Source organism: Alteromonas sp. ABV4_150 (genome assembly GCF_056311745.1).
The window spans coordinates 403,700-1,326,445 of the sequence record NZ_CM149971.1 but is presented as its reverse complement, the minus strand read 5'-3'; the positions used below and the strand labels follow the sequence as shown (position 1 = coordinate 1,326,445).

Annotated in this window: 772 protein-coding genes, 7 tRNA genes, 3 rRNA genes, 1 other RNA gene, 16 pseudogenes and 1 riboswitch (2 of these 800 only partly in view); of the genes and pseudogenes, 437 read left to right on the top strand and 362 right to left on the bottom strand. The window is 44.6% G+C overall.

What is annotated here, in order from left to right:
* Positions 1-45: the start of an AraC family transcriptional regulator gene (locus ACYX4M_RS05745; RefSeq protein WP_476082238.1), read on the bottom strand. The gene continues 810 nt to the left of window position 1, outside the view; 45 of the gene's 855 nt are visible here — the first part of the coding sequence; the start codon lies at positions 43-45; its stop codon lies off the left edge, out of view.
* A gap of 104 nt (positions 46-149) precedes the next feature.
* On the opposite strand from ACYX4M_RS05745, the gene ACYX4M_RS05740 reads away from it, so the two are divergent.
* Positions 150-3,260 carry a beta-galactosidase gene (locus ACYX4M_RS05740; RefSeq protein WP_476082237.1) on the top strand — a complete coding sequence of 1,037 codons (3,111 nt, stop codon included), beginning with the start codon at positions 150-152 and terminating at the stop codon, positions 3,258-3,260.
* 74 nt (positions 3,261-3,334) lie between these two features.
* Here the strand turns inward: ACYX4M_RS05740 and arcA are convergent, their stop codons facing one another.
* The 6 genes from arcA to ACYX4M_RS05710 form a co-directional block, all read right to left on the bottom strand.
* The gene (arcA, locus tag ACYX4M_RS05735) at positions 3,335-4,042 is read right to left on the bottom strand and encodes a two-component system response regulator ArcA (protein WP_131093847.1); all 708 of its coding nucleotides are present in this window, start codon (positions 4,040-4,042) and stop codon (positions 3,335-3,337) included.
* 154 nt (positions 4,043-4,196) lie between these two features.
* A complete protein-coding gene (locus tag ACYX4M_RS05730) occupies positions 4,197-5,843 on the bottom strand; it encodes a sensor histidine kinase (RefSeq protein WP_476082236.1) in 1,647 nt (548 codons plus the stop codon).
* Positions 5,844-6,063: 220 nt separating this feature from the next.
* Positions 6,064-7,488, bottom strand: a complete 1,425-nt coding sequence (glgA, locus tag ACYX4M_RS05725; RefSeq protein ID WP_476082235.1) for a glycogen synthase GlgA — start codon at positions 7,486-7,488, stop codon at positions 6,064-6,066.
* A 146-nt stretch (positions 7,489-7,634) separates the two neighbouring features.
* A complete protein-coding gene (locus tag ACYX4M_RS05720) occupies positions 7,635-8,717 on the bottom strand; it encodes a methyltransferase (protein ID WP_476082234.1) in 1,083 nt (360 codons plus the stop codon).
* Entirely contained in the window at positions 8,717-9,436 is a 720-nt protein-coding gene (trmB, locus tag ACYX4M_RS05715) for a tRNA (guanosine(46)-N7)-methyltransferase TrmB (RefSeq protein ID WP_476082233.1), read from the bottom strand. Before trmB ends, ACYX4M_RS05720 begins: the two co-directional genes overlap by 1 nt.
* Positions 9,437-9,527: 91 nt before the next feature.
* The gene (locus ACYX4M_RS05710; RefSeq protein ID WP_476082232.1) at positions 9,528-10,232 is read right to left on the bottom strand and encodes an alpha/beta fold hydrolase; all 705 of its coding nucleotides are present in this window, start codon (positions 10,230-10,232) and stop codon (positions 9,528-9,530) included.
* Positions 10,233-10,364: 132 nt separating this feature from the next.
* Here ACYX4M_RS05710 and mutY point away from each other — a divergent pair, with 132 nt between their 5' ends.
* The 4 genes from mutY (at position 10,365) to ACYX4M_RS05690 (ending at position 14,775) form a co-directional block, all read left to right on the top strand.
* Complete coding sequence (gene mutY / locus ACYX4M_RS05705) at positions 10,365-11,432, top strand: A/G-specific adenine glycosylase (protein WP_476082231.1); 1,068 nt, start codon at positions 10,365-10,367, stop codon at positions 11,430-11,432.
* A gap of 59 nt (positions 11,433-11,491) precedes the next feature.
* Entirely contained in the window at positions 11,492-11,764 is a 273-nt protein-coding gene (locus ACYX4M_RS05700) for an oxidative damage protection protein (protein WP_025256893.1), read from the top strand.
* A 151-nt stretch (positions 11,765-11,915) separates the two neighbouring features.
* Positions 11,916-11,991 (top strand) — tRNA-Phe (locus ACYX4M_RS05695).
* Positions 11,992-12,453: 462 nt separating this feature from the next.
* Entirely contained in the window at positions 12,454-14,775 is a 2,322-nt protein-coding gene (locus tag ACYX4M_RS05690) for a winged helix-turn-helix domain-containing tetratricopeptide repeat protein (protein WP_476082230.1), read from the top strand.
* 100 nt (positions 14,776-14,875) lie between these two features.
* Here ACYX4M_RS05690 and ACYX4M_RS05685 read toward each other — a convergent pair whose 3' ends face one another.
* Both ACYX4M_RS05685 and ACYX4M_RS05680 read right to left on the bottom strand, forming a co-directional pair.
* Positions 14,876-17,371 (bottom strand): acylase, encoded by a 2,496-nt coding sequence (locus tag ACYX4M_RS05685; protein ID WP_476082229.1) that lies wholly within the window; start codon positions 17,369-17,371, stop codon positions 14,876-14,878.
* Between the two features lie 586 nt (positions 17,372-17,957).
* Positions 17,958-19,820: a serine hydrolase domain-containing protein gene (locus ACYX4M_RS05680; protein WP_476082228.1), complete on the bottom strand. Its 1,863-nt coding sequence runs from the start codon at positions 19,818-19,820 to the stop codon at positions 17,958-17,960.
* Positions 19,821-21,149: 1,329 nt separating this feature from the next.
* Here ACYX4M_RS05680 and ACYX4M_RS05675 point away from each other — a divergent pair.
* From ACYX4M_RS05675 to ACYX4M_RS05590, 18 genes are all read left to right on the top strand, one after another.
* Entirely contained in the window at positions 21,150-21,884 is a 735-nt protein-coding gene (locus ACYX4M_RS05675) for a methyl-accepting chemotaxis protein (protein WP_476082853.1), read from the top strand.
* Between the two features lie 57 nt (positions 21,885-21,941).
* Positions 21,942-22,307, top strand: coding sequence for a response regulator (locus ACYX4M_RS05670; protein ID WP_071816745.1), 366 nt, complete (start codon positions 21,942-21,944; stop codon positions 22,305-22,307).
* A gap of 38 nt (positions 22,308-22,345) precedes the next feature.
* Entirely contained in the window at positions 22,346-24,436 is a 2,091-nt protein-coding gene (locus ACYX4M_RS05665; RefSeq protein ID WP_476082227.1) for a chemotaxis protein CheW, read from the top strand.
* On the top strand, positions 24,433-24,936 hold the full coding sequence (locus ACYX4M_RS05660; protein ID WP_014947935.1) for a chemotaxis protein CheW: 504 nt from the start codon (positions 24,433-24,435) through the stop codon (positions 24,934-24,936). The genes ACYX4M_RS05665 and ACYX4M_RS05660 overlap by 4 nt, the downstream gene beginning before the upstream one ends.
* A 51-nt stretch (positions 24,937-24,987) precedes the next feature.
* Positions 24,988-27,891 (top strand): methyl-accepting chemotaxis protein, encoded by a 2,904-nt coding sequence (locus ACYX4M_RS05655; RefSeq protein ID WP_476082226.1) that lies wholly within the window; start codon positions 24,988-24,990, stop codon positions 27,889-27,891.
* 3 nt (positions 27,892-27,894) lie between these two features.
* On the top strand, positions 27,895-28,725 hold the full coding sequence (locus tag ACYX4M_RS05650; RefSeq protein WP_476082225.1) for a CheR family methyltransferase: 831 nt from the start codon (positions 27,895-27,897) through the stop codon (positions 28,723-28,725).
* Positions 28,726-28,740: 15 nt separating this feature from the next.
* Entirely contained in the window at positions 28,741-29,370 is a 630-nt protein-coding gene (gene cheD, locus ACYX4M_RS05645) for a chemoreceptor glutamine deamidase CheD (RefSeq protein ID WP_474874040.1), read from the top strand.
* Positions 29,345-30,391, top strand: a complete 1,047-nt coding sequence (locus tag ACYX4M_RS05640) for a protein-glutamate methylesterase/protein-glutamine glutaminase (protein ID WP_476082224.1) — start codon at positions 29,345-29,347, stop codon at positions 30,389-30,391. Before cheD (ACYX4M_RS05645) ends, ACYX4M_RS05640 begins: the two co-directional genes overlap by 26 nt.
* A 223-nt stretch (positions 30,392-30,614) precedes the next feature.
* A complete protein-coding gene (locus ACYX4M_RS05635) occupies positions 30,615-31,826 on the top strand; it encodes a methyl-accepting chemotaxis protein (protein ID WP_476082223.1) in 1,212 nt (403 codons plus the stop codon).
* Between the two features lie 66 nt (positions 31,827-31,892).
* Complete coding sequence (locus tag ACYX4M_RS05630; protein ID WP_039217225.1) at positions 31,893-32,258, top strand: response regulator; 366 nt, start codon at positions 31,893-31,895, stop codon at positions 32,256-32,258.
* Between the two features lie 38 nt (positions 32,259-32,296).
* Positions 32,297-34,243 carry a chemotaxis protein CheA gene (locus ACYX4M_RS05625; protein WP_476082222.1) on the top strand — a complete coding sequence of 649 codons (1,947 nt, stop codon included), beginning with the start codon at positions 32,297-32,299 and terminating at the stop codon, positions 34,241-34,243.
* The gene (locus ACYX4M_RS05620) at positions 34,240-34,743 is read left to right on the top strand and encodes a chemotaxis protein CheW (RefSeq protein ID WP_179982088.1); all 504 of its coding nucleotides are present in this window, start codon (positions 34,240-34,242) and stop codon (positions 34,741-34,743) included. Before ACYX4M_RS05625 ends, ACYX4M_RS05620 begins: the two co-directional genes overlap by 4 nt.
* Positions 34,744-34,747: 4 nt before the next feature.
* A complete protein-coding gene (locus tag ACYX4M_RS05615) occupies positions 34,748-37,054 on the top strand; it encodes a methyl-accepting chemotaxis protein (protein WP_476082221.1) in 2,307 nt (768 codons plus the stop codon).
* 102 nt (positions 37,055-37,156) lie between these two features.
* Positions 37,157-40,072 (top strand): methyl-accepting chemotaxis protein, encoded by a 2,916-nt coding sequence (locus tag ACYX4M_RS05610; RefSeq protein ID WP_476082220.1) that lies wholly within the window; start codon positions 37,157-37,159, stop codon positions 40,070-40,072.
* On the top strand, positions 40,072-40,902 hold the full coding sequence (locus ACYX4M_RS05605) for a CheR family methyltransferase (RefSeq protein WP_476082219.1): 831 nt from the start codon (positions 40,072-40,074) through the stop codon (positions 40,900-40,902). The genes ACYX4M_RS05610 and ACYX4M_RS05605 overlap by 1 nt, the downstream gene beginning before the upstream one ends.
* 8 nt (positions 40,903-40,910) lie before the next feature.
* The gene (gene cheD / locus ACYX4M_RS05600; RefSeq protein WP_476082218.1) at positions 40,911-41,528 is read left to right on the top strand and encodes a chemoreceptor glutamine deamidase CheD; all 618 of its coding nucleotides are present in this window, start codon (positions 40,911-40,913) and stop codon (positions 41,526-41,528) included.
* Positions 41,529-41,530: 2 nt separating this feature from the next.
* Entirely contained in the window at positions 41,531-42,577 is a 1,047-nt protein-coding gene (locus ACYX4M_RS05595) for a protein-glutamate methylesterase/protein-glutamine glutaminase (protein WP_476082217.1), read from the top strand.
* Positions 42,578-43,010: 433 nt separating this feature from the next.
* A complete protein-coding gene (locus ACYX4M_RS05590) occupies positions 43,011-43,271 on the top strand; it encodes a hypothetical protein (RefSeq protein WP_476082216.1) in 261 nt (86 codons plus the stop codon).
* 71 nt (positions 43,272-43,342) lie between these two features.
* Here ACYX4M_RS05590 and ACYX4M_RS05585 read toward each other — a convergent pair whose 3' ends face one another.
* From ACYX4M_RS05585 to ACYX4M_RS05575, 3 genes are all read right to left on the bottom strand, one after another.
* Complete coding sequence (locus ACYX4M_RS05585; protein WP_476082215.1) at positions 43,343-44,014, bottom strand: haloacid dehalogenase type II; 672 nt, start codon at positions 44,012-44,014, stop codon at positions 43,343-43,345.
* 194 nt (positions 44,015-44,208) lie between these two features.
* A complete protein-coding gene (locus ACYX4M_RS05580) occupies positions 44,209-46,005 on the bottom strand; it encodes a GGDEF domain-containing protein (RefSeq protein ID WP_476082214.1) in 1,797 nt (598 codons plus the stop codon).
* A gap of 150 nt (positions 46,006-46,155) precedes the next feature.
* On the bottom strand, positions 46,156-47,049 hold the full coding sequence (locus ACYX4M_RS05575) for a DMT family transporter (RefSeq protein ID WP_476082213.1): 894 nt from the start codon (positions 47,047-47,049) through the stop codon (positions 46,156-46,158).
* A gap of 280 nt (positions 47,050-47,329) precedes the next feature.
* Between ACYX4M_RS05575 and ACYX4M_RS05570 the strand changes: the two genes are divergently transcribed.
* The gene (locus ACYX4M_RS05570; protein WP_476082212.1) at positions 47,330-47,848 is read left to right on the top strand and encodes an HAD family hydrolase; all 519 of its coding nucleotides are present in this window, start codon (positions 47,330-47,332) and stop codon (positions 47,846-47,848) included.
* On the opposite strand, the gene ACYX4M_RS05565 is transcribed toward ACYX4M_RS05570, so the two are convergent.
* Entirely contained in the window at positions 47,845-48,003 is a 159-nt protein-coding gene (locus ACYX4M_RS05565; RefSeq protein WP_476082211.1) for a hypothetical protein, read from the bottom strand. The two genes, ACYX4M_RS05570 and ACYX4M_RS05565, sit on opposite strands and share 4 nt — an antisense overlap.
* Positions 48,004-48,071: 68 nt before the next feature.
* Between ACYX4M_RS05565 and ACYX4M_RS05560 the strand changes: the two genes are divergently transcribed.
* Entirely contained in the window at positions 48,072-51,956 is a 3,885-nt protein-coding gene (locus ACYX4M_RS05560) for a hybrid sensor histidine kinase/response regulator transcription factor (protein WP_476082210.1), read from the top strand.
* Positions 51,957-51,981: 25 nt separating this feature from the next.
* Here the strand turns inward: ACYX4M_RS05560 and ACYX4M_RS05555 are convergent, their stop codons facing one another.
* The 3 genes from ACYX4M_RS05555 to ACYX4M_RS05545 all read right to left on the bottom strand — a co-directional run bounded on the left by ACYX4M_RS05555 (position 51,982) and on the right by ACYX4M_RS05545 (position 54,383).
* Entirely contained in the window at positions 51,982-52,305 is a 324-nt protein-coding gene (locus tag ACYX4M_RS05555) for a DUF3392 domain-containing protein (protein WP_476082209.1), read from the bottom strand.
* Positions 52,306-52,369: 64 nt separating this feature from the next.
* Positions 52,370-53,323, bottom strand: a complete 954-nt coding sequence (locus tag ACYX4M_RS05550) for a sugar phosphate isomerase/epimerase family protein (protein ID WP_476082208.1) — start codon at positions 53,321-53,323, stop codon at positions 52,370-52,372.
* Positions 53,324-53,378: 55 nt separating this feature from the next.
* Positions 53,379-54,383 carry a LacI family DNA-binding transcriptional regulator gene (locus ACYX4M_RS05545; RefSeq protein ID WP_476082207.1) on the bottom strand — a complete coding sequence of 335 codons (1,005 nt, stop codon included), beginning with the start codon at positions 54,381-54,383 and terminating at the stop codon, positions 53,379-53,381.
* Between the two features lie 376 nt (positions 54,384-54,759).
* Here ACYX4M_RS05545 and ACYX4M_RS05540 point away from each other — a divergent pair, with 376 nt between their 5' ends.
* From ACYX4M_RS05540 to ACYX4M_RS05510, 7 genes are all read left to right on the top strand, one after another.
* On the top strand, positions 54,760-55,914 hold the full coding sequence (locus tag ACYX4M_RS05540) for a Gfo/Idh/MocA family protein (protein WP_476082206.1): 1,155 nt from the start codon (positions 54,760-54,762) through the stop codon (positions 55,912-55,914).
* A 36-nt stretch (positions 55,915-55,950) separates the two neighbouring features.
* A complete protein-coding gene (locus ACYX4M_RS05535) occupies positions 55,951-57,018 on the top strand; it encodes a sugar phosphate isomerase/epimerase family protein (protein ID WP_476082205.1) in 1,068 nt (355 codons plus the stop codon).
* Between the two features lie 26 nt (positions 57,019-57,044).
* Entirely contained in the window at positions 57,045-58,262 is a 1,218-nt protein-coding gene (locus ACYX4M_RS05530; protein WP_476082204.1) for a nucleoside permease, read from the top strand.
* Positions 58,255-59,172 carry a hydroxypyruvate isomerase family protein gene (locus ACYX4M_RS05525; RefSeq protein WP_476082203.1) on the top strand — a complete coding sequence of 306 codons (918 nt, stop codon included), beginning with the start codon at positions 58,255-58,257 and terminating at the stop codon, positions 59,170-59,172. The genes ACYX4M_RS05530 and ACYX4M_RS05525 overlap by 8 nt, the downstream gene beginning before the upstream one ends.
* A gap of 44 nt (positions 59,173-59,216) precedes the next feature.
* Positions 59,217-60,902 carry a GMC oxidoreductase gene (locus ACYX4M_RS05520; protein ID WP_476082202.1) on the top strand — a complete coding sequence of 562 codons (1,686 nt, stop codon included), beginning with the start codon at positions 59,217-59,219 and terminating at the stop codon, positions 60,900-60,902.
* Positions 60,902-61,519: a gluconate 2-dehydrogenase subunit 3 family protein gene (locus ACYX4M_RS05515; protein ID WP_476082201.1), complete on the top strand. Its 618-nt coding sequence runs from the start codon at positions 60,902-60,904 to the stop codon at positions 61,517-61,519. Before ACYX4M_RS05520 ends, ACYX4M_RS05515 begins: the two co-directional genes overlap by 1 nt.
* Before the next feature lie 149 nt (positions 61,520-61,668).
* Positions 61,669-62,436 carry a 3-keto-disaccharide hydrolase gene (locus ACYX4M_RS05510; RefSeq protein ID WP_476082200.1) on the top strand — a complete coding sequence of 256 codons (768 nt, stop codon included), beginning with the start codon at positions 61,669-61,671 and terminating at the stop codon, positions 62,434-62,436.
* On the opposite strand, the gene ACYX4M_RS05505 is transcribed toward ACYX4M_RS05510, so the two are convergent.
* Positions 62,433-63,581 (bottom strand): iron-containing alcohol dehydrogenase, encoded by a 1,149-nt coding sequence (locus ACYX4M_RS05505; RefSeq protein ID WP_476082199.1) that lies wholly within the window; start codon positions 63,579-63,581, stop codon positions 62,433-62,435. The two genes, ACYX4M_RS05510 and ACYX4M_RS05505, sit on opposite strands and share 4 nt — an antisense overlap.
* A 519-nt stretch (positions 63,582-64,100) precedes the next feature.
* Here ACYX4M_RS05505 and ACYX4M_RS05500 point away from each other — a divergent pair.
* The 6 genes from ACYX4M_RS05500 (at position 64,101) to ACYX4M_RS05475 (ending at position 70,703) form a co-directional block, all read left to right on the top strand.
* A 16S ribosomal RNA gene (locus tag ACYX4M_RS05500) occupies positions 64,101-65,633 on the top strand.
* A gap of 78 nt (positions 65,634-65,711) precedes the next feature.
* A tRNA-Ala gene (locus ACYX4M_RS05495) sits at positions 65,712-65,787 on the top strand.
* A gap of 37 nt (positions 65,788-65,824) precedes the next feature.
* Positions 65,825-65,901, top strand: a tRNA-Ile gene (locus ACYX4M_RS05490).
* A 349-nt stretch (positions 65,902-66,250) separates the two neighbouring features.
* A 23S ribosomal RNA gene (locus ACYX4M_RS05485) occupies positions 66,251-69,127 on the top strand.
* Positions 69,128-69,260: 133 nt separating this feature from the next.
* Positions 69,261-69,376 (top strand): 5S ribosomal RNA (gene rrf, locus ACYX4M_RS05480).
* The 16S, 23S and 5S rRNA genes sit together here with 2 tRNA genes alongside, the layout of an rRNA operon.
* Positions 69,377-69,701: 325 nt before the next feature.
* The gene (locus ACYX4M_RS05475) at positions 69,702-70,703 is read left to right on the top strand and encodes a branched-chain amino acid aminotransferase (RefSeq protein ID WP_476082198.1); all 1,002 of its coding nucleotides are present in this window, start codon (positions 69,702-69,704) and stop codon (positions 70,701-70,703) included.
* A 124-nt stretch (positions 70,704-70,827) separates the two neighbouring features.
* Here ACYX4M_RS05475 and gpmA read toward each other — a convergent pair whose 3' ends face one another.
* Both gpmA and ACYX4M_RS05465 read right to left on the bottom strand, forming a co-directional pair.
* Entirely contained in the window at positions 70,828-71,574 is a 747-nt protein-coding gene (gene gpmA / locus ACYX4M_RS05470) for a 2,3-diphosphoglycerate-dependent phosphoglycerate mutase (RefSeq protein ID WP_012516952.1), read from the bottom strand.
* Between the two features lie 176 nt (positions 71,575-71,750).
* Positions 71,751-72,212 (bottom strand): cupin domain-containing protein, encoded by a 462-nt coding sequence (locus tag ACYX4M_RS05465; RefSeq protein WP_476082197.1) that lies wholly within the window; start codon positions 72,210-72,212, stop codon positions 71,751-71,753.
* 475 nt (positions 72,213-72,687) lie between these two features.
* On the opposite strand from ACYX4M_RS05465, the gene acnA reads away from it, so the two are divergent.
* Positions 72,688-75,405, top strand: coding sequence for an aconitate hydratase AcnA (gene acnA, locus ACYX4M_RS05460; protein WP_476082196.1), 2,718 nt, complete (start codon positions 72,688-72,690; stop codon positions 75,403-75,405).
* Positions 75,406-75,468: 63 nt separating this feature from the next.
* On the opposite strand, the gene ACYX4M_RS05455 is transcribed toward acnA, so the two are convergent.
* Complete coding sequence (locus ACYX4M_RS05455; RefSeq protein ID WP_476082195.1) at positions 75,469-77,685, bottom strand: GspE/PulE family protein; 2,217 nt, start codon at positions 77,683-77,685, stop codon at positions 75,469-75,471.
* Positions 77,686-78,115: 430 nt separating this feature from the next.
* Between ACYX4M_RS05455 and rpsJ the strand changes: the two genes are divergently transcribed.
* From rpsJ to rpsQ, 11 genes are read left to right on the top strand one after another with little or no spacing between them, the layout of a single operon-like run.
* The gene (rpsJ, locus tag ACYX4M_RS05450) at positions 78,116-78,427 is read left to right on the top strand and encodes a 30S ribosomal protein S10 (RefSeq protein ID WP_010179497.1); all 312 of its coding nucleotides are present in this window, start codon (positions 78,116-78,118) and stop codon (positions 78,425-78,427) included.
* Positions 78,428-78,445: 18 nt separating this feature from the next.
* Complete coding sequence (gene rplC / locus ACYX4M_RS05445; protein WP_014947975.1) at positions 78,446-79,084, top strand: 50S ribosomal protein L3; 639 nt, start codon at positions 78,446-78,448, stop codon at positions 79,082-79,084.
* An 18-nt stretch (positions 79,085-79,102) separates the two neighbouring features.
* Positions 79,103-79,708, top strand: coding sequence for a 50S ribosomal protein L4 (rplD, locus tag ACYX4M_RS05440; RefSeq protein ID WP_118490523.1), 606 nt, complete (start codon positions 79,103-79,105; stop codon positions 79,706-79,708).
* A complete protein-coding gene (gene rplW, locus ACYX4M_RS05435) occupies positions 79,705-80,004 on the top strand; it encodes a 50S ribosomal protein L23 (protein WP_012516959.1) in 300 nt (99 codons plus the stop codon). The genes rplD and rplW overlap by 4 nt, the downstream gene beginning before the upstream one ends.
* Before the next feature lie 14 nt (positions 80,005-80,018).
* Positions 80,019-80,843 carry a 50S ribosomal protein L2 gene (rplB, locus tag ACYX4M_RS05430; RefSeq protein ID WP_012516960.1) on the top strand — a complete coding sequence of 275 codons (825 nt, stop codon included), beginning with the start codon at positions 80,019-80,021 and terminating at the stop codon, positions 80,841-80,843.
* A 15-nt stretch (positions 80,844-80,858) separates the two neighbouring features.
* On the top strand, positions 80,859-81,134 hold the full coding sequence (gene rpsS, locus ACYX4M_RS05425) for a 30S ribosomal protein S19 (protein WP_012516961.1): 276 nt from the start codon (positions 80,859-80,861) through the stop codon (positions 81,132-81,134).
* Between the two features lie 11 nt (positions 81,135-81,145).
* Positions 81,146-81,478, top strand: a complete 333-nt coding sequence (gene rplV, locus ACYX4M_RS05420; protein ID WP_012516962.1) for a 50S ribosomal protein L22 — start codon at positions 81,146-81,148, stop codon at positions 81,476-81,478.
* 9 nt (positions 81,479-81,487) lie between these two features.
* A complete protein-coding gene (rpsC, locus tag ACYX4M_RS05415) occupies positions 81,488-82,192 on the top strand; it encodes a 30S ribosomal protein S3 (protein ID WP_014947978.1) in 705 nt (234 codons plus the stop codon).
* 2 nt (positions 82,193-82,194) lie between these two features.
* Positions 82,195-82,605 carry a 50S ribosomal protein L16 gene (gene rplP / locus ACYX4M_RS05410; protein WP_012516964.1) on the top strand — a complete coding sequence of 137 codons (411 nt, stop codon included), beginning with the start codon at positions 82,195-82,197 and terminating at the stop codon, positions 82,603-82,605.
* Positions 82,605-82,796: a 50S ribosomal protein L29 gene (gene rpmC, locus ACYX4M_RS05405; protein ID WP_012516965.1), complete on the top strand. Its 192-nt coding sequence runs from the start codon at positions 82,605-82,607 to the stop codon at positions 82,794-82,796. The genes rplP and rpmC overlap by 1 nt, the downstream gene beginning before the upstream one ends.
* Positions 82,796-83,053, top strand: a complete 258-nt coding sequence (gene rpsQ / locus ACYX4M_RS05400; RefSeq protein WP_012516966.1) for a 30S ribosomal protein S17 — start codon at positions 82,796-82,798, stop codon at positions 83,051-83,053. Before rpmC ends, rpsQ begins: the two co-directional genes overlap by 1 nt.
* 94 nt (positions 83,054-83,147) lie before the next feature.
* Here the strand turns inward: rpsQ and ACYX4M_RS05395 are convergent, their stop codons facing one another.
* A complete protein-coding gene (locus tag ACYX4M_RS05395; protein ID WP_476082194.1) occupies positions 83,148-84,254 on the bottom strand; it encodes a glycosyltransferase family 4 protein in 1,107 nt (368 codons plus the stop codon).
* 1 nt (position 84,255) lies between these two features.
* Entirely contained in the window at positions 84,256-85,329 is a 1,074-nt protein-coding gene (locus ACYX4M_RS05390) for a glycosyltransferase family 9 protein (protein WP_476082193.1), read from the bottom strand.
* Positions 85,330-85,458: 129 nt separating this feature from the next.
* Here ACYX4M_RS05390 and ACYX4M_RS05385 point away from each other — a divergent pair, with 129 nt between their 5' ends.
* The gene (locus ACYX4M_RS05385; RefSeq protein WP_476082192.1) at positions 85,459-86,769 is read left to right on the top strand and encodes a 3-deoxy-D-manno-octulosonic acid transferase; all 1,311 of its coding nucleotides are present in this window, start codon (positions 85,459-85,461) and stop codon (positions 86,767-86,769) included.
* Between the two features lie 272 nt (positions 86,770-87,041).
* Here the strand turns inward: ACYX4M_RS05385 and ACYX4M_RS05380 are convergent, their stop codons facing one another.
* Positions 87,042-88,850: a cation:proton antiporter gene (locus ACYX4M_RS05380; protein ID WP_476082191.1), complete on the bottom strand. Its 1,809-nt coding sequence runs from the start codon at positions 88,848-88,850 to the stop codon at positions 87,042-87,044.
* Between the two features lie 224 nt (positions 88,851-89,074).
* Between ACYX4M_RS05380 and ACYX4M_RS05375 the strand changes: the two genes are divergently transcribed.
* Together ACYX4M_RS05375 and ACYX4M_RS05370 are read left to right on the top strand one after the other, a co-directional pair.
* Positions 89,075-89,914, top strand: a complete 840-nt coding sequence (locus tag ACYX4M_RS05375; protein WP_476082190.1) for a hypothetical protein — start codon at positions 89,075-89,077, stop codon at positions 89,912-89,914.
* Between the two features lie 194 nt (positions 89,915-90,108).
* On the top strand, positions 90,109-90,696 hold the full coding sequence (locus ACYX4M_RS05370) for a hypothetical protein (protein ID WP_476082189.1): 588 nt from the start codon (positions 90,109-90,111) through the stop codon (positions 90,694-90,696).
* A 59-nt stretch (positions 90,697-90,755) separates the two neighbouring features.
* Here the strand turns inward: ACYX4M_RS05370 and ACYX4M_RS05365 are convergent, their stop codons facing one another.
* Both ACYX4M_RS05365 and ACYX4M_RS05360 read right to left on the bottom strand, forming a co-directional pair.
* Positions 90,756-92,666 (bottom strand): methyl-accepting chemotaxis protein, encoded by a 1,911-nt coding sequence (locus tag ACYX4M_RS05365; RefSeq protein ID WP_476082188.1) that lies wholly within the window; start codon positions 92,664-92,666, stop codon positions 90,756-90,758.
* Positions 92,667-93,048: 382 nt separating this feature from the next.
* Positions 93,049-95,239: pseudogene (locus ACYX4M_RS05360) on the bottom strand (M3 family metallopeptidase).
* Positions 95,240-95,492: 253 nt separating this feature from the next.
* Between ACYX4M_RS05360 and ACYX4M_RS05355 the strand changes: the two are divergent.
* Positions 95,493-96,011 carry a YgjV family protein gene (locus tag ACYX4M_RS05355; RefSeq protein ID WP_476082187.1) on the top strand — a complete coding sequence of 173 codons (519 nt, stop codon included), beginning with the start codon at positions 95,493-95,495 and terminating at the stop codon, positions 96,009-96,011.
* Positions 96,012-96,075: 64 nt separating this feature from the next.
* Complete coding sequence (locus ACYX4M_RS05350; protein ID WP_476082186.1) at positions 96,076-96,516, top strand: hypothetical protein; 441 nt, start codon at positions 96,076-96,078, stop codon at positions 96,514-96,516.
* A gap of 81 nt (positions 96,517-96,597) precedes the next feature.
* Here the strand turns inward: ACYX4M_RS05350 and purU are convergent, their stop codons facing one another.
* Positions 96,598-97,452 (bottom strand): formyltetrahydrofolate deformylase, encoded by an 855-nt coding sequence (gene purU / locus ACYX4M_RS05345; protein WP_476082185.1) that lies wholly within the window; start codon positions 97,450-97,452, stop codon positions 96,598-96,600.
* 225 nt (positions 97,453-97,677) lie between these two features.
* On the bottom strand, positions 97,678-98,331 hold the full coding sequence (thpR, locus tag ACYX4M_RS05340; RefSeq protein ID WP_476082184.1) for an RNA 2',3'-cyclic phosphodiesterase: 654 nt from the start codon (positions 98,329-98,331) through the stop codon (positions 97,678-97,680).
* 185 nt (positions 98,332-98,516) lie between these two features.
* Between thpR and ACYX4M_RS05335 the strand changes: the two genes are divergently transcribed.
* Complete coding sequence (locus ACYX4M_RS05335) at positions 98,517-101,240, top strand: ATP-dependent RNA helicase (protein ID WP_476082183.1); 2,724 nt, start codon at positions 98,517-98,519, stop codon at positions 101,238-101,240.
* A gap of 178 nt (positions 101,241-101,418) precedes the next feature.
* Positions 101,419-102,231 (top strand): DUF4198 domain-containing protein, encoded by an 813-nt coding sequence (locus ACYX4M_RS05330; RefSeq protein ID WP_476082182.1) that lies wholly within the window; start codon positions 101,419-101,421, stop codon positions 102,229-102,231.
* An 88-nt stretch (positions 102,232-102,319) separates the two neighbouring features.
* Here ACYX4M_RS05330 and ACYX4M_RS05325 read toward each other — a convergent pair whose 3' ends face one another.
* The gene (locus ACYX4M_RS05325) at positions 102,320-103,606 is read right to left on the bottom strand and encodes a lytic murein transglycosylase (RefSeq protein ID WP_476082181.1); all 1,287 of its coding nucleotides are present in this window, start codon (positions 103,604-103,606) and stop codon (positions 102,320-102,322) included.
* Between the two features lie 267 nt (positions 103,607-103,873).
* Between ACYX4M_RS05325 and mrcB the strand changes: the two genes are divergently transcribed.
* A complete protein-coding gene (mrcB, locus tag ACYX4M_RS05320) occupies positions 103,874-106,225 on the top strand; it encodes a penicillin-binding protein 1B (protein ID WP_476082180.1) in 2,352 nt (783 codons plus the stop codon).
* Between the two features lie 283 nt (positions 106,226-106,508).
* Here the strand turns inward: mrcB and ACYX4M_RS05315 are convergent, their stop codons facing one another.
* On the bottom strand, positions 106,509-106,793 hold the full coding sequence (locus tag ACYX4M_RS05315) for a hypothetical protein (RefSeq protein ID WP_476082179.1): 285 nt from the start codon (positions 106,791-106,793) through the stop codon (positions 106,509-106,511).
* A 436-nt stretch (positions 106,794-107,229) separates the two neighbouring features.
* Positions 107,230-108,153 (bottom strand): DUF808 domain-containing protein, encoded by a 924-nt coding sequence (locus tag ACYX4M_RS05310; protein ID WP_476082178.1) that lies wholly within the window; start codon positions 108,151-108,153, stop codon positions 107,230-107,232.
* Positions 108,154-108,320: 167 nt separating this feature from the next.
* Between ACYX4M_RS05310 and ACYX4M_RS05305 the strand changes: the two genes are divergently transcribed.
* On the top strand, positions 108,321-109,061 hold the full coding sequence (locus tag ACYX4M_RS05305; RefSeq protein WP_476082177.1) for a helix-turn-helix domain-containing protein: 741 nt from the start codon (positions 108,321-108,323) through the stop codon (positions 109,059-109,061).
* 5 nt (positions 109,062-109,066) lie between these two features.
* Here the strand turns inward: ACYX4M_RS05305 and ACYX4M_RS05300 are convergent, their stop codons facing one another.
* Complete coding sequence (locus tag ACYX4M_RS05300) at positions 109,067-109,909, bottom strand: hypothetical protein (protein ID WP_476082176.1); 843 nt, start codon at positions 109,907-109,909, stop codon at positions 109,067-109,069.
* 242 nt (positions 109,910-110,151) lie between these two features.
* Between ACYX4M_RS05300 and glnK the strand changes: the two genes are divergently transcribed.
* From glnK to ACYX4M_RS05280, 4 genes and pseudogenes are all read left to right on the top strand, one after another.
* On the top strand, positions 110,152-110,490 hold the full coding sequence (gene glnK, locus ACYX4M_RS05295; protein ID WP_012516988.1) for a P-II family nitrogen regulator: 339 nt from the start codon (positions 110,152-110,154) through the stop codon (positions 110,488-110,490).
* A 32-nt stretch (positions 110,491-110,522) separates the two neighbouring features.
* Positions 110,523-111,770: an ammonium transporter gene (locus ACYX4M_RS05290; RefSeq protein WP_476082175.1), complete on the top strand. Its 1,248-nt coding sequence runs from the start codon at positions 110,523-110,525 to the stop codon at positions 111,768-111,770.
* Positions 111,771-111,989: 219 nt separating this feature from the next.
* Positions 111,990-113,682 (top strand): annotated as a pseudogene (gene ggt / locus ACYX4M_RS05285) (gamma-glutamyltransferase).
* A 178-nt stretch (positions 113,683-113,860) separates the two neighbouring features.
* Entirely contained in the window at positions 113,861-114,787 is a 927-nt protein-coding gene (locus ACYX4M_RS05280; RefSeq protein WP_476082174.1) for a Dyp-type peroxidase, read from the top strand.
* An 87-nt stretch (positions 114,788-114,874) separates the two neighbouring features.
* Here ACYX4M_RS05280 and ACYX4M_RS05275 read toward each other — a convergent pair whose 3' ends face one another.
* The 4 genes from ACYX4M_RS05275 to ACYX4M_RS05260 form a co-directional block, all read right to left on the bottom strand.
* Positions 114,875-115,951, bottom strand: coding sequence for an adenylate/guanylate cyclase domain-containing protein (locus ACYX4M_RS05275; protein ID WP_476082173.1), 1,077 nt, complete (start codon positions 115,949-115,951; stop codon positions 114,875-114,877).
* Positions 115,952-116,117: 166 nt separating this feature from the next.
* On the bottom strand, positions 116,118-117,398 hold the full coding sequence (gene hemL / locus ACYX4M_RS05270) for a glutamate-1-semialdehyde 2,1-aminomutase (RefSeq protein WP_476082172.1): 1,281 nt from the start codon (positions 117,396-117,398) through the stop codon (positions 116,118-116,120).
* A gap of 4 nt (positions 117,399-117,402) precedes the next feature.
* The gene (locus ACYX4M_RS05265) at positions 117,403-118,416 is read right to left on the bottom strand and encodes an aspartate carbamoyltransferase (protein WP_334060205.1); all 1,014 of its coding nucleotides are present in this window, start codon (positions 118,414-118,416) and stop codon (positions 117,403-117,405) included.
* 145 nt (positions 118,417-118,561) lie between these two features.
* A complete protein-coding gene (locus ACYX4M_RS05260; protein ID WP_476082171.1) occupies positions 118,562-119,221 on the bottom strand; it encodes a TetR/AcrR family transcriptional regulator in 660 nt (219 codons plus the stop codon).
* A gap of 129 nt (positions 119,222-119,350) precedes the next feature.
* On the opposite strand from ACYX4M_RS05260, the gene ACYX4M_RS05255 reads away from it, so the two are divergent.
* The 3 genes from ACYX4M_RS05255 to ACYX4M_RS05245 all read left to right on the top strand — a co-directional run bounded on the left by ACYX4M_RS05255 (position 119,351) and on the right by ACYX4M_RS05245 (position 124,496).
* Entirely contained in the window at positions 119,351-120,490 is a 1,140-nt protein-coding gene (locus tag ACYX4M_RS05255) for an efflux RND transporter periplasmic adaptor subunit (RefSeq protein WP_476082170.1), read from the top strand.
* Complete coding sequence (locus ACYX4M_RS05250) at positions 120,490-123,636, top strand: efflux RND transporter permease subunit (RefSeq protein WP_476082169.1); 3,147 nt, start codon at positions 120,490-120,492, stop codon at positions 123,634-123,636. Before ACYX4M_RS05255 ends, ACYX4M_RS05250 begins: the two co-directional genes overlap by 1 nt.
* A 164-nt stretch (positions 123,637-123,800) precedes the next feature.
* A complete protein-coding gene (locus tag ACYX4M_RS05245) occupies positions 123,801-124,496 on the top strand; it encodes a DUF2982 domain-containing protein (protein ID WP_476082168.1) in 696 nt (231 codons plus the stop codon).
* Between the two features lie 39 nt (positions 124,497-124,535).
* On the opposite strand, the gene ACYX4M_RS05240 is transcribed toward ACYX4M_RS05245, so the two are convergent.
* Positions 124,536-127,655, bottom strand: a complete 3,120-nt coding sequence (locus ACYX4M_RS05240; RefSeq protein ID WP_476082167.1) for a hybrid sensor histidine kinase/response regulator — start codon at positions 127,653-127,655, stop codon at positions 124,536-124,538.
* A gap of 358 nt (positions 127,656-128,013) precedes the next feature.
* On the opposite strand from ACYX4M_RS05240, the gene parC reads away from it, so the two are divergent.
* The 3 genes from parC (at position 128,014) to ACYX4M_RS05225 (ending at position 133,081) form a co-directional block, all read left to right on the top strand.
* Positions 128,014-130,299: a DNA topoisomerase IV subunit A gene (parC, locus tag ACYX4M_RS05235; RefSeq protein ID WP_476082166.1), complete on the top strand. Its 2,286-nt coding sequence runs from the start codon at positions 128,014-128,016 to the stop codon at positions 130,297-130,299.
* Positions 130,300-130,362: 63 nt separating this feature from the next.
* The gene (locus tag ACYX4M_RS05230; RefSeq protein ID WP_476082165.1) at positions 130,363-130,902 is read left to right on the top strand and encodes a heme NO-binding domain-containing protein; all 540 of its coding nucleotides are present in this window, start codon (positions 130,363-130,365) and stop codon (positions 130,900-130,902) included.
* Between the two features lie 10 nt (positions 130,903-130,912).
* Complete coding sequence (locus tag ACYX4M_RS05225; protein WP_476082164.1) at positions 130,913-133,081, top strand: putative bifunctional diguanylate cyclase/phosphodiesterase; 2,169 nt, start codon at positions 130,913-130,915, stop codon at positions 133,079-133,081.
* Between the two features lie 64 nt (positions 133,082-133,145).
* Here ACYX4M_RS05225 and ACYX4M_RS05220 read toward each other — a convergent pair whose 3' ends face one another.
* From ACYX4M_RS05220 to rpe, 8 genes are all read right to left on the bottom strand, one after another.
* Positions 133,146-133,952, bottom strand: coding sequence for a 2-oxoadipate dioxygenase/decarboxylase family protein (locus ACYX4M_RS05220; RefSeq protein WP_476082163.1), 807 nt, complete (start codon positions 133,950-133,952; stop codon positions 133,146-133,148).
* Between the two features lie 117 nt (positions 133,953-134,069).
* Complete coding sequence (gene astD, locus ACYX4M_RS05215) at positions 134,070-135,539, bottom strand: succinylglutamate-semialdehyde dehydrogenase (RefSeq protein WP_476082162.1); 1,470 nt, start codon at positions 135,537-135,539, stop codon at positions 134,070-134,072.
* 13 nt (positions 135,540-135,552) lie between these two features.
* Entirely contained in the window at positions 135,553-136,590 is a 1,038-nt protein-coding gene (gene astA, locus ACYX4M_RS05210) for an arginine N-succinyltransferase (protein WP_476082161.1), read from the bottom strand.
* A 20-nt stretch (positions 136,591-136,610) separates the two neighbouring features.
* Positions 136,611-137,819: an aspartate aminotransferase family protein gene (locus ACYX4M_RS05205; RefSeq protein ID WP_014978113.1), complete on the bottom strand. Its 1,209-nt coding sequence runs from the start codon at positions 137,817-137,819 to the stop codon at positions 136,611-136,613.
* Between the two features lie 533 nt (positions 137,820-138,352).
* Entirely contained in the window at positions 138,353-139,516 is a 1,164-nt protein-coding gene (locus ACYX4M_RS05200; RefSeq protein WP_476082852.1) for an HDOD domain-containing protein, read from the bottom strand.
* Between the two features lie 293 nt (positions 139,517-139,809).
* Positions 139,810-140,394: an anthranilate synthase component II gene (locus ACYX4M_RS05195; protein WP_334060218.1), complete on the bottom strand. Its 585-nt coding sequence runs from the start codon at positions 140,392-140,394 to the stop codon at positions 139,810-139,812.
* Positions 140,395-140,486: 92 nt separating this feature from the next.
* Positions 140,487-141,494, bottom strand: coding sequence for a tryptophan--tRNA ligase (trpS, locus tag ACYX4M_RS05190; protein ID WP_476082160.1), 1,008 nt, complete (start codon positions 141,492-141,494; stop codon positions 140,487-140,489).
* 37 nt (positions 141,495-141,531) lie between these two features.
* Entirely contained in the window at positions 141,532-142,209 is a 678-nt protein-coding gene (rpe, locus tag ACYX4M_RS05185; protein ID WP_476082159.1) for a ribulose-phosphate 3-epimerase, read from the bottom strand.
* A gap of 397 nt (positions 142,210-142,606) precedes the next feature.
* On the opposite strand from rpe, the gene ACYX4M_RS05180 reads away from it, so the two are divergent.
* The 3 genes from ACYX4M_RS05180 (at position 142,607) to ACYX4M_RS05170 (ending at position 144,021) form a co-directional block, all read left to right on the top strand.
* Positions 142,607-143,332, top strand: a complete 726-nt coding sequence (locus tag ACYX4M_RS05180) for a TorF family putative porin (RefSeq protein ID WP_334060221.1) — start codon at positions 142,607-142,609, stop codon at positions 143,330-143,332.
* A gap of 173 nt (positions 143,333-143,505) precedes the next feature.
* Positions 143,506-143,814, top strand: a complete 309-nt coding sequence (locus tag ACYX4M_RS05175; RefSeq protein ID WP_334060222.1) for a hypothetical protein — start codon at positions 143,506-143,508, stop codon at positions 143,812-143,814.
* Positions 143,815-143,823: 9 nt separating this feature from the next.
* A complete protein-coding gene (locus tag ACYX4M_RS05170) occupies positions 143,824-144,021 on the top strand; it encodes a DUF2970 domain-containing protein (protein ID WP_118490482.1) in 198 nt (65 codons plus the stop codon).
* A gap of 81 nt (positions 144,022-144,102) precedes the next feature.
* Here ACYX4M_RS05170 and ACYX4M_RS05165 read toward each other — a convergent pair whose 3' ends face one another.
* The 10 genes from ACYX4M_RS05165 to pilM all read right to left on the bottom strand — a co-directional run bounded on the left by ACYX4M_RS05165 (position 144,103) and on the right by pilM (position 153,279).
* Positions 144,103-144,987, bottom strand: coding sequence for a Dam family site-specific DNA-(adenine-N6)-methyltransferase (locus ACYX4M_RS05165; protein ID WP_476082158.1), 885 nt, complete (start codon positions 144,985-144,987; stop codon positions 144,103-144,105).
* 227 nt (positions 144,988-145,214) lie between these two features.
* Positions 145,215-146,465 (bottom strand): SPOR domain-containing protein, encoded by a 1,251-nt coding sequence (locus tag ACYX4M_RS05160; protein ID WP_476082157.1) that lies wholly within the window; start codon positions 146,463-146,465, stop codon positions 145,215-145,217.
* 13 nt (positions 146,466-146,478) lie between these two features.
* Positions 146,479-146,727 carry a hypothetical protein gene (locus ACYX4M_RS05155; protein ID WP_476082156.1) on the bottom strand — a complete coding sequence of 83 codons (249 nt, stop codon included), beginning with the start codon at positions 146,725-146,727 and terminating at the stop codon, positions 146,479-146,481.
* Positions 146,728-146,846: 119 nt separating this feature from the next.
* Positions 146,847-147,914, bottom strand: coding sequence for a 3-dehydroquinate synthase (aroB, locus tag ACYX4M_RS05150; RefSeq protein WP_476082155.1), 1,068 nt, complete (start codon positions 147,912-147,914; stop codon positions 146,847-146,849).
* Between the two features lie 30 nt (positions 147,915-147,944).
* The gene (gene aroK / locus ACYX4M_RS05145; RefSeq protein ID WP_334060227.1) at positions 147,945-148,460 is read right to left on the bottom strand and encodes a shikimate kinase AroK; all 516 of its coding nucleotides are present in this window, start codon (positions 148,458-148,460) and stop codon (positions 147,945-147,947) included.
* A gap of 269 nt (positions 148,461-148,729) precedes the next feature.
* Complete coding sequence (locus tag ACYX4M_RS05140; protein ID WP_476082154.1) at positions 148,730-150,505, bottom strand: type IV pilus secretin PilQ; 1,776 nt, start codon at positions 150,503-150,505, stop codon at positions 148,730-148,732.
* Between the two features lie 2 nt (positions 150,506-150,507).
* Positions 150,508-151,035, bottom strand: a complete 528-nt coding sequence (locus ACYX4M_RS05135; RefSeq protein ID WP_476082153.1) for a pilus assembly protein PilP — start codon at positions 151,033-151,035, stop codon at positions 150,508-150,510.
* Positions 151,032-151,643 (bottom strand): type IV pilus inner membrane component PilO, encoded by a 612-nt coding sequence (locus ACYX4M_RS05130; protein ID WP_476082152.1) that lies wholly within the window; start codon positions 151,641-151,643, stop codon positions 151,032-151,034. Before ACYX4M_RS05130 ends, ACYX4M_RS05135 begins: the two co-directional genes overlap by 4 nt.
* Positions 151,644-151,645: 2 nt before the next feature.
* Positions 151,646-152,224 (bottom strand): PilN domain-containing protein, encoded by a 579-nt coding sequence (locus ACYX4M_RS05125; RefSeq protein ID WP_476082151.1) that lies wholly within the window; start codon positions 152,222-152,224, stop codon positions 151,646-151,648.
* Positions 152,212-153,279, bottom strand: a complete 1,068-nt coding sequence (gene pilM, locus ACYX4M_RS05120; protein WP_334060232.1) for a type IV pilus assembly protein PilM — start codon at positions 153,277-153,279, stop codon at positions 152,212-152,214. Before pilM ends, ACYX4M_RS05125 begins: the two co-directional genes overlap by 13 nt.
* Positions 153,280-153,415: 136 nt before the next feature.
* Here pilM and ACYX4M_RS05115 point away from each other — a divergent pair, with 136 nt between their 5' ends.
* The 4 genes from ACYX4M_RS05115 to yghU all read left to right on the top strand — a co-directional run bounded on the left by ACYX4M_RS05115 (position 153,416) and on the right by yghU (position 159,558).
* Positions 153,416-156,082, top strand: a complete 2,667-nt coding sequence (locus ACYX4M_RS05115) for a penicillin-binding protein 1A (RefSeq protein ID WP_476082150.1) — start codon at positions 153,416-153,418, stop codon at positions 156,080-156,082.
* A 78-nt stretch (positions 156,083-156,160) separates the two neighbouring features.
* On the top strand, positions 156,161-157,852 hold the full coding sequence (locus ACYX4M_RS05110; RefSeq protein ID WP_476082149.1) for an NAD-dependent malic enzyme: 1,692 nt from the start codon (positions 156,161-156,163) through the stop codon (positions 157,850-157,852).
* Between the two features lie 310 nt (positions 157,853-158,162).
* On the top strand, positions 158,163-158,420 hold the full coding sequence (locus tag ACYX4M_RS05105; protein WP_476082148.1) for a hypothetical protein: 258 nt from the start codon (positions 158,163-158,165) through the stop codon (positions 158,418-158,420).
* 280 nt (positions 158,421-158,700) lie between these two features.
* Positions 158,701-159,558 (top strand): glutathione-dependent disulfide-bond oxidoreductase, encoded by an 858-nt coding sequence (gene yghU, locus ACYX4M_RS05100; protein ID WP_476082147.1) that lies wholly within the window; start codon positions 158,701-158,703, stop codon positions 159,556-159,558.
* A 135-nt stretch (positions 159,559-159,693) separates the two neighbouring features.
* Here the strand turns inward: yghU and ACYX4M_RS05095 are convergent, their stop codons facing one another.
* Complete coding sequence (locus ACYX4M_RS05095) at positions 159,694-160,221, bottom strand: hypothetical protein (protein ID WP_476082146.1); 528 nt, start codon at positions 160,219-160,221, stop codon at positions 159,694-159,696.
* 510 nt (positions 160,222-160,731) lie between these two features.
* On the opposite strand from ACYX4M_RS05095, the gene ACYX4M_RS05090 reads away from it, so the two are divergent.
* Complete coding sequence (locus tag ACYX4M_RS05090) at positions 160,732-162,207, top strand: catalase (RefSeq protein WP_476082145.1); 1,476 nt, start codon at positions 160,732-160,734, stop codon at positions 162,205-162,207.
* A 51-nt stretch (positions 162,208-162,258) separates the two neighbouring features.
* On the opposite strand, the gene ACYX4M_RS05085 is transcribed toward ACYX4M_RS05090, so the two are convergent.
* On the bottom strand, positions 162,259-162,837 hold the full coding sequence (locus ACYX4M_RS05085; protein ID WP_476055142.1) for a TetR/AcrR family transcriptional regulator: 579 nt from the start codon (positions 162,835-162,837) through the stop codon (positions 162,259-162,261).
* 124 nt (positions 162,838-162,961) lie between these two features.
* Here ACYX4M_RS05085 and ACYX4M_RS05080 point away from each other — a divergent pair, with 124 nt between their 5' ends.
* Both ACYX4M_RS05080 and ACYX4M_RS05075 read left to right on the top strand, forming a co-directional pair.
* Positions 162,962-164,377, top strand: a complete 1,416-nt coding sequence (locus tag ACYX4M_RS05080; RefSeq protein WP_476082144.1) for an NAD(P)-binding protein — start codon at positions 162,962-162,964, stop codon at positions 164,375-164,377.
* A 16-nt stretch (positions 164,378-164,393) separates the two neighbouring features.
* Complete coding sequence (locus ACYX4M_RS05075) at positions 164,394-165,506, top strand: DUF2855 family protein (protein ID WP_476082143.1); 1,113 nt, start codon at positions 164,394-164,396, stop codon at positions 165,504-165,506.
* A gap of 65 nt (positions 165,507-165,571) precedes the next feature.
* Here the strand turns inward: ACYX4M_RS05075 and ACYX4M_RS05070 are convergent, their stop codons facing one another.
* The 8 genes from ACYX4M_RS05070 to ACYX4M_RS05035 form a co-directional block, all read right to left on the bottom strand.
* Positions 165,572-166,468: an alpha/beta hydrolase family protein gene (locus ACYX4M_RS05070; protein ID WP_476055138.1), complete on the bottom strand. Its 897-nt coding sequence runs from the start codon at positions 166,466-166,468 to the stop codon at positions 165,572-165,574.
* A 173-nt stretch (positions 166,469-166,641) separates the two neighbouring features.
* Positions 166,642-167,952 (bottom strand): amino-acid N-acetyltransferase, encoded by a 1,311-nt coding sequence (gene argA / locus ACYX4M_RS05065; protein WP_476055137.1) that lies wholly within the window; start codon positions 167,950-167,952, stop codon positions 166,642-166,644.
* A gap of 18 nt (positions 167,953-167,970) precedes the next feature.
* Positions 167,971-169,353, bottom strand: a complete 1,383-nt coding sequence (argH, locus tag ACYX4M_RS05060) for an argininosuccinate lyase (protein ID WP_476055136.1) — start codon at positions 169,351-169,353, stop codon at positions 167,971-167,973.
* Between the two features lie 74 nt (positions 169,354-169,427).
* A complete protein-coding gene (locus tag ACYX4M_RS05055) occupies positions 169,428-170,633 on the bottom strand; it encodes an argininosuccinate synthase (RefSeq protein ID WP_334050339.1) in 1,206 nt (401 codons plus the stop codon).
* Positions 170,634-170,670: 37 nt separating this feature from the next.
* Entirely contained in the window at positions 170,671-171,582 is a 912-nt protein-coding gene (locus ACYX4M_RS05050) for an ornithine carbamoyltransferase (RefSeq protein ID WP_476082142.1), read from the bottom strand.
* The gene (argB, locus tag ACYX4M_RS05045; protein ID WP_476082141.1) at positions 171,579-172,424 is read right to left on the bottom strand and encodes an acetylglutamate kinase; all 846 of its coding nucleotides are present in this window, start codon (positions 172,422-172,424) and stop codon (positions 171,579-171,581) included. Before argB ends, ACYX4M_RS05050 begins: the two co-directional genes overlap by 4 nt.
* Positions 172,421-173,434 (bottom strand): N-acetyl-gamma-glutamyl-phosphate reductase, encoded by a 1,014-nt coding sequence (gene argC / locus ACYX4M_RS05040; RefSeq protein WP_476082140.1) that lies wholly within the window; start codon positions 173,432-173,434, stop codon positions 172,421-172,423. Before argC ends, argB begins: the two co-directional genes overlap by 4 nt.
* Before the next feature lie 108 nt (positions 173,435-173,542).
* Positions 173,543-173,668 (bottom strand): hypothetical protein, encoded by a 126-nt coding sequence (locus ACYX4M_RS05035; protein ID WP_259462663.1) that lies wholly within the window; start codon positions 173,666-173,668, stop codon positions 173,543-173,545.
* Positions 173,669-174,088: 420 nt separating this feature from the next.
* On the opposite strand from ACYX4M_RS05035, the gene ACYX4M_RS05030 reads away from it, so the two are divergent.
* Entirely contained in the window at positions 174,089-174,499 is a 411-nt protein-coding gene (locus tag ACYX4M_RS05030) for a methylglyoxal synthase (RefSeq protein ID WP_461853264.1), read from the top strand.
* An 86-nt stretch (positions 174,500-174,585) separates the two neighbouring features.
* On the opposite strand, the gene ACYX4M_RS05025 is transcribed toward ACYX4M_RS05030, so the two are convergent.
* Positions 174,586-175,416, bottom strand: coding sequence for a Spy/CpxP family protein refolding chaperone (locus tag ACYX4M_RS05025; protein WP_476082139.1), 831 nt, complete (start codon positions 175,414-175,416; stop codon positions 174,586-174,588).
* Positions 175,417-175,628: 212 nt separating this feature from the next.
* Between ACYX4M_RS05025 and ACYX4M_RS05020 the strand changes: the two genes are divergently transcribed.
* The 5 genes from ACYX4M_RS05020 to ACYX4M_RS05000 all read left to right on the top strand — a co-directional run bounded on the left by ACYX4M_RS05020 (position 175,629) and on the right by ACYX4M_RS05000 (position 179,857).
* Positions 175,629-176,372, top strand: coding sequence for a response regulator (locus tag ACYX4M_RS05020; RefSeq protein ID WP_476082138.1), 744 nt, complete (start codon positions 175,629-175,631; stop codon positions 176,370-176,372).
* Positions 176,372-177,730 carry an ATP-binding protein gene (locus ACYX4M_RS05015; RefSeq protein ID WP_476082137.1) on the top strand — a complete coding sequence of 453 codons (1,359 nt, stop codon included), beginning with the start codon at positions 176,372-176,374 and terminating at the stop codon, positions 177,728-177,730. Before ACYX4M_RS05020 ends, ACYX4M_RS05015 begins: the two co-directional genes overlap by 1 nt.
* A gap of 66 nt (positions 177,731-177,796) precedes the next feature.
* On the top strand, positions 177,797-178,765 hold the full coding sequence (locus ACYX4M_RS05010) for an alpha/beta fold hydrolase (RefSeq protein WP_476082136.1): 969 nt from the start codon (positions 177,797-177,799) through the stop codon (positions 178,763-178,765).
* A gap of 66 nt (positions 178,766-178,831) precedes the next feature.
* A complete protein-coding gene (gene trmL, locus ACYX4M_RS05005; RefSeq protein WP_039219267.1) occupies positions 178,832-179,296 on the top strand; it encodes a tRNA (uridine(34)/cytosine(34)/5-carboxymethylaminomethyluridine(34)-2'-O)-methyltransferase TrmL in 465 nt (154 codons plus the stop codon).
* 168 nt (positions 179,297-179,464) lie between these two features.
* On the top strand, positions 179,465-179,857 hold the full coding sequence (locus tag ACYX4M_RS05000) for a hypothetical protein (RefSeq protein ID WP_014948066.1): 393 nt from the start codon (positions 179,465-179,467) through the stop codon (positions 179,855-179,857).
* Positions 179,858-179,947: 90 nt separating this feature from the next.
* On the opposite strand, the gene gpsA is transcribed toward ACYX4M_RS05000, so the two are convergent.
* From gpsA to ACYX4M_RS04980, 4 genes are all read right to left on the bottom strand, one after another.
* Complete coding sequence (gene gpsA / locus ACYX4M_RS04995) at positions 179,948-180,979, bottom strand: NAD(P)H-dependent glycerol-3-phosphate dehydrogenase (RefSeq protein WP_476082135.1); 1,032 nt, start codon at positions 180,977-180,979, stop codon at positions 179,948-179,950.
* A 10-nt stretch (positions 180,980-180,989) separates the two neighbouring features.
* Entirely contained in the window at positions 180,990-181,499 is a 510-nt protein-coding gene (secB, locus tag ACYX4M_RS04990; RefSeq protein ID WP_014948068.1) for a protein-export chaperone SecB, read from the bottom strand.
* A gap of 62 nt (positions 181,500-181,561) precedes the next feature.
* Positions 181,562-181,822 carry a glutaredoxin 3 gene (gene grxC / locus ACYX4M_RS04985; protein WP_014948069.1) on the bottom strand — a complete coding sequence of 87 codons (261 nt, stop codon included), beginning with the start codon at positions 181,820-181,822 and terminating at the stop codon, positions 181,562-181,564.
* A gap of 12 nt (positions 181,823-181,834) precedes the next feature.
* Entirely contained in the window at positions 181,835-182,260 is a 426-nt protein-coding gene (locus ACYX4M_RS04980; protein WP_474828164.1) for a rhodanese-like domain-containing protein, read from the bottom strand.
* 265 nt (positions 182,261-182,525) lie between these two features.
* Between ACYX4M_RS04980 and ACYX4M_RS04975 the strand changes: the two genes are divergently transcribed.
* Entirely contained in the window at positions 182,526-183,689 is a 1,164-nt protein-coding gene (locus ACYX4M_RS04975) for a murein hydrolase activator EnvC family protein (protein WP_476082134.1), read from the top strand.
* A gap of 22 nt (positions 183,690-183,711) precedes the next feature.
* Here ACYX4M_RS04975 and ACYX4M_RS04970 read toward each other — a convergent pair whose 3' ends face one another.
* On the bottom strand, positions 183,712-184,047 hold the full coding sequence (locus ACYX4M_RS04970; RefSeq protein ID WP_476082133.1) for a hypothetical protein: 336 nt from the start codon (positions 184,045-184,047) through the stop codon (positions 183,712-183,714).
* A 243-nt stretch (positions 184,048-184,290) separates the two neighbouring features.
* Here ACYX4M_RS04970 and ACYX4M_RS04965 point away from each other — a divergent pair, with 243 nt between their 5' ends.
* Both ACYX4M_RS04965 and ACYX4M_RS04960 read left to right on the top strand, forming a co-directional pair.
* Positions 184,291-185,199: a divergent polysaccharide deacetylase family protein gene (locus ACYX4M_RS04965; protein ID WP_476082132.1), complete on the top strand. Its 909-nt coding sequence runs from the start codon at positions 184,291-184,293 to the stop codon at positions 185,197-185,199.
* Between the two features lie 158 nt (positions 185,200-185,357).
* Positions 185,358-185,786, top strand: a complete 429-nt coding sequence (locus tag ACYX4M_RS04960) for a MerC domain-containing protein (protein WP_476082131.1) — start codon at positions 185,358-185,360, stop codon at positions 185,784-185,786.
* A 120-nt stretch (positions 185,787-185,906) separates the two neighbouring features.
* Here ACYX4M_RS04960 and ACYX4M_RS04955 read toward each other — a convergent pair whose 3' ends face one another.
* From ACYX4M_RS04955 to rsgA, 4 genes are all read right to left on the bottom strand, one after another.
* Positions 185,907-186,599, bottom strand: coding sequence for a glycerophosphodiester phosphodiesterase (locus tag ACYX4M_RS04955; RefSeq protein ID WP_476082130.1), 693 nt, complete (start codon positions 186,597-186,599; stop codon positions 185,907-185,909).
* Positions 186,600-186,631: 32 nt separating this feature from the next.
* Complete coding sequence (locus ACYX4M_RS04950) at positions 186,632-187,507, bottom strand: DMT family transporter (RefSeq protein WP_476082129.1); 876 nt, start codon at positions 187,505-187,507, stop codon at positions 186,632-186,634.
* A 3-nt stretch (positions 187,508-187,510) separates the two neighbouring features.
* The gene (gene asd / locus ACYX4M_RS04945; RefSeq protein ID WP_476082128.1) at positions 187,511-188,488 is read right to left on the bottom strand and encodes an archaetidylserine decarboxylase; all 978 of its coding nucleotides are present in this window, start codon (positions 188,486-188,488) and stop codon (positions 187,511-187,513) included.
* A gap of 264 nt (positions 188,489-188,752) precedes the next feature.
* Positions 188,753-189,796: a small ribosomal subunit biogenesis GTPase RsgA gene (rsgA, locus tag ACYX4M_RS04940; RefSeq protein ID WP_476082127.1), complete on the bottom strand. Its 1,044-nt coding sequence runs from the start codon at positions 189,794-189,796 to the stop codon at positions 188,753-188,755.
* 86 nt (positions 189,797-189,882) lie between these two features.
* Here rsgA and orn point away from each other — a divergent pair, with 86 nt between their 5' ends.
* The 9 genes from orn to ilvN all read left to right on the top strand — a co-directional run bounded on the left by orn (position 189,883) and on the right by ilvN (position 199,318).
* Positions 189,883-190,428, top strand: coding sequence for an oligoribonuclease (gene orn / locus ACYX4M_RS04935; protein WP_476082126.1), 546 nt, complete (start codon positions 189,883-189,885; stop codon positions 190,426-190,428).
* A gap of 101 nt (positions 190,429-190,529) precedes the next feature.
* Positions 190,530-190,605 (top strand) — tRNA-Gly (locus ACYX4M_RS04930).
* A 51-nt stretch (positions 190,606-190,656) separates the two neighbouring features.
* Positions 190,657-190,732, top strand: a tRNA-Gly gene (locus tag ACYX4M_RS04925).
* Positions 190,733-190,957: 225 nt separating this feature from the next.
* Entirely contained in the window at positions 190,958-191,752 is a 795-nt protein-coding gene (locus tag ACYX4M_RS04920) for a hypothetical protein (RefSeq protein ID WP_476082125.1), read from the top strand.
* Positions 191,753-192,205: 453 nt separating this feature from the next.
* Positions 192,206-195,574: a TonB-dependent receptor domain-containing protein gene (locus ACYX4M_RS04915; RefSeq protein WP_476082124.1), complete on the top strand. Its 3,369-nt coding sequence runs from the start codon at positions 192,206-192,208 to the stop codon at positions 195,572-195,574.
* A 191-nt stretch (positions 195,575-195,765) separates the two neighbouring features.
* Complete coding sequence (locus tag ACYX4M_RS04910; protein WP_476082123.1) at positions 195,766-196,227, top strand: hotdog fold domain-containing protein; 462 nt, start codon at positions 195,766-195,768, stop codon at positions 196,225-196,227.
* Between the two features lie 218 nt (positions 196,228-196,445).
* On the top strand, positions 196,446-196,835 hold the full coding sequence (locus tag ACYX4M_RS04905; protein ID WP_476082122.1) for a MaoP family protein: 390 nt from the start codon (positions 196,446-196,448) through the stop codon (positions 196,833-196,835).
* Between the two features lie 267 nt (positions 196,836-197,102).
* Complete coding sequence (locus tag ACYX4M_RS04900; protein ID WP_476082121.1) at positions 197,103-198,821, top strand: acetolactate synthase 3 large subunit; 1,719 nt, start codon at positions 197,103-197,105, stop codon at positions 198,819-198,821.
* Positions 198,821-199,318, top strand: a complete 498-nt coding sequence (ilvN, locus tag ACYX4M_RS04895) for an acetolactate synthase small subunit (RefSeq protein WP_014975513.1) — start codon at positions 198,821-198,823, stop codon at positions 199,316-199,318. The genes ACYX4M_RS04900 and ilvN overlap by 1 nt, the downstream gene beginning before the upstream one ends.
* 68 nt (positions 199,319-199,386) lie before the next feature.
* Here ilvN and ACYX4M_RS04890 read toward each other — a convergent pair whose 3' ends face one another.
* Positions 199,387-200,448, bottom strand: a complete 1,062-nt coding sequence (locus ACYX4M_RS04890) for a hypothetical protein (protein ID WP_476082120.1) — start codon at positions 200,446-200,448, stop codon at positions 199,387-199,389.
* Between the two features lie 177 nt (positions 200,449-200,625).
* Here ACYX4M_RS04890 and tatA point away from each other — a divergent pair, with 177 nt between their 5' ends.
* Genes tatA through hemB form a run of 7 tightly spaced genes read left to right on the top strand, consistent with a single transcriptional unit; the run spans position 200,626 to position 206,186 of the window.
* The gene (tatA, locus tag ACYX4M_RS04885) at positions 200,626-200,871 is read left to right on the top strand and encodes a Sec-independent protein translocase subunit TatA (RefSeq protein WP_232298316.1); all 246 of its coding nucleotides are present in this window, start codon (positions 200,626-200,628) and stop codon (positions 200,869-200,871) included.
* Positions 200,871-201,170: a Sec-independent protein translocase protein TatB gene (tatB, locus tag ACYX4M_RS04880; RefSeq protein WP_012517066.1), complete on the top strand. Its 300-nt coding sequence runs from the start codon at positions 200,871-200,873 to the stop codon at positions 201,168-201,170. Before tatA ends, tatB begins: the two co-directional genes overlap by 1 nt.
* The gene (tatC, locus tag ACYX4M_RS04875; RefSeq protein ID WP_476082119.1) at positions 201,171-201,926 is read left to right on the top strand and encodes a twin-arginine translocase subunit TatC; all 756 of its coding nucleotides are present in this window, start codon (positions 201,171-201,173) and stop codon (positions 201,924-201,926) included.
* 25 nt (positions 201,927-201,951) lie between these two features.
* Positions 201,952-202,491 (top strand): hypothetical protein, encoded by a 540-nt coding sequence (locus ACYX4M_RS04870; protein WP_476082118.1) that lies wholly within the window; start codon positions 201,952-201,954, stop codon positions 202,489-202,491.
* Positions 202,492-203,268 carry a TatD family hydrolase gene (locus ACYX4M_RS04865; protein WP_476082117.1) on the top strand — a complete coding sequence of 259 codons (777 nt, stop codon included), beginning with the start codon at positions 202,492-202,494 and terminating at the stop codon, positions 203,266-203,268.
* Between the two features lie 12 nt (positions 203,269-203,280).
* Positions 203,281-205,179, top strand: a complete 1,899-nt coding sequence (locus tag ACYX4M_RS04860; protein ID WP_476082116.1) for a sensor domain-containing diguanylate cyclase — start codon at positions 203,281-203,283, stop codon at positions 205,177-205,179.
* Positions 205,176-206,186, top strand: a complete 1,011-nt coding sequence (gene hemB / locus ACYX4M_RS04855; protein ID WP_476082115.1) for a porphobilinogen synthase — start codon at positions 205,176-205,178, stop codon at positions 206,184-206,186. The genes ACYX4M_RS04860 and hemB overlap by 4 nt, the downstream gene beginning before the upstream one ends.
* Before the next feature lie 91 nt (positions 206,187-206,277).
* On the opposite strand, the gene ACYX4M_RS04850 is transcribed toward hemB, so the two are convergent.
* Together ACYX4M_RS04850 and rhlB are read right to left on the bottom strand one after the other, a co-directional pair.
* Positions 206,278-207,789, bottom strand: coding sequence for a Ppx/GppA phosphatase family protein (locus ACYX4M_RS04850; RefSeq protein ID WP_476082114.1), 1,512 nt, complete (start codon positions 207,787-207,789; stop codon positions 206,278-206,280).
* Positions 207,790-207,824: 35 nt separating this feature from the next.
* Complete coding sequence (gene rhlB, locus ACYX4M_RS04845) at positions 207,825-209,114, bottom strand: ATP-dependent RNA helicase RhlB (protein WP_476082113.1); 1,290 nt, start codon at positions 209,112-209,114, stop codon at positions 207,825-207,827.
* A gap of 100 nt (positions 209,115-209,214) precedes the next feature.
* Between rhlB and trxA (ACYX4M_RS04840) the strand changes: the two genes are divergently transcribed.
* Positions 209,215-209,541 (top strand): thioredoxin TrxA, encoded by a 327-nt coding sequence (gene trxA / locus ACYX4M_RS04840; protein ID WP_012517074.1) that lies wholly within the window; start codon positions 209,215-209,217, stop codon positions 209,539-209,541.
* Here trxA (ACYX4M_RS04840) and ACYX4M_RS04835 read toward each other — a convergent pair.
* On the bottom strand, positions 209,524-209,796 hold the full coding sequence (locus ACYX4M_RS04835; protein WP_476082112.1) for a hypothetical protein: 273 nt from the start codon (positions 209,794-209,796) through the stop codon (positions 209,524-209,526). The two genes, trxA (ACYX4M_RS04840) and ACYX4M_RS04835, sit on opposite strands and share 18 nt — an antisense overlap.
* Positions 209,797-209,810: 14 nt before the next feature.
* Between ACYX4M_RS04835 and rho the strand changes: the two genes are divergently transcribed.
* From rho to ACYX4M_RS04820, 3 genes are all read left to right on the top strand, one after another.
* Complete coding sequence (rho, locus tag ACYX4M_RS04830; protein ID WP_014948094.1) at positions 209,811-211,076, top strand: transcription termination factor Rho; 1,266 nt, start codon at positions 209,811-209,813, stop codon at positions 211,074-211,076.
* 225 nt (positions 211,077-211,301) lie between these two features.
* On the top strand, positions 211,302-212,600 hold the full coding sequence (locus ACYX4M_RS04825; RefSeq protein WP_476082111.1) for an amidohydrolase: 1,299 nt from the start codon (positions 211,302-211,304) through the stop codon (positions 212,598-212,600).
* A gap of 22 nt (positions 212,601-212,622) precedes the next feature.
* On the top strand, positions 212,623-215,439 hold the full coding sequence (locus ACYX4M_RS04820) for an ATP-binding protein (RefSeq protein ID WP_476082110.1): 2,817 nt from the start codon (positions 212,623-212,625) through the stop codon (positions 215,437-215,439).
* On the opposite strand, the gene nhaA is transcribed toward ACYX4M_RS04820, so the two are convergent.
* Complete coding sequence (gene nhaA, locus ACYX4M_RS04815; protein WP_476082109.1) at positions 215,401-216,675, bottom strand: Na+/H+ antiporter NhaA; 1,275 nt, start codon at positions 216,673-216,675, stop codon at positions 215,401-215,403. The genes ACYX4M_RS04820 and nhaA overlap by 39 nt on opposite strands.
* A gap of 275 nt (positions 216,676-216,950) precedes the next feature.
* Between nhaA and purE the strand changes: the two genes are divergently transcribed.
* The 6 genes from purE to ACYX4M_RS04785 all read left to right on the top strand — a co-directional run bounded on the left by purE (position 216,951) and on the right by ACYX4M_RS04785 (position 221,361).
* A complete protein-coding gene (purE, locus tag ACYX4M_RS04810) occupies positions 216,951-217,445 on the top strand; it encodes a 5-(carboxyamino)imidazole ribonucleotide mutase (protein ID WP_334060673.1) in 495 nt (164 codons plus the stop codon).
* Entirely contained in the window at positions 217,442-218,578 is a 1,137-nt protein-coding gene (locus ACYX4M_RS04805; RefSeq protein WP_476082108.1) for a 5-(carboxyamino)imidazole ribonucleotide synthase, read from the top strand. The genes purE and ACYX4M_RS04805 overlap by 4 nt, the downstream gene beginning before the upstream one ends.
* A gap of 60 nt (positions 218,579-218,638) precedes the next feature.
* A tRNA-Thr gene (locus tag ACYX4M_RS04800) sits at positions 218,639-218,714 on the top strand.
* 66 nt (positions 218,715-218,780) lie between these two features.
* On the top strand, positions 218,781-219,329 hold the full coding sequence (locus tag ACYX4M_RS04795) for a copper chaperone PCu(A)C (RefSeq protein ID WP_476082107.1): 549 nt from the start codon (positions 218,781-218,783) through the stop codon (positions 219,327-219,329).
* A gap of 183 nt (positions 219,330-219,512) precedes the next feature.
* Positions 219,513-219,986, top strand: a complete 474-nt coding sequence (locus ACYX4M_RS04790) for a Dps family protein (protein WP_014948101.1) — start codon at positions 219,513-219,515, stop codon at positions 219,984-219,986.
* A gap of 193 nt (positions 219,987-220,179) precedes the next feature.
* A complete protein-coding gene (locus ACYX4M_RS04785; protein WP_476082106.1) occupies positions 220,180-221,361 on the top strand; it encodes a PQQ-dependent sugar dehydrogenase in 1,182 nt (393 codons plus the stop codon).
* Between the two features lie 93 nt (positions 221,362-221,454).
* Here ACYX4M_RS04785 and ACYX4M_RS04780 read toward each other — a convergent pair whose 3' ends face one another.
* The gene (locus tag ACYX4M_RS04780; RefSeq protein ID WP_476082105.1) at positions 221,455-223,563 is read right to left on the bottom strand and encodes a S9 family peptidase; all 2,109 of its coding nucleotides are present in this window, start codon (positions 223,561-223,563) and stop codon (positions 221,455-221,457) included.
* A gap of 293 nt (positions 223,564-223,856) precedes the next feature.
* Positions 223,857-224,189, bottom strand: a complete 333-nt coding sequence (locus ACYX4M_RS04775) for an Mpo1-like protein (protein WP_179982221.1) — start codon at positions 224,187-224,189, stop codon at positions 223,857-223,859.
* Positions 224,190-224,439: 250 nt separating this feature from the next.
* Between ACYX4M_RS04775 and trxA (ACYX4M_RS04770) the strand changes: the two genes are divergently transcribed.
* Positions 224,440-225,309, top strand: coding sequence for a thioredoxin (gene trxA / locus ACYX4M_RS04770; protein ID WP_334060685.1), 870 nt, complete (start codon positions 224,440-224,442; stop codon positions 225,307-225,309).
* Between the two features lie 152 nt (positions 225,310-225,461).
* On the opposite strand, the gene ACYX4M_RS04765 is transcribed toward trxA (ACYX4M_RS04770), so the two are convergent.
* Complete coding sequence (locus tag ACYX4M_RS04765) at positions 225,462-225,881, bottom strand: hypothetical protein (RefSeq protein ID WP_476082104.1); 420 nt, start codon at positions 225,879-225,881, stop codon at positions 225,462-225,464.
* Positions 225,882-226,143: 262 nt separating this feature from the next.
* Between ACYX4M_RS04765 and ACYX4M_RS04760 the strand changes: the two genes are divergently transcribed.
* The 5 genes from ACYX4M_RS04760 (at position 226,144) to ACYX4M_RS04740 (ending at position 231,529) form a co-directional block, all read left to right on the top strand.
* Positions 226,144-227,322: an aminotransferase class V-fold PLP-dependent enzyme gene (locus ACYX4M_RS04760; RefSeq protein WP_476082103.1), complete on the top strand. Its 1,179-nt coding sequence runs from the start codon at positions 226,144-226,146 to the stop codon at positions 227,320-227,322.
* Positions 227,323-227,403: 81 nt separating this feature from the next.
* Entirely contained in the window at positions 227,404-227,586 is a 183-nt protein-coding gene (locus ACYX4M_RS04755) for a DUF2065 domain-containing protein (RefSeq protein ID WP_071816877.1), read from the top strand.
* Positions 227,587-228,079: 493 nt separating this feature from the next.
* The gene (locus tag ACYX4M_RS04750) at positions 228,080-229,378 is read left to right on the top strand and encodes an adenylosuccinate synthase (RefSeq protein WP_025256721.1); all 1,299 of its coding nucleotides are present in this window, start codon (positions 228,080-228,082) and stop codon (positions 229,376-229,378) included.
* Positions 229,379-229,694: 316 nt separating this feature from the next.
* Positions 229,695-231,101: an aldehyde dehydrogenase family protein gene (locus ACYX4M_RS04745; protein ID WP_476082102.1), complete on the top strand. Its 1,407-nt coding sequence runs from the start codon at positions 229,695-229,697 to the stop codon at positions 231,099-231,101.
* Positions 231,102-231,112: 11 nt separating this feature from the next.
* A complete protein-coding gene (locus ACYX4M_RS04740; RefSeq protein ID WP_476082101.1) occupies positions 231,113-231,529 on the top strand; it encodes a VOC family protein in 417 nt (138 codons plus the stop codon).
* Between the two features lie 126 nt (positions 231,530-231,655).
* On the opposite strand, the gene ACYX4M_RS04735 is transcribed toward ACYX4M_RS04740, so the two are convergent.
* Positions 231,656-232,363 carry a PepSY domain-containing protein gene (locus ACYX4M_RS04735; protein ID WP_476082100.1) on the bottom strand — a complete coding sequence of 236 codons (708 nt, stop codon included), beginning with the start codon at positions 232,361-232,363 and terminating at the stop codon, positions 231,656-231,658.
* Between the two features lie 89 nt (positions 232,364-232,452).
* Between ACYX4M_RS04735 and ACYX4M_RS04730 the strand changes: the two genes are divergently transcribed.
* Positions 232,453-232,923 (top strand): LabA-like NYN domain-containing protein, encoded by a 471-nt coding sequence (locus tag ACYX4M_RS04730; RefSeq protein ID WP_476082099.1) that lies wholly within the window; start codon positions 232,453-232,455, stop codon positions 232,921-232,923.
* A 128-nt stretch (positions 232,924-233,051) separates the two neighbouring features.
* Here ACYX4M_RS04730 and ggt (ACYX4M_RS04725) read toward each other — a convergent pair whose 3' ends face one another.
* Both ggt (ACYX4M_RS04725) and ACYX4M_RS04720 read right to left on the bottom strand, forming a co-directional pair.
* Positions 233,052-234,770, bottom strand: coding sequence for a gamma-glutamyltransferase (ggt, locus tag ACYX4M_RS04725; protein ID WP_476082098.1), 1,719 nt, complete (start codon positions 234,768-234,770; stop codon positions 233,052-233,054).
* A gap of 76 nt (positions 234,771-234,846) precedes the next feature.
* Positions 234,847-236,223 carry a Na+/H+ antiporter NhaC family protein gene (locus ACYX4M_RS04720; protein WP_476082097.1) on the bottom strand — a complete coding sequence of 459 codons (1,377 nt, stop codon included), beginning with the start codon at positions 236,221-236,223 and terminating at the stop codon, positions 234,847-234,849.
* Positions 236,224-236,443: 220 nt separating this feature from the next.
* Here ACYX4M_RS04720 and ACYX4M_RS04715 point away from each other — a divergent pair, with 220 nt between their 5' ends.
* Entirely contained in the window at positions 236,444-238,417 is a 1,974-nt protein-coding gene (locus tag ACYX4M_RS04715; protein WP_476082096.1) for a glycoside hydrolase family 3 N-terminal domain-containing protein, read from the top strand.
* A gap of 118 nt (positions 238,418-238,535) precedes the next feature.
* On the top strand, positions 238,536-239,606 hold the full coding sequence (locus ACYX4M_RS04710) for a mechanosensitive ion channel family protein (RefSeq protein ID WP_476082095.1): 1,071 nt from the start codon (positions 238,536-238,538) through the stop codon (positions 239,604-239,606).
* A gap of 159 nt (positions 239,607-239,765) precedes the next feature.
* Here ACYX4M_RS04710 and ACYX4M_RS04705 read toward each other — a convergent pair whose 3' ends face one another.
* Together ACYX4M_RS04705 and murQ are read right to left on the bottom strand one after the other, a co-directional pair.
* Positions 239,766-241,313: an exo-beta-N-acetylmuramidase NamZ family protein gene (locus tag ACYX4M_RS04705; RefSeq protein WP_476082094.1), complete on the bottom strand. Its 1,548-nt coding sequence runs from the start codon at positions 241,311-241,313 to the stop codon at positions 239,766-239,768.
* A gap of 18 nt (positions 241,314-241,331) precedes the next feature.
* Entirely contained in the window at positions 241,332-242,345 is a 1,014-nt protein-coding gene (gene murQ, locus ACYX4M_RS04700; protein WP_476082093.1) for an N-acetylmuramic acid 6-phosphate etherase, read from the bottom strand.
* A gap of 190 nt (positions 242,346-242,535) precedes the next feature.
* Between murQ and alr the strand changes: the two genes are divergently transcribed.
* A complete protein-coding gene (gene alr / locus ACYX4M_RS04695) occupies positions 242,536-243,612 on the top strand; it encodes an alanine racemase (protein WP_476082092.1) in 1,077 nt (358 codons plus the stop codon).
* Between the two features lie 349 nt (positions 243,613-243,961).
* On the opposite strand, the gene ACYX4M_RS04690 is transcribed toward alr, so the two are convergent.
* From ACYX4M_RS04690 to ACYX4M_RS04675, 4 genes are all read right to left on the bottom strand, one after another.
* Positions 243,962-244,654 carry a YitT family protein gene (locus ACYX4M_RS04690; protein ID WP_476082091.1) on the bottom strand — a complete coding sequence of 231 codons (693 nt, stop codon included), beginning with the start codon at positions 244,652-244,654 and terminating at the stop codon, positions 243,962-243,964.
* Between the two features lie 234 nt (positions 244,655-244,888).
* On the bottom strand, positions 244,889-245,200 hold the full coding sequence (locus ACYX4M_RS04685; RefSeq protein WP_476082090.1) for a hypothetical protein: 312 nt from the start codon (positions 245,198-245,200) through the stop codon (positions 244,889-244,891).
* Between the two features lie 100 nt (positions 245,201-245,300).
* Entirely contained in the window at positions 245,301-245,687 is a 387-nt protein-coding gene (locus ACYX4M_RS04680; protein WP_476082089.1) for a VOC family protein, read from the bottom strand.
* A gap of 45 nt (positions 245,688-245,732) precedes the next feature.
* Positions 245,733-245,987 carry a Rho-binding antiterminator gene (locus tag ACYX4M_RS04675; protein ID WP_476082088.1) on the bottom strand — a complete coding sequence of 85 codons (255 nt, stop codon included), beginning with the start codon at positions 245,985-245,987 and terminating at the stop codon, positions 245,733-245,735.
* A gap of 353 nt (positions 245,988-246,340) precedes the next feature.
* Between ACYX4M_RS04675 and ACYX4M_RS04670 the strand changes: the two genes are divergently transcribed.
* The 3 genes from ACYX4M_RS04670 (at position 246,341) to ACYX4M_RS04660 (ending at position 249,725) form a co-directional block, all read left to right on the top strand.
* On the top strand, positions 246,341-247,456 hold the full coding sequence (locus ACYX4M_RS04670; RefSeq protein WP_476082087.1) for a hypothetical protein: 1,116 nt from the start codon (positions 246,341-246,343) through the stop codon (positions 247,454-247,456).
* Positions 247,457-247,475: 19 nt separating this feature from the next.
* Positions 247,476-248,273 carry a substrate-binding periplasmic protein gene (locus ACYX4M_RS04665; protein ID WP_476082086.1) on the top strand — a complete coding sequence of 266 codons (798 nt, stop codon included), beginning with the start codon at positions 247,476-247,478 and terminating at the stop codon, positions 248,271-248,273.
* A gap of 180 nt (positions 248,274-248,453) precedes the next feature.
* Positions 248,454-249,725 carry an NRAMP family divalent metal transporter gene (locus ACYX4M_RS04660; protein WP_476082085.1) on the top strand — a complete coding sequence of 424 codons (1,272 nt, stop codon included), beginning with the start codon at positions 248,454-248,456 and terminating at the stop codon, positions 249,723-249,725.
* Positions 249,726-249,891: 166 nt separating this feature from the next.
* Here ACYX4M_RS04660 and glyA read toward each other — a convergent pair whose 3' ends face one another.
* A complete protein-coding gene (glyA, locus tag ACYX4M_RS04655; RefSeq protein ID WP_476082084.1) occupies positions 249,892-251,148 on the bottom strand; it encodes a serine hydroxymethyltransferase in 1,257 nt (418 codons plus the stop codon).
* Positions 251,149-251,384: 236 nt separating this feature from the next.
* Here glyA and ACYX4M_RS04650 point away from each other — a divergent pair, with 236 nt between their 5' ends.
* Positions 251,385-252,242: a LysR family transcriptional regulator gene (locus tag ACYX4M_RS04650; protein ID WP_179982242.1), complete on the top strand. Its 858-nt coding sequence runs from the start codon at positions 251,385-251,387 to the stop codon at positions 252,240-252,242.
* A 17-nt stretch (positions 252,243-252,259) separates the two neighbouring features.
* On the opposite strand, the gene ACYX4M_RS04645 is transcribed toward ACYX4M_RS04650, so the two are convergent.
* The 30 genes from ACYX4M_RS04645 to ACYX4M_RS04500 form a co-directional block, all read right to left on the bottom strand.
* Positions 252,260-252,589, bottom strand: a complete 330-nt coding sequence (locus tag ACYX4M_RS04645; RefSeq protein ID WP_118490383.1) for a zinc ribbon domain-containing protein YjdM — start codon at positions 252,587-252,589, stop codon at positions 252,260-252,262.
* 24 nt (positions 252,590-252,613) lie between these two features.
* Positions 252,614-253,069 carry a GNAT family N-acetyltransferase gene (locus ACYX4M_RS04640; protein ID WP_476082083.1) on the bottom strand — a complete coding sequence of 152 codons (456 nt, stop codon included), beginning with the start codon at positions 253,067-253,069 and terminating at the stop codon, positions 252,614-252,616.
* A 52-nt stretch (positions 253,070-253,121) separates the two neighbouring features.
* Positions 253,122-253,550 (bottom strand): GNAT family N-acetyltransferase, encoded by a 429-nt coding sequence (locus ACYX4M_RS04635; protein ID WP_476082082.1) that lies wholly within the window; start codon positions 253,548-253,550, stop codon positions 253,122-253,124.
* A 206-nt stretch (positions 253,551-253,756) separates the two neighbouring features.
* Positions 253,757-254,206 (bottom strand): hypothetical protein, encoded by a 450-nt coding sequence (locus ACYX4M_RS04630; RefSeq protein ID WP_476082081.1) that lies wholly within the window; start codon positions 254,204-254,206, stop codon positions 253,757-253,759.
* Positions 254,207-254,394: 188 nt separating this feature from the next.
* Entirely contained in the window at positions 254,395-254,745 is a 351-nt protein-coding gene (locus tag ACYX4M_RS04625) for a hypothetical protein (protein WP_476082080.1), read from the bottom strand.
* 106 nt (positions 254,746-254,851) lie between these two features.
* On the bottom strand, positions 254,852-255,289 hold the full coding sequence (locus ACYX4M_RS04620; protein ID WP_476082079.1) for a GNAT family N-acetyltransferase: 438 nt from the start codon (positions 255,287-255,289) through the stop codon (positions 254,852-254,854).
* 110 nt (positions 255,290-255,399) lie between these two features.
* Positions 255,400-255,870, bottom strand: a complete 471-nt coding sequence (locus tag ACYX4M_RS04615) for a hypothetical protein (RefSeq protein ID WP_476082078.1) — start codon at positions 255,868-255,870, stop codon at positions 255,400-255,402.
* 68 nt (positions 255,871-255,938) lie between these two features.
* Entirely contained in the window at positions 255,939-256,292 is a 354-nt protein-coding gene (locus tag ACYX4M_RS04610) for a hypothetical protein (RefSeq protein WP_476082077.1), read from the bottom strand.
* Between the two features lie 136 nt (positions 256,293-256,428).
* Complete coding sequence (locus ACYX4M_RS04605) at positions 256,429-256,719, bottom strand: hypothetical protein (RefSeq protein WP_476082076.1); 291 nt, start codon at positions 256,717-256,719, stop codon at positions 256,429-256,431.
* Positions 256,720-257,267: 548 nt separating this feature from the next.
* Positions 257,268-257,705 carry a hypothetical protein gene (locus tag ACYX4M_RS04600; RefSeq protein WP_476082075.1) on the bottom strand — a complete coding sequence of 146 codons (438 nt, stop codon included), beginning with the start codon at positions 257,703-257,705 and terminating at the stop codon, positions 257,268-257,270.
* A 119-nt stretch (positions 257,706-257,824) separates the two neighbouring features.
* Entirely contained in the window at positions 257,825-258,151 is a 327-nt protein-coding gene (locus tag ACYX4M_RS04595; RefSeq protein WP_476082074.1) for an antibiotic biosynthesis monooxygenase family protein, read from the bottom strand.
* Positions 258,152-258,670: 519 nt separating this feature from the next.
* Positions 258,671-259,309 carry a LysE family translocator gene (locus tag ACYX4M_RS04590; RefSeq protein WP_476082073.1) on the bottom strand — a complete coding sequence of 213 codons (639 nt, stop codon included), beginning with the start codon at positions 259,307-259,309 and terminating at the stop codon, positions 258,671-258,673.
* 143 nt (positions 259,310-259,452) lie between these two features.
* Entirely contained in the window at positions 259,453-259,752 is a 300-nt protein-coding gene (locus ACYX4M_RS04585; protein WP_476082072.1) for a hypothetical protein, read from the bottom strand.
* Between the two features lie 133 nt (positions 259,753-259,885).
* Entirely contained in the window at positions 259,886-260,149 is a 264-nt protein-coding gene (locus ACYX4M_RS04580) for a hypothetical protein (RefSeq protein ID WP_476082071.1), read from the bottom strand.
* 206 nt (positions 260,150-260,355) lie between these two features.
* Positions 260,356-260,787, bottom strand: coding sequence for a hypothetical protein (locus ACYX4M_RS04575; RefSeq protein WP_476082070.1), 432 nt, complete (start codon positions 260,785-260,787; stop codon positions 260,356-260,358).
* Between the two features lie 127 nt (positions 260,788-260,914).
* The gene (locus tag ACYX4M_RS04570) at positions 260,915-261,211 is read right to left on the bottom strand and encodes a hypothetical protein (RefSeq protein WP_476082069.1); all 297 of its coding nucleotides are present in this window, start codon (positions 261,209-261,211) and stop codon (positions 260,915-260,917) included.
* Positions 261,212-261,335: 124 nt separating this feature from the next.
* Entirely contained in the window at positions 261,336-261,632 is a 297-nt protein-coding gene (locus ACYX4M_RS04565; protein WP_476082068.1) for a hypothetical protein, read from the bottom strand.
* 107 nt (positions 261,633-261,739) lie between these two features.
* Positions 261,740-261,949 (bottom strand): hypothetical protein, encoded by a 210-nt coding sequence (locus ACYX4M_RS04560; RefSeq protein WP_476082059.1) that lies wholly within the window; start codon positions 261,947-261,949, stop codon positions 261,740-261,742.
* Between the two features lie 177 nt (positions 261,950-262,126).
* The gene (locus ACYX4M_RS04555) at positions 262,127-262,372 is read right to left on the bottom strand and encodes a hypothetical protein (protein WP_476082067.1); all 246 of its coding nucleotides are present in this window, start codon (positions 262,370-262,372) and stop codon (positions 262,127-262,129) included.
* Positions 262,373-262,512: 140 nt separating this feature from the next.
* Entirely contained in the window at positions 262,513-262,827 is a 315-nt protein-coding gene (locus ACYX4M_RS04550) for a hypothetical protein (RefSeq protein WP_476082066.1), read from the bottom strand.
* 1,057 nt (positions 262,828-263,884) lie between these two features.
* On the bottom strand, positions 263,885-264,250 hold the full coding sequence (locus ACYX4M_RS04545; RefSeq protein ID WP_475371027.1) for a DUF7674 family protein: 366 nt from the start codon (positions 264,248-264,250) through the stop codon (positions 263,885-263,887).
* Between the two features lie 130 nt (positions 264,251-264,380).
* Positions 264,381-264,740: a DUF2147 domain-containing protein gene (locus ACYX4M_RS04540; RefSeq protein WP_474820716.1), complete on the bottom strand. Its 360-nt coding sequence runs from the start codon at positions 264,738-264,740 to the stop codon at positions 264,381-264,383.
* A 147-nt stretch (positions 264,741-264,887) separates the two neighbouring features.
* The gene (locus tag ACYX4M_RS04535; RefSeq protein ID WP_476082065.1) at positions 264,888-265,649 is read right to left on the bottom strand and encodes a hypothetical protein; all 762 of its coding nucleotides are present in this window, start codon (positions 265,647-265,649) and stop codon (positions 264,888-264,890) included.
* A gap of 132 nt (positions 265,650-265,781) precedes the next feature.
* On the bottom strand, positions 265,782-266,204 hold the full coding sequence (locus tag ACYX4M_RS04530) for a hypothetical protein (RefSeq protein WP_476082064.1): 423 nt from the start codon (positions 266,202-266,204) through the stop codon (positions 265,782-265,784).
* Positions 266,205-266,316: 112 nt separating this feature from the next.
* Positions 266,317-266,625, bottom strand: a complete 309-nt coding sequence (locus tag ACYX4M_RS04525) for a hypothetical protein (RefSeq protein ID WP_476082063.1) — start codon at positions 266,623-266,625, stop codon at positions 266,317-266,319.
* Positions 266,626-267,377: 752 nt separating this feature from the next.
* Positions 267,378-267,815: a hypothetical protein gene (locus tag ACYX4M_RS04520; protein WP_476082062.1), complete on the bottom strand. Its 438-nt coding sequence runs from the start codon at positions 267,813-267,815 to the stop codon at positions 267,378-267,380.
* Positions 267,816-267,954: 139 nt separating this feature from the next.
* The gene (locus tag ACYX4M_RS04515; RefSeq protein ID WP_476082061.1) at positions 267,955-268,230 is read right to left on the bottom strand and encodes a hypothetical protein; all 276 of its coding nucleotides are present in this window, start codon (positions 268,228-268,230) and stop codon (positions 267,955-267,957) included.
* Positions 268,231-268,719: 489 nt separating this feature from the next.
* Positions 268,720-269,073 (bottom strand): hypothetical protein, encoded by a 354-nt coding sequence (locus ACYX4M_RS04510; RefSeq protein ID WP_476082060.1) that lies wholly within the window; start codon positions 269,071-269,073, stop codon positions 268,720-268,722.
* Between the two features lie 115 nt (positions 269,074-269,188).
* Entirely contained in the window at positions 269,189-269,398 is a 210-nt protein-coding gene (locus ACYX4M_RS04505; protein ID WP_476082059.1) for a hypothetical protein, read from the bottom strand.
* A 133-nt stretch (positions 269,399-269,531) separates the two neighbouring features.
* On the bottom strand, positions 269,532-269,840 hold the full coding sequence (locus ACYX4M_RS04500; RefSeq protein WP_249922617.1) for a hypothetical protein: 309 nt from the start codon (positions 269,838-269,840) through the stop codon (positions 269,532-269,534).
* Positions 269,841-270,224: 384 nt separating this feature from the next.
* Here ACYX4M_RS04500 and ACYX4M_RS04495 point away from each other — a divergent pair, with 384 nt between their 5' ends.
* On the top strand, positions 270,225-271,193 hold the full coding sequence (locus tag ACYX4M_RS04495) for an integron integrase (protein ID WP_476082058.1): 969 nt from the start codon (positions 270,225-270,227) through the stop codon (positions 271,191-271,193).
* A 76-nt stretch (positions 271,194-271,269) separates the two neighbouring features.
* On the opposite strand, the gene fadA is transcribed toward ACYX4M_RS04495, so the two are convergent.
* Positions 271,270-272,433 (bottom strand): acetyl-CoA C-acyltransferase FadA, encoded by a 1,164-nt coding sequence (fadA, locus tag ACYX4M_RS04490; protein WP_024015658.1) that lies wholly within the window; start codon positions 272,431-272,433, stop codon positions 271,270-271,272.
* 18 nt (positions 272,434-272,451) lie between these two features.
* Positions 272,452-274,602 carry a fatty acid oxidation complex subunit alpha FadB gene (fadB, locus tag ACYX4M_RS04485; RefSeq protein WP_476082057.1) on the bottom strand — a complete coding sequence of 717 codons (2,151 nt, stop codon included), beginning with the start codon at positions 274,600-274,602 and terminating at the stop codon, positions 272,452-272,454.
* 495 nt (positions 274,603-275,097) lie between these two features.
* On the opposite strand from fadB, the gene ACYX4M_RS04480 reads away from it, so the two are divergent.
* From ACYX4M_RS04480 to ACYX4M_RS04470, 3 genes are all read left to right on the top strand, one after another.
* Positions 275,098-277,161, top strand: a complete 2,064-nt coding sequence (locus ACYX4M_RS04480; protein WP_476082056.1) for a transglycosylase SLT domain-containing protein — start codon at positions 275,098-275,100, stop codon at positions 277,159-277,161.
* A 167-nt stretch (positions 277,162-277,328) separates the two neighbouring features.
* Complete coding sequence (gene pepQ, locus ACYX4M_RS04475) at positions 277,329-278,660, top strand: Xaa-Pro dipeptidase (protein ID WP_476082055.1); 1,332 nt, start codon at positions 277,329-277,331, stop codon at positions 278,658-278,660.
* 289 nt (positions 278,661-278,949) lie between these two features.
* The gene (locus ACYX4M_RS04470; RefSeq protein WP_136780385.1) at positions 278,950-279,666 is read left to right on the top strand and encodes a ZIP family metal transporter; all 717 of its coding nucleotides are present in this window, start codon (positions 278,950-278,952) and stop codon (positions 279,664-279,666) included.
* Positions 279,667-279,888: 222 nt separating this feature from the next.
* On the opposite strand, the gene ispB is transcribed toward ACYX4M_RS04470, so the two are convergent.
* Positions 279,889-280,863: an octaprenyl diphosphate synthase gene (gene ispB / locus ACYX4M_RS04465; RefSeq protein WP_476055053.1), complete on the bottom strand. Its 975-nt coding sequence runs from the start codon at positions 280,861-280,863 to the stop codon at positions 279,889-279,891.
* Between the two features lie 933 nt (positions 280,864-281,796).
* On the opposite strand from ispB, the gene rplU reads away from it, so the two are divergent.
* From rplU to folA, 5 genes are all read left to right on the top strand, one after another.
* Positions 281,797-282,108 (top strand): 50S ribosomal protein L21, encoded by a 312-nt coding sequence (rplU, locus tag ACYX4M_RS04460; RefSeq protein WP_012517169.1) that lies wholly within the window; start codon positions 281,797-281,799, stop codon positions 282,106-282,108.
* A 15-nt stretch (positions 282,109-282,123) separates the two neighbouring features.
* A complete protein-coding gene (gene rpmA / locus ACYX4M_RS04455; RefSeq protein ID WP_012517170.1) occupies positions 282,124-282,381 on the top strand; it encodes a 50S ribosomal protein L27 in 258 nt (85 codons plus the stop codon).
* Positions 282,382-282,638: 257 nt separating this feature from the next.
* Positions 282,639-283,817, top strand: coding sequence for an Obg family GTPase CgtA (cgtA, locus tag ACYX4M_RS04450; RefSeq protein ID WP_476055052.1), 1,179 nt, complete (start codon positions 282,639-282,641; stop codon positions 283,815-283,817).
* 230 nt (positions 283,818-284,047) lie between these two features.
* Positions 284,048-286,024 (top strand): alpha/beta hydrolase family protein, encoded by a 1,977-nt coding sequence (locus ACYX4M_RS04445; protein ID WP_476082054.1) that lies wholly within the window; start codon positions 284,048-284,050, stop codon positions 286,022-286,024.
* A 270-nt stretch (positions 286,025-286,294) separates the two neighbouring features.
* Positions 286,295-286,792: a type 3 dihydrofolate reductase gene (folA, locus tag ACYX4M_RS04440; protein ID WP_476082851.1), complete on the top strand. Its 498-nt coding sequence runs from the start codon at positions 286,295-286,297 to the stop codon at positions 286,790-286,792.
* A 128-nt stretch (positions 286,793-286,920) separates the two neighbouring features.
* Here folA and rpoS read toward each other — a convergent pair whose 3' ends face one another.
* The 10 genes and pseudogenes from rpoS to ACYX4M_RS04390 all read right to left on the bottom strand — a co-directional run bounded on the left by rpoS (position 286,921) and on the right by ACYX4M_RS04390 (position 296,527).
* Positions 286,921-287,913: an RNA polymerase sigma factor RpoS gene (rpoS, locus tag ACYX4M_RS04435; protein WP_476082053.1), complete on the bottom strand. Its 993-nt coding sequence runs from the start codon at positions 287,911-287,913 to the stop codon at positions 286,921-286,923.
* 72 nt (positions 287,914-287,985) lie between these two features.
* Positions 287,986-288,855 carry a peptidoglycan DD-metalloendopeptidase family protein gene (locus tag ACYX4M_RS04430; RefSeq protein WP_476082052.1) on the bottom strand — a complete coding sequence of 290 codons (870 nt, stop codon included), beginning with the start codon at positions 288,853-288,855 and terminating at the stop codon, positions 287,986-287,988.
* 1 nt (position 288,856) lies between these two features.
* Entirely contained in the window at positions 288,857-289,435 is a 579-nt protein-coding gene (locus ACYX4M_RS04425) for a YqaA family protein (RefSeq protein WP_476082051.1), read from the bottom strand.
* Positions 289,432-290,068 (bottom strand): annotated as a pseudogene (locus ACYX4M_RS04420) (protein-L-isoaspartate(D-aspartate) O-methyltransferase). The gene ACYX4M_RS04425 and the pseudogene ACYX4M_RS04420 overlap by 4 nt, the downstream one beginning before the upstream one ends.
* 81 nt (positions 290,069-290,149) lie before the next feature.
* The gene (gene truD / locus ACYX4M_RS04415; RefSeq protein ID WP_476082050.1) at positions 290,150-291,235 is read right to left on the bottom strand and encodes a tRNA pseudouridine(13) synthase TruD; all 1,086 of its coding nucleotides are present in this window, start codon (positions 291,233-291,235) and stop codon (positions 290,150-290,152) included.
* On the bottom strand, positions 291,232-291,705 hold the full coding sequence (gene ispF, locus ACYX4M_RS04410) for a 2-C-methyl-D-erythritol 2,4-cyclodiphosphate synthase (RefSeq protein ID WP_476082049.1): 474 nt from the start codon (positions 291,703-291,705) through the stop codon (positions 291,232-291,234). Before ispF ends, truD begins: the two co-directional genes overlap by 4 nt.
* A complete protein-coding gene (gene ispD, locus ACYX4M_RS04405; RefSeq protein WP_476082048.1) occupies positions 291,705-292,463 on the bottom strand; it encodes a 2-C-methyl-D-erythritol 4-phosphate cytidylyltransferase in 759 nt (252 codons plus the stop codon). The genes ispF and ispD overlap by 1 nt, the downstream gene beginning before the upstream one ends.
* A 5-nt stretch (positions 292,464-292,468) precedes the next feature.
* Positions 292,469-292,759, bottom strand: a complete 291-nt coding sequence (gene ftsB / locus ACYX4M_RS04400; protein ID WP_476082047.1) for a cell division protein FtsB — start codon at positions 292,757-292,759, stop codon at positions 292,469-292,471.
* A 98-nt stretch (positions 292,760-292,857) separates the two neighbouring features.
* Positions 292,858-294,573 carry a TIGR03545 family protein gene (locus tag ACYX4M_RS04395; protein ID WP_476082046.1) on the bottom strand — a complete coding sequence of 572 codons (1,716 nt, stop codon included), beginning with the start codon at positions 294,571-294,573 and terminating at the stop codon, positions 292,858-292,860.
* 331 nt (positions 294,574-294,904) lie between these two features.
* On the bottom strand, positions 294,905-296,527 hold the full coding sequence (locus ACYX4M_RS04390) for a methyl-accepting chemotaxis protein (protein ID WP_476082045.1): 1,623 nt from the start codon (positions 296,525-296,527) through the stop codon (positions 294,905-294,907).
* A 445-nt stretch (positions 296,528-296,972) separates the two neighbouring features.
* Between ACYX4M_RS04390 and ACYX4M_RS04385 the strand changes: the two genes are divergently transcribed.
* From ACYX4M_RS04385 to ACYX4M_RS04355, 7 genes are all read left to right on the top strand, one after another.
* Positions 296,973-297,980: a proline dehydrogenase family protein gene (locus tag ACYX4M_RS04385; protein WP_476082044.1), complete on the top strand. Its 1,008-nt coding sequence runs from the start codon at positions 296,973-296,975 to the stop codon at positions 297,978-297,980.
* Positions 297,937-300,771 (top strand): bifunctional proline dehydrogenase/L-glutamate gamma-semialdehyde dehydrogenase PutA, encoded by a 2,835-nt coding sequence (gene putA, locus ACYX4M_RS04380; RefSeq protein WP_476082043.1) that lies wholly within the window; start codon positions 297,937-297,939, stop codon positions 300,769-300,771. The genes ACYX4M_RS04385 and putA overlap by 44 nt, the downstream gene beginning before the upstream one ends.
* 252 nt (positions 300,772-301,023) lie before the next feature.
* Complete coding sequence (locus tag ACYX4M_RS04375; protein ID WP_476082042.1) at positions 301,024-302,478, top strand: TolC family protein; 1,455 nt, start codon at positions 301,024-301,026, stop codon at positions 302,476-302,478.
* A complete protein-coding gene (locus tag ACYX4M_RS04370) occupies positions 302,475-303,977 on the top strand; it encodes an efflux RND transporter periplasmic adaptor subunit (RefSeq protein ID WP_476082041.1) in 1,503 nt (500 codons plus the stop codon). The genes ACYX4M_RS04375 and ACYX4M_RS04370 overlap by 4 nt, the downstream gene beginning before the upstream one ends.
* Positions 303,967-307,194: an efflux RND transporter permease subunit gene (locus ACYX4M_RS04365; protein ID WP_476082040.1), complete on the top strand. Its 3,228-nt coding sequence runs from the start codon at positions 303,967-303,969 to the stop codon at positions 307,192-307,194. Before ACYX4M_RS04370 ends, ACYX4M_RS04365 begins: the two co-directional genes overlap by 11 nt.
* Positions 307,166-307,906 (top strand): response regulator transcription factor, encoded by a 741-nt coding sequence (locus tag ACYX4M_RS04360; protein ID WP_476082039.1) that lies wholly within the window; start codon positions 307,166-307,168, stop codon positions 307,904-307,906. The genes ACYX4M_RS04365 and ACYX4M_RS04360 overlap by 29 nt, the downstream gene beginning before the upstream one ends.
* Positions 307,900-309,234 (top strand): sensor histidine kinase, encoded by a 1,335-nt coding sequence (locus tag ACYX4M_RS04355; protein WP_476082038.1) that lies wholly within the window; start codon positions 307,900-307,902, stop codon positions 309,232-309,234. Before ACYX4M_RS04360 ends, ACYX4M_RS04355 begins: the two co-directional genes overlap by 7 nt.
* Positions 309,235-309,388: 154 nt before the next feature.
* On the opposite strand, the gene ACYX4M_RS04350 is transcribed toward ACYX4M_RS04355, so the two are convergent.
* Positions 309,389-309,991 (bottom strand): TIGR04211 family SH3 domain-containing protein, encoded by a 603-nt coding sequence (locus ACYX4M_RS04350; RefSeq protein WP_474872959.1) that lies wholly within the window; start codon positions 309,989-309,991, stop codon positions 309,389-309,391.
* A 172-nt stretch (positions 309,992-310,163) separates the two neighbouring features.
* On the opposite strand from ACYX4M_RS04350, the gene ACYX4M_RS04345 reads away from it, so the two are divergent.
* Positions 310,164-311,669, top strand: coding sequence for a CYTH domain-containing protein (locus tag ACYX4M_RS04345; RefSeq protein ID WP_476082037.1), 1,506 nt, complete (start codon positions 310,164-310,166; stop codon positions 311,667-311,669).
* A gap of 59 nt (positions 311,670-311,728) precedes the next feature.
* Positions 311,729-312,808 carry a helix-turn-helix domain-containing protein gene (locus tag ACYX4M_RS04340; RefSeq protein ID WP_476082036.1) on the top strand — a complete coding sequence of 360 codons (1,080 nt, stop codon included), beginning with the start codon at positions 311,729-311,731 and terminating at the stop codon, positions 312,806-312,808.
* A gap of 28 nt (positions 312,809-312,836) precedes the next feature.
* On the opposite strand, the gene mutH is transcribed toward ACYX4M_RS04340, so the two are convergent.
* The gene (gene mutH / locus ACYX4M_RS04335; RefSeq protein ID WP_476082035.1) at positions 312,837-313,514 is read right to left on the bottom strand and encodes a DNA mismatch repair endonuclease MutH; all 678 of its coding nucleotides are present in this window, start codon (positions 313,512-313,514) and stop codon (positions 312,837-312,839) included.
* A 110-nt stretch (positions 313,515-313,624) separates the two neighbouring features.
* Here mutH and rppH point away from each other — a divergent pair, with 110 nt between their 5' ends.
* The 7 genes from rppH (at position 313,625) to ACYX4M_RS04300 (ending at position 321,123) form a co-directional block, all read left to right on the top strand.
* A complete protein-coding gene (gene rppH / locus ACYX4M_RS04330; RefSeq protein WP_334059166.1) occupies positions 313,625-314,167 on the top strand; it encodes an RNA pyrophosphohydrolase in 543 nt (180 codons plus the stop codon).
* A gap of 144 nt (positions 314,168-314,311) precedes the next feature.
* A complete protein-coding gene (gene ptsP / locus ACYX4M_RS04325) occupies positions 314,312-316,603 on the top strand; it encodes a phosphoenolpyruvate--protein phosphotransferase (protein WP_476082850.1) in 2,292 nt (763 codons plus the stop codon).
* 3 nt (positions 316,604-316,606) lie between these two features.
* Positions 316,607-317,413 carry a sulfite exporter TauE/SafE family protein gene (locus tag ACYX4M_RS04320; protein WP_334059165.1) on the top strand — a complete coding sequence of 269 codons (807 nt, stop codon included), beginning with the start codon at positions 316,607-316,609 and terminating at the stop codon, positions 317,411-317,413.
* A gap of 4 nt (positions 317,414-317,417) precedes the next feature.
* On the top strand, positions 317,418-318,230 hold the full coding sequence (lgt, locus tag ACYX4M_RS04315; protein ID WP_334059164.1) for a prolipoprotein diacylglyceryl transferase: 813 nt from the start codon (positions 317,418-317,420) through the stop codon (positions 318,228-318,230).
* A gap of 8 nt (positions 318,231-318,238) precedes the next feature.
* Positions 318,239-319,072: a thymidylate synthase gene (locus ACYX4M_RS04310; RefSeq protein WP_334059163.1), complete on the top strand. Its 834-nt coding sequence runs from the start codon at positions 318,239-318,241 to the stop codon at positions 319,070-319,072.
* A 9-nt stretch (positions 319,073-319,081) separates the two neighbouring features.
* The gene (locus ACYX4M_RS04305; protein ID WP_476082034.1) at positions 319,082-320,152 is read left to right on the top strand and encodes a response regulator; all 1,071 of its coding nucleotides are present in this window, start codon (positions 319,082-319,084) and stop codon (positions 320,150-320,152) included.
* Positions 320,149-321,123 (top strand): GGDEF domain-containing protein, encoded by a 975-nt coding sequence (locus ACYX4M_RS04300; protein ID WP_476082033.1) that lies wholly within the window; start codon positions 320,149-320,151, stop codon positions 321,121-321,123. Before ACYX4M_RS04305 ends, ACYX4M_RS04300 begins: the two co-directional genes overlap by 4 nt.
* A 10-nt stretch (positions 321,124-321,133) precedes the next feature.
* Here ACYX4M_RS04300 and ACYX4M_RS04295 read toward each other — a convergent pair whose 3' ends face one another.
* The 6 genes and pseudogenes from ACYX4M_RS04295 to rapA all read right to left on the bottom strand — a co-directional run bounded on the left by ACYX4M_RS04295 (position 321,134) and on the right by rapA (position 329,998).
* Positions 321,134-323,203: a response regulator gene (locus tag ACYX4M_RS04295; protein ID WP_476082032.1), complete on the bottom strand. Its 2,070-nt coding sequence runs from the start codon at positions 323,201-323,203 to the stop codon at positions 321,134-321,136.
* 212 nt (positions 323,204-323,415) lie between these two features.
* The gene (locus tag ACYX4M_RS04290; RefSeq protein WP_334059159.1) at positions 323,416-324,762 is read right to left on the bottom strand and encodes an AmpG family muropeptide MFS transporter; all 1,347 of its coding nucleotides are present in this window, start codon (positions 324,760-324,762) and stop codon (positions 323,416-323,418) included.
* Positions 324,763-324,863: 101 nt separating this feature from the next.
* A pseudogene (locus tag ACYX4M_RS04285) lies at positions 324,864-325,188 on the bottom strand (hypothetical protein).
* A gap of 142 nt (positions 325,189-325,330) precedes the next feature.
* Complete coding sequence (locus tag ACYX4M_RS04280) at positions 325,331-326,218, bottom strand: DUF3530 family protein (protein WP_476082031.1); 888 nt, start codon at positions 326,216-326,218, stop codon at positions 325,331-325,333.
* Between the two features lie 152 nt (positions 326,219-326,370).
* Positions 326,371-327,087, bottom strand: coding sequence for a bifunctional tRNA pseudouridine(32) synthase/23S rRNA pseudouridine(746) synthase RluA (gene rluA, locus ACYX4M_RS04275; protein WP_476082030.1), 717 nt, complete (start codon positions 327,085-327,087; stop codon positions 326,371-326,373).
* Positions 327,088-327,136: 49 nt separating this feature from the next.
* Positions 327,137-329,998: an RNA polymerase-associated protein RapA gene (rapA, locus tag ACYX4M_RS04270; RefSeq protein ID WP_476082029.1), complete on the bottom strand. Its 2,862-nt coding sequence runs from the start codon at positions 329,996-329,998 to the stop codon at positions 327,137-327,139.
* Positions 329,999-330,330: 332 nt separating this feature from the next.
* Here rapA and ACYX4M_RS04265 point away from each other — a divergent pair, with 332 nt between their 5' ends.
* Positions 330,331-331,122 carry a DUF4019 domain-containing protein gene (locus tag ACYX4M_RS04265; RefSeq protein ID WP_476082028.1) on the top strand — a complete coding sequence of 264 codons (792 nt, stop codon included), beginning with the start codon at positions 330,331-330,333 and terminating at the stop codon, positions 331,120-331,122.
* 1 nt (position 331,123) lies between these two features.
* On the opposite strand, the gene ACYX4M_RS04260 is transcribed toward ACYX4M_RS04265, so the two are convergent.
* On the bottom strand, positions 331,124-332,521 hold the full coding sequence (locus ACYX4M_RS04260; protein WP_476082027.1) for a gluzincin family metallopeptidase: 1,398 nt from the start codon (positions 332,519-332,521) through the stop codon (positions 331,124-331,126).
* A 523-nt stretch (positions 332,522-333,044) separates the two neighbouring features.
* Between ACYX4M_RS04260 and ACYX4M_RS04255 the strand changes: the two genes are divergently transcribed.
* Positions 333,045-334,442: a PhoH family protein gene (locus ACYX4M_RS04255; RefSeq protein WP_476082026.1), complete on the top strand. Its 1,398-nt coding sequence runs from the start codon at positions 333,045-333,047 to the stop codon at positions 334,440-334,442.
* A 111-nt stretch (positions 334,443-334,553) separates the two neighbouring features.
* Here the strand turns inward: ACYX4M_RS04255 and ACYX4M_RS04250 are convergent, their stop codons facing one another.
* From ACYX4M_RS04250 to ACYX4M_RS04240, 3 genes are all read right to left on the bottom strand, one after another.
* On the bottom strand, positions 334,554-335,489 hold the full coding sequence (locus ACYX4M_RS04250) for a hypothetical protein (protein WP_476082025.1): 936 nt from the start codon (positions 335,487-335,489) through the stop codon (positions 334,554-334,556).
* 248 nt (positions 335,490-335,737) lie between these two features.
* Positions 335,738-337,123 (bottom strand): siroheme synthase CysG, encoded by a 1,386-nt coding sequence (gene cysG / locus ACYX4M_RS04245; RefSeq protein ID WP_476082024.1) that lies wholly within the window; start codon positions 337,121-337,123, stop codon positions 335,738-335,740.
* A gap of 129 nt (positions 337,124-337,252) precedes the next feature.
* Positions 337,253-339,043 (bottom strand): DEAD/DEAH box helicase, encoded by a 1,791-nt coding sequence (locus ACYX4M_RS04240; protein WP_474853553.1) that lies wholly within the window; start codon positions 339,041-339,043, stop codon positions 337,253-337,255.
* 305 nt (positions 339,044-339,348) lie between these two features.
* Between ACYX4M_RS04240 and prsT the strand changes: the two genes are divergently transcribed.
* Positions 339,349-342,123, top strand: coding sequence for an XrtA/PEP-CTERM system TPR-repeat protein PrsT (gene prsT / locus ACYX4M_RS04235; protein WP_476082023.1), 2,775 nt, complete (start codon positions 339,349-339,351; stop codon positions 342,121-342,123).
* 180 nt (positions 342,124-342,303) lie between these two features.
* Here the strand turns inward: prsT and ACYX4M_RS04230 are convergent.
* Positions 342,304-343,141: pseudogene (locus ACYX4M_RS04230) on the bottom strand (ion transporter).
* Between the two features lie 187 nt (positions 343,142-343,328).
* On the opposite strand from ACYX4M_RS04230, the gene ACYX4M_RS04225 reads away from it, so the two are divergent.
* A complete protein-coding gene (locus tag ACYX4M_RS04225) occupies positions 343,329-343,481 on the top strand; it encodes a hypothetical protein (protein WP_476082022.1) in 153 nt (50 codons plus the stop codon).
* A gap of 117 nt (positions 343,482-343,598) precedes the next feature.
* On the opposite strand, the gene tolC is transcribed toward ACYX4M_RS04225, so the two are convergent.
* The gene (tolC, locus tag ACYX4M_RS04220; protein ID WP_476082021.1) at positions 343,599-344,996 is read right to left on the bottom strand and encodes an outer membrane channel protein TolC; all 1,398 of its coding nucleotides are present in this window, start codon (positions 344,994-344,996) and stop codon (positions 343,599-343,601) included.
* 296 nt (positions 344,997-345,292) lie between these two features.
* Between tolC and nudF the strand changes: the two genes are divergently transcribed.
* From nudF to parE, 5 genes and pseudogenes are all read left to right on the top strand, one after another.
* Positions 345,293-345,919: an ADP-ribose diphosphatase gene (gene nudF / locus ACYX4M_RS04215; protein ID WP_476082020.1), complete on the top strand. Its 627-nt coding sequence runs from the start codon at positions 345,293-345,295 to the stop codon at positions 345,917-345,919.
* Positions 345,916-346,356, top strand: coding sequence for a DUF1249 domain-containing protein (locus tag ACYX4M_RS04210; protein WP_476082019.1), 441 nt, complete (start codon positions 345,916-345,918; stop codon positions 346,354-346,356). Before nudF ends, ACYX4M_RS04210 begins: the two co-directional genes overlap by 4 nt.
* Complete coding sequence (locus ACYX4M_RS04205; RefSeq protein ID WP_476082018.1) at positions 346,353-347,174, top strand: metallophosphoesterase; 822 nt, start codon at positions 346,353-346,355, stop codon at positions 347,172-347,174. Before ACYX4M_RS04210 ends, ACYX4M_RS04205 begins: the two co-directional genes overlap by 4 nt.
* A 51-nt stretch (positions 347,175-347,225) precedes the next feature.
* Positions 347,226-347,807 carry a YqiA/YcfP family alpha/beta fold hydrolase gene (locus ACYX4M_RS04200; protein WP_476082017.1) on the top strand — a complete coding sequence of 194 codons (582 nt, stop codon included), beginning with the start codon at positions 347,226-347,228 and terminating at the stop codon, positions 347,805-347,807.
* 119 nt (positions 347,808-347,926) lie between these two features.
* Positions 347,927-349,823: pseudogene (parE, locus tag ACYX4M_RS04195) on the top strand (DNA topoisomerase IV subunit B).
* Positions 349,824-349,933: 110 nt separating this feature from the next.
* Here the strand turns inward: parE and ACYX4M_RS04190 are convergent.
* Positions 349,934-350,608, bottom strand: coding sequence for a hypothetical protein (locus tag ACYX4M_RS04190; protein WP_476082016.1), 675 nt, complete (start codon positions 350,606-350,608; stop codon positions 349,934-349,936).
* Between the two features lie 235 nt (positions 350,609-350,843).
* On the opposite strand from ACYX4M_RS04190, the gene ACYX4M_RS04185 reads away from it, so the two are divergent.
* Together ACYX4M_RS04185 and ACYX4M_RS04180 are read left to right on the top strand one after the other, a co-directional pair.
* Positions 350,844-351,548 (top strand): HAD family hydrolase, encoded by a 705-nt coding sequence (locus ACYX4M_RS04185; RefSeq protein WP_476082015.1) that lies wholly within the window; start codon positions 350,844-350,846, stop codon positions 351,546-351,548.
* 171 nt (positions 351,549-351,719) lie between these two features.
* Entirely contained in the window at positions 351,720-353,015 is a 1,296-nt protein-coding gene (locus ACYX4M_RS04180; RefSeq protein WP_476082014.1) for a hypothetical protein, read from the top strand.
* Positions 353,016-353,113: 98 nt separating this feature from the next.
* On the opposite strand, the gene ACYX4M_RS04175 is transcribed toward ACYX4M_RS04180, so the two are convergent.
* The gene (locus tag ACYX4M_RS04175; protein ID WP_476082013.1) at positions 353,114-353,446 is read right to left on the bottom strand and encodes a hypothetical protein; all 333 of its coding nucleotides are present in this window, start codon (positions 353,444-353,446) and stop codon (positions 353,114-353,116) included.
* A 277-nt stretch (positions 353,447-353,723) separates the two neighbouring features.
* Between ACYX4M_RS04175 and ACYX4M_RS04170 the strand changes: the two genes are divergently transcribed.
* Complete coding sequence (locus ACYX4M_RS04170; protein WP_179982331.1) at positions 353,724-353,915, top strand: hypothetical protein; 192 nt, start codon at positions 353,724-353,726, stop codon at positions 353,913-353,915.
* Between the two features lies 1 nt (position 353,916).
* Here the strand turns inward: ACYX4M_RS04170 and epmB are convergent, their stop codons facing one another.
* A complete protein-coding gene (gene epmB / locus ACYX4M_RS04165; RefSeq protein ID WP_476082012.1) occupies positions 353,917-354,942 on the bottom strand; it encodes an EF-P beta-lysylation protein EpmB in 1,026 nt (341 codons plus the stop codon).
* A 36-nt stretch (positions 354,943-354,978) separates the two neighbouring features.
* Between epmB and efp the strand changes: the two genes are divergently transcribed.
* From efp to ACYX4M_RS04140, 5 genes are all read left to right on the top strand, one after another.
* The gene (gene efp / locus ACYX4M_RS04160) at positions 354,979-355,548 is read left to right on the top strand and encodes an elongation factor P (RefSeq protein WP_179982333.1); all 570 of its coding nucleotides are present in this window, start codon (positions 354,979-354,981) and stop codon (positions 355,546-355,548) included.
* A gap of 102 nt (positions 355,549-355,650) precedes the next feature.
* Positions 355,651-356,619, top strand: coding sequence for an elongation factor P--(R)-beta-lysine ligase (epmA, locus tag ACYX4M_RS04155; protein WP_476082011.1), 969 nt, complete (start codon positions 355,651-355,653; stop codon positions 356,617-356,619).
* 173 nt (positions 356,620-356,792) lie between these two features.
* Positions 356,793-359,273 carry a TonB-dependent receptor gene (locus tag ACYX4M_RS04150; RefSeq protein ID WP_476082010.1) on the top strand — a complete coding sequence of 827 codons (2,481 nt, stop codon included), beginning with the start codon at positions 356,793-356,795 and terminating at the stop codon, positions 359,271-359,273.
* Between the two features lie 167 nt (positions 359,274-359,440).
* Positions 359,441-360,064, top strand: a complete 624-nt coding sequence (locus ACYX4M_RS04145; RefSeq protein WP_476082009.1) for a gamma-glutamylcyclotransferase — start codon at positions 359,441-359,443, stop codon at positions 360,062-360,064.
* 39 nt (positions 360,065-360,103) lie between these two features.
* On the top strand, positions 360,104-360,622 hold the full coding sequence (locus tag ACYX4M_RS04140; RefSeq protein WP_476082008.1) for a GNAT family N-acetyltransferase: 519 nt from the start codon (positions 360,104-360,106) through the stop codon (positions 360,620-360,622).
* A gap of 57 nt (positions 360,623-360,679) precedes the next feature.
* On the opposite strand, the gene ACYX4M_RS04135 is transcribed toward ACYX4M_RS04140, so the two are convergent.
* Together ACYX4M_RS04135 and ACYX4M_RS04130 are read right to left on the bottom strand one after the other, a co-directional pair.
* Entirely contained in the window at positions 360,680-361,288 is a 609-nt protein-coding gene (locus tag ACYX4M_RS04135; RefSeq protein ID WP_476082007.1) for a peptidylprolyl isomerase, read from the bottom strand.
* 75 nt (positions 361,289-361,363) lie between these two features.
* Entirely contained in the window at positions 361,364-362,596 is a 1,233-nt protein-coding gene (locus tag ACYX4M_RS04130; protein ID WP_476082006.1) for a methyltransferase, read from the bottom strand.
* 306 nt (positions 362,597-362,902) lie between these two features.
* Here ACYX4M_RS04130 and ACYX4M_RS04125 point away from each other — a divergent pair, with 306 nt between their 5' ends.
* From ACYX4M_RS04125 to ACYX4M_RS04100, 6 genes are all read left to right on the top strand, one after another.
* Positions 362,903-363,556, top strand: coding sequence for an alpha-ketoglutarate-dependent dioxygenase AlkB family protein (locus ACYX4M_RS04125; RefSeq protein WP_476082005.1), 654 nt, complete (start codon positions 362,903-362,905; stop codon positions 363,554-363,556).
* Positions 363,557-363,561: 5 nt separating this feature from the next.
* On the top strand, positions 363,562-363,882 hold the full coding sequence (locus ACYX4M_RS04120; protein WP_025256584.1) for a BolA family protein: 321 nt from the start codon (positions 363,562-363,564) through the stop codon (positions 363,880-363,882).
* A 32-nt stretch (positions 363,883-363,914) separates the two neighbouring features.
* Positions 363,915-364,607, top strand: coding sequence for a phosphatase PAP2 family protein (locus ACYX4M_RS04115; protein ID WP_476082004.1), 693 nt, complete (start codon positions 363,915-363,917; stop codon positions 364,605-364,607).
* Positions 364,608-364,609: 2 nt separating this feature from the next.
* Positions 364,610-365,251: a nucleotidyltransferase family protein gene (locus tag ACYX4M_RS04110; protein ID WP_476082003.1), complete on the top strand. Its 642-nt coding sequence runs from the start codon at positions 364,610-364,612 to the stop codon at positions 365,249-365,251.
* Positions 365,252-365,629: 378 nt separating this feature from the next.
* Positions 365,630-366,112 (top strand): hypothetical protein, encoded by a 483-nt coding sequence (locus ACYX4M_RS04105; protein WP_476082002.1) that lies wholly within the window; start codon positions 365,630-365,632, stop codon positions 366,110-366,112.
* A complete protein-coding gene (locus ACYX4M_RS04100) occupies positions 366,105-366,308 on the top strand; it encodes a helix-turn-helix transcriptional regulator (protein WP_014948230.1) in 204 nt (67 codons plus the stop codon). Before ACYX4M_RS04105 ends, ACYX4M_RS04100 begins: the two co-directional genes overlap by 8 nt.
* 130 nt (positions 366,309-366,438) lie before the next feature.
* On the opposite strand, the gene ACYX4M_RS04095 is transcribed toward ACYX4M_RS04100, so the two are convergent.
* Positions 366,439-367,779 carry a nitrate- and nitrite sensing domain-containing protein gene (locus ACYX4M_RS04095; protein WP_476082001.1) on the bottom strand — a complete coding sequence of 447 codons (1,341 nt, stop codon included), beginning with the start codon at positions 367,777-367,779 and terminating at the stop codon, positions 366,439-366,441.
* A gap of 306 nt (positions 367,780-368,085) precedes the next feature.
* Positions 368,086-368,373 carry a hypothetical protein gene (locus ACYX4M_RS04090; protein WP_476082000.1) on the bottom strand — a complete coding sequence of 96 codons (288 nt, stop codon included), beginning with the start codon at positions 368,371-368,373 and terminating at the stop codon, positions 368,086-368,088.
* A 421-nt stretch (positions 368,374-368,794) separates the two neighbouring features.
* Between ACYX4M_RS04090 and ACYX4M_RS04085 the strand changes: the two genes are divergently transcribed.
* The 14 genes and pseudogenes from ACYX4M_RS04085 to ACYX4M_RS04020 all read left to right on the top strand — a co-directional run bounded on the left by ACYX4M_RS04085 (position 368,795) and on the right by ACYX4M_RS04020 (position 388,804).
* Complete coding sequence (locus ACYX4M_RS04085) at positions 368,795-370,360, top strand: SulP family inorganic anion transporter (RefSeq protein WP_476081999.1); 1,566 nt, start codon at positions 368,795-368,797, stop codon at positions 370,358-370,360.
* Between the two features lie 329 nt (positions 370,361-370,689).
* A complete protein-coding gene (gene nirB / locus ACYX4M_RS04080) occupies positions 370,690-373,239 on the top strand; it encodes a nitrite reductase large subunit NirB (protein WP_476081998.1) in 2,550 nt (849 codons plus the stop codon).
* 57 nt (positions 373,240-373,296) lie between these two features.
* Positions 373,297-373,665, top strand: coding sequence for a nitrite reductase small subunit NirD (gene nirD / locus ACYX4M_RS04075; RefSeq protein ID WP_476081997.1), 369 nt, complete (start codon positions 373,297-373,299; stop codon positions 373,663-373,665).
* A gap of 88 nt (positions 373,666-373,753) precedes the next feature.
* The gene (locus tag ACYX4M_RS04070) at positions 373,754-376,663 is read left to right on the top strand and encodes a nitrate reductase (RefSeq protein WP_476081996.1); all 2,910 of its coding nucleotides are present in this window, start codon (positions 373,754-373,756) and stop codon (positions 376,661-376,663) included.
* Positions 376,664-376,675: 12 nt separating this feature from the next.
* A complete protein-coding gene (gene cobA, locus ACYX4M_RS04065; RefSeq protein WP_476081995.1) occupies positions 376,676-377,653 on the top strand; it encodes a uroporphyrinogen-III C-methyltransferase in 978 nt (325 codons plus the stop codon).
* Positions 377,637-378,623: a glycosyl transferase family protein gene (locus ACYX4M_RS04060; protein ID WP_476081994.1), complete on the top strand. Its 987-nt coding sequence runs from the start codon at positions 377,637-377,639 to the stop codon at positions 378,621-378,623. The genes cobA and ACYX4M_RS04060 overlap by 17 nt, the downstream gene beginning before the upstream one ends.
* Positions 378,624-378,788: 165 nt before the next feature.
* A complete protein-coding gene (locus tag ACYX4M_RS04055) occupies positions 378,789-380,309 on the top strand; it encodes a bifunctional metallophosphatase/5'-nucleotidase (protein ID WP_476081993.1) in 1,521 nt (506 codons plus the stop codon).
* A gap of 1 nt (position 380,310) precedes the next feature.
* A complete protein-coding gene (locus ACYX4M_RS04050) occupies positions 380,311-381,906 on the top strand; it encodes a diguanylate cyclase (RefSeq protein WP_476081992.1) in 1,596 nt (531 codons plus the stop codon).
* A gap of 262 nt (positions 381,907-382,168) precedes the next feature.
* Positions 382,169-382,765, top strand: a complete 597-nt coding sequence (locus tag ACYX4M_RS04045) for a PAS domain-containing protein (RefSeq protein WP_476081991.1) — start codon at positions 382,169-382,171, stop codon at positions 382,763-382,765.
* A 181-nt stretch (positions 382,766-382,946) separates the two neighbouring features.
* A pseudogene (locus ACYX4M_RS04040) lies at positions 382,947-383,280 on the top strand (methyl-accepting chemotaxis protein); the annotation flags it as partial.
* Between the two features lie 781 nt (positions 383,281-384,061).
* Positions 384,062-385,472: pseudogene (locus tag ACYX4M_RS04035) on the top strand (CmpA/NrtA family ABC transporter substrate-binding protein).
* Between the two features lie 87 nt (positions 385,473-385,559).
* On the top strand, positions 385,560-386,555 hold the full coding sequence (locus tag ACYX4M_RS04030; protein WP_476081990.1) for an ABC transporter permease: 996 nt from the start codon (positions 385,560-385,562) through the stop codon (positions 386,553-386,555).
* Between the two features lie 16 nt (positions 386,556-386,571).
* Positions 386,572-387,447: an ABC transporter ATP-binding protein gene (locus ACYX4M_RS04025; protein ID WP_476081989.1), complete on the top strand. Its 876-nt coding sequence runs from the start codon at positions 386,572-386,574 to the stop codon at positions 387,445-387,447.
* Between the two features lie 136 nt (positions 387,448-387,583).
* Positions 387,584-388,804: an alginate export family protein gene (locus tag ACYX4M_RS04020; protein ID WP_476081988.1), complete on the top strand. Its 1,221-nt coding sequence runs from the start codon at positions 387,584-387,586 to the stop codon at positions 388,802-388,804.
* A 70-nt stretch (positions 388,805-388,874) separates the two neighbouring features.
* Here the strand turns inward: ACYX4M_RS04020 and ACYX4M_RS04015 are convergent, their stop codons facing one another.
* The 5 genes from ACYX4M_RS04015 to ccoG all read right to left on the bottom strand — a co-directional run bounded on the left by ACYX4M_RS04015 (position 388,875) and on the right by ccoG (position 395,344).
* Positions 388,875-389,465, bottom strand: coding sequence for an HD domain-containing protein (locus ACYX4M_RS04015; protein WP_476081987.1), 591 nt, complete (start codon positions 389,463-389,465; stop codon positions 388,875-388,877).
* Positions 389,466-389,556: 91 nt separating this feature from the next.
* Entirely contained in the window at positions 389,557-390,189 is a 633-nt protein-coding gene (locus ACYX4M_RS04010; protein WP_476081986.1) for a thiol:disulfide interchange protein DsbA/DsbL, read from the bottom strand.
* Between the two features lie 362 nt (positions 390,190-390,551).
* Entirely contained in the window at positions 390,552-392,474 is a 1,923-nt protein-coding gene (locus ACYX4M_RS04005; protein WP_476081985.1) for a TonB-dependent receptor plug domain-containing protein, read from the bottom strand.
* A 91-nt stretch (positions 392,475-392,565) separates the two neighbouring features.
* Positions 392,566-392,829: riboswitch (cobalamin riboswitch) on the bottom strand.
* 104 nt (positions 392,830-392,933) lie between these two features.
* Positions 392,934-393,917 (bottom strand): serine/threonine protein kinase, encoded by a 984-nt coding sequence (locus ACYX4M_RS04000; RefSeq protein WP_476081984.1) that lies wholly within the window; start codon positions 393,915-393,917, stop codon positions 392,934-392,936.
* Complete coding sequence (gene ccoG / locus ACYX4M_RS03995; RefSeq protein ID WP_476081983.1) at positions 393,914-395,344, bottom strand: cytochrome c oxidase accessory protein CcoG; 1,431 nt, start codon at positions 395,342-395,344, stop codon at positions 393,914-393,916. Before ccoG ends, ACYX4M_RS04000 begins: the two co-directional genes overlap by 4 nt.
* Before the next feature lie 453 nt (positions 395,345-395,797).
* On the opposite strand from ccoG, the gene ACYX4M_RS03990 reads away from it, so the two are divergent.
* Together ACYX4M_RS03990 and ACYX4M_RS03985 are read left to right on the top strand one after the other, a co-directional pair.
* The gene (locus ACYX4M_RS03990) at positions 395,798-396,169 is read left to right on the top strand and encodes a hypothetical protein (RefSeq protein ID WP_476081982.1); all 372 of its coding nucleotides are present in this window, start codon (positions 395,798-395,800) and stop codon (positions 396,167-396,169) included.
* Between the two features lie 111 nt (positions 396,170-396,280).
* Entirely contained in the window at positions 396,281-396,826 is a 546-nt protein-coding gene (locus tag ACYX4M_RS03985) for a DUF3016 domain-containing protein (RefSeq protein ID WP_476081981.1), read from the top strand.
* Between the two features lie 95 nt (positions 396,827-396,921).
* Here the strand turns inward: ACYX4M_RS03985 and ACYX4M_RS03980 are convergent, their stop codons facing one another.
* Positions 396,922-398,682, bottom strand: a complete 1,761-nt coding sequence (locus tag ACYX4M_RS03980; protein WP_476081980.1) for an acyl-CoA dehydrogenase family protein — start codon at positions 398,680-398,682, stop codon at positions 396,922-396,924.
* Positions 398,683-398,927: 245 nt separating this feature from the next.
* Here ACYX4M_RS03980 and ACYX4M_RS03975 point away from each other — a divergent pair, with 245 nt between their 5' ends.
* Together ACYX4M_RS03975 and ACYX4M_RS03970 are read left to right on the top strand one after the other, a co-directional pair.
* Complete coding sequence (locus ACYX4M_RS03975; RefSeq protein WP_476081979.1) at positions 398,928-399,719, top strand: SDR family NAD(P)-dependent oxidoreductase; 792 nt, start codon at positions 398,928-398,930, stop codon at positions 399,717-399,719.
* A 112-nt stretch (positions 399,720-399,831) separates the two neighbouring features.
* Positions 399,832-400,707 (top strand): amidohydrolase family protein, encoded by an 876-nt coding sequence (locus tag ACYX4M_RS03970; RefSeq protein WP_476081978.1) that lies wholly within the window; start codon positions 399,832-399,834, stop codon positions 400,705-400,707.
* Between the two features lie 81 nt (positions 400,708-400,788).
* Here the strand turns inward: ACYX4M_RS03970 and ACYX4M_RS03965 are convergent, their stop codons facing one another.
* From ACYX4M_RS03965 to ACYX4M_RS03955, 3 genes are all read right to left on the bottom strand, one after another.
* A complete protein-coding gene (locus ACYX4M_RS03965) occupies positions 400,789-401,973 on the bottom strand; it encodes a mandelate racemase/muconate lactonizing enzyme family protein (RefSeq protein ID WP_476081977.1) in 1,185 nt (394 codons plus the stop codon).
* 45 nt (positions 401,974-402,018) lie between these two features.
* The gene (locus tag ACYX4M_RS03960) at positions 402,019-402,786 is read right to left on the bottom strand and encodes a class II aldolase/adducin family protein (RefSeq protein WP_476081976.1); all 768 of its coding nucleotides are present in this window, start codon (positions 402,784-402,786) and stop codon (positions 402,019-402,021) included.
* A gap of 65 nt (positions 402,787-402,851) precedes the next feature.
* Positions 402,852-403,316, bottom strand: coding sequence for an NUDIX hydrolase (locus tag ACYX4M_RS03955; RefSeq protein WP_476081975.1), 465 nt, complete (start codon positions 403,314-403,316; stop codon positions 402,852-402,854).
* Positions 403,317-403,900: 584 nt separating this feature from the next.
* Between ACYX4M_RS03955 and ACYX4M_RS03950 the strand changes: the two genes are divergently transcribed.
* The 5 genes from ACYX4M_RS03950 (at position 403,901) to ACYX4M_RS03930 (ending at position 411,982) form a co-directional block, all read left to right on the top strand.
* On the top strand, positions 403,901-404,950 hold the full coding sequence (locus ACYX4M_RS03950; RefSeq protein WP_476081974.1) for an efflux RND transporter periplasmic adaptor subunit: 1,050 nt from the start codon (positions 403,901-403,903) through the stop codon (positions 404,948-404,950).
* Positions 404,951-404,963: 13 nt separating this feature from the next.
* Positions 404,964-408,071 (top strand): efflux RND transporter permease subunit, encoded by a 3,108-nt coding sequence (locus ACYX4M_RS03945; protein WP_476081973.1) that lies wholly within the window; start codon positions 404,964-404,966, stop codon positions 408,069-408,071.
* Positions 408,072-408,569: 498 nt separating this feature from the next.
* Positions 408,570-408,974 carry a type 2 periplasmic-binding domain-containing protein gene (locus ACYX4M_RS03940; protein ID WP_476082849.1) on the top strand — a complete coding sequence of 135 codons (405 nt, stop codon included), beginning with the start codon at positions 408,570-408,572 and terminating at the stop codon, positions 408,972-408,974.
* Between the two features lie 35 nt (positions 408,975-409,009).
* Complete coding sequence (locus ACYX4M_RS03935; RefSeq protein ID WP_476081972.1) at positions 409,010-410,209, top strand: topoisomerase IV; 1,200 nt, start codon at positions 409,010-409,012, stop codon at positions 410,207-410,209.
* Between the two features lie 153 nt (positions 410,210-410,362).
* The gene (locus ACYX4M_RS03930; RefSeq protein WP_476081971.1) at positions 410,363-411,982 is read left to right on the top strand and encodes a methyl-accepting chemotaxis protein; all 1,620 of its coding nucleotides are present in this window, start codon (positions 410,363-410,365) and stop codon (positions 411,980-411,982) included.
* A 165-nt stretch (positions 411,983-412,147) separates the two neighbouring features.
* Here the strand turns inward: ACYX4M_RS03930 and rpoD are convergent, their stop codons facing one another.
* The 4 genes from rpoD to rpsU form a co-directional block, all read right to left on the bottom strand.
* Positions 412,148-413,983: an RNA polymerase sigma factor RpoD gene (rpoD, locus tag ACYX4M_RS03925; protein ID WP_474808715.1), complete on the bottom strand. Its 1,836-nt coding sequence runs from the start codon at positions 413,981-413,983 to the stop codon at positions 412,148-412,150.
* A 443-nt stretch (positions 413,984-414,426) separates the two neighbouring features.
* Positions 414,427-416,205: a DNA primase gene (dnaG, locus tag ACYX4M_RS03920; protein ID WP_476081970.1), complete on the bottom strand. Its 1,779-nt coding sequence runs from the start codon at positions 416,203-416,205 to the stop codon at positions 414,427-414,429.
* Positions 416,206-416,425: 220 nt separating this feature from the next.
* Positions 416,426-416,872, bottom strand: coding sequence for a GatB/YqeY domain-containing protein (locus tag ACYX4M_RS03915; RefSeq protein ID WP_476081969.1), 447 nt, complete (start codon positions 416,870-416,872; stop codon positions 416,426-416,428).
* A gap of 236 nt (positions 416,873-417,108) precedes the next feature.
* Positions 417,109-417,324, bottom strand: a complete 216-nt coding sequence (gene rpsU, locus ACYX4M_RS03910) for a 30S ribosomal protein S21 (RefSeq protein WP_012517258.1) — start codon at positions 417,322-417,324, stop codon at positions 417,109-417,111.
* Between the two features lie 524 nt (positions 417,325-417,848).
* Here rpsU and tsaD point away from each other — a divergent pair.
* From tsaD to ACYX4M_RS03895, 3 genes are all read left to right on the top strand, one after another.
* On the top strand, positions 417,849-418,874 hold the full coding sequence (gene tsaD, locus ACYX4M_RS03905) for a tRNA (adenosine(37)-N6)-threonylcarbamoyltransferase complex transferase subunit TsaD (RefSeq protein ID WP_474827815.1): 1,026 nt from the start codon (positions 417,849-417,851) through the stop codon (positions 418,872-418,874).
* 192 nt (positions 418,875-419,066) lie between these two features.
* Positions 419,067-419,420 (top strand): alkaline phosphatase family protein, encoded by a 354-nt coding sequence (locus ACYX4M_RS03900; protein WP_476081968.1) that lies wholly within the window; start codon positions 419,067-419,069, stop codon positions 419,418-419,420.
* 13 nt (positions 419,421-419,433) lie between these two features.
* The gene (locus ACYX4M_RS03895) at positions 419,434-420,393 is read left to right on the top strand and encodes an alkaline phosphatase family protein (protein ID WP_476081967.1); all 960 of its coding nucleotides are present in this window, start codon (positions 419,434-419,436) and stop codon (positions 420,391-420,393) included.
* On the opposite strand, the gene plsY is transcribed toward ACYX4M_RS03895, so the two are convergent.
* Entirely contained in the window at positions 420,383-420,985 is a 603-nt protein-coding gene (gene plsY, locus ACYX4M_RS03890; RefSeq protein WP_476081966.1) for a glycerol-3-phosphate 1-O-acyltransferase PlsY, read from the bottom strand. The genes ACYX4M_RS03895 and plsY overlap by 11 nt on opposite strands.
* A 291-nt stretch (positions 420,986-421,276) precedes the next feature.
* Between plsY and folB the strand changes: the two genes are divergently transcribed.
* The 4 genes from folB to ACYX4M_RS03870 all read left to right on the top strand — a co-directional run bounded on the left by folB (position 421,277) and on the right by ACYX4M_RS03870 (position 423,425).
* Positions 421,277-421,630, top strand: a complete 354-nt coding sequence (folB, locus tag ACYX4M_RS03885) for a dihydroneopterin aldolase (RefSeq protein WP_476081965.1) — start codon at positions 421,277-421,279, stop codon at positions 421,628-421,630.
* On the top strand, positions 421,630-422,124 hold the full coding sequence (gene folK, locus ACYX4M_RS03880; protein ID WP_476081964.1) for a 2-amino-4-hydroxy-6-hydroxymethyldihydropteridine diphosphokinase: 495 nt from the start codon (positions 421,630-421,632) through the stop codon (positions 422,122-422,124). Before folB ends, folK begins: the two co-directional genes overlap by 1 nt.
* A gap of 8 nt (positions 422,125-422,132) precedes the next feature.
* Positions 422,133-422,933: an undecaprenyl-diphosphate phosphatase gene (locus ACYX4M_RS03875; RefSeq protein ID WP_118490266.1), complete on the top strand. Its 801-nt coding sequence runs from the start codon at positions 422,133-422,135 to the stop codon at positions 422,931-422,933.
* 120 nt (positions 422,934-423,053) lie between these two features.
* The gene (locus ACYX4M_RS03870; RefSeq protein WP_476081963.1) at positions 423,054-423,425 is read left to right on the top strand and encodes a histidine triad nucleotide-binding protein; all 372 of its coding nucleotides are present in this window, start codon (positions 423,054-423,056) and stop codon (positions 423,423-423,425) included.
* Between the two features lie 101 nt (positions 423,426-423,526).
* Here ACYX4M_RS03870 and ACYX4M_RS03865 read toward each other — a convergent pair whose 3' ends face one another.
* Positions 423,527-425,221, bottom strand: coding sequence for a dipeptidyl-peptidase 3 family protein (locus ACYX4M_RS03865; protein WP_476082848.1), 1,695 nt, complete (start codon positions 425,219-425,221; stop codon positions 423,527-423,529).
* 445 nt (positions 425,222-425,666) lie between these two features.
* Here ACYX4M_RS03865 and ACYX4M_RS03860 point away from each other — a divergent pair, with 445 nt between their 5' ends.
* The gene (locus ACYX4M_RS03860; protein ID WP_334059078.1) at positions 425,667-426,503 is read left to right on the top strand and encodes an HDOD domain-containing protein; all 837 of its coding nucleotides are present in this window, start codon (positions 425,667-425,669) and stop codon (positions 426,501-426,503) included.
* A 121-nt stretch (positions 426,504-426,624) separates the two neighbouring features.
* Here the strand turns inward: ACYX4M_RS03860 and ACYX4M_RS03855 are convergent, their stop codons facing one another.
* Positions 426,625-427,839: a benzoate/H(+) symporter BenE family transporter gene (locus tag ACYX4M_RS03855; protein WP_476081962.1), complete on the bottom strand. Its 1,215-nt coding sequence runs from the start codon at positions 427,837-427,839 to the stop codon at positions 426,625-426,627.
* A 202-nt stretch (positions 427,840-428,041) separates the two neighbouring features.
* On the opposite strand from ACYX4M_RS03855, the gene ACYX4M_RS03850 reads away from it, so the two are divergent.
* The gene (locus tag ACYX4M_RS03850) at positions 428,042-428,605 is read left to right on the top strand and encodes a helix-turn-helix domain-containing protein (protein WP_334059075.1); all 564 of its coding nucleotides are present in this window, start codon (positions 428,042-428,044) and stop codon (positions 428,603-428,605) included.
* Between the two features lie 86 nt (positions 428,606-428,691).
* Here the strand turns inward: ACYX4M_RS03850 and rdgC are convergent, their stop codons facing one another.
* Together rdgC and ACYX4M_RS03840 are read right to left on the bottom strand one after the other, a co-directional pair.
* Positions 428,692-429,603, bottom strand: a complete 912-nt coding sequence (rdgC, locus tag ACYX4M_RS03845; protein ID WP_334059074.1) for a recombination-associated protein RdgC — start codon at positions 429,601-429,603, stop codon at positions 428,692-428,694.
* A 129-nt stretch (positions 429,604-429,732) separates the two neighbouring features.
* Positions 429,733-431,463, bottom strand: a complete 1,731-nt coding sequence (locus tag ACYX4M_RS03840) for a sensor histidine kinase (RefSeq protein WP_476081961.1) — start codon at positions 431,461-431,463, stop codon at positions 429,733-429,735.
* Positions 431,464-431,729: 266 nt separating this feature from the next.
* On the opposite strand from ACYX4M_RS03840, the gene phoB reads away from it, so the two are divergent.
* The 11 genes and pseudogenes from phoB to ACYX4M_RS03785 all read left to right on the top strand — a co-directional run bounded on the left by phoB (position 431,730) and on the right by ACYX4M_RS03785 (position 446,060).
* On the top strand, positions 431,730-432,419 hold the full coding sequence (gene phoB / locus ACYX4M_RS03835; protein WP_118490259.1) for a phosphate regulon transcriptional regulator PhoB: 690 nt from the start codon (positions 431,730-431,732) through the stop codon (positions 432,417-432,419).
* A gap of 101 nt (positions 432,420-432,520) precedes the next feature.
* Complete coding sequence (phoR, locus tag ACYX4M_RS03830) at positions 432,521-433,822, top strand: phosphate regulon sensor histidine kinase PhoR (protein WP_476081960.1); 1,302 nt, start codon at positions 432,521-432,523, stop codon at positions 433,820-433,822.
* A 55-nt stretch (positions 433,823-433,877) separates the two neighbouring features.
* On the top strand, positions 433,878-434,858 hold the full coding sequence (locus tag ACYX4M_RS03825; RefSeq protein ID WP_476081959.1) for a PstS family phosphate ABC transporter substrate-binding protein: 981 nt from the start codon (positions 433,878-433,880) through the stop codon (positions 434,856-434,858).
* Between the two features lie 423 nt (positions 434,859-435,281).
* Complete coding sequence (locus tag ACYX4M_RS03820) at positions 435,282-438,074, top strand: hypothetical protein (protein WP_476081958.1); 2,793 nt, start codon at positions 435,282-435,284, stop codon at positions 438,072-438,074.
* Between the two features lie 120 nt (positions 438,075-438,194).
* Positions 438,195-440,843 (top strand): TonB-dependent receptor domain-containing protein, encoded by a 2,649-nt coding sequence (locus ACYX4M_RS03815; protein WP_476081957.1) that lies wholly within the window; start codon positions 438,195-438,197, stop codon positions 440,841-440,843.
* Between the two features lie 176 nt (positions 440,844-441,019).
* Positions 441,020-441,778, top strand: a complete 759-nt coding sequence (locus ACYX4M_RS03810; RefSeq protein ID WP_474806290.1) for a DUF3450 domain-containing protein — start codon at positions 441,020-441,022, stop codon at positions 441,776-441,778.
* Between the two features lie 13 nt (positions 441,779-441,791).
* Positions 441,792-443,156 (top strand): MotA/TolQ/ExbB proton channel family protein, encoded by a 1,365-nt coding sequence (locus ACYX4M_RS03805; protein WP_474808686.1) that lies wholly within the window; start codon positions 441,792-441,794, stop codon positions 443,154-443,156.
* Positions 443,157-443,158: 2 nt separating this feature from the next.
* Positions 443,159-443,676: pseudogene (locus ACYX4M_RS03800) on the top strand (MotA/TolQ/ExbB proton channel family protein).
* Positions 443,677-443,708: 32 nt separating this feature from the next.
* Positions 443,709-444,116 (top strand): ExbD/TolR family protein, encoded by a 408-nt coding sequence (locus ACYX4M_RS03795; RefSeq protein ID WP_071817097.1) that lies wholly within the window; start codon positions 443,709-443,711, stop codon positions 444,114-444,116.
* Between the two features lie 3 nt (positions 444,117-444,119).
* Entirely contained in the window at positions 444,120-444,728 is a 609-nt protein-coding gene (locus ACYX4M_RS03790; protein ID WP_012517281.1) for an energy transducer TonB, read from the top strand.
* A 6-nt stretch (positions 444,729-444,734) separates the two neighbouring features.
* Positions 444,735-446,060, top strand: coding sequence for a tetratricopeptide repeat protein (locus ACYX4M_RS03785; protein ID WP_476081956.1), 1,326 nt, complete (start codon positions 444,735-444,737; stop codon positions 446,058-446,060).
* A gap of 146 nt (positions 446,061-446,206) precedes the next feature.
* On the opposite strand, the gene ACYX4M_RS03780 is transcribed toward ACYX4M_RS03785, so the two are convergent.
* The 5 genes from ACYX4M_RS03780 to ACYX4M_RS03760 all read right to left on the bottom strand — a co-directional run bounded on the left by ACYX4M_RS03780 (position 446,207) and on the right by ACYX4M_RS03760 (position 454,043).
* Complete coding sequence (locus ACYX4M_RS03780) at positions 446,207-447,304, bottom strand: HD domain-containing phosphohydrolase (protein ID WP_476081955.1); 1,098 nt, start codon at positions 447,302-447,304, stop codon at positions 446,207-446,209.
* A complete protein-coding gene (locus ACYX4M_RS03775) occupies positions 447,297-450,596 on the bottom strand; it encodes an ATP-binding protein (RefSeq protein WP_476081954.1) in 3,300 nt (1,099 codons plus the stop codon). Before ACYX4M_RS03775 ends, ACYX4M_RS03780 begins: the two co-directional genes overlap by 8 nt.
* On the bottom strand, positions 450,593-451,699 hold the full coding sequence (locus ACYX4M_RS03770; RefSeq protein WP_476081953.1) for an FIST signal transduction protein: 1,107 nt from the start codon (positions 451,697-451,699) through the stop codon (positions 450,593-450,595). Before ACYX4M_RS03770 ends, ACYX4M_RS03775 begins: the two co-directional genes overlap by 4 nt.
* 188 nt (positions 451,700-451,887) lie before the next feature.
* Entirely contained in the window at positions 451,888-453,456 is a 1,569-nt protein-coding gene (locus ACYX4M_RS03765) for an AMP-binding protein (protein WP_476081952.1), read from the bottom strand.
* A 110-nt stretch (positions 453,457-453,566) separates the two neighbouring features.
* Positions 453,567-454,043 (bottom strand): hypothetical protein, encoded by a 477-nt coding sequence (locus ACYX4M_RS03760; RefSeq protein WP_476081951.1) that lies wholly within the window; start codon positions 454,041-454,043, stop codon positions 453,567-453,569.
* A 169-nt stretch (positions 454,044-454,212) separates the two neighbouring features.
* Between ACYX4M_RS03760 and ACYX4M_RS03755 the strand changes: the two genes are divergently transcribed.
* The 3 genes from ACYX4M_RS03755 to ACYX4M_RS03745 all read left to right on the top strand — a co-directional run bounded on the left by ACYX4M_RS03755 (position 454,213) and on the right by ACYX4M_RS03745 (position 459,135).
* Positions 454,213-455,430 carry a PQQ-dependent sugar dehydrogenase gene (locus ACYX4M_RS03755; protein ID WP_476081950.1) on the top strand — a complete coding sequence of 406 codons (1,218 nt, stop codon included), beginning with the start codon at positions 454,213-454,215 and terminating at the stop codon, positions 455,428-455,430.
* Between the two features lie 392 nt (positions 455,431-455,822).
* A complete protein-coding gene (locus ACYX4M_RS03750) occupies positions 455,823-458,633 on the top strand; it encodes a bifunctional aconitate hydratase 2/2-methylisocitrate dehydratase (protein WP_474827769.1) in 2,811 nt (936 codons plus the stop codon).
* Between the two features lie 235 nt (positions 458,634-458,868).
* Positions 458,869-459,135 (top strand): DNA ligase, encoded by a 267-nt coding sequence (locus ACYX4M_RS03745; RefSeq protein WP_474827767.1) that lies wholly within the window; start codon positions 458,869-458,871, stop codon positions 459,133-459,135.
* Between the two features lie 60 nt (positions 459,136-459,195).
* Here ACYX4M_RS03745 and ACYX4M_RS03740 read toward each other — a convergent pair whose 3' ends face one another.
* Positions 459,196-460,200, bottom strand: a complete 1,005-nt coding sequence (locus ACYX4M_RS03740) for a 5'-methylthioadenosine/S-adenosylhomocysteine nucleosidase family protein (RefSeq protein WP_476081949.1) — start codon at positions 460,198-460,200, stop codon at positions 459,196-459,198.
* Positions 460,201-460,436: 236 nt separating this feature from the next.
* Between ACYX4M_RS03740 and ACYX4M_RS03735 the strand changes: the two genes are divergently transcribed.
* From ACYX4M_RS03735 to lysC, 7 genes are all read left to right on the top strand, one after another.
* Entirely contained in the window at positions 460,437-462,149 is a 1,713-nt protein-coding gene (locus ACYX4M_RS03735; protein ID WP_476081948.1) for an ATP-binding protein, read from the top strand.
* A 128-nt stretch (positions 462,150-462,277) separates the two neighbouring features.
* Positions 462,278-463,459 (top strand): alpha/beta hydrolase-fold protein, encoded by a 1,182-nt coding sequence (locus tag ACYX4M_RS03730; RefSeq protein ID WP_476081947.1) that lies wholly within the window; start codon positions 462,278-462,280, stop codon positions 463,457-463,459.
* Between the two features lie 6 nt (positions 463,460-463,465).
* On the top strand, positions 463,466-463,747 hold the full coding sequence (locus ACYX4M_RS03725; RefSeq protein ID WP_476081946.1) for a DNA ligase: 282 nt from the start codon (positions 463,466-463,468) through the stop codon (positions 463,745-463,747).
* A 139-nt stretch (positions 463,748-463,886) separates the two neighbouring features.
* Positions 463,887-464,837 carry a DNA ligase gene (locus ACYX4M_RS03720; RefSeq protein WP_476081945.1) on the top strand — a complete coding sequence of 317 codons (951 nt, stop codon included), beginning with the start codon at positions 463,887-463,889 and terminating at the stop codon, positions 464,835-464,837.
* A 376-nt stretch (positions 464,838-465,213) separates the two neighbouring features.
* Positions 465,214-467,826 carry a bifunctional aconitate hydratase 2/2-methylisocitrate dehydratase gene (gene acnB / locus ACYX4M_RS03715; RefSeq protein ID WP_476081944.1) on the top strand — a complete coding sequence of 871 codons (2,613 nt, stop codon included), beginning with the start codon at positions 465,214-465,216 and terminating at the stop codon, positions 467,824-467,826.
* 72 nt (positions 467,827-467,898) lie between these two features.
* Positions 467,899-468,348, top strand: coding sequence for a DUF192 domain-containing protein (locus tag ACYX4M_RS03710; protein ID WP_476081943.1), 450 nt, complete (start codon positions 467,899-467,901; stop codon positions 468,346-468,348).
* A gap of 60 nt (positions 468,349-468,408) precedes the next feature.
* Positions 468,409-469,758, top strand: a complete 1,350-nt coding sequence (gene lysC / locus ACYX4M_RS03705; protein WP_476081942.1) for a lysine-sensitive aspartokinase 3 — start codon at positions 468,409-468,411, stop codon at positions 469,756-469,758.
* 80 nt (positions 469,759-469,838) lie between these two features.
* On the opposite strand, the gene ACYX4M_RS03700 is transcribed toward lysC, so the two are convergent.
* The 8 genes from ACYX4M_RS03700 to ACYX4M_RS03665 all read right to left on the bottom strand — a co-directional run bounded on the left by ACYX4M_RS03700 (position 469,839) and on the right by ACYX4M_RS03665 (position 479,574).
* Positions 469,839-470,402 carry an SOUL family heme-binding protein gene (locus tag ACYX4M_RS03700; protein WP_476081941.1) on the bottom strand — a complete coding sequence of 188 codons (564 nt, stop codon included), beginning with the start codon at positions 470,400-470,402 and terminating at the stop codon, positions 469,839-469,841.
* Between the two features lie 223 nt (positions 470,403-470,625).
* A complete protein-coding gene (locus ACYX4M_RS03695; protein WP_476081940.1) occupies positions 470,626-472,650 on the bottom strand; it encodes a HAMP domain-containing methyl-accepting chemotaxis protein in 2,025 nt (674 codons plus the stop codon).
* Positions 472,651-472,930: 280 nt separating this feature from the next.
* Entirely contained in the window at positions 472,931-473,758 is an 828-nt protein-coding gene (locus ACYX4M_RS03690; protein WP_476081939.1) for a symmetrical bis(5'-nucleosyl)-tetraphosphatase, read from the bottom strand.
* A 7-nt stretch (positions 473,759-473,765) separates the two neighbouring features.
* Positions 473,766-474,140: a Co2+/Mg2+ efflux protein ApaG gene (gene apaG / locus ACYX4M_RS03685; protein ID WP_039219726.1), complete on the bottom strand. Its 375-nt coding sequence runs from the start codon at positions 474,138-474,140 to the stop codon at positions 473,766-473,768.
* Positions 474,141-474,148: 8 nt separating this feature from the next.
* Positions 474,149-474,976 (bottom strand): 16S rRNA (adenine(1518)-N(6)/adenine(1519)-N(6))-dimethyltransferase RsmA, encoded by an 828-nt coding sequence (gene rsmA, locus ACYX4M_RS03680; RefSeq protein WP_476081938.1) that lies wholly within the window; start codon positions 474,974-474,976, stop codon positions 474,149-474,151.
* On the bottom strand, positions 474,973-475,959 hold the full coding sequence (pdxA, locus tag ACYX4M_RS03675; RefSeq protein ID WP_334059023.1) for a 4-hydroxythreonine-4-phosphate dehydrogenase PdxA: 987 nt from the start codon (positions 475,957-475,959) through the stop codon (positions 474,973-474,975). Before pdxA ends, rsmA begins: the two co-directional genes overlap by 4 nt.
* 13 nt (positions 475,960-475,972) lie before the next feature.
* Positions 475,973-477,262 (bottom strand): peptidylprolyl isomerase SurA, encoded by a 1,290-nt coding sequence (surA, locus tag ACYX4M_RS03670; RefSeq protein WP_476081937.1) that lies wholly within the window; start codon positions 477,260-477,262, stop codon positions 475,973-475,975.
* Between the two features lie 53 nt (positions 477,263-477,315).
* Positions 477,316-479,574: an LPS-assembly protein LptD gene (locus ACYX4M_RS03665; RefSeq protein ID WP_476081936.1), complete on the bottom strand. Its 2,259-nt coding sequence runs from the start codon at positions 479,572-479,574 to the stop codon at positions 477,316-477,318.
* A gap of 451 nt (positions 479,575-480,025) precedes the next feature.
* On the opposite strand from ACYX4M_RS03665, the gene djlA reads away from it, so the two are divergent.
* From djlA to mazG, 11 genes are all read left to right on the top strand, one after another.
* Entirely contained in the window at positions 480,026-480,895 is an 870-nt protein-coding gene (djlA, locus tag ACYX4M_RS03660) for a co-chaperone DjlA (protein WP_474827736.1), read from the top strand.
* Complete coding sequence (gene xerD, locus ACYX4M_RS03655) at positions 480,896-481,822, top strand: site-specific tyrosine recombinase XerD (protein WP_476081935.1); 927 nt, start codon at positions 480,896-480,898, stop codon at positions 481,820-481,822.
* A gap of 360 nt (positions 481,823-482,182) precedes the next feature.
* The gene (gene dsbC / locus ACYX4M_RS03650; protein ID WP_476081934.1) at positions 482,183-482,905 is read left to right on the top strand and encodes a bifunctional protein-disulfide isomerase/oxidoreductase DsbC; all 723 of its coding nucleotides are present in this window, start codon (positions 482,183-482,185) and stop codon (positions 482,903-482,905) included.
* A gap of 249 nt (positions 482,906-483,154) precedes the next feature.
* The gene (recJ, locus tag ACYX4M_RS03645; RefSeq protein ID WP_476081933.1) at positions 483,155-484,876 is read left to right on the top strand and encodes a single-stranded-DNA-specific exonuclease RecJ; all 1,722 of its coding nucleotides are present in this window, start codon (positions 483,155-483,157) and stop codon (positions 484,874-484,876) included.
* Positions 484,877-484,971: 95 nt separating this feature from the next.
* Positions 484,972-485,253: a hypothetical protein gene (locus tag ACYX4M_RS03640; RefSeq protein ID WP_474808637.1), complete on the top strand. Its 282-nt coding sequence runs from the start codon at positions 484,972-484,974 to the stop codon at positions 485,251-485,253.
* Between the two features lie 102 nt (positions 485,254-485,355).
* Complete coding sequence (gene recO, locus ACYX4M_RS03635; protein WP_476081932.1) at positions 485,356-486,069, top strand: DNA repair protein RecO; 714 nt, start codon at positions 485,356-485,358, stop codon at positions 486,067-486,069.
* 264 nt (positions 486,070-486,333) lie between these two features.
* On the top strand, positions 486,334-487,071 hold the full coding sequence (gene pdxJ, locus ACYX4M_RS03630) for a pyridoxine 5'-phosphate synthase (RefSeq protein ID WP_476081931.1): 738 nt from the start codon (positions 486,334-486,336) through the stop codon (positions 487,069-487,071).
* A 20-nt stretch (positions 487,072-487,091) separates the two neighbouring features.
* Positions 487,092-487,469 carry a holo-ACP synthase gene (acpS, locus tag ACYX4M_RS03625; RefSeq protein ID WP_476081930.1) on the top strand — a complete coding sequence of 126 codons (378 nt, stop codon included), beginning with the start codon at positions 487,092-487,094 and terminating at the stop codon, positions 487,467-487,469.
* 129 nt (positions 487,470-487,598) lie between these two features.
* Complete coding sequence (gene rlmD / locus ACYX4M_RS03620) at positions 487,599-489,059, top strand: 23S rRNA (uracil(1939)-C(5))-methyltransferase RlmD (RefSeq protein ID WP_476081929.1); 1,461 nt, start codon at positions 487,599-487,601, stop codon at positions 489,057-489,059.
* A 12-nt stretch (positions 489,060-489,071) separates the two neighbouring features.
* Complete coding sequence (gene relA, locus ACYX4M_RS03615) at positions 489,072-491,255, top strand: GTP diphosphokinase (RefSeq protein ID WP_476081928.1); 2,184 nt, start codon at positions 489,072-489,074, stop codon at positions 491,253-491,255.
* Entirely contained in the window at positions 491,233-492,183 is a 951-nt protein-coding gene (mazG, locus tag ACYX4M_RS03610) for a nucleoside triphosphate pyrophosphohydrolase (protein ID WP_476081927.1), read from the top strand. Before relA ends, mazG begins: the two co-directional genes overlap by 23 nt.
* Before the next feature lie 92 nt (positions 492,184-492,275).
* Here the strand turns inward: mazG and ACYX4M_RS03605 are convergent, their stop codons facing one another.
* Together ACYX4M_RS03605 and ACYX4M_RS03600 are read right to left on the bottom strand one after the other, a co-directional pair.
* Entirely contained in the window at positions 492,276-493,484 is a 1,209-nt protein-coding gene (locus ACYX4M_RS03605; RefSeq protein WP_476081926.1) for a PepSY-associated TM helix domain-containing protein, read from the bottom strand.
* A gap of 185 nt (positions 493,485-493,669) precedes the next feature.
* Positions 493,670-495,826 carry a TonB-dependent siderophore receptor gene (locus ACYX4M_RS03600; protein ID WP_476081925.1) on the bottom strand — a complete coding sequence of 719 codons (2,157 nt, stop codon included), beginning with the start codon at positions 495,824-495,826 and terminating at the stop codon, positions 493,670-493,672.
* A 385-nt stretch (positions 495,827-496,211) separates the two neighbouring features.
* Here ACYX4M_RS03600 and ACYX4M_RS03595 point away from each other — a divergent pair, with 385 nt between their 5' ends.
* Complete coding sequence (locus tag ACYX4M_RS03595) at positions 496,212-496,580, top strand: YbaN family protein (RefSeq protein ID WP_476081924.1); 369 nt, start codon at positions 496,212-496,214, stop codon at positions 496,578-496,580.
* Between the two features lie 21 nt (positions 496,581-496,601).
* Here ACYX4M_RS03595 and ACYX4M_RS03590 read toward each other — a convergent pair whose 3' ends face one another.
* From ACYX4M_RS03590 to ACYX4M_RS03580, 3 genes are all read right to left on the bottom strand, one after another.
* Positions 496,602-497,768 carry a hydroxymethylglutaryl-CoA reductase gene (locus tag ACYX4M_RS03590; protein WP_476081923.1) on the bottom strand — a complete coding sequence of 389 codons (1,167 nt, stop codon included), beginning with the start codon at positions 497,766-497,768 and terminating at the stop codon, positions 496,602-496,604.
* 232 nt (positions 497,769-498,000) lie between these two features.
* Positions 498,001-498,651, bottom strand: a complete 651-nt coding sequence (locus ACYX4M_RS03585; protein WP_476081922.1) for a tetratricopeptide repeat protein — start codon at positions 498,649-498,651, stop codon at positions 498,001-498,003.
* Positions 498,652-498,735: 84 nt separating this feature from the next.
* Positions 498,736-499,629 carry a hypothetical protein gene (locus ACYX4M_RS03580; RefSeq protein WP_476081921.1) on the bottom strand — a complete coding sequence of 298 codons (894 nt, stop codon included), beginning with the start codon at positions 499,627-499,629 and terminating at the stop codon, positions 498,736-498,738.
* Positions 499,630-499,900: 271 nt separating this feature from the next.
* Here ACYX4M_RS03580 and rplM point away from each other — a divergent pair, with 271 nt between their 5' ends.
* The 7 genes from rplM to ACYX4M_RS03545 all read left to right on the top strand — a co-directional run bounded on the left by rplM (position 499,901) and on the right by ACYX4M_RS03545 (position 505,072).
* On the top strand, positions 499,901-500,329 hold the full coding sequence (gene rplM, locus ACYX4M_RS03575; RefSeq protein WP_012517329.1) for a 50S ribosomal protein L13: 429 nt from the start codon (positions 499,901-499,903) through the stop codon (positions 500,327-500,329).
* 12 nt (positions 500,330-500,341) lie between these two features.
* Positions 500,342-500,734 (top strand): 30S ribosomal protein S9, encoded by a 393-nt coding sequence (gene rpsI / locus ACYX4M_RS03570; RefSeq protein ID WP_334058970.1) that lies wholly within the window; start codon positions 500,342-500,344, stop codon positions 500,732-500,734.
* Positions 500,735-501,170: 436 nt separating this feature from the next.
* Positions 501,171-501,800, top strand: coding sequence for a ubiquinol-cytochrome c reductase iron-sulfur subunit (gene petA / locus ACYX4M_RS03565; RefSeq protein ID WP_118490220.1), 630 nt, complete (start codon positions 501,171-501,173; stop codon positions 501,798-501,800).
* A 5-nt stretch (positions 501,801-501,805) separates the two neighbouring features.
* Positions 501,806-503,071 (top strand): cytochrome b, encoded by a 1,266-nt coding sequence (locus tag ACYX4M_RS03560; RefSeq protein WP_110288466.1) that lies wholly within the window; start codon positions 501,806-501,808, stop codon positions 503,069-503,071.
* Positions 503,068-503,802: a cytochrome c1 gene (locus ACYX4M_RS03555; RefSeq protein WP_014948333.1), complete on the top strand. Its 735-nt coding sequence runs from the start codon at positions 503,068-503,070 to the stop codon at positions 503,800-503,802. Before ACYX4M_RS03560 ends, ACYX4M_RS03555 begins: the two co-directional genes overlap by 4 nt.
* A gap of 167 nt (positions 503,803-503,969) precedes the next feature.
* Positions 503,970-504,602: a stringent starvation protein SspA gene (gene sspA, locus ACYX4M_RS03550; RefSeq protein WP_334058963.1), complete on the top strand. Its 633-nt coding sequence runs from the start codon at positions 503,970-503,972 to the stop codon at positions 504,600-504,602.
* The gene (locus ACYX4M_RS03545; RefSeq protein WP_476081920.1) at positions 504,599-505,072 is read left to right on the top strand and encodes a ClpXP protease specificity-enhancing factor; all 474 of its coding nucleotides are present in this window, start codon (positions 504,599-504,601) and stop codon (positions 505,070-505,072) included. The genes sspA and ACYX4M_RS03545 overlap by 4 nt, the downstream gene beginning before the upstream one ends.
* 275 nt (positions 505,073-505,347) lie before the next feature.
* On the opposite strand, the gene ACYX4M_RS03540 is transcribed toward ACYX4M_RS03545, so the two are convergent.
* Both ACYX4M_RS03540 and ACYX4M_RS03535 read right to left on the bottom strand, forming a co-directional pair.
* A complete protein-coding gene (locus ACYX4M_RS03540; protein WP_476081919.1) occupies positions 505,348-506,205 on the bottom strand; it encodes a spondin domain-containing protein in 858 nt (285 codons plus the stop codon).
* Between the two features lie 12 nt (positions 506,206-506,217).
* A complete protein-coding gene (locus ACYX4M_RS03535) occupies positions 506,218-507,033 on the bottom strand; it encodes a spondin domain-containing protein (protein ID WP_476081918.1) in 816 nt (271 codons plus the stop codon).
* Positions 507,034-507,255: 222 nt separating this feature from the next.
* On the opposite strand from ACYX4M_RS03535, the gene ACYX4M_RS03530 reads away from it, so the two are divergent.
* Entirely contained in the window at positions 507,256-508,008 is a 753-nt protein-coding gene (locus tag ACYX4M_RS03530) for a response regulator transcription factor (protein ID WP_476081917.1), read from the top strand.
* A gap of 55 nt (positions 508,009-508,063) precedes the next feature.
* Here ACYX4M_RS03530 and mgtE read toward each other — a convergent pair whose 3' ends face one another.
* From mgtE to ACYX4M_RS03470, 12 genes are all read right to left on the bottom strand, one after another.
* Complete coding sequence (gene mgtE / locus ACYX4M_RS03525) at positions 508,064-509,422, bottom strand: magnesium transporter (protein WP_179982437.1); 1,359 nt, start codon at positions 509,420-509,422, stop codon at positions 508,064-508,066.
* Between the two features lie 173 nt (positions 509,423-509,595).
* The gene (locus ACYX4M_RS03520; protein ID WP_474827697.1) at positions 509,596-509,868 is read right to left on the bottom strand and encodes an HPr family phosphocarrier protein; all 273 of its coding nucleotides are present in this window, start codon (positions 509,866-509,868) and stop codon (positions 509,596-509,598) included.
* Positions 509,868-510,713, bottom strand: a complete 846-nt coding sequence (gene rapZ, locus ACYX4M_RS03515) for an RNase adapter RapZ (RefSeq protein WP_476081916.1) — start codon at positions 510,711-510,713, stop codon at positions 509,868-509,870. Before rapZ ends, ACYX4M_RS03520 begins: the two co-directional genes overlap by 1 nt.
* A gap of 83 nt (positions 510,714-510,796) precedes the next feature.
* On the bottom strand, positions 510,797-511,240 hold the full coding sequence (gene ptsN, locus ACYX4M_RS03510; protein WP_476081915.1) for a PTS IIA-like nitrogen regulatory protein PtsN: 444 nt from the start codon (positions 511,238-511,240) through the stop codon (positions 510,797-510,799).
* Between the two features lie 13 nt (positions 511,241-511,253).
* Positions 511,254-511,541 (bottom strand): ribosome hibernation promoting factor, encoded by a 288-nt coding sequence (hpf, locus tag ACYX4M_RS03505; RefSeq protein WP_012517338.1) that lies wholly within the window; start codon positions 511,539-511,541, stop codon positions 511,254-511,256.
* A gap of 30 nt (positions 511,542-511,571) precedes the next feature.
* A complete protein-coding gene (locus tag ACYX4M_RS03500) occupies positions 511,572-513,053 on the bottom strand; it encodes an RNA polymerase factor sigma-54 (RefSeq protein ID WP_476081914.1) in 1,482 nt (493 codons plus the stop codon).
* Positions 513,054-513,126: 73 nt separating this feature from the next.
* On the bottom strand, positions 513,127-513,852 hold the full coding sequence (gene lptB, locus ACYX4M_RS03495) for an LPS export ABC transporter ATP-binding protein (protein ID WP_334058944.1): 726 nt from the start codon (positions 513,850-513,852) through the stop codon (positions 513,127-513,129).
* Positions 513,853-513,854: 2 nt separating this feature from the next.
* Positions 513,855-514,400, bottom strand: coding sequence for a lipopolysaccharide transport periplasmic protein LptA (lptA, locus tag ACYX4M_RS03490; RefSeq protein WP_334058942.1), 546 nt, complete (start codon positions 514,398-514,400; stop codon positions 513,855-513,857).
* Positions 514,369-514,947, bottom strand: a complete 579-nt coding sequence (gene lptC / locus ACYX4M_RS03485; RefSeq protein ID WP_476081913.1) for an LPS export ABC transporter periplasmic protein LptC — start codon at positions 514,945-514,947, stop codon at positions 514,369-514,371. Before lptC ends, lptA begins: the two co-directional genes overlap by 32 nt.
* Positions 514,944-515,492: a 3-deoxy-manno-octulosonate-8-phosphatase KdsC gene (kdsC, locus tag ACYX4M_RS03480; RefSeq protein ID WP_476081912.1), complete on the bottom strand. Its 549-nt coding sequence runs from the start codon at positions 515,490-515,492 to the stop codon at positions 514,944-514,946. Before kdsC ends, lptC begins: the two co-directional genes overlap by 4 nt.
* Positions 515,493-516,473 (bottom strand): KpsF/GutQ family sugar-phosphate isomerase, encoded by a 981-nt coding sequence (locus ACYX4M_RS03475; protein WP_476081911.1) that lies wholly within the window; start codon positions 516,471-516,473, stop codon positions 515,493-515,495.
* Between the two features lie 2 nt (positions 516,474-516,475).
* The gene (locus tag ACYX4M_RS03470) at positions 516,476-517,432 is read right to left on the bottom strand and encodes a calcium/sodium antiporter (protein WP_474873097.1); all 957 of its coding nucleotides are present in this window, start codon (positions 517,430-517,432) and stop codon (positions 516,476-516,478) included.
* 599 nt (positions 517,433-518,031) lie between these two features.
* Between ACYX4M_RS03470 and mlaF the strand changes: the two genes are divergently transcribed.
* The 7 genes from mlaF to murA all read left to right on the top strand — a co-directional run bounded on the left by mlaF (position 518,032) and on the right by murA (position 522,739).
* Entirely contained in the window at positions 518,032-518,832 is an 801-nt protein-coding gene (gene mlaF, locus ACYX4M_RS03465) for a phospholipid ABC transporter ATP-binding protein MlaF (protein ID WP_476081910.1), read from the top strand.
* Positions 518,829-519,605 (top strand): lipid asymmetry maintenance ABC transporter permease subunit MlaE, encoded by a 777-nt coding sequence (mlaE, locus tag ACYX4M_RS03460; protein ID WP_476081909.1) that lies wholly within the window; start codon positions 518,829-518,831, stop codon positions 519,603-519,605. Before mlaF ends, mlaE begins: the two co-directional genes overlap by 4 nt.
* A 9-nt stretch (positions 519,606-519,614) precedes the next feature.
* Positions 519,615-520,088 (top strand): outer membrane lipid asymmetry maintenance protein MlaD, encoded by a 474-nt coding sequence (gene mlaD, locus ACYX4M_RS03455; RefSeq protein WP_012517348.1) that lies wholly within the window; start codon positions 519,615-519,617, stop codon positions 520,086-520,088.
* Between the two features lie 118 nt (positions 520,089-520,206).
* Positions 520,207-520,872 (top strand): MlaC/ttg2D family ABC transporter substrate-binding protein, encoded by a 666-nt coding sequence (locus ACYX4M_RS03450; RefSeq protein ID WP_476081908.1) that lies wholly within the window; start codon positions 520,207-520,209, stop codon positions 520,870-520,872.
* Positions 520,869-521,177 (top strand): STAS domain-containing protein, encoded by a 309-nt coding sequence (locus ACYX4M_RS03445; protein ID WP_476081907.1) that lies wholly within the window; start codon positions 520,869-520,871, stop codon positions 521,175-521,177. The genes ACYX4M_RS03450 and ACYX4M_RS03445 overlap by 4 nt, the downstream gene beginning before the upstream one ends.
* 29 nt (positions 521,178-521,206) lie before the next feature.
* On the top strand, positions 521,207-521,464 hold the full coding sequence (locus ACYX4M_RS03440; protein WP_012517351.1) for a BolA family protein: 258 nt from the start codon (positions 521,207-521,209) through the stop codon (positions 521,462-521,464).
* A gap of 12 nt (positions 521,465-521,476) precedes the next feature.
* Positions 521,477-522,739, top strand: coding sequence for a UDP-N-acetylglucosamine 1-carboxyvinyltransferase (murA, locus tag ACYX4M_RS03435; RefSeq protein ID WP_476081906.1), 1,263 nt, complete (start codon positions 521,477-521,479; stop codon positions 522,737-522,739).
* 148 nt (positions 522,740-522,887) lie between these two features.
* Here murA and ACYX4M_RS03430 read toward each other — a convergent pair whose 3' ends face one another.
* The 3 genes and pseudogenes from ACYX4M_RS03430 to ACYX4M_RS03420 form a co-directional block, all read right to left on the bottom strand.
* Entirely contained in the window at positions 522,888-523,958 is a 1,071-nt protein-coding gene (locus ACYX4M_RS03430; RefSeq protein ID WP_476081905.1) for a trypsin-like peptidase domain-containing protein, read from the bottom strand.
* A gap of 298 nt (positions 523,959-524,256) precedes the next feature.
* Positions 524,257-525,619, bottom strand: a pseudogene (locus ACYX4M_RS03425) (DegQ family serine endoprotease).
* Between the two features lie 87 nt (positions 525,620-525,706).
* Positions 525,707-526,141, bottom strand: a complete 435-nt coding sequence (locus tag ACYX4M_RS03420) for a ZapG family protein (protein ID WP_334058922.1) — start codon at positions 526,139-526,141, stop codon at positions 525,707-525,709.
* A 255-nt stretch (positions 526,142-526,396) separates the two neighbouring features.
* Here ACYX4M_RS03420 and zapE point away from each other — a divergent pair, with 255 nt between their 5' ends.
* The 4 genes from zapE (at position 526,397) to ACYX4M_RS03400 (ending at position 530,714) form a co-directional block, all read left to right on the top strand.
* Positions 526,397-527,494 carry a cell division protein ZapE gene (zapE, locus tag ACYX4M_RS03415; protein ID WP_476081904.1) on the top strand — a complete coding sequence of 366 codons (1,098 nt, stop codon included), beginning with the start codon at positions 526,397-526,399 and terminating at the stop codon, positions 527,492-527,494.
* 307 nt (positions 527,495-527,801) lie between these two features.
* Positions 527,802-528,527, top strand: coding sequence for a YebC/PmpR family DNA-binding transcriptional regulator (locus ACYX4M_RS03410; protein WP_476081903.1), 726 nt, complete (start codon positions 527,802-527,804; stop codon positions 528,525-528,527).
* Positions 528,528-528,530: 3 nt separating this feature from the next.
* Entirely contained in the window at positions 528,531-529,439 is a 909-nt protein-coding gene (locus ACYX4M_RS03405; RefSeq protein WP_476081902.1) for a LysR family transcriptional regulator, read from the top strand.
* A 315-nt stretch (positions 529,440-529,754) separates the two neighbouring features.
* Positions 529,755-530,714, top strand: coding sequence for a prolyl oligopeptidase family serine peptidase (locus ACYX4M_RS03400; RefSeq protein ID WP_476081901.1), 960 nt, complete (start codon positions 529,755-529,757; stop codon positions 530,712-530,714).
* Between the two features lie 356 nt (positions 530,715-531,070).
* On the opposite strand, the gene ACYX4M_RS03395 is transcribed toward ACYX4M_RS03400, so the two are convergent.
* Both ACYX4M_RS03395 and ACYX4M_RS03390 read right to left on the bottom strand, forming a co-directional pair.
* Complete coding sequence (locus tag ACYX4M_RS03395; protein ID WP_476081900.1) at positions 531,071-531,589, bottom strand: DUF3237 domain-containing protein; 519 nt, start codon at positions 531,587-531,589, stop codon at positions 531,071-531,073.
* Between the two features lie 92 nt (positions 531,590-531,681).
* The gene (locus ACYX4M_RS03390) at positions 531,682-534,495 is read right to left on the bottom strand and encodes a TonB-dependent receptor plug domain-containing protein (protein WP_476081899.1); all 2,814 of its coding nucleotides are present in this window, start codon (positions 534,493-534,495) and stop codon (positions 531,682-531,684) included.
* 437 nt (positions 534,496-534,932) lie between these two features.
* Between ACYX4M_RS03390 and ACYX4M_RS03385 the strand changes: the two genes are divergently transcribed.
* The 9 genes from ACYX4M_RS03385 (at position 534,933) to ACYX4M_RS03345 (ending at position 545,481) form a co-directional block, all read left to right on the top strand.
* Positions 534,933-536,246, top strand: coding sequence for an MFS transporter (locus tag ACYX4M_RS03385; protein ID WP_476081898.1), 1,314 nt, complete (start codon positions 534,933-534,935; stop codon positions 536,244-536,246).
* A 13-nt stretch (positions 536,247-536,259) separates the two neighbouring features.
* Positions 536,260-537,327 carry a tartrate dehydrogenase gene (locus ACYX4M_RS03380; protein WP_476081897.1) on the top strand — a complete coding sequence of 356 codons (1,068 nt, stop codon included), beginning with the start codon at positions 536,260-536,262 and terminating at the stop codon, positions 537,325-537,327.
* Between the two features lie 2 nt (positions 537,328-537,329).
* Positions 537,330-538,595: a glycerate kinase type-2 family protein gene (locus ACYX4M_RS03375; RefSeq protein WP_476081896.1), complete on the top strand. Its 1,266-nt coding sequence runs from the start codon at positions 537,330-537,332 to the stop codon at positions 538,593-538,595.
* A gap of 56 nt (positions 538,596-538,651) precedes the next feature.
* Positions 538,652-539,728, top strand: coding sequence for an AraC family transcriptional regulator (locus tag ACYX4M_RS03370; protein ID WP_476081895.1), 1,077 nt, complete (start codon positions 538,652-538,654; stop codon positions 539,726-539,728).
* Positions 539,729-539,924: 196 nt separating this feature from the next.
* On the top strand, positions 539,925-541,232 hold the full coding sequence (locus ACYX4M_RS03365; RefSeq protein ID WP_476081894.1) for an MFS transporter: 1,308 nt from the start codon (positions 539,925-539,927) through the stop codon (positions 541,230-541,232).
* Positions 541,233-541,274: 42 nt separating this feature from the next.
* Positions 541,275-542,672: an aldehyde dehydrogenase gene (locus ACYX4M_RS03360; protein ID WP_476081893.1), complete on the top strand. Its 1,398-nt coding sequence runs from the start codon at positions 541,275-541,277 to the stop codon at positions 542,670-542,672.
* A gap of 35 nt (positions 542,673-542,707) precedes the next feature.
* Positions 542,708-543,547 (top strand): p-hydroxycinnamoyl CoA hydratase/lyase, encoded by an 840-nt coding sequence (locus tag ACYX4M_RS03355; RefSeq protein ID WP_476081892.1) that lies wholly within the window; start codon positions 542,708-542,710, stop codon positions 543,545-543,547.
* Between the two features lie 10 nt (positions 543,548-543,557).
* Positions 543,558-545,024, top strand: a complete 1,467-nt coding sequence (locus ACYX4M_RS03350) for an AMP-binding protein (protein WP_476081891.1) — start codon at positions 543,558-543,560, stop codon at positions 545,022-545,024.
* Between the two features lie 52 nt (positions 545,025-545,076).
* A complete protein-coding gene (locus ACYX4M_RS03345; RefSeq protein WP_476081890.1) occupies positions 545,077-545,481 on the top strand; it encodes a PaaI family thioesterase in 405 nt (134 codons plus the stop codon).
* Positions 545,482-545,515: 34 nt separating this feature from the next.
* Here the strand turns inward: ACYX4M_RS03345 and ACYX4M_RS03340 are convergent, their stop codons facing one another.
* Positions 545,516-545,725, bottom strand: a complete 210-nt coding sequence (locus ACYX4M_RS03340) for a hypothetical protein (protein ID WP_476082847.1) — start codon at positions 545,723-545,725, stop codon at positions 545,516-545,518.
* Between the two features lie 125 nt (positions 545,726-545,850).
* On the opposite strand from ACYX4M_RS03340, the gene ACYX4M_RS03335 reads away from it, so the two are divergent.
* The 3 genes and pseudogenes from ACYX4M_RS03335 to ACYX4M_RS03325 all read left to right on the top strand — a co-directional run bounded on the left by ACYX4M_RS03335 (position 545,851) and on the right by ACYX4M_RS03325 (position 549,423).
* Entirely contained in the window at positions 545,851-546,723 is an 873-nt protein-coding gene (locus tag ACYX4M_RS03335; RefSeq protein ID WP_476081889.1) for a helix-turn-helix domain-containing protein, read from the top strand.
* Positions 546,724-546,938: 215 nt separating this feature from the next.
* Positions 546,939-547,073, top strand: a pseudogene (locus ACYX4M_RS03330) (YebC/PmpR family DNA-binding transcriptional regulator); the annotation flags it as partial.
* A gap of 337 nt (positions 547,074-547,410) precedes the next feature.
* Complete coding sequence (locus ACYX4M_RS03325; RefSeq protein ID WP_476081888.1) at positions 547,411-549,423, top strand: hypothetical protein; 2,013 nt, start codon at positions 547,411-547,413, stop codon at positions 549,421-549,423.
* Positions 549,424-549,905: 482 nt separating this feature from the next.
* On the opposite strand, the pseudogene ACYX4M_RS03320 reads toward ACYX4M_RS03325, so the two are convergent.
* Positions 549,906-550,209: pseudogene (locus ACYX4M_RS03320) on the bottom strand (helix-turn-helix domain-containing protein); the annotation flags it as partial.
* Positions 550,210-550,551: 342 nt separating this feature from the next.
* A complete protein-coding gene (locus ACYX4M_RS03315; protein ID WP_476081887.1) occupies positions 550,552-552,441 on the bottom strand; it encodes a putative bifunctional diguanylate cyclase/phosphodiesterase in 1,890 nt (629 codons plus the stop codon).
* A 428-nt stretch (positions 552,442-552,869) separates the two neighbouring features.
* Here ACYX4M_RS03315 and ACYX4M_RS03310 point away from each other — a divergent pair, with 428 nt between their 5' ends.
* The 5 genes from ACYX4M_RS03310 to rnpB all read left to right on the top strand — a co-directional run bounded on the left by ACYX4M_RS03310 (position 552,870) and on the right by rnpB (position 558,729).
* Complete coding sequence (locus ACYX4M_RS03310) at positions 552,870-553,526, top strand: NAD(P)H-dependent oxidoreductase (protein ID WP_476081886.1); 657 nt, start codon at positions 552,870-552,872, stop codon at positions 553,524-553,526.
* 229 nt (positions 553,527-553,755) lie between these two features.
* Positions 553,756-554,070, top strand: a complete 315-nt coding sequence (locus tag ACYX4M_RS03305; RefSeq protein ID WP_476081885.1) for a hypothetical protein — start codon at positions 553,756-553,758, stop codon at positions 554,068-554,070.
* Between the two features lie 85 nt (positions 554,071-554,155).
* Entirely contained in the window at positions 554,156-556,723 is a 2,568-nt protein-coding gene (gene secD, locus ACYX4M_RS03300; protein WP_476081884.1) for a protein translocase subunit SecD, read from the top strand.
* Between the two features lie 154 nt (positions 556,724-556,877).
* On the top strand, positions 556,878-558,341 hold the full coding sequence (locus tag ACYX4M_RS03295; RefSeq protein WP_476081883.1) for a potassium/proton antiporter: 1,464 nt from the start codon (positions 556,878-556,880) through the stop codon (positions 558,339-558,341).
* 37 nt (positions 558,342-558,378) lie between these two features.
* Positions 558,379-558,729: RNase P RNA component class A (gene rnpB, locus ACYX4M_RS03290), an RNA gene on the top strand.
* Between the two features lie 164 nt (positions 558,730-558,893).
* Here the strand turns inward: rnpB and ACYX4M_RS03285 are convergent.
* Positions 558,894-561,290: a TonB-dependent receptor gene (locus tag ACYX4M_RS03285; RefSeq protein ID WP_476081882.1), complete on the bottom strand. Its 2,397-nt coding sequence runs from the start codon at positions 561,288-561,290 to the stop codon at positions 558,894-558,896.
* Positions 561,291-561,658: 368 nt separating this feature from the next.
* On the opposite strand from ACYX4M_RS03285, the gene ACYX4M_RS03280 reads away from it, so the two are divergent.
* Positions 561,659-562,603, top strand: coding sequence for a DMT family transporter (locus ACYX4M_RS03280; RefSeq protein WP_476081881.1), 945 nt, complete (start codon positions 561,659-561,661; stop codon positions 562,601-562,603).
* An 8-nt stretch (positions 562,604-562,611) separates the two neighbouring features.
* Here the strand turns inward: ACYX4M_RS03280 and ACYX4M_RS03275 are convergent, their stop codons facing one another.
* Positions 562,612-565,482 (bottom strand): ATP-binding protein, encoded by a 2,871-nt coding sequence (locus tag ACYX4M_RS03275; RefSeq protein WP_476081880.1) that lies wholly within the window; start codon positions 565,480-565,482, stop codon positions 562,612-562,614.
* Positions 565,482-566,660 (bottom strand): ABC transporter substrate-binding protein, encoded by a 1,179-nt coding sequence (locus ACYX4M_RS03270; RefSeq protein WP_476081879.1) that lies wholly within the window; start codon positions 566,658-566,660, stop codon positions 565,482-565,484. Before ACYX4M_RS03270 ends, ACYX4M_RS03275 begins: the two co-directional genes overlap by 1 nt.
* A 319-nt stretch (positions 566,661-566,979) precedes the next feature.
* On the opposite strand from ACYX4M_RS03270, the gene ACYX4M_RS03265 reads away from it, so the two are divergent.
* The gene (locus ACYX4M_RS03265; protein WP_476081878.1) at positions 566,980-567,483 is read left to right on the top strand and encodes a 3'-5' exonuclease; all 504 of its coding nucleotides are present in this window, start codon (positions 566,980-566,982) and stop codon (positions 567,481-567,483) included.
* A 74-nt stretch (positions 567,484-567,557) separates the two neighbouring features.
* Here ACYX4M_RS03265 and ACYX4M_RS03260 read toward each other — a convergent pair whose 3' ends face one another.
* The gene (locus ACYX4M_RS03260) at positions 567,558-568,028 is read right to left on the bottom strand and encodes a hypothetical protein (RefSeq protein WP_476081877.1); all 471 of its coding nucleotides are present in this window, start codon (positions 568,026-568,028) and stop codon (positions 567,558-567,560) included.
* A gap of 245 nt (positions 568,029-568,273) precedes the next feature.
* On the bottom strand, positions 568,274-569,419 hold the full coding sequence (gene metK, locus ACYX4M_RS03255) for a methionine adenosyltransferase (protein WP_476081876.1): 1,146 nt from the start codon (positions 569,417-569,419) through the stop codon (positions 568,274-568,276).
* A 405-nt stretch (positions 569,420-569,824) separates the two neighbouring features.
* On the opposite strand from metK, the gene tkt reads away from it, so the two are divergent.
* The 5 genes from tkt (at position 569,825) to ACYX4M_RS03230 (ending at position 577,840) form a co-directional block, all read left to right on the top strand.
* Positions 569,825-571,816: a transketolase gene (tkt, locus tag ACYX4M_RS03250; protein WP_476081875.1), complete on the top strand. Its 1,992-nt coding sequence runs from the start codon at positions 569,825-569,827 to the stop codon at positions 571,814-571,816.
* Between the two features lie 18 nt (positions 571,817-571,834).
* Positions 571,835-572,845: an erythrose-4-phosphate dehydrogenase gene (gene epd / locus ACYX4M_RS03245; protein WP_014948384.1), complete on the top strand. Its 1,011-nt coding sequence runs from the start codon at positions 571,835-571,837 to the stop codon at positions 572,843-572,845.
* A gap of 115 nt (positions 572,846-572,960) precedes the next feature.
* Positions 572,961-574,136, top strand: coding sequence for a phosphoglycerate kinase (locus ACYX4M_RS03240; RefSeq protein WP_476081874.1), 1,176 nt, complete (start codon positions 572,961-572,963; stop codon positions 574,134-574,136).
* 321 nt (positions 574,137-574,457) lie between these two features.
* Positions 574,458-575,357, top strand: a complete 900-nt coding sequence (locus ACYX4M_RS03235) for a fructose bisphosphate aldolase (protein WP_476081873.1) — start codon at positions 574,458-574,460, stop codon at positions 575,355-575,357.
* Between the two features lie 347 nt (positions 575,358-575,704).
* Entirely contained in the window at positions 575,705-577,840 is a 2,136-nt protein-coding gene (locus ACYX4M_RS03230) for a prolyl oligopeptidase family serine peptidase (RefSeq protein ID WP_476081872.1), read from the top strand.
* Between the two features lie 40 nt (positions 577,841-577,880).
* On the opposite strand, the gene ACYX4M_RS03225 is transcribed toward ACYX4M_RS03230, so the two are convergent.
* From ACYX4M_RS03225 to ACYX4M_RS03210, 4 genes are all read right to left on the bottom strand, one after another.
* Positions 577,881-578,648: a substrate-binding periplasmic protein gene (locus ACYX4M_RS03225; RefSeq protein ID WP_476081871.1), complete on the bottom strand. Its 768-nt coding sequence runs from the start codon at positions 578,646-578,648 to the stop codon at positions 577,881-577,883.
* Positions 578,649-578,792: 144 nt separating this feature from the next.
* On the bottom strand, positions 578,793-580,355 hold the full coding sequence (gene ppx / locus ACYX4M_RS03220; RefSeq protein ID WP_476081870.1) for an exopolyphosphatase: 1,563 nt from the start codon (positions 580,353-580,355) through the stop codon (positions 578,793-578,795).
* A 16-nt stretch (positions 580,356-580,371) separates the two neighbouring features.
* Positions 580,372-582,444 carry a polyphosphate kinase 1 gene (ppk1, locus tag ACYX4M_RS03215; RefSeq protein ID WP_476081869.1) on the bottom strand — a complete coding sequence of 691 codons (2,073 nt, stop codon included), beginning with the start codon at positions 582,442-582,444 and terminating at the stop codon, positions 580,372-580,374.
* Between the two features lie 176 nt (positions 582,445-582,620).
* Positions 582,621-583,127, bottom strand: coding sequence for a glycine cleavage system transcriptional repressor (locus ACYX4M_RS03210; RefSeq protein ID WP_476081868.1), 507 nt, complete (start codon positions 583,125-583,127; stop codon positions 582,621-582,623).
* A gap of 209 nt (positions 583,128-583,336) precedes the next feature.
* Between ACYX4M_RS03210 and ACYX4M_RS03205 the strand changes: the two genes are divergently transcribed.
* From ACYX4M_RS03205 to ACYX4M_RS03185, 5 genes are all read left to right on the top strand, one after another.
* Entirely contained in the window at positions 583,337-585,514 is a 2,178-nt protein-coding gene (locus ACYX4M_RS03205; RefSeq protein WP_476081867.1) for an ABC transporter permease subunit, read from the top strand.
* The gene (pstA, locus tag ACYX4M_RS03200; protein WP_476081866.1) at positions 585,507-587,066 is read left to right on the top strand and encodes a phosphate ABC transporter permease PstA; all 1,560 of its coding nucleotides are present in this window, start codon (positions 585,507-585,509) and stop codon (positions 587,064-587,066) included. The genes ACYX4M_RS03205 and pstA overlap by 8 nt, the downstream gene beginning before the upstream one ends.
* Before the next feature lie 15 nt (positions 587,067-587,081).
* On the top strand, positions 587,082-587,888 hold the full coding sequence (gene pstB / locus ACYX4M_RS03195) for a phosphate ABC transporter ATP-binding protein PstB (RefSeq protein ID WP_476081865.1): 807 nt from the start codon (positions 587,082-587,084) through the stop codon (positions 587,886-587,888).
* 150 nt (positions 587,889-588,038) lie between these two features.
* The gene (phoU, locus tag ACYX4M_RS03190; RefSeq protein WP_014948403.1) at positions 588,039-588,755 is read left to right on the top strand and encodes a phosphate signaling complex protein PhoU; all 717 of its coding nucleotides are present in this window, start codon (positions 588,039-588,041) and stop codon (positions 588,753-588,755) included.
* Positions 588,756-589,095: 340 nt separating this feature from the next.
* Positions 589,096-590,367, top strand: a complete 1,272-nt coding sequence (locus ACYX4M_RS03185; protein WP_179982484.1) for an inorganic phosphate transporter — start codon at positions 589,096-589,098, stop codon at positions 590,365-590,367.
* 92 nt (positions 590,368-590,459) lie between these two features.
* On the opposite strand, the gene ACYX4M_RS03180 is transcribed toward ACYX4M_RS03185, so the two are convergent.
* Entirely contained in the window at positions 590,460-591,437 is a 978-nt protein-coding gene (locus ACYX4M_RS03180; protein WP_334057183.1) for a universal stress protein, read from the bottom strand.
* 311 nt (positions 591,438-591,748) lie between these two features.
* Between ACYX4M_RS03180 and ACYX4M_RS03175 the strand changes: the two genes are divergently transcribed.
* On the top strand, positions 591,749-592,657 hold the full coding sequence (locus ACYX4M_RS03175; protein ID WP_334057185.1) for a hydrogen peroxide-inducible genes activator: 909 nt from the start codon (positions 591,749-591,751) through the stop codon (positions 592,655-592,657).
* 57 nt (positions 592,658-592,714) lie between these two features.
* Here the strand turns inward: ACYX4M_RS03175 and ACYX4M_RS03170 are convergent, their stop codons facing one another.
* The 3 genes from ACYX4M_RS03170 to ACYX4M_RS03160 all read right to left on the bottom strand — a co-directional run bounded on the left by ACYX4M_RS03170 (position 592,715) and on the right by ACYX4M_RS03160 (position 594,506).
* Positions 592,715-593,230, bottom strand: coding sequence for a protein-tyrosine phosphatase family protein (locus ACYX4M_RS03170; RefSeq protein ID WP_476081864.1), 516 nt, complete (start codon positions 593,228-593,230; stop codon positions 592,715-592,717).
* Positions 593,231-593,254: 24 nt separating this feature from the next.
* Positions 593,255-593,911, bottom strand: coding sequence for a PAQR family membrane homeostasis protein TrhA (gene trhA, locus ACYX4M_RS03165; protein WP_025256398.1), 657 nt, complete (start codon positions 593,909-593,911; stop codon positions 593,255-593,257).
* 154 nt (positions 593,912-594,065) lie between these two features.
* Entirely contained in the window at positions 594,066-594,506 is a 441-nt protein-coding gene (locus tag ACYX4M_RS03160; protein ID WP_476081863.1) for a MarR family winged helix-turn-helix transcriptional regulator, read from the bottom strand.
* A 138-nt stretch (positions 594,507-594,644) separates the two neighbouring features.
* On the opposite strand from ACYX4M_RS03160, the gene ACYX4M_RS03155 reads away from it, so the two are divergent.
* From ACYX4M_RS03155 to ACYX4M_RS03145, 3 genes are all read left to right on the top strand, one after another.
* Positions 594,645-595,073: an organic hydroperoxide resistance protein gene (locus ACYX4M_RS03155; RefSeq protein WP_476081862.1), complete on the top strand. Its 429-nt coding sequence runs from the start codon at positions 594,645-594,647 to the stop codon at positions 595,071-595,073.
* Between the two features lie 145 nt (positions 595,074-595,218).
* Complete coding sequence (locus ACYX4M_RS03150) at positions 595,219-597,180, top strand: M1 family metallopeptidase (protein ID WP_476081861.1); 1,962 nt, start codon at positions 595,219-595,221, stop codon at positions 597,178-597,180.
* A 230-nt stretch (positions 597,181-597,410) separates the two neighbouring features.
* Complete coding sequence (locus ACYX4M_RS03145; protein ID WP_476081860.1) at positions 597,411-597,947, top strand: peroxiredoxin family protein; 537 nt, start codon at positions 597,411-597,413, stop codon at positions 597,945-597,947.
* Positions 597,948-598,066: 119 nt separating this feature from the next.
* Here ACYX4M_RS03145 and ACYX4M_RS03140 read toward each other — a convergent pair whose 3' ends face one another.
* Entirely contained in the window at positions 598,067-598,669 is a 603-nt protein-coding gene (locus tag ACYX4M_RS03140) for a YigZ family protein (RefSeq protein WP_476081859.1), read from the bottom strand.
* Between the two features lie 105 nt (positions 598,670-598,774).
* A complete protein-coding gene (locus ACYX4M_RS03135) occupies positions 598,775-600,073 on the bottom strand; it encodes a methyl-accepting chemotaxis protein (protein WP_476081858.1) in 1,299 nt (432 codons plus the stop codon).
* Between the two features lie 208 nt (positions 600,074-600,281).
* Here ACYX4M_RS03135 and ACYX4M_RS03130 point away from each other — a divergent pair, with 208 nt between their 5' ends.
* The 5 genes from ACYX4M_RS03130 to sstT all read left to right on the top strand — a co-directional run bounded on the left by ACYX4M_RS03130 (position 600,282) and on the right by sstT (position 609,952).
* Positions 600,282-601,574, top strand: a complete 1,293-nt coding sequence (locus tag ACYX4M_RS03130) for a TMEM143 family protein (protein WP_476081857.1) — start codon at positions 600,282-600,284, stop codon at positions 601,572-601,574.
* A gap of 261 nt (positions 601,575-601,835) precedes the next feature.
* Positions 601,836-603,329 (top strand): exonuclease subunit SbcD, encoded by a 1,494-nt coding sequence (gene sbcD, locus ACYX4M_RS03125; RefSeq protein ID WP_476081856.1) that lies wholly within the window; start codon positions 601,836-601,838, stop codon positions 603,327-603,329.
* Between the two features lie 4 nt (positions 603,330-603,333).
* A complete protein-coding gene (locus tag ACYX4M_RS03120; protein ID WP_476081855.1) occupies positions 603,334-607,071 on the top strand; it encodes an AAA family ATPase in 3,738 nt (1,245 codons plus the stop codon).
* Between the two features lie 124 nt (positions 607,072-607,195).
* Positions 607,196-608,617, top strand: coding sequence for a S41 family peptidase (locus ACYX4M_RS03115; protein ID WP_476081854.1), 1,422 nt, complete (start codon positions 607,196-607,198; stop codon positions 608,615-608,617).
* Positions 608,618-608,731: 114 nt separating this feature from the next.
* Complete coding sequence (gene sstT / locus ACYX4M_RS03110) at positions 608,732-609,952, top strand: serine/threonine transporter SstT (RefSeq protein ID WP_476081853.1); 1,221 nt, start codon at positions 608,732-608,734, stop codon at positions 609,950-609,952.
* Between the two features lie 32 nt (positions 609,953-609,984).
* Here the strand turns inward: sstT and hutG are convergent, their stop codons facing one another.
* A complete protein-coding gene (gene hutG / locus ACYX4M_RS03105) occupies positions 609,985-610,953 on the bottom strand; it encodes a formimidoylglutamase (RefSeq protein ID WP_476081852.1) in 969 nt (322 codons plus the stop codon).
* Positions 610,946-612,211: an imidazolonepropionase gene (gene hutI, locus ACYX4M_RS03100; protein ID WP_476081851.1), complete on the bottom strand. Its 1,266-nt coding sequence runs from the start codon at positions 612,209-612,211 to the stop codon at positions 610,946-610,948. Before hutI ends, hutG begins: the two co-directional genes overlap by 8 nt.
* A gap of 166 nt (positions 612,212-612,377) precedes the next feature.
* On the opposite strand from hutI, the gene hutC reads away from it, so the two are divergent.
* The 4 genes from hutC to ACYX4M_RS03080 all read left to right on the top strand — a co-directional run bounded on the left by hutC (position 612,378) and on the right by ACYX4M_RS03080 (position 617,172).
* Positions 612,378-613,100, top strand: coding sequence for a histidine utilization repressor (gene hutC, locus ACYX4M_RS03095; RefSeq protein ID WP_476081850.1), 723 nt, complete (start codon positions 612,378-612,380; stop codon positions 613,098-613,100).
* Between the two features lie 105 nt (positions 613,101-613,205).
* Positions 613,206-614,960 carry a urocanate hydratase gene (hutU, locus tag ACYX4M_RS03090; protein WP_476081849.1) on the top strand — a complete coding sequence of 585 codons (1,755 nt, stop codon included), beginning with the start codon at positions 613,206-613,208 and terminating at the stop codon, positions 614,958-614,960.
* Positions 614,961-614,962: 2 nt separating this feature from the next.
* Positions 614,963-616,546: a histidine ammonia-lyase gene (hutH, locus tag ACYX4M_RS03085; RefSeq protein ID WP_476081848.1), complete on the top strand. Its 1,584-nt coding sequence runs from the start codon at positions 614,963-614,965 to the stop codon at positions 616,544-616,546.
* A gap of 131 nt (positions 616,547-616,677) precedes the next feature.
* Complete coding sequence (locus tag ACYX4M_RS03080; protein ID WP_476082846.1) at positions 616,678-617,172, top strand: CreA family protein; 495 nt, start codon at positions 616,678-616,680, stop codon at positions 617,170-617,172.
* 177 nt (positions 617,173-617,349) lie between these two features.
* Here ACYX4M_RS03080 and ACYX4M_RS03075 read toward each other — a convergent pair whose 3' ends face one another.
* On the bottom strand, positions 617,350-618,117 hold the full coding sequence (locus ACYX4M_RS03075; RefSeq protein WP_476081847.1) for a MipA/OmpV family protein: 768 nt from the start codon (positions 618,115-618,117) through the stop codon (positions 617,350-617,352).
* Positions 618,118-618,530: 413 nt separating this feature from the next.
* Here ACYX4M_RS03075 and ACYX4M_RS03070 point away from each other — a divergent pair, with 413 nt between their 5' ends.
* The 3 genes from ACYX4M_RS03070 to ACYX4M_RS03060 all read left to right on the top strand — a co-directional run bounded on the left by ACYX4M_RS03070 (position 618,531) and on the right by ACYX4M_RS03060 (position 620,601).
* Positions 618,531-619,427, top strand: a complete 897-nt coding sequence (locus ACYX4M_RS03070) for a hypothetical protein (RefSeq protein WP_476081846.1) — start codon at positions 618,531-618,533, stop codon at positions 619,425-619,427.
* A 395-nt stretch (positions 619,428-619,822) separates the two neighbouring features.
* Positions 619,823-620,335 (top strand): hypothetical protein, encoded by a 513-nt coding sequence (locus ACYX4M_RS03065; RefSeq protein WP_476081845.1) that lies wholly within the window; start codon positions 619,823-619,825, stop codon positions 620,333-620,335.
* 14 nt (positions 620,336-620,349) lie between these two features.
* The gene (locus ACYX4M_RS03060) at positions 620,350-620,601 is read left to right on the top strand and encodes a hypothetical protein (protein ID WP_476081844.1); all 252 of its coding nucleotides are present in this window, start codon (positions 620,350-620,352) and stop codon (positions 620,599-620,601) included.
* Between the two features lie 88 nt (positions 620,602-620,689).
* Here ACYX4M_RS03060 and ACYX4M_RS03055 read toward each other — a convergent pair whose 3' ends face one another.
* Both ACYX4M_RS03055 and ACYX4M_RS03050 read right to left on the bottom strand, forming a co-directional pair.
* A complete protein-coding gene (locus tag ACYX4M_RS03055; RefSeq protein WP_476081843.1) occupies positions 620,690-622,282 on the bottom strand; it encodes an ABC-F family ATPase in 1,593 nt (530 codons plus the stop codon).
* Between the two features lie 99 nt (positions 622,283-622,381).
* Complete coding sequence (locus ACYX4M_RS03050; protein WP_476081842.1) at positions 622,382-623,983, bottom strand: esterase/lipase family protein; 1,602 nt, start codon at positions 623,981-623,983, stop codon at positions 622,382-622,384.
* A gap of 581 nt (positions 623,984-624,564) precedes the next feature.
* Here ACYX4M_RS03050 and ACYX4M_RS03045 point away from each other — a divergent pair.
* From ACYX4M_RS03045 to ACYX4M_RS03030, 4 genes are all read left to right on the top strand, one after another.
* The gene (locus tag ACYX4M_RS03045) at positions 624,565-624,945 is read left to right on the top strand and encodes a PA2779 family protein (RefSeq protein WP_118490142.1); all 381 of its coding nucleotides are present in this window, start codon (positions 624,565-624,567) and stop codon (positions 624,943-624,945) included.
* A 4-nt stretch (positions 624,946-624,949) separates the two neighbouring features.
* Positions 624,950-625,894: a PA2778 family cysteine peptidase gene (locus tag ACYX4M_RS03040; protein ID WP_476081841.1), complete on the top strand. Its 945-nt coding sequence runs from the start codon at positions 624,950-624,952 to the stop codon at positions 625,892-625,894.
* Between the two features lie 84 nt (positions 625,895-625,978).
* On the top strand, positions 625,979-626,383 hold the full coding sequence (locus ACYX4M_RS03035) for a hypothetical protein (protein ID WP_476081840.1): 405 nt from the start codon (positions 625,979-625,981) through the stop codon (positions 626,381-626,383).
* Positions 626,384-626,477: 94 nt separating this feature from the next.
* A complete protein-coding gene (locus ACYX4M_RS03030) occupies positions 626,478-627,575 on the top strand; it encodes a mechanosensitive ion channel family protein (RefSeq protein ID WP_476081839.1) in 1,098 nt (365 codons plus the stop codon).
* A gap of 153 nt (positions 627,576-627,728) precedes the next feature.
* Here the strand turns inward: ACYX4M_RS03030 and ACYX4M_RS03025 are convergent, their stop codons facing one another.
* The 7 genes from ACYX4M_RS03025 to ACYX4M_RS02995 all read right to left on the bottom strand — a co-directional run bounded on the left by ACYX4M_RS03025 (position 627,729) and on the right by ACYX4M_RS02995 (position 635,368).
* Entirely contained in the window at positions 627,729-628,307 is a 579-nt protein-coding gene (locus ACYX4M_RS03025; protein WP_476081838.1) for a porin family protein, read from the bottom strand.
* A gap of 172 nt (positions 628,308-628,479) precedes the next feature.
* Positions 628,480-629,655: an MFS transporter gene (locus ACYX4M_RS03020; protein WP_476081837.1), complete on the bottom strand. Its 1,176-nt coding sequence runs from the start codon at positions 629,653-629,655 to the stop codon at positions 628,480-628,482.
* A 485-nt stretch (positions 629,656-630,140) separates the two neighbouring features.
* Complete coding sequence (locus tag ACYX4M_RS03015) at positions 630,141-630,332, bottom strand: antitoxin Xre/MbcA/ParS toxin-binding domain-containing protein (protein WP_476081836.1); 192 nt, start codon at positions 630,330-630,332, stop codon at positions 630,141-630,143.
* 100 nt (positions 630,333-630,432) lie between these two features.
* Positions 630,433-631,752: a DsbA family protein gene (locus ACYX4M_RS03010; protein WP_476081835.1), complete on the bottom strand. Its 1,320-nt coding sequence runs from the start codon at positions 631,750-631,752 to the stop codon at positions 630,433-630,435.
* Positions 631,753-631,773: 21 nt separating this feature from the next.
* Entirely contained in the window at positions 631,774-632,676 is a 903-nt protein-coding gene (locus ACYX4M_RS03005; RefSeq protein WP_476081834.1) for a formylglycine-generating enzyme family protein, read from the bottom strand.
* A 7-nt stretch (positions 632,677-632,683) separates the two neighbouring features.
* Positions 632,684-633,517 (bottom strand): type 1 glutamine amidotransferase domain-containing protein, encoded by an 834-nt coding sequence (locus tag ACYX4M_RS03000; RefSeq protein WP_476081833.1) that lies wholly within the window; start codon positions 633,515-633,517, stop codon positions 632,684-632,686.
* An 81-nt stretch (positions 633,518-633,598) separates the two neighbouring features.
* Positions 633,599-635,368, bottom strand: a complete 1,770-nt coding sequence (locus ACYX4M_RS02995; protein ID WP_476081832.1) for an arylsulfatase — start codon at positions 635,366-635,368, stop codon at positions 633,599-633,601.
* Between the two features lie 270 nt (positions 635,369-635,638).
* Between ACYX4M_RS02995 and ACYX4M_RS02990 the strand changes: the two genes are divergently transcribed.
* Complete coding sequence (locus ACYX4M_RS02990) at positions 635,639-636,145, top strand: AraC family transcriptional regulator ligand-binding domain-containing protein (RefSeq protein ID WP_476081831.1); 507 nt, start codon at positions 635,639-635,641, stop codon at positions 636,143-636,145.
* The gene (locus tag ACYX4M_RS02985; protein ID WP_476081830.1) at positions 636,102-636,674 is read left to right on the top strand and encodes a helix-turn-helix domain-containing protein; all 573 of its coding nucleotides are present in this window, start codon (positions 636,102-636,104) and stop codon (positions 636,672-636,674) included. The genes ACYX4M_RS02990 and ACYX4M_RS02985 overlap by 44 nt, the downstream gene beginning before the upstream one ends.
* A gap of 475 nt (positions 636,675-637,149) precedes the next feature.
* Here the strand turns inward: ACYX4M_RS02985 and ACYX4M_RS02980 are convergent, their stop codons facing one another.
* Together ACYX4M_RS02980 and ACYX4M_RS02975 are read right to left on the bottom strand one after the other, a co-directional pair.
* Positions 637,150-637,557 (bottom strand): type 2 periplasmic-binding domain-containing protein, encoded by a 408-nt coding sequence (locus ACYX4M_RS02980; protein ID WP_476081829.1) that lies wholly within the window; start codon positions 637,555-637,557, stop codon positions 637,150-637,152.
* Positions 637,558-637,566: 9 nt separating this feature from the next.
* Complete coding sequence (locus ACYX4M_RS02975) at positions 637,567-638,763, bottom strand: porin (protein WP_476081828.1); 1,197 nt, start codon at positions 638,761-638,763, stop codon at positions 637,567-637,569.
* 647 nt (positions 638,764-639,410) lie between these two features.
* On the opposite strand from ACYX4M_RS02975, the gene ACYX4M_RS02970 reads away from it, so the two are divergent.
* Positions 639,411-639,542: a hypothetical protein gene (locus ACYX4M_RS02970; protein WP_476081827.1), complete on the top strand. Its 132-nt coding sequence runs from the start codon at positions 639,411-639,413 to the stop codon at positions 639,540-639,542.
* A 7-nt stretch (positions 639,543-639,549) separates the two neighbouring features.
* On the opposite strand, the gene ACYX4M_RS02965 is transcribed toward ACYX4M_RS02970, so the two are convergent.
* The gene (locus tag ACYX4M_RS02965) at positions 639,550-639,735 is read right to left on the bottom strand and encodes a hypothetical protein (RefSeq protein WP_476081826.1); all 186 of its coding nucleotides are present in this window, start codon (positions 639,733-639,735) and stop codon (positions 639,550-639,552) included.
* 413 nt (positions 639,736-640,148) lie between these two features.
* Between ACYX4M_RS02965 and ACYX4M_RS02960 the strand changes: the two genes are divergently transcribed.
* On the top strand, positions 640,149-640,328 hold the full coding sequence (locus ACYX4M_RS02960) for a hypothetical protein (RefSeq protein ID WP_476081825.1): 180 nt from the start codon (positions 640,149-640,151) through the stop codon (positions 640,326-640,328).
* 56 nt (positions 640,329-640,384) lie between these two features.
* Here ACYX4M_RS02960 and ACYX4M_RS02955 read toward each other — a convergent pair whose 3' ends face one another.
* Both ACYX4M_RS02955 and ACYX4M_RS02950 read right to left on the bottom strand, forming a co-directional pair.
* Entirely contained in the window at positions 640,385-641,635 is a 1,251-nt protein-coding gene (locus tag ACYX4M_RS02955) for an oligosaccharide MFS transporter (RefSeq protein WP_476081824.1), read from the bottom strand.
* Positions 641,636-641,653: 18 nt separating this feature from the next.
* A complete protein-coding gene (locus tag ACYX4M_RS02950; RefSeq protein WP_476081823.1) occupies positions 641,654-642,667 on the bottom strand; it encodes a LacI family DNA-binding transcriptional regulator in 1,014 nt (337 codons plus the stop codon).
* Between the two features lie 164 nt (positions 642,668-642,831).
* Between ACYX4M_RS02950 and ACYX4M_RS02945 the strand changes: the two genes are divergently transcribed.
* The 6 genes from ACYX4M_RS02945 (at position 642,832) to ACYX4M_RS02920 (ending at position 653,454) form a co-directional block, all read left to right on the top strand.
* Positions 642,832-644,340, top strand: coding sequence for a glycoside hydrolase family 32 protein (locus tag ACYX4M_RS02945; RefSeq protein ID WP_476081822.1), 1,509 nt, complete (start codon positions 642,832-642,834; stop codon positions 644,338-644,340).
* Positions 644,340-646,553, top strand: coding sequence for a glycoside hydrolase family 32 protein (locus tag ACYX4M_RS02940; RefSeq protein WP_476081821.1), 2,214 nt, complete (start codon positions 644,340-644,342; stop codon positions 646,551-646,553). Before ACYX4M_RS02945 ends, ACYX4M_RS02940 begins: the two co-directional genes overlap by 1 nt.
* 110 nt (positions 646,554-646,663) lie before the next feature.
* Positions 646,664-649,459 (top strand): TonB-dependent receptor, encoded by a 2,796-nt coding sequence (locus ACYX4M_RS02935; RefSeq protein ID WP_476081820.1) that lies wholly within the window; start codon positions 646,664-646,666, stop codon positions 649,457-649,459.
* 15 nt (positions 649,460-649,474) lie between these two features.
* A complete protein-coding gene (locus tag ACYX4M_RS02930; RefSeq protein WP_476081819.1) occupies positions 649,475-651,634 on the top strand; it encodes a cadherin repeat domain-containing protein in 2,160 nt (719 codons plus the stop codon).
* Positions 651,635-652,312: 678 nt separating this feature from the next.
* On the top strand, positions 652,313-652,783 hold the full coding sequence (locus ACYX4M_RS02925) for an RNA polymerase sigma factor (RefSeq protein WP_476081818.1): 471 nt from the start codon (positions 652,313-652,315) through the stop codon (positions 652,781-652,783).
* 17 nt (positions 652,784-652,800) lie between these two features.
* A complete protein-coding gene (locus ACYX4M_RS02920; protein ID WP_476081817.1) occupies positions 652,801-653,454 on the top strand; it encodes a hypothetical protein in 654 nt (217 codons plus the stop codon).
* A gap of 162 nt (positions 653,455-653,616) precedes the next feature.
* On the opposite strand, the gene ACYX4M_RS02915 is transcribed toward ACYX4M_RS02920, so the two are convergent.
* The 8 genes from ACYX4M_RS02915 to ACYX4M_RS02880 all read right to left on the bottom strand — a co-directional run bounded on the left by ACYX4M_RS02915 (position 653,617) and on the right by ACYX4M_RS02880 (position 662,080).
* Positions 653,617-653,703, bottom strand: a tRNA-Leu gene (locus ACYX4M_RS02915).
* Positions 653,704-653,864: 161 nt separating this feature from the next.
* Positions 653,865-654,962 (bottom strand): HupE/UreJ family protein, encoded by a 1,098-nt coding sequence (locus tag ACYX4M_RS02910; protein WP_476081816.1) that lies wholly within the window; start codon positions 654,960-654,962, stop codon positions 653,865-653,867.
* A gap of 28 nt (positions 654,963-654,990) precedes the next feature.
* Positions 654,991-656,061 carry a tetratricopeptide repeat protein gene (locus ACYX4M_RS02905; protein ID WP_476081815.1) on the bottom strand — a complete coding sequence of 357 codons (1,071 nt, stop codon included), beginning with the start codon at positions 656,059-656,061 and terminating at the stop codon, positions 654,991-654,993.
* Positions 656,062-656,144: 83 nt separating this feature from the next.
* On the bottom strand, positions 656,145-656,723 hold the full coding sequence (locus ACYX4M_RS02900) for an Ig-like domain-containing protein (RefSeq protein ID WP_476081814.1): 579 nt from the start codon (positions 656,721-656,723) through the stop codon (positions 656,145-656,147).
* A gap of 11 nt (positions 656,724-656,734) precedes the next feature.
* Positions 656,735-658,327, bottom strand: a complete 1,593-nt coding sequence (locus ACYX4M_RS02895) for a DUF4331 domain-containing protein (protein ID WP_476081813.1) — start codon at positions 658,325-658,327, stop codon at positions 656,735-656,737.
* 262 nt (positions 658,328-658,589) lie between these two features.
* Entirely contained in the window at positions 658,590-659,324 is a 735-nt protein-coding gene (locus ACYX4M_RS02890; protein ID WP_476081812.1) for an anti-sigma factor, read from the bottom strand.
* On the bottom strand, positions 659,321-659,854 hold the full coding sequence (locus ACYX4M_RS02885; protein ID WP_474871706.1) for a sigma-70 family RNA polymerase sigma factor: 534 nt from the start codon (positions 659,852-659,854) through the stop codon (positions 659,321-659,323). Before ACYX4M_RS02885 ends, ACYX4M_RS02890 begins: the two co-directional genes overlap by 4 nt.
* A gap of 165 nt (positions 659,855-660,019) precedes the next feature.
* Entirely contained in the window at positions 660,020-662,080 is a 2,061-nt protein-coding gene (locus tag ACYX4M_RS02880; protein ID WP_476081811.1) for a TonB-dependent receptor, read from the bottom strand.
* A 195-nt stretch (positions 662,081-662,275) separates the two neighbouring features.
* Here ACYX4M_RS02880 and ACYX4M_RS02875 point away from each other — a divergent pair, with 195 nt between their 5' ends.
* Entirely contained in the window at positions 662,276-662,860 is a 585-nt protein-coding gene (locus tag ACYX4M_RS02875) for an RDD family protein (protein ID WP_476081810.1), read from the top strand.
* Positions 662,861-662,962: 102 nt separating this feature from the next.
* Here the strand turns inward: ACYX4M_RS02875 and lptG are convergent, their stop codons facing one another.
* Both lptG and lptF read right to left on the bottom strand, forming a co-directional pair.
* Positions 662,963-664,024, bottom strand: a complete 1,062-nt coding sequence (gene lptG, locus ACYX4M_RS02870) for an LPS export ABC transporter permease LptG (RefSeq protein WP_476081809.1) — start codon at positions 664,022-664,024, stop codon at positions 662,963-662,965.
* On the bottom strand, positions 664,025-665,125 hold the full coding sequence (lptF, locus tag ACYX4M_RS02865; RefSeq protein ID WP_476081808.1) for an LPS export ABC transporter permease LptF: 1,101 nt from the start codon (positions 665,123-665,125) through the stop codon (positions 664,025-664,027). It abuts the gene before it with no gap.
* A 263-nt stretch (positions 665,126-665,388) separates the two neighbouring features.
* On the opposite strand from lptF, the gene pepA reads away from it, so the two are divergent.
* From pepA to ACYX4M_RS02850, 3 genes are read left to right on the top strand one after another with little or no spacing between them, the layout of a single operon-like run.
* On the top strand, positions 665,389-666,894 hold the full coding sequence (pepA, locus tag ACYX4M_RS02860; protein ID WP_071817605.1) for a leucyl aminopeptidase: 1,506 nt from the start codon (positions 665,389-665,391) through the stop codon (positions 666,892-666,894).
* 6 nt (positions 666,895-666,900) lie between these two features.
* Positions 666,901-667,323, top strand: coding sequence for a DNA polymerase III subunit chi (locus tag ACYX4M_RS02855; protein WP_118492478.1), 423 nt, complete (start codon positions 666,901-666,903; stop codon positions 667,321-667,323).
* Between the two features lie 35 nt (positions 667,324-667,358).
* Positions 667,359-670,133, top strand: a complete 2,775-nt coding sequence (locus ACYX4M_RS02850) for a valine--tRNA ligase (RefSeq protein WP_476081807.1) — start codon at positions 667,359-667,361, stop codon at positions 670,131-670,133.
* Positions 670,134-670,210: 77 nt separating this feature from the next.
* Here the strand turns inward: ACYX4M_RS02850 and ACYX4M_RS02845 are convergent, their stop codons facing one another.
* From ACYX4M_RS02845 to ACYX4M_RS02820, 6 genes are all read right to left on the bottom strand, one after another.
* Positions 670,211-671,383: a GGDEF domain-containing protein gene (locus tag ACYX4M_RS02845; protein ID WP_474805162.1), complete on the bottom strand. Its 1,173-nt coding sequence runs from the start codon at positions 671,381-671,383 to the stop codon at positions 670,211-670,213.
* Between the two features lie 200 nt (positions 671,384-671,583).
* Positions 671,584-674,250, bottom strand: a complete 2,667-nt coding sequence (locus ACYX4M_RS02840) for a hybrid sensor histidine kinase/response regulator (RefSeq protein WP_476081806.1) — start codon at positions 674,248-674,250, stop codon at positions 671,584-671,586.
* Between the two features lie 48 nt (positions 674,251-674,298).
* Positions 674,299-675,582 (bottom strand): ABC transporter substrate-binding protein, encoded by a 1,284-nt coding sequence (locus tag ACYX4M_RS02835; RefSeq protein ID WP_476081805.1) that lies wholly within the window; start codon positions 675,580-675,582, stop codon positions 674,299-674,301.
* A 225-nt stretch (positions 675,583-675,807) separates the two neighbouring features.
* Positions 675,808-676,623 (bottom strand): choice-of-anchor H family protein, encoded by an 816-nt coding sequence (locus ACYX4M_RS02830; protein WP_476081804.1) that lies wholly within the window; start codon positions 676,621-676,623, stop codon positions 675,808-675,810.
* A gap of 112 nt (positions 676,624-676,735) precedes the next feature.
* The gene (gene rraB, locus ACYX4M_RS02825; RefSeq protein ID WP_474830200.1) at positions 676,736-677,134 is read right to left on the bottom strand and encodes a ribonuclease E inhibitor RraB; all 399 of its coding nucleotides are present in this window, start codon (positions 677,132-677,134) and stop codon (positions 676,736-676,738) included.
* A gap of 32 nt (positions 677,135-677,166) precedes the next feature.
* Positions 677,167-677,892 carry a 1-acylglycerol-3-phosphate O-acyltransferase gene (locus ACYX4M_RS02820; RefSeq protein WP_476081803.1) on the bottom strand — a complete coding sequence of 242 codons (726 nt, stop codon included), beginning with the start codon at positions 677,890-677,892 and terminating at the stop codon, positions 677,167-677,169.
* A 202-nt stretch (positions 677,893-678,094) separates the two neighbouring features.
* Here ACYX4M_RS02820 and ACYX4M_RS02815 point away from each other — a divergent pair, with 202 nt between their 5' ends.
* Positions 678,095-679,234 carry an HD-GYP domain-containing protein gene (locus tag ACYX4M_RS02815; protein ID WP_334056483.1) on the top strand — a complete coding sequence of 380 codons (1,140 nt, stop codon included), beginning with the start codon at positions 678,095-678,097 and terminating at the stop codon, positions 679,232-679,234.
* Positions 679,235-679,320: 86 nt separating this feature from the next.
* Here ACYX4M_RS02815 and ACYX4M_RS02810 read toward each other — a convergent pair whose 3' ends face one another.
* Entirely contained in the window at positions 679,321-680,640 is a 1,320-nt protein-coding gene (locus ACYX4M_RS02810; RefSeq protein WP_476081802.1) for a retroviral-like aspartic protease family protein, read from the bottom strand.
* A gap of 162 nt (positions 680,641-680,802) precedes the next feature.
* Here ACYX4M_RS02810 and ACYX4M_RS02805 point away from each other — a divergent pair, with 162 nt between their 5' ends.
* Together ACYX4M_RS02805 and ACYX4M_RS02800 are read left to right on the top strand one after the other, a co-directional pair.
* Positions 680,803-681,309 (top strand): hypothetical protein, encoded by a 507-nt coding sequence (locus tag ACYX4M_RS02805; RefSeq protein WP_476081801.1) that lies wholly within the window; start codon positions 680,803-680,805, stop codon positions 681,307-681,309.
* Entirely contained in the window at positions 681,309-681,515 is a 207-nt protein-coding gene (locus tag ACYX4M_RS02800; protein WP_071815852.1) for a helix-turn-helix domain-containing protein, read from the top strand. The genes ACYX4M_RS02805 and ACYX4M_RS02800 overlap by 1 nt, the downstream gene beginning before the upstream one ends.
* Before the next feature lie 48 nt (positions 681,516-681,563).
* Here ACYX4M_RS02800 and glnG read toward each other — a convergent pair whose 3' ends face one another.
* The 4 genes from glnG to glnA form a co-directional block, all read right to left on the bottom strand.
* Positions 681,564-682,973 carry a nitrogen regulation protein NR(I) gene (gene glnG, locus ACYX4M_RS02795; RefSeq protein WP_476081800.1) on the bottom strand — a complete coding sequence of 470 codons (1,410 nt, stop codon included), beginning with the start codon at positions 682,971-682,973 and terminating at the stop codon, positions 681,564-681,566.
* Complete coding sequence (gene glnL, locus ACYX4M_RS02790) at positions 682,963-684,048, bottom strand: nitrogen regulation protein NR(II) (RefSeq protein ID WP_476081799.1); 1,086 nt, start codon at positions 684,046-684,048, stop codon at positions 682,963-682,965. The genes glnG and glnL overlap by 11 nt, the downstream gene beginning before the upstream one ends.
* Positions 684,049-684,178: 130 nt before the next feature.
* Positions 684,179-684,754, bottom strand: a complete 576-nt coding sequence (locus ACYX4M_RS02785) for a DUF4124 domain-containing protein (protein WP_476081798.1) — start codon at positions 684,752-684,754, stop codon at positions 684,179-684,181.
* A gap of 296 nt (positions 684,755-685,050) precedes the next feature.
* Positions 685,051-686,460, bottom strand: coding sequence for a glutamate--ammonia ligase (glnA, locus tag ACYX4M_RS02780; RefSeq protein WP_020746516.1), 1,410 nt, complete (start codon positions 686,458-686,460; stop codon positions 685,051-685,053).
* A 459-nt stretch (positions 686,461-686,919) separates the two neighbouring features.
* Here glnA and typA point away from each other — a divergent pair, with 459 nt between their 5' ends.
* From typA to ACYX4M_RS02765, 3 genes are all read left to right on the top strand, one after another.
* Positions 686,920-688,752 carry a translational GTPase TypA gene (typA, locus tag ACYX4M_RS02775; RefSeq protein WP_179984410.1) on the top strand — a complete coding sequence of 611 codons (1,833 nt, stop codon included), beginning with the start codon at positions 686,920-686,922 and terminating at the stop codon, positions 688,750-688,752.
* 297 nt (positions 688,753-689,049) lie between these two features.
* Entirely contained in the window at positions 689,050-689,427 is a 378-nt protein-coding gene (locus ACYX4M_RS02770) for a response regulator (protein WP_476081797.1), read from the top strand.
* Between the two features lie 161 nt (positions 689,428-689,588).
* Positions 689,589-690,764, top strand: a complete 1,176-nt coding sequence (locus ACYX4M_RS02765; RefSeq protein WP_476081796.1) for a MalY/PatB family protein — start codon at positions 689,589-689,591, stop codon at positions 690,762-690,764.
* A 176-nt stretch (positions 690,765-690,940) separates the two neighbouring features.
* Here the strand turns inward: ACYX4M_RS02765 and ACYX4M_RS02760 are convergent, their stop codons facing one another.
* The gene (locus tag ACYX4M_RS02760) at positions 690,941-692,137 is read right to left on the bottom strand and encodes an Nramp family divalent metal transporter (protein ID WP_476081795.1); all 1,197 of its coding nucleotides are present in this window, start codon (positions 692,135-692,137) and stop codon (positions 690,941-690,943) included.
* A 252-nt stretch (positions 692,138-692,389) separates the two neighbouring features.
* Here ACYX4M_RS02760 and ACYX4M_RS02755 point away from each other — a divergent pair, with 252 nt between their 5' ends.
* On the top strand, positions 692,390-693,088 hold the full coding sequence (locus ACYX4M_RS02755; RefSeq protein ID WP_476081794.1) for a UPF0149 family protein: 699 nt from the start codon (positions 692,390-692,392) through the stop codon (positions 693,086-693,088).
* Between the two features lie 31 nt (positions 693,089-693,119).
* On the opposite strand, the gene ACYX4M_RS02750 is transcribed toward ACYX4M_RS02755, so the two are convergent.
* From ACYX4M_RS02750 to ACYX4M_RS02740, 3 genes are all read right to left on the bottom strand, one after another.
* The gene (locus tag ACYX4M_RS02750; RefSeq protein ID WP_476081793.1) at positions 693,120-693,311 is read right to left on the bottom strand and encodes a hypothetical protein; all 192 of its coding nucleotides are present in this window, start codon (positions 693,309-693,311) and stop codon (positions 693,120-693,122) included.
* Between the two features lie 182 nt (positions 693,312-693,493).
* Positions 693,494-693,922, bottom strand: coding sequence for a CopD family protein (locus tag ACYX4M_RS02745; RefSeq protein WP_476081792.1), 429 nt, complete (start codon positions 693,920-693,922; stop codon positions 693,494-693,496).
* 1 nt (position 693,923) lies between these two features.
* Complete coding sequence (locus ACYX4M_RS02740) at positions 693,924-695,600, bottom strand: chloride channel protein (RefSeq protein WP_334056503.1); 1,677 nt, start codon at positions 695,598-695,600, stop codon at positions 693,924-693,926.
* A gap of 104 nt (positions 695,601-695,704) precedes the next feature.
* Between ACYX4M_RS02740 and ACYX4M_RS02735 the strand changes: the two genes are divergently transcribed.
* Positions 695,705-696,421 (top strand): DUF6776 family protein, encoded by a 717-nt coding sequence (locus ACYX4M_RS02735; RefSeq protein WP_476081791.1) that lies wholly within the window; start codon positions 695,705-695,707, stop codon positions 696,419-696,421.
* 72 nt (positions 696,422-696,493) lie between these two features.
* Here the strand turns inward: ACYX4M_RS02735 and ACYX4M_RS02730 are convergent, their stop codons facing one another.
* A complete protein-coding gene (locus ACYX4M_RS02730) occupies positions 696,494-697,741 on the bottom strand; it encodes a putative manganese transporter (RefSeq protein WP_476081790.1) in 1,248 nt (415 codons plus the stop codon).
* Positions 697,742-697,832: 91 nt separating this feature from the next.
* Positions 697,833-698,282, bottom strand: a complete 450-nt coding sequence (azu, locus tag ACYX4M_RS02725; RefSeq protein WP_474854772.1) for an azurin — start codon at positions 698,280-698,282, stop codon at positions 697,833-697,835.
* Between the two features lie 201 nt (positions 698,283-698,483).
* Here azu and ACYX4M_RS02720 point away from each other — a divergent pair, with 201 nt between their 5' ends.
* The 5 genes from ACYX4M_RS02720 to minE all read left to right on the top strand — a co-directional run bounded on the left by ACYX4M_RS02720 (position 698,484) and on the right by minE (position 702,571).
* A complete protein-coding gene (locus tag ACYX4M_RS02720) occupies positions 698,484-698,816 on the top strand; it encodes a hypothetical protein (RefSeq protein WP_476081789.1) in 333 nt (110 codons plus the stop codon).
* 125 nt (positions 698,817-698,941) lie between these two features.
* Entirely contained in the window at positions 698,942-700,309 is a 1,368-nt protein-coding gene (locus tag ACYX4M_RS02715) for a class II fumarate hydratase (protein WP_476081788.1), read from the top strand.
* A gap of 373 nt (positions 700,310-700,682) precedes the next feature.
* Entirely contained in the window at positions 700,683-701,477 is a 795-nt protein-coding gene (minC, locus tag ACYX4M_RS02710; RefSeq protein ID WP_476082845.1) for a septum site-determining protein MinC, read from the top strand.
* 30 nt (positions 701,478-701,507) lie between these two features.
* On the top strand, positions 701,508-702,317 hold the full coding sequence (gene minD / locus ACYX4M_RS02705) for a septum site-determining protein MinD (protein WP_269916709.1): 810 nt from the start codon (positions 701,508-701,510) through the stop codon (positions 702,315-702,317).
* The gene (gene minE, locus ACYX4M_RS02700) at positions 702,317-702,571 is read left to right on the top strand and encodes a cell division topological specificity factor MinE (RefSeq protein WP_476081787.1); all 255 of its coding nucleotides are present in this window, start codon (positions 702,317-702,319) and stop codon (positions 702,569-702,571) included. The genes minD and minE overlap by 1 nt, the downstream gene beginning before the upstream one ends.
* Before the next feature lie 31 nt (positions 702,572-702,602).
* Here minE and ACYX4M_RS02695 read toward each other — a convergent pair whose 3' ends face one another.
* On the bottom strand, positions 702,603-703,436 hold the full coding sequence (locus tag ACYX4M_RS02695; protein WP_476081786.1) for a polyphosphate kinase 2 family protein: 834 nt from the start codon (positions 703,434-703,436) through the stop codon (positions 702,603-702,605).
* A 326-nt stretch (positions 703,437-703,762) separates the two neighbouring features.
* On the opposite strand from ACYX4M_RS02695, the gene erpA reads away from it, so the two are divergent.
* Both erpA and ACYX4M_RS02685 read left to right on the top strand, forming a co-directional pair.
* On the top strand, positions 703,763-704,107 hold the full coding sequence (gene erpA, locus ACYX4M_RS02690; protein WP_025256292.1) for an iron-sulfur cluster insertion protein ErpA: 345 nt from the start codon (positions 703,763-703,765) through the stop codon (positions 704,105-704,107).
* Positions 704,108-704,304: 197 nt separating this feature from the next.
* Complete coding sequence (locus tag ACYX4M_RS02685) at positions 704,305-704,877, top strand: glutathione S-transferase family protein (RefSeq protein WP_476081785.1); 573 nt, start codon at positions 704,305-704,307, stop codon at positions 704,875-704,877.
* A 46-nt stretch (positions 704,878-704,923) separates the two neighbouring features.
* Here ACYX4M_RS02685 and ACYX4M_RS02680 read toward each other — a convergent pair whose 3' ends face one another.
* Positions 704,924-705,916, bottom strand: a complete 993-nt coding sequence (locus tag ACYX4M_RS02680; protein ID WP_476081784.1) for a D-2-hydroxyacid dehydrogenase — start codon at positions 705,914-705,916, stop codon at positions 704,924-704,926.
* A gap of 155 nt (positions 705,917-706,071) precedes the next feature.
* Between ACYX4M_RS02680 and ACYX4M_RS02675 the strand changes: the two genes are divergently transcribed.
* Both ACYX4M_RS02675 and ACYX4M_RS02670 read left to right on the top strand, forming a co-directional pair.
* Positions 706,072-707,883 carry a trans-sulfuration enzyme family protein gene (locus tag ACYX4M_RS02675; RefSeq protein ID WP_476081783.1) on the top strand — a complete coding sequence of 604 codons (1,812 nt, stop codon included), beginning with the start codon at positions 706,072-706,074 and terminating at the stop codon, positions 707,881-707,883.
* A gap of 198 nt (positions 707,884-708,081) precedes the next feature.
* Positions 708,082-708,528, top strand: a complete 447-nt coding sequence (locus ACYX4M_RS02670) for an SRPBCC family protein (protein ID WP_476081782.1) — start codon at positions 708,082-708,084, stop codon at positions 708,526-708,528.
* A gap of 137 nt (positions 708,529-708,665) precedes the next feature.
* Here ACYX4M_RS02670 and ACYX4M_RS02665 read toward each other — a convergent pair whose 3' ends face one another.
* Both ACYX4M_RS02665 and ACYX4M_RS02660 read right to left on the bottom strand, forming a co-directional pair.
* Positions 708,666-709,787, bottom strand: a complete 1,122-nt coding sequence (locus ACYX4M_RS02665) for an alkene reductase (protein ID WP_476081781.1) — start codon at positions 709,785-709,787, stop codon at positions 708,666-708,668.
* Positions 709,788-709,998: 211 nt separating this feature from the next.
* Positions 709,999-711,315, bottom strand: coding sequence for a carbohydrate porin (locus ACYX4M_RS02660; RefSeq protein ID WP_476081780.1), 1,317 nt, complete (start codon positions 711,313-711,315; stop codon positions 709,999-710,001).
* Between the two features lie 502 nt (positions 711,316-711,817).
* On the opposite strand from ACYX4M_RS02660, the gene fucP reads away from it, so the two are divergent.
* Positions 711,818-713,155, top strand: coding sequence for an L-fucose:H+ symporter permease (fucP, locus tag ACYX4M_RS02655; protein ID WP_476081779.1), 1,338 nt, complete (start codon positions 711,818-711,820; stop codon positions 713,153-713,155).
* 52 nt (positions 713,156-713,207) lie between these two features.
* On the opposite strand, the gene ACYX4M_RS02650 is transcribed toward fucP, so the two are convergent.
* Both ACYX4M_RS02650 and ACYX4M_RS02645 read right to left on the bottom strand, forming a co-directional pair.
* Positions 713,208-714,410, bottom strand: coding sequence for an anhydro-N-acetylmuramic acid kinase (locus ACYX4M_RS02650; protein WP_476081778.1), 1,203 nt, complete (start codon positions 714,408-714,410; stop codon positions 713,208-713,210).
* A gap of 7 nt (positions 714,411-714,417) precedes the next feature.
* A complete protein-coding gene (locus ACYX4M_RS02645; protein WP_476081777.1) occupies positions 714,418-715,743 on the bottom strand; it encodes an OapA family protein in 1,326 nt (441 codons plus the stop codon).
* Between the two features lie 420 nt (positions 715,744-716,163).
* On the opposite strand from ACYX4M_RS02645, the pseudogene tyrS reads away from it, so the two are divergent.
* The 4 genes and pseudogenes from tyrS to ACYX4M_RS02625 all read left to right on the top strand — a co-directional run bounded on the left by tyrS (position 716,164) and on the right by ACYX4M_RS02625 (position 719,625).
* Positions 716,164-717,364, top strand: a pseudogene (gene tyrS, locus ACYX4M_RS02640) (tyrosine--tRNA ligase).
* Between the two features lie 361 nt (positions 717,365-717,725).
* Positions 717,726-718,433, top strand: coding sequence for a hypothetical protein (locus ACYX4M_RS02635; RefSeq protein WP_476081776.1), 708 nt, complete (start codon positions 717,726-717,728; stop codon positions 718,431-718,433).
* Positions 718,434-718,502: 69 nt separating this feature from the next.
* Positions 718,503-719,030, top strand: a complete 528-nt coding sequence (locus ACYX4M_RS02630) for an RNA polymerase sigma factor (RefSeq protein ID WP_476081775.1) — start codon at positions 718,503-718,505, stop codon at positions 719,028-719,030.
* Positions 719,031-719,061: 31 nt separating this feature from the next.
* Positions 719,062-719,625, top strand: a complete 564-nt coding sequence (locus ACYX4M_RS02625; protein ID WP_476081774.1) for a hypothetical protein — start codon at positions 719,062-719,064, stop codon at positions 719,623-719,625.
* Positions 719,626-719,646: 21 nt separating this feature from the next.
* Here the strand turns inward: ACYX4M_RS02625 and ACYX4M_RS02620 are convergent, their stop codons facing one another.
* The 12 genes and pseudogenes from ACYX4M_RS02620 to gltB form a co-directional block, all read right to left on the bottom strand.
* Positions 719,647-720,000, bottom strand: a complete 354-nt coding sequence (locus tag ACYX4M_RS02620; protein WP_476081773.1) for a DUF1428 domain-containing protein — start codon at positions 719,998-720,000, stop codon at positions 719,647-719,649.
* Between the two features lie 97 nt (positions 720,001-720,097).
* A complete protein-coding gene (locus ACYX4M_RS02615) occupies positions 720,098-721,456 on the bottom strand; it encodes an NAD(P)/FAD-dependent oxidoreductase (protein WP_476081772.1) in 1,359 nt (452 codons plus the stop codon).
* A 39-nt stretch (positions 721,457-721,495) separates the two neighbouring features.
* Entirely contained in the window at positions 721,496-722,092 is a 597-nt protein-coding gene (locus ACYX4M_RS02610) for a GNAT family N-acetyltransferase (protein WP_476081771.1), read from the bottom strand.
* Positions 722,089-722,489, bottom strand: a pseudogene (locus ACYX4M_RS02605) (DUF2721 domain-containing protein). Before ACYX4M_RS02605 ends, ACYX4M_RS02610 begins: the two are co-directional and overlap by 4 nt.
* A gap of 121 nt (positions 722,490-722,610) precedes the next feature.
* Positions 722,611-723,015 carry a rhodanese-like domain-containing protein gene (locus tag ACYX4M_RS02600; protein WP_476081770.1) on the bottom strand — a complete coding sequence of 135 codons (405 nt, stop codon included), beginning with the start codon at positions 723,013-723,015 and terminating at the stop codon, positions 722,611-722,613.
* A gap of 58 nt (positions 723,016-723,073) precedes the next feature.
* Positions 723,074-723,982 (bottom strand): cobalamin-binding protein, encoded by a 909-nt coding sequence (locus tag ACYX4M_RS02595; RefSeq protein ID WP_476081769.1) that lies wholly within the window; start codon positions 723,980-723,982, stop codon positions 723,074-723,076.
* The gene (locus ACYX4M_RS02590) at positions 723,979-724,926 is read right to left on the bottom strand and encodes a cobalamin biosynthesis protein CobD/CbiB (protein ID WP_476081768.1); all 948 of its coding nucleotides are present in this window, start codon (positions 724,924-724,926) and stop codon (positions 723,979-723,981) included. The genes ACYX4M_RS02595 and ACYX4M_RS02590 overlap by 4 nt, the downstream gene beginning before the upstream one ends.
* 1 nt (position 724,927) lies before the next feature.
* On the bottom strand, positions 724,928-725,629 hold the full coding sequence (locus ACYX4M_RS02585; protein ID WP_476081767.1) for a 5'-methylthioadenosine/adenosylhomocysteine nucleosidase: 702 nt from the start codon (positions 725,627-725,629) through the stop codon (positions 724,928-724,930).
* A gap of 167 nt (positions 725,630-725,796) precedes the next feature.
* Positions 725,797-726,384 carry a DUF2726 domain-containing protein gene (locus ACYX4M_RS02580; RefSeq protein ID WP_334056555.1) on the bottom strand — a complete coding sequence of 196 codons (588 nt, stop codon included), beginning with the start codon at positions 726,382-726,384 and terminating at the stop codon, positions 725,797-725,799.
* Between the two features lie 208 nt (positions 726,385-726,592).
* Positions 726,593-727,015 (bottom strand): hypothetical protein, encoded by a 423-nt coding sequence (locus tag ACYX4M_RS02575; protein WP_334056557.1) that lies wholly within the window; start codon positions 727,013-727,015, stop codon positions 726,593-726,595.
* A gap of 314 nt (positions 727,016-727,329) precedes the next feature.
* A complete protein-coding gene (locus ACYX4M_RS02570) occupies positions 727,330-728,745 on the bottom strand; it encodes an FAD-dependent oxidoreductase (RefSeq protein WP_476081766.1) in 1,416 nt (471 codons plus the stop codon).
* A gap of 13 nt (positions 728,746-728,758) precedes the next feature.
* Positions 728,759-733,225 carry a glutamate synthase large subunit gene (gene gltB / locus ACYX4M_RS02565; RefSeq protein ID WP_476081765.1) on the bottom strand — a complete coding sequence of 1,489 codons (4,467 nt, stop codon included), beginning with the start codon at positions 733,223-733,225 and terminating at the stop codon, positions 728,759-728,761.
* Between the two features lie 659 nt (positions 733,226-733,884).
* Here gltB and ACYX4M_RS02560 point away from each other — a divergent pair.
* From ACYX4M_RS02560 to ACYX4M_RS02540, 5 genes are all read left to right on the top strand, one after another.
* Positions 733,885-734,820 carry an N-acetylmuramoyl-L-alanine amidase gene (locus tag ACYX4M_RS02560; protein ID WP_476081764.1) on the top strand — a complete coding sequence of 312 codons (936 nt, stop codon included), beginning with the start codon at positions 733,885-733,887 and terminating at the stop codon, positions 734,818-734,820.
* Positions 734,821-734,918: 98 nt separating this feature from the next.
* Positions 734,919-737,273 (top strand): aerobic respiration two-component sensor histidine kinase ArcB, encoded by a 2,355-nt coding sequence (arcB, locus tag ACYX4M_RS02555; protein WP_334056563.1) that lies wholly within the window; start codon positions 734,919-734,921, stop codon positions 737,271-737,273.
* A 172-nt stretch (positions 737,274-737,445) separates the two neighbouring features.
* Positions 737,446-738,000 carry a PH domain-containing protein gene (locus ACYX4M_RS02550; protein WP_476081763.1) on the top strand — a complete coding sequence of 185 codons (555 nt, stop codon included), beginning with the start codon at positions 737,446-737,448 and terminating at the stop codon, positions 737,998-738,000.
* Entirely contained in the window at positions 738,000-739,721 is a 1,722-nt protein-coding gene (locus tag ACYX4M_RS02545; protein WP_476081762.1) for a PH domain-containing protein, read from the top strand. Before ACYX4M_RS02550 ends, ACYX4M_RS02545 begins: the two co-directional genes overlap by 1 nt.
* Before the next feature lie 117 nt (positions 739,722-739,838).
* Entirely contained in the window at positions 739,839-741,416 is a 1,578-nt protein-coding gene (locus tag ACYX4M_RS02540) for a sodium:solute symporter family transporter (protein WP_476081761.1), read from the top strand.
* Positions 741,417-741,426: 10 nt separating this feature from the next.
* Here ACYX4M_RS02540 and ACYX4M_RS02535 read toward each other — a convergent pair whose 3' ends face one another.
* The 6 genes and pseudogenes from ACYX4M_RS02535 to ACYX4M_RS02510 form a co-directional block, all read right to left on the bottom strand.
* Positions 741,427-742,683 carry a response regulator gene (locus ACYX4M_RS02535; RefSeq protein ID WP_476081760.1) on the bottom strand — a complete coding sequence of 419 codons (1,257 nt, stop codon included), beginning with the start codon at positions 742,681-742,683 and terminating at the stop codon, positions 741,427-741,429.
* A 120-nt stretch (positions 742,684-742,803) separates the two neighbouring features.
* On the bottom strand, positions 742,804-743,985 hold the full coding sequence (prpF, locus tag ACYX4M_RS02530) for a 2-methylaconitate cis-trans isomerase PrpF (protein WP_476081759.1): 1,182 nt from the start codon (positions 743,983-743,985) through the stop codon (positions 742,804-742,806).
* A gap of 10 nt (positions 743,986-743,995) precedes the next feature.
* Positions 743,996-746,587, bottom strand: a complete 2,592-nt coding sequence (gene acnD, locus ACYX4M_RS02525; protein ID WP_476081758.1) for a Fe/S-dependent 2-methylisocitrate dehydratase AcnD — start codon at positions 746,585-746,587, stop codon at positions 743,996-743,998.
* Positions 746,588-746,605: 18 nt separating this feature from the next.
* A pseudogene (prpC, locus tag ACYX4M_RS02520) lies at positions 746,606-747,729 on the bottom strand (bifunctional 2-methylcitrate synthase/citrate synthase).
* Between the two features lie 237 nt (positions 747,730-747,966).
* Positions 747,967-748,842 carry a methylisocitrate lyase gene (prpB, locus tag ACYX4M_RS02515; protein WP_476081757.1) on the bottom strand — a complete coding sequence of 292 codons (876 nt, stop codon included), beginning with the start codon at positions 748,840-748,842 and terminating at the stop codon, positions 747,967-747,969.
* 65 nt (positions 748,843-748,907) lie between these two features.
* Positions 748,908-749,570, bottom strand: a complete 663-nt coding sequence (locus tag ACYX4M_RS02510; RefSeq protein ID WP_334056576.1) for a GntR family transcriptional regulator — start codon at positions 749,568-749,570, stop codon at positions 748,908-748,910.
* A 779-nt stretch (positions 749,571-750,349) separates the two neighbouring features.
* Between ACYX4M_RS02510 and ACYX4M_RS02505 the strand changes: the two genes are divergently transcribed.
* From ACYX4M_RS02505 to ACYX4M_RS02495, 3 genes are all read left to right on the top strand, one after another.
* Positions 750,350-752,614 (top strand): TonB-dependent receptor, encoded by a 2,265-nt coding sequence (locus ACYX4M_RS02505; protein ID WP_476081756.1) that lies wholly within the window; start codon positions 750,350-750,352, stop codon positions 752,612-752,614.
* Positions 752,615-752,741: 127 nt separating this feature from the next.
* On the top strand, positions 752,742-753,017 hold the full coding sequence (locus tag ACYX4M_RS02500; protein WP_476081755.1) for a hypothetical protein: 276 nt from the start codon (positions 752,742-752,744) through the stop codon (positions 753,015-753,017).
* A gap of 48 nt (positions 753,018-753,065) precedes the next feature.
* Positions 753,066-753,398, top strand: coding sequence for a hypothetical protein (locus tag ACYX4M_RS02495; protein ID WP_476081754.1), 333 nt, complete (start codon positions 753,066-753,068; stop codon positions 753,396-753,398).
* A gap of 7 nt (positions 753,399-753,405) precedes the next feature.
* Here the strand turns inward: ACYX4M_RS02495 and ACYX4M_RS02490 are convergent, their stop codons facing one another.
* The 10 genes from ACYX4M_RS02490 to ACYX4M_RS02445 form a co-directional block, all read right to left on the bottom strand.
* Positions 753,406-754,026, bottom strand: coding sequence for a response regulator transcription factor (locus ACYX4M_RS02490; RefSeq protein ID WP_476081753.1), 621 nt, complete (start codon positions 754,024-754,026; stop codon positions 753,406-753,408).
* Positions 754,026-755,213, bottom strand: a complete 1,188-nt coding sequence (locus ACYX4M_RS02485) for a sensor histidine kinase (protein WP_476081752.1) — start codon at positions 755,211-755,213, stop codon at positions 754,026-754,028. Before ACYX4M_RS02485 ends, ACYX4M_RS02490 begins: the two co-directional genes overlap by 1 nt.
* Before the next feature lie 16 nt (positions 755,214-755,229).
* Positions 755,230-755,559 (bottom strand): DMT family transporter, encoded by a 330-nt coding sequence (locus ACYX4M_RS02480; protein WP_071815800.1) that lies wholly within the window; start codon positions 755,557-755,559, stop codon positions 755,230-755,232.
* A gap of 27 nt (positions 755,560-755,586) precedes the next feature.
* Positions 755,587-756,183, bottom strand: a complete 597-nt coding sequence (locus tag ACYX4M_RS02475; RefSeq protein WP_476081751.1) for a DUF7010 family protein — start codon at positions 756,181-756,183, stop codon at positions 755,587-755,589.
* A gap of 125 nt (positions 756,184-756,308) precedes the next feature.
* Positions 756,309-757,670 carry an MFS transporter gene (locus ACYX4M_RS02470; RefSeq protein ID WP_476081750.1) on the bottom strand — a complete coding sequence of 454 codons (1,362 nt, stop codon included), beginning with the start codon at positions 757,668-757,670 and terminating at the stop codon, positions 756,309-756,311.
* 40 nt (positions 757,671-757,710) lie between these two features.
* The gene (locus ACYX4M_RS02465; protein WP_476082844.1) at positions 757,711-758,286 is read right to left on the bottom strand and encodes a BON domain-containing protein; all 576 of its coding nucleotides are present in this window, start codon (positions 758,284-758,286) and stop codon (positions 757,711-757,713) included.
* Positions 758,287-758,309: 23 nt separating this feature from the next.
* Positions 758,310-758,906 (bottom strand): phosphoheptose isomerase, encoded by a 597-nt coding sequence (locus ACYX4M_RS02460; protein WP_118492632.1) that lies wholly within the window; start codon positions 758,904-758,906, stop codon positions 758,310-758,312.
* Between the two features lie 174 nt (positions 758,907-759,080).
* Complete coding sequence (locus ACYX4M_RS02455) at positions 759,081-760,148, bottom strand: glycosyltransferase family 4 protein (RefSeq protein ID WP_476081749.1); 1,068 nt, start codon at positions 760,146-760,148, stop codon at positions 759,081-759,083.
* Positions 760,149-760,346: 198 nt separating this feature from the next.
* Positions 760,347-760,688: a YraN family protein gene (locus ACYX4M_RS02450; protein WP_476081748.1), complete on the bottom strand. Its 342-nt coding sequence runs from the start codon at positions 760,686-760,688 to the stop codon at positions 760,347-760,349.
* Between the two features lie 4 nt (positions 760,689-760,692).
* Positions 760,693-762,708, bottom strand: a complete 2,016-nt coding sequence (locus ACYX4M_RS02445) for a penicillin-binding protein activator (RefSeq protein WP_476081747.1) — start codon at positions 762,706-762,708, stop codon at positions 760,693-760,695.
* A 141-nt stretch (positions 762,709-762,849) separates the two neighbouring features.
* Between ACYX4M_RS02445 and rsmI the strand changes: the two genes are divergently transcribed.
* A complete protein-coding gene (gene rsmI, locus ACYX4M_RS02440; protein ID WP_474805276.1) occupies positions 762,850-763,686 on the top strand; it encodes a 16S rRNA (cytidine(1402)-2'-O)-methyltransferase in 837 nt (278 codons plus the stop codon).
* A gap of 103 nt (positions 763,687-763,789) precedes the next feature.
* Positions 763,790-764,053: a hypothetical protein gene (locus ACYX4M_RS02435; RefSeq protein WP_476081746.1), complete on the top strand. Its 264-nt coding sequence runs from the start codon at positions 763,790-763,792 to the stop codon at positions 764,051-764,053.
* 77 nt (positions 764,054-764,130) lie between these two features.
* Here the strand turns inward: ACYX4M_RS02435 and ACYX4M_RS02430 are convergent, their stop codons facing one another.
* The 5 genes from ACYX4M_RS02430 to ACYX4M_RS02410 form a co-directional block, all read right to left on the bottom strand.
* On the bottom strand, positions 764,131-765,486 hold the full coding sequence (locus ACYX4M_RS02430; RefSeq protein ID WP_476081745.1) for a CsgG/HfaB family protein: 1,356 nt from the start codon (positions 765,484-765,486) through the stop codon (positions 764,131-764,133).
* A 252-nt stretch (positions 765,487-765,738) separates the two neighbouring features.
* A complete protein-coding gene (gene nspC, locus ACYX4M_RS02425) occupies positions 765,739-766,869 on the bottom strand; it encodes a carboxynorspermidine decarboxylase (protein ID WP_476081744.1) in 1,131 nt (376 codons plus the stop codon).
* A 187-nt stretch (positions 766,870-767,056) separates the two neighbouring features.
* Positions 767,057-768,259, bottom strand: coding sequence for a saccharopine dehydrogenase family protein (locus ACYX4M_RS02420; RefSeq protein ID WP_269916754.1), 1,203 nt, complete (start codon positions 768,257-768,259; stop codon positions 767,057-767,059).
* A 227-nt stretch (positions 768,260-768,486) separates the two neighbouring features.
* The gene (locus ACYX4M_RS02415) at positions 768,487-768,897 is read right to left on the bottom strand and encodes a hypothetical protein (RefSeq protein ID WP_476055961.1); all 411 of its coding nucleotides are present in this window, start codon (positions 768,895-768,897) and stop codon (positions 768,487-768,489) included.
* A gap of 184 nt (positions 768,898-769,081) precedes the next feature.
* On the bottom strand, positions 769,082-770,119 hold the full coding sequence (locus ACYX4M_RS02410) for an AraC family transcriptional regulator (RefSeq protein WP_476081743.1): 1,038 nt from the start codon (positions 770,117-770,119) through the stop codon (positions 769,082-769,084).
* A gap of 99 nt (positions 770,120-770,218) precedes the next feature.
* Here ACYX4M_RS02410 and ACYX4M_RS02405 point away from each other — a divergent pair, with 99 nt between their 5' ends.
* Together ACYX4M_RS02405 and ACYX4M_RS02400 are read left to right on the top strand one after the other, a co-directional pair.
* Positions 770,219-770,647, top strand: coding sequence for an SRPBCC family protein (locus ACYX4M_RS02405; protein WP_476081742.1), 429 nt, complete (start codon positions 770,219-770,221; stop codon positions 770,645-770,647).
* Positions 770,634-771,446 carry a sterol desaturase family protein gene (locus ACYX4M_RS02400; RefSeq protein ID WP_476081741.1) on the top strand — a complete coding sequence of 271 codons (813 nt, stop codon included), beginning with the start codon at positions 770,634-770,636 and terminating at the stop codon, positions 771,444-771,446. Before ACYX4M_RS02405 ends, ACYX4M_RS02400 begins: the two co-directional genes overlap by 14 nt.
* A 5-nt stretch (positions 771,447-771,451) precedes the next feature.
* Here the strand turns inward: ACYX4M_RS02400 and ACYX4M_RS02395 are convergent, their stop codons facing one another.
* The gene (locus ACYX4M_RS02395) at positions 771,452-772,372 is read right to left on the bottom strand and encodes a 1-aminocyclopropane-1-carboxylate deaminase/D-cysteine desulfhydrase (RefSeq protein ID WP_476082843.1); all 921 of its coding nucleotides are present in this window, start codon (positions 772,370-772,372) and stop codon (positions 771,452-771,454) included.
* 108 nt (positions 772,373-772,480) lie between these two features.
* Here ACYX4M_RS02395 and ACYX4M_RS02390 point away from each other — a divergent pair, with 108 nt between their 5' ends.
* Together ACYX4M_RS02390 and ACYX4M_RS02385 are read left to right on the top strand one after the other, a co-directional pair.
* Entirely contained in the window at positions 772,481-773,104 is a 624-nt protein-coding gene (locus tag ACYX4M_RS02390; RefSeq protein WP_476081740.1) for a chalcone isomerase family protein, read from the top strand.
* 57 nt (positions 773,105-773,161) lie between these two features.
* Positions 773,162-773,722, top strand: a complete 561-nt coding sequence (locus ACYX4M_RS02385; RefSeq protein WP_474805286.1) for a DUF3833 domain-containing protein — start codon at positions 773,162-773,164, stop codon at positions 773,720-773,722.
* Positions 773,723-773,856: 134 nt separating this feature from the next.
* Here ACYX4M_RS02385 and ACYX4M_RS02380 read toward each other — a convergent pair whose 3' ends face one another.
* From ACYX4M_RS02380 to aceK, 3 genes are all read right to left on the bottom strand, one after another.
* The gene (locus ACYX4M_RS02380; RefSeq protein WP_476081739.1) at positions 773,857-775,281 is read right to left on the bottom strand and encodes a sensor histidine kinase; all 1,425 of its coding nucleotides are present in this window, start codon (positions 775,279-775,281) and stop codon (positions 773,857-773,859) included.
* Complete coding sequence (locus ACYX4M_RS02375; RefSeq protein ID WP_474871542.1) at positions 775,278-775,958, bottom strand: response regulator transcription factor; 681 nt, start codon at positions 775,956-775,958, stop codon at positions 775,278-775,280. Before ACYX4M_RS02375 ends, ACYX4M_RS02380 begins: the two co-directional genes overlap by 4 nt.
* Positions 775,959-776,222: 264 nt before the next feature.
* Positions 776,223-777,956, bottom strand: coding sequence for a bifunctional isocitrate dehydrogenase kinase/phosphatase (gene aceK / locus ACYX4M_RS02370; protein ID WP_476081738.1), 1,734 nt, complete (start codon positions 777,954-777,956; stop codon positions 776,223-776,225).
* Between the two features lie 179 nt (positions 777,957-778,135).
* On the opposite strand from aceK, the gene ACYX4M_RS02365 reads away from it, so the two are divergent.
* Positions 778,136-778,534, top strand: a complete 399-nt coding sequence (locus ACYX4M_RS02365; RefSeq protein WP_476081737.1) for a response regulator — start codon at positions 778,136-778,138, stop codon at positions 778,532-778,534.
* A gap of 85 nt (positions 778,535-778,619) precedes the next feature.
* On the opposite strand, the gene arsB is transcribed toward ACYX4M_RS02365, so the two are convergent.
* The 6 genes from arsB to ACYX4M_RS02335 form a co-directional block, all read right to left on the bottom strand.
* Positions 778,620-779,660, bottom strand: a complete 1,041-nt coding sequence (gene arsB, locus ACYX4M_RS02360) for an ACR3 family arsenite efflux transporter (protein ID WP_476081736.1) — start codon at positions 779,658-779,660, stop codon at positions 778,620-778,622.
* Positions 779,661-779,683: 23 nt separating this feature from the next.
* Entirely contained in the window at positions 779,684-780,358 is a 675-nt protein-coding gene (arsH, locus tag ACYX4M_RS02355) for an arsenical resistance protein ArsH (RefSeq protein ID WP_476082842.1), read from the bottom strand.
* A gap of 74 nt (positions 780,359-780,432) precedes the next feature.
* A complete protein-coding gene (locus ACYX4M_RS02350; protein ID WP_476081735.1) occupies positions 780,433-780,900 on the bottom strand; it encodes an arsenate reductase ArsC in 468 nt (155 codons plus the stop codon).
* A 130-nt stretch (positions 780,901-781,030) separates the two neighbouring features.
* Positions 781,031-781,384: a metalloregulator ArsR/SmtB family transcription factor gene (locus ACYX4M_RS02345; RefSeq protein WP_476082841.1), complete on the bottom strand. Its 354-nt coding sequence runs from the start codon at positions 781,382-781,384 to the stop codon at positions 781,031-781,033.
* Between the two features lie 126 nt (positions 781,385-781,510).
* The gene (locus ACYX4M_RS02340) at positions 781,511-782,191 is read right to left on the bottom strand and encodes a protein-tyrosine phosphatase family protein (RefSeq protein ID WP_476081734.1); all 681 of its coding nucleotides are present in this window, start codon (positions 782,189-782,191) and stop codon (positions 781,511-781,513) included.
* 196 nt (positions 782,192-782,387) lie between these two features.
* Positions 782,388-783,155 carry a hypothetical protein gene (locus ACYX4M_RS02335; protein WP_476081733.1) on the bottom strand — a complete coding sequence of 256 codons (768 nt, stop codon included), beginning with the start codon at positions 783,153-783,155 and terminating at the stop codon, positions 782,388-782,390.
* 173 nt (positions 783,156-783,328) lie between these two features.
* Here ACYX4M_RS02335 and ACYX4M_RS02330 point away from each other — a divergent pair, with 173 nt between their 5' ends.
* The 3 genes from ACYX4M_RS02330 (at position 783,329) to ACYX4M_RS02320 (ending at position 785,997) form a co-directional block, all read left to right on the top strand.
* A complete protein-coding gene (locus ACYX4M_RS02330) occupies positions 783,329-784,627 on the top strand; it encodes a sensor histidine kinase (RefSeq protein ID WP_476081732.1) in 1,299 nt (432 codons plus the stop codon).
* Complete coding sequence (locus ACYX4M_RS02325; protein WP_476081731.1) at positions 784,624-785,268, top strand: response regulator; 645 nt, start codon at positions 784,624-784,626, stop codon at positions 785,266-785,268. Before ACYX4M_RS02330 ends, ACYX4M_RS02325 begins: the two co-directional genes overlap by 4 nt.
* 96 nt (positions 785,269-785,364) lie before the next feature.
* Positions 785,365-785,997 carry a carbohydrate binding domain-containing protein gene (locus ACYX4M_RS02320; protein WP_476081730.1) on the top strand — a complete coding sequence of 211 codons (633 nt, stop codon included), beginning with the start codon at positions 785,365-785,367 and terminating at the stop codon, positions 785,995-785,997.
* Between the two features lie 89 nt (positions 785,998-786,086).
* Here the strand turns inward: ACYX4M_RS02320 and ACYX4M_RS02315 are convergent, their stop codons facing one another.
* Positions 786,087-787,244 (bottom strand): S-(hydroxymethyl)glutathione dehydrogenase/class III alcohol dehydrogenase, encoded by a 1,158-nt coding sequence (locus tag ACYX4M_RS02315; RefSeq protein ID WP_476081729.1) that lies wholly within the window; start codon positions 787,242-787,244, stop codon positions 786,087-786,089.
* Positions 787,245-787,433: 189 nt separating this feature from the next.
* Between ACYX4M_RS02315 and ACYX4M_RS02310 the strand changes: the two genes are divergently transcribed.
* From ACYX4M_RS02310 to ung, 6 genes are all read left to right on the top strand, one after another.
* Complete coding sequence (locus ACYX4M_RS02310; protein ID WP_476081728.1) at positions 787,434-788,312, top strand: LysR substrate-binding domain-containing protein; 879 nt, start codon at positions 787,434-787,436, stop codon at positions 788,310-788,312.
* A gap of 81 nt (positions 788,313-788,393) precedes the next feature.
* Positions 788,394-790,934, top strand: a complete 2,541-nt coding sequence (locus ACYX4M_RS02305; RefSeq protein ID WP_476081727.1) for an excinuclease ABC subunit UvrA — start codon at positions 788,394-788,396, stop codon at positions 790,932-790,934.
* 379 nt (positions 790,935-791,313) lie between these two features.
* Positions 791,314-793,779: a bifunctional aspartate kinase/homoserine dehydrogenase I gene (gene thrA / locus ACYX4M_RS02300; RefSeq protein ID WP_476081726.1), complete on the top strand. Its 2,466-nt coding sequence runs from the start codon at positions 791,314-791,316 to the stop codon at positions 793,777-793,779.
* A 46-nt stretch (positions 793,780-793,825) separates the two neighbouring features.
* Positions 793,826-794,770 (top strand): homoserine kinase, encoded by a 945-nt coding sequence (gene thrB / locus ACYX4M_RS02295; RefSeq protein ID WP_476081725.1) that lies wholly within the window; start codon positions 793,826-793,828, stop codon positions 794,768-794,770.
* 64 nt (positions 794,771-794,834) lie between these two features.
* A complete protein-coding gene (gene thrC / locus ACYX4M_RS02290) occupies positions 794,835-796,118 on the top strand; it encodes a threonine synthase (protein WP_476081724.1) in 1,284 nt (427 codons plus the stop codon).
* Positions 796,118-796,789 carry a uracil-DNA glycosylase gene (gene ung / locus ACYX4M_RS02285; RefSeq protein ID WP_476081723.1) on the top strand — a complete coding sequence of 224 codons (672 nt, stop codon included), beginning with the start codon at positions 796,118-796,120 and terminating at the stop codon, positions 796,787-796,789. The genes thrC and ung overlap by 1 nt, the downstream gene beginning before the upstream one ends.
* Positions 796,790-796,863: 74 nt before the next feature.
* On the opposite strand, the gene ACYX4M_RS02280 is transcribed toward ung, so the two are convergent.
* From ACYX4M_RS02280 to tal, 3 genes are all read right to left on the bottom strand, one after another.
* Positions 796,864-797,040: a DUF3545 family protein gene (locus ACYX4M_RS02280; RefSeq protein ID WP_012519516.1), complete on the bottom strand. Its 177-nt coding sequence runs from the start codon at positions 797,038-797,040 to the stop codon at positions 796,864-796,866.
* A 361-nt stretch (positions 797,041-797,401) separates the two neighbouring features.
* The gene (gene pgi, locus ACYX4M_RS02275; protein ID WP_476081722.1) at positions 797,402-799,051 is read right to left on the bottom strand and encodes a glucose-6-phosphate isomerase; all 1,650 of its coding nucleotides are present in this window, start codon (positions 799,049-799,051) and stop codon (positions 797,402-797,404) included.
* A 14-nt stretch (positions 799,052-799,065) separates the two neighbouring features.
* A complete protein-coding gene (gene tal / locus ACYX4M_RS02270) occupies positions 799,066-800,025 on the bottom strand; it encodes a transaldolase (protein ID WP_476081721.1) in 960 nt (319 codons plus the stop codon).
* A gap of 383 nt (positions 800,026-800,408) precedes the next feature.
* On the opposite strand from tal, the gene yaaA reads away from it, so the two are divergent.
* The gene (gene yaaA, locus ACYX4M_RS02265) at positions 800,409-801,185 is read left to right on the top strand and encodes a peroxide stress protein YaaA (RefSeq protein WP_476081720.1); all 777 of its coding nucleotides are present in this window, start codon (positions 800,409-800,411) and stop codon (positions 801,183-801,185) included.
* Positions 801,186-801,229: 44 nt separating this feature from the next.
* On the top strand, positions 801,230-801,583 hold the full coding sequence (locus tag ACYX4M_RS02260; protein WP_476081719.1) for an RNA recognition motif domain-containing protein: 354 nt from the start codon (positions 801,230-801,232) through the stop codon (positions 801,581-801,583).
* 60 nt (positions 801,584-801,643) lie between these two features.
* Here the strand turns inward: ACYX4M_RS02260 and ACYX4M_RS02255 are convergent, their stop codons facing one another.
* On the bottom strand, positions 801,644-802,903 hold the full coding sequence (locus ACYX4M_RS02255; RefSeq protein ID WP_476081718.1) for an MFS transporter: 1,260 nt from the start codon (positions 802,901-802,903) through the stop codon (positions 801,644-801,646).
* Positions 802,904-803,480: 577 nt separating this feature from the next.
* Here ACYX4M_RS02255 and ACYX4M_RS02250 point away from each other — a divergent pair.
* From ACYX4M_RS02250 to ACYX4M_RS02240, 3 genes are read left to right on the top strand one after another with little or no spacing between them, the layout of a single operon-like run.
* Positions 803,481-803,972 (top strand): helix-turn-helix domain-containing protein, encoded by a 492-nt coding sequence (locus tag ACYX4M_RS02250; protein ID WP_476081717.1) that lies wholly within the window; start codon positions 803,481-803,483, stop codon positions 803,970-803,972.
* Positions 803,969-804,691, top strand: a complete 723-nt coding sequence (locus tag ACYX4M_RS02245) for an AzlC family ABC transporter permease (RefSeq protein ID WP_476081716.1) — start codon at positions 803,969-803,971, stop codon at positions 804,689-804,691. Before ACYX4M_RS02250 ends, ACYX4M_RS02245 begins: the two co-directional genes overlap by 4 nt.
* A complete protein-coding gene (locus tag ACYX4M_RS02240; RefSeq protein WP_131137618.1) occupies positions 804,681-805,022 on the top strand; it encodes an AzlD domain-containing protein in 342 nt (113 codons plus the stop codon). Before ACYX4M_RS02245 ends, ACYX4M_RS02240 begins: the two co-directional genes overlap by 11 nt.
* Positions 805,023-805,050: 28 nt before the next feature.
* On the opposite strand, the gene msrA is transcribed toward ACYX4M_RS02240, so the two are convergent.
* Positions 805,051-805,662 carry a peptide-methionine (S)-S-oxide reductase MsrA gene (gene msrA / locus ACYX4M_RS02235; RefSeq protein ID WP_476082840.1) on the bottom strand — a complete coding sequence of 204 codons (612 nt, stop codon included), beginning with the start codon at positions 805,660-805,662 and terminating at the stop codon, positions 805,051-805,053.
* Positions 805,663-806,084: 422 nt separating this feature from the next.
* Between msrA and ACYX4M_RS02230 the strand changes: the two genes are divergently transcribed.
* Positions 806,085-806,519 (top strand): OsmC family protein, encoded by a 435-nt coding sequence (locus ACYX4M_RS02230; protein ID WP_476081715.1) that lies wholly within the window; start codon positions 806,085-806,087, stop codon positions 806,517-806,519.
* A 103-nt stretch (positions 806,520-806,622) separates the two neighbouring features.
* On the opposite strand, the gene sodC is transcribed toward ACYX4M_RS02230, so the two are convergent.
* Positions 806,623-807,165, bottom strand: coding sequence for a superoxide dismutase [Cu-Zn] SodC (sodC, locus tag ACYX4M_RS02225; RefSeq protein WP_476081714.1), 543 nt, complete (start codon positions 807,163-807,165; stop codon positions 806,623-806,625).
* 356 nt (positions 807,166-807,521) lie between these two features.
* On the opposite strand from sodC, the gene ACYX4M_RS02220 reads away from it, so the two are divergent.
* The 4 genes from ACYX4M_RS02220 (at position 807,522) to ACYX4M_RS02205 (ending at position 811,971) form a co-directional block, all read left to right on the top strand.
* Positions 807,522-808,163: a glutathione S-transferase family protein gene (locus ACYX4M_RS02220; protein ID WP_476081713.1), complete on the top strand. Its 642-nt coding sequence runs from the start codon at positions 807,522-807,524 to the stop codon at positions 808,161-808,163.
* A gap of 169 nt (positions 808,164-808,332) precedes the next feature.
* A complete protein-coding gene (locus ACYX4M_RS02215) occupies positions 808,333-810,177 on the top strand; it encodes a DUF885 domain-containing protein (RefSeq protein WP_476081712.1) in 1,845 nt (614 codons plus the stop codon).
* A gap of 201 nt (positions 810,178-810,378) precedes the next feature.
* Positions 810,379-810,714 carry a VOC family protein gene (locus tag ACYX4M_RS02210; protein WP_476081711.1) on the top strand — a complete coding sequence of 112 codons (336 nt, stop codon included), beginning with the start codon at positions 810,379-810,381 and terminating at the stop codon, positions 810,712-810,714.
* 96 nt (positions 810,715-810,810) lie between these two features.
* Positions 810,811-811,971, top strand: a complete 1,161-nt coding sequence (locus tag ACYX4M_RS02205) for a tetratricopeptide repeat protein (RefSeq protein ID WP_476081710.1) — start codon at positions 810,811-810,813, stop codon at positions 811,969-811,971.
* 29 nt (positions 811,972-812,000) lie between these two features.
* Here the strand turns inward: ACYX4M_RS02205 and ACYX4M_RS02200 are convergent, their stop codons facing one another.
* The 3 genes from ACYX4M_RS02200 to ACYX4M_RS02190 form a co-directional block, all read right to left on the bottom strand.
* The gene (locus tag ACYX4M_RS02200) at positions 812,001-814,022 is read right to left on the bottom strand and encodes an oxidoreductase (protein ID WP_476081709.1); all 2,022 of its coding nucleotides are present in this window, start codon (positions 814,020-814,022) and stop codon (positions 812,001-812,003) included.
* 125 nt (positions 814,023-814,147) lie between these two features.
* Entirely contained in the window at positions 814,148-814,642 is a 495-nt protein-coding gene (locus ACYX4M_RS02195; protein WP_476081708.1) for a hypothetical protein, read from the bottom strand.
* A gap of 226 nt (positions 814,643-814,868) precedes the next feature.
* On the bottom strand, positions 814,869-816,644 hold the full coding sequence (locus ACYX4M_RS02190) for a DUF885 domain-containing protein (protein WP_476081707.1): 1,776 nt from the start codon (positions 816,642-816,644) through the stop codon (positions 814,869-814,871).
* 280 nt (positions 816,645-816,924) lie between these two features.
* Here ACYX4M_RS02190 and ACYX4M_RS02185 point away from each other — a divergent pair, with 280 nt between their 5' ends.
* From ACYX4M_RS02185 to ACYX4M_RS02175, 3 genes are all read left to right on the top strand, one after another.
* Positions 816,925-819,201 carry a winged helix-turn-helix domain-containing protein gene (locus ACYX4M_RS02185; RefSeq protein WP_476081706.1) on the top strand — a complete coding sequence of 759 codons (2,277 nt, stop codon included), beginning with the start codon at positions 816,925-816,927 and terminating at the stop codon, positions 819,199-819,201.
* A gap of 134 nt (positions 819,202-819,335) precedes the next feature.
* Positions 819,336-820,007 carry a hypothetical protein gene (locus ACYX4M_RS02180; protein WP_476081705.1) on the top strand — a complete coding sequence of 224 codons (672 nt, stop codon included), beginning with the start codon at positions 819,336-819,338 and terminating at the stop codon, positions 820,005-820,007.
* Positions 820,008-820,426: 419 nt separating this feature from the next.
* Complete coding sequence (locus ACYX4M_RS02175; RefSeq protein ID WP_476081704.1) at positions 820,427-820,729, top strand: hypothetical protein; 303 nt, start codon at positions 820,427-820,429, stop codon at positions 820,727-820,729.
* A 288-nt stretch (positions 820,730-821,017) separates the two neighbouring features.
* Here ACYX4M_RS02175 and ACYX4M_RS02170 read toward each other — a convergent pair whose 3' ends face one another.
* The 4 genes from ACYX4M_RS02170 to ACYX4M_RS02155 form a co-directional block, all read right to left on the bottom strand.
* Positions 821,018-821,464, bottom strand: coding sequence for a DUF4426 domain-containing protein (locus ACYX4M_RS02170; RefSeq protein WP_476082839.1), 447 nt, complete (start codon positions 821,462-821,464; stop codon positions 821,018-821,020).
* A gap of 111 nt (positions 821,465-821,575) precedes the next feature.
* Entirely contained in the window at positions 821,576-822,112 is a 537-nt protein-coding gene (locus ACYX4M_RS02165; protein ID WP_476081703.1) for a YggT family protein, read from the bottom strand.
* A 20-nt stretch (positions 822,113-822,132) separates the two neighbouring features.
* Positions 822,133-822,954 carry a pyrroline-5-carboxylate reductase gene (proC, locus tag ACYX4M_RS02160; protein WP_476081702.1) on the bottom strand — a complete coding sequence of 274 codons (822 nt, stop codon included), beginning with the start codon at positions 822,952-822,954 and terminating at the stop codon, positions 822,133-822,135.
* Positions 822,955-823,030: 76 nt separating this feature from the next.
* Positions 823,031-823,717 carry a YggS family pyridoxal phosphate-dependent enzyme gene (locus ACYX4M_RS02155; RefSeq protein WP_476081701.1) on the bottom strand — a complete coding sequence of 229 codons (687 nt, stop codon included), beginning with the start codon at positions 823,715-823,717 and terminating at the stop codon, positions 823,031-823,033.
* 27 nt (positions 823,718-823,744) lie between these two features.
* Between ACYX4M_RS02155 and ACYX4M_RS02150 the strand changes: the two genes are divergently transcribed.
* The 3 genes from ACYX4M_RS02150 to ACYX4M_RS02140 all read left to right on the top strand — a co-directional run bounded on the left by ACYX4M_RS02150 (position 823,745) and on the right by ACYX4M_RS02140 (position 826,360).
* Positions 823,745-824,788, top strand: coding sequence for a type IV pilus twitching motility protein PilT (locus ACYX4M_RS02150; protein WP_476081700.1), 1,044 nt, complete (start codon positions 823,745-823,747; stop codon positions 824,786-824,788).
* Between the two features lie 8 nt (positions 824,789-824,796).
* A complete protein-coding gene (locus tag ACYX4M_RS02145) occupies positions 824,797-825,909 on the top strand; it encodes a PilT/PilU family type 4a pilus ATPase (protein ID WP_476081699.1) in 1,113 nt (370 codons plus the stop codon).
* A 133-nt stretch (positions 825,910-826,042) separates the two neighbouring features.
* Positions 826,043-826,360, top strand: coding sequence for a putative signal transducing protein (locus ACYX4M_RS02140; protein WP_476081698.1), 318 nt, complete (start codon positions 826,043-826,045; stop codon positions 826,358-826,360).
* 46 nt (positions 826,361-826,406) lie between these two features.
* Here the strand turns inward: ACYX4M_RS02140 and ruvX are convergent, their stop codons facing one another.
* The 4 genes from ruvX to ACYX4M_RS02120 all read right to left on the bottom strand — a co-directional run bounded on the left by ruvX (position 826,407) and on the right by ACYX4M_RS02120 (position 829,352).
* Positions 826,407-826,838, bottom strand: a complete 432-nt coding sequence (ruvX, locus tag ACYX4M_RS02135) for a Holliday junction resolvase RuvX (RefSeq protein WP_476081697.1) — start codon at positions 826,836-826,838, stop codon at positions 826,407-826,409.
* Entirely contained in the window at positions 826,831-827,397 is a 567-nt protein-coding gene (locus ACYX4M_RS02130; RefSeq protein WP_476081696.1) for a YqgE/AlgH family protein, read from the bottom strand. The genes ruvX and ACYX4M_RS02130 overlap by 8 nt, the downstream gene beginning before the upstream one ends.
* Before the next feature lie 150 nt (positions 827,398-827,547).
* A complete protein-coding gene (gshB, locus tag ACYX4M_RS02125) occupies positions 827,548-828,501 on the bottom strand; it encodes a glutathione synthase (protein WP_476082838.1) in 954 nt (317 codons plus the stop codon).
* A 122-nt stretch (positions 828,502-828,623) separates the two neighbouring features.
* Entirely contained in the window at positions 828,624-829,352 is a 729-nt protein-coding gene (locus tag ACYX4M_RS02120; protein ID WP_476081695.1) for a 16S rRNA (uracil(1498)-N(3))-methyltransferase, read from the bottom strand.
* Between the two features lie 792 nt (positions 829,353-830,144).
* Between ACYX4M_RS02120 and ACYX4M_RS02115 the strand changes: the two genes are divergently transcribed.
* Positions 830,145-830,987, top strand: coding sequence for a mechanosensitive ion channel family protein (locus ACYX4M_RS02115; protein WP_476081694.1), 843 nt, complete (start codon positions 830,145-830,147; stop codon positions 830,985-830,987).
* A gap of 95 nt (positions 830,988-831,082) precedes the next feature.
* Here the strand turns inward: ACYX4M_RS02115 and ACYX4M_RS02110 are convergent, their stop codons facing one another.
* Positions 831,083-831,880 (bottom strand): M48 family metallopeptidase, encoded by a 798-nt coding sequence (locus ACYX4M_RS02110; protein ID WP_476081693.1) that lies wholly within the window; start codon positions 831,878-831,880, stop codon positions 831,083-831,085.
* 406 nt (positions 831,881-832,286) lie between these two features.
* On the opposite strand from ACYX4M_RS02110, the gene ACYX4M_RS02105 reads away from it, so the two are divergent.
* Positions 832,287-834,089, top strand: a complete 1,803-nt coding sequence (locus ACYX4M_RS02105; protein WP_476081692.1) for a choice-of-anchor I family protein — start codon at positions 832,287-832,289, stop codon at positions 834,087-834,089.
* Between the two features lie 349 nt (positions 834,090-834,438).
* Here ACYX4M_RS02105 and ACYX4M_RS02100 read toward each other — a convergent pair whose 3' ends face one another.
* The 4 genes from ACYX4M_RS02100 to ACYX4M_RS02085 all read right to left on the bottom strand — a co-directional run bounded on the left by ACYX4M_RS02100 (position 834,439) and on the right by ACYX4M_RS02085 (position 842,858).
* A complete protein-coding gene (locus ACYX4M_RS02100) occupies positions 834,439-837,465 on the bottom strand; it encodes a TonB-dependent receptor (RefSeq protein WP_476081691.1) in 3,027 nt (1,008 codons plus the stop codon).
* Positions 837,466-837,549: 84 nt separating this feature from the next.
* Positions 837,550-840,264 (bottom strand): poly(beta-D-mannuronate) lyase, encoded by a 2,715-nt coding sequence (locus tag ACYX4M_RS02095; protein WP_476081690.1) that lies wholly within the window; start codon positions 840,262-840,264, stop codon positions 837,550-837,552.
* A 350-nt stretch (positions 840,265-840,614) separates the two neighbouring features.
* Positions 840,615-841,928: an MFS transporter gene (locus tag ACYX4M_RS02090; protein ID WP_476081689.1), complete on the bottom strand. Its 1,314-nt coding sequence runs from the start codon at positions 841,926-841,928 to the stop codon at positions 840,615-840,617.
* Positions 841,929-841,979: 51 nt separating this feature from the next.
* On the bottom strand, positions 841,980-842,858 hold the full coding sequence (locus ACYX4M_RS02085; protein WP_476081688.1) for an NAD(P)-dependent oxidoreductase: 879 nt from the start codon (positions 842,856-842,858) through the stop codon (positions 841,980-841,982).
* 627 nt (positions 842,859-843,485) lie between these two features.
* Here ACYX4M_RS02085 and ACYX4M_RS02080 point away from each other — a divergent pair.
* From ACYX4M_RS02080 to prsR, 3 genes are all read left to right on the top strand, one after another.
* Positions 843,486-844,610, top strand: coding sequence for a beta-ketoacyl-ACP synthase III (locus tag ACYX4M_RS02080; RefSeq protein WP_476081687.1), 1,125 nt, complete (start codon positions 843,486-843,488; stop codon positions 844,608-844,610).
* Between the two features lie 312 nt (positions 844,611-844,922).
* Positions 844,923-846,968 (top strand): XrtA/PEP-CTERM system histidine kinase PrsK, encoded by a 2,046-nt coding sequence (gene prsK, locus ACYX4M_RS02075; RefSeq protein WP_476081686.1) that lies wholly within the window; start codon positions 844,923-844,925, stop codon positions 846,966-846,968.
* An 81-nt stretch (positions 846,969-847,049) separates the two neighbouring features.
* On the top strand, positions 847,050-848,411 hold the full coding sequence (gene prsR, locus ACYX4M_RS02070) for a PEP-CTERM-box response regulator transcription factor (RefSeq protein WP_476081685.1): 1,362 nt from the start codon (positions 847,050-847,052) through the stop codon (positions 848,409-848,411).
* A gap of 158 nt (positions 848,412-848,569) precedes the next feature.
* Here prsR and ACYX4M_RS02065 read toward each other — a convergent pair whose 3' ends face one another.
* The 4 genes from ACYX4M_RS02065 to ACYX4M_RS02050 all read right to left on the bottom strand — a co-directional run bounded on the left by ACYX4M_RS02065 (position 848,570) and on the right by ACYX4M_RS02050 (position 852,145).
* Positions 848,570-848,887: a GFA family protein gene (locus ACYX4M_RS02065; RefSeq protein WP_476081684.1), complete on the bottom strand. Its 318-nt coding sequence runs from the start codon at positions 848,885-848,887 to the stop codon at positions 848,570-848,572.
* 18 nt (positions 848,888-848,905) lie between these two features.
* Positions 848,906-851,038, bottom strand: a complete 2,133-nt coding sequence (locus ACYX4M_RS02060) for a tetratricopeptide repeat-containing diguanylate cyclase (RefSeq protein WP_476081683.1) — start codon at positions 851,036-851,038, stop codon at positions 848,906-848,908.
* A 128-nt stretch (positions 851,039-851,166) separates the two neighbouring features.
* Positions 851,167-851,490: a replication protein RepA gene (locus tag ACYX4M_RS02055; RefSeq protein WP_476081682.1), complete on the bottom strand. Its 324-nt coding sequence runs from the start codon at positions 851,488-851,490 to the stop codon at positions 851,167-851,169.
* Entirely contained in the window at positions 851,450-852,145 is a 696-nt protein-coding gene (locus ACYX4M_RS02050; protein WP_476081681.1) for an AAA family ATPase, read from the bottom strand. Before ACYX4M_RS02050 ends, ACYX4M_RS02055 begins: the two co-directional genes overlap by 41 nt.
* A 237-nt stretch (positions 852,146-852,382) precedes the next feature.
* Here ACYX4M_RS02050 and ACYX4M_RS02045 point away from each other — a divergent pair, with 237 nt between their 5' ends.
* The 6 genes from ACYX4M_RS02045 (at position 852,383) to ACYX4M_RS02020 (ending at position 861,599) form a co-directional block, all read left to right on the top strand.
* Positions 852,383-853,123: a glutathione peroxidase gene (locus ACYX4M_RS02045; protein ID WP_476081680.1), complete on the top strand. Its 741-nt coding sequence runs from the start codon at positions 852,383-852,385 to the stop codon at positions 853,121-853,123.
* An 84-nt stretch (positions 853,124-853,207) separates the two neighbouring features.
* Complete coding sequence (locus ACYX4M_RS02040) at positions 853,208-854,296, top strand: alpha/beta hydrolase (RefSeq protein WP_476082837.1); 1,089 nt, start codon at positions 853,208-853,210, stop codon at positions 854,294-854,296.
* Between the two features lie 198 nt (positions 854,297-854,494).
* On the top strand, positions 854,495-854,956 hold the full coding sequence (locus ACYX4M_RS02035; protein ID WP_476081679.1) for a hypothetical protein: 462 nt from the start codon (positions 854,495-854,497) through the stop codon (positions 854,954-854,956).
* A 187-nt stretch (positions 854,957-855,143) separates the two neighbouring features.
* Complete coding sequence (locus ACYX4M_RS02030) at positions 855,144-856,550, top strand: TolC family protein (protein ID WP_476081678.1); 1,407 nt, start codon at positions 855,144-855,146, stop codon at positions 856,548-856,550.
* A gap of 5 nt (positions 856,551-856,555) precedes the next feature.
* Positions 856,556-858,349: an efflux RND transporter periplasmic adaptor subunit gene (locus tag ACYX4M_RS02025; RefSeq protein ID WP_476081677.1), complete on the top strand. Its 1,794-nt coding sequence runs from the start codon at positions 856,556-856,558 to the stop codon at positions 858,347-858,349.
* Positions 858,342-861,599, top strand: a complete 3,258-nt coding sequence (locus ACYX4M_RS02020; RefSeq protein ID WP_476081676.1) for an efflux RND transporter permease subunit — start codon at positions 858,342-858,344, stop codon at positions 861,597-861,599. The genes ACYX4M_RS02025 and ACYX4M_RS02020 overlap by 8 nt, the downstream gene beginning before the upstream one ends.
* A gap of 99 nt (positions 861,600-861,698) precedes the next feature.
* Here the strand turns inward: ACYX4M_RS02020 and ACYX4M_RS02015 are convergent, their stop codons facing one another.
* Positions 861,699-862,925 carry a dipeptidase gene (locus tag ACYX4M_RS02015; RefSeq protein WP_476081675.1) on the bottom strand — a complete coding sequence of 409 codons (1,227 nt, stop codon included), beginning with the start codon at positions 862,923-862,925 and terminating at the stop codon, positions 861,699-861,701.
* A 393-nt stretch (positions 862,926-863,318) separates the two neighbouring features.
* On the opposite strand from ACYX4M_RS02015, the gene ACYX4M_RS02010 reads away from it, so the two are divergent.
* The 32 genes from ACYX4M_RS02010 (at position 863,319) to ACYX4M_RS01855 (ending at position 900,258) form a co-directional block, all read left to right on the top strand.
* On the top strand, positions 863,319-864,089 hold the full coding sequence (locus tag ACYX4M_RS02010) for a SapC family protein (RefSeq protein ID WP_476081674.1): 771 nt from the start codon (positions 863,319-863,321) through the stop codon (positions 864,087-864,089).
* Positions 864,090-864,261: 172 nt separating this feature from the next.
* Complete coding sequence (locus tag ACYX4M_RS02005; RefSeq protein WP_476081673.1) at positions 864,262-865,086, top strand: hypothetical protein; 825 nt, start codon at positions 864,262-864,264, stop codon at positions 865,084-865,086.
* A gap of 424 nt (positions 865,087-865,510) precedes the next feature.
* Positions 865,511-865,969 carry a division/cell wall cluster transcriptional repressor MraZ gene (mraZ, locus tag ACYX4M_RS02000; protein ID WP_024016783.1) on the top strand — a complete coding sequence of 153 codons (459 nt, stop codon included), beginning with the start codon at positions 865,511-865,513 and terminating at the stop codon, positions 865,967-865,969.
* Positions 865,966-866,907: a 16S rRNA (cytosine(1402)-N(4))-methyltransferase RsmH gene (gene rsmH / locus ACYX4M_RS01995; RefSeq protein ID WP_476081672.1), complete on the top strand. Its 942-nt coding sequence runs from the start codon at positions 865,966-865,968 to the stop codon at positions 866,905-866,907. The genes mraZ and rsmH overlap by 4 nt, the downstream gene beginning before the upstream one ends.
* Positions 866,904-867,239 (top strand): cell division protein FtsL, encoded by a 336-nt coding sequence (gene ftsL, locus ACYX4M_RS01990; RefSeq protein WP_334056719.1) that lies wholly within the window; start codon positions 866,904-866,906, stop codon positions 867,237-867,239. Before rsmH ends, ftsL begins: the two co-directional genes overlap by 4 nt.
* Positions 867,236-869,011, top strand: a complete 1,776-nt coding sequence (locus tag ACYX4M_RS01985) for a peptidoglycan D,D-transpeptidase FtsI family protein (RefSeq protein ID WP_476081671.1) — start codon at positions 867,236-867,238, stop codon at positions 869,009-869,011. Before ftsL ends, ACYX4M_RS01985 begins: the two co-directional genes overlap by 4 nt.
* Positions 869,001-870,566: a UDP-N-acetylmuramoyl-L-alanyl-D-glutamate--2,6-diaminopimelate ligase gene (locus ACYX4M_RS01980; RefSeq protein ID WP_476081670.1), complete on the top strand. Its 1,566-nt coding sequence runs from the start codon at positions 869,001-869,003 to the stop codon at positions 870,564-870,566. Before ACYX4M_RS01985 ends, ACYX4M_RS01980 begins: the two co-directional genes overlap by 11 nt.
* Complete coding sequence (locus tag ACYX4M_RS01975; protein ID WP_476081669.1) at positions 870,563-871,972, top strand: UDP-N-acetylmuramoyl-tripeptide--D-alanyl-D-alanine ligase; 1,410 nt, start codon at positions 870,563-870,565, stop codon at positions 871,970-871,972. The genes ACYX4M_RS01980 and ACYX4M_RS01975 overlap by 4 nt, the downstream gene beginning before the upstream one ends.
* Positions 871,966-873,048: a phospho-N-acetylmuramoyl-pentapeptide-transferase gene (gene mraY, locus ACYX4M_RS01970; protein WP_476081668.1), complete on the top strand. Its 1,083-nt coding sequence runs from the start codon at positions 871,966-871,968 to the stop codon at positions 873,046-873,048. The genes ACYX4M_RS01975 and mraY overlap by 7 nt, the downstream gene beginning before the upstream one ends.
* A gap of 21 nt (positions 873,049-873,069) precedes the next feature.
* Positions 873,070-874,533 (top strand): UDP-N-acetylmuramoyl-L-alanine--D-glutamate ligase, encoded by a 1,464-nt coding sequence (gene murD / locus ACYX4M_RS01965; protein ID WP_476081667.1) that lies wholly within the window; start codon positions 873,070-873,072, stop codon positions 874,531-874,533.
* Positions 874,530-875,954, top strand: coding sequence for a cell division protein FtsW (gene ftsW, locus ACYX4M_RS01960; protein WP_476081666.1), 1,425 nt, complete (start codon positions 874,530-874,532; stop codon positions 875,952-875,954). The genes murD and ftsW overlap by 4 nt, the downstream gene beginning before the upstream one ends.
* Positions 875,947-877,065, top strand: coding sequence for an undecaprenyldiphospho-muramoylpentapeptide beta-N-acetylglucosaminyltransferase (murG, locus tag ACYX4M_RS01955; protein WP_476081665.1), 1,119 nt, complete (start codon positions 875,947-875,949; stop codon positions 877,063-877,065). The genes ftsW and murG overlap by 8 nt, the downstream gene beginning before the upstream one ends.
* On the top strand, positions 877,065-878,519 hold the full coding sequence (gene murC, locus ACYX4M_RS01950; RefSeq protein ID WP_476081664.1) for a UDP-N-acetylmuramate--L-alanine ligase: 1,455 nt from the start codon (positions 877,065-877,067) through the stop codon (positions 878,517-878,519). The genes murG and murC overlap by 1 nt, the downstream gene beginning before the upstream one ends.
* Positions 878,512-879,495 (top strand): D-alanine--D-alanine ligase, encoded by a 984-nt coding sequence (locus tag ACYX4M_RS01945; RefSeq protein WP_476081663.1) that lies wholly within the window; start codon positions 878,512-878,514, stop codon positions 879,493-879,495. The genes murC and ACYX4M_RS01945 overlap by 8 nt, the downstream gene beginning before the upstream one ends.
* 2 nt (positions 879,496-879,497) lie before the next feature.
* Entirely contained in the window at positions 879,498-880,268 is a 771-nt protein-coding gene (locus tag ACYX4M_RS01940) for a cell division protein FtsQ/DivIB (protein WP_476081662.1), read from the top strand.
* Between the two features lie 7 nt (positions 880,269-880,275).
* Complete coding sequence (ftsA, locus tag ACYX4M_RS01935) at positions 880,276-881,505, top strand: cell division protein FtsA (protein WP_179984267.1); 1,230 nt, start codon at positions 880,276-880,278, stop codon at positions 881,503-881,505.
* A 109-nt stretch (positions 881,506-881,614) separates the two neighbouring features.
* Positions 881,615-882,781: a cell division protein FtsZ gene (gene ftsZ / locus ACYX4M_RS01930; RefSeq protein WP_118492812.1), complete on the top strand. Its 1,167-nt coding sequence runs from the start codon at positions 881,615-881,617 to the stop codon at positions 882,779-882,781.
* A 213-nt stretch (positions 882,782-882,994) separates the two neighbouring features.
* Positions 882,995-883,906, top strand: a complete 912-nt coding sequence (lpxC, locus tag ACYX4M_RS01925) for a UDP-3-O-acyl-N-acetylglucosamine deacetylase (RefSeq protein WP_334056746.1) — start codon at positions 882,995-882,997, stop codon at positions 883,904-883,906.
* 208 nt (positions 883,907-884,114) lie between these two features.
* Positions 884,115-884,993 (top strand): peptidoglycan DD-metalloendopeptidase family protein, encoded by an 879-nt coding sequence (locus ACYX4M_RS01920; RefSeq protein WP_476081661.1) that lies wholly within the window; start codon positions 884,115-884,117, stop codon positions 884,991-884,993.
* Between the two features lie 179 nt (positions 884,994-885,172).
* A complete protein-coding gene (gene secA / locus ACYX4M_RS01915) occupies positions 885,173-887,881 on the top strand; it encodes a preprotein translocase subunit SecA (protein ID WP_476081660.1) in 2,709 nt (902 codons plus the stop codon).
* A complete protein-coding gene (gene mutT, locus ACYX4M_RS01910) occupies positions 887,881-888,276 on the top strand; it encodes an 8-oxo-dGTP diphosphatase MutT (protein WP_476081659.1) in 396 nt (131 codons plus the stop codon). The genes secA and mutT overlap by 1 nt, the downstream gene beginning before the upstream one ends.
* A gap of 334 nt (positions 888,277-888,610) precedes the next feature.
* Complete coding sequence (locus ACYX4M_RS01905) at positions 888,611-890,518, top strand: methyl-accepting chemotaxis protein (RefSeq protein ID WP_476081658.1); 1,908 nt, start codon at positions 888,611-888,613, stop codon at positions 890,516-890,518.
* Positions 890,519-890,547: 29 nt separating this feature from the next.
* Positions 890,548-892,095 carry a chemotaxis protein CheW gene (locus tag ACYX4M_RS01900; protein WP_476081657.1) on the top strand — a complete coding sequence of 516 codons (1,548 nt, stop codon included), beginning with the start codon at positions 890,548-890,550 and terminating at the stop codon, positions 892,093-892,095.
* Between the two features lie 41 nt (positions 892,096-892,136).
* A complete protein-coding gene (gene cheB / locus ACYX4M_RS01895; protein ID WP_476081656.1) occupies positions 892,137-893,174 on the top strand; it encodes a chemotaxis-specific protein-glutamate methyltransferase CheB in 1,038 nt (345 codons plus the stop codon).
* Positions 893,175-893,188: 14 nt separating this feature from the next.
* Complete coding sequence (locus ACYX4M_RS01890; protein ID WP_476081655.1) at positions 893,189-893,824, top strand: HEAT repeat domain-containing protein; 636 nt, start codon at positions 893,189-893,191, stop codon at positions 893,822-893,824.
* A complete protein-coding gene (locus tag ACYX4M_RS01885; protein ID WP_334049715.1) occupies positions 893,824-894,678 on the top strand; it encodes a CheR family methyltransferase in 855 nt (284 codons plus the stop codon). The genes ACYX4M_RS01890 and ACYX4M_RS01885 overlap by 1 nt, the downstream gene beginning before the upstream one ends.
* Before the next feature lies 1 nt (position 894,679).
* On the top strand, positions 894,680-895,048 hold the full coding sequence (locus ACYX4M_RS01880; RefSeq protein ID WP_039218627.1) for a response regulator: 369 nt from the start codon (positions 894,680-894,682) through the stop codon (positions 895,046-895,048).
* A complete protein-coding gene (locus tag ACYX4M_RS01875; RefSeq protein ID WP_476081654.1) occupies positions 895,048-897,594 on the top strand; it encodes a chemotaxis protein CheA in 2,547 nt (848 codons plus the stop codon). The genes ACYX4M_RS01880 and ACYX4M_RS01875 overlap by 1 nt, the downstream gene beginning before the upstream one ends.
* Positions 897,585-897,842: a hypothetical protein gene (locus ACYX4M_RS01870; protein ID WP_039218621.1), complete on the top strand. Its 258-nt coding sequence runs from the start codon at positions 897,585-897,587 to the stop codon at positions 897,840-897,842. Before ACYX4M_RS01875 ends, ACYX4M_RS01870 begins: the two co-directional genes overlap by 10 nt.
* Complete coding sequence (locus tag ACYX4M_RS01865; protein WP_476081653.1) at positions 897,839-898,594, top strand: ParA family protein; 756 nt, start codon at positions 897,839-897,841, stop codon at positions 898,592-898,594. The genes ACYX4M_RS01870 and ACYX4M_RS01865 overlap by 4 nt, the downstream gene beginning before the upstream one ends.
* Positions 898,591-898,959 carry a response regulator gene (locus ACYX4M_RS01860; RefSeq protein WP_474871394.1) on the top strand — a complete coding sequence of 123 codons (369 nt, stop codon included), beginning with the start codon at positions 898,591-898,593 and terminating at the stop codon, positions 898,957-898,959. Before ACYX4M_RS01865 ends, ACYX4M_RS01860 begins: the two co-directional genes overlap by 4 nt.
* Before the next feature lie 9 nt (positions 898,960-898,968).
* Positions 898,969-900,258: a methyl-accepting chemotaxis protein gene (locus ACYX4M_RS01855; RefSeq protein ID WP_476081652.1), complete on the top strand. Its 1,290-nt coding sequence runs from the start codon at positions 898,969-898,971 to the stop codon at positions 900,256-900,258.
* Positions 900,259-900,480: 222 nt separating this feature from the next.
* Here the strand turns inward: ACYX4M_RS01855 and ACYX4M_RS01850 are convergent, their stop codons facing one another.
* Together ACYX4M_RS01850 and ACYX4M_RS01845 are read right to left on the bottom strand one after the other, a co-directional pair.
* The gene (locus ACYX4M_RS01850) at positions 900,481-901,353 is read right to left on the bottom strand and encodes an aspartoacylase (protein ID WP_476081651.1); all 873 of its coding nucleotides are present in this window, start codon (positions 901,351-901,353) and stop codon (positions 900,481-900,483) included.
* A 180-nt stretch (positions 901,354-901,533) separates the two neighbouring features.
* A complete protein-coding gene (locus ACYX4M_RS01845) occupies positions 901,534-902,775 on the bottom strand; it encodes an NADH:flavin oxidoreductase/NADH oxidase family protein (protein WP_476081650.1) in 1,242 nt (413 codons plus the stop codon).
* Between the two features lie 91 nt (positions 902,776-902,866).
* Here ACYX4M_RS01845 and ACYX4M_RS01840 point away from each other — a divergent pair, with 91 nt between their 5' ends.
* Complete coding sequence (locus ACYX4M_RS01840) at positions 902,867-903,277, top strand: MerR family transcriptional regulator (protein ID WP_476081649.1); 411 nt, start codon at positions 902,867-902,869, stop codon at positions 903,275-903,277.
* Between the two features lie 52 nt (positions 903,278-903,329).
* On the opposite strand, the gene yacG is transcribed toward ACYX4M_RS01840, so the two are convergent.
* The 8 genes from yacG to ACYX4M_RS01800 all read right to left on the bottom strand — a co-directional run bounded on the left by yacG (position 903,330) and on the right by ACYX4M_RS01800 (position 909,894).
* The gene (yacG, locus tag ACYX4M_RS01835) at positions 903,330-903,557 is read right to left on the bottom strand and encodes a DNA gyrase inhibitor YacG (protein ID WP_474871384.1); all 228 of its coding nucleotides are present in this window, start codon (positions 903,555-903,557) and stop codon (positions 903,330-903,332) included.
* Positions 903,558-903,650: 93 nt separating this feature from the next.
* The gene (zapD, locus tag ACYX4M_RS01830; protein WP_476081648.1) at positions 903,651-904,403 is read right to left on the bottom strand and encodes a cell division protein ZapD; all 753 of its coding nucleotides are present in this window, start codon (positions 904,401-904,403) and stop codon (positions 903,651-903,653) included.
* Positions 904,404-904,736: 333 nt separating this feature from the next.
* Positions 904,737-905,348 (bottom strand): dephospho-CoA kinase, encoded by a 612-nt coding sequence (gene coaE, locus ACYX4M_RS01825; RefSeq protein ID WP_476081647.1) that lies wholly within the window; start codon positions 905,346-905,348, stop codon positions 904,737-904,739.
* A gap of 18 nt (positions 905,349-905,366) precedes the next feature.
* Positions 905,367-906,260, bottom strand: a complete 894-nt coding sequence (locus ACYX4M_RS01820; RefSeq protein WP_476081646.1) for a prepilin peptidase — start codon at positions 906,258-906,260, stop codon at positions 905,367-905,369.
* Between the two features lie 124 nt (positions 906,261-906,384).
* Positions 906,385-907,593, bottom strand: coding sequence for a type II secretion system F family protein (locus ACYX4M_RS01815; RefSeq protein ID WP_476081645.1), 1,209 nt, complete (start codon positions 907,591-907,593; stop codon positions 906,385-906,387).
* A gap of 69 nt (positions 907,594-907,662) precedes the next feature.
* Positions 907,663-908,088 (bottom strand): pilin, encoded by a 426-nt coding sequence (locus ACYX4M_RS01810; protein WP_334056774.1) that lies wholly within the window; start codon positions 908,086-908,088, stop codon positions 907,663-907,665.
* A gap of 400 nt (positions 908,089-908,488) precedes the next feature.
* Positions 908,489-909,343, bottom strand: a complete 855-nt coding sequence (gene nadC, locus ACYX4M_RS01805; protein WP_476081644.1) for a carboxylating nicotinate-nucleotide diphosphorylase — start codon at positions 909,341-909,343, stop codon at positions 908,489-908,491.
* 32 nt (positions 909,344-909,375) lie between these two features.
* Positions 909,376-909,894 (bottom strand): retropepsin-like aspartic protease family protein, encoded by a 519-nt coding sequence (locus tag ACYX4M_RS01800; RefSeq protein WP_476081643.1) that lies wholly within the window; start codon positions 909,892-909,894, stop codon positions 909,376-909,378.
* A gap of 183 nt (positions 909,895-910,077) precedes the next feature.
* On the opposite strand from ACYX4M_RS01800, the gene ampD reads away from it, so the two are divergent.
* From ampD to lpdA, 6 genes and pseudogenes are all read left to right on the top strand, one after another.
* A complete protein-coding gene (gene ampD, locus ACYX4M_RS01795; RefSeq protein WP_476081642.1) occupies positions 910,078-910,617 on the top strand; it encodes a 1,6-anhydro-N-acetylmuramyl-L-alanine amidase AmpD in 540 nt (179 codons plus the stop codon).
* Positions 910,618-910,660: 43 nt separating this feature from the next.
* A complete protein-coding gene (gene ampE / locus ACYX4M_RS01790; RefSeq protein ID WP_476081641.1) occupies positions 910,661-911,566 on the top strand; it encodes a beta-lactamase regulator AmpE in 906 nt (301 codons plus the stop codon).
* 365 nt (positions 911,567-911,931) lie between these two features.
* Complete coding sequence (pdhR, locus tag ACYX4M_RS01785; protein ID WP_014950397.1) at positions 911,932-912,678, top strand: pyruvate dehydrogenase complex transcriptional repressor PdhR; 747 nt, start codon at positions 911,932-911,934, stop codon at positions 912,676-912,678.
* A gap of 211 nt (positions 912,679-912,889) precedes the next feature.
* Positions 912,890-915,565: a pyruvate dehydrogenase (acetyl-transferring), homodimeric type gene (gene aceE / locus ACYX4M_RS01780; RefSeq protein WP_476081640.1), complete on the top strand. Its 2,676-nt coding sequence runs from the start codon at positions 912,890-912,892 to the stop codon at positions 915,563-915,565.
* A gap of 21 nt (positions 915,566-915,586) precedes the next feature.
* Positions 915,587-917,630, top strand: a pseudogene (gene aceF / locus ACYX4M_RS01775) (pyruvate dehydrogenase complex dihydrolipoyllysine-residue acetyltransferase).
* A gap of 132 nt (positions 917,631-917,762) precedes the next feature.
* Positions 917,763-919,184: a dihydrolipoyl dehydrogenase gene (gene lpdA, locus ACYX4M_RS01770; protein ID WP_476081639.1), complete on the top strand. Its 1,422-nt coding sequence runs from the start codon at positions 917,763-917,765 to the stop codon at positions 919,182-919,184.
* A gap of 154 nt (positions 919,185-919,338) precedes the next feature.
* Here lpdA and ACYX4M_RS01765 read toward each other — a convergent pair whose 3' ends face one another.
* Positions 919,339-920,421 carry a LysR family transcriptional regulator gene (locus ACYX4M_RS01765; RefSeq protein ID WP_476081638.1) on the bottom strand — a complete coding sequence of 361 codons (1,083 nt, stop codon included), beginning with the start codon at positions 920,419-920,421 and terminating at the stop codon, positions 919,339-919,341.
* A 404-nt stretch (positions 920,422-920,825) separates the two neighbouring features.
* On the opposite strand from ACYX4M_RS01765, the gene ACYX4M_RS01760 reads away from it, so the two are divergent.
* A complete protein-coding gene (locus tag ACYX4M_RS01760; RefSeq protein WP_476081637.1) occupies positions 920,826-922,103 on the top strand; it encodes an efflux RND transporter periplasmic adaptor subunit in 1,278 nt (425 codons plus the stop codon).
* Positions 922,103-922,746, top strand: partial view of an efflux RND transporter permease subunit gene (locus tag ACYX4M_RS01755; RefSeq protein WP_476081636.1) — the 5' portion only. Its footprint extends 2,479 nt past the window's final position; the window shows 644 of its 3,123 coding nt (coding positions 1-644); it begins with the start codon at positions 922,103-922,105; the stop codon falls past the right edge of the window. The genes ACYX4M_RS01760 and ACYX4M_RS01755 overlap by 1 nt, the downstream gene beginning before the upstream one ends.

The following is a 922,746-nucleotide window of genomic DNA, read 5'->3' as shown; positions in this document are numbered from 1 at the left end:
GCAATTGGGGCCAATATCTACAATGTCTCTGAAGCTAGGTTGCATAAATGTAAAATGATAGTTTTGGATAAATATATGTAAGATTAGAGCATAAAGGATTTGAGGAAAGTTAGCTATATTTCGCTTAATGAAAAAGTAAAGGATATGACATGCTTAATGTTGCGCAAGTAGTGGCTCAAAACGATTGGCAAAACCCAGTTGTGTTTCAAAGAAACCGGATCAGTGCCCACAGTCCACATCATGGATATAAAACGCTAGAAGATGCATTGCATAATACCAATGCGCAAAAGCGTAGTTTAAACGGCCAGTGGGATTTCCGTTTATTTGAAGCTCCAGCAAAAGTACCTGAAAGCCTGCTTTCTAAAACATTAAGCGATGACGAGTCCGCTAATTGGCAGCCTATTGCGGTACCTTCTAACTGGCAGCTGCAAAGTCACGACAAGCCGATTTACTGTAACGTGAAATATCCCTTCGCGGTGAACCCACCTGTGGTTCCCAGCGAGAATCCAACGGGTTGCTATCGCACTACGTTCAACGTTACCAAAGATGAGTTAAAACAGCGCAACCATATTGTCTTTGAAGGAGTAAATAGCGCGTTTCACTTGTGGTGCAACTCTGAGTACGTAGGCTATTCTCAAGACAGCCGACTACCGGCCGAATTCGATTTATCCCGCCTTTTAGTCGAGGGGGAAAACCGCCTGGCCGTAATGGTGATCAGATGGTCTGACGGTAGCTATTTAGAAGACCAAGATATGTGGTGGCTTAGCGGTATTTTTCGCGACGTTAACTTGGTCACCAAGCCTCAGCATCACATTCAAGATGTGTTCGTTACACCAAAGCTTGATGCCTGCTACCGTGACGCTACGGTTTCGGTTCGTACTGCCATCAATGCGCCATCTACCTTTAAAGTGGGTATCCAGCTTTTTGATGGTGATAACGCTGTTACCGAGAAAGTTATTACCGGTACCAACAATAAGCGTATTGATGAAAAGGGCGGTTGGGATGATGTGGTTTTTCAAACACTAGATGTGAAAGAGCCCAAGCACTGGACTGCTGAAACCCCTAATATGTACCGCATTGTGGTATCGCTTATTGATGATAATGGCAACGCTGTTGATGTTGAGGCCTATAACGTTGGCTTTAGAAACGTTGAAATGAGAAACGGTCAGCTATTGGTTAATGGCAAAGCTGTCCTTATTCGCGGGGTAAACCGACATGAGCATCATCAGTTAAAAGGTCATGCGATCAACGAAGATGACATGCTTGAAGACATCAAGCTATTAAAGCAAAACAACTTTAATGCTGTGCGTACCGCTCATTATCCAAATCACCCTCGCTGGTACGAGCTTTGCGATGAATATGGGCTCTATGTGGTAGATGAAGCGAATATCGAAACCCACGGTATGTTTCCCATGGGTAGGTTGTCTCGCGACCCGCTTTGGGCAGGCGCTTACATGGCCCGCTTTACCCAAATGGTTGAACGGGACAAAAACCACCCTTGTATCATCATTTGGTCATTAGGCAACGAATGTGGACATGGGCCTACCCATGATGCCATGTATGGCTGGGCGAAGTCATTTGACCCATCTCGACCTGTGCAATATGAAGGTGGTGGTGCCGACACTACGGCTACAGACATTATCGCGCCTATGTATGCACGGGTAGATACGGATGTAAAAGACGATGCTGTACCTAAATGGGCTATCAAGAAATGGCTGTCGATGCCCGGTGAAAACCGCCCCGTTATTTTATGCGAGTACGCCCACGCTATGGGTAACAGTTTGGGAAGCTTTGATGAATATTGGAAGGCATTTAAAGACTATCCACGTCTTCAGGGCGGCTTTATCTGGGACTGGGTTGACCAAGGGTTAACTAAGTACACCGACAGTGGTGAAGCTTACTGGGCTTACGGTGGCGACTTCGGTGATACCGATAACGACCGTCAATTCTGTATCAACGGATTGCTGTTCCCAGACAGAACGCCTCACCCCCATTTGTTTGAAGCAAAATACTGTCAGCAGCACTTAAGCTTCTCGCTGGTTGAAAAAGATAAAAAGTTTGAGCTAACCGTAAGCAGCGATTATCTATTTAGACATACAGATAATGAGTTGTTGTGTTGGCAAGTACTAGAAAACGGAAAACCCATTGCTAATGCAAAGGGCGAGCTTGAAATAAATATAGGTCCGCAACAAGCACAAATGCTGACCCTAACCCCCGAAATTACGTTTAGAGCAGGGGCTGAGTATCATTTAAATATTGACGTTGTAACAGCAAATGACTGCGCGTGGGCTGGTGCAGGGCATGTTATGGACACTGCGCAGTTAGCACTAACCAATATGTGCGGTATGGTCCCGTTTTCTTTTAATGAACAGGACGACAAAAGTGAAGTAGTTGTTGAGGCCCAAGACGGGATGCTGCTGGTAAATGTTCAAAACAACATATTTAGTTTCAATAGTGAAAGCGGGCTATTAACCTCGTGGCTTAAAGGCGCGGAGGAAATGCTTAGCGCGCCGCTAGAGGACAATTTCTTCAGAGCGCCGCTAGATAACGACATTGGGGTAAGCGAAGTTGATAATCCTGACCCGAACGCGTGGGAGTCTCGCTGGCGTCGTGCAGGTATTGGTGAATGGACACGCACTTGCACGGGCGTAAACGTTGAGCAGGGCGCGCAAAGCGTGCGTATAACGTCGTTATTTCAATATAGTCATTCAGAAAAGCTGGTGGCGGCAACCAAGTGGATTTATACCGTAAATACACAAGCTGAGCTTTCAGTAGAAGTAGAGGTGTTATTGGATGATGGCTTACCGCCGATGCCGCGTATTGGTATGCAAATGGCAGTGCCTTTGACCCAAGAGCACATGCAGGTTAATTGGAAAGGGCTAGGACCGTTTGAGAATTACCCAGACAGAAAAGCAGCGGCACGCTATGGTCACTACACTTTGCCTGTAGAAGGAATGCAAACGCGCTATATATTCCCTACGGATAATGGCTTGCGCAGTAACTGTAAAGAACTGGCTATCGGCGAATTAAATGCCAGCGGGCGGTTCCATTTCAGCGTAAGTGAATATGGGCAAGCACAGTTGGATAGGGCAAAGCATACCTATGATTTAGTACCTCAAGACTGTGTGTTTGTTTACATTGACCATGCGCATATGGGCGTTGGTGGTGATGACTCATGGAGCCCGAGCACGCACAAAGCCTTCTTACTGGAAGAGAAGCATATCCGTTACGCAGTATGCTTTAAGACTACTGTTGGCTAGCCAGATACCTTCACGCACAAAAAAGCCGCTACATAGCGGCTTTTTATTAATTCAAAACTTGTTCAGGCAACGTCTTAGCCGTCAACCTGACCGCAGAAACGGTAACCTTCGCCGTGGATAGTTACAATCAATTCTTCATCTGTTGGATCTGACTCGAAGTGCTTACGAATACGACGAATAGTTACGTCGACCGTACGGTCATTCGGACGAAGCTCGCGACCCGTCATTTCCATAATTAGCTGCTCACGGGTAAGGATCTTACCTGGGTTGCTTAGGAAAAGGTGTAGCGCACGGAATTCACTACGAGGTAGACGGAATTCTTTACCGCTAGGAGAAATCAATGAGCGGCTGTCGCCGTCAAGCGTCCAACCGTTGAAGCTTACACGGCTTGGTAAATCGTCATCTTCTGAAGAGTTTGTTGTACGAGACAGTAAGTTGCGCGCGCGAATCGTTAATTCACGGGGGTTGAAAGGCTTAGTCAGATAATCGTCTGCGCCAATTTCAAGGCCTAGGATGCGATCAACGTCGTTATCGCGACCCGTTAGGAAGATAAGGCCAACGTTTTTACGGTCACGCACTTCACGAGCCAAAATCAGGCCGTTCTTGCCTGGAAGGTTGATGTCCATGATAACCAAATTGATAGCGTGATTCTCGAAGAAATCATGCATTTGATCACCATTTTCGGCTTCAAATACATTATACCCTTCCGCTTCAAATAAACTCTTAAGCGTGGTACGGGTTACCACCTCATCTTCAACAATTAACACATTTGGCGTCTGCATGGTGTTTTACACTCTTTCTAAAATACGATTTAAGCAACTAACTGGTTAAATTTTAATATCCATGTACTTGATTGCAAGCAACTTGTGAATATTCTTACTGCTAAGGTATTGGGGTTAGCCAATAAAAATCAAGAAAAGTTCAGCCTTTATACAACTATTCTGATGTTTTCGCATTAACAACGGGAAAGATAATCACAAATTCCACCCCGTTACCTTCCTCGCTGGTAATCGCTATTGAGCCATTGAGGGCTTGCGTTACTAAGTTGTACACTAAATGCATTCCCAGTCCAGAACCGCCTTGCCCACGCTTCGTGGTAACAAAAGGATCGAATATCCGTTTGCGGATCTCGGAGGGAATACCTTTTCCGTTATCGGTATAAACAAGCTTGAGCTTGTCGCTGCTAACCAACTCGGCACGAATATCAATTGTGCCTTCATCCACGGATTCAAACCCGTGAATAACCGAATTCATGATTAAATTAATCAAAATTTGATTTATAGGGCCAGCCTTTGTTTCAACGCTAAGGGTAGGGTCGCAATTTACGTTGATGTTGTGTTTTAATTTTTTTAATCGAGGCTGCAATGACAACAGTATCTCATTAACTAGCTGTACAACGCAAAAACTTCTACTAGATTCTGAGGTTTGATCTACGGCAACCTGCTTAAAACTACTGATAAGCTCAGCAGCTCTGTTCAAATTGCGGTAAATAATATTGAGGTTTTCGTTACTTTCATCCAAGAAGCGCTTCATTGCACTGGCTTTCAATGTTTTATTTTCAAAGTCTTTCTGAATAACCGCTAGCCTATCTAACATCATGGTCGATGCAGTAACGCCTAAGCCTATTGGTGTATTAACTTCATGGGCGACACCGGCAACCATGTCACCGAGGGAAGCCATTTTTTCATTTTGTACAATTTGACGCTGGAATTGATGTAGCTTCTCTAGCGTTTGAATAAGCTCTTGGTTCGCGTCTTTAAGCGCGGTTGTTCGATGGCTGACCATATCTTCAAGGCTGGCATTAAGTTTTCTGTGTTGCTCCTCTGCCTGCCTTTGTTTCTGCATATACTCTTGGATGCGAAGCAGCATAACGTTGACTGCATCAGCTAGAATGTCGAGTTCTTTAATGCTAGAGCCACTAGCGCGCGCTGAATAATCACGCTGACGCGACGTGCGCTGCAAAAAGTTGGCTATGCTTTCAACTGGACCGGTTACGACGCGCTGCATTTTAAGTGCCGAGTAAAAGCTTATTGCCAACAGCACTAGGGCTACCGCTAAATTAAGCCAAATCGATTTCCCAACCAACTGGTTGAAGTTTTCAGATGAAACCCTTAGATACACCCACCCCAGCTGGATATTGGTTTCTGGGTCGAATACTTTTGCACTGAGTTCAAGGTAATGCCCGTTATCTGTTAGCAACGGGTTCATAACCATCGAAGCTAGCTGGTTTTCCTTACCACCTAATAAAAGCTGGCCCTCTTTATTGTACGAAGCAAATATTTCTGGCTGGAGTGTATCGTTTTGCGCTTTGTAAACGTGAGCATTGAGTACTTGCTCTGCTGCCACAAGGTTATTTAGTGCAGCTTCAATACGCTCAGGAGTTTCATCATAAAGGTAGGTAGATGAGCTTCTTGCGACCAATTTGGTGAGCATGATTGCGTTAGATTCTAGTTCATGTCGATAAGTTTTTATTTGCGTATAAACGGCAAGACCTGATAGCACTGCAAGAGAAAAGGTAGCAATAGACATCACCACCCATAGAAAGAGGCTTCTTATTGAAAGCTTTACTGCTCTGTCCGTCATACCCGCCTAGCGCAATGTCCATTCACGTCGTTCATTTTTTAATAGTGGCGCAAAAATGGCCAAAAAGAAAGGTGTTCATAACCAATAATTAATGTAAAAGATTTTAGTGCTATAACATTCATCAGTTAACGTTTTGTCGCGCTTCTAGTGCTACTAAATATGATGAATAATAGGAACAAAAAAACTGTTCACGTACGAAAAAACACCACAGAATTAACGCCTAGTTAACCGCAGATAAATATAGCTGATGGTAACTTTCAGCGGCCGCTTCCCACGTAAACCTAGTTCGCATTCCTCGTTGCTGCATCGCTCTGAATTTGCCCGTATCTTCATAGAAAGCCAGTAGAGCACGTCGAATACAAGCTAACAAAGCATGAGGCGTAGGTTCATCGAACACAAACCCTGTACCTTCACTATCGTTGCTATAGTCGATGACCGTGTCTTTAAGCCCTCCTACGGAGCGCACAATTGGGATAGTGCCGTAGGCCAGGCTGTACATTTGGTTTAATCCGCATGGCTCAAATTGCGAAGGCATAAGAAAAAAGTCGGCGCCCGCTTCTACAAGGTGTGCATGCTCTGAACTAAACCCGTTAATAAATGCGAATTTTTCAGGATGTTGTTGGGCAAATTCACCCAAGTCCATACACACTTTAGGATCGCCAGTGCCTACAATAACTATTTGGATATTATGCTTAATTAGGTCGTCTAAAATGGGCAGTATATATCCAAAGCCTTTTTGTTCTGTTAGGCGGCATACCATTCCAATAAGCGGAATATTGCTACTCTCAGGCAGCCCTGACTTTTCTTGTAACACTCGCTTACAGGTAGTTTTTGGGTGAAGGTTCTCTACGTTGTAATGCTCTGGTAGAAACGTATCTGTTTCTGGGTTCCACTGCGTATAATCACACCCGTTAAGAATACCGCTTAAATCAGCCTGACGGTTTACAAGGCGTTCGTGAAGCCCGTGACTACCTAAGTCGGTAAGCAGTTCCCTTGCGTAGTTTGGGCTCACTGTCGTCACTTTCGAGGCATACTCAATACCGCTTTGCAACATGTTGATGTAGCCACCGTGTACTTGCGCCAAAATGTTAGGGTGATGCCGAAGAAACGGGATGGTTTCTAGTTTGTGTACGCCTTGGAACGCGGCATTGTGAATAGTAAATATTGTTTTTGTGCCATCGAAATACCCAGATTTGTCATGAGTAAGTAAAAACGGAAGCATAGCTGTGTGCCAATCGTGGCAGTGAATAATATCCGGCTTTTTATCAATCGCTTTTAGTGTTTGAAGAACAGCGCCGCTGAATAAACTAAAGCGCTCGCCATTATCTTCATACGCTTCAAAGGCATTGGCATATAGCCCCGCACGCATAAAATAGTCAGGCGCGTCTACAAAGTAAATTGGAATGCCGTGCCATTGCATATAGCGAATATCGAAATGGTAGACATGCCCTTCAGTAAACAGGGTTTGTTGCTCGGTTACCGTGGGTAGATTCAATTGCTCTGCCAGTACTTGGTAATACGGCATTATTATGGTGATGTTTTCGCCTAAACTATGTAGTGCGAGAGGAAGCGCTTTGCCAACGTCAGCAAGTCCGCCAGTTTTAACTAACTCTTCAACTTCTGAAATAGCAAATACAATATTCACAGTTAATCTCCCAGAGCGTACACGTAGTGCACTCGTCATGCTTCAATAGAGTATATGGAAAGCGCTGAGTGCCATTGTGAAGTATCTACAATGGCATAAGCAACAGGTAGATGGGCTAAGTTAGCACAAGCTAATGGCTTTTTTAATTACAAAGCTGCCTGATAAACGGAAAATTGCGATGTTTGTGCTGTGGTATAAACTGTTTGGAAGTGCTCAGCGAGCAAACCTGGGTAGGGCAAAAATCGGTTTGCTACCATTTGCATAGTGCCACCACGGCTTAATGTTGCCTTTGCATCTGAGATAAATCGCTTAGTGATGGTGTAGTCAGTTTTAATGCCGGTGTGAAACGGTGGGTTGGTGACAATATGCTGTACTTTTTGGGTAAAACCGTGCAAACCATCGGCAGCGTAAAGTGTTGCTGATAATCCATTTTCTGCAAGGGTAATTGCGCTACAGTAAACGGCAAGTGCACTCACATCGGTAAGGTGTAGCTTTAAATGTGGATATTTCAGCATGATGTAACTAGCAATCACACCCGCACCACATGCGAAATCCAAAATTTCACCGCTCAGGGAGGTCGAAAGTTTTTCTAGCAGTAACTCTGTTCCCGCATCCAGTTCTTTATAACTAAAAACGCCAGGCATGGAGGCAACTTGCCAAGTGGTACCTTCAACTTGGTAGGTGTTCATGTCAAGCCAAGCATCGGGTTCAAAGGCAAGATGGGGCTCTTCTACCATTACGGTAATAAGGCTGCAGTGGCGCGCCGAATCAACTTTTTGCGTAGGGCCATATTGCTGCATCAACTTAGCGGCACTTTTAATGCCACCTTTGTTTTCACCAACTACATGGATATGACCATTTTGGCCAACCATGCTTGCGGCCATTCGCAGTAACATCTGAAAATGGGTTTTTGCTTTAGGTAAGAAAATCATCACGTCAGTGTGAGATTTTTCTAAAGCCAAGAAAGGCGCAAAAATATGGGTATGATTTCCAACCTTTTGCGTCACCTCAAAGCCTGTGTGCGTAATGTCTCTGCTATCAAACGATACAGAGGGAATCACGCGCACGCATTCCGAAAAAATGTCGAAATACTGGTGAAGAACCGTTACGTTATGCGATTTAAGACCGTCTAGGAAATACGCGTCAGTAGGGTTAATAAATGCCCACTGGCCTTCATCGAAAAGCGCGATATTACGTTCTAACAGCTGGCTTTGAGGAGATAAAATCATTACTTAGTACGCTCGAAAATTAGATCCCACACACCATGGCCGAGTTTTTGGCCGCGAGTTTCAAACTTGGTGATTGGACGGTAGTCCGGACGAGGTACATAATCGCCATCGGTTGCAGTATTAGTGTAGCCCTCAGCTTGGGTCATGACCTCTAACATATGCTCAGCATACTGTTCCCAGTCGGTCGCCATATGAAAGCATCCGCCAATAGCTAATTTAGTGCGAACTAATTCAACAAATTCAGGCTGTACGATACGGCGCTTATGGTGACGCTTTTTATGCCAAGGATCTGGGAAAAACAACTGCAGGCGAGACAATGAACCATCTGGAATCATATTCTTAAGCACTTCTACCGCGTCATGCTCCATAACACGCAAATTTTCAACGCCTTGCTCATTAGCATCAGATAAGCATGCGCCAACCCCAGGGCGATGCACTTCAATGCCAATAAAATCTTTCTCAGGTGCGTTCGCTGCCATTTCAACTAAAGACTTACCCATGCCAAAGCCAATTTCCACAACCACATCTGCGTTTCGGCCAAACAACTCTGGTAACGACAAGGGGGCATCAATATAGTCAATGCCCTTGGTTGGCCAGTGATCTTCCAGCGCCTTTTCTTGTGCTTTAGTAAGTCTACCTTCGCGTTTGACGAAGCTTTTTACCTTGCTTACGTATACTCCAGCGGCTTCTGCTTCCGCCTGACTTTTGAATTGCCTCATTTGCAATGCCTTTCTTACCCAATTTTCTGGTGGCGCATTATCCACTTACCCACGGCTTATGCAACGCTATCGTGGTAAAAATGCTGTAATTTTATACGCTAATTTGTTTTGCAATAATAGACGCCACAGCGTCAGTTTGCTCAAGTACTAGCATATGCCCTGCATCACTTACGGTATGGAAGCTTGCTTTAGGCAACACGCTTTTAAGTTGCTGTATTGCTTCTGCAGGGGCAATCGCATCCTGTTGTGCAGTGATAAACGTCACTGGCACATTGATCCTTGCGAGTGCTTCAACGGTACTTTCTCGTGGCGTGGTGGCTAGCGTGTGATTAAGCAATGTTGTTTTGCCTAAATCTTGTGCCATTGATTTTACAACGCCAGCCACATCTTCATCGTTCAAACGTGAAGGGTGAATAAACCGTGAAAGGTATGCATCGTTATCGGGCTTAAAGTGTCCTTGCTTAAGCATAGTGGTTAACTGCTTACGCTTAGCAATTTCTTCTTTTGATAAGCCTTCTGGGTTGTAGCCGATTAACGTAACCGAGGCTATATTGGCGGGATTGCGCTGTGCCACTAGCGCAGCTATAAATCCGCCCATGGAGTAACCCACAAGGTGCACTTTTTCGTCATCTAAAATGCGATCTTCACTTAGTGCCAGCATTTCCTCTAGCGATGCTGCCCATTGAAGTGGCACATAGCGACGTTGCGAAATATGCAAGGTTCGCCAAAGCGGCAAAAACACGCGTTCGTCGCAAAGCGTACCGGGGAAAAATAAAACAGGGTGCTGCACAGACACGTGTGCTCCTTAACAATAAACTGGCTGGTTACATGCTACCATAGCGCGCCTTTTAATGAATGGTCTGCTATGCAGAAAGCGGCCACGCTTTAATGAAAAACGAATATTTAGCAAATACCCATACAGACAATTATGACAGAACAACAATATACCAGTGGCTTTTCTGAGCGAGTGCTTGCATGGTTTGATAAACACGGGCGAAAGCATTTGCCCTGGCAGCAAGACGTGACGCCTTATAAAGTATGGGTGTCGGAAATTATGCTGCAGCAAACCCAAGTTACCACGGTAATTCCTTACTTTGAACGTTTTATGGCATCATTTCCCACCGTACATGATTTGGCAAAGGCATCTCAAGACGACGTACTTCATCATTGGACGGGGCTAGGCTACTACGCGAGAGCCAGGAACCTCCATAAAGCTGCCAATATGTTGGTAGACAAATACAACGGAGAGTTTCCCTATTCTCTTGAAGAAGTCGTGGATTTGCCCGGTATAGGGCGCTCTACCGCTGGGGCGATACTTTCCCTATCTCGCAATATGCGCTTTGCTATTTTAGATGGCAATGTGAAGCGTGTGCTGGCGCGTTACTATGCGATAAGCGGGTGGCCGGGGCAGAAAAAAGTGGAAAACCAACTTTGGGAGGTGGCCGAGAAAAACACGCCTAGCAACCCAGCAGGTGGACGTTGCGCCAACTATACCCAAGTGATGATGGATTTGGGCGCGATGATATGTACGCGAAGCAAACCGAAGTGTGATGAGTGTCCACTTCAGCCCGACTGTATAGCCTATGCCCAAGGTGCGCAAACCGAGTACCCGGGCAAAAAGCCGAAAAAGGCGCTGCCCGAGAAGTCCACCTATATGATGGTGGCACAGTTCAATAGCCAAGTGTATTTAGAGCAGCGCCCCTCAACAGGCCTCTGGGGCGGCTTGTACGGTTTTATCGAAGTACCCTCGATAGAAGAGGGACTTGAGCAGTTTAATAAACGGGGCATCAATGTTGAGGAAACCCGAGAGCTTGAAGGGTTCCGCCATACCTTTAGCCATTTTCATTTAGATATCACCCCGGTAGTGGCCGTGGTAAACTCTGCTCCAACAAAGCGCGTAGCCGAAACGGCATATCGCTGGTTTTCGTTGAACGAGCCTATTGAAGTTGGTTTAGCGGCACCTACAACCAAGATTATTCAGCAGTTAATGCGTTAGGCTTTTCAAGCCCAATGTATTATTTATTGCTAAGTAGATAGCGAACGAAAGGAAATAACATGGCAAGAACGGTATTTTGTCGCAAACTTCAAAAAGAAGCTGACGGCTTAGATTTCCAACTTTACCCGGGCGAATTAGGTAAGCGTATTTTCGACAACATTTCTAAAGAAGCATGGGCTGAATGGCAAAAGAAACAGACCATGCTGATTAATGAACATAAGTTAAATATGATGGAGCCGAATGCTCGCTCATTTTTAGAAGAAAAAATGTCAGCATACTTGTTTGACGATGTAGAACCTACAATTGAAGGCTATGTTCCGCCTGAAAAATAAGCAAAAAAGCGTTTTTTGAGCAAACAATGTGCAAACAGTAATAAAAGCGCAAAAAAAGCGAGAAAAACGGTTGACTTGTGAAGGCGAAAACCGTTTAATACGCACCCACAGCAGGACAGGCAGTAAACGCCTAGAACGCTAACAAGTTTCAGCCTCGATAGCTCAGTTGGTAGAGCAGCGGATTGAAAATCCGCGTGTCCCTGGTTCGATCCCGGGTCGAGGCACCATTATTGAAGCCCTTGCAGAAATGCGAGGGCTTTTTTGATTCCGGCGGTTGAAAAAACCAGATACACGCAAACGTGCCCCTGCGGCTGCACGAGCATTGTTACCGAAAATATCTCCATCGTTTTGACGAAGAAACTTAGTCGCTCTGTTTGATAAATTATACTTTAGTAGTGTTTTTGTGGGTTTTTTATCCATAAAGCTGGCATTTCTTCATGTTTTTTTTAGACTAAAATCTATTTTTTAACTAACTAATCTCACTGTTTTTTATATCGGCGAGTAATGAATGAGTACGCGCCGGTTGTCTAGTAATATACTTTTTATAAAACAAACAATAAAAGTGGCAGTGGGGGTAAACGTTTTCTTGAAGCTCTGTTTCTCGTGTTTAAGAAGACAAGCAAATATGCCTGTAGATTTGCCGCAAACTATCTTTTATTGGTCTCGGCTCGATAAAAGGAATGGTGATAATGGACATTAAGGAAACATACAGTTTTGGCAGTTTAACGCTAAACACATCTCTTCATTATTTGAAGCACAATCATCAGATTCGATTATCGCCGAAATGTACACAGGTGTTCGCACTTCTTGCTGAAAACGCAGACTGCTTGGTTGAAAAAGAGCAGATATTAGACATTGTTTGGCCTGGTCGCTACGGCGCAGACGAGTCACTGACTCGTGCCGTATCCGACATTCGTAAGGCATTAAGAGAGTTCAAAAATGGCGCTGAAAAAGCCATAAAAACCGTTCCTAAACGCGGCTACATGCTAAATAGAGCTGTGTTAGATGGCGCCTTTAGTGCACCTGAAAAATTTATAAACCGAAACGATAGTGACGAAGTAAAGTATACCAGCAACCCCGCAAAGCAATCGAATACGCAAGTTCGCTGGCTAACCAAACATTCCGCCGCGCTTTCAGCGATGTTTATACTCATACTAGGCGTAATGAGCTACTGGGCTTATTACAAATTCGTGCCAGACTATATTGACAGCATTGCAGTTTTGCCATTTGAAGCAATTGGTGCAGATCCTGAGTTAGAAACTCTGGCCGAGGGGTTTGGCTACGAAATTGCTATGCAGATTAGTTTTCAAAATCAAATAAAAGTGGCATCGCCACAGGCGGTTGATAGATTGGACTCGCGTTTGTCGCTAGATGATGTTGCCGATATCTTGGATGTCTCGCACATTATTACGGGTTCAGTAAATACCGTTGAAAATGAAAAAAACATCGCTATTTCCTTAGTCCATGCTGATACGCAGAAAATACTGTGGACCGAGCGCCATCGGTTTGATGAAGATAGTCTTCTAGATATTTACAAGAGCGTACTCGCCAACTTCCGATACCTTGGTGATAATAAGGCACTTCCCATTGGCTATGCCAATCAGCAAATTATTAAGCCTAGCGCCTATGCTAATTACTTGAAAGCTATGCAGACGGTTCGCAGCCAGCTTTATATTGAATGGGGTAAAGCGTTACCTTACCTCGAAAAGGCGCTTGAAATTCAACCAGATTTTTACCCGCCCATGGTGTCGCTTGCAGCTTTTTATTCACTGTCTTCTGCATTTGGTGGAATGGAAAACGGAACGAGCGATGCGAGGCGTTTGCTCGATAGAGCTAAGGCATTACATGCTGCTGATGCGGAATATTATGGTGCAGAAGCTTTGTATCAATTCTCGTGTGTCCTTTCTGAACTCAATAATAAAAATTGCTCTATTGAGCAAGCGGAAACATATATTGATAAAGCCATCGCGCTTGCACCAGAGTACTGGGCACCGCTATATGTAAAGGGGGTGTTCTATCAAAACCAAGGCAACTATGATCAGGCACTCGAGCTTTACAAACAATCTAGTGAATTAGATCCAAATGTTATTGGGCCCTATTACAGTATGGGAACAATATTCTCAGCGCAAAATGACGATGATGCATATAAAAGAGTAAGGGAAAAACTCGCTGATGTAATGTCAAATGGTACAGGCGTATTTTTTGTGGCAGATAAGGCATTTGCTTTGTTCCACAAAAAGCAGTATTTCGATGCATATATACTTGCTTTTATGATAGAGAACAAAATTGCTGGCTCATCTATCAAAGAACTAAAAATAAGAATAGAAACGGAATTAAACAGAGAAGGCAGCACCTCACAAATATCAGAGCTCTCAGCACCCCCAAAATTAGGGCCCTTTTATCAACTGTTTCGTTTAGGACGCGTGGCGCCAAATGAAGCTGTCGATTTGATACTTCAATTAGACAACAACATTACCTATCGAACTTGGTTATCAAAGTTACACACTGAAATTATGTTTAAGTTTGCTAGCCTTGAACAAATTAACGGTAATTACGACAAACTGATACGAGCAATGCAACGGACTTGGTCTCCCAGACAGCATACCTTTATGGCTTACCTAATGCAGTTGCGCAATGAAGAAAACTGGCAACAACCATTGGAAAGCGTGTTCACTTTTGAGCTAAACGAATCGTATTTGGATGACTATGATTATCATTTAGCACACGCTGAGGCGTATACTATGTTCGGTGATTTCGATAACGCATTTAAACATCTTGAATTAATTGAACAAGGTCTTGGCAAAAGCACAGTAACTACACTATCCCCTTTTATGTACTGGGAAAGCCCAATGTTACAGCCGCTCTCCACCGACCCTCGTTTTAACGCAATGATTGCCCGAGAGACAGAACGCAGCGCTGAGATTAATGCGCGTATAGACGAATTTTTAGCACTAAGTAGCCGAGAAAAGCGAGTCTTGTTCGAACAGCTAAAAGCCAAATATTCGTTGTAGTATTTTGAAGCGTTTCTAACCCCGGTGACGACTAAATAGCCTTGCAAAAATGCAAGGCTATTTAGTGTTGGTAGTGTTTTTTCCACAAGCTGCTCAGAGTTTACTCTCGAGATGAAAGGCTCACTTGGTCAACGATATTGGCCATGATGTCTTCTTCTTTGAATAGAATTGGACGAAGCTGTGGCTGTGCTGAATATAGCCGTGTCTGATCATTAAAGTGCTCACTAGTGCTCGAGTTTGACTGAGAATAGGTAGTAAGACCTCGTGCAATAGGACCTTGCTCAGTAAAGTTGACAATCATCATCCAGCTACTGCCGTAAGTTACATGGTAACCCTCTTCAGTGAGTGTGGTTGTAGCATCTATGGTTGGGTATACATGCCTTGCTAGCTCAGTTCCATCGTTCCTAGTTACGGTGTTGAAAACATTAAACCCACCTTCAATATCGTGTGCACCGCCCCAAGGTAATTTGTTACCACTGGGTAAGCCATTGGCAAGGCTTTTTTCCACAAACTGTACATCACCTAGCTTGGAATTCATGGGAAAGTCAGCTGCTTTTATTTTAGCTACTGCTGATGCAAGTTGATTTAAGGTTGTAGCATTATCAATTAGGCCGTTTGGTGTGTTTACAGGGTCTGTTGGGTTAAAAGGTTCTTCCCATTGGGGCTCTCGTGCAAATTCAAAAGCGAATTCTCTAAACACATGAGCGCCAGTACTGTCAGCATTCATTGTTCCATCCCAAGCCGAAAGTGCATCGCATGCACCGGCCAGTTCAGTTGGCGTGCCGTTTACATCAAGAACAGAATCTCTATTGGCTTGGCAGATACTCAATAGTGCGGGCAATATTGCATTAGCTAGATAGCTTTCATTGTTAAGTAATGCGACTTCAACATCGTGTGGAGAAAACCTGTTGTCACTGCCTCTTGCGTTCCGTAAAAGCGAGTGCGCCATCCTTGAGCGTAATGATTGTTGATTATCCGTTTTACCAAATAGTGGTGAAACATTAGTAATAGGGTTTTCCAGATTACTCAGCCAATAGCTATCGTTTGAGTTTTGTACGTAGTCGTTACCATTATATTTTGGCGCATTTTCAAATGTGACTGGACCATTAAAGTCAAACTGTGCACTTGTACCAGGTAGAATGGTAAAACCAGCTGATTGTCTGGCCGCAGCTAACGTGGGGTTAGTCGAGAGTTCGTTAATCGCAACATCACTTAACCCAGGTACCGTTGAGTCGTCAATGTAGAAAACTTCGCCGGCTTTTGAAGCCACCATGGTATTGTTAAAAACCACGCCATCGTAGTCCACAAATGCTTGTTTAAACTCATCCATACTTGTTGCAACGTTCATAGCTAACCAATGATCAACAATATCGAAGTTTGGTAAGTTAGCATCTTTGATTGCATAAGCTTGTGAGCTGGTCCAATCGAAACGGCCTGGAATGACAATCATTGGTCCGTAATTGGTGTAGTAACTTGTTTTTTGTATTGAAATAGTTTGGTTTGGTGCTATGGCGACTTCTATTTCTAGCTGTTTCTCTAAGATGGCTTCCTTGTTTCCGTCAATGAAATGCGTTTTTGCCGTTTCGTCTTCATTATCAATACCTAATTGATAAACCACAAAATGTTCGGCTGTAGAAAAGGTATGTGTCCACGCTAAGTCTTTATTGAAACCAACGTTAACAACGCCAGGAAAACCCATTATTGAACTGCCTATAACATCTAAGTAGCCTGGGATTGTAGAGTGGAACTGCCAAAATCTAAGGTTGCCAGTGTACGGGAAGTGTGGATTTCCCAATACCATACCCATCCCATTCTCGGTCATTTCACTGCCCAACGCCCAGCCGTTTGAACCCATGTTTAGAGGATTTCTCTCTGGAAAGTTTACGCTTGGATGTATTTTAACTGCGGCAATATCCACAGTTTCATTAGCTCTAGGAAGTGGATCTACACCAGGTGGTGCGGCAACGAACATGGCGCTTAAAAAGTTCTCCGCTCCAGGCAGCAAGGCAACACCAAGTGAGTAGGTAAGTAAATCAACACCGTCGATGTCTTTAACCCAGGGTTGCCCTGCGCATGCAGGATCTACAGAGTTAGCCTGTTCGTTAATATACTTGTTATAGCCCTTAGCATAGCCATGAAACATGGATTGTGTTTTGTCAGTCAAGCTATCGAAGTTTTCCTCTGCTAAATCTCTTATGCCAATAGTCAGAAAACCAAAGTCATTGATTAAATGTGCAGCGTCGCCAGAACCTAATATTCTATCTGGGCCAAAATATTTTGCTCGCTCAGAGTTGTACTTAATAATTTGGTCTGCCATTACGCATACATTATCCTTTGCGAAAGCATAGCCTACTCCGAAAGAGAGGCTTTCGAGGTTATCAGCAACCACATGCGGTACACCATAAGTAGTCCAGCGAATATCTGCGTCTAAGCTTTCATCGTTATCAAATGCAGGGACTGGACTGGGTTGTTCACTTATAGGTGGTGTGGGGAGGGACTGTGATTGTACATCTGGCTCACTATCGCTGCACGCCCACAATACGCTGGCGGTGAGTAGTGAAAAGCTTATATTTTTGAATATTGACAGTAAATTCATTTTCATTTCCCTTGGCATGATGAATTCAATCCGTATCGCTTTTCGCATAACACAATCACGGAAAAGACTAATACTTGCTCTTTTTCAAATAACCTAAGTGATCTTGATCAAAACCCTTAGGTCATAAATCAGTGCATTTCATTCGTTGACACTGAACCAAGTAAGCACCTCAGCGTTTGACTAGTAGGGGCGGCTTTCTCTAAGCAATAAAACAAATCACCTGAGGCCCGAAATTGTTTTCCTGCTGGTAGATGCCCTTTGAATTCGTTTAGCAGCAAGAAAAACGCAACAAACAAGAGCACAATGAAACCGACTCTGCTGAAGTGGTAATTGATAGCGTTTGATAGTTGTACAGACATTTTCATCATGGGTACCGTTACAAGTTATTAGTGATTAAATGAGTAACCAAGCAACTAGGTGGTATACCAGTTCCTTGCTTGCAACTAAGACTAAGAAGCCTGGGTGTTTAATACCTGTACAAAAGCTGAAAATTGCCGGAAAAAAGCTGAATTTTTTATGAAGAGTCTACGCTTGTGCCTCTAATAACAAGGGCTGCCGTTAAAAGCGCAAGCAGTAGTTTGGCTGATTAGTCGATAACTAGTATGGGTGTGAGAAGGTGCAAGTGCGTTGCCCAGAAAAAACAAGACATGCATATGGCTAGGAAGAGTGAGTGAAATAATTTAGACACAATGTGCCACTTCAATTGATTCCACTTTCTAAAAAGCCCATAAGCGCCAAAGATAGCAACGAGAAAATTAATAACTAGCAAAATTTGAAAAACATGAAAAAAGACGGGGGGGCCTTCCACCATAAGAGTATCAAACTCTGGCCCTTGCACATTTGCAGTCAAAGTAATCATGGCAAGTGATAGCAGAAACGAGCAAGCCAACAAAACAAATGAAGCACTGACATATGTTGTCCCCTTTACTTTTTCTACTGAATAGACTTGCCTGTTCAATGCAACGATTAAAATGGCGATACTCATGCCCGCAACCACAAATAGTAAAGTCAAAAACGATGTTGTATTGTCCACTATTCCAATAGGTTCGAATACGGTATTGCCTCTAAGTAACCAGAATCCGCCGCCTTCTTTTGGTTTAAAAACCAGCTTTTCGCCAGTTTGTTGATCAATAAAGCGGTGATTGCCTATCGGTATCCAACGATGTGTCTCGCCATAAAACCCTACAAGTAGATATTCATTTGTCGAAGATACAGTGATAGGAAACTCAAATGCGCTTTCGAAGGTTGAGAAGTTACGGCGAAGATTTAGATAGTCTCCGGTGTATTGCTCAAGGTCGGCATAATCGAAGCGTTTGATAGCATCTGATTCTGTTGGAAATAACGTTGCTAGTACTGTGTCGACAAAACCAAAGATTAGATCAAGACTGTTGGTGGCGTTTGCGCTGATAAATATGCCAAATCTGTGCTGCGGTACAAGTACCATGTGTGACAAAGTCCCCGAGACATTCCCATTGTGAAATAGTGCTTTATAGCCGCTAGAAGAGGAAGTCCAAAAACCATGTGCATTTTGACTCAGAAAGGGGTGATTTGCGAAAACGGGGCGGTGCATCCGCTTCTTTGTTTTTGCGAACAAGATGTCATCCTTCTCTTCTTCAAGATGAGCGATCATGAATTTTGCAATATCATTTGCTGTTGTTAAAAGGCCGGCAGCAGGTGTCATTCCATTAGATACATACGCATCATCATAAGTATCGTACGACACTCCGTTCCAATGATGGCCAATAGCGCGGGTAATGCCAGAGTGTTCTACGAAGGGGCCATTTTCAAAGGTACTATTGTGCATGCCCAGTGGCGTTAGAATATTGTTTAACATATAGCGTTTAAATGGCTGGCCCGTCACTTTCTCAATAATTGCCCCCGCCAAAACAGACGCATAGTTGCTATAAACAATAAACTCATCACTTTTTCGTACTCTGTTGGGAGCATTAGACGTTATGTACTCAAGCAAAGAGGGGTTATCTGATGTAGCATTTGCCATCCAGTGTCCGACATATCCATCTTCAAATCCTGCGGTATGAGTAAACAAATGTCTTACCTTCAAAGTGCCTAACTCAAGTACATTTTTATTAAGGGCTAGTATCTCACTGACCTCATCGTCCATACTGAGCCTGCCTTCTTCAATAAGCTGCATTAGCGCAGTATAGGTAAAAGTTTTACTAATTGAGGCAACGCTAAACTGTGTGCTTTCTGAATCTACAGCTTTATCTTTTGGTTCATTGGCATAGCCATAGCCTTTAGAGAAGACGAGCTCACCTTCGTGTACAACACTTACAACTACTCCAGGAATATGTTGAGTTCTTCGTGCGTATTTGACTAATGAATCGCTTAACAGAGTAATTTGCTCTGTTAGCGATAAGCTTTGCTCAGTCTGTGCAAATGAGAAAGTGCAGTTAAGCAATATACAAAATGTCACAAATGCTCTAATCACTTCGAGAATCTCCTAATCTTTATCCGTGAAACGCAAAGCGCTAACGTAAAAAGAAAAGTAAGGAATTTCCTGAAAGATTCGTGAAAAATAGCTGAAAAGCGGTGCTTACCCTGTATTTAAAGAAGGTTTAAATACAGGGTTATGCTCAGCGTTTTATGTTTCATTGAAGAGAGTTACTAAAAGAATTGCAGTTTTACAATAGACGAATTTACGTCAGCTGCACCCAAAAAGAGGATGTCGACGCCGTAAGACGCCAGCCGATTAAACAGCACTCTTTGTTTCGTCTGGGCAAAGGATTTTGTCATAAGGGAGCAGCGCCACAGGTCACTCAAACGAATAGATGTCATAATTACTACATAGTATGTAGGGATTGAAAATACACCGGCTGTGTCGTTTACATTTCTTGGCGCGTTACAACTCTATCTGTGTACCATCATTTAAGCCCTTGCAGAAATGCGGGGCTTTTTTGGTCCCGGCGTTTGAAAAAACAGGCACACGCTGACGTGCCTCAGCGGCTGCGTCGCGCGTTACAATCCCGGGTCGAGGCACCATCATTCAAAAAACCTTTTCCAAAAACACTTCTTGGCAAGTTAGACACAAATAGCGACTAAAACGCTTTTTTTATAAAAAACTTAAGCATGTTCTTGCCTACTTTTCAAAATGGGTACTACGCTTATCTCATGTGTGCAAAGCCAGTTAAGCATAACGTTGTTACCCACCTTGGCTAACAACGTTATGTTGCCTTTGCGCTAGGCTTTATGTCTATTGGCGCTCATAGGGTGTGTCCAGCGCTTTGTAATTCGTGAACCAAGTAACGTGCTTAATTATGAAAGAGTACTGTTGAAGTTAAGTCACAGTGTTTTTTCAAGGAGAGTTTTTTTGTCATTTAATAACTTACCTTCGAGGCAGCAAGGGGCTTTGAAGAGCATATATGTACTTTGTGGAGTTGGCATAGCAGCTTCTTGGATTTTATTCTTTTTTGTATCAGCGCTCACTGCGCTTGCGGTACTTACAGGCGTAGTTGTCTTTAGTACTTTCATTTATAGCAAAAGTGCGGATGAAGTTGACGAGGTCTATCCAAATAACGACTCCCAAGCGCAAAGCGAACAAGCGGGTAGTACTGATATCAAAAAAGCGAGCGACGAGCTTGCTCTGTCTTTAAGCACATGCGATAGCAATTTATCGTCCATCAAGTCTACCCAAGATGACGCCGTTGAAACCTTATCCAATGCTTTCAGCAGCTTAAAAGCGCTCGTTGCACAGCAAATTCAGTGTATCGATGCGTTATTGAGCGTCGATAGTACGCAAACACAATCATATTCAGAACGCATGCGTATGTTTGCACAAGAAACCGATGGAACCCTGACCCAATTTATCGATTCAACCGAGCAAATGTCCTCGTCAACAAAGCATCTAATGGAACAGGTGCAAACCATTCAACAGGCGATGCCTACGGTGATAGATGCACTTAGCGGCATTGATGATATCGCAGCGCAAACCAACTTGTTGGCTCTAAATGCTGCGATAGAAGCGGCAAGGGCAGGCGAAGCTGGTCGAGGTTTTGCGGTGGTGGCAGATGAAGTGCGCGCATTATCAACGCGTTCTACGCAATTTAGCGACGTAATAAAAACTCAAGTTGAGAATATTCGTAGTTTGGTAGACAAACTCACCGACACCGCAGAATTTGTAGCCTCGCAAGATATATCTCAGGTTGTAAATGCTAAATCACATATAAGCGATCAACTAGCAGAAATCATCAGAAAAGCAGAAGCAGACCTAGTTACTACTAAACAAATTGAAGATATAGGCTCACAGCTTGATGAGTCTATAAACGCGGCCATTCGAGGTATGCAGTTTGGCGATATCAATGGCCAGCATATCCAATATACCCAAGACATGATTACGTTCATCTTAGAACAGTTGGCAACGTTAGATGCCAACAATATTGAGCGTTTCGTCAGCGAATTAAGCGAGTACCAAAAAGGACTCGCAGAAAAAGGTAAAAATGATCACAACCCGGTGTCTGCAACGTCTATGGACGCTGGAGAAGTTGAATTGTTCTAAGCTAAGAAAGGAACAGGATGCACCGTCAGTAATGACATACTTTGGAGAAGTGAGCATATGAGCAAACACATTTTAGTTGTCGACGATTCGGTGTCGATTCGTCAAATGGTTGAGATGACGCTAAAAGGCGCAGGGTATACCGTTACCACAGCCCAAGACGGGCAAGAAGCGCTAGATAAATGTAAGAGTCAGCAATTTAACTTTGTACTCACTGATCAAAATATGCCTCGCATGGATGGCCTTACCCTTATTAAAAACTTGCGTAGTTTGGGCGCGTATAGCAGAACCCCAGTTGTCATGCTTACCACAGAAGCGGGCGACGATATGAAAGCAAAAGGTAAGGCCGCTGGTGCTACTGGCTGGATGGTTAAACCCTTTGATCCAAATAAACTTCTTGATGTAACCAAGCGCGTTTTGGGTTAAGCCAATCTACTAAAACCTTAAGTCTGGAAGGATTCAGAATGAGCATCGATATTGAACAGTTCCACGGCGTATTTTTCGACGAGAGCGACGAGCATCTCGACGATATGGAACAGCTATTGATGAGTCTGGACGTCGAGTCCCCTGATCCTGAAGAACTCAATAGTATTTTTCGCGCTGCACACTCTATTAAAGGTGGTAGCGGTATTTTCGGCTTTGACGCGTTAATGAATTTAACGCACGTGATGGAAAATTTACTCGATAAAGCCCGCAATAATGAAATTAGTGTAACCGCTGATATTGTCAACGTGCTTTTAGAAACGCTCGATGTTTTAAAAGACACGCTAAATGCTTATCGCGACGAAACCCCAGTTCCAGAAGAAAGTATTGCTGAGCGCATCAGGATACTAAACGGTGTAATGAGTAGGCAAAGTGCTGAACTTACGCCGGGTGGAACACCCGAAGAGGAAAGCTCAAGTACGCAGGCCGAAAGTGCAGAGGATGACAGCTTTGGCTTCTTTGATGACGAGCCTTCTGAGGCTAGTTCAGGCACTGACGATGGTTTTGGCTTTTTCGGTGAAGAGCCTGTTCACAATCAATCTAGCGAAACTACCGAATCGTCATCACAAGCTGACGAAGGTTTTGGATTCTTTGATGATGAAGAAACCCACAGTAATCTTGTTGAGCCTCAAACGAAAAAATCAGATGCCGCTAAAGCTGAAAGTGATTATGAAGAGGATAGCCAAGGCTTTGGCTTTTTCGAAGACGTACCTTCTGCTCGCCACATAAATACTGCAGCAAACACAACTACCGGCCCCAAAAGCCAAAGCGCCAATACACTGCGGGATTCGGTAAATGATGATAAAGCATCATTAAGTGGTGTTGCGTCCTCGAAGGCACCGGCTAAAAACAAACCTAAGCCTTCTGCGAAAAAAAGCACAGCCCGTGAATCGGCTTCTATACGTGTAGATACCACTAAAATCGATGCAATGGTTAACTTAGTGGGCGAACTGGTTATCACCCAATCTATGCTGTCTATGATTGGGCAAGATGTTGAAGGGCAAGTTGGCGAGCGGCTGCAGCTCGCTATTGATGAGCTGCAGCGAAATACCCGGGAAATTCAAGAATCAGTGATGTCTATGCGCATGCTCCCGCTAACTGCAACCTTTAATCGTTTCCCGCGCTTAGTAAGAGATTTGGCTGGTAAGTTAGGTAAGCAGGTAGAGCTGGTACTTCAAGGTGGCAGCACAGAAATTGATAAAAGTTTAATTGAAAAGATTGTCGACCCGCTCACTCACTTAGTGCGCAACAGTATTGACCACGGTATAGAAATGCCCGACAAACGCTTCGCTGCTGGCAAGCCAGAGAAAGGCACGGTCATCTTAAGTGCCGAGCAAAAAGGCGGCAGCATTATTATCAGCATTATCGATGATGGTGGTGGTCTTAATCGGGACAAAATTCTTGATAAAGCACGTAGCAACGGGCTTGCGGTATCTGATGATATGCCAGACTCAGAAGTATGGCAGTTGATATTCCAGCCTGGGTTTTCAACCGCAGAAGCCATCACTGATGTATCGGGAAGAGGTGTTGGTATGGACGTGGTGCGCCGCAATATTGAGTCAATTGGCGGACGCATTGATATTGAATCGAGCGCTGGGGAAGGCTCGGCTTTTTTCATTCACCTGCCGCTTACGCTCGCCATTGTTGATGGTATGTGTGTGTCAGTGGGCAAGCAAATTTTTGTTGTTCCCCTTTTAAATATTATTGAATCTTTCCAACCTACAAAGCAGCAGCTGAAAACCTTGGGTAACGACACCGTACTTTACATTCGAGACCAATATTGGCCTTTAGTGCCGCTTTACGACTTTATGGAAGTAGAAGGTGCCGCGCTTTCTCCAACAGAAGGTATCGTGGTGTTACTTGAAAGCAGTAAGAAACGTTTTGGTATTTTAGTTGATGCGCTAGTGGGCCAGCAGCAGGTGGTAATCAAAAGTTTAGAGGAGCACTACCGTAAAGTGGCTGGAATCGCGGGAGCAACCATTATGGGCGACGGAAAAGTCGCACTTATTATCGATGCAGACTCCATTGCTACAACGTATACCTCCAGTCAAATAGAGGAGTTACTTTCATGAGTGAAACTGCCTTGCATCAAGCGGTTACCGGCGGACAAGACAAAGAGTACTTGAGTTTTGTGCTTGGCGATGAGCATTACGCTTTGGACATCACCACAGTAAAAGAAATTAGAGGTTACGAACAAGTCACTAAGATTGCGAATGCGCCAGCCTTCATAAAAGGCGTGATTAATTTGCGTGGTGACATCGTTCCTATCGTGGACTTGCGCATTAAGTTTAATGTAGGCGAGGCCACATATAACGACTTCACAATAGTGATAATGCTGAACATTCAAGAGCGCATTGTTGGCATCGTGGTAGATGGTGTATCCGATGTTATTCGCTTGTCTGAAGAACAAGTACTTCCGCCACCAGAGTTTGGCGTAGCTTTTGACAGCAGGTATCTACACGGTTTAGCTGATGTAGATGAAAACATGGTTATTCTGGTGAACATAGAAAGCTTAATAACCAGCGAAGAGCTGGGTTTAGTCGCACCTGAGAGCGTAAAAGACGACGCGTAGTTACAAGGTCCTTCACTAAACGGAAACACCTAACATTGGGAAATATTAGTTATGGGCGTATTTAATTTTCTGAACGGCGAAGAGTTAAAAATAGCGAAGCACGACGCGCTATTGAAGTCGAATATTCTAAAGGCCAGTGCCTCAAACTTGTTAGTTATCGACAAGTCGGGGGCTATTTACTATTGCACACCGGCATTCCTGCGTATGGCAAAAGCCTACCCCAAAGACTTTTCTGTCAACGAGGGCGAATCTACACTAGTTGGCAAGCACATAGATGATATCGCTATTGGTTCTAATTCGTCAGACAATCCGTCTTATTTGCTCACACATGCTAGAGGGGATGACAAGCTGCATGTTGTCCTTGCTGAACATAGTTTTTGTGTAAGTTCAGCTGCAACTACAATGGACGAGAACGGTACTCAGCTTTTCGTCACACAGTGGCAGGACAACACGGAAAACAAACGTAATAAAGGTATGGTCGATGCCATTATGCGAAGCCAGGCGGTGATATCGTTTACGACAGATGGAGAAATCTTGTCGGCCAATGATAACTTTTTAACCGCCATGGGATATAGCGAAAGCGAGGTGGTGGGAAAACACCATCGCATTTTTGTCGACAGTGATTATGCCCAAAGCGAGGAATATCAGCAGTTTTGGAAAAAACTAAAAAGCGGTGACGTTCACAGCGGCGAGTTTTGCAGAATAAACAAGCAAGGCGAAGAGGTGTGGATCCAAGCGACCTACAACCCAGTATTTGATGACAACGGTGACGTAGATTACATCATCAAGTTTGCCTCTGATATTACAGCGCAAAAACAAAAAAATGCGGACTACGAAGGGCAGATTACGGCTATTAATAAATCACAGGCCGTTATTGAGTTTGATCTTGAGGGGAACATTTTAAATGCCAATGAAAATTTCCTCACCGCAATGGGCTATAGCCTGCCTGAAATTAAAGGGCAGCATCACAGTATGTTTGTCGACCCAAGCTACAAGCTAAGTGCAGACTATGCCGCTTTTTGGCAAAGCTTAAAAGCCGGGGAGCACAGCGAAGGAGAATATAAACGGATAGCAAAAGGCGGAAAAGAAATATGGATACGCGCATCTTACAACCCCATTTTTGACAGTACAGGCAAGCCATTTAAAGTGGTCAAATTTGCCACCGACGTGACGCAAGATAAGTTAAGAAACGCATATTTCGAAGGGCAAATTAATGCTATTGGTAAATCACAGGCGGTCATTGAATTTGATGTAGATGGGAACATTATTACTGCTAATGACAACTTCTTAAATACAATGGGCTACCGCCTAGACGAAATCAAAGGTAAGCATCACCAACTATTTGTGGATGAAGAAACCAGACAGTCAGAGTCGTATCAACGTTTTTGGTCAGAACTCAAATCCGGCAAATTCTTCTCTGGCGAGTTTAAGCGAGAAAGTAAATCAGGTAAAAGCGTATGGATCCAAGCTTCTTACAACCCCATAGAAGACATGAATGGCAACCCGTTTAGGGTAGTCAAATACGCCACCAACATTACTGAAGACAAACTGAAAAACGCCTACTTTGAGGGGCAATTAAACGCCATTAGCAAGTCTCAGGCTGTCATTGAATTTGACCTTGAAGGCGTAATCTTAAACGCGAACAGCAATTTCTTAGCCGCGATGGGGTATGCCCTTGACGAAGTAAAAGGCAAGCATCACAGTATTTTTGTCGACCCCGCGTATAAAAACAGCCCTGAATACACAGCATTTTGGGAGCAGTTACGCCAAGGCGTTTATGCCAGCGGTGAATACGAGCGTTTCGATAAATCGGGAAAACCGGTTTATATTCAAGCCTCTTACAATCCTATCTTAGACCAAAACGGTAAGCCATTTAGAGTGGTGAAATACGCCACAGATGTGACGGGTAGAACCTTAGCAGTAGAAAGTATTAAATCTATTATGGCGAGTTTATCAGATGGCGACTTACTGAAAACAATAGAAGAGCCATTAGATGGAGACTTCAAAGTGCTGGGCGAATCCATCAATCACTTTATTGATGAGCTTCGCGACACCATAGTGAAAATTCACACTGCTGTGGAAACCATCGATACGGCTTCAAATGAAATAGCCACGGGTAACGCCGACCTATCTAGTCGTACCGAGCAGCAGGCGTCTAGCTTAGAAGAAACTGCCTCAGCCATGGAAGAGTTAACGGGAACAGTGAAGTTAAATGCAGAGAACGCTGATCAAGCGAAAGGATTGGCAAGCCAAGCGTCGGATGTAGCATCTGAGGGTGGCAAAGTTATTGAACAAGTGGTGCATACCATGGGTGAAATTAATGACTCTGCCCAGCGCATTTCAGACATTATCGGTGTCATCGACGGCATTGCTTTCCAAACCAATATTCTTGCGCTAAACGCAGCAGTTGAAGCCGCGCGAGCGGGCGAGCAAGGCCGCGGGTTTGCTGTCGTTGCTTCTGAAGTAAGAACGTTGGCACAGCGCTCTGCAGAGGCGGCAAAAGACATTAAGGCACTCATTTCGGCGTCGGTCGATAAGATTGGCGATGGTAATGTATTGGTGAATAAGTCTGGCGAAACTATGGCTAATATCGTTACTGCGATTAAACGTGTTAACGACATTATGTCTGAAATTGCTGCGGCATCATCTGAGCAAGCCACCGGAATACAGGAAGTGAGTAATGCGGTGGTTCAAATGGACGAAATGACTCAGCAAAATGCCGCGTTAGTTGAGCAGGCAGCGGCGGCGGCTGACAGTATGAGACAGCAGTCAGGCGAATTAGCGCAGCGGGTGTCGGTATTTAAAGTAGGAAATAATCGAAAGGCCGAACAGGCCTCTGAGGTACGCTCTTTAAACGGTAGTCATGAAGTACCCAAAGAGCGCGAAGTGCCCAAGCAGCGAATTAAAGCGCTTAATCCAGCCGCGCCTGATGCGTCGGATTGGGAGGCATTTTAGTGTATGTCGGCCATACAAAGCACGGACGCGCAAAGGGAGTTTTCATATAGCCGAAGAGATTTTGAGCGGGTAAAAAGTCTGCTTTTTAAACAAGCAGGTATCAACCTCGCCGATTCTAAAGATGCGATGGTTTATAGCCGCCTTGCGAGGCGGCTGCGCACACTCGAAATAAATAGCTTTGAAGAGTACTTAGCTTATGTTGGAAGCAATGATGATGAAATGGAGCACTTCATCAATGCGCTTACCACCAATCTCACCGCGTTTTTCAGGGAGCCGCACCACTTTGAGGCGCTAGCAAATTACCTTCGAAAGCGACCCCAAACTAAACGTATTTGGTGTGCGGCGAGCAGCACGGGTGAAGAGCCTTACAGTATTGCGATGACGGTTGCGTCGGTATTTGGCACCTTTACGCCCAATGTGCAAATACTCGCCACAGACATCGATAGCAAAGTACTGCAGAAGGCCCGCCAGGGCGTTTACGCACAAAATAGTATTAACCAGCTTTCCCACGATTATAAAACCCAATTTTTTTACAAAGGAAGAGGGCCCCAAACCGGTAGAGTAAGGGTTGTGGATGAACTGAGAAAAATGGTGCAGTTCGAGACACTAAATTTAATGTCGCCAAACTGGTGTTTAGAGGCGCCGATAGACGTAATTTTTTGCCGAAACGTCATGATTTACTTCGACCGACCTACTCAGCGCAAGATTTTAGCTCGCATGGTGAAGTTGATGCATGGCGACGGCATGTATGTGGCAGGGCACTCTGAAAATTTCACCATGTATCCTGAACTTGTCGCTCCCATGGGGAAAACCATTTACCGACCCGTTGTTTAAAAAGGAAGTTGTAGTATGAGTCAGGATGAAAACCCCATACGTTATTTTGATAATCGCCTGCAAAAAGAAGCGGTGAAAATTTTGCCTGGACAGTATTACGCGACGGCTTCAGACAAAGCATTGGTGACTATTCTTGGCTCTTGTGTAGCAGCCTGTATTTTCGATAAAGACAAGAAAATTGGCGGCATGAATCACTTCATGCTGCCCGACCTCAATTTCACAACCAATTTAGACGCCTGCTTAGCCACAAAATATGGCGTACACGCTATGAATATGCTGATAGATCAGCTTGTTCACTTAGGTGCACGTCGCGAAAAACTGGTCGCTAAGGCGTTCGGAGGGGGAAAAGTGTTACCGGGATTTGTGCAGCAAGACATTGGGCGAGTAAACGCCGAATTTGTTCTAGAATATCTAGATAAAGCCAGTATTCCCCTTATAAGCAGCGATTTAATGTCTAACTATGCACGCAAAATTTATTATTTTCCGGCCGACGGGAATGTTTATATGAAGCGAATTCGAGAATTCAATAATGCTACGCTCTACGAGCGTGAGTCTGCGCATCGTGTTTTACTCTCTGAGCAAGCTAAAACTGGTGTTATTTCATTTTCGGAACAGTCAGATGCCCATAAAAGTCCTCGTCGTTGATGATTCTGCGTTAATTCGCCAAATTCTTTCAGAGATAGTGGTGCAAGCCCCAGAGTTAACATTGGTAGGCGCTGCGCCCGATGCCTATGTAGCAAAGCGAATGGTTCAAGAGTTTAGGCCCGATGTTATAACCCTAGACATTGAAATGCCAAAGGTAGACGGGCTTCGTTTTTTAGAAGTGATGATGAAGGCAATGCCAACCCCGGTGGTGATGATTTCTACGCTTACCGAGCGAGGTGCCGATGCAACACTGCGGGCATTAGAATTAGGAGCGGTTGATTTTATCGCAAAGCCCAAGCTAGGTGTGGCGCAAGGTATGACCGAATATGCCGCAGTTATCGTTGAAAAGATAAAAGCAGCAGCCCACTCAAAGTTAGGCCATCCTACTGAAACTCGCTGTACTAAGCATGCTTCCATGCGGTACACGGGCACAGAAAAGCTGATTGGTATAGGTGCCTCAACCGGGGGAACCGAAGCGATTAAAGATGTCATCATGCATTTTCCTCGCAATGCTCCGGCAACTATCATCTCCCAGCATATGCCACCGGGCTTTACTACCACCTACGCCAGACGACTTGATAGCCTTTGCGAAATAACCGTAAGAGAGGCACAGGGAGGAGAGCGCTTGTTACCAGGCTTTGCTTATTTAGCGCCAGGTAACAAACACTTAAAAGTAGAGCGAAGTGGGGCTGACTACCGCTTAACTCTTGATGATGGCCCCAAGGTGTCAGGGCACAAGCCCTCTGTTGATGTGATGTTTGATTCACTCGCTGAGTATGCAGGTGCAAACGCAGTAGGTGTATTACTTACTGGCATGGGACGTGATGGAGCAAAAGGTTTGAAGAATATGCACACTAAAGGCTCTGTCACTTTCTGCCAAGATGAAAAAACCTGTGTTGTGTACGGTATGCCGAAAACCGCCGTAGAAATGAAAGCTGCAAGTTTCATAAAGCCTTTAGAAGAAATTTCAGACGCTATACTTGATACACTCGAGGCAATGGGGGCGGGTAGTCGGCTTTAGGGTGTTTTTACACCTGCGCTTCTACTAACGCTCTAATAATTTCTCTACCAACTTCTCTATCCAAGTCTCATATTTTCTTGTTCTGGCGAAGTGTCGCAAATGTCGCCAAAGCAACAAATTAACAAAAGTATTCAAAAGTATAATGGTCGAATGTAAGAATTAGATCATAATTTGATTGTGTTTTGTACAGTCGTTAACGCGGCAGTAACAATTGAGGTGGGTTGTGGTCGCTATAGCAGCAAATTATTTGGATAACTTTTTCTCTAATAAAAGCAACGCTTTCATAGTGGCTTTTTTAATGATGTTAGGAAGCTGGAGTTTATCCTTTACATCGACAGCGCATTTGGGCCTTGCACTTAGCTCTGCCTGTGTGATTTTTCTTTTGTTTGTATTACTGAAGGTGACAAATGGAAGCCAGACATCAGAAATTTCTGGCGCTAACCATTTTGCAGTACAACATTCCACATCCCCCGCCACTTTGTCAGACACAGATGCTATGTCTATTGTAGTATCCGAGGCTAGCGACATATTGTCGGTCTCCTCATCTAACCTTAGCGATATTTTTTCTACGCAAAGCGATGCGGTTGGAACGTTAAGCGAATCGTTCATTTCACTTCAAACATTACTGGGGCAACAGGAAACAAGTATCAATAACCTGCTTACCGATGATGAAAATAGTGATTGTGCCTACGCCGACAAAATGCGCACATTTGCCTCTGATACAGACGCTACGCTAACCCAATTTATTGCTTCGACCAGCGAGATGACAGATTCTACAAGAGCATTGGAAACTCAAGTCCAAACCATTCAGCAGGCAATGCCCACCGTGATTGAAGCGTTAAGCGGGATCGATGATATTTCCTCTCAGACAAATTTGTTGGCACTGAATGCGGCTATTGAAGCGGCGCGTGCAGGTGAGGCCGGCCGCGGGTTTGCCGTTGTTGCTGATGAGGTTCGTGCGCTTTCTACCCGCTCTACACAATTCAGCGACGTAATAAAAACCCAAATAGAAAACATTCGGTCACTTATCGACAAACTTACCGAAACAGCAGAAGTTGTTGCTTCTCAGGACATTTCTCACGTCGTTAACGCAAAAGATGCGATTAGCGAACAGCTCAAAGGCATCATAAAAAAAGCAGAAGCAGACATACAAGGTGCTAGTGAACTTGAGGCTATTCGGCAACAGTTGGCTGCTGCAACAGCAGCGGCAATAAGAGGTTTACAGTTTGGCGATATTAATGGGCAAAACCTTACGTATACCCGCGAGATCATTGAATTCATCGTTGAGCAACTTTCAGAGCTCAGCCCTGAAAGTGCAACTCGCGTGCGAGAAAACCTGGAAAACTATCAACACTCTCTGACTGAGAAAGGGCAAGCAGACCACAACCCGGTCTCTGCTACTTCTATGGATGCGGGTGATGTGGAGCTTTTTTAGCGGCAACAAAAAAGCTCTACGAAGCAACGTAAGAGCAATTTTGACAATTCAAAAGGTGATTGAATTATGAGCAAAAGCATATTGATTGTTGACGACTCAGTATCTATTCGTCAGATGGTTGAAATGACCCTTAAGTCAGCTAACTACAACGTAACTACAGCACAAGACGGTCAGGATGCGTTAGACAAATGTCAGGGGGCTCGATTTGATTTCGTTCTTACAGATCAAAACATGCCTCGCATGGATGGGCTAACGCTTATTAAGTCGTTGAGAGGGTTAGCCAACTTCCGTTCAACGCCAATTGTCATGCTTACCACAGAGGCTGGCGATGACATGAAGGCTAAAGGTAAGGCGGCGGGAGCCACCGGGTGGATGGTGAAACCTTTCGATCCAAACAAGCTGCTAGATGTGATGAAGCGAGTGTTGGGCTAATCGAGCGTCGGTTTTAATAGGGCAAGTGGGAGTCAACCATGACCATTGATGTAAACCAGTTTCACGGTGTGTTTTTTGATGAGAGTGACGAGCACCTTCAAGACATGGAGCAGTTGCTCATGACCTTGGATGTGGATGCTCCCGACCCGGAAGAATTAAACAGTATTTTTAGAGCGGCGCACTCCATAAAAGGTGGCAGCGGTATCTTCGGCTTCGACGCTTTAATGAATCTTACCCATGTTATGGAGAATCTGCTCGACAAAGCGCGTAACCAAGAGATTCAAGTTACGGCAGATATCGTCGATATTTTCCTGCAAACTCTCGACGTACTCAAAGACACCTTATCAGCATACAAAGAGCAAACAGAACTCCCTCAAGAACAGATTGACGCAAGTATAAAGGTACTCGAAAAGACGCTTGCGAGCGCTTCAGGTGAAGTCGTTAACGAGCCCAATGAGCAAACCGAAGATATTGAAGGTGCTTCGGACAACGAGATTGAAGGTTTTGGCTTTTTCGATGATGAAGAGGCTGAAACGCAAAGCACCGCTTCTGAAACTTCGCAAAATAAAAAAGAAGCAGAGGAAATTGAAGGGTTTGGATTCTTTGAAGATGATGAAGTAACAGCGGAGAAACAGGCTGAAGAGGCGCCTCAAGCGAGTAAAAACGACGAAGGCTTTGGCTTCTTCGAACCAGAAAGTCTTCCTGTTAAACCAGATGTAACACAAACGACGCAGACACAGGCCTCACCTAAACAACCTATCGTTAAGCCTGTAAAAACCAAGCCCAAAGCGGCGGCAAAAGAAGCCGCGTCAATTCGTGTCGATACCACCAAAATAGATGCGATGGTTAACCTGGTCGGCGAACTCGTGATTACTCAATCGATGCTTTCAAACGTGGGGCAGGAAGTTGAAGGGCAAGTGGGAGAGCGACTACAGCTTGCTATCGATGAGCTACAGCGCAATACCCGTGAGATACAAGAATCGGTGATGTCTATGCGTATGTTACCGGTGAACATGACATTTAATCGCTTCCCCCGTGTGGTACGTGATTTGTCTTCGAAGCTAGGCAAAAAAGTCGACTTGGTTATTCAAGGGGGCAACACTGAAATTGATAAAAGTCTTATAGAAAAGCTGGTCGACCCGCTTACTCATTTAGTTAGAAACAGTATTGACCACGGCATAGAAAGCCCTGAAGAGCGCCTTGAAGCAGGTAAATCTGAAAACGGAACCGTTATTTTAAGTGCAGAGCAAAAAGGCAGCAGCATTATCATCGGCATTATTGATGACGGTGCGGGTTTAAACAAAGCGCGTATCTTAGAAAAAGCCACGCAAAACGGGCTAGCCGTTACGCCAGACATGCCAGACAGTGAAATTTGGCAGCTTATATTCCAAGCGGGTTTTTCAACCGCAGCGGAGGTTACTGATGTGTCTGGCCGTGGCGTAGGTATGGACGTAGTGCGCCGAAATATCGAATCTATTGGAGGACGCATTGAAATCGAATCGTCGCAAGGCGAGGGCTCAGCCTTTTATATCCACTTACCCCTTACGCTCGCCATTGTGGACGGTATGTGCGTGTCAGTTGGCGATCAGATTTTTGTCATCCCGCTGCTTAACGTAATCGAGTCTTTCCAGCCCACCGCTTCCCAAGTAAAGACACTTGGTAATGACAAGGTGCTTTGGATTAGAGACCAGTACTGGCCACTGGTGTCGCTTACCCAGCTAATGCAAGTCGATGACGGCATTATCGAACCAACCAAAGGCATAGTGGTATTGCTAGAAAGCAGTAAAAAACGTTACGGCGTACTGGTGGACTCTTTGGTAGGTCAGCAACAAGTCGTCATCAAGAGCTTAGAGCAACATTACAAAAAAGTCGCAGGGATAGCAGGGGCTACCATCATGGGCGATGGCAAGGTCGCGATGATTTTGGATGCCGATTCGGTAGCAGCAAATTGTACCAATATCCCAAATGAAGAGGTTTCACTATGAGCGAAGCAGCATTACAGCAAGCCGTTAGTGCGTCAAAAGAGAATGAATTCTTAAGTTTTGTATTAGGCGAAGAACACTACGCTTTAGACATCACGACGGTAAAAGAAATTCGCGGCTATGAGCAGGTCACCAAAATTGCCAATGCGCCAAGTTTTATTAAAGGTGTAATAAATCTGCGTGGCGACATTGTGCCTATCGTGGATCTGCGCATTAAGTTCAACGTAGGCGAAGCCACTTACAACGACTTTACCATCGTTATAATGCTAAACGTTCACGAGCGTATTGTTGGCATTGTAGTCGACGGGGTGTCTGACGTAATTCGTCTTTCGGAAGAAGACATGCTTCCTCCGCCAGAGTTTGGGGTGGCGTTCGATAGTAAATATCTTCATGGGCTGGCGGATGTGGACGAACACATGGTTATTTTAGTGAATATTGAGAGCTTAATTACAAGCAACGAATTGGGCTTAGTTGAAACAAAAACACAAACGGTTGAGGGCTGAGACAATGGGAATCATGACGTGGTTAGAAGACTTCACGAAAGCAACAGATGTGAACCAAGCATTGAGAAACAAACAGGCGCTTGATGCCACAACATGTTGCATCATGATGGCTGATGCAGAAAGAAATATTATTTACGCCAATCAGTCGGTAAAAACTCTGCTTAAAGAAAATGAAAAAAAACTACAGGCTGTTCTTCCCAGTTTTTCTGCTGATAATTTGGAAGGTCAGAATATCGATCAGTTTCACCGTAACCCGTCTCACCAGCGCAATATCTTAGCTGAACTAAAATCGACAATGACTTCTACAATAAGCATAGGCGACTTGAACTTTAAGCTCACGCTAACGCCTTTTTTCGACCAAGAGAATAAAAACATAGGCACTATGGTTGAATGGGTTGATCAGTCTGAGTTACTGATAAAAAGTGCCATGTTAGATACGCTAAACAAAGCTCAGGCTGTTATCGAGTTTAATGCTGATGGTGTTATCCAAAACGCCAACGATAACTTTCTTAATGCGCTTGGCTACAGCCTAAACGAAATCGTGGGCAACCATCACAAAATGTTTTGTGGTAACCAGTACATTCGCAGTGAGGAGTACGCGCAATTTTGGCGTGACCTTAAAGAAGGTAAGCCGCAAAGTGGAGAGTTTTGTCGCTTTAACAAAATGGGCAAAGAAATTTGGATCCAAGCCACTTACAACCCTGTTCTTGATGGCGAAGGTAAGGTTATTCGCGTTGTTAAATTCGCTACAGATATTACTGCAACAAAGTTGCGCAATGCGTACTTCGAAGGACAAATAAACGCGATCAACAAAGCACAAGCGGTTATTGAATTCGACCTAGAAGGAAAAATTCTTAACGCCAACGAAAACTTCACCAATACGGTTGGTTACAGCCTCGATGAAATTGTTGGCAAACATCACAGCATGTTTGTAGACGATGAGTATAAGCGTAGCGTTGAATATAGCCAGTTTTGGGAACAGTTACGCCAAGGCGTGCAGTTCACCGACGAGTTTAAGCGCGTGGGCAAGGGCGGCAAAGAAGTTTGGATCCAAGCATCATATAATCCTATTTTGGATCAAAACGGCAGACCCCATCGCGTAGTGAAATATGCCATTGATATCACGGGTAGGAAGCAAGCTATAAGCGATATCAAAACGGCAATGAATGAGCTTGTTCAAGGGAATTTGGACTGCCGCATCGAGCATGAGTTCGACGGCGAGTTTAAAGAACTCGGAACATCAATCAACCGCTTTATTGACGATATGCGCCGTATTATCGGTTCTATCAGTGATGTAATGACCCGCTTATCTGGTGGTGACTTAACTGCTGAACTTGATGAACAATTTGAAGGTGAGTTTCAAGTATTAGGCGATGCCATAAACCAGTTTGTCGGAGAGATGTCTGGCACTATCGGGTCCATTTACGAAGCGGTAGAAACCATCAATACTGCGTCTTCAGAAATCGCTACGGGTAACTCAGACCTCTCAAGCCGTACTGAACAACAAGCATCTAGCCTTGAGGAAACCGCTTCGAGTATGGAAGAGCTGACCGGTACGGTAAAACTCAATGCCGAAAACGCGGAACAAGCCAACAGTTTAGCATCGCAAAGCTGCGACATCGCTTCGCGCGGCGGAGAGTTAATTCGTCAGGTCGTCGACACCATGTCGTCAATCAACGAGTCGGCACAAGAGATCTCAGACATCATCGGTGTTATTGACGGCATTGCATTTCAAACCAATATTCTTGCACTAAACGCCGCAGTAGAAGCAGCTAGAGCGGGTGAGCAGGGGCGCGGCTTTGCGGTAGTTGCGTCAGAAGTAAGAAGCTTAGCACAGCGCTCTGCTGAAGCGGCAAAAGAGATTAAAGAGCTTATTTCAGACTCGGTGAACAAAATTGATGGGGGCAATAAACTCGTCAATCAGTCTGGCGAGACTATGGAAGAGGTGGTGACGTCTATTAAACGAGTTAATGACATCATGTCAGAAATTGCTGCCGCGAGTTCGGAGCAAGCTTCAGGTATTGAAGAAGTGAGCAAAGCGGTGGTGCAGATGGATGAAATGACACAGCAAAATGCAGCACTTGTAGAAGAAGCAGCAGCGGCGGCTGAAAGCTTACAACAGCAGGCCGGGAATCTGACTGAACGTGTGTCGACATTTAATATTGGTGACAGAACCACTATCACTAATGCGCTTCCTCAAAAAGTGCATCAAGTAGTGAAGGGAAAAAAAGTGGCTCCAGTGGCCATGTTAAATACAAATAAAAAGCTAGCTCCTAAAGTACCGAACAATGATGAGTGGGAGTCTTTCTAGTTAACTAAAGGCGAATTCTTCAAAAGGGAATTCGCCTTTTTTATAAGTTGCGGGTTTATTCAGCGCTTCAAACAACTAGCGCTACAAAAGATAGGTGATGCTATGGGTGTTTTTAATATATTTCACAATGAAGAATTGGTGGCTGCGCAAAGTCTTTCACGGTTTCAAGAGCAGGCGTTGAGCGAGAGTACGGCGTGTTTGATGCTGGTGGACGCATCGGGAACAATAACCTTCGCTAACAAAGCGTTTAGACAACTTGCAGCAGAGTACAGGGCACAATTTTCTCGCTCACTTCCTAATATTAATCTTGAAGAATTGACCGGCACCTCAATTGCAGGCTTTTTTGCTAGTAGTAGAGAATTAAGCCAGCGGTATAGCACCTGTAATAGTAGCGACACCTTTTTACTGCCGGTAGACAACCTGTTGTTTACATTAAGGCTCACCACAATTAAAAGTGTTGAGGGCGAAAAACTTGGCACTATGGTGGAATGGATAAACGACCAAGAATTGCAGCATAAATCTGGCTTACTGGAGGGGCTCGACCGTTGCCAAGCCATAATCTCGTTTACTCCAGATGGCATTGTTGAAGATGCTAACGATAACTTTCTCAAAGTAACAGGTTATTCAAAAGAGGACATTGTCGGTAAGCATCATCGATTGTTTGTACTGCCAGATTATGGCGTTTCTGAAGAATACAGTCACTTTTGGGAAGGGCTGAGAAATGGTGAACGCAGCAGTGGAGAGTATTGTCGAGTAGCAAAAAACGGTGACAAAATTTGGATCCAAGCCTCTTACAACCCTATTTACGACAAACTGGGTAATATTGTTCGCGTAGTTAAGTTCGCAACTGACATTACGGCGCAAAAACGTAAGAACGCAGATTATGAAGGTCAGATTAACGCCATCGATAAATCGTTAGCTGTCATCGAGTTTGACTTAGATGGAGTGATTCAACACGCTAACGAAAACTTCTGTAATACAACGGGTTATGACTTAAGTGAGATAAAGGGGCAACATCACAGTATGTTTGTTGAGCCTAACTACAAAATGAGCCCTGAATATTCGGCATTTTGGCGTGACTTGAAAAAGGGTGAATTTAAGTCTGGCGAGTTTAAGCGGGTAAAAAAAGACGGTAGCGAGCTTTGGATCCAGGCGTCTTACAACCCTATTTTTGACGAATTCGGTCAGCCCCAGAAAGTGGTGAAGTACGCATCCGATGTCACTGAACAAAAACTGCAGAATGCATTTAACACAGGTCAGATAGATGCGATCAGTAAATCTCAAGCAGTAATTGAGTTTGACCCCAACGGTAACATCGTGACCGCAAACGATAATTTCTTGGCCACGGTTGGATATGCACTAGACGAGATTCAGGGAAAGCACCACAGAATTTTTGTCACTAAACAGGAACGTGAATCTGAGGAATATCGCACTTTTTGGAAGAAGTTGGCTGAAGGTCAGTTTTATTCTGGTGAATTTCATCGTGTTGCTAAAGATGGTTCAGATGTATGGATTCAAGCAACCTACAACCCCATTTTAGATATGAGTGGTAATGTAGTAAAAGTGGTGAAATACGCGAGCAACATTACCGAACAAAAAGTAAAAAACGCCTATTTTGAAGGGCAGTTAGCGGCCATAGGAAAGTCTCAAGCGGTTATTGAATTTAACATGGACGGTATTATCCAAGATGCCAATGAAAACTTTCTAAATACGGTGGGCTATACCCTAGAAGAGATCAAAGGCAAGCACCACAGCATGTTTGTCGATTCGTCATATCGTGCTAGCCCTGAGTATGCGGCATTTTGGGATGCGTTGCGCAGTGGGACCTACTCTTCTGGTGAGTACCGCAGAGTTGGCAAAAACGGCAAAGAAATTTTTATTCAAGCGACATATAACCCCATCTTAGATCACAACGGTAAGCCCTTCCGCGTAGTGAAATTCGCTACGGACATTACAGGTCGAACTCAGGCAGTTGATGAAATTAAGCACGTTATGACTAAGCTTACAGAGGGCGACTTAACCGTTAATATCGACCATGCATTAGATGGCGACTTTGCTGTCTTAGGCGAAGCAATAAATCAATTTATCAACGAAATGCGCGGCACGATCACCAATATTAACGAAGCGGTAGAGACTATTAATGTAGCTTCAGGCGAGATAGCAACGGGTAATGCCGACTTATCGAGTCGCACAGAGCAACAAGCGTCAAGCCTTGAAGAAACCGCGTCGAGTATGGAAGAGTTAACTGGCACCGTGAAGCTAAACGCCGAAAACGCCGAGCAGGCAAACTCTCTTGCTGCGCAGGCGAGCAAAATAGCGTCTCAAGGAGGGGAGGTCATCGGCGAAGTCGTGGATACCATGACGCAGATTAATGATTCTGCCCAAGAGATATCAGACATTATTGGCGTTATTGACGGGATTGCCTTCCAAACTAACATACTGGCATTAAATGCTGCGGTTGAAGCAGCGCGAGCCGGAGAGCAGGGTCGTGGGTTTGCGGTTGTAGCCTCTGAAGTGCGCAACCTAGCGCAGCGCTCTGCCGAAGCTGCGAAAGACATTAAAGAACTCATCTCTGATTCGGTCAGCAAAATTGCCAGCGGTAACGAGTTAGTAGTCAAGTCAGGCGATACCATGGCAGAAGTTGTGACCTCAATTAAACGAGTTAATGACATTATGTCTGAAATTGCAGCGGCGTCTGCAGAGCAAGCTGCGGGGATAGAGGAAGTCAGTAAAGCCGTAGTTCAGATGGATGAAATGACCCAGCAGAACGCTGCGCTAGTGGAAGAAGCTGCTGCTGCGGCCGATAGTCTTAAACAGCAATCACTACAATTGAATGAACGGGTCTCAGTATTTGAAGTAGGAAAAGGGCTAAGCAGTGACCAACAGCATGTCGCAGCCCTCACCCACGGAGATTTTCGACAGCCGCAGCGCTTATCTGCAGCACCAGCTCAGCGAGCGTCTCAAGCGAAGGCGCTAACACCGGCTATGCCTGACGAAGCTGAGTGGGAGTCATTCTAATGACAGTGGCTGTTTCAACAAAAGATAGCACCAGGGAGTTCGCCTTTGAAAAGGCGGACTTCAAAAACGTGCAGAAGATGTTGTTTAAAAAGGCAGGAATAAATCTATCTGATGCCAAGGAAGCAATGGTCTACAGTAGGCTAGCGCGTAGGATTAGGGCGAGAAATCTGCGCAGTTTTAACGAATATCTCGCTTTAGTGAACAAATCGGAGTCAGAGTTAGAGCAATTTATCAATGCACTAACCACGAACCTTACTTCTTTCTTTCGCGAGCCACACCACTTTACCGCGTTGGCCGATTATCTAAGACAGCATAATGTTACCAACATTTGGTGTGCTGCCAGCTCTACTGGTGAAGAGCCATATTCAATCGCGATGGTAGTGGCTGAAGCGTTTGGAAGTTTTAAAACACCGGTCAAGATTATTGCCTCAGACATAGACAGCAAAGTGCTAGCTAAGGCCAGAGCCGGTGTTTACCCTTTAGCATCGATAGCGAAAATACCTCACCACAGACAAAAGCAGTTCTTTCATAAGGGCAAAGGTACTAACGAAGGAAAAGTAAAAGTGGTCGATGAACTGCGTAATATGGTGCAGTTCAAAAAGCTGAATCTTACCGATGCAAAATGGGATGTTAAGGGGCCTCTAGACGTCATATTTTGCCGTAATGTGATGATCTACTTCGACAAACCAACGCAGCTCAAAGTACTACAGAAAATGGTGGGTATGTTAAAGCCATCTGGACTTTATATGGCTGGGCATTCTGAAAATTTCAATATGTATACTAACCTTGTGAGACCGGTGGGGAAAACCATTTATCGCCCCGTCGATTAGGAGATATCGTGGCGACCCCCAATTTTGAACTGCCCATAACTTACTACGACAAGCGTTTTTCTACAGAAGCGGTCAAACTGTTACCCGGCCAGTATTTTGTTACCTCAAAAGACAAAATGCTGGTTACTGTACTCGGTTCTTGCGTAGCGGCGTGTCTGTTCGACCCCATTACAGGGGCTGGTGGCATGAATCATTTCATGTTGCCCACCGTTAATAAGTCGGCCGGCGAATTTGTACAGATTCAGGGAATGGCAGCAAAATACGGGGTTCATGCCATGGAAATTTTGATTAATGAGCTTGTGAAAGTAGGGGCAAAAAAGAACCGACTGCAAGCAAAAGTTTTCGGAGGCGGGAAAGTCGTGCCGTCTTTTGTTCAAAACGATGTAGGTAAGTTTAATGCCGAGTTTGTAACTCAGTTTTTAGAAACCGAAGGTATACCTATTTTAGCCAGTGACTTGTGCGATGTTTATGCGCGAAAGGTGTATTTCTTTCCACGCAGCGGCCACGTGATGATGAAGCGTATTCACGAGCTTAACAATGCAACAATTATCGAGCGGGAAAGTCAGCACCGCTGGGAGTTATCGAAGCAAACGCCAAGTGGCAGCGTAGATTTATTTGAGGACTAGTCATGACAATAAAAGTGTTAGTGGTAGATGATTCAGCGCTTATTCGCCAAATACTTAGTGAAATCATAAAGAGTGAGCCAGACATGACGCTGGTAGGTGCAGCGCCAGATGCGTTTGTAGCGAAAAAGCTGGTGCTTGAGAAATCCCCCGATGTCATAACATTAGATATAGAAATGCCAAAAGTGGATGGTCTGCGTTTTCTCGAAGTGCTTATGAATGCCAGGCCAACACCTGTGGTTATGATTTCTACGCTGACAGAAAAGGGGGCAGAAGCCACCTTGCGATCGCTGGAGTTAGGTGCGATTGATTTTGTTGCTAAACCAAAAATCGGTGTGGCTCAAGGTATGGCAGAATACCACGAGTTAATCGTTGACAAAATTCGAACGGCCGCACGTTCAAAAGTAAAAAAAGCCTCGCCAGCTAAGGTATCTTCCGTCAATAAGGTGAGTTACTCGGGAACAGAAAAGCTTATTGCGATAGGCGCCTCGACTGGCGGCACTGAAGCCATAAAAGAAGTGCTGCGAACTTTCCCAGCAAACGCCCCTGCAACGGTTATAACTCAGCACATGCCGGCGGGCTTCACTTCTACCTATGCAAGGCGGTTAGATTCTGTATGTCAAATGCAGGTGAAAGAAGCGAAGGGAGGCGAGCGCTTGCTTCCTGGACAAGCGTACTTAGCGCCAGGCGATAAGCACATGGAAATTGAAAGAAGTGGGGCTGATTACCGCATTAGGCTTACTGATGGCCCGAGAGTATCGGGTCACAAGCCCTCTGTCGATGTGTTGTTTAATTCGCTATGCAAAAGCGCCGGTAACAACGCGATAGGCGTATTGTTAACGGGGATGGGGAGTGACGGCGCTACCGGTCTTCATGAGCTATTCAACGCTGGCTGTGAGACCTTCTGTCAGGATGAAGCGAGTTGTATAGTTTTTGGAATGCCAAAGGTAGCCATCGAAAAGGGAGCAGCAAGTCATATATTAAGCTTAGATGATATGGGTAAAGCGGTTATGCAGACTGTAGAAAAGCTCTCAGCTGGTAGTCGCTTATAGGTATAGTGAGTAAATACTTACAAAATGCAATTTCTGTCCTAAAAACTGTAAAAAGATTGTTATTGCTTTTCTTGTTACAAAAAAGCTTAGGTGTTTTAATAGCGAAACTTAACGAGTAGGTAATGCTGCTTCAGAATGCTGTTGCTGAAGCCGATACTATGGATAGGCCTACTTGGAAGTGCGTAAAAATATATAAATCGATACGTAAATGGAATAGTAATGTAACTTGTTGTCGTCATAATAATCATAAAAGGCAATAGTTTATGTGTGGTGGGGAAGGCAAAGTATTCAAGGTTTTATTACTGCGTATATTTTGTTGTACCTATTAACAAAAAAAGGCCTGCTATATTCATTACTGATTTTAGAGCAAATATATGCTCATTCTTACGGTATGACACTAACCCGGGATAATAACGAGTAGTTGGGGACTCTTATGAAACAGCAAACGCTAATTGCACTATCTGCCTTAATGTTTTCTTCTTCTGTTTTAGCAAATGGCGGTTTTGAGCCGAACAAGAAAGCATGCGTCAACGTCGGTAAAGAAATCACTCGCGTAAGCACAGAAATGGACGTAGCAACGTCTGGTATTCAAAAGTCATGGCTTAAGCGTCAGTTGAGTGCACTAGAAACTAAACGCAATTCATGCAGCACAAAAGGCTTTAAAGCCAACCGGCCAGAGTTAGCAAAGCTTTAATACTGATGCGTGTTTAGAAAAGAAAAAGTCTTACCTTGGTAAGACTTTTTTTGTTTTTAAAGTAAATAAAGTTAGTTTGTCACAATGTGTATTAATTCATTAAGCGAAGCAATACTATAATCGGGTGCTAGCCCTAATGGGTACGGCATTTTGCCCGAACGTTCTACAAATGTAGTTTGCATACCTGTCGCCTTAGCGCCGCTTACGTCCCAGCCATGGGCCGCTACCATCATGGCGTCTTCATTCTTGACATTAGCCTGTTGGCAGGCCCAGTGATAAACCGCTGCATGAGGCTTGTAAGTTCGAACGCTTTCCACACTCAATACATGAGAAAAATACGACGTTATATTGGCGTATTCCAGTTGCGCATCCAGCCCCGCTTTTGATGAATTTGAAAGTGCCACCAAGGTAACACCTGCACTTTGAAGCGCCTTTAATGTAGGAACAACATCGTCGTGCGCTGGTAATCGGGTAATATGCTGTTTGATGATATCTTTTGCGGTAGCCTCCTCAACAGTTATATCCTTACTGTGAGCTACCATGGTAAGGGCTGCGGCACCAATATCGATGAAATCGTGAAACTGTGCAGACGCAACATCTACCAAGCTGTGATGCAAAAGGTTAGCAAACCATAAGTCGACGAGTGTCTCATCACCATCTAGTACTGATGCTAAGCCTATTTTAATAGCCTGCATGTCTAAAAGTGTTTCATTAATATCGAAAAAAATAACCCTTGGCGTCACAATTCACCTTCCTATTATTGATGACAAAAAACGTAGCGTGTTGTCCTAACGCGCCTGTTGCTTATACCACTGTAAAACAGAATTGGTTTTACTAGAGCTCTATACGACCAATGTCGATGGGGTGGCGTTGAAGGAGGTTATGAGGATATTGGGAACGCGCGACACTGAAATACAGTTCGCGCATTTTTGTTAAGCTAAATGGCGTCGTTGCGACTTTCCATATCAATAGACATGGCGATATCATCGAGTATGTCGTTGAGCCCAGTAATTTTTTCGGTGCCAATAAATATGCTCATTTGAGTTTCGACCACAATATAGTCGTTTGTGGTGTCGCCCTCAAAGGTATTTGCTAGCGCGCTTTGCACTCGGTCGAAGAACTGGCGTGCACTTCGCTCTTCGATATTGTGAAGGCATAAAATGAATTGGTCTGTCCCAAAACGCCCTAAAATATCGTTGCCCCGAGTTACGGTCTGAAGATTTTGCGCAATTTTTCGCAATACAAAATCGCTTTTCGTAGAACCCACTTTACGCGTTATCTCACGTAGGTTACTGATGTCGAATATCGCAATTGCGATAGCCCTGCCTTGTTTAGGCGCTTCAAGTTTATTGATGCGAGTAATAGCTGAATCGGCATTAAGTAGAAGCGTTACTGGGTCAATGGCTTTGCGCGCTACGTGCCTCTTGCGTAGCACGTAGCCAGCAATAATAATAAGCAATAAGAACACTGCGATAGCGGTATATAAAGTGTTCCTTCTCTGTTCTTCGGCTTTTTCAATGGCTGACTCTAGGTCATATATACGTGTATATAGATTAGCTGCACCAACAATTAAAGCGGTATCTTGGGTAAGCTCCCTTCGCTTAATGACCTCTTTTGAGTAGATACTGTGGGCTTCTTTTGCGCGCCCTATATCGCCTAAAGCTAAAAATATTGAAACATTAAAACTTAAGTAGTCAAGGTTGGTATTGAAGACTTTTGGAATGGCGATTTTGTCTAATGCACCTATATCAGTTAAATACTGCTTTAAACAGGTGAGATCCTCGTTATGTAAACATAATTCGGCTTTATGCCAAGCAACTAGTTTTTGGCCGAGGGAGCTAGAGATATTGGCAGTCGCTTTCTCTAAATCGGGAAGAGTATAGGCTAGTTTATTATAATCACGCGTTTTTCTATGGTAGATAGACAGCGCATATTGATACAAAAAGTTACTAAGCGGCGTGTCTATTTCGCTATTCAGTACACCTAGTTCTAGAATGCTCTGATACGCTTTATCAGTTTGACCACTGCTCAGTAGCGAAACGATGGCACTAATTATAATGCTTACCTTGTTGCTGCCTTTATATACCAAAAGGCCCATTTTATGTGCTTTTAAATACTGCTCGGCGGCTAGCGCATGCTGCTCTAACTTACCGTAAAGAAGACCGATAGCGTTGTGGATATGCGCGAGTTCGCCAGGACTGCCGTTGTCGGAATAGCGTTTAAGCACGCCAAACATTTTACCTAGCCTGACTTCGGGCGACGTAGACTCTGAACAATAGTTGATCAGCCCTAGCGAAGAGCTGGTAAAAATATCGCTGTGACGTTCTGGTGAAGATAAATCTTGAGCTTGTTGATAGTACTCACAGCGCGCCGGGTTCTCTCTGGCGTCATAAGTGAAGCCAATTTGATAGATAGCCGATGCAAACGCATAAGAGCCCTCATCAATATTGTTTTGCATTATGGCTTTAAGCAGCATGTTCTCTGCTTCTTCATATTTGCCACGACAAATTAAAAACTGCCCTTTGGCTACGGTCAAAGCAAAACGTTGTTGGGGTGTGAGGCTTTCTAAAGTGAGCGTTTGTTCTAGCTCTGGCAGTAACGATTGACTGGGGCAATCGTACGAGGGCGAGCGAACTTTTTCGATAACGGCATCGACATCAGTATTCGCCAGCGCACAAGAGGCAAATAGCACACTGAAAAAAAATAGGGTTGTTAAATAAAGCCTTCGAACCATAGGGGAGAACGTTTACGTTTTTTCTTTATAATATCCATTTGAGTTGCGAACTACTACATGAAGCCCTCAAAACTTACGGCTTTTTTGTGTCTTTCTGCGTATTTTGTGTCTGAATTTTCATATCTCTTGAAGGTAAAAAGTAAATAGCCCTTAATGCACAGACGATCCAAAGCTTACCAAAATTGCCACGCCTACTAAGGCGACGGCAGACCATGAAATAGTGGCTTTCGTTGCTTTTTCACCAAGCACCCATGCAACCCCTAACGACATTAATGCGCTTGTAGCTATAAGGGTTTGAACCACGGCCGCTTTCGCATAAGCAAACGCAAACATTTGTAGGTAAATAGCAGCAGTAGTGCCAAGCAGAGTAGCTACTATAAAGGCAGGCCATACCCGTTTTCCGCCGTTGCTTTGGTAGTTAATAACAGGCATATAGCGGGTTTTGGTTATGGCTATAAATGGCACAACAAAGACCATACCACCAACTAAGCGAAGGAATGCAGCGCTGGCCGCGTCAATTTCACCGGTACTTAAAATGTCGCGGCTAACTACGGCACCAACTGCCTGACATAGTGCCGCGCCCACACCATACAAGTAACCACTGGTAGCAAACAAGTGTGTAGTGCTGCGTTTGCGTACCTTTATAACCATATCTACCGAAAACAGTACTACTGCAACGCCAACCCACTGCTGCCAGGTAATCCATTCGCCAATAAACGCCATAGCAAAAAGGGCAGTGAATAAAGGCGCAAGGGTTTCTGCGACCAGCACCGCTTGGCTATCGCCAATGCTTTGTAAGGCTTTAAAAAAGCAGGTGTCGCCAATGCCTATACCAATAAGCCCGCTAAGTAATAACCACAAAACAGCATGAGTACTAAGCCCCGTTGGCTGAACCACTACTAAAACCACTGCCAAAATGGCAATAGAAATAAGCCCCTTCCAAAAGTTCATAGTAAGCGGCGAAAATGCGTTACCCGTACCACGAAACAAGCGCGCAGCAATTGCCCAACAAAGCGCTGTACCTAGCGCAGCAAAAACACCCATAAATTACCTGTGAACAATATAAATAAATCAGAAAGGGCAACGTTTAGTCTGCCAAAAAGAGCGGCTATGCTAAAGCAAGGTGTGGGCGGGGTAAACTTAAATCACATCAGTAATTTTTAACTAAATATACTGAAGCCTTAAGCAAACGTAACTGAAGGCTAAAGGCTTTCGTGGCATTATGTTAGCGTTAAGATTCGTGAGTAAGTTAAGCGCTGTACTCAATTAAGTGGGCGTTAACTAAACTTTAAGAATAACAGTGAAGTAAAAGGACGAGAAAAGCGTGAGCGTAGAGCAGATGAATTTGACCGGCATTAAAGGTGTAATATTCGATTTAGACGGCACCTTGGTAGAGTCTAGCCTTAATTTCACGCAAATGCGCGCCGACATAGGCTGCCCTCAAGGCGAGGATATTCTTAACTTTGTTGAAGCCCTTAGCTGCGCCGAAACCAAAGTGAATGCACACCGCACTATTTTGCAACACGAACTAGACGATGCAGAAAACGCCAAGTGGTTACCCATTGGCAAAGCCATGGTAGAAAAGGTGCAGGCACACAAACTCCCCATGGCAATAGTTACCCGCAACTGCCGCCAAGCCACCGCAATTAAGCTAGCCAATAACGACATACCTATCGATTACGTGCTAACCCGCGAAGATGCCCCAGCCAAGCCCGACCCAACTGCATTACTGATAGTGGCGAACACATGGCAGCTTCAACCTGAAGACTGCCTATATGTGGGCGACTTTATTTACGATCAGCAAGCCGCCGAGAATGCTGGGATGAAGTGGTTGTTGGTTTAGATGTCGACTTTATGGCCCGAAGGTAGAGTTGGCAGTTCGGGCAGTATTGTCACTAAGTCTTCTTCTAATAAGTAAAAGTGTCCAGTACCAGCATATACTTTAGTATAGTCTTCGTCCGCAAGCTCTTGCATGTTCATATTTTGTTCGATACTCATAGTTAATTCCTTTCCATTTAGTTGATATTGCTTAAAAAGCATTAGAAAAGTAACAAGGCAAAAGACATATGGATTTGCAGTTAGAGACGAAAGTAGGACTTGTTAGAAAATTTGCCATCATTGGCGCAATTTTAATGTTTTGTTGTCTCACTTCTTCAAAAAACGTTAGTGCTTTTGGCGTTACATTAAATGGAAAAACTAAGTTTGCTGGTATTCCCGCAGGAATAATAAGAGATATTGAAGTTGTTGGCGACGCAGTCTATATAGCTTCTGAAAATGGTCTATTTAGGTACTTAGGCGGTCGTTCAGAAAAGTTGGAATATAATATCGATTCTAATGAGCGGGGGACTATTTCAGACTTATACTTCGATAAAGAAAATACACTCTGGATCGTCGAATTTGGGGTAGGGGTTTTCAAATATAGGACAGACACAGGTGTCACAGAAAAGTTTCGTTCTAGAGATAAGTGGCCGCGATATGCTTGGAAGATCGGAGTTCTTGAACAATACGCAGTAGTTTCACTAATTACAGGCATTATCGTTGTAGACAAAAAGTCCGGAGAGCTTCAGGAGTGGGCATCAAACGTTGCGCCAGGTAATGTAAACAATGTACTTTCTTTGGCAGTATCAGTAGATGGCTTGATCTACCTCGGATCTGAAAGTGGGTTAGTTAAAATTGATGCTAAAAAAGAAACTAGCGAATTAATATCAGTTGATAGCTCTCTAACTAACCTCTCATCGGTAGATGCCGTGTCAGTGCTCGGCGAGACTCTTTACCTTGGTGGTAGCGAGGGAGTCTATGTTTGGAACACTTCAACTCACAATAAGTCGTTTTTCCCTTTTAAGAACCCTCAATACCCCGTCGGCCCTGTTTCAGATATCTATATCTCAAATTCTCGCAGGATCTTTGTCGCTGCAGGCGGACTATATGAATTAAATAATGAAACAATCGAAAAACCTGATTTTATGGCGCCGCTCATAACTTCAGACGGAATTAGAAGTATCGTTAAACTAGCTGAACTTCCCTCGGGCGAATTACTACTGGCCTCGTCTCAGCTTGGCCTTATCTCTATTACACAGTCTCACGAAGCTATAAATCTAATCCATAAAGATGAACAAGTACTTAGGCAAAACATCAAGTCTTTTGGCTTTAGTGATGAGTTTGGGTATGGGGTGAGTACCCAAAAGCAAGATTACCTCTTAAATGTAAAAACAGGAGAATTAAAGTCCTTTAGTTTCTGGGTGGGGAACCAGTGTATCGATGAAAATCTATCAGAGTATGCTGATCTTTTTAAAAGTATCAGCCTGCATGGTGATTACTGTAGTTCCAAGTTTAGTCATGTTATTCAGCAATCAGATTCGCTTTTTTATTTCTATCATGATGAAGGGAACAAAGCCTTCTACAACATCTTAGATGATGGGGTGATAGCGGATAAAATTCCCGCACCACGACAAATGCTTTTTTCATTCTTAACAACTTCGGGTGAAATAGCCGGGTTTGATGTTGATAGTAATTTCCATATTCAAATGTCTAAGTTTAATTGGAAGTCTATTTCTCCTGATGACGGGAAGTGGGTTGGGCTCACCTGTTTGATTGAAATGGATGAGGTTTTCTTGCTCTGTACTTCAGGTCAAGGTATCAAATCGATTAACAAAGGCTCAGGAGAAATAAGTAACTCCGATTTATTAGCTGGAACTGGAGCTAGGTTTATTAGAGGAGCCCTTCATAGTGAAAGTAATCATTTGTGGTTTTTGACAAATATGGGGCTTTTTGTGGTCGATTCAGCTAATGACCTAATCTCTTTTAATGAAAGCGACGGAATATTTGATACAGATTTTGAATATCGTGGGATACACCAGTTTGGTGAAAGATTGATTATCCTTGGCGATAAGTATACTTATTTGGTAAACGAAGAAAGAGCGATAACGGCTATGAAAGCCAAGGAAAGCTTAAAAAGTAACGTCGTATTCACTAGAGCAGAGTGGACCGATAGTGAGATGCACTCTCATAAAGTTTATTCACAGCCGACGGCATTTCAAAAGCCTATAAAGTTAGAAAGTGATTTCGACAAACTTTCTCTTGATTTCAGAACGAGTAGCTTTTCTAACTATGATAATGAAAAGTTAGAGTTTAGAATTTTAGGAATGGACGAAAAGTGGAAGTTACACCCTTTATCCCAAGCATTTCTAACCGTGACAGACTTAAAGTCTGGTCATTATGAATTTCAAGCAAGAGTAAGTGGTTACGAAAACCCTATAACGTCTCTAACTTTCGAAGTAGAACGGCCAATATACTTTCACAGATATGCTTTAGGCGTCTATTTCCTTTTGGCCCTGAGTTTTCTAATTGCGTATAAGTTGAAATATTTAACAGCGTTATGGAGTTATTTCAAAACCACCAGTTTATACTCTCATCTCACGCGGTATGAAATAACAGATGGGCACTCAAAGTTCGAAAAAATGCTGCGTAGTAAAGAGCGTTTCATCAACGAAATAACCTCTGAGCTTCGAACACCTCTTCAAGTGATAAACGGTTCCTTGGAAAAAATTCCTGATGCAGATAAGGATACGCGCAAAGAGTTAGTTAGTATCCAAGACAATGTGAAAAGGGTCGAGCAATTAATTAACCAGATGAGTCAGGATGTCCCTACAGCTTTCAACCTTGAAGATTATTACAAGTCATATTCATCCGAAAATATTCGTTTAATTGTGCTATCCCTAGAACCTCTAGCGAAGCAAAAAAGGCAAAATCTTGAAGTGCGAATAAAGGTCAAAAAAGATGTGTCTCTGATCAGTGAAAGCTTAGAAAAAATCTTGTCAAACCTTGTTCAGAACGCTATCAAGTTTACACCTGAACTTGGCACGATAAAGGTGAGTGCTATACAGGATAGCAAGGCACTAAAGATTACTGTAAGTGATGATGGTGAGGGAATTGATGAAAACTTACAGAACAAAGTGTTTGAAAGGTTTGCTAGAGGTAATAATAAACTAGATGGGAATGGTGTAGGGCTAGCTACGGTTAAAACTCTAGTAGAGTTAAACCAAGGAGAGGTTGCACTTCAAAGTCAAAAAGGTGTGGGAACGAAAGTAACTGTAACGCTTCCAGTCGATGATATTGCTTTTGTAAACTCGCAAGCTGAAAAAATTTCGACGGCAAATGCCAAAACAAATAAGAAATCGCTATTAATTGTTGATGACAGCAGAGAATTCCGTTCTTACCTTTTCGACCTGTTCTCAGACAAATATCGCTGTCTTGTTGCGCGAAATGGTGTTCAAGCTTTAGATGTTATGCAGCATTATTTGGTCGACTTGGTAATAACAGATCAAATCATGCACGAAATGGACGGGCTTAGTTTAACTAAAGCTATTCGCAGCAATGCAAGTTATGCAAATATTCCGATATTAATGCTAACTGCTGAAACAGGAAGTGAACTGGAAAAAGCAGCGTTAGAGGAAAAGGTAGATTACTTCTTAGCGAAGCCAGCTTCAAATGAAGAGATAATACTGCGTGTTGAACACTTATTGTCTGTCAGAGAAGCAAAAGAAAAAGAAGAAGATGAAAGCGCGCTTCCCGTTTTCAAATTTGGGTGCTTAACAATTCCTGAGTTTGATAACGAGAAGGATATGGCATTCTATCTAAATTTCATCGCTGTTCTTGAAAAGAACTATCAAGACGAAGCATTCAATAGAGACCAAGCTGCCTCACAATTATTGATAAGTCCAAGAAGTTTAAATCGAAGGATGTCTGAATTGTTCGAGTACAATTTTAGCGAGTTTCTGTCGCGCTTCAGAATTGAAAAATCTATCCCACTGCTGCTAGAGGGAAATAGTATTTTAGATACATGTTTAGATGTTGGCTTTGGAACAGCTGCTTACTTTTCTACCTCTTTCAAAAAGGTCATGCATCTACCACCTAAAAAGTACATAGAGCAATATAGTAAAACTGTCGCTTAGTTTTTTAAACAGAGTAAAAAAGCTGCTAAACATACCTACGCCTTTCCGCCAAAAAGCCTATCAATAGAAACGATGCCACATAGCCTGCACCTTGGTACTGCCAGGGCAAGTAGGCTAGGGTGTGTTTCAAGAAGGGGGCGCCATACAAGGTTAGTGCGCCATAGCCAAAGGCACACAGCAGTACAAACATGCTAACGCGAATAATAAAGTGATAAGGTGCAAGAACGCGTTTTACATGGCCGTTAATCAGGTCGCCGTACACCACTAAAATTGTGGCCATAAGCATAATGCTCATTTCGGTGTAATAGGGGCTTAATGTGCGAGAAAGGGCACTGAAAAGTTCACTCATAAAATGACTACTATTATGACGATGTTACTGTGTGCCCATTATAACCACGTCAAGGTCAAAAGCGTTAGCTAACGCCTTTATTTAATGCGCTTACTGCTTTGAAGCCTTGTTCAATAGTGGCTATGCGGTCAGTGGTTCGGTCGCGCTCTACAAATTTATGTTCAATGCCAGCCAGCTTGCCGTGCGCAAATATCTCTTTAAAGTTAATAGTACCTGTGCCCACGTCAGCAAAGCTGCCGTCTTCCGCCAAATCTTTCACATGCCAAAGCTTAAAGCGGCCTGGGTACAGCTTAAAGTAATCAATGGGGTTTTTACCTGCTTTTACCGTCCAGTACAAATCTAGCTCCATGGCAACAAGGTCTGGGTCGGTCTGAGTTATAAGCACGTCTAATGGTGTCTTACCGTCGCGTAATTCAAATTCAAAATCGTGGTTGTGGTAGGCAAGGGTAATGCCTTCTTTCTTACAGGCTTCACCAATGATGTTTAGCTTTTCTGCAAGGGCTTGGTAAGGCGCTATACCCGTACCGCGCTGTGCTTCGCTAAGCCAAGGTACCACTAAGTACTTGTGACCAACGGTTTGTGCGTCATCTAAAATTTGAGACAGGTTAGTATCGAACGCGTCTAACTGAATATGTGCCGAGGGCGCAGTTAGGCCGTTTTCATCAAGCAGTTGCTTAATTTCTTTTGCGCTGTGGTCAAAGTAGCCTGCAAATTCCATTTCCGAATAGCCAACATCTGCAACCAGTTTAAGCGTTGCCGGCACACTCACCTTCATAATATCTCTAAGCGTATAAAGCTGCAGACCAACAGCACTCTTATGCATGCCCTTCATCATAGCTCCTTTATCACTACCATGCCCCTGAACCGAACTAGTACTTGCCAAAACAGCAGGAGCGCTCATAGTCGCCAATAAACCAGAAGAGTATTTAATGAACTGTCGTCTTGAAACGCCAGAGCCAATACTGCTGGCCGCGTCTAAAATTGCTGTCTTGCTCAAGGTTTCTTTACTCCAATTCACTGTATGCTCCTTTATATGTCTAGGTTCATAGGGGCTGGCGCTTTACTCTCACTAATTAACTCAAAGCCTTGCCTGTGCTCCCACGTACAATAAGTTCAAACGGCATAATAACCTTGGGGGCTTTGCGAATTTTGCCGTTCAGTAGGTCCACTAAAAGCGTAACTGCCGTTCTACCAAACTCTTCTGCCGGTTGTGCAATAGTCGTTAGCGGCGGGTCGACAAAGGCTGAGAACGCAATGTCGTCAAAACCTGCTACAGAAATATCGTTTGGTACATGCAAATTAGCTTGCTTGAAGGCTTGCATGGCACCAATAGCTGTTTCGTCGTTTTCGCAAAAAACAGCGGTAGGCCTGTCTTTCAAACGAGCAATGGTTTCGCCTGCGTTGTATCCGGCCTGTAATGTAAAGTCTCCCGGGAACAGCAAATTTTCATCAAAAGAAATACCAGCTTGCGTTAGTGCGTCCTTGTAGCCAGCTAGACGGTCTTGAGTCAGCGGGCTAGAGTTCGGCCCTTTAATCATGGCAATGCGGGAATGTCCTAACGATATTAAGTGTTCGGTCATTGCCTTGGCTGCAGCACGGTTGTCTAACGACACAACAGGATATTGACCATCGTCAATCACCTCACAGGCATTCACCATTGGAAGTAGGCCATTGTCGTTGATCATAGTGGCATCAAATGGGTTGTGCGCACGCAGCTGAATAAGCCCATCTGCCTGGGAAGTGCTTACCATTTTGGCGTAATGGCTTTCAATTTCGCTGTTACCAAGGGTGTTGGCAAGTAAAATGGAATAACCTAGCTCTGCGGCTGCTTCCTGCATTCCGCTAATAACACGGGCAAAAAACACGTTCGCTACCGTGGGCACCAGTACCACTAAATTGTGGGTTTTTCCCGAGCGAAACTTAACCGCCATTAAGTTAGGCTTATATCCAACTGCCTGAACCGCGGCCATCACCTTATTGCGCGTTTTAGGAGAAACACGCTCAGGTTGTTGCAAGGTTCTTGATACGGTAGCGACCGACACGCCGGCACTATCTGCTACATCTCTAATATTTGCCATTTGAGTTATTGCTGTTTGTTAATTCACTCGCGCATTGTAAACCTAACTCAGTAGAGGTGTGCTCTATACAATGGTAGCGAATTCAAAATTTACGTGAAATTACTATGTAACCGTTTTCATTTTAAGTAAAAGAATACGCAGTTTCATTAAAACGTCAAAGGTTATTTGTAGGATTTATGTAAATTTGAGTTAGTGTTATGTTTGAATTTTGTGCAGAAATAGGCTGTTTTAGGTAGCAAAGCCTCGGTATCACCTAGTCATTTGTAAACTTTAGATTAATAAAATGCTGCTTTTTGTGTTGACCATAAAAATGTAACGGGTTACATTTTGTTGCATTAGTAACACCAATAGTGCGTTTGAACACAGAGGAATTTCAATGCAACCAATTCGAATGGGAATGATCGGAGGTGGGGAAAGCGCATTCATCGGTGCCGTGCATCGTCATGCCGCAGGGTTAGATGGGAACTACCAGTTGGTGTGTGGCGCATTTAGCCGCAACGAAGAAAATAATACGCGTACTGCTTCTGCATTGAACGTATCAACATCGCGCACATACGACAGCTGGCAGTCAATGTTAGAAGAAGAAGCCAAATTACCTGAGCAGCAGCGCATGCAGGTTGTGGTTATCGTAACGCCTAATCATCTTCACGTACCTATTTCACTTGCCGCAATTAAAGCGGGCTTTCATGTTTTCTGTGAAAAACCAGCAGGCGTTAGCTTTGCAGAAGTAAAAGAGCTTCAAGATGTTATTCACGCTAGTGAATCGCTATACGGCTTGGCTCATACCTACCTTGGTTATCCTATGGTTTGGCAAGCACGTCACCTTGTTGAAAGCGGTAAGCTGGGCAAAATTCGAAAAGTGTATGTTGAGTATCCGCAAGGCTGGTTGTCGGGCGAAGAAGAAACGCACAATAAGCAAGCGCAGTGGCGTACCGATCCAGCAATTTCTGGCGCAACGGGCGCAATGGGTGACATCGGCACTCATGCCTTTGGACTTGTTGAGTTTGTATTAAACGACAGTGTTATCTCGCTTTGTGGCGAGTTAAATACGCATGTTGAAGGACGCCGATTAGATGACGACGGCGCTGCGCTTATTAAAACTAAAAAGGGCGCATCGGGTGTGCTGATTGCTTCACAGGTTTGTGCCGGTGAAGAAAACGCATTGAAGATTCGCGTCTACGGTGACAAAGGTGGCTTGGAGTGGCGTCAAATGGAGCCCAATTCTGTCATTTTTCGCCCTGTTGATGCCCCTTATCAAGTGTTTAGAGCCGGCCAAGGTCAAGTTGGGTTATGTGATGCTGCATCTGCACGTTGTCGTGTTCCAGCTGGCCACCCAGAGGGCTACTTAGAAGCAATGGCAAACTTGTATACCGATTTTGCTAAAGCGGTACGCGCGAATCGTAAAGGCAAAGCTGACGGCGTTCCAGGAATAAATTCAGGCATACGCGGAATGGTATTTATAGATGCCATGCTTGCCAGTACTGACAGCGACACCAAATGGGAGTCGGTCAGTCAGGAAGGAACGCAGTAATGCAATTAATACATACAATGAAAAAGGTGAGCGCTTATGGCTACTAATCAACAACCTATAAAAGGGCCGGCTATTTTCCTTGCTCAGTTCATGGGAAAAGAAGCGCCGTTCGATACGCTCGAAAATATGGCGAAGTGGGCAGCGTCGCTTGGTTACAAGGGAATACAGGTACCTACTGATCCTAGTCTGTTCGATTTAGAAAAAGCAGCGGAGAGCCAAGAGTACTGCGACAACATTGCTAAAATTTGTAAAGACGCAGGCGTAGAAATCACTGAGCTTTCTACGCACTTACAAGGTCAGCTAGTGGCGGTTCACCCCGCTTACGACGAGTTATTCGATAACTTTGCGCCGGCGCACTTGCACGGCAAGCCACAAGAGCGAACCGAATGGGCAATTAATCAGCTCAAATGTGCGGCTATTGCCAGTAGGCGCTTAGGATTGAAAGCTCACGCTACCTTTTCTGGTGCATTAATGTGGCACTTGGTTTACCCGTGGCCTCAGCGTCCTGCTGGCTTGGTCGAGCAAGGCTTTGCTGAATTAGCCAAGCGTTGGAAACCCATTCTCGATGCATTCGACGATGCGGGTGTTGACGTATGCTACGAAATTCATCCCGGGGAAGACTTGCACGATGGGGCTTCGTTCGAACAGTTTTTAAAAGCTGTAGATAACCACCCACGAGCAAATATTCTTTTCGATCCAAGCCACTTTGTTTTGCAGCAGCTTGACTACCTTGACTTCATTGACCGCTACCACAGCCGGATCAAAATGTTTCACGTCAAAGACGCCGAGTTCAATCCGAACGGTAGAAACGGTGTGTACGGCGGCTATCAAGACTGGCAAGACCGCGCGGGACGCTTCCGCTCCCTTGGCGACGGCCAGGTCGACTTCAAAGGTATTTTCAGCAAGCTTACCCAGTATGGCTTCACAGGTTGGGCAGTTTTAGAGTGGGAATGCTGCTTAAAAGACAGTGCGCAAGGCGCGGCAGAAGGCGCACCGTTTATCGCTTCACACATTATCGAGCCAAGCAAATATGCGTTTGACGACTTTGCTGGTGGAGACGTTAGCGAAGCGAAGAATAATCGTATTTTAGGCCTTGAGCGCTAAGCGCCATCAATAGGATAACAATAACTATGATAACCCTACGCCTTAGTTTGATGATGTTCCTTCAGTTCTTCATTTGGGGAGGCTGGTTTGTAACATTAGGTACGTATCTATCAAATACCCTGTCTGCCAATGGTGGGCAAATCGGTATGGCTTTCTCAACCCAGAGCTGGGGCGCCATCATTGCCCCCTTTATTGTGGGCCTTATTGCTGACCGGTTCTTTAATGCAGAAAAGATCCTCGGCTTACTACATATTGTTGGTGCCGTGCTTATGTACTGTATGTACCAAGCGAATGATTTTGCCAGCTTTTACCCTTATGTGTTGGCATACATGATTGCATACATGCCTACGCTTGCTTTGGTTAACTCAGTGTCATTCGGACAAATGGTCGACCCGTCAAAAGAGTTCGGAAAAGTTCGTGTGTGGGGCACTATCGGCTGGATTGTAGCAGGCCTTATGATTAGCTATGTCTTCTCATGGGATTCTGCACAGTCTATTGCCGATGGTATGCTCAAAAACACCTTCTTATTATGTAGCATTGCCTCGTTAATTTTAGGTGTGTTCAGTTTTACGCTACCAAACACGCCACCTCAATCTAGCGGTAAAGCGGTAACTATACGCGACATTCTTGGCTTAGATGCGTTGGCACTGCTCAAAGATAAGAATTTCTTTGTGTTCTTTTTCTCATCGGTACTCATTTGTATTCCGTTGGCGTTTTACTACCAGAATGCAAACCCTTTCCTTACTGAAATAGGCGTTGAAAATGCAACGGGCAAAATGACACTAGGTCAAGTTTCCGAAGTATTGTTCATGTTGGCCCTGCCGGTATTTTTGAACCGTTTCGGCATTAAAGCCACGTTAGTGATAGGCATGGCAGCGTGGGTTGTACGTTATGCACTGTTCGCATTCGGAAACGCTGACGAAGGCTTGTTCATGCTTATTGTTGGTATTGCACTGCACGGTATTTGTTACGACTTCTTCTTTGTATCAGGGCAAATCTATACCAATGCAAAGGCGGGAGAAAACGTAAAAAGTGCAGCGCAGGGGCTAATTACCTTAGCGACATATGGGGTAGGTATGCTGGTGGGCTTTGCGGTTGCTGGCTCAATTACCGATACCTACACGATGGAAACCGGTGCGCATAGTTGGCAGCAGGTTTGGTTATTCCCAGCAGGGTTCGCCGCGGTTGTGTTAGTGCTATTCACTATTTTATTTAGAAAGGAAAAGGTGAACTCAGATGCATAACAACTCACGCAGGAAATTACTTCAAAGCATGGCAATGACTGGGGTGGGGCTAGCAGGAGTAGGATTAACCGCCTCTGGTTTAGCGGCAGCCGAGTCAACCACAGCAGGTAAAGGTAGTAATGCCATGAATACACCGCTTAAAGGCAATGTGAATCACTCGGTAAGTCGATGGACTTACGGCGATTTAAGTATTGAAGAGTTGTGTAAAACCGTAAAAGGCTTGGGCTTTAGTGCGATTGACCTAGTCGGCCCTGAAGATTGGCCTGTGCTAAAGCAATACGGCATCGATTCTTCTATGTGTAACGGCGCCGAGATAAGTCTTGAAGACGGTTTCATTCACAGTGAGCTCCACGACGAATTAGAAGCGCGTTATATAAAGCACATCGATTTGATCGCTGATGCAGGTTATACAAACCTTATCTGCTTTAGCGGCAATGCACGAGGCATGTCACGAGAAGAGGGACTGGAAAATGCGGTTAAAGGGTTAAAACGTATTTTACCTCATGCTGAAAAGCGCAACGTGGTGATTTTTATGGAGCTGTTTAACAGCAAAGTCGACCACCCTGATTACATGGCCGACAATTCTGCATGGGCGATAGAACTTTGCAAACGCCTAGGCTCTAAGCACTTCTCACTACTTTACGATATCTACCACATGCAAATTAATGAGGGAGATATCATCCGAACTATTCGAGATAACTATCAGTACTTTGGTCACTATCACACGGCCGGCGTTCCCGGTCGTCACGAAATCGATGCTTCACAAGAACTCAACTATGAAGCCATTGCTAAAGCCATTGTCGAGACCGGATTTAAAGGCTATTTAGCACAAGAGTTTATACCCACACCGAAAAGCAAAGCCAGCAGAATAGCGTCGCTAGAACAAGCGATCCATATCTGTGATGTGTAACGTGCGAACAGGCACAGCGACGAATTAAGTTTTAAGGACGTGTTATGGCGAGTAACGAATACGATGCAATAGTCATTGGATCTGGTATTAGCGGCGGTTGGGCAGCTAAAGAGCTTACAGAAAAAGGTTTGAAAGTGCTTATGCTCGAGCGTGGTCAAAATATTGAACATATTAAAGACTATAAAAACGCTCATAAAGAAGATTGGGATTATCCGCATCGCGATTTACCTACTCAGGCAATGAAAGTAGATTATCCCGTGCTTAAGCGCGACTACCCGCTAAATGAAAAAACCTACGGTATGTGGGCAAATGAAAAAGAAAATCCTTATATCGAAGAGAAGCGTTTCGACTGGTACAGAGGCTACCATGTAGGCGGACGCTCATTGTTATGGGGGCGCCAAAGCTACCGCTTAAACAAAGAAGATTTCGAAGCTAACGCTAAAGAAGGTATTGCCGTCGACTGGCCTATACGTTACGACGATTTGGCACCCTGGTATGACTACGTAGAAAAATTTGCGGGTATTAGTGGTAATCGCGATGGCTTAGATGTACTGCCTGATGGTGTATACCAGCCACCAATGCCAATGAATATTGTAGAGAAAAGTGTCGCGGCGCGGGTGAAGAAGGCCTATGAAGGCGCGCGTCACATCGTGCATGGCCGCACTTCAAACATGACACAAAGCAAACCTGAAGAAGGGCGTGTTCATTGTCAGTACCGCAATAAGTGCTGGTTGGGTTGCCCTTTCGGTGGCTATTTCAGTACACAAGCATCTACGCTTCCGGCTGCGGTTAAAACAGGTAACTTAACCCTTCGTCCTTTCTCGATTGTAAAAGAGATCTTGTTCGACAAAGACAAAAAGCGCGCCACTGGCGTTGAAATTATCGATGCAGAAACCAACGAGACTTATGTATTCAAAAGTAAAATCGTTTTCGTTAATGCGTCAGCTTTGAACTCGGCATGGGTACTAATGAATTCTGCCACGGATGTGTGGGACGATGGATTGGGAAGCAGTAGTGGCGAGCTAGGCCACAACGTTATGGACCACCATTTTAGAGTAGGAGCATCGGCAGAAGTAGAGGGCTTTGACGATAAGTATACTTACGGACGCAGACCAAGCGGTTTCTATGTGCCAAGGTTTAGAAATTGGGATGGTGATAAGCGTGACTACTTGCGTGGATTCGGCTATCAAGGCAGCGCGAGTCGTTCGGGCTGGCGCAAAGATATTGCCGAACTTGGTATAGGTGCAGGGCTAAAAGATGCGATCACCGAGCCGGGTCCTTGGACCATCGGGATGACAGCTTTCGGTGAAATTCTTCCGTACCACGAAAATAAAGTGTACCTGAACAAAAAAGTCACCGATAAGTGGGGCTTGCCGGTACTTGCCATGGACGTTGAGATCAAAGAAAACGAACTCAAGATGCGTAAAGATATGCAGCAAGACGCCGTTGATATGTTCGAAGCAGCTGGGCTTAAGAATGTTCAAGGTTGGGATGCCGACTATGCTCCTGGCATGGGTATTCACGAAATGGGTACGGCGCGTATGGGCAGAGATCCAAAAACGTCTGTTTTAAATGCGCATAACCAAGTATGGGACGCACCTAACGTATTCGTGACCGATGGTGCAGCAATGACATCGGCCAGCTGTGTTAACCCTTCACTGACCTATATGGCATTAACGGCAAGAGCCGCAGACTTTGCCGTAGAAGAGTTAAAGCGAGGAAATCTATAATGGAACGCAGAGAACTACTTAAACTTATTGCGACAGCGACGGGTACGGCGTTATTTGCAGGGAATGTGTTTGCATACAAAGATATTCCTGTGGTACCGCTAAGTGACACATTGTTTAACGAGAAAGACGTGGCTCTACTCAATGAGATGGGGGAAGTAATCATTCCCCAAACAGATACGCCCGGAGCAAAAGCTGCAAACGTTGGTGCAACAATGGCTGTGCTGGTAACCGATTGCTACACCCCCTTACTTCAAAAGAGGTTTGCCGATGGCATAAAGAAAATTTCTTCATTAAGCCAAAGTCGCTTCAATAAGCCATTCATCCAGCTTACTAAGCAAGAGCGAGAAACCTTCTTTAACGATTTGGATGTGGAAGCAAAAGCGGCGAACCTTGCTAACGGTGTTTATCAAGGCGTTGAGACAGGAAAGCCAAGTCAGTGGGAGCCAGGCACCGATGAGCCAACCCCTCACTACTTTACGTTATTAAAACAGCTAACACTATATTGCTTTTTCACGTCTCAAGTTGGCGCGACTAAAGTACTTCGATATGTAGCTATTCCTGGGCGTTACGATGGAGCATTTCCTTATAAGAAGGGCGAGAAAGCGTGGGCCACATAAGCTCGATAGAGAAGGGCCAGTATCCAGGAGTTGCGTATACAGGAGCCTTATATAAAGCTCAGTGAACAAACGCAAAGTGCGAATAGGGTAAAAACAGGAAAGACAATCGCTGCATAGTGATGAAACAGTTTAGAAAAGGTGCTTACATAATGAATAAAGCTATTGTTGCCTCTACGGTGGCGCTACTTATGCCGCTTAGCGCATTTGCTACAACAGAATTAGATACCGAAAAAAGTGAATCACGTCTAACTCGTGAACAGCAGGCCGCTAAAACGGAAGTTTGGGAACCTGTTCCTGAAGTGGTTTCTTTTGATAAGGCAGGCGTGCCCTCTGATGCCATCTCGTTAATTGGTGATGACCTATCTAATTGGACTTCAGTAAAGGAAGGTGATGCTAAGTGGACGCTGGAAAACGGTGTACTAACTGTGAAGCCGGGAACAGGCGATATCAGAACGAAAGCAGAGTTTTGTGATGTTCAGTTGCACGTAGAGTGGAAAGCGCCTCAGCCAGAAGCCGGTATGGAAGGACAGCAGCGTAATAATAGCGGTATTTTCCTTCAACAAAGATACGAGATTCAGGTATTAGACTCATACCAGAACAAGACCTATCCCAATGGTCAGGCGGCAAGTGTATATAAGCAAACTATCCCGTTAGTTAATGCTATGAAGTCCCCTGGTGAGTGGCAAAGCTATGACATTATCTATAAAGCCCCTACCTTTAACGGTGAAGAGTTAGCAACAAAGGGCTATGTTACGGTAATACATAACGGCGTAGTGGTTCAGAACCATACTGAAATTCAAGGGACAACAGAGTGGATCGGTGCACCTAAATACAAAGCTCACGGATGCGCGCCGCTTCAATTGCAAGATCACGGCAACTTAGTAAGCTTTAAAAATATGTGGGTAAGACCACTTTAAAAAGCAAGCCGATAGATATCTTCAATCTCTTCAACACTTAATTGCTTGGGATTATTGCGAAGAAGGCGAGTTACTTTACTCGCCTCTTCAGCTAATTCACCTACACAAGATGCCGGAATATTGAAGTGGGTGAGTGAAGCGGGAATACCTACATCGCGACACAGTTTTTCTATTGCAACTAATAATAGTTTAATTGCTTCCTCTTTTGAGTGGTGACGCTCACATACCTTTAAAAGTTTAGCCACACAATAAAGTTTGTCTTGGCAGAACGGCGCATTAACTTTCAAAACGTGAGGCAGCATTACCGCGTTACTCATACCATGTGATAAATGAAATCTGCCCCCTAGTGGATAAGCTAAGGCATGTACTGCCCCCACGCCTGCGTTTCCAAACGCAAGACCGGCCATTAAACTGCCGGTAGCCATATCTTCACGTGCTGACAAATTCTCACCATTATTATAAGCGTGAAGTAATGAATTAAAGATAAGCTTCAGTGCTTTCTCTGCTAGTGCATCGGTAATTGGACTGGCATTTACACTTATATAAGCTTCAAGCGCGTGAACGAATGCGTCTATACCGCTCGCTGCTGTAATCGACTGTGGGCATGTTTTTGTCATCTCAGGTGCAACAATAGCAACATCGGGTAACAAGCAGTGGCTAACAATCCCTTTTTTCATTTGTGCTATCGGGTCTGACAAAATAGCAATGTTGGTAACTTCGGAGCCTGTACCTGCGGTAGTGGGTATAACAATAAGGGGGAGGTTTCTTTGTTTAAGCGTATTTTCTCCGAAGAGCTCTGCAAGAGGGCCGGTATAGTCATAAGTGGCGGCAAGTACTTTAGCGCTATCAATCGCACTGCCTCCACCCAGCGCGATTATTCCGTCTACCTTCTTCTTTCGAAGCAAGCGCAGCTTTTCTTCTATAACATCTACTTCTGGCTCAGGAGGTATATCATCAATAATAAGTACAGGTTCAGAAGAAACTAGCGTGAGTATTTGGTCGAGAAGTCCTGATGAAGATACGCCTTTATCAGTTAACACTGCACAGTTACTTATGCCTAAACGTTTCATTTCATCAGCGAGGGCTTTAATTGCACCAAGTCCAGTAATGAGTTTTCCCGCGGTCTTAAATTCCGAAACCTTCATAGAATGCTCCTGATATGGACGTAATTTTATTAGTTACGAGCTATTTAATTTATAGTACAACACAGCGGATACCACTTAACTAAGCTTATAGATGGTTAAAAGTGAGGTTGATTCGTGGTTTTAATGAACACTTTGTGTGTTGTTTGTGCAAACGATCGAAAAATAAGGTTTTTTTCGAAATAAGTGTTGACGTGAGCGCTCATTTCCCTAAAATGCGCATCCGCTTCGGGGGAAAAGCAAAACAGCAAGCCTCCTGAAGTGAGTCTCTACTACCTATATAGGCCAGTAAAGACGGGAGTTTAGAAGAAACGCTTTAGAAAATAAATTTTCAAAAAGTGTTGACAACGAAAACTTCCAGCGTATAATGCGCACCTCACTCGAACAGGGTGGGTCACTAAGAAGCGAACGGCTTCTAGTGAATTGCGACGAAGTCGCAACGTTCTTTAACAATTTAGACAAGACAATCTGTGTGGGCACTCGTTAAGAGTGTCACAACGACGATTCATATTTCGATATATTTAATTGAAGAGTTTGATCATGGCTCAGATTGAACGCTGGCGGCAGGCCTAACACATGCAAGTCGAACGGTAACATTTCTAGCTTGCTAGAAGATGACGAGTGGCGGACGGGTGAGTAATGCTTGGGAACTTGCCTTTGCGAGGGGGATAACAGTTGGAAACGACTGCTAATACCGCATAATGTCTTCGGACCAAACGGGGCTTAGGCTCCGGCGCAAAGAGAGGCCCAAGTGAGATTAGCTAGTTGGTAAGGTAAAGGCTTACCAAGGCAACGATCTCTAGCTGTTCTGAGAGGAAGATCAGCCACACTGGGACTGAGACACGGCCCAGACTCCTACGGGAGGCAGCAGTGGGGAATATTGCACAATGGGGGAAACCCTGATGCAGCCATGCCGCGTGTGTGAAGAAGGCCTTCGGGTTGTAAAGCACTTTCAGTTGTGAGGAAAAGTTAGTAGTTAATACCTGCTAGCCGTGACGTTAACAACAGAAGAAGCACCGGCTAACTCCGTGCCAGCAGCCGCGGTAATACGGAGGGTGCGAGCGTTAATCGGAATTACTGGGCGTAAAGCGCACGCAGGCGGTTTGTTAAGCTAGATGTGAAAGCCCCGGGCTCAACCTGGGATGGTCATTTAGAACTGGCAGACTAGAGTCTTGGAGAGGGGAGTGGAATTCCAGGTGTAGCGGTGAAATGCGTAGATATCTGGAGGAACATCAGTGGCGAAGGCGACTCCCTGGCCAAAGACTGACGCTCATGTGCGAAAGTGTGGGTAGCGAACAGGATTAGATACCCTGGTAGTCCACACCGTAAACGCTGTCTACTAGCTGTTTGTGACTTTAAGTCGTGAGTAGCGAAGCTAACGCGCTAAGTAGACCGCCTGGGGAGTACGGCCGCAAGGTTAAAACTCAAATGAATTGACGGGGGCCCGCACAAGCGGTGGAGCATGTGGTTTAATTCGATGCAACGCGAAGAACCTTACCTACACTTGACATGCAGAGAACTTTCCAGAGATGGATTGGTGCCTTCGGGAACTCTGACACAGGTGCTGCATGGCTGTCGTCAGCTCGTGTCGTGAGATGTTGGGTTAAGTCCCGCAACGAGCGCAACCCTTGTCCTTAGTTGCCAGCATTAAGTTGGGCACTCTAAGGAGACTGCCGGTGACAAACCGGAGGAAGGTGGGGACGACGTCAAGTCATCATGGCCCTTACGTGTAGGGCTACACACGTGCTACAATGGCATTTACAGAGGGAAGCGAGACAGTGATGTGGAGCGGACCCCTTAAAGAATGTCGTAGTCCGGATTGGAGTCTGCAACTCGACTCCATGAAGTCGGAATCGCTAGTAATCGCAGGTCAGAATACTGCGGTGAATACGTTCCCGGGCCTTGTACACACCGCCCGTCACACCATGGGAGTGGGATGCAAAAGAAGTAGTTAGTCTAACCTTCGGGAGGACGATTACCACTTTGTGTTTCATGACTGGGGTGAAGTCGTAACAAGGTAACCCTAGGGGAACCTGGGGTTGGATCACCTCCTTACCATTACGTCGAAAGACGCACTTGATGCAGTGCCTACACAGATAGTCTTGTTTAAAATGAAGAACGACACAAGTTTATGGGGCTATAGCTCAGCTGGGAGAGCGCCTGATTTGCATTCAGGAGGTCAGCAGTTCGATCCTGCTTAGCTCCACCATCTACTTGACACTGAGCTTGCATAAGCGAAGTACTGAAGGCTTGTAGCTCAGCTGGTTAGAGCGCACCCCTGATAAGGGTGAGGTCGGCAGTTCAAGTCTGCCCAAGCCTACCATTTCCTTGCTTTAAAAAAGGAAGGTAACAAAGGTAGAAACGTGTCACGTTGGACCCGAAATCCTAATGAATATTTACTGTTTCAGTAAGCATTGATTAGGGTTTTTTACTCTAAAGATGAAAGTACTGCTTCTGCAGGAAACATCAAATGTTCTTTAACAATTTGGAAAGCTGATATTAATAGTAATCAATCAAAATTGAGTAACTGAGAAATCGAAAGATGAACTTTTTACTCTACTTGACTGAATTGCTTGTTATCAATTTATTGATAGCAAGGCAATTCTTCCGATTAGCTTGTCATTCATGCGACATAACTTAGACAGAAGTCAAAAGGCTGTTTGGGGTTGTATGGTTAAGTGACGAAGCGTATACGGTGGATGCCTTGGCAGTTAGAGGCGATGAAGGACGTGTAAGTCTGCGAAAAGCTGTGGTGAGCCGACAAAATGCATTTGAGCCACAGATGTCCGAATGGGGAAACCCACCTGTTTACAGGTATCGTTACGTGAATACATAGCGTAACGAGGCGAACGAGGGGAACTGAAACATCTAAGTACCCTTAGGAAAAGAAATCAATTGAGATTCCCCTAGTAGCGGCGAGCGAACGGGGAACAGCCCTTAAGCTGTATTGAATGTAGTGGAATCCTTTGGGAAGAGGAGCGATACAAGGTGATAGCCCTGTACACGACGCAATCTTTACAGTGAAATCGAGTAGGTCGGGACACGTGTTATCTTGACTGAATATGGGGGGACCATCCTCCAAGGCTAAATACTCCTAACTGACCGATAGTGAACCAGTACCGTGAGGGAAAGGCGAAAAGAACCCCTGTGAGGGGAGTGAAATAGAACCTGAAACCGTATACGTACAAGCAGTGGGAGCCCTTCGGGGTGACTGCGTACCTTTTGTATAATGGGTCAGCGACTTATATTTAGTAGCAAGGTTAAGTGAATAACGGAGCCGTAGCGAAAGCGAGTGTTAACTGCGCGTTTAGTTGCTAGGTATAGACCCGAAACCCGGTGATCTAGCCATGAGCAGGTTGAAGGTTGAGTAACATCAACTGGAGGACCGAACCCACTGACGTTGAAAAGTCAGGGGATGACTTGTGGCTGGGGGTGAAAGGCCAATCAAACCGGGAGATAGCTGGTTCTCCCCGAAATCTATTTAGGTAGAGCCTCGGACGAATTCCATTGGGGGTAGAGCACTGTTAAGGCTAGGGGGTCATCCCGACTTACCAACCCTTTGCAAACTCCGAATACCAATGAGAACTATCCGGGAGACACACGGCGGGTGCTAACGTCCGTCGTGGAGAGGGAAACAACCCAGACCGCCAGCTAAGGTCCCAAAATATTGCTAAGTGGGAAACGATGTGGGAAGGCATAGACAGCTAGGAGGTTGGCTTAGAAGGCAGCCACCCTTTAAAGAAAGCGTAATAGCTCACTAGTCGAGTCGGCCTGCGCGGAAGATGTAACGGGGCTAAGCAATATACCGAAGCTGCGGCAGCAAGTTTACTTGCTGGGTAGGGGAGCGTTGTGTAAGTGGATGAAGGTGAGTTGTAAAGCTTGCTGGACATATCACAAGTGCGAATGCTGACATGAGTAACGATAATGGGAGTGAAAAACTCCCACGCCGGAAGACCAAGGTTTCCTGTCCCATGCTAATCAGGGCAGGGTAAGTCGGCCCCTAAGGCGAGGCAGAAATGCGTAGTCGATGGGAAACGGATTAATATTTCCGTACTTATATAATCAGTGATGGAGGGACGGAGAAGGCTAGGCAAGCTTGGCGTTGGTTGTCCAAGTGAAAGTGCGTAGGCTGAAGACTTAGGTAAATCCGGGTTTTCAAGGCCGAGACACGAGACGAGCTCCCAAGGGAGTGAAGTTGTTGATGCCCTGCTTCCAGGAAAAGCTTCTAAACTTATGATTATATGAACCGTACCCCAAACCGACACAGGTGGTCAGGTAGAGAATACTAAGGCGCTTGAGAGAACTCGGGTGAAGGAACTCGGCAAAATTGTACCGTAACTTCGGGAGAAGGTACGCCTCTGTTTGTGAACACTTCGCGTGGTAAGCAAATGGAGGCCGCAGTGACCAGGTGGCTGGGACTGTTTATTAAAAACACAGCACTCTGCAAACTCGTAAGAGGACGTATAGGGTGTGACACCTGCCCGGTGCCGGAAGGTTAATTGATGGGGTTAGTTTTCGGACGAAGCTCTTGATCGAAGCCCCGGTAAACGGCGGCCGTAACTATAACGGTCCTAAGGTAGCGAAATTCCTTGTCGGGTAAGTTCCGACCTGCACGAATGGTGTAACCATGGCCACGCTGTCTCCACCCGAGACTCAGTGAAATTGAAATCGCAGTGAAGATGCTGTGTACCCGCACCTAGACGGAAAGACCCCGTGAACCTTTACTACAGCTTGGCACTGAACATTGAACCTACATGTGTAGGATAGGTGGGAGGCTTTGAAGCACAGTCGCTAGATTGTGTGGAGCCGTCCTTGAAATACCACCCTTGTATGTTTGATGTTCTAACATTGGTCCCTTATCGGGATTGTGGACAGTGTCTGGTGGGTAGTTTGACTGGGGCGGTCTCCTCCCAAATAGTAACGGAGGAGCACGAAGGTTAGCTAATCACGGTCGGACATCGTGAGGTTAGTGCAATGGCATAAGCTAGCTTAACTGCGAGACAGACACGTCGAGCAGGTACGAAAGTAGGTCATAGTGATCCGGTGGTTCTGTATGGAAGGGCCATCGCTCAACGGATAAAAGGTACTCCGGGGATAACAGGCTGATACCGCCCAAGAGTTCATATCGACGGCGGTGTTTGGCACCTCGATGTCGGCTCATCACATCCTGGGGCTGAAGTCGGTCCCAAGGGTATGGCTGTTCGCCATTTAAAGTGGTACGCGAGCTGGGTTTAGAACGTCGTGAGACAGTTCGGTCCCTATCTGGTGTGGGCGTTGGATGATTGATGGGAGCTGCTCCTAGTACGAGAGGACCGGAGTGGACGAACCGCTGGTGTTCGGGTTGTCATGCCAATGGCATTGCCCGGTAGCTATGTTCGGAACGGATAACCGCTGAAAGCATCTAAGCGGGAAGCCGGCCCAAAGATGAGTCATCCCTGAACTTTAAGTTCTGGAAGGGTTGTTATAGACGATGACGTTGATAGGCAGGGTGTGGAAGCGTTGTAAGGCGTTAAGCTAACCTGTACTAATTGCCCGAGAGGCTTAACCATACAACGCCCAAAAAGCTTTAGGCTTTTGAGTGTTGTAGACAAGCTAAGCTCTGATAAAGAGCAGCAAGTAGAGTGAAAAGTAGTTACTCACGATTGAATTGATATCCAGTTTTCTAGATTGTTACCAGTTTTTCCTGGCAGCCATAGCGATACGGTACCACCTGACTCCATTCCGAACTCAGAAGTGAAACGTATTAGCGCCGATGGTAGTGTGGGGTTTCCCCATGTGAGAGTAGGACACTGCCAGGTCCCATTAAGAAAAACCCGCCTAACGGCGGGTTTTTTGCGTTTGGAAGAAAGAAAAATAATGGGGTCAGAGTACTTTATTACTTTAAGCATCAGGACATAATTATTCCCTTATCCCCCAGTGCAGCTAAGTCAGAGAAAAGTACTCTGACCCCTTTATTTGATAAGTAGAAATGTACTCTGACCCCATTATTTTAGTGTTGTCAGTATTTGTAGACATTCTTATTCGATAAAAGCCTTAATAGAATCGACTTACTTTTAGCAATGTGTAGGTTTTTTGGTAAACTCTTGCGAATAACATTTTAGTCGAAGTAAATAGGACGAACCAATGGCCGTATTCGGTACAGTATTTATGCCACAAATGGCACTTGCTACCTTTGTCAACGATAAGTGGACTGACACCGAATTTGTCAGTGCAGACAGCATTTCACTTCACCCTGGTGCGCATGTGCTCCACTATTCAAGCACTTGTTTTGAAGGCTTAAAGGCATTTAAACACGAAGATGGCAGCATCAATATTTTTAGAATGGACAAGAACATTGAGCGTTTTGCTCAAAGTAGTCGTCTTTTAAATTTGCCTGAAATAGATAAAACGCAAGTTGAAAAGATGATAATCGATATTGTTGCGAAATATGCTTCTGAAGTACCAGAGCCTCCAGGTTCAATGTACATTCGTCCGACACATATCGGAACAGAAGCATCTATCGGGAAAGCTGCTGCGCCTTCAGCAGATTCAATGCTATACGTATTATTGTCTCCGGTCGGTGATTACTTTGCAGGAGGAGCCAAACCCCTTCGTTTGTTGTTAGATGAAACTGGAATGCGGTGCGCTTCACATATGGGAATGGTGAAAAGCGGCGGTAATTATGCCAGTGCATTACCACCTATCCTTAAAGCCCGCGCAGAAGTGCAGGCTGATCAAATCCTGTTTTGTCCCAATGGTGACGTTCAAGAAACCGGTGCAGCAAACTTCTTACTTATTGACGGTGACGAGATCATTACTAAGGGGCTCGACTCAAGCTTCTTACACGGCGTAACCCGCGCAACCGTTCTTCAAATTGCTAAAGATCACGGCATGAAAGTAAGTGAGCGCGATATTACAGTTGAAGAGCTATTAGAACGCTCAGCAAAACCAAATACAGAAGCTGCGCTTTCTGGCACTGCGGCTGTACTAACACCAGTAGGTACGTTTATCCATAATGATAAAGAGTATCAGGTGGGAAGCGGTGAAGCTGGCCCTGTGACAATGAAGCTTAGACAAGCGTTGAATGATATTCAATGGGGTAAAGCTGAAGATACTCACAACTGGTTAGTCAAAGTGCCAAACTAGTTTAATACAAATCCGCATAGATCATTACTCACTCAGCGAGCAATTTTCTAAGCGGATTGGTATAAACAGACACACATAAAAAAGCCTGCATAAGCAGGCTTTTTAGTATCAACGCGGCTTTTGCTTACTTAGCTTGGCCTTGTTTGGCAACTGCATCCATCATCGCTTTAATAGCATCAGCGTCACCTAGGTACTCTTTTGAGATGGGCTTAAGGTTTTCATCTAGCTCATATACTAGCGGCACACCTGTAGGGATGTTAAGACCTAATACTTCTTCGTCTGACATACCATCTAAGTACTTAACAAGCGCACGAAGGCTGTTACCGTGGGCAGCAATAATTACGCGCTTACCAGCCTGGATGTCTGGGCGAATAACGTCGTGCCAATATGGTAGTACACGTTCGATAGTTAGTTTTAGGCTTTCACCACGTGGCAGAATATCAGCATCAACGTTGTTATAGCGCGGGTCGTGCCCCGGGAAATGCTCACTGTCGTCTTCAACTGCTGGAGGTGGAATATCAAAGCTACGACGCCAGATTTTTACTTGCTCTTCACCGTGCTTAGCAGCAGTTTCTGCTTTGTCTAAGCCAGTCAACGCACCATAGTGACGCTCGTTCAGGCGCCAGTGACGCTCAACTGGAAGGTAGTGTTGACCCATCTCTTCAAGGGCAATATTAAGGGTTTTGATTGCGCGAAGAAGTACAGACGTATAAGCCTGATCAAATGTAAATCCAGCATCTTTAAGTAGCTGACCTGCGGTCTTTGCTTGTGCTACACCAGTGTCGGTCAAGTCAACGTCGTGCCAGCCCGTGAAACGGTTTTCCAAGTTCCACTGACTTTCTCCATGACGAATAAGTACCAATTTATACATAGTTGGGTTACCTGCGGCGTTAGAGTGAAATAGTCTGAGATAATTCCAGAAGTTGGACGTTCAGACGTATATTTAAAAACTGCCGTTATCATCCTTGATTGGCGCTTAAAAATCCAGTTTAAGCGGTTATAAAATCGCAGGTAAGACGTGTCTTTGCAGTTAAGATAAGAGATTTATTAAATAAACCGTGTCAGGTCTGGATGGGCAACTTTTATCCATTCTTTCATTGATGGCTCTTCAATAAAGCTGAAATCTTCGAAATCGAATCCAGGCGCGACCGTACAACCTACAAGTGAGTAATCACCCATAGTCGCAGCAGCTTGAAAATTACCTGCTTCAACTACCTCAACATAATCGTTGCTACCACCGCCTATACGGCGTTCCCATAACTGCTGTTTTTGAATTTGGAATAGCTGTAGAGGGGCACCTTCGTAGTGATTCCATACCTCATCGTGTAAAACGCGATGAAAGCGACTGACTTGGCCCTTAAGTAAAAGAAAATAGATATGGGTGAGTGCTGGTCGACTGGCACTATGGACATAGGATGCAGTCTTATTTTCTGAACGAAAAACCTGACGATAAAAACCTCCCTCGGGATGAGGTTCAAGGTTGTATTTCTTAATAAGCGGATGGGTCATGATAACTTCGTTATTATTGTTATTACTTTTACTGATGCTCGCCCTTTGACGATTGTTGAGCATGTTTAAAGTTATTAGGTGCTTAGCGTAGTGCTAAGCATACCGCTTGATAGATTATAAGAAAACAGGAATGTTGCAATTTTGTAAATGGGTAATTGTCTAAAACTGTAATTAGGACAAAAGCTTTCTGTGTCAGGAAAGCTCAAAAGCTTCTATCTGCTCAGAAGTGGTATTTATTCGTACTAGCTGACTTTCGCTACTATAGCGCTCTTTTTTAGTCCAGCACGTCAAAAACATAAGTCTAAAGGAAAAAGATGGCTTACCAATAACTAATCAAAGGTGAACTTTTTTTCACGTTCAGGCCGTACAAATTGACAAATAAGGCGACGGGACAACACCCGTTGCTCGTTTCTTGCGTTGGTAAACTTGAAACGTACACAATATTCACGAACAGGCAAAGAAGGATGGTGAGCGTATGACATATAAGTCTTTTTCGCAGCTTGAAGTAAACGGCAAAAACTTCAAGGCGGTAAATTTTGACGGTATAGGCAGTAAGTATGCGCTCGACAGGCTTCCCTTTTGCATTAAAATTCTGTTGGAAAACCTGATTCGTCATGAAGATGAAGAGTTCGTTAATAGTAATGATATTGAGCAAGTAGCAAAGTGGGATACAGACAATCACGTTGACCACGAAGTGTCTTTTGTACCAGCACGCGTTATTCTTCAAGACTTTACAGGTGTGCCGGCTATTGTTGACTTAGCAGCGATGCGAGATGCAGTTAATCGTTTGGGTGGAGATGCGCAAGCAATTAACCCTTTAAACCCCGTAGAACTGGTTATCGACCACTCAGTAATGGTGGATCACTTTGCTGAAGACAATGCGCTCGAAAAGAATACTGACATTGAAATTCAGCGAAACAGAGAGCGCTATCAGTTTCTGAAATGGGGTCAGTCTAGCTTTGACAACTTCAAAGTGGTTCCACCTGGCCGCGGTATCGTTCACCAAGTTAACCTAGAGTATTTGGCTCGTTGTGCGTTCACTAAAGAACAAGCTGGTGAGACTTTAGTATATCCAGATACCCTTGTGGGTACCGATTCTCACACCACAATGATTAATGGCCTTGGCGTACTTGGCTGGGGTGTGGGTGGTATTGAAGCTGAAGCGGCGATGCTGGGTCAGCCAGTAACAATGTTATTACCAAAAGTGGTTGGCTTCAGGCTTTCAGGTAAGTTACCTGCTGGCGTAACTGCCACCGACATGGTGCTAACTATCACACAACAACTACGTGAACATGGCGTTGTTGGAAAGTTTGTAGAATTCTACGGCCCGGGCCTTAAACACTTAACCACAGCAGATCGCGCAACGATAGCAAACATGGCACCAGAATACGGTGCAACGTGCGGTATTTTCCCTATTGATGATGTTGCGCTAGATTACCTGCGACTCACCGGTCGAGACGAAGATCAAATTGCCCTTGTTGAGGAATATGCAAAGTTCAGTCACTTATGGCATGACGACCACTCTAAAGATGCCCAGTATCATGAAACCCTTGAACTAAACTTAGACGACGTTGTTCCTTCATTAGCTGGACCGAAGCGTCCTCAAGATAGAATTGCTCTTGATAAAGCGGCCGAAGCATTTAAAGAATGGCATCGTTCGCAAATTGACGTGAAAGTGCTTGATGAAGAAACCGATCTCATCGCAGAAGCGGGGTTAGGCACAACAGACGAGGTCGACGAAGACCACGACTCATTCGTGGAGTTCAGAGGAAGTAAGTTTAACCTTGAAGATGGCGCTATAGTAATTGCTGCTATCACAAGCTGTACTAACACGTCGAATCCATCAGTGCTCGTAGGCGCAGGCTTGCTTGCCAAGAAAGCAGCGGAAAAGGGTCTAACCCGTAAGCCGTGGGTAAAAACTTCATTAGCACCTGGTTCGCAGGTTGTTACTCAGTATTTAGAAGATGCTGGTCTTATGGACCCGCTTGAAGCACTAGGCTTCAATTTGGTTGGCTACGGTTGCACAACCTGTATCGGTAACTCGGGTCCATTACCCGATGCCATTACTGATGCTATCAGAAAGGCTAAACTTACGGTGACGTCGGTGCTTTCAGGTAATCGTAACTTCGAAGGCCGTATTCATCCTGATGTGGCGGCAAACTATCTTGCATCGCCGCCGCTAGTAGTTGCGTACGCATTAGCTGGGAATATGAATATAGACATCACCAAAGAGCCACTGGGTCAGGCAAGTGATGGTTCACCTGTTTATTTAAAAGACATTTGGCCTACTGAAGACGAAATTCAGCAATATATTGCTGAAAACGTTACTGGTGATTTGTTTAAAGAAAAGTATGCAGATGTGTTTAAAGGCGCCGGCGAATGGAACGAGCTAGAAGTGAGTAAAACATCTGTTTATGACTGGCCAGAGTCGACTTATATCAAGCACCCACCTTTCTTTGAAGTAATGGGTAAAGAGCCGGAAGCCTTAACAGCAATTGAAAATGCACGATGCTTAGTGAAAGTTGGTGACTCAATCACGACAGACCATATTTCACCTGCGGGGGCCATCGCAAACGATAGCCCAGCAGGAGAGTACCTTCAGGAACAAGGTGTTGAGCCTAAAGACTTCAACTCTTATGGCTCTCGTCGCGGTAACCATGAGGTTATGATGCGAGGTACGTTTGCAAACGTTCGTCTTCAAAATCAACTGGCGCCGGGTACACGAGGAAGTGCGACAACCCATTATCCAAGTGGCGACAGCATGTCTATCTTCCACGCTGCGATGCGCTATAAAGATGACGGAGTACCAGCAGTTGTTATTGGTGGTAAGGAGTACGGCACTGGCTCAAGTCGAGACTGGGCGGCTAAAGGTCCCTCTTTGATGGGTGTGAAAGCAGTATTAGCTGAAAGCTACGAGCGTATTCACCGTTCTAACCTAATAGGTATGGGTATTCTGCCACTTCAATTTAAGTCTGGTGACAGTGCGAGCTCTCTAGAGCTTAAGGGCAATGAGTCTTTTTCTATTGATGCCGTCGAACGCGGGCAGACCGAGGTTGAAGTAAAAGCTGTATCAGACGAGGGGCATACAACTACCTTTATGATGGACATCAGAATCGATACATCTAACGAGTTTACTTACTTCGAAAACGGAGGAATTCTTCATTACGTTATTCGAGAGTATTTAAAACGATAAGCGTTTATAAGATTAAGGCTGTGATTAATTCGCAGCCTTTTTATTTGTGCCCAGCACAGACATCTACTCACCGCCAATAATTTGGACTTGTGCTATATCAGTATCGCCTTTTAATACTTTGAAAATAGCATCTTGCACTAGGGTTCGCATACCATCCTTTGCCGCTTGTGATTTCATTTCTGAAACGCTGGCTTCTTTATAAACCATTGAGCGAAGTTCTGGTGTCATCCCCAATAATTCGTGCACACCTGTTCTGCCTTTATAACCTGTATTTCCACATTCTTCACAGCCTTTGGCTCTGTAGAGTTCAAGTGGGGCCTGAATGTTCAGTTCTGACAAGTGTTCTTGACCGTATTGGCGTTCGATAAACGCCATATCTTTCTCGTCAGCCACGTACTTCTCTTTACAGTTCCCGCACAAGGTTCTTATAAGTCGCTGGGCCAATATACCTACGCATGCGTCTGAAAAGTTTACCGGATCAAGACCTAGGTCAAGTAAACGGGTGATGGTTTCTGGCGCTGAGTTAGTGTGCAGCGTTGAAAGTACTAAGTGACCAGTTAGTGAGGCTTCAATGCCAGCGTGAGCGGTTTCCTTATCACGCATTTCACCAATAAGAATAATATCTGGGTCTGCACGTAAGAATGCTCGAAGTGCTGCGGCAAAGTTAAAGCCAATCTTGGGACTAACTTGAACCTGTTGCAGACCAGGTTGAGTGATTTCTACCGGGTCTTCGGCCGTCCAAATTTTCTTTTCAGGCGTATTTAAATATCCCAATATAGCGTGAAGCGTAGTGGTTTTACCGGAACCTGTAGGGCCTACAACCAGTAAAATACCGTGAGGCTTTTTAATCATCTCTTCCAACCGTGTACGGTTGGTGGGCGCTAAATTCATCTTGTCGATGGGCATCGCTCCGCCTGATGCCAAAATACGCATTACTACACCCTCACCGGCTACGGTAGGAATGGTCGCCACACGCACTTCTACGAGCTTACCGTTCATTCTAAATGCGAGCTTGCCATCCTGAGGTACGCGCTTTTCGGCGATATTAAGGTTCGACATTATCTTAATACGCGCAATCACAGCATTATGGTGCGAGTGAGGTACCTGGTTCATATCGCGGCATACGCCATCCACGCGCATGCGAACACGAGTAGGCGCATTCTTTTCAGGGTCTATATGAATATCTGAGGCGTTTAAACGTTTAGCATCGTGCAATATACGACTTACCAAGCGGACAACTGCTGGCGCATCGTCTGAAAGCTCATCAATCTGATCTTCATTTTCGTCGGTAGATGAGCCAATTTCATCAAGGATGTCGCTCATTTCACCTGGGCCGCCGCCACCGCTATTCTCCCCTAAATATTGAAGAATAAGACTAGGTAAGCTTACGGCTATTTCGTAGCTATCTATGCCCATAGCGCTTTCTATTTCCATTAAGAGCGCGGCATTGTTTGGCTCAGCCATTAGCACAATGGGTTTATCATGTGCATCGGCGATAACTGCAACATAGTTTCGCTTAAGGTAAGAAACATTTAGGCGACTTTCGTTTTCAAATCTGTGATATTTTTCCGGCAGGTAAGAAATGAACGGCACTTGATAGTGAATTGAAAGAGAGTTGCCAATTTCATCTTCCGATATACGATGTTCAGATACTAACCGCTGCACCAAAGCGCGAATGTCTGGTGTGGTCGCTTGTAAGTCGGTGAGAGTCGTTTCTTCTAGTAAGCTTTTGTGAACTAACAGGTCAAAGGGGTTATTGGTGCCGCCTAATTCAAACCTGAATTTATCACCAAGAATAAGCGCTAATGCATTCCCACGTTTGAGGTCCTCTTCGGTAAACCCGCCGCTTGCCTTATTGATGATCTGAATAACACCCATTAACACCCCAGCGTTCATTATTGGTACGCAAAGAATGTTTTGAGTTCTAAAGTCATTGTCTTTATCGAATTTATCGGCAAATCGAAGACGAGGGTGAATGCTTTGAAGTAGTGTCGGGTTGTAAGGGTCATCAATGACAACAGGCTTTTGAGAAAGCGCAACGTAGCCAGCAATCGACATGGGGCTAATCGGTACTTTTATCTCTAGGGTTTCTTTACCAGTTTTGAATCTGGCGACCAGGTCTTGGTGTTGACGACGGCGTTGAAAAATACTCATGCGTGTGGCGTCAAACAAGCCAAGTATCATAGGTTCTAATAGGCTGTAGGCATCTAACAACGTAGAGTGGTTATTTAAGATGCGCTTTATTTGTGCAAATGTTTGCTGGTTATTTACTACTTCCATATTCTCACTACTAATAATGTTGGCGCCTATTCCTTTATGCTACGGACGCTACAAGCATGTTTTACGCTAGGGTATCAAGATATACCGTTACCCTAAAAGCAACAATACTACTTATAGACAGTTACATACACAGTTATAGCGTAAAAATATGTGTATAAAAAGCAAACTGCCTCTTGCATTGCCCTCTGCTTTCTGTATAATTCGCGCCCACTGCCCAATTAGGGTATGAAGTTTTTAGCCGCAACCTCACTGCTTTTAGGGTGGTTGCCGAAGTAACGGATTTATCATTACTGATTAGCCTGTTGCTGGCGTGCTAGAAAAAAGAACAGGGTTCCGATAGGGAACCATCGGTTTACGCACATCTTTTCTTTCCGGAATTAATGGAAGAGAAAAGGTGAATTTTTTTGTTCTTTCGATTGGAGCTTAATCGATGCCAAATCAAAGAATTCGCATTCGTTTGAAAGCGTTTGATCACAAGTTGATCGATCAGTCTACGGCTGAAATCGTTGAAACTGCGAAACGCACTGGTGCTCAGGTAAGTGGTCCTATTCCTCTACCTACTCGCAAAGAACGCTATACAGTTCTGATTTCTCCGCACGTTAACAAAGACGCGCGTGATCAATATGAAATCCGTACTCACAAGCGTTTGGTAGACATCATCGAGCCAACTGATAAAACAGTTGACGCGTTGATGCGTTTGGACTTGGCTGCTGGCGTTGATGTTCAAATCAGCCTGGGCTAATAAGAGAGGGTTATAACAATGGCGATTGGTCTAGTCGGTCGTAAAGTGGGTATGACTCGCATCTTCACTGAAGATGGTACGTCTATCCCTGTGACTGTTATTGAAGCGACCCCAAACCGCGTTACTCAGCTTCGTACTGAGGAAACTGACGGTTATCGCGCTCTTCAGGTTACTGCTGGAACTAAGAAAGCTAACCGCATCAACAAAGCTGAAGCAGGTCACTTTGCTAAAGCTGGTGTTGAAGCTGGACGCACTCTAGTAGAATTCCGCCTAGAAGAAAACGAAGGTGCCGATATTGAAGTAGGCAGTGAAATCACTGTTGAAATCTTTAACGACACTAAAAAGATTGATGTAACTGGTACATCAAAAGGTAAAGGTTTCCAAGGTGCTATCAAACGCTGGAACTTCAGTTCACAGCGTATGACACACGGTAACTCTTTGTCACACCGCGCACCTGGTTCAATTGGTCAAAACCAATCACCAGGTAAAGTATTCAAAGGCAAGAAAATGGCTGGTCAGCTTGGTAACAAGCAAGTGACTACTCAGTCTTTGGAAGTTGTACGTGTTGACGTAGAGAACGGCCTTATCCTAGTTAAAGGTGCCGTACCTGGCGCAACTGGCAACGATGTAATCGTAAAGCCAGCTGTTAAAGCGTAACGTCTGGGGAGTGAACTGATGGAATTAACATTGAAAGACGCGCAAAGCGCTCTTGAAGTATCCGAAGCGACCTTTGGACGTGAATTCAACGAAGCCCTGGTACACCAGGTAGTTGTAGCTTACGGTGCAGGCGCTCGTCAGGGTACAAAAGCGCAGAAAACTCGCGCTGAAGTTCGTGGTGGCGGTAAGAAGCCATGGCGTCAAAAAGGTACTGGCCGTGCACGTGCTGGTACAATCCGTAGCCCAATTTGGGTTGGCGGTGGCCGTGCTTTCGCAGCAAAGCCTCGTGACTTCGACCAAAAAGTTAACAAGAAAATGTATCGCGGTGCACTTAAGAGCATCCTGTCTGAACTAATCCGTCAAGACCGTTTGGTTGTTGTAGAGAAGTTCGGTGTTGACGCACCTAAGACTAAAGCTCTTATTTCTGCACTTAACGAATATGAACTAAATGATGTTCTAATCGTTACTCCAGAAGTTGATGAGAACTTGTTCCTAGCGGCGCGCAACTTGTACAAAGTTGACGTACGTGACGTAGCAGGCATCGACCCAGTGAGCTTGATTGCATTTGAAAAAGTGCTAATTACTGCTGATGCGGTTAAACAACTTGAGGAGGCGTTAGCATGAAAGAAGAACGTCTACTGAAGGTGCTAGTAGCACCTCACGTTTCAGAAAAGTCTACAATGGCTGCTGAAGCGAACAACACAGTTGTATTTAAAGTAGCTAAAGACGCGAACAAAGCTGAAATCAAAGCTGCAGTTGAAAAACTGTTTGAAGTTGAAGTTGAAGGTGTTCGTACTGTGAACGTTAAGGGTAAAACCAAGCGTCACGGCATGTCTTTCGGTAAGCGCAGCGACTGGAAAAAGGCCTACGTGGTTCTTAAAGAAGGTCAGGACATCGACTTTGTCGGTGGTGCTGAGTAAGAAGGGGATTAGAAATGCCATTATTGAAAGCTAAGCCAACTTCTGCCGGTCGTCGTCACGTTGTTCAGGTCGTAAATCCTGACCTGCACAAAGGTGCACCGTACGCACCTTTGCTTGAAAAGAACAGCAAATCTGGCGGTCGTAACAACAATGGTCGTATTACCACTCGTCACATTGGTGGTGGTCATAAGCAACACTACCGTGTAATCGACTTTAAACGCAATAAAGACGGCATTCCAGCCAAAGTTGAGCGTTTAGAATACGATCCAAACCGTTCTGCAAACATTGCACTAGTATTGTACGCAGACGGTGAACGTCGTTACATTCTGGCTCCAAAGGGTATGAAAGCAGGTGATGCAATCCAGTCTGGTTCGGGCGCTCCGATCAAGTCTGGTAACACGCTACCTATGCGTAACATCCCTGTAGGTACTGTTGTACACGCAATTGAAATGAAGCCTGGCAAGGGTGCACAAATCGCACGTTCTGCTGGTGCTTACGCTCAGATCCTAGCACGTGACGGAAACTACGTTACCCTACGTCTACGCTCTGGCGAAATGCGTAAAGTTCTTTCTGATTGCCGCGCCACCATTGGTGAAGTTGGTAATGCAGAACACATGCTTCGTTCACTAGGTAAAGCTGGTGCTACACGCTGGCGTGGTATTCGTCCTACCGTTCGTGGTGTTGCCATGAACCCGGTTGATCACCCACACGGTGGTGGTGAAGGTCGTACATCAGGCGGTCGTCACCCAGTAACTCCTTGGGGTGTTCCTACCAAAGGTAAGAAAACCCGAAGCAACAAGCGTACTGATAAGCTTATCGTACGTCGTCGAAACAAGTAATAGCGAGGATTCACCATGCCACGTTCTCTCAAGAAAGGTCCTTTTATTGACCTTCACTTGCTGAAGAAGGTAGAGGCTGCAGTGGAAAAGAACGAACGTAAACCAATCAAAACTTGGTCTCGTCGTTCTATGATCATCCCAGATATGATTGGGTTGACCATTGCGGTCCATAACGGTCGCCAACATGTACCTGTCATTATTAGTGACGAAATGGTCGGCCACAAGTTGGGCGAATTTGCGCCAACGCGTACTTACCGCGGCCATGTCGCGGATAAGAAAGCTAAACGTTAAGGGGTAGGAAGATGGAAGCATTAGCTAAACACCGTTTTGCCCGCACGTCGGCTCAAAAGGCACGCTTGGTTGCGGATCAAATTCGCGGTCTACACGTAGAGAAAGCTTTAGAAGTTCTTGCGTACAGCCCGAAGAAAAGCGCAGCGCTAGTAAAGAAAGTTTTGGAATCTGCGATTGCTAACGCAGAGCACAACGAAGGCGCGGACATCGACGAGCTAGTCGTTGCCAAAGTTTTCGTTGACGAAGGTCCAACTATGAAACGCATCAAGCCACGTGCTAAAGGCCGTGCTGATCGTATCTTTAAGCGCAGCAGTCACATCACTGTGGTTGTAGCGGATAACTAGGAGTAGATAATGGGACAGAAGGTACATCCTACAGGTATACGCCTGGGTATCAGCAAACCATGGACTTCTACCTGGTACGCTAATACTGCAGACTATGCAGACAACCTGTATAACGATCATCAGGTACGTCAGTATCTGACTAAGCAACTAAAGAACGCTTCACTTTCTAAAATCGTGATCGAGCGTCCTGCTAAGAGCATCCGTGTGACTATTCACACTGCTCGTCCAGGCGTAGTAATCGGTAAGAAAGGTGAAGACGTAGAGAAGTTGCGTAACTACGTATCTAAGCTAGCCGGTGTGCCAGCTCAGATCAACATCGCTGAAGTACGTAAGCCAGAGCTAGATGGCCAGCTAGTAGCTGACAGCATCTCTAGCCAGCTAGAGCGTCGTGTTATGTTCCGTCGTGCTATGAAGCGCGCAGTTCAAAACGCAATGCGTCTAGGCGCGAAAGGTATTAAAGTTGAAGTTAGCGGCCGTTTGGGCGGTGCAGAGATTGCACGTTCTGAATGGTACCGTGAAGGTCGCGTTCCTCTGCACACTTTCCGTGCGGACATCGATTACGCAACCTCTGAAGCGTCAACTACTTACGGTATCATCGGCGTTAAAGTATGGATCTTCAAAGGTGAAGTTCTAGGTGGTCTACCTACAACTCAAGAGCAAGCACCAGCTGCTCAACCTAAGAAGAAAGGCCGCAACGCTAAGCGAGAGGGCTAATCATGTTACAACCAAAACGCATGAAGTTCCGTAAGATGCACAAAGGCCGCAACCGCGGCTTCGCAGCGGGTAGCACTGTTGCCTTTGGTACTTACGGCCTTAAAGCAGTTGGCCGTGGTCGAATGACTGCGCGCCAAATCGAAGCAGCGCGTCGTGCTATGACTCGTCACGTTAAGCGTCAAGGTAAAATTTGGATTCGAGTTTTCCCTGACAAGCCAATTACTGAGAAGCCTCTTGAAGTGCGTCAAGGTAAAGGTAAAGGTAACGTTGAGTACTGGGTATGCCAAATTCAGCCTGGTCGTGTTCTTTACGAGATGGAAGGTGTTCCTGAAAATCTTGCACGCGAAGCGTTTGAATTGGCAGCGGCTAAACTGCCATTTAAAACAACCTTTGTAACTCGGACGGTGATGTAATGAAAGCGACTGAACTGAAAGACAAAAGCGTAGAAGAGCTGAACGCAGAGTTGATTAACCTGCTACGCGAACAGTTCAACCTACGCATGCAGCACACAACAGGTCAGCTTGAAAAAACTGATCAGTTGAGAAAAGTACGTCGTAACATCGCGCGTGTTAAAACCATTCTGACTCAAAAGGCTGATGCGTAATGACTGAGCAAAAAATTCGTACAGTACAAGGTCGTGTGGTTAGCAACAAGATGGACAAAACCATCACTGTTGTAGTTGAACGTTTTGTTAAGCACCCTATCTACGGGAAGTTCATCAAGCGCTCTACTAAGCTTCACGCCCACGACGAAAACAACGTGTGCAACCAAGGTGACGTAGTAACAGTACGTGAATGTCGCCCGCTATCTAAGAACAAATCTTGGATGCTAGTTGACGTTGTTGAAAAAGCTGGCGTTTAATCGCTAACTTTTTTCAAAGTCTTAAAAAAGCCGCTTTCGAGCGGCTTTTTGTTTTCTTTGACCTGTCCAAAAAAGCACTCACGCTTCCTTTCACTTACGCGTTCACAATCTGGTGGTAAAGCGCGGCATACTCTCTTGCCATATTCTCTATGCTAAAGTGTGTTTTCACATGCCGGTGAAGTGCTTTACCTAATGCTATTTTTTCCTCGGGTTCCGCTATCAATGAGCTTACTGCTTGCACAAGCCCGCTGACATCTCCAGGGCTTACCATCAACCCTGTTTCCTTGTGTTTTATAATTTCCGGAATTCCGCCAACGGGTGTTGATATAACAGCACGTTTGCTTATCCCTGCTTGAAGAAGTATAACGCCAAGGCCTTCAGCGTAAGCGGGGTGAACCAGCGCGTCTATATTAGGCAATATGCTAGCGACGTCGTTAGTAAACCCACACAGCTTTACGCTACTGTGCAGGTTGTACTTGTCGATTAACGACTTATAGTGTTCTTCTTGAGAGCCCTTACCAAAGAGAAGGCAAGTAAGGTTATTGAATTGCGTGGTTAGTTCGCGCATAGCGAATATTAAATCGGCTTGCCCTTTGCGGGGAATATATTGTGCAAAATTAGCGATAACGAAGTGGTTCTGTGGAATAGTAAACTTATTCCTTAACCACTGCTGGTCAGAAGGCTGTCCGTATTCTTCCTGGTCGACGGCAGAGTGAATAATTCCTTGGTATTTCACTTTATCGCAATGCTTTGAGACTACATTATGGACGCCCTCCGATATGCTTATAACAGCTTCGTATCCTCGATATTTAAAGCGAGCGAATTTACTTTCAGTGTTATCTACACGTCGGGTACATACCGCCGGTATTCCGGTGAACTTTGCTGCCAGTGCGCCCCAGACATCAGCGCCGCGTCTACTATGTACGTGAATCACATCGGGCTTAATACGTTTTACAGCATCAAGTAAACGCTTAAAGCCCATTAGGTCGGTATCGCCTTTGTAGTCAATAGAGAGGGTGTTACAGCGGTTAAAGTTATAATGGCTAATTTCGCTATTCGCCGAACAAAGAAGAAGTTGGGTAAACCTACAGTCTTTATCTAGCGCATCGATAAGATAAGTTACTTGCTTCGCACCACCGTATAAATGCCTTCCCAACTCGATATGCAGAACGTTAATGTTGAATGAATGCTTGTTGTTCATACTAATGGCTTATATATGGTTTAAGCTGATTAAAGACGTGTTCAGGTGTCACTCGCTTCATGCAGTCAAAGCGTCCATAGCACGTAGGTTTTCGCTTACAGGGAGCGCACGCCATGTCTTCAAACAGTACATGGGTATCTGCATTGTTTGTGATGGTGTAGGGTCTCGTTGAACCAAAAATGGCAATTGTTGGTTTTTTATAGCTTGTAGCTAAATGGGTTAGACCAGTATCTACACCAACAAACGCATGGCAAAGCGATAGCACGCTTACAGACTCCTCTAAGCTAATTTTTCCTGCCAGCGAAACTACCCCGTTACATTCAAAGGTTAAGGCTTCAGCTTTTGCAGTATCTCCAGGGCCTCCCAAAATAGCGATAGGTAAACTAGAGTGTTTGCGTACTTTGTGAATTAAACTTTGCCAGTGTTCAGAAGGCCAATGCTTTTGAGGGCGAGTGGTAAAAGGCGCGATGGCTATAAAGGGTTGTGTTAAGCCTAAGTGACTAGTTTTCGATATCGCTGACTGCGTAGCTGCGCTACTTGATCTGATGCACATTTCATAGCCTGAGCTATCATTGTTTTCAGCGCTGCAAAGTGAAAATAGTGTTTTAGCAAGATGTCGATATTCGCTGCTAATCTGTTGTGATGTTGGTTTATCTAGCGCGAGCGTGAGTAATCTTTGGCTATTTTCCTTGCTTTTGAAACCTATGCGTTGTGAAGCACCACTGATGTAAGCCAGCAAAGCACTTTTCAACAGACCTTGCGCTTCAATTGCCACTTTGAAGTTCTTATCTCTGAGCTGTTTTCTAAATGCTTTTATAGTTTTAAAAAGCGCCCAGTATTTTTTAGCCTTTAACAGAGCGCGCCATTCGTTTTTAGGCCACGCAATAACGTGGTCGACATAGGGGTGACTGCTAACTAATTCGGCAAAGGGAGCTTCTACTAACCAGGTTAATTCAACAGGCTTACCGTGTTGGGAATAACTTTGCTTAATGCTAGACGGTAGGCCAGAAGCCATTACAATATCGCCAATGGCGCTAAGCCTGATAAAAAGAATTTGTTGTACGTCTTTAGGCATTAGAATAGGCTTTCAAAACTCATGTGAAGCTAACTAATTAGCAATATCATCACAGTTTGACGACACTTTAATGACGCACATTGTATTAACGGTTATGTATGCGTTTATGTTTACCATTAAGGACAATTTATGTTTGCTGCCGAGCGTAACGGCTACAAACCCACACTTATCGAAGATATATGCCGATGGGGATATTCGCTTGTATTAGTGTTCATTATTCCCTTCGCCTTTTTACAGTTAATGTTAAGAGGTTCCACTAGAAATAAAGACTATAACCGGAGGCGGTTTGAACGTTTTGGGTTCGTCGCACATGCGCCTAAAAAAGACGGATACTTATTTCACTGTGTTTCTGTGGGAGAGGTGGTTGCGGCTTCTTGTTTGATTAAGCGCATCATGGCGGACGAGCCCGATTGCCAGATTACGGTGACCACCACTACGCCAACAGGTTCTGCGCGGGTACGCGCAATCTTCGGTGACAGCGTACATCACTTTTACTTACCTTACGATCTGCATATGGCTATGGCAGGAATGCTAAAAAGAATTCAGCCCAAAGCTGTGCTAATTACCGAGGTAGAGTTATGGCCTAACCTTATCCACGCATGCTGGAAACGAGATATACCTGTAATGGTCGTTAACGCTCGTATGACCGATAGGTCTGCCAGACGTTATAAAAAGATTGGTAAGTTGTTTAACCCTATGCTTGGTAAGCTTTACCATATTTGTGCCCAAGGGCAGCGCGACTATACAAATTACGCATGGCTTGGTGTGCCTGATAAAAAGCTTACGCTTACTAACAACATCAAGTTCGACCAAGTAGCCTCAGCGACAGCGCCGGACCATCCTTTTTTAGGTTTGAATAAAGCGGATTACCCCATACTAGTAGCGGGGAGTACCCATGACCTTGAAGAAGAAGCGGTACTTCAAGCGGCCAAAGAGTTGTGGCAAAAAAGTCCTTCCTTGAAAGTAATTATTGTTCCGCGTCACCCCGAGCGATTCGATGTAGTAGCGAAACTTATTGAAGCTAAATCACTACCCTTTGTGCGAAGTTCTCAGGTGAAATCTGTACCAGATGATACCAATGTGGTGTTACTCGATGAGATGGGTAAATTAAACGATGCCTATGCGGTGGCTTCTTTCGCTTTCGTTGGCGGCTCAATAGCTGATAAAGGTGGGCATAATGCCTTGGAGCCGGCAAGTTTCTCAATTCCCATAATAATGGGTCCTCACACTTATAATAATCCGGTTATCTGCAGTTATTTAGAAGAGTGTGGCGCGCTAATAAAAGTAGAGAGTGGAGAAGCAATGTCGGCGATTGTGAATAGATGGCTTCTAGACCCCAATGAGCGAGAAAAAGCAGGCCAATCAGGCCGTAAAGTACTAGAAGAAAATAGTGGTGCTCTTGAAGCTACAGTTCAGTGCATACGAAAATACGTTAACTAATTGTTTTTGATTGAAAAACGAACCCCTAAATGGTGCGCCTTATGCACCTAAATAGGGTTTTCTAAGAAGTGGCAGTAAAGCTAGAGCGCGTAAATTGATCTAAGGTTATGTAAATTATGGTTTTTATTAATTTGGTCTACTCTTTGCTGTAAAGGCTACGACAGCGTAACGGCAGTAAAATCCAAATAAATATGCACCTTTAAAAAAGGGCACTGTGTTACGTGTTCTCCAGGGAGAGACCTCCTGCCGGCTGGCAGGAGGTTTTCTTACTTTTACCCATCTACTTTTTGTTCTGGCTCTGGCTCAATCAAGCTGATAACACGCCAGCCAGCCTTTGGCTGAATACTGTTTCCGTTTATAAAGGTATAGCTTTTACCTTCGGCATCAATAGCAATAAGCGGCGTAGCCCGTTCACCATACTGCTTCGTATACTGCTCAAAGGTAAACTCTTCTGAAAGCCGGGTCGTTTTAACCGCAGATTCACGGGCAATGGCTGACGCTAAATAGCCATAGGTAACACCCTCATCAAATAACGTGAGCTTTTTAGCATACTGCTCGCTAACTTGGTGACTAGGTCTCGTAGACTGTTCATTGTTGGTTAGCGCCCACACTTTGTCTTTACCCATAGTGTACTCAAAGTGATAAGCAATAAGCGGGTTCAATTGTTTGTAAGGCGACATTATCAATACAGTGCCAAAGGTGTTTAAATCGAGATGTCGCGCAGCATGATCGGACATAGGATTACCGAAATACACCGGAATATCCATCATGCGCGCTTCTCTAATGGCATCCCAGTTGGTATCTGCAATTGTCACGTCTAATTTTTGATTCAACATTTCACACGCCAAGGCGCGGTTAAATTTGCTGCCACCAAAAATGAGGTAGCCAGTTGGAGCAGGGGCACGTACTTTAAGTAACGACGCAACGGTGCGTGATGTAAGGCTCTGTACCACAACTGTCGCGATAATCACCATGAATACGATAGGCACTATAATGCCTGCGCCTTCATAGCCTATCTCTTCTAGCTTTAAAGAGAATAACGCTGAAACCGCTGCGGCAACGATACCTCGCGGGGCAATCCAACTTAGTAACGCTAATTCATTAAGCTTAAGCCCAGTACCAATGGATGATGCTAATACTGACAGAGGCCGCGCCACAAACATTATAGCGGCCAGCACAACAACTGAGCCCCAACCTACATCTACGACAGACTGCAAGTTCAATCGCGTGGCAAGTAGTATGAATAAACCTGAAATAAGTAGAACGCTCAAGGTTTCTTTAAATTCTAGGATGTCTTCTACATCAACATCTTTCATATTGGCCAACACCATGCCAGAGATGGTCACGGCTAAAAGGCCTGATTCATGCGCTACGTAGTTTGATGCTGCAAATACACCTAAAATAACGGTTAACACAGCGGTATTAAGCAGATAATGGGGGATCCATTCTTTACGAATAGATAGGCCCAGTAAATAGCCTGAGGCAAGTCCCAATACAGAGCCTATTCCAACGGTTTTGCCAAAGGCAATAAGCGTGTGTGTGATAGCTGTTTCCTGTGACGCTACGATAAACTCGAATACCAGTACCGCTAGCAAAGCGCCAATAGGGTCTATAACAATTCCTTCCCAGCGCAAGATATTGGCTAAATTCGTTTTTGGTCGCACTGTCCTGAGCATGGGAACAATAACGGTAGGGCCAGTTACGGTAACAATTGCTCCGAACAAAAAGGACAGCTGCCATGAAAGGTCAAGACTGTAATGAGCAGCTGTTGCAGCGACCAGCCAAGTGACTAACACGCCAATTGAACACAAATTCCTCACCATATTGCCATGGCCTGCAATATCGCTGAATTTTAGTGTCAGTGAGCCTTCAAATAAGATAATGGCAACAGAAAGAGATACGACGGGAAACAGTAAATCGCCAAATAAGTCGTCCGCATTAAGCACACCAAACACCGGGCCAACAACAATACCGACTATTAAAAGTGGCAAAATAGCCGGAAGCCTCACCTTATAAGCTAAGTATTGGCATGTTATTGACAGCAGTCCTACTGCAACAAGTGAAAGAAGCGGGTCTGACAAAGTGAATCCTTATCGAGTTGTTATTTATCCATCGTACATCAGCCTAAATATTTGTCATATAGCGACTTTAGACAAAGCATTAGCTTATAGCGATATACGCTTGGGTTTGAAGTTTAGACCAATAGGCCATTTTTAGCGCACTAAATACATATTTCATTTTTAAAACCTTTGGTATTATCAAAAATACTACAAGACTTCTCAGAGCGACTTTTTTGAACTCTTTTTTGAAACCCTCACTTTTATTGTTAACGCTTTTGTTAGCGTCTGCATGCGCGAATCAATATCCTGCATCAGTCGCTTCGCTAAACGTGATGAGTGTTGTGGAGTTGCCTGAAGAGCTTTCTGAAACGTCGGGTTTGTTTTGCGAAGCTGATGGTATGTTTTCGCTTAATGACTCAGGTAATGCACCAGTCATTTACCGCGTTAACTACCAAGGTGAGATAATCGAGCGCACGCGTTTACCGCTTACCAATAGAGATTGGGAAGCGATAACGGCTGACGACACGTCGTTTTACATAGCCGATGTCGGAAACAACAAAGGCAATAGAGAAAAGGTAGAGGTTCACAAAGTAAGTCGCCTTAACGCAAACGATATCACTACTTTCACGCTAAAGTACGCGGGAAACAACGCCTCAAGTAATATGCCTTATGCACACGATTTCGATTCAGAAGCCATGGTGAAGTACGGTAAGGAACTGCTTCTGTTCTCGAAAAGCTGGAGAACGGGTATTACTCATATCTACAAGATTAACGAAGGGGAAATTGAACAAACCATCAACCCCGTTGCGTCGATTGAAGGCCTACCTGGTGTGGTAACTGGTGTTGATTTCGACCTTCATCAAGGCAAGTTCGTTATCACAGGGTATAAGTCGGATCCTTTTGGGAATTTTGCTACCTTTATTGCGCAAATCTCGCAAGACTACACGCTTCATGATATATGGCCGTTAGAGCGATACAAGCAAGTTGAAGGCGTTTGTGTGGATAACAAAGGTACATATTGGTTTAGTGAAGAGGCAACGGAAGGACGCAATGCGTCATTGTCTAGTGCTCACGTAACACGATGATAAGCGCAATCTCGCCTTTATGCTTATTTAAGGCCGTGAACAAGCCCGCTGTCATTATCAGTGGTTATTCTTTTTAAGTTATCTTTTAACTCTTGTTAGTAAAATGGCTAATACCCAACTTACTACTTTCCCGTCTATACTTAAATTGTTATTGAGTGATTTGTCGCCAACCACAATTCAAGAGGCAGCGAAAAATGAGACGTTTAAATCAGTCATTTTTAGCAATATGCATTTGTCCATGTTTTTTAATGGCGGGTGTAGCTCATGCTTCTGTTGTTGAAAAAGCGCAACAATGGCTCAACAAATATTCAGGCAGCGATGATACCTTCTCTTTAACCCTCACCAAAAATAAAATTAAATTTAAAGGCTGCAAGCAGAAGCAATATCAATTAGCTTTCAGCCAAAAAATAGCGCCTATGTTTAACATTGAAGCTATTGTGCACTACAACAAAGGCCTTCTTGACTACGGTGTTTTGTCGCAGCGTGTCAGAAGTCATGAATTTGAAGTAGTTAGCTGGTGGGATAGGGGGGATTACCGTGTAGGGTTGAGTCATAAAGTGCGCCCACAACATGAGATGCGTATCCCGGTTGCCGATACAATTAGACTACCAACGAGCACAACAGCAGGCCTATACGTAGAAGTTCCGTTAAACGAAGATAAGCATCTACTTACTTTCGGCGCTATGCGAGAGTCGTGGGAAAGCGATGGTGCGTCACTTCAATTACCTTGGCGTTCAAGCCGCGACAATCAAGTTAAAGTGCAGTACGCCATCACTTTTTAAATGATGGCGTAAAAGGTTGTTTTACCTTGCCACTTTCAGCAATGGGCATATAGAAAAGCCTACAACTTAAACCTGCTCACTTCTGACGAAAGCTCTTGAGCCAGCTCATCGAGCTTGTCACTCACATTCACCAATATCTGTGTCGCATTTAATGTTTCTTCACTAGATGCGCTGATATCGTTAATGTTTCGGTTTATATCTTCAACCACAGTTGCTTGCTCTTCTGTAGCTGTCGCTACCTGCGTGTTCACATCATTAATGTGAGCAATTTCTTCAGCAATATCTTGAAGCAGTTTGTCAATTTCATTAGTTGCGGTTACCACATCGGTAGTGCGAGCACGACTTGACTCCATTTGCGAAACTGCTGATTTGGAGTCCTGCTGAAACTTATCAATTTTAACCTGTATCTCATCAGTCGCTTGAGCGGCTCGTTGGGCTAGAGTGCGAACTTCATCCGCGACGACAGAGAAGCCTCGGCCATGATCGCCAGCCCGCGCTGCTTCAATAGCCGCATTAAGCGCAAGTAGGTTGGTTTGCTCCGAAATGCCCCTTATCGTGTCAAGGATTCCGCCAATGGCTGCTGTGTGTTCATCTAGGGACTGAATAACCCGTGATACATCTTGAATTTGCTCTGACAAGCCGTTTATCGCATGCACCGCTCGCTGGGTAATTTCACGACCGTGAGCCGAGTTTGTGGTTGCTAAATTCGCATTTTGTGCCGCATGGGTCGCAGACTGGGCCACTTCATTTACCGTACTGCCCATCTCTGTTAATGCCGCCGCTGCCTGCAAAGTTTGATCTCGCTGACTCTTAGTGGAGCTCTCTGTCTGATGTGATTGCTGTGCTACATCTTCGGCAGATGCTTTTAATGCATGGCTTGTTTTAGCTACCTTAGAAATAGTGCCGTGTAGATGGTCGATAAAGTTATTAAACCCCTCTACTAAGCGGGCAATTTCTTTTTGTTCTGGCATAGGAATTCGCGAGCGCAAGTCGCCTTGCCCCTTGCCAAGCTGTTGGAAAACATCAGCGAGTGATTCAAGTGGTTTAGTAAGGGTGCCAGCCAGCCATATTCCGATAAAGGCGAAAGCACCGGCTATAATCAACGCCCAAATAATGATTTGGCGACTGCCAGCATTTAGCGATGCGTAAAGCTCGTGTTCAGGAACCTGTGCTACCACATACCAACCGGCTTTTTCCACATAGGTACTGGCAAACAGTTGAGTATCGCCTGTTGAATCGCTGGTGGCCATGGCGAACCCCTGCCGATTAAGTAGCTGCCCCGCTGTATTTGAATCGCTTATTGATGCTAGTTTGGCTTTGCCCAATAGCTCGGTGTTGGGGTGAGCGATAATAGTACCGTTACCGTCTACAAGAAAGACAAAACCGGTTTGCGCAATTTTTACGGCATTGATAATACCTAATAACTCATCTACCGACTTAGCGACACCCGACATACCTCTGCCGTTTACTTGTTGATAATTCGCAAACAGGCGGTAACCTTGACCGGGCTCGTTGTACAAGCTTAGCGAGATAGGTTCGCCACTATTTTTGTAAGCGAAAAACCACCCATCAAATTCGTCATTTTGAAGCACACGTAAAAAGCCATCTTGGTTCCAATATTTGTAGGTGGTTCTGTCTACGAACGAGGCTACGGTTAAATCGTTAAACTCAACAATATTATTTAAATAACCAAGAAGGCGGCGTTCGCCTGCCGAATCGGCGCCTGCTGATGACCATGCGAGGATGTCGGGGTTAGAGGCAATGCCGTGTGCTACGGTAAGCATCACGCTAGCCTCTCTGTCTACGCGGTTGCCAACCTGTTTCAGTAAAGAAGGAAGCTGTAGTTCTTCCATGTTCTCTTTAACGAGATCACGGGCAATCCATTGGCTAATTGAACCTACAAGAATAGCGGCGGCAAGTACTGCCACAATAAGAGAAATAATGAGTTTTTGTTTAATACTGAAAGTCATGACTTTCGACCACGTAAGTTAATGCTGAAAATTAATAGATTAAAGGTGACGTGGCATTGCAGGCACAGCAACGTCTGATACTGGATCCTAAGCTGGCCAGTACTACTTTATGATTCTTACGCTAATGCTTTTATTATTTTTAAAGCGCAGAGAAGTTATCGACCTATTCTTTGCAAAGTTTATACTTTTTGCCGATAAATAAATCATAGTGATTGTGAAGCATAATTGACCAACAGGTCAATAGAAACATTATCCATTATATATGTAGGGGATAAAAAAAAGGCTCTCGTATTTGTTATAACAAATACGAGAGCCTAAGCATTTCAGAAACGGATTTGGTTAGTCGCAGGCGTGACTTATCCCGCTGCTGTCGCCATTTCGCTTATTCTTTATTTTCCTTAGGAATAGGGAAACCGCGGTCACGCATTAGAGCGTCTACTTTGGCATCACGGCCACGGAATTTGCGGTAAGCTTCGGCTGGGTCCATAGCATTACGTACGGCGAAGAGGTATTTCACTAAGCGATCGCCTACTTCTTTATCGTAGAAACCACCCGGTGCTTCCATAAAGGCTTCTGCTGCGTCAGCGGTTAATACCTCTGCCCACATGTAGCCATAATAGGCCGCTGCATAACCTTCGCTTGAGAATACGTGGCCGAAATGAGGTGAGCGGTGACGCATAACAATTTCTTCCGGCATGTCTAAGCTTCTTAAGCTCTTCACGCTCAAAAGTGTCAGGGTCAATCTTGCTAGGATCGGTAGTGTGGTACTTCAGATCCATGATGGCTGAAGCCATGTACTCGGTAGTTTTAAAGCCTTCGTTGAAGGTTGAAGCCTTTTTAATTTTTTCTACCAGCTCAACAGGAATAGGCTCACCTGTTTCGTGGTGAACCAAGTAGTTGTTGATAACCTCATCGGTAGTTAACCAACGCTCTAGCAACTGAGACTGGAACTCAGTGTAATCGCGCACGCCAGAATGCGACGACGGATATTCTACATCAGACGCTAAGAAGTGAAGTGCATGGCCAAATTCGTGGAAGTAGGTTTCAGCATCATCCCACGAAATAAGCGTGGCTTCGCCTTCAGCGCCTTTTACGAAGTTCGAGTTGTTAGAAGACAATACGGTTTTCTTGCCATCAAAGGTAGTGTAAGAGCGATACGTCGTTGCCCAAGCACCAGAGCGTTTACCTTGGCGTGAGAATGGGTCAAGGTACCAAAGACCGATATGCTCACCGCTGTCTTTGTCAGTTACTTCCCATACTTTCACGTCTTCGTGGAAAACGGGTACTTTGCCTTCTTCAACAGGTGTGAAGTTGAAGTTGAACAAGCGACCTGCAACGTAAAACATCGCTTCGCGAAGCTTATCAAGCTGTAAGTACTGCTTTACTTCGTTTGAATCTAGGTCGTACTTCGCCTGGCGCACTTTTTCTGCATAGAAGCGGTAGTCCCATGGCGCAATAGTGATGTCTGCACCTTCTTCATCGGCAATGGCCTGCATGTCGGCCACTTCTTCTTCAACGCGAGCAATAGCGGCAGGCCATACTTTCATCATCAGATCCATGGCGTTTTCTGGGTTCTTCGCCATACGATCTTCTAAACGCCACTGTGCGTAGTTTTCGTAACCTAATAGCTCAACGCGCTCGTCACGAAGAGTTAAGATGCGTTTAATAATGTCGTTGTTATCAAACTCGTCAGCATTGTCACCGCGGTTGTAGTAAGTACGCCATACTTTCTCGCGAAGCTCTCGGTTGGTGGAGTATGTTAAGAACGGATCCATTGATGAACGCGTATTGGTAATTGCATATTTACCTTCTTCGCCGCGAGACTCGGCTGCCGCTTTTGCTGCCTTAACAAACGAGGCAGGCAAACCGTCAAGCTGGTCTTCAGTGATATAGGTAACGTAGTTTTCTTCGTCTGCGAGTACATTGTTTGAAAACTTAGTGTGTAGCGTAGCAAGCTCTTTGTTAATTTCAGCGTAGCGCTTCTTCGCTTCGCCATCTAAGGTCGCACCATTGCGTGCGAAGCTATTGTAAGTCATCCATGTTATACGCTGTTCTTCTGGCGTAAGTGAATCTAACTCGTCAGATTCATATACCGTTTTAACTCTTTCAAAAAGCTTTTCGTTTTGCGTAATTTGCGTGAAGAAAGCCGATAACTTAGGCGACATCTCTGCCTGAATTTCGCGGAATTCAGAGCTCGATTTGTTTGAACTCCAAATGCCGTAATAGGTGAATACGCGTCCAAGCTCTGCACCTGCACGCTCCATTTCAACAATAACGTTCTCAAACGTTGGTGGCGCTTCGTTATTTGCGATGGCTTCGATCTCTTTAAGATTCAGTTCCATGGCTTTTTCTAGCGCAGGCTTCAAATCTTCCAAATTCATTTTATCGAAAGCAGGCACGCCACCGTACGGGCCTTTAAACTCTTGAAGCAACACGTTATCAAACTGTGCTTGTTGAGATGTCGCTGTATTTTGAACATCTGTGCTGGTGGTCTCAGGTGCTTTTTGTTCTGAACATGCACCGAGTGCAACCACAACCGCCATAGCGGTGAGTGATGATTTAAATTTACCCATGAGTTTTCCTGTCTGTTTTTATCTATACGTTTTATGACAAAAACCATTTTAAGATAATGTAAAAATAAGTTAAATGCTCTTTAACGTAATTCCTTGCAGCACAGCGGTTTGAAGAGAAATCGCGCTGATATGCAATTCGTCGAAATTGGTCAAATTTTGATTGGCTTTATGCTGGTTGGAAATTACACTGCGCGCGTTCTGAATAGCTGTCTTCCGCAGCTCGTAAACCACTGACTTTTTTACTGTGACCATCATGTTTGAATTACTTCTTCACGCGTTTCCCGTTGCATTCGCTTTGGCCTCTTTTTGGTCGAACACTGAACGTAAATTACTGCTACTGAATTTAGGGTTATGTATTGCTATTGGCTCACTTTTGGTTTTCGAGCAAGCGTGGGGAGGAGCCGTAGTAATTACGGTGGCGGGGCTGAGTACCAGTTATCGTTTAATAAAACAAAAACTTCTGTCTCCTGTGGCAACCTACATTACATTAATCTCTATGATGGTTATTGTGCTGACGGTGAATAACCTAACCGGTAAAACATCGTTAGTTGAAGCTATGCCGGTGTTAACTTTCATGGCATACCGGTTTGGTGAACTTCATTGTAAGGAAGCAGGTCTTCGCGTGTGTATGATTATTGGTTCAATCAATTTCACTGCATACGGTGTCATTACACAAACGTGGGGATTAGCCATTACTGAAGCTCTGTTTGCAGCCTCGAACCTGTGGTATTACATGAAGCTAAGACGTGCCATGCGTACCAGCCCAATTTAGTTGAATATATAGCCGTTTTGTGATTTATTTATTGTCAAACGGAATTGAATCCACAGGCAAGGTAATGCAACGCAAACCCACCGACAAAGCTCTATTTTTCGGTGCTCCGGCTCTTCTACTCGCTCTTTTTATTTTTAACATAAATGCAGATGGTGAATTAAAGCTCGCGTCTACTATCGGTAGCGTAGGGTTATGTATTGGCTTTTTCTCTTATTTAAGAAGTAGACGCTTTGGTAATAAATACCCCATTGAAAAATTGATAGAAAAAGATGGTGATTTTGCAGTGTTTCACTTTCTACATGGATTTGATCGCCAGCCCCTTAGGGTTAACGCCAATACTATCTATGCACTTAACTTCTCTCACCATTACCTTGGCGTTATCTTGGAAAGCGGCAACGGCAAAGGGTTTGATTTTCACTATCCTCATAAGGAAGCTGTGATAAAAGCGAGGCTTTTAGAGGTGCTTGGTGAGGATGGGTTTAACAACGTCAAAGTTAACGTGTAGATAGAGCAAAGCTAGTGTTAAATAGAAAGCCCGTTAGTAACTTTGACTAGCGGGCTTTTTTAATTTCATCAGTGTGAAGACTTACGCGAATACCACGGTTTTGTTTCTGTGAATAATTACGCGGTCTTCTAAATGGTAGCGCACACCGTGAGCCAATGCGGTTACTTCACAGTCTTTACCTTTGCGCACCATGTCAGCTGCGCTGTCGCTATGGCTGATACGTTTAACGCTTTGCTCAATGATTGGGCCTTCATCTAAGTCTTTGGTGACGTAATGACAGGTTGCGCCAATTAATTTTACGCCGCGATCATAGGCTTGCTGGTAAGGCTTAGCACCGGCAAAGCTAGGAAGGAAGCTATGGTGAATATTAATGGCCTTACCTTGTAACTCTTGACAAAGCGTATCAGGTAAAATTTGCATGAAACGGGCAAGTACGGTCAAATCAATCTTGTACTCTTGTAGTAAGGTAGTGATTTGCGCGAACGCCGCGTCTTTGCCTAACGCTTTAAAGTCTACCCAATGAAACGGCACTTTGTACCAGTCAGCAAACTGCTTCATTTGCGGGTGGTTGCCAATAATCACCGGAATATCACAGTGCAGCTCGCCAGTATGCCAGCGGTGAAGTAAGTCAACTAAACAGTGAGATTCAAGGCTCGCTAACAAAGCAACGCGCTGTTTTTTGTCTGAGTCACTGAGCTTCCAGTTCATCTGATACTCGTTAGCAAGTGGGGTGAACTCTTTAACGAAGCTTTGGTGATCTAACTTAAGCGAATCGGTGCTAATTTCATGGCGCATGAAAAAGCGGCCGGTCTGTAAATCGGTATGATGGCTGGCTTCAACGATGGTTGCGTTGTGGTCGGCTAAAAATTGCGACACGCTGGCAACTAGCCCGATTTGGTCAGGGCAGTCTATAACTAATCTAAATGTTTGTTGCATGTGGGCAGTGTGAATAAAAAAACAGGCTATCTTTTTACCCGTGGCGCTAGGCGTTGTAAAGGCTATAGGCAATTTAAAATCAGCTTAAATTGCTATAACTCATAATCACACTCATAGATCACAGCTGCTTAGCCATAAAAAGGCGTTTGTCATAGTATTACAGGTGCGGATAATCCGGTGCGGCAGTACATTTTTCTTAGTTCGCCGCTCTTTACTTGCCTCTTTTTACTCGTCTGTAATACCGCGGCGAAGTTTCTCTCTTACCGACATATTGTGTTTCAACGGCCAAGATTGACGAATAGGGTAGGTCACCCCCTGCGGCGTAGTCACAGACTCAAAAAGGTGAAATGCCGAAACGTGAACGTCTACATTGGGGCTGTAAAGCGGTAGCGGCAATGTCGACGTAGCCTTTCTTACAAGCGTAACGTGAGGCTTATACTCCCTGCTTTCTATTTCGATTGCTGCTTTACGGGCCGCTTTTCTCGACAATTTAGCGAGTTCATTAAGTGCCTTTGGTGTTTCAGTGGGCGCAGCAAAGAGTATTTTAGGTCCATTCCATAACCCCGTAGCATTAAGAGTTAGAGAAAAGGGTTCACTGACGAGCTGATCGAGTTCATACACAAGCGCTTCGTGCTGACGGTGATTTATCTCGCCTAAAAAACAAAGCGTAATATGAAAGTTTGCTGCTGGCACTGCATAAGGTATTGCGGGCCCTTGATTGTTGATGTGCTCGTTACGCTTATTGCCAGATTTACGAGTACGGGTTGCCTCGGTTTTCACCCATTGACGCGGCATTACTTCAGGTAATGCCTGCTGACGCCAGCTATCTAGAGCAAGTTTTTCTGTGGCGCTAAGATCTAAACCAATAAAGCTTCGCATAGCTTTCCTCCTTTAAATTTGCCCTATCTTTGTACATACGTAGTAATGCTGCCCATAAGTTTAAGAAGGCAACGAACGTCCGTACAATAATAAGTTTATCATGGCGCTACGGACGAGTTCCAAAACACGTCGTCCGTTTTGAGTGTTTACCAAATTTAAAAAAATAGCTGTGATGTTCGAGTGCGTTGTTTACATCAGGTACACTATACCCACCAACTTATAACACCTTTATGCCCTTTATGTTACAGCCGTTTTCTCACCTACCCGCTTATGAACTTGTTACGCCGCTACAAGAAGCCGTAGCTACTAACAACATCATTATAGGGGCGCCTCCGGGGGCGGGGAAATCTACTGTGCTGCCTTTGTCGCTGCTGCAATCTTCGCTAAAAGGAAAAATACTGCTTATGCAGCCTCGCCGGGTGGTGGTAAGAAATCTTGCTGACCACTTAGCAAAACAGTTAAAAGAAAGCGTAGGGGAAACAGTTGGTTATCGTATAAAGGGCGAGTCGAAAACATCGCCTGCTACTCGGCTTGAGATAATAACCGAGGGCGTGTTAACGCGCATGATTCAGCAAGACCCAGAGCTTAGCGGTGTGGATGCTATTGTCTTCGATGAATTTCATGAGCGCAGTATTCATAGTGACTTTGGTTTGGCACTGGCACTTGAAGTCCAGTCTGGACTTCGCGATGACTTACGCCTAGTGGTGATGTCGGCTACTTTGGATATTACGCCACTTCAAACATTGCTTGATGCGTTTAGCGTACTGCCAGTAGCGAACTTAGAAACTCAAGGTCGTATGTTTCCTGTTGATGTTCGCTACACCCAAGATGTGCAGGCTTATGAGTTGATACCGAAAACCAGTAATCTCATAAAACAGGCAGTAAGCGAGCACGATGGTGATATTTTAGTATTCCTTCCCGGCCGAGGTAGCATAAATGCTGTTGCCAGAGAAACAAAAGGATTAGCTGAAAGTGCGGACATAGCCGTTCACATGCTCTACGGTGCTTTAGGAAAATCAGCGCAACAAGCAGCCATTGCGCCAGACCCACAGGGCAAGCGAAAAATCATATTATCTACCAATATTGCAGAGACAAGTTTAACCATTGAAGGCGTGACAGTGGTTATTGATAGTCTGTGGGAAAACAGTGCTCAGTATCATCCGTCCAGTGATATAACTGCGCTTACCCAGCAGCGCATTTCGCAAGCATCTGCCATTCAAAGAGCAGGACGCGCGGGGCGTGTAATGGCCGGGACCTGCTATCGTTTGTGTAGCAAAAGCAGCTTCGAGCGTTTGGCGAAACACAATGCGGCGCAAATTGAAAAAGAGGATTTAAGCAGCTTCTTGCTTGATACCTTAGCCTGGGGCAGCAGCCCAGAGTCGTTGGCATTGTTGACGAAGCCTACACCAGCGCAGCAGCAGGTGGCACAACAGAAGCTTCAGCGGGTTAATGCTATCTCACAATCCAGCATCACTCCCTATGGAAGAGCGCTGGCCCAGCTACCTTGTCAGCCTCATTTAGCCCATTTATTGCTAACGACAAAAACAGGCATAGGCGGGTTAAGTGCTGATGACAACGACGCGCTTCGCCACGCTGCTCCCTTTGTTGTGGCAATGAGCGAAAGTAATATCAGTGTGGGTGGCGCAACAAATGTCATGGATGCGCTGCTCCACGCCAACAGCAACACGCGCAGTCAGCTTACACAGCAAGCTTCCCGTTATGCGCGCTACGTGCAAAGCGAGCAGGGCAAGGCGCAGACTTTCACGCTCGACATCAATGCATTAGACGAACGCGCCCTTGGCCTTTGTATCGCCATCGCATTTCCTTTGCAGGTGGGCTACAGGCGCAATGCGCCGAGCGGTAGTAGCGGTAATTCTGGTAATTCGAAAGCCGTAATAAAAGGGGCTACAAGAAGCAGTGCTTCTCAGTCTCATATTATTGAGTACAAGTTGGCGAGTGGGAAGGGGGCTGAGCTAACCGCTACAGCCGGTAATACATTTTCCAATGAAAGCGAGAAAGACAATGAACCCTGGATAGCGGTGCTTGAGGGGCAGCTAATCAAAAGCACAGTGGCAATACGCCTAGCTGAGCGTGTCCCCGAGCGCTGGTTACGTTTAGCTTTCCCTGACGCATTTAGCGAAAAGCGTAGTGTTATTCTTAACAGCGACACTGGCGTAATGGAAGCAAGAGTAAGTACGGGGTTTTATGACATAACGCTAAATAGCGCACCAGTATCCGGACAGGAAAAAAGCCACGAAAAAGCGTTTTGGGACAGTGCAATGTGCGATGCCTGGTTTGCCTATCTCGCTACCTTGCCGTTATCCAATTGGCCACTGTCGGATGCCGATTGGCAATGGTGGCGAAGAGTTCTGATGGCCGCAAAGCTCAATCTCCCGCAAGATAAAGCCTTTGACGAGCCAGATCCCTGGCCATTGTCATTGAGCGACCTGGTGCATAGGGCAAAAGACAGCCTAGCGCCTGTTTTAAAAAGCTGTAAAAGTATTAAAAACCTTAAGCAATTACCGTGGAAGACGGCCTTAAATAATGGGTTATCTTGGCCTCAGCAAGACGCATTGGCTACGCTTTTGCCCACTCACATGACTATTCCAACGGGCAGAGAGGCTAGCCTAGATTATCGCGACAATGGAGATGTGGTGCTGTCGGTCAAAATGCCAGAATTGTATTCACAAAGCACTCCATTAACCTTAGCGGGGGGGCGAGTTACTGTTGTTTGCGAGCTGCTGTCGCCAGCAGGTAGACCACTGCAAACCACCAGTGATTTAGGTGCGTTTTGGCAAGGCAGCTATAAGGAGATACAAAAAGAGATGAAGGGACGTTACCCCAAGCACTTTTGGCCGGATGACCCTGCCAATGCATTGCCGACCAGTAAAACAAAGAAACATATGTAGCCGCTACTGCGGCCATACCTCTTACGGTTTTCAAATGATTGTTGTGTATTTCAAATGCCAGTAATTGCTTATACGCCAGTTTCTTACACAGTCTGTTTTTAACGACAGTGGTTACACATTAAAAACTAAGCTAAGTTGATGATGAAATCTCAAACGTTTATTTAGGTAACCTTACGCTATGAAATTATCCAAATTAGCCACCGCAGGCTTTCTGTTAGCCACATCTTTAAGCGCTCAAGCGCACGATTTTTGGTTAGAGCCAGCAAACTACCGTTCACAAGAGCCAAGTGCTGTTGCCTTGCAGTTTAAAGTGGGCCATAAAGAAGATACCTCTCACTGGAACCTTACTTGGAATAGGATAGTTGCGTTGCGCACTTATTCTTCTGACGGCGTGAGTGATATGGCCGCCAGCGTAGTACCTAAAACGTCAATGCTGCCCGGCATGGCTAAAACGGCCAAGCTTTCTTCTGGCACCCATGTCATAGGGTTTGAAAGCTATCACGCTACTAGCGTACTTAAAGCGAAGAAGTTTAACCAGTATGCAAAAGATGAGGGTTTAGCTGAGATACTGGCTCATCGCGAGGCGAGAGGGCAAAACGATATCGCTGGAAAAGAGCTTTACTCAAGGAAAGCAAAAACCATCGTGCAAGTAGGTGAGACAATAACGGACAATGCCCTAAAACCTATTGGCCACACGTTAGAAATAGTGCCCCTTGGACACCCTTATAAGCTCTCAAATAACACCCTATCTGTTCAGGTGTTATTCAAAGGAAAGCCTTTAAGCAATGCACTTATCGATGCAGTATCTTTGGTTGATCACAGTGCTGAAGTGCAAGCGGTGCAAACTGACAGTGAAGGAAAGGCGACGTTTAAACTTAATGTCGAAGGGCCTGTTATGCTAAATACGGTTTGGGGCGTACCCCTCACAAATAGTTCTGCAGCAGATTTTGAGACTTATTTTTCAAGCCTTACGTTTGAATACGTTCAGTAACCAATAAGATGAACGGCTTCTACCTTACCGGTCACTGAAAATACTATATGATTAATGCGCCCCTAAAAGGGCGCTGTTTTCATAAAGGTTAAGAGGTAGCCTTGCCTGCCAGGTCAATATCAAGTGCTGCCATTACTTCCAGGCCTGGAAACCCATCTGCAATCATATTATTGCTAATTTGGTAGTTGCGAATACCCTCGCGAGTGGCAGGGCCAATGATGCCGTCGGGTTTGCCCACATCAAAGCCTAAATTATTCAGCTTACTTTGAAGCGCAATAATGTCTTTGCGGCTATATGCGGGGAGATCAGGTAAGGTTGCTTTAATACCAGACGCCCCAGCGATGCGGTCGGCCAATACGCCTACGGCGATGGCGTAAAACTCAGAGTTGTTCCAGCGCATAATAACGCGGAAGTTTTTGTAAGCTATAAAGGCCGGGCCGTTATGTCCTGCAGGCACGATAACATAAGCTGTGGTATCGTCTTCGCCCAGCGCAGCCCCATCGGCTTTCTTCACGCCTTGAGCGTTCCATTCGCTAAGAGGCTTTCTATTCTTATAGCCAGATTCTTGATAGTCAAAGTTCTCAGGCAACTGCACTTCACGACCCCAGCGGAAGCTGCGCTCCCAACCTAGGCTTGCAAGGAAGTTTGCGGCAGAAGATAACGCATCTTCTTCACTTGCCCACAAATTAATTTGCCCGTCGCCGTCGCCGTCAATGGCATAGTGGGTATAGGCCGAAGGCATAAACTGTGTGTGGCCCATAGCGCCAGCCCACGAACCAATCATGTCTTCTTTTTGAAGCTTTTCCCGTTCCATTAGCTTCACGGCCACAAGAAACTCTTGGGTAAAGTACTTACTTCTTCGTTTGTCACAAGCCAGAGTAGCAAGAGAATCAAGTACGGGCATTTTGCCTTTGTAAGAGCCGAAGTTTGTTTCTAGACCCCAGAAAGCGAGCAAGTAATGAGGAGGCACGCCGTACTTATCACTTAGTTTGTGTAACAGCGCCTCGTGCTTAGCGTACATCTCTTTGCCTTTTTGAGTTCGCCAGTCGGTAACGCGCTTGCTGAAGTACCCTGGAAAGGTTTGTACAAATTCTGGTTGGCTTCGGTCTAGCTCAATCACACGGTCTTGGTGAACAAGACGAGGAAACACATCGTCGATAGTCTGCTGGCTAACCCCTTCCTGCTTGGCTTTGTCGGCAAGCACTGCAGTGCAGCTAGCGAATTGTTCATTGGCTAGCGCTGAATTCATTGTCGCACCCGCGAGAAGCAGCGCCATAGACGTGCGAAGTGACGGTCGAAGAAATGAGGCGTAAGACTTGGCCCCTTTAGGCGAACGAGTAGAGAAAAAAGAAGACTTAAATGAAGCTAAGCGCATAGTACGGTTCCTGTGTTACTTGCCAGCATGCTATCGCATTGTGACCGTGAAACGCGAGTAAAATTCATTTTAGTCCTTCAACAGAGATGCGTTTTTAAACATTTCAGAAATATACCAATTCGGAGTGTGCATATTTGGAAACAGTTGTTGAGAGGCGGCCCGAATGGTAATGTTGATACTATTAAAACTAACGTTTTAAAGGCGTTCGTTAAATCCATATCGCAATATGTGCGATGTCATCCTCAATGATCTTCATGGCGTTTTCACGTGGCAAAAAGACAGACAAAAGACAATCCATCTTCAAAAAGTAAAGCATCAAGCAATGGCAAAGGCTCGGCCAAGCGCTCGTGGTTTTTCAAACTGTTTTGGCGAGTCACTCTTATTGGTTTGGTTGTGCTTGGGGCGTATGCCTTCTACCTTGACGCCCAAATTAAGCATGCGTTCTCTGGAAATAAATGGGAAGTTCCTGCGCAGATCTTCGCCCGTCCGTTGGAAATCAGCAAAGGTGAAGAGATTACGCCCCAAGAAGTCATTGATGAGCTCAATTTGCTGGGCTACCGCAAGGTAACCTTTGCCGACAGTAGCGGTGAATATAGCTATCAAAATAAGGTGCTGACTGTGCAGCGCCGTGCGTTTCAGTTTCCAGAAGGCGCAGAGCCTCTGCGTCATTTAGTGATAACGTGGGAAGGTGCACGTATTGGGGAAATTTATGACAAGTCGCAAGGCCGCCCGTATGGTTCTGCAAAGCTAGAACCCTGGTTAGTAACGCGCATGACAAGCGGGTCTCAAGAAGACCGTATGCTGGTAACGTTAGACACCATTCCTGACATGTTGCCAAAAGCGCTAACCCTGGTGGAAGACCGCAATTTTTATAATCACCATGGCGTTGCGCCGCTTTCAATATTGCGGGCTCTAATGGCAAACATTGCAGCCGGACGAACGGTTCAAGGCGGCAGTACGCTAACGCAGCAGCTGGTTAAAAACATGTTTTTAACCCGTGAGCGCTCTATTGTACGAAAGGCAAAAGAAGCCATTATGGCGGTGATCATTGATGCCCGTTACAGTAAATCAGAAATTATTGAAGCGTACTTAAACGAAGTGTTCTTAGGGCAAAATGGCGACATGGCCGTACATGGCTTTGGACTTGCCAGCTATTTCTATTTTGACCGACCAGCTAACGAGTTAAGTACACCAGAGATAGCCACACTGGTTGCCATAATCAAGGGCCCTTCTTATTACAACCCACGCAAATATGCTGAGCGCACAAAAGAGCGTCGTGACTTAGTGCTGCGCATGTTGTTTGATGAAAATGAAATTGGCCGCCAAGACTACGAACGCTTTGTGAATATGCCGTTAGGGCTTGCCAGTGGTGCAAGCTTAGCAAGCGGTAAACACCCGGCTTTCATGGAGCAAGTACGTCGAGAGCTTAATGAAATTTTAGCAGAGCCAAGTTTAAGAGACTCGGGCGTAAAAGTGTTCACAACACTTGATATCGTGGCCCAGCGCCGCGCTGAAAGTGCATTGTCAGGCACCTTAAATGGCCTGCAAAAAGATAGAAGCGTTCCACTGCAAGGTGCCATGGTAGTCACCGACAGCGCAAGTGGTGAAGTACGCGCGATTGTGGGCGGTAAAGACTTTGCGTTTAAAGGTTTCAATCGAGCATTAGACGCTAGGCGGCCGATAGGTTCTCTGATTAAGCCCGCTGTGTACTTAACTGCATTAGAAGACCCTACACAGTTTAACTTAGCAACACCTCTTGAAGATGAACCGATAACGCTTGAGAGTCGAAACGGCACCGAGTGGTCGCCGCAAAACTACGACAAAGAATTCAGAGGGCAGGTACCTTTACTTCAAGGACTTGTCGAGTCTTTAAATATACCAACCGTTAATTTAGGCATGCAGATAGGCCTAGATGCGTTGGCCGATACCATTGAGCGCTTAGGGATTACTACGCCAGTAGATAAAGTACCGTCGTTAACCCTAGGCGCCTTCGAACTTACACCGTTTAGCACTAATCAAATGTATCAAACCCTATCTAACGATGGTCGCTACATACCCCTCCATACAGTGACATCTGTAGTGACAGCGGATAACGCTTTGCTTTGGAAAAAAGCGGAGTTCTTTAGCCAGCGAACTGATGAGGCTGCCACCTATCTGCTTAATTACGCGTTGTATAAGGTAACCACAGAGGGCACTGCGAAGCGCATCGGTTGGAATTTTGGCAATGTGAATATGGCTGGCAAAACGGGCACCACAGACGACTACCGCGATAGTTGGTTTAGCGGCTTCGATAGAAATAATGTGGTCACGGTTTGGGTAGGTAACGATGATAATAAACCCGTTAACTTAACCGGAGCGGGTGGTGCGCTACCCGTGTTCATTAACTACATGAAGTCTCAGTCGCCCAAGTCCTTATCAAGGCGTTTTCCCAAAGGTTTAGGTATCGCACACTTTGACGCCAAGACAGGTGCGGTTGTGGTCGCAGGGTGTGCAGGCAGTTTAAGCGTACCGGCTATTTTGGATGTGCTTCCTCCACCCCAGCAAGACTGCTCAGGCCGTCCTGTAGATCAAGATAGCGATAAAGACGAAAAAAGCTGGTGGGAACGGATATTCGGATAAAAAAACTCCAGTAAGAAGATAGAAAACACAATCACTTGGCTTTGAAAACGCATAGCTAGCGTATAGTCCGTGCTTTCTATCTCCCTCTGGAGTAAAAGGCCCAGGGAAGGCAAAAAAAGTTGTGGTAGTCGGTTCGGCACCTACTAGTTTTTATTGCGTTTTCAATGTCCTTTCTGAAGAAATAGGCGCGCTGTAGAAAACACCAGCGCACTGACTACAAACGCAATAACCGGCCCGAGTACTACCATAAATAGGGTTGCGGCGGTTAACATGTGCACTCTCCTTATGCGTCGTTATCGTTTGAGCTAATAGGCTCAATTGGGGTAACGGTAATCTCTGCAACCAATGAATGTGCTTCTTCTACTTCTGGTTCAAATGTGTGACTGGCAGTTAACACGTCATAGGTCACATCCAGCGCTAAATTCTGCTTTACGTCATTCATGGCGCTTTCAACGATAAAATCTGTATGTGAAACAATGTTACTCTGAGGTTCATCAGCGAATGCTGCTGCGCTCAATACGCTAGTTGCTAAAGTTAATGCAGTGAAAGTTTTGCGACCGATAAACATAGTAATCTCCTAAAAAAGTAAGTTAGACACTGCACTTGAACATACTGCGTGGCAGCTATCATGTTGCTAAAGGTTTCGATAATAAGTCGTTATCAATTAACAATTAGTTTATAGCGAGGGATGTGCCAACTCGTAAAAATTAACTATGTGCATGAAATTATTGATTTTTATTTTTCATTAGGAAATACGTGAAAAATTTCGATATCAAAAATGTACTAAAATTTGGGTTTTTTCATATGGAGGTGGTCAAATTGACCAACTCAATTTTTTGTTAGTTTGTAAAGGCACTGATTGCCAGAAGAAGAGCTAAAAAGAGGGGGCGTCGGTGCTAAAAGCAGCGACGCTCTCGTTTAAAAGAAAGTGTGAGAAAGGTTAAGCAAAAGGAACGAAACCTAAAGCTTGTCGAGCTTTGTTGTACATCACTGAAACATGAGCCTTAAGGTGTTTTGCTCTTAAATTTCGCGGTCATTGTAACCACTAGCGCAATAATTACTCCTGCAGCAATACCTACTACGCCATCCGCAAGTATCGACATGATCAGTGAAGCGCTGGGGATAAGTGCAGTAAACCAGTCGGTAACGACGTGTAGAAAGCCTATGCTGTGAGTAAGGATTCCGCCGCCTACTAAGAACATAGCCACCGTGCCCACTACCGCCAGCGTTTTCATTAACGCTGGCGCGGCAACTAATAGTGCTCTTCCAATAAATCTTTGAATGGTGTTCATTGAGCCCGTTAGTGACTTGCGAAGCATGTAAAGGCCCACATCGTCCATTTTAACCAAGCCCGCGACTAGTCCATATACGCCAAGTGTAATGGCTAAGCTTAGTGCCACTAACACACCAATTTGCGTTGTAAGCGTTGCATCTGTCACGGTACCTAACGCAATAACAATGATTTCAGCAGATAATATGAAGTCGGTTCGTATAGCGCCTTTAATTTTATCTTGTTCAAAAGCCACCATATCTACATCGTTTTTAGAGAGCGCTTCAATTCGAGCTTCTCGTATTTCTTCCTCACCTTCATGAGGAAGAAATTTATGCAGCAGTTTTTCTGCACCTTCAAAACATAAATATAATCCACCCAGCACTAATAACACGGTAATGAGGAAGGGAACAAAGGCACTTATGGCTAATGCAGCGGGAACCAAAATGGCCTTATTGATAAGCGAGCCTTTTGCGACAGCCCATACAACAGGCAATTCCCTATCTGCTTTAACCCCTTGGACCTGATCAGCATTTACCGCTAAATCGTCACCCAAAACGCCCGCAGTTTTTTGCGCTGCGACTTTCGACATGGTTGCGATGTCATCCATTAACGTTGCAATATCATCAAGTAAGGCAAGTAAGTTAGCTGCTGCCACAGTGATTTTCCTTGTATTAGTTGTTATTAAATGTGCCTTTTTTATGTTTCACTAACATAGCAAATCGGCAAGCGATAAGTAGTTGCGGCTTACAAAGGATACGCGCAGCCTCTTGCCTTTGGCAACTTATGAATCTTGTGACATCAGAGAAAAAGGTTGGAATCAATGTGAGTAACGACAGAGAAATAGTTGAAGCTACAGAATTACCCTCGCTGTCAGTTCGTTCTTATGCCAGAAAAGCACGTAGTCACGCTCACCCTTTTTATCAGTTAGTATTGCCTGTAAATGGGCATATAGAAATAGCGCAAGACTATTTTACTGGCAGCGTAGGTGTAGGTGAGGGAGTGTGTATAGCGCCGCTCGAAGTACACAATTTTAGTGCGAACGAAAACGCAAGGTTTGTGGTTGCTGACTTACTTTCAGTACCTGAGCAGTTAAAAGACAAACGAAGCCCTATCTTTCAGGTTAATACCGCCCTTCAAGCTTTCTTAAGTTTTATCGAAGTGCAATTAACGAATTACGCGGTTGACGGACAGGATGAAATGACCGCCTTATTTCAGGTGCTTCTGGCTAAAAGTGAAGTGGGTGCGGGAACAGATAAGCGGATCACTCGAGTAATAAGCCACATACACGGTGATTTAGGGGCATCACATTCGTTGCAGTTGCTTTCAGAGATGGCGTGTATGGGAACTACGCAGTTTAAAAATAGGTTTAAACAAGCCACTGGTCTTAGCTTACGTGATTACCTAGTGAAGATAAGAATGGAGAAAGCCAAAGCATTGCTTAGGAATACCGATACACCAATGTCTAGCATAGCTCAGATAACGGGATATGAAGATGTTGCAGCATTTAGCAGGCGATTCAAAGCGTATTTTGGGCAACCACCTAAGTTCTTTAAAAGGAAGTAACCGAGCTAGTTTCCGCCTTCGTTTTTGGAAGTTTTATTAACTCTGGCATCAATAAAACGGTCGTGATCGCCCATTTTGGTGCATTCTAAGGTACCGCCGGCAATACCGCTTAAAAAAGCGAGTGTTTTATTAGCAGTCCCGCTGCAATTAACGCGTTTAGATGGGCGTTTATTTTCAACGGCCTGCATTTGCCCTGTACTTGGGCCTTCTAGTCTAGGGCTATTTTTACGCTCTTGAAATTCTCTTGATGCTTGTTCAGCTTCTTCAGCTACTTTGTTGTTGTTATAGTTTTCAAAATAACGTGCAGCTCCGTCTTTGACCGATAAGTTTAACGTGCCTGCACGTCGATTTGCATCGTTCGAAATAGTAGGTGACGGTGGCGTATCGTTCGGCTTAGTTTTTATCGGTTCTCGCTGTGTTTCAGGTTCTGCGTTTACCTTTTGTAGGATTTCATCTTTTTCTAGTGATTTAGCTTTACTATCAGTAGTTTGCATGCTTTGAGATACGTCTGGTTTAAGCGCGGTGTTCAGTGTCTCATTCAGGCGTTCAATCTGCTTAATTTCTGTAGCTTGAGGTTGGGGCATTGGAGGATAATACAGGCGGGCTTTTATCTCTGAACTTCGCTCTAAAACGTTTATACGCTCTTTTTGGTTATCAATACTTAACTGAGAAAGTATGACAACTAAAATCACTCCAAATATATGTACACAGCCTGAAATTAGTAGCGATCGCAACCCCGTTTTTTTAGCAACGGAATGGTGTTTAATATTGCGCTCAGGCGCAAAGAAAGATGGGGTGATAGTCGTCATAGTAAACAACAGACCATGGTCTCTATCGAATAGTTCCATCCTAATTTCATCGCACTTTTTAGTCTTCTCACCTTACCTCAACCTCATACCGCTTCAAAATTGGGCAAATTTTTAACTGTGCACCATTAGTGTGCATTATTTGTGTGCGTTAATGAAGCGTTTGCTTGTATGTGTTTGATTTTTATGGTTAATAATTTGTGGCATGGCTCTTGGTTTACCTTTCCGTAGTTGGAAACACGACCATAAATCACAGAATAACCACAATAAACTGGGAGCAACTCATGAAACTAGTTACAGCGATCATCAAGCCGTTCAAGCTAGATGACGTTCGTGAAGCCATTTCAGAAATCGGTATTGACGGATTGACCGTTACCGAAGTGAAAGGTTTTGGACGTCAAAAAGGACACACTGAACTTTACCGCGGAGCGGAATATCAGGTGGATTTTCTACCTAAAGTCAAACTGGAAATTGCTGTTCAGGATGATCAAGTAGAGCGCCTGGTAGAAGCCATCGTTGGCGCTGCCAAAACAGGCAAGATTGGAGACGGCAAGGTGTTTGTTTATGACCTTGAGCACGCCGTTCGTATTCGAACTGGTGAGTCGGATAGCGACGCGCTGTAAGCCACAACGACATATTTGCGGAGAAAACAATAATGGAAATCACTTTTGAACTTGGGTATGCGCTAGATACCTTTTATTTTCTAATCTGCGGTGCACTGGTTATGTGGATGGCTGCAGGCTTTGCGATGCTCGAAGCTGGTCTAGTTCGAGCGAAAAACACCACAGAAATTCTAACTAAAAACGTGGCACTATTTGCAATTGCTTGCACCATGTACATGATTTGTGGCTACGGTATTATGTATGGCGGTGGCGACTGGGGTCCATTCCTAAGCGGTATCATGGGTGACGGCGCAACAGGTGTAGCTGAAGATCCAGCAACATACGCACCTTCTGCTGACTTCTTCTTCCAAGTAGTTTTTGTTGCTACAGCAATGTCTATCGTATCTGGTGCGGTTGCTGAGCGTATGAAGCTTTGGGCATTCCTAGCATTCGCAGTTGTTATGACGGGTTTCATCTATCCAATGGAAGGTGCTTGGACATGGGGCGGCGAAGCGGTGTTCGGTATGTATACCCTTGGCGACCTAGGTTTCTCTGACTTTGCTGGTTCTGGTATTGTTCACATGGCTGGTGCAGCTGCTGCCCTTGCTGGTGTGCTTGTACTTGGTGCCCGTAAAGGTAAATACACTGCAGACGGCAAAGTAAATGCTATCCCTGGTGCTAACCTGCCGCTTGCGACTCTAGGTACATTTATCCTTTGGATGGGGTGGTTCGGTTTTAACGGTGGTTCAGTACTGGCTACTGCAACTGTTGAAAGCGCAAACGCCGTTGCTATCGTATTTATGAACACAAATGCTGCAGCTGCCGGTGGTGCTATTGCTGCACTTATCGTAGCACGCATTCTATTCGGTAAAGCTGACCTAACTATGGTGCTTAACGGTGCGCTAGCTGGTCTTGTTGCTATCACGGCAGAGCCATCTACACCAACGCCTCTTCAGGCAACTCTATTTGGTGGTCTAGGCGGTATCCTAGTAGTGCTTAGCATTGTTGCCCTAGATAAACTTAAGATTGACGATCCAGTGGGCGCTATCTCAGTTCACGGTGTTGTTGGTCTACTAGGTCTAATCCTTGTACCTTTCACAAATGATGGTTCAAGCATCTCTGGTCAGCTAATCGGCGCCGCGACTATCTTTGTATGGGTATTCGTACTAAGCCTAGTGGTATGGCTAGTGATTAAAGCGGTAATGGGTGTACGTGTGAGCGAAGAAGAAGAGTTCGACGGCGTAGACATGAGCGAGTGTGGTCTGGAAGCATACCCAGACTTTACAAACGGCCGCTCGTAAGAGAGTCTCGATTAGGCAAATGAAATAACAATAATAATGCCTTATTACTTCGTTTAAGCCCCGCAGTTGCGGGGCTTTTTTCGTTTAAAGTCATGTACTTTTCAGTTTCTATAAGACTGAAGAAAAGGCCCTAGGCGTAATGTGACAATAAGGCTACACTATGTTTTAAACGGCTTAGGCTAGATTTATCAACGGCAACATTTTTGTAAAAGGATAGTTATGACTGTAAGTGTGCGACTCCTATCTTTGATATTGGCTTTTTTCAGTATTAATTGTTTTGGATATGACAGAATAACGGGGCAACCCTTTGCAAGTCGCTCAGAAGTTATCGCAAAAAACGGCATGGCGGCCACTAGCCAACCATTAGCTACGCAAGTTGCTCTGGATATTTTAAAACAAGGTGGCAGCGCGGTTGATGCAGCCATTGCGGCCAACGCCATGTTGGGGTTGGTTGAGCCTACAGGTAGCGGTATTGGTGGCGACCTATTTGCCATTGTATGGGACGCAAAAAATGAAAAGTTGGTGGGTTTAAACGCTTCTGGCCGGTCACCTAGACAGCTAACAAAAAAAGTCTTTGCCGAACGTGGTCTTCATCAAATACCCAAATTTGGACCTCTGCCCGTATCTGTCCCTGGTGCTGTAGATGGTTGGTTTGCTCTGCACGAAAAATTTGGCAAACTGCCCATGTCAGCGCTGCTCACGCCATCAATTAAATATGCCCGTGAGGGTTTTCCGGTCTCAGAAGTCATCGCTTACTACTGGAAAATGAATCAAGAACGGATTGGCCATTACGACGGGTTTGCTGAAACCTTCCTGATCGACGGTAAGGTGCCGCAAAAAGGTGATATTTTTAAAAACCCCGGGTTAGCCGTGACCTATGAAAAGATAGCGACCGGCGGACGTGATGCTTTTTATAAAGGTGATATAGCTCGTACCATCGATGCTTATATGAAGTCCCAAGGGGGCTTTTTGTCATATCAAGATTTATCATCGCATACCTCTGAGTGGGTAGAGCCCGTTTCCGCTAACTATCGCGGCTACGATGTCTGGGAAGCTTCCGCCTAACGGACAAGGTATAGCGGCACTACAGATTCTTAACGTGCTAGAACGCTACGATATCGAAGGAATGGGGTTTAATTCAGCTAACTACATACACACTTTCGTTGAAGCCAAAAAGCTTGCCTTTGAAGATCGCGCTAAGTTCTATGCTGATCCAGATTTTAATGAGATTCCCGTCGATTGGCTGATTTCGAAAGAATATGCCGCTGAGCGCCAAAAGCTGATTGACAATGAACGCGCTGCAAATCGCGTTGATGCAGGCATTTACGAAGGAGACACCATTTACCTTACTGTTGCTGATAAAGAGGGCAACATGGTGTCTTTAATTCAAAGCAACTACCGCGGCATGGGGTCAGGAATGACGCCACCTGGACTTGGTTTTATTCTTCAAAATAGAGGCGAGATGTTTACACTTGAAGAAGGGCATTTTAACGAATATCGCCCGGGCAAGCGTCCGTTTCACACTATTATCCCGGCTTTTGTAACCAGAAACGGTAAGCCAGTGATGAGCTTTGGGGTGATGGGCGGTGGAACTCAGCCACAAATGCACGCGCAAATAATTGTGAATATTCTCGATTTCGGTATGAACTTGCAAGAAGCCGGAGATGCTCCCCGCATACTGCACAGTGGTTCAAGTAGCCCAACTGGGGCGCTTATGACCGATGGCGGCTATGTGAGCTTAGAATCTGGCTTTAGTGAAACCGTTCAACGAGAACTCATGGAGCGGGGGCATAAGCTTCAGCGCGTTGTAGGTGCATTTGGTGGTTACCAAGCCATTGCTTGGGATGAGCAAAAAGGGGTTTATTTTGGTGCCTCAGAAACGCGAAAAGATGGACAAGCTGCGGGCTATTAAGCACACTAGGGTAAATATTGAGCGATAGAGGGTCTGCTCAATAAAGCTCGTCTTCACTTGAAAAGATTTTAAGTTTGAGGCAGTTGCTACAATTAAAAAAGTTCGCAATACAAAGGGTGGCGAATATTCGTCAGCAGTGAAACGTCAGAACAAGGCGTGAATAACAAAAAGAGCGGCAATGACACAACCACAAAAAGGCCTCTGCGCTGAGCCTAATTTACATGCACAGTATTTATTACTGAACGTAATCGACGATGATAGCCAAGCCGTGCGAGCAAAATTATCTCGTGTTTTGGACATTTTTGAGCACTTCGAGAATGAGCACTATGAGGCTATGGTTACGGGTGTGGTGGCCATAGGTACTGGTTATTGGGCAGAAGTCTATCCGGGTTTGATACCCGTTGAACTTGCTCCTTTTCCTGATATGCAGTGTGAAGACAGAAGCGCGCCCACCATGCCCTGTGACCTTTTTATTCAAATTCGCGCTGATAGGTTGGATATCTGCCACGCCGTTGGCATTGAAGTGATGGACTTGCTGCGCATTCACGTAGAGCTTGTCGAACAGATAAGAGGCTTCAGGTATTTAGACGGCCGGGATCTCAATGGGTATCTGTATGGAGCAGATAACCCTCGTGGAATGAAGCGCAGAAAAGTGGGTATTATAGGGGAGGATGACCCAGATTTTAGCGGTGGCAGCTATGTTCATGTTCAGCGCTACCGCCACGATTTAAGACGTTGGAATAGCCTTTCTAGCCGTCAACAAGAGCAGATAATGGGCACAACGCAAGAGCATAACTTAGTTAGTAGTGAGCAGTCAGAGTCGTCACATAATGTGAGAGCAAGTACGGTCGCCCCAGATGGCGATGAACCTAGGCTGATAAAGCAGGGTATGCCCTACGGGGATATAGCTTCTCAAGGCCTATTTTTTGTGAGTTGTAGCGCGAGTGCGCGGCCTTTTAAACAAATGCTGCATAGTCAGATTTATGGCAACGGTGAAGGCGACTACGACCGCTGGCTAGACTTTACCAGTGCTGAGACTGGCGCTGCGTTCTTTGCACCCTCGGTGACCTTCATTCGTCAGCAGGCGAAGCTGTCGGAAAACTGAGAGCGTTAAACCAATCTCGACTTTTATTTGGTAAATGGATTTGTATCAACAAGTAAAAACCGTTTCAAAATGTCAGGTAGTTAAATACTAAAGAACCAAAGCGCCGTCCCAGTCAGGGGCTAGATCAAGGCTTCGGTAAATACGACACACGTCGAGGTGGTGATGTACGAGTGAGTCATTGGGGCTTATTGCTAGGGCCGTTTCAAAATATGCAATAGACTCATCCCACTGCTGATTAATTCTACATGCCAAACCTGCTGCTATTTTCGTTTGCACCGCAAGCTTCTTCTCTTGTTCTTTTTCTGGTAGGTGACTGAGAATTTCGTATATCTCAATAGGCGCTTTTCGCCCTTTTACTCTAACCCAGTCAAGTAAACGAGTTCTGAGGGAATCGTTAGGGCCTATAATTTGTAGCACCTGAGCACTTACAATGATGTCAGCTTGGTATTTAGGCGTCAGAGCTTCCAGTCGAGAGGCTATATTTACACTGTCGCCTATAACCGTGGTATCCATTCTATCTTCCGAGCCCACGGTTCCCATAATCACTTGTCCAAAGTGAATGCCTATCCCCATATTAATCGCTTCGTAGTCGCAGTTTTTCCGATGACCGTTATAAATAGTTAATGCTTTACGTAAATCTAATGCCGCCTGTACCGCATCTAAAGCTTTTTCTTTGGGCGTGCCTCCTTGATGATCGAATAGCGCCATGATGCCGTCGCCCATAAACTTATCGATAAAGCCTCGGTTTTGGTGAATAGGGTCATTCATTCGCGTGAAATAAGAATTTAAAAAATTCATCAATTCTTGTGGGGTAATACGTTCTGAAAAACCTGCAAAACCACGAATATCACAAAACATGATGGCAACATCGTTTTCAGCAGCATAGCCAACCTCCAATGAATCTACATCAGTGGTAGCCATATGCTCTACGAACTGGCGGGGTACAAATTTCTGGAAAGTTTGGGTAAGTTTTAAAGCTTCATCAGCAGCGGCCTGAAATCGTGCTTCGTCTGCAGCCTGTAGTGTCGCCTCAAGTTTACTTGAGTTGCGGGATAAGGCTTTTCTGAGTCGATATTTGAAGCGCCTGCTGCGCCTAACATAAAGAACGCTTATAACAGTGCTGTAAAGAGTAAGTGCAAAGAGCGCGCTTATTTGCCAATCCATTGTTAATCAAACCTTTAAATTTCCTATAGAAAAGCAGCAACATAGCGGTCGATAATTGTGCTGCCGAGAAAGTATAAAGGATAGTTCGGCGTTAACACATTACATTTAATTACATTTACAAAAAGTGTTAGCGCCGAGCTTTAATTAACGGTAAGGGGCAATAAACTTATAGGGTTGAGAAAACTTTATCCGCTGCAGCCAATGTTTTTTCGATTACTTCAGTATTGTGTGCTTTCGAGACAAACCCTGCTTCGTAGGACGCGGGAGCCAAATAAACACCTTGTTCTAACATGCCGTGGTAAAACTTATTGAATTGCTCGGTATTACAGTTAATTGCCTGCTTATAGTTAGTAACTTTCTCTACGTCTGTAAAGAATATCCCAAACATACTGCCAGCAATATTAGTAGTTAGGCTAATATTGTGTTTGTCTGCTAGTGCTTGAAATCCATCAACCAGCTTTTGTGTATTCTCAAAGATAGAATCGTAAAGTCCTGGCTGTTTAATTTGGGTTAACGCAGCAAGTCCGGCTGCCATAGCAACAGGGTTACCCGAAAGTGTACCGGCTTGGTAGATAGGACCAGTTGGCGCGATATGAGTAATGATGTCGCGGCGTCCACCGAAACAGCCCACAGGCATACCACCACCGATAACTTTACCCAAGCAAGTTAGGTCTGGTTTAACCTTGTAGCGCTCTTGAGCGCCCCCACGAGATACACGGAACCCTGTCATCACTTCATCAAAGATAAGTACGCTGCCGTACTCATCGCAGATTGTGCGAAGCCCTTCAAGGAAACCTTCCACCGGCGGGATGCAGTTCATGTTGCCAGCGACTGGCTCAACAATAATACATGCTATATCATCGCCGTGAGCTTCAAAAACCTCTTTAACGCTATCTAGATTATTGTATTCAACCGTTAGCGTATGTTCGGCTACGTTGGCAGGTACACCCGGAGAGCTAGGTACGCCTAGGGTTAATGCGCCAGAGCCTGCTTTAACTAAAAGTGAGTCCGCATGACCGTGATAGCAGCCTTCAAACTTAACGATTTTGTTTCGGCTGGTATAGCCGCGAGCCAGTCGAATGGCTGACATGGTGGCCTCTGTGCCAGAGTTAACCATGCGTACCATCTCCATAGATGGCACCAACTCGCTAACAAGTTCAGCCATGATCACTTCTGCTTCGGTTGGCGCACCGAATGAAAGGCCGCTGTATGATGCTTCAATCACTGCTTCACGGATTTTTGCATTGTTATGACCCAGTACCATCGGCCCCCAAGACTGGATGTAGTCAATGTATTGCTTACCATCCGCATCCCACATGTAAGCACCGTCAGCTTTGGTAATGAAGCGGGGTGTACCGCCTACCGCTTTAAATGCGCGAACAGGTGAGTTTACGCCACCGGGAATGGTCTTTTGGGCGCGGGAAAATAGGGCTTCAGATTTTTGCATGTAATTACTTACTCTTATTGCTGTACCAAACAACGTCACGCTCATACTTAGTGAGAAGATGTTCTACACCAAGTGTTAGCGCAAATAAGGCCATTCTTACAAGCACACCGTTGTCGGTTTGCCTGAAGATAGCGAGGTTTGGGTTAAGGTTTAGATCGTTATCTAATTCGTTGGCTTCCATACGTGAGTCACGAGGAAGTGGATGCATAATAACGGTCTTCGACTGAAAGTGTTTCGTATAAATCGACTGATTTAGACGGAACTTACCTCGGTATTTGTTTGCCTCTTCTTGCGAAGGAAAGCGCTCTTCTTGAATGCGAGTCTGATAGCATATGTCCGCATCCATATTTCCTTCGAGCGTTTCTGTAATAGTAAGCTGGTGTCCAGCGTTCTCAATTGCATCAATAACTGGCTGAGGCATAGCCAGCTCTTTTGGCGATATCAGCGTGAAGCGAATATTCTTAAACAAGCATAATAAGCGTGATAAAGAGTGTACAGTTCGACCGTATCGAAGATCACCAATCATTGCGATATGTAAGCCGTCAATACCGTGCCCGTTGTATTCAAGCTCGCGCTTAATCGTGAATAGATCTAATAGTGCTTGAGTGGGGTGCTCGTTTGCGCCATCTCCCCCGTTAATGACAGGCACTCGACTACCTTCTGCAAACTCAGCAACGGAGCCAGCCGCAGGGTGGCGCATGGCGATAATATCAGAGTAGCCGCTTAGTACGCGGGCGGTGTCATAAAGCGATTCGCCTTTAGCAAGGGCGGAGCTAGACATGCCGGTAGTTTCTCTTACTTCGCCGCCTAATAGATTAAAAGCAGTACCAAAGCTCACCCGAGTACGCGTACTTGGCTCAAAGAAAAGGTTCCCGAGAATAGCGCCGTCTAGCACGGTCGTGCGTTTTTGTCGCTTGGCGTAAGGCTTCATGGAATTGGCGACTGAGAAGACTTTCTCAATGGCCTCGCGATCGAATTGATTAACGGAAAGAATGTGGTTACCGGTAAAGTCAGACATGCGCTTCTCAATCATCAACGAAAACGCCGCTAGTTTATAATACCGCTGGTATTAAGTCATTAGCGCAAGGTTAATCTTGTTTTACGTTTTTTCTTAGCCTGGTAGCTTATAAAACCTTTATTTAAGCTAATTGAGAAGGTTCATATTATTTTAGATGTTTGCCACTTTGCTTTGTGTAATGAGTAAAGAGCAGCAGGATTTTTTCTGCTGCGCTGTCAACGTGCGCCGTGATTTCGTCGTCTGTCAGCGGAGACTTTATGCCACATAACATCATGGTGTGGTACTCGCCCTTAAGTAGCGCGCAATAATCCACGGCTAGCTGCTGCGCAATATCAGCGCTTAAGCTACCTTGCCCAAATTTCTCTATCATTGTGCTAAGTGTGGCGAGGGATGCTTCAGGACCTGCTTGATAAAACAATGTGGCAACGTGTGGGCTATTTACTGCTTCGGCAATAATTACGCGGAATATAGCGATAGCTTCAGGGTCTTGTAATAGACGAACAAACTGACACCCCACTTTTTGTAAGCATTCAAACAATGAGAGCGAGCCTAGTGATGCGTCGATAAGCTGTTGAGTGTCGAGTTGATACGAGTGACATTTTGAAGAGATGGCGGCTTTAAACAGAGCATCTTTGCTCTCGAAATGAGAGTAAACCGTTTGTTTTGATACTCCAGAAGCTTTAGCCACGGTGTCCATTGACGTATTAGCAAACCCTTCTTTTAAAAACAGGCAAGACGCGGCATGTAAGATAAGGTGGTATTTCTCTTCACTTTTGGGACGGCCTTGCTTTTTTATGGTAGCCACGTACGTTCTCGCTTTATTGCAGAATATTTAAATATCAAACTGGACGGTCTAGTATTTATATACTAGCATAGCACAATAAGTATGCAAATATAGCCTAGAGCACACGCCGAATTGGTTAAAGGAACTGTTATGACTGCTGCAAATACCCCATCTAAAAATGGCAAATTCACGTTACTTATTTCGATTGCCGTTTTTACAGCTGCACTGGTGGTATTACTGATGACTGCTGGTTTGGGGAATGCAACGCAAACGCCGGAGGCAAGACTACCCGTTGCGGTCTCAACAGGTACGGTCACCATTCAATCAGGCTTTGAAACGCCTATTAATGTGTTTGGTTTAGTTGAATCACCTAAGGCCACATCTTTATCTTTTGATGTCGCTGGTCAAGTTACCCGAATGCTTGTTGAAGAAGGGGATGTAGTCAGTCAAGGCGATATTCTTGCTCACCAAGATTTGCAGCGTCTAAATGCAAGAAAGAGAGAGCTACAAGCAGCGCTAGAGCGAGCAAACGCTGACCTTGCACTTGCAAAAGTTAACAGTGATAGAACCACCTCATTAGTGGAGAGAAAGCTAGAGTCAGCACAACGATTGGACGAAGCAAGAGCGAGTTTAAATGTAGCGAAAGCGCAGGTCAGCGAAATGCAGGCCGCGCTCGAATCTCTCAATGTAGAGATCGCAAAAACTACACTCGTTTCGCCTTTTGATGGTGTTGTTAATCGCCGATTTTTTGATGAAGGCAGTGTGGTTAGTGCAGGAAGCCCCGTATTTGGCATTACGAGTATCGAAAACTATCAAGCCCGCTTTGCGGTGCCTGCTGACGTCGTAGAGCAGTTTGATGTAGATGAACCCGTACTAGTGAATGTTGGCGATATTGATGTTGCGGGTACGGTATCTCAGCGCCTTCCTACACGAAACGTTCAGACTCGAACCGTAGATATTCTGGTTACACTTAATAGCAATGAAAAGGTTCGCCCTGGCGATATGGCGATCTTGTCTGCCTTCCGCTCCCATACTGAAACAGGCGCTTGGCTTCCGGTAAACGCTCTAAGTAATGGTCTTAGAGGCCTGTGGCGCGTTTTTGTTTTATCCGGCCAGTCGAACGCCACCATAGAGGCGCGTGTTGTCGAGGTTGTATATACAGATGGAAATAAAGCGTTCGTTCGCGGCGCACTCAAAGACGGTGATATTTACGTTGACGAAGGTACCCATAAATTAGCGCCTGGGCAAATGGTAGCGATACCTGGCCAACAACATGCTGGGGCCCGTTAATGAAGTCATTTAATTTCGACGCCGATAAGTCCTATCCGTGGTACACGCTCTTTTATCGACGGGGCCACTTGCTGATTTTAAGTTTATTGATTTTGATTACCGCTGGGTTATCAGCCTTGGGCTCTTTGCCGCGAATAGAAGACCCGCGAATTGATACACGAAACGCACTGATTATTACCCAGTATCCGGGTGCATCAGCCGAGCGAGTTGAAGCCTTAGTCAGCGACGTACTGGAAGACAGATTAAGGGAAATATTTGAAATCAAGGAAGTGAAATCTACCTCTCGTGCAGGGATTTCCATCATATTGATTGAAACACAGGACTGGATCGACAACACAAGTAACGAGCAGCTATTTAGTGAGATCCGTGACGCAATAGGTGCTGCCGCTGAGTCATTTCCAGAAGGCGCAATGGCGCCAATATTTGATGAAAAACGTGGCGCAACTGCCTTTACCCTTCTGCTTTCTCTTCGCGCTGAACATTTTGACAATACCCCTATTACGCTTACCGCTCGTTTGGCTCAAGAGCTCACCGACCGACTTCGCAATGTTAACGGGACTGAGTTAGTGCGTGTATACGGTGCACCGCAGGAAGAAATTAGCGTAAATATTGACCCCATTAAGCTTGCTGCGACAGGCCTTACACTACAGCAGGTCAGCAATACAATCAGTCGCGCCGACCCCAAATTGCCTGCGGGCATGTTGAACACCGAACAAAGTAACCTGCGCTTTACGGTAGGAGAGGGCTTGAATGGTGTAAACATGATAGCGTCGATTCCCCTTGTTAATGAACAGGGGCGCTATTTGAGAGTCGAAGATGTGGCGTCGGTAGAACGCAGTTACACCACCCCTCGAGGTGAAATAGCCTTTTTAAATGGTGAAGAGTCCATCTTTGTCGCCGCTCGCATGCAGCCTTCATTGCGTTCTGATGTGTGGACGCAAAATGCATTAGGGGTAGTAGAGCAGTTTAATAGAGATTTCAGTGGAACCTTAACCGCTACGGTAGCATTTGAGCAAAATGAATATACCGCCACGCGCCTCGCCGACCTATCGATGAACTTATTGATGGGGTGTGCGGTTGTTATGATGGTTATTCTGCTTTTCATGGGGTTTCGTGCAGCATGGATTGTGGGGTTAGCACTGCCATTGTGCGCTGCTTTTGCCCTGTTTTCGCTGAGCTTTTACAACGAACAAATACATCAAATGTCAATTTTTGGCATGATCATCGCCATCGGCCTGCTTATTGATAACGCTATAGTTATTACCGATGAAATACGCATTAACTTGCAAGACCCCAACCTAAAGCGGGTGGGGGCCATGGCAAAAAGTGTTTCTCACTTATTTGCGCCACTTTTAGCTTCAACACTTACTACCATCCTAGGCTTTATGCCTATCTTTCTTCTTGATGGAAATATAGGTGATTTCGTGGGCCCAATTGCTATAAGCGTGGTTATGGCGCTTATTGGCTCTTTGTTTATTTCTCTAACTATTATTGCCGCGCTAGCCGCACGATTCTTACCAAAGCACGATAGTGCTCTGCAAGGTGAAGTCGTATCCACGACGTGGTGGAAAGTTGGCCTTCAAGCGCCACAGCTAAGTTTAGCTTTTAAAAGGCAGTTAGGTCGCTGGATAAAACAACCCGTTTTAGTGCTGCCGGCAGTCGCCATACTTTGCCTTTCTGGGTTTGTGCTGTCTTCGACATTGGCCAACGTGTTCTTCCCAAGTGCAGATAGAGACCAGTTTGAAGTGTATCTGTGGACGAAAGAGGGGAGCAGCATTGAAAACACTACCGACTACGTTAAAAACGTTGATGCCGCTATTCGCAGTGAGCAAGGCGTGAAACAGGTTAGCTGGTTAGTGGGTGGTTCCGCCCCTTCAGTGTATTACAATCAAATGATGACTCGCGACAATATGCCTTATTTTGCCAACGCAGTGGTTTCGACGCAAACGGTAGAAGACGCTGTAGCGCTGGTAGGCAAGTTACAACATTCCCTTGATAGCGAATACCCTGAAGTGCAAATTGTAGTGCGAGCGTTCGGTCAAGGTCCGCCAATTGCTGCGCCGGTAGAAGTCGAAATATTCGGCCCAGATCTAAATATATTGAATGATTTAGGCGATAAAGTACGTATGTTGATGTCACAAGTTGACGGCATATCTCAGTCTATCACCAGTATCTCTATGGGCGAGCCCGAGCTTAAAATTAATGCACAGAGCGATAACTTGTCTTACCTCGGCTTAACCCTTTCTGAGCTTGCTAACCAGATGCAGATCAACTTCTCGGGGATCACCGGTGGCTCGGTATTGGAGAGTACAGAAGAAATTCCGGTTCGGGTAAGGCTTGATGAGGCTTACAGGCAAAACGTCACTGGTGTGGATGCTATGCCTATACCTGTATCCGGCGACAATGCTATTTCATGGTCGCCCCTGGCTGCGGTAACTAATTTGACGTTACAGCCTGCAACCAGCAGCATTACCCGCGTTGACGGAGAAAGGCTTAACCGGATTCAGGCTTTTTTACTTCCTGGGGTTCCGGCAATTGATGCCAGTAATCAGTTAAGAGATTTGCTTGAGAGCCAACTTGAACTACCCGAGGGCTATAGAATTCACTTGGCAGGCGATGCAGACGAACAGCAGCAAGCGCTTGGTAAGCTTGCCACTTATGCGCCTGTTCTATTAGTTCTTATGATAACCACGCTTATACTGACGTTCACAAGCCTGCGTATGGCAGGCGTCATTGCTCTAGTAGCGATACTTTCAGTGGGGCTGGGAATGTTTAGCTTGTGGATTTCTGGTTTGCCAGTAGGGTTTAATCCTTTACTTGGCTGTGCAGGGCTTATTGGTGTTGCAATCAATGGATCGATCGTAGTCATAGCTGCAATCAATGCCAATCCCAAAGCGAAGCAAGGCGATACCAAGGCCATTGTTGAAGAAACCATGAGCTGTAGCCGTCATATACTCTCGACAACATTTACAACGGTAGGCGGTTTAATTCCACTGTTGTTATTCAGTGAAGGAAGCTTCTGGCCGCCACTTGCTGTTGTACTTGCAGGTGGGGTGGGCTTTTCCGTCATTTTGTCGTTAGTATTCACTCCAACTATTGTGGCGGCATTTCAACGTTATCGTTATAGAAACCACACATTAGCTTAATTTTGCGGTTAAACTATCCCTTTCTAATGAGCGTATAAAAAAGGGTTATCAGTGTATGCGTAAATCACACCCAATATTACGCTGGTGGCAGACTGACTGTGTGAAGTGTAAACGGGTCAGACTTTATATCGTTTGGGCCATAATTATGTTGGTGGTGTACTTGTATGTCTGGCACTAGTGTTGAACCTATTTATATCCGAGCTGCATCAAAAAGTAACGGCATTACTAGCTTAGTATTAGGCTGTGTAGGGCTATTTGTTGCAGCATTATGGCTGGCGTTTCTGCCTGACTGGTTGTTTCTAGCTGGTATCTTTCTGACCAGCGCAGCACTGGTGTGTTTGCTAGTCGGCTATTTTAAGGTGCGCGAACCAGACTATAGTTTGGAAATAGCCAGAGATTACATTACCTATCGCCATCGTCTCGGGAGTTGGAGAATTCACTGGGACAACCTACAGCGCGCAGATTGCCCACGTGTACGCAATGGGTTGGATCACGTACCTTTAGAAACAATCGGCTTTAAAATAAAAAGCTACACTGATTTTCTAAATACAATATCACCTAGGCTTGCTACACACTTACTGATGGAGCAGCGGCCACTGCTAATGCAAAATACTGACGAGAACTGTGCGTCTGGCAGCTGTTACGAACAATCGATGTTCGACGATAAGCAATACGTAATGGAAGACGGTACTATCATTAAAGGAATAAAAGCCATGTTAGCTCACCGAATGGTAGAGCTACGAAAACGGCTTGGTTTTGATATTTTTATAGCAAGTTCAGAGTTAGATAGAGAGGCCACCGAATTTGCCAGGTTAATCGCCGAATGCCAGCAAACTCGGCAGTCTTTTCACAATGATTAAGCCATGCTGCACTTATTGTGCTGTGTGGTGGGTCATTCGTTAAGCGCGGGTAATCCCTTCTCTTAATACCTTCTTAGCTTCAGCGATAAGTGCAGGTAAGTGCTCATCAACAAGCTTATGCTGGCCTAACTTGAGCGCGCTCTCAGCTTCATGGGCGAGATGTTGCATGCGCGGCAAGCCAGTATAACAACAAGCCCCATGAAGTTTGTGTACCTCGGTTTTAAGCTTGTTATAGTCCTGTCCTTCCCACAGGGCTGAAAGCGTATCGATAGCTTCTGGAAGCAGTGTAATGAAGCCTTCCAACATTTCTTTTGCGGTTTCTTGGTTTTGATTGGCACGTTTTAGCGCAAGCTGCCAGTCAACGGAAGGAAGTTCGATCTCCCCGGGCTCAATACTATGGCACCACGACTTGATAAGGTTGATGAGTAATTCTACTTCGATAGGTTTAGGAAGGTAATCATCCATACCTGATGCAAGCAATCGCTCTTGCTCTTCTTTAAATGCATGCGCGGTGACAGCGATGATGGGCGTGCCCATATTAACAGGAGACTTGCGTATCTCTCGAGTGGCCTGTATACCATCCATGCCTGGCATCTGAACGTCCATTAAAATTAGGTCGAACTCCTGTGTCTGACACTGGTTTACTGCATCCTGTCCGCTAATAGTTGTAATGAGCTCAACTGGTGACTGGTCAAGCCATGTGTGCAGAAGCTTCAGGTTCATTTCCATGTCATCAACAGCCAATATCTTCACGTTAGGCAAGCTGCTGATTTTTTCTTGCATGGCGTTTTTCGCTGGCGTTGCGTGTTGGTTTACCAGACTGTCTAGCTTAGTCAACGTTATCGGCATACGTATTTGCGAATGGAAGTGCTGCGATAGGCTAGGGTATTGCGCAAAGGGCTCCGGGCCAGAATACCAGAGAACTCGTTTTTTGGCGGGGAACTGCACAAATCTGCTAAGGTAAGTATCACGCAGTGCCATTTTGCTTACCGGCACCGTTGCCATAAAGAAGTCATACTGGTCGCTGAGTGTAGCTAAATATTCTAAGGACTCCACTGAGGTAACCTTGGCACCCAATATCGACAACATGGTAGCGCTTGAGCGGCGGGTTGATGGAATGGGGTCGAAAATAACCACGTTTTTCTCTTTCCAGTCTTCGCTACTCGTCAACGAATACTTTTGACTAAGCTGGTTCATGCGAAGGGAAACGCTAAACGTAGAACCTTGGCCCAGTGCGCTTTTGAGCGTAAGGTCTCCGTTCATCAGGCGAACGAGTTCTCTGCTAATAACAAGACCTAAGCCCGTACCTTGATAATTGCGATTAAGCGCATCATCTACCTGAGAAAAAGCGTTAAAAAGCTTTTTCCTGTCTTGCCGGCTAATGCCAATTCCTGTGTCTTCAACGGTAATATTTAACTCGTGGATACCGTGAGGAAGCGAACGCCCATTTACTGAGAATGTAATGGTTCCGCTAGAAGTAAATTTGAGTGCGTTACTAAGTAAGTTGTTAAGCACTTGCTTAATGCGAAATACATCACCAATAAGTTTTTCAGGCAGTGGCTTTAAATCAAAAACGAACTCGATACGTTTACTATGCGAAGATTTAGCCATAATGGTGACCATTTCTTCGAGCAGTTTATTCGGAGAAAAAGGTTGGTTGTTGATTTGAAGTTTGCCTGCTTCAATTTTTGAAAAATCGAGTACGTCGTTTACAATAGTAAGCAGGTTCTCAGCTGCAGTACTGACTATCCTCACTTGTTCTTGCTGGTCAGTAGGTAATATTGCGTTATTGAGTTCTTTACTGAACCCCAAGATTGCATTAAGCGGTGTTCGAATCTCATGACTCATGTTTGCAAGGAACTGAGACTTAACGTTACTGGCCTTAATCGCATCTTTTCTGGCAATGTCTAGACGAGCATTTTGCTCTTCAATAAGCTCAACATTGTTGCGTAAATCATTGGTTGCTTGTTCCACTTCACTTTCAAGCTGTCCCCTGCTTTTCTCCATCAATGCGAAAGAAAAAAGCCCTGCTTCGAGGAAAACGCCAACTTGGAAGCAGTAGGTAGTAAAATCGTTTGAGGGCAGCACGCCCAAAAGGCTTAACATGCCAACAATAGCGCCGGTGGCAAGCATACCCCATGCAAAAATAAAGTACCGTGCAGGTTTGAAGTTATTAAAGAAGGCCTCAAACCCCGCGTAGACGTAGCTTAAAATGGCTATAAGCCCAACACCATACACTAGATTGTTCTTCCACATAGAAGGAAGAAGATCAATAAAACACACCAGTCCCGTCAGTGCCTGACAGATTAGTAATAGGTTAATAATAGGGTGAGCAGTGGGCGAATACTTTTCGGTTTCTAAGAAAGTCTTGGTAAACAGGCCTGAACTGATACCAATAATGACGAATATTAATTCTGAGTGACCAGCTAACCATGAGGGGATACCTTGAGTGAACAATAGGTGCGTATGTCCTCCCCATACGAATTGCCACAAGATCACCGCAAATATGTATCCAACATAAGCCAGCAGGCTTTTTTCTTTTACCCCAAAAAATAAGGCTAAATTATAGATAGCAAGTATGAGTAAGCCGCCGTAAAAAAAGCCCCATAGCAAACTGTCCATTTGGAAATAGCTGCTGTGTAAAGGTTCAGCCTGTATGCGAAGTGGAGCTATGAGACTTGAAGAGTGACTTTCGATACGTATATAAAGATCGACAGGGTCGCTGTTCGGGAGTTCGACGCGAAAGGTGGGGACGCGAAAACGTTGTTCTTTTTGCGTCTTACCTTGATGGCTCTGGTTAATGACCTTTCCATTTTGTACTAAATAGAAATCAACACTATCAAGCTGGCTAAAGTTTATTGAAAACACCCAGTCTTTATCGTTGGAAACATTGGCAACGGATGTAAGCAACCACATACCATTATTGCGAAAGCCAAAATTCGGATTGCCGTGAGGATGCATAAGAAAGTCATTTCGTCTTCTTGATACATCCCCAATGGTAAGTTGGTAATCGGTTTCGAATAAAAAGTACAGTGAGTCGGATAAGTTCAGCGTATTGTGCTCATCGAATAGCTGCTCGATATGTTGCGCAGTGGAACAAGAAGGCCAGAAGGTAGCTAGCAAAATAAATAGAAAAGAAAATGCGCGAAAAGTTGCCATATTGTTCTGTACTTTGATTACCGTTTAGATAAGGGTTTTATTATTTTTAAGGCGAATATTGAACAATAAATTCACCACTTCTATTTAAACACTCTATTTGCATAATAACAAAGCAAACAATTAACACGTTTATGGCATTTAGAATGCGAGAATCTTCGCTACTTAGCAAAGACAGTGAGGCACTGGCTATGTGAAAAGTGATGACAATTGTTTTCAAAGATTGCACACAATTGCGGTTTACCCCACAATAGCCTAAACGCTCGCGTACATTCATCAAGTAGTGCGCTACAACACAACGGGAATGACGGCCTTTCTATCACGAGCGCATTGGTATTAATAACAAAACGAAAAAACTATCATGAGTGACGAGATCATCATTAATCGCGATGGGGTAGAGCAACTTCCTCTTCGACGTTTCACCGAAGACGCTTATCTAAACTATTCCATGTACGTCATTATGGACCGTGCGCTTCCGCACATTTCCGATGGTTTAAAGCCGGTACAGCGACGCATTATCTATGCGATGTCCGATTTAGGCTTAAGCGCGAATGCAAAATATAAAAAGTCTGCAAGAACCGTTGGTGATGTACTTGGTAAGTTTCATCCTCATGGTGACTCTGCCTGCTACGAAGCCATGGTGCTAATGGCCCAGCCTTTCTCGTACCGCTATCCTCTAGTTGACGGCCAGGGAAACTGGGGGGCACCGGATGATCCTAAATCGTTTGCAGCCATGCGTTATACTGAAGCTAAGCTTTCTCGATTCTCGGAAGTGCTGTTAAACGAGCTTGGGCAAGGGACGGTAGACTGGGTGCCCAATTTCGACGGTACGTTAGAAGAGCCAAGTGTACTGCCTGCTCGTTTACCACACATATTGCTTAACGGCGTGACAGGTATCGCAGTGGGTATGGCCACTGATATTCCTCCTCATAATGTAAGAGAGTTGGCTAACGCTTGCGCTATGTTACTGGACAACAGTAAAGCTGAGCTCAGCGACGTTCTAGAACATGTGAATGGGCCTGACTATCCAACCGAAGCTGAAATTATTACGCCAAAGGTCGACATTAAAAAGCTCTATGAGACCGGACGTGGCTCGATAAAAATGCGCGCAGTATACAGCGAAGAAAATGGGGATGTGGTCATTACCGCTCTACCTCATCAGGCTTCTGGCGCAAAGATCCTAGAGCAAATAGCTTCGCAAATGCAGGCGAAAAAGCTGCCAATGGTTAGCGATCTTCGCGACGAATCGGACCACGAAAATCCCACTCGTTTGGTTATCACGCCTCGTTCAAATCGCGTTGATGTTGCCCAGTTAATGCAGCATTTATTTGCAACCACCGACCTTGAGAAAAACTACCGAGTTAACCTGAACATGATAGGCCTAGACGGTCGGCCTCAGGTTAAAGACTTACGTACTATTTTGTCTGAGTGGCTGCAGTATCGAAAAGACACTGTGACGCGCCGTTTGCAATATCGCTTAGATAAAGTACTGGCGCGCCTACACATATTAGAAGGTTTGTTAATTGCGTTTTTAAATATCGATGAAGTTATTGAAATAATTCGTACCTATGACAAACCCAAGCCTGAGCTTATGTCGCGTTTTGGTTTAAGTGATAAACAGGCTGAAGCCATTTTAGAACTGAAACTTCGCCACTTAGCCAAATTAGAAGAAATGAAAATTAAGGGTGAGCAGGACGAGCTAGCTGCCGAGCGTGACAAGCTACAGCAGCTGCTGGGTTCAGACCGTCGCCTTAAAACTCTTATTAAGAAGGAAATTCTTGCTGACGCTGAGAAGTACGGTGACGACAGACGTTCACCTATTGTCGAGCGTAGCGAAGCTAAAGCACTGTCAGAAAAAGAATTAGTGCCTGCTGAATCAGTCACAGTTGTGCTTTCAGAAAAAGGCTGGGCACGCTGTGCGAAAGGTCATGATATCGACGCTGAAGGACTAAGTTATAAAGCGGGTGATGCTTATTTATCTAGCGCCGAAGGCAAAAGTAATCAACCAGCTGTATTTATGGATAGTTCGGGGCGAACATTCTCTTGCGACGCTCACGGACTTCCGTCTGCACGGAGTCAAGGCGAGCCATTGACCGGCCGCTTCAATATTGTTGGAGGAGAATCCTTCCAACACGTCATTATGGCGCAAGACGAGAGTAAATTCTTGGTGGGGTCTGATGCGGGCTACGGTTTCGTCGGCACGTTTAAAGATATGGTTAGCAAAAATAAAGCGGGTAAAGCTTACCTTTCGCTACCGACAGCAGCAAAAGTAATGAAACCAATGCCTGTGACGAACCCTGACTCTGACTGGTGTTTAAGCATTTCTAACGAAGGGCGTATGCTGATGTTCCCTCTGCGGGATTTACCAAGTCTAGGTAAAGGCAAAGGAAACAAGCTTATCAATATTCCTTCAGCAAAATCTCAGTCTCGTGAAGAGTATGTAAAGGTGCTCACCGTTGTGCCTGATGGTGCAGCCATTAAGGTTGGTGCAGGGAAACGCAGCATGACGTTGACCGCTGAAGATCTTATCCATTATCAGGGTGAAAGAGGCCGTAGAGGGAATAAACTGCCACGTGGCCTACAGCGGGTTGATAGCGTGGATGTAGTGCCAACGAATAAGGGCGAAGCACCAGAAGATTTATCATAAAGTTTAGGTTGTTCTTGTGCTTAGGTGAACTACACTCATAATGTGAATGAATGAGGAATTTACATGTTAGGCATAGTTTTTACATCGTTAATCGACATGCTTGAGGAGAAGATTTCTCCCGAGTTCGCTGATGATGTCATCATGGAAGCTGGGTTAGAGAACGACGGAGCTTATACCGCAGTGGGTTATTACCCGTTTGAACAGATGCAGCGCCTTGTAGGTGTGCTGGTGGAGAGAACGGGTAAATCTGCCAATGAACTCTTATACGATTTTGGTTTTTATTTATTTGGTAAATTAGCCGCTGTGCACGGCGACGTGTTAGCCAATACCAACAGCATGCTAGACATGCTGGAACACCTAGATGGCGATATTCATGTCCAGGTTAAAAAGCTTTATCCTGATGCAGATCTCCCCCGTTTTAAAGTGCTGTCACGCACAGACACCTCAATGCGCCTGCAATACTACTCTGAAAGAGAGTTATATCCTTTAGCAGAGGGCTTGATGGATGCCGCAGCAGCCTATTACAGCTGCAAACTAGAAAGGGAAACTCATCAACTAGAAACGCCTCACACGTACGAATTTAGCATATCTCTTGTTGCCTAACGGAGGTGTAATGTCAGATGAAACACCGGATGGCAAGGCCGCTAATAAAAGCGCTTTAGCTTTAATTGAGCGCCGTTTAAAGCGAGAGCGAAATGCCAGAGAGCAAGCTGAAAAGTTGCTGACAGAAAAGACCCAAAGTTTGTATGCTTCGCTGAAAGAAAGTCAACGTGCGCAAAAGGACCTAGAGCTTGCCCTATGGGCATCACAAGAGTCATTTTGGCGTTGGGAGGCGCAAAGTGATGTAATGGAAATTCGTTCCTTCTCTCTTTATTCTGGGAGCGTATCTACATGGTCAGGGACCTTAATTCAGCTTTCTCAGCGGGTGCATGAAGACGATTTAGAAGGGCTTCAGTTTCACTGGTCCATGGCACTCCATGGCAATCGCGACCGCGTTGAATTTTCCTTTCGTCTGTTGCTGGACGAAAATTACCAATGGGTAAGGTTACGCGGCCGCGTACTAGAGCGGGGTAGCGCGGGTGAAGCACTGCACATTGTGGGAACTACCAAAGATATCACCCAGCAACGCAAAGCCGAGCAATCTTTTCACCTAATGGCCTCTGCGTTTGCCAGCTCAAGAGAGCCAATGTTGGTCCTCTCTCCCGACCTTGCTATTACAGAGTGTAATGACGCCTTTATCCGTTTACTTGGTATGTCAGTAAAAGAGCAGTGTGTAGGGCTGGATTTCAATCATATATTCATTGCAGATAAAGTGGATAAGGCGCAACTGGCTCTTGATAAGCAAATTCGATTTGAGTCAAAGATAAAAACACAAAGTGGAGAGATTAGGGTTGTAGATATTTCTGTCGCAATATTCGAAACCTATCAACAGACCTCGACTTATTTAATCGCAACAATGCGCGATATTAGCGATAGAAAGCGCAACGAGGCGAAACTGCGCCAACTTGCCCTGCATGACGAATTAACGGGCCTTTCTAATCGTAACTCACTTCGTGAATCTATTTCACAATGGGTGGGGGAAGATCAGCCTTTTTCTCTCGTATTTATCGACTTAGACGGCTTTAAAGCGGTTAACGATAATGCAGGTCATGAAAGGGGAGATGTAGAGCTTCAGCGTGTTGGCGCGCTGCTTACTGCTGTTTTTGGCCCCATTGGCGAAGTCGGTAGGTGGGGCGGCGATGAGTTCATTGCCGTGTTGCCCAATCAAAATATCGAAGAAGTAGTCGAGCGCTCAAAGCGGCTTATCAGTCAAATTGAAGAAGATGCGATTGTAATAAATGCGCTGGAGCTTAGGCTATCAGCCAGTATAGGTATTGCTGAATTCCCAGAACACAGCGATAACATTGAAAGTTTGGTGCAGTGTGCTGATGCGGCAATGTACCAAGCTAAAGAGCTGGGGAAAGGACAGGCGTTCGTTTACGAACCAGGGCTCTACGAGAGCATGACACAGCAAGTTAGTATGGTAAACGACTTGCGCAGAACTGTAGAGAACCACCTTCTTGATTTTTACATTCAGGGAAAATATGACCTGAATGGCGAGCTCAAAGGGGGGGAGGTCCTGTGCCGCTGGATTTCTGGCTTACACGGTGTAGTGTCGCCTGCAGTATTCATCCCTATAGCAGAAGAGCAAAAGCTTGATAGCGCCATTGGATTACAGGCGCTAGAAGCAGCATGCGACTATATTTCCATAATGGAGTCACATCAAGGTGAAGCTATTCCACTATCGGTTAATATTAGTGCTAATCAAATGCTCGACCCTGCGTTTCCTGATCAGGCAGTATCTGTTTGCATGGATAACAACGTATCGCCTGGTTTTATCGAATTAGAGCTTACTGAGTCGGTGTTCATTCGGGATGAAAAGTCTGCGCTACGCGCATTAAATAAATTAAGAGACAGTGGGTTTAGATTGTCTTTAGATGACTTTGGTAGTGGTTTCTCATCACTTAGCTACCTGAGAAGCTTTCAGTTTGAAGTGGTCAAGGTAGATAAAAGCTTGGTTCAAGGTATTCACCAAGACAGTAAAGCGAACGCACTTTTTAATGGTCTAATCGCTATGCTGAAGGGTCTTCAAATAGATGTAGTGGCTGAAGGGGTAGAACTAGAGTCTTATTTACCTTTTATGGAGCAAGCAGATATTAAGTTAATGCAGGGTTTTTACTTTGATAAACCTATGCCTTACGACCAGTTTTTAGCGAGACACACCACTGAGCCTAATCGGTAATATCTTCTGCTAAGCTTAAACAAAAAAAGCCCTTGCGGGCTTTTTTAATAACTAAGCAACCTCGTTACTTCGCATTTGTACTTTCAAAGATTTTATCTGCTGATGCAGCAACAAAGCCTTTATAAAGTTTACCGTCAGGCATTTCATAGCGTTGTGCGAATTCGTAAAAACAGCTTGGAATCGCTACAGTCTCATCGCTAAATGCAACATCTGCACGGTCGGCCATCGTTGACGATTGGGCTAAAAATACCTCTGGGCCGCCCTTTATCTCACCGCCTGAAGTGTTCAGCACAAAGCCTGCTTCTTTAAGCAATGTGTTTACGTCGGTAAGCTCGTCAGTGCGTGTTAAATGGTTAACACTTACCGTAAAGTGGTTTGCACGAAAGCCCCATGCCGCCATCCACGCCGCGTATTCTGATTCGTTAAGCAGTGTGTCGTATTCTGCTTTAGTAACGTCCCAATGCTTACCCGAGTACAAGAAGTTATCTGCATCCACTACAGACTCAGGCATTTGATCAACCATCTTCTTGATGATTGCTTGAGCAGTTTCAGAAAGCTCGTTAACACGAAGCTCACTAATAAACACTTTTGGCTTAGTATCGTCAGGGTGCTCGAAATGCTTTGCAGTAAGCTTTTTCGCTTTGAAATCATAGTCGCCTTTAGCTTCATAACCCAATGCTAAGAAGTGCGCAGCAAGCTTGTCTAAGCGGGTTTTATCAAGAGCAAAAGTTCGAAAAGCTACATGGTCGTTAACGATGTCGTTCGTGTTTTCTTCTCCCGCCAAAAGTGCATGAATTTTGTGCGCTGAGGGAGTGATGGTAACGTAATCGTCCCACATGTTGCTAAACAACGTATCGATGTTGCTATGCATGGTGGTAGGGTCCTTTCTGTCGTTGACTATTTTTAAACGAATAGTTCGTATAGGGTTGGTACTAAACTGGCCGACACAAAAATCATGTCGGCCTTTTTGTAACGTGAAAAGCTTGGGTTACATCGACAAGCCTGGGCTTAATTTGCCAGGCATAGTGACCTTATCTAACTCTACGGAAGCAACTGGGTATGCACAGTAATCAGCCGCATAAAATGCGCTAGCTCTGTGGTTACCACTGTCGCCCACACCGCCAAATGGCGCGGCGCTGCTGGCACCGGTTATAGGTCTGTTCCAATTTACGATGCCCGCGCGAATACGGGCGAAGAAGTAACGATAGTCTTCTTCGTTGTCACCTAGAAGGCCTGCAGACAAACCAAAGCTGGTGTTATTTGCTTCTGCGATCGCTGCGTCAAAATCGCTGTAACGAATCACTTTAAGTAGTGGACCAAAGTGTTCTTCGTCAGGCAGTGAAGCAAGCATGTCGGTCACATCAATAATGCCTGGTGTAGCGAAGCCTTTATTTTCGTCTTTTTGCTCCAGACGAACCAGCACGTTACCGCCGAGCTCTTCAAGTTCCTGCTGTGCTTTTACCATCAATGCTGCGGCGTTGCTTGAGATCATTGCGCCCATAAATGGCTGATCTTCAGCATCATAATCGCCAACTTTAATGTTTTTGGTTACTTCGATTAGGCGAGTCAACATTTCATCGCCTTTGGCACCTGCAGGTAAGAATAGGCGACGAGCACAAGTACAGCGTTGACCTGAAGTAATGAAAGCAGATTGCACGATATCGTGTACTGCCGCATCAACATCAGCTACGTCTTTTACGATAAGTGGGTTGTTACCACCCATTTCAAGCGCCAAAATTTTACCTGGGTGACCAGCGAACTGTTCGTGCAAGATTTTTCCTGTCCGTGAGCTGCCCGTAAAGAAAAGACCATCGATATCGTTATGCGACGCCAACGCTTTACCTGTTTCAACTTCACCTTGTACTAGGTTAAGTACGCCTGCTGGCAGGCCAGCAGCATCCCACAATTTCACCATTTCTTGTGCAACCATAGGCGTCAAATCGCTTGGTTTAAACACAACCGTGTTACCTGCAATAAGAGCAGGAACAATGTGTCCGTTTGGCAAATGGCCAGGGAAATTGTATGGGCCAAATACGGCAACAACGCCGTGAGGCTTGTGACGAATGAAGGCTTTACCTACAGGCATAGGGTTTTCCACGTTACCCGTGCGTTCAAAATAGGCTTTTTCAGAAATACCAATTTTGCCCATCATGGCGCCAACTTCAGTGGCAGTTTCCCACTCAGGCTTGCCCGTTTCTTTAGCCATAACTTTGGCAAGGTGCGCTTTAGCTTCTTCTAGCTTAGTGCCATAAACCTTTATAATTTCAAGACGCTCTTCAACAGTTTTCATGCTCCATGCTACAAGTGCAGCACGAGCAGCGTTAATTGCGTCATCAATTTGAGAGGCTGTCGCAGACTTACCTTCCCAAATCACTTCGTTTTTTGCAGGGTCAACAGACGTTAAGTCGTGACCTTGTCCGGCAACCCATTCACCGTTGATAAAATGTGTATGTAGCATAGTGGGTGTCCTTTTAATCTCTGAATGTAACGGGGGCGAAGCGTACGTGCTCTCCCTCTTTGACATTCAATGCAGCAGCGGTTTGACGAGATAGCACGGCAACTTGCTTTTCTTCGCTAAACGTCATTTCAGTGGCTACTGCACGAAAATCAGATACTGATGTATTAATGATGTAGTGCGTTTGCCCTTGGGCAGCAGCGCTATCGTCAATCACTACAGGCAGTTTTAAACTCGACTGAGCCGTGCGGATGTGGCTTAAGTTTGCTTCTACCGTCGGGCCTGCGTCGAAAATGTCTACGTAGCCGCGGCACGAAAAGCCTTCTTCTTCAAGAAGCTGAAGGGCTGGGCGAGTTTTGTCATGGACTTCGCCAATGACTTCTTGTGCTTCTTTGCTTAGTAGATTTACGTATATCGGATACTTTGGCATAAGTTCAGCAATAAATACTTTATTACCAATGCCAGTTAAGTAGTCGGCAGTAGGAAAATCCATAGAGAAGAAATGGGTTTCCAACCACTCCCAAAACGGTGAGCGTCCTTCTTCGTCACTCACACCGCGCATTTCAGCAATAACTGTCTCTGAGAAGCGTTCACGGTGCTCCATCATGAACAAGAATCGAACCTTTGAAAGAAAGCGGCCGTTAATGCCGCCACGAGCCTGCTCGCGAAGGAATAGGGTGCATATCTCAGTAACGCCAGTGTAGTCATTACAAAACGTTAGAATATCTACCGTGTTGTGAATATTTAACTCGCGTGAAGCATGCACTACTTTACTCAAATGGTAGTGATAAAACGCATCATCTATACCAACTGCAGCTTCGATACCTGTTGTTCCCACTACCTGTCCGGTAGTGGTATCTTCCATTACAAACAAGTATGACTCATCGCCAGGTTCGGTTACGTTTGGTTTGTTAAACGCAGTTTCTGCACGATCAATTTTACGCTGCAGCAACTCGTCGTTGACAGGTAAAGACGTAAAGCCAATACCTGATTCAACGGCGATTTCTTTAAGCGCGTTATAGTCGGCCTTCGTGATAGGGCGAATGATATTCATGTTCGCTACTCGTGTTGTAATTATTCGGCGTTTACAACGGCAGCAACGGCGCGTTCAAAACGTGCAAGACCTTCTTTGATGTCTTCATCAGGAATAACCAGTGAAGGTGCAAAACGAATAACGTTCATGCCAGCAACAAGACACATAAGGTTCTCTTTCGTTGCAGCCATCATGAAGTCACGTGCACGGCCTTGGTATTTCTCATTTAACGCACAACCTAACAGCATGCCTTGACCACGTACTTCTTCAAATACGTTGTACTTTTCATTGATAGCACCTAGTAGTTCACGGAATAGGGCTTCTTTCTTAAGTACACCTTCAAGCACTTCTGGCTGATTCACGATATCTAACGCTTTTTCCGCAACAGCACAGGCTAGTGGGTTACCACCGTAAGTACTACCGTGGGTACCTGGCTTAAGGTGTGCAGCGATGTCTGCTGTGGTAAGCATGGCACCAATTGGGAAGCCGCCACCAAGAGATTTAGCGGTTGTTAGGATATCAGGTGTTACGCCAAGACCCATGTAGGCATAAAGGTGACCAGTACGACCAACACCCGACTGAACTTCATCAAAAATAAGTAATGCGTTGTGCTTGTCACAAAGTTCACGAACGCCTTTTACGAAATCTACATCAGGTGGAATAATACCGCCTTCACCCTGAAGCGGTTCCATCATTACCGCGCAGGTTTTGTCAGAAATTAGCGCTTCAAAGGCTGCTAAATCGTTGTAGTCACAGTGGTCAACAGCGCCTGGCTTAGGACCAAAACCGTCAGAGTAAGCAGCTTGACCACCTACTGTTACGGTAAAGAAGGTACGGCCGTGGAAACCTTTGTTGAAAGCGATGATTTGGTTTTTGTCTTCACCGTGCTTGTCCAGCGCCCAGCGACGAGCTAGCTTCAATGCTGCTTCGTTCGCTTCTGCGCCTGAGTTTGCGAAGTAAACTCTATCTGAAAACGTTGCGTCATTTAGCTTTTTAGCTAAACGAAGGGCTGGCTCGTTAGTGAAAACGTTGCTTAAGTGCCAAAGCTTGCTGCCTTGTTCATTAAGCGCTTTCACTAGCTCTGGGTGACAGTGACCTAAAACGTTAACTGCAATACCGCCTGCAAAGTCGATGTACTCAGCTCCATCTTGATCCCATACGCGTGAACCTTCACCTCGAACAGGTACCATACCTGCCGGGTTATAGTTAGGAACCATTACATCATCAAATGTAGCGCGAGTTACGTTCATCTTTGTTACCTCTGCGTTGGGCGCCAATCACACTGTGTGATTTTGCTTGTCTAATCTAAGCGCACGTTTTATTCGTGCAGCAAGAGTCGATAAGCGTCAATTGGGCGCATAAAAACTAATCGGATTTGGTTTACAGTATGCCATTTTTTTTAACATTTGTCTTCTTTGTAAAGGGCTGCAGGCCTTTATTTATAAGGACTGTGGCTTAATTTGCAGGAAAAGTGAATAACTATTAACTACTGGGCTATATCAATTAGTAATAATCAATTTTTACGCGAAGAAAAGCGCCGTCTGGTGGTTTTGTTGTACTTCAGAGGAATACAAAGGCGCAATACGCAGCAGAAAAACCTGCCTGTTTACTTTAGCCATAAACAGGCAAGACACTGAGTTGCGGTCAATATTTTTGAGTATCGGACATCAACTACGAGAAAAGTGCATAAGCAATGCATGAATATCCACAAATTATTTAAGGTTTGATGCTCTCCTGTGCACGAATTTTGTTCAAAACAGGCGAGGGAAAGCCTCAAGGGCTGTTAACTATCTTCACTTTTTACCAGCGGAAGGGTGAAGATATCTGTGCTTTTAAGTGCTTCAAGTGCACCTGTGGGGTAGTTTTGTTCTGCAAAAAGCGGTTTTACTTCTTTTATATCAACAAGCTTTAATTGATGTAGCATTCTTATTTGTGCGTAGGCACGTGCTTGGTGCAGTATTTTGCTCAACGTGTTTACCTGTGCAGGCTGCTTATCAGCGCAGGCACGCATTGGCTGCGCGATTGGCAGGCGGGTAAAGTGCATCCACTCTAAAATGTCTGCGCTAACCGCATCAGCAAACTCTTGCTGTAAAGCAATGAGGTGATTTGCTGACGGCGCAATTTTTAGTAAAGCCTCGTGACGCTTTTGTTCTTTATCTTTTTGACATTCTTGTAGAAGGTGCAGCTGAATTTTATCAAACAGTTTAAAGTAAAGCCGCGTCACAGCGCATCGCCCTAGATTGCTGACAATTGCCAGTACGTAGGCTTGATTTTTGTTAAGGTTACTTAAGGAAGCAAGACGTTTTGCTGTAAGCGCAACACCGATGGAGTAATGTGTTAGCTTCTGTTTGATCAGCGGGTAAGGGTCAGTGATTTGAGGCATTGCACGCTTCAGGATTAATGAGGGAATTAGCGTACGCAAGTTTTCGATACCTAAAAAGCTCAATGCGGTGCGTAAGGTTTCAACAACAATAATGCGCCCTCGTGAATCTTTTCGCCTAAATTGAGGCGTGTTTACTACCACTATGAGCTCGTCATAAAGCCACGGCATAGTGGCGACTATCGGCTCTAATTTTGAAACTGAGCACGCTTTAACAGATAAAGCATCTAATAGCTCACCAATGTTTTCAGGTAAGTTGAGCACGTTCTGAACGAGTTCTTCGGTGTAGCTAAGTTGTTCGGTAAGTTCACCAAGCAAAATCTCGTGAAGTTGGTGGCTTACTGATTCCAAATAAGAGGCTTCTGTTTTTTCCTGTAGGCGTTTGTTTTCGATTGCAACTTTTTCAACGTGAAGTAAAAGTCTGCGCGCGTCACCTTGTTCTGACTGTTCGAAGCTAACTTCGCCCACCTTGCGTTTCCCTAGCATTTCAAGCACGCGCTCAGGTGCTATGATCAAATTTTCAAATCGATCATCTATCGTTGGCGGTGTGGCAGCCCCCATTGTCATATTAAAAGCACTCCTGCTCATAACTTTCTGGTGAACGGCAATATTATCGTACATTAGGGGCCTTTATTCTGTTCGCTACGGTAATGGTGAAGATGTAGCTACTACTTAAAAATACAGTTAGCACCCTGCAATGATTGATATCGCTTATATAGTTTAAGACAAAACGCTCATTTAGCGTTCTGGCAAAACTTAATTACAGAAAGTTAAACGAAAAATCAGTGAATTGCGAATTTTAACGGCTTTCAAGTGCAACCTTTCACACTAAGTAGGCTATCGGCAATGCGCCTGTAGACTTAAACCTTTTTATAGTGAAGAAAAGCGTCGAGCACGCTGTGACCGTGTTCGGTCAGCAACGACTCCGGATGATACTGTACGCCCCATATTGGGAAGTGGCTATGGGAAACGGCCATAATTTCTTTTGTCCCCAAAGCTGTCTCACACCAAGCATCCACGCGTAGTGATGGAGGTAAAGACTCAGGGTTTAAAACCAATGAGTGATAGCGGGTTACATTGAAAGTGTTTGGTAGACCTTCAAATAACCCCGTGTTGCGATGGGACAATGCCGAAACCTTACCGTGTTTAATCTCTTGGGCGCCTACTACTTCAGCACCAAAGGCTTGACCTATGGCTTGATGGCCTAAACAAACGCCTAGTATAGGGACTTCACCGGCAAAATGTTCTATTGCGGATAAGCTGATACCCGCTTCGTTAGGCGTGCAAGGGCCTGGCGAGATAACAAGCTGGGAAGGTGCCAAGCGCGAAATATCGTCAAGATTAAGGGCGTTATTTCTCACAACTTCAACGTCAGCGCCAAGCTCTGTGAAATACCTAGCGAGGTTATGAGTGAACGAATCGAAGTTATCAATTAACAGCAACACAGCAGCGTTAATCCTTGGTATTTCTGTAAAACAACGGTTGTAACATGAAGCGTTCTATCAACGCTTCATGTCTTTTTAGTGCAACCTTTAACTTACGGCTTTGGAATGAAACCAACGGCTTTGTAAACTTTGGCAAGCGTCTCTGCTGCACGGGCTGATGCTTTCTCTGCACCTTGGCGCATAACGTCATCAAGGTACGCTCTGTCTGCACGAATTTCCGCGTAGCGAGTTTGAATAGGCTCAAGTAAAGATACCACTGCATCTGCAACATCACCTTTTAAGTGACCGTACATTTTATCGGTATATTCAGGCTCAAGCTCTTTTACGGTTTTACCCGTTGCTAACGAAAGCAGAGTAAGTAAGTTAGAGACACCAGGTTTCTCGGTTGGATTGAAGAAAATATTGGCTTGTTCGTCAGAGTCGGTTACCGCGCGTTTAATCTTCTTAGCCAGTTTCTTAGGTTCTTCAAGCAACCCAATAAAGTTATTCGGATTGTTATCTGACTTAGACATCTTCTTTTCTGGCTCTTGAAGGCTCATGATCCGAGCACCGAACTCTGGAATATATGGGTCAGGTAAACGGAACACATCGCCATATAAGTTATTCACGCGGGTAGCAATATCACGTGTTAACTCAAGGTGTTGTTTTTGATCTTCACCCACAGGTACCTTATCCGCTTGATAAAGCAAAATATCTGCTGCTTGAAGAACAGGGTAGCTATATAAGCCCACATTTATATTATTCTCGTTTTTCGCAGATTTATCTTTAAACTGCGTCATGCGGTTTAGCTCGCCCATTTGTGCATAGCAATTTAATACCCAAGACAGCTGTGCATGCTCAGGCACATGTGATTGCAAAAATAGCGTACTCTTTTGTGGGTCGATGCCGCAGGCTAGATAAAGAGAAAGGCCGTCTAAACAGGCTTCAGCAAGCTGCTTTGGATTTTGTCTGACCGTAATCGCATGCAAATCGACAATCATGTATAAGCAGTCGTGATCGTCTTGCATGGAAACCCACTGTTTAAGTGCACCCATATAATTGCCAAGGGTAAGTTGTCCAGAAGGCTGACAGCCACTTAATACAACGGGTTTATTACTCATTTCTATTTACCTGTAATACGTTAAATTCTGTTAAAAACTAAGCTTTAGATAACGATGAAAGCTCATCGCGCATTTGTGCAATGACATCACTGTAATCGGGTTGAGAAAAAATCGCCGAACCAGCCACAAACATGTCTGCTCCCGCTTCTGCTATCGCGCGAATGTTATCGACTTTTACGCCACCGTCAATTTCTATTCGAATATCGTAGCCGCTTTCTACTACGCGCTGTTTTACCGCACGTACTTTATCTAGGGTGCTAGGTATAAACTTTTGGCCGCCAAAGCCAGGGTTAACCGACATAATAAGGATGTGGTGTAATTTATCCATAACATGATCAAGGTAATGCAGCGGCGTGGCTGGGTTAAATACCAAGCCAGGTTTGCAGCCTGCATCAATAATAAGCTGAAGAGACCGGTCTATGTGCTCAGACGCTTCGGGGTGAAAGCTAATGTAGCTTGCGCCCGCGTTGGCAAATTTCTCAATTAGGTCATCTACGGGCTTAACCATAAGGTGAACGTCAATCGGCGCGGTTATGCCGTACTTTCTTAATGCTTCGCAAATCATAGGCCCAAACGTAAGGTTTGGCACATAGTGGTTGTCCATTACGTCGAAATGCACCACATCGGCGCCTGCCTCCAACACTTTTTCTACGTCTTCACCAAGCCTAGCAAAGTCTGCAGAGAGTATTGATGGAGCAATTAAAAACGGTTTCATTGCGTGTCCTTCAAATCAAAAACAACAAGGTACGTTGCCACTTACGTTATAGGGTTGCGAAAGTTTACCCAAAACCATGCATCTTTACTACGCAAAGGGGGCATCGAGGACGATTTGACAAGAATTTAAGACAAGTAACCGTAAGCGATGCGGTTGCCCAATTTTGGTGAAGCTGCGTTTTGTTGGTGCGCTTTAAGTCAGTCTTTAAACTCTACCAATGAAGTGAGTATTAAAATGGATTTTAAAAAATCGTTTTATATCAATGTTTTGTGATTATTTTGGTAGGCTTTTTTCGTGAACCATAAATGGGCATCAACTTTGCGTTACCCATTCCAAAAAGAAAACACAGACAGAAAAAACGAATAACAACAAGTTTGAATTTGACTGGAGAACTCACATGAAAACATCTACAAAAAGAACCCTAGTTGCCGCTGCTATTTCTTCAGCGTGTCTACTAACTGCAATGCCTAGCTACGCCGAAGGCGAATTTACCGCCAATGCAAGCGCAACAAGTAACTACATTTGGCGTGGTTTAACACAAACCGTTAACGAAGCCGCTGTTCAAGGCGGTATCGACTATGCGCACGAAAGTGGATTTTATGCCGGTACTTGGGCATCGAACGTAAGCTATGAATCAGACGACATTTATTCATATGAGCACGATATGTATTTCGGTTTTTCTGGCGAATCTGACGGCATTGCGTACGACTTTGGTTACCTATATTACAACTACGACGCAGAAGCTGAATTTGATTTTGCTGAAGTTTATGGCTCAGTAGGTATGGGTGGTTTAAGCCTAACGGTTTACCTGTTAGCTCACACGGAAGCTGACGAGGGCGAAAATCAAGATTTTGGTTTTGCACAAGCATCGTACACATCGCTTGATTACAGCATGGAAGTTTTAAACGGTACGGAACTTGGTTTTCACGTCGGTTATCACGAAGGTGATTTTGCTGAAGCGTTTAATGGCGTTGAAGGTTACGTAGACTACGGCGTTTCTATTGCGAAAGACGGATTCAGCTTCGCGATCACTGGTACAGATATTGATGATGTTGGTGCTGACGCACTTGATAACGATGAGTTGAAATTCACTGTAGCTTACTCAGTAGATTTCGAACTTTAATTGTCAAAAAAAGGCCAATGGATAGGCCTCTTAATTAAAACGTTGAGTAGTAAAAGCCTAATGCAATTGCATTAGGCTTTCCATTTTAAAAAGCAACGCATTTTTAACTTGTTCGTTACTTGCTTTTGATTATAATGAGTTTAAATTTTAAACGAGTGTAAGGGGTATTCAGGATGAAAGTTCTTCCTTTTTTTGCGATTTGTGGAGCCGCCGCTTTAGTTAGCGTAGCCGTTACGAATCCGCCAAGCACGCGCTCGTCTGTTTGTGAATTCCAACCCGTTACCGAGTTTAATCCAAAGCTTCCTGCAAGCCATATCCAAAACCAATGTGCCCGTCATCAAGAGGGAGTTGAAGAGGTCAGCTGGCTGTCATGGATAGCGGGGAATTCGCCGTCCTTCCAGTTTCACTTTTTAGATTTACTAGAGTTGCTTCACAGCGATGATGGTAACCGCGACTTCACTTCACCCTCAAACGATTCTTAAGAGGAAATTATGCAATCTGGTACTGGTTTTTGGTCAGTTCTAGGTAGTGTAGTGGCAAGTTTGTTCGGTGTTCAAAGCCATAAAAACTATGAACGTGACTTTACCAAGGGTACCTTTATCAGCTTTGCTGTTATAGGTGTAATTTTGGTTGTGATATTCGTTGTTTCACTTTTTATGTTTGTAAAGTGGTATACAGGCTACGGTTGATTGCCCCTTCACACTTAGCGAAAGCGTTTAGTCACTTCATCGCTTCATGTAAGAGTTCTCTAATCTTTTGTGTCGAAATAGTTATTCAGAAGAAGGCCGCTGAGCTACTTTTTTCTTGCGTGTTTTTCGCTTGGGAACAACTTTCGCAGGTGGGAAATAAGCCAATATTTCATCGACAGGCTGTCGCTTTGCGCCGTTTTGACTTATCGAGCGTTTGACCGACAGTATGCTAAAGTCAGCACCCTGGTACAAGGAGCGAGTGAGCGGTAGATCATGGTTTGATATCAACACAGGTATACCGCGCTTCTTAGAGGCTCGGGTGGCCAATTCTGCTAGCTTTTCTTGCGACTCTTGGCCGAAACTTCGTGCTGCATAACTGGTGAAGGCTGCTGTCTTACTGATAGGCGCGTAAGGTGGATCGCAATAAATAACGTTGCCTCGCCTAGCCCTTGAAAAAACCTTTTCAAACGGTAAGCAGGTAAAAGTGGCCTTTTGTGATTTTTCAGAAAACACAAACATTTCGTCTTCTGGAAAGTAGGGCTTTTTATAGCGGCCAAACGGCACATTAAAACGACCTTGTAGGCTATAGCGACACAAACCGTTGTAGCCGTGTCGGTTTAAATAGAGAAAAAGAATAGCGCGATAGTATTCGTCTTGCGTACCGTTGAATTCTTCTCGCAAGTCATAATACATCTTCTCTTCATTGCGACTCCCGTTAAAAAACGAGCGCGCGTCGTTAATAAGCGCATCAGGTTGCGCCTTTAAGAAGTTGTATAAGTTAATGAGGTCAGGGTTGATATCATTAAGCAGGTAGCGTTTGTATTGCGTATTCAGAAATACAGAGCCGGCACCAACAAACGGTTCTATGAGTTTGTTAGCTTGCGGTAATCTGGCCTGAATGTGCTCAACCAAGCTGTATTTGCCACCGGCCCACTTTAGAAAGGCACGGTTCTTTTTCTGCATCATGCTTAAACGTTACTACCTAGACGGAATGAAGACGGTGGTTTTTCCTTGCGCCGCCGTTCCAAGGGAAAGGGTCGTCTTTATACTTTTATGCTGATCAGTATCAGATATCACCACGCTAAAGGTAGATTGTAACTTTCATCAGTAAAACGGACAACCAACAAGTGCCGCAAGAGTGGAATTTTGCTAAATAATCAGAACTAAATAGTTGTTTTTGACCTTGAATCGGCTTAATTTTGCGCGGTGTCTATTTCCGAGAGAATTTGAGCCCCACGCTTAATAAAAGCATTCTGTTTCCCCGGATATTGGGGTAACGCTGCTCGCGCTTGCTGTGCTTGCGATAGCGAGGCATAAACTTCTCGAAACACAACTACAAACCAGTCGCCACCGTAGCGTTCAGTTTTATAAATGCGGGTTTGCTCTACAAGATTGTTTTCACGCAAGAACGCATTGAGCACCGACTCGCTTTTCATCGCTAGCATCTGGATGGCGTAATCGTTATCGCTAATCCACAGGCCTGGCTGCACTGATGTTTGATTCGTATTTTCGCTACCAGACACTGTATCAGTGTTTTGCGGGTTCGTTACTGCTGGTTGTGCATTATCATGAGCCCTTTGCTCACTGCTTTCACCTGAATTAGTATCAACGGAGAGAGAATTACCGCTTTGTGTCCTTGAAGTAATATTGCTTTTGCTGTCTTCTGATTCAGTTAAAGAGCCTGCGTCAGGCAGCGATGATACTGCGCTTTCCCAGTCGGTAATCAGAGAGTCACTCTCTGCTACTGCATTTTCCGCTGGCCTATCAAAAGTTGGTTGACCGGTTAACTCGGGTGTTGTAAGTGGTGTTGAGACAATTTCCACATTACCGGTTTGAGCACTTACGTCATTTTGCTTACCAGCAGTTGTAGCTTGTTTACTCGTCTCTGCAGCGTTATTGAGTGCCTCATCATCGGTACCAATTAGCTTATTGTAGGCTGAACCCGGTGCAACCTGAGTTTCCTTAGGCTCTAGAGTTTGCTGGCTAATAGGGGAGAAAATTGATGCGAGTTGTTCACCGTACTGCCAATAGATGAGACCTGAGAATGTGACCATAAATACCAGAGCTACTCCAGCATAAAACCATTTTGTTTTTAGCGGGTTAGTGAATGTCTTAGTATTTTCACGCTGCCTATTTTCTAAGTGAGCCTGAAACGCCTCTCTACGGGAGGCAATCATTTTGTCGAGGTCTGATTCGTAGCTAGGCTGTTCACTCATCACAGACTGACTGCTAATAATAAGTGGAGTCTCAGTATTTTTAGCTGGCAACCACTGCTTAGCGCGTTCAGCCCATGCGTTATTTGCAAATAAAAGCACGTTTAAATGCTGTTTGTTTCCAGCAAATCGACTTTGTAATACCAGATCCCACAGCTCTTGCAAGAGTGCATCAGGAAGGTTATGTGCTTGAGTGATAGCGATCAGAATTGGGCCTTCGTGGCTATTCAAATCAGAAAGCAATTCATTGAGGGGACGAACGAAAGCTTCCCACCACCTGACCGAGTAGCTGCCGGCAAAGCTGTCTACGATAGTCAGACGGTTCCATATTATCTTGCGCGGTTAAATACGCAATTTCGGTATCGTCATGCTGCTGAAAAACAAAGGCTTCTAGGGTTTTTTGTTGTTGAGCAATAGACTCACCGCTGACAAAAATCAGTTGAGACGAGTAATTGACCAGATATTCCAAACGTTCATGCAGTTCGCTTTGCATGGGAGTTTGCCCTTATTCACCGTTGCTTTAAAACTAGTCTAACAACGCACCTATTATTAGCTCCCAGACCTAGGGGGTAATGAAAGGGCACGCTGCCAGTTTGTCGCGAACGCGAATGCCTAAGAGAGAATGTCAGTAAGGATGGCGTCGGTGACGTCTTTAGTAACAACCGCTTTGCCAATACCTTGAGGAAGTACAAATCGGATACTGCCCGCTTCCACTTTCTTATCGCGTTTCATGTGCTTAACATAGTCGTCTTTCGTCATGCTACTAGGCCCTGCAATAGGCAGTGCAAAAGCTTCGAATAACGCTGTCACGCGTCGTGTTTCTGACGCTTCAAACCATGTTAATGCTTCAGCAGCTTTACAAGCAAGTATAGTACCAGCAGCTACCGCTTCGCCGTGTAGCCAATTGCCATAACCCTGTTCGGCTTCAATAGCATGACCAAAGGTATGGCCTAAGTTAAGAATGGCGCGTAAGCCTCCTTCCCGTTCGTCTTTCGCAACAACATCTGCTTTTATTTCGCAGCAACGGGAAATCGCGTAGGTAAGGATTTCAGTATCAAGAGACGTCAGTGCGTTAACGTTTTCTTCAAGCCAGGTGAAAAACGGAGCATCGTAAATGATGCCGTATTTAACAACTTCTGCCATACCGGCAGCGAATTCTCTAGGCGGTAGTGTTGCGAGCGAGTTGGTATCGATAGCAACATAAACGGGTTGGTAAAAAGCACCAATCATGTTTTTACCTAAAGGGTGGTTTACCGCCGTTTTTCCGCCTACCGAAGAATCAACTTGAGAAAGCAGGGTAGTAGGCACTTGAATAAAAGGCACACCGCGTTGATACGTTGCTGCAACAAAGCCTGTGAGGTCGCCTATCACACCACCGCCAAGGGCGATTAGTGTTGTATCTCTTGCCGCATTTAATTCGAGAAGCCGGGTCATGACTACTTCGAATTGTTCTAAATTCTTGTACTGCTCGCCATCTGGCAAAATAATGGTTTCAACTTGAACGTCACCACATGCTGCCTTAGCGGTTTCTAAGTATAGGGGGGCAACGGTCTCGTTGGTTACGATAACCGCCAGCGGGCCTTTTATGTAGGCACTAAAAAGGCCGGGTCGCGAAAGCAGCCCAGCCTCTATCTGTATAGGATAGCTACGTTCTCCAAGTTCCACAGTTAAGGTTGACATTGGCGTAGCACCTCCTATTGCATATATAATTTATAAACCGATTTTACTGATAATTTGATTTGCTACAGCGCGCGCGCTCTGGTCGTCTGTATCAACAATGTAATCAGCGACTTCTTCGTAAAGCGGATTGCGCACTTCTGCTAGATCGCGAAGTACTTGTTCTGGATCTTCGTTTTGTAGCAAAGGACGACGTTTGTCGCGTTGTGTACGGGCAACTTGCTTATCGATGGTAGTTTGTAGGTAAACAACGATGCCGCGGGCAGATAAACGATTGCGTACTGCTTTAGTTACAATAGAACCGCCGCCAGTGGCAAGTACAATACCTTGCTTATCTGTCAAATCGTTAATGACGTTTTCTTCGCGTTTACGGAAACCGTCTTCGCCCTCAAGGTCGAAGATCCAGGCGATATCTGCACCAGTGCGGCGCTCAATTTCCTGATCAGAATCAAAAAAGTCTAGGTGAAGTTCGTCTGCCAGATGTCTACCGATGGTACTTTTGCCAGCACCCATTGGGCCAACTAAAAAGATATTACGTTTTTCAGCCATATTTGCTTATATCACAACTTAATCATGTTAGGGGCAGTGCACTGTTGCCTTACCAGCCTACCCATTGACTCGTGCCTATTTAGTTTCCAATAAGCACCACTCCTTAAACCTCGCTTAAATTTCGAGGCGGGGATTATCTCAGTTTCATGCAAGGCGATGCAAGTTTTGTTACCAACAAATAGCGTATACCTGTAAATTTAATTACAAAAAAGGTCGTAAAACAAAAAACGCACATCAAGATGCGCGTTTTTTAGTAGGTGAAATTTTATCTAGGGCCTTTCAGTTACAATTTTTGGTGTAACAAATATGAGTAACTCTCGCTTCTGCTGAAGCTGAGACGAATTTCTGAATAAGGCGCCAACAACCGGTAAGTCACCAAACAGGGGAACCTTTGATACGCCGTCAGAACTGGTTTGTTGGAAAATGCCGCCAAGTACAATGGTTTCACCGTTCTCAACAAGCACTTGTGTTTTAATTTCTTGTGTATCTATGGCTACCGCATCACCGGTAGACGTAGAAACGGTCTCGCCGCGGGTGTCTTGGGTTACAACTAAATCCAAAATAATGCGATTATCTGGCGTTATATGGGGAGTAACTTTAAGCGATAGTACCGCTTTTTTGAATTCTACGGACGTTGCACCACTCGACGTTGCTTGAACGTATGGAATTTCTGTACCTTGTTCAATGTAAGCTTCATGCTGATTGGCGACAGTAATTCGAGGGCTGGCAATAATTTCACCCTTGTTCTCAGACTCTAATGCAGAAAGTTCAAGGTCTAAAATAGTGCCGTCAACTAGGCTCGCAATTTGAAAGCCTATGCTTCCCGCAGCGCTGCTTACCGGAAGGTTTACGTTAAGACGATTTTCAATGCTCGGCACCACGCCACCGGCAATGGTATCGGCACCTTCAATACTACCAGACACGCCGTTATCATCTTGTCGGTCGCTGAACCCCCAGCGTACGCCTAACTGCTCGTCTACGTCGTCAAGCACAGTAACCATACGGCTTTCTATCAGCACTTGTTTAACCGGGATATCTAACGCATTGATTGTTTTTCTTGCTTCATCAATAGACGACAAGGTATCGCGAATAAGTAATGTATTGGTTCGTTCGTCCACGGTAACACCGCCACGATCCGACAGGATTCCACCCTCGGTAGATTTTAATATGGTGGCTAACGCTGAGGCTTTGGCGTAGTTAACCGAAATATTTACCGTGTGAAGCGGGGCTAAATCCGACACTTGTTTTTTAGATTGAAGCGCTTGAGTTTCACGTGCAGACAATTCTTCGGCAGGTGCAATTAACAAAATATTACCCTCTAAACGCTTGTCCAAGCCTTTAACGCGCAAAATCATGTCTAGCGCTTGGTCCCAAGGCACGCCAGATAAGCTAATGGTCACATTACCCGAAACCGTGTCAGTTGTGACTAAGTTAAATCCATTGACCTGGGCAATAATCTGTAGAACCTGCCTTACAGGGACATCTTGAAAGTCAAGAGAGATTGGATCACCTGTGTATTTTTGCTCTGTGCCTAAAGCTTCTTGTTGCTCGCTATCCATAGGTGAAATAGCAACGCGCAACACACTGTCTTTCACCGTGTTTTTAACGGTAACCTGACCTGAGTAGTTAATTTCAACGCGCGCGTCATTTTCATCTTCAAAAGTTTCTATGGTTGAAACAACAGTGCCGAAATCAGCAACGTTTAACTCAACCAGCTGATCTTCAGCTAAAGCAGTTTTGGTGAGCGTAAGCGTTACCTTTCCCTGTGATTCGATAAGTTGCACTTTTGGCGCTGTACCGACAAACTCTATTAAAGTCACCGCTGTACTGTTGGTAGCTTGGGTGAAGTCCAAATTCGTCACCGTGGTAGTGGGGGCTGCCTCGCTCTGTTTCGCGTTAGGGTCTACCAACAAAGGTTCTTGCGCTTTAACGGGAGTCGATACCAAAAAGGTAAATGAAAATATTACGGCGACAGCCAAAGCAAGCCAATACCATCTAGGCGCTCTACGATTGAGAGACTTATTGAAAATGTATCGTTCGGCCATGCTTACTCTCCCGCCTTAGATGCTGTAATCATTGTTGTTGTTTTCCTTTGCCAGCAGCCTGCACCATCAGGTAATAATTGTTCAATAGTAATTGAATCGGTGCCAATTTGCATAATCTTGCCATAAAACAAGCCGATACGGCTTCCTACTTTAGCTTTATGTAGTGCACCATCGTTGCTTTTTAATAGCGCCCACTTTTCTCCTTTAACAGCAAAGTTGCCCGCAAGTGCAAGTGCATCTATCCCATAAGCTTCCAGTGGTTCCTTCGTACGTTGAAAGTTGGGTTGTAGACAGTTTTCCACCCTTGCTTTAGCTACCGGCGCCGAATTTTTTCGGGGGCGGTCGAATGGGCTTCTTAATGTGCTTGCCGTATAGCTGAATGGCGGGTGTGTTTTGAATTCTGGATACGGTTCAATTTGAGGCTGTGCACGTTCTTTCACACTTTGTGTGTAGGTCTGAAGATCATCAAGCTTCGGCGAACAGCCTGTAATGAGTAGTAAGATTAAAAGAGATAAAAGCGAACGAATCATTGTTCATCTCCTTCAATATCGGAGGAATTTTCAGAACGATAGGTTTTAGCCTGTAGTTTAAGAGATAAACCGCCTGCTTCGCGCTTAATATCAAAGTCGTGTAGCGTAACAATACGGGGTAAATCGGCCACTTTAGACACGAACTCCCCGAAATTGTGATAGCCTCCGCTAACTTCCATTTCGATAGGAAGCTCGGTATAGAATTCTTTTGGTACTTCTTGTTGCCAGTTAAGCAATTCAAACGTTAGCCCAGCTGACGTACCCACATATGTAATGTCATCAAGTAGACCTGGCGTTTCATTACTAGTAGGCAAACTTTTAAGCATGGAAGAAAAGTCTTCTTTTATCTTCGCAAGCTGCTCTTCATACGCCTCTAAATTAGCTGCAATACGATACTTGGCTTCAAACTGCAGTTTAAGCTCCTGCTCTTTCAACTCTGCTGCATCCATTATAGGTAGCTTAGGGCTAATTAAAGTGTAGTAGCTTATTGCGCCTACTAATATGGCAAGGAACGCAGCTACAACAATGCGGACTTCGTTTGGCCAAATTGCGATCTGTTCAAAGTCGAGTTCGTTCAGTTCTTTTAGTTTTGAAACGTCAAACTTCATTGCTACTGCGCCTCACTACTGACAATTTCTAAAGGAGCAACGTTTGGGTTTATCGAAAACGTAAGCGTAAAGTTGCTAACTGCTCTGGCCGCGCTACTGTCAGACTTAATAGTAGAAAGCTCTGCACCCACGAATACTTTTGAAGTGTCTAATGCGCGCATGAAATCTGATAAGCGATTGTTTGAGTCGCTAATTCCTTCAATTTTGATGCTGTTGTTGGTTCGGGTCATCGATTCAAATGCCACACCTTGGGGTACTAGTTTTGCAAGCTCATCAAAAACAATAGGGGCCACGTTGCGGTTTGCCTGTAGCTGTTCGATGAGTGCCATGCGTTGCTCAACCGCACTTTTTCTCTCTTTTACCTTTTTAATCTCACCAATCTGCGCATCCAGTAGGGCTATTTCCCGCTCGAGGTATTGGTTTCGTGAGTTTTGATTATTAATTTGCTGGTCGATAGCTTGACCAATAAACCAAAAAATTAAACCCACAATAGCGGCAACCGCAACCAGACCCGCTAAATACTGTTGTTTTTGATGTTGGCGCTGTTTTTCTCGCCAAGGCAGTAAATTTACATGTGCCATGGCGTAAAGCTCCGGCTCGCCAGACCCGCAGCAATTGCAAGCTGAGGTGCAATTTTGCTAAGTCGCGTAGTATCAAGTTTTGGATTAATCGTCATCTTGCTAAATGGGTTGAAGCAATCAACTTCAAGGCCTAAGTCTTGTTTCAGTATATCTACCAAGGGCTCAATGGTCGCCGCACCGCCGCTTAACAGAATTTTCTTTGGTCTCTCAGCATGCAAGGTACTCATATACATCTGTAGTGCGCGGTTAATATTCTGCTGAAGGTTAGCAGCAAATATGGGCAGTGTATCTTCCACCCAGTTACCTGAAAGTGTATCGTCAAGTAACTGGCGCTCTGCTACCTCGCGCTCAACCATATGAATGGCGCTAATATCATTGATTAATTGGTTAAGACCGAATGCGTGCTCTTTTGTATAAATTACATTACCGTTTTTAACTACACATATTTGAAGCAGCGAAGCGCCCAAATTTATGCAGCAAATCGGTTCATCCTCAGCCTGTGGAGTGTGGAAAAAATCTAGTGCATTACCAATGGCGTAATTTTCCATGTCAACAATCTTAGGCTCGAAGTTAGCTTCTCTTGCTAGCAACAATCGACTGTCGACGAGGTCTTTATGAGCGGCAGTTAACAGAACATTGACTTTGCCAGTGTGCGTCGCGCTTGGCCCCATTTCTTCAAAGTCTAAATAGACTTCTTCAAGAGGGTAGGGAATGAGACTGTCTGCCTCTATCTCGATTTGATTTTCAAGATCGTAATCGTTTTGTTCGGGGTCCATGTAAACAATTTTACTGATGACAGAGGTGCCTGCCACCGCAACATTCGCCAGCTTTAATTTTGTCTTCAACGATTTGCGAATTTTTTTTAGTGCAACGCTTACCGACTCATAATCTTTTATATCTCGCTCTGAAAACGCGATTTTAGTTATCGGCTCGCAGGCATACCCTTGAAGGACGAACCCGTCTTTTGATTGTTCTAGCCATACCGCTTTTATTTGACGCGTGCCTATATCTAAGCCCACAATGGGCGGCAGCTTTTTTTTGAACAGCGATTTCATGTGCAAGTGTCCAGTTTCAAAGGTAGTTGCTCTAAAGTACAATATTACTCTATTAGTATTGTGCGTATGGTTCTACAGTTAACACATACGTATAGAATATACGTCATTTCAACAAAATGTCTTGGTATCCGTTACAGTGAAGTACATTAAACCACTTATTTTATTTAGCTTTCTATCAGGCCTTCTTGGTTTTGCAGCGCTGGTAGGTATTTACTTTTATATCAAACCTGACCTACCAAGTGTTACTGTACTTAAGGATGTACGACTGCAAACTCCTATGCAGATTTACACCAAAGACGGAAAACTTATTTCACAATATGGAGTTAAACGGCGGATCCCGGTAAAACTTGAGGAAGTTCCACAAGAATTAATTGACGCCATACTTGCTACTGAAGATAGTCGTTTCTATGAACATCGCGGCATTGATCCTATTGGTATTGCACGTGCTGCTGTAAGTTTAGTGCTTACTGGTGAAAAGCGTCAGGGAGCGAGTACCTTAACCATGCAGCTAGCTAGAGGGTTCTTCCTTACTCGTGAAAAGACTTACATTCGAAAGATAAAAGAAATCTTTATTGCACTTCATATGGAGCAGGAGCTTTCTAAACAAGAAATATTGGAGTTGTACCTCAACAAAATTGAGCTGGGGCACAGGGCGTTTGGTTTTGGTGCTGCTGCTCAAGTGTATTACGGCAAACCGCTGGGCGAGCTTTCTTTGGCGCAAATTGCGACCATCGCGGGCCTGCCTAAAGCGCCCTCACTACTCAATCCTATTAGCGGGCCACAACGCTCAGTCGAACGCAGACGGGTTGTACTTCTTCGAATGTTAGATGAGCAATACATTACAAAAGCGCAGTTCGATGAAGCAGCAAATGCGCCAGTTACGGCTAGAAAACACGGCGCTGAGATTGAGGTCGATGCACCATACTTGGCGGATACCATTTACAATGAAATGGTAGAAATTTATGGAAAAGAAGAAGCGGAAACGGGCGGTTATCAGGTTTACGCTACAGCAACTTCGGACCTTCAACTCGCCGCACAGCGAGCGGTAGTGAGAAATCTTCACGATTACGATGAACGTCATGGATATAAAGGTGCACTCGGGTACTTATGGAATATTCCTAAGCAAGAAGGTAAAGATGACGTAATTCCCCAGCTCTCGTTAAGTTTTGATGTAAGCAACAGAACATCTCGTGACGAATGGGATGATGAATCACTTATACGAGTGCTTGAAGAAATCCCTCATATCAAGCCTTTGTTACCTTCTGTGGTAACAAAAGTAAATGAACAGTCAATCGATGTGCTTGCCGTTGATGGAAGAACCATTACGGTAGAGTGGGACGGTCTTGATTGGGCTCGTCGCTACATTACAGACTTTAGACAGGGCAGTGACCCAAAAACCGCGTCAGACGTTACTCAAGAAGGTGCGGTAATTTATATCAGACAACAAGAAGGGCAGTGGCGTATTTCGCAAATCCCCGAGGTAAGCGGAGCCTTCATTGCACTTAACCCGAAAAACGGCGCGGTTGAAGCCGTGGTTGGCGGTTATAGCTTCTACCAAAGCCAATTTAATAGGGCTACCCAGGCTAAGCGCCAAGTGGGTTCAAACATTAAACCTTTCGTTTATTCAGCGGCGATAGACAATGGTTACACCCTTGCGTCTATTATCAATGATGCACCTATTAACCAATGGAACGCCGCTACAGGTGTCGCCTGGCGCCCGCAAAATTCGCCGGCTGAATACGACGGTCCAATCAGAATGCGTAAAGCCCTTGGTAAATCGAAAAACGTGGTATCGGTTCGTTTACTTCGCGGTGTTGGTCTAAGAGAAACGGCAGACTATTTAACCCGGTTTGGTTTTAATAAAGACGACATTCCATTAGACGAAACTGTCTCTCTTGGTTCGAGTTCACATACGCCACTTGAAGTAGTAAGAGGTATGTCGGTCATTGCGAATGGCGGCTACTTAGTGAACCCTCATTTTATTAGCAAAGTGCTTGATGAAAACGGTGATGAACTTTGGAAAGCAAACCCTGTTTGGGCATGTAATCGTTGTGAAAGCCAAAGCGAGCAAGAAATGCTACCTGAAGATGAAGAAGCGGATATTGAAGCCTTACTCGCCGCTGAATTGAATCAAGATATTTTGCTTGGCGACAGTGACGGTGATAATGAAGCCACAGAAAAGGTAATCGCGCCGCAGGTCATTACTGCACAAAATGCCTTTTTAGTTTCAGAGATGATGCGTACAGCGGTTAGAGCAAATGGAAATTGGAGCAAAAAGACCTATTGGCTAGGCACAGGCTGGCGTGCTCGCAATATTCTTCAGCGTACTGATATTGCAGGTAAAACAGGTACTACTAATGACTCTCGCGATACTTGGTTTAGTGGCTTTCATAAAGATTTAGTGGCAACGACCTGGGTTGGGTTCGACAACATGGGTCGTCAGCTAGGCCGCGCAACGCGCAACCAAAACCTTATTAATAAGGATCCTGAAAAGTTTAACTGGATTGGCAACGCTTTGATTGGTATTGAGGACGGGGCTAAAGCGGCACAGCCGGCGTGGATCCGATTTATGCAGCACGCCCTTGAAAGTAAACCGCATACGCCTATGCCCGTACCAGAAAATATAGTGCGTGTTCGCATTGATCGTACCAGTGGAAAGTTGACCAGACGAACAGACCATACGACACTATTCGAATATTTCCTGCAAGGTACTGAGCCAACTACTTACGTTCGCGATGACGAAGTGTTAGATCCAGCCACGCAGGACAAGACAACTGCGCCAGAGCCAGAAGAAATATTCTAATTATAAAAAAGCACGCTGTGTGCGTGCTGCTTTAGGCGAAGGCGATGTATTTGCCCTGAACTCATTATCGGAAAACCAATGTCAGAAGATTCACAGCGATATCTTTATATTCCTCATGCCGGCCCTTCATTGCTGGAAACACCCCTACTGAATAAAGGCAGTGCCTTCACTGCACGCGAAAGAGCTGCGTTCAACCTAACCGGTCTTGTGCCTCCACGGTACGAAACTATTGAAGAGCAAGTTGAACGTGCTTACATGCAGTACAGCAGCTTTGATGAAGCGCTAAATAAGCATATCTACCTGCGCGCTATACAAGACAACAATGAAACCTTGTTTTACCGCCTTATTCAAAAGCACATAGATGAGATGATGCCAATTATCTACACGCCAACAGTGGGTGATGCGTGTGAACAGTTCTCTGATATCTATCGCAGTTCTCGCGGCTTGTTTGTGTCTTATGAAGAGCGCCATCAACTAGATGATATCGTTCGCAATGCGACTAAACGAAAAGTGAAAGTTATTGTTGTGACCGACGGAGAGCGCATTCTAGGCTTGGGTGACCAAGGTATAGGTGGTATGGGCATTCCTATCGGTAAACTATCGCTTTACACAGCGTGTGGTGGAATTAGCCCAGCATACACATTGCCCGTAATGTTAGATGTAGGTACTAACAACGAAAAGCTGCTAAACGACCCAATGTATATGGGGGCGCGCCATCCGCGTATTGGACAGGAAGAATACGACGAATTTGTTGATATGTTCATTAACGCTGTGAAGCGACGCTGGCCTGATGTAATGATTCAGTTTGAAGATTTTGCGCAGCCAAACGCTATGCCGTTATTAAACCGCTATCGCAACGACGTGTGTTGTTTTAACGACGATATACAAGGCACTGCTGCCGTTACCCTTGGTACTATTTTGGCGGCATGTAAAACCAAGCAGCAAAAGCTACGCGACATGAAGGTGGTGTTCGTGGGCGCGGGTTCAGCAGGCTGTGGTATTGCTGAAATGCTCATTCAACAAATGGTATTTGAAGGCCTGACTGACGAACAAGCACGCAAGCAAGTGTTCATGATTGACCGTTTTGGTTTGGTAACCGAAGGCATGGAAGGTCTACGCGACTTCCAACAAAAACTACAGCAGAAGAATGCTGACTTGGCAGATTGGACATTCAGCGGTGACTACGCTTCTTTGCTAGATGTGATGCACTGCGCGAAGCCAGACGTACTTATTGGTGTTTCAGGTCAGCCAGGCTTATTCACTGAACAAGTTATTCGTGCCATGAAACAAGGCTGTGAGCTGCCAATCATCTTCCCGTTGAGTAACCCTTCTCGTCAGGTTGAGGCGCGTCCGGAGCAAGTGATTGAATGGACCGAAGGTGAGGTAATTATTGCAACAGGTAGTCCGTTCAAGCCTGTTGAGTACAATGGCAATGTCATCCCTATTGCTCAGTGTAATAACTCGTATATTTTCCCTGGTATCGGACTTGGTGTTGTCGCCTCAAAAGCGAAGCTCATTAGTGATGAGATGCTAATGGCAGCAAGTAACGCTCTTGCGGCAGCGTCGCCATTAGTCAACACAGGTCAAGGTTCGTTGTTGCCACCACTTGCAGCAATTGCAGAAATTAGCCGTGAAATTGCTTTTGAAGTGGGCAGAGTAGCGATGGAGCAGGGACTAGCCTTGGAAATGTCTGACGACGCACTGCGCGCCAGCATTGAGCGAAACTTCTGGAAAGCAGAGTATCGTCCTTATAAGCGCGTTAGCATTTAGTAAAATGTAATGGCAACAAAAAAAGCAGGCTAAGCCTGCTTTTTTTGTGCCTGTAGATTAGGTTTTCTTCATTACTTCTCTAGCATTAACAGAAATAAATAAACGTAATTTGTTCGCTTTTTATGCATCTCGCGAGTAATCGTTAACAAATGTAAAATAGTGTTGCCTATGCGCAACATTTCCTTCATTCATTATACTGCCTTTACCGTTTCGCGTCTCTTAAGTTTCTGATAAATAAAGATTAATTTTAGTTGGCACAATGATTGATACTCTTCCTACTAGTTACAACAAGGATCAAGAGGTGTTATTGATGACAAAGTTAAAGAGCAAGACTAATCCCTTCTGTGCGCAAGTTATGAAGCGCTCATTCTCTACGTCGTTAGTTATGGCAGCGCTTGCAACACTTTCTGCTTGTGATGCAACTAACGTTGATGCTGTATCACATGATGTAAAGGCTACGGAAAAAGCTATCGAACCTGCTTCGAAAAGCCCTGTTGATGAACAAAGTGAAATGTTTGTTTACTTGGATGAATCCGACCTAATTGACGCCTACTACAAGGTTAAGTAACTCGAAATTATACGTTTACATGCTATCGATATAGCCACCGTTTCTGCTGTTAAATCTTATCGGTGGGTATCGATTAGTACCAGTTTGCGGGCAATGGACTGCTCGCCTTTTATTATTAAAGCCGTGCTTTGTATCTCTGCAAAGTGCGGCTTTTTTTATGTCAGTAACCGTATATCCCCGTTTATTAGTCGACAGTGTTGAGCTATAAGTCTTTAAATGCTGTTCTTAATAGCTATGTATTGCAGTAACTTAATAAATAAAGAAACTATAAGGGTTTGCTATGTCGACAGAAGATAACTACACACCGCCAGAAGTTTGGACCCAAGCTGAAGATGATGGTAACAAGTGGGCAAGTATTAATCGTCCTGTGTCTGGCGCTACCCACGAAAAGGATCGTCCGAGTGGCGAACATGGTTTGCAGCTTTACTCGTTAGCCACGCCTAACGGTCAGAAAGTGACTATCATGCTAGAAGAGCTGTTGGCAGCAGGTGTAAGTGAAGCAGAGTACGACGCTTGGCTTATAAATATTGGTGAGGGCGAGCAGTTTTCTTCAGGGTTTGTTGACGTAAACCCCAACAGTAAAATTCCGGCAATGGTCGATACTACAACGTCACCAGAAACCAAGCTTTTTGAATCCGGTTCAATTTTGGTTTACCTGGCAGAAAAGTTCGGTAAGTTCATACCGCAAGACGCCCATGCTAAAGCAGAGTGTTTCAACTGGCTATTTTGGCAGGTAGGTTCGGCGCCTTACTTAGGTGGCGGTTTCGGACACTTCTATAGCTATGCACCTTACCCAATGGAATATCCTATCAATCGCTTTACTATGGAAACTAAGCGTCAACTAGACGTGCTAGACAAGCACCTAGCAAACAACGAGTACATGGCAGGTAGCGAATACAGTATCGCTGATATGGCTATATGGCCGTGGTACGGCAATTTAGTGCTCGGAAATCTGTATGATGCAGCAACGTTCCTTCAAGTGCACGAGTACACCAACTTAATCCGCTGGGCTAAACAACTAGAGCAGCGAGAAGGGGTTAAACGAGGTCGTATCGTCAACAAAACCTGGGGCGACGATGGCCAATTAGAAAATCGCCACAGTGCCAAAGATATCGACGACGCACTCGCCAACACCTAAATAATGGGGTCAGTGTACATTACTTTGGTTAATCGCCTTTTTAGCATCAGAATGGCTAACGAAGGGCATCAACATAAAACGGGGTCAGAACTTACTCTGGCCCGAAAGCTTAAAAAAGTACTCTGACCCCAACTTTCAGATGAGTTCGGCAACACTCTTTAAATAGGCTTGTTGAAGTGGAGTGAAATCCCATTCGTTTAGGGCTTCATCAAATTCAAAGTCGCCCACACGACCACGCCACCTTTCTGTAGGTGCTGTTGTCCAGTTTTTCATATATACCAGCTTTCCATGCAGGCAATGTAACACTTCAAGTTTTGGTGCTTCTGCCGCACTGTAAGTTACATGCTCAGAGACAATAGCGCCTTCTTCACAATCTTGGTCAAAAAATACAAAACCCCGGTACCCTCCCTTTTCGGTAATGGTAATGAGTGATGCATATTCTTTACTCTCAGACACTTTTCTCAGCGCCGGCAAATAGCCATCAACTCGCTTAATTTGAAGCCCTTTTGATTTGTTATGCCATTGCCAACCTGAACTGCCCATAAAAGTTAACTCGTTGTTTTTATTGTTAATACGCCAAAGCGTTTCAAAGGTATTCCAAGACGCAAAGGCAATGATGCACAACATTATAAAACCGGTGATGAATATGAGTGGCTTTGTCATGGTGCAAGCCCTTATTCGTTTGCGAATATTTAAGCTCTTATTTACGAAAAAAGCACACGTCTAGACCTTTATTGCAAAAAAGTAATTCGCTCTGTTCTATCTCTTTATAGCTTCTGTCGAACTTAGATAGTCTACACGTGGGCTGAATAATCCATAGAATCTGTAAACTTCACCAGCTTTTAAGATGCCAAACAATAGCGACAAATAGCTTCAGCTATTCCCAGTCATACAAAGCTCGCCGGTGCTTACCTTCGTCATACGAAGCTCCAATAGCAAAAACGGATGTGTAAAAACTTCTATCTGATAACGAGTGTTTTACCGTGATTAAAAATCACGATTAGCATTATCTATTTTGTTTACTTTAATTGTTTGGGTGAATCGGCGATTATCTTTTTAAACGAAAAAGGTGATTAACAAAAACGTTGTTGGTTACTTATGTTATGCCCAGTTTTGGCGAGACAATTAGTAAAGCTGAAAAGAGGGCGAGAAAAGAACTAGAAGGAATTCGCAATGAGTAAGTGTCCATTTTCAGGTACAGCTATAAACCCTACCACGCTAACGTCTAGCAATGGTGCGCCCGTTGCCAATGACAATCAAAGTCGAACCGCGGGTCCTCGCGGCCCCGTTACTTTCGACAACCACTATTTGTTCGAGAAGCTTGCACACTTTAACCGCGAGCGAATTCCAGAGCGCGTAGTTCACGCCAGAGGTAGCGCAGCGTATGGTACGTTTACGCTAACTAAAAGTCTGTCTGATTATACTATTGCCGACTTCTTGCAAAAAGAAGGGCAAAAAACTGATGTGTTCTTACGCTTTTCTACTGTCGGTGGCGGTCAAGATTCAAGTGATTACGCCCGTGACCCGCGTGGTTTTTCAGTGAAGTTTTACACCGAACAGGGTAATTGGGATATGGTAGGCAATAATACCCCAGTATTCTTTTTGCGAGATGGCATTAAGTTCCCTGACTTTATACACAGCCAGAAAAAGAACCCACGTACTAACTTGCCAGATCCGCAGGCGGTCTATGAGTTTTGGGCGAATAACCCACAGTCATTACACCAATCAACGATTTTGATGTCTGACCGTGGTATTCCGCTTTCCTATCGTCACGTGAATGGCTATAGCTCACATACATTGAGTTTCTGGAATAATGCCGGCGAACGTTTTTGGGTGAAATGGCACTTTAAAACTAACCAAGGTATTAAAACGCTCACTAACGAAGAAGCGGAAAAGATGCCTGCCTATGGCGCTCAGCAAGATCTGGTTGAAAGCATTGATAAAGGCGATTTTCCATCGTGGACCGTGAACGTGCAGGTTATGACTGAAGAGGAAGCACGTAATTATCATATCAATCCGTTTGATCTTACCAAGGTATGGCCACACAGCGACTTCCCATTAATTGAAGTTGGACAGTTGGAGTTAAACCGCAATGTTGATAACTACTTTGCAGAAACTGAGCAAGCAGCGTTCGCGCCGAGCAATTTGGTACCGGGTATTGGTGCGTCGCCAGACAGAATGCTTCAAGCGCGACTAATTGGATATCAAGATGCTCACAGATACCGCATTGGAGCCAACTACAATCAAATACCGGTAAACGCACCACGTTGTCCTGTACACAATTATCAGCGAGATGGCGCTTTTGCAGGGATCAACCCAGCACTAGCGGGAAGTGGAGCCAACTTCTATCCAAACAACCGAGCTCGTATTGGTGAGCCTGCTGAAATGCCAGAGGTGCAAGAACCACCGATGCCACTAGAGCAAGATGCATGGTTAGATATTTACGATAACCGTGATGAAGATAACTACTCTCAGGCAGGTGATCTGTACCGCATTATGAGTGAAGACCAAAAGCAGCAGCTAGTAAACAATATCGCTGATGGTCTAAGCAAAGCAACGCAAGACGTGCAAGAAGCGATGTTCGTGCAATACGACTTGGCAGATAGTGATTATGGCGCCCGTGTAAGACAGGCAGTATCTAACAGATAGAGTAAATGGGGTCAGAGTTAATTTTGGAAAAAGTACTCTGACCCCGCTTCGTTACTGGGTAGCGACTAGGGCGTAAACGTGCAAACGGATGGCTTGAAGCGCACGTTCTTTCCAATTGTTCCAAGTAATCCGGTTGCTAATTTCGTGCTGGTTTAAGGTAATGTACCCGTGATTAAGCGCCCACACCTGCATAGCAACATCTTGCTTTTCTTCAACAGACAGGTCTTTTTTGATTAACGCCGCGGTCAGCTTAGTTAGCGTGATAAAGGCTTTTTCACCTGCCTCTATCGCCTCATCTGATGGCGTATAATCTTTCAAATTAGAAGCGAAAATTAACCGATAATGGGCCGCATGGGTTTCTGAAAACGTTAAAATACGCTCACAGCCATTAATCACTTTTTCTGCCGCTGTATTGCCATCGGCTGCCAACATTTCACGCTCTACTAGTTCAAAGCCTTCTATGTAAAGTGCATCTAAAATACCCTGCTTACCTTTGAAATGGCTATAAATACCAATAGTAGACATACCTGCGCCTTCAGCAATGGCACGCACGCTCAGCGCATTTGTACCGCCCTTCAGAAACAGTGCAGAAGCCGCATCTAAGATCTTTTGTCGCGTATCTTTTTTCATTTACACATCATTTACATGTTGCGCAATATAACACCGTTATGTAGAGTGAATTAATAACGCTGTTATATCTCTTGGTTTAACACTTAACCTGCCTGCCCGCAGGTTATTCATAAGGACACTATATATGAAAACTGAGCAATTAACCTGCGATTATTTAATTGTTGGTGCTGGCGCGGTAGGGATGGCATTCGCTGATGTACTGCTTCAAGAAACAAACGCTAACATTTTGATTGTAGATAAAAATGCGAAGCCCGGCGGGCATTGGAATTATGCCTACCCCTTCGTTACCCTTCACCAGCCTTCAGCGTTCTATGGCGTATGCTCAAAAGAGCTAAATCGGGGCGTAATCGACAAGTGTGGAATGAATGAAGGCCTAATGGGGTTAGCTTCAGGCCAAGAAGTTAGCGCATATTTCGATGCGGTAATGAACGAAACCTTTTTACCTTCAAACCGTGTGCAGTATTACCCGCTTTGCGAATACAAGGGCAATAAACAATTTATTTCTACGTTAAATGGCAAGCACTATAACGTTACGGTTAACAAGAAAATTGTTGATGCCACTTATCTCAACACTAATATTCCGCTTACTCATACACCTAGCTTTACCCGCGACGACGATGTTGCATATACGCCAGTTAATACCGTGGTTCAAAATATTGAAGGCTTTGAAAACTACGTGGTTGTTGGTGGGGGTAAAACGGGTATTGATACCTGCCTATGGCTGCTTGAAAACCATGTGGCACCGCATAATATCCACTGGGTGGTATCGCGAGATGCTTGGTTACTCAACCGTAAAAATACGCAGCCCTTGGATGACTTCTTCTTCGACTCTATTGGGGCACAAGCAAATCAAATGGAAGCCATTGCTGCGTCAACCTCCATTGAAGATATGTTCGACAAATTAGAGGAGCGCGGTGTTCTGTTGCGTTTAGATAAAAACGTAAGACCCAGTATGTTTCACGGTGCAACGGTAAGCGAACTAGAGCTAAAAGCCTTACAAACGCTCCCGTCTATCGTTAGAGAAGGTCGGGTTAAGCATATCAGCCGCGAAGAACTGTGTTTTGAAAGCACAACATGGAAAATGCCAGATAACGCGTTGGTCATTGACTGCTCAGCTTCTGCACTGACTAACCTAGAGATGAAAGCGGTGTTCGATGGCGACACCATCACCCCTCAAACAGTGCGCGCCTATCAACCCGTGTTTAGTGCAGCGCTTATTGCCCACGTAGAGGCGGCCTACAGCGATGAACAACAAAAGCAGATGCTGACACAAGTGGTCCCATTGCCTAATCGTGACGTCGACTGGTTACCCATGACTGCTGCCATGTTGCGAAACATGCAAATTTGGGGTGAAGACACAGCGCTTAAAGATTGGATCTACCATTGTCGGCTGGATGGCTTTTCAAAAGTAATACACGGCGTGGCAAAAGACGATATGCAAAAAATGCAGGTGTTAGGGCGTTTGAAAGAAGCAGCGGGACCGGCAATGCAAAAGCTGATGACCTACATACACGGCTTAAAAGCGAGTGGGCAACTTTAAGAGGTTATAAATAACGATGAAACAGTTTCAAATAGACAAAACGAACCCAAACCGTTATCGAATAATGCAAACAGAAGCTAGTCATGATAACGCGCAGATAGAGGGAACTGGAAAGGCTAAAAGCCTAGTGATCAAAATTGAAAGGTTCGCGTTTACTGCCAATAACCTGACCTATTATATGGTGGGTGACAAGCTAGGTTATTGGCAGTTTTTTCCACCTTTTAATACCAGTAGCAACGAAAACTGGGGCGTTATTCCAGTATGGGGCGTGGGGCAAGTAATTAGCTCTAATAACGATGCGGTAGAAGCAGGAAGTCGTTTTCTGGGGTACTTCCCACCCGCTGAATATTTGGTTATGAGTAACACTACAGTTAATAGCAGTAACCTTATCGACTGTAGCCCACATCGCTTGAAGTTGCCGCAAGGTTATAACGTATATCGCCCACTGCCTGCCCAAAAGAGCGATGCTAACGCTAAAATAAACACTAAGCAGCATGAGCAAGAAAATTTTCAGATGTTGCTGTGGCCGCTATACGCAACGTCTTACTGTTTATCAGAAGTAGTCGATGCTATACCTGGGGCACAAAGAGAGCAGTTATTAGTATTAAGTGCTTCAAGCAAAACCAGTTTAGGGCTTGCCTTTGCGTTAAATGAAGCGGGTATTAGCGCGATAGGCGTCACCTCTGAAAAGCGCATTGCATCACTTGAAGCGTTAAATGTTTACAGCACCGTTATTAGCTATGAACAGCTGGACATGTTGCAACTAAAAAGCACCGTTGTGGTCGACATGTCCGGCAATGCCAAGGTTAAAGACTCAATAAAACAAAGGCTTGGTGTGCTTCTAAGCAGGTACATTAACGTTGGGCTTACTCACTGGCAGGACGTTAAGCCCGCAAGCGATGAGGAGTTCTTCTTTGCGCCTGCTCATATACAGCAGCGTATGTCTGAGATTGGTGCTGGTGAGTACCAGAAGTTAAGTAGCGGGTTTGTCTCAAAAGCCATTGCGTGGAGTGCCGGTTGGTTAAACGTTAAAGAGCGTGAAGGGTTAAGCGCGCTACAAGATGACTTTAGCGAACATCAACAAGGTCATATTCCTTCAAATGAAGGGAGAATATACACACTTGCTTAGCGCGTAACCAGAGCACCCGTATCGAGTTCGAGCGCTTTGATGTAAGCGCTCGTTCGAAGGCGTTTTCACACGTATTGATTAAAGTAATCGGTGACTTTAGGCCATAGATGCTGACATTTCCGTGAGAAAAACTTCATGTGGCCTATTTCTTTTACGTTGTTGGCCTGCGGGTCGAGTTCCTCCACCTCAGCTTCCATATTGGGGAAAACGCTAATCATATCGTGGACGTTGTGAATATTAGCAATGTCATCGTCATTGGCGAGTAACCACTTAGAAGGTATCTGAATGGTGTCGTAGTGGTGCTGGTTTACATCACTGCCGAACCCTGTTTTTACGTATCCTTTACCGTTACACCATTTTTGCCATTGGCGCGCCACTTTTTTAGGCAGTGGCTCTCCCATGCCTACCCACTGAGATTTCGTATGGCCGAACAGTAAATTACTCACGGGGATATAGAAATTCATAAAGAAATGCGCTTTTAGCAGATAGCTTTTACGCATGTTTCGTAAGCTACCTGATGAACTGCCAAAGTTACAAAAAGCAGTGAGGTCGTGTACGTTGTGCATCAAACCCAGTAATTGGCCACCTGCGCTATGGCCAACAAGAAAATAGGGTACGTTAGGGAAATGAACCTTTAGTGTCTCTAGCACCGCCGGCATATCTTGTTCCCCCCAGGTTACTAGTGATGCATCACTTTGTTTAACGCAGCCCTTTACCGACTCGCCAATGCCTCGGTTATCGAACGTGATAACGCCAAACCCTTGCTCACACAAATAAGTAGCAAATGCGCGGTAAAACTGACGTTTGATACCCGTAGCAGGACCAATCATAATGGCTGCTTTAGCAGGCTGCTCGGGGGTGAAAAGAGAGGCAGCAAGTGGCGTGCTATCAACGCAAGTAACAGTGATATCTTTAACACTCGTATTCTTTATTGTGCCGTATTGCTTTATTTTGCTCGACATTGGAGATCTCGAAAACACATCTGGTCTAACCAGTAAACCTTCTGCACCAATAAAATGCAATATCTTGACTATTTATTTTGTTAATAGTTAGTGCTGAGTGATAAGTGACGCGCAAATGCTATTGCTTAGCTGGGATGGTAAGCCATAGCATTCGCGCTAAAACGAGAGATTTCCTACACCGCCAAGGTAAATACTTTAGAATTGCGCTGGAAGTTATATAGCTCTTTCTTTACGGCAGGTAGCGCACTAATGTCTGCAGGTTCAAACCCTTGCTCCAAAAACCAGTGTGCGGTAACTGTGGTCAGTACAAAAATACTGTTAATACCCGCTTCTTTAGCACGGGAGCGCACTTCATCTAAAATCCGTTCGCCACGGTTTTTACCGCGATAATCTTGGTGGGTTGCCACACAAGCTAGCTCGGCACAACCGTCTTCGGGGTATAAATACAAAGCTGCGCAGGCGATGATCATGCCGTCACGCACTATCACGATAAACTGGTTTATTTCGTTTTCTAAACGCTCACGAGAGCGCTTCACTAACACGCCGCTTTCTTCTAACGGTTTTATCAGCTTTAAGATACCGCCTACATCTTCGATGGTGGCTGCACGCAGTTGTTCGTAATGATGTTCCATTACAAGCGAACCCGTACCGTCACGGGTGAACAGCTCTTGAAGCAATGCGCCGTCCTTTTCAAAGCTGATGCAGTGGGCACGGGGAACACCTGCAGCTACGCTGGTGGTAAGAGCGCTTAACACCGTATCTTCGGTGGTAATGTCGCCCGCCATCATCAACTGTTCTAGCTGAGGGCGTTCAATTGTACGAAGTAAACGTCCGTCACGGTTGTATACGCCATCATAGTTTGAAAATACGATAAGTTTGTCAGCTTTAAGGGCTATAGCCGCCTGTGTGGCTACATCTTCGTGAGATAAGTTAAACACTTCTCCTGTTGATGAATAGCCCATAGGAGATAGCAGCACAATTGAGCCGTCGTTTAAATGATCGTTAATGCCGGTCGTATCAATACGACGCACTAATCCCGTGTTTTCGAAATCAACACCGCCTCGTACGCCCATCGGCTTGGCAACGACCAGGTTGCCCGAACACACGCGTATTTGAGAGCCGTGCATAGGTGAGTTGGGAAGCCCCATAGTAAGCAGAGCTTCCACTTGAGAACGCACCGAGCCGGCGGCATCTTTAACGCACTCAAGGGTTTGTTTATCTGTAATGCGTACACCGTTTTCGAAGCGGCCTTCTATACTGCGTAACGCAACTCGCTGGTCTATTTGTGGTCTGGCACCGTGCACCACAACCACACGTACGCCAAGGCTGTTCAATAGAGCGATATCTTGAATAATGTTGGGAAAATTAGGATGTTCGATGGCTTCGCCACCGAACATCAGTACAAAGGTCTTTCCCTGATGAGCATTAATATATGGCAGTGAACTGCGAAACAGTTTTATACCATCTTGCTGCGCTAATACCATCTAAGTAGTTCCTTACCGCTACCCTTGCTTATCCAAATCTTCCAGCTCTTGATACAGTGCTTTAGTGACTGTTTCTTTACTGGTTCCGCCAAGGATATTGCGCTGGTTTACGCCGTATTCCAATTGAAGTACTGGATAAACATCGTCTTCGATTTTATCGCAAATCGCCTGCATGTCGCTTAGCGGTAAATCTTCAATAGCACAGCCTTTGTCGATGGCCTGAAGCACAACGCGCCCTGCAATATCATGGCCTGTTCTAAACGGTACACCTTTACCTACCAAGTAATCGGCAAGCTCGGTTGCGTTAGAAAAGCCTTGAGTTGCCGCAGTACGACAGCGCTCTTCATTAAGCTGCAATGAGTCGAGCACTTCACTAGCAATGCACAAGCAAATGTGCCACTGGTTTACCGTATCGATAGCGCCTTCTTTGTCTTCTTGCATATCTTTGTTGTATGCAAGTGGAAGGCCCTTCATGGTAACTAGCAGGGCCTGCAGTGAGCCAAACACACGGCCGCATTTGCCGCGCATTAACTCTAGTGCATCTGGGTTTTTCTTCTGCGGCATAAGCGATGAACCAGAGGTTACGCTATCGCCTAACTGTAAGAAACCGGCTTCGCCAGAGTTATAGAAAATCATGTCTTCGGCAAGACGAGACAAATGCATCATGCTGGTGCTGGCTACAAATAAAAGCTCTAGCACAAAGTCTCTATCCGACACAGCGTCTAGGCTGTTAAGGCATGGAGAGTCAAAGCCCAGCTCTTCAGCAATGGCATGACGGTCTACAGGGAAAGTAGTGCCTGCTAATGCACCAGAGCCTAACGGGCACTGGTTCATACGGACTTTCAAGTCGTCTAAACGGCTTAAGTCACGCTTTAGCATTTCAACGTAAGCCAAGCACCAGTGTGCAAAGTGAATAGGCTGTGCACGCTGTAAGTGGGTATAACCTGGGATGATCGCTTCTTGATGACGACTTGCGGCATTAAGAAGCGATTTGATCACACCTAAAACATCAGCGCGAAGTGAGGCAATATGTTCACGTACCCACAAGCGAAAGTCGGTGGCTACCTGATCGTTTCGGCTACGCCCGGTATGAAGCTTACGACCAATGTCGCCAAGCTTTTCAATAAGCGCAGCTTCTACAAAGCTGTGAATGTCTTCTTCGCTCGATGCGTTAAAGTCTAATTCTCCAGCATCGGCTTTCGCTTTCAACTCGCTAAGTGCTGCTTCAAGCTGGGCTTGTTCGTCAACGGTCAATACGCCAGCCTTTTGAAGCGCACGAGACCAGCTGATAGAGCCTTGAATATCTTGGCTTGCCATAACTTGGTCAAACGGCAGCGAGTCGTTAACCTGTTTAAACATACTACTTGCACCGGATTCAAACCGGCCACCCCACAACGCCATGCGATGCTCCTTAAATACTGTTTGTTGCCTTTGCTACCTGCGCGTAGCTGCTAAACGCTACGCGCGGTATACCATTAACCTTGATTTTTTAGTGCTTCAATACGACTTGAAAGGCTGAATAGGCGGATAAAGCCCTCAGCGTGTTTCTGGTCGTAAACATCGTCTGCACCAAAGGTAGCAAAGTCTTCAGAGTAAAGGCTGTTGGGCGATTTACGCTGGGTAACAGTAGCTTGCCCTTTATAAAGTTTAACTACTATCTCGCCTGTCACTTTCTTAGCAAAAGACGCTGCGCCAGCAAGCAGTGCATCGTTAAGGGCAGTAAACCAACGGCCATCGTACATAACATGTGAGAACTCAAGGCCAATTTGCTCGCGGTATTTAAGCGCCGCTTTATCTAGCACCATAGTTTCTAGCGCTTTATACGCTTTAAGTAATACAGTGCCTCCTGGCGTTTCATAACAACCACGTGACTTCATGCCTACAAGGCGGTTTTCAACAATGTCGATACGCCCAACACCGTGTGCCGCAGCAACAGTATTAAGTTTAACTAGCGCTTGATAAGGCGATAGTGCTTCACCATCAACATGAGTCAGCTTACCTTCGTCAAAAGACAGGGTAACGCGCTCAGGCGTGTCTGGTGCATCTTCTGGGTCAACCGTCATGGTCCACACTTGCTTGGTAGGCTCTTGCCATGGATCTTCCAGCTCGCCGCCTTCGTGAGAAATGTGCCATGCGTTGGCATCACGGCTGTAAATCTTTGTTGCTGACGCTGTAGTCGCAATATTGCGCTCGGCTAGGTACGCAAGTAAGTCTTCGCGGCTTACCATATCCCACTCACGCCACGGCGCGATAACGGTAAGGTCTGGAGCAAGGGCGGCAAAGGTGCTTTCAAAACGCACCTGGTCGTTACCTTTACCGGTACAGCCGTGACATAGGGCGTCGGCACCTACTTTACGGGCTATCTCAACTTGCGCTTTTGCGATTACCGGGCGCGCCATTGACGTACCAAGTAAATATTCCCCTTCGTAAACCGCACCGGTAGTAATAGTTGGGAAGATATATTCACTTACGAACTCTTCTTTCAAATCAACAATGTGGCATTCGCTTGCGCCAGACGCGATAGCTTTCTCGTGAAGGCCTTCTAGCTCTTCATCACCTTGGCCCACATCTGCTGCAAATGCTACAACTTCACAGCCATAGTTTTCTTTAAGCCATGGAATGATGGCTGATGTATCAAGCCCGCCTGAATAGGCCAGCACGATTTTTTTTACGTTTTGCATCTATTTAATCCTTTTAAGCGTCTTTTTAGGCGCCTGCTTAGGCGTTAAGTAATTGAGTAAGAATGGCGTTTTGGCCATGCATTCTATTTTCGGCTTGCTGCATTAATAGCGACTTATCGCTATCAATTAACGAGCCTGTAATTTCTAAGTCGCGATGGGCAGGCTGGCAGTGCATTACGTAGCTAGCCCCCGTTGCTTCCATCAGCGCTTCATTTACCTGATAAGGCATGAACTTCTCTTTGATCACCTCAAGCGGCGTATCGTCACCCATCGAAAGCCATGTATCTGCATAGATAACGTCTGCGCCGTTAGCGGCACTAAGGTCGGTGCTTTCAACAATCGATACGCCCGTTTTCTCGGCAATTGCTTTGGCCTGCGCCACTATCTCAGGAGCCGCTTCGTGACCTTCTGGTGTTACTACCACTTGGTTGCAACCTAAAAGCGCACCTACAATTAATAGTGAATGGGTCACATTATTGCCATCGCCTACGTATGCCATGGTAAGACCTTCGGTCTTGCCAAAGCGTTCAAACATAGTGAGGTAATCGGCAAGGCCCTGACATGGGTGGTATTTATCGCACAATGCGTTAACTACTGGCACTTTTGCTGCCTTAGCAAAGGTCTCTAGGGTTTCGTGAGAAAACACGCGAGCGACAATCGCGTCAGCCCAGCAGGCTAGGTTAGCTGCGGTATCTACAGCATCTTCTCGACCTGCTAATTTGCCCGACTGTGCATCTAAGTACACCATATGACCGCCAAGCTTATTAATTCCAATATCAAAGCTTACGCGGGTTCGCAAAGACGGTTTTTCAAACAGGGCAACGATTGATTTTCCCGCTAGCACATTGCTGTAACTTGCCGGTGCTTGTTTAATTTCTACAGCCAATTGCAGCAAGTTTTTCATTGCTTCGGGTGTCCAGTCTGCAAAAGTAAGTAGGTCCTGTTTCATTGTACTTCTCCGGCATTGCCTTTTGTTACGTCGGTGTGGTGTAAATCAGCGTTTGTCGACTCTGAGTTTGCCAGCGCTGCGGGCAGAATTTGTGTGCCCGTTTTCTTATTTAAAATATCGTTGATATCAGCTGCCCAGCTTGCGATGTAAACCGCGCGGTCTAGGCTTTCTGCAGACGCAAGTGCCGCATCTACTTTTACTTTCATTCCGTCTGTGATCACGCCTTCATCTGCGTACTTTGAAATACTTGCAGCGTTAAGTTCGCTAATTAGCGCTTTGTCGCCGTCTAGTACACCTTCAACATTAGAAAGTAATAAAAGTTCCGCGTTAAGAAGTTCAGCAATAACCGTGGCTGCTTGATCAGCATTTACATTCAGTAATCTACCTTGTGGGCTTGAACCAATAGAGCTAATTACGGGAAGTGTAGACTGTGCTAGTACGCTTTTTAGGAAAGAAGCATCAGCTGTTGAAGGTACACCTACCGCACCATATTGATCAGCTAGTGGTTCGCATACCACCATATTTCCATCGAGCAGAGATAAACCAACTGGCGTAATACCCGTGGCAAGTGCCGCTGCACAAAGCTGTTTGTTCGCAGAGCCTGCAAGTGCGCCACAGATATAAGGCATGTGCTCATCGGGCGTAACGCGAAGGCCATCAATTTTCGTACTTTGAAGACCTAGGCTTGCCATTAGGGTCTCAACCAACGGGCCGCCACCGTGCACGACTACTACGGGGCGTATGGCTTGAACGTCTTTTACGCTTAGAAATAAGCGAGTCATTGCCGCCGCATCATCAAGCAATGCACCACCAACTTTAATTACGATAGGTGAAACACTCATAGTACTAACCCTGTTTCTACTGGTTGTTTCGTCATTATATTAAGGCACTGAATAGCCTGAGAGGCTGCGCCTTTCATTACGTTGTCAATTGCAGCGGTTACCACTGCATACCCAGATGCTTCATCTAGCTTCCAGTGAAGATCAACAAAAGGGGTATGAGCAACGTCGTCAATTTTTGGGAAACTGGTACGCAAACGCACAATAGGTTTATCAGCATAGGCGTCAGTGTACGCTTGTTCAAGCTGCTCGCTGGTGGTACCAGCTTTAACCTTCACGGTGACCGTTGCCAAGATACCTCTTTTAAAGTTTCCAAGGTGCGGCGTGAAGATAACAGGCGTGCCTAAATACGCTTCAATTTCAGGCGTATGGCGATGACCTAACACGCCGTATGCCTGAAGGCTGACCTCAAAAAAGCTGGTGGTTAAACTGGCTTTTCTACCTGCACCCGATACGCCGGAAACGGCATTAATTACAGGGCGTACATTTGCATCAAGCAAGTTATTTTCAGCAAGTGGTTTAAGTGCACTAAGACTCGCAGTGGGGTAGCAACCCGGAACAGCAACTACATCTGCGCTGGCAATCTGTGCTTCGTGCCACTCGGCAAGACCGTAAACGGCTTGAGCTAGGCTTTGCTTTTGCGTATGAGGGAAGCCATAAAACTGTTCGAAAACTTGGGTGTCTTTCAACCTAAAAGCGCCTGATAAATCAAGTACCTTTGCTTTACCTGAAGATAGAACAGGCATCCAGTCGTGGCTTGCTTCATGAGGCGTTGCTAGAAAAATAAAATCAACATCGTTAGCCATCTCTGTTAGGGCTGCATCTGAGATAGGCGTGAGCGTAGCGTTGACATGGGCCAAGTTGCCGTGAAGCTGTGCGATATTTTTATCCGCATCGCTACTTTTCTCAGATACATAAGTACCCGCTAACTCAAGTTTTGGATGTTGAATAACCAACTGAACAAGTTGTGCACCTGTGTAACCACTGGCACCAATAATTGAAACGCTATACATAATTTAAAAATTCAATAAAAGGAGAAAAAAATCACTTTTTACCTTTGTAAACTGGTTGGGCGAATATCCTTGCCTAACCGCGACCACATTACAAAGGTAAAAAGTGTGCTACTGAATAAGCATAGATGTGCACACGCATCGTCGTGCGCTATGCATGGTGTAGCCAGCCAGGGGAGAGATAAACTCTTTATCGTTGCTAGTGGTTGAACCAACAACGCGAGTTGGTTGTGTCATCATCAATTCCTATAAAGTTACAACCCGAATTTACGGGTTGGATGCTTTAACCGTGGACTAGTGTATCTAATCTGAATGTTTATGCAATAAAAATGTATAAATATTTTATCTTATATTTATGCTGTTTCGTCTGTAAAAAGATACTTAATAATATATTTATAGTTATGACAGTAAGTTGACAACAAGCCCAATAGAACTGAATATTTATATTTGGCACTTAATAAGTAGCAGTGGTACTTATTTATGGCAGCATTGCTGCTTAATAAGCTATGAGTGTAGTCTGTTTTTGCAAAGGAAAACGGGCCCAAATTGTAAAGCGCAAATAGCGCATGAAATCAGACAGTGATAAGTGATAGGTTGCTATAGGCCTAAGCAGAAGACTGTGAAAATAGGTTATTGGGATTGAACTCGGAAAATAAAATGAGCAAACTTACTTTAGCGCTGGTTGCGCACGATCATAAGAAGCCCGAATTGCTAGCATGGGTTAAACAGCATATAGACGTGCTTAAGCAGTGTAATTTGGTAGGGACAGGAACTACGGGCGGCTTAATTGCCAGCGAAACAGGATTAGACGTCACACGCTATAAAAGTGGCCCGCTTGGTGGAGACCAGCAAATAGGCGCGTTGATCGCAGAAAACAAGCTAGACGCACTATTCTTCTTTTGGGACCCATTGAATCCAGCGCCCCACGACCCCGATGTAAAAGCGCTATTGCGGTTGTGTTCAGTATGGAATGTGCCAGTAGCCTGCACACCGGCTACAGCAGATTTAGTGATCACATCACCGCTATTCCTATCTCCCGAATACAAGCCAGTTAAACCCAACTTCTAAAGAAAAGTCTCTCATTTAGCCATTAAAAAGGCCGGCCAAAGCCAGCACACTTTACGGTGGATAAGAAGGGTGAGAAGCGCTACGCATTAAGGCTTAAATAACTCGTGTAGCTTACGTTCTTCTTTACGCAGTGCCTCTAATTGCGCTTGCTGCTCAGATGTTAGTACTTGAAACATGGCCTGATGCTGTCTAGCTTTTTCCACGCCGGCATTAACAAGGCTATCTTTGTATTGAGCGATAAGCGCGTCCCAAGCGTCTTCAGAGAAAGACTGGCTTCGAATTAAATCTCGCTGGGCGTCTTTAAAATTGCGTAGCGTCTCTCTATTTGTTTTCGATGTCTCTTTGAACGACTCGCGAAGCTCAGCAAGGCTTGCTATTTGTGCGTCGGTTAATTTAATGCCTTCGAACAAAAACTCCCTAGGCTTGGGTTTAGGACCTTGACCCTCACCATCCATTTGTTTGGCAAAGCGTGCTTCTTGTTTTCCGAAAACATCATGATGTTTCTGCCTATCTAGTTCTCTTTTAGCGTCTCGAGCTAACAGAATTGCTTGCTGTTCTTCATTCAGCACCTTGTAGATGTTATGGCGCAGTTGAGCTAAAGCAAAATGCTTTGCTTCGCGTTCTTCAATCTGGGTTTGGATAAAAGCGCTGATCTGGGCATCAGTGGCGGTAGCAAAATCTAAGTTAGGTTTTTGAATATCACCAAATTCAGGTCGAGGGTTAGCGTTTTTAAATGCGCTTACGAGTGTTTTTATCTCTTCGCGCTGAATGTCACTTAAGCTGATGCCTCGAAGATGTTTAACAATTTCTTTTACCGGTTCGTGGTGACGCATTCCAGACCCGGCAGGCTGCGCCAATGCGAGGCCACCTAAGCCAATTGCTGCTACTGTTACACTAACAATTAATAACTTTTTCATTGTCGTCTCCTTTTGTTCGGACAGGCTAATCGTAACGTGCGCGTCTAAAAAAGCAGTCAACGCAGTGTAAAGCTTATGTAAAGGTAATGCCGATTTGTGATTGTATAGGTCTGAAAAGATATAGTACGCGTTTTGTCAGTGTTGTTTGTCAGCTTGAGGCGAGTCGCACGCGAAAGCGTAGATTGAGTTTTATCCAATTTACAGGCATTTTCATGAATCTAGCAGTTAAAGAGTTTAATACCATGAGTTCAGATTTTCACTTGCAGTCTATCCTTGTTATTGATGATGACCTAGAGCTTACAGAAATGCTTTCCACGTACTTATCGGGTATGGGTTATCAGGTGCAAGTGCGCAACGATGGCGAAGAAGGATTATCAGAAGCGATCTCCGGGCGTCATTACGACCTGATACTGCTTGATGTGATGATGCCTAAAATGGATGGCTTCGATGTATTAAAGAAACTAAGAGCAAGTCACAGTACGCCAGTGCTTATGCTTACAGCAAGAGGCGATGACTATGACCGCATTTTAGGCCTCGAGATGGGGGCCGATGATTACCTACCTAAGCCCTTTAATCATAGAGAGCTCGTAGCGCGCATCAAAGCGATAGTTCGGCGTCATAATTTGTCATCCACGGGCGGCGCTGTTGAACAGGACTTATTCGTCAACGGTATTTTTTTAAGCCCCAGCAGTCAGCTGGCGAAAGTGGATGATGTTGAGTTAACACTTACGACAACGGAATTTTTAATTCTGCGCCTGTTAATGCTCAATGCCGCTCAACGCGTTACTAAAGAAGAGATAAGCTTAAAAATACTGGGTAAACCACTTCAAGCCTTTGATAGAAGTATTGATATGCACGTAAGTAATTTACGCAAAAAAATTGGTGCAGTGGCCAGAGATGAAAAAATTAAGACCATTCGAGGTATAGGGTACATGTTAATTGTTGGAAGTCATTGATGGTAAAACTGTTACGCAGTATTAGCCCAACGCGGGCCATCATGGGCCGCTTGTTCCTTTGGTTTTGGGCTACATTTATAGTCACCGCCTTATTGGCTATATGGGGCAGCCGCCTTTTCTTTGAAGATCTTGAAATTGTGCCCATACAGCCACGTGAAGTTGCTGCTCTTAATCAAGTGGTGGAGCGCATACAAGAGGAGCGTTTCCATGATGCGCCACTGCACGGAGCGCTTGATCGCCATTCCAGAGCTGGGAGGGGGCGAATGGTGGCTGTCGATATTAGTGATAATCGTGTTATTTCAGGTGGAGGGCCTCCGCTTCGTAACGAAGACAGAGAGGATTTACTTAGATTAGTAACACAAACGTCACCCATAGCTGTGAAGCGTGGAGCATTCAAAATATTGGGTCCGGTTTTCTTTGAGCGCAACGGCACCCGATTTGCGCTTTTTACGGTTAGACTGGAAATGCCTGAAAAGCAAACGCCACCGGTTTTACTGTTTCTTTGTATCGCGTTGATCACCACCATATTATTGAGCTGGTTGTTTGCGAAATCACTGACTAACCCTATACTGCGTATTCAAAGCTCAGCGAAACGTATAGCAAATGGCGACTGGCAGGCGCGGGTAGTGCGAGCGGCTAAACGTCATGACGAGCTAGGGCAACTTTCGCGCGACTTTAATAAAATGGCTGAGCAGTTAGAGTCTATGTGGAGGGCGCAAAAGCGCTTATTAGCCGATGTATCACACGAACTTCGCTCACCGCTTGCACGGTTGCAAATGGCGCTTGGTCTTGCCCATCAACAAAATGTAGACCCAGAGACGTTAGCGCGGGTAGAGCGAGAAGCTGACCGTATGGAAGCGCTGGTAAGTCAGTTGCTAACATTAAGTCGTGCCGAGGCTGGCCAAGCTACGATGGAAAAACAGATGCTATCGTTAGTCCTCAACGATGTTTTTACCGATGCGAATTTTGAAGCAGCAAATAAAAACAAACAGTTAAAAATTGATGATATACCTAAAAAAAACGTTGTCATCGACAGTATGATGCTCTGTCGCGCTGTAGAAAATGTTCTGCGTAACGCCATTCGTCACAGCAGCTTTTTAACGCATATTTCGTTTAGTGAAGACGATGAGCAGTGGAGCATTCATATCACCGATGACGGAGATGGACTGACAGTAGAAGAATGCGAGCGTATATTTTCACCCTTTTACCGAGCTACACTCGCTAGAGAGCGAGAATCAGGAGGTGTCGGACTAGGTTTATCCATTGCAAAAGCGGCGGTTGAGTTGCATCATGGGCGCATTATCGCTGAACCTGTTGAGCGCGGTGGGCTGCGAGTCACTCTGTCATTCCCGAAGTAGTAACCTATACTTTGACAGTAGTATGTAGTTTCACAACGAGCGCAAATTGACCGTTATAGGGTATTTATGAACTGGACGTTCACGTCGGAAGATAATTTAGCCAGCACCTTTGCCACACACATCAATCCGTTTTGGCAGAAGAGTGTTACTGAAAGCCACTTCACCGGCAAAGATGATATAAAGGTGCGCTACGCTTACTGTATTCCTGAAACGCCACGAGCAACCATTGTTATTTGTTCAGGGCGTATAGAGTCTTACTTAAAATACAAAGAATTTATTTACGACCTTTATCAAAATGGCTTTGCCGTTTTTATTCTTGATCACCGAGGGCAAGGTCTTTCAGACAGAATGACACGAGACCCTCAACACGGTTACGTTGCGCACTTCGATGACTATGTTGACGATTTCGTTGCCTTCGTGGAGTCTATCGTAAGGCCCATGCAACAAGGCCCTTTGCAGTTAGTCTGCCATTCAATGGGCGGAGCTATTGGTGCGCTGACGCTATTGCGTTTGCCTAAATTGTTTTCTAAAGCCGTGTTGGCTTCCCCCATGTTCGGTATTAAACCGTCTTTGCCCAATTGGTTGGCAAACGGTTTAATTCGCACTGGCCTTGCCGTTAATAGAATAAAAAAGGCTGACGCAGGCTACTTTTTTGGGCAAACCCCGTACATTGCCTTCCCATTTTCACTGAATAAGCTTACTCACAGTAAATCCCGTTATGCGCTGTTTCGCGAGCTTTATGACGAAGAGCAGGATATTCGGCTTGGTGGCGTGACCACTGAGTGGTTGGCTGCAGCCCATCAGGCCATGAATAGAATTGAAACTAGTGCGGGGGCAATCACTACCCGGTCGCTGGTTTTAAGCGCAGACGATGACGCCATAATAGATAATAAACGCCAACGGCGGGTAGCACACCTAATGCCAAACGCGGAGCTTGAAATTATACCAAGGGCTTATCATGAATTATTCACTGAGTCAGACGACATTCGCGAGCGCTCTCTTTCGGCAATTCTCGACTTCTTGACCGCAGAGTAGGTGATGAATTGCTGTGTTTCGTTATAGAATAAATCGTTTACTAACAGTGAAGGTAGTTCGAAAAACATGCTTGATGTCGTACTTTATCAGCCAGAGATCCCGCCAAATACGGGAAATATTATCCGCCTATGCGCTAACAGTGGGTTCACACTACATCTAATCGAGCCCTTGGGTTTTGAGTGGGACGACAAGCGAGTACGACGTGCAGGTTTAGATTATCATGAATTTGCCCACGTTAAGCGCCATGCAAACTTAGAAGCTTACCTAGAAGATGCGAAGCCGAACCGAGTATTCGCTTGCACAACAAAAGGCAAAGCGTTTCACAGCGATGTATCGTATCAAAAAGGCGATGCACTTATATTTGGCCCTGAAACACGCGGTTTACCGGACGATTATATTCAGTCGTTACCTCCAGAGCAGCGCGTCCGCATTCCTATGTTGCCAGACAGTCGTAGCATGAACCTATCCAATGCCGTATCTGTCTTTGTGTATGAAAGCTGGCGTCAATTTGGCTACGAAGGAGCGAGATAGCAAAAGGTGGCATCAGCAGCCCGAAGACATTCATTTTTACGAAGCCCCGTTGTGGGCTTTTTTGCGCCTAGTGTAAAGACACTGTAAAGCCTGCCTGAGTCAGTTTTCGTTCAGCTTCACTCATTAATATAGCCTTTGAACATGCACGACTGAGTTAGGAGAAGCATTATGAAACGTATCACACTGAGTATTATCACCGGCGTTTGCTTAATGATTGCGGGGCAAGCAAGCGCCCATTCAGGTCATCATTCTCACTCGAATAGAGGGGCGAATGAAAGGGTCACTATTATTACGCAACCTGCTCGTCCGATTATTGACGTAGCCATAAGCGTTCCTGAAATTGGCCTGTACGTTAACGTCTTGCCAGGTGCGCATAGGGTAGAGGTTATCGACAATCATCGTTATTACGTTGCTAATAATCATTACTATCGCAAGCATGGGAATCGCTATGTGGTTGTCGATTCACCCTACAAAAAGGTGAAAAAAGTGAAACACCACAAGCGCAGTCACGCTAGATATCACGACAACGCAAAAGTGATCGTGGTAAGAGAAGGCCGCTAAGTTCAGGTTGATAAGCTGGAAAAGATAGAAATAGTGGAGCGTTAAGAGGCTGATGGTTTTTGCTGCTAAGCAAAAACCATCAAGTATTCACTAGGCTTCTTTTTTGAGGTCTCGACCAAGCAGAGCTAAGGCCGCCTCTTTAGGAGATTTTCCGTGATAAAGCACAGCATAAATTTGTTCACAAATAGGCATTTCTACGCCTACTTTCTTAGATAAAATGTGCACTTCTTCAGTGTTGCGATATCCCTCAACCACTTGTCCGATTTCGTCAATAGCAACATCGACACTCTTGCCTTGACCCAACGCCAGCCCAAAGCGACGATTGCGCGATTGATTGTCGGTGCAAGTCAAAACTAAATCGCCAAGACCCGCCATACCCATAAAGGTTTCTGGATTTGCACCCAGCTTCACGCCCAAACGGGTAAGCTCTGCTAAACCTCGGGTGATCAGCGCCGTTCGCGCGTTTGCACCAAAGCCAAGGCCATCGGCTAAGCCCGCGCCTATAGCGATAACGTTTTTAACCGCACCACCAAGCTGAACGCCAGTAAAGTCTGAGTTTTTGTATACTCTGAACGACTTTGCGCAATGGAGCTTTGCTGCAAATTCGTCACTCAGCGTATCGTCAGTGGAAGACAGCGAAATTGCAGTAGGTAAGCCTGCTACCATTTCTTTAGCAAAAGTAGGGCCTGATAACACGGCTAGGGGATAGTCGGTACCCAGTATTTCCTCTGCCACATCGCGAAGCAAACGGCCAGTTTTTGGCTCAAGGCCTTTGGTCGCCCAAATAAGGCGTTGATGCGGTTTAAGCAATGGCTTTAAGCTTTGAAGCATGGTCGCAAATGCATGGCTAGGTACAACCACTAAAATATCTTGGCTGGCAGCTACCACTTCTTCTAAGTTGGCATTTACCACCAGGGCATCTGGAAATGTTGCGCCTGGAAGGTAACGAGCATTCTCTCGGTTCGCTTCCATTTCGGCAATGTGCTTTTCATCACGGCCCCAAAGCAGTGTTGGGTTGCCATTTCTGGCAAGACAAAAAGCAAGGGCGGTGCCGTACGACCCCGCCCCTAATACTGAAACAGACTCTGAAACCGAATGCGACTTCATGTCCACGCCTTTCATGTTCACCTAATTAGGCGTCCATTTTTGGCGCTTCGCCCTGCGCTTGCTGTGCACGTTTTTGCACGTAAGCTGCAAAGATAGCGTCGAAGTTTACAGGCGCTAGGTTAAGTGGAGGGAATGTTCCACGGTTAACCAAGTTAGAAATGGTTTCACGCGCATATGGGAAAAGCATGTTCGGGCAGAACGAGCCCAGCGTGTGCGCTTTGTTTTGGTCTGGCATTTCGCCAATAGCGAAGATACCTGCTTGTTGCACTTCACAAAGGAATGCGGTTTCTTCACCAAGCGTTGCCGTAACGGTAACTGAAAGTACAACTTCAAATACATTTTCTTCTAGCTTGTTAGTGCTAGTGTCGATGTCTAGTTTAATTTCAGGCTTCCACTCTTTAGTGAAAATAGCTGGCGCGTTTGGAGACTCAAAAGAGATATCTTTTGTGTAGATACGCTGAATATTGAACTGAGCACTCTGTTGCGCTTGTGCGCCCGCTGCTTCGCCGTTATTTGTCTGATTTTCGTCAGCCATGGTATTTCCTATTTAATTGTCGTTTTAATTTAATGTAGTGCGTTGCTGTATGCGCTGACGCTTTACGCCAAACCCAACATTGGATTTAGTTTGCTTTGTGCTTCCAAAGCCATCATATCGTCACAGCCACCAACGTGCTGATCGTCAATGAAAATTTGCGGAACAGTCCAGCCGCCGTTTGCGCGTTCAATCATCTCGTCGCGCAGTTCAGGCTTAACATCTATTGGGTATTCAATAAATTCTACACCTTTTTGCGTTAGCAATGCTTTTGCACGGTGGCAGTAAGGGCAGTGGCCCTTGGTGTAAAGTTCTACTTTGCTCATAAAGGTTACCTGTTATTTAGAAACGGGAAGGCTGGCACTTTGCCACGCGTTCATTCCGCCTTTTAATACACTCACATTCGCGAAACCATCTTTAAGCATCGCATTTGCTGTACCACGAGCCTGATTACCCATAGCGCATACTACGATAATGGGTTTGTCTTTACTGTTTTCAAGTTTCTTGAAGTTTTTCTCACGCAACTCTTCAGGTTTAATTTGTCTGGCACCCAAAATATGGCCAGCTTTAAACTCTTTCGCAGGGCGTGTATCTAGCACTATCGCATCGTCTTTATTCATCAAAACCGTTGCTTCGTGCGTGCTTAATTCTTTTACTGAAGATGTCCATGCACTGATATAGCTAAATATCAACATGGCAATCAGCGCAACCCAAATACCAGCAAGAATAATATTGTTGCTAGCAAATTCTATTAGTTGATCCATTACCTCTAACCCTGTCTACAGACCATGAAAAGAGTGCAAAGTATATAGAAAAATGGGCGAGAAACCAGCTTACCTTTCAGTTAGCTAAGAGACTTTCACCATGCTTTGATCATAAATACTTTAGATGATTGATATTACGAATAAATTGCACTGGGCATATGGGAAGCCGTCAGATACACTGGATGTCGGTATTAATAGTAGTGGTGAAAAGCAGCGGTTGAGCAGTAAGGCACCATTGCAACAGAAGAGGTTTTAAGCGCACGTTATGTCTGCACGTTCATTTCTTTCAGTTATCGGATGCATAGTCGCTCTGGCTGTTATGCCAATTGGAAGCAATGTGCTAGCGCAAGACGGCGACGCTAATGCGCAAAAAGAAAAGTTAGCTAAACTGCAGGTTGAGTTACGCGCACGACAGCAAGTACTTGAAAACAGCAAAGCCAGCGCAGAAGAGCTAAAAGCCGTACTGAAGACCTCAGAGCTAGAAATAGCAAAAGTAGCAACAGCGTTATCGACGACCGAACAAGCGCTAAAAAGCGTTAAGCAAGAAGAGACCAAGCTCGAAGAAGAGCAAGATGCATTAAAAGTCGCTATTCGCAAACAGCAATCTCTATTGTCTAGTCAGCTCAAAAGTGCGTTTATGGCGGGTCATTATGATTACGCTAAAATGCTTTTTTATCAAGATGATGCACGTACTTTTGAACGTGTTATTACTTATTATCAATACGTGGCAAAAGCACGTCAAAAAGAAATCGAAAGCTTTAGAAAGAATGTTGCAAGGCTTGAAGAGGTAACTGCTGAGCTTAGTGAAAAAGCATTGTCGCTAGCAGCGCTCAAAGACGACCAAGAAAGCCAGCGGGCCGTCCTTATTACTCGTCAAGCGGACCGTAAAACAACGCTAAAGAAAATAAATAAAACCATTGCTTCAGAAAGTCAGCGCATTGCATCATTACGAGCCGATGAGAAAGCGCTCAGAGGTGCTATTGAAGCAGCCCGTATAGCAGCTGAACGCGCTGCGCGTGCGGCTGAGTTCAGCATGAATGGACTTGCCAAAAGAAAAGGGAAACTTCCCGCCCCCGTGAAAGGCAGAATACGTCATTTATTTGGTAGTCGCCGTCAAGGGCAGGTATCTTGGAAAGGTATTGTGATAGATGGGGCAGAGGGCGACCCCGTTAATACCATCGCGCCAGGGCGAGTGTTGTACGCTGATTGGCTGCGAGGATTTGGTTTAGTTGCTATTGTCGATCATGGCGAGGGCTACATGAGTGTTTATGGCCACAATCAAGCGCTCCTTAAACAAGCAGGCGATGACGTAAGCCAAGGGGAGCGCATTGCACTTGTTGGTCGAAGCGGTGGTCAGGAATACCCTAATCTTTACTTTGAAATTCGTCACAAAGGCAAGGCGCTAAATCCGAAAGCTTGGTTAGATTAAATCGTTAACGCCACAGCAATGTTTAAGCAGTGACTTCAAATGTCGCTGTATCTGGTAACGGACGTTGAGGTTTGCCTTCACCTAAGCCAGCCAGTTCACCAATTTGCTTTGCGTCAAAGCCTGCATTGCTAAGTGCACTCTCTAATGCCTTACCTGGCTCAATGCCTTCACTTTTCAATTGCTCAACAATAGACGTTGCGTTGTCACTTGTTAGTGAATCAGCGTCGTATTGCTCTAAAATCGATTGCAAAGCCTGTGTTTGTTCGTCAGTAAGTGATACTTGCTGACCCTTTGGTGGTGGAGGAGTGTTTGGTCTTAGTTGTTGTGCTGCTGAAGAATCATTAATCCCTGAAATCATAGTGAAACCTTAAAATACTGTGTGGTCGTTAACTATAAAGTATCGACCTCTCACTGATTTTTTTAGTGCGTAGCACTAGATTTACGCAACATTTACCTCCCTTTACAAAGGCTGTTCATGATTCACCTGTAATAAAAAACTAGTTTTGTTGAAAGTACGCTTGTTATTGGTATGCTTAACGTTAAAGTGAAGATATTCACACAGTGCGCTTAATAATAATGATGAAAAACGGATGTGACTTAGATGCTTTTGCGTCTGCTGATGCCTTGTATAATCTTTGTTTTATGCGGGCTAATTAGCCTTCGAGTAAACGCAAAGTCAGACATAATAATAATATTAGACGACCTGGGATACAGGCCGTCAGATGTCGCTGCTTTTTCTCTCCCCAAAGAAATCACGTTCTCCATACTTCCGCAAACGCCACTGGCTTCTGAAATTGCGCACCGTGCTGAGCAAGAAGGTAGGGCGGTTATGCTCCATATGCCTATGCAAGCTCAAAATGGTAAAAACATGGGACCGCTTGGGCTAACCACGGATATGTTTGCCGGGGCTATTACCTACAATTTGCGCAAAGCGATGAAAAGTGTGCCGAACGCTGTAGGTGTAAACAACCACATGGGCAGTGCATTTACCGGTCAGCAAGAGGGAATGGAAGCGCTGTTAAAAGAGGTGAAACGCCAAGGCCTGTTCTTTGTGGATAGCAGAACTACTGTGCTAACTAAAGGTGAAGAAATTGCGCAACGTTTGGGTGTGCCTAGCGCAAGCAGGCAGGTATTTCTAGACCATAAATTAGAGCCAGCGTTCTTACTGAAGCAGTTTAACCAAATGAAACGTATCGCTAAAAAGAATGGCCATGTTGTGGTGATTGGTCACCCTCACCCTGAAACAGTCAATTTTTTAAATACACACTTACCCTCTCTTGAAAAAGAAGGTTTTAACCTTACTTCCGTAGCTGACTATTTTTCACACGCACCTAAAGTGGCTAAACAATTTGGTAAAGAAAGGAACCAGACTGCTCAGCTCATTCGTGTAGACGTAAACAAAATACGGTCTGAAGTAAGTGAAGAGGATACTTTTGATAGTAGTGGCTTTGTGCAAAGTACCTCACCAAAGAAGGTTGCCGAAGGCTTGACTACAGCACCTAACGAGTAACATCTTCGCCTTTTTTCTTACTTAATTAGTCTATTTTCATCTCGATAAGATCAAAATTTAATGTGGGAACGTTTCTCATTTTCGTGAGTCTGTTATAATATAACGTCTCTGGTGAATAATTCGCGTATACATTTTCAAGCACGGTGGTAATTAGAGTAATGACTCCAATTGACGAGAATCCAACAAAACTAGACAAACTTGGCATCTGGGTGTCGAGCTTGTGTGCGCTGCACTGCCTTGCGCTGCCTGTTTTGGTGCCTCTTTTACCGCTTATCGGATCCAGCTTTTTTGCGCAAGTGTGGTTTGAAAGAACTATTCTGACGTTCTCACTGATCGTTGGGGCGGTTGCCTTAATTAGTGGTGCAGTGCGCTACCACGGCAAATATTACCCGCTGGCACTGCTGTTCACTGGTGGTGCAATTTATTGGCATAAAGACATATTCGGACATCACTACGAGCCATTTACTATTGCGGTAGGGGCAGGATTAATTGTAGCGGGTCACTGGGTCAATATGCGCCTGTGTCGACAGTGTAAGTGCTGCAAAAACACAGTGTTTTCAGACCATTTATCTACTGAGCTTAAGTAGTCAGAAAGCTGTATTTCAAGAAAAGTATTATAAAAAAACGAGCCAATGGCTCGTTTTTTTATAATCTGAGCATGTATCAGATACGCATTCTACAGACTTCTCGCATTGGAAAAGTACGGTTTAATACGACAACACATTAAGCGCTACATCAGGCACGTTAGTGAATATGCCCGTCACTCCCCACTCCTTAAGCATAAGCATATCTCTAGGTTCGTCGACCGTATAAACGAATACATCAAAGCCTTCGTGCAGCGCTGTTTGTACGAACTGCTTATCAACCGCGTCTAGCGCAATATTTATCGAGTAAGCGTTGAGCGCCCTAGCACTTGCCGTACAATCTAGTTCATAGCTAGCGGTTAAAGCGCCAATCTTTATCTCGGGCCACATTAATGCAATCGACTTAAGCCAGTGATGATTAAATGAAGAGATAAGTAGCTTGCTAGTGCTTATGCCGCTTTGCTTTATTGCCTTCTTTACGTCTTTTACCCAGCTAGTTACATCGTGCAGGTGCTTAATTTCAATATTGCACCACTTATCACTTGGAACGCATTGAAGGGTTTCTGAAAGAGAGGGTATGTGCTCTCCATCGCCAATGTCCATTTGTTTGAGGGATTGCCAAGGCGTATCTAACAAATAACCTGTCTCGCGGGCTCTACGTGTAAGGGTTCTATCGTGGAAAACAATAATGCCGCTTTCGTGTTGATAAGTATCAAACTCAATGCCGTCGGCATCTTGCTCGAAAGCCAGCTTAAACGCTTTTAGCGTATTTTCCGGGGCGGCTTTACTAGCGCCACGGTGGGCAAAAATTAGCATCTACATTCCCTTCTCAAGTCTCAGAGCGAACGTTACTTATCGTTCGCGCTGTGTAACTTATGCGTGTTAAGCGTTTCATAGACTGACGCCGACGTTATAAGAATGCCGCCTAGCAATGCGCTTAAGCCGGGCTTTTCATTGAGTAAAATTATGGCAAGAAAAACGCCGTAAAGTGGCTGCATGCAGGCGATGAGTGAAAATGTCTTTGCCCGCAAGTGGCGCAGACTTGCCGCGATTAGAGCATGGGGAAGGGCGGTAAATACCGTGCCTAACAATAGCAGCATTAGCCAAGAGCTCATTGACGCTGAGGCTATTTCAGCACTACCTATTGGCAGCATTAATACACTGATAACCAAGGTTTGCCACGCCATAGCTTGCGCCCCGCTGTAGTGCTTAAAATGCTTACGGTGAATCAGGTTTCTAAATGAATACAAGATGGCAGAAGCAATACCAATGAGCACTCCAAGAGTAACGTCATTTTCCAATGACGTTTCAGGTACAATTAAATAAACACCAACGACTACTGTTAACGTAGATACAATGTCCTGCCACACTAACCTAACTCTTTCAAAGAAAGGCTCAATGAGCACTGTAATGACAGGAAAGGTAAATAGCGCAATCATGCCCACAGATACGCCAGCATATTGCATTGCGGCAAAGTAGGTAACCCAATGTAGCGCCATCAAAAGCCCTAGACCAAGAGCGATGCCGTAATCTTTTCTTGAGTTTAGCTTTATTTTATTTCCGGCCAGTTTCAAAAATGCCAGCAGGGCGATGCAAGCAAATACTGAACGTACCAGCGTAATGTCACTGGCACTAAGTGGTACAAGCTTAGAGAAAAGGGCTGTACCACCTAATAAAATGACCGTGAGGTGAAGCGAAATTAGGCTTTTTTTAACAGCATCCATAAATTAGCTGTCAGCGCCCTCAGATGGTGTTTCTTTTTTTGTCTCACCTGCATCGTCATCGAACTCATCGCTATTTTGCTCAGGCTCAGTCGAAGCAAGGTCTTGGGAAACTATCTCTTGTGAAGATAGTTTTGAAGCCATAGGCTCACCCAGACGAGTAACCATACCCGGGGCAATATCTTCAAAGTTGATCATGTCTTTTTCGAAACATACCACAATGGTAGATCCGAGCTTAAAGCGGCCAAGCTCGGCACCTTTTTCTAGGAAAACAGAAGCTTCTGTGTCTTTTTCATATGACCAATGCTGAACATTTTTGCCCGCAGGTGGCGTAACAGTGCCAGCCCAAACGGTTTCGATACTAGCCACAATCGTTGCGCCAACAAGAACCATTGCCATTCGGCCCACAGGAGTATCAAACAGTGCCACAACGCGTTCGTTACGTGCAAATAGCCCTGGTATATTTTGTGCGGTAAGCGGGTTTACTGAAAATAGTTCGCCTGGCACATAAAGCATGTCAGTAAGGGTGCCCTCAACTGGCATATGAATTCTGTGATAATCGCGAGGGGCAAGGTAAATGGTTGCAAATTTACCATTTTTAAATGGTGCTGCTACTTCAGGTTTTCCGCCTAACAACGTAGTTAAGCTAAAGTTATGGCCTTTCGCTTGGAAGATACTGTCGCTGTGAATATCGCCAAACTGACTTACCGTACCGTCAACGGCGTGGATCAGTACGTCCTCGTTTTCGTCAATGGTGCGCGCTTCAGGTTTAAGCGGGCGGGTGAAGAACTTATTAAAGCTTCTATAATGCACTGGTTCCTCATGCAGCGCTTCTGACATATCAACGTTGTATTGCTTAATAAACGCCTTGATGAAAAATGTCGTAACACTACCCATTTCTGCTTCTGCAAGTTTGCCTACAAGGCGTGAAAGCAGGTGCTTGGGTGTAACGTATTGTAAATTAACTTTAAGCCAATCTAACACAAAATATCTCCGTTTCTTTTATGCAAGCAATAACGCATTGCATAGATAGCGTTATTGTATAGTAAGTCGTGGTAGTAAGAGTAACTTTAGGGTTATGAGTGCTTACACAAAAGCATAAGCCAATGGTTCACACTGCAACGTTTTCTTTACCGGTTTAGCCCCGCTATTCAATGTCAGTAACTCAACGTCAGTAATTAGTGAAGTGCTTTCCGGGCGCTTCTGTGGGCTCGGCATTTCAACAACTCCAAAACCCTAGGGCAGTTGCTATGCCCCAGGTGGCTGACTATGGCTAGGACGCTGCTCTTCCATAGTCGTCAAAATTCTATGGTAGCTATCGAAGCGTTCAGCGCTAATTTTTCCTTCTTCTACAGCTTCTCTTAATAAGCAGCCGGGGTCATTTAAGTGCTTGCAGTCTCTGAATTTGCAGCCGCCCAAATAATCTCTGAACTCAATAAAACCCCATGTAATTCGCTCGGTAAGAATATGCCACAGGCCAAATTCACGTACCCCTGGAGAATCAATTAAATCACCCCCAGCCGGTAAATGAAGCAGTTTAGCCGCGGTAGTTGTGTGCTGACCTAACCCTGAGTTATCTGAAATGTCTCCAGTTAACTCATCCGCGTCTGGCAAAACTTGATTAATAAGGCTTGATTTACCAACGCCCGACTGCCCTACGAAAACGCTGATATTATCGTTAAGGTATTCGTTAAGTGTGTCGATTCCCTCGCCAGTTTTGCAGCTAGTGAACAGTACTTCGTAGCCCAGTTTTTCGTAGGTTTTGAGCTGTTCTGTGACATTTTCACGCTCTTCATCGCTTAGCAACTCAACTTTGTTGAGCACAATAAGTGGCGTGATACCGATATCTTCACACGCAACGAGATAGCGGTCGATTATGTTCAATGAAAGGGTTGGTAAAATAGCGCTCACTACAATGATACGGTCAATATTCGCGGCGATGGGCTTAATACCGTCATAATAATCAGGGCGGGTAAGAACAGAATGCCTGTCTTTTACTATTTCAATAACGCCTCTTACACCTGACTCGGCGTCATCTCCTTTACTGAAAAACACTTTGTCTCCGCATACCACAGAGTCAACGGTACGGCGAATATGGCAGCGGGAAACCTCGCCATTGGCATCTTCAACGTCGGCGTGTTTTCCAAAGCGGCCAATCACAGTACCGCTTTCTAACGTGCTTTCATCAAGGTTCGCTGCGCCCTTTGACGCGTGCTTTTCACGCAAGCGCTTGCTTCTGTTTGCTGCAACTTGTCGTTTCTGTCGTTGTGTAAGTTTTGGTTTTTTCGCCACGATTCTTTTCTAGTTTCACGTATACTATGTCAATAATACCGTTTGTAGGGCATGGTTGCCATGTCTGTAGCGCAAAGAGGAAAGTAATGAGTAAACACGACAGTAACCTTGTCTGGATAGACATGGAAATGACAGGATTAGATCCTGAAACCTGTGTAGTAATGGAAATTGCCACCATAGTCACCGATGCACAGCTCAATATTTTGGCTGAAGGTCCTGTGATTGCGGTACATCAAAGTGATGAAGTGTTAGACAGCATGGACGAGTGGTGTACACGTGTCCACGGTGAGAGCGGATTAACTGCACGTTGCCGAGAAAGTAAGATAAGTGTAGGAGAGGCCGCTTCACAGACTATTGCCTTTTTGGAGCAGTGGGTAGATGCAGGTAAATCACCATTGTGTGGAAACACCATTGGGCAGGATAGACGCTTTATGGTGAAGTACATGCCTGAACTTGAAGCTTACTTCCACTATAGAAATATTGATGTAAGTACAATAAAAGAGCTAACGCGCCGCTGGAAGCCCGAAATTTTAGACGGTTTCGAAAAGAAAGGCGTACACTTAGCACTGGATGATATTCGCGAGTCTATTGAAGAAATGCGCTATTATCGAGAGAAAGTGTTTACGATTTAAGCATTCGAACATCGAGGTGCAAAAAAAGTAGAATTAAAGGTTGCGTTACCCCAAAATTTTTGTAAAATGCGCACCACTTCAAACGAAGTACCTCTTTTGTTGCGGGAATAGCTCAGTTGGTAGAGCACGACCTTGCCAAGGTCGGGGTCGCGAGTTCGAATCTCGTTTCCCGCTCCAAATTAACTTGCCATAGGTAAGTATCTATAAGATGCACAGCATCGACTCTATGCGGGAATAGCTCAGTTGGTAGAGCACGACCTTGCCAAGGTCGGGGTCGCGAGTTCGAATCTCGTTTCCCGCTCCAAATTTTCAGACACCTCAAAAAACTAAAACTTATCTAGTTTTTAAGTGCGACCCCTTGATGGGCCCGCGACCGAGTGTCGGCCATTGCTTCACAACGAGAACAAATCTGTTTCCCGCTCCAAATTTTTTCTTCAGTATTCATGCCTTATAATCGCAGTTGCTTTGTAAGCGAAAGCTATCTGAACTTTCTGATTTGTTAGTGCTCAACTACTAGGTGCTTTTATGGATGGATGCATTAATGGTAGAAGAGGGGATTAATAGATATGAGCTTGAGAGGAACTGTTTTGCTCAAATAAGCCTGCCAAGCGCTTCTGATCTTCGTGCACTTTTACTTTCACTTGGTATCAATGGGAGTTTGTTACTCGCGCTGGCATTCACCACAGAAAACGAGTCTGTAAGTCAGCAAGACCTCCCACCCGTATTGCTAAAAGCAGTATTAGTAATGCCAACGACTGCCCCTCAAAAGAACGAAATTGATCCAAAACCAGAGCATGAGAAAGGTAGCGACCTAGAACATAGCGCTGCCATTGAAAAAACGAAAAAGGGTGAGAAAGTCTCGAGCGCTAGCAAAGTGGTTGGCAAATCTAAAGAGCCACAGAAACTTTTGATAAAAGAACTTTCACCACAATTTAAAGCAAGAAAAGAAGAAACCAAGCTTAAAATTCGGGATGCCACACAATATTATTTTAATCGTTTGAACGCACAACGATTGCATGACACCGCTAAACAATCGCATTCAAACAAAACCCATTCGAATGTGGAAAGAAACCCTAAGCTCTCTAACTCCTTCAATACTGAAAACGAAGATTTTCTAAAAAGCATTGAAATAGTCGTTGATTGCAGTTCAATAAAAGGGAAGTTATTTAGTACCCTCAGTAAAAATAAGGGGGTTACTCTTAACGACCGTGACTTCCCCACGCTAGCGGGTGACGCAACTAAATCAGTTCAGGGTACTGTGAAGTGTCGAGACCACAGTAGTTTTCAAACGCACATTGATAAGTATTTGAACCAGCTACAATAGCGTTTTTTTAAAATTATACGAAAGTATAAGTATTGCTTTATATTGTTCTCCAGTACCTATTCTACCTGCGTTTACGCACTACAATGAATCCTTATTCATTAGCCCTTGCACCCTATTGGTGCGCAACCGCCTTGATTTCAATCCAATTCTCGATAAATCTAAGTTTTGTTAGGCTTTTTGCACAAATAATGTGCATTTGGAAGTGCTTTGATAAGTCTGTTTGAATATTAAATAGATTTTAGTGGGTAAATATGCATAATGCGCCGTTTTTTAGCGGTAGATTCGCTAATTAGTCGCCTTTTGATAGGCACATAGTTTGCACAAAATAGATCGTAAAAAAGATTAAGTACAACGCATTTCTTAAACATATAAAAAATAACCATCGCTTTTAGACTCCTCAACAAGCGCCAGAAAGAGCGTACTGGAACAAAAAGTATATTTGGAGAAACACACATGGCTTTTGATTCATCAAAGCAAAACAAGCTTACTGTACTCGCATGTGCAGTGGCATCTGCACTAGCATTAAGTGCAACTGCGGTTCAGGCTCAGGAAGACGCCGCTGTTGATGAAAAGGATGTTGAAAAAGTAGTTGTTACGGGCTCGCGTATAGCACGGGACCCTAACCTAGCATCACCTTCACCTGTTCAGGCAATTTCAGAAGAAGATATTCAGCTGTCGGGTGAGTTTTCTGTTACTGATGTCATTAATGACATTCCGGCATTGTTCTCGTCGACAACAGCGGAAAGCTCTATCGACTCAGCGTTTGCTGACGGTGCGAATATTCTTAACCTGCGTGGTTTAGGTTCAAATCGTACTCTGACGTTAGTTAATGGTCGTCGCCACGTGGGCGGTGTTGCAGGTTCTGCAGCAGTTGATGTGGGCTCAATTCCAGTAAAACTTATTAAATCGGTAGAAGTGCTTACAGGTGGAGCATCTGCGGTTTACGGTGCCGATGCGGTAACGGGTGTAGTTAACTTTATTTTGCAAGATGACTATGAAGGCTTTGAATTTGACGTAAATACGGGTATCTCGTCTGAAGGTGATGGTGAGCAAATTAGTATGTCTGCGTTGTATGGTGAAAACTTTGACAATGACAGAGGTAATTTTGCAATAAACATCGAGTATCAAAACGATGAGGGTGTGCGAGTAAGTGAAAGAGACAATGGGTTAATCATTGGCTCAGCGCGTGATTGGACTAACCCCGCTTTGCGATTCCAACAAGGCGATATTGGTGCAAGTACACCAAATTTGGCACAGTACTATAATTACGACAATACAGGTTTGTTCAATTTCGGTTTAAGCATTCCATCTCAGGATGCCTTTATTCAAAATTACGTAGATACTTTTGGTACGCAACCTAATTTAACAGCTGAAGAACAAGCGCTTTTTAACCGCGCGGCCACAGCAAACCCTCGAGCTGTTCTTCCTTACCGCACTTTCCCGTTCACTTCAGGCTATGGTTATATCATACCTGGTAACCCTTATACGTTTGAAGGGTTCGATCCTGCGACCAATATCGATCTTGATGGTAACGGAACGCCAGATTGTCTTGATTCGTTCTCTGGATACAACAGCTCGTTTGGCGCCGCATCATTTGGTGCACTAGGCGGTTGTTGGAACGTGTTGGAAGATGGCTCTTACAGACCTATTCAAGATGGTTTGGTATCAGGTAACTTTGAGGGCTTCGGTGGTGATTCTTACAACACCATTCAGCAGCAACGTGGCTATCTGATTACGCCAAACGACAAAATTGCGATAAACCTGTTAGGCCACTACGATCTCACTGACACAAGTACAGTGTTTGGTGAGTTTAAGTACGTCGTTCAAACAACAGAAAATGAAAGTCAGCCTTCTTCATACTGGGATCTATTGTTTGGTGCAGCAGATAACCCTTATCTTCCTTCTTTCATTCAGCCTTTAGCGAGTGAAATTGGTGGCGTTGCCATTACTGCTGATCCTATCGGAATTGGCCAAGGTAAAATTGAGAACGAGCGTAGAACACTACGCGGTGTTATCGGTCTAGAAGGTTTCTTAGAAAACGACTGGCAATATACACTTGCGCTAAATTACGGAAGATTCGAGTTTGAGCAAGAAGGTACTGAAAACATTGTTGTGGTAGACCGCTTTTTCTCTGCTATCGACGCCGTTACAGACCCATCTTCAGGCGAGGCTACTTGCCGTGTGAACTTGGATGCTGATACCCCTCAGGTTACAACAGCGTTCAACATTCCAGTATATGACCCGGGCTATTTCTCCTTTACACCAGGTGACGGTAGCTGCGTTCCTTTAAATATTTGGGCGGGTGCAGAAGGTATTTCTCAAGAAGCAGTTGATTGGGTAACGCAAGACAGTCGCTCACAAACCACCATTGAACAGTTTGTCGTTAGTGGTTCACTTTCTGGTGATTCTTCTGATTATTTTGAACTTCCGTACGGTCCAGTATATTTCGCACTTGGTGGGGAATATAGAAAAGAAAAATCAGAAGCGACCTTTGATAATTGGCAACTAGGAATTATTCCTGAAGGTTCCCAATATCAAGCAGGAACTTTGATATCTGAGTACTCATCTAACAATTCATTGGTATTCCAGCCGTCGATTAAAACGGCGAATGAAACGGGCGACTTCGACGTAAGTGAAGTATTCGTTGAAGTATCAATCCCATTAATTGAAGGCGAGATGTTGGCCGAAGAACTTACGTTAGATTTGGCTGCCCGCTACTCTGATTACTCTACAATTGGAGATACAACAACCTGGCGTGCAAACTTAATGTATGCGCCTTACGAAGATCTCATGATCCGCTTGTCACAGTCTCAAGCTGTTCGTGCACCTAACATTACAGAGCTTTTTGGTCCTGAAGTAGGTACTACATTCCGCCCTACTGATCCGTGTAATGCCAGCGTGATTGCAGGTATCCGCGGTAATGACCCTGCAGCGGCAGACCAAATACAAGCTAACTGTGTGGCAGACTTCCAGTCAATTGGTTATAACCCGTTTAACGAAGCTGGCGAATATGTTTACACCGATCCACTTTCAGCTGCATTCCCTGGCGTCACAGGCGGTAACCCAGAACTACAGGAAGAAACAGCCGATACGACAACGGTGGGCTTCGTATATCAAGCAAGCTGGTTAGAGGGCTTGTCACTAACGGCTGACTACTGGAGCATTGAAATAGAGTCTGCGATCAGCTCTGTAAGTTCTGACGACATCGTAAATGGATGTTACATTGGTGAAACCTTGAACGAGAATTTCTGTTCTCTGTTTACCCGTAATACCGATGAAAACTCACCGCAGTTTGCAGGTCTAAACTTCTTGCGTTCTACCGATGTTAACTTTGCTCGCCTAGAAACGTCGGGTGTTGATTTCAGTCTTGGTTATGATTTCGAAATTGATGATCATACGTTCCTAACAAAACTATCTGGTACTAAGGTCAATGAGATTGACCAATTTACTAACCCTAATGATCTAAGCGAAGTTAACCCAGAACTTGGTGAAGTAAATCGCCCTGAATGGGCAGGCAACTTTACCGTGACTTGGAAATGGCAAGATCTGCAAATCGGTTGGCAAACTCAGTACATGGATGAGCAGTTAGTCGCATTCGTAGAAATTGAAGAATACGAGCGTGGTGATTACGACGATTCTGTCGTAATGGATGAATTTTTCCAGCACGATATTAACTTCTCATATGTATTGACTGACACAGTTAAAATGTACGGTGGTATTAAGAACATTACCAACGAAGAACCTTTCTTAACGAACTTTGCTTATCCGGCAAGTGCCCGTGGAAGGTTTTACTTCGTAGGGTTTGACATGCAGCTTAACTAAGCGCTGAACAGCATAATAAAAGCAGCTCAATCGGGCTGCTTTTTTGTTTTTGAAATAAACCTTGTTGCAACCTTTAAACGTAACGATTATGTTAACGCTATACTTACTGGTCTAACCAGATTGCATGAGAGCCTAAGTATCAGCGCCGCTTTACTGCAATAGCACTTTCTAGAAAATGAGCGTGAACAATTATGTCAAAGAACTACGTACTCAATACTTATAATAAATTCCTTAAACTGCCCTTTGGCAAAAAGCTGTTTAGCTGGTATTCAGCCCGCAGAGCACCTTATTTTTCAACAGTTTCACCAATTATTACAGACATCAAACCTAACTACTGTGAAGTGCTTATTAAAAAGCGTAAAGGGGTAGAGAATCACATTGGTACTGTTCACGTCATTGCGATTTGTAATGGTTTAGAAATGGCCATGGGCTTTATGTGCGAAGCATCAATCCCTAAAAATCTAAGGTGGATCCCAAAGGGCATGGAAGTGAAATACCCAGCAAAAGCAGACTCAGACATTCGCTGTGTCGCCGAAGTACCAGCAGATGCATGGAAGCCTGGTGATTTGCCTATTTCAGTAAAGGCGTACAACGCTGAAGGCACCGTGGTCGTAGACGGCACCATCACCGTTTGGGTAAGCGAAAAACGCTAAACGATGCCGTGCTACTTGAAGGTCGCTTTTGCGGCCTTTTTTTATGTCTAGTTACTGGCGCAATATTAAGTTTTTACTACAGAAGTATTTCTAATTGACAGCATGCGAAAACACATCTAAGAATACACTGGTAAGCGATTAAGGCGCTATATCAGAAGTCTATTTCATTCAACAATTAAGTGGTCGTTCTCTTGGTGAACTTTATTTGGGAGACCACGATGAAAGAGGTTAAGATGTCTGTAATCACAAAAGAACAAGTCACTAGAAAACCTTTCGCAGATAAGAAAAATTACCCTTACGGCTTTGCCCGTTCAGGAGATTTTTCAATTAATGAAAGTAAGCTTCTTCAGGCCCATGGTAGCTTGTTTGCTGCGCTTGTTGACGGAAAGATCACGCCGGAGAACGACGAAGAACAAGCCTATCTAGAGTCGGCTCTCGGGCACCGTGAACCCTCAACACCTCAGGAAAAAGCGTGGTTAAAATACCAAGCGCGTATTAACAGACCAAAGACGGCGAGTATTTATGGCTCTAAAAAGCCTGCTGTCGACGATGTTGATGACGATGACATAAGCGATAACAGCGACCTTGATATCGACCTTGATGATTAAATGATTGTCTCTATTCATTCCAACCTCCTAAACAGAAAAATAGGAAGCCATGTATTTCTTTTGATGTTAATTTGGTGTAAATAAACATCCTATTTTTCGTGAAAAAATTAATGTTGGCGAAACATCTATCCTAATTATTGCGATTATTGGGATATATATCTCACTTTTACGCAATTTGGTGTTTTATCTTCCTATTACCTTAGATATAGTCGGGGCATCGTCAACGTACGCTGACAAACCCCCCAACCCATTACAGGAGAAAGCACTGTGAAAATGATGTCGGGCGCAGCCATGGTGGTTGAAGCGCTAAAAGATGTAGGAGTGACACACGTGTTCGGTTACCCAGGTGGTGCCGTACTAGACATTTATGATGCGTTATTTGCGCAAGATGATGTCAAACACGTCCTCGTACGTCATGAACAGGCAGCCGCCCATATGGCGGATGGTTATGCACGTTCAACTGGCAAAACCGGCACAGTGCTCGTCACATCAGGTCCAGGCGCAACTAATACCATTACAGGTATTGCTACTGCGTACATGGACTCTATCCCGATGGTAATTTTATCGGGACAGGTGCCGTCGAAGCATATTGGTGAAGACGCATTTCAAGAAACTGACATGGTAGGATGCTCGCGTCCTATCGTTAAGCACAGCTTCTTGGTTAAGCGCGCGGTTGATATTCCAGAAGCGATTGCCAAAGCCTATTATATTGCTAACACTGGCCGTCCTGGACCGGTGGTTGTAGATTTGCCAAAAGATATTGTTAACGTAGCGGAAGAACATCCTTATGTGTATCCAAGTGACGTTACCATGCGTTCTTATAACCCAACAGAAAAAGGCCACCCCAAGCAGGTGAAGAAAGCGGTTGAGTCGCTTCTTAAAGCAGAACGCCCGGTATTATATGTAGGTGGTGGTGCAGTAGCTTGCGACGCGTCAGAAAAAGTTATTGAGTTAGCTGAAAAGCTAAATGCTCCAGTAACTTGTACGCTGATGGGCCTTGGTGCTATGCCGGGTACACACAAGCAATTTATCGGCATGCTAGGTATGCACGGTACGCTTGAAGCGAACAAGACCATGCATAATGCCGACTGCATCATTGCACTAGGTGCACGTTTTGATGACCGTGTTACCAACAACGTCGATAAGTTCTGCCCTCATGCAGATATTATCCACGTTGATATTGACCCAGCATCAATTTCTAAAACCGTAAATGCTCACATTCCTGTGGTAGGTTCGGTAGATAAAGTACTTGATCAAATTTTAAGCCAGGTAAATAAGAAAGATTTATCAGGCCAGAGCGAAAAGCTGGCTGACTGGTGGCAGCAAATTGAAACATGGCGTTCTCGCGAGTGCTTGAATTACGCACAAGGCGAAGAAGTTATTAAGCCTCAGCGTGTTATCGAAGCCTTGTACAAGCACACCGACGGTAAAGCTTATGTAAGTTCTGATGTTGGTCAACACCAAATGTTTGCTGCGCTTTATTACCCTTATGATAAACCGCGTCAGTGGATCAACTCAGGTGGTCTTGGCACCATGGGCTTTGGTTTACCGGCTGCAATGGGCGTGCAATTTGCGCATCCAGGGTCAACTTCCGTGGTAGTAACGGGTGACGGCAGTATTCAAATGAATATTCAAGAGCTATCTACTTGTTTGCAGTACAACCTGCCTATCAAGATTATCTCATTGAATAACCGTGCCCTAGGTATGGTTCGTCAGTGGCAGGATATGATTTACAAAGGACGTCACTCACACTCTTACATGGATTCAATGCCTGATTTTGTGAAGTTGGCAGAAGCTTACGGGCATGTGGGCATTAAAGTAGACAAGCTCGACGAACTAGATGCAGCAATGGAGAAATGTTTCAGCTACACAGATCGCTTAGTGTTTATGGACATAGCAGTAGACCAAAACGAACACGTATATCCAATGCAAATTAAGTTTGGCGCAATGGATGACATGCGCTTAAGCAAGACGGAGCGAACCTGATGAAACGTATTATCTCTGTATTAATGGAAAACGCCCCTGGTGCACTATCTCGAATTGTTGGTGTATTTTCTCAACGTGGTTACAACGTCGACTCACTGTGTGTGGCACCAACCGACGACGCGAGCCTTTCGCGTCTAACGATTATCACCCACGGCGACGACAAAGTAATAGAGCAAATCACCAAGCAAGTGAATAAGCTTATAGATGTGCTAAAAGTGGTCGACCTAACTGAGGGTACGCACATTGAGCGCGAGCTTATGCTGATTAAAGTTGCGACTCGCACAGAGTCGGTACGTGCTGAAGTGAAGCGGAACTCTGATATCTTCCGTGCGCGTATTGTGGATGTGAACGTAAACAACTACACCATTGAAATTACGGGCACCACAGATAAGCTAGATGCATTTGCCACGACTATGGGGCAGTGTGCTGAAATTATCGAATCATCGCGCACCGGCGTGTGTGGGCTTGCTCGAGGTGATAGGGCGCTTCGTCCTTAAACATCACTCGTTAAATCGTTTTCAAAAAAGCTGTCTTACGACAGCTTTTTTTATGGGGCTCACTTAAGTTAAGTATCGCGTCCATAATAGGCTTCAATGCGCAACGCCATGCCGTATGACGTCTTAAAGTCTTCACTGCGTAGCCATAATACAAAGGGTTCAACTTCAAAGAACAGCCAATCGCGCAGCATGTTGTTGCGCCACCTAAACCCGCCGTAAATTTCTTCTACGCGGTAATTAGGTTGACTCAAGCCCTCTACCATTAAGTGGGGTATAACGGCGTTATGTTGATCTACCGAGAATAAATGATGGACTTCGTGGCGCCACAACCAGTCGTTAGTGTCATCGCGAAAGTAAAAGCGGTTGTTTTGGCGAATGAGGTGCTTTTTGCTCATCTCGTATTGCACCGCCCAGCCAAGTTCAGCGCCTAATCGGTCTCGGGTGTAATAATATAACTCTGCGTCATAGAGCATAGCCCATTGCTTAGAAAAGGCGAAGGCGTCTTTATATCGCGTCATGGCATAGAGTTGGTCTCGACGTCCTGCGCCAACTCTATACGAAAAATGTGAATCCTGCTCTGGACGAAACCGAAGGGCAATGGTCGTTCTATCTCGGTTATTATTGCCGGTATCTCTTGCTGCACGTATCGTATTGTTCTGTGTTTCGTCTTCATTGTCACTCAATAGTAAATCAACGCGCTCTTTTAAAGCAGGCAAACGAACACGAATACGAAAGCGTAAGTCGGTATCCGAGAGCATGCTGCTTCTTGGCTCCCACGACAATTGTACACGGCCTTCCGCTCTTGCTTCTTTGCGCCCTGAAGTGATGGGAAGGCTATCGCTTTCAAACAAACCATCGAGCTGCTTTACTGTAAAATCCATAGTGTCAGTAAAACTGCGCTGCCAAATATCAAACCACTGCTCATTATATTGGGCCTGTGTTCGAGGCTGAGTGTCAAACTCCTGTGTTAAAAGATCAGAAGAAAAGGCATGTGAGGTGCTAACGTCATTGTGATAAGCAGCGCTCTTATTGGTCGTGTTTTCGGGTAGGTTCAACGTGTATGAGGGGCTATTCAGCGTTGAAGTGGTGGAGAGCAACAAATGGCAATAGACCATAGTAAGGCACAGCATTGCTCACTAACTCCTTGTAAAAAATAGCATAGTTGAATATTTTTACTATCCGTACTTAAGATATACAAAGCATGGATTGTCCCAACCCAAACGTCAATCTTTATTCATTCAGGTAAATATTCAGGTGAAAGCATTTGCGGGCAATGGCATACTGTGCACAACGATGTAAGGGAGATTATTTTTATGGGTGGTATTAGTATTTGGCAGTTGCTTATCATACTGGTTATCGTAGTGCTATTGTTTGGCACTAAACGACTCAAAGGTATAGGCACTGACTTAGGCGGCGCAATCAAAGGCTTCAAGAAAGCAGTGAGTGAAGAAGACAAAGACGCCGACTTTGAACAAAAAAAGCAAGTTGAAGAAAAGTCAGCGGCTGAGCCTGTTTCGACAAAAACGCAGAGCGACGTTAAAGAAAAATCCTGATGTTTGATATCGGCTTTTGGGAGCTATTGGTAGTAGGCGTGTTGGCGCTCCTTATTTTAGGGCCCGAACGACTGCCAGGTGCCATGCGCTCTACAATTAATACAATTCGCAGCGTGCGTAATGTAGCAACGGGCTTTAAGCAAGAGGTTGAGCATCAGCTGCGCGTGCATGAATTGCATGAAAACTTGAAAAAAGCAGAGCAGCAAGGCCTTAAAGATCTTTCACCTGAACTTGAACAAAGTGTCGATGAGCTAAAAAAAGCCGCCGAGTCGGTTCAAGAACCATATAAAAAGCAATAAATGTCTGACGCTAACAATCTCATTTCTCATTTAATTGAATTACGCAGCCGTATTCTCAAAGCGCTTTTGAGTGTGCTGATCGTATTCGTGTGTCTTGCCGCTTTCGCACAAGACCTTTACCAGCTGTTAGCTATGCCTTTACTTGAAACGCTACCTGAAAACTCAAGTATGATTGCAACCGATGTGGCATCGCCCTTTTTTGCGCCTTTTAAACTTACCTTGGTGCTGTCGTTTTTCATTGCTATCCCCTATGTACTTTACCAAGTGTGGGGCTTTGTTGCTCCGGGCTTATACCGAAATGAAAAACGCCTTGTAGCGCCCCTGCTTTTATCAAGCACCTTACTATTTTATGCTGGGATGGCTTTTGCTTATTTTGTCGTATTCCCTATCGCGTTCGCATTTTTTACAAGTGTTGCGCCGGAAGGGGTGACGGTAAGCACAGACATATCTAGCTATTTAAATTTTGTATTGAAACTGTTCTTCGCATTTGGGGTCTCATTCGAGATACCGATAGCCATTATTTTGATGTGTTGGACTGGAGTAACTGACGCCAAGTCGCTCAGAGCCAAACGTCCGTATGTGGTTGTAGGTGCGTTTGTTGTAGGCATGTTGCTTACGCCACCAGATATTATCTCTCAAACGTTATTAGCAATACCAATGTGGTTGCTATTCGAAGTCGGTGTGATTGTGGGTGGTTTTTATGCAGCTAAAAAGCCAAGCGAAGACGACTCAGAAGAAGCGACTGACAATACGTAAAAGTTATAAAGAGAAAGGAATAAGAATGAAAACTCAACTGCTTTCTATTGCCACTTTACTTTGTGCTTTCAGTGCGTTCCAAGCACACGCTGAATCTATCGGTGAAGCGATGGACAAGTGCCGTAATACTGATAATAGCCTTAAGCGCCTAATGTGCTACGACGGTGTGGCAAAGTCGTTAAATCAATATGAAGGCGTTAACGAGCAAGTGAGCCAGCTAAAGGCATATAAGCCAAATAACAGCGCACAAACTCGCCCTCGCCCAGCGCAGGTTGGGCAACAACCTATGCCTTCAAAGCCGGAAAATGACTTTGGTTTAGAGCATAAGCGCGACTTAACAAAAGAGACCTCAGAAATTACCGTCACTATTAACACAATTAAGAAAAACCCTCGCGATAAGTATGTGCTAACTTTCAGCGATGGCTCTGTCTGGCAGCAAACGGATCGAACGCACTTGAAGCTTGAGGAAGGACAAGCTGTCTCTGTTGAGCGGGGTCTTTTTGGTGCCTTCTTCCTAAGTGTTGAAGGTCTTAACAAGCGCATTAAAGTAAAGCGCGTAAAATAGATGCCTTGGTTCGACGCTGGCGTCAATCTGCTTGATAAGCGCTTTGACGCCGACGAGGTTATCCATCGAGCGCAAGAAGCCGGTGTTGAGAAGGTTTGCGTCATCACTACTCATCCTAAAGAGTGGGATGCAGCGGTAGCGCTTTATAAAAAGTACTCTGAACAATGCTGTTTCACCATTGGAGTACATCCTCATAATGCCAAAGACGTCACCGAAAGTGATTATGACCGATTACGTGAGCTTGCTCAGCATCAAGGCTGTGTAGCTATTGGTGAATGCGGATTAGACTTTAACCGTAACTTTTCGCCTCAAGATATTCAATTAACGGTTTTCGAAGCACAGTTAAAAATAGCTGCGTCGTTAAATTTACCCGTGTATTTACACGAAAGGGATGCCTTTAGCGAGCAGGTTCAACTGTTATCTCAGTATATGCCGCAATTGAAGGGAGGAATTGCTCACTGCTTTACCGGCACAGCTGAACAGGTAAAAACTTATTTATCTTTAGGCCTTTTTATTGGCATTACCGGGTGGGTATGTGACGATAAGCGCGGTGAGGATCTGCGTGATGCTGTAAACTATATTCCGCTTGATAAACTCATTCTTGAAACAGACGCACCATACTTATTTCCAAAGACGTTGCGTCCGCGAAAGCGCAACAATGAGCCGGCTTTTTTGCCTCATATTGCTCAGCAATTAGGTGAATATCTGCAGGTTGACACTGATAAGTTGCGTATTAGCAGTTATGCTAATAGCTGTGAGTTGTTTTCTCTCGGCTAAACATAGGTTTATATGCAGACAAATCTAAAGGCAATGCGCAAGTATGATGCTGGGCTCATTCTTATTACAGCCCTTGCTGTAGTAGTCTTTGTCTTTGTTCTGCTAAACCTTTCTCCGGCAACAAGCCTCTCCCCTCGGTTTTCACAGTTAACTTATTTAAAAGAAACTGAAGGAACACCCCTTGATTTCAATAGTGTAATTCAAATTCCAACAAGTGATTGGACTCAGGTCGCGCCACCAGTGAACTTAGGAATGGACACAGGTGTGCACTGGTTCTCAATGATAGTTCAGCCTACGCAAAGCAACCAAAGCCGGTTTCTCCTGCATGTTGACTATCCGCTTTTAGATAATTTAGATGTTGCGGTATATAGCCAAGTTGGTAGCAAACCCAAAGTGACGTTTTCTAGTGGTGATAGTAAACGCTTCAACGAGAGGCATATTGCGCACGTCAAACCTTTGTTCCCCTTACCTGCTAGTGCGCAATCTCAGCGCGTTATCATTAGGGTTCAAACATCCGGCAACATTCGCCTTCCCATTCGCATTTGGCAAGAAACAGAATTTATAGAATACACATCAACAAGAAACCTGGTGTTAGGCATCTTTTTTGGTGTTTTGCTAGCAATGGGTGTGAGCAATACATTCTTAACGGTCACAACTAAAAATGCTTCCTTTCTGTTTTACTCTGGTTATGTGATCAACCTAGCGCTTACCTTAATGACCCTTCATGGTTATGGCTTTTCCTACATTTGGCCGGAAAGTAGCTGGTTTCAAAGTAAAGCAATTATCGTATTCGCAAACGCTACTATAATGTTTGCCGCACTATTTACCCGTACTCTTCTGCCCATTAAGAATTACAGTCACAAGCTCGATAAGGTGACAAAAGCTATTAGTTGGATTTGCGGCTTGAGCATTATCGCGGGTATGCTTCTGCCTTATTGGCTAATGATAAAAGCGTTTCTTTTATTACTGAGCCTTGTTGTTATTTTTGTCCTAGTTCTAGGTGTGTGGTTGTGGCTTAAACGAGAAGTCGTAGCCCGCTACTTCACAATCGCTTGGGGCTTTCTACTCATTAGCGGGCTGTGTGCAAGTCTAGATAATGTAAATATTATTCAACTACCTATTTCGTCTAATGACTTGTTAGTTATAGGCGGAACCGTCGAAACCTTAATATTGGCGCTTATTCTTGCGATTAATTACAGCCACAGTCGTGACGACTTAATTGATGCGAAGGAGTTTGCACTTGAACAGGAAAAGCAAGCGAATACTGCTAAAGAAAATCTGTTGGAAGTACAAAAGCGCTATCAGGATGATCTGGAATATAAAGTCCAAGAGCGTACCCTCGAGTTAGAGATAACGCTGCGTGAGCTTTCAGAGGTAAACCAAGAGCTGGAAAGACTTAACGCAATTGACCCGCTTACAGGGGCACACAACCGCCGCCATTTTGACAAACGATTGCGCTCCGAGGGAAGACGCAGCCGTCGAGAACAAACGCCTTTATCACTTATTATTGTTGACGTAGATCACTTCAAAAAAATTAACGATGAATATGGACACGACGGCGGAGATGCGTGCTTAATTCACGTGACAAATGTCTTTAAAAAACTCATCCATCGTCCAACAGATGATTTGTGTCGCATAGGTGGTGAAGAGTTCGCAATTATATTGCCTAATACTGATTTGAGCGGCGCATACCACGTTGCCGAGAATATCCGATCTAGCTTAGAAAACAGTCCGCTTGAATATGAGGGGCAAACCGTTAAGCTAACTGCCAGCGCTGGTGTATCCACAACCATTATTGCGGATGAAGAACACGCGCAAAGTTTATTTAAATATGCTGATGAGTGCTTGTACGAAGCGAAAGCTTCAGGGCGAAACACCGTAATACACAAAAATTTACAGGAAAAACTATGACCTCTTCACCTTTCCCTCTCCGTCGTATGCGTAGATTACGTGCTAAAGATGCGTTAAGAGGGCTTGTGGCAGAACACAGGCTAACTACGGATGATTTAATCTATCCTGTCTTTGTGTTGCCCGGTGAAAATGCCAGGGAAGCCGTTCCTTCTATGCCTGGCGTTGAAAGGCTTTCTATTGACTTACTCGTTCAAGAAGCAGCTGATTGGGTAGCATTAGGTATTCGAACCATTGCGCTCTTCCCTGTAACACCTATGTCGCTCAAAACAGAATGTGCCAGTGAAGCGTTTAATTCTGACGGCCTTGCTCAACAAGCGATGAGGGCGCTTAAAAAAGCGTACCCTGAAGTGATGCTGATGTCAGATATAGCATTAGACCCTTTCACGTCTCATGGACAAGATGGCCTCCTAGATGAGACTGGATATGTGATGAACGACGAAACCGTTGAAGTCCTGATTAAGCAAGCCTTATCACATGCCGAAGCTGGTGCTGACATTGTGGCGCCTTCTGACATGATGGATGGCCGTATTGGTAGCATTCGCAAGGCATTAGAAGAAGCGGGGCACTTCAATACATGCATTATGGCTTACTCGGCTAAATACGCCTCTGCTTACTATGGTCCGTTTCGCGATGCTGTCGGCTCTGCTGCAAATATCAAAGGCGGTAATAAGAAAACTTATCAGATGGACCCAGCAAACACTGACGAAGCTCTTCATGAAATTGCCCTTGATATAGAAGAGGGGGCAGACATGGTGATGGTGAAGCCCGGTATGCCGTATTTAGATGTGGTACGTCGCTGCAAGGATGAGTTTAAGGTGCCAACGTTTGCTTATCAAGTAAGTGGCGAATACGCTATGCATCAAGCAGCCTTTGCTAACGGTTGGCTAAACGAAGAGGCGGTAATTTTAGAGTCCTTACTTGCATTTAAGCGCGCTGGAGCAGATGGTATTTTGACCTATTTTGCACCTAAAGCTGCCAAGCTATTAGCTAAGCAAGATGGTATATAAACATCAAATCTAAGCGACATTAATTTGCGCATTCCAATAAAAAGCCGTGCTAAGCACGGCTTTTTTAACTTATAAACAAGGATGTGAGTATTTACTTACACACAAGCTCAAACCCAGCTTTGTGCTGTAGCCAGCACTCGTTTGCTAATTCAGCATTAATTAAAGGGTGAGACTTTAGCCAGCCTTCGGGGAAGGTAAGTGTCCACTTACTGTCATCACATTGCAGCGAAACTTCTGGAGTATGTTTGTTTTGGCGACGTAGACATAAGACTACTGCTATGCGTAATACTCGAAGCATGCCCTTTAGCATAGGACGATAGTCTTCGTGGTACTTATCAAAAATTTCTGTATCAATCGTTAAACGATGCTGCGCAACTAGGTCGCGAATTGCTGAGCGCTGCAACCGAGTAAAACCCGGTAAATCAATATGACTTAAAATATACTCACCGTGTTCGTGATGGCGTTTATATTCAATGTGAAGACCAATTTCATGTAACTGTGCAGCGGCCCCTAAAATAGTTTCTGTATCTAGGTGACAAATGTTTTGCTGTGTGCAAAGTTGATGGCATAAAGTAAGCGCTACATGGCGAATTGAGTTCGCATGGTTTTTATCGATATGATAACGATGCTTTGCTTGATTGAGCGTTTGTTGGCGTCTATCGTTTTCAGTAACGTTATCTAACATTCCGTAGATAAGCCCTTCGCGCAATGCCCCGCCAGAGATATTCATATGTTTGATATTCAGCGCTTCAAACAAGCTGATAAGTATCGCCAAGCCAGAAGGGAAAATAGCTTTTCTATTGTCTTCTAATCCGTCGATATCAAGGTTTTGAATGCTGCCGCATTCGACACACTGTTTTTCAAGGTGATAAAGATAGTCTAAACGAATGGCATCGCTGATACCCTGGGCTACCAGGATCTCGGTAATTGCTTGCGGTGTCCCCGACGCTCCTAAGCAATTCTCCCAATCGAAACACAAAAAAGCATTTGATACTTCAGCAATTAGCGACTGGGCTGCTTTTTTAGCATTTTCGAAGTTATCTTCGGTTATGGTACCGCCAGTGAAGTAGCGCTCCATAAAAGTCACACAGCCCATATCTAAACTTTTAAGGTGAATAGGCTGCATGTCGTTACCGATAATAATTTCGGTGCTAGCGCCACCAATATCAATGACAAGGCTGTTACCTTGGTTAGCTGATGTATAGGCTACCCCTAGGTAAATTTGTCGCGCTTCTTCCTCGCCGCTTATCACGTTGAGCTTGTGATTAAGAATTTCTTCAGCTTTACGAATGAAAATATGGGCGTTGGTCGCAAGACGAAGGGTAGCCGTAGCGACTATTTTGATATTAGATGATGGGATATCTTGCAGACGTTCCGAGAAAACTTGCAGACATTGCCAGCCGCGCTCCATGCTTTCATCATCAAGTGCTAAGTCATCGTCTAGGCCAGCGGCTAAACGTACTTTTTGCTTAATTTTCCCTATTATTTGCACACTGCCGTTAACAACGTGAACAATCACCATGTGAAAGCTGTTAGAGCCCAAATCTACAGCGGCGTAGTACTCGCCGTAGGTCTGTGCGTCGTGCTGGAGTTCTGCCTGCATAAAATCTCGTTTCTTATAAAATACCTTACGCTTTATTATTGCGCTCTGTTGTTTCGGTTTTGGGGTTTACCTCGACCCCTACCGTTGCCACGGCGCGAAGAGTTGCGGTTGTTAGGCGTACGTCTTCTGCGTGGTTTGGGTGGCGTTACATCATCAAGTAGGCCACTGCGGTCATAATCGGTAACCGGTATTGTCTTTTGAATGTATTGCTCAATAGCAGGTAAATTTAGCGCGTATTTTTCACATGCAAAGCTAATGGCAACGCCACTTTGGCCTGCGCGACCCGTTCGACCAATTCGGTGCACATAGTCTTCCGCATCGTCTGGTAGGTCATAGTTAAATACGTGGGTGACCGCGTCAATATGAAGGCCTCGTGCTGCAACATCGGTTGCTACTAGGATATCAAGGTTACCCTTAGTAAAATCTTCTAATATTCCTAGGCGCTTTTTCTGCGGTACATCGCCGCTTAGCAAGCCTACGCGATGGCCATCAGCGGTAAGCCAGTCGGTAACCTTCTCACAACTATTTTTGGTGTTCGCAAAAACAATCGCTTTTTCTGGCCACTCTTCTTCAAGCAATGTAAGAAGCAGCAGCATCTTGTCATCGTCAGATGGGTAAAAGAGTTCTTGAGAAACGCGAGTAGCCGTGGTCTGCTCAGGGGCAACCTGAACATGAGTTGGATTATTCATATGCTCATAGGCAAGTTCTTGTACGCGATAGCTTAGCGTAGCTGAAAATAGCATGCTAAGGCGTTCGCCTGCAGGTGGCATACGGCGGAACAAAAAGCGGATATCTTTTATAAAGCCTAAATCGAACATGCGGTCGGCTTCATCTAGTACGGCAACCTGAATATTCTTCAGTGTGAACACATTCTGCTTGTAGTAATCAAGAATGCGTCCTGTCGTACCAATTATAATATCTACCCCTTCTTCCAAAGTTTCACGTTGACTTTGGTAACCTTCGCCCCCATAAATCAAACCAAGCGACAATCCAGTATGCTCACTAAGTAGTTTGGCGTCGTTATAGATTTGAACGGCGAGCTCTCTGGTCGGCGCCATAATAATTGCGCGAGGGCCATTTGATTTGCTGTTATCTGCATTTTCTGCTTTGCTTAGCAAATAGTGAAATGTAGCCACCAAAAAGGCAATGGTTTTACCTGTTCCCGTTTGAGCCTGCCCTGCAATGTCGTGACCTTCCAATAATGGAGGCAGTGCAAGTGCTTGAATTGGTGTACAATGTGAAAAATTAGCTGCCGTTAAGGCGTCAACAACCTTGCCGTTAATCGGCAGGTCGGAAAAATGAGTATCAGTTAAGTGAGTAGGCATAGCTTATAGCTTATCAGTGCTTGCATTAAAAAACAGTTTCTATATAACACTTATGGTCGGGCTGAGACAAATCAGCGACAGACCAATAATGGAGAAAAGAATGAGCGACAAAATTATCCAGTTATCTGACGATAAATTCGAAGCAGATGTTATCAATGCTGAAGGTCCTGTACTGGTTGACTTCTGGGCCGAATGGTGTGGCCCGTGTAAAATGATCGCACCAATCTTAGAAGAAGTTGCGACCGAGTTTGATGGCAAGTTAACAGTTGGCAAGTTGAATGTCGATGAAAATAACGAAACTCCACCTAAATATGGTATTCGTGGTATTCCTACATTGCTACTTTTCAAAAACGGCAACGTTGCTGCGACTAAAGTTGGCGCATTATCAAAAGCACAGTTAACAGAATTTCTAAACGAAAATCTTTAATTGAGGCAATAAAAAACCGGTGCGAATAAAGCGCCGGTTTTTATTTGCATCACGGGCACTTGCATTTAGTTTTAGAAAAGAGCACATCAAAATATTTAACATTTCGGCGGTAAAACGCTGGACGTTGGTTAAATATAGTGCTAACTTTTCTTCAGCGCTCATCCGAGCAGCATTCTGCTTACGCCCACATCCGGGTGATATCAAATCTAAACTAGAACAGAGTGACTTTAAGTCCTGTAAGCGAAGTTCAAGCACAAAGACCCACCAGTATGAATTTAACTGAATTAAAGAACAAACCAATAAGCGAGTTGGTTAACCTGGCCGAGGAAATGGGCCTGGAAAACATGGCGCGCGCCAGAAAACAAGACATCATTTTCTCAATCCTAAAGACTCACGCAAAAAGCGGCGAAGATATCTTTGGTGATGGGGTACTAGAAATTTTACAGGACGGTTTCGGCTTCTTACGCTCAGCTGACTCTTCGTATCTTGCAGGGCCAGACGATATCTATGTATCGCCAAGCCAAATCCGACGCTTCAACTTGCGTACGGGTGATACGATTGCCGGGAAAATTCGTCCACCGAAAGACAGCGAGCGATATTTTGCTCTGCTAAAAATTCGCGAAGTTAACTTCGACAAGCCCGAAAATTCACGTAACAAAATCCTTTTCGAAAACCTTACACCGCTTCACGCAGCAGACCGTTTGCGTATGGAACGCGGCAACGGTTCAACGGAAGATATTACGGCTCGTGTACTCGACTTAGCATCCCCAATCGGTAAAGGTCAGCGTGGCCTTATTGTTGCACCACCAAAAGCCGGTAAAACGCTTCTTCTTCAAAACATTGCTCAGTCAATTGCTGCTAACCACCCAGACTGTGAGTTAATGGTGTTACTTATCGATGAGCGTCCAGAAGAAGTTACCGAGATGCATCGTCTTGTACAAGGTGAAGTAGTGGCATCAACGTTTGATGAGCCAGCAAGCCGTCACGTACAAGTTGCTGAAATGGTTATCGAAAAAGCTAAGCGTCTTGTTGAACACAAAAAAGACGTGGTTATCCTGCTTGACTCGATTACTCGTCTTGCTCGCGCTTACAACACAGTTATCCCATCATCAGGTAAAGTACTTACCGGTGGTGTTGACGCAAACGCACTACATAAGCCTAAGCGCTTCTTCGGTGCTGCTCGTAACGTTGAAGAAGGCGGTAGTTTAACCATTATCGCAACAGCGCTTATCGATACAGGCTCTAAGATGGACGAAGTTATCTACGAAGAGTTTAAAGGTACAGGTAACATGGAATTACACCTTAATCGCAAAATCGCGGAAAAACGTGTATTCCCGGCTATCGACTTTAACCGCTCTGGTACTCGTCGTGAAGAACTGCTTACAGCGCAAGATGAACTACAGAAAATGTGGATCCTTCGCAAAATCGTTCACGAAATGTCAGAAATTGACGCAATGGACTTCCTTATCAGTAAGCTGTCGATGACCAAGACAAATGATGAGTTCTTTGACGCCATGCGTAGACAAAAGAGTTAATAGAGACTTAGTAATAATCTGATATTAAAAGAAAAGGCGTCACTCGGCGCCTTTTTTGTTTCTTGTGCCCAACTGCCTTCCTTATACTTCCGTCTAATATTCACTGGCTTTTGAATGGGGTATTTTCACCTAGTTGTTGATTTTTAAAAGCAAACGTTAGTTCAGTGGTGTGTTCTCTTCCAAGATGATTTACTCTGTCTAAAAACACCAAAGGAAATAATTGTTATGTACCAGAAATTGCTGTCACTTGCGTTTGCAGGACTGGCCTCTGTGTCTGCTGCTAATGCTACTCAAATCAATGTTGATGAATTAGCCAATAAAGTAGAACCTGATGTAATTAAATGGCGTCATCACTTTCATGAGTTTCCTGAACTATCGAATCGTGAATTTAAAACCGCTGAGTATGTTGCTGATTACCTAGAAAGCCTAGGTTTAGAAGTGAAAACTGGTGTGGCAAAAACGGGTGTAGTAGCTATTTTAGACTCGGGCAAACCAGGTCCTGTGGTTGCATTACGTGCAGACATGGACGGACTTCCTGTAAAAGAACAAAATGATTTGGCCTACCGCTCAAAGCAGATGGGCGAATACAACGGAAAAGAAGTGCCGGTTATGCACGCATGTGGTCACGATACTCACATGGCAATGCTAATGGGCGCGGCAAAAATTCTTACCGAAATTAAAGGCGACCTAAAAGGTAAGGTGAAATTTATCTTTCAACCTGCAGAAGAGGGCGCACCTGCTGGAGAAAAGGGCGGTGCGGAAGTTATGGTCGCTGAAGGTGTACTTAAGAACCCTGATGTAGACGCCATTTTCGGTTTGCATATCAATGCCAATACCGATGTGGGCAAAGTGCGCTATAACGCGGGTGGCACCATGGCCGCAGTAGACCCATTTAAAATTGTCATACACGGTAAGCAAGCCCACGGCGCTTATCCTTGGAAGAGTGTTGATCCAGTGGTTACCGCTGCGCAAATGATCATGTCTATTCAGACTATTGTCAGTCGTGAATTAAAACTTATTGACGATGCAGCGGTGGTGTCAATTGGCTCTATCCATGGTGGTAACCGCTCTAATATCATTCCAAACGAAGTGGAAATGGTTGGCACTATCCGTACACTAAATGAAGCCGCGCGCGAGCATATTTACGAGTCGCTTCCACGCAAAGTAAAAGCGATTGCAGAGAGTATGGGTGCAGAGGCAGAACTCACGCTACCATTGGATTACTATTACCCAATAACATACAACGACCCTGAGCTAACTAAAGCCATGTTACCTACTATGCAGCGTACGGCTGGCGTTGAGAACACATTACTTTCTAAACCTGTGACAGGGGCGGAAGATTTTTCATTTTTCCAAGAGCAAATTCCAGGTTTGTACGTTTGGGTGGGCGGTAAGCCGTTAGACGTATCTGAAGAGGACAGCCCTGCTCATCACACGCCGGAATTCTATGTCGACGATGAAGGCATGAAGTTGGGTGTGAAGCTGCTTACTAACTTTACTTTAGATTATATGGCGCAACATTAAAGTTAACGGCTGGAGACATGCGTTGAAAATTGGCAGTACCTCATTTTCCTTTTCATGGTCTCTGGCCTTTCAAGTACTGATTGTATGCGCGCTAGGCGCTGGGTTAAATGCACTCAATCCACCTTTTGATAGCCCTGGGATAGCTACGTTCGGTATAGGTGCCGCAGTTTATGCTTCCCTTCGCTTTACCCCTTTTATTTCGATTCCCACAGCTTTAATTATTAGTCTTCCCTTGTGGCTAAGTGAAGGCAGCATTGTGGGTAAAGAAAGTCTCACACTTTTGCCGATAGTACTGAGCTTTTTCGGCTACGATAAATCGCTAAAACAAGTAATTAAAGTGGGCGCAGGCTTCTGGTCTATCGTTTTCTTACCCATTTTACTGTTAGAGCACTCTCTGTTCGATAATGACAACGTGAATATGCTGTTCTCGGGTGTGTTGGTGACCTGGGTAAGCGGTGTGTTTGGTTTAATCACAGGTCATTTTGCTTACTTAGCCATATATGGTCTGAAGCGGCAGACGTCACATAAATCTGAGCGGGTCACGCTACACTTCCTTTTTGGGTACTTTTTTTCTGGGTGCTTTTTTGTCGCCTCTATGGCGGTAATATATTTATCAGTGAACTTGTTTCAATATCAGCAAGAAAAACAAATTCATAGCTATATGGCTCAGCATGCGAAAGTGCTGGAGTTTCAGCTTTCAAACTTTGTACGCCAACATCAAAGTGCCATCATCAGCGTAGCGCAAGTACTTTCTAACAGCGAAAGTGAAAGTGACCTAGAAAAAGCTGCCGGTGAAAATTTACAAATTGTGGCCTCTCATAACCCTGAGTTTCTGACCTTCCTAGTGGCAAATGCAGATGGTGACATTACACATGCCTATCCGCCAAGCATGCTGGAAAAGGCGAAGCAAAACGGCCTGCCCAACGTGTCTTATCGGCCTTATTTTTATGAAGTTATGCAAACTGGTGCGCCATTCTTATCGAACGTGTTCCAAGGCCGCGGCTTTGGTAACGACCCAATTGTCGCGCTATCAGCGCCTATATTAGATAATAAGGGAGCACCTAAAGGCATTGTAGAAGGCTCATTATCTCTAAAGAGCTTCAATGCAATTAATAGCCTGAGCCTTAACGGTTTCTCAATGCTTATTGAAGATCAAAAAGGAGAGGTGATTTATGCTTCTGATAGTTTAGGAATGGCACCACTAACTAAAGCACCTTATTACCCTTGTGAACCGGATTGTGCCGTTGAAGTTAAAAATGGGCCTCAAGGTAAAACTTGGTTGAGGTTTACCGAAAATATCTCATTTGCTAATTGGAAGGTCAGCTATTATTTCAACAAGCGGCTGTTGTTGGCATCAATGACTAATTATCTGCTAAAAGACTTGCTGTTGCTGCTGTTATTATCTGCATTCGGAACATTTACGGGGGTTGTTGTAGCGAAAATGGTAGGGGCACCAATCCGTCGTCTTGTGGGCTATATTGCTAATTTCGACCCCAATAAAATTGACGAACAAAAGCCACCGCAAAGAGCTCTTCACATCCAAGAGCTGTCTTCACTTAGCGATGAGTTCAAGACCTTAGAAACTCGCTTGCAGGGAGCCTTTGGTGAGCTAAAAAAGGCAAGGGAAGTGGAACAAGGGCTAAACGTAGAACTCAATGAGTTAAACCAGTCTTTGGAAAAGCGCATAGAAGAAAAAACTGAGCATTTAGCACTAGCGCTAAAAGAGGCTGAAGCCGCTAACGTTGCCAAAACGCAATTTCTTGCCAATATGAGTCACGAGATAAGAACGCCAATGAACGGTATCGTTGGCTCTTGTGAGTTGATGTTAGACAACGACATCCCTGAACATATCGCAGTAAGAGCAAAAACGATTTCTCGTTCAGCTACTAATCTACTGATTATCTTGGACAGTATTTTAGATTGGTCGAAAATTGAATCAGGAAAAATGCTCCTTGATATTCAGCGTTCTGACATTCGCGAGTTGCTTGGTGCTTCCTGTGAACTGTATCGCCATGCAGCGCATGTGAAGGGTTACGACATTGCGCTTGATATTAGCGATGATGTTCCTGAAGCCTTAAACATTGATGCTGGAAAAGTAGCTCAAGTTGTTAATAATCTTCTAAGTAACGCCATTAAATTTACGAGTGAAGGTGAGGTTTCCGTTAACGTTAGTTACGCACATCAAGGGCTTAAAGTTTCAATACAGGATAGCGGCATTGGTATCGCTCCCGATAAAATACATCTTATTTTCGAAAAGTTTGAGCAAGCTGATGCATCAACCACGCGACACTTTGGTGGGACCGGTCTTGGCTTAGCTATCTCAAAAGGGCTAATTGAATTGATTGGTGGCGAACTTTACGTTGAAAGCGAGCTGGGCAAGGGAACTAATTTTACCTTCCATATACCTGCTACAGTGAGCGAAGGCGATCATCAAGAGAAGCCGGAGCAACAACTTTCACTGCCTGAAGGCTTACGAATTTTGCTTGCAGAAGATAACGATATTAACGCTGACATCGTTATGGATATGCTTAAATCAGCGAATATTAAATGTATTCGGACTAAAAATGGTAAGGATGCTGTACAAGCAGAGAAGAAACATGATTTTGACCTTGTGCTGATGGACTGTCAGATGCCCATCATGGATGGGATTGCTGCATCCTCCATTATCCGCAAAGAAGGCAGGAACAAAGACAAAATTAAGATTATAGCGCTAACGGCCAACGCATTTATTGAAGATAAAAATGCCTGCTTAGCAGCAGGCATGAATGCACATTTAAGTAAGCCAATTCGCAAGCAAGTGCTATTTGACTGTATTGCCCGTGAGCTTGCTAGCGTTTGAGGCTACGTCGGTGTCATCATTTGGTGCATCACTAACGAGTCGCAATATGACATAGCCTAAACATGCGGACACTAGCGAACCAGCTAAAATTCCCACTCGCTCATCAAATATTTGATTAATGCCGGTTTGCTCAAAGGCAAGGCCTCCTATGAATAAACTCATCGTAAAACCTACGCCACAAAGTAGCGCACAGCCATAAATATGCTTGAAATTAATATCTTCAGGTAACTTAGCTAATTTTAGCTTCACCATTAGAAAGCAGAACCCAAATACACCTATCTGTTTACCCATAACCAAGCCAAGGAAAATACCAAAGGTCACAGGGTGGAAAATACCCTCTGGACTAATATTGCCAAAACTTATGCCCGCGTTGGCAAAGGCGAACAAAGGTAAAATTGCAAAACTCACAGAGCCGTTCAAGCCGTGTTCAAGACGAGTAACAGGGGAGTATGACGCATCTTTTTGGTCCCGCATAGGAATAAAACTAGCCAGTACCACACCGGCCAATGTGGCGTGAACGCCGGACTTCAGCATAGCCACCCATAAAACGATGCCCACAAAAACATAAGCTGGGATGTCGACCACATTTCGCTTATTCATTTGCCACAACAATAACAAACAGCCTGCTGCGACATATAGTGCGCCTGCCGTAATGTTGTCAGTGTAAAACAAAGCTATAATTACGATGGCGCCGATATCGTCAATAATCGCTAGCGTAACTAAAAATACTTTAAGGCTGGTAGGCACTCGACTACCCAGCAACGCTAAAATACCCAGTGCAAAAGCGATGTCTGTGGCAGCAGGGATTGCCCAGCCTGCAACAGCCACGGGGTTATCCCAGTTGATACCTACATAAATTAAGGCTGGGAGCACCATACCGCCCACAGCGCCTGCAGCGGGTAAAATAATATCCTTAGGGTTTGATAACTCACCTTCACAAACTTCTCGTTTTAGCTCTAACCCTACGTGAAAGAAGAAAACCGCCATCAAGCCATCGTTAATCCACAACAGCAAAGGTTTATCAATAGCCAATGACCCAGCAGATACTTGAACTGGCATGCTGATTAATTGGTCGTAAAGGGTATCTAATGGTGAATTAGCAATAATGAGTGCTAGCACCGTTGCTGCCATCAGCAAAATACCGGGAGCGGCTTCGCGATTTAAGAAGTCAGAGACCACGTCTTGTACTTCTTCTATTACTTCATCGAGTACGTCGGGTTCATGCTTATCTGTCATCTATAACCTCTTGCGCCATTTAACTAGCAGTACCGCAAAGATTGAATAACTGCGGTGATGCGTCCGTGTTTACAGGGCTAATCTACCTAAATTAATTTTAGTTAATACGGAGCAAAACAATCATATAGATCACCACTTAAAGGAAGCGAACTTTTACACATCAGTCTTTTAAGAGACCATATTTAACGCCATTTACGGTGGGATTTTGAACGGTTTTAAGCTACAATCGCGGCCTTTCCAAGGTTGTCCATTTTACCTACCCCGAGGATCTCTAGATGGCAAAAGTCGCGATTGTAATGGGTTCAACTTCAGACTGGCCCACCATGCAGCAGGCCGCAAAAATGCTGAAGTCGTTTGGTGTTGAATTTGAAGCGAAGGTGGTGTCGGCACATCGTACACCTAACTTGTTAGTAGAGTTTGCGGAAGGCGCTGCCGATGAAGGTTTTAGCGCAATTATTGCTGGCGCCGGTGGCGCAGCACACTTACCTGGTATGATTGCCGCTCACACACACTTACCCGTATTTGGTTGTCCGGTTAAATCAAAAGCATTAAACGGTTTAGACTCACTGCTTTCTATCGTTCAAATGCCGAAAGGCGTAGCGGTAGGCACACTGGCTATCGGTGAAGCTGGTGCTGCAAATGCGGGTTTATTAGCGGCACAAGTCGTGGCGCTGCAAGACGAGAGTGTGCGCGAGTCGGTTATCGCTTTTAGAAAGTCTCAAACCGAGACCGTACTTGCTTCAAGCAACACACTGGAGCTAGATGAATGAGAGTAGTTGTTTACGGCGCAGGCCAACTTGCTCAAATGATGTACCTAGCAGGAAGCCCGCTGGGTATTGAGGTTCAAGCTGTGGACGTAAACAACGATACCGTTGTACATCCAGTTAGCAAAACCCCGCTTGAGACAACACTAGCGCAAGCGCTAGAAGATGCCGATGCATTAACGGTAGAGTTTGAGCATGTACCTGAAAGATTGCTTGAAGAAGCGGCTAAAACAAACAAGTTGATGCCGAATATCGACAGTATCCTTGTTGGTGCCGACCGCGTACGCGAGAAAAAGCTGCTTGAAAGCATGAAAGTAGCAAACTGTGATCACCAGATAGTGACTGACCTTGCTCAATTAGACGACTGCGTAAAACAGCTCGGTAGCAAACTTATTTTAAAAGCGAGTCGCGATGGCTATGACGGTTACGGACAGTGGCGTTTAAGTGATGAAGCCGATTTGCCAGCACTAAAAAGCTCGCTCCAAGGCTTGGACTTAGAAAACGTGCCTTTAGTGGTTGAAAAAATGGTGGCTTTCGACAGAGAGTTGTCATTAATCGGTGTACGCAATGCTAATGGCGACGTACGCACCTATCCACTTGCTGAAAATTTGCATCACCAAGGTCAACTTCACGTGTCGGTTGCACCAGCGACTAACGTTGATGATGCACTTCAGGCCCAGGCTCACGATATTTTTGTGAAACTTGCTGAGGGTATGAACTACGTCGGTGTGCTGGCTGTGGAACTATTCCAAGTAGGCGACAAACTACTTGTAAACGAACTTGCTCCTCGTGTACATAACTCTGGGCACTGGAGCCAGTCGGGTGCTGTAACCAGTCAGTTTGAAAATCACTTACGTGCAGTCTGTGGATTGCCTCTTGGTGACACGTCAGCCATTGGCCCAAGCGCTATGGTCAACATTATTGGTTGCAGCAGCTTCTCGCGCGATTTGCTAAGCATCGATGGTAGTCATCTTCACTGGTACGGAAAATCTGTTCGTGAAAAGCGCAAGATGGGACACATCAATGTCACCACGAATAGTTATGAAAGCTTGGGTGAAAAGCTCATGGCATTGAGCAAATATTTACCACTTGAGTACTTCCCAAAATTAGTTGGTGAAGCAACGCGATTAAAAGGTTGACACCCACGCGTTTATCGCTAGAATACGCATCCGCTGTCTAGGCAGCGGTTTTTAAAGTGTGCCGACTTAGCTCAGTTGGTAGAGCAACTGACTTGTAATCAGTAGGTCGCCAGTTCGATTCCGGCAGTCGGCACCATTTCTCTTTTTTCCTATGCCAATCTTACGTACACTTGCTTACGAGTATTCATTCGGAGCAGACTGTATGTCATTTTTTTCCAAATCACTTAAACCGTTAGTAATCGTAACTGGCTTATTTTCTTTAAGCATGTCTGCGACTATTTCCGCCCATGGCAATGACCATGATAACCATCACATGCCAAAAGAGCAGCACAAGCACGCCAGTAAGCAATCAGAAGTAATGGTAATGAATGGTTATGCCAGAGCGACCTTTGCTTTGGCAAAAACCGGCGCAGTGTACTTTACTTTGCATAATCATAGTGACAGCGATAAAACACTGACGTCTGTTTCAGTATCAAGCGATGTAGCAAGTGAAGCGCAAATCCACACAACGGTGATGGAGGAAGACGTGATGAAAATGCGTGAGCTAACTGACGGCGTTAAAATAAAAGCGGGCGAAATGGTCTCTTTTGAATCAGGCGGCCGTCATATCATGTTGATGGGGCTAACCAAAGGATTAGAAGAGGGCAGCGAAGTAGCACTAACCCTCACATTTAGCGATGGGAGCGAACTACCGGTTTTGCTACCTGTTAAAAAAGAAGCGGGCGAAAGCCACCATCACCACCATAAATAGTGTCGCTGAGGCAGAATGTATAAAGTCATCGATTAATGCGATGAATGCAATCAACTAAACCGTTAATCTAAATCAAAATTTCTGTAGTACTATTAACTTATATTATTTAAACCAAGATTTTTCAGCGCCGATGAATGGACTGAAGGTAAATCTAAAAAGGGTTTTAACGTTAAGGAGTGTGACATGAGCAAGATTGATATTGGTATTTCTGAGAGCGATCGTAACGCAGTAGCAGAAGGCCTTAAAAAGCTATTGGCCGACTCTTACACTTTGTACCTTCAAACGCATAATTTTCACTGGAACGTAGAAGGTCCGCAATTCCGTGAATTGCACCTAATGTTTGAAGAGCACTACACAGAGCTTGCCGAAGCGGTGGACGAAATTGCAGAGCGTATTCGTACTCTAGGTGTTGCTGCACCGGGCACATATAAGTCGTTCGCTGAGCTTAGTTCAATTGAAGAAGTGGAAGGTGTACCTGAAGCGACGGAAATGGTGAGATTGTTAACTCACGGTCATGAGCAAGTTGTGAAAACCTGCCGTGAATCGTTAAAGCTAGCGCAAGACGCAGACGATGAGTCATCTGCAGCGTTAATTGGCGATCGTATGCGCGTTCATGAAAAAACAGCGTGGATGCTTCGCGCAACATTACCGAAGTAAATCGCTATATAAGTGCGGTGACAGTGATTTAACATAGCTTAATCGGCCAGTTACCTTTATCGCATAAGCAAGTAAAATTATCACAAAGGGTACAGCAGCGCTGTGCCCTTTTTTGTATACTGCCTTCCACTAAGAATAATAGAAGAAGTCTGTGTGAACGCGCACACGGCTTTTTAAAATGAGGCTCCTAGCGATGAAACCATCAACTATTTTAGCTGTACCATTCAAACCTGTGAGCGTGCTAGCGCAGTCACTTACTTGTGTATTGGCGCTTACGATCAGCCAATCCACTTTAGCTCACGGAGATCATAAACATGGCGAAGCGCATGAAATCACCGACAGCGATATTACCGTAACCACGCTCGCTGAAGGGCTTGTTCATCCTTGGGGAATGGCATTTTTGCCAAATGGCGATCTGCTAGTTACGGAACGTGAAGGTGGCATTCAGCGTTTATCAAAAGACGGTAAGTTATCAGGACGTCTAGGTAATGTGCCTAAGGTGGTTGCGCAAAACCAAGGTGGTATGTTGGACATCGCTATCGACCCGGATTTTGCCAGCAACAACACTATCTACTTCTGTTACAGCAAAGCGAGTGAGGTTGAGGGCAAGCCGGGCAGCAGTAGCAGTGTTGCAAAGGCCACGCTTACTGATTCGGGCCTTGAAAATGTTGACGTTATCTTTAGTGCCGACTCAATTGTCGATAACGGCTTTCACTTTGGCTGTCGTTTAGCGTTCGATGCTAAAAAGCACTTGTACGTGACTATGGGCGATCGCTATAAGTACATGAAAGAAGCGCAGAACACCAATAACCACTTCGGCAAAATTGTACGCATAAACCGTGACGGCAGCGCAGTAGAAGATAACCCTTTCACCGATGGCAATGCCCCTGAAATATTCAGCTATGGTCACCGCAACGTGCAAGGCGTTACTATTCACCCTGAAACTGGCGTAGTCTGGGCAATGGAACACGGCCCCAAAGGCGGTGATGAAATTAATATCCTAGAGCGCGGTGCGAACTACGGTTGGCCAGAGATTACTTATGGCGTTGATTACAGCGGCGATATTATCAGCGATAAAACTCATATGGATGGTATGAAGCAACCTTGGTTGTACTGGGACCCGTCTATTGCACCAAGTGGGCTAACCTTCTACCAGGGAGACATGTTTAAAGAGTGGAACGGCGATATATTAGTGGGTTCTTTAAAATTTACCCACCTTCGCCGTATCAAGGTAGAAGATGGAAAGCCCGATGAGCAGTTCGAGTATGTTCGCGACAATCACGACCGCATCCGCGACGTAGAAGTGGGGCCAAATGGCGCTATTTACTTACTGACCGATGCACCTAACGGCAAAGTATTAAAGCTGACTAAATAGCGTAAGACGTGGAATGAGAAAAGGCGCCACTTCATTGTTCACTGTGAAGTAAGCGCCTTTTTTATTTACAAAGACTGCGGGCTTGGTACTTACTTATTCGCTGTCGTTATCTTTCTTGTAGCGTTCAAACCACGCCACAATATTTCCTACTTTCTGTATTAAACGAGAAGGGCGGCTTGCAATGCCGTGTGAAGCCCCTGGAATTCGCACCATTGCAGCATCTACGCCCCGTAACTTCAACGCTTGATAATACTGCTCTGTCTCGCTAATTGGCGTACGGTGATCGGCTTCACCGGTTAGCAGCATAGTGGGTGTCACCACGTTTCCTACTAAGCTCAAAGGGCTGCGCTGCCATAGCTTGTCGGCGATATTCCACGGCATGTCAGCCATCCAATAATTGCTAAAATACGGGTATGCGTCGGCAGTTAATGAAAAGCTTACCCAGTTAATAACCGGCTTTGCCACGACGGCTGCGCGAAAGCGGTCAGTTTTTCCAATGGACCACGCGGTCAGTGTGCCGCCACCTGAGCCACCAGTAATAAACAAGTTCTCTGAATCAACATAGCCTTGCTTAACGACAGCGTCTACCACGTCCATCAAGTCGTTGTAATCTTCTGATGGGTAGTTATGGTGGATCAAATTACCAAAGTCTTCACCGTAAGAGCTGCTGCCCCTTGGGTTAGCCCATACCACGACATAACCTTGCGCGGCCATTAGCTGAATTTCCATGGCAAAATGAGGGCCGTAGGCAGCATGAGGACCACCGTGAATTTCTAATATCAGCGGGTATTTTTTGCTGCTATCGAATCCTGGTGGCAAAGCAATCCATGCGTCGATAGGTAGCTCGTCCACACTTGATACTACGGAAAGGTCTTGTACCTCTGCCAACGTCTTATGACCAAGTGCGTCGTTATTTAAATCGGTAAGCAGTGTGTCGTCTTTACCTTTTCTGTAAAGCGCTAAGTCGCCAGGCATGGTGCGGCTGGCCGTGGTGTAAACGATGTCGCCTTTATCACTAACTGCGAAGTCGCCCGACGTGTAAGGGCGTCCAAAGGCCTGACCACCAATGCTTACGTCGATAGTTTTTACATCACCTTTAAGATTCACCGTAGCAAGTTTAGTCTCGCCATGATCAAGATAAGAGAAAACGATTCCACGACTGTCTTTACGCCACGTGAATTTACCTAAGCTTCTATCTAGTGACGCAGTTAAACGGGTGATGTCACCACTTTCAAGCTCAAGTACAACTAGATCGCCATTCTGATAAGAAAGCTTTCTGTCGTTGAGCTGAGTAAACGCAAGGTATTTACCGTCGGGACTCAAGGTTGGCCTACCTTCAGGCCCCTCCATATCGGTAATCTGCTCAACTACCGCTGTGCTCACTTTCACTTTGTAGATATCGCTGAATAAAGGATGCAGCGCGTAGTCTTCTCGCTGCGGTGTGGCGAAATAAATCCAGTCATTATCCCTAGAAAAGGCAAGAGTGCCACTGCTCGGGAATTTCCCCGTTGTTAATTGACGCGGCGTACCGCCTTCAACAGGTAAAACGAAAATTTGGTCGAAGCCTTCACGCAAGTAGCCTCTGCCGTCACCTCTATACTGGACCGCGTTAATATATGAACCTTGATCAGCCCACTTCGCTCCCTTAGGTTTGTTCGGCATACCGGTAAATAATGGCTTTTGTTTTTCTTCAGTAAACAGCGTAAAGGCTAAGGTTTTGCTGTCATGAGACCAGGTTAACTGGCGAGGTGTCTCACTGGTATTGGTTAAACGCACAGACTGCATGGTATCTAAGTAATAAAGATGGATTTGTGCGCGGCCGTTGACCGATTTTGTATACGCCACCATTTTACCGTTGGGCGATAAGGTAGCCTGTGACAAATTTTCGTCTACCCCAATAAACGGGCGGTGCTCACCAGATTTAATGTTTACCTGCCACAATCGGCTTTGCCTTCCGTCAGTCATGATATCCATGCTTTGACGAGAATAAATAACCGTTTCCTTATCGAGGAATTGAGGGTTAGTGACAAACTCTAAGTTAAAGGTATCTTCGTAAGTTAGCGCATTTACGCTATCTGAATCAGAACCAGAATCTTGTAATGCACTGACCTGGCTCGTACCTAAAACCAATAATGATAATGCTGTCGAAGTAGCTAATAAGCCTTGTCGCATAGGGCGAAGGGGGAAACGAGACACAAACATGTTTGTTCCTTTTGTTATTCTTTTTGCGCTAAGCGCGATAGATAGTGCGTTCGCAGTGATGCCGTTAACGTTAACGCTAAGGTTAATTTAGTAAGCTGCGAACCTTGTACTCAACCATATCGCTTTCGTTTCCATTATGTAAAGGGTGTGCGGTGAAGGGGCTGGATTGTCCGTTAAAAGTGCGTATCGCTGTATATCTTACAAAACATGACGCAATGTATAACAGCGGGGCGCTAACAGCCGGTAATATCGATACAAACGTAGACGTAGCTTTTGTGTGATTTTCACAAGCCTTATTCGCCTTTAAGACTAATTTTGCCTACGAGAATATCTTTAAACATGACCCAATCGCCCATCAAACTGTAAAGTGGGTGTTTGAATGTCGCGGGGCGATTTTTTTCAAAAAAGAAGTGTCCTACCCACGCAAAGCCGTAACCTACTAGCGGAATAAACCACAGCAGCGACCAGCTCGCCATATATATTGCTAGCGCTATGACGCTAAGTACTAGCCAAGAGCCAATAAAATGTAGCGTGCGGCATGTGCCGTCTTTATGCTCATTTAAATAAAACGGGTAAAACTCTTTGAATGAAGCAAACTGAGTGTCTGTGCTGGTTTGTGTAGTCATAAAACCCTCTCGGCCAAATCTTAAAGATGTAGGGTGGCTTGATAATAACGTAGCTCAATAAAATAATTTTACACTACATTAACATTCATTGAGGGAGTAGATTGTCGTGAAAGCGACAAAGGCGGAGTAACCACTTTTGCAAAAAGAGTATGCTGCTCGCATCGAAGCTAAAGATAACGCCTCTTAGCCTTGTAATTTTATCACGCCTGCCCCATATTCCTTTCAATACAAGAAATTAAAGGCCTGCGTTATGGAAAATCTCGTTGCGAATAGCCAAGCAACCATCGTAGATATTACGGTAGAAAACTTTCAGCAAATTATTGTAGAAGCATCGCAAGAAAAACTAGTACTTATCGATTTCTGGGCTGATTGGTGCGAACCGTGTAAAGACCTAATGCCCATATTAGAAAAGTTGGCAGGTGAATATAGTCAGCATTTGATTTTGGCCAAAGTAGACTGTGAAGCACAGCAAGAAGTTGCTGCTCAGTTTGGTATTAGAAGCCTACCAACGGTAATGGTGGTGCAAAACGGTCAGCCCGTCGATGGCTTTGCCGGTGTGCAACCTGAACAGCAAATTCGTGAAATGCTGGCTAAATATTTGCCAAATCCAGAAGATGATCTACTTGCCACTGCCGGCAAGGCGATTCAGCAAGGGGATTATGCCGAAGCACTGCCTGCGGCAAAAGAAGCCTTAACGCTTAACCCTGATAACGTAAACGCTAAGTATATGCTTATTGATTGCTACGTTGAGACTGGCTCTATTGATGCAGCTAAAGCATTGCTTGAAGAGATTAAGCTGGTAGATCAAGACTCTCGCTATAAGAGCTTGGCGGGGAAAATTGAACTTGCAGAACAAGCGGCAGATACGCCTGAAATTCGCCAGCTTCAAGCGGCAGTAGAAGCGAATCCAGATGACCTGCAGCTTAAGGTGGACTTAGCGGTACAATTGCAGCAAGCGAACAAAGCACAAGACGCGCTTGAGCTTCTTTATACCGTACTAAAGAAAGAGCTTGGCTTTGGCGATGCCAGAAAGTTGATGATGGATATGATGAACGCGCTAGCCGATGGCGATCCGCTTAAGTCTGAGTATCGTCGTAAAGTATATAGCTTGTTGTACTAAGCCTATTCGGGTTTTAGCGTTCACCGTAACGCTAAAACCGTCGCCTTAGGCTTTGAAGTTTGTTGTATGGTCAATCGAACTGGTTCTTACAACTACCCCGATATTTTTGAAAATAAAGATATCTTCGAGTCGATCGTCGAGTTCGTTAAAAACTAGCGAATAGGTGAGAACCCTTCCTTGTGTAGCCAGTTAAGCGCCTCAAAGTATTTTTCAAAATACTCCCGTTCATAGTTGCTTGTTCCAATGTCACGTTGCTTGGAAGGATGGGTACGTTCTAGCTGGGCACGCTTAACCATTCCGCTATCTAGCACATAGGCTGAGCGAGTAAGCCCTTTCGAAATATTCACCTTAATTGCATCAGCCAATCGGGTCTGACATTCCGGCGTAGATAATACCCAACGGCGTCCGTCCATTAAGGCAGCCCAAGGCTTATCGTCGAACCTATCAATAAGCACATGCATTTCTTCAATAAAAAACTCTGTTGTTTTAAGGTTCCACGCTCCCGTAGCAAACACTTCAAGAACGTTTCCTGAGATATCCAATGAATAATTTCCGTATTTAGGGAAACGCATAAAGTACCTTTAATATATGTCTGCGTGGGACAGATGGAGCTTATTAACTAGACCTAAAAAACACTTCACCTCTATAGGATATAGCATAGCTTTTCAATTTTGCATCGGCGTATGTAGTTAAGGATTATCATTAAGCACGTTGATTTGGGCAAAACTATTTACACCTAAATTGTAAATAAATGTTTTACTGGAGACGCAGATTCATGCGAAACACATCGAAGTTTGATAGGGTTTAAGCGGTTTTTATATTAGGCAATAAAGCATGGCATATCAGCAGTTTTATACGGGATTTCTCAACGCTAACAAAGGTAAGCAGCATTATGCGTGTCACAGCCATTATTTTTGGCCAGACTGCACACGCGAAGCAATGCTTAACTACTGGGATGATAGTGCTAAATACGTAGACGAAAAGTGGGGGTATTTTTTCCAAACTTTAGTACCGGAACTGCAGCAGCGTATTAGCAAAATACTGAATACTGGCGCGCCTCAGCAGATCGTTTTTGCACCAAATACTCATGAATTGCTTTATCGTATTATGAGCTGTATCGATAATGCTGCACCTTACAAAGTTGTCTCGACAGACAGTGAGTTTCACAGTTTCCAGCGCCAAGCGACCAGACTAGAAGAGCAGGGTGCAATAGAACTTATTACCGTACCTACCAAGCCTTATCACACTTTTTCTTCACGCTTTAAGGCGGCTATTGCCGAACACAACCCTGAGTTACTTTTCTTCAGTCAGGTCTTTTTCAATTCTGGCTATGTGGTAAATGATGTTGCAGATATTGTAGATAGTGTGGCTAACGACAACACCCTCGTCGTCGTTGATGGTTATCACGGATTCATGGCAAAGCCTACCGACCTTGCCGATATCGCTCATCGTATTTTTTACCTTTCGGGTAGTTACAAATACGCACAAGCGGGAGAGGGAGCATGCTTTGCCCACGTGCCGGTGGGCTGTAAGCTAAGACCTACGTATACTGGCTGGTTTGCCGAGTTTGGCGAGTTAGACAAGCCCCGCGAGACGGGCGGTAAAAATAACGTGCAATATAGCTTAGATGGTATGCGCTTTGCCGGTGCCACTATGGATTTTACAGCGCTCTACAGGTTAAGAGCTGTACTTCGCATGTTTGAAGAAAATAGTTTAGATGTTGCAGCGATCAATGATTACGTAATGAGTATGCAGCGAATATTTTTACAAAAGCTTGCTGATTGCAATCATCCATTACTCAATGAAAAACACTTAGCCGTAAGTAATGGAATGAATCGTGGTCATTTTCTTACCTTTGAATTAGATAATGCCGATGTGACAAAAGCCCTTGCTTCAAAGCTTAAAGCACATCATATTCTTACTGACTTCAGAGGTAACCGATTACGCTTTGGTTTTGGCTTATACCATACCCCCGAATACATTGATTTAAGTGTGCTGTCGGAAATATCTTAAAGGGCGACTTAATTCGTTGCAGGCAAGGTAGCGCAAAATGTTGCGCGCTCATTAACAGTACACGGTTTTAAGGATAAATTTATGGAGTGGCTACTACCCGCTTTCGCTTTGGTACTAATCATAGAGGGCATAGGGCCACTGCTTTTTCCGAATAAGTGGCGCAATTATTTGCTTCAAATTAGTCAGCAACCGAGTAATCAGTTGCGTCAAATTGGCGGAACCCTTGTGATAATAGGCGCACTACTTCTGTTTTATTTCAGTTGAGTTAGCGCCCAGATCTAGGCATTAAGAGGCGTGAAAACGGACCTCATCAAACACTGCCACACGCTTTACCATAATACATAGTACGAAAAGGAGCGCGACTTTACCGTTGACTGAAAAGTGTGCTCTTAAACCTGTATTCAACATTCAGAGGTATATTTTCAGCCCTTTGAATACCTCATTGGCTTTTAAGCATCCAATGCCCGCGAATAATTGCAAAACGTTATATAAATGGGCGTAGTGCAGACTGCGATAGACCGTCTGTTCAGCTTTTTTACCAGGTAATGTTTAGAAAGCTTTAAAAATTAGCGTCTTAGAATGTTTGTGCTGAAAAATAAGAAGCCAAGCCTTATTTCAAAAAGGCTCAAGCGGCAGTGGGTCATCTTTGTGATTTCAAAAATAAAAATAAAATAGTCGTATTTTTGTTCGAAAAAGAGATGATCCTTGCCCTAGAATTTTGTAGAATCCCCGCCTAATTTTCTTACACATATGATTCATGGCAAAGAACGTTGTGGTACTCGGCACTCAATGGGGTGACGAGGGTAAAGGCAAGGTCGTAGACCTACTCACTGATCGCGCAAAATATGTTGTTCGTTACCAAGGCGGACACAATGCAGGTCACACTCTAGTAATCGACGGTGAAAAAACCGTACTTCACTTAATCCCATCAGGCATCCTACGCGATAATGTTACCTGTATTATTGGTAACGGTGTTGTGCTAAGCCCTGACGCACTAATGAAAGAAATGACTATGCTTGAAGAGCGTGGCGTTCCAGTGCGCGAGCGATTAAAGATTAGTGAAGCTTGTCCGCTTATTCTTCCTTATCACATTGCACTAGACGTAGCGCGCGAAAAAGCCCGCGGCGCAAAAGCAATTGGTACAACGGGTCGTGGTATCGGTCCAGCGTATGAAGATAAAGTAGCCCGTCGTGGATTACGCGTTGGCGACTTGTTTAATGCAGAAGACTTCGCAGCAAAGCTGAAAGAAGTGCTAGACGTGCATAACTTCACGCTTACTCAGTACTATGGCGAAGAAGCAGTAGACTTTGACGAAACCTTAAAAGGTGCAATGGAAGTTGCTGACATTCTTAAAGCAATGGTTGTTGATGTAACTGACGAACTAGACAAAGCACACAATGCTGGCTTACCTATTATGTTTGAAGGTGCACAAGGTACACTTCTAGACATCGACCACGGTACTTATCCTTATGTTACGTCGTCAAACACTACCGTTGGTGGTGTAGCAACGGGCGCTGGTTTTGGCCCGCTTAAGCTAGATTACGTATTGGGTATTGTAAAAGCATACACCACGCGTGTAGGCTCAGGCCCTTTCCCTACTGAGCTAGATTGTGAAGTAGGCCAACACTTAGGTGTTAAAGGTCACGAGTTTGGCGCGACCACAGGTCGTAAGCGCCGCACGGGTTGGTTCGACGCAGTTGCGATGAAACGCGCAGTACAAATCAACTCTATTACAGGTTTCTGCTTAACTAAGCTTGACGTACTAGACGGTCTTGAAAGCCTTCAAATTTGTGTAGGCTATAAAGATGCAGACGGTAACGTGAAAGACGTTCCACCTATGGCGGCTGACGGTTACGAAAAAGTGACACCAGTTTATGAAGAAATGCCGGGTTGGACAGATAACACCTTTGGTGTAACTGAGTTTGAAGCGCTACCACAAGCGGCGAAAAACTACATTAAGCGTCTTGAAGAGCTAACAGGTGTGCCGGTTGATATCGTATCAACAGGCCCTGACAGAAACGAGACTATCGTTCTACGCAGCCCTTACGACGCGTAATAGCGCTACATTAAATACGTTTAAAAGCCCGGTGTTTACTGGGCTTTTTTGTTTGTAATTTTTCGACCTTTTACTTTTATATAATCTTGTTATTGCTTCAACGTTAACTGTTTATACTTCTTAAGTGTAACGTCAGCCACTTGCACCTAAAATACGAGCTCATTAAACATTAATTAACAATTTAGTTGCGTTGTCTTCGAACATCCCTATTAATATAAGATAGTATCAGTTAATTATTGCGCTGCTTTGCCCGACAACAATCTTAAGATGAGCCATCGAATTGTTGCACTGGGTGTTATGCTATCGGAGCCTTCTTATGCCAAATAGACCTTCTCTTCACGCAGTGGAAACTGGCGTGTGTTTCGTTGACGTTGTTCACAAGCTTAACGACAGTTTCGATACAGGGAAAACCCAGTCCTTGGAGTGGCGTAAAAGCCAGTTAAAGGCATTAGAAACTTTACTGAAAGACAACCAGCACGACATTTTGCAGGCCCTTAAAAATGACCTGGGCAAATGTAAGACCGAAGCCATGGTAGCGGAACAAGGGTTTCTGCTTTCTGATATCAAGCATACGCTTAAGCATTTGGATAAATGGGCAAAGCCACGCAAAGTATCAACGCCCATGGTGGCATGGCCAGGTAAGAGCTTTCGCAAGCCTGAGCCCCTTGGCACTGTACTTATTATCGGAGCGTGGAATTATCCGCTTCAGTTATTGCTTGCCCCTTACATCGCCGCTATTGCAGCGGGCAACTGTGCGGTATTGAAACCCTCTGAATTGGCTGAAGAAACCTCGTCGCTGGTGGCTAAGCTTATACCCCAATATATGGATAATTCATGCGTTGCCGTAATAGAAGGCGGTAAAGATGAAGCGACGGCGCTACTTGCCTGCAAATGGGACCATATTTTTTACACCGGTGGTGAAGTGGTGGGCAAAATTGTCATGAGCGCCGCGGCCAAACATTTAACTCCAGTAACCCTTGAGCTTGGCGGTAAGAGTCCTTGCTTTGTTGATAAAAACACAAACCTTGCTGTCACCGCGCGCCGTTTAGTGTGGGGTAAATGGATGAATGCGGGCCAAACTTGTATTGCGCCTGACTATGTCATTGTTGAAAAGGGCTTTGAGCAAAAGCTTATTGATGCGGTTAAAAAAGAGCTGAAAAAGCAATACGGCAAAGCACCTTTATCGTCACGAGATTACGGCAATATCGTTAATCATCGTCACTTAAAGCGTCTTGAAAGTTACCTTGAAAACGTCAATGTGGTGTATGGCGGCGAGCTAGATGAATCTCGTCCAGCCATGGCGCCTACCCTTGTACTGCAGCCATCGCTAGATAGCCCATTAATGAAAGAAGAGATCTTCGGCCCTATTCTACCTATTATCACTGTCGACAACATGGAGGCGGGCATTAAGTTTGTGAACAGCAGGCCTAAGCCACTCGCACTTTATGCATTTAGTGATAAGGACGATGTGCTTGATAATATTATCAGCAAAACCAGTTCAGGAAGTGTGTGTACTAACGACACTATGCTGTTTATGACTAACCCTGAGTTACCGTTTGGTGGCGTAGGAAATAGCGGCATGGGTAGCTATCATGGTCAAGCAGGTTTTGATACATTCAGCCATATTAAAACAGTAATGAAACGTTCATTCGCCCTCGACGTGTTCTTTCGTTATGCGCCGTTTTCTAAGTTTAAGCTGTCGTTGCTTAAGAAGTTTTTATAACAGGAGTTTCCATGGTTCAACCTTTTCATCTTGCCATTCCGGTCACTAATTTAACCGACGCAGAAGCGTTCTACGGTGAGTTGTTGGGTTGTGAAAAGGGCCGCAGTGACACCCAGTGGATAGATTGGAACTTCTTTGGCCATCAGTTAGTAACGCACTGCGTAGAGGCCATGCCGTCGCCGCCTGCTTATAACGGGGTAGACGATCATGCCGTGCCGGTGCCGCACTTCGGCGTTGTGCTAACCATGGACGATTGGCAAGCTCTGGCAAGTAAATTAGAGGCTGCCAATACCGAGTTTGTTATCGCACCTTATATTCGCTTTAAAGGAAAGCCCGGCGAACAAGCCACTATGTTTTTTAAAGACCCCTTCGGCAACGCGCTAGAGTTCAAAGCGTTCGCAGATATTTCCCAGCTTTTCGCTACATAATATTAAGGGTCTTTACTCTTTGTTAGCGACCTGTAGCGCAGCTCTCTTTGTGGGCAGCATTGTTAAGCGCTTTAAAAGACTTCCATCTAGACCAAAGTCAGTACGTTAAAGATTACAGGCTCTGGGCTAGCGCTTCTTCTTTTTCGGTTTGAAGCGCTGATATAAAAGCGCAACACCTGTAAGAGTGAATAAAAAGGCGCTGCCCGAAAAAGCAATTAACCACGGCGTGTTAAAGTTACTTCTGTTTTTATAATCCATGATGTGCAACATCCACATAAAATCAAACAGCCGCCATGTGTCGGTACGCACGCGCAGAACACTGCCTGTATTTGGGTCGATATAAAACCGCGAATTAAGGTCGTCATCGAAAATTACCTGCCATAATGGCGCAGACAGGTTCTGCACCTCTTGAGGTAAAACGCTTAATAGCTGAGTCTCACCAATATCGCCAGTACCTGCGTATTGCCCTTTTGCTGCTTTACGAATAGCGCTTTCTTGCATGGTTTGCAAAGCTCCACCTGTTAATGCGCTGTAGCGATAGGCAATGTTGTCATCTACGACATGATAAACAGGAATAGCATCAAGCGTGTTTGGGTCAGCATGGCCTACTTCATTTATGCGATGGGTGAGTGATAGCACCGCAGTGCTGCTGTGGCGGCGCAAAATGTCGGAAGGGGTAACCGTAACTTTGTGCCACGACGTTGTGACGGCGTGTTTTAAGTGGTTGCCTCTTACTTCATCTATGGGTAACCAAGCCATAACCAAGCCGCTTATAAACCATAGGCCTATTTGAGCAAACAGAATTAAGCCCAGGTAGTTGTGCGCCTTGCGCATAAATTTCATCATCAGGTTTTTTGGTTTTATTATCAAAAGGCTATAACATCAGAAAACAATAACCGAGTAAACCGAAGAAGAGGGTGGTTTTGAATAAAGCATTAGTGCTGGTAGACGTACAAAACGTGTATTACACCTGCCGTCAGGCGTACAAACGTAACTTTAATTACAACCAGTTTTGGCGTGAACTTACCTACAACTTGGATATAGCCCATGCTTTCGCATACGCCATAGACAGGGGGGACAGCAAGCAGCGTGAATTTCAAAACATTCTTCGTGCTATTGGATTTGAAGTAAAGTTAAAGCCTTTCATTCAACGTGCTGACGGCTCGGCGAAAGGTGACTGGGATGTAGGTATAACAGTAGATGCACTTGAACACGCCGACAATGTTGATGAGATCATTTTGGTGTCGGGCGATGGCGATTTCGATATTCTTGTGAACGCCCTTAAAGCAAAAGTGAAAACCGTAACGGTGTACGGTGTTCCTGCATTAACGGCTGAAAGTATTCAAAAAGTAGCGTCTAAGTATGTGCCTATCGACACCACGCTGTTGCTGTAGTTTTCAGCTTGTACCTTGTTCAAGGCTCAACTATTAACGCTGAGCCTCTATAGCACCACTAATGGTGCTCAGCTAATGTGGCTCTACTTTTGAGGCTCAGCTAAGAGCCCTGTGCTAATAAGGTTGTACTAATATGGCTGAATTAGGCTTTTACCCCGGCCGCTTTTTTCAGATGCGGCTTCTACACCCTCTTTAGTACGCTTAATTAAATGCACATCACCAAAGCGACGGTTATCTATGGTATAGCCCATTGCTTTAAGCTCATTTACCATTGCCTCTGTAAACCCGTCGTGCATACGAATGGTGTCTTTGGGCAAAAGCTGGTGATGAAAACGTGGCGAGTTCACGGCTTCTTCAGCGCTCATATCGTAAAGCAGGGCATTCAATAGCGACTGAGTTACTGACGAAATAATGGTAGTGCCGCCAGGAGAGCCTGTTACTAGTACCACTTGGTCGTCTTTAGTGACCAGCGTTGGCGTCATAGAAGACAGCATGCGCTTGTAAGGTTCAATAGCATTTGCTTCACCACCCACTGCGCCGAAGAAGTTAGGCACGCCAGGCTTAGCACTAAAATCGTCCATTTCATCATTCAACAAAAAGCCAGCACCAGTTACAACAACACCGCTACCAAAAGTGAGGTTGATGGTCGTTGTATTAGCAACCGCGTTACCCCATCTGTCCATAATGGAGAAGTGTGTTGTATCTTCGCTTTCTTTTAAACCAGGCTTAACGCTTGGGGTATCAGAAATACTGGTAGGCTGAATATCTGCTGCGCGTTGAGTAATATAGTTAGCGTCAGTGAGCGCTTCTACCGGAACACTAACAAAATCAGGATCGCCCATGTATTCAGCGCGATCGGCAAACACGCGCTTACCAATTTCTGACATAACGTGAATGTATTCAGTACTGTTTTGCGCTGGCAAATCGTGCGTTGCGTCATAGGCTTCTAGCATGCCAATCCACTGGGCAACGGCAACACCACCAGAGCTTGGAGGAGGTGCGGTCACCAGCTCATAACCTTGCCAGTTTAGGTGAAGAGGTTTGCGCCACACGGCTTTGTAAGCCAGTAAGTCTTCAAAGGTAATAAGGCCGCCGTTTTGCTGCATAAAATCAACAATATGCTTTGCTACATCGCCTTTATAAAAGCCATCCTTTCCCTTTTGCTGAATAGCTTTAAGCGTTTTCGCTAGCTCTGGCTGTTTGAAGGTAGTGCCTGCTTTAGCGTGTGCAAAATACTCGCTAAAGTTGCTATTGATAGCTGCTTCTTTGGTACGCTCAATATAGTGATCAATGTTATTAGCCAGCTTCTCGTGAACCACAAAACCTTGCTCGGCCAAATCAACGGCTGGTGCGAGTAGACGCTCCCAATCCACTGTGCCGTATTTTTTGTGCGCGGCCCACATACCAGCAACGGTACCAGGAATGCCAGACGCTTTAGCCCCAAACAAAGACTCATACGGTTTTACGTTACCTTGCTCGTCAAGATACATATCGCGATGGGCATTTTCAGGTGCCATTTCACGGTAATCTAAAAAGTCGGTGTTATCTTCAAACTTTATTGTCATAAAGCCGCCACCACCTACGTTGCCTGCCTCAGGTAGAGTAACAGCCAATACAAACTGTGCCGTAATAGCAGCATCAATTGCGTTTCCACCTTCTTGGAGTACCTGCATTGCAGCATCGGCACTGTAGCTGTCAGGCATGGCAACGGCCTGTTGGCTAAGCCCAACTGTATTGTTGCTAGCGTTATCAAGAGGGGGATTTGGCGCATGGGAACACGCTGCCACTACTGAAATAAATGCCACTATTACCGAGATAAACCCGACGTTAGCTATCCGCTTTTTCATTACAAACTCCTTGTTACAGACATTGCTAAACCTTTGTGATTAGCAACTGACTTCCAGCAAACTTTAATCAACGGCATTAACCAAGCATGATCAAGCTTGCTACAAAATAGGCAATAAGGGTAAGTGCGCCCGCAAATAGTGCGTAGGGAAACTGAGTTTTAACGTGCGTTAATACGTCAGTACCTGCTGCTAGCGAAGATACGGCAGTAGTGTCGGAAATAGGTGAACAGTGATCACCAAATATGCCGCCCCCCAAAATAGCGCCAATGACCAGTGAAGGGGGTAACCCTAAACTTTGAATCAGCGGCACACCAATAGGAATTAGGATGGCGAATGTGCCCCATGACGTGCCTGTGGTAAACGACATGATCGCTCCGGCAATAAATAGCATGGGAACAATAAGCACTAAAGGAAGATACTCCCCCACTATGCCCGCGACAAACACGCCTGTTCCAAGCACCTTAAGGCTATTGCCTAAGGTTAACGACAGTAACACTATGGTTACTAGAGGAAGTAGTTCACCCATCCCTTTAAAACCAATTTCTACCGCTTCCTTATGGGTAAAACGTTTGTGTACGAGCAGCAACCCGTATGCAATAGCAGTGGCTAAAGCCGTAGCGTAAAGTACAGATTTGCTCCCGCTGCCTTCAGACAATACGCCATTACCTGTCCAGAACATGAAGCCAACCATGCTTAATACCATTATTATCAGCGGTACTAACATGAAACGTGCCTTGGTGGCAGGTTCCGTAGTTTGGTTAACCTCTACTTGCGTGAGTGCTTTTTCTTCTTCAGCCATCGGGCCATGCACTTTGTCAGCGGAAATAGTGTAGGCCACAATAAGTAAGGTGAAGATAGCGTAAAAGTTAAAAAATACGCTGCCCCATAAAATTGAGGCTGACGAAGCTGGTAGCTCGTATGCATCGAGCAGGCTGAGTATAAATGCGCCCCAGCCGTTCAATAAAATCAAAATACAAATGGGCGCACTGGTGGAATCTATAATATAAGCTAAGCGCGCGCGGCTCATGCCGAAACGGTCAAACAACCCTCGGGCGAATATGCCGGCAGTGAGCACACTTAAGTTTGATTCTATGAATACAGCGATGCCAGTGAACATGGTCAAGCCGCCAACTTGTTTGCGACTCTTCGCTACCCCTTTGTTTACTAGAAAGTTGACCGTTGCCGTTACGCCGCCAGAGTCACGTATAAATGCGAGCAACGCGCCCACTAGTACAGAGAAAATAAGCACCCGTGTATTGCCAGGACTCGCGGCGGTATCAACCACGCGCTCTATGGCATTAATCGGGGCCATGTAGCTGGTTGCGATATCAGCATTTACCAGAATTAAGGCTTCGGCAGACAGAACGGCTAGCGCCAATGCTAAAATGACTTCTTTTTTCCAAAAAACGACGGCAATAGCCACAAGAGGGGGGATGACTGACATCCAATCCATACTTCTTTCCAAACTTAAATTTATGTGTGCTTAGGACCTGCTGCTTTAGATCTTTTTCTTAAGTTCAGCGTGCCCTACAGGTATGTCTTTTCACGTAGCAAATTATATAAACTAACGCGTAAGAGAAGGTGTGAATACAGTTCAAAGTTGGCGAACATGCTTCTCTCATTTATGCTAGCGTACCGTATTGTGCTTCGTGTTACCAAGGATTAGATAAACATTGTTATTCCAGCAAGTTATTTGTAAAAAGCGTGCTTCATTGATGGGCCTTAGCTCTATTTTGTCAGGCATACTCATTTTATTAAGTGCTTCACTATTTACTGCTAGCGCAACCCCTCAATCTGGAAGTGCTAACGCTTCGAATAATCCTAAGCCCAGCGCTGATGGCGAAACAATTCGCGCTGTAAAAAACATGCTAGGGCAAAAAATCATTTTGGATTTTCGCTATTTCTGTGAAGACAATACGCCGTCTTCGCGCTGCCGTACACCCATGACCGTAATTCCACCGTCACTTTTAAATGTGCTTAGTACGCACAACATCGGCGGTGTTATTTTGTTTTCAGAGAACATTCAAAATACCGAGCAGTTAATTACGCTCAATTACACCATGCAGCAGCATATGGTAAAAGCAGGTCGTCAGCCATTGTTTATTGCTGTCGATCAAGAAGGGGGCAGAGTAGCAAGGTTGCCTTCAGACATGCTCTCGCCGTTTGCGGGTAACATGGCCATTGGCGCCACTTTTCATCAGAGAGGCAGCGCATTTGCGCAAAGTGTGGCATCGCATATTGGCCAAACGCTTTTACCGCTGGGAATAAACACCAATTTTGCGCCGTCGGTTGATGTAAATAGCGAGCCGAAGAACCCTGTTATTAATGTACGCAGTTTTTCGGAAAATCCAGAGCAGGTAGCCGCACTCGGGCAGACATTTGTCAGTGCTATGCAAAGTACAGGTGTAATGAGTGCTATCAAACATTTTCCAGGCCATGGTGACACCCATGTAGATAGCCACAGTGGCCTGCCGCAAGTAACACATAGCAAAGCGCAAGCAATGGCGGGTGACATCCTTCCTTTTGCGAATATCATTAATAGTGCAACGCCTCCTGCAATGGTAATGAGTGCACACATTCAGTACCCGTCTTTAGACCATACGACAATTATTGATAAGCATGGTAAGTCGCAAATAGTTCCTGCTACGTTGTCGAAGAAGATCTTAAGCAATTTGCTTCGCAACCAATTAGGGTATCAAGGGCTTATCGTTACCGACGCGCTAGATATGGCAGGTATTACTCAGTTTTTCTCTCATGAAGATGCATTAGTTAGTGCATTCAGCGCAGGCGCTGATATTGCGCTTATGCCGTTCACCATAAGAACCCAAGACGATGTAAAAAAGTTCGCGTTACTTTTGGATAATGCAGCAAATCGAATGCTGGAAAGCGCTTTCTTGAAAACGTCTCATAATCGTATTATCAAGGCAAAACAGCGCTTTGCTTTGCAAAGTTTTATTTCCAAGCCCATGTCATGGTGGCTCAATGAAGCGAAAGAAAATGCTTCAATGAATAACCCTAACAGTTTGAAAAACCGAGGAATTCAAATTGAGAAAGCGCTTTCCAAATCGTCGGTATCTGTACTCTTCGGGAAGGATGAGTTGCCAATAACTTCAAATCGATGGTTGGCGCTTATGCCAGACGCAGCAAGATGTTTAGCATTTGAAGCCGCGCTTATACGCGCACGTCCCAACTTCAACAATAAGACTCTGGAGTTTGCGTGTTTGCCGTTAACTGCGTTACCTAAAGCCCAATTAGCAATAAATCTACTAAAACAAGCTGACGTGCTAGTGGTTGGTAATATCAGCCCGCTACATGCTAACTATGAATTAGGAGGAGTCGATTTACCTGAGCATGTGAAACGACGCGCAAGCGAGACTGAGGTGATGGCATTTAGCAAAAAAATAATGGTTGCTGCGAAAGCTCAGAATAAAACCGTGGTCTTTGCTCCACTGCGCATGCCATATAAAGCGCATGACGTGAAAGAGCTAGCCGATGTTGCTATTGCTACATTTAATTATGCAGTGAACACTTCACAGCAAACTGACAATGAAAATCAGCACGTTACTAGCTATAGCCTTAATGCTTTGGTTGAGGTATTACTTGGTAGCGCGCTCGCTGAGGGACGTTCACCTGTTTCGTTGAAATAGGTGGCCACGCGAAAGCAGAGACCAAAACCAAAGATATCGCCCATTTAAGTGCGAACAAAGAGCCAAGCCAAAAGCCATTTCAAAAGCCATTTCAAAAGCGATTTTAAAAGGAGTTACCGTGAATACAACAAATACATCAGGCGCTACGCAAACTTCATTAGTCGATACGGTATTGAGTGCGTTATTCCCATTTGTGCCACTTCTCATCGCTGTCGCTTTGGTTCTGAGTACGCTCATTACACTGCATTACTTTCTGTTAGCTAAGCAGAGCCACCTTACCAGTGATCAGAAGTTACCTCGCCAAGTAGGAATGTTGGTACTTACTATCATTGGTGCGGTTGTCATTGCAATGGCACTTCCTGTAAGTGAGAGTACTAGAAATCAGGTTATTGCACTTATCGGCGTACTTATATCAGGTGTGATTGCCTTTTCTTCTACCACCATGGTAGGGAATTTGATGGCGGGGATCGTACTTCGTGTAAATCGTCCGTTTAAAGTGGGTGACTTTATCAAGGTAGAAGGCTACAGCGGTCGCGTTACCGAAATGGGCTTGCTCGATGTAGAAATTCAGACTGAGAGCAGAGAGCTTATTGCCTTTGCCAATACGCTGATGGTGAATTCGCCCGTTTCTGTGACCAGAGCGTCTGGCGCAATTGTTAGTGTAGATATCAGCTTAGGTTACGATATACATCACAGCATTATTGAAAAGCACTTACTTGTTGCAGCTGAAAATGCCCAGCTGTCAGAGCCATTTGTACAAGTAGTTGGGTTAGGCGACTTTTCAGTAAGTTATCGCATTTCAGGTCTACTAACTGAAGTGAAGAGTTTGCTGAGCGCGCGCTCAAGGCTTCACAAAGCCGTACTCGACGCTTTGCATAATGCCGATATTGAAATTGTTTCTCCTAGCTTTATGAATCAACGCCCCCAGCCCGACGGTTTGAAAATGATAGCTAAATCGCCTGGACACACTAAACAAGAAGAAGCATCCCCTGAAGACGTTATTTTTGACAAAGCTGAAGAGGCCGAGCAAAAAGAAAAAAGTAAAGAAACGCTAATGCAGACGATCGCCGATATTGATGCAAAAATCGCTGAGAGTGACGGTGAAAGCAGAGATGAGCTTAAACATCAAAAAGCCACCGCTGAAGCTCAGCTCGCAGCTTTGGTAAAAACAAAAAATGAAGAAGGTTAGTTTTTACTAACTTTTTTAGCTTCCAATAAACCTGTTTTTATGTGGGTGTGAGTGTTTACTTACATGTTGTATGCTAAGTTTGGCATCGCTAACGCCTCTTCCACATTTACCTTGATAAGAAACCTCAAATCCTCAAGGCTAAAGACGTTTGTCTGTACATCAATCCGTGTCTTCGTAAAGCAGGTATGCTTTTCGTTTTTCTCTAAATTTGCTTAACTCTTTCTGCCAACTCTGGCGAATTTCTGCAGGCGTTTTACTGGCTTGAATTTGATGTCGTAGCGCATCGGTACCCGCTAATTTGTCGAAGAAATCTGGGCGAGTAAAGAGGGTTTCTTCAGAGGCTTCATTGGCGCTGATCATCTTGTTATATTCAGAAAAACGAGAATAGGCATCTATCAATGTAGCGATATCTAAGCCACTAATTGGTGAGCGCTTGTGAGTTGTTTGCTTAGAGTCAGAGCCTTCAAAGATCGTTGGATCAGCATAAGAAAAGACATGTGCACTTAGCAGAGTATTTTCATGTTTAGGGTGAGGCGCTGCACTATTTGCATTTACCGGTATCTTGGTTTTACCAAATTCAACAAACGGGTGGCCAATAAGTTGGAAGGGAAAGTCAGTGCCGCGACCTATACTCACGTCGGTGCCCTCAAAAAAGCACAGCGTTGGGTAAAGGCGTATTGATAAATCGTTTGGCAGATTAGGGCTAGGGGCTACGGGCAATGAATAATGTGCAGTGCGTTGATAATCCTGCACTGGGACAACGGTAAGCTTAGCGTTGTCATAACTGCTCACGTCAATATCTAACCACTGTTCCCCCACAATCATTTGAGCAAGTTCGCCCAAGGTCATACCGTGTAAGACGGGAATAGGATGCATGCCAATGAACGACGAAAATTCAGATTGAAGTACTGGGCCGTCAACATAGCGGCCGTTAGGGTTTGGCCTATCTAACACGATAACGTCGATATTACGCGCAAAGGCCGCCTCCAACACATAGTGCATGGTGCTTAAATAGGTATAAAAGCGTACGCCTACATCCTGAATATCGAAAACAATCACATCGATGCCATCCAACATGTCGGGGGTAGGCTTTTTGGTTGCGCCGTAAAGGGAGTGAATAGGTATACCGGTTTTAGCATCAATATTGCTATCTACCTTTTCGCCAGCGCCTTTGTCTCCTCTAAATCCGTGCTCCGGCGACATAATACTTACAACATTAATACTGCGTTGAAGTAGGGCATCAAGCAGATGCTGATTGCGCTGGCTTGTCTTTATCTTATTTTTTTGTGTAGCCATGCTGTTGCTTGATTCGCGCTCTTCAGGCTCAACTTTGCTAGAAGGCAATGCGCTGTGGCTCGAAACCAACGCGCTTTGGTTTACCACTAAACTAACCCGTTTACCTGCTAGCAAGTGCAGGTATTTCGAATAGCGTTCAGCGCCTACAGTAAACTGCTTAGTGCTTGATACGGGCTGCTTATCCCCTCTTGATACGGACTGTTTAGTCCCTGGCGCAGGCTGCTTTTCTATAAATGTAGGATGCTTCGCGTTGCCACCTGTATCACTTGTATATACATGTGTAGATAAGCTTTGCTGTGCACAGCCGTTAAGCGATAAGCCAATTAGTGCTGGAGATAGTACTGCAATGAATGCGCTCGACGTTAGGCGTCTAAATACCTTGCTCAATGTGACCGAAGTTAAAACCTTCATAGCATTAGTTTACCGTGGTTACTCGCTTTTATTCACGGCGGAACGTAAATACCCACCGCTAGCATCTAATTGAGCGGCGGCCTGCTCGGCAGATTGCCCCGTTAATACCATTAAAATAGCAACTTTAGCTTTGTTATTACACGCACTAAGCGCAGCTAAAGCAGCATTTTCACTGCAGTCCGTAGCCTGCATAACAATGCGAAGCGCACGGGCTTTTAGTTTTTCGTTAGTGGCATTCACATCTACCATTAAGTTTTGATAGGTTTTCCCCAGCTTAATCATAGTGCTGGTACTTATCATATTGAGAACAAGCTTTTGTGCCGTACCCGACTTCATGCGTGTGCTGCCGGTAAGTGCTTCAGGGCCGACAACGGGGCATATGGCCGCGTCAGCATTTTCAAAAATAGCTGCGTTAGGGCTACAAGCAATTGCGCCGGTAAAGCAGCCAAGGGAACGGGCAAATTCTAAGGCTCCGCTTACATAGGGCGTGCGACCGCTAGCTGAAATACCAATAACTGTATCGGTTTGCGTTAGTGATAAACTTTCAAGGTCAGTGCGACCTGCATCAAAATTGTCCTCCGCACCTTCAACGGCGTGCTGAACGGCCTTCTCTCCGCCCGCTATTACACCCACAACCATGTCATCGGGTACACTAAAGGTAGGGCGACACTCAACAGCGTCCAGAATGCCTAATCTGCCGCTGGTCCCAGCCCCGATATAAATAAGCCTCCCGCCGTTTTTAATACTAATAGTTGCCGCATCCACCGCTTTTCCAATTTGTGGAATTTGCGAGGTAACTGCGTTTGCCACTTTCGCGTCTTCGTTATTAATGCGGGCAAGAATGCCTTCGGTGCTTAGCGTGTCTATATCGAGGGTGTCTGGGTTTCTGCCTTCTGACACAATTTTATTCAGTGACTGGGCTAATTCGTTAACGGTGGGTTTATTACCTGTCGCTTGATTGTCAGTACTGACTGTATTTTTAATACTGGCGTTGGCAGACGATTCTGAACTAGAAAGATTGTGCGAAGACATTGAAAACCTTGGGGCAACAAAAATGTGATAATGAGCTAGCGCAAAGCATAACGGTATTTTATGCCATAAGAAACCTTGCGTTAGACAGTAGGTTTTTCAATATTAATCCTGCGCAGCTAATATGCTTCTCGTGGTACACTTTGACTTTCGATATTCTTTCTCATTAAACATTTAAGGAACGTGTTTTTCTGTGAGCCGACAAACGCAAGCTATCATTCATGCTGATTCCCTTTTAAGTAACTTTAAAGCCCTTGCTGCTTTAGCGCCCTCAAGTCAGTCTATGGCGGTAGTAAAGGCCGATGCTTATGGTCATGGAGCAGTAAATGTAGCGCGCATTCTTCAGCATGTTTCTTCGCGTTTTGCCGTAGCAATAATTGAAGAAGCCATTGCGCTTCGCGACGCGGGAATTTCTGTGCCTATTGTGGTGTTAGAAGGGGCACATCAGGCAAAAGAGTGCCAAATGGCGTTTCAGCATAACTGCATTTTGGTTATGCACTGCGAAGAACAGCTTAGATGGTTAGAAAGCTGCCCCGAACAGCAGCGCCCGCATATTTGGCTTAAAGTGGATAGCGGCATGCACCGGTTGGGTTTTGCCCTTTCCGATATCGAGGGGATTGCTGTTAAGTACAATCATTTACTTAGCGAGCAAACGGTTATTGCTACGCACTTTGCGTGCGCTGACGATGTAGATAATAAATTTACCAACACGCAAATCGATGCGTTCAATCAAGTAGCGAGTAAATTGGGCTTGCCAACCAGCGTGGCTAATTCTCCCGCCACGGTAAACTGGCCTGCAAGTCGAAATGCTTGGAACCGTTTAGGTGTGGGGGTTTATGGCGGTGCCGTTTCTACCTCACAAAATCTCGACATTGAAATCTACCCTGCCATGACACTTCGCTCCAGTGTATTAGCGGTACGAACCATACCGGCAGGCGAGGGAATTGGTTATGGTCAAACCTGGGTAGCAAGTAAGCCCAGCAAAATTGCAACCGTAGGCATTGGTTATGCCGATGGCTATCCAAGACACTGCAAAAACGGCACGCCTGTAATGATTAGAGGTAAACGCGCCTATTTAGCTGGCCGCGTTTCTATGGACATGATCACAGTCGATGTAACTCATATCGACAACGTCGCGGTGGGCGATGAAGTTGAACTCTGGGGGCAGAATGTGCCAATTCAGGAAGTTGCGGCTAATGCTGACACTATCGACTACGAATTAATGACCCGCGTTTCTCAACGGGTGCCGCGCATTGTAAAATACCTTTAACTTTCAAAGCAGTGCCAATTTGGCCAATCTTTATATAAGTTTTAATAAAGCACTATTCATTAAAAGAATGAGACTTTCACCCCCATTTTGAGCCTATACTGTATCGGCTTGGTTGCGGGATTGCGGTGAATGTTTCGCCTCCAACTGTGCTGAGCAACAACTCATAAGTGAGGTTTGTATGCGTACTTCGTTTTCTCGTCCAAGAGTGAACCGTGGAGTAGTAAGTCGACCGTCAAGACCTGTTCAGAAGAAGCAATAGGTTTGTTGTAGGCGTCAAAGAATACAAATAAAAGATACAATAAAGCCCGGTTAGGTTGCGCCTAATCGGGCTTTTTATTGACTACTTATATTAGCCGTTTTGGGCGCGAAGCTCACTGTCTAAGCTGCTGTGTTCATTGTTTTCCACACGCTTCGCGTCAGCCTTTTTTGAACTGTCTTCGCCCGGCACCGGGAAGTAACGCTCAGGTCTATGGTTAAGCGAAATAACCATATTTAAACAAACTGCCGCGAGTATCGAGATAAGCACTAATGGCCAAGAGATAAAAAACAGCGCGCTAAGCAATATGCAGCTATCAACAGTTAATTGGAAAGTCCCTGCCCTAATATCAAAGCGTTGTTGTAAGTAGAACGCCATAATGCCAACGCCACCTAAACTAGAGCTGTGACGGAACATCATCAGCATGCCAACGCCAATTAAAATACCGCCAAATACCGCCGCAAAAAACGGGTTAACGTGGCTAATATCTACAAATGCCGGAATTTGTTCAGTTAACACAGAAACTGTGGTTACAGAAATAAATGTATTGATGGTGAAACGCTTGCTGATTTGCGTCCATGCTAGGGTATAAAAAGGTAGGTTAATCAAAAAGAATAACAAGCCGAAGTCCATGTCAAAAGCATAAGTACCCAATAGCGCAAGACCTGCAGCGCCGCCTACCATTAGATCTTGAGACTGAAACAGATATACGCCAAAAGCAACAAACAAGCCGGCGCTTATCAGGGCGAAAACATCCTCGATGACACTGTGTTTTGTTTTTTGCATAAAAGAGATTTTGCGTTAAGAAGACACGGCGTAATTATACGTTTACAGCACACCTGGTTACAGCAAGGTGAAAAGTTAACTCGGTGCGATAAATGGCGGAAGGTAAGTTTGCCTTTACGACTTTTAGCGTGCCGGTGAATAGGGTGTTGCAGCAATGTAAACGTTGCACCAGGGTGGTTCAGCTTTATGGCTAAAAGTATTTAGCGTTCTGGCTCATATCTAAAGGGTGGATGGTTACTCAACGATAGAAAACACCACAATATCTTGCTTATTAAATTCTACACTGCACTTCATGATACCTAAGTGCAGTGGACTATATGCTTCAATCTTGCTGCCATTTGCTACAAACTCAGTATCCCAAAGTAACAAATCTGCGGTGCCAAGCTGGCGTTCAACGCTTTTTTTCGACACCCCTGGTGTAAAGTTGTCACAGAGGATAATCACTTCGCGTCTTGCTTCAATCCAGTAAAACGTAATAGTGATCAAAAGTGCTATCGCCGCTATTGCAACAACGTCAGCAATAATAGAACGTTTCATGGCCTGCACGTTTTACTTCTCCTCTACGTTTTTACTGGCTGTGATTAAACCTTGTGGCACGGAACGCGCTAAAGACGGTATTAGCATGGCGCATATGTATAAAGCGCTATTAAGTGGTTTGGATCAAGTCCCACTTATTGCCAAACTTATCTTTAAAGATGGCTACTGTACCATAGGCCTCTTCACGGGGAGTTTCTAAAAACACCACGCCTTTACTTTGCATTTCGTTAAAGTCGCGCCAAAAGTCATCGGTATTTAAAATTAAAAATACTTTGTCTGCAGCTTGGTTACCAATAAGCGCTAATTCAACGTCGTTTTTAGCTTGCGCTAGCAGCAAGCTGGCTGAACTGCTTGGCGGCGTTACTAACACAAAACGCGAGTCTTCTCCGGTTGCTTTATCTTCAGTTAAGGTGAAATTTAAAACCGTTGTGAAGTACTTAATTGCGTTGTCGTAGTTGTCTACGAAGAAGGTAATCGCCGAAAGGTGTTGTGTCATAAATGTGGTTCAGTCCAAGATGGTTAAGTGAACTTGGCATACTACCTAAAAGCTCACCGAGCTGAAATGCGGGTTATCAGTTATTGCATGAAGTTGAGCGATTTCTTTAAGGGTAATGTTTTCTACATTACCGTTTATGCGCATTTGTATACATTCAGTAGGCACATCACTGCGTTTATCTATCATTGTATTTAGTGCCTTGCCGTTTTTTAGTTCCCCACTTTTTAATACAGCGCTTACCTCAAGTTTATACATGCAGGCTATTTCTATGTAGTCATAAAGCTGACAGGCTATATTCACAGGCTTTCCTAATATTGGAATAGTCGCTTTTGAAGCGGTGTTCAATTTTTTAATTAGTCTTGGCGTTCACGGCAAAAAATTATTGATTTATCGTACGTTCATTCCACTTTGCTTTAAACATTTAGCGACCAATGTTTAAATGCCGCCGCCTTTGAAGGCATCAAACTTTCTCAGCTAAAAATCACAGAAGTCAAACCTTAACAAATGATCTTTTTTTAAGGTTTGCTCAGTATTGTTAATACTGAAGGATTTATTTTGGTGCGAGAAATACCTAAGCGCTTAGACGCCCCTCTGCTCATTAGAGGCAATTTTTAGCAAAGGGTTCCCGCCAAAAATTCAATACAGGAACAGTAATGAACAAGCTACTATCCGCATTTTGTTTAGTTTCAATTGCATGCACTTCGAGCGTCTTGAAAGCCGACGAGCTTCCCTTTAATTTAAGTGGTCACGTTAGGGTTAACTACGGTCATCAAGATTGGCAAATCCCCGAGTTTCGAGATGGTTTCGAATTTGAATCATTCAAACTTGGCGTATCTGGCGAGTCGGACCAGTTTAGCTATAAAGCAGAATACCGTTGGTACGAAAATACTGATTTCGACACCGTTCGCTTCGCTGACCTTACATACCATTTTGATAAACACACCCAAATTACCGCAGGCATAACACAAACCCCGTTTGGCCTACAGCCCTTTGCCAGCAACAACTTTTGGTTTTCAGTTAACTACTATCTAGGTTTCGAAGATGACTACGATGCTGGGGTTAAAATAAACCACGAATGGAGCAATTGGGATTTTCAAGCCGCTTACTTTATGAATGATGAGTACAATGACGCTGCCGAGTTTGGACGTTACTCGTTTGATGTTGCAGATGACGGAGAGTACCGAAATAAAGAAGATGGGCAGTACAATCTACGTGCTAATTACTCAGCCAATTTTATTCGCGGTGCGACTACCGATATCGGTGTGTCGTATCAGTACGGTAATATTCTAAACTTAGATACGTTAGACGATGGTGATATGAATGCTTATGCTGTTCATATGCGTCACACTCAAGGTGACGTAAAAGTTGAGCTACAGTATATTGACTATGAATACGATTTGGCTGCACCTGAAGGGCAGGCTGATGACCGTATAGCGCTATCGTCTTTTACCTTTCCATTTCTGGCGGCTGCTGACGGCAAAACTTATTCAGCAAACCTCGTGTACTCGGTGCCCTATAAGTTTTCGCATATAGAATCACTCACCTGCTATTCAGAATACAGTGTTGCCAAAGGCGAAGGGAATGAAGGGAAAAACTCTTCACAGTGGATAAATGGCTGTAGCTTTGGCTGGGATAAATTGTTTGTATATGTCGATAGTATCCAGGGTAAAAATATGTGGTTTTCAGGCGGCCCTGGCGTTGGCCTAGATTTAGGCGGTAGACAAGAAACTACCCACCGGTTGAACATAAACCTTGGCATTTACTTCTAATCAATAACAGGACTTTGACATGCGATCATTACTTATAGCGACATTTATATTAGCGCTAATTCCAATGCAAAGTTTTGCCCATTCATGGATGAAACTGCGCATAGCGACCACAGAATATGCGCCTTTTACGTCAACTGAAATGCAGCACGACGGTTACATAAACCATATTATCGCCGATGCGTTCTTAGAGACGGGCGTTGTGGTGGAGTTTGTATCCTTACCGTGGGAAGAAGCCTTAGAAGCAACGCTAAAAGGTGAATATGACGCAGTTTCTTACGGCAGCTTTGTACGTTCTCGAGAAAGCGAGTTTTTCCACAGCAACCCGATAAGCGCAGAAAGCTTGGTGTTCTATGTTAACGCCGAAAAAGGCCCCGATAGTTGGCGTGACCTTAGCGATATACAAGACCTTAAAATGGGTGTGACGGAAGGGTATTTGTATAATGATGAGCTTGCAGCCTACATTAAAGGTAACGAAAGCGTAGTGGAGCGCGAGACTGATAAAGCGAACCTAGAAGCTTTGATAAACGGTGATATCGATGTTTTCCCCATTGATGAACTTACCGGTTGGTATTTGCTACAGCGAGACTTCAACAGTGGTGACCGTCGTGATGTTATGCCTATTAAACCTTTTATCTCTACGGTAACCACCCATTTGTTAGTGCCTAAAGGGCAAGGCGATAGCCAGCTTATTTTGTCTTTGTTCAATAAAGGACTAGAAGAGCTAACGCTTGAAGGTAAACTAACTCGCTTCAAGCGACTGCTAAAAGAAGGCTATTATCAGCACCCGCAGAAGAAGGTAAATTTCGACCGACGCTAACACACAACCGTGTTCTAAACGCGTGCTAATCCACGACTTTTCAAATTGAAAAAAGGTTGCGAACCAAACGCGGCTCGCAACCTTTATTCATGCTGCTTTCTCATCACTTAGTGTCTTTTCTGTTGATTATTAAACTGATATGGTTAACGGCTATTTTCTAATGCCCATTTAGAGGTTGCCTTGTCGTACTCAGCTGAAACATCCTTCCTTGCACGCGTTACCGCCTTACTAAAATTACTCGGTCCTGGTGTGCTTATGGCGACGGCGGCGGTAGGTGGAAGCCATTTGGTGGCCTCAACTCAGGCGGGTGCAAAGTTCGGATGGCAGTTAGCGCTTCTCATATTGTTGGTAAACCTACTTAAATACCCGTTTTTCAGGGCAGGCGTAAGTTACACCATCAGCACGAAGCAAACCCTGCAGCAAGGCTATTTAGAGATGGGTAAACGCTACCTAGCCATTGCCTTGTGCTTAAATACTATCGCATCGGTAGTCAATGCTGCGGCACTGTTACTGTTTGCAGCAAGTTTATTGTCGTATTTTATTCCATTTGATATAGCTATAGCGGTGTCTGCCTCAGTAGTTTTAGCGCTCATATTACTAATTTTACTGGCAGGGCATTTTGAAGGGCTAGACAACATTGCCAAAGGCATGATGGGTGTGCTTGTGGTGGCAACCATAGCAGTGTTTATCGTTGCACTTAGTAATTATACTGCGCCAATGGTGCCTGCCGAAGAGCAGCCTTCGCCGTGGACGCTTGCCACGCTCGGTTTTTTAGTGGTAACAATGGGGTGGATGCCTGCACCTATTGAAATATCGTCTATTACTTCTCTTTGGTTAAAGCGACAATGCAAGGGTCAAGCGGTGACCCCGAAGTCGGCCCTTTTTGATTTCAACTTGGGCTATGCGGTAACCGTATTGCTTGCTCTGCTGTTTTTGGGGCTAGGCGCGTTAATTCTGTATGGCAGCGGCACAGATCTTAGTACTAGTGGTATTGGCTTTTCTCACCAGCTAATCAGCATGTACTCGTCAACCATCGGGGAGTGGGCGCATCTGCTTATTGCGATAGTGGCGTTTCTATGTATTTTCGGCTCGGCGCTAACCGTATATGACGGCTATGCGCGAGTGGTTGCAGAAGCAATTGCGCTACTGTTGAACAAAGATAAGGCAGCTCGTAATACACTTGTGACACCAGTATTAATTTTCATGGCAATATTCAGCTTTGTTATTGTGCTCTTTTTCAAGTCTGCTTTATTAGCCATGCTAGGCTTTGCGATGACGTTAGCTTTTGTTACCACGCCCATGTTTGCTTGGTTAAATCATAAGCTAGTGGCGCAAACTAAGCTACATCCTGATGCAGCGCCCAATAAAGTAGTAAAGTTACTTAGCTTGCTAGGCCTGGTCTACCTGTTTGGGTTTCTCTTGGTATTTGTTTGGTGGAAGTGGTTTAGCTAACGGTTTAACTCAGAACGAAGCATCACTCGCCCACACCTTTGCCAGCTGGTTACTGCTATTGCTAGCCGTCCCACTTCAGCAATTTTAACAAACGAGCTAAACTCGAGTGGCTGGTGATGGTAGCTACCTGCAACACACGAGTTCGCTCTTTGTGAACCGCTAAGTTTTACTTAGTATAAACCGGGCGGGCAGCAGTTAGCGTAGCAACCTTGTCTTTAACTTGCTGAATAAGGTCATTGTCTTCAGGTGCTGATAGCACATCGCAAATCCAGCTGGCTAACTGCGCACAATCGTCTTCGCTAAAATTACGAGAAGTCACCGCTGGTGTACCTATTCGAATGCCACTTGTCACAAAAGGCGACTGTGGATCGTTAGGCACAGTATTCTTATTAACGGTAATGTTTACACTATTTAAAATGGCGTCTGCCTCTTTACCGGTCATTCCCTTACTAACCAAACTGAGCAAAAACATGTGGTTGTCAGTACCGTTAGAAACCACATCAAATCCGCGCTTCATAAATACGTCCGCCATAGCGCGCGCATTGGTAATCACTTGCTTTTGATATGCTTTAAATTCGGCTGTCATGGCTTCTTTGAACGCTACAGCTTTAGCCGCGATAACGTGCATAAGCGGGCCGCCTTGAATTCCCGGGAAAATAAGTGAGTTAAACTTCTTTTCAAGTTCAGGGTTAGACTTACACATAATAAGCCCGCCGCGAGGGCCACGTAATGTTTTGTGAGTCGTGGTAGTGACCACGTGCGCAGCATTAATTGGCGAGGGGTAAACACCCGCTGCGACAAGACCTGCTACGTGCGCCATATCTACCAGCAAATACGCGCCTACACTATCGGCAATCTCTCTAAACTTTTGCCACTCGACAACGCGAGAGTAAGCTGAAAACCCTGCCACGATCATCTTTGGGCTATGCTCTTTAGCTAACGCTTCTACTTGGTCATAGTCAATCTCACCGGTTTCGGTGTTTAGCCCATACTGAATGGCGTTGTACAGCTTGCCTGAAAAATTAGGTTTTGCACCATGGGTTAGGTGACCGCCGTGATCAAGACTTAACCCGAGTATGGTATCGCCAGGGCTTAGCAGTGCCATGTAAACCGCGGTATTCGCTTGCGAACCAGAATGGGGCTGAACATTAACATAATCAGCTTCAAACAGGGCTTTGGCTCTGTCGATAGCAAGCTGCTCAACTTTATCCACAGCTTCACAGCCACCGTAATAGCGTTTACCCGGATAGCCTTCTGCATATTTATTGGTTAATTGACTACCTTGAGCCTGCATAACGGCTTTACTGGTGTAGTTCTCTGATGCGATTAGCTCAATGTGATGTTCTTGGCGTTCGTCTTCTTGTGCAATAAATTGGGCGATATCTGGGTCTTGCTGGTTAAGGTTTTGGTTTAGCGTATTCATGCTGCCTCCTAATTTTCGTTGTTGTGTGTTCGATACTAGAAGTGCAAAATGAATAAATAAAATTAATAAATAATATGGCATTATAATTTTATTAAATGTGTGAGCTGTGCTTTTGGCACGGTGTTGCCTATTTGAGTATTGTCCCATGTGGGGCGAGTAACTGAGTGAGCTTTTAAAATTCGTTGGTGAAAGGTCAGTGTCTAGTTGACGCTATAAAGAAGGTGTAAGGTAAAGTAATGAAAAACTTGTCCATAGATTTCCTGCGTTCGTTTGTGCTTATCGCACAGACGGGTAGCTACACGCAGTGCGCCGAGCAGCTGCAGCGGACTCAACCTGCAATAAGCCTTCAAATTAAAAAGCTAGAGGAAATGATTGGGGAGAAGCTATTTTCTCGCGACAAAAATCGTCTAGCGCTTACCGGCGCTGGTAGTCGCTTATTGTCATATGGTGAGAAAATAGTAGCGCTTAACGACCAAGCTATGGCTGAGTTCGGTAAGCCTCAAGTGACTGGAAATATTAAGTTAGGCATTCCCAGTGAATTTAGCACCACGCTTATGCCTAAAATTATTCGACGGTTCACACAAACTTACCCGGAAATATCGCTGGAAGTACATTGCGCGCTAAGCAAAGATTTGTTGAGCGAACCGTTAAAAAGTCAGTTCGACTTAATTTTGTCACTACAGGAAACACCAAATCCACAGCAGGATGGCTTTATCATTTCAGATCAACTGGTATGGGTAGGCAGTCAGCGCTTTGTTAATAGTGTGCCTGCTAAACTCCCTATTATTGCAGCCCCTTCACCGTGTATTTATCGCAAGCGCGCCACTAATCTTTTATCCGCAATTAAAAAGCCGTGGCAGGTGGTATACACCATAGCAGATTTGAACGGTATTCAAACTGCTATTAATGAAGGGCTAGGCATTACGGTACTGGCAAAAAGCTCAGTACCGTCAGGATTACATATTTTATCTAATTCAGAAAACTTGCCCGAACTTGGACATGTAGGCGTTTGCTTAGTTAACCCTCAAAAAGTGTCATCTAAAGCGATTAGCCTGCTGACCGAAACTATTACTAACGAGGTTGCTAACTTCTAAAGTGATATCTTGTTTGTCTATGCCTTTTTAACAAACTGCGCGGTAAGCATCATTTCACCAGCACCGTCTACTTTGCAGTCTAGCTGGTGGTCTTTGGCATCTTTCACATGACGGATAACCGCTTTGGTACCAATTTTAAGCACAAGCGAGCTGCCTTTTACTTTTAAATCTTTTGCCAGCGTTATCTTGTCACCAGCAACTAACGGCGTACCGTTATAATCTTTTGCAGAGACTTCCTCTTCAACCTCGTTTGGGTTCCACTCGTGGCCACATTCGGGGCAAATAAGTAAAGACTGATCTTCATATACATATTCAGACTGGCAATGCGGGCAAGGAGGTAGTGACATGTGGAATTCTCTTAAAATACTAAATTAAAGCGCTCGGGTCATAAAGTGACTGTTAGGGTTAAGCGTATAGCTACCAAAAGGGCCGCAGTCGACAAAACCGAACTTTTTATAAAGCGTTCTCGCCGCTAAAAAGTAGTCTTGTGTTCCCGTTTCTAAACTTACCGAGCTAAACCCTTTCATTTTCGCATGTTCTAAGGCAAAAAGTAATAACTGAGAAGCCACGCCACACCCTCTATAGGGCTTTGCCGTTCTCATAGATTTCAGCTCTGCGCTTTGCGCATCAAGAGCTTTAATAGCGACACAACCTGCAAGCTGTTGCTGCTTCCAACCACTAAAAAAAATAATGTTAGGTGCTTTTAGTGCATTAATATCTAGCGCGTGCACGCACTCTGGCGGCGACGTTGCATACATATCTGACAAATGCTCTTCCAAGAGCGCTAGTACTTCTCCTCCGTTAAGATCATCAATTATAATCTTCATGTACTTTGTCCTTCAGATGTATTGGGAATAGTCGACTATAAAAGCCTGGTGGTTAAATGCTTAAAGGTTTAACCATGTTATAAAAGCGAGCGTCTTCACTACTTATGACGAAGCCTACTTTGTTATAAAGCGAAACCGCTGGACTAATTTTGAAAACACGCAAAGTCAGCGAGTTGACCTTGACCGCCACAGCAAGCTTTTCTGCTTCTTTAATAGCTGCACTACCTATTCCCCTATTTTGCGCACTTGGTATAACTTGAAGATCGCGTAAAACACAGGTGTTATCTTCAAACTGTAGGCGCATAACACCCACTGTTTGATTGTCTAACTGAATGTCGTAGTTAACTAGTGAAGCCGTAACCTCTAGCACTTTTTCAGCGTTCCAGTCGGGAGCGAATTGGGCGTAATAACCACGCATATTCTCAAAGGTAAAATTAGCAGCACGACCTAAGTCTGAACTTGGTACAAAAGTAATTTTCATAATGCCCTAGTTGTCTTTTCAGGATTTTAGCGCTCGTTTAAGTCTCTCGTGAAGCAAACAATATATCGCCATGCATATATAAACACCGCAAGCGACGTTAGTGGTTACTCATGCGTGACCAACTATGCATTCTGCTACCTTCATTATCGAGCGTAGCGTCAGTGTATTACTGTCTAAGGGAGTTTGCGACCGACTTAATGTGATTATTATATCTTGAGTTTGCCTGCGGCCTCAGAATCTATACATTGGTTTATTTTGTATTGAAAGTAAATGACATGAAAGAAGCTACTAAGGAAAGGATCTAGCCACAGCGCGTTGGCTTTAGAGACATTATTAATGCTGTTGATCCTATTTCTCACTTTAATAATCCATACAATATGAAAAATTGCCGACAGTAGATGAAGAAGTTTAGCTGTGATCAGTAATGCTGCTGGTGCGGGGAAAAGAAAATAGTAGATAAGCGCAAGAAGGGAAACTAAGTGAATAGAAATCGCGGTTGATGTGAAAGCTTTTGAAATATTACGTTCTATCCTTGAGTTGAGTATTTTTGTCAGTTGCCACAGACGAAAAATGACGTAAAGGCCAAAAGTAAAAACACATAAGGCTAGGACTACAACTACAGGTTTCGCTTTAAATACACTATCTGGCTGAGGCATTTCTTCTTCCTTGAAATAGACATTAAGGCATTAATGCGGTCTGTTGGTTGTTTTTCAAGCGAGAAGAATTAGCCAGAATATTCCTTCGCGATATAACACCCACATAAGGAGCAGTAACGCATGGGCTAAAATCCGAGTGGAGCGCCAGAGCCTGTCTTATTTTCCCAGTGAACGGCTAGAGTTGTTTGTTATTTTTGTGTCAAAAATACAAACGCTTCTATAATTTTTAAAATTTGTTCGGTTGCTTTAGCGCCAGCGTCAAAATCTTCTCTATAGATTTTAGAGAGGCTATCGGTGAAATTCTCTATGCTTTCTAAGCCTCCATTTTTGTATGAAAAAGCAAAATCATTACAAAATATACTTTTTTGAGACTTTGAATCCAGACAACGGGTCGCTTTAGATGCCAGCAAATCTATATCAGTAAGAGTGGCCTCCCAATTGGTTTTCGTCTGTGGGCTAGCACATCCAAAACAAAAAAGACCTAAAACTAATATAAACTTTATACGACACATATTAATTAAATTTTTCTCGAAAAACATAACTTTAAGCTATGGGACGCGAATGCGTGGGGCATAATGGCGAAGCCGCCCCGCGTGTATGCGTCCCAGCGAACGAAGTGAGCGAGCTTGAGCGCCTTGTTAGAGTTCATAGCTTAATAAGGGCGATCATGTCTTCGCCATCCTCGTCCATGCCGGCTTCTTTGAAACCAAAACTAGCATAAAAATCTTTTGCCACTGGGTTTTTGGGATTGTAACAAATCTCGATTTCTTTGATTGCGGGATACGCTGCAATTTCTTCTAAAGCCATCTTTAACGCTTCCCTTCCAATACCTTTTTTCTGGTGGTTTTGGTCTACCATGAAACGCCAGATTGAAATTTTTGATGGACTTTCTAAAACCCACATAAAAAAGCCAATAGCCTGACCGTTTTCATAAATGGCTTTACATGTATGCCCTGAGTTGTAATGTGCCTCTACAAGAGACCACATATTGCAGGCGATATATTCTTCTTGCTCTTTTGTGACATCTAAATCACAAACAGCTTCGTAATTTGATTTATCTATTTCTTCCAATGAAATTTTCATGTTTCTCCTGAACTCTAACACCCGCATAACGGGCAAAAGTAAGTAGGCTACAATACCAAGCGAAGCGCAGTGAGCCTACGTATTTTTGTCCCTAGCGAGCGCAGCGAGTGTTATATTTTCTCACTATACTTCAAAAGTACCGCTAAAAATTCTGAGGGAGTAACTATAAAAAGTCCGAACTCGTTAAAAATTGCCGAGGCATGTTTATATATACCTTTGTCAGAAGTGATAAAGCAGCCGCCATACTTTTGTGCTTCAAAAACGTGAAGACAGTCAGCTTTACGCTTCTCAGGCTTGCCGTTTCCGACAATAATCTCGGTAATTCGGTCGAGTTGCTCTTTTTCCGATTGGGTAAGATTAAGTTTTACAGTTTTGCGGGAAACCTTTCCAAGTTCTTTCAAATTATTGGGCGTACTCTCTTGCTTTAACTCATCGTCAACCGAGTACATGACCATAATTTTTTTCTTGTTCTTTTCGAGAATTTCTTGCGCTTGTAATGATGCTTTTTGCTCTTCAACAGTACCACCATCAAATGCACAAGAGTCAAAAAAGACAAAGTTATCGTATGGGTTAAAATCCATTTTAATTACCAAAGAACATAACGCTAAGCTAACGGGCAGTGACCGAAGGGAACGAGTTAAGCGTTTTGTTAGGCATTTTGCATCACAGGCCAATAAATGGCGAGTATTGAAAAAACCACAAAAAGTACTGAGCATGCATAGCCAAAAATTGATGCGTTAACTGCCGAACGGTTGAATTTGGGTAAGTGTTTAAGGCTTGGCTTCAAAGACAAAACAAACATGACAAATAATGCCGCACTTATAACAGGCCAAAGCCTGAATGAAGGAAAAACCCAAGCCAACCAATAAGGTAGCTCTGTATTAAAAGATTTTTGAATCTCTTGAAATCGAGGTAGTACAAAATAAAACGCTGCTGTGACACCACCTACCGATAAAGCTGCGGTTAACAACAAAGTGCTTATATGTTTATTTAAACTTTCCATGTTTCCTCCAAATGCCTAACTTTTAAATAAAGGGGCGCAGGCATGTGGGCTAAAATCCGAACGAAGTGAGCAGTCCACATGTTTGCGTCCCAGCCCGCGCAGCGGGCGAACTTAATTTTTTTGTTAGGTGCGTACTTCATAAAACCTCGAACACTCGCAGTAAAATGGGCAAAACAATGACCAATAACATTACAATCCCGAGCCATTTTGCCAACGCATTTCCTGTTTTACTTCCTTGGCTTACGTCTATCTTTTTTTCTTTTAGCGCACTTGTTTCAAGTTTAATGCTGTAAATCATTGCTGCTCCACTGATGGTGCAAACAAACAATAGAGTTAAAGGGTTAGGGCCAAATACAGAGAACATAACGGCTGGAGTAATTATGCAGAGAGAAATTCCAATAATCCACGAAAGATAATGTTTACCCATTAGCACCTAACATTAAGCTAAGCGGCGCAGTTGCGTGGGGCATAATGGCGAAGCCGCCCCGCGTAAATGCGTCCGAGCGACCGAAGGGAGTGGTCTTAAGCGCCTTGTTATAAGCAGAGCCAGTTCCTTTGGTCTTTTTTAAAAACTGTTGAAGCCAGCATACGATTGATTGTTAACACAAACAAGCAAAACGACAGTGCGCAAATGTTTTTGATTTGACAGAAGCTAGCCGCCATCTGTGTTGTCGAGTGTAATGGCGCTTGCTGGCTGAAAATAAGAACTAGAAGGTAAAGCGCCTATTACACCACCTTTGAATTGAAAGCGGCGGATATAAACCTACCACAAGCCAGAGCGATGCTAATGAAAACAGGTGAGGGTAGTTTTACTGGAATTTTTATATAGCCAAACGAAGTTTAGGCTGACGCCTTATAACTTTTAAATAAGGGGCGCAGGCATGTGGGGCATAATGGCGAAGCCGCCCCGCATGTATGCGTCCCAGCCCGCGCAGCGGGCGAGCTTAATTTTTTTGTTATGTGCCAGCAACCTTTCTATTGCCGCCATAACTTTACTGTGCCCAATAAATAAAACGTACCATAGACACAGCATACAATTGAGCTTACTAACCAGAATGTCATTGAATTTTGATGTACCACAGGGTCTGAAGTTAAAAATGGACCAATTAAACCTGCGACGCCTCGCAACAAATAGATGGTTGTGATTAAAACCAAACAAGTTTTTAGTAGTGGTAATTTAACGATGACGCCCGCACCAGAAAAAGCATACAAGCCCCAGCCAGTAAGAATTGCAGCAATAACCAAAGTTGCGATTGTGGGGTACGGGTCACCCTGAGCTGCTAGTTGAGCCATGCGTTGACCAGCGCCAAAAAAGAGATACCAATCAGGACCACCGAAAATACAACTGATATGAAGTAGCGCAGCTAAGATGCTTAAACTGCCAGCGATTATTAGTTGATTATTCTTGTGCATTCAAATTCCTTTTGGCACATAACTTTTAAATAAGGGGCGCAGGCACGTAGGACATAATGGCGAAGCCGCCCTGCGTGTTTGCGTCCCAGCCCGCGCAGCGGGCGAGCTTAATTTTTTTGTTATACATCAAAGCGTCTACGGTGTAAGTAATCGATCTCCACCTCCATTTCATGGATCGTTCTGGTGGATTCTAAATTAAGACTTTCATGCATCAACTGTCGTTGTTTTTCGTAGTTTTCACTCATTTTTATATTTGATGCTTTACGGTACGTTTCTTCGTTAGGCCACTGTGCATAGGCAATGAAAGCACCATTTTTGTCGCGATGTAGCCGTGAACCCAGGCTACCTTTGAAAAGGTAAATGCCCTGTGTGACTTTTGGCCAAGCGGCTAGAAATTGGTCTTTACAGCTATCCTTGACTACAAATTCAAACATTACGATAAACATAAAGTGTCCTCCTTGATGTATAACACTAAGCTAAGGGGCAAAAATACAATGCGATAATGGCGAAGCCGCATTGTGTTTTTGTCCCAGCCCACGCAGTGGGCGACTTGAGCGCCTTGTTATAAGACACTACTCGATGTCTCCATGATCGGAGCTTTCTAGTTCTTTCTTAGCAATCCACATATTGTCCTGGGATGCGCTGTTTTGCCAAAAGAGATCGTTATCGAGATATAGCATGAACAAAATTAATAGTCCGCCCACGACTGGCACTAAAAAGACTACTACGTACACGAAGAATTTACTTTTTGGTTTCATGCTTTTTGAGTTACGAATGGCAAACAATGAAAAAGCTAGAAGGAATATCCAAAAAACTAGAAAGCTAAATTGTAGAGTCGTCATTTCCATGTCTTATAACGCTAAGCTAACGGGCACAAATACTGCGCGACAATCGCGAAGCGGCGCAGTGTTTGTGTCCCAGTGACCGAAGGGAACGAGTTAAGCGCCTTGTTATGCCAAATGGCTTTAACCTCTTTCGCTCAGGGCTAACTTGATACCTAATGAAATAAACAAAGTTCCTAATGTTCTGTCCAACCATTTACCGATACTAGGGCGAGTATTTAGCAAGTCCTTTAGTCTAGCGCCAATTAAAACAATCGGTATTTCGATAAACGCAGCCACTACGATTATTAGTATGCCATGCAAAAGAAGTTGCGCGCTTTCTGGGCCAGAGCCCACAACAACAAATTGAGGCAAAAATGCGAGGAAAAATATGGCGACCTTGGGGTTTAACACCGACACTAGCAGGCCATGTTTTAAAATTTTGATGTCGCTCATCGCAGGCTCCGATGTTCCTGTAGCCAAGTTGGCTCCTTTAGAAAGCAAAGCCTGAATCCCTAACCAAATGAGATAGAGAGCGCCCACCCACTTTACGACAGTAAATGCGGTAGCTGACGTAGCTAAAATGGCGGATAGTCCGATAACAGAAAAAATGACATGAATAAATGCACCACTCCAGACACCGAACATGGCAAAAAAACCTGCTCGCTTTCCACTTTTGGCTGTTTGAGCCACGATATAAGCCATATCAGGACCTGGCGAGAGATTTAGTACAAGAGCAGAAATAAAAAATGTAGCCCAATGCGCCAAGCTATAATCGAACATTGATATTACTCCTATGTGAATTCCGCATAACGCTAAGCTTTGGGGCGCTAGCACTTGGGCTAAAATCCGAACGAAGTGAGGCAGCCCACGTGTTAGCGTCCCAGCGACCGAAGGGAGTGCCAACAGCGTTTTGTTATGTTTACTTACCATGGCACCCCTTCTAATTCGGCAAATACTGCACAAAATAACAACAAAATGAAAGGCAAAGCTGATATTAACTTTAGTTTGAGCGTGTTTACATGCCAGCCAACAACCATTGCGATGCTATATGGGATAAACAGAAGCAGACCATATAAAACCATGAAAGCAACAATGTACAAATTCTCATGCCGTAAGTCCGCTTCAGGGAACGCTAAATAGTTGTATATTGAGTATGTGGCAAATAAAAATAGTGGAAGAGCTAAAAGGCTTAAAACTGTTAATAAAAACTTTGAGCCTTTCATAAAACATCCTTGTGAACATAACTTTCCAATAACGGGCGCAGACATGTGGGGCATAATGGCGCAGCCGCCCCGCGTGTATGCGTCCCAGCGAACGCAGTGAGTGTGTTGATTGGGTTGTTATATGACATGCTGATTAAACCCTAGAGCCACCCCATAATTGCACTGTAGACATTAGCAAAATAGCCAATATAAGCCCAGAAAGTAATGATACACCGATGGGTATCAAGATAACTTGCCAGAGTTTCAAAACCATAAAGCGTTTTAAAATGAACGCAAACAGCAATATGGATATTACAACAGATGCTGGCTCTACTAAATCTGCCAAATAGACAATTGAAGCTGAAAAAGCCTGTGTAATTAAAAACAAACCAGTAAGTAGCATACTGCGCTTGTTCACATTTTCATTCACTTTGAGTAGGCGGAGAACAATTCGAAAGCCTATGAAATTTCCAAGAAGAAATGAAATTAAAAAGAAGATTGGAAACACAAAAGTCCCTTTGTCATATAACACCCACATAAGGGGCAGTAATACGTGGGCTAAAACCCGAGCGAAGCGACAGAGCCCACGTGTTACTGTCCCAGCGAAGCGACTTAATGTGTTTGTTATAATTTTCTATTATAAACTTCCTTTGCGCCCTTTGGAGCGGGCAATAGAAGTTTCCCCTTTCTGATACAGAATGTATTTTGTTGTATATCCAGAGGTATTCTTGTGTCTTCAAATTGAAGGACAAAGCAGCCTTCATCATCCGGTGGAGTTATTAGCGAGAAATGAGTTCTTATGGGGTTTCCTCTACTTGGATAAACAGAATATAGGCCGTCAGATATTACTATTTCCTGATTTTTTAATATCTTTGAGAATTTATGAACTTCTTCTTCATTCATTTCTGAATTTTCAAAGCTTTCAATTGTTTCTGCCTTACTGAAAATCCAGTGTCCAATAAATTCATACTCTGTACTTTTGAGAGTCTTCGCAATCGTATAGTTGCTAGATAAGATTAGGCTAACCGTGATAACTGTAAGAAACGCCCTTTTCATTAAAATTACCCCTAAATTATAACTTTCCAATAACGGGCGCAGACATGTGGGGCATAATGGCGCAGCCGCCCCACGTGTATGCGTCCCAGCGAACGCAGTGAGTGTGTTGATTGGCTTGTTAGGTAACTTAGCGTCCATAAACCTCGATACCCTTAATACTTAGTTTATCCAAACCTGTTTCTTTACAGTGCATTAGTGTGTCTGCGATCAAATCTGGTTGAGTTTCGTTATTATAAAGAATTAGTACATCTTTAGGAGCTTGATTTCTAATGAATTTAAATAGTTCTGCTTTTGAATCAAATGCTTTGTTTTTGAACATGAAAGCATTCGATGCGATCACAACCGAGACTGCCCCATTTTTTTCCCACTCTTCATCTTCTAAAGAGTGATACTTAATAGCTAAATCTATAGAACTCAATGACACAGGGTTACCTAACTTTTAAATAAGGGGCGCAGACATGTGGGCTAAAATCCGAACGAAGTGAGCAGCCCACATGTTTGCGTCCCAGCCCGCGCAGTGGGCGAACTTAATTTTTTTGTTAGGTAACTTAGCGTCCATATCCCTCGGTACTCTTTACTACTAACTTGTCTACACTAACTTTTTTACAGAGATTTACCACAGATACAATGAGTGATGGAATAGTACTGTTGTCATACAGGACTAACACATCCTTAGGAGATTGTTGCTCAATATGTGTTATTAACTCTTTAGCAGTTTCAAACTCATTGGAATTAAAATCAAACCTCCCAGCAGCGATGACGATAAACGTTCCGCCATTTTTCTCCCATTCTTCGTCTTCTAGCGAGTGGTACTTTATTGCTAAATCTAATGAACTCAAATCCATCTGTTACCTAACTTTCCAATAACGGGCGCAGACATGTGGGGCATAATGGCGAAGCCGCCCCGCGTGTATGCGTCCCAGCGAACGAAGTGAGTGTGTTTATTGGCTTGTTATGTGGCATGCTTATTCGAAGAAAGAATGCTAGCAGTTGCCAATACACTACCAATAAAGATACCTGCGATACAGAATGCTAGCCCGGCTTCTTGACCAGATAACACACCAGATTGTAATTGCGAGTAAACAGGTGATAGACCGTAGTAAGCGCCGACAGCACAGCCAATAAAGCTGAATGACAAACCAATTTTAGTTCCTAGTTTCATAGTTAAAAATCCTTCTTATCTTGATTTACCTTTGACACATAACTTTTAAATAAGGGGCGATAGCACGTAGGGCATAATAGCGAAGCGGCCCTGCGTGTTAGCGTCCCAGTGGGCTTTAGCCCACGACTTAATTTTTTTGTTATATGCGTGCATAAACAACCTTGAATTCAGTGCTCGTTATCTTGGCCCACTGAATGGGTTTATTTGAAAAGGGTTTTTACTATGTTTGCCTGCATTCCAAAAAACCAAAGCGAGTAGTGCAATTAAAACTGCTTTAGCACAGCCAAGCAATACAGCAATTATGTCTGGTAACGCAAATAAGCTTGAAATAAATTGTGTTACTGCAAAAAAGCCACAAATAAACGCACCTAGCAGTGCGAATGCCTTAGTGACTGGATGAAAGGCGTTGCTTTGTTTATTCATTAAAATTCCTTTTTCAATTTCCTAGAAGCATATAACACCCGCATAACGGGCAAAAACACGTAGGCTACAATACCAAGCAAAGCGCAGGGAGCCTACGTGTTTTTGTCCCTAGCGAGCGCAGCGAGTGGTTAATGCGTTTGTTAAATGCCAATCACCAACTTCATCGATTCTGCCGCAGATATAAAACCCAATAAAAAGAATAATATACGTGTAAAAGTATTAACTGCAAAACGCGATGCATCAGGTTCAAACCATGGTTTTTTATCAAAATCATATTCTGTACGAAGTTGTCGCTGACACTCTCCAATAATTTGCTTACCAATAACCAGCAAAAAAATTAAGGTGAAAAAGGTAAAAGCGAAAACTCCACCTGGAAGAGAATAAAACTCAATAACAGTGTCGCTGAGTACTAGTAATACTCCAGCCAAAAATGATGTTGTTTTTGTAGCTTCCATTGGCATTTAACTTTTAAATAAGGGGCGCAGGCATGTGGGGCATAATGGCGAAGCCGCCCCGCATGTATGCGTCCCAGCGAACGCAGTGAGTGACTTAATTTTTTTGTTAGGTGGCATTGTCCCCTCGAAGATACACGCCAATATGGTCGCCCGAATACTTATGGTTTTTAAAGTTACCACGTTTAACAATTGGGATGGAGCCTAAAGTGTTGGTTATCTGTTGTTGAATTTCTGGGGTACTGAACCTTGAATTTTTTGGAACAACTATGAGTGGCGTGAATAAGAAGTGAGAGAAGTCTTGATTGCCACTTACTACGGTATATCCACTTTTTTCAAATTTGATTCTTAAGTTAGTTAGCTTAGCTTCACTAACTCCGTTTGAATGGAGGTGAATAGTAGGTTTGGCTACTGATGTGCACCCAGCTAATACAATGATAAAAAATGACAGTAGTATCGTTTTCAACCCTGACACCTAACACCCGCATAAGCGGCACGAAAACGTAGCGGCGTTTAGGTTAAAATTGCGAAGCACAAAACTAAACGCCGCGTAGTTTTTGTGTCCGAGCGAGCCTGCGAGCGACTTGATGCGCTTGTTATGTGCGACTGAAAAACATCCTATCATTGCTTTTCACTGTTATCTGGAACAGAGCCAAGTATGATATCCCATATGTTTTTACGCCAAAACGAGTCTGGGCCAATTGTAGTAAATACGACAGCCCTCACTAGAGAATACAACGAATAGCCAACAAAAAAGAGAGATAAAACATATATAACAAAAATATGTATCTCCGAACCGCGACGGCTAGAGACAAGTTCTATTCCACTACCTACATTTTCTAAAATTAGTAACGACACGATAGTAGTAATCACTAGGTAAACTAGGCTTCGTTTTATTTCTTTATTCAAATTGGCCTAAACCTTTTCATTGAAGCACATAACTTTTAAATAAGGGGCGCAGGCATGTGGGCTAAAATCCGAACGAAGTGAGCAGCCCACATGTTTGCGTCCCAGCCCGCGGAGCGGGCGAACTTGATTTTTTTGTTAGGTGCGTGCATTTTTAAACCACTACCCTAGGTGGTTTACCATGAAAGTCCAAGTACAATTTTCTGAGATTATTCGGCACGAGAGGCCAGCCACGTTCAATACCTTCTTTGGTACCTTTCCAGAATAAGTGCTCTGTATAATATACATCTATGTACTCGAATTCCGCCTTGGTTGCAGTATCTAGTTTCTCGCTCATGTACTGCAACTGTTCTAGTGCTTCTTCTAAGTCGCCTTGGTTTAACAAAATAGTTGTCAAATTTGCGAACTCTTCCATTAGAAATGTAAGCGCCCAACTCTCATGTTTTTCCATAAGAGGAACAACGTCAGGAAATTTAGTGCGGATTTCTTTTAAGAATCGTCTTATTTCTGATTTAGCCATTGATTTCCCAGAAGCACCTAACTTTTAAATAAGGGGCGCAGGCACGTAGGGCATAATGGCGAAGCCGCCCTGCGTGTTTGCGTCCCAGCCCGCGCAGCGGGCGAGCTTGATTTTTTTGTTATACACAAGGCTACTCCTTGATAAGTTTAAGCACTTCACTGTTTTCGGAGTCGAAGACAGATAGCGATGTGCCATTTAACTTGATTGTAACGAATACATATTTCTCTTTGTAGCCATTGTACATTTCCCCAAACCACTCAGTTTCTGTTGATTGAACAATATTTTTGATGATTGTGAGGCCAGAGTTTTGTTTATGAATTTGGTGCTCTTTGACACTTGCTACACCAGTTTTTAAATTGAATTCGATTAGAGCTGGTTTTGTTGCATGTTTCCAAACGCCTTCTATTGTTGATGAAGCAAATGCACTTATCGTTACTAAACAAGTGCCTATGAAAGCAGAAAATAGAAGAGACGTTTTGGTTTTATTCACTTTAATCTTCCTGATTTTGCGCATTGTGTATAACACCCTGCTTAGGGGCGGAAATACATGGGCTAGAATTTAGGAGCGAAGCGACGCAGCCCATGTGTTTGCGTCCCAGCGAGCCTGCGAGCGACTACAGCAGTTTGTTATGCGTGGTTACCTCTGGACTATATGCCTTCCGCTAGTCGAGAAGTCAAAAATTTCAAATGAATCTTTATTTTGATCGGGGCATTCTTTAGCCCATTTTTTAAGCCAGATTACCATTTCCTTATCAAAATATGGATTATCTATATCAGTCCGCCCATCTGGCAATTCCTTTAAGGGGTAAGGTGTGAACATTTGCTTCACACTAATGATATTATTTTTTTTGATCAGTACCTTTTGAAGCGTTTGAGTTAAGAATACTTGATAATCGCCAACAGTTCCGATAGTTGTAACGCACTTTAAACTCTCACCATCTTTATAACTTACTTCGAACGGAATGTATGTTTTTTCTCGGATTCTATCTTTCAAGTCATAGGATATGACAATGTTGCCCAGATACTGAATTACAAAAAAAAGAATTACCACCGAAATCAAAAAAGAAAAGATAACTCTAAAAGTAAATGCAACCCTTCTTAATATAGTTCTCTCTTTTTCTAAACTCTGAGTTATAAAGCTTTTCGCAATGAAGATAAAAATAGGGATGATAAGAAAGAATGCAACGACGGATAGAATTACATCTAATGATTTGAGGGCAAAGTCAAATGCAGTATTTGTGTCCGTATATTTAAAGTATGGAATATCGAAAGAAGAAAAGTACCAATAAGCAGACAGGTGTCCAAGAACAAATAAAATCGTCGTCGAAAGAAATGTAAGTATTGCGATTGCTTCTAATAGCTTAGCAAAAGCAGATTTTTGTTCGTCTGATGTACTCATTTTCATCCTTGATATCAAAGTATCTCTAACGCATAACTTTCCAATAACGGGCGCAGACATGTGGGGCATAATGGCGAAGCCGCCCCACGTGTATGCGTCCCAGCGAACGTAGTGAGTGTGTTGATTGGGTTGTTATGCACGTGCCAATTCAGGTTGATAAACCACTTTATCAAGCTTTAAGTTTTCTGATGCGCTCAACTTGTTCAATGCTTCACTAAATTCTACTGAGAATAATCGTCTGTTAACACAATGTATTTTTACTAAAACTTCAGCACCGCTTGTTTTAACTAACGTAAATGAAGAGAGTAGCACTTCTCCCGTTTGAATAGGAAGTAATACACTGGGCTCGAGTAACTTACCAAACAGTGAACATTTATAGAAATTAAGAACTTTGTCTGAAACTTCTCGCTGAATTAAGTTGTATTCCGAAAGCTGTTTATCAAACGCGGTATGAACATTTTTAGGAACTGCTTTTAAACACGCTTTAATTGCGATGTGTTCGTGAACACTTAGTTGAGCTTTGCTATGAAATAATTTTAAGAGCAATGATTTCAAAATTTACACTCTAGTGCATAACGCCCTGCTTAGGGGCGGAAACACATGGGCTAAAATTTAGGAGCGAAGCGACGCAGCCCATGTGTTTGCGTCCCAGCGAGCCTGCGAGCGACTACAGCAGATTGTTAGGTGAACACTCATTTACGACCGCCAAGCCCAAATCTATGTTAGCAACAATATACCCATATTCTTTTTTGGACAAATTGCCGGTTCTGTATTGAGCTTTGGCTGATTCGTGATCCCATGCCTCTCCGCATTTTGCCTCTGGTATTTTGAGGTCTAGGGTAAGTAGATATTGTTGATCTGAATCGATTGTATGACCTTTTTTGGTAGAGCTTTTTGCGCAAAGGCTTAATGCGTACTCGACTGCAAATTTGTCTACGCTGGGTAATCCAATAAATTCTACATCACAGGCTAACACTCTCTTGCCTGAAGTTTCGGTGTAATACAGTTTCCCAGTTGTGCATGCCGACGATAAAAAGAGTGCTACAAAAATTATTAAAAACCTATGAATCAAAAGATTTCCCTGTTCACCTAACACCCCACTAAGGGGCGATAATACATGGGCTAAAATTAGGAACGAAGTGACGCAGCCCATGCATTAGCGTCCCAGCGAGCAGCGCGAGCGCCTTTAGTGTTTTGTTAGGCATATTTCTTAATAAGCCTTTCAGTCGTATACATACATAAACCTGCGACAGCGCCTCCTATACACAAGCCAGTATACCAAATTGGGAAAACGGCCAAAATCATACCGGAAGGGCCAATTGAGCCAGTGTTGAGTACGTGAAGGGCCAATAACCCTAAAAAATAAACTGCAAACGCTGATACTGCAATAAATGAGCAGGCCGTTACATAACGCATAAGCCTAGCTTGTTTATCTAGACAGTGAAAAACGAATGCTAATAGACATGGAGCCCAGCTTCCCAAGCTAACCATGAAAACTGTATCCGATGAACCATCTGAATTGCCGCGTGAACAAATTACACAAAAAACAACAATAACTGCTGTTACAAACCAAAAAAGAGCTTTCAAGTAATCCATTACTCCATATGCCTAACTTTTAAATAAGGGGCGCAGGCACGTGGGGCATAATGGCGAAGCCGCCCCACATGTATGCGTCCCAGCCCGCGCAGCGGGCGAGCTTAATTTTTTTGTTATGTGCCAGTAACCTTTCTATTGCCGCCATAACTTTACTGTGCCCAATAAATAAAACGTACCATAGATACAGCATACAATTGAGCTTACTAACCAGAATGTCATTGAATTTTGATGTACCACAGGGTCTGAAGTTAAAAATGGACCAATTAAACCTGCGACGCCTCGCAACAAATAGATGGTTGTGATTAAAACCAAACAAGTTTTTAGTAGTGGTAATTTAACGATGACGCCCGCACCAGAAAAAGCATACAAGCCCCAGCCACTAAGAATTGCAGCAATAACCAAAGTTGCGATTGTGGGGTACGGGTCACCCTGAGCTGCTAGTTGAGCCATGCGTTGACCAGCGCCAAAAAAGAGATACCAATCAGGACCACCGAAAATACAACTGATATGAAGTAGCGCAGCTAAGATGCTTAAACTGCCAGCGATTATTAGTTGATTATTCTTGTGCATTCAAATTCCTTTTGGCACATAACTTTTCAATAACGGGCGCAGGCACGTGGGGCATAATGGCGAAGCCGCCCTGCGTGTATGCGTCCCAGCGAACGTAGTGAGTGTGTTTATTGGCTTGTTAGGTGCGTGTAGATACATCCTAGTTTTGCTTACTTGTGATTAAATAAAACGCTTTTATTGTTTGTTTCACTGAATAGTAAATCGCATACAAAGTTCCAAAACTGGCGACAATAAATTTTCCGCCTTCTGGCATGTTATTTAAGAAGCTCAATTTTAGACTAACAAATTCAAAAGGGTCGTCATTCATCCATGCAGTAAAAGATTTGCTGAAAATCCACATAACAACACCAGTGAATATCCAATATAAAAGAGCGATAAAAGACTCTTTAAAAACACCACTGATTTTTCTATTCAAAGAAGCACCTAACGCCCGCATAAGCGGCACAAAAACGTAGCGGCGTTTAGGTTAAAATTGCGAAGCACAAAACTAAACGCCGCGTAGTTTTTGTGTCCGAGCGAGCCTGCGAGCGACTTGATGCGTTTGTTATGTTCGTTTTTCTCGAAGAGATATTTCACCCCTGTTTTTCTCCATAACTTTGAGGAAAAGTTTTCTTGCTAGAGCCGATGGGGCATTTAAGCAATTTGAAGGATATTTATTCCAGATCTTGTTTAGTAACCAACTTGGTAACTCTGTACCTTCTCCATCCCACTCTTCCGTTAACCATCTAGCCAATATTCTCTCATGAGGTGCCATGAGGTCCTGATATTTGGTTAAAACAATTTCGTGATGATTTTTCATAGAAGAACATAACGCTAAGCTAACGGGCAGTGACGTAGCGCGAAAATGGCGAAGCCGCGCTGCGTTACTGTCCCAGTGACCGAAGGGAACGAGTTAAGCGTTTTGTTAGGCATTTTGCATCACAGGCCAATAAATGGCGAGTATTGAAAAAACCACAAAAAGTACTGAGCATGCATAGCCAAAAATTGATGCGTTAACTGCCGAACGGTTGAATTTGGGTAAGTGTTTAAGGCTTGGCTTCAAAGACAAAACAAACATGACAAATAATGCCGCACTTATAACAGGCCAAAGCCTGAATGAAGGAAAAACCCAAGCCAACCAATAAGGTAGCTCTGTATTAAAAGATTTTTGAGTCTCTTGAAATCGAGGTAGTACAAAATAAAACGCTGCTGTGACACCACCTACCGATAAAGCTGCGGTTAACAACAAAGTGCTTATATGTTTATTTAAACTTTCCATGTTTCCTCCAAATGCCTAACTTTCCAATAACGGGCGCAGACATGTGGGGCATAATGGCGAAGCCGCCCCGCGTGTATGCGTCCCAGCGAACGAAGTGAGTGTATTTATTGGCTTGTTATGTGGCATGCTTATTCGAAGAAAGAATGCTAGCAGTTGCCAATACACTACCAATAAAGATACCTGCGATACAGAATGCTAGCCCGGCTTCTTGACCAGATAACACACCAGATTGTAATTGCGAGTAAACAGGTGATAGACCGTAGTAAGCGCCGACAGCACAGCCAATAAAGCTGAATGACAAACCAATTTTAGTTCCTAGTTTCATAGATAAAAATCCTTCTTATCTTGATTTACCTTTGACACATAACGCCCTGCTTAGGGGCGTAAACACATGGGCTAAAATTTAGGAGCGAAGCGACGCAGCCCATGTGTTTGCGTCCCAGCGAGCCTGCGAGCGACTACAGCAGATTGTTAGGTGAACACTCATTTACGACCGCCAAGCCCAAATCTATGTTAGCAACAATATACCCATATTCTTTTTTGGACAAATTGCCGGTTCTGTATTGAGCTTTGGCTGATTCGTGATCCCATGCCTCTCCGCATTTTGCCTCTGGTATTTTGAGGTCTAGGGTAAGTAGATATTGTTGATCTGAATCGATTGTATGACCTTTTTGGGTAGAGCTTTTTGCGCAAAGGCTTAATGCGTACTCGACTGCAAATTTGTCTACGCTGGGTAATCCAACAAATTCTACATCACAGGCTAACACTCTCTTGCCTGAAGTTTCGGTGTAATACAGTTTCCCAGTTGTGCATGCCGACGATAAAAAGAGCGCTACAAAAATTATTAAAAACCTATGAATCAAAAGATTTCCCTGTTCACCTAACAATTTAATCGTTCCCTAAACGGGGCGATTTAACGAACCAGAACGGGGTTTTTGTCCGTTTGGTTTTAAATATGGTTAAACCATAACCTATCGATAGGATTAGTAAAATACGTTTTTTGGTGTATTTTGCTCAAAAGTTAAAAACACCAAATCGGGTTGCAGGTGAATTTGGGGTATTTCGTGAATACTCTTGCAATAAAACAGGTACTAAAGTCAGTTATCTCGTTGTGACTTTTTAAATAGACTTCTTTTATTTTGGAGTCGAATATGAAGTCTCAGTTTATTAAGTCCCTATACGAGCACATGATGCTTAAGCGCTATGCAAAACGTACTATACAAACCTATATAAACTGGATTTCAGACTACATTCGTTTTCATAAATTTCAGCACCCGAAAGATCTCGACGTGTTGCATGTTGAAGCATACCTTACTCATCTATCTACTAAGCGACAGAATGCGCGGTCTACACAAGCCACAGCACTTAACGCATTAGTGTTTCTTTACAATAAATATTTAGAACAACCACTTCCTTCCGACATGAATTTTGTGGGAAGTGGAAGGGAAAGGAAGCTGCCAGTTGTGTTAACCCAGTTAGAAGTAAAAGCATTGCTTGGTAGGGTGTCTACCCATCATTACTTAGCAGTAGCACTTCTGTATGGAAGTGGCCTTAGATTAATGGAGTGTGTTCGCCTTAGAACGGGGGATATAGATTTCGACTATAAATGTGTGAGGATTTGGTTTGGGAAAGGGGGCAAACATCGTGTGGTGACGTTGTCAGAATCGCTGATCCCACTTTTAAAAAATCACATCAGTGAATGTGAAAAACTTTTGCAACGAGATTTGATGGTGCCAGACTTTGCTGGTGCTTGGATTCCACATGGATTGAGGAAAAAGTATCAACAGCGTAATAAAACGCTGGAATGGCAGTATTTGTTCCCCGCATCAAAACTAAGTATTGACCCAGAAAGTAAGCTATTACGGCGACATCATATAGATGAAAAACAGATACAGCGTGCGGTAAATCGAGCTTCAAGTGATGCGGGAATAATTAAGCACGTTACGCCTCATACGCTTCGTCATTCATTTGCTACGCACTTGCTTCAATCTGGCGCAGATATCAGAACAGTGCAAGACCAACTAGGCCATGCCGATGTTAGAACTACTCAAATCTACACGCACATACTTCAACAAGGGGCTAATGGTGTAGTCAGCCCGCTTTCTAATTTAGCGTTTTAGTTTTCTTGTTTACGGAAACAAAAAAGGGCCCAAGGGCCCTTTTAAAAACTTAGTTATTAAGCGCTAGTTCAAACGCTTATACACGCTCAAATACGGTAGCGATACCTTGGCCTAAACCAATACACATAGTCGCTAAGCCCAGGCTTACGTCTTGTGATTCCATTAAGTTGATAAGCGTACCTGAGATACGTGAACCAGAACAACCTAGTGGGTGACCAAGTGCAATCGCACCACCGTTAAGGTTAATCTTAGTATCTAGGTGGTCCATCCAACCTAGTTGCTTAATGCACGATAACGCTTGTGCTGCGAACGCTTCGTTAAACTCAGCAAGTTCAATATCGTCCATAGTAAGGCCTGCGCGCTTAAGGGCTTTCTGTGTTGCTGGCACTGGGCCATAACCCATAATTGCTGCATCACAACCAGCCACTGCCATTGCACGAATTTTCGCACGTGGCGTTAGGCCAAGCTCTTTCGCACGGTCAGCTGACATAAGCAGCATACCTGATGCACCGTCAGACAGCGCAGAAGACGTACCCGCCGTAACGGTACCGTTTACTGGGTCAAACACAGGGCGAAGTGCCGCCATGCTCTCAGCAGTACTTTCTGGGCGTACTACTTCATCGTAGTCAATTAGCTTTAATACGCCGTTCGCATCGTGACCTTCAACAGGCACAATCTCATTAGCCCAGCGGCCTTCAAGGTGTGCTTTGTGCGCTAGCTGGTGCGAGCGCGCACCAAATGCATCTTGTTGCTCACGAGTAATACCGTTTTGACGGCCAAGTAGCTCGGCGGTCATCCCCATCATGCCCGACGCTTTCGCTGTGTATTTAGCAAGGCCCGGGTGGAAGTCGATGTTGTAGTTCATCGGTACGTGACCCATGTGCTCAACACCACCAATCATGTAAATGTCACCACGGCCGCTCATGATGCCACTTGTTGCATCGTGAAGGGCTTGCATTGATGAACCACATAAACGGTTAACCGTTACCGCGCCTGTTGTGCGTGGAATTTGTGTTAGTAGTTGCGCGTTACGTGCAACGTTGAAGCCTTGTTCTTTAGTTTGCTGAACACAGCCCCAAATGATGTCTTCAATTTCCGCTGGGTTTACGCCAGGGTTACGCTCTAGTAGCGCGGTCATTAGTGCTGCAGATAGGTCTTCTGCGCGCACATTTCTGAAAACACCGTTTTTTGAACGACCCATAGGGGTACGTACGCAATCGATTACGACCACTTCTTTCATTAGTTTTTCCTCCGGGTCTTATGCGAAATAGGATTTACCAGCAGCGGCCATTTCACGAACGCCGTCTGAAATCTGATAAATTGGACCAAGTTCAGCGTACTTGTCTGCCATAGCAACAAAGTTCGCCAAGCCAATGGTTTCAATCCAACGGAAAATACCACCGCGGAATGGAGGGAAACCTAAGCCGTAAAGTAGCGCCATATCTGCTTCAGCTGCGCTATCTACAATGCCTTCTTCCAGGCAGCGAATTGCTTCGTTTGCCATAGGGATCATAAGGCGTGCAATAATGTCGTCAGCTTCAAAGTCTGTCTTCTCAGCTACGTGCGGCGCCATTAGTGCGTATGCTTCTTCAGCAGGTGTTTTCTTAGGCTTGCCGCGCTTATCAACACCGTAGTTGTAGAAACCTTTACCGTTTTTCTGACCTAAACGCTCTTCTTTGTAGAACAGTGTTACAGGGTCGTTGTCTAGGCGAGCCATACGCTCTGGAATACCCGCTGCCATCACGTCTGCTGCGTGATCGCCCGTGTCGATACCTACAACGTCCATTAGGTAAGCAGGTCCCATTGGCCAGCCGAAGATTTTTTCCATTACTTTATCAACTGCAACGAAGTCTGCGCCGTCGATAAGAAGCTTACTGAAGCCCGCAAAGTATGGGAACAATACGCGGTTTACCAAGAACCCTGGGCAGTCGTTAACCACAATTGGGGTTTTGCCCATTTTAAGGGTAGCGGCTACTACCGCATTAATGGTTTCTTCTGACGTTTTTTCGCCACGAATAATTTCAACAAGCGGCATGCGGTGCACTGGGTTGAAGAAGTGCATACCACAGAAGCGCTCTGGCTTGTCTAGGCTTTCAGCTAGCTGGTTAATAGAGATAGTAGAAGTGTTTGAACAGATGATAGCGTCGTCCGCTACGTTGTCCTCTACTTCTTTAAGTACAATACCTTTTACTTTCGGGTTTTCTACAACCGCTTCAATAACAAGGTCTGCATCTTTAAGCGTGCTGTACTCAAGGGTAGGCGTGATAGCGTTAAGTGTTTGCGCCATTTTAGTCGCATCAACTTTACCGCGCTGCATGCCTTTACCAAGAATTTTCGCCGCTTCAGAAAGGCCAAGGTCTAGTGCACCTTGATTAATGTCTTTCATGATAACTGGCGTGCCTTTCACAGCGCTTTGGTATGCGATACCGCCGCCCATGATGCCTGCGCCTAGTACAGCGTTAAGCTTAGATTGCTTAGTAGCTGCTTTCGCTTGCTTTTTACCTTTGCCTTTAACTAGCTGGTCGGCAAGGAAAATACCAATTTGCGCTTTCGCAGCGTCTGTTTTCGCTAACGCTACAAAGCCTTCATTCTCAAGCTTAAGCGCACCTTCACGGTCTAGCACAGAGGCTTTTTGCACTGTCTCAACCATTTTGTGCGGCGCAGGGTAATGTTTGCCAGCTTGTGCAAATACCATAGCTTGAGCAGTGCTGAAGCTCATCATGGCTTCGTTTTTGTTTAACTGTAGCGGGGCTTTCTTAACTGCACGACGTGCTTGCCAATCAAACTTACCATCAGCGGCGTCTTTCACCATTGAAAGCGCGCCTTCAACTAGCGCCTCTGGTGCTACAACTGCATCAACTGCACCTTCAGCAAGGGCTTTCGCGCCTTTTCTGTCGCGGCCAGTGGTCATCCACTCTAGAGCATTGTCTGCACCAATAAGACGAGGTAGACGAACCGTACCACCAAAACCAGGCATAAGGCCTAGCTTAACTTCTGGCAAACCAATTGAAGCTGTGGTGTCGGCAATACGCATGTCACATGCCAATGCCATCTCACAGCCACCACCTAGCGCGAAGCCGTTAACTGCAGCAATGGTAGGGAAAGGTAGGTCTTCGAAGCGGTCGAATACTTGTGACGTATTGGCAACCCACTGTAGTACTTCGGCATCGTCCATAGCGAAAAGGCCAGTGAACTCAGTGATATCAGCACCTACGATAAATGCAGGTTTCGCACTGCGTACTACTAAGCCTTTAACATCGCCTTTAGCAAGTAGGGCTTGAGTTGCTTCATCAAGTTCGCTCACGGTTTGGCGGTCGAACTTGTTTACTGAACCTTCGGCGTCGAATACCAGCTCAGCAAAGCCGTCATCTAACAGGCTGACGGAAAGACTTTTGCCTGTGTATATCATTATCATCTCCTTCGGCATTGGCCAGGATGTTAGTGAAGTAATCCAACTAATTTGTAGGGTCGTATGCATTCACTAACGCGTTAGGGTGGCTAGATTCTTTACAAAGCCACACAAAATTTCAACAAAAAATCAAACAAGCGTTTCAATTTGTCTAAGGTAGTGGTCCGATGACTTAAATTCAAGTCTAAATATCGAATTCACGCTTCATTTCGGTATTGGTGGTTGTATAATGAGCGTTATTGGCCCAAAGCGCCAATCCAGCAAAAGAATAATCTACAATCATGTCAACTATGTTTGTAAAGCATAGCTAACGACAGCTGGCACAACATCTTCTTTGGCACGGAGCCCGGCTGAAATTTTCCCTTTGTTTATAAAACAAATGTAGTGGGTCAGTCGTAATGCTGCTTTATCAGCAACATTTTACAATCAGCTCGATTCGGCAAAGTTGCCAGCGCTCATAAGCGTTCGAGTGTAGAGCAGGGTAGGAGTTCTATTGTGTCTGGTTTTAATTTTAGTTCGAGGTTAGGTCAGCGCTCGCTGACAAAAAACAATAAATTACTCGCCACGCTAGTGGGGGCGCTAGTTTGCTCGCTTTCTTCAGTTTTCTCTATCAGCGCATGGGCTGCACAGCCGTTAACGCTACCCAATGATATCTTCGAAAGCGATCGTGCCCGCTATTTAGAAGTTGAAAAGAAGCTACTTACTTACTCGAAACACCGCCTTCAACACCTTGATAACGACATTTATGAGTTAGCGCATTATCCACTTTATCCGTACCTGTTACGGCTTAAACTAGAGCGCACCATGTCAATCAAAACAAAGCGCGAAGTTAGTCAGTTTTTGGACGACTTTAACGGTCAGCCAGTAAGCTACGGGGTGCGCTACAAGTGGCTCAACTACTTAGCTAAAAAAGATTACCGCAGCACCTTTCTAGAAAATTATCGCCCCGGTATGGGCGCGCGGCTTACCTGTGTCGCGCTTAATTACCGTTTAAAAGAAGGTGAAAGCGAACAGGATATTCTGCGTGAAGTAGATGCGCTTTGGCTTCATGGTCAGTCCCAGCCTGACGAATGCGATCCGCTTTTTGCGAAGTGGAAAAAAGCCGGCATGATGACGCCAGACATGGTGATAAAACGCATTGAAATTGCGGCAAAAGAAGACAACCGAAGTATTATCTCTTACCTAAAACGCCAACTTCCCAGCGATAAGCAATACATTGCAGACGCATGGTTATCGGTAACCCGCGACACCAGCCGAGTAAATAGAACGGCGCTCTTTCCACTAAAAAATGCATCGCATGAAGCTGAGGTAATGGTATGGGCAATAGAGAAACTTGCGTGGAGAAACCCAGATTTAGCGGGCAAAGTATTTAATCGCTACAAGCATAAGCAAGTATTCTCACAAGCCCAGCAACACGTTATGCGTCGAGCGATAGCGCTTAGCTACACACTAGACCGCCTTCCCCAAGCCCATCAGTGGCTAGAGCTAGCTGATGTTCAGGGGGCCAGTGAAGACGTAAAGCTATGGCATGTTTCCCATTTATTGCGCATGAAAAAGTGGCAGGAAGTGGTTAATGTTATTGATAACGCTCCTGCCAGTTTGCAGCAAGAAGAAAACTATCGCTATTGGAAGGCCCGTGCTTTAGAAGCGCTTGGTCAAACTATGCAGGCTACAGTGTTGTACAAAGAGCTTGCGCAAGAACGCCATTATTATGGCTTTATGGCCAGTGCACATGTAGGCGAAATTCCATCGCTTGCGCATACGCCAGCGCCAAGAGACACGGCAGCTATAGCCAGTGTAGCGAAAACCCCCGCTACCATGCGCGCTGTAGAATTTTTCAGGTTAGACAGAACCACAGAAGCGCGCCGTGAGTGGTTCTATTTACTGTCACATTTACCCAAATCAAAAGTAACCGATGCGGGCATTTTGGCGTATGAGTGGGGTTTATACGACCAAGCAATTACCAGCTTTGCGCGAAGCGGCTATTGGGACGATGTAGAACGCCGATTCCCATTGGCCTTTAACGATGTATTCAGTGAAAAGTCGCAGGCATATAGCATTTCAAAGTCGCTGGCAATGGCTATTGCACGCCGCGAAAGCTCGTTTAGAAGCGATGCTATCTCGCCAGTTGGAGCGGCAGGTCTGATGCAGTTAATGCCTGGAACAGCACGTTACGTGGCAAAAGAAAAAGTAAGTAGAAACAAGCTGTTTAAAGTCGACGACAACGTTGATTATGGTGTGCAGTATCTGCGTTATTTGATGGACAAGCTCAATAATAACCCAGTACTGGTTTCTGCGTCTTACAACGCGGGGTGGCGCAAAGTATTGGAATGGCTGCCTGCTGATGAAGCGCTACCGGTCGATATCTGGATTGAAAATATCCCTTATAAAGAAACTCGCGCCTACGTAAAAGCTGTTATGGCGTACCAGCATATCTACGATCAACAGCTAGGTGGAAACGAGAACATCTTCCCTCAACTTACCCGCGATATGATCCCTTCCGCAGATGCAGTAAGTACACATCCGGTAACAGGTACACTGCAACTAGCACCGCGATAGCTATCAAAGGTTAGGCGTATACGGGTACGCCTTTCATTACGTTACTATTTTGCCAGTATGGGAAACTTAACGTATACAACAGCACAGCGGTCTGAGCCAGTATGCATGTCATGCTGGCCTCGTGGTACACTAGTAGCTAACTAACGACTAAAAAGATAAGAGGGGCTATGTCGCAACATAAAGCAACCTACCAACAGCATATCGAAGAGCTTCAAGCTAGAACTCGCGAAGCACTACAGCGAGAAGGGCTAGACGGACTAGTTATTCACTCAGGGCAGGGCAAACGTCTTTTCTTGGACGATAATCACTACCCATTTAAGGTAAACCCGCAGTTCAAAGCATGGGTGCCTGTGATTGATAACCCTAACTGTTGGCTGGTGGTAAACGGTGTAGACAAGCCTACGCTTATTTTCTATCGCCCTGAAGATTTCTGGCACAAAGTGCCACCAGAGCCAAATGACTTTTGGACTGACAGCTTCGACATTAAACTACTTCAACAGGCCGACGCGGTAGAGAAATTTCTGCCTTACGATAAAAGCCGTTTTGCCTATGTAGGCGAATATATTGAAGTGGCAAAAGCGTTGGGTTTTGACAATGTAAATCCAGACCGCGTATTGCATTATTTACACTATCAACGTGCTTATAAAACCGATTACGAGCTAGACTGCATGCGCGAAGCTAATAAGCTAGCGGTAGCGGGGCACAAAGCGGCTGCGCAAGCCTTCCGTGAAGGGAAAAGCGAGTTTGATATTAATCTTGCTTACGCAACGGCAAGTCGGCAAGGTGATAATGATGTGCCTTACACCAGCATTGTGGCACTTAACGAGCATGCTTCAATTCTGCATTACATGCAGTGTGATACCGTAGCGCCAAAAGAATCCCGTTCGTTTCTGATTGATGCAGGTGCGAATTATCATGGCTATGCGGCAGATATTACGCGTACTTATGCTCAAGACGGTGTTCAGAACTCAGCAATGTTCCGCGACCTTATTCAGGCGGTAGACAAGGTAACGCTAACTTTAGTTGATTCGTTAAAGCCAGGTGTAGCCTACACAGACATTCACTTGTTAGCCCATGATGGTATTGCGCAAATTCTTCACGACACCGGCATGGTGAATTTAACGCCACCTGAGATTGTGGAAATGGGTATTACACGCACGTTCTTCCCACATGGCATTGGTCACTTCTTAGGGTTACAAGTGCACGATGTAGGCGGTCTAGTCAATGATGACAGAGGCACGCCTAAACCTGCTCCTGATGACCACCCGTTCTTACGTTGCACGCGTATGGTTGAAGCCCGACAGGTGTTTACTATTGAGCCGGGCCTGTACTTCATCGATAGCCTATTGCGCGACCTTAAAGCGACGCCTGCGTCAAAGTACATCAACTGGGACACTATTGATGCATACAAGCCGTTTGGCGGTATTCGTATTGAAGATAACATTATCGTGCATCGAGATAAGAACGAGAACATGACCCGAGATTTGGACTTAAATTAATCGGCTTTCTTGTGTATAGCTAATAGCTAACACAACCCACCGTCATGAATGCAAAGAGCAGCCTTTGGCTGCTCTTTTTCGTTACACGCGTTTAAAATGTACGTACTCTTTGTTGTGTCACCTTGATGTAGAACCACTATACCTGCGGTAACACGCCGCGATTACGAACATTTTAAATCTCGCTTAGTGGGTAATGATCTATGCGGCCGGTATTATTTGTAAACCAATAGTGCTGAGTGCAGTAATCAATTAGAAGGCGTACACAATTTATGGCTAGAAAGGAGTCTTTATGGCGCAAGGCGATATAGTAGGTTTATTAATAATGGCTACAGTGGCAGGCTTAGCGATGCCTGCTGGCGCTATTTTAGCGACTTACCAGGGTATTCAACCTAAGTGGCTGGAAAAAGAGTTACGTCACGGAATTTTGGCGTTAGGAGCTGGGGCGCTTATTTCGGCGGTGGGTCTTGTGCTTGTGCCAGAGGGCATAAAAGACGTATCGGTATTGGCGGCCATAATGTGCTTCGTTGGCGGTGCCTTAGCTTTTATGGCCCTTGATATTTACTTAGCAAAAAAGAAAACCGCTGGTAGTCAGTTAGCCGCAATGCTAAGTGATTTTGTGCCTGAGTCTATCGCCCTTGGAACGACGGCAGCACTAGGCGGTGGCACTATGTTGTTAGGCCTATTGATTGCGGTTCAAAATCTACCTGAAGGGTTTAATGCCTACAGAGAGATGTTGCCCAAAAACAAACAGCGTAGCAATAAACTCATCGTTATCTTTGTTTTGATGGCGCTACTTGGCCCCTTATTCAGTTTGCTCGGCTTTTATTATTTAGCCCAGTTCCCAGTGGTTATGAGTGGGATCATGTTGTTTGCTGCAGGTGGTATCCTTTATTCAGTGTTCCAAGATATTGCTCCGCAAATTCGTATGGAAAACCATTGGTTGCCACCCCTTGGCGGTATTCTTGGTTTCTTAGTAGGCCTGATCGGCTTTATGTTAGAAGGCTAGCTTGTAAAAATGCGCTAAGCCCGAACGCAGCACAAATGCTTGGTTAAAGCAGAAAACGTATATTTATTTACCTGCTTGCAAGAGTTGGGGAAGTGCTTAGCGCATCAATAAGTTCAAAAGCCTACGTGGCGTATAATATTCTGGCTTTACTAACAAAAAAGGCGTGTTGCTTACAACACGCCTACTCATATCACTTATCGAGAATTGGTTATTTATCGGTAATTAGCTCGTACGCTCAATTGAAATATGTGCCAAAGCAATAAGAGCTTCTTTGTATTCAGAGTCTTCTATAGCGTTTAGGCTATCAATGGCCATCTGCACTTCTTTTTGTGCACATTCACGTGTGTAGTCCAAAGCGCCGGTTTCTTCCATAATCCCTTGGATACGGGTTAAATGTGGTAGGCCATTGCTTTGCTCAATGGCTTCTTGAATGAGTGCTTTATCGTCATCATTCTTTGCGTGCCACATGGCATATAATAATGGCAGGGTAGGTTTACCCTCAGCTAAGTCGTCACCGGCATTTTTACCCATTTCTTCGCTGTCAGCCATGTAGTCAAGAATATCATCAGCTAGCTGAAAGGCAGTACCTAAGTGCTTACCGTATTCTTGCATGGCGTGTTCAATGTGCTCATTTTGGTCGGTTAGCACAGCCGCTAACTGTGTAGCAGCTTCAAACAAACGCGCCGTCTTACCGTAGATAACATCAAAGTAGCGGGCTTCTGTAGTGCTAGCATCGTTACAATTCATCAACTGCAACACTTCGCCTTCTGCAATTTGGTTTGTGGCTTCCGACAGTATTTCCATAACGCGCATGCGCTTTAGGCTTACCATCATTTGGAAAGAGCGAGTATAAAGAAAGTCGCCTACCAATACCGACGCCTGATTACCAAAGATAGCATTTGCAGTCTCACGCCCTCTACGCATGGTCGACTCGTCAACCACATCGTCGTGTAGCAGGGTAGCGGTATGAATAAATTCTACAATTGCTGCCAGGGTGTGATGGTCGTTATTACTTATGCCCATTGCTCGCGCACTTAACACGGTAAGTAGGGGGCGTAAGCGTTTGCCGCCACTGTTTACAATATAAAAGCCAAGCTGATTAATAAGGGCAACATCAGAATCGACTTGTTGTTGAATCAGCTGGTTTACCGCCTGCATATCATCATTAGACAGGGCGCGGATTTGATCTATATCCATAGGCATGGCAATAAATACTTACTCTTACGTCTTGGGCAATGGTTGCTGGCGATTGTACCTTAATCATCTGTACTATCCACCAAATTGTCTTAAAAAATGACGGCTTAACGTATTTACGTGTAATTTCTTAATTACGCTTAAACTCATTTTAGAAATTGAGGAAAAGCATTTTTCATCAGAGTTTCTCAACTCTTTGAAATATTGTTTTCTCAATAGTGATTAATTTGCGTTATTCGCTTAACTGAGCTTTGCCCATTAATACTTCCGTATACAATTTCTTATAATTATAGGCACTCTTAATTGTTTTTCCTTTCAAAGGGCAATTTTTCGATATTTTATGTTGGATAGTAATACGCTCCACTGGCGACTAAAGCGAGCTACTTAGCCGAGCAATTAAACCGGATGATCAGTTACGTAAATTCATGGATCCTGTATCAAACCAAGAGGGCGAGGAAACGATCTAAACTTGCGATCCAATAGACAATCGGAAAATAAAACTGCAAAAAGTAGTACTACGGCTAGAAAGCAAGTAGGGGCACAATTTATCTAGTGAGAAACGACCTTTTACCCCTTTACCCTTTTTCCGATCTTTCCGAACTAGTTGGGATCTCTCATTTGGGCGATCGCAAATGGACTTTATGAGATCGCCTTAACTTTGCCCGCACTTTTCGCCAACATTTTTGAGAAATTGACCAGGTTTTCATAGTTAGCGATCCTACTTTTCTGCTGATTTCTCGAAATTATTTTTGAAATTTTAATAGTTTCATAGCATTTGAAGCTGCATCAAATAAGCAATTGGGGCATAATTCGCCCCATGTTGGAAAAATAATCATTTTTTCTGCGAATCGGGCTTGTGATTTACGGATGTTTCACGTACAATTCGCGCCCTGTTTTTTGAATTGAAGCGTCAGTGGACGCAGAGCGGAGTTAACTATGTACGCGGTTTTCCAAAGTGGCGGTAAACAACACCGTGTGGCCGAAGGCCAAACCGTTCGTCTTGAAAAAATCGAAGTAGCCCCAGGCGAAACGGTTGAATTTGACAAAGTTTTAATGGTAAGCAACGGTGACGACGTAAAAATCGGCACACCAATCGTTGCTGGTGGTAAGGTGACTGCTGAGGTTGTTACACACGGTCGTGGCGATAAAGTAAAAATCGTTAAGTTCCGTCGTCGTAAGCACTCTCGTAAGCAAGCGGGTCACCGTCAGTGGTTCACAGAAGTGAAAATCACTGGTATCAACGCATAATAGGAGCACGAACACATGGCACACAAAAAAGCTGGTGGTAGTACCAAAAACGGTCGTGATTCAGAGAGTAAACGCCTAGGTGTTAAGCGCTTTGGTGGCGAATCTGTTCTTGCTGGTAACATCATTGTTCGTCAACGTGGTACTCGTTTCCACGCTGGTGACAACATGGGTATCGGTAAAGACCACACGTTGTTTGCACTAAAAGACGGTAAAGTTCAGTTCGACGTTAAAGGACCGAAGAACCGTAAATTTGTAAGCATCGTAGCTGAGTAAGCGCGAAAAGCTTCTCGCCGAACAGGCTTAGAAAAACCCCGCGCAAGCGGGGTTTTTTGTTTTGTGAAACCTTTCTTTCTTTTACTGTTCTTATTTATGGCGTGTAAATTCTAGAACGAATTAACGCTAGGCAAGGTTTTACTTCTCGTTTTTTAGAATGCTGAGCAGACACAAAAGCGCCACTGAGTAATTTGGTGTAAACTTAGTATTCGCATTAAAAAGTTAACAACCCACGGCATTACAGCCCGGAGTGATAAATGAAATTTGTAGATGAAGCTGAAATTCGCGTTGAAGCCGGTGACGGCGGCAACGGTACCATTGGCTTTAGAAGGGAAAAATACGTACCTAAAGGTGGCCCAGACGGCGGCGACGGTGGTGACGGCGGCAGTGTATTTTTACAGGCCGATGAAAACCTAAATACATTGATCGATTATCGCTTCGAGCGTTTTCATCGCGCTGAGCGTGGCCAAAATGGTCAAGGCGGCAACTGTATCGGTAAGAAAGGTAAAGACCTCACCGTAATGGTGCCTGTTGGCACGCGTGCTACTGATAGTGATACTGGCGAAGTATTAGGTGACCTGACTCGTCATGGTCAAAAGCTTAAAGTGGCACAAGGTGGTTTTCACGGTTTAGGTAATGCCCGCTTTAAAAGCAGTACGAACCGTGCCCCACGTCAAAAGACCAATGGTACACCAGGTGAAATTCGTAACCTTAAGCTAGAGCTTATGCTTCTAGCCGATGTTGGCTTACTTGGTATGCCTAACGCAGGGAAATCAACCTTTATTCGCTCTGTATCGGCGGCTAAGCCTAAAGTGGCTGACTACCCGTTTACTACGCTCGTACCTAACCTAGGTGTTGTTCGCCAAGATTCACAGCGTAGCTTCGTTGTTGCTGATATTCCTGGTTTGATTGAAGGTGCTGCCGATGGGGCGGGCTTGGGTATTCGTTTCTTAAAACACTTAGAACGCTGTCGTATCTTGCTTCATGTGGTAGATATTTTCCCTGTAGATGAAACTGATCCGGCCGAAAATGCTAAAGCAATTATAGAAGAACTTGAAAAATACAGCCCTAAATTGGCTGAAAAGCCACGTTGGTTAGTATTTAACAAAGTTGATTTGCTGCTTGAAGAAGAAGCAGAAGAGCGCTGCCAGCACGTTATTGATGCGTTAGAGTGGGAAGGCCCAGTTTATCAAATCTCTGCGTTTCAAAAGATGAACCTCGATCCACTCTGTAACGATGTTATGGACTTCATTGAAACTCTTCCTGCAGAAATAGAAGAGGAAGAAGAGAAGAAAGAAGTAGAATTCAAGTGGGACACTTACCACAAAAATACACTTGAAGCCCATGATGAATTCGAAGATGGTTTAGGTGACGATCTCGATGACGACGACTGGGACGAAGACGACTACGACGTGGAAGTTGAGTATCGTCGCTAAAATACAGTTGTTGAAGCCTCATCAAATCTGTTAATTTTAAAAGGGTGCTTTATTAAATACATAAAGCATCCCAGCTAGAAAGCAAAATCAACTTAACACACCAAGCTGGCTACGCCACGCCGTCTAAAAATAGGAGAACCCTTGTAGGGTTTTCCTACCTTCTTAATTGAAAACATTTTACAGATTAGTTATCTTTCCTAGAAATCAAAATAATAATATTAGGAAAACACATGAAATGGATCCTTCTAGCATGGCTGTCCCTATCGGCTTTTAGTGCCTTATCTACTGAATTACCCCTTGAATATTTTACTAAACATGGTGACTACCTAGATATGAAATTGTCACCAGATGGAAAGCATATTGCTGCTCGCGTTCGATTCGACAGTAAAGTTATTCTAGTCGTTCTCGATCGCCAAACACTCGACTTAGTCGGAGGTGTCCGTCCTGGTAATAAAGACATTATCCATACTATGAATTGGGTTAATGAAGAGCGTCTTGTTTTCGAGTACGCAGAAAAGTTTGGTTACTTAGACGCCCCTATACCTACTGGTGAGTTGTTTGGTGTAAATGTTGATGGAAGCAAACAAGAACAACTTTTTGGGTTTCGAGCAGGCGACGCCAAGCTAGGCAGTCGCTTGTCTAACAAAGACGATACATTGGCGAGTCAGGAAATTCTTAGTCTGCTCGAGAACGACGATGACAATATTCTAATCATCGAATACCCATGGACAAAAAATGGGAATACATACTACGACGATCGCTCAAAGCAACCAGTTATAAGTAAGCTCAATGTCTATAATGGTCGAAAAAGAAAAGTAGACGTCTTACCTTATGGCCATAGCAGGGCATTAGCCAATAAAGCGGGTAGTGTTAACTTCATGACCTGGCAAGACAATAACGGTGACTATCATTCAGCCTATCGAGAGGATGAAGGAGATGAATGGACTGGTCTCGGCGATAAATTTAAACAGGACAGTTATCTTCACCCACTTGGTGCTAGTGAGGATGAAGAGTCAATTTTCCTCGGTGGTCGAAGAGGGGAAAGTGGAGTATATACACTTTATTCTCTAGATTTAAATTCTGGAGAATATAAGCCCATATTCGATAGCCATGAGACCGATATTGAAGACTTTATTCTAGACAAGAATGGTATTCCAGCTGTTGGTATTACCTATCCTGGTAAGTCAAAGGCAGAGTACGCAAAAGTTGAATCTGAAACATCATCTATTCATAAGTTATTAGCAGAAGCCTTTGGCGACCAAACTGTGCACATCACTAGCAGTACCAAGGATTGGAAGACACTTTTGGTACATGTTAGCAGTGATGTCAATCCTGGCGAATATTACCTGTTCGACAGTGAGACTCTGAAAGCTGAGTTCGTGTGGGCTAACAGTTCATGGATCGACCCTAGAATGCTTGTTCCTATGAAACCGATAGAGTTTGTAACGTCGGATGGTATGGCGATCAATGGTTATTTAACACTTCCTAATAATTCGAAAGCAGGGGAAAAGCCTCCTCTTGTCGTAATGATTCATGGAGGTCCACATCAAGCAGGTACACGGGATTTTTGGCGTTACGATCCTGAAACACAACTTCTAGCAAATCGTGGCTACGCGGTATTACGTGTTAATTTTAGAGGCAGTGATGGCTACGGCACAGCATTTAAGCGTGCGGGATATAAAGAGTGGGGAGGCAAGATGATACAAGACATCAATGAAGCTACTCGCTGGGCAATAGATAAAGACTATGTCGATGGCAATAAGGTTTGTACCTATGGTGGCAGCTATGGTGGATACGCCGCGCTCATGTCTGTTGTAAGGGCGCCAGAGCTCTATAAATGCACTATTGGATACGTCGGAATATACGATATGCAGTATATCTTTACAGAAAGTGATATTCCGAATAGCTGGGGAGGTAAAGCTTACTTGTCAAAAGTACTAGGAAATGACCAATCGCAACTACATGATTATTCACCAATTAACCATGTTGATAAGATTAAAGCGAATGTCATGCTAATACATGGTTCAAAAGATAGACGTGTTCCAGAAATAAATGCAGAAGCGCTTTCTGAGCGTTTAACTGCTGCGGGAAAACCGCCAGTATATCTGCAATTTAAGCAAGCAGGGCATGGCGTATACGATGAAGGTAATAGACGAGAGCTTTATCAGGGGGTACTCAACTTCCTAGAAACTAACTTGAAATCGTAATATTAGGTAGCGCTGTATTCACCTAGATTGTTTGCAGCGCCTTCTGACGGGGCACTTATCTATGCGGATTAGTATTATCCTAGCGTAAGTGCTCAGGTCAATAAATTGTAAGCATTCTAATGCTTCATATTTTGCCTCAAAGCTCCATCCCTACTATCTATCTAAACGGTTTACTTTGATAACGTGCAGACGCATTTTTTAGGCAATATTGTTATACTGCTAATGCTTCAAATTGAACTTAGCCTGAAGGTGTAAAAAATGAAAATAGCGATGATTGCTGCTATGGCAAAAGACAGAATTATTGGCGCAGACAATGATATGCCGTGGCATTTACCCGCTGACTTGAAGCATTTTAAAGCTATCACTTTGGGCAAGGCTGTCATAATGGGTCGCAAAACCTACGAATCAATCGGTAGGGCGCTTCCGGGTAGGCCGAATATTGTGATCACGAGTAATGAAGATTACAGCTTATCTGACGCTACCGTGGTCGACTCGCCGGAATCGGCATTTGAGGTCGCGAAAGCGCTAAGTAATGACAGTGGAGAAAGTGACGAGGTAATGATTATTGGTGGCGGTACTATCTACCAGTCATTTTTAGATAGAGCGGATACCTTGTACCTTACTCATATTGATCTTTCAGTAGAGGGAGATACCCGCTTCCCAGATTATGAAGCTGTAGCAAGCTGGACCGAAGTATCGAGGGAAGCGCATGATACCGATGAAAAAAACGCGCACCCTTACACCTTTGTCACACTTGTGAGAAACTGAACTAGGTAGGACAACTAAAGGGCTGCTGGGTTATTTTGAATTTAAAATAAAAATGCCAGTGTTGAAGCGCTTGTTTAAGAGCGTAACAACACTGGCATTCAAGTTTTACTCTACAATGTGAGTAGTAGCTACTTCATTTGGTCGAACAAGTTCTCTAGTGAAAGACCTTGATGACCCAGCATATCGCGAAGACGGCGAAGTGCTTCCACTTGAATTTGACGTACACGCTCACGTGTTAAGCCAATTTCTGCACCCACATCCTCAAGAGTTGAAGGTTCATATCCCATAAGGCCAAATCGGCGAGCAAGTACTTCGCGCTGCTTAGGGTTAAGCTCTTCAAGCCAAGTTACGATATTACTCTTGATATCAGAGTCTTGTAAGCTCTCTTCAGGGCTAAACTCTTTCTCATCAGCGATAATATCTAGCAGTGCTTTGTCATTTTCTCCGCCAATAGGTGTATCGACAGAGGTAATGCGTTCATTTAAACGAAGCATCTTTGTTACATCTTCCACTGGCTTATCAAGAGCCACCGCAATTTCTTCTGCAGTTGGCTCATGGTCAAGCTTTTGTGAAAGTTCACGAGAAGCACGTAAATAAACGTTTAGTTCTTTGACTACGTGAATTGGCAAACGAATAGTACGCGTTTGATTCATAATCGCGCGTTCGATAGTTTGGCGAATCCACCAGGTTGCATAAGTTGAAAAGCGAAATCCGCGTTCAGGATCAAACTTTTCTACGGCACGGATTAGGCCTAAGTTACCTTCTTCAATTAAATCGAGAAGTGCTAATCCACGGTTGTTATAACGGCGAGCAATCTTAACAACAAGGCGAAGGTTGCTAACAATCATACGTTTGCGAGAGGCTTCGCAGCCTTTCAGGGAGCGGCGCGCAAAATAAACTTCTTCTTCTGCGGTTAGCAGTGGTGAAAAACCAATCTCACCTAGATAAAGCTGTGTGGCATCTAGGTTTTTAGGCTGGTCATCCTGACTGAAAATGGCGTTATCATTTTCTAGGTCAGCGTCGTTGGTTAAGGTTTCGTCAGCTTTCATATCAGCTGGCATATCGATGACATCTAAGTCATCTTGAGGTTTTGATTCCAAGGCTTTATTTGACTTACCCATCGTGAATCTCCTGCTACAAGGTTTACCTTATGACGTTTCTCCTTTGTGTTTTATTATTCTTATTTATTTTTATTATTTTAATGTTGGCAGGTATTTCATCGGGTCTAAAGATTTCCCTCTATACCTAACTTCAAAGTGAAGTTTTACCGAATTTGTTCCGCTATCACCCATGGTTGCAATCTGCTGCCCGGCTGACACCCATTCTCGCTCTTTAACTAAAATGGTATCGTTGTAGGCGTAAGCACTTAAGAAAGTATCGGTGTGTTTAATAATCACTAAATTACCGTAACCTCTTAAGGCATTCCCTGAGTAAACAACTTTTCCATCCGCTGCTGCGACGACTTTACTGCTTTTAGCACCAGCGATATCAATTCCTTTGTTGCCTGACTCAGACTTACTGAAAGTACCAACTAGCTTACCTTCTGCTGGCCAAACCCACTTTTCAACTTTACTTGGGAAGCTCGTTGGCGCTTGTTTTTTGACGCTTTTTGACGGCTTCTTGACAGTCGTAACATTTTGTGGCTTAACAATTTTTTCACTTTCACGATACGCCTGTGATGATGGGCGGTCAACCAAACTTTTGTCTATCTTAGGGGTGGTCGGAGTTGTTGACCGATTGGTCTGAACCTTCGGTTTTACGGGGGGGGCAGCTACATTTGATGGTGGTGCAAGCTTTAAAGCTTGACCAGGGAATATGGTGTAAGGAGCTGATAAATCGTTGTATTTTGCTAGATCGCGATAGTCGTTTCCAGTATACCAAGCTACTGCGTATAGCGTGTCGCCTGGTTGCACTTTATAGATTTTTTTTGTGTACTCTTCGCTTCCATCTGAAACTTGACTATTTAAAAGCACAACTGGGGCAGGCGCAGTTCTTCCTGCACAGCCTCCAACGAGTACACAAACATAAAACAAAATTCCTATGCGAACATGGGGGCTACGCATGTCACCGCAATAGTAAATAAGCAATTACTGCTAGGATGACGACGGCCCATCCAAGCACTTCTACATACTGCCTTAACTTTTGTTCCATTGCAGCTCCTCCCCAGCGCATAAGTGCTGCAACTAGAAAGAATCGGGCGCCTCGCCCAATAGCTGATGCAAGCACAAAGGGCAAGAAAGCCATTTGCAAGAAGCCAGCGCTTACAGTAAATATTTTATAAGGAATGGGAGAAAAGCCAGCGAGGAAGACCACCCATATGCCGTAGTCTTTAAACCATTGCATTGCCGTATCTATTTTGTGAGTGTATCCCCAACTCTCAATAACCGGCGCTAACCAAGCATCAAAGGCAAAATAACCAAGCCAATATCCCGCAATACCACCCAAGATAGATGCAATGGTAGTGATAAAGGCAAATTGCCATGCCTTATCAGGCTGTGACAAGGCCATAGGGGCAAGCATAACGTCAGGTGGTATGGGGAAGAATACTGACTCTGAGAAGCTTAACCCACCTAAATATTTGGTTGCGTGGCGATGCCTCGCCCAGCGTAACGCCATGTCATAACACGGCTCAAAAAGCTTCACATTAGCTCTCCTGCTACAAGAGGAACAAATCGAACCGATTCAATGGTCGACGTTTTTAATTCCCCTTCAATCCTATCAATACATAGTAACGACTGTTGTTCGTTACCCACGGGGATAATCAGCCGCCCGCCTTCTTTTAGCTGAACGCATAAGTCTTGTGGAAGGCTTGCAGCGGCAGCAGTGACGATAATAGCATCGTATGGACCTTTTGATGCCCAGCCTTTCCAACCATCGCCGTGTTTCATTGCTATATTATGAAGGTCGAGTTGATTCATTCGGCGCTTCGCTTGAAACTGCAAAGATTTAATCCGCTCTACACTAAAAACTTTAGCAAATAGCTGAGCAAGAATAGCCGTTTGATAACCTGATCCTGTGCCTATCTCTAGGACCTTTTCAGGTTTATTGGGGCTATCAAGCAATAGCTCTGTCATTTTCGCAACAATATAAGGCTGCGAAATTGTCTGGCCCTGACCTATAGGCAATGCCGTATTTTGATAAGCTTTATGTTTTAGCGCGTCGGGCAAGAAGCTTCTCCCGCGGCGTACCAGCAATGGCGTTTAATACTGCTTGTGAACGTATTCCCTCGTTATAAAGCAGTTGTGCTAACGCGTCTCCTTTTCTAGAAGCTCTCATGATGTTGCGTACTTTCCTTTATTCTTATTCACAGCTACGCGTGGTTAAATCTGTTGCGCGCCACACTTTTACCAATACTTTCTAAACCCGATTAATGGGGGATAAAGTCTCCACGCATTCTCTAAGGACCGAGGTTGCAAAGCAGCCGCTTGGAAGCGCAAACGAGATAGTAAATGTATCACCCTTACTCTGCCATTCAAGCTGTGAAGGCCAAATTTTTATCGCTCGGCGCTCTTGCTCGAACCCGCATTGACTTAAAAAATCGATAACTTCGCTATTTTGCTCTGCAACCGACTGCTCTAATGCGAGGGCGTCAGCTTGTGTAACTAGTGAGCCTTTACCCCAAAGCGGCGCTGAAGGACACACATCTTTTGCAGCGAAGCGACGCTGTGCATCTCGTTGCTGTTCTGAGCCTTCATCACCTTCATTAATGAAAAAGCTATTAGACCCCGAAAGCACCAGTGCATCGCCTTGGTTTACTTTATCAAATGTGCCTTTTTCGAGGCGTGATGAAAGCATCTCATTGAACAGCCAGCTGCGCAGAGCAGAAAGCGCCATGGAGCGCTTGTTACGGTGCCTAATGGTTTCACCATTGACCATGCGTTCGGCCATTACCAGATTCCCGCCACGCTGCACTTCACCCATATCATTTAAGCGCATTACACCAAAACGTTGCTCGCCGTAGTAATTAGGTACCCCGTGCTCTGCAATTTCTTGCAAACGCTCTTCAATAGCTTCTGGGTGTAAAACCTGACGCAGAGTAATTGTAAAGTGATTGCCTTTAAGTTGGCCCGTACGCAGCTTTTTATTGTGACGCATTTGCTTGAGTACTTTAACGCCTTCTAGTTCGAAGTTGCTAAAATCGAAATCTGGTTTGCCGGGTGCGTGTATGCCGAACCACTGTTGTGTTACTGCATATTTGTCTTTACGTCCTGCATAAGTGATCTGGCGCAGCGGCAAGTTAACGAAGCGCGCCAGTTGTTCTGCAACAAATGCGGTATTTGTGTTCGTTTTTTCAATAAACACAAACTGGTGCTCGCCTTCGCCGCAGGGGGTATAGCCTAAATCTTCAACAACTTGAAAGTCGTCGGCTTGGAATTTAAATATGCCAGTAGATACAGGCTTTGCAAAATAGTACTGCCAGTGATCAGTGTTTAAGGGCTTCATAGTTTTTCCAATAGCACGACAGCGTGAGAGGCAATGCCTTCTTTGCGGCCGGTGTAACCGAGTTTTTCAGTCGTCGTTGCTTTTACGTTAATATCGTCAAGCGAAACGTTGCAGTCTTGCGCGATGGACTCGCGCATAGCACCGATATGTGGGGCCATTTTTGGCGCCTGCGCTACTATTGTCATATCAGCATTACTTAGCTTGTAGCCTTTTTCTTTAACTACATTCACAACGTGACGTAACAATACGCGACTGTCCGCTCCGGCATAGGCATCGTCTGTATCTGGGAAATGCTTGCCGATATCACCAAGTGCAGCCGCCCCTAGCATTGCATCGCAAAGTGCATGAAGCAATACGTCGCCGTCAGAATGTGCCACAAGGCCTTGTTCGTAGTCGATGCGCACGCCACCTATGGTGATGGGGCCGTCGCCGCCAAATTTGTGTACATCGAAACCGTGTCCTATTCGCATTATAAGTTTGCCTTTTGATCTTGTGCGCTATGGCTTTGCAGGTTGTTGCCTTGCGCGCTAAATTTTTGCTTAAGATAGAATTCTGCCAAAGGAAGGTCGGCTGGGTGGGTTATTTTTATATTTGCTGGGCTTCCATTAACCATAGCTACTTTGTAGCCAGCAAGCTCAATAGCCGACGCCTCGTCAGTAATCGCTGCGCCTTTTGCTAAACCTTCCTGAAGAGCCTGCTTCAAAAGTGTTGCGGGAAAGAACTGTGGCGTTAGCGCGTGCCACAGGCCGTCTCTGTTCTCGGTGTGAGAAATGATGTTGGTGTCGGTATTTGTATCAAGCGCAACTCGCTTCATAGTGTCTCTCACGGGGGTTGCCAGAATACCGCCGGCAACGGCCCTATTGTCTATCAAGGCAATAAGCGCAGAAATATCGCTCTCTTCAACACAGGGACGGGCTGCATCATGCACTAGAGCCCAGTCATTCTCGCCCAAAGACATGATGCCGTTGAGTACGCTGTCTGCCCGTTCTTTGCCACCGTCTACCACATGAATCGGTTTTTCCCGCAGTCCATAGGTATCGAAGTAAGCGTCGCCTGGGCTGATGGCTACCACAACCTCGTCAACTAATGGGTGCGTCAACAACACGTCTATGGTGTGTTCAAGGATGGTTTTACCGTTTAAAGTAAGGTACTGTTTGGGACGGTCGGCTCTCATTCGGCTGCCGACTCCGGCTGCGGGGATAACCGCAACAACGCGGGGCGATGTCATTTTATTCACTTAGCATCTGCGGGCAAAATACGGTAAAAGGTTTCTCCCTTTTTAATCAAACCGAGTTCATTTCGCGCTCTTTCTTCAATGGCTTCTAAACCAATTTTTAAATCGCTGATATCAGCTTTAAGTAACGCATTACGTTGAGCAAGATTCGCGTTTTGAAGGGCTTGAGTATGAACTTCTTGTTTTCGGTTGAAGTAATCGGGAATGCTATTTTTTCCAAACCATAGTCTGTATTGTAATAGACTGAGAAGTACTATTAATACAATGGGAAGCCATTTACCTTGTAACACAGATTCACCTGACAATATGGTTAAGCGGAAAAAAGCAGAGGCGCTGTGCCTCCGCTGTGTTGTATTATGCCGCGAAGCAGCGCCGAGTCAAAGGTGCATTATTCACCCTGACCAAATTTCCCTTTCAATTTATCAAGCAGTTTACTTTTTTGCTCTTCAACAACGTTGTTAAGCTGAGCTTGAAGTAGTTCCTGAAGGGCTGCACTGTCGCCTTGGGCAGCGTTAAGCATACTTGTTACATCTACAAGCTCACCAGACAATACTGACTGCTGACTACTTACCATGCTGTTGAGCTTAGTATTTAACTCGTCTAGTTTATCTTTCTGACTAGCAGTAAGCTGTGAAAGTGCTGCTTTTGCAAGTTTATTGTCAAGGTCAGATTTAACGTCAAAGCTTGGGTCTGAAAGAGTACCGTCAAGCAACATGGTCATGTTTAGGCTACTTAAGGTCTGCAATGCCTGAGCGATAGCACTGGTAATATCGCTAGTACCCGTTGCTTCCATGACAAGCTGCTGTAGGTCGACTTCGCCGGTACCGGTCAGCATGTTATCCGTGACTTTCATCGATCCGTTGGTTTTCATTAGCGCTGATTTAAGCACCGCATTAAGTGTTTCATTGCCGCTAAAAGAAATGTCAGACATATTCACACCGGCTAGCTCCCATACCTGACTAGCATCAACACCTTCACCATCAATCCAAAACTCACCGCTAGAGGTAAACGACTTTAATAAATCGCCAGCCGCTTCAATAGTAAAGGTAGTTGGATTACCAAATACTTCGTGAACGTTCGTGATATTGTTCCACTTGCTGGTGATAGATTCGTTTTGCCATAGCACAGAGACGTTAGCTTCTTTTACTAATATTGAAGGCACTTCTGCAGGCGCTTCGCTTTTTTCTTCACCCTGAATAAGCGGCATAACGATTTGCATTGCCGCCATCAGGTATTCGGTATATTCCGCTGCTTTGTCGCCAAATACAAAATATGTCACCTGGGAAAGGGCTGCTTGATCGCCAGCAATAACACCCTTAAGTAAAGCATAGTCTTCTTGAGGCGCTTTTTTGAGTGCTTCAACACTTTCACTTAAAGCTTGTTTTGCATCGCTAGCCTTTTCAGTGAAGTCGCTGATAAGCGCACGGTCTGCCTGCATTTCTTCTTTCAGTTTATCGAATGCTGACTTGGCTTGAACCAACGCTTGAGGGTCTTTGTAATCCGTTTCTTTTAGCTGAGCGACCTGTGTTTTGTAGTACTCAATGCGCGATTTATCAGGCAAAGATTCATAGTCGTCTTTCAAACCTTTGCCATAGGTATCGTAAGCAGCCTTTGCATTTTCAACGGCTGCTGTGGTTTTCAGCGGGTTGCGTGCAAGAAGCTCATCAACCGTAGGTACGGCCTCTTTGGCTTTTGCTTTAATTTCGTCAAACGACAGGGAGCGTTCTGGAACGCGATACACTTCACCTTCAGACTCACGCTTGGTATCAAACTGTACTTTAAGTAGGTTTAGGTTATTAACAATAACCTGATCATCAAGCAGTGGCTTTAATTCAACGTCAGCATTGGCTTCACCCACAAAAACTTGGTTATGTGACGGCTTGGTTGGGTTGGTTAGCGCTATGCCTTTCAATGTAACTGTGGTTGGGAAAAGAGAGTGATCGAATTCGTCAATGTTGACTTCTGCGCCGTATGATTCCCCTAATTTCGACTCAAGGATAGATTTTATGATGGTGTTGGCGAACAAAAAGTACACCAAGAATAGCAACACAAAAAAACCAACAACCCAAAATAAAATAGGCTTACCCTTAGAACCACTACTCATATTCAACTCCTTGATTTAATGCGCTCACAACGTTACAAGCGCTTAAGCCACCGCCTACATGCTATGGTAAAGCCGGTCACGCAAAAGAAATCGGCACACAGCCACGTTATGTGACTCTGAGTGTAATGCACTCAGAACTTTTGTTCCACAGGCAGAGGTTATCACTAAAGGTTTAAGAGCACCTAAATGCTACAAAGTTTCATTTTTAGTATCGAAAATGATGACATATGAAATGATGATTAGAGCAAAATGAAAGGCAAAGTAAGAGGTGAGCGGCCTGAAAAAAAACAAATTTCATTGTGTGCTCTTCAGGCCGCAGTCGATGACAGGTTTACAGCTTAAAACGGTTTGCGATATCCATAATTGCCAAGCAACTGCTTTTAAGTGCTTGGCTTGCAGCAGCCAGTTCATCTGCTGTTTTCAAGCTACTGTCAGCAGCCCCAGACAACGCATTTATTCGCATATTCGCTTCTGTTGCGGCTTCTGCTTGCTGTTCAGTAGCCCGAGCAATTTCACTACTCATATCCGCAATTTCCGTCATTAAGCGGTCAGCTTCTTGCAGATTTTGGTTGGCTTGAATCGCATTGTCCACGGTTTTAGCTGACGCAGACTGGCTTACTTTTACCGCATCTACTGCGCTTTTGGCATTACTCTGTAGCTTTTCTATCATGGCTTGAATTTCATCGGTACTTTGCCCGGTTCGACTTGCTAAGGTGCGAACTTCATCAGCGACAACGGCGAAGCCTCTTCCTTGCTCACCGGCCCGAGCAGCTTCAATGGCAGCATTAAGGGCGAGTAAGTTTGTTTGCTCCGCAATGCCGCGAATTACGTCAAGCACAGCACCGATACTGTCCGTTTGCGCAGCAAGTTCAGTCACCACGGTGCTCACGCTCTCTATATCAGAAGTCAGCGAGCGGATATCTTGTACCGTACTATCTACCACTGCTGCACCGTTTTGAACGTTACCCCGTGCACTGCTTGTACTCTTTTCTGCAGAATCCGCATTACTGCTGACATCGTTAATCTGCGTCGTCATTTCTTCCATTGCGGCGGCAACCTGCAGCATATTTTCGTTCTGCGTTTGCGCTTGTGCGTTACTGTTTTGACTGGATGACTCAACGAGTTCAGCTTGCTGAGTAAGTGAACTGATGTTTGCGCGAATACCAAGCAAAGACTGGCGCATTTTATCGGTATATTCATTGAAGTAACGGGCTAGGCGAGTAATTTCGTCCTGCCCGGTTTCGGGAAGCGACCGGGTTAGGTCGCCCTCTCCCTGAGAAATATCTTTCATCCGTTCAGTTACTTCTTGAACTGGTTTTACAATGCTACCGCCAATCACATATACCAGTACCACAACCAGAACAACGCTAACCAAACAAAACACCACAATCAGGTTGCGAAGGTGGGAAAACTCTTTTTCGAGATTGGTAAGGTATATGCCCGAACCCACTGTCCAGCCCCACGGCTTGAACTCTTTCACATAAGAAATTTTATCGGTAGGCGTCTCTTCGCCGGGAAGGGGCCAGACATAGTCGACAAAGCCGTCACCTTGTGCTTTGACTTTTTGTGCCATTTCTATAAAAAAGGCTTTGCCATTTTCATCTTTGAACGTTCTTAAGTCTTTGCCATCGAGCGCCGGCTTAATAGGATGCATAACCATAGAGGGAGTTTGGTCTTGGATCCAAAAGTAATTGCTGCCGTCATATCGCAGCGCCTTTACCGCTGCTAGCGCCTGTTGTTTAGCAGTAGCTTCGTCTAAATCAGTGCGTGCTTCGAAACTACTGAGCATAGTATGAACAACTTCGACAAGGTGCTGATTTTCATCATATGACTTTTGCTTTAATGCTTCGTAGTGCCTGTTTAATACAACTGCGGTTAATAATATAAACAGCAGCGTTATAAGAGCAACAATAATGCCCAGGCGTTGAATTAAACTGAATTTTCGTAACCACATTGGCAAATACCTATCTATTTATATTTTTGTTTTTTAATAGTGTAGACGGTTTTTAGTTAGCCGCTTTTTATTGCAATTAAAAATACACCATTTTTAACAATCTGTTACTACGGCCTTTGGCGTAGTGAATTGATGGACTAATGAACCAAACATAGCGCGGCTTTTACAGGGTGATATATGTCATCTAACGCACTGAATACGTAGCTTGACAGAGAAAACGAAAAACTTTGATTGTGGGGGCTTGGCAGCGCATTTTTGTGTGCTACTATCCGCGCAAATTTGGCTCCGTCGTGATCTTCATCCAAAAATATATAGTTAAAAGAAGAACGACAGGTCAACGCAGGGTTACGACTTTGCTTGTTATTTAGCCGCTTCCATGTAACCGTGGGCAGTCAATACACGGCGGGAACGCTTTTGTTACAGCTATTTCTATGAAAGGGTTGCAATGCTCATTAACGATACACTTCATACAACTTCACCCCTACGTCAGCGCATAAGAGACTACTATCGCATTAGCGAGTCTGTGGCTGTTGATCAGATTCTTCCTATTGCCGAGGTTAATCCGCGTGCGCGAAGTCGTGCATGGGAGCGTGCACGTAAGATGGTGCTACAAATTCGCCGGGAACAAGAGGGACACGGTGGCGTTGACGCACTTTTAAATGAATACTCCCTATCTACAGCTGAAGGTGTGGTATTGATGTGCTTGGCTGAAGCCTTGCTGCGTGTGCCAGACAAAGCTACGCAAGATGAGCTTATTCGTGACAAATTGTCTCAAGGCCAATGGACGCCGCACTTAGGCAATTCAGAATCTTTGTTTGTTAATGCGTCTGCCTGGGGCCTATTGTTCACCGGAAACATGGTGAACTATGCCGACAAGCGTAAGAAAGAACAGTTTGGTTTGTTAAAACAAACCCTTGGCCGCTTAGGTGAGCCTGTTATCCGCCGCGCAATGAATATTGCTATGCGCGTTATGGGCCGCCAATTTGTTATGGGCGAAACCATTGAAGATGCGGTAGAACGCGCTAAAGAAAAGGAAACTAAAGGCTACGTATACTCCTATGATATGCTAGGTGAAGCAGCGCGAACTATGGGTGACGCTGATCGCTATTATGAGTCTTATGAAAAGGCTATTAAAGTTATCGGTAAAGCTGCAAATGGTCGAGGACCAAAACGCTCGCCAGGTATTTCCGTAAAACTTTCAGCTATTCATCCGCGCTTTGAGTTCTCTCACCGCGAACGCGCCATGGTTGACATTCCGCCACGCTTGAAAGCTTTGTGTATGATGGCGAAAGAATACGATATCGGCTTAACGGTTGATGCTGAAGAAGCTGACCGTCTTGAGCTTTCGTTAGATATTATCAGAAGCCGTCTTCCGCGACGAAGACTTAAATGGCTGGACAGGCTTTGGTTTGGCCGTACAGGCCTACCAAAAGCGTGCAATTCACGTCATTGAGCACTTGCGCGAGCTTACTCTTGAGGTAGGTCGTCCGCTGATGGTGCGCTTAGTTAAAGGCGCTTATTGGGATACTGAAATTAAGCTAACTCAGCAAGCGGGCCTTGAAGAGTTCCCTGTATTTACCCGTAAATCGTCAACCGACGTGTCATACCACGCTTGTGCTAACCGTCTGCTTGAATATCGCGACACTATTTATCCCCAGTTTGCTACCCACAACGCTTACACAGCTTCTGTTATTGTTGAGCTTGCTGGTGACGACAAAGAAGGTTTTGAGTTCCAGTGTCTGCACGGCATGGGCGATACCCTTTACGATCAGGTGGTAACACAGGATAAGATTCAGTGCCGTGTTTATGCACCTGTAGGTGAACACGAAGACTTATTGGCCTACCTTGTACGCCGTCTTCTTGAAAACGGCGCGAACTCGTCGTTTGTAAACGCTATTGTTGACGATGAAAAACCGGTTGAGTCTTTGCTTGAAGATCCGGTAGAGAAAACACAACGCCTGAAAATACGTTATAACAAGTTAATCAAAACGCCACGTGGGCTGTATGCGCCAGAGCGCGACAACTCGCGTGGTCTAGACCTAACCGACACCAATGCGGTAACAGCGCTTAAACACGAGTTAGAGCGTTGGCAAGATTACTACAAAGTTACTGATGACGTACCCGAGGGGGCTACTGCGGTACTTAGCCCAACAAACCACAGTGACGTGGTGGGTTATCATTACTATGCTAAGCCTGATGACATGCGTAAGGCGCTAGATGAAGCTGACGCAGGGTTTGAAGCTTGGTCTAAACGTGATGTCAGCGAGCGTGCAGAAATTCTTAATCGTACAGCCGATGCTTTAGAGCGTCATATGGCTGAGCTTATCGCTATTTGTATGCGTGAAGCCGGTAAAGTGGCTCAAGACAGCATTGATGAAGTGCGTGAAGCCGTTGATTTTTGTCGCTATTATGCTGCCCGCGCCGAAGAGCTTGCTGATGATCAGCGCTTAAAACCTCGTGGCGTTGTGCTGTGTATCAGCCCTTGGAATTTCCCACTGGCCATTTTCCTAGGTCAAGTTACGGCTGCATTGGTAACAGGTAACACAGTTATTGCCAAGCCCGCCGAGCAAACCAGCATGGTTGCCATACGTGCAGTAGATATTATGCATTCGGTAGGTTTACCAGAAGACGCACTTAAGCTTATCGTATCGCCAGGTAAAGAAGTGGGTGAAACTCTACTGCCTGACGAGCGTATTAGGGCAGTCATGTTCACAGGCTCAACACAAACAGGTACCTTAATTTCACAGGTGCTTGCAGAGCGTGGTGGTGAGCAGGTACCGCTCATCGCAGAAACAGGCGGCCAAAACTGTATGATTGTTGATTCAACCGCATTGCCTGAGCAGGTGGTTGATGATGTCATTCATTCGGGTTTCCAAAGTGCCGGTCAACGCTGTTCAGCACTTCGCGTCTTGTTTGTACAAGAAGAAATTGCTGATGACCTTATCGATATGTTAATCGGTGCCATGAAAGAGCTTACAGTTGGCGACCCAACACAACTTGCTACTGATGTTGGCCCTGTGATCGACGAAAAGGCGCTTAAGAGCCTTACTGATCACCAAGAGTATATGAAAGACAAAGCCAAGCTACTTTATCGTAATGAAATGCCGGCCGGCTTTGAGAAAGGGACCTTCTTTGCACCTACATTGTACGAAATCAAAAATATTGATGTGCTAGAAAAAGAAGTGTTTGGCCCTGTAGTGCATATTGTGCGCTTTAAGTCGAAAGAGCTCGATAGTGTGCTAGAGCAAATTAACGGTACAGGTTACGGCCTGACTATGGGCATTCACTCGCGTATTGAAGAGCGTGCTAACGAGCTTGCTGCGAAAAGCCGTGCGGGTAACGTGTACATCAACCGCAATATGATTGGTGCTATTGTTGGCGTACAGCCCTTCGGTGGCCGTGGCCTTTCCGGCACAGGCCCCAAAGCGGGTGGTCCAAACTATCTACCTCGCTTGATGATGGAACGCGCGACGCCTAAGCCTTCGCACATTGATGATGTTGATGGTACCGATGCAGCATTGGTAGGTGATGAGAAAATTGCCGAGCGTGCTCATGTGATGATGGATAAGGCAAAAGCGGTAGAAGCACAGTGGCGTCATACGCCTCTTAATGACCGCATTTCCATGGTACGTCAGCTTCTAGCAAAAATTGCAAAAGTAGATATTGTTGATGAGTTGGCCGACGACTTAAACCGCACGCTAGCAACGGCGCGTCAACAGCTGACCAGCGTTGAACGCAAACTTGCCAAGCCGCAAGTATTGCCAGGGCCTACAGGTGAGTCGAACAAACTGTACTTGGAGCCTCGTGGTATCTTGGTATGTTTCGCCGATAAAGAGGTTACCTTCGAATACTGGCTGTTGTCGATTGTGACGGCGCTATCAACGGGTAACCCGGTAGTATCAGTGGTTTCTGAAATTTTCTACGAAGAAGCAGTGGAGATTCAGAACAAGTTTGAATCGACGGGAGCACCGAAAGGCTTGTTCCAAGTAGCGCGTCTAGCGCATTTGGATACTTTGCTGATGGATGAAGACCTGTCTGGCGTGGTGGTCGACTCTAGTACAGAGCGTACTGCGCGTATTACTGCAATGCTCTCGTCACGTGAAGGTGCTATCTTGCCGGTAATCACGGCTGAGTATAACGATCATCTTATTCAACGTTTGATGACCGAGAAAGCCATCAGCATAGACACTACGGCGTCAGGTGGTAACACATCGTTGATGACCCTAGTTGAAGATGATGAATAAGCGAGAGCGCTTGCTTCAAATAGCTAATTAATTAAATAGCTATAGTATCAATATATTAGGCCAGCTTGACGCTGGCCTTTTTATTTGACTTACTCCAGGCTTCATCTAAGCCTTTCCCCTCTTTTTCTTAGCTCTTACTCATGCCTTAACCCTACCTTAACCCCGCGTTTGAAATACTAGCGTCAGTTAATTTAAACAAGTTGCGTATAGGCCTTAAAAAGTAAGCTATGCGCCAAGCAATAGGCATAAGTAATGGGCAAGATAAAACTGACGGTAAATAGTATTACCCTTTGTATTTTATTGTCTGCATGCACAAGTACTGATGACAGAAGGTTGAGCGAATCAGCATCCCTTACAGCGGGAAATGATGTTGTGTGGCAGTCCCAAGCGCAGCAACAAGTTTCAGCGCAAACCTTAGTGTTGAATTCAGACACTGGGTTAACCGACGTAATAGATCTCAATCAGCTTCCGCATTTAGCAGACTATATTGATGAAGCTTTGTCTTCCAATGCAAGTCTGCAGCAGGCGTTAATCACGCTTCGGAAAGCACAAGTTGCTATCGATAGCGCAAAAGCAGACAGAAACGTGAGTGTGGACACAAGTTTCTCAGCATCAAAAAGTGAAACTACAGGCAGCAGTTCATCTACTAGTACGGACGTAAATACAAATACAAGTAATCAGCTAAACAACCCAAGCTATAGCGCAAGTTTAAACGTTAGTTGGGAGTTAGATTTGTGGCAGAAAATTAGCGATGGCATAAGTGCTGCAAAATTAGATGCCGCGAGTGCCAGAGCCAGCTATCAATCGGCCAGAGATTCACTGGTTGCCAGCGTAATAAGAAGCTATATCGATGTACTCACTCAACAGCAATTACTAAATATCGAACAGGCTCGGTTATCGGTACTAGAAAACAATGAAGCAGTGATCTTAACGCGCTATCGCACCGGGCTTGGAAGTCTAGATGATTTAGATACCGCGCGTACAAGCAGCGCAAATACCCGTGCATCTATTGCCCTGTATGAAAATGCACTGTCATCAGCAAAGCGCACATTGGCAGTACTCCTAGGCAGACAAAACCAATCGCTAAGCGCCCTTGATACGCAGGTAAATTTCCCAGATATCTTGTTGCCGCTTGCTAATTTGCCAAAACAAGACCTTGCCCGCAGACCCGACCTTCAGGCAGCCTTCTACACGATACAAGCAACAGAGTTTGCAGTTGATGTGGCCTATAAAGCTTTACTGCCCAGTATTAGTTTATCGGCATCGCTATCTGATTCTGCCTCTACACCCTCACAAGCTTTGTTTACAAACCCTGTATGGACATTGCTTGGGCAGATGACGGCACCTCTTTTTCAGGGAGGCGCATTGAGGGCGCAAGTAGAAGACGCAAAACTTACCGCAGCAAATGCTTGGTGGCAGTATCGCGAAACGCTATTAACTGCGGTGCAGGAAACCCAAAACGCACTAGATAATGAAACTGCCTACAGCGCGCGAATTGGCCATACAAATGTGGCACTTGCTAATGCAGAGCGCAGTGTAGCTACCATTGAAGGTCAATATCGACAAGGTCTTGCTGATATCTTGGACTTACTTTCTGTGTATGACACGCGCTTTGACTTACAAGCTCAAGCTGTTGAGCTTCACGCCCAAAAATTACAAAACCGAATTGACTTAGGTCTGGCTCTTGGCCTTGGAGTGTCGCAATGAGAAATAAACGAATTATCGTAACCTTAATCGCTGCTGCGAGTATTGCGCTGGCAGTCATGTATACCATGATGAACATGGGGGCTCAGCATCCTGGCGCTCGGCCGCAAGGGGCCTCTGAATCAACCCCGCCAGCTCCGCCATTACCTGATGATACTGAGCAATTAAAAGGTGACGCTTCAACAATGAGACCAGCAGGTGGTGGAAGGCCGTCAAGAGGTGACACGGCTGAAGGCACTAAGCTTCGTCCATCTAGGGGAAATGAGAATGAAGTAGCTAAAGAATCAGGTAAAAGGCCATCTGCAGATAGCATTTCTTACCGAAGCCAAAAAGTAGAACAAAGTGCTGATTCTCAGCTAGCTCAAGTAGGGGTGATTAAGGTAACCGCCAACAGCTACAAGGCTAAAGTAAAGGGGTATGGTCAGGTAGCTCCTCAAGATAGCTTGAGCTTAGTCGCACAGGTTAGCGGGCAAGTTACTCACGTATCTTCAACTTTTAAGACTGGCGCGTTAGTTGAAAGTAACACAATTTTAGCGCGCATTGATGACACCAGCTATCAGCAGGCATTAGCAAGTGCCAATGCGACTTATCAGGCAGCTGTAGTAAGCCTAGAAGAAGAGCGCTTACAGGGCACGCAAGCTAAAGATGAATGGACACGTTCGGGGCTTGAAGGCGAGCCACTATCCACTTTGGTTTTAAGAGAACCACAGCTTAAAGCCGCGCAGGCGACCTTGGATGAAGCCCAGCAGTCGGTAAACTCAGCCAAGCGAGATTTGGCGTTTACCTCGTTACGTGCCCCTTTTAATGCATTGGTGGTTAATCGTGATATAGCGCAGGGAAGCTTTGTTCAGGCCGGCAGTACTGTCGCAACACTTTATTCTACTGATGTTGCCGAAGTAGCTATAGGGCTCTCTCCTAGCCAATGGGCTCAGTTACCTTCGGTTTCTGGAGCGCAGCTCTCTGGTGATGCTGCTTTTAATTGGTCGGTCACGCTGACCGATACCACCACAGGCAATAAATTGGATGCCAACATCGCTAGGGCTGAATGGCATCAAAGCGATACAACGCGCCAGCGCAACGCTATTGCGGTTATTGAAAAGCCATTAGATCAAGCAAATCCGCTTTTATTCGGCAGCTTTGTGCAGGCAGAAATTGAAGGAAGACAGCTCGAAAATGTATGGAAGCTACCGGCTTCTGCCATTTCACAAAAACAAGAAGTATGGTTGGTAATGCCGGCCACCGGGCAACTAGCGAAGTTTACTCCCTCAGTGCTTTTTGAAAGTGATGGCTATGCCTATATCACTCCACCTACGGCGAGTGATATTGCTGGCGACATTACCAATGAGTCTGGGAGCAATACGGGCACTGAAGCCGTGCCAGAACATGAAAGGGAAATACGCCAAGCTCTGGTGGTTGCGCGCCCCTTAAATAGTTACCTCATCAACACGAAAGTTAAGCCTGTTGTGGAAGGACAAACGGGAGGGAAAACCAATGACAAATAACCGAAACGGCGGGCCTTTTGATGGCAGCGAAGAGCCTAAAGGTAATAGACATAGCGAGAAAAGTCCTCGGGGAATTATCGCTTGGTTTGCACAAAATTCGGTGGCGGCCAATTTATTGATGGTTAGTCTTATCGTACTGGGTTTAGTTTCCATGAACGAAATCCGCAAAGAGGCGTTTCCAAGCATGGAGCCACGCTTTGTTACCATATCAATGACATATGATAGCGGTGACCCCAAGCAAGCCGAAGAAGGCATTGCCATCAAAATTGAAACTGCGCTAGAGGCCATTCCCGGTATTAAGCGAATCACGTCTACCTCAAATGCCAGCGGCGCTAGTGTGCAGGTGGAAAAGGAGACCGAATACGATTTAGACACGCTTTTCAACGACATTAAAACCGAAGTAGACAGTATTTCTAACTTCCCGTTGGATGCTGAAAACCCAGTTATCAGCAAAGCGCGCCGCCAAGAGCATGCTATTTGGGTGCAGCTTTATGGTGATGTCGACCACGCTACGCTTCAGTACTTGGGTGAGCAATTAGAGCGCGATTTACTGGCCGAAGAGGATATTCGGGAGGTCAGCGCGGGTAGTTTTGTCGACCCCATGATGTCTATTGAAATAGACGAGGGGAAGCTTCAGGCCTATGGTTTAACGCTATCTGATGTGGCAGATGCGGTAAACCAAGAGTCTAATACCGCCCTTACAACCAGTTTGCGTAACAAAGAAAAAGTAATTCGGTTAAAAGCCTCTGAACAGTCTTATTGGGCGAAGGATTTTGCTGACATTCCCCTTATTACCGATACGAATGGCGTAATACTTTCCGTTGGCGATGTGGCTACGGTACGCGATATGTTTGCCGATGACAGCTATCACTTGTCTCGTTACAACGGAACCAATGGATATGGTATTCAGGTGCTAATGGATGAATATGGCGACGTAACGAAAATGGTGCAGCAGGCCCACGAGGTAGTGGATGCGTGGCATGATAAAGGTTTACTACCTCAAGGTGTCGAACTCGAAACCTGGTATGACAAAAGCTCGCTTATTACCGAGCGCTTGGAGTTGCTCACTAGTAACGCACTAATGGGGATTGTGTTGGTGTTTGTTACCCTTGCTGTGTTTCTTAATTTGCGTGTGGCATTTTGGGTAGCGGCTGGCTTGCCGTTTATTTTCTTCGGCACCTTGTACTTCATGACCGATAGCTACACGGGAATGACGCTAAACGAGATGACCACATTCGGCTTTATTATGGCCTTGGGTATTGTAGTAGACGATGCCGTAGTAGTGGGGGAGAGTGTGTACGCCACGCGAAAACAACACGGCGATACAATCCACAATACTATTTTAGGTACGCATAAAGTGGCGGTGCCCACACTGTTTGGGGTGTTGACCACGGTTGCAACCTTCTTTGCTCTATCTAACGTTTCTGGCGGCTTAGGAACACTTTATTCGCAGTTTGGTACTATCGTTACCTTGTGTTTACTGCTCTCGGTGGTGGAATCAAAGCTAATTCTACCTTCGCATTTAGCCCACCTGCCAACCAAACAGAAAACCCGAAAGGGGATTGGCGGCCTGTGGAATAAAGTACAGCAAAAAGCGGACGGTGGACTTCAGTGGTTTAACTATCGCGTGTATCAGCGCGTGTTGAAAGTTACTGTAACCTACCGCTATGCAGCCGTACTGCTGTTTGTTGCCTTGTTTATTATGGTGGTTAGCTTACCGCTCACGGGAGCAGTACGAGTAAGCTTTTTCCCCAGCATGCAAGGTGATACTGTTTCGGCGAATATGTCGCTTTATAGTGATGCTAGCTATGGACAGAACGAACGTAACTTAATGCTGCTTGAGAAAAATGCGCTTGAAGCAGATCGTCAGTTATCGCAAGAAAACGGCACTAGTGAAAGCGGTATTAGTAGTTTACAAGTAACGGCGAGTGGCGACCAAAGTGGCACAATCACCATATCACTCGATGAAGACTCGTCATATTCTTTGGATGAGTTGTCTGCACGCTGGAATGCCTTAACCGGCAGTTTAGAAGGCGTAAAAAGCTTAAAAATACGCTCTCGACGAGAAATGGTAGACGGGTTTAATGTTGAAATAAAAAGCATTAACGACGATACCTTAACGGCGGCGAATGACGCCTTTGTTCAAGTGCTTAACAATATTGATGGCGTATATGCAGTAGAAAGCTCGCTTACACCCGGCGAAGCCATGATGCGCTTTGAACTTACCCCTGAAGGACGAGCCTTGGGGGTAAATACCCAAAGCCTATCGCAGCAGCTGTTAAAAGCGTTCGGCGGAGAAATTGTTCAGCGCTACCTGCGCGATAAAAACGAAGTGAAAGTGCGGGTACGTTACCCTGAAAAGGATAGGATGAACCCGTCAGATGTGATGAATACCCAAGTGCGCCTAGATGATGGCACTGTGGTACCACTTTCCGTAGTGGCGAATGTTATTCAAGATGTACAAGAAAAACAGGTAGTGCGTATAGACGGTTTGCGCGCCTTAACGGTAAGTGCGTCGGTGGATAGCGGTGTTATTACTTCTACAGAATTGGTTAACTATCTCAATAGTGAGTTTGTACCTCAGTTAGAACGTCAATACCAAGATTTATCGCTTTATTTTGCCGGTGAAGCCGAGCAGCAAGCGGAAACACAAAGCTCAATGCAAAGCGTGTTCATACTCGCTTTATTGTCTATTTTTGCGTTATTAGCAATACCACTTAAATCCTATGTGCAGCCGCTCATTATTATGACTGCAATTCCCTTTGGTATCGTGGGAGCTATTCTTGGGCACTGGTCAAATGACCTCATGATAAGCCTACTGTCGTTAAACGGCATATTGGCGCTTAGCGGTGTAGTAGTAAACGATAGCTTGTTGTTAGTTTCACGATTCAACGCTTTACGCGAAGACGGAATGCCTGTGAATGCGGCAGTAATTGAAGCGTGCACCAGCCGCCTGCGCGCGGTACTGCTAACCTCAATTACGACCTTTGTAGGCTTATACCCCATACTAGGGGAAACGTCGGTACAAGCGCAGTTCCTCATTCCGGCAGCGGCGTCATTGGGTTATGGTATTTTGTTTGCCACTCTTATCACGCTTTTATTAATTCCGGCATTGCTGTTAATTTATGAGGATGTAAGCCGTTTAATGGCAAAGTATTTGGTCAAACCCTTAACGGAGAGTACGATTAATGATCCGCGTGTTACTAGTGGAAGATGATATAGGCCTAGCCGGCAATATCATTGACTATTTAGAACTTGAAGATATGGTGTGCGACCACGCTGCTAATGGCGTGGCAGCACTAACGTTTATCCAAACTAATCCGTATGACGTTGTAGTATTAGATATCAATTTACCAAGACTTGATGGCTTAAGCGTATGCGAAAAAGTACGCGGTGACGGCAACGATACGCCTATCATTATGCTGACGGCCCGTGACCAGTTGGAAAACAAGCTAGAAGGGTTTCAAAAAGGGGCAGATGATTATTTAGTAAAACCCTTTGATATGCCTGAACTGGTTGCACGAGTTTCAGTGCTAGCGCACAGGCGCTCATCGCAAGTGAAAAGGCTAAACTTCGGAAATGTGAGCTTAGAATTAGGTAGTGAAGTGGCATGTGTTGATAACACGCCTATTAAGCTAAGTCCTACTGGCTTTACCTTGCTAAAATCCTTATTGCAGCAGCAAGGAAAGGTTATGCCACGGGAGCGTTTACTCGATGCGGTATGGGGGGAGGATGCGCCCGAAAGTAATGCGCTAAAAGTCCACCTTCACAATTTGCGCAAATCGTTGGCTCAAGCTAAGACAAACATAGAAATTAAAGCCGTACCGGGCACAGGGTTTTGTGTTGCCTTAAAAGCTGAACAAATGGCAAATGAGGGCTTGGGTAACACTTTGTCGTCAAATAAAAGTAAGGACACTGACCAATGGTAAACGGCCTTCGTATCAGCTTAAGACGCTATGTCTTATGGTCGTTGCTAAGTTTAGCGACTATAGTCATTGTGTTGTTTTCTATACAGAGTAGCGATAGCTTTTTCGATGGTATGGACGGCATGCTCAGAAATACCATGATAAGGGCCGCAAACAGTACCGAGCTTGATAACAGCAATCATGCGCAGATCCTCGATTTACATGTTTATGCTCATTACAATGACTTGCCTGATGAAGTGAAGCAAAGCTTTTCCAAAGAGCGCTTTGAGCCATATACCCTATTAAAAGATGTCAATAAGCCAGATTGGTTTTCTCGCCCAGTTTCGGCGCACTTTGCTGTGTTGGTCCCTCTGGATGATGGAAGGCTTCGATACGTTTTCCAAGTGTTCCGAGCGCCGCCCTCAGATGGTCAAAAGCACTTTAGAATTAACCATGTTATCTACAGTGCTATTGTAGGTTTTGTCGCACTTATTTCCTTTTCTGTCGCGCTTCTATTTTTAATGCGCAGCGTGTCTCGTCCCATAGAATCATTACAACGCTGGGCAGCCTCTCTTGATGAGAAAGAGCTCGACAAGCCTATTCCTGAGTTTCGCTATAAAGAGCTTAACGCGCTCGCAGCGATAATTCACGGTAGCTTGCAAAACGTACGCACTACGCTTAACCGAGAGCGGGAGTTTGTTAATCATGCCAGCCATGAGCTTAGAACGCCTATTGCCGTTATTAGAAGCAGTGCGGCTTTGCTGCATAGAGTGATAGATAGTGAGAATACCAAAGGCAATAACGCTCTAGCGCGGGTGGACCATGCCTCAAAAACCATGGCGGATTTGACAGAAACATTACTGTGGTTAGGAAGAAATGAAGAGACAGCGCTGCCTAAAGAGAGCGTTGACCTAAAAGCCATGGTTGAGGCGCTTAGCCAAGACTTAATGTATTTGCTTTCAGGGAAAGACGTAAACGTACAGCTAAACTTGAGCGAATGTGCATTGTTGCTACCAAAAACAGCAAGCGAAATAGTGATAGGTAACGTTATTCGAAATGCTTACCAACATACCCAGCAAGGTAACGTCACTATCACGCTTTCAGGTGCAACGCTTACCGTACTTAATGAAGAAGGTGGCATAGAGCAAGAAGAAAGTGCCTCTTTATCGGTAACGCCAAATAGTGAGTTAGATGGCGGTTTTGGAATAGGCTTAAAACTCATTGATAAGCTATGTTCGAAGCTGGAGTGGGGATATTCACACAAAAAAGTCATTGCACAAGATACAAAAGACAATATAAAAGGTATGAGCTCTGTGGCGCAGGGGTATAGCGTTGTGCTAAGACTACAATAATCTGAAAACACGGTGGCGTGAGTTTGCTAATACACGAGTATTCTTAATTTGTTGCCTTTGTTGCGCTTGAGTGAGAGTGATTAACTAAAACATAAACGCCGATGTTTAACATCGGCGTTTATGTTTGCTTAGGCACTTTTTAAAAATGCTAGCACTACATCCATTCGCTGTTTCTACGTTTGCGCTTAGGAAGGTAAGTGAGCATTACACCAAGCAATATCCCCACGCCTGCCACTATACCACCGCGAGTAAACCAAGTAACAAGCTCATCTTTATTCGCGCTTTCAACCTTGGCGGTTAAGCGAATGATTTGAGATGCTTGTTCGTCGTTTGTAGTGGTAAGTTTAGACACCTTTTGACGAGCATCGTTAAGCTGCTGACGAAGTTTGGCATTTTCTGATTGTGCAGCTTGCAGAGCACTTTGGCTCTCAGCAAGCTTCTCACTAACAATAGGCAACTGCTCTGCTTGCGACATAGTATTAGACACAAACTTACTTTCAACCCAGCCTTTACGTCCTTCATCGTCGGTAATTTGCGTGAATTCAGCATCATTGTCGCGGGAAAGCACCGTAATAGGTGTACCAGCTTCAATTGAACCCAGAATGCGATAGTTACGACCAGGTCCAGTATGCATAAAGATAAACAAGTCATCTCTTATATAGTGCGAAGAAGACGCTTCTAAATCAGCGGTATCTTGTAGCGAAAATGCTTGAAAAGAGCATGCAATAAGGGCTGCTGCTAACCACTTTCGAATCATATGAAGTCCAATTTTAGAATTTAAAACGTGAAGATGGTATTGGTTGACCGCGATAAAGGCAAGTTTGTTCCACTTTTGTCTAATTTAAGCGACTTGTTTAACAGCAGCAACATTGCGAAAAGTGAGCGACAAAGGTAAGGTGTCAGCATCATAAGCTGTGCTTAGCGCAACCATGTCAGAAATAGAATTAAAATTTGTAACGGGTGACAATGCTCACCAGGCGTTTACCCAACGTGTACTCCCTCTTTTTGAAAAACACAATATCCAGGTTAACTCTCATCGCGAAATGCGCTTAGAGAATGACTATTACGATACGGATAAGCTCGATTTTCAAAACAATAAAATGGGCTTTCGGGTTCGCGGTAATAATGGCGAGTACGAACAAACGTTAAAAACCAATGGTGTAGTAAGCGGTGGCTTGCACAAGCGCATGGAGTATAACGTAAGTCTTGGTAACGCAAGGCCGGATCTCACGTTGTTCGAGTCAAATGTATGGCCCGAAGGTTGGGATATCGTATCTAAGAATGCGAGTCTTTCTAAACAATTTAGTACACACTTTACGCGCAATGCCTATGTGGTTGGTTTAGGCGATAGCCTAGTTGAAATTGTCTTAGACTGCGGTAAGGCTAGTACGGATAAAGCCAGCTCCCCCATCAATGAGATTGAGCTTGAATTGATGTCAGGGGAGATCAACAGTCTGTTTTCTCTCGCTGTGCTAATAAACGACAATATGCAGGTGCGTCTAAGCGATGTGTCAAAAGCCGCTCAAGGCTATCAGTTGCTACACGGCTTTAATGCTAAAGTTCGCCCGCTACCAGACTTTCTAGCCCTTGAAGAGACCACCACCACAGAAGAGGCATTCGGCCAAGCAGTGCAAACCGCTTTGGCACATTGGCAGCACCACGAGCATGTATTTTGCGAGAGCGGCTCGATAAAAATGCTGGCTGAGGTTGCTAAAAGCGTTAGGTTGCTGCTGCAGAGTGTGTCGCTTTATCTACCCGTATTGCAGTGCCCAGAGCTATTAGCCTTGCACAAAAAACTGGTAACCCATGCGCAAAAGTGGGGCTGGCAAGATGATTTACAAAGTTTGCGCTACTTGCTGTCTAAAAAGAGCATGTTTAACAAAACCTTAAGCAAGCACCCAGCGGTAGTAAGCTACCTGCAAGGGCGCCAAACAGGTTTGATGCAAGCCCATGAACCTGAAAAGCTATTTTTCGACAATGACGCTACAGACATTAAGATTCACGCTATAAGCCTTATACAGAATAAGCCTTGGCAAAAGGTCGCGACGGGGTTTGATCATCCTGTACTTGACCATGCAAAAGGATGGTTATCGCAAGGGTGGCAAACCGTGCAGCAGAGTATGCCCCTCAGTAAAACCATGGGGCCAGCTAATTACAGCGCAGTGGAAATAATGCTAAGACAAACCCTGTGGAGTGGTTTTTTGCTTGGTGACTTGTTTGTTGAAGAGCGGGGTAACTTTCGTGCGCCTTGGTTAGACTTACTTACCGGCATTGATGAGTTAAACGCTTTGCTCATGCTGAAGCAATCTATAGACGATGCGGAAGTTGACTCTCACGATGAGGTGCGCAAATGGACAGCAGAGAAGCTCAGTACGTTAATTCGAATTATGGAGCGAACGCGCACTGTGGCTATGCAACGTGAAATCTACTGGTAACCCATGTCACTAGATGCGTATTGCGTTAGCAAATTTTATTTCAAGGAAGAAGGGTGTTAATGACTTCAAGCTACTATGATTATTTTCTATATTCGTTACTAGGCGTTTATATTTTCTGTTTTGTCCGTCTGTTCGTTCAGAAAGTAAATTTACACAGCATGCGCTGGCTAGTTGGAGCCTTTATCTGCTGGCCACTATTTATGCTAGATGAATGGTTGCGAATAGCACACGCGAGCTCATTAGCTATCTTGTATGGTTTATCAGACGTATTTGCAGTAATCGCAATTACTTGTTGTTATCGTGCCATAAAGCCCATGTTATTAGCTTACCCCACGGCAAGAAAGCGGCTATGGTGGCCTACTGTGGTAACGGCCATTTTTCAGTGTACTGTGCTTCTCATATCGGTAGATGATAAACAGCAATGGCTTTCATCGTCGCCTAATGGCGAGCCTTTGCTGTTATGGCCTGCCTATTTTGCCTCGCTTTTAACCGGTTTTAGTGTGTTACTTATTGGCATTCTTATTACCGAACACATTCAAATGTATCATAGACATTTACCTGAGCAGGCGGTGGACATTAAAAACTTAAAAATGCCTAAACTTGCCGGTGTAATGGGAAGTTTGGTTGGGGTAGCCTTTATGAGTATTCTACTTGTTACTGCCGCAACCTTTGGCTTTTTCCCCGTTCCTTTTTGGGAAAGCTTTCATCACTTAATGATTGGTTGTGCACTGTTAGTGGTATTGTTTTCATTGACCTTTATTCGTCGAACGGCGCCGTCGCCATTGAACTACGAGCGACTGGATGAAGGTAAAGCCACACCCTATGAAATAAGCAGTATTATTTCTAAAGCGGAGCGCTATACCATAGAGTCAAAGGCCTATAAAACCCGCTTTCTTACGCTAAGTGAGTTTTGCAAAGGGGCGGATATCGACCCTACATCTTTCGCTATTGCGCTTCAGCTTACTGAGAAGAAAAACTTCAGGCGGTTTATATTCCACTACCGCCTAGAGTATGCGAAAAAAGTGCTGCTTCATAGCGATGCCAAATTAGAAGCTGTGGCAAAACGTCTTGGCGTTAACTCAGAAAAGTTCTTAAGCGAATACCTTGTAAAACATTTGAACAATGCGCCTACAAAGTGAAGAAGGTTTTCAGTTTGCAACGCTTACTTTACATACCAAACGCATTGCGCAGTATTTGGTGGGTAAAGGTTTTGCGCAAGTAAAATCCTCTAGGGCGAGTTTTAATACGCTGGCCTTCTGGTCCTAATGCATCGGTAAGCACTTTACCGTTAGCCGCTTTAGGGCGAATGTGAAGTGCTTCGCCTTGTCGAGAGGTAATAGACTCTACTTGCCCCGTGGCAATTTGTTCTACTAACTCTTCCCAGTCGCGTCTAAGCATTGCGTCTTCATGCTGGTTTGGACGCCAGTAAAACCCAGTTGCCACTCGTCGATGGGCTAAAGGAATGGCTCTGTCACCTTCAATGGGTAGCCACAACACCTGCTGTAGCTTGTTTCGCACATTCGAAGTTTCCCACGTGATACCCGGCGCCATTAAGAGGGGCGCAAAACAAACATAGGTGGTTTCTAGTGGTGAAAAGTTAACGTCAATGGGTATGGTTTTAAGTTCTATGCCTAATTCAGGAAAGTCCTGCTGAGGCTTAGAGCCCGCGCTTGCGCCCAACCATTTCTCAATAAGCATACCCGGCCACCCTTTGTGGCGCTGTAAATTAACAGGAATGGCAACATTGGCCATATCAGCCAGTTCTCCTAAGGTTAAACCCGCGATAGTGTGACATCGTGCCAAAAGGGCGTCTGGCGAAGATGGAGGCGATGAAGGAGGTTGCATAAGGTGGTTAATTTCCTGTTTGAAAGCGAAGGCGAACATTAAGACTATGATTGGAGCATAGTTTGTGGAAGAATGAAAACATATACAAGATAGTGTGCCCGGGAGTCTATGTGATAGATGCCGATGGATTCCGTGCGAATGTGGGCATAGTGATTTGCAACAAAATGGGTCAAATATTTTGGGCAAGACGTTATGGTCAACATTCATGGCAGTTCCCTCAAGGCGGAATTGATGAAGGGGAATCTGCTGAACAAGCTATGTACCGCGAGCTTCACGAAGAAGTAGGATTGACACCGAAAGATGTCACCATTTTGAGTGTTACCCGTAACTGGCTTAGATATAAGCTACCAAAGCGATTAATTCGACAAGGTAGCAACCCTGTTTGTATAGGGCAAAAACAAAAATGGTTCTTGTTGCAGCTAGATTGCAATGACCGCGATGTTAATGTGCTTAAAACAGGTCATCCTGAATTTGATGACTGGAGGTGGGTAAGCTACTGGTATCCCATTAGAAATGTTGTATCGTTTAAACGAGACGTCTACAGACGAGTAATGAAAGAGTTCTCGCCTGTAGTTATGTCTGCGCAACATCGACCTCAGCAGCGCCAAAACGTAGCTCCGCACAAGCGCGGGAAAAAACGCAGGCGCGGTTAACGGTCAAAGGTATAAATCGGTGAAAGCGGCAAAGGCAGCAAAGGTAGTGAAGGTGTCAAAGGTAGCGATGTGCAACAGTAAGCGACGAGCAAACTGCAATTACACAAGGATAAACCGGTGAGCCCTCAGAGCCAACAAGGCGCAATGTTAACCACATTGAAACGTATCGTGCAGGAAATGAATCAAATTCCTGCGCTCGATACCGCTTTGTTTAAGCTAGCGTCACGTGTAAAGCACACCCTCAGTGTAGACTCATGCTCAATTTACCTTGCTGACTACGACACGCAAGAATTTATCCTAAAAGCGACGGATGGTCTGCACCCCGATGCGGTAGAACAAGTTCGCATTGGTTTTTCAGAAGGCCTTATCGGTTTAGTTGGTCAACGTGAAGAACCGCTAAATATCGTAAACGCGCACAACCACCCACGATTTAAACACTACCCCGAAGTAAAAGAAGAAAAGTATAATGCCTTTTTAGGAACGCCTATTATCAACCAGCGGCGTGTCTTAGGCGTTATCACGCTTCAGCAATCCCAAATGCGACGCTTTAGCGAAGATGAAGAGGCGTTTTTAGTTACCCTTGCTGCACAGCTAGCGCTAGAGATCACCAATGCCGATATACGTGGCGCATTGACCTTATCAAACTCAAACGACAATACGGCACGGCAGAAAAATGTAAGAGGTATTGCAGGCTCGCCTGGTTTGGCTATTGGTAAAGGGGTCTCACCCGATAAGTCTATCAACCTCAAAAACTGGGTGGTAAAACGCACGCAGTCGCCGCAAGATCAAATTCAGCTTTACCGCAAAGGTGTTGAGGTAACAAGGGGGCATGTTGACGCCTTGTCTGAGCGGTTAGATGACGGTATACCCGATGATGTTAAATCAATTTTTCAGCTATATCACCACCTGTTGGATGCCAACAGTTTAGGTCGCGAAGTAGAAGAAAAAATTCGCCAAGGTTGGGATGCTGCGTCGTCTTTGAAGATGGTGGTCGAAGGCTACGCTGCTCGCTTTCAGGCTATGGACGACCCTTACATGCAAGAGCGTGCTATTGATATCGTCGATTTATCAGACCGAATCTTAGCCAACATCTTGTATGAAGCGAACGGTCAAAAAATTACTGAACAGGTCATTGCTGAGCCCAGTATTCTAGTCGCTGATGAAGTGTCAGCGCCTATGCTCGCTGAGTTTCCGCGAGATAAGCTCAAAGGCATTATTTCCATTCGTGGTTCTAACAACTCTCACGCGGCCATATTAGCAAGAGCTATGGGCGTGCCCGCCGTAATGGGCTGTCAAAACGTCACACCAGCACTACTTGAAGACAAAGAAATACTGCTTGATGGCTATTCTGGGGAAGTCATTGTTTCGCCAGAGCGCAATATTAAAACTGAATTTATTCAGCTTATTGATGAAGAGTCGGCCATCGCCGAGAAAATAAACGCAGAGGCAGATAAACCTTGTGAAAGCGTTGATGGTTGTAGAATGTCACTTTACATCAACGCGGGCCTTTCTGCTGAAGTAGAGCTAAACGCCGAGCAGATTGGGGCTGGCGTTGGTTTGTACCGTACAGAAATTCCTTTTATGCTTCGCGAGCGATTCCCCTCGGAACAAGAGCAGGTAAAGCTATATCGCCAAGTCCTTGAGGCTGCACCATCGTTACCCATTACCATGCGCACTTTGGATGTGGGGGGCGATAAACCACTGCCGTATTTCCCGATTAACGAAGAGAACCCTTTTTTAGGCTGGCGTGGTATTCGGCTTACCCTTGACCACCCTGAAATATTCTTGGTTCAAGTTCGCGCTATGCTTCGGGCAAGCGTAGGGCTTAGTAACCTGCAAATTATGCTGCCTATGATATCTACGGTATCTGAAGTGCAGGAGTCTAAGCGCCTTATCAATCAGGCGTTTTATGAGATATCTGACGAAATAGCAGAATCTGGGCAGACCCTAAATAAACCTAAACTAGGCATTATGCTTGAAGTGCCTTCGGTACTTTATCAACTGCCTCAACTGGCTAAGCATGTTGATTTCTTTTCTGTAGGCAGCAATGACTTAACCCAGTACCTTTTGGCAGTCGACAGAAACAACACGCGGGTGGCGGGGCTCTACAACAGTTATCACCCAGCCGTATTAGGGGCACTTTACGATGTGGTCCAAAAAGCTAATCAAAACCAAGTACCGGTGACTATCTGCGGAGAAATAGCGGGGGAGCCGGCAGGGGCCCTGCTGCTAATGGGAATGGGTTACCGACGCTTGAGTATGAATGGTTTCAACTTAAGAAAGATAAACTGGCTTATTCGAAAAGTAACGCTTGATGAGTGTAAGCAACTACTTTCATTAGCGCTAACCTCTGTTAGCCAAGACGAAGTCTTTGTGCACTTAAATCAGTATCTTGAAACCAAGGGCCTAGGAGGCCTTATCCGAGCAGGTGGTTAAAAAATGGATCCACTTGTTGTAATTGTCGTCAGCTGTCTAATTTTAGGTTCAGTGGTTGGAATTCTTGCAGGTATGTTGGGCATCGGTGGCGGCTTAATTATTGTACCTGCGCTGTCGTACTTGCTGATTCACTTTCTGGGCATGACCACCGAAACGGTTATGCCTATCGCTATTGCAACGTCCTTATCTACCATCATTTTCACGGGTATGTCGTCGGCTTTAGCACATTATAAACTCGGTAATATTCAGCGTCATGTTGTGCTTTATACCGGATTAGGGATTGCGTTTGGCGCAATTGCCGGAGCACAGGTGGCAAGTCATATCTCGGGTGAATTACTAAAAGATGTGTTCGCCGTACTGGTGATATTGATAGCTTTGCAAATGATTTTCGGCAAACAAAAAGCGTCTGAAAACGAGGCATCAAAAGGGGCGTTAGCCACTGTTGGTGGAGGTGCCGGTATGCTAAGTGCGTTAATGGGTATTGGCGGTGGCGCATTACTTGTACCCGCTTTAGTGTGGTTTCGTGTTAATGTACGCGCGGCTATTGGTTGTGCCGCTTTTTGCGGGCTAGTTATTGCCATTTTTGGTACCACCAGTTTTGTTATCGCTGGGTGGGGTGAGATAGATGTACCAGAATACAGTATGGGTTATGTTTATCTGCCTGCTACAGCTGGTATTGTTGCAACCTCTATGTTTACCGCAAACATAGGAGCTAAGCTTGGACAGCGCGTTAATATACGTGTGCTAAAAGCGATGTTGGCATGCTTACTTGTTTTAGTAAGCATTAGAATGATTTTAGGAATTGAATAAAGTAATGGAACAGAGCAGTTATCTGGTATTCCCCAGTATCGACCCCGTTATCTTCAGTGTCGGTCCATTAAGTGTGCGCTGGTATGGCTTGATGTATTTGGTAGGTTTTATCGCCGCGTATTTGTTGGCGCAAAAGCGCCTATCACAAACTAACTGGAGTAGAGAGCAGTTAAGCGACCTGCTTTTTTGGAGCTTTGTGGGCGTGATTTTAGGTGGTCGCATCGGCTATGTGCTTTTCTACCAGTTTGGCATGTTCTTAGATGATCCACTGTATCTATTCAAAATTTGGGCGGGTGGAATGTCTTTCCACGGCGGCTTGTTAGGGGTGTTAACTGCGCTGTTTTGGCGCGCAAAGTGTATGAATACCACGTTCCTACGTCTAGGGGATTTCGTAGCGCCGCTGGTGCCCATTGGCTTGGGGGCGGGTCGAATCGGCAACTTCCTTAACGCAGAGCTATGGGGGCGTACCACAGACGTACCTTGGGCTGTTATTTTCCCGAACGCAGGCTATGTTCCTCGTCACCCGTCTCAGCTGTACGAATTTGCTTTAGAGGGCGTTCTGCTCTTTATTATCCTATGGCTTTACTCTGCCAAGAAGCGCCCAGTAGGGGCGGTGAGTGGTTTATTCTTACTTGGTTATGGAAGCTTCCGATTTATTGTTGAGTATTTCAGAGAACCCGACGCACATATTGGCTTATATCAAATGGGCCTAAGCCAGGGGCAACTTCTTTGTTTACCTATGATAGCTTTAGGAATAGGATTAATAGTCCGTGCTTACATGCGCGGAAAAGACCATGTTGAACAGCAAAAAATATAAGAATAACGATGAAAGAATATCTCGCTCTAATGCGCCATGTACGTGATACGGGTGTGAAAAAGGAAGATCGAACTGGTACAGGTACGTTAAGTGTATTCGGGTATCAGATGCGCTTTAATCTACAGGAAGGTTTTCCTTTGGTGACAACAAAGAAGTGTCACCTTAAATCGATCATTCACGAACTACTTTGGTTCTTGAAAGGCGAAACAAATATTGCTTATTTAAAAGAGCATGGCGTAAAGATTTGGGATGAATGGGCTACCGATGAAGGCGAGCTTGGTCCTGTATATGGCCATCAATGGCGTAGTTGGGATCGCGGTGACGGTACCTCGGTTGACCAAATTGCCGAAGTGGTAGAGCAAATTAAAAATAACCCTGATTCACGCCGTCTTATCGTTAGCGGCTGGAACCCCGCAGTCTTACCTGATACTAGCTATTCACCAAAAGAAAATGCGGCAATGGGTAAACAGGCGCTACCCCCTTGCCATACACTTTTTCAATTTTACGTTTTAGAGGGCAAGCTAAGCTGTCAGCTGTACCAACGTAGCGGTGATATCTTTCTTGGTGTTCCGTTTAACATTGCAAGTTATGCACTGCTTACCATGATGATTGCCCAAGTATGCGATCTAGAGCCGGGTGATTTTATTCATACGCTTGGCGATGCGCACTTGTATTCTAATCATCTTGAACAGGTAGAATTGCAGCTTGGTCGCGAACCTTTTGCCCGTCCAACGATGGAAATTAACCCGGATATTAAAGATATCTTTGGTTTTTCCTACGATGACTTTACGCTGAAGAATTACCAGTCTCACCCGCATATTAAAGCCCCAGTTGCTATTTAAGGAGTTACCATGAGTACTCCAATATTAATTTGCGATGACTCGGGCTTCGCAAGGCGTCAAATGGCGCGCAGTTTACCCGATGGGTGGGATGTAGATATTTCCTTTGCCGAGAATGGCGAACAGGCCCTAGCTTTTATCCGAGAAGGAAAAGGTGATGTGGTTTTCCTCGATTTAAACATGCCGGTAATGGATGGCTACCAAACCATGGAAGCCATTCGTCAGCAGGATTTGCCTTGCTTAGTGGTGGTAGTGTCCGGTGATGTTCAGGCGCAAGCGCGGGAAAAAATGCTTGCCCTCGGTGCTTTAGATTTCATTCGAAAGCCAATCGATAATGACAAACTCAGCCATATCTTATCTTCCTACGGTATCTATAGCGGCGAGAGCCACTCTTCAGGGGCTAGTTTACAAAAGGCGCAAGGGCAAAGTGAGTCAAGTGCACCTAAAGCAAAAGGCCCAACGAGCAAAGAAGAGCAGTTAGACGCATGCCGTGAAATGGTGAATATTGCCATGGGGCGTGCAGGAGAAAATTTAGCCCAGCTGCTAGGTGAGTTTATTGACTTACCCATACCTAATGTAAACTTAATTGAAAGCAACGAACTGTCTATGGCGATTGCCGAGATTAATCGTAATGACAGCGTTTCTGCGGTTTCAAAAGGGTTTATTAGCGAAGGTATAAGTGGAGAAGCCCTAGTTATTTTTAACGACACAAATACGCAAAATATTGTTGAATTATTAAAATATCCGTCGTCTGCGTCGTCAGATAAGCTTGCCCTAGAAGCGCTAATGGATGTGTCGAATATTCTAATCGGTGCTTGTTTAAATGGCTTATCAGAGCAGCTCAACGTTGCGTTTAGTCATACGCATCCTATCTTACTCGGGCAGCACCAAGGCTTATCAACGCTTTTGAGTGATAACGTCCAGCGCTGGGGAAAACTAATGGCCATTGAGATTGGCTATGCGATAAAGTCGAGAGATATTTCCTTCGACCTTTTATTGTTGTTCCCCGGTGATGCTATGAATCAGGTTTATGCGCGTCTGTTCGATGATGGCTTTATAAAACAAGACAAGGGAAGTCTATGAATGCTTCAACTGGTGAATTCGCTGTCAGCGACCACGTTAGTTCGTGTCACGTTCCTACAGAATTGCTCGATTCAATAGAAGTAGGGATTGCGGTAATTGATCGCAACTTCAACGTGCAGGTCTGGAATAAATTTCTTGAGAACCATAGCGCAAAAAAAGCAAACGCTATTATTGGAACTAGCTTGTTTTCTCACTTTCCAGAAATAGAAGAGAAGTGGCTCAGAACCAAAGTTGACCCTGTATTTAACTTGAATAGTCCTGTATTTATCATATGGGAGCAGCGCCCTTATTTATTAAAATTTGACTGTAATCGACCAGTTACTTGTGCCGCTGAGTTTATGTATCAAAACGTGACCATATTCCCTATAGTGGATAAAAGCGGGCGCGTAGAGCGATTTTGTATGCTGGTTTACGATGTTACCGAACAGGCCCTAGGCAAGCTTGGAATGGAGCATCTTAACGAAGAGCTGAAAACAGCAAGTCGAGTAGATGGCCTAACAGGGTTATTCAACCGTCGCTATTGGCAAGAACGGTTTGATGAAATGCACAAGTTATGCGTTCGGCGAGATAAGCCCAGTACCGCACTTATGCTTGATATCGATCATTTTAAGCGCATCAACGACACCTACGGCCACCAGGCGGGAGACAAAGTTATAAAAATGCTCGCAGCACTGATTAAACGCTGTGTGCGGGAAACTGATCTTGCTGGACGCTACGGCGGTGAAGAGTTTGCTATTATCCTCAATGATTCAACGGTAGATGATGCAAAAGCTGTAGCCGAGCGAATTCGTCAATTGGCACAGCGGTTAGTGGTTGAGCATGAAGCCGAGTCGATAAGCTTTACTGTAAGCCTAGGGCTTGCCCAGTTCTCTCCCGATTTTAAAGGCGCGATGGCATGGCTTGAATGTGCCGATCAGGCGCTTTATGAGGCGAAAGAAAACGGTCGAAATCAGTATCGTATCTACACTTAAAAAATACCTTCTAAACGAGTGTAAGATGTAAGGTATTTTTGAGTTCTTGAAAGGTAACCGGCTTCACGAGGTGATATCGAATGCCTGCTTTCAACGAGGCCTCTTTATCGTTTCTATGGGCGTTGGCGGTAAGCGCAATGATAGGGAGGTCAGGGAACCCTTCCTTTATGATATTCGCCACTTCCAAGCCGTTTATATCCGGCAGATTGATATCGAGCAATATACAGTCATAGGCTGTCTCGTTTACTCGACCTATGGCGTCATCGCCTGTGTAGCTTACAGTAACATCGTGACCCATACTGTGTAGCATGTATTCCAGCATTTCTGCATTTATTGGCTCATCCTCTACCACTAAAATGTTTGCTTTGGTCAAGGCTTTGACGGCCTTTGTTTTACTACCTGAAAGCTGGTGTATAGCATCGGCAAACCGGTTTCTGTCAATGGGTTTTACAAAGCTTTGGAATATAGGCAATTCACTTTTGGCGATAATATTGGCGATATCCGGCGTAGCAGACAATACGATGACCGGCGGTACGCGCTCTCCGTAAATAGCTTTGAGTGTCTTAATTAGTTCTAAGCCATTCATTCCTGGCATATAAAGATCGGCGATGATACCGGAGAACTGAAGCAGTTCATCGTGAAGGTTTAAAAGGTTGGCGCCAGATGAAAATGTGCGAACGCTAAAGCCTTCTTTCGTGACTATAGACTGTAGGTGTAGCCTTGATATTTCTAAGTCGTCGACAATGGCAAACTTGGCATTAGAAGGTGTCGATGTTACCGACGGCGAGTCTTCTAAGGGGTTAATTGGTAGTGATATTTTAAATTCGGAACCGACGCCTAGAGTACTGTTAACCTGTAAAGTACCGCCAAGTTTATCAAGGCTGCGCTTAGCCACGGACAGGCCGATTCCCGCCCCTGGGTAGCGCTGACTTTGTGAATGTTCTCCTCTGTAAAAGCGTTCGAACATGCGTTTTTGGGTTTGTTCATCAATGCCAATACCAGTGTCGTTAATAATGATTACTAGAAAGACTTTTTTGTTTTTTACAAGCGTTGTAACGGTCACGTCAATTAGTCCCGTCGACGTAAACTTTACGGCATTATCCATTATATTTACTATTACTTTCGAAAGGGCCATAGCGTCGGTTTCAGCATAATTTGGAACGCTATGACTGCAATGCATGTTAAGTTCAAGCTTTTTATCTTTAACTCTTACTGAAAAAGGCGATATGCATTCGTCTAGTAAACTAATTAAGTCGACTTTTGAGACCTGAAGGTCGTCCTCTACATGGTTATTGAGTATCTCAGTAAGGTTATTCGTTAGATTAAGCAGCCTGTAGCTCGATTGCTCGGCCTGTTGAATTAACTTAGCCTTCTGGTCTTCCATGTTTGGCATAAGCTCTAAAGCGCTGATTATGGCGCTAATAGGGGCTCGAAACTCATGGCTGATAAGCTGCAAAAATTTTCTGTCCTGCAAGTCCTCACTATGGTCTGCAATAGCAAGCCTTACCTTTGATTTATTAAGCTTTCGAAGAGAACTCTTGGGTACGTTTCTAGTAAAAAGCCACGCACAAAGATAGCAAAGAGCCAGAGCAACTGCGCCAAATAGGGTAGTTATCAACATCTTTTCGCGCAGTGCTTGAATACGCAGTAGCACTGCATTTTCTTCGGCTTTTAGGGATTTTAAAAGCGGAAGAAGGCTAAAGTCATCATCAATATAGGGCTTTAATTCAGTGGGGGGCAACTCCACAAGGGTATAAAGTAATATTCGCGTTTGCTTAGCTGTTTCCTCCGCCGTAGCTTTACTTAAACTTTTATACGCGCTTTGAAACTCTTCTTTAGAAAAGGAAGAAGCAGGAGCGCTGACCCTCTGTTTGTCTAGTAAATATCTATTCAACTCTTGATAGGTTACCTGTAACTGGTGTGCTAGGGCCGTGTGGGTGGCACTATTGCTTAGCATTTGGCTGTTGAGTTGGTCAATTCGATACTCAGCACTAATTAGACTATCTTCTAAATTATTCTGTTGCTTCAGGTTAGTAATGAAAGATTGTTGTTTGGTGATGAGCGCCAGCAAAATTGACATAACTATCATACTGAAAAGCAGAGCAGTCACGCTTGCTTTAGAAAAGGTAAAAGAAGCGTAATTCGACGATATTTTGTGGCGTGGGGGCACAGCCTTTTTTGAACTCAACTTTCTTCCTTGCAAGTGTGTGCGTTAGTTGCCTTATTTAAATGTAGGCAACTGACGCGAAGTTGCAAGAAAACAGAGGTATGCTGGTTGTTAATGAACCTTAGTTATGGCGCTTCAACGCGTTTAATATGACCCCTAATAGAGTATAAAAAGCAAAGGCTTGGAAGCACCATTACAGCCGTCAAAATGAAAAATAGACTCCAGTTTCCGTCAAGACTGTCAACAACCAAACCACTGCTAGAAGCAACCAATGTTCGTCCTGCAACACTTAATGAGGCCATAAGTGCATATTGAGTTGCACTAAAAGCGCGGTTACACAAGAGCGATATAAAGGCGACCATGGCAACAGTACTCCATGCGCCGGTAAAACCGTCGACAACGACAGTGATGGCTAGCAGTGAGGTCGATGGGCCGGTTTGTGCGATAAGAGCAAAGAGAAGGTTTGAAGCCGCCATAGCAACACCTGCAATCATCAACCCTCGATAAATGCCGTAGCGAATGTTTACTAATCCGCCAAGTAGAGAGAATATAATGGTTACCCACCAGTTGAGTAACTTTGAGTAAGTGGCAATGTCGCTATTGGAAAAGCCGACTTCCTTATAAAAGACAATGCTCATACGACCTAAAAACGCTTCGCCAATTTTAAAAAGAAAAATAAACAGTAAGAATGAAGCGGCCAGCTTAATGCCATTGCGGTTAAAGAATTCGGAAAATGGTGTAATTAGTGTTGTTCTTATCCAGTTAATTAATGCAGAGCTATTTGCGTTTAAATCCGTTACCTGTTCAAGCAAGGCCTCTCTATTAACAGCGGGTTCATTGGCAAAGCAGGTAGCTATTGCTAACGAGGCCATAATTGCGCCAAGCAATAAGTAAATGTCTGGCCATGCCCAAGAAGTAAGGTCTGCCAAGAAAAAAGGGATAGCTCCAAGACCACCATAACCCGTCCACCATCCAGCTGTTGCTACTGACGAGGCAGCAGACATACCATCTTTATCTTCTTTTTCAATGCAATCAATACGAAAGCCATCAATAGCAATATCTTGGGTGGCAGAAGCAATGGCAATTAATAAACCAATTAAGGCGACGTAAAATAAGTCATTGTCTGCGGTAAGCTGTGACATAGCCAAACAGAGCAAAACAACACCGCATTGCATTAAGAAGATCCAGCCGCGTCTTTGCCCTAACATTGGAGGCTTAAGCTTATCGACAAGAGGCGACCATAGAAAATTAAATGAATAGGTAGCGAAGATGATGCCGAAAAGTCCAATAGCCGAGCGCGATAAACCTTCATCTTTTAGCCAAGCCGATAACACTGAACCTATCATGATCCAAGGAAAACCACTGGAAATGCCAAATAGAAAAATCGTGAGGTAGCGTTTGTCATTGAATGTTTTTAATGCAGTAAGCAATACTTCGGCCTTAAGCGGTAACTCAAAAGTGTATTGAGCCATGAACCAGGGTGTTTAGCAATAAAACTGTGAAGGCATTATGAATGATTTAGAAAAGAGTAGAAGTCGGTGACATGTGGTCAAACGCCGTAAAAATAACGGAGTTATGGGCGTATTCCAACACAGTCTAGAGGGCAGTGTCCCAAACCCTCTAGGAAGTTAACGCAGTTTGTTAACTCATCAACAAGAAACTGGTCTTTCGTGAGTTTATCTTCATTCCAGTAATGCACTTGGTGAAGCAAATGCCAAAAAACACGTTCCTTTTGCGTATATGGCTGGGTCAATGTGCATTCAACTTGACCCCATTCTTCCATACTATCCCAAAAGAATAGCTCGATCTCTTCGATAGGAAGCTTCTCCCTGCCAAAATGCTCTCAAATAGAAACACAGCTGTTTTGCTTTGTTATCTACAAAATTCTGAACATTCACGAGTAACTCAACCGTCTCTGTCTGCTAAAATTAGTATAGTCCATTACATCGTTACCAATAACTTCAATACCCCGATATTTATCTTATTATGGGTAGGTCACTGTTTTGGATGTTAATTTAGCGTAATATCAAGAAGAAAGAATTACCAGCCTAGATGCCTGGTCCAGCCTATAGTGCTATTTGCAACCCTATGAATATTAGGGTTTTTTTCAATTAACTTTATACTAAAGGTTAAAGAGTTGTTTGGTAGGACGACTTGTCTATAATGCAACTTTAGCTCATTTTTTGCGCGAACCTTTCTTCTTATCGCCGTGCGTGTTTCCCAATCGTTAAAGTTGCTTAAGGACAAATCAAGAATGGGAAAGTTGGCTTTCGCTATCGTATCAATTACCAAATTGTTGGTTTCTTCTTGCGGCCAAAACGGCGAAATAGCGACAAAGGTATCAGGCTGTAAATTGGGCTGCACTTCTATTGCAGACAAATAGGCCGCTGCAAGCATACCCTGCGCAATGACCATGCGATAACCTGTTCTGTCTTGTAAATAGTTATCTAAAGCATTGAGTTGAAGCGCTAGCGTAGTCGTTGTTGATTCAAAATCAAGGTACTGAGTCAGCTGGTTACTTCTAGGATGAACCATCTGTTTGCTACCTATCGATGGTGTTACGTTTTCTTGCTGCGACTCACTCGTTTGCTCTTCAATATTTAAAGTTGATGGTGAGTTTATCGGCAAATTAAATGGGCTAATAACCACGTTCCACCCTTTCTCAGCAAGCATGCTCGCCAGGCTGTTGCCTTGAGCAAGAGTCAGGCTAGATGGAAAGGGCTCAGTGAGCACAATAGCAACACCTAAGGGAAGTGGTGTTCTTGCCTCAACTTCAATGAGTGGGGCTTCCATTTCACCTATCATAAGCGCTTTTACTTCGCCGGGGAGATAAGCATTCCTGACATCCTCTAAAAAGTCGCAGTGAGCCGTCATCGGCAGCAGCGAAACAACCATTGCAAAGATTAAAAGGAGAGCGTGCCTTTTCATAAAAAGTGGTTTGCCTTTAGCTATCACCCCGATACGGACAACTTTGACCGTATCACATCAATTAAAAAATTAAATCGTTCTAGCAGAGTTATCGGCAGGTTGCTTTAAAACTAAAATGAAGTCTATTGATAACGTTGATTAGCGTTAAAACGCTACTCAATACTTTCTGACAGCGGCCTTGGGCGAAACGGACTAAAAGGGATGGCGACATTAAAGTGCAGCCAGTGCCCAAGTGTCGGGTGCGAAAGACTCAAGCTTTCAGCATGAAGCTGTAAACGAGCCGCCATAGATAACGCTTCTTCATGGGCATAGAGTCTATCCCCCAAAATAGGGTGGCCCAAGGCAAGCATATGCACGCGAAGTTGGTGAGATCGACCTGTGATAGGGTAAAGGGCAACTAAAGAGTAGGGCAAACCTTTTTCATCATGGGTACGTTCGACAACATCAAAGTGCGTTACGGCTTTTTTACCGCGCTCGAAGTCTACCATTTGCTTTGGTCTGTTTGGCCAGTCGCAAATAAGGGGAAGGTTAACTTCTCCGCTGTCTTGTTCTACATGTCCATGAACCCGGGCGAAGTAGCGCTTTTTAGTTTGACGTAACTCAAACTGTTTCGAGATATGGCGATGGCTATCTTTGTTAAGCGCTAGCACCAAAATACCCGAAGTCGCCATGTCTAAGCGATGCACTACTGTGGCGGTGGGGTACACACGGTTCACCCGGCTAATCAGCGAGTCGCGGTGCTCTAATGCTTTGCCCGGAACGCTCAATAGCCCGCTAGGTTTATGCGCAACCACCATGTCCTCATCTTGATACAAAATATCAAGATAAGGTGTCATCGGTGGGTTATATACAAAACTTGGGTTCGCCATTATTTACTCGTTACTTCACAGTCGCTTTTAAATGTTTAACCTTTTAAGGTTACGGGTTATTTACCACAATACGAATGGCGTCCAGCTGAACATCTGCATCCTGAATAACTTTATCAAGGGCGTTCATTTGCGTTTCAATAAACTCAATTTCGCTGTCACGTACTGCTGGGTTTCGCTTTTGAAGATCGCGTAAGCGCTGTATTTCTTCGTTAAGCGTGCTGTGCATGCTGTTAAGTGCGTCGTGTTGCTTTTGGTTAGCTTGCTGATGGGCAAGCTTACGCGCCTTTTCAATGGCAAGCTCAAGCGGCTGCTGCAAGGCTTTTAGAAGCTGAGCCGAGATCTTACGTCCAATTTTACGCTTGACGTCGAAGCTTAATTCAGACGGGTTTCCTTGCGCATCTAAACACACTCGCACGGGCGTTTGAGGTAAGAAGCGGCCCAACTGAAGCGCTTTAGGCGCTTGTGCTTGAAGCACAAACAGCGCCTCAACCCAGTAAGCGCCTTTTGGCAAAGACGGCTCGGCAATGAAGCCCATGCTGCTCTTTCCGTGTACGTCGGTGAGTACTACGTCCATGGCGGTATGCACAAGTGGATGATCCCAACTTAAAAACTGCACGTTTTCTAGTGTGGTGGCAACACGGCGCTTGTAAGTGACTGTCATGCCTTCTGGGTCAAGACCTGGAAGCTGGCTCACCATCGACTCGGTTGGCATAAGAATAAAGCAGTCATTGCCTTTTTCATCCTGCTGAACACCAATAGCATCAAATACGCGACCCATAAAGCGCGACAAATCTTGTTCGCTATCAAGGGTAATAATGTCTTCAAGCAGTTGTTCTACGCGGCCCTCTCCCGAAGCATTAAGCTCTAGAAGACGATCGCGACCGGCTTCAAGCTGCGCTACTAGCTGACTGTTTAGCGTAACACTCATGTTCACTAGCTCGTCACGGGCGCTCATATCGTCAGGGTGTAAGCACGCACCAATAAGCAGAGGCTTAACGTCGTCGAATACACCAGAGCCGGTTGGACAGGTCTTCTCAAAAGCATTCAGCCCTTCGTGATACCAATCTAGTAATACGTGCTGCGCGGTTTTCGCTAAATACGGCACGTGAATTTGTACGGTTTGGGTTTGGCCAATACGGTCAAGGCGACCAATACGTTGTTCAAGCAGGTCTGGCGTAATAGGCAAATCGAACAGCACCAAATGGTGAGCGAACTGGAAGTTACGACCTTCGCTACCAATTTCACTACACAGTAGAATTTGTGCGCCGTCTTCGTCATCAGCAAAATAATGGGCCGCCTTGTCGCGCTCCACAATGCTCATGCCTTCGTGGAATACACTGTGGCGAATACCGGTTTGCGTGCGAATAACCTCACCTAACTCTTGCGCTGTACGGGCGCTTGCGCAAATAAGCAGAATCTTTTCTGGCTTAACGCTTTGCATGAAATCAAGCAGCCATTCAACGCGAGGGTCGTGCTTAGTCCAGCTGTTAACAACACTTGCCATACGCTCAGGGTAGAGTGAATAGGTTAAGTCGCCGCCGCTTACAGCCTCTGCATAAACCTCAGGTAAAGCTAATTCATAAGCGCTTAGTTTCCGCTCCGGAAAGCCTTCGATATTGGCGCGGCGGTTTCTAAACAGCATACGACCTGTGCCGTGACAATCGATAAGTTGGTGCAGCAACGCATGGCGATTTTCCGGCGCACTTAAATCACCCGAATGTTCCATTACGTCAGGCGCGAATTCTGCGAGTTTGCTGCGTTGTTTGTCGTTAGGCTCGGCGTCTGAAAGTAATGGCGCTACCGCATCGGCCAGTTGGCTGTATTTCGATTCTTCATCTAAGAATGCATCGTAGCTATGGAAGCGAGCCGGGTCGAGCAAGCGCAAGCGGGCAAAGTGGCTTTCGTGACCAAGTTGATCAGGCGTTGCGGTAAGCAGTAATACGCCAGGTGTTTGGTTTGCCAACGCTTCCACACACAGGTATTCGGCAGAGGGAGCCTCACTTGACCACGCAAGGTGATGGGCTTCATCGACAACCATTAAATCCCATCCTGCAGCTTGAATTTGCTGCTGGCGTTTTTCGCTCTTGCTTAGGAAGTCGATACTGCAAAGTACCAGCTGGTCGTTTTCAAATGGATTCACAGCGCTCGCGTCAGATGGTTCGTCATCTTCTAAGCCTTCGCTCTTTTCTATGGCTTCGCAGCGACTTTCATCGTAAATGGCAAACGGAAGGTTAACGCGGCGAAGCATTTCAACTAACCATTGGTGCATGAGCGAGTCTGGAACCAAAATAAGCACGCGCTCTGCACGGCCTGTTTTAAGCTGCTGGTGAATAATCAACGCGGCTTCAATGGTTTTACCAAGTCCTACTTCATCGGCAAGTAATACGCGCGGTGCGTGTCTGCCGCCTACCTCTGACGCAATGTGGAGTTGGTGCGGAATAAGCGATATGCGCGCACCTGCAAGACCAATGGTGTTTGAACGTAAGTAATCGTATTGATGATCTAAAGCACGCTCGCGCAAATCGAACCATTTAGGGTTGTCTAATTGCTGACTGAACAGGCGCTTTTCAGGTTGGTTCAAGCGAATGTGGCTGTCTAGCATGGTTTCAGGTAATCGCGCTTGCGCTTTGGTGTCTTCGCGAAGCCCGTGATAGATGAAAAGATCTTGGCTTTCTTCTTTTTCAGTAATGGTCATTTCCCAGCCGTCTTGGCTTTTGACCGTTTCGCCAATTTCAAAAATTAGTCGCGTAAGCGGCGCATCTTGCTTAGTATACTTTCGCGCTTCGCCTGTTGCTGGATACAACACTTCGACTGAACGGAAGTCGCTACTAATAACGACACCTAACCCCAGCTCTATTTCTGTGTTGCTTAACCAACGCTGACCAACTGAAAATTGACTATCTGAACTCATAAATCACCAACCTATTTTTCGGGGGGCGGTATTGTACGCATTGCGTTGTGATAAGTCATTAATACTAGCTCATTTGATTTGCGGTTGCAGGAGGGGGCGCGATTGGGTACAGATGCCTCTGTGTCAACAAAACGATTAGCACTAGTCGGCCTCATTACTTCACAACGTGAGTGCTGGTAGCAAAAGAATAATAACGTTAGCGTGGCTATCAGGCTTGCTTTGTCACAGGGTTGGCGTAAAACTGTCGTATCACTGACCATGGATATTTCTTACTGTTAACCGCGTTACGTTCTTAACGTATGTGAATCGCAGCTAACAGGAGGAAGCGCGAGATGGATATGAAAGTAGACAGTCAAAAGCTTATACAACTTCGCAATGCTAGGGCATGGAGTCAGCAGCATCTGGCAGATGTGTCTGGATTGAGTTTGCGTACTATTCAGCGAATTGAGAAAACACAATCTGCATCACACGATTCAATAGGCGCACTTGCTTCAGTTTTCGAAACGACGCCCGATGCGCTTTTAATGGGTGAAACCCACGCCACTACAAGTCATGCTCAAGGGCAGCCAACCTCGCAAACTTCTACTGCGGGCGAGAATGCCGCAGCTCATCATGCAATTAAACAGCAGCTTGACCGGCCAACGTCGTTGAACCCCCAACATGTTCTTTGGATCACGCTAGCGCTCGCCATCAGTTTGTTTGTTGCTATTTATTATGCGCAAACGGTCAATGCGAACAATGGTAGCAACCAAGTAATTGAAGAAGGCAAGCCAGTTAATGTCAGTAGCAAAGTCCTTGAAGAGGCTACAAATTGGCTGAAACTTATCGACAGCGGTGAATATGAACAAAGCTGGAAAGAGAGTGGGGCTATTTTTAGAAGCGGTATTTCAATAGCTAAATGGACCGAGGCGATGCAGCTAGTCAGGGAGCCATTGGGGGCAGCCAAGTCGAGGGAAATCGCGTTAGCACAAGCGCCAACTTCACTGCCGGGATTGCCTAAAGGAAACTACCTAATTTTGTCGTTCACCACTGACTTTGATTCCCAGACCACAATGAAAGTAGAGACCCTTTCTATGGTGGAGGTTGATGGTGAATATAAAGCAATAGGCTACTTCATTAAGTAGCCTACTCAGGTAACTGGTATAAAGTTTCAATCCCTTGAATGGCTTTTATAGCATCATCGCTCGTTGCATTGTTGATGGCTTTGATAAGTTCAGGTGCATTGTAGGGTTCTAACAAAGTTAAGAATGTCGCTGTGCCAGGCGGCATACCATTATTCACCGCTTTTTGCAGTCGTTTCCATACGGTGAACAGCGACTCCTCACCAAACGTCTTTTGCTGCACCACGCTATCAATGGCGCGGTGCATTATCATTCCGCAAGAATAATAGAGATTGAACTGTCCGTTTTTATAAGCATGAGCCAGCGTAGTCTGCGCCAGCCCTTCAGTACAGCGCTCGAAAGCGCGGGTCATTCGGCTTTCAACGTAGCTATTGTCGTCTTCGTAGAGGAAGTTCATGGCGATTGCCGCAAAGTAGTCGGCGTTGCCCTCGTGCAGCCAAGACTGCTCCTCGTTTTCTGATACACCTTCGGTACTGCCGGGCTGATATAAATGGGCGACTTCGTGAGCAAAGAACCAAAGTGTTTGGTTAACAAAGCTGCTGTTATCGGCCTGCTCATTTAAGTCTTGTCTGTTCCAATGCATAAATATCTGGTTAGGTAGTGTGCCGCCTTGTGTAGAGTGATCGTTTACGTTTGCATAAGAGGCAAGTAACATGGGCTTTTCGCCCTTAAGCGGATTAAGAGAATGGGAGAAAAACGCCATCATGTTGGGTATATCTTCTTCTAGCGAAGCTTTAATGTTTTCAGGAAGCCCGGGATCAATTAGGGCAACCACATCATCGGTAATAATTGGCTGTTGCCTACCCACATACACAACTCTTCCGTCATTGTTATCTGTCCACGACACGCTGCTTTTCACTACTTTGCCATTCAACACTATGTGCTCATCACTGGGAACATTGAGTATCAGGTGCCATTTATTATCTTCTTCAGTACAGGCATTAGCACAAGCAAACAGTCGCCCAGAGTGAAAGGCATTTCCACCATCAGAAAAAGGAGAAAATGGTGCGTAATCTTTACCCAAATGTTTATAGGTGGGCGTCAGTAAAAATGACACGGTAGAGAGGGGCTTGCCTGACTTCGAGCGCACAAGTTCTTGTTGTTTGACGTTATCAAAGACGATTTCTATGTCGTTGTCTTGCGCGAACCAACGTGTTGTTCTTGATGTATCTGGGTTTCTAACAAAAGCCAGCGTTTTGGCTGGCGTAGTTAATGTGTAAGTGACTACCCATTTTTCAGTCGTGCCAGCCGTGCTTTTATCAACGTTGACTAGAATGGTAGAAGGGGAAAAATTATTGTGCGCTTGGCTATTCGCCCATGCAATTTCAACGTTAAAGCACGCTAGTAGCGCTAACGTCATGCTTATGGTTGTTCTTATTTTTGTGATGTTAAGCCAATTCATAGCTGATCTTTCCCTGAGTGTTATTAATTTAAACGCATCCACTTTATTGGGGGGGTGTGGCATTGGGTTAGCCCCCGTGTTTTATTCACCGCTTCAACAAGTACACCTTAGCGTATTTGGGTATTAAAAACGCAGTTAAAACTACGCTAACTGTCGTTAAAGTGTGAGCATTTGTTACGAACCAAGTATGCCAGTTTCTTCTTTTTATCAAAATTGGAGCGCTGTGCTATCTCATATAACGTGAAGGGACTGTTCGTCGCTTCTCACTTGCTCTAACGAAAAATAAAAAAAGAAAAAACAGTGCTAAATCTGAAAAACTGGATTATGGTGGAGTTAAGGGTTCGCTAATTTAACAAACGAACCTTTGAGGCAGAAAGAGTAGTACTGCTTCTCAGTCGACGCGAGTAGGGGAAGAAGTCCTGTTTCGAGCGGCATTCTCCTACAAACGTAACTGTAGCTTGTTAGCGCGTGCGTTCATAAATGAACAATACGTCTAACCTGGCTTTATTTACCGGAGTGAAGGATGCCAAAAAAAAATTCTACCGATACTAAGATTTACGTCCTCGATACCAATATTCTGCTGCACGAACCTCACGCTTTTCTCTCCTTTAAAGAACATGACGTTGTTATTCCAATGACCGTATTGGAAGAGCTCGACTACATCAAAGACAGCAAAAAAGACGTGGCGCGTGATGCGCGGGTATCCATTCGGGCTATGGAGGATTTACTCCACGACGCAACGCCAGAAGATATGCTAGCGGGTGTATCGATGGAAGGGCTGGGCGCGGGTCAAACGGCACCTACAGGTAGTCTATCTATATTTGCCGACCTTAATATGGTCGAGGCCCAGCAAGTCTTTACCAGCAATGAGAATGACAACCGCATCATTAACGTAGCGCTGCATTTGCAAAAGACGTTCGCGCCGCAAAAAGTGGTGTTGGTTACCAAAGACTTAAACATGCGCCTTAAAGCGAAAGGGGCAGGCCTCGCTCATGTTGAAGACTACCGCACCGACCAGCTAATTACTGACATCAAATATCTATCTCGCGGGTTTCATACCTTTGAAGGTAATTTTTGGGACAACGTAAAAAGCGTGGATAGCCGCAGCGAAGGGCGCGACACTATTCACACTATCCCCAAGTCTATGTTGCCAGAAGCGTATGTAAACGAGTTTTTGCTCGACGAAACTAAACAGTTTGCAGGTTTAGTAGAAGAGATCACCGACGAACATTTAGAGGTGTTGGATTTAGGTTACGAACGCTTGATGGGGCGTCACGCTTGGGGCATTACACCCAAAAATATAGGGCAGGCCATGGCGCTTCATGCGCTGCTAGACCCACACATTGATATGGTTATTCTCACAGGCCCTGCCGGCAGCGGTAAAACGTTACTTGCGCTAGCGGCTGCCCTTGAAATGGTGGTTGAGCGCAACATGTATGACAAAATCATTGTTACGCGAAGCACGCCAGAAATCGCTGAGTCTATTGGCTTCTTACCGGGTACTGAAGAAGAAAAAATGCTGCCTTGGTTGGCGGCGATTACTGACTCGCTTGAAGTGCTTCACAAGCATGATGAAAACACCAAAGGCTCAATGAACTACATCATGGAAAAGGCCAATATCCAGTATAAGTCGGTAAACTTTATGCGGGGGCGAAGCATTCAAAACGCGATCGTAATCTTGGATGAATCGCAAAACCTAACCGCGTCGCAGCTTAAAACTATCATCACCCGTTGTGGTGAAGGAACTAAGCTCATTGTAGGTGGTAACTTGGCGCAAATAGACAGTAACTACTTAAGTGCTGTGACTTCGGGCTTGACCTATCTAGTTGAGAAATTTAAAGACTTCTCGGGCAGTGCCACCATTAATCTAGATGGCGTTGTAAGAAGTCGTCTTGCGAGTTTTGCTGAAGAAAATCTTTAGCGAGTAACTCTTTCCAAGTATTTTATTTGAAGCGCCTTAATCGAAAAGGCGCTTTTTATTTTTACATTCAGTGAAGACATACTTCCAATACCCTAAGGGGGATAAATCCTATTACTCGACGGTTTCCACTTGATAGCGCCCAGTGACAATGTGGCGTTCGGTATCTTCAGATACTTGTCCAAATGGAATAAGTGCCGGGCCAGTTGGATCATAGAGCACGTAGGTGTCTCCCTCGTGCTCTATAGTTCTGTCATCTGCCTTAGGCGTCAATGCAATACCGAGCAAGGCATGATTTGGTAAAAATACCATGATCATTTTTGTAGAAGGTAAAAACGCGCGCACCATTGAAGACGCCAGTACTGCCTTACTGTCGCAATCACCAAGGTTCTGCATAAGTACGCTTACAGGCGGCGCATAGCCAGAGCCATTACTTACTACTCTGTCTTCTAAAGTGTCGTAGGGGATACTTTGAAGCCAACTAAGAATTAATGAAAAATAAGCTCTAGAGTCTGATTTTGATGCAACTTTTTCGTAAAACGCCTGGGATGCTGCTATCAACGGTTTTACCGACTCGGCAACATATCGCACGTGATCCGGTTTTATCGCTTTTTGATTAAACAAGGTAGTGAAGCGAGTAAAGTAATGTTCTTGTAAGTACCTATCGTACTCTTGTTGCTGAATAGCTTTTAAATTGCTGAGTATTTCTTCAACTTGCGCTTCGTCTGAGCCTGTAACCTGGATATCAATAGACTCTCTTTTGGGCGTTATCTTCACACGCGCAACTTTAGGATCTATTTTTTTGGCTTCTTTGGTTAATGCAACAATGATGTATCGCTGTGCTATTTTCGGTTTGTAGGTAGCTTGCTGAGAGGGTGCTTGTTTCAATGCACTGTTGGATAACTCAAAAGAAATAAATTGTCGCGCGTTATCGTTATCTAGCCATTCGTAGCTAAAATTAACCCCAGTAGCAGTGTTAACTTTACTGTGTTTGAGCTGTTCGCCGTGTGCAGCAAATGATAGAAAAAAGCTGAAAAACAGCATGTGCATGCTAGCTCTTTTTAATGTGCTGAACCCGTGAAATCGAGACACGAAGACATATCTTTTCAACGCATTTCTTATTGCTGCCTGTGCAAGACTCTTCACACTGTCTATCACACCTTATCCGTCATATTCATCATATCACTGAGTATGCGCACCTGTGTGTAAAAAACAAGTATATGATGCATTCGGCCCGAAGGGATAAATAGGCGCGGTAAGTTTAAGAGTTCATCAATTAAAAAGGCGACATGCGTCGCCTATTCTTGAAACCAGTTTAATTCACTGTGAAGACTCACAACGCTACCCACAATAATAAGCGTAGGAGGCTGGAGCTGCGCTTCTTCCTGCTTAGCAACAATGTCTTCAAGCGTGCCCATTAATATCTGCTGCTTTTCTGTAGTGGCTGACTGAACCAGTGCTATTGGCGTTGAGGCATCAAGCCCATGCTCAATCATTTTTTCACAAATGATGGGTAAACCCGTTAGACCCATGTAGAACACAGCGGTTTGATTTTTTTGTGCAAGGGCAGGCCAATTAAGGTCAATGGTGCCATTTCTTAAGTGGCCAGTGGCGAATACCACAGACTGTGCATGGTCTCTATGAGTAAGCGGAATACCTGCATAGCTTGATGCGCCGCTTGCTGCGGTAATACCTGGAACCACTTGAAACTCAATACCGTGCTGAATAAGGGTTTGAATTTCCTCTCCGCCACGACCGAATATGAAGGGGTCGCCACCTTTCAAGCGCACAACGCGATTACCTTTTTTCGCTTCATCAACCATTAGCTGATTAATATCGTGCTGAGGAAGCGTGTGATTGCTTTTGGCCTTACCTACATAGATTTTCTCAGCATCGCGACGCACAAGCTCAAGAATTTGTGGCGAAACTAGACGGTCGTAAACAACCACATCGGCTTTTTGCATTAAGCGAAGGGCGCGAAAGGTAAGTAAGTCTGGATCGCCAGGACCTGCCCCTACCAAATAAACTTGCCCGTCGACTTTTTTGTCTTCAGCGGCAGCTTGCAATGCTAAGTCAAACGCTTCATCAGCTTTTTGGTCTTGGCCCTTTTCAACCATTTCCGCAATGTCGCCGTCAAGAACGTCCTCCCAAAAGTAACGTCTTGCGGTTACACCGTTAAGCGTCTGTTTTACTTTATCGCGGAATTTTTCAGAAAACGCCCCCAATCGACTTAAATTGGCCGGCAGAACAGTCTCTAATTTCTGGCGTAAATAACGCAGCAGAACTGGCGCAACACCGCCACTGCTCATAGCAATGATAATAGGGGAGCGGTCAACAATAGAAGGGGTAATAAACTGGCATAGTGGCGTGTTATCTACCACATTAACGAGCACTTTGTTGGCGCGAGCTAAGTCGTGAATATACTGGTTAACATCGCCCTTGTCGGTGGCAATAAACACCATGTCCTTATGGGTAAGGTCGCTATTTTCGAACTCACGTTCAATCAGTGTAACTTTCTCATTTAACGCTAGTTGTTTAACCGTGTCACAAACCCAAGGCGCCACCACTGTAATGGTTGCAGGCGTCTTCATAATAAGCTCTAGCTTACGGGCTGCCACTTCACCGGCCCCAACAATAAGGACATTGAGTTTTCTAGCGTCTAGGAATAGCGGAAAGTAATCCATAAAGGTTTTCTTAGCTTTATATACAAAAAAAGAACTGACACTATTTTGCGCCAATTCTTTTTAATTAGAAAACAACGAAAACAGCCTTCATATTGCAATTAGTTATATAAAGGCTGAATGTATTGCTATTTAGTTCTTACGCTTACGGTTTTCGCGGTCTCCGCGATTGCCTCGGTCTTCACGGTTGCCGCGAGGTGCTCTGTCACCGCGATTACCACGATCGCCACGACCTTCTCGCTTAGCTGGTGGCGTATCAGACCATTCGCGAATATTTAAACGCTGACCTGCAACACGTGTGCCTTGAAGCGTATCGCGGGTTTCCTTAGGCATGCCGTCAGGAAGGTCTACCGTGCTGAAGTTGTCATAAATTTCGATAGCACCAATGTGCTTCGAGTTTATGTTTGCTTCGTTCGCAATAGCGCCTACGATATTGCCAGGCTTAGCGCCGTGAACATGACCTACTTCAATACGGAAGCGCTGCATGCCTTCTTCTGGCTTGCGGTTGCCACGTGGCACTCTTGGCTTTCTTTCGCGACCATCGCGAGAGTTTCTATCACGATTATCGCGCGGAGGCTTGCTGTTGATGTCTGGTCGATCTGATTCTTTAAGAATTAACGGCTCATCACCTTGCGCAATCTTAAGTAACGCAGCCATGATAGTTTCAGGCGATGCTTCGTTTTCTTCTTTAATCATCTCAACGATAGGCATTAATGATTCGATGCTATCGTCTTGAGTTGCTTCGGCAACTGACTGCTTAAAGCGGCTTAAACGGGTCTCATTGATTTCGCTAATTGAAGGAATAGGCATCGCTTCAATAGGCTGCTTAGTGGTTTTCTCAATCGAGAACAACAAGCGCTTTTCACGGTGAGAGATAAATAAGATTGCATCACCTTGACGACCAGCACGACCGGTACGACCAATACGGTGTACGTAAGACTCACTGTCATACGGGATATCGTAGTTGATAACGTGGCTTACACGCTCAACGTCAAGACCACGGGCTACTACGTCAGTAGCTACAAGGATGTCGATCTTACCCTGTTTAAGCTTTTCAACAGTACGCTCACGGGCGGCCTGAGGAATATCACCGTTTAGCGGCTCTACATCGTAACCACGCGCAGACAGTTTATCTGCTAATTCAACAGTAGCGGTTTTCGTACGTACGAAAATGATCATGCCGTCGAACACTTCCACTTCCATGATGCGGGTTAGCGCTTCAAGTTTGTGGTGCGGTGCAATTTGGCAGTAACGCTGACGAATCGTACTTGCTGTGCTTACCTTTGAGGCAATTTTAACGTGCTTAGGGTCTTTTAAATAACGCTGAGTAATTTTCTTAATTGGACCAGGCATAGTTGCCGAGAACAGCGCAGTTTGGCGCTCTTCTGGTGCGTGGCTAAGAATAAGTTCAACGTCATCAATAAAGCCCATACGAAGCATTTCATCAGCTTCGTCTAGCACCAAGAACTTAAGTTCGCTTAAGTCTAGTGTCTTGCGCTTTATATGGTCGATGATACGGCCTGGTGTACCTACAACCACTTGAACGCCGCGCTTAAGCTGGCGAATTTGGTTGTCGTACGACTGACCGCCGTATACTGGAAGTACTTTAATTTTTTGACTAAAGCTCGCATAAACCTGAAACGCCTCTGCAACCTGAATAGCTAGTTCACGGGTTGGGGCCAATACCAGTAATTGCGGCTTACGTTGCTCAGGATCGATATTTGCCAACATAGGCAGGGCAAACGCAGCGGTTTTTCCTGTCCCTGTCTGTGCCTGACCGAGTAAATCGTGTCCTTCTAGAATAAGAGGAATACTCTCAGCCTGAATAGGAGACGGTTTCTCGTAGCCAACTTTTTCAAGGGCTTGTAAGATTGGTTCTGGTAAATTGAGGTCTTTAAATGTCATGTCGACAGTTGTTGTCATTAAGGGTCCTGGTGCATTAAGTAAGGAGGGTGCGGCATACGACTAAACCGTACTTTTTCGGTTTATTATCGCAAGACGCTATACAGCGTTGAACTGGCCTGTCCGGCGAGTTAATGAAGCGTATTCTTAGCGTATTTCGCGATATGCTTGCCAGCAGTGTTGCAAAAAACAGTATTATATTCGAATAATGGACAGGTTGCCACGAAATTGCACAAATTCGATGAAATAATAAGCAGTTTGGTCAGTGCTTTTGACAAAGAGCAGGAATGTGACGACAAAAATCTGAGGAAGGGCAAGGAATTACAATGACAAAGTATAAAACAAACAAATTAATTAAACGCACCACGTTAGCAATGATGTTGACCAGTGCACTTTTGTCAGGGTGTAGCGAGAAGTCGATGGAAAGCCATTTGGCTGATGCGAGAAACTATGCCTCTCAACAGCAGCTTGATGCCGCCATCGTTGAATACAAAAACGCTATTCAAAAAGCCCCTAAGGCGGCCGAACCTCGCTTTGAACTAGGCAAACTGTACCTACAACAAAACAATTATGCGGCGGCAGAGAAAGAGTTGAACAAAGCGATGGACTTAGGACATCCCGTTAGCCAAGTAATTCCATTGTTATCCGTGGCTTATCAACAGTCAGGAGCAGAAAACGCCCTCGCTGAAGTAGATTATCGCGCAGAAGGAATGACAGCAGTTGAATCAGCAGAAGTGGGCTTTTATAAGCTTCAAGCCCTTATGCAGCTTGGTAAAAACGAAGAGGCGCAAGCGCTTCTAGCGGAGCTTTCTACCCTTGATACGAGTTCGGTATACAAGGGCCTTATTGATAGTTATGCCTTCGTGCTAGAAAACGACATGGAAGGTGCATTAGCCGCAACAGAAGCGTTGCGTGAGCAAGCGCCAACCAACAAAGACGTATTGCAACAGCTTGCCAAAATTTACCTGCAAAATGGCGAACCTGAAAAAGCCGCAGAGGTATACGGGGTTTATGTTAGCCAGTTTCCAGATGACGTTACCAGTAAATTTGCGTACGCCGCACTCCTTATTGAAATAAGGGATCTGGATAAAGCTCAGCCAATTGTCGATGATTTGTTGGTGCTTAATGAAAACCATCCGCTGCTAAATACTTTTAAAGGCATTATCGAGTCGGCCAATGAAAATTACGCGAAAGCCCTTGAACACTTGGAAATAGCCGTTCAAAACGGTAGGAGCGATCAGGTTGTGCGTTTGGTTGCGGGTTTTAGTGCGTATCAAATTCAAGATTTCGAAGCGGCCCAGCGCCACTTAACCATGGTGGCGTCTAGCTTGCCTGATAACCACCCAGGCCTTCGAATGCTGGCAGACAGCATGCTCCAGCTGGGTGAAAACGATGAAGCCCTTGAAGTTCTGGCTAGGGTTGAAGGTGAACAAGGTGTTGATGCGGCCTTGTTTTCCAAAGCCAGCTATCAGTTGCTTAGAGAAGGCAACGTAGTTGGTGCGCAGCAGATGGTAGAAAAGTCTGAAGGGGTGAGTACTACAGCGGAAGACTTATCACGTTTAGGCGTTTTGCAGCTTTCACTAAACGACATTGATGGATTAGTAAACCTTGAACAAGCGGTGGAGCAAGCGCCTGAGTCTGTCACCTCACAAGCAACCTTACTGCGCGCTTACATAGCGACTAATCAGCTTGAAAAGGCGAAAAGTGCAGCAAAAGAGTGGCATGAAACTTCGCCACAGACTGCGGCTCCCTTAATCTATTTAGGAAATATTGCAACGGCAGAAGGCGCGTATCAAGAAGCAGCGCAGTACTTAGATAAAGCGAGCGAGCTTAACGACGCTGGTAATGAGGTTACGTACTCCAGAGCTAAATTGCTGGTTGCCCAGGGTAATCAGGAAAATGCAATCGCGTTTATCCGTGCTTTTATCGATAAGAACCCTGCCGATGTCCAAGCGCTCGCACTGTGGTTTGCGTTGGCAATGGAAAGTGGTGATGCAGACGACGTGGTTAAGCATACTCAAGCACAGTTTAATGCCAATAAGGGCAATATAAACCTACGCCTTTTACTCGCGAGAATGTATTCACTAACTAGCCAGTTAGACAAAACTGTATCGCTTTTAGCCGATGTTGAAGGTGACGAGTCATCTCCTCAGACTTTTTGGAACTTAAAAGGTCAGGCTCTAATTGCTACGAACAACGTAGAAGATGCAACGGCTTTCTTTGACCGCTGGCTATCATTTTACCCACAAGATAAAAATGCGGTATTAGGAAAGCTGCTTATCGTCGACTCTCAAAAGCAATTCAAACAAGGATTAGCGCTAACAAATAAGGTGTTGTCTAAGCGCCCAGATGCCCAGCTAACGCTTTTGAAAGCCTATTTTCATAGCCGTCTTGGTCAATCTAAACCGGCATGGGAAATTATCAACAGCGTCTCTGACGAGGTCAAGGCATTGCCGTTCGTAAGAGGCGTTATTGCCCGCTTACACCTTATAGAGAAAGCGCCAGATCAGGCCGTTGACCACGCTAAAGCGGCTTATGATGCTACTTCAAACTCAGACAATGCTTTGCTGCTCGTTGCAGCCCTTGAGATGTCAGGTAAAAAAGAGCAAGCGTTTAGCTTTCTACAAAAGCACGTAAATGCGCACAATAACGACGTACAAAGTGCAATGTTGCTAGCTGAGCGTCAAATTGGTAATGATAGAGCCGCAGCCATTGATACCTATGAACTCATACTTACCAAAACGCCTGATAATTTTGTCGTGCTTAACAACCTGGCGTATTTAGCATTTGAAGATAAAGACTTGAAACGAGCCGAAGAGCTAGCGAAAAAAGCGGTATCGCTGCAGCGTGAGAATGCTGATGCTGTTGATACATTAGCGCAGATTTATATCGCTAAAGGTGATAAAGAAGAAGCACTAACCCTGTATGAGCAAATATCTACAGGCCCTATTGCTAACGATGAAGTGTATTTAAACCACGTCGCCTTACTGCTTGAACTTGATAAAAAGGCGTTAGCGAAGCGACGCCTAGCGAGTAGAGAGTTCACCTCTGAAGCTGCAAAGCAAAGAGTAGAAAAGCTTAAGCAGCAATACGGCGTGTAGTGCGCTCTAATAAAGGTTTTAGCTATTTATCTAACGCTGTTAGTTTTCTTTAGTAACAAAAACTGAAATGAAAGAAGGCCATTTATCGTGGCCTTCTCTTTATGTTTACCCGCGTGTCTGCCTGCCTATCTGCTTGGGGAGCTTCTGATTTACTCCCCATGCCTAGACAGCCTCAGGCACTTATTCTTTGCTATTTTGTGATGCGACCTGTGCTTTAAGCTCCCGTAACTCTTTGAGCACATCATGCAGTGTGGGTTCGATATTGCCCTGCGCGATTTGCTCTTCAAGCAAGGCTGCCTTCTTTTTCTTCTCTCGCCTTTTCGTTTTCTCTCTCCATCACGTTTACCACAATGCCAATGACCATGTTAAGGAAGGCAAACGCGGTAAAGAAAATAAAGGTTAAATAGAAAATCCAACTTAGTGAGTACACTTCTTGAGTTTCGTACATCACATCTGTCCAATCTTCGAAGGTCATGATCCTAAAGAGCGTCAGCATAGAGATTGTGATATCACCCCACAGTACAGGGTTAATATTTTCGAACAATGTGCTGCCTACCGCTGCGTATATGTAGAAGATGATAAACATCAGCAGCATGACATAGCCTAGCTGAGGCAGAGCTTTCACTAATGAAACAAGTAATATTCGAAGCTCAGGGATAATGGAAATCATACGAAGCACGCGGAAGACCCGCACTAAACGTGCAATCAGCGCAAGTTCAGTGTCGTCTGCCGGGATTAGACTGATAACTACAATAAGGGTGTCGAACCAATTCCAGAAGCTTTTGAAAAAGTAACGCTTTTGCTTTTCCGCTAAGAAACGAATTGTGATTTCAGTTAAAAAGAAAGCGCTGATAAACCAATCTAAAAACAAAGTAATAGATGACATGCCAGTAGGTAGTTCATAGGTCTTCGCACCGACTAATAACGCTGATATCACGATGACGCTGATAACAAAGGCTTCAAACCATTTATTTGCTCTTATGCGCTCAAATTTATTCTGTAATTCAGAGGCTTGCATTTTTATTTATCACTCAAGAAAAAACAATGAACCAAGAAGCTTGTCGTAAACTCACTTGGCGTTATACTAAAGTCGTTGTTAGCACATTTTATGCGCCAAAATATAGGGGCAAAAAGGCGACTTTAAAGCCTTAAACCCAGCAAAAATAATATCACTAAAAATAGAGACAAATTTAAAGGGCATAATCATGGATGATGAGTTACAGCTGTTGCAAGAGAAATTACGCGCCGTTTCAATGCGTTTATCTGATTTTGTAATGACTAAGCAAAATGCCGAGGCATTATGTGCAGAGTACCGGCAGCTGTTAGGTGCTTTACAGAAGTTTTCTTGCGCCAGATAAGCATCTTTTTACACCGCAACACATGGCGTATAAACGCTATACACGCACAAAAAAGGGCAGCCAGTAGCCACCCTATTTACAGCATTATCAAACGCTTACCTTGCGATATAAAACAATCTATTTGTTGCTATCGCTCTCAACTGGCTTAAGACCTCGGTTGATCATAGCCACATCTTCACCTGTCAATGTACCTGCCGCTTGCTTAAGCGTAATTACTGACTGAATAAAGTCGTAGCGTGCGCCCGCAAGGTTACGACGAGCGTCAAACAAGTTACGGGTGCTGTCCAAAACGTCAACAATAGTACGTGTACCTACATCAAAGCCCGCTTCTGTGGCTTTAAGTGCGCTATCTGCAGACACCACTGACTGCTCAAGAGCGCGAATAGTAGAGATAGACGCTTTTACGTTATTAAACGAGCTACGAACTGACTGTACCGTTTGACGATAAGTCTGCTCTGCGGCTTGGCTGGCCGCTACGTAGTTGTACTTCGCTTGCGACGTTTGCGCGCTTACGCTACCGCCTTGATAGATTGGAACGTTCAGCGTAATGCCAATTGATTGGTTATCCAAGTACGGCGTTTCATACCCAAACGGTGTGGTAGAGCCGTCGTCATTTAATACTTCAGCATCAACATCATCTTTCGAGCGACCGTAGCTTCCAGAAAGTGATAATGTTGGCAAGTGACCAGAGCGCGCAATAGCAATATCTTCTTTCGCCACGTCCATGGCCAAACGGTCAACTAATAATGCAAGGTTTTTGTCTTGTGCAGTTTCTAACCAGCTGTCAACAGTTTCTGGTACCGGCATAGTCGCAGAGAAATTCTCTTTATTTAGACCGAAAAGACGGTCGTGGTACTTGCCGGTAATAACACGAAGTGCTTCAAGGGCAAACTCAAGCTGGTTTTTCGCTTGGATTTCCTGAGCTACTGTGCTGTCGTAGTTCGCTTGTGCTTCGTGCACGTCAGTAATAGCCGTTAGACCTACCTCGAAGCGCTGGCGTGTTTGCTCAAGCTGACGTTCAATGGCGCGTTTTTCAGCACCTACAAATTCTACGTTGTCACGCGCGCGCAATACGTCAAAGTAAGCTGTAACCGTACGCACGATAACGTCTTGCATACTAGCAGCAAGTTGTGCATCGCTTTGCTCAGCTACTTTCTCTGCGCGGTCTAGACCCAACCAGTTTGCGTGGTCGTATAAAGACATTGAAAGTGATAAACCGTAGTTAAGCGTGTCTACTTCAGTATCTGTTGTGAATACTTGAAGGCCGTTGTCACCAGCCGCTTGCTGGAAGCGTTCTGATTCAGATTGGGTGTAACCCATAGAGCCAGAGATTTGGGGTAGTAGGCTTGCGCGGCTAAGACTGATTCCTTCGAACGCAGCATCACGTTGCGCTTTCGCTTGGTTTACCAATGGATCGTTCGCCAGTGCTTGTTGATATACCTGCATTAGGTCATCGGCTAGCGCACCAGTTGTCATCGAAACACCGATAACTAGCGACAGAAGTGTTCGTTTCATGCTTACGTCTTCCTGTTGTGTTCAAGTTGCGTCGTCGTTTATTCGTTGAGACGACTTATTAAAACCAAGTGTATGAAAATTCAACCACAAACCGAAAGTCCAAACTCGTAACAGTATTCGATTAACTGTAACAGAATATGTGATCTACCCACGCAATTATTATAGTAATAGACGACTTGTAATATGAGTTTTCTGTTATTCGCTCACACGCCGTATCGCATTTTTCATGCGTATACATGGTTGGTGTGTAAATGTACTATGTATGATAAATCTATTTGAACCATAAGTGTCAGCAAATGAGCAAGGAATTCCTTTCATTTACCTCAAATGACGTCGAAATTACCGACATTAAGCCAGTGTATCGTGGTTTCTTTACCATGAATCAGTATCAATTTAAGCACAAGTGTTTTAATGGAGAATGGAGCGACACGGTCACGCGAGAAATATTTGAACGCGGTCATGCGGTGGGGGTCTTACCCTACGATCCTGAACTCCAAGAGTTTGTGCTCATTGAGCAAGTTAGAATTGGGGCATTAGCCACATCTTCAAGCCCTTGGTTAATAGAAATTATCGCAGGCATGATAGATAAAGGTGAGACTCCAGAAAATGTGTGCCATAGAGAGTCTATGGAAGAGGCGGGAATAGAGTTACAAAACTTGACCAAGGCCTTAAGCTATTTATCGAGTCCAGGTGGTACCACGGAAAGATTACATATATTTATAGCAAAAACTGATGCTAGCTTGGCAAAAGGAATTCACGGGCTTGAAAGCGAGTCTGAAGATATCAAAGTGCATCGCGTAAAAGAGAATACCGCTCTTGAATGGTTGGAAAATGGCCATATAGACAACGCCGCAGCAGTAATTGCGCTACAATGGTTCTTTATGCATAAAACACAACTTCTGGAGCAGTGGCAGACATCGTGACACAACGCAATCAACGAAAATACATCCCTCATCTTCCGTCAATGCAGGCGCTTTGCGAACTAAACTATGCTTATGTTCTTAGAATGCTACCTGACTGCGATACGGAAGATTTGAGCTATGAATTTTCCGTTGGCGTGGGATTGGCCTATGAGATTAGGATAGTGGACTCTGCTCGCTATACCAGCACGTTGAGCATAAAACAAACCACTAAAGATATGCCCTCATATTTAACGCCAAGTATGACGGTTCGCCTATATCATGATGCGCGCATGGCTGAAGTGATAAACAGCCAAAATACAGGGGCCCTTGAGCCTTCTTACGAATACCCTAATTTGAAGATGCGCCAGCGCAACGAAAAGCACATGGTGAATATCTTTTTAGCTGAATGGCTAAACTTTTGCCTGCAACACTCAACTAACGTTACCTCTGAAGCGTGATAACACTAATACAAATAAGTGATTGCCACTTATTTAAGGACAAAGACAAAATCGGTCACGCAGGCATAGCCCCATACCACTCACTAACGCGTGTGCTTAGCGCTGTTCGCGAGAGCCTTTCAGACATCTCTGAGTCCAATAATCAAAGCGCTGATAAAGAAACTTACGGGCAAGAGCAAAAAGTGAAAGTGCTGGTTACTGGGGACATCAGTGGTGATAACTCCGCTGAAAGCTATCAGCATTTTACCGCCTTAATGGAGCAATACATCGAGCCAGAAAATATAGACTGGTTTGTTCTTGCTGGAAATCACGACAATAATCCCCATTTCGAAAGTTACCTCGGTAGTCGTCACCTACGGAGCGCCAACCCAATAAGCTTTTCGAACTGGGAAATACACGGTATGGATACCCGCGCTTCAGGCAATATGCACACAGCTAAGGGCGAAGTAAAACGCAGCGATTTGATTGCGTTAAAGCAATCGCTAGATGCATCACAGCACGTTAATCATCTTGTTGCGCTTCATCACCATGTATTGCCTTCGAAAAGCTGGATGGATAAACATTTTTTGGCTAATGCGCAGCACCTTGAATTGCTTATTAGTGAATACCCGCAAATAAAGGCGTTAATTCACGGTCATATTCATTCGCCATTGCGCCAAAAAATAGGAGCGAATAACACGCCTTCGTACGGAAGCCCGTCTACCTGCTGGCAATGGCAATTGCGAGCTGAATTCGGTGTAAGCGAAGAGGCACCTGGATACCAAGTGATTAATTTGATGGACGATGGCACGGTGGACGTTAGGGTTACCAAAATCTAGGTTATTCAATAATCCAAACACAAAGAAAAATAGAGTAGAGAACAGAACAGTATGCAGCACATTTTATATCTTCATGGCTTCTTGAGCTCGCCGAAGTCCATAAAGGCCCAAGCCACTAAACAATATTTTGAGCAGCATCACTCAAACGTCACCTTACATATTCCTGAACTGTCTAACTTTCCCAGCAAAGTAGAAAGTCAGCTGCTAGAGCTTATTGATAGCACGCCAGCACTGCTTGAAAATGGGCTTAAACTGATTGGTAGCTCAATGGGCGGCTATCTCTCTACATTTTTACTAGAAAAGTTTGGTGGCAAAGCCGTATTAATTAATCCAGCGGTACGCCCCTATGAACTGCTCCAAAGCTTCATTGGCACTCACGAAAACCCATACAGCAGAGAAAAGTTTGAGATAGTAGAAAGCGATATGGGGGTTATAAAAGCCTTAGAGGCTACTTCAATTAAACAGCCCGATTGTTACAAAGTGCTGCTTCAGACTGAAGATGAAACTCTAGACTATCGCTTGGCTGCACAGAAGTATCAGCAAAGTCATTTACTTATCGAAGAAGGCGGTGATCACAGCTTTGTAGGTTACGAAAACCACTTACCAGCAATCGCTGAGTTTTTGCTAAAATAAGCGCATTGCCAGTCTTTACTAGCCCTGCTAACATCAAATATACGCCGTGCAGTGCTGTAATTACTCACAGTAGTGTGTGCTTTCTTTCCTTATCGCTGGCTTAAATAACAACCATAACTATGTCAAATCAATATAATTCAGAAGCTTATCGAGGTTTTAAACGGCCTTGACCCCGTAAAACGTCGTCCTGGTATGTATACCGACACCACCCGCCCAAACCATTTAGGGCAGGAAGTCATCGATAACAGTGTGGATGAAGCGCTCGCCGGCCATGCCTCTAATATCAAAGTTATTTTGCATGAAGACCAATCGTTAGAAGTTATCGATGATGGTCGTGGTATGCCGGTAGATATACACCCTGAAGAGGGAATATCTGGCGTAGAGCTTATATTATGTAAGCTTCACGCAGGCGGTAAGTTTTCAAATAAAAACTACGCCTTCTCTGGTGGTCTTCACGGGGTGGGAATTTCGGTAGTTAATGCGCTTTCAACCCGCGTAGAAGTGACAATTCGACGAGACAGTAACGTATACCAAATCGCCTTTGAAAACGGCGACAAGGTAGAAGATTTACAGGTTATCGATAGCTGCGGCAAGCGCAACACAGGTACCCGTGTTCATTTTTGGCCCGACCCGCAATATTTTGATTCTGCTAAGTTCTCGGTTAGTCGTCTTGTCCATAACCTGCGTGCCAAAGCGGTATTAAGCCCTGGCTTACGCATTCGTTTTGACAACAAAGTTACCAAAGAAAGCCAAGAGTGGTATTACGAAGATGGTCTGAAAGATTACCTCTACCAAGCGGTGGAAGAATTTGAAACTTTACCGTCAGATACTCCGTTTGTAGGCACGTTTAGCGGCAATACGGAAGCGGCGGATTGGGCAGTGATGTGGTTGCCTGAGGGTGGTGATTTGGTAACAGAGAGCTACGTTAACCTTATTCCTACAGCACAAGGTGGTACCCACGTTAATGGACTGCGCCAAGGCTTGCTGGAGTCGATGCGTGAGTTTTGCGAATTTAGAAACTTAATGCCCCGTGGCGTTAAGCTATCGCCAGACGATATTTGGGACCGCTGTGCCTACATTCTTTCAACTAAGATGCAGGACCCTCAGTTCGCGGGCCAAACCAAAGAGCGTTTGTCTTCGCGTCAGGCCAGTGCGTTTGTATCCGGTGTGGTGAAAGACGCATTTAGTTTGTGGCTAAACCAGCACACTGAAATTGCTGAAGCGCTGGCTGAAATGTGTATTAACAATGCACAGCGTCGTCTTCGACAGGTGAAAAAAGTCGCCCGTAAAAAGGTGACACAAGGCCCTGCACTACCGGGCAAGTTAACCGACTGCTCGTCTCAAGATATTTCTTACTCTGAGTTGTTTTTAGTAGAGGGTGACTCGGCAGGTGGCTCGGCTAAACAAGCGCGTGACAGAGAGTTTCAGGCGATAATGCCCCTGCGCGGTAAAATTTTAAATAGCTGGGAAGTAGACTCTTCTCAAGTACTGGCATCTCAAGAGATCCACGATATTTCTGTAGCGCTAGGTATTGACCCAGATTCAACAGACCTGTCTGGTCTGCGCTACGGTAAAATTTGTATTCTTGCCGATGCTGACTCAGATGGGCTACACATTGCAACCTTGCTATGTGCACTCTTTGTACGTCATTTCAGAACCTTAGTAGAGCAAGGCCATGTGTATGTCGCTATGCCGCCGCTATTTAGAATAGATGTAGGCAAAGAAGTGTATTACGCCTTAGATGAGGGGGAAAAGCAGGGCATTCTTGACCGAATTGAAGCGGAAAAGAAACGGGGCAAAGTGAACGTGCAGCGCTTCAAAGGTTTAGGTGAAATGAACCCGCTACAGCTTCGCGAAACGACCATGGACCCGAACACCCGTCGCCTTGTTCAGCTGACTATTGAAGACGCTGAAGAGATGATGGAGCTAATGGATATGCTGCTTGCTAAGAAGCGTTCTGGCGATCGTAAAACCTGGCTTGAAAGCAAAGGGAATATGGCAGAAGTTGCGCTATAGCGTACGGCTCTAGCGCTTGTAAGAGTTAACGCACTGAATGAGCGACGATGCTTTAAAAGCTGGTTAAAAACCAAAGCGTCATAAAAACGCGAATAGAAAACGCCGAGATACTATCCTGAAACATGGAGTTCTCGGCGTTTTAGTTTGTGCATCTGCAGTAAAATACTGCCGCGCATTATGACACTGGTGCCGTTTAAGATGAGTAGCGGCCAGCTTTGGCTTAACGGCATTGTTAAGCCGAACATTAAGGTGCTAACGTCTTTTATTAAGATGTTTCGAAATAACGCGAAGGACAGCGAACCTACTTTTTGTCTGCGCTGCAACACAAGCCACTGATGTAGCGAACCTTGAAATAATATGACGGTGACTACCAGCATCAACGTGTTTGCGCCAAGTTGTGCAAGCATTGGGAAGGGGCGAAAAGCAATGGAAAGGGTACCGCCAACTAGCACAAGCACAGCAATAGCGGCAACGTAGCCTGAAATAGTAGTGCGCCTATGTTGCCATATCTTCCAAATTATTATGAGCGTAAGAATGAGCGCGCCAAAACGCGTCCAAACCAAGTAATGGTTAAAAGGCTCTACCGAAATGCCGAATAGGAAAATAGAGAAAAACGCAAAATAGCTAGATCCAAACTGGTTTAGCGATAGGCTGTGGTTCGCATCACTTTTCTCGCTTGTAACGGACACTTGATGGTGCGTCATAGCTTTAATTTGTGACCATAAGCCTAACCATGTCAGTAAAAAAAGTGCGGCACTGGCAAAGCCTAAAATGTGGTAAAGCACGCAGTTAGCTCCACGTAAAAAAATTTCAAACTGGTGAGAGGCTCTCAGTGTACCACAGGAGTAGCTGGCCTAGTCTCTGCATCATTTGTCATTGGTAATGACTACGTTGTTTCACCTTCTCGAAATGAAATAACGGACAATAGACAGAGACAGGATGATATCGGTTTTTCGGTGCTGATAGCATTCTATGTATTCTCAACACCGAAATGTAGTTTTAATAGCAAGGAGGTTTATTTTGGCATTGCATTCAGTTTCTTCATCTAAACGCCAATTAGCGGTGAGCGATAACACCACAACGCTGTTATTTGACCACGATGGTACTCTGATTGACTCAGAAACCGTACATTTTGACCTTTGGAAAGACATTTTATTGAAATATGATGTTGAGCTAAGCAAGGATTTTTATTGTGAAGTAATGGCCGGGATACCGGTAAAGCAAAATGCAGTGGACTTAGTTGAGCATTTTAATATTGATATAGAACCGCAGTTGCTGGCTCAGCAGAAACATAAAAGCGTGAGCGACTACCTCGATAAGCAAGCTTTTCCTTTAATGCCATTTGCTAGGGAGGTTATTACGCAATGTGCAGATAATGGTTTTACTATTGGCATTGTGACAGGGGGAAGTAAAAAGGCTGTCGAAAAAACGTTATCTCAATATGAGTTGAGTAATTATATTTCCTGTGTGGTCGCCGTAGAAGACGTAGAAAATAGTAAGCCCGCCCCAGATTGTTATGTCCTTGCTATGGATAAGCTAGGTAAATCGCCTAGCGAGTGTGTAGCCATTGAAGATACGCAAACCGGCATGGCAGCGGCACTTGAAGCAAAGCTGGCTTGTATTGTAATACCTACAGACTTATCGCAGCATCACGATTTATCCCGTGCTACTGTGCGTTACGACAGCTTGAAAGAGTGGGGCGATAGTGAGCTCAAGACACGTTGATTAATAAAGTTACATGCGACCTACTTGTCAATCCACTTGTCACTGGTGGCACGAAAATAGATAACGTAGTATAACCAGCACCTTAGCGCCTATTGTGTTTAGTTTCACAGCAAAGCAATTGGGCGCTAACTCTTTTTGATTAGTTGTAATTACAGGTAAAGCTGATTTCTTATGATTTTGCGTAGCCTCAAATGGCTTTTGATAACTATCGCCATCATCCTTGTTCTGCTTGTAGTAAGCGTGGCTACAGTTACCGTTATGGCTGTACAAAAAGCGCCCTTGGTGGCATCGACAGCGCCGACGCAGCTCGATGGTGCTGACAGTGTTAACGAGCTGCTCGGCCAGCTAAAGCAGGCATTTTCACGCCGAGAAGAAGGTCATCAGGTAACGCTTACCGAAACGCAAGTCGAAAGCTTGGTGGGCGTGTTACAGCGGGCCTTACCTGAGTTTAAAGGCGTAGTAAAGATCACCCCATTGGGGGGCACTGTAAATGTTACTTACGCCATTGATAATACGGGCTATTACATTAATGCCTCGGCATTAGTATTACCTGGAGATAGCTTGCGTATAGAGCAAGTTCAAGTAGGCGACTTAACCATTCCAGGCCGTTTTTTACTCGGCTTTTTAGAACGCACAGTGAACTCTTATACCCAATCAGAAATAGCCACTATTGCGCTGTCTCGTGTTGAGCGCGTGACCATGGGGCGCGGTGAACTTACCCTAGATGTTGGGCGTTTAGATGAACTGCTAAGCGAGTTAAACGTAGTGGCGTCGAACATGTCGATAAGTGAACAGACCGAGCTTCAGCAATTATCTGCGTACTATTTACGTTATTTGTCTGGTAGAGAAATAGCCTTATCAACTAAACCGGTATCCCTTATTGAATACTTGCGCGAAGGGATGGCACGAGCGAGAGAGCAAAGCCAAACCCCTGAAGATGCAGTACTGCATAATAATGCAGTACTCCTCGCTTTAGCGGTTTACGTTGGGCATCATCGTGTTGGGACTCTGGTGGGCGACATACAGCCAGATTCCGAAAAAGCGTTAAAGCCTCGCAGAGGTGCGGTGCTGCACAAGCGCAACGATTTGGCTCGTCACTTCATTATTTCTGCTGCATTAGAGCTAATGGCCGAACAAGGTATGTCTTTGGCAATTGGCGAGTTTAAAGAGTTAATGGACCGAGGCAACGGTGGCTCGGGCTATAGCTTTGTAGATTTAGCGGCAGATATGTCGGGTACTGAGTTTGCGAAGGTTGCTACAAATCCAAACACCGCAATGGAAGTACAAAACGCGATGGCGCGCATTCAAAGTGAATTGGAAATCATCCCGCCTATTGAAGGTCTGCCTGAAGGCTTGAGTAAGCAAGCCTTCACTGAACAATATCAGCGCGTGGACAGTGAATCCTATTTAAAAGAAGTAAAGGAAATTAAGCGTAGAATCAGCGTGCTGCCGCTTTACCAAAAATAAGCGCTAAGGCATGTAAGAGCGCGCCGTGAGCGAGAAGTTAATCTATAAAAAAGCCCGCAATTGAAGCGGGCTTTGTTTTACTCAGTTGCCGTTCTACGCTACTTTTTAGCAAGAGACTGCTGAAACTGTGCAATGGTTACAAGAGCCAACTCTATTTTTTTAACCAAAGGCGCAAGTGCCTGCTTAGCGGCATCATCATCCAGTTCCTTTAGCGATTGCCAGTCATTTGCAATCTCTTGTACATAGGGGCCAAAGCGCTTGGCTGATGCGGTGAAACCGCTATCGTCAGCGAATACGGCAGCAAACTTACCTTTTTGATCGCGCTGTAAGTTATCTAAAACTTGGTCGGCATCAACGGCTTTGCGGTGCAGCGTTTGAAGTGTTTCTTGAAGTTGTTGATGGACAGCTTGCATCTCTTGGCTCTGTTGCATAGTCACGCCTTTTATTTCTAATGTGATTAGGTGTGCTTACTACCTGCACACCTAAGTTTATATGGTTTGCGTCGCAATTTTTTTTGCCACGCAAAATGTATTACGGTAAATAATGGTTAAAGTTTCGCCTTTCAAGGCCGATAACATAACGATGTTGTAAATTACAAAGCTTGCGGTTCACTAACGAACTTGCTGGTTACGTAACACTCAACACATCGTAAGGGTGGGCAATTCTGCCCATTTTTTTACTTTGCTACAAGCAACAAAGGAAAATGGTATGGATCTACAAGGTGCTAGTGCCTCTGGAGCGTCCGGTGCGTCACTTGAGTTGGCCTCTCTTAAGTTGGCAAAAAGCCAGCAAGAGCAAGAGGGTAAAGCGTCGCTTCAGCTGCTGGAATCAGCCGCTGACGTACCAAAACCGTCATCTTCGAACCCCGCGTTAGGCGCCAACATCGATACCTACGCGTAAGTTACGGATGCAAATGTAAGTCGATAGGCGTTTTGCCAGGTTGACCGCCAATTTCTCTCACCAGTTTTGGCACTAAAAAGCCTGGCAGACGCTTTATCGCTTCTTCCATAATTGCGCGGCCTTCATCATCACTCACATAAAAATGACTCGCACCCTGCACTTTATCTAACACGTGCAAGTAATAGGGCAGTACTCCAGCCTCAAATAGCGTTTCACTTAAATCACTTATGGCATCGCCGGAATCGTTTACGCCTTTTAGCAATACCGACTGATTGAGCAGGGTCACACCTCTCTCTCGTAGTGTGTTTAATCGGGATTTTAGCGTTTCTGACATCTCATTCGCGTGGTTTGCGTGCAGCACTAATACTTTTTGAAGCGGCAATGCGGTAAACCATTCAACAAAGTCATGGCTAATTCGCTCTGGTAGCACTACCGGCAGACGGCTATGAATACGCAGGCGTTTTATATGGGGAATGGCGGTAATTTCGTTGGCTAACCACGACAAATGATCATCTTTCGCCATAAGAGGGTCGCCACCTGAAAAAATCACCTCGTTAACCTTGCTGTTACTGCGAAGGTATTCAAGTACATCAAGCCATTGATTTTTACTGACCGAATTGTCGGCATACGGGAAGTGGCGACGGAAACAGTAACGGCAGTTTACTGCACAGCCAGTGCGTACCATCAATAGCACACGAGAATCGTATTTATGCAAAATACCCTTGCCTGCTGTGTCATGCTCATCTAACGGATCTTCGCTGTAGCCCGGTGAGGTGAGAAATTCGTCGCTAAGCGGCATAACCTGTAAAAACAGGGGGTCGTTGGGGTTTCCCTTTTCCATAAGGCTAACGAAATGCCGTGGAACACGCATGGGAAAAAGGCGGCGTGCTTTAATATGTTGAGCGTATTTTTCTTCGTCTAAACCTAAGTGCTGTAACAGTTTTGCAGGATCGGTGTAGCTACTCGCCAATTCTTTTTGCCAGTTATGCTCTACAGAAATCGGTTTTTTAGGTATTATTTGTTCCACGAAACTTTTTGTACCTTATGTTTAGACAGAGGAATTATGGCTAATTACAGCACTAACGAGTTCAAAGGCGGCCTGAAAATTATGCTGGACGGCGAACCTTGCAACATTCTAGAAAACGAATACGTAAAGCCGGGTAAGGGCCAAGCGTTTAACCGCGTAAAAATCCGCAAGCTTATTTCAGGTAAAGTTTTAGAAAAAACTTTCCGCTCAGGTGAATCAGTAGAAGGCGCTGATGTAATGGATACAGAGCTTGCCTACTTGTACACCGACGGCGAATTCTACCACTTTATGAACAACGATACATTCGAACAAATCGCTGCAGACGAAAAAGCGGTGGGCGAGAACCAAAAGTGGTTGGTAGAAAACGACGTTTGTACTATTACACTGTGGAATGGTTCTCCTATTACGGTAACGCCACCTAACTTTGTTGAGCTAGAAATCACTGAAACGGACCCAGGTCTTAAAGGTGATACAGCGGGTACGGGCGGTAAACCAGCGACACTTAGCACTGGTGCAGTTGTTCGCGTTCCTCTATTCGTACAAACAGGTGAAGTTATCCGCGTTGATACGCGCTCTGGCGAATATGTGTCTCGTGCACAAAAATAATAGCGAAAACTAAAGCGCTATACGCGCCTATTGTTTACGTATAAAAGCCGGTGCCTTGTGTACCGGTTTTTTGTTTAAGCTTTACTATTTAGGTTTTAATACATGCAACCTTGGCAGCCGACTACCTCACATGATGCACGTGTAGCGCGTGCAGAATTACTCAGAACCATCCGAGAGTTTTTTTACGCAAGAAACGTGTTAGAGGTAGACACGCCTTTACTTTCAAACGGTACGGTTACCGATGAGCATTTAAATGCGTTTGATACACAATTCAATTTTGCCTCATCCGGTAAGCCAACTACGCTGTATCTTCAAACTTCCCCTGAATATGCCATGAAGCGGTTACTGTGCGCTGACAGCGGTAGTATTTATCAAGTGTGTAAAGCGTTTCGCCATGAAGGTGAAGGGCGCTGGCACAACCCAGAGTTTACCATGCTAGAGTGGTACCGCTTAGGTTTTGATCATTTTGCGCTAATGGACGAGGTTGACGCCTTGCTGCAAGAAACTCTTAACACCGCTTCGGCCGATAAGATGACGTATCAGCAAGCTTTTCAAACCTATTTAAATATTGACCCGTTAAGTGCTAATAACGACGTTTTGCTAAAGGTAATGGAAGAGCAGAACATAGATATTCACGCGCCGCAAAATCTAAGCTATGACAGCAAGTTACAACTCTTATTCAGCTATGTAATCGAGCCTAAAATCGGTAACGAAAAACCGTGCTTCATCTACGATTTCCCTGCTTCTCAGGCGGCGCTTGCCAAACTAAGCCCAGTTGATGGACGGGTTGCCGAACGCTTTGAGGTGTATTACCAAGGCGCTGAACTTGCAAACGGTTTCCATGAGTTAAGTGCGGCAAAAGAGCAGCGACTGCGTTTTGAAACGGATAACAGAAAGCGCGAAGAACATGGCCTTCCCACTAAGCCCATTGATGAAAACTTTCTAAGTGCGCTTGACGCAGGTTTGCCACCGTGTGCGGGTGTGGCGCTGGGCATCGATCGTTTGCTTATGCTTAAAACCAATGCAAAACATATTCAAGAAGTAATCAACTTCACGGTAAGCAGAGCTTAGAGACTTTTAACGGGGCAGAAAAGCGAAGGCTTTGCACCTAAATAGTTACAAAACATTAAATTAGCGTAGATAAGGGGTAACTTACTTTGGCCTGCGGTTGACATGAGCACGGCAATGCTGAAAAATGTTATAACATCACTAGATAATGTTATAACATCCTCAGAGGAATACCCATGAAAATGCGTTCGCTGCTAAGTTTGTCCATAGCAGGGCTGTTAAGTGCGCCTGTGTATGCCACCACAGTAACGGGAAAAGTCACCGACACGGCAGGGCAACCTGTCGCAGGGGCTGAAGTAAAAATTGAAGGCAGCCGCCGTGTAGCATACACCGATGCAAATGGTGTTTACCGTTTTGACGATGTTAAGCAGCCACATATTCATTTACATGTTTATTCTTCAAACTACATTCATGGTGATAACGACTTAGGCGACGTAAATACGGATCAAAATGTAGACTTCGTTTTAAAGCCTGCATCCGTCGAAAATATCGTGGTTACCGCCAATGCGCTTCAATCATCAGTACTGGAATCTGTTACGCCAGTGACCGTAATTGGTGCTGAAAAATTACGTAAAATAGAAGCACCAACCTTAGGGGAAACCCTAAAAAACGCGCCGGGTGTACACAGCACGTATTTCGGTCCAGTATCAAGCAGCCCAGTTATTCGCGGTAACGATGGTCCTCGCGTAAAGATAGTTCAAAACGGCTTAGATGTTTCTGACGTATCGCGTGTTGGGCCAGACCATAACGTAGCGACTACGCTTTCAAGCGCTACCCAGGTGGAAGTGCTTCGCGGCCCTGCAACACTTCAATACGGCAGCGGTGCTATCGGTGGTGTAGTTAACGTAGTAGATAAACGCATTCCCCAGTACCAAGTAGATGGCGTAGAAGGCGAAGCAGAAACTAGCTACAGCACGGTTAACAATGGTTCGTACACTCGCGCTGATGTAACTGGCGGTAGTGGCAATATTGTGTGGCATGTAGACGGTTTTTATCGCGACACAGACAATGCTGACATCCCAGGCTTCGCATCTATCGAACCTGATGAAGATGAGCCTAACGGTGAATTAGAAAGCAGCGCTATGGAAACAAGCAACATTGTTGCAGGTTTATCTTATGTAGCTGAAGAAGGCTACTTCGGTTTCGCGGTTGAGCAGTTAGACAACGAATATGGGGTGCCAGGCCACAGCCATGCTCACGGTGAAGAAGAGCACGATGAACATGACGAAGAGCATGAGGATGAAGAGCACGAAGAACATGAGCATGGCGAAGAAGGTGTGCTACTTGATGTAGATATGACTCGCTATCAAGCAGCCGGTGAATGGCATTCTCCTTTTGAGGGACTTACTAACCTTAAATTTGCCGCGGCTTATACCGATTATGAGCACGCAGAAATTGAAGACGGCGAGCCGGGTACTGTATTCACAAACGAAACAAGCGACATCCGTCTTTCTGCTTACCACGAAGAAGTGAACGGCTGGCACGGCGTATTCGGGCTACAGTTTAACCATAGCGATTACAATGCTGTGGGCGAAGAAGCCTTTACACCAGCAAATACCACATCAAGCTATGCACTTTATGTCGTTGAGCAGAAAAAAGTCGGTGACGTTACCTTTGAGTTGGGTGGCCGACTTGAACGCACGACTTTGGATGCTGACGCAAGCGAAGTAGAACTTGACGTTCTACATGAAGAACATGATGAGCACGAAGGCGAAGAGCACGATGAAGAGCATGAGGGTGAAGAACATGAAGAGCACGCTGTTGCTTTCAACTTCCCTGATTATGACTTCACCAGCCTGTCGCTTTCAGCGGGCGCTAACTGGGAATACCAGGAAGGGCACTCTATTGCAGTGACTTTATCACGCAGCGAACGCGCGCCTAGCCAGCAAGAACTCTTTTCTGCTGGCCAGCACTTAGCAACGCAAAGCTACGAAGTAGGTCTAGTATTTGATATGGACGAGGAAGGCCATATTGAAGAAGACTTAAGAAGCGTTAACGAGGAAGTTAGCACCAACTTGGATATTACTTTCCGTAAGTTTACCGGAAGCTGGGGCTACAGTGCGTCGTTCTTCTACAATCAGGCGGATGACTATATTTTCCAAACAAGCACGGGTTTAATTGCGCTTAGTGAGCATGAAGAGCATGAGGAAGAAGAGCTAGAAGGCGAGCACGAAGAACTTGAACATGACGAGCACGGCGATGAAGAAGGCTTGCCTATCTATTACTTCCAACAAGCTGACGCCGACATCTGGGGCTTTGAAGCAGAAACTTACGTAGACTTAACTGAAACGCTACGTTTAACTGTATTTGGTGACTATATTCGCGCAGAAGTAGAAGATGACAACCTTCCGCGCACGCCACCTATGCGCTTCGGTAGCGAATTAAGTTATGTGAACGATGGCTTAAGCGCTGACGTGGGTTTTACATGGTATGACGACCAGAACGAAGTAGCGTCGTTTGAAACTACAACCGACGGTTACACGTTAGTTAACGCAAACGTGCAGTATGAGTTTGGTTCTCAAGGTATCGACTGGGTATTGTTTGCCCGTGGTGAGAACCTTACTGATGAGGAAGCACGCGTTCATACATCTTTCTTAAAAGACCAAGCACCGCTTCCAGGTAGAAACTTTACTTTGGGTGTGCGAGCGTTGTTTTAATTAACGACGTTACTGTAGTAAGCAAAGGCGGTGTAACTTGTTACACCGCCTTTGCTATTTATGCAGTGTGAAAAAATGCGTAACGCCATTTTTCTTGGGGCTATACAAAGTAAAGATAAACAGTCCTAAAATAGTGATGGTGAAGCGGCTATGAAGTAGAGGTGAAAATGAATGAGATCGCGAACTGGCTAAGTACGCAAACCGAAAAAAACATGGTTTTAGGTTACGGAAGCTTACTCAGTAAAGATAGTCGAGAGCGTTACTCGAACATTTTCACAAAAGGTATTCCGGTAACCGTATCAGGGTTCGAACGGGCTTGGGTGACGCGCAGTATTCACGAAGAGCAAACCTATGTAGGCGCCGTGGCTAATACCCATAACCAGCTAAACGCTCAGCTTATCCCCACGCAAATTAACCCCGCGTTACAAAACCGAGAAAAAGACTATCGTTTTGTGGAAGTAAGCCCTAAAGCACTCGATTTTCACCTTCATAAAGGTGAGGTCACAGCTGCGTTAAATGAGCGATTGGCGCAGTTCACCTTCTGGATTTGTGAAACACTCGCTTGCGAGCCGGCAAGCGAAGGATTCCCTGTTAGTCAAACCTATATTGATACCTGTATGGCCGGTTGCCTAGAACACGGTGGCATTGAAGAAGCGGAGCGATTTGTAAAAAACACGTCGCTATGGGAACACCCGAGAGTAAACGACAGAGCAAAGCCCAAATACCCACGTGCGGCAAAAGTAAATAATGAAACTATTGAGCGTATAGACAGAATTCTAGCGAAGCGCTAGTTTTAGCAGTAACAAACGCCCTTAGGCAGAGAGTTTAGTGTGAATACTGAAGCATCAATTTTAACTTCCGACAAAATTACTTTAAGACCGCTCACGTTTGATGATCAACACTGGGTACTAGCATTACAGCAAGACGAGCTGTGGCTTAAGTACATTGGAAGTAAGAACGTTAATACAGTAGACGATGCCTGCGACTACATTGGAAAAACCAACGCTCAACGAGAAGAGTGGGGGTACGGTTTACTTGCTGTTGAGTTAAATGACACTAAACAGCCGTTAGGAGTTTGTGGGTTATTTAATCGCTTTGCCTTTGAATGCCCAGACTTGGGCTTCGCCATGCTGCCTGATGCAAGAGGAAGCGGCTTATGCCATGAGGCATGCAAGAAAGTTATAGCCTGGGCTACTGCTGAGGGGTATGGCTTTTTAACCGCAATGACGCACCCAGACAATAAAACATCGCAAAAGCTATTACAGCGACTAGGGTTCAAAAAGCAGGGATTCTACTTCGATAAAACCTTTCCAAAACAGCATTTGTTTAGACTTGAGCTTCAGCCATAGATGAGTCCGCTCTATGGCTGAATGTATAATGCTTTTCGGCCAAAAGACGATACAACCTTATAACGGTGGTAAGACAGTCACTTTTTTAATAATGATTGGCTCAATCGGGACGTTATTCGCGTTAAGGCGAATGGAGTATTCAGTTTCTACTTCCGACATGGCATCAACAATATCTTCGCCTTCCACAATTACGCCAAACACCGCATAGCCCCAGTCTCTGCCTGGATTTAAGCTGCTGTTGTCATTCACGTTAAAGTAAAACTGTCGGTTGGCGGTATGCGGGTCACTTTGTCTTGCCATTGCAATGGTGTGTAGGTCGTTTGTTAAACCGTTACCTGATTCATTAAAAATATCGGGGAAGTTTGATTTACCATTGAAGTCAGCAGTGTAGCCTCCACCTTGCACAACAAAACCAGGCACAATACGGTGAAAAATAGTGTCTTCGTAGGCGCGCTTATCAACATAACGAAGAAAGTTATTTACCGTAAGTGGCGCGCGTCTTCTGTCTAGCTCAACCACGATATCGCCCATGGTTGTTTCAATCTTTACTCGTGGGTAATAGTTATCGGGCTGAACCTGAGACCCATCGTCTTTTTTGGCCATAACAGATGAACTGCTGCCAATCAGCATAACGGCGGTCATGATTGATAAAAGTATTTTCTTCATAAAAATGCCTTTAAATATATTCCTTAGTTTGTGCACTTTTTTGGCGCACCTTTCATTGTGCACCTTTTTCCGCGCTTAGCGTTTTGCAGTGCCTAAGATAACGAACTTTTTATCACTCGCAAGTACCTTAGCGCCACCAAACAGCTTTTTAAGTTTAATGTGGTAGTCAAGGTGTCGGTTGCCAACCACCACCAAGTGACCACTTTTAATCAGTAATTCACGAGAGTCAGTAAACATTTGCCATGCAATATGGTCGGTGATCGCGTTTTGCTGATGAAAGGGAGGGTTACACAAAATCTTGGTAACAGCAGGTTTATTTTCACGATTTAAGAGTGTTTCTAAGCAGTTACTTGCAACAAACTCGCACTGGTCGATTTTATCCGGAAAGTTGTTTAGCACGTTGAGTCGGGCACTTTCCAACGCCATATAGGACTCGTCCACGAATATCACTTTGGCGTCAGGAGCGAGAGACAGCGCGTTTACACCTAGTACACCATTACCACAGCCTAAATCTACCACAACGTCATTGGCACTCACCGTCATGTGCTCAAGCATAATACGCGCGCCAATATCCAGCGACTGTCGAGCAAATGTGTTGGCAAGGTTATCGATAGTAAGCTCTGCGCCCATGGTGCTTTTACACTGCCAGCGCGTAGGATAGGGAGAGTCAGCGCGTTTTAGAGACTCACGAGGCGTTGCGAAAATAAGCCGAGATTTCTTTTTAGCAAGAGAGGTGGTTGTAGGGCCAATATATCGCTCAAACAAGTTAAGCACCGACTTCGTAATGGCCTTCACTTTGCCCGTTGCGACGATGCGAGTGCTAGTCGTAACATATTTTTGTATATCGATAAGCTGTTGTTCTAGCAAAGCGAGGGCGCGAGGGACTTTTATGACGATAAGGCTAGGTGCAGTTTCTGGTTTAAACGTTAAGCTTTCTACACTGGTTAACGTTTTAAGCTGTGCGGTCGCGAGCTCACTTGTACTGTCATCTACTGGTGCATTGAGTAACTGATTGGCTTTTAAGTTCTCAGACAGTGAACGCAATGAAATATAGGAATCGGACACCCAGTAAGGCGCTAAATGGGAAAACCAGCAGCCTAACGCACCAAAGTCATCATTAAAGATCATCATTGACCCGTCATTCTCATCGCTGCCAACTGAGAGTGATGTTTCACTTAATAAAGTTTCGATGTGCTCAATAACAAGCTCATCTGCGCTATCCCATGCTTGAAGACTTACGTGCTGGTGCTTTTCAGGGTAGCGAATCAGCGAGAACTGGCGGTCGGCAAATATAAATTCTGTATTCATTGGGGTCTGTTTTTAGAGAAGGCTCAAAGCATTATCTACTAGGGAATGCTCATTTAATTTACGTGCTAATGTCTATCTTACCATATCAACCACTTGGCTCTAGCGAATAAGCCGTTATTCTTCGGTATTGGATGCACCTTGTATAAAGCACGATATTTAACGATGACAGAGCAATCCGCACTGGAAAAGCATGCGTACTCATTGAAAACAAGGTGTAATTACACAAGCTCTAAAGGGGGCATTGACACCGTCAACCGCGATGTAGATAGCTAGTATTAAATATCAAAGGAATTATAGTTCTTACACATGCAATTTTCCCTGTTCGACACTGCTGAAGACAAGCGTACGTCTTTCAAGCTCCCGTTAGTTGAAGGCGATGTCATCTATTTTCCTAACGCGCTATCACAGGCTACTGCTGATACCTTTTTTACAAAACTACAAGCAGAGTTACCCTGGCGTCAGGATACGATTAAGCTGTTTGGCAAGCCGGTAAAAATCCCTCGGCTTCAAAGCTGGCACGGCGATCCCGAATGTACTTACACCTATTCAAATTTAACCATGTCGCCGAACCCTTGGACTGAAAGCCTTGCAGACATCAAAGCACGTTGTGAGCAACTGTGTGAAAAATCGAGCGCTTCACAGTACCAAGCAAGGTTCAACAGCGTGCTAGCCAACTGGTATCGCGATGGGCAAGACAGTATGAGTTTTCATTCTGATGATGAACCAGAGCTAGGTGTCAACCCCGTGATTGCATCAGTTACGTTAGGGGAGGCAAGACCCTTTGTTTTTAAGCATAAAGAAACAAAGGAAAAGCATACGCAGGTACTGGAACACGGGAGCGTATTGATTATGGCAGGTGCAACACAAAGCCATTATGTGCATGGTATTGCAAAGACGACAAAGCCCATCGGTGGTAGAATTAATCTTACATTTCGACATCTTATTCAAAGAGCAAGGTAAGCAAGATGCAAGTAAAAGCGTTTCTAGAAACTACGATCGAGTCTGCACTTAGTCCACATTATCTTGAGGTTGTAGATGAAAGCTTCATGCACAATGTGCCAGACGGTGCGCAGAGTCACTTTAAAGTTACCGTTGTGAGCGACGCCTTCGAAGGTAAGCGTTTAATAGCAAGACACAGAGAAATTAACGGGCTTGCGGCAGAAGCACTACAAGGGCCTGTTCACGCTTTGGCGCTTCACACGTATACACCAGCAGAGTGGGAAGCGCGAGGTGGAGAGTCGCTAGCATCACCCAACTGTCTAGGCGGCAGCAAGCACGATAAGTAGCACCCTCAATCGTATTAAATAGAAGTAGAAACATGACAAGCAGTGAAAAGACAAAAAATGGCGCCATCGCCGATTATTTAAGCATGATAAAAACACCCGCTATTCAAGTTTTACTACTTGGAACAGGCTTTTTGTTAATGATGCTGTTTGTTTACATGGGCGTTTTAACGTCATTTGATAATGCAGTGTTTAACACAATTAGCGAGCTAGGCAATGTGTCGGGGTGGAAGCGTGATGTGCTTAGAGATACCACAGCGCTAGGTAGCAATACGGTACTAGTTTTTGTTGTGGCAGCAGTCGCTGGTGCTTTAGGTATGGCGGGAGAGAAGAAAAAGGCCGTTACCTTTATTATTGCCGTAGCAGCGGGAATCGCGATGACGTTTCTTCTAAAAGCGGGTATCGACAGACCGCGCCCATCGCTGAACATGCAACATGTTGATGTGTATACCCAAAGCTTTCCTTCGGCTCATGCCACGCTATCAACTCTGGTTTACTTTTATGTAGCTCATTTGCTCACACATTTGGCAACAAGTACGCGGGTAAGAGTATGGATATACCTTGCGACTACTCTGCTGGTATTTTGCATTGGTCTTAGCCGTGTCTTACTGGGCGTGCACTGGCCTAGTGATATTATCGCAGGCTGGTTTGCTGGCGGAAGCATGGCGGCATTTTGCTTTTACGTGATTAAGTGGAAGCGAAAGCTGCGTATTAAAGACAAAGGTTAAGTGTGCAAGATCTCAAAAGGCTTGGCGATATTATCAAGCGAGATCCTTTCAGAATGGATTGCCTTCATGCCTTGCGGTCGCTTGATTTACCGCAAGGCTATATTGGTGCAGGATTTGTGCGAAATGCAATATGGGATGAATTGCACGAAAGGGGTAAACCAACGCCGCTTAACGATATTGATGTGATTTACTTAAGCGATGAAATCACAGTATCTCAGAATGTTGCAATAGCCCAGACTTCAACAGAACCAGCATTTCAACAACAAGAACACTCACTAATAACTGCGGCTGCTAAATCAGAAATAAAAAACCAAGAAAAAGCCATTAAACGCCAGCTAACCCAAATAATGCCCCAAGCTAATTGGCAGGTGAAAAACCAAGCACGTATGCATTTGTCTCACGGACATGCTCCCTATAATAATTGCCACGACGCTATTTCATATTGGATAGAGCGAGAAACCTGTGTTGCGGTTCGCTTATTAGCGAATGATGATTTTGACGTACTTGCACCATTTGGCCTAGTTGCAAATTTCGCCGGCACCATAAGTAATAACCCCCAATATCCAAGACCCGATGTTTTTAGTAAGCGAGTCGCATCTAAGAATTGGCTTGACGTGTGGCCTTTGCTAAAGGTTCAAAGATAATCGGAAAGCAGTGCGCATTAGAGCGTATCAAGCCTTGATGTTTCCGGTTTTTCTGTGTTGGAACAAAGACAAAATTGGGATGTTTATGCATAACAAATAGTCGCTTTTTTCTGCTCATATGCAATATGTAAAGCATTGCTAAATAAACAACTTATTCTAGTACATTCCTCTACGAATATTACCCCAAAAATGGCGAGAAAATACAGACACAGCAAGCGCGTAACGTTCGAATTGAATAAAAAACTTGCAACTATGTAACCTTAAGGTATCATTGATACCTATGGGTTACATATGATCCGTTTAGGTATCATATGTAATATTAAATTGCAGTGAGCTCTATACGGCATCAATGCGCCGTTAATAATAAGGAATTTAAAAATGGCAACATCAATTTTAGTAACACCAGAGACGGAGCAAGAGTATTTAACAATAACTGGAAAAGTTAGTATTTGCCTTGCTCTTATTGTACTAAGTAAGGCAGCGTTGGCTGTGGTCAACGACACTGGCTCAGTGGTTAACTTACTACTAGATCTGATAGCAGCGGCAAGTGCGATTTACTGCGTTGTTTTATCAGTTAAAACGATGAAATTCACAAAAAATATATCGCGTTTGGGTTATTGGACACTGAAATTTAACGATGAGTATGTGGACTATGTCAGTTCGTTTAGCTTGCGCATTACCTGTCACATCATGTTATTTGGTGCGTTGGTTCTTGCTTTTTGGGGCGACAGCAGATGGTTTGTAGATCTCATGGCCCCCTTTGAGATCACCAATGCTCTTCAAGTCTTGCTCGGTGTAGCCACGGCTGCGCATGGAACATCCATTTTATGGAAGCTGCGTGAGGAAGACCTAGATGAATGAAGATTTAGATAACCACATTCATAAGCTACGATTGCAACACAAAATATCTCAGCAAGAATTAGCTGACGCTATTGGTGTTTCCAGGAAGACTATTAGCACAGTAGAAACCGGACGCTTTACACCATCGGTAGTAATTGCTCTAAAAATTGCCGAATATTTTGCCATTCCAGTTGAGCAAGTATTCGCACTTAAGTAAATAGGTAGCGTTATGCTGGAACTATAGTGTAGTGATTGTCATATTAGATAGCGCTGCACTATACGGTTAAATTAGTACGTCTAAGCTAGTACGTCTAAACTAGTACGTCTGAATTAGTACGAGCCGGAATTTATTTTCTGGCCGAGTTTTTCGATGCAATATCAACGATTTTAGCGGAAATAGCGGCTATGGTTGTGTTTTCGCTCATGGCTTGTTTTTGCAGTCGGCGATACGCGTTATTTTCGCTTAGTCCAAATTGTTCCATAACTACCAGCTTTGCTCGGCTTATCAGCTTCTGATCTTGAATTGCACGTTTAGCTTCTTCAAGTTCACGGCCCATATCTTCTATATGCTGGGCTTGTGAACGCAGTAAGTCGTAAAAAGAGCGGTGAGCAGATAAGGTTTTAGTCTGCTCATCGAGTGACAGCGTTTTAATTTCGTCGTCTTTTGTATCTTCCGCTAAGCCCGGCATACTGGGGTCAAACAGTAAGGTGAGCGGCGAACCATCATTGGCGTGCTCATCGTTAAAGCGTGTAAGTAGCTGTTGATGATTGGCCATTTCATTTTTTGCATTGGCTACTTTACTGTTAGCTTGCTGTGTTAAGGCCTCGGTCAATGCTACCTCAATACCCTGCATTGCATCTATACGACGGGTTGCTACATCGAACCAAACTTCTGATATTTCACCAGCAATCGGGCTGCCGTCTCCAAGCTGAGCGATCATATTTCTAAGTTGGGTAATATCTATTGCGGCAGGGCTTTGATTTAATGCTTCCAATGCCGCTTTGTGAGGCTTACAGCTGAATTTACAGAATATATTGAAGTGATGTTCTTGGGCTTGCTGAAGTGCGGCTAGTTTTTCACATAAGCGCGCGTCGAAATGAGTTTCTGCAAAACCAATTGCCCCCCACGCTCTCTCTTGCCCTGCATATTCTTTGGCCTGCATAAAATTGAACAAAGCAACCAGCAAACGGGTAATGGTTGGATCGCTCGCGATATCTGCTGCTTCAAAAATGACAGTAAGTAAACTTGCCACTAAACGGCTGTAGGCCCGTGTTGATTCCAGTGGCGTTAACTGTTGCTTACCGACTTGTTCTCTTAAGCGTGGCAAGTAGTCTGTCGCCTGCATGGCTAAAGTAATACTGCTTAATAGGCGCGGGTTGCCAGAGGTGATCTCATCAGTTAAGTAAAGAGACTTCAAATGGCTTTTTAACATTGACTCTGCTTGTTCGCTAGCACGGACATACTGTATGCGCTCAACTTGGTAGCGCTCGGCTTTAGAGGCGAGAAAAATATTGCTAGCTCCGCGCTCTTTTTGCAGTTCATGTATAAGCTCACGAACCGCAATAACAATACGACAGTTGCTTGAAAGCTGTTCTAATACAGTGATTTCTGCATGTTTTGCGGCCAGCAAAAAACGTTTGGTCGCATCGCTACAAAGCGCAATGGTTTGTTCAGGTTCGTGCAGCATAAAAGGCCTTGCTAAATGTTGGTTTACGCAATTCGCTTTTTGATTGATAGTTGTTTGCGAAATAATGCTTTAAAGCACAATGAATTAAGCAACACTTATGCCCTGTTTATAAGAATGTAGTTATGCAAGGTTTGGAGGGGAGTGTAATCCGTTGAATGCTTAACAGATGTGACTCTTATAGGTGTTAAGCAGAATTAACTGTAATTTGATGAGTGAAAGATGACGGGCACTTCAGGAGAGTGCGCAAGCGGAATTGCACTTTAGTGGTGCAACCCGCCTGCAGATGCTTAGATCTAATTTCAAAAGCTAGTTTCTAACCACGCGGAGAAACCAGCCGACAAAGAGAGAAATCAAGAAGCCGAAGAAGGCAACCATAGTAGTAATGGTAAGCATTTGCCCTGAGAAGTCTGCATTTTCCCCAGTATGTTCGCTCACAAGCATTCCAGAAGCCTGAAAAATAAATAGCGCGGCGACAGAAAATAATAAGATAACGGCGGTAGACATAATGGTGGCTTTCCAATAAGCCTTTGGCGACATCCAATGAATAGCGCCTGCTACTAACACGCACAAAATGGTAAGAATATAAGGTACCACGTAAACTCCTCGTTAAATAAGGCCTATGCCCTACATCATTGCCGCATCATCAAGTGCAACTTAGCGTGTTAATGCTACGAAATAATGCTAAGCGCTACGCGGGCCGATGGGCTAGGTTATAAAATACTGCAATACGATGCCACGTAAGAGGCCTCTTGTCAGCAAAGGCGCAAAAATTTAGCGTGCCTGAAGCTAAACCGAGAAGCTGTATGGGTAAGACGTAAAGAGACTTCTGCGCTGCTAGATGGTCAGCCACGCCCTTTGACCTGTGTTTATACACTCGTAACAATCTATTAAAAGATTTTAAGCTGCAATGGTGATAGAATCGCCGAAAAATTATCCTGCCTACTTGGTGTACTGCTATCACGCGGTTTACGCCACGGTGGGTTGTTGTGTTTAACATCTTAGCTTCTGAGAGAACATGTTCGATTTAATTACCAGTAAAGACAGCAACGTTAAGAACGATGTGCTATCAGGTATTACAGTGGCACTTGCCCTGGTCCCTGAAGCCGTAGCATTTGCATTTGTAGCCGGCGTAGAACCAATGATAGGTCTATACGCGGCCTTTATGATGGGGTTGATTACGTCTGCTATTGGCGGTCGCCCTGGAATGATTTCTGGTGCTACCGGCGCCATGGCCGTTGTAATGGTGGCACTGGTTGCCCAACACGGTGTTCAATATCTATTCGCAGCGGTTATTTTAGCCGGCTTGCTGCAGATCATGTGCGGTATATTCAGGCTTGGAAAGTTTATCCGCTTAGTGCCTTATCCGGTAATGCTTGGCTTTGTAAACGGTCTTGCTATCGTTATTTTCTTAGCTCAGTTAGGTCAGTTTAAAGTCACCAACGCTGCTGGAGAGCTTCAGTGGATGGAAGGTACACTGCTGTACTGGATGCTAGGGCTTGTAGCGTTAACCATGGCCATTATCTATTTACTGCCTAAGCTCACAAAAGCCGTTCCTGCCTCGCTAGTAGCGATTGTTACTGTAACCGCATTAGTACACGGCCTCGACTTAGAAGCACGTACGGTAATCGACTTTGTTCGTGACTTGCTACCGGCTGACCAGCGCGACACTGCAACACTTGCAGGCGAGCTTCCTAGCTTCGCTGTTCCTATGGTTCCGTTCACTTGGGAAACATTTATGATAGTACTACCAACCTCAGTAATTCTTTGCTTGGTTGGTCTTATTGAATCGCTTCTTACTCTTTCATTAATTGATGAAATGACCGATACCCGCGGTCGAGGTAATAAAGAGTGTGTTGGCCAGGGCGTTGCAAATACCGTTAACGGTTTCTTTGGCGGTATGGGCGGTTGTGCCATGATTGGTCAAAGCATGATCAATATAAACTCTGGCGGCCGTGGTCGCTTATCCGGTATTACTGCCGCACTTGTACTATTGGGCTTCATTCTATTTGCTGCACCGCTGATTGAAATGATCCCGCTTGCTGCTCTTGTTGGCGTAATGTTCGTAGTGGTTATCGCTACCTTCGAGTGGGCGTCATTCAGAATTATTCGCGGCGTAAACAAAGAAGATGCCTTTGTGCTATTTCTAGTAACAGGTGTCACGGTTATTGCCGACCTCGCCATTGCGGTGGTTGTGGGTGTTATCGTTTCTGCCCTTGTATTTGCATGGAAACACGCCCGTCATATCGAAGCGAAGTCGCATATTGATAACGACGGCTGGAAAGTCTATGAACTAGAAGGCCCGCTATTCTTTGGTTCGGTATCCCATTTCAAAGACTTGTTTGATATTGCTAACGACCCAGAAGATGTAGTTATTGATTTTAAAGACTCTCGTATCTGGGATTCATCAGGTATCGACGCACTAGATACCCTTGCAGATAAATACGAAGAGCAAGGTAAGAAGCTACACATTCGCCATATTAGCGATGAGTGTCGTTCACTGCTTCGCAAGGCCGACAAATTTGTTGAAATTAACGTAGTTGAAGATCCTCGCTACCGCGTAGCAACGGATAAACTGGCCTAATTTATTTGATAGTTCTTAATGCACCAAGTGAACACAGGTTTGCGTTTGTTTGGTGCAGTTTTGAAATTTGAATAATACCTGCTTTTTAGTAAATCAAATAAAAACAACGGATTACGGTTTTGGCACTGAACTTGGATAGCTATAAGCGTAAAGTGTGTTTTTGGTGATTTGTGTCAATCGCTGAAAATTGTGTGATTTTTAACACTCCGTAAAATGTGTTAGCTAGAGTATGCTGGTCTTAAGTGTCAGTACTAGCAAAATAGGCAACGAAGCCCGCATCAACGAAAGTTGAAGCGGGCTTTTTTTTGTCCCGAAAAAAGGGGAATACCATGACTTCATTGGACTCAAAAACGCAAATTGTTGTCGTCGGCAACGGCATGGTGGGGCACCATTTTGTTGAGCAGCTTCACCAAAGCGATGCCAATGTAGAAATAACCGTTTTATGCGGCGAGTCTCGCCTTGCGTACGACCGCGTTTATCTGTCATCATTTTTTAGTGGCGCTAGTGCCGATGACTTAGCGCTTACTACACCCGCTCAGTACGCCGAATGGGGCGTAAACGTAGTCACCAATGCCTTAGTGACCGATATTGACCGTGACAATAATAAGGTGACGACTTCAGAAGGGCAGGTGTTTAGCTACGACAAACTGGTGCTAGCCACGGGCTCATATCCATTTGTGCCACCCATTCCTGGCAACGATCAAGAGCATTGCTTGGTGTACCGCACCATAGACGATCTACTCGCTATTGAAGCTTCAGCGGCGGTGAGCAAAGTAGGTGTTGTCGTTGGTGGCGGTCTTCTAGGTTTAGAAGCTGCGAATGCCTTAAAGCAAGCTGGGCTAGATACTCACGTGGTCGAATTTGCGCCACAGCTAATGGCAGTGCAGCTAGACCAAGCTGGTGGTAACGTGCTTAAAGACAAAATTGAAGATTTAGGCGTAACCGTTCATACCCAAAAAGCCACCCAAACTATCGAAGCTGGTGATACCTGCCGCTATAAAATGGTGTTTGCAGACGGCACTGCGTTAGAAACTGACATGATTTTATTCTCTGCCGGTATTCGACCTTCCGACCAGCTCGGCAGAAAGTCAGCGCTAACACTGGGTGAGCGCGGCGGTATTATCATTGATAACCACTGCGTGACGTCTGACCCAAACATTTACGCTGTGGGTGAATGTGCGCTGTGGGATAACAAAATCTTTGGCTTGGTTGCACCGGGTTATACCATGGCGCGTACGGCAGTAAGTCATATAACAGGTGGCGATGCCGAGTTTACTGGCGCAGACATGAGTACCAAACTCAAACTAATGGGCGTAGAAGTGGGCTCAATTGGCGATGCCCATGAACGTACAGAAGGTGCCCTTAGCTACACCTACTTAAATCAGCCAGAAGGCGTGTACAAAAAGCTGGTGGTAGATAGCGAGCAAAAGTACGTGCTTGGTGCTGTACTCGTTGGCGATACCAGCGACTACGACACGCTATTACAATATGCACTTAATAACATTGAATTACCTGAACACCCAGAAAGCCTAATTCTGCCATCATCCGATGCCGCCCCAGCATTAGGTGCCGATGCACTGCCAGACACCGCGTCTATATGCTCGTGCCTAAATGTAACGAAAGGCGACATTGTTTCAGCTATTGAAGGTGGCTGTTGTAGTGTTGGCGATGTAAAAGGCGAAACCAAAGCCAGCACAGGGTGTGGAGGTTGTGCCGCCTTGCTCAAAAATGTTGTGGATAGCGAGCTAGAAAAGCGAGGTGTGGAAGTATCAAAAGCCATTTGTGAGCACTTCAACCACACCCGACAAGAGCTGTTTCACATTGTTAAAGTTAACGGCATTCGCACCTTCGACGAACTACTTGAACAGCATGGTGAAGGTTTAGGTTGTGAAATTTGTAAACCTGCTGTGGGTTCTATTCTGGCATCAGTCTATAACGACTACATCCTAAAAGCTTCACACCTACCCCTACAAGACACCAACGACATTTATCTTGGCAACATGCAAAAAGACGGTACCTATTCTGTAGTGCCTCGCGTTCCTGGCGGAGAAATTACGCCCGAGAAGCTCATTTTGTTAGGGGAAGTGGCAAAAGAATACAACCTGTACACCAAGATCACAGGTGGTCAGCGCATTGATTTATTTGGCGCGCGCGTAGAGCACTTACCTGATATATGGGAAAAGCTAGTAGCCGGTGGGTTTGAAACCGGTCACGCGTACGCGAAAGCCCTGCGTACAGTGAAATCGTGTGTAGGAAGCACCTGGTGTCGCTACGGTGTACAGGACTCTGTGGGCACGGCTATTGATTTAGAGAATCGTTATAAAGGCTTACGTGCACCGCACAAAATCAAATTTGCCGTATCAGGTTGTACCCGTGAGTGTGCAGAGGCTCAAAGCAAAGACATTGGTGTTATCGCTACCGAGCAAGGCTGGAACCTATATGTGTGCGGAAATGGCGGTATGAAACCACGACATGCAGACCTATTCGCCACCGACCTAGATACGGAAACGCTGATTAAATACATCGACCGCGTGCTGATGTTTTATGTGAAAACGGCCGACCGCTTACAGCGTACATCAGTGTGGATGGACAACTTAGAAGGTGGGTTAGCTTATCTGCAAGATGTTGTGATTAACGATGCTCTTGGCATTAATGAAGAGCTTGAGGCACAGATGGATGCTGTAGTTGATGCTTATCAGTGCGAATGGAAAACCACCATTGAAAACCCTGAGTCGCGCAAGCGTTTCCGTCAATTCGTAAACAGCAACGCTAGCGACACCAATATTCAATTTGTTTCAGAGCGAGGGCAGGTTCGTCCAGCTACTGAAGCTGAAAAAGTAGCAGGGAAAGATCAGTTTATTCCCGTCTCTATGGTGTAGTCCATAGACTTAATGGTGTAGCCACTGGCTTATCAACCTTGTTAGGAGATACAAATTATGACAGCTGCGCAAAACGTAATAGCGTCGGAACAGGCAGTGCAATGGCACCTTGTTTGTGAGACGAAGGACCTAGTGACAAACAGCGGCGTTTGCGCCCTTGTTGACTCACAGCAAGTGGCCATTTTCTGCTTGAAAATAAAGGGTGAAACTCAGGTTTTTGCCACTAGTAACTACGACCCTATTGGTAAAGCAAACGTACTCTATCGCGGGCTATTGGGGTCGATAGGCGGTGCGCCAGTTGTCGCCTCGCCCTTGTACAAAGAGCATTACTTTTTAGAAACAGGTCTGTGTAAAGAGCACGATGATGTATCTGTCATCACTTACCCTGTAAAGGTAGAGGGCGAAAAAGTATTTGTAGGCATTTAACCAAGCAGCCCCTGTTTGAATGCCCACATAAATAGAGCCTTCTTGTAAAAATGCATTCAATTACTTCGGAATCGAAAAAGGTAATGAAATGAATATGGCTACACGACAACCCGACATGATGTCTGAACAATTAAGACAAACAACATGCCCATACTGCGGCGTAGGGTGTGGTGTAGATATCAGTTGCAACGTAAGCAAGCGTGCCGCAACCCTGGACACTGTTAAAGGCACGCCAGAGCATCCCGCCAATTATGGAAGATTGTGTGTTAAAGGAACAAACCTGCTTGAGACAAACGACCTGAGTGGACGTTTGCTTCACCCAACCATAGCAGGACAATCAGTGGATTGGGACACGGTCACCGATGTGATTGCGGATAAGATCACCTCTACCATTGCGCAGTATGGCGCGGATGCCGTTGCTTTTTATGTATCAGGACAGCTTCTCACCGAAGACTATTACATTGCCAATAAGCTTATGAAAGGTTATATCGGCAGTGCCAATATCGATACGAATTCACGCCTATGTATGTCATCAGCCGTTGCCGCGTACAAGCGTGCGTTCGGTGAAGATGTGGTGCCTTGCGATTACACCGATTTGGAATGTACAGATTTACTGGTGATCACCGGAAGTAACGCGGCGTGGGCCCACCCAGTGCTTTTTCAACGCATTCAGCGAGCAAAGCTGAAAAATCCGAAAATGAAGGTCATTGTTGTTGACCCACGCAAAACTGAAACCTGCACCATTGCCGATTTACACCTTCCTATAAAGCCGGGTAGCGACGTAGCGCTATTTAACGGTTTACTTAGCTATGCAAACGAACAAGGTAGAATAGATAGAACCTCCGTCGAGACCTATGCCGACGGGCTTGATGAAGCACTTGAAAGTGCAAGTGGCTTAACGCTGGATGACGTGGCTAGCGTATGTGATATAGAAAAAAGCAAACTTAAGGCCTTTTTTGACGCATTCTGTGAAGCATCTAGTGCAATCACTTTTTATTCTATGGGCGTGAACCAGTCTTCTGCTGGTGTGGATAAAGCCCAAGCCATTATCAACTGTCATTTAGCAATGGATTTAATTGCTAAGGACGGTTGTGGCCCGTTTTCAATTACTGGCCAGCCCAATGCCATGGGAGGGCGTGAAGTTGGTGGTTTGGCTAACATGCTTGCTGCCCACATGGATTTAGAAAATCCTGAACATATCGAAGCAGTAAAAAACTACTGGGATGCACCCGTTATGCCCAAAGGACAGGGTCTTAAAGCGGTAGACCTCTTTAACGCAATAGAAAGTGGCAAGGTAAAATTTGTTTGGATAATGGGGACTAACCCTGTTGTCAGTATGCCCAATCGAGGCCAAGTTGAGCGCGCTCTTTCAAAGTGTGAGATGGTCGTAGTGTCTGATATTGTTGAATCGAATGATACGCTCAACTACGCCCACATTGCCCTTCCCGCAACGGGGTGGTCGGAAAAAGACGGCACAGTGACGAATTCAGAGCGCCGTATATCACGTCAGCGGGGTATATTACCCCCACCTGGAAGTGCAAAACACGATTGGCAAATTATGTGCGACGTGGCGGCTAAAATGGGTTTTGGCGAGGCATTTAGCTTTACTCATCCGTCGCAAATATTCTGTGAATACGCTGGCTTAACTGGCTATCACAATAATGGCAAACGCCAGTTAGACTTATCACCTTTGCAAATGCTAAGTGAAGCGCAGTACAACGGTCTATCACCTATCCAGTGGCCTTTTCAAAACACAGTTTTGAATACGCCTTCATCCGGCACTAAGCTGAAGGCAAACACTAAGCCCAACCTTACTAGCAAGCGTCCTTTTGAAGATAAGCAGTTTTCAACGCCTAGCGGTAAGGCTAGACTCATTCCGGTAACCTATAAAGCCCCATTGCAGGTTACGTCAGACGCTTACCCTTTTGTCGTTAACAGCGGTCGAGCTCGAGATCAATGGCATACCATGACGCGCACGGGTAAAGCCGCAAAGTTACTCGCCCATATGCCGAGCGCCTCTGTCTATATAAACCCCAAAGACGCTGCCAAACTGGGTGTTGCAAATAATGACCTCGTTTCTTTGACAAGTGCGGTGTGTCAAGACGCCCCAGTTATCTATCCGGTAAAAACAGATGCGGACATGCGCAAAAAAGAAGTGTTTATACCCATACACTGGTCGGCGCAATGGGGTTCTCACAGTAAGCTAGGTGCACTTTACGCGAGCGCGGTAGATCCAATTTCAGGGCAGCCGGAACTAAAACATGCTGCAGTGGCTATTGCACCTGTACGTTACGCTACGTATGGAAAACTCTTCTTATCATCAAAAATACAATTGTCACACGACTCCAAAACAAACATTGATAATCCCAGCATCGATAATCCCTGTATTGATAATCAAGAAGCGCTAAAGAAAGTATGTGATTACTGGAGTAAGACACCGCTTGAGGCCGAAGGCGCTACATCAAAAGGAAGTAGTTCTGAAGCTGCACTATCGGTGTTAAACGTAGCGTCGAACAAAAGCCGTCGTGAATTTACACAAAGCTTGATATCACGGCTACCGCAAAGCGCGGTGCTATTACAGTTTCACCATCACACTTTTTCAGTATGCTTTGCGCTTGTCGATGACCTTTTGTGCTTCGCCGCATTTCTAGGCGATGAGCCAGAAAAAACAGGCTCGGCTCACGTGGCGGCACAGACGAAAAGCACTTGGTCAGTTCCGAATGCGTGGCTTGCCAGCCTATTAAATACGGCGGTTTCCATTGAGTCACAACGCAATTTATTACGAGGCCAAGTGGATGAAGCATTTTTAAATGGCGATGTAGTTTGCAGCTGTTTTGAAGTGCGTGAAAAGACGATTACAGATGCCATAACCAAAGGCTGTTCATCGGTAACCGAACTTGGTAAGCAGTTAAAATGCGGCACTAACTGTGGTTCTTGCAAGCCCGCCTTGTCTGAGCTTATAGACAAGCATTTAGTTATAGAAACTCAATCTGTTTAGGAGCGTTAAATTATGTCAACTGCATCTAGTTGGTCTTTACCTTTTTTACGCACCTTATTCAAACCGCAGAAACCTTTGTTTAATCTTTTTTATCGCGATGCACCTTCGATTAAGACTTCGACCACTCGTAAGCGCAATGACAATTTCAAATCTTTAGCTAAGTATTCGTACCTAAACAAGTGGCTGAATACAACAAACCTTGGCGATGAGCGTCAGAAGCAGGGCCAAGTATTTATTGTAGGCGCAGGTCCTGGCGATGCAGAGCTACTTACCTTAAAAGCGCTTCGCCTTTTACAGCAAGCCGATGTGGTATTGTTTGACGCACTCGTAAGCGAAGATATTCTTTCGCTCATTCCATCTAGCGTAGCGAAAGAGTACGTAGGAAAGCGCTGTAAGAAGCATAGTTTTACCCAAGGCGCTATTTGCAAGCGGATGGTTGAACTTGCCAGTTTGGGTCATACCGTGGTGCGACTAAAAGGTGGTGACCCAGCCTTGTTTGCGAGAACCTGCGAAGAAACCGATGCGCTAACAAAAGCTAATATTCCTTTTGCTATTGTTCCTGGTATTACAGCCGCCTCGGGCGTGTCTGCCTATACGGGTATCCCTCTCACGGACAGGCGCTGTGCCCAATCGGTGAGTTTTATGACTGCACATTTTAAAGATGCAGAACAATGGCCTGAAATGGCGCCAATGGCGCAGAATGTATTAAAGCAAACCATGGTGGTTTATATGGGGCTAAGCCGCCTTGAGGGGCTTTGCAAAGGTTTGATGCAGCACAAGGTACCATGTTCGTGGCCGGTAGCGGCAATTGAAAATGCTACATCACCTCAACAGCGCGTAATTACTGGCGAGCTAGCTAATATTCATGGCAAAGTAAAGGCTGCAAATTTAACTGGGCCCACGTTACTTATATTTGGAAAGGTGGTAGAGTCTCGACAACAGGTAAATACACTTCTACTACATTCATCCGAGCATGCAGCAACCATTTAGCGAATACATAAAAATTATTGGTAAGGGTCAAAAAGGGGGGCGTAGTCTTACCCGTGATGAAGCTTATCATGCCATGAAAATGGTATTGGCCAATGAAGTGACTGGCGATCAGCGGGGCGCATTTCTTATGTTACTTCGCACCCGTGAAGAAACGCCAGAAGAGGTCATTGGTTTTGTCGATGCGTGCCGAGAACTGATTGAGCCAGAAGTTAAGACACTTACCCCAAGGTTAGACATTGGGTGTTATGCAGGAAAACGTCGCCAGCTTCCTTGGTACTTACTAGCGGTAGCCGTACTGGCTAAAAAAGGTTATTCCATTATGCTTCACGGTGCCCATGAGCCGGGCTCAGGGCGTCTTTATGCAAGCATTGCGCTACCCAAGTTAGGCCTTGTTGAGGTCACCAGTATCGCTGAGGCAAACCAGCAGCTTGCTGATAAAGGCGTAACCTATCTCGACCTATCTTATTTACTGCCCGCGCTTGATACCATTATTAAGCTGCGCGAAGTGTTTGGGCTACGCTCTTGTGCCAACACGCTAGCCAGACTATTGAACCCCACTGGCGCAGAGTTTTGTGTGCAGGGGGTTTACCACATGCATCTTGATCATAAACATTGTCGCGTAAATGAAAATTACTCGTCGATTAACGCACTTTGTTTTCGCGGCGATGGTGGCGATCCTGAAGTGAATGGTGAAAGAGAAACTGAGCTGTTCATTACCAGAAACGGTGAAACCGAGGAAGTGATAATGCCCGTTCTGGCCGATAAATGGGCCCTTAAAGACAAAGACATGAATGTTAATGACATGCTGGATGTGTGGGCGGGTAAAACAAACAGCCTTTACGGTGAACAGGCTATTTTAAGTACGCTTTGCAGTTACCTAGTACTTCTTCAAAATTGTGATGTGGCAGAAGCCTTGTCTCAAGCCAAGGAGCTCTGGTTACAAAGGGACAAGAGTGCTCCGCCATTCTAACGATCGATACATGCTTCTTGCCTTTAGGGCAAAGATTTCACATCTAGCCAGTAAACTAATCAGTATTCCAGCGTCACTTAGTCAGGTCTACCATTCCAAGGTTGCATTGACTTAATCATTGCTATACTTGTTAATAATATTAACAATGTTTTATTTTGTGTTGCTATGCAAAGAATGCAATGGCTCGTGTTTTTAGCAAGTATGTCGCTTTTATTTCGAGCGGGCTACGCAGTATCTGAAAATCAGAGTCAGGCAGAGCCCAAAAGAGTAACGCTTGTACTTACTGCCGATATGCCCAATATTGGCGATCCTCGAACAGGTCAATACGCCAACCTTCAAACACTGGTTTCAAAAGAACGGCAAAATAACGATACGGTATTTTTTGTATTCGGTGGCGGTTCAATTGGCCCTAGTGCTCTTTCATCTTTTGATCGTGGCTCTCATATAATAGATATTTTAAACACGCTCGAACCCGATGTGATGGGAGTCACAAAAAGAGAGTTCAGTTTTTACGAAGATGAGTTGTCGTTACGTTCTTATGAGGCCGCTTTTCCTCTGGTATCAAGTAACGTTATAGATAATCGGGTTGAGTATCCACCAGATGGTTTAAGTAAATCTGTTATTATTGAAAAAGAGCAGGTTTCCCTAGGTGTAATTTCTGTGTTGCACCAACGAGTAATTGAAGAATATCAGCTGTCTGATATATCTATCACGCCGCCTCAGAATATCATTATAGAGGAGTCTAAGCGGTTGCGACAGCAAGGCGCGGATATGATTCTTCTGCATTATTCCTACCCATTTTCTTTTGTCAGGCCCTTGTTAAACAAGGGGGTTATCGATGTGGCATTTATAACTGATAGTCGGCTTGATGAAGATGTTTTGCTTGAGGCCACACGTCACCCAAACAGTATGGTACTTACCCGACAGGGGACGGCAATAGTGGCAAGCTTTGAACATTATTCGGATTGGGAAGCCATTTCTTATCTAGAGCAGCCGCTTGAAGAGATACCAGCTGATAGTCGGGTGAGCGACCAGCTAAGTTCATACAAAGCTCGCTTAAACCGACTGCTAAATATCCAAATAGGGCAATGGGGTAAGGATATTTCGACAACGCGAAATGCGGTAAGAAGCCAAGAAAACCCTTTCGCTAATCTTATCGTCGATACTATTAGGCACTATGCCGATGCAGATATTGCTTTGGTAAATGGCGGAAGTATTCGAGGCAATAAACAATACAGTGCGGGGACCCCTATTTCTAGGCAAGATATTGTTACAGAAATACCTTTTCGCGCTCATGTTGTGATATTAGACATAACAGGGGAGCAAATTATTCAAGCGCTTGAAGAGGGTGTTTCTCAATATCAAAACCTTAAAGGAGGATTTCCTCACGTATCAGGAATGTCTTATAGTTTTGACCCTTCAGCAAAAGCACTCCATCGGGTAAAGAACGTCACCATTAATGGAAAGCCAATAGATAAATCAAGAAACTACACACTCGCTACAAGTAACTTTCTGGCCAATGGAGGTGACGGATTTCATGCGTTCAAAAATGCGGAAAAGTTAACGGCACTAACTATGCACCCACCCCAAATATCAAGTTTGGTGGTGCAAGCAATCAGCAATCAGTACGTCATAGCACCTAAAGTTGAAAAGCGTATAGTAAATCTCGCTGAAGGTGTTGAATAATATGCGGCACAAAAAGAAGACCTTGTACCTGTTCATCATTGCACAATGCAGCGTAATGGTTTTCTTTTTGCTCATCTTGGTGCTGTCATTATCTCGTCTAAATGATGCAAGGGAGGTACTAAATACCATTAACTCCACTTCTATACCAACCCTTGGTAACGCCACTGAAATAAACCGAGAAGTTCAACACCTAATTGCACTTACGGCACGTTTAACTTTTTCTGAAAGCCAATCCGCCCGACGTATCACCAAAAAACAATTAGACGAGACCATTGAACGTCTCGCTTTTTCTAGTTTAGAGGTAGAACAAAATAATAAATACTACGAGACTCAATTAGACGTTCTCACTCTAGAATTAGAAGAGCTTAATGGGCTAGTACGCAAGCGCATTGAAGTAGAAAGTGAAGTGAGGGCAGAAAGTAACGTGCTGTTTACTTTCTTAAACGACATATTTGAGAGTAGCCAGAAGCAATATGAAGGTCTTCAATCTTCGAAAGCTCTGCTTCCTCTTGTATTACAAATCGCTCAAATTAATCAGCAATTCCAGTTACACCAATTAAGAAAGCTAGAGGGAAGCATTAAAAAAAGCATCGCCGAGCTTAGAAATTCACAGCTAGATAATAGCAGCAGTGAACTCGTTAATATGATGGAAGAGGGAGTGTTCGGGCAATCAGGCATGATAGAAAAGCAAGCCAATGTTATGCGTATTCGTGGTCGCTCAAGAGGACGTGGAAGTTTTGTTGAACACCTGGCGGAAGAATTGGCAACAAATATTGAGTTTGAAGCCTCATCGATAACTAAAGATGCTTCAATACATGCGTTAGATACAAACAAAGCGCTCTCAGAGCAAATAACCCTGTCGGTAACCTTGTCGGTAGTTGTGATGTGTATATGCTTTGCGATTATTTTTTATGTTTACAAGCGCATAATCCTGCGCTTGATCGCATTAACAAATTTAGTTGAAAAGAACAGTGAGGAAGTAGCAAAGTTTGAAGGCAGCGACGAAATTTCTCGATTGGCTAAAACTTTTGCACTGTATTTTAAAAGGGTAAAAAGCCAAGAAGCAGAGCTAATCCGCTTATCACTAAGCGACCCGCTAACCCATATTCCCAATCGAAGGGCGTTTGAAATAGAAATGGAAAAAGCTATTGCAATATCAAAGCGTCAAAAGTGGCCTTTGACTATGATCATGCTCGACGTTGATAGCTTTAAGTTATATAACGACAACTATGGCCACACGAAAGGAGATGAGTGTTTAAAGGCCGTTGCTATGGAACTCAACAATGTAGTGGCTCGCAACACTGATTTTTGCGCCCGTTATGGTGGGGAGGAATTTGTGGCAATATTGCCTAATACCGATGAAAAAGGGGCGAGAGTTAAAGCACAGGAAATTAGAAACGCCATCGAAGCATTAGATATAGCGCACGGCAAGAGCCCTGTTTCATCAGTAATTACTGCAAGCCTCGGAGTTGCGACCGCTGAGTTCGCCTGTCAGCAAGAGTGGTCGCTAACCACAATCCTAAACATCGCTGATAAGGCGTTATATGAAGCAAAGTCTAGTGGCCGTAATTGCTGTGTTTATGCGAGGCTTACGTAACCAAAAAACCTCAGGGCCTATGCTCTCGCGTCTTTAGCCATTTATTCACTGCCTTGAAGCAAGGCTTCAATTATATTTTTGTTATACGCCAAAAACTACATTTCCTCTGCTATCTTTAATCAAAATGATGAAAAATTAGTCCATCTTAAAAGACATTACTTGTCATTATTTTGGATGGCTAGCGGCCTCTTGTGTACAAATAAAATCGCTGTGAGCAATAGGGGCGAAGAAAGAGAAAACCTTAGTTGGTCAGGAGCACTGAATGTTTTTCAAAGATAAAAAATTGATAGCCGAGAACGCGCGTTTAAAAAAAGAAATTAAGGCATATCACACAGTTCAGGATGAACTTCGCGAGGAAATGCTTTTTATAGAGTTAAACCCTGACGGCAGAATTAATGCTATTAATGACTTGTGCTCCCAGGCTACCGGCTACTCGTCCGGTGAGTTAGAAGGTAAATCTCTCGAAACTATGGTGAGCTCAACCACGCTCCGAAAACCTGCTGCACAAGATATGCTCGGCGCAATAAAAACGCATCGCCATTGGCATGGCGCAGTCAGTTTTCTGGATGCGAAAGGACGAGAAATGTGGGTGCGCGGTATAGTGCAGCCCGTAGATGATGCTCACGGTAATGTGAGATATATCGCCTTCTACATGGCAGAGCAAACGCGGAATATCACCCATAGCAATGAACTGCGCGATATGATTGCTGCGCTTCACCGCTCATCTGCTGTCATTGAATTCAAGTTAGACGGAACGATAATAACTGCGAATGACAACTTTCTTCAAGGTATGGGGTACACTTTGGAGCAGATAGAAGGTCAGCACCACAGAATATTCTGTACCGAACAAGAAGCTTAATTCAGAGGAATATAAACACTTTTGGCGCGACTTAGCGGAAGGTAAGTTAGCGTCAGGTAGGTTTAAGCGAATAGATAGTAGGGGCAATGAAGTTTGGTTAGAAGCCTCGTATAACCCAATTAGAAATGAAGATGGAAACCTTTATAAAGTCGTTAAGTTTGCCACCGTTATTACTGAGCAAATGCAGCGTGAATTTGCTATTTCCGAAGCGGCTAACGTGGCGTTTAATATCTCGCAAGAGACGGGGGAGCAGGCGCGCAAAGGTAATGAAGTGCTTAATGCAACTATGAGAGCAATGAATGAACTTACTACGCAGATGGGCAGTGCGAGTGAAGGCATTAAAGACCTCGACGAGCAATCTCAAAAAGTTGCCGATTTGGTTAAAAGTATTAGTGGAATTGCCGACCAAACCAATTTACTTGCGCTGAACGCCGCGATTGAAGCCGCTCGCGCGGGTGACCAAGGTAGAGGGTTTGCTGTGGTTGCAGACGAAGTAAGGCAGTTAAGCTTCTCGGACAAGTAGTGCAACCGAGGAAATTGTTAACGTAGTTGTTGAGAATAGAAAACTTACTGAAAATGCCGTTCAACTGATAGAGGCGGGGCAAGAAAAAGCCCGCGATGCGTTGGAGTATTCAACACAATCAGGTAGTGCGATGGAAGAGATTCAAAACGGCGCCAACGAGGTGGTTAATGCCATAGGGCAATTTACTAAACGGCTCTAGACCAGGGCGTCTATCACTTATGTTATCGCAATTATTGTTTCTATCTAGTTCAATCGTGGTGCTTATTTACTCGCACCATGGTTGAACAGTCCCCCCTTTTTGGTGCGCAAACACTTCTTTATTCGCAGATTATATAACTTAAAATTTTAATAATTCTTTACTAATCAGGTGTTTATATTTTTGGCACGTTGACTGCTATCTAATACGTGCAAAACACAGTTGCCATATAAGGCAACAGGTGCGACACAGTGCTATAGCACTGTGTAAAGCACAATATTGTCCATAGTGTGAATAAGAAAAATTAGGAATCAGTGGAGAACAGTAAGGAAGCTCCAGCTTCTCCTGCATTTATGGCAAATAATAATAACAATAATAAAGATGGTTTTATTGAGCTAAAGCTTTTATTTAACCTCCCTTTAAGATGAGGTGTGTGAGCGGGAATTCCTGACTTACCAATAACAACTTGATGCGTTAGTAATTACTCCGATGTTACTAACACGGCAACGAAGCCCACCGTGCTAGACATGTAAATGTCTATAGCCGGTGGGTTTTTTTTTGGCTACGAGGAACACGTATGACTGGGTTAAAGACAACATCATTACTAAAACGCTTTAGAACGGTGGGCGCAAGCGTTTGTGCTGCACTTGTCGTCTCTGTAGCAACATTTTCAACATCAGTTTCAGCACAAGCCCCCGCAGTTGGGTGGCCTGAAAAAGAAGAGCTGAAGTTTGGTTTTATTAAACTGACGGATATGGCGCCGCTTGCTGTGGCGTATGAGAAAGGCTTTTTCGAAGATGAAGGGCTTTACGTTACATTAGAAGCGCAAGCTAACTGGAAAGTGCTGCTAGACAGGGTTATTGATGGTCAGCTAGATGGTGCTCATATGCTCGCTGGCCAGCCTCTTGGTGCGACTATTGGCTTTGGTACCGAATCTCATGTAGTTACTGCGTTTAGCATGGACCTAAACGGCAATGGTATTACTGTATCAAATGAGATTTGGGAGAAAATGAAGGCGCACATTCCACAGGAAGATGGCAAGCCTGTACACCCAATCAAAGCTGATTATCTTAAACCGGTGGTTGATGAATACCGCAACGCTGGAAAACCTTTCAACATGGGCATGGTATTTCCTGTTTCTACCCACAACTACGAACTGCGTTATTGGCTAGCAGCAGGCGGCATTCACCCAGGTTATTACGCTCCTCACAAGGGGGATACAGCAGGTCAAATTGATGCACAAGCGCTATTGTCTGTAACGCCACCACCACAAATGCCAGCGACCATGGAAGCGGGCACTATTTATGGCTATTGCGTAGGTGAGCCATGGAACCAACAAGCGGTATTTAAAGGTATCGGTGTACCTGTAATTACCGATTATGAGATCTGGAAAAACAACCCTGAAAAAGTGTTTGGTGTAAGCCAAGGTTGGGCTGACAAGTATCCAAATACTCACATTCGCGTGGTAAAAGCCTTAATTCGTGCAGCAATGTGGTTAGATGAAAACGACAATGCTAACCGTCCTGAAGCAGTAAAAATTCTTGCTAAAAGCAACTACGTTGGCGCAGACGAAGATGTACTGGCTAACAGCATGACGGGCACCTTCGAATACGAAAAAGGCGACAAGCGTGACGTGCCAGACTTCAATGTGTTCTTCCGCTACAACGCTACTTACCCGTACTACAGTGATGCAATTTGGTATCTCACACAAATGCGCCGCTGGGGACAAATTTCAGAAGCTTAAGTCTGACGATTGGTACAAAGAAACGGCCAAAAAAGTCTATAAGCCAGAAGTTTATGCCCAGGCTGCGAAAGCGCTTATCGCTGAGGGTAAAGCGAAGGCTTCTGATTTCCCTGAGTTTGGAACGGAAACAGGTTATAAGCCGCCTCAGAGCGAATTTATCGACGGCGTAACGTTTGATGGAAGCAAGCCTAACGCTTACTTAGAGCAATTTGATATTGGTCTTAAAGGCGACACTATTCTTTAAGTGTCTCGTAAAGTAGCCCCGTCGACCCTAAGGTGAAGACGGGGCATTCAAAGCGCAATAGCGCACATTAAGAATCAGGAGCAAGCAATGAGCAAAATGACAACCATTCTTCGCCTTCCATCATCGCCGTCAAACTCAGACTCTTTATTGAGTCGTTTATATCAATCTGCGCCTGCGTTGTTGCTGCCTGTAATCGGCTTGCTGATGTTTCTGGCCATCTGGAATGGCGTTGCAAAAAGTATCGATACATCGTTAGGGCAATTCCCAGGCCCAGCACAAGTTTTTGAACAAGCGGGGGCTTTAATTGACGAGCATGTCGCCCAGCGTGAAAAGGCAGATGCCTTCTATCAACGCCAAGAAGAACGAAATGCAGCCCGTGTGGCTCAAGATCCTACTTACGAGCCGAAGATACGAGACTTTACCGGTGCGCCTACTTTCTTTGATCAAATTTGGACTAGCCTTTACACGGTTATGGTTGGTTTTTTTATTGCCTCAGTAGTCGCTGTTCCATTGGGGATTTTGTGTGGTTTAAGTAAATCAGCATACACGGCTATAAACCCACTTATTCAATTATTCAAACCCGTTTCGCCACTAGCTTGGTTACCACTAGTTACTATGGTCGTAAGTGCGCTATATGTCAGTGAAGACCCGGCGTTCTCAAAGTCGTTTGTTACTTCTGCCTTCACGGTCTCGCTTTGCTGCCTATGGCCAACCCTTATTAACACAGCGGTAGGGGTGTCAAACATTGAAAAAGATCTTATTAACGTGAGCAAAGTGCTGCGTCTTACGCCTTTTGCGCACCTTACGAAAATAGTACTGCCATCTTCAATTCCAATGATTTTCACTGGGCTTCGATTATCGCTTGGTATTGGTTGGATGGTACTCATAGCAGCGGAAATGCTTGCCCAAAACCCAGGGTTAGGAAAGTTTGTTTGGGATGAGTTTCAAAACGGTAGTTCAGAATCCTTAGCACGAATCATGGTGGCAGTATTAACTATCGGTGTCATCGGCTTTGTACTGGACCGTTTAATGTTGTCAATTCAGCGCGCGGTAAGCTGGGATAAGTCGAGCGTATTACGCTAATTTTGAGGAGAAATTTATGCACACTAAACACTTAGAGTTAGAGCAGGTAGGTATCGACTTCCCAACTCCAAAGGGCCCCTTTACTGCGCTTCAAGATGTAAATCTAAAAATTAGTAAAGGCGAATTCGTATCACTAATTGGTCACTCTGGCTGCGGAAAATCGACAGTGCTGAATATTATCGCGGGTTTACACCAAGCGACTTCAGGCGGCGTAATATTAGATGGCTCTGAAGTAAAGCAGCCAGGACCAGAGCGCGCTGTAGTATTTCAAAATCACTCGTTATTGCCTTGGCTTACGGTATATAAGAACGTTGAGTTGGCGGTCAAATCCACCATGCGGGGCAAGAGCAAAGGCGAAATGCGCGAATGGATCATGCACAACTTAGAGCTTGTACACATGACCCACGCACTCGATAAGCTGCCTAGTGAGATCTCCGGGGGTATGAAACAACGTGTAGGTATTGCGCGCGCGCTGGCAATGAAACCTAAAGTGCTATTGATGGATGAACCGTTCGGCGCGCTTGACGCCTTAACTCGTGCACACCTTCAAGACTCTTTAATGGAAATTCATGCTGATTTAGGTAATACCGTCATCATGATCACTCATGATGTGGATGAGGCCGTGTTGCTATCTGACCGCATCGTAATGATGAACAATGGGCCCGCCGCTACCATCGGTGAAATTCTAGATATTGAGTTGCCTCGCCCCCGTGACCGATTGGCGTTGGCAGACAACAAACAATATAACCACTACAGACATGAGGTATTAACCTTCCTTTACGACAAGCAGAAAAAGGTTGAAACCGTTACTTCCAGAACTAACAACGCAACATCAAAACCCAGCGGGGTGACATCTGAAAAAAAAGACACTAAAAAATCAGATGCTGCCTAGCACTATCGGCATCTGATAAGGGCGGTAGCTTTACCGCCTACAACGTATAACTTTCACTTTTCAACCGGCATTTTTATGCTGGCTGGGTAAGTGTTGACTAATAAAAAGCTAAAATCAAAACCGATAGGGAACACGCATGAACACGTTTCAAAAATTAAGCATTAATATGTTAGCTACCTCTGTAATGGCAGTTTTAGGTGGCAGCGCAATGGCAGCTGATATTCATACCGCGCTAAGTGACTCAAAGGCATGGGCTGACCTTAATTTGCGTTATGAGGCCGTAGATCAAGACAATGCGCTAGAAGATGCAAGCGCGCTGACCTTACGCACCCGTTTAGGCTTTAGCTCGGGAAGTGTTAATGGCTTTTCATTTACCGCCGAGGTTGAAGACAACCGCATTGTAATGGGGCAAGATGAGTTTACCGTGGGGCCTACTGGCTTTAATGTGGGTGAATACTCTGTCATTGCTGACCCAGAAACGACCGAAGTAGACCAAGCTTTTATTCAGTACAAAACAGATGGCTTTACAGCCAAAGTTGGGCGCCAAGTTATTACGCTAGACGACCACAGGTTTGTTGGTCACGTTGGCTGGAGACAGGACCGCCAGACCTTTGATGCCGTTAGCGCAAAATATGCGGCAACGGACAATCTAGAGCTTTTCTATAGCTATTTATATAAGCGTAACCGTATTTTCGCCGAAGCTGCTGATTTAGATTCAAAAGACCATATCCTTCACGCAACTTATACATCGAAAATCGGTAAGTTTGTGGCTTATGCGTATCTATTAGAAGTAGATAACAATACAGACAATGCACTAGATACATATGGCCTAAGCTATGACGGAAAGATGAAAGGTGACAGCGTAAATTGGGCTTATGGCGCTGAGTTTGCTACTCAATCGAGCGAAGCTGGCGCGGGAGAAACTGCCACTGATTTCGACGCGTCTTATCTAAATGCCTATCTAGCCGCAACCTTCTCTGGTGTAACCGCTAAAGTCGATTATGAAGTACTAGGTTCAGATGATGGACTGTACGGGTTTGCTACACCTCTTGCTACTATGCACAAGTTCAACGGTTGGACCGATCAGTTTTTGGGGACACCAGCACAAGGCTTACAAGACCTGAAGTTTTCACTTTCTGGCGGCCTAGCCGGTGGTAAGTGGCTTTTGGCATATCATGATTTCAGCGCTGACGACAGCAGCAATGGTGTTGATGATTTAGGTAGCGAATTTAATGTTCAATACACCAAAAAATTTGCGGGTAAGTACAATTTCGGTATCAAGTACGGTACCTACGACGCGGGCGATATAAAAGTAGACACTAATCGCTTTTGGATGTGGATTGGTACACGTTTTTAATTGCTATGCGAATTAACTCTGAGACCTAACCTAGCGTTATAGCTTCACTAAGCTTTGATTGGCTAAGTCGTTATTGACTTAGCCAGCCTTTTTCAACGGCAATATCTAGCTGTTGAGTAACATAGTCCCACAGCGCAGGCGCACAAGATTTTAAATGTGCATTTCGCGACTCGATTTTCTCTCTTGCAATACCGTGACGCTTCCAGCTTCCGCCATTGTCTTTCATATTTTGAAATACAGGAAGTACTCGGTCCATCGCTTTAGCAAATTCTGCATCGGCTGTTTCTGCTGCTTCAAACTCAAGCCATAAATTGAGCAATTCGCTATCGAGTGGACTTGGTAATAAACCAAAAATGCGCTTTGCGGCCGCGAGTTCCTTCTCAGCTTGCGCGTCGTGATCGCTCTGCTCGTTAAATGCAAACATATCGCCAGCGTCAATTTCCACGATATCGTGAATAAGGATCATGCGAATAACTCGCGTGATATCAATTGGCTTGGCTGCATATTCACTTAACATGTTTGCCATTAATGCGACATGCCAGCTGTGCTCTGCGGAGTTTTCTTGACGGTAGTCATCACTTGGAAGTGTAATTTGGCGCTTAACCGCTTTAAGTTGATCGAGTTCACATATGAATTCGGCAAAATCACTAACATCATGCATGTGAAAAGACTCCTGGGCGTAAAAATGGGCGCCTTAGCGCCCATTTAATTGTTTAGGGTAAATGTGAAGCGTAATTGCTAAAAAGCGGTAATTACTTCTGTTCTGATAACCACACGATAAGGTCAGCGATATCATCAAAGGTCATATCAGAGGTAAACGTTGGCTGATATTTACCGTTGATAATAAAGCTAGGCACACCAGTTAGGTGTTCACGGTACTCATCGATTTGCTGTTGGTTTTTGCGAACCATGCTGTTTACGCCAAAGCTCTTCGCCATTTTATCAAACTCTGCACCGTCTACGCCGTTAACTACGAAGATGTTGCGAAGGTCTTTCAGGCCTGTGATAGACGCACGCTGTTTATGAATATAGTTGAAGATAGCGCCGTTCATTGCATCTTCTTGCTTCATTGCACGTGCAATAAGCATAGCTTTGGTAGCATCGTCCTGAACTTCTGGGCCGGTAAAGCGCATAAAGTTTACGTGTACTTTGTTGAACTTAGTACCGTCGCTTTTCTTTTCTTTAATTTGTGCAACGATTGGTTCAAATTGGAAGCAGTGTGGGCACCAAAATGAGAAGTACTCAGTAATTACGGGTTTATCTGTGGCTTCTTTATCAAGCACTTTATAGTGCGTGCCTTCTTTCCATTTAGGCGCCGGCTCTTGAGCACAAGCTGTTAATGGCAAAAGCATTGCCATGACAAACATTACTGCAAACTTTTTCATGGATTATGATCCTGTATTAAAAAAACGATTATCAAAGTTGAGATTATCACAGCCTTATTCGCTTAACTAGGACCTGTTTCGCAACAAGGTCTTAGTACGCGATAAGGTTAACATTGGCTGCGATAGGATAAGCGATTGTCGCAGAATAAACCTCTTACCATGAATAGAATATGAATAGCATTTACTGATACGGCTAGAGTAGGGGGAGATAAAAAATGTGCCGAAGTTTAAGCCTGCGCCAAAGAAGGGCGATGATAAGTAGAAGCAAAAGCTACAATAATAAAATAGACGCCAAACTATTGAACGAAAAACGGCTACACCAAGGTATAGCCGAATAGATTACTAGCCTAAGCCTAAATTAACTACATGGTGTAATTAACTACTAGCAGTGCGCGACGTTCCTGTCCAGCATAGCCCACAATGTCTTCATAGTCGGTATCAAATGCATTATCTACTCTAAAAGAAACTTGCCACTGCGTATCAATTTGATAGTTCAGGTTCACCGTAGCAAGGGTATAAGCTGAAAGTGCCAACGTTTGCGAAGGCTCAGGGAATGGCGGGAAGAAAGTGTCGAAACGGCTTCCAGTATAAGCAAGCTTGGTATAGAAACTGAACTTATCTGTTCCAAAGTCAGTGGTATAAGTAAGTGAACCTTGATGGCGAGCACGACGTAACTCTGTGCTTGTGATACCACTGTCAGTTTGTTCAGCGTCTAGGTAGCTATAGGCGGCAGTAAAGTCACCATAGCCACTGTCCCAGTTTAGCTCTACATCAACCCCTTCTCGTGAACTTTCACCATCAATGTTATCTGCACTGAACGCACCTAAATCAGATACGAAAATGAAACCATTTATTTCGTCTTCAAGATCAGCAGTGTAAGCGCTGATTTGACCAGATAGTGATTTCCAATTAGCTTTAATACCCACCTCCCATTCTTCACTGGTTTCAGGCTCTAGGTTGGAGTTTCCGATAAAGCTTGCTGGGAAGTAACCAAAACGCTCGGTAAAAGTAGGGGTTTTAACGGCTTTACCATAGCTGGTAAAAACGGCGTAGTGGTCGTTAAGTTGCCATGTGAGACCGCCGCGATAGCTTACGGCATTGTCGAACTCACTATTGTTGTCGAACCTTGCGCTTAATGTTGCGGTTAGCGACTCGGTTAACTGACTGTTTGCTTCTGCAAATACGCTGTAGGTGTTGTCGTGTTGTTTTTGATTAGGATCGCCAAATACAATAGGACCGCGCTGGGTAAAAAGACGCTGCAAATATTCAACACCGCCTGCAAAATCCCAATTGTCGACGGTATAGAACCCTGTCCAGTTTAACTCTATGCGCTCACCGGTAGTACCGCCTGTGTCCGCGCCTGACTCAGTGTTGTCGTTCTCGTCTTTGCGATAATGTGCACTCAGCGCTGAGCGATAGCCTGTGTTTTCAGGGGCGAATTCCCATTTTAATTTTGCACTAATTTGCGTGCCATCTGTTACGTTGTCTGTATCAGCGGGAAGGCCGGTTGTCACAAAATCAGTGCCGTCGTAATCGTTCTCGTACTGAACCGTGCGAAGGTTAGCTATTAACGTATGCTCCGACGTTGCTGCATAATTAATATTAATGCCAGCGGTCATGTTGTCGTAGCCATCATCTTCGTTACCAACACGAGATACGTTGTCACCGTCGGTACGTATGTAGCTGGCGTATGCAGAAATACCTACGTTATCGCTTTGCGAGCGCGCGTTCATGCTGCCCTGCAACGTACCTTGTGTGCCAACGCCAGCAGAGAAGTCTAAGTGTGACGCATTATCGGCAAATTGGCCTGATTTTGTCGTAATGCTCAATACACCACCGATAGCGCCGCTGCCCCATCTTGCGCTCTGCGGGCCTCGAAGAAGCTCTATGCGCACCACGTTTGCGCTAGTTAAATGAGCAAGGTCAACTAGGCTTCCTTGGCCTACGTCGTTGGCAACAACGCCATCAATTAAAACAAGTAGATGGTTGGTTTCACCGCCGCGCACGCGAAGCTCGGTTAAACCGCCGGGGCTGCCTGACTGGGACAAACTGACGCCAGGTAAGCCGCGAATAAGGTCGGTAAGTTGAAGTGCGCCCGAAGCTTTAATGTCGCTTTCAGTCAGCACCGATACAGAGCCAGGCAGTTTAGTTAGCGAAATAGGTAAACGGGTGCCGGTGACGGTTAGCGTTTCAATATCTTGGTTTGAAGTTTGCGCGAAGGCAGATGTGCTTAAGCACGAAATAACTGCAGCGCTAAGGGCTGCTTTAGTAAAATGTGTACGCATGGTTTTTATATTATCTTTGATGCGCTCCACCCGAGCACATGATGAGTGAAAGTGCACGTTGTTACTTATTCTTTTGAATAGGAGCAAAAAACGACACCATGAAGTACAGGCCGGTATCCGGGCTTACTCGCCAATACCGATAAGGTAATGGCTCTTTTGCCTTCCCATCTAGTGACGTCTAATTGCGCTGAAGCGCGTTGACGTATAAAAGACAGTGGCGATTGAAAAGAAAACGACAATGCGTTGAGTTTACCGTTGCGGGGGCAGCATCAGCTTTTCACTGATTTCCCGTTTAACTATTGTCACAGTAGTAGTTATGGAGCGCGACAAAAGCACCTACACAGCGCGATTATATAGAACTTAAAAAGTGATAGCGAATACGGTTTCTTATAAGTTACGCTTTTTCGATTTGTATAAAAATATCGAAAAAGCGCTTTGATAAGTGATGTAAAAGTTGAATCAGTAACCTAGTTTCAACGGGGGCTCTTGGAGTGCAGATAGCTGCTCTTTCAGGGCAAGTATTTGGCCTTCCCAATATTTGTCTTCAGCAAACCAAGGGAACGCACGAGGAAACGCAGGGTCTTCCCACCGACGAGAAAGCCACGCCATATAATGCACCATGCGCATTGCTCTAAGCGGTTCGATAAGCGCTAACTGAGCCGTATCGAATTCGTGAAATTCTTCGTAGGCCTCTACTAGGGTATCTAGCTGCAAAAGCTGCTGTTGGCGGTCGCCACTTAACATCATCCATAAGTCTTGAATAGCGGGTCCCATACGGCAGTCATCTAAGTCAACGAAGGTTGGGCCGTCGCGCCATAGTATATTGCCTGGGTGGCAGTCACCGTGTAACCGAATATTCGATGTTGGCTTATACGCTTTTTGGGTGGCCTCAATAACTGGATTGAGTATGGCAAAAAAGGCCGTCTTCAAATGCTCGGGTAGCAGTGTGCTTTGCAACAGAACCTGTTTGGGCTCATCAAGGTAACTTTCAATGTCAATTGAGGGGCGATCTGCAAACCCTTTAGCTGACGCTACGCGATGGATACGACCAATAAAACGTCCCATCCATTCGAGCTGATCAAGGTTGTCGTTTTCAAATTGTCTACCGCCTACCGAAGGGAATAGCGTAAATCGATAGTCAGTCTCTGCCACCGTATGATGATGGAGTGTTTTACCGTTTAAAGCTAAAGGTGCGGCCAATGGGATTTCGTTATCCATTAGCTCTGCAGCAAACGCGTGTTCTTCAAGAATTTGCGCATCTGTCCATCGACCTGGGCGATAGAATTTTGCCACATAGCGCTGACCGTCTTCAGCCAAAAATTGATAAACGCGGTTTTCATAGCTGTTGAGCGCTAGCAGGCCGCTTTGAAGAAAAATGCCCTGACTTTCCAGGGCATCTAGTATGGTGTCTGGGCTAAGCCCAGAAAAAGAAAAATCTGTCATCGATAAAGGAATTTGGTTGGTTCATCAACAGTAACCGTCTCCCCATCAATAGTGGTGGTTACACTGATAAAAATATCGGTAACCGTATCTTCCAGATTATAAGCGTCCGTTGCAACAGAAATCGGCGTACTGTAAACCGCACCACCTTTAACTGTCACCTCTTGCTCACCTATATATTCGTAGTCAGGCAGACCTTTTACAGCAATAGAGTAGGTTTGGGTTTGCTGTGTTTTGTTAAGTACTTTTATGGTATAGACGTTCTCAATTAGCCCTTCATTCGTTTCGCGGTATAGGGAATTTCTATCGCGGATAATGTCGACTTCGGTGGGGCTGCGCATCCAAATATTAGCGAATAGCAAACCGGTCATAACAACAAGTACGACAAAATACCCAATTAATTTAGGGCGCAATATATGAGTTTTACCGCCAGCAAGTTCTTCTTCCGAGGTAAAGCTTATCAGGCCTTTGGGATAGCCCATCTTGTCCATAACGCCGTTACAGGCATCAACACAAGCACCGCAGTTGATGCATTCGTATTGAAGGCCGTTGCGAATATCAATACCGGTAGGGCAGACTTGAACACATAAATTACAGTCGATGCAGTCACCTAAGCCTTTTTCCTGCACCTGCTCGTGACTAAGTTTTCGAGGGCGTGGACCGCGTTGTTCGCCCCGTTTTGCATCGTAGGATACGGTAAAGGTATCTTTGTCGAACATGGCAGATTGGAATCGTGCATAAGGACAAATGTGCGTGCACATAATTTCACGCATATAGCCTGCATTTCCGTAGGTACAAACTGCAAAAAAGATAACTGAGAAACCCGCCCAGAAGCTGGTCTCAAATGTGACGAAGTCAACAAACAGAGCGTCAATAGGGGTGAAGTAGCCAACAAAGGTTAATGCAGTTAATAATGCTACTAGTACCCAAGCGGTATGCTTGGCTGTTTTACGCAAGAACTTGTCTGTATCCATCTTGCGCGCATCAAGGGCTATTCGCTTATTTCGTGGGCCTTCGAACTTTTCTTCAAACCAAGTGTATATGTATACCCATGTCGTTTGTGGGCACATAAAGCCACACCACACTCTACCGGCAAAGGTGGTGACAAAGAACAACGCAAAAGCGGAAACAATGAATATATAAGCCAGTAAAGTAAGGTCTTGAGGCCATAAAGTGAGAGAGAAAATAGTAAAACGCTGTTCGCCGATATCAAGCAGTACTGCTTGATGTCCGTTGTACTGAATCCATGGAATGATGGCAAAAAGGGCTAGAAAGAAAAGACCAAAGAAACGTCTAAACGTTTCCAAAGGGCCCTGTACGGCGCGCACATAAATGCGGCTACGGGAATCGTGTCGTTTACCCTCAGTGGCCCCTTTGGGTTTATGTACTTTTACCGGTGTTACGTTTTTGACCGGTATTTGTTCATTCATAGCTTAACCTTTTGTGACGTAACAAACTGCCAGTGCAGTATAACTGCGTTCAACCCGTCATATTTAATATAGATCAATAATGTGGCGTATGGTCTATCTTTTTGAACTTTCAGTCAATACTGAAAGTTCAGAAAGCAAAGTGATTGGTTTTATCTTTAGCGACATTATGTCATTTTGTAAATTTTTAAATACAGTGTCGTGAATAGTGAGTATTGAATGGGGCCTGTAAGTAAATAACAAGACATACCTTAGTATCAACTGATATGTTTACAGAGGGGTAGATGCCACACTAATCTTAAACGCATAAATGTGGTCAATTGGCGCCCAAACCATGTACAGTGGACGTTGTTGTAAAATAAATTAGCAAAGCATTTATTGAGCATGTTGTATTTGATGTATGCTCCAAGTTGGCGCTATTTGTTGTAAACGTCTATCAAAGTTAGCTGAGAAGTCATGTTAAGGTTCTTTATTATCGCTGCGGAGATTATTGTTTTAGTAATCGTACTGCGTTCTCCATTTGTTCAGTATCTCTTTGAAGATATACAGCACTCAGTGTCTGAATGGCTGGTGACTATAGCCACACTACCAGAGCGAAAAGAGTTGGGTAGTCTACAAGACAAATTAAATATCGAGTTAAGCCCTTTAAAGCCTTACCAGCAAAACTATATAAAACAAATTACTTCCGATGCCGCGAGCGTAAAACGCTTTCATCACACTTATTGTGAAAACGATGACATAAACCCTAATTTCACGGGAACTAAACGCACAAATCTGTGCCTAATCATTAAACAGTCTCCGGTTATGCAAGTTTCAGAGCGACATTAGCTTTTTATTTGAAAAAGCGCTGAATCTAATGTTTTCTAATGTTTCTTTGATATTAACCTTCTTAAAGCCTGCTAACTTTGGGTTAAAACGACTGAGTTTAGGAGCATGAAAGTGAATAAATTACGTACTTTTTCTTGTTTAGGTTGCGCCGTAACAGTGGGGCTTCTTGTGGTTCTTGCGCCAACCCAAGCCGCTGAGGTGGAGATAACTTGGGAAGAGCCAAAGTCTTACAGCGACGTCAGGCCATCTAATGAATCCCGTAAACGTTTCCGCGAACGAACATTAAAAGAGTTAGAAGAGCATATTACAGAATTGGCAAGCGACTTACCCGAGTCTCAGGTATTGTCTATGACAGTAACAAACGTAGATTTGGCAGGACAGGTTTGGCCAAGTCAGTTTGTAGGTTTTGGTAACGGCGCAGGCGGTGATGTGCGTATCATTAAACGGGTTGATATTCCCAGAATGACATTCAGTTACACACTGTCCGATGCTGATGGGCAAGTTATTTTGAGCGCTGATGATGTGAAGCTAAAAGACATGGATTTTATGGAATCTAATATTCGTCGCAACCGCAAGGAGTCTTTATCATACGAGAAAGCCATGCTAAACGATTGGTTTGCTGATACGTTTTCCACGCAAGTGGCGGCAAACGATTAATACATCTTTTTAAAACAGTAATAAAAAAGGTCACGTATAGTGACCTTTTTTGCGCTCTTGGCCCAACTTTATTGGGCTAAGGAAGCGTATGTTGCTTATAGGTAATCAAACTCATTGCCTGAAATGGCGAGTGTGCTTTCAGGGCCTGCTTTGTAAGCTGCTTTGTGCGCATCGCGACGTACTAAAATACGTTCCATATAGAAGTCACGTGTCTTCATCTTAGACGCTGCAAGAACTGCATTACCTGATGCCTGAGCTTTGTCTGCCATGCTGTACCAAAGTACACCAATAAGCGAGTAAGCACTGTAAGCGAGATAGTCACATGCAGCTGCCGCAGCAGTTGTCGCATCCATCCCCAAGCAGTCTGCTGACGATGCGCGCCAGTCATCAAGAATACCTTGTGCTAGAGCTTTTGCTTCACTATCTTGGATGTCACTAACCAATGCATTGAACGCATTATATGTAGCTTCCATCATCTGTCCGCCATCGCGGGTTAGCTTACGGCCGATTAGGTCTAGCGCCTGTATACCGTTTGTTCCTTCGTAAAGCATTGCAATGCGCACATCGCGCATAAGTTGCTCCATGCCCCATTCACGAATAAAGCCGTGACCACCGAAAACCTGTACGCCCAAGCTGGTGGTTTCAAGGCCCATATCGGTCATAAAGGCTTTACAAATAGGCGTTAGAAATTGAAGGACCTTGTCGGCATCTTCTTTTTCCTGTCCTTCACCAAGTTTCTCTACGTCCATAAACTTAGCGTAGAAAAGTGAAAGTGCACGGCAGCCCTCAATCAGTGATTTCTGCGTGAGCAACATGCGGGCTACGTCAGGTTGAAATACGATTGGGTCCGCTTTGCCCTCAGGGTTTTGGATACCCTGAGGTGCGCGAGACTGCACACGTTCGCGAGCGTAGGTGAGCGCGCCTTGGTACGAGGCTTCTGCCGCACCTAAACCCTGAAGGCCTACCTGGAAACGTGCGTCGTTCATCATAGTGAACATGCATGCTAAGCCTTGGTTTTCTTCACCAACAAGGTAACCTGTTGCGCCGTCGAAATTCATCACGCAAGTCGGGCTCGCCTTGATCCCCATTTTGTGCTCAATGCTTCCTACTGAAAGGCTGTTTGCTTCACCAGGCTCATTACTAGCATCTGGAAGGAACTTGGGCACTAAGAACAAGCTTATACCCTTAACCCCTTTAGGTGCGTCAGGTAGACGAGCAAGCACAAGATGAATAACGTTCGAGCTCCAGTCGTGATCACCGGCAGTGATAAAAATCTTGTTACCTGTTACCTTGTAGCTGCCGTCGCCTTGTGGCTCTGCTTTAGTGCTTAGCAAGCTCAAGTCTGTTCCTGCGTGAGGCTCGGTCAGGTTCATGGTACCTGTCCACTCGCCGCTGATTAGCTTGGCAAGGTAAGTATCTTTTAGTTCTTTGCTTGCGTGCTTAGTCACCGCAAGTGTTGCGCTTTCTGTAAGCATAGTGGTTAAGCGCCAGCTAAGGTTCGCTGCGTTCAACATCTCGTGAACTGGCACGGCCATCGTATAGGGTAAGTCTTGACCGTCATATTCGGCGGTGCCCAACATGGCGTTCCAGCCGTTCGCAACGTATTCTTGGTAAGCGTCTGCAAAGCCTTTAGGCGTGGTAATTTTTCCGTCTTCAAGCTTACAGCCTTCTTCATCACCTTCACGATTGAGTGGGGCAACTACATCTAGTGCAAACTTTGCACCCTGCGAGATAATTTCATTGGCCAAGTCGCTATCGAAGTCGCTGATACCGAGCTTTTCGTAGTGAGCATCGAGTCCAAGCCAGTCTTTTAATAAAAACTGAAAATCAGTTGTAGGGGCGTGGTACAGAGGCATGGATGACTCCTTTTTCAAACAAGTGTTTTAATTTTGCTTATTATAGTCACAAAAAGCCTAGTCCGAATAGCCCGTTAAAGGAAAGTTAATAATAAATTTCCGTGATGAGACGTGGAAAATAGCTGCTTGTTAGCGTGTGGGAGAGGTATCTAGGTGGCAACCCTTGCATTTCATACTCTCACTGGCATGCTTAGGCTAAATTATCCCATTTATTTACGCACCTTTTTGACACGGTACAAATCTATATGAATTCAGATAGCGCTTATAACAACCCTAAACAACCTAATAATAGCGAAAAGCGCCCCGTTTGCGTTGTCACAGGCGGAAGCTTAGGTATTGGTTTTGCAATATGTAAGTTGTTTAGCGAAAACGGCTATCAAGTGGTTAACTTAGATATCAGAGATTTTGAGCAAGCTGTGTCTAACGCCACTTGGAAGCCTTGTGATGTAAGCGTGGTAAGTAATGTTGAGGCTGCAATCGATGAAGTTATAGCGGCTTATCAACGCATAGACGCTTTAGTGTGTAATGCGGGTATCCACGTTTCAGCGACTATTGAAGATACTGACGAAGATCTGCTTGATAAGGTACTTAGCCTGAATGTTAAAGGCGCCTATGGCGCAATCAAATCTTGCTTGCCGACCATGAAAGAGCAGGGAAGTGGAGCCATTGTTGTGATGGGTTCTGATCAGTCTTTTGTAGGAAAGCGAAATTCTTTTGCTTACGGCGTGAGTAAAGGAGCACTGGCGTCTATCGCAAAAACCACGGCACTTGATTATGCCCCATACAACATTCGCGTTAACGCGGTTTGTCCGGGTACCATTGAAACGCCCTTGTTTCATAACGCCATTGATAATTATGTGGCACGTTCTGGGGCAGATAAAAATGAAGTGGTAGCCGAAGAAGCCGCAGCTCAACCCATTGGGCGGTTAGGTCAGCCAGAGGATGTAGCAGAACTGACCTATTTTTTATGTAGCGATAAGGCATCTTTCATCACGGGAAGTTTGTACGCTGTGGATGGGGGCTACACGGCACAATAAATAGGACTCAATAAGCGCTCCTCAATTGTGAAAGCGCAATAGCATTGCACAAGTAGGCGATGTAAAAAGCGCTACAGTTAACTGCACAAACTCAGGGTTAAAGCATTAAATCATGGTTCAGCATTCACAAACGTGGGTAGACCCTCATATTCATCTTTTTGCTTTAGATGAAGGTCAATACGATTGGTTAAAACCCATTAATGCGCCTTTTTGGGCTGATAAGAGAAATATTGCCAAAAATACCACAGAGGCGATGCTCCATCGTGCTTCTCAAGGGCAGCTTCGTGGGTTTGTGCATATTGAAGCAGGCTACGATAACTTTAGACCGTGGCGAGAAATTGCTTTTTTAGAGCATCATTGTGCGCTGCCATTTCGCTCGGTTGGGTGTATCGATTTAACTGGAAATAGCGTCGGCAGTCATATTGAAAAGCTAGCGCTTTATCCCTCTGTACGTGGGCTACGTCACATTTTAGACGACGAGGCTGAAACGCTTCTGCGCGCCCCTAAAGTAAAGTGGGCGCTTGGTCACATGGCTTCTAAAGGCTTGTCTTTTGAGGCGCAGTTCAATCTTGTGGATAGTAAAGCTGTAATTGGATTACTTAACGTATTAGAACAAACTCCAGCTTTGAAAGTTGCGATTAATCACGCCGCTATTGCACCATTTGATACAAAGAGCTTGGCGTTTAAAACATGGCGACAAAACATTCGGGTCTTGAGTGAAACCGGGCAGGTTGCGTTTAAGTTTTCGGGATTAGAGATGCAAGACCGCAGTTGGAACTGGCAGCGTGCTTACTATATTTTTGAAACCTTATTAAGCACAGTTGGCACAAGTCAAATCATGTTTGCGAGCAACTTCCCACTGTGCCAGTGGCGAATGTCTTATGCTGCGCTTTGGCATGGGTTCTCAGATATGATAACGCCGCTTTCTGAAGCTCAAAAAGCGGCGCTGTTGTCTATAAACGCTAGGCAGTGGTATGGCTTTGCTTAAGCGCTAGCCTGTAACAAGCCTCATAGCTTATTCCGGCGCCGTTAACTTACTAGTTTGCAGGAGCGCCGGAATGTAACTTTGCTATTTAAGTTCCGTTACCGTCATGTGTGGCGAGCGATAAACCACCTCATCGTTAAGGTCGATACCAATTCCCGGCGTGTCAGGCGCTTCTATAAAGCCGTTAACTGGCTGAGGGTCTTGAATACAAAGCTCACGGTTCCAATCTTTGATGGCATAGGTGTGATGCTCGTGAATTAAAAAGTTTGGAATAGCCGTTTCTAGGTGCAAACTTGCCGCAGTAGCAACTGGGCCACCGCAAACATGCGCCTGAACGCGCACGTCGTAGATGTCGGCATAGTCACATACTTTCTTCGCTTCTGTAAAACCACCGCAAAGGCCAACGTCAGGTTGAAGTACATCAAGAGACTGGTCCTCAAGATAAGGGCGAACGTCCCAACGGTGATACAAGCGTTCACCGCCCGCTATAGGCACGTTAACGTTCTTTGCCACTTTGTCGTGAAGCTTAGAGTTAAGGTAATTAACTGGCTCTTCATAATACAGGCAGCCAATCTCTTCAACAATGTCGCCCAGCTGTATAGCCGTTGAAGCACCTAATAAACTGTGACATTCAAAGATAATGTCGCCATCTTCACCCATGGTGTCTCTAATCGCCTGAAGACGAGCTTTGAAAAGTTTAAGCTCGGGCTTAGTAAAAAGCTTGGTTCTGTCAAAGTGGGTGTTGCCATCTTTATCGTAAACGATAGGATCAACTTTTACTGCGTCGTAACCGTCTTTCAGCGCTTTTTCAGTGGCGCGAGCATAATCTGCTGGGTCGTTAAGTTTGGTGACTTCTTTATCCCAGTCAAACTGTAGCTGGCTAGCGTAGCTGCGAAGTTTGCCATTCGTTTTACCACCGAGTAGTTCGTAAACAGGCAAACCTAGTGCTTTGCCTTTTATATCCCAAAGCGCGGTATCAATGGCGCTCATCGCGGCATAAATCACCGGGCCGCCGCCTAGTCCCCAAAAGCCCTCGCGCAGCATTCTCGACCAAAGTAATTCAGTGTGAAAGGGATTAAAGCCAATTAGCATGGCTTCGGCTATTTCCTTAATCATATGTGCAGCGGCGCTATGGCCCCAGTCATAAGCAAGTCCCGCTTCACCTACGCCTGTAATGCCTTCATCAGAATAAACGCGCACAAAAACAGGGTTCCATTGTGGGCGTTTAGGGCATTCGATATCAAAAATTTCTACTTTGGTGACTTTCATATTTTTTAGCAATTCCTGTTTGAAATGAGTTGGCGTTTGGCTAAATTATTCGCAAAAACTTGGGTCTAAGTTATAGGCTTTGCGCAACATGGCTGGCCATGCTTTTTGCCCGCCAGTTTCGCCGCTGTGAACAACGTTTGCCTGGGCGTATATACCATCAATAATGCTTTGCGGTACTTCGATAACTTCTTCGTTAGATTGCATCAACGCAAGCTGAATTTCGCACGCACGCTGTAAATCGTAAAAACGCATAAAGGCATCGCCAACAGTCGGACCAAGGGTTAGACCGCCATGGTTAGGCAAAAGCATGTGATTAGTATCGCCAAGATCCTCCTGCAGGCGTTTCTTCTCGCTATCGTCTACCGCTAAGCCTTCATAGCTGTGATAAGAAAGCGAAGGAAGCGAAAACATTGAATACTGGCTCCAAGGCTTCAATCCGCCTTTCACCGAAGCCACCGAGATGGTAGCTAATGTATGGAGGTGGATAACGCACTGGGCATCATGACGCACTTCGTGAATTGCGCTATGAATAGTGAATCCGGCTGGGTTAATCCCATAGGGTGTGTCGTCCAATATATTGCCGTCTAAGTCGACTTTTACCAAGTTGGAAGCCGTAACTTCATCGAAGGTAAGCCCAAAGGCATTAACAAGATAATGGTCTGTGCCCGGTACCTTGGCAGAAATGTGGGTATAGATGAGATCGCCCCACCGCATATCTGCTACTAACCGATAGCACGCCGCCAAATCGACACGGGTTTGCCATTCTCGTTCAGATACTTTGCCCTTTAAGCTTAATGTTGGCAGTGAATACAAGCCACTTCTCCTGTTTATTTCATAGCGACAATTTACCAATACCAGCAACGATGAACAATGCTTTGTCAGTGCTGCTTTATATCGAATTTGGTATAGCCATCACGCAAGGGAATAAGATCATCGCCATAACGCATCGCATCATGACCGAGCATAAATGGGTCTGCCTTTACAAGTTCGACAACTTCTATTTTTGCCCACGGCGGGGCATCGAAAGTGTTCGGAAGCTTTTCAATTCCAGCATCTACATAACAGCCGAAGATGGCTAGGCCATTTGATGTTGTCGATAAATATTCACTCACCTTAACGTTAAACCCTGTTTCTTCCCATGTTTCCCGATGGGCTGTACACGCAAGAGATTCATTGTCAGATAGTCCTCCGCCAGGGAAGTCCAATTTGCCAGAAAGGCGATGCTTTACCAGCAATACTTTTCCTTCAGTTTTTATTAAACAGGCCGCGCCAACGGGGGAGGCCTGAGCGTTTATCTCAGCGTGAACATTCTTAGATAACAGTGCATCTGAAACACGGCACATTGGTGAACTAGGCGTTGACTGAGAGCATGCGAAAAGCGTTAAAACGGCGAATATAGCTGATAAGCGAAATAAGATAACCATTGATTTGGGTAAAATACTCTAGCGGGTGTTTGCGATTGCTATAAAAGCAATCAATATTATCGCAAAGACTCTACGCAAAAATAAAAATAACACAACTAATACCAGTCCGCGTAGATCATTACCCACTCAGCGAGATTTAAAATGTTCGTAATCGCGGCGTGTTACCGCAGGTGTAGTGGCTCTACATCAAGGTGACACAACAAAGAGTACGGACATTTTAAACTCGCCCTTCGGGAAGGTCTGGCAAGCTTCCTAGCTTCATTCTGGGAATTTGAAAGGGAACACCATTCCTGCATTCCCACGCTTCGCTAGGAAACTTGCCAGCGCCTTCTGAGAGGGCAATGATCTATGCGGATTGGTATAAAAATAATAACGCGGTACACAAAAACATGTTTGGGAAAGTTTGCGCTTATGTAAAGTGAACTTTGTGTACTTGAGTATTCGTTGAGTTTTTAAGAAAAGTCCACGCTCAACGCAATACTATTTTACCAATAGGAAAGGTTATGTCTTCACGATTATCGTTATCGCCCTTATTGCTCGGCGTAGTGTTACTTGCTGGTGTTGTGGCGTATTTGAATATGCCTCAGGAGAAGAGCAAAACAAATGCCGGCGCGAGAGCCACACCAGTGAAAACAGCTGTCGTTTCATCTCGGGCATTTCCTATCACTATCGAGTCGCTGGGTACGGCTACTGCTAACGAGTCAGTGAATATTACGGCGCAGGTCACCGATACGGTAAAAGCGATAAATTTCGATGATGGCGATAAAGTCGTAAAAGGCGAGCTTTTGGTGCAGCTAAACAACACTGAAGAGCGCGCCAGAGTGGAAGAACTAAAAGCTAACATTGATGAGGCTAAACGTCAGTTTACCCGCATAGCTGATTTGCGTCAGTCAAATGCTACTTCTGAACAGCTTCTTGATGAGCAACAAGCACGAGTGAAAGCATTACAAGCCCAATTAGATGTCGCCTTAGCTCAACTCAATGACTTACAAGTCCGCGCGCCATTTAATGGGCTGCTAGGCAACCGAGAAATCAGCGTTGGTTCATTAATTCAGCCAGGCGACACTATCACCACATTAGATGATATTAGCCAAATCAAAGTTGATTTTAGTATCGCTGAAAACCATCTTGCTAGCGTGGCTAAAGGGCAGACAGTAAGTGCGTCGTCAGTCGCTTATCCTGGAGAAGAATTTACAGGGAAAATCACTAATATTGATACGCGCCTAGACCCTGTTAGTCGCTCCATTCGCGTGCGTGCCACTATTGATAATAAAGACAGTCGTCTGCGTCCAGGAATGCTGTTGACTGTCGTGGTAGAAAAGCGTGTGCTTAACGCTTTAGTTTTGCCAGAGAAGGCGTTGGTACCAGTGCAAGATAAACAGTTTGTTTATGTGGTGAAAGATAACGTCGCACATCAGACGGAAGTGGAAATTGGGGAGCGTCGACCAGGGCAAGTGCAAATTGTCAGCGGTGTAAGTGAAGGGGATGAAGTTATAACCGAAGGTACACTTCGCGTACGTGACCAATCTCCGGTTAATGTATTAAACCGTTAGGGAGCAAACAGTTATGCTATTGTCAGACGTTTCTGTAAAGCGCCCGGTTTTTGCCACCGTACTCAATTTACTGCTGATTATTTTTGGTATTGTCGCGTTCTCCATGTTGAGCTTACGGGAATATCCCGATATCGACCCTCCTATTGTATCAGTTAATACAACCTACACTGGGGCTTCAGCGAACATAGTCGAAACTCGAATTACCCAGCTTCTAGAGGATAGAATTTCGGGTATTGAAGGCATAAAGAACGTGACTTCCACGTCTCGTAACGGTCGTTCAGACATTACTATAGAGTTTAAACTTTCCAGAGATATTGATGCGGCAGCTAACGATGTGCGTGAGCGAGTCAGCCGCGCGTTAAATAATTTGCCCGACCAAGCCGATCCCCCTGAAGTATCTAAAGCGAACTCAGATGAAAGTGCCGTGGTGTGGTACAACTTACGAAGCACCAACCTTAATACTATGGAGTTGACTGACTACGCAGAACGTGTGCTGGTTGACAGACTATCCATTGTTGATGGTGTGGCTAGAATTCAAATTGGTGGCGGAAGACGCTATGCAATGAAAGTGTTCTTAGACCGCAATGCAATGGCGGCCAGGGGCATAACCGTTAGTGATGTAGAGCAAGTGATTCGCGCTGAAAATGTTGAGCTGCCTGCTGGTGAAGTAGAAAGTGCTGATCGTGACTTTGAAGTACGGGTTGCACGCACTTTTCTAACGCCGGATGATTTTGCGGCGCTTACCGTCGCAGTAGGAGATAACGGCTATCTCGTTCGCCTTGGTGAAATAGCCAATGTTGAGCTAACGGCTGAAGATGACGAAACCGAGTTTCGCGGTGATGGCGTCAATATGATAGGCCTTGGCATTATCAAGCAGTCTAAAGCCAATACTCTCGAGGTAGCCCGCGCGGCTAAAGCGCAGATAGAAAGAATAGAAGCGACCCTTCCAGATAATATTTTCATTGTACCAAGCTACGACTCGTCGGTTTTTATTGAAGCGTCGATTGACGAGGTGTATGAGACCTTGGGGATCGCTATGCTAATGGTAGTGATCGTCATATACGTTTTCCTCGGTAATATTCGCGCCACGCTCATTCCTGCGGTAACCGTACCCGTGTCTATTATTGCGGCTTTTATAGTGATGTATGCGCTGGGCTTTTCGATAAACCTGCTAACCCTGCTTGCTATGGTGTTAGCGATTGGCCTGGTGGTAGATGACGCTATCGTTGTACTTGAGAACATCTATCGACGCATTGAGATGGGAGAGCCGCCTATCTTGGCTGCATATCGCGGTGCCAAAGAGGTCGGGTTTGCCGTAATTGCCACCACTCTGGTACTTATCTCTGTATTCGTTCCTTTGGTTTTCCTTGAAGGTAATATTGGCAGGCTTTTCACCGAGTTTGCGTTGGCTATTGCGGCAGCAGTCGCATTTTCAAGTTTCACCGCACTGACTTTGTCGCCCATGATGGCGTCAAAGATACTTAAAAAACGCCCACGTTCGTCAGGCTTCGGAAGCTGGATGGATAAGCGTTTTTCAAAGCTTGAAAGCAGTTATTTCAATACGTTGGGTAAAACCTTACACCAACCTTTCCTTATGCTGCTCATGCTTATTATTGCGGTTGTTGCGTTAGTCCAACTCTCAGAGAAGGTTCCTAGTGAGTTCGTTCCTAAAGAAGATAGAGGTAACTTTTTCATCTTAATGAATGCTCAAGAAGGGGCGAGCTTTGAAAGTAACGCACGAAATCTAGAGCAAATAGAGAGCATATTAATGCCCTATCGCGAGAGCGGTAAAATTAATCGTCTTTTGGTGAGAACACCGGGTTTCGGCGGCAATGCGGGAATTGCGATCGTAGGTTCTGCAGATTGGGATGAGCGTGATTTCAGCACATTTTCACTAATGGATGAAATCAGTGGCAAGCTCAACAGCGTGCCCGACGTTCGCGCTTTTGCGATTATGCGAAGCGGGATATCAGGAGGCGGGCTTGGACGTCCTGTACAGTTCGTCTTACAAGGTGATACTTATGAGAACCTTGTAGAGTGGCGTGACATCGTTTTACAAAAAGCAGCGCAAAATCCAGGATTAATTCGACTAGACTCTGACTACAAAGAGACATCACCCCAGTTATTGGTCAATATTAATCGCGACAGAGCGGCTGACCTTGGCGTATCAATTAGCGATATTGGCGGCACGTTAGAGGTCATGCTTGGTCAGCGTAGGGTGTCGACATTCCTTGATAGAGGTGAGGAATACGATGTCATCATGGAAGGCATAGAAGAAGACTTCAGAAGCCCTAACAGCATTGAAAATTTATACGTGAGGTCATCTCGTACCGGTGAACTTATTCCCATGGATAACTTACTCACCTTTGAAGAGCAGGCTACGTCAGCAAGATTAAATCGCTACAACAGAATGCGGGCTGTAACTATATCGGCAAACTTGGCAGATGGTTACACACTCGGTGAGGCGCTCGCCTACTTAGAGAATATTGTGTCCACTGAATTGCCTGATAATGTTTCTATTGATTACAAAGGGGAGTCACAACTTTACCAAGAAGCGGGCAACTCGTTTGTTTATGTGTTCATGCTGGCGCTTGCGGTGACTTACTTAATATTGGCTGCGCAGTTCGAAAGTTGGGTGCATCCTTTGGTAATCATGCTCACCGTGCCTTTAGCCCTCGTTGGGGCATATATTGGGCTATTTTTTAGCGATATGACAATTAATATCTACAGTCAGATTGGTTTGGTTATGCTTATTGGGCTTGCCGCAAAAAATGGTATATTGATAGTAGAGTTCGCTAATCAACTTCGCGATGCAGGTATGGAGTTTGAACTCGCACTTAAGCGTGCTGCCGCACAGCGTTTGCGGCCTATCGTAATGACGGGGTTTACCACCGTGTTTAGCTCTTTACCTTTGGTGCTTGCATCAGGACCTGGCGCTGAAAGCCGGATGGTGATTGGTATGGTAATCTTCTCTGGTGTGCTTGTTTCAGCATTTATGACCCTCTATGTTGTTCCCACAGCCTATAGCTGGCTTGCAAGGAATACCGGCTCTCCAATGCAGCGAACCAATGAAATAGAAGCGTTAGAAAAAACGATCCCTTATAGAAAAGGTGAGTCGTAGCAATTCGCTTGTTAACGATTGATTGTCTTTTGAACTCGCACTGACGAACGTTGGTGCGCGTTTAAAAATGTCGGGTATTTTATTTCATACTCTAATATGAGTTTTCATCACTTCTGTTGCAAAGCCTACCTTCTTTAAGTTTATGATCTTTCGAGGTTAGTTCGGCCTTTCTGCATTGCATTTAGTTTTCTTATCGGCATTTATAAGTGCTAAAAGTATGTATTAGACAAACGTATAGTTGTTTAACTTTCTACTTTCAATACACTGCGCGCATTCCCCAGGCGCTTATATAAGCTATTAATTTATATAAGATAAATATTTAAAGCTCAAAGTGGCGAATATTGGATTTGTGACCAATACTTACACCGTTGTAAATGTTCGGACACACAAGCACCTGTTTGCTTCATATCGCTCAAACACGCAAATGTCGTTTTAGACGTGTTCAAAGAAAGTGAAGGGCGATGGGCTAGCACTCACACAGACTTCAGAGGACATATGATGAAAAAATGGATACTTGCAGCCGGACTGTGCTGCAATGTTGCGATTGCTGATGTAGCAGTCATCGTGCATCCTAGCAATGGCGACTCACTAGATAAAGATAGTATAAGCCGACTTTTCTTAAACAAAGCAAAAGCATTTCCAGGCGGTACAAAAGCAGAGCCTATCGCGTTATCTGAAGGCCAATCTGCCACCGACGAATTTAACGGCAAAGTATTAAACAAAACTGCAGCACAACTTACTGCGTTTTGGTCAAAACTTGTTTTTACCGGTAAAGGTCAACCTCCAAAGGCCTTAGGCAGTGACGCAGACGTTATTTCTGCGGTTGCAAGCAACCCAGGCGCCATCGGATATGTCGATGCTGGTGCTGTGAACGATAGCGTACGCGTAGTCGCTACTTTCTAACTTACCGTTAATATAAAAGAATTTAAGGAACACGCATGAAAACCAAATTAGCTATCTTATCTTTGGCTGGCCTTTTGGCTACTCCAGCACTAGCCGACGTTCAAATTAACGGCTTTGCAAACCTTATCGGCGGAATGACGCTAGACGATGACGAGTCAGTGTACGACTACGACAGTGATTTTAGTTTCGACCCAGCCAGTGTTTTTGGTCTCCAAGTTCGTGGAGAAGTTAGCGATAAGCTTTCTGCGACTGCACAATTGGTTGGCCGTGGTCGTGACGACTACGATGCCGATTTCGAGTGGGCCTACATGACTTACATGTTGAACAACAACGTTAACATCAGCGCTGGTCGTCTGCGTATGCCTCTTTTCAAATATTCCGCATCACTTGATATTGGTTATTCTTATCACTGGCTAACACCACCTGACTCTGTTTACGGTATCGACTTTAACAATATCGATGGTGTACGTATTGACTATATGAATTACTCTGGTGATTGGGAGTATGGCGCTCAGCTTACCATGGGTCGTGTAGAGGCTGACACGACCATTTCAGGAACTCCAGCAGCGTTAGAGCTAGAAAACGTTGTGGCTGCGTCTTTTGAAGCAACGCGCGACTGGTTTAGCGCCCGTACATTGTTTGCTCGTGGCAAAACAAGTGCTGCTAACGCTGACTTCGATACGTTTGTTGGTGGCTTAAATCAGTATGGCGCTTTCATCCCATCTGCGTCTTTAGCTGCCGAAGGTCTTAGCGTTAATGAAGACACGGGAACTTTCTTCGAAGTTGCTGTAGATATTGACAAATATGACTGGTTTGTGGGAGCAGAATTTACGCAGACAGAAGTAGATGGTTCTGTTATTGCTGATAATAAAGCATGGTATGTTACGGCAGGTATGCGCTTCGGCAAATTTACCCCGCATATTACCTATGAAGTTGAAGAAGCGGACAACGGTGCTCAGCTTGGGTTGATTGCGGCACTGCCACCAACAATTGCAACAGGTGACGCGGTTGTGGACGCTACGTGGAACGGTGCTAATGGCCAGGCGGGAATCTATCAAACTGCTGCGGGTATTGCCGCTCAACAAGAACTAGATGTATCTGCGGTCACCGTAGGTCTTCGCTATGACGTTGAGCCGGGCTTTGCACTCAAAACTGATGTAACCTGGTACTCAGACGATCTCAATGATTTAAATGATGCAACACTGCTTAAAGTTGGTGTGAACTACACCTTCTAACTACCTAGTTATGGCCTTGCTCGTTTGCAAGGCCATAATTTTAATTAAAGATTTTCGCTATCAGGTAGATAAGTAAGGTAGACCTATAGAGGTGCTGTAATATAGGGCGAACTAAAAAGCACTTGAACGATTATAAAAACAGTGGGATAGCTAATGAACTTTTTAAAGAAAATGCCAATTGCGACTAAGATTTTCCTTATTCCAGGGATCGCAGCGCTAAGTTTTATTATTTATTTGCTCATCACTGTCTACACTGCGTTAAATAACGGCGCAACGTTAGAAAAAGTGCAAAAAGTTCAGTTCCCAGCCCTGCAATTATCTGCATCGACTCTTGTTGATATGCAAAAGGTACGTGATACGCTTGCCAGTGCGGTAACAACAGGGGACCAAGATACCCTTACTGTGGCGCAAGAATTAGCTGAAGAAACGAAAAAGGGGCTTAGTCAAATAGCGAGTATTAGCCCAGAGTTTCGTTCAGATATTTCTCGTATATCATCAGGCTTCGACAAATATTTTGACGTCGCGTATGACGTTTCGCAATCTATGGTAGACGGCACCGCTGACTTTAGTCGATTAGGTGAACTGTCTGCTCAAATGAATCAGTCTTATGACGGCGCTATCGCCGCAATGTCACAATTTCGCGATGCACAGCAAGCTGCATTCGAGAAAGCTTTTGAAAACACAGATAGCGCAAATACATCGCTTATCAGCACCGGCGTTATTCTAGCGATTGTTGTTACCATTCTACTGTTTGCTACAGCGGTTCCTATTGTCCGTGGTATCAAGCAGAGCATTGATGACGTTGTTCGCTCTCTTAAAGATATTGCTCAGGAAAATGGTGATTTAACAGTTCGTATAGAAACTAAAAGCGAAGATGAAATTGGCGATTTGGTGTACTGGTTCAATCAGTTTATGGATAAGTTACAGGGCGTGGTTCGCGATGTTGTTGAAGCGAGCTTACCGCTATCGAACCTGGCGCAGAACCTACGCGGCGTGACAGAAGAAACTCAACGCACGATTGATGTACAACAACAGTCTGCAACAAACGCTAAGCAAGCGGTAGATATCATGAGTGGTTCAGTTGATGGTGTGGCACACAGTGCAGCCCAAGCAGCAAGTGACGCCAACGAAGCGACTACAGCGGCGAGTGAAGGTCGTCAAATTGTGCAGCAAACCGTGACTAGTATTCAGCAACTTGCTGAAAACGTGCGCGAGACAGCCGACGTTATTGGTCGTCTAGAATCAGATTCAAATAAGGTTGGCTCGGTTCTCGATGTCATTAAGGGTATCGCAGAACAAACCAACCTACTGGCCTTGAATGCGGCAATTGAAGCTGCGAGAGCGGGTGAGCAGGGGCGAGGCTTTGCAGTAGTCGCCGACGAAGTTAGAACACTGGCCTCACGTACACAGCAATCTACAGAAGAGATTCAAAGCACAATTGAACAGCTACAAAGCGCTGCTCACTCAGCAGTTGAGGTAATGGCCCGTGGTACCGAGCAGGCCACAAGTAGCGTTGAAACCGCTAATAAAGCGGGTAGCAGCTTGGAGACCATTACCAGTACTATCGGTCGCATCAACCAAATGAATGAACAGATTGCGCACAATACTGAAGACCAGCGCACTGTTGCGGTTGATATAGTACGTCACGTTGATGAAATTCATGAGCGCACCGAGCAAACTGCAAGTCGTTCAGGGGAACTTGGAACCATGTGCAATGAACTTGCTGATCTTGCGCAACACCTCGAATCAATTGCTAAGCAGTTTAGAGTGTAAGGCTAGCTAAGCCTTCTAAAGCGAATTGAAAGCCTCCTGATGGGGGCTTTTTTATGCGTGAAGCAAAATATTAAAACAATGACTTCTTATAGAAAGAGCTTCGGGAAGTTAAGACAAAAAAATCCCCAGCTAGGCTGGGGATTTTAATTAAAGTAATGTTCTTTACTATTCGTCTAAGAAGCTGCGTAGCTGCTCAGAACGACTAGGGTGGCGAAGTTTGCGAAGTGCTTTAGCTTCAATCTGACGAATACGCTCACGGGTAACGTCAAACTGCTTGCCTACTTCTTCAAGCGTGTGGTCGGTATTCATGTCGATACCGAAACGCATACGTAGTACTTTCGCTTCACGAGCAGTTAGACCTGCTAGTACTTCTTGTGTTGCGCCTTTTAAGCTACCGCCAGTTGCTGAATCGAGGGGCTGAATAATAGTGCTGTCCTCGATAAAGTCGCCAAGATGTGAATCTTCATCATCGCCGATAGGTGTTTCCATCGAGATTGGCTCTTTAGCAATCTTAAGTACCTTACGAATCTTGTCTTCAGGCATTAGCATGCGCTCTGACAATTCTTCAGGCGTAGGTTCACGTCCCATCTCCTGAAGCATTTGACGAGAGATACGGTTTAGCTTGTTAATCGTCTCAATCATGTGCACAGGGATACGGATAGTACGCGCCTGGTCAGCAATTGAACGAGTAATCGCCTGACGAATCCACCATGTAGCGTAAGTTGAGAACTTATAACCACGACGGTATTCGAACTTATCTACCGCCTTCATCAGACCAATATTACCTTCTTGGATAAGGTCAAGGAACTGAAGACCGCGGTTGGTGTACTTCTTCGCAATTGAGATAACAAGACGAAGGTTAGCTTCAACCATCTCTTTTTTCGCACGACGCGCTTTCGCTTCACCAATCGACATGCGACGGTTAATGTCTTTAATATCAGCGATAACCAAGCCAGTCTCTTGCTCAACTTGATTCATCTTGCTAATGCAGCGCTCAATCTCTTCTTGGTTAACTGCAAGTTCAGCTGCATAAGGCGCACCTGATTTAACTGCTTCGTGTAGCCATGCAGTAGATGTTTCATTACCCGCGAAAGCTTTTATAAAATCTTTCTTAGGCATTTTTGCATTAACAACACAGAACTTCATTACAAGACGTTCTTGGATACGTACTTTGTCCATCATTGCACGCATGTTTTTAACCATGCGATCAAATTGCTTAGGAACTAGACGGAACTCTTTAAATACGTCGCTTAGTGCGTTGATTTGTGTACGAGAATCGGCATGTGAACGACCCTTCTTCTCGATAACATCACGAGTTTTGATGTACTGTTCACGAAGTTCTGCGAAACGTTCGCGCGCTAGCTCTGGGTCTACGCCGCTATCGTCTTCATCTTCGTCGTCGTCATCATCATCATCGCCATCTTCGTCATCTAACTCTTCTTCAGATAACTCAGAGCCTACGTGTGTTGCAGTTGGCGCGAGATCTTGATCATCGTTAGGATCAACAAAGCCCGAGATAATGTCACTTAGGCGAATTTCTTCGGCTTCGTATAAATCCCACTGATCTAACAGGTAAGTGATCGCTTCTGGATATTCAGCAACCGAGCACTGTACTTGGTTAATACCGTCTTCAATACGCTTAGCAATTTCAATTTCGCCTTCGCGTGTAAGAAGTTCAACGGTACCCATTTCACGCATATACATGCGAACTGGGTCAGTCGTACGGCCAATTTCACTTTCTACAGTAGCAAGTGCTTGAGCTGCAGCTTCTGCAGCATCTTCATCAGCATTCGCTTCTTGCATGAGAAGTTCATCTGCATCAGGAGCTGATTCAGAAACTTGAATTCCCATGTCATTAATCATGCGGATTATGTCTTCGATTTGATCAGAATCGACAATATCTTGCGGCAGGTGGTCGTTTACTTCTGCAAAGGTTAAGTAACCTTGCTCTTTACCTTTTGCAATCAGGAGTTTAATCTGAGACTGCTTGCTTTGCGCCATATAACCTACACTTCTCACATTCAATTAGTTTGCAATAGAAAAGACAACATACGCCTAGGTATGTTCCCTGTTCTGCTGTAGTACTGCATTTGTATCAAGGCCGTTAATGCTAGATGCCACGCTGGTGTAAACCAATATATTTACGATGCACATCTGCTCGGGTTCGGTTCTGCCCGTTATGTTCGGCTATATCTTTGCTACTCATGTTGCTGCATTTTTGTTCACATAAAAAGTGTGAACCATGTTCAAACATGCCCGCAGCGAATTAGCCAGTATAGCAGAATAAGCGGTGGTTTTACCAGATTGACGGCCGATTTTTTAGTCAATGCTTTTTACATATCCGCCTTTACTACTTGCATAGTGCATAACTGCAAGGCGAAGGCGAGCTAAACGTAAAGCTTACTACGCAAAAACAGATAAACCCGAAGTCCATTAACTCCAGGTTAACTCTTCTGTCTTTCCCTCATAAGCAGGTTCAATTCCTGTTTTTCCGCTTGTGTCAGCGGCTGAACCCGCGAGCGTGAAATTAAGGTTTCAATTCGGCTATCGAAATGCCCGTCTAGTAAGCGAGCGAAGCTGTCATTATAAACTCGTTCAGCATCCTCGTCTTTGACTAAGTGTTCTTGTAACAATAATTTCGCGATAGTAGGGGAATGGGGATGGTCGCGGAAATTTTCAACAAGCTGTGCAGTTTTTGCTTGTGGATGTTTGACACAATAGCTGTGAACATCGCGCAATAAATCCATACCTGCAGCACTGCTGCCTGCGAATATATCTATCTGCACATCTTCGCAACGTGCGGCTAATTCTGGTTTATCTAGTAACAAGCGTATCAGCATGCGTAGTGGAGATAGTTTTGGCTTGTTTACCTGGTTGCGATTAGGAGAGTAAGCTTGCTTCGAACCTTGATTTGCTTTGGTAATATCTTGCTGAAGTTTAAATCTGTCAAACTCACCGGTGTGCTTGGCTAACTCTTCCAGTAGCATTTGCTTTTGGTCATCACCTAAGGTGCTTTCAATCAGCGGCATTGCCGCTTTTTTAAGGGCAATTTTACCTTCTGGCGTTCCCACTTTGTGGGTTTTTAGCAAGTTCTCAAAGAAAAAACGAGACAAAGGCGTAGCGTTATCGAGCATTTCCATGAAGGCATCTTTGCCCACCTGACGCACCATAGTATCTGGGTCTTCGCCATCGGGCAGAAATAAAAACGATATACGCACGCCATCTTTCAACGCTGGTAAAGCGTTTTCGAGCGCACGCCATGCAGCCTCACGCCCGGCACGGTCTCCGTCATAACAGCATACAATATGAGAAGTAGCACGAACCAGCATTTGAATATGTTCAGGTGTGGTAGCTGTGCCAAGGGCAGCTGTTGCAATATTAATATCGAACTGACTCAGGGCCACCACATCCATATAGCCTTCAACAACGACAACCGTATCAAGGGTGCGATTGTTCTGGCGTGCTGAGTAAAAGCCAAAAAGCTCACTGCCTTTGTGGAAAATGCGGGTTTCTGGTGAGTTTAAGTATTTAGGACCGCCGTCGTCTAAAACACGACCGCCAAATCCGACCACGCGACCTCGTTTATCTCTGATAGGAAACATAATGCGGTCGCGGAAAAAGTCGTAGGTACGCCCTTGTTCGTTGCGATTAACCAGTTTTAAATCGACCAACTGCTTGATGCGTTGGGGATCTTTACCAAAGGTATTTAGCAGTGCGTCCCAGCTGTCAGGGGCATAGCCAATTTCCCACTGCTTAACGATATCGCCGCTCAGCCCGCGTTTTTTCAGATAGTCGATGGCCTTTTTGCTATTACCGTTTTGACGCAACTGGTGCTGGAAAAAGCGTGTGACTTGTTCCATCACGGCATAGTCGTCTTGCTGTTGCTGCTTTTTCTCTTCGCTCATGGCAGGCCTGCTGCCTTTTTCTCGAGGTACTTCAAGCCCGTGATAACGGGCTAGCTCTTCAATAGCCTCTACAAATTCTAAGCGGTCGAATTCCATAATAAATGAGATAGCATTACCGTGAGCGCCGCATCCGAAACAGTGATAGAACTGCTTATCTTGACTAACAGTAAAAGAGGGTGACTTTTCGTTATGAAAAGGGCAGCACGCCTGGTAATTCTTACCTGCTTTTTTGAGTTTGACTCGGCTATCTACCACTTCTACCACATCGGTACGTGACAGCAGGTCATCTATAAAATCGCGAGGTATCTTTCCAGCCATGAGGGTACTTTCAACAAAAGTTAGTTAAAAAAAGAGTTAGTTAAAAAAGATTCAGTTCAAAAAGAATGAGAAAAGCACAAGCTGCAACTGCGCTTCAAACGACAGGCTACAACATCATGAAAACAGTGAAGTACTGTAACAGGGAAGTGGTTAAATGAGAATAACGAAGGTGAGACAATGCCCACCTTCTGCGCGATTCACTGTTACACGTGGGCAGTACTTAAGCGTTCAAACGCGCCTTAATTTTTGCACTCAATGCGCCCATGTCGGTGCGGCCTTGAACTTTAGGCTTCAATGCGCCCATGACTTTCCCCATATCTTGCATACCCGACGCGCCAGTCGCAGCCATGGTTTCGTCGATAAGGGCATTGAGTTCATCGTCAGTCAAAGGCTGCGGTAAGAAATCTTCAATATAAGTGATTTCTTCACGCTCTTTGCTAGCTAGGTCTTCGCGATTGGCTGAGTCGTATTGCGCTGCCGCGTCTTGACGCTGTTTAACCATTTTGGTCAATACCGCTAAGATTGCGCTATCGTCTAGCGTAATTTGTTCATCGATTTCTTTTTGCTTAATGGCCGCCATAGCCATACGAATAGTACCAAGACGTACTTTTTCTTTTGCACGCATCGCATCTTTCTGCGCCGCTTTTAAATCATCAATTAGTGCCATGATGTTTCCTGATTTTTTATTAGTAGATTGCTTATACCAATCCGCATAGAGCATTGCCCACTCAGAAGATAATGATCTATGCGGAATGGTATTATTAAGCCCCAGGTTGGAAATTAAATGCAACCATTTGAAAAGGAAAAAATGGAGTCGTAAGAATAAGGTCGAAAAATAGAGGCCCAGAAACGCGAAAGGTGCTGCAATTGCAACACCTTTCAGACTCGTTACTTAACCCTATATTAGTAGAGTTTTACGCGACGTGCGTTTTCACGAGCTAGCTTCTTAAGATGACGCTTTTTAGCGGCAGCTTTCTTGCGCTTGCGTTCCCAAGTTGGCTTTTCGAAGAATTCACGACGACGAACTTCAGAAAGAACACCTGCTTTTTCACAAGAACGCTTAAAACGACGCAGCGCCACATCAAACGGCTCGTTTTCTCTAACTTTAACGATAGGCATTAAACACTCACCTCAAAACTTTTACTGTGTAAATCCGGGTAAAATTGTGCGCTAAAAAGGCCACCCGGGTTAAAAATGGTGCGAAATTCTAATCATATCTACAGAGAAAGTAAAGGATGAATTGCCAAAAAATAGCCAATATTGTGCATTTACCGTTCATTTACCTGTTCACTGGCATTCCATGAATGCAGGATAAAAGGTAAACTCTGCGCTCGTTAAGCGCCGCGTTGTTTAACTCGGCTTGTATAAGCGCCCTTTTCAGAATGCTTTTTGCTCATGTTTCTTCTGATATATTTTTGTGATCAAAAGTAGAAAGCAAATGATCCTGACTAGGGTAGTGTTATGATCGCGCCGGGATCATAAAGATGATCCCGCCAGATCGCCAGAATTATTTTCTCAGTTTTTGATATTCGCTTAACTAATTATTGTTCACAACACTTTAGTGAGTAATTTATATATTAGACAGCATTGCTATATATCCAAAAACTCGGTATTGAAGTTAGTAGTAAAAAGGGTTGCTCCCCATGCGTATTTTAGGAATAGAAACATCTTGCGACGAAACTGGCATCGCCGTTTATGACGATGAAAAAGGTTTGTTGTCGCACGAACTATACAGCCAAGTGAAGCTGCATGCGGATTATGGTGGTGTAGTGCCTGAGCTCGCCTCTCGGGACCATGTGAGAAAAATCATTCCCTTAATTGAAAAAGCCATGGAAGATGCGAATACCCAGCCGTCAGATATTGACGGTGTTGCATTCACTCAAGGCCCAGGATTGGTAGGCGCCCTTTTAGTAGGTTCATCGGTAGGGCGTTCATTGGCCTATGCGTGGAACGTACCTGCGGTGGGTGTTCATCATATGGAGGGGCACCTGTTAGCGCCTATGCTTGAAGAGGACGCACCTGAATTTCCTTTCGTTGCGCTTTTAGTGTCAGGTGGTCACTCAATGCTGGTCAAAGTAGAAGGCATTGGTCAGTATGAAGTACTTGGCGAGTCAATTGACGATGCCGCAGGCGAAGCTTTTGATAAAACCGCTAAGTTACTTGGTCTTGATTACCCTGGCGGCCCTCTCTTGGCAAAATTGGCCGAAAAGGGCGAGGCGGGACACTACAAATTCCCACGTCCAATGACCGACAGACCAGGCTTAGATTTCAGCTTTAGCGGCTTAAAGACCTTTGCAGCGAATACCATTCGCGATGCTGACCTAACCGGTGATGATGCTGAGCAAATTAAAGCGAATATTGCCTACGCATTCCAAGAGGCTGTAGTGGATACGCTTATTATAAAATGTAAGCGAGCATTGAAGCAGACAGGAATGAAACGATTGGTTATTGCTGGCGGTGTTAGTGCAAATACGATGTTGCGCAGTGAGATGAAAGCCCTAATGCAAGAGCTAAAAGGTGAGGTGTTTTACCCTAGCTTAGCGTATTGTACAGATAATGGTGCCATGATTGCCTATGCGGGGATGCAGCGCTTAAAAGCAGGCGAAACCTTGGCGTTATCGTCACAAGCCAAACCGCGCTGGCCTCTTGATACCTTATCAGCAATTTAAAAACGCCCACTGAGTTTCAAATAATGTTGTAAAGTCGATATAGACTATTGGCGTATGCATAAGATGTTTACAAAGTAGATATAAAGCATAACAAGCGCCCAACATAGACAAACAAAAAGTAAAGGCAATGGGAGCGCATTCCATTGCCTTTTATTTTACCAAAATGAACATTGAGTAAGGACGTAAAAAAACATGCGCTTAGCAACAGACGGAACAAAACAAAATGCACCGCTATTCCATTTAGCGTTGTCGTTATTTATTTCGCTTGCCGTTGCAGCGCTCACCGCGTCCAGTGCATTTGCATCAAGCAAGTCACCCTTGAATGCACCTGTACAAGGCCTTAAGCAAGAAAAGCAGGAGCAGCAAGACCAATATGTCGTGCTCATTTCTCTTGATGGATTTCGCCACGACTATATCGAATTACACAGCGCGCAACACCTTGCTGCTATTGCAAAGCAAGGGGTAAGAGCGTCGTCTATGACCCCTGTTTATCCGTCAAATACCTTTCCTAACCATATTTCGTTGATCACAGGGCTGCCTTCCTAAACACCACGGTATTGTGAATAACCGCTTTTATGACAAATCCCGCCCTTCAAAAGAGGGGTATGCAAAGTATCAATTAGGTTATGGTCGTATGGACAGCACGTGGATTACGGCAACACCGCTATGGAACTTAGTGGAATATCATGGCATGAAGGCAGCTGCCTTCTTCTGGCCAGAATCAGATGCTCGTATTTCAGGGGCGCAGCCCAGCTACTTTTTTCACTACTCTAAATACGCCGATTATCAGCAGCGCATCGACCAAATTATAAATTGGCTTAAACTTCCGGAAGTCTCACGACCTCGTTTAATCGCAGGCTATTTTTCGTTAACCGACACGATAGGCCATGACGAAGGGCCGCTGGCTGACAAAACAAATGATGCGGTGCAAGAGGTAGATGCACTTATCGGTCAACTTTATAAGCGCATTAATGCATTAGACTTACCCGTGAATCTGGTAGTGGTGTCTGACCACGGCATGACGCCTATTGATGAAAGCCAGCTTATAGAGGTTGAGACTTTATCCATACCCGAGAGCTTTATTATTGAAAACGAAGGGGCGCAAGTGCATCTTTACGCCAGAGAAGGCGTGTCAGATAAGCAAATCAACGAAGAAATAGAACGTCTTACCCATATAGCCGAAAACCGCTACATTGTACTTAATGATACCCAGCGCGCTAAACGTCACATGGAAATAGGGAATAGAACTGGTGATATTATTATCGAAATTGCGCCACCAGCCCGTTTCAAAAACGCCAATAGTACGCATGTTAGCAAAGGTGGGCATGGCTACTTAAATACATTACCTGATATGGGAGCAACCTTTGTTGCAGTGGGACCAGCGTTTAAAACGAATAGTACTATACCTACATTTAGCAACCTAGAAGTTTATCCAGCGCTGGCTAAAATATTGGGTATTAAGCCTGTTACGCCTATAGACGGTAAGCTCAACGTACTGCAACAGGCGCTTACTCTTTAACCTTTCCTTTATCCCACACTTTACTTTCATTGCCTGCTAACAGGCGGGCAATGTTGTCTTTATGGCGTAAAATAATAAGCAGCGAAAGCATTGCTACCGGCACAGTGTATAAAGGCTTAATTAAAAATGTGAAAAGTGGCGCTAGCGACACTGCAATGAGCGCTCCTAGCGAAGAATAGCCGGTAAGAAAAACCACCACCACCCAGCTTAGAACAAGCAACCCGGCTAAATCGAGCCCAATAGGCAGCATGGCACCAAAGGCGGTAGCGACGGCTTTACCGCCTTTGAAACCAAAATAAAGCGGAAATATATGGCCTAAACAGGCAAAGATAGCAATTATGCCCAGCATTATTGGTTCTATACCCAAAAAGTAGCTGCCGTAAACGGGAATAGTGCCTTTCAAAATATCCATAACAAGTACAAGTAGCGCGGGAATACGACTACCTAAGCGGTACACATTGGTTGCACCAGGGTTTTTAGAGCCAGCGGTCCTTGGGTCGGGTAAACCAAATAATTGGCTTATAACCACTGCACTTGATAGTGAACCTAGGAGGTAGGCAACAGCAGCCATTAAAAGCGTTAGCGAAATCATTTTTTCATTCTAATTATCAAAAGCGTTTAAGAAGTACTGCCTTTTGTAAGGTTTCACTTCTCTTGTAGGAGGTTAAAGGCTTGTGCCCTATTAAATTACAAAACCTTGGTTGCCCCCAGTTGTCATACAGCGGTATAGTTGTGCCACACAAGCGTAAAGCTACTCCATCCAAACGCGATATACCACCGTTTACCAGTAATATGTGGTTGAAAGCGCAGTAGTAAGACCAGTATTGAAGCCGGAAAGTAGGGCAATAAACTGGTTTGATAACAGACAAGATGAAAAAATTCCATGGGAAAAATTTATATAACAGGGCTTGAAGTAGACACCCTGATTGGTGTTTATGATTGGGAGCGAGTAAGAACCACCCAGCTACTTCTCGATGTAACACTTGATGTTGACTTAAGCGCTGCGATGCAAAGCGACGATGTTGCTGATACGGTAGATTATGCCAAAGTAGCCGAGTGCATCGTGGAAGTTGGCAAAGAAAGCACGTTTGAACTGCTAGAAGCTTTCGGAAGCAAGGTTATGGACAGCGTACTTGCAAACTTCTCTGTTGCATCGATAACCCTAAAGATTGTTAAACCTGATATTCTTCCTAATGCGCAAACCGTTGCCGTTGAAATGCGAAAAGAGCGTAATTAATGTCTGAACATACCATTCTAATCAGCATTGGTTCTAACATTGAACGCGAGCATTACACTAGACAGTCTTTAGTTGCCCTAAAACAACACTTCTCAGATGTTTCAGTGTCTTCCGTTTATGAAAGCGAAGCTGTAGGCTTCAACGGCAGCCCTTTTTATAATGCTGCCGCACGGGCGACAACATCAAAAAATGTTGAAGAGGTGTGTGCAATACTAAAGGCAATTGAGAAAGATAATGGAAGAGTGCATACCGACAAAAAATTCTGCGCTAGAACCCTTGATCTCGACTTGCTTACCTATGATAGTAAGGTATCCACATCCCCTGTGGTTTTGCCTCGCGAAGAGATTTGTTACAACGCGTTTGTGCTTTGGCCGTTAGCTGAACTTGTTCCCGACGACATTCACCCTGAAACGCAAGAAACCTATGCCCAAATGTGGCAAAACTTTGATAAACAGAAACAGCAATTATGGCCAATTGACTTTACTTGGAGTTAAGCAAAGGAATGACACTTTTCGAAATCATTATTTTAGCAATTATTCAGGGCGTTACTGAATTTCTTCCAATCAGTAGTTCTGGACACTTGCTGCTACCCGCTGAGCTTTTCGGTTGGGTCAGCCAAGGTTTGGCGTTTGACGTAGCAGTACATGTGGGAAGCCTTCTTGCAGTTATGATCTATTTTCGTCAAGAAATAGGGCAGATGACGGTAGCATGGGTGACTCAAGGCTTCAGCAAGCAGCAATCTACCGACAGTAAACTTGCGTGGTACGTTATTGTGGCGACTATCCCTGCTGTCATTATTGGCTTTTTGATGAAAGGGTGGATAGAAGACAATGCACGTACAGCATTGGTAATCGCGGGTACCACCATCATTTTCGGTTTGCTTTTATGGTATGCCGACTCGACAGCAAAGCGGGAACAGGAGCTTGAAGGCCTAACGCTAAAACAAGCCATTTATATCGGCTTAGCCCAGGTGTTAGCGTTAATTCCGGGGACATCTCGTTCGGGTATAACGATGACTGCTGGCTTGATGCTAGGATTAAAACGCGAAGCCTGTGCGCGCTTTTCCTTTCTGTTGTCTATACCTGTGATTCTAGGGGCGGGGTTGTTAGCCACCTTAGATTTACTTAAAGCAAATGAAGCAGTCGACTGGTATGCATTGCTATATGGCGCAGCATTTTCATTCGTAAGCGCCTACCTTTGTATTTACTTATTCCTAAGCTGGATATCCCGCATAGGCATGCTGCCTTTCGTTATCTATCGCTTAGCGTTAGGCGTAATACTTCTATGGTTTGTTTTTGCATAAAATAAGGCATCAAGCCGAGTAAAAACACTGTAGTTTAGAATTTGTTATTGCGTTGGCGAGAGAACCATCATAGTTCGCTAACGTAATAGTTAAACACCTGATTAAAAAGGAATGTGAGACATGGCAGAAACAATTTTTGATAAAATTATCAGCAAGGAAATTCCAGCAGAGATTTTGTACGAAGATGAACTGGCGCTGGCGTTTAAAGATATAAATCCTCAGGCTCCGACTCATTTTCTAGTTATACCGAAAAAGCAAATTGCCACGGTAAATGATATTGCTGAAGATGATCGCGAAGTAGTGGGTCATCTATCATTGGTGGCTGCAAAGATTGCAAAAGAGCAAGGGTTTGCCGATCAGGGTTACCGTACCGTCATGAATTGCAACGAATACGGTGGGCAAACTGTATATCATATTCACCTTCACGTATTGGCAGGTAAACCACTAGGTTGGCCTCCGTATACTGAGAATATGAAGCAACACGTTGAGTAACGTTTATCGCTTAAAGATAAAAAATGCCACCCCTTTATTTAAAGGGCGGCATTTTTCTTTGCACTGCAAATAAATGCGGTAGATAAGTAAAATCGAATGGCTTAGTCAGCAAGCCCTAACACTTTCTTACCTTGATTAAAGTGAATATCAACCGGGATACTGGCTGCTTCTAAGCGCGCTAAATCTGACGCAAGGTTAGGCTTAATCACACCCATAGTTTCTACAAGTTTTGCGACACCGTCGTAATCGCCGTCACCTTGAAGGGTAAGGATTAATTCAGAAAGAGCTTCTACTGCGGCGCCCATTTTTTGCATATTCACGCGATACATGCCGTTTTCTGTTTTTTCAAAAGCGCCTTGCTGTGCAAAAAAGTTAAAACGAATCATGTTCGCTTTGCCGTGGGCAGAGCTTGCTCCAAAACGCACAGAACGGAAAATTCCGGCCATAAAGGTAACGTAATAATCTTCTAGCGTACCTTCGGTAATTTCACCTTTCTCTAGAAGGCTTTGTACCATGTACAACCCTAAAATATCGGCCTTACCTTCTTCAAGGGCTGAAGCGTGTTCTTTAAGTGCGCCGCGCACGGTACCCGAACCGTCTAGGGTGTTTTTAATGCCAAGACCGTGAGCCACTTCGTGAAACATGGTGTTGGCGAAAAAGGCGTCGAACGTAATGTGCTCACGTTGCTCAGGCACAATTAGCGTATCTGCAATAGGTACCAAAATCGTGTCGAACTTAGCGCGCATTGCGTTTTTGAGCTGCAGGCGGCGGGTTCCTTTTTCTAACTGTACGCGTTCGTCATTGGGCAGGTTAATTGCAATGGTTTTGCTACCAGCATTAGAATGGCCTGCGTAATAAATAACGTCATACGCATTAAGGTCTGCATCAGAGCCTGGCATTTCAGCTTTGTAAGCATTAGCAACAGGAAGCCCTTGCTGAAGCTCAGGTAGGAAAGCTGCGTACTTAGCAAGCTTTTCACTCCACGCTAAATCTTTAATAAGCACATAAGCTTCAAACGCTGCGCGGTAGCCAAAAAGCTGATCTTCATAGCTTTCAATAGGACCGATAACCAGCTCTACAGGGTTGGTCTTCATATCCATCCAAGCCATGTCAGAAGCAAGATAGTCGTTGGACAACAATGCCTCAGAACGAAGCTGTAAGTATTGTCTAAAGCTTTCGTCTTCAGCAAGTTCAGACGCTTTCTTCAGCAAGTCAGATGCTTTCATCAATTCGCTTTTAAACGCTTCAGAGTAAGGTACAGAATAAAGGTTGCCCGCTTCATCGCGCTTCACCATAGAATACAAGCCTTGTTTGTCTTCAAATTCAGCCGTAGCAAATTCTTCCTTTTCCATATCGTGAGGATAAAACTCAGCGCCTAAGGTTTTGTCAGCATAGCCGCTGATAAACGGTGTATCGCCGTTAAGTCGATCCCAAGGACCATAATTTATGGCCGCAAAATGACGCACTTTTTCGTCGCTAATTGAAGAAAGGAAGGTATCTTTATCTTCAAAAAATGCCTGCTTCCAAAACAGGTCGTCCATAATTGTTGACGCATCGATTAAAAGCGAAAGCATTTTATGCTGGTTTTCACTAAGGTGTGATAGGTCGCTGGTAAGGTCTACGCCGTGATAAATAGACAAGCGAGACTCGTTTACCAGTAAGGTTTGCGCTGTATCAGTTTCAGGCTTTGTCGTTTGAGTTTGCGTTGTATCGGTGCTTTTACTACACGCAGTTAGCATTAATAACCCTGCCACTGCCGCCGCAATAGGCGAATAAGTTGAAATCGTTTTTTTAATCATAAGGTTTACCGTGTCGTTTTCCCGTATTGATATAAGTATGTGGGGAGGTGTTTGCGTAACTCACTATAGCTATGCTTTTGATTTTATACAAAAGTATGAAAATTATTTGCTTAATATAAATAGTGGTTTGCTGCTTGTTGTCTATACTTTATTTGAGCTCTTATGCTTTTGCGGTCGTTGAACATTCGCATTGAGCCTATCTTTTTTAGTTGGTCGAAACTAGAAAGCTACTATAGTATGGTGATAGAAATACCATAATAAAACAATAAAGGGTTTGTATTTTAGCGTGAAACATAGAGGCCTATGTTAATAATCGCAGGGAATGCAACGCACAAAGACTCAATCTATTTGGCGCATCAGGATTGATGTTGGCTAAGTGGGTAACGGGTATCGCAAACTATCGCCTTATCGAGGCAATTTGGAACTTTCTAAGGGTAGAAATATGTCTACACAGAACGCGCTTTCAACTATTTTGGTTGAAAAAATAAACAATGATACACTGGTCCTTCCTACACTTCCTGCTATCGCATTGAAAGTCCGTAAAGCAGCAGATGACCCCGACATTAACCTTAATGCCATGGGCGAGGTAATCGGACAAGATCCATCACTTAGTGCAAGAATGATAAAAATTGCAAACAGTGCTTATATGGGGCGCAGTGTTAAAGTAACCTCTATCAGTCAAGCGGTAACCCGTATTGGCCTACGACAAATTAAGAATATTTCTACCGCATTAGCAATGGAGCAGCTTTTTGTTTCTAAAAACGATGTAGTAGCTCGTTATTTGCAACAGGAGTGGGCGAACACGGTAAATATAGTTGCCAGTGCTATGGCGGTATTACAGCTTTACGTAGCTCGCACCAAAAAGCGGGAAATGAGCATGGATACTATGACTTTAGCTGCATTGGTTCATAATATTGGCGTACTGCCAATTTTAACCGAAGCTGAACGTCACCCTGAGGTTTTTGCTAACCCTTCTTTCCTTGAAGTGGCAATCGATAAACTAGCAGGCCGCATTGGCGCAAGCATAATGAAAGAATGGGGCTTCGGCGATAACTTCGTTAATATATCCAAAAACTGGAAAGATTTAAGCTACCTTCCTGACGAGCTGGGGTATATTGACTTTGTTCGCGTAGGCGCAGCAGTCTCGGGTGCGGCAGGTAGTCAAAAAGATGCGATGCTAAACTTAGCTATTCAGCGTGGTGTGGTCGAAGACATGGGCGAGCTTCACTCTGATGAGTTCGAAGAGCTCACAAGTGCCGCGAAGCAAATTTTCTTATAAGCAGTTCAGCTACCCCCAGCTTTACATAGTAATGTTAGGCCGATACAGAAGTGAATCTTCAAAACGTATCGGTCTTTTTGTTATGTAAGTTAGCTATGAGTACAGCGCTAAATAAGCAACACTAGGCGTTAACAGGCTTCTTTTGAACATACAGCAATAACAAACCTAGGCCCAATCCCCACACGGCGGAAGTCATGGAATATAAGCTAAATCCTGACGCGGTGCACAACAAAGTAAGCAATGCAGGAGCTCTGTGAGTTTCTACTTCCATAGCGCGAACCACAGCCCCTTGAAGCGTCGCTAGAAGCGCTAGTCCAGCAAGTAGGTGAATAATAATACTGGGCATGCTAACAAATAAAGCAACGACCACTGACGCTAATAGCCCCATAAACAAGTACGCTACGCCAGCCACCATGGCAGCTCTATAGCGCTGTGACTTATCACTATCCGCTTGCTCACCCATGCACAGCGCTGCTGTGATTGCGGCTAGGTTAAAGGTGAAACCTCCAAACGGTGCTAATAGACCTTGTACAATCGCAATACCCGATAAAATAGGCTTGTGATCTGGCGTATAGCCATGGGCGTGATGAATAGCAATACCAGGTAAATTTTGAGAGAGCGTAGTTATAAGAAAAAGGGGAAAGGCTAACCCAATAGTGGCACTTAATGAGAAAATGGGCGTTACCCAAATGGGCTCTGGAAATGCAACTATTGATGACAATTCTGTTGCCAATTGTGGCGTGGGCATTGACGAATCGCTCGGTAAAGAGAGTAGCCCATCTGAACTACCCAATAATAAGCTTATGGCTACAGACATAACCAATAATAACAACATCAGATAGCGGGGAAATAGTCGGCTTCCTATAAGGTAAGCAGAAATAAATAACGCGACTAGGTGGGGCGCTTCGTTAACATCGGTAAATATAGCAAGGCATATAGGCAAGAGGATACCGGCCAAAAGTGCAGATGAAATTGCCGGGGGAATACGACTAATTTGTTTAAGCAAAGTACGGCTTTGCGCTGTTATAAGTGAAAGCATTGCGCATATTACAAATGCACCAATGGCTTCGCCTAAACTATAGTCGCCAATACTGGTTAACAAGAAAGCGGCTCCAGGGGTCGACCATGCAGTAACAACGGGGAGTTTAGTCAGCCACGAAAACAAAATACAGGTAATGCCCATTCCTAGCCCGAGCGCCAATAACCAGCTTACTACCACAGCGTCGCTCGCACCGGCTTTGCGCGCTACATCAATTATAATGACAACAGAGCTGCTATAACCAACGGTTACGGCAGTCAGCCCAGCGCTAATATGGCTTATCTTCAATTTGCTCATGAAAATACCTTTGATTAAATAGTGAACTGAATTTTGTTGAGCGACAAAAACACTCTAGTTTTTGTCGAAGTCTTCGCGCTTATGGACTATGCTATTCGAACTTCTTGTGCGCTATAACGTACAAATTGTAACTTACCATTTGTGCGTTATAGCGCACAAGCGGTTTGGTAGTATTTGTGGAAAAATAAAAGGCCCTAATCGAATGTCAAAAGCGAATGCACAGCCTTCTGCCATCTCAAAAAGTATTGCAAAACATCTGCAATCTGTCCGTAAAGGGCGAGGGCTCTCCCTTGATAAAACCGCACAATTGACGGGGGTATCGAAAGCTATGTTAGGACAAATAGAGCGGGGTGAGTCGAGCCCGACAATCGCAACCTTATGGAAGATAGCGACAGGACTTGAGTGTTCATTTTCTTCTTTTTTATCCAATGACGATGTTGAGCGTTCTTCTCAACACGAGGATAACAAGTTTGCTAATGACCCAAATGTATCAATAAAAACCTTATTTCCGTTTAATTTAATAACCCAGTTTGAAATGTTTGAGCTTTGTTTGAAGGACTTTCATGAGCAGCACTCTTCTGCGCACCAGGTAGGTGTAACTGAACACATTCACGTATTACAAGGAAAGTTGGGGGTATTGCAAGAGGGGCAGTGGCACACTTATCAGGCGCAAGAGCAATGTATATTACGTGCAGATCAACCCCACGGCTATCGAGACGAAGTAGGGGAAACGCGCTTCATTGTGGTAATCCATTATCCGGCTTAAATCGATCGAGCAATTTATACGAACCGCTCCGCAGATTTATGAGGCGCCTCTTATATTTAAGCGGCGCCTCTCATGTTTATGCTCGCTTACAAACTATCGTCGTTAAGATTAAGCGCACCACGAAGGAAGTTCAGCAACGTACAAATTTCCGCTGACATTAGCGCAAACTCTGCATCAAGGCGCGCCTCAACCTGATCTTTTGGTACGTCGTCAGTTTCTTCTTTAATACGGTCGGTGAACTTTATACGCTTAATAGCGCCATCTTCACACATAATTGCCGTTAGGGTTTCTGCATATTCAAACGCGATTTTTTGTACCAGTTTACCGGCATCTAGGTGAATACTAATTTCTTCGCTATCTAGCGGCTGGTTCTTACAACGAATAACGCTACCTGTATCATCGGTAGACTTAAGTTCAGCTTCTTCAAGTAGTCCAACGCCTTCTGGTGTTGACTCAGTAACCCAGTGCGTAAGTTCGCTTTGAAGGCTTCTGCGCGTAAAGGGTACTACTGGAAGTGAACCTATGGCCTTTCTGACCATAGCCAGAAAAGCTTCTGCTTTGCCGTCAGATGACGCATCAACCACCACCAAGTTGTCGGCAAGTGAGATAAAACCGTGGGTGTAGGTGTTCTTTGTAAAGGCCTGTGGCAGCAGGCGGGTTTGGATTTCTTGCTTAAGGTCTGCTTTGGCTTTTTTGCCAACTGGCGAACCCGTTTCCATTTCAATTTTAGCTACCATTTCGTCAAGCTCGGCATTGACCACAGCACTGGGCAAGATCTTTTCTTGCTTCTTCAGCGTTATCCAAAAACGCTGTTGAACAACATGAAACATAGTGCCTTGCTTACCAGCCTGTGAAAACGGAGAGGCAAATCCCATGGTTGCCAAATCTTGACTGCCGCACGGGCGGAAAGCATGCTCGTTTAAGACTCGCTCTAAATCACCCTCGTCTAGCGATAGCGGCTGAGTAATTTGATAGGCTTTTACATTTTTAAACCACATAGTGTAAGCATTCTCTTGATAAAAATAGGGCGCAAGCGTACCAACGTAAGACTTGCGGCGCAATTGAATAAAAGGTTGTTAGATACTTGAAGCTGTTAAGTGCTTCCCAGATTCAAAATACTAAAATGGTTACGCACTTCTTTTGGGAAAACGAATGGTATACTGTAAGCCGTTGCCGAGTGTGCTATCTGCTTCAATGTGACCTTGCAGCGACTGGGTAACCAAGTTATACATAATATGTGTGCCAAGACCGCTGCCACCTTGTCCTCGTTTGGTGGTAAAGAAAGCATCAAATAATTGACTTAATTCTTCTTCACTTAAGCCTCTGCCGTCATCTTTGTAGTAAATAACAACATTATCGCCCTCTTCTTTTACATCGAGAGTAATCTTGCCGGCATTTTTGCTTTCAAAGCCGTGGGTAATCGAATTAACGACCATATTTGTTACAATCTGAGCAATAGCTCCAGGGGCACAGGTGACAACTAAGTTATCCGGGCAGGTCAGATTAATCTGATGGTCTGTATGTTTAAAACTTGGCTTTAGGGATTGAATAATTTCGTTGATGTATTCGCCTAACACGAACTCGCGCTCGGTTTCGCTGGTTTGGTCAACAGCTACTTGCTTAAAGCTGGCGATAAGGTCTGATGCGCGCTCTAGGTTACTTAAGAGTAAAAGCGCAGTCTGCTCAGCTTCGTCAATAAAGCTTGCCATATTTTTACTGGTCAGGCTTTTATCTTCAAAATCAGTCTTCAGGTTGTTTAGTCGCTCTTGAAGAAAACTGGCTGCGGTAACGCTTACGCCTAACGGCGTATTCACGTCGTGTGCAATACCGGCCACAAGGCCACCAAGTGAAGCCATGCGTTCTGACTCTACTAGCTGCTCTTGTGCTTGGTTAAGGGTGTCCATTGAGCTTGCGAGTTCTTGGTTACGTTTGCGAAGCTCAGCTTCTATGTACTGGCGATTTTCATTTTCTTGGCGAAGTTCTCGCTGGTGGGCAATAAGTTCGTCTTTTTGCTGTTCTAAATCCAGCATGATTTGTGACAATGACGCAGTTTTCTTTGCAACTTCCTGCTCTAAAATAAGGTTTTGGTCATCTAATTTTTTATTGGCAAGCGTTAACTCGCTTTGCGCATCTTTAAGCTTGTCATTTGAAACGATAAGATCGTCAATAACATTGTTGTATGACTCTTTGAGCTGCAACAACTCGTTGTCATCATCCAATTTGATGTTGAATTTACTCTCTGCGGGGTGCTGTGGGTCAAAATTGCCCATTTGCTCAGTGATGGACTGTAAGGGCTCAGAAAGCATGGTGCGAAAAGCTGTCATAAACAAGAAAACGAGGAAGGTTGTTTTCACTATCGCGTTGCCGATAAGAAAGAAAACACCCACTTCAATTCGGCTAAATATAGTATCGAAGCTTGAGTATAAAGTAACATCGCCTACGGTGGACTCTCGGCCAGAGAATTTGAAAACTAATGGAAAGCTATAGCTAAAAACGCCACCGGGATGATCCTCGATCAGCTCTTGGTCGACAGGCGCTGGAGAGCGCTGAACTCGAATGCCGTATTCTGCAATATAGTTGCCATTTTCACCTCGAACTTGAAGCCCCTCTACAATTGGCAGTGACATTAACCCTTCGGAAATGGCACGTACTTGATCATTGTTCAGCTCCCATAGCGCGCGAGTTAGGCTAGAGGAAAAGGTGTTTTTTAACGTTTGAAGCTCGCTTTCGACGTGATTTTTCGTGCTGAGGTATTCAGTGAAAATCTGTCCTACAGTCACAAGAAGCGTGAGCGCAAAGTATACCGACAATACCCTTGCTAAGAGCTTCCTTGATAACCCTGTCTTGACCGCAGCCATAGAAAAACACACCCCTGTTACTTCAGACTTTTTATGATAATCACACTTATGGCAAGAGCACTATTTTAAATGACATAAATGTATATATTTTTGACAATTCAAGAATATGCGCAATTTTATGAATAAACAAGATTCTATGTATAAACTTTGGACGAAGCGTGTTTTATAAACGTATTAAACTTGACACATTAATGTAATCGTTTTAATAAAACTGTCACAGACCACATTAATAATAACGGCGTTTATAAATGAGCAGGAATATTACGATGTCTCGTACAGTGTTGGTGGTTGAGGACGAAGCGCCTATCCGTGAGATGCTTAAGTTTGTACTTGAGCAATCGGGTTTTAATATTATTGAAGCCGAAGATTTCGACATCGCGCAAGAAAAAATTTGCGAGCCTTACCCAGACTTGATCCTACTGGATTGGATGCTACCGGGGGGAAGCGGTGTTCAGCTAGCTAAAAGTTTGAAACAACACGAGTTTACTCGTGACATTCCCGTCATCATGCTTACCGCCCGTGGCGAAGAAGAAGATAAAATTCGCGGCCTGGATGCAGGAGCCGATGATTACGTGACTAAGCCCTTCTCGCCGAAGGAACTAGTGGCAAGAATTAAAGCAGTAATGCGCAGAGTTACTCCCACGTCAAACGAAGAACCGATTGAGTTTAACGGACTTAAACTTGAACCTGTATCCCATCGCGTTATGGCTAATGAAGAGCCATTGGATATGGGGCCGACAGAGTTTAAGCTATTGCACTTTTTCATGACTCATCCAGAGCGAGTCTACAGCAGAGAACTTCTTCTTGATAACGTGTGGGGCACGAATGTTTACGTCGAAGATAGAACGGTAGATGTACACATACGACGCTTGCGCAAAGCTATCTCTCGCCATGGACATGATGCTATGATCCAAACCGTACGCGGTGCGGGTTATCGTTTTTCTACTAAGCTTTAATTAAATGCAGTGTTTAGGGAGTGGTATGACGCCATTTCCTTCACGTCTGTGCGCCGCCTTAACGAGCACCTATTTCCACCTTTAACAACGCGAGCTATTTCATGTATTACCCGTTCTCTTGGTTGAGAAGTACTTTGCGCTTAGTGCTATTCCTTGTGGTTTTTGCGCTGGTCGGGTGGTATCTGGATGATATGTTATTCGCTGTCGCCATTGGCGCGACTTTGTTGCTGTTGTTTAACTACTGGCACCTTTATAAGCTGAACCGCTGGCTGTGGCACAGTCGCAAGATGTCTCCCCCTTCTGTACGAGGCGTATGGGAGCATATTTATGAAGGTATTTACTATCTTCAGCGTCGAAACCGCAACAAACGTAAAGAACTTGGCGAGTTAGTAAAACGCTTTAGAGAGGGTTCGGAAGCCTTACCAGATGCAGCGGTAGTGGTTGATTCAAAGGCATGTATTATTTGGTGTAATCGTCTTGCACGCTTAGACCTAGGGTTAAAATGGCCTCAAGATTCAGGCCGGCGTATAGACAACCTGCTACGTCACCCTGAATTTATTCAGTACTTTCACGCGGGTAACTACAAATACCCTATTGAAGTACCGTCGCCGACTAACCCCAATAAAACCTTCGAATATCGAATAATGCCTTATGGCGATGAGCACCTCCTTTTAATTGCGCGTGATATAACGCGAGTGTCTCAGCTTGAAGAAATGCGTAAAGACTTTGTGGCGAACGTATCTCATGAGCTTCGAACGCCACTTACGGTTATTAATGGGTATTTAGAAATCCTTCCTGTTGATGAAGCGTCAGACCCGTTTATGCACAAAGCGATGAAAGAAATGACATCGCAAACGCAACGTATGCAAAACTTAATAGAAGATTTGCTAGTACTATCGCGTATTGAAGCAAGTTCAGAACGTATTTACGAAAATGTAGTAAATATTCCTGCTGTGCTTAGTCAAGTAGAAAGAGAAGCGCAAGCTCTCAATAAAGAAAAGAATCACACTATAAACTTTCATATTGACCAAGAGTTGTTTGTCTTTGGCGTAGAAACCGAATTACGCAGCGCCTGTTCTAACTTGGTGTTTAACGCCGTTCACTACACTCCCGCTGGTGGTGAGATAAACATATATTGGCGTCGCGGTGCGAGTGGCGCGCAGTTTTCTGTAGTAGACAACGGTGATGGCATTGAACAGAACCACCTTAATCGCTTAACAGAACGCTTTTACCGTGTGGATAAAGCTCGTTCCCGTAAAACCGGCGGTTCAGGCTTAGGGTTATCCATTGTAAAACACGTGCTAAGTCATCATAATTCTCGTTTAGAGATAACCAGTACGCTGGGCGAGGGCAGTAACTTCTCCTTCGTATTGGATAACGAGTTAATTGCAGAGCAGCTGTAATCTTAAGAGGCCGTAAACCTTGGTAAGCAAACGTCATAACATATACCATAGTTCTATGAGCTTATTGTTGGTAATAAGCCTGTGGATGCCACTTAAATTACTCGCCAGCACTCAGCTTACGCAAAGCTCTTCTCCTGTTCCAAGCTCCTATCAAGTACCAGCCTATGAACGAAAGCCTGGGGTGGCAGGAAAAATATCTTCTGTTGGCTCAGACACGCTGGCAAACTTAATGACTTTTTGGTCACAGGAGTTCAAAACTCTCTATCCTCAGGTCGGCTTCCAAATACAGGCATCTGGTTCATCTACTGCCCCCCCGGCACTTATTGAAGGCACTGCCACTATAGGCCCTATGAGTCGGGAATTAAAACCCAGCGAAATACGGGACTTCACAAGAACCCACGGTTACCCTCCTACAGTATTAAAAGTAGCTATGGACGCCATTGCCATTTTTGTTGATAGGCGCAACCCGATTCCGGGTATGACCCTTGAACAAGTTGATGCTGTATTTTCTGAAACCCAGTTTTGTGGCAGCGATACAGCCATTACCAATTGGTCTCAGCTTGACGTTAACGACATAGGCTATCGCTCTCCTATCAGGCTGTACGGTCGAAATTCAGTATCGGGTACTTATGGTTTGTTTAAAGTGATGGCGCTGTGTGACGGGGACTTTAAGAGTACGGTTAATGAGCAACCCGGTTCTGCCTCTGTAGTATTGTCTGTTGCCAGCGGTACAGGTGCGATTGGCTATGCTGCTTACGGCTATAAAACCGCAGGGGTTCGCGCTTTGCCTTTAGGTGAGTCGCTAGATAGCTTAATCCCTCTTTCTATCGATACGGTGCGCAACGAAACGTATCCGTTTGCTCGTTTTCTTTATTTGGTGATAAATAAAAAGCCAGGTGAGCCCTTACCTACTCTGGAAAGGGAGTTTTTGCGCTATATCTTGTCACAGGAAGGGCAGCAGCAGGTGTTAAGAGATGGGTATTTCCCTATTCGTGAAGATGTATTAGTACGCCAACGTCGATTACTCGATGAATAATTTTGTTTTTCACTACTAACGATTTGGTAACGACATACCTAGTAAACAGATTTTTCTCAAAAAAAGTGCTTTAAAATATTCAGGTGCTTTCAACCATTCTTGTCATAATTACGTCACAAATCAGGCAGGTAGGCTCACAATCTAGGTTAAGATTGGGGGGCAATAGAGGCTATGGCGAGTACAAAAGTATTCTCGAATTCAAGTAAGCGATGCAAGCGTTCCTCCGCTAAGTTTCAGAAAAACAAATAAAAACAAATTTATTATTGGCGAGAATTACAGTTCATTGGGTGTTTTTTAGCTTAAAATTGAACTTTTTCTGTGAAACTTTTGTTACAGCGCCTTTATGTAACAAATGTGTCATCTACCTTAGGTAAAGTTTTCGCGTTTTCTAAATCCATAATTATACCGTACTTGGAGAAACACATGGAACTTAAGCAACTTTTCAAAGCTTCAGCTATTGCTACTGCTCTTGTGCTAGCAGGCTGTGGCGGCGACATCAATATTAGCGAAGGCGATATTGATAACAGCGTTACTAATACAACAAACAATAGTGGCAGTGACACTGATGGCGGCAACACTGGCGGCGATACAGGTTCAACTGATACAGCGCCAGGTGAAGTTAGCTCTTTCCTAAGTGGTGAAGTTTCTGATGCGTTCGGCCAAACGGTTGAAGTACGCGTTCTTTCAGGTCGCTTAACAGCTGACGATGCTGACGACCAAGGCGTTATCACGCTAACCAACGACAAAGTATGGGCGCTTGAAGGTCCAGTGTTTATCGGTAACGACAAAGCTGACAGCGTGACACTTGCAATCGAAGAAGGCACAGTGATCTTTGGTCGTACTGGCGCTGACTATCTTGTAGTAAGCCGTGATTCACAAATTGAAGCTGAAGGTACAGCATCAGCGCCTATCATCATGACATCTTTTAACGATGTTGTTGGTGATGAAGTTGGCGCTGGCCAATGGGGCGGCGTAGTTATTCTTGGTAACGGTACGTCAACTAAGTGTCCACAAGACGGTTCTGATTGTGCGCTTCAGGTTGAAGGTGCAGAAGAGGGTGCAGTATTTGGTGGTACAGACGATACAGACAGCTCTGGTATCCTTAAATACGTAGTTGTTAAATACGCTGGTTTTGAAATTGCGCCAGACAACGAACTTAACGGTATCACTTTTGGTGGTGTTGGTTCAGGTACAGAAGTTGACTATGTACAAGTACACAGCAACGCGGATGACGGTGTAGAATTCTTCGGTGGTGCGGTAAACGCGAAACACCTAGTTTTAACAGCTAACCAAGATGACTCAGTAGACTGGGACAACGGTTACAAAGGTAAGCTTCAGTATGTATATGTTCAGCACGCTGCTGACAACTCTGACGCGAACCGCGGTATTGAAGGTGATGGCGACGGTGGTGACGGCCTAGATTTCTCTAAGCCAATGATCGCTAACATGACAGTTATTGGTAACACTTTCGATACAGCAGACGCTGACTCTGAAGGTCTACTACTTCGCGACCAAACTGGCGCAAACCTAATGAACTTCCTTATCACTGGTCCTGAAGCAATGGGCGAGTGTTTAGAAATGGACACAGACGAAACGGTTCAAGCTAACCTTTCTGACGGTGACCTAACCATGACTTACTCAGCTATCGCTTGTTCTGAGCCGTTCAACACACCAGAAGGTGCAGTTGACCTAGAAGCGTGGTTTACAGGTCAAGAAGGCAACCAGCTAATCGCGTTTGAAGACCGCGCAAATCTTGGTCTTAACCCAGACGGTACACTAACAGCTCAAAGCGACCTTCTTACAGCTGGTGGCGATGCGTCTACATTGCTTGATACTTTCTTTGAAGCAAACACCTTCATCGGTGCTATTGGCGAAGATGACTGGCGTCAAGGCTGGGCATTTGGTTTCGGTGGCGGTAACATCGAATTAGTGGAAACTGCTTCTGGCTGTCCATCAGGTACAACTTCAATCACGCCAGTTGACGGTTCAACGACTACGTGTGAAGTATCAGGTACTATCACATCTGACCTTACGCTTACAGAAGGTAACTTCTACGCGCTTTCAGGTGCAGTATTCGTAGGTGGCGACAAAGAAAACAGCGCAACGCTTACTGTTGAGCCAGGCGTAACTGTTTATGGCGCATCTGGTAACGACTACCTAGTAATCAGCCGTGACTCAGAAATTAATGCAAACGGTACTGCTGAAGACCCAATCACATTCACTTCACGTGACCACGTTGTTGGCGGTCTTGAAGCGGGTGAAGCTGGCCAATGGGGCGGCATGATTGTTCTAGGTAACGGCGAATCTACTAAGTGCCCTCAAGACGGTACTGACTGTTCACTTCAAGTTGAAGGTGCACAAGAAGGTGCTGTGTTCGGTGGTACAGATAACACTGATAGCTCTGGTACGCTTCGCTACGTTCGCGTAATGCACGGTGGTTTCGAAATCGCACCAGATAACGAACTAAACGGTATCACATTTGGCGGTGTAGGTTCTGGTACTACTGTTGAGTACGTACAAGTACACAAAAACGCAGATGATGGTGTTGAGTTCTTTGGTGGTGCAGTAAACGTTAAGTATCTTACGCTAACAGGCATTCAAGATGACTCTGTAGACTGGGATAACGGTTACAAAGGTAAACTACAATTTGTTCTTGTTAAGCACGCAGAAGACAACTCTGATGCTAACCGCGCAATTGAAGGCGACGGTGACGGCGGCGACGGTACAGCGTTCTCTAACCCAATGGTTGCTAACATGACTATCATTGGTAACGAGTTCGATACTGCTGACTCTGATTCTGAAGGCGTTCTTCTTCGCGACCAGACAAACGCACAGCTTTATAACTTCGTAGTTACTGGCCCAGCGGGTATGGGTGAATGTTTCGAAGCTGACCTAAGCGATGGCGACACTACGCTACTTGCTAACATGGACGGCACTAACGACCCACAACTTACTTTTGAAACTTCTGTACTAGCATGTGCGGAAAACATCAAAGATTCTGGTGACTTTAGCCAAGAAGACTGGTTCACCGCACAAACAGGTAACAGCCTACTTGATAACACTGCAACAGTACTAGACGGTATTTACACAGTGGATGCAACAGTAGCGACTGACGTATCGACGCTAGACAGCTTCTTCTCTTCTGTAGACTTTATCGGTGCAGTTAAAGACGCTGACAACGATTGGACTGCGGGTTGGACTGTAGGTCTTGAATAAGGCCCAGTTCGCATAGCTAAAAACAAGCAAGTGCGTTGCAAAAAGTGGCGCACTTGCTTTTAAGTTTGTAAAACACGAAATTTTTATTCGTGAAAGTATTCCTTTCTAAAGAGGTTCATCATGAACAGACCTGCTAACAGGTTTCTTCTAAAGCCCATTAGCTTAGCCGTTGCTGCAAGTATCTTGTTTCCAACGTCTATAGCCCACGCTCAATCAAATGAAGAAGAAGTGATTGAGGAAGTTGTTGCTACAGGTACGCGCTTAAAAGGTACCGCGACAGCAGTAATGGAAGAACGTAAAAATCAAGCCTTCGTAGCTGATATTATGGGTGCTGAGCAGATTGCTCGTACTGGTGACAGTGATGCTGCGGGTGCACTTCGTCGTGTAACTGGTCTAACACTGGTAGATGGTCGTTTCATCTACGTTCGTGGTCTTGGTGAGCGTTACTCATCAACTCAGTTAAACGGCGCAATCGTGCCAAGCCCAGATCCAACGCGTAACGTAATACCTCTCGACTTGTTCCCGTCGAGCATTATAGAAAGCCTTGCGGTTCAAAAATCGTATTCGCCTTCCATGCCTGCGGCATTCGGTGGCGGTAACGTAAATATCCGATTGAAATCTATACCTACACAGCGTGTTTTCAACGTATCAGCTGCGGTTGGTATCGATACGGAAAACTCTGGAGATGTCCTGGATTATGCTGGTGGCGGTCGCGACTGGACAGGTGAAGACGACGGTACTCGTGCAGCCTCTGCTGCTATCCAAGAGCGTTGGGATTCAAAGAATTTCCTAGACGACCTAGAGCCCGAGGAAGCGCTAGAGTTGTTCAAGGGCGTTAACAGAGAATATGGGCTTGAGAGAGAATCAGCTGACCCTGATATGCGCGTTAACGTTACCTATGGTGACAGTTACGACTACGACGACGACTGGCGTTTTGGCTTTTTGGTAACTTCACGTTACTCAGCCCAAACTCGCTCTTCTGAAGAATACGAGCTACAAGACCCTGACTTAGTGGGCGATGACATTATCAATGTACGCTTCTTTGACGATATTCAAGGTACTGAGCAAACGGTGACTTGGTCTTCACTATTAACTCTAGGTGTAGACTACAACCGTCAACATCGTATTGATTACAGCCTTATTGTACTAAACGACACGCGCGATGAAATTCGCGAAATGTTTGGTAACACGGAAAACTTGAACCAAGCAGAAGGTTTGCGTATTCGTGATATCGACGTTCAGTACGAAGAACGCTCGCTTTATACCAATCAGATTAAAGGTCAGCACACCATCCCAGAACTAAACTTCATGGGTATTGACTGGACTTACTCGTTGGGTCGCTCTGTACGTCATGCGCCGGGTAACTTCAATGCGCGTTTCGTAATGGAAGACGTGAACCAAGACGGCATCTTTGACGATGAAAACGAAATCTTCTTGTCAGATGCACAGACTGCGGCACGTTACACCTTCCAAGACCTTCACGATCGCTTGGAAAACTTTGGCTATAACGTGACTTACCCCATGACAATGGGTAAGTGGGAAACCGAGTACAAAGTGGGTGCAAGCTTTGTAACTAAAACACGTACTGCTGAAAACCGTCGTTTCGACATTAATACACTTGGTGTTGAAGACCGTTCAATTTTAGACGGTAACGACTTTAGCGAAATCTTCAGTGACGATGTGTTAGACACGCTATCATTGTCTAGTCGCCCACTGATTCGCGATACGACTATTGCTGGTGATGACTATGTAGCGGGCCAGAAAATTGATGCTTACTATCTAGAAGCTGATTTCTTCTATGACAACAAGTGGCGTTTCACCGGTGGTGCTCGTTATGAAGATTTCCGTCAGGTAGTGGCGCCGCTAGACCCGCGCACAAACCAGTTTGACTTGAGTGACGAAGCAGATCGTTCACAGCTTGCGTTCCAAGAAGACGGTTTCTATCCAGCGCTTGCAGTGACTTACTTCTTAGAAGACGATATGCAGCTACGTGCAAGTATAGGTCAAACGGTTGTTCGTCCCGATCTTCGTGAGGTTTCTTCGGCGACTTACTTAGACCCGTTAACTAACTTCCCGATTGCTGGTACACCTGGTGTAAGCACAACAGATATCATTAACTATGATTTACGTTGGGAGTGGTATCGCGAAGCAGGTAACAACGTGTCTGTAGGCCTATTCTATAAAGACATGGAGGCGCCAATTGAATCGGTACAGTCTCCGGCTCAGGATGGTCCACCGCTAATTCGTATTGCTAACGCTGAATCTGGCGAGGTTTACGGAGTTGAAGTTGAATTCCTACAAGACTTAGCCTTCATTGGCGACGGTATTTGGGACAACTTGTTTACTACAGGTAACATCACTGTCAGTGATTCTGAAATCGTATTAGATCGTCAGAATATCGTTGAGCAAACTGGTGTTTCTGCGGCAATTACTAATGTTGAGCGCCGAATGACCGGCCACTCTCAGTATGTACTTAACATGCAGTTGGGTTATGACTCTGATAACGGTGAACACACTGCGTCGTTAGTATACAACGTATTCGGTGAGCGTATTCTAATTCCGGGTATTGATGGTTTCGACGATAACTTCGAGCAACCATTTCATTCATTGGATATGGTATACAAGTACTACCCAGACTTTAATAGCACTGTCACATTACGTGTTCAGAATATTCTAGGCGAAGATCGTGAAATTGAATTTAACGATACCCTGCTTAGGTCTGAGACACGAGGTACAGGTATTAGATTGTCATTTAAATATGACTTCTAAAAACTGAACTTATCCTTAAGGCCGCTACATGCGGCCTTTTTTATGAGTTAAACATGACACTTTCGGTTCTAATATGACAGTTTCGTAATAAAACTGTCACAGAAAAACTCTATCCTACGCGCAGAAATTTATAGTCGGATACAACCGATTTCTTTTAACTTTAAAGGTTTGAATGTATGAAGCTTATCAATGCTTTGTTAGTTGCAGGTGCGCTTACAGCGACACCGGTACTGGCACAAGACGATGAAGTCTTAAAACCCGTTGTCGATGAGGCAGCGAAAATCAATGAGTCAGCGGCAAAATCGCAAGAAAAAATAAACGGTATTACCGATCAAATTGACAGCAAACTTCAACAGTTCAAAACATTGATGAAAGAAATCGAAGGCCTTGAGGTTTATAACACTCAGCTTCGTAAGCAAATCAATAACCAAGAACAAGAAATGGCAGATCTGAACTCAGCTATTGACGAAGTGTCTGTTGTTGAACGCCAAATCACGCCACTTATGATGCGTATGATTGACGGCCTAGAGCAGTTTGTTGCTTTAGACGTACCTTTCCTTCCAGAAGAGCGCGCTAACCGCGTCGCTGACCTTCGCGCCATGATGGACCGCGCCGATGTTGCTGCATCTGAAAAATTCCGCCGCGTTATGGAAGCGTATCAAGTAGAGATGGATTACGGCCGCACTATGGAAGCGTATAGCGGTATTCATTCAATTAACGGTCAAGAGCGTGATGTAGAATTCCTACGCCTTGGTCGTACAGCGCTAATTTATCAAACACGTGATGCTAGCATGCAGGGTGTTTGGAACAAGCAAACCCGTCAGTGGGAAGAGCTTGATAGCAGCTACCGTACACAAATTACAAAAGGTCTGCGCATGGCGAAGAAGCAACTTGCACCAGACTTGCTAATGCTGCCAGTGGCAATTACAGACTAAGAGGTTGATGAGAATGTTTAACACAGTAAAACGTATCGCTGTTGGTCTAGCAGCCCTTAGCATCAGCGTTGGTGCTTTCGCACAAAGCGACCGTGCGATGGACTTAGACGCACTTCTAAAGCAATTAGAAGAAGGTCAGTTCGCACAGTCTCAGCAAAACAAACAGCGCGAGCGTGATTTCCAATCACAACGTGCAGAGCAAGATCGCATTCTTCGCGAAACCCGTGAAAAGCGTGACCAAATGCTTGCACAATCTGAGCAGCTTGAAACTCAGTTTGAAGAAAACGAATTCAAACTGGCTGACTTAAACGGTGCACTAGACACGCGTCTTGGTTCACTAAAAGAGCTATTCGGTGTGCTGCAGCAAATCGCTGGCGACACCAAAAACAAATTCTATAACTCAGTAATATCTGCGCAAATTCAAGGCCGTTCAGAGTTCCTTGACCAAATGGCACAAGATATGGGTTCAAGCTCAAAACTTGCTTCAATTGAAGAGATTGAGCGCGTGTGGTTTGAAATGCAGCGTGAAATGACTGAATCAGGCAAGGTGACTACCTTTACCACTGACGTTGTTGAAGCTGGTGGCGAGAAAGTGAACAAATCTGTTGTACGTGTAGGTCCGTTCGCGCTAGTTGCCGACGGTAAATACTTAGACTACAACGGTGTAACCGGCACAGTGTCTGAACTAGTACGTCAGCCTGCTGATCGTTACAACGACTCTGCTGCAGAACTACAAGCATCAAATGGTGAGCTAGTTCAGTTCGGTATCGACCCAACAGGTGGTTCTATCCTAGGTCTTCTTGTTCAAGCGCCAAACCTTAAGGAGCGTGTAGAGCAGGGTGGTGTTGTAGGTTATATCATTCTTATCGTTGGTGCGTTTGGTTTACTACTTGCTCTAGAGCGTCTTGTAACGCTTACGCTAACGCGCATGAAAGTGAACAAGCAGCTTAAGAGCAAAGAAGTTAACACTAACAACCCGCTTGGCCGTGTACTTAAAGTCCGTGACGAGCACCCAGACGCTGACGTTGAAGCGCTGGAGCTTCACCTTACAGAAGCGATTTTGGGCGAAGTGCCTAAGCTAGGTCGTAACTTAACTATCATTAAGATTATCTCAGTAGTTGCGCCGCTTATGGGTCTACTAGGTACGGTAACGGGTATGATTAACACCTTCCAAGCAATTACCTTGTTTGGTACAGGTGACCCGAAACTGATGGCAGGTGGTATTTCAACAGCACTTGTAACAACAGTACTAGGTCTTGTTGTAGCGATTCCAATGACACTGCTTTATGCAATGCTTAACACACGTTCTAAGAACATTGTGTACATCCTACAGGAACAGGCGTCTGGCGTAATTGCAGAGCGCGCTGAGCGAGGCTAATCATGATCGAGTTTCTAGAAGCAATTCGCGATTTCACAGAAACAGGGGGCCAGGTTCTCCTGGTCATCGGTCTGCTGATATTCGTTATGTGGCTTTTGATCCTCGAGCGTGCGATGTATCTGATGGTTTGGCACAAGCAAGCCAAGAAGAAGCGGTAGCAATGTGGACAGCACGTACCGACCGCTCTTCTTGGTTCGCTGAGCAAGTTCGTCAGAAAACAATTTCACAGTTAACCATGCGCCTGAACGGCAGCATCCCAATTATTCAGTCTCTGGTAGCGCTTTGCCCGCTGCTAGGCTTGATGGGAACGGTTACCGGTATGATTGAAGTGTTCGATGTAATGGCGATTGCGGGTTCAGGTAATGCTCGTTCAATGGCATCAGGTGTATCGAAAGCCACTATCCCCACAATGGCGGGCATGGTTGGCGCACTTTCAGGCGTATTCGCCGCTACCTGGTTAACACGTATGGTGAAATCAGAACGCACGCATCTTGAGGATGCATTGATTATTCAACGTTAATGCTAGCTAAGCATTAAGGTAAGGTATTTATTATGAAGCAGCACTTTCAAAACTTAGTCGATGAAGAAGAAGCAGCCATCGACATGACGCCCATGCTGGACGTTGTATTTATCATGTTGATCTTCTTTATTGTGACTGCGTCATTTGTGAAAGAAGCCGGTATTGATGTTAACCGTCCCGAAGCAGCTACTGCTGTGAAAAAGGACCGCGCTAATATTCTTATCGCTATTTCAGATAAAGGCGAAATTTGGATAAACAAGCGTCGTATTGATGTTCGCGCCGTGCAGGCTAATATTGAGCGCCTACACGCTGAAAACCCACAGGGTACTGTTGTTATTCAGGCTGACAAAAAGGCCACAACAGAAACCTTGATTAAGGTTATGGACGCGTCGCGAGCCGCTGGCGTTTACGATGTTTCGATTGCAGCCCAAGAGCAATAAATCATGCCACGATATTTAATCGCATTTGTTATCTCCCTTGCGATCACGTTAGGCCTGTTCTTCTTGATGCAATCGCTTATCAAGATGGGTGGCAGCGCACTAACTGAGCCGCCTAAGGGAAGCGTGCTTGACTTTGTTAGGGTCAAGCAGGATGAACAGGTTGAGAAAAAAGATCGTAAGCCGAAGAAGCCACCTAAGCCAAAAGAGCCACCTCCGCCAATGGAGCAACCGCAAATGGACTCGCCTTCTCCTGATGCAGAAGGTACGTCGATGGATTTCGGGGCCGAAGTGGGAGACGACATCTCTTTAGATGGAGGCTTGGCCCTTGAGTCAGGTGACGGTGAATACCTCCCGATCGTTAAAGTTGCGCCGGTATATCCACGACGTGCACTTCAACGGGGCATTGAAGGCTTTGTTATTGTTGAATTTACGGTAACTAAGCAAGGTGCGGTGCGCGACCCAATTGTTGTAGAAGCAAACCCAGAAGGTATATTTGAACAAGCGGCTATCGATGCTGCCATGAAGTTCAAATATAAACCTCGTGTGGTTAACGGCGAAGCAACAGAAGTGTCTGGTGTGCAAAACCGTATTACGTTCCAAATTGACGGGTAACAGAACATGATGAGAAAACAGACGAATACATTGCTTAGTGCACTGGCGTTTGCATTTGCATCGGCCACGGTATCTGTACCTAGCATGTTGGTTGCCAACGACGCTATTGCACAAGAGCAAAAAGCCAGCGAGAAGAAAACTCGCCGCGTACCTACATTACGCGGCAAGGTTTACGAACAGCTAGCTCGCGCACAAACGGCGGCGGACGAAGCAGGTAATATTGAAGAAGCTATCGCTATACTGAAAGAAGTAGAAGATAAGTCTGACTCAATGAATGCCTACGAAAAAGCCATGATGTACAACTTTTTCGGCTTCATTTACTACAACAACGAAGACTATGCAAAAGCGTTGGAATCGTTTGCTAAAGTGGTAGAGCAGCAGCCTATTCCTGAAAAGTTCGAAATGACGACACTTTTCAGTTTGGCTCAGCTTAACCTTATGCAGGGTAATTACGACGACACCATCACTTATTTGGAACGTTGGGAAAGCCTAAATACAGGCCCTGTACCGGTTAAAAACAAAGTGATAAAGGCCCAGGCGTACTACCAAAATAAACAGTACGACGAAGCGGCAATGTGGATTTCTGAAGCGGTTGCCGATCACGAAGCAGAAGGCATGATCCCTGATGAAGGGTGGTTAATTCTTCAACGTGCTATTTTCTATGAACTCAAGCAGCCTCAAAAGGTTAAAGACGTTCTTATTAAAATGGTGAAGTTGTTTGACGAGCCTAAATATTGGATCCAGCTAGCTGGTATGTACGGTGAGCTAGGTGAAGAGCGCAAGCAGTTAGCCATCATGGAAACCGCTTACCAGCGCGGGTTTGTTAATACGTCTGCTGACGTGTTTAACATGGCACAGCTTTATTACTATCACCGTGTACCTTATAAGGGTGCTAAGTTGATGGAGCAGGCAATGAACGACGGTGTGCTTGAGAAAAACTTGCGCAACCTTAAGTTCTTAGGTCAAAGCTGGTCACTTGCTAAAGAGCAGGACAAAGCCATTCCCGTTATGATGCAAGCGGCTGAACTGTCTGAAGACGGTGAGTTAGATGCACAGTTAGCGCAAATTCTTCTTAATGAAGAGCGCTTTGACGATGCCATCGCTGCTGCCGACCGCGCGGTTGAAAAAGGCGAGTTAAGAAACCCTGGTTTGGTTTACTTGATTAAAGGCATGGCGCTGTATAATAAAAAGCAGTATGCACTTGCACTTAATCAGCTTGCAGAGGCAGAAAAGCATCAGAAAAGCCGTGCTATGGCACAGCAGTGGAAGCAGTTTGTTCAGGGCGAAAAACGCCAAGCTGACGCTATCGCTGCCGAGCTTGGTGCCAGTTAAAGCTAACGTTTAAGTTGAAACGTTAATTGAAAAGGTCGATAAAATATCGACCTTTTTTTATTTCTTCATGGGTAATTATCTATGCGGACTGGTATTAAATTAAAAGTCGCGAATTATTTGGATTGTCAGATAGTGTTTTGTAGTGACTAAAAGTCTATAAGTGATTGGGGAACCAAATCAGCCACTGATGCCATTTGTCCTTCAGCTTCTAGCTGATTCCAATGGTTTTTAGTTTCTAATATTTCCTTCTTGATTGACATAAAGCACTCCACCAGTTTGGGATCGAAGTGTTTACCTGCTCCTTCTCGAAGGTGTTCAAATGCTTCATCGTCAGACCATGCTTTTTTATAAGGGCGTTTCATCGTAAGGGCATCGAATACATCGGCAATAGCGACTATACGAGCACTTTCGGGAATATCTTCTCCAGCTAAACCCTCGGGATAACCTGTACCGTTCCACTTCTCGTGATGACATAAGGCAATTTCTGCAGCAAGATTAAACAGCGGGGTATCGCATTGAGAAAGGATTTTATGACCGATTTGTGCGTGAGTGCGCATCACTTCCATTTCGCTATTTATTAATCGGCGAGGCGCTTTTAAAATAGCGTCAGGAATACCTATCTTACCTGTGTCGTGCATAGGCGCCGCTTGCGCTAACAAGCATGCATCTTCATAGGACCAGCCCCACGCGATCGCTAAGCATTTACTGTAAGCGGCCATGCGCCAAATGTGATGCCCAGTATCTGTATCATTATAATGGCCTGCTGTCGCTAACATAGTAATGGCACTTTGCTGACTTTTGCTAAGCTCTTCAGTCCGCTTTGTCACTAAGTTTTCGGTGATACGCATTTGATGAGCAAGGCTTATATGGGTCTTCACGCGTGCAAGTGTAATACTTGGTGACACTGGTTTAGTTATATAGTCGACAGCGCCGAGTTTAAAACCCTCTTCTTCGCTTTCTCCTTGGGTCAATGCGGTAACGAAAATAACCGGGATTTGACCCAGTAGTCTATCTGTCTTTAGCTGCTTGCAAACTTCAAAGCCATCCATTTCTGGCATCATAATATCTAACAATATTAGGTCTGGCGTAAACTGCTGCACTATTTTCAGAGCAACAGCGCCAGATGGCGCGACCTTAACATCGTAATAGGGACTAAGTATGCCAAGCAGTATGTCAATATTGGCTGGCTCGTCATCGACAACAAGTACGCTGAATCTATTATTTGTCGGTTTCGGTTTATTCATTACAAATATTGTCTTTCAATTGGTTAATTAACGTTAAAGCACCTTCAAAATCATAAACGGCTGCAAGCTGCTTTATTCTATTTATTTCATGAGAGTGGCGTGACTCTGCCTGTTGTGCTGCAAAGCTTGATATATACTCAAGGGCTTTGGCATCGTAGGTTTCTAGAGCATTCTGTATAGCGTCCAAACTCGATAGAATGGAGGTCTCATCTACATTGTCATTTAATTGTGTATCGGCAATTAATGTGGCTTTGTTTACCGTGTGCGCAATGAGGCGAAGCGTTGCATCAAGCTCAAAAGACAGTGTAGCGACATGTTTTGCTTTGATTGCGTCTGGTCTTTCATCTCCGCTAATAAGTAGGTGGAGGCATTGAGCAAGAGTGGTGGCACCAATAAGTTGTGCATCGTCATATAATTGTTTCAATAGCAAGTTGTCGACAGACGGTGTGTGGAATATGTTAAGTAAATCTGACATTACGCTTTGCTGACTGTATTTATTGTAAAAAGTCATCAAAGAAGAAATAAAAGGGCTTGGCTCGTCAGGAGGGGTCACCTCGATGTAACCTGCGTGTATGTTCGTATCTATTGTATGGATTATCTCATCAGCTTTGGCCGGTTTGACTAGGTGAAAACACATACCTGATGCCAGCGCCGTTTCTGAAGCTTCCGGTGTTTCATCGGCACTTAACGCAATTATAGGAATTGTCCAGCCGTAATGCTGAGAAAGCCTTTCTGCTATCTCGTATCCCGAAATATCCGGAAGGTGACAATCTAGCAAAAGTGCGTCGAACCTTGAGCTTTCGCAAAGCGCTAAGGCTTGCTGCCCTGTGGTGGCTGTAACTACTGTTATTCCTAAGTCGCTAAGTATTTGCTGACTAATTTCTACACTTATGGGGTCGTCATCAACCACTAATACTTGTTTGGAAGCTAACCGGATACTTCGCCACTTTTTGCTTTCTAAACCCTCTATTAACTGCTTCTTGGTAGAAGTTTGAAGCGGCGAAAGGGCGGAAATAATGTCGCTATCAACAAACGGAAGTTCAACAATATTGATGTGTGAAGGTAATGTATTTCCCAATTTTTTCTTTACTTCCTGGCGGCTTAATGAGCTTAACAGTACACGCATGTTGATATTGTTGTATTTGCCGGCTTCTAGGTTATTAGAGAATCGACTCCAGCTATCTCCATCTTCGGCTAAAAATACAACGCTTAAAGGCATAGTGTCTGGAAGCTTGTCGCTGCTTTCATCCACTACCTGACAATGAATGCCGAGTCTCTCTAATGTGTTGCCGAGTACTTCACACGCTGAACTTACGCTTTCATGTGTCTTAATGCATATGATGTTTTTAGGTAATGAGACGGGTAATAGTGGATTGGGTACGTCTTTATCGCTACGGCAAACAGGTAAAGTAAATGAAAAGCTGCTCCCTTCATTTACTTTGCTTTCTAGGAGCAGCTCTCCTCCCATTAGTTCTACTAATCGCTTACAGATAGTTAGGCCTAAACCCGTGCCACCGAATTTTCTTGAAATTGAAGCGTCAGCCTGAACAAAAGCATTAAATAGCTTAGACTTTCCTTCATCGCTTATCCCCATTCCAGTGTCCGATACCCTAAACATCAGCATGGCGTCTTTCGGCTCTACAATAAGTGTTACGCATCCTCTGTCAGTAAACTTAATAGCATTACTAAGGAGATTCAGCAGTACCTGATAGATTTTTTCGCTATCTCCATGACAGGGAATACTCGTGCTACAGCGAATGTCGAAAAGAAGCTGTAGTTGCTTTTGTTGAGCTTTAACTTGAAATACTTGTGCTAACTTCTCGATGATTCTTGTTAACGTGAAAGGCTCATCAACAATGTCGATTTTATTCGCTTCTACTTTTGAGAAGTCCAAAATACTGTCGATAAGTTCAAGCAATGCGTTAGCACTGTTTTGCACTTTTTCTAAATACTGTTGCTGCTGGTCACTATCATTTGACTCGAGTGCTAAGTGGGTTAACCCAATAATGGCATTCATTGGCGTTCTGATTTCATGGCTCATCGTCGCGAGAAAATCACTCTTTGCCTTGTTTGCGCCTTGCGCTTCGTTATAGGCTTTCTGCAGTTTGTGCTCGATGGCTTTTTGGCTACTAATGTCGTTAAAAACGCCTACATGTCCATCTGGCTTACCTTCTTTATCGAATAGCGGTACGGCAACGATAGAAATAGGGAATAGACGCCCCCGTTTATCGGTAAAAAAGTCTTCATAAGAGGTATAGGGCTTACCGCTTTTGATCGTTAGATTAACGGGGCACTGTTCTCTTGGAAGTAAGGTACCATCGCCGTTTTGGTAGTGAACGGTGTCGTGAAAACGTCTATCTTTCAATTCGTCTAACGTCCAGCCTAATAGGCGTGATGCAGCGGGATTGAGAAATTGTGTTTTACCTTCACCGTTAACCGCGTAAACACCTTCACCTATACTATTGGTAATGCTCTGATGGAAAGCTCTATCCTTTTTTAATTTTCTAGAAAGACGTTTTTGTTCCGAGATATCAGTACAAATGACGACGAGACGGTTTACTCGTTGGTTGTACTCGACGATAGGTACGACGGTTGCAAACACTGTCCAAGGCTTATTATCTTTAGTAAAGCTATTTAGTTCTCCCTGCCAAATTTCACCTTTAATCAGGGTTGCTAATATTTTGACTTGTTCAGCGTTCGAAATATTGTGAACGCGAAAAATAGACGTGTTTTGCCCTATCAACTCATCACGAGAATAACCAGAAAGCTGACAGCATTTATCATTTGCAGATAACAAGGTCCCCTGGAGATCGATGGTCGCCACGATACCGTGTTTATCCATTGCTCTGCGCTGTAACAGTAGCTCATTATTAGCGTTTTGCTGCTCCCGTATGAGCTCATACATGAGCGAAGAAAGATCTGATAAGTTAGTAAATTGCTCATCTATAAGAGGCTTATTACGCTCTTCAAGAAGTTGGTTAACTGCTAACCGCAAGGTTTCGACAACGGCTTTCTGTTCGTTAAATTCCTCTCGCACCTTTCTGTTGACAGCAATAAGTTCTTCAGAGCTGATATGTAAGCTTCTATCTCTTAGTTTGATATCTCTCTCGTTAAATGTGTACGACTCATCAATTCGAGGAATAAGGGCAGCAAGACCACGCTTGAGGGATTGTAGACTGGGGCTTGTGCTATTGTCGCTCTCGTCGCTGAGGCTGTTCAGCCAAGCTTTTAGCGATACGTTGTCGTTAAGCTGAAAAGCTCGGCGCAACTGACGCTCTAATAGTGAATTCAAGGTTTTTCCCTCATTAACATGAGAGTTAAGGTTTGGTTATGCAGTTCACATTGTGTTTCATTGCATGATGGACTTATTTCTCCGTAAGAATAGAACCCAGCAATAGTCGTATTATTGTTTAGTTGCCGCGCTACCTCTTCAATTTCTTCCTCAACGCGGTCACCCATGACTAACTTTCTTCCCACACAACTCGTCACTAGGGCTAGACAATGTGAATCATCATCAATATTTTTTTGGGAGATAGGCGAGATCGCTTCTATGGCGCCGCTAATAAGGTCTTCGGTGGATGCATTCATCAGGCGTAAGTACTGATTTTCATTGACCTCACCAGCCAATACTAAGCTTTTGCGCTGCTCATCGACTCCTAGAATTGTTCTGATAATTCCTGTTGGCTCGCCCTCTTCATTCAGCACTTCAAAAGGGAATAGGAGCCCACTCGCCGGCAAATCATCTGCGTATTCGCCTAAGTAAGCTTTGTATATTTCCAGTGCCGGCTTGTCATCAAGTTCGAATAGGAGGTTTGCTTCTGCCGACGCCACTCTCCGAGCGGGTCCAAATGACCGCCATCCCCCGCGTGCGCTATATTCGAAAGAAAGAGAATCTCCATAAAAAGCAACAGCGACAACGCTGCGGCTATCAATCCCATCGGGGTGCAATATGTATGTCTGTTCAAACGCACCGTTATCGCCTGCAAGACCGCCGCTTATTCCTATGTGTTGTGGTAACTGTGTCATCATACCTTCAAGTAAGGCTGAACCATTTATTTCAACACCCGGAGCCAACAAATAAACGCTTTTCAATCCTTGCTGGTCAATCATATTTGCAAGGGACTGACCTGCATCAAACGAAGACAGCATATCGCGCAAGGTTGTTTGATGGATTTTTACCGATGATGCAGATTCAAAATGCACCACAACAATGGAAATACCATCAGTAGTTACCCTATTCGCTGAAATTTCACCTGCAGTGCTACAGCCAACACTGTTTTTACACACATCATTTAAGATGTGCTGAAGCTGGGGAGAAGTAAGCAATGGGGCCGAGGCATAAGCAATAAGCAGGGAAGGGGCGAACGCTTTTAATGCGTCTTTTTGCGATATCAACTCATCTACACTATTAAAAAAAAACGTCTTTGAAAGCATGATGGACAAAGTTAAATGGCGGCATTCCTAATTTATAGTAGGAAGCACGCCTATTTACAATGTCGGTACCTTATCCTTTGGTAGCAATAAACTGATTTATAAAGAAAAACGGCTGGCGAGTAAAACCGGCCGGCCGTTGCTTTGGTTGTTTAGGCACTACGAAGCTCTCTGCGAAGAATTTTACCCACTGTAGATTTAGGGAGCTCCTCTAGTATCGTTATCGATTTTGGCACTTTGTAGTTGGTCAATTGCGTTTTACAGTGTTCGACTAGATCTTCTGTCGATACATCCCCTGAAAGCGTAATATAAGCACATACTCGCTCTCCTGTCTTATCATCGGGCTTGCCAACAACGGCGGCTTCCATCACGCTGGGGTGCGACGTTAGCACATCTTCTATTTCGTTTGGATAAACGTTAAAACCTGAAACAATAATCATGTCTTTTAAGCGGTCTACAATCTTAATTGCGCCAGATTCTGTGCGAATACCGATATCACCGGTTTTGAAGAAGCCGTTTTCGGTCATTACCTTTGCGGTTTCATCATCCCGATTCCAATAGCCCATCATAACTTGCGGTCCGCGCACCGCTATTTGCCCAGACTCCCCCTCTGCCACAGGTTTGTCGTAGCTATCGAGCAGGGCTACCTCAGTGTCCTCTAGCTCATGGCCGACTGTGCCTATTTCTTCTTTTCCTGGAATGTTGAATGAAACCACGGGCGCGGTTTCAGACAGGCCATAGCCCTCGGTAATGGTATTCCCCGTCACATCTCGCCAAATTGATACAGCCGCTTGGGTGAGCGCTGTACCGCCAGACATAGTAAGATGAAGATTAGAAAAATCGAGCTTTGCAAACTCTGGATGTCGACCAAGACCAACAAAAAGCGTATTTATACCCATAAAGGCGGATATTTTATGAGGTTTAAGTGTTTGAATGAAACCGTCGATGTCTCTTGGATTCGGGATAAGAATAATGTGCGTGCCTTTCGCAAATAGCGCCATCATACCGACCGTAAACGCATAAATATGATAAAGCGGCAACGGGCACACCAACACTTCTTCGCCGTCTTTAAAACCTTCACCTATGCGATCAAGCATCTGAATACAGTTAGCCAATACGTTTTTATTGCTGAGCGCAGCCCCTTTAGAAACTCCAGTAGTGCCGCCGGTGTATTGCAGCATGGCGAGTTCGTCTAATTTTATTGAAGGGCGAGAGAATGAGGGCAGTGCACTTCCCATTTCAATTGCTTTGCTAAAAGAAACCGTCCCGTCTAGCGTTGGCGCTGTACTAGGGTCTAGTAATTCTGTTGCCGATGTCGTAATGACTGTCTCGATACCAGTATCATCTTTAATGTTGGTAAACTTAGGAAGTAAGTCACTTAAGATTACTAAGGCTTTTGCACCGCTATCGGTAAACTGATGCTTCATTTCACGCTCAGTATATAGCGGGTTTGTATTTACTACGACAAGACCTGCACGGAGTGCGGCATAAACGACAATAGGGTTTTGGATAAGATTGGGAAGCTGAATGGCCACTTTTGTACCAGGAGTCAGTTTTGCTTCGTGTACGAAATAGCGTGCTAACGCAGACGACTTACTGTCGATATCGGCAAACGTGAGAGTTTGCCCTAGGGCCGTATATGCAGGTTTATCAGCGAACTTCTCTAAAACACTTTCGATATAGTCGGCTAGGCATGTCACATTATCAGGGTAAGTTATCATATTGCTTATTCCTAGTAAGGCAAAGGGTATAGGGTATACTCCTTACATTAGCAAACTTAACTTTTTATTTACATCAGAGTTGGCTTATTTAATAGTATAAGTCCTACTTATTAACGATAGCTGGAACTATCACTAAAGCAGCTGTAAAAGTATCCTGCACAGAAGCCAGCAAAACACTGTGCTATAAGTCCTAGCGTCGAGCGAGCGCCTGCAATAAGGGTGACATTTAAAATGGGCTGCATGGCTAGCAGCATCAATAGGAAAGAAAGGCCACCTGCAGCAGCAAAAAGAATGAATCGTGTAGCGCTGCTCGTGTCTTTTACTTCGTGAAGGCTTAGGCGGTTGACGATCAAGTGCGTTATTAGAAAAGCCAGCAGTAAAGTTACGGCGATAATAGCACCGTAAGTGGGTAAAAGGCCTAAGGCGTCCTGGCGTATCATGAAAAGCCAATCACTAACATTTAACTGGACGCCAATTTGCACCAGACCTACTAAAACAGAAATTGAATGAAATACACTTGCAAGTAGGAAACCGACTGCCCAAGATGGGACAAAATGAAAAATTGCGCGGCGAGTTAGGTTTCTCATGTATTACATTCCAAGATTCGTCTGTTATTACCATGTATTAACTATCGACAAAGCGCAACAAGAACACTAAATGTAGTTATAGTGCGACTAATAGCTACGCACATCTTTGTAGCTTAAATTAGATTAGCAACGGTAAGCGAGGACAATCACAATGAAGTCGGTGCGTATTATGAAAAAATTTTTGGTTTTCGCGCTAGCCAGCTGGGCGATTTCGCACCCTCTGGCGTCAAGTCTCGTTGCTCACACTGAAACCGAAACCGCGCGTAATACTGAAAAACAGACAGTTACAAGCGATGTCCAGGCTTCTTTAAAAAGTTTTGCTAATAACGTAGTAACAGAGAACTTATTAACCTCGCTAGCCTTTCCGAAGGCTATGACAACTCTTGTCGACCAAGAGAAAGCAACTACGCATACATTGGTAGTAACAAGAGATGGTGAACTCGTTATTTTTGATGACAGCGGAGACATATCTAGATTTTCTTTAGCACTTGATGACTTGTATACGAAAGGCCAGGGAGGCGTGCTAGACATTCTTATCCCTTCTGAATTCCCTGCTAACCCCGTTGTATTACTCAGTTATTCCAAAGGGAGTGACGATGCTAACCGTCTTGCTGTAGTAAAAGGTGAATTTTCTCTCACATCTGGCATTAGGAACATTGAACCCGTAATTGAAGTAGCGCAAACAAAAGATACGCCTGTGCACTACGGCGGAAAGCTTCTTCAGTTGGAAAGTAGTGACGCAAGCCAAGATCAGGGCTTTTTAGTCACCACAGGTGACGGATTTGATTATCGCGAGCAAGCGCAGGTTATTAGCTCACAGTTAGGAAAAGTACTAGGGTTTACACTATCAGGTAAACCGTTAATGAGTCCTTCTTTCCCTGAAAGCCCCTACGTATACACATTGGGACATCGCAATCCGCAAGGGTTAGTGCAGGGGCCTCAAGGGCAAATATTTCTTCATGAGCATGGGCCTGATGGTGGTGACGAAGTGAACCTGCTTCAAAAGGGGACGAATTATGGTTGGCCTGTAGTTACGCTGGGAAAAGACTATTCAGGTGCAAGAATTTCACCTTTTTCAACCTACCCGGGTATGACAGACCCCATTGTTGATTGGACACCATCCATCGCGCCATCATCTATGATTTACTACTCGCATGATCAATATCCAATGTTGACTGACACCTTGCTCGTTACTAGTTTAAAAGCTAAAGCCTTATATGCGATTGATAAAACTTCGAGTAAGTATGTTTCTACGAAGATTTTTGACGAACTAGAAATGCGGTTGAGAGATATAGCGGTTGATCATCAAGGTAACCTACTTCTTCTAACAGACGGTGAGAATGCCAAGGTGGTTAAAGTCTTCCCTAAATTGTACATAGCGCAATAAAAGACCAAAAAAGTGAAATTTTGTTTCAAATTTGATGTTTATTTATACTGGTAGCACCATAAATAGAATGAATCTTTATCATAACTGCAACACTATTATTTATCTTTATTGGTCAAACCATTCTCATCAAAAATGATTCTGTATTTCAATCTTTGTTTTTATAAGTAGCTGAAATTAAAAGTTAAATATTATTTTCGACAAAAAGTCATTTTTTGCATCTATGCTCGTTGATGTTGATTTAACTTTGGTTTGAGCAGTTGCATAACCAACTGATTACTTTCAGTCATTACTTAACTGCTAAAAATCAGTTAAAATATCCCTCATTTTTATATGCGTATAGCTAAGACCGACTTAACACTACGCTCAAGTAAAACTAAGACCGAGAGAACTATATGAGTTTGTATTCAGAATATCTGGCAGAGATCGAAACCCGTAAAACGGAATTAGGTCTTAACCCTAAGCCAATTGACAGTGCAGAGCTGCTGTCTGAAATTATTGCTCAAATTAAAGATACAACAAACGAGCACCGCGAAGACTCTCTAAAATTCTTTATCTATAACACCTTGCCAGGAACTACGCCTGCTGCAGGTGTTAAAGCACAATTCTTAAAAGAAATTGTACTTGGCGAAGAAAAAGTAGAAGAAATCACGCCAGAGTTTGCACTTGAGCTACTTTCACACATGAAAGGTGGTCCGTCTGTAGAAGCACTTCTAGATCTTGCTCTTTCTGATGATGAAGCCGTTGCCAAGCCTGCAGCTGAAGTGTTGAAAACTCAGGTTTATCTATACGAAGCCGATACTGAGCGTCTTGAAACGGCATTTAAAGCAGGTAACGCGATTGCTAAAGACGTGCTAGAAAGCTACGCAAAAGCTGAATTCTTTACCAAGCTTCCTGACGTTCCAGAGAAAATCGAAGTAGTGACCTATATCGCTGCTGAAGGTGATATTTCAACTGACCTTCTTTCTCCAGGTAACCAAGCGCACTCTCGTGCAGACCGTGAACTTCACGGCCAGTGCATGATTTCTCCTGAAGCGCAGCAAGAAATTGTTGAGCTAGGTAAAAAGCACCCTAACGCAAAAGTTATGCTTATTGCTGAAAAAGGCACAATGGGTGTAGGTTCTTCACGTATGTCTGGTGTGAACAACGTAGCACTTTGGGCTGGTGAGCCTACAAGCCCTTACATTCCTTTTGTAAACAAAGCGCCAATTGTTGCTGGTACTAACGGTATCGCACCTATCTTCCTTACTACTGTAGACGTAACTGGTGGTATTGGTCTTGACCTTAAAAACTGGGTTAAGAAAACAGACGAAAATGGCGAAGTGGTTCGCGATGCAAATGGCGACCCAGTGCTTGAAGAAGCTTACTCTGTTGCAACTGGTACGGTACTGACTATTGATACCAAAGCGAAGAAGCTTTTCAACGGTTCAGAAGAACTGGCTGACGTATCTGCCTCATTTACTCCTCAGAAAATGGAGTTCATGAAAGCGGGTGGTTCTTACGCTGTAGTATTCGGTAAGCAGCTACAATCTTTTGCTGCACGTACACTAGGTGTTGAAGCTCCAGCAGTTTATGCGCAATCGAAAGAAGTTTCACACGAAGGCCAAGGCCTTACTGCTGTAGAAAAAATCTTTAACCGCAATGCGGTAGGCGTAAATTCAGATGCGCCGCTTCACGCGGGCTCTGACGTTCGCGTTAAAGTAAACATTGTGGGTTCTCAGGACACTACTGGCCCAATGACCTGCCAAGAACTAGAGTCTATGGCGGCATCAACTATTTCACCTACTGTTGACGGTGCATACCAGTCTGGTTGTCACACGGCGTCAGTATGGGATAAGAAAGCACAGGCTAACATTCCTAAGCTAATGTCATTCATGAACAACTTTGGCGTAATCACAGCACGTGATCCTAAAGGTGTTTACCACTCAATGACTGACGTTATTCACAAAGTGCTTAACGACATCACAGTAGACGACCGCGCCATCATCATTGGTGGTGACTCGCACACTCGTATGTCAAAAGGTGTAGCATTCGGTGCCGACTCAGGTACGGTTGCATTAGCACTTGCAACGGGTGAAGCGGCAATGCCAATTCCAGAGTCTGTGAAAGTGACCTTTAAAGGTAGCATGAAAGAGCACATGGACTTCCGTGATGTGGTTCACGCTACTCAAGCTCAAATGCTTAAGCAATTCGCTGGCGAGAACGTGTTCCAAGGTCGTGTAATTGAAGTACAAATCGGTACTCTACTTGCTGACCAAGCGTTTACGTTCACAGACTGGTCTGCAGAAATGAAGGCGAAAGCATCAATCTGTATCTCAAATGACGAGACAATGATTGCGTCACTTGAGCTTGCTAAGAGCCGTATCCAAATCATGATCGACAAGGGTATGGATAACGAAGCTAACATGCTTCAAGGTCTAATTGACCTTGCTGACAAGCGTATTGCTGAAATCAAGTCTGGCGAAGTACCAGCGCTTGCACCAGATGATAACGCTAAATATTACGCAGAAGTGGTTATCGACCTAGATCAAATCGATGAGCCAATGATTGCTGACCCAGACGTAAATAACGAAGACGTATCTAAGCGTTATACTCACGACGTTATCCGTCCAGTTTCTTATTACGATGGTAAGCCAGTAGACCTAGGTTTCGTAGGTTCTTGTATGGTGCACAAAGGCGACATGCAAATTATCGCACAAATGCTGCGTAACCTAGAGAAGCTTAACGGCTCTGTAGAGTTTAAAGCGCCACTTGTTGTTGCGCCACCTACATACAACATCGTTGACGAGCTAAAAGCAGAAGGCGACTGGGAAGTACTTGCGAAATACGCAGGCTTCGAGTTCGACGATGCTAAGCCTAAAGAAGCTGCGCGTACTAAATACGACAATATTCTTTACCTAGAGCGTCCTGGATGTAACCTATGTATGGGTAACCAAGAAAAAGCTGAGCCAGGCGATACAGTTATCGCGACATCTACACGTCTTTTCCAAGGTCGTGTTGTAGCTGACTCTGCTGAGAAGAAAGGTGAATCACTACTAGGCTCTACGCCGCTAGTAGTACTTTCAACCGTACTTGGTCGTTTCCCAACGACAGAAGAGTACAAGCAAGCAGTTGCAGGCATTGACCTAACTAAGTTTGCTCCACCTTCTGAAGACTTGGCAGTTAAGCCTAAGTTCGAAGCAGATGTAGCCGTTAAGCGCGTATAAGCACTTACCGCTAAACAAGACATTAAAAAGCCCCAACCAAGGTTGGGGCTTTTTTATACATGAAATTATGGGGTCAGAGTACTTTAACGGAGCAGCAGCTCAAAGAATTGGAGTCAGAGTACATTTTTCTAAAGAGTACTCTGACCCAAATCCTTTATTGAATAATACGTAACCAAACACTACCCTCATTCAATACGGCGAGATGTGTTCATTGTGTACTAAGGAAAGGTAAGCTATGAAAAATGTTAAGATATTAATTGTCCTGCTCACGACATGCTTTGCTTTCGTGGGCTGCAGTACGACAAGCATGGTACACACTGACAAATGCATTGAACAGATTGATGAGATCGATACAAATAGTGCAGAAGTGGCTAATGCACGTTTACAGCATTGTCTCGATGAATCCTATCAAGCAAGGCGAGCAGAACGTTCAGTGCCTGGTGCATTGTTTGGCGACCTAATGGTAGCAATATTGCAGCGAGCGTTCTCCAACAGAAACTGAATTTTTAAATAATGGGGTCAGAGTACATTAGTTAAAAAGTACTCTGACCCCATTTATTATCTATTGTGGGTCGGTTGCTACAAGTTCGTCAAGTATACCAAGTAGCAGCTTGGTGCCGGTGCCAGAGGCTATTGCGTCAAATACATTCTCTACATTTTTACCGTGCTGACCGCCCGCTAAGTCGCTAATTGATCGGATAATTAACCAGTCTACGTCGTTAACAAAGCTCACCTGTGCTACGGTTGCCGATTCCATTTCCGCAACATCAGCAGTGTAGACGTCGCGCAGCCACTCGCGGTATTTAGCGTTGTCTACGAATACCGAACCTGTTACTCCATTTCCACCTATATCAACCAGTATTTCCTTACCTGATGGCATAGTGATAGGCGGGATCTTTTTGAGCGCGCGTTTTGCCATGTCTAACAATGTTTTATCGGCAGTAAAATAAGGCATTCGTCTGCGGGTATCCCATCCTTCTTTAACTACAGCCACTTCAGTAGGATGAATAAAGCCTAAGTTTTTATAGTTTGGCGAGTGCTTATCTGTCTCCCGTCGCACTTTATAGTATTCGAGTTGTTTAGCGTAATAGTCCGGAAGCTCGTAGGCGCTGGCGTCATCTTTCTTCGGGTTGATATAGACTGACTCGTCGTGAAAATACCAACGTTCAGGTACTGCGATATCGCCAGGTGTGTATTTGGGGTTTATGGCCCCAGCAATACCCATCATAACCAGCTTATCAATAGGGAAATAATCCAGTGCCATCTGTACGGTCATTGCTGCGTTGGTAATACTGACACCCGTACTAAATACAACAATGGGCTCACCTTTGTAGGTGCCTAGCTGGTACTTAACCCCTTTAATATAAACCGTTTGTGTAATTTGAGCGTCGTCCATAGTCGCAAACGCGGTGTCAATGGCTTCAATTTCTGGCTCGTAAGCAGCAACCACGGCTGTCCATTTGTTTGTAACATTGGAAAAATCTTTTGGACCGTACTGGCTAGTATCGTCATTTGCTAAAGACGATAGCGAGATACACACGAATAAAATAAAACTACTTAAGCGCATAGTGACCTTATTTAACCTATTTATGCACCAAACAGGTGCGGACAATGAAAAAAGAACGAGTCTAAAAGCCTTGGAGTGCTATAGGCAAGGCTCAAGACAACAATATTAAATATGTTGGCAAGGTTCGGGCCAATAATAGGGTCAGAGTCGCGACTCTGACCCTATTATTGTTATGCAAAATCGCTGTTTAGTACTTATACTGTGTTATCAATTGTTTACTGATCTTTAGAGCGCTAATGTCGCAGCAGTACACCACAGAACCCGAATCTTTTGGCGAAGTTACAGCGACCTTGCGAAGCGCAGGGTTCAAAATTTTGCTGGTTTTTTCTCTACTGATACTCGTGGTTATTGCTATTAAACAACCCGATAACCTTTATGTGGCGTCGTTTTTTGGTCTTTCGTGGTGTGTCATATCTGCAGTAGGTCTCACCTTTCCTAAAAAACAGGAACTATTAGCAAAGTTATGGGCCTTACTCACGATTCCAGTGGCCCCTTACTTGGTCATAAGCAATGGACTTATGCCCGCAGCCCTTGCACCTATTGCCACTATATTTCCTATTTTGTTACTTTCTAATAGCTGGAGAGGGGGGGCCATGGTGGTGCTCGCAAGCTGCACCTTTCTGGTCCCTTTCTACGATAAACCCTACGATGAAGGTCTTTGGTTAAGGTTATGTCTAACAAACGTGATTGTTTCCCTAATCATCTATGTTTTAGCGAGCCAATTGGAGAAAGCTTTACTAGAAAGTAAAAAGAAAACCCTCGAGTTAAACCGAGCGCTCGAGAACGAAAAGCAAGCGTCGGCTGCACAATCACGATTTCTTGCTACCATGTCACACGAGATTCGCACGCCATTAAACGGTATTTTGGGATTAACCGATGTAGTGCTATCTCATGAGGTATCGGAAAGTGCACGGCCTAATCTGGAGAAGATTCAGCGTTCAGGGTTATCGCTTAACCGTATTTTGAACGACATATTAGATCTCTCTAAACTGAACGCAGGTAAGCTCGCGCTGGAGAACATTCCTTTTAATCTAAAAAGTACTGCGAAAGATTGTGTGGCGTTTTATGCGCAATTGGCGCAGAACAAAGGAATTTCATTACGAATAAATGTAGACAAGGCATTGAATACCAATGTGGTGGGTGATGCTACTCGCCTCTCACAAGTGTTAAACAATTTAGTGAGTAACGCGATCAAGTTTACACATAAGGGCAGTGTAACCCTCGGGCTATCGAAAGGTGAAGCTTCGAAGACCCACCAATTTATAAGATTTTCGGTAAAAGACACGGGAGAGGGGATTGACGTTGATGAACAAGAGCGCGTATTCGACGCATTTACCCAAGCGAACAGCAGCATAAATCGGGTACACGGAGGTACTGGACTTGGATTACAGATAGTAAAAAGTTTAGTTGAAGCAATGGGTGGTACCGTGTATCTAAAAAGCGCTGTTGGCCAGGGGAGTGAGTTCTACTTCGAATTACCGTTTGAGATTACAGATAGTGTAATTGGCACTATAGAACAGAACAGCAAACCGTCGTTTTCAAACCTTACTGTTTTGGTTGCAGAAGATAATCACATTAACCAAGTTGTCGCAAAATCCTTGTTAGAAGACACAGGATTAAAAGTCGCGATAGCAGATAACGGCAAAGAGGCAGTGGAAGTCGCACAAAAGCAGCATGTCGACCTGATTTTAATGGACCTACACATGCCTGAAATGAACGGCTCTGAAGCCGCTCTAGCGTTGCGACAAGCAAACATCACTATTCCTATTATAGCGTTCACTGCCGCGGTAGTTGCCGAAGAAATAGATAAAGCACTAGCATACGGGATGAATGGATATCTCACAAAACCCGTCAATAAAACGGAACTACACGCTGTACTGACAAAATATTTGGGCGGAGAAATGTCTACAGAAAGTTCCTATATTGCTAAAGAGGCTTATATAGAGTAACGTGAGTTAAAGGTGTCGAGATTCCAAATACCCCCTGTTTTAGAAAAATTAAAATTAAAACGCGCTTGCTCCTATTAAGTGAATAGTATTACGTTGAAAAGAAAAGCGCCTTATAAAAGGATTTAAGTTTGAACTCACAAATACCGACTGTTATAGCCCTACTGCTTTTTGCTTTAACCAGCCTTCAGGTTAATAGCCAGACAGACAAAGACAGCCAACTTTACGAACTGAAAGTAGAAAAGTTTCAATCTAAAGTGTTAAAGGAAGAACGAGAAATCGTTGTTCAGCTTCCTAAAGGCTACGCCGAAAACCCTGACAAAAAATACCCTGTTATTTATCGGCTAGATGGTGCGGTTTATCTACCTATAATGAATGCGATACTTGAATCACTTCAATCTGAAAATGCTGCGCCAGAAGTAATTATAGTCGCCATTGAAAATACCGATCGTTTTCGAGATCTTTTCCCTACGGCAAATGAAGACCCATACGGGCCTGTAGGTTATGGCGGGGGCGGGGCAAACTTTTTGTCTTTTATAACCACTGAACTTATCCCAATGGTAGAGAATAAATACCGGGTGCATGATTTTAGGGTGATAGCTGGCGGTTCCGCTGGTGGTGTATTCGGGTTGTATGCGCTCACTCAACATCCTGAGCTCTTTAGTGCTGTGATTGCCTATAGTCCTGCGGTGTGGTGGAACTATGGCGCGCCGGCAAAAAGAACGGTTGCGTTTTTTAAATCTTCCAGCCAATTGGATCACTATATCTATACGTCTATAGGCAACGAACCGGCGCCAATGCGACCCTACTATGATGATATGATTTTGGGTATGCGGGCAAACCAACCTGCTGGTTTGAGGTGGGTAAATGATGAATATGCCGGTGTTCGGCACAATTTGGTTACGGCAGCGTCTATTTTTAGTGCTTATCACAACTTGTTCTTTTCGGCTTATTTAAGGCCTGAACAGTTCGATGGTGATATTCAAAGCATTGGCAAATATTACGATCGCGTTTCAAAGCAACGCGGGGAAAAATTAGAGGCGCCTGAATGGGTAATTCGAGAATTAGGTTATCATTATGTGCGTTCTGAAAATTACGACAAGGCTATTGAGCTGTTTAAGCACGATATAGCTAAGTACCCCGAGATGCCTGACCCGTATAACGGCATAGCGTATGGTTACGAGCAAATGGGTGAGTATGAAAAAGCACTTGAGAGTGTAAACAAGGCTTTGGAGCTTTCTACACCGCAGCACGATGGTTATCAAGTTTATACAAATAGACAAAAGCGTTTGCATGATTTACTCAATGAGTAAGCTACTTTGAAATACCAAAGCAAAATTAAACACACAAACAGTATTGCTACCGTTTTTATGATTGGGATTGGCGCTGTAACGAGCGGATTCAGTACGGTTTCGACAGCGCAAACTGCACACTGTATTGAGCAAGCTAATCGCGCTGAAATTTATGAAGTGAATACTGCTGATGAGCGGCTAAACGCATGTTTGGAGACCTACCAAAAGAGACGTGACGAAGAAAGAACGTTTGGTGAGGCATTAGCCAAGGATGTGCTCATCTCAGTTCTTGATATCATCACTGACTAAGATTTTTTCAGCCAATTAAAAACCTTCTTACGTACAGTTATAAAAATTCCAAAGGCAGAGTAATTTACTCTGCCTTTGTCGTTTTAGTCTCTTTCTAATGACTTTAACGGCTCCGTTTAATAACTTATGGAAAGAGCCGATGCGTTATATTCTGACATCTGTCTGCGTGTTTTTAATTACGGCAGTTACTCACGTTTGCGCACAGAGCAAACTTGATATTGTTGACGGTTTACAGCTTGCCAAGCAATATGAACACAGCCGCCAAGATATAAACATCACCGATTACTGGGTGAGCGAAAAGTTAGACGGTATTCGGGCACGATGGGATGGCACTGAGCTTAGGACCCGTAACAACAACAAAATATTCGCGCCATCTTGGTTTACCGCCCATTGGCCTAAAGCGACTATCGACGGTGAACTTTGGATAGAAAGAGGGCAATTTGAACTTACTGCTTCCATCGTGCTTTCTAAGTTAACGGAAGGGAAGTCGCACCTTGTCGCTAATTCTTTGTCTGGGGCAGAAACTAGCGCCGACGACGTTGCAACAGTGTCTATATCAGACAGACGCTGGGCTAAAGTTAGGTTTATGGCCTTCGACATGCCTTTAGCAGGCCAGCATTTTGACAGCCGACTGAACAAGCTTAATAGTCTTAAAAATGCCTCTCCCAATCCCACGTTTGCCGTGATCCCTCAGTTTAAGCTTTCGTCTCTAACCGCGCTAAAGGAAGAACTTAAAAAAGTAACTAAAGACGGTGGTGAAGGGCTGATGCTTCATCACGGGAAGGCGTTTTACCAAACCGGGCGTAGTGACAACCTACTAAAGGTAAAACATTTTGAAGATGCTGAAGCGAAAGTATTGGCTCAACTTCCAGGGAAAGGACGCTTTAAGGAGATGATGGGCTCGCTTCTTGTAGAAACGCGAAAAGGCATTCAATTTAAATTAGGAACAGGCTTTTCAGAAAATGAGCGCCAATCTCCGCCTGCTATCGGCAGCTGGGTAACCTATAAATATTATGGTTTAACGAAAAGTGGAAAGCCAAGGTTTGCAAGCTATCTTCGCACTAGACCTCAGTCTGATTTACCCAATTAACTTTGACCTTTCTAGCTTGCATCTAATGAGTTACCCAGCCCCAATGTGTAGCCTCCCACTCACTGTTGTTAATCGTTTACGGTTTTCTTCGATGGAAGACGTATGGTGTACAGCTAACCCCTTGTCTTTAAGTCTTAAAGCCCTATAACTTTACTACAAGCTAATTGCAAAAGTGACTTTGCATATTTCTTTTTAATTGCTTTTTTCGTTCAGAAGTTGTGATATGAATAGCGATTATAAATAAATTAAAAGGCCGCAAAATTTCAATATTTAGCCCGTGAAGTTATACTGTTGATGATTAATCAAACACACCTTGCGTCAAGTGCGTACAAGACCGTTTACTCCCATTGCGCAAGCTAACTTAGAGGAAGAGACTGTGTTACAAGACTATCGCAATCACGTTGAAGAACGTGCCGCTCAAAATATTCCACCTAAACCGCTTAACGCTGACCAGGTAGCTGGCCTGGTTGCTTTATTAAAGAACCCGCCAGCAGGCGAAGGGGACTTTCTTTTAGAACTGCTTTCAGAGCGTGTGCCGCCTGGTGTTGATGAAGCGGCTTACGTCAAAGCTGGTTTCTTAAGTGCTATTGCAAAAGGCGAAGACAGTTGTGAACTTATCTCAAAAGAGAAAGCTGTTGAATTGCTGGGAAATATGCATGGCGGTTATAACATTGCAACGTTAGTAGAGCTACTTGACGATGAAGGCCTTGCGCCATTGGCTGCCAAGGAATTAAAACACACGTTGCTGATGTTTGATGCCTATCACGATGTGGAAGAGAAGCACAAAGCGGGTAATGAATACGCCACTGATATTATTAAATCTTGGGCTGAAGGCGAGTGGTTTACATCGCGCAAGCTAATGGACGATAAAATTACTTACACTGTGTTTAAGGTTACAGGTGAAACCAATACCGATGATTTGTCGCCAGCCCCTGACGCATGGTCTCGTCCCGATATACCATTACACGCTCTTGCAGCTTACAAAATGCCTCGCGAAGGGCTAGAGCCAGAGGAGCCAGGCGTTAAAGGTCCAATGGCGCAAATAGAAGAAGTCAAAAGCAAGGGCTACCCCGTTGCTTTTGTCGGTGATGTAGTCGGAACCGGTTCGTCACGCAAGTCGGCAACTAACTCTGTGTTGTGGTTCTTTGGTGAAGACTTACCGGGTGTGCCTAACAAACGCGGCGGTGGCGTATGTATCGGTTCCAAAGTCGCACCTATTTTCTTTAACACCATGGAAGATGCCGGTGCATTGGTGTTTGAAGCCGATGTGGAAAAAATGAACATGGGTGATGTGATAGACATCTATCCGTTTGAAGGCAAAATCACCAACCATGAAACCGGTGAACTTCTTGCAGAATACAGCTATAAGTCGAAGGTGATTCTGGATGAAGTGCGCGCAGGTGGACGTATCAACCTGATTATTGGTCGTGGCCTTACCGAGAAGGCGCGTGAGACACTAGGTTTAGGTCCAACGGATTTATTCCGCACGCCTGAACAGCCAAAAGACAGCGGCGCAGGTTTCTCGCTAGCACAGAAAATGGTGGGTAAGGCGTGCGGTGTTGACGGTATTCGCCCAGGCACCTACTGCGAGCCTAAAATGACAACCGTGGGCTCGCAAGATACCACAGGGCCAATGACCCGCGATGAGCTTAAAGACTTAGCTTGCCTAGGTTTTACTGCCGATTTAACCATGCAGTCATTCTGTCACACCGCCGCTTATCCAAAGCCGGTGGATATTGAAACCCAGCACACGCTTCCTGATTTTATAATGAATCGCGGTGGCGTATCGCTTCGTCCTGGCGACGGTATTATACACAGCTGGTTAAACCGCATGCTGCTGCCTGACACAGTAGGCACGGGGGGTGACTCGCATACTCGTTTCCCATTGGGTATTTCATTCCCTGCGGGTTCTGGCCTAGTCGCGTTCGCTGCAGCTACCGGCGTTATGCCGCTAGATATGCCCGAGTCGGTATTGGTGCGATTTAAGGGGGAAATGCAGCCGGGCATTACGCTACGCGACCTAGTACACGCCATACCGCTGTACGCCATAAAACAAGGTCTGTTAACGGTCGAGAAAAAAGGCAAGATCAACGCCTTCTCAGGCCGTATTTTAGAAATCGAAGGGCTAGAGAACTTAACCGTAGAGCAGGCGTTTGAACTTTCTGACGCATCGGCGGAGCGTTCAGCAGCAGGTTGCACTATCAACTTATCTGAAGCGTCGATTGCTGAATACCTGCGTTCAAACATTACCATGCTTCGCTGGATGATTAACGAAGGTTATGGCGATCCACGTACCCTAGAGCGCCGCGCGCAGAAAATGGAAGAGTGGCTAGCAAACCCAGAATTAATGCGCGCCGATGCAGATGCTGAATATGCAGAGGTAATCGAAATTGACCTTAACGATATTAAAGAGCCAATTGTGTGCTGCCCTAATGATCCGGACGACGCGAAAACCTTATCTGACGTTGCAGGCGATAAGGTAGATGAGGTATTCATTGGTTCATGCATGACAAACATTGGCCACTTCCGGGCAGCCGGTAAGCTACTTGAGCAGTACAACAAAACACTGCCCACCCGTCTATGGATGTCACCACCGACTAAAATGGACAAAGCCCAGTTAATGGAAGAGGGCTATTACAACATTTATGGTCGTGTAGGTGTGCGTACCGAAATGCCGGGCTGCTCACTATGTATGGGTAACCAAGCAAGGGTGGATGCGGGCACAACCGTGCTTTCAACATCTACTCGAAACTTCCCTAACCGCTTGGGCGATGGGGCGAATGTGTATCTAACCTCAGCGGAGCTTGCTGCGGTTGGCGCAATTGTGGGCCGCATTCCTACCGCTGAGGAATACATGGAATACGCCAGCAAAATTAATGCAATGTCGGGAGAAGTATTCCGCTACTTAAACTTCGACAAAATGCCTAGCTTTAAAAAGGCGGAAGAAGAAGCTAAGGCGCGCATTATTCCAACGTTGAATGTTGCTTGAAATAGTGTATAAACTACAAAGCCGGTTGCCTTAGTGGTGACCGGCTTTTTTTATGGCGAAAAGGAATGTCTAATGGGAAAATCTTTCTTTATTGTTGCTGCACTTGTATTAACCTTAGGGTGTGCAAAAGCGCAGGTAGATCCTGTATCGTCACTGAATTCAGTGGACTTCGAATCCATTACACTGAAGATAGGTGGCAAGCACTATGAAGTTGAGTATGCCAAAACCTTTGAGCAACGTGCGCAGGGCCTTATGTTTCGCAAAACCTTGTGCGAAGACTGCGGTATGTTTTTTAAGTTTTCTAGCCCCAAATTTGCGGGCATGTGGATGAAAAACACCTTTGTTCCCCTAGACGTAGCATTTATCGACAGAAATGGCGTAATAACGGATATAAAACCTCTCACTCCCCATAGTTTGGAGTCGGTCGGATCATCGAAAGAGGTACTTTACGCGTTGGAAATGAACCAAGGGTGGTTTGCCGAGAATAATATAAAAGTAGGCGACCAAATAACGATTGATTAACCGTGCAAAAAGCACGGTTGCTGCTAGCGAAAAGCTAGTTTTATTCTGGAGTTAAATATAGTGACAAATGCCTTATCGATAGCTAAGTTCGGTGGAACTAGCGTAGCGAATTACGAAGTAATGCAAAACTGCGCCCGAATTGTTGCCGGTAATGAAAAAACACGCATTGTGGTGGTGAGTGCTTCAGCTGGGGTAACAAATCACCTTGTTAGCCTAGCTCATACACCAATGACGCAACAGCAAATTGAAGAAACCTGCCAAGCCATTGTGGATATAGAACAGGCTATTCTCAATAAGCTTAACGACAAAGATGCAGTAGAGCCTAAACTCAACGATTTGCTAGAAGAAATGCGCAGCTTAGCATTTCACGAAGAAATCCTTCACCGCGATGATTTAAAAGATCAGCTCCTATCTATGGGTGAGAGAATGTCATCATTGATGTTCTCATCTGTACTTGCAGAGCAAGGCGTAAAAACCATGAACTTTGACGTTCGCAAAGTACTTCGTACTGACAGCGAATTCGGTGAAGGCGCGCCTCAGATAGAAGAAATTGAAAAGCTGGCTAAACAGCTACTCGCGCCCGAAATCAAAGACGCTATTGTAGTTACACAAGGTTTTGTTGGGGCAGATGAAGATGGTCGTACAACAACTCTCGGTCGTGGTGGCTCTGATTTTACGGCTGCGCTACTTGCAGAAGCGCTTGATGCAGAAGCATGTGAGATTTGGACTGATGTAACGGGTGTGTACACAACTGATCCGCGCATTACTCCTGCTGCCCATCCGTTACCTGAACTCAGCTTTGAAGAAGCGGCGGAAATGGCGACGTTTGGAGCCAAAGTACTGCACCCTGCAACCATGGAGCCTGCGCTGCGCAAAGACATTAAAGTGTTTGTAGGGTCAAGTAAAGAGCCTGAAAAGGGCGGTACGTGGATTGTTCGAGATTGCGAGCATGAGCCGCCGTACCGTGCTATTACTCGTCGTAAAGAGCAAGTAATGGTAACAGTGAAAACTCCTAAGATGATGTACGCGCAAGGTTTTCTACAGCAGGTATTTGCTATTATCGCCAAGCACAAGCTGAGTGTTGATTTGGTTACAACGTCGGAAATTTCTGTATCTTTTACCCTTGATAATCCCGCGAATTCTGTAGCCCAGCGTTTGAATAAAGAGACCATTGCCGAGCTTGAAACCATCTGTGACGTTAAAGTGGAAAAAGGTTACGACCTTGTCACCGTTGTAGGTAACAACATGCAAACGGCTATTGGGGTTTCATCTAAAATTTTATCGGCAGTATCAGACTTTAACCTGCGTATGATCTGCTTTGGTGCAAACCCACATAACTTATCGTTCTTGGTTAACGAGACTGATAGTGATGACGTGGTTCGCAAGCTGCACTCAGCATTGTTTGAATAATTACTGTAGTACCTACTCTTTTTTAAAAAAAACGGTCGCATTTTAAGCGGCCGTTTTTGTTTTGAGGTAAGCACAAGTAGCTAGGGCGCTTCTACTGGAATAATAATTTCATGGCGCTTATTCCAAGGCAAAGTAAACGGTGAGTCGTAACCCATGTAGCTAGGTAAACCAGCCGTTTCGATATTGTTTTCTTCCAAAACTTTGCGCAGTTCACGAGTATATTCTTCTTTATCACTATCGCTACTAAAGCCTGAATAGCGGATAGCCGCCACGGTTCTCTCAGGTACGACAACAAGAGATACATTTTTGTTAGTGGGTGTAGGCGCACTTTGCGTGTCATATTCACTGGGTAAGAAAAACATCATAGTTTCTGATGACACTTCAACCGGTGAAGTCATCGCAATTTCTTGTGAACCCTTACCAACTTCTACTGGCGAAGTCATAGAAATGTCGCTATTCCCCTTGTTCTCACCAGAGATATAGTTAAAAAGTAGGTTAAATGCCCCTGTATCTTCGTTTCCCTCAGACATTACGCCCACAGCTTGGTTGTAATGTCTGATTTCTATATCTTCAGTCAGTGTTTTGATAACTGAATAGGGTAGTGTTTCTGTATCTTTGTAATACGTTGGTTCAGAGTGGCTCATGGTGGATATCAGTAATGTAGCAATAAAAAGTGACAGGCGGTAAAAGTTAGCGAGCATAGGATTTGTAAAATTTGTTATTTGTACACTTTCTACGTCAAAAAGCCTATTAATGGTCATTCTAGTGGTGTTTAGTCTTTTTACCGCCCTAGGGCAATTGCTGTTTATGAAACAGGCACAAAAAAAGGGGCTTACGCCCCTTTAATCAATATTGTGAAGTCTGTGCTTAAACTTTAAACTGCCTGATAGACTGCTGTAGCTCTTCGGCGAGGCGAGCCACCTCATGGCTAGACTCAGATGTTTGCTGTGCACCCGAAGTTGTCTCTTCTGCAATGCCAACAATAGTTTCAAGCTTCTCACTGATTTCTTGCGATACCGTATTTTGTTCACGGGCAGACTGCTCAATTTGAGAGCTAACGTCATGAGCTTTGTGAACTGCATCGGTAATAATATCTAGCGCTTGTGTGGCTTTTTCGGTTTGTGCAACACATGCAGCAGTTTGCTCTTTACCCTGTTCCATCACAGATACTGCTTTTTCAGCCCCAGCTTGAAGTACCTCAATCATGGCGTTGATCTCTTGCGTAGACTCCTGTGTTCGGCTCGCAAGGGTTCTTACCTCATCTGCAACTACCGCAAAGCCTCGGCCTTGTTCACCGGCACGTGCAGCCTCAATAGCGGCATTCAATGCTAGTAAGTTAGTTTGATCGGCAACACCGCGAATCACGTCAAGAATGCCACCAATGCTCGCGCTATCTTGATGGAGCTTATTAATAACGTCGGCTGCTTCTTGCACATCACGAGATAAGATTTCAATAGTGTTTTTGTTCTCTAACGAGATTTGGCGTACGTTTTCAGCCTCAGCATCTGCGTGGCGAATTTGGCTAAGCGTATCTTCGGCACTCTGTACAACAAGCTGCGACGTTGAGTGCATTTCTGTTGTAGCCGTTGCGACTTGGCCAATTTGTGATTTCTGATCCTGAATAGAGTGAGTGGTTTGTGCCGTCACTGCTGATGTTTGTTCTGACGCAGCTGCTAGCTGCTCTGCGCGAACGTTAATTGCGGTAATAAGCTCTTTCAGATTGCCGATTAGCTTATTACAGTTTCTTGCTAATAGCCCGAATTCGTCTTGTGCTGAGTCGTCTAAGCGATGAGTAAGGTCGCCCGATGACGCTACAGTAAGAAGTTCATTTACCCGGTATAGAGGGCGTGTGATAGCACGAACGGTTACATATCCGATGAAAGCCGCTACCGCGATCGAAATAATCACCACCACAATAACGAACGTGTTGCCCGTCGCAATGGCCCCGTTAACTTGGTTTTCTACATGAGACGCTTTTTTGTCAGCCAGACTAAGCAAGTTTTCAAGAGAAACTACTGCTTGCGCGATGTTAGAGTCAGATGCATTAAGTGCTTTTTCGGCATCATTTCTGCGCTCTAAGCGATCGACATGTAGCTGCACAACGCCATCATTAGCTTTAACGGCGTTGATGGCATCGTTGACCAAGTCGTTAATATCATCAAGTGTTCCTGAATCATCACGACCGCCCGCTGCCTCAACCATATCACTTAGCTGGGTAACCACTTTTTCAACTACGAGATCGACCTCGTTACCGAGTGTCTGCGAACGCACTAGGGTTTGGGTCTTTATATACTCGTATGAAACGGTAAGTAGAGAAAGAAGTGAAGTTTCAAGTTGACCACCAATTTCAGCAGCCCGTCTAAGGTTAGGGTCGCGCTGTACTGAGTCTAAGTCCGAAAAATCCAGAAGGTAGGTAGAGGCATCGTCTGCATTATCTTCAGCATCACCCAGTCTATCTTGAATGTTGTTGCGCAGGTCGAGGTACATTTGGTGATTCTTATACATGGCCTCAACATTGGTGATGTATGCATCATACGATTCACGGACATTCTTGAGCGTACTTCTCAACTCTGGCTCGTTACTAACAGCTTGCGCCAGCTTTTGATACTCATTTTCAAAGGTATCTTTGGCAGAGTTGAATGACGCTCTCTTGTCTTTAAGTCCGTTGAGATCTTCTTCGATATAGCTCTCGAAGGTAAGTCGACCCATATTCAGGAAGCTTGCTTTGAGCGCATTACTGCCCGCTACAGTGGGCAGAGCAACGTCGTTTACTTCTTCAGTCGCAGAGCCTATAGAATTGAGGTTATATAGTGAAACAACACTTATAACGATTAGAAGTGCGCTAATCGCTACAAATCCCCCGATTACGCGTGTGGCTACCGTTATTTTCATCGGAACTCCTGGATGAGTGTTTTTTTATTTTTTTCCCTAACGATATTACCCGTCTCAGTTAACAAAATATAGCGCTTATGCGCGCGTGTTTGTTCAAATACTGAGTGGATAACGAAACATCATCGTTACTATCACAAGTAAATGTATCGGCGACAATAACTTAATGTTTATTTTATTTATCATATAAATACTAATGTTTTCACTGGTACAACCAGTTTGAGGGGAGGAAGACCTTCATCAATAGCGCTTTTTTAGCGTTTAGCGGTAGAAAATAGAAGCGTTATGCCGAAATACTAATGAGCGATGATGTGTTTAGGTTGAGTAGCGTCATACTTTGTCCCCACACGTAACCCGTATCTAAGCCAATAAACCGAGAACTATTTGTCTCGCCAGACAGAGCAGCCCAATGCCCAAATACTACTCGTTGATCATCACCAAGCTTTTTATTCTCAACCTCAAACCATGGTCTTAGTGTGCTACTGGTGCTGTGTGATACCGCACCAGGGTGAGACTTATTTTCAAAATCGAGTGTGCCGTCTGTATGAATAAACCGCATGCGGGTACAGGCATTCACAATAAAACGCAGTCGCTCGTCACCCTCAAGATTATCTGACCAGTTGTCTGGTGTATTCCCGTACATGCTGGATAGAAACGTAGCGTAATCATCGGATTTTAAGATGTTGCTAACTTCATGACTCAGTGAAATGCAATTATCGATAGACCATTTAGGATAGAGCCCAGCATGGACCATTACTGATTGTTCGTCTAATTTCATTGCCAGCGGGAATTGACGCAACCAATAAATAAGTTCGGTCAAGTCTGAAGCATTGAGTAATGGCGTTAATTTGTCTGATTTTTTGGCTTTACGGATGTCGTTAACAACGGCGAGTAAATGTAGGTCGTGATTACCCAATACGCTGCTAAATTGACTGCCAAGTGATTTCAGAAAGCGTAATGTGTTTAACGAATCTTCTCCTCGTGCAACCAAATCACCGACGGCAAGCAGTTTATCGTTCGTCTCGTCAAATTCGACTTTATCTAATGCGCGGCGAAGACCGTCATAACAGCCTTGAATATCGCCAATGACGTAGGTGTTACCTTTGGACATAAAAACCTTAATGAAGAATGCTTGGAATGGCTAGGCGAAATACTTTTACAGGAACGCGGAAACGCTCGCCGCTCTCTAGTTCCATTACATAGTAGCCTTCCATATTGCCAACCGGTGTGTCAATGACTGCTCCGCTGGTATAGTCAAAATTTTCACCTGCCTTCATTATTGGCTGTTTCCCAACCACTCCATCGCCCTCTACTTCTGACGTTTTACCGTTAGCATCGGTTATCTTCCAGTAGCGACTTAGCAGCTGTACCGTATGCTCACTATTGTTTTCAATAGTAATGTGGTAGGCGAATGCAAACTGCTTTGAGTCAGAGGGGAGATGGTCAGGAAGGTGACGGGTTTTCACCCGCACCTTTATATCAAGTACATCCATAGAGAAACTTATTGCTCTTGTTGGTGCTCTTTCGCCGATACAGCGTTGGCTATAGTGGCAAAATCGTTAAGCGATAGCACTTCTGCGCGAGAAGTCGGGTCTATCCCTAATTCACGGATTTCTTCCTCACCTAAGCTGTCTTTCAGTGAGTTGCGAATTGTTTTGCGGCGCTGATTGAAAGCTTGGGCACAGACACGTTCCAGCGTGTTCACTGATTCAACATCAACGGGTGGAGATTGATGCGGTACTAGCTTTACAACGGCAGAATCTACTTTCGGTGGTGGCTTAAAAGCACCGGGCGGAACGTTCAGTACAGGTATAACGTGGCAGTAATATTGCGCCATTACTGAAAGTCTGCCGTAATTTTTAGAGCCTGGCCCCGCGGCTAGTCGATTAACCACTTCTTTTTGAAGCATAAAATGCATGTCTTCAATACAGTGAGCATGGTCAAAAAGATGGAACATTAGCGGCGTAGAAATGTTGTAAGGCAAGTTACCAAACACCCGAAGCTTTTTGTCTTTTATTGGCATTTCTTTGCATAGTGCACCGAAATCCATTGTCATCGCATCTTGCTCGATAACGGTTAGTTTTTCGCCGTTAAATGGATGGTGTCGCAGTCGCTTGGCAAGATCACGGTCAAGTTCAATAACCGTTAGTGCGTCAACCTCTTCACAAACAGGATCGGTAAGTGCACCTAAACCCGGCCCAATTTCTACCAAGTTTTGCTCATTTTTTGGTGCGATGGCTGCAACAATCTTACCTATCACGTAGTCATCGTGTAGGAAGTTCTGTCCGAATCGCTTTCTGGCCGTATGGCCTAAGTGTGTTTTACTCATTGTTGATGATGTGCAAGCTCAATGGCTTTTTCCAATGCTTTTCTGAAACTACCGGCGTCGGCTTCACCAGTACCTGCTAAATCTAATGCAGTACCGTGGTCGACTGAAGTGCGAACAAAAGGTAAGCCTAATGTGATATTCACTGACGCCCCAAAACCCTTATATTTTAGCACGGGTAAGCCTTGGTCGTGATACATAGCCAGGACAACATCGGCATTTTCTAAATATTTAGGCTGAAAGATCGTATCAGCAGGAAGGGGACCCGTAATTTTAAGGCCTTCGTCTCTCAGTTCATTTAACGCTGGGACGATAGTGTGGATCTCTTCAGTACCAATATGGCCATCTTCACCCGCGTGCGGGTTCAATCCGCATACGTAAATGTGTGGCTCTTTGATGCCAAACTTTAGTTTCAGGTCAGTATTGATAATGTGAATAACTTTGTGCAGGCGCTCGCGAGTGATTGCTTTTGCTACGTACTCAAGGGGAATATGCGTTGTAGCAAGCGCTACATTGAGCCCTTCAGTTGCCAACAGCATAACCACATCAATGGTATTAGACTGGTAAGCAAAAAACTCGGTATGGCCACTAAAGGATACACCTGCTTTGTTGATAATGCCTTTGTGCACTGGACCTGTCACAACGGCATCAAAGTCACCGTCCATATTGGCTTGGCACGCTTGACGTAAGGTTTCAACCACATAAAGCCCGTTTTCACTATCAAGGGTTCCGGGGATAACGTCAGCGGTTTTGTCTATCTGCTTTATAAACAACGAACCCGCAGCTTGTATCTGCGGGTTATTTGCATCGTAATCGATTAGCGTTAACGGAAGCCCTAAGGCGCTCGCTCGTGCTTTTAGCATGTCGCCATCGGCAAACACGACAAGCTGGGCTTGCCATGTTTCTTGGGCCAGTTTAATGATCAAATCTGGCCCGATACCTGCCGGCTCTCCCGGTGTTATTGCTATTTTAATAGGTGTGCTCATGAATAACTTATTATTAAGATTCGACTACTTCGACGTAAGCGGCATCACGCATCTCACGTAACCAGTTTTCGGTTTCTTCTGAAAATTTACGATTAAAGATAAGCTGATATGCTTTATCTTCTTTACGCTTGTCTGTTGCGTCGTCCATACGACGGTCGATAAGTTGGATTAGGTGCCAGCCGTGAACCGTGCGAACAGGGTCGCTGTACTCGTCAGGCTCAAGTTGTGACAGTGCATCTTTAAATTCTGGAACATAGTTGCTTGGGTCAGACCAACCTAGTTCACCGCCGCGAAGGGCTGAACCTGGGTCTTCTGAGTGTTCTTTGGCTAACTCTGCAAAATCTGCTTCACCGTTTTGCAATTCTTCTTTAAAGCGCACTAGCATCTGTTTCGCTTTTTCTTCGCTTAGAATAATTGATGGTTTAACCAGAATATGGCGAGAATTGACTTCTTCAACCGTTACTTTCTCAATACCGCGGGTGTCTAGTACCTTAAGAATGTGAAAACCAGCACCGCTTCGGATGGGGCCAACAAGGACGTCTTTATCTTTGTCTTGAATCGCTTCAGCAAATAGCGTAGGCATAGCATTGATGTTCAGCCAACCCATATCACCGCCTTCTAACGCTTCGTTACCTGATGATGACGCAATGGCAATTTTAGCAAAATCAGAGCCCGATTCTAATAGAGAGATAACTTTGTCTGCGCGCTCTCGTGCTGCCTGAATATCTTCGTCTGTTGGTTCAGGTGGGAAGCCAATAAGGATGTGACCTAAACGGTACTCTGCCTGCGTTGCACCTTGTTGTTCCATTAAATCAATTAACGTGTCTATTTCTTGGGGCGTGATATAAACACGGCGACGTACGTTAGCGCGGCGAACCTCACCCATGATAATCTCTTCACGAATATCTTCGCGATAGTCTTCGTATGCAATGCCTTCAGCAGTTAATTGTGCGCGAAGTTGCTCAATGGTTGCATTCTGATTAGTTGCGATATTACCAATGGTCTGTTCTAGCTGGGGATCGCTAATACGAATACCCATGCGCTCAGCCATTTGTAGCTGAAGGCTCTTAGTAATTAAACGCTCAATAGCCTGAGTACGAAGCGCACGATCTGAAGGCAGTTGCTGATTATTGGCTTCAGCGTTGCGTTTAACTTCTTTTACAAGGGCATCAATTTCGCTTTCAAGTATAACGCCTTGGTCAACAATCACAGCAACGCGGTCAAGCATTACTTCTTGCGCCACGCTGTTAAACGAGAGTAGGGCACCTAACATCAATGCACGGATAATGAACTTCATACACACTCTTTTATTATTGGTTAATTGCTTTTAAGCGCCGATAAGCGCTCAACTGCGGGTTAATTTAAACTATAAGGCTGACGATAGCCAAACATACCGTCTTGAAGCATGCTTCTTTGGGTTCCCGACGAACCAATGCCTTTGAAAATAAACTGTAGCGACACACCAGAGTCAAAATCGTCGGTCGTCTGGACGCCACTGTCGTTGTAGCGGTTGTTCAGACTGCGCTGAGCAACCAGTCTAACTGCCCAGCAGCAAGATTCATATTGAATACCTGCGTAAGTTTCCACACTTCGATTGCGCTCTAAATCACGGTAAGTACGTCCAACCCACTGCCAATTTTCGGAAATAGGCCAGCTTGCTGAAATACCAATTTGATTAATGGTTTCACCACTGAGATCGCGAACATAGCGATGACTCAATTGAATAAAGCGGGCATCATCTTTACGGTACTCAATGCCCACGCTACTCAAGTCAACTTTATCAGTGTCAGTGGTGACCTGCACATCTGTATGGAAGAACCAATTTTGATTAAAGCGCCAATCTACCTCTGCGGCAAGAGCCGAACGGTCTTGATTTTTGGTTGCCGCAACCACTTTGTTATCTTCAAGGTAGAATATCTGACCCACACTAAGAACGAATTGTTCCCGATTGTTTTTATCTAACATGCGAGTGGTAGCACCAAGTGTAATCTGGTTGTTGTCGCTAATTCTATCAAGGCCAGTGAACTCTTGGCCTCGGAACAAGCCTTCCACATCGGTCAACAGTGGCGTAGAGTCATAAAAACCAATGGCGGTTTGATCTTCATAAGAGGTGTAAAGATACTGAATTTTTGGTTCAAGGGTCATCGACATATCGTCACTAAACCAAGATGTATCTCTTTCAAAGTATAATGCACCGTAAAGACGAGCCTGACCAAGAGTACGCTCTACATCTTTTTTTAAATCAGTGCCTTCCACATTATCTTGCTGGTATACAGTTTGAAATACTGTGGTTTCAGCAACAAGTTCCCCCCACGCCGCGCGAAGCGGTACTGCCAAAGTTGGCGCAATATGGAATCGCGTTGCCGTTGGTGCGGTATCTAGCGTGTTATCAAAGTGAGCGACTTCTGAGTCAAGGTTGAACTCAACGTATTTACCCAGCGATTTGTTGTAGTTAACTTTAATCTCTGGGACTGCGCGATAGCTGTCTGCCGTATCACCTAATACTTCAAAATCTTTTATTTGCACACTGACCGAGAGACTTGGTGAGTAATAACTCAATCCAATGTTCCGATATAAGTGTGTATCTGCACGGCTGTAGTAATCTGAGCCCAGATCTACCAAATAGTTGTCATCACTCAGGCCATTAAAATCGACGTTGAGTAGCCAGTTATCAGCAATTAACCCTTGATGTTCAAGGCGGTAAAAATAGCGGTCTGGATTACCTGAAATGTCCGAGTCGCTTGGTAAATACTCAACGTAGGCTTTTCCCTGACTACGTTCTGTTAGGTAACGAAATTCAGTATTTAGCTGAAGACCGCGCAGTGTCATCAAGCGCGGGGAAATGGTCATGTCGTAGTTAGGCGCGATATTCCAGTAAAAAGGTTGGGTGTAATCCACACCAGTTCGACTAGAGCTGGTCAGTTCGGGAAATAATAAGCCCGTTTGTCTTTCATTACTTACCGGAAACGCAAAATACGGTAAATAAAATACTGGGACATCTGCAATGTAAAATCGCGTGTGTTTGGCTTGACCCCACACGGTTCCTTTTTCCAAACTGATTTCACTGGCACGGATCATCCAGTCTTCATCGCCCTCGGGACAAGTCGTGAAGCTCACTTCTTTGAGCACAATTCCCGTGTCAGTATCTAATACGATGTCTTTAGCGGCACCTTGTCCAACAAATCCCGTGAGTTTGTAGTGGGTGTTTTGCATCTCTAAACGCTCTTCTTCAGAACGTAGGGTAACTGCATCGCTTTCCACTTTGAGCTGTGCGTCTTGGTAAGTCACATCACCCTTGGCAATGAGGTCTCGCCCACTACTTGTTTCATTGACTTGCGCTTGGGAAGCACTAATTACCGCGGTATCTGACGTTATGTCTACATTGCCAGAAAACAGTGCTACTGCATCTTGAATAATTTCCGTTCGATTAGCTTCAACCTTTACATGGCCTTTAGGCATCAATGCTTGGCTGCTAAAAGTAACAGGTTCGACCGAGCAGAATGCAAGAGGGGTTGCATCTGAGACTGACTGAGAATTTGAAGCTGTCGTTTCCTGTGCAAACGCGACCGTAGGCAAAAGAGTCGCGGAAACAAGCATGGCGCAGGTGTTTTTCATGCGTAAATGGGTGGCCTGTTTTGTTGTATGTTGCTTTTAAACCCAAATAAGACGACTTGCGTCTCGGTTAGTTCGACATAGCGATTTAAAAAAAACTAGTGGTTAAGCCCCTATTATTTCTGATTGTTGCAGAAAAGGCAGAAAGAGCACTAGCTATCACTTTTTATATTAGCGCTCAATTCTAAGCACTTCTGTCGCAATAACCAACCATTCAGGCAAAAAAATGCGCTTTTACGTAAATAACCCACCAAATAACGAACGAATCTGGCCACGAGGCTTGATTTTACCCCTCTGAGGCCAAAAATCTTGATACTAATGCTGTCATTTTTGGGCAAATGGTCTTGATTGCCTTAAGCATTTGATATGATGATGTCCTAAACGTTCTGTGCACGGCGTGAACTCGTTATTACAACATCAATTTTTACAGCGTGCACCAATGGAGAATGACGCGATGTCAATTTGGGGAAAAATCCTCGGCGCCTTGTTCGGCTTTATGTTTCTGAAAATACCAGGAGCGATTCTAGGGCTGGTAGTCGGGCACTTTTTTGATAAAGCCTACCGCCAAGACTTTAATCAGTTGGGTGGCTTTGGTCGCTTTTTTACTGATCAGGATAATTTAAAGCAGCAAGCTATTTTCTTTCATAGCTTGTTTAGTGCATTAGGCCATCTTGCTAAGTCTGACGGTAAGGTGACAGATAGAGAAATTCAAATCGCTACGGCGTTAATGGACGAAATGCGCCTGACAGGCGATGCCCGCCGCGAAGCGCAAGATGCGTTCAGAGAGGGCAAAGCACGAGACTTCCCTTTAGTTGATACGTTAAAAGGCTTCTATGATGCCAGCCACGGCCGTCGGGATATCCTTCAAGTATTCTTAGAAATTCTCATTCAAGCCGCGTTTGCCGACGGTCAGCTTTCTCAAGAAGAATACAATGTACTGGAAAAAGTGGCGAAACCATTGGGTTTCAGGCGTCGTGATTTAGATTATCTTATTTCAATGTATGAAGCTGAAATTCGATTCAGACAGCGGGCACATTCAGGTGCAGGGCAACGGGCTCACTCGGGGTCAGGACAGCGGCACCGTGGACAGCAGTCGGCCTACTCAGAACAGCAAAGCTTAGATGATGCCTATCGAATTCTAGGCGTAGCAGCGTCTGACGATGAGAAAGTAATAAAGCGAGCTTACAGAAAGCGTATGGCTGAACATCATCCAGACAAACTGGTCTCTAAAGGTTTACCAGAACAGGCAATGGAGATTGCCAAAAAGAAGGCACAAGATATTCAGTCAGCTTATGAGTTGATTAAGCAAAAGCGTGGCTTCTAAATGGCAAAAATTGAACGTGAGTTAACCTATGTGCCTGCGGCAAGTCAGGCACATATTGATGGTTTTATTGAAATGTTGTGGCTCGAGAAAGGGCTGTCAGAACATACTCAGCAAAGCTATCGCACCGACCTCTCCAAGCTAGCCATTTTCAGTAATAATCAAGGCGTGAAGGATATTGCTGTGCTAACTACTGAACAGCTTCAGGATTATCTTGCCTATCGCCATGATAAAGGCTTGTCTACTCGCAGTACACAACGTGCGCTTAGCGCTATTCGCGCCTTTTTCGTTTTTCTAATCAGTAAGCAGGTGCGTGTAGATAGCCCAGTTGCCGCGCTCTCTAATCCAAAAACACCCAAAGCTTTGCCTTCTTCACTCAGTGAGCAACAAGTTGAAGATTTGCTGAATGCGCCCTTAACAGACGACCCTATTGAATGTCGGGACAAGAGCATGCTTGAAGTGCTTTACGCAACCGGCCTTCGTGTAAGTGAGCTTATTGGGTTAACAATGGATCAAATAAGCCTTCAGCAAGGCGTGGTTAGAGTTGTTGGTAAAGGGAATAAAGAGCGCTTAGTGCCCCTTGGGGAAGACGCAATCGAATGGTTATTAACTTATATAAAAACTGCGCGGCCTATTCTTGCAACAAAAACATCCGACGTGGTATTTCTAAGCAAGCGCGGGCAAAAAATGACGCGCCAAACTTTTTGGCATCGCATTAAGTACTATGCAGTAAAAGCAGGTATTGAACAGCATCTATCTCCCCATACGTTACGTCATGCCTTTGCGACACACCTGTTAAACCACGGCGCTGATTTACGTGTAGTACAAATGTTGTTAGGTCATAGCGACTTATCGACAACCCAAATTTATACCCATGTGGCGACTGAGCGGTTGCAGACGCTTATTCATAGCCATCACCCTCGAGGCTAACTAACAAAAAACTATTGAACAAGAATGCTATAAAGTAGGCTCTGTATACGACGAGGCTCAGCGATGACGTATATAAAATAAAAAGGTCTATGATAGGATACGAGCCAAGCAAAACGTTTTAGAAAATACATTTTCCGTTAATGCTTTAACGCGGCTGCGTTTAAATGTTGACGTTAAATGTACCGAGGTTAAAAGAAAATTAGCGTTTAATGTGCAATTTTTTGCTAACTTTTACGGTCTGAACGATATAAATGTAAAAATTTTAGCAATTGCTTTTTAGTGGAAAGATACCTGTTAAAGCAGTTGCATGTTAAGCCAGTAAGTATAAGCGAACTTTAATGGCAAAATGGAGAGTATTTAGTGAAAGCAGTAAAGAAAGTATTGTTAGCCAGCGTTGTTGCGGCAGGTTCTTTGTTAGGGTTGAGCGCACAAGCTGCTGACGAAGCCGCTATACGCGATAAATTAACATCAATGCTTGGGCTAGATGTAGAAACCATTGCCGATTCTCCCGTATCTGGCTTAGTTCAGGTATCGACAAACCGCGGCTTGTTTTACGTAAGTGAAAACGGGCAATATTTGCTTCAGGCTCGCGTTTTTAACATTGATGAAGAAATGCGCAACGAAACAGAGTTGGCCCTTTCAGGCTTGCGTAAAGAGGGCGTTGCATCAATGGAATCGTCGTCTATTACGTTTAAAGCGGAAAACGAAAAGCACGAAATTAGCGTTTTTACAGACATCACCTGCGGATATTGCCGCAAATTCCATAACGAAATTGACGAGCTTAACGATGCCGGTATTACGGTTCATTACCTTGCGTTTCCACGTTCTGGTTTAAACAGTGAAAACTACAACGATATGGTGTCAGTATGGTGCGCTGAAAACCCGCAAAAAGCGTTAACTAAAGCGAAGGCAGGCAGTGATGTGGCAAGCGCAAGCTGCAAAAACAAAGTGGCAGAGCAATATATGCTGGGTCAAAAGCTAGGGGTGAACGGCACACCTAATATCGTGTTGCCCGACGGTTCATTGATTCCTGGTTACCAGCCAGCCGCATTGCTCGCAAAAGCGTTGGAAGGCGAAGAGTAGTCATTTAAACTTCCTAGTTTCTGACATGAAAAAAACGCACGCACTGTGCGTTTTTTTGTTTTCTGCGGTATGATTCATCGCGTTATTTTCTTACGTTCTTTCGTATGGTTTCACTTTGCAGTTAGCGCAGAACTTCTATTTGAAAATTTTCATTCTTTATCGAATATGTTCAATTTAAGTTTGCCTAAACTTGATTCGTATTAACTGTTTAAGATAACTGCAATCACAGCATTGGTTTAGTGGTATTTCATGATTTTGCCTATTGTTCGCCGTGAGGTCTCCGGCGCCTCGTTAAGTTCCGACTTACACCCTGTTATCGACAGAATTTATCGCGGTCGCAATATTGCGAATATGGGTGACTTGGAGAATGGCCTTAAAGGGCTTACGCATTTCAACGTATTAAAAGGGATGCCTCAAGCCGCGCAAATCCTTGCTAATGCCGTTGTGCAAAATAAGCGCGTTATCATAGTGGGCGATTTTGATGCCGATGGCGCTACCAGTACGTCGGTATGTATACTGGCGCTTCGAGCCATGGGCTATCACAACGTTGATTTTCTGGTACCTAACCGCTTTGATTTTGGTTATGGGCTTAGCATACCTATTGTCGATGAAGCAGCTAAACAAGGCGCAGACATTATAGTAACCGTCGATAATGGCATATCCTGTATTGATGGTGTGACCCATGCAAAATCCTTAGGTATGCAGGTTGTGGTGACCGATCACCACTTGCCAGGTGATACATTACCGCCCGCTGATGCGATAGTGAACCCTAACCAACCTGGCTGTGAATTCCCGTCTAAAAACTTAGCAGGCGTGGGTGTGGCATTTTATATCATGCTCGCGCTTAAAGCTGAGCTACAGCAACAAGGGTATTTTGAGAAAGTAGGTATTGCACAACCTAACTTAGCGTCTCTGTTAGATATTGTTGCTGTTGGCACCGTAGCCGATGTGGTGGTTTTAGATAAAAATAACCGAATTCTAGTTCATCAAGGGCTTCAACGTATTCGGGCTGGTAAGTGTCGACCTGGTATCAAGGCACTAGTTGAAGTGGCAAACCGCGATTGCGCCCATCTAACTTCGACCGACTTGGGTTTTGTAGTCGGCCCAAGACTTAATGCCGCTGGTCGCTTAGACGATATGTCGCAAGGCATCGCTTGCTTATTAGAAGATGAAACCATTCAAGCGCGAATGATAGCGGCAGAGCTCGATGCACTTAACAAGGAGCGCCGTGAAATTGAAACCGGCATGAAAGCGCAAGCCGAGACTGTACTAGAGCAAATGGCGCTGGATGAAGGCGATATGCCAAGCGCGCTGGTGGTTTATCGCGAAGATTTTCACCAAGGCGTGATTGGGATTGTGGCAGGGCGTTTAAAAGAGAAGTATCTTAAACCTGTTATCGCTTTCGCTCATCAAGACGATATTGTTATTAAAGGCTCAGCGCGCTCCATTCCTGGTGTGCACATCCGCGATGTACTTGATGAAGTAAACACACGCTATCCCGGCGTTATCGAGAAATTTGGTGGTCACGCCATGGCCGCTGGATTGAGTTTGCCTGTCGCAAAGCTTCCAGATTTTGAACGAGCTTTTGTTGATGTTGCTCGTACCCATATGGAAAAGCTTGATGGCAATCATGCATTGCTCTCTGATGGTGATTTATCTTCAGAAGAATTGTGTTTGCCTTTTGCGCATTTATTGCGCCAGGCCGGTCCGTTTGGGCAGGGCTTTGAATCACCGTTATTTGATGGAGAATTTACGCTTCTCGATCAGCGCCTAGTGGGACAAAAGCACCTTAAGATGGTGTTGAAAAATGACGGCGCCAATGAAGTAGACGCTATTGCGTTTAACGTTGATTTAAAAGCATGGCCTAATGCCATGGTAAAGCGTGTACATATCGCTTACCGCCTGGATATCAATGTTTTCAGAGGGCAAGAAACTGTACAGCTTATAATTGAGCAAATAGAAGCGGTTTAACCTAAGTTGATTAGCGGACAGTCGTGAGCCAACGAAAGCATAGCTAGACAAACGCGATACCTTTAAAAGTAGAAAGTAGCAAAAAAGAGGCAAGGGTGAAAAGCGAACGACAGAAGCTGGTGGAAAAGCATAGTCAGCTTAATCAAACCGATAACGTTAAAGTAATTTCTCACGTTCAGCGTGAAGAAAAAGACAGCGATTGGATACGCCATACCATTATGCTTGAAGGCATTGATGTCCCTTTTATTTACCGGCGAAAGCAGCAATATCAAAGCTTAAAAGGGGCAAGAGTAAACGTAACCTATTATCGCCATGTAGAAGAGGTGGCCGGCATTGAATTTGAAACCATGAAAGTGGTAAGAATTAAACGCAGCTAATAAGTCACTGCCCTTGCCGCTAAGATAAACCTTTTTTGACTTACACCTTTTAACTTGCACCTAAATAGCTACCGATTCGGTGCTAAACCATAGTGAACAACAATGAATAATGAATGGTTAAATGCCTATGTACTGCATAGACGCCCTTACAGGGAGACCAGCTATATTGTTGACTTTTTTACCCTGGAAGAGGGGCGTGTTAGCGCGGTAGCTAAAGGCGTGAAAAACAGTAAATCAGATAAAAAGAGCCTGCTTCAACCTTTTCAACATCTTCGCCTACAGTTAAGCGGGAAGTCAGAGTTAAAAAGCCTAAGGCACGTTGAAAGCGTCGCTCCGTCCATCAATCTGATAGGCACAGCGTTGTTTTGTGCCATGTATGTAAACGAGCTAACCAACCGCGTTATGCCGGCGGGCCTCGCCAGCGACGGTGTGCACAATGCTTATGAGAATGCATTACTGTCCCTTCGTGATAATAGCGACATAGAAGTGACCTTGCGACAGTTCGAATTTGCACTACTTGATGAAATGGGGTTACTTCCCGATTTCACTACTGACGTAGAATACGAAATGCCAATAGAAGAAACAGGTAGCTATAACTTTCAAATAGATGCGGGCTTTGTGCCTATTCCCGAAGATATGGCTGGCACGAGGGGTATGCGAGGCTTTCCCGGGCGAGCATTGCTTAGTTTGTCACAGGGAGAGTTTACCCCGCTTAGCAAGAAGGTTGCTAAAGTGCTTTGTCGCGACTTGCTTAAACCGCTCATTGGCGACAAGCCGCTTAAAAGCCGCGAACTATTTATGCCGAAGCCCCGCTAGTGCGTTGATGTGTTCAGCCACTAATGAGGTGCAGCGCCTTTTGTTATAGTGCTAATATTCACGCGTCTTGCTTTCGACAAGAGCTGCTATCAACGCTAATGGCTTTAGATTATTTTCTCTTAACTCAAATGGTTAAACAGCACCTTCTATAAAAAAGTTTGCTACAATCACCACTTTCTAAATAAGGGTGTTTGCGCCCTTTAAATAATGTATTAAACATTAAGAGCGGGCATCTTCTTTCGCTCTTACAGGTTAGGTGGTGAAATGAGCACGATTCTATTAGGCGTTAACATCGACCATATCGCAACGCTTCGCAATGCGCGCGGTACACATTACCCAGACCCAGTGCACGCTGCTGACATTGCTGAGCGTGCAGGAGCAGACGGCATTACCGTTCACTTACGTGAAGATCGCCGTCATATAAAAGACCGCGACGTACGTATTTTAGCGCAAACTATTAACACCAGACTCAATCTGGAAATGGCAGTAACCGATGAAATGCTGGCTATTGCAGAAGAAGTAAAACCTGTTTTTTGCTGCCTAGTACCAGAAAAACGTGAAGAGTTGACCACTGAAGGTGGCCTCGATGTAGCGGGAAATTTCGAGAATATTAAAGCAGCGTGCGAGCGACTTGCTAATGCCAACATCTTAGTGTCTTTATTTATCGACGCAGATAAAGCACAGATCGATGCAGCGGCAGCGTGTAACGCGCCATATATTGAAATTCACACGGGCCAGTACGCAGAAGCTACCAGTGAAGATGAGCAGCACAAAGAGCTGGCTCGCTTAGTTGAAGGTATTGAGTATGCTGACAGTTTAGGGCTTAAGGTGAATGCGGGACATGGTCTGCACTACCACAATGTTAAGCCAATTGCCGCTATTCCTCAGCTGATAGAACTTAACATTGGTCACGCCATCATTGCTCGCGCTGCGTTCGACGGGCTTCACACGGCTGTAGCTGATATGCGTAAGCTGATGCTTGAAGCTCGCGCGGGCATTTAACGTAAAAAGGCAAATATAACGTGGCGATTGCAGGGCTAGGTACTGACATTGTAGAAATTGCTCGCCTTGGTAAAGGCGAGAGCGCTAGCGAACGTTTGGCAAAGCGTGTACTTACGCCTACCGAGTGGCAGACGTTTAGCGAGCACGCTACGCCAGTACGCTTTTTAGCAAAGCGTTTTGCCGCTAAAGAAGCCGCGGTGAAAGCCCTTGGGACCGGTATTGGAAATGGGATTAGTTGGCAACACATAGAAGTGCGTAACAACGACCTTGGGGCGCCAGAACTACATTTTTCTGGTGAATTTGCTGCTATGTGTGAGGCAAGGGGCATTACCCGAAGCGTGATCAGCATTTCAGACGAGCAGCATTATGCCGTCGCCACCGTTATACTAGAATCCTAGTTATTTACAAAAACACGGCTTACTAAACCGCAGACCGAATTAGCCTAGGTAGATTACACCTATCTGGCCTGCGTTTATAAAAAACGCTACAAATATCAAACCACGCAAAGCAAGTTACCGGAGTCACACTTGGCAAACCTTTTTAAACAATCACGCAGCAAACAAAAAGGCAAAACGTCTTCCCACCTAGGTGGTAGTGCAAAAAAAGATAATGCCAGTGCGAATGCGCAGGTCGCAGGACTTCGGTTTGGAAAAGCTAACAAAGCTTCACAAGCCAGTAAGAAGGTAAATTCCAATACGGTTACAATCGAAGATATCGACTGGATGGGCCATGGGGTAGTGCGCGGCAACCCCATGTTGTTTGTGGAAGGTGCCCTAGTTGGTGAAACCTGCGACATTGAGGTGCTAACGAGCAAAAAGAAAGTCATTAACGCGAAAGCGACAAATATTCATTCGCCAAGTGATGAAAGACAAGCGCCTTTCTGCCCTGTGTTTGCTGCATGTGGCGGGTGTCAGCTACAGCACATAAAGCCCGATGCTGCCCTTAAGCAAAGAGATAACGCCCTTAAAGTGATGATGGAACGTCAATTGGCAATGAAAGCAGACGTTTGGCAAGCGCCGTTAGTGGGACCACGTCCTCAATATCGCAGAAAAGCAAGATTGGCTATCGATGCCCGCAACCCGAATCAGATTAAGTTAGGCTTTCGCGAAGTCAATAGCAACAAAGTAACCAATGTTGATAGCTGCCCAATTTTGGTCGACCCTTTATCTAATATCATTGGCCCTTTACGAAAAGCGCTTACAGGCTTCGAGTCAGCTCGACACATTGGACATATCAGCCTTATTGCCGGTGATAATATCTCGCACCTTGTTATTAAACATACTAAAGCCCTTGAAGCTGAGCTTATTGATACGGTGAATGCACTAATCAACGAGTACTCTCTTGCAAATGCCAATAAAATAGAGTTGAAACTAGAGAACAAGCAGGGGCAAATTCGCAGCGTGGGCCGTGGTACTGATATGGTGATGAACTCGGTAAATGGCTGCTCAATTTCACCTAGTGCTAACGACTTTATTCAAATTAATAAAGTGGTTAACGAAAAAATGGTTAATCAGGCAATGGACTGGCTAAACCCACTGCCCAACGAACGTATAGCCGATTGGTTTAGCGGGCTGGGCAATTTTACTTTACCTATTGCTAAGTTAGGTGCAAAGGTTCAGGCGGTAGAAGGTGTGGCAGAGATGGTGCGCCGCGCCAAAGACAATGCACAGCAACAGGGCATTGAAAATGTGGAGTGGCTGCATTTAGATTTGGCTGATAAGACCAACGTCGAGGCTTCAATACAGCTGGGCTTTGATAAGGTACTACTCGACCCCTCAAGAGAAGGGGCGTTGACCGTTTGTCATGCGCTTGTAAAAGCACTACCAAAAACGATAGTGTATGTTTCTTGCAACCCTAGTACATTGTCTAGAGACGCGAAGGTGTTGATAGAGGGAGGTTATGAAATGGAAAAAGCGGGCGTAGCAGAAATGTTCCCCTTCACCCATCACATGGAAATGATGGCCTTGTTTACGCGAAAGCAGCAGTAACGAGTAAAGGATATGGTATCAACAAGAAAGGTCCACGAAGCAGACCGTCCTCCCTTTGAAGCCTGGCTAGACAGCCTTGAATTGAGTGCAGAAACAAAAGATAAGCTCAGTGCTGTATCTTCCATTCCAGAGAGGCTATTGGTTGGTCAAGAAATGGTTGAGATTTTGTGTCAGCTAAATATGGATGACGCAACGCTTCAGGCTGCTCTGGTTTTCCCTTATTGCGAGCAGCACGCCTTAAGTGAAGATGATATTTATGAAGAGTTTGGCGGGGAAATACGCGACTTGATTGTTGGCGTGCGCCGAATGGATGCCATTAAATCGTTACATGCCCGAAAAGTGAACGGCGCTGGCTTTGCAGAAAAGTCGGATGAGCAGCATATAGACAGCATTCGTCGTATGCTGCTTGCGATGGTAGAAGACGTACGCGCCGTTGTTATTAAGATGGCTGAGCGTATTTGTGCACTGCAACAGGTTAAAAAAGCTGATGAAGAAACCCGCGTTATGGTGGCTCGCGAGTGCGCCAGTATCTATGCGCCATTGGCAAACCGCTTGGGCATTGGCCAATTAAAGTGGGAACTTGAAGATCTCGCGTTTCGTTACTTACACCCTGTTACTTACAAACAAATTGCCAAGCAGTTAGACGGTAAGCGTAGAGAGCGCGCTGAATACATAGAAACTATTGTAGGCGACTTGCAAGGCTTGCTTGATGGCGAAGAGATCCGCGCTGAAGTTTACGGCCGCCCCAAGCACATATTCAGCATTTGGAAAAAAATGCAGAAAAAGCGCCTTACGTTTGAGCAGCTTTTTGATATTCGTGCGGTGCGTATTATTGCCGAGCGACTTCAAGACTGTTACGCCGCGCTTGGTACGGTTCACGCCAGCTATAAGCACTTACCTAACGAGTTCGACGACTACATTGCAACCCCAAAACCTAACGGTTACCAGTCTATTCACACGGTTATCGTGGGGCCTGAAGGGAAGTCGGTAGAGATTCAAATTCGCACGCAGAAAATGCATCAGGATGCAGAGCTGGGTGTGGCTGCTCACTGGAAATATAAAGAGGGCAGTACGGGCAAGCAGTCAGGCTATGACGAGCGTATAAACTGGCTTCGTCGCATATTAGCGTGGCAAGAGGAAGTGGCCGAGTCTGGCGATTTGGTTGAAGAACTTCGCAGCCAGGTGTTTGACGATAGGGTGTATGTGTTCACACCAAAAGGCGATGTTATTGACCTTCCCCAAGGCGCTACGCCGCTTGATTTTGCTTACTATATTCACAGTAATGTGGGACATCGCTGTATTGGCGCAAAAGTGAATGGGCGAATAGTCCCTTTCACTTATTTACTGCAAAGTGGCGACCAGATAGAAGTACTTACCGGAAAAGAGCCAAACCCTAGCCGCGACTGGATGCACCCAGGTCTTGGCTATGTGCATTCATCACGGGCGCGTGCCACTATCCATTCCTTCTTTAAAAAGCAGGACAGAGACAAAAACCTTGCTGCCGGTAAAGAGCTGCTAGAACGCGAACTTCAGCGTGCCCACTTACCTGCCAAAGTACCTAATGAAGCATTTGAGAAGTTTAACTTACAAACCCTCGATGACTTGTACACTGCGGTAGGTGCCGGTGATGTGCGCGTAATGCAGGTGATTAATTTTATTCATCATTTGCAGGAGCCACCAGCCCCAGAACCCGAAATTAGTCCTAAGGTTAAAACGCGCAAAACTGCGGCCGGGACGGGCAAAAAAGATGCAGTGGTGGTGCAGGGCGTGGGGCACTTAATGAGCCAGCTGGCGAACTGCTGTAAGCCGGTTCCCGGCGAAGCTATTTTAGGCTATATCACACAAGGCCGTGGCGTAAGCGTTCATAAAGAAAGCTGCGACCAGCTGCAACACTTGTTGTCACAGCACCCTGAGCGTCAGATAGAAGTGAATTGGTCACAAGAGCTTAAAGTAGGTTTTGAGACGGGTATTGATATATTTTGTCACGATAGAACTGGCCTGTTGCGCGATATTACTACGGTATTGGCGAATGAAAACGTGCCTCTTCTAGGCGTGAACAGCCTAAGTGATAAAAATAGACAGACGGCGCTTATCACTATTTCGATAGAGGTTCAGGACCTCGATACGGTGTCTAAAGTGTTAACCCGATTGCGACAGCTTAAAGGCGTGACCGATGCAAAACGCAAACAAAGCTAAGCTTAGCGAAATGCAGCGGCTGCTTAAAATTATGGTGCAGCTGCGCGACCCGCAATCTGGGTGCCCGTGGGATGTAAAACAAACCATGGAAAGCCTAACTCGCTACACCATAGAAGAAGCCTACGAAGTGGCCGACGCTATTGCCACTGGTGATATGCACGACATTAAAGATGAGTTGGGTGATTTGCTATTTCAAGTGGTGTTTTACGCACAGATAGCCAGTGAATCGCGTGCATTTTCTTTTGACGATGTGGCGAAAAGCATTAGTGATAAGCTCGTGCGTCGCCACCCTCATGTGTTTGCGAACGCGCTTGCATCTGAGGGTGTTGGTGACACAAATGAAAAAGTCACGGTCGAACGTACCCTATTGAGTGACAGTGCTTTAAACGCGCAGTGGGATGCTATCAAAGCCCAAGAAAAGCAGCTTAAAAAGCAGCGTTTAAAGCAAGACAACGAAGCAATAGAAAACAGTATTCTAGATAATGTGCCTAAAGGTATGCCAGCACTTATGTACGCGCAAAAGCTGCAGAAAGCCTGTGCAAAGGTAGGATTTGATTGGCCTGATGCCGCACCTGTCATAGATAAAGTGCGTGAGGAAGTGGAAGAGATTCAGCAAGAGCTGGATTTCAAACAGCGAGCACAAGGGGCACTGAATACTGGTGTTGCACCTTTAAACAGTGGCGTGCCCGACAACCAACAAGCAATTGAAGAAGAAATTGGTGATGCACTTTTTGCCATGGTTAACTTGGCAAGACATTGCAAGGTAGATGCTGATACCGCACTTAGAAACGCCAGTAACAAGTTTGCTAACCGTTTTAAAGGCGTAGAGCGCTTAGCGGCTGAACAGGGCGACAAGCTCGACGCATTGACGCTTGATGAAATGGAAGCGCTGTGGCAGCAGGTTAAGCAGTCGTCTAACACTAAGTAATTGTACGTCGCAGCATACTAAAAGCGCTGCTTAGACTGATAACGTGAATGCCGCGCTGGTGCAGATGTATGTGAGTCTTCAGTTAGAATGAATTACAAATACCGCTGCAGCCAAAAGACAAAATAGACTAGTGCCAGAAGTAAGATGGGCAGCGTTCGCTTTTGTGTTTTGGTTAGAGCAGATGATTTCGTACGCTTCCATGTCATCATCACCCCCGTTGCAGAAAGCGTTGTTAAACCAACACCAAATACAAACCAAATTAACTTAGTCAAAAGCCCACCGAAGTATCCAAAGTGCAGCGGGTCTGCGTATTCATTGAGGTAGTTAGTCCAGGCCATAATTTTGGGCTCTTGTACGCCAACAATACGCTGATTGGTTATATCAATATCTACTTTATGCGCGCGCTCACGTAGCAAAGGGTTATTGCCTATACCTGTGAATCGCAGTGCTGCTGTGTCTGAGGTAGGAAATAGTACACCGGTGATATGCCAGTCCTCAATGGCTTGCGATGCCTTCTGAAACGCACTGGAAAACTGCGTGGTTGATACAGGGTTAACTTGCTCATAATTTGAAATGACGGTGGCCTTAGGTGGGCGAGGCTCAAATCGATTACCTGCAACTGCGGCGCCGAATTCAAATAAATACCACCAACTGGTTATGACTATGACAACGAAAAACCATAGGCTCCACAGTCCAAGCAGTTTATGAAGGTCGCTCAGTAGTATCCTTGGGCCTTGGTTTAGGCGAAGACGCGTAATGGCGGTTTTCCAGTTTCGGGTTGTTTTTAGGCCCGTATACAGCGAGATAGCAAGAATGAATGCGAAAAAGGTAACCGTTGGTAAGCCAAGATAATTAGGCATAAACAGATAGCGATGAAAGTCTCGAAAGAACCGCTGAATCGTTAAAATAGGAATATCGCCTATCACTTCATAGGTGTACTGATCCACGTGAATAAAGCGGTCATGACCATCGGGGAATTCTGCTCTGACACGGTAGGTGAAATTATCATGACCCATGGTCAAGATGGATTTTATCTTAGCTTGTTCTGCATAGTTAAGCGTAGCCTCATAGATTCTGTTCCACTTAACAATTTCATCATCGGCGCTGTCTAGATTGCTAGGAGGCGTATTAAACGTGCGCATTTCCTCAAACACAAGCCAATCAATTTCATTGGATACCGTAGCAATAGTGCCCGTTGCAACAATAATAAAAAGCACAAGTGAGAGCTGAAAACCTACCCACGCGTGCAAGTTGTATAACTTCTTTAGGTACTTTCTTTGCGCGGTTTTATCGTTAGTCATGAAATACTTGTGTAAGGTAAAAGACAAGCCCTGCATGGTGCAGGGAACATTGTAAAAAGTACGGCGTATAATTGAAAGAAAGAAGGGCTAAGCGCAAGAATTTAACTCAAAAGCGCTACTTATAAACAGAACTCTAAGCAGAATTCATGCGCATAGCCAATCCCGAATTTTAAGAAACGCAGTGGCTACCACTTGTAGGTGAATTCTACAAAACCGTTTCTTGGGTTTCCGGGGAAGTGACCTGTGCGCTCAATAAAGCCTGATTCGGCATACTCTTTATCAAATAGGTTATCTATTCTAAATAGTACGCTGTAGTTGTCTACTTCCCAAGTTATCGACGCATCGGCAATGAAATATGACTTCACATTCTGACCAGACAGGCTCAGTTGGTCGTCAACATAGTTTCCACCAAAGGCAAAGGCAAGATCCCACTCAGGTATTTGGTAACGCGTCCAGAAACCAAATTGATTCTGAGGCGCATTGGCGAAGCGGTCGCCGACACTATTGCTAATACCGCCACCGCCATTATCTGCGGTGATTCTTGCGTCGTTGTAGCCATAAGCTACGCTCAAGATCCAATTTGGCGTTATGTCAGTGATAACCTCAACTTCGAATCCGTCACTGGTCACCTCACCCACGGGCGCGACATTATCAATGCCGTCGCCTTCAGGGTCTTCGCCGGTAGACTGAAGGAGGTTTTGCCTAGTGATTTGATACACGGCCAATCGCAGTAAGGTGGTTTCATCGAACAGCTCTGCATTCACACCACCTTCAATAATATCTCCGGTAGTTGGTTCAAACGGTCCACCCGCCTGAACTTGCTGATTACTTACCGACTGTGGTTCGTATGAATCTGCCCATTGACCATAAAGTGAAATATTAGCGCTAATTTTATAAATACCACCAACCCTGAAGCTTACGTTTGAATCGTCGAAAATGGCACTAGACGTTTCATCTTCAAACTGGTCGTAGCGCAAACCAGCAACAAAGGTAAACTGCTCCCAAGCGAGTTCATTCAGTACATAGGCACCGTTTCGCGTTTGCTCGGTTGTGCTCAATGGTCTGAATTGTACATTGTAGTTTTCAGACTGCGTTATACCGTAGTTAGGGTTAGTAAGCGTTAGTGGAATGATATCTGATTCAAGTGAAGTCCCGCTTAGATAACGAAGAACGAAATCCTGCTGAAAAGCCGCAGCACCTAAAAGCGCGTCCTCTTTTCCTTTATAAAGGTCAATGCCGAACGCCGTTCTATGGTCTGCACCCAACCACTCACCTGAATATACAAAGTTGGCGCCAAAGCTAAGTTGTTCTTGTTCGCGTAACTGATCCCTAAATTCACGGCCGACAAGGTCTATGTTCCCATCCCCATCGCTATCAATAAGAGCACGTGGCTCATGGTAGTTCTGCTCTTGTTCATTATCTATGTAGCGCAAACGTGTATTGTAGCTTACTGCATCGTTAAGCTGTCCTTCTAGAGAGAGCTGAACAGAGTCAGAGCGCAAATTTAGGAAGTCACTGGCTTCATTGTGATTCCAGTCTGGATTTGTGAGAAAGTTACCGCTGTCGTCGACGGGCACTCCGCGCAGTCGATTAGCGCCCAAATCCTGTGAGTAATGAGTGTACTGAAGCGTTAGTAGTTGGCCTTGAAGGTCGTATGTATAGCCAGAATCGAAGATAAATACTTTACTGTCGCTGTTGTCTCGATAAGTATCTTGCTGCTCATAAAAAACACCTGCACGGGCGTTTTGGTCGTCATTAATTGCCCCATTTATTTCTGCTGAGCCTCCAAAGCGAGCATGCGAACCAGCAATTATTCTAGCGTTGGCGTCGAATTCTGACGTAGGTTTTTTTGTGACGTAGTTGAACAAGCCACCTGGCGCTCCCGGCCCATAGAGCATTCCGGCAGGGCCCTTTAAAAAGTCTACGCGCTCGATATTAAATAGTTGAGGTACGTTAAAACCTACATAAGGGTCTCCGCGTAAGCCATCGAAGAAGATTTCCTCTTGTCTGAAACCCCTGGCGGTTACACCGGCATAGCTAAATTGGCTAACACCAGCAATGTTACGATAAATATCTTTTGCATTGCGCGCACCCTGATCGCGTATCAAGCTTTCGTTGATTGTAGTGATTTGTTGGGTCGAATTAAGTGGGTCAACACTCAACTTACCTGTAGATGAGTTACCATTGCGATATAGATTGATCGCTCTACTAGTCACTACCACACGCTCTACTTGGTCGGATTTCGCGGGTGATATTTCACGTGTATCCGAAGAGGTTTCAATGTCTTGTGATAAAGCAGGGGAGGTCAACGAAGCAGCTATTAACGCGGCTAAATATTTCATTGCAAAAAAATCCAAGTGTTGTGTGATAAGAGGAGCGTGATGAAAAGCCAATACTTTAGTATAAATGATAACAGTTTTTATTATCGTTTATCTATAGTTGTATGCCATTTGTCGTGTTGTAATCAATATCAGTAAGCGAGAGTTATGGTGTGCAGCAACGTAGATGGATAGATGTCAATTCGCATCAAAGTAAATTAGACCAATGTAGATGGAAACTTCATTATTTTGGCGTATGGTTATAGGGTAGGTTTGATTTACGACAAAGCAATGTAGATCCACTTTATCTAATATCTGAGTATAAAATTGGCATATTGGAAGGGTGTGTCGCTGGTGTTAAGTCATGACACTTACCAAGGAGTCGGACTGAATTGGGCGTAACCGTTTTATGAAAAAAATACTGTATTCTACACTGGGGCTGTTTTTAACGCTTCTTGGCATTATAGGCGCGTTTTTACCTGTAATGCCAACAACTGTTTTTTTGATAGGTGCGCTTTTTTGTTTTACTCAATCTTCACCGCGCCTTGAAAGCTGGTTACTTCAACACCCTAAATATGGCCCCAGTCTTGTTGCGTGGCGAAAACATGGTGCAATTTCGAAAAAAGTGAAATGCATAGCGTGCTGCAGTATGTTGGTGAGCTTTATTCTGGTTTGTCTGTTCGCATCAATGCCTATTCCAGCTTACATAGGCATAGGTCTATTTATGGGAATAGGCGCGTACTTTGTTGTTACGCGCCCCAGTATCCCTGCTGTATAGTGCCCCTGCTGTTTAGCGCCTTTAACGGTTCCTACCCAGTCGCTCGTGACTGCTTACCCATTCATCCGCTACCACAGCAGAACCTAAAGACAGATCGCCACATAGCACAGTCGCGGCAACAATTTCCGCAAACTTGTTAACGCTACCTCTTTCTGTGCAGCCAAGTACTCTCAAACATTCGTTTTGTGTAGCCAGACCCGTTCCACCTCCATAGGTAGCAACGATGAGCGATGGAATAGTAACAGAGAAGTAATAGTCACCATTTGGCGTGATTTCAGCGTAGGTAAACCCCGCCGACGACTCAGCCACATTAGCGACATCTTGCCCGCAAGCGATGAACATGGCGGTAATACCGTTAGCGAAGTGGGCGCCGTTATTTACACTACCTGCCATTAGTGCGCCCATATTCGAATATTGGCGCTGTTTAAATAATGCTTCTGGCGGGCAATGCATAATGTCCGTCATAAGTTGTTTTGGCAGGGTGATTTCTGCTACAACGCGCTTTCCGCGGGTATGCAGCGAGTTTAAGTGCGAGTGCTTTTTATCGGTATCAAGGTTGGCGGCCAGTACAAAGTGCTCGATAGGGCCCGAATAGTTTGCCTGTATCCACTCGCAGCCTGCCTTCGTGGCTTTACTTACCATGTTTTGCCCAGCTGCATCACCGCAGGTGAAGTTGAACCTAAGCCAACGAAGCTTAGAGGCAGCATACTGCTCAATATCCCTGAGCTTGCCCACGCTGGTGGTACTATCACAGGCTTGTTTAATGGCTTCAAAATTTTGCTCGACCCACCTGCCAAATGCGAGTGCTTCACGTGCATCGGAAAACGCAAACATGGGCGCTCGCTGCATAGCGTCGTCAATAACGGTGGTCGTTATACCGCCTGCTTCTCTTGTCAGACGCATGCCTCTGCTGTAGCTGGCTGTTAGCGTACCCTCTGTTGTGGCCATTGGGACGTAGAACTCGCCTTTGGCGTGTTCTCCGTTCACTAGCATCGGGCCTGCAAAGCCAATAGGAACCTGTGCAACGCCTGCGAAGTTTTCTATGTTTCCCGACAAGGTTTCGGGCGGTATGGAATAGTGTCCTAAGTGGTTTAGCTGGGTGCCGGTTTCGCGCGCAATAAATTCGCGGCGTGTTCGGCTCATGTCATCGGTATAGTCGTTGTCTGAGGAACGTGGGATTTTAGGCATTGGGCCACTCCTTTTTTCTTTCATAATAGGAGTGCTGGTATCAGATGAACACTGTTTACAATTTATACATACAGATAAATGCAGCCTATAAAGAATGACCCATACATTATAACGCCGTATCGTTACACGAAGAGGGGAGTGAGCAGCGCGGTTATTTGTCTTGAAGACATGATTTAATAAGGTGGAAAGTTAATGGCAACATCCACCTTTTCTTATCAAGCTGCTTTGTATCCTAAGCTTTGGTATCTAATCTTGCTTGAAGGGCAGCGATTTCTTCTCTACGCTTTTTATCTGCTAATGGGCGATTAGCTTTTTCAGGCGCGTTTTTGGCACGACTTAAAAAAGTCTGGGCCTTTTCATATTCACCTTCGTCAAAAAGATACTCGGCATAAAAGAAGTTCTGGTCCATACCATGTGGACTAACTTCAAGAGCGCGCTTAAACAATTTTTCAGCTTTTTTGTCACTACCGAAGCTGACAGGCCAGCCCGGCACTTTGTGATAAAGGGCAGCTAGAACCGTTAACGCCGTGCCGTCTAGCACCGCTTCCTCTTTTTCAATGGCACGTTCTAAGTTTTCCTTCGCACTTTCAGCAAAGTCCAGGGCACCTAAACCGCCTTTCGCACTTGCAGTGCTTGATTGAGAGATAGCTAGCCAGGTTAATGCTTCAGCGCTATTTTCTGATTGTTCTACGAGCGCTTCAGCTTGCTTAATAAGTTCTGAAAAAGCGCTAAGTTGCGCGTCTCCTTCGAGTTGATAATTCACAGCTGCCCACTGTTGTTGAAGCTTAAGTAATTCCTGTGATGAGGCTGATACAGAGGGAACGAAAGACGCAGCTGTGATACCAGCAATGAGAAAAGAAGAAAGTTGTTTTTTTAATATCATGAGAATTCCAAACGAATGAGTTTGATTTAGTAAAAAGCGCAGTGACCCTTCGGAAGTGTTTGCTGCGAATTGGAAAATTTGCGGTTAATACCGCGCTTGCTTTAACGCATTGATAGCAAGTTTGGTTTGTTTATCCCATCTTGCATAGGGTAGGGTGTAATTTAACGATGGATTCGTCAACTTGTGACGCTTGCGCGTTTGGCCATCAGCTATGAGTTGTGCTTTGTGGTGTGTATCAAACTGGTTGAAAATAGTTTCCAGTTCACCGGATTTAAGTAACCTGATGAGGCCAACGCGGATTCGGTCAGCTAAATCAACATTGCTAGGTTTTACGAAGAAATATTCGTAATTGGGGTATAACAGAAGATGATGCTTCTCTAAAGTAATAGCCTTGTCTGTATGTCGAGCGAGATCACGATGTGCTTCGATAATATTTCGTGGGAAAGCGTCAACCAATCCTTTATCGACCATTGAATACATTGAATGAAACCAAAGGCTCCAATCCTCACCACTTACGTTATAACCATTCGCTTTAAGCACATCTAAATCTGGCCAGTCTGTTCCTTGAACCATGGTTACTTTCTTTAATACTTCAGTTGCCTGATGGATGAATTTATCTTGTTCAGAGGGATTGATCACTAATACGCGATAGCCCGAGTAACCTTTTAATAGCGGTAACTTTATCGGTAACAGACGTTGCTCTCTGTCATTATTGGTAACACTCCACATTATGTCTGCGTCGCCTTTTAAAACAGATACTTGCTGGCGACTTTGGCTCATTGGGTGTGGATGGGGGACTAAAACAGTTTCACCGAATTCTTGCGTTGCCTTTAGCGCAGCATTGAGTACAGCTACGTGATAACTTCCATAATTACCATCAGCAAAGGCGCGTGCATACACCAATTCATCAGCACTCACACTGACCATGATCAGTGAGTGCAGCATTACGAAAAAGGCTATGAATCGTGTGTTTTTCATTAGATTTATAAGGAATATTGAATGCAACACTTTGACATTACATTAAACTCGGTTCTGTGTCATCGGTTCATGATGAAATTTTATCCATATTTTTTGTTGTTAGGGGTTCGCATTTTAATGAATTCCTGTATAATTCGCGCCCTGCCCAGTTACGCCCACCTTTGGGAAGGTGGAAGAATCAGCCGGCTCGAAGGGGTCATTGTGTTGATTTTAAGGTGATTTCTGGTGTTCAGAAATCAGTAACGACGATATTATTCGGGTGAATTTGAAAATGAAAACTTTTGTTGCTAAGCCAGAAACGGTACAACGTGACTGGTATGTGGTAGACGCCACAGACAAAACTCTAGGCCGTTTGGCTTCTGAAATCGCACTACGCCTTCGTGGTAAGCATAAGCCAGAGTACACACCTCACGTGGACACTGGTGATTACATCATCGTAATCAATGCTGAAAAAGTTGCGGTTACAGGCCGTAAAGCGCAAGACAAAATGTACTATGCGCACTCTGGTTACCCAGGTGGTCTTAAAGAGACAAACTTTGAAAAACTAATTGCTCACAAGCCAGAAATGGTTCTTGAAAAAGCAGTTAAAGGCATGTTGCCAAAAGGCCCTCTAGGTCGCGCAATGTTCCGTAAAATGAAAGTTTACGCTGGTGCAGAACACTCTCACGCAGCACAGCAACCACAAGTTTTGGACATTTAAGGAGCTATTAACATGGCAGATACTCAATACTACGGCACAGGCCGCCGCAAAAGTTCTACTGCTCGTGTGTTCCTACGTCCAGGCACAGGTAGCATTAAAGTAAACCAACGCGCTCTTGACGAGTACTTTGGTCGTGAAACAGAGTGCATGGTTGTTCGTCAGCCACTTGAACTTGTTGAAATGACTGAAAAGTTTGACGTATACATCACTGTTAAAGGTGGTGGTTCTAACGGTCAAGCGGGTGCAATCCGTCACGGTCTTACTCGTGCCCTTATGGACTACGATGAAGCACTACGCCCAGCACTTCGTAAAGCTGGCTTTGTTACTCGTGACGCACGTCGCGTTGAACGTAAGAAAGTTGGTCTACACAAAGCGCGTAAGCGTCCACAATTCTCAAAGCGTTAATTTTTACGTTTTTTGTATTGCAAAAACCCGGCATATGCCGGGTTTTTTATTGTCTGGCTTTTATGAGAAACGGTCGATTTTCTGTGTAATGTACATCTCACCAGCACCTATATTTCATAACAAAGGTTTAATTTGCTGGCGTTCTCTAACCAAATATTCTTCAAAACCTTGATTTTAGGCTTTTCTCTCACTAAACCTAAACACACTAATTGAATTAAATTATCGCTTAAATATCAGTAAAACCTTGTGTTTATAAGGGCTTTTCTTTTATCATTTGCGGTCGAAAATTTTGAAAACTTTCGTGACCTCGTAAACCAGTAAATTTTTGCTGTTACGTTGCTGTCATGACAAGCCATATGATGTATGACGCAAGCGTGATAAAACCAGTATAAGCTTGGGTTACACATCATAATTATCCAAACCTGGAGAAATGTGGATGAGCAATGTATCTGTAGATGCAACAGAGTCTGCACACAATGAAAACCAGCCAGAAAACAACACTCGTCGTCGGTTCTTGACCGTTGCCACGTCGGTAGTTGGTGGTGTAGGTGTCGTTGGTGCTGCTGTGCCTTTTATTGCGTCCTGGAATCCAAGCGCCAAAGCGAAAGCCGCCGGTGCTGACGTTGAAGTAGATATCAGCGGGATTGAGCCTGGACAATTAGTACGTGTAATGTGGCGAAGCAAGCCTGTATGGATTGTACGTCGTACGCCAGAGATTCTTGAAGAACTTGGCACACACGAAGATAAGCTGAAAGATCCTAACTCTGAAGCTGAGCAGCAACCTACTTTTGCTCAAAACCGTTTCCGTTCGATGAAAGAAGAATACCTAATTCTAGTGGGTATTTGTACGCACTTAGGTTGCTCTCCACAGCACCTTAAAGACGGCGCTTTCGAAGAAGTGGTTGAAGGTGTACCAGACGGTTTCTTCTGCCCTTGCCACGGTTCAAAATTCGACATGGCTGGACGTGTATTCCAAAATGTACCTGCACCACTGAACTTGGTTGTACCGCCATATCAATTCGTTGATGACAATAACATCATCATCGGTTCAGAAGCGGAGGCTTAATTATTATGAACGCTTTCCTAGGTTGGATTGAAGAACGCATCCCAATGATGCGCGTTGCGAATATGCACGCCCTTCAATATCCTGCTCCAAAGAACATGAACTTTTGGTACGTGTTCGGTTTTCTAGCTACTATTGTTTTGGTAAACCAAATTGTTACTGGAATTTGGTTGACCATGAACTTCGTTCCATCTTCAGAAGGCGCGTTTGCCTCTGTTGAATACATCATGCGAGAGATCGACTACGGTTGGATTATCCGTTACATGCACAGTACTGGCGCATCGGCGTTCTTTATTGTGGTATATCTACACATGTTCCGTGGCATGATTTACGGTTCTTATCAGAAGCCTCGTGAGCTTTTATGGGTGTTTGGTATGTTTATTTACCTAGCACTTATGGCAGAAGCTTTCATGGGTTATGTACTACCTTGGGGACAGATGTCTTACTGGGGTGCACAGGTAATCGTATCGCTATTTGGTGCTATCCCTGTTGTTGGTCCTGATCTGGTAATCTGGCTACAGGGTGACTACGTTATCTCTGGCGCAACACTAAACCGCTTCTTCGCATTACACGTTATTGCGTTGCCTTTGGTTATCGTTATTCTTGTGTTCCTTCACATTATTGCACTTCACGAAGTGGGTTCTAACAACCCTGATGGTATTGCTATCAAGCACAAGAAAGGTTCACTACCTGAGTCTGAAAAGACTAAATATGAAATTCATGAATACTATACAAGCAAGTACGACATTGCTGATGACGTATTGCCGTTCTTCCCACACATCGTACTTAAAGACCTTGTGGCATTCTGCATATTCTTAGCACTATTTACTTATGTGTTGTTCTTTGCCCCTGAAATGGGCGGTAAATTCCTAGAGCACCCTAACTTTGAAATTGCTAACCCGTTGAAAACACCTGAGCATATCTTCCCAGTGTGGTACTTCACGCCGTTCTATGCAATTTTGAAAGCGGTACCTGATAAGTTGTTCGGTGTACTAGCTATGTTCGGTGCAATTGCTGCGCTATTCGCTCTGCCTTGGTTAGACCGTGGTCGCGTTAAGTCATGGCGCTATCGCTGTGGTCTGCACAAAGTAAACCTTATTGTGTTTGCAATTGTGTTTATCTTCCTGGGTTACCTAGGTGGTACGCCACAAGAAAACTGGAAAATCATTGCGTCGCAAGTTGCTACAGTAATGTACTTCGGTTTCTTCATTGCATTGTTCTTGTACAGCAAAAACGAAAACACTAAACCTGTGCCAGAGAGGATTTCTAAATGAAAAAAATGATGTGCTTTTTAGCCTTCTTCCTACCTGGCGTAGCGCTTGCGGCAGGCGGAAACGTACACCTTGATAAAGCGCCTATCGATTTAACCGATAAGGCGTCTTTACAGCGCGGTGCACAGTTGTTCATGAACTACTGCTTAGGCTGTCACTCAATGAAGTACCAGCGCTATCAGCGTTCATTCCAAGACTTGGGTATTCCTGATGAACTAGGCCAAGAATACCTGCAGTTTACGGGTGAAAAAGTGTCTGACTATATCACTCGTGCCATGCCTGAAGAGGCGGCTGCTGGCTGGTTTGGTGCTGCTCCACCAGACTTAACGCTAGTGGCTCGTGTTCGTGGCGAAGACTGGATTTACACTTACCTGCGCTCTTTCTATGTTGACGAAAGCCGCCCATTTGGTGTGAACAACACAGTATTCCCAGAAGTAGGTATGCCACACGTACTTCAACCACTTCAAGGTACGCCAACACGTACTTATGAAGAGCAAATGGTTGATGGAGAGATGGTTAAGCGTTATGTAGGCATTAAGTCAGATGGTACTGGCGCAATGTCTCCTGACGAGTACGACCAAGCTGTTGCCGATATCGTGAACTTCCTAGAATACACAGGTGAGCCTTCAAAACTTGAATCTCACAAAATCGGTAAGTGGGTACTTATCTTTATCGCAGTATTGTTTGTATTTGTTTACTTACTGAAGAAAGAATACTGGCGAGAAGTGCACTAATCGCACAGATTTATGTATAATATGAAAAGGGGGCTTCTCGCCCCCTTTTTTGGTATTTACTCGTGCTACCTGAAAACCCTTTTGTATAGAGTGTTCAGGTAGCACGAGTTAACGTAATAAGCTTACTGTTTGTAAGCGTAAACTTGTTTCTCGACGGAGGAAATTGAATGGCCGTAGCCGCGAATAAACGTTCTATTATGACGTTGTTCTCTGACACAATTGATATTTATAGCCACCAGGTGCGTATTGTGTTGGCAGAAAAAGGTGTGGGTGTTGAAATCAGCTACACAGATCCTAGCAACCTGTCTGAAGATCTGTTGGAGCTAAACCCTTACGGTACTGTTCCAACTCTAGTTGATCGCGAGCTTGTACTTTACAAGTCGCACATCATCATGGAATACCTTGATGAGCGTTTCCCTCATCCACCACTTATGCCGGTTTACCCTGTATCACGTGGTCAAAGTCGCCTTATGATGCACCGCATTGAGCAAGACTGGTACTCGCTTGCTGCCCGTATCTTCCGTGGCGAAGGTGATGTTGAAGCAGCGCGCAATGAACTGCGTGAAGCGCTTCTTTCTTTATCGCCTGTGTTTGGTGAAATGCCTTACTTCATGAGTGAAGAATTCAGCTTAGTTGATTGCTATCTTGCTCCGCTACTATGGCGTCTTCCTGCGCTAGGTATTGAGTTAAACGGCGCTGGCAGCAAAGAGATTAACGCGTATATGAACCGCATTTTCTCGCGCAGCTCATTTAAAGCGTCTTTGACTGACCAAGAGCGTGAGATCCACAATCCGCTATGACATCTATGACGTCAAACCAGCCCTATTTGCTTAGGGCTTTTTATGAGTGGATTGTTGATAACGATTTAACGCCGTACATTGTGGTTGATGCAACTAATGAATTAGTTGAAGTGCCGCAGGAGTTCGTTAAAGACGGTCAAATCGTTTTAAACGTGTCGCCAAGTGCTTGTGTTAACTTCTCTCTCGACTTAGACGGCTTATCGTTTCAAGCGCGCTTCTCTGGGCAACCAAGAAGATTAAGTATGCCTTGTGAAGCGGTAATGGCTATTTACGCAAGGGAAAACGGTGCAGGTACGGTATTTGCCACTGAAGAAGATATTGCTAGCGCACAGCAAGAGCGCACTGAAACACCTGAAGATGTGTCTCAACCGAGCGGACCAACGCCGCTGGAAGACGCTGATTCTAGCGATGTTCAAGATGCGCCTGTTCCCCCTAAAAAGGGCAAGCCTAGCCTAAAGGTTATTAAATAGCTAATTAAGTAGCTAACTGGGCCATTTGCATGGCCGCTATTTAAAAATTTTTAGTGTATTGACGTAGTCTGGTTTTGCAAAGCTATTCGCTAAAGCAAAGCCAGCTATTATTTTTACATTCACCCTATCTAATGTGTTACTTCTCAATTCGAAGCTTATCTATTACCTCTCGTAATTAAGTTTCTGACTACAAAACTTTTGTCCTGATAGATACGAAAACACCCCATTACTTATAGGTAATAGGGCGCTAAAGTCGCTGATTCGCTATAGATCTTTTAACGAGTTCGCGTTATCACAATACGACTTGTCGGAAAATCAAAGCGATGGGCTTCGGTTAGTACAGACGTTGACAAACCTTCACGGCTTGGATCATTCGCGTTTGCGCTAGTTACCACACCTTGATGAAGCCTTACTGCATCTGCGAGGTCGTCCCTTACTACATCATAACCTGCGGCTTCTCCACCACCACCTGCTGCTCCTGCGGCGGGGCCAGGCATAGTTGCTGCCGTTTCTGTGTTGGCCTCTGTACCGGCGTCCCAGGTCATTGTCATGAATGTTTTAGCATCACCCACTGCCATGTTACTTACGTTAGCTGCATTTAAGCCAGTAAACGCATCGTTGGTGTTAACCAACATGGTCGTAACCGTAAGGCGCAGGTCGTCCGCATCTAACTCAGGTACGACTAATGTTAATTCTGTACCCATTGAGCGTGGGCCCAGTATTCCCTCTGAACTTAGCGCATCTAAAAAGTCAGTAGATTCTGTTGCTTCACTGATTACCATCGACGGATCACCGCCTTCAGCCATGATTTCAATGCCCATACTGGCAGGTGCGCCTTCTTCAAAAGAATAAAAGCCTGGTTCATGCAAGATGACAGCTGCAGGTGCAAAGGGTTGGGAATAGGTCAAATTAGTAATTTGAACCGTGTAAACTGCAGAATTACCGTTGATACCGTCTTGGCCGTCCGAACCGTCTTGGCCGTCTTCACCATCGGCACCATCTTGACCGTCGACTCCAGCTTCACCTTGAGGACCAGCGGGTCCTTGAGGGCCTGTATCACCATCGTCGCCGCACGCCGCTAAAAGAGCTGATAGCATTAATAACGTACTGAGTTTTACTATTGGATTAGTCATTGTAATGGCTCCTTAAGATGCAGGAACAGTTATAACAACACGTGCAACGGGGTTTAACCAACGGTGTACGGTAGAGTCCAGATCACTGGCACCAGCAACGCTATCAGTGTCGCCAAGCGCATTGCGGTGAATGTGTACAGGACCATCTTCACCATCTTCAATTTCGCCATTAACGATTTGTGCACCCACACCCGTGCCACCCGTACCTAAGTCAACGATACGAGTAGGTGCTCCACCACCGGCAACACCAGGCACGCCATATCCCCCCAGCGCATTTCCAGTGCCAGCTTCAACAACGTCAGTACGAGCACTATTTAGTTCATCGTTTAACTCAGTGCCGGCATCGTACGCATTTAGATAATACGTATAGGTGCCAGGCTCTGTAGGAATTTCAATACTGTCCATACCAACAAAGGCATCGTTAGTAGGTATTAGCATTGAAAGTAGCGAAAGATAAGGCTTGTCCATAGTATCGAATTCGTAGCTTAACGTAGCTTTCGGGGCTACGAGGCCGCCAAAACGATGCCATGTGTTTGATCCATTGTCGGTGTCGACAGGGCCTAAAAGCGCTTCAAAGTTTGCGCCGCTAGAGTCTGCATTTTGTTCGTCGTCAATCACACCTGCTTCAGCAAGCCAGGCTAATGCCGATGAAGCTGGCTGGCCGACTTCAAAAGCGTCCACGGTTTCATCGTGTGCTACAACCAAGCGGGGGGTAAAGCTTTGCGCTTGGGTTAAATTAGTAATTTCGAGCTCTAGAGTAACGGCTTGGCTTGCTGATATAGATGCGAGCGACAGTAGGGTTGCGCTAGCAAGTTTAGAGAATTTCATTTTGTTGTCCTTATTTATGACTTAATTCGCATAAAAATTTAGGGCACTAAAATTCTTAATTCATCACGGAAATATCACAAAAAGCACACAGATTTGTCTCGATAAATAACAATTTTGTTAGAAATTTTCAGTTCTAATTTTTCAATAGAAAAGTGTTGTTTATGTGAAATAAAAACTTAAACGCTCTGGTCTTGTTGTTTATCGGCAAAATAGGAGCGAGATATGATCCTTATCATCTACAGCGGAAATAAGTTTCAACAATATATATCGCATTGCTTAAGTAAGCATAGCTTTCTACACGATGCAGTCTCTAACTTTCAATCAGCAGAATCACTGCTAAAAGCGCAGCGCTATTCTCTCATTATTGTCGAATCACATCGATGCATTACGTGCTTACAGCGTATAAAGAGCTTAGTTGATAGCAACCCTGAAAGTTGGGTTGTTGCTGTTGAAAGCGAAGTGACCACACCAAGTGAAGGAAACGAAGGCGTCGATGAAGCAAACTACTATGAAGCCGGGGTAGATGATTATGTTTCTGGACCTTACGATGAGCGGATGTTTTCAGCGCGAATTCGCTCTCACATGCGCAGAAGTATGCCGAATTTAGGCAGTTCGAGAGTTGTTGATAGTGGTGACGAGCGCATTGAAATAGGCCCGCTTCAAGTAGATCAAAGGTATCACAGCGTGACAATAAACGGGCAAGTGCTAGCACTAACGGCACGAGAATTTACCTTGTTGAATTATTTCTGTCGCCACCCTAATCAGGTCTTTTCTCGCAATCAGCTACTTAGTGAGGTGTGGGGGTATAACCATGAAGGCTATGAACACACGGTAAACACCCATATCAACAGACTGCGCACTAAACTTGATAAAGTTAACAGTATTGAAAATGGTGGCCAGCTAGTACAAACCGTTTGGGGTGTCGGATACAAACTGAATATTAATGGGTATACAGCCAAGGCGTTAAGCGCCTGAACGATATAGTTTAAAAAATTACTTGAGCCCTAGGAACAGAGAAATCTTTACCGACTTAAATTAAAAACAGCGTTGCCGTACCTAAGAATGCAAAAATACCTACCACATCAGTTATCGTAGTTAAGATAACGCTGCCAGCTAGGGCAGGGTCTATCTTAAGACGCTTCATAATCATAGGTAAGGTTGCACCTGCAAGCGCTGCCGCAATCATGTTTACCATCATCGCAAAGGCAATAATAACACCCAGCATGTAGTCCTGCTTCCAGAGGGCAATGACAGAAGCAATAAGCACTGCCCAAATTGCACCGTTTAGAAAGCCGATGGATATCTCTTTACTGATAAGCCAGCGCGAGTTACTGGCATTTACATGACCTAGCGCCATACCGCGAATAACAAGGGTCAGCGTTTGGTTACCAGCCACGCCGCCCATGCTCGGTACTATGGTATTTAAAATAGCTAAAACGGCAAGTTGACTTAGCGTGGCTTCGAATAAGTCACTCACCATAGCAGCCATTAGCGCAGTGACCAAGTTAACGGCCAGCCACACGGAGCGGCGTTTAGTGCTTTGCATAACAGGTGCAAAGGTATCTTCGTCGTCATCAAGACCCGCCATACTCATCATCGAGTGCTCGGCATCCTCACGAATAATATCAACCACGTCATCAATGGTAATTCGGCCCACTAAGCGATGGTTTTCATCTACAACAGGTGCTGAAAGCCAATTGTATCGCTCGAAAAGGCTTGCTACTTCATCGTCTGGCATATTCACAGGAATCGCTTCTGATTCCTCGTCCATAACGTCAGACACTTTATCGTCGGTATCTGCGGTGAGTAGACGGGTGACAGGAACAATGCCAACAAGGTTATCGGTTCTATTTACCACATAAAAAGTATCTGTATTTTCCGGCAACTCACCTTTTAAACGAATGTAGCGTAGAACCACATCAATGGTAACGTCAGGACGCAAGGTAATGGTATCGGTGTTCATGATGAAACCAGCGGTTTCTTCACCGTAAGACAGCGCTTGCTCTGCACGTACGCGGTCTTGTGCATCCATTGAATCAAGAATGTCTGCCAATACAGGTTCAGGAAGGCTACTCAGCGTTTCTGCCAAGTCATCGGTATCCATTTCTTCAAGTGCATCAACCACATTGGCAGGGAGCATCTTTGTGATAATACCGTTTCGAACATCATCAGATAGCTCTTCTAAAATATCACCGTGAAAGTCGCTATCAATCAGCTCCCATAACTCATCACGGGTCCTGCTAGGGCTTGACTCGAGAATATGAGCAACGTCTGAAGGGGGAAGTTCAAGCAGAAGCTTACGTACAGATACAAATTGACCGTTTATCAACGCTGCGTTAAGTGCGCGTAATTGGGTTTGTACGTATTTAGAAACAAGCGCTTCTGCCATAAGGCGTTATTCCTACTAAGCTGATATGGAAAATAAAGGCTGTGTAGCCTAAGTGTGCGTAGAATATCGCAATTATATTGAGTCTGTCATGATAATTGCGTGGCTTTTACCCAAGAATTTGGAATTACTAAGCTAGCTGTTGATTAATTCATCAATAAATATTCGGGTTGAGACTATTCGTCTTCGTTAAATCTGCCCTCAATAAGCTCTTCTATGGCAGCAAGTGCATCGACCGCGTCATCACCATCGACAATAACATCTACCTGTTCGCCCTGATGACTCTCCAGCATCATCAAGCCTAAGACGCTGCTTGCATCGGCTTCTTTATCGCCTTTTTTTAAAATGATTTTGGCATCAAACTGATTAGCCAGCTGTACCAGTTGCGTGGCTGCTCTCGCGTGTAAGCCTAGTTTATTGACGATGGTAAGCGTTTTTTGAATAGTCATTACTGGTTCAACTCTCTGTGACGAATTTGAACATCAGGATGTATTTCGCTGAAGGTTTTTGACAAGGTTTGGGCAATGTAGACAGAGCGGTGTTGCCCACCAGTGCAGCCGATAGCCACAGTCACATAGCTTCTATTGTTGCGCTCTAGATGGGGAAGCCATGTGGTCATTAAATTTTGAATTTGCCAAATAAATTTGGTCACTACGGGTTGTGAGCCTAAAAACACCTCAACGGGTGCATCTAATCCAGTGAGGTGTCTAAGGTCCGTTTCCCAATGAGGGTTTGGTAGAAAGCGCGCATCGAAAACATAATCGGCATCTTTGGGTATGCCATGTTTAAAGCCAAATGACTCAAACACCAGTACAAGGCGAGAGCTCTTTTTACCTAGGATACGTTCTCGGATTAGCTCTGCGAGTTGGTGTATTGTTAGCTTGTCTGTATCTAAGTATAAATCAGCGCGCTCAGTAATAGGTGCGAGCAGCGCAGACTCTGCTCTAATAGCTTCTGAGAGAGACTTATTTAGCTTGGCTAAAGGGTGAAGACGGCGCGTTTCGCTAAACCGCTTAACCAGTACATCATCGCTTGCGTCAATGTACACTATAGTCATAGACCAAGAAGAAGGCAGGTAGTCTAGAATCTCTACCAAATCATCAGGATTTTTGGGTAAGTTTCTTACGTCAATACTTACCGCAACTTGATCGTATTCATCAACAACGGTATGGGTAAGGGTAGGAAGCAAATTAACTGGGATATTATCAACACAGTAATAGCCTAAGTCTTCCAATGCGCGAAGTGCGACAGACTTACCAGACCCTGAACGACCACTGATTATGATCAGCTTCACCTAAACTCTCCCTTATATTCTGGTTTCATCACATACGCGTTGTTGAATTAAGCGCCTGCTTATAATGCCTAAGCGCTTATTGTCTAACTTAATGCAGAAATAATTTCGTCGCTGGTTGTTGCACGTCGTATTGTTTTAATCGTTTCTTTGTCGCTTAACTTACCTGCAACGGTAGCCAATGTTTGAAGGTGTCCTTCGGTTTGCTCTTCGGGAACGAGAAGTGCAAAAAATATGTCTACGGGCTTTTCATCTAGGGCATCGAAGTTGATAGCAGGCGTGCTGGTTACAACAATAGCAATGACTTTATCAAGGCCTGCGAGGCGGCCGTGGGGCAGCGCTATGCCATTACCAATACCCGTACTACCCATACGTTCTCGAGCCATCAAGCTATTTAGAACAGTTGCCTGGTCGATGTTATCGTTCTGCTTGGCAGCGATATCAGCGATGATCTCAAGAATTCGCTTTTTACTATTACACTGAACCGCACACTCGGTGCGGTCCAGACTTACGATGGCTTGTATATCCATACTCAATTAACTACTAATGTTTTTTCAGTTTTTCCTTATGCTTGATTACCTGCCGGTCGAGTTTATCAACCATGCTGTCAATCGCCGCATACATGTCGGTATTTTCTGAGGATGCGAATACTTCAGCGCCACTTAAATGAACGGTCGCTTCGGCTTTTTGATTTAATTTTTCAACGTTCAGGATGACATGCACATTAGAAATGTGATCAAAGTGACGTTCAAGTTTGCTGAACTTCGTATCGACATAATTACGCAAAGAGTCGGTGATTTCGACATGATGACCAGTAAGGTTGATTTGCATATTTCGTCTTCCTTATATTATTAAGCCCAGTTAGATAAGGCTTTTGCGTTGGTTCGACGGCGGGATCGATAACGATTCCCGGTATTTTGCTATTGTTCGCCGAGCGACTTTTATGCCTTGCTCGGCCAACAACGAAGCAATCTTGCTATCACTTAGCGGCTTGCTAGGATTTTCGGCAGCCACTAACTTCTTGATCAATGCACGAATCGCTGTGGATGAACACTCACCACCTGACTCGGTTGCAACGTGGCTTGAAAAGAAATACTTCAGCTCGAAGATACCACGCGGCGTATGCATGTATTTTTGCGTTGTCACACGTGAAATAGTGGATTCGTGCATATCTACCATTTCTGCGACATCATTTAGCACCATTGGTTTCATCATTTCCGGGCCGTGCTCAAAAAAGCCCATTTGTTGCTGCACAATGCAATTTGCAACCTTCATCAAGGTATCGTTACGAGACTCTAGGCTCTTTATGAACCACTTGGCCTCTTGCATGTGTGAGCGGATGAATTGTGAATCGCTACTATTCTTGGCACGGCGACTCATTGCTGCGTACTGTTGATTTACGCTTAATTTAGGCAGACTGTCGGGGTTCAGCTCAACCACCCAACGGCCATTTTTCTTGGTTACTGAGACATCAGGAATAACGTACTCAGGCTCTTTAGTAACTAAAGCACTACCTGGGCGAGGATTCAAGGTTTGGAGTAAACGCATTGCTTCTCGCAGCTGATCTTCTTTCAATCGGCTCTTACGCATTAGCGTGCGGTAGTCTTTACTGCTCAGTAAGTCTGAATATTCCTCAATAAGCTGCTTCGCTTCAGTAAGCCACGGTGTGTCTTCTGAAAACTGGCGCAATTGCACCATAAGACACTCTTGAGGTGTACGAGAACCTGAACCAATGGGGTCGAACATTTGAATGCGCTTAAGCACACATTCTATTTCGTCCATTTCGATAGGCTCTTCTAAGTCATCGTCATTAACAGCATCTAAGATATCGTCAAGGGTAACGGTCAGATAACCCGACTCGTCAATTGAGTCGATAATAGCTGTGGCAATAGCACGGTCAGTATCTGAAAAATGAGTCAGGCGCATTTGCCAAAGTAAATGCTCTTGGATGTCTTCGGTAGTTTCACCTTGGAAGATTTGTTCGTCATCATTAGACGGGCCAGGCGCAGGCGCAGAAGAGGCGGAGTAGTACTCGTCCCAGGTGCTGTCGATAGGCAGCTCATCCGGAAGGTCGTTCTTCTCCAGTGCATCTCCTGCTTCTAGCGTGTCGCTTGATGCAGAAGCTGTCGCTTCAGCTGCACTATCGTCACTATCGACATTGTTCTTTTCTACTTGTGGCTCGTCGTTACCTTCTTCCACTTCTAACAGTGGATTAGAGTCGAGTGCCTCTTGAATCTCTTGCTGGAGATCAAGTGTAGAAAGCTGCAGCAGCTTGATAGCCTGCTGCAACTGAGGTGTCATGGTAAGTTGTTGGCTAAATTTTAGCTGTAAAGATGGTTTCATCTACGTCTTATTTAAATGCTCTAAATTGAATATACCAGAGCGAAACTGAAAAATGACAATTCGGTTACATTAACTATAGCCTGAATTGTTCGCCTAGGTATACATCCCTTACTTTTTGATTACTTAAAACCTGTTCCGCGGTTCCTTGCGCAATAAGCTCACCATGACTCACAATGTACGCCTTTTCGCAAACATCCAATGTTTCGCGTACGTTATGGTCCGTGATAAGGATACCAATACCCCTATCGCGAAGATGCTGTATTATCTTCTTTATATCATTAACTGATATTGGATCAACACCGGCAAATGGTTCGTCTAACAAAATAAATTGTGGTTTCGCTGCCAGAGCGCGAGCAATCTCAACTCGACGACGTTCTCCCCCTGACAAACTCATGCCCGTACTATTACGTATATGGTTGATATTAAATTCATCAAGTAGTGCATCAGCTTCTTCTTCTTGCTGTTGTGAATTTAAATCTTTACGGGTTTGCAAAATGGCCATGATATTTTCATGTACCGTAAGCTTTCTAAAAATTGACGCTTCTTGCGGAAGGTAGCCTATACCGCGGCGTGCGCGCTCATGCATTGGCTGGTGAGTAAGCTCACTATCATCAATTTCAATCTTGCCTTTGTCTAGGTTGACCAAGCCAACAATCATGTAAAAAGTGGTGGTCTTACCAGCACCATTTGGGCCAAGAAGACCGACAATTTGCCCAGTAGAAACTGAAAGACTCACATCGCGAACGACTTGTCGCGATTTATACGATTTAGCAAGGTTTTTAGCGCTCAAAGTTGCCATTGCTATTCATTGCCCTCGTTGTCTTTCTTAGACGACGTTTTACGAATAGTGTCAGGAGTAAACACTGTTGTTACTCGACCTTCACCATTTTCACCGGCGCCACCTGTTGCAAGCAATTGTTCAGTAATCATATCGAACGTAATTTTATCCCCTTGTACTTTACTAGAATCTTGCTGTAGTTCAGCATTACCGGCCAGAGAAATAGTGCGATTAACCACCTCATAGCGAATTTCATTAGCTTTGGCTGATACCGGTGTACCGTCTTCTAGTGATTGAGAGTAGCTTGCTGGGTTCCCTCGGGCGATAAATATTTCTCGGCCGCTGCCATCAGTAGCAATAACTTCTACTTCATCCGCTTCAATGAGGAGTGAACCTTGAGTAATCAGCACGTCTTCCTTGTACAGGGCCGTCTTGTTTTTACCATCAATAAACTGGGTATTTGACCCTATTTTAATGGGCTGTGAAAAATCTTCTTCACTGGCTTGTACCGCACCGCTAGCGATGGCAAGTAGAAAGCTAGTTGCTAGGGGAATAAGTGGTTTGTACATGATCTAAAAGCTCGTATTCTTGTGTGCGTAAATTCGCGTTAAACCCATTGCTAAAAATAAGGTATTGCGTACCCAGTATCTCAACGGGTTGATCAGATGTCATTTGTTTCGTGTCTAAATTTATTTGGATGTATTCGGTGGATAAGCTTTTGACAAAATCATCGCTGGTTTTATTTTCAATAACAACGCTAGCTTCAAGCTGAATTAACTCATTGTTATACAGCGTTCCTTCCCGCGCAGTCACAACCCAAGGTGATGTAGCACTCTCTGTATAAAGAGTATATTTAGGCTGCTGGAATAACACGAAACCCAATTGGTCGTAGTGTTCCATAGACTCTGCAAAGACTTTGTGATTTAACTCACCGTCTTGGTTGTACAAGGTTGTAGTTAAGTTTTTTGCCTTATATGCAGGCTTAAGCGCATCATTTTGACTGCTACCTTGCGTCTCAGGCTGCTCTTCCATCCAAGTTGGGACATACATCAACAGCGCTAAGATAAATAGCGCCGATATGCTTAAACCCAAGCGATTGAAGCCAAATTGGCTCATACACTAGCTCCGAAAATGTCGTTTGCCACGCCCTTAGCTTGCAAGATGGTATCCGATATTTCTCGAACTGCGCCAAATCCACCCGGAAGTGTGGTGATCCAGTTCGCTTGCTTTGCAACAAAAGGGTGAGCATCGGCAACCGCAATTTTTACCGCTACGTGCTGATACATACCTGTATCGGGCATATCGTCTCCTACGGCGGCAACTTCGCTTGAGTTCAACCCTAGGCTTTTCATTAATTCGCCGAGGGCTTCAGCTTTGTTTTCTTCACCCTGAATAATGTGTGCTACGTTTAGCGCCTTCATTCTGTTTTCTACAATTGCTGAACGTCGTCCTGTTATCACGGCGACGTTAACACCATTACTTACCAAGGCTTTCACGCCATATCCGTCGCGGGTGTGAAAAGCTTTAAGTTCTTCACCGTCGTTGCCCAAGTAAATGCGACCGTCTGAAAATACGCCATCCACGTCACAAACCAGTAACTTAATATTTGCCAACTGCTCAAAAAGTGCCTGGTCTAAATCGGTGTATAGAGTTGTCGTCATTTAGAGTACTCCCGCTTTCAAAAGCATGTGCATGTTGAAGGCTCCGACAGGGGTGCGCTTTTCATCGGTAACCATTAATGCGCTTATCTTATGAGTTTCCATTATATTTAAGGCTTCTACAGCTAGCTGCTCTGCTGTGGTTGTTTTGCCGCCTTTGGTCATTACATCTTCTACTGTCGCACTATGCACATCTATACGGGCATCAAGTATTCGGCGTAAATCACCATCAGTAAACACGCCTGTTAACGAACCATCGGGTGCGATAACACCAGTCATGCCTAGGCCCTTTTTGGAAATTTCTAAAAGCGCTTCAGCGACAGATGCATGTAGATTCACCAACGGAATGTCGCTGCCGCTAAGCATAATATCACTCACTTTAAGCAGCAGTTTTCTGCCTAAGCTACCGCCAGGGTGTGATAGTGCAAAATCGTCTGAGGTAAAGCCTTTTTGGTCGAGCAGTGCTACCGCAAGGGCATCACCCATAACCAGTGTGGCTGTTGTACTTGATGTAGGCGCCAGACCCAATGAACACGCTTCTTTCTCTACACTAATATCTAACACTACATCTGCGTGTTGTCCTAGCGAGCTATCAGCACTATTGGTCATTGCTACCACTTTAATGCCTAAGCGCTTAACAACGGGCAGCAGGTTAACTAATTCATTGGTTTCACCAGAATTAGAAATGGCTAATAGCACATCTCCTTTACTCAGCATGCCTAAATCGCCGTGGTTAGCCTCACCGGGATGCATGAAAAAGGCCGGTGTCCCGGTACTCGCAAGGGTAGCGGCAATTTTATTGCCGATATGGCCAGATTTTCCCATACCGCTTACAACCACTTTGCCTTCGCATGAAAAAAGAATGTTACATGCGTTGATAAAGTGCTCGTTTAAGCGCTCTGCAAGATTGGCAATAGCCTGCGTTTCAATGTCGATAACACGCTTTGCCGATTCGATATAGTGCATCTGAGTTTGTGTATTCATGATTATCCGAACAGCCAGAATTGGTAGCCGATAAAGCAAGCTAGAAGTATAAATCCATTTGTTCTTGATATTGTACGCTTTCCAATTAAATCGAAACTGAACAAGAACAACAGCAAGGTTAAACCAAGCATAACGTACATATCTCGGTTATAAACGTCAGGGTCTAGCAGGCCTGGGGCAATTAACCCCGGCATACCGAGTACGGCTAGCAGGTTGAAAATGTTAGAGCCAATAATATTGCCGAGCGCTAGATCATCTTCACCTTTAAGCACACCAGCCACGCTAGCCGCTAATTCAGGAAGGCTTGTGCCAAACGCAATAATGGTCAACCCGATAACTAAGTCTGATATACCCATGTATCTGGCAATTTCTACTGCCGAATTGACAAGAAAGTGGGCACTTAATGGTAATACGATAAGGCCAACACCAATCCAGATAAGCGCTGAGGTGTTAGAAACGCCTTGAGGGATTTCATCTGCGGTCTCAGCAACTAGGGGGTCTTCTTTGTCTACTTGAAGTGATAACCAAGCCATCATTGCCAAAACAAAAATGAATAGGCCTAGTAAAATTATCCCTTCGTAAGATTTCAGTTCGCCATCGAACATAAAGCCAATAGCAATTAACGAGATAATGAGAAGCGCTGGAAGTTCACGTTTAAGCGTTGTTGACGAAACAAGCAAAGGTTTTACTAGAGCGGTTACACCCAACACCAGCGCAATGTTGGTTATATTTGAACCGAGTGCGTTACCCACGGCTGTATTCATATTGCCATTGGCAGAGGCAATAGCAGATACCACAATCTCAGGTGCCGATGAGCCCATAGCGACAATCGTAAGCCCGATCATCATAGGAGAGATGCCAATGTTTTTTGCTAGCGCTGAAGCGCCATAAACAAAACGGTCCGCACTCCAACTTAAGACAATCAGCCCAACCAGAAAAATGACAATGTTTAAAAGCACAACAACCTGTAATAGTTAGTATTTCGATAGATTGTCGCAAAAAGAGTGCCATTTGCCTATGCTCGCATTGCTTTATTTTCATAAAAAGAGACTGATTGCCGTTAATTTCCGCTTATCAAACCCGTTACAGCAGTTCGAAGGTATTCCTAGTAAGCGTTCAGTTTCAGTTAATAACTAGGGAAATAGGATGGGAACTGGAACTACATGTAAGAGTTAGCTAAGGCACAGACATCACTTCAGCGTGAGATAACAATCGTCTTAGCGTGGACAATTCGTCTTAATCGAACATAACTTGTAACTTTTTGACTTTGGCGAGTGTCTTGAAAAAGCGTACAATGGCTCCAAATAACACGGCCTAGAGGTTGTGTCTGCTGGACAAGCCAGCCTGTAAGCATAAAAAACTACACTGCAGAGTAAACTTTTTTGAATTTGTTGGCTCTTAAAAGTAAACTGTTCAGTAAACTTTATGGGTTATGTGTGCGAAGGCATAGAAATTGAATATGCATATCGCTCATATACTTTTAATATTTTCTAAGTAGATTGATAGCGGCGTTCAAAACCAACTCAATCCAGCGTCAGGGGTCGACATTTTAGTAACTATGGATCATTTAGTTGAAGTAGATAACCTAACCTTTAAGCGTGCTGATCGTATCATTTATGATGGGATTTCATTGAAGGTACCTAAGGGCAAAATTACTGCAGTAATGGGGCCAAGTGGAATAGGTAAAACCACGCTGCTGCGCCTTATTGGCGGGCAGTTAACACCAGACGAAGGCGACGTTAAATTCGACGGCGATTCAATTGTCTCTATGTCGAGAAAATCTCTCTACGAAACTCGTCGTAGAATGAGCATGCTTTTTCAAAGTGGGGCGCTATTTACCGATATGAGTGTGTTCGACAATGTGGCGTTTCCGCTTCGCGAACATACTGCTCTATCAGAAGACTTGATAGCAACTATTGTCGCTTTAAAGCTACAGGCAGTAGGTCTGCGAGGCGCTGCGCAATTAATGCCGAGCGAATTGTCTGGTGGAATGGCGCGCAGAGCCGCGCTAGCGAGGGCAATTGCATTAGATCCCGATCTAATTATGTACGATGAGCCTTTTGCCGGACAAGATCCCATTTCCATGGGGGTGCTGGTGAAGCTTATTCGAGAGCTCAATGATGCTCTTAGCCTAACCAGCATTGTGGTGACTCACGACGTAACGGAAGTGCTGACCATCGCTGATTATATTTACATTTTGGCGGATAAGCGTGTTATCGGCGAAGGTACAGCGCAGGAAATCAAAGAAAGCGATTCCGAATTGGTTCAGCAATTCTTAAAGGGTAAAGCAGATGGCCCAGTTCCATTTCATTACCCAGCGCCTGACTTGAAAACAAGTTTTTTGGGGGCAGATAAATGAAGTTCTTCCAATCTTTAGGCGCTAAAACTATAGGAAAAGTTACTGCGATTGGTCGCGCAGCGCTCATGCTGTTTGGCGCACTTATCGCTATTCCTCGAGTAAAGAACGTCCCACTGGTTATTCAACAACTTTATGTAGTTGGTGTTCAGTCGTTACTTATTATCATGGTTTCTGGCTTGTTTATCGGCATGGTAATGGCGCTGCAAGGCTATACCATTTTAGTCGATTACGGTGCAGAAGGTAGCTTAGGTCCTATGGTCGCGCTTTCACTATTGCGTGAACTTGGTCCTGTAGTCACCGCATTGCTTTTTGCTGGGCGTGCCGGGTCAGCGTTGACCGCTGAAATTGGCCTTATGAAAGCCACCGAACAGTTAAGTAGTTTAGAAATGATGGCGGTAGACCCACTAAGGCGCATAGTTGCTCCTCGTTTTTGGGCGGGAATGTTAGCCATGCCAATGCTAGCCATTATTTTTAGTGCCATTGGCATTTTAGGTGGTCATTTAGTCGGCGTAGACTGGTTAGGTGTTGATGCAGGCAGTTACTGGTCAATCATGCAGTCGACCGTTGATTGGAACCAAGATGTTATAAACGGCGTGATAAAAAGCCTCGTTTTTGCCTTGGTTGTGACGTGGATTGCCATATTTAAAGGTTATGATTCTATTCCAACATCGGAAGGGATCAGCAAAGCGACTACCGAGACGGTGGTCTATTCATCATTAGCAGTATTAGGGCTGGACTTCGTGCTTACCGCCCTTATGTTTGGTATCGAGTAGGGGATTGGAATGAGTAAGTATAAAACGGAAGTAATGGTTGGTGTGTTTGTCATGCTTACGATAGGTGCTTTGTTATTGTTGGCACTTAAAGTTGCAAACCAAACGGTCGCAACTGAAGGCGATACCTATACCCTATACGCGAAGTTCGACAACATTGGTGGGCTAAAGCCTCGCTCTGCTGTAAAAGTGGGTGGCGTAACCGTAGGCCGAGTATCATCTATTTCTCTAGATCAAGAAGATTTCACACCGGTAGTAGAGTTATCTATTTTAAATGAATACAACGGCTTTCCTGAAACAAGCTCTGTGTCTATTTTGACGTCAGGTTTATTAGGTGAGCAGTACGTGGGTTTCCAGCCAGGGTTTTCTTTTGATGGTGTTGCTAACCTGCAAGATGGTGACTACCTACAGGATACAAAGTCAGCTTTGGTGCTAGAAGATCTTATCGGTCAGTTCTTATTTAATCGCGGCAGCGACGAAGACTAATCGCAGTAGCGTAACCAAGCGTACATAACGTAATTGTTAATTAATTCCGGCGGCCTGATGAAACTAATTACGTCATTATCAGGTCTGCTTAAAAGAGTTTGAAGTTAGGAGAGTTATTTTGAAAAAGTTTTTCGTAGCAATTGGCATCTTTATGATGTCTGTAGCGGGTATAGCGAACGCGCAAGAAGTTAACGAACAAAACCCTTATGAGTTGGTTCAAGATGTGGCCAACCGCACGTTTGAGCGTATTAAAGCGAATCAAGAAGAGATTAAAAACGACCCTGAAATGCTGCGTGTTATCATGCAGGAAGAACTTGTCCCGCATATCGATTATAAATTCGCAGCCTTTATGGTACTAGGCAAGCACTTTAAATCTGTGCCACAGGAAAAAATGGGTGAGTACATCAGTGTTTTCCGTCAATATCTGGTAACCACATACGCAGTAGCAATGGGTTACTATGACAACCAAGAAGTTATCTTTGAGCCTGAGTCATCGTTTGACGACAAAAAATCAGTAACCGTACGCGCAGTGGTTCAAGACCCAAGCCGCCCTGAAATTAAAATTGCATTCAAAGTTCGCAAAGATAGCAAAACTAACGAATGGAAAGCTTACGATATGGTAGCGGAGGGGATCAGCATGCTGAACAGTAAGCGCAGTGAGTTTGAATCAATTCTTCGTCAAGACGGCATTGATGCAGTTATCGCGCTAATGCGCGACAAAATTGGCAAGCCGGTCGAGCTAAAGCAAGGCGAGCCAATTGAAATCAAAGGAGAGGCTGAGTGAGCCTATTCGAGGTAAATGACACGGGCAAAATAGTGGTTCACGGTCAATTGGACCGTGAGACGCTATCGAAAAACTTTTGGGAAAGCTTAAGCGGTAATCAACGTAGCACTTTAATAAGTAATAAAAGTTGCCAAGTCGATTTAGGCGACGTGGAGCGTGCAGACAGTGCAGGTTTAGCGTGGCTGATTAATGCTGTTAGGGATGCAAAGCAAAATGGTGTTAGCATGACCCTACATAAAATGCCTGAAAAGTTGCAAAAGCTCGCGAAAATTAGCGACGCGGATAGCTTTTTACCCGTAGAATAAACACCAGAAAGCGAATTAAGAAGTAAGTTATGGAATTGTCTGAAATTGAAAAAATCTTGAAAGATGCGTTAGACCTGCACGAAGTCCACGTAAAGGGCGAAGGCTCGCATTTTAATATTATTGCAGTAAGCGATGCATTTAATGAAATGAGTCGGGTGAAGCGTCAGCAAGCGGTATATGCACCTTTAGCTGATAAAATTGCAGACGGCAGCATGCATGCAATTACCATCAAGACGTTTTCAGTAAAAGACTGGGAGCGCGAGCGCCAGTTCAATATTCCTCAATAATAGGCGTCGCTCGTGGATAAACTCGTAATTAAAAAGAGCCCTGCGCTTAACGGTACAGTGCGTATATCAGGTGCCAAGAACGCGGCATTGCCGCTGCTGATGACAAGCCTACTTACCGATTCCCCTTGTCGTTATACTAATGTTCCTCGTCTTCGCGACATCAATACAACAACGGCGCTTTTGCGAGAGCTTGGTGTAGAAGTAGCGCTACCCGCTCCAAACGATATTGTTATTGATGCAAGTACACTTGAAAGTGTCACCGCGTCTTATGACTTAGTGCGTACTATGCGCGCTTCAATTTTGGTGTTAGGCCCATTGCTAGCAAAGCAGGGTAAAGCGAACGTGTCTCTGCCTGGTGGTTGTGCCATCGGTGCTCGTCCAGTAAACCTTCATTTAACGGGCCTTGAAAAAATGGGCGCAAAAATTGAAGTAGACGAAGGCTATATTCGTGCTGAAGTTGATGGTCGTCTTAAAGGTGCTCGTATCTTTATGGATATGGTAAGTGTAGGTGCAACGGAAAATCTATTAATGGCTGCGGCACTGGCAGACGGCACGACCATCTTAGAAAATGCAGCACGTGAACCTGAAATTGTTGATTTGGCGAATTGTCTTATCCAGATGGGCGCAAAAATCACTGGCGCGGGAAGCGATAAAATAACTATTGAAGGTGTAGAAACTTTAAATGGCTGTGATTATGCCGTACTGCCAGATCGCATAGAAACCGGTACTTTCTTGGTAGCGGCTGCGGTAACAGGCGGTAAAATTCGCTGTACCCATGCGGCACCTGACACGTTAGACGCTGTGCTAGATAAGCTTGAGCAAGCTGGCGCGAAAATTTCCGTAGGCGATGACTGGATTGAGCTAGATATGGAAGGGCGTAAACCGCAGGCTGTTCGCGTTAAAACCGCGCCACACCCAGCATTTCCTACTGATATGCAGGCTCAGTTTGTTACCCTAAATTGCGTTGCCGAAGGTACAGGCGTAATTACCGAAACGATTTTTGAAAATCGCTTTATGCATGTGCCAGAGTTACAACGCATGGGCGCAGAAATCGCACTTGAAGCTAACTCAGCTGTGTCTAAGGGCAGTTCAAGCTTGAAAGGGGCGCCGGTAATGGCTACTGACCTTCGCGCTTCAGCAAGTTTGGTTATCGCTGGGCTAATCGCAGAAGGTGAGACTCACGTAAATCGTATTTACCACTTAGACCGTGGTTATGAATCGATAGAAGAGAAATTAGGTGGCTTAGGTGCCATCATCGAGCGAGTCAAAGAGTAACTTTTAAACCGTTCACAAGAAGAAGCGCCGAATTTGTCAATGTGGCGCTTTTTTTATGTACAAAATTCTACTTACCTAATTTCATCGCAGATACTTTCACGACAGTAATAGAAGCTTAAACGTTAACTGTCGTTAAGTGCTAATAAGGTTATTGCCCCGCTCGGAGTTCTCCGACAGTAGCTGTTAGCGTAATTGACTGCCCATCGCGACTAAGTTCAATTTCAAGCTCAGTGCCAGGATCTGTTTCAGCAATCATATCGAGCGTTTTGGACGCACTTTCCAAACGCACACCATCAATGGCCACTATTATGTCACCCGGGCGAATACCCGCAGTGTCGGCAGGACTGCCTTTGGCTACAGCCTGCACATCAATACCTGGGCGGTTGCGGTTCTCTCCGCCTACAAAGCCAAGTTGGCCGCGTACAACTCGTCCATTACTTATAATTTCATCCATAACGCGCTTAGCAAGTTCATAGGGGACTGCAAAGTTAATTCCGTCTACATTGCGAGCGCGATTATTAGAATCTAGAACTTGGAAATTGGCATTGGTGATCCCCAGTAAAATACCATTGCTATCAACTAAAGCGCCACCAGAGTTTCCTTGGTTTAATACTGCATCGGTTTGAATGAAATCCACATAGTTCGACAGGCCATTGCGACCCGCTCTACTCACAATGCCCTGGGTGATGGTCTGACCCAAGTCAAAAGGGTTACCAATCGCCATAACAACATCGCCAACATGGGTATCGGGTTCTGAAACCTGAGGAATAATGTGTAGATTATCAGCAGTTACTTTTAAAACAGCAAGGTCGGTGAGTGGGTCGGTACCTACAATCTGTGCTTCTAAAATACGTCCGTCTTGTACTGCTACGTAAATGCTATCGGCATTGGCTACAACGTGATGGCAGGTAAGTAGGTAGCCGTTCTCTGTCATGATAACACCAGAGCCCAAGCTGGTGCGCCCACGAGATTGATTTCGAAATAGACCTGAGCCGTTTTCGATACTAACACTGTAAATGTTTACGACAGCAGGCGCAGAGCGACTTAGCGCTGCAAAATAGCTTTCGCGACTAGCGCTAACAGAAGGTTCATTAAAAAAGCCTTGAGCGAGCCCCTTACCTTGCCGAAGCTCTGGCAAAAAAATCAGCAGCAAACTCGCAACGGCGACGCCTAGAATTATAGATTGTAGTAAGAAGTTAAATATTGAGCGGCCAGTCACAAGTCACACTTATCGTTGTCTGTCGCACTTACTCCATACGCACCGCTATTGAGGTACTACTTCACAAATTAAAAGCGCAACAATCTGAAATTATCGTTATTAATATAAAGGATATCACTTTATTTACTAAACTACCGTAGTGAAAAGCAAATTTTGTGTAACCCGATACGTCAGAAAATTGTGTTAGAAGCATAGTATTGTAGACAGCGCCAAGTTAATAATTTAGCTCAATAAAAAACGGCGCTTTCAAAGCGCCGTTTAACATATTTTCCTGCTTGGAAATTTTTAGAGCTGAGCTCTACTGCCTAATAACCAAATAAAGGGTCGAGTTACCGCGTTTTACATTTAGTGCGATAACGCCTTTGGCTTCGTCTAGCGCGTTTCTAAATTCGGCAACCGTCGATGTACGTACTCGGTTAACACCAATGATCACATCTTCTGACTGCAGGCCAATGCGCGCCGCAGGTGCACCACGTTCAATTTCAGATACGACTACACCCGCATTGCCAGCATCGTCGGTACCATTTGACAGTGTGGCACCTTCTAGAGCTGGATGAATCTGAGCCGCGGTTACCGTGGTATCAGTAGCATCGTCTAACACCACGTCTACGTTCATTTTCTTACCCTTGCGCATAACGGTTAGCTCAACTTCAGCGCCAGCACCCATACTCGCAATTTTTGCACGTAGTTCTTGGAAGCTGTGAAGTTTTCGACCGTTAATCGCAGTAATAATATCACCTGCTTGAAGACCGCCTTTGTCTGCAGCAGAGTCAGGCTGTACTTCGCTAACGAAGGCACCAATATTTACTTCGGCATTCATAGCTTCGGCAAGACCAGCATCAATATCGCTACCTAGAATCCCCAGGAGACCACGACGCACTTCGCCGTATTCCGCTATTTGATCAACAAGGCTTTTCATCATGTTGGCAGGGATAGCAAAACCAATACCTACGTTGCCACCGTTAGGGCCGAAAATAGCGGTATTGATACCAACCAACTCACCATGAAGGTTAACCAAAGCGCCACCTGAGTTACCGCGGTTAATTGCTGCGTCAGTTTGAATGAAGTCTTCGTAACCACCAATGTTTAAACCTGAACGGCCTAAAGCACTGACAATACCTGAGGTAACCGTTTGAGAAAGGCCGAATGGGTTACCAATAGCTACTACAAAGTCACCAACGCGTAAAACGTCAGAATCCGCCAGTGGCAATGCTTTTAAATCATCTGGTTCTATCTTAAGTAAAGCGATATCACTTTGCTCATCAGAGCCCAGCTTTTTCGCTTTGAACTCGCGTCCGTCTGTTAATTTGACGGTGATTTCGTCCGCGTTATCAACAACGTGATTGTTGGTAACGACATAACCTTTATCGGCATCTATGATGACACCGGAGCCAAGACCTCGGAAAGGGCGCTCTTGAACTTGCTCTTGCGGCGCACCGAAGAAGTAGCGAAACATTTCAGGCACGCGCTGTGTTGAGGTTTGGGTGCCCTCGACCGCAATGCTAACTACCGCAGGGGTAAGCTTCTTCAAGCATAGGGGCTAACGAGGGAACCTCATCTTTTGTATCAGAAAAAAATGGTAACGCCGCCTGTGTGCTAGCAGTAAAGCCCAATGAACTTACAACAACGGCAGATGCCAATAGACAATGGCGAAAAGACATTTTCATGTTCGCTTACACTCCTTCATGTTATATGCGACATAGCATGGTTTCAGTAAAGAGTCTGACGTTGGAATAAAGTTCCCGATGTTACTGTTTTTCTGCGTTATTCTGCTCAGAACCACCGACGAACAGCCCAGAACCTGAGTTAGCGAAGTCTCTTGGCTGTGTGTCAGAAACACGCTTAACTCTCGATTTGTCAGACCCTTTCAAGTTGTTACGTAAATATGTTGTTGCTTGTTCCCCGTAAAAGGGAACTTTGCTGTCATCATCGCCGCCTTGTTCAAGCAGCATTTCATACTCTTCAATTTGTTGCTTAAGCGTATCGCACTGACTTTCAATGCTTTCTAAGCTTTGACGAGTTTGATGAATGTGGTGCTGCGCTTGTTGTGCGAGGATCTCTTTAACTTGCTTTTCAGTTTGTGCAGTATTGCCTGCGCCTTGCTTTTGTTGAAAAAAGCGACCTGAAAAAAAGCCAATAATTAAACCAACAACTAACAAAGCAAGAGATACTAACAATTCCATTCTATTCTCCGAATCAATCAACATCGTGCAGCCGACCTTAACTTGTACGATCTAAAAGCTGCTTTCGACCATATGCTGAATATAGCAAGGTCAAACCCGAAAAGCGCATACATAGTTTCATTTATTCAGTGTATGTCGAATTTCAATGTGAGATTCTACCGTGATTTCCATTAAAATTAAGGTCATAATTGAGAAATTCAAGCAGGTCGGTGCAGCGTGCGCCGCTATTGACTTTTGTACGGAGTGGTTTCGGCGATGACGCCATGGGAAAAATATCAGCTAGATCTTCAGTCGCCTGATTTTCATTATGACGCGGCACAAGAAAATGCAGTAAAAGAACTTCAGCGTTTGTACGATGAACTGACCGAGCCCAAAAAGAAAATGACGTGGCGGGTTAAGTTAAAAGCAGCGTTTGGTAAAGGACATGCCAAGCCGGGTATTCAAGGCATTTACTTTTATGGCGGGGTAGGGCGAGGTAAAACCTATTTAGTAGATACTTTCTACGATTGCTTGCCTTTTGAAAAGAAAATGCGTGTGCATTTTCACCGCTTCATGTATCGCGTGCACGACGAACTTAAGCAACTTAAAAGCGCACAAGACCCTTTGAAGTTGGTGGCGGCAAAGCTGGCAGAAGAAGCACGAGTTATCTGTTTTGACGAGTTTTTCGTATCTGATATTACTGATGCCATGATTTTAGGCACGTTAATGGAAGAGTTATTTGGTCACGGTATTGTGCTGGTGGCTACCTCTAACATAGTACCTGACGATTTGTATAAAAACGGATTGCAGCGTGCACGATTCTTACCAGCCATCGACTTACTAAATCAGAATACCCGCGTGGTGAATGTTGATAGCGGTATCGATTATCGTTTGAGAACCTTAGAGCAAGCCGAAATTTATCACCATCCGCTTGATGATGCAGCCACCGAGAACTTGTTTAGCTACTTTTCTCAGCTAGCACCAGAAGAAGGCTCTGAAGGAGAAGATATCGAAGTGAACAACCGTAAAATACCTACACTTCGAAACGCAGACGGTGTATTGATGATAGATTTTAAAGCTTTGTGTGGCGGGCCCCGTAGCCAGAGCGATTACATTGAGTTAAGCCGCTGTTATCACTCAGTGCTTTTAGCCAATGTTATGGAAATGGGCCAGCATAACGACGATGTGGCGCGCCGTTTTATTGCGATGGTGGACGAATTTTACGAGCGAAATGTGAAACTGATTATATCGGCAGAAGTGGCGCTAGAAAGTCTCTACACAGAAGGGCTACTTAACTTCGAGTTCAGACGCTGCCTTAGCCGCTTAAAGGAAATGCAGTCACACGACTACCTAGCAACCGAACATCTACCGTAAGCCAAAGTGTGTGGGGTCAGAGTATATTTACGCCAATATAAGAACGGGTAAGTACTTCGCTTGCACCCTTTCCGAGGGGATTCACATTGGTATTAGAGGAAAATTAAGGTAGAATTTCGCACAATTTTTCTGTGTCGCTAAGTCAGCGTTTAGTTTGGGAAAGATTGCACTCAGCAATTTTTGCAATGCTTCGTTTCGCATTATTTCCAGATAAGACAAAGCGGCACAGCCTGAAAAAGGTTCAGGCAAATAGTACCCCGATAAAACCCAACGCAGCATTTCTAATTGCGAGAAAGAGAATTTTAAGATGGGAAGAGCATTCGAAGTTCGTAAAGCCGCCATGGCAAAAACTGCCGGCGCAAAAACAAAGGTTTATTCTAAGTACGGTAAAGAAATTTACGTGTGCGCAAAAAATGGTGGTGCCGACCCAGACACTAACCTTTCACTTCGTCGTTTAATGGAAAAGGCGAAGAAAGACCAAGTACCAAGCCACGTTATTGAAAAAGCCATTGATAAAGCCGCTGGTGGTGCTGGTGAAGATTTTCAGCCTATGCGTTACGAAGGTTTTGGCCCGGGCAACTGCATGGTTATTGTTGACTGCTTATCTGACAATGCCAACCGCACCATTACCGAAGTACGCAACTGCTTTACTAAAACTAACGCAAAACTTGGTGCACAGGGTGCGGTATCGCACATGTTCGACCACCAAGCGGTATTCCAGTTTGAAGGCGACGACGAAGACGCCATCTTAGAAGTGCTAATGGAAGCAGACGTAGACGTAACTGATGTTGAAGTTGAAGACGGTAAAGTGACGGTTTATGCGCCGCATACTGAATTCTATCAGGTGAAAACAGCGCTAACTGAAGCTTATCCAGATATTACGTTTATTGCCGATGAGATGAGCTGGATGCCTCAGACTGAAACTGAGATCAGTGAAGAAGATATGCCTATGTTTGAAAAATTCATGGACATGCTTAACGACTGTGACGACGTTCAAGACGTTTACCACAATGCAATTACGCCGAGCAGTTGATTTGTGGAAATAAAGTTACTGAAGTGCTTTGTTACGGTAGCTGATGAGCTGCATTTTGGCCGTGCAGCCCATCAATTAGATATATTGCCATCAGCTTTGGGGCGCAATATCCGATTGCTTGAAGAAGCGTTGGGATGTCGTTTGTTTGCTCGTACTACCCGAAATGTTATTTTGACACGAAGTGGTATTAAATTATTGAATGAAATCAGGCCCGTTATCGAGCAATTTGATGATGCGTTAAATGAAGTGCGTAAAACTGCAGAAATAGAGGATAAGGTTTTTCGGGTAGGGGCTATAGACAGTGCCGCTACAGGATTGCTTCCTCAATTGGTACATGATTTTCATGAACAAGTTACAGATATTGAACTTATTTTGGAGGAAGATAAAACGGCTAAGTTATTGCCTAAGTTGTTATCTGGGGCTTTGGATATAGCCTTCGTTCGGCCTCCCATGCAAGCAAAGGAAGGTATTCATTTTGAATTCTTAATGAAAGAGCCAACGGTTGTTGCTGTTCACGCAGATTCTGAACTAGCGAAAAAGTCACAGTTAACCGTTTATGATTTGGCTGATGTACCATTAATTGTCCCTTCTCCAAGAAATCGTCCACACAGCTATAACCTGACAAATAACCTTTTTTTACAAGCAGGGTTAGTACCAAATTATGCTCAACAGGCAGAGCAAAAACATACAATCGTTAATTTGGTTGGGGCTAAAGTTGGGGTGGCAATTATTCCCTACTGGACGTCAAGGCTGAATGTTAAGAATGTGGTTTTCAGGCCTTTAGTTGATCACGACAAGCAACAGGTTACAGAATTACCTTTGGCTGCAGCCTGGCTTAATGGAACCGTAGATAAATATAGAGATGAATTGGTGCACTTGGTCAGAACTAATCTGACTACTTACGCGCAATAAGCGATTTCGTCTCAAATCTATTTGCCTCTTGGACATTATAGAAGTTCCTTTCATCAGACGTTTTTAATTCTGTCAATGCGCTGTGTAGCTAAGTTGACTGGGCGGCAATCTTATCGCGCTCATTATATTAAAAAATTGTATAAATTATCTTCACGCCTTTTAAATACAAATTCATCATACACTGTTTGTCACTTAACAAAAAAAACAACAACAAACTAGAATTTAAAGGTAGAGGTGTAGTGAAAAACAACAAATTAATTTTACATGTACCGCAGTCTGGGTATCCGTTTCAAGACGAGTTGCGAGTTTAAAATAATGAAAATAAAAACAATCTCCATTGTATCTTTGTTAGTCGCTGTTTTGCTTACCGAGGGGGCGTCTGCTGATGCAAATCAACAGTCCAAAATAGCAAGTACTTTTAAGGTTGAGCGTAATGTCGTTTATGGTATGTTCAGTGGATTGGCGCTACTCATGGATGTTTATTATCCAAGTGAGTCTAATGGAAGAGCCATTATTTTTGTTTCGGGCAGTGGTTGGACTCGAGAACTAAGCTTAGACGCTCAAATGCTAACAGCAACAGGTCAAGAAGATATCTATGCGGCACCGCTTGCTGAGGCTGGTTACACGGTATTTAACGTCAATCACAGAGCAGCCCCTCGTTTCCGCTATCCAGCTCCAATTGAAGACCTACAGCGAGCGGTAAAATTTATTCGTTATCATGCAGATATATATGGTATTGACCCGGATCGTATCGGCGGAATGGGCGGTTCATCTGGTGGCCACTTAGTTGGCATGCTGGCAACGTTGGATGGTGAAGGGGAGCAAACCGACCCGAGTGAAATCAATCGCCAAAGTTCAAAAATTCAAGCAGCAGTAACTCGTGCTGCGCCTTTTGATCTCAGAGAAAACCCCACCGCGCCACTTTTTGGCTATCGCAGTATAGCGGCAAAGCCTGGTACGCTAGAGAAGCATTTGATGAATATAGCGTCCCCCATTGTTCACATCTCAGCCGATGATCCGCCCATACTTATGATTCATGGTGACGCTGATAACGTTGTACCTATCGAAAACTCAATAAAGATGCAAGCAGAACTAAATAAAGCCGGAATTCCAAACAACTTGATCACGGTGAAAGGCGGAGGCCACGGACCTCGATATGAGTACAATGCTATAGAAAATGGCGAGCCAGTAAGAAAGATTCCAGAAAATGCACCTGACTATATCGGAGCTATGATTGATTGGTTCGATAAGTACTTATTAGACAAACAAATATAGTGGTGCCATACGGTGAGTTTAAAAACCAAGCTCATCCAGGGTGTTTGGTTGCAGTCGTCCAAACAGAGGCCTCGTAGCCATGCGCTGACGGCAATTTTGTTCTTGTGTGCAGAACCAGCGCCAAAAAGAGTTTAGTAAGCCGAAGGCAAGCACACCATCATCAACTTAGTTACTACAGGTATTGGTATAACGTAGGGGATTTACCGCCTACTCTTTTGAGTTGATTTATCCGGCCCAACAGTGATTGCTGAGCTCCAACGTCGTGGCGAACCGACCGGCATAACCACAAATCGAATTACCTTTTAAATCGTCCTATGCCATTGACCCAATCAGTGCTCGTTAAACGTTGTCACTGCTCACATCGCCAATTGATAAACGCGAATAATCACAGCTCTAGGCTGTTTTATGGAGGTTATAGTGCTGACAAAAAAGGATTTATTAAGCCAATCATATTTACCTTGAGGGGCGTGAAAAACAGGGCGTGTTAACGCATACCTGTTGCCGTTTAATCCATGTACTAAGCCTAGGTTATTGACCACGATAGTTTGCCCATCTTCAGTCTTTAGGGCGTAAATAGCTTCAATATTTTTGACCTTGTCCAGTCTATCCACTTGCCAGTCGGCACCTCCGGGAATCACAGTTCCTTTGATTCCATGTTTACCGCTAAATGTACCGCCAGTAATAGGAACAATATAACGGTGGCCGTCGTCTGAAATGCCCACGTCTATTTTGCTGCCAAGGGTGACGACAATTTCTAATACGGGGGTAGTTTCAACGAAAGGGGCTTTTGATGGGTGTTCTAAAGGGTCGATTTCTGCGTGGGCAACAGAGATTGTTAGGCCTATGCCTAACAACAAAAAAATGAGTTTGTTCATTAATTACATCCCAAAAATAATAAGGGATACTTAGGTATCCCTTATTGTTTAGCAAACCTTTTTAGTACGCTTTAAAGGCAGCTCGTTAGACATTAGAACTTAGCTTTAAAGCCTATGTGATAGTGACGACCGATGATGTCATATATGCCGCGGTTGGTTTGTGAAAACACACCGTCATCTGTGGAGCCACCTATTTGCGGAGGTTTTTTATCAGTGAGGTTGTTAACACCTACGAATACGCTTATATCTTCATTGATGTCATAGTTTGTCTTCAAATCAATGTAGCTGTATGAGGGGGAACCTTCCACAGTGCTGCTGTCATTGGTAGCCTTGCTGCGATCATCCATTGAGCTGATGTAGCGCCATGTGGCCATGAAATCAAATGCATTCCATTTATATGACACGGTATTTAACATCTTCAACTCTGGGCTGGCAGTCGTTGTACTAACAGTACCCTTATACTCAACAAATGCTTCATCTTTAAATGCTAATACTTCATAAGAGTCTAAGATATTCACCGCAGAGTTAAAGGTGAAATCACCCAATTTGACGTTGGTCATGATATCGAAACCAGAGGTTTTAATACCACCTAAGTTTAAGATAGGTTGATTAACAGGGTCTAGGTCGAAACCATTGGGGCGTGATATTTGCTGACAGGCAATGTAATCGTTGTCGTATGTTGGGTTCGAGGTTTCATCTAAATTAAAACACTTAATGAAGACATCTGCCGCAGCCAACACTTCGATGGCATCCTCTATCTCGATATTGTAGTAATCTGCAGAAAGTCTTACGTCCGCCTCACCAACTTGGAAATCAAATACAGCACCCAATGTAAAGGTATCTGCCTGCTCCGGTTTCAAGTCAAGATTACCCGTGGTAATGGTTGGCGCTGACGAACCCGCTTGACGATAACCTGGATCAGCGCCCTGTTCTGCACATAGTGCCGCTTCAGCTTCCGGGTTGACTCGTGGTCCGCGATAACCTGCGCTACACACATCGTCAAACGGATTAACGCGCAATAGATCTGGGCTAAAGAACTCTTGAATGTTTGGTGCCCTAAACGCGTGTTGGTAGCTACCGCGAACTAAGACATGTTCGTTAAAACTCGCGTCAAATTCTGCTTTGTAAGTAAGATCTGTACCTGTCTGGTTAAAATTAGATACCCTTGCACCTAACGTGATATTAAGTGATTGAGATTCGGAAGGATTTGACATTAGTGGCAGGAAAACTTCGCCACCGACTTCTTTAGCTTTGATACTACCAGTCGTATATTGTGAACTTGACAAGTTTGCCAGTTGGCCCGCAGCAATGTCTGCGTCAGGGTTATATTCAAAATCATTATTACGGTAATGCGCTGTTAATGCATAGCGTGCTTCACCGGCAGGCAAATCCATTAGCGCACCTTCCATGATACCCTCGATGACCAACTGTTTTAGTTTGGTTTCATTGAGCGGAGTTCGGGAAATATAGTTAAGGCAATCGTCAGACAGTGGTGTCGTGCCGCCAAATGGGTTGTAACCACCAGAACATAAGGGCGTAGCACCTGTTGCAGGGTCAGTTGTATCTATGATCTCTTGCAGAGCGACAAAATTTACTGCGCCCGAATGGGTTAAATCGTCAGTGTTTGTTTCGCCGTAGGATATGTGTACATCCCAAGTCATGTCACTGCTGTAAGACTCGCCTTTCAAGCCAGCTAGAACCTGGAATACGGTATTGTCGGTTTCGTATCTACGCGGGCCTGCCTGAATAAGTCTGGTTTGGAATGTAGATATCCCGTTGCCGTTCAGCGCAGCTGCTAAATCAGGAACTTGATAAATGTAATAGTTGTCAGCTGGGATAGTAACACCCCATACACCAGCAGAGTTAGGCTGAGCACCCACGTTTGCTGCGGTGGATGACGCGTAAAGGCCTTGAGCATAACCAGTTAATTCATTTTCAAACTCGTATTCAGTTTTAGCGAAAAGGTTGGTTTGCTCTAACGGTACTTGTAACAAGCTGTCGTATTGACCATGAGTTCTAATACCGCCGTTATCGTCGATTAGCAGCGGCAGCTCCACAGGGTCGCCAAATACATTGTTAGGGTCGTTATTAAACGGTGTACCACGGTCTGTCAGAAATACTGTACCGCTATCATCCACTGACAGCCACGACCGACCGACTCTAGAGCGACCGTATACTGTAAAACTACTGGCTTGTGGGTTTATGTTAAAGAAATCGCGTTCAAAGTAACCAACGGCGCCGCGATCTAAGTATTCTGCAGTGATTAAAAAGACTCCCTGGCCATCGGCATAATCAGAACCATAAGCGATGCCGAATTTACTCGATGAATCGCCATCGTCATCAAGCATCGAATGCTGTGCCGTGACTTCAAAACCCTCTAAATCAGTACGAGTTAAAAAATTAACCACGCCTGAAAGTGCGTCAGAACCATAGGTAGCAGACGCACCGCCACTGATAGTTTCAACGCCTCTGATTGCCAAAGAGGGGATGGTGTTAATGTCAATCGCACCATCAATACCGGAGGATACTAAGCGACGACCATCCATGATTACAAGGTTACGCTTACTGCCTAAATTTCTGAGGTTAAGGGTTGCACGCCCTGCAGTTCCGCCATTTGTGTCATTGCTGTAGTCACCAGTACCGGGAGCAAACTGGGGGAGGTCTTTTATGTAATCGTCCATAGCCACACGCCCAGAATCAGAAATTTCTGCGGCACTGGTCGTTACAAGCGGACTCGGTGAAGTATAGTCCTTGCGTTTAATACGTGACCCTGTAACCGCGATCTTTTCGATGTCTTCTTCTGCTTGTGGGGCGTTGGCAGTTTCTTGCTGAGCATATGTTGATGTTGTACAAAGTAATGCACCCAATATTGTCGCTATTTTTGTTCTAGGATACGCGGCATTCATATTTTTATCTCCTCAGGTATATAACATTCTGCTTCTTACTGTCGTTCCACTGACGATTTAATAACGCAGTTTTAACCTGTTAATCCCCAAAAGGAAGCACATCTTTTAAAGTTAACAGGCGGTGTTAAATTGTTGTTAATGTCTGAAGGTTGATATTAATAAGTTGTTATTGGTTTAGAATGGCAGATAGTGACGAAAAAATTGACTAATAGTGACAATAATAAAATTATGCAAAGAAAATAGTTCCAGTCCCCCTGAGTAAATTAAATCCAAACACCTTGATTTATACGGGATAGGCTCCCATCAGACGCCTATCAAGTGAATGTTATGTGCCTTATAAATTTAATTATACAAAAAGTTTATATAATAAAATCGTGTTGCTCTGGCCGTAGCCTAGGAGTAGTTTGCTACAGCATCTATTCTCTAGAAGCGATCCTATGAAAAATAAAAGCGATATCGAAGCCTCCACGATGCGCAAAGTTACTTGGCGTATTGTTCCTTTTATTATGCTGCTCTATTTTGTTGCTTATTTGGATCGCGTCAATGTTGGTTTCGCAGCGATCACAATGAATGAGGATATTGGTTTGTCGCAAGCGGCGTTTGGCTTGGGTGCCGGTATTTTCTTTATAGGCTATTTCTTGTTCGAGGTGCCATCTAATCTTATTTTACATCGCGTTGGAGCAAGAATGTGGATAGCCAGAATCATGCTGACGTGGGGGCTTATTTCGGGTGCTATGGCATTTGTAGAGGAGCCTGTGACCTTTTATATCCTGCGTTTTTTATTGGGGGCTGCAGAAGCGGGTTTCTTCCCTGGTATCATTCTTTATTTGAGCTATTGGTTTCCAAAACGCTACCGGGCAGGGATCACTGCCATGTTTATGGCAGCTGTACCGATTTCTATTGCTTTGGGGTCTCCGTTATCTGGCTGGTTACTATCATTTGACGGCATGGGCGGTTTGCACGGCTGGCAATGGTTGTTTCTCATAGAAGCGGCACCTGCAGTCATTTTAGCAGGTGCAGTCTTGGTCCTTTTGACTGACCGCCCTGAAAAAGCGAATTGGTTGTCGCCTGAACAAAAGCAGTGGTTGTCGACTCGAATGAAACAAGAGGAAGCGCCAGCTTCAGATGATCATGGCTTTGGTGGTGTCATTAAAGCCTTGTTTAATCCACTTATTCTTGTTTTAGCACTTGTCTATTTTGGTACATCCGCTGGTTTGTACACGCTAGGTATTTGGGCACCACAGATCATTGCTCAATTTGATTTATCTGTTACACAAGTTGGGCTAGTGAATGCTATTCCGCCAGTATTTGCGGTGTTGGCTATGGTGTTATGGGCAAGGCATTCAGATAAAACTGCAGAGCGTCATATGCACGTCTTCTTGGCGTGTTTAGCAGCAGCAGTGGGTTTGTTCTATGCAGCGTATGCAGAGTCACTGATTGCTGTCGTGATAGCGTTGATATTGGTTAATGCCGGTGTCAGTTCCGCAAAACCACCCCTTTGGGCGATTCCAACTCAATATTTATCGGGTCGCAGTGCAGCCGCAGGTATTGCTGCCATAAATTCCATAGGCAACCTAGGCGGCTTTTTCGGCCCAACACTAATTGGTTATATCAAAACCACTACTGGTGATTACAAGTGGGGACTTATCGGCGTTAGCATCAGTCTGACGTTCTCAGCGGTACTGGTGGTCGTGCTGAGCAAAATGTCTTCCAACAAATTCACATCTTCTGAAACTCTCACAGCGAAATAAACAAGAGGAATATATGAAATCATATTCTATCGCAACAATTCCAGCCGATGGCATCGGCATCGAGGTAATTAATGAAACCGTTGACGTGCTCAAAGCGTTGCAACAAAAGCACTCTAACGTGGAATTTACCTTTGAGTATTTCGACTGGGGTTCTGATTACTACAAAAAAAACGGCATCATGATGCCTGAAGATGGTTTGGACAAATTAAAGCCTCACGATGCTATTTTGTTTGGCGCAGTGGGTGCACCGGATGTACCTGATCACATTACGTTGTGGGGATTGCGCTTAAATATCTGTCAAAACTTTGATCAATACGCCAATGTTAGACCAACTAGAGTTCTACCGGGTATTCAGTCGCCGCTGAGAGAGTGTGAATCTGGTTCCCTAGACTGGGTTATTGTGCGTGAAAATTCTGAAGGTGAATACTCTGGTCAAGGCGGTCGTTCGCACCGCGGATTGCCGGAAGAAGTTGCGACAGAAGTTTCGATTTTTACCAGAGTGGGCGTAACTCGTATTATGCGTTACGCATTCAGCCTGGCACAGTCTCGTGAAAGAAAGCATCTAACCGTAGTGACCAAGTCAAATGCGCAAAAACACGGTATGGTGATGTGGGACGAGATTGCTGCTGAAGTGGCCAAAGAGTTTCCTGAAGTGAGCTGGGACAAGATGCTGGTAGATGCAATGACGGTAAGAATGACATTACAACCAGAGTCACTAGACACCATAGTTGCATCAAACTTACACGCTGATATTTTATCGGATCTAGCGGGTGCGTTGGCGGGTAGTCTTGGCGTTGCACCAACTGCCAATATTGATCCGGAACGTCGTTTTCCATCGATGTTTGAACCGATTCATGGATCAGCATTTGATATTACCGGCAAAGGTGTTGCCAACCCAGTAGCGAGTTTTTGGAGTGCTGCTCAAATGTTAAATCATTTGGGTGAACACGAGATGGAACAAGACCTTATGGCGGCTATTGAACACGCTACCGGCAGCGGCATCTTAACTCCAGATGTTGGCGGAAACGCCATGACAAAGGACGTTACTAAGACCGTCATAACCCATATCTTGAACCGTTAACGATGGGGTTAGTTTCTCCTCAAGTCAAAGTTGATCTCAGTGAGATCACTTTGGCTGCCGTTAACAGTGTCATTCCCGGAGATAATCTGGCGGCGTATATGCCGGAACGTCCCAAAGGGCGCGTTGTCATAATTGGTGCAGGTAAAGCGTCAGCAAAAATGGCAGCTGCTGTGGATAAGATTTGGTCGGACGTTGACTTGACTGGAGTCGTGTCTACTCGATACGGACACGGAGTTGACGCTGGCCGAATTAAGATTGTTGAAGCAGGCCATCCGATACCTGATGAAAATAGTCAAATAGCGGCGCAACAGATGATAGATGTTGTCAGCAATCTAGCCGAAGAGGACTTAGTTATCGCATTGATTTCGGGAGGTGGTTCTGCCTGTTGTGCTCTGCCTATTAACGGTGTTTCTTTAGCGCAAAAACAAGCCTTGACTAAAGCCTTGTTACACAATGGTGCAACGATTTCAGAAATCAACACTGTCAGAAAATCACTGAGTAAAATTAAAGGTGGCAAACTGGCCTTGGCAGCGTTGCCAGCAAGAGTACACAGCTTGATTATCAGCGACATACCCGGAGATAACCCAAGCGATGTAGCTTCGGGACCTACGGTATTGTCTGACAGTTTGCAGTATAACGCGGTCACTATATTGCATAAATACGGTTTGGGTACTGAACTTATTGCTGCTTTGGAAGGGCAAGAAGCCCAAATCCCTGTCCAAGCCAGCAACTACATTACCCATGACTTAGTTGCGACACCTATAAAAGCGCTTGAAGTCGCCGCAAAAAAAGCGGCTGATTTGGGCTATACACCACTGGTACTAAGCGACGAGTTTGAAGGTGAAAGTGCTCAGCTCGGTAAAATGATGGCGGCTATTGCAAAATCCGTTAAAAAACATCAGCAGCCTGTAAGATTACCTGCGGCGATCATTTCCGGAGGGGAAACTACGGTTTCCATAGGTGATGTTAAACCGGGTAAAGGCGGCAGAAATACGGAGTTTTTATTGGCATTTGCGGTGGAGTTACAAGGCTTGCAAGGTGTATATGCTCTAGCCGTCGACAGCGATGGGATTGACGGTTCAGAAGATGCAGCGGGTGCTGTGGTTACTCCTGAATCGTTAATGAAAGCTGCAGAGGTGGGTGTAAAGGCGACGCAATACTTAGAACGACATGACAGTTATAGTTTTTTTGAAGCTATTGATGATTTGGTTATTACTGGGCCGACATTAACCAATGTCAATGATATTAGAGTTGTTATCATAGTCTAAACATTCTTAATAGGTTAACCTGTTGTTAAAAACCTGCATCATTAAAGTATCTCCCTATGCCTGTGATCCCTGCCAAAAAATTTGATATCGACAGTCTTTCCAATGTTCTCGGCAAAGAAGATTTTGGCTCTGGGGCGAATCACTACTTAACATCGTTATACGAATTGGCATTGGCGCGAGGGGTCGATGCCAATATTTTATTGCAGGGTATCGGCCTCAATCATGCAATGTTAGAACAACCGGATTTGCGTATTCCAACCGAAAAGCTAGCGACATTTCAAAAAGCTATTTGGGATTGGTTGAATGACGAGAGTATGGGGGTGTGTAACCGCAAAATGCCGTCGGGCACCTATTTCATGATGGGCAAATTAACAATCAATCAGGCCAATTTAGGTAAGGCGTTGCAGCTTGGAGCTAGATTCTATAATTTAATGCTGCAAGACAAGTTTATTGAGCTAGATGTTCAAAAAGAGCAAGTAGTATTGAGGGTGTGTTTAGCGCAACTTCAGCAAGACTTTAAACATTTGTTTGCTGAGATATGCCTGCTTGCCTGGCATCGATATGCCTCCTGGTTTATTGCGGAGACGCTGCCGTTAATTGAAGTGCGGTTTCCTTATTCACCGCCTGCTCATGTAGAGGAGTACAACTATTTATATCCAGGTAAGCACAGATTTTCTAGTGGCGAACTAGCGCTGGTATTCCCGACCAACTATTTATCCAAAATCTGTAAACAAAACGAGTCTACCTTAAAGGTATTTATGAGCAGGTGTCCGGTGGAATTGTTTAAACAATACAAGGGAGACTACAGTTTGGCTTCTGAACTCAAAACCCTTATCAAAGGTTGCCTTGACTCTGGATTAGCGACCATAGAACACTGTGCAGAGAAGCTACACATGACAACGCGAACGTTAATGCGCAAGTTGAAAGAGGAGGGAACTTCTTTTCAACAGATAAAAGATCTGGTGCGTCGCGACAGAGCGATCCATTTATTGTCGCAAAAAACTATCGCAATCAATGAAGTTGCTGCGCGCGTTGGTTATTCAGATCCTGCCGTATTTACCAGAGCATTTCGTCAATGGACGGGGGAAGCCCCAAGAAATTTTCGTAATAAGCTGGACTTCGATAACAACTAATTAACCTGCTTTGCATAAATTATCCTCTGGCATTATTTGTCAATTTTTTCGTCACTATCTGCTATTCACTTGCCCAACGCTTTCGCTAATATCTACTCCACAATAACGATTAATTAACATCCCCGATCTCCAACTAGATATATTTTGCTCGTGGGGATAGGCCGCTCAACTAACATGGGCATTTAAGTGAGACTCTATGAACCAATCCGTATCCAGCATACTAGATAAAAGTGAGCTCAGTCGCTTACAGTTAGTCGCGATCATAATTTGTATATCTTTGAATGCCCTTGATGGTTTTGATGTACTGGCAATTAGTTTTGCGTCGCCGGGCATAGCATCGGATTGGGGTATTGATAGAGCGGCTCTAGGCGTCGTCCTGGCGATGGAACTGATTGGCATGGCGATAGGTTCAGTAGCGCTTGGTGGAATTGCCGACAAATACGGCCGTAAGCCAACGATTCAGTCGTGCCTGGTTTTAATGACGCTCGGAATGCTTGGCTCTGCTTTTGCCGCGGGTATTACCAGTTTGCTCGTATTCCGCTTTATTACCGGTATAGGCATAGGCGGTATGTTGGCATCAACCAACGCCATGGTTTCGGAATTCTCTAACGCCAAGTACCGTAACTTGTGTGTCATTTTGATGGCTACTGGGTATCCTTTGGGCGCTGTGTTAGGTGGTGCTATAGCGTCTCAGTTACTAACGGTTTACGGCTGGCAGTCAGTATTTATGTTTGGCGCTATCGTGACCGGACTCTTCATCTTGGTCGTTGCATTTTGGTTACCTGAATCGGTACTGTATCTGTCGAATAAACGTTCAGGTACGGCGCTAGAAAAGTTAAACAGCATTTTAGCTAAGATGAATAAGCCGTTACTAACCAAGTTACCAGAGCCATCGGCAGTCGCTAAAAAATTCAGTTATGCCAATTTGTTCACGCCACAACTGCGAAAATTCACACTACTGCTAATTGTTGCCTATTTCGCACATATTATGACGTTCTATTTCATTCTGAAGTGGATTCCTAAAATTGTCGTCGATATGGGCTTTCATCCCAGTCAAGCGGGGCAGGTATTGGTTTGGGCTAATGTGGGTGGAGCTGCGGGTGCAGTAATTCTCGGTGTAATTACTAGCCGCCTTGATCTCAGAAAGTTGTTAATTCCTGTACTAATCGTTGCCTTTGTCATGGTGTCAGTGTTTGGCATAGGGTACCAATCTTTAGGCACGTTAGCGTTAGTCTCAGCCGCCACAGGTTTCTTCACCAATTCTGGCGTTGTGGGGTTGTATGGATTGATGGCGAGAACTTTCCCACCAGAAGTACGCGCTAGTGGTACTGGGATAGTCATCGGCGTAGGACGCGGCGGTGCAGCGCTAAGTCCTATTGTGGCAGGTTTATTGTTCTCTCAAGGGGGAGGACTTCAAGGCGTAGCAGTAACTATGGGAGCTGGCGCACTCGTCTCAGCATTGGCAATTTACTTTATGAAAGACAATTCGAAGGCTCAGTCTTAGCAGACTACTCCGAACACAAACACAGACGTGAGGATGGTAAAAATGAAATTTACCCGTATCAACCCGTTAACTGGTGAAGTGGCCAGTGAGGCAGAAGCAATGCAAGCCGTTGAAATGGCAGATATTGCTGCGAAAGCACAGTTGGCCTTCGAAGAATGGTCACAACAGGGCCCAAATGCTAGACGGACAGTTTTAATGAAAGCTGCCGCAGCAATGGAAGCGCGAAAAGACGATTTCGTCGCAGCTATGATGAGTGAAACTGGTGCCACTGCCGGTTGGGCAATGTTCAACTTAACCTTGTCGATTTCTATGTTGCGTGAAGCTGCGTCGCTGACCACTCAAGTAAGCGGCGAAATTATTCCATCTGATAAACCCGGCTGCATGGCGATGGCACAGCGTCATCCCGTTGGAGTAATACTCGGAATAGCACCGTGGAATGCGCCAATTATCTTGGGCACTCGCGCTATCTCAACGGCACTAGCGTGTGGCAACGCCGTGATTTTAAAAGCGTCCGAGGTGTGTCCACAGACGCATAAACTCATTATTGATTCGTTGGCCGAAGGTGGTTTCCCAGAAAACACGGTCAATATTGTAACTAATGCGCCAGAAGACGCTCCAGCAGTAGTAGGTGCATTAATCGATGCCAAAGAAGTAAAGCGTATTAACTTCACCGGTTCGACGGAAGTTGGTCGTATTATTGCGACGCGTGCGGCTCAGCAGCTCAAACCATGCCTGTTAGAGCTCGGTGGCAAAGCACCTCTTGTGATTCTCGATGATGCGGATTTGCAAGAAGCGGTTAAAGCAGCTTCTTTTGGAGCTTTTATGAATCAGGGGCAGATATGTATGTCTACCGAGCGCTTGATTGTCGTTGAAACGGTTGCAGATGCGTTCGCCGAACAATTTGCTGCAAAAGCCAAAACTATGAAAGCCAGCGACCCAAGAGAAGCTAAAACCCCGTTGGGTGCGGTCATTGATATGAAGACCATAGAAAAAGTTAACATGCTGATTGACGATGCTGTGGGCAAGGGGGCAGAAATTATTGCTGGCGGCAAGGGTGAATCTGTTCTGATGGCCGCAACCGTACTCGATCATGTTACAGCAGATATGGCTATTTATAGTGAAGAGAGTTTTGGTCCGGTAGTTGCCATTATTCGAGCAAAAGATGAAGGCGACGCGATTCGTATTGCCAATGACAGTGAGTATGGTTTGAGCTCGGCTATCTTTACGAAAAACATTGCCAAAGGTATGGAGCTTTCCAAGAAAATTAAATCCGGTATGTGCCATATCAATGGTCCAACTGTGCACGATGAGGCCCAGATGCCATTTGGTGGCGTTGGTGCCTCTGGATATGGTCGCTTTGGCGGCAAAGCAGGTATAGACCAATTTACTGAACTGCGTTGGATTACCATCGAAACACAAGATGGTCATTATCCAATCTAACAGTGATATTCGAAAAAGATATTAGAGGAAAAAGTATGACTACAGATAGAACTGAACAAGACACAGTCGCGGTGACGGTAGAAAACGGCATCGCTTGGGTAGCGTTTAATCGCCCTGAAAAACGCAACTGCATGAACCCTAAGCTCAACCGCCAAATGATGCGTGTATTAGACGATTTAGAGTTTCGTGAAGATGTGGGGGTTTTGGTGTTGACCGGTGAAGGCACTGCCTGGACTGCGGGTATGGATCTCAAAGAATATTTCCGTGAGAACGAAGCAAAGGGGTTGGGTGCGATTCGCAAGGCACAAAGTGAGTCTTATGGCTGGTGGCGACGTTTGCGTTGGTATCAAAAGCCGACGGTAGCCATGATCAACGGGTGGTGCTTTGGTGGCGGTTATGGGCCATTATTTAGTTGTGACTTGGCATTCTGCGCAAATGAAGCAACTTTTGGACTCAGTGAAATTAACTGGGGTATTTTGCCCGGTGGTGGAGCAAGTAAAGTCGCCATAGATTTAATGCCAATGCGCAAAGCAATGTATCATGCGCTAATGGGGGAAAATATTGACGGAGCAACTGCGGTTGAGTGGGGCTTGGTTAACGAATCAGTACCTTTGGCGCAGTTAAAACAGCGCGTCACAGAAGTGTGTAACGTGTTGCTGGCCAAAAACCCCATAGCGCTTAAAGCGACAAAAGATGCAATGAGACGCGTTAAAGAGATGACTTATGACAACGCAGAAGATTTCTTGGTGAGAGCACAGGAGGCTGCCAACAGTTTTGACAATGATGGTCGCAAAGAGGGCATCAAACAGTTTATTGATGATAAAACGTATAAGCCTGGATTGGGTGCATACGACAAATCAAAGCAAGCTCAATAGAGAATAGTATATGGACTTTCTAACTTTACAGGCGGTCTTGCATCCAGACAAAACGGCGGTAACTGATCTAACTTATAGCAATAGTTGGAGCTACAAAGCTTGGAATAGCGTCGTTGCGAGAACGGTAACTTGGTTAGAACATAACGATGTCGGCAAGGGGGATAGAGTCGCTTGCATCGCAAAAAACTGTGCTGAAATAGTGGCATTGAGTTTAGCTTGCGGGCGTGCAGGTGTTTTGTTTGTGCCGTTAAATTGGCGACTATCCAAAGACGAGATTGAAACCCTGCTTGAAGATTGTAAGCCGAAACTGATTGTTGCCGATGAGATGGCCGATAGTCTAGGACTCGACTATTGCCCCATTAACAGCATACTGCAACAAATCCTTTCGTTTGAGGAAGCGAGTTATACCAATAGCCAATATCAACAGCCCAGCTTGATGCTTTACACCTCTGGAACCACTGGCGCGCCGAAGGGGGTGCTTCACAGTGAAGCGAGTATTATGGAGACGACTCTGAACATGGGGGTGCTGGCCTATGTTGACGAGCACAGTGTGTTCCTCTGCGAAGCACCAATGTTCCATGTTATCGGTTTGATTTCCAGTATCAGACCAGTGTTGTATCACGGTGGTACCATTCTAATTTCTGATGCTTTTGTACCACCAAGAACACTAGCCCGCTTGAGTGACGCCGAGTTAGGCGTCACTCATTACTTTTGCGTACCTCAAATGGCCAATGTCTTGCGTCAGCAAGATGATTTTGATGCAACTAAGTTGCGAGGTCTGAAAGCCTTGCTGACTGGCGGTGCTCCTCATCCTGAGGTTCAGATTAGAGAATGGCTTAACGATGGTATTCCCATCGTTGACGGTTATGGTATGAGCGAAGCTGGCACCATTTTTCACATGCCTTTCGATATTGCAACTATTGATAAAAAAGCTGGATTTGTTGGGGTGCCAGGTCATCGAATACAAACTCGTATCGCCGATGAAAAAGGCAATGAAATAACAGATGGCAGAGCTGGGGAAGTACAAGTTAAAGGTAATAATCTATTTCTCGGTATCTGGAATAAACCTGAGATCTACAAAGATTGTTTTACTGAAGATGGGTGGTTTAAAACTGGCGACGTAGCCATCAAAGATGAGGATGGTTTTCATCGTATCGTAGACCGCATTAAAGATATGTTTATTTCCGGTGGTGAAAACGTGTACCCCGTTGAAGTGGAAGGCATTGCCCTTAAGGACGAGCAAGTATTGGAATGTGCTTTGATCGGCGTGCCAGACGAAAAGTGGGGTGAAGTAGGGTGCTTGTTTGTTGTGCCTAATAAGCATTTCACGGAACTCGATAATGATGCTTTGTTGGCTACTTTAGAAGCTTCTCTGGCGCGTTATAAATTGCCTAAATACATTAAACAGGTGAATGAGCTACCGAGAAACGGAACCGGAAAAATAAGAAAAAACCTATTAAAAGCGCTACCACTTTAAATGCTCTCCTCCGTGTCCGCCGCTCTAGTAGCGGCTTCTTTTGGCTAGAACTATGACGAACTATGAAGACATAATAAAAGCTGGGAAGCTTCAAGCAAACAGTGCTAGAACCTTAAATGCAGAGCTTATCAACTATAGTGAAAAAGCTTTGTCGATCGAAATGGCTTTTAATTTGAACGAAGATTTCTGCAACCCTGCTGGTAACATCCAAGGCGGTTTTATTTGTGCCATGTTGGATGAATGTTTGGGACCTGTACTCTTTTATTCACTAGATAAGGGGCAATTTGCCCCCACGTTGGAGATGAATACTCAGTTTATCAATGCTGCAAAGCCAGGGGCGTTTATTGGCAAGGCTAAAGTTACCTCGAAGGGAAAACGCGTTTGCTTCTTAGAAGGTGAGTTGATTCAGGACGAGCAAGTAATCGCTAAAGCAACTGCGTTGGCCATAGTTAAATAAGCGCAATCGAACTGTTTTTCTCGGTTTCTGGTCGTTAGTCAGACATAGGCAAGTGCGTTTTTAAAAAGTCCTGCTTCAGTATGACTTCTTTGTATTCGCCAACGACACCAAACTTATCGCAGTAAGCCGCGGGATCTGCGTCAAATTCGCTGCGATTTGATTCTTTGTTAAAAGAAAATAATAGTTTGTTTAACGCATAACACGGGTGAGCGCGTTTACCATCAAAAACATACGTGCCAGGAATGTCTTCATATTCTTTTTTCTACCAGCCCTTAAGGCTCCCCTTATTGTTGCATTGTTTGCATTATATGTAGAAAAAATGCATTTATAATGGGAGTATCTTTTTTAAAAATGCACAAAACGTAGATTATGAGTGATTTTATAGAAAGAGACGATGACCAAGGACTATACGTTGAAGATAGCTTCGATCAGGTGAGTTCGTTTCTATATTGTGAAGCACTGACGGTTCGCAGTGAAAAGCATGATTGGCGAATTAAACCGCACAGACACAGGAATCTTTTCCAAATTTTTGTGGTGACCGAAGGAGGTGGGAACGTGCAGCTTGATCATGAAAGACAGGCAGTTGCTGCACCATTTATTATTTTTATTCCTCACGAAGTGGTACATAGTTTTGATTGGCAGGTAAGTTCTTCTGGCTATGTATTATCGGTCGCCTCGTCAGCTATGCAGCAAATCGCGCAGAACATTGAACTGCAAGGGTTTATGAGTGAAGCTGCGGTAAACCCTATGAATAATCGAGAACGACAGGTTATCGAAGGCCTTTGTCTGCAACTCTCGGCTGAAGAACAGGCTAGTCAGCCAATGCGAGAACACATGCTCATGACGTTGCTTAATCAACTATTGATTAACACCTATCGTATGAAACCCTCAGGCGATCCACATTCACTTAGTTTGACTAAATCAGAGCGGAAACTGGCTGACTTTAAAGCGTTGATAAAACAACATGTCATGAGCCAACATCAGGTGGCTTGGTATGCTGACAAAATTGGTGTTAGCGCCCCGCATTTAAATCAAATTTGCCAGAAATACGCCGAAACATCTGCTCTCAGTTTGATTCACAAAGAAATTTCAGATGAAGCAAAACGCTTGCTTATTTTTGCAGATTTAAGGGTAACAGCGATTGCAGAAAGGTTGGGCTTTCAGGAACAAACTTACTTTACAAAATTTTTCAAAAAGTTTACTGGACTGACCCCTTCGAGCTATCGAAAGTATTATCGTTAGGGGTGTAACATCGAGTGCTGCTCCCCTGTTTATGGGGTAGAGCCGAGCTATCGCTAAAGTTCTTTAAAAAATTGTAGTCTCACCCTGACTTGAACAGGGGACCTGCCGATTATGGGCCAATCGCCATATTGAATAAAGCGAGGTCGCGAATTTTTCTTCCTAAATGCAATCTAGCCCCGATGATCCATATTTCTTGCGAGAAAGAGAATTTTAAGATGGGAAGAGCATTCGAAGTTCGTAAAGCCGCCATGGCAAAAACTGCCGGCGCAAAAACAAAGGTTTATTCTAAGTACGGTAAAGAAATTTACGTGTGCGCAAAAAATGGTGGTTCCGACCCAGACACTAGTCTGGTCGATTCAGTTCTAGCCTAAACATATTGCATGTTCAAGTTCTCGTTTGTTTTTTAAATGATGCGCAGGTGGACGCCTCAGGCAAGTCAAACTCTCGTTGGATGATGTAGTCGACAATCACACAGGTTGGCACGAATTGAAAACCAGCGGCGCTCGACAAATATTGGCGGTAATCGGTGATTTCCTTTCGTAATTAGTAATAAATCAGGTTTTTTTCAAAAATAATTCAGGTTTTTTTCCTCCTCTACAGACTAATATTTTAGTGCTCTGAATTAGCTGCCAATGGTCGGCATAGAACATTGGCTACTGAAAACTACTCCCACAAGGAGGTGTTCGCATGCTGCGTACGTCATTTCTTTTGTTTTTTATTGTATTTATCAGTCTGCGGATCGCTGATTCGTATGCTCAACCCCTCTACATACAAACGTTCAACGACGGCTTCGCGCTGGATAGTAGTAAGGTAGGCTTGTCTTTGTTTCCTGAGGAGTACCGATTGCAAGAATCCTTTTACGCCATTCAGTCAATTAATACCGGTAGACTATCTCTATTAAATGATTATGTTTCAGCATCGGCGCTAGGATCAGTTCCAAATCCAGAGCGTCTGGTGTGGGACGCTAAAATGGCGACCTGCCAAGGTCTCGGTTTTAATCAGTCACAATGTATCAACGGCGGTGAGCTTGGTGAATGGGGCTTCACAGCAGAAAAGCCAGCAGAAACGATAAGAAACCCTTTATGGACAACCTGGAAATCAGCATATGATAGCTGTAAGAGGGTGCTAACTGATTCTCAATGTGACAAACTTGCAAACGGGACACTGGCTAAAATCAGGTATATTAGTGGTTACGAAGAAAAGTGTGTAACCATAATTGGACACAGAGAATGTGTTCTTGACCTATTCAAACCAAAATACTCTGATTACACGTTAGATAAAGAACCGAAAAAAGACATCGATAATCCAGACTATGCCCTTTATGACGCTTGTATAAAAGGAACGGCGGCATTAGGGGCTGCAAATTGTGAGTTTACAGTTTCAGAAACAACGCCGGGCTTGGGAACTGCACCAAGCGAAAACCTTGATTTTGGTGTGGATGCGAAAATAGGTGCTGAGTTGGCGGTTGAGGTAACCGGAGAAACTGGTATTCAAGGCGAGCTCCATGTCAGTGGTGGCGAGGCATCAGCCAGTATCAACGGTAGCATAGAGACTGAACTTACTGTGCTAAATGCTGAGCGTGGAGCGTTTGTCGCAAACGAATTAGCCATCACCTCGTCATTATCGGCAGAATATGCTCTTGAAGCGCCAACGCTTAATGCGCAGCTAGATGCAGTTTTTGATATGGGGGTCGATCTTGATGGCAATCTCTGCGTGTTAGATTGCTTTTCATTAGATTTACCGGCTTTTACTAATCCGTTTGGTAACTTTAATTTGCTTGATTTTACCTTATCCCCGGAATTGGATTTGAACCTATTCGGCCTTGATGTAGAAGACTTTGATGGTGGCAAACCGTCTGCAAAAGTGGATGTGTATTTTCCGTCTGGTGGTGGACAAACCGTCGTACTAAATAATAAAGTACCCGTATCAGATACACCTGCATTTACAGCAGAGGTATTGAATCCATTTAAAACCTCGAGTCTTGATGGTTTAACCGTAACTACCCCTATGCTATCGACTGAATTTAGTCTGACCCGAATTGGTGAGCAGTTAGCAGGATCACCGGGTGCACTTCGACGTGAGTTTTCTCATCCTAAAATAAACGATCTCAAGGGCGCGTATACCCTTGCCAATGTCACTGCAGGTATGCTTGGTTCACTTCAAAGCACCTTCTCTCCAAGCGTCACGCTCAAACAAAAGCTCACGTTTGACCAAGACGTATACGCTGACCAAGGCGGTGTTCTTATGAATAGGGGGAGCGAACTCATGGTAGATGTTATGAACGATTCTTCTCAAGTACTATTTAGTCATAATAGCAATATTCTCGATATTGCTAAGCGAGAGTACTTTCTTGATATCGATTTAGGTGTGGATTTTGATGCGCTTTTTGAACCTATTCTGGGGATCAAAGCTGGATGTGCACAGTTGGTTGATTTACCTAAGATAGGTGGCGTTGAAATACCGAAAGGAATTGCGGATAAACTAAAGAAAGAAAGGTGTGCAAGGGATGATACCTATGTCTTGACTGATCCTTTACTATCTTTGAACCTTTTTGATGATGTACTGAGTGAAACAATTGGGCTTGCCCAGTTTAATAACACTGAACTTCGAAGTCGTTCAGTTACTGCTCCCAGTTCGATAGGTTTGTTTTTACTCTCAGGATTTGGATTCATCATCTGTCGCCGACGCAAATTATTGTGAAAATGGGCACCTATCGGAATTAAAATATAAAAAACAAAGGTCTGGTATTTGTCTTTAGGAAATCACTGCCTTCGCGGTGATGACGGTCAGCAACTCACTGATTGCTGCCGGTTTTATAGGCTTACGTTGCACATCAATGTCTGGTAATACACCAATATCTTGCCAGTTTTTTTTGTTTCGGGATGTATGAATTCAGCGTAAGTCATTATCAGACTTAAATGTTCACTTAGTGGTGTTGTGCTGCTCAAATAGCCTAACTCAATGGTTGGCGTCCCAATAACAACCGCTTGCTTAGAATGTTTTAGGGTGAGTATAAGAAGAATAAAAGCTATTTATTAGCCCTTGGTTACAGTTGTCTTTTAGACAAGCTCAGTTTGTGGAAGTGTTTAATTGTGGAAGTTTTTTATGACGTGTTAGTTTGAAATGTCATGCGAAGATAGGCTATTGGTACTAATCTCGGCTAAAGTTCAGGTTAATCATTTACGTCGATTGTCACGGCTAATTGTAGATGGCGCTCTAGACAAACGTCTGGCAATTTCTCGAATGGATTGTTTACCGACTAAGCATCGTGATATTTCTTCTCTTTCATCAAGCGAAAGAGACTGTGGATGTCTTTTTCGTTCTGGTGGCCGATACCTACCAATTTGATAAATGGTTGGCATAATAGAAGAGTGAAAGCGGTCAAACATATCTAGCGATATCATGCAGCGAATCACCTCGCTTATATCTGTCCCAAATAAGTGCTTTCTGTTCTGGTGAGTAATAGATACGTTTTCTTTGTTTCATGGCAACATTCCTCCTTTAATAAGGATAGCGTTGCACTCAGCAATTGAACTCAAGGTCTAAAGCCGCCTGTCAGATTGTGTCTAAATCTATAAATGAATGTGTAAGATCAAGTATAAGCTACTACACCTAATCCACCTCATACTTTGATGCTATAAATTGTCATATCGGTAAACTTCTTACTTACAAAAGGGTCGTTCTAGATAGCCTTTGTTTACTGGCTCGCATTAAACAACTGATTTACTGTAAACACTAAAAACGAAATCTCTCGTTCTTAACTTTAAAGCCCCTCTTTTGAGGGGCTTTTGTTACAGATTGGATGTTATCTTACCATTCATATTGCCTTTACATAGCTAGGCGTTTAAGTAAATCGTCCCAAGCCAAGGGGCGAGATAAGAAGTACCCTTGTGCCCAGTCACAGCCATGCCTTTTCAGATAATTTAACTGCTCTTCAGTTTCAACTCCCTCAGCGATAACTCGTAATCCGTAGAGTTCGGCAAGGTTCTGTATAATCAAAACCATTTTGCTTCTTGGATCGTTCCCTGAAAATAAATCACTGATAAAAGAACGATCGATCTTCAGGCAGTGGGCTGGGTAATGGATGAGTTGACTAAATGCGGTATAACCTGTTCCAAAGTCGTCGAGTGCTAGAGAAACTCCAGCTTTGTGCAACGCACGTAGCGTATCTAAACAGGCTTTATTTCCTGCAACTAGAGCAGTTTCAGTCACTTCTAATTCTACACTGCATGGCGTGACCGCGTATATTTCAAGTAAACGTTTAACCTGAGACGGGAAATGTTCATTGTTTAACTCAACGCCAGATATATTAATGCACATCTTTCCTGTGAAATTGTGTTGCTGCTGCAATGTGACAAGGCGTTGCAAAGCTGCGTCGATCACCCATAAATCGATGTCTTTTATAAGCCCAGTAGATTCGGCAACAGGAATAAATTGATCTGGTCCTATTTTTTCTAACTCGGGAGCGTTACATCTAAGTAACGCTTCAACGGCAACAATGTCGTCATTATCACAATCGAAAATAGGCATAAATACTAGGGATAATTGGTCGTTTTCTAACGATGCTCTTAACCCGTTTTCTATCTTCTGGCGCTGCTTTATAGTGTCGGCAATCTCTTGCGTGAAAAATCTAAAACAATTTCGACCATTTTGTTTTGCGTCATACATTGCTGTATCTGCAAAATGAAGCAGTTCAGAGGGCTCTTTTGCATCATCAGGAAAAACTGCAATACCAATACTGGCGTATGTGAGGTGAGTAATACCCTCTACCTCGAAGCCGCCATCAAAAATATCTAAAATTCGCGATGCCACCTTTCCGGCATTAATTGTATCTTTAATATCCGGCAGCAAAACAACGAATTCATCGCCAGCAAGTCTAGCAATACTTTCCTCTTGAGGCTTAAGTACTTGGTCAGACGGACGAATTTCACTCCACAACTGTTCGCTAAACTTCAATAAGAGCTTGTCACCCATTTCATGACCATACTGATCATTCACCTGTTTGAAGTTATCTAGATCGATATAAAGTAGGCCAACTCTTTGCTTATCTTTGCTTGCTCTATCAATTACGCGTTGGAGGTTTGTTTTGAAATTCCAGCGATTGGGAAGGCCCGTTAACGTATCGTAGAACGCCATTTGCCTAATATCGTCATCATGCAATTTAATGATTGTCTCGTAAGATTGCTCTTCAGAGCGAAGGGCTGCAAGGCATATAAGGTTAAGTGCTAACGTAGTTAAAATAAAACGTATGGCTTCTACAAGCGTGTAACTCGTCATCAATAAACTAGAAAGCGGGGTGAACAGAAGAAGAGTACTAGTGACGCTAAAAATACAGAATACGACGACCGCAGGCCAAAATCGATTAATGAATAGGTTAATCGCCGCTATGGGGTATATCCATAGCATGCCTGTATTGTCCTTTCCGCCAGTAATGAGCAAACTCATGCATAACACAAATAAGATGCCGCTTAGTATTACAGCGGCTCTTTCTACATCTCCTGAGCGCTTCAAGAGATAAAGGTTTACTAAGCCAATTAGCCCATTGCTTACTAATATGCTGCCGAGCAAAAAGGCATCGTTATATAAGCTTAATCCGCCCAGTGCGAACAGAAAAATTACGCCTATAACAGTAAGAACTTGGCAAAGGACAAATCGACGGCGATGACGAACCTGCATCATCTCTCGTTGTCCGGACGTAATTTCGTGAGCTTGGTTCATATCAAGATAGAATTTTCAAAGATCCATATAAGGTAACTAGAAGGCGTCAATTCCATCGTCTAACGAAAAAATTAGTTTTGCTCTTCATAGTAGGTGAGTTAGATAAGCTTATCAACTTACCTTTAGTTGAAAAGAATAGTAGAGAAAAAGTATAGATTACTTGCTCTTACATAAGTGCTTTCTTATTTTTATGGTTCTCAATACTTGGGGGGCGCTATAGCAACTTTCATTAGTCAGAACGTACAAAGCACTTCGCCAATACTCAACTCAGCTATTTAAACGAAGGCACTCACTCCTCTTAACTCAAACTATTGTCAAAAATACATTGAAACTGATTCAGCTTCCGAAGGGCTTATCATTGAAAAGAGGAATCAATACCATGAGCACAACTTTTAGATTATTCCTATTTATATATTGAGGAGTCAGTTGTGTCTCATCCAATTATCGAAGATTTAAACAAGCGTTATACAGTTAAGAAGTACGATACTAGCAAGCGTATTTCAGCTGATGACCTTGCTACCATTCTTGAAGCTTTGCGTCTATCAGCGTCTTCTATCAACTCTCAGCCTTGGAAGTTTGTTGTAGTAGAAAGCGATGAAGCGAAACAGCGCCTTCACGATAGCTTTGAAAATAAGCATCAGTTTAACCAACATCACGCTAAAGAAGCATCGCATACGATTTTATTTGCGTACGACCCTAAATTCACTAAAGAAAAGTTCGTTAAGCGCGTGGATGCGGAAGTATCTTCAGGTCATTTACCAGAAGACATGCGAGAAAATTTCATGGGCGCTTACGCATTTGCCGAAGCGAACACCGATGAGAATGGAAACAACGCGGCGTGGACTAAAGCCCAAGTTTACTTGGCACTGGGTAACGTACTGCATACTGTGGCGCGTTTAGGGATCGCCTCTACACCGATGGAAGGCGTTGACTCTGATTTACTTAGCGAATTATTCAAAGACGAACTAGGCGGTCATATTTGTGAAGTGGCATTGGCCATGGGGTACCCTGATACTGAACAAGACTGGAACCATGGTTTGCCAAAGGCTCGCTTGCCAAAAGACGACGTGATTGCAGTGGTTTAATCCTCACAGAGCAGCCAACTGAGTAAGTATTAAGTGTTAAAGAGCGCCCTCGACGGCGCTTTTTTATTTGTAAGACCCGGGCAATCTAGCGTTGAAAATAATCTGTCCGCCCCCATCTCATTTGCTTGTCTGAAATTGTATTATTAATAAAACCAGCCCAAATATCGTGCGCGCTTTTATAAAACGCTTTTACCCTTCTTCATTTACGCCGTTTCTTGTGGCGTGGGTATTGTCGTATCTAATTGTTAGTACGGGGTTTCAGACACCTGATGTAGCGAATAATGCTGAAGTCACTTCGCAGTCTCCGCTGGCCAAGTTTGTGCACAGTGCGCAAAACTACTCTCTTAGATTTAGCGCAAACAAGCTAACCGGTGATAAAGACGAGAAGCCTACCGATGCAGAGCCGCAAGGTTTAATATCGGCATCGCTAAACTTTGCCTTCTACAAAGCGCCATCTGACAGGGCGCCATCAGCAGGCTCTTTCTTCAATGCTAAAACGTGGGTAAAAGCGAGCCCTCGAGGTCCACCTTCCATCCTGAGTTAACCCCTTTACGCGCGCTAACGAGAAAGCAAAGCCTCTTTGCTTTCTCTTTCAAGCGTTTTAAAACTTTATTATTCAGGATTCTAAAATGGCACGATTTTCATTTCGTGGCTTTGTGTATGTGCTCATCGTTATGCTCGGTTTACTGAGCGCTGCGCCCAACATATTGCCGCAATCAATTAAACAGCAGTTACCTACGTGGTACACCACTTCCACACTTTCTTTAGGCTTAGATTTGCAAGGTGGTTCGCACCTGTTATTAGCCGCAGACACCAACGCCTTGTTTGAAAAGCAACTCAACAGCTTTTCGAGTGACTTACTTAGCGAATTGCGCAGTCAAAACGTGCGCTATACAAAGACGTCTCATTCACTCACTCATAAAGATAGTCGTTCTAGAAGTGTCGTCTTTACATTGCGTAGTGCAGATGATGCGAGAAAGGTAAAAGACACCGCATATCAAATTTCCGCTCAGCCAAATGGTTCAAGTGCACTTGATGTAGAGATAAAGCAAAACACTGTCACCCTTACACTCAACGAACTCTATTCAGAGCAATTGGTTAAAGACACGTTAAGCCGAAGTGTTGAGGTAGTGCGGAAGCGTTTGAATGAAACGGGGCTTACTGAGCCCAGCGTTACCTTTCAGGGTAAAGATGCGATTTTAGTTCAGATGCCAGGTATGTCTGACCCAACCCAGGTTAAAAAGCTACTGGGTACTACGGCACAAATGACTTTTCACTGGGCCGCGAATAGCCAGTCTGAGCAGGTTATGAATAAGCAAGATGCGGCGGGTAATACCTATCGCTTAGAGCAAAAAGTGGCGCTAGAAGGTGAGCATATTACTGATGCGGCAGGTGTCTTAAGTAGTGAAAATGGCCAGCCCGTAGTGACGTTCCGATTAGACAGCGCAGGTGCCAAGCAGTTTGCCACTATGACACGTGACAACATCGGCCGTGTGCTTGCTATCGTCCTTGACGACAAAGTGGTTACAGCGCCCGTCATAAATAGCGTGATTCCGGGTGGTCGTGGTGAAATAACCGGTAACTTTACGTTGCCCGAGGCAGGGAATACCGCATTAATGCTTCGCACCGGTGCATTACCTGTGCCTCTTAATATTATAGAAGAACGTACAGTTGGGCCTGATTTAGGTAGCGACGCTATTCAAACCGGTGTAGAGAGCGGCATAGCAGGTGCGTTGCTAGTTTTAGCATTTATGGTAGCGATTTACGGCAGATGGGGGGCTATTGCAAGCTTTGCTCTGTGTATCAACATGGCATTGGTGTTTGGTGCGTTAACCTTATTTGGCGCAACACTTACATTACCTGGCATTGCAGGCTTGATTCTGACTATGGGCATGGCTGTAGATGCGAACATTTTGATTAATGAGCGTATTCGTGAGGAGAGTAAAAAAGGCCGCCCTGCAGCCAGTGCAATCGAAGTGGGCTTTGAAAGAGCATTCGCAACAATAGTAGATTCAAATTTCACTACGCTTATAGCGGTAAGCTTGTTGTTTATGTTTGGTAGTGGGCCTATCAAAGGGTTTGCTATCACCATTGCCCTTGGGCTTGTATCTTCAGTATTTACTGCGGTTGCCTTAACTAAAATGCTTATGCTTAGAGTGGTTAAGTCGAAGCAAAAAAATACGCAAGATCGCGCGCAGCAGCGTCTACCATTACGCTTTTCTTCACCGCTACTGCGCTTGAGCGATAAGCTAAGCGGTATTAATTTTCTGGCTAAGCGTAAAATTGCACTCGCTGTTTCGATAGTGCTAACAGTGCTCTCAATCGGCTTGTTTGTTAAGCCTGGCTTACATTATGGCGTCGACTTTACCGGTGGCACTATGATTGAGTTGACCGCACCAACCCTTACTACCGATGAGCTAAGGAATGTGATTGAAAGCAATGGCTTTGATCAGATAGCCATTCAAGAATATGGCAGTGAACATCACTATTTATTGCGAGCACCTGTTCTCGACAGCAATGGCGAGCTTGAAAGTAGCAATGCAAAGCAGACTGACGGTTTAAAACGTGCGATTTCAAAGGCTGACGACCAAGTAAGTTTTGATAAAGTTGATATGGTTGGACCGAAAGTCAGCGGCGGTTTTGCGGAGCTATCAATTCTTGCGCTGCTTATTGCAGGTGGCGGCATGTTGGTGTATCTGTGGGCACGCTTTGAAGCGCATTTTGCGAGCGCAGCACTGCTAACCGTGATACTCGATTTGACCAAAACCATAGGCTTTTTCGCGTTAACCGGTATCGAGTTTAACTTAACAGCGGTTGCAGCGTTATTGGCGCTTATTGGTTATTCGATAAACGATAAAGTGGTGGTGCTTGATCGTATCCGCGAACTATTACGTTTAGACCCAACCAAACCTTTAGCAAAAACCATCAACGAAGCGGTGAATAGCACATTAAGTCGAACGGTATTTACGTCCGTTACCACACTGTTAGCGCTGCTTCCAATGGCGTTATTTGGTGGTGACGCAGTAGAAAGTTTTGCAGTGCCTATGGTTTTTGCTGTGGTAATTGGCACGTCTTCGACCTTGTTTATTACCTCTACATTATTGTACCTATTGGGCAGTAGAAGGGAGAAACAGGGCAAAGCACAGTTAAAGCCCACTGCCGAAGAAATTAAGGCTTCGTTGTCGCACATCCCTTAGGCGACACGAGTTCCTTAACTTTATTACGCTGCCGCGTTTTTGTACCTCAATACTTGGGTAAGAAAACGCGGTAAGGTAGCAGTATTATCAGGAACCCTTGATGCGTACTTCCAGTTTTGCGTAAGCATGCATCAGTGGCAATAAGGAACGTATAATGTTTGCAGTTGATCACATTATTTTACTTAGCGCAGTGCTGGCTATTTTAGGTGTGCTGGCCAGTAAGCTGTCTCCGCGCTTTGGCGTACCTGTATTGGTGTTATTCCTTGGTGTTGGTATGCTGGCTGGTGAAGATGGGATTGGCCGAATCTTCTTTGATAATGCCGATGCCGCCCATGCTATAGGAACATTTGCTCTCATCCTTATTCTATTTGATGGCGGACTGCAAACCTCTAAAAAGTCCATACTTCAAGCATGGAAGCCAGCGGCTTTGCTTGCCACGTTTGGCGTTGTGGGTACAGCAGTGCTTACCGGTGTGGCGGCCATGATTATCCTCGATTTACCGCTTTATAAAGGCTTATTGCTTGGCGCTATTGTGGGGTCAACCGATGCAGCTGCAGTATTTTCGGTTTTGCGCAATGCAGGTATACGCATTCCCGCTAAGATTAAATCGACGTTGGAGCTTGAAAGTGCGTCGAACGATCCTATGGCCATATTCCTCACTATTGGCCTTATTACACTTATTCAAGACAGCACAACTAGACCGTTGGATTTGCTCTCCTTATTTGCTAGCCAAATGGGCGTAGGTGCTGCAGTTGGTCTTGCAATAGGCGGTATTGCCGTGTGGCTTTTCAGACGTGTAACTTTAATGGCCATAGGTTTGTACCCGGTATTTGTAATGCTGTTTGGGGTACTGTCTTTTGGTTTAGCAGCAAATTTAAATGGTAGCGGCTTCCTAGCTACTTTCATTACGGGCGTCATCGTGGGTAACAGCCGCTTTGCGTATCAGCGTAATACCTTTGTGTTTCTCGACGGACTGGCTTGGTTGGGGCAAATTGCCATGTTCGTTATCCTCGGCTTGTTGGTTACACCCACCGAGCTTTTCGTAAACTGGAAGGAAGGCTTACTGATTGCGTTTGTGCTTATCTTTGTTGCACGCCCGCTGGTGGTCATGCCTATTTTGCTGCTCTCGAAGTTCTCGTTTAAAGCATCTCTCCTCATATCATGGGTGGGTTTACGAGGTTCGGTGCCAATTATTTTAGCTATTTTCCCGCTGATATTTGGTATGCCTTACGCTGAGCTTATTTTCAATGTGGTGTTCTTTATTGTACTTATTTCCGCCTTGTTGCAGGGCTCAACCTTACCTTTCGCGGCGCGAAAGTTAGGTTTAGTGTTAAAAGATGAAGTGAAGGAATCGAGTACGCTAGAAATTGTTAAAGTTGCCAAAAGTAAGCGCGAACTTATAGAGATAGAAGTATCCAAGTTATCGCCAGCATTAAACAAAACCATTAGTGAATTATCGCTTCCTGACAATACAGTAGTTGCGATGATTGCCCGTGGTGAGCAGACCCTTATACCTAAGGGCAGCACCAAAATAGAAACGGGTGATCAAATATTTATTATCACAAAACTGCTCGATAAAAACGACGTTGAACAATGCTTTTACAGTGAGCAGGAATAGGGTGCTATTGTAGAGCAGTTCATGTAGAATGCGCCGCGGAGTTGGCCAGGCAATCGCCGCTTTCGTAAGAAAGGGGAGGAAAGTCCGGGCTCCAAAGGGCAGGGTGCCAGATAACGTCTGGGCGGCGTGAGCCGACGACAAGTGCAGCAGAGAGAAGACCGCCTAAGCATGTTTACATGCCGGTAAGGCTGAAAGGGTGCGGTAAGAGCGCACCGCGCCTCTGGTAACAGAGTGTGGCAAGGTAAACTCCACCCGGAGCAAGACCAAATAGGATCCCTTAACGTGTGGCCCGCATGGGGATCGGGTAGGTTGCTTGAATCAGTGAGCGATTGCTGATCTAGAGGAATGGTTGCCCACGACAGAACCCGGCTTACGGCCAACTCCACTCTTTCCTTAGATAGCTTCTTAAAGCATGTTTATTGTGCCGCCTTTAGACGATACTTTTCCTAAATTAGATGAAGGCTATCCCTTTGGCAGGTGAAGGTTATTTCTATAGCGGGTGAAGCCTCTACCTGAAGGGACATTCCCTCAGGCAGAGACATTTATCGCGCGTTACTGGAAGAAGTAACGGAAAGTTGCGCCCACTGTGCGAGGCTGGTTTACAGTAAAGCCAAGTCGAGCACGTCCACCACGTTCTCTATCAAACGAAAGCTGTGCGTTTTCATCAAACAGGTTGTTGGCGTATAGCAAGATTTCGTAGTCATCGTAGGTAAGACCAAAGCTCATGTTCATTGTACCGTAGTCGTCTAGCAATAAATCTAACTCGGTTGTTTCAGTGCCGGTGGCACCACCAAAGGCAAGCCCTGAAGTGAATATACCTGCACCTGCAACTTGGTCACTAGGTTGTGTAATACGGTCACCAACATACTGGTAAGAGCCTTGGAAGTAGGTGCTGTTTGACGAGAATAAAGGTTGCGCTAAATCATAGGTAAATGCGATAGCGAAGCTTTCTTCTGGTACTGACGCCAAACGGTTGCCATCTTCAACGCCACCTAGCACCGCACCATCACCGTCAACAACAGTTGAATCGAACTCAGCTTCGATAATGCTTCCGGTCAATGATAAAAATAGCTGGTCAGTAAACTGACGTGTAAGTTCAAATTCAATACCTTGGGTGTGCGCTTCAGGTACGTTAAATGATACACGTGACGAGCAAGAACCAGCATCCAATGTAACCTGAAGATCTTCAATATTGTTATAGAAAGCTGAAACGTTCGCTGTCCAGCCTCGTCCTGACGACTTCATGCCTATCTCATAGTTGGTGAGCTTCTCATCGTCATAGTCTTGGAACGATCCAAAGATGGCTTCATCTTGGTCGGTACACAGACTGCGGTTTAGCGGGTCGTTAACGCCGCCCAGTCTGAAGCCTTGCGACACTTGAGCGTTGAAATTTACGTTTTCATTTAAGCTATAATGACCAATTACACGTGATGTAAAGCCATCTGACTCTGTAGAATCAGTCTGGTTGTCGCCGTTGGCAAATAAGCCGCCGGAGATAAACTGACGCTCTTCTTCATAATCGTAAAAGCGAGAGCCCACGGTCATTTTGAAGTCATCGTTAACTTGATAGTTCACTTCGCCAAAAACAGCAAGCTGCTTTAAGTCATAAGGCAAGTAGGCGTTGTATGGCGAATCGGCTTCAAAGCCATTGGCAACCGCTGCTGACGTGCCTTCACCTAATGTAGCATCTGTAAACGCATCATAGCCGGGGGTAGGAAGTGATTGATCGTAAACGCGTTCAGTTGAAGAGTAGAAAGCGCCAACTAACCAGTCTAGTGCGCCATCGTCATTAGACGCGGCGCGAAGCTCAAAGGTGTCTTGCTCTACTTCAGTTCTGTCTAAAAGATTTGACGGTAATAATACGGCTGCATCCGGAAAACCTAAGTCGATACTTACTGAGCCCGAAAGCGCGCTGGCATCACGGCTCACCAATATATCTCGGTCGGTATAGCTATAAACAAAAGTAAAGTCAGCAACGTCAGCTTGGTATTCAGCGGTTACATCAGCTATCAAGGTTTCATCAGTAAACCCTTCCTCAAGCAACAGATACTGTTCGCGCTCGCCTAATTGAATAGCAGGCCGCGTTGTAGTGTAAGGGTTAGCAAACACGTTATAGACTTCTTCCCTATTAAATCCGTTCATCTCGAGTTCTTGGAAAATAAGTCGTGGTGTTATGGTAAGTTTATCGTTAGGTGCGATAACAAACGCTACCCGTCCGCCCGTTCTATCGCCGTCGTTGACGTCCTCGTTAAACGCACCGTTTTCGCCAAGGGCATCAATAAACCCTGCGTAATCGGTGCGGTAGACAACCGCGCGCATGGCAACCGTATCTGAGATTGGCACGTTCACCATACCTTTTACGTGACCGCCCACGCCGCCGTCTGTCACACTATTGAGGTTAGCTTCAAACTTGCCTTCAAAGGTGTCTAATTCAGGCTGATTGGTTATGTAACGAAGAGTCCCGCCGATAGATCCCGAGCCAAAAAGCGTACCTTGTGGTCCACGTAGGGTTTCGATGCGGTTTAGGTCAAAAAGGTCGAGATCTGGAGTAAACAGAGACAGCGAAATAACGCTTTCATCAAGATAGACACCAACTTGTTCCTTGACTCCAGGTTGGTCTCGTACAATTTGACCAGCCGAAACACCACGCATCGAAACCTGACTTTGCCCCGGCCCCAAATTTTGAATAGAGACACTTGCCACATTTCTAGCTACATCTTCCAGGTTACCAGCACCGCTGCGTTCAAAGTCTCGCTGCGTTTGTGCGTTAATTGAAAAAGGAATGTCTTCAATGGATTCAGCGCGTTTTGTTGCCGTTACTATGATTTGCTCAAAGTTTTTCTCATCCGCTTGTTGTGTGTCCTGTGCAATTGCGCCAGAGCTAAGCAGCCCCATTATTGCAATGCTTAGAGTGCTTCGTCGAAACGACGTTTTTTCTAGTTTAAACATAAGTCCATCCAGGTTGGTTGTTTCTATTTTGTTGTTAGGCAAGGGCGTAATGTGGCAAAAAAACTTGGCTATTTCTATATCTGGCGAGATAAATATTTCAACTTTAGTTGTAAAGTGCGGTCTTTGTTTTTATGTGTTTCTTTTTTGTTAAATATTATTGTGACCTGAAAATGCGTCTAAAAGGTCAAAACAAGTGTCTATCAGGCTAATTACATCATTAATAGTTTAGGTATGATTTGTTTTAGATGAGCTGCATTTATTGCTTAAGAAAATACCGCAGTTGTCGCAATCCTTGGTGGAAAAGTGCTCAATGCGTAAATCTCATACAAGCCCAAAACCCAAAACAAAAGCCATATAAGAGAACTGCAATGAAAAAATCAGTGAGCGAAAATGAACTTCTAAAAGGTATGCTAGCAATCGTTGTCGCGAGTTTTTTGTGGGGTACAACGGGCACTGCCGCTCAGTTCGCACCAGAAATCAGTCCGCTGGCAATCGGTGCATTTGCAATGGGTATAGGGGGTGTATTGCTTTGTGTCAGTGCCCGAAAATCACTGGTAAAAGATGCACCTATTCTTTTTTCCATTCCATTGACCTTTCTGTTTGGCAGTGCATGTGTTGCAATTTATCCGCTGGCCTTTTACAGCTCAATGCGTTTGTCAGGCGTTGCCATAGGGACCGTGGTTTCTATCGCCAGTGCGCCACTATTCGCTGCGCTTTTAGAGTACTTTTTGAGTAAAAAGCCCGTGTCTTTAAAATGGTTTATTAGCTTTGTGTTTGGTGCGTTTGGGATTGGCATGTTATCCATGGGGAAGGCACAGGACGCAATGGCGTTGTCAGCATCTAAAAACGAGCAGATGTTTGGCGTTATTTTGGGTTTAATTGCAGGTTTAACTTACGCGGGGTACTCATGGGCTGCAAAGCAACACATTGACGCTGGAGCAAATTCAAAATCTGCCATGGCCGGCCTGTTCGGCTGTGCTGCGATTGTCCTACTTCCTTCTCTTTGGTTTACTGGTCAGAACCTATTTGCTAACACTATCCACACTAGTGTTTCACTTTATATGGCAGTGGTACCAATGTTTCTAGGGTATTTATTGTTTGGTTATGGTCTTCGCACTACTGAAGCCAGTAAAGCCACGCTTATCACGTTAATAGAACCACTGGTAGCCACCTTATTCGCTATCTTTCTAATTGGTGAAGTATTCAAACCGATAGGGTGGGTTGGCATGGCGTTGGTTAGCCTGTGTCTTTTTATACAATCCGTAAGGTTTCCTCTTGAATTTAAGCGCTTTGGCCGAAAAGTGACCCCCTAGCTATGCCTTTATACCATCTCACTATTTCTTTCAGTGCTTGCCCAGTGTTCAACTTTGTCAATAAGGTCTTCAGCGTCGAAGGGCTTACTTAAATAGTCGTCCATTCCCGCATTAACACAGCGCTCTTTATCACCTTTCATCGCATTGGCTGTAAGGGCGATGATCGGGACGTATAAATAGCGCTCTCCAGCTTCCCCGTTTCTAATGCGCTTGGTTGCTTCGAAGCCATCCATTTCTGGCATTTGACAATCCATTAAGATAACGTCAAAGGTCACTTTCATTTTATTCAATGCTTCTAGCGCCTCTAAGCCTGATTTGGCGCTAAGGGTGGTATGATTGCTCAGGTGCTGTTTCACGATAATTTGGTTAATATCGTTGTCTTCCACAATGAGCACTTTACGCTTTTTACCTTTTTCTCGTTTCAACGAAGAGGCTTGGTACACGGGATCTAGTAAAGCCTCGTCTGCAGGCTTGAGGGAAACAGTAAAAGAAAACGTACTTCCGTGTCCTTTAACGCTTTCGAGTCTAATATTGCCACCCATGAGTTCACAAAGCTGTTTGCTTATTGATAGACCTAGACCGGTTCCGCCAAACTTGCGGGTGGTTGATAGATCTTCTTGGGTAAAGACATCAAAAATGGTGCTTTGCTTGTCTTGTGCAATACCTATTCCCGTGTCTTTCACGCTACATAAAAGTGTGAGGCTGTCGTCCGCGTTTTGCTTAATGCTGGTGGTAACTTCAACGTATCCAGAGTCAGTAAACTTGACGGCGTTACCCAACAAGTTCGACAAGATTTGCCTGAAGCGTACATCGTCGCCTTGCACAACGTGGAAGCCCTGTAAGTCAAAGTGGAAGTGTAACTCGAGGCCTTTTTCTTGGCACATGATGGCGTACTGACTCTGCAGGTTCTCAAGTGACTCTAAAATATCGAAAGGGTTATCTTCGATTTGTAGCTGACCGGCTTCAATTTTAGAAAAATCTAAAATGTCATTTACGATATGTAAAAGGCCTTGAATACTAAACTTAGCGAGCGAAAGGTAATGTTTTTGCTCTTCGGTAAGATCAGAGTTTGCCATTAGCTGTAATACACCTGATATCCCGTGGATAGGTGTGCGTATTTCATGGCTCATACTCGCTAGGAAACTAGACTTCAATCTAGCAGATTCTTCGGCTTTCTCTCTTGCTTCTTGAAGATACTGTTCCGTTTGTCGCTGTTGCGTGACATCTTGCTGAAAACCAATGTAATGCGTCACTTCACCATCGGTTTTAACAGGCGTTAAGATTAGTCGGTTATAAAATGGGCTGCCGTCTTTTCTGTAGTTAAGTAACGTGGTTTCAATAGGCTCACGTGTTGCTATAGCGTTGCGAATTTGGTCAACGGTTTGCTGACTGGTTTCATCACCCTGCATGGAGCGACAGTTGTGGCCAATTATTTCACTTCGTTTGTAACCAGTTAATTCTTCAAATGCACTATTTACATAAATAATTGGCTGCCCGACCCTTTTGACATCAGAAATAATAATCGAAACAGTTGCTTCATCCATCGCATGGGTAAGTATGTTTATGTGGCTTTCTAACGCGCGCTGCTCGGTAACGTCACTACCTACATATATGTCGCCACGAATATTACCCTTTACGTCAGCGAGCGATGCTTTTGTCCAGCGAATATAACGTTCTTTGCCCGAATTCACTGAAAAGTGCGTCAACTCATCGCTCTGCTTTGCCGCAAGCTTCCGAACTATCAGTTTTAAAATCGAATTCTTTTCACCGTATTGATCATCGCAAAAAGCATCGAAGCGCTTATTTGAAATGAGTATTTCTTGTTCCTGGTCGACTACAACCAGCATGTCGCCCATCGACTCTAATACATTGGAAAACTGCTCGTTTGACAGTGAGACCTCAGTTAGATCCCAAATAAGTTTATCAAAGGCAGCCCGAATGTCGCCTAACTCTTTCGCTTCCTCTTGCAATTCATCATTTAAAGAGGTCGCATTGTCACTGGTAAGACGATTTTTAATATCGTCATAAAGCTTTGAGAGTGTTCGCTCAGCTAACGTTCCGGTCATGCTCACCATATGCAGTACAATGAATATGAATCCTACGACCATCGCTAATAAAACGATACCCGTCCAAGCAACTTCTCTGTACGCCTTGATAGTTGGCTTAACGCTGTATAATTGAAGATTCTTCCAGCTAGTTTGCTTAATAGAATAGCCGCTTTGGTTGAACGCTAAAAAGCTAGAATTGAGTGCTATTAAAGAGGGGTCACTACTAAATAATACGTTTCCGTTTGAATCTGTGACCAATTGGTTAGTGAGTCGAGGATAAGGCTCAAGTAGTGATTGAAGGCTATCGACGTACATAACAAGGGCACCTTCAGAGACCCCATTGAGTAAAACGGGAACGCTAAATACCACTCCATATTTAGATACAGAAGAAAATGTATTTGATGAGCCAAGTGTTTGCTGACGCCAAGCATTGCTCAACGACTCAGGTAGCGCAGCACTCCAGTTTTTATCGATAACTTTTTTACCTGCAAAGTCAAACAGTGCGAATTCAACAGTTTTCGCTTGGGTGAGGTTTAAAGAGCGAAAAAACATAGGTAGGTAATTGTCTCGCTGTTCTAAATCAACCAGCGAATTAATGATAATGTCGTTTGCCGCTAGATCAGCAAGCTGACGAGTTGTATCGCTTACAATGAAACTGATATCTTGCTCTAGGCCTTCTACTGACTGCTGCTGGAGAGCATTACTTTGCTTAACAATGAAGTGAAAAGAAAGGGCAACTAACGCGAAAGACAGCACGGCTATAAGTAATGCCAGCCTTGGAATCATGCTCGAGAGTAATAGAGAGCGCAGCCTCATAGGTTCATGCTGCATTATTTATCGTCCGTCGTTACCAAGTTGCCTTTATCATTAAATTTTGTCATAAAATAATCCTTTGACCAAAGTGCATCATGCCTTTCTTTTGTGAATGGTTCTTCGTAGTATTTTACGGCACCCTGGATGTTTTCAAGTGATTCTAGGGCACTGCGCAACTCGTTAATTTGTGTGCTACCAGCTTTATCGGCAGCGACTGCAATTAAATGAACTAAATCATATGCATGGGCCAGACCTGTGACACCCTCAATAGCCGCAGCATCGATTAAACCATACTTATTATAATAGGCTTCTAACAGTCGTTTAGCCTTGCCATTTTTTTGATGGTGAAAGTGAAACGTTTGAAGAACTGAGATGTTGTGATGGCTAATTGGGTTAGCTAGTTCAGATGCTAACTGTCCAGATGCTATGCCCCAGTGAGCAATAACCGGAAGCGAGCTTAGCCCCTGATCAGCCAAGGCATTCAAGACAACCGAGCCTTCGGGGACGTTAGTAACTAATATGATACCGTCTGCTTTCGCATCTTTAATCGCTGCGATATCTTCAGAGAAACTCTTCTGCTGCCAATTAATCCAATGTGTGGCGCTAATATTCACGTCTTGTTCCCTTGCCGCTTTTGTTAATGATTCAAGATTAGAGCGTCCCCAACCTGTGCGTTCCAAAATCAGAGCGACATTTGACAACCCTTTAGATCTTGCAAAGTTAATCAGTAAAGGAGCGGCTTCAGCGTCACGTACTGAGACCCGAAATACGTTATTGGGGGAACGCTCATTATCGATGATAGGGGTACCAGCGGCCCATGGAACCAGCATGAGAATATTTTCATTATGTATAATATCGATTTCCGCAAGCACTACGGGAGTGTGTACTCCACCGACTACGGCTAGCAAGTTTGGCATTTTTGCAAACTGTTCAATATTGTAAATGCCGCGAGCCGGGTTCCCTCGATGATCTTTTGCAATCACTTTAAGCTTACGGCCAAGTATTCCTCCATTTGCGTTAATCTCTTCAACGGCTAGCTCTACGCCTCGGGTAATAGCTACGCCTCCCTCTACAGCAACTGCCGAAAGGTCTGCATCTATACCTATAATTAAAGGTTCTTGAGTGCTGTCAGCGCGGCATGAATTGACATAGAGCGTAAAGCAGAAAAGCGCTGTTAGAAGAAGTTGTACACGCATGGGTTAGCTACCTTGTTGATTACCCTTCAAAGTGTATAGCAATGTGATGAGCGTTTTCTTATTTACGCACTATTCTTTAGTATAATTTTGTTTGCTATGTAAACAGTTTTCTTTCAAGGCAATGTTTATTGTTTTACTGAGAAAAGACCAATGTGGCACGATTCTGCTATTGAACAAACGGTGTGAAGCTAAACGGTTATATAGTGAGCATCCATGCAAGAGCCCAGCGCGCAGCTAGAATTAAAAAACATTTGTGCCTGTATTGAAGATATTCTCTCTCACTATTAAAAATAAAGGAGAACAGTAGTTTGGAGTATAAGTGCAAAATACAACATTGCCTACCATTATAGATGTAGAAGCAAGTGGGTTTGGAGCAGAAAGTTACCCCATAGAAATAGGCATTGTGCGCTATGATGGTGCAAAATGGTGCAAGCTATTGAGGCCGTTTGAATCTTGGGTTCACTGGGATTCCAAGGCGGAATCGTTGCACGGCATCTCTAAACAAATGTTGCAAGCGCGTGGTGAAGAGCCCCATAAAGTGTGCGTCGAGCTAAATAACTTTTTAGGGAACACCATTGTGTACAGTGACGGGTGGGTGGTTGATAATCCTTGGTTAATTAAGCTTTACGCTACTGCGCAAGTTGAAATGTCATTCACCTGCCGTGCCTTAGAGTATATATTAAGTGAACCTCAAATGGAGAAGTGGCACGACGTCAAGAATAGCCTGACTGCTAAACTGGACGTAAAACGTCATCGAGCAAGTTCTGACGCAATGATAATTCAACAAACCTACGCTCAAACAATGGCGCTGACAACAAAGTGATACTGAGGTATTGTCGCAATGAGAACAAAGTACTGATTCTTCACAACTACTGAATATTTAAAACGAAAATTAGACTAAAACAGATAATTAACGCCTAGAGAAAGCGCCATATTCTCTTCTTCCCCGATTTGTCTATGCTCAAGTTCTACTGCCATATTTAACCCTTCGCTTTGGCCAAGTAGCCAACCTAATCGCGTAAACGTACCTACATCGTGAGGTAAATAAAGCCACTCGGCGTAATGTTGAAAAGCGGTATTGTTTGTTTTGTAGGTTGCATAAACCTTCTGAGGTACCCAAGTGTTAAAACGCCGACTGGCGCTAAACATACCTTGTGAGCCCGCTGGATAGGTATAACTGTTGTCGTAAAGGTAGGTTTCAGTCGTGGATTGAACGCGGTACATACTGTTTAGCTGCCACCGAGCTATTTTTTTGCTTTTAAACTGTATTGGGCTGTAGTTAGTACTATTAACTTCCGCGAACACGGGTAGGGCTGTTATCGAAACAGTCAGCGTAAAGGCAAGGAGAGTACCAGTAACCACATTCATGGAAAAGCCCAAGTTGTTGTTATTGTAGCCAGTAAACAAAAAATGATTACAAGCAATAATGTGTTCGTTATTTAAGAATAGCCTCAAATACAAAGGATGGAAATACTCTTTACCGTTTTTAATTTAACTGGCTAACTTAAGTAACTTTACAGGTTTCAATTAAAAACGCCGCTAGGTTGTAAAGCTTCGATACAAAACCTTACAACTTAGCGGCGTTATCAAAAAAGCGTTATCTGCTTATAGAATTAGACTGATGCTTTTAATGCCTCAGCTTTATCCGTTGCTTCCCATGGGAATTCGTCGCGACCAAAGTGACCGTATGCAGCTGTTGGGCGATAAATTGGGCGCTCAAGGTTTAGCATTTGGATAAGGCCGTAAGGACGTAAATCAAAGTGTTCGCGCACTAAAGCTACCAGTGTTTTTTCATCTACCACACCAGTACCAAAAGTATCAATGCTGATAGACGTTGGCTCTGCAACACCAATAGCGTAAGAAACTTGGATTTCACAGCGCTTAGCAAGACCTGCTGCCACAATGTTCTTAGCAACATAACGGCCCGCGTATGCTGCACTGCGGTCAACCTTTGATGGATCTTTGCCTGAGAACGCGCCGCCGCCGTGACGAGCCATACCGCCGTATGTATCTACGATAATTTTACGACCTGTTAAGCCACAGTCGCCCATTGGACCACCGATTACGAATCTCCCCGTTGGATTGATGTGAAAACGCGTATTGCCATCTATCCACTCGCTTGGAAGCACAGGCTTGATGATTTCTTCCATTACCGCTTCACGTACTGTTTCAGTGCTTACTGAATCGCAGTGTTGGGTAGAAATTACAACAGCATCAATGCCTACTGGCTTGTCGTTTTCATATTTGAATGTAATTTGGCTTTTCGCATCTGGACGCAACCAGTCTAACTTACCAGACTTACGTACTTCCGCTTGTTTTTGAACAAGACGGTGAGAGTACGTGATAGGCGCCGGCATGAGTACATCAGTTTCGTCGCTAGCGTAACCAAACATAAGGCCTTGGTCGCCCGCGCCTTGTTCTTCTAAGCTTGCGCGGTCAACACCTTGATTAATGTCAGGAGACTGTTTGCCAATAGCATTTAATACGGCACATGAATCGGCATCAAAGCCCATATCTGAGTGCGTGTAGCCAATTTCTTTAACAGTTTTTCGGGTAAGTTCTTCAATGTCTACCCATGCAGAAGTGGTGACTTCACCACCTACTAAAACCATACCGGTTTTTACATACGTTTCGCAGGCCACCCGAGCGCGAGGATCTTGTTCTAAAATAGCGTCAAGAACCGCATCTGAGATCTGATCAGCAATTTTGTCCGGATGTCCTTCAGACACTGACTCGGATGTGAATAAATGCGTGGCCATAAATGCTCCGTAAGCGTTAAATTATCAAAATAGTCGTATATTGTACTAAAACAAGTTATAAATACCAGTCTTTACTTCTAGACGTCTAAAAGTCTCTTTGTTACGAAATGTTGACACAACCCGATCAGTATTAAGGTTATTTGTATAAAATAAAAAGACTTAGGCAAAGGAAAGAGGGTTTTTATTACCGTGCTAATACGCATTGGTGAGCGTATAGACCATTTTTTACTATTACTTTCGCTATTGGCAATGAAAACTCATTGAACTGTTAGGTGGCATAGGTAAGAATAACGCCACATTCAATCGTATAAAGAAGTAGAGCAAACGCCTTATCTCTACGCTCGTCTAGCTCTGCTAGCCCGCTAAGATACGAAACAAAAGATACAAAATAAATCAGGAGACAACATGCCCTCTCGTCGTGAACTCGCCAATGCAATCCGTGCATTAAGTATGGACGCCGTTCAACAAGCTAAATCTGGTCACCCAGGCGCCCCAATGGGGATGGCTGATATCGCACAGGTACTATGGGGTGATTTCTTATCACACAACCCAGCAAACCCGTCTTGGGCTAACCGCGATCGCTTTGTGCTTTCAAATGGTCACGGCTCGATGCTGTTGTACTCTCTTCTTCACCTTTCAGGCTATGAACTGCCTATTGAAGAGCTGAAGAACTTCCGCCAATTGCATTCAAAAACGCCAGGTCACCCAGAGTACGGTTATGCGCCAGGCGTTGAAACGACCACTGGCCCACTAGGCCAAGGTATCAGTAATGCTGTGGGTATGGCGCTTGCCGAAAAAGTACTAGCGGCACAATTTAACAAAGATGGTCACACTATTGTTGACCACCACACCTACGCATTCTTAGGCGACGGCTGCTTAATGGAAGGTATCTCACACGAGACATGTTCACTAGCCGGTACACTAGGCCTTGGTAAGCTCATTGCATTTTGGGACGACAACGGTATTTCAATTGATGGTGAAGTAGAAGGCTGGTTCACTGATGATACACCTGCACGCTTTAAGAGCTATGGTTGGGAAGTGATTGAAGGCGTTGACGGTCACGATGCAGAGCAAGTCAAAGCCGCCATTGAAAAGGCGCAGGCGAATACGGCGCAGCCTACGCTAATTTGTTGTAAAACCACTATTGGCTTCGGTTCGCCTAATAAAGAAGGTACCGAGTCTTGTCACGGTGCACCACTAGGTGAAGATGAAATTGTAGCCACTCGCGAGAAGCTTGGCTGGAGCCATGGCGCGTTCGAAATTCCAGACGATATTTACGCTGGTTGGGATGGCAAAGAGAAAGGCTCAAAAGCGGAAAGCGCGTGGAATGACGCTTTCGCAGCATACGAAGCCGCTTATCCAGAGCTCGCAGCAGAATTCAAACGCCGTGTAAATGGCGAGTTGCCAGCAGATTTCAGCGACAAGGCAGACGCTATCATCGCTGAACTTCAAGCTAACCCGCAAAACATTGCTTCACGTAAAGCGTCGCAAAACGCATTAAACGCGTTTGGTCCATTACTTCCTGAACTATTAGGTGGCTCTGCCGACCTTGCAGGTTCTAACCTAACGATTTGGGAAGGCAGCAAGGGCGTTGAAGCAAACGACGCATCAGGTAACTACATCTATTACGGTGTACGTGAATTTGGTATGTCGGCCATGATGAACGGTATTGCCCTTCACGGCGGCTTTAAAGCGTACGGTGCAACCTTCCTAATGTTTATGGAATATGCGCGTAATGCGGTACGCATGGCGGCACTAATGAAGCAGCCTGCAATTTTCGTTTACACCCACGATTCAATTGGTCTAGGTGAAGACGGCCCAACACACCAACCGGTAGAGCAGGTGGTTGCGCTACGTGCAACGCCTAACCTTGATAACTGGCGTCCTTGTGATCAGGTTGAGTCTGCTGTGTCGTGGAAGTCTGCTATTGAGCGCACTGACGGCCCAACAACGCTAATCTTCACGCGTCAGGGCTTAGCGCAACAAGACAGAAACGCTCAACAAGTTGCTGATATCGCGAAAGGTGGTTACGTACTTAAAGATTGCGAAGGTACGCCAGAGCTTATTCTTATTGGTACCGGTTCTGAAGTTCAGCTAGCCGTTGAAGCAGCAGAGAAACTTACCGAGCAAGGCAAAGCGGTTCGCGTAGTATCTATGCCATCAACTGACGTATTCGACCGTCAGTCTGCTGATTACCGTGAAAGCGTACTGCCTTCTAGCGTTGTTAAACGCGTAGCGGTTGAAGCGCTGTCTAAAGATAGCTGGTACAAGTACGTTGGCTTTAATGGCGCTATCGTGGGAATGGACACCTTTGGTGAATCTGCACCTGCTGGCGACCTGTTTAAGCACTTCAACATTACCACTGACGCTGTAGTAGAGGCTGCACTGTCTCTGTAAGAGGTAATAGATAAGCCTATGGTAAATATTGCCATAAATGGGTTTGGTCGTATTGGTCGTAACGTGTTGCGCGCGCTGTATGAAAGTGGGCGCAACAACGAGTTTAACGTGGTGGCCATTAACGACATTGCTAAACCCGAAGGCATAGCACATTTACTTAAATACGATACCGCCCACGGGCGGTTCCGTTTTGATGTGGCCTTAGAAAACAACACGCTTAATGTGGCAGGCGACGATATTACTCTGCTTGCAATCAGTGATATCAAAGACCTGCCGTGGAAAGACTTAGGCGTTGATATTGTGCTTGAGTGTACGGGTAAATTTGATGACAGAGCGTCGGGGCAAGCACATTTAGATGCAGGCGCTGGCAAAGTGCTGTTCTCATCTCCCGGTTCACCAGATTTAGACAATACAGTCATTTTTGGAACCAACGAAGACACGTTGACCAGTGAACAAAAATTAGTCTCTAACGGCTCTTGTACCACAAACTGCATTGTTCCTGTTATCCAAGCACTAGACGCTGCGTTCGGTGTTGAAAGTGGTACGATCACAACCATCCACGCGTCTATGCATGACCAGCAAGTTATCGACGCCTATCACGAAGATTTACGCAGAACCCGTGCTGCAAGTCAGTCGATTATTCCCGTTGATACCCGACTTGCTGCCGGTATAGAGCGTATTCTGCCTAAGTTTGCGGGAAAATTTGAAGCCATTGCGGTTCGAGTGCCAACTATCAATGTTACTGCCATGGATTTAAGTGTAACGCTTCAATCTAAGGTAACGATTGAGCAAGTTAACCAAGCCCTTCGCAATGCAAAAGCGGGGCGTTTGCAGGGCATTTTGGACTACACCGAAGAGCCTTTGGTGTCAGTAGATTTCAATCACGACCCTCACTCGTGTATTGTAGATGGCACACAAACAAGAGTCAGTCACAAACAGCTGGTTAAAACACTGGTGTGGTGTGACAACGAATGGGGTTTTGCAAACCGTATGCTCGATACCGCAAAAGTGATGTTCGACGCAAAATAAAGCATTGATGCTGCCAAGGGTTGGTAGCACCAGCCCGCGCAGCTTTCACAGTTAATTTGAGCGTGTTTACACAGCGAACACGCTCTACTGAATTTAAATTAACATAGGAAAGACGATGGCAATTCCAAGCATGAGCGATATGGCCCTAAAAGGTCAGCGCGTATTAATTAGACAAGATTTAAACGTGCCGGTAAAAGACGGCAAAGTAACTTCTGATGCCCGTATCAAAGCATCAATCCCTACGATTAAAGCAGCCCTAGACGCAGGTGCGGCAGTTATGGTGATGTCTCACCTTGGTCGTCCTACTGAAGGCGAGCCTGCAGACGAATTCTCTCTTCAACCTGTTGTTGATTATCTTAATGACGCCCTAGACGTACCGGTTAAGCTTGTAAAAGATTACCTTGACGGTGTTGAGCTTAGCGAAGGCGAATTGGTTGTCCTTGAAAACGTACGTTTTAATAACGGCGAAAAGAAGGACGACGAGACGTTAGCGAAACAGTACGCAGCACTTTGCGATATTTTCGTTATGGATGCCTTTGGCACCGCTCACCGTGCACAAGCGTCTACTCATGGCGTTGCTAAATTCGCGCCAAAAGCCTGTGCTGGCCCATTACTTGCTGCTGAATTAGATGCACTGGGTAAAGCGCTAGACAACCCTAAACGTCCAATGGTTGCTATTGTGGGTGGCTCTAAAGTATCTACCAAGTTGACTGTGTTGAAAACATTGGCTGAAAAAGTAGACCAGCTGATTGTTGGCGGTGGTATTGCTAATACTTTTATTGCGGCGCAAGGACACAATGTAGGTAAGTCTCTGGTTGAAATGGACTTAACTGAGCAAGCTACGCAGCTGATGAATGAAGCACAGGCGAATGGCGGTAATATTCCAGTGCCTACAGATGTTGTCGTGGGTAAAGCGTTTGATGAGAATACTGAAGCTACGCTAAAAGTAGTCAGTGACGTGGCTGACGACGATATGATTTTTGATATCGGCCCAGACTCATCTAGGGCGTTAGAAGACATTATTAAAAACGCAGGAACTATCGTATGGAATGGTCCTGTAGGCGTATTTGAATTTGAACAGTTCAGTGCTGGTACAAAAGCGCTATCTGAAGCGATTGCAGCGAGCGATGCATTCTCAATCGCCGGTGGTGGTGATACACTAGCAGCCGTTGATAAATACGGCATTGCCGATAAGGTTTCTTATATTTCAACAGGTGGTGGCGCGTTCCTTGAATTCTTGGAAGGTAAAACACTACCAGCGGTAGCAGTACTAGAAGAAAAAAATAAATAAGCCTAAGCGCTGCATATTAAAGCAGCGTTCTACAGCGCATAAGAGCTCAGAGAAGCTCATGAAAGCTAAGGCCTAGTGCAAAGTTGCCCCAACATGTGTCACGCTCAGTAACAGCATTTTTGAGCGTGACCATTTAATCGGAAACGATTACACCTGCGAAACAGTGAAGTGCGCAGGCATAAATACCAATCTTATTACAGATGTGTTTACTTAAGGTGTCGGCGTGCCGAGTCTGAGACAAACAGATCTTTAATAGAATTGGTATAACAATAAACCCTACACCTGTCTATTAAGGCAGTAATATACAAAAGGAGTGTTGCAATGGCATCACAAGCTCAGCAGGCAATGTTGGATAAACTGAAAACGCAAACCGGTTTTATTGCAGCGTTAGACCAAAGCGGCGGTAGTACCCCTAAAGCGTTGCGCTTATACGGCATCGAAGAGTCAGAGTATAGCTCAGACGAAGAGATGTTTAATCTTGTTCACGAAATGCGTACACGCATTATCACCAGCACCCCTTTTAGCGGCGAGCGCGTTCTTGGCGCAATCTTATTTGAAAATACCCTTGATAGAGAAATTGAAGGCATGTCTTCTGCACATTTCTTATGGCAGAAGAAGCGCGTAATTCCGTTCCTAAAGGTAGATAAAGGATTAGCTGAAGAAAGCAACGGCGTGCAGGTAATGAAGCCAATGCCTGGTCTTGATGCACTGCTAGCTAAAGCGGTGGCGCAAGATGTATTTGGCACTAAAATGCGCAGTGTTGTTAAGCTTGCGAATCACCAAGGTATTAAAGACGTTGTTGCTCAGCAATTTGAAGTGGGTAAGCAAATTTTAGCTGCTGGCCTTGTTCCAATTATCGAACCAGAAGTTGATATTCACAGCCCACAGAAAGCAGAAGCAGAAGCATTACTTAAGCTAGAGATTTTGACCCAGCTTAACCTGCTAAATGAAGGCCAAGAAGTGATGCTTAAGCTAACGCTTCCGACAGAAGCTAACTTCTATAAAGAGCTTGTTGATCATCCTCGCGTACTTAAAGTGGTAGCACTGTCTGGCGGCTACAGCCGTGACGACGCAAACGCGAAACTTTCAGAAAACCAAGGTATGATCGCAAGCTTCTCTCGTGCATTGACTGAGGGCGTATCTGCACAGCAATCTCAAGAAGAGTTTGAAGCAACGCTTGATACTGCAATTGAAGGTATCTACCAAGCGTCTAAAGCATAATTACACGCTTTCATATTACCTTTATTGAATTTTGAAAGAGCGCCGTTGGCGCTCTTTCTATTTGTTCAGTTTTCGCTGTTGTCCTAGTGAGTAAAGACAAATATCGTAAATAAACCTCATTCCACGGTCTGCGCGCTGTTAAGAGCTGCAGTTTACCGCTATCACGCAGCTAACCACTCGGTTAAATCTAACGCCGCTGTGTCATGCGCTTAATCGCCCAGCGATGTCGCTCAACGTTTAATCTTTATTGGCTGAATATATTCAGTAATATGGAGAAGAAAAATGCATCACTACATCGTGATCACCTCATAAAAGAACGGATAAGAACAAATAGATTAAGGTGAGATATGTCCTTTACGATAAATCACAGGTACCCTTCAGTCAAAAAACGGTTTGCTATATGGGCTGCACTATTTAGCGTAGGCACGCTAGCTATGCCAGCCACAACGCTTGCAAGCAATGAGATAGAATCTTTTACTACCGACTCTGAACACTATTTTAAATCGGAAGATATTTTTAATTTGGAATACGTGAGCGAAGTTCAGGTGTCACCAGACGGTAAATATGTTGTGTATGTGCGCCGTTCAAACGACATTATGACGGACAGCAGTCGGGCGAATGTCTGGTTAGCGTCTGTAGACGGCAAATCTCATCGCCCACTACTGTCATCTAAAAAAAGCTACTACTCTGTTCGTTGGTCACCAGATGGAAGCCGACTGGCTTACCTATCCAATGAAGAAGGTAAACCGCAATTGTATGTGCGTTGGATGGATACAGGGCAAACGGCACTCGTAACAAATGTCACCTCAAACCCAAGTAACATCACTTGGTCACCTGACGGTAAATATATTGCTTTCACCATGAGCGTTGATGCAAAGGAAAAGCCGCTTGAGGTTAAGATGCCGAAGAAGCCGGACGGCGCAAAGTGGTCGCCTAAATTCCAATACATCACTAAGGCGCGTTATCAAGCCGATGGTCGCGGTGTTCTTGAGCCAGCTTATACCCATATTTTTATCGTTCCTGCCGATGGAGGCACAGCACGCCAGCTGACTTCAGGTAACTATCACCACAATGGGCGATTAAGCTTCTCCCCCGATGGTGACAAAATCTATTTCTCTGCTAACCGCAGTGATAACTGGGAGTATGAACCAGTTGAGGCCGATATATTTTCTGTTGATATGACGGGGAATATTGAACAGTTGACGCAGGATAAAGGGCGAGAGTCGTCACCTGTTGTATCGCCGGACGGAAAGCATATTGCTTATGCGTACCGTGACGACGAAAAAGTGATGTACAAAAATAGCTATTTGTATGTAATGAATAGCGACGGCTCTGACCAAAGAAACATAACAAAAGACATTGATAACTCGGTGTCTAATTTTTACTGGAGAGACAACAAGCGTATCTACTTTCAGCAATCAGTTCGTGGCCTAGTACAAGTTAATACAGTGTCTCTATCAGGCAGAGTGAAAACAGTGGCTAGTGGATTAGGTGGCACTACCCTTGGTCGACCTTATGTGTTTGGTACTTATCATGCGGTAGGCGATGTGGTCGCTTACACCAAAGGGCGTACAGACCGTCCTGCAGATTTGTTTGTCACTACAAAAAACGAGCGGCAACTTACGGCACTTAATGAAGACGTTTTAGGGCATAAAAAATTAGGTGAAGTTAAGGAAATAGTCTATCAATCTTCTATTGATGGTGAAGAAATTCAAGGTTGGTACATCCTGCCGCCTAACTATGACAGCTCAAAAACCTACCCACTAATTTTAGAAATTCACGGTGGACCTAATCTCGCCTATGGTCCTGTGTTTACGGCTGAACTCCAGCGCATGGCAGCCGAGGGATATGTGGTGTTTTATGATAATCACAGGGGCAGTACGGGGTATGGTGAGCGCTTTGCACTGCTACTTCAGGGGAAATATAGCTCTGAGTACGACTTTGCTGACCATATGTCTGGAGTAGACGCGCTGATTGAAAAAGGAATAGCTGACCCAGAACGCCTGTTTATTACTGGTGGTTCAGCAGGTGGCATTGCATCAGCCTATGCCATTGGCCTTACTAATCGATTCAAAGCCGCCGTAGTTGCTAAACCGGTTATTAATTGGCTGTCGAAGGTATTAACTGCCGATTCGGGCCTGTACCAGATACCTTTCCAATTTCCGGGCAAGCCGTGGGATAACGTAGAACATTATTGGAAGCGCTCGCCACTATCCCTTGTAGGCAATGTAACTACGCCCACCATGTTGATTACGGGTGTGGAAGATAAACGTACTCCAATGTCTGAGACTGAACAGTTTTATCAAGCATTAAAACTGCAGAAGGTGGATAGTGTACTGGTAAAAGTGCCCGGCTCGCCTCATGGCATTGCTTCTAAACCTTCAAGAATGATTGGTAAAGTAGAGAATATTTTGGCGTGGTTTAAAAAGTATGACAGCGCGCATTCAGAAAATGCTAAAACCGAAGATACGTCATTAAATTAACGCGTTGGAAAACGAGTCTAGCGAGATAGAGCAAATGGGGCTATTGTGCCGATTCAATCGGCTCAAGGCCCCATTTTTTTAATATTCGAGCATACTCACCATTCGCTTTCAAAATCGAAATTGCATTTCTAAGCGCGTTCACTTTGTCAGGCTTAGTTTTAAGGCCAGTAGCAACAAAGAGTTCGGCGTCCAGTGCTTCAATGACATATTCGCTCGTTACCGCGTTAGGGTTAAACCCTGCCTCACTAATTTCATACTGCCCAGTTTCAAAATTGGCCAATGCGAAATCGATGCGTTCCATGTACAAAAGCTTCCAAAGTTGTTCAGGCTCTGCTACCAAAGCTAGGTTTTTATTTTCTTCAAAGCCTTTTTGTTGCAAAAAAAATGCTGAACCATAGCCGCGTATTGAGCCTATTCGAAAGTTTTTTGCCTCGTTTAATGAAGTAACATGTGCTGTATCTCTTTGCTTTAGCCGAATAAGCGCTGCCTGAAGGTGATTCACTTTGCTCAACCATTCAAACTGGCTTTCTCGCTTTGGCGTCTTTAACAGTGATAGCAGCACAAAATCTGGCTTTTTAAGTGCTTCATGATAGGCTCGTGCCCAAGGCATGTGTTCTAACGAACTGCTGAAAGGCAGGATAGGCTTTAATGCATTCGCAAGGTCAACATTAACGCCTTGAGCTTTTCCATCCTTGTCAATCCAATAATAGGGCGGCGTAGTTTCAGTCAAAAAATAGATGTGATTAGCCGATGCATAGGCTGACAAACTCAAAAATAGTAATAAATAAATACAGATACCACGAAGCATAAGAACTAACAGAAACCTATAACAATTAGATTAATCGATAAAAATATAAGGAAAAGCTAATGCCAAGTATATCCGTTTTGTAGGTGAAAATACTGATTTCTGCTTATAAAACGGTCATTTTAATGCTTGGTTTCCAGTGCTTATTTATTCCATTGTGGGATGCAATTGCTCGATATCGGGGAAAACTGAAAGCTTTAATTCAAGAGCTTTCCAATAGTGACTTTCTCTTAACAAGTCTGCAGAAATTATAGGCTTTTCATCTAACCAGCCGTCAGGGAAGGTAATAGTGAGTTCGTTTTTTTCTACGCTCACCACAAGTTCGGGTACAAAGCCTTCTTGACGTTTGATATTAAGCAACACGCCCAAGCGCAATAGGGCTATTAGATGTTTTACCGATTGGCCATCGAACAAATTGAAAGTCGGTAATTCATTAGTACGAATTTTCTTTCTATGGAAGCGTACTAAAGTAGCGAGCAGTAACTGTTGTTCCTGGGTAAATCCTGGCATGTCCACGTTGCCAAGAATATAGGCGCTATGTTTTTGAATACCCCGAGTGTTAATTTGCATGCCTACTTCATGAAGTAAAGCAGCCCAACCGAGCATACTTTTAAAGTCGCTCCCTTTAAGTTTCCATTCTTTTTCAGCATCACTGAAAAGTGAAAGGGTTGTATTAAGTACCATAGTGGCTTGGGATGTATCTACATCGTAGCGGGTTGCCAAACTACTTGCAGTTCTGCCGCGAATATCAGCGTGATGAAGCTCATCTTCCATCTGATAAAGGACACCCTCGCGTAAGGCGGCAGGCGAGTAGATCAACCCTTCAATTTCTAGCGCTTTGAAAACAGCAATGAGAATAGCGAGACCACCTGCGATAACCACGCGGCGGTCTTCACTTAAATCTGAGTAACTTAGCTTGTCTATATGCCCTGCGTTTGTAAATTGCTTCATCAAATTACGCAAACTTTTAAGTGTTACCGGAATATCATGGCCATTCGGTCTGTCTTGCTGGCAAAGCGTGAACAGCGAGCGAATGGTCCCTGACGTACCGATACATTGGACCCAGCCAAGTCTGCGGTACTTATTGTCGATTAACTCAAGCTCTTGCTGTGCAGCGGTTATAGCGCGGTTGAAGGCTTTAGGCTTTAGCTCTCCGTCTGGGAAAAAGCGTTTAGTATAGCTAACACACCCCATTTGAAGGCTGCGGCAAAGCAAAGGGGTAAACCCTTCGCCAATAACAAATTCCGTTGAGCCACCGCCTATATCAACCACCAGTTGTTGACCGTCTGCATGATTAGTATGGGCTACACCGGAGTAAATTAGACGCGCTTCTTCAACGCCAGAAATAACTTCAATAGGGTAGGGAAGGATGTCTTTTGCTGCGCGAATAAAGTCTCGTGCGTTACGAGCTTTACGTAGGGTGTGAGTGGCAACGATTCTGACCGAATCAGGCTCAAATCCTTTCAGGCTTTCCGCTACTACTTTAAGCATAGCGAGCCCGCGCTCCATTGCCTCACCAGACAAAATATCTTCTTCGTTGAGCCCTTCGGCCAAGCGAACTTTTTGTTTAACTCTATGCAGAATTTGCACAGATCCAGCAACTATTCGTGCAACTACTAAGTGAAAACTGTTCGAGCCAATATCGAGTGCTGCGACTTTACTGACTTCGCGGGTTTCCACGTCATTAAAAACTGATTCGTGCTGGGTCATGTACTAATTTTCTATCCTACAAAGTGTCTTCTAGCTTCTTCAAATAGTCGTATATTTCTATTTGCGAGCGAAGTTTTTTACGATTTCCCCTGCGAACGTACTTGTTGCTCTGATCCTTGTCAATCACTCGAGCTTTCAGGGTATCTTTAAATTGTAGTTCCATTATATCAACAATACGCTGTTGAAGACCTTTATCGTAAACCGGGCAGCCTACTTCTATGCGGTTATCCATGTTTCGGGTCATCCAGTCAGCAGATGAGATATAAACTTTTCTCTCGCCGCCGCCTTCAAAAATCATCACGCGAGGGTGTTCAAGGAACCTATCAACAATAGAGATGATTTCGATATTTTCGCTTATCCCTTTTATTCCGGGGTTAAGTGAGCACATACCGCGCACAATACCGCGGATCTTAACCCCGGCCTGGCTCGCACGATATAAATCATCAATAAGTTCTTTATCAACGAGGTTGTTAATCTTAAAGGTGATTTGCGCATCTTGGCCCTGATTCAGGTGCTGGATTTCTTGACGAATTAACGACTGAATTTTGGTTCTGGCGTTTAAAGGCGATATTTGTAGGTGCTGGAATTTATAGCGTCTGTAAGGGTATTGAATAAGATCGAATACCGCTACTCCTTCATCGGCCAACTCTTGATTGCGTGTGAATAAGCTGTAATCGGTATAAATTTTCGCAGTTTTTTCGTTGAAATTACCTGTACCGAAATGGGCATAGTTCACCAAACTACCCCGTTCTTCGCGGGTCACAATACACAGCTTAGAGTGGATTTTTAGGGTGGGCACACCAAGCACTACACGAATGCCCGCATCGGTCATGCGCTTAGACCATTCAATGTTTGCTTCTTCGTCAAAACGCGCTCGAAGCTCTACGACTACCGTTACTTTTTTACCATTGTCTACCGCATCAATTAGCGAGTTTATTATTCGAGAATTACTCGCTACCCGATAAATATTAATGCGTATGGACTTCACATTCGGGTCGAAAGCGGCTTGACGCACGAACTCAGTAAAGTGAAGGAAGCGGTGATACGGATAATACAACAGAATATCCCGTGCGGTTATCGCATCAAATACTGTGTTGTGTTTAGAAAATGCCTTGCTGTCTATAGCGGGAAGCGGTGCGTGCTCTAGATAATCCCGCCCTACATTAGGAAAACCTATGAAGTCTTTAAAATTGCGATAGTGCCCAGCAGCGTGCATGGTATCGAGCTTAGTAATTTTCAGGCGCTTGCGAAGATCTGTCTGCATATCTTCTGGCATGTCAGTGTCGTAGATAACGCGTACTGGCTCAGCAATAAGACGCTGCTTCATGCTTTCTGACATTTTCTCAACAAAACTTTCGTCAATTTCTTCATTAATTGAGTATTCCGCGTCGCGGGTCATTTTGAATGAGAAAGCTTCAATTTCGTCAAATTTCACAAAACCACGGAAGATATCTTCAATGCACAGCTGAATCATGTCATCGAGCATAACGATGCTCTTTTTCTTACGACTCTTTTGCGGTGGGATTAGCATAAAACGCGACATTTCAGAAGTGGGAACTTGAATAACGGCGAACTTAGGGTTACGTTCTTTTCTACGTAGCGCAACGTACAAATAAACAGAATTACCGTTTAAGCGGCTTAGTAGATCCGTTTTCTTATCTATAAGAATAGGCGCAATATGACGCAGTGCCTTGTTGATAAAATAATTGCGTACCCACTGCTTTTGATAATCGTCTAAGTCATCTTTACGCAGGATATGGATGTTGTAGCGGGCAAGGGCTTTGACGACGTCTTTGTGAATCTGGTCAAACTTTTCAGAAAGCTGTACCACCTTCTTTTGTATCTGCGCCATAAGTTCGGTAAGGCGCTCTGCTTCTTCTTCGTTACCGTCGTTTTGCGCAATAGTAATAAGGCGTTTAACATCTGCCGCGCGTACCCGATAAAACTCATCAAGGTTATTAGAATAAATACCAAGAAAGCGAATGCGTTCTATTGCAGGGTTATTCTTATCCGCAGCTTCTTGCAATACGCGCTCGTTAAACGATAGCCAGCTTAGCTCTTTGGGATAATATAAAACGTCGTTATCCATAATGTCTCAATTCACGTTCATAAAAATGGTCAAAGACTGCCACCAGTCAGTGACACTACTGTGACAACACGTACTTTGGCACTAAAGCCTACGTAATACGTTGCGGTGATTCCGTTACCTATGGGCATGATTTTGAGACACTGCGATAGTACCTCACGCGCTCATACCCCTATTTTTTATCGCGTTGCGGTAATATCTACGACTAAATCGTTGGCTAACGATTCTAATGCATCTTGTAATGCGCCGTCGTCGAAATCTTCCGTTACCGCAATTTCAGCTTTTGCTTTGAAAATCAGGCTGCCCCAGTTAGGCGCGCTTTCACAATGAGAAGCAAAAGTGAGAATGTTTAAATTAAACTGGTTAAGTACGGATGTTAGTTCCTGAACAATACCTGTCTTGTCATTACCCATTACATCCACGGTTAGCTTAGTTGTGTTGTTCTTTATATTGCTTGCAACAGCAACAGATTGAACAGACAAGTCTTTGATGGCGTCTAGGGAATCTATTAAACCTTGCTTATTTTCATCGGCAACATGTACTTCTACGAAACCGGTGAACATACCCGCCATATGCGCAAAGCTCGACCCTTGCCAGTTGCCTTCATGCTTGTAAACACATTTTGCTAATGCATCCACTAGCCCCGGCTTGTCTTTACCCATGATGCTGATAACCAATGATTGCATACGGTGCTCCTTATTGGGCGTGTAGAGAAAAACTTTGATCGTCTTCCTGTTGGGTAATACCATAGGCGCAGAGTAGGTTGCGCGAAGGTAATGCTATAAACTTTCACTTGCTATTAGCATAACAAAACTTACACTGCTCACCAGTGCAATTTAGGGTTATTCTTCTTTAAAAAGAAGAATTTCGAAAATAAGAACTACTAAACAGCCCCATGACTTTCGACAGCAACAGCACAAACAAAAAACGCCAGCGCAGAGATAATTGGTCACGCTATGCAGTGACGGGCTTTGGTGGCCTTGTTTTGTTGACCCTGGTTATTCTTATTACCCATCTAATAAGCCAGGCTCTCCCTTTAGCTTACACCCCCAGCTTACATCATCTGTTAAGCGTTAAAACGTCGGACGATGAAAAGATTATCAGCGCAGGCGATATAATAAATAGTCAGCCTTTGGTGGTAAGAAAGCCAGGCTGTCGAGTAGGACTCAAATTGCTAAGTGGCAATGACCTGATAAATAATCATGAGTATATTCGTCCATGCGAGCATAAATTGTCTGCTCACAGTGTGATGGGGGAAAATTATATTATCGACGTTTCTCCCAATGCGCAGGTACGGGTTTTACCGGTAAGGTCTTTTAATATGGCGGGCAGTAACGGAGTTGATATTGCCGCCAACAGCCCGCAAGCAGCCCTGTCTAGTAATATCACGTTTGCGCTCCCTAAAAGCGAGTGGGATAACCGTAGTAGTTGGGATATGGCACTATCCTCTAAATGGGCTGTAGCTTCTATTGCTCAAGATGACAGCTTTTTCATTCGTTGGGTAAATCGGCATCGTCCTACGCAGGTGGTAGATAAACGTTTTCATAATGTAGACAGGCTTGCACTGCTGCCCGGCAGCGAGAGTGTACTGCTTCAAGTAGACGACGCTCTTTACCTCAATAAACTAAATGATAAAGAGGCGTTACTACTTCCCATAGCGGGAGGCATTTCCGAGTCATTAGATGAAAAAATTATTTTTCCCCTAGCTAAAGACCGCACCTTTTTCTTAATGAGTTCAAAAAATCAAACATTGACCCGCTGGGTGCTCAGTAAAAGCGAAAAAGGTCTCACCTTTGAGCAAACCTACCAGTTAGTGCTTGATGGCGAAAAAGTCAAAGCTGTGGCCGAGCATGCCAGTATGAACTTGGTAGCGGTGCTAACTGATAAAGCGCGTGTACTCTTGGTAAATCGGGTGTCTGGCGATGTTGTGGCTTCACAGCAAATTGAGCGTACCGCTGAGAATATTAATTGGTATGGAAATAAGCTTTACAGTTTCTCTGACAATACATTGTCGGTGTGGGAGGGCAAGCATTTAAGCGGTATTACCACATGGGCATCGCTGTTCGAACCTCAACACTACGAGGGGTATGAGACGGAAGAAACCGTATGGCAAACTACAAGTGCTTCTGACTTTCAAGAGGCAAAATTCAGCTTAACTCCGCTTTTAATAGGCAGTATCAAAGCGTCTCTTTTGGCGCTGCTTATCGCAATACCGGTCGCTATCGGTGCAGCAATTTACACCGCGTTTTTCGCTAAAAGCCGATTGCGCAATATCGTTAAACCCGTCATCGAACTACTTGAAGCTATCCCAAGTGTTCTTATCGGTTTTATCGCCGCCATTTGGCTATCGCCAAAGGCTGAGCAGTTTTTGTTCTCTTTTGCCTTTTTTCTTATCGTTATTCCTTTTGTACTTATCGCAGTTGCTCTAGTGCAGCGCCCCATAGCGGAACATTTACCTAAGAAATTAAGGCATGGTGCAGAGCTGCTCTTTGCGGTTGGTGGCGTATTTCTTTTGGGTTTTGTCAGTGTGGAATATGCGCCATCGCTCATCTTCTCGCTGATGGGAGTTGATGGGTTTACGTTGCTTGCGGCAGAATCTGATAGTCCTATTGGAAAAACGACCATAGTGGTAGCATTAGCTTTAGGGGTAGCCATTTCACCGAGTATTTACTCGCTGGCTGAAGATGCAATAAATGGCGTACCCAATGACTTAAAGCACGCTTCATTCGCATTGGGAGCAACCCGGCTACAAACTTTGCTATATGTAGTACTACATGTTGCTCTACCAGGTATTGTTGCCGCGATAATGTTAGGCTTTGGACGAGCGTTTGGCGAAACTATGATAGTACTTATGGTAACGGGGAATACGCCGATCTCCAGTTGGGGGCTCATAGAAGGTTTGCGAGCACTTACTGCTAACTTGGCAATCGAACTTCCTGAGGCTGATGTGTCATCAGCACACTACCAAATCTTATTCTTCACTGCGTGCATATTGTTTGTGTTTACCTTCATAGTAAACACCATAGCAGAGCTAATGCGACAGCGTATAAGAAGAAAGGCATACTATGGCTAATCGAGCATCTTTTGGATTAAATCCGGTACATCGCCAATCGCTAGTCATCAGCTTAACCGCCTTTTTCACTAGTCTTTTACTGATCGCGCTTGTGAGTGTACTTATACTGATTAGTTTTCGCGGTACCGCTTATTTTTGGCCAGAACCTATCTATACAGTAAAAGGTAAATTTCAAGACGGCACCACGTTTTCAGTGCTTGCGAACCTCTTCGATGAGCCATCAGAAAATGATATTACCCTCAAGTATTCAGATGCTCAGCATCCTTATGGGTTCCAAATTCAGCTAACCCGCGATCAGGTGAATGATACGCTACTTGCGAAAGAGAGCGCTGAAATAAAGCTGATAGATGGTCGGCGTATTTTAGCCGTGCCTGAATATATCGTTGTACCGTCTGAGCCGCCTCAAACCCTAGATAATATTGATACTGTAATAGAAGAAGTAGCACAAATTAGTGCGCAAATTGAAGCACTCAATACTGGCCACCTAGCGCCTATTCACGAAGCGCTGTCTCAGTTTGATAAACGCAATGTTGCTGAAGATGCGCCAGCAAGAGAGCGCTTAGTTGCTTCATTTAACGAATACCAGAAACGAGTAGAGGCGCTGGAAGGTAAACGTGCTGAGTATACCTTGCTGGTCAGTTTTGCAGATGGCGCACCATTTGTTATCCCCATTTCAAGTATTCAAGGTGTGGATTTTGTAAGCCGTTTGAGTACGTTCGAAAAATGGCAAGTAGTGTTTTCAGAAATTGGCGTGTTTCTTACCGATTCTCCCAAGCAAGCCAACACTTCAGGTGGCGTATTCCCAGCCCTGTTTGGCACTGTCCTCATGGTCTTTCTAATGACCATAATTGTCACGCCTTTTGGTGTGCTAGCCGCTATTTACCTAAGTGAGTATGCGCCCAATAACGCGCTAACCACCATTATTCGTGTAAGCGTAAGCAATATGGCTGGGGTACCTTCGATAGTATACGGTGTATTCGGGCTTGGTTTCTTCGTTTATACACTAGGTGGCAGTATTGATGAGCTATTTTTTAGCGAAACACTGCCTGCGCCAACCATGGGTAGTCCAGGCGTATTTTGGGCAGCCTTGACCATGGCGATTTTGACTTTACCTGTGGTTATTGTTGCCACAGAAGAAGGCTTGCGCCGTGTGCCAGAAGGTTTGAAAGCGGGCAGTTACGCATTAGGTGCAACCAAAATTGAAACCATAGTGCGTACCGTTTTACCTATTGCGTCTCCTGGTATTATGACTGGCGTCATTTTAGCTATTGCAAGGGCGGCAGGAGAAGTTGCTCCTCTCATGCTTGTTGGAGCGGTTAAGTTTGCGCCAACGCTGCCCATAGATGGTGAATTTCCCTATCTTCACCTTGATAGACAGTTTATGCATTTGGGCGTGCTGATTTATGACGGTGCTTTCCACAGCCAAACCGACGGGAAAAGTGCAAGTATGATGTTTGCAGCCTGCTTGTTGTTACTCTTCGTGGTCTTTGTATTAAACATACTGGCAGTGGTACTGAGAGCACGCCTGCGCAAACGCTATATCAAAGGATAATACAGGTTTTATAACATGTTGAAGTTGTTTGAACACAATACGCTGAACGTGAATGAGATTAGTGAAGCACAGACCGCAGTAGAGGTGAAAAACCTCAACTTATGGTTTGGAAGTAAGCATGTGTTAAATGACATCAGCATGCGAATACCCAAAAACAAAATTACGGCGTTAATTGGCCAAAGTGGTTGCGGTAAATCAACGCTAATAAGTTGTTTTAACCGCCTTAACGACTTGTATGACGGCTGCAAATACAAGGGTGAGATCATCATAGATGGTCGAAATATAAATAGCCGTAAGGTCAATGTGTCTCGCCTTAGAACCAATGTAGGTATGGTATTTCAGCGCCCCAATCCGTTTCCTATGAGCATTTATGAAAACGTATGTTACGGGCTTAAGCTTCAAGGGATAAAGGTTCGCCGACACTTAGACGATGCCGTCGAAGGGGCATTAAAGCAAGCTGCATTGTGGGATGAGGTAAAAGACCGCCTGTTTGAATCTGCCCATGTTCTATCTGGCGGACAGCAGCAGCGCTTAGTGATCGCAAGGGCGCTGGCGTTAAAGCCCGACATACTGCTGTTAGATGAACCCACCTCAGCCCTTGACCCGCTAACTACGCTCTTTATTGAAGAACTGATGGACTCACTAAAAAAGCACTGCACCATTATTATTGTGACGCACAACATGCAACAAGCAGCGCGGGTAAGCGACTATACCGCCTTTTTCCATCAGGGCAGACTGATAGAGTATGCCGACAGTGACACCTTGTTTACCATGCCTGATAAAAAGCAAACTGAAGACTATATAACGGGTCGATATGGATAATATAGGTGTGAAAGTGTGCGCTGATATAACATTTTGCATCGGCGCTTTGTTTCATAGCAGCGCCACTGGTTGTCCTAATGAGCAAATGAGAATCATGAGCACATCCATTGAATGCTATTCACCAAGCTTAAGCCGCGAGGAGAAATCGTCATGCGACAGGTAGCCTTAAATACACACATCTCAGGTACGTTTAATATTGAGTTAGAAAACTTGCGTAACTCAGTATTGACCATGGGCGGTGAAGTTGAACAGCAGCTGGTGGATACCTTAAAAGCGGTGAAGCACAACCATGCCGCTCTGGCTGAAAAAGTGGTGTTAAATGACTTAAAAATTAACTCCATGGAAATTCAAATTGACGAAGAGTGCTTGCGAATTATTGCTAAGCGTCACCCTACCGCCAGTGACCTGCGTTTAATTATGACCATTTCAAAAGCCATTACCGACATCGAACGAATGGGTGATGAAATAGAGCGCATTGCTAAGCTGGTTACACGCAACAAGTTGCCAAGTTCAGATACCATTAAAAGCAGCATGTTACTTATAGGTGAGCGGGTAGCGGCAATGATGCGCGGTACCTTTGATGCGTTCGCCCGCCAAGACGAAGCTGCGGCATTAGAGGTGTACGACCAAGACAACCGCATTGATAGTGAGTACAAGCGATTACTGTCGTACACTACCTCAGAAATGCAGAAAAGCACTGACGACATGCAGGATTGGTTGGATGTTTTGTGGGCCATGCGTTCTTTAGAACGTATTGGTGATAGATGTAAAAATGTGTGTGAGTATGTGGTGTATCTGACTCGTGGTACCGATGTAAGACATACGCCGCTGGAAAACATGCAGCAAAAGTTGGAAGATTTGACGTAATCCTGTCCAAATGGTCAGTGCGGTTTTGCGTATATATGTATAAACATAAATGTTTGTGAAATTTATTTGTCATAAAACTGCAATATTTGGTGGATTTATCATCGCATTCAAATGATTCCGTACTCTTTTATCGTTTTTCAGTGATTTTCGCTATGGCTTCTATGACGATTACGTTATCATGCGCCGCAGCCAAGAACAGATCGTGCAAAATTTAATCGAACCTTATGATAAAACACAATTTGTCTTTAACTTCATTCTCTAGCCTTTGTGGTGAAGAGATCATGCTACTTACTCAAGTAGCGTCCAGCCTAAATCGCGTTTAGATCGGGAGCGATTATCCGTGGAATTTTTTGAAAGTTATGGCCTAATTCTTATAATCCTTGCCGCCGGCGTTGGTTTCGTCATGGCATGGGGTATTGGAGCGAATGACGTTGCCAACGCAATGGGTACGTCAGTAGGTTCTAAAGCTTTAACCATTAAACAAGCCATTATCATTGCAATGATATTTGAGTTTGCTGGCGCCTACCTAGCAGGTGGCGAAGTAACGTCTACCATTCGAAAAGGAATTATCGACTCAACCTTTTTTATAGACATACCTGAATACCTAGTATTAGGCATGATCTCGTCACTACTTGCGGCTGGAATATGGCTAGCGGTAGCGTCTTGGTTGGGATGGCCTGTATCTACAACGCACTCTATTATAGGTGCCATCATCGGCTTTACGGCAACTGGCGTCAGTATGGACGCAGTAGCATGGGATAAAGTGGGTGGTATTGTTGGTAGTTGGGTAGTAACACCTGCTATATCGGGCATTATTGCTTACCTTATCTTTATGAGCGCTCACAAGCTCATCTTTCAAACCGCTTCTCCGTTTGCCAATGCCAAGCGTTATGTTCCGTTTTATATGGCATTAGCGGGCTTCGTAATGTCCCTTGTCACTATTAAGAAGGGGCTTAAGCACGTAGGCTTGGAACTTAGCGCTGTTAACGGTTATCTGCTAGCAATCGGCATAGCCGTAGCATTAGGCTTCTTAGGTAAATGGTTCATCGGCCGTATGAAGTTCAGCGGTTCTGAAGATGCAGACTTACAAGCAGCAAACGTTGAAAAAGTATTTGCTCTGCTTATGGTAGTAACTGCGTGCTGTATGGCATTCGCCCACGGCTCTAATGACGTAGCTAACGCGATTGGTCCTCTTGCGGCTGTGGTAAGTGTTGTTACCAGTGGTGGTGAGATTAACGCAAGCGCCACACTGGCTTGGTGGATATTACCGCTAGGCGGTTTAGGTATTGTTGCAGGTCTTGCTTTATTTGGTCATCGCGTTATTAAAACCATCGGCCAAGGTATTACACATTTAACACCAAGCCGTGGCTTCGCCGCAGAACTTGCCGCAGCGTGTACGGTAGTTATTGCATCAGGTACTGGTTTGCCTATTTCAACCACGCAAACCTTAGTAGGTGCTGTTTTAGGTGTAGGTTTGGCACGTGGTGTTTCAGCGCTTAACTTGGGTATCGTCAGGAATATTGTTGTGTCTTGGATAGTAACCTTGCCAGCAGGTGCACTGCTTTCAATTATCTTCTTCTTTATACTGAAGGCAGCATTTGGCGTAGCTTAGTAAGCTTACCTTATTGTTATATGCAAAAAGGCCGCGCTTCTGTCGAAGCGCGGCCTTTTAGTTTGAGTCAGCGTAAAACTAATACGAAATGCTCAATCTCGCGAAATTGGCGATTCAAACCCTCTTGGTTTAACGCCTACCACAGCACATTTTAACTGGTGAATAGTCTCTTCTGCAGTATCACCCATGATGTAACCAGGCACTCCCAAGCGAGATACTGTACCCATAACAATTACATCAGTATCTAGCGATGTAGTTGTAGCTGCAATTTCTCGACGTGGGTAACCATGCACAATATGGTTCTTAGGCTGTAAATATTCCCAAACATTGTCGTCGAGTTCATCAGAAAGTTCAGAAAGTAGCTTCTCTAACTCCTTTTCACGCTCAGCGTGAATTTTAGCTAGGTCAGTTTCCATCCTGTCGTTATCGACGGTAATAAAGCCATCTCTGGCTATGTTTTCCGGTACCGCATCAAATACGTGAACAATATGCAGCTGAGCAAATTCTAATAAGGCTATTTGGCTAGCATGTCGTAATATATCGCGGTTAAGGTCGCGCCTTATTGATACCTCGTGACTAGGGTAGTGGTAGTTAAGATCAAGTGCTGCCACTACGTTTTTATACTGGCTACGCGGTTTGTGATTGATAACCCACAGAGGGCAGGGGCATTTGCGAAACAGTTGCATATCCAAACTGCCAAACAGTTTATCCAAAAAGCTTTCTTCTGCTCGTTTTATCACTAAGTCGATATTATTGTTCATCACATAGCGAACGATATCAATCAACGGGTGCCCAACCGTTACAGCTGTTGACACTTCGTATTGTTTACCCCAGCTCTCTGCCTGCTGCTTAAGCCAAAGCTGAGCCTGAGTTTCCATAGTTTGCTGAGAGTCCACGTAAGAAAATGACTCCATGACCATGCTTGCATTGGGCGGCAGAGACTCAAGCGAGAGCATAATGGTGAGCGAGGCTTGGTGAGCTTTGGCGATATGCAGTGCTTGGGCAACCGTGTCATCTTGACGATGTGAGTCGCTCAACACACATAATATGTTTTTATAATGTCCTTTCATACTGCCCTCAATGGTTAATCGCTTAATTGATTGAATGATACAAGAGCGGGTCTTATTTCGCTGTAAAAATATGTGGTAATTGGCGCACTCATTTAATCCTAACTTTACTTATAGTGGCTTTCCAGCTGGGAAGGGTAAATTCTTAAAAGCTTCTTATAAGAAGAAGTAAACGAGTGAATGTACAAACGCGATGTAGAAAATTAGGCAGTGAGATGACTTGAGTACGGGTAACACCCCTAGGTTGTATTTAATCTTTATGTTAGATTAATCCAATATTTTTTAATCCCTTTTTGAATAATTGCGAGATATCCATGAAATGGCCTAATCTTAAGCACCTGCATTACTTGGTGACGCTACATCAAGAGCAACATTTTCATCGTGCAGCCCAGCGCTGTAATGTGAGTCAGTCAACACTAAGTACGGCTATTCAGAATTTAGAAGAACACTTTGGAAGCCAGCTTTTAGAACGTGAACACAAAACGTTTGTGTTTACTTCATTGGGTTTAGATATTGTAGAGCGCAGTAAGGTGCTGCTACAAGAAGCCGGTGAGTTGGTGGAGTACGCGCAAAACGCGGGTAACTGGCAACGAGGCACATTAAAGTTAGGTGTTATTCCTACTATCGCGCCGTTTCTTTTTGAAGGCATGATGGGCGCGTTCTCTGCATTTCTACCTGAAATCAATTTAGAAATGCAGGAAGACACCACAGAAAAGTTGCTACAGCAATTGACCGACGGAAGGTTAGACTTATTGATCTTGGCGCTTCCGATGGAAACTCCTGGGTGTAAACAAATGGTTTTGGGGCACGACCCGTTTCACCTCATCGCTCATGAAGATATGGTTGAACAACTGCCTAACCCAGTGGATATTTCAACTTTGCCTAAAAAGAGTATTTTCTTACTTCAGCAAGAACACTGTATGACAGGTCACGCCGTAAGTGCGTGCAACCTTCAGCATAGCGACCAAATTAGCAGTGTGGCAGCAAGTAGTCTCCATACTTTGGTGCAACTAGCGAACAGCAAAATGGGCTACACCTTTTTACCTGAACTGGCGATCAATCAATCCATTCTTGAACACACTGGTCTTAAAAGCTTCCCGGCCGAAGAACAGGGTTTTAGAGAAATCGGGTTAGTATGGCGTTCAGGCACAACGCGTATGCAGCTGTTTCGTCGTATTGGTGAAATTATCTCGCCTCTGCTGCCAAAGCCAACGTTAAAATAGTTTTTGCCTTACAGCACGCGCGGCTTAGTATTATTATTGCCGCGCGTTCTTGATGGCTTACATTTTAGGTGCGATATGCCCTAATTCTGCAGCCCATGTGAGCTCGGATCGTTTAAGGTTATTTGCCGCACTAGCGCCAAAGCTGTGTAGCGCATTGTAAGCGCTATTAGATGGAACACGGCAATAGTGGCAAAGTGCATAGAACAAAAGACTACAGCGGTGCTGCGAACCGTCACAGTGTAAATATATCTTAGCTCCCTCAGTCAGCATTTGAGACAACTCATGAAGGTATTGATGAAGGTGTACATCTTCGGTGGGAGACTCTGACGAAGGGTGTAAAAAAGGAACCCATAACCATTCTAACCCAGCCGCGTTTGAACTATCGCGTATAATCGGTGCGTTCTCTTCACTAGTTTGTACCGTAGCCACGTGAGTCACGCCTAGTGATTTAAGTCTTTCAAAATCACTTTCAACGGGCTTTTTACCAAGGCATATATGTCCGGCGCGCAGTGAAAACCACGCGATATTCGGTTTTGCTGTTGTGCTGTCTTCTTTTTTCTCAGCGTCTTGCATAGCTGCGTTATCTAAAACCTATTGTTAAACGACAAAGTAATAAATAGAAAAGTAATGGCAGCTACATCCGCCAATAACGAACAAGTGCCAAATTGCATGGGTATACTTTACCTTTTTTGCCACATAAAAGCACACGCCTACGCTGAAACACAGCCCACCTGCTACCAGTAACCAGAGTCCAGCGCCTGGCAGGGCAACATAGAGCGGATAAATCAGGCCTAGAGCAATCCAGCCCATTAATAAATAGGTCATGACCGACACTTTTGGAAACCTGTGCTGAGCGATAAGTTTAAACGCGACGCCACCTAGCGCTAAGCTCCAAATAATAGCGGTCATGGTAATACCTAAGACGCCACCAATCGAAACCAGTAACAATGGTGTGTAAGTACCTGCTATCAATAAATATATTGCGCTGTGGTCGAATAACTTAAGCCACCCCTTAGCTTTTTGGTGTGAAATTGCGTGATAAAGCGTGGAACTTAAAAAAACGAGAATTAGGGTAGAGCCGTAAATGGCGGCTGTGGTTAGCGCTAAAGTATCTTCAGCGCGGTACAGCATAAATATTAAACCCACGATAGCCGCAATAAAGCCAATGCCATGAGTAATACTATTCAACCACTCTTCTAAAACGGAGTAAGCTTTGGCAGAAATAGCTTTTGTTTGTTCCTTTACGTCTGTCATCACTTCTCCTGTTTTGTAATCGGTAGAAATATGCACACCTCTTATTTATCTTTCCGCATATCTATGACAATTATAGCGCACACTTGTTCGCTGAATATGAAAAATATTAACAGATAACGTCAATGGTCTGATGACAATAAGATTACAAAGGGACTTATAGCTCGGTGTTTTCGAAGCAGCCGCCCAATTTATCCAGAAGGTGTTTTAATGTTCGACTTTCTTCTGTACTCATACCGTTGAACTTGCAAAGCATTTGCGCGGGTACTTCTTCTGCTACGGCTTTCTGCTCCTTACCCATTTTTGTAAGCTGAACACGCTTAACGCGTTTGTCGACCTCATCTTTATTCACGACTAAAAAGCCTTTTTCTTCCAGCTTTTTTAAGATCAAAGACATGGCACCACCGTCAATCACTGTTTTTTCAAGAAGCTCAGCAATAGTGATGTCATCGGTTTCCCAAAGGGCCATTAAAGTTACGTATTGAGGGTAGGTAATATCTAACGCTTTAAGAAGTGGACGATAAGCGCGAGTGAATGCATTCGACAGCGTATAAAAACGATGACAAAGCTGATTTTCCAACTTTAATAATTCTGACATGACACTTAACCCTTATTGATACTGCTTTTTGAATGCTATTTATATTTTGCATACAAAGTACTTGATCTGCAACTTGGTTCGGTGTTAATTTATTTTGCATGCAAAGTAAATGGTAATTTCACAAATAGGAGAGCAACTATGCATAAACTTCAACAAGTCGTTTATACCGGAACAGCAACAGCAACCGGCGGTCGAGAAGGTACAGCAAAATCAAGCGATGGTAATTTAGACCTTAAATTGTCTACGCCTAAAACGCTGGGTGGCTCTGGTGGTGAAGGTACTAACCCTGAGCAGATGTTCGCGGCAGGCTATTCGGCGTGCTTTATTGGTGCGTTAAAACATGTGGCTGCATCGCAAAAAATAAAGCTGGCTGAAGACATTAGCGTAACGGGTGACGTATCGATTGGCCCCATTGAACAAGGCTTTGCTATTGCGGTTAAACTGACGGTAGATTTAGCTGATATGGACAAAGCACAAGCGCAAAGCTTAGTCGATACCGCCCATCAAGTATGCCCATATTCAAACGCGACCCGCGGCAACATTGAAGTAGAAATTAGCCTAGCTTAATTTTTCTACCACGTGTTTAGGCGTTAACGCCAATAAACACAGATAGAAACGCACGCCGCAGCGGGCGTGCTTATCCAATTAGATTCGCCAGTCATATAACAGCTTGATACACTAAATTAGTATTAATCATCCTTTAGGAAGTTATATGAAAAAGTACGGATTACTGGCTACATTCGTATGCGCGCCTGCGTTATTCGCGTGCAGTGACAATAGCAATGTAGACACAGCAACGACAGCAAAAGAGCAATCCGCTAATGTAAGCGAAGATTCAAACGCTACAGATGAAAATGCTCAAGTAGAAAATGCCCATGTAGAAAGTCGGGCTGATGCAGCCATTGCCTCTGGCGTAGATTACCATTCTTTCGCGAACCCAAGTGAAGTTAAGGTTACCCATTTAAGTCTAAATTTAACTGCTGACTTTGAGACCAAGCAGCTAGTTGGTGACGTTACTCTTGATGTAAAGCGCATAAAGCCTGAAAACAACACATTAGTACTAGATACCCGCGCTCTAGATATTAAGAGTGTAACCGTTGAGGGTGAAAGTGTTCCCTTTGAAATGGGGGAGGCGGACGCTGATTTAGGTACGCCTCTTACAATTACGCTGCCTAGCGCGGCAGACTCAGTGACGGTAGCGTATTCAACCTCGCCAGACGCGTCTGGCGTACAATGGCTAACGCCAGCACAAACTGCCGGTAAAAAGCACCCTTTCTTGTTTACCCAAGCGCAAGCGGTTCACGCGCGAAGCTTCATTCCGCTTCAAGATTCTCCGCAAGTACGGGTTACTTATGACGCAACCATTAAAACACCTGAAGCACTATTGGCGGTGATGAGTGCGTCGAACGACCCTACTACTGCGCGGGATGGAGAATATGAGTTCACCATGCCGCAACCTATTCCTTCGTATCTTATTGCTTTAGCAATCGGTGATTTGAAGTTTAAGGCCATGGGGGAGCGTACGGGTGTGTATGCAGAGCCCGCACTTCTTGAAAGCGCCGCAAAAGAATTTGAAGATACCGAAGCCATGTTAGAGGTAACAGAAGAAACTTATGGACCTTACCAATGGGACCGTTACGATCTGCTAATTCTACCACAGTCATTCCCGTTTGGCGGTATGGAGAACCCTCGTTTATCGTTTATCACCCCAACGGTCATTGCTGGTGATAAAAGCTTGGTTTCATTGATTGCTCATGAACTGGCGCACAGCTGGTCTGGTAACACAGTAACAAACGCAACATGGCGTGATCTGTGGTTAAACGAGGGCTTCACAACATACTTAACTTACCGAATTATGGAAATGATCTACGGTCACGATCGTTTCAAAAAAGAAGCGGTGCTCGGTTATCAAGACCTAGAGAATGATGTGGCTGCATTAGAGGAAGACGACGAGATCCTGGCTATCGACCTTCGTGGTCGTAATCCGGACGATGTTTTCTCAAATATTCCCTATGAAAAAGGGGCGCTCTTCTTGCGTGAAATAGAACAGAAGATTGGTCGCGAAAACTTTGATGCATTTTTAATGCAATACTTCAAAGACTTTGCTTTTAAGAGCATTACTACCGACACGTTTATTGCTTATTTAGATGATACCTTGTTAAAGCAGTATCCAGATAAGCTAGACGCGAAGCGCATCCAAACGTGGATTTTTGAACCAGGCATTCCCGAGGGAGCGCCACAGCCAGAATCTGATGCGTTCACTAAAATCGATGACACACGAAGCGCTTGGCTTTCTGGCGAAGTGAAAGCGGCGGATATTGAAACCGCGCAGTGGACTGTTCACGAGTGGCTATATTTTCTAAACAACATGCCTGAAACGTTAAGCGAAGCTCAGCTTGCTGAGCTAGATTCAGCGTTTTCACTCACCTCGACTAAAAACAACGAAATTGCTCATAGTTGGTTGATGATCGCAGTAGAGAATAACTATCAGCCTGCCTATGATCGTTTGTATAGCTACTTGGTGTCGATAGGGCGCAATAAGCTTGTTAAGCCCCTTTATCGCGAGCTTTCAAAAACGCCGGAAGGCAAAGCCTTTGCAAAGCGCGCATTTGAAGAAGCCAAGTCGGGCTATCACCCACTAACTGTGAAAGCGAATGAAGGCTATGTGAATTGATCATCAGTCTTTCTGTTAAGTGAGTAACAGGTAAAGCAGCGCATTAGGCGCTGCTTTTTTATTTTTACCAAGCGCATAATTTTTACGAAAACTTGAACGATTGTTCAAAAAGGCGATCTTAAAGTTAGGACAAGCGTATCAACATTTACCTAGTGTAATTAAAGTGCAGCTGAGCAGCTTATTTGCTAGCCGCACGCTGAAGGATTTGAATTAATCGTTAAGGAGTTTTTATGTATACACAAAAGATGCACCCAGCTACTACTTTTCCTGAAGTAAAAGCGACGTTATCAACTGGCGAGACAATATCGCTGGCTGACAAGGGCGAAGGATGTGACTGGAAGATGGTAGTTGTTTTTCGTGGCAAGCACTGCCCGATTTGTACCAAATACTTAAACAAACTTGAAGATTTCACAGGTCGACTACGTGAGCTCAATATTGATGTTGTCGCGGTAAGCGGCGATAGTAAAGAGCAGCTTGAAGAACATTTAAACGACTTGTCTATCAACTTCCCGATTGCTTACGGGTTGTCGCAAAGCGACATGGAAAAACTAGGTCTATATATTTCTGAGCCCCGTTCAGAAAAAGAGACGGATCATAATTTTGCAGAACCAGCCCTGTTTGTGCTTAACGGAGATAATGAAATTCATATTGCTGAAATTGCTAACGCACCTTTCGTTCGTCCAGACTTAGAGCAACTCGTATCTGGCCTAGAATTTATTCGCAATCCAGAGAATAACTATCCTATTCGAGGCACATTTAAAGAATAAGTTTTGAACCTATGCTTTTAAAGGAAAGCTCTAGTTGTAACTAGAGCTTTCGTGAACATTACACGTGAGGTGCTAAGAGCTGATCGTAAATTCATCAGCACTGTCCTATATTAATTTAATTATTTATTCTCTACCGTTAGTGATAAAGCGATAGGAGCCATCTGCTTTTTAAAGTCTTCTAGTGCCTTAAAGGGAAGGTTTATTTTTATCTTTACGCTGCTTCTGTAATCGCAATTGGCTATCTCCCCTTGGGCTTGTTCCACCAAATGACGTACGAACTGCTCGTGTTTGAAATCAATGTCTACACTAAGCGGTTCTAGCTTTACCTCTTGTCTTACTTCAAGAGCATCAATGGCTTGCTGAGCTGCAGCTGAGTAGGCACGAACCAAACCTCCTGCTCCTAATTTAACGCCACCAAAATATCGGGTAACAATGATCATTATATCGCCAATATCTTTGTGTTGAAGCACATTTAATATGGGTTTTCCCGCTGTACCGCTAGGCTCACCGTCATCAGCCATGGCCGCACTAGTGGGAGAATTAGGGTTACCAAAGATATAGGCCCAGCAGTGGTGTCTCGCGTCGGGGTACTGTTGTTTAACACTATCTAAAAGCGCCATTGCACTTTCACGAGAATTTGCAAAGCCGGCACAAGCAATGAATTTGCTTTTTTTTATTTCGTACAGGGTTTCAACCTGTTTGGCGGGAACGGGATAAGTCATCGGCACATTGTAAGCTAAGACAATAGCAAGGTACAACGAACTCGGCTTCTTAAAAAAAGGGAGCTGCCAATAATCGACAGCACCATTTGGTTTGTGTGATTGTTCTTAACGCAATATACCCGAAACCGTTTCAGATACATTCAATGCGCCTTTTTGAATTTCATCAATTATGCTTTGAACTTGTGCAATTTGCTGACTGTTTTGGTCTACGCTATCTTTTACGCCTGACATTTTCTTCGTCGACTTGTCAGCAAGCTTTCTGTTCTCTGCCACTACACTTTCAATTTCCACAGTCGAATCGCTGGTACGTTGCGCTAGCTGCCTCACTTCATCGGCTACAACGGCAAATCCTCTACCTTGATCGCCAGCTCGTGCTGCTTCAATAGCGGCATTTAGTGCTAACAGGTTGGTTTGCTCAGCAATACCACTAATGGTTGTCACAATAGTTTCAATCTTAAGTGACTGTTCACTGAGTTCATGCATTAGCTGGTTGGTTTCTTCAACTTCAGAAAGAGCAGCGTCGAAAGTTTCTACGCTACGCTGCAAAGAAGAGGCGCCATCTGCAGCAATTTGTGAAGTCTCTTCAGCGGTTGACACTGCTAATTCAGCTGCTTGAGCAATGGCATCTTTCTCATTCACTGCGTCGGTTATATTGGATGCAAATTTAATCACTTTCACTACTCGACCAGATGCGTCGAAAACGGGATTGTATGTTGCTTCTAACCACAGTGCATTACCGTTTGAATCTACGCGCTCAAACTGACCCGAAGAGAAATTACCCCGAGCAAGGTTATCCCAAAAATTGGGGTTCTCTTGATAGAACTTATCGCGGCAGAACATGCGGTGGTGTTTACCTTGAATGTCAGTCAAACTGTATTTGACTGTGGCCGTGAAGTTGTCATTCGCTGTGATAATAGTGCCGTCTGGCTCGAATTCGATAACCGCCATCGATTTGTTTAACGCATCAGTGACTGCTTTACCTTCAAAATACGCCGTTTCGTGTTCAGTAATATCGTGATAGATGGCGTGTATTTCCACGCTACCGTTTCTATTAACAGTAACATAACTTGCCTTAAGCCATTTGGTTTCACCTAGCGCTGATTTTCTTGCAACCGTTCCGCTGAAACTGCCACCATTGACGAGCTGTTGCCAAAACGTTTTGTATTGGGGTTCAGCTTCAACCCCTTCAACTCGCATCGTGGCATGAGAAAACGATGCTACTGTGGAGTTTGGATAATTCAAAATGGAAAGTAATGCTGAAGAGGCATAGGTGCACTGTCCACCAGTATTGTAGATGGCATAAGCCGTATTATTTTTAAACGCATCCAGCGTACCAAGCAAACCTTGACTCTCGTCCCTAAGAGCCGATATGTCATTATTGTATCGAGAGCTTGATACAAACATAATGTCTCCTTAAGTTACATGCATATTTTTGAACGTGCGCAGTATAGATGCTCTTTGTTGAAGAAATATTTCGTTTAAACATTTAGCGGATTTCACGAGCCAGGTATTATCCATTGGGCTTAATTCCGCCAAGAATGGTTGTATTTTTATTACAGTGCAGTAACTATCCGCAGTGAACAAGAATTAATAAAACTGATAAGACCACCTGATGCCATTAGAACGATTTATTCCCTTTCGTAAGCATGATGTCGCTACTTTATGTGAGGGGTTACTTTCTTACGATTCCGAAGGTTTGCGGACTCTCTCTACGCTGTTATTCAGCCGTATACACTACCTGTACCACGAACAACTAGAAGCGCTGAAAAATACCTATAGCCATTTCGATCCAAATAAGGACACTCGTGAATTGCAGCCTTCGGATGAGAGGGTACGTAAGCAGAGCCAAAGAGCCTTTGCCAAGGGTTTTGCTAGCCTCTTAAACGCGGCTAATTTTGAAAAAGTCACAAACGAAGATTTAGAAGCAGCGCTAAACGAAGAATCGCTGTTTAAAGTGCGCCTTGCGGTAAGCTTCAATGACTTTGATGATGTGGTGTTTTATCGACGGGGCGAGTCGGTAAAAACGGAAACCGTGCGTACGTTTTTCGGGTTACGAAAAAAGCAGGTGTCGTTTACCAATTACGACAAAGTAGCCGTTTATATTACTTTTAAAGATGAGGCTTACTTCAAAAGTAAGGGCCAAACACCGGTAACCTTTAAACCTGGCTCAACCATAGTAAAGCTTTTTCAAAATGTACCTAAAGCAGACTTGGAAATGCTGTTTCCAAACAGTGAAGTCAAAATGCGTCCGCTAGATAAGTTGATTATTAGTGCGTCGGCTGCAATAGGTGGCACCGTGGTACTAGTGACTAAGTTAGGTGCGTCCTTACTTCTCATGGCGTCTTTTCTGGCCTTTTGGCTGGGCTTTAAAGACGACGAAGTGGAACTGACCAAGCAAAGCCTAATAACTTTTGGTATCGGCATGGGCGTATTTGGTAGTTTTATCTTTAAAGAATGGACGAAGTTTAAAAACCGAAAAATTCGGTTTATGAAAGCCTTGTCTGACAATTTGTACTTTAAAAATTTAGACAATAATGCAGGCGTATTTCATACGTTAATTGACGCGGCAGAGGAAGAAGACTGCAAAGAGGCTTTGTTAGCCTATACGTTCTTGCTTAAATGTTGTGAAGTGTCTGTAGAAGGTGATGCTGCATTCTACACTCAGCGCACAGAGCGGGAAATTGCCGCGGGCGGGATGACACTAGCAACCCTAGATAGTGTAATAGAAAATTACTTTTCAGAAGAGCTTGATTGTGCGCTCGATTTCGACGTTACTGACGCTATTACTAAGCTGGTGGACATGGAACTAGTCGAACAACACGGCGATATTTTTGTGGCGCGTGCGCTAAACGATGCTGTTAAGATACTTGATGACTACTGGGATAATATTTATCAGCCTGTTTGATTGTTTCTTGTACCGTCTAGTAGATTGTCCAAGCTAGGTTTTACCGTATGGTATCCTTTGCGAGGCCTTTGATTTTAAATAATCGAGGCTAAGGAGAAAAATAAGACCGGCAACGTAAGTTCCAAACCATTGTCATAAAACCACAAAATCTCTATAGTTGCTGAACGGTGCGTTGATCAACATCGACACTCCATAACAGCAGCGCCATTTCGCCGAATGCGTTTCTCTATCTCCAATGCAACAAGCCTGGTTCACTTCTACATGAAAATATTGCATACGTCTGACTGGCACTTAGGTCAGAGTTTTTTTACGAAAAGTCGCAAAAACGAACATGCCGCTTTTCTTAAATGGCTTCTTCAACAAGTAGAAGCGCATCAAATAGATGCGATTATTGTCGCGGGTGATGTGTTTGACACGGGCACGCCGCCTAGCTACGCCAGAGAGCTCTACCATGCGTTTATCGGTGAATTGCAAGTCATGCAGTGCACATTGGTGGTGCTGGGGGGAAATCACGATTCAGTGTCGGTATTGAACGAAAGTAAGGCGCTACTGAAATACTTAAATAGCCACGTAATAGCCAGTACGTATGGCGATTTAAGTGAACAAGTCATTACGCTTAACGATCGCAAGGGGCAGCCCAGTGCCGTACTGTGTGCCGTACCCTTTATTCGCCCACGTGATGTGCTTGTCAGTGAAGCAGGGCAAAGCGCCACTGACAAACGTCAAGCACTAGGCGATGCGATAAAGCAGCATTACGGAAAGCTTTACAATGAGGCCTTGTCACTGCGCGCTTCAATTGAAGAAAAACAAGGAGAGGAGGGCAGTAAAAATAGCGCTGCTATTCCTATTATTGCTACAGGGCACTTAACCGCTTTAGGCGTGAGTCAGTCAGAAAGTGTGCGTGATATTTACATAGGTACCCTTGAAGGCTTTGACGCCAAAGGGTTTCCGCCCGCCGATTACATTGCACTTGGGCATATTCACAGGCCACAGAAAGTCGCTAAAACAGAACACATTCGCTATTCAGGCTCACCCATACCGCTAAGTTTTGATGAACTAAACACACAAAAGCAAGTGGTGTTGATAACGTTTGAATCTGAAAGCACAACGCCTACTATCTCAACGCTTCCGATACCGCGCTTCCAGGCCATGGAAGTAATAAAAGGCGATTTACAAGCGATTGAGGCGGCCATTAATAAAAGCGAAGCCATCGCGTTAGCTTCTCAAGCAGATGAAGCCCTTAGCGAAGTGGATAAAGCCCTTAGCGAGGTTAATAAACCCCTTAGCGCAACGGATAACGCCATTAGCTCTAAAGACCCAGTGTGGTTATGCATTGAAGTTGAAACAGAAGACTACCTGACTGATCTACAGCAGCGTATTCAGGGCTTGTTAGAAGGGAAAAACGCTGAGATTTTACAGTTGAAACGCAAGCGTAAGCGCACAGTAAATAGCTTAACGCAAAGGCAAAACGTCCAGCTTAGCGAACTATCAGTAAACGATGTATTTGAAGCGCGTTTGGCATTGGAGAGCATAGAAGATAATCCAACAAGTGAGTCGGCACAAGAAACTCTGCTAGATGACGACCAAAGCACCCGAGCAATGCAAGAAGCCGGTTCAGAGAAAAGTGCTCCACGCATAAACCGGATAAGGCAGCTGTTCAATGAAGCAGTAGAGCAAGTGCACACCAATTATGAAGATGCTGAAGTACCAGTAGAGACCTCATTGGCAAACACAACAGAAAATAAAGGCGAGTAATACAATGAGAATATTGACCTTACGCCTTAAAAATCTAAACGCCTTAAAAGGGGAATGGAAGATAGATTTCACCCAGTCGCCGTTTATCGACAATGGCCTGTTTGCCATAACTGGCCCAACCGGGGCAGGTAAAACCACGCTACTTGATGCCATTTGTTTAGCGCTTTATCACCAAACCCCTCGCTTGGGGCCAATTTCAACGTCTAACAACGACATCATGACCCGCGGCACGGCGGAGTGTTTGGCGGAGGTTGAGTTTGATATTAAGGGGAAAGCATACCGTGCGTTTTGGAGTATGCGTCGGGCCAGAGGGAAAGTTGACGGTAACCTTCAAAGTGCCGATGTTGAGCTGGCTGAAGTAGAAAGCGGTAAGGTATTGGCTACTCAAGTGCGGCCAAAAAGTGAAGAGATTGAAAAGCTGACCGGCCTTAATTTTGCCCGCTTCACCAAGTCTATGATGCTGTCGCAAGGAGATTTTGCTGCGTTTTTAAATGCTAACGAGGCCGACCGAGCCGAGCTGCTTGAAGAATTAACCGGCACCGAAATTTACGGGCAGATATCACAGGCGGTACATCAGCAATTTAGTGACGCTAAACAAAAGAAAAAAGAGTTTGCGATAAAGCTGGAAGGCGTAACCTTACTTAGCGACGAGCAAATCACCCAGCTTGAAGAAGAGCAAGCACACACCAAGAGCCAAGTCGCAACGTCTAACCAAACACTTGTTCAGTTACAAAAGCAACAGCAGTGGCAACAAGCGTTTAACGCCAATGAGCTAACTATAAAAGAGGCCAGTGAAGCGCAGCAGAGCGCGAATAATGCCATCAATGAGGCGAAGCATCAGCTTGAACTTCTAACCCAAAGTGAGCCAGCTGAAAAGCTTCGCCTGCCATTTTTGCAAAGAAACGGGCTTCAGCAGGACGTGACCCGTTATAAAGAAAGGCTTGAAGAGAAAGCAGCCCAGTTGCCAGACTTAAAAACGCAAAAGGCACAGCTCAGTTTGGAAGTGACCAACGCTGAACAAGCGTTAGTTCTTACAAAGCAACAAAGCAGTGAGCTTGAAAAGCGCATAAATGAGCAGGTAGTTCCGCTAGATAACCAAATAGCGCAGCTTTCTACTGAACAGCAAAAAGCAAATGAAAACGAGGCACGTTTAAGGCAGTCAATAAACGCGTTAACGCTAAAGCGCACAGAAATCGAAAACGCTTCGGCAGATAACAAGACCAAGCTTGTTGAACTGGAAACCTACTTACATGAACATCACTCACTTAGCGGCATAGCGGAATTTATAAGTGGCTGGAGCGAAACGGCGCGTCATATTGAACATGATAAAAAGCAGTTAGAAACACTGACACAAAGCGTAAATAATCATCGTCAGGCGCTTTCATCTCTAGATGACGCTATCGCAAAAACAAATGAGTCGTTAAGCGCGTTAACGCAGACCTTCGATGACAAAAACGCGCAAGTAGCCAAGTGCGAAAAGGCACTTCAGGCCGCGCTATCTGACAAACCAAGTGATACTAATAGTGCTAATGCAACCAGCAAAGCAAGCCTTCAGCAAGAGCGCGATACCAAGCTCCATCATTGGGATAACGTGTTACAGATAGGGCATATTCAACAGCAATATTTGGCACTAGAGCAAGACAGAGTATCGCTGAGTGCGCAGAGGGAAGACTTAGCGAAGCAACTAGCACAGCAGCAATCTGACCGCCAAGCCTTGGTTGATGCTTACAAGCAAACTCGTAGTAATTTAAAAGATATAGAAGCGCTTATCGCCCTGGATGCTGAAGTGGCGCACCTGCGCGCACAGTTAAAAAGTGGCGAGCCATGCCCTGTTTGTGGGGCTAACGAACACACCACGTCTAGCGTGGCGATTGATGTACCTGAAACTATCCAAAAGCGAGATAGCTTAAAGCAGCAGTTAGATGATATTGAGCAGCGAGGTGCGCAGGCAAAAGAAAGTGTTACAAACACTGAATTCACTCTTGCTCAGGTTAATAAGCAGCTTGAACAAGCAAGCGGGCAACGAGATACGCTGCTAGAAAAGTGGCAGCAGATTTCAAGCGTACTTAGCGCTGATATATCGAGCTTTGAAAAGGTCGACATTAATACATCACAAAGCGTCGCTCAATTTACCCAGCAGTTTAAAACTCGTCTCGATGATATTAGTGCCCAATTAACCCGTTTAGAAGAGTGCGAGCAAGCTCTAAATGCTGCTTTGCAGGCTAAAAATGAAGCGCAACAGTTGCTACAAGCCAAGCAGTCAGAACTTGCAGTTTCTCTGCAGCAGCGCGAAACCTTGGAAAAGCAATTCATCGAACGCAATGTAGAGCTAGAGAGCAAAACACAAGGGGTTAATAATAGTACTTTAGCGCTCAGCGAAACTATGACGGCGCACGGTGCTGACATTCACAACCTGTCTATTGATGGAATTACCACGTGGTTAAATGAAAAAGCCGAAGCGCTTAAAACCTATAAACACAACCATCAGCTACACGCCAAACTTAAAGATGAGTTGCAAGAGGTAAACAGCACCTTGCTTGTGGTCAGTCGTGATATCGAAAGCGCTGAGAATCAGCTAAAGGATTTATCTGAAGAGCTTGTGCAGCTAGATAATAGTTTAAAGGCGCTGCGAGACTCGCGCACAACCGTATTCCCTGAAGGCAATATTGCTGAAACAAGGAATAAGGCAAACGCCGCCCAAGAAATGGCTGAGCGAAATGTAAATGAATGCAAATCTCGCCTACAACAAACGGATACTATTTTGTCTCGTTTAGAAGCTGAAATTGCCCAGCTTGATGAACAAATGCGCGAAAAAGAGCAGGCACTTTCAGAGGCAACAGAGCACTTTAACCGCCAGTTGGCGAGCAGCCCATTTGCCGACGAGCACGCATTCAGCAATGCACTTTTAGACGAAGAGACCCGCAACGCCTTGCTTGAACTGCAAAAGCGATTAACTCAGCAAAAGCAACAAGCGGACTTAAAGCTAGAAAACGCGCTAGCTACCGAACAATCGCTAAAAGCCCATGCTAACGCATTACAGTGGCAGAGCGAGTTAGAAGAGCACGGTGCACAGTGGCTCGATACGAAAATTACACAGCAAGCTCAGCAGCGTGACACGCTGTTATCGTCTTTAGGGCAAATTGAACAGCAGCTAAGCGCTAACAATCAAGCCCGCGAAAGGCAGCAGCAGCTTGTGGATGAGATGGCCGCGTTTGAGGCCTATTACGACGATATTACTTACCTGCACTCGTTAATTGGTTCGGCCAGCGGCGACAAATTCAGACGTTTTGCTCAAGGGCTTACTTTAGACAATTTAGTGCAGCTTGCTAATCAGCAGCTTGATAAATTACACGGTCGCTATCAGCTAATTCGAAAAGAAAACGAAGGGTTGGGTTTAAGTGTATTAGACACCTGGCAAGGTGATGTAGTGCGAGATACCAAAACCCTGTCTGGCGGAGAAAGTTTCTTAGTAAGCCTAGCGCTGGCATTAGCTTTATCTGACTTAGTCAGTCACAAGACCAGTATCGATTCACTGTTTTTAGATGAAGGCTTTGGCACTCTAGATGCAGAAACTCTAGATGTGGCCCTTGATGCACTAGACAACTTAAATGCCAGCGGAAAAATGATTGGTGTGATAAGCCATATTGAAGCCATGAAAGAGCGTATTCCTACTCAGCTTAAAGTGATTAAACGCAACGGTGTGGGGTTAAGTGCACTAGAAAAACCTTATGCGGTGGGATGAACTCACCGCTTAGGAATTAGTAGCTAAAACGTTTGCTTACAAGTATGTGCTTGGTAAATGCTCGCAAGATCATGGTTTTATGATACTTTATCGTTATTAAAAGTAGATATGGACATCATAAATAGTGAAACGATTTGCGATATTCCCTCTTTTTGCCTCTTTCTGTTCATTTGGTAGTACCTTTCAGTGCGAAAGTGAGTATGCATGGCTAAAAAGCACATTTGAAAACAACGATGCCGGTTTTCAGTATAGCGTCGAGAAAAAAGGGCAGGACCTTTATTCCGCCCACAACAATGCCATCCTGGCTCGGGTACAAAGCGCGAAGAACGAAGCGCAATGCCACTCGGTGCTTAGCGACTGGCTTACATTTTTTCGCAAGGGGCACATTGGTCTTGCGCTAAATTCGAATGGCTCAGAGGAAGCGGTACGTGAATCGGTAGTGCATGATTTCGACTTATCGGCGTTTAAACAACATTTGAAAAGCCAACGTGACGAAACTCTTGAGGGGATTTGGCAATTCTCAAACTATACGGTTGCGTTAAAAAAAGAAGGTAATGTCCATAAAGCTTATATCGTTGAAAGTACCAACCCTTCATGGAAGGCGGGACAAGTAAAGTTCATCGTTAACGACCCTGAAGACAACAATACTGCAAAAGTGACGTTTTTTATGGGCGATCACTCCGCCCGACAAATAGAGACCATGACGCTCTTAGGTAACAATGAGGTGGTGTTGGGCAATAGCTTTATCGTTATGTCGCGAGAGGAACCGCGACAAGAATCGTCGCCTGAAATAACGCGCTATGTGCACCTGCTAAGTACAAACACTCCGCTATTTGAGAAAATTTCACAAGACACAGTGTTAGTTCGCATACCGGCTTTCGATCATGCCTTCAAAAAAGACATCGACGCGCTTATCGCTAAGCACCTAGACACAATTTTAAAAACTGAAAACCTCATTATCGACATCCGAGGAAACGGTGGTGGTAGTGATGTAAGCTATGCGTCTTTACTCCCTATTTTATACACCAACCCTATTCGCACTGTAGGCATGGAATACCTATCTACCGAGCTTAACAACTCTAGAATGCTTGGCTTTTTGCAAAACCCTCATTTTAGTGAAGAGGAAAAGCAGTGGGCCAAAGACGGGTACGACATTCTTCAGCAACATATCGGCAGCTATATCAATATTGAAGAAGACGTAACGGTGGAGACATTCGATAAAATTGAACCCTTGCCGAAGAGTATTGGCGTACTTGTTGATTCAAGTAATGGCAGCACCGCTGAGCAGTTCTTACTGGCGGCTAAACAAAGCAAAAAAGTAAAGTTGTTTGGGCAAACTACCGCAGGTGTGCTCGATATTTCTAACATGTATCAAACTGATTCGCCGAGCGGTACTTTTACTTTGTATTACAGCCTGACTAAAAGTTTACGCATTCCGCATATGGCCATTGATGGGGTAGGCATTCAGCCAGACTATTATATTGATGGAGAACTTCCTCTTTACCAGTGGACGTCTTATACGCAAAAGATACTTGAAGGCATGTAGACCCTCATAAACGGCAAGCGTGCGGTTATTTGCGAGTAACTAAGACCAAACTGGTTCATTTGTGTAACGTTATCCTTTATGGTGCGTCGTCAAAATAATAATGGACCAACATTTATGGATTCAACGTCACGCCCCAGCCTGTTTCAGCGCTACATGAATGGCAGTTTGGTACTGCAAATTATCATTGGTATCGTATGCGGTATTGCGATAGCGAGTTTTTCACCTTCAGCTGCTCAATCAGCAGGGCTATTGGGTAACTTATTCGTAAAAGCCCTAAAAGCAATTGCTCCTTTATTGGTTTTTGTTTTGGTCATGGCATCCATTGCCAACCATAAGCAAAACGAGCAAACTTTTATCAAACCCGTGCTTGTGCTTTATTTGTTGGGCACACTACTGGCCGCACTCACCGCCGTGCTGGCAAGCTTTGCTTTTCCTACAAGCTTAAGCTTAGTGACTTCAGAAGTTAGCCAAACTGCACCGAAAGGTGTATCGGAAGTCCTTACTACTTTGCTTTATAACATGGTAGATAATCCGGTAAATGCATTAGTAAATGGAAATTACATCGGTATTCTCACGTGGGCTGTAGGTCTAGGTTTAGGTCTTCGTCATGCTAGTGAGGCAACAAAAGCACTACTTCAAAATATGGCAGATAGCGTAACAACCGTGGTAGGTTTTGTTATCAGGCTTGCGCCTTTCGGTATTTTCGGCTTGGTAGCTAATACCATTGCTACAACGGGCTTTGAAGCATTGCTTGGCTACTCTCATTTATTAACGGTACTGATTGGCGCGATGCTATTTATCGCACTTGTGACCAACCCCTTGTTAGTATTTCTGGCAACCAAAAAGAACCCTTATCCTTTGGTGTTTAAATGCCTGAAAGAAAGCGGCATTACAGCATTCTTCACCCGTAGCTCGGCGGCGAATATTCCGGTAAATATGGCGCTGTGTAAACGCTTAAAGCTTGATGAGGACACCTACTCGGTATCCATTCCGTTAGGCGCGACCATTAATATGACTGGGGCTGCGATCACAATCACCGTGTTAACGCTAGCTGCGGTTAATACTTTAGGTATTTCTGTAGATTTTCCCACCGCTGTGCTGTTAAGCGTTATCGCAGCAGTATCAGCATGTGGAAGTTCAGGTGTTGCAGGTGGTTCGCTGTTGCTTATCCCGCTTGCCTGTAGCCTGTTTAATATACCCAATGAAGTGGCTATGCAGGTGGTTGCAGTGGGCTTTATTGTTGGCGTACTGCAAGACTCTGCTGAAACAGCTTTAAATAGCTCCACTGATGTCTTGTTTACCGCCGCTGCGTGTGAAAGGGCAGGCGGCCAGTAAAAAAAAGCGTCATACGTTAAAGCGTTAACTCGTTAAGTGTGCGAGCTTATTGCATCTACTGCTTCAAAAATTAGCCGTGCAGCCAGCTTTGCTGTGCGGCTATCAATATCATAATTTGGGTTCATTTCCGCAACGTCACACAGTCTCCATTGATACCCATAATTACTTTGGTGGTGTGCTAAAAAGTGCAGTGTGTTAATCACAAGTGTGGGGGAAATCCCCAACGCACTGGGCGCGCTAACGCCAGGTGCTTGTGCTGCTGGAAATGCGTCTAAACATACAGTGACGTAAAGCTCATCGATGTCTTTTAGCATCGGAGATAGTAGCTCATCTATTCGCTGCATACACAGTGATTCATCATTTAACGCCACATCGGTCAAATAGCGTGTATTAGACATATTGGCAAAGTCAAACAGTGCAGGTGTATTGGCTGCTTTCGATACGCCCAAACAAGCGTAATGAAATGGTGTGTCGTGTAACTGGCAGTGCTCATAAACTTGCCTGAACGGCGTACCTGAACTGGTGTTTGGTGAAGGCTTTCTTAAATCAAAATGGGCGTCGAAATTAATAATACCAATGCGGGCACTTTTCGACTTAGCATTGAAAACCCCTTGATAGCTACCCCATGCAATTTCATGTCCCCCTCCCAGCCCTATGACCAATCCATTATTTTGCTTGAGCGCATAACAAATGGCGTCGGCATATTGGGTTTGTGCCTGGGCTAAGTTCTCTTTAGCAGTAACATTTCCTAAATCAGCTAATGATGCGTTTGGCCAGTGCCAGGGCAAGTTTGCAAGTGCCTGGCGAATCGCATTTGGACCATCAGAGGCACCTACACGGCCTTTGTTAAATGCCACACCTAAATCACTCTCAAAACCAACAAGGGTAACGGAGTTGGCTAATGAATTATCTTCGCCCACTTCAAGTTCGTTAACTTTTTGATGCCAACGTAGGCCCTCAACACCGTCTTCATTGTCTATTCTGCCTTGCCACTTAAACATGTTTACCTTCCTTAAACACCGCTGCGGGGCGGTGGCCATTAATACAATAGGCGAGCTCTGCCGGCGTTTCGATATCCCAAAGCGTTAAGTCAGCAAGCTTACCTGCTTCAATAACACCTCGGTCGTGCAGCCCAAGTGCGCTCGCCGCGTGTGTAGTAGCGCCGCGTAGCGCTTCTTCTGGTGTAAGTTGAAACAGCACACATCCCATATTTATCGCGGTAAGGATTGAGGCTAACGGCGAACTACCTGGATTAAAGTCAGTGGCTAAGGCCATGGGCACATTGTGCGCCCTTAGGGCGTCTATCGGCGGCTTTTGAACTTCACTTAAATAATAAAACGCGCCCGGTAGCAATACGGCAACCGTACCACTTTGGGCTAGTAAGGGGATGTCGCTGTCAGCTAAGTATTCGATGTGATCTACCGATAGTGCGCCGTACTTAGCCGCCAAGACTGCACCTTTGCTGTCGCTAAGCTGCTCTACATGAGCTTTAATGGGTAAACCATGCTGCTGTGCGCAGTTAAACACCCGTTCTGTTTGAGAAGTTGAAAATCCGATAGTTTCACAAAATACATCAACGGCGTCAGCCAAGTTTTGCGAAGCGATGTGAGGAAGTGCCTCGTTGCAAATGAAATCGATATATCCTTCTGAGTCGTCAGCAAATTCATTGGGCAGGGCGTGAGCGCCTAAATAGGTAGTTTTAATACTCACAGGAAGGTGCTGCTCAAGGGATTTAGCCACGCGCAACATGCGCACTTCAGTGTCTAAATCCAGCCCGTAACCTGATTTAACTTCAATGGTAGTAACGCCTTCTTCGCACAGTCGCTTTGCTCGCTTTATCGCGGTATCAAGCAAAGTACGCTCATCAGCACATCGTGTTTTTTCCACTGTGCCTCTAATGCCACCGCCGCGCTGGGCTATGTCAACGTAATTTGCGCCCTGCAAACGCATCTCAAACTCTTCAGCGCGGTTACCTCCGTACACCAAATGGGTATGGCAATCGATAAAGCCAGGTAATAGCCATGGGAGCCTGGCTTTTTCATCATCATCTTCTTTTCTTGCAACAAGGGAAGCGGCATCTATTACGTTTTGGGCCTGCTTAAACACTTCGCTCAGTGAGTGGTCGCAAGAAATTAAGGCAGCAATTTTGCCGTCTTTTATAGCAATGACGTGTTGCGCTAGTTCGCCATAAGGCAACCCATTGTCTTGCATAGATGCAATGCGAACATTGTAAATAAGCGTGTCGTACTGATAACCCATATTGCGCTCCACCTTAAGTCACCTATTGCCTAGCTCTTTGCCTACTTCTGCCCAGTGCCTTCACTGAAACAATGTGCAGATTTTGAAAGTCAGTGTACTTGTGCATACTTGTATATACAAGTATGCTGTTAGCATACGATTAACAATTTAGTTGTGAACCCACGATATGCAACCTAGATACAGGATTATCAAAACGGCAATTTTGGATGCCATTGAAAGCGGTGAAATGAAGCCGGGTAGTCAGGTGCCTTCAGAAAACCAACTTGCCCAGCAGCACGGTGTAAGCCGAATGACTGCTAGAAGAGCGTTAAGTGAAATGGTGGATGAAGATATCTTAATGCGTAGTCAGGGGATCGGCACGTTTGTGTCAGATAGTCGCCCTATGAGCTCAATGCTTGAAATTAAAAGCATTCGCGATGAAATTGAGCGGCGGGGACACAGATACACTAACGAGATATTGGTGCTTGAAACTGCTCCCGCCAGTGATGTTATTTCGCAGCGTCTAGCGGTTGATGTTGGGGTACCTGTATTTCACAGCATTATTGTGCATTGCGAAAATAACTTGCCTGTTCAGTATGAAGACCGCTGGGTCAACCCTGCATGGATTAACGACTACCTAGATAAAGATTTCAAAGCGCAAACTGCAAACTTTTATCTAAACCAAGTCGCGCCCCTCTCTCAGGCGGATCATAGCGTAGAAGCTGTAATTGTTGAAAAAGATATTGCACAAGCATTACTGATAAAGCCTAAAGAGCCTTGCCTAAAGATTACTCGACGGACATTTTCACGTGGGATGGGGAAGGCAACTGGCGCTGCCGCTGTGGTTAGCCACGCTGTGCTTTTCCACCCTGGCAGCAGATACCGACTGGGAGGACACTTGGAGTTTTAAGTGTTAACGCGCCTAAGACGCTAACTCTCAAGGCGCTTTTTTAAAGATACTGCTTCTTATAACAAAAATATTTCAGTAAAAGAAAAAGATGCCTAGGAGAAGTTTATGAAACGCCTCGACCCTACAAGAGAAATACGTGCCCCAAGAGGCAGTATGCTAAATGCGAAGAGTTGGCAAACCGAAGCGCCGCTTCGCATGTTAATGAATAACCTGGATCCAGAAGTGGCGGAACATCCGCAAAACTTGGTGGTTTACGGTGGCATTGGGCGCGCGGCTCGAGACTGGGCGTCCTACGACAAAATTGTTGAAGTGCTTAAGCGCTTAAATACTGACGAAACATTACTTATTCAATCAGGCAAGCCCGTTGGCGTATTTCCTACCCATGAAAACGCCCCTCGTGTGTTAATTGCTAACTCTAACCTTGTACCGCACTGGGCTAATTGGGAGCACTTTAACGCTCTGGATAAAGAAGGTTTGATGATGTACGGGCAAATGACGGCAGGGTCATGGATATACATAGGCTCGCAAGGCATTGTGCAAGGCACGTATGAAACCTTTGTGAGCGTGGCAAAAACACATTTTGAAGGAAGCGCTGAAGGACGTTGGATTTTAACAGGCGGCTTAGGCGGTATGGGTGGGGCACAGCCCCTTGCGGCTACTATGGCCGGCTTTTCAATGGTGGCAGTGGAAGTTGATGAAACCCGCATAGACTTCAGAATACGAACGGGCTATCTGGACAAAAAAGCGCATTCGTTAGAAGAAGCTATGGGCTTGTTAGATGAGGCCAAGCAAGACGGGAAACCCGTTTCAATAGGCTTGCTCGGCAATGCTGCTGAGGTATTCCCCGATATGCTAGAAAAAGGGATTACTCCTGATGTGGTAACCGATCAAACTAGTGCCCACGACCCGCTTAATGGCTATCTGCCTGTAGGTTGGACGCTGGATCAAGCCGAAGCACAACGCAAGAAAGATGAAGCTTGCGTGATTAAAAAAGCGAAGCAGTCGATGGCGCTGCAAGTTAAAGCCATGCTGGGCTTTCAACAGGCGGGCGCGGCAACGCTCGACTATGGCAACAACATTAGGCAGATGGCGCTGGAAGAAGGCATTGAACATGCTTTTGATTTTCCAGGTTTTGTACCCGCCTACATTCGTCCGTTGTTCTGTCAGGGCATTGGCCCCTTTAGGTGGGCTGCTTTATCTGGCGACCCAGAAGATATCTATAAAACGGACGCTAAAGTTAAAGAGCTTATACCCGATAATCCGCATCTACATAACTGGCTAGATATGGCCAAAGAGCGTATTCAGTTTCAGGGCCTGCCCGCGCGTATTTGCTGGGTTGGACTAGGTGAAAGACAAAAGTTGGGGCTTGCCTTTAACGAAATGGTGCGCAGTGGCGAGTTAAGCGCACCGGTAGTGATTGGTCGAGATCATCTCGACTCTGGCTCGGTCGCTTCCCCAAATAGAGAAACCGAGGCCATGCTCGATGGTTCTGATGCGGTTTCGGACTGGCCTTTACTAAACGCGTTATTAAACACTGCGGGTGGCGCAACCTGGGTGAGCCTTCATCATGGTGGCGGTGTAGGAATGGGCTTCAGCCAGCATTCGGGCGTGGTAATTGTTTGTGACGGCACGGACGAATCGGCTGAGCGAATTGCTAGGGTACTGCATAACGACCCTGCTACAGGCGTGATGCGTCATGCCGATGCAGGCTATGACATCGCAAAAGACTGTGCGGTTAAACATAACCTTGATCTTCCTATGGTAAATCCCGAGGCTAATAGTCAAGGGGTTGGCAGTGCAGATTCAAACCATAGCTCACACCAAAATAGCTCACACCAAAACTTAGACGGGGAGGCGTGATCATGTCCCGGAACTCTTTTTTCGCGGAGCAAGACGGTATTAAAAAGCTTACGCTTGTTCCTGGTACCTTAACCCTAGAACAATTAAGAGAAGTACATCGAAGCCACGTTCATTTGTCCTTAGATGAAAGCGCAGTACCCGCTATAAACGCTGCGGAGCAAGTAGTACTGAACGTCATTAAAGAAAACCGTACTGTTTATGGTATCAATACCGGCTTTGGATTATTGGCTAATACAAGTATTAACGTTGATGAATTAGAGTTATTACAGCGCAGTATTGTGCTATCGCATGCGGCCGGCACGGGCGACTTTATGCAAGAAGATACTGTGCGCCTGCTCATGCTGTTAAAAATTAACTCGCTGGCCCGCGGTTATTCGGGCATTCGATTAAGCGTAATAAAAGCGCTCATTACCTTACTTAACGCACAGGTTTACCCCGCTATTCCTGAAAAAGGGTCGGTAGGGGCTAGTGGAGACTTAGCGCCTTTAGCACATATGAGTGTAGTGCTTTTAGGAGAAGGGGAAGCTTTCTACAAAGGTGAACGTATAAGTGCGGCTAAAGCATTAGAAATAGCCGGCATGCAGCCAATTGCGCTGGCACCTAAAGAAGGCTTAGCACTATTAAACGGTACACAGGCATCAACAGCGTTTGCACTTCAGGGGCTATTTTACACTGAAAATGCGCTTCATAGTGCTATAGGTATTGGTGCGCTTACTGTTGAGGCCGCATTAGGTTCCCGCGTGCCGTTCGACGCGCGGATCCACGAAGTGCGTGGCCACAAAAGCCAGTGCGATGTGGCGACTGCGTTTAGAACATTACTAGACACCTCAGAGATTGGCCATTCACATCAACGGTGTGAAAAAGTACAAGATCCGTACTCTCTACGTTGTCAGCCACAGGTGATGGGAGCGTGTTTACAACAAATGCGCTATGCCCAAGACATTTTGGTGGTTGAGGCTAATGGGGTAAGCGACAACCCGTTGGTTTTTGTTGAAAATAATGATGATGCTGATACGCCAACGGGCGATATTTTATCTGGCGGAAACTTCCATGCGGAAACCGTGGCAATGGCGGCAGATATGCTGGCTATTGCACTATCCGAAATTGGCGCACTATCGGAGCGTAGAATGTCGCTAATGATTGATACTCATTTAAGTGGTTTGCCACCGTTTCTAGTTGAAAATGGTGGGGTAAACTCGGGCTTCATGATTGCGCAGGTGACCTGTGCGGCGCTTGCTAGTGAAAACAAAACCCTGGCGCACCCCGCATCTATCGATTCGTTGCCCACGTCTGCGAACCAAGAAGACCACGTGTCTATGGCTACCTTCGCCGCTAGGCGTTTACGAGATATTTTCGATAATGTGGCAGGTATATTGGCCATTGAGTGGTTAGCGGCCTGCCAAGGGTTAGATTTTAGGAAGCCGTTTAAAACCAGCGAAAAGCTCCAAGTGTTGATGCAGCTACTAAGAGACCAAGTGCCGTTTTACGACAAAGACCGTTATTTTGCGCCAGACATTGAAAAGGCAAAGCAACTTATTAAGCAGCACGACCTTATGGATAAGACACAGTTAAACCTGTTAGGCTAAAATGATCACAGGCTCTGTATTTCGAGTAAAAAAATAAAGATCATTAATAGAGTAGAGGTGGGAATGATATGAAAACAAAAGGACGTTGGTTAAGTTCAAACGAGGCTCGTATTTCTATGAATCGTACTTCGATGAAACGCGCTGTGAAGAAGAGCACTTTTGTAAAAAGCACTGTTTTGGGTTTACTTGCCGCGTCGGTGTTTACGTTGACAGGCTGTAGCGACAGCGAAGTGGGCGATGTGTCTCTTGGTCTTTTCACCACAAAAGACATTAAAATTGATGCGCTTCAAGACCCTGTTGTCACTGGCGTTACCTGTCATATTTCAAGTATTGAAGCGAACTTAGATTTGTCGGACCCGTCAGACAGTTCTATTGCGTGCAGGCAAACCGGCCCCATCACTGCCGAGATGCTAGACGCTATCGATAAATCAGATTCTGGCGAAGTGATTTTTAAAAAATCAAAGAGCGTGTTTTTTAAGAATATGAAGCTTCGACGAATTTATGATGCTGACTCAAAAACGCTGATTTACTTGTCGTACAGCACGAAAGAAACATCGGGTAGCTACAAACATAGCTTATCTACCGTTCCCCTGTGGGAAACCCTTGCGTTTAAGAAGTCCGCGTAGGCGCGCGAGCTCACGCAGATGCTAAACCAGAAAATCAAAAATGCCCTCTAATTCGAGGGCATTTTTTGTGCTTTTTACCAGTATTGCTCCCAATTGGTTTCCGCCACTTTTGCGCATGATATGTTTAACGGCAAAGCTTCGCTTTTGCGAGTTTGGGCATATCTTTCACTTAAACTATTAGAAAAAACGCGTGTAAACCAGCATGGCACTTAATGCAGTGTCATCGTCGGTAAGCGGACTATCGCTAATGCTATCGTCAAAGAATGTGGCGCCTACCTCTAAGCGAGTCATGCCACCCAAAAATTGGCGGGTGGAGACCGCGACGCGAATCTCGGTATTTAATGCGCTATCGCCGTTATAAGCACTTCTAAATGTGGTGGTTTCTTCAGGGCGTACACCGTAGTAATAGTCAACATAGTTGCTATCTTGATAGGTAACGCCTACCGATGGCTCTATCATGAAGGTATCTACTCTAAACTGTTTACCTATTCGAGCAGATGTCTGATAGCCGTCGAACTTACCAAGAATATCCGCGTTGGTTGACAGTGAATACACCCAGCTGCCCGCATTATAGTTGAGCCCAACGCCAGCCGCGTAGCTGAAGTCTCTGTCTTCCATACCGGTGAACACGGCGCTGTCATCTTCTTCATAACCTGCAAAGATCGGGACAAGCTGAGCGTCAAGAGTAAAGCCACTTTCGCGAAAAAGTTCATAGCCTATGAATGGCCCGTAAACCCGAAGTTTTTCACCTGTGTAGCCAATGATAGGAATAGGTACAATGCGGTTATCAAAGTCGGTATATACGTCTTGGGAAGCAGCAACACCAAAACCCCACATCCAGCCCTGGGGCTGTTGCGGACCTGCGGGCTGTTGTGCAGAAACGGCGGAGGAGAATACGAGTAATGTTGATAGGCCTACTGAGCCCACACACTTTAATAGAGTCATCAATCAATTTCCTTTTTAATCACAATACAGCTAAAACTTCAGGTTCGATCAATACTTTGCCTGGTCATAACGTTAAATGCTTATTTAAAGGTGTAATCTAAAAGGGCTAAATCTTTATGTGCAAATAAGAATTGCTTACTGTGAGATAACAGCACTGATTTTCCCGGCTCGTAAAATGATATTTATAGGATTTAGGCGAGGTTTATTTACCTACACGTAACCTAGTATGAAGGTTGTTTATTACAGTGAGGTTGAAAGTTATTTTGAAAGTTTAACTGAGCGCGAAAAACGCGTAAGGCAATTATTCATCAGTAGAGGAAATTAGTTTGTAATACACTAAGAGCTGACTATTTGTAAAACCAGAATAGTCTTAATTCAGTATCAAGTTCAATGACTTTGAATAGGGAAGTATTATGAAGTTTATGACAAAGTGTAGTGTGCTGGTTGCCATATTGATACTGTTAGCAGGGTGTGTAACGCAAAGAGGCATGGATTCAAGTGATAACATGCCTACCGAATCTAAAGCCGAAAAAACAAGTTCAGTTGCTAAAACAGACAGTGATGTGTCTAAGCAAAGTGCTGATGTTTCAGAGCAAGAAAGCGAAGATGAAGTAAATGAAGCTAATGAGCCAACGGAAGTACCGAAGCAAAAGATAGGGGTGTTCATTAATGCTAATGAGTTCCCATCGCATACCCATATTGGTACGACTAAGTTTAATAACTTCACGAAAGAGTACGCATACGACTGGCAGATAGCATCTACGCTTTTCACTGAACTTAAAACGGCAATAGAGCAATCAAGCCGCTTTGAAGTCGTTGACGTGTCACCCAAAGTCAAAGGGGCATGGCAACTCGATTTCGTGGTGCAGCAGAATGGTCGTTGGTCTTTCAACGAAAACCAAAATGCACTTCGAAAGTCGCTGTTAGCCGACGGCGTTACAAAAATTATTATTGTCCAAGAGGCTCCAACAGTCGCCATCACCGAATGCGGCACATATGGCTGCTCGGAACATGAAAGCAAAGGGGTTGGTCTATTTACTCGAAGCTTTTTGGGAACCGATTCTTATATCGCTTCTGCAAGTTTTGATTTCAGTATTGAAAGCTTAGATAAGCCGGTAGACATTGCGATGCAACCATTGTTTGAAGAATTACAAGATGACGCCATGAAGAATGTACGTCTCGAAGAGTTTGTTCCTCCTGAAGACTTTGATGAAGCTACAGAAAAAGAACTAGCGCCTATCAAAAATTCAATCATCAGTTACATCGACCGTTTGGCTGAAACGGTAGCCAACTATTTATCTAGCCAGTAAGTGGCAAAAAACAAAAAAACGGGCGCTCAATTAAGCGCCCGTTTTGTATACTGCCTTCCGGCAAAGCCTTACAAGTAGAAAAATTAGGTTTCTGCGTTTCCAACCCACTTATAGCTACCAGCGATAGGCTCAATTTATCAATTGCCAAAAGGCAACATATCGGTATTTCTAGTGACAGGTATTATTGTCAAGCAATTGAGGTGATAGCGCGTTAATTGTTGCTAGTGAAGTAGACGACGTTGAATTATAAAACACATTGTTTTTGAAGAAAACTTGTGCGATTTTATCGTAATTCCTCTTCATACGTTAAGAGCTGATAGAACTGAGGTGGGGAAGAGTGATGTTAGGTATTAATCATATAATTAAAAGGTGCAATAAAGCACAAAGGAATAAGAATGAAATTGTCGTTTAAGTTGTTGTTTATGGCTCTCATGGCCATTGTCATAGCAGGGTGTGCGTCAACGTACGTGCCACCTACAACAGGTTATAAAGCCCCTGAAAAAAGTAAGATTGGAGTTTTGGTTGTCGCTAAAGAGAACCCTAGCCATACTCACGTTGGTACAACAATTTTTAATAATTTCAGCAAGGAATACGACTACGACTGGAAGCTTAAAGAAAACATTTTCAATATTTTCGAAAAGAAAATAGAGGGCGGTACGACATTCGATGTTGTAGACATATCAAACCTCATTTCTGAGAACGATACGCTAACTTTTGTAGATGTAGTAAATAAGGAATGGGTATTTAACGAGAAAAGCGCAAGCACACGAGAAAAGCTCGCCGCTGAGGGTATAACAGCGGTTGTTGTAATTAAAGAAACGTCTACGTTAGCAGCAATGGAGTGTGGCATGTATGGCTGCACAGAACATTACAGCCAGGGTTACGGGCTTTTTACCAGAGCTTTTTAGGTATGGATAACTACATGGCGTCAGCTAGTTTTGCTATTTCTATAGAGACCATTGATAAGCCGGTGGATATCACGCGATTAGAGCACGTAAAAGAAACACAAACATACTTGGCGAAAAACAAGACTTTGGAAGATTTTGCTGATCCTGCTGACTTTGAAAATATAACTGAGGAAGAGCTAGCTCCAGTGAAAGCTGCGCTTATTGAGTATTTCGATAACCTAGCGGGCATGACTAGACAGTTTTTAGTAGGAAATGAACAGGTTTAAAGTCAAAAATATCCAAACCTTGAAGTGATAAAAACTGTCGGCATTGAAACAAACAAAAAGGGGCGTTGAACGCCCCTTTTAACATTACTTAAGCGTTTTCTTTATGCGCCAAAAACTCTTCGTAGTTTCCATCGAAGTGATTCAGTTTCTTGTCTTTAATTTCGATGATTTGCGTCGCCAGTGACGAGACGAATTCACGGTCGTGACTAACAAAAATAACCGTACCATCAAACTTGTACAGTGCATTGTTCAAGGCTTCAATCGATTCCATGTCCATGTGGTTGGTTGGCTCATCCATTACCAATACGTTAATGTCTTCCAGCATAAGCTTTCCAAACAATAAGCGGTTTTTCTCACCACCTGAACATACCTGCACACGCTTATTGAAATCATCAGATGTAAACAATAAACGGCCTAACATGCCCTTAATCTGAAGGTCATCATGTTTAGGGCTGCGCCATTGGCTCATCCACTCAAACATAGTGATATCTTCGGCAAAGTATTTGGCGTTGTCCTGTGGGATGTAGCCTATTGCGGCATTTTCTGCCCACTTATAGCTACCAGCGGTAGGCTCAATGTCATTGACTAGGCATTTTAAAAGCGTAGTTTTACCTGCGCCGTTTTCACCGATGATGGCTAAGCGCTGTCCCGCTTCCAACAGCAAGTTAGCATTGTCAAATAACGGAAGGTCTGGATAGCTATGGCCCAAGTCTTCAAGGGTGATTGCAAGACGGTGAAGCTTCTTATGCTGCTTAAATACAATATAAGGCTTACGACGGCTAGATGCTTTTACCTCGGCTAGTTCAATTTTCTCAAGACGGCGGGCGCGCGAGGTGGCTTGTTTCGCTTTTGACGCGTTGGCAGAAAATCGTGCTACGAAGCTCTGTAGCTCTTCAATTTCCGCTGACTTCTTAGCATTCTCTGCATGAAGCTGCTCTTGAACTAGCATGGCAGCTTGAATGTAGTCGTCGTAGTTACCCGGGTAAACGCGCAGTTCACCGTAGTCGATATCGGCCATGTGCGTGCATACAGAGTTTAGGAAGTGTCTGTCGTGCGAAATAATAAGCATGGTCGACTTACGCTTGTTAAGCTCTTCAGCAAGCCAACTGATGGTGTAGATATCCAAGTTGTTGGTTGGCTCGTCTAGAAGCAGAATATCAGGCTCGGCAAATAGGGCTTGGGCTAAAAGTACACGTACTTTTTTACCTGGGGCCACTTCCTTCATCAAACCGAAGTGATAGTCTTCGTCAATACCAGCAGAAGTTAGGATTTCACCCGCGCGGGATTCAGCTGTATAGCCGTCCATTTCGGCAAATTGGGTTTCCAAGTCCGCCACGCGCATGCCATCTTCTTCGCTCATTTCAGCCTTGCTGTAAATGGCGTCGCGCTCTTGCTTAACTTCCCATAGTTCACGGTCGCCCATGATCACGGTATCGACTACGCTAAACTCTTCAAACGCAAATTGGTCCTGACTCAAGATACCTAGCTTTGTGCCTGGCGCCATAGAAACGTTGCCCGACGATGGGGTAAGTTTACCGCTTAGAATTTTCATAAAGGTAGACTTGCCGCAACCGTTTGCGCCAATCAGGCCGTATCGGTTGCCGTTGCCGAATTTTGCGGAAATATTTTCAAATAATGGCTTAGAGCCAAACTGCATTGTGATATTTGCGGTGGTAATCAAAACAGGTATCCAGGGGTAAAACGATGAGAAGAGATAGTAGTGAAAGCGGTTGTCACTTCACTAATATATAAAAGCGCGCGCACTATAAGGAATTGAGGGCTACATGTCGAGGGAATTTTGAACAGTTTTTGCGCTGACGTGCTTTTGGCGAAGCTTATCAAGTATAAACTCGATTGCCTGAGGGCTTTTGAATGAGTTATGTGACGAGTTAACAATTGTTGTGTCTTTTGCCTCAGGTAAATATGCGCTGTTATAGCTGACGACAGAATCAGTTATAGCAGCGCATTCTGTTTCTGACTGGCAATACAAGGTACTGGTTGAGCCAATAATCGAATAGCTCTCGCCTTCTACAGGAATGTCGGCTAACGCTGTCATCAGCGGGTGATTGGGGCGCAACACTTGGACGCTATCTGGCCCGTAGTTTTGCAAGAAAGGAAGCATAGCAGCGGTTAATCTGCTCACGCCTACTTTTTCGATAAAGTTTTTAAATAGCGCTTTAAAACTAAAAGGGAGTGTGATGAGTGAAGAACCTAACGATCCTATAAGGCTATTAGCTATTTCTGAGCCTCGGTGTGGTGTGTCGAGAAAAAACACCGTATTCTCTTTATACACAGGATTAAATATAAATATATCTCGCAACATTTCATCGCCTTCAGCAAGTAGCGCTTCTGGAGGCTCTGTGAAAGTAGTATCCCATAACGTGTTATCTGAATGCGTTGAAATCAGCTTTGCGATTACGCCGCCCATACTATGCCCTATCAATATCGCAGATGAAGAATCGACTTCCGATGACGCTATCCGCTGGTTTAGCTTGTACAGTAAATTGCGAACTCGCATGGCGTTATAGAAAGGAGGAGGGCCTGATGGGTAGTACACGTGCAATATCTGATAGTGTTGAGATAATTCTTCGTCATTGAAAATAGCCATTGTGAGATACCGCCAAATTAGCGGATCTGAATTGAGGCCATGAATCATAATAATCGGGGTTTTGACTGAAGAAAGCTCCCCAATACTAAAGACTCCCATTCTCTTTTCAGCGTCTTGTGCATTAATAAATCCTAGCCAGCTGAAATTATGGATGTCGGCATTTTGTAATAGGGAAAGGTAAGCGGCAGCAGGTGAGTACCGTTGCGTGTATGTGTTGTTTCCAACCAGTATTTCGGTAGGCACATCGACGTGTTGGGCTTGCAAGGATATGTGAATTCTAAGCCCTTTCAATGCAACCGACTCAACTTGAAGGGAGTAAGGCGAGTAGATACCTTCAAGTGGATAGTTTAGGTCAAGGCTACGGCCATTCTGTGCTTGGTTGCTAATTCGAGCCACTGCAGCACCGCCAAGTTCACCAAATACCTTAGGAGAGAGGCGAGCGTCTAAGGCTTCTATTTCTGAAACTAAATCGAGCTCGCTTGGGCCCGAGTAGTTAACCTGAATTAAGTTGTCAGTTGTATGTCTAAGACGGAATAACTTGTTTACTGCGAGGTTGTACCCGTCGATCCCTATAGCGCGATGCGCATCGGAAAGACTGTCTCTTTTTAACAAGGTAATGTAGCAATCGAGCGCAAGCGCGATATCTAGTGTAGTACTTTGCTCGTACGACGTGCACCGAGCAGCCAGTTGTATGTTGTCTAAGTGGCTTAAGTCGGGCAAATAGCCATATCCATATGCACCGGCCAAAGACAAAGGGGATACTTTTTTACGCATAAACTTATCTGAACTGCATGCACTAATACAGCAGACAGTCGCTACCAATACCCAATAAATGATATTCTGCTTGATGCGCATTTCACCCAAACGCTAAAAAAAGTATTAACCTTTTATAGCGTGTTTTTGTCAAAAATTGCACCTGAAACTTAATTCCGTATGGTATGAGTGTGAAATGGACGTTTCGAACCCCCCGCTCATTCTACAGATTGCCCCTTATTGTTTGTTGCTCTTTTTATATTAGCGGCAAGCAAATAATTCCAGCATAAAGAAAATGTTACATAAAAGTCAGCGCGCGGTGATGCATCAATGCAGAGTTAACGAACAAAGCTTTGATCAGCATTCTTCGTATAGAGGTCACTTAAATCGTTATTTTAAAGAGAAAAATGGAACCTTCTCGAACATAAGAAAGAAGGTCTTTTCAGTTGGTCTTATTTTTGCTGCATCTATCTACTGAAAATAAACTGCAGAACGCAAACGCGTCTGCTGAATCAGTGCGAAGTTTTATTTCACTCTAGTTTATCGTAAGTTAGGTAACGCAAAAGAAGAATAAAACTGTGCATTATAAAGAGGGAAACATCATGAAGTTTTTGAAAAAAATTGCGATTGGTTGCTTTTCGGCAACGGTTTTAATGTCTGGTAGTGTACATGCGGAAGCAATTAGCTCAGACTCAGTAATGCAAACGCAAGCCGCTCACTATAATAAGCAGCAGTTAATAGACATGGTTAACCGTTCAGATGTGCAAAGCAAGTTAGTAAGCTTAGGCGTAGATAGCAACCAAGCTATTGCAAGAATCAACGGAATGACCGATAGCGAAATTGCGCAATTAAATGATGAAATTAATCAAGCGCCTGCGGGTGGTGTTGTAGGCGCAGTGCTTACCGTACTTGCTATTATCGCCATTTTGGATCTCATTGGTGTAACCGACGTTTACCCATTTATTCGTCCAGTGAACAGCTAGTTGGATGATCAATTCAGTTAAAAAGGCCTGCGCGTTAGCAGGCCTTTCGCTTCTATTTTTGCTCTCAGGCTGTCAATCCACACCTCAAGCTGACAAGCTGAGGCAAGAGGGACTTGCCTCTTTACCTGAATCTCACACTATTCAATCTGTACCGTTTTTTCCCCAAGAGCAGTTTTATTGCGGGCCTACCACACTATCTGAAGTGTTCGGTTACTATGGTGAAAGCACCTCACCAAATGACATTGCGCCCAAGTTATTCATTCCCAATAAAGAAGGGAGTTTACAACTAGAAATGGTGAGCGCTACCCGACAATTTGGTTTTTTGCCATATACTGAGCGAGGAACATTATCGTCACTTATGTCGTTAGTTAAAGACGACATCCCAGTGATTGTTTTTCAAAATCTGTCCATCCAGTTATTACCCCAATGGCACTACGCTGTTGTTATTGGGTTCGATAGTGATAAGGGGACGGTTACTTTACATACCGGCCTTACGCCTAATCACGAAATGTCGCTTGAGCTTTTTGAAAGAACGTGGGGAAGAGGAAACTACTGGTACTTGGCACCGGTTCCTCCAAATGTAACCTCGGCTGAGATGACACCTTTCACTTATGTAAGTGCGGCTTACGACATGCTTAAAGTGGGAGATAAAGCGCGTTCATTAGCGTTTTTAAAAACCGCTTCTCAGACTTGGCCTTCCTATTGGTTAAGCTACTTTCTGATTGCCAATTATTATCTCGAAAACCCTGACATTGAAGGTAATGACAAACTGGCGATAACTTGGTTCGAAAAAGGGTATGAGGTGGGCCAACATCAACAAGCGTATGTGCACAACTTTGTTATTGCGCTTCGTAAAGGCGATAGGGCAGAGCAGGCGAGTAAAGTTCTTATGAACGCCCTCGTAAGTTTTCCAGGCAATGATAGTCTGTTGGCATTGAAAAAAGAGTAGTTGATTCCCGATATTGCCTCTAACTCGAAAATGATGCTATTTTTCAGCTATGCTTTATTTAGTTTTAGAAAAATAACGTTGGTTATGTCAAGAAATCTAAGCAACGCATCGATATCTCATGCAAATGGCATTATTACAACTAAGCTATATGGCATCTTTAATGAGAGTAGCGCAGAGAGTTACCGAGAAGAGCTTTTCGAGTTAGTTATGGGATTGAAGGGGAAGCCTTTTGCTTTACTTGCCGACATTAGCCAAGTAGAGGGCGCAACGCCCGAAGCGTTTGATATGGTAAAGCACATTATTACTCGCCTCCCTGAAATGGGCCTCATCGCGAAAGCATATGTATATAAAGGGGCAGTGATCCGTGGAATCATGCACCAACGGATCCCCGAGCTTGCTTCAATGGATTACCTGTTTTTTACAGATAACGAAGAAGCTAATCAATGGCTCTTTAACCAATATCAACAAAAGCTTCTTGCACACTCCTAACAACAATTGGTGCACCTTTTGCGTCTTCTTTTTCGTATTAACGTGTAGCTAATATTAAAAGCACCATACTTTTTGCGCAGGAGCATCGTCAGCCGTGGATAGCACTCAACTTCTTGAAAACAAGCAGGTACTAGCAATAGCCGGATTAGTCGGGGTTGTTATTGTGCTTTTCATCATTAAACGCCTCATACTGGTGCGCTTGAAAGCCAAGGCCCGTTCTGAAAGCAGCAGCATGTCTGATATTTATCGCGTGCTAGTACTATCGCTCAATGCTCCGTTGAACTTACTTATTCTGGTCATTTTTCTGCTATTAGTTAAAAGCATTATTTCAGTGTTTCAAGCTGGAGAAGGGGCAATAAACGCGTTAACGGTTGCTATAGAAGCGGGGCTCATTATTACGCTGGTTTTGTTCTTTGAGCGTTTCGTTACCTATTCGTTAAAACGCTATCGTGACCAGTCAACCATTGTGAAAAACACCAGTGCTATAGCTGGTGGTGCAGTAAGAGCAGTGTTTGCCGTGCTCGCCATTTTAATTATTTTAAGCACAATGGGGGTATCAATAACGCCCATCGTTGCTTCATTAGGTATTACGTCACTTGCAGTAGCGCTAGCTCTACAGCCCACACTTGAAAATTTCTTTTCAGGCATTCAGTTAGTAATGGATAAGCCCATCCGAATTGGTGACTTTATTGAACTGGATTCTGGGGAGCAAGGCTTTGTTGAGAAAATAGGATGGCGTTCTACGTGGGTTAGAATGCTGCCTAATAACATCGTTATTATGCCGAACAGTAAGCTTTCTAATTCAAAGCTGATTAACTACTACTATCCTGAGCGCGAACTTTCGGTTCCAGTAGATGTAGGGGTTCACTATAGTTCTGACCTAGAGCATGTAGAAAAGGTTTGTTTAGAGGTGGCAAACACCATTTTAAAGGAGCATGAATACGGTGTTAAAACCTATCAACCCTTCGTTATTTTTCATACCTTTGATAATTCCAGCATTAACCTAACCATAATGCTAAGAACCCGAGAGTACTTTAATCGTTTCTTTATAAAAAGTGCGTTTATAAAAATGCTAAAAAAGCGGTTTGATGAAGAGGGGATCGTAATACCGTTCCCAATTACTGCGCTAAATATGGAGCAAGAAGGTGCGGCTAAGGTGTTGTCGACAGCGCATGAGCATATAAGGCCATAAGGCCTAGATAAAATGATGGCGTCTGTATACTGCTTGTACTAGCAGTGCTATCTAGTGTTAGCTCATCGGTGAGGGGGAGAGATAGTGTAAGATTAAAAAAGCCACGTCCTAAAACGTGGCTTAATATTATTACGCTTTCTTATCTTTAGTGTATTAGAAAGTGTAGCGTGCTGATACTCCGAGCAAGTCTACATCATCAGCGATGACATAAGTCGCGCCGAATGAAAATTGCGGCGTAAAGAAATAGTCTGCACCAATTTCAAAAGCAGTATCATCTTCTTCGATATCGATGTAGCGAATAGCACCACGCAGTTCAAACTGTTCTGAAAGCATTGAGCGAACACCAGCAGTAATGCCATAGCCGTTGTCGTCAGCTTCACCAGAAATAAAGTTAGAATCTAGGTCAATATCTACATACTCATAAGTAACTTCACCAAAGAAGTCGGTATTTTGCGTAAGACCGTAACGGTAGCCGATACCCGCAGACACGTAATCTAAATCAATATCACCACCTGATACGTCTTCGCTTAGCTGACCATAACGGCCTGTAAGGTAGACGTTTTCGTTTAGTGATTTAAAGCCTTGAATTTGAAAACCATTTGGCTCGAAGTCGCCTGCGTCTTCAATATCTGCTTGTACATACCCAGCTTTAACGAAGTCATATGAAGGCGAAGCTGCGAATGCATTTAAAGAGAGTGCGCCAAAGATACTGGCGAGAATAGTACGTTTCATTGTTTCTAATGTCCTTTTAACAAAAAAACTTCCAACCACTTTTGGAAGCTTTTCCATTATGGGGATAAGTTTTGAGAAACCAAACAGGTTAGTATAAGAAGTTTTTATTTATTGGTTATTGCCAGTATCTTTTTAACATGTGATTGCACTGACACGACGTAAGGGTGAGCCGTTAGTGCTTTTTCAAAGTAATGCAAATGGCGGTACTCGCAATGCTTAACGCACAAGTCGCTAAACTAAAAGAATTGGTAGGCTCTAGCGTGAGCAGTGCCACTGAGTAGGCGCCTATGGCAGCCCCGGTCAGATGAAAAAAGCCAGTCAATGCTGCTAAAAAACCGGCAGACGTTTCAGAATAGCCCAGCATAATGGTTACGCTACAGGGCATAGCGATACCAATGAAAAAGAACGTGATATAGCAGTAGGCCAAAATAATGACTAACCCACTCCCTATATTTAAGAAGACGATCAATGCAAAAAGCACGGAAAATGCCGCTAAAAAGAAACTAGAACCTCTGAATTTTTGCAAAGGCGACAAAGATGTCAGCCGAATATTTAATACGCTGCCCACAACGAAAGACAAGGTGGCTAACAGTGAGTAAACCGAGAACAGGGTTTTGGAAAGCCCATACTGCTGCATTATCATAGAAGGTGCAATAGTAATGAAGCAAAACACAATGCCATACAAAAGCCCACTAGCCATACCCACCGAGACAAGCTTCACAATCGTGCTTTTAATAAGTTCTAACGTATCACTCAGGACATTGTGAGATACTGGCGGAGTAAAGTGACTAAGCGTATTCGAGACTGAAAAAAGCAATAGTAAGGCAAGTAAGCCTATTGCAAACACGAAGTAAAAAATAGCGGAAGTACCTAAAGATTCGCCGATTAATGTACCTACTAATGGCGCTATTGCTGGCGCGATAGCGAAGGCAATATTAATAAGCGAAAGGGAGGTATTTAGCTGCTTTTCACTAAATATTTGACGTGACAATCCCCGCGATACTGATACTCCAACGCCCCCACCCAAGCCCTGCACCACACGCCCTATTAGAAAAATGTTTTCTTCACTGGCAAGTGCCACCACAAGCGTACCCGCGATAAATACCAAGATTCCGCAGAATAAGAATGTTTGCTTATTTATGTAGTCGCACAGTATGCCAGACGCTAACTGTGAAAGTGAGAAGGCGACTAAAAACACAGCTACGCTTTGTTCGATTATGCTGATATGGCTGCCATACATAGTCGCTAAGTCAAAAAAGAAGGGGCTATAAATGCTGGTAGAGACTTGGCCAAGAACAGACAAAATAGTGAAGGTAATCGTAAGCGAATAGAACGCATTGCGCGACATGATGTGCTTCATCTAATAAGAAACCGACAAATGGGTAAAGTAATGATAACCATAGGCTACAGATGAGGTATTACAGTTTTAATATGGCGCTTTTTTTAAGTTTGAGCAAAAGTGCACAGCAAAGTGGTTACTAGTGGGGGGATTAGGCTCTTCATCATTAACCGGGGACACGCTTGCGTGGCGATTTGGTGAAACTCAGACACAAAAAAAACCAACTAAAAAGTTGGTTTAATGTTTGGTACCAGTGGGCGGGCTTTGATTGGACCGACACTCGGCCGCCACGCTATCGCTAGCAGCGGATTTTGAAAATCTTGCTTATATTTTAGTTGTTATAAATCAATGGTTTTTAATTTAAAAAAGACGCTTTGCAAATTCTTTGCAAGCAATATTGGTGTAGATTCACCACCCAAAGCCTTTGCCAAAGCGGTTATTTGAGTTCGAGATTAGTTTTATTGTAAATGTTATGTTGTATAAATGAGCGCGTTCTATTTAGCCTTTTGGGTTAAAAATAATTCAAGGTATTTCTCGATTTCTTCTTGGGCGCTGGTTGATGACTCATAATATTCTTCCGGTGTTTTTCCGCCAAAGCTTGGGCAAGGCGTTGCTAGCCATTTCTCGGTCAAATCTTTGTCTTTAAAAAAAGCAAAAGCTCTGTCCCTGAGGTTAGTTAAACTCATGTAGTTACCTTCAATAGAATCCTATACATAAACGAACTAAAACAACATTTTTTTAGAAATTTCAACTTAACTCTTCGATTTTGTTGGCGACTAACCAGAGTCAATCCTGCCCCCAAACTGACAGTACCTCTTTTCCATTTTCATCTAATAAACAATAGCTTGGCACGCCCCAGCTTCCAAATTCGTACATGCTCAGGCGGTTCTGTTCCAACAATTCTTGCCAATTGTCGTCATTAAGGTGTTCTTGCGCTTCGTCCCAGTCAAGCCCCGCCGCATTTACTACTTGCTGAATACCTTGCAGCTTATTGCAATTGATGCCCTTGGCAAAAGCAGCTTTTAGGAAGGCGCCCAGTAAATCGTTGCCCTTATTTTGTTCTAAGGCCCACATATACAGGCTGTAACCGCGTAAAACAGGTTCACCGATAGGGTCGTAGAAGTTCCCGTATTCGACATTCAAAGCACGCGCCTCCCGTGCTACATCAGTAGCGATGTATATTTTTTTCTCGCGCGTTGCAGGTACGCCACGCATAACCATGGGAAGCACGGGCTTCACTATTAGATTTATTCCCGAATCTTGAGCCATTTTGATTGTGGGGTCCCAAGCGATTGCCGTGTAAGGGCTTCGAAGTGACACATAAAATTCCAGCGTGAGATTCTGTGCGTTTTCGCCGAACTTGGTTGGTATGGTAGGCCGTGATGCGACAGGCGGTAAGCTGCTGTCTGTAATAGCATCTAGAGAATTAAGCCTACTTTCGAGATGATATAGCCGGTCGACTCCCCAGTACCATTCCCCTTCATAATAAAACATGGCTGAGTTGTAGTGCTTTAGCTCTCGTCTGCGGGCTGTACCTGCTTGAAATTTTTCATTTACTTCTTGTGGTGAACATTGGCCATGTTGCATCGCTAATGATTCAAGTGTCGCCTTGTCGTTTCTCCATAAGCAAGCGCTTACCTTTACACCTATGGTTCCAATTTGGTTTTTATCTAGGTGACATAAAATTGATGTTGCTAGCTGAACTAGCTCTTCGTCAGGGAGTGTGCCGCTGTTATCAAAATCAAGTGCGTAATAGTCTGCCACGCGTTTGGCGTCAAACGATGACATTTCCCTCCAGAGTTCTGGCTCAGGAAAGTTGTCATCATGGGTTCGTGGAACGATATGAACAATAAGCTCGATATCATACTTTGCCTTGAGTTTTGCAAGTGTCTGTATGGCAAGGTGGGAGTATCCATCATCGACTTGGTGAAAATACTCAACTACATGTTTGCGGCCTTGGTTAACACGTTTTTTTTCACGTTTCTTTCTGACATTTAACTGACGCTTTTCGCTACTGATAAAATTCATCAGTTTAGATGAAAACCAACGCATAAATGGAGAGGGCGTGCTGCTTGAAGCACCTTTTTGTTTTGTTATTTCACTCATTTGTTAGCTTTACCCCGTTAATTAAATATCTTTTACAATGCGAAAGCCTAAATGTGCCGTACTAAAGTTCTGTTCCATACCCTGCCGAGCAGCGGCTCTGTATCGTCGGCAATAGTTTCCACCGCAAAGAAACGAACCCCCTTTGATGGTAAATCTGGGCTTGGCATTACTGTACCGGCTTTCAGTCCATTCCCACACGTTGCCAATCATATCGTAAACGCCAACGAGGTTTTGTTTAAAACAACCTACGGGAGCAATACCTGAAAAGCCATCTTCTTCTGTATTGACGTCAGGAAATGTTCCTGTCCAGATATTTGCTCGAGGTGAACCGTCAGGCGCTTGCATTCCAGATTCTGGTACAAGTGGGTCAAAAAGTCCCAGGCTTGCCGCATACTCCCATTCCATTTCTGTGGGAATACGGCCGCCAGCCCATTTCGCATACGCTCTTGCATCATTTAAGGTGACATGAATAACCGGATGAAGACCTCTTCCGTCAAGGTTACTCTCTAAACCATCTGGTGTTTTCCAGGTTGCCCCTTCATCCAAATGCCACCATGAGGCAGTTATCCAAGGTGTGTCTGATTCGGAAAACTGCGCAGAGCCAATGCCTTTTTCAGCGTCTGTTACATAACCTGTTTGCTCAACAAATTTGGCGAACTGGTTATTGGTGACTTCAGTTACCTGCAAGAGAAAAGGAGAAACAAATACCTTCTTAGGTGGGCCTTCTTCCGGATACATCCCATTTGCACCTTGAATGAAACCACCTCCTTCTATGTGAATGAAGCTATCGACAATGTCTGACGGTAATTGACAAGGTTTATACGCTTTTTCTAGTTTTGCTGATGAAGAAATAAATAGTATTGCAATAGTGCAAATGCAAACAAACACAACAGAGAAAAAACGAGTAGGCGATAGCTTCATCATTGGCGTTCTATTGACTTATCTGATTATCGATTATCTCTAGAATACGATGTGACGTTTCATATCCACTGTTTTGATTTTGACCGGTCACAATATTGCCATCCACAACTACATGTGTTGCCAACATTTCAATGGTTGCCGTTTTAGACTCAAACTTAGCCCCCGCTTTTCGCATCTCTGTTTCAGGGTGTTTTGGAGTAACCTCAATACCTAGCTGTTTAATTTGACGGTTAGTTACGCCTGTAACCTTTCGGCCCGCAATCAGTGGTGAGCCATCTTCAGATCTCGCACTGACTAAGCCCAACGCGCCATGGCAGACCGAGCCAAGCACTTTATTATTTGCATTTGCTTTTGTAATTAAATCTGCCAGTTCCGGGGATTGGGCAAGATCGTAGGCTGCACCCCAGCCGCCTGCCATATAATAAACATCGTATTCATTTGGATCGACTTGGCTGATTGGAATAGAGTTCTTTAATTTGTTCATCGCTTCATTGTCCTTTTTGAAGCGTTTATCTTCAGGCGTTGCCAGTGGCCAGCCCATAGAAAATGGTTCAACCGGAATTTCACCTCCTTTGATTGACGCAATGTCTACATCTAAACCTGCACCCCAAAAGGCATAATAGGGCACAGTCATCTCCGAACCAAAAACTCCCGTTGCCTTGCCCGTTTCACCAAGCGTGTCATGACTTGTAGTAATGACTAATGCACGCTTTCCTCTTAGGTTATAGCTTGGCATGTCGTAGCTGGGGTGCAACCCTATCGCGTGGAGTAGTCTAGGAAGACCCAGCCATAGAATAATGCCAGTTAATGGGATACCAATTAGGACGACTTTCCACCACACCATTTTTAAATTCCTCGTTGTCGACATTTCATTTTGTTGAATTATTTGCGCTTAGCCGTATCCCGACTATCGACCACTATTTACCTATCGCTGAAATAAGCGTTTTGCGAAAACAAACAACAAGTAAAAGACTAAAAGCGCGGCTGCTGCCAAGCCAGCAAAGATGTACCAGTAATTACTTGCTGTCCCTTTTATTGCATTGATAACGAGTTGTTTGCGCGAACTTTCACCAGGTGGGAGTTCAAAGACCCCAACGTCGTTTGCATAGGCGTTATATTCATCGCGCATTTCTTGAAAAAGACTAGGGTGTTGAGGTGCAACATCGGTGGTCTCGCCAGGATCTACCGATAAGTCATACAGATGCCAATTTCCATCTCCGTGTGGCGGCGGTGTTTTGGTAATTTTCCAATTTCCTTTGTACAGCGCTGCGGTTCCACTTACCTCAAATGCAAAAGCATCATCCTCGCCGTATACGTTTGTTGCCCGCCCAGTTAACACAGGCCTTAAACTTCTGCCGTAAAATTCATCGGGGTTATAATCGACGCCTGCAAAATCGAGCAGCGTTGGAGTAATATCGGCGACTTGGGCCCTACTATCAATAAACCCTTTTTTTGGAATATCAGGGCCCGAAATTACGAAGGGAACACGCAGTCCGCCCTCTGAAGCATTGAATTTAAACAAGTGAAAAGGTGCAGCAGACACCGATGCCCATTCATGCCCAATGGCTGCAAGGCTGCCCTCTTGCCCTAAATTTTCATAGCTGACGTCCCAACCCTCAATTGCCATCCAAAACTTTTCAAAAGCTTTTACAGCAGGCTTAGAGGTTTTTCCAAGCGTATTATATTCGGGGCCGTTGTCGGAGGTGACAATAACGATAGTATTGTCTAACTGGCCTTTTGATTCTAAATGTTGGATAAGCCTTCCAAGATGAAAGTCTGCCGATTCAAGCATGCCAGCGTTCACTTGCATTACGCGAGCCCAGTAAGCTTTCTCACTATTAGTTAAGCTGTTCCAGTCGCGGTCGTTATACGCACCATCAGATAGTGTTGTTGTTTCAGGTACTAAGCCAAGCGCAATCGCTTTTTGTAAGCGCTCCTTGCGCATTACGTCCCACCCTTTATCAAATACACCGTTATATTTATTGATAAACTCTGGCGAAACCTGAAGAGGAATGTGAATAGCCTGAAATGACAGATAGCCAAAATATGGCTTGGATGGGTCGGCTTCATCCACATACTCAATCATTTTATCAACGATATTACGAGACGAGTAAAAGTCCTCAGGCAGGGAAGTTCGCTTCCCATTTTCGTACCATTCAACTTCCAAATAATGTGGAAGGTATGATTTAGCCCGATAGTTGCTAGAACCTGTAGAATCTAAAACCCAAGATTTTTCAAAACCAAACCTATGGGGCAAGTTGGCTCCAATGTCACCTATCCCCCATTTGCCAGATACAAAAGTTTGGTATCCGGCCAATTTGAGTCTTGAAGCGATAGTTTGCTGTTGGTCAGCCCACGTCATGTTATAAGCGGGCATGGCTCGCATTTCATCGGTCAACACTTCGGCTAATGTTGCCGCGCCAACTTGATGTGGACTTTGTCCTGTCATAAGTGAAGCGCGGCTAGGACCACATAGAGGTGAGGTGTAGTAACGTGTCAACATAGTGCCCGTATTTCCCAATTGGTCAATATTTGGGGTAGCAGTATCACTGCCATAGGCACTGAAATCCATAAAGCCAACGTCATCGAGAAGCACCAAAAGAATATTTGGTCGAGTATCGCTCTGAGTCGCTTCAACAGAAGCGGCAAAGGAAAAAAAGAGTACCATTACTTCAATAATACGTTTTCTGTACATTTAACCACCGCCTGTTTTTCAATTTTGTTCTTTTATCGATGCTCACCACTATTGGTGCCTTCTGATCACATTCGATACTGACAGCGTTTTGTTCTACGCATGTATTTCGGAGTCAGTATTGGAACGGTGCAATTACGCTGTTTTAAACGTTAAAACTTGAAGTTAATTGTTAAAATAGCATTTAAGGTCAAAATGTGGTCATATGTGGCCAAGTGCTACACTCGCGAAGTGATACAAAATACTACTCAGCACCTTTCTTCGGATGTTCTAATGAGCAAAACATTTGTTAACGCTAAAGACTCGGTTATCCCAACGCATTTTCAAAGAGTGCTATTTCGAGCGCTTATTGATAAAGGTATTAGCTCAGCTTCGTTGTTGAAAGGCCTGAACTTTCAAGAAGAAGAATTTCTGGACGATGAGTTCAGGCTAACGTTTGATCAGCATAGTATATTTATTAAAAACGCGTTGAGTACTACTGGTGATCCCCATTTAGGATGGCGATTTGGTCGGCATATAAACATTACCGCGCTGGGGTTACTTGGATACGCAATTATGGCTGCTGAAAATGGCGCTGCCGCGGTAAGAACACTTACTCGCTTTTTCAAGCTCAGAGCTCCATCTTACGAATTGACGTTGTTAAGCGTACCGCAAAACGCTGAGTCGGCAATGTTACAGATTAACGAGACCTTCGATTTTGGTGAAGTACGATACTTCATGCTGTCGTGTATCGTTAGTGCATTTGATCACGTTTTCACATCTTTTAATCGAGAAGCTTAACGTTATAGAGCGGGTCGAATTTGGTTGTGAGGAACCGAGTGAATGGTATCAAGAGGCTGGTACTGTAAATTATCCAGTTGTTTTCGGTTTACACACAACCAAGTTATTTTTAGATGCCAGCTTTCTGACCAGGCCACTGCCTACAGCCGATCCTGACACTGAAAAAACAACAACACAAATATGCCAGGAGATGTTGAGTAGGGGAGAGGGACAAAGCGGTATTATACGGGAAGTGAACGAACTTATTCTCAACTGCTCTGGAAGCTACCCTTCCTTGACCGATGCAGCAACCCATCTTTGCATGTCACCAAGAACACTGCGCAGAGAACTTCAGAAATCTAATACAACCTATCAGCAAATGCTCGACAATACGCGTTCAACCATTGCCAAAAAGCTGCTATTAAACACGACTAAAACAACCTCTGAAATTGGCTATGAACTAGGGTTTAGGGATACATCCAACTTTAATCGCGCTTTTAAAAAATGGACTGGCGTAAGCCCAGGGCAATTTCGAAAAAAAGACAATTAGTTGTTTTAATTTATAAGAGCTACAAAAAACGACATAAAGTCGGTGTCTCATTAATGGGGAAGCGGACACAACAATAGCAGCCCATTGCGCACATGAAGCATATTTTACAACAGCACTTCGATACATTGGCTCGTTAATCCTTGAAAAATTAGTCAGTGCTATTGAGTAAATATAAAACGTAATAAGCACGAAACAGCAGACGGCTTCAATGAAAAGTTAGAAATATTGTATAGTGCGTTGATTGATGTGAAAACGAGTATTAAAACACTATCCGATTAGTTTTGCTTTTTTACAGGTATGCATTCTTTCATTAAATGAATTTGCCATATTACCGGAAAAATAGGCTTCATAACCACTGAGGTAAAAAGGCCCCCAAATAATTGAGGGCACAGGGTTTACCGCTTCACTTATAGAGAAGGCTATCTAAACGTTTGTCATTCGGTTCTTTCAACAACCTCTAATAGCCTTGGCCTAGTTAAAAGCTGCCAATAACCTTCACAGAATCATCGACAAGACTCTCATCCACAAACCCGATAGTGTTGGGATTTGTTCCCACAAGCTTTACCATCTCTTCTTGTGTAGACACTGACTCTGGTGGAGTTCCCCTGCCGGTGAATACTAGTTTTGACCAGAACGCTGAATATTGACTCTCTGATTTTTTCAATACCGTGTTGTTAAATGCTTCACGAGTACTATCACCTTGCTCGTAGGTTAAAGGCAATGCTTTACTGCCATCCGAAAAGGCTTTTACCTTTCCAAGATAAATTCTCTGAACGGTGTCCATATCCGTTCCAGAAGCATTATTTGCATTGATAATAACCACATTAGCCGCATGGGTCGGCATCGCTAAAATTAAACAGAGTAACGCTAGTTTCTTCATCATAACTCAGCCTCAGAACACTAAATCTAAAGAAATCGCTACAGCCGTAGCGTCAGTATCACCGTCCTGGTCTTCATCAATGTAAACCGCTGCGTCTCCTTCGTCATTAAAGTTGGTAATTTCAAACTTTAATGCGGTGCGCGGGTTAATGTTATAGCGAACACCAACACCTACAGAGTTATATTCGTCGTCTAGTGAACCTGTCGCTCCATCTTCAAAACCGGCTGATATACCACCCGGAGCGATAAACCGAAGCTCGCCTTCAAAGTTTGAATAGAAAACGTAGGGAGTCCAGTCTCCGAAAGTTTTTGCTAGCGATGTGAACCACGACGTATATATCGTGTCGTATTCATTCCACTCTGCGATGAAAAACCAACCTTCGTAATCGATTGATGTTGAAACGTCGATAAATTGTGTATCGACCCACTCGTCACCAAATAGAGGCGTTGACGGATAATCACCCTCGGCATAGAACGTGAAATTCTCTTTACCTTCTAGGTAAGATAATCTCAGATTGAACCAGTCGATCTGAGTGTCTACAACTAGACCTTTCATATCTTCGTAGTCTTTAGTTGTTCTTATACCCCGAACACCTCTAAAGCCTCCATTCTCATTATAAAGCTGTTCAGTTTTATACTGTTCAATGGTTGTGATCAAATCGTTTGGATCAGTGTCTTGTTGACCACCGTATAAGAGAAAGTTTGTTGTGCCTTTGTTCCAATCCAACATGTAACGCAAGCTAATACCGTGATAATTCGTAACGGCTAGTGAATAAGCGTCAGATGGTACCCGTAACCAAGGGTAAGCGATACCTACATCCATATAATCTGAAAAGTGGTAAACTGGAAGTCGCATTCTTCCTGCATTCACTTCTAAGCTTGGTGTTATCTCATAAGATGCATAAAGCCATTCCAGTGTTGGTTCAAAATCATTTATACCTCTGAAAATAGCTTGAGCCGTGAGAGACAATTTATCGGCCGCTTGATAACGAGCCTGTAAGCCAAGTCGAGATTCTGTTTGAAATTCTAAACCAGACTCGTATTGGCCTGCAGCTTCGGGAAGCCTCGCCCAATAGCCATCGCCATCTATAACAGTTCCACCTACTAGCGAAGCAAAACCTGATATACGCAGATCATCATTTGCTAACGCAATTGTAGGCACACTTGACAACATAAGCGTGGCTGTACAAAAGCTTGCCAGTTTTTTCATATCGATTTCCTATGGATTAAGAATTACATGTGAGTGTGTGTTGCTCTCTGGGACAAAAAGCAATTTAATCGCTATGAGGACATAGCTGCGAACGCCAGAGGTGTATAAAAACTAGACAACAACTAGAGTTACATCAAGGAAACCTAATGATATTTATTGTGCTTGGTCTTCTTGTTGCTCTAGAAGAGGTGTAAACAGGTTGATAGCGAAATCCATTCTCTCAACGATGTACTAGTTTTCACGAGAACTCATTAGTACTACTCGCTACGCTTCATTTTGACGTGCACTTTATATATTTAACGCGTGGCAATTTAGTTTCACTTTAGTGATACTTTTATGACCACCTGGTCTATTTAAATTATTACTGCAAATTTAAAAACACTCCTGTAAGCTTTGGGTTTCAAAATAAAGATTTATTTCATGCGTATTTAACCTTTGCCTTAGCCGAACTGTTTTTAGCCCTCGGTTTTTATATTCTGTATATTTCAGTTTATTTTTTTGTAATGGTGAATAATTATGCGCTCTCGTGTATTTGATTGATACTCACGATTGAAGCCGTTTGCACCATCGCCATAGCAATTCTTGTACGCTTCGCGAGTCAAGTTAAACGGTACGTCACGTCCTACAACTATGCATCAGGCGTTGTTATGCTCGTTTCAACACTTCGAATACCTGTATCAAGCACTCATATTCTGATTGGCACAGTGTTGGGCATTGGTTTAGCGAACATTCAAACTAGCTGGAATTTGACGGAATCTATCGGTATGGCGACACCTTAATTGCTTGCTAGCTAAACACCTTGTTCATCTCTATCTGCACCCAAGTGGGCACAGCTTCATCCATTTGAAGGGATTTTAATTTAACTATCGACGTGTTTGCCCTAACGGCGAAGCAGCTTAATGGAAATCTCTTTTTTTTAAGCGTGCGATAAAACTCTCTGCCGGTCATAGATTCTTCTTCAGTACTTTTCATTAATACGTTCTGCTACCCAAGAATATTTGGCGTTACTCTTACAGACTTGTATGAAGGAACAATTACATTTAATTGTGAGCGCTCACAATTTAAACAAATGAAAGGCGGCAAAACTTCTCGAGCCTTTTTGTCTCGGTGATACAAAATACGCAAATTATGAAGTTACATTTACGTTAGACTTTTCAAACATGAATTTATGTTATCAAGCTGTCATTTTATGATACATACATTAAAATTTACGCGTTGTAATTTAACTCCCAGCCAACACTATGACGTTTTCAGCATTTTTTCTTGGTACAGATAGCGCTAATGACTAAGTACTAGGCAACGCTATTTGCTTGGTTGAACAAAATGAAAAGATTTAGTTGTTGAACCGTTACTTCGACATTCCCAAATAGTTATCAAGGGCGTTATTGATAACTTACTTACACTTTGAACATATTGCAGAGCTTGAGCTACTGTATTTTCAAGCCGACCTTTCTTACCACACTGACCCTGTTATTTTTAAAAGCATGACAAATACAGCACCCCGAGGGGCGAAAGAGCCGTGGCTTACTGAGTTTAATGCGACGGCATCAATGGCGACTACGTGAAGTTGCCAGAGAACCGTTAGTCAGTGCTATCACAAAAAAGTATTCAAATCTGTTGATTAACTCAGATGTGGGCTCTGATTGTGGAGCGGCTTTTGTTCGACAGTATGCGAACGCAATGTAAAGCACGACACCACCACAAAAAGGCTAACGATACAGCCTAATAGTTTATAAGACAGTGCAAAGCCTATTTCATCGTACATATGACCTACCAATATAGACAGAACGCTTGCAACTACTTGGGTAGTAAATTGAAAGCCAACAAGATACATGGTTGACGAGAGGCGAGGGTCGAAGTTACCCGCGATGTATTTAAATATTGCTACAATCATTATCGGTAACTCTGCGGCATGTAACAGCTTCATTGCCGAAATCGAAATAGGATCCCAGGCGAAACCCGAACCAATCATACGCGTCGCCATGATGATGCCACTGAGAATTAAGCCGTTCTTAGCGCCAATTTTATTAACAATGAAAGGGGCTAAAAACATTCCCCCTGCTTCTAAAAATACCTGAAACGAATTTAGATAACCGAACATTGCGTTACCCTCAGCTCTCGTCGGAAAAAGTGAAGCAAAGTAAACGGGAAACTGCTGATCGTAAACCGAATAAATGCAAGATACACCCATGACAAATGTAGCAAAGCCCCAAAATTCCCTTAGTGTAAGCAAGTTGAGCACGTCGCTAAAGCGAAGCGCTTCAGCTTCTTTATCTAACTCATGGCTTAAGCTTTTATTTTCGGTTGGCTTTACACAAAGTAAGCTGATAAGGAATATAATTGCAGATGAGGAAGCGAGCCAGAAGTTAAAATCGGGATTAATATTAAAAATAGAGCCTGCGAAGAAGGTAGCTGTAGCCCAACCAATCGAGCCCCACATCCTCGCTTTTCCGAACTCAAAACCTGAAATGCGAGAGACTCGTTCAATGTAGGTTTCTACCGCTCCAACACCTGCAGAAAAAGCAAAGCCAAAAAATATGGCGCCTGCAGTTACTCCTACATAAAAATTGTTCGCAAGCAGTGGGGCATAAACAAAGATGAAAAAGGGGCCACACAGCGCCAGCAATAAGCCCACAATAAGAAGTAAATGACGCTTTAGCCCTAGCTTATCTTGAATGAATCCGTAAAGCGGCATAATCATCAACGCCGCAACCGCATTAAGACTAAAAATTATTCCAGTATCTTTTCCTCCCAGTCCAACAACCTGATTAAGCCAAATTGGAAACAGGGAAAATGAGAATGACCATGTTAAAAAGAAAGAAAACAGCGCAATGCTTAATAACCAATAATTTCTTTGTGAAACATTTAACATGCTCAAACCTCATGAAACTTACTCATCAATAACGCGAGTAGACTGACGTGATATAAACTCTCCTGCGAGTTTATGAATTTTATTATCCTGGCTTTGTGCAATTGCTTGCTGGGCTGCCATCTCGCCCATTTTGAAATAAGGTAGAGAAACGGTGCTTAATTTAGGTACTAGATTATCTGCTATCATGTGATAATTATCGTAGCCAACCACCGAGATTTGCTCTGGTATTTGATAGCCCAGCACGCCTCTTACTAGCATGTAGACTCGCATTGCCATTTTGTCGTTACCGCACATGATCGCAGTTGGCCTTTCTGCATATGACAATAGCTCCCTTAGCGTAAATTCTAATGAAGAAAATTCGTCTTCCGGGTCTCTAGACACCCCTTGCTTAATAAATTTTTCGTTTACGGGCAAATCATGTTCTTCAAAAGCTCTCTTGTAACCAGCTAAACGCAATTTCGTTGCTCTCATATCATCAAATAATGTAAGAAATGCGATATTGCTGTGGCCTGCTTCAATAAGCTTCTTTGTTGCCGTGAATGCGCCCATTTCATCATCGGGAAGTATTGTCGAGTGACGAGTTTCTCTCTCGTAACAATTCACCAATATAAGTGGGCAATGTTCAAATTTTTGCTCAATACTCACTTCTTTATGGAAGACGGTTGCATAAATGATTGCTTGAGAGCGCTGGCGTCTAAAATCTTCTACAAGCTTTTCAAATGACGCTTTTTTTCCGCCCGTTTCTCCAATCAGCAACAGCATTCCGTTTGCTTCACACACGCTTTGAATACCTGCAACAATTTCGAATGAGTCCGGTGTGGTAGTCAGGTTTTCAGTAATTAAACTTACTATGCCTGAATCTTTGCCTCTCAACGCTTGCGCAGCCGCTGAAGGGTAATACTCTAGCTCCTGCATTGCCTTGTGAACTTTCGCTTTGGTTCGCTCACTTACGCCTTCAAAGCCATTCATAATGCGTGAAACGGTTTTAACCGAAACGCCTGCTTTATTCGCTACATCTGTGATTGATGCCATGGGTTACTCTGCTTTGTTCTAAAAGGGACAATCTTAGCAGCGTTCTGCATCGATTTCCCTCTGTTAAACAGCGACAAAATATGTTTTTGTTAACATTGTATTGACAGATGGTACTATCCATTAACTATAATGTCCAACGATAGTCAAAAAATTGTGGAAAAGATATGACAAGTAATTCAACGTTGGCAGAATCAACAAAGTGGCGCCCAAAGATCCACTTTACGCCGAAGAAAAACTGGATGAACGACCCTAATGGCCTCGTTTACCTGAATGGTAAGTACCATCTATTTTTCCAATATAATCCGTTTGGAAGCCAATGGGGTAACATGAGCTGGGGCCATGCCATATCGGAAAATCTGCTCGACTGGGAAGAGGTCAATGTTGCCATACCAGCAGATCCGGATAACTTAGGTTATATTTTCTCAGGGAGTGTTGTTGTAGATAAGAATAACACCAGCGGTTTTATGAAAGATGGCATTTCCCCCTTAGTTGCCATTTTTACTCATCATTCAAAAGATAATGTTCAGCGGCAAAGTATCGCATACAGTTTAGATGAAGGGCTTACTTGGCAGGACTACACGTTTAACCCTGTAATTGATAATCCTGGTATCAAAGATTTTCGTGACCCTAAAGTATTTTGGCATGACGAGTCAAAAGCGTGGGTGATGGTACTTGCATGTGGTCAATTTGTTCGAATATATACCTCCAGTGACTTGAAAAAATGGCATCATACAAGCGACTTTGGTCATCGCATTGGTTCGCATACTGGTGAATGGGAATGCCCTGATTTATTTCCCTTGACCACCAAATCGGGCAAAACAAAATGGGTTATGTTAGTTAGTATGAACCCGGGTGGACCGAACAGTGGCAGCGCCACACAATATTTTGTTGGCGATTTTACCAATGGTGTTTTTTTTGCAGATAACGAAAAAGTGAAGTGGTTAGACTTTGGTCCAGACAACTACGCAGGCGTATCGTTTGATGGGCTGTCTTCGCAAGAGCGCAGAGTGACCATAGGATGGATGTCTAACTGGAGTTATGCTGCCGAGTTGCCAACTTCGCCTTGGCGGGGGGCAATGACCATTCCTCGCGAGCTGACTCTTAATTCGATTTCTAACCCCCAAACATCGGCTGAAACGTTATATGTTTCAAGCTTACCGTGCCGTGAGCTATTGGCTCACAGTAAAAAAATATACTCTCAAGCAATTGAAAAAAAGTCGTCTTTTGCGTTACCGGTAGATTCGGCATGTGCAATAAAGCTGGATGGCAACCTGGAGAAAAAAGCGGTCTTTCAATTAACGCTTACTAACGATCACGGTGAAAAAGTAACCCTCGAGTACATCCCAAGACTTCACAAGTTGATAGTTGACAGACGCAAAGCAGGGTTTGACCTAAAATTATGGACTATGCCGCTAATTGAAGCGTACTCCCTGCCAAACATGTCAGACACAGATGCCACTATTGTGCTTGATAATGCGTCTATAGAGGTATTCTGGCATGGAGGCAGTACAAATATATCAGCGGCTCTTTTCCCAACCTCACCCTTTAACCGTTGCGAAATACAAAGTGAGAGCGCCGATACTGTGGAATGCGCTGTTCATCTCATAGAGCTAAATCCCACCAGCGTGGATAGCCAAAAAGACAATAACGCTTTGGTAACAGGAGAATCTTAATGCGCATATTCAGATTAAAGTCTCGTTATTGTCCTGTGCTTTTCTTTTCGATGCTTGCGTATCTACTCTTTTTTTCAGGGGCTTATGCAGCAGAGCAAAATGTCAATTTTGACTCAGACCACGCAGCATTTTCAATAGAAACCCAGTTTAAACGTCCTGACTTTACGCCGGGGATTTCGGGAAAAGCGTGGAGGACAGACGGCTTTTCGAGCTTTGCAAAACTTAAGCTTGCTCAAACCGTTCAGACAAACTTTTCCATTGGTACTTGGGTGGCTATTGAGAGCTACCCATCAGACGCCGAAGTGACCGTTGATAATTTAACGCCTTCCGCATTTTTTCATCTGCCTACGGAAAATGGCGATATTAGCGTTTTCATTGATACTTTTGGGCGCTGGGGCGTGTCAGTCACACAAGGGAATGAAACCGTAAGCGCCTACGCCGAGGGGAAATTCCCTACTTACTCATGGGCACATATTGCCTTAACAGTTGACATCTCAAAGAGCGAAGCCACGCTCTATTTCAACGGTAATGAGTCAGCCCTATTGAATCTACCAGGTGAAGTAGTTTTCAGCAGTAGTGAAGTGGTCTTTGCCAAACCACGCATCAATAAACAAATATTGAATTTCACGGTAAATTGGCTTAATGGTGCGTTTGACGATATCAATGTACTCCATGCTCCACTTGATAAAAACCACTTAAAAAAATGGTTGAATGTGAGCCCAGACGCAACAGCGCTACAAGCGCTTGCTGTTCCTTCAAGCCGCTTTGAAGATGACCATCTACGTCCATCGTTTCACGCAATGCCTCCTGCAAATTGGACCAATGAACCCCATGGCCTGGTCAGAAAGAACGGAAGGTGGCACATGTTTTATCAACGCACACCTAACGGGCCTTTCAAGACTCAGATGCACTGGGGACATATGCTTAGTGACGATCTAGCCCGTTGGACAAATGTACAAGACGCGCTATGGCCTGAGTTACAGAACGAAAAGTTTGGTTTCGATATGAAAGGCATTTGGTCAGGCGACGTTATTGTCGAAGACGGTGTAGGCTTTGCTTTTTACACCAGCGTTAACCATTTTGACCGACTCAAGGCGGCAAATCCCGGTATTTCTATGGCTATTAGTACCGACGAAAATCTGCTTCATTGGGAGAAGAAAGGTCCAATTATTAACACACAGCACGTGAAAGACTTCAGGGACCCTTATCTTTGGAGAGAAGATGATTCGTGGCACATGATAATTGGTGCAGCTTATGAAGGATATGGTGGCCTAGATTACTATGTTCTCGATTTGAAAGAACAAGATAAAGGCTGGCGTCACAAGCGTCAATTTAGTGATATTGCCTATCGTCTGCTAGATATAGGTTCTGATATTTGGGAGATGCCTGTTTTTGAGCCATTAGATGACGAAACCCATGTTCTAGTTGTAAACCCTATCGGTGGCGATGTTCAGAAATATGGGGAGCCAGCTACACGTGGTGTGTATTGGACGGGAAAATGGGAGAACGGTGTTTTTTCTCCGAATTATAAAGAGCCCAAAATGTTGGATATTATCGTTGGTCACCTTTCGCCCACAGTGGCTAGAGCAGATGATAACGACTTGAGAGCGATAGGCATTGTAGATGAAAGGCGTTCATCGCAAGCACAAGAAGATGCTGGATGGACACACACATTTAGTTTACCAAGGCGCTGGTTCCTAATGCCGGATCAAAAAACGCTGGGGCAAGCACCGGCCCCAGAGCTTAAGCTTCTCAGACAATCTCTTTTATATGAAGAGGAAGCGTTAAATCTTGCCGATAGCGCAACAAATATCGACGTTAAAATTAACCAATATGAACTTTTGCTCGACGGCATTGAGTGGCGCACCGATGTGTTAACGATTTCACTCATGAAAAATAAGCTGAAAGGCGAGCACACCTCTCTTTCTTTTAACCATAAGACAGGAGAGATTCGTTTGGATAAAACCTTGTCTAATAGCAACAATGAAGATGAAGGGCCGCAAGTACTGTCGGGCAATTATGACGCTGATGCGTTTGGCGAAATTAATAAAATAAGAGTGTTTGTTGACGGCTCTGTCGTCGATGTGTTCATCAACGACGCAGCCGCATTTTCCTTTCGCGTTTATCCTTCAAGCTCTGAGAGTTCAGCGGTTTCAATTAACGCTGAAGAAAGTGCAGTGCTCATTGATAAGCTAGCGCTTTGGCAAATGTAAATTAAATGACAAGTAAATGTCTAACGTTTGACATTGTGTTAACAGTTAACTATTATTTTAAAATGTCTACCGTTAGACATTGTGGGAATTCACGTAAGGGTTTTATTCAAATGAACAAAAAAATAAATAAATTTTTGCTCGGCGTTGCACCAATTGCACTAGCGGTGAACACGGCGCTTGCGCAGCAGAGCGACGATGTCGAATCAAAGAAAAGTAAACAAGAAAACGAAGCTGAAATTATCATCGTTACAGGCGTCATCGGCGAAAAAATGCTTAAAAAAGATGCCACGTTTTCTATCAATACGTTGGACGAAGCGGCGATAGAGCGTCTCGCGCCAATTAGCACAGCAGACTTGCTACAGAACGTTCCAGGTATTTTTGCTGAGGGTGGTTCAGCGGGTGAAGCGAGTAATAATATTACCGTACGTGGCCTGCCTGTAACTGGTGGCTATCGCTATGCGCCACAGCTTATAGATGGGCTTCCATGGTTTGAAGAGCCCGAAGTGCAGTTTATGAACAATGACACTGCAGCTCGTGGTGACTTAATGACTGAGCGTGTTGAGGTAGTTAAAGGGGGAACCGGCGGAATCCTATATTCGAATGGCCTAGGTGCAACCGTTAACCACGTTACCCGCACTGGCGGTCAAGAATTTGAAGGCGCCTACAAGCTTGAATTAGCTGATTACGGCTTTATAAGAAATGACTTTTATACCTCAGGTCCAATTAATGAGAGCCTGACTTTTGCTCTTGGGGGCTATTATCGAAAATCAGATGGTATTCGAGACCCTGGTTATACAGCGGACAAAGGTGGCCAGCTCAGGGGAAATCTAGTTTGGTGGTCTGATGATGATAACACTGAGATTCAAGCACATTTTCTTACTATTGACGATCATACTGCATTTTACCAAAACGTTCCTTTTCAAATTCCAGCATTTTCAGAACGAGGCACACCAGATAACCCAATCCAAATCGATATGGATGAAGTTTGGCCTCTAGGGATTGATCTCGCTGACGGTACCATTGCATCACCTTTTAATAGGAACTTCACTCAGTTAGGTGAATATGGCAGTCGAGATATTGACTTAGCAGATGGCTTACATGCAGATTTTGACGTGTATACGCTAAAGCTTAGGCATTTCTTTAAAAATGACTGGACCTTAAAAGCAGGGCTACGTCATAGCTCTGGCACTAATGATTTTAATGCGATGTTTGCGGGCAATGACTCTACGTCAACAGACAGGTTTACAGAAGCCCGCTGGCAAAATGATGTTATTAACCCAGCGCTTGGCCAAGCGCTCCGCGGTGAATACGACGCTGCAAAATTGCAGGGCTTTTTCAATATTCCAGACGATGCCGATGCTGCATTTGCGGGTATCAGTCGCGCAGATTTCATCAATAACTATGCAAAAGGGCAGGGAGTTTCAGCGTTCTATTTAAATAACGGTCAACAGGTGGCTGGCGATACTATAATGAACTTCGTTCTTCCATTTATTGCCAACACTGAAGCAGAGAGTACATCTTTTGACATAAACCTTCAGAAGAATGTATCCCTGTATGGCGATCACACATTTACCTTAGGTTACTATCGTAGTGACTACGGCGTTGATCAGACTTTCCAATCTTCTCTTCTTGTATCGACTATGGAAGCACAGTCTAAATTAGTCGACCTTTACGTTACTGATGAAGATGGCAATAAAATAGGACCTTCTTTAACTCAAGGCGGGGCGCTCTTACCAGGTTTCTTCGGTTATAACTCTGAAATTGATGCAAAAGGTCAAGCGTTTTACATACACGATCATTGGGAGCTATTAGATGGCGATTTAAAGATTGATATTGGCTATCGATGGCAAGAAGTTGAAGCCACTGTACTTAGACTAGATCGAAATATAATCGAAGGCTCAAATTTTACACCTGATTCTATTGAAGTTGGCTCGGCAGAAGACACGACAGCCGATGATGAGATTTTTTTACCTAGCAACCCTAGAACCCTTGACGACAAATTTCAAGGTGACGGCTGGTCGATAGGCGCCAACTACGCGCTGCAGGATAACCTAGCTATCTACGGTTTAGTATCGCACTCTTTCCGCCTACCTAGTTTTGAAGATTTTAACGAGTTCAGAGTCGATTCTTCGCGAGAAGAAGAGCAAATAGAAACCATATGGCAGTACGAAACAGGTATTCGCTATATCGCGGAAACCTGGGATACCCAAGTGGCTGTTTTCTATAATGAATTCAGTCCTAGAGAGAACAGTGTTCAATACCGAGATTTTACCTCTAGCGAGTGTACGGTTAACGAGGGAATTGCAGACATTAACACCTGTCCGTTAGTGACGGAATTTTTTGAGCGTGGTGTGAAAAATATTGGTGCCGAAGTTGAGTTTTCTTGGCGTCCAGAGTTCGTAGAGGGGTTTGAGCTACGCGGGAATGTGGTTGTTCAAGACCCAGAGATTGTAGGGGCCAACTATCGTGTTGTGAACACCATAGTTGAGAACGATGTAGTCACAGGCTATGAGTTTAGAAACATCGGTGAAGACGGAAGGTCTCCTCGTCGCCTTGCTGACGTAATGCTTAACCTACAAGCTATTTGGGATCTTAAACCTTACACTGGCATACCATTAAAGCCTTATTTGAAATACACCTGGTTTGATGAACGTTTTTCTGAATCCAGTGATTTCGACGTGACGGTTTACCCTGCTTACTTCCATATTGATGGTGGTTTTATCTATGACCATAGCGAAGATCTTGCGCTTCAATTCCACGTTTCAAATTTAACTGACGAATTATCGTTTACAGAAGGCGATCCTCTTGTTGTAGAACTGAAAGGCCCGAATGGCGCAACAAACCGTGGCGTAGGTCGTCCACTTTTCGGTCGTACTGTTAGAGCTATGCTCACTTATCGTTTCTAAGAGGAAGAGATTACAATGAAACTAAAAAATATTGTCTCAATTTCAATGTGTAGCCTTGTTATTGCCGGTTGTGGTGGACAGGATCCAGGACCTATTCCAGAAAACACGCCACCGACAATTAGCGGTCCTAATTCCGTGTCTGTGCCCGAAAATACAGCTAGCGTTGCGTCGCTCTCCATTTCTGATGTAGATGGGAATCCACTTACCATATCGCTGTCTGGAGCAGATGCTGCTTCGTTCAACGTTAGCGAAAGCGGTGATGTTCGATTTGGAATTTTAGCTGACTTTGAATCGCCAAGTGACGCTGATGCAAACAATATCTATACCTTCACGATTACGGTAACCGACACTTATACTGCGCCTGTTTCCCACGAGCTCACGGTAGAAGTGACTGACGTTGAAAATGATGAGCCTGAAAGATACGAGCCGACCCTGGCGACTAGCGCAACGCCCGGGCTTACCACGGATGAATTTACGTTTTCGCCTGAAAGTCTTATCGAAAGTTTCGAAACTCCTATAGATATTGTACAAGCGCAAGGTAAATTTATTGTTACTGGTATATTCGCTGATGGTGATGTGGCCGCTAATGGTTGGAGCAATTTCAACAGCGCAGAAGGAGCACAATACGTTGGGGTTTCTGCGGCTTCCACGTGTGAAATTGACAAAGCGCCAGGCAACTGTGACGGTCCAACTGGCACCATTTCAATATTTGATGTAGAAATCACACAGCCTTACTTACAATTTCTAATGTCTGGTGGTAATGGCAGCAACGATGTGGGTATAAGTGTATTTGCACCAATCGAGGGGGAAAGCGGCCTAGGGCAGATGATAGGTACGTTCACACCTAATACATGTGGTGACCCCTTTATTAAAGGTGATCAACACTGGGTACACTTTGACGTAAGCGCCTTAGTAGGGCAAACAGTCAACCTAAAAATCTTCGATAACGAGTCGGCTGGCTGTGGTTTCCTTGCCTTTGATCATTTATATCAAACAGCAAACAAACTTGGCACAGAAGCGGGAGTGCTTACCGCTCCAGAAAAAACATTCACCGCTACCAACGTAAGCTTTGACGCAGTTAACGGGAACGAGGGTCTCTTGCCTGGTGGCAGTTTCGAATCTGTTGCCGATACATTAAGCAAAGGGTGGCTAGCTACAGGGGCTTTTGCGGCATCGCAGGAAGAGACTGCATGGGAAGGTACATCTGGCATAGCAGACTTTGATCCGGCGCCAGCAAAAATTGGTGACCGCGCAGTATCGACATGCGAGATTAATAGTAACTTAGAGGGGTGTGATGCACCTACGGGCACGCTAACGTCCCCTATATTTCAAATTACAAATAACTACCTACAATTCTTACTCACTGGAGGGTTCATTGATACGCCTGTTGGCGTGAGATTGCTCGATACTGCAGAAAACACATTACTTACTTTTTTACCTGGTAAAGATCCATGCTGGCCGCCACATGTTGATGGTGACGACGATTGGACATACTTTGACTTAACGAACATTCGAGATGCGTATGTGCGCGTGCAGTTTTTCGATGAAGAAGTTGGAGGCTGTGGGTTCGCTGGTTTTGACCACGTTTATCAAACTGATGAATTACACCTTCCTGATACCGCCCGAAATGCGGGGATAGCTGACGTGCAGCCTACATTAGGGTTCAATGTTACGGTAAATGCACAAAGCTTTGAGCAAGTGATTGGTAGCTTCGACAATGCGTTAACGACTGATTGGGTTGGTACTGGCGCGTTTGAAAATCCGCAAGACGAGCAATCATGGCAAGGTGTTTCTGGCGTTGCGCATGTAGGTGCCCGTGCAATTTCAACCTGTGAAATTAACAACAACGCAGAAGGATGTGACGCTCCAACTGGAACGCTAACCTCTCCAGCATTTGAAGTAATGGCTGAGCGGCCGGTGTTATCACTGCTACTCGCGGGTGGAAACGGTGAGGCTGCTGTAGGAGTTCGTGTGCTTGATGCCAGTGACGATAGTGAACTGGCTTCCATAGTGCCTAATTCATGCGGCCCTGCTGCCATTGATGGCGACGACGATTGGCAGGAAATAGATCTTTCAGCTTACATTGGTAGTAGCGTTAAAGTAGAAATTTACGACAACGAACCAGGTGGCTGTGGCTTTATAAGCTTCGACCATGTGCATATGAAGTCAAACTGAGCCCCAGTCTTGTATTAGTTAAACTAAAAAAACAGGTAAAGCGAAGGCTTTACCTTTTTTTTTACAAAATAGAGCCTAAAAACAGAGTTTTTAGGCGCATACGACGGCATTGCTTACAGCGCTTTGGCGTATGACACAGATTAAATAGCGCAACTACTTTTAATCAAACAGACGATGAATTATATTTGCGGAGTCAATTTCTGGCATTGCCCGCTTTATTAAGCCTTTTGCGCTGTGCTTATATTCGCGCGTTCTCATTATATTCTTCCCGCAGGTCCGCCCGTCTACTTCACGTAAAATAAGCGCTTTTTGTTCAATTAGAGTGCAATGTTTATGACACCATCCCACTTTCTTTAATGCGTTTTGTGTTTGTTAGGCCATATTCCTACATAGGAATGCAGGTCAGCAATTCATGCATTTTATTCTCACTGCTGTTAGCTTTGCAGCTTGAAAGAGTCACAACACGTTGAACAACTTTTTCAATCTAATTTAAAAAATATTGTGAGATTTATTTCTCGGCCGCGAATCATTAGTTAACTACATTCTATTTGGGAAGGAGCAGGCACTAGTGGTAGGCATGCTTCTAGACCAACTATAAAGTGAATAAGATAAAAAGACTTAGGCTATGAAAAGATTCAATCCATTGAGAATAGTGAAATGAGCGTCGATAGGCATGGAATGTACTTAGACATTATAGAAAGGCATAAGGGAATAGTGTTTAAAGTCGCTCGCTCCTACTGCAGCAATGAGTTTGACCGAGAGGATTTAGTCCAAGAAATTCTCGCTCAAATCTGGCGTTCGTTAGATACCTACAATGACAGCTTTAAAATAACAACTTGGATGTATCGAGTGGCGCTTAACGTTGCGATATCGTTTTACAGGAAAGATAAGACAACTGCTTATAAGCATCAAGAAATGGAAGACAAGTTACTGAGTTATGACATGGAAACTGAGCGAGAAAATGAACAGAGTTTGAATGAGTTATACACATTTATAAACAAACTGAGCGGCGTAGATAAAGCGGTATTGTTGATGTATCTAGAAGGTGTAAGCCAGTCTGAAATTGCGGCTAACTTAAATATCACAGTTTCAAATGTCTCCACCAAGATCGGTCGAATTAAACAGAAGTTAAAGACAAAGTCGGCTTAAGAAAAAAGGGATAAAATATGAATTTAGAACAGATGCAGTCTATGTGGCAGGCACATAGCGAAAAATTAGATGAGAGTATGAGCCTGAATAAAAAACTACTTCAAAAAATACAGGCTGAAGGTAACAAAAGCGAGTTGAATAAGCTCATTTTGACGAGAGCCATCGAAGGCATTGTATTTTTTTGCATCGCTCTTTCTTTGGGTGCCTATATGGCTTTGTCCTGGAGTCTAACTGCACCAGTGGTTTCTGCATTTGTGCTTAATGTATTTGCAATAGTGGGGCTAGCAGGGAGTATCGGCCAAATCGCGCTGTTAAGTAAGATAGACTTTTCGAAACCAATGAAGGAAATCTTGAATGATCTAATTGCTGTAAGAACGCACAGTCTGAATGTTTTTAAACTACTAATTCTATCTGCACCTTTTTACATGGCTTATGTATTTCTGGGCTACGACCTGTTTTTTGGCGTTGATTTATTCTCATTAATGTCGGCAGACACAGTAATTAGATTTTCAATTATTGCCTTGATATTTGGAGCTCTGGCGGTGCTGCTTGTCCATAACCTAAAGCCAGAAAATAGAACAAATAAATTAATTGCTTGGCTTTATCAGGAAATATCCGGCCGCAGGTTAACGCACCTGTTAGACCAATTCGAAAGTATGGACAAAGACTGAGAAAAAGAGGCCATTAGATTGTTTTTTAGCGAGGCACATCAGGCCGGAGAAGTCGACAAGACCGATTCTCGGCCGACACGCTCGCGTGGCGATTTGTAGAACTTCAGACACAAAAAAACCGACTCAAAAGTCGGTTTCAGTATCTACTTCTATAAGAAGAGATGGTACCAGTGGGCGGACTTGAACCGCCACGCTATCGCTAGCAGCGGATTTTGAATCCGCCATGTCTACCAATTCCATCACACTGGCATTGTGTATAGATATCAACGTGGTGTTGATGCTTGGCATTATAGCGATGCGGCGCGCCTATACAACAACTTTTTACGCTTTTTATGATTAAGTGCCGAAAGATTGTCCAAAAGTAAGTACAGTCAAATCTATTTCTTTATTAATCAACAATGCAATGACGTTTACCACCGTTGCAGTGTCCAATTAAGTGCTATAACCGCAATAATTGATGACGTAATTGGCATAATGGCTTTCGAATATAACCTGACGTTTCTAAGTAGGATAAGTATGGGAAGTAGCAGTGCAACTATGGCAAGTTGTCCTATTTCTACACCTAAATTAAATGCAAGCACGTTCATCACTAAGCTGCCAGATTGGGCATTCAGGTCGCCAAACACACTCGCGAACCCCATGCCGTGAAGTAAGCCGAATCCAAAGGTAATGAACCCCAAACGCATGATGATAGGGTACACGTTGTTTAGTGCAGTAATGGCCACCGAAATAGCGATGCCGAGTTCGACAATCCGGCTGTTAAGCGTTATAAAATCAAGAGCAGTAGCGGTTAACGTAATACTGTGCGCAAGCGTAAAGGTGCTTACCAAAATCACCGTGCTTTTTATAATACGCTTGATGCTTTGCTCTTTTAACCATTGTTTATTTTTTCTAAATAAATTAACGGTCAGTAATGTGGCGACTAAAAATAATATGTGGTCTAGGCCAATAAAGATATGCCAAATGCCTTGGTAAACCATTTCACCAAATTGCGTAACCCAGTGGTTGTCATGAGGCGTCAAGATGATAAAGCTGCGTTCACTATCTAGTACATGCACACTTGTTTGTTCATCAAAGGTGATGGAAGTAAGCAGTTTATGTGTAGGAAAGTCGCTCACTATACCAGTGTAACGAACAGACACTTCGTTTAAAAAAGCGCAGTTCACCGACAGCGGATATGCCAATAATGACTCTGCAGATATGTCTCTAATAGAGGGGTGGGCAACACTAATAGTACACCGTGTCTCGCTACCACGAATTATTAGGTGATTTTGAATGTAATCATTCGCTAGATTGTGGTTTCTTTTAACTTCACCCCATGTCAGCTTGCCGTCATTATTAGTATCGAGCACGGCAGCTTGTCCAATGTCTGTAGGTTTAAGCAAAAGCTCGCCTGAAAGTGTCTCGCCAGATTCATTTTTAAGGGTTAAATAACCGTTGCTTAGCTCGTGAGAAATGGTTGGAAAACTGAAAGACGCTACTATGAAAAATACAATAAATCTTATCATGGTTCGTTCGCTGAAATGGTTGAAAGCCCTAAGCATCGCTTGGCTCATCATTAGCTTTGCGAGCACGTTCTAACAGACGTTTGTCACTTAGCGCTTGGGCATATTGCCAATTGAGTTCAGCAAATTTAAGGGCAGTTGGGTAATCTTGCTCTATCTCTAAAAAGTACGTGGCGACTTGCGCCGCGTGAGAGCTATCTTCACGCCACACTCGAATTTCCATATTTTTTGACAGTTGAGATTGCACCGTTGAAGAGGTGATACCTTGTCCACGTTCTGCGATAGCCCATTTCAGAAGTAAGCCGTCATCTGCTTTCGCAATATCTGCGATATTGCGGGCAAGCGTGGTAGTAACAGTCTCATATTTTCTTAATTGCAAATTAGCGTCTGCCCACACTAGCATCGCGCTTATTGGAAGTTGTTTGAACTCAGTTTGCGATAGATAACCAAGGGCGGCTTCAGCGTCGCCAAGCTGAAGTGATATATCTGCTAATACTTCGTAAAACCACTGGCGTTCAGAAGGCCGAGCATTACTGGTATAAGTTTCAAAGGCCTTCAGTTTTTGAAGCAACTTTGTCTGAGCATTCTGAGAAAACTCAGCGTTGACCATGCAAGTAAAAGCAATCAGAAAGCTTGTTTTCCCTACCAGTCTTTCACAGTTTTCTTTTGCTTTTTTAACATCACCTTGTTGCGTGGCAATATCAGCCATAAGTAAGTAAGCGGCCGGCGAGCGAAAGTAGGCAATTTGTTTTAAATGTTGCTTGGCTTCTTCGAACCTATGAGTGCCTTGTAACAAGCGAGCCTCTAAGATTACTAGGCGTTCTTGTTGCCCAGCATTTAACGATGTGAAGTTTGCTCGCATAGAGTTGGCGAAGCGAGCCACCCGCTCTCTTTCGTCTCCTTTTGCGGAAATATAGCGACTTGATGACAGCACTTTTTCTGCTTCATTCAAGCTTGTTATTGATAACTGTTCAGGCTCCCAGCTTGCTATTACAGTATTGATATCAGGGATTTGTTGTTGAGCGTATATTGAAAAAGTCGACAGGGTAAGTGATGTACTCGCCAAAATGAACTTCAGAGCAGAGTACTTTATAAACTTCATTGCTACTTCCTTAAAAAAAGCCGTCCTTGGCTTTACGGTTGACACTGGTTATGTGCTAACAAACTCCTTTTATTTGATGCGTGTTATTGGTCTATCAACAAGTCATCAAATGTAGAGTTGTCAGCATCTTGGATGAACTCCCTTCCATTTATTGGTAATGGATCATCCGTTGGCGCTTGATTGAAGGCGTCGCGGGTATAGCTAGAAAGCGATACCTGCTGTGCCTCAATCGTAACGCTAATGGTGGCCGTAACCTCTGGGTTAACACCGTCAGAAACGGTGAATGTAAAGCTATCGCTTCCTGTTACCTGAGCGTTAGGTGTGTAGGTAAAGCTGCCATCAGCATTAACTTCTGCATTACCTAACGTACCGTTTTCACCAAGCCCGAACGTAAGCGCATCACCATCGGCATCGGTAGCTGACAAGGTGCCATCAATCGCAATATCTGCTTGTGTCGTCAACATTTCATCAACGGCTACCGGCGCAGCATTTTCTTCTGGGGGTTGATAGTCGTTATCGTCGTCACTATCGAAACAACCTGAAAGTGCTAATACCAACCCTGAAGCAATCCACATACGGTGTTGTTGACGTTTACCTGACGTTTGCTTTATAGGCGCAGTTGCATCACTGCGCTTATTTAATAACCTAATCTTCGTAGACATGATGGGTCTCCTTATTCAGAGCCAGCAAGTGGTGTTTTTAGGTAAGGAAACGATGAATCAATCATGCTTGCATCTACAGGTGCACCATCAGTGAAAGGTACATTACCCACGCTGGCGTCCTCTGGTGTACAAAGGCCAAGGTCTGTATCTTCACCTGCTACCGGGATGGGATAGCACAAGCGGCCCATAACAACGCGAAGGGCAATATCAACCACGTCATCACCAGGGCGACGACCATTTGGGAAGCCTGCTAAGTCATCACCTGCTACACCAAAAGCTGACTGCGATTCTGCTGGTGTTGCTGGGATCCCTGTGTTTAGGCGCAGCATTTCAGACGCAGTTACCGTAGCTTGCTGGTTAACGCCAGGGAAGCCAGTAAGGAAGGCTGTGACCAAGTCCATACGCGGGAAATTCGTCGGCGCAAGGGTCTCAATATCCGTACCCAGTGTAGTATTCACTGCATCTTTAAACAGAATGTTCAGTAGTTCTGGCAAAGAAGGGTGGGTTACATAATCAGCGAATTGACCGTCTGCACTTGGATGAGAGCTAGAAAATTTGTCTTTATCGCCAATACCAATAACAAGCTCGTTGACTAGCGGGCTACCTAAACGAGACACTTGGGTCATTGCGCCGCCGTTAGTTTCAGGTTTAGCAAAAGTGGCATCTGGGTTCAAAATACGCGCTTGCGGCAAACTTGCCGTGGTCCAGCTACCAATTACGCCATTGCCTTCACCCGTAACGCAGGCTTTTGGCACTTCAATAGATAGGGCTGTTACGTTTTTGTCTACTAAGTCATCATTCATGGCACTTTGCGTTATACCGCCAGGAAAACCTTCACCATCGCCTGCACCCGGTGCGCTGTCGCCCTCAACAGGTACATAATTTACCAAGTCGAAGGTTTTGCCCAAGTTAACAACGAAGGGGTCTTTACGCTGACCAACAAACACTTTGGCCATGTCATCGCACCCAGGGATACTGAACGAATAAATGAAGCTTTCAGCATAACGTGCGTATTCCGCTTCACTGGTAAAAGTTTTGTTACCAATGTAATCAAGCGGCTTTTTGAACATATCGCCCATTGCCGGGGTAAGCGTAGTGCGCGTGCCTGTCTGCATGTCGCCACTCACCATAGTAAGGCTGTACATTTCCGAGAAGTTTGCTGCGCTTGAATCGTCTGCGCTGATGCCGCCTACATTTTTAAGCGGTACTTTCACCATTTTCTGTTCGCCTTCTGGGCCAATTGGCAGAGCAATGCCTTCGTTATCAGCAGCGAGCATATTGTTAAATTTAAAAACAAAGCTTAAGTCTTCAACCGCGTCGCCGTCGCTATCGATATGGATGGCATAGTGCGCGTTCGGATCCATCGCAAAATAATTAGGGCCGCCGTACGCATCCTGCAGTGGAATATAGTTAGCGATAAAAGTCACATAGTCTTCGCGACCTTCTTCATAACTATTAAAAGCGTAAAAATCGGTGCTATCTAAGGCCGGGTGACGAGTAATATTCGGTGCTTCTCGGTGGCTTGATGCAATTGCGCCCGCTGTAACGGCGGCGCATGTCAGCGCTACAGCTACAGATAAAGTTTTACGTTTGAATTGGATCATTTTAGGTCTCTCTGTTTTTATGAGTTCAAAAGTTAAACGACTGAAGTTTCACTTTGGATGCAAAAATGTTTAAAAAATTAGAATAAAGTTTTTATTAAGTGTTAAAGGTGATGGGAAGGAATAATGAAGAAGCGGCAGAAGTAAAAGGAACGGGAGAGCGCTTGGAGATTTCAGATAAAACTAAGAAAGAGCTTAGAAAGAACCAATAGGTAAGCAAAAGGCCACGAATGGTGGCCTTTTAATAAAAATTTAGTGTTTAAAACTACACAGACACAATGGGTGCTATGTAAAGTACTTCGGTCGGTGCACCCGTTACCGAGCCACCAGGCGCTTCTAAACTCACTGCCAAAGCCATGATGCTTTGGTCAAGCAATATATCCGGTGTTGCCCTGGTATCTCCATTTGCTTCAGGCATTAGGCCAAGTGATATTGGTGCTTCGCCATTAGCAGGTACCATCCAAAGCTCGTAATCCTTATCGGCCAACGCTATGAAAGCATCGGTGACCTTAACATTCATGGTTGTGTCAGAAACTTCTATCACCCACAACGGCGTATTGTCAGCGTTGTTTACCACGGCAATATGAGAAACCTCTGGTGTAGGAACGGGTTGCATTACGAAAAGCAATACGGCCAATACCATTGCAGCTGCGGTGGATATGAACGATAAGTTCTTCCAACGTTTTTGTTTCTCTCTCTCGAAGTTGATAACCTCGCCAGACTTGCTGGAGGGTTGTGTATCGCTAGCTAGGCTTGCATCGTTAGCGGATTTATGTCCAAGTTTTACTTGGATGTTTTCCCACACGTCGTCTGGCGGCGTCACAGGCGGGAGCGTCTCCGCAAATCCGGTTAGATATTGTTCCCATTGGGCCGTTGCATCGCTCACCGCTTGATATTGCATCATTAACTTTTGATAGCGTGCGCGCGCTTTACCTCTAAGGGTACCAACAACGTATTCCGCTGCCAGTGCATTAAGTCGTTCTTCTTTCAAATAATTCATAGTGACAGGCACCTCTGCAAACTTTGCAAGCCCCGTCTTATCCAGCTTTTTATGGTTCCAAGGGGCGAGGCCAAGTGACTCACCACTTCTTGATGTGACATGCCGTTAACGTAAGCTAAGTGAATAGCTTGGCGTTGAGGGCCGTCTAATTCATCCAAGCACGCGGCTAATCTAGCTTGCTCTGCACCCAGTTTAACATTTTGTGAGCTTTCTACTCCCGATGGTGCATCATCGTTCAGCTCAACTTCATTTCTTACATTGTGATAGCGAATTAAATCCAGCGCTCGATAGCGTGCAATGCTTACCATCCAAGTTAGCACCGTACCTTTTCCTCGCTGATAATTTCCTGCGTTATGCCATATTTTAATGTAAGCATCTTGTGTGGCTTCATCGGCAAGTTCTGGCCGTTTAAGTAGCTTTAAAGCAACTGCATAAAGTTGTGGGCTGGTTATTTTATAAAGCTCTGCAAAGGCTTTTTTGTTGCCGTCTGCTGTTTTGCACAGCAGAGGAAACAAAGTTTCATGTTCCATCGTTGCTCCTACCTTTTATTGTTATGGCACCATTTTCATAATGAGACTAGCTCTCGAAAAGTGCGGCTTCTAAGTATTTAAACTAGCACGCTTTTTAAACATTTACATAAAATATTGCGGCGCCAAAAAGGGTCTGCGCCACTGTTATTAAAAACTTCTGCTCGGTTAATATTTTAAGGAAACAGTAAGACGAACGTTTCTTGGTTCAACCGGGTGATAGTGCAAGTCCTCTATGCCTTCTTCAGGCTCGCTAGGAAGTCTCGACGCATAAAAGTAGTCGATATCATGATCATCACTATCAAGGGCATTTAACACTTCTAAAGTCACGTCCCACATCGGCTGACGATAAGCGACCTGTGCATTCATTAAAAACGTTGATGGCGGTGAAACTTCATCGAAGCTTTCCACCGTTCGAGAACTTAAATAACGACCTCGTAGCGTATAGCTAAACCCAAGCTGGTTTCCGTTTTGAAAATACGTCAGGCCCGCGCTCACAACGCCCGGTACTGTACCGTCAATATGGCGGCCTTCATCCTCTACGCTGTCGCTGAATCTTGCTTTTGTCCAAGCTGCTTCAATGTCCGTTGTTAAATGATGATTAACCCAGTAGTAGGCGCTTACTTCTATACCGTGTCTTTCTGATGGTCGACTCGCTTCGGTGAAGCCTGCGTCGCCGACATAAACCAGTTCACTGTCTAATTCTAGTCGCCATAATGCAGCTGAAACGTTATAGGTTCTGTTATCGGTAAAATTAACCCCGGCTTCATAACCAAGAGACTTTACTAATAGCGGTGAAGTTTCGGTTGCATCCCCACTTACCGGATCGACGGTAATAGTCGCTCCCCGTGCGTCGTTTGAGTGATAGCCTTGACCGATATTGGCAAATGCGGTGAGCTGTTCCGACAGCAAATATTTAAGACCTGCTTTTAACGTAAAAATACCATCGTCAGCACTACCGCTGTTAGCGTCTAAATCGCTATCTACGTCAACATCTAAATAATCATAACGACCGCCTAAAGACAGGCTTAATCTATCATTTAGAAAAATATTGGACTGAGCAAAAAGTGCATAGCTGTTACTTTCTATCGCGTCTTCTCTAACGGTGCCAAACCGGGTTAAATTTTGAGTGCGATACAAGCCTACATTGTCAATATCGTCAAAGCGCCACTGGCCGCCCAAGGTAATACTGCTCCCTTCTGTAATAGCGAAGGGGAGGGTAGTAAATATTTCACCGCCATAGATTTTTCTATCATCAGCTTGTTCGAACTGATCGCCTCGCTCAGGGTTATCGAGGAAGTAAGTGAAGTTAGAAAATAAACTAAGCTCTGTGTCTATGGCATAAATAGAGGCGTTCCATGTGTCGCTAGCGTAGTTTGCAGATAGACTATAGCGAGAAGACTCACCTCCAACTTGAGTATCGATAGAGCCAAGGCGGTCTATTAAGCCGCTTTGAATAGCACGCTCTGGTACCTGATCAGCGCCATTCCAGCTATTGTCATAAGCCATGCCTGTTATGGTAAGTTGGCCATCTAACATCGGCGTAATATATCGAATATGAGCGTTTTTCTTTTTTACGTCTTCGTCAACATCAGTCCATGGGCCGTCATAGGTTTGGTATTCTAAAGCCGTAACAACGCGGCTTTCTCCGGCTTCAAACTGGTTTAGTGCAACGGCGCGTTTAAAACCATATTCGCCCAAACCTAAGAATATCTGGTTGTTTTCAAGAGAATCTCTCAAATTAAAAATCGCGCCGCCTGCGCTCGAAAAGTCGCCAATATTGGCATAGTAGGTGCCTTTAAAATAACTAAGGCTGTCGATGAGTTCAGGAATAATGAAGTTTAAGTCACTGTATCCTTGGCCGTGACCGTGACTACGCATGTTGACCGGCATTCCATCGACGCTTACGGTGAAATCGGTTCCATGGTCAAGATTAAAACCGCGAAGAAAATACTGGTTGGCTTTTCCTGAACCACTGTGTTGCGTCACCATCATACCTGGAATAAATTCCAATACTTCACCAGCGCGTAGCATTGGGCGGTCAATCATAGTGTCACCCGACACCCAGCCCTGAGAAGCAGAAATAAATTCACCGTCTTTTACCGATGAGTCACCGCGTACTCGAATATGCTCAATATCGCCTTCTGGGTCATCGAGGGCAAGTGTGGGCGCAGTTGCGAGTAATATAGCGCTAGCAGTTAGTGTTTTTGCGAAAGTTAATGTGGTCACTTTAAGATTTCCGTTATCCGTTTTAATAACAATAACGACTGAATTGAATACTTGGATGCATTATTTTTAATAACAGTGCAGTTATCGGTTTATCAATCACTTTATTAAATGACGTTTAGTGTGGCTTATTGTGTTTAAGCTATAGGGCGCTTGTGTCAAAATATGTATTGAAAATGATGATGTGAAGAGATACCCGTGGCAAGACACGATAAGAAAGTTAAGAAAAGGCAACCGGCACCAAAATCGTCGACGACTGCTGGATATGAAAATGCGAGTAGCGCAGACTCAGAAAGTGAAACCCTTGAGCGAGCGGGATTTATCCGCCGTTTACTAGCTATGGTTTACGACACCCTGGTGGCAACTGCTGTAGGCATGTGTGCGGCCATGGTGATGATAGTAACGCTGGTGGTTATGTTGAAAAATGGTGTGCTTGACCTACAAGGTTATGCCGAACCTGCAGATCTTATCCAGGCCTCCTTTGGCTATAAACTGCTTATTCAGACTTGGGTAGGTTTGTGGATAGCTGGGTTCTTCTTGTGGTTTTGGCGCAGGGGCGGGCAAACGCTTGGTATGCGTGCTTGGCGGTTACGAATTTACAGTACAATTGAAGAGCCTATGACATGGCCACGCTTGTTTATTCGACTTGTCGCATCGTTGGGCGGTCTAGGGACCTTGCTTGTTTTGTTTGATTTTAAAAATAAACAATCACTACAAGACCGCTTAGCACAAACAGAAGTGTTGAAGCTGAGCAAAGAAGCGAACGACCATAAAAGTTGGTAAACACAGCGAGTAGGGCGCTAAAAAAGTATTAAAAAAGAGGCTGCAAGATGCCTCTTTTTTATAAAACTTGACCGTGAAACTATTCGAGCTCTGATACTTTTATCAACGTTTAAGCATTACACCTGCGACAGCAGCAAACAGGAGACTGGGTAGTAGAGCGCCCAGAAACGGCGGCAGCTGATATACCAAACTGATTGGCCCGAATACCTCATTAAGTATGAAAAAGCCAAAGCCTGTAAGCACGCCCATAATCACTCTTGCACCCATAGTAACGCTACGTAGCGGGCCGAAGATGAACGACAGTGCCATTAAAAGCATGACACCTACTGATATAGGCTGAAAGATTTTTCGCCACAGCGCTAGTTCGTAGCGCGCGGGGTCTTGGTCGTTGTTTTCTAAATAATTTACGTAATCTAGCAGCCCAGTAATGGATAAAGCTTCTGGCTTAACCGCTACAATCCCCAACTTATCGGGGGTTAGCGTAGAGTTCCATCGCATACGCTCGTTTTCTTCTACCGACACTTTGGTTTCAGTAAACTCGGTCACTTCAACATCGCTTAACCACCAGCCATCGCCATCGAAGGTACTGTTTTTCGCGTAGGTAATACTTTCAAGAGACAAGTCAGGGTTGAAGCTAAAAATGCTTACGTCTTTAAGTGAGTCTTGGCTAAGTACCTGACCAATGCTTACAAATCGGTCGCCATCTTTTGCCCACACCAGCTTATCGGAAGAAAACAGGCTACCGCCTGAAATGGCTTCGGTTCTTATCTGTTTGGCCTTAGTTTCGCTGTATGGAGTAACCCATTCACCAACGGCCATTACCAATAAAATCATTACAAGGGTGGATTTCATGGCTGAGTTGATGATGTTCCAGCGGCTCATGCCGGCGGCCTGCATTACTACCAGTTCGCTGTTACTCGCCAGTACGCCCATACCAATAAGGCCGCCAAGGAGTGTGGCCATAGGGAAAAACTGCTCTAAGTCGCGAGGTAAACTCAGTAAAACGTAGATAAAGGCGACCATCATGTCGTAGTCGCCTTCGCCAATTTTACGTAGCTGTTCTACAAACTTTATGAGTGCACTTAAGCCAATAAGTACGCTAAGCGTAACGGTAATAGTACCTAACAGCGTACGGGCGATATATAAATCGAGGATCTTAAACATCTACTTCTTCCCCAATATCCAAGCGCGCAGCTCTGTGCCGGTTTTTCGGTCCCGCACGATTAACATGACACCAATGATCAACATGATGGTATGTACCCACCACAAGCCTAATTGTGGCGGCATTTTTCCATCTTCTAGTACGCGTCTACTTGCAAGTAGCAGTAAGAAGTAGCCTAAGTAAAGCAGGATGGCGGGGAACATTTTACCAAAGCGGCCCTGACGCGGATCTACGGCGCTCAGCGGGACAGCAATCAGCACTAAAAACGGGATTGACAGCGGTATGGCAATACGCCACTGAAGCTCGGCTCTGGCCTCAATACTGTCGTCTTCCCAAAGCTCACTGGTGGGCAATACGCTTACCTTGCGTCGGGTTTCATCCGCTGGTTTATCGGCAATCTGAATTTGGTATTCGTCAAATTCTACTTTGCGATAAGCCTTTTCAGATTGTTTGCCTTCATACTGCACACCTTCTTTTAATACGAGGTTTCGTGTACCGTCGGGGTTGTTTGCCACTTCACCCGTTTGCGCATATACAACGCGTACATCACCTTCGCTGTCATCTGTTTGATTTTGCGATAAAAACACACGTTGTAGTTTATCGTTGTTGTCTACATCGTGAACAAAAATAACTGCTTTTTCATTACCGGTTTGCTGGAACCTACCTGGCATTAGCGCCGATATTCCCGCCTCATTTCTGGCTTTTTCCCGCAGCTGATATTCGTTCTCTGCAGCCAATGGCGCGAAATAAAGAGTGATTGCGCCTGTGACTATCATAATAAGTACAGACAAGAAAAGCATTACCCGCGTTACATACCATTCACTGATACCACAGGCTCGCATTACGGTCATTTCACTGTCTACATACAGCCTGCCATGTGCCAGCATAATGCCCAAATAGGCGCTGATAGGCAGTACTAGTGAAGAGAGAATAGGGGCGTATAAACCCAAGAAGCCAAGCACTAGCCCAGCAGGAATATCACCGTCCGAGGCGTCGCCCAATACGCGCACAAATCGAAGGGTGACAAAAATTGCCATTAGGATAAAGAAAATCGCTAACTGAGATTTCAGCGTTTCCTTAAGTAAATAGCGGAATATCAGCATCTCAGCCCTTCCGGAAAATTAGGAATTTTAGTGAAAGAAAGCACAATTTTGTTTAAACTTACCGTTTTTACAAGTTTTGCCTGCAATCATAAACCGTTTGCATGGTGTTTTGACGCAAATTTGACCTATATTCAATAGGTCTTTAAGCGCGAATTGCAGCGAACTAAAAAGTTATGCTGCGTATTAAAACATAAAGCAGCGCGAAACGTTACGTGATTTTAGTCATCGTGCAAACCATAAACGACGAAAAGCGAGGTGATATCGTGGAGTTTAGTGTAAAAAGTGGCAGTCCTGAAAAACAACGCAGCGCATGTATTGTTGTGGGTGTCTTCGAGCCGCGCCGCCTAACGGCAGTGGCTGAACAACTAGACGAAATCAGTGAAGGTTATATCAGCAACTTGTTGCGCCGTGGCGACCTTGAAGGTAAAGCGGGCCAAATGTTGTTGCTACACAACGTGCCAAACGTACTAAGTGAGCGCGTGCTTCTTGTCGGTTGTGGTAAAGAACGCGAGCTTGATGAGCGTCAGTACAAAAACATTATTGCTAAAACCATTCAAACATTGAATGAGACCGGCTCAATGGAAGCGGTATGTTTCCTTACCGAACTTCATGTTAAAGGTCGCGATACCTACTGGAAAGTGCGCCAAGCGGTAGAAGCGACAGAAGATACGCTTTACACCTTTATGCAGCTTAAAACCAAGAAAGGTGAACCTCGTCGCCCGCTGCGTAAAATTGTATTCAACGTACCTACCCGTCGCGAGCTTACTGTGGGTGAGCGCGCGGTTGAGCATGGTTTAGCTGTAGCTCGTGGTTCGAAAGTAACCAAAGACGTAGCTAACATGCCGCCAAATATCTGCAACCCAGCGTATTTATGGCAGCAAGCACAAGAATTAGCAAGCCAGTACGACAGCGTAACCGCCGAAGTGGTAGATGAAACACAAATGGCAGAGCTGGGCATGCAGTCTTACCTTGCCGTTGGTCGTGGCTCTGCAAATGAAAGCATGATGAGTATTATGCATCACCGTGGTGGCCCAGCTGATCAAGCGCCAATCGTGCTTGTAGGTAAAGGTCTTACCTTCGATTCAGGCGGTATTTCAATAAAGCCTGGTGAAGCCATGGATGAAATGAAGTACGACATGGGTGGTGCAGCAGGCGTATTAGGTACAATGCACACTATCGCGGCGCTTAACTTGCCAATTAACGTTATTGGCGTATTGGCTGGCTGTGAAAACATGCCTGATGGCAAAGCGTACCGTCCGGGCGACATACTAACGACTATGTCGGGTCAAACTGTTGAAGTACTAAATACTGATGCGGAAGGCCGTTTGGTGTTGTGCGATGCGCTGACCTACGTTGAGCGTTACGAGCCAGAGCTAGTGATTGACGTAGCCACGCTAACTGGCGCAGCGATTATCGCACTTGGTCACCATGCAACAGCTGTGATGAGTACGCATAATCCGCTTGCTCACGAACTACTGAATGCGTCAGAGCAAAGCTCAGATCGCGCGTGGCGTTTACCGCTATGGGACGATTACCAAGAGCAGCTTGAAAGCCCATTTGCCGACATGACGAACCTAGGTGGTCGCCCGGCTGGCTCAATCACCGCAGGTTGTTTCTTGTCGCGCTTCACTAAGAAGTACAACTGGGCTCACCTTGATATTGCCGGTACGGCATGGCGCAGTGGTAAGAACAAAGGCGCTACAGGCCGTCCAGTGCCTATGCTGTCTCAGTTCTTAATGAACCGCGCTGATATCAAGTTAGAGGACTAATCATTCATGCCACAAGTGATATTTTATCAACTTACCAGCAGTGACAATGGTGTGGCAGGCCGCGCCAGTGAAGTCATTGCCTCAGCGTTTGCCAACAAGCAAAAAATTAGCGTGCTGTGTGATACACAGGCGCAAGCTGAAGAAGTTGATGAATTGTTATGGCAGCTGCCGGCAGACCGCTTTGTGCCCCATAACCTTTATGGTGAAGGGCCACAATCGGGAACGCCGGTGGAAATTTGTTGGCAGCCAGAGCAGGTAGCCAGACGACAAATGGTGGTGAACGTGGGTTCCGGCATGGTGCCTTCACCCAACCAGCATCGTCAAATCATCGATTTTGTACCCGTGGACGAGAACGCCAAACAGGCTGCGCGGGTAAGATACAAAAACTATCAGCAAGCTGGATGCAACATGCAGTTCAAATCTGCATAAGTCATTCGCGTTTAGCTTCAATTTGAGAGTGTGTAATGGATAAAACCTTCGAACCGCAGTCCATCGAGCAGCAATGCTACAAGTCATGGGAAGAGGCGGGTTTATTTAAAGCTTCAGGCAGCGGCGACCCATATTGTATTCTGCTTCCGCCGCCGAACGTTACCGGTAGCCTTCACATGGGCCATGGCTTCCAGCAAACCATTATGGATGCCCTAACTCGTTATCACCGCATGAAGGGCGACAACACCCTTTGGCAAGTGGGTACCGACCACGCAGGTATTGCTACCCAAATGGTGGTAGAACGCCAACTTAACGCTGAAGGTAAGACGCGCCACGATTTAGGTCGCGAAGACTTCATCAAAAAAGTGTGGGAATGGAAAGAGCACAGTGGCGGTACTATTACTGGTCAAATGCGCCGTTTAGGTACTTCTCCTGACTGGTCTCGTGAAGTGTTCACCATGGATGAAGACCTGTCTAAAGCCGTAACTGAAGTGTTCGTTAAGCTACACGAAGAAGGCCTTATTTACCGCGGTAAGCGTTTGGTTAACTGGGATCCAGTGCTTCACACTGCAGTATCTGATCTTGAAGTACTGAACGAAGAAGAAGACGGCCACATGTGGCACATGCGCTATCCGCTAGCTGACGGTAGCGGTGAGCTAGTGGTTGCGACAACGCGCCCTGAAACCATGCTAGGTGATACCGCGGTTGCGGTACACCCGGATGACGAGCGTTATCAAGGCTTTATCGGCAAAGAAATTAAGCTGCCTATTACGGGTCGTTTAATTCCAGTTATTGCCGATGACTATGTCGATCAAGAATTCGGTACAGGCTGCGTTAAAATTACGCCTGCTCACGACTTCAACGATTACGACATGGGTAAGCGTCATAACCTACCTATGATCAACATTCTTACCGACGATGCGAAAATTAACGACGATGCGCCAGAAGCGTATCGCGGTTTAGATCGCTTCGACGCCCGTAAGCAAATTGTTGCTGACCTAGAAGCCCAAGGCTCGTTGGTTAAGATTGAGCCGCACAAGCTTAAAGTGCCGCGTGGCGACAGAACCAACGCGGTAATTGAGCCATACCTTACTGACCAGTGGTATGTAGCGGTTGAGTCTCTTGCTAAACCTGCGATTGAAGCGGTTGAAAGTGGCGAAATTCGTTTTGTGCCAGAGAACTGGAACAAAACCTACTACCAGTGGATGCACAACATTCAAGACTGGTGTATATCGCGTCAGCTGTGGTGGGGACACCGCATTCCGGCGTGGTACGACGAAAACGGCAAGGTTTTTGTTGGCCGCACCGAAGAAGAAGTACGTGAAAAGCACGGCCTTGGCAGTGAGGTAACCCTTTCTCAAGACGACGATGTACTAGATACCTGGTTCTCAAGTGCATTATGGCCGTTCGCCACCATGGGCTGGCCAGAAGAAACGCCTGATCTAGAAACCTTCGTGCCGTCTTCAGTGCTAGTAACCGGTTTTGACATCATTTTCTTCTGGGTTGCCAGAATGATCATGATGACCAAGAAGTTCACTGGCAAAATTCCGTTTAAAGACATCTACATTACTGGTCTTATCCGCGATGAGAACGGCGATAAAATGTCAAAGTCGAAGGGCAACGTGCTTGACCCAATCGACTTGATTGACGGTATTGATATTGAGTCACTAGTCACAAAACGCACCGCGGGCATGATGCAGCCTCAGCTTGCAGAAAAGATTGCTAAGCGTACTCGCAAGCAATTCCCTGATGGTATTCAGGCCTATGGTACAGATGCACTGCGCTTTACGTTTGCAGCTATGGCGTCAACCAGCCGCGATATCAACTTTGATATGGCCCGTGTTGAAGGCTACCGCAACTTCTGTAACAAAATTTGGAATGCATCGCGTTTCGTATTGATGAACACAGAAGAGCACGATACAGGTCGTGACGGTGGCGAAATGGTACTTAGTATGGCCGATCGCTGGATTTGGGCTAAGTTCCAACAAACGCTAGTTGAGTTTGAAAAAGCCCTTGAAGACTACCGTTTCGACATTGCAGCGCAAACCGTTTACGAGTTTACTTGGAACCAGTTCTGTGACTGGTATCTAGAGCTTACTAAGCCAGTGCTTAACAATGACGCCAGCACCGAAGCTGAAAAGCGCGGTACGCGTCATACGCTTATCAATGTACTTGAAAGCCTGCTGCGCTTATTGCACCCGCTAATGCCATTTATCACCGACACTATTTGGCAGCGTGTGGTGCCACTAAGTGCGCTTAAGGTGGAAGAGGGCGCTAGCATTATGGTTCAGGCATTCCCTGAAGTTGATGCAGCGAAACAAGACGACAAAGTGCTTGCCGATATCGAGTGGGTGAAGAAGTTTATCGTGGGTATTCGTAATATCCGTGGTGAAATGGATATCTCGCCAAACAAACCACTTAATGCGCTACTTAAAAACGTAAGCGACGAAGACGCGCGTCGTCTTGATGCGGCTAAGGCATTCCTTGATAAGCTTTCTAAGCTTGAAACCGTAACCATATTAAAAGATGGTGAAGAAGCGCCAGCCAGCGCGACCGCGCTTGTGGGTGAGATGGAAATTCTTATCCCAATGGCAGGACTTATCGACAAAGACGCAGAGCTTGCTCGTATTACTAAAGCCATGGAAAAAATCGAGAAAGACGTATCTCGTACTCGTGGCAAATTGGGTAACGAAAAGTTCGTAAGTAATGCGCCAGAAGCGGTCATTGAAAAGGAACGTGCTAAGTTGGAAGAGGGTGAAAAAGCTCTAGCCAAACTTAAAGAGCAGTTCGAGACTATCAAAGCGCTATAGCTAGATGCGCTTCATCAAAATGACTAAAAACTAAAACGCTGCCATTTGGCAGCGTTTTTTTATGAATATTTTGGTCGCTATACTAACGTTGTTTCTGCTATGACCTCTGGCGACACCCTGTTTCGCCCTGTTTTTTTTGCGTTATACAGTTCTTTATCTGCCCGATTAAACAGTGTATTCCACGTATCTTCGACGTTGCTTGAAGAAGACATACCTACGCTAATGGTTACTTTAATTTCTTCAGAGCCACTGAATATAACAAGCGAAGACACCGATTCTCTCAATCTATCGGCAACGGTAAAAGGGGGCTCAGAGTGTCGATTAGAGATAATAACGCCGAACTCTTCTCCGCCTAAGCGACCCACTATGTCACCTTTGCGTAACTGTGCTTGTAGACACTGTGCCACATTTTTTAGCACTCTATCGCCTTCAGGATGACCATAGCTGTCGTTAATGGTTTTAAAAAAATCGATGTCAATTACTAGTAAAGTGAAAGGCCTTTTGCTTTTGGACTTCAACTTTTTCAATACCGTGCGAATAAACGCGCGACGTCCTAACACGCCGGTTAATTCGTCGAAGTTTGCCATTGCTTCCCATTCGCCTTTTTCTTTTGACAGAATAATAAATGGGAGAAGTGCTGAGGTGGCAAGGCAAAGTAGTACGTGGAGCCCTACAGTAACCGTTATAAAAACTTGCAAGTTAGATACTAAGCCATAATAGGTAACACCAGTGGTAAGCCCCGCCCGTATCACCATTATGATAAAGTGAATGAACAGTATGCTTCGTATCAGAACAGAAATACCTTCAATGGTTTTCCATTGCTGTGATTGAAAGCTCTGAAAACAAAATAGAAACATTAAAGCAATAAAAAAGGACGTTGTTGGCTCGACTAATTCAGGGTACCAAGACGCTCCAATCAAAGAGAGAATAGCTATTACAAAAACACGGTTACCTGTGCGTTTGACGGTAGAATGTACACATTGAATGTTAAAACTTAAAAAGCCATGAAGTAGCAAATAGCTGGCCGTTAAATAAAGAAGCCCAGTGAGTGTGCTGAGCACGTTTATACTTGGCGCGAACATAGTGAGCGCGCTGCCGACTAGCCCTAAGCAATACACCAAGCATGATGCGGCCCAAAAGTTGAACGCGACAGGTTCGTATTGGTTTTTCGCCAAGATGCGAAAATATCCACCTACCGCAGCATTTATAGCGAGCGACAGGAGCAACACAATTAAAACGGAACTTGTCATTTTTTCGCCGACAAATTTAGACAAAAGTATTATTAATAATGGCGTTGAATTAAAAATTTACGTAACGATAAAGGTATGGTGATGGATAAATAAGTATTTTTTTATATACCTTTGAGGCAAAAGTCTTTTTGAAAAAGAGGTGCTAAGCTTATGCAATATAAGAATTTGTTAATTTATTTCGGGCTCGCTGTTTGTGAACGTCAACTTAAAAAGTTTTTTACCACTGCAATAAGCGACTTCTGCTTTATAGGCTTGGTTAAATAATCATTCATTCCCGATTGAAGCGCGTTTTGTTTATCTTCTTTCATCGCATTGGCTGACAGGCCAATGATAGGTACGGCTGTAAAGCCTTTTTCGCGAAGCAGCTTAGTGGCTTCATATCCATCCATAACGGGCATTTGTACGTCCATTAAGATAAGGTCGTATTGAGGGGCGTTTTCTACTTTTTGTACTGCTTGCTTACCATCTTCAGCGATATCAAACGTAAGTCCCAGGTTTGTTAGAATTTCACCGGTAACGAGTTGGTTTATATTATTGTCTTCAACCAGCAGTACGTGCCCCTCAAGCGCAGTAAATAGCGATTCGTCTTTAAAGTGCTGACCTTCAAAGCTGGCGTCTTTCGAGATAACCTGAATAACAAAACGCTCGAATTGGGCCGGGGTAAAGGGGTGCATAATCAAGGGCCCCTTCCAAAGTGAATCATATTTAGATTGCAGTGCACTGCCCGCGCTTTCCATTACCAAGCCCACGGATTTTCCGCTTTCTAATAAACTGTTTAGCCAGTTAATATTCTGTCTAAAAAAGCTAAACTCATGAACATCGACAATGATGTGTTCAGGGAGCGATGCGGTATTTTTAGCCTCATCTATTGGCTTGCATGACAGAGTCGAGAGCTGAATTTGGGTGCAGTAAGTCTCTGGAAGTAATGGTGAATCTGTTATATACAGGCTGTTACTAGGAAGCTGAGGCGAGTTTTGTAATATCCCGGGCTGGTTTTTAAATGCTCGGAGGGGAAGCTCAACTGCAAATGTACTTCCTTTACCTATAGTAGACGTTGCATTCAGTCGTCCGTTCATGAGTTCGGTAAGCTGGCTTACGATAGCAAGTCCTAAACCCGTGCCACCGTACTTTCTATTGGTTGAACCGTCAGCTTGAGTAAATGGCTTAAATATTCTATCTAGCTGCGCTGGGCTCATACCGATGCCAGAATCGGTTATTCTCATGGAGAGATTAAGTAAGTTTCCTTTCTCATTGAGGCTACCGTCAAACTCAATTTCTATACGGCCCTGTTCGGTGAATTTTACGGCGTTGTTGCCAATGTTCATGATAATTTGCGCTATACGAAGAGGGTCGCCAATGACCTGAGGCGGTATCTTAGGGTTTACCGTAAAATGAACCGACAAATTCTTTTCTTTTGCTCGTAACGCAATTACAGCAATCAAGTTGTCAAAAAGCGAGTGTAATGAAAAACTCACTTCTTCTATTTTAAGTTTGCCCGCTTCAATTTTTGAGAAGTCGAGGATGTCGTTAATTACGCTTAACAGTATCTGCCCAGAGTACGCCGCTTTGTCTAAGTAACCTCTAACCGTGGAGGAAAGCTCTTGCTGCTGTGCTAGTTCTATCAACCCGATAATGCCATTCATAGGCGTGCGAATTTCGTGACTCATATTAGCCAAAAACATACTTTTCGATGCGGTAGCTTGCTCGGCTTTAACTTTAGATTCAGTGATAACTTTATTTAAGTTTTCCAACTGAGAGTTCATTGTTCTCGCTTCATTTAGCAGCTTTTCTGTCTCACGGTTTTTGTCGCTAAACACGAGAGCGGCTTTTGCTAGCTTACCAATTTCATCTTTTCGATTACTGCCTGGAATTTTAGATATTTGTATGCCCTGAGCGAGCTTGTTGAAGACTTCCGTGATAGATCGGATAGGGCCAAGGATTCGCAAGGTAGAAAACAGTGCCGCCGACAAAGCAAGTAGAATGGCAAACAGAGAGAATAGCTCGCCATTGCGTTGTGTACTTTCGGCTATTTGGTAGGTGCGCTGGGTTATCACCTCAGAGTCGGTACTTACCTTTTTCGCCAGTTCTCCGCTCAAATACAAAAACTCGTTGGCAGAGCCTGCCATAACAACGTTTACCAGAAAAAGGTTGCCTTGAGTGATTTGCGTCAGCTTAAAAAAGTCGTTTTTAATTCTATCTATAACGCGTTCGATGCGTTGTTGCAGTTTAGGAGGGGCAGAGGAAGGTAAGCGTTTCAAAGCGTCTATGGCATCATTAAAAGACTGGATGAATTTCATGTCAGGCTTCATCAAGTATTTTAGCATCGCATTTTCTGTGCGAATAAGAATGATCTTGGCATCGTCTACGAAAGCAGCAGAAATCTGCCCTTTTTCTAAAGCCTTATCAAGCTCACTCCCGAGCAGCGTAATGTCGGACATGGTGCCTTGGTCGATAAGGTTGTCTCTTTCTGAGCGAGCCTCAACAACCTGAGAAAAGTTTTCTTGATAAGCGAGCAAATGCTCTCTCATTCTATTGAGAATTTGGTTGCTGTTACCTTTTTGTTCAGCGCCTTCGCTCACCTTTGCAAGTTTATCGAGTTTACTGTTGATAGTTACCATTAGGCGACTAAAACGCGTTATGGCCGACTTACTTGCATTTTCTTTAAAGATTAAAACATTGCGCTGAAGGTCGACTACGTCCCGTTCTAGCTCTTTAACTATACCAACATCAATAACGGCTTTCGCCGCAGACGCAACCCCGTCGTTTAAAACCTCTTGGTTTTTTCTCGCCACAAAACCTTGAGCCAGTATCAGCGCAATTAAAGCAACTAACACTGTTATGAGCTGTATCCTTATTGACGATAACATATGAGTTTTGGAGACCTTATTCCATTGAAAATGTGGTATTAAATTGTATTATGCAGTGATGAATTCATACCACTTTTGCAAGCTATATTCATAGCTTGGCATGACCGTATTCCAAACTGCAACGTTACTAAAGCGCTCTTCATAACTACCGCCGGTTCGCTGTGCACCTTTTTGTACACTGACTTTGCCATCTGGGCCCTTTAGTGGTTCAGAAGCAACTTTACCCTTATACCAATAATCCCACTCAGCCTGCGATAAATAATCGGCAGAACGTTGAGGATTTGAAATGTAATAGCCTTGCCTTGCGATAAATGCACCGGGCCAACCTGATAGCCACCAATTCATATATTCGTAAGCTACATCTTTCATTCTTCCTTGGGTAGCTGAAGAAAGGCACATTACGCCATGCCATCCTCTATAACCTTCCTTCGGAGCTGCAAATGTAACGGGAATATTTTGACCATTTAGCGCTGAAACCGCTGGTGAAAACATACTTTCAATAGCGACTCGGCCACTTTTCATAAACTCAACAGATTCCGGCACCGATGTCCAAAAGCCGTTAAAGTGATTTAACTGCGTCAACTCAATTAGCAGGTTGAACAGATCGTCCAACTCGTATTCGGTGATTGCTCCTATATCGTTAAAAGTGATGAACCCTTTTGCTTGCGCGGCTAACGCTAGATCGAATAGCCCGATAGTGGGGTCGTTAACAATACCCACTTTTCCAGAAAAGTGACGGTCTAGCAGCCAGCCCCAGCTTTCTTCTTGTCCCTGCAGTTCGGCAGGTAGCTTTGTCGTGTCGTAACCAAATGAGTCCACATTATGTACATAGGGTAAAAAGCTAATGCCGTCGGTGTGCTTTTCACCTAAAGAGCCATCGCCCTGTACATTAAGAATCTTATGGGGGGCATCACCCGCGCCCATGCGAGCATTTTCAGTGAGCTTACCGGTTTTACTTAAATTGTTTATTTCACCCCAGTATTGAAGTCGCTTTTTTTGTATAGGTTGGATAGCTTTTGCGCGCCACAGAACGTTAATGCTATTTGACCATTGTTCGTATAAATCAAAAGAGTGGGGGTTCATAGAGGCTTTTTGCAAAACAGCGGCACTTCCGCCGGGTTCAAACTCTATGTTAATACCTAAGTCTTCGATAGCGCGCTGTCGGATAGCTTCCTGCAATGTTACGTGAGTACCCATAACACGCAGCGTGGGCTTAGTTTTGCCAATAGCAAAAGGTGTTATGCCCGCAGTCAATCCAAACGCTAGACCTGCCTTCAGCAGAGTTCGACGTGATACAGCAGAGTTATTGTTTTTAGAAGGCTTAGTAGACATTGTGGCAGTCCGTATAATGAAGGTCCTTTGCTACATTCTGGCACTTATTTCATAGAGTTACCAAAAAATGTAAGCAGATTTTTGAAAAAGTGATGGTGGAAGTTGAGGAAACTCAACCGACAAAGAATGATGACTTTTTAAGGGGGGAATTTAAAAAATAGCCAAAAGCAGTGTTTGAAGCAGCTTTTGGCAAGAATGAATGTGAAAGGTTGGTAGAAGATTAAATTAGCGGCGAAAGAGTTTGATTGAGCGTCTCTTAAGCACAATGCCTCCTAGTAGAAGCAATGGAAGTAGCGACCAGGTACCACCGTGCTCTTCTACTATTACCACCGTATCTTCTACAACATACTCATTATCCTCACTTTCAAGCGGAAGATAGGCAAGTTCGTTGTCGTCATAAGCATCGGTAAATGCTACTAGCTCTTCGGTATCCGCATCGTAAAGTTCTAGCAGGATATCGTAATCGCTAGGTGTGAAACCAGATACTAGTGTACTTTCAATGGTGAATGTATCGGTCGAATCTTCTGAATAAATATAGAACTCCGAAGAAACATGTATAGCGTCATAAACACCGTCTTTTCCTAAATACAATACAGCGTATACCGGTGCCCGAGTAAAAATGGTGTCGGCATCAAATTCAATTGAAAACGTAGAGTGGTAACCATCGTAATCAATATCTTGCTCTAGCGTTACCCAGCTTTCATAAATCCAGAATTCATTAACGCTGCTTACTACAATGTCGCTGGATGACTTGTTTACACCCAAATGTTGTTGATGTTTATTGGCTTTACTAAGTGTATTTTTTTGTGCGGCAGTGTCATCGGTAGATTGCTCAAACACATTGTCATTAGACAGAACGTCTGTTGTTTTGGGCAAAAGTGATTCAGCGGCTACAAAGGGTTGGTCGTAGCGGAATTCGGTCGAGATAACCTGTTTATCTTCTGACTTACTGTCAGAACTTGCATGTACAGGTGATACAAACGCAAGCTGTAATGTGGCGATAGCAGAGTATGCAGTAAGTGCTAGTACTAAGTTTTTCATCTGTCCATCCTTTTCCAATCGATAATGACAGGGTCATTGTTAATCAAAAAAGATGAACAAAAGCTGAAGAGTAACTTAATGGCTCCTCAGCTTGTGAAATAGGCAATAAGGCTTAGTCGTCGAAGTGATAGTCCTCTTCTTCGTATTCACCTTCCTCGCGCGGTTCGAAGTACGTACCCCATCCATCGTAGGTTACATCGTGTTTGTCGGCAATTTTCAGCAAAGTGTCTGAATCAGCATTAAGCTTTTCAATATCTAGCTTTCTTTCTACCACGGCGTCGAAGCAAAAAATGGTTTCGCCGTCGTCAAGGATTAGCTCTTCGGCGTCAGTCACTTCAAAACCAGCTTTAAATGCATCAACAGCCGCCTTTTCTAGCACGTCGAAGTCAGTGCTGGCGAAGTGGTGCTCAATGGTGTAGTCGGCATCGGCTTGACTGCCATCTTCTAGAAGGGCATCAATAGTTTCTTGGTTAAACTCGTACCACTCTTCTCTTTCATCGAACTGGGTCATAATAAACACTCATTAGCAATTTAGGCGCAAGTTTACCTGCTTTTTTCCAGTTCATCGACCTGTGTATTAAGCGCATCAAACTTTTGTTTCATTTCATCGTTAAAATGCGCCATCCACTCTTTGATTGAATGCTCTTCTGTTAACGGTTCAGGCGCAGAAATATCAATAAGCACAATCCCGTTGTTCCAACGATTCCACTTTACTTTGTTGTGTAGGTTACTGGCCGTTACCATAACAATCGGCTCATTGGTGGTTTTAGCTAACCGAAATGCGCCTTGTTTAAAAGGTAGTATACCTCTACCGTAACTTCTGGTGCCTTCAGGAAATAGCCAAACAGATGTTTTCTTCTTAGCGATACGGTTGGCAGCAATATCCAAGGTATTGCGCGCTTTCCCTGAATTTTTTCTATCGATCATGATATTCCCAGATAGCCAATAAATTTGGCCAAAGATAGGGATCCACTTCAAACTCTTTTTACCAATAGTAACCACGCCAGGAAGGGCAGCTTTACAAATTGTAATGACGTCAAAGCTGTTTTGGTGATTAGCGATGAAAACATAAGGCTCGTTCGTTTTTACAGCGGGGTCTCTTTGTATGACAATTTTGAGGCCCACTATTTTAGCCATAAGAGAATACAAACTACCGGCAGCATGCACGTTATCCTTGTGAAAAGGGCGCACGATACAAATGATCAGCAAAATAATGTTGATTAATAAAAAGGCGATAAACAGTGCCGGTATGCGAAATAAAGCGATCAAAACAACTCCTAGAAACAATTGACGCGCGCAGTATAGATGAAGTTTCAGCGTACACTTGTCCGATGAGTTTTTACAGCATTAAGACTTACAAAGTGCATTACTCGCGAAAGTTCCTCTTTTATCACCTTTAGTATGAGGAAATTTTGCCGATACCGAATTACAATAATACAAGGCTAATCGAATTTAACTCGGTATTCATTACATGCAGACATTTACTCCAGACGACCTAGAAGAAGATATTCTTGCTGACCTTATGGAGGAAATAAACGAACTCTACGAATCAAGCGAACAAACCTTGATTGAGTTAGAGCTTCGTCCAGAAGATAACGAGTTACAGCGTGCTCTGTTTCGTTCAATCCACACTATTAAGGGCGATTTAGGCTTAGTAAATTTCTCGCCGATGATACCCCTTTTACAGCATGTCGAAGATTTACTCGATTACTTGCGCAAGGGACAGGTAGCGTATACCAGTACCATGAGCGACTTAGTGCTACTTACTATGGACAGGGTGAAGGCCTTTGTAGAAGCTGTAATGGCTGACGGTAAGGCTGAGTATGATGACAACCTCCACAACCAACTGGTGTTAGCAATTGGTCGTGTTACACCAGAGAACACGGCTGAGCACGAAAAGCGCCTCACTGAAGCTGTGTTACTGTTAAATCCAGCGTTAGACATTGTTGCTGACAGCGGCGACCCGGAAAACGTGCAGATAAAACCACCTACATTAGCAGCAACGGGTATACCAAAAGACATTAGCAGTGAAAAGAAACAAGATATTTTATTTTTCCGTGACCTAATGCAAACCATTGAACGTCGCTCTAACTATTGGGGAGGAAGGGGCGATCGTATTGCTAAGTTAGCTATGTATATCAACGACGTTGCTGAAAATCCGATAGATGAAGACCAACTGGCGGTAGCCAGTTATGTTCATGACTTTGGCATGGCGTTTATGCCTTTAAAGCTGCTGCATAAAGGCGATGAATTGACTGATATCGAGTTTAATCTGATGCGATCTCATGTTTACAAAAGCGCCCGTTTGTTAGAGCACCTAGATCAATGGGACATGGCACGTAAAATAGTGATGCAACACCATGAGCGCACCGACGGGACCGGTTATCCGCTAGGCATAAAAGAAGACGATATCTGTGAAGGCGCGAAGCTACTTGCCATTGTCGATACCTACGATGCAATGACGCACCCAAGGGCGCACAATGAAGATAATGTGCTTTCCAAAAAAGAAGCGGTAATAGAGATCAACCGCAGTGCCAAAGGCCAGTTCAGTATGAAGTGGGTGAGGCTGTTTAATCAGGCTATGACAGCGCTCTTAACTAAAGGGCAGTAAACACTGCCCTATGGTTGTTGTTTAAGTCAGTTACAATTTGAATTAGGTGTTAATTGACTTGTTGGCTGTCTTTAACTGCTGCCAAATCACAATCTCGAATCAAGCTGTATTTCGTTACAGCGTTTCTGGTTTTTGAATTCCCAACAAAGTGGCACTGTTTCTCTTTTGGGGTGACTCAGCGCCATCTTTAGTTTATCGAAGTTTGCATAGGTAACTGGTTCTCCCTCAAATTCTGTGATGATACTGTTGATTGAAATTTTGGCAACATAAGCCCCGGTATCTTCAGCAACGCCTAAGACAATGGCACCTTGGGAATGAGGGAGCAGGCGAAGTCCAGAACGATCTGCGCCAATAAAGGAACTAAATTGCTTGCTGGGTTGATACCACATGCGCTCTTCAGAGAAATCAAACACAGTGTTAAAACGTTTTAAAACTTGATTGCCAAGTACCCCGTCGCTTCCGTCCTGCGAATTACTCCCCTCAAACCTGAAGTATGTTGGCAGATGCTCGAACGTGAGGTCGCCAAATGATAAGTGAGAAAGTGATCCCACGAGGTTGGCTGAATCTCCTTGAATTCCAGTGCTAGTTGTTGCAAAGGTTTTATCTGGCAGCGCAAAACGGTCATTTTCGGCGAATAAGCTCAATGTTCCTGTCGAACCGGTATCCAGCATGAGTTTTACCGTTTTTAAGCTCTTTCCATCGTGAAGTGTTGTGGTGAAGTAGGGCGTATCGCTCTTTACGGTCATCGCAATTTCTTGCCACTGTTCAGTGCCATAATGCGCTCTGCTGCTATCATCTGGTTTGGTAATTATCAGTACCTTAGCGTCCTGGTTTATCTCTACAAGACAACAATTAAAAAAATCAGCGCCAAGTACACCGTCGAAATAGGTTTCATCTACACTGCGAAACGGCATCGCAGATGTTGGTGCGTAAATGACCGATAAGTCAGAGATAGAAAAACCGCCTAATTGAATATGGGTGTCATGCACGATGTAAGCGGTTGGCGCCTTTCCGCCTCCTGATCCCCCTATCGCAATTGGCTTGTTCGTAGGTAACTTAAGTTCATTGGTTTTATTAGTTTCGGTTAAAACGGTGGCTGCTGCGCCCGAGTCTAGTACGAAAGTGAGGGGCATGGTTTTATTAACGGTTACATTCACCAAAATGTGGTCATTGAGCATAGTAAAAGGCACCACGGTTCGAGTAATGGCTTCATCTACGAATGCTTTGTCAACATTTTTGTCTTCGCTCTGCCAAGCGATTTTCGCATTCTCATTTTTCCACTGAAAGGCGGCTATGTCCCAAATACGACATCCTGACAGGCCAATGAGCAAAGGCGTAACTAGTATCCAACGCAGACAGTTGCATTTACAGCGAATAGATGTAGCTTTTTTGGTGTGATTTGTCATAGCAATTCCCTCATTGTTTTAATTAAGTATAAGAGAAAAAAATTATTGTTTTGCAATAATTAATATATGATTTGTAATAAAATGTTTCTGTTATGCAATGATTTTTTGAGTTGTCTAGTACGGTGGCGTACACTGTTCGAAAAGGGAAAAGAAGAGCGCGCAATGCAATCTATAGAAAATTTGAAACGGGTAAGTCACTTCACTCGAATAGTGCTGTTTGCTGTTGTGGGCATTTTTTTAAGTATTGCTTTCTACGGCTTCGTATTTCAAGGGCAGTGGTGGGTGACTTTTGGAGGCAGCCAATTTAACGCCTTGTGGCTTCAGTACAGAGAGTCGCGGTTTTTATTAGCAACCATTTTCTCTCCTTTAATTGGTTGCTGGTTGCTTGGCTTCTATTTCCTTCAGCATTTGCTACTTGCACTAAGTAGAGGACTATTTTATGGCAAAACTACCTTACGTCACTTGAAATACGTATCTTGGATCACGGTTTTTTATGTTGGCTATAAAATGTTAATGACGCCTATGGCCACTTACCTAGTGGTGCCCAATAGTTCAATCGATATAAGTCTTAACCCCATGACGTTAATTATTGTGTTGTGCTTACCTGTACTAGTTCACTTATTTAGTGCTGCCGCCGAATTAGATAAAGAAAACAAAGAGATTGTGTGATGCCTGTTCTTGTTAACCTTGACGTTATGATGGCGAAGCGCAAAATTCGCTCTAAAGATCTGGCACAGAAGATTGGAATAACTGAGGCAAATTTGTCGCTATTAAAAAGCGGCAAAGTTAAAGGCGTTCGATTCACAACATTAGAAGCAATATGTCACCACTTACAGTGCCAACCTGGCGATATATTGGTGTATGAAGATGAATAGGAGAAATTGAAAAGGGCACGCAAATGCCCTTTTGGGGTATTTTATGCGTTAATTAACACCCAGTTCTTTCAGCTTGCGAGTAAGCGTATTTCGCCCCCAGCCTAAACGCTTAGCCGCATCTTGCTTATGACCATGGGTGTGTTGAAGTGCACGCTCGAGCATAACACGTTCGAAAGTCAGCATAGCGTCGTTAAGGATATTATGATGGCCATCGCGTAGTTGTTTGTCGGTCCAGCTCGCGAGTAGATCTGGCCAATCACCCGATTCGGCACTAGGTTTTTCAATACTGCTATCGCTGTGAATTTCTGGCGGCAGATCGCTCGGTAAGACTTCTTGCCCACTTGCCATAACGGTTAACCATCTGCATACGTTTTCAAGTTGTCTAACGTTACCAGGCCAGGATAGTTGAGACATAACGCGCTCAGCTTCTTTAGAAATGCTTTTAGCTTCTACATCAAGCTCTTTGGCAGCTCGGCGAAGGAAGTGACGCGTTAACAATGGAATATCTTCGCGGCGTTCATTCAGCGATGGAAGGTGCACACGAATAACGTTCAAGCGGTGAAATAAATCTTCCCTGAATTTTCCTTCAGCGACGCGCTGCTCTAGGTTTTGATGGGTGGCTGCGATAATGCGTACATCAACGCTTACCGACTGATGGCCACCTACGCGATAAAACTGACCGTCTGCAAGCACGCGTAAAAGGCGGGTTTGCACGTCTAACGGCATATCGCCTATTTCATCTAAGAAAAGTGTGCCGCCGTCAGCTTGTTCAAAACGCCCTTGGCGTGCTGCTTGTGCACCAGTAAAGGCGCCTTTTTCATGACCAAATAGCTCAGACTCAACCAAGTCAGCGGGGATTGCAGCCATATTAAGCGCAATAAAAGGCTTGCTCGCCCTGGGGCTGTGTCTGTGAAGTGCGTGCGCCACCAGTTCTTTACCAGTACCCGATTGGCCGTTAATGAGCACGCTAATCGAAGAACGTGAAAGTCGACCTATAGCACGGAAGACTTCCTGCATTGCAGGTGCTTCACCAATTATTTCCGTTACTACGTCTTCAACTTGTGACTTGGATACCGTCGACTGCTCTCTTGCATGAGCAAGGGCGCGTTGGGTTAAGGTTACCGCTTCGTCGATATCAAAAGGTTTTGGCAAGTATTCAAATGCCCCTTTTTGATAAGCGTTTACCGCGCTGTCTAAATCCGAATGCGCCGTCATAATGATAACGGGAAGCAATGGATGGGAAGCGTGTACTTCGTTCAGTAATGTCATGCCGTCCATTTGTGGCATTCTTATATCTGAAATGATGACTTCGGGGGCTTGGCCGCTTTGAAGTTGAAGCAATAAATCTTCAGGGTTTTCAAAACACAAACAGCTGATATCAGCGGCTTGTAAGGCCTTTTGCAGCACCCAACGAATAGAACTGTCATCGTCGACAATCCACACAGACTCATTCGTCATCGTCTGTCTCCTTACGATCTATTGGAATGTAAATTACGAACTCAGTGTGACCAGGGTAGCTGTCTACATCTATTTTGCCGCCGTGGTGGTTTATTAGGGTTTGTGAAATAGATAAACCCAGCCCAGAGCCATTTTGCTTGCTCGTGACCATGGGATAGAAAAGTGTGTCTTTAATTTCAGGTGGAATGCCTGGGCCGTTATCAATGATCTTAATTTTTGCTACCAGTGCATGACGCTTTGTTTGAATTGTCATTTGACGTTCTATGCGCGTTACCAGCCTAATTTCGGGGTTAGGTGCTTGACTTTCGGTTAGTGCCTGAACGCTATTGCGCACAATATTGAGCACCGCTTGCTGAATCATGTCAGGGTCGAGCATGAGCGGAGGAATACTGGGGTCATAGTCGCGAACTATAGTTATGGGGTTGTCAGAGTCAAAACGCATTAAACTACGTATTTTTTCAAGAGCCTGATGCACATTACTTTCTTCGAACCGAGGTAATGAATTTGGCCCTAGCAAGCGGTCAACTAAGTTTCGTAGGCGATCAGATTGCTCAATGATCATGCGCGTGAACTCTTTATGCTCTTCAGTCAGCTCTTTTTCTAATAGTTGTGCTGCACCCCTTATACCGCCAAGCGGGTTTTTTATCTCGTGAGCTAGACCTCTCACTAACTCTCGTGCCGCATAGTGCTGCGCGTTTTGTAAATTCTCTCGAGAAATACGCTTTTGCTGGTCAATCTTTTTTACTTCGAACAACAGCCGAGGGCCATCTTCAAAGTGTAAATTAGTAACGGTTAAATCCGCAGAAACATAGCGATTATCTCTGAACGCTAACTTAATTTCGTTCTCGGTAAAGTCTTCACCTTTTCTAATCGCCGCTTTAAGTCGGGTTGTCTCAATTGTGCCCGGTAAGAAAAAGTCTTGAAGCGGGTGGCCGGTAAGTTGTTTCAGCCCAGTCTCAAATAAAGCTTCTCCCGCATGGTTGGCGTAAACAATGGTAAGTCTGTTATCTACCATCACCAATGCAGTGTTTAAGCTATTTATAAGCTGTTGTGTTTCTAACTCGGTGGAATGCATCCGAGCTCGTCTCCTTTGCACCATAATTGTGCATTGTAGCTTGCAATAATGCGATGCGCGAATAAGAGGCTAAGCAAACATAGCTGACTGAACCTCGGTGGTGCGCTTACAGAACAATGGTTGCACGCTTTTAGTTATTAATTAACGCCGATGCCTGATGTAGGTAAAGGGTTTGTTCTGGAGACGATGCAAGAGTCTTGCCCGTATTGTTTGTTAGCTCAACTTTGTAAGTATGTGCCCCACGATGGACACCTGACAGTTTAAATACGCCCGAACTATTGCTTGCAAATGGGGCGTTATCGAAAATTAAACGATAGATGGGGGCTTTGGGGGCACCAGTTTGTGCCGCAGAAATGGTAAACTCACCTAGGTTATTTCGGATTGTTGCTTCTGGTGTAGGAGATTTAATAACTACGCGATAACTTGGTTTTGGGGCATCAGGCTTAAGCGGTGGTGGAGGAGGCACTTTAGCAGCTGTGACGACATTTTGGGTTTTATCATCGAATGCAAGTGGCTCAGCATTTTGTTGAGGCTTATCGGTGAAAGTAATAGAGCCGTCTTTTCCTACCAACTTATAGATTGTTGTAGTCGAAGATGATGGAACTGTCGATGCCTCGGCGCCTTGCTCTGTCTCGTTTGTTTGTGCTTCTTGCTGCAAATTATTGCCTTGGGCTTCGCTCAGCGTAGCGGCTTGCAGAGGTAACACTCCATTACTGCTACTCAATAGTAGTGTGAATAAGCAAATGTATCGCATTTTGTTTCGCACGTGTCGTTACCTAATCTGTATATTTTGAAAATGCTAGCTTACTACATTGGTAGACTGGCTCTGTCTTTGAGCCTATTAAGTGATAGTTAAAAAAGATTTGCGTTTGGCTGGCTGCTCTAATGCCGCAAACATAGATATTATTTTTTAACATCACCCTATGGACATAGTAGTTAATTAGCACCCATAAAAAAAGCCCGCAGAGCGGGCTTTAGTATATATCGCTATACAGTGTGTTATTACACGCTGTAGTACATGTCGAACTCAACTGGATGAGTTGTCATGTTAAGCTTAGTCACTTCTTCAGACTTAAGGTCGATGTAAGCATCAATCATGTCGTCAGTCATCACGCCACCGGCTTTGAGGAAGTCACGGTCGTTATCAAGTGCTTCAAGTGCCATTTCAAGCGAACTTGCAACAGTTGGAATTTCAGCCGCTTCTTCTGCAGGTAGATCGTACAAGTCTTTATCCATAGCATCGCCAGGGTGGATCTTGTTTTTGATACCGTCAAGGCCAGCCATTAGCATTGCAGAGAATGCAAGGTAAGGGTTAGCTGTTGGGTCAGGGAAACGTACTTCAATACGACGCGCTTTATCGCTAGTTACGTGTGGAATACGAATTGATGCAGAACGGTTACGCGCAGAGTATGCAAGCATTACCGGCGCTTCGAAGCCAGGAACTAGACGCTTGTAAGAGTTTGTAGAAGCGTTGGCGAAGGCGTTGATTGCACGCGCGTGTTTAATGATACCACCGATGTAGTAAAGTGCTTCTTCAGAAAGACCTGCGTATTTGTCACCTGCGAAGATGTTCACGCCGTCTTTAGAGATAGACTGGTGACAGTGCATACCAGAACCGTTATCGCCAACAAGTGGCTTAGGCATAAAGGTAGCAGTTTGGCCGTATGCGTGTGCAACGTTGTGTACCACATACTTGTAAACTTGAATTTCGTCCGCTTTCTTAACTAGCGTGTTGAATTCACAAGCGATCTCGTTTTGACCCGCTGTCGCTACTTCGTGGTGGTGCGCTTCAATTACTAGGCCCATCTCTTCCATAACCATACACATAGCGGCACGGATGTCGTGAGCAGAATCTACCGGAGGTACTGGGAAGTAGCCGCCTTTAACGCCAGGGCGGTGAGCCATGTTGCCGCCTTCGAATTCTTCACCTGAGTTCCACTTTGCTTCTGAAGAGTCAATCTTGTAGAACGAGCCAGCCATATCTGTGTGGAAACGCACGTCGTCGAAAAGGAAAAACTCTGGTTCTGGACCGAAGAAGCATGTGTCGCCGATACCTGTAGATTTCAAGTACTCTTCTGCGCGACGTGCTACAGAACGTGGATCACGCTCGTAACCTTCCATTGTTGAAGGCTCAACAATGTCACAACGGATGTTTACTTGTGTTTCTTCTGCGAAAGGGTCTACAACGCAGCTATCTGCGTCTGGAAGAAGAACCATGTCTGATTCATTGATGCCTTTCCAACCAGCAATTGAAGAACCGTCGAACATTTTACCTTCTTCGAAGAATTCTTCATCAACAACACTTGCAGGAATTGATACGTGTTGTTCTTTACCTTTGGTGTCGGTAAAACGTAAATCTACAAACTTCGCTTCACTTTCTTTAATCAGCTCTAATGCCTTATCTACTGACATCGTGTCCTCCAGGTTTAATGTAAAAATGCGGAATGATCAGCTTCACCCCAACAGTGGCAAAAGTTAAAGCGATTATCATGCCATTTACAAGCATGCCGATTTTTGCGGCATAGACAGGCATCTATCACTTCCATTTGAATAGGCTTGCACCATTATAGTGCGGCAGCGCTCTATTGTGGTGCTTAATTCTTACTTTTATGTCATCTAGCCTAGATCACTTTGTATCACATCACCACTGTATATGTTCAATTCGGTGCAATTGGGATGGTTGTTTTTTGAACTAAAGAGATAATTCTAATAAAAGTGACTTCTAATCAAAAAAAGGTGCGCAAACGTCGTGGTTTTTCTGTACAATCCGCGCAAATTTCTCTATCTGCATTTTTTTGCAACAAATCTAATGCAGACTTATTCGATTCCCGAATTAAGTTGGCATCGATTTACACAGGCTCTATATTAAGCATGAATACCACTGATATTAGTAAATTGCGTAATATCGCAATCATCGCCCACGTTGACCACGGTAAAACCACCCTGGTAGACAAACTGTTACAGCAGTCTGGCACCCTTGAATCCCGAGGCGAGCAAGAAGAACGCGTAATGGACTCGAACGACATCGAGAAAGAACGTGGCATTACCATCCTAGCTAAGAACACAGCGATTAACTGGAACGACTACCGTATCAACATCGTAGATACTCCAGGACACGCTGACTTTGGTGGTGAAGTAGAACGTGTAATGTCAATGGCTGACTCTGTACTTCTACTTGTAGATGCACAAGAAGGCCCAATGCCACAAACGCGTTTCGTTACGCAAAAGGCATTTGCTCAAGGTCTTAAGCCAATTGTTGTTATTAATAAAATTGACAAGCCTGGCGCACGCCCTGATTGGGTAATGGACCAAGTGTTTGACCTTTTCGATAACTTAGGCGCAACTGATGAGCAGCTTGACTTCCAAGTTGTTTACGCTTCTGCACTAAATGGCTGGGCATCTCACGATGCAGACGAGCCTCAAGAAGACATGAATGCACTATTTGAAACTATCGTTGAGCAAGTTTCTGCACCTGATGCAGACGTAGACGGTCCTTTCCAAATGCAGATTTCTCAGCTTGATTACAACTCATACGTAGGTGTAATCGGTGTGGGTCGTGTTAAGCGCGGTTCAGTTAAGCCAAACCAACAAGTAACGGTTGTTACTGCTGATGGAGAAAAGCGCAACGGTAAGGTTGGCCTAGTATATGGTTACCTTGGTCTTGCTCGTCATGAAGTCGAATCAGCGCATGCTGGCGACATCATTGCTATCACAGGTCTTGGCGAACTTAAGATCTCTGACACAATCTGTGACCAAAATACAGTTGAAGCGCTTCCTCCGCTTACGGTTGATGAGCCTACTGTAACTATGACCTTCCAGGTAAACACGTCTCCGTTTGCGGGTAAAGAGGGTAAGTATGTAACGTCACGTAACATCCTAGAGCGTCTTAACGACGAACTAGTACACAACGTTGCGCTTCGCGTTGAAGAAACGCAAGACCCTGATAAGTTCCGCGTATCAGGTCGTGGTGAACTTCACCTAGGCATTCTTATTGAAAACATGCGTCGTGAAGGTTACGAGCTTGCTGTATCTCGTCCAGAAGTAATTCTGAAAGAAGTAGATGGCGAAACACAAGAACCTTACGAAACGCTAACTATCGACTGTGAAGAAGAGCACCAAGGATCAATCATGGAACAGCTTGGTCTTCGTAAAGCCGAAATGACCGATATGTCTCCAGATGGCAAAGGTCGTGTACGTATCGACTTCATTATTCCAAGCCGTGGCCTGATTGGTTTCCAAACAGACTTTATGACAATGACATCTGGTTCTGGTTTGCTTTACCACACGTTCGATCACTACGGTCCGTATAAGGGCGGTATTATCGGTAAGCGTAAAAACGGTGTACTGATCGCTAACGCAAACGGTAAAGCACTGACTAACGCCCTGTTTAACCTGCAAGAGCGTGGTCGTCTATTTATCGGTCACGGTGTTGAAGTGTACGAAGGTATGGTTATTGGTATTCACAGCCGTGACAATGACCTAACTGTAAACGCACTTAAAGGTAAGCAGCTTACAAACGTTCGTGCCTCTGGTACTGACGAAGCGCAAACTCTAGTTCCGCCAATCAAGATGTCACTTGAGCAGGCGCTTGAGTTTATCGATGATGATGAACTAGTAGAAGTAACGCCAGAGTCTATCCGTATTCGTAAGAAGCTTCTTACTGAAAACGAGCGTAAGCGCGCATCACGTGCACCTAAGTCTTAATAGCTTCTAAGACTACATCAGTTTAAAAATGCCAGCTTTTGCTGGCATTTTTTATTTTCTCAATTGATATTTTCAAGCCTACCTTTTTTCACCAACTCACACTTACGTTCTTGTGTGAAAAATTAGTTGTTTCATACAAACAGTCTTATGTTGAAAAAAGCGTAAATATCGACCAAAGGTTAGTGGTCAAATGGGTTTTGAGATTCTATGCTTGTAGACAAGTGGGCTTACGCTTTAATTCGTAAGCTAAGTCGTTGTAATATCAGCGGCTAATGAACTTATGAAAGGGGAAGGGTAGTGTTTTCTGTAGCCGTAGTTGAAGATGATCCCATCACGTTAGACCTAATTACTGACGCGTTAGAAACGCAGTTAGACGCTACCGTTTTTCCATTTACGCGTAGTAAGTTTGCTAGAGATTTTTTGCTGCAACAAAATTCTGACTCGTTAAGCTTAATCATTAGTGACCAAGTCATGCCCGATTATGATGGGCTTAGTCTTTTAAAAACCTGTCAGTCCTCGGGTTTAAACGTTCCTTTTTTGCTAATAACAGCTGACCCCAATAAAGAACTCGTTATTGAAGCGCGAAAGCTTCAGGTCACTGGTTTCCTAGCTAAACCGCTTAGTATGGAAGAGCTGGTTCAAAAATCTAAAGAAGCGGTCACAAACGCCAATTAAGCCTTAAAGGTCAGACCTAGGCGTTTATAACGCCTTTGCTTTATCTCTATAAAAGTACATTTCGATATAGCAAATTCGGGTTAATTCATCTTACGCCCCTAGTTTAAGAGGCGCTAAAATTTTACACTGTTGGTACAAGTTTTTATGCAACAGGATGTAATGTGAGCGCCTTATTCGATAATACCCCTTCTAGAACAGATACGTTTTCGTTCAAATGGCAAAAATACAAAGGAAGAGACATCATTCCTGCGTGGGTGGCTGATACCGAGTTTCGTTGTGCTCAGCCAATCTTAGATGCCATTTCTGGCCAGGTTGAACATGGAAATATGGGGTATATACTGCCTGCCCATCACGACGGCGCTATTCAGGCCGTAGTGCGATGGCTTAAAGATAAGCACAATTGGGCAATTCAGCCCGAGTGGCTAGTGTGGACACCAGGCGTTGTACCTGCGTTCAACGTAGCATGCAAAGCATACTGTGAACCTGGCGATAAAGTGCTTATTCAAACGCCTAATTACCCGCCATTGCTAGCAGCCCCAAAGCTTAATGGCCTAGAGCGAGTAGACATAGGTACGGTAGTGCAAAATGCTGACGGCACGAGTTCTGATAATATTTCAGGTGTCGAAGGTGCGCGCTACACGCTAGATTTTGAGGCGTTAGAAAGAGAAGCCGCCGACCCTAAATGTAAACTGTTTATTCTTTGTAACCCCATGAACCCGGTAGGTTCGGTACTTTCTAAAGCGGAGCTGGATCGCATTGCTGAGATCTGTAACGCGAACAACGTTAGGCTTTGCTCTGATGAAATTCACTGCGACCTTATTCTTGAGGAAGGCAAACAGCACATCCCGGCGGGTCGCGAGTCCAATCTTGCTGAAAATAGCGTAACGCTTATGGCTGCCAGTAAAACATTCAATATTGCGGGTTTAGGTACGTCTTTTGCCATTATTCCTAATCGCCAACTGCGTCAGGCATTTACTAATGCCGCAGCAGGCATAGTGCCGTGGGTAACCGTATTAGGCTTAGCGGCAACAGAATCTGCATTTACTCAGTGTGACGATTGGCATCAGCAGCAGCTTAGCTACTTACGTGAGAACAGAGATATGGTGTTTAACACCATCAACAGTATTGACGGTCTTAAGATGCTAAAAGCCGATGCGACTTTTCTTGCATGGGTGGATGCCAGCGGGCTAGGCGTAGAAAACGTTCAACAATGGGCGGAAGAGAAGGGCGTAGGCCCATCTCCGGGTATAGATTTCCACAAGGCGGATCATTTCAGAATCAACTTTGGCTGCAGTAAGTCCATGCTTCAAGACATACTCCAGCGTCTCGCCAGCTAAAAATTGGGGTCAGAGTACTTTTTGCAGCTACGCTCTCTAATGAAAAGGGCCAAAGTATTACTTTGGCCCTTTTCATATGCAGTTAGTTTGTTAGTCACGTAATTTCATTACTATCTGCGAGTGCACACTACGATGACATACAAAGGGAGAAAATTACTCTGACCCCATTTTTGAAGCTAGCTAAATACGCCGATTAGTTTATACAAACCAAGTCCAATTACAGTGCCCACTACCAAAAAGCCTGCTAGGTTACTTTTCCATGTGTTTCTAAACTCACCTAGCGCTGTGCTTTTGTTCATAACGACCAGTAAAAATATCGCGATAATAGGTAGCAGTAGGGCATTAGTTGCTTGGGCAAACAAAATAGCGGGTAGGGGCTTGAAGCCAAGTGCCGCAACACTTACACCAACAATAATGATAATGAACCACACCGCTTTAAAACTTTTACTTTGCATATCATCAGGTAGCCCAAGCGCCCCAGTTACAGCATAAGCGGCTGCTAAAGGCGCGGTAATGGCGCTGGTTAAACCGGCTGCGAACAACCCTAATGCAAAGAACCACTGCGCTTTGTCACCTAAAACCGGTTTAAGCTGCTCGCCCATATTAGACGCGTCCATAGTGGCTGCTTGGTTGAAAAACGCCATCATAGCTGTGGCCATAACAATTAGCGTAATAAGTCCACCCATGCTAATTGCTCTAGCCGACTGGTTTCGACAGGCTATTACGGCGTCATTTTTATCCTGTCCTTTTGACGATTTGGCAACTAGGCTGGCGTGAAGGAATAAGTTGTATGGCACAATGGTTGTACCTATAAGGGCTAGCACAGTGGTAATAGCATCTGCGTCTAGTCGCGGTGAAGTAAACTGGCTAAACATAGCAGCAATATCAGGCTTGGCTACGAGCAACGTCACTAAAAATACACCCGCCATGATAAAGACAAGGTAAACCAATACTGTCTCTATCCACTTGTAGCTGCCTGACCATAGCAAAACAATTGCGATTGTACCTAATATGCTGGCCCACGGGCCAATGCCTATGTTGATAAACGCGTCCAGGCCGATTGCTGCGCCGGTTAGGTTGCCCGACTCATAGGCTGCGTTACCAATGCCGATAGCACTGACGATAAGCACGATAAAAAGATTCTTTAGCCATGGCTTGTAAGCCATATTTTTCATGGCACTGGCAAGGCCTTGGCCGCTGGCCACACCAAGGCGCGCTGCCATATCTTGCAAGACTATGGTTGCGAATATGGAAAAAAGTAGCGCCCATACCAAATGAAAACCAAAGTTTGCACCTGCCAGACTTGCTGTAGTTACTGTTCCTGGGCCAATGAAGGCGGCCGCGATGATATATCCTGATTTATCTTTTGCCATTGCAACGACTCTTAGTTAAGTTTTGCTATCATGACAATAGGTAGGCGAGCACGCAACAGTACCGCTAAACCAATACAGTAACAGATTGGTTTTGAACCTATTGTCGCGTACCCAGTGCAAAGCTTTCGTTTTTCTGCGTCTCTAATCCCAATTTTTTTGGAATAGATATGGAGTCAGAAGACACGCCCTCTGCAAAGTGGCCGCGCAGACTACCGTTTCGAGAAAGAGAACGCAAATTAAAAAAGGAAAGTAATGGTGAAAGACGGGTTTCCAGTAAACATCATCAGCGATATTGTTTCGCATCCCAATTTCAAAAACGTACTTCCGAATGCCTATCATGTTGATGGGATGATCTTCGCGGTTGCTGCCGCACCAGAAATCCCCATGCCTGAGCAATGGATGCCTTGGCTTATTCAATCAAGTGACAGCAAGCTAGTAGACAAAGATGTCGATGAGCTGGCAGACACCTTGATGAACGGATTGCGCGCTCATTTAGACTTTATGCGCAAGAGTAAATCACCATTATCTAGTCAACTCACTGAAGCGATAGAAGTAAAAGGAGTGATGAGGCCTTCAAAGGAATTAGAAAGCTGGCTGAACGGGCTTTTACAAGTACACAAGCAATTAGAGCCAGTGTGGCAAAATGCTTGGAACCATCTTGAGAAGCGCTCGGCAAAAAATAAAAGTGACGGCGAGAATCAATTAGATGAAGACAAAGTTACAGAACCAGCCGAGGCGAGGTTGTCACGTTGTTTAAAACTTTTTTCAACGCTTGCCAACATAGAATTGGCTTTGTCCTATAGAAACGAAACGCAAGTTGCCCAGCTTGAAAGTAATATGCGCATGCTTGTTAAGCAGTTACCGTCTGTACTTGCAGATTACACAAGTTTATCCGGAGAGCTCGCACAAGCGTTACCCAATCAATTCGAGACCTTTAGCCAGATTACTTAGGCCTTTAATTAATAGAATTAAAGGCCACTCACTAGCGCTGTCTTTGCTGTTGGTGACGTTGGTTCAACGTATGTTTAAGTGAAGCCGTGTAGCTATCTAGTTCAAGCTTCGCTTTCTCATATTGTTCATTTAGAAGCCTTGAGGCAGGTTCCCTCATCAGTGCTTTAAACGCCACATCTGTTTGTGTTATTAGGTGTTTGAGGTGTTGATTACTATCATCCATGGTAAACATTCCGATAAAAACAATTCAATAAACCCGATACAAGACTCGCTTCGGGTGGCCGTGTGTGATGTCTACAACACGCTCTACTTTGAGTTTCAAAAACCTTTTACATCACACATTAGTACTGATTCCTTGAGTACTGACTTCCTTGCTGCCTGTGAATGTCTGCGTGTGGCCAAGCCTTAGAAGGGTTTAACCACAGCCAAACATACAATGGCGAGTATTATTAACACTGGCGCCTCATTCAAAAAGCGATAGAAGCGGGGAGTGTGCCTATTTTCATCTCGTGCGAACTGCTTCATTAACTTAAACAAATAGAAGTGGTAACCGTAAATAGCAAGCAATAGCAGTAATTTTATGTGAAGCCATCCTGACATTTTAAACCATGTACCACCATAGCTGACAATAAGCGCAACGCCGAACACCAGAGTTAATAAGGCGAATGGTGTAACGAAGAACCACAATCTGCGCTCCATAACCTTAAATTCATCTTTGACTATTTGAGATTTAGTCGAAGCGTGATAAACGAAAAGCCGCGGTAAATAGAAAAGGCCTGCCATCCATGCCAGCATGAAAAAGATGTGCAGTGCTTTAAACCATAAAATGTACATATTAGTAGTGTGCCTTCTGTAAGAAGCTTTGTAAGATATTCCAGGTTACTACGCCAATGATATCGTTAAGCTCCTGATCGTAAATATAAACTGCGCCAGAGCGCGAATTTTTAAGATGTTCGTATACTTCGTGCAGCGTAGATTGCGCGCTGATGCCTTCCATTTCGTAATAGTTTAATGCTGCTGCATCGTGTTCTAAACTTACATTGTATTGGACCAGCTTATACTGCACATCTATTTCAAATTTTGATTTCTGAATGACAATTTTTGTCGGATTGCCTTCTAAATAGTTAATTAACGCCTGCTCTGGGGCATCGTGAAAAAGCTTATAATCTCTATTCATCGCTGCCAGTACACCGGTCTTTTCAAGGGCTTCTCGGATAGATGAAATAGCGTACGGAAGATTCTGATAGTCAAGCTGACGTATAAAAATAGAGCGGTTGCCGAAAAACTGCGTTGAAGTTACGTAAGCAGGCACTATCACCAGCATGGCTGGCAGAATAATTTGAGGGCTATAAGAAAGCTCCATAACCGCAGAAAGTGCAGCAAGAGGTGCGTGTAACACCGCCGTCAGCATTCCCGCAATACCTAGCAGTGCAAAGCTGTTAGTAAATTCAGGCACGTTGATGAAATATGACAAGGGCAATAAAAGCACTGCACCCGCAAGCATACCGATAACCATCACCGGACCTATAATCCCTCCAGGAATACCAAGACCAATTGCAAATACCGCCAAGATAACCTTAAACACAAGAGTAGATACCAGCAAAAGGGCGCCAGGTGAACTATCGAATAAGTGCTCTACATCGATAAAGTTCGCCCCAAGCGCCTCAGGTATAAACATACCTATAGTACCGGTAATCAGCGCCGCAAGTATTAAGCGCCACACCATAGAAACCGGCCGGAACCAAGTCATAACACGCATTAGCTGGCTATTAAAAAGCACGGCCAACATACCTAGTAAAATGCCTAATAGCACTAGATAGAAATACATCCACTGGCTAAACGCATTAAACGATAAGAAGGAAAGTTCATTGACCTCTCCAAATACAATACGAGTGAGCACAGAGCCACAGGCAGCGGCCAGCATGATAGGAACAAATATATGGATTTTGTATTCTCGCAGCACCACTTCCATTACAAATATGACGGCAGCGAACGGGGTATTAAACGAAGCAGAAATACCCGCAGCAATGCCACAGCCTGCGAGAATTCGAATGCTGTTGTAGGGCAAACGAAGCCATTGTCCAATAAAACTACTGCCCGATGCTCCCATATGCACAGAAGGGCCTTCACGTCCTACGACAAAACCGCCTGCTAACGCGAGCATGCCACCAAAAAATTGGTTTATGGTTGTCCTGAAAGGCACATAACCGTAATAGTATTTTACCCGGTGAATAACAAAAGGAATACCCAAGCGGTAATGTTTGAAGCCAGTGAGAAAAGCAATGAATAGTATTAGACCAACACTTATAAGCGGCATGATCAGCCATACTAACCAGTCGTAAGCAAGGACTGACTTAAGCGATGATACCCCTGTTTCTTGAAGCCATTCAACGCATAGCCGAAACAGTATGATAATAAGCGCCGCGCAGGTTCCCCCTACAATGCCCAGCATGCACAACTGAATGGTAGTGCGTGGATGAGCTACTTCCTCTCTTAAAGCCTGCAAGCGCATGTTGTGGTACAGTAGATTAACGTAGTTAGCAGCTTACCATAAACACTTAAAATTCATAATGTTTAGAGCGCGTTAGCGTTTTGCAGTTTTTTAATGAAGAAATTATGACGACAGACCAATTAAAAGAAATATTAGGCAGCTATAAGTGGACCTTGATGGTAGCGTTCATCATGTTGGTCATGGTCGGGTTTGGCTATAAGCTGGCGCGAATCATCGACGAAGGTGACGGAAAAAAAGTACAGGCTCAAAAAGAAACTATTGCCATTTTGTCTGAAGAAAACAACGCGCTAACGACCAAAGTTAACCAGCTTGAAGTTGCTTTGGAACTTGCCACACTCGAGTCAGAAAATATCGCAAAAACGTTAAGTGATCAGAAGAAAGAGCTAGAAGCACAACAAGAGCAGCTAAGTTTTTATGAACGTGTTATGGCACCCGAGAAAACTGATGACGGCTTTGCTATTGAAGGGGTAGAGGTCTTTCAATTAAGCAATACATCATATCAGCTTAGGCTAGTTTTACTGCAGTCAAAACAGAGAAAAGCTGTATTAAATGGCAACTTAGATATTGCCATTGTGGGTAAGAGAGATGGAAAGCCTATTAGGCTAGAATCTGGCAATTCAAGCTTACTCGCTGAAGACGTTAAATATCGTTTTCGTTTTTTCCAAGCGGTTAACGTAATGCTTACTATCGAAGAAGACATAGATGTAGAGTCTATCGCTTTTACTACACGGGTCTATCAATATAAAACCTCCAAAGGCAAGTATGAGATCAGCGTTCCGTGGAGCGAAGCGCTTTCTGTCGACGTAGAGCAATCCCCTTAAAAAGTGGCTTAGCCACACCCATGGTTTTGTTGAGTAAAACCTTACTAATTTCTATGGCATAGTTTTATTATCTCATTCAAACAAATACCAGTAGCCATAGCCTACAAGAAAGGCTGGAATGGCAGAGTACACAGTGGCGATAAGTGCTGCCTTTGGTGACAGTGCGATAGCGGGAAATAAAGCATCGCCATCGTTGCTAATCGCGTTGCCTAACTGCGCTGAAAAAGGAACTGCGCCATTTAAATACAAACTGGTGACCAATATCTGAGGGCCGCACCCTGGTAAAAAACCAACAACAATAGCCAAGCCGACCAAGCCGGGGCCCATAGCCTCAAGCATTCCAGCTATGTCTAGCCCAAGAAAGACAACAGAAAGCTCGAAAATCAAGAATGCGAGTATCACCCATGCCGATACAAATTGTGTATCTAACGCGGCTTTTTCCTGCCACTTTGACGGGGGCGGAATGACGTCTTCTTTGGCGACTGAGGCATATCCGCTTCCCGAACCGCATAGTGACCAAAGCACTAAACTTGCTATACACAAAGAGGCGCCAATTAGCGTTAGTGTATTCTCACTAATAGCCAAGTAACTGTGAGCGGGGAGTTGAAACGCCAGAGCGAGGGCAATTACTAGCGACGGTAAGCTCACAATCATCCAGAATACTTTAGATAGTGACACGGCTTTATGGTTTAGCGCTTTCGGTCTATCAATGTTCTGGTGATTTTCATTCGAATCAAGGGTTTGCGGCGCTCGATAATTATGGAATTTATTGACTACTAAGCCCGTCGCAGCGCCTACCGTGACACTGACTATCATAACGGTTAACGCATCCAATGGCGCCTGAGCTAGCAACAAAAAGGCTGCATCTCCCATGGTGCTGGTTAATACCGCTACCACAGCGCCAAAACTGGTGAGACCTCGCGTGTACTGTGTCACTACAATAATTGCACCACCACAGCCGGGTAAAGCACCAAGCAGCGCCGAAAGGCCTACCTCGTGAACGGGGTGCGCTTTCATGTAATTGCCAATAGTATCGGCTGAGATCCGCAATGTGGCCAAGTAATAAAGTGCAAGCGATGCATAAACAAATGCAGCTACTTGGAAGTATGCGTCTGATAAAACTGAAAGTGTAACAGAGCGGGTACTGCTATAAGCGAGTAGGACTACAATTAAGAGTGGCATCAGCAGTCGCTTGTTAGCTAACAGCTGGTAAAGAGGGTTTCGAATGGAACTTAAAGGAGATCCACCAAGATTACGTGGGCGATACTTATCGTGCTCCAACGCTTTTGCACTTCTCGATGTGTGGGACGCCGTATCCATTACAACTTCACTCTCAAATTACTGAACACTGTTATGAAGGCGCACAATTGAAGGTGCGCCTTCCGTATGCCTATCGGAAAATTGCGTACGCTTAGCTAGATAGGGTAACTGTTCCTTGCATGATTCCGATATGGCCAGGGAATGAGCAGAAGAACATGTATTCTTCGTCTTTACTTAGACCTTCAACAGAAAATGTAGTAGAGGTTTGTTCACCACCACCGATTATATCTGTAGCGCCAATTACACGTTCATCATCTGGCTTGATGTAGTCATTGTCGAGTCCGGCGCTCATACCGTCTGTTGCTACCGCTTGCCCGTTGGCTTTGGTGGTCATTACCCAGTTATGACCCATAGATTGCTTCGGGAGTTGACCAGTATGCTTAAGCGTTACGGTAAATTCGCTGCAGCTTGCAGGAATCGTTACGTTTTTTGTATTGAACTGCATCGCGTCATTTGATTCCACAGTAGTCTCACATTCGTTAGCAAATGCACTGGAAGCTAAAAGGAAAAGGGCTGTGCCGCCAAGTAGTTTCTTCATCATGAATAATGTCCTTTGAATATAGATTAATCGCACCTTTCGGTGGAATTAGAAGATTCCATTTTCAATACGAAAAAGCATAGCACTGGATCAACTCAAATGCTAATAATTATCATTTGAGTTTTTGTGGTGAGTTTGCTATCAATAGCTCTTGCCTATTTACCGCGTTATTTTTTGATGCACTCTTGATAAACGAAAAAGCTAATGTCATCGATACGAAATGCACGTAAACAAATTCGTTTTGGACACAACGGTGGTGAACTGAATGTATTGGTTAACTATTTAGACAGTGTGGCCTGCATTGCTAATGTACTACCACAAAAAAGCGACAAGTTTGCTATTTATAAAAATGCAGTTGAATTGCTGTATGAAGTTATTTGTGACCCGCTAGTCTGTAAACAGTGGCGTTATGTCTGTTTAAACCACTTATACAAGCCGTTACTTCGTGCTGAGCGCTACGCCTGTACCGAGAGTGATCGAATTACGCTTGCAAGATTAAAAATAGATATGCATGTGCTAGTCCCACATTTTTTATGAGCGGCTAACGAGGGGGGATATCTACTAAGTACTATTAGTTTGCACTTAATAGCCCTAGTAGACCTTTGATGACAGTGTGATAAGCACGCTAAAAATTAAGTTACATCAACACAAGGATACGAACTATGACAGCAACACGCACAGAACGGGACAGTATGGGTGAGTTACAGGTGCCTGAAAATGCGCTATACGGCGCACAAACTCAGCGTGCTATTCAAAACTTTCCGGTCAGTGGACAGCGAATGCCTGAAGCTTTTATACGCGCGTTGCTCACTGTGAAAAAAGCCGCAGCACAAGCAAATATGAAGCTGAAAGCACTCGATAGCGACCGCGGTTTGGCGATAGTTAAAGCCTGTGATGAACTGTTAGCCCTTGAAGATGTTATGCAACACTTTCCGGTAGATGTCTTTCAGACGGGGTCTGGCACCAGCACAAACATGAATGCCAACGAAGTAGTAGCCCGTTTGGCGTCTCGTTATTCAAGTGAAAAGGTTCACCCGAATGACCATGTAAATTACGGGCAAAGTTCAAATGATGTGATACCAACAACTATTCACGTAAGTGCAGCTAATGCCTTGTCGAATGAGCTAGTGCCCGCTGTGGAATATCTGGTTAGCCTTATTGAAACAAAAGCAAAGTCTGTTTCGCAATACTGTAAAACGGGGCGCACACACCTGATGGATGCTATGCCAGTAAGGATGGATCAAAGCCTACTTGCTTGGGCATCTCAGCTTAAACAGCAGTTAAAAAACCTTCGTGCTGTGCAACCTGCTATCCAAACCCTTGCTCAGGGAGGTACGGCAGTAGGTACGGGCGTAAACGCCCATGCGGATTTTGCTACGACATTTTCAGATGCGCTAGGGGAACTGACCGATATCGCGTTTAAACCCGCAGATAATTTCTTTGCGCTCATTGGTTCTCAGGACACCGCAGTAACACTTTCTGGTGCGACAAAAAGTTTGGCTGTCACCCTTATGAAAATTGCTAACGACCTGCGCTGGATGAATTCCGGCCCGCTAGCAGGCTTGGGAGAAATAGCTTTGCCAGCATTACAGCCCGGCTCGTCTATAATGCCAGGTAAGGTTAACCCAGTTATTCCTGAAGCGGTGGCAATGGCTTGTGCACAGGTGATAGGTAACGATGCGGCAATTACCGTAGGCGGGCAGTCTGGGAATTTTGAGCTCAACGTCATGCTGCCTATGATTGCCAGCAATTTGTTATCAAGCTTGTCGTTAATGACCAACAGTGCGACGCTTATTGGCGAACAAGCAATTGAAGGATTCACGGTTAACCAAGATAACATTGAAGCGCCACTTTACAGAAACCCTGTTCTCGTCACCGCGCTTAACCCCGTCATTGGCTATGCAAAAGCCGCGGAAATTGCCAAGGCAGCGTATAGGGAGAATAAGCCTGTTATCGATGTGGCTGAAGCAATGACAGATATCTCTCGGGATGAGCTGGAAGCCCTACTAGACCCTAGAAAACTCACTTAGCTGTAAAGCGCTTAAAAACGGTCTAGGAACAGATGTGGACTGAAAGAAGTGCGATTTACCATCGCACTTTTTTTGAGGCGGAAGTGATAGTTAGTTGTAATGAAACTGGGTGAAAAGAATCGCAGAGCACCTGCTTGTCTAAAAACTACTCGATGGTTGGCACGTTCCTAGCTACATTCCTGGCTTATAAATAGAGTGAAGCCTCTTTTAACCGATATACAGTTGCTGTATGTGAACAGGAATTTTGGTACAGTAATGATATAAATTATTTGTATCGCTGCGTAAGACAGCGTCAAACATTAGCGCTAATAGGCTTTACTTATTTCAATGGCGAATTGCTATGAAAAAAGTAACGCCTTTTCGGGATGAAAAAATGACAGAAACTTGCTTTCGCATGAAGGGCACTACGCTCACCAGTATTGTGTTAGAAGTAATAGATTTTGAGCCAGATAACTTCGAAGCCCAATTATCTAAGAAAGTTGCGAGCGCGCCGCAGTTCTTTACCCGTTCCTCACTGATTTTGCATTTGATTAAGCCCTTATCTGCTACCGAGTTTGAATTGCTGGTGGCACTTTGCCGTCGGTTGCAGTTGCAGCCTATGGCGGTAAAAGGTGAAGTGGCAGAGCTGAAACCGACTATTAATGATTTGGGATTAGCTGATGTCAGCCAAAGTAAATTTACAGATAGCGCGCTTCGTTCACAAAAAGAGAGCGCTAATAACGGCACTGGAAGCGGCAGTAACAAAACCCATAGTAACGAGCACGCGCCTCAGGCTCAACAGCAAGCGGCTGCGGAGCCATCCAAAAGCGAGCCTGCGCCTACAGCAGCCCCCGCACTTAAGCCAGCTAAAGTCATCAATCGCCCTGTACGTTCAGGTCAGCAAGTTTATGCTGAAGGCAGTGACTTAGTAGTAACCGCGTCAGTGAGCGAAGGTGCTGAGCTTTTGGCTGATGGCAACATTCATGTTTACGGTACGTTGCGCGGGCGCGCGTTAGCTGGCGTTAAAGGCAATACCGGCGCTCGTGTATTTTGTCAGTCATTAGACGCAGAACTCATTTCAATTGCTGGGCAATTCATTATGCACGACACCGTAAAGGGTGAATGCTGGAAGAAGCCAGCACACGTGTATTTAGAAGAAGAAACATTGCGTATAGAGCCGTTAGCTTAATGCTTTCTACGCACTAATAGGAAAGAATAGATGGCAAAGATTATCGTAGTAACCTCAGGAAAAGGTGGTGTAGGTAAAACTACATCGAGTGCAGCAATAAGTACGGGGCTTGCGTTGGCAGGTCATAAAACGGTAGTGATAGATTTCGATGTTGGCTTGCGAAACCTTGACCTTATCATGGGGTGTGAGCGCCGCGTTGTTTACGATTTTGTTAACGTTATCAACAAGGAAGCGTCACTAAAACAAGCGTTAATTAAAGATAAGAGAACGGAAAATCTTTTCATTCTTCCAGCTTCTCAAACCCGCGATAAAGATGCACTCACTGTAGAGGGCGTGCAAGCAGTATTGGACGAGCTTAAGAAAGACTTCGAGTACATCATTTGTGATTCACCAGCAGGTATCGAACAAGGTGCTCAAATGGCGCTTTATTTTGCTGATGAAGCCATTGTAGTAACCAACCCGGAAGTGTCGTCGGTACGCGACTCAGATCGTATTTTAGGTATTCTACAAAGCAAATCGATGCGCGCAGAAAAAGGCGAGCCAGTTAAAGAGCACCTGCTTCTTACACGCTACAACCCGATGCGTGTAGAAAGTGCGGAAATGTTGAGTGTTGCCGATGTGGAAGAAATTTTGGCGATTCCACTTTTAGGGGTAATACCAGAGTCAGAATCAGTGCTGAAAGCGTCGAACCAAGGGCAGCCAGTTATTCTTGACGAAGAGGCGAATGCAGGACAAGCTTATGCTGATGCTGTCAAACGTCTGCTAGGCGAAACTGTTCCACATCGTTTCCTTGAAGCAGAAAAGAAAGGGTTCTTTAAGCGTCTTCTAGGAGGGAAGTAATGGGGATTTTCGACCTGCTCAAAAAGAAGCAAAAGCCGAGCACTGCCGCTGTAGCTAAAGAGCGGTTACAAATTATTGTTGCGCATGAACGTAAAAAGCGTACCGAGCCTGATTACTTGCCAATGATGCAACAAGAAATCATTCAAGTGATTAGAAAGTACGTTTCTATCGCGGATGATCAGGTGTCAGTTCAGCTTGATAACAATGACGACTGCAGCGTGTTAGAACTAAATGTAACGCTGCCGGAAAACTAGTTAGTAATTGCCGATAAAGAATAGTGACACATTAGTCTTTATCGGTGCTTCTTAGCTTTTCCTCATTAACGTCTAGTTGTTTTGAAGCCATAGCAATGAGCTTTTCATCTAGAGGGGGAGGGGTAGTATCTACGCCTTCGCTTAGTGCCTGAATGAGGGTGTCGAGTACGTCAATTCTCGCCTGCCATTTATACTCTCCGTTTATAATAGTCCACGGAGCGTAATCAGTATTAGTCTTGTCGAACATATCGTTGATAGCTTCAACGTAATGTTCACGCATGCGACGATTGTGTAAATCCTCTTCAGTGAGTTTCCAACGCTTAAACGGGTTGTGCAAACGCTCTTCAAACCTTTCGCGCTGCTCGTCGGCAGAGATATGCATAAACAACTTTATGATGCGAACGCCATTATTGCTAAGCGTTTTTTCAAATTCTTTTATCTCTTGATAACTACGCTGCCAATCAGTAGCTGGGGTCAGTCCGTCAACCCGCTCAACCAACACCCGTCCATAGTGGGAGCGGTCAAAAATTGTGAGCTTACCAGGTGAAGGGATCTGTTTCCAAAAGCGATAAAGAAAGTGTTTTTCACGTTCTTCTTTTGTCGGCGCTGCTACTGGAAACACGTTCACAGAGCGGGGATCTAATTTCTCTGTGATACGTCGTATGGCTCCACCTTTGCCCGATGCATCCCAACCTTCAAAAATGATAAGCGCGCGTCTTTTCTGGTGATAGTAGGACTGCTGAACGTGAAAAAGAGATTCTTGGCATGCGCTCATCTGCTTTTTGTATTCCTCCTTGTTGTCAAATCGAGAAAGACCGAAATCGTCAAACAAGGCAACGTTAGCACTTTGATGCGAAGAGCTCATATAAATAACCTATATTTCATATATATCAGAGTGTTATCTAAAATTATGAATTTTAAATAAATCAGATGCAGAATTAAAAAAGCGTCAACACTTAACTATCGAGTTACGCTAACAGGATATGAGCTTGCAGTTCAACGTTTATTCGTTCGTGGTCATGAGGGCAACCTTCCTTTTAATACCCGTTGTGCAACGTGGAGTGAAAACGGTCTTCACATTCATGGTTGATTCGTTAAGTTTTGCCCCAATAATTGCTAACTATCCGCAAGTATTAGATAATTGCGATCAAGCAGAAAGTGCGTTAGCACGAGATTATTGTAGAGGTGGGTATGTCTGTAGAAACGGCGTTGCCAATTGAGTTTTCAGACGCTGCAGCAGCGAAAGTGAAAGCCCTTGTTTCAGAAGAAGAAAATCCTGATTTAAAATTACGTGTCTACGTGACAGGTGGTGGTTGTTCGGGCTTTCAATATGGGTTCACATTCGATGAGAAGGTGAACGAAGGCGATATGACTATTGAAAAAGACACAGTAACCATGGTCGTTGACCCAATGAGCCTACAGTATTTAGTAGGTGGAATTGTTGATTACGTTGATGGCTTAGAAGGCTCAAGGTTTTTAGTTCAAAATCCTAACGCCACCACTACCTGTGGCTGTGGTGCAAGCTTTAGCGTTTAAGTGAATTCTTTTAGGGGCAGCACACGCTGTGCGCTTGAAACGCAAACTCCTTCATCTGTAATTATTTGTAGTTAAAGCGATAGGCATACATCGCATTCTTTTGTATGCCTGTCGGTTGTTTTTCACAATACCTCCTTTTCTTTTCAAATTCTGGCTACACTGATTTCACTAAACGACCATAGTTAAGGACAGCGTTTATGAAATTATATGGCTCAACCACTTCTCCCTATGTACGCCGTATTCGCATCGTATTAGCGTCTACAGAACACGAGTTTTTAAATCTTCAGATCTTTTTAGGTGAAGATCGCGAACTGCTTGCTTCTCGTAACCCAACATTAAAAGTACCTTGCCTTGAAGACGAGGGGCAAATGGTTTTCGATTCTCGCATTATTTATAACTACCTTGCCGACAAGCTTGATCACGATGGCTTAAGCTGGGAAGAAGAGAACCAGCTAACGTTAATTGACGCAGCCAATGATTCATTTGTTCAGCTTATGCTTCTAAAGCGTTCAGATTTTGATATCAGCGAAGATAAAATGTATTACCGACTTCAAAATGAGCGGATTGAAGCAGTATTGGGGACGTTGTCAGAGCAGCTTGATGCGGGTGGCTTTAGTGGATGGACTTACCCAGAAATATGTTTGTATAGTATGATCGATTGGGTACTTTTCCGCGAATTACACAGCATGAAAGGCTACCCACAATTGTTAGCGTTTCATGAAAAGCACCATGACAGAATTGAAGTAACCGCAACAGACCCGCGCGGTTAGATCCAGTCAATTTCCAGAACACGCTATATAAAAAGCTATTAAACAATTAGTAGCCCTTTTCAAAATCAAACTGATATTTGAGCGGCTCACCTTTTATGTAGCGTAGCGCATTTTCTAAAAACACATCTGCCACATCGCTTGGTTGAGATTCTGCCGCTGTGTGAGCTGTCACTGAAATATTGGGATGCTTCCAAAACGGGTGATCGGGGTCGAGTGGCTCGTGTCGAAATACATCTAAAACCGCATGAGCCAATTCACCGCTGTTTAAAGCTTGTAAAAGCGCATCATCGTCAACAGCACTACCTCGGCCGGCGTTAATGAATACACTATGAGGTTTTAGTGCGTTGAAAAAGCGTTGAGACAGCATGTTTTGTGTAGTGGGAGTGTCTGGCATTAAATTAACCACGTGATCACTTGCACTTGCAAACTCTTCGATATTGTCGGGAGTGTAAACGGCTTTAGCGCCTGCCACTTCTTTCCCGTTTCTCGTTAAACCTACAACCTGCATACCAAAGGCGTGCGCAACAGGAATGAGTGCCTGCCCTATACTGCCAAGGCCGGCAATGCCGAGCGTTTGGCCATTTAACGGTATCCGTTTAGATGCCTCCCACTTTGGACGGGCGGCTCGCTGATTTTTTTCGAATGCTTTTGTATTTCTGGCGTGCCCAAGTAAGTAGGCAAAAACATATTCCCGCATTAACTTACCGAAAATTCCTTTTAAGCCAGTAAGTGTGTAGTCTGTTTTGTTCTCGGTAAGCAGTGGTGCGTTACCTGCCCATGTCGATTGACACCAAGTAAGCGCAGTACAGTGGTTGATAATACGAGAAGCGAGATCAGGGTCTGCAAGCATCACAGTAATAGCCTGGGCATTAACATCTTCTAGACGCGTACTTATTTGCTTTAGCGTTATAAGTGGGCGACCATCCGCCCCGATAAAGCTTTCGTTTTCTGCTATTTTTTCTTGAAGTGCATCTGCAATATCATTCGCTTCATCGCTTAAAATAGTAAGTTCAATCACCTTCGAACTTCTTGCTGTCATTGGCCTAACACTCCTAAAGTAAACTTTTCTTTCCTCTGCATGAATGCACTATCGTTAAGCGAGTTGTTCTAAAAATGTGATTTAAGTTTTACATTTTTGTAAACGGTGTCGGTGTTATGTATTTGCACCTGAAGTTAAATTGCAACGGAATCGCTATGCAGTCAGAAAATAATTTCCAAAATTCAATAGATGTTGATGTAACGCACGCGAAAGTGCTATCACCTAAGCGTAACACGACCCAAGCGGAAACAACGCAGGCTTTAGTTGAGGAGCAACTTTCACATTTCGGTATAAGTGCACAAAGCGACTATGGCAAGGCACTCGCTAATACGGCTCATAACTTATATGGGGCTCAGGCTAGTGTTATGCAGCTTTGGGATATTACCAACGATACGTTACAAGGACTTGATAAAGAAGACAGGTTAGCGTATTTCAATGCTAAAAAGTTTTTGTCTTTTCAAATTGCTAAAATATTAGACACACTGCAAAACCCGTTTAGAGCCACATACCAGAGCTTGTCGAGCGGCAATGGTTCACAAGGGCATTATCCGTTATTCGACAATGTAACTGCACTCTTTTCCGCAACGCCAGTGGTCGTAAGAACCGCGACTTATGTGTACGCCTGTACTGAGTGGGTTGACGATGCTTTCCAAGGAAAAGAGTTTACCCACCAAATTTACTCGCGATTATTAAACCCGACCAATATTTCCCTTGCTAACGCCATTGTAGATATGGAAGCGGGACCTTATGCTGCCGAATACCTAGCCTGGAATTTTAATTCGGGTATGGCGGCTATTGATGCCTGTTTATCGAATGTTCTAAGTCATGGCGATGTGCTCATTGTTTCAAGAAATGTATATGGCGGGGTATATCAACTGCTTCATGATTATTTCGCCCGCAGCAACCGTATGGATATTCAAATTGCATGGTTTGATGGTTACGACGCACAAAGCTTTGCTACGTTTATGCAGCAAACAAAGGCTGAACATGCCTCACGCTTAAGCGATGGCGCAAAAATGCATGTGTATTTGGAATCGCCATGCAACCCACATGGTTATGTATTGGATGTACCCGGAATATGTGAGTTAGCACACGCACAAAATGCGTTAGTAATGTTGGACTCTACGCTTGCCACGCCCGTGTTGCACCAACCGCTGCAGCATAAAAACAAAGCTGCACGACCTGACTATGTGATCCACAGCTACACCAAAGACTTGTGTGGTAGTGGTGCAACCACAGCAGGTGTTGTGATAGGGGAGGGGCACCGCATGTTCCAGCCAAAAGGCAGCTCAGCAAACGGCGTGGACTGGTCCGAAACCATGTTCTGGGATGTGTATTACATTAAAGGTGCATTCCTAGATTCTGAAAAGGCGTTTGACGTGCTTAACGGCATGAAAACTCTCGAGCAACGCATGATGACAAAGGTGATCAACACGGAAGTCTTTACCTCATTTCTAAATGCCCACGAACAAATTCGCGTTAACTGCCATGCGTTGCCTGAACACAGTAATGCAGGTTTACGAGAAAAGCAGCATACGCACGGCTGGCCTTGCACCTTATTCACCGTTGATATGGCACCGGCAAACTTACCTCGCGACGTGTTTGTGCGCTTCTTTGACGCCCTAGAGCCAGCATTTAGCCACCAAGTAAGTATAGGGCAGAATAATACGATAATTTTATGCCCCGCATTGACGTCTCATTCAGAACTCAGTAGCGACGAACAGAAAAAAGCCGGAATAGAGTTGACGACCATGCGTATTGCAATGGGTACAGATAACGTTAAGCAGCTTATCGCTCACTTTATGCTGGCCGCCAAGCATTTTATAGAGCCTCATGCGCCTGGTTTTTGCGAGAAGTTTATGGCAAACGCCGACATAGATAACTTGTATTTATCAGTAAGTGAGAGAGTAAGCTCACAGCATTTTGGCAGCAAGGCCAGTATGGACTCACTGATGAAAGGGTCATAGGTGAATTTTTAGTTCAAGGAGTTGCCTTGAACTGTCGATACAACAAATGAGGATGTTCTCCTTCTCCCGGGCCTTTCCTTACGCGGGCTCGGGATTTTTTATTTGTGGCAAAGATTATTAGCGATGATAAGCGCTTTTCTTTGGTATAAAGTAAAAACACTAAGACTCTTATCTTTATAAAACAACTAAGGCGGCTTTATGCACGAGTTTAAAATTGATGTAACGCTAGATGCATCATTGCCCTTTGTTTTTGCAGCATTTCACGAGCCTGAATATCTCAGTGAGTGGTTTGCGTCTGGTGATTGTTCAGTTACACAAATCATGAGTGACTTCAGGGAGGGCGGGCGTTATCGCATAAAAATGGCGGATCCAAGTGGCGTAGAAATGTCATTAACCGGTGAATACGTGAAGATTTTAGCCAACGAACAATTGTCGTTTTCTTGGGCATGGGAAGATGATTTAGAAGAGTCAGTTATGACATCCGTAGACATACACTTTGAAGAAACTGAAGACGACAATGTAAGACTAGTTCTTATTCAACAAGGTTTCTTAAACCAACAAGAGTGTGATCAACATAATTATGCGTGGATGTCGTGTTTAGAAAAACTTTCCGTATTAGCAACTAGGACGAAATCCTTTAATTAAACTCATTTTTTGTCTTCAACAGCGTTTCACTGTGACGCAAAGTGCCAAGCGCAATGCCCATACAAGATTTACAGGGTTCGACACCAAGTGACAGGGCGTCAGGCAGGGGCAGAGTGGTTTGCTCTGCCCAGAACAAATTAGGTCAACGATGTCATCGCGTCTTTTCCGGTTTTTTCTCGGTACGTGTCAAAGTCGTTATAGCCTTCCTCACTGCCTCCGTACCATGAAGATGGGTCGTCAAATGCTGCCAATGGATAGCCGTGCTTGAAGCGAGTAGGTAGATCTGGGTTTGTGATCCAAGGTCTTCCGAACGCAATCATGTCACCATCACCGTCAGATAAGCGCTTTTCCGCTTCTTCTTTCGTATAGCCGCAGTTGCCCATTAGCATACCGTCAAAAAGGGCCCTAAATTCCGCTAACGTCATGGCTTCACCACGCTCATGAAACCCGAATGCTAAGCCGTCCATTACATGTAAGTAGCCTATCTCCAGCTTATTTAGCTGTTGAGCTACATAGGTAAAGGTTTCACGAAAATCATCGGCCCCCATGTCGTTGAATGCGCCGTTTGGGGAAAGTCTTACACCAACATGCTCTTTTTCCCATACGCTCAATACTGCGTCCATCACCTCGCTTAAGAATCGATATCGGTTGTCTAGACTGCCACCGTAATTGTCGTCACGTTGGTTGCTACGGCTATCTAAGAATTGGTTGATAAGGTAGCCGTTTGCCGCATGTACTTCCACACCGTCAAAACCTGCTGCCTTAGCGTTTATCGCGGCTTTTTTGAAGTCCTCTACAGTGCGCTTAATATCGTCAAAGGTCATGGCTTTCGGTACTTCGTAAGGCTTTTTGCCCTTAGGCGTGTGAATCTCATCGCCTTCAATTTTTATTGCTGATGCAGACAGGGGCAAATTTCCATTGTGGAAGTCGCTGTGTGATGCGCGCCCAGTGTGCCAAAGTTGAAGTACAATCTTTCCACCTGCTTCATGAACGCGGTTTACAATAGAACGCCAGCCCTCAACCATCTCTTCAGTATAAATTCCAGGAGTGTCAACCCAACCAATGCCTTCTTCTGAAATGACTGTGGCTTCAGTAATAATGAGCCCTGCATCTGCGCGTTGTACATAGTGATCGCCCATAATTTTATTCGGTATGCGATCGGCGCCCGCTCGACCTCTTGTCATTGGTGCCAATACCATTCGATTTTGCAATGTGTCACCCGCCCAATCGAACGAGCTGAAAAGTACTGAGTCTGTCATTCGTATTCCTTATTCAACGAAGAAGAGTTTGTTGATGAAGCGTTACGCTTGTTAGCGCTATTAACGCCGTAAGATAGTAGTGAATACAGGAATAACGAGAAGTTGGATTTGTAGAAGGTTGCCCTTGAAACTAATTAAACGCAATGCCAGGGAATGGCATCGATTTGAACAAAAGCGCCCGAAGGCGCTGTAAAGTGTATTGCAGGGAGATTTAAAGTATCAAAGCCGCTAGGTTTACGTCGAACCTTAGGCCTAGAACAATCGCATCATCAAGTGCCATGACTCTGTCGCGCTGTGCGAATTGGTCGGGGTTGATAATGTAGTGAACGTTCGGCTGAATTCTTACGTGGTCATTGAGTTGATAACCATAACTTAGCTCTAACATGGTTTGGCTGCTTGCTGGTGTACCAACCCCGCCGTTTATGCTTCTTAATATACGCTGATCCTCTAGTGCCTCGTCACTGTACTGTTGACGGGTAAATACGAAGCCAATGGTATCGTCAGGGCGTGAGGCCAGTGTGCCTCGTAATACAAAGCCCGCTTTTAAATAGTAGTCTTCAATCAGCTCGCCCGATGTACCGGTTAGCACGGCACCGAATAGTGTTAACCCTTCTTTCGTTAGTGGGTTAGGACGAGTAACGGTTTGTTCAAAACGTGCGAATATACCCGAGCGACCGTTTCTAACAGCGTAATCATTGCCTGACTGCGCAGCATAGTTGCCCTCCTCATCAAAGACAGGGTCGGTGTAGTCTGCGCCATCGTACCAACCGCCAATTTCATAGCGTCTTGGAAGTTCGTCATTGTCCCACGTAGTTTGATATCCCAGAGTGAAGGGCACAACAACACCTGTAGCCTCATTAGTCGCCCAATCGAAGCCGTGATCGCCTAAGTCTTGATGACTGGTGTTATCTTCATAGACGCCGGTATGAAAGTATGTTTTTTGCGAAAGCCAGTATTTCGCATGGCCACCCCAACTCGAAACCGGCCACCAAGTAAAGTTACTGGTTCTAAATACAAAGGTTGGGTTCCCACAAGCAGCATTGGTTTGAAAGTACTGACAAAGTTCAGAGCCTAAAAAGCTGATATTCGCTACTGTGCGGCCACCTTCCAGTTCTAAATCGCCATCTAAAAACGAGGAAGAAATCGTAAACCGTGCAAGACGGGTATTTTGGCCGCCAAAGATTTCTTGTACGGAAGTACTGTTCCCAATGTAGTGCTCGGCTAAGTTTTTGCCGTGTCGGTTTGTCATGGCAATATGGATTTTGGTGTCTTTCCAGCCCGCTAGCGTATTTAAATCTAATTCCCCACCTACAAAGAGCTGGCCAGCATAGGCACTGCCTCTGCGTTCACCACCGTCAATATTGGTGGCTGACTCACCCGTATAACTTGCTTGGAATTCAAACGCGTCTTCAAGCTTACTTGGTGATGCTGTCGCAGTGGCGTTAACAACGGCAGCGCTTGCGAAGAGGGCAGTATGCAAACCTGTCGTAAATCCGGTAAGGCGACGGGTAGCTGTAGGTTTTTTCATCGTTATTCTCTCAGTTAAAAATGTTTATCAACCGCAGCTTGTTACGAATGTGTGACTGATGATATCTACGCATTAGTTGGTAACTCATTGTCGGCGTTAGATAAATCGGACGTAAATGACGTTACACCGCGTTAACATATGTTTATTTTTAATGAAACTTAACTAACTTGCTCAATTAAATCAACCTTGTTTATTTATTTGATTTTTAGAGCGTGTGTATTTTTTGTTAATGTAAGGAAGGTTAAACTGTAGTATTTCAAAGCGTGCAGTAATCTTTCGCGATGGCTTAGAATGTTTTTTAGTGTTCTGATTTATATGCCTTTTTGTAGTCACGTTTAATCGTTTTAAAAGTAGTCTCGCAATGGTTGTTAACGGTCTTCTACACATAAAGTCTAATTATTGACGCAACCCTACATAAGTAAATTAAATTGATTTATTGACAGGTTAAAAGAGCAATGCTTAAATTGGTTAACTAATTTTTTACAAGCGAAAGGCTGTTCTTATGAAAAACAACGCCCCTTTGGTTTCCAAAGACACATTAATTCCCTTTGTATTGTTAACGATTTGCTTTGCTTCATGGGGTGTGGCTGCGAATATGACAGACCCTTTAGTAAAGGTATTTAGTAAGATATTCACTATGTCGTCTTTGCAATCGGCATTGGTTCAATTTGCCTATTATGGAGCTTATTTTTGCTTAGCCATTCCTGCTGCTTTTATTAACAAGCGCTTCTCTTATAAAACAGGTGTATTAACCGGGCTGGGCTGCGCGGCCGCGGGGGCATTTCTGTTCTATCCAGCCAGTCAAACTATGACTTACGGCTTTTTCCTTGCTGCGCTTTTTGTATTGGCTGGTGGCTTATCTATTCTTGAAACGTCAGCCAACCCTTACGTTATGGCGATGGGAAATCAAAAAAGCGCGACACGCCGTTTAAATTTAGCTCAAGCGTTTAATCCCGTTGGCACTAATTTAGGTGTGTTTTTGGCTGCAACGCTTATATTGCCAAACCTGAATCAGGCATCTGCACAAGAGCGTGCCGCCATGTCGGCAAGCGAGCTTAAAAACGTGATAGGGGCTGAACTTGATGCTGTAATGCTTCCTTACGTAGGTATGGCATGTGTATTGGTGTTGGTTTGGGTCGCTATTTTCCTAATTAAGACGCCAGTTCAAGAATCGGTCGAATCTAGTGTGGAAGACGTCAAATTGGGCGCATCGCTGAAGCGCTTAATGGCCAACAGACACTACCGTTTTGGTGTATTGGCTCAGTTTTTCAATGTTGGCGCACAAACTTGTGTGTGGACCTTTACTATCCAATATGCAATGAAAGCGACGGGTGGCAACGAAGTAAGCGGTGGTGAAATATTACAATACAGCATGATCGTATTCTTAATTTCTCGCTTTGTGATGACCTGGGCAATGCAGTATCTCTATCCTGCTAAGCTATTAATGGTTATGTCGTTGATTGCCATGGCACTTTGTATCTTCATGACGCAGTCTCCTAATTTAGCAGGCGTAATTGCACTGGTTTCAATTTCTGCGTGTTTGTCGCTAATGTTCCCGACTATTTATGGTATTGCGCTCGAAGGATTGGGGGAAGACACCAAGCTAGGCGCAGCAGGCCTTGTGATGGCTATCCTTGGTGGAGCCATTATGCCACTTTTCCAAGCCGCCATTATTGATAGCGCAGGAGTGGTTGTATCTTATATTGTTCCAGCTATCTGCTTCCTGCTTGTGGGGGGGTATGGTTATTTCGACATACGCGCTAAAAAGCGCAGTGTTAAACCTCAGGACGATATTGATGCAAGTGCACTCAAAGATATGGAAATGGAAATCGCTAAGTAATACTTCTGAGGAAACGATATTAGAGGGCCCTTGATTGCATCAGTGGCCTTTTTTATGCTTTTTTAAATAGCGCCCCAAGTACTGTAGATCTGGCTGCACCCGTAACCTCAGGCACATTACTCGGAATATCATTTATAAATGCATGCGCTAACCAAGCAAACGCGGCACCCTCTACATGCTGTGGATGAATTCCCAGCACATAACTGTCTGCTACGGCATAATCGCTCAAAGCGTTGTTCAAATAAGACATTAACGTTTTATTAAATGCGCCACCGCCGCACACTATTACTTCGCTTTGCATGTTCGCATTACTTGCTTTAGGTAGATGTTTAATGATCTCCTGAGCGATTGTGCTGCCGGTAAGTGCAAGCAAAGTGGCTTGAACATCTTCTGGGGCTAAATTGTTGTTTTCTTCTTCGCTTTGCAGGTCTGCGCTAGAGGGAAAGTAATCAGCAAGGGCGTTGCTTAACCAATCAATATTGAAATGCTCTCTACCTGTACTTTTAGGCGCGGGTAAAGAAAAGTAATTATCTAATAAAAACCTGCCTAGCAAGCCTTTATGGCAATGCCCTGACGCGGCCCAGGCCCCATCTTTATCAAAACTCTTGTTTAAATGAAGGCTTATCCATTGGTCCATTAAAGTGTTACCCGGCCCAGTATCAAACCCTTTTGGCGGTGTGTTATCTCGCTTTGGCGCAAGGAGTGAAATGTTTGCGATGCCGCCAATATTTACCAGCGCTCGATATTTATTTTCACTGGAGAAGACCGAATTGTGAAAAGCGGGTACCAGCGGTGCACCTTGTCCGCCCAACGCAATATCTTTACGCCTAAAATCGGCGATAACATCAATGCCGGTTAGCACTGCAATAGTGTTAGGGTCGCCAATCTGACAAGTGAAGCCCCGAATAGAAGGGCTAGAAAAATGGGCAGACATCACATTAGAGTTGGGGTAGTGACGCACTGTTTGACCATGGGAGCCAATGGCAGTGATATCTGACGCTTTAAGATTGTTTTTATCAAGTAACGCTAACGTCACTTGTGAAAAGGCTTCTGCAACGAGTCTATCTGCAATGCCAAGCGTGTTGAGCTCGTCAGGGCCTTCATTACACAAATCGTTAAGAGCGTGGAGTAGTTCGCTAGGATAGGGGATTGTATGTGCTGAAAGCGTTTTGCACGACGTTGCAGTGATGTCGCATAGGACGGCGTCAACGCCGTCCATGCTTGTGCCTGACATCAAGCCAATATATTTTGCCATAGCGTAACTATTTCATCGCGAGCATAATACGTTTGTTATTATTGAGTTGCTGCTGACGAAGTTTTGCTATTTCCATAAATCTTTCTCGCTCTTCCTTTGCTATGGGTAAAGCTTTCGGCAGTTCTACGGTGCGTGGGTTTCTATGCACACCATCTACTAAGAATTCATAATGAAGATGCGCGCCAGTAACCATACCCGAACTACCCAAGTAACCCACGGTTTGTCCTTGCTTAACCGTATCTCCAACTTTTACTGCACGCTTTTTAAAGTGCAGGTACTTAGTGGTGTATTTCTCGCCGTGCTGAATAAACACATGATGGCCATTGTATTTATCGTAGCTTGCTTTGATAACTTTTCCATCGCCTGCTGCCATGATGGGCGTGCCAACGGCTGCTACATAATCGGTACCGCGGTGTGCTTTCCAGCGTTTTTGGACCGGGTGGAAGCGCGCTTTGGTGAAGTTAGAGCTGACGTATCTGAAATTAACTGGTGCACGTAAAAAACTTTTACGCATGCTACGCCCTTCCGGAGTGTAGTATGTGCCGTCCTCGTGAAGGATCGCGCTAAACTGTTCGCCTTGGTTGGTAAACTCAGCCGCTACGATATCGCCGTAGCCAACAAACTCGCCGTCAATATACTGCTCTTCAAAAACAACATTGAACGTATCGCCTGAACGAATCTCCATCGCGAAATCAATATCCCAGCCGAAAATACCTGCCAAATTCATAATTTGGTTACTGGTAAGTCCTGCATCTCTCGCGGCATTCCAAAAGCTCGAGTGGATTTCACCTTGCGCAAAGTTGTAGCGAATATCTACATCGCGCTTTTCTAATTCAGCGACAAGACTGCTGTTTTCTTCAGGCGAATCCGGACGCACGAAGAGAGTTTCCGTTGAAGATAGCTTGTACTTCAGCTCGCCAAAGCTACCATCTTTGTTCGCTTTAAACGATAGTTCATCGCCAGGTAGTAAAGTGACGAGCGTTTTTGTTAGTTCACCTGCCTGGGTCACATTGTATACGTCGCGTGCTGTAAACCCTGCACGTTTAAATAGCTTTGCTAGGGTATCGCCGCTGCGAACCTTATAAGTTTGCCAAGTAGACTCTTCTTCATTCGAAAAAACGTCGGTTGACGGTGTGATGTTAAGATCTACAGGGTAGCGAACGCCTGCATCTAAAATATATGCCTCTTGATGACGGCTAGCCTCCACAGGCTCCGACGGCAAAAGGATAAGCCCACCAAGAAACAAGCTTGCGATAGCAATACCGGTTCTATGTTGCTTAGGTAAATTTTTATATAAATGTAGCGCTTTAGAAGCGTCTAATTTCTTTCTCATACTACAGCCCACCTGAGAAATGTTATGTGCACAACACTATTTCACATACGTTGCTTAAAAATGCAACTTTTCTCATTTTTTTGTTAGCGCAAATTGTTACACCCAATAGCTCTTAAACTCGCAATTACATAATGCGCTATCTAAATATCTCTGAATATAAGGGCTGGAGCAAAACCTCCTCCCGCAGGGAAGCGGTGGCGGAGCGCCCATGGGTGGGGTTACCGCGTGTTTGCGAAAGCCCTTCCCCTCTCTTTCAATTCAGTTATATTAATACGCTAATTTTGCGTTCAAAGCTGTTGGGTTTAACAACATGACTGTTTGTCATTCGTTTTTTGACGCGCAAAGCTTTTAATGGTTCCGTTGTAAGCGTAAAATGCCCGCCAATATTGAATGTACAGTTATGTAGAGTGTGATTAACAAATGAAAGATTGGCAAACAGCGATAGCTGAGATTAAACGGGGCGTTGATGAAATACTCCCCGAAGAGGATTTAATTGAAAAACTAAAATCCGGTAAAACCCTAACCATTAAAGCGGGTTTTGATCCAACTGCGCCTGATCTGCATCTAGGTCATACTGTGTTGCTCAACAAGTTGCGTACATTCCAGCAACTAGGCCACAAAGTTGTTTTTCTTATTGGTGATTTTACTGGCCTAATTGGCGATCCTACAGGTAAAAATGTCACACGCAAGCCTTTAAGTAAAGAACAGGTATTAGAAAACGCTAAAACGTATCAAGAACAAGTGTTCAAGATCCTTGATGAAGATAAAACCGAAATTCGTTTTAACTCTGAGTGGATGGACGGTCTTGGTGCGGCGGGTATGATCAAACTTGCGGCAAGCCAAACCGTGGCGCGTATGCTAGAGCGTGATGATTTTAAGAAGCGCTACAACAACGGCCAGCCTATTGCTATCCACGAATTCCTTTATCCACTGGTGCAAGGATGGGACTCGGTAGCCCTTGAATCAGACGTTGAAATGGGCGGTACTGACCAGCGTTTCAACTTGCTAATGGGCCGTGAGCTTCAAAAAGAGCAAGGCCAAAAGCAGCAGTCAATTGTGATGGTTCCGCTACTTGAAGGCTTAGATGGTGTTCAGAAGATGTCTAAGTCTTTGAACAACTACATTGGTATTACAGATGCGCCAAACGATATGTTTGGTAAAGTGATGTCTATTTCTGATGATTTGATGTGGCGTTACTATGACCTTATAAGCTTCCGTCCGTTAGAAGAGATAGCAGAGCTTAAAGCGCGCGTTGAAGGCGGTGAAAACCCGCGTGATATTAAAATCATGTTGGCAAAAGAAATCATCGCTCGTTTCCATGACGATGCTGCCGCTGAAGGCGCGCATCAGGACTTTATTCAACGCTTCCAGAAAAATGCTATCCCTGATGACATGCCAGAGCTTGAAATTGCATTGAGCGATGAGGGTATTGCCATTGGTAATTTGTTGAAAGAAGCTTAACCTTGTTGGTTCGACTTCAGATGCTATGCGCATGATTAAGCAAGGCGCAGTTAAAATTAACGGCGATAAAGTGGAAGACACCCGCTTAGTAATCACCGAAAAAGGTGAAAACGTGTATCAGGTGGGTAAACGCAAGTTTGCCCGGATCACGCTAGCTTAAAGCTTCACTTAACTAGTATTTGAAAGCCCGCTTATTTAAGCGGGCTTTTTTTTGCCTAAAAGTCAGTGTTGAAGATTGAATTCGTGTCTATTTCTCTTTTATAGCGCCCATACACCACTGGTTCACAGCTAAATACAAGCAGACTTCATTATTTAAAGTTCTAACTAACTGATATTAAGCTAAATTGTATCTATTTTTATTATTTTGAAAAAAGTTTGTCAGGTTTTAATAATCGCCATCGTCTATAGGGGAAAAGTTAAACAACAAACCCGACTGTACGATAAGCAGTTTACGCGTTGCAGCCTGGGGAAAACCAGTAGTACTTCATATTAACGCTTACGCAATGAAAAGGGATAATATAATGACAACCGTAACTTCAACTCGCACAACGTACCAACAGGCTGATAAAAGTCTTCCGGCAAAGGAAGCGTTCACATGGCTTAAAGAAGGCTGGCAGCTTTTTAAAAGAGCGCCGTTCAAACTGCTTGGGCTTTCATTTGTGACGCTACTCATCGCTGCTCTTATCCAAGCGTTGGCAGGCCCTGTAGGCATGGGTATATCAAAATGGATAAGTCCACTTCTTGCGACCTTAATGTGGTTAGCCATAGCAAACTTAGCGATGAACGGCAAAGTAACCTTTTCTGGTAGCACAACGCGCGCATGGGTAAATATTGCGCTGTGGAGTTTAACTGGGCCGGTCATTGCGTGGATTCAATTTCAAATTGGCGCTATGTTAATGGGGGCGGAGCCAATAGCGGCGTTAGCGAGTGGCCATATAGTAGATGTTCCGGCGTGGAAAGTTGGCTTAATGATGGGCTCGGCAACCCCCATTAACCTGTTGCTATTATTTGTACCTATGTTGCTTATATTAAAGCATCGCTCTATTTCAGCGTCTTTTACAAATAGTTTTGCTGCGGTAATTGGCGCTTACAAGCCGATGCTCATAATAGGTGCCATCTTATTCTTAACTGTTGCACTTGCACCCTACACATTTGCGCTGTCAGGATTGGTGCTTGGCCCTATTGTTTCATGTGCTTGCTTTGTCGCGTACCAGCGTTTGTTTCAATAATTATTTATTTAGAAGACGTTAGCTACACGTTTGAAGCGTGGAATTAAGAATAATAAAAATGGAATTGCAGTGAAAGAAACCATTCAAGTAGAAAAACTGCTAAGCGATTACGCGCCCCTTATGGCGCGTATTGCTGCAACGTTTGAAGCCAATAAAGCACTTCAAGACGAACTGATACAAGAAATGTCTCTGGCCGTTTGGCGCGCTTTTGAAGGAGCCTCAAAAGATAGTGGTAGGGGATTTCGCGGTGATGCCAGCATTAAAACCTTTGTTGCAAAAGTGGCGCATAACAAAGCGGTTGACCACGTGATTAAAGAACAACGGCGTCAAGAATTTACCCACGATGAAGAGCCCGATCCTTCTAACAGATTAAATGCCCATTCATCGCAAGATGCAATGTCACAAGAGCGTGCAATGGATCTTATGACAGGGTTGCGTCAGCTTGAAGTAAAATACAGGCAAGTACTGGCTTTGCTTCTTGAGGGGTTCAGCCAGCTCGAAATAGCCGACATGTTAGGAATCAAAGAGAACGCTGTCGCCAAGCGTATAAGTCGCGCCCGTCAGCAGTTAACCCAGATCATGGAGCAGCAGCCGTGAGCGATAACAAGTCACCCGAGAGTACAGTAATATGAATGAATTCGATAAGCAGCTCGCACAGTGGCAAAGTGCGTATAAAGAGGCAACGCCATCAGTAGATACAAACGCACTGATAAAAGAAACCAAGAAGGCTAGATTTAAGCTGAAAGCTAAAGGGGCTCTCGACTTAGCTCTTGGACTAGCGGTTTCAGTGTGGTGTTTAACCTTGGTGATATTCGAGCCGCTGACTACGTATCAATTTTTACTTTTTTCAATACTTACGCCTATCCCTGTTGCTTTCGGAACTTGGGGGTATTGGGTAAGACAAAAGCAGTGGCAAACCCAAGCTTTAGATGTGCAGTCGATGCTGTCTTTTAAACAAAGTCAGCTAAAGCAGCAATTACACTATTGGAAAGTTAGTCTGTATGCATGCGTAACACTCTGGTGTGGATTGCTAGTACTCGCTGTTTTCAACGTACTGATGTTCAGCGCCTATACGCTATGGATAATACAGTTACTTATAAACAGCGTAGTCGTTTTTGTCGTATACCGTCGATACAAAAAGCTAGCCGCCGATTTGCCATCGGCGCTCGCTGAAATTGACAATATGAAGTAGCTAAAACCTTTGATTACAGCCTTACAACTCCAACATAGGAACGAAGCCCCCATAAATAAGACGCTTTCCGTCGAAGGGCATGGGGTTTTCGCTTTCCTGCATTCTGGGGTCTTCCATTACTTTTTGCCATGCGGTGTCACGCACTTCTTTTGATGGCCAGAACGCAATAGAAAATACCACGGTTTCATTTTCTTTAGCTTTTACCGCTAAAGGGAAAGACGTTATCTCACCATCGGGTACATCATCACCCCAAGCTTCAAGAATTTTAGTGGCACCATACTCTTTAAAAATATCGCCAGCGAGTTTGGCGTGTTCAATGTATAACGCTTTGTTTTTTGTGGGCACGGCTACAGCAAAGGCATCGATATATGACATGAGGTGGCTCCGTCAGTGATTAGAATACTAGCATAGCCCAAATAATGTACAGCGTGAAAGGTGAAGACGGCAGACTTACCGTAAAAATTCACTAAGACTAACGCTCAGCAATTTTCGCCCACTGATATAAACCGTGCAGTGCTAATCTTCTTGCCCTAGGAAACGGGTAATTTTTAAGCGTTGACTGGTAAAGGGGGAGGGATAAATCAATTCCACCTGCCCCCATCATTCGTTGTGCGAGGCGTTGCCCAGCAAAGGCAGCAAAGGAAACCCCTGAACCGCAATAGCCCATAGCATAACCGATAGAATACGCATCACGCTTTACGCTGTTCCCGCTAGTCTCACTCTCGACAAAAATACGTGGCATGCTATCTAGCGACACGCTCACCCAACCACTCCAGAAATAGTCCATGGCGATACCTTTAAGTGCTGGAAAGCTTTTTACCATGGCGTTATAAAGTCGCTGCTTTTCTGTAGCGTTATTCGCATTTTTGCCTTTTACTGCCCCACGACCACCAAATAACAATCGACCGTCTGGCAATACCCTATAGTAATATTTCATCATCCGCGTATCCATAAAACTCATAGGTGCGGTTAACCCGGTCATAGCGCGTTGTTCGTCATTTAAAGGGGCGGTAACAAAGATACTCGACTGTACGGGAAATTGCTTATTATCTACACTGTCGTGAAAGCGTTTAGGGGTATAGGCGTTAGTAGCAACGAGTATATGCTTAGCGGATACTGAGCCGTTTGGGGTGGTGACAAGGAACCCTGTTTTTTGCTTTTCAATGCAAATGGCTGGCGAGTCGTAGAAAAGCGCGGCACCGAGTTCTTTAGCCACTCTTGCATATTCGCTTGCCAGTTTCAAAGGATGTAAACATGCGCCTTCAAGCTCAACGCCACCATAAGCCCCTTTTATACCAAAACGGGTAGTGAGGTCTTTTGAAGAAAGGGTAATACTTGGCACGTTAAAATTCGATGCAAAATGTTTAGCGCTGCCGCATAGCTGCTCGGCTTGTTTAACGTTATGGGCCAGTTTTAAATAAGGCCCGTTTACTAAATCGACTTGCATATCAAAGTCTGTAATACGCTTTTTAAGTAAATCCACGGCACCGTCAAATTCGCCCTGCATGCCCATAGCGACTTTATGACTCCACTTTTCTTCTATGGCGCTTAACGACAGTCTGCCGCTTCCAGAGAGGATAAAGCCTCCATTGCGACCTGCACAGCCAAATCCAAGTGAGTTTGCATCAAGTAGCGTAACGTCTTGCTTAGCTTGAGCAAGCGTAATGGCAGCGGACAGACCCGTATAGCCACCACCGATAACGAGATACTCGGTATTTATCTTCTTGTTCAAAGGCGGCAGTGATGGCACTTTATGTGTAGCATGCCAGTAGCTTTTGGGCGCGGGAAGCATTGATGAAACGCCGCGGGAGATAAGAGGGTCGTAGGTCATAGAATAAAATGGCTGTGAGCGTTTACATCATGTTGGGTATTAGAATTGTAGTAGCATTTCTGCACCTTTACATTCACAGTAGCCGTCGCAAACAGGGCAGTCATAGCCCTCGTGAATAGATGCATAGCGCCATTTGTTAGCGTGTTTTTTTATCAATTGGCCACCATTTTTGGTGAAGTACTTAAATGCACTATTGCCCGGGCTTGCCAACCAAATATGTGCTAAACCCGCATCTGCACCTTGCGCTCTCGCACATTCTATTGACTTACTTAATAGCGTACTGCCAATTCCACTGCCCTGCATAGCGGGGTCTACAGTATTGCATTTGAAATAGCACACCGTATTTGAATCTACCGGCCACAGGGAAGGGCTGCACCATTCATCTGCTTTCCATTGAGTATGTGCGAAGGTCAGCCTGAAACCCACTACCTTACCTTTGTATAGCGCTACCCAACTAGCATTAAGGTCGCCAATAAAACTTTTAGCATAGTAGTCAGCTAGCAACTTGTTAGTGAGGTAGTTGTCACCATGTACGTAATTACCAAGAGAAATCACGCCCGCAAAAAACTCAGGGGCTAACTGCTCGTAGCTTATATCTTTTTGAGCTATGTGTTGCATGTAACTGGTTGGCGTCATGCGTTCTCTTTGCTTGGGCCATTTTTCATCCCATCAAGGTGTACATCCAATGCTTCTACGGAAATCAAAATTTCTCTGACTGACATCCACAGTGAATACAGCAATGACACTAAACTTGCTGCAAAAACCCAGTTTCCTATTTGTTGATAGGTAAGGTAAATGGCCAACATGGACACCACGCATAGAAAAAGCTTCCTACCCCTGCTATTTGCATACGCTTTATAAGCTGAATGCGCAATCTAAGGTTTTTTATTTGCGCTTGGGTATTGTCATCTCTCTCTTCTTTTGAAAAGTTTCGGATGATTGTCGCAAGGGTTAGAAAGCGATTGGTATAGGCTAGAAGCAATAAAGAAATTGCTGGAAACAACATAGCCGGAGTAGCAATATCTATTTTCATAGTAGTTTCATGCTTTAATCGAATAAAAAGAGTGTATCACAGGGGGGATCGCTTAAACACATTCATCAGCTTGGAAGGATTTATAACAATCTTAGGCCGTCGTAGTTGCCTAACGACCAGACTACATTCTGTCTACTGTCATGCCTGCAGCGCTCCAGCCTAGCATGTCGCCCTCTAAATGCATGACTTCAGAAAAATCCAGTTCTTCCAACACTTTCATGGCGAGTTGCGCTCTTCTGCCTGAACGGCAATAAATTATAATAGGCTTGTTTTTATGGCCTTCTAATTCGCTGAGATAATCGTTGATATTTTCATGGGGCATATTCACTGCGCCAGGAATGTGACCATCGGCAAACTCTTCAGGAGAGCGAACATCAATAAGCAACCAGTCGTTATTAGCGACACGTTCAATTAGATAAGGTGAAGCGGCAACGGAGGCTTGTGCAGTCGCTTTCGCTGTGCACTGAAGCGACACAAATAATGCAATGCTAACAACAACTAGAAAACCTGCAACAACAATCCGCATGAATAGATGCTCTTACCTTCTCACTGATACTTAGACTTAAGTATAACGCTTATGCGTTTTATTTAATACCTTCACATAGTGATTTTAGTTCATTTATTAATCGCAGTGAAAAACGGCTAGTGACATCTGGGTCGACAACAATAAGTGGTGCATCAATAAACCTGCGATGAGTGCGCCAGAATACTTCTAGTTCTTCTTGTGAACTCTTAGAGGCGGCAATGAGTGCATGGGGTTGTCGAACTAGCACGTCTTTAACGGCAACTTGAGGATAGTCCACCGGACTATCGTAAAATAGCGTTTGCGCCCCACAAACATTTAATAGTTGATTTCCCCATGCATTGGGGCCAATAGTCATAAGTGGCGCCGTCCATGAATAGTAAAAAACCGGTTTACGAGGCTCACTATCGTATTTATATCTTAGCGTCTTCAGCTCGTCGAGAAAGTTATTAGTGAGTTGAGTGGCTTTTTTTTGTGTGTTCGTGAGTGCACCAAGCCTTTTTATTTCACTAGCAATATCTGTGATATTTGCAACCCTACTGGTAAATACATCAAGCCCCATTGAAGAAAGTTTATGTATATCCTGAGGTTTGTTGCCTCCATCCCAAGCGAGTATTAAATCAGGTTCTAACGCCACTATGGCGGCAATGTCAGCACCTTGAAAGTCGGCTATACGTTGAATATTCTTGGCAGCTTCTGGATAGTCACTGTAGTCGCTTACACCTACAAGGTTTGAACCCAAACCTAAACTAAATGCCCACTCTGTAAGGTGTGGTGCTAGGCTTACTATTTTTAGTCCAGAAGATCCCGCCACCGATTGCGCAGTTAAACCAGCAGAAGGAAGCTTATTTTCGTTGGTAATTAGCCTTAATCCGGCCGTGTCGTCTCCCTCCAAATTAGCATGTGCAAAAAGCGATGTAGAGCAAAGCAGTATGAAAGAAAAAGCGCTTAGAACGCGTAATGCTCTCATAAAGCAACGGCCATGATTAACAAGGTTAATGATGCAAATGCGCTTGTGGCCACCATAGCCATAGTAACTGTGCTTTTAGCTTTTAACATGTGGGAATACTTGACTTCATTTACGCCTCCTACGCGGGCATATCGAATTTTCCTGTTTGCATAAATTGCTGGGCCCCCCAGCTTTACATCTAACACACCACCCAAAAGTGCTAGCAGTAGAGACGTTTTATCTTTTTCAGGAGAACGTTTTATAGCACGAAGCGCTTTTATAGGATGACTAACTAGCAAAGTAACAAGGCCGCCAATAGCAGCGGGTGGAAGGGTAAGCAAATAAACTAATTTGCGAACAGGCTTCGCAAAGAGTGACATAGAAGGGTTACGGTAGTGCCATTGCCACGATGTAAGTAGAAGTAAGCGGTAGATTAAGGCGCCTATTGGCCCTGCCACCACAAAGTAAAAAATAACGCCGCAATACAAGTAAAGAAATTTAAGCCAAAGCGACTCGATTGCAGCTTTAGCAATGCCAATGTCTGTCAGAGAGTTACACTGTCTTGCGGTAATGGTTTGGACCATTTCTCGGGCAAGAGACTTTTTGTTTCTACCTACACTTGCTAGCACTTTTTTATACTGCTGGCGCTGATAGCCAAAATCGAGCAGGGCGACAAGAATAATCGCTTCAAAGAAAACGGGGTATTGCGCCATGTAAACTAAGATGGCAACACAAATTACCAAAGGCGCAAGTAGAACCAATGCAGCTAACGAACCCGAAATGTAGTGCTGAGATGGACCGAAATCGCGAGATGGCACTACTTTACGCCCCATTTGCAAAACAAGGTAACGCATAAGTGTTAGGGGGTGAGTACTTTGGGGCCAGCGCCACAAGGCATCCACGGCAATAGCCAGCCAAAGTACCAATAGCGACTGATATTGCGGGTCGCTAATTACCTCTGTCATTTTATTTTGCGAGGGCCTGAATCATTGCCATAACGAGCTGTGCAGAATGCTTAGCAGCCGTATCTAAATATTCTTTAAAGCTGACTGATGATGTCTTACCCGCTATATCTGATAATGAGCGGATAACTAGAAACGGTGTGTCGAGCATATGGCAGGTTTGACCAATAGCCGCACCTTCCATTTCTACCGCTTTCATGTCTGGGAAGTTTTCACGCAACTGTGCTACCGCTTCATCGCTACCGATAAATGCATCGCCGGTGCAAATTAAACCTGTTGTCGATTGTAATGAGGTAATCTCTGCCGCCGCGGTGCTTGCTGTTTCCATTAATGTTGTGTCACAGCGAAAATCTTCAGGCATCCCCGCACATTGGCCAAGCTTGTAACCAAAATGGGTTAGATCGGCATCGTGGTGAATAACGTGGCTTGCTATTACTAAGTCACCAATATTCAGGTTTTTATCGAAACCACCAGCAGAACCCGTATTGACCACTGCATCAGGAGCGTACTGCTCAATCAATACAGTCGTAGCGATTGCAGCAGCCACTTTACCAATGCCGCACTTAACCAACACCACTTCCATGTCGTTAAGTGTGCCTTCATAAAAAGTAAGGTGTTTCCACTTTGTTTCTTTTACGTTCCAAAGCGATGCTTTAAGTAGCGCAACTTCTTCATCCATTGCACCTAAAATACCAATTTTTTTCATAACTCTACCGACGGTGTTGAGGGAATTTAACGCGTGGATACGCTGTTGAATGCACTAATTGTATAAGGAAAATAGAGAAACTGACAGAAAAATGCCTTTGTTACTGCTATTTGAGAGTAAGAAAACAGCAAAGTAACAAAGGCTAGGGGAAGCTCGGATTAACCTTATCAGGCGGCCGCTGGTCTGCTTGAACGCACCGGGCGAGTAGGGCGCTTAGGTGGCTCTGGGTTGTGCGTTGGTAATTGTGCCATCTTATTCTGTAAGCGGCGATACGGAATAAGTTTGTTTTCCAAGCACTCGCGGATATCATCAACTGTGTAGCCAGATTTCACTTTTATTCTAGCGTGAGGAAGTCCTGCAGCATCTAAGGCGCCCGTAACAAACCAGTCTTTTTGTGTTTTGTATCCCTCTTTACCTTGGCTGTGAACTAAATCGATAGCCATTACAGGGCTCATATTTTGTTTATCAACCAAAACAAAGTCGAGTTGTCTGCTAGATGCTCTGCTAAGCGCTTGGCTCGCTGTCTTTTTCTTGGCAGATTGACGCACTGATACTAAGTCATTAAGACGTACGCGGCACACTATTCTAAACTCACGCCCCATGGCCTGTTCGATAAGGTTTAAAAAGGTATGCTCCACCGGCGTGAATAACTGCGGTTTTCGCCTGAATGGAAAGGCGACGCCACCGTCTGACAATTTTATGGCACCTAGTGCAACGACAATAAGTAACATCATTAGAATAATTGCCAATTCCATCGTAACCCTCGCAAATATCAAAAATAAAAGCCAATGACAGTAGAGTTATCAGGCCGTGCCAGTTTGTTTTAGGTAAGCTAGCCTACTAACTATATCTTTGTTGGTGTCAGAAAAATGACGCCAGACATTGTCATCGTGTTGTTTACTATGAATTTGCAAGCCAGATGCCAACATGAGTATGTTTTACACTGGCTTTAAAAAATAGAGCTTAATTAGCGTTTGACGTAACCAAAATATCGACTTGAGAACCTGCCTTATCGGGGCTTACGATAACCCTTACGGCTTTGTCTTGAGAGGACAATAGGGTACGACCGTTGACCGGTGTGTGGGTTTTTAACGCAGGGTGTGCCTCTTGATAGAGATTGACCATGGCTTCGGGAGTGGCGGGTGAGTGATACACCATGACAGACGTTAATGGTTCGTCAAAGGCTTGGCATTGACGGGCATCTTGTGCAATTTTCACCTGCTGAAACTCTGAAGGGCAAGACACTATGCTGGGTTTATCGGAGAGACCTTCTTTTGAGGTTGCCTCTACCGAAAGGCTATCAGCATAGGTAGCATGAGATAAGCCACTGATGCCTGAAAATAAGGTCAGATACATAGCGAGTCTTTTAACATCCCAGTTCTTCATATATAGGCTCTTGATCAATTTAGTTTTTATTTGAGTTTAAAATACTAGAGCTGTTGCTCTTGTACATCAACTAAACCTTGGTCGATTAACGTATGCTTTCAACGTTTCTAGTATGTTGCTTACAACTTTTCCTACCGGTATTCAATTGAGATAAGGCGTAGTCGACAGCTGGTATCAAATCTGTGTGCCGGTTAAAAGTTGCTAATACGCCATTCCATGATGTTATCTGCGGTAATCGCTTCTATTTAGTTTTAAATAAAAAAGCTCGATAGCAGAACTATCGAGCTTTTAGTTAAAGGACTTGTTAGCGATGGTTACACGCCGATGTAGTCCATAATTCCTTCTGCGGCTTTGCGGCCTTCATCGATAGCGGTAACAACCAGGTCACTACCACGAACCATATCACCACCAGCAAATACTTGTGGGTGTGAAGTTTGGAAAGCAAACTTACCTCCCGAAGGCGCGCGCACGCGGCCTTTCTCATCAAGCATAATGCCGAAATCGGCAAACCATGGCGCAGGACTTGGTTGGAAACCAAATGCGATGATAACAGCATCTGCTTCAAGTACGTGTTCAGAACCTTCTACTTCAACAGGGCGGCGTCGACCATTTACATCTGGCGGCCCCATTTCGGTTTTAACGAACTTAACGCCACAGGCTTTTCCGTTTTCATCAACGGCTATATCAAGAGGCTGTAGGTTGAATTTAAACTCAACGCCTTCTTCTTTAGCGTTAACAACTTCGCGGCGAGATCCTGGCATGCTTTCTTCGTCACGGCGATATGCACAGGTAACTTGGGCAGCACCTTGGCGAATTGATGTACGCACACAGTCCATGGTGGTATCACCACCACCTAGAACCACCACGCGCTTGCCTTTCATATCAATGTAATCAGCAGGATCTTTTTCAAGGCCCATTACGCGATTGGTGTTGGCGATAAGGAAAGGTAAGGCTTCGTGAACGCCTTCAACTTCTTCGTTATCGAAACCACCTTGCATCGACTTGTACGTACCCATGCCAAGAAAAACAGCATCGTATTTATCAAGCAAATCCTGGAACTGGATGTCTTTACCAATTTCAGTGTTAAGTACGAACTCAACACCCATCTCGGTAAAGATTTGGCGGCGTAGCTTGATTACGTCTTTCTCTAATTTAAAAGACGGGATACCAAATGTAAGTAGGCCACCAATTTCTTCGTATTTGTCGTAAACAACAGGTTTAACGCCGTTACGAACCAGAATATCAGCACATGCAAGACCAGCTGGGCCTGCACCTACAATCGCCACTTTCTTGTCGGTCCATACCACGTCAGACATATCTGGGCGCCAGCCCATTTTGAATGCTGTATCGGTAATGTACTTCTCAATACTGCCGATAGTAACTGCACCAAAATCGTCATTCAGTGTACATGCACCTTCGCACAGTCTGTCCTGTGGACATACGCGGCCGCATACTTCCGGCAAACTGTTGGTTTTATGAGAGAGTTCCGCAGCTTCCAAAATACGGCCTTCGTTCGCCAAGCTTAACCATTGTGGAATATAGTTGTGAACAGGACACTTCCATTCACAGTATGGGTTACCGCAGTCCAAGCAGCGATCTGCTTGGCCTTCGGTTTGAGATTGGCTCAGCGGTTGATAAATTTCCGCGAACTCTTGTTTACGTACCATGATCGGCTTTTTCGGCGGATCGATACGTTCAACATCGACAAATTGATATACGTTCTTTGCCATAAACTAAATCCTCCTACTGAGCCTGAATGCGTAATTCAGCACTTGAACGACTGATGTGACCAAGCAAGTTTTTCACATCACTGGTTTTTGGCTTAATAAGCTTGAAGCGTTTCAGCGTTGCGGCGAAGTCAGTAAGCAACGACAACGAGTGCTCGCTTCCTGTTTCTTCGTAATGCTGATTAATTAAGCCACGTAAGTGCTCAGCAAGAATCGCTTTATCTTCAATTGGCATTACATCGACCAGTTCGGCATTTACACGGTTATCAAGGTCGTCGCCATCATCCATAAGATAAGCAAAACCACCTGTCATACCGGCACCGAAGTTAACGCCAACCGGACCAAGAACAGCCACGATACCGCCTGTCATATATTCACAGCCGTTATCGCCAATGCCTTCAACTACCGCAATAGCACCAGAGTTACGTACGCCAAAGCGCTCGCCAGCACGGCCAGCAGCAAATAGCTTGCCGCCTGTCGCACCGTAAAGGCAGGTGTTACCCATGATGGCGCTATCGTGGGCGTCATATGAAATATTGCGCGGCGGGTGAATAACAAGCTTACCGCCGGTCATACCTTTGCCCACGTAATCGTTAGCATCGCCTTCAAGGTGCATATGCAGGCCGCCAGCGTTCCAAACGCCGAAGCTCTGACCTGCTGTACCGGTAAGTTCAACTTTAACAGGCGTGTCTTCAAAGTCGTGGTTACCGTGATGTTTAGCAATTTCACCTGATAGCAAAGCGCCTACAGAGCGGTCTGTGTTGCGTACAGGGTATTTAAGGGTAATTGACTCACCATCTACCACAGCCTGCTGTGCATCTTTAAGCATCTGAGCATTCAACTCACCTTTATCGATAGGCGCGTTCGTGGTTTGCGAACAGAATAAACGCGTATGCTCACCTGCTTTAGGCTGCGCTAGCAACGGAGACAAATCTAAACGGTTTTGCTTGGCGGTAATGCCATCTAAAACTTTAAGTAGTTCTGTGCGACCAACAAGGTCGTCGAACTTAGCAATACCCATAGACGCCATAATTTCACGCACTTCTTGAGCAATAAACTTGAAGTAGTTCATTACCATGTCAGGTAAGCCAATGAAGTGGTCGTCACGCAGTTTTTGATCCTGCGTTGCAACACCGGTCGCACAGTTGTTCAAGTGGCAAATACGCAAGTATTTACAGCCTAAAGCAACCATTGGACCCGTACCAAAACCGAAGCTCTCAGCACCTAAAATACCGGCTTTTACTACGTCTAAGCCTGTTTTCAAACCACCGTCGGTTTGAACGCGTACTTTGTGACGTAAGCCGTTTTCAATAAGCGCTTGCTGAGTTTCAGATAAACCAAGCTCGAACGGACTACCCGCATACTTAACTGATGTCAGCGGGCTTGCACCTGTGCCGCCGTCGTAACCTGAAACGGTGATAAGGTCGGCATAGGCTTTCGCCACACCCGTTGCAATGGTGCCAACACCTGGCTCAGATACTAGCTTAACGGATATAAGCGCCGTTGGATTAACCTGTTTCAAATCGAAAATTAGCTGTGCTAAATCTTCAATTGAGTAAATATCGTGGTGCGGAGGCGGTGAAATAAGGGTTACACCCGGCACAGAGAAACGTAGCTGTGCGATGTACTTATTTACTTTGTCACCTGGAAGCTGACCCCCTTCACCCGGTTTTGCACCCTGCGCCACTTTAATTTGAATAACGTTAGCGTTAACCAAATAGTGAGGCGTTACACCAAAGCGACCTGAAGCCACCTGCTTAATTTTAGAATTCTTTTCAGTACCAAAGCGAGAAGGGTGTTCGCCACCTTCCCCTGAGTTTGATTGACCGCCCAAGCGGTTCATGGCAATTGCCAGCGCTTCGTGCGCTTCAGGGCTTAGTGCACCAATTGACATCGCTGCGGTATCGAAGCGCGGGAATAAGTTTTCCGGTGCTTCAACTTCGCTAATATCAATAGGGTCGCAATCTGGGTTAATAGCTAGCAAGTCGCGAATGTGCGATGGCGCACGCTCGTTAACAAGCTTGGCATATTGCTGGTAGTCGTCGTAGTTTCCCGACACTACAGCCTTTTGAAGCGTACTGACTACGTCTGGGTTGTAAGCGTGATATTCGCCACCGTGAACGTATTTAAGCAAGCCGCCGTGATCGACAGACTTACGCTTAAGCCATGCAATGCGGTTTAGGTTGATAAGATCTTGATGGAAATCATCGAAGCCCGCACCTTGTATGCGTGAGGTCACACCATTAAAGCATAACTTCATCACTTCGTTGTTAACGCCCACCGCTTCAAACAACTTAGAGCTACGGTAGCTAGCAACGGTGCTAATACCCATCTTAGACATAATCTTATACAAGCCTTTGTTGATACCCTTACGGTAGTTCAACGTGGCCTGCATAGGAGAAATATCTAGCTCGCCTTTTTCACAAAGCTGCTCAATAGTTTCATATGCAAGGAATGGGTAAACCGCAGTGGCACCTAAGCCAATCAACACCGCGAAATGGTGTGGATCGCGGGCACTTGCTGTCTCAACAACAACGTTAGCATCGCAGCGTAATGACTTTTCAACTAAGCGACGTTGTACCGCACCAACTGCCATTGCTGCAGGGATAACCAAGCGATTTTGTTTAATGTTTCTGTCAGACAGAATAACGAACGCAGCACGCTTGTTTTTAACCAGCATCTCGACTTCGTTACACACGCGCTCGATGGCTTTCTTCAAACCTTCTTGCGGCGCATACTGAAGCTCCACGACTTCTGAGTAGTAGTTGTCTGGGTTAAATTCGCGCAGTTGCTTAAGGTCGGTATACATTAGCACTGGCGAGTCGAACAATACGCGGTCAGCGTAACCTGAGGTTTCGCTAAATACGTTTTGCTCGCGGCCAATACAGGTTGCCAACGACATAACGTGGTTTTCACGAAGCGGGTCGATTGGCGGGTTAGTAACCTGTGCGAATTGCTGACGGAAATAGTCGTAAACGGTACGCTGACGAGATGACATAACCGCCATTGGCGTGTCGTCACCCATTGAACCAACGGCTTCTTGACCGTCTTTCGCGAGTACTTTTACAACTTGTTGAATTTCTTCATAGCTGTAGGCGTGCAGCTTGTGGTACACCGCCATGGCATCGTCGTCGAACACGCGCTTGCCAATAAGCGAGGCATCGAGCTGCTCGATAGGGGTCAAACGACGAATATGTTTTTCTAGCCACTTTTTATATGGATGACGTGCTTTTAAGTCATCATCAATTTCAGTAGAGCGCCAGATTTTGCCGGTGTAAGTATCTACAGCAAGCATTTCACCTGGGCCTACGCGGCCTTTTTCGATAACGTCAGCTTGCTCGTAGTCCCAAATACCCACTTCTGAGGCTAGGGTAATGAAACCGTTCTTAGTGATGACGTAACGTGCAGGACGTAGACCATTTCTATCAAGATTACAGGCTACGTGGCGACCGTTAGTTAAAACGATACCCGCTGGGCCGTCCCATGGTTCCATGTGCATCGAGTTGAACTCGTAAAATGCACGAAGATCATCGTCCATGGTTTTGTTATTTTGATAGGCTGGTGGAACAAGTAACCGCATAGCACGGAATAAATCCATACCGCCGGCTAAGAATAGCTCCAGCATGTTATCCAGCGATGATGAGTCTGAACCTTCAGTATTAACAAAAGGTGCTGCATCTTTAAGATCTGGAATAAGTGGCGTTGCGAATTTAGCAGCACGTGCCATGGCCCAGTCGCGGTTTCCTTTTATGGTGTTAATTTCACCGTTGTGCGCAAGGAAACGGAAAGGCTGAGCAAGCGGCCAGCGTGGTAGTGTATTTGTTGAGAAGCGCTGGTGGAATACGCAAATTGCGCTTTGCATACGCTCATCGGCAAGATCGTGATAAAAGGCGGGTAAATCTTTTGGCATTACCAAGCCTTTGTAGATCGTTACCAAGCCTGACAAACAAGCTACGTAAAAATCGGGATCTTTTTCAAGGCGTTTTTCAGCGCGGCGGCGGATCATATACAAACGACGCTCAAGGTCGCGTTTTCTCCAACCTGCTGGCGCGTTCACAAATACCTGTTCAATTTGTGGAACACCCGTAAGCGCTAATTCACCCAGTACTGAGTGGTCGACAGGCACTTCGCGCCAACCCACTACTGAAAGTGTTTCTTTTTCTAGTTCTTCATTAAGTACGTCACGCGCGGCTTGCGCAAGTACCGGGTCCTGACTTAAGAAAATCATGCCCACGCCGTATTTTTTGCTGAGTTTCCAGCCATTTTCTTCGGCGATTGCATGGAAGAACGCATCCGGTTTCTGTAGTAATAAACCACAGCCGTCACCGGTTTTCCCGTCGGCGGCGATACCGCCACGATGCTGCATACGGTCAAGACCGTGTATTGCAGTAGTTACCAATTCATGACTGGCTTCCCCATGAGTGTGAGCGATTAAGCCAAACCCACAGTTGTCCCGGGAATCATTGGGATTATATAAACTCATCTCTTAACTCCTTCAACCTTTTGACTGGGCAAGGTATGCGTTGCGTGTAGATGCGCCTAGGTTTGCGTATCACAACATTATTAGACGTCTTTTATGCCTGCGAGCGGTATTGCTTACGGCGTGCGCCTTTCTTGTCGTTATTTTATTATTAGAGGATTCCAGTCGTTTCCGCATTTTTATGCATTATTGCGATGCGGGCCGTACAAAATACCCACATTAAAAAATAAAATCAAACGCTAAAAGTGTAAGCTTTATAGTGAATTAGTATAAATTCAATAAATTCTTTTTAAATCATGGGTTTGTTGATTGTATTTTAGATTTGTAACAAAAATGTTATCAGTTAATGAAAATGAATAGTTTTCAATCGTTAAATGATATTGGTTCTCATTTATTTTTTATTAATGAATAATTATGCTCTATCTTTGCGGTTTTATGTTGTCAATGGCTGTTTGTTTGTATTTTTATGAAAATGTAAAGCTATGGTTCCACTTACATAAGTAGTTTGCTATATTGGTTAAAAATCACCCGGATGTAAGGTTGGAGCTTTATGCTGTGATACTTGATAGTACATTCATGTAATTTTTACGAGCGCGTAAGCATAAGTAAAAGAATAAAAATTCACTGAAAGCACATGTTGCCAAGCCAGTGAGGACTATCGAATGACAGTATTACAGGCAAGCCCCAACAGCACCTTCGTTATTAACGAGCATATAGTAACAGGCGAAGGCGTAAGTTTTACGCCCTCTCCCAATACCTCAGGGCTCTTTGAAAAGGGTATTCCTGATACTATCGTTATCCATTTCACCGCAGGCAGTAGTCTAACGTCATCAGTTAACGTATTAACCGACCCAGATAGCGGTGTGTCTGCTCACTTCGCCGTGGGACGTAACGGTAATATTGTACAAATGCTGCCAACGAATAAGGTTGCATGGCATGCAGGCGAAAGTCACTTTGAGGGGCGTAGTGGGTTAAACAAATACTCTATAGGCATTGAACTAGATAATGCAGGCCAGCTAAAGGAAAGAAGTGATGGCACCTATGAGAGTTGGTTCGGCAAAAAGTATGAAAAGAACGAAGTATTCGAAGCTAGGAAGAGCAACCAGCATGCTGTTGGCTATTGGCACGAGTATACTGATATTCAAATATCACGAGCCCTCGTCTTATGTAAAACACTGTGCGAGTACTACCAGATTTCTAAGATTGTTGGACATGAAGAGATTGCGCCCACGCGTAAAGTAGATCCGGGCCCTGCCTTTCCAATGCAAAAGTTTAAAGAGCTTCCATTGCATCTCGAACGTGTCGCGGTACTAACAGAATCGAAAGAGATGGGCCCACAGCGAAAGGAACATGATGAGTTTCAGCATAATTTGGCTAGACCTGCAAAGAAAGTAGCTAATGTATGTGCCAATGCGCTTAATGTTAGAAAAGGCCCTGATACTTCATTTCCCACTCTTGAAAGTAGTTTAGAAAAAGGAGAAATATTACGTGTTCTAGAGAAACAGGGAGAGTGGGCGAAAGTATCTTTTACCAAAGTTGGCTGGGTTAACACCGCTTATATCCACGAAGTTACGGAAAAGTCACCGTTTAAATCCTAACCCTATAGTAGGGTCATCGCTCTGCTTTAATAAACCGCATTCCCGAAGTGATTAAAGCCTGATAGGATACAAGCAAAATAAGTTTAGATAAGACGTACATGCATTCAGATTCACCAAACGATTCTTGGGCAATTCGCTTTGCCCAATTTGTCCAACGTTTTGGCACTCTAAAGCTCAGCATTTTATTTGTTGTTCTTTCACTTGTGTTCACGCTAGGCGGTTCTTACGTTATACGCGTAAGTATGGGAAGCCAAGTACAGCCAGACGACTTCATAAGTGCCGTTATCCTTACCATGTTATCGGCCCCATGGGTGCTTTACTTTTTTAGTGAATTAATCAAACAACTAGAGAATTCACGTACCAACTTGAAAGAGGTAGTTAGCCAACTTGAGAGCTTAAGGGAAGAAGACGTATTTCTTAATCGAGAGCTTCAAAGTAATATAAGGCAGCTAAATCACGAAATAGAGCAGCGTAAACAGGCGCAAGAAGAGCGAGAGGCACTGTTTAAAGATTTAGAGAAGGAAATTCAGGATAAATCTGAGCAAGAAGCCCAAGCGCGACGTTTGTCCACACTCCTGCGCTCCATTATCGATGCCTCGCCAGACTTGATTTACTACCGTAATGAAGAAGGCAGATTTGCAGGCTGTAACCGCATTGCCGAGCTAATGACCGGAAAGACCGAGCAGGAGTTGCTCGGGTTAACGCCAGAAGATGTTTACGAAGAAGAACTAGCCCGCCAAATCGTGGCAAGTGACCACGAAGTACTGGAAACCAATGCAAGTATTACTGAAGAGCTTTGGCTTCGCTTTGCCGATGGGCGTCGCCGTTACTTCGAAATGAAACGCGTACCTTTCTTCGACAAAGAGGGGAATCGTTTAGGTCTGTTGTCATTCGGTCGTGATATGACAGAGCGCAAACAAGCGGAAAATGCTGCGGCGAAAGCAAGTACCGATAAGACGCGCTTTATCGCTACTATCAGTCATGAACTTCGAACGCCATTAAACGGTATAGTGGGCTTAAGTCGTATGCTGCGGGACACCGAGTTAAGCGACGAACAGTTCAGTTGGGTAAGTACTATTTACGCTAGCGCTATCACATTAGGTAACATATTTAACGATATTATTGATCTCGACAAATTAGACAGAGATAAACTTGAACTAAGCCTTAAAACGATTTCTCTAAAAGATTTCACAGAAGAATTAAGCAGTATTATTCGGCTGCTAGCAGCAGATAAACAGCTTGAACTAAAAACCACTATCAACGAACCATTGCCCCGTTTAGTGGAAATTGACGGTACCCGTCTTCGCCAAATTTTGTGGAATATCTTGTTTAATGCGGTGAAGTTTACACAAAAGGGGCACGTGAGCCTGTCGGTGTCGTCAACTAAACCGGATGGCGATAAAGCGTACGTTACCTTTATTATTGAAGATACCGGCGTGGGCATTCCTGAAAGCGAAATTGATAAGATTTTTGCTATGTATTACCAGGTCGATCATCCCGATCACCAATCGGCAACAGGCACAGGTATCGGTTTGGCTATTTGTAAGCAAATGGTCGACCTGATGAAAGGTGAAATTCACGTCTCTAGTAACGTGGGTAAAGGCACTCGTTTTGAAATTGTACTGCCGGTTCAAATCTCTAACAGCCCAATGAAAGTCGCACAGCTTCAAGTGACAGGGCTTAATATATTGCTTGTAGAAGATATTGAACTGAACGTTATGGTAGCCAAAGCTTTGCTTGAGAAGCTGGGTCAGAAAGTTGATGTGGCAATGACGGGGCAAGAAGCTATCGATAAAGTCAGGGAAAACCAATACGACCTTATTCTGCTAGATATACAGCTTCCTGATATGACGGGGTTTGATGTAGCAAGTACTATTATTGAAGAAGACTTGGTCATGCAAACACCCATTGTGGCGCTTACGGCAAACGTGATTAAAAAGCGTGATGAATACTTAGAAAACGGTATGGATGATGTGATTGCCAAACCTATCAAGAAGTCTCGCGTTATTGAAGTGTTCAATGAGCTGTTCCACGCACCACCAGCGCCGCTTGAAGTCGACGGAGAGGTAGAGCGTCCTGAACCTAACAAAACATTAAGTAACATTTTAGATATGGACTTGTTGCAGATGTTAGTGGATACCATAGGGGATGAAATGGTACGGGCTAGTGTTAAAGTATTCCAAGAAAAAATGCCCGAATACATGGAAATACTGCAGCTAAGCCTAAGTGCCGATGAAAAGTCGGAAGTATGTTCACAGGCGCATAAAATTAAAGGTGCCGCTGGTTCTGTTGGTCTAGCCCGTGTACAGCGTATTGCCAATCAAATTCAACAAGGTGATCATCCTACTTGGTGGGAGAATGTGCACGATTGGGTAGAAGAGCTACAGATGGCGGTTCAGCACGATATGAAAGCGCTACACGATTGGCTTAACGAGCAACAGGTTGATGACTAGTCAGCGCAACGTGCTCTCTAATTTTTAATGTCAAAAAGAGGGCTTGCCCTCTTTTTTGTTATAAAAGCTTCGGTTGAGTAAACGTTGGGTGCGGTGATGCTAAGTAGCCAAACCGCACTAAAAAAAGCGGCAGGCTTATCTTATTTATAGAGTGATAAAAGGAATTATGGTAATGACCACAAGCGCACAACAAGATTCGGTATTTTCAAACACACAGCTAAGTGTTGAGGCTATCCCCGCCCTTAAAAAACTCACCTTGTTGCCTATATCTAAGAAATATCGAGCGCTCAACATGTTCGCAATTGGTTTGATAGCCTTGATAGTCGTGTGTGTTGTTACAGGGATTAGGTTTCAAGGATTTTGGTCATTACCCGAAAACCTACTCAATGCATACCCTTATGTGGTTGCAGGTATAGTCACATTAACGAGTGTGTGGGCCCTGTATCACTTTTTTGCCGATGTACGCATATTCTACGCAATACGAGAGCAGGACATCAGCAAACAGTCAGGGCTCATTTTTAGAAAGCTTTCGTGTCAGCCTATTTTGCGTGTTCAGCACGTTGAGGTTAACCGTGGGCCGCTAGACAGGTGGGCGGGCCTCGCCTCTCTTCAGGTGTTCTCGGCTGGTGGTGAAATGCATACCTTTGAAATTCCTGGGTTAAGTATTGAAAGGGCTGAGCAATTACGTGAGTTTATACTTGCTCACAAAGATATTGGTGCTCGCTAATGACCGCGCCTGAATCGTTTTCAAACCAGACGCCTGATGTTGCTAGAGCAGGTGTCTGTGAGGACAATGTAGATGTGTTGCCTCACACTCAGGAAGCGGGGGCTTCAGAGCCACAGCTGAAAGTAGAAACCGGCGGAGAGTGGCAACGCCTTTCTATCATTTCTATTTTGTACTTTACCATTCGTAATTTTTCCGCCTCGGCACAAGTGCTTATCTACACCATTCCCGCTTTAGCCATATCGTTTAATATTTGGGATAACCTGCTGTCGCCTGAAGTGCTAATCGGTGCCGGGATCCTTTTTCTATCTACCAGTAGTAGCGGTCTAATAAGCTTTTTAATGTACAAGTTTCGCGTGCATAACCAGCACGTCGAAATTCACCACGGCGTGCTTCAGCGACGCTATACCAACCTGCCTTTGTGGCGTATTCAAAACGTAAAAATAGAGCGTCCTTTTTATTATCGTCCCTTTGGGTATGCGTTGGTGGTACTCGATACGGCAGGGAGCGCTAAAGAAGAAGCAAAAATAGTGGCTGTGCCGGAAGGCTATGCCGAAGCGCTAAAGAAGCAGGTGTTGTATGAAAAAGCGCATCACGACGTGGGCGATATAGATGAGCTATCAAGCGAGGACTTCTGCGATGGAGAATTGCCGGATGGACAGAGTTCGTCTTCGCGAACACAAAGCTCTGGCGCTAGAGCGCAATATAACCCCACTACAAGTGAAGAAGTGCTAAACCGCCGTTCTGTTAAAGACATTATTATTCATGGCATTACTAATAATCGTGTGTGGATTATATTAGGTGCTGCAGCACCATTTTACGACGATGTGTTTGGCGTAGTTTCAGAGTGGCTGGCCGATAAAGGTTTGCAGCTTAATCAATTAGTTGGTGAACAAACGGTCGCTTGGTGGCAATTTGGATTATATGCTTTTGTCATTCTCATGATGCTTATGGCGTTCGTGGCACTGCTGAGTGTTGGTGGCGCGCTATTCACCTTTTACGGCTATACGCTTTCAAGAACAGGAGACCGGTATATCCGCCGCAGCGGCTTGCTCAATAAGCTTGAAGTCAGCATGCGTGCATCGCGTATTCAAATGATTACGGCAAAACAAGACTGGTTGGACAAAATTCTTAAGCGGGTCAATTTGTATTTTGAGCAAAACTCTACCGCTGGGCAGCAAATGCAAGAACTGATGTCGCCAAATAAGCTCATTGTTCCATCGGTAACTGAAAACGAAGCCTTTAACCTAAGCCAAGAGGTTATGCCAGGTTGCGACTTACGCGGCCAGCATTATCAAACGATAAGTCGGCGCTTCATTCGGTTTTGGCTGCTAGCAGCTTGGACTACTCCACTTCTCGGCATTTTCATTGTTGGCGCAGTAACATCTCATTTAGACATTATGATTGGAGCAGTCTCAACTTTTATCATAGTGGCCCTTTTACTAACACTTAGATGGTGGCGGTGGGGAATAGCCTACGATAACAAGTACGTTTACATAAGACGGGGACGAGTAGGCGTAGACTATCAGTGCTTCGAGCCCTACAAAGCGCAGCAAGTTATTGTTAAGCAGAGCGTGTTTATGAGGCGAAAAAAACTGGCCACAATTAAATTTGTACTGGCCTCGGGGGCGGTGACTGTGCCGTTTCTACCAGAAGACTACGTTAACAAACTAGCAGATAGTGTGTTATTTGAGGTGGAGTCAACCAGAAAGTCTTGGATGTAATGTAAGGCACTTCTATAACGCTATTTTTTTGTTCACTACTTTTATTCGCTGTTTTTTTATGCAAATAGCGCGAGTTTGTGTAAAGGTAGGTATCAAGTTACACAACCCTGCGTTTATATGGATATTCTAGATTACAGTGTCATCGCGTTTTACCTCATTGCGCTACTCGCCATCGGCTTTAGCTTGCGCGGACAGCAGTCGAAGAAAGATTACTTTCTAGCAGGTAGAAGCTTAGGTTGGAAACCGCTGTTATTATCAGTTATGGCGACGCAGCTTTCTGCGGTCAGTTTTATTTCCGCTCCCGCATTTGTCGGCTTTCGTGAGGGAGGAGGCTTGATTTGGCTCTCTTATGAACTTGCGGTGCCTTTAGCCATGTTGTTACTTGCTACCCTTGTATTACCAACCCTGTACCGAAGTGGTGTAGTGAGTATATACGACTACCTTGAACGTCGTTTCTCTATCTCTACCCGTATTTGTATCAGTGTTGTATTCCAATTTAGCAGAGCCTTTGCTACCGGCATAATGGTTTACGCGCTATCCATTATATTGCAAGGAACCATGCAGATTTCATCCACGCAGGCAATCTTACTCATTGGTGTTATTACCATTTTGTATTCCTTGCAGGGCGGCATGAAAGCAGTTGTATATGGTGACGCGGTACAAATGGTTGTCATCGTTTTGGGCACAGCTATCTGCATTGCTTTTGGTCTTAACGCATTGGGCGGTTGGGAATCCTTTCTACAATTACTTCCTAGCGAACGAGTTTCTACCCTTAATTTCTCCTCTCTAGGTTTTGACGGAGACGGCTTCGGCTTTTTACCTATGGTATTAGGAGGCGTTATCCTTTATGCCTCTTACTATGGGTGCGATCAATCTGAAGCGCAACGAGCACTGTCAGCTAGATCAGAAAGCGATCTAAAAAAGATAATGCTAGCCAACGGCATTTTCAGGTTTCCAATAACACTTCTATATTGTTTAGCGGGCTTGGTGATAGGCACGTTAGCGTTCAACGACGCTAACTTGCTATCTCAAATTCCTAAAGATAATCCAGACTGGCTTATGCCGGTATTTATTCTTAACTATTTACCTCATGGGCTTATCGGCTTGCTTGTGGTCGCTATTCTTGCTGCAGCTATGTCATCACTGAGTTCTGCTATCAACTCCCTTGCAGCTGTTTCACTGGAAGATTATTTCAAGTTGAAGGGAAAACAAGCAAAATCTGAACGCTATCTTCGCAACGCGAAATTAGCGGGGCTGATATGGGGTGTGATTATTTTGCTGCTTTCACTCAATGCTGGCGATATAGCGCCTACCGTAATAGAAGCGGTGAACAAAGTGGGCTCTGTCTTTTTTGGCCCTGTTTTAGCTGTTTTTTTACTTGGAATTTTAACGAAAAATGTAGGTGCCAAGCACGTCAACCTTGGCCTTTTGTGTGGCGTTTCAACCAACCTAACCTTCGCATTTTTTGTCGATGACGTATTTTGGTTTTGGTGGAACGTAACAGGTTTTATTGGAACAGTGTTACCTGCGATTATTCTTTCGATACTTGTTCCAAGCGGCGAGGCAAATACTATTGCCTCCAACCGAGAGGGTGCTGTTAGTGTACTTACAGACAGGACTATTACCGTGCTGTTGGTAAGTTACTTTTGCTTGTTAGTGGTATTTTGCTATTTGTTACCTGGTTGGCTGCAATAGCATCAGAGTTTTAAGCTTCTTCCTTGCGTAAAACTGAGTCCCTCAGAATAATCTGATCTTTGCCAGCATGTTTAGCTTCATATAAGCGCGCGTCGGCTTTTTCTAGCTGCGACTCTAAACATTTGTGCTCTTCGGTGCTTACGCCGATACTGCACGTAATGTTAAATTTGTGGCTGGTAAACAGCGTAGTGCGAACTGCATCCATAAATGCAGAAAGCGCTGATAGATACACTTTGGGCGGCCTTACCGATACTACGGTAAATTCTTCGCCGCCGTAGCGAACAATTAAGTCGTCAGGGAAGTAATCTTTCATTAGCGCAGCGAATTCCTGCAACAACATATCACCAGTTTTGTGACCATACGTATCGTTCACGCTTTTGAAGTTGTCAGCATCAATCATAGATACAATCACGTCTTTTCTAGACGTACTGTTGGCGAACAACTCTTCGGCTTTTTCATGTAGAAAGCGTCGGTTGTAAACCTTTGTTAGCGCATCTAAATTGGCGGAGTCACGAATGGTTTGAATCATTTCTTGGGATTCAAGGTTTTGCATGACTCGGCAGTAAAATTCCTCGTGATAAAACGGCTTAGACAAAAAGTCATTAGCGCCGCTTTTAATAAATTTAGAGGTAAGCACGCTGTCACCAGTGGCAGAAAGCCCAATAAAGACTAAATCCTGCATCCGCCTTTCGTGGCGAATCGTTTTAACGAGCTCATAGCCATCCATATTGGGCATTCTATGATCTGCTATCACCATTTTTATATCGCGATGCTTTTCAAGTAAATCAAGTGCTTCTAAACCGTCGGTGGCCTCATGTACTTGAAACTGAAACTTGCGAAGTAACGAGCAAATATGATTTCGACTGGTTTTAGAGTCTTCTACAACAAGTACTTTTGTGGTTAGGTTTTTTCTTAAGCGATCTACTAATTTAGAAACTTGTAGGTAGGAGTAACGAGACTCTTTCGTAATGTAATCGAGTACACCTTGGTCGAGTAATTGGGCACGAGTGAATTCGTCAAAATTGCCGGTTAGCACTATGGTTGGAACGTTATAGGAGAGCGCAAGCTCAACACTTTCACCATTGGGGGCGTCAGGAAGATTTAGATCGACAATGGCAGCAAGGTATTCTGTTTCGCTTTCAAGTGCGCTTTTGGCCTCAGCGAGGTCTTCACATAGATCACAAGTAAAATGAGGGTTATCCTCAATAAGCTTATTAACGATCTTACGGACAGTTATGCTGTCTTCTACTACAAGAACTTTATACATGCGAATTACTCTGAATACTTATCTATTGATAATAACCAACTGCAAAAGAAAAAGCCCTCAAAGAGAGGGCTTTTTAGACTTATGTCTAAATAAGGTATGTCTTATATGCTGTGAGCTTGATCAGAGTTGTTCAGGTGGAACACGAACATTACCTTCCATTAGGACCCGTGCACTTCTGCTCATCACGGCTTGCTCAATTTTCCACTTGTCGTTTTCAAAGTTGGCTTTTGCTCCGACTCGAAGCGTTCCGGATGGGTGTCCAAAGGTTACTGATTCTCTGTCTTCGCCTCCTGCGGCTATATTCACCAAGGTTCCCGGAATAGCAGCAGCGGCGGCAATAGCTACCGCTGCTGTGCCCATCATTGCATGGTGAAGTTTTCCCATGGATAGCGCTCGTACTAACACATCAATATCTGAACCAAGCACGTCTTTTCCACTGGAAGCTTTATAGCCTGTTGGCGGGGCAACGAATGCAACCTTTGGAGTATGCTGGCGATTTGCCGCTTCGCTTACATCCTTAATCAAACCCATTTGGACTGCGCCGTACGCACGAATAGCTTCAAATTTCGCTAAAGCTTCAGCATCACTGTTTACGTCACCTTGCAGCTCAGTGCCGTTGTAGCCAATATCTTCAGCGTTAATAAAAATGGTAGGTATACCCGCGTTTATCATCGTTGCCTGAAGTGAGCCAACGCCGGGTACCTCAAGCGTGTCTACCAAGCGGCCAGTAGGAAAAATAGCCCCCTCACCGTCAGCTGGGTCAACAAATGCCACTTCCACTTCTGCGGCAGGGAAGGTGACGCCGTCTAGTTCAAAATCGCCAGTTTCCTGTACTTCACCATTGGTTACAGGCACTTTTGCGATAATGGCTTTATTGATATTTGCTTGCCAAATATTGACGGTGGCAACACCGCTTTCTGGAATCTTGTTTTCATCGACTAGCCCATTGCTAATGGCGAATGCGCCGACGGCTGCGGTTAAGTTGCCGCAGTTTCCGCTCCAGTCTACAAAAGGTTTGTCGATAGCTACTTGCCCAAACAGATAGTCAACATCGTAACCTTCACGTTCGCTTTTACTCAAAATCACGGTTTTGCTAGTACTTGAAGTGGCACCGCCCATACCGTCGGTTTGTTTACCGTATGGATCTGGGCTGCCGATAACACGAAGAAGCAGGGCATCGCGCGCCGGGCCTGGCGTTTGCGCGGTTTCTGGCAAATCAGTTAAATTGAAAAACACACCCTTACTGGTACCGCCACGCATATAGGTAGCCGGTACTCGAAGTTGTGGCGCATACTTTGTCATGTTCTTTCCCTCAACTAGCTTCAGCTTCCAAGAAGTCTTTGGCGAAGCGTTGTAATACGCCGCCTGCGCTGTAAATCGATACTTCTTCACCCGTATCTAAGCGACAGGTTACCGGCACGTCTAGTTGCTCGCCGTTTTGACGGTTCACTACCAGTGTTAGCGTTGCACCTGGTGACGGTTCGCCGCTAACGTCGTAGGTTTCTGTGCCGTCTAGCTCAAGCGTTTTACGCGTAGTGCCAGGCTTAAACTCTAACGGCAACACGCCCATACCAATGAGGTTAGTACGGTGAATACGCTCAAAGCCTTCTGCTACAATCACTTCAACGCCCGCAAGACGCACACCTTTAGCAGCCCAGTCCCGTGAGGAACCCTGACCGTAGTCGGCGCCAGCAACAATAATCAGAGGCTGTTTACGGTTCATGTAGGTTTCAATGGCTTCCCACATGCGGACGACTTTGTCTTCTGGCTCAACGCGGGCCAGTGAACCTTGCTTTACTTCACCATTGTCTAGCACCATCTCGTTGAACACTTTCGGGTTCGCAAGAGTAGCGCGCTGTGCGGTTAAATGATCGCCTCGGTGGGTGGCGTAGGAGTTGAAGTCTTCTTCGGGTAGCCCCATTTTTGCTAAGTATTCACCTGCAGCACTGCTTGCCATAATGGCGTTCGAAGGTGATAAATGGTCAGTGGTGATGTTGTCACCTAAAATAGCTAACGGACGCATACCTTTCATTGTTCGCTCGGCATCCATTGCGCCTTCCCAGTAAGGCGGGCGACGAATGTAGGTGCTCATTTCACGCCAATCGTATAGTGGGTTAATGTCTTTGCCATAGTCAACGCTTAGGTCGAACATTGGTTCGTATACTTTTCTAAAGTGCTCTGGCTTCACCGACTTCGCTACAATAGCATCAATTTCTTCGTCGCTTGGCCAAATGTCTTTAAGGGTTACCGGGTTGCCGTCTTTGTCGGTACCTAATATATCCTTTTCAATATCAAAACGAATCGTACCGGCGATGGCGTAAGCTACAACCAGCGGTGGCGATGCCAAGAATGCTTGTTTTGCATAAGGGTGAATACGGCCGTCGAAGTTACGGTTACCCGACAACACTGCTGTTGAGTAAAGGTCGCGGTCGATGATCTCTTGCTGAATCTTAGGGTCTAGCGCGCCGCTCATACCGTTACAGGTAGTACACGCAAATGCCACAACGCCAAAGCCTAAATCTTCCAACTCGCTCATTAAGTTGGCTTCTTCAAGGTAAAGCTTAACGGCTTTAGAGCCAGGCGCTAGCGAGCTTTTAACCCACGGCTTACGGGTTAAACCGCGCTGGTTAGCATTGCGCGCAAGCAGGCCTGCTGCAATAACATTGCGCGGGTTTGACGTATTAGTACAGCTGGTGATAGCTGCGATAATAACCGCGCCATCAGGCATTTTGCCTTCTTCTTCATCCCATTTCGCAGCAATACCGCGACTTTCTAGGTCGCTGGTTGGTAGGCGAGCGTGAGGGTTCGAAGGGCCGGCCATATTACGGCCAACAGCAGAAAGGTCGAATGTCAGCACGCGCTCGTATTCGGCGGTTTCTAAATCATCTGCCCACAAACCCGTGTGCTTGGCATATTGTTCAACCAATGCAATTTGCTTTTCCTCACGTCCTGTTAGGCGCAAGTAATCAATGGTTTGCTGGTCAATATAGAACATGGCGGCAGTGGCGCCGTATTCCGGTGTCATGTTCGAAATGGTAGCACGGTCGCCCAGCGTAAGATGCGATGCACCTTCGCCGTAAAATTCCAAATACGCAGATACCACGCGCTCTTTACGCAAGAATTCAGTTAACGCTAATACAATGTCGGTTGCTGTAATGCCAGGCTGTGGTTTACCGGTAAGTTCAACACCTACAATGTCAGGCAAACGCATGTAAGACGCACGGCCCAGCATAACGCTTTCCGCTTCAAGACCGCCCACACCCACGGCAATTACACCAAGTGCATCAACGTGCGGCGTGTGGCTGTCGGTACCTACTAGCGTGTCAGGGAAGGCCACACCATCGCGGGCTTGAATAACGGGTGACATACGCTCCAAGTTAATTTGGTGCATAATGCCGTTACCCGGCGGGATAACATCTACGTTTTTAAACGCGGTTTTTGTCCAGTTGATAAAGTGGAAACGGTCGTCGTTTCGTCTGTCTTCGATAGCACGGTTTTTCTCAAACGCGTCTTTTTCAAAACCTGCGTGTTCCACCGCTAACGAGTGGTCAACAATTAGCTGGGTTGGCACAACCGGGTTAACTTTAGCAGGGTCGCCGCCTTTAGCAGCAATTGCATCGCGAAGACCAGCTAAATCGACAAGAGCCGTTTGCCCCAGGATATCGTGGCACACTACGCGAGCAGGAAACCATGGAAAGTCTAAGTTACGCTTGCGATAAATAAGCTGTTTAAGTGAGTCGGTGAGCATCTCAGGCGCGCATTTGCGCACTAAGTTTTCAGCCAGTACACGCGACGTATAAGGTAGCTTGGCATAGGCGCCTGGTTCAATAGCATCTACCGCTTCACGGGTATCGAAAAAATCGATACCCGCGTTTGGAAGCGGTTTACGGTAATCAATATTCATAAAACCCCAACCTTAATCTTAAGCGCGTTCGCTAATAGCTGGCACTGGGCGTAGTTCTTCGCCTGTATATTCTGCTGATGGACGAATAATACGGTTGTCTGCGCGCTGTTCCATAACGTGTGCCGCCCAACCCGTTAGGCGTGACATTACGAAGATTGGCGTAAATAGCGGTGTAGGAATACCCATAAAGTTGTAAGCAGACGCGTGGAAAAAATCGGCATTACAGAAAAGCTCTTCTCGCGCCACATCACTTCTTCACAGCGAACAGACACTGGATAAAGTACGTCGTCACCCACATCAGCAGCTAGCTTTTCAGACCATTGCTTAATAATTTCATTACGCGGGTCAGACTCAGAGTAAATCGCGTGACCAAAGCCCATGATTTTCTCTTTACGCTCAAGCATGCCCATCATTTTTTCTTCAGCATCATCGGCAGAGGTAAAGCCTTCAATCATTTCCATGGCGGCTTCGTTAGCACCGCCGTGAAGTGGACCGCGAAGAGAGCCGATAGCTCCGGTTACGCAAGAATGCATATCAGATAAAGTTGATGCACAAACACGTGCGGTAAAAGTAGAGGCGTTAAACTCGTGCTCTGCATAGAGAATTAGCGATACATGCATGACTTGCTCGTGCAGCTCACGAGGCTTTTCGCCATGAAGCATATGTAGGAAGTGACCACCAATTGAGTCGTCATCGGTTTCAACGTCTACGCGCACACCGTCGTGCGAGAAGCGGTACCAGTAGCAGATAATACTTGGGAAACACGCCAACATGCGATCCGTCACGTCTTGCTGCTCATCGAAGCTGGTTTCCATTTCAAGGTTACCTAGCATTGAGCAACCTGTGCGAAGTACATCCATTGGGTGCGCATTTTTTGGGATGCGCTCTAGCACTTCTTTCAATGCTGTTGGAAGGCCGCGCATGCCGCGAAGTTTAGTTTTATAAGCGTCTAGCTCAGACTGGTTAGGTAGCTTGCCTTTAAGAATAAGGTACGCTACTTCTTCAAATTGGCAGTTTTGCGCTAAATCTTTTACGTCATAACCACGATACGTTAAACCTGAACCTGACTTACCTACGGTTGATAATGCTGTTTTACCTGCAACTTGGCCGCGTAAACCCGCACCACTTAACTGTTTAGCCATCTTGTTATCTCCGGTCTTGTATAATTTGTAAGGTACTTTTAATTGAAAATAGTGAGTAATTTGGACGCTTGAAGTTGGCGGCCACATTGGCTGCTGGGGCAAAGCAAAGCCCCCTGCCACGCCGTGAACCCATCCATGGGGGCTCCGCCTCGGCAACCATGCCTCGGAGGGGCAGAGAACTGTACTTCACCCCTACATCTTCGTGCCCGCCAACTTCAAGCTGAATTTATGTATTTACTAATTTTTGCCTTCTGCGAATAGGGCATCTAGTTTTTGCTCGTACTCGTGGTAGCCAAGATAATCGTACAATTCCATACGTGTTTGCATACTGTCGACAACGGCTTTTTGGTCACCGTTTTCAAGTATAGATTTGTACACCATTTCTGCTGCTTTATTCATAGCACGGAATGCACTTAATGGGTAAAGCACCATGTCTGCTCCCCATTCGCCAAGCTCTTCTTTACTCCATAGTTCGGTTTTGCCGAACTCAGTTATATTGGCAAGAATAGGTACGTCTAATGCCTCTGAGAATGCACGGTAATGTTCTTCGGTTTGTACTGCTTCTGCGAATATGCCGTCAGCACCCGCTGCAACGTAAGCTTTTGCACGCTCAATGGCCTTGTCCAAACCTTCCTGCGCGAACGCGTCGGTGCGGGCCATGATGAAAAAGTCTGGGTCGGTTCTGGCGTCAACCGCCGCTTTTATGCGGTCCACCATTTCTTCTGTGCTAACAATTTCTTTGTTAGGGCGGTGACCACAGCGTTTTTGGGCTACCTGGTCTTCCATATGCACCGCTGCTGCGCCTGCTTTCTCCATATCGCGAATGGTTTTAGCAATGTTAAATGCGCCGCCCCAACCTGTGTCGATGTCTACCATTAGCGGAAGGTCGCATGCGCTGGTAATTCGCTGCACGTCTGCAATCACATCATTAAGCGAGGTCATGCCTAAGTCGGGTAGGCCGTAAGACGCATTCGCTACGCCGCCACCTGATAGATAAATAGCTTGGTGGCCAATGGCCTTTGCCATCATGGCGGTGTAGGCATTAATGGTGCCTACAATTTGTAGAGGTTTATTGTTCTCTAACGCGGTTCTGAATTTCTTTCCTGCACTCATGATAATCACTCGCTTATTTGAAAGTAGGGTAGAGGTGAATTAGGTATGAAGAAGACTGAGTGGTGTTAACCATGATTAAGCTTCTTCTCAATATTATTTTTTGAATAAAGAATATGGCGACGCATTAGCATTTCAGCCAGTTCTTCGTCGCGATTGGCAATAGCGTTAACGATGTGTCTGTGCTCATCAAATGCAGTGCTAACGCGCGGGCCTGCCATACCGAGCTGTACGCGATACATGCGCACTAGGTGATACAGCCCGTCTACAAGCACACTTATTAAATGATCATTTTTACTGCCAGTTACAATTCGGTAGTGAAAGTCTACATCGCCAGCTTCTTGATAATAGCTTTGACCGCCTTTTACTTTATCAAAGTGGCTATCTAGCAATGCCTGCATATCAGCAATCTCTTCATCGCTCATATAACGTGCGGCCAAGCGTGCTGCCATACCTTCTAACGCTTCACGTACTTGGTATAGCTGAATAAGGCCTTCGGGGGACAGCGCAACCACACGGGCACCTACGTTGGCTTTACGTTCCACTAGGTGACAGGTTGCAAGACGGTTTATGGCTTCACGAATAACAGCGCGACTCACTTCATACTTTGTCGACAATTCCATTTCACTCAGCTTACTGCCAGCGGGAATGATGCCTTCAACAATATCCTTTCTTAATTGAAAGAAAGTACGGTCAGCGTTGGTTATGGCTTGTTCGCTTTTTACTAACACAATACTCGGTCTTAATTTGATTAATGTCGACAATATATGTCGATTTGTGGTTTTTTTCAACCTCTTGAGCGCTTAATTGTCGACAACAAAGGTAAGATTTTGGTCTTATAGTAATAATCAATTGTTTTGTTCGCTTGGTCTTAGCGAGGTAATGGTAAACTCGAAAAAAACTAGCGTTAGAGCAACGCGTGAGCAGCCTTATGCCGCTTGGCGTAATTTGAAGGTAATCTTACAAGCGTGCTTCTTGGTTAAAGGTTAGGATACAGAACCAATATCGAGAGCTCATGTAGTGGTTGAAATTTGTCCTTTTGGTCTAGGGTTTAATTAAATTCCAAGGGTGTTTTTTTAAAGTGGAAAAGGTTCGCTATCTATCTGATGTTTAAATTTTTTGCAGTTTTGTTAAAAAACTTGGCTTTTGATGGTTTTCCTAACCAATTAGTCTAATTTTGGAATCTTATTTTAGCAAAAGTGTAATATTTCACTTTGCAGGATAGCAATCTAACGGTAACATATCGTTCCAGTCTTCAAGCCTAAATTCTAATACTGCATTTCAGAGGACTGGAAAAGTAGATTCTACTTTTAAGGCAAAGTTTTATTGAAAGTAAGTTTGTAATATTTTATTGCGACTTACTTTTTTATTGTCTGTAATCCAGTCTTAGCACAAGATTGTGTGCGCTTCTTGAGTCAGTGAGTTTAGTCTTTCAAAGTTCCAAAGAAGAATTTGAAGCAGCCTATAACAACAAATTAATACCTAACACTCACGCAAAAGGGGTTACACCATGAAATCCAATACTGACGTGTCCATGACACTTGCCAGTAAGCTTTCACCTGTCGCACTAGCAGTAGCGATGACCGTTCCAGCTCTTTCAAACATTGCCGTTGCTCAAGAAGCTGAAGCAACTGAAGAACAAAAGTTTGAAGCCATTACCGTTACCGCGACAAAACGCCCTCAAGTTATTTATGAAGTACCAATTGCTATTAGTGCCTTTGACGGTGATAAGCTAGCTGACCAAGGTATAACAGACCTAACAGACGTCGGTAAATTCGTACCAAACCTGAACGTAACAGGTTTTTCTGCTGGTCACACATCTTCTGTAAACCCATTTATTCGTGGTATCGGTCTTCAAGATCACCTAATCACGACTGATCCAGGCGTAAGCGTTTACGTTGATGGTGTATACCTAGGCCGCCAAGTTGGTCAAAACTGGAGCCTAAACAACATCGAGCGTATCGAAGTACTTCGCGGTCCACAAGGTACGCTATACGGTCGTAACTCAATCGGTGGTGCGATTAATATCATCACTAAAGAGCCAGACCAAGGCGATGTAACTAAAATCAATACTGAATTTGGTACTCGCGGTCGGGTTAAAGCAGACCTTTTTGTTAACCATGGTTTGTCAGACGAACTTGCGTTCAACATGAACCTATCGTTTAACAAGCGCGACGGTCTAGGCGAATTTATTAATGTACCAAACGCTGAATACGATGTTGGCGAGACCGAAGACATCTCCGGTCGTATCTCTGTTAAATGGGAGCCTTCAAATGACTTCCGTATGGTATTAACTGCAGATGCGAACAATGGTGACGGCGGCTTGCGTCCGTACACGGTACTTATCGACGAAGTGGGCTCAGCACGCTACTTCGGTGGCGGTAATGGTCTTGGCGTAGAGCTTCGTAACTCAGATGTTATTCCTGAAGGCGCCGACCGTTACGATAACGCAACAGGTACTGAAGCGGTAACTGGTGTGTCTAACGAAGCCCGCGGCCTTTCATTGACTACAGAGTGGGACATCAACGACGACTACACTGCAAAGGTTGTTGCAAGCCAGCGTACATCCAAGTACAAAGCAGGTCTTGACGATGACGGTACGGTTTTCTCACTAGATCAGTTCCCTGAGCGCGGTGAAGCCGATCAAACATCAATTGAGCTTCAGCTTAACGGTTACATCAACGAGTACACTGACTTTGTTGCAGGCCTTTATTACTTCAACGAAGAAGGTAGCAACCGCCAAGGTGACGACTCTAACTTCGACGGTGGTCCAAACTTACTTCAACTTGACCAAGAAACTACATCAAAAGCGGCATACGTAAACGTACGTCACGATATTAATGATGAGCTAAGTGTTTCTGGTGGTCTTCGTTACACCAAAGATGAAAAAGATGCGTCTGCAAACGTATTCTCAGCACTTGGAACAATTTTTGATTCAAATGACTGGGATGAAGTAACGTGGGAAGTAGCGACCAACTACACATTTGAAAACGGCATGACAGGTTATGCGACTATTCAGTCTGGCTATCAGTCGGGTCAGTTCCCTGCGCGTCCATACTGCCTTATCGGCCAGTTCTTTGGCGCAGGTGGCTTTGACGATATCGAAGGTGCCCAGGCAGCCGTTCGTGCAGATAACTGTTTTACAGCGTCTGACAACATTACTGCGACTAACTATGAAGTGGGTATCAAAGGTCGTGTGAATGATTACTTCGATATCAGTGTTGCCGTATTTAACACTGAGTTCGAAGACCTACCTTACCAAGTAAGTCGCGTGAGCGAAGGTGGTTTCGACACTGCAAACCTTGTTGTTGAACAAACTTCTCGTGGTGTTGAAGCTGACGCTACATTTACCTACGGTAACTTCAGCATGATGACCAGCATTGGTTACATGGATGTTGATGTTGAGGAGCAAGACGGTTTCAACCCTGTTGCACCACTGACTCCTGATCTTACGTTAGCGATTGGCCCGCAATATACCTTCGAGCTAGATGGTGGCGACTCAATTCGCGTGCGTGCTGATTACTCGTACCGCGCAGAAATGTATGGCGAGCCAACTTCTGCTCCTGAGCGTATGACAGAGCTTGATAGCCGTGAACTGGTTAACTTTGATATTGCATATACGCCGGCGGATGACGCTTACACCGTTGCACTTTACGGTCGTAACATTTTTGATGAGCGTTACGACAACGCACGCTTGAATACAGGTGACTACATCCTGCAAATTCTAAGCAATGATGCGAGCGAGTTTGGTGTTAGGTTCTCAACTGAATTCTAATATCTACAACGAGTTATAATTGAAAAGCCAGTCTTGCGACTGGCTTTTTTTTTGCTCATTTCTTCTTGTTTTATGTTCATTATTGGCATAGCTTTAGAGTTACTCTAAACATGCGCAGTAATTCTTTATGAAAGTAAAAACACTCTGTGGTATCAGTCTGCTTTTAGTTTCCACGCTACTATTAGGGTGTACTTATACCGTCTATTTACCCGATGAAGAAGGCGGTAACCAAAATCAAAACGGTAAAGTTGCTGTTAATAAACCTGAGTTCGGTAATCAGTGCCGCTACAGCGGTAATGGCGAGTATGGCATATGCCCCACGTCAAACGGTGAAATGGTTGGGACGTCTTGTTCTTGCCCAACCCCTTCGGGGCAAGTTATGGGAACGGTGTCGAAATATTAGAAACGCTTTCGCTGAACGCAAAGCATTTCAATCATACGGAGATGGAACGTGGGATTGTTTACTAATTTTAAAAAATCGCGGTTAGAAAAAAAGTTTAATAAAAAAGAATGGGTTATAATTCAGCCTGTTCCGTTTGCTCAATTCGAACAAGTCATCGTAGAGCATGTTGATGCAGGTTGGGAAATTGAAGAGGATTACGAACGGTTAGCGGAAACAACCGCGAAGTGGCAGTGTGAATTGCGCAAAGGTACAAGTATAGTAACTTGTGTATGGACTGAAAAACATCAGGGTATTATTTACGGGCCAGAACGCGTGCTGACTGGTTTGTCTGAAAAGTTAACAATACCCATGTCTACAACAATCGCTACCACGTGGTTTTAAGCCTCTATCAAAGCCACCCCTTTTGCTTTGCAATACGTGCAGCATCTACGCGGTTGGTCGCATCTAGTTTTGAAATAGCTTCCGATAAATAATTCCGTACCGTTCCTTCAGAAAGAAATAGTTGCTGTGCAATAGCCTGTGTTTTTAGGCCGTCAGAGGCAAGCTTCAGTGCCGACATTTCTTTCTGCGACAATGGATTATTATCATCAAGTGCCATAATCGCAAGTTCAGTTGAAATTACCTTGTCTCCTGCAGAAACTTTGTGAATAGCATCAATTAAATAATCACTGTCAGACTCTTTTAAAATAAACCCCGTAACCCCGGCACTCAAAGCGCGCTTAATATAGCCTGGTTTTGAAAAAGTAGTCATCAATATCACCTTGGTACTGAGGCTTTGTTTGGTTACGTAAGCAGCTAAATCTAGCCCTGAAACCAGAGGCATTTCTATATCACTAAGAATAATGTGTGGCGTAGGGTTATCATTCAAATAATCAATTGCTTCCTGTCCGTTGTTGCATTTGGCGACAATAGTTAGGTCGTCTTCTAACGACAGCAGCATGGCGATGGCATCGCGGACCAAAGACTGATCTTCTACAATTAAAATGGTAGTGGTAGATTCTAGATTCATTAAGCAGTTCCTATCGACGACGTATGCTCAATATTAAGCTGTACAGTAAAAACAGGGGTGGGGCTGAAGGAGATGTCCACATCTGCACGTAATGACGCGGCACGCTCTCTAATTCCCATTAACCCGTTTCCTTCTCTTAATGGTGCAGAGTTCTCAATAACACCGTTGTCCTTATAGGTCATTTTTATCGCATGTCCGATAACTTCAAGGCCAAGCGATACTGCGTTTCCTTTTGAATAGCGCAATGTATTTGTGGTTAGTTCTTTTACTATGAGCGCAAGCTGACTTTCTTGTTTTGCAGTCAGCTGCATCAAAGCGCTGTCATCAATAGTGGTTGCAACGTTAAAACCGTTTTCTTCTAACAGTGATTTGTCTTTTGCTATTTCATCGCTAAGTGAGAGTTGCTTAATATCTGACACCGCCTGGCGAATATCGCTTAGCAACGCTTGCGAAAGCTGCGCCAGCGCTTTTACCTCTCGATGCGCATCTGCAACCTTGTCTTTACTTAAAAGTTTATCGGCCAGCTGTGCTTTTAATGAAATAGAGCTTAGCGCGTGGCCTGCAACATCGTGTAAATCCCTGCCAATTCGTTCACGTTCAGCAATCGCAGACAATACGCGTAATGCTTCAGCCTGCTGGCTTTCCTTCAACCCATGAAGGGTTTCTTTGCGCTCCATAACACCAAAACCGAACAGCACTAAGCTGTTGATTAAAGATGCGACTAAAAGAAAATGGGCATTTTCAAACATGGAAATGTGAAGCGTGATAAGCACGGTCATCATTACGCTTATACTCATTAACCCTGTTTTCAACGAGTTGTAATAACCGATGATAAAAGCGATAAAACCGATAATGGTTGCGCCACCAGGATTTTGAAAACTGCATGTCACTGAAAGCATAAACATGAGTAGCAGATAAGTGGGCAATGTGCAGATAGGCTGGTTTATGGCTTTGATGTAAAGAATAACAAAACTAAGGTATCCGAGGGTTTGTAGCGCCCACATTTCCATGGGAAGAGGCCGGGAAATAATGAGGGGGACAAAGAAGAATAGCGAAAAAAACAAGCTTCCGTGAGACCAGCGCTTCTTCCGTCCACTTCCTAAAAGCGGTAGATCAGGCGCGGTGCTCTCGTTTTGGGCGGCAGGCACTGCGCGGTTGATATCTGGTATGCTTTTATTACTGAGCATTGTGAGTACTTCGTCCCTATTGAAATACAACGGCTGACTTGCTGGTGATAAGCAAAGTGCCAGAGATAATTAACATAATACCCAGCACGGCATAAATGTCGAAAGTTTGTTTCCAAAACACCACCGAAGCAGCGGTGATAAGGGCGATACCCATACCTGACCATATCGCATAGGCAACGCCAATTCCCATGTTTTTTAAGACCATGGCAAACAGCATCCCTGACACGGTATAGAAGAATATTGCGCCGTACCCAAATGCCCATTTTTCCCAACCGTTTGACATTTTAAGCAGCATGGTAGCTGTGACTTCAGTGATAATTGCAACCGCTAAAAGTAAGTAAGTCATCGTATGTTCCTTCTTGTTAAAGTGAAATTAGTGAGAGTTGATTGTTTGAAAACGGCGTTCAAGAGTGATGAGCGACACAATGTAAACAGCGACAATTACCGCCGAAATTGCTTCTACTTGTGCCTCCGGAAATAGATACCAAGCTACGAGGATGCCGAAGGTTCTTGCGATAGTGTGGAAATAGCCAACCCAATGCTCTATAGCCCACGATAAAGGCATCCACATTAGTCCAGCAAGAATGCCAATACTTAACGGCACAGTTGTGTGGTCAATGGCGGCAACCGGAAGGGCGATGGCAAAGACCAGTAGACTCATAAACATACCAACAAAGAAAAGGCGGTCGAAGCTGTTCTTTACTGCGCTTTTCGCAAAGAACCTTTCACCAGTAAGGTAAGACAAGCCAGCGCCTAGGTAGAAAATTGCCCCTGTGCCGATGTAAAGCATCCAGGTAATAGTGAGCTCAGATACAAAGGGAGCACTAATTCCCAGTAAGGCCCAAACAAACGTGCCCGCAAGCGGCATGGCAATAAATCTGTTCTTTTTGAAGTCTTCGCGCTGTTGTTCTAGTGAAAGAGGGAAGTTCTGAATACTGGTTGTAGAAGCGTGGTCTAGTATATGTTCCATGTGCTTTACCTAATGTTGTAACGTCGATAGGTAAAGTATGTAAAAGTATATCAGATTGCGTTAGTCACAAACGTCATCAATAGCATGTGACATTTGTCACCAGATTTACGAACTATGGGTTTGGGCTAGCTTTGTCGCGCTTTCTTTGCTTTGCGTTTGTTTAACACAGAGTCACCATCTTCTTTCGAAAGCATTAAACTGTCGTAAATACTCACTAGCGCCAAAGCCCCCATAAATATCATGGATAAGGTGAAGGTTTGTAGATTTGGCGTGTCGGGGCTTTGTCCAAGAATGAAGGCTGCAGCAGCAATTGCAAGCGCTGATAAGGTAATACCAAGGCCGCGATTCATCTGCATTAGAATAGCGCCTAGCGTATTTGCATCTCGCATTCTATTAGACGGTACGTCGGCAAAAGCAATAGTATTTATTAAAGTTAAGTGCATTGAGCGAGTCATGCCGTTAGCAAACAATATAGCGGCAATGGTAAACGACGACGTGGTGTGATTTATCATAGCTAGCGCGACAAAACCAAGAGCGATGAGCACGCCGTTCACTACAAGTACGCGTTTGAAACCAAACGTATTCATGAACCACGTTGTTGCGGGCTTTATCGCCAAGTTTCCAGCAAAAAGCCACAGCAAAAGGGAACCAGCCTCTACAGGCGAGTAACCTAGCCCTAGCTGAAGCATAAGGGGCACGAGAAAAGGCGCGCTTCCTAGTGCCACTCGCACAACAGAGCCGCCGTAAACCGAAAGTCTGAAAGTTTTATGCTGCATGGCATCAAAGGAAAATAATGGGTTTTTAGCTTTTTTGACATGCCGTATTGCGAAAGTCATGAGTACTATGCCAATGGCAATGACGCCAAGTGACTGAAGAAGTTTATCGCTTGTGCTGGCAAGAAACTCAATGCCAGCCATAAATAGCGCAAAGCCGACGCCGGTAAGCAGAAAACCTTTGACGTCGAATTTACCCACATCGCCTTTGGTATTTCTTAAGAGGTAAAGAGAAGCGGTGATTGCGATAATGCCTAGCGGGATATTCATATAAAAAATCCACTGCCAGCTAAAGTGGGTTGCTATGTAGCCCCCAAGCACTGGGCCTAATAGCGGTGCACTTAATGCAGGCCAAGTGATAATGGCTACGGTTTTTACTAGTTTTTCTTTGGGTAAATCCCGCAATACCACTAATCTTCCAACCGGCACCATCATAGCGCCGCCTAAGCCTTGCAGAATGCGAGATAAGGTAAATTCGAATAAGCTGGTACTTAAGCCGCACAGGACCGAGGCGAAAGTGAAAACGGCAATCGCCGCTATAAATATAGTTCGAGCACCAAATTTGTCAGCAGCGTAGCCGCTCAAAGGAATAAAAAGCGTGACGGCCACTAGGTAGGCCGAAACGCCAATAGAAAGGTGCGCTGCCGGTACATTGAACTCACCAGCAATTACAGGGAGCGCGGTGGTAATTACCGTGGCGTCTAAAATTTCCATAAAGAGTGCCCCTGCTACTAAAAGGGCAGTGGCAAACTCTCTATTGTACAATTTCAAAGGCTCTAACAACGCGCGCTACACCCGTGATATTGCGAGCAATATCTACAGCGGCAGTGGCTTCAAGGTTGGATAATCGACCCATTAAAAATACTTCTGAATCTTGCACAACCACTTTAACCTGAAGAGCAGGAACGCGCTCATCAGCGACTATCTTGGTGCGTACTTTTGACGCTAGCCAAATATCGTTGGCCTGAGTACCCGCTCCGATAGGTTCGCCAATGCGTATTTGGTTGTGAATTTTCTTAATGTAGCCAACTTCCTGAGCACGGCTAACAGCCTCCTTTACAAGACCTTGATTGGGGGCTTGGCCGGTGAGCAACGCAACACCGTTATAAACATCGACCTGAAGGTTAGCTTGCTCTTTAAGGGCATCGCTTTTCGACCATTGATAAGACACTGCTGCATCAGCATTTTGATCGTCAAGTTGAGTACCCACGGTGCGTCGGTCATTTGCGACCTTTGCTGCCATTGCGCCCGCTGCGCCAACAGCCACTACACAACCTTGTAATATTAAAATCAGCGCTAATACAGAGCCCAGTAGACCTAAGTTCTTTATTTGTTTACTCATAGTTAATTTAATCAGTCGTCGCCATGATCTGCAGGGAATAAGCTGTCGTCAATGCACTCACACAGGTTGTGTATCACTAGCAGGTGAACTTCCTGAATACGCGCTGTGCGGTTAGATGGAACGCGAATTTCTACGTCATGCTCACTTAAAAAACCAGCCATTTCGCCGCCGTCTTTACCGGTAAGCGCGACAATAGTCATATCGCGCGACAATGCTGCTTCCATTGCTGCGATAACATTACGTGAATTGCCGCTAGTGGAAATAGCGAGAAGTATGTCGCCAGGCTGGCCTAATGCACGTACCTGTTTGGCAAATATTTCGTCATAGCTGTAGTCATTAGCGATAGACGTAATGGTCGACGTGTCTGTGCTCAGTGCAATCGCAGGCAGGCTAGGGCGGTCGCGTTCGTATCGGTTTAACATTTCTGATGAAAAGTGCTGTGCATCGCCTGCAGAGCCACCATTACCACAACTCAGTACTTTATTGCCTCTTATTAAGGCTTCAACCATCATGTACGCCGCTTTTTCAATATACTCCGGTAATATTTCCGATGCTGCAATTTTTGTCTGAATGCTCTCGGTAAAGTTCGCTTTTATCTGTTCAATCATCTGTAATCTCTTTGTATTTAACTGCCTACTGATCTTTTTTAGTGGTTGTAGCACTTAGTTACAACGCACGGCTAAACGTAATGATCAGTATCTGAGAAATATTTGCTTATGCTTTGCAATATTAATATCAAATACCAGGTGGCATTAACCTTTACTACAATGCCAAGGTATTATTTATTGAAGCGAGCGAAAGAACTCAACTAAGTTTTTTGCTTCATCTTCAACTTTAAAGTTCTTTACAATGTGCTCACGACCGGCTTTGCCCATTTCTGCAAGTTTATCCATATCCGACAGAAGTAAATCTATCTTTTCTATGACAGCTTGCTGGTTTTTGATAGGTACTATATATCCGTCAATACCTGATCTAACGATATCTTCCCATGCGCCCGCTTGTGTTGCTAGTACAGCCGCACCTGCGCTCATGGCTTCAGGTACGGTTAAACCAAAACCTTCGTTGTCGCTAAGTGCATTCACTAGGGACAGTGCACTGAATATGCTAGGAATCTGTTCAAAGGGCAACTCACCCGTGAAAATGATGCGATCAGTTAAACCTGCTTCAGACACCTTTTCTTTGAGTTGATTTACAAAAGCTTGGTTGCTCGTAGAAATGGCGCCCACCACAATCGCATTCACGTCAGGGTATTTAGGTAATATTTTGATGCAAGCCTCCACAAAAAGGTGAACGCCTTTTTGCTCTCTTACTCTACCTAAAATTCCTATTCCGTATTTTCCACCGTAACCGAGTGACTGCCAAGCTTCTTGTTTGTTTTCTGCTGGCGTATACTTGTCAATCTGCACACCGTGGAGATTAATTTTGGCAGGCGGTTTGTCTAAGTACTGTGCGGAACGGTTACTCATCGCAATAATTGCGTCCATCCTATTGCTTAACCACACCGTGGAAGCAGAACGCTTTCGCTGAGCTGCCGAGCTAAATACGAGCTTTATTTTTGCGCGGAACACGTATTTCAGGATTATTCCCTGGATCATTTCATCAACGCGACGAGCGTGAAAAATACGCCACTTGCCATTGCTAAGCGGGCGTCGACACATTTTAACGACTTCCCAGAATGTTATCGTCATCGAAGGATCTGAGACAAAATGTTTACCCATGATCCGTAAATTAATCATGTTTCTTTGTATCGATGTCACTTGTAGCATGGTAGACGTTACACCAGAAAAGTTGGCACTGGAGTTACCAACTATTAATTCTATTTCTTGGTTATCAAGGTTACAGGGCGACATCTTGTTATTGGGGACTCATTATTCGTGGAAACCTAGGAGACTATTCGTCAAATAGGAGAAAGCTTGTAAAACTAAGATAAAAAAGGGAAGTCCTTTTACTTTAGGATCTTGCCATTTATTCTCAAACGCGTTCACATCCAACACTTACGATCTTCCTTTTTTAGGAACATAAATCGTATGGCTATATGTCGTAAGCCTCTATCCAACGTTTTTTAGCCACTGAAGCTTGCTTCCGTCTATGGCAACAACGTCTACCCTTAAGGGCGTAGATGCTGGATTCAGGCTATTATCTAACAAATAGAAACCAAACGCAGCATGAATTCGGTTTAGCTTTTTGGCAGTGACAAACTCTAAAGCACTGCCAAAACGATTCTGCTTCCGGTATTTGACTTCAATACACACAATAGTATTGCCGTCTTGCATTACAATATCTAACTCTCCACGTCGCGTGCGGTAGTTTCGACACAAAAGCGTAAGACCTTGTTCCTCAAGATATTGACAGGCTTTGTCCTCTGCTGCATTCCCTTGCAGTGTTGACATAATTCTACTCCGAAAGCATTTGAACTTTTTCGTTACGGATTATAGCTTGGGGCTGCTGGCGAATGACTTCGCCTTTCTCATTAAGTGAAAGGGTTCCGGTTAATCCTTCATGTGAAAGGTATTTAAGCGTGTTAAGCATGCCTAGCTGTGGAAGTAGCTGGTAGGCATCAAAGCCAAACGCAAACAAACGTTTTTGCATGGTATTTTGATTTTGCCAAGCCTGCTCGACCTCTTGCTGAAGAGGTTGCCAACTGTGTGAAGGCATTAACCATGGCATATCGATAAAATGCACGTTTTGTAAATCACGCCATTGGTTTTTTCCGCTGTCGTAATCCATCGAACGAGATGTGGCATACACAGGAACTTGTTTTCCATCGTAAGGGTTTAAGCTTGCTTCAATTATTGGGTTAAGTAGCTCTGTGTCTTGCGGAGACGCAAACGCAACTATAGCGTCAATATCGCGTCTGCTGCGAGGCATGTTATACACTTCATTATTGGTCATGTACTCAATTTGATTAATGCGATCATTGCTTTGGGCAACGTCGAGCGCTTGAGTTATACCCTCGCGAAGCGAGTTGCTGTCGTTAAACGTAACCGAGGTTATGTTAGTGCGGCGTTTGTTCTCTTTATTATTAAGTGCCTTCCAATGCACTTTAAATGTGGTGTCCATTCGCTGATACAGACTGCTTTGAGCCGCAATAACGATAGGTGCACGATAGCCTTTATTAAAAATAAATTCGGCAAGTTGCTTGGCTTCATCTTCCGGGGCAAGGCCGAAAAAATTCAAAGAGGTTGCTAAATCCAGTGTATCCAGCTCTCCTTGGATTTCTGTATCCGTGAGCATACCTCCAGCCGAATCAGTGCCGTTATCTAGCGCAGAATTTGATGTTGTCGCTAATCTATTCTTGGTCGGCGGTTCGTTTGCAATTACTTGGTCTATCAGCTCTTCTGGACGATTCAATGCCAGTACGTTCACCCCAACAGGTAAATTAGGAATTAAACTTTCTACGGTATCTTTTAACAGCGGGCCAACAATGAATTTAGTGTCGCCAATTTCATTTAGTAGGTGCTGCGTATCAACGCCATTAGTGTCAATAAAACGAAGTCGCGGCAGTAAGTGCTCATCTCGACGTTTTTCAACATCAGTATAATAGGCCGACATTATACCATTTTTTACTACTTGCCCCGTGCGCGCTAAGCGGCCGGAAAGTGGAAGTAGTACTGCAATATCATTGGCGCCAGCGTCAGTAAGCTGTGTTGCTTTAAGCACATTGTTAGGCAAAGTCGTTTCTAAAATGTGCCCGCGATAAACTTGTTGAAACTTTTGAAGCTCTCTTGCTAATGTTGCGGGCGATGAAGCATTCGCTTCAGTCAACTCGCGAAGCGTGATGAAAGGTGATAGAGCGGGATACGCTTTTCCTACTTTTGAAAGCGTTTCCGTCGGTATGGAAGTGAGCCACTGCCATACCTGCTGTACTTTATCTTCGTCTGGCAAGTTGGTTTTTAGCACGCTATTGGCTGCTGCTGCAAAATTACCTTGCTGTGAGTACAGCTGAGTTTGAAGTTCAGCTTTTTGGAATGCAGTTTCCCCTGTGCCCATTACACCATCGAGCATTGCCAGCAATTCGTCTGCTGACGCATCAGGCATCCCCGCATAGGCTTTGGTAACTAAAAGAGAATAGTACGAGTAGTTACGTTCTGACACACCATCTTCTTTAACTTCATACAACACCTGCTGCGCTAATACAGGTTGCTGGTTTTGAAGGTATAAATCAGCGGCTTGCAGTAATAAGCTATTACGCTGTTCTTTATCTCGGGTACGTTCCCATACCTTCTTAGATTCTAGGAGTTTGTGCGAAGGTGTGACATTCTCTTCAACCTGGGTGGTTTCAATTGAAGTCGGTTCCACTACCACAGGTTTCGACTGAGTTTTTGGAGTACTCCCACAACCCGATAGTACCAATACTGTAGCAATGGCTGATAGCGTAAAAATTTTTCCAGATTGTCCGATATGACGCACAGTTTCATTCCTTTTACATCGTTATAGGTCAAGTTTATCTTAACCAGTGTGAAAATCTACGCTTGCCAGCATAATCTGGACTAATGGCGTGATACACTTATCGCATAACCTTTCAATTTAACGTAAGACTTAACCACTGTTATGACAGACACCGCCACTCTTTATATTGTTCCTACGCCTATTGGCAACTTAGATGACATCAGTGCTAGAGCAATTCGCGTATTAAGTGAAGTTAACTGGATTGCTGCCGAGGACACCCGTCATAGCGCGCGACTTCTACAGCACTTTAGTATTGGAACTAAGACCCTTTCACTTCACGAGCATAATGAAGATAAGCGTACAGCTATGCTTTGTGAACGTTTGAAAGGTGGTGAATCTGTTGCTTTGATAAGTGATGCGGGCACGCCACTTATCAGCGACCCTGGTTTTGTTTTAGTGCGTAAATGCCGTGAGCAAGGCATTCCAGTTAGTGCTTTGCCCGGACCATGCGCCGCAATTACTGCATTAAGCGCGTCAGGACTGCCTACAGATAAATTTACATTTGAAGGCTTTTTGCCAGTTAAAACCCAAGCGCGTGAAGGTGTATTATCAGCGCTATTAGATAGAACTTTCACCACGGTTTACTATGAAGCGCCTCGTCGAATTCTAGATACGGTTACCGACATTCAGCGTGTGTTAGGCGAACGCCACATTGTTGTGGCTAAAGAGTTGACTAAAACCTTTGAAACCTATGTAAGTGGTAACGCACAAGATGTGATTGATTATCTTAATGCCGATGCTGCACACCAAAAAGGTGAGTTCGTTGTGATGATAGGTCCCGCTAAGGTAAGTGACCAAGCAATACCCAGTGAAGCAATGTCACTCCTAAATACCTTGTGCGAGCACATGCCGTTGAAAAAAGCAGCGGCTGTGGTAGCAAGTCATTATGACTTGAAAAAGAATGCGCTGTATCAAGCAGGGCTAGATGCAAAAGCGTAATTTGCTCTAAGAAAGATTGATCTTAAGCGTCATCGGCGAAATACAAAGTAGTACATTGTATGACAGTCCAAGATGAATGGGCTGGTTACTAAAGGAGGCGCAGATGACAAAGACTCTTAAAATCACCATGTCTGATGGCAAATGGCTGGTAGATATATTCTCTCAAACGAATGACTCTGGCGTTTACGATTTAATCCATCCAAATGATGTGACAGAAGTCTCATTGAGCGAAGGTGAGATGTACGGCTTTCGCTACAGTTTGCAGGGGAAGCCTGGCACAACCTTTAAAATAGAATTAGGTAATGATGTCCTTGCTGAAGGAGAGATTGACAAATCTGAAGCTGCTTCGGGTAGTGGTGTGGTATAGCTATAACGTGTTACTACTATCAAAAGTATTGAGAGCCGAAGCCGCAATTTGCGGCTTCGGGTTCAATTTTCTAATAGCTAAATACCCTCTGGGAACAAGCTTTCTTTTGTTACTACCTGTATGCTTTCAATAACTTGACGCACTTCGTCGTCGAGTTTTTCATTTCGAAGCGCTAATGTCCGGTTTCGCTCAAACAGTTCGGTGTGGCTTTCCAACCTTCTTCCCATTTTTCTCCATGCTTGCACCCTAGCTTCATATGGCCATGCTTCAAGTTCAATACGGTGAGAATCTAACTGAGTTAGAAGCATAGTCGCGGCTGCCGCCATAGACATTCCGCCTGGCCAGTTAGGATTGTTATTTTCGGGGTCGAAGGAGACGAACGCAGTCATTAATGGGCCATAGTTTTTCAGCCAGTCATAATACCTATTAAAGGCTTTTTCATCGTATTCATCGACGTCAAAATTGTAAGACCTGCGGTCTGAAACGGTGACCCTAGAAGGCGTGTTGTCGACATAGACGGCAGTGGTCGTTGTTGAGGTAGTTATCGCTGGCGCATCGGTAGCATCTGGCATGGCATCATCAGCGCCCCCCACTGTTAACCTTCCTCCTTTTCCTAGCCCCCCTTCAACTTCTTGCGCTTTGTAAGAGCGAAGTGCGACCACCATCTGGTTAAAAGAATCGGCAAAAGCAGTGACCAGCATTTTACCTTCAGGTGTTTTTGAGAAGCCGCCAGCACCACCTGCTGCTGCGCCAGCAAACATGCCGCCAAACAAGCTAAAGTCGTGATTCGCAGCACTACCTGTTGCAGCAGAAACCTGAACACCGGAGCGGTTATCTATAAGCAGTAACGAGGTAGCCGCTTCATTCTTGCTAAAACCTCCGCCAACGATAGAGCCTAATGTGCCAAACAGTGCACCGGCTATGGCTTTACCACCCTGGGTTTTTTCGGCAAAAAGTACAGATGGGCTGAGCGTGTAATCAGCTGCTACCATTTGGCCGCCCCCAATATTTGAACCAGAGCGAAGTTGCCCAGATTGCATTAGCTGACGCTCGGTGTTCATTGCATTCATAGCGCGGCCACGCTCAACAATGACAAAACAGTTAGACTGTTGAATCATTAACCTGATAACAGGAATGGTACTGCCGAGTTTTGGGTAAGTTCTGCGGTACTCTGACCACCAGGGCAAACTTGTATCTTCAAAAACACTTAATGTACCGAGTGTTTCGTCACAATTCTCTAATTGCGCATTATTATTTGAAGCCGTAGCGCCGCCGGCGCCACCACTTACTGCGCCTGAACTTCCACCTCCCATAGAAGGATTTGTCGACATACAGGCCGTGGTTAAAAGTAGCGCACTAAGCGCAGATACAAAAGGTTTGGCAAATGTGTGTACTTGAGTTGCACAGCTTGAGCCTAGATTATTCCTTCTCACGATCAATTCCTCTGATAAAGATAAGATATAACCGAGACAGGCAATTTTTGATGGTTTGATACAACACCTGAATTCGGTGTTGAACAAAAGACGGCGGAGATTAAGGACTCACCTTAGAAAGGACTGGTAGGTCGAAATTCCCTTTTGACTACTCAACAATCTCAAAATAGCACTAGAGCAGATTGGGAACAAGCTAATTGATCAAATATTGATCAATTAGCTTTTGGTATACTTTTTAGTGAAGGGTTAAGTCTAAGACAAACGGCCTTTAAAGTCTTCGTAACTGAACTCACGAACTAGTTCGAAGTCGCCATTAGTTCGTAAAATACCAATAGCAGGGTGCTCTACACCGTTAAAGAATGTGGTTTTTACCATGGTGTAATGCATCATATCTTCGAACTGTAAACGATCGCCAGCTTTCAACGGTGCGTCAAATGAATAGACATCAATAACATCGCCAGCAAGACATGAATTTCCGCCTAGCTTTACGTTATGCGCTTTTTCATCTGGCATACCTGCACCTAAAATGGCAGGTCGGTAAGGCATTTCCAAAACGTCCGGCATGTGAGCGGTAGCCGAGATATCTAGAATGGCAATATCACCATCGTTTTCTACCATATCTACCACTTCACAAATTAGTGGGCCTGTTTGCCATGCAACAGCAGAACCTGGCTCTAAAATTACGTCTAGGTGTGGGTAACGCGCTTTAAAGTCTTTTAGCGTTTTAATAAGGTGCTCTACATCATAACCTTCACGGGTCATAAGGTGTCCACCGCCTAGGTTCAACCATTTCAATTGAACAAGCCATTTACCAAAGCGCTTTTCGATAGCTTCAAGGGTGCGTGCAGTAGCAAAAGAATCACACTCACAAAGGTTGTGGCAGTGAAAACCCTCGATACCCGTCAGATCTACGCCTTCTAGCTCACTGGCGCGTATGCCTAAGCGCGAGCCTGGCGCTGCTGGATCGTACAGTGGCGTATCAGCCTCTTGATGCTCAGGGTTTATGCGAAGGCCTAACGAAACGTTCGATAAGGTTTCTTTATGCGTATTCCACTGGGTTAAACTATTGAAAGACAGATGGTTAACAAGGCTCGCTAGTTCCTTCGCGTCATTAACTTTGTACGCTGGAGAATAAGCGTGAACTTCTTTACCCATCTCTGCCGCGAGTTTAGCTTCCCAAACCGAGCTTGCTGTTGCGCCGTGTAAATACTGTTTAATAATGTCGAAGCATGACCACATTGAAAAGCCTTTCAGCGCCAAAATGATGCGGGCACCTGATTCGTCTTGAACCCGTTTCATGAGCTCAAGGTTTTTAATTAACTTTTCTTCTTCCAGCACATAGCAAGGAGAAGGAATATCAGTGCGTTGAGTTAAATCGGTCAATGGGTAAAGCTCCAAAAAATAAAACTGCTTACAGCATTAATGAGGTGTCTAATGTATTACATAACCAGTCTTAGCTCAAAAAACGGCTGACTGGTACAGTTTAACAACCTGGGATGGTTTGAATTATTTCAATTGCAGTTATTGCGGTAACAAAAAAGGGCGCTTGAATTAAGCGCCCGGGTATCTACTATTTGGTGAAAGGGCTGCTTTCACATTCAAGAACGTGCCATGGTAGGCCGTGCTCGTTAAGCATATCCATGAATGGGTCTGGGTCGAATTGTTCCATGTTCCAAACGCCCGACTCTTTCCATGTACCATTAAGCATAAGCGCCGCGCCAATCATCGCCGGAACACCTGTGGTGTAAGATACGGCTTGTGCGCCCACTTCTTCATTACATTTTGCATGGTCACAGTTATTGTAGATAAAGATGGTTTTTTCTTTGCCATCTTTAATACCTGTGATGTAAGTACCAATACACGTCATGCCGCTATAGCCTTCAGCAAGTGAACCTGGGTTAGGCAGTACTGCTTTCAAGAACTCTAGAGGCACAATCTTTTGGCCTTGGAATTCAACTGGCTCAATGCTAGTCATACCAATGCCTTCAAGTACGCGCAGGTGGTTAAGGTAAGCATCACCAAAGGTCATCCAGAAGCGTGCACGCTTCAGAGTAGGGAAGTGCTTAACAATAGACTCTAGCTCTTCGTGGAACATCAGATAAGACGCACGAACCCCAATGTTTTGGTAATCTAGGTCTTCACGTACGCTTAGCGGATCGGTTTCTTTCCACTCGCCGTTTTCCCAGAAACGACCGCGTTGGGTAATTTCACGAATGTTGATTTCAGGGTTGAAGTTAGTCGCGAAAGCCTGACCGTGATCGCCGCCATTACAGTCTACGATATCAAGGTAGTGAATTTCGTCGAAGTAATGCTTAGCTGCATATGCTGTGTAAACGTTAGTTACACCTGGATCAAAGCCACTGCCAAGAAGGGCCATAATGCCAGCGTCTTTAAATTTGTCTTGGTAAGCCCACTGCCATGAGTATTCGAATTTTGCTTCGTCTTTTGGCTCATAGTTGGCAGTGTCTAAGTAATCTGTGTTAGTAGCAAGACATGCATCCATAATAGGCAGGTCTTGGTATGGCAACGCTAGGTTGATTACTAGGTCTGGTTTTACTTCGTTAATAAGTGCTTCAACTTCTTTTGCATTGTCGGCATCAACAGCGAAAACACCCTTAACGCGATCTGCACCTACTTCTTGTTGCAGTGCTTCACACTTGGATACCGTGCGGCTTGCTAAGTAAATTTCGTCGAAATGTTGCGGTAAACGTGCACATTTTTTCACAGTTACCGACGCAACTCCGCCAGCACCAATAATTAAAACGCGAGACATAATAACTAATCCCTAATTTTGCTAATGAATTTTGGGCTGAATGCTAGCAGACCAATGGGATTTGGCAAGCAAAGACAGCCTATGAAAGGACAAAAAATTTTAATCGTAACAACGAATGTAAAAGGTAGTGCACGCACTGGCGAACCTACCTTAAAAAACTATTGTAATAACCGATCCGGGTTTGTACTAGGTAATTTGAAATACAATGCTTTCACTACCGTATTGCACTAACGCGTTACCGTATCTATAGGCGGAGAAATGACTACTTTGTCATCTACCTTGTAGTAAGGATAAAGTATGAGCCGTTCTTCGTGATTTGGTGTGGCAGTTGCAATGGCAATCGCATCAAGGGTCTTACTGTCTTGAGTGTTAACTGCCGCAGCATACACTAAGACACTGTAACTGTTTGTATCTGTTGTAGTATCGATTATTCGCCACTGAAGCTGTTCAATAAGCTGTGACTCGCGCTTTTTAGTTCCAGACTCGTCGGCAAAAATACAACCGATGCGACCATTTTCGTAAATAGCAGCAAAAGGATAAAACACATCACACACGGGCAACATAAGCTCACATAGATTTAGTGACTTTGACACGAGTGCATTTAACTGCGTTGGCAATGTAACTGGACGGTCGATCATAGCGTATCTCCTGTGAGTTAGCTTTGCTGTACACCTGATAATACCTACGCGTTCTCAGTCACATTAGTTTAATAATCAAAATTTTGATAGTAAAAAATTGCCTATTCAGACTAAAAGATTATAAGTCACATCACCTTTCTCAAACCGCAATTACGCGTGCGGCAAGGTTAATAACGAAATACGGTTACTCTTCTGATATTAGCTGTTTTTGATACTTAAGCGGTGTGGTGGAAAACCACTTTTTAAACGCGTGGGTAAATGATGATTGCTCTTGAAACCCCAATAAATCTGCGGTGTCGGCAATAGAGTATTGTTTAAGAAGGTCGTCTAAACGAGATTTGCGCTCACTATCAAGAATTTGCTGAAAGCTAGTGTTGCTTTGCTTCAACTTTCGCTGCAGTGTGCGCGGGCTTATGAATAGCGCTTCGGCCATACGCTTTTGATCACACCCCTTTAGCGTTGGGTTGGCTTTTAAAAGTGCAACGACTTTGTGAGCGATATCTTCGTGTGGATTAGGGTAAAAATGGCGCTTGTTAGTTTGAGCAAATCGTTCCCCTTTGCACTCGTCTAATTCTTCTTCAGTCACTTTTATTAGCGCGCTGAACATAGCCTTGTTCTCACTGGTAAACGGCACATGCAGTAAGGGTAGGGGAAAGGTAATGGCATTGGCGCGTGCACAATCAACTACTTTGCAGTTAAACCACTGGGCTAAAGTATCTTTTTCCAGCGTGCTCAAGGGAAAAGTAAAGGTAATAGCGTTTAATTGGCAGGCTGAACCCAATATTTTATAAACGGTTGCTACCCAAGCAGTGGTATTGCGCAACACCATTTGTTTGTTATCTGGGCTTTTAGGTACCCACTCAACCCGGGCATCTTCAGATTCAAAAAATACGCTTGTTGTGCCGATATCAGCGACTAGCGCATCAAACCGGGTGAGCGCCCCTATGGCTTGAGCTAAATTCTCGCAACTTTCAACGAGGTAACCCAACACCCCATAATCTTTTGCCTGAATATGTTTGCCTAACTCAAACCCAAATAATGCATTGTTGGTGAGCGATGCACCTTGGTTTAACAGCTCGACGTAGGCTTCCATGGAAACACGGGATGAACCTGGAAGTGAGCTATGCTTTTGCGTGAGTCGCGACAGTTCTCTTGTATCAACCTCTAAGCTAGCTAAATAGCTTTCTATACTTTGAATATAGGCAAAAGAAACTGATGGCATAGTTATGTCGCAAAATAACAAAAAACATGACGTATTAACGCAAGATCAAATATGAATGTCAATTTATGCTAATAGCCATGAGAAGAGGACATATCGTAAATGGTTGACGTTCAGTACCAAAGAATTATTCATTCAACGCCACAAGTGCTTCGCGATACTCTGCTTGATCACCCGAATTTAAGCGATTTCTTTAACGCTTCGTTTAAGGTATTAAGGGCAGCAAAGAATAGTGAAGTCAGTGGCGGAGTGGGCTGCGTGAGAGAAGTGAGTATTCTAGGCGTTAGCTTTAAAGAAGAGATTGTGAAAGCAGACACAGATGGTATTGAATATCGTGTTGTTGACGACTTTCCAGTAAAAGATCATCGGGGAGTTATCAGGTTTTCCGCACAGGGTAGCCTAACCAAAGTTTCTTATCGCATTAGTTGTTGCGCGCCTTGGTATATACCCAATTGGCTACTGACGCGCCTTTTACAAAACGACATTGAGCAATGTTTGAATAAGTTAGGAGCGCGTTTTGATCCCCGTTGAACTTATTTTACTTGGCTTAAGCCCGGTTTTTTTACTGTGTGTTTTTGTGGAGTTCAAAAAGGCACGGCAGTTCTATAATGTAAAAGACAGTGTGAACAATGCTTTGCTCGCACTGCTTCATCAGGGCTCTGACGCTCTGGTGTTGCTACTGTTGATGCCTTTGTTTCTTTGGCTGCACCAGTTTTCTCTATTTAACATAGAACTTACGGCAGTATCGCTTTTTGCGGGTTTTATCCTACAAGACTTTTTGTATTACTGGTTTCATCGGGCTTCACACAACATACACTGGTTTTGGCTGGCCCATGCGGTGCATCACAGCTCAACAAAAATGAATTTCACCACGGCTTTCAGACAAAGTGTGTTGTATCCATTCGTTGGCATGTGGCTCTTTTGGGTGCCAATGATACTGATTGGTTTTTCACCCAGCCTGGTCTTTGCCATTGTCGCCATCAATCTGGCTTATCAGTTTTTTGTACATACGCAAACGATTGGTCATTTAGGCTGGGCAGAGCATATCTTCAACACGCCTACGCATCACCGCATTCATCATGCAACGAATAAACCTTACATTGATAAGAACTATGGCGGCGTACTTATTATATGGGATAAGTTATTCGGCACTTTTGCTAAAGAGGACAAAACGATAACGATAAAGTACGGCATTGTAGGAAAAATGCCTAAGGACGATCCTCTCAGCGCTAACTTCAGTCAATTAGGCGTGCTGCGTGAACAGCTTCAACAAGCAAAAGGAATAAAGGCAAAGTTGAAAAGATTGTTTGGCTATCCTGTTGCAGATTGATGAAATCATCTAGCTCCTTGCAAACCTCCTGTATGCAATACAACAATGCGTGAACCTTCCTCAAACTTGCCTTTAGCCAGCATATCTTTAACGGCCCAGAAGGCTTTGCCCGAGTAAACGGGCTCTATTTCAAAATTCATAGTGTTATTGAAATTGCTGCAAAAGGTTTGAAGCTCACTTGGCGCTTTGGCGTAGCCACCAAAATGGTAGCTATGATCAATATGCCAATGTGTCTGGTTAACTGTTGGAATAAATTGCTCAACCAACCCCTCTAGATAGCCTTCACCTTTTAGTACGCCTATGCCAATGGCTTTGTTGCGAGAACTAAACTCGATGCCCTTAGTACTATTACGTTTATTTAATGCGTTTACAATTCCCGCCAATGTGGCGCCGCTAGCGACAGGCGCAACGATAAAGTCAAAGTCTACCTCGATTTCATCGACCATATCTTTTATCCCTAAAAGCGCTTGCGCTTGGCTTCCACCTTCAGGAATGATAATTGCGCTGGGGAACTCCAGCTTTAGTTCATCCAAATAGGTACTATCGTTACGCTTTTTGTAGGTAACTCTGTTTACATATTCAATGCGAGTCTGCCACTGCATCAAATCTTTAATCATTGGCGATGGTGCAGCACTGTAGTCGCCGCGAATAATGGCGGTAAAGGGAATACCAAGTTTGAAACATGCGAACCCCAATGCATGAAGGTGGTTAGAAAAGCCGCCGCCGAAACTAATAGCGGCGTTTGGTAAAGGACTCGTTAGTGTATGGCTTAGCTTTCGCCATTTATTTCCTGACATCACAGGGTGAATAGCATCGTCACGCTTAACATAAAGCGATACCTTATTTGCACCCTCCCAGTTCGGTTTGAAAGGGATAAGAGGCGAAGGAAGAGCGAGTGACGTTTTAAATTCTTCAAGGGAAAGCACGGTGAGAGCCCAGAGACAGTTGATCATTTGCACATTGGCAAGAGTATAACCAGATAGAAATTCAATAAAAGACCTGTAATTTTTATTACGCTTTATAAGAGCATTTTTATGGTTATTAAACAAAACGGCATTTCACGAAAAGCTGTGATTTATACCCCATCATGGTTTCTTCATTACATAAATAAAATAGCTGCAGCATCCACCTTTGCTATTTTCGTTTCCATATCACTGAGCGCTGTCATCATGTCAAACAACGCCTATGCAAAAGAGTATGATTCAGAAAACATTAATGAATATGTTCCTAATGCGAAACTAGTGGGGAAAGGCATGTTTTCTTACTACTTTTGGGACGTATACACCGGTGAGCTTTTTGCTTCTGAAGGTAAATACGCTGGTCAGCCTCCTTTTGCCCTTCGTTTGACCTACCAACGGGATCTTGAAGGGAAAAAGATTGCCGAGCGCTCTATTGATGAAATGAAAAAACAGGGAGATATCGCTGCCGATGATGCAGAAAAATGGCTGTCGCTAATGGAGCGTATCTTTCCTGACGTTAGCGAGGGCGATGTAATTACAGGGATTGCAACGAAAGAAGGCACAAGCGTGTTTTACGTAAACGGCGAAAAAGCGGATGAGATAAGTGACAAAACGTTTACGCATCGTTTTTTTGATATCTGGTTAAGTGATGAAACATCGGAACCTAAGTTTAGAAGAAAGCTACTCGGAAAAGATTAGTTTAGTGATTTTATAGATATATAGCCCATGCAGGGTTAGTTGAGCAGGATAAGTAAAATGATAAAAAATATGATGAAGTTGTGTTTAGGAGTGGGGTTTGCAGCATTGACCATGGCAGGGCTTTCTGGATGTTCTGTGTCGGTCGATGGTGAAGATTATCAGTCGGTATCTCCGGTTTTTGATATTGAGCAGTTTTTCGATGGAAACGTTAAGGCATGGGGCATAGTACAAAACCGCTCAGGTGAGGTGGTACAAAGGTTTGTGGTAAACATTGATGGCTCAATAGTGGGGAATACCCTAACACTTGATGAAACGTTTGATTATGGTGTAGGTGAAGGGCCTGAATCTCGGACTTGGAAAATAGTAAAGCAAAGCGATAACACTTTTGTCGGTAACGCGGGTGATATTGATGGTCCTGCAAAAGGTACGAGCTATGGTAACGCTTTCAATTTTCACTACCAGATGGATTTGCCGGTAGATGATACTACTTATTCAGTAACATTTGATGACTGGTTTTGGGCTTTCGATGACACTACCATGATGAACCGTTCGTACATTCGTAAGTTCGGTATTGTGATGGCAGAAGTTACTATCTTTATGCAAAAGCAAATTGATTGATAATTTACAGATATAAATCTGGAAAGTTTGCTGACCTGTACCATCCATAGGTCAGCATTCAGAAAAAGAAAAATAAAATTAGCGAGTACAACTTAGCGCACCAGATATCTAGATAGTGTCTGCAATTTGCTGATTCAGACTAGCTGATTTTGTCGCAGATTAATCGGAAAACAAAAAACAACACCCAGACCATGCCCTTGCATTAGCGGGTCGTGCACAAACCAAGTTTGCCCATCGTGAAGCTTCACTATTGCGGAGACAAGTGATAAGCCTAGCCCGTTGCCTTTGCTCGTTCTGCTGCCATCAGCGCGATAAAAGCGGCGTTCTAGATTTAATATCTCGTGTTCACCCACGCCTATGCCTGCATCATTGACGGCAATAACGATGTGTTTTTCCGTGGTAATTAGCTGAACCGCAACCATACTATTTTCATTTGAATACTTGATAGCATTGTCTAATACGTTGGCTACAGCTTGGAAAAGTAAGTTAGGGTCAGCAAGCATAGTCACGCTTTCAAGCTGACTGGACAGCTGAATATTGCGCTCCTCGGCAAGGGGGTGGTAAAGGTCGACCACATCTTCAACAATAGCTCTGGCATCAGTACTACAGAAACCCTCTTTCTTATTCGTAGTCTCAAGTCCGCTTATGCGCAATAAACTATTAAACATATTCAGTAGGTTATCTGCTTCTTGAGTGGTGTCTTCTCGAAGCTGTTCGTCTTCAATTCTTTCTAATGTGTTACGAAGTCTTGAAAGCGGCGTGCGCAGGTCGTGAGCAATACTGTCTGTGACTGACTTAATGTTATTAACCGAGCTTTCAATGGTGTCCAGCATTTGATTGAAAACGAAAGAAAGGCTGCTGAGATCATCCCAATTGCTATCAATTTCTAGCCGCTCTTGAAGACTACCTGTCTTTATTATCTTGTCGGCGGTTTGAGACATGCGGTTAATTCGATTGACAACATACACGGCAATAGCAAAGCTCAAGATACTTAACGCACAAAGCAGTACAACAATGATCCAGCTAAAGGTTTTGCCAAACCACTGTGCGCTATACAAGTCGTCGATCCCACGCCCAACATAAAGGGTATAATCCCCTAATACATCTTCTCTCATTAATGCTTGGCGCAAAGTTTTTCTTGATGAGCTATCAGGCCTAGTAATAACAATTTCCGCAGTATCAAAGCTGGTCCCTCTGTGCCGCTCTAATACTAGTGGAATAGATGCTAAGTTCCCGGCGACTACTTGCTCATCTTTACTCAGTACCACAAACGACCGTTGATAATTGAATGAAGGAGGGGGGGCTTTTTCGCTAGAAGGAGGTTGGTTGTTGTCGCTTATAATGGCCGACTTTACAGCATCAATACCTAGATTTTCATAGAGAGTTACGAGCGCGTTAGCTTTGGCATTAACGGCAGCATTAGACTCGGAGATAAACAAGTCGCTGCTCGTTAATCGCCAAAAATAGACAATTAGAACAATGGCAATACAAGCAAGAGTGGTGAGCAATACGCCTACGCGAAAACTAGAACTACGCGTAAAGTCGCGTATTGCTATCATGCAAGCCCGTCCGCTATGCGGTAGCCCGTGCCTCTTACCGTTTCAATAAGTGGCACATTAAACGCTTTGTCCACTTTCTGACGTAGGCGGCTAATGTGCACATCAATCACGTTAGTTTGCGGGTCAAAATGATAATTCCAAACCTGCTCCAACAACATGCTTCGCGTTACAACTTTACCTTTATGACGAAGTAGACATTCAAGTAGTTGGAATTCCTTTGATTGAAGATCAATTTCTTGATCGCCACGCAATACCTTACGATTAACTAAGTCTAGCGTCAGATCGCCAACTTTAATCAAGGTTTTGTCTTCGTTTTCTTTATTGCGACCAGCCAAACCTTCAACGCGAGCAAGCAGTTCCTCAAAGGCGAAAGGTTTGGTTAAGTAATCGTTAGCGCCGGTGCGAAGGCCTTTGACCTTATCTTCAACTTGGCTTTTGGCACTTAGCAATAAAACCGGAGTCGTGTTCCCTTCCTCGCGAAGCTTCTCAAGCACAGAGAAACCGTCGAGTTCGGGTAACATTACGTCGAGGATTACCGCGTCTAGTTCGTTACTAGCGGCTTGTTGGTAGCCTGACGTTCCATCACCTACAGTAATACATTCATGCCCTTCACCCAATAGTCCATTTGCAATGTGCGAGGCAACCTTTGGATCATCTTCTACAAGTAGCACTTTCATTATTACGACTCTTTTGTTTATCTACATTCATGCACTTGTTCGGCGTTGCTGGTATTGGATTTCGGTGTTTACTAAGCAGCAAGCGAAAACAAGCAGTCGAAAAGCGGTTTTGCTTTGCCTCTTTTACGAGCTATATGGCTTGAAACGATCACTTTTACGCTTTTTCGCATTTAGCTAAAATTTGTCCTCATATGTAGAGCTCTTGCTCACTTTAAACGTCAGGTTAATGTGATAGGGAAGATGCTATTTATTTGCTTATTTAGCCTATCCACCTTTGTTAAAGCGCATGCTCGGGTTATAAGGGGTAAAATGCTGCACATCTCCACGGGCACATTTCTTTTGTACTTCATGCCAGTACTCAGATGTCATCAAGTCGCCGTGCAATGACTTAAGTATATCTTTGAACTTTCGCTTACCGACGATGAAGTGCTCGAACTGCTCGGGGAATACGTCGTTAGGCGCTACTGAAAGCATATCAATAGCATAGGGGTCATCGGATTTTGGCAACTTCCTAAAGTTACGCTCGTTCATTAAACAAATTTCATCATAGTCATAGAAGATCACGCGGCCATGACGAGTAATACCGAAATTTTTGTGCAGCATATCGCCGGGAAAGATATTTGCCATGGCGATTTGCTTAATACATAGACCAAGCTCATCAAGCGCACGCGTTATTTTTTCTTCGTCGGTTTCTTCTTGAAGATATATATTTAGCGGCGTCATTTTACGCTCAATATACATGTGCTTGATGATAAGTTCTGTCTCAGTAAATTCTAAACTCGATGCACAAGTTTCTTTTAGTTCTTCAATAAGCTCAGGTTCAATTCTACCTAACGGGAATCTGAAATTAACGTATTCATGGGTGTCAGCCATTCGGCCGACACGATCTGACATTTTAACTAACTTGTAGCACTCTTTTACGTGCTCACGCGTGATTTTCTTACTTTCAGCAAATTCGTCTTTAATGATTTTAAATACCACCCCGTAGGAAGGCAGGTGGAAAACCATCATTACTAGGCCGCGAATGCCTGGCGCGGCTTCGAATTTGTCACTCGACTCGTCCATATGCTGTAAGAAATTCCGATAAAACACCGTTTTACCGTGTTTGTAATGCCCCATAGACATATACAGTTCAAAGTGTTTTTTATTCGGCAATAACTCTTGTAAAAAAGCGGCAACCTCGGCCGGGTTTTGGGTGTCAGCCATAAAATAGCTACGGGCAAAACCAAAAATGACGCTTAGATCTTTGCGGTCGGTGAGCAAGGCATCAACAAACATATGTGGCTCGTTGTATCTTCGCATGGCGATGACAAACGGCAGGGTTTCATCGGGCATACAAATGCGACCAATCAAATAAGCCGCTTTACCACGAAAAAAAGTAGGCTTTAGGATCTCAACGGCTTGTACACTGGCTAGTTGTTCTTTGTTTAATCGTGCGCGTAGGGCCGTCTCAAGGTTTTGTAAGTCCCTTTCAAAGTTTTCAAACGGAATATTGTATCGATAAATTTTGAATATCGACTCGTACATTTCACGTACGGTAGTGGTGGTGTCAAAGCTGTTGACTACTTTGTCTCTGTCTTGCCCCGGCAAAAAGCAGCGGCTAGGCAGAACAAACATCATGTCGTTGTCTATTTTTTTGTGCTTAAACAGGCGACCAATCACTGAGTTATAAAAGGTTTCAGCTAACTCAAACTGCGGGTGGCCTTCAAGCTGTAGCGCAAACACCTTTTTAAGCTCTTGCCAAAAAGCATCATCTTTTTGGTGGACCTGAGTAAGCTGATAAATCTCGGCAACCGCATCTGACAGGCTTTGTTCATAAATGGTAATACGCTCTTTAGAGGCTAGCTGGGTTTCTTTCCAATTACCCTTTTCAAATCTTTCTTGAGCGCCCCGTGTAATTCGGGTGAACCACCGGTAACTCTTATCGAAATGAGACAGAATCTGATAGGCAACTTTTCTCACCAAGTTTTTGTCCTGGCTCGCAGCTAACTCTTGCATAGGGATGTTTTCCTTTTTTGTTACGCCTTATATCTACCACAAAACATGCTAATAGGAGAGGAGAGTTTGGTGTCGTTATCGAGTAAGTAGCCAATAATTCGATGTTTTTATTATTTTCTTATACTTTCGTTTAATGTATTCTAACGGTGGATTAGTAACCAATTATAAGATTGTAGTTAATGGGTTTTAATATTCTGATTTGTGACGATTCAGCGCTAGCACGGAAAATGGCCAGAAGTAACTTGCCTAATGGGTTCGCTGAAGCTATCTATGAAGTGTCAAATGGTATGGACGCTCTAGAAGTATTAGCACACCATACTATTGACCTTGTATTGCTAGACTTAACAATGCCTGTGCTGGGCGGGCTCAGCGTTTTGAGCGAAATCAAACGCCGTAAACTTGAGACTTTTGTTATTGTTATTTCAGGTGATATTCAGCCATTGATGCAAGAAAAAGTGATGTCATTAGGCGCATTAGGTTTTATTGAAAAGCCAATTAAACGCGACGAACTTACGTCGGTTCTACAACGCTTTGGTTTCATTCTTCCCGATACCTACAAAGCGCCCATTGCGGTTTAATAATTTAAAAAATGAGAAGGGCGAGCCATGGGCTCGCCCTTTTTTATTTTTGCAATGTCACCAGTGGAGACTGGGTTAACACTGCTTAGTCAAACCAATGGCGCGTTTTGTTCGCAAACCACACTAGCGAAAGCATAACGGGCACTTCAACTAGTACGCCAACGACGGTGGCAAGCGCTGCGCCGCTGTGTAAACCAAATAGTGAAATGGCTACGGCTACCGCCAACTCAAAGAAGTTAGACGTACCAATCATACATGCTGGTGCAGCTACATTGTGCGGCAGTTTCATGCGCTTTGCGGCAAAGTAGGCAATAGCAAAAATACCGTAAGTTTGTATAAGCAGGGGTATCGCAATAAGCACGATATCCTGGGGCTGCGATAATATCGTTTCTGCTTGAAGGCCAAACAAAATAACAATTGTCAGCAGTAACCCAATTACGGAAAACGGCTTAAATTTACTTACTAGCGCGTCGACCGCATTGTTTCCTGAACCTGTTTTCTGTGTGCTGTTGTTTTTGTTTTCCAAGTGGCGGCGCGTGATATAACCCGCTACCAGCGGCAATACTACATAGAGCGCTACAGACAGTAGCAGGGTGTCCCAAGGAACCGTGATATCTGTTACACCCAACAGCATGGCGGTAAGCGGTGCAAAGGCAACGACCATAATAAGGTCGTTAATTGATACCTGAACTAAGGTGTAGTTAGCATCCCCTTTAGTTAGGTGACTCCACACAAAAACCATGGCAGTACAAGGAGCGACGCCAAGTAAGATCATACCTGCAATGTATTCAGTGGCTGTTTGCGGGTCTACCCAGTCGGCAAAAATACCTTTAAAGAATAACCAGCCTAATAGCGCCATAGTGAAAGGCTTGATAAGCCAATTAACCACAAGGGTTAGCACTAAGCCCTTTGGCTTTTTACCCACATCTTTAATAGAGCCGAAGTCTATTTGCACCATCATTGGGTAAATCATTAGCCAAATAAGTACTGCCACTACAAGATTTACGTGTGCATATTCAAGCGCTGCAATAGACTCAAATAGGCTAGGTAAAGCATAACCTAGGCCCACCCCAGCAATAATGCAAAGGCCAACCCACACTGATAAATAACGTTCAAAGAACCCCATTTCTACTCACCTTTGTCTTAATTTTACAGCGATTTTTGGTTAACACGCTTACTCACTTCTTCTGCGCTTTCAACGCGCTCGGAATAGCGATCAACTAAAAAGTCCTTGTTGTCGCGGGTGAGTAAAGTAAATTTCACTAACTCTTCAACTACATCCACAATGCGGTTGTAGTAAGGGGACGGTTTCATGCGACCATCGTCTTCAAATTCTAAAAACGCTTTTGCCACAGAAGACTGGTTAGGGATGGTTAACATGCGCATCCAGCGGCCTAAAATACGCATTTGATTTACCGCATTGAACGATTGCGAACCGCCTGATACCTGCATAATGGCCAGCGTTTTCCCTTGAGTAGGGCGCACGCCACCAAGGCTAAGCGGTACCCAGTCGATCATGCTTTTCATGATGCCGGTCATGCTACCGTGACGCTCTGGCGAACACCAAATTTGGCCTTCAGACCACATCATAAGCTCGCGCAGTTCTTTAACCTTTGGATGTGATTCATCTTCAGTATCGGGCTGCGGCAAACCGTGCGGGTCAAAAACTTTGGCCTCTGCACCAAAGTATTCAAGCAATCGGGCTGATTCTTCTATAACTAGGCGGCTGTAAGAGCGTTCTCTAAGCGAACCGTAAAGCAACAAAATGCGCGGCTTGTGGTCTGAAAACCTTGATGCAAAGTTAGCCATAATCGGCTTGTGCATTTGCTCCATTACTGCGTTATCAGAGGGGCTTTCAGTTGTTGATGTTTTCTGTTCCATTGATCTACCTTTACTCTTTACTGGGCGCCTAATTTTGATAGCGCCTCTTTAAGCGCTGCTTTATCTAAATTTTTCTCAGCAAGCTCTGCTAATGCCGCTACACGCTTTTCAATAATATCGATGGTGTTGTTGAATGCTTCGGCCTTATCTCGCTCGCTTCCTTCTAACTTTGACGGGTCTTCTAAGCCCCAGTGCACCTTAAGCGACTTACCGAAATAAACTGGGCATGACTCGCCCGCCGCTGAATCACAAACCGTGACAACAAGATCAGCTTCATACTCTTCAAATTCATCCCACGACTGGCTTTTAAGCCCGTTTGTATCAAACCCGCGCTCCGCAAGGTATTTAAGAGAAAGAGGGTGTACTTCACCAACAGGCTGGCTGCCAGCACTACGCGCTTCCACATTGCCGTTCGAGGCATTGGTGATGGCCTCGCAAAGAATACTGCGGCAACGGTTGTGCGTACAAATGTATAAAATCTTCATATAAAAACCTTATTTAAATGACTGATGCTACTTTGAATAGCTATCAAAAAATTGGAAAAGTTAAAAAGTAAGCAGCTTGCAATTTGCTCGGGGTAATCACCTTAGTGATGTACATCAAAGCATGTGAACGTTAGCAATTCTCACAGGTCAGGTTCGCTAATGGCTCGTCGATGTATGCACTATTATTCGACGCAGTGTTTTTGATAACGTCTAGCGCCCAAGCAGGTAAGTCAGGATGAAGTTGGTAATACACCCATTTGCCCTTACGGGTATCGAGCACTAAACCGCATTTTCGTAAATCTGCAAGATGACGTGAAATTTTTGGCTGGCTTAGTTGAAGCGCATCGGTGAGATCGCACACGCATAACTCGCCTTTTACGCTAAGCATTAGTAGCGTCTTCAAGCGAGTGTCTTCCGACAGGCATTTAAAAAATGCTAGGGGCGCTAGCTGCGCAGGTTCACAACAATTCGACATAAAAATCATCACATATGAAATTTCGTATGTGATATATCGTATATGAAATTTCGTATGTGTCAATAACGCATCTGAAATTTCATATATGTATTGGGAATGAAGTGGTTTAAAAACTAATTAAGGAAGCGCTAAAATTTATTGGCTTTCAGGAACGGCGGCCTCAAACGACATCGCTAGTTGTTTGCCGTTTACCCCGTTGTAATAGGTAATAACTTCGTTCATAAACGCGTACCATGTAGGGTTTGGGTGCCAAATGGCCATAAGGTCTGTCTTGGCGGTTGGTTCGCTTTCGCCCAGTACGTTAATTCTATAAAGATAGGTAAAAGCAGCCCCCCGCCAATTCAGTTTACAGTGCGTGAGTACCTTGTCTTCGTTAACATCTACGCTTTGCATAAATGCCGCGTAATTTAAAAAGTTAGCCAATGTAGGAGCTTCCCAATCAACGGGAACGTTAAAGTAGTCGAGGCCTAATTCTGAGGTAGTTAAAATCTCGCTCGCTCTATTTCCTGGGATCAAATCTATAACGTGTGTCACCCCTTCCTCTTTTAGCAGAGAAAGGTGAGAGGCATCAGGCAAGCCAGAAGAATACATAAAGGGCGCGTTTTTTTGGTAGTTTGTGAGAGACGTAAGGGTAGGAGTGGTCTCAATCTGTGTGTCTGTGTTCATTTTTGATGCTGTATCGTGAGCGTTCACAGTTGCACTTAAAGCTAGCCCTAAGCTGATACAAGCAGCTGTAACAGTAAAGCTAAACGTAGGCTTTTGAAACGTTAATAATTTTTTCGTTCTTGTATGTTCTGCTGGCTGGGGCTTTTTCATAAATTAGCGCTCTCGTTTGACACGGTTTGATAGTGGCGTTGCTGTCACCTCTTACGTTACACACTCGATTGCGTGTTGTCCAAACGGTAAAGCCAACCTTTTGTAATTAGGGCTTGTGGACCTTTGATTTTCTGTAAAGGTCAACAAGCGCAAACAGTGGCACTGATAACAGCCGCTAGATTTTGGGTCAACCTACCTAGCTTTTCACTGCCTTCGGCTTTAGTGAAGGCGCTTTGAGGCTAGATGACTTGGGTTTGTATTTACAACTAAGCCAGATGGAAAAAGGTACGCCTATAAGAGCGGGTAGAATCCAGCTGATAAGTTGAAGTGACGGAAAGCCTTCAAAAAGTGTGCGTCCACCAAAAGCAAAGAACGCGGTGTAAGCGCCAATACCAGAGCCAATGATATGCCCAATGTGCTCAGTTACCCACGAGCTTGCAACGATGTCTTTTTGATAAACATAGCGCACAATACCAATGGCATTTAACAGCGCAATAGGGGCAAAGATACAAGTTAGCGTGATGCCGTACGTAATACCCTGATACAACGCAATGGACGCGACGACAAAAAGCACAACGGGTAGCCATAAGTATTCGATAGTGCGCAGCTGCCCAAGGTTTTGCTTCACTTTAAGCACCGCTACAGAATGTCTTAAGTTGTTCCAAACTAACAGACTTAACATCAGCAAAAAGACATATTGACCTCTAAGGTATGCAGTGAAATAAGCAACAGACTCAAAGTGCTCGGGCATTGTTGGGAAGATGACGAGCGGAATAAACAACACCATGGTAGAGCTGATAACGCCGCTAATAGACGTAAATAGCATTGCTTTTATGTAGTAGCCACCAAATTGCTTGTGAGCTTTTCCGCCCTTTTCCGTAAGGCTAGGCACCCAAAACAGTATAAGTGACAAAGCACCGGTTAAAATATGAAGCGTAACTATAAAGCCGTGAATTGTTTGCATCTTGCTTTCCTTTGGCAATGAACAAAGTTGTGGGTTTATAGTGATAACTTCACGAGATTGACAAAAGTGCCAGAAGTCATGAAATAAAAAGTGACTTCTGGCCTATGCATTTATCAGTGTTTTTTGTCAAAGTAGCGCTATAAGAACGAAAAGATATAGGTACTCAGAAACGAATGAAAATCTCAATCCCTGCTCATTGGCAAGAGAGCATCGATATTGAGCGCGCATCTGCTTGCATTACATGGATGTTTGTAAGCGGTTCTGCACTTTACTTCTTGTATCATCAGTACTCATTCATGCATTGGCGAACCCTCTCTGCCATTGCTATTTTTTATATGCTCGCCGTGACTTTTGTGATTGTCAGTAGGCATGATCACAGTATGCCCTCGTTAAGGCTGCCAACGTTATGGGCGATGTTTCTATTAGCGGTTCTGAGCCAGTTTTTGCTTCCCTATGCCTACCTTGCCATCTTCATTGTTATTTGGTCCGCCATTCTTCCTTATTATGTTAATTGGAAAACGTGCATCGTGCTTTCAATACCATTGGCTCTGCCCACAATCCTCATCCAAGGATGGGTGTGGCAAGAACAGCAAGCTTTCTTAACCGGCGCGCTTTTTTGGACATTCAATTTATTTGCCATGATCATGTCAAACACGGCCATTAAAGAATCGAAAGCACGTGAAGAAGCTGATGCGCTTAATAGACAATTATTAAGTACTCAGCAACTAATGAAGCAGGCGCTTACTCAAGATGAACGCCTGCGTATAGCGCGAAATATTCACGATGTTTTAGGGCATCATTTGACGGCGCTTACCATCAACCTTCAAGTCGCGTCGAGAAAGGCAGATTTATTAGAGAGCACTGAATCGCAAGGTATAAAGCGACACGTTGAGCAGTCCCACAGTATCGCAAAGCTTTTGCTCTCTGATGTTAGAGAAGCGATTTCTGACATTCGAGAAAATGCGGCTATTGATTTTTCATTAGCGGTAAACGCACTAATCAAAGATTTGCCTAGGCCGATGGTAAATCTGCACATTGACGACAATTTAATGTTAACCAACGTGCGAATTGCAGATTGCCTTTTGCGAAGTATGCAGGAGGCGCTAACAAACGTGATTCGCCATACACAGGCGCATTATTTTTCCCTATCACTGACGCAACACAACGGCGCTTACAACCTACTCATGCACGACAGTATGGTGCCGCATGCTGCAGATAAGAAACTCAGTGATGAGCAGCTAAGTAGCATACCGCTTTTCGACAAAGCACCATGTAGCTATTCAGAAGGCGCTTATGCAGAAGGCGTTCAAAAGGAAGCAGGGCCAAGCGAATCTGACACTTCAAGTCATGTGGTGGCTGGCAATGGCCTTAAAGGAATGCAGGAACGGGTTCATGAGCTCGATGGAACTATCAGCTGGCAGCAAACCGAGCAGGGTTTTCGCATCGCAATTCACATACCGGAGGGCGAATGAAAACACGCCTTATTTTAGTTGAAGATCAAATGCTGGTAAGGGAAGGCATCAAATCACTTTTAGGGCTTGATGATAGCGTTGAAGTTGTTGGCGAATACGAAAATGGTCAACAGCTCATTGATAGTGAAAACGGTTCAAACTGCGATGTGATATTAATGGATATTCGCATGCCCAAATTATCGGGTATCGATACTTTACTTGCACTGAGTGATAAAGGGATTAGTACGCCAGTGCTAATGCTTACTACGTTTGACGATCACGAGCTGGTAAACGGCGCTATGCGCGCCGGCGCAAAAGGGTACCTGCTTAAAGATGTGTCGCTAGAAACCCTGGTAGACACTATTACACAAATAAAAAATGGCAAAACGCTAATTCAGCCCGCGGTGACCGAAAAAGTGTTGCAAGGCTTGAAAGGACTGAACGTAGAATTTGAGTCGTTTGAAAATCCAGAGCCACTTACTGAGAAAGAAGTCGAAATTCTCCGTTTGATCGCTGCGGGTTACAGTAATAAAGAAATTGCGGATGCCATGTTCAAATCTACAGGCACGATTAAAAATCAAGTTTCATCGATCATGGCTAAGCTTGGTGTAAGAGATAGAACAAGGGCCGTACTCAAAGCACTAGAGCAGGGGATTATTTAGTTATACTTTTATACAACATGCTAAAGAATAAGATACACAGGTTGGACCACTTGGTAAAATATACTCATAGAATCGCGCGTGGTTTTGGAGAAGTACATGAGCAAGTGGTTAACAGTTCTATTTTTAGTTTTCGGTGTGAGTACGTCCGTTCATGCTAACTTGATATTAAACGGTAGTTTTGAAAATAACGATATCAGAAGTAACAGCTGGAAAGCCTTCACCGCTGGAACGGTAGAGGGTTGGAGCGGCACGAATATGGAGTTATGGGATAACTTTCAACGTTTAAACGCTTTTGATGGTAGCCAATACGCTGAACTAAATGCTAATGGAAACGGAGGTCAATATTCGATTTTTCAGACTTTTTCTACTGAGGCGGGAAATGCTTACGATGTGTCATTTGCCTATGCAGCACGACGCAGTGGAGAAAGTTTCCAGTTAGACATACTTAGTGATACCAATAGCGTTTTATACAGTCAGGTGTTTGATGATCATGCTATTAAAAGCTGGTCTGAGTTCTACGGTGATTTTGTTGCACAAACTGCACTGACAACCATCCGTTTTTCTACCATCAATACAGGAACCTATGGCAATTTTGTTGATGATATCGTGGTAACTGAAGCGCCTAGATTAGCGAGTGTATCCAGTGTTTCAGTTAGTGAGCCAGCGAGCTTGGCTATTTTGCTACCTCTTTCAGTTTTTGCGTTTATAAGACGCAAAAGAGCCAAATAGACTTACACATATGGTAATTACGAAAAGGCCCGCATTTATGCGGGCCTTTGTTTTTTTATGCAAAAATATCTGCGCTTTGGTTCTAATGCTTATTTGTCCATATGCACAACAGAGCGAATGCTTTCGCCTTTATGCATTAAATCAAACGCTTCGTTTATTTCATCAAGACCCATGGTGTGAGTGATAAACTCTTGGAGGCCAAAATCACCGTTTAGGTATTGTTCAACAATACCTGGCAGTTCTGAGCGACCTTTAACACCACCAAAAGCAGAACCGCGCCATACACGACCTGTCACCAACTGGAATGGACGCGTTGAAATTTCTTGTCCTGCGCCTGCCACTCCGATGATCACTGATTCACCCCAGCCTTTGTGGCAGCATTCAAGCGCAGAGCGCATAACGTTGACGTTACCAATACATTCAAATGAGTAGTCAACGCCGCCGTCAGTCATTTCAACAATCACTTCCTGAATAGGCTTGTCGAAATTCTTAGGATTAACTAGGTCAGTTGCGCCGAGCTGTTTCGCTAGGTCAAATTTGCTCTCGTTAATATCAATACCAATAATGCGACCAGCGCCTGCCATGCGCGCTCCAATGATGGCTGATAGACCAATTCCGCCTAGGCCAAAAATAGCAACCGTATCGCCTTGTTGCACTTTTGCAGTTTTAAGTACAGCACCCATACCCGTAGTTACACCACAACCAAGCAGGCAAACTTCGTCTAGCGGCGCATTTTTGTTTACTTTCGCTAGCGATATTTCAGGTAGAACAGTGTACTCAGAGAACGTTGAGCAGCCCATATAGTGATAAATTGGCTCGCCATCTTTAGAAAAACGGCTTGTGCCATCTGGCATTAGACCTTTACCTTGCGTTTCGCGCACTGCTTGGCAAAGATTAGTCTTACCTGATTTACAGAACTTACATTCGCCACATTCTGCGGTGTAAAGAGGAATAACGTGGTCGCCAACTTCTACACTAGTCACACCTTCACCGACCATTTCAACAATACCACCACCTTCGTGGCCTAAAATTGAAGGAAATACGCCTTCGGGATCATCACCTGATAATGTAAATGCGTCAGTGTGGCACACGCCAGTTGCAACAATGCGCACTAGGACCTCACCTTTCTTGGGAAGCTCTACGTCCACTTCTTCCATTTTTAACGGTTCACCTGGGCCCCAAGCCACCGCAGCTTTTGACTTAATGTGCGTTTGACCCTGTTGCAACGAATCTTTGAATGACGCCATGTAATGACTCCTTAATCATAAATCTTTGATGTTGTTTTATAGGCCAAAGTATAGGAGACGGTTTACTAATGATAAATACAATTTCAGTAAATCACTTTTGCAAATTTGTAATAAATGAGTTTGCCAAATAGAATTGGTACACAGAAGGGCGGATTAGTTTGAACTACTTTTGTTTTGCGAGTGGCAATAATGAAATTTCTTGAAGGTATAGCCGAGTTTTGTGCAGTGGCTGATGTTGGCAATTTTACCGGGGCTGCGAATAAGCTAGATACGTCAGTGGCTCAGATAAGCCGTAAAGTCGCATCACTTGAAAAGCAGCTAGGCGTAAAATTGTTACAGCGTACAACGCGCAGCGTATCGCTTACTGAAGCGGGTACGCAGTATTTTCAGCAGGCAATGCCCGCGTTAAAGGCGCTCGAAGATGCCCAACTAGCGGTGAGCGCACTGCAAGCATCACCGCAAGGGCTAATTAAACTTACCGCTCCGGTAGCGTTTGGCGAAGCCTTTATTGCCCCTCTTCTCAATACGTTCATGCAAAAGTATTCCGGTATCAGCGTACAGTGCACCTTCTCAAACGAAAAGCTCGATATTGTCGAGCAAGGCCTCGACCTTGCCATACGCATTGGCAAATTAGAAGACTCGACGCTGGTTGCCAAAAAACTAGCTACTCGACACTTATTTGTATGCGGAAGTAGGGATTATTTTAAAGAGCAAGGTCAGCCCAAAAGTATTGAAGAGTTAAAAGAGCACTCGCTGCTGGTGGGGTCACAGCCCTATTGGCGTTTACTTATTGATAATAAAATTCAATCAATTCCTGTACAGGGGAGAGTACGGTATAACAGCGGTAATGCCCTATGCAGCGCCGCAATTGCTGGTTTAGGTATTGCACAACTGCCCGGGTTTTACGTGCGTAAAGCACTAGCCTCAGGTCAGCTAATAGAGCTGTTTCCCGAGTATAAAGACGAGCGAGAGGCTATTTGGGCGGTATTTCCTTCAAACCGAAATGTTGCACCCAAAATTAGGCTGCTGGTGGATTTTTTAGCTCAACACCTTGTTTCAGACAGTTGAAGCACCCTCGCCAAAATAGTGATCGAAATACAGCGCCTGTATCTAAATATTCTTTAATAAAGGTGATATGCAGGTGATGAAGTGCACAATGATGAGGGAAAAATTCACGTACGCGGCGCCCGTGTACACAACTTAAAAAATATCAGTATCGATATACCGCGAAATGAAGTGGTGGTGTTTACCGGTGTATCGGGTTCAGGAAAATCTTCTTTGGCTTTTGGTACGCTTTATGCCGAGGCTCAGCATCGGTATTTAGATTCAATATCACCTTATGCCAGACGGCTAATTGAGCAGGTGGGAAAACCTGACGTAGACGCGATTGAGGGATTACCGCCTGCTGTGGGCCTACACCAGCGTCGAGGCGCACCTTCAGTTCGTTCCTCCGTTGGTAGCATCACCACGTTATCTAATAGTCTGAGAATGTTGTATTCCCGGGCCGGGATTTACCCCGAAGGACAGAACATTGTCTACGCAGACGGATTTTCTCCTAATACGCCTGACGGTGCATGTGAACACTGTGACGGTATCGGTAAAGTTTTCGATACAAAAGCTCATCGCCTTGTACCCGACGACAGTCTCACCATACGTGAGGGCGCTGTGGCAGCTTGGCCTGGTGCGTGGCAGGGCAAAAACCTAGTAAGGGTACTGTTATCGCTAGGTATTGATGTGGATATTCCATGGCGTGAACTGCCTCAAAAAACGCGTGACTGGATCTTATACACCGACGAAATGCCTCAGTTACCTGTCTATCGAAACTATAACCTAGCGCAAACCCGTAAAGCGCAACAAGAAGGTGAACCTGCCAGCTACAATGGCAAGTTTATCAGCGCGCGGCGTCATGTGCTCGATACCTTCAAAACGTCTCAAAAAGAGAAAATGAAGCAGCGAATTGCTCCCTTTATATCTGTTGAAGCATGTCCGGTTTGTCGTGGAAAAAAGCTTAAGCAAAATGCGCTGGCAGTGAAAGTTGATGGCTTAGATATTATTGAATTTTCAAGGCTGCCACTACAGCAAGTTCACGAAAAGCTTCAGGCGTTAAAAAATTCAGTCAAAGGCGAAACGTCAGAGCGTGGTCAGGTGATACGCAATATTACGGGCGACATTATTGAAAGAGTGAAACCGATAATAGCGCTTGGGCTTCATTACCTCTCGTTAGATAGAAGTACAACAAGTATCTCAGTAGGCGAACTGCAGCGGTTGCGTCTGGCGACACAACTTAAATCAAACTTATTTGGCGTTGTCTTTGTGATGGATGAACCTTCATCAGGTCTTCACCCACGCGACGTCGAAGGGCTTATTCACGCGCTTCACAATATTACTGAAACGGGAAATTCGTTGCTTGTTGTCGAGCATAACCCTTACGTTATCAAAGGCGCTAACTGGGTCGTAGACGTAGGGCCGAGGGCTGGAGTGAACGGCGGTGAGCTTGTTTATAGTGGGCCGGTTAAGAAGCTGGCAAGCATTAAAAACTCCCCAACGGCAGACTATGTGTTTAACAACAAAGCCCTAAGCCAGCGTATAAAACGTAAATCATCAGGGGTATTGGGTTTAAAAGACGTGTCCAGAAATAATGTCAGCCATGTTGATATTGATATTCCACTTGGTGTGATGACCTGCGTCACTGGCGTTTCCGGCTCTGGAAAGTCGAGTTTGATTAGCCAAGCATTAGTTGAGTTAGTCAAAGATGGTTTACGTTCGGCTGAGAAAGAAGGGAAACGAGCGAAAGAGACGAGAAAAACGAAAGAACTGCTTACCGACGCCAACTCTCTTCTCGCTCAAGACACTTTTTTACACGAAAGTGAGCCGCAGCAAGGCTTTATTGAAAGCGGACTTGAAGAGTTAAGTCGTATAGTTGTGGTCGATCAGTCTCCCATCGGCAGGACACCCCGTTCAACACTGGCAACCTATACCGGCATATTTGACCAAATCAGAAGTTTATTTGCTTCAACCGAAGAAGCAAAATCCCGTGGTTACGATGCGGGTCATTTCTCGTTTAACGTTGCAAAAGGGCGATGCCCACATTGTGAAGGCTTGGGTGTGGTATCGGTAGAACTACTGTTTATGCCGAGTGTTTATTCCCCCTGTACCGTTTGTAACGGTCAGCGTTTTAACGATAACGTACTGGAAGTTGGTTACAACGAGCATTCTATCGCTAATGTATTATCGCTTACGGTTGAAGAAGCACTATCTGTATTTAGTGGTGATCAAGTTATTAGGCGGGGACTTAAAACGCTAATGAACGTAGGGCTTGGCTATCTAACCCTTGGGCAAAGTGCCACTGAATTATCAGGCGGCGAGGCGCAGCGCATTAAATTAGCGTCAGAACTTAAACGTGCTCAAAATGCTAATACCCTATACGTGCTTGATGAACCTACAACAGGTTTACATCTTTCAGACACTGCATTACTTATGCAGCATTTAAGCACGTTAGTTAAAGCGGGGAATACGGTGGTGATGGTTGAGCACAATATGCAGGTGGCTGGGGCTTGCGACCACATTATTGATATGGGGCCAGGTGCTGGTGATGAGGGAGGAGAAATAGTTGCTGAAGGTAACCCTGAAGACGTTGCTAAAGTTCAGCAAAGTGCAACAGCGCCATTTTTGAAGGCGAGTTTGGCCTGAAGAAGGGTATTTACCGAATGAGTTCTGTTTGAACGATCTTAGAAATAAGTAGTTGTTTAAAGCTACTTAAGTACAAGGAAGCCAATTTAGAAACTGCTTAAACTGTATTTGTACCTCAAAAAGAAATATTAATTAAAGAGTGTTTCATATTTTGCAATACAGTGTAGTGAAAACTGCGGTTGACTTATAGACGTCTATACGGCAAATTGCTTGTATGAAAAAGATTCTACTTACTCGCACCACCATTATGTTAATTACCACCTTAAAAAGGGCGGTCGCTGACTAGTGCAAGTAAGCAAAAGACAACGAAAGCCCGCCTAACAAAGAGCGGGCTTTTTTTTACACACGTTTTAGCATGCGTAACCTTAAGGAGCAGCATATGAAAGTCTTAAAGTTTGGGGGTTCTTCTCTAGCCGATGCACCGCGATACATGCGCGTTATGGAAATTAGCACGGCAACCCACCAAACCGACGGTGCTGCGGTTGTACTTTCTGCCCCAAAGGGGGTAACGAACGCGCTTTCACTACTTTGTGAACAAGCAGCCGCGGGTGAAGATTTCCAGCCATTATTCGATAAGTTGAACGATACGGTTACGGGCATTGCCAACGACCTGAACGATGAGCTCGACGGGTTTGAGCACGCAAGCGTGGTGGAATTTATCATTAGCCACTTATCGGTATTAAAGCAGCACCTTGAAGGTATTAAGCTGCTTGGTGTTGCACCTGATAATGTTGCTGCCGGTATTCTAAGTATTGGTGAATACATCTCGGTGACGCTATTTAGCGCTATGCTATCTGCCAAAGGTATTGCAAATCGCGTTATCGACCCTGTTAAATATGTGCTTGCCGAGGGCGATTACCTGGACAGTATTGCTGACGTATCGTTAAGCAAAGCGCGTTTTTCAGATGTGCCTAGCGATGGTAGTGAATTTTTGGTTATGCCGGGGTTTGTTGCTGTAAACGAAGCAGGCGAAAAAGTAACCCTAGGACGCAATGGCTCTGACTATTCAGCGGCTATCTTGGCAGCCTGTATTGACGCAAGCTGCTGTGAAATCTGGACAGACGTAGATGGTGTTTATAACGCTGACCCCAACCAAGTGGAAGGTGCGGTACTGCTAGATAAGCTTACCTATCAAGAAGCGATGGAACTGTCTTACTTTGGCGCAAAAGTACTTCACCCTAAAACTATCGGCCCTATTGCCCAACACCACATTCCTTGTTTGATCAGAAATACGTTAAACCCGGCAGCCCCTGGTACGCTAATCAGTAATGAAAAAAGCGAGGTGTGGACGTCGGTTAAAGGTATTTCACAGCTTGATAATGTCACTATGTTCAACGTGGCAGGCCCTGGCCTTAAAGGCATGGTTGGCATGGCGAGTCGTGTGTTTGAGGTGATGTCTAACGCCAATATTTCAATTAGCCTTATTACTCAGTCGTCTTCGGAATACTCAATCAGCTTTTGTATTCAAAGCAAAGACGCCGGCCGCGCATTAACGCTACTTGAAGATGCATTTGCGCTAGAGCTACAAAACCAGCTGCTGGACCCTATTGAAGTGCGCCATGACTTGGCCATTGTTACTTTGGTTGGTGACGGTATGCGTCAAACTAAAGGATTGGCAGCGCGATTCTTTAACTCGTTGGCGCAAGCACGAGTGAACAACGTAGCTATTGCTCAGGGCTCTTCAGAGCGCTCCATTTCGACGGTAATTGAAAGTAAGCGTGCAAAGAAAGCAGTAAAGGTCATTCACCAGAATTTTTTCTCTGATCGCCATACCATAGACGTATTCCTAGTGGGGTGTGGCAATGTAGGAACCGAACTGCTAGGCCAAATTCAGAAGCAGCAGCCGGCACTTTTAAAACGCAATATTCAGCTGCGCGTTTATGGTATTGCCAATAGCCGTAAATTGCTGTTGAACAGCCAAGGTATCGATTTAAGCAGTGACTGGAAGTCTGCGCTTGAATCGGCAAGCGAGGGATTGAGTGTAGAGCGCCTGCATCAGTTCGCAAACGATAACAGTTTGGTCAACCCAGTCATTGTTGATTGTACTAGCCATGAAGCCATTGCTAATCAGTACGTAGATATGATGGAAAGTGGCTTCCACGTAGTGACGCCTAACAAAAAGGCTAACACTTCCGCTATGTCTTATTATCGGAAGCTGCGTAAAACGGCACTTGCTACAAACCGTCAATACCTCTATGAGACGACAGTGGGCGCAGGTCTCCCTGTTATCGACAACTTACAAAAACTATTCAGCGCAGGTGATGTACTGCACCGGTTTGAAGGTATTCTTTCAGGCAGCTTATCTTACGTATTCGGTAAGCTTGACGAGGGCATGAGCCTGTCGCAAGCGACACAAACTGCCAAAGACAATGGTTTTACCGAGCCAGACCCTCGCGACGATTTAAGCGGCATGGACGTAGCGCGTAAGCTACTTATTATGGCCCGTGAAGCCGACCTAGAACTTGAACTTTCAGATATAGAGATTGAGTCGGTTCTGCCAGCAGGATTTGCAGAAGACTGTTCCATTGACGAGTTCATGCAGCAGCTACCTGAGTTAGATGCAGGAGTAAATGAAAAAGTTGAAGCGGCTAAAGCTGAAGGAAAAGTGCTTCGCTATATTGGCAGCATTGAGGATGGTAAGTGCAAGGTTAGTGTTCAGGCCGTGCCGGCTAGTAATCCGCTTTCTCAAGTAAAAGACGGCGAAAATGCGCTGGCTATTAATAGCGACTACTACAGCCCAATTCCTTATGTAATAAGAGGATATGGTGCAGGTGGTACGGTAACTGCAGCTGGTGTGTTTGCTGACATTCTGCGTACTATGCCGTGGAAACAAATGGCCCATTAGAGGCTAATTTAATTAGCTATGTCGCAAGCGACGTAAGAGAAATTATATGAAAGCATTAAAGGCCTTTGCGCCGGCATCAATTGGAAATGTGAGCTTAGGCTTTGACGTACTGGGCGCAGCGCTTGCGCCCGTTGATGGCACTAAGTTAGGTGATGAAGTTGAAATAAAGGCGGCTGAGTCATTTTCATTAGAAACTGTGGGGCGCTTCGCTCACAAACTCCCGGGCGATGCAGACAGTAATATTGTAACCAAGTGCTATCACTATTTCTGTGAGCAAATGGAAAAAGCGGGGAAGCCAACGTCTCCTGTTGCGCTTACGCTTCATAAAAACCTACCTATTGGTAGTGGTCTAGGCTCAAGCGCAAGCTCTATTGTGGCAGCGTTTGCTGCACTCAATGCTTACTTCGATACGCCATTTGATGAAGATACGTTACTTATTATGATGGGCGAATTAGAAGGCCAAATAAGCGGTAGTATTCACTATGATAATGTTGCTCCCTGTTATTTAGGTGGCATGACGTTAATGACAGGTAGCGATGCGCCGGTCACGCTGTCGTTGCCTTTAAACGACGAATGGTACTATGCCGTTTGCTATTCAGGTATTAGCGTATCTACGGCGGCAGCGCGTGACATCTTGCCTAAACAGGTGGATATGGCGACGGCGCTGACCTTTGGTCGGCAACTTGGCGTGTTTGTACACGCACTGCATGCAGGTAACTTTGACTTGGCGGCGTCGGTAATGAAAGATGTTATTGCCGAGCCTTACAGAAAATCGTTACTGCCAGGCTTTGATGAAGCTCGCGCGTTTAGCGAGCAAGCTGGAGCACTAGCTTTTGGCATTTCGGGTTCGGGGCCTACGGTGTTCGCTGTATGTCCAAGCAAGGCGCAAGCGGAAGAAATCGCAGCATATTTAACCGCGAACTACATTCAAAACGAAGATGGCTTTAGCCATGTGTGCCAAATACCAAGCCTGGGTACGGTAATTTCTTAAAGCACAGTGATTTTTAAAAGATTAAAAGGGCAGCCTATCTGCCCAACTATAAAGGTAACAGCAAGTGGAATTGGTAAATTTAAAAGATTCATCGGACACAGCAAATTTTGCTGAAGCCGTTAAGCGGGGCTTAGGTAAAAACCAAGGGCTTTATTTTCCAGAGCATATTCCCACTCTAGATAATATTGACGAATTGTTAGAAAAGCCATTTGTAGAGCGCAGTATTGAAGTACTTCGCGCGCTTATCGGCGATGAACTGAACAATGGCGAACTAGAAGAAATTGTTAAAACGGCATTCGCTTTTGGTGCGCCAGTCGAGCAGGTCAACGATAACGTGTACTGCCTAGAGCTGTTCCACGGTCCAACGCTGGCGTTTAAAGATTTTGGCGGCCGCTTTATGGCGCAAACCCTTTCACGGATCAGCGAAGGCAAGCCAGTCACCATTCTAACAGCAACATCAGGTGATACAGGTGCCGCGGTTGCTCACGCGTTCCATGGTATCGATAACATCAATGTGGTTATCTTGTTCCCGAAAGGTAAGATAAGCGCGCTTCAGGAAAAGCTATTTACTACGCTAGGCGGAAATATTCATACCGTGGCTGTAGAGTCTGACTTTGATGCATGCCAATCCTTAGTTAAAACTGCATTTGACGATCCTGATGTGCGTGAAGGTCTTCACTTAAATTCAGCAAACTCAATCAATATTAGCCGTTTGCTAGCTCAGGTTTGCTATTACTTTGAAGCGGTAAGTCAGCTGCCTAAAAAGAAGCGTGACCAGCTCGTTATTTCAGTACCTAGCGGTAACTTTGGCAACCTGACCGCAGGCATGATAGCCAAATCTTTAGGCCTGCCTATTAAGCGTTTTATCGCGGCAACTAACCTAAACGATACTGTGCCTCGCTACCTTAAAACCGGCGAGTGGGACCCTAAAGCGACCATTGCAACTATGTCTAACGCAATGGATGTGAGTCAGCCTAATAACTGGCCGCGAATAGAGGCGCTTATTGAGCGTGGCTATATCGACAAAGCGTGTCTTAAAGGTGAGATGGTTGACGAAGAATATACGCAGCTTGCTATGCGTCAATTAGCGCAACAAGGCTATACCAGCGAGCCACATGCCGCGATTGCCTATCGCGCAGTAAGTCACGACTTAGAAGACGGCGAAATTGGTTTGTTCTTAGGAACAGCGCACCCGGCTAAGTTCAGAGAAACCGTTGAAAACGTGCTAGGTAATCCAATCAGCTTACCGAAAGCGTTGGCCGATGTAGCAGGCGAAGACAGCCTAGCGGTAGACTTGCCAGCGTCTTACGATGCACTTAAGCAGCATATGATGGATTTGCTTAAGTAATGACACCCTCGGCTACAACATGGCAAAGCGCGCTTAGTGATGAAAAGCAAAAAGACTATTTTGTTACGTTACTTGAGCGCGTGAAGGACGCTCGTGAAGCGGGAAGCGTTATCTACCCGCCTCAGTCTGACGTATTCAATGCGCTTAAATACACGCCGCTAGACGATGTAAAAGTCGTGATCTTAGGTCAAGATCCGTACCACGGTCCTAATCAAGCCCATGGACTTTGTTTTTCAGTAAAAGCTGGCGTTAAAACACCTCCATCGCTTAAAAATATGTACAAAGAGCTGTTGTCTGACATTGATGGTTTCACCGAGCCTAATCACGGCACGCTGACGTCGTGGGCGGAGCAAGGGGTATTGCTACTTAATACTGTATTGACCGTTGAGCAGGGCAAAGCACATAGCCACGCGAAATGGGGGTGGGAAACCTTCACCGATAAGGTTATCGATGTGGTCAACGAGCACTGCCAAAACGTTGTGTTTCTTCTATGGGGAAGTCATGCGCAAAAGAAAGGTAAACACATAGACCGTGAAAAACACCACGTCTTACATGCACCCCATCCGTCACCGCTTTCAGCGCATAGAGGCTTCTTAGGGTGTAAGCACTTCAGCCAAGCTAATCAATACCTAATTGAAAAAGGCAAAGCGCCTATCAACTGGCAAGTATAGCATTAGCTTATACGCTTAAGACCTAAGCACGCTAGAAAGTAAAAAGGCCGCCTGTGTAACAGGCGGCCTTCGTTTTATCTTTCCAGTGTCTCTAGCTCGTACTCGAAACCACAGTCGAGTTCGGCCAGTTCTTTTTCTAATTTGTAGCGATCTTGTAGCGCTTCGATTTCTCTCCACTTACGTTTTTTGCTTTTGGTTTTTGCTGGGCTTGCTTCGATGTCTAACATGGCAAATAGATCTGATTTATCCACTGGGATCTCCTTTTTATACCACTACAACTAATACAGAGTTTTTGTTTTTAATTCCCTCTGTACAATTTTGTATCACAGCCGCAACTAAAATAAAATAGTTTAGTTTACCTTTTATTAACAAATTGTGACGATATGATGACAAGGGTAAGGAAAGAACAGTGTGTTTAAAGCGTAAACAATAACTGTATATATTTGATTCTATTTGTTTTATTAGTAATCAATTATACAGTGATACGGAAATCAAAAATGTCTGTCGTATTGTCGATGAAAACCGCAACAAAAAACGGCTAGCTTCCGAAAAAGCTAGCCGTTCAGTTTGTTATTTGCACCAATTGGGTGATTTTAAATCACCTCGCATTCCTTATTTTGGTGCATTCGCTGCTCTGAATTTGGCAATCAATTGTTGTGTTGAAGCGTCGAAATTATCTTTGTCTGCCTCACCTTGAATGCCTGCAAGTACTTGGTTTCCTAGTACTTTACCTAACTCTACGCCCCATTGGTCGAATGAGTTAAGGTTCCAGATAACACCCTGAACGAATACCTTATGTTCATACATAGCAACCAGCGCGCCAAGAGTTTTAGGCGTAAGGCTATCAAACAAGAAAGTATTGCTAGGCTTGTTGCCAGGCATGGTTTTATGAGCGGCCAAGCGTTTGCGTTCAGTGTCGTCTAAACCTTTACCGTCAAGGTCTGCATAACACTCTTCAAAGGTTTTACCCTGCATTAGTGCCTGTGTCTGACCAAAACAGTTGGACGCAAGCATAGCGTGATGCGTGTCGTCCTGATTAGGAACGTTAAGGGGCAGCATAAAGTCAGCAGGTATAACGCCAGAACCTTGGTGAATAAGCTGATGGAAGCTATGCTGGCCGTTTGTACCTTCACTACCCCAAATAATTGGGCCAGTAGGGTAATCTACGTGCTCACCTTCTTGCGTCACTTCTTTACCATTACTTTCCATATCTAATTGCTGTACGTAAGCTGGTAAGCCGCGAAGATAGTGATAGTAAGGTAATAAAACGTGTGATTGCGCGTCGAAGAAGTTTCTATACCACACACCTAACAGTGCAAGTAGAACAGGCATGTTTTCTTCTAGCGGTGCGGTTGTGAAATGGGTATCCATGTCAAACGCACCTTCAAGTAAGCCTTTGAAGTTTTCAAACCCAAGGGCTAGCGAGATAGGCAGGCCAATGGCAGACCACAGTGAGTAACGACCGCCTACCCAATCCCACATAGGGAAAATATTGTCGGCGCTAATACCAAACTCGGTGGCTGCTTTAACGTTTGAAGACACGGCTACAAAGTGTTTAGCAATATCTTCTTGTGTACCGCCAGACTTTAAGAACCAGTCTTTAGCCGTAAGTGTATTTTGAAGCGTCTCTTGGGTAGAGAAAGACTTTGATGACATGACCACCAAAGTTTCTTCAAAATCTACGCTAGATAGCACATCGTTAATGTGGCAACCGTCAACATTGGCAACAAAGTGAACTTTCACGGCATCAACCGTATGCGGCTTAAGTGCTTCGGTCATAATCTTAGGACCAAGGAACGAACCACCAATACCAATTGCTACAATGTGCTTGATAGGCTTGCCGGTATAACCTTTGTGTTCACCGCTGTGAACTGACGCGGTAAACGCTTCAATTTTGGCAAGCGTAGCATGCACTTCAGGCATTACGTCTTCGCCATCTACCAGTACTTTACGGTCTGAGAAGTTGCGAAGCGCGGTATGCAGAACAGCGCGGCCTTCTGTTGAGTTAATTTGCTCACCAGCAAACATCGCGTCGCGAAGGGGTTCTAGTTTGCACGCTCGAGCGAGGTCGAAAAGTCCTTTAAGCGCGTCATCATTTACACGGTTTTTCGAGTAATCAAGAAAAATACCGCAGGCTTCAAGCTGCATCTTGTCCGCGCGATTTGCATCTTGTGCAAACCAGTCGCGCATGTGGGCATCTTTTACCGTTGCAGCAAGTTCAGATAGCTTTTTCCATTCAGGAAGAGAAGTTAAAGCACTCATTGTTTCAATAGCCCTTACGCGCTTAGTTTTTCGCGAAGCATGGTTTCAAGTTTTTCCTGATCTGCGGCAAAGTTGCGGATGCCTTCAGACAGCTTTTCGGTCGCCATTGCATCTTCGTTCATTGCCCAGCGGAATTCGCTTTCTGTTAAGCGGTCACCTGGTGTTTTTGTAGCGCCATTGTCTTTAAGTTTAACCTCTAGAGCGCCAGGTTCGTTTGCCAGTTCTTCTAGCAGTGCTGGGCTAATGGTTAGACGGTCACAACCTGCCAACGCTTGAATTTCACCAATGTTACGGAAGCTTGCGCCCATCACTACGGTATTGTAGCCGTGGTCTTTGTAGTAGTTGTAAATTTTAGTTACAGATACTACGCCTGGATCTTCATCTGGTGCGTATGACTCAGTACCGGTCGCTTTTTTGTACCAGTCTAAAATGCGCCCTACGAATGGAGATATAAGGTAAACGCCTGCTTCTGCACATGCTTGCGCTTGAGCAAAGCTGAATAGTAGGGTTAGGTTGCACTGAATACCTTTTTTCTCGAGTGCTTCAGCAGCTTGAATACCTTCCCATGTAGACGCAATTTTTATAAGAATGCGTGACTTATCGATACCTGCATCTTCGTATAGCTGAACCAAACGCTCTGCTTTTTCGATAGTGGCAGCAGTGTCGAACGATAGGCGTGCGTCTACTTCAGTTGAGATTCGGCCTGGAATAGTTGCAGAGATTTCTTTACCAATGGCCACTGCTAGCTTGTCTGCAGCATCAGTTAACTGTTGGTCAGCGTCGTTTGACTGAAGTTTTGCCCATGCTACAGCATCATCAATTAGGCTTGCATATTGAGGAAGACCGGCCGCTTTTAAAAGTAGCGACGGGTTAGTTGTGGCATCGACTGGTTGATACTTTTTAATGGCATCGATGTCGCCCGTGTCGGCAACAACGGTAGTGATATCACGTAATGAAGCTAACTGATTGCTCATAATTCTCTCTGTTCTTTATCAAAATAAATTTGGACAACTCGCTGGAAAAGCCAGTTGAATAAAACGGTTCGCTTGCGCGTGTGTAGGGCTTCGCGCTTTCGTTTTCTTTTTGCAAAATACGTATTCCACTAAGGAACGAGGCAAAAATAAATTTAGCGCTTTGGTCATCAAGACACACACCTAGAAGATGCATCTGACTTATTGTTTGAATATTCTTTTGTACTGCTATTTATATCAAACCCGTGTGACAATTCATACATTGAATAATGACAAATTCGCTAATCGGATTTCTCTGTTAAGCCAATTTACGTCTTTCTTATGCTATTTAGCTTCTTAACGCGTATGAAGTGGTACAATAAACACGTAAAAATTAAGGAGTCGAAATGTTAGTTGTAGTATCACCAGCAAAAAACCTAGATTTTGAAAGCGAAGTTCCTGTGAGTCAGTTCACTCAGCCTGCCATGCTTGAAGACACTGAACGTTTGATGGAAGTTTGCCGCACCTTATCGCCTGCTGACTTATCATCGCTGATGAAGATAAGCGACAAGTTAGCAACGTTGAACGCCAACCGTTTTGCTGAGTTTTCTACGCCATTTTCGCCCGATAATGCACGCCAAGCAATGTATGCGTTTAATGGTGATGTGTATACTGGGTTGGATGCTTACTCGCTTGATAGCGAAACGGTAGAATATGCGCAAAATCATCTTCGAATTTTGTCTGGCCTCTACGGATTGCTTCGTCCTTTAGACTTAATGCAGGCCTATCGTTTAGAAATGGGCACTAAATTAGCAAACCCTGAAGGAAAAGACCTGTATGCGTTTTGGGATGATCGCATTACTTATGTGCTAAATAAAGCATTAGAAGCACAAGGCGACAATGTGTTGATCAACCTTGCTTCAAATGAGTACTTCAAAGCAGTGAAGAAGAAGTCTTTAGATGGCATGATCATCACGCCAACATTTAAAGACTGCAAGAATGGTCAGTATAAGATTATCAGTTTCTTCGCGAAGAAAGCCCGTGGTTTAATGGCGCGTTATATTCTTGAAAACCGTGTAGAAGACGTAGAAGGTCTGAAAAACTTCGACGTAGATGGCTATGTGTTTAGCGAAGAACAAAGTTCGTCAACGGAACTTGTGTTTCTGCGTAACCAAGAAAGTTAATAACATCCGTTCATCCATAATCACCTAAAAAGTAGGACATAAATTTGAGCATATTAGTTCGCAATTTACCTAAAACATTTACTCAGGAAAATCTTGAAGACTTGTTTTTCGAGTTTGGCACCATAGCGTCGTGCGACTTGGTGATGGATGAGGCTTCTGGCTTATCTAAAGGCTTTGGTTTCGTAGAAATGAGCACGCAAGAAGAAACCGATAAAGCCATTGAAAAACTTAACGCTAAAATTATCGACGGTAAGAAAATTCGTGTTAAGTGGTCAAATCAAGAGAAGAAGCAGGCTGAAGCGATAGCTAGTGCGCCGGCGCCTAAAAGAGACATTCCCGAAGATGTGTGGGGAAGTGCTTCTCGCAATAACTCTGATCGTGAAAACGACGCCGAGTAATACCGAGGGAATATAATTGACAAGCGCTGACAACGAAGGTTGTCAGCGCTCAACCTTCATTTAACCAGATACGGTTGCTGTTTGTACTTGAGTATTGCGAGCAGTCATAACAATGGCCAGCCACACCAGTACACCACCACCGGCAAGCGCTAGGCCTACCCAACCCGTTGATGTATAGCCGTAACCCGCTGACAGCGTCATTCCAGCCAACCAAGGCCCAAGCGCATTAGCGGTATTAAATGCTGCATGGTTCATGGCGCCGGCCAAAGTCTGAGCCTCGCCAGCGACGTCCATAAGCCTTGTTTGCAGCGGCACCACCATGCCACCACCGATACCAATGAAAAACAGTGATGCTGCCATTAAGTATGGATTTCCCATCGACGCGGCGTAAGCTGCAGCTGATAGGCCCAGTAAAACCTGAAACGTAATCGCTGAAGTCAGTAGCCTGCCTTCAGAATAGCGGCCTGCAATAATATTGCCCAAAGTTACGCCAATACCATAGATAAGCAAGGTTGCAGAGATTCCCCATTCAGGCGAAGAGGTTGTATTGAGGTAAGAGGCACTAAAGTAAGAATACACAGAGAACATGCCCCCAAAGCCAATTGCGCCCATAAGTAGAACAAGCAGCACATCTTTGTTTTTTAGCGCTTTAAGCTCAGTTAACGGGTTGGCATCCGGGTTTGGCCCGCGGTATGGTGCAGTTTTCCACACCATTAATGCGGTGACTAAGGCAAAGGCTGAAATCATAAAGAAACCGGTTCTCCACCCGAACATTTGCCCGATGCCGCTAATTGATGGAACACCTATTATATTTGCTATAGCTAAGCCTAAAATAATGTTACTGACTGCTTGTGCACGCTTGTTCTTACCAGCAATGTCAGCAGCAAAAAGCATGGCAATACCGAAATAAGCGCCGTGTGGAAGACCAGCAATAAAGCGAGCTATATTCATTGTCCATTCTGACCATGCTAGTGCTGTTAGCAAGTTTCCGGCAGCATAAAAGACCATCATTGAAATAAGCATGGTACGTCGGGCAAGGCGAGAAAAGAAAATAGTGATGAGCGGTGCGCCTACTACAACGCCAATGGCATAGGCACTAATCGCATGGCCCGCAACGTTTTCCGTGATACCAAAATCTTCAGCAAAGTAAGGCAGTAAACCCATTGCCGCAAATTCGCTGCAACCTATTACGAAAGTACCGAAAGCTAGCCAGAATGTAATTGTCGCCAGTGAATATTCTTCTGCCGCTGATTGCTCTTCCGAACGGGCTCCCTTATACGCTGCCTGAGTAGAAGTGATATTGTCAGTTTGATTCGCCATAAACTATCTTTTTTCCTTCATATCGTACCATTCAGTCGCTTGCTTGCTGCTTGAGCATGGCGCACTTGCACAAGGTTAAAATACAAAAACCGGCAAATGGTATGTTTGCCGGCTTTCTATTTTTAAAAGCTATTGCTTTGGTTATTCAAAAAAGGCCAAAAGCCCCAAGTTTGTGCTTTGTTCATTCATTAATAAGCTGAGATCATAGCAGCGAATGACTATTTAGTAACGGTAGCTGATAAGATTTCTTAATCATTTCAGCGCTTTAAATGTAGTGTGTTTGTTAATGATTTGATTCACGTCATTTTTTCAGTAATACACATGAGAGCTAACTCAATACTAAAGTGGTTGTTTTCTGAGCGTAAAAGCCCTCGGCATCTTTCGTTTTTACTCAGCTAACTATTAACATTTTATGCAGGGCTAGCTGTCATAGCTGGTTTTATCTTTTAACGATTATTCGTATAAAAAACAAACTTCTTGACTTTGAGGTGTTCTATATATAGAACGTTCTTTAAATGGAACAAAATGAAGTTGGTAAGGTGTGAATCAATCAACGCTCAACATTCTCGGAAGGCATTTGCAGAAACTCAGGCAAGACAAAGGTGTCTCGCTGTCGCAATTGGCAGCAGGGGCAGGTATCGCTAAATCTAACCTTTCAAGATTGGAGCAGGGCAATGGCAACCCGACCCTAGACACCATTTGGCGATTAGCTAAACAACTAGACGTTCCGTTCGGTCAGCTAGTTCAGCCTCTTAGCGCAAGCGTTGGAGAAAAGGGGGTAGAAGTTCGTTTAATTGAGCAAGGACAAGGTATCCCGAACGTTGATGCTTATTGGATGTCAGTTGCACCGAATACTTTTCGAGAGGCAGAAGCTCACGCCACAGGAACAGAAGAAACGATTACCGTTGTTAGCGGCTCTCTTGAAGCTGGGAATAGTGGAAATACTCAATGGCTGCATCCGGGTCAAAGTCTAGCATTTGACGCTGATTTGCCTCACGTATACAAAACGGGAGACGAGTGGGCGACATGTCTTATCACAATTGTTTATCACAAAGAGGCAAAGGAATGAGCCAACTTTCATCAAAAAGCGGACTTAAGCAAGGGGTTATTGACGGGTTACCTTTGTTAGGTGGTTACATTCCTGTAGCTATTTCATTTGGCGTGATCGCAGTTCAAGCCGGCTTTTCTACGCTGGAAGCCACGCTTATTTCCGTGTTCATCTACGCAGGTGCGTCGCAGTTTCTTTTAGTTGCCATGGTAGCTTCAGGTGCGCCACTTTGGCTAGCGGTTTGTATGACGTTATTAGTTAATGTACGTCATGTGGTTTATGCGCCCAACTTGGTGCCTTATTTACCGCAAAGTAAGGCTTGGCCCTATTTAATGCACGGCCTTACTGACCAGATTTTTGCGCTAGCCCATACTCGCTTGCCGCTAATGGACGATGCTAAAAAGGTAGATTGGTTTAAAGGCGTATCGATGGTGGCGTGGCTTAGCTGGATCGTAGGGACGGCGCTTGGCGGTATCGCAGGGGACTCCCTTACCCAACAATGGCCAATATTAGACAGCGTGATGCCCTTTGCCTTACCTGCACTTTTCCTTGTGCTACTCGCGCCTAAATTCTCAAGTAAATTGTGGAGCGCTACCTTGCTCGTTACAATGACGGCGGCTCTTTTTTTGGCTCTCAGCACCTTTAAAAACGCTGCAATTCCATTGGCAGCACTATGCGGTGCGATAACTTTTTATCTTCTTACCTCGCACGTTGAAAGGAAGCAATCTCATGCACGTTGATATCTGGATAGCCATTGTTGTTGCAGCCATCGGGACATATGCATTACGCGTAGGCCCGTTGCTGTGGACTCAGCGCCACTTTAATAAACACAAGGCCAACAACACTGAGGCGCGTTTACCTACGTGGCTAAGCGTGTTAGGGCCGTTGATGATTGCCGCTATGCTAGGAGCGTCACTTATTCCAAAAGCACCGTCAGCGGCGAGTTGGATTGCAACCGCAATAGGCACTGTTGTCACTGTGCTTGTTTGGCGCAAATTCAAAAGCTTAGGGCTGCCAGTGTTTTGCGGCGTGCTTTCTTTTGGTGTGGCTTTTGGTATCGCTTTGGTTTAGCGTTGGGCGTAGATGTTAAGTCGCTGGGCTAAGACTTATTCTTACCCAAAGCTTTCTCGCCCCAAATTTCCTCCAAGCGCTGGTCACGCCCACAGTTCCATCGGTAGAACTTATAGCGAACGGGACTTTTTTTATAAAAATCTTGATGGCCAATTTCGTCGCCTTTTATCGGATAAAAGGTAGAAGCATCGAGTATGGGCGTTACCACCTTTTTATTGGGAAATTGGGCTACCACGTCAGCTTTTGTTTTTTCTGCTATAGCACGTTCTTTATCGTTTGCTACAAAGATGGCGCTTAAGTAACTGGGTCCCTTATCACAAAACTGACCTCGGTCATCGAAAGGGTCAATGTTCACCCAAAAATGATCGAGAATATCATTATAAGAAAGCATATCGCCGTCGTAGGTGATCTTTACCGCCTCAAAGTGTCCCTTGTGGTTGCCATTATAAGTCGGATTTGGCGCGCTTCCGCCAGTGAACCCCGACACCACATCAGTAACCCCGTCTAGCTTTTCAAAATCAGACTCCATGCACCAAAAGCAGCCCCCAGCTAGTATGGCCTCGTCGGCACTTGTTGATGGCGTAAAAATCGAAGCGCTCAACGCTGTGCTAATTAAAACTGCAGAAAGTGTTAATTTCATCATTCACCTTTTATGTGTTGGTTTAACGTTGTAGCGACCTTCGCGTTAAATTCTTCAGGCCCCAGTTTGCGAAGATATACGGTTAACAAATAAAGAACGGTTTAAGCTGAAATTAATTTCATCGCAGTACAGCGAGTTAATTCGATTTTGTTTTACAAGCGTACATTTTCTACAAGCGTTCATTGCGAAGCTTGGCGCGAAATCATAGGTTTAGAAAAAGACTAGGAGGATGTAAGTAAAATTTTCATCTCACTCTGTAGTCTTCTTTCAAAAAGGGAACTGTCTTTGATTCCACCATTTACAAGACGGGGCTGTAAAGCCGCTATGACAAGGGATAGAGCGATTTCTTATGATCGGCAGAGCACTTGCATCTTATCCAACTACATGAAAATCAGTTTAGTTAAAATGAAAGGAAAGATGATATGTCGATAGTCAAATCAGGTAGTGCAGCATATAAACCACTAGGCAAAAAAGGGAAGGGCAGTATTTCTACGGAAACAGGTGCTTTGTCTAATCAACCTTATGGTTTTAACACACGGTTTGAAGATGAAAAAGGGACCAACCCCGAAGAATTAATTGGCGCAGCCCATGCGAGTTGTTTCACAATGGCGCTTTCTTTTGCATTGTCCGATGCAGGATATGAAGACGGCGAATTAAATACAACGGCCAAAATCAGCCTAGACAAGAACGACGACGGTTTTAAGATTACTCAGTCTGCATTGACCTTAGACGCTGAGGTTGAAGGGATCACCGAAGACGAATTTGAAAAAATAGCTCAAGAAGCGAAGGATAACTGTCCTGTTTCTCAACTGCTAAACGCCAATATCACTTTAGAATATCGTTTGAGCAAGAGTTAATCATTGAGTGGTAGTAGCCCGTTTTGAAAACGGGCTTTTTATTTAAAATTAGTGATGAAAAAGAGCGGCTTTTAAAAGCCGCTCTTTTAGTTTTAACTATGCATTATTTGCTAATTACACCACAAGCCACGCGTTTGCCACCACCGCCGAGCTTTTTAGGTGAATCAGAATAGTTGTCACCACCGGCATGAATCATTAGCGCACGACCTTTAATATCTTCCAGTTCAAGTTCTGGCGCGAAAATCGGCTGAGTAGCCTTACCGTCTTCATTCACATAAAGTACAGGAAGATCGCCCTCATGACCTCGCTCGGACCATGGGGCTTTATGTTTATTAGTATTTTCTGGGTCAAAGTGACCGCCTGCAGCGCCACCTAAGACCTTTTTCCCATCTTTCATTGCAGGAGAGCAATCCCCATTTTGATGGACGTGGAAGCCATGTGCTCCCGGCGTTAACCCTGATAGCCTAGGTGTGAATATTACGCCGTCATCATCGTGACTACTCACCATAACTGTACCGATTGAATGCCCAGTTTCTAAGTTTTTAATCATCACTTCTTTTCCTTCTTCGTGATGGCCGGCAAAACTCCCAGCACTTAGCACTAGAGAAATAGACCCCGCTATAGCAGTAAGTAAACGCTTCCTCATAGTAATCTCCTTAACTAATTTAATGATTCACTTCTAAAAACAGCATGATTAACTCAGCATAAAATAAACCAGTTTGAGCGAGACGAGTAAAAAGGTCCTGCAACCCCTTTACCGATAACCTTAAGGCAAGAATTTGCATTCAGCCTCCCAACCCCACTCACTTACATTAAGTGAAAGGCTTATAGCTTTCCTGTGAAAATGTTACCGAACGTAATTCCGGCCCCTTTTTCTTCTTTTCTAAATAGTTCGCAGGGAGGGTTGTGCTTTAGCAGTAAAACTCAGTAACAATATGATGGTGGCACTTTTTCCCTATACGACTTACAGTTAGCCCACATCGGTTTTTAAAGGACATTGTCATGTATACACTTTACGGTTATCCGAAAACCCGCTCGGTTCGCGTGGCATGGGCATTAGAAGAGCTCGGCTTACCTTTTGAATTCAAGTTGGTTGACCTAAAACAAGGGCAACACCTGTCCGAGGAATACAAAAAAATAAGCCCCGCGGCAAAAATTCCAGCCCTAGCGACACCCGAAGGCACCTTGACTGAGTCTGCTGCGATTGTCACCTTTTTAGCTGAAAGACACGGCATGCATGAATTTATCCCGGAGCCAGGAAGTTTTGAGCGAGCAAAATATGAAGAAATGATGATGTTCCTTACCAGTGAGTTAGAGCAGCCGATTTGGAATTTAGCAAAGCACACTTTTGCTTTGCCAAAAGAGCAGAGACTTGAGCAAATGCGCGATATAGCAGTGTGGGAATTTAAGCGAGTGCTGCCTGTGTTCTCCTCTATGCTTGGCGATAAAGAGTTTGTTTGCGGCGCCATGTTCACTATGGCCGATGTGGTAGCGGGTCATATTTTGGCGTGGGCGAAAGGCAGTAAACTCGATATTACGCTAGACGGTAAAACTGACAATGTAGCCGGTTATGCGAAACGTGTATTGGGCCGTGAAGCTTATGAAAGAGCATGGCGACAAGAGATGGCGCATTTGCCTGAGTAATCCGGGTGGGGCTCTAATAACAAATAGTAGTTTGCTATGTTATTGGGGGCAAAAACATATAACGACAGCGCCGCTGATATAAAAGCTGACCTAAAAGCAGAAGATAAGGCTGATACAGAAGCTTGCGTAATACTAGCGGCGAGATAATAAAACAAGAAGGTAATCACTAATGAAATCATTTAAAACACTACTCGTAAGTAGTGCAGTAACTATGGCACTGGGCCTTAGCTCTGCGGCAGCCAATGCACACAATCACGCAAATATGCAGAGCTCACCAAAAAGTGAATCAGTGTCAAAAGAAAAATCTGAGCACGATAAGCTTTTTGCACTATTTGCAGCTTCTGATCAGCGTGATATTGAGCTCAACCCGATTATGGCCATCTTCCGTGGCGATATGCGTTATGCCGACAGAATGGGTGACTTCTTAACCGATGCACACGCCCTAGCTGGAAAAACCGCTACGCTACTCAACTTGTCAGAGCTTAAACAAATTGACCGCAGTAAGCTAAGCGACACCGACAAGCTTGCTTACGATGTATTTAAGTACAATGAAGAACGCTCGCTAAAAATGTCGAGTGACGAGATTGAAGCGCTTACAGAAGTACGTCCTGTAAATCACTTTAGCGGGTTTCACACCTTCTATCCGACCTTTGCAAGCGGAAAGGGCGCGGCGCCATTTAAAACAGTAGAAGATTACGAAAATAATTTATCTCGCCACAAAGATTATATCGCGATTTCAGATCGTGCTATCGGCAAGTTTCGCGAGGGCATGGAAAGTGGTGTACTTGAAACTAAATTGACTATCGACCGAGTGATAAAACAGTTTGATACTCAGCTCGCTATCCCAATTAAAGAGTCACAATTTTGGGGGCCAATCACAATGTTCCCAGAAAGTTTCTCTGATGAGGAAAAAGCGCGTTTAACCGCTGAGTATGAAAAAGCGACGCAAGAAATTTACGATGCAACTACGCGTATGCGCGATTTTCTTCGCGATGAGTATCTTCCCGTAGCCCGTGAGAGCATTGGCCTTAGCGATATGAAAGGTGGCGCAAAGCTTTATCAATTGATGGTGGAAGGTTCGACTACACTGCCAATGACGCCTGATGAACTGCATACGCTAGGCTTAAAAGAAGTTAAGCGCATTAAAAATGACATGCTTGAAATTAAGGATGAAGTGAACTTTGAAGGCACCCTAAATGAGTTCTTCGATTATGTGCGCACCGACCCTAAATTCAAGCCTGAAAGTCGCGAGGCACTAACCCAAAACTATTATGATATTGGTCGCGAAGTAGACGAGAAAATTGATCAATACTTCTCGTTATTGCCGAAGTCTGAGCTAGAGATAAAACCTTACGATCCTGCAATTGAGCAATTTAGCGCAGGTGGTTCTTATCAGCCGGGCACGCCAGACGGCTCTCGTCCTGGTACTTTCTACTTTAACGCTTACGACCTACCTAGTCGTTTAACGACGGGTAACGTTACTTTGTACCTTCATGAAGGTGCGCCTGGTCACCATTTTCAAGTCAGCCTTGCGCAAGAAAATGAAGCGCTACCCTCATTCATGCGCTTCAGCTTCCTTCCTGCATTCGGCGAAGGGTGGGCGTTATATTCAGAAACTTTGGGTTATGAAATGGGTTTCTTTGATGACCCATGGAACCGTTACGGTACGCTTCAAGATGAACAGCTGCGCGCCATGCGTTTGGTGGTAGACACAGGTATTCACGCGAAAGGCTGGAGCCGTGAACAAGCTATCGATTTTATGCTCGAAAACTCAGGCATGACCCGCACAGAAGTTGTGGCCGAGGTAGAGCGTTATATTGCGATCCCGTCGCAAGCGCTATCTTACAAAGTGGGCGCGCTTAAAATTCAAGAATTACGCGCGCGCGCAGAGAAGGCATTGGGTGACGATTTCGACATTCGAGAGTTCCACGCACAAGTGCTGAATACAGGCGGTATTCCATTAACTATTCTTGAGCAGAAAATTGACCGCTGGATTGCTAGCCAAAAGAGTTAAGGATTAAAGCCTTGGTTTAAACCGTTTAAAGCGCAATCAGCGATAAGTCAAGCACGGCAAAAAGCTGATATATAAAACAAAGCCAGTAATGCTCGTCATTACTGGCTTTTCTATTTTTGCGACCAATAGCAGTGATATTGACGTATAGCTTCACTAGAGTAGTAATTGTACAATTTTTCTAAAGGTTTAAAGGAGCGCAAGGTGGAGTTAGGGTTATTTTCATTAAGTTTAACGGTCAAGGATATTAATAAATCGAAAGCCTTCTATGAAGCATTAGGTTTTGAAGCTATGCCTTCATGTGGCTCGGTGGAAGACAAATGGTTAATGATGAAAAACGGCACCACCATGATTGGCTTATTCGAAGGTATGTTTGAAGACAACATTATGACTTTTAACCCCAGCGATGTTAGAGTACTTCAGGCGAGTTTAGTTGAGCAAGACATTGCATTAGAGGTGCCGGTGAAAGGCGACAGTGGCCCAGGGCATTTTATTGTTAAAGACCCTGACGGCAACACTATTATGTTTGATCAATTTTAATTCAAAAAATCCCTTCTAATCACGATTGGGGTCTTACTTGTAAAGCGCTTTTTGAACAATTACTCTTAAATAGAGGGAAAGTCAGAAAGGGAAAGTATGTTGAAAACAAAACTGTTATTTATAGTTATGGCATTGATGACAACCATTGCGTGCCAGAGTACGAAGACCAGTAAAGCTCCGAGTAAAAGCGAGTTAGCTCCTTTCAATTGGCAGATTAGCGAATTCGCATTGGTCGATGTGGAAGAGCCCGAGGCACTTTTTGCGTTATCTGAGCAGCAAAAACAGCACTTTCTTTCTTATTATAATTCGCCCACAAAAGCACACACATCACCTAATATTCGCCTCGCTAGATACTTAGAAAATCTGGTCTCAAACTTCAGTTACGCAGGCGACACGCTAATAGCACGAGATGTATTAAACAAACGTTACGGAAACTGTATGTCGCTTGCACTGCTAACTACAGCGCTTGCCAGGCTCGCAAACCTAGATGTAGTTTATCAACAGGTCCATACTCCACCACTGTATCGGCGGTTTGGAAACACGCTCACTACGTCTACACATGTTCGAAGCATTATTTTAGGGCCTGAACCCGAAAAAACAGGCGATAGCATTGTTTTTAGGGGAAGATCGATCATTGATTATTTTCCATCAAGTCGTGATGACAGGGGAGTTTATATCTCTGAGGCAGATTTTATCTCTATGTATTACCAAAATATGTCTGCTGAAGTGATGAGTGACAACCCTGATTTAGCCTACAGTTATTTGTATCGCGCAATGCAGTTAACTACAACAAATGCATCTACGCTAAATTCTCTCGCTGTACTCTACCGTTCAAACGGCTACGAAGTAGAAGCTCGAAAACTTTACGAATTCGCGATTGAAAACCATATTCAGTCGGTACATACGCTATCGAATTTTGCAGTGCTGCTTAAAAAAATAGGCGACGTGGAAACACTATCGCGTATTGGGGGGATGTATTTAAGAACAGACGACGACAACCCTTATCGATGGATAGATTTAGGCAATGCATTTTTAGCGAAGGGCAAGCTTTCAGAGGCAGAAATGTTGTTCAACAAAGCCATCGCTACAGGCCCTTATCTGGGAGAAAGCTACTCGGCTATGGCTAAGACTTATTTTTTACAGGGGAAGGTGCTTAAAGCTGAAAATATGATGAAAAAAGCGCTCTCCCTTTCACTGCCTTCACAGAATAGAGCGCTTTACACCGCCAAGCTAAAGGCTATCCAAAATAGCAATTAATGACTTAGTTTCCGTAGCTCGCTGAGCACTTAGATTCTCGCTGCCAGTTCTGCTCCTTGACGAATAGCACGCTTGGCATCGAGTTCAGCTGCTACGTCAGCACCGCCGATAATGTGCACGGTAAATCCTGCCTCTTCTAGAGGTTGCTGCAGAGGTTTAAAGGGCTCTTGGCCTGCACATACAATAACATTATCAACAGACAGTACTTTTGGTGTGTCGTTAATCAGCACGTGCAGCCCTTCATCATCTACTCTCTCGTAGCTCACACCATTAATCATTTGAACATTGTGATGTTTCAATGATTGCCTGTGGATCCAGCCCGTAGTTTTGCCCAGCCCTTTACCTACTTTAGAGGTCTTACGCTGAAGTAAATAAACTTCGCGGTCTGATGGCTCTATCGCTTTTTGTTTGAGCGCCCCCGGCGTTGAATACTCTTTATCGATACCCCAGTGGTCAAGCCATTTATCCTTATCTTTGGCTAAGTGTTCATGTTCAACTAAAAACTCTGCCACATCAAAACCGATGCCGCCAGCACCAACAATAGCCACTTTCTTACCTACGGGCTTGTGGTCACGCAATACGTCTAAATAACTCATTACTTTAGGGTGGTCGTGCCCTTCAATTGTAAGCGTTCGAGGATTAATACCGGTGGCTAATACCACTTCATCAAATCCATCATCAACAAGGCTTTCTGCGTTAATCTCGGTGTTAAGGTGAACAGTAACGCCAACGCGAGCTAGCTGATTGTCAAAATAACGCAGGGTTTCATAAAACTCCTCTTTTCCTGGCACTTGCTTGGCATAATTAAACTGCCCGCCAATCTCAGCGGCTTTATCGAACAAGTGTACGTCGTGCCCTCGCTCAGCAGCATACATTGAAAATGCCAATCCAGCTGGACCTGCACCTACAACCGCTAGTTTTTTCTTGTTTTGAGTAGGGGTAAAGGTAAGTTCGGTTTCATAGCACGCTTGTGGGTTCACCAAGCAACTTGCACGCTTTTGTTCGAATGCATGGTCTAGGCAAGCTTGGTTACAGGCAATACAAGTGTTGATTAGCTTAGACTCATTGCGCATGGCCTTGGCCACAAAATGGGCGTCAGCCAAGAAAGGGCGTGCCATCGATACCATGTCAGCATGGCCTTGTGCGAGTACCGATTCTGCAACTTCAGGGGTATTAATACGGTTAGTGGTGATAAGAGGAATATTCACCTCTTTTTTCATGCGTTCGGTTATCCAGGTAAACGCTGCACGAGGTACAGAAGTGGAAATCGTAGGAACACGGGCTTCATGCCATCCAATACCAGTATTAATAAGCGTAGCACCTGCTTTTTCAATTTCTTTAGCCAAGTACACGACTTCATCCCACTTAGCGCCACCTTCAACCAAATCCAGCATAGACAGGCGATAAATAATAATGAAGTTAGTACCTACTTTCTCGCGCACACCTTTAACTATCTCAATAGCTAAGCGGGCTCTGTTTTCTAAACTTCCACCCCATTCATCATTTCGATGATTGGTGCGTTCACAGAAAAACTGATTTATGAGGTAGCCTTCCGAACCCATTATTTCCACGCCGTCATAACCCGCTTCCTGAGCTAGGCTGGAGCATTTAACGTAGTCTTTAATTGTGTTTCTTACGCCACGAGACGACAGCTCTCTAGGTTTAAACGGCGTGATAGGAGATTTCATTGGAGAGGCAGACACCGCAAGAGGATGATAACCATAGCGACCCGAATGCAATATTTGCATGCAAATTTTGCTGTCTTCCTTATGCACAGCATCAGTAATAACACGGTGCTTTTTCGCGTGGCGAGAACGGGTCATTCTGCCAGCAAATGGCGCTACCCAACCTGAAATGTTAGGGCTAATGCCACCCGTTACGATAAGCCCTGCGCCGCCTTTGGCGCGCTCGGCATAGAAAGCTGCCAGTTTATCAAAGCCGCCTTTCTCTTCTTCAAGGCCAAGGTGCATAGAACCCATTAGTGTTCTGTTGCGAAGCGTTGTAAAGCCTAAATCTAGAGGTTCAAGTAAGTGAGGGTAGGGTGATGTCATTATTATTAGCACTCATTTATTCAATTTGCTTGATGCTAACACTAATTGAAAAAGTTGCCAGACCCACGAGATAGTCTGGCAACCGAAAAAGGGAGCCAGGGAACGGTCTCCCTTAACTGGTTCCGTTAGTAAGGTGCAACCTTACCAATGATAACTCTCTTACTGCGCTTAATTAGAGAATAGAATTTGTCAAAACTACTCTTTACTTCTTCTTTTGAATAATGTTTCGCAAGTGATTTCATAAACTTAACGTCTTCAACCGTTCTAGAAAACTCGAATTCCTCTCCTGGATTGTTGGTAGGGTAAATCACCATGAAGCTATATTCGCCAGTTGTCATGGAATAAAGCGTAGGAACCGACACGCCGGCTAGCTTAGAGCCTTCAATGAAGTACTTTGTAACTAATTCTTTGAAGGTATCTTCTTGTCCAACCTCAACGTCGAAAAAGAACATCATTGAATAGTCAGTAATTTCACTTTTCTCGGGGGCAAGGTTGTCAAGATACGCTTGCCATTCATCATCAGATATTTTGTTGTCTTTAGTATCTTCCTGAGAATATGCGAGGGTACTAAACGCGTTTAGTAGTAGCGCGATGCAAAATATAGAAGTCAATTTTTTCATTATTTATTTTCCATGTGTGAATTGTTGTTGAGTGGAAAAAGTTACTGTGAATTAATAACTTAAAACTGAAAAAAACATGAAAAAAAGTTGAATTTTGATATTTTTAGCCGTCATAAATTGAAGATTAAAGAGGGTGCTCGGCTCTTCTTGGGTTCTGTTCAGATGTCAGCTAGCAAGATGCCGCTTTAGATATTAAAGCGGCACGAAAGCATACGGCTTACTATTTTTACACCGTATTTTCAGATAATAAATCCTCAAGTAAGGGAAGCGGTAAGGCGCCATTTTCTAATACTCGGTCATGGAAATGCTTTAGCGAAAATTTTTCGCCCAGTCTCGCTTTCATTTGCTCACGTAATGACAATATTTTGAGTTGCCCCATTTTGTACATTGGCCCAGAACCAGGTATAACGATAGCTCTATCCACTTCAATTTCGGCTTCGTTTTGACTTAGTGCAGCTTCGGTCATCAGATAAGCAACTGCTTTTTCACGGGACCATCGCTTTATATGAATACCTGTATCTATAACCATTCTTGCGCTTCTTAATAGGTCGTATTGAAGATAGGAAAGCACTTCTTCAGGCGTTTCGTAAAGACCAAGCTCATAACCAAGTTGTTCGGCGTACATTGCCCATCCTTCCGTATAAGAGCCAAATGGCGTTTGTGATATGATATAGGGAAGCCCCGCAAGCTCGTTGGTTACAGAAGTTTGGTAATGATGCCCCGGTATCCCTTCATGAAAACTTAATACCGGCAAACTGCTCTTAGGTAGCGCCCTCATATCACTTAAATTTACCAAGACAGAATTGTTGCTATAACGCGCTAGGGAGTCATTTTCCTCAGTAAGTAGTGGGCTTCGAATAAACTGTAATTCGGGCACGTCAGGGTAAGAAAATAATTGTGGTAACAGCGCTCTCATTTTTTCGTTTTCAGCGTGCATTGCATCTAGTACCGCCCGTCGACCTTCTTGCGAGTCAGTAAAGTAGAGTGCTTCGTTTGATAAAAACGAATTCATAGACTGAGAGAACGTTGTTTGTTGAATATCAAAATCTTTAACGAGAATATCGAGCATTTGTTTTTGGATTCGAGCGACTTCATTTTCGCCAATTGCGAAAACATCGCTTGGCGTTGTATCTAACGTAGTGAAAAATTGCAGGTAAGCCTCATAGGCTTTTTCTCCATCTGGTAAGCGCCAATAACCGATGCCTTCTGGCGTTACCTCTAAAAGCGCCTCATACAACGCTATCATTTTGCCGTAGCTGGGGTAAACGTAGTTGGAAATAGCATCTTTTGCTTCTTGATAGAATGCTAGTTTTTCATCGTGCTCTAGCTCGTCTAGCGTAAGCATTTTTGTATTGAGCGTCGTTAACAGCATGTGCTCGTCAACTGCCGGAGCAACAAATTTTGAAAGTTGCCCCAACACGTTTTCGATAACTATATATGGTGGGACTATGCCTAAGCTTTCTCTCAGACGCACACCCTTAATAACGTTGTCAAAATATCGCTCGCTATCTTTAAGGCGTGCTATATAGCTTTCTATATCACTTTTATCTTCAATAGGGTGATCGTTGGTCATAAATTTAGGAAAACGGCTGTGTAACCCATGAAATGTATCGAGAGGGTAGTTATGATATTTGTAAGATTGAAGTGGTTGCAGGCTATCAAGTAATTGAATAACAGCATCTTGCGTTATTTTTTCTTGGTCGGATAGGTCGCTATACTGTAGTACTGTCGATTTAATGGCAGCAAGGTCAGGGAGTTTTTCGATAATTGTTAGCCTATCAGCGAGATCTAGCGTGTAGTTGTGCTTATCTATGCCCAAATAGTGCAATCCTAAAGAGGTCTTCGTTTGAGGACTTGAAAGCATGAGTTTTAATACTTCTCTGTCTAAAAACACCCTCATAGATAGTGGTTTATCAGTGTGCCATTGGTAAGTAGCAAAAATGCTCAACCCGACAACAATCAACGCTAGTAGGCTAAATAACCAAAATATAATTTTTTTCATTTTTTTCTCAGATTGAAATAGAAAGCTGGATAAAGCTTAAATAATTCAACATTCTGATAGTTGAAAAAAACTTGAAATATACTTGAATATTGAGGTTGCCAGAGCTGTTCTAAGCAATATCGAAAGCGCGTAGTTTCAGAAGAACATGTATTTATGGAGAAGAATGAAAGGAACGGGAATTGTCACGCCGACATAGACTTTTTATACTTTTGTGGAGTTGTCTAACTCTCTTGCTGTTGCTACTTTAGTATTAACTAAATCAAGATTCTGCTCCTCAAGGATGAATGATCTAAATCGTCAATTTAGTATTGGTGGATTAACAATTGACCCCTTAGCCAATACGCTAAAATTCAATTCTCACATTGAAAAGCTCTCACCAAAGGTTATGGAAGTGTTTTGTACCTTGTTTCAAGGTAATGGAGCTGTAGTGACCAGAGATCAGTTGTTGGACTCTGTGTGGGCTGATAGGTTTGGTGGTGATGAATCGCTTTCTCGCGCCATTTCAGAGCTTCGAAAGTCACTTTCTCGGCTGTTGGATACAAACAAGAAGATAATAACAACCGTTCCTAAACGAGGTTATCGGCTTGAGTTATCACTACTAACAGAAATTTGTCAGTTGCAAAGCCCTGCTGTAGAAGCACCTCCCGAATTACCGACCACACAATCTGTGCAAGCTCACAGTGTGAAAAAGCGTTCTCCGTTTGTTTATTTGCTCATCCTTCCAGCTGTTTTGATAGCATTCGTTACAATATTTTTCAGTGGCCTTGATGACAATTCTCAGAAGGAATATCGAGTACTTGTCATTCCTTTTGACGTGACAGACAGTGATAACAAAGATGAACGTACCTTAGCAAACGGTCTACTTGAGTTATCTCTCACACATTTGTCACACGTTGACAATTTCAAAGTAGCGAGTCGAACGTCGAGTGCTTATTTTAAAACCAATAAACATAGCCTTAGGGAAATTCGAAGCTTGTCGCCCGTTGACCTTATTCTTGAGGGAGCTGTAAGACGTGATGGAAACAACCATACCGTAACCTATAGACTCGTTGAAGTAGATTCGGGGTTTACACTTTTTTCCGATAGCAAAACAGTAGAGTCATTGAACATACAGGGTGCAGTTAATGACCTCGTCATGAATACCACTGCACATTTAGGAATTGAGCATAAGCTTATTGGGCCTAGTCCTCAATCTGAAGAGGCTTACCGACTTTATCTGTTAGCTATGGATATTCTAACTCAGAATTACAATCTTGAAGCTCTCCAAAAGGCTCAGGATTACCTTATAAGGGCAAATGCTCAGTCGTCTGCTGACCCTTTAATTGTTGAGGCAATTACAAGTAATTATCTTGAGATGATGAACTTAACGTCGGGGGAAGAGCAAAAAGCAGTGATTGGTTCTGCTCAGGCCTTTCTGAAGCGAAGTCGAGATCTTGGTGTTTCGAGCAGCACGTTATCTTTTTTTGAAGGTATGCTGTACATGCCACTTATTAGTGACCCAGCAAGAGGTGATATACCAAAAGCGTTAGCGCATTTTTCCGAGGCTAAAATGTTGGGTGAGAAAAGTTTTAACTTTTATTTTAACTACACGTATTTGCTGACTATCAACCATCAATACAAAGAGGCCCTTGCCATTGCGAAAGAGGGTATTGCGACCCATCCTCTCTCCTATCGGCTTTACGGCGGACTTGCGTTTGTCAACTTACTGCTTGGTGATGAAAAAGCAGCGCATACAGTGTTTACAAAAATGCGTGAAATAGCGCCACAAGACCCTACAACAGCATGGATGGAAGCACTATCGGCCACAATGTCTGGGCAGTATCAGCAAACGCTAGATTGGACAAGTCAAACACGTGCAGATAGTCCGCCAATAAAAACGCTGATGCTTGATTTGAGCGTGCTAATAACCGCTGACAGAAAAGACTATTTAACGAATATATGGGCGTTATGCGAAGAAAACTTGGTGTCGCTAACGTTAACCGAAACTGATTGCTTTCATCTGTCGTTCGCTAAAGCTATTCACGAAAAAGATATTCCTGGATTGCTATCACATTTGAATGGCGTGGAAAATACTCATGTAAGCTCGCCCTATATTCGAGCAATGATTGGACAAGCGTTGTATTTGTTGCCCGGCTATTTATTAGGTGCTCACAAAGCCCTCTTTGAAGACCTTATTGCTGGTGAGTTAAACGGCGGGGGATTTTCAAATTTGGCGTCGCTAAACTTACTGACTGCGATTCATCTTGCACAACATGACAATGAAATACTTTCATTAGATGAGATAAATACGAAGATAGCCGCAATTTTCAGTGAAAAAGAGATGCCAATTTCTTTTAACGCGGAATATTCAGCGCTATTGGGCGATGTTGAACATGCCTTAACGCTGTTACAGTCACTCGTTGATGGCGAGGATGTCATACCCATTGGGCGATACTACGCCTATTTTGATAGTCCTGCTTTTCTTTTGCTCGACGAAGATAAACGCTTTCTTGAGTTGAAAAAGCGATACCAACGCAAGCTCGATTCATTGAATAGTTCGCTAATGTGGCGACTCTAGCAAACGATAAAAGAGAAAAAATTCATATTAATTTCCTATTTTTTTCCAGATAAAAACTAGGGGGTATTTCATTCTTTTCCTCGAAGTATCGGTTTTATTGGCTGCATTTCAGCCATCAATGAAAAGGAAAAGTTATGAAAAACGCGATCATTAAAATGGCATTGGTAGGTGGGTTGTTGGCAGGAGCTTTTGAGGCTTCATCGGCTCCACTTTCTACCTTGTATATTGATGACTACTATGAGGTGCTTAAAAAGCGTTATTACACCACTAGCATGCCGTCGACGGGCTTACCTTCAAAAAAACACGTACCTGAGCCTGTACCTGTTAGGCCTATACTACCTGGTCCCGTGTCGCCCAAGAAGCCAGTGAAATCTGAAACGCCGCCACCCGTGCAAGATGTGCCTGTCGTGAATTTGCCTCGGGGTAATTCAATAAACACTTGGCCTTCGGCGTATAAAGGAACATGGGCGCTTAAAATACAGCCTTATTCTCAAAACACAGATGAACTGTTAATGATGCGAGCCATTGATGGTGAGCGAGTTGACGTAGTGTCCCAAGATGGCGCAACGCAAATTGGTGAGTTGAATGACGTTGCTGACGGTGTGTATACCATAAATACCGTATCAATGTGCGAGTGTGCTAATAATGTGGCATATAAAGTGACTACCTACACTATTGCTTTTAACCGCTTCGACGAAATGGAAGGGAAATTTACTGATGACCACTATACCGCGGGTGGAAGTCTAGTGTCCTCTGAGTCAGGGGACGTGACGGGGACCTTATTCAACTTCAATAACGGTAGATAGCCGATGATGCAGATAAGACAATGTAGTTTTATCTGCGTTAATTCAACAGAAAATGGAAATCAACGCTAGTCGTTAGGCGTCAAAACCGCTCTCTTTATTTTACAGTAAGTATCGCAATGTTACCTATGCTCAGTAGTCGGCCGAACATTTCTTGATTGGATAACAGCAACGTCCGGAATGGGGCATAACAATATTGCTTTACGATTATCTTTCCATTGGTCATATAAACCATACAGATCTAATTTATGGGGTCTAAATATCAGAAGATCGTAGTGTAAATTAGCAGCGCTTTTTTCTAAAAGGGAATTTGGATATATTCTTTAGAAAAAATTCAGTAATTTTTAAGGTTTTTATCGTTTGAAGGAGCAATCCTACTCCCCGTTTTTAACGATTTGTATTGTTCAAAAATGGAGTCAGAGATGCTTAGTAAATTGAAACTTAAATTGGGAATATTGATTGCTGCTATATCTTGCGTTCATGGTCTTAAAGCAAGTCAATTGCCTTTAACGAATCATTCTTTTGAAGAATACATGATATCTCAGCGAACTTATTGTCTTTTTTTCAAAGATGACCTCAATTATGAAACGGTCTCTTCAAGTGGAGCTCAAGAACTATCGGGCCTTAAAAAAACATCAGCCTCTAAAACTCCCGAAATCCAATCAGAAGTAGCAACGGACGTTGGTGATAAAGCGTCTTTGTTGAAAGAAACAGAAAATGAGTAAGGTTCGAAAAACAGTGAACAATACAAATATAAAATTTGTAAACACCGAACGTTACAAACCGAAGTAAATTAAGTAACGTTTTTCAACGAATGATAAGGGCTGATAATGAGCGCATGAGATATATAAAGTCGCAAGAAATAAGAGTGCCGAAGGGTAATGCTCTGAAATAGGGGCTGTCACTATGAACCCCTCTCTCTAGGATTGTTAGCAGAGAGGGGGAGGTTGATTATCGAGGTAACTTGCAAAGCAACACACATTATTGCGCGAAGGTTAAATCTTGTTTAACTATCAGTCTACGTACATCTTTTGTTGAAATTTTAACGTTTGTTTATTAGCGCCTTTTTGAACATCAATCTCAAACCTGAACGTTTCTTGATCGCGAAATGGCAGCACGGCGAGATAATAAATAGCATCGCCCTCTTCCACTTTCTTAAAGGTTAGCTTTCGCGAGTTGCCGAGCAGGTTTTTTGCTGTTCCTGTCATGTCTACACGCTGCGCTTCACCCGATGCTTTATCTAACACAGAGATATTAACCAGTGCGTTAAACTTGCTTCTTACAATACCGTAATTAGCCGCAACTTCAGGCGTTAAAAAAGGCGTACTGACTACCATATAGTGTACATCCCATTCACCAAGCGTTTGTTTCTGTTCGGCAAGTACAGAGAAGCTTAAGCAAGCCATAGCTACTACAAGCAGGGCCACGTACCCTTTCTTAATTTGTTTTATGTTACTCATCATAGACCTTACTTTGCCTTCATATTTATCTTTTACAAAACAGCGGGCGTACCCGCTGCCGGACTCTGTATAACCTAATGTTTCACCTTTAATGTCTGTAGCAAACATTGTTTACATGGGGAAAGTGTCTTGGATCAGAAGCTGTAAAAACTGTAATGCGATAATGGCAATAAGCACCGATAAGTCTAAGCCGCCTAATGGTGGAATAATTTTACGTATTGGCGCTAAAAACGGCTCGGTAAGCTGATAAAGAACATAGTCAACCGGAGACTGACCTTGCGATACCCAGCTCAATATAGCGCGCAACAGCAATACCCAAAACATTAGCGATAGGGCTTCTTTTACCACGCCAATTACCGATAAGATGGCTATGCCAACGGGGTTTAAACTACCGCCAAACATAAGTCCAAGAGTAATGAGTTTAAGCGCGCATACCGCTACCGCCAATACAAAGGTTGCGGTGTCGAATCTGCCGATTGAAGGGATAACACGGCGCAACGGCCCCACGATAGGGTGGGTTGCTTTTACTACAAATTGACTCATTGGGTTATAAAAGTCTGCCTGAACCATTTGTAACCAAAGGCGCAGGATAACCACCATCAAATAAAGGCTAAATAAGGTATCAACCAAAAATACCGTTGCATTCATGTTGTGTTTTTCCTAAAACGTTATAGCTGTTTTGCCATTTCTTCAGCACGCGCTACGGCAGCCCGCATCGACTTGCTGACAATATCTTTTAAACCTTCATTAATGAAAGTGTTAACGGCTTCTGCGGTAGTGCCGCCCTTAGACGTAACTTGGGCACGAAGCTCGCTTAATTCAAGGTCTGGGTTGTTACAAACCATTTCGGCTGCGCCTAACATGGCCTGCTGCACCATAAGGCGTGACTGGGCTTGATCAAACCCCATATTCATGGCTTCTTCTTGCATGTTTTGTAGGAACAAGAAGAAATAGGCTGGGCTGCTGCCTGCTGCGGCAATAACACCGTTGATGCCATCTTCTTTTTCTACCCAAACGGTTTCGCCCACGCTGTTCATAACATCGTCTACATACTGTCTGTCAGAATCAGAAACTGTATCGTCGGCATACATACCCGACATGCCTTTGCCTAATAAGCTAGGTGTATTTGGCATAATGCGAACAACAGGGTATTCGCCGCCTAACATCTCTTGTAATCTGGCAACGGGAAGACCAGCTGCGATGCTCATAAACAACTTACCTGATAGGTCGTTATTTTTTTGCAGTTCGCCGCACATATCACCCATAATTTGTGGTTTTACCGCAAGCACAATGGCGTCAGCGAATTGGCAAGCTTCATCGTTAGATTGCGTGGTGTGAATACCAAACTCGGCTTTAAGGCCGTCTAACTTTGGAGTAGACGGGTTCGCCGCAAGAATATTCTCTTTAGCGTACCCAGATTTGATAAGACCACTGATGATGCTGCGGCTCATGTTACCCGCGCCAATAAATGCTAATTTTTTCTGTTGCATGTAAATCCTATTTGTTGATTGCATTTAAGTCTGTGTAGCATAGCTAATCGTTAAAAGCTCAGCACGATAGGTATGGCTAAGTACGTTTTCCGAAAATAGCGGTACCGATTCGAACCATGGTAGAGCCATGTTGAATTGCTTCTGCCATATCACTACTCATTCCTACGGATAGGGTATCAAAATTGCTCAGTGATGTATGGTAGTGGTCAAATAATTCTTTTAGCTTAGTTAGCGTAGCGCGCTGTTGTTCTTCACTAGGGTTAGCCTTGGGAATAGCCATCAAACCGCGTAGGCAAAGGCGCTCCTGTGACACTACGAACTCAATTAAAGACGCTAATTCGTTAAGCGCTACGCCAGACTTACTGCCTTCATCATCAATGTTCACCTGAATACATACGTTTAATGGTGGCATTGACGCGGGGCGTTGCTCATTTAGCCGGCGGGCTATTTTTTCTCTGTCAACTGACTGTACCCAATCGAAATGTTCGGCTACTACTTTGGTTTTGTTTGACTGAATAGGCCCAATCATATGCCACTCAATATTTTCGAGTCTGGAAAGTTCCTGAACCTTTTCAACACCTTCCTGCACATAGTTTTCGCCAAACATTCGTTGTCCCGCTTCATACGCTTCAATGATATCTGATACGGGTTTTGTTTTGCTAACCGCTAGCAATTTAACGGAATTTGGTGGACGATGTGCACTATTAGCGGCTTGGTCTATTCCTCTTCGTGCGGAATCTAGTCTTTCTGCTATTGTTTGCATTATTCACCTTGTTTTGGAGAAGTGGTTGTGGATATTACCGAACTTTTGGCTTTCAGTGTTAAGAATAACGCTTCAGATTTACACTTATCAGCGGGCCTACCACCAATTATTCGTGTAGATGGCGAGATGCGTAAACTTAACGTGCCTGCCCTCGATCACAAGCAAGTACATGGTCTTGTTTATGAGATTATGAATGACATGCAGCGCAAAGAGTACGAAGAAAACTTAGAAACCGATTTTTCTTTCGAGGTAAACGGATTGTCTCGTTTTCGTGTTAATGCCTTTGTTCAAAATCGCGGGGCCGCAGCGGTGCTGCGTACTATTCCTAGCAAGGTGCTGACCTTAGATGACCTCGGTGCACCTGAAATCTTCAAAGACATCATAAATCAGCCTACCGGTATAGTGCTAGTCACTGGCGCTACAGGTTCGGGTAAAAGTACCACCCTTGCGGCCATGGTTGACCATATCAATACGCACAAACGCGAACATATTCTAACTATCGAAGACCCGATTGAATTTGTTCACGACAATAAACTTAGTTTGGTTAACCAACGTGAGGTGCACCGTGATACGCACTCGTTTAATAACGCCCTGCGCTCAGCCCTTCGTGAAGATCCAGATGTAATTTTGGTTGGTGAGCTTCGGGACTTAGAAACCATTCGCCTTGCGATTTCAGCTGCAGAAACAGGCCATTTGGTGTTTGGTACGCTACACACCAATTCAGCACCGAAAACCATTGACCGTATCATTGATGTTTTCCCAGCAGAGGAAAAAGCCATGGTGCGCTCAATGTTATCGGAGTCGCTACGCGCGGTTATATCGCAAACCCTACTTAAGAAAGTAGGTGGGGGCCGTGTTGCTGCCCACGAGATCATGGTGGGTATCCCAGCTATACGAAACCTTATTCGTGAAGATAAAGTGCCGCAGATGTACTCGGTTATTCAAACCGGGCAAGCACATGGTATGCAAACCATGGATCAATGCTTACAGCGATTGGTAGCTATGGGCGTTATAAGCAAAGAAGATGCGGCGGCAAAGTCAGTAGATAAACAGTCAATGAGTAATTTCTAGAGGCCATTATGCTAGATTCACTATTACAAAAAATGGTCGATACCAACGCATCGGATTTATTTATAACGGCTGAGTTTCCGGTAAGTGCCAAAATCAACGGCAAACTGACACCAGTGACAGAAAGTGCCACATCGGAAGAGGCATCGCTCGCACTGGTTCACGAAGCGATGACCGAAAAGCAGCGAGACGAATTTCATACATCGAAGGAGTGTAATTTCGCTATCGTTCGCGATGGCATTGGTCGTTTCCGCTGCTCTGCATTTTGGCAGCGTGACCAAGCGGGCATGGTGATTCGCCGCATCGTTACTCAAATTCCCAAAGCGGATGATTTGGGTCTGCCGCGAGTACTAAAAGAAATTATTATGTCTAAACGCGGTCTTGTTCTATTTGTTGGTGGAACGGGGACTGGTAAATCCACGTCATTGGCTGCACTTATTGGGCACAGAAATGAAAACTCGCACGGGCATATATTGACCATTGAAGATCCTATCGAGTTTGTACATGAGCATAAAAATTGTGTTATCACGCAGCGTGAGGTGGGCATTGATACCCAGTCCTTTGACGATGCACTCAAGAGCTCACTTCGTCAGGCACCTGATGTTATTCTGATAGGTGAAATTCGTTCAATGGAAACCATGGAATATGCCATGTCGTTTGCTGATACAGGTCATTTGTGTGTAGCCACACTTCACGCCAACAACGCGAATCAAGCCATAGAGCGTATTATGCACTTGGCGCCTAAAGATCAGCACGATAAGCTGCGTTTTGATTTAAGCTTAAATATCCGCGCTATTGTGGCACAGCAACTTGTGCCTACGCCAGATGGCAAAGGCAGGGTGGCTGCAATAGAAATACTGCTTAACTCGCCGTTAGTGCGCGATCTTATTCAGCGCAATGAAATAGGCGCGTTAAAAGAAGCAATGAAAAAAGGAAAAGAGCAGGGTATGCAGAGCTTTGATATGGCGCTGTATGATTTGTACAAAGCGGGTAAGATTGACATGGACCAAGCGCTGCACCACGCCGACTCGCCCAACGATCTGCGTTTAATGATCAAGCTTGATACTAGCGACGGTTCTAGCTTAGGCACCTTGTCTAACGTATCTATTGATATGGATGACTAGACGCTGCTTTTTCAGTGCAGAAGTTAAACTTTGAAAAAGTGGTACCTGGATAATTAATCAAAAAGCAGCCCTTGGGCTGCTTTTTCGTATAAGCTCTACGCGGTATGCAATATTTTTTGCAATAGGATAGTCATTGAAAAAACTTTTCTCCTCACAAGACGCTTTTGAAATGCAAGCGGTTCGCAGCGAACTCGATGCGCTGTCTATCCCCTACATGGTAAAAAATGAATTTGCTAGTGGTGCTATAGGAGAGCTGCCTTGGCAGGATTCTCAGCAGGAAGTATGGCTCGTCGACGATAGCTGGTATGCGCGAGCGTCGAAAGTTATCGAGGCCATCGTTCACAAATCACGTAATACAAATAACAGCAGTGAAGACTGGCGGTGTAATGCGTGTGGTGAGGAAAACGGCAGCGCTTTCGATGTGTGCTGGCAGTGTGGCGTGGAAAAGTAAAAGGACAGGAACTAAAAATTAAAAACAAAGAGTAGCGCAAAGGCGGCTACTCGTATTGGGTTTCACTCCAGCTTGTGAAGATCACGCAAGCTGATACGCTATCAATTTTATCCTTAGTAAGCTTTTTATAGCCACCTAACTCAAACAGCATAGCTTTAGCGTCTGTAGTAGTAAGACGCTCGTCACAGGTTTCCACTGCAACACGAAAACGTCCGTGGAGTCGATTGGCAAACTTGCGAGCTCGTTGGGTCATTTCCTGCTCTGTGCCGTCCATATTTAGCGGTAAACCAACAACGACAACATGGGGTTGCCATTCTTCATAAAGCTTTTCTATCAAAGCCCAATCTGGAATGCCGTCTCGTGCCTTAAGCGCCGCAAGAGGTGAGGCTGTGCCAGTAATTTCCTGGCCTACTGCTACGCCAATGCTTTTGGTACCAAAATCAAACGCAAGTACAGTACGGTTTCCTATATCAGGCATGCCCGGCTCCTGGCGCTAGCTGCCATACATCAACACCGAGTTTATTAACCGTTGCTTGCCACTTTTTATGCATAGGTGTGTTAAACAAAATATCTTGGTCCGCTTCTATGGTAAGCCAAGCGTTTTCCTGCATTTCCTTTTCAAGTTGCCCGGGTGTCCACCCGGCGTAACCTAAGGCAATAAGCACCTCTTCAGGGCCCTCATCGTTGGCGATAGCCGTTAAAATGTCCTTTGATGTGGTAACCATTATTCCCGGCGCGAGCTTAAGACTAGATGCCCAGGATTTTTGCGACGAATGCAAAACAAATCCACGCTCTTGGTTGACCGGTCCGCCCGCAAGTACGATTTGTTCTGCCTTATCTTCAGAAACCGTCAACTCTTTATCAGTTTGTTCAAGTAGTTGTTTGACGTTCATAGTAGAGGGCTGATTTACCACAATGCCCATAGCGCCTTCAGCATTGTGTTCACAAACATAAATGAGTGAACGTGAAAAATAGGGATCGTCTAAGCTAGGCATTGCGACCAAAAAGTGATTTTGTAGGCTTTTTAATTCCGTCATAGTGTGCTTTTACTACTATCTATTATTAACGTCTTTAACTTTAAGGGCCTTGAAACATTACGCGTAAACATTGAGTATAAAAGGCCCTGTACTCACCCATGTTGAGCTTGATCCAAACTACCCCCGCCGGCGATTAGTGCAAAGCGCCTTTTATCTAATGGCTAAGCGCTTTTCAATCGCATCAAACAGTGCGCCCATAATGTCAACGTCGTACGCGGCTTCTATTTCTCTTACGCACGTTGGGCTGGTAATGTTTATTTCTGTAATTTTATTGCCAATTACATCAAGCCCTACAAACAGAATGTTATTTTCTTTAAGCGTAGGGGCGATGGCTTCAGCCAAGGCGCGGTCTGAATCAGAAATTGGCTGAGGGCGGCCAGTGCCGCCAGCGGCTAAATTTCCTCTTGTTTCCCCTTTGGTTGGCAGCCGCGCTAAGCAGTATGGCATTACTTCACCATCTACAATCAATACACGCTTGTCACCGTCTTTAATCTCTGGGAGGTACTCTTGTACCATCATATAGCGCGTGCCCAAATGAGTGAGGGTTTCAATAATTACCCCTAAATTATTACCGTCAGGTTTTACTCTGAATATAGAGGCGCCCCCCATGCCATCTAAGGGCTTACAAATAATGTCTTGATGCTTCGCATGAAACTCACGAATAATCGTTTGGTTGTTTGATACGAGAGTATTCGGGATATGTTCTGGGAAATACGACGTGAACAACTTTTCGTTGTAGTCTCGTAGGGCCTGAGGGTTATTTACAACCAGTGCTCCAGCGTCTTGCGCCAGTGACAACACTTGTGTTGCGTATAGAAACTCGCTGTCAAAAGGCGGGTCTTTACGCATAAGTAAAACATCGATATCCCCTAAATGCAGGGTCGCTTCGTCTTCAATCGCGTAGAAATCTGTCGCTTGATCTTTAACCGACACGGTTTTGCCCAAACCCATAGGCTTACCATTGTCTAAATACAGGTCTTTTAGTTCGAAATAAACAACCTTTGCACCGCGGCGCTGAGCTTCAAGCATCATCGCAAAGCTTGTGTCCTTATGTGGCTTAACGCTTGCTATGGGATCCATAATTACGCCAACGGTATATTGCATAATGTTCTCACTTTGAATGTTTATAAAATGCCGGCTCATATAGCCTCGCTAATAATCTTTTTATATTGGGTCGCACCCTAATACTTCAAGTTATTAGCTTGGCAGGGTTCTGTAAAAAAGGTTTAAAAGTCGCCGTGCTGTGCCTGGAGAATACTCAAACTGCTAATTGCCGCTGTTTCGGTGCGTAAAATGCGTGGCCCTAAACTAACCGACTGATAACCGTTTTCGTTTGCTTGATGGATTTCTGTGTCTGACAAACCGCCTTCTGGGCCTATAAGCAATCGAAAGCCTTGAGTATTATAAGGTTGCCTCGCTAAGCTTTGTTCTGCACCGGGGGCTAATACCAAGCGCGTAGTATTGGTTGATGAGGACAGCCATTGACTTAAACTTACCGGGGCATTGAGCACAGGAATAATGTTGCGACCACTTTGTTCACAAGCGCCAATAATAATTTTGTACCATTGCTGAACTTTCTTTTCCCAGCGCGACTCGTCAAGCTTTACTGTGCATCGTTCTGTGATAACAGGCGTTATCTCTGTTACGCCAAGCTCTACGCTTTTTTGTAGCACAATATCCATTCTATCGCCCTTAGAAACACCCTGACCTAAGTGAAGGTGGAGGGGGGACTCTTTAGCTAAAGAAAGACATGCATCGGCTTCAACCGTTACTTTCTTTCTTTGAACACTTATGACTTGCGCACTGTATTCGTTGCCATCGCCGTTAAATAGCACGATAGGGCGATTGGGCTTTATGCGCAGCACAGTAGCGATGTGATGACCCGCATCTTCGGTTAATTCAAATTCTTGTTCTAAAGGAATTGGGTTGGGGTAATAAACTCTTGGTATACGCATAAGTAGTCAGGTGTTTGGTTTTGATGCGTATGATACGTGTCTGTATATGCAGGTTGCAATGCTGTCGACGGCATCATGTAAATAATTGGGTAAAAACTTACACAAACGGCAACACGCGACCTATCTTTATTAATCACCTGACTCGTAGGTTTACTCTAAGCCGCTGATGGCGAAGAATTGTTCGAAGTGGTTTTCAACACGTTGGAAGAAGGCTTCGAACTTGGTTTTGGGCGGTATTCCGCTCTTGCATATTTAGTATGTTTTCCTCTATCGGTGCGAAGTGAATATACAAATAAGCACAAAACGACCGAAAACAGGGTTATGAGAAGCAACATGCGTTAATCCTTTAAGTGACATAGTTTGCTAAAGCTCGTTCATAAGAATTAACGGAAAGAGGATTCACATCCGCAAACGACGTTAATTCTACTGAGACTTTAGTCTAAAACTTTGAGGCTAAAAAATCATCAAAAAAAATGTCTTAAAACTCGGTAACTTCCGACAAAGTTAAAAAGACAACAAAGCGCATTCAAGCTTCGGTGTTAAATAGTGCATTTTTTGAGTGACATGTGTGTGACAATTATTCAAAAAAATACTTAAACTTTGGTATACGTTGTACCTAAGAGTAGCGTTATGAATCGCTACTTTTGGATAATGCTAACCTTTTCAATAGCCTGAAGCGCTTAGACTTTAGGGCAAATTTATTCTGTTTGGACCTATTATGTATTGGTGATAATACGAATAGCTGATAACGTATTTGTGTTAATTACAACTAACCAAGACAAGGACCATATTATGGAAGAGAAGCTTTCGCTTTTTTCAGCGAGCGATGTTGAAAGGTACATAAACGACTACGCCATCCCATGGGGTATCAATATTTTGATGGCGATAGCGATTTATGTAGTTGGTAAAATCGTAGTTGGATTTATTTTGTCTGTATTTAGACGCCTAATGGCTAAATCTAAATACGACGACATGTTGGTTGATTTCCTAGAGGCTATACTAAGCGCCATTTTGATGCTGTTCGTTATTGTTGCGTCACTTGACCAACTAGGCGTTGATACTACTTCACTGGTTGCTATCTTGGGTGCCGCTGGTCTTGCTATTGGTTTGTCACTGCAAGACTCGCTTAAAAACTTTGCAGCAGGCGTAATGCTTCTAGTGTTTAAGCCGTTCAAAGCAGGTGACTTTGTTGAGGCTGCTGGTACTGCGGGTTCTATTGTTAAGATCGGTATCTTTACCACTACAATGAATACGCCAGACAATAAAGAAATTATTGTTCCAAACGGTAATATCTATGGCGGCAATATTACTAACTACTCAGCAAGAGAAACTCGTCGTGTAGATATGGTTGTGGGTATTGGTTACGACGCAGACCTTCTTAAAGCGAAGAAGATCCTTGAAGAAATGGTTGCAGCAGACGACAGAATTCTCGCTGAACCTGCGCCGAAAATCGCGGTTTCTGAACTGGCTGACAGCAGCGTAAACTTCATTGTTCGTCCATGGGTTAACTCTGCCGATTTCTGGGGTGTTAAATTCGACTTCACTGAAAACGTTAAACTGCGTTTTGATGAGGAAGGTATTTCAATTCCGTTCCCGCAAATGGATGTTCACCTACACAAAACAGACAGCGAATAAACTCGACTGCTCTAATCAAAAAAACGCTGCATTTCGCAGCGTTTTTTTGATCTAGCTTAAGTACGATGTAACAGCGTCATCCTTGATACCAGTTTTTAGCGACAGTTCGGACGATATGCAGTTGCTTGGTAGTCAGCATACGCACCAGACATATTTGCCTGTAGATTATCAATTCTTGTTTGGGGAGCAGGGTGGGTTGATAATAGTTCCATAGGGCGCTCACCACCACTAGCAGCATCCATGTTTTGCCATAAGTTCACAGATTGTCTTGGATCAAACCCAGACTTTGCCATCAGCTGAAGGCCGATTACATCCGCTTCTGACTCATGTGTTCTACTAAACGGAAGCTGGACACCTACCTGAACACCTAAACCTATTGCCGCCATTATAGGGCCTGATTGAGGGACTTCGTTCGCTGCCAATATTTGACCTACTGCTTGACTACCTACATTAATCAACGTTGACTGAGACATGCGCTCGTTACCATGCTCTGCGATAACGTGACCTACTTCGTGACCAATAACGGCAGCTAGCTGATGCTGGTTTTCCGCTACATTTAGTAACCCTGTATATACACCTATTTTACCGCCAGGGAGCGCGAAAGCATTAACTTGTTCATCATCAAATACCACTACCTCCCATTGACCGCTAAAAACACTGGTCGGAACTTGAGCTGTGATGGCGTTTGCAACACACTCTACATAGGAGTTTTGAACAGCTTTGTTAGATATTTTAAGCTCTTCTTTCATGCCCGTGAAAGCCTGGTCGCCCATTTGGGCTAGCTGGGATTCTGAATAGAGCAATACTTGGTTTCTACCGGTAGGCGAGGTTGAACATGCGGTTAATGTGAGCGCAGCAGCAATGACCGCTGAGGCAGTGAATTTCAATTTCATAATTAATCCTTTTAATTGCCGAATACACTCATTTTCGTGACGCTGTCACAAAAAATGATATTCCATTCAGTTTATACATCTTATTAGTCGTATTAGTATCAGATAGCGCGAACAAATAAAACTAGACCTTCGCGTTAAAGGCCTTACGTAGCGCTTTCGCTAATCATTATTAGACTCGCTCAGTGATAAAAAACGCTAAAATATGTGCTTACCATTAGTGCTCAATATCGTAAACAGTTGCTTTTTTATAGAAAAATTACACGGCTTTGCCTTCTTAATACTTGTGTCATAAACTGATTTTAATTTATACATAGAAGTTGAATAAATTTTCTGGTGTACTAGGGGCAGAAATCCCAGATTTCTCGTACCTCGCAACGTACAAAAAAACAAATAAAAAGGAAATCAAATGGCAGTGCGTAACAAGTTTAAATATGGATTACTTGCATTTTTAGTTTCAGCTGCGCTCACAGGATGCGGCCTTGATGGTGACGATGGTGCCCAAGGTGAGACAGGGGCACAAGGACCACAGGGCGAACAAGGCGACCCAGGCTCGGATGGTAGCGACGGCACCGATGCTTCTATTGGTATTGCAATGGATATCGTTGGTCGCGCTTTCTTGGGCAATCAAACGGCAGCTGAAATTGTTCAGTATCATTCCGCTACCAGTACCATTTACGCCACTAATGGTGAAACGAATACGATTGCAGTCATTGATGCTTCGGGCGTGAATACGGCAACAATGTCAGATCCAATTAATACGACGACGTTAACATCGACCACAATCGCACTGCCTGCTGATATTAACGGTGTGGCGTTAGGCAGCTTAACAAGTATCGCAATAAGCGGTGACCTTATGGCTGTTGCTGTACCTGCAGATGTTAAGACTGACAACGGTTTTGTGTTGTTCTACAACGGGCTTGATAGTTCTGCTCCCGCTTTCTTAGATTCGGTTGAGGTAGGCGCGCTACCTGATATGGTCACTTTCACCCCTGACGGTGGTAAAGTATTAGTAGCGAACGAAGGCGAGCCATCTGACGACTATACCGTTGACCCTGAGGGTTCTATTTCGGTTATCAATATTCTTGCCAGTGGCGAGCCTGAAGAAACAGGCACTACTGTTGGCTTCAGTGCACTTAACGGCAGTGAAGCTGAGCTTATGGCACAAGGCATGATGTTCCCAAACCCAGCAGGGCGCACAATTAACGGAACCGCTATTACCTCGACTGTAGCGAAAGATTTAGAGCCTGAGTATATCACTGCAACCAACGATGTTGCTTATGTAAGTCTTCAGGAAAACAATGGTCTGGCAATTTTAGATTTGGAAGAGTTAACCGTGGATGTTGTTGGCTTAGGAACCAAATCTTGGGCTGGGCTTAACATTGATATCCAAGAGAATGATGCGGTTAGCTTTGGTCAATATAGTGGCCTATATGGGGTTTATCAGCCAGATACTATTGCTAATTTTACGTGGAAAGATGCAACCTTTATCGTAACTGCGAATGAAGGCGACGCCCGTGAGTACTTCTTTGAGGCTGCTGATGAGGCTGCTTGTACTGCCGCTGGTGGCGTTGACTTTGACGAAGACGATGGTTGTTTAGCCTATACGGATGAAGTGAAAGTAGAAGATTTAACAGCTGCTGCAAATTCTGAGTTGGCGATGCTCCAAGCAACGGGTGAGGCTGACGATTTACGCGTAACTTCGGCCATGGGTGATGCTGATGGAGACGGTGAGTATGATGCCGCATATGCTTACGGTGCGCGCTCATTTACCATCTGGGATCAAAATGGTTTAGTGGTTTATGATTCTGGCGACGATTTTGAGCGCATTACTGCTTCAGTTCACGGCGCACAGTTCAACAATGGTGATGACGAAAATGCTAGCGATTCACGTTCTGAAAACAAAGGACCTGAGCCGGAAGCATTAACTGTAGGTCAAGTTGGCGACCGTACTTACGCTTTCATCGGTACTGAGCGCATGGGGGGGATTTTTGTCTACGACGTTACAAATCCTTATGATGTTCAATTTGCAGAATATGTCATTAATCGCGACCTTACCGAAGGACTCACCAGCGATGATGTGATTGGTGACCTTGCACCAGAAAGCTTAGTATTTGTAAGTGCTGAAGACAGCCCGAGTGGCGTCCCTCTGCTTGTAGTGGGTAACGAAGTGAGCGGCACAGTAACGGTATGGCAAATCAACCAGCTGTAATTTAACGTTCAATAGTTAATAAACAACCCGCTTAACTAAGCGGGTTTTTTTATTGTTACCTACATATAATCATATCTTTTCAAGATGCGCTTCAAGGCTTTTAGTACACTAGCCTTTACCTATCTAATGTCGCGTTTTCTAAACTATATAGCCTGTCATGTTGTCAGGCATTGACGAGCCGAAGACGAGTAAACCCAGAATTGTCTATCAAGATTTTGATGACGAAGGGTAAGCACTATTTAGGGCAGCCCAATGCCAACAAAAAAGCCCGAGTTTAAAACTCGGGCCTTTTAGCTTCGCGCAATGCCTTGCGTTTTGCTAAGGCATAACGAGTTGCGATTGGAAGTGCTTAGTACTTAACCGTTACACCTGCAAAAAGGCGAGGACCATAGTCATTAACTTCACCAAGGTTTCCTTGAACGTAGTAGTCTTGAGACTTAGGTGCACTGAATAGGTTAATTGCTTCAACCTTAACACGAACGTGGTCATTAACCTTGTACGATGCGCGTGCTTCCCAAACTCCTACCTCGTCTACGTAACGCAAGCGCGTCCCGTTACTGACGTAAGGTTGAAAATACTCGCTTCTGTACTTGTAGATAAGCGCTGTATCTAGGTCGCCAATCTGGTAATAAATCTGACCGCTAAACACATGTTCAGAGAAGCCAGGTACAGCGCCCGGAGGAATGATACCTTGGGTTAACTGAGTAGTATTACCGTCAAGGTCGGTAATAAAGGTATCACCGTAATTACTGTCCTCGAATTCATAATCAGTGTCAGCATAGTTATAACCAAACTTCACACCAATACCGCTATCCCAGCGATAGGCGATTGAGGTTTCGATACCAATGATGCTGCTGCTTTCGTCTGTCGTTACAGAGTTAGTAATAGGCAAGTCATAATCATCGCCCTCAATCTCAAAGGTTTCTAGCACCGTTTGCTGTTGGAAGCCGCCGTTAAACTGCTTGTAGTAAACACCGAAAGCAAAAATTGAGTCTTCATTCGGATACCATTCAATGGCAACGTCGTAGTTCCAAGACATAAGTGGCTTAGTACTTGGGTTACCAGAACCGTTTACACCAACAATTAAGTCTGAAATAGTCGTAGGAGCCACTTCATCATCAGTTTGGAACGTACGGCTAAAGCCTAGGTCTGATGGGTCTGCGCGAGACATACCGCGATAGATACCAGCACGCAGCAAAATGTCGTCGCTATAATCCATTACAAAGTTAGCGCTAGGCAGTACTTCAGTGTAGCTACCACCACCTTCGATACGCTCAACCACTGAGTCATCTTCAACAAGTGTTAGTGTACCCAGTTCACCTTCAATAACTTCAAATGAATTTCTGAAGCCAATTGAAGTAACTTCAGTGTTTACAACACGAACACCAAAGTTACCGCGAATGAATTTACCCCACATTTCTGTGTCGTAGTTAGCCATCAAATAACCGGCATAAGTGCGCTCAGTGACATCTATTGTTCCCGAGTTCTCATATTCCAACTCAGGGTAAGCGAAATCATCGCCGTTAGATGCAGCTACAGCACGGGCGAAGCAGTTGTTGTCATAGGTTGCCCACGAAGAACCAGTGCCGCTATCTACGGTATTTCCGTCTCCATCAACGTGAGTAATAATGTCACCGTCTGAAACAGAGGATAAGAAGTCACTTTCTGGGAAGTCAATTTGACAGCCTTGCATAAGTGCAATTGCTTGGGCGATCTCTTCTTCGTCAGATGAACCTTCAGTAGGAGAGAACGTCCACTGTGTTCTAGAACCGTTGCCCTGAGAGCCACCAAGTTGAACGAATGTCATTTCAGAGGCACGTAAGCCACCTTCGATGCTTACAAAAACATTGTGGTCAAGAATATAGCTAAAATCTACTCTAGCCGACTTAACTTCGTTTTCACGCGTATTTTCTCTGTCTGCACGGGTACGTAGGCTATCGTAGAAGTTAGTGATATCAGTTACGTCAAAGTTCTGTACCGTGAAATGAGGAATATCATCACCCATATCCCACGAGAAGAATTGTCTGTCTTCGGTGCGGGCACGGTTTGAAATTTGTAGTTCTTCACGCTCGGTTTTTGAGTAGGCAAGGTCGAAACTTAACGTTAATGCATCAGTAGCGAAGTGCTCTACGTTAATACCAAAACCGTGGTAAGTCTCGTCACGCGAGAACTGTTCACCAGAGCTTTCAATACGATCCTGTCCTTCCCAATGTAAAATACCGCCTACATCATTGGTTACTAGTGTAGGTCCAGTTAAACCTGGAATCGCACGCTTTTGTAGGAAGATTAAGTCGTGTCTTGCTTCTTGTTGCAAGCGATTCGAGTACTGGAAGTCAGTGTTAATATCCCAGGCGTCATTAGGCTGAAACTGTAGTGCTAAGAAGAAGGCATCTCGCTCATCAGATGTTTCGTTTTGACGATAGCTACGAGAGCTACCTGTCCATGCATAAGGTGAACCTGCACTGATTGCCTCACCAGTTTCTGGGTCGATTTCTGTGTTGTAGCCTTGGTTTGAGCTACCGCTAACCTGGTCTTCACAGTCGCCAGCGCTGCTGCGGAAAAAACCTTCATTAGTGTTGGTAGGATCGTTCAAACACGCCCATAGTGAAGAGCCCGTCGGGCTTGAGCTTCTATACTCGGCCTCAGGTTGAGTTATATCTTGGCGCTGGGCACCGATAGAGATACCTAACGCAGAGCCATTACTGAACTCAAACTGGTCAACATAGCTTATCGTTCCGCGATAGCCTAAGTCACTGTGCAGTGAGTTATCTACATTGCCTTCGTCAGGGTTATAGTTGCCTTTAACTTCACCCTGAATACGCTGTTTGCCGTAATCAAGAGGGGCAACCGTTTCTAAGGCGATAACACCAGCCACACCACCTTCAATCATAGAGGCGTCTTGGGTTTTATAGATAGCAATTTTCTTAACCAACTCACTTGGGAACTGTGAGAAGTTAACCGAGCGGTCACCGCTACCATTAGTCGCTTCACGGCCGTTAATGTGCGTCGCACTTAAGAACGGACCTAGACCACGAATAGTAATTTCTGTAGCACCACCATTTTCACGGTGTGACGCTGCGCCCGTAATTGATTCTAGTGCTTCACCAATAGAAAGCGCAGGTAGATCACCAATGTCTTCGGCCGATAAGCCGTCAACAACAGTAGTAGATTCGCGCTTGATTGAAATTTGGTCTTGTATAGTACGACGTGAGCCAACAACGTCGATAACTTCTACGTCCTCCGCCGCGGTCTGCTCTTGCGTTTCTTGCGCTTGTACTGAAAAAGCGGCAGTACTGGCTACACCAGCAATGAATGCGGCTCTTACCCAACGCGCAGTTGGGTTTAGGGTAAAGGGTGTGCTTCTTTTCAACGACATTACAATTTCTCCGTTGTGTTATCGATGCACTAACGCCCCGAAGGGCGCAGTGACTTAATGTGTAGGGTATTTGTGTTTTATGTATTAATTATCTGCTGTCCATGTAGAGCCAGCACCTACATCAGTAGACTGAATGTAGTAAAGCCCTTTAGCTCCAGCGACTGCTTGTGCACCGTTCGGGTCGGTTTCAATTAGACCGTTGGTAGCGGTAACAAACTCCGGCACTTCCTTGCCATTGTCTGCGGGGTTTTGGTCGATAGCGCCGTCGGTATCAAATTCGCCGTTGCCGTTAAGGTTGCGAATGTCTACCCAAGACTCATCTTCAACATCGCCCGATGCATAGCTATCGGTAAAGCCGAAGTTGTTAGAAAGTAGTGATTCTTCGTGGTTAATTAGATCACAGTCGTATTCAAAAGCGTGGTCACTACTAATCGCTTCAGAATCAAATGCAAGCCCAAGCGTGCTTTCTTTATCTGCTTCGTTAAAGCCATTTGCAATTGCATTAGCATCGAAGTCGATTACAAAGAAGTTTTTGGTAAGACCATAAAGAACTGGCGCGTTATCTGCAGTTAGTTCGTCACAGTCACCCACAGGTGCTCTGCTGCCAATCTCGGTGCTGAATACGATGGGTTGAAGTGAGTTTAGTACGGTATTCTTGGTAACAGTTAGCGTTAGGTCACCGCTTCCATCAAGCACTGCTTGGTTACCTGCGTTAGGTACACCGCCGTCAGCTTGAGAAAATGGGTTAGCCGTGAACACTAAGCCGCCAGCTTCTTTATTGCCTGAACGAATACCTGCAATGTAGTTATTAGTTACCGTATGACCGAGCGGTGTCATCAATACACCACTTGGGCGTTCGTCTGAACCAGAAATATCAGTGGTCCGAATAATGATATTGTCAGCAACGGTGTTAAACCCACCGTCTTCTAAGGAAATACCGCCTTTCGGGTCAATAATCGTGTTACCTTGAATAGTAGCGCCAGACGTTTGAACGCGCATTAGGCGACGGCCTGAAGTGAAGTTATCAATACGGTTGTACTGAACAACAAAGTTAGCGTCTTCTGCCGCATCTTCTCCCGTAGTGCTTCCAACGTTAAGAAGCAGCAGGCTTGATTGGTTGAAGTTCGGGTTAACCGCATTTTCGAACAAATTGTACTGGATAGTATGGTTTAGACCCGAAGAAGAGAGCTTGATTACCGAGCCTTTAACCGCGTTGTTTCTATTGCGGAAGGTATTACGCTCAATCATTGCGCCTTCACCATTAACAACAAGCCAATGATGAGTTTCTTCATTCAATGTGGTCTGGTCACCATCCATTGTGTTTTCAGCAAAAGTGAAGTTATCGCCTTCTGAATAAATAACTGCGGCTGCTTCGCTTTCACAGTAAGAATCTAATGCCGTATCAATGCTTTCAAAACGCATGCCCTTCATTGCAGCACCGTCTACCGTGCTAGCAACATTTATACATGCTTCACCAGATATTACCGGCGTTTCGCCTTCTACTGCAGTCATGGTTACAGCACTGGTTATCATAATTGGTGCTAGGTCAGCATACACGTTAGTGTTTAGACCTAAGACATCGCCGTCGGCAAGGCCGCTATTAAGGGCACTTTCAAGACCGGCTTTATCGTTAACAACTGTAGTGTAAACAATGGTATCTACCGCATCTGATGCTGAACCTTCAAAACCATCGTTATCCGTATATGAGGCTTCTACAGAAATGATTGCGCCTGCATTAGCACTTGGCGTGAAAGTGCTGCTGTTACTATCAGCAATGGCTACGCCATCAGCAAACCATGTGTATTCAACGTTTGCCTCGTCAAACCCGTTGTTGTCTGTCAGTGTTGCCGTTAAAACATCGTCTACTAGATAAGGCACGGTGCCAGTTATTTCTATCGTTCCAGCTTCGTCCACGGCCTCTTCATTAACCGGTATAGTAGGTTCAGAAGTGATAACTTCTTCAAAACCGTTAGCATCAGTATAAGAAGCTTCTACGGTAACGACCTGGCCTACAAGACTAACGTCAACAACGTAAGTGCTTTGAGTAGCGCCTGAAATTGCAGTGTCATCGCCATACCATTGGTATGTCACTTCACCGGTAGCGCCATCTTCGTCACTAATCTCTGTGGTAAGGGTATTGCCAACAGTAGGCGTGCCTACAATAGTGATTGCACCTTCTGAATTTACGCGGCCTACCGGATCTGTGGGTGCGGACACTGGTGCTTCATCGAAACCACGGTCATCGGTGAATGTTGCTGATACGGTAATAACCTTACCAAACTCATTTTCTGTAAGAGTAAGTGTTGATGTCACTTCATTTTCAATAGCGACATCATCTGCAAACCACGTATAAACAATACTTTCAGGCTGAGCACCATTGTCATCTGACACTACAGCAGTAAGCATACCGCCAACTACAACGTCACCAGAAATAGCGATGGTTGAATCAAACGCTATTGCCATTACATCACTTGTTGGTTCACTTACGTGAGATTCGTTAATACCACCGTCGTCGGTGTAAGAGCCTTGCACTGTAATAGCTGCGCCAATTTGATCGTCAGTTAGCGTAAAGCTTTCTCCGCTTGCATCCGCAATGAGCTGGTTATCCGCGTACCAAAAATAGCTCACTGTTGAAGAGATGCCGTCTGGGTCGCTAACTGACGCCGTTAACGTTTCACCAGAAGTTGGCGTACCAGATAGTGTGATGCTGCCTAAAGTATTCGGGTTGTTATCAGAATCTACATCACATCCTGTAATGGCTGCGGCTATGGCGCAAAGTGCAAATGCTTTAATCTTCATGATGGCATCGTGCTCCGAGTTTAATTATAGGGTGGTAAAGTTATTATTTTGTTTTGGTGTTACCAATATGTGTATTTGTTTTTACCAAATTGGTAATAAGGTCAATAAAAACACAATTTATTAACATTTGCTAGAAAATTTACTAAATTTCTTAAAAATTAAGATGTTTAAGATTTGCGTGTTATATATCAGGTAGGATTGGTCAGATAGATATAGGGTCAGAGTACTTGTTCTATAGCAACTGGATGGGGAAGGTAAGGGGCAGGTTATAGTCACGGATGAGTCACGGTGAACTTTGTGTAAAAAATACGCTACCAGACATCTCATGGTTCTGGTAGCGCATCAGTTGACTAACGCTTAGGCTTAAGTAGTTCTATTTTTGGTATAAGAAGCCAAATGGCTGCAATTGCAATGATCGCTAACGACGCGCCAATGACGAAGGCTGGCGTATAGTTACCATCAGCGGTAAGCCATGGTACTAGCGATGTTAAGCCCACAGCCCCCAGTTTCGCTGCCATACCTGAGAACCCAGATAGCGTACCTACGGCTTTTTTACCAAACAGGTCGCTCGGTAGGGTTTGAACGTTACCTATTGCAGTTTGGAAACCGAATAGGATAACGGCCATAATAAGCACCGCTACTGTTGGTGCGCCAGGGTTAGACATAGCGATAAGTGCTGGAAGCATTATTAGACAGCCTAAGGTGATAACGAGCTTCCTTGTCTTATTCGGCGTCCAGCCCGCAGCTATGCGATTTTGTGCCAACAAGCCACCAAACCATGCGCCAAGCATTGCACCTACATAAGGTACCCATCCGTATATGCCTATCTCAGTAACGTTCATGCCGTACACTTCGTTAAGATAGATTGGGATCCAGAACACAAATAGCCACCAAATAGGGTCGATTGCCGCCGATGCGATAATTACGCCCCAGCTCTCTTTACGAGAGAGAAGTTCACCTGTTGAAGGGCTGTATTCTTCCACTTCCTTGGCATTACCGTTTTCATCTTTATCCTCGCTCATAGTGCGCTGACCAGAAAGGATATAGTGTTTTTCTTCTTCGGTGATCCATGCGTGCATTGCTGGCGGAGCTTTAACGATAATAACCCAAGGTAATAGCCATAAAAGGCCAATGGCGCCTACGATAATGAATACCGCTTGCCAGCTAAAATGCAGAGTTAAAAAACCAATAATAGGGAAGGCTATAATGCCACCAATAGCTGCGCCAGAGTTAAAGATACCTTGGGCAAGCGCACGCTCTTTCGTAGGAAACCACTCAGCGTTACCTTTGGTCGCACCAGGCCAGTTGCCTGCTTCTGCAATCCCTAAAATTGATCGAAAGATACTGAAGCTCAGCATGCCTTGTGCAAAAGCATGAGCGATAGTGGCGAGGGACCACACACCTATAGAGAGAACGAAGCCAATTCGCGTTCCAATCCAGTCGAAAATTTTACCGAAAATTGCTTGGCCAAACGCGTATGAAAAAACAAACACGATGGAAATGTTAGCGTATATTTTTTTCCTTTCTAACGCTGATTCATCGGGAAACAAGTCTTCTACAATAGCGGGCCACAGCACGCTTAAGGCTTGTCTATCGATGTAATTTATAATTGTTGCGAGAGCAATAAGTGTAATTACCCACCAACGTAGACCTTGAATTTTCACGGCATCACTTCTCTTTTGGGTTGCGTTTTGTTTCGCCTAAGCGTTCGTTTACTACTTATCTAATTCGACAAAATAGTCATAAATTTCAGGCACGTTGCCGTTACCCAAGCCCGCGTCTAAGGCTGCTTGCAAATTAGCTGATGAACCTTCAGCGATTTTTGATTCTGTGCCCAAGTCCTCTACCATCTTCAAAAAGTAGCCAAGATCTTTATTTGCATTAGCAATAGAAAACCCTAGATCACTATTATTATCAACCGCATAGTTTTTGCAGAATTGCATAAATGGTGAGTTGGATGGACCTGCTGACATGATGTCGAAAAGCTGTTGGCGGTCAACACCAGCGCGCTCAGCTACAGCAAAAGCTTGTGACATCGCACAAACGGTGGTCATACCCATGAAATTATTAATCAGTTTTGTAGTATGACCTGCGCCAAGCTGACCAAGGTAGAATACATTCTCACCTTGCTCATCAAGAACTGGTTTCACTTTTTCAAATATTTCTTTGTCGCCAGAGGCCATGATGTTTAATAGACCATCTTTGGCGTGCGCTGGCGTGCGACCTAGCGGTGCATCTACCATGCCTACACCTTTAGCGGCCAAGTCTGCACCAATTTTTCTTGTTGACGAGGGAATAGAGGTTCCAAAATCAATAACCACATCACCTTCTTTGACTCCTGCCATAATACCGTCTTCTGCGTACATCACAGATTCAACAATATTTGACGTTGTTAGGCACAGCATAACGATGTCTGCGCTTTCGGCTAATTCCTTACCTGTTTTTGCAACTTTAGCACCGCGTGCCGTGCACTTGGCTACAGCATCAGGGTTCAAGTCCATGACTGTGGTTGGAAAACCTTTATTTAAAAGGTTCTCAACCATGTTGCCGCCCATTAGACCAAGTCCGATGAAACCAATTGATGGTTTAGACATTATCTTTTCCTCATAAGTAAAATTTCGAAGGTTAGATACAACCTTGTCACCTTTGGTATCACCTAGCCATAAACAGATTATTGCCGAAAAGACGTGCTTGATAATCAGAAGACCATTGTTATTACCAATTTTATGTTTAAACCCTATTTCTATCTTTCCAATTTGTCAACCAATATCAGGTTGGAGGACATTATTTTGTAAATAAAATGTAGGAGGAATAGACGAAACTATCTGCTAACCTTTTTCTTGTACAAGGTTGTTAAAAGCTTAGGATGTTGATTAAATTGAATTTTATAGTGGTTAATTAGTGTTGGAGACGTTAGGCAGGAAAAGATTAAATTTGCTAACAAAAAAGAACAATTCTTTTTTGTTTGGCTGAACGCGTGTTGTTTTATTGGTCAAGTCAATTGCTCTACAGTCGTATTTTAGAAAGAGGAGGGGGAGCCATTGCATCCACTATAGTTACACCGCTAGAGGATTAAGGTAAGCTATAGTGCATAAAACGCAGTCGTATAACTCGCAAACGATACGATTAGCCTTAATTGCACTGGCACCGTTGCGTGAAGGACACGAAGTAACGCGATGTTTTTTAAAGCCAGAAGTGTTAACAGATAACAGAGAATGCTTATGTCTCAACAGATAGTGATTAGCGGTGTGGGTGTTTGGCATCCGGAAGACAGTATTACCAATGAAGAATTAGTAGAGAGTTATAACGCATACGCCGATGCGTTCAACACAGAAAATAGGGAAGAAATAGAAGCGGGTGATGTTACTGCTGTGCCTTACTCAAGTGCCGAATTCATTGAAAAGGCGTCTGGAATTAAAAGTCGCTACATTTATCAAAAAGAGGGTGCGTTAGACATCACTCGAATGAAACCTAAAATTGCGCCGCGAGCAGACGATGAACTTTCTCACCAAGCTGAAATTGCCGTTGAAGCAGCTAAGCTAGCTTTGGCTTCAGCCAACGTGAGCGCGGGTGAAATAGATGCCGTTATTGTATCGTGTGCTTATACGCAGCGCGCCTATCCCGCTATTGCTATAGAAGTTCAAGAAGCATTGAATATTGAGGGTTTCGGCTTTGATATGCTGGTTGCTTGTTCTGCGGCAACGTTCGGCATGCATCGCGCTTATGAAATGCTAAGTGCTAAGAATGCAAGCCGCGTACTCGTTATAAACCCTGAGCTGGTTTCTCCTCAAATTAATTACGCGGACCGCGACAGCCACTTCATCTTTGGCGACGTAGCTACAGCGACTGTGTTAGAACTCGCTGAAACGGCAAAAAGCGAGCACGTTTACGATGTGCTTAGCACTAAAGCACTGACGAAGTTTTCAAATAACATTCGTTCGAACTTTGGTTATATGACACGAGCTGAGGATGTTGATCCCTATGGCCCTGACAAACTCTTTCATCAAGCTGGGCGCAAAGTGTTTAAAGAAGTTTGCCCAATGGCAGCGGCGCATATTGAGGCGCACCTAGCAAGTCATGACATTACACCTCAAGGTGTGAAGCGTTGGTGGTTGCATCAGGCCAATATCAACATGAACACTTTAATTTGTAAGCGGTTGTTAGGGCGCGATGCGGATAGAACAGAAGCACCTATCGTACTCGATGAATTCGCTAACACAGCTTCTGCTGGCTCTGTTATTGCTTTTGGTTTAAACCATGAAGACCTAGTCTCTGGTGATATCGGTGTGCTTTGCTCTTTCGGAGCGGGCTACTCGATTGGTTCACTGGTTGTGCGAAAGCGGTAAATGTTTAAACAGTAAAAGTCTAAAGCGCAGGCTGGGCCTGCGCGCTATAATATAGAGGGCGAGAATTAAAGCTTCCTGTAGCAAGCCCGATGGAGCAAACCTTTTGCTCTGTCTCATACAGCAATAACAAAAGTGAGCAGCATAAAGCGGGTTTTCTTCCTAAGCGGAAGTTATTTAAAACTGAGATAGCACTTAGAATCAGCTAATGCAGCATCTAACATGGTCGGTAATAATCGAGTATTATCAGTAAAACGATTTGCGACTGGGTAGATCTATGCCTCCTAATAATGATAATAAAAGTGAGATAAAAGGATGATTTCAGATGTAGGCTATGGATTAAATAGTCTGGCGCACCTAGCTCTTTTATTGTTGCTGCTAACAGTACGAAAACCAGGCGTAGCCAAGCATTTACTCGTACTAGCGACCGCTACCACTTTTTTATGGTCAACCAGTTTAATCACCTCGCTTTTTGGCCCCATTTCTCTTAGCTGGCTACTCAGTATTGATGTCGTTAAACAGCTGGCTTGGCTTCTGTTTCTGTCTGCTTGTATTCAAACCAATTTCAGTAATATTGCTGCTGTATTAAAACGCCCAATTACGCTGATTATCATTGCCCCAGCGCTTATTGCGCTTTTTGCACCCTATTTATTGGCAATTAACCCAGCGTGGAGTTTTCTTGTTTTAATAATACTTTCTTTAGAAGTTCTGGTGCTTTTAGAGGTCGTTTACCGGCAAGCAGGAAGAGAGCAATGGACCTTTAAACCGCTTATTATTTATCTTGGCGCTACCAACTTATTCGAGTTTGTGACTTATGCCAACGCGACCATGGTCAATCAGGTGGAAATTGGTTACATCGCCGCGCGAGGTTATATCTACTTTCTACTTATGCCCTTACTGGTGATATCAATTCGTCGTATCCATCACTGGGGGATAGATATATTTATATCCCGTGATGTGGTTTTACACAGTTCATTACTGCTAGTGGCAGGCGGTTATCTCTTCGTTATGGCTGTGGTGGGCTATGCCATTAATTATGTGGGTGGAAACTGGGGCGCTACCGTGCAAATTATCCTCGTGGTGATGTCATTTGCTTTGTTAGCCACTGTGTTTTTGTCAAATGCTTTTCGTACCAAGATCAAAGTTTTTATAACTAAACACTTTTTTGCCAATCAGTTCGACTATCGCGTTGAGTGGGTTAAATTAACTCAATGGCTAACTCGGACTGGCGATTCGACCTCCGATGTTTATCACGCAGGGCTAACGGGTATGCTAAACGCTATTCAATATGAATCGGGCATGCTCTTTAAAGTGAATGCAAATGGTTATGAACGTTTGGCCGAAGCATCCCCTATACCAAGTACAATCAACGAAGCAAAAGGCAGTGCTACTTGCGCTACGCTAGAAACCTTGGCGAAATACAGTGATAAAAACGGTTGGATAATCGATACGGATGCTTATCTGGTCAAGCCATTTGATTATGACGGGCTTAAACTAGACCGAGACGCTTTAAAAGAGTGGGGCTACCAGCTCTTTGTACCTTTTTTGAAAGACGGCGGTTTATGGGGATTTGCTGTACTTGCGCCAGGTGATAAGGAGAAAATAAGCCTTAATTGGGAAGTTAAAGACTACCTTACTGCGGTATCTGAACAAGTGGGTACCTATATGCAGCATCATGAGGCAGCACAAGTTGTGGCTGAAAATGCACAGTTCGCTGCGTTCAATCGCATGTCTGCCTTTGTACTACATGATTTAAAAAATGTACTTGCGCAAGTTGACCTTATTTTAGCGAACGCTCAACAGCACAAGCACAATCCTGAGTTTATCGACGATACATTCGAAACCTTAGAGCATACTAAAGCTAGAATGGAGAAAATGCTCAAGCAACTCACTGATAAAAAAGCGGTGCAAGAAGGGGTTGATGCTGAGCTTTTACTGTCAGATATTGCTAAAGATGTGGTGGGCAGCCGTTGTCTGAGTTTGAAACCTATTCCAAAAGTGCATGTGCTGCAAGAAACTGCCGTTATGGTTGATAAAGAAAAAGTAGCCAATGTTTTTTATCATTTAATTAGTAACGCACAACAGGCCACGGGCGATGATGGTGAGGTTGATGTGGTGATTACTGCCAATTCCGACAGTAATACCCAGCTTGTTATGATAGAAGATACCGGCGAGGGTATGGAAAAAAGCTTTATCGAAGAGCGTTTATTTAAACCTTTTGATACCACAAAAGGGAATGCCGGTATGGGAATCGGCGCTTACGACGCGAAAACCTATATTGAGTCTATTGGTGGTAAACTAACGGTGCAAAGTGAACCAGGACGGGGTAGCTGTTTTACGCTGCATTTTCCGATAGGATAGAATAAACAACTAGAAAGTGGATCTTTACGTGACAAAATCCACATTCCTTGGACGGATGAAGTAGATGAATAGGATGATGAAATGACCGATACCATTTTGGTAGTAGATGATGATTTAGGTATTCAAAAGCAGCTTAAATGGAGCCTCACGGATTACAATGTTGTTTTTGCTGACGATCATACTTCTGCCATTGCTCAGCTGCGTCGTTTTGAACCTAAAGTGGTTACTTTAGATTTGGGGCTTCCACCCGACCCTGCAAATGCCTCTGAAGGTTTGCGAATTCTTCACGACATCATCAAGCTGGCACCGAGAACAAAGGTCATAGTGGTCACGGGTAACAGTGATAAGCAAAATGCGCTTAAAGCAATTGATTTCGGTGCGTACGATTTTTATCAAAAACCAATCGATTCAGACACAATAAAACTACTCGTTAATCGGGCATTGAATCTGTCGAAATTAGAACACGAGAACAGCATTTTAGCGCGAACGCGTTCTGGAATGTCTAGGATAGTTGGCAACAGCGAAGCCATTCAAAAAGTGGTGCGCCGCGCCGAGAAGATTGCAAATACCGATATTAGCACGCTACTGCTCGGTGAAAGTGGCACGGGTAAAGAAGTGTTTGCACGAAGTATCCATGAACACAGCCCAAGAAAAGATAAACCTTTTGTGGCCATTAACTGTGCTTCTATTCCAGAAAATCTGCTTGAAAGTGAATTATTCGGATATGAAAAAGGCGCGTTCACTGGCGCCAATAAAACCACCATAGGTAAAATTGAAACAGCACAGGGTGGTACGCTATTTCTAGATGAAATTGGTGATATGCCTATTGGTTTACAAGCTAAAATGCTTCGTTTCTTGCAAGAGAGAGTGATTGAACGGGTTGGTGGGCGCAATGAAATTCACGTTGATATACGCGTTATCTGTGCGACTCACCGAGATTTACAATCCATGGTAGCGCAAGAAACCTTTAGAGAAGATTTATATTATCGGGTGGGTGAAATGCCCATTGTGATCCCGCCATTGCGTGAACGAGACCAAGATATCATTCTGCTGGCCCGTACCTTCTTGAACATTTACCGCGAAGAGTTTAAAGCTAAAGCTAAGAGCTTCTCTGAAACCGCTGTTAATGCCATGCTGGCTCATAAGTGGCCAGGTAACATTCGCGAAATGCAAAACAAGCTCAAGTCAGCTGTGATCATGGCCGAAGGTACGGTCATACAACCGGATGACTTAGGGCTAATGCCAGTAGATGCCCATGATGAGCCTGAAACATTAAACTTACGTGAAGTGAGAGAAATAGCTGAAAGTCGCGCTATAAGAAGAGCCTATCAAAAAGCGGACAAAAACATGTCGAAAACTGCTGAGCTGCTTGGCGTTACGCGGCCAACACTTTATTCGTTAATTGATAAGTATCACATGGAAGATATTAAAAATAGTGACTAAACGGTTGTTGTAATAGCTTTAGGCACTAACGCGAAAAGGGCGAGATGCTTCTCACCCTTTCTATTTACGTTACTGAACATGGGGATGCATAGTTAGCTATCCTATATTTTTACTCAGGCTGAAATAAGTCAAATTGGGCTCACCTGAACACGAACGTTCTAGAGGACGAATTGGCGGTGGGGCTCGGCCAAGACGTCGTGACCACTAAAGGTTAAATCAAGTAGCACTTTATTTGGACTTATTTCCACACATATCACGCTACCACAGACGTTGCATACATGGTGCGTTTCGCCGTTTGCTTCATGTAACTCTGCTAACGCAGAAGGCGCGCAGTCAATAATGAGCCTCTCTTTTTCAACCGCCATACTTAGTTTACTCGTATCAGTCTGTGTGAGCGTTTCATTGTCGGCTTCCAGCTCATCAATATGTTCAATTTCATATTGAATGGCTTGGCAACTGCAGCTTCCTCTATACATGTCTCGTTTCCTCTACTGCTATTTATCGAGGGTGTCTGGCCACTTAATACTGGCTACGTTATTAAAAGACGTCGCAATTCTTGAACCAGGAAAGTTGAATTTAGTATCTAACAAGGTTGGGTGCGCTCTCTGTGTTTGTAGCGTTTCTATAACCCCCACCCAGCCATTTCTTCCTGACAGTTTAGTCGCATAGAGAGCATAATCTACAACAGCAAATGTGCGCTTCCACGCGGTATCAAAATCATCCTCCTTATCTGGGGGGAGAAGTGAAAAACCAATGCTACAAGTAATGTAGATAGGTTCATCCAAACCTATATCGAAAGACGTGCGAGCCACCATTTCCCGACAGCGCTCTGCAAGGTCTGGCAGTTCTTCTCTGTTTGATTGTCGACACACTACTAAGAATTCTTCGCCGCCCCAACGAATAATGAGGTCGGTCTGCCTAAATACCTCTTTTAGGATGCTGGCAAATGCCGACAACACCTTATCCCCTGCCATGTGTCCATAATCGTCGTTAATACGTTTAAAGTGATCGATATCAATAAGAAGGCACAGCAAGTCCTGTTTAGACTTATCGGTATTTGGGTTTTGTTTTGCTGAAAACTGACTGCGTCTAATTTCGCCTGGAAGCTGTGACTCAAGATAGTGTCTGTTATACAAGCCGGTCAGAGGGTCACGTAAGCTTACTTCTTCCAGAGTTTTGTAGGCCTGCTCTAACTCTTGGTTTTTCTCTTGTAGTGTTAGCGTTTGTTGTCTAACTTCGCGGCGCAGAATAATAGTTTGTTGGCGCTGTTTATAACGACTCCAAACTAAAAATGTCAGCAGCAACGCTGCCAGAGACACGCTCCAAAACAAGGTGGTTTGTAAATTTTCACGCTCTGCTTGGGCAAGTACAAGTTGCTTCGACTCTTCTAATTTTTCCAGCGTACGGGACTGACGCACTAGCTCTATTTCAGCCTGCAGCCCCTCAATGGCCGACTTGTTTTCTGAATTGAGTAAAACTTCACGAAGCTGCTGAATAACCGATTGAACATCTAAGGCCTTTTTAAACTCCCCCAAGGATACAAAAGCACTCAGCTGTAACGAAAGGAAGCTCAACTGCCCACGAACGTCTCTATTCTTGCGCGCGGTAATAGTACCCGTTCGCGCTTCTGCGAGGGCCAGGTCAAAATTCTGTTCTTTCATATAGGCTTGAGTAAGTGCGAGTCGTCCCTCTTTCATCAATTTTTCCTGCCCTGATGAATTTGCGAACTGCATAGCTTCTTGTAATAGTTTTCTACCTTTAGCGAGGTCGCCATTTTCTACTAACGCTTTTCCCATAAGCATTTTTGCTTGAACAATGGCACCGACGTCATTAGTAGCAAGCAGAAGAGTAAGGCCTTCGTTTATGGTTACTATTGCTTGCTCAATGGCACCGGATTTTAATGACAATTCGCCCATACGGGTTTTTATCAAACCAAGTAGTTTAGGCGTTCCCGTGCTTTGGATACTGTCGAATGCGTCTTGGTAGTAGGTATGGGCCATCGAAGACTGGTTAAGTAAACTATAAACTTCACCGATGCGAAGAAGGGAGAAGCTCATTTCGTTAGCCATGTTGTTTTCGCGAAAGTAACGTAGGGCTTGCTTAAGCGGCTCTAATGCCGTCTCTATTTTGTCTTGCTCCTGTTGAATTATTCCTAATTCAAGGTTCAAGCGTGCTTTTAAGAGGTCATCATTTTCAATTTGCGCGATAGACATAGCGCGCCTGATATAGGTTAATGCGCTCTTATAATTCGTCAAATAACGCTCGGAAGTAGCGAGATGCAGTAGCGTCGATGCCATTTCATTGAGACGTCCTTCAAAGGTATAGCGTTCTAAAGCAGCATTAAAAACGGCTTTTGATACTTCAAAGCGAGATGCGCTTTGTAGTAGCTGACCCAAGGATGTAAAGGTATCAGCAGGCATCTGCTGTTGTTGCAAAGCTTGTTCTAATAGCAATAGCGCTGCGCTGTCCGCATCCGCATATTGTTTGGCGTCCAGCAGGTTTTCAATCCGTGTAACTTCAGAACGAAATAGCTCGAATGCCTTTGCTGATTTATTCAGTGTAAGACATACAGCAAACATTAGGGCACACACCAGCACATGCACTGTGCTTAATCCTCCACGGCCCATTCTCTTGCATCTCCTATACGCTGTCAGAATATGTTACTGCTAAGTATCTCAGCAGGCTGTCGCCCGAGCAACACTAATATTTTGAAGGATAAAACGAACCTTGTGCGTATTTGGATTTATACTTTAGTCTAATTTTTGCTGTTTTCTACAATCCACTCGCGAATAAGCGCTGACTTTGCTTTTCCTGTCCTTTGGGAAATATCCGCTAATGTCTCAATACATTGCGGGGTCAACGTGAAGGTCGCGTGACGCATTCCTACCGCTTTCGCAGGTTTTCTAATTGGTATTAGACTTTTTTCGTAAACAGGTTTAACGCTGGCTTTTTTTGCCAGTTTTTCTCGTTTATCAATTTTACCTTGCGCGTAAAGCAGCGCATCATCGATGAATTCTTCTATCGAGCGAAGATTGGGCTTAGCTAACGGCTTCGACTTTTTGAGGTTGAGTAAACTCATAAGCATCCTCCATCTTACCTGCTAATAGCTCTTCAAATAGCGTTCTAATTTCTGTCGCTGCTTTACCCTCAGGTTCACTTTCAATTACAGATTGTCCTGACTCTTCAGAGTCGTCATACATGTTTCTGCTAAAAGTGACTGCATTTAAAACAGGGATGCCAAAAGAGCGACACACTTCTTTGGCCTCTAGAATTCGGTTAGCTAAACTAGGGAGAGAAGGACACTGAGTGATAACAAAGGCCGCGTTCATTTTGGGGTTAACCATCTTACATGTAGATAGTATATCTTCCATGTGAGGCACGGTTTTAAGGTCGCGACGCTTCGGTCTAAGTGGAATAAGGATATGATCTGCAACCGCCATCGAAGAGCGCAATGCAAGGTTATCTTGACCGCCACAATCTATCACTACGTAATCGTAGTATTGTCGTAAACTGAGTAACTCATTACGTATTTTGCCATATAACTGAACACAGTTAATTTCAGCCAGACGAGGGTTTGCTTTGCGTTCTTGGATCCAATCTGAAGTCGTTCGCTGCGGGTCACAGTCGACCATTAATACCTTGGCACCTTTTTCAGTGCGAAGATACACCGCAATGTTCTGTGCCAGGCAACTCTTTCCGCTACCGCCTTTTTCTCCACCAACTAAAATAATCATGGTGATAACCCTCGAATATCGCTTTACGTTAAAATGTTGAGCGTTACAGGAACCGTCTCTGATAACATGGCTCTCTCCAACCTCGCCTAAAAGCATAGGCAGGCTACAAGCGAGGTTCAGCATCAAAATCGATATTAACGAATGTAAGACAATACCTATTGATTTGTAGCAGAACTCATTCTAGTCTTTTAGCGATAGATGAAAATTAACAGTAAAAATTACCGATAAGAGGTTGTTATGTCAGAAAGTCGCTTCACTTCCAAAGAAGGCCAAAAAGTACCTAGCGTTTCATTTCCGTGCAGAGAAGGTGAGACGTGGGTAACGAAAACGACAGATGAATTATTTTCTGGCAAAAATGTCGTGGTGTTCTCACTTCCAGGTGCTTTTACACCAACCTGTTCTTCTACCCACTTGCCTCGCTATAACGCTTTAGCGAAAAAGTTTGCGAAACACGGCATTGATGAGATTGTTTGTGTATCGGTAAACGATACTTTTGTTATGAATGCATGGGCCGCAGATCAAGAAGCCGCTAACATAACCGTTATTCCCGACGGTAACGGAGAATTTACCGATGGCATGGGTATGCTAGTCGATAAAGCGGATTTGGGTTTCGGCAAAAGAAGTTGGCGTTACTCGATGCTAGTGAAAGATGGCGTTGTGGACAAAATGTTTATCGAGCCAGATGTTCCTGGAGACCCGTTTGAAGTGTCAGATGCAGATACTATGCTGGCTTACATTGCGCCAGAGGAACAAACCAATGCACCGGTATCTATTATCACAAAACCTGGTTGCCCTTTCTGCGCTAAAGCTAAACAGCTGCTTGATGAAAAAGGCTACGAGTACGAAGAAATCGTGTTGGGCAAAGATGCATCACTAACCAGCTTAACGGCGATTAGCGGTCGTGAAACTGTGCCGCAGGTGTTTATAGGTGGTAAACATATCGGTGGTTCTGACGATCTAGAGGTTTACTTTAGCTAACGTAATATACGTATTTATCGTCACAAGAAACGGGAGCATGGTAAACTGCTCCCGTTTTTTATTAATTATCCGTAGCGGAGAATAATAGTGTCATCGAAGTTTTTTGTAAAAATGCTCATAGGTATTGTTGCGCTTTTAGGTGTAAATATGGCTATAGCCGCAAATTTATCTATACCCGATACGAGCGAAATGAAAAGCAGAAGTTTTTCAGACCTTCAAAATCAGTTCAAAGCATTTTACGAAAAAGAGTGGGGCCAAACCCAGCCGTGTAGAGAAACGGCACTCAATCGTTTTTCGGTATGCAGCAACGTATTGCGCAATGAAGGCAATTCGCCTTTCATGCTGATCAACAAATCAAGCAGCAAGGTGGCAGTGCTTATCCACGGCTTAAGCGACTCACCTTTCTTTATGCGTGAAATCGCCAACATCTTATTTGAACAGGGTTTTACTGTAGTCGTGCCGCTTCTACCTGGGCATGGTAAACGGGATGCCAATGATGATATGTCTGACTGGGATTTAGCTGAACGCTGGCAGGCACACGTTGATGAAATCATCGATTTAGCCGATAGCATGGGTGACACTCTACTTGTGGGTGGTTTTTCTACAGGCGGTGCACTGACGGTTGAGCACTATCTTGATGAAGCTAGTAATGATGTAAACAACATCGACGGTTTAATGTTATTTTCTGGTGCCCTAGCCCTGTCTGACAATGCAGAAAGTATGTCTCGAATTTGGGGCATTAAACTTTTAGCCAGAATTATTGATGGAAGTTATCAAACCCATGGTCCAAACCCTTATAAATACCCCAACGTGGCGGGGTTAGCTGGATTGGAATTGATGGACTTAATTAACACTATTCGCGACAAAGTCGAGGAAGGACAGCAAATTGAAGTGCCACTATTTGCCGCTCACTCTCAAGCTGATGTAACCACGCCAATTCGCGGCATAGAGCAGTTAATGGAAGCAAGTAAAGGTCCGAACACTTTTTTCGTAATCGATGAATCCTACGGGTTGTGCCACGCCGATTTAGTCGTGAATACGAGCTTGCTAAATAAAATGAATTTCAACGCAAGCATGGTTAATCAGCGAGAAGAATGTGCGGTACCTAAAGCAAATCCACTGTTCTCAACCATGGGCTTGATGTTGAAAGATTATTTGTCGCAGTTTGAATAAGTTTTTAAGCGTGATGAAACACTCCCTTGCCTTTACTGCTCGGTGACATCACGCTATTATTTGAGTGAATTTTAAGTCGATACAGCAATATTCTGAGTACAGTATTTGAAAACGTTTCGGATTGGTTTAACGCTTAATCGGTATAAATCGGCGAATGCAAATTCGAGGGTTCTTATACTGTTTTTAATGATGGCCCTTGTGTCGTCAGGTAGCGCTGTATCTATTGAACATTCATACGAACATGCTCATTCGGTGTCGGCGATGACACCGCAATCTAATTCACCTCATGCTAAGCATCAAGTTCAATCCTCTGAGTCTGCTAATACACATTGTCAGCACCACGAGTTGTCATCACAACATGCGAATTTAAGTGCTGAAAACAGCATGAGCGAGCCTGCCCAAGTCGATGGCGTCCGCGTCAGCGAGGCAGGTGTGAATAGCGTGAATACATCGCAGATGAGCGACATGTCTTGCTGCAAGGATGAATGTAATTGCCCTGCCGATCATTGCTTTAACCTTAGCGCAACTGCGCTTATACAGCCTACAGTCGAGACGGAAATAACGGTAGCCAGAATGGCTGCCATTGCGCCTATTCTGGGGCAGAGTACACCTCCTCACTTCGGGCAGTTTCGCCCACCTAAATCACTTATCACAGCATAGATCTATCCAGCGGATTTGCTTTGCCGCAAAGACGTTTTTGATTCAACGAGGTGTCTTTTCGTTTAGAGATATCTCTGATCTTTTATCTATGTAACGCGTGGTAAGTGGTTTTGCTAATTCTCTTTGTCGAATTTAGCGAAAAGCATGCAACGTCACCACGCCTTACAACTGAAAAGTGATGTTATACATGAGTAACTATTCGGTACCTAAAAAAATGGGCACTGCCAAGCATAATAAAATAAGGGCCTCGTTCGCTCTATTTTTTGTGCTTTCTTTATTTTTGATGGCTAATAATCCTGTTGTGGCTCAGACCCTAAGCCTGGAGCAAGCGCTGCAACTAACTATTCAAAACGACCCTTTACTCAAAGGGAATGTGCATCGCAAGGCTCGTTTTAATGCAGAAGCCGAGGCGTCATCATATTGGGCAAACCCTCAGGTTTCAGCGTCTGTACAAAACTTGCCTACCGATGGCTTCGCGTTTGACCAAGAGCCTATGACGCAATTAAAAGTTGGTGTGAAGCAGCAGTTACCGCGAGGCAATGAAAACCTCTACAGCCAGCAAAAGTATCAGGTTATGGCTGATCAAATGTCGGTAGAAAGCCAAGCTAGAAAGGCGTGGCTTAAACGTGAAGTTACCCTTACTTGGTTAGATTGGGTTTACGCTACGCATCGTATTGATTTATTGGATAAAGAAAAGTCATTGCTTACACAACTACTCGATTTTACTGACTCCAGATACAGTCAAGGCGTTGGTGCAGCGGCGCAGCAAGACATACTGCAAGTGCGCTTGGCATTGTTGTCACTAGACGACAAATATGTGCAGGCCTACCAGCAAAAAAATGAAGCGAGATCGGCACTTTCAAAATGGTTTGGTGCGCCGCTAGATGACTCTGTAAGCGCGCCCTTGACTCAATCAACACAAGCGTTAAAGCCAAAGCTCATCGAAGTCGATGCCATTTTAAACGGCAGCAACCTCAGCCTTTCTTCGTTCTTAACGGTTATTGAGAGCAGTGAGCCTTTTTCAATACTACAGCATCATCCTGAGGCTATGCTCCTTCAAATTCAGACCCAGATAGAAGCGCAAAATGTGAACATAGCGCGAGAGCAAACCAAGTCCCAGTGGGCATTTGAAGCAAGTTATGGATACAGACAAGACGCGCAAATTGGCGCAAGCCGAGCTGACTTTGTGTCATTGGGTGTTCAAGTAGACCTTCCGTTTTTCAATAAATCTCGTCAAGACGCTTCAATAGCCGCTGCGGCTTCCAAAATGAGTGCGTCTGAAACGGACTTCCGATTGAAAGTGAACGAGCTTGCCGCGAACGCAGAGGTGCTTAAATCACGCTTGTCAGCGCTAAGTGAGCGCAAAGCGCTTTATGAAACGGCGTTAGTTGGTGAAACACAGCAACTTTCTGCAGCTGAACTGACAGCTTATACCACGGATACCGGCGATATCGATGATGTTGTTAGTGCCAACCTCAAGCAAGTAGAAGTGCAGGAGAATCTACTTAAAATTGAAGTCGAACGAGCCAAAACGCTTGCTTCGCTTGCTTATTTGTACTTGCCCACTCACGCCTATTTTTCGAATAAAGAGTAGTTAATATGACATCTTCAACTAACCCTGCTCCAGATACAAAAAGCACGCTAATAAAGGGCTTGCTAATAGGTCTGCTATTTGGCGGCTTGTTAGCGTTCGGCTTGGCCTCACTATTGTTGTCTGATTCATCAAAACACGGAAATGGCGAAAGTGCACACAGCGGAGTCAGTGCCCACAGCGAAGTAAACACTCACAGCGACGAAGCTGACAATAAAGCCCCTTTATATTGGGTAGCGCCTATGGACGACAGCTATCGCCGTGACAAACCGGGAAAGTCACCGATGGGAATGGATTTGGTGCCGGTATACGCCAATGACGAAGCAACATCTGCAAAAAGTAATGAGCGTACGCCTGGTACCGTAATGATTCCGCCAAATGTACAGCACAATATAGGTGTTAAAGTCGCGCCGGTTACCATTGGAGCACTTCAACAGACTGTAATGGCGGTGGGTAACGTTGCCTACGATGAAGAGAGTATTATGCACATCCACCCTAGAGTATCAGGTTGGGTCGACAGGCTTTTCATTAAATCCCAAGGTGAGCAAGTTGAAAAAGGGCAGGCACTTTATACCCTGTATTCGCCAGAATTAGTTAGCGCACAAGAAGAATTCGTTCTAGCCCTTAGACGAGGAGACGCACGTTTAATTGAAGGCGCAGCCGAGCGCTTAAAAACTCTGGGGTTATCAAAGGGCGTTATTGAAGCGTTGCAAAAAACTAGACGAGTAACACAAACCGTCACATTTAACGCGCCGCAAAGCGGTGTGGTAGAAGCGCTGAATATCAGGGAAGGATTTTACGTTCAGCCCGGGACAACCTTGATGAGCATCGCACAGCTGGATACGGTGTGGGTGATTGCTGAGGTACCTGAAAAATACGCGCAAATCATAGCGCCTCATAATAGCGCTGTGGTTACCCTAGACGAAATGGACCATGGGTCCGATGCTAAATGGGAAAGCCACGTAGAGTATATTTATCCGTCTTTGTCAGAAACAACGCGAACCCTGAAAGTACGCATACCGCTAAACAATAACACCCACACGTTAAAGCCCAATATGTTTGCCCACATTGGAATAAAGCCTACTCAACGCAAGGCGGCATTACTGGTTCCTCGCAGTGCCGTTATTCGCACGGCTGAGGGCGCAAAAGTGGTACTCAGTGATGGCGATGGCAACTTTAAATCGGTACGCGTAACGCTGGGGCAAAGCGATAGTACACATTTTGAAGTCGTCGAAGGCTTGCTGCCAGAGGATGATGTGGTGGTATCAGCACAATTTTTGATTGATTCAGAGTCGTCGAAAAGCAGTGACTTCAAGCGAATGAAAGCGCCCGATCATCAGGCCACGACAACAGGTACTATTGAGACAATTGAATTGACGGCTGACACCGAAACGAATGGAGCTTCGAATAACGCAAAGTTAGTAATCGCTCGCGGGCCGATTGAAAAATGGGGGCGGGGACCTGCGACAATGTCATTTGCGGTATCAAATCATATTGACTTATCTCAGTTCAAAGAAGGTGACAACATCATGTTCACCTTTGTGACTGGCGAAGAATTCACGGTTATCGATATGCGTAAACATAGTGAACATGCAATGGACAAGGGCATGGTGCATGACTCAGGTTACAGTAATCATAAAAATGACTCGGGCAACCTGAAGGGCGATGGAGAGCAAAGCGATGCTCACGAGTCCACGGTTCGTAAGTCAATGGCTCATAAATCTATGGAGCATAAATCAATAGAGCATAAGTCGGCAGAACAAAAATCGATAAATCATAAGGAGCATATGCACCATGATTGAATCGGTAATTCGCTGGTCGGTAAACAATAGAATACTGGTATTGCTTAGCGCTATTATGCTCAGTATTGCGGGTGTCTGGGCGGTGAAAAACACGCCTGTTGACGCTATCCCTGATTTGTCCGATGTCCAAGTTATTGTGAAAGTCAGCTATCCGGGCCAGTCGCCACAAGTGGTGGAAGATCAGGTGACGTTTCCTCTCACCTCTGCGCTAATGTCAGTGCCTGGCGCACAGACGGTGCGAGGGTATTCATTTTTCGGCGATGCCTACGTGTATATTATCTTTGATGACGATACAGACATCTACTGGGCTCGAAGCCGCGTTCTGGAATACCTAAGCCAGGCGTCTTCGCAACTTCCAGAAGGCGTGACACCCCAGCTAGGTCCAGATGCGACAGGGGTAGGTTGGGTTTACATTTATGCGTTGGAAAACGATGCTAGTCAGCCAAATGCGCTAGATGCTGGTGAGTTAAGGGCGTTTCAAGACTGGTTCTTAAAGTTTGAGCTTCAGTCAGTTGAAGGCGTATCTGAAGTTGCGTCTGTTGGAGGGATGGTTAAACAATACCAAGTTATTGTCGACCCTGAAAAATTACGTGCCTATAACATTCAGCCATCCATGATAGACATTGCCCTTAAACGGGGTAACCGCGCGTCAGGCGCTTCGGTTATTGAAATGGCCGAGGCAGAGTACATGGTTAGTGCGCAAAGCTATATTCAGGGCATTGACGACATACTGGCGTTGCCCACAGGCGTTATCAAGGACGGCGTTAGCATAACGATCAACGATGTAGCTCAAGTGGTAGAAAGCCCGTTGATGCGCCGCGGTATTGCTGAACTAAACGGGAATGGCGAAACCGTGGGTGGCATTATAGTGATGCGCTATGGTGAAAACGCAAAATCCACTATCGATGCGGTTAAAGCTAAGCTGGATTCACTAAAAGCGAGCTTGCCGGAAGGGGTGAACATAGTCCCCGTTTACGACCGCTCCACCCTTATTGATAAGTCCGTCGATACCCTCAACAATAAGCTAGTGGAGGAATTGCTGGTTGTTGGTTTGGTATGCGCTATCTTCTTGTTTCACATACGTTCATCTATGGTTGCGCTAATCAGTTTGCCTATTGGTATTCTCGCTGCCTTTATCGTAATGAAGCTGCAGGGACTTAATGCCAACATCATGTCTTTAGGTGGCATTGCTATCGCTATTGGTGCAATGGTGGATGGCGCTATTGTTGTGGTTGAAAATTTACACAAGCACATTCATCAGCATGCTGCTTCATCAAGTCAGGGTGTTTTAGCTAGTCAGGGGGAGGCAGCAAGTCAGAGTGTTTCAGGGAGTACCCAAACGCGAACATCAATACCAGCCTCTGCGCCAACATCTGCAAAGCTTTCGGCAGCTAAACGTTGGGAACTGGTGATTAAGTCGACCACCGAAGTTGGTCCAGCTTTATTCTTTGCGCTCCTAATTATAACCGTATCCTTTATTCCTGTTTTTGCATTGGAAGCGCAAGAAGGGCGTCTTTTTGCGCCTCTTGCCTTTACCAAAACTTATGCCATGGCAGCCGCTGCGGCGCTGGCAATTACTTTAGTTCCTGTGCTGGCGGGTTATTTTGTACGCGGAAAAATACGATCTGAAGCCCAGAACCCGGTAAATAGAGCTTTAGAGCGCGTATATCGACCATTGCTGACGCGGTTGCTTAACTACCCACGGAGCACCTTGTTGGGAGCATTTTGCTTGTTGCTTTCCATGTACTGGCCGCTAAGTCACCTAGGTAGCGAATTTATGCCCGAACTGGACGAAGGCGATTTGATGTATATGCCTACAACCTATCCGGGTATTTCAGTGGGTAAAGCCAGAGAGCTTTTACAGCAGACGGACAAGCTTATTGCAACCTTGCCCGAGGTTGAAACGGTATTCGGGAAAATTGGACGCGCAGATACGGCCACAGACCCTGCACCATTGACCATGATTGAAACCTTCATTCAGCTTAAACCGAAAGCCCAGTGGAGGGAGGGCATGACCACTGAAAAGCTCAAAGAAGAGCTTAACGCTCTGGTGCAATTTCCTGGGCTGACCAATGCGTGGGTAATGCCAATTAAAACCCGTATCGACATGTTGGCAACCGGGATAAAAACACCTGTTGGGATCAAGATTGCGGGGCCTGACTTAGCAGGCATTGAAGCCATTGGAAAGGATATTGAGATACTGCTTAAAGACCTGCCCAACACAGCATCAGTTTACGCTGAGCGGGTAGTGGGTGGTCGCTACGTTTATATCGATATCGACAGGCAGTTGGCGGCGCGTTACGGCATGACGATAGACGATGTTCACAGTATTCTAGCTTCGGCAGTGGGCGGCAAAGTGGTTACACAAGCAGTAGAAGGGCGTGAGCGTTTTCCTATTGCCATGCGTTTTTTACAGCACTACCGCGATACGCCTGAATCTTTAGCATCCATGCCCTTCGTCACGCCAAGTGGTGTTCACATTACCCTTGGCGATGTGGCAACTGTGCGTATTGACGACGGGCCGGCTGGGATTAAAAGCGAAAATGCCCGATTAAATGGCTGGGTATACATTGATATCTCGTCAGACTCGGCCACAGGTATTGACTTAGGGGGCTATGTAGATAGCGCGAAACGTCATTTGTCACAGAACCTTGATTTACCCACTGGATACTCTATTACGTGGGCGGGGCAGTTTGCTTATCTTGAGCGCGCGAAAGCAAAACTGTCGCTGGTTATACCGCTAACGTTAGCCATTATCTGCCTTTTGCTTTATCTGGCATTTAAACGCCTTCGCGATGTGGCGCTCATACTAGCTACCTTGCCGTTGGCGCTGGTGGGCAGTGTATGGTTGCTTTACCTGCTTAACTTTAATCTATCGGTGGCGGTAGGCGTAGGGTTTATTGCCTTAGCAGGTGTAGCGGTAGAAATAGGCGTTATCATGCTGGTCTATCTAAACCAATATGTATCAGAAGCACTTTCTATGCACGCAACAGAAAGTGGCAACATTAAAAAAGATGAGCTTGTGAAAAAGGCTATTGTCCATGCTGCATCTGCAAGACTTCGCCCTGTAATGATGACATCGCTTTCTATTATTGTGGGCTTATTACCTGTTCTTTATGCCACTGGAACCGGAAGTGAGGTGATGCAGCGCATTGCGGCGCCTATGGTAGGCGGTATGGCGAGTGCACTGGTATTAACGCTGTTGGTATTGCCAAGCGCGTTTTACTTAATTGTGTCACGCAAAAAATAATGGAATTGAAAGTGCAAGATTGAAAGTGCAGTAGAATAGATAAAGCATGGGGAAGCGATAACACGCTTCCCTACGCTTCGTTTTTAAAGCGCTGCGCGACTAGTGCGCTGCCGCCTGATCTTCCGCATATTCTTCAACTTGTTGCCAAACGCGCAAAAGGTTTCCGCTCAATATCTTTTCAATGTCGCTACGGCTATAACCTCTATCCAGCAATCCTTGTACTAGGTTTGGAAAACTCGCCACGTCTTTAAGGCCAATGGGTAATGAGTCACCTACACCGTCATAGTCTGAACCAATACCTACATGATCAACACCAATCAGTTTTACCACGTGATCGATATGGTTAAGCACTTCGTCTAGGGTTGAATAAGGGTATGGCACTTCTTTGCGATAATTCTCTTCAAAGTTCTCTAGCTTAGGGCTGTCTTCGCCTTCTTTTTCAACCAAGGCTTTGCGTGCTGCAGTAAGGCCACTACGCCACTTGCCAGCTTCTTTAGATACAAAACTAGAACCAAAGTTAATCATAATCACACCGCCATTTTCGCCGAGTTTTTTGATCATCTCGTCGTCCATGTTGCGCTCAAAACCGGGGGTAAAACGGCGCAGTGAAGAGTGTGATGCTATGACTGGCACCTTTGTTAACTCAATAACTTGGTAAAAGGCGTCGTCAGACACATGGGAAATATCCAGCATAATGCCGATGTTGTTCATTTCGCCCACTAAGGTTTTGCCAAACGGGCTTAGGCCTTTCCATTTTCTACGCAGGTCATACGAAGAGTCAGAAATGTGGTTGGCTTGACTATGAGCAAGAGTAATGTAGCGGATCCCGCGCTCGTAAAAATCCGTTAGATTCGCCAAGTCACCTTGAATAGGAGAACCATTTTCCATGCCCATTGGCAGAGAAATTAACCCTTTTTCAAATTGGGCTTTTACATCAGAAGGGCTTTTAGCAATGGCAAATTTATCAGGTGCACGGGCAACAATGGCTTCTACTGAGTCGATGAGCTCATGGGCAAGCTGCGTAGATTCTGGAGAGTTGTCTAAACTAGCAGGCACGTAAATACTCATAAAAGGGGCGTTCAAGCCACCAGATACTGCACGCGGATAATCAAAGTCTCCACCCTCGGTGGCTTTAGTGACATCAACCCACTTTTCCTTTACGCGATAGGGTACGTCGATGTGACCATCAACAATAATAGTTTCTTGTGCGATCTTGATAGCTTTTTCAGATGCTGAATAAGTAGAGGTCTCAGCAAGTACAGAGTGTGAAGCAAAAAGCGCAGAGATAAGTAATGCGCAAGATGAGAGTGGGAAGCGCCCCTTCATAGAAAATCCTTATTTTGTTTTTTTGTCGCTTAGGTCAACAACCGCTAACTAAGTAGCAATACGAGACTAAAGGATAATGCACACCGCGACAATAGACTTTTACTTGCTATGCATTTACCTCAGATTGAACACGTACATCCCTAAATTAGTCGATATTGCTCAATTTTAGAGCGCTTGTGCTTGTTTACTTCAAGTTTACATTGCAATAAAAATTTAAAACTTGTTATGGTGAAGACTGCGTGACTTCATTGCGCGAATACGGGATACTCCCAAGCGCTCCGCTAATTATCGATGACATATATGCATCAATGCGGCCGACGTAATTTTTTAGTGGCACCCGCTCTTCTCACACAATCAAGCCGGGGCCACAGCTAACAAGTATGAGAAATAAATATGGCTATTAATTTTGTACCGCTAGATAAAGAAAAGCATAAAGACCTAAAGGTTGCGGTAAATACATCTTTCAGCTTTGCTAAAAATACACATCTAGCAGCGGCGACTATCCGTGAATTCGCACAACTGGCTGCAACAATGCCGCTAGTGTTTATTGAAGACACTACGTCTAAGCGTCACCACGTTGTGACTATGCTTGGTATGGAGCAAGGTCAAAACCTTTTCCTAACAGGCGATAGCTGGAGAGGCCCTCACGTTCCAATGAACATCCTTCGCTATCCGTTTGACGTACGTCCAGACGGCGACAAGCTTGGGGTTTACATTGATGAAAATTCTGATCTTATCTCTGACGAAGGTCAGCCTCTGTTTACTGATGCCGGTGAAGCTAGTGAGTTTCTTGAAAACCGTCAAAAATTCCTAGCAGACTTAGCGAATAGCGAAATGCTGACACAGCGTTTTGTAGCCAAAGTTGTTGAGCTAGACCTACTTGATCCTATTCAAATTCGCCTTACTTACCAAGACGGTAAGCAGCGCAATGTTACTGGCATGATGAGCATTAACGAGAAGAAACTTCTTGAACTACCTGAAGAGCAAGTACTTGAGCTACATAAACAGGGCTTCCTAGGTGCAATTTATGCGGTAATGATGTCAGTTGGTCAGCTTAATCGTCTTGTTGAGCTTTCAAACAGTACAGATAACCCAATTCGCAACATGCAGCTTTCTGCTGTTAAAGCAGAAGAAGCGCCAGCCGAAGCGGCGCCAAGCGCGTAAACAAGTCTTAAATTTAAAAGTAAAAACCCGCGATTTCGCGGGTTTTTTTATGCCTAAATATAACGTTCAGATTTCGTCAGGTTTCGTTCAGAATCCGTTAAGTTTTAATGCCTTATCTTATGCGTAGTGATTCTACACGTCGTTCCCAACACATTTTTTAAGGACAAAAGACATGAATATTAAATCTAATAAACTTTCAACAACGCTAACCGCACTATCACTTATCACGGCTTCAGCATTTTCAGTTTCAGCAGCACATGCAGCTACACAAAACGAAGTACAAGTTACCGCTGTCGATTTTGAAGGGGTAGATGACAATCTCTACGGTGCTAGATATGTGCGCTACCTTGACGAAGTTAGCGGCAACAGCGGCGCTTACCTTATAAACCCTTATCTACAGCGCGTATCAAGTCTATCTGGTGGGTACGCTAATTTAGACGGTATCGACGTGTTTAATTTAGGTACTACTTTTTATTTCGACGAGACATGGATGCTAGCCATTGAAGGTGCCCATAGTAAATTTGACGACGATTTTGGCGATGAGGATTACACCAATATCGATTTAAAAGTAGGGTTTAACTTATCACGCCAATGGCAAATAGGCGCAGGTGTCATCTATCAGCGTGCCACGTACGACTTTAATGCCGGTGGAGAAAGTTACAGCGAAAGTGAAAATGAAACTTCACCACTCGTATTTACTCGCTACACCACAGTAGGTAATGGGGGAACTGGCTGGGACTTCACCGCCCAGTACATAGCAGACGATGTTGATGTTTTATCAGGAAGTGCGCGTTACTTCTTTAGCCCAGGTTTAAGCCTTGAAGGCAGCTATAGCTACACCAATGCACCAGACGGCTTTGACAATTTAAAAACAGCAGGGGTGGCTTTAGATTACTGGATAAATGAGCAATTCTCAGTATCGGCCAGCTATGAAACCGATATTGATAGCGATATTGAAAGTGATGTAGCGTCGCTTACAGCTTCTTATCGTTTCTAAAGCAATTCAGCCATCAACTATTGATAACTAGCAATAATTAACAATGAACTATCAACTTCGGTTGGTAGTTCATTTTTTGCGTCTATTCCTAGATACTGCTTTTAACCTAACCAACGTATTCAAATTAGATACAAACAGCCGTTCATCGATAAATTTTAAGTTTAATTTTGCCCACCTGAATATGTTTTAATCTTTTTTACGCGCCTAATCATACACTTCCTAAAAATACTGTATATCCAACCAGTTTAATCCCAGTGTTTATGCGGCTTTCACGCCTTTTTTCTACTTGACAGTGGGGATCATTGGTACCTAAACTGTATCTCAGTGGGTAAATGTGGCGAATTGTGGATCAAATCATCATCACTTTGCAGATTAGTACTCAAAAAACAAGAAAACCAAGAGCAAATAATAAAAGGCTAGGGGAATGTTCCGCGGCGCTAACGCAATCAATCTGGATACAAAAGGCAGACTGGCTATACCGACGAAGTATCGTCAGTCGCTGCTGGATGATTGCCAGGGACAACTGGTCTGCACAGTCGATACACAACAAAGTTGTTTGCTGCTTTACCCACTTCCCGAATGGGAAGAGATTGAGCTTAAGCTCTCTAAACTTTCAAGCATGATCCCAGCCGAGCGTCGTTTGCAGCGATTGCTACTAGGTTATGCTTCAGAAGGTGAGATGGATAAAAGCGGGCGCATTCTTATTCCTACTCCGCTGCGAAGTTTCGCAAAACTCTCAAAAGAAGTCATGTTAGTTGGTCAGTTAAACAAATTCGAAATTTGGGATGCCGATATTTGGGCACAACAAGTTGAAGCTGATATAGACACCGAACGCAAAGGCGAATTTGAACTTACCGAACGATTACAGGACTTTTCTCTATGACGCAGCCTAGCGAATTTAAACATATTTCAGTATTGCTTGACGAGTGCATTGAAGCGCTGGCGATTAAACCGGATGGTATCTACATAGACGCGACATTTGGCCGCGGTGGGCATTCAGCGCATATTTTAGAGGCATTAGGCGATAACGGACGCCTCATTGCCTTTGACCGTGACCTTCAAGCTATTAAAGCGGCCGAACGCTTTGCCGATGACAAGCGCTTTAGCATTATCCACTCACCGTTTGGGGATATGGCAGAGGAAATAGATGCGTTAGGTTTAACTGGCAAGATTGACGGTGTGCTTATGGACTTGGGCGTATCTTCACCTCAACTTGACGATGCTGAACGCGGATTTAGCTTTCTGCGCGACGGCCCGCTCGACATGCGTATGGACACCTCTCGCGGTCAAAGTGCCGCTGATTGGTTGGCTAGTGCAGAAGAGCAAGACATAACACAGGTCATTAAAGAGTTTGGTGAAGAAAAGTTCGGCAAGCGTATTGCCCACGCTATTGTAAACACACGCAAAGAAACGCCTATTACGCGTACTGCACAGCTTGCCAAAATCATTGATGAAGCCGTACCCGTAAAAGACAAATTCAAGCACCCTGCAACCCGCGCATTCCAGGGTATTCGCATATATATCAATGCTGAGTTGGAGCAACTTCGCGTGGGTCTTAAAGCTGCCACTCAAGTGTTAGCAAAAGAAGGCCGTTTAGCCGTTATTTCATTTCATTCGTTAGAAGACCGCTTAGTAAAGCGCTTCATCAAGGATCAAAGTAAAGGTAAAGTTGTACCGCACAATTTACCGATTACCCAAGCTGAAATAGATGCAGATAAAGTGCTAAAAGCTCTGGGCAAAGCAATAAAACCTTCAGAACAGGAGATTGCGAACAACGTTCGCTCCCGCAGTTCCGTATTACGTGTGGCAGAAAAGTTATGACCAAAGCCACACCAAACAAGGCAAGCACTAATTTTAAATTACTGCTTATTATTGTTTCAGATTTGACCCGCAACAAATTGCGGGTTTTGTTGTATTTAATGGTTATCACAAGTGCCATGGCTGTGACCCTTAGTAGCCATCACAATAGACAGCAAGTGATAGCTCTTGAAGACCTCATGCAAGAAAAAGATGAGCTTGATGTTGAGTGGCGTAACCTAGTGCTCGAACAGCGAGCGTTGACCGAGCATAACCGCATAGAAAATCTGGTTGAAAAGCAGTTAGAAATGTACCGTGCCACGGCAGACGACGAAGTAGTGGTGAGGCTAAAGTGAGTACATCTGCACTTTCTCGTAAGCACAAAAAGACAGGCGCAAAACAAAATGTAACGCCAAGCTTAGTGCACTGGCGCTTTGTGGTTGTGCTTGTTGTTATCATGCTAGTGTTTGGCGTGTTAGCCGCACGCGCAGCTTACATTCAAGTTATTGAACCTGATGAGCTTATTCAACAAGGCGATAACCGCACGCTTAGAACCCGTGATATGCCGACCTATCGCGGCCTTATCACTGACAGAAACGGTGTTGAGCTAGCGGTAAGTGTCCCTGTTCGCGCTATTTACGCAGACCCCAAAATTATTCATGAAAATGAAGGTTTTAAAGAAGAGCGTCGCTGGGAAGCGCTCGCGGATGTGCTGCGCCAAGACGTAAATGAATTGAAAGATAAAGTGGCAAACCCCAAGCGCCGCTTTGTCTACTTACAGCGCCAAGTGTCGCCCGCCATGGCAGAATACGTTGATAAACTGGACATTCCAGGCATTTATCTTCGTCGCGAAAGCCGACGCTACTATCCTACGGGTGAAGTTTCAGCGCAGTTAATTGGCGTTACCGATGTAGATGACACCGGCGTTGAAGGCTTAGAGCGCATGTATAACGAGTGGCTAACGGGCACGCCGGGTTCTCGTAAAATACGCCGCGATGCAAAAGGGCGTCAGGTTGAAATATTAGAAACGAAGTCGGGTGAAAAAGCCGGCGACCTGCAGCTGACTATCGATCAGCGCATCCAAGCGCTTGCTTACAAAGAAATCAAAGAGGCCATGATTTACTATCAATCAAGTTCGGCTTCAGCCATTGTAATTGATGTAAAAACCGGCGATGTATTAGCTATGGTTAACGCGCCTTCATTTAATCCGAACGATAGAAGTAAATTATCTGCACATCGAATGCGTAACCGAGTTATTACCGATGCATTCGAGCCGGGTTCAGCATTGAAGCCACTGGCAGTGCTTACTGCATTAGAATTCGGTGAAGTTGAGCCTGAAGATTCAGTAAACACCCACCCAGGTTGGATGCGTTTGGGCGGCAGTCTAGTAAAAGACTCACGCAACTATGGAGAGCTAACGCTAGAAGAAATCATTCAGCATTCCTCGAACATGGGCACATCTAAACTGGCGTTGTCTGTGCCTAAACAGTTCCTGCTTGATACCTACTACAACATGGGCCTTATGAGTGATACCGGGCTGAACATGGCAGGCGAGAGCAGTGGTATTTTCCACGAGCGTAGTCGCTGGTCTGAATTTGAGTTAGCCACATTGTCGTTTGGATACGGTATCTCTGTAACTACGGCACAGTTGGGGCGTCTTTACGCTACCTTGGCAAACGGCGGTACAAAGACACCACTCAATATAATCAAGTCGCCAGAACAACCATCGTGGCAAGCTCAATCAGAGCGGGTGATCAGCGAAGAAAACGCAAAAGCCATTGTTCAAATGATGGAAAGCGTAACCCAGCGCGGCGGCACGGCAACCAAAGCTGCAGTTCCTGGCTATCGCGTAGCAGGTAAAACAGGTACTAGCCGCAAAGCGGTAGCTGGCGGTTACGGGGAAGAGTACGTGAACATTTTTGCCGGTATTGCACCCGTGTCTGACCCAAGGCTAGTAACTATTGTGTTGATCAACGAACCCGGCGGCGATTTGTATCACGCAGGTGATACCGCAGCACCTGTATTTTCGTCAATTATGGGTGGTGCACTGCACATGCTCAACGTGACGCCAGATGACAAACAAGTTACTTCAAGTCGCTTATTGATGGGAGGTCAAAGTGGTAGTTAGTGCCTTTATTCAAAGTATTAAAGCCTTGTTAGCAAAATTTGGAGTAGATGCGCCCGATATTCGCATTGAAGGTCTAACATTGGATAGCCGTGAAGTGAATACGCGCTTAGCGTTTTTGGCAATTAAGGGCCACGAACGTGATGGTCGCGATTTTATACCACAGGCAATAAGTTTAGGGGCCCGTGTAATTCTGGCGCAAACTGAAGACAGTAGCGCTCACGGTCAAATGGAAATGCGCGACCACAGCGTCATCATTTCGCTATATGAATTACCGCAAATGCTTTCTGCATTAGCTGCTGCATTTTATGACTACCCAGCCCAGAAAATGACCACGGTAGCAGTAACAGGGACAAACGGAAAAACCTCTACAGTTCAAGTGCTTACCCAGTTGAAAGATGCTTTGGGTACACGTAGCGCAAGCATAGGAACCTTAGGTAGCAGTGTGTTTGAAGGCGATGAAACCCAGTGGTCGAACACGCCGGCAGCAAACACAACGCCCGATGCCATACGTATGCAGTACTTGTTGGCAGACTTTGTGCAAAGTGAAGTGCGCCATACGGCCTTCGAAGCAAGTTCTCACGCATTGGTTCAGGGGCGGCTTGGTACAGTAAAAACCGATATCGCTGTTTTCACCAACCTTACTCGAGATCATCTCGATTATCACGGCACTATGGAAGAGTACGGCAAAGCCAAGCGCTTGCTGCTTCAGCAGCCAGGTTTAAAGGCTGTGGTATTAAACGCTAATGATGGTGAAAGTAAGAAGTGGCATGGTGCAGCAGAAAAGACGATTACGCGTATTTGGACAGGTATAGACGAAAGTGGTTCGGATATAAGCGGTGAAAATGAGTTCATGCGCGAGCATAACAATCCTCAAAGTCGCCATTGTTTCGCCACAAATGCTTTTTATCATGCAGGTGGATGTAGCTTTGAACTGGTAAGTTCGTGGGGAAGCGCAGCTATTTCATTGCCACTATTTGGAAAGTTCAATATTAGCAATGTACTGAGTGCTATAGGTACTCTACTCGCTGAGGGTGAGCGTTTTGATGACGTTGTTAATGCGGTAAATGCTATCACTCCAGTACCCGGGCGAATGGAAGTATTTCCTGTTACGGGTGCTGCTAACGTGGTAGTGGACTACGCGCATACGCCTGATGCACTAGAAAAGGTGCTGTTAAGTGCCAAATTCCACACCACGGGCAAAGTATGGTGTGTGTTTGGTTGTGGTGGCGACAGAGACAAAGGTAAGCGACCATTAATGGGGCAGGCTGCTGAGTCAGGCGCTGACGCTATTGTGATCACCACCGACAACAGCCGAAGCGAAAGCCCTGAGTCTATTGCCAAAGACATCATTGCAGGCTTAAAAAATTCTGAGTTGGCAGTGTCTATTCCCGACCGCGAACAAGCTATTCGTCACTGCCTTGAGCATGCGCATGAAAGCGACATCATCATCGTGGCCGGAAAAGGCCATGAAGACTACCAAATTATTGGTGACAAAAAGACTAACTATAACGAACGTGCAGTTGTGGCGCGACTGCAACAGGAGTACAGCAAATGATAACAACAACGCTGTCATGGATAGCCGAAAAGGTTAATGGGAAATTATTAAAAGGTGCTGCAGACGTTGAAGTCTCAGCGGTAAGTACCGATACCCGCACCCTTGAAGATGGCGCAGTTTACTTAGCCTTGAAAGGCCCGAATTTTAATGGCCACGATTTTATTTCAACGGCAGAGAAAACAGGAGCAAGTGCGGTTATTGCCAGTGAAGACGTAGCAACCTCGTTACCTGTCATCATGGTTGAAGATACCAAAGAAGCACTTGGTCTATTAGGTGCGGCAGTAAAAGCTTATGTGGCGCCAAAAACCATTGCGATTACCGGAAGCAGTGGCAAAACCACCGTAAAGGAAATGTGTGCCGCTATTTTGGAGCGAAGAGGCAATGTATTAGCCACAAACGGTAACTTCAATAATGATATCGGTGTGCCGCTAACCCTTCTACGCCTAGAGCCTCAGCATGAGTACGCAGTGATGGAGTTAGGCGCAAATCACATTGGTGAAATCGCCTATACCACGAACCTTGTTAAGCCGGACGTCGCGACTATCGTAAACGCCGCCGCTTCTCATCTAGAAGGCTTTGGAAGTTTGCTTGGCGTTGCGCGTGCTAAAAGCGAAATTTTTAAAGGTTTGGGCAGTGACGGCGTGGCGGTAGTCAATGTTGATAGCCAGTTTTCTGAATTTTGGCAAGGCAAACTTAAACAGACCAAAACGCTAACGTTTTCGCCCCAGCAGAAAAACGATGCTGATTTTAGAGCAGAAGATATCACCATTGGGCTAGATGGATGCGCCGCATTCCATTTGGTTTGCCCACACGGTGAAATGGCAATCCAGCTAAAAATACCTGGTGTCCACAACGTGGGTAATGCTCTTGTGGCTGCTGCGCTAACGATACACGTTGGTGCAACGTTAGAAAATGTACGCGACGGTCTATTATCTATGCAGCAGGTAAGTGGTCGTCTAAATGTGAAGCAGCTTACTGAGCAGGTTCGCCTTTTAGATGACACCTACAACGCCAACGTGGCGTCTGTAAATGCGGCAATTGATACGCTAAGTAGCTTTTCAGGTATTCGCGTTCTTGTTCTAGGCGACATGAAAGAGTTGGGTGAAAAAGCGCGTTTCTATCACGAGCAGGTGGGGGAATACGCTAAACAAAAAGGACTTAATTACCTGTATACCATGGGTGTTTTGAGTCAATCAGCCAGTGCTGTGTTTAATGAAAATGGTGGCCATTTCAGCGATGTTGAAAGTCTGTTGGCCGCAATGGAGAGTGATTTGTTAGTGCAGCAGCGCGATATTTCAATTTTAGTTAAAGGTTCACGCAGTTCAAAAATGGAACGCGTGGTAGAGGCGGTCGAGGCCTCTGCGCTGGGAAAGCACGATAGCCGTCGGGAGCGAATAGCATGTTAATTTGGCTAGCCGACTGGCTGACACAATTCGATTCAGGGTTTAACGTATTTTCATACCTTACCCTTCGCGCGATTTTAAGTACCTTAACCGCGTTACTTATTGCGATTCTTATTGGCCCAAAGATGATTCGTTATTTACAGCGTATGCAAATTGGTCAGACTGTGCGCGACGATGGCCCTGAAAGTCACTTGTCAAAATCAGGCACGCCTACCATGGGCGGGTTACTCATACTCGCAGCAATCGTAGTAAGCGGCCTACTTTGGGCTGACCTCACTAACCGTTATGTGTTGGTAACCCTAACTGTGGTTGTGGCCTACGGTATTATTGGGTTTGTCGACGACTACAGAAAAGTGATCCGTAAAGACTCTAAAGGGCTTATCGCGCGCTGGAAGTATTTCTGGCAATCGGTAGTAGCGTTGGGCGTTGCGTTCTATTTATACAGCAGCGCAACAATAAGCGCTGAAACCTCGCTACTGGTGCCCTTCTTTAAAGAAGTGTTCCCGCAGCTAGGGGCCTTTTTCATCATCATTACTTATTTTGCCATTGTAGGCACCAGTAATGCGGTAAACCTTACTGATGGATTGGACGGACTCGCTATAGTGCCCACCATTTTGGTGGCAGGTGCATTCGCTATTTTTGCCTATGTAACAGGAAATGCGAACTTCGCTGAATATCTGAACATTCCTCATATTCCGCTCACCAGTGAACTCGTAATTGTGTGCACCGCCATGGTTGGTGCAGGGCTAGGTTTCTTATGGTTCAACACCTATCCAGCACAAGTATTTATGGGGGACGTTGGTTCACTAGCATTGGGGGGCACGTTAGGCGTACTTGCTGTGTTAGTGCGTCAGGAACTGGTGTTAATCATTATGGGTGGTGTTTTTGTTATAGAAACTCTGTCGGTCATTCTTCAGGTAGGTTCTTACAAATTACGTGGTCAGCGAATTTTTCGTATGGCGCCTATTCACCATCACTATGAATTGAAGGGCTGGCCGGAGCCGCGCGTTATCGTGCGTTTTTGGATCATTTCGATCATTTTAGTTTTAGTGGGTTTAGCTACCCTAAAACTAAGATAAGCGGTTAAGAGATAAATACTAATGACATATAACGTACGTGAGCATAGTTATGTAGTCGGTGGCCTAGGTGTTACAGGTCAGGCTTGCGTACGTTTTTTGTTGCAACAAAAGGCAACGGTTAAAGCGTTTGATACACGTGCTAATTTTACTGTAGTTACTGACCCAGATTCTGATTTTGATGGTGATCTCGACTCTGACATGCAAGCTTTTATGGCAGAGAAGGTCACCTGCAATGCCCTCAGTAAAGATTACTTCGATGGTGTAGACACCTTGGTGTTAAGCCCAGGACTGGCCCCTGATATTGAACAAGTTGCCTGGGCAAAATCTTGCGGAGTAGAGGTCATTGGTGATGTTGAGTTGTTTGCCCGCCTAAATACACCTGAAAATAGCACTGCGCCAACTAAGCGAGTGGTTGGCATTACAGGCTCTAACGGTAAAACCACGGTTACTTTATTAGTGAACCATCTGCTTAAAAGTTGTGGCGTAAAAAGCATTGAAGCGGGTAACGTGGGCCGGCCTGTACTTGAAGCGCTACAAAGTGATGCAGATGTAGTAGTAATGGAGCTATCAAGTTTTCAACTTGAAACAACCTCTAGCCTGGTGCTTGAAGCTGCCACTGTTCTTAATATTTCCGATGATCACCTAGACCGTCATATCACCCTTGAAGCATATATTGATGCCAAGCATCGCATTTTTGATAACGCAAAATCTGCGGTTGTATGGCGAGACGGTGAGTTTGTAGCGCCTAAAGAACCGCTAGCATCACAAGAGTTCATTGAATATGGTTTAGGGGAGTCGTCTACAGGGTTTGCAATTGCCGCTTTTGAAGATAAAAGTGACGGTTCAAGCGATAAACAAAGCCTGTTTATTACGTTTAACGGTGAAAAGCTTATTGCGTTAAGCGAAATTCATCTAGCGGGCATGCATAATGTGTTAAACGTCATGGCTGCATTAGGCATTTGTCTGCAACTTGGCGTATCGCCTGAACTCGCGGTTACACATTTGAAAAGCTTTAAATCTGCGCCTCACCGATGTGTTGAAATAGCCTGTGTAAACAATGTTCGCTATATCGACGACTCAAAGGCAACCAACACTGGTGCCACCATAGCAGCTCTCCAAGGGTTAGCTCCAGCCCTAAAAGGAAGGCTTATTCTTATTGCTGGTGGTGACGCTAAAGGTGCTGATATAGCCAGCCTTACACCATATCTAGAGCAGTACGTTGCTCATGTATTCGCCTTGGGCAAAGATGCACACCTATTTGAAGAAAGTTATGCGCATACTACTCGTGTAGCAACGATGAAAGATGCCGTAAAAGCAGCAACAAGACTTGCTGCCCCTGGTGATGTAGTGCTGCTTTCGCCTGCGTGTGCAAGTTTGGATATGTTTAAAAACTATATGCATCGCGGTGACGTGTTTAAACAAGATGTACACGACCTACATAATTTACACAGTAAGGGCGACGGCGCTGTGGGGGGGACATCATGATGACTGCCTCTACCAAACTTAGCGTGTTATTTGCCGCGAAGCACGACGGGCAGCCCTCGGCGACGCATCCCTATGATGTAACGCTGATTTTGATTGCACTGGCTCTGATGAGCATCGGCGTTGTTATTGTTACGTCAGCATCAATGCCGGTGGCCGATAGGCTGCACGACAACCCCTTCTATTTTGCTATTCGCCACGGTATTTACATTGTTGGGGCGATCGTTGCCGCTATGGTAGTGCTGAATTTGCCCATGCAGTTTTGGCGCATGACCAATCCCTATCTTCTGCTCGCGGCCATCGCGCTATTGCTAGCAGTACTGGTAGTGGGAAGAACTGTTAACGGGAGTACCCGTTGGTTGGCGATTGGACCTATAACCATTCAAGCTGCCGAGCCAGCTAAGCTCTTTTTCTTTGCCTATTTGGCGGGTTATTTGGTTCGCCGTTACGAAGAAGTGACCGAAAATCTAAAAGGATTTATTAAACCCCTTGTCGTGTTCTTTGCGTTAGCGATGCTATTACTGCTACAGCCAGACTTAGGTACCGTCGTTGTGATGTTTGCGACCACAATCGGCTTGTTATTTTTAGCGGGTGCACGGCTTTGGCAGTTCTTTGCACTGGTGTTTGCAGGCATATTGGCGGTTGTAGCGCTTATCGTGTTTGAAGAATACCGTATGAAGCGCGTTACCTCCTTTTTAGACCCTTGGGCCGACCCTTTCGGTGCTGGTTATCAGCTAACCCAGTCCTTAATGGCCTATGGCCGCGGTAACTGGTTTGGGCAAGGCCTAGGCAATAGTCTGCAAAAACTGGAATTCTTACCCGAAGCACACACTGACTTTGTTATGGCCATCTTGGCGGAAGAGCTAGGCTTTGTTGGTGTGCTTGCAGTACTCGGCCTTATTTTGTGGATGGTGTTGCGTGCGCTAAGTATTGGAAACAAAGCACTTGAAAAAGGGCGCGCGTTTGATGGTTACATGGCTTACAGCATAGGCATCTGGTTCAGTTTCCAAACGGCGGTAAATATTGGTGCAAGCGCCGGTATTCTGCCAACAAAAGGGTTAACACTGCCGTTAGTTAGCTACGGCGGCTCGTCTCTTATCATCATGTCAGTAGCAGTAGCCATATTACTTCGTATCGATTTTGAATTACGGGTTGATGGTGTACAGGCGATTGGCCGGGGCGACAGCAAGTCCGGTAAGAGCAAGGCCCGCCGTAAAAAGCCTATTCCTACAAGCACATTGAAAACTAAAGCGTCACAAGCTGAAGATGGGGCAAGTGTTGATAGCGAGGCCGATGAAGCGGATTTTTCTACCGCGACGGTTGAAGCTAAACCTAGCGCCAAAACATCAAGCGCAGAAGATGAAGGAAAAGCTGGCATTAAAGCTATACTCGCGCGGGTAGCGCAGGAGGCTGATAATGGCTAAGCGTTGCTTAATTATGGCTGGCGGTACAGGCGGACATGTTTTCCCTGGCCTTGCAGTGGCAAACGCGCTTCGAAATGAAGGTTGGGATATTCATTGGCTAGGCACCGCCGAGCGGATGGAAGCGCAAGTTGTGCCTAAGCACGACATACCTATTCACTTTATTCCAGTAAAAGGGCTTCGTGGCAAAGGTGTTTCGGCACGTCTTCAAGGTGCTGTTGCGTTAGTTAAAAGCTTATTTTCTGCAAGACGAATTATAAAGCGCCTTCAACCTGATATCGTTGTTGGGTTTGGCGGTTACGCTAGCGGCCCTGGTGGGGTTGCTGCAAAAAGCTTAGGTATTCCCGTTATTGTGCATGAACAAAATGCAGCGGCAGGCATGACCAATAAGCTTCTTAGTAAATTCGCAAGTCGCGTGCTTCTGGGCTTTAACGATGCCAAAGAACAATTTTCAGGTGGCGCTACTAAGGTGCATACTGTGGGCAATCCTGTTCGTGATGAAATTTGGCAGGTGAAGCCTAAATCTGTGGACATTGACGCAGACGCTCGTGAAAACACCACAGAGCATAAACAAAGCCTTAATTTACTTGTTGTAGGCGGCAGTTTAGGCGCGCAAATTCTCAATGACACCGTCCCAGAAACATGCGGTGTGCTAGAAGGTTTATCAATAAAACACCAGTGCGGTAAAGGTAACAGTGAAGGTGTCATCAAAGCCTACACGTCGGTGGGCGCAGATATGTCGAAAATCGATGTCAGTGATTTTATTGATGACATGGCGGCAGCGTACGAATGGGCAGATTTTACTGTCTGCAGAGCCGGTGCGCTTACGGTAAGTGAAGTTGCAGCTGCCGGACGTGCGGCGATTTTCGTTCCGCTACCTTTTGCGGTAGACGATCACCAAACAAAAAATGCGCAATCGTTAGTAAAGCAAAATGCGGCACTAATGATTGCACAATCTGTATTGAAAGAAAATTTGGGGCAGGCGGTGCGTCAGTGGTTAAAACACCCTGAAGACTGCTTAAAGATGGGCGCTGTAGCAAAAACATGTGCAAGCACTCATGCCACGGAAAATGTAGTAAGCCACGTAAAAAGCGTGGTAGGAGTAGGGGACTAATGGTTTTTAAAACCCCATTTGAGAGCCCGCAAATGCGCAGGGTTAAAAATATATTCTTTATTGGTATCGGCGGTGCCGGTATGGGTGGTATTGCCGAAGTATTATTAAACGAAGGCTATGCTATTGCTGGCTCTGACATTCAAGAAGGGCCAATGACACAGCGCTTAAGCGAATTAGGCGCTGATGTGAAAATTGGCCATCGCGCTGAGAATGTTGAAGGCATGGACGTTATTGTGGTGTCTAGCGCCATCAATGAGCAAAATCCCGAGATTATCGTTGCTCGCGAAAAGCGCATTCCAATTATTCGCCGAGCAGAAATGCTGGCAGAACTGATGCGATTCCGCCACGGTATTGCGGTGGCGGGTACGCACGGCAAGACGACCACAACCAGTTTAATTTCAACGATTTTCGCAGAAGCGGAGTATGACCCTACATTTGTTATAGGTGGACTGCTTAACAGTGCTGGTACGAATGCGCGTTTGGGTAAGAGCCGCTATCTGATCGCAGAGGCTGACGAGAGCGATGCGTCCTTCCTTCATTTGCAGCCGATGGTTTCTGTGGTAACCAATATTGAAGCCGACCATATGGATACTTATGGTGGCGATTTCTCAAAGGTAAAAGACACCTTTGTCGATTTCTTGTCGAACCTACCGTTTTACGGCCAAGCCATTGTGTGCGGTGACGATGCGAATATTCAAGAGATCCGCCCTCGCATAGGCCGAAGCATTCTCACCTACGGTTTTGAATTACATAATGACTATCGCGCCGAGAATATTTCACTGTCATTTGGTAAAGCGAGCTTTACCGTTATTCGACCAGAGCGCGAGCCGCTAGATATTACGTTGAATCTCACTGGCAACCACAATGTGCTTAATGCCCTAGCTGCTATTGCAGTGGCTTGCGATGAAGGAGTGGATGACGATGCTATCATTCGTGCACTTGCTAGCTTTGGTGGGATAGGCCGTCGATTCGAGCAGTTAGGTACGTTTACTACCAGTAAAGGTGAAATGTGTTTGGTGGATGACTATGGTCACCACCCAACGGAAGTTAGAGCAACTATAGCTGCGGCTCGGGCAAACTGGCCTGATAGGCGCTTGGTTATGGTCTACCAGCCTCATCGCTTTACGCGTACCCGCGACCTTTATGAAGATTTTGTTGAAGTACTGTCGAGCGTTGATGCGCTTTTGCTTCTGGATGTATATGCAGCGAGTGAGCAGCCTATTGAAGGGGCTGACAGTAAAGCATTGTGTCGCTCAATTCGCCTGCGAGGTCAAATTGAGCCTGTGTATGTAGGCGATAAAGACGCGCTGCCAGGGATTTTGGCGAATATCATGCAAAACGGCGATATCGTCATGACTCAAGGTGCTGGTAACATCGGACAAATTGCGAAGCTTCTAGCACGCCATGAGCTAGAGCCAGCAGCACTTGTTGAAGAAGGAGAGCAAAATGAATAGTCCTTCGATAGGTGTTCGCTTGCAAAAAACTCATTCACCCAGTGAGTATGGCAAAGTAGCAGTGCTGCTTGGTGGTGATTCTGCAGAGCGCGAAGTATCTCTTAATTCAGGTAACGCGGTATTAAAAGCGCTATTGAGGCAAGGCGTAGATGCCTTTGGTTTTGACCCAGCAGAGCGACCGCTTACTGATCTTCTTGAATTAAAAGTAGACAGAGCACTTATCATGCTTCACGGTCGTGGCGGTGAAGATGGCTCTATGCAAGGGGCCCTCCAGTTCCTAAAAATTCCCTACACGGGAAGCCCCGTTTTAGGTTCTGCGCTGGCAATGGATAAAATTCATACTAAGCAAGTGTGGCAAAGTTTAGGCCTACCCACCGCAAAATATGAAATTGCTGATAAAAGGCACTTTGAAGCTGGTAAGTGCAGCGCTATAATGGATAAATTGGGGAATGAAGTCATGGTAAAACCGGCCAGAGAAGGGTCGAGTATTGGCATGGCGAGAGTGACAAGCGCTAAACAACTCGAAACTGCCATTCAGGACGCCTTTAAATACGATAATCAAGTCCTGTTGGAGCAGTATATAGACGGCCCTGAATTCACTGTTTCTGTATTACAGGGGCAGGCGTTGCCGTCTATTCGCATGTCTACTCCACATACATTCTATGATTATGCTGCGAAATACCAGGATAATACAACAGAATACTATTGCCCAAGCGGTTTGTCTGAAGAGCAAGAAGCACAGCTAGCAAAATTAGCATCCCGTGCTTTTGACGCTATTTCTGGCAGCGGCTGGGGTAGAATTGATGTTATGCAGGACAACCAAAGGCAATTTTACTTGCTAGAGGCGAACACAGTACCTGGCATGACAGAAAAGAGTTTGGTGCCTAAGGCTGCCAAAGTTGCAGGATTTACATTTGATGAACTGGTACTAAGTATTCTTTCTACCAGTTTCGATGACGTTGCAAACAAGGCGTAAAAGTGGCGGATACCAGTACTAACCAACGTAAGTCTGCTTCTGAAAAAGGCGGCAAAAGCAAAAAGGCAGTGTGGGGCGGTGTTGCTTTCTTACTGTTTGTAATTGCTGGGTTAGTATTTGGCGGGCTTAAAGCGAATCAGTATTTGCAAGACGAACAGCAAATGCCGGTTCAGGTTATCGATTTCTCTGGTGATTATCAGCACATCGATATTACCAAGCTGGAAAGCGTAATACGCAAAGCGCAGCCAGGAAGCTTTTTTGCGCTTGACGTTAACGAAGTATTTGAACTTGTTGAAGCGCAGCCTTGGGTTTATCGCGCGTCAGTCAGAAAGAAGTGGCCGAATACATTAAAAATATATTTGGTTGAGCAGCAGCCTGTCGCGCAATGGAATGAAGATTTGTTGTTAAACCCTTATGGGGATACGTTTAACGACGAAGGTGTAAAGCTTGACTTGCCGCGTTTGTACGGCCCGGGCGGTAGTGAAAAAACTGCCCTAGAAGGCTACAACGCCATGCATGCGTTAATAGCAACAACAGACATGGCGATTGATGAGTTGTCATTGAGTGAGCGGTTTGCGTGGCAAGTGCAGTTGGAAAACGGCATTAAATTGAATTTAGGGCGTCAGGAGTTTATCGATAGGCTACAACGGTTTATTGATGTTTATCCACTTTTGGCGCAACAAGAGAAGGCGGTGAAATACGTCGACCTTCGTTATGACACGGGCGTTGCAGTCGGATGGAAAGATGACAGCGCCACAGATGAAGAGAGTTAAGGAAACCATGTCAAAACCTGCTGAACGCAATTTGATTGTAGGACTAGATATCGGCACCAGCCAAGTAAAGGCCGTGGTGGGTGAATTACTAGAAGACGATCAAATCAGTATCGTAGGCGTGGGCACCCATGCGTCGAAAGGCATGGATAAGGGCGGCGTTAACGATTTAAACCTAGTCGTTAAGTCGGTACAGCGTGCGGTAAACGAGATGGAGTTAATGGCAGATTGCCGTGTGTCTTCAGTTTTCATGTCTATCTCAGGACGTCACGTAAAATGCCAAAATGAAAACGGCATGGTACCGATTAACAACCAAGAAGTAACACAAGAAGATGTAGATAACGTTATTCATGCGGCGCGCAGTGTGCCAATCGCAGCGGAACGTCGTTTACTTCACGTGCTACCGCAAGAATTTACGATTGATGTGCAGGAAGGTATTAAAAACCCAATCGGTATGTCAGGAGTAAGAATGGAAGCCGATGCTCACATTATCACTTGCGCCGACGATATGGCCAAAAACATGGTGAAGTGTGTTGAGCGATGTGAACTGAATGCTGACCAGCTAATTTTCTCAGCGTTAGCGTCAAGTTATGCAGTATTAACTGACGACGAGCGAGAGCTTGGCGTGTGTGTGGTTGACATTGGTGGCGGCACTATGGATATGGTTATATTCACAGATGGTGCGATTCGTCACACGGCAGTTATACCGGTTGCGGGTAATCAAATTACCAGCGACATCGCTAAAATATTTAGAACGCCTATTAGCAATGCAGAAGAAATTAAGGTGAATTATGCCTGTGCATTGAAAGATATGGTGAGTATGGAAGACAGTATTGAAGTACCCAGCGTGGGTGGACGCCCAGCTAGAGTCATGTCTCGTCATACGTTAGCTGAGGTCATTGAACCTCGCTATCAAGAGCTTTTTGAGCTGGTACATGATGAAATTCGTGCCAGCGGTCTGGAAGAGCAAATTGCAGCAGGTCTTGTACTTACTGGCGGTACCGCTAAGATGGAAGGTGCTGTGGAATTTGCCGAAGAACTTTTCCAGATGCCCGTGCGCGTGGGCAAACCTATCGACGTAAAAGGCTTGTCTGAATACGTTGATGATGCTGGCTTTGCAACAGTCGTAGGGCTGCTGCAATATGGCAAAGTACAATCTGATAATAAGAAATCCAGTACGCAGAAACCCGGTGAAAGCTTATTTCATCGAGTGCAAAGCTGGTTTAAAGGTGAATTTTAATTTTATTTTGGGGGCGCTATAGCTACGGCATTAAGGCTAGCAGGAAGCAATTAGCCTAAGGGAATGACCTGGCGTAGTGTTGAAAAAGACGTACAACCGGAGAGTAAGTATGTTCGAATTAATGGATAGTCACGGCGAAGAAGCCGTAATTAAAGTCATCGGTGTCGGTGGCGGCGGTGGTAATGCCGTTGAGCACATGGTGTCTCAAAGCATTGAAGGCGTAGAATTTATCGCAGTGAATACTGACGCACAGGTGCTTCGTAGCTCAAGTGCAGACGTAACACTTCAAATTGGCTCAAGCGTAACCAAAGGCTTAGGTGCAGGTGCCGATCCGAATATTGGTCGCGAAGCTGCGCAAGAAGACAGAGAAACCATTCGTCAGGCGCTTGACGGTGCCGATATGGTTTTCATCACGGCCGGCATGGGCGGTGGTACAGGTACAGGTGCAGCACCTGAAGTAGCGAAGATTGCTCGAGAAATGGGTATTCTTACGGTAGCGGTAGTGACTAAGCCGTTCCCATTTGAAGGTAAAAAACGTACCTCTTTTGCTGAGCAAGGCACTGTAGAGCTTGCTAACAATGTTGACTCGTTAATTACCATTCCTAACGAAAAGCTATTAAAAGTAATGGGTCCAGGTACTCCGCTTCTTCAAGCATTTAGCGCAGCAAACGATGTTTTGCGCGGTGCAGTTCAAGGTATTGCGGAGCTTATTACTCGCCCAGGTCTGATCAACGTTGACTTCGCAGACGTACGTACCGTTATGTCTGAGATGGGTAAAGCCATGATGGGTAGCGGTGCAGCAAGCGGTCCAGACCGTGCTGAAGAAGCTGCCGAAGCAGCAATTGCCAGCCCACTGCTTGAAGATATCGATCTGTCAGGTGCACGCGGTATTCTTGTAAACATCACAGCGGGTCCTGATTTCGCTATCGATGAGTTCGAAACTGTGGGTAACGCAGTTAAAGCGTTCGCATCTGAAAACGCGACCGTGGTTGTGGGTACCGTTATCGATATGGAAATGACAGACGAGCTTCGCGTAACGGTTGTTGCAACCGGTATTGGCGCAGAGCGCAAGCCTGATATTTCACTAGTAAGCGCAGAGGGTTCTCGCCTTACTCAGCCAGCTAAGGAATACGGTAATTCACAAACAAGTGAACCGCGTTCTGCTGTAGGTGGCACAGAAGGCAACCAAGCGCTGAAAGCTGACGATAGTGCTCAGCCAGACAACGATTTGGAGTATTTAGATATTCCTGCGTTTCTTCGCAAGCAGGCAGACTAATTTAGCTGCCTGAAAAGGAAGGGAATTATTTTACGTTTGTGGTGTCTTACTTAGTAAGGTGTATTTTCACAGCGTGAAGAATTTCGCGTGAATAGGTCGAAAAAATGCGTAATCTGACAAGGTAAAACTTGCCAGAACGGGTGTTTTTTGACATGTGAGTAATAACTCACTATAATTCGCGCCCGCTTTTTTAATAGGTAAAAGCTTAAGCAGATGATTAGACAACGTACAATCAAGCAATCGGTACAAGAGACCGGAATTGGGCTTCATAAAGGGGAAAAGGTCACAATGACTCTCCGACCTGCGCCAGCAAACACGGGTATCGTGTTTAGGCGTGTTGACCTTGAACCACATGTTGACATACCTTCGCGTGCGAACGCGGTAGGTAATACCATGCTGTGTACGTGTCTAAATAATGAAGACGGTGTAACTATCCAAACGGTAGAGCACTTAGCGTCTGCGCTTGCGGGTTTAGGTATCGACAACATTATTGTTGAAGTAGACAGTAACGAGCTGCCAATTATGGACGGAAGCGCTAGCCCGTTCGTATTCTTACTTCAATCTGCAGGTGTTGAAGAATTAAACGCGCCTAAGCAGTTTATTCGTATTAAAAAGCCAGTTCGTGTTGAAGATGGCGATAAGTGGGCCGAATTAGTACCTTACGATGGCTTCCGTGTTGATTTTCAAATCGACTTTGACCACCCTGTGATCAGTCAAACTCGTCAGCACATGGTTATGGACTTTGATTCATGCTCGTATGTTAATGAGGTAAGCCGCGCTCGTACCTTCGGCTTCATGAGCGATTTAGAGTATATGAACGCTAATAATCTAGCGCTTGGTGGAAGCATGGAGAATGCTGTGGCGCTAGATGAGTTCCGCGTACTTAACCCTGAAGGGTTACGCTACGATGATGAATTCTTAAAGCATAAGATTTTGGACGCCATTGGTGATTTATACCTTGGCGGTCATAGTTTAATTGGTGAGCTGCGTGCTTATAAAACTGGGCACGGCCTTAACAACAAACTTTTAAATGCCGTTTTGGCACAGAAAGAGTGTTGGGAGTTTGTGACCTACGACTCGCAGGAAACGGCACCAATTCGCTACGCTCAACCGGCGTTAGCGTAGAAATTTAGAAAAGCCGCCTAACGGGCGGCTTTTTTTCATATGGCAATTACTGTAATAAATGATACAGTAGCCGAATAATTAATATAAATTTCACCCATTCGACAAAAAAACATAAGTTGAAGGTTGTCGCCTTTGGCTAAAAACACATTCATAGTGTTATGAAGTAATATGAAAAAGAATGGCGTGAAACAGCAATTTTCTTCGTGGTATGAAATTAACAATCACATTAGCAGGTAAAAACAAACGTTACAGGCACAGCATTAGTGTCCGTACGCTCGTGAGCGCGACTGTGCTCTCGTCTATTTTTATGCTAGTGTCGAGCCGTTCTACTGAATCTGTGTCGGAAGATGTTGCACGGGTTCGTTTAGCGCAAACTGAAGTCAGTGAAAAACAAAAAGACGTTGAAGCGCTAAAACAACAAACCACGATAAAACTAAAAGCCTTGCTTTCTCATGTTGCAGAATTGTCTGCACAGGCCTCGCTACTTGACGAGAAGAGCAAGCAAATCGCAACAGAATTAGGTATGTCAGCGGCTGACCTGGACGCTTTCGTACCGGTATCGATGCCGGAAAACCTCCAAGACGACCCCATCCTTCACGAAATAGCCAAACTAGAGCAATCACTTGATTTAAAGTCTCAACAGTTGTCTATGCTTGAAAGTTTGGTAAGGGGTCACCATATCAACGAACAGAGCCAATTATCTGGTCGTCCGATAGAGTCAGGGTGGTTGTCTTCTTATTATGGTATGCGGGCCGACCCGTTTACTGGCGAACCTACCATGCACAAAGGGCTAGACTTCGCGGGTAAAGCAGGGGAAAACGTAGTAGCAACTGCCGCAGGTATTGTGACCTGGGCGGGTGAGCGCTACGGCTATGGCCAACTAGTAGAAATTGATCACGGTGATGGCTATGTTACCCGCTATGGGCACAACGACACCCTTACTGTTTCAATAGGCGATGTGGTGACCAAAGGGGAGCCAATTGCGAAAATGGGCAATACAGGGCGCTCAACTGGCGTTCATGTCCACTACGAAGTAATAAGAAACGGAAAACCAATCGATCCTCTGCCTTTCGTTTACAAAAAGTAGACAAGGTAGCAGCCAGGTAATTCTCGTTGATAATGCCTTATTAGTTAAGTTCATTTGAAGCGAAGAAGCATAATTTAAGAACATCGCAAAACACAATGTGTTTAACGTTGTGTTTTATACGTTTAATTTAGCTGTGCACGATGCGCGGCGCCTCGACAAGTAGTGGAATATAAAAGCTAATGTTTTCAAGCATCCTTCGAAAAGTATTCGGTAGTAGAAACGACCGATTATTAAAAAAATTACGCAAAAACGTAGATGCCATTAATGCACTGGAAGCAGAATTTGAAAAGCTTTCCGATGAGGCGCTAAAGGCAAAAACTGACGAATTTAAAGCCCGTATCGAAAAAGGTGAAAGCCTGGATAGTATCCTTATTGAAGCCTTTGCTACGGTACGTGAAGCCAGTAAACGTGTTTACGGTATGCGTCACTTCGACGTGCAAATGCTAGGTGGCCAAGTACTTCACGAAGGCAAAATTTCCGAAATGCGTACAGGTGAAGGTAAAACCCTTACAGCTACGTTGCCAACTTACCTTAATGCCCTATCGGGCAAAGGTGTTCATGTTGTTACCGTGAATGACTACCTAGCGCGTCGTGATGCTGAGTGGAGTAATCAGTTATTCATGTTTTTAGGTATGCGTGTAGGTTGTAACGTACCGGGTATGTCACCCGAGCAAAAGCGCGACGCTTACCAAGCAGACGTAACCTACGGAACTAACAACGAGTTTGGCTTTGATTACCTGCGCGATAACATGGCGTTTAGCCCGCAAGATCGCGTTCAGCGCCCACTTAATTATGCCGTAGTGGATGAAGTTGATTCCATCTTAATCGACGAAGCCCGTACGCCACTTATTATCTCTGGCCAAGCTGAAGATAGCTCAGAATTATATCGCCGTATCAACGTCATCATTCCCAAGCTTGTTCAGCAAGAAAAAGAAGATGAAGAAGGCCAAGAAGGCGATGGTGATTACACTATCGACCTTAAAGCAAAACAAATACACCTTACCGAGCGCGGTCAATTGCACGTTGAAGAGATACTTCACGAAGAAGGCTTGTTGCCTGAAGGTGAGTCGCTGTTTGCTGCAGGTAATATTTCATTACTGCACCATATTAACGCGGCCCTTCGCGCACACAAGCTGTTCGCGAAAGACGTAGACTACATTGTTAAAGAAGACCAAATCGTTATTGTTGACGAGCACACCGGTCGTACTATGGAAGGCCGTCGCTGGTCTGAAGGTTTGCACCAGGCTGTAGAAGCGAAAGAAGGGGTTCGTATTCAAAACGAAAACCAAACCCTTGCTTCAATTACCTTCCAGAATTACTTCCGCTTGTATAACAAGCTTGCGGGTATGACAGGTACTGCCGATACAGAAGCCTTCGAATTTAACCATATTTACGGCTTAGAAACGGTAGTTATCCCGACAAACCGTCCTATGCAGCGTAAAGATATGGCTGACCTTATCTACCTAACGGCAGAAGAAAAATACGAAGCTATTGTTGAAGACATTAAAGAGTGCGTTAAACGCGGCCAGCCCACCCTTGTAGGTACGGTTTCTATCGAGAACTCAGAGCTGATTTCTCGTATTCTTAAAAAGTCGAAAATTCCTCATAAGGTACTAAACGCAAAGTTCCACGAACACGAAGCTGATATCGTTGCACAAGCTGGTAAGCCAGGCGCGGTTACGATTGCGACTAACATGGCAGGTCGTGGTACCGACATCGTGTTAGGTGGTAACTGGCAAGCGGAAGTTGAGAAAATTGAAAATCCAACTGAAGCGCAAATCGAAAAGATCAAGGCTGAGTGGAAGAAGAGCCACGACGCAGTACTTGAATCTGGTGGTTTACACATTATTGGTACAGAGCGTCACGAGTCTCGCCGTATTGATAACCAGCTTCGCGGTCGTTCAGGCCGTCAGGGTGACCCAGGTTCAAGCCGTTTCTACCTGTCATTAGACGATGCACTAATGCGTATCTTTGCCTCTGAAAAAATGGGCAACATGATGAAGCGTTTAGGCATGGAGCGCGGTGAAGCTATTGAGCACCCATGGGTAACGCGCGCGATTGAAAATGCACAGCGCAAAGTAGAAGGTCGTAACTTCGATATTCGTAAGCAGTTGCTTGAATACGATGATGTAGCCAACGATCAGCGTAAAGTTATTTACGAACAGCGTAATGAACTTCTTGACGAAGGTGATATCAGCGAGACTATCGCAGCTATTCGTGAAGATGTTATTTCAAGCGTTGTCGATGAATACATTCCTCCACAATCTCTTGAAGAAATGTGGGATGTAAGCGGACTTGAAGAGCGCATGCGTGCCGACTTCGCCGTAGACCTGCCAATCAAAACATGGCTTGAAAATGACGACAAGCTATACGAAGAGAAACTGCGCGAGCGAATCTTAGGTGAAGTGGTAAGCGCCTATAAGCAAAAAGAAGAAGTGGTAGGCGAGCAGGTACTACGCCAGTTTGAAAAAGCGGTAATGCTTCAAAACCTAGATAGCCATTGGAAAGAGCATTTGGCGGCGATGGATCATCTACGCCAGGGCATTCACCTTCGCGGCTATGCACAGAAGAACCCTAAGCAAGAATACAAGCGCGAGTCGTTTGCCTTGTTCTCGCAAATGCTAGAAGCACTTAAAGTTGAAGTGATCACGATTCTTGCGCGTGTAAAAGTACAAGCTGAAGAAGACGTGCAAAAAGTAGAAGAGCAACGTCGTCAAGCTGACGATGTGCCTAAGAACTTTGAGCACGAAGAAGCGAACGCAACGCCAGAAGAAGCAAGTGACAAAGTACGTACGCAAGTGCGCGAAGGTGCGAAAGTAGGCCGTAACGACCCATGTCCGTGTGGCTCTGGTAAAAAGTATAAGCAGTGTCACGGTAAGCTTAAGTAATGAAAGTTGTACATGTTGCTGTGGGCGTTATCGCCCGCGGCGATGACATATTCATTACTCTTCGCCCTGACGATGTTCATCAGGGCGGGAAATGGGAATTTCCCGGCGGTAAAGTAGAAGAGGGTGAGACCGTTCTACAGGCACTAACGCGAGAGCTTGCTGAAGAAGTGGGCATATCTGTCACGGCATCTACACCACTTACTGTAATTACTCACGATTACGGAGACAAGCAGGTTAGGCTAGATGTACATCTTGTACATGATTTTGTTGGCGAACCTTTTGGAAAAGAAGGACAGCGAAGCAGATGGATCCCTATTTCACAGCTTAAAAGCACCGAATTTCCATCAGCAAACGCTGACATAATTACCTCCATCCAAAAATTATCTCGTTCATAATTGGCGAAACTTACTACTTTGGTCTAACTTATTGTTAGACGATAAATTTGTGTTTTAAAAAACATTTATCATTAAAATTGGGCTTAGACCTATAGAATTTGACATACAATTAAACTCTGCTTCCTCTCTCTCCGTTTTTAAATTTCTTTAATTATCAATACCGTTTAAGTATAAAGTGCCACTTGTGACATTCGCGACATTGGTGGGTAAATATTGTAATTGTTGTAATATCGTATTAATTTTTATACATAGGTATTTTGTTTATTACGTTTGCGTTTTCATTTATTGACGATAGTTATTGCGTAACCACTAATCGTACAATGGAGGATACGCCATGGCGCTCAAAAAAACATCAGATCCAATCGCTGCACCCACCGTTCAAGTGGATGCGAAAATGAGAAAAGAAGCTGAAGAGCAGCGCCGAAAAGCACGAACGCTGGCAAGGCAGCAACAAGCTGCTGAGCGTGTGGCATCCGCAACGACTGAACTAGTCAGCGGTGTAAACCAAGCTTCCAGTGCAACCGATCAACTATCAACTGCGGTAAACGAGATAGCGGCGGGGGCTGAGGAATCAAGTAGTGCCAGCCAAGAAAGCTTAGCCGCTGTGACGCAAATATCGGGCGGCCTGGTTGCGCAGCTTGAGCTTGCAGGTGCAACCATGGATAAAACCAATGAGCTCCAAACGTACTTAGAACGTGTGGTCGGAGATCTAGGCACCATGATGACCAGCGTTAAAACGGCTTCAGAACATCAATCGCGTTCCGTAGTGATGATGAGCGAGTTAGAACAACAGGCATCTAACATTGGCGAGGCTGTCAAACAAGTCACACGTATTGCTGATCAAACCAACCTCCTCGCTCTTAATGCTGCTATCGAAGCCGGTCGTGCCGGCAAGCATGGTAAAGGCTTTGCTGTAGTGGCTGACACGGTTCGTGCCCTTGCGGAAGTGTCTGACAAAAGCGCTGCCGATATCGCTAAGCAAATTGAAAAAATTCAGGAACAATCAAATCTAGTATCTGATGCTGTTAAGTCTTCATCAGAAGCCGCACTTGAAGAGGTTACTAAAGGTGAAGCTGTTACCGAGCAATTAGTCACTATCAAAGATGATATGAAATCGATTGCTGATGGTGCAGATGAATTACAAGCGCAAGTTAAATCGATGGATGGCGCCGCTAAAGAGATCCAGCAGGGTTCGGAAGCCATCTCTTGTGCAGCAGATGAACAATCTACAGCAGCGCAAGAAGTATCTTCCAACGTATCTGAACAGAGCGTTGCATTATCGCAGGCAGAACAAGCGGCTCAGTCGTTAGAACTTATAACCGAAGAGTTAAAAAATAGCACCGATATAAATAAAAGCGCTGAAGAAGTGGCCTCTTCTGCAGAGGAATTATCGGCAACGCTAGAGGAGATTAATCGCTCTTCTGGCGAGATTATGACAGCGCTAACTCAGGTGAACAATGGGTCGCAACAAGCAGCGAGTTCGGTAGACCAAGCCGTTGGTAATATTGACTTATTGCGAGAGGGCGTTGATAAGGCGTCATCTCAGTGTGATGTAGCACTAGAAAAAGGTAATGCAATAACGGCACTCTTGAAAGAAAACCGTGCCCTTATCGAAGGCATGGTAGGTGGTATCAACTTAGCACTTGAAACCAGTAAAGAGAATGTAAGTGCCATTAACGAGATGGAATCCATGACTCGCCAAATTGACAAGGTCATCGATACCATTACAACGGTTTCGGTTAAAACCAGCATGCTCGCGGTAAATGGCGCTGTCGAGGCAGCGAGAGCGGGTGAGTATGGTAAAGGTTTTGCGGTTGTTTCAGCTGACATTCAAAGCTTAGCCGACGAAGCAGCTGAAAATGTGGAACAAATAAAAGACCTCATCAAAGCCATTCAAGATCAAACAGTGAGTGTAAAAACCGACCTTACCAACGTAGCCGAGAGTGCATCACGAGAAGTGATGAAGGCGGTACAAACAACCAAAGACGTTGAAAAGATAGCAGTCGATATCTCTGAGGTGGTGGAGTACAACCAAGCCATGAAAGACCGGGGTGAGGAAATTGCCGCAGGTGTTACACAAGCGCAAAAAGGCCTTGAGCAGATTGCAGCCGCTAACGAGCAGGCAAGCAGCAACTGCCAGCAAGCACTGAATGCAGCTGAGCAACAGAGTAAAGGCATGGAAATCCTTGCAAAATCTATCGAAGAAATTGCCTCGGTAGCAGATGAGATGCAAAACGGCTAACGGTTCACCTTGTCAGAGGAGTCTTTCTTATGACTGATGTTTCAAATGTAGAAAGTACTGAAAATCTTCAGGACGACACGAGTGACGGTGAACAGCAATTCGTTTCCTTTCTTGTGAATGAAGAGCGTTTTACCTTTCCGATGCACTCTGTAGGCGAAATAATACGGGTTCCTACCGTGGTGTCGGTGCCGCTTGGACCTGCTCAAATGATTGGGTTAGCCAACTTAAGAGGCAATGTTTTACCTGTCTATGATCTAAGCATGATTTTGCTGGGTGTAAGCTTACAAATTACCGATGTGACTCGCGTGGTAGTTGTAGAATCGGAACTCGGTAGTGTCGGATTCATGGTTGACAGAGTGCTGAAAGTATTTGGAGTGCCTAATGAAACGGTAATTGATAAAAAGTCGATGACCGAATCTATCGCCTATGAATACATGCAGGGCATTATCAAGCAAGATGACCAGCCGGTAGAACAAATACTCGACGTATCGTCTTTAGCCAGAGCACAAGCCGTAACAAAGCAGGATGGTAATACGATGCAACTGTCGGGAATGCATCACATAGACAGTGACGACGAGATTGTTGAATCAGATGACCATAGCCTGCAGCAACTGGTTTGCTTTTCTCTTGAAGACCAAGAGTTCGCATTTCACCTACAGGACGTAGAAGAAATTGTTCGTGTACCTTCTGAAATTTCTCAGCTTCCAGAAAGTGCACCATCAGTGCTTGGGCTAGTGAATTTGCGAGGTCGAATAATTCCCATCGTCGATTTAGCAAACTGCATTGGCATGGTCCATACCGATATTAACGAAGCCTCTCGTATTGTCATAGCACAGAACAGCGACTTCGGCAGCGTAGGGTTTGTTGTTGCCAAAGTAAGCAATGTGGTTTCCATTTCTGAAAGCGAGCTAGAGGCCGTGCCTTCTGTCTGTAATGACGGCGCTGAGTCAGGGATTCTTGAAGCAGTTTACAGAAGTGACGGTGGAAAGCGTCTAGTGTCGATAATAAACCTAAATAATGTCTACAGCCGAGCGCTCATGACAGCGTTGAGTTCGCTGGATGAAGACATAAAGCAGGAGTCACAGATGAGCGAGAATAACGAGGGCGCCATCAATGAAGATGATTGCGAGCAATACGTCATATTTTGGATTAATGGTCAGGAATATGGCGTAAGCATTGATGACACCCAAGAAATAACCCGAGTACCTGAAAAGCTAGAGAGCATTCCAAGTACCCCTGATTATTTAAAAGGGATTGTGAATCTGCGTGGCACGGTGCTACCTGTCATCGACTTAAGAAGTCGTCTAGGCATTCCAAGCAGTGAATCATCTGAACGACAGCGAATTGTTGTGCTAACGAAGGATAAGCAGCGCACAGGCTTTATTGTTGATGGCGTTGCAGAAGTAAAAACTGTGGTTAAACAAACCATTGAAATAGCGCCTTCGTTGTCAGAAATGCAGTCTGAATTTTTAAGTCGATTAATAAAATTAAACGACGAAAAGCGCATTATTCAAATTATAGAGCCCAATGTTTTGCTAAATGACAACGCGGTGGCTCAAGCACAAACGCAGTGCTAGTTAAGTAGGCTAGCTTACTTGGTTGATTAATGGGAGATGCTATGTCGGTAAAAGTGCTTGCAGTGGATGACTCTGCGCTAATGCGCAAACTCTTTACTCAATTGTTTGAAAAAGAGGGGTTCACTGTCCAGGTTGCAAGAAACGGTGAAGAAGCGCTTTCTAAAGCGGTCGAGTTTAAACCCGATTGTATCACGCTTGATATTAACATGCCTGTGATGGACGGTATGACATGTTTGGCTTTATTAAGAAAGTTGTATCCATGTCCTACTATTATGGTTTCTTCGCTAACGCAAAAAGGTGCGGCTATTACTCTTGAAGCATTAGCATTAGGCGCCAGCGACTTTGTACTGAAAACAGGGGGCACTGTTAGCCGAGACATTTCTGATATAGAAACGCCTTTAATCAACAAAATAAATGCGTTAGCAAAGACGGGAAGGGCACAGCGCCCCACTATCAAGGCGCCCCCCGTCGTAAAGCAGCGTGTGGTGAGGAACAATAAAAGCACGCCCTTTGAAATTGTAATGATAGGCGTCTCAACTGGCGGGCCGCGAAAGCTGGAACACCTAGTAACGAATATATCGCCCACATTTCCAGCACCCATTGTGATTTCACAGCATATGCCAGCTTCGTTTACCCAAGCATTGGCCAAGCGACTCGATGGCTTAAGTCCGCTAACAGTTGTCGAAGTTGACTCAAGAATGATTCTTGAGGCGGGAAAAATCTACTTGGCGAAGGGCGATGCTGATTTAGCTTTTTCCAAAGCGGGTGCGGATATTCACGTTCGCCCCGTACCTGCGAGTCCCAGCTTTTTATGGCACCCTAGTGTCGATCGTATGGTCGATAGCGCACTGAATTGTTACGAGCCACTCGCTATGTTATGTGTTCAGCTAACTGGAATGGGCAGCGATGGTGTAGCTGCAATGAGTAAAGCATACAAAGGTGGTGCTACAACAATTGCCGAGAGTGAAGCGACATCCGTTGTATTCGGTATGCCAAAAGAACTGATAGAGGCCGGCTGCGCTAGTCATGTATTAGACAGTCCTAAAATAGTGTCAAAGTTGAATGCACTTTGTCGATAACAGGAGCAAGTGTTATGGGTTTAAAAAAGAAATCAAACGCCAGTGACGACATAGTAATTCAACAAGAAGAAAAGCGCAGTGCTCAACGAACGCCACAGCAGATGGTAGCCGATTTAGCCTCCCCAGACAGCAGCGTAAGGCGCTGGGCAGTGCGGGATTTAAGCGGTGAAGAAAATGCGCACAAGGCCTTTTTAGCGCGACTCCCAGCGGAAAACGACCCAACAGTTATCGAAGCATTATTTAGTGCGCTTGAGCACAATATGACGGATGCCGATGCATCTCAACTAATAGGCATGTTGAAGAGCGAACAAGTACAATTGCGTAACGGTGCTATTGAACTTATGCAGCAAAACCCTGATTTGTTCGCAAACAATGTGCATAAACTTATGCAAGACGATGACCCAGATACGCGTATCTTTTGTGTTGACATTATTGGTGCAGTAGCACACCCCGATGCGTTAAATTGGCTGCATCATATTGCACTTAATGACGGCAATGAAAATGTTGTGGGTACAGCTTTAGACAAGCTTGCAGAGGTGTCTGATAGCTCTACCCATGAAATATTGCAAACTGTAGAAAGCCGTTTTCCTAATCATGCCTATATTTCTTTTGTCATTAGCCTAATTCGAAATCAATTAGGGAGTGCGTAATGACTCCAGAAACGTTGGAAAAAATTGCTGTTGCTGATTTCGAGCGCTTTCGGTCGATGTTTTACCGAAAAACCGGGATCCATTTTGAAAATTCGAAACGTTATTTTGTTGATAAACGTCTACACGAGCGAATGAAAGCTACGGGGCACACTAACTTCAAAAGTTATTTTACCTTTATGCGGTTCCAAGCGTCGGGTGAAGAGTTTCAAAACCTAGTCAACGCAATGACAGTGAATGAAACCTACTTTTTCCGCGAAGAGTACCAATTTGATGCAATGACACGCTATATCATGGATGAGCTCGATAGTTATCGCCCACCTGGAGAAGACTTACGGATTTGGTCTGTGCCTTCAAGCACGGGCGAAGAGCCGTACTCTATAGCAATTCATCTTATAGAAAACTGGAAAGGGCTAGCTCATCGAGATGTAGAGATTGCGTCTTCAGATATTGACAGCAATGTTCTAGCGTCTGCTAAAAAAGGGCTTTATTCAAAGCGCTCGGTGCAGAACATTCCAACCGCGTTGGTAAAAAAGTACTTCATAGAAACCAATGGCCAATTTCAGCTATGTGACGACATAAGAGAATCGGTTTCATTTTCGCTAGCTAATATTCTATCAGGTACAAACATGAAGGGGTTTCGACATTTTGACTTGGTATTTTGCCGAAATCTGCTCATTTATTTTGACGATGAATCGCGTAAAAAAGCAGCACATGTTTTGTTTGATGCGATGAAGCCGGGCGGCTACATCTTTTTAGGTCACAGTGAGTCAATGAGCCGTATATCGTCTATGTTTAAAGTGCGTAAGTTCGGTGATGTTATTGCCTACCAAAAGCCACTTGCAGGAGGGGCGTAACATGAAAACAGTAATGATAGTTGACGATGCGTCTACGGTCAGAATGTTTCATAAAATGTTGGTATCTTCTGACGATCGCGTCGTGGAAGAAGCTGAAAATGGTGTGGAAGCGCTGGAAAAAGCCATAGGCACACCTATCGATTTGTTTTTGGTCGATGTGAATATGCCGAAAATGGACGGTTACCGACTCTGTAAAGAAATACGGCAAAACGAGCTTTTACGCGCTGTTCCCATCATCATGATAAGTACAGAGTCTGCGACTCAAGACGCGCAACGAGCCTATCAATGCGGTGCAAATTTCTACATGACTAAGCCTGTGGACGCTGACTCACTTAAGTCTGTGGTTAGCGCGGTATTAGGAGGTAGCTAATGAGTGAACTACTCGACGTATTTATCGGTGAGTCTCGGGAGAACCTAGAGTCTGCAAGCCAAGAACTTATTGAGATACAGGCCTCTGGCCCATCATCGGACAAAGTGGACAAAATCTTCAGAGATTTACACACTATCAAAGGTTCGTCAGACTTATTCGATATAAAACCACTAACGCGTTTGGCTCATGCCGCGGAAGATTTGCTAGACAGCGTGCGAGCTAAAGAGGTTGATTACAACGACGAAATTGGTGACCTACTTCTCGAGGCGCTAGACCAGATATCTATGTGGTTTGATGAGCTAGAAAATGGAACTCAAAAGCTCGCTGAATGGCAGCCAATCTCTGGCGATTTAAGTGCACAACTTAGAGCCTTCATCGACCCATCTCAAGCTGGTGAAAATACAGCTGAGCAAGACACTGCCACTCACGCTGATAGCAGTACCAACGAAATCGTTGATTCAGTAGCCACTGCGCTTGAAGCATTCGATGACAATGCGGATATAGCGTTATTATCGAAAAGCGCATCATCGGAACTGTATGTCATGGAATATACGCCTGATGAAGGTTGCTTTTTTCGCGGTGAGGACCCTGTGAATGTCGCACTGGCGCTGCCGGGTTTGCACGCGTTCGAAATCAACGCCCCTGCGATGGCCGCTGATGCCGATGTTTATCAATGTGTTTTAAAAATAACTGCCCTTGGCGAGGCGAGCGAAGACGCTGTTGTGACGCATATGGCCTATTATGAAGGTCAGTATAAACTACATAAGCTTACTCAGCAGGCGCTTAAATATCGCTGTAAAGACAAGATTCTCGATAGCGTGGTGCAGCTTAATGATGAAGCGTTAAATGAGGCTTTAAAAACGGCTCGTGAGACTGGTGATACCAATATGCTGCAGTCGACCGCTGGGCTTTTACTAGCGTCGCAAACACACGCTATGCCAACAAAAGCGGTGTTGTCATTTCTATCATCTGATCACGATCTTACGTTTCTTGATGACGACAAACAAGTCGGCGGTCCAGAGGACTCTGTGGACGACCCGGCCAGCGGTGCTATTGAGCCTGGTAAAGAGGGCTTATTACCACATGAAAAAGAGTTATTAACGCAACAATTAGCATTGATCAACTCTGAAGGCTATAACGCAGAATTTATGTTTCCTTCAATTTCGATGCTTGTCGGCAATGTGCTAAAGCAAACATTCAGCGATGAAGCGGAGCTAATAAGCGCAATTAATGTTGCGATAGAAGACGCGTCAAACGACACCGCTGAAGAGCAGGACATTGTTGTTGAAACTACCGACACGACAAACGAAATAGAGACGCAGACAGCAGAAGAAGAGACTTCTCAACCGGCTAAAGCTGAACGACAAGCCGTCAAGATGCTCAAAGTCGACCAAAGCAAAATTGACTATTTAATGGACATAGTCGGCGAACTAACGGTTGCAAAAAATTCACTTCCTTATTTGGCGAAGCAAGCTGAAGAAGAAGGTGGAAGTAAAAAGCTTAGCAAACAGATAAAAGCGCATTTTTCAATTGTTAATCGTTTAACCGAGTCATTGCAAAGTGCAGTATTGCAGATACGAATGGTGCCGGTTTCTCATGTTTTCCAGCGCTATCCAAGGTTGGTCAGAGATTTATCGAGAAAACTCGACAAAAAAATCGAACTTTGTATGCAGGGTGAAGACACCGAGTTCGATAAAAATTTAATTGAGTCTTTATCTGAACCTCTCATTCATCTACTGCGCAATAGCGTTGACCATGGTATTGAATCACCCGAAGACAGAATAGAGGCGGGAAAGCCTGAAACTGGGCGTATTGATTTAATTGCTACTCCCCTTGATGACAGTGTCATTATTGAAATACGTGACGATGGGAAGGGCATTGATCCCCATAAAATTAAGCTTCTCGCTTTTCAGAAAGGCGTAATAACGGAATCACAGCTTGAGAGCATAGACGATAATGAGGCACTTCAGTTGATTTTCGCCGCAGGGTTTTCTACCAGTGAACAAGTGTCGGACCTGTCCGGTCGTGGGGTGGGCATGGATGCAGTAAAAACCATGGTAAGTCAGGCAGGCGGTACTATAGAAATGCATAGTGAGGTTGGCGTAGGCTCTACGTTCAAGTTGCTTCTTCCTCAGACTATGTCAGTGAATCGCGTCATGATGTTTGAAGTAAACGATCAAATGTTTGGCGTAAGTATGGATGCGGTAGTAGAGACGGTGAAAGTTCCTACACAGGACATTCAGCGAATTCGCAATGAAAACGTGTTGGTGATACGCGATAAATTAATACCGCTTTGTAATTTGCGAAATGCGCTCGGGTTCGAACCTGACGTCGGTAAAGAGGAACACTCGGTATTAGTTGTGTCAACGCCGCAGGGCGAGTTTGGACTTATTATTGATAAGTTTCATGAAGGTATTGACGTTATTCAAAAACCCCTTGAAGGCGTCCTTGCTGGCTACTCCCATTTCTCAGGTACAGCATTGCTTGGAGATGGAAGGGTATTGCTCATAATTAATGTGCAGGAGGTTTTATCCACATGCCTGTAACGTACAAGAAAAAAGTAGCAGTGCTTACTGGGCATTGTGAAATTGAAGAGGCCGAAACCCTATTTAGTTGGCTGACAGAGGACGCCTCGCGACAGTTGAACTTGAAGACGTTAACAACAGCACATACTGCAGTTTTCCAAGTGCTACTGTGCTTACGACCAAAGGTTAGTGTACAGCCCGAATCGTCAGAACTATATTGGATAGTAGAAATGCTTCAATCAGACAACAATAAAGTGTGGTGTGAATGAGAGTGATCACGGTTGCGAATCGCAAAGGTGGGACAGCAAAGACTACTACAGTGGTCAACCTTGCTTTTGGTTTGGCGCAACATGGCAACCGTGTTTTAGTTCTGGATTTAGATAATCAAGGGCACGTGATGCAAGGCTTGACGGCGCTTGGCACTGAGACGCAAAACATCATAACCACCATGCCTATTAAAGGCTTTTTTACTTCGATTGTTAAATGTAGTGAAAAAATATACGCCACCAATGTCGACACCACGCGCGCAAACACTAACGATGATATTGCATTAGACGCTATCCGTTTGTGGTGCGATAGCGACCAAGTATCGACGTATTTCGATATCGTTATTATCGACACGCCGCCAACGCTAAGCTCTCAGCTAATGGCAGCACTGTCCGCCGCTACGGATATCATTATACCTGCTACGCCAATGCCACTTGCAAGCGACGGTGTACAAAAGCTGTTAAATGCGTGTCGCAAAGCCATGACAGAGCGCAAGTTTAGAGCGACAAGCTTAACCATTTTGCCGGTAATGGTAGAGCAAAACTTAAAGCTACATCGCCAAGAATTGAGCAACTGGTACGGCCGCTATGGTCGAAATAAAGTGCTTAGTCCAATACATAAAAACATAACATTAGCCGAAGCATTCGCAAAAAAAAAGCCGGTATTTGCCTATGCGCCTCACAGTCGTGGAGCTCGAGACTATACTGAATTGTGTAAACAGTTAATCGGCTATAAACAAGAGGTAATGCAATGAGCGCAATACACTTAGTAGATGATTCAGCAACAATGCTGATGAGTATGGAAATGCTGCTAAAGCGGGCAGGCTATACGGTAACAAAGTCAGAAAGTGCGGAAGCGGCTATGACAGCGCTTGAATCAATATCGCCCAAGTTGATTATTACTGACCTAAACATGCCAGGTATGAATGGTATCGAGCTAATAAAAACATTGAAGCAGCAATCGAAATTTAGATTTACCCCCATGTTGATGTTAACTACGGAATCGCAGCAAAGTCGTCGAGAAGAAGCGAAAGCTGCTGGTGCTACAGGCTGGCTTGTCAAACCCGTCGAGCCAGAGCAATTGTTAGGTGTAGTAAAGCAGTTGGTACCAGCTGCATAAGGTAGAGACATGAAAGTACTTGAAAAAGCAAAGCAGTATTACGAAACAGTGCTCGCTGAGAAAGTAAAAGTGCTTAAGGAAAAGACAGGTAGCATGCAGGATTCGCTTTTACTTTGGGGCGGCCTATTGAGCGTGGCATTAGTTGGAATTGTTGGGTCTTTGAGCATTCCTCTTGAGTTAATGGGCGTTCACGCTGGTGTCTTAATGACTATCTTAGGAATGGCCAGTTTTATGCCATGGTATGTACGCAGACAAAACCAGGTGTTTACGAATAAGCTCAAAAGCCAAGAGAGTTATCTGCAGGAAACCTCCTCCCAATTAAGCGAAACACATACTCAGGTTAATGATTACGTGGCCATATTGAAAGGCCAGATGGACGGCATAAGTGCAATAACTGAAGACGCTTCAATGGAGTTGATGAAAGCGCTGTATGAAATTGAAAGCAGTATTCAAGACAGTATAGATAATGTTGAATTAGGTCAGAAAAATGCCATAAGCTGTAAAGAAAAAAGTGCGGACGAATTTGAAATTGCAGCTCAGCGCCTCTCCAATATAAAAGAAATGATCAGCACGCAGCGAGCGCAGCAGATTGCAGATACTGAAGCTATTCAAGGGGTAATGCGTGAGGTTGAAAATCTTAAAGAGCTTACCGAACTTGTCAAAAATATTGCGTCCCAAACCAACTTGTTAGCGCTCAATGCGGCAATTGAAGCAGCGCGTGCTGGCGAATATGGGCGCGGGTTTGCCGTGGTAGCTGAACAAGTGCGCATTCTATCGTCTCAGTCCTCAGATGCAGCAGAAAAAATTGAAACGGGTATTAAATCTGCCCTCGATGCAGCGCATCTGCAGGGCGAAAAAATGCTGAGCTCAACACGAGCAAATGATACGTGCGAATTACTAACAGGGTTTTCTGAGTCGCTGGAAAATATAACTGCACACTATCGTGTACTAGAAGATCTTAACCCCAAGATGCTGGCATGCTTCTCGCAAAGTGCAACAGAGGTTGCATTTAAAGTAAGTGGCGCAATCGCAAAAATTCAATTCCAAGATATTATTCGCCAGCGCACCGAACACGTGAAGCTAGAGCAAGACGCCATTGTTAGTCTGTTTGGACAGTTTTCTTCTTACATTAATAACCGCGAGCATTTTGATGAGTCGTTTAATTTAAGCACTAAAGAAATGTTTGAAAAATATGTGATGGAAGACCAGCGTAAAATCCACTTTGATATTAATGAATCTTCGCCAGAAGAAAAGAATGAGTTTGAAGAGGCGCGAGAGCCGAAGATAGAGCTTTTTTAACATACTCTGACTCAGGTGCCGCCTATGTTCATTTCTTTAAGTTGAGCGAGCCGTGAAACTTAGGCTGACGTGCGAGAAAGCCTACCTTACAACAAAAATGCCAGTCGGTCTCTGACCGGCATTTTTCTATTTAATGCTTTAAGCGTTTCAGCGTTTTTTTGATATCGCCAGTTGGTTTCTGCGTTAACTTTTGAAAGTTGCAGAGTAACCAACCTGTATTGGCTAAAGGGTGATACGCTCAGACGTAGCAAACGCAACGTCCAGCTTAAAGTAAGCCGCTTCATTTATAAAATGCGGATAGGTTTCTTTTTCCCCATCCCACGGGATATCTTTTCCATCAAAGGTTCTAAACATGGGAGAACCCGGTAGCAAGGGTTTAAAATCATTGTCTTGCAATGAGTGGTGGATCATCGCGCTACGTGCGCCATCTCTATCTAAAGGAAAGCCGACGTTTTCACCTAAGCGAAACGCTTCACACGCTGGCAATGCGTCTGTTTTTATCTCTTGATTATTATAAGCAACACAAAAATCTAAAATGGCCTCGGCCATGGTTTGCGTTAGAAGGTAAACATCCTCTCTCAGCACCCCCTGTGGCTGACCACCCACTTCAATCATTACGCCTTTCTTACCAGTGGTACATAAATAACCGTGCTCCAGATAAGGCTTTTCGTCTTCCACCAAAATATTTGCTTCAGGCATTTGTTGCTTAACGAACCGTGCTAGCTGAATGTGAAACTCATCCGCTTCTAAAATGATTAGCGTAGCGCCCATTTCGCTGGTGGTATTATGAATATCAATCACAAAATCGGTGTTTGACTTGCCCTTTGGGCCAAGTTTCTCATTTAGCGATTTAGCAAGCACGGCTTCTTTAGCGGTGCTGTTATCTGATAAACGCTCAAAGGTAAACTGACGGTTTAAATCTTCTTCTACAAAACGCACGTTCGCATCAAGGGCCGCTTCATTGGCAATGTTCAACGATATATTTAGCTCATTAAATCGCGAAGGTAGCCCAAATTGCTGCCAGTTTCGAATAAGCTGAATACCACTGGTCTCATTGCCATGAGTACCACCAACGAGTGCAATTGATTTAAACATTGAATTTCCTTTGAAGTCAGTGCTTACCAAATTAGAGCAGCACTAAAAATGAAATCGTTGACCGAGCATGACATCAGTATACGTAACGCAATTTAGGATGTGCCACAGTCATCGATTAGTGATGAAATACTACATGAGACTGTGGCTTTCGAAAATAGCCCTAACCAGCATTTTCAGCGATTATTCAGAAACTTCCCTTGAATATTGCTGACGATAACGCTTGGTCAACTTGGCTGACCTTAACTGATCTAACAACAAAGAAATGATTGGGTTGGCATTTGAAACAGCAGGTTTACCATGTCCAATTCTGCGAAGCTGACGTTTCACCTGCGCCATCGTCGCTAGACCAGCCAATGTTTTATCTTTCCAATTCACCACAGGTATAACACCTTCAATAAGAGGCGAGCTTTGCCATTGGTTAGGCAGGTCAGGTGTTAAAGCAAGTGCGCTAGCAATACCGACCATTTGAACGCCACTACTGATTACGTTCTCGGCAATGGAAAGTCTTCGTATCCCACCGGTTGTCATTACTGGAAGTTTTGTTGCTTTTGCTATTTGAGCCGCAAATTCAAGAAAGTAAGCTTCACGAGACAGTGTCCTGTCGTCTGCCGTTCGACCCTGCATAGCAGGTGACTCATAACTCCCTCCAGATAGCTCAACCAAATCAATTTGCAATGACTCGAGAAGGGTAACAACGTCAATAGCATCATCAACATCGAACCCGCCTCTTTGAAAATCCGCAGAGTTAAGTTTCACTGCAATGTCAAAGTTTTTCCCACACTCTTGCTGTATTTTTTCTACAATGACAAGTAGAAGTCGTGCTCTGTTTTCTAGAGAACCTCCCCATCTGTCCGTTCTTTTATTAGTGAGTGGTGACAAAAACTGAGCCAATAAATACCCGTGAGCAGCATGAATTTGTACGCCATCATAGCCAGCACTTTTAGCCAATGTAGCGGTTGTAACGAAGCGTGCTATTACATCTTCAATTTCATCTTCTGTCATGGCTTTCGGTTGTTCGAATAAACCTGAGTGTTTACCCATATCTAGCGGTACATCCGATGGTGATAAAACTTTTCCACCCATCTTTTTGAATACTTGACGCCCAGGGTGGTTTATTTGCATCCATAAACGGGTGTTGTTTCTCTTCGCTTCTTTTGCAAGCTCTGCAAAAGGTGACAGTGGTGTATGTGACTCTAGCACTAGTCCACCTGGACCTGTCATGGCCATGTGGTCTACCATCACGTTACCTGTAATGATTAAACCAACACCACCGTCAGCCCACGCACGATAAAGCGTGCGTAATGCTTCTCCTGGTAGCTGGTGTGGCTCTGCCATGTTTTCTTCCATTGCAGCTTTAGCAAGCCGGTTCTTTATAAGATTGCCGTTGGGTAAGGTAAAAGGGGTAAAGGCATTTGATGGCATAGTACTGTTCTCGCGTAGCAAATAAAGTTGACGTCACTTTAAGCTTAAAGTTAACTTTAAGGTCAAGTATAAATTATAGAGATGAGTTGTTATGCGCATTGGAGAACTATCAAAATCAATTGATTTGCCAACCAGCACCATTCGTTTTTACGAACAAAAAGGCCTATTGCCTAAAGCGCCTCGGAGCGCTAAGGGTTATCGACTATACGATAACCAAGCTGTTGAACGTTTGAAAGTGATAAAGTTTGCTACGAGCTTGGGCTTTTCACTAGATGATTTGCCGGGACTTTTAGCCAATGGTGAGGGGTTAGACCATCAACAAGTTATGGAGCACCTAAAGGAGAGAAATAAAGAAATTGAGCATCTACTAGCAAAGCTCACACGACAAAAGTTGCAAATGGACAGGCTTACAGCGCGGCTAGCTGAATTGTGGGAGGCAGGGCACTGCATGAGTGCCTGCGAGATAGATGGTTTATTGGCCGAGCTTGAAACTGTTACTTAAGTACAGTATTCGTTAACCTAATGCACCATCATTATGATGGTGCACGTGCTCTTTAATGCTTGAAAAAGTCGTCAGATTGCTGTGCCAACATCGCCTCTATTTCTTCCACATCAATATGTTGCGGTGTGGCATCTTCAGCTGGTTTTCCCGCAATTTTTCTGTCTTCTGCAGCCCATTCGCCTAAATCAATGAGTTGACATTTCTTGCTGCAAAAAGGGCGATATTCGCTTGTTGGTGCCCAAACAACCTGTTTGGCACAAATAGGGCATTTCACTTCCATAATAGACTCCAGTGAAATACGTCTTTGCGGCACAATCTATGAAATATGAAAAAGACAGTACCTAAGACGAAAATTATTGAATAGAAGCGAAGTTTAGCAGGCCGCTAGTCGAAACTGAATATTGTTTTCTACTGCGCCAGCTTGTCCTTCTTGCGGCGAGAACAGCATAAAACGCAGGGCGTAACGGTATTTATTGCCGCTTAAAGTCGGATAATAGCCTTCATCAACGCTACATTGTACGCGTATAAGTTCGTTTTTATCCTCGGCAGCGCCTTGGTAAAAGCCGTTCTCAGCTACCGCGTTTACAAACTGTCCACGTTCACGAATAAATGACAGGCTAACCGCAATTGCATCGTCTAGAAGCCCTAAGGTATCTAACCATTGTTCAATTTCAGATTGACGCTGTTCAAGCGGTTGCTGTAGCCAAAAGTGCAAATTAGGTAGGTCGAAGCTACATGCGCCGCCAGGTATAGCAAATCGTTGTCTTATCGCACTTAAAAGTTTATCGTCTTTTAGCGCGCTTCCAAAACGCCGATCTGTTTTCAGCTTTTGCTTTAATGTAAGCACGGTTTTTAGCGCTTGCTCTAAAGCGGTGCTGTCTATTTTAGGGTGTTTTGACCAGTACACGAGATTCTTTTCGTGAGCTTCAAGGTCTTTGGTTAAATCTGAACGAAGATCTAGTCTTTCAATGAGATCAAGTAGTTCAAAAAGTTGTTCAAAGAACACCAGCTGAAGATGAGTATGTTCTGATTTCGCGATGATTTTAAGTTGCCCAAGCAGCTGCTCAACACGTAAATAGTTACGTACTTTTTCCTTTAGTGGAAACTCGAATACAGCGCTACCCATGGAACCCCTTAAAACACATAGACTTAGAGAAACTGCACTACGACCTTGTAGTACGGCGAATAACAGCAAGCCTAAAGCATCAAAGCGATTAAGCCAAGCATACTTGCTAGTCGAATCTTTAGTTTGACGTTAATTGGTCAAAAAAGTTTCAAAAAGCAGCGCTGTTGGCCTTGAAGCCCTTTTTTGTAAAGAAAGGAGGTTAAGAAAAGGAAGGTAAGGCTCGAAGAAAGACAGAAGAAGGAGACCGGAAAGTGCAACAGGAACGATAGACAGGGAAGGTAAATAACTAAGACAGATGTAAAAAGGGTTTACTATTTTGCAAACCCCTTATGATTAAGCTGAAACAAGGCTTAGTAGCTTCCGGTGTAGCGTTGACACTTGACTGGCAAGCGCGTCTAGCGTTGTACTGTTGTCCAGCACATCGTCTGCAGCACTAACGCGTTCTTTACGTGAAGCTTGTGAAGCCATAATACTTTTTATGGTTTGCTCTGTGCTACCGTCCCGTTTTAATGCCCGTTCAAGCTGCAATGTCTCTGGACAATCTACCACCACGACGTGGTTGCACATTTCGGTCAGTTTATTTTCAACAAGTAAGGGCACAGATAAAATGCAATAGGGTGATGTAGATTCGCTGATTAGCTGCTGCATACGAGAGCGAATAAGGGGATGCAGCAAACCATTTAACCAATGTTTTTCTTCTTCGGCGGCAAAGACCTTTTCGCGAAGGGCGGCGCGATTAAGGCTTCCATCTTTTAGCAAAATCGTTTCGCCAAAATGCTCGGCAATTTGCCGTAAGCCTTTCGAACCAACTTCAACTACGTCACGTGCCACTTCGTCTGCATCAACAATATCTGTACCGAGTTTTTCAAAAATAGCAGTAGCAGCCGATTTACCGCTGCCTATACCGCCGGTAAGGCCCACTACGAAAACGTTTTGTTTATCCACAACCAATCAGCCTTTTAATTACAGCACTGCATTAAGATAGGCAGTAATGATTTCTTCTTTGTAAAGCAGCGTTAGCCAACCTGCCACGGCCAAATAGGGCCCAAAAGGAATAGCTAACGACTTACCCTTATTTTGAATAACCATAATGAGTATGCCCGCAATGGCACCTACAAATGAAGACAGTAAAATAATGACAGGCAAGCCTTGCCAACCAGTAAATGCCCCAAGCGCTGCAAGCAGTTTGAAATCGCCATAGCCCATGCCTTCCTTACCCGTAGCTAATTTAAATAGCCAATAAACAGACCATAAGCTTAAATAACCGGCCGCTGCACCGATAATGGCATCGGTGGTGCCTACAAAAATGTGTTGCGTGCTCAACAGTAAGCCTAGCCACAGTAGGGGGAGTGTTAACTGGTCGGGTAGCAGCATTTTATCTAAGTCAATAAAGAGCAGCGCAACAAGTACATAGGTGAAAAATACGGCCCACAGCGCCTGAGACGTCACGCCAAACTGATATGCTGCAAACGTGCAGGCTATGGCCGTAAACAACTCAACAAGCGGGTAACGAACGGATATTCCAACTTTGCACTTAGCGCATTTACCTTTAAGGAACAGATAGCTAATAACAGGTACATTTTCCCATGCGCGAATTTTGTGGCCGCAGCTAGGGCAGGTACTGTCTGGCTTTACGAGGTTGAATACTTCCTCTGACGCTGATGAGTTTTTATCGTTAGATGTCGGCTCACCCTCGCTAAAATAGCTTTGGTACTCTTGCTGCCAGCTGCGTTCCATCATAATAGGCAACCGGTAAATCACCACGTTCAAGAAACTGCCAACCATTAAGCTTACAAAAAAGACTAGGGAATAGAATACAGCAGGGTAAAGCTGACTAAGCGTAATTATCGCGTCCATGAAGTGTAGGTCTTATAATTATAATAGTGGTTAGAAAAATTCAGGTGTTAAACCTTGTGTATGGGCGCTACTAAAAAGCGTCGCCCAAATCGTTCACATTTATAGAGCTAGCAATATGTGCAAGTTATACCACGTTACCCATCTGGAATATAGGTAGGTACATGGCCACAATTAAACCGCCGATAACTACGCCTAGTACGGCCATGATCATAGGTTCAAGCAAGCTGGTTAACCCGTCTACCATGTCATCTACTTCTGCTTCGTAAATAGTGGCAATTTTACTCAGCATTTCATCAACCGCGCCCGACTCCTCACCAATCGCAATCATTTGGGTTACCATGTCGGGGAACACTTGAGTCGCTCGCATGGCAACGTGCATAGGCATACCGCCCGCCACTTCTTTTCGTATATACAAAATTGCTTCGCGGTAAACCGCGTTACCGGATGCCCCTGCCGCGGATTCTAGCGCGCCGATAAGCGGGACGCCTGCCGCGAAGGTAGTTGCAAGGGTACGGGTAAAGCGGGCAATACTGGCTTTTTTAAGTATTTCACCAATAACCGGAATCTTTAAAACATTACGGTCTACGCTATCGCGCAGCTTTTGGCTTCGTCTGTGTGCTCGCACAAACATAAAGCCAGCGGCAGCTACACCCATGGCGATAAAAATACCGTAGTCCTGCACAAACCGGGAAATAGCCAGAACCAACTGTGTAAATGCAGGAAGTTCAGCGCCAAAGCTGCTAAAGATTTCTTCAAACTGGGGTACAACAAAAATAAGAAGGATAGTTGTAACAATAAAAGCAACAACCAAAACCGCGATAGGGTAGAACATCGCTTTTTTGATCTTTGATTTTAGTGCTTCAGCTTTTTCTTTATAGGTGGCTATACGGTCGTAAATAGTTTCTAACGCGCCAGATTGTTCGCCTGTGTAAACCAAGTCGCAATACAGGTCATCAAAGTAAAGAGGATGTTTTCTAAGTGCCGAAGAGAGGGGATTACCTGATTTAACTTCTTCAGTTATTTCGCCAAGCAATTTGCGCATTGACGGATTTGCATGACCTTGCGCTATCATTTCCAAAGATTGAATAAGGGTGACACCTGCGGCCAGCATGGTAGCGATTTGACGAGAAATGACAGAAATATCGGCGGGTGTTATTTTTTTCGCGCCACCAAAAAGTGGCTTGGCTAATTTTTTTACCTTATTCGCTGAAATACCTTGGCGACGTAAAAGATTTTTGGCTTCTGAAAGAGAGGTGGCCGAGATTTCGCCTTTTCGAGCTTGGCCATGGCGATCTTTCCCTTGCCAAGTGAATACTGTCGCTGCCTTTGCCATACCCAGAACCTTCTGTTGATTAAAACAAAAAAAGCCCAGTAAAACCGGGCCTTTCGGAATAGAAATCTTCTAGCAGATGGTTGCTGGGTCGCACGATGCATTCCAAACTACACGGTTGCCTTCCATTGTTGCATCTAAGGTATAAGTAGCTCCGTCAAGACCAGAGTTAACTGATGAAGTAGCAGTAATGTCACCATCTTCAGTAGTTATAAGAACGGTATTATCAGTAACTCCGTCACCGTCAGCTGCGATGTCTGCTGGAATACCGTTAGCACCGCCAGAGCATCCTTCCAAAGTACCAAGGGTCTGCGCACAAATCTCAACTGCAGTCTTCGCAGCAGCAGTAGCATTAGTCACTTCCGTAAACTTCGCTTTCTGCGTGTAGTTCTGATAAGCAGGCAATGCGATTGCTGCAAGAATACCGATGATTGCTACAACAATCATTAGTTCGATTAGGGTGAAACCTTTTTGGTTTTTAGAATTCATGTTCATCATGGTTTTTCTCCGGGACGTGTATAACACGTAAAGTTTAAAATCTAATTCAAATTGACGTTTATACCCGAGTCGTCCTTGTTAACGCCCCTGGTACTTGATACTCAGTATAGAATTTTATTTGTCACTGACAAGTATAGGCAAATATACGTATGTCTAGCTTTTGCAGTATGCCATGGTTTGCTGCGCCATGGCAGGCGTGGGCACTTGTACTTTCGTATAAAAGTTAATGACTTATCTACGTATAGCTATCAATACACAGAAAAACATGACGAGAAATAACTGGGGATATTCGTGAGCTCTAGTATCTTTAGTGATACCACAGCTCACGCTTTTTGCTTCGCGGCCAACTAAGGTGTTGACTCCGAATTAGCTGTCTACAATGACTCTAATAATTACTCTATTACGACAGAGTAATTCGCAGCGACAAATCAATTGCCTGAACATGCTTAGTTAAGGCGCCAGATGAAATGTAATCTACACCTAGTTGAGCAAGTGATGCCAGTCGTTCATCAGTAATGTTCCCTGATACTTCCAGTTTACATTGGCCTTTATTAAGCGCTACTGCCTGTTGGATCTGTTCGTTAGAAAAATTATCCAGCATGACAATATCGGCACCCGCTGAAAGAGCCTGCTCAAATTCCGCTAGACTCTCAACCTCTACTTCAACAGGTTTGCCTGGCATCATGGACTTTGCGCGGCTTACCGCTTTTTCTATATTTCCACAAGAAAATATGTGGTTTTCTTTAATTAGAAACGCATCAAATAAACCTACGCGGTGGTTTTGACCGCCGCCACAACGTACTGCGTATTTCTGAGCATAGCGCAGGCCGGGTAAAGTTTTGCGGGTGTCTAAAATTTTAGTGTTAGAGCCAGCTAGAAATTTGGCGTAAAAAGCTGTCACGGTTGAGGTTGCAGAAAGGGTCTGTAAAAAGTTAAGCGCTGTACGTTCGGCAGTTAATATAACGCGAGCAGAGCCTTCCAAACTCACTAATACTGTGTCAGCTTCGACCTTGTCGCCATCTTTTACATGCCAGGTTAGCGACACTGACTCGTCAATAAGCGCAAATGCTTGATTGGCCCAAGCTATGCCGCAAACTACACAAGGCTCGCGAGTAATAATAGTGGCCTGTGCGCTAACACTTTCATCTATCAGGTTTGCGGTAATGTCGTTTGCAGCATTTAATTCGCCGCCAAGATCTTCAATAAGCGCATTTGATACTTGCTCTCGGATCGCTCGCATGTCTGGTGATGTCATTTTCATCGCTTTAATCTATGCTATCTATGTATTTAGAGGGTACGCAATATTAACCATTCTCCGCGCTGAGTAAACTCTAATTGGCGAAGAACGCTCATTCCAAGCAGTATATGGTCATCTTGCATACCGGGGTTTAAGTTTGCTTTTACATCGCGCACCACAATTTCACCAATGCGCAACGTATTAATGGTCGATTCGGCAACTCTCACAACACCATTGGCTGTGCTGGCTAATCCTTCACGTCCTGCTTTGAGTTGAAGCTTATTAGCCAAATGAGCGGGAACGGCTACGTCAGTGGCACCCGTATCAACAAGAAATACCACTTCCTCACCATTGATATAGCCAGTTGTTACATAATGGCCTTGGCGATTTTGTTTAAGGCGTACCTCGGTTTGTGAACCAATGCGTTCGGACGCGGGCTCGCTGTTCGGGTTAATTTGTTTTTCTAGAAGATCTGAAAAAACAAAAACCAGTAGACCAAAACCGCAAATCCAAGCAAGCGCAACCATCCACTTACCCGTTGACGCTGTCGGGTCTTGTTGTTCATTCATGTTTGTACCTTTCTTGTAATAATGGTGCACCGCTTTTCATATCGCTTACTGCTGGGCGTATTCCCTTAAGCAAAGGACTAACGTGCTGATTAGCTTATTAGAATGCAATGTATAGCCCTATACACTTATATCCATATACAATGTAGGCTATAACGCAGAAAATCAATTATCGAAGCAAATACTATGGTGCTTTACAACGAAGCAAAGTACACAGCAAGTCCGCATTGTGATGCTCGTCCTGACAGCACAGACGTTAGCCTGTTAGTGATTCACAATATTTCACTCCCTCCTTCACAGTTTGGTACGCCGGGCATTCGCCAATTGTTTACCGGAACCCTCAATCCTGATGAACATCCTTTTTATAGAGAAATTGCCGGGTTACGGGTCTCTGCTCATTGTGTAATTTATCGAACGGGTGAAATAGAGCAATTTGTGCCCTTTGAACAGCGGGCATGGCACGCGGGCCTGTCTTCATTTCAAGGCCGCAGCCGCTGTAACGACTATGCCATAGGTATTGAACTTGAAGGCACTGATACCTTGCCTTACACCGATGCACAGTACCAAGCCCTTGGCGAACTCACTGATTTTATTACGAGATACTATCCTCGGATCACTTTAGGGCGTATCGTAGGCCATAATGATATAGCACCAGGGCGAAAAACTGACCCTGGTGCAGCTTTCGATTGGGCAAGATATAGAATGCGCGTTGCTGGGTTTAAATAATTTAACTAATCCGCACTGCAGAAATAAAGGAAACTCAATACCTATGATGTTAATGAGCTTGCTATTAGTTCTCAGCCTCGAGCGGTTGATAACAAAAACACCTAATTGGCATATTGAAAAGTATGCCGCTCAATATCGTGCTTTTCTTCAAGATAAAGGTTTAATCAAATTCCAGGAAATGGATGAGGAAAGAGAAGGTAAGGGAAAGAAGGCATCGTCTACTGCGCTTTATTTCTACCTTCTACTTCCTGCACTCATGCTAGGTGCTATTGAATACTGGATGCTCGGCGCATTCCTTACTTTTATAGAGCAGAGTTTAGTGCTGTTCATATGTATTGGCTGTCCGGTATTAAGAAGCGTTTATAAAAATTTCCTGAATGCTGCCGACCGAGGTGACCTTCAGGCGTGCAGTATGTACACCGACCAATTAGGGCATTGTGCAAGTCAATCAGACAGTGACGGAAGTGCGGGTATAGAAGGCAAAACTTTTGGCCAACACCTTACTTGGCTTAATTACCAGCACTATGCTGCTGTGATGCTATGGTTTATTGCATTTGGCGCCCCAGGCGCGCTGTTTTATAGCTTGAGTCGAAGCACAACCGAGGCATTGTGTGATGCAAATCACCCTTTAAAAGCCGCTGCGGGAAGATTAATGTTTGCGCTCGATTATGTTCCTGTTCGCGTTACCGCTTTTGGCATGTTGATGATGGGACATTTCTCACGAGCGTTGCCTGAGTGGATTAAGTATGCACTTCAGTTCGATGTACCTGCATACGATGTGCTTACACAAATTTCTTCGAAAGCTGAGATTTTAACGCCTGATGAACAGCAGTTGCAGGCTGAAAATGCAGCAATAGAGCCGAAGGTGCTTGTAAAGTTAGCAAAACGTAATGTTATTTTTCTTCTTGTAATAACATCAGCGCTCACGCTTGTAGGCAGTCTTGCATAGTCATTATTTTTAACATTTACTAGTCTACTCGGCTTAGAAGGGCGTTTGGTCTATTTATTAATTGTATGTAGATCAGGCGCTTTGCCCCTATTACTGCATTCTCCCTTCCTCATCAGACCAGTTTGCGGTTACTGATTTTTCTTAACAAATTCAACAATAAAGCTTAACACCCAGCAAAAGGTAAATGCTTTGCTATGCTTGTGAGTATTTACCTCGAAATCGATCTGCCTTAAACTAGATAGGTAAAATGGTATTACCAATTGTGTTTGTGATTAAATATTCCACGATTATTTTTTACATTCACCGCTCTTATAACGTCGCTATTGTTATAGAGCACGGTTTAAATAAAAGGATACGTAGCGCGCATGCGGCAGCAGCGAAAAAAACTCTCTGATGTGATTACCGAGCAACTCGAGTCAATGATACTCGACGGTACGTTATTGGCTGGTCAGAAATTACCGCCAGAGAGAGAGCTTGCGCTTGAATTTGATGTATCGCGACCTTCGCTTAGGGAAGCCATTGGTAATTTACAGGCACGTGGGTTGGTAGAACGTAAGCAAGGCGGCGGTACGTTTGTTAATCGCAACCTTAATTCTGCCATGACAGACCCCCTAATGGACTTAGTCAGCCAGCGTCCTGAAACTCAATTTGATTTGCTTGAATTTCGTCATGCGCTTGAAGGGATGGCGGCGTATTATGCGGCACTTCGTGGTCAACCTGAAGATTACAACGCATTGAAGCAAGCACTGAACGACGTACCTACGCCTAAAGCGCACGAAAGCAAGCGTGCCCAAGCTGAGGCGCTAGGACAGTTTTATATCATTATGGCAAGAGCATCACACAATATGGTGTTGTTGCACGTAATGAGCACCATGCAAAGCATGCTGGTGGACAATATTGAACGAAACTTTGACATGCTGGCAGCGCACCCTGAAGCGGTGGAAGACATTGCTAAGCAGCGTCGTGAAATTGTAGAAGCCATTGCTTCTCGCGACCCTGAAGCTGCGCGTCAGGCATGTAATACGCATTTGGCGTTTATTGAAAAAACGCTATTAACCATTAATCAACGCGATACCCGCGTACAGCGTGCATTGCGACGATTAGAGATTTAGTTACTAGTCTGACCTTTTATAAGATAAGGGCTAGATAGCTATTCATTCGCAGAGGCCGGTCAGGTTTTTCCTGTGCCACTGCAAAAGCAGGTGAGCCAGATTGGGTCACTGTGAGTACAACGTAATTTAGTTTTCCTTCTTTTAGCGCCTTTAAGAGTAGAGGCAATGCTAAGGGAGGATTTTCTATATAAGCAAAAAATAGGATGGCACCATGTCTGATATGATGCACCAAGATGTAGATCCTCAAGAAACTAAAGAGTGGATTGATGCGCTTGAGTCGGTTTTAGAAGAGGAAGGCGTAGAACGCGCCCACTATTTACTCGAAAAACTTATTGATAAAGCTCGTCGCAGCGGAGCGCATCTACCGTATGACGCAACTACTGCCTACATCAATACTATCCCTGCAGCACAAGAGCCAAAAATGCCTGGTGACTTGACCATCGAAGCGCGCATCCGTGCGGCAATTCGTTGGAACGCATTGATGATTGTATTGCGTGCATCTAAGAAAGACCTAGAGCTTGGTGGTCACATTGGTAGCTTCGCATCATCGGCTATGCTTTACGATGTTGGCTTTAACCACTTCTTCAAAGCGCCTAACGAGAACCAAGGCGGCGACTTTATTTTCGCACAGGGCCATATTTCTCCAGGTATTTATGCGCGCTCTTACATGGAAGGCAACTTAACTGAAGAGCAGTTAAATAACTTCCGTCAAGAGTGTGCTGGCGATGGTCTATCGTCTTACCCGCACCCTCACTTGATGAAAGACTACTGGCAGTTCCCAACCGTATCTATGGGTCTTGGTCCACTTCAAGCTATCTACACAGCGCGCTTCCTTAAGTACCTAACTAACCGTGGTATCAAAGACTGTTCAGGTCAGCGCGTTTACTGCTACATGGGTGACGGTGAGTGTGATGAGCCAGAGAGCTTGGGTGCAATTGGTCTTGCTTCTCGTGAAGGCCTAGACAACCTAACGTTTGTTATCAACTGTAACCTTCAGCGTCTAGACGGACCGGTACGTGGTAACGGCAAAATTATCCAAGAACTTGAAGGTACGTTCCGCGGCGCTGGCTGGGAAGTAGTGAAAGTTATTTGGGGTAGCTACTGGGATGAGCTATTAGCTCGTGATAAATCTGGCAAGCTAATTCAGCTTATGGGTGAAACGGTAGACGGTGAATACCAGAACTGTAAAGCCAAAGGCGGCAAGTACACCCGTGAAAACTTCTTCAACAAGTATCCTGAAACAGCGGCACTTGTAGCGAACATGTCTGACGACGACATCTGGCGCTTGAACCGTGGTGGTCACGATCCAGTTAAAGTATTCGCGGCTTACCAAAAAGCCATTGATACGAAAGGTCGTCCAACGGTAATCCTTGCTAAAACGGTTAAAGGTTTCGGTCTAGGTGCATCAGGCGAAGCACAAAACGTAGCGCACAACGTTAAGAAAATGGACGTTGATTCAATCAAAGCGTTCCGCGACCGTTTCAATATTCCAGTAGCAGACGAGAAAATTGCTGACCTGCCATACTTCAAGTTCGACGAAGACAGCGAAGAAATGAAGTACCTTCGCGAGCGTCGTGAAGCACTAGGTGGTTATCTGCCTTCTCGCCGTGAACAGGCTGAAGAGCAGCTTGAAATTCCTGAGCTAAGTGCATTCGACGCTATCTTAAAAGGGTCAGGCGATCGTCAAGTATCATCAACCATGACGTTTGTACGTGTACTTAACGCATTGTTGAAAGATAAGAAAATTGGTAAGCGTATTGTGCCAATTATTCCTGATGAAGCCCGTACATTCGGTATGGAAGGCTTATTCCGTCAGGTAGGTATTTACGCCAATGAAGGCCAGAAATACGTACCACAAGATGCCGACCAAGTCGCTTACTATCGCGAAGATAAGAAAGGTCAGGTATTACAAGAAGGTATTAACGAACTAGGTGCAATGGCGTCGTGGGTAGCGTCGGGTACGTCTTACTCAACGTGTAACGCTACCACTATTCCGTTCTACATCTACTACTCGATGTTTGGTTTCCAACGTGTTGGTGACTTGGCATGGGCAGCAGGCGATAGCCAAGCACGTGGTTTCCTTTTAGGCGCAACTGCAGGTAGAACCACGCTTAACGGTGAAGGTCTACAGCACCAAGACGGCCACTCACATGTGCAAGCGAACCTAATTCCTAACTGTATTACTTACGACCCAACGTATGGCTACGAAGTAGCAGTTATCGTTCAAGACGGTCTACGTCGCATGTACGGTAATAACGAGAATATTTTCTATTACCTAACATTGATGAACGAAAACTATCAGCACCCAGAAATGCCTGACGGTGATGATGTTGCCGAGCAAATCATTAAAGGTATTTACAAGCTAGAGCGTGTTGAAAACGACAAGTCTAAGCTTAACGTACAGCTAATGGGCTCAGGCACTATCTTGAATGAAGTACGTAAAGCGGCACAAATTCTTTGTGACGACTACAACGTATCTTCTGACGTTTACTCAGTGACCTCGTTCAACGAGCTAGCGCGTGAAGGTCAAGACGTAGCACGCTGGAACATGCTAAACCCAGAAGCTGAGCAAAAAGTACCTTACATCGGTCAGGTAATTACGAAAGATGCAGGTCCTGCGATTTCTGCCACTGACTATGTGAAGAACTACTCAGACCAAGTACGCGCGTTCATCGAAACTGAATACCGCTGCCTAGGTACAGACGGTTTCGGTCGAAGCGATAGCCGTGAAAACTTGCGTACTCACTTTGAAGTTAATGCGTCATACATTGTGGTGGCATCACTTTACGAATTGGCTCAGCGCGGTGACGTTGAGAAGAAAGTGGTAGCAGAAGCCATTAAGCGTTTTGAAATTAACGCTGAAAAACTTAACCCACTTTACGCGTAAGCCAGATAAGGTATTTTACATATGTCAGATATTCAAAAGATTATCGTACCCGACGTAGGCGGTGACGAAGTTGAAGTTATCGAGCTATGTGTTGCCGTAGGCGACAACATTGAGGCTGATGAAGGCGTTGTTACTGTTGAAAGTGACAAGGCGTCAATGGACATCCCAGCACCGTTTGAAGGTGAGATTGTAAGCCTGTCTGTATCAGTAGGCGATAAAATCAAAGAAGGCGATGTGATTGGTGAAATGAAAGTTGCCAATGGTGACAGTGCCGATGAAGGCGCGTCTGAAGAAAACGCTTCAGATGAATCTTCTAAAGAAGATGCACCTGAGCAAGAAGAAGCACCAAAAGACGAAAGCAAGTCAGAGGCAGCACCTGCTGCGTCTGGCGGCAGCGATGTGATTGAAGTTGCAGTACCGGATATCGGTTCTGACGACGAAGTAGACGTAATTGACGTATTGGTTTCAGTGGGCGACACCATTGAAAAAGAAGATGGGCTAATTACCCTTGAAACCGATAAAGCAACCATGGACGTTCCTTCAACACACGCAGGTACGGTGAAAGAAGTATTCATCAGTACTGGCGATAAAGTGAAAGAAGGCACAGTTGTTATTAAGCTTGAAGTAGCGGGCTCAGGCTCGTCTTCAAGTGAATCGGCGTCTAGCGATGCTTCTTCTGAAGCATCTGCACCGGCTGCGCAGGAAAGTTCAAAGCAAGAATCAGCGCCAGCGGCGTCTGCAGGTAGCGAGACTATCGAAGTTGCTGTACCAGACATTGGTGAAGACGGTGAAGTTGACGTCATCGACGTACTTGTATCGGTTGGCGACACCGTTGAAAAAGAAGACGGTCTTATCACGCTAGAAACTGATAAAGCGACCATGGATGTGCCTTCAACACATGCAGGTACGATTAAAGAAGTCTTTATCAAAGCAGGTGACAAAGTTAAGCAAGGCACTTTGGTTGTTAAGCTTGAGACCAGCGGTGGTTCGTCTTCAAGTGCAGCTGAAGCGCCTAAGCAAGAAGCACCTAAACAGGAAGCAGCTAAAAAAGAAGAACCCAAGCAAGCGTCACAGCAAGAAGCTTCGCAAGGCCGCTCTCCTGTGCCGCCAGCGCCAGAAGCTTAAGAATACAGGTAAAGCACATGCTTCTCCTTCCGTTCGCCGTATTGCTCGTGAGTTTGGTGTAGACCTGACTCAAGTTAACGGTTCTGGCCCTAAAAACCGTATCTTGAAAGAAGACGTTCAGGCTTATGTGAAAGCTGAGCTTGCTAAGCCTCGCACAGCAGCCGCTTCAGGCAGCGCGCCAGCAGGCGACAACGTACTTCAAATTGTGCCAGTTAAACCTGTTGATCACAGCAAGTTTGGTGAGATTGAAGAGCAAAAGCTTTCTCGAATTCAAAAGATCTCTGGACCGTTCTTACATCGTAACTGGGCGACTATCCCGCACGTTACGCAGTTCGACGAAGCAGATATCACTGAAGTTGAAGACTTCCGTAAAGAGCAAAACGCTTACCACGCGAAAATTAAGTCTGGTCTTAAGATCACGCCATTAGTATTCGTTATGAAAGCGGTAGCGAAAGCCCTTGAGAAATATGAAGTATTTAACTCATCACTGTCTGACGACGGCGAAAGCTTAATCATCAAGAAGTTCATCAACATTGGTATTGCGGTTGAAACACCGGGAGGCCTTGTTGTACCTGTTATTCGTGACGTGAATAAGAAAGGTATTGAAGAGCTTTCTCGTGAGCTTATTGAAACATCTAAGAAAGCCCGTGAAGGCAAGCTTAAAGCGGCTGACATGCAGGGTGGAACGTTCACCATCTCTAGCCTAGGTGGTATTGGTGGCACGGCGTTTACGCCTATTGTAAATGCACCAGAAGTCGCCATATTAGGTGTATCTAAGTCTGAGATGAAGCCTAAGTGGAATGGTAAAGAGTTTGAGCCGCGCCTAATGGTGCCGCTAAGCCTGTCTTACGACCACCGAGTAATCGATGGTGCGGTAGGTGCAAGATTCTCTACTGAGGTTGCTGCCAACCTAACTGACTTACGCAGAATCATACTTTAAATAAAAGGCCGAAAAAGTTTACAATATCAGTAACATTTTCGATGATTTTATCAGCCTTTTTGACGGCATTTAGGTTATGCTATTACACAAAAGTAATAGCATGACCCTACAAGAACAGGATTGAGGTTCACAATGAGCGAAATTAAAACGCAATTGGTGGTACTGGGCGGCGGCCCTGGCGGTTATTCAGCAGCATTCCGTGCGGCTGACTTAGGTATTGAAACAGTTATCGTAGACTCACGCGACACGCTTGGTGGTGTTTGTCTTAACGTTGGTTGTATCCCTTCAAAAGCCCTTCTTCACGTTGCTAAAGTGATGAAAGAAGCGAAGCACCTTGCTAGCCATGGTGTATCGTTTGGCGAGCCTACCATCGATTTAGATAAAATCCGCGAATACAAAGACGGCGTTGTTAAGCAATTAACAAATGGTCTTAGCGGTATGTCTAAAATGCGTAAAACCAAGCATGTACAAGGCTTCGGTAAATTTACAGGCGCAAACACCCTAGAAGTAAAAAATGGTGACGACGTTACTACTATTACTTTTGAAAAAGCGATTATCGCTGCGGGTTCTGAGCCAGTAAGCCTACCGTTCATCCCAGAAGATGACCGTGTAATTGACTCAACTGGCGCACTGGAAATGAAAGACATTCCAGAGAAAATGCTAGTACTAGGCGGTGGTATCATCGGTCTAGAAATGGGTACTGTGTACGAAGCACTTGGCTCGAAAATCGATGTAGTTGAATTCTTAGATCAGCTAATTCCAGCCGCTGACAAAGACATCATGAAAGTGTTCATGAAAGACTACAAAGACAAGTTTAACATCATGCTTGAAACTAAAGTGACTGCGGTTGAAGCAAAAGACGATGGCTTGTATGTAACATTTGAAGGTAAGAACGCACCTGCTGAGCCAGTGCGCTACGACAAAGTACTTGTTGCTGTTGGTCGTAAGCCAAACGGTAAGCTAGTTGGCGCAGATGCAGCTGGCGTAAACGTTGACGAGCGTGGCTTCATCAACGTTGATAAGCAAATGCGTACTAACGTTGACCACATCTTCGCAATCGGTGACCTTGTAGGTCAGCCAATGCTTGCGCACAAAGCGGTTCACGAAGGTCACGTTGCAGCAGAAGTTATTGCTGGACAGAAGCATTACTTCGACCCACGTGCTATTCCTTCAGTAGCGTACACTGAGCCAGAAGTTGCTTGGGTTGGTCTAACTGAAAAAGAAGCGAAAGAGCAGGGCGTAAGCTATGAAACAGCAACCTTCCCGTGGGCAGCTTCGGGCCGTGCCATTGCATCTGATGCAACTAACGGTATGACTAAGATGATTTTCGAAAAAGAAACGGGCCGCGTAATCGGTGGTGCTATGGTAGGTACCAACGCGGGCGAAATGCTTGGCGAAATCGGCCTAGCTATTGAGATGGGTGCTGATGCTGAAGACGTAGCATTAACTATCCATGCTCACCCAACGCTTAACGAATCAATTGGTCTTGCGTCTGAAATCTTCGAAGGAAGCATTACTGACCTGCCAAACCCGAAAGCAAAGAAAAAGAAGTAAATTAGCTTCTTTATAAGTCACTTTAAAAACCCGCTTTTAAGCGGGTTTTTATTTGCGCTTTGAATGTTTTAGAACCACTTTACTTGCGGTAACAGGCCGCGATTACAAACATGTTAAGTCTCGCTGAGTGGTGAGTTATCTGAGCGGACTAGTATTAAGCCGTTTCTTTTCCAACCGCTACGGTGTCGCGTCCTTCGGCCATTTCATCATTGCTGGGCATTTTCAAATGCGCTGGCGTAAATTCTTTACAATCCATATTGCGCTGGTCCATAAAGCGTTTAACCGTATCGGCACAATATGCTTTGCGGCAGCACTGAGACAGCAGCATCTCGTGGCGCTGAACACGCTCACGTATAAACTTAACTACTAAGCCCCTAAGCCACTGCAAGCCAGCGTCTTGGTCTTGGCGCTTATGCCACATTACAGATAGAGGGGAGCTAATAATTTCTACAGGCGTTTCAAACACTGCTAGTTCACCTGAGAAAATCTCTCTCTCCATTACAAGCGAGGGCGCAACGCAAATAAGGTTACTCTCTTTTAATAGCGGGGTAGCGTTGTAAAACTGATTTACTGACATAGCAACGCGGCGCTTGAGGCCCAAATTAGCGAGCGCCTGATCGGTTGGGCCGGTTACATCGCCTGTCACTGACACTAGCAAGTGATCTGCTGCTACAAAGTCTTCCAACGATAGTTGTGATTTTGCTAGTGGATGATCGGGGCGCATTACCACAACCCAGCTTGGGTCAAGCACATGTTCAGAGCGAATTACAGAGCCGGGCTCTTGGTGTTTAGAGAAGGTCAGTTCAGCTTCGGCATCTTTAAGTATTTTATCCGTTTCCATATCGTAATTAGGAATAGCATGGATATTAATACCAGGCGCCTCATTCTCAATAACTTTGCGTAGCGGCCCCCACACCATAGAAACGATGCTGTCAGTTGCAGCTATACGAAAGGTACGCTTAGCCGTTGCAGGGTTAAAGTCAGTTGGGTTAACGGCAACTTCAAGTTCGCCTAACGGGCCTTGAATCTGACTCCACAAGTTTTTAGCAAAAGAGGTAGGCTGAATACCACGGCCGTCTTTTACAAATAGCTCGTCGTTCCAAGCAGTGCGCATGCGGGACAATGCATTAGAGACCGCAGGTTGCGTCATCGATAGTCTATCGGCTGCGCGAGTAATGGCACCCTCAGTCATGATGGCATCAAAAATCATCAATAAATTTAAATCATGTGGACGCATGGTTGTCTCCGGTGTCTATTGCGGACAATCTGCTTTCATCAATCGAACAATGAAAAAAGCTGCCGTTTACCTCGTTTTTGGCTATGTAATTTAACTGACATAGTTTAGTTATAGGTTATAGCTAAAAGCATTTATTTTCCAAATGAATGCGACGAGCGACATTGGTACACTCCACCGCTGTAACCTTTGATTTTCCTAAGTTCACGCTTTTTATACGGTTATTTTTAGTTTCTCTACGAAACCATGCTTTCAAATCTTTAAAAGCAGTTGTCTCTTTTAGCCCGATCTCCGATACATAATATCATGTGATATGTTTCATATAAAAAGATAATTATTTTTATTGTTTGAGGGTGTGCATAATGCGCGGCATCAAACTTTAGTCTAACTTTTTAGAGAATCTTGCAATGAATACTTTTACCCGTTTATTGGCAATAGTCAGCCTAACTGCGCTTGTCGCTGCATGCGGTGGTGACGAGCAGGATCCAAGTCAATCAATGAGCGCAAACAAAAATGCAGGCGTTCCTGTTGATGTGGCTACCGTAGTGACTCAGCGTTTAACTGAGTGGGATAATTTCACTGGCCGTTTAGAATCGCCGCACATTGTTGCACTTCGACCTCGCGTATCGGGCTATATCGATTTTGTCGCTTTTGATGAAGGAGAGTACGTTGAACAAGGGCAAACGTTATTCTTAATTGATAATCGGTCATTTAAAGCTGAAGTGAACCGCTTAACTGCGCAGCTTGAAGAAGCGAAGAGCCGCGTTAAATTGGCGGAGCAAAACTACAGCAGAGCTTTTAAACTTCGCAAGACACAAGCGGTGTCTGAAGAAGTGTTAGATGCTCGCCTAGCTGAAAAAAACCAAGCGCTAGCCAGCTTGAATCAAACGCAAGCAGCGCTGGAAGTAGCGCGTTTGAATCGTGGCTTTGCTCGTGTCGAAGCGCCTATTTCAGGTCGCATATCTCGTGCAAATATCACCGAAGGCAATTTTGTTACAGCTGGACAAACAGAGTTGACTCGCATCGTATCGACCGACCGTTTATATGCGTATTTCGATATTGATGAGCAGACGTACCTAAACTATCTAACTGATAAATCAGCGGCTTCAACAGCAGTGAGCGAGCAGCCAGTAGCGATGCGCCTTGCTAACGAGTCTGATTATAACCACTGGGGTCAAATTGATTTCATCGACAACCAGGTTAACGGTAGCACAGGCACACTTCGCGTTCGCGCCGTATTTAATAACGAAGAAGGTCGTTTAATTCCTGGCCTATTTGCACACTTAAAATTGGCAGGTGACACCGATGAACAGGGCATTCTTATTAAAGAAAAAGCTATCGGCACAGATCTTAATAATAAGTTTGTACTGGTTGTAAACGACGAAAGTAAAGTGGAATACCGTGCGGTTAAGCTAGGCGACAAAGTGGGCAGCATGCGCATCATCACAAGCGGCTTGAATGTAAACGACACCATTGTGGTTGATGGCCTTCAGCGCGTTCGCCCTGGTGCCCAGGTCGCCGCTAACGAAGTGCCTATGGGTGATGAAGATGCTCTGGCAAACTTATCTAGCTGGCAGTCACGTGTTGATAATGCAACACAAGTAACCCAAAGCATGGCGCAGGTTGAAGATGTTTTATCTGGTGGTTCATTTACCTCAGGTGCAGCAACAGCAGGTCTTAAGTAATGAATATCTCGCAGTTTTTCATTAGCCGCCCGATTTTTGCGGGCGTGCTTTCCCTACTTATTTTTATAGGTGGTGCTCTTGCTGTCTGGCAACTGCCTATCACTGAATACCCTGAAGTAGTGCCGCCTACCGTGGTGGTAACTGCGAATTATCCTGGTGCAAACCCAGAAGTTATCGCCGAAACAGTTGCAACGCCGCTAGAGCAAGAGATTAATGGTGTTGAAGATATGCTTTATATGTCTTCTCAAGCTACCAGTGATGGGCGTATGACGCTAACTGTTACCTTCGCGATTGGTACAGACCCAGACGAAGCAACCACGCTGGTGCAAAACCGTGTGAATCGTGCTACACCGCGTTTACCTCAAGAAGTGCAGCGCTTAGGTGTGGTTACCGAAAAGTCCTCGCCAGATTTAACCATGGTGGTGCATTTAACGTCGCCCGATAAACGTTATGACATGCTGTATCTTTCAAACTATGCCGATCAGTTTGTTAAAGATGAGCTAGCGCGAATCAATGGCGTTGGGCAAGTGCGCCTGTTCGGTGCTGGTGAATTCAGCATGCGAGTGTGGTTAGACCCTAACAAACTGGCTGCGCTCCAGTTAAACCCTGGCGATGTGGCAGCAGCTATTGCCGACCAAAACCA

Coding starts and splice junctions, on each gene's coding strand:
- ACYX4M_RS02165 (WP_476081703.1), bottom strand. CDS start 822,112: ATGAATGCAACGGTATTTTTGGTTGATACCTTATTTAGCCTTTATTTG.
- ACYX4M_RS05455 (WP_476082195.1), bottom strand. CDS start 77,685: ATGGAAGTAGTAAATAACCAGCAAACATTTGCACAAATAAAGCGCATC.
- ppx (WP_476081870.1), bottom strand. CDS start 580,355: ATGACCCAGCACGAATCAGTTTTTAATGACGTGGAAACCCGCGAAGTC.
- ACYX4M_RS03385 (WP_476081898.1), top strand. CDS start 534,933: ATGAAAAATAAAAGCGATATCGAAGCCTCCACGATGCGCAAAGTTACT.
- gpmA (WP_012516952.1), bottom strand. CDS start 71,574: ATGTATAAATTGGTACTTATTCGTCATGGAGAAAGTCAGTGGAACTTG.
- ACYX4M_RS03045 (WP_118490142.1), top strand. CDS start 624,565: ATGAAGTTTTTGAAAAAAATTGCGATTGGTTGCTTTTCGGCAACGGTT.
- ACYX4M_RS04290 (WP_334059159.1), bottom strand. CDS start 324,762: ATGGCTCAATACACTTTTGAGTTACCGCTTAAGGCCGAAGTATTGCTT.
- ACYX4M_RS04225 (WP_476082022.1), top strand. CDS start 343,329: ATGGATGATGAGTTACAGCTGTTGCAAGAGAAATTACGCGCCGTTTCA.
- ACYX4M_RS01945 (WP_476081663.1), top strand. CDS start 878,512: ATGAATAGTCCTTCGATAGGTGTTCGCTTGCAAAAAACTCATTCACCC.
- ACYX4M_RS02735 (WP_476081791.1), top strand. CDS start 695,705: ATGACGACAGACCAATTAAAAGAAATATTAGGCAGCTATAAGTGGACC.
- ACYX4M_RS01820 (WP_476081646.1), bottom strand. CDS start 906,260: ATGGACGCGATAATTACGCTTAGTCAGCTTTACCCTGCTGTATTCTAT.
- ACYX4M_RS05700 (WP_025256893.1), top strand. CDS start 11,492: ATGGCAAGAACGGTATTTTGTCGCAAACTTCAAAAAGAAGCTGACGGC.
- ACYX4M_RS05655 (WP_476082226.1), top strand. CDS start 24,988: ATGGGCGTATTTAATTTTCTGAACGGCGAAGAGTTAAAAATAGCGAAG.
- ACYX4M_RS05355 (WP_476082187.1), top strand. CDS start 95,493: ATGTTTGAATTACTTCTTCACGCGTTTCCCGTTGCATTCGCTTTGGCC.
- ACYX4M_RS04705 (WP_476082094.1), bottom strand. CDS start 241,313: ATGAAGGTTTTAACTTCGGTCACATTGAGCAAGGTATTTAGACGCCTA.
- ACYX4M_RS03930 (WP_476081971.1), top strand. CDS start 410,363: ATGAACTTTTTAAAGAAAATGCCAATTGCGACTAAGATTTTCCTTATT.
- ACYX4M_RS03600 (WP_476081925.1), bottom strand. CDS start 495,826: ATGAAATATTTAGCCGCGTTAATAGCTGCTTCGTTGACCTCCCCTGCT.
- lptC (WP_476081913.1), bottom strand. CDS start 514,947: ATGAGCCAATTTGGCTTCAATCGCTTGGGTTTAAGCATATCGGCGCTA.
- ACYX4M_RS03420 (WP_334058922.1), bottom strand. CDS start 526,141: ATGGAATTGTTAGTATCTCTTGCTTTGTTAGTTGTTGGTTTAATTATT.
- purU (WP_476082185.1), bottom strand. CDS start 97,452: ATGCAACAAACATTTAGATTAGTTATAGACTGCCCTGACCAAATCGGG.
- rpmC (WP_012516965.1), top strand. CDS start 82,605: ATGAAAGCGACTGAACTGAAAGACAAAAGCGTAGAAGAGCTGAACGCA.
- ACYX4M_RS02980 (WP_476081829.1), bottom strand. CDS start 637,557: ATGATGAAGAAACTAGCGTTACTCTGTTTAATTTTAGCGATGCCGACC.
- ACYX4M_RS02545 (WP_476081762.1), top strand. CDS start 738,000: ATGACCGCGCCTGAATCGTTTTCAAACCAGACGCCTGATGTTGCTAGA.
- ACYX4M_RS02650 (WP_476081778.1), bottom strand. CDS start 714,410: ATGGCAAAATATATTGGCTTGATGTCAGGCACAAGCATGGACGGCGTT.
- ACYX4M_RS03990 (WP_476081982.1), top strand. CDS start 395,798: ATGTTAAGGTTCTTTATTATCGCTGCGGAGATTATTGTTTTAGTAATC.
- rplW (WP_012516959.1), top strand. CDS start 79,705: ATGAAAGAAGAACGTCTACTGAAGGTGCTAGTAGCACCTCACGTTTCA.
- ACYX4M_RS04960 (WP_476082131.1), top strand. CDS start 185,358: ATGACTCCAATTGACGAGAATCCAACAAAACTAGACAAACTTGGCATC.
- ACYX4M_RS03820 (WP_476081958.1), top strand. CDS start 435,282: ATGGAACTTAAGCAACTTTTCAAAGCTTCAGCTATTGCTACTGCTCTT.
- ACYX4M_RS04955 (WP_476082130.1), bottom strand. CDS start 186,599: ATGCTAATTTTTGCCCACCGTGGCGCTAGTAAAGCCGCCCCGGAAAAT.
- ACYX4M_RS02840 (WP_476081806.1), bottom strand. CDS start 674,250: ATGTTATCGTCAATAAGGATACAGCTCATAACAGTGTTAGTTGCTTTA.
- ACYX4M_RS05370 (WP_476082189.1), top strand. CDS start 90,109: ATGAGACGTTTAAATCAGTCATTTTTAGCAATATGCATTTGTCCATGT.
- epd (WP_014948384.1), top strand. CDS start 571,835: ATGGTAAATATTGCCATAAATGGGTTTGGTCGTATTGGTCGTAACGTG.
- tolC (WP_476082021.1), bottom strand. CDS start 344,996: ATGAAACGAACACTTCTGTCGCTAGTTATCGGTGTTTCGATGACAACT.
- ACYX4M_RS03210 (WP_476081868.1), bottom strand. CDS start 583,127: ATGCAATCATTGGTTATCAGCATCATGGGTAAAGACAAGCCGGGGCTA.
- ACYX4M_RS04765 (WP_476082104.1), bottom strand. CDS start 225,881: ATGCGTTTCCCTAAATACGGAAATTATTCATTGGATATCTCAGGAAAC.
- metK (WP_476081876.1), bottom strand. CDS start 569,419: ATGGCCACGCATTTATTCACATCCGAGTCAGTGTCTGAAGGACATCCG.
- ACYX4M_RS04105 (WP_476082002.1), top strand. CDS start 365,630: ATGGCAACATCAATTTTAGTAACACCAGAGACGGAGCAAGAGTATTTA.
- mutH (WP_476082035.1), bottom strand. CDS start 313,514: ATGCAACCTCCTTCATCGCCTCCATCTTCGCCAGACGCCCTTTTGGCA.
- relA (WP_476081928.1), top strand. CDS start 489,072: ATGGTATCAACAAGAAAGGTCCACGAAGCAGACCGTCCTCCCTTTGAA.
- ACYX4M_RS05640 (WP_476082224.1), top strand. CDS start 29,345: ATGCCCATAAAAGTCCTCGTCGTTGATGATTCTGCGTTAATTCGCCAA.
- ACYX4M_RS02665 (WP_476081781.1), bottom strand. CDS start 709,787: ATGACAGACTCAGTACTTTTCAGCTCGTTCGATTGGGCGGGTGACACA.
- ACYX4M_RS04650 (WP_179982242.1), top strand. CDS start 251,385: ATGAAAAACTTGTCCATAGATTTCCTGCGTTCGTTTGTGCTTATCGCA.
- ACYX4M_RS04735 (WP_476082100.1), bottom strand. CDS start 232,363: ATGCGCAAGGCGCACAACTACCTGGGCTTAATTCTGTTTGCTCAAATA.
- ACYX4M_RS05275 (WP_476082173.1), bottom strand. CDS start 115,951: ATGGATTGGCAAATAAGCGCGCTCTTTGCACTTACTCTTTACAGCACT.
- plsY (WP_476081966.1), bottom strand. CDS start 420,985: ATGATTTCGCTAACGCTTTTAATGGCTGCTGTTGCCTACCTCCTAGGT.
- prsR (WP_476081685.1), top strand. CDS start 847,050: ATGACCGATACCATTTTGGTAGTAGATGATGATTTAGGTATTCAAAAG.
- ACYX4M_RS02240 (WP_131137618.1), top strand. CDS start 804,681: ATGCACGTTGATATCTGGATAGCCATTGTTGTTGCAGCCATCGGGACA.
- ACYX4M_RS01880 (WP_039218627.1), top strand. CDS start 894,680: ATGAAAACAGTAATGATAGTTGACGATGCGTCTACGGTCAGAATGTTT.
- ACYX4M_RS04150 (WP_476082010.1), top strand. CDS start 356,793: ATGAAAATGCGTTCGCTGCTAAGTTTGTCCATAGCAGGGCTGTTAAGT.
- ACYX4M_RS04520 (WP_476082062.1), bottom strand. CDS start 267,815: ATGCACAAGAATAATCAACTAATAATCGCTGGCAGTTTAAGCATCTTA.
- ACYX4M_RS05105 (WP_476082148.1), top strand. CDS start 158,163: ATGACAAAGTTAAAGAGCAAGACTAATCCCTTCTGTGCGCAAGTTATG.
- ampD (WP_476081642.1), top strand. CDS start 910,078: ATGGTGCTTTACAACGAAGCAAAGTACACAGCAAGTCCGCATTGTGAT.
- ACYX4M_RS02955 (WP_476081824.1), bottom strand. CDS start 641,635: ATGTTAAATGTTTCACAAAGAAATTATTGGTTATTAAGCATTGCGCTG.
- ACYX4M_RS05165 (WP_476082158.1), bottom strand. CDS start 144,987: ATGATGCAGAAAAAGAACCGTGCCTTTCTAAAGTGGGCCGGTGGCAAA.
- glnK (WP_012516988.1), top strand. CDS start 110,152: ATGAAACTAGTTACAGCGATCATCAAGCCGTTCAAGCTAGATGACGTT.
- ACYX4M_RS02180 (WP_476081705.1), top strand. CDS start 819,336: ATGAAAAACGCGATCATTAAAATGGCATTGGTAGGTGGGTTGTTGGCA.
- ACYX4M_RS02175 (WP_476081704.1), top strand. CDS start 820,427: ATGCTTAGTAAATTGAAACTTAAATTGGGAATATTGATTGCTGCTATA.
- ACYX4M_RS03345 (WP_476081890.1), top strand. CDS start 545,077: ATGACGAACTATGAAGACATAATAAAAGCTGGGAAGCTTCAAGCAAAC.
- rpoS (WP_476082053.1), bottom strand. CDS start 287,913: ATGGGTAAGTCAAATAAAGCCTTGGAATCAAAACCTCAAGATGACTTA.
- ACYX4M_RS02055 (WP_476081682.1), bottom strand. CDS start 851,490: ATGAGTTTACTCAACCTCAAAAAGTCGAAGCCGTTAGCTAAGCCCAAT.
- thrA (WP_476081726.1), top strand. CDS start 791,314: ATGAAAGTCTTAAAGTTTGGGGGTTCTTCTCTAGCCGATGCACCGCGA.
- ACYX4M_RS04975 (WP_476082134.1), top strand. CDS start 182,526: ATGTCTGCACGTTCATTTCTTTCAGTTATCGGATGCATAGTCGCTCTG.
- ACYX4M_RS02060 (WP_476081683.1), bottom strand. CDS start 851,038: ATGGGCCGTGGAGGATTAAGCACAGTGCATGTGCTGGTGTGTGCCCTA.
- ACYX4M_RS02990 (WP_476081831.1), top strand. CDS start 635,639: ATGAGCAAAACATTTGTTAACGCTAAAGACTCGGTTATCCCAACGCAT.
- ACYX4M_RS02550 (WP_476081763.1), top strand. CDS start 737,446: ATGACCACAAGCGCACAACAAGATTCGGTATTTTCAAACACACAGCTA.
- tatB (WP_012517066.1), top strand. CDS start 200,871: ATGTTTGATATCGGCTTTTGGGAGCTATTGGTAGTAGGCGTGTTGGCG.
- pepQ (WP_476082055.1), top strand. CDS start 277,329: ATGTCGCAACATAAAGCAACCTACCAACAGCATATCGAAGAGCTTCAA.
- ggt (WP_476082098.1), bottom strand. CDS start 234,770: ATGAAAAAGCGGATAGCTAACGTCGGGTTTATCTCGGTAATAGTGGCA.
- ACYX4M_RS02095 (WP_476081690.1), bottom strand. CDS start 840,264: ATGAAGATTAAAGCATTTGCACTTTGCGCCATAGCCGCAGCCATTACA.
- gltB (WP_476081765.1), bottom strand. CDS start 733,225: ATGAGTTTATATAATCCCAATGATTCCCGGGACAACTGTGGGTTTGGC.
- ACYX4M_RS04870 (WP_476082118.1), top strand. CDS start 201,952: ATGAAAACTCAACTGCTTTCTATTGCCACTTTACTTTGTGCTTTCAGT.
- ACYX4M_RS02570 (WP_476081766.1), bottom strand. CDS start 728,745: ATGGCAAAGAACGTATATCAATTTGTCGATGTTGAACGTATCGATCCG.
- ACYX4M_RS03325 (WP_476081888.1), top strand. CDS start 547,411: ATGCTGCGTACGTCATTTCTTTTGTTTTTTATTGTATTTATCAGTCTG.
- ACYX4M_RS03235 (WP_476081873.1), top strand. CDS start 574,458: ATGGCATCACAAGCTCAGCAGGCAATGTTGGATAAACTGAAAACGCAA.
- ACYX4M_RS02670 (WP_476081782.1), top strand. CDS start 708,082: ATGCACGAGTTTAAAATTGATGTAACGCTAGATGCATCATTGCCCTTT.
- ACYX4M_RS04860 (WP_476082116.1), top strand. CDS start 203,281: ATGCAGACAAATCTAAAGGCAATGCGCAAGTATGATGCTGGGCTCATT.
- ACYX4M_RS04760 (WP_476082103.1), top strand. CDS start 226,144: ATGGCATATCAGCAGTTTTATACGGGATTTCTCAACGCTAACAAAGGT.
- ACYX4M_RS05720 (WP_476082234.1), bottom strand. CDS start 8,717: ATGATTTTATCTCCTCAAAGCCAGCTGTTAGAACGTAATATCGCGCTT.
- dnaG (WP_476081970.1), bottom strand. CDS start 416,205: ATGGCTGGAAAGATACCTCGCGATTTTATAGATGACCTGCTGTCACGT.
- ACYX4M_RS02885 (WP_474871706.1), bottom strand. CDS start 659,854: ATGGAACATGAAACTTTGTTTCCTCTGCTGTGCAAAACAGCAGACGGC.
- ACYX4M_RS03690 (WP_476081939.1), bottom strand. CDS start 473,758: ATGTCCAAAGGTAACACCTACGTCATTGGCGATATTCAAGGCTGTTAT.
- hemB (WP_476082115.1), top strand. CDS start 205,176: ATGACCTCTTCACCTTTCCCTCTCCGTCGTATGCGTAGATTACGTGCT.
- ACYX4M_RS05665 (WP_476082227.1), top strand. CDS start 22,346: ATGAGCATCGATATTGAACAGTTCCACGGCGTATTTTTCGACGAGAGC.
- ACYX4M_RS04600 (WP_476082075.1), bottom strand. CDS start 257,705: ATGCACAAGAATAATCAACTAATAATCGCTGGCAGTTTAAGCATCTTA.
- ACYX4M_RS02155 (WP_476081701.1), bottom strand. CDS start 823,717: ATGCAAACAATAGCAGAAAGACTAGATTCCGCACGAAGAGGAATAGAC.
- ACYX4M_RS02255 (WP_476081718.1), bottom strand. CDS start 802,903: ATGGCGAATCAAACTGACAATATCACTTCTACTCAGGCAGCGTATAAG.
- lptB (WP_334058944.1), bottom strand. CDS start 513,852: ATGGCAACTTTGAGCGCTAAAAACCTTGCTAAATCGTATAAATCGCGA.
- ampE (WP_476081641.1), top strand. CDS start 910,661: ATGATGTTAATGAGCTTGCTATTAGTTCTCAGCCTCGAGCGGTTGATA.
- ACYX4M_RS02115 (WP_476081694.1), top strand. CDS start 830,145: ATGGAAGAGAAGCTTTCGCTTTTTTCAGCGAGCGATGTTGAAAGGTAC.
- ACYX4M_RS03075 (WP_476081847.1), bottom strand. CDS start 618,117: ATGACTCTATTAAAGTGTGTGGGCTCAGTAGGCCTATCAACATTACTC.
- ACYX4M_RS03740 (WP_476081949.1), bottom strand. CDS start 460,200: ATGCGCTTAAGTAGTTTTATTTTATTCGTGTGTATCTCGCTATCGTCT.
- ACYX4M_RS02945 (WP_476081822.1), top strand. CDS start 642,832: ATGACAAGTAATTCAACGTTGGCAGAATCAACAAAGTGGCGCCCAAAG.
- msrA (WP_476082840.1), bottom strand. CDS start 805,662: ATGAAATTAACACTTTCTGCAGTTTTAATTAGCACAGCGTTGAGCGCT.
- ACYX4M_RS01810 (WP_334056774.1), bottom strand. CDS start 908,088: ATGATGAACATGAATTCTAAAAACCAAAAAGGTTTCACCCTAATCGAA.
- rhlB (WP_476082113.1), bottom strand. CDS start 209,114: ATGCCTACTCACTTAACTGATACTCATTTTTCCGACCTGCCGATTAAC.
- ACYX4M_RS04030 (WP_476081990.1), top strand. CDS start 385,560: ATGAGCAAAATGACAACCATTCTTCGCCTTCCATCATCGCCGTCAAAC.
- ftsL (WP_334056719.1), top strand. CDS start 866,904: ATGACCAAAGCCACACCAAACAAGGCAAGCACTAATTTTAAATTACTG.
- ACYX4M_RS02320 (WP_476081730.1), top strand. CDS start 785,365: ATGAGCAAGTGGTTAACAGTTCTATTTTTAGTTTTCGGTGTGAGTACG.
- rsmI (WP_474805276.1), top strand. CDS start 762,850: ATGACAGACACCGCCACTCTTTATATTGTTCCTACGCCTATTGGCAAC.
- ACYX4M_RS02420 (WP_269916754.1), bottom strand. CDS start 768,259: ATGTCTCGCGTTTTAATTATTGGTGCTGGCGGAGTTGCGTCGGTAACT.
- ACYX4M_RS05130 (WP_476082152.1), bottom strand. CDS start 151,643: ATGAAGTTTGACGTTTCAAAACTAAAAGAACTGAACGAACTCGACTTT.
- folK (WP_476081964.1), top strand. CDS start 421,630: ATGTCTGAACATACCATTCTAATCAGCATTGGTTCTAACATTGAACGC.
- ACYX4M_RS03230 (WP_476081872.1), top strand. CDS start 575,705: ATGTCCTTTACGATAAATCACAGGTACCCTTCAGTCAAAAAACGGTTT.
- ACYX4M_RS03360 (WP_476081893.1), top strand. CDS start 541,275: ATGAAATTTACCCGTATCAACCCGTTAACTGGTGAAGTGGCCAGTGAG.
- ACYX4M_RS03135 (WP_476081858.1), bottom strand. CDS start 600,073: ATGTTTGTATCAAGCTCTCGATACAATAATGACATATCGGCTCTTAGG.
- ACYX4M_RS04795 (WP_476082107.1), top strand. CDS start 218,781: ATGTCATTTTTTTCCAAATCACTTAAACCGTTAGTAATCGTAACTGGC.
- ACYX4M_RS04055 (WP_476081993.1), top strand. CDS start 378,789: ATGCAAAGAATGCAATGGCTCGTGTTTTTAGCAAGTATGTCGCTTTTA.
- ACYX4M_RS05630 (WP_039217225.1), top strand. CDS start 31,893: ATGAGCAAAAGCATATTGATTGTTGACGACTCAGTATCTATTCGTCAG.
- ACYX4M_RS01765 (WP_476081638.1), bottom strand. CDS start 920,421: ATGCGTCCACATGATTTAAATTTATTGATGATTTTTGATGCCATCATG.
- ACYX4M_RS03870 (WP_476081963.1), top strand. CDS start 423,054: ATGGCAGAAACAATTTTTGATAAAATTATCAGCAAGGAAATTCCAGCA.
- prpB (WP_476081757.1), bottom strand. CDS start 748,842: ATGAGTGCAGGAAAGAAATTCAGAACCGCGTTAGAGAACAATAAACCT.
- argH (WP_476055136.1), bottom strand. CDS start 169,353: ATGGCGTTGTGGGGTGGCCGGTTTGAATCCGGTGCAAGTAGTATGTTT.
- ACYX4M_RS02050 (WP_476081681.1), bottom strand. CDS start 852,145: ATGATTATTTTAGTTGGTGGAGAAAAAGGCGGTAGCGGAAAGAGTTGC.
- ppk1 (WP_476081869.1), bottom strand. CDS start 582,444: ATGGATAACGACGTTTTATATTATCCCAAAGAGCTAAGCTGGCTATCG.
- mgtE (WP_179982437.1), bottom strand. CDS start 509,422: ATGGCAGAAGCGCTTGTTTCTAAATACGTACAAACCCAATTACGCGCA.
- trxA (WP_012517074.1), top strand. CDS start 209,215: ATGAGCGACAAAATTATCCAGTTATCTGACGATAAATTCGAAGCAGAT.
- ACYX4M_RS01760 (WP_476081637.1), top strand. CDS start 920,826: ATGAATACTTTTACCCGTTTATTGGCAATAGTCAGCCTAACTGCGCTT.
- sbcD (WP_476081856.1), top strand. CDS start 601,836: ATGAAAATATTGCATACGTCTGACTGGCACTTAGGTCAGAGTTTTTTT.
- efp (WP_179982333.1), top strand. CDS start 354,979: ATGGCTAATTACAGCACTAACGAGTTCAAAGGCGGCCTGAAAATTATG.
- arcA (WP_131093847.1), bottom strand. CDS start 4,042: ATGCAGACGCCAAATGTGTTAATTGTTGAAGATGAGGTGGTAACCCGT.
- ACYX4M_RS05575 (WP_476082213.1), bottom strand. CDS start 47,049: ATGGGTGTTTTTGCTGCGCTAGGTACAGCGCTTTGTTGGGCAATTGCT.
- ACYX4M_RS03580 (WP_476081921.1), bottom strand. CDS start 499,629: ATGAAAAACACACGATTCATAGCCTTTTTCGTAATGCTGCACTCACTG.
- ACYX4M_RS05580 (WP_476082214.1), bottom strand. CDS start 46,005: ATGGTTCGAAGGCTTTATTTAACAACCCTATTTTTTTTCAGTGTGCTA.
- ACYX4M_RS05365 (WP_476082188.1), bottom strand. CDS start 92,666: ATGACTTTCAGTATTAAACAAAAACTCATTATTTCTCTTATTGTGGCA.
- rpsC (WP_014947978.1), top strand. CDS start 81,488: ATGGGACAGAAGGTACATCCTACAGGTATACGCCTGGGTATCAGCAAA.
- ACYX4M_RS03270 (WP_476081879.1), bottom strand. CDS start 566,660: ATGCGTGTACAACTTCTTCTAACAGCGCTTTTCTGCTTTACGCTCTAT.
- erpA (WP_025256292.1), top strand. CDS start 703,763: ATGTCTGTAGAAACGGCGTTGCCAATTGAGTTTTCAGACGCTGCAGCA.
- ACYX4M_RS05465 (WP_476082197.1), bottom strand. CDS start 72,212: ATGACCCATCCGCTTATTAAGAAATACAACCTTGAACCTCATCCCGAG.
- ACYX4M_RS04120 (WP_025256584.1), top strand. CDS start 363,562: ATGCAAGTAAAAGCGTTTCTAGAAACTACGATCGAGTCTGCACTTAGT.
- ACYX4M_RS03080 (WP_476082846.1), top strand. CDS start 616,678: ATGAAACGCGCTGTGAAGAAGAGCACTTTTGTAAAAAGCACTGTTTTG.
- glnL (WP_476081799.1), bottom strand. CDS start 684,048: ATGCATTCCACCGAGTTAGAAACACAACAGCTTATAAATAGCTTAAAC.
- rplB (WP_012516960.1), top strand. CDS start 80,019: ATGCCATTATTGAAAGCTAAGCCAACTTCTGCCGGTCGTCGTCACGTT.
- ACYX4M_RS02475 (WP_476081751.1), bottom strand. CDS start 756,183: ATGGAACATATACTAGACCACGCTTCTACAACCAGTATTCAGAACTTC.
- ACYX4M_RS05140 (WP_476082154.1), bottom strand. CDS start 150,505: ATGGCCGAACGATACATTTTCAATAAGTCTCTCAATCGTAGAGCGCCT.
- arcB (WP_334056563.1), top strand. CDS start 734,919: ATGCATTCAGATTCACCAAACGATTCTTGGGCAATTCGCTTTGCCCAA.
- ispB (WP_476055053.1), bottom strand. CDS start 280,863: ATGGATATAGATCAAATCCGCGCCCTGTCTAATGATGATATGCAGGCG.
- ACYX4M_RS04635 (WP_476082082.1), bottom strand. CDS start 253,550: ATGAAAATTACTTTTGTACCAAGTTCAGACTTAGGTCGTGCTGCTAAT.
- ACYX4M_RS03010 (WP_476081835.1), bottom strand. CDS start 631,752: ATGAGTGAAATAACAAAACAAAAAGGTGCTTCAAGCAGCACGCCCTCT.
- ACYX4M_RS03950 (WP_476081974.1), top strand. CDS start 403,901: ATGTCTTCACGATTATCGTTATCGCCCTTATTGCTCGGCGTAGTGTTA.
- ACYX4M_RS04470 (WP_136780385.1), top strand. CDS start 278,950: ATGGCGCAAGGCGATATAGTAGGTTTATTAATAATGGCTACAGTGGCA.
- ACYX4M_RS05625 (WP_476082222.1), top strand. CDS start 32,297: ATGACCATTGATGTAAACCAGTTTCACGGTGTGTTTTTTGATGAGAGT.
- acnD (WP_476081758.1), bottom strand. CDS start 746,587: ATGAATATTGATTACCGTAAACCGCTTCCAAACGCGGGTATCGATTTT.
- ACYX4M_RS05325 (WP_476082181.1), bottom strand. CDS start 103,606: ATGCGCTTAGCTTCATTTAAGTCTTCTTTTTTCTCTACTCGTTCGCCT.
- ACYX4M_RS02505 (WP_476081756.1), top strand. CDS start 750,350: ATGAAATCCAATACTGACGTGTCCATGACACTTGCCAGTAAGCTTTCA.
- hpf (WP_012517338.1), bottom strand. CDS start 511,541: ATGCAAATCAACCTTACTGGTCATCATGTCGAAATCACCGACTCTTTG.
- ACYX4M_RS03350 (WP_476081891.1), top strand. CDS start 543,558: ATGGACTTTCTAACTTTACAGGCGGTCTTGCATCCAGACAAAACGGCG.
- rpoD (WP_474808715.1), bottom strand. CDS start 413,983: ATGGCGCAAAGCAAGCAGTCTCAGATTAAACTCCTGATTGCAAAAGGT.
- ACYX4M_RS01905 (WP_476081658.1), top strand. CDS start 888,611: ATGGCGCTCAAAAAAACATCAGATCCAATCGCTGCACCCACCGTTCAA.
- ACYX4M_RS04200 (WP_476082017.1), top strand. CDS start 347,226: ATGCAGCACATTTTATATCTTCATGGCTTCTTGAGCTCGCCGAAGTCC.
- ACYX4M_RS04255 (WP_476082026.1), top strand. CDS start 333,045: ATGCCAAAAAAAAATTCTACCGATACTAAGATTTACGTCCTCGATACC.
- ACYX4M_RS02195 (WP_476081708.1), bottom strand. CDS start 814,642: ATGAAAAAATTGACTTCTATATTTTGCATCGCGCTACTACTAAACGCG.
- acnA (WP_476082196.1), top strand. CDS start 72,688: ATGACATATAAGTCTTTTTCGCAGCTTGAAGTAAACGGCAAAAACTTC.
- ACYX4M_RS03810 (WP_474806290.1), top strand. CDS start 441,020: ATGAAGCTTATCAATGCTTTGTTAGTTGCAGGTGCGCTTACAGCGACA.
- ACYX4M_RS03520 (WP_474827697.1), bottom strand. CDS start 509,868: ATGACTATTCAAAAAACGCTTACCATCGTCAATAAACTAGGCTTACAC.
- apaG (WP_039219726.1), bottom strand. CDS start 474,140: ATGGATGTACTTGATATAAAGGTGCGGGTGAAAACCCGTCACCTTCCT.
- ACYX4M_RS03590 (WP_476081923.1), bottom strand. CDS start 497,768: ATGCCTAAAATCCCACGTTCCTCAGACAACGACTATACCGATGACATG.
- ACYX4M_RS04260 (WP_476082027.1), bottom strand. CDS start 332,521: ATGAATTGGCTTAACATCACAAAAATAAGAACAACCATAAGCATGACG.
- ACYX4M_RS02615 (WP_476081772.1), bottom strand. CDS start 721,456: ATGACCTACGACCCTCTTATCTCCCGCGGCGTTTCATCAATGCTTCCC.
- ACYX4M_RS03790 (WP_012517281.1), top strand. CDS start 444,120: ATGCCACGATATTTAATCGCATTTGTTATCTCCCTTGCGATCACGTTA.
- ACYX4M_RS02015 (WP_476081675.1), bottom strand. CDS start 862,925: ATGAAGGGGCGCTTCCCACTCTCATCTTGCGCATTACTTATCTCTGCG.
- ACYX4M_RS04295 (WP_476082032.1), bottom strand. CDS start 323,203: ATGTCAATTTTGCTGGCGCTCATCACCAAACAACAATCTTTCATTACT.
- ACYX4M_RS04320 (WP_334059165.1), top strand. CDS start 316,607: ATGGATCCACTTGTTGTAATTGTCGTCAGCTGTCTAATTTTAGGTTCA.
- ACYX4M_RS04365 (WP_476082040.1), top strand. CDS start 303,967: ATGACAAATAACCGAAACGGCGGGCCTTTTGATGGCAGCGAAGAGCCT.
- ACYX4M_RS03370 (WP_476081895.1), top strand. CDS start 538,652: ATGCCTGTGATCCCTGCCAAAAAATTTGATATCGACAGTCTTTCCAAT.
- ACYX4M_RS02245 (WP_476081716.1), top strand. CDS start 803,969: ATGAGCCAACTTTCATCAAAAAGCGGACTTAAGCAAGGGGTTATTGAC.
- mlaE (WP_476081909.1), top strand. CDS start 518,829: ATGAAGTTCTTCCAATCTTTAGGCGCTAAAACTATAGGAAAAGTTACT.
- ACYX4M_RS04905 (WP_476082122.1), top strand. CDS start 196,446: ATGAAAGAGGTTAAGATGTCTGTAATCACAAAAGAACAAGTCACTAGA.
- ACYX4M_RS05280 (WP_476082174.1), top strand. CDS start 113,861: ATGACACAACCACAAAAAGGCCTCTGCGCTGAGCCTAATTTACATGCA.
- ACYX4M_RS03440 (WP_012517351.1), top strand. CDS start 521,207: ATGGAATTGTCTGAAATTGAAAAAATCTTGAAAGATGCGTTAGACCTG.
- ACYX4M_RS02435 (WP_476081746.1), top strand. CDS start 763,790: ATGACAAAGACTCTTAAAATCACCATGTCTGATGGCAAATGGCTGGTA.
- truD (WP_476082050.1), bottom strand. CDS start 291,235: ATGAAGCCCTTAAACACTGATCACTGGCAGTACTATTTTGCAAAGCCT.
- ACYX4M_RS03875 (WP_118490266.1), top strand. CDS start 422,133: ATGACACTTTTCGAAATCATTATTTTAGCAATTATTCAGGGCGTTACT.
- ACYX4M_RS02720 (WP_476081789.1), top strand. CDS start 698,484: ATGTCATCGATACGAAATGCACGTAAACAAATTCGTTTTGGACACAAC.
- xerD (WP_476081935.1), top strand. CDS start 480,896: ATGGCAAAAATTGAACGTGAGTTAACCTATGTGCCTGCGGCAAGTCAG.
- pdxJ (WP_476081931.1), top strand. CDS start 486,334: ATGAGCACGATTCTATTAGGCGTTAACATCGACCATATCGCAACGCTT.
- arsH (WP_476082842.1), bottom strand. CDS start 780,358: ATGCACAAGCCGATTATGGCTAACTTTGCATCAAGGTTTTCAGACCAC.
- ACYX4M_RS02065 (WP_476081684.1), bottom strand. CDS start 848,887: ATGTATAGAGGAAGCTGCAGTTGCCAAGCCATTCAATATGAAATTGAA.
- ACYX4M_RS03855 (WP_476081962.1), bottom strand. CDS start 427,839: ATGAGCAAATTGAAGATAAGCCATATTAGCGCTGGGCTGACTGCCGTA.
- ACYX4M_RS02905 (WP_476081815.1), bottom strand. CDS start 656,061: ATGAAGTTTATAAAGTACTCTGCTCTGAAGTTCATTTTGGCGAGTACA.
- ACYX4M_RS05525 (WP_476082203.1), top strand. CDS start 58,255: ATGCATAACAACTCACGCAGGAAATTACTTCAAAGCATGGCAATGACT.
- ACYX4M_RS03970 (WP_476081978.1), top strand. CDS start 399,832: ATGGTTCAGCATTCACAAACGTGGGTAGACCCTCATATTCATCTTTTT.
- ACYX4M_RS02685 (WP_476081785.1), top strand. CDS start 704,305: ATGAAATTATATGGCTCAACCACTTCTCCCTATGTACGCCGTATTCGC.
- ACYX4M_RS03945 (WP_476081973.1), top strand. CDS start 404,964: ATGCTATTGTCAGACGTTTCTGTAAAGCGCCCGGTTTTTGCCACCGTA.
- ACYX4M_RS05110 (WP_476082149.1), top strand. CDS start 156,161: ATGTCAGAAGATTCACAGCGATATCTTTATATTCCTCATGCCGGCCCT.
- ACYX4M_RS03915 (WP_476081969.1), bottom strand. CDS start 416,872: ATGGCACTAATTGATGATTTAAAAGCGGCGCAGAAAGATGCGATGCGT.
- ACYX4M_RS01815 (WP_476081645.1), bottom strand. CDS start 907,593: ATGGCAAAGGCAGCGACAGTATTCACTTGGCAAGGGAAAGATCGCCAT.
- ACYX4M_RS04070 (WP_476081996.1), top strand. CDS start 373,754: ATGAATATGGCTACACGACAACCCGACATGATGTCTGAACAATTAAGA.
- ACYX4M_RS02970 (WP_476081827.1), top strand. CDS start 639,411: ATGCTCGTTTCAACACTTCGAATACCTGTATCAAGCACTCATATTCTG.
- arsB (WP_476081736.1), bottom strand. CDS start 779,660: ATGGGGTTCTTTGAACGTTATTTATCAGTGTGGGTTGGCCTTTGCATT.
- murC (WP_476081664.1), top strand. CDS start 877,065: ATGGTTTTTAAAACCCCATTTGAGAGCCCGCAAATGCGCAGGGTTAAA.
- ACYX4M_RS05690 (WP_476082230.1), top strand. CDS start 12,454: ATGGACATTAAGGAAACATACAGTTTTGGCAGTTTAACGCTAAACACA.
- ACYX4M_RS01840 (WP_476081649.1), top strand. CDS start 902,867: ATGCGCATTGGAGAACTATCAAAATCAATTGATTTGCCAACCAGCACC.
- fadB (WP_476082057.1), bottom strand. CDS start 274,602: ATGATATACACAGGCAAAAGTCTTTCCGTCAGCCTGTTAGATGACGGC.
- ACYX4M_RS04100 (WP_014948230.1), top strand. CDS start 366,105: ATGAATGAAGATTTAGATAACCACATTCATAAGCTACGATTGCAACAC.
- cheD (WP_474874040.1), top strand. CDS start 28,741: ATGAGTCAGGATGAAAACCCCATACGTTATTTTGATAATCGCCTGCAA.
- ACYX4M_RS03050 (WP_476081842.1), bottom strand. CDS start 623,983: ATGCGTAAAAAAGTATCCCCTTTGTCTTTGGCCGGTGCATATGGATAT.
- rpsI (WP_334058970.1), top strand. CDS start 500,342: ATGGCAGATACTCAATACTACGGCACAGGCCGCCGCAAAAGTTCTACT.
- ACYX4M_RS04825 (WP_476082111.1), top strand. CDS start 211,302: ATGTACCAGAAATTGCTGTCACTTGCGTTTGCAGGACTGGCCTCTGTG.
- ACYX4M_RS04300 (WP_476082033.1), top strand. CDS start 320,149: ATGAATGCTTCAACTGGTGAATTCGCTGTCAGCGACCACGTTAGTTCG.
- secA (WP_476081660.1), top strand. CDS start 885,173: ATGTTTTCAAGCATCCTTCGAAAAGTATTCGGTAGTAGAAACGACCGA.
- ACYX4M_RS04050 (WP_476081992.1), top strand. CDS start 380,311: ATGCGGCACAAAAAGAAGACCTTGTACCTGTTCATCATTGCACAATGC.
- ACYX4M_RS04615 (WP_476082078.1), bottom strand. CDS start 255,870: ATGGATTTTAACCCATACGATAACTTTGTCTTTTTTGACTCTTGTGCA.
- ACYX4M_RS03605 (WP_476081926.1), bottom strand. CDS start 493,484: ATGACTAACGATAAAACCGCGCAAAGAAAGTACCTAAAGAAGTTATAC.
- ACYX4M_RS03145 (WP_476081860.1), top strand. CDS start 597,411: ATGTATACACAAAAGATGCACCCAGCTACTACTTTTCCTGAAGTAAAA.
- pstA (WP_476081866.1), top strand. CDS start 585,507: ATGGCTAATCGAGCATCTTTTGGATTAAATCCGGTACATCGCCAATCG.
- ACYX4M_RS04555 (WP_476082067.1), bottom strand. CDS start 262,372: ATGAATAAACAAAGCAACGCCTTTCATCCAGTCACTAAGGCATTCGCA.
- ACYX4M_RS02810 (WP_476081802.1), bottom strand. CDS start 680,640: ATGACAAATCACACCAAAAAAGCTACATCTATTCGCTGTAAATGCAAC.
- ACYX4M_RS02830 (WP_476081804.1), bottom strand. CDS start 676,623: ATGAAAAACTTAGTACTAGCACTTACTGCATACTCTGCTATCGCCACA.
- ung (WP_476081723.1), top strand. CDS start 796,118: ATGACACCCTCGGCTACAACATGGCAAAGCGCGCTTAGTGATGAAAAG.
- ACYX4M_RS02480 (WP_071815800.1), bottom strand. CDS start 755,559: ATGACTTACTTACTTTTAGCGGTTGCAATTATCACTGAAGTCACAGCT.
- ACYX4M_RS03180 (WP_334057183.1), bottom strand. CDS start 591,437: ATGAAAGGACATTATAAAAACATATTATGTGTGTTGAGCGACTCACAT.
- ACYX4M_RS03275 (WP_476081880.1), bottom strand. CDS start 565,482: ATGCAGCATGAACCTATGAGGCTGCGCTCTCTATTACTCTCGAGCATG.
- ACYX4M_RS04980 (WP_474828164.1), bottom strand. CDS start 182,260: ATGGATCAACTAATAGAATTTGCTAGCAACAATATTATTCTTGCTGGT.
- ACYX4M_RS04265 (WP_476082028.1), top strand. CDS start 330,331: ATGGATATGAAAGTAGACAGTCAAAAGCTTATACAACTTCGCAATGCT.
- ACYX4M_RS03410 (WP_476081903.1), top strand. CDS start 527,802: ATGGGAAGAGCATTCGAAGTTCGTAAAGCCGCCATGGCAAAAACTGCC.
- glyA (WP_476082084.1), bottom strand. CDS start 251,148: ATGAATACGCTAAACCAAAACCTTAACCAGCAAGACCCAGATATCGCC.
- ACYX4M_RS03260 (WP_476081877.1), bottom strand. CDS start 568,028: ATGAATGTGGTTACTGGTACTCTCCTTGCCTTTACGCTGACTGTTTCG.
- ACYX4M_RS04020 (WP_476081988.1), top strand. CDS start 387,584: ATGAACACGTTTCAAAAATTAAGCATTAATATGTTAGCTACCTCTGTA.
- ACYX4M_RS02620 (WP_476081773.1), bottom strand. CDS start 720,000: ATGTCATATATCGATGCCTTTGCTGTAGCCGTGCCCACAAAAAACAAA.
- ptsP (WP_476082850.1), top strand. CDS start 314,312: ATGTTAACCACATTGAAACGTATCGTGCAGGAAATGAATCAAATTCCT.
- ACYX4M_RS05545 (WP_476082207.1), bottom strand. CDS start 54,383: ATGGCAAATATTAGAGATGTAGCAGATAGTGCCGGCGTGTCGGTCGCT.
- ACYX4M_RS03005 (WP_476081834.1), bottom strand. CDS start 632,676: ATGATGAAGCTATCGCCTACTCGTTTTTTCTCTGTTGTGTTTGTTTGC.
- ACYX4M_RS04390 (WP_476082045.1), bottom strand. CDS start 296,527: ATGTGGTTACGAAAATTCAGTTTAATTCAACGCCTGGGCATTATTGTT.
- ACYX4M_RS03205 (WP_476081867.1), top strand. CDS start 583,337: ATGACTTTCGACAGCAACAGCACAAACAAAAAACGCCAGCGCAGAGAT.
- ACYX4M_RS03840 (WP_476081961.1), bottom strand. CDS start 431,463: ATGGCTGCGGTCAAGACAGGGTTATCAAGGAAGCTCTTAGCAAGGGTA.
- ACYX4M_RS05540 (WP_476082206.1), top strand. CDS start 54,760: ATGCAACCAATTCGAATGGGAATGATCGGAGGTGGGGAAAGCGCATTC.
- ACYX4M_RS04240 (WP_474853553.1), bottom strand. CDS start 339,043: ATGACAACAACTGTCGACATGACATTTAAAGACCTCAATTTACCAGAA.
- ACYX4M_RS04360 (WP_476082039.1), top strand. CDS start 307,166: ATGATCCGCGTGTTACTAGTGGAAGATGATATAGGCCTAGCCGGCAAT.
- fadA (WP_024015658.1), bottom strand. CDS start 272,433: ATGAAAGAAGTGGTCGTAATCGATTGCGTACGTACCCCTATGGGTCGT.
- ispD (WP_476082048.1), bottom strand. CDS start 292,463: ATGACATCGCCCCGCGTTGTTGCGGTTATCCCCGCAGCCGGAGTCGGC.
- ACYX4M_RS03285 (WP_476081882.1), bottom strand. CDS start 561,290: ATGTTTAAACTAGAAAAAACGTCGTTTCGACGAAGCACTCTAAGCATT.
- ACYX4M_RS02390 (WP_476081740.1), top strand. CDS start 772,481: ATGGTTATTAAACAAAACGGCATTTCACGAAAAGCTGTGATTTATACC.
- ACYX4M_RS04565 (WP_476082068.1), bottom strand. CDS start 261,632: ATGGATTTGAGTTCATTAGATTTAGCAATAAAGTACCACTCGCTAGAA.
- ACYX4M_RS05010 (WP_476082136.1), top strand. CDS start 177,797: ATGAACTGGACGTTCACGTCGGAAGATAATTTAGCCAGCACCTTTGCC.
- ACYX4M_RS05515 (WP_476082201.1), top strand. CDS start 60,902: ATGGAACGCAGAGAACTACTTAAACTTATTGCGACAGCGACGGGTACG.
- ACYX4M_RS01875 (WP_476081654.1), top strand. CDS start 895,048: ATGAGTGAACTACTCGACGTATTTATCGGTGAGTCTCGGGAGAACCTA.
- ACYX4M_RS02335 (WP_476081733.1), bottom strand. CDS start 783,155: ATGCAAACAATTCACGGCTTTATAGTTACGCTTCATATTTTAACCGGT.
- ACYX4M_RS03160 (WP_476081863.1), bottom strand. CDS start 594,506: ATGTCAGAATTATTAAAGTTGGAAAATCAGCTTTGTCATCGTTTTTAT.
- ACYX4M_RS05085 (WP_476055142.1), bottom strand. CDS start 162,837: ATGAAAAAAGATACGCGACAAAAGATCTTAGATGCGGCTTCTGCACTG.
- ACYX4M_RS04950 (WP_476082129.1), bottom strand. CDS start 187,507: ATGGATGCTGTTAAAAAAAGCCTAATTTCGCTTCACCTCACGGTCATT.
- ACYX4M_RS02660 (WP_476081780.1), bottom strand. CDS start 711,315: ATGAAAAAACCTACAGCTACCCGTCGCCTTACCGGATTTACGACAGGT.
- ACYX4M_RS03695 (WP_476081940.1), bottom strand. CDS start 472,650: ATGAAAATAACGGTAGCCACACGCGTAATCGGGGGATTTGTAGCGATT.
- ACYX4M_RS02680 (WP_476081784.1), bottom strand. CDS start 705,916: ATGACAGCAAGAAGTTCGAAGGTGATTGAACTTACTATTTTAAGCGAT.
- yghU (WP_476082147.1), top strand. CDS start 158,701: ATGTCGACAGAAGATAACTACACACCGCCAGAAGTTTGGACCCAAGCT.
- ACYX4M_RS03015 (WP_476081836.1), bottom strand. CDS start 630,332: ATGAGTTTAACTAACCTCAGGGACAGAGCTTTTGCTTTTTTTAAAGAC.
- ACYX4M_RS02485 (WP_476081752.1), bottom strand. CDS start 755,213: ATGCTCAGTAATAAAAGCATACCAGATATCAACCGCGCAGTGCCTGCC.
- rpsU (WP_012517258.1), bottom strand. CDS start 417,324: ATGCCTATCGTTAAAGTTAGAGAAAACGAGCCGTTTGATGTGGCGCTG.
- ACYX4M_RS04310 (WP_334059163.1), top strand. CDS start 318,239: ATGAAAGAATATCTCGCTCTAATGCGCCATGTACGTGATACGGGTGTG.
- ACYX4M_RS04495 (WP_476082058.1), top strand. CDS start 270,225: ATGAAGTCTCAGTTTATTAAGTCCCTATACGAGCACATGATGCTTAAG.
- ACYX4M_RS04085 (WP_476081999.1), top strand. CDS start 368,795: ATGTTCGATTTAATTACCAGTAAAGACAGCAACGTTAAGAACGATGTG.
- ACYX4M_RS03065 (WP_476081845.1), top strand. CDS start 619,823: ATGAAATTGTCGTTTAAGTTGTTGTTTATGGCTCTCATGGCCATTGTC.
- ACYX4M_RS04720 (WP_476082097.1), bottom strand. CDS start 236,223: ATGGATTGGATGTCAGTCATCCCCCCTCTTGTGGCTATTGCCGTCGTT.
- pstB (WP_476081865.1), top strand. CDS start 587,082: ATGTTGAAGTTGTTTGAACACAATACGCTGAACGTGAATGAGATTAGT.
- ACYX4M_RS04740 (WP_476082101.1), top strand. CDS start 231,113: ATGGTTCAACCTTTTCATCTTGCCATTCCGGTCACTAATTTAACCGAC.
- ACYX4M_RS05505 (WP_476082199.1), bottom strand. CDS start 63,581: ATGAAGGTTTCGGAATTTAAGACCGCGGGAAAACTCATTACTGGACTT.
- ACYX4M_RS03935 (WP_476081972.1), top strand. CDS start 409,010: ATGAAAACCAAATTAGCTATCTTATCTTTGGCTGGCCTTTTGGCTACT.
- ACYX4M_RS04135 (WP_476082007.1), bottom strand. CDS start 361,288: ATGAAGAAAATACTTTTATCAATCATGACCGCCGTTATGCTGATTGGC.
- astD (WP_476082162.1), bottom strand. CDS start 135,539: ATGCTACATACACATTTTATCAACGGTGAATGGGTTGCCGGACAAGGT.
- ACYX4M_RS02030 (WP_476081678.1), top strand. CDS start 855,144: ATGAGTAACTATTCGGTACCTAAAAAAATGGGCACTGCCAAGCATAAT.
- rplC (WP_014947975.1), top strand. CDS start 78,446: ATGGCGATTGGTCTAGTCGGTCGTAAAGTGGGTATGACTCGCATCTTC.
- ACYX4M_RS02715 (WP_476081788.1), top strand. CDS start 698,942: ATGACAGCAACACGCACAGAACGGGACAGTATGGGTGAGTTACAGGTG.
- ACYX4M_RS03500 (WP_476081914.1), bottom strand. CDS start 513,053: ATGAAACCATCTTTACAGCTAAAATTTAGCCAACAACTTACCATGACA.
- ACYX4M_RS04775 (WP_179982221.1), bottom strand. CDS start 224,189: ATGACTACACAAACCAGCACAGACACTCAGTTTGCTTCATTCAAAGAG.
- ACYX4M_RS03365 (WP_476081894.1), top strand. CDS start 539,925: ATGAACCAATCCGTATCCAGCATACTAGATAAAAGTGAGCTCAGTCGC.
- ACYX4M_RS02325 (WP_476081731.1), top strand. CDS start 784,624: ATGAAAACACGCCTTATTTTAGTTGAAGATCAAATGCTGGTAAGGGAA.
- phoR (WP_476081960.1), top strand. CDS start 432,521: ATGTATTACCCGTTCTCTTGGTTGAGAAGTACTTTGCGCTTAGTGCTA.
- folB (WP_476081965.1), top strand. CDS start 421,277: ATGGGAAAAATTTATATAACAGGGCTTGAAGTAGACACCCTGATTGGT.
- ACYX4M_RS03750 (WP_474827769.1), top strand. CDS start 455,823: ATGAGTTTGTATTCAGAATATCTGGCAGAGATCGAAACCCGTAAAACG.
- ACYX4M_RS05290 (WP_476082175.1), top strand. CDS start 110,523: ATGGAAATCACTTTTGAACTTGGGTATGCGCTAGATACCTTTTATTTT.
- ACYX4M_RS05510 (WP_476082200.1), top strand. CDS start 61,669: ATGAATAAAGCTATTGTTGCCTCTACGGTGGCGCTACTTATGCCGCTT.
- ACYX4M_RS03815 (WP_476081957.1), top strand. CDS start 438,195: ATGAACAGACCTGCTAACAGGTTTCTTCTAAAGCCCATTAGCTTAGCC.
- ACYX4M_RS02590 (WP_476081768.1), bottom strand. CDS start 724,926: ATGACAGAGGTAATTAGCGACCCGCAATATCAGTCGCTATTGGTACTT.
- ACYX4M_RS04000 (WP_476081984.1), bottom strand. CDS start 393,917: ATGACAGATTTTTCTTTTTCTGGGCTTAGCCCAGACACCATACTAGAT.
- hutH (WP_476081848.1), top strand. CDS start 614,963: ATGTCCCGGAACTCTTTTTTCGCGGAGCAAGACGGTATTAAAAAGCTT.
- ACYX4M_RS04545 (WP_475371027.1), bottom strand. CDS start 264,250: ATGGCTAAATCAGAAATAAGACGATTCTTAAAAGAAATCCGCACTAAA.
- mlaD (WP_012517348.1), top strand. CDS start 519,615: ATGAGTAAGTATAAAACGGAAGTAATGGTTGGTGTGTTTGTCATGCTT.
- ACYX4M_RS04015 (WP_476081987.1), bottom strand. CDS start 389,465: ATGCATGATGTTAGTGATTTTGCCGAATTCATATGTGAACTCGATCAA.
- argB (WP_476082141.1), bottom strand. CDS start 172,424: ATGAGTGTTTCACCTATCGTAATTAAAGTTGGTGGTGCATTGCTTGAT.
- ACYX4M_RS05095 (WP_476082146.1), bottom strand. CDS start 160,221: ATGACAAAGCCACTCATATTCATCACCGGTTTTATAATGTTGTGCATC.
- ACYX4M_RS01975 (WP_476081669.1), top strand. CDS start 870,563: ATGATAACAACAACGCTGTCATGGATAGCCGAAAAGGTTAATGGGAAA.
- ACYX4M_RS04640 (WP_476082083.1), bottom strand. CDS start 253,069: ATGAAGATTATAATTGATGATCTTAACGGAGGAGAAGTACTAGCGCTC.
- prsT (WP_476082023.1), top strand. CDS start 339,349: ATGACAAAGTATAAAACAAACAAATTAATTAAACGCACCACGTTAGCA.
- cysG (WP_476082024.1), bottom strand. CDS start 337,123: ATGGATTACTTTCCGCTATTCCTAGACGCTAGAAAACTCAATGTCCTT.
- recJ (WP_476081933.1), top strand. CDS start 483,155: ATGATTTTGCCTATTGTTCGCCGTGAGGTCTCCGGCGCCTCGTTAAGT.
- ACYX4M_RS05535 (WP_476082205.1), top strand. CDS start 55,951: ATGGCTACTAATCAACAACCTATAAAAGGGCCGGCTATTTTCCTTGCT.
- ACYX4M_RS03850 (WP_334059075.1), top strand. CDS start 428,042: ATGTCAAAAGCGAATGCACAGCCTTCTGCCATCTCAAAAAGTATTGCA.
- ACYX4M_RS04780 (WP_476082105.1), bottom strand. CDS start 223,563: ATGTTTGTGTCTCGTTTCCCCCTTCGCCCTATGCGACAAGGCTTATTA.
- rplM (WP_012517329.1), top strand. CDS start 499,901: ATGAAAACTTTTGTTGCTAAGCCAGAAACGGTACAACGTGACTGGTAT.
- rraB (WP_474830200.1), bottom strand. CDS start 677,134: ATGACCCAGTTCGATGAAAGAGAAGAGTGGTACGAGTTTAACCAAGAA.
- ACYX4M_RS05685 (WP_476082229.1), bottom strand. CDS start 17,371: ATGAATTTACTGTCAATATTCAAAAATATAAGCTTTTCACTACTCACC.
- ACYX4M_RS03280 (WP_476081881.1), top strand. CDS start 561,659: ATGAAAAAATCAGTGAGCGAAAATGAACTTCTAAAAGGTATGCTAGCA.
- ACYX4M_RS05250 (WP_476082169.1), top strand. CDS start 120,490: ATGAAGTCATTTAATTTCGACGCCGATAAGTCCTATCCGTGGTACACG.
- ACYX4M_RS05245 (WP_476082168.1), top strand. CDS start 123,801: ATGTCTGGCACTAGTGTTGAACCTATTTATATCCGAGCTGCATCAAAA.
- ACYX4M_RS02580 (WP_334056555.1), bottom strand. CDS start 726,384: ATGGAATTGGCAATTATTCTAATGATGTTACTTATTGTCGTTGCACTA.
- ACYX4M_RS03795 (WP_071817097.1), top strand. CDS start 443,709: ATGAAGCAGCACTTTCAAAACTTAGTCGATGAAGAAGAAGCAGCCATC.
- ftsZ (WP_118492812.1), top strand. CDS start 881,615: ATGTTCGAATTAATGGATAGTCACGGCGAAGAAGCCGTAATTAAAGTC.
- ACYX4M_RS03120 (WP_476081855.1), top strand. CDS start 603,334: ATGAGAATATTGACCTTACGCCTTAAAAATCTAAACGCCTTAAAAGGG.
- ACYX4M_RS02835 (WP_476081805.1), bottom strand. CDS start 675,582: ATGTCTACTAAGCCTTCTAAAAACAATAACTCTGCTGTATCACGTCGA.
- ACYX4M_RS02080 (WP_476081687.1), top strand. CDS start 843,486: ATGTCTCAACAGATAGTGATTAGCGGTGTGGGTGTTTGGCATCCGGAA.
- tal (WP_476081721.1), bottom strand. CDS start 800,025: ATGAGCAATCAGTTAGCTTCATTACGTGATATCACTACCGTTGTTGCC.
- ACYX4M_RS04575 (WP_476082070.1), bottom strand. CDS start 260,787: ATGAAAAGGGCGTTTCTTACAGTTATCACGGTTAGCCTAATCTTATCT.
- ACYX4M_RS05200 (WP_476082852.1), bottom strand. CDS start 139,516: ATGACAATGGGGGCTGCCACACCGCCAACGATAGATGATCGATTTGAA.
- ilvN (WP_014975513.1), top strand. CDS start 198,821: ATGAAACGTATTATCTCTGTATTAATGGAAAACGCCCCTGGTGCACTA.
- ACYX4M_RS04445 (WP_476082054.1), top strand. CDS start 284,048: ATGAAATGGATCCTTCTAGCATGGCTGTCCCTATCGGCTTTTAGTGCC.
- ACYX4M_RS04790 (WP_014948101.1), top strand. CDS start 219,513: ATGAGCAAGATTGATATTGGTATTTCTGAGAGCGATCGTAACGCAGTA.
- ACYX4M_RS05660 (WP_014947935.1), top strand. CDS start 24,433: ATGAGTGAAACTGCCTTGCATCAAGCGGTTACCGGCGGACAAGACAAA.
- ACYX4M_RS01860 (WP_474871394.1), top strand. CDS start 898,591: ATGAGCGCAATACACTTAGTAGATGATTCAGCAACAATGCTGATGAGT.
- ACYX4M_RS03170 (WP_476081864.1), bottom strand. CDS start 593,230: ATGCAAGACGCTGAGAAAAAAGAAGACAGCACAACAGCAAAACCGAAT.
- djlA (WP_474827736.1), top strand. CDS start 480,026: ATGTCAATTTGGGGAAAAATCCTCGGCGCCTTGTTCGGCTTTATGTTT.
- ACYX4M_RS01885 (WP_334049715.1), top strand. CDS start 893,824: ATGACTCCAGAAACGTTGGAAAAAATTGCTGTTGCTGATTTCGAGCGC.
- zapD (WP_476081648.1), bottom strand. CDS start 904,403: ATGGGTAGCGCTGTATTCGAGTTTCCACTAAAGGAAAAAGTACGTAAC.
- ACYX4M_RS04250 (WP_476082025.1), bottom strand. CDS start 335,489: ATGCACATGCTGTTTTTCAGCTTTTTTCTATCATTTGCTGCACACGGC.
- ACYX4M_RS02740 (WP_334056503.1), bottom strand. CDS start 695,600: ATGCGCTTGCAGGCTTTAAGAGAGGAAGTAGCTCATCCACGCACTACC.
- ACYX4M_RS05330 (WP_476082182.1), top strand. CDS start 101,419: ATGAAATTATCCAAATTAGCCACCGCAGGCTTTCTGTTAGCCACATCT.
- ACYX4M_RS02805 (WP_476081801.1), top strand. CDS start 680,803: ATGCAATCTATAGAAAATTTGAAACGGGTAAGTCACTTCACTCGAATA.
- rho (WP_014948094.1), top strand. CDS start 209,811: ATGAATTTAACTGAATTAAAGAACAAACCAATAAGCGAGTTGGTTAAC.
- ACYX4M_RS03040 (WP_476081841.1), top strand. CDS start 624,950: ATGATCAATTCAGTTAAAAAGGCCTGCGCGTTAGCAGGCCTTTCGCTT.
- ACYX4M_RS01850 (WP_476081651.1), bottom strand. CDS start 901,353: ATGTTTAAATCAATTGCACTCGTTGGTGGTACTCATGGCAATGAGACC.
- ACYX4M_RS05175 (WP_334060222.1), top strand. CDS start 143,506: ATGAAAGTTCTTCCTTTTTTTGCGATTTGTGGAGCCGCCGCTTTAGTT.
- aceK (WP_476081738.1), bottom strand. CDS start 777,956: ATGCAAGAGTTAGCTGCGAGCCAGGACAAAAACTTGGTGAGAAAAGTT.
- phoB (WP_118490259.1), top strand. CDS start 431,730: ATGTCTCGTACAGTGTTGGTGGTTGAGGACGAAGCGCCTATCCGTGAG.
- ACYX4M_RS03400 (WP_476081901.1), top strand. CDS start 529,755: ATGAAAATAAAAACAATCTCCATTGTATCTTTGTTAGTCGCTGTTTTG.
- ACYX4M_RS02215 (WP_476081712.1), top strand. CDS start 808,333: ATGAAATCATTTAAAACACTACTCGTAAGTAGTGCAGTAACTATGGCA.
- ACYX4M_RS05240 (WP_476082167.1), bottom strand. CDS start 127,655: ATGGCAACTTTTCGCGCATTTTCTTTTCTATTTATTTTGCTAGCTACC.
- cgtA (WP_476055052.1), top strand. CDS start 282,639: ATGAAATTTGTAGATGAAGCTGAAATTCGCGTTGAAGCCGGTGACGGC.
- ACYX4M_RS02455 (WP_476081749.1), bottom strand. CDS start 760,148: ATGTCGCCCTGTAACCTTGATAACCAAGAAATAGAATTAATAGTTGGT.
- ACYX4M_RS04910 (WP_476082123.1), top strand. CDS start 195,766: ATGTCAAAGAACTACGTACTCAATACTTATAATAAATTCCTTAAACTG.
- secB (WP_014948068.1), bottom strand. CDS start 181,499: ATGGCTGACGAAAATCAGACAAATAACGGCGAAGCAGCGGGCGCACAA.
- ACYX4M_RS02925 (WP_476081818.1), top strand. CDS start 652,313: ATGTACTTAGACATTATAGAAAGGCATAAGGGAATAGTGTTTAAAGTC.
- ACYX4M_RS05395 (WP_476082194.1), bottom strand. CDS start 84,254: ATGAACAACAAGCATTCATTCAACATTAACGTTCTGCATATCGAGTTG.
- rpsQ (WP_012516966.1), top strand. CDS start 82,796: ATGACTGAGCAAAAAATTCGTACAGTACAAGGTCGTGTGGTTAGCAAC.
- ACYX4M_RS04395 (WP_476082046.1), bottom strand. CDS start 294,573: ATGAGTAGTGGTTCTAAGGGTAAGCCTATTTTATTTTGGGTTGTTGGT.
- hutI (WP_476081851.1), bottom strand. CDS start 612,211: ATGGGTTATCAGTACGACACGCTTATTTACAATGTTCGCATTGCATCT.
- ACYX4M_RS02410 (WP_476081743.1), bottom strand. CDS start 770,119: ATGCCATCAGTTTCTTTTGCCTATATTCAAAGTATAGAAAGCTATTTA.
- ACYX4M_RS03395 (WP_476081900.1), bottom strand. CDS start 531,589: ATGAACAAACTCATTTTTTTGTTGTTAGGCATAGGCCTAACAATCTCT.
- purE (WP_334060673.1), top strand. CDS start 216,951: ATGGCAAAAGTCGCGATTGTAATGGGTTCAACTTCAGACTGGCCCACC.
- ACYX4M_RS03535 (WP_476081918.1), bottom strand. CDS start 507,033: ATGAAATTCTCTAAACTTGCTAGCGCAACCCTACTGTCGCTCGCATCT.
- ACYX4M_RS04625 (WP_476082080.1), bottom strand. CDS start 254,745: ATGTTTTTCGAGAAAAATTTAATTAATATGTGTCGTATAAAGTTTATA.
- kdsC (WP_476081912.1), bottom strand. CDS start 515,492: ATGACGACAACTCTATACACCGATTTAGACCAGGCACTTTTTGAGCAG.
- ACYX4M_RS02745 (WP_476081792.1), bottom strand. CDS start 693,922: ATGTACATTTTATGGTTTAAAGCACTGCACATCTTTTTCATGCTGGCA.
- hutG (WP_476081852.1), bottom strand. CDS start 610,953: ATGTTTAAGTGGCAAGGCAGAATAGACAATGAAGACGGTGTTGAGGGC.
- ACYX4M_RS02815 (WP_334056483.1), top strand. CDS start 678,095: ATGCAGACATTTACTCCAGACGACCTAGAAGAAGATATTCTTGCTGAC.
- mutY (WP_476082231.1), top strand. CDS start 10,365: ATGACAGAACAACAATATACCAGTGGCTTTTCTGAGCGAGTGCTTGCA.
- ACYX4M_RS03060 (WP_476081844.1), top strand. CDS start 620,350: ATGGCGTCAGCTAGTTTTGCTATTTCTATAGAGACCATTGATAAGCCG.
- ACYX4M_RS03955 (WP_476081975.1), bottom strand. CDS start 403,316: ATGTGCCGTGTTTCAGATGCACTGTTATCTAAGAATGTTCACGCTGAG.
- ACYX4M_RS04630 (WP_476082081.1), bottom strand. CDS start 254,206: ATGCCTCAGCCAGATAGTGTATTTAAAGCGAAACCTGTAGTTGTAGTC.
- ACYX4M_RS02920 (WP_476081817.1), top strand. CDS start 652,801: ATGAATTTAGAACAGATGCAGTCTATGTGGCAGGCACATAGCGAAAAA.
- ACYX4M_RS02460 (WP_118492632.1), bottom strand. CDS start 758,906: ATGATTGAACAGATAAAAGCGAACTTTACCGAGAGCATTCAGACAAAA.
- ACYX4M_RS02205 (WP_476081710.1), top strand. CDS start 810,811: ATGTTGAAAACAAAACTGTTATTTATAGTTATGGCATTGATGACAACC.
- pgi (WP_476081722.1), bottom strand. CDS start 799,051: ATGAGTGCTTTAACTTCTCTTCCTGAATGGAAAAAGCTATCTGAACTT.
- ACYX4M_RS02020 (WP_476081676.1), top strand. CDS start 858,342: ATGATTGAATCGGTAATTCGCTGGTCGGTAAACAATAGAATACTGGTA.
- ACYX4M_RS04145 (WP_476082009.1), top strand. CDS start 359,441: ATGAATGAGATCGCGAACTGGCTAAGTACGCAAACCGAAAAAAACATG.
- ACYX4M_RS04785 (WP_476082106.1), top strand. CDS start 220,180: ATGAAACCATCAACTATTTTAGCTGTACCATTCAAACCTGTGAGCGTG.
- ACYX4M_RS03240 (WP_476081874.1), top strand. CDS start 572,961: ATGGCAATTCCAAGCATGAGCGATATGGCCCTAAAAGGTCAGCGCGTA.
- ACYX4M_RS03860 (WP_334059078.1), top strand. CDS start 425,667: ATGTCTACACAGAACGCGCTTTCAACTATTTTGGTTGAAAAAATAAAC.
- lgt (WP_334059164.1), top strand. CDS start 317,418: ATGGAACAGAGCAGTTATCTGGTATTCCCCAGTATCGACCCCGTTATC.
- ACYX4M_RS04585 (WP_476082072.1), bottom strand. CDS start 259,752: ATGAAAGGCTCAAAGTTTTTATTAACAGTTTTAAGCCTTTTAGCTCTT.
- ACYX4M_RS04005 (WP_476081985.1), bottom strand. CDS start 392,474: ATGCGTACACATTTTACTAAAGCAGCCCTTAGCGCTGCAGTTATTTCG.
- rpe (WP_476082159.1), bottom strand. CDS start 142,209: ATGAAACCGTTTTTAATTGCTCCATCAATACTCTCTGCAGACTTTGCT.
- sstT (WP_476081853.1), top strand. CDS start 608,732: ATGGATTCAACGTCACGCCCCAGCCTGTTTCAGCGCTACATGAATGGC.
- ACYX4M_RS02535 (WP_476081760.1), bottom strand. CDS start 742,683: ATGTATAAAGTTCTTGTAGTAGAAGACAGCATAACTGTCCGTAAGATC.
- ACYX4M_RS04750 (WP_025256721.1), top strand. CDS start 228,080: ATGGCAAAGAACGTTGTGGTACTCGGCACTCAATGGGGTGACGAGGGT.
- ACYX4M_RS05070 (WP_476055138.1), bottom strand. CDS start 166,468: ATGTCGAGCAAAATAAAGCAATACGGCACAATAAAGAATACGAGTGTT.
- ACYX4M_RS02500 (WP_476081755.1), top strand. CDS start 752,742: ATGAAAGTAAAAACACTCTGTGGTATCAGTCTGCTTTTAGTTTCCACG.
- ACYX4M_RS04805 (WP_476082108.1), top strand. CDS start 217,442: ATGAGAGTAGTTGTTTACGGCGCAGGCCAACTTGCTCAAATGATGTAC.
- ACYX4M_RS03540 (WP_476081919.1), bottom strand. CDS start 506,205: ATGACTAATCCAATAGTAAAACTCAGTACGTTATTAATGCTATCAGCT.
- ACYX4M_RS02470 (WP_476081750.1), bottom strand. CDS start 757,670: ATGGAAATTTTAGACGCCACGGTAATTACCACCGCGCTCCCTGTAATT.
- ACYX4M_RS05560 (WP_476082210.1), top strand. CDS start 48,072: ATGGATTTGCAGTTAGAGACGAAAGTAGGACTTGTTAGAAAATTTGCC.
- ACYX4M_RS05385 (WP_476082192.1), top strand. CDS start 85,459: ATGTTTGCTGCCGAGCGTAACGGCTACAAACCCACACTTATCGAAGAT.
- ACYX4M_RS02220 (WP_476081713.1), top strand. CDS start 807,522: ATGTATACACTTTACGGTTATCCGAAAACCCGCTCGGTTCGCGTGGCA.
- ACYX4M_RS01800 (WP_476081643.1), bottom strand. CDS start 909,894: ATGAATGAACAACAAGACCCGACAGCGTCAACGGGTAAGTGGATGGTT.
- ACYX4M_RS05155 (WP_476082156.1), bottom strand. CDS start 146,727: ATGCAAAGCGAACTGCATGAACGTTTGGAATATCTGGTCAATTACTCG.
- ACYX4M_RS02900 (WP_476081814.1), bottom strand. CDS start 656,723: ATGTCTACGAAGATTAGGTTATTAAATAAGCGCAGTGATGCAACTGCG.
- ACYX4M_RS04125 (WP_476082005.1), top strand. CDS start 362,903: ATGCAATTTTCCCTGTTCGACACTGCTGAAGACAAGCGTACGTCTTTC.
- ACYX4M_RS02185 (WP_476081706.1), top strand. CDS start 816,925: ATGAATGATCTAAATCGTCAATTTAGTATTGGTGGATTAACAATTGAC.
- ACYX4M_RS05030 (WP_461853264.1), top strand. CDS start 174,089: ATGAGCAAACTTACTTTAGCGCTGGTTGCGCACGATCATAAGAAGCCC.
- aceE (WP_476081640.1), top strand. CDS start 912,890: ATGTCTGATATGATGCACCAAGATGTAGATCCTCAAGAAACTAAAGAG.
- ACYX4M_RS05740 (WP_476082237.1), top strand. CDS start 150: ATGCTTAATGTTGCGCAAGTAGTGGCTCAAAACGATTGGCAAAACCCA.
- tsaD (WP_474827815.1), top strand. CDS start 417,849: ATGCGTATTTTAGGAATAGAAACATCTTGCGACGAAACTGGCATCGCC.
- ACYX4M_RS02330 (WP_476081732.1), top strand. CDS start 783,329: ATGAAAATCTCAATCCCTGCTCATTGGCAAGAGAGCATCGATATTGAG.
- ACYX4M_RS03530 (WP_476081917.1), top strand. CDS start 507,256: ATGATCCTTATCATCTACAGCGGAAATAAGTTTCAACAATATATATCG.
- ACYX4M_RS04505 (WP_476082059.1), bottom strand. CDS start 269,398: ATGAAACTAGGAACTAAAATTGGTTTGTCATTCAGCTTTATTGGCTGT.
- ACYX4M_RS03665 (WP_476081936.1), bottom strand. CDS start 479,574: ATGAAAAACACCTGCGCCATGCTTGTTTCCGCGACTCTTTTGCCTACG.
- ACYX4M_RS02365 (WP_476081737.1), top strand. CDS start 778,136: ATGGGTTTTAATATTCTGATTTGTGACGATTCAGCGCTAGCACGGAAA.
- ACYX4M_RS02645 (WP_476081777.1), bottom strand. CDS start 715,743: ATGAGAAAGAAATTAGACGCTTCTAAAGCGCTACATTTATATAAAAAT.
- pdxA (WP_334059023.1), bottom strand. CDS start 475,959: ATGAGCACACCTATTAAAATAGCAATAACACCGGGAGAGCCGGCAGGT.
- ACYX4M_RS02490 (WP_476081753.1), bottom strand. CDS start 754,026: ATGAATCTAGAATCTACCACTACCATTTTAATTGTAGAAGATCAGTCT.
- ACYX4M_RS04595 (WP_476082074.1), bottom strand. CDS start 258,151: ATGTTTATCGTAATGTTTGAATTTGTAGTCAAGGATAGCTGTAAAGAC.
- ACYX4M_RS02105 (WP_476081692.1), top strand. CDS start 832,287: ATGGCAGTGCGTAACAAGTTTAAATATGGATTACTTGCATTTTTAGTT.
- ACYX4M_RS02340 (WP_476081734.1), bottom strand. CDS start 782,191: ATGAAAAAGCCCCAGCCAGCAGAACATACAAGAACGAAAAAATTATTA.
- ruvX (WP_476081697.1), bottom strand. CDS start 826,838: ATGCCTGATATAGGAAACCGTACTGTACTTGCGTTTGATTTTGGTACC.
- ACYX4M_RS02415 (WP_476055961.1), bottom strand. CDS start 768,897: ATGATCGACCGTCCAGTTACATTGCCAACGCAGTTAAATGCACTCGTG.
- ACYX4M_RS03760 (WP_476081951.1), bottom strand. CDS start 454,043: ATGAGAAACCTAACTCGCCGCGCAATTTTTCATTTTGTCCCATCTTGG.
- lptG (WP_476081809.1), bottom strand. CDS start 664,024: ATGTTTAAGATCCTCGATTTATATATCGCCCGTACGCTGTTAGGTACT.
- fucP (WP_476081779.1), top strand. CDS start 711,818: ATGAAAAACAACGCCCCTTTGGTTTCCAAAGACACATTAATTCCCTTT.
- rluA (WP_476082030.1), bottom strand. CDS start 327,087: ATGGCGAACCCAAGTTTTGTATATAACCCACCGATGACACCTTATCTT.
- ACYX4M_RS03140 (WP_476081859.1), bottom strand. CDS start 598,669: ATGACTTATCCCGTTCCCGCCAAACAGGTTGAAACCCTGTACGAAATA.
- ACYX4M_RS02540 (WP_476081761.1), top strand. CDS start 739,839: ATGGATATTCTAGATTACAGTGTCATCGCGTTTTACCTCATTGCGCTA.
- ACYX4M_RS04680 (WP_476082089.1), bottom strand. CDS start 245,687: ATGACACAACACCTTTCGGCGATTACCTTCTTCGTAGACAACTACGAC.
- ACYX4M_RS03975 (WP_476081979.1), top strand. CDS start 398,928: ATGAATTCAGATAGCGCTTATAACAACCCTAAACAACCTAATAATAGC.
- ACYX4M_RS05025 (WP_476082139.1), bottom strand. CDS start 175,416: ATGAAAAAGTTATTAATTGTTAGTGTAACAGTAGCAGCAATTGGCTTA.
- ACYX4M_RS02585 (WP_476081767.1), bottom strand. CDS start 725,629: ATGAAAAAAATTGGTATTTTAGGTGCAATGGATGAAGAAGTTGCGCTA.
- ACYX4M_RS04745 (WP_476082102.1), top strand. CDS start 229,695: ATGCCAAATAGACCTTCTCTTCACGCAGTGGAAACTGGCGTGTGTTTC.
- ACYX4M_RS02600 (WP_476081770.1), bottom strand. CDS start 723,015: ATGCGGATTGTTGTTGCAGGTTTTCTAGTTGTTGTTAGCATTGCATTA.
- ACYX4M_RS04130 (WP_476082006.1), bottom strand. CDS start 362,596: ATGAATACAGAATTTATATTTGCCGACCGCCAGTTCTCGCTGATTCGC.
- pdhR (WP_014950397.1), top strand. CDS start 911,932: ATGCGGCAGCAGCGAAAAAAACTCTCTGATGTGATTACCGAGCAACTC.
- ispF (WP_476082049.1), bottom strand. CDS start 291,705: ATGCGAATAGGACACGGTTTCGATGTACACAAATTTGGCGGCGACGGC.
- ACYX4M_RS02005 (WP_476081673.1), top strand. CDS start 864,262: ATGAATATTAAATCTAATAAACTTTCAACAACGCTAACCGCACTATCA.
- rplV (WP_012516962.1), top strand. CDS start 81,146: ATGGAAGCATTAGCTAAACACCGTTTTGCCCGCACGTCGGCTCAAAAG.
- ACYX4M_RS04645 (WP_118490383.1), bottom strand. CDS start 252,589: ATGTCACTACCTCCTTGCCCGCATTGCCAGTCTGAATATGTATATGAA.
- trpS (WP_476082160.1), bottom strand. CDS start 141,494: ATGAGTAATAAACCCGTTGTATTAAGTGGCTGTCAGCCTTCTGGACAA.
- ACYX4M_RS02025 (WP_476081677.1), top strand. CDS start 856,556: ATGACATCTTCAACTAACCCTGCTCCAGATACAAAAAGCACGCTAATA.
- murQ (WP_476082093.1), bottom strand. CDS start 242,345: ATGTCTTCGCACAATCTTTCTAGTTCAGAATCGTCTGCCAACGCCAGT.
- ACYX4M_RS04280 (WP_476082031.1), bottom strand. CDS start 326,218: ATGAAAAGGCACGCTCTCCTTTTAATCTTTGCAATGGTTGTTTCGCTG.
- ACYX4M_RS03390 (WP_476081899.1), bottom strand. CDS start 534,495: ATGAATGCCGCGTATCCTAGAACAAAAATAGCGACAATATTGGGTGCA.
- ACYX4M_RS04965 (WP_476082132.1), top strand. CDS start 184,291: ATGCTTTTGCGTCTGCTGATGCCTTGTATAATCTTTGTTTTATGCGGG.
- pilM (WP_334060232.1), bottom strand. CDS start 153,279: ATGAAATCGCTGTTCAAAAAAAAGCTGCCGCCCATTGTGGGCTTAGAT.
- ACYX4M_RS03335 (WP_476081889.1), top strand. CDS start 545,851: ATGAGTGATTTTATAGAAAGAGACGATGACCAAGGACTATACGTTGAA.
- ACYX4M_RS02995 (WP_476081832.1), bottom strand. CDS start 635,368: ATGTACAGAAAACGTATTATTGAAGTAATGGTACTCTTTTTTTCCTTT.
- yaaA (WP_476081720.1), top strand. CDS start 800,409: ATGTTAGTTGTAGTATCACCAGCAAAAAACCTAGATTTTGAAAGCGAA.
- ACYX4M_RS04025 (WP_476081989.1), top strand. CDS start 386,572: ATGCACACTAAACACTTAGAGTTAGAGCAGGTAGGTATCGACTTCCCA.
- ACYX4M_RS02890 (WP_476081812.1), bottom strand. CDS start 659,324: ATGAATTATTTGAAAGAAGAACGACTTAATGCACTGGCAGCGGAATAC.
- ACYX4M_RS02760 (WP_476081795.1), bottom strand. CDS start 692,137: ATGGCAAAAGATAAATCAGGATATATCATCGCGGCCGCCTTCATTGGC.
- ACYX4M_RS02675 (WP_476081783.1), top strand. CDS start 706,072: ATGCAGTCAGAAAATAATTTCCAAAATTCAATAGATGTTGATGTAACG.
- ACYX4M_RS05620 (WP_179982088.1), top strand. CDS start 34,240: ATGAGCGAAGCAGCATTACAGCAAGCCGTTAGTGCGTCAAAAGAGAAT.
- ACYX4M_RS02800 (WP_071815852.1), top strand. CDS start 681,309: ATGCCTGTTCTTGTTAACCTTGACGTTATGATGGCGAAGCGCAAAATT.
- ACYX4M_RS04350 (WP_474872959.1), bottom strand. CDS start 309,991: ATGATTCGAAAGTGGTTAGCAGCAGCCCTTATTGCATGCTCTTTTCAA.
- ACYX4M_RS02610 (WP_476081771.1), bottom strand. CDS start 722,092: ATGACGCCAACCAGTTACATGCAACACATAGCTCAAAAAGATATAAGC.
- ACYX4M_RS03720 (WP_476081945.1), top strand. CDS start 463,887: ATGCGTTATATTCTGACATCTGTCTGCGTGTTTTTAATTACGGCAGTT.
- phoU (WP_014948403.1), top strand. CDS start 588,039: ATGCGACAGGTAGCCTTAAATACACACATCTCAGGTACGTTTAATATT.
- rpmA (WP_012517170.1), top strand. CDS start 282,124: ATGGCACACAAAAAAGCTGGTGGTAGTACCAAAAACGGTCGTGATTCA.
- ACYX4M_RS03035 (WP_476081840.1), top strand. CDS start 625,979: ATGTCAAGAAATCTAAGCAACGCATCGATATCTCATGCAAATGGCATT.
- ACYX4M_RS04010 (WP_476081986.1), bottom strand. CDS start 390,189: ATGAAAAAGTTTGCAGTAATGTTTGTCATGGCAATGCTTTTGCCATTA.
- ACYX4M_RS04915 (WP_476082124.1), top strand. CDS start 192,206: ATGGCTTTTGATTCATCAAAGCAAAACAAGCTTACTGTACTCGCATGT.
- hutU (WP_476081849.1), top strand. CDS start 613,206: ATGAAACGCCTCGACCCTACAAGAGAAATACGTGCCCCAAGAGGCAGT.
- ACYX4M_RS02200 (WP_476081709.1), bottom strand. CDS start 814,022: ATGACATCACCCTACCCTCACTTACTTGAACCTCTAGATTTAGGCTTT.
- ACYX4M_RS05135 (WP_476082153.1), bottom strand. CDS start 151,035: ATGATTCGTTCGCTTTTATCTCTTTTAATCTTACTACTCATTACAGGC.
- argC (WP_476082140.1), bottom strand. CDS start 173,434: ATGTATAGCGTTTCAATTATTGGTGCCAGTGGTTACACAGGTGCACAA.
- trmL (WP_039219267.1), top strand. CDS start 178,832: ATGCTTGATGTCGTACTTTATCAGCCAGAGATCCCGCCAAATACGGGA.
- mlaF (WP_476081910.1), top strand. CDS start 518,032: ATGGATCATTTAGTTGAAGTAGATAACCTAACCTTTAAGCGTGCTGAT.
- ACYX4M_RS03025 (WP_476081838.1), bottom strand. CDS start 628,307: ATGAAACGTACTATTCTCGCCAGTATCTTTGGCGCACTCTCTTTAAAT.
- ACYX4M_RS05050 (WP_476082142.1), bottom strand. CDS start 171,582: ATGAAACAGGACCTACTTACTTTTGCAGACTGGACACCCGAAGCAATG.
- ACYX4M_RS03155 (WP_476081862.1), top strand. CDS start 594,645: ATGCATAAACTTCAACAAGTCGTTTATACCGGAACAGCAACAGCAACC.
- rsmH (WP_476081672.1), top strand. CDS start 865,966: ATGACGCAGCCTAGCGAATTTAAACATATTTCAGTATTGCTTGACGAG.
- ACYX4M_RS03315 (WP_476081887.1), bottom strand. CDS start 552,441: ATGAACCAAGCTCACGAAATTACGTCCGGACAACGAGAGATGATGCAG.
- ACYX4M_RS01920 (WP_476081661.1), top strand. CDS start 884,115: ATGAAATTAACAATCACATTAGCAGGTAAAAACAAACGTTACAGGCAC.
- orn (WP_476082126.1), top strand. CDS start 189,883: ATGAGTAAACACGACAGTAACCTTGTCTGGATAGACATGGAAATGACA.
- ftsW (WP_476081666.1), top strand. CDS start 874,530: ATGATGACTGCCTCTACCAAACTTAGCGTGTTATTTGCCGCGAAGCAC.
- ACYX4M_RS02845 (WP_474805162.1), bottom strand. CDS start 671,383: ATGACAAGTTCCGTTTTAATTGTGTTGCTCCTGTCGCTCGCTATAAAT.
- rsmA (WP_476081938.1), bottom strand. CDS start 474,976: ATGAGTAAAACACACTTAGGCCATACGGCCAGAAAGCGATTCGGACAG.
- ACYX4M_RS03900 (WP_476081968.1), top strand. CDS start 419,067: ATGCGCTTAGCAACAGACGGAACAAAACAAAATGCACCGCTATTCCAT.
- hemL (WP_476082172.1), bottom strand. CDS start 117,398: ATGCAAAAATCTGAAGCCCTATTTTCCCGCGCCCAAAAGACCATTCCC.
- ACYX4M_RS04865 (WP_476082117.1), top strand. CDS start 202,492: ATGCCTTGGTTCGACGCTGGCGTCAATCTGCTTGATAAGCGCTTTGAC.
- ACYX4M_RS05595 (WP_476082217.1), top strand. CDS start 41,531: ATGACAATAAAAGTGTTAGTGGTAGATGATTCAGCGCTTATTCGCCAA.
- ACYX4M_RS04175 (WP_476082013.1), bottom strand. CDS start 353,446: ATGCAACAGAGCCAAGAGATGCAAGCTGTCCATCAACAACTTCAAGAA.
- ACYX4M_RS02850 (WP_476081807.1), top strand. CDS start 667,359: ATGGATAAAACCTTCGAACCGCAGTCCATCGAGCAGCAATGCTACAAG.
- ACYX4M_RS03175 (WP_334057185.1), top strand. CDS start 591,749: ATGAAATGGCCTAATCTTAAGCACCTGCATTACTTGGTGACGCTACAT.
- ACYX4M_RS02595 (WP_476081769.1), bottom strand. CDS start 723,982: ATGAGAGCATTACGCGTTCTAAGCGCTTTTTCTTTCATACTGCTTTGC.
- ACYX4M_RS04180 (WP_476082014.1), top strand. CDS start 351,720: ATGATTTTGCGTAGCCTCAAATGGCTTTTGATAACTATCGCCATCATC.
- ACYX4M_RS03375 (WP_476081896.1), top strand. CDS start 537,330: ATGGGGTTAGTTTCTCCTCAAGTCAAAGTTGATCTCAGTGAGATCACT.
- ACYX4M_RS02695 (WP_476081786.1), bottom strand. CDS start 703,436: ATGAGCTCTTCGCATCAAAGTGCTAACGTTGCCTTGTTTGACGATTTC.
- trmB (WP_476082233.1), bottom strand. CDS start 9,436: ATGAGGCAATTCAAAAGTCAGGCGGAAGCAGAAGCCGCTGGAGTATAC.
- ACYX4M_RS05000 (WP_014948066.1), top strand. CDS start 179,465: ATGAAACGTATCACACTGAGTATTATCACCGGCGTTTGCTTAATGATT.
- ACYX4M_RS05015 (WP_476082137.1), top strand. CDS start 176,372: ATGGTAAAACTGTTACGCAGTATTAGCCCAACGCGGGCCATCATGGGC.
- ACYX4M_RS03805 (WP_474808686.1), top strand. CDS start 441,792: ATGTTTAACACAGTAAAACGTATCGCTGTTGGTCTAGCAGCCCTTAGC.
- ptsN (WP_476081915.1), bottom strand. CDS start 511,240: ATGGATATACAAGCCATCGTAAGTCTGGACCGCACCGAGTGTGCGGTT.
- ACYX4M_RS04355 (WP_476082038.1), top strand. CDS start 307,900: ATGGTAAACGGCCTTCGTATCAGCTTAAGACGCTATGTCTTATGGTCG.
- ACYX4M_RS05605 (WP_476082219.1), top strand. CDS start 40,072: ATGACAGTGGCTGTTTCAACAAAAGATAGCACCAGGGAGTTCGCCTTT.
- ACYX4M_RS04920 (WP_476082125.1), top strand. CDS start 190,958: ATGGATGCATTAATGGTAGAAGAGGGGATTAATAGATATGAGCTTGAG.
- lpxC (WP_334056746.1), top strand. CDS start 882,995: ATGATTAGACAACGTACAATCAAGCAATCGGTACAAGAGACCGGAATT.
- ACYX4M_RS04670 (WP_476082087.1), top strand. CDS start 246,341: ATGAACAAGCTACTATCCGCATTTTGTTTAGTTTCAATTGCATGCACT.
- ACYX4M_RS05610 (WP_476082220.1), top strand. CDS start 37,157: ATGGGTGTTTTTAATATATTTCACAATGAAGAATTGGTGGCTGCGCAA.
- gshB (WP_476082838.1), bottom strand. CDS start 828,501: ATGCAATATACCGTTGGCGTAATTATGGATCCCATAGCAAGCGTTAAG.
- ACYX4M_RS03965 (WP_476081977.1), bottom strand. CDS start 401,973: ATGAAAGTCACCAAAGTAGAAATTTTTGATATCGAATGCCCTAAACGC.
- ACYX4M_RS02350 (WP_476081735.1), bottom strand. CDS start 780,900: ATGAAGATTTTATACATTTGTACGCACAACCGTTGCCGCAGTATTCTT.
- rplU (WP_012517169.1), top strand. CDS start 281,797: ATGTACGCGGTTTTCCAAAGTGGCGGTAAACAACACCGTGTGGCCGAA.
- ACYX4M_RS02010 (WP_476081674.1), top strand. CDS start 863,319: ATGGCTATTAATTTTGTACCGCTAGATAAAGAAAAGCATAAAGACCTA.
- mutT (WP_476081659.1), top strand. CDS start 887,881: ATGAAAGTTGTACATGTTGCTGTGGGCGTTATCGCCCGCGGCGATGAC.
- ACYX4M_RS02935 (WP_476081820.1), top strand. CDS start 646,664: ATGAACAAAAAAATAAATAAATTTTTGCTCGGCGTTGCACCAATTGCA.
- ccoG (WP_476081983.1), bottom strand. CDS start 395,344: ATGAATGAACAAATACCGGTCAAAAACGTAACACCGGTAAAAGTACAT.
- ACYX4M_RS05730 (WP_476082236.1), bottom strand. CDS start 5,843: ATGACGGACAGAGCAGTAAAGCTTTCAATAAGAAGCCTCTTTCTATGG.
- ACYX4M_RS04590 (WP_476082073.1), bottom strand. CDS start 259,309: ATGTTCGATTATAGCTTGGCGCATTGGGCTACATTTTTTATTTCTGCT.
- ACYX4M_RS03780 (WP_476081955.1), bottom strand. CDS start 447,304: ATGAATAAACCGAAACCGACAAATAATAGATTCAGCGTACTTGTTGTC.
- ACYX4M_RS04665 (WP_476082086.1), top strand. CDS start 247,476: ATGCGATCATTACTTATAGCGACATTTATATTAGCGCTAATTCCAATG.
- ACYX4M_RS02450 (WP_476081748.1), bottom strand. CDS start 760,688: ATGTCAACACTGCAAGGGAATGCAGCAGAGGACAAAGCCTGTCAATAT.
- ACYX4M_RS05075 (WP_476082143.1), top strand. CDS start 164,394: ATGAAACAGTTTCAAATAGACAAAACGAACCCAAACCGTTATCGAATA.
- aroB (WP_476082155.1), bottom strand. CDS start 147,914: ATGTCAACCTTAACTGTGGAACTTGGAGAACGTAGCTATCCTATACAG.
- cheB (WP_476081656.1), top strand. CDS start 892,137: ATGTCGGTAAAAGTGCTTGCAGTGGATGACTCTGCGCTAATGCGCAAA.
- ACYX4M_RS04890 (WP_476082120.1), bottom strand. CDS start 200,448: ATGCTGTGCCTTACTATGGTCTATTGCCATTTGTTGCTCTCCACCACT.
- parC (WP_476082166.1), top strand. CDS start 128,014: ATGAGTGACGAGATCATCATTAATCGCGATGGGGTAGAGCAACTTCCT.
- mazG (WP_476081927.1), top strand. CDS start 491,233: ATGCAAAACGCAAACAAAGCTAAGCTTAGCGAAATGCAGCGGCTGCTT.
- ACYX4M_RS02965 (WP_476081826.1), bottom strand. CDS start 639,735: ATGAAAAGTACTGAAGAAGAATCTATGACCGGCAGAGAGTTTTATCGC.
- ACYX4M_RS03295 (WP_476081883.1), top strand. CDS start 556,878: ATGTTTGCAGTTGATCACATTATTTTACTTAGCGCAGTGCTGGCTATT.
- ACYX4M_RS03545 (WP_476081920.1), top strand. CDS start 504,599: ATGACATCTATGACGTCAAACCAGCCCTATTTGCTTAGGGCTTTTTAT.
- ACYX4M_RS03940 (WP_476082849.1), top strand. CDS start 408,570: ATGAAAAAATGGATACTTGCAGCCGGACTGTGCTGCAATGTTGCGATT.
- ACYX4M_RS04370 (WP_476082041.1), top strand. CDS start 302,475: ATGAGAAATAAACGAATTATCGTAACCTTAATCGCTGCTGCGAGTATT.
- ACYX4M_RS03710 (WP_476081943.1), top strand. CDS start 467,899: ATGGGAAAATCTTTCTTTATTGTTGCTGCACTTGTATTAACCTTAGGG.
- ACYX4M_RS05220 (WP_476082163.1), bottom strand. CDS start 133,952: ATGCATAGCAACATCGATACGTTGTTTAGCAACATGTGGGACGATTAC.
- ACYX4M_RS05675 (WP_476082853.1), top strand. CDS start 21,150: ATGCGTATGTTTGCACAAGAAACCGATGGAACCCTGACCCAATTTATC.
- cobA (WP_476081995.1), top strand. CDS start 376,676: ATGTCAACTGCATCTAGTTGGTCTTTACCTTTTTTACGCACCTTATTC.
- ACYX4M_RS01855 (WP_476081652.1), top strand. CDS start 898,969: ATGAAAGTACTTGAAAAAGCAAAGCAGTATTACGAAACAGTGCTCGCT.
- prsK (WP_476081686.1), top strand. CDS start 844,923: ATGATTTCAGATGTAGGCTATGGATTAAATAGTCTGGCGCACCTAGCT.
- ACYX4M_RS05315 (WP_476082179.1), bottom strand. CDS start 106,793: ATGTTTATCGGTCGCAAAACTTTCACTGCATTAACTTTAGCAACTAGC.
- ACYX4M_RS02930 (WP_476081819.1), top strand. CDS start 649,475: ATGAAACTAAAAAATATTGTCTCAATTTCAATGTGTAGCCTTGTTATT.
- ACYX4M_RS05530 (WP_476082204.1), top strand. CDS start 57,045: ATGATAACCCTACGCCTTAGTTTGATGATGTTCCTTCAGTTCTTCATT.
- nadC (WP_476081644.1), bottom strand. CDS start 909,343: ATGACATCACCAGACATGCGAGCGATCCGAGAGCAAGTATCAAATGCG.
- ACYX4M_RS05390 (WP_476082193.1), bottom strand. CDS start 85,329: ATGCCTAAAGACGTACAACAAATTCTTTTTATCAGGCTTAGCGCCATT.
- ACYX4M_RS03735 (WP_476081948.1), top strand. CDS start 460,437: ATGTCGCAGCAGTACACCACAGAACCCGAATCTTTTGGCGAAGTTACA.
- ACYX4M_RS05055 (WP_334050339.1), bottom strand. CDS start 170,633: ATGCAAAACGTAAAAAAAATCGTGCTGGCCTATTCAGGCGGGCTTGAT.
- ACYX4M_RS04385 (WP_476082044.1), top strand. CDS start 296,973: ATGCTCATTAACGATACACTTCATACAACTTCACCCCTACGTCAGCGC.
- ACYX4M_RS04755 (WP_071816877.1), top strand. CDS start 227,404: ATGGAGTGGCTACTACCCGCTTTCGCTTTGGTACTAATCATAGAGGGC.
- ACYX4M_RS02375 (WP_474871542.1), bottom strand. CDS start 775,958: ATGAAAGTGCTACTTGTAGAAGATGATCCAAAGGTTGCCTCGCACATT.
- ACYX4M_RS04345 (WP_476082037.1), top strand. CDS start 310,164: ATGTCAGAAATAGAATTAAAATTTGTAACGGGTGACAATGCTCACCAG.
- ACYX4M_RS05035 (WP_259462663.1), bottom strand. CDS start 173,668: ATGACACAACCAACTCGCGTTGTTGGTTCAACCACTAGCAACGATAAA.
- minC (WP_476082845.1), top strand. CDS start 700,683: ATGACAGAAACTTGCTTTCGCATGAAGGGCACTACGCTCACCAGTATT.
- ACYX4M_RS02750 (WP_476081793.1), bottom strand. CDS start 693,311: ATGGATGATAGTAATCAACACCTCAAACACCTAATAACACAAACAGAT.
- ACYX4M_RS03745 (WP_474827767.1), top strand. CDS start 458,869: ATGAAAAATGTTAAGATATTAATTGTCCTGCTCACGACATGCTTTGCT.
- rpsJ (WP_010179497.1), top strand. CDS start 78,116: ATGCCAAATCAAAGAATTCGCATTCGTTTGAAAGCGTTTGATCACAAG.
- ACYX4M_RS05300 (WP_476082176.1), bottom strand. CDS start 109,909: ATGGAACTATTCGATAGAGACCATGGTCTGTTGTTTACTATGACGACT.
- ACYX4M_RS05225 (WP_476082164.1), top strand. CDS start 130,913: ATGTCAGATGAAACACCGGATGGCAAGGCCGCTAATAAAAGCGCTTTA.
- nirB (WP_476081998.1), top strand. CDS start 370,690: ATGACTTCATTGGACTCAAAAACGCAAATTGTTGTCGTCGGCAACGGC.
- ACYX4M_RS02345 (WP_476082841.1), bottom strand. CDS start 781,384: ATGATTTTTATGTCGAATTGTTGTGAACCTGCGCAGCTAGCGCCCCTA.
- ACYX4M_RS02100 (WP_476081691.1), bottom strand. CDS start 837,465: ATGTCGTTGAAAAGAAGCACACCCTTTACCCTAAACCCAACTGCGCGT.
- ACYX4M_RS03555 (WP_014948333.1), top strand. CDS start 503,068: ATGAAAAAAATGATGTGCTTTTTAGCCTTCTTCCTACCTGGCGTAGCG.
- ACYX4M_RS01870 (WP_039218621.1), top strand. CDS start 897,585: ATGCCTGTAACGTACAAGAAAAAAGTAGCAGTGCTTACTGGGCATTGT.
- ACYX4M_RS05180 (WP_334060221.1), top strand. CDS start 142,607: ATGAAAACATCTACAAAAAGAACCCTAGTTGCCGCTGCTATTTCTTCA.
- ACYX4M_RS03475 (WP_476081911.1), bottom strand. CDS start 516,473: ATGAATACACAAACTCAGATGCACTATATCGAATCGGCAAAGCGTGTT.
- ACYX4M_RS04510 (WP_476082060.1), bottom strand. CDS start 269,073: ATGGAAAGTTTAAATAAACATATAAGCACTTTGTTGTTAACCGCAGCT.
- nudF (WP_476082020.1), top strand. CDS start 345,293: ATGAGCAAGGAATTCCTTTCATTTACCTCAAATGACGTCGAAATTACC.
- ACYX4M_RS05615 (WP_476082221.1), top strand. CDS start 34,748: ATGGGAATCATGACGTGGTTAGAAGACTTCACGAAAGCAACAGATGTG.
- tatC (WP_476082119.1), top strand. CDS start 201,171: ATGTCTGACGCTAACAATCTCATTTCTCATTTAATTGAATTACGCAGC.
- ACYX4M_RS04620 (WP_476082079.1), bottom strand. CDS start 255,289: ATGAAAATTTCATTGGAAGAAATAGATAAATCAAATTACGAAGCTGTT.
- rapA (WP_476082029.1), bottom strand. CDS start 329,998: ATGAGTTCAGATAGTCAATTTTCAGTTGGTCAGCGTTGGTTAAGCAAC.
- ACYX4M_RS02110 (WP_476081693.1), bottom strand. CDS start 831,880: ATGAAATTGAAATTCACTGCCTCAGCGGTCATTGCTGCTGCGCTCACA.
- ACYX4M_RS03150 (WP_476081861.1), top strand. CDS start 595,219: ATGAAAAAGTACGGATTACTGGCTACATTCGTATGCGCGCCTGCGTTA.
- mraZ (WP_024016783.1), top strand. CDS start 865,511: ATGTTCCGCGGCGCTAACGCAATCAATCTGGATACAAAAGGCAGACTG.
- ACYX4M_RS05265 (WP_334060205.1), bottom strand. CDS start 118,416: ATGTCTGACTTTACCGGTAACCACATTCTTTCCGTTAATCAATTCGAT.
- ACYX4M_RS02145 (WP_476081699.1), top strand. CDS start 824,797: ATGCTAGATTCACTATTACAAAAAATGGTCGATACCAACGCATCGGAT.
- ACYX4M_RS04375 (WP_476082042.1), top strand. CDS start 301,024: ATGGGCAAGATAAAACTGACGGTAAATAGTATTACCCTTTGTATTTTA.
- ACYX4M_RS04170 (WP_179982331.1), top strand. CDS start 353,724: ATGGATCTACAAGGTGCTAGTGCCTCTGGAGCGTCCGGTGCGTCACTT.
- murD (WP_476081667.1), top strand. CDS start 873,070: ATGACATATAACGTACGTGAGCATAGTTATGTAGTCGGTGGCCTAGGT.
- ACYX4M_RS05020 (WP_476082138.1), top strand. CDS start 175,629: ATGAATCTAGCAGTTAAAGAGTTTAATACCATGAGTTCAGATTTTCAC.
- ACYX4M_RS03585 (WP_476081922.1), bottom strand. CDS start 498,651: ATGATATTAAAAAAACAACTTTCTTCTTTTCTCATTGCTGGTATCACA.
- minD (WP_269916709.1), top strand. CDS start 701,508: ATGGCAAAGATTATCGTAGTAACCTCAGGAAAAGGTGGTGTAGGTAAA.
- ACYX4M_RS03785 (WP_476081956.1), top strand. CDS start 444,735: ATGATGAGAAAACAGACGAATACATTGCTTAGTGCACTGGCGTTTGCA.
- ACYX4M_RS02405 (WP_476081742.1), top strand. CDS start 770,219: ATGGTTGACGTTCAGTACCAAAGAATTATTCATTCAACGCCACAAGTG.
- secD (WP_476081884.1), top strand. CDS start 554,156: ATGGCACGATTTTCATTTCGTGGCTTTGTGTATGTGCTCATCGTTATG.
- prpF (WP_476081759.1), bottom strand. CDS start 743,985: ATGACAAAGTATGCGCCACAACTTCGAGTACCGGCTACCTATATGCGT.
- thpR (WP_476082184.1), bottom strand. CDS start 98,331: ATGCGAAGCTTTATTGGTTTAGATCTTAGCGCCACAGAAAAACTTGCT.
- ACYX4M_RS02730 (WP_476081790.1), bottom strand. CDS start 697,741: ATGGATACGGCGTCCCACACATCGAGAAGTGCAAAAGCGTTGGAGCAC.
- ACYX4M_RS03700 (WP_476081941.1), bottom strand. CDS start 470,402: ATGAGCCACTCTGAACCAACGTATTACAAAGATACAGAAACACTACCC.
- ACYX4M_RS03755 (WP_476081950.1), top strand. CDS start 454,213: ATGAAAAAATTTTTGGTTTTCGCGCTAGCCAGCTGGGCGATTTCGCAC.
- ACYX4M_RS04610 (WP_476082077.1), bottom strand. CDS start 256,292: ATGGAAAGTTTAAATAAACATATAAGCACTTTGTTGTTAACCGCAGCT.
- rplP (WP_012516964.1), top strand. CDS start 82,195: ATGTTACAACCAAAACGCATGAAGTTCCGTAAGATGCACAAAGGCCGC.
- ACYX4M_RS02575 (WP_334056557.1), bottom strand. CDS start 727,015: ATGAAGAACTGGGATGTTAAAAGACTCGCTATGTATCTGACCTTATTT.
- glnG (WP_476081800.1), bottom strand. CDS start 682,973: ATGACGAATGAGTCTGTGTGGATTGTCGACGATGACAGTTCTATTCGT.
- ACYX4M_RS01865 (WP_476081653.1), top strand. CDS start 897,839: ATGAGAGTGATCACGGTTGCGAATCGCAAAGGTGGGACAGCAAAGACT.
- ACYX4M_RS02315 (WP_476081729.1), bottom strand. CDS start 787,244: ATGGCGTCATTCAAAGATTCGTTGCAACAGGGTCAAACGCACATTAAG.
- ACYX4M_RS04605 (WP_476082076.1), bottom strand. CDS start 256,719: ATGGGTAAACATTATCTTTCGTGGATTATTGGAATTTCTCTCTGCATA.
- ACYX4M_RS05520 (WP_476082202.1), top strand. CDS start 59,217: ATGGCGAGTAACGAATACGATGCAATAGTCATTGGATCTGGTATTAGC.
- ACYX4M_RS01900 (WP_476081657.1), top strand. CDS start 890,548: ATGACTGATGTTTCAAATGTAGAAAGTACTGAAAATCTTCAGGACGAC.
- ACYX4M_RS03070 (WP_476081846.1), top strand. CDS start 618,531: ATGAAGTTTATGACAAAGTGTAGTGTGCTGGTTGCCATATTGATACTG.
- typA (WP_179984410.1), top strand. CDS start 686,920: ATGAATACCACTGATATTAGTAAATTGCGTAATATCGCAATCATCGCC.
- ACYX4M_RS05170 (WP_118490482.1), top strand. CDS start 143,824: ATGCAATCTGGTACTGGTTTTTGGTCAGTTCTAGGTAGTGTAGTGGCA.
- ACYX4M_RS02120 (WP_476081695.1), bottom strand. CDS start 829,352: ATGCGTATACCAAGAGTTTATTACCCCAACCCAATTCCTTTAGAACAA.
- ftsA (WP_179984267.1), top strand. CDS start 880,276: ATGTCAAAACCTGCTGAACGCAATTTGATTGTAGGACTAGATATCGGC.
- ACYX4M_RS03825 (WP_476081959.1), top strand. CDS start 433,878: ATGAGCTTATTGTTGGTAATAAGCCTGTGGATGCCACTTAAATTACTC.
- glnA (WP_020746516.1), bottom strand. CDS start 686,460: ATGTCAGTAGATAAGGCATTAGAGCTGATTAAAGAAAGTGAAGCGAAG.
- rplD (WP_118490523.1), top strand. CDS start 79,103: ATGGAATTAACATTGAAAGACGCGCAAAGCGCTCTTGAAGTATCCGAA.
- trxA (WP_334060685.1), top strand. CDS start 224,440: ATGGAAAATCTCGTTGCGAATAGCCAAGCAACCATCGTAGATATTACG.
- recO (WP_476081932.1), top strand. CDS start 485,356: ATGAATAATGAATGGTTAAATGCCTATGTACTGCATAGACGCCCTTAC.
- proC (WP_476081702.1), bottom strand. CDS start 822,954: ATGCAACAGAAAAAATTAGCATTTATTGGCGCGGGTAACATGAGCCGC.
- ACYX4M_RS05350 (WP_476082186.1), top strand. CDS start 96,076: ATGCAACGCAAACCCACCGACAAAGCTCTATTTTTCGGTGCTCCGGCT.
- ACYX4M_RS05650 (WP_476082225.1), top strand. CDS start 27,895: ATGTCGGCCATACAAAGCACGGACGCGCAAAGGGAGTTTTCATATAGC.
- ACYX4M_RS02085 (WP_476081688.1), bottom strand. CDS start 842,858: ATGTCTAAACCATCAATTGGTTTCATCGGACTTGGTCTAATGGGCGGC.
- ACYX4M_RS04535 (WP_476082065.1), bottom strand. CDS start 265,649: ATGAGTACATCAGACGAACAAAAATCTGCTTTTGCTAAGCTATTAGAA.
- ACYX4M_RS02130 (WP_476081696.1), bottom strand. CDS start 827,397: ATGACGGAATTAAAAAGCCTACAAAATCACTTTTTGGTCGCAATGCCT.
- ACYX4M_RS04550 (WP_476082066.1), bottom strand. CDS start 262,827: ATGGAAGCTACAAAAACAACATCATTTTTGGCTGGAGTATTACTAGTA.
- ACYX4M_RS03355 (WP_476081892.1), top strand. CDS start 542,708: ATGACTACAGATAGAACTGAACAAGACACAGTCGCGGTGACGGTAGAA.
- ACYX4M_RS02045 (WP_476081680.1), top strand. CDS start 852,383: ATGTCAGAAAGTCGCTTCACTTCCAAAGAAGGCCAAAAAGTACCTAGC.
- zapE (WP_476081904.1), top strand. CDS start 526,397: ATGACGCCATGGGAAAAATATCAGCTAGATCTTCAGTCGCCTGATTTT.
- ACYX4M_RS02380 (WP_476081739.1), bottom strand. CDS start 775,281: ATGATAGCAATACGCGACTTTACGCGTAGTTCTAGTTTTCGCGTAGGC.
- hutC (WP_476081850.1), top strand. CDS start 612,378: ATGCAACCTAGATACAGGATTATCAAAACGGCAATTTTGGATGCCATT.
- ACYX4M_RS05205 (WP_014978113.1), bottom strand. CDS start 137,819: ATGAACGTAACTCGCGCTACATTTGATGATGTAATGGTTCCTAACTAT.
- ACYX4M_RS02310 (WP_476081728.1), top strand. CDS start 787,434: ATGAAATTTCTTGAAGGTATAGCCGAGTTTTGTGCAGTGGCTGATGTT.
- ACYX4M_RS04970 (WP_476082133.1), bottom strand. CDS start 184,047: ATGATTTCAGGGATTAATGATTCTTCAGCAGCACAACAACTAAGACCA.
- ACYX4M_RS04850 (WP_476082114.1), bottom strand. CDS start 207,789: ATGCAGGCAGAACTCCAGCACGACGCACAGACCTACGGCGAGTACTAC.
- ACYX4M_RS02895 (WP_476081813.1), bottom strand. CDS start 658,327: ATGATCCAATTCAAACGTAAAACTTTATCTGTAGCTGTAGCGCTGACA.
- ACYX4M_RS03765 (WP_476081952.1), bottom strand. CDS start 453,456: ATGATAACTTACCCTGATAATGTGACATGCCTAGCCGACTATATCGAA.
- astA (WP_476082161.1), bottom strand. CDS start 136,590: ATGAATATCATTCGCCCTATCACGAAGGCCGACTATAACGCGCTTAAA.
- lpdA (WP_476081639.1), top strand. CDS start 917,763: ATGAGCGAAATTAAAACGCAATTGGTGGTACTGGGCGGCGGCCCTGGC.
- nirD (WP_476081997.1), top strand. CDS start 373,297: ATGACAGCTGCGCAAAACGTAATAGCGTCGGAACAGGCAGTGCAATGG.
- ACYX4M_RS03595 (WP_476081924.1), top strand. CDS start 496,212: ATGAAAAAAATACTGTATTCTACACTGGGGCTGTTTTTAACGCTTCTT.
- ACYX4M_RS02635 (WP_476081776.1), top strand. CDS start 717,726: ATGACAACCGTAACTTCAACTCGCACAACGTACCAACAGGCTGATAAA.
- ACYX4M_RS05565 (WP_476082211.1), bottom strand. CDS start 48,003: ATGAGTATCGAACAAAATATGAACATGCAAGAGCTTGCGGACGAAGAC.
- azu (WP_474854772.1), bottom strand. CDS start 698,282: ATGATGAAGAAACTACTTGGCGGCACAGCCCTTTTCCTTTTAGCTTCC.
- ACYX4M_RS04115 (WP_476082004.1), top strand. CDS start 363,915: ATGACAAGCAGTGAAAAGACAAAAAATGGCGCCATCGCCGATTATTTA.
- ACYX4M_RS04690 (WP_476082091.1), bottom strand. CDS start 244,654: ATGCAAAAAACAAAACACAGTGTCATCGAGGATGTTTTCGCCCTGATA.
- ACYX4M_RS03980 (WP_476081980.1), bottom strand. CDS start 398,682: ATGCCTCTGTACCACGCCCCTACAACTGATTTTCAGTTTTTATTAAAA.
- rpsS (WP_012516961.1), top strand. CDS start 80,859: ATGCCACGTTCTCTCAAGAAAGGTCCTTTTATTGACCTTCACTTGCTG.
- ACYX4M_RS02855 (WP_118492478.1), top strand. CDS start 666,901: ATGCCACAAGTGATATTTTATCAACTTACCAGCAGTGACAATGGTGTG.
- trhA (WP_025256398.1), bottom strand. CDS start 593,911: ATGACAGACGTAAAGGAACAAACAAAAGCTATTTCTGCCAAAGCTTAC.
- ACYX4M_RS05230 (WP_476082165.1), top strand. CDS start 130,363: ATGTTAGGCATAGTTTTTACATCGTTAATCGACATGCTTGAGGAGAAG.
- ACYX4M_RS03020 (WP_476081837.1), bottom strand. CDS start 629,655: ATGTCGCGCAATGCGTTCTATTCGCTTACGATTACCTTCACTATTTTG.
- lptA (WP_334058942.1), bottom strand. CDS start 514,400: ATGTACAAACCACTTATTCCCCTAGCAACTAGCTTTCTACTTGCCATC.
- ACYX4M_RS03380 (WP_476081897.1), top strand. CDS start 536,260: ATGAAATCATATTCTATCGCAACAATTCCAGCCGATGGCATCGGCATC.
- epmA (WP_476082011.1), top strand. CDS start 355,651: ATGCAACCTTGGCAGCCGACTACCTCACATGATGCACGTGTAGCGCGT.
- ACYX4M_RS02190 (WP_476081707.1), bottom strand. CDS start 816,644: ATGAAAAAAATTATATTTTGGTTATTTAGCCTACTAGCGTTGATTGTT.
- ACYX4M_RS05670 (WP_071816745.1), top strand. CDS start 21,942: ATGAGCAAACACATTTTAGTTGTCGACGATTCGGTGTCGATTCGTCAA.
- sodC (WP_476081714.1), bottom strand. CDS start 807,165: ATGAGGAAGCGTTTACTTACTGCTATAGCGGGGTCTATTTCTCTAGTG.
- sspA (WP_334058963.1), top strand. CDS start 503,970: ATGGCCGTAGCCGCGAATAAACGTTCTATTATGACGTTGTTCTCTGAC.
- ACYX4M_RS05475 (WP_476082198.1), top strand. CDS start 69,702: ATGGCCGTATTCGGTACAGTATTTATGCCACAAATGGCACTTGCTACC.
- ACYX4M_RS02940 (WP_476081821.1), top strand. CDS start 644,340: ATGCGCATATTCAGATTAAAGTCTCGTTATTGTCCTGTGCTTTTCTTT.
- ACYX4M_RS02385 (WP_474805286.1), top strand. CDS start 773,162: ATGATAAAAAATATGATGAAGTTGTGTTTAGGAGTGGGGTTTGCAGCA.
- murG (WP_476081665.1), top strand. CDS start 875,947: ATGGCTAAGCGTTGCTTAATTATGGCTGGCGGTACAGGCGGACATGTT.
- ACYX4M_RS03000 (WP_476081833.1), bottom strand. CDS start 633,517: ATGGTGTGGTGGAAAGTCGTCCTAATTGGTATCCCATTAACTGGCATT.
- grxC (WP_014948069.1), bottom strand. CDS start 181,822: ATGAGCAAAGTAGAACTTTACACCAAGGGCCACTGCCCTTACTGCCAC.
- ACYX4M_RS03130 (WP_476081857.1), top strand. CDS start 600,282: ATGCCATTAGAACGATTTATTCCCTTTCGTAAGCATGATGTCGCTACT.
- ACYX4M_RS04560 (WP_476082059.1), bottom strand. CDS start 261,949: ATGAAACTAGGAACTAAAATTGGTTTGTCATTCAGCTTTATTGGCTGT.
- petA (WP_118490220.1), top strand. CDS start 501,171: ATGAGCAATGTATCTGTAGATGCAACAGAGTCTGCACACAATGAAAAC.
- aroK (WP_334060227.1), bottom strand. CDS start 148,460: ATGGCTGAAAAACGTAATATCTTTTTAGTTGGCCCAATGGGTGCTGGC.
- ACYX4M_RS02560 (WP_476081764.1), top strand. CDS start 733,885: ATGACAGTATTACAGGCAAGCCCCAACAGCACCTTCGTTATTAACGAG.
- argA (WP_476055137.1), bottom strand. CDS start 167,952: ATGGTATTAGCGCAGCAAGATGGTATAAAACTGTTTCGCAGTTCACTG.
- tkt (WP_476081875.1), top strand. CDS start 569,825: ATGCCCTCTCGTCGTGAACTCGCCAATGCAATCCGTGCATTAAGTATG.
- ACYX4M_RS04045 (WP_476081991.1), top strand. CDS start 382,169: ATGTTTTTCAAAGATAAAAAATTGATAGCCGAGAACGCGCGTTTAAAA.
- ACYX4M_RS05125 (WP_476082151.1), bottom strand. CDS start 152,224: ATGGCACATGTAAATTTACTGCCTTGGCGAGAAAAACAGCGCCAACAT.
- minE (WP_476081787.1), top strand. CDS start 702,317: ATGGGGATTTTCGACCTGCTCAAAAAGAAGCAAAAGCCGAGCACTGCC.
- ACYX4M_RS02910 (WP_476081816.1), bottom strand. CDS start 654,962: ATGATAAGATTTATTGTATTTTTCATAGTAGCGTCTTTCAGTTTTCCA.
- lptF (WP_476081808.1), bottom strand. CDS start 665,125: ATGCTGATATTCCGCTATTTACTTAAGGAAACGCTGAAATCTCAGTTA.
- ACYX4M_RS04430 (WP_476082052.1), bottom strand. CDS start 288,855: ATGCGTAGCCCCCATGTTCGCATAGGAATTTTGTTTTATGTTTGTGTA.
- yacG (WP_474871384.1), bottom strand. CDS start 903,557: ATGGAAGTGAAATGCCCTATTTGTGCCAAACAGGTTGTTTGGGCACCA.
- thrB (WP_476081725.1), top strand. CDS start 793,826: ATGAAAGCATTAAAGGCCTTTGCGCCGGCATCAATTGGAAATGTGAGC.
- mraY (WP_476081668.1), top strand. CDS start 871,966: ATGTTAATTTGGCTAGCCGACTGGCTGACACAATTCGATTCAGGGTTT.
- ACYX4M_RS02950 (WP_476081823.1), bottom strand. CDS start 642,667: ATGGCATCAATCACAGATGTAGCGAATAAAGCAGGCGTTTCGGTTAAA.
- ACYX4M_RS02975 (WP_476081828.1), bottom strand. CDS start 638,763: ATGAAAAAACTGGCAAGCTTTTGTACAGCCACGCTTATGTTGTCAAGT.
- folA (WP_476082851.1), top strand. CDS start 286,295: ATGATTGCTGCTATGGCAAAAGACAGAATTATTGGCGCAGACAATGAT.
- ACYX4M_RS02755 (WP_476081794.1), top strand. CDS start 692,390: ATGGTGAAAGACGGGTTTCCAGTAAACATCATCAGCGATATTGTTTCG.
- ACYX4M_RS03560 (WP_110288466.1), top strand. CDS start 501,806: ATGAACGCTTTCCTAGGTTGGATTGAAGAACGCATCCCAATGATGCGC.
- nhaA (WP_476082109.1), bottom strand. CDS start 216,675: ATGACAGATAAGCATGAACCCGACGTACTCGATGAAGTAATAGAAGAA.
- ACYX4M_RS03225 (WP_476081871.1), bottom strand. CDS start 578,648: ATGCTTCGTGGTATCTGTATTTATTTATTACTATTTTTGAGTTTGTCA.
- ACYX4M_RS04340 (WP_476082036.1), top strand. CDS start 311,729: ATGACTTCAAGCTACTATGATTATTTTCTATATTCGTTACTAGGCGTT.
- ACYX4M_RS05555 (WP_476082209.1), bottom strand. CDS start 52,305: ATGAGTGAACTTTTCAGTGCCCTTTCTCGCACATTAAGCCCCTATTAC.
- gpsA (WP_476082135.1), bottom strand. CDS start 180,979: ATGAAAGGCGTGGACATGAAGTCGCATTCGGTTTCAGAGTCTGTTTCA.
- ACYX4M_RS05080 (WP_476082144.1), top strand. CDS start 162,962: ATGAAAACTGAGCAATTAACCTGCGATTATTTAATTGTTGGTGCTGGC.
- ACYX4M_RS05255 (WP_476082170.1), top strand. CDS start 119,351: ATGACTGCTGCAAATACCCCATCTAAAAATGGCAAATTCACGTTACTT.
- ACYX4M_RS04305 (WP_476082034.1), top strand. CDS start 319,082: ATGAGTACTCCAATATTAATTTGCGATGACTCGGGCTTCGCAAGGCGT.
- ACYX4M_RS02625 (WP_476081774.1), top strand. CDS start 719,062: ATGAATGAATTCGATAAGCAGCTCGCACAGTGGCAAAGTGCGTATAAA.
- ACYX4M_RS05090 (WP_476082145.1), top strand. CDS start 160,732: ATGAGTAAGTGTCCATTTTCAGGTACAGCTATAAACCCTACCACGCTA.
- ACYX4M_RS01845 (WP_476081650.1), bottom strand. CDS start 902,775: ATGCCATCAAATGCCTTTACCCCTTTTACCTTACCCAACGGCAATCTT.
- rdgC (WP_334059074.1), bottom strand. CDS start 429,603: ATGTGGTTTAAAAATGTAAAAGCCTATCAAATTACTCAGCCGCTATCG.
- ACYX4M_RS01890 (WP_476081655.1), top strand. CDS start 893,189: ATGGGTTTAAAAAAGAAATCAAACGCCAGTGACGACATAGTAATTCAA.
- ACYX4M_RS04095 (WP_476082001.1), bottom strand. CDS start 367,779: ATGCTGCACGAACCTGAACAAACCATTGCGCTTTGTAGCGATGCGACC.
- ACYX4M_RS02230 (WP_476081715.1), top strand. CDS start 806,085: ATGTCGATAGTCAAATCAGGTAGTGCAGCATATAAACCACTAGGCAAA.
- ACYX4M_RS02170 (WP_476082839.1), bottom strand. CDS start 821,464: ATGAGTAACATAAAACAAATTAAGAAAGGGTACGTGGCCCTGCTTGTA.
- ACYX4M_RS05590 (WP_476082216.1), top strand. CDS start 43,011: ATGAAACAGCAAACGCTAATTGCACTATCTGCCTTAATGTTTTCTTCT.
- ACYX4M_RS04060 (WP_476081994.1), top strand. CDS start 377,637: ATGCAGCAACCATTTAGCGAATACATAAAAATTATTGGTAAGGGTCAA.